We start from the raw sequence: 704,269 nt of genomic DNA, 5'->3' as shown, positions 1-704,269 counted from the left end.
AGACTCGCCGTGCCCTCGCGCAACTCGGCGGGCGCATCGTGCTCCACTTCCTTCCGCCTTACTGCCCCGAGGGCAACCGCATCGAGCGGGTATGGCTGGACCTGCACGCCAATGTCACCCGCAATCACCGCTGCCGAACCATGGCCCGGCTCATGGTGCGGGTGCATGCCTACCTCGCTGCTCGCAACGCCCAACGCTCTGCCAGTCCATCCCTGCGCCGAGCCGACCTCAGGCGTGCCGTCTGAGGCCGTTCGAGAATCACGAACTCTGGTTTAGCCTGTGCTTTGGAACTGCCTTGTCTGCGAGAGGAAGTCCCGCAGCCGGGGTGAGGGGGGCAGCAACTGCACGCCGATGCCCGCTGAGACGCCCCAGGTGCGGGCATGCGCGGAGTCGACGTGCCGCACCACTTCGCCCTCACAGGCGAACTCCTCGCCGGCCAGCCGCAGCGTCAGCTCCAGCCGGGTGAAGAGAGGAGGGAAGGGCTCCGAGCAGCTCAGGAAGAGGCCGCCCTTGCCCAGCTCCAGGCCGTGGACGTCCACGCCCTCGGGATGGCGAATCCACACGTCCCAGGACCAGGGCTCGGCGGCCTTGTCTCCATGGGGCAGGGATTCACCGAGCAGCGAGGCGCCGTGTCGTGCCCGGGGCTGGGGCGTGCACAGGGAGTCCGCGGAGTGTTCCGACAGGCAGAGCGCGCAGTGCATGGTCGCCTCGAGCAGACACCAGGAGGTACTGACTCCGCGGGGGCGGAGGGCTCTCCCGTTGCTCTATAAACCGTGCGGACGTCCACGTGCCGACGGCCCCCAGCGCGCCACGCGGGTCCAGGTGCTTGCGATGATGGCTGGCGCACAGACCCGGCGGGACGGCTGCCCCGCACGGGTGGGTGTGCCCGTCTTCAGCCCTTCGCCTTCCCCTTGAACGGCGCCGCGTCGATGCGCACGCCGATGTACGACGGGAAGCGCGGCACGCCGTCGTTGGACAGCTCCTGGTAGCGGAAGGTGATGAGCGTGCCGATGGCCGGAGGTGCTTCGCGCTCGGCGTCCGACAGGCCGGTGCCCACACTGAAGCGCTTGCCGTTGCGCAGCTCCACCTCCAGCGCGCCCAGCCGGCCCTTGTGGCGGCCCGCGCCCGCGACGTGGCCAATGACGACGGCCTCGTCGTCCTTGAAGCTCTTCACCTTCAGCAGCGTGTGCGAGCGACCGACTTCATAGCGGGAGCCCGGCTTGCGCAGCATCAGCCCCTCGCCGCCCAGGCCCTCCACGCGCTCCAGCTCCGAGCGCAGATGCGGAGTCCCCTGACAGCGCTCGTGCGAATGCCACTGCGCATACGCGGGCTTCGCGTCATCCAGCCACTTGCGACAGTGCTCCAGCCGCTGCTCGAACGCGGCGTCGAAGCTCGGCGCGTCGAACACGACGAAGAGCAGCTCCTTCCAGTCCTTGCTCTTGTCCTGCCGGCGCACCACGCTCACCGTGCGCTGGAAGCGCTTGCGCCCACCGAACAGCTCTCCGTCCAGCGGGAAGTCCGGCAGCCCCGCGGTGAACCAGTCCGGCGCGAAGAACTCGTTGCCCAGGCGCGACCAGAAGCGCTTGCCGTCCCAGTACGCGCGCACGCCGTCGAGCTTCTCGCTCATCCACCAGTCCGTGAGGTCCACGTCGTTCTCCCACGGGTGGGCGAGCAACAGCGGCGGGGCCTTCTCGTCGTCCGCCTCGCCCTCGGCATCGCCGGCGGGGGCCTTCGCGCGCGTGGCCTTGACGGGAGGCGTGGAGGTGCCACCGGTGCGGGCGTCCTCGGCGGCGTCACCGCGCACGCGGCGCAGGTGCTTGCAGGTGCGTCGCTCGATGGCGATGGACTGGTTGCGCCACGCGGGGCAGGAGCACGAGTAGACGCCTCCCGTGTTCTTGAGGATGTAGGGCTTGGAACCCGAGCCCTGGACTTCCACCTGCTCGCCGTCCGCGATTTCCGCCAAGTGCCGACCCCTCCGTGCCGCGTCCTTCGCGGCGATGAAGGGAAGAGTACCCCCAAGGTCTGACATCCCCAAGGCGTGCGGAGCCTCGGGGGGCGTGCTCGGACAACCTGTCTCGGCCCACGTCGTGTTCCTCCCAGACGCGCCCGCGTCCTCATGGGACGCGGAGTGGCGCGAACAGGGGGCATTCCCAGACAGTCGCCACTCCGCACCGAGCAATCCCAGTCATTGGTATGTGGTTTGCTGGTGGTTCCTCCAATCGCGCGTCATGGAGGACTGCCCGCATGTACAAACCCTCGCCGCCCACGGTGGTTAACTGCGGCTCGTCCAAATGCCCGTACATGGCACCGGTGAATCCGTCGGCCCAGTGTGTCTTCTGCACGCGCTACTACTGCATGACGCACAAGCCGAAGACGTGCCCCTCCTGCCATGTCTTCATCTGTACCGGTTGCTATAGCCGTTCTCCGCCCCCGTGTTGTGTCTGGGCGAAGAGCCAGTCCTCTCCCTTCTCCTTCCCGTCGTTCTCCGGAGGCTCCTCGTCGTTCTCCGGGGGCTACCCGTCGTTCTCCGGGGGCTACCCGTCGTTCTCCGGGGGCTACCCGTCGTTCTCCGGAGGCCCTCCGTCGTTCTCTGGAGGTCCCCCGTCGTTCTCTGGAGGTCCCCCGTCGTTCTCCGGAGGCTACCCGTCGTTCTCTGGAGGCCCCCCGTCGTTCTCCGGCTACTCCAGCCCGCCGAGCATCACCACCGACTCCATCGAGAATGACATCACGGGGCAGGACCAGTGGCCGACGTTCAGGGACTACAACGAAGGAGACCCCTTCGCCTTCTGGAGCAGCACCGGGTTCCCGGGGCTGAACGTGAAGTTCCTCATTGAAGTGTCGGGGATGCTCTTCGAGGCCCATGTGAAGTGGGAAAACCGTCCGTGGTATTCGGACGAGCCCAAGAGCATGAGCTTGAAGGTGGCGGTCCGGGGCTCGAGGTCGGACATGTGCCGGGAGTCGCTCGCCAACGTCACGAGCGGCTCGCACCGCTATCTCTGGGGTCATCTGCTCGCACGGGCCCGGAAGATGCTCGCCAATCATCGTGCAGGGGAGTTGATGACGGAGTTCGGCCTCACGAACAGAGTGACCACTGCCTTGGTCCGGACGCTCTTGCGCGCCGGGAGGATGAGCGACCTCTTCGCTCTGTACCTCTGCACCTCGCTGCCGTTGACGGCATGGGAGCAGGGGGCCTGGTCCCTGATGCTTGACGTGCTCACGCGCTGACGCTCTTCGCCAACGGTCCGCCAGCAACCCTTTCGCGTCGCCACGAGAGCGTACGCCATCCGCGAGCGTCGCTCCGAGGCGTCACTTCGGGGCGCCTGTGTCGTGGGGCCTCCACCGGTGTCCCGTCCATGCTCGACGCCAGGGCCGCGGCGGCTCGCGCATCAAGCGGAGGGCCGAGTCCCGGCGCATCACTCCCGGGGCTGTGCGTCCACGTCCTCAAGCGCGAGCACCAAGGCGGCTCATACGGTTGCGACTCTTCAAGCCATCGTGGTGCGGTGGGCACTTGCCGAGGATGGGAGTGGCGCTCTGTCGGGAGGCGTCGCAACCTGTCTGGAGGTCCACGATTCGAGGAGGCCGCACCGGATGGTCGTCATCATCATGGGAGTGTCGGGCGCGGGGAAGACGACGGTGGGGCAGGCCCTGGCGCGGAGCCTGGGCTGGCGCTTCCTGGACGCGGATGACCTGCACCCCCGGTCCAACGTGGCGAAGATGGCGGCCGGAGTCCCCCTGACGGACGAGGACCGAGCGCCCTGGCTCGCCGTGGTGCGCGGCCAGCTCCAGGCGGCCATGGAGCGTGACGAGGACCTGGTGCTCGCCTCGTCCGCCCTCAAGCGCGCCTACCGGGACCAACTGGAAGTGGACCCCGCGCGTACGCGGTGGGTGTACCTGAATGCTCCGCGCGAGGTGCTGGCGGGCCGGCTCGCGAAGCGGCATGGGCACTTCATGCCGCCGTCGTTGCTGGACAGCCAGCTCGCCACGCTGGAGGTGCCCACGCAGGCGCTGGAGGTGGATGTCTCGCCGCCCCCTCCGGAGGTGGTGGCTCGCATCCGCGAGGCCCTGAAGCTCTGAGCTTGGAAGGGCCCCGTGCGGGCCACGACTCGGGGTCCGTCTGTCTTTGCCATGTGACATCGGTCCAATAGATAAGTTCCCGGCTTCGCCCGTGCTCGGCCCGGGCTCTTGCGCCCGGAACCGAAGTCGGCGTGGAACGCGGCATGTCAGACCGCTCCTCTAAATAATCATCCGGATGCAGATGCATATCGGGTTGCAAGAGCGCCGTCCCGCATCTCGCGGGGCGCCGTGCCCGACTTCTGGGGGATACATTCCGATGTCGAGACTTCCGGGGATGAAACATGTTTCACGTGGCTGGGCGGGTGTGGTGCTGGGCGTGCTCGTCGGGAGCGCGAGTGGTTGTGGCGGCGAGGTCGACGCCGATGCTTCGAGCGAGGTCATCCGGCAGGAGCGAGCCTTCCCGGGTCGCACGGGTGAAGTGCGCCGAGCGAACTTCCAGGTCGCCGGAGGACCGCGAGCGCTCGCCTACGAGCGCATCGACGGCGAGCGTGTCTTCCAGGGGGACATCCTCCTGCCGCCCGAGGTCCCGGCCAGAGAACTCTCCGCGCTATCGGTGGAGGCGCAGGGCGCGGTGTCCACGCGCGCGATGACGCGCTGGCCGGGCGGCGTGGTGCCCTACACGGTGGACGCGGCCTTGCCGAACATCGGGCGCGTCACGGCGGCCCTGGCTCAGTGGGAGGCCCTCACTCCCATCCGGTTCGTGCCACGCACGACCCAGTCGGACTACGTCACCTTCCGGCCGGGCACGGGCTGCTCGTCACACGTCGGTCGCATCGGAGGGCAGCAGTTCGTGACGCTCGCGCCGGGCTGCACCACGGGGAGCACGCTCCACGAGGTGGGGCACACGCTGGGACTGTGGCACGAGCAGGCGCGCACGGACCGGGACAGGAACGTCGTCATCCACTTCGAGAACATCGAGGCAGGGTATGCCCACGCCTTCGAGACCTTCGCGCAGGAGGGCGCGGCCGGACGCAACCTGGGGCCCTATGGGTTGGACTCCCTGATGCACTACGCGCCGGAGGCCTTCTCCGCGAATGACTCGCCGACCATCACCCGGTTGGACGGCTCGTTCTTCACCGCGAACCGCACCGCGCCGACTCTGGCCGACGCCTGCGCCGTGAAGCGCCTGCATGGCTACGGGCGCCACTCGGACGTGAATGGAGATGGCTACGCGGACCTCGTCGTCGGCGCGCCGGACGAGGACGTGGGCCTGGGGTTGGACCAGGGGGCGGTGAGCGTCGTGCTGGGCTCGGTGACGGGGCTGGGGACCGCGGGCCTGTGGTTGCATCGCGACGTGTCGGGCGTGGAGGACACGGCGGGTTTCGCCGACCACTTCGGCGCCGCGGTGGCGGTGGGTGATTTCAATGGCGACTGCTTCGCGGACGTGGCCGTCGGCGTGCCCGAGGACGACGTGAATGGGATTGTCGATGCGGGTTCGGTCCACGTCTTCCTGGGGTCGGCGCAGGGCGTGGACTTGTCCACGGACAAGGTGCTGCACCAGAACAGCGCGAGCGTGCCCGACAGCGCCGAGGCGTTCGACGGCTTCGGCGCCGTGCTGGCGGTGGGGGACTTCAATGGCGACGGGTATGACGACCTGGCCGTGGGTGTTCCCGCCGAGGACTATGGCTCATCGGCGCTCGACTCCGGGCTGGTGACGGTGTTGTTCGGCTCCGTCTCCGGGCTCACCGGAACGGGCGCGCAGAGCTGGAGTCAGGCGGCGGCGCACGTGCTCGAAGTCACGGAGACGGGAGACCGCTTCGGCTCCGCGCTGGCCGCGGGTGACTTCAACGGAGACGGCTTCGACGAGCTGGCCGTGGGTGTGCCCTCCGAGGACGTGGGCACCGTCGCGAACGTGGGCGCGGTGAACGTGCTGTCCGGCTCCATTGATGGCCTGACGAGCACGGGCAACCAATTGTGGACTCCGGGAAGCGACGGGGTGCCCGGTGTGGCGAGCGAGGGGGTGCTCTTCGGTGCCGCGCTGGCGGCGGGGGACTTCAATGGCGATGGTCGGAGTGAGCTGGCCATCGCGGCTCCGGGTCAGACGGTGGGCTTCATGGCGGGGGCGGGCGCGGTGACGGTGCTGCGCGGCGGAAGCGCGGGGCTCCAGTCCACGGGGGCCCTCGCCTGGAGCCAGGATTCGGCCGGTATCTCGGACGTGGCCGAGCAAGGTGATGCCCTGGGCTCCGCGCTGGTGGCCGAGGACTTCGATGGAGATGGCCATGTGGACCTCGCCATCGGCGTGGCCTCGGAGAGCGTGGGGGCTGTCGTCGGCGCGGGTATCGTGCACGTGTTGCACGGCGCGCCGGGTGGGCTATCCACTGCGCGTGAGCAGCGCTGGTCTCAAGTGGGCTCCACCGTGGAGGAGGGCGCGGAGCTCCAGGATGCGTTCGGCTCCCGGCTGTCCTCGGGGGACTATGACGGGGATGGCTTCGTGGACCTGGCGGTGGGCGTGCCGTACGAGGACGTGGGGAGCGCGACCGACTCGGGCGCGGTGCAGGTGCTGTACAGCGCGGGTGTCACGGGCCTGTCGCGCGTGGGCGAGCAGCTCTGGTCCCAGGCGCCGTCGGAGCAGACGGACTCGGTGGAGACGGGAGACCGCTTCGGCGAGGGACTCTAGGCCTTCCGGCGCAGGGGCTTTCTCCGTGCCCCCTTGGACTGGTTCTCCCCGGAGGACAGCCGCTCGGGGATGCGCGCGACCAGGATGTCGATGGCCGCGCGCACCTTCGACGGCAGGTGCTTGTTCTGGGGCCACACGGCGAAGATTTCATTGCCGTGGCGGCCCTCCGTCTCCAGCAGCGTCACGAGCTCGCCCTTGTGCACCCGCTCGGCGACGAGCCAGCACGGAAGCCACGCGAGCCCGGCGCCCTGGACGGCGGCATCGGCGATGGCCTCCAGGTCATCGAAGCGCAGGCTGCCCTGGACGGGGATGACCCGCTCTCCGCCCTGGCCGTCCGGAAAACGCCAGGGCTTGCTGATGCCCTGTCGCCCGTAATTGATGGCCTCGTGGTTCGCGAGGTCCGCGAGCGTCTTCGGTCGGCCATGCCGGGCGACGTAGCGAGGCGAGGCGCAGACCACCATCATCTGCGCGCCGAGTCTGCGCGCGGTGAGGCCCGCGTGGTCCGCGAGGGGCGCGACGCGGATGGCCAGGTCGAAGCCCTCCTCGATGAGGTCCACCACGCGGTCGCTGAAGCACAGCTCCAGCTCGAGGCCTGGATGCTGGCGCGTCAGCTCCCAGAGCAGGGGCGCGGCGCAGTGCCGACCGAACAGCACGGACGCGGCCACGCGCAGGCGGCCCGTGGGTGCGCGGCGGCCGGAGTCCAGCGCGGCCTCCGCCGCTTCCAGCTCCGCCAGCGCGCGGACACAGCGCTCGTAGAAGACCTGTCCGTCCTCGGTGAGGCTCTGCCTGCGCGTGGTGCGCTGGAACAGGCGGGTGCCCAGTCGCTCCTCCAGCCGGGCGATGCTCTTTCCGACGGCGGAGCGGGACAGGCCCAGCCGCTCGGCCGCGAGCGCGAAGCCACCAGCCTCGGCGGCCTGGACGAAGGTGAGCACTCCACTGAGTCGGTCCGTCACGGTGTGGTTCCCATTGGTGAATTCCTGTCCCCAGTGAGGCGCCGAAGTCTCGTCACTGGCGACGTCTTCGCGTCCGTATATCCCCCACGCCTCTCGATGGCACGGCAACGGAGCGAAACGATGGATGGCGTGATGAAGCGGTGGGAGCTGCGGCGGCCTGGCCGCGCGAACCTGGAGCTGGCGAGCGTGGCGATTCCCACGCCGGCCGCGGGCGAGGCCCTGGTCCGAGTCTCCGCGGTGTCGCTGAACTACCGCGAGAAGTTGTTCCTCGACGGGGCTGGCTATTCGGATGTGCCGTGGCCCTTCGTGCCCACCTCCGACATGGTCGGCGAGGTGGTGGCCACGGGTGGCGGTGTCACCCGGTTCAAGGTGGGGGAGCGGGTGCTCGCCGCGTTCAACGCGGACTGGGTGGATGGACCCGTGCCGCGCGTGAATGGCTCGGTGCGCAGCCTGGGAGGGAGTCTGCCGGGGGTGTTGTCCGAGTATGTGGCGATGCCGGAGAGCTGGCTTGTCGCCGCGCCCCGGACACTGGATGACGTGCGCGCCAGCACGCTGCCGTGCGCGGGGCTCACCGCGTGGACGGCGCTCGTGGAGCTGGGCGGGGTGCGGCCCGGGCAGACGGTGGTGACCCAGGGCACGGGCGGCGTGTCGCTGTTCGCCGTGCAGCTCGCCTCGGCGCTGGGAGCGCGGGTCATCGTCACGTCGGGGGATGAGGAGAAGCTTGCGCGCGCGAAGAAGCTGGGCGCGGCCCACGGCATCCACCGGCGCCAGACGCCGGACTGGGAGAAGGCGGTGGTGGAGCTGATGGGCGGGCGCGGCGCGGACCACATCCTGGAGATGGTGGGCGGCGACAACCTGGCGCGCTCGGTCAGCGCGCTGGCGCCCGGTGGACGCGTCACGCTCATCGGCGTGCTGGACGGCTTCGACATGCGCTTCCCGGTGGTGCCGTTGTTCCAGACCCAGGGCGTCATCCAGGGCGTGCTGGTGGGGAACCGACGCGGCCTGGAGAACTTCGTGCGCGCGGTGGACGCGCTGCGCCTGGAGCCGGTCGTCGACGCGACGTATGCGCTGCGCGAGTTCCCGAAGGCGCTCGAGCACCTGGACCGGGGGCCCTTCGGCAAGGTGGTGGTGCGCGTCCGCGAGTGAGCGCGAAGGCGAGCGTCCTCCGGCGCGCTACCGGAACGCGGGCCAGGTGAAGGAAGGGGTTCCCGCCCAGCGCTCCACGAGTCGTTCCTCCAGGGCGGCGAGGGTGCGTGAGAGGGCGGGGACCAGGCTCGTGGGCTCGCGCAGGACGCGGGAGCGCGCGAGGTGGCGCAGCAGGGCGGCGCGCTCGGAGTAGCCCGGTGCCCAATCCCTGTCTCGCTCCAGCGCCTTGGGCGACAGCCACTGGAACATGTTCACCGTGCGCGCCGTGGCGACCAGGGCGCGCGCGTGGGTGTACGTGGCGTCCGTCTGGGCCGCCTCGCAGACGGGGGCCAGGGTGATGCGATAGGTGAGGTCCGCGCGAGTGACGAGCTCGTCGGGCAGCGGCACCACGATGAGCCACATGAGCGCGTCGTACAGCGCGTGGCGCATGCCGCAGTACTCGAAGTCGAGCAGGCGCGGGCCGCTGGTGGTGAAGAGGGTGTTGCCCGGGGCCATGTCACCGTGGGTGAGCGCGAGGAAGGGGCCGGGCTCGGCCAGCTCACGCGCCAGTTGCTCCACGTCCTCCTGGGTGCCGGCGGCCACGGTGGTGCCGACGGCGTTCGTCCAGCGATGCAGCCGGTCCGCGTGCTCCACCAGATAGCGCGCGTTGTCGATGCGCACGCGCAGGGGGCGTGGGTTCAGCGCGTGGCGGAGCAGGTCGAAGTCACCTTGCAGGCCCCGGGTGCGCGCGTGGAGCTGGCCCGTGAGTCGGGCCACGGCGAGCAGTCCTCCGGTGGCGGCGCTTGCGTCCACTGAGTTGAAGAGGTCTTCCAGGCTGGGGCCGGTGCCCAGGTCCTGGAGGACGAGGAGGCGGGAGTGGATGTCGCCCGCGATGAGGCCCGGGGCGGTGGTGAGGTTGTGGCGGCCGAGCAGCTCCAGCCCCGCCCACTCGTCCAGGCCGAGCACGGGGTCCGCGTGGAAGTGCTTGAGGATGACGGTGGGCACATCGCCGCCGCGCACGCGGGCGCGCACGACATGGCAGCGGGACTCGGTGCGGAGGACCTGGGGCTCGGCCAGGAGCACGGGTCGTCCCCAGGCGGCGGAGAGGGAGCGTGCGCCGTCGGCGAGCAGTTGCTCCAGGTCCAGGGCGCTCAGGGGAGCCGCTCCACGGTGGCTCCCGCGCGTTCCAACAGTTCGCGGTACCACGTGAAGGCGCGCGCGGTGCGGTCACCCAGGCCCCTGGCGCCCCAGAGGACTGTGAGGGTGCGGCGGGTGTCGGCGTTCGTCTTGGTGCGCTGGGCGTCCTTCACGGCATTGGCGCAGGGGCCCTCGGCGTCGAAGAGGCACAGCAGGCCCGCCAGGTCGATGCTCTGGCCGGAGGCATTGAAGACGTACTGGGAGCCCTCGGGGGCGATGCCCACGCGGAAGGGCGCGGTGGCCCGGTCCAGGTCGACGACGCTGATGGGCAGGCCGCTGTGCAGGGACACGGCGTTGCAGAGGTCCACGGCGGTGTTGATGGAGCCGAGCGTGCCTTCCGTCGCGGCGCGCACCAGGTACTCGGAGGCGGGCTTGCCGCGGCCTGTGGGCTTGTAGCCGCGGTGGCGGAGCATGTCGCGCACGGCGCCTCGCACGGCGTCGTCGCTGGAGAGTGGCGCGGCCGCATCCGATTTCAGCAACGCCACCAGCCACTCCGGCGAGGGCAGCGAGCCCAGCGGTGCGGGGAACGTGGTGGTGAAGGCGAGGGTGTCCAGGGACGGATGCGGTTCGACGGTCAGCACGGCCGGGCACTCTACGCCACACGGCGCGCCCGTGCTGGCGGTGGTGCGCGCAAACGGCCGTGATGCCGCCTACGCCACAGGGCGAGGCGTTGCACGGGAACGGGCGCGAGTTCGCGAGCCTTCCGTGTCGCGACGCCCATGGGGAAGCGGACTGGCGCGGTGCCAGTTTCGCGGTGCGAGTCGTTCCAGACCGCTCGGAGCCGAACCGGTGCGGTGGAAGTGTCGTCCTCGCGCCAGAGTGAAAGGCTCGCTTCGAGTCCGCGAGCAGCCCCGAGGGTGCGTGCTACGGTCGCGCCTTCCGAGCTTGGGTGCCCGCTCGTGTTCCACGATGCGCGGCCAGGAGGAGCAATCGATGGCAGACGCGAACCAGCGGACGATGCGGGCGGCGCGCTTCGATACGGCCACGCGGACGTTGACGGTGACGGAGGTCCCCGTGCCCCAGCCGCGTCCGGGCGAGGTGCGGGTGCGAGTGAAGGCGTGCGGCATCTGCTTGTCGGATGCGCATCTGCTCGACGGCTCGCTCCGCTCTCCGCTGCCCGTGGTGACACCGGGCCATGAGTCCTCGGGTGTCATCGACGAGGTGGGCGTGGGCGTGCCGCGCTGGAAGGAGGGGCAGCGCGTCGCGATGGCCGGTGGCAAGCCCTGCGGTCGCTGCCCGAAGTGCTCCAATGGCCAGCCGCAGGAGTGCCTCGACTTTCAAATCATGGGCTTCCACTACGACGGCGCGTGGGCCGAGTACGTCGTGGTGCCGTACTTCGTGCTGTCCTCGATTCCGGACCACCTGCCCTTCGAACAGGCGGCCATCCTCGCGGACGCGGTGGCCACGCCGTACGCGGGACTGGTGGAGAGCGCGAAGTTGCGGCCCGCGCAGTCGGTGGGCCTGTGGGGCATCGGTGGGCTTGGCGTCCACGCGGTGCAGATTGCCCGGATGATGGGGGCGACGCCCATCATCGCGTTCGACACGAACGAGGCCGCGCGCAACCGCGCGCTGGAGTTCGGCGCGGACGTGGCGTTGGACCCGCGCTCTCCGGACGTGCGTGCGCAGATTCTCCAGCACACGAATGGGCTGGGGTTGGATGTGGCGGTGGACCTGGTGGGCGCGAACTCGGTGCTGGCGCAGGCGGCGTTGAGCCTCGGGCGCTACGGGCGCGCGGTGATGGTGGGCCTGTCGCCGGAGCCCATCCAGTTGGGCGCCGGGGTCAACTTCGGCCTGCGCTCCCAGGCGCTGGTCGGACACCTGGGCTACGAGAAAAAGCACCTGGACCAGCTCGTGACGCTGGTGAGCACCAAGCGTCTGGACGTCTCGCGCTCCGTGACGGCGACGATGCCGCTGGAGGACGTGGCGAAGGGCGTGGAGCGGCTGGTGAAGAAGGAAGGCAATCCCATCCGCCTCGTCATCACGCCCTGAGGCACGGCAGGGGACCAGGCGGCCGGGCACCCAGGACGGTGTATCCGGCTCCCGGTAGCCGAGCGGATCCGCTCACGGCGGAATGGCGCCTGGGGGGCTGACGGGTCCATGTAGGTCTCCCTCCCGGCTCCAGGGCGAACGCCCCCCTGGTGGGCCGCCCCCGGGCATGGGAAGCGGAGGTCGAGGGTTCGGAACAATCCTCCTTCGGCGTCCCCCATGGCATAAGGGCGCCGCGCCCGCCTTCCGGGCACCCCCTACGCACATGATTCGTCTCGACAACATCAGCAAGCAGCACGGCCAGCAGATTCTCTTCATCGAGGCTTCGGCCGCTCTCCACAAGGGGGAGAAGGTCGGCCTCGTCGGGCCCAACGGGGCCGGCAAGACGACGCTGTTCCGGATGATTACCGACCAGGAACACCCCGACGAAGGCCAGGTGGCCGTCGACCGTGGTGTCACCATCGGCTACTTCAACCAGGACGTCGGCGAGATGTCCGGCCGCAGCGCCGTGTCCGAGGTCATGGATGGCGCGGGCCCGGTGAGCACGGTCGCCGCGGAGATGAAGGCGCTCGAAGCGGACATGGCCGACCCGGACAAGGCCGACGACATGGAGAAGCTCGTCGAGCGCTACGGCCTGGTGCAGGCGCGCTTCGAGGAGCTGGGTGGCTACGCGCTGGAGGGCCGCGCGCGGGAGATTCTCGCGGGCCTGGGCTTCAGCGAGGAGATGATGGACGGCGACGTCGGCGCGCTGTCCGGTGGTTGGAAGATGCGCGTGGCGCTGGCGCGCATCCTGCTCATGCGTCCGGACGCGATGCTGCTCGACGAGCCGAGCAACCATCTGGACCTGGAGAGCCTCATCTGGCTGGAGGGATTCCTCAAGGGGTACGAGGGCGCGCTCCTGATGACGTCGCACGACCGCGAGTTCCTCAACCGCATCGTCACCAAGATGGTGGAAATCGACGGCGGCTCGCTGACGACGTACTCGGGCAACTACGACTTCTACGAGCAGCAGCGCGCGCAGAACGAGAAGCAGCAGCAGGCGCAGTACGAGCGCCAGCAGGCCATGCTCGCCAAGGAGCTGAAGTTCATCGAGCGCTTCAAGGCCCGCGCCTCGCACGCCGCGCAGGTGCAGAGCCGCGTGAAGAAGCTGGAGAAGATTGAGAAGGTAGAGCCGCCCAAGCGCCGCACGACGGTGCTGTTCGAGTTCCAGCCGGCGCCGCGCTCGGGCGACGACGTGGTGAACCTGAAGGCGGTGCACAAGGCCTACGGCTCCCGGCGCATCTATGACGGCATGGACTTCCTCGTGCGCCGAGGCGAGCGCTGGTGCGTCATGGGCGTCAACGGCGCGGGCAAGTCCACGCTGTTGAAGCTGGTGGTGGGCTCGACGACGCCGGACACGGGCGCGGTGACGGTGGGTGGCAGCGTGAAGCTGGGGTACTTCGCCCAGCACGCCATGGACCTCCTGAACGGTGAGCGCACGGTGTTCGAGTCACTGGAGGACGCGTTCCCCCGCGCGGGGCAGGGCTCGCTGCGCGCACTGGCCGGGTGCTTCGGCTTCTCCGGTGACGAGGTGGAGAAGAAGTGCCGCGTGCTGTCGGGTGGTGAGAAGGCGCGTCTGGTGATGGCGAAGATGCTCTTCGACCCGCCCAACTTCCTGGTGCTGGACGAGCCCACCAACCATCTGGACATGGCGACGAAGGAGATGCTGATTACAGCGCTGGCCCGCTACGAGGGGACCATGCTCTTCGTCTCGCACGACCGTCACTTCCTGGGCGCGCTGTCCAACCGCGTGCTGGAGCTGACGCCGGACGGCATCCACCAGTACGGCGGTGGCTACACCGAGTACGTGGCTCGCACCGGCCACGAAGCTCCGGGTCTTCGCAGCTGAGGTGACGGCGGGGCCGCCTACTCGAACAGGCGGCTCGCCAGGCGCGCGAGCTTCCGGGCCTTGCCGGTGTACGGCGGGAAGAACAGGTTCGCCAGGGACGTGCGTCCCTGGCGCAGCACCGCGCGCTCGTGGCTGAAGGTCTTGAAGCCCGTCTCGCCGTGGTACGCGCCCAGGCCGCTCGCGCCCACGCCTCCGAAGGGCAGGTTCGGGTTCACGTTGTGCAACACCACCGCGTTGATGCACGTCCCGCCCGCGCTCGTCTCCTGGAGCAGCCGCTCCACCACCGCCTCGTCATGGCTGAAGACGTAGAGCGCCAGCGGCTTGCCGCCCGCGCGCACGTGCGTCACCACCTCGTCGAGCGACTCGAAGCGCAGCACCGGCAACACCGGCCCGAAGATTTCCTCCTCCATCAACGGCGCATCCGGTGCCACGTCCGCGACCACCGTCGGCGCGATGAAGCGCGTCTCCGCGTCCACGCCGCCGCCGACAACCACTCGCGCTCCCGCCGCCACCGTGCGGTCCAGCAACCCGCGCACCCGCGCGAAGGCGCCGTCATCCACCATGCGGCAGAGGTCGGAGCTCGCGCGCCGCGCTTCCTCGGAGCGCCCGTAGAAGCGCTCCAGCGCCGCCTTCAGGGCCGCGAGGAAAGCCTCTTCCTTCGACGCATGAACCCAGACGTGGTCCGGGGCGATGCACGTCTGCCCGCCGTTGAGGAACTTGCCCCAGGCCACCCGCTCCGCCGCGGCTTCGATATCCGCTGACGCATCCACGATGGCCGGCGACTTGCCGCCCAGCTCCAGCGTCACGCTGGCCAGGTGCTTCGCCGCGGCCTCCATCACCCGCCGCCCCACGCGCGGCCCTCCGGTGAAGAAGAAGTGGTCGAACGGCAGCCGCAAGAGCGCCTCGCCCACCTCCGCGCCACCCTCCACCAGCGCCACCTCGTCCTCGGGGAACGTGTCGCGCACCAGCTCCGCCAGGAAGCGCGATGTGTTCGGCGTCTTGTCGCTGGGCTTGCACATGACGGTGTTGCCCGCCGCCACCGCGCCCACCAGCGGCATCAACAGCAGGTTGAATGGGTAGTTCCACGGCGCCATCACCAGCACCACGCCGCGCGCCTCGTGACGCACGTGGCTGGTCGTCCCGGTGAGCACCAGCGGCGTCGTCACCTTGCGCGGCTTCATCCACGCCTTGAGGTGCTTGCGCACGTGCTCCAGCTCCATCAGCACCGGGAGGATTTCCGTCGCCTCCACCTCCGCGGGCGGCTTGCGGAAGTCCGCGTGGATGGCGTCGGCGAGCGCCTGCCTCCGCTCGACGATGAGCGCCTTGAGCTTCTCCAGCTTCGCCAGCCGCTCGCCGGGGCCTCGCCGCGCCACGTCCCAGCGCCGGGCCCGCAGGCGGTCGAACGCCTCCTGCATGCCCCGGGGAATCAGCTCCTCCTCCTGCTTCACCACGCGCATCCCGGCTCCTCTGGCTGTGTGGGGCCTACTCCAACAGCCGGCTGGCGCGGGAGGCCCACTCCTGCGCCTTTCCGCGGTACGGCGGGAAGAACACCGCCGCCAGCGACTTCATCCATTGAACCGACACGGCGCGCTCGTGACTGAAGGTCCGGAAGCCGTAGACGCCGTGGTAGTGCCCCAGGCCGCTCATTCCCACCCCGCCGAAGGGCAGGTTCGGGTTCGCCACGTGGATGAGGACGTTGTTCACCACCGCCCCTCCGGAGGTCGTGTTGCGGAACACGTCCTCGATGGCCCGCTTGTCCTGGCTGAAGACGTAGAGCGCCAGCGGCTTCTCCCCACCCTGGATGTGCGCGTACACCTCGTCGCGCGAGCGGTACGTCATCACCGGCAACACCGGCCCGAAGATTTCCCCCTCCATGATGGCCATGTCCGCCGTCACGCCCGTCAGCACGGTGGGCGCCAGGTAGCGCGAGGGCCCGTCCGCCACCCCGCCCACCTCGACCTTGGCTCCCGCCGCCACCGTCCGGTCGACCAGGTCCTTCACCCGCCGCCACGCCGTCGCGTCCACCAGGCGCGAGAAGTCCGCGCTCGCCTGCCGCTCCGGCTCGGTGGCGCCGTAGAAGCGGGCGATGACCGCCTTGAGTTCGTCAATGAAGGCCTGCTGGCGGGACTCGTGAACGAACACGTAGTCCGGCGCGACACAGGTCTGTCCGCCGTTGATGAACTTGCCCCACGCGAGCCGCTCGGCCGCGGCCCGCACGTCCGCCGTCTCGTCGACGATGGCCGGTGACTTGCCACCCAGTTCCAGCGTCACGCTGGCCAGGTGCTTCGCCGCGGCCTCCATCACCTTGCGGCCGATGCGCGGGTTGCCCGTGAAGAAGAAGTGGTCGAACGGCAGCTCCAGGAGCGCCTCCGCCGTCTCCGCGCCGCCCTCGAACAGCGCGACCTCGTTCTCCGGGAAGACGTCGCGCACCAGCCGCGAGAGGAAGCGCGCGGTGTGCGGCGTCTTCTCGCTGGGCTTGCAGATGACGGTGTTGCCCGCGGCGATGGCGGCGATGAGCGGCGCCATCAGGAGCTGGAAGGGATAGTTCCAGGGGGCCAGCACCAGCACCACGCCGCGCGCCTCGTAGCGCACGTGCGCGGAGGAGCCCGCGAGCAGCATCGGCGTGCCCACCCGCGTGGGCTTCATCCACGACGACAGGTGCTTCACCGTGTGGTTCAGCTCCTCCAGCGTCGGGTGGATTTCCGTCAGCTCCACCTCCAGCGCGGGCTTGCGGAAGTCCTGGTGGATGGCCTCCGCCAGCTCATCGCGGCGGGCGATGATGGCCTCGCGCAGGCGCTTGAGCCGGGCGACGCGCTCGGCCGTGGTGGTGCGGGACATCACCCAGCGATTCGCGCGCTGGGCCTGGAAGGCGGCCTGGATGCGCGCGAGGTCCGCGGAGGGCTTCGACTCGGTGGCGACGGGGACGAGCTCCAGCATGGTTGGCTCCTGGGGTGTGGTGACGTGCTTCAGCGGGACTCGAGCCCGCGCAAGAGGGTGGTGAGGGCCGCCGTCAGCTCGGCGGTGAAGTCGATTCGCAAGGGGGCCATGTGCGGCGACGCCAGGACTTCGCGCGCCACGGGCGCCACGTCCGCCATCTGCCGCAGGCCCGTCACCAGCGCGTGCAGATGCACGAGCACCCGGGGGCCTTCACCCGGCTTTAGGAAGTCCAGCCGCGCCTCCAGCAGCGCGCCGATGTGCAGCATGGCCTGCAGCAGCCGCTCCTTGAACCGGCGCGCCTGCTCCACGGACACGTTCTGCTCCAGCACCGTCTGCAGCATCGCCAGCAGCCGCGTGAGCGAAGTCTCAGCCTCCAACGACTGGGCCACCGAGCGGGCCAACCAGGGGCCCGTCCACGGCGCGTCCGACTGACACAGCCGCGCATCCAGTCGGGCGAACCAGGAGAAGAGCAGGTCCTCCAGCAGCGCCAGGAACAGCGCCTCCTTGGTCGGGAAGTAGAGGAACACCGTCCCCTTGGCCAGGCCGGCCCGCTCCGCCACGTCCGCCATCTTCACCTCCGCGTAGGAGGTGGCCGCGTAGAGCGCCAGCGCTTCATCCAGGAGCAGCCGACGTCTCGCTTCCTTGTCCTCGTCCTTGCGCGCCCGCTGAGGCGCCGCCCGCTCCCCCTTCACCCCCGGATTGCTGACCATGGGTCATTGCTAGGTGACCCCAGGTCAGTCGTCAAGTGACTGGGGGTCAGTTTCCAGCGGCGGACAATGGGCTCCGACTGGAGGGCGGTAGGTATGTGTGTGAGGATGGCCTTCATGCGTCCCATCCAGGCGGAACTGCTGTCCGGCAGTGAGCTGTATCGGGAGGTGGTGCTGGAGAAGCTGCTCCACGCGCGCGAGTCGGTGTGGATTGCGACGGCGAACGTGAAGGCGATGTACGTGGAGTCGAAGGGGCGCTTCGTTCCGTTGGTGGAGGTGTTGGATGGGCTGTCGGCGCGAGGGCTGTCGCTGCGGCTCTTGCACGCGGAGCTGCCGAGCCGTCCGTTCCGCGCGGCCTTCGACGAGCGGGCCCGGCTGGTGGCGGGGGGACTGGAGCTGAAGGTCTGCCCGCGCGTGCACTTCAAGGCGGTCGTCGTGGACGGGGCGTGGGCGTACCTGGGGAGCGCCAACCTCACGGGCGCGGGCCTGGGCGCGAAGGGCGACGCGGTGCGCAATTTCGAACTGGGGTTCGTGACGGAGGACTTCGACGTCATCGACCGGGTGACGGCGCTCTACGAGGCGGTGTGGAGCGGGGCCGAATGCAGGGGGTGCAAGCTGCGCGCGGTGTGCCCGGATCCAATAATCCCCGCACCCGTGGGGAGGGGGGAGATGCGAAGCTCGCGCGGCGCCGTGCAGCTTGGAAAGGCTCGCCGGCTCAAGCGACACACCTCGGAGTCCCGACGACGATGATGAAGCTCTATTTCGCTCAGCACACGCGCGCCACCCGCCCCCGCTGGTTGCTCGAGGAGCTGGGCGTGCCCTACGAGCTGGTGCCGGTGGACCTGCTCCAGCGAGAGCACAAGAGCCCCGAGTACCTGCGCGTCCATCCCATGGGCTCCATGCCCGCGCTGGAGGATGACGGACACGCGGTCTTCGAGTCGGCCGCGATTCTCCTGCACGTCGCCGACAAGTTCCCGGACAAGGGCTTCGCTCCGGCGCTCGGTACCGTGGAGCGCGCCGAGTACTACCAGTGGATGATGTTCTGCATGGCCACCATGGAGCCGCCCCTGTCCGCGTACTCCGCGCACAGCCGCTTCCTGCCGGAGCACGAGCGCGTGCCCGCCGAGGCCGACCGGGGCAAGAAGCGCTTCACGGACATCGCCCGCATGTTGGAGGAGAAGCTCAAGGGGCGGCCGTTCCTGGTGGGCGAGCGCTTCACCGCGGCGGACGTGGTGATGGCATCCATCCTCAACTGGGGTGGGGGCATGGGGCTCTTGGAGGACTTCCCCGCCCTGCGCGCCTATGTGGAGCGGCAGATGGCCCGTCCCGCCGCGCAGCGCGCCCAGCAGTAGGACGGCTCCGTGCATCTACCCGTCGTACCCAGTCCCTCGGCCTCCGAGCTCGAAACCCATCTGCGGCTCAAGCGCAGGGGCTTCATCGTCTCCGCGGGCGTCCTGCTGCTCTCGCTGACCACGCATCCGCTGCTGTTCGGGGGCTTCGTCCCCGAGGTGGCGTTGATCCACGTGGGCTGGGCCGCCCTCCTCGTCGCGTGTGCCCTGGCGGCGGGCTCGCGCTGGCTGCCGTCCCAGCGGGCCAGCACCGTGGGCGGCGTCTTCAGCCTGGCCGCGCTCGCGCTGGACATCCACTTCACCGGAGGCCTGGCGAGTCCGCTGTTCCCGCTGCTGTTCGCGATGCCGCTCATCATCGCCGTCTTCACGCCGGGCGATTTGGTGACGGTGTGGGCGTCCATCGTCCTGACGCTGGTGGGCGTGGTGCTGGCGTCGTGGCTGTCGGGTGGCTCGGAGCGACAGCTCATTGGCCAGGTGACGGTCTTCCTCTTCATGGCCTGGATTTCGGTCTTCAGCGGGAAGCTGTTTCAACGCATGCGCGACGCGGAGCGCGAGGCCGTGCGGGAGCGGCTGGCGGTGCTGGAGCGGCTGGCGCGCAGTGAGCGACTGAGGGCGGAAGCGGAGGTCAGTCGCGCGGAGACGGAGCGGCTGGCGCTGGTGGGGCGACTGGCGGCGGGCGTGGCGCACGAGGTGAACAACCCGCTGGCCTACGTGAAGTCCAACCTGGGCTACCTGGGTGACGTCGTCGAGGAGCCGACGCCGGACCTGGAGGAGATGCGGCGCGTGCTGGAGGAGACGCAGCAGGGGGTGCTGCGCATCCAGCAGATTGTCACCGACCTGCGCCGTTTCTCCCGGGACTCGGTGGACACGGAGGAGGCGTGCGGCGTGGTCGATGCGCTGGACGAGGCGGAGCGGCTCGCGTCGGTGCGGCTGCGGAGCCTGGGGCAGGTGGTGCGGGAGCTGTCGCCGGAGCTGAGCCGCGTGCGGCTGGGGCAGCGACACCTGGTGCAGGTGGTGTTGAACCTGCTGCTCAACGCGGCGGACGCGGTGGACTCCGCGCAGCCTCCGCGCGTCGCGCGCATCGTCCTGCGAGCCCGCGCTGAAGCTGGAGGTGTGCGGCTGGAGGTGGAGGACAACGGGCCGGGCATTCCGGAGGCCGCGTTGTCGCGCCTCTTCGAGCCCTTCTTCACCACCAAGGCCCCCGGCAAGGGCACCGGCCTGGGGCTGGCCCTGTGTCGCGAGTACCTGGCCCGCGTCGGCGGCACGCTGTCGGTGGCGAACCGTCCGGAGGGCGGCGCGTGCTTCACGCTGCACCTGCCGTCGGCGCCCCCGACTCCGGAGCACCGTCCAAGTCCGAGCTGAGCGTGCTCCTCGGCGCGGTTACTCGCCCGAGGGTGTGGTCCCGCGCGGAGGGGATGTTCGACCGAGACCGAGCTGAGCGCGCTCCTCGGCGCGGCTACTCGCCCGAGGGTGTGGTCCCACGCGGAGGGGATGTTTGACCGGACCCGAGCTGAGCGGGCTCCTCGGCGCGGCGACTCGCCCGAGGGTGTGGTCCCACGCGGAGGGGATGTTCGACCGGACCCGAGCTGAGCGGGCTCCTCAGCGCGGCGATGTGTCCGAGGGTGTGGTCCCTCGCGGAGGGGATGTTCGACCGAGACCGAGCTGAGCGCGCTCCTCGGCGCGGCTACTCGCCCGAGGAGCCGTCGCGGCGGGGCTCCGGTGCGGCGACGGCGGACTCGAGCGCTGGGCTCGCCTCGGCGGACGTCTTGCCCTGCTGCCGCTCGCGCCACGAACTGGGGGAGTCTCCCACCAGCTTGCGGAACAGGCTGCTGAAGTGCTGCAGCGACGCGCAACCCACCTCCACCGCGACAGCGGTGAGCTTCATGTCCGTCTCCAGCAGGAGCGCCTGCGCCATGCGCACCTGCACGGCGTTGAGCTCCGCCTGGAAGGAGGTCCCGGCCTCCTTCAGCCGGCGCTGGAGCGTGCGCTCGGACATGCCCATCTCCCGGGCCACATCCGATAGGTTGATGTCCGGCAACTTGCCGCGCATCGCCTGGTGCAGTTCGCGCAAGAGCGGCGATTGGCCGGTGGCCTCCGCCACCAGATCATTCAGCTTGGACAACAGCGGCGCGGCCCGCCCCTCCGGCTGGCCCAACCACGCGAGCGCGTTCGCCGGGTCGGTGAACACCTTGCTGGGATAGGCGCCTGTCAGCAGCGTGTAGAAGCCGCCCACCACCGCGCCCGCCACGCCCTCCGGACGCACCAGGGCCTGCCGCTGCACGGACGTGCTGAAGGACTTCTCACGCGCTTGCATGTACTTCACCAGCACCGCGAAGGCCGCCGGGTCCGCCGCCTCCAGCCGGCGCGCGTCCACCAGCGACGCATGCGGCGCCGCGGGGGCCAGCTCCACGTCGAGCACATGCACCAGCCGGCGCACATGGCTCTCCGAGGGGCGCCCCCAGAGAATGAAGCCGCACAGGTCCGCCGAGGCGTACCAGTGCAGGAAGCCTTCCCCGACTAGGTAACGGCCGTGGGGGTCCCTGAAGTAATCGTCGACGCCGTCTGCCGATCGCACGGCTCGGCAGAATAGCGCTTCGCCACCTTGGCCACCCAGAAGGGATTGATGGGGGACAGGGAAGTCACCAGCTCCGGCCTGACCAGCGAGGCACCCGCCAGCTCCTGGGTCGTCCCCGGCAGCTCCCGCCAGGGCACCTGGGGCTTCACATGGTGGGCCTGGTGATAACCCGCATTGAAAAAGAACAGGTTGTACAGACGGGAGGTTGACGTGGTGCCCAGGGCCCCCCGCTGGGTGGAGTCCGTCTCGAAGTGGGCCGCCAGGTTGAGCCAGTGGATGCAGACCTGCCCCACCAGCAACACCCCCCACCACGCCAGCCCCAGGGCCGGCCGCCAGAGGATGACCGCCAGGATGCCCCCGTCCACGACGAGGAAGTCGAGGACGAGCTCCGTGCGTTGGTTGCGCTTCTTGGCCCACCGCCAGACGTTGGCCACCGCCTCGAACGGCCAGAACCACGGCGTCAGCGCCGAGCGCAGGCAATAACGCAGGGCGCCTTCACCCGGCCGCCGCTGGCCCCAGTCCCCCGGGCCGTCGTTGTACCGGTGATGGTTGAAGTGGTGGATGTAGTAGCCCCGGTAGGGGAACCCGCACGCCAGGCCCAGCGTCCGGGACACGACCCAGTTCACCAGCCGGGGGCGCGCCATGGACACGTGCATGTGGTTGTGCAGGACGGCGTAGTTCCAGAACAGCACCGCCCAGCCGACGGCGCACATGCCCACGCGACCCCAGAGGCCCAGGTGGTCCCAGCTCAACAGGAAGGAAGGGAACCACACCCACCACAGCGCGTGTACCGCGAGCTGCGGCAAGTCGAGAGCGGGGGCGGGGGAGGGGCGAGTCATGAAGCCCGAAGGTAGGCTCGCGCCTGCCTCGCCGCTTCATTCCATGCGCCAAGCGCTTGCGAAAACGCGCAACCTTCAGCGTCGTCCCCCTCAATCCGTTTCAACCCGGGTCCACCCCGCCCCGGTGCTGATTCCGCCCGCGTTCGCTGTCTTCCACGGATGCGGAATGGAAGCAGCGTATCGCGGGCGTGCTGCGGGTGCTCACGTCTCGAGTGCGTTGGCGACCTGTCCCAACAGCCGCAGCCGGGGCGCATCCAGCTTGCGCACGGTGCGCAAGAGGCGGCGCACCTCGGGACGCTCGCGGTACTCCGGAGGATCCTCGGCGAGCGTGGGCGCGCCTTCCACGCCAGACATGCCGAGCAGCACGTCCGACGAGCAGTTGAGAACCAGACACAGCTTCCTCAGCGTGCGGACGCTGGGGAGCATGTGACCGCGCTCCAGCCGCCCGTACACCTCGGTGGCGATTCCCACTCGCTCGGCCACGTCGGCCTGGGTGAGTTCCAGCCGCTGCCGCGCCGCGCGAACTGCATTTCCAATGATGGTGGCCAATCGTTGTTCCATGGCGTGCGGAAACCTGTCGAAAAGAGGGCTTCTCCCCCCGCGCCTTGGCGGAGAGGTACCGGAGAGAAGTGACTGCGAGTTCCTTGCCTCGTGGAACACAGACTACGGGTGGGGTCTGACATTCAGGTGCATCCGGAAGGGCGTGCGAAAGCGCTTGAAACCGGAGGCGTTTCGGAGCCTGTCGGGACACGTGTCCGAGGCCGCTCGCGGAGGGCTCTGGAAGTGGGGTGCGACGCGCTCGGAAGTCACCCCGCGGGCGGTGGACGCGGAAGTCGTCGGATGCCGCGGGAGGCCGAAAAATCGGCCCGCGGGAGATCAGCGCGCGATGCATGTGGATCAGCGCGGCGCGCGTGCGGGCGGCGCTTCACGCGGAGCGCTTTCCGGATGCGTCCGGCTCACCGTGGGCGTCGCTCCGGAGCGACGTCCAGTGCTCAACGTCACCCGACCCATGGCCGCACTCACGGTGCAGGTGTTCAGCGGGCCTGGCGCGTCCGTCGGCGAGCGATGAAAAGACGGTGTTCACCTCCGAGGCCGAAAAATCGGCCTGCGCGGCGTTGTCAATGGAGAGGCCGGGAGTTCACGGAAAAGCCCTGGTGTTTCCGTGGTTTACGAAGGTGGGACGTCTGACGTAGGGTGGGTGCCCCCCCGGTGGGTCGGGGGTGCACCGCGCTGCCTCGCGGGGAGGGCCGTTGAGGTCGTGAGCGACGAGCGTCCGGACGCGCTGCTCAAGAGCGCACTCGAGAAAATTGTCTACTTCGAGGCGCGCGCGGAGCAGTTGCTCAGCGAGCTGGGCTCGACGCGCGAGGAGATGGAGCACCTCAAGCGTGAGCTGACGGAGACGCATCAGCGGGAGCTGGAGCTGCGCCGTGAGGTGGCGGAGCTGGAGGTCCGCGCCGGGCGGTTCCAGGCGGAGCGCGAGGAGTCCGTGCGGCTCACGCAGGCGCTGCGGGGCGAGCGCGACCAGCTCATGGACCGGTTGCTGAACGCCAGTCGGTTGCGCACGTCGACGAAGGACGGCGACGACGAGGACGACGACCTGGGGTTCGACCTGGCGTCGTTCATCTCCCAGCTTCGCAGCGAGGCGCTGCTGCGCGGAGAGTCGGACCGCGTGGCCTCGACGCTCGTCAAGGTGCCCATGCGCGGGCCCGCCGTGCCGCTCTCCGAGGCCTCCGCCAAGGCACAGGCTGTCGCTGCCGCCGCTCCGAGCGCGCCGGCGCGGCCCGCGTTGCTGGAGCCCTTGCTGGAGGGGCTGTCTCCGGTGGCTCGCGAGGCCCAGCGCTTCCTCCATGCGGGGCGGCTCGGCGTCAGCCCGGCGCAGTTGGCGGAGTTGTCCGGACAGCGCGTGGGAGCCCCGACGGACGAGTCGCTGTTCGGGTTCTCCGTGCGCGAGCTGTCGGCGCCGGACGCCGCCGCGCGGATTCGTGCCGCCGAGCGACTGAAGGCGCTGTCCCAGCCGGCCGCTGCTCCGGCGCTGGCCAGTGCGCTGCACGCGGAGACGGACTCGGCGGCGCAGGTGGCGTTGCTCCAGGCGTTCGCGGCGCTGTGCCGGGAAGAGGGCGCGCAGGTGGTGTCGCCGCTGTTGTCCTCGCCGGTGCCGGAGGTGCGCATCGCGGCGCTCAAGGCGCTGTTGACGCTGGCGCCTCGGGACGCGGCGCCGCATCTGGCGCAGGCGATGAAGGACCCGGACCGCTCCGTGCGTCGCAGGGCCTCGTTGCTGGCGCTGGGGTTGGAGGGTGAGACGGCGCGGCGGCTGGGCGAGGAAGCCATCCACGACGCGGACTCGGAGGTGCGCTCGCTGGCGGCGCTCGCGCTGGGCGCTGGGAGCGGAGAGAACGCTCGCACGCTGTTGCTGGAGGCGCTGGGTGACCGCGAGCCGCGCGTGCGCAAGGCGGCGGCGCAGAGCCTGTCGCGCATCCTGGGCCACGACGTGTCCGCGGTGGTGTCGCTCGATGATACCCACCGGCGCCGCGAGATTCGCCGGCTGGCGACGCTGCCCGTCAAGCCCGTGCGCGCCCGACTGGAGGATGCGGCTCGCCCGATGGTCGCGCGGACCCTGGTTGTTCCGGCGCAGGTGGCGGCTTCCGCGCAGGTGACCTCCGCGGGCGTGGCTCCCGCTGGCGCCGCACACGGGATGGCCTTCGTGGGCGCGGTGCAGGGCGCGGGTGCCTCCGCCGCTTCGCCGCAGGCCGTGGGCGCCCGGCAGGTCGCGGGTTCCTCCTCTTCGCCGCAGGCCGTGGTCGCGGTGGGCGCCCGGCAGGCCGCGGGTTCCGCCGCTTCGCCGCAGGCCGTGGTCTCGGCAGGCGCGCGACAGGTCTCCGCACCGGCCTTCGTGGGGCAGGGGGGCGCTCCGATGCATGCCGGTGGGCCTCCGCCTTCCGCGCCGCTGTCCCCCACCGCGCAGTCGGGTCAGCGCGCTCCGGGACAGTCGGCGGCGGGTACGCCCATGCAGCCGATGGCCCCGCCTGTCGCGGCGCCTCAGGCCGCCCGGCCCGTGGGTTCACCTCGACTTTCCCCCGTGCAGGCGGCATTGGTGGCCATGGGGGCTCCCGCGCCCGTGCCCGCCGCCGCTCCCGCGCCGCGCGCCGCGGAAGCGCGTCCCCCCTCGGGCCGCTCGGGTGCTTCTCCCGTCGAGGCCCTGTGTGCGCAGATGCTGATGGAGGTCCGCGTGGCGGTGCGCGGACGCTCGCTCGCCGAGCTGACGACCGCCCTGGGGGCCCCCGTGGAACTCGCCCAGGAAGCACTCACCCTGCTATCAGCCCGAGGCTCCGTGGTCCGAAGGGGACACAAATACTTCGCCGCTTGAGGCAAGGTATCCGTCCCGTACGTCTTTCGAAGGGTCGTTCATGGAAGCGCCGACATACAGCTCGAAGCAGGTGGCCGAGGTGCTCGGCGTGTCTCCGAAGGCCATTCCGGAGGACGCGAGGAAGGACGTGTACACCCCGGACGACGTCTGGGACCTGCGCACCACCCTCAACCGCTTCCCGGACAAGATTGGCCACCGCCGGCAGCTGTTCCTGAACTTCAAGGGCGGCACCGGCAAGACGTCCCTGTCCACCTCGTACGCGTGGCGCATCGCCGAGCTGGGCTACTCGGTCCTCCTCATCGACCTGGACAGCCAGGGCCACGCCACCAAGTGCCTGGGCTACGAGGGCGAGGAGTTCGAGAAGACGCTGCTCGACGTGCTGGTGCGCAAGACGCCCCTGGTCCAGGTCATCCAGAAGTCCTCCCTGCCCAACCTGGACTTCGTCCCGTCCAACCTCAGCATGTCCACCATGGACCTCTCGCTGATGCCCATGGCCGGCCGCGAGTTCAAGCTGCGCAACGCCCTCAAGGACGTGGAGGCCCAGTACGACGTCGTCGTCTTCGACGCGCCCCCGTCCTTCGGCCTGCTCAACCTCAACGCGCTGATGGCGGCGAACGACTTGTTCGTCCCCGTGCTCGCGGACTTCCTCTCCTTCCACGGCCTCAAGCTGCTGTTCGAAACGGTGCAGAGCCTGGAGGAGGATTTGAACCACGTGCTCGACCACGTCTTCATCGTGGTCAACTCCTTCAACGCCACCTTCAAGCTGGCGAAGGAAGCGCTGGAAGCGCTCCAGACGCACTACCCGGAGTTCCTGCTGCCGACCATCATCCGGCAATGCACCAAGTTCGCGCAGGCCTCCAGCGAGGGGCGCCCCGTCTTCGTCGCGGACCCCACGTCGAAGGGCGCCAACGACATCCAGGCCATGATTGACAACGTCCTGCCGCGACTGGTCGCCGCGGCCGCCGCCGCCCCGAAGAAGGGCACCCAGCAGGCCGGCTGAGATTCGCCATGAAGAAAGCCTTCGAACAGAACGTGTCTCGCGCCAAGCCGCGCCTCCGCTTGGGCGCGTTCACCGGCGTCGCCGACCCGGGCGAGTCCGCTCCCTCCGAGCAGGAGCCCGCCGCCTCGGCCCCGCCCGAGCCTCCTTCCGCGGACCTGTCCGCCGAGGTCCGCGCCCGCATCGAGCGGGCCCGCGCCCCGCGCCCCACCGCCGCCGAGGCGATGGAGGTGGCGCTGGGCTCGCAGGAGGCGCCGCGCGCCCGGGAGCCGGTGTTCACCTCGCAGGTCTCCGAGCCCGTCACCTATGCGTCTCCGGAGCCGGAGTCGGCGCGCTTCGAGGACGAATCAGGCGAGGTGCCTGTCACCTTCGCGGCTCCTCCCGCCGTTGCGTTCCACCTGGACGGCTTCGCGGCCGGGCACTCTCAGGAGGCCCACTCCATGACGCAGGGCTCGTCACACGCTTCGCTCCCCCATGTCACCGCGATGGTCGCCGAGCCGGTGGCCCGCGTCGAAGCCCCGCCCCAGGAGATGGAGGTGCAGACGCCCGCGCCTCCGCGTGAGGAGCCGGTGGATGACTCCGAAGCGCGTCGCGAGCGACTGAAGGCACGCCTCAAGGCGGTGCGCGAGAATCCGCGTCCGGAGCCGCTCCCCGCCACGGTGGCCGAGGCGGGTCAGCGCGCGGTGGAGCGCATCACCCACCTCCAGGCGGAGCTGGTGAAGGTGAAGGCCGCCAACCTCTCGCTCACGCAGGAGCTGGAAGTGGCGCGCCGTCAGGCGGAGAAGGCCACCGAGGAAGCCCGGCTGCGCATGGACGAGGCGCGCCGGCTGTCTTCCGAGATGGAAGGCCGCGTGAAGCTGCTGGCGGACCTGGAGCGGGAGCTGGCCGCGCTGGAAGGTGAGCGCGACGAGGCGCTCTTGTCCCTCCAGGAGAACCGTCAGGCGCTCCAGGCCTCCGCGAAGGAGCACGAGGCGCTCGAGGAGGCGGTGTCTCGCGGCAAGCAGGCCCTGGTGGACAGCCTCGCCGAGGAGGAGCGGCTCGCTGGTGAGCTGGAGTCCGCCAAGGACGAGTCGACCTCGCTGCGCCGGGCCGTGGAAGCGCTCCAGGGCGAGCGGGACGTGCTGGCCCAGCAGGTGGCCTCGCTCACCGCCGAGCGGGCCGAGCTGCTCGAGGCGCGCAAGGCCCTGGAGTCCGTGCACCGCGCGCTGAGCCAGGCCGTCGCGCGCTGAAGTCGCTTTACTCGGGGCGCCCCCTTTCGGGCGCCCCAAGCGGCTCCCTACTTCCCGTCCTTCGCCACGCCGCGCGAAGGGCTCTTCAGGGCGGCGACCAGCTCCGGCTTGAGCGGCGGGCTGCGCAGTCCCTGCAACGACAGCTCCGCGAACTCCCCCTGCGAGGGCTTGAGCCCGTTGAGGAATGCGACCAGTCGCTTCTCGCGGTCCGCCTTGTTCGGGTGCCGTGAGCCCAGGCGCGAGCCATCCGTCGTCTTGCGCAGCAGCACGATGTACTCGTCCGGGTCATAGCCGGCGGAGAGCATCATCTTCGCGGCGAGCAGGTCCGCCTCGTACTCCTGCTCCTTGTCGTTCCCGCTCTCCGCGAACTCGATGACCTTCTCCGTCAGGCTGCCGAGCAGCGCCGAGTCGCCGTCCAGGTCCAGGTTGCCGCCGCTGTCCGTCGAGGCGATGAGCCCCCCGGAGCCTGGGATGCCGGCCTCCATCGTGACGGCCGTCTTGCAGAGGCTCACCTTGGCGGCGTTGTACTGCTTGATGGAGTGCTTGAGCACGACGTGGGCAATCTCGTGCGCGAGCACGCCCGCCAGTTGGCTCTCGTTGCCCAGCTCCGACAGCAGCTTCCGGGTGACGAAGACGTAGGCACCGGGCGTGGACACGGCGTTGAAGTTCTTGTCGTCGTTGAGCACGCCGAACGTCCACTCCAACGTGGGCCTCGCGGACTGCGCACCCAGGTTCTTCCCCACGACGTTGAGGTACTCGTGGAGGTCGTGCACCCCGGTGCCCTTCGCGCCGTCCGTCGGGGCCATCAACCCGCCACCCCCCTGCACCCAGTGGATGGCCATGGCACTGCCGATGGCGTACTCCTCCGTCACGGTGGGCTCCACGTCCAGCTTCTCGCAGGAGGCGCGTTCCTTCTTCGCCGCCGCCGAGTCGTTCACCACCGTCCCCGCCTTCTGGGCGACCTGCGCCCACGTCACCCCCTTGCACGACGAGGCCAGGAGGCCCAGGCCCGCCAGCGCCACCGTCCGCCAATGCGCGAGCATCACGTGCCCCCCTTCGACTTGCTCTTCGCAGCGCCCGACTTCGCCGTGGCCTCGGCGCCCACGACGGGGAACAGCCCCGCGTCCTTCACGTGCTTCGCGATGTCCGCGGTGGAGACGTCCTTGGCCTTCTTCTCCAGGCTCTGCAGTTGCGCCACCGCCTGCTTGTGGTCGCCGCCCTTCTTGTTGCCGTACTCGACGGCGCCGGGGCTGAGTGCCTTCACCGCGGCGCCGCTGGCGACGAAGCCCGCGGGGTTCACCTGGCGCTTGCCCTTGTCCTCCACGACGAGCTCCATGTTGGGCGCGGTGGTGGACAGGTTCGACTGGAAGACGAAGCCCTTCTTCCCCGCCGCCGTCTTCACCTTGTGCCACTGCTTGTTCTTCGGGTCCGCGCCCTCCCACTTCACCTGCTCACCCGGCTGGAGGATGACCACCGCGTTCGCCGTGGGCGAAGGGCTCTCCATCACCCGTGTGTTCTTCGCCTTCACGTACAGCGAGCCCCCCACCGCCACCGCCGACGCGAGGCTCGGAAGGCCCAGGGCCAGCAGTGCCAGCATCAGGGCCACCCCGGCCGCGCTCGTTCTCATCGTCATCGCTCCGACTCCTTTCCCGCTCACTTGTCCAGGCTCGCCACGCCGTCGAAATCCGGCGGCGGCGCCTTCGCATACTTGTGACAACGCTCCAGCAACGCCTTCGTCGGTCCGTCGTCTGGGTCCTCTGTCCCCAGCTCCTCCAGCATCGACACGGCCTCGTCGAAGCGAGCCTCGCGATACACGGCCAGCGCCGCGTGGTAGCGCTCCACCGTCGCCCGCTTGCGCGCATCCAGGCCGCCCTTGAGCGAGAGCAGCTCGTACACGGTGACGGCCTCCGTCTTCCCGGCCACCCGCACGCGGTCCAGCTCGCGCACCTCGATGTGCTCGCGCGCCAGTTCGTACGTGCGCGGGCCAATCATGATGACGGAGCCATACGCCTTGTTGGCGCCCTCCAGCCGCGCGGCCAGGTTCATCCCGTCGCCGATGGCCGTGTAGCTGAAGAGCTGCTCGCTGCCGAAGTTGCCCACGAAGTTCACCGCCGAGTTGACGCCGATGCGCGTGTAGACATCCGGCAGGCCCTTGGCGCTGAACTCCTCGCGCATCCGGTCCACCTCCGCCTTGGCCGCGAGCGCTCCCCGGCACGCGCGCACCGCATGGTCGTCCTGGCGCATGGGCGCGCCGAACAGACACACCACGGCGTCACCGATGTACTTGTCCAGGCACCCGCCCTCCTTCAACAGCACGCCACTCACCCGCGTCAGGTACGTGTTGAGGATGCGCACCAGGCTGCGCGGGTCCTCCTTGAAGCGTTCGCTGAAGGTGGAGAAGCCTCGGATGTCGCTGAAGAAGGCGCTGATTTCGACGTTCTCTCCGTCGAGCCTCGGCAGCTTGCGCTCCGAAATCATCTGCTCCACGAGCTTGGGCTCCATGAAGCGGCTGAACGCGGCGCGAACGAACTCCGTCTCCCGGTTGGCCACCAGGTGGTTGAACGCCACCGCCGTGACACTGGCCAAAAGGCCCGCCATGGAAGGCAGCGCCGTCAGCACGTGCGTGCCCGAGGACAGGAAGCGCCCCGTCACCAGGGACATGCCCAGCAGCAGCGCCACCGGCCACAGGATTTCCAGCGGCGTCCAGCGCGTCGTCATCAGCAACACGACGGAGACCAGCGCCACCAGCAGCGTGAGCGTCAGGTCCACCGCCAACGGCGTCCGGGTGATGAAGCGGCCGTTGCCGAGCAGCGTCTCCAACACCGCCGCCTGCTTCATGACGCCGGGCACCTCCGCCTGGAAGGATGTGGCCTTGATGTCGCTGAGTCCCAGCGCCGTGCCGCCGATGACCACCACCTTGCCCCGGAACGCCTCCGACGGAAGCTTCGAGGGCTGGCCCTTGTCCCGGTGCACCCAGCCGTCGAGCACGTCCAGCAGGGGCACCGTGTGGAAGCGCTCGTGCAGCTCGCCCCCGCCGTAATCAATCGCCGCGCCACCGTCCGTGTCCACGGCGTAGGTCCGACTGCCCAGTCGCAGCTTGCGCCCGGACAGCGTCACCTCGCTGACGCCCAGCAGGCCCGCGGCCACTCGCACCGGCAGCGTCGGGTACGCGTTGACGCCGTCCGTGTACGCGAAGCGCGTGCGGCGCATGAAGCCGTCGGGGTCCGTCTCCGTGTCCACCAACCCGAAGCCATCCACCGCGCCCACGAGCACGGGGATGGGAGGCACGGGATGGCGCAGGGCGTGGGCGTGATTCCCGGCGGTCGACTCGGCCGTCTCACCATCGACGTCCCGACCATCCAGGGTCGCCAGGGTGAAGCCCCGCGTGCGCACGGGGAAGGCGAGGGCGCGCGCCATCTGCTCGGGCGTGACGGAGGCGACGGCGCTGTCCTTCGGCGCGTCCGCGAACCCGGCGCCCCCCTCTTCGGGGAAGGCTTCTCCGCCGCCCTCGTCCGGGAACGTCTCCTCTGCGCGCTCGGGCGGCAGCGCCTCCCGGGGAAGCGCCTCCTCGGTGGACGCCACGGGGGCGGCCGGGAGGGGCGCGAGCGGGGAGGCGGGGACCTGGTCGAAGTCCGCGCGCGGCAATGGCTGCGCGTTGGCGTTGGTGGAGACGCCCAGGAAGAACGGGATGCGTGTGTCGCGCAGCATCTGGGCGAAGGCCAGGTCCGTGGACTCGTCGGAGGAGCGCTCGTCCATCACCGCGTCGAACACGACGGCGCGCGCGCCCTCCGCCTCCAACTGCTCCACCACGCGGGCCCACAGGTTGCGGCTGTAGGGCCAGCTGCCGAAGTTGAGCGCATAGCGCTCGTTGGCGCGGATGCCGTCCAGCGTCGACTGGTCGATGACCACCACCGACACATGGGGAGACTTCCCGCGCCCGTCGGTGAACGTGGTGAGCGCCTGGTCGTATGCGCCGCGCTCCAGGTCGTCCAGCCAGCCGCCGCGCCACGCCAGCGCCGCCAGCGCGGTGGACAACACCGCCACGCCCAGCATCAACCGCCAGTGGTTGCGCCAGCGCAGCCGGATGATTTTCCAGGTCTCTCCCGCCACGGCCCCCTCTTGCGATGTGCGTGGGTCGTCACACTAACCCAGCACGCACTCGCGTCAGGCATCTCCCCGGCCGGAAGGACGCTGATAAAATCACGAATACATTGAATTCACATCCATGTGACGAGCGCACATGACGAGCCCACGAGTGCTCGCCCGGCGTCGGACGCACGCGCGCCCGGCTTATTCGCGCCGGTCTTCATGCACGGGCCCAGGTGAGGGCCTTGGGCCCGTCGGGAGCGCGCGGCGTCCGTCAGAAGGATGAGCCCGGCTCCTGGAGGAAGCGCGTCTCCTCGGGCGTGGACGGACGGCCCAGCGCATCATTGCGGTGCGGGAAGCGGCCGAAGCGCGCGATGACATCCAGGTGGCGCTTCGCGTAGTCGAGCGGTTCGTGGCTGCCGGAATGATGCAGCGTCAGCATCTCGAAGAGGGAGACCGACAGCCGCTGGTCGTAGAGCTCCTCGCTGTGTTCGAAGGGCAGGTAGATGAACCAGCGCCACACGGAGGGCAGCGTGAGGTCCAGGCCCCGCGCCAGCGCGTGACGCGCCACCGAGCGCGCCATGGCATCCGTGGCGAACGCGCGCGGCGTGCCCCGGAAGATGTTGCGGGGGAGCTGGTCCAGGAGCAGCACCAGGGCCAGGCTGCTGCGGGGTTCATTCCGCCAGGCGCTCAGCTCCCCGGCCGCCGCGCGCTCGTGGGCGTCCAGGAAGCGGTCCCGGCACTCCGCGTCGAAGGCCGCGTCGCGCCGGAACCACGCGGCGCGAGGACGAATGCAGGCCGGGTTGCGAGCCGGGTCCGCCGGTTGACCGAACCAGAAGTCGAGCACTTCCTCCGCGCTCACCATGTCGTTCCTCCCCAAAGGCTCGATAGAGCGCCCACCCGCCAACAGTCAACAGGGGTGGCAGGCGATGCGGGCCATCACCACCTTGCACCGAACACTGGCGCGCATCGCGCGTGGGAGAACGTCCAATGCACACCCCGTGGGAGCCCTCGACGCGAACCGTTCCGGGGCCGGTGAAGCGTGCCGCCCTCAACCCCACGCTGCGCACCGAGTCCGTCATCGCGCTGGGCGCCTTTGGCGCGCTCACGCTGGGCGCGGCGGTCCTGGGGGCACGACACAGCTCCGCCGACACCCGCTGGTACCGACACCTGCGCAAGCCTCCCTTCCAGCCCTCGCCCAAGGCCTTCGCGCCCGTGTGGACGGCGCTCTATGCCCTCATCGCCATCTCCGGCTGGCGGGTGTGGACGGCGCCCGCGGGGCCCTCTCGCTCCCGGGCGCTGGGATGGTGGGGGGTGCAACTGGGCCTGAATGCCGCGTGGTCCTGGCTCTTCTTCGGTCGGCATCAGCCCCGACAGGCCCTGGCGGACAACGTGGCCCTGCTGGGCAGCATCGGTGCCTACATCGCCGCCACGCGCGAGGTGGACCGGCCCGCCGCGTGGCTGGTGGCGCCGTATCTTGCGTGGGTGGGCTTCGCCAACGTCCTCAATGGCGAAATCGTCCGGCGCAATCCCCAGGCGGGGGCCTGAAGCCCGTCCGCTTGGAGGGCCCCGATGGGGGCGGATGAATTCGCCCGGAAATTCCTTCGGGAAGATGGCGAGGGGGCGGCGTTGAGTGGGGCAAGCCGCCATGGATGCCTTCGCCCTGCAAATACCCGTCGCACTCCCCCGCCGAGCACGGTCTCAGGGCTTGACGGGCACGGACAGGACGGTCCAGCCTGCACCCCACGTGGAAAGCAGGCCCCTCTCAACGCCGACCCTGGACAGCCGCTGGTTCGCGGCCTTCGCCCGGGAGCACGAGGCGGCGTTGCACGCCACGGCGCTCCGACTGTGCGGAAACGCGACGGACGCCAGGGACCTGGTCCAGGACACCTTCGAGCGCGGGCTGCGCAACCTGGCCCGCTACCGCCCCGGCACGGACGGGCGCGCGTGGCTCTTCACCATCCTCCATCACCTCTTCATCGACCGGTGTCGTTCCCGGACGCGTGAGCGCCGCTCGGATGTGTCGGCGGAGGAGCTGGAGGAGCGCATCGCCGCGCCGGAGCCCGAGGCCGCGCCCGCGTGGGCCGCCATTGGCCCCGAGCAATTGAGCGAGGCCCTGGAGCGCATCCCCGAGGAGTTCTCCACGGTGTACCGCCTCCATGCGTTGGAGGGGCGCCCCTACCAGGAAATCGCGGAGCGCCTGGGGATTCCCAAGGCCACCGTGGGCACGCGCCTCATCCGTGCGCGCCGCAAGCTGAAGGAGCTGTTGATGCCCGGTGGCACCGGCAAGGCGGAGACGCCATGAGCGCTCCGGAGCCCATGGACATCCACGACCAGGTGCATGCCTTCGCGGACGGCGAGCTGTCCGTGGAAGAGGCCGATGCGTTCCGCGAGCACCTGGGCACGTGCGAGACGTGTCAGGCGGACCTGGACGACATCCTCCAGCTCCAGGCGCTCGGGGGGCAGCTGGCGCAAGTGGACGCGAAGGCGGCCGTGAGTGGAGCCGTGGCGCCTGCGTCCCGTGTGGAGGCCGCGCCCGTGAGGGCCTTCCGTCCCGCGTGGAGCCGCCGTCGCAACTGGGTGGCCGCCGCCGCGCTGTCCGGCTCGCTGGCCGCCGTCTTCGCGGTGGTGGTGCTGCGCACCCGGAACACGGGGAGCGATGAGACGCAGTTACTCGCCCTGGCGCCCACGCGCTCGCTGGAGGCTCGACTGAGCTGGGCGGGCGCGAGCGCGCATCGGCCCTATGGCGTGCTGCGCTCCGGTGACGAGCGCCCCCGGGAGCTGGTGCCCCTCCAGATGTTGGCGAAGCTGGAAGCCGAAGGCGACCTGCAGGGCCTGGCGGTGGGACACCTGCTGCGCGGCGAGCGCGAGCAGGCGGCGGACTACCTGCAACGCGCGTCCTCGTCACCGGACGTGGACAGCGACAGGGCGGTGGTGGCGCTGACGAAGGGCGAGCTGGAGTCGGCCCTCATCCTCCTGGACGGCGTCCTGGAGAAGCACCCCCAGCACGCGCAGGCGCTGTGGAACCGCGCGCTGGTGCTGCACGAGCTGGGGCTGGATGCGCTGGCGGCGGAGGCCTTCGACGCGGTGGCGCTGCTCGGTGAGGCGGGCTGGGCGCAGGAGGCGAAGGAGCGCGCGGCGGTGTTGCGGCGTCAGCTCGACGGGCGACGGGGCGCGTGGGAGTCCGCGCAGCAGGCCGGCAGGGTGCTGGCTTTGGAAGGCACTCCCTTCCCCGACGAGGTGGCGCGCGCGGTGCCGGGCACGGCGCGCAACTGGTTCAACATCGCGGTGTGGACGGCCCCGTCCGCCGAGCACGTGAAGGCCCTGCTGCCGCTCGCGCGGGTGCTGGATGCGCACTACGGCGGAGAGACGATGGCGCGCTACGCCGAGCGCGTGGCCACCCTCGACTTCCAGCGCCGAGCGCCGCTGGCCGACCGGTTCCGCGACGTGCTGCTGGGGAAGTTCGATGGCGCGAAGCTGGCGCCGCTCGCGAAGGAGTTCGCCGGGTCCCCGCACCAGGACATCCTCCTGGGGTTGCTGCCCCTGGCGGGTGGCTTGCCGGCGCACCTGGACGTGTATGAGCAGGCGGCGAAGTCGCTCGGCGATGCGTGGCTGACGCTCAACGTGGAGCGCGAGCGCGCCCTGGCCGAGTATGCCCGGGGCGACCTGGCCGGCGCCGAGGCTCGGCTCCTGCGCGCGGTGTCGGCGTGCGAGAGCGCGAAGGCGGATTACCGCTGCGGTCAGCTCGAGCACCTGCTGGCGCACATCTACAAGGACGAGCACCGGCTGGTGGAGTCGCGCGAGCACGCCCTGGCGGGCCTCCAGTGGGCGCGCCAGTCGCAGGAGTGGAAGCTCCAGGCGGACCTGCTGCTGGTGCTGGGCGACCTGGCGCGCTTCCGCAACGCCTTCGCCCTGACGCGTGCCTATCTGGGCGAGCAGGCCCTGCGTGACAGGAGCTGTTCTGCCCGGCGACATGTCCACGAGAGCCTGGCGTCCCTGCATGTCTTCGCGCTCCAGCCGAAAGCCGCGCGCGAGGAGCTCCAGAAGGCGCCGAGCTGCGATGTGCCTTTCTTCCTCAACGGCGGCCTCGTGCTGGCGGACCTCACTCGCCTGGACCCGAAGCCCGGGGACGTGGAGCAGGTGCGCGAGGGTCTGAAGAAGCTGGACGCCGCGGGCTGGCTGCGTCCGGGCGAGAAGGTCATCGCCACGCACATCGAGGGGCGCGCCGTCATCGGCTCGGACCGCGAGGCGGGCCGCGCGCTCCTGCGAAAGGCCATCGACGAGGGCGCGCGCCTGGGCTCGCAGGACCCGGTGGCCGCCAAGGCCCGCGCCTACAGCTATTCGTCCCTCATCCTGGATGCGGGCTCCACCGGCGACTGGGCGGGCGCGCTGACCCTCTTCGCGGAAGAGACGGGCGTCGCCGCTCCCACCCGCTGCGCGCTGGGCGTGGAGGTGCATGACGAGCGCACCCTGGTCGCCGCGCGAGGCCCCGCGGGCGAGCTGCTCGGTCATCAGGATGCGAGCCGCCGCTCGCCCGACTTCGACGTCGCCGCGCTGGTGCCTCCGGCGATGGCCTCCGCGCTGAAGCCCTGCGAGCACGTGCATGTGTTCGCGCGGTATCCGGTCCACGGTCAGGCGGGCCTGCTGCCGCCGGAGCTCGCCTGGAGCTACGACACGGGCCGGAAGCCCACGGCGCCTGGCGTGTCCGCGCCGCGCCCGCTGGTGGTCTACGACGTGGATGCCCCCGCCTCGCTGGGCCTGCCCCGGCTGCGCAGCTGGGAGCTGTCGGGGGGGCCGTCTCCGCGCCGCGTGGAGCTGACGGGCGCGGCCGCCACGCCGTCGCGCCTGCTGGCCGAGCTGGTCGAGGCCACCGAGGTGGAGATTCACGCGCACGGCCTGGTGAACCTGGGCGTGTCGGATGCATCGCTGCTGGTGATGGCGCCCGAGGCCGGTGGCCGCTACGCGCTCACCGCGGGCGAGGTGCGCAAGCAGAAGCTCAAGGGCGCGCCGGTGGTGTTGCTCGGCGCCTGCCAGGCCGCGAGGACGGCGCCGTATCTCCACGCGCCATGGAGCCTCCCGGTGGCCTTCGCGGAGGCGGGCGCGCGCGCCGTCATCGCCTCACCCATCGACATCCCGGACGCCGAAGCCGGGCCCTTCTTCGCGCGGGTCATGGAGCGAATCCGCGCCGGCGCCAGCGCCGCCACCGCGCTCCGGGATGAACGCCTGCGCGAGCTGTCCGCGCGGCCCGACAGCTGGGTGAAGACAGTCGTCGTCTTCGAATAGCCCGGCCCTCACCGCTTCACTTCACCACCGCCACACCAACACAGGCGACCTCGGCTCCCCAGGGCCGTGGACGCTCGACGTGTCACTTCACACCGAGGAACACACCATGAAGAATCTCCGCTCCGCGCTGCTCTGCATCCTCTCGCTGTCCACCGCCGCCTGCGGTGGCGACCCCTCCGACGTGTCGGCCTCCGAGGACCTCGCGGCCCTGGGCTCCACCGAGCAGCACGCGCTCCCCGTGCCTCCGCCGCTGTCCAACTACTGCCCGGGCACCATCCCCGGGACGCCGTACGCCATCCCCACCGCGCCCACGCCCCTGTCGAGCATCCCCACCGGCACGCCGCTGTATCCCCACAGCCCCTACCTGCTCAGCGCGCACACCGTCATCGTCACGGACCCGAGCAACTCGGGCGCCTTCTACGCGTTCGGTTTCGACGTGCGCGCCCACCGCATCATCTTCTGGGTGTCCGGCACCAACTCGGAGATTCGCCGGTTCAACACCCAGCTCGCCACGGACCTCACCGTGCAGGAGACGTCCAGCGGCGTGGACATGGGCTTCACCTGGGGCACCAGCGGCCAGATTGGTGGCCCCCTCATCCCCCTGCCCGGTGTCCACGAGGGCGCGTGGAAGGTCGCGTACAACAACTGGTACCACCTCGACGCGTACCTGGTCAGCCCGCCCACGGGCCCTCTCGGCCTGGCTCAGTGACGCAGCTTCGAGGCGGGAGGCGGATTGAAGGCCAGCACGCCCGCGATGTAGCGCGCCTGCACCTCCGTGGTGCAGCGGACCTCCTGGATGCGCCCGCCCACCTTCACCCGCACGAGCCAACCGTCATTGTCGCGAGTCCAAGCAGCCGTTTCCGTCGTCATGTGCCTGCTCCTCTCGGGTTCATCCTCTGGCTCTCGGTAGAGCAGCCCGCGTGCCAGCGCCTGGGGCCCGCGAATCCAGGCGATTGGCGCCCTGGGATGCGAAGGGATGGACAGGCGGGCCTGTAGTTCTTTCGGATGCGAGGGTGGCGGAGCTTCAGTGAACGTGCCGGTCCGGCTGGGTGGCGGGCGGGTGGGCGGAGGTTCCACTGAGCAGGGGCAGGGCGACGTGGAAGGTGGACCCCTGGCCCACCTGGCTCTCCACCCAGATTCGACCGCCGTGGCGCTCGACGATGTCGCGGCTGATGTACAGGCCCAGGCCCAACCCCCCATACGAGCGGGAGGAGACGTTGCGGGCTCGGAAGTAGCGCTCGAAGAGCATCCGCTGCTGGTCCTCGGGGATGCCGATGCCCGGGTCCTTCACCGACAGCAGCGCCAGCTCTCCATGCGTCTCCAACGTCACCTGGATGACGCCGCCGTCGGGGCTGTACTTGAAGGCGTTCTCCACGAGGTTGGAGATGACCTGCTCCAACCGGTACGGGTCCGCGAACACCTGCACGGCGTTCTCGGGCCGCTGGTAGCGCAGCTCGTGGCCACCGCGCTGCGCGTCCATGGCCTGGAGGACATGCTCCACCAGGCTGTCCATCCGCGTGGCCTGCGGGTGCAGCGCGAGCCGGCCGGCCTCGATGCGCGAGGCATCCAGCAGGTCATTGATGAGCCCTGTCATCCTCAAGAGGTGCTGGCGCGCATGGCGCAGGAGGGTGGGGTCCACGCTCTCTCCCCGCTCCAGCCTCCGCTCCAGGGTGGCCAGCCGGAGGCTCAGCGGGGTGAGGGGTGTCTTCAGCTCGTGCGAGGCGATGGACAGGAAGTCGTCGCGCACGCGGATGGCTTGCTGGGCCTCGTGATACAGCCGCTCGCGCTCTTCCTCGGCGAGCTTGCGTTGGGTGATGTCCTCCACCAGCACGCCCACGCCCAGCGTCCGCCCATCGGGTGCGCGCACCGGATAGCAGCTGCCCGCCAGCAGCCGCCGTGGGCCGGGAACGCCCATCACCTTCGTGTCCACTTCCTCCTCCACCACGGGCTCGCCCGTTTCGAGCACCCGTCGCAGCATCTCCTCGACAGCGGGCCCGCCCGGGCCCAGCACCTGATGGGGGTCCTTTCCCAGGTGTTCCTCGGCGGGCCTGCCGTTGATGCGCGCCAGTCGCTCGTTGACGCGCACGTAGCGCAGCCGCGCGTCCACGAAGCCCAGGCCCACGGGCGCGCTGTCGAAGAGCATGGTGAGCAGCGCCAGGCTCTCGTCGCGCTCCCGCTCCGCGAACCGCCGCTGGGAGACGTCCTCGACGATGCCCACCCCGCCCTCGACGGCGCCCGCGTCGTTGTAGCAAGGCGCGAAGCGCACGTGGACGGGCGTCACCTTGTGGCCGGTGACGGAGACGTAGTCGCCCTCGTAGTCCGCGCTCCGGCCCGCGAGCGTCTCGCGCACGCAGCGCATCATCCCCTCGTCGCGCAGCGACAGGAGGTTCAGTCCCACGATGATGCGCTTGGTGGCGCCGAGGATGGTGACGAAGCGCTCGTTGCAGGCGGTGATGACGGGTGAGGTGTCGTAGTGGAAGATGCCCAATGGCGCGTTCTCCACCACCAGCCGGTAGAGGTCTTCCCCCCGGGCCCGCGTTTCGACGAGCCTCGCCGCCCCTGCGTGGCGAGGGTGCTCCAGCGGCTCGCGCAAGGTGTCGATGACCTCGTGCAGGCGTCGGAGGCTGAGGACGATGCGCTCGTCGTCACCCTGGCCCGACGTGCCCACGGTGAGCTCCACCAGGATTTCCACGCCGTCGCGACGGCTCGCGAAGACCCGGGTGGGGCGACCTTCCAGGGCGTCCCTGCGCGACAGCAGGTAGCGCACCAGGCTCTGGCCTTCATGGCGCCGCATGCGCTCCGGGAAGAGTCGGGAGACGGGCTGCCCCTGGAGGTCCTCGCGCTTCCAGGCGAACAGGCGCTCGGCCGCGCGGTTGAGGAAGCAGACCTGCTCGTTCGCGTCGCAGGCGACCAGCGGGTCGACGGCGGCATCCAGCCAGGCGCTGAGCTCGGCGTTGGCTCCGGCCATGTTCTCCCCTGGGCCCCGCGTCGGCCGGCCCTTGGCGACCGCTGGCACCCACGACGTGACTCGCGAGGGATTTCCGTCCCCTTGCCTACAGGTAGCCATCAGGGCCGTCTGCCGCGTCGGCCCACGTTCCTGGGCTGCACGGGCCCGGCACGTTCGTGTGCTGGGCGGCCGGACGCGCGGAGGTGCCTAGCGTCGGCGGCCGCTGGCTCCGGGCTTGCCTGCCTTCTTGCGCGCTGGAGCCTGCTTGCTCCGGGCCTTCGGGGCCTTCTTCTTCGCGCTCTTCGGCGACGAGGGCAGCGGCGCGGGGCTCGCGGGCGAGAGCACCTCGAGCCGCTCCCGCAGCGCGCGCGTCACGTCCTTCAGCGCGTCCACCTCCTCGCGCAGCGAAGCCAGCTCCCGCGCCTGGGGCTCACCCTCGCGCAGCGAGCGCACCGTCTCCCGGGCGGCGCGCCGGGCGCGGGCATCACTCATGGGAGTGCTCTCCAGGGCGGAGACGATGCGCCGGTCTCCGAGCGTCCGCGCGGCCTCGAAGACGCCCATCTGCACGCGGAACATCGAATCCCGGAGCAGCTCCGTGAGCAGGTCCACGGCCTCGCGCTGTCGGCCCGCGACTTCCGCCAGCTTCGCCACGGCCTGGGTGGCGGCGCGGCGCAGGAAGGCGGGCTGACCGTACGCGGTGCGCGCCTCCACCAGCGGGAAGGCGGCGGGGTCCTGCGACTCGGCGAGCCCGTCCATGGCGCCCACGGCGATGACGTCCTGGAAGGACGCGCGCGTGGCGGCCGTCTCCAGCACCGTCAGCGCGTCCGCGGCGCGCAGCTTGCCGTAGCTGCGCGCGGCCTCTGCCTCCACGAAGTAGCTGGTGTCTCCGGATTGCAGGAGGGCGCGGAGGAGCGCGATGACCTCCGCGTCGCGGCGGAACTCGCCCAGCGCGGCGACCACGGCGCGGCGCACGCGAGGGTGCTCGGCGCGCAGGGCCAGGAGCAGGCGCGCGCGGGCCTCGGGTGTGCGGATGCGGCCCAGGGCCCTGGCGCTCGCGGCGCGGGTGCCCCAGAACAGGCGCGTGTCGGTGAGGGCGGTGCCCAGCGCCTCCACGGCGCGGAAGCCTCCGTCCCGGCCCAGGGCGTGCGCGGCCTCGGTGCGAGCGCGCGACTCCGGCGCGGCGCGCAGCTCCTCCAGCCAGAGGCCCACGGACTTGTCGACCTCCAGCGTGCCAAGCACATCGCGACGCGGGTCCACTCGCACCTGCGTGGGCGCGGTGGGGCAGGGCAGGTGGAAGAAGTGCTCCGCGTCCGTCACCTCCAGCCGGTGCGAGGTGTCCTGGCCGTCGGTGGTGACGAGGACGTCCAGCGGCAGGCGGAACAGGGGCGTGCCGGAGTCGGTGCGCTGCGTCTGCCGCACCTTGAGGCGCAGGCGGCGGTCCTCGGCCTCGTAGCGCACCTCCACCTTGAGCTCCGGGTGGCCGGGCGCGAAGACGTACTGGTCGAAGAAGGCGTCCAGGTTGTGGCCGGTGGCCTGCTCGAAGGCGCGCGACAGGTCCACCGTCTCCACCGAGCCATGGCGGTGGCGGGAGACGTAGTGGCGCAGACCCTGGAAGAACAGGGCATCACCCAGGCGGCGGCGCAGCTCGTGGAGGACCAGGCCGCCTTTCTCATAAAGGTGCCGGTCGAAGACATCGAGAGGCGCGTGGAAGCGGCGCGAGACGATGGGGCGCGCGTAGCGCTCCTTCACCTCGCCCAGGTACGCGTCCAGGTCCGCGAGGCGGTGCTGGTCGGCCTCGTCCTGACCGTCGGCGCGCTCCTTCCACAACACCTCGAACCAGGTGGCGAAGCCCTCGTTGAGCCAGCCGTGGGGCCAGTCGCGGCAGGTGAGCAGGTCGCCGAACCACTGGTGCGCCAGCTCATGGGAGATGAGGGGCTCCGCGTTGTAGTCGGCGTGGGCGCGCGCGTCGTGGAGGACGGAGTCGGTGAGGCTGGTGGCGGTGGTGTTCTCCATGCCGCCGAAGATGAATTCGGTGAGGAACACCTGCGCGTAGCCGCTCCAGGGGTAGGGCTCGCCGGTGGCCTCCTGGAACACGCGAATCATCTCCGGGGTGCGGCGCACACAGCGCAGCGCGTCCTCGCGCCGGCCGCGCGGGAAGAGGTAGCGCAGCGGCACGGTGCCCGACGTGTCGGTGAGCTCCTCGAAGTCGCCCACGGCGAGCGTGACGAGGTAGGGCGCGTGCGGCTGCTCCATCCGGTAGTGCTGGGTGCGGCGGCCGTCCTGGACGTTGTCACTCACGAGCACGCCGTTGGACAGCGCGGTGAGGCCCTCGGGGAAGGTGGCGATGAGCTCCGAGGTGGCCTTCTGCGCGGGCGTGTCCAGACAGGGGAACCAGCAGCGCGCGTCGGTGTCCTGATTCTGCGTCCACGCCTGACGGGGCCGGTCCGGATAGGCGGCCTCGGGTCCCCAGAAGTACAGGCCCCGGCGCGGACGGGCGGCGTAGTGGACGGCGACCTCCGCGGCGTGACCGGGCTCCAGGGGCGAGGGCAGGTCCACGCGGACGTGTGTCCCGGAGTTGGAGAAGTGGGCGGGGCGCCCGTCGACGAGGACGCGCGAGACGTCCAGGTCCACGGCGTCGAACGTGAGGGTGGACAGCGAGCGGACGGCGGAGACGCGGGTGGTGCAGACGCCCGTGACGCGGCCTTGCTCGAAGTCGAGCTCCAACTCGATGCGGACGTGCTCGGCGCGGACGGGCCGCTCCGCGGCGTAGTGCTCGGTGGCGCCAGGCAGGCCAAAGGCGCGGGACTGAGGGAGGGCGGGCTCGGAGGAGTGACGGTGGCAGCAGCGCATAAGCAGGGAGGACTCTTTCCCAAGCGCGAGCCACCGTCGAGACGATGTTTCGCCGCACTGTCTCTCCCTGCACCCTCGCGCGGGGGCACCGGACGTATCATCTGCCGGGTGGGGGCGCTTCGGACTACGTTGTCCACCGTGCAGTTCGTCCTCTTCTTCTCCGACAAGCAGGTGCGCGAGCAGCTCTTCGCCCATGTGGATGGGACGCGAGGGTTGTTGCTCGTGACCGGGGTGCGTCATGGGCCGGCCATGCGCTCGCCAGAGGCACGCGAGCCCTTCGCCACCCTGGAGTTCCTCCACGGCCGCGTGCTGACGCAGGTGCTGGTGGCGGACGAGGGCACCGCGGACGGCATGTGGAGGGACCCGCTGGGGGATTTGGGCGACCGGCTCTACCCGGAGAGTCGGGACGACGCGTACGCCGTCACCAGCGGCTACCTCCTGCTGGAGGACGGACGGCCGCGCAAGGTGGTGCGCAAGCACGGCCTGCCCGCCAGCGACCTGTGGTTCCTGGAGGACGCGCTCAGCCAGCTCACCTCCCGAGTCCCCGCGCCGGACCCGGCGAGGAAGCCCGGCACGAAGCGGCCGGAGCGCGCGCCCAGGTCCCCTCGTCGCCCGGCGAGCACCGGCGCCTCGGAGGCGTCAGGGCCCCCGCCGGACGATGAAGGCTGGCGCCGCCGCGCGGGTGGCGAGGGCTCGCGCGTTCCAGGAGGGAGCCGGCGCGTCAGACCCGAGCAGGCCGCCGCCTCGGAGTCGTCGAGGCCCTGGGATGATGCATCGGGCCAGGACACGCGGGAGACTCATGCGGCGGACTCGGAGGCGACTCCGCCGCGAGGCACCCGCGCACCACTCCGCATGCCCGCGCGGAAGGACGCCTGGGCGGTGCTGGGGCTCGCGCGAGACATGTCGCTGGACGAGGCGCGCAAGGCGTTTCGCGCGCTCATCGCCGGCTACCACCCGGACAAGGTGGCGCACCTGGCGCCCGAGTTCCAGGAGCTGGCGGAGCGCCGCACGCGCGAAATCCTGGAGGCGTGGGTAGAGGTGGAGGGCGAGCTCAAGTCGGGGACGTGAGCGGGTGGCTGTCTCAGCCCACGTCGGGCACGGGCGCGCCGGGCAGGGCGAGGATGGCGGGCGCGGACTCCAGCGCGAAGCGCGCGACGATGGGCATGTGGTCCGACAGCCCGTGGAAGCGGCTCTTGAAGTCCCCGAAGGGGCTGGTCTCCTGGGTGTCGAGCCAGCGCACGCCGCCGCCGGAGAACATGTGGTCCAGGTGCATGCGCATGTGCATGAAGCCGGCGGTGGGGAAGCCCCGCGACACGTTCGGGTCAATCTGCCCGACGGCGGCCTGGGCGCAGGTGAAGCGCACGTCGCCCGTGAGGTAGCGGAACACGGGCGTGGCCGGCGGCGAGTTGAAGTCCCCGCAGACGACGAACGGCTCTTGCGCGGAGAGGATGCCCACGAAGTCCGCCAGCTTGCGCGCCTCGTGGAGCTGGTTCACGCCGCAGCCCATCTTGTCCTTGGTGGACCAGAACTCCCGCGCGAAGGGCGTGGGCAGGCTCAGGTGCGTGTTGAAGACGTGGAAGGGGCGGTTGTCCTCGCGCCGCAACAGTCGCATGTGCGCGCAGATGCGGCTCTGCTTGCGGTCCTTCAGGCGCTGGACGTGGTGGTGGGTGATGGCCTGGGGCGCGTCCACGTTGTGCTTGTCCACCTGGAGGGTGCGCTTGTTGACGAGCACCGCGAGTCCCGTGGTGTAGAGCGACACCTCGCCCAGCTTGTAGTGGTGGGCGCGGAAGTAGAACGCCTCGTAGGGCATCTCCCGACCCTGGGCGGTGAAGGTCTCCTCCATGCGCCCCATGAAGGCCATCAACTGCGTCTCGCCGGGCAGCTTGGGCCGGTGGGCGATGGTGCTGCGCAAGGACGTCGTCTCCACTTCCTGGAGACAGACGACGTCGGGCAGCGGGTCCAACGACGCCAGCGCGGCGGCCACGCGGCGCTTGGGGCCCACGGTGCTCGCGAGGCCCCGGAGCATGTGGCCGAAATAGCGGACGTTGTACGTGACGATACGCAACGAGGAGTCGGGCATACGAGGTCCGTGCCCGTCCCGGGCACAGGCAGAAGGTACTCACATCCCGGGCGTCGCGCCCTCTCTTCCTTGTCGGTCGGCCTCCCGTCAAACAGTCGACGCTGGCCCGCGCTCGCCGTGCAGCCGCCGCCGTGCTTTCCTTCCCCCGAGGATGGAGGCGCCCGCCTGACCGACGGGGTGGCGGGCGTCCCGCGCGCGAAGGGCCGGCACGGGGCATTCCTCGAGGGAGACACAGCGATGTTCAAGGTCGCGAGGAAGTGGGGCTTGCCGCTGATGCTGGTGATGACCGGCTGCGGCAAGTTCGAGCAGGAGCAGTACGACGTGACGTTGGACGAAGCCCAGGCGCAGGCCGTCCCCTATGCGTGCGTCGACAAGACGGACAAGGAGGCCCAGCCGATTCCGGGCACCGGCGGACCCTCGGGGCTCGCCCTCCAGCAGCGCTGGATTGTGCGCGCCGAGGAGTATGGCGCCACGAGCCTGGAGGTGCCCGACGTCGCCTTCACGCTGCACCGGGGCGACCAGGCCATCGTCGACAAGGATGACGCCCCGGACGTCCTCGGCGGGACGACCTCCGACAGCGGGCCGTTCCAATACGTCCACCTCCGCAGCGTGCCCGGGGTGGGCGCGGGCACGCCGTCGGTGAGCTACGTGCTGCGCTTCTACATCGCCAACGACTCGCTGGAGGACGACACCATCGAGGGCTTCATCGACGCGCGCGCCACGTCATACGAGGGCGCCGGAACCGACACGGTGGACCTGGAGGAGTGCACCGCCAAGGTCCGCTTCACCGGTCGCCGCGTGAAGTAGGTCCCCAGCGCCGCGCGTGCCGTCATGGCGCGCGCTTCACCCGCACCACGGTGTCCAGCAGGTGCTCCAGGGCCTGCTGGGGCTCCTGGCTCAGCCCCGAGTGCACCGGCCCCGTCTGGAGGATGGTGCTGCGCGGGGCCACCAGCCAGTGCCAGCGGTCCTTCTGGGGGAGCTGGCCGATGGGGCCCGCGTGTTTGCCACCCTCGCAGACGCGGCGGAAGCTCTCCAGGTGGCAGCGCACCGTGTCCACGTCCACATCGGGCGCGAGCGCCTTCAAGCGCGCCTCGTCCAGCTCCACGCGGGCGCCGAGGAAGCGCTGCGTGGTGCAGAAGAGGACGACGCCCACGTTGATGAACTCCTCGCGCTCCACGCGGGGGACGACGCGGATGATGGCGTAATCAAACGAGCTGTGCGCGGGCACGTGCCGCCTCCTCGATGAAGGCCGGCAGGGCCTCGATGCGCTTGAGCAACCAGGTGACGTAGCCCGCGCGGTGCGCGTCCACGCTGGGGAAGGGGGACTCGGCGGCTTGCAGCCAGCCCTCCGGGATTCCGGCGACGGTGGCCTCCACCCGCTCGCGCGTGAGGTGGGCCTTCAGCGTGTCCTGGGCCTGGGGCAGGGCGTTTGCCCAGGGCAGGAGCACGTGGTCCTTGATGGGCGCGAAGCGGCTCTGGCTGCGCTCCTCCCAGTCCTCCCACGCGTGGTGGAAGTAGAGCGAGGCGCCATGGTCGATGAGCCACAGCTCCCGGTGCCAGCACAGGAGGTTGGGGTTCTTCGGCGTGCGGTCCACGTTGGTGATGAAGGCGTCGAACGCGACGAGGGCGGAGGCCACGGCCGGGTCTGGCGTCGGGCCCGCCACCGGGTCGAAAGTCACCGAGCCCGGCAGGTAGTCCAGCGCCAGGTTCAGCCCCGCGCTCGCCTTGAGCAAGTCCCGAATCTCGCTGTCCGGCTCGTTGCGGCCCAGCGCCGGGTCCAGCTCCACCAGCACCATCTCCGGCACCCGCAGGCCCGCCGCCTTCGCCAGCTCCGCGGCGATGAACTCCGCGATGAGCGCCTTGGCGCCCTGTCCGGCACCCCGGAACTTCACGACGTACAGCCCCGCGTCGTCCGCCTCGACGATGGCGGGCAACGAGCCCCCCTCGCGCAGGGGCGTCACATAACGCGTGGCGACGATGGTCCTCGGCATCCTCCGCTCCCGTCCTCACTCGGCCCGGCTTCCACACGGGGCCCGAGGGCCGCGCTCTACCACGCCCCCTCGCCCCACGAGGGCTTCACCGGCAGTGGAAAAAGCAGTCCCGAGGAAACTGCCCCGGATGAGGTGCGACAATGGGTGACAGGCCGTTCGATTCCGATCCCCCACGGAGCCCATCATGACCGTCACCCGCAAGCCCACGTCGCTCCCGTCGCCCGTCACCCGTACCCAGGAGTCCACCCGTCCGGAGGCTCCCGCGACGACCGAGTCCCGCGTGGTGGCCCGGCCCGGCAAGAACGGCACCGACGGCTTCGACTCCGGTAAGACGGCCCGTCCCAGCAACTTCGTGGACCGCCCCACGGGCCAGCGTCCGGACCCGAGCGCCCCGGTGCTGCCGGCCACGGCCTTCGCCTTCGGCCCTGGCAAGGTCTCCATCGCCGGCCGCGACGCGTCCACGCCCGTCACGCTGACGGCCTCCGCCACGCCGAACGCGGCGGTGAAGGACCTCCAGACGGTGACGTCCACGGTCAGCTTCGACCAGGACGTGGCGCTGGATTCGCTGAAGCTGAACCTGGACCTGCCGCACACCTACCGCGGCGACCTGGTGGTGAAGCTGACCAGCCCCTCCGGCAAGACGGCGACGGTGTCGGACCGCCAGGGTGGCAACGCGGACGACGTGAAGGGCACGTTCGACCTGAGCACCGCCTTCAAGGGCGAGTCGGCCAAGGGCACCTGGACGCTGTCCGTGGAGGACAAGGCGCGCGCGGACACGGGCACGCTGAAGAGCTGGGGCCTGGAGGCCGCTGGCAAGACGGCGGGCCCGGTGGACCCCAAGCCGCCCAAGCCCACGGGTGAGCCGATTGTCGCGGTGTTCGACGGCGGCGTGGACTTCAAGCACGCGGACCTGGACAGCGCCATGTGGACCAACCCGGGCGAGGTCGCCGGCGACGGAATCGACAACGACGGCAACGGCGTGAAGGACGACATCCACGGCTTCAACGTCGGCTTCAACAGCGGCGACGTGATGAAGGGCCAGGGGACGGACCACGGCACGCACGTGGCCGGCATCATCGCCGCCGAGGACAATGGCCAGGGCAACACGGGCATCGCCGCGGGCAAAGCGAAGGTGATGAGCATCGGCGGCCTGTATGACGGGGCGGACCTGCTCACCAACTTCGAGCGCGGCGTGGACTACGTGGTCAACATGAAGCAGAACCACGGCGCCAACATCCGCGCCCTCAACGCCAGCTTCGGTGACGAGTACCGCGACGCGGCCTCGCAGGCCCGCTGGACGGCGGCGGTGCAGAAGCTGGCGGACGCGGACATCCTGCTCGTCGCGGCCACGGCCAACGGCAATGGCAGCAACATGAACAACGTGGCGGACATGCCCGCCAACCTGAACCTGCCCAACGTCCTCACCGTGGCGTCCATGGACAGGAACAACGACAAGCTGGCGCGCTTCTCCTCGCACGGCGACAAGGTGGTGGAGCTGGCCGCCGTGGGCGAGGACGTGCTGAGCACCGTGCCCGGCGGCGACTGGGAGAAGATGAGCGGCACCTCCATGGCCACCCCGACGGTGGCGGCCGCCGCGGCCCTGATGTTCGCCGCGAACCCCGACCTGACGGCCGCCCAGGTGCGTGATTTGCTGGTGAAGACGGTGGAGGTCGACCCGGACCTCAAGGGCAAGGTGAGCACCAGCGGCAAGCTGGACATCGCCGCCGCCGTGAAGGCCGCCAAGGAGTTCGTCGCCACGCCGCCCACGACGGTCGCGGAGCGCTGAGTCCCCGCACGACTCGCTCGAGAGGGTGAGTCCCAGGTCCCCGGTCGCCGCCAGCTTCGCGGCCCGGGGACTTTTTTTGGGCTCGATTTGATTGCGCGCAATTTAATTGAGCCCTAATCATAGGCCATGGCGTAGGACGCGGTGCCCGTCGGAGACGGGGTGGCCCTGTTGTTGGGGGTTGAACGGAGCAGGCCTGAGGTTGTGGTGAAGGGGCTCCCGCCGTCGCGTGTCGCCGCTATCTGAGTCCACCGTTTCGCTTTTACGAACCCGAGCTGGAATTCCAGGAGAGAGAACCATGGCCCCCGTCACGATTTCGCCGCTGTACACCGCCCACGCCACCGCTCACGGAGGCCGCAACGGGAAGGTCCAGTCGTCGGACAAGGTCATCGACCTGCCGCTGGCGATGCCCAAGGAGCTGGGCGGGGCGGGTGGCGCGGTCACCAACCCCGAGCAGCTCTTCGCGGCGGGCTACTCCGCCTGCTTCGAGAGCGCGCTGCGGCTGGTGGCGGGCAAGGGCGGCAAGAAGCTGGGGCCCGAGGTGGGCATCACGGCGAACGTCACCATCGGCAAGACGCCGGACGGCGGCTTCGGGTTGGCGGTGGAGCTCCAGGGCATCCTCCCGGGCATTCCCCGCGACGAGGCGGAGAAGCTGATGCACGCGGCCCACGAGGTGTGCCCGTACTCGCGCGCCACGCGCGGCAACATCGACGTGAAGCTCTCCGTCGCGGAGTAGTGGACGGCCCCGTGTCGCCGCGGCGCGTGGGTGCCCCGTGTCGCGGCGGTACACGGGCACAACGTGTCTGCACGTGAGTGCACCGTGTCACGGCGGCGCGTGAGTGCCCCGTGTCGCGGCGACGCGTGAGTGTTCCGTGTCGAGGCGCGCGGGTGATCCATCGTGGCGCGGGGATGCTCCATTCCGGTGCGTGAGTGCTCCATCCTGGCGCGGGGCCTGAGCGCCTCCGTGTCGTGGCGGACACGATGTGCACCGTGGGACTCGCGGGGTTTCCCCTAGTGCTGGCCAGGCGCTCGCGTGCTGGTGACACGCGCGTGCGTCGCGTCCCGACGCGCCCCCTCGGAGAGGGCCTCGTGGCGTGCCCTGCGGAGGCCCTCTGGCATGCCCCTTGAAGTCGGGTGGTATCGAAGGGGGGAAGTCAGCATGCGTGAGCGTCAGCTCATTCCGATGGAAGTAGCGGGTGTGGCGGTCTCGGGAGCAGCGCGGATGTTGCTGGAGGAGCCCGACATCGAGGAGTTCTTCGGGTGGTTGCGACCGGAGGCGGGAGGAAATCCTCCCGGCCGGTGGAGCGCGGCGGAGGGCACCCGGCTGTTCGCGGTGGCGGAGCGGGGCTCGGGCATCATCGGGCTCGCGGCGCTCACGAACATCCGTCGCGAGGAGCGCTACGCACGGGTGAGCTGCGCCATCGCGCCGGAGTATCGCCGGGAGGGCGTGGGGCACTGGACGATGACGGAGCTCATCCGTCAGGGCGTGCGACTGGACGGACTGCGCCACCTGGAGACCTGCGTGCGCGGGGGAAGGGGGACGTCGCTCCAGCTCATGGAGTCCCTGGGCTTCCGCGCGCTGGAGGTGCCGGGCTTTCCGCCCATGGACGCACGGCCCGGTGGCTACGTGTACCTGCGTCTGGATTTGCCCGTCGAGTCCCGGGAGCAGCTCCTGGTGATGCCCACGCGCAATCTTTGCGCGTGAAGACAGATGGGAGATGAAGGTTGGCGTCGGGCTGGGGGACTCGAATCCAGAAGCGGGCCTGGTCCCTTGGTGCGCTGACGGCGCCGTGGCTCCTTTCCTTCCTGGGCGGGTCTCTGTTTTTGGGTGTCATTGGCGTGGAATGATCCAGTCACAGCGCCTTCGGTGGTTGGACTTGTCGGGGCAAGGCGCAGTGTCCGGAGCGGCGGAAGTGAATGCGGGTGCACTTCAATGCACTGCAAGTCATATGCGGGCAAGGTGGCAGGCGGAAATGGGGATGACTTCCTGACCGACGGAAAATACCCCGTGCTCAGGAGCGACCCTGGCACGGAGTGGATGAGCATGGGTTGGGATGGTGTCATTCACATCTGTCTGCCCCACCCGACGACGTCCCAACCGCGGACGTGGCCTTGAGGCTCGGTCTGTTCGCGGTATCGAGCGGATGGCTATGAAGCAGCGGTTTCTGAATGGCGTGGCTCGGGTGGAGCGCCCGAGTCGCGCGTCAATAGTGTTCAGTGATTGACGTCTGGGCATGGCGACAACTACCTTGGTTGCCTTGCATCAGGCCGGGCGATGAGCCCGTCCTCCGAGGCGGAGTTCATCGTGAGTTTCTTGAAATGGATCAAGGCATGCCCAGCGTGGGCATGCCTCGGGTTGCTGACCTCTCTGGCGTGTAGCAATCCGGCCCCGGAGCCGTCCGCGGGGAACTCCGTGTTGTCTGAGCACCGTCCGACGCTGGCCGCCGCGGCCACGAAGGAGGTGGGCGAGGAGTGCCCGTCTCACGGGGCCTCGGAGTGCCGCTCGGGGCTGTGTCTGCATACGGAGGCAGACCCGGAAGAGGGCTACTTCTGTAGCTCGGAGTGCCAGACGGATGCGCAGTGTCCGGCGCAGTGGAAGTGCACGCAGGTGCACCCCAGCGCCGCGTCGCGGGTCTGTATCCCCTCGGCCGAGTGGAAGGCCCGTCGGCTGAGCGCGCGCGACTGACCTGGGTTGTCTCCCATCTTGATTTTCAATCTTCCCGTGAAGGGATGTCCCATGCATTGGGCCGTAAGAGTCTTGTCGTGTGTGTTGTTGCTGGCGCCTGTGTGGAGTGCCCGGGCCGAGCCGGCGTGTACTGCCCCGAGCTCGAAGTCCTGTACGAATGAAGGAGGCTGTAAGGGCACCCAACATTGCATGGGAGAGCCAGGAGACCCGGGAGGAGGGGAGTGGGGCGAGTGCATTCCAAACAACCAGCCCCAGACGTGCAGTGAGTGCGGCACGGGAGGGACGGCTGTCTGCGTGGATGGAGTCCTGGGCCCGTGCAGGCCCGTGACGGCGCAGTCGCTGGATGCGTGCGGCAACAACTGTGACGATGACCGGAGTGGAGAGGCGGACGAGGGCTGCGCCGGAAGCGGCACGTTCGACTACTGCGAGCGCAATCCGACGGGTGGTGGTTACACGCGTTGGACGTGCGGCTGCGGCGACGGGCTGAACGTCGGTTACTGCCTGGGCTCGGGAGATTCGCAGGCCAGTTGCAGCAACCCGGAAGGATGTCTGAAGGCGCCGGCCTTCGGTACGAGCGGCAGCTCACAGGCGGGAGGCAACTTCCAGTGCTGCGTGTCCAATCTGCCGTGCGGTGGAGAAGGATATGTGCCGGGAGCGCTGCACTGCACCTCGTGGGACACGCCGAACTTCGAGTGCACGCCGGGCGCCTCGTGTGACGACAGCAACGCCTGTGGCAACACGTGCGCGGGCATTGCGCCGCAGGTTGACCGGACGTCGGGCGTGCGGGTGGGAAGCGGCGGCTACTGCGCGGCGGGGCCCGTGTGCCGACATGCACAAGGTGGCTTCGGCCCCTCGTCGGGTGGCGGGGTTAGGGGAATGCTGGACAACGACTGGACTCAGACTGTCTACGAGGTCTGCGGAATCGCCACGATGGATGGCCAGTCGACGATGACGTGCATCAATGTGCCCGTCCGGACGGATCCGCCTCCGACGCTGCCTTCGAGGCCTGATGGTCCTCCGGGCGGTGGAGGAGGAGGTGGTGGTGGTGACGGGGATGATGGTGAAGGTGACCCTGATGTGAAGGACCCGGAGCCGAAGACCTGTGGTCCCGATGGGAGCGCGGTGGTGGGAGCGGGTGTCTCCGGCATGTCCGTGCCGCGCGTGAGCCTGGGAGATTTGACGACGCGCTACACGGCGGCGGATGTGGGGTTGCACGGTGAGTTGGGTGGCTTCAACTTCGTGCGCCACTACGTGTCGACGGACAAGTTCTGGACGTACCTGTCGATGCTGGGCTTCAGCGGGGATGACTTCGTGCCGAAGCCGTTCGGCTCCAGCCCCAGCCGTCAGCACTCAGCGCGCTGGTGGCACAGCCTCTACAGCTTCGTGAATGTGAAGGGGAACGTGCCGGGAGTGAGCACGTGGGTGGTGCGCGACACGGACGGTGAGGTGCTGGAGTTCTTCGCTTGTGGCGGCGGAGGCACTGCGTGCTTCGCGAAGCCGCGCCAGGTCGCGCGGTATTCGAACGCGAGCCTGTACTGGTCCGGCAGCCACTTCGTGCTCATCAAGCCGGGGCAGGGCCGCTTCGTGTACGCGGCGACGTGGGCGGCGCCAACCAAGCCCAATCGGCGCTATTTCCTGTCACGCATCGAAGAGGACCGGCTGGCGGGGACGCCGCGTGTGAGGCTGTCGCTGGCGTACGCGCCGCTGACTGTCGCCGACGGCAGCACCACGTTGACCTGCCCGGGACAGAGCACCCACGGCAATGGAGCGCCGTACCTGTCGACGGTGACGACGGAGGAGGGAGCGAAGCTGCGGTTGTACTACCGCGCGGTGAAGGGAGCCTTCTTCGCGCCCAGCAAGGAGTGCGTGCTGGACCGGGTGGCGTTGCTGAAGAACCCGAACTCGACCGACTCGGTGCTCAGCCAGGAGGAGGTGGTCGTCGCGAAGTACTACTACCACAGCCCCCTGGGAGACGGCGTGGAGCAGGCGGGCCTGCTGACGCGGATTGAGTACCCGGAGACGGGGGACGTGGTCGACATCATGGACACGACGGCGGACGGGACGACGTCCGCGGCGTGGAATGTCGCGGTGAACCAGTCGGCGGTGGTGTCGCACCAGTACCAGTCGGGCAAGGTGTCTGGGATGAGCAGCGGGACGGCGTCGGCCACGTCGATGAGCACGGGCTCGGGTGACTGCTCGGGGCCGTCACCGATGGGTGGCGGCTCCACGTGTGTGCCTCCGGCGGCGGTGCCTCCGGCGGTGAGCGCGGGAGACTCGGCGGGCAGCACGGTGCAGTTCCGCCGCGACCTGCTGTCCTACGAGAGTCCGTACTCGCCGGCCAGCCTGCTGAGCTACTACCAGGACGTCTGTATTTCGGGCAGTGGCAATTGCACGAGCGTCGCCCAGGGATACGTGGACTATGACTACTCGGAGCCCGCCAACGGCTCGCTCGTCCTCCGGTACGTGCGCCACAAGAGCGGAGCCTACAGCTTCAACAACATGACCTTCGCCAGCGCGGGCTCTGCCTCTGTTCCAGGAGTCATCAGCCCCGTGCAGCAGGTGGTCCAGAGCAGTGGCAAGGACTACCTCGGCAATGGTGGCCTCACGGGGCCGACGACGGACTTCGTCTACGCGAGCTTCCCCGTCGGAGCCACGTCCACGCCCTGGAAGCCGGTGCGGCAGACCGTTACGAGCGAAGCCTCGGTCCTCCAGTCTGGCGGACAGGCCTTCATCCGCACGACGTATGACGAGGTGACGCGGTTCAAGAAGTCCGTCATCCGCTCGGGCTACACGCAGACCTTCAACGGCACGAGCGGAACGTGGACGGACTCCGTGGAGCAGCACATGGGCGTCTTCTACTTCAACCACCACCGGTGCTCGGGTGGCACGGACACGGGGGGCTCGGTGGTCAAGGAGGTACACGGCCCTTGTGTCGTGAGCAGCTCCACGGCGACGGACTGCTCGGGCAGTGACTACCCCATCACCCAGTACACCTACTACGGGCCTCCGGGCGCGGAGAACAGCAACCGCGCCAACCGACTGATGAAGGTGTCTCGCTACTCGTACCACGCGAGCGGGTATTGCTCACCTTATCCACCGGAGGAGACGGTGTACTCCGCCTACGACGCGCGAGGCAATGCGACACAGATCACCTCACCGAACGGTGATGTCACCTCGCTGCAGTACCAGGGTGGGCGTCTGACGGCCATGACGAGCCAGGGACTGACGTCGACGCTGTTGTATGACGGAGCGCAGCTGCGAGCCGTGCAGTTGCCGACGGGCAACTACTCCGTCTACTGCTACCGCACGGGCACGACGCCGGGGGCTGGCTGCGCGGGAGGCCAGAAGACGACCCAGCTCCAGTGGGTGGCCATCGCGGCGGATGCGCTGGGCGTGGACTGGAGTGAGATGTCCATCAAGACGTACTGGCCCAACGGGTTGCTGAAGACGGAGGAGGCCCGCACACGGCGGGCCGGCGTGGAGGAGAGCCGGAGGAAGACGACGTTCCATCCGGACCCGCACCAGCGGCCCACCTTCTCTCGCCAGGGCGTGGGTGCGGGCAGCTTCTCCTCGGTGAAGGCATTCGACCTGAACGACAATCTCATCGCGGTGGGCAAGCCGCTCAACGAGGCACCTGACTTCTGCCGTGAGACAGGCTCGATGCCCGCCTTGTCCGTGTTGTGCACCACGCTGGGGTACGACAGCTCGGACCGGCTCATCCGGGCCTCCGAGAGCTTCCCGGGCGGTCTGCAGCAGCACTCCACTTTCGCCTACGACGCGCAGCAGAACATCTCGGGAGTGCGGACGGGCTGCTCGAGCGCGGTAGATGGCTGTGGGCTGCTGACTTCCTACCAGTACGACGACTTTGGCAATCTGGTGAAGGTGAAGTTCCCCCATGCGGATGGGTTCGTTCGTCAGGCCTATGACGCCCGAGGCTTCGTGGTCGTGAAGCAGACCCCGACGATGTCCGCGCAAGGCGAGTGGCTCGAGTACAGCCATGACTTGCTGAATCGACCCCGCGGGGCGTTCCGCCGGCGTGGTGGCACCACCCCTCTCACCGAGGCGCTCTACTGGCTGGGTTATGACAGCGACGGCTCCCTGGTGTCCGGCTGCGGCGGTGGGGAGCTCAACTCGATGGGCCTGCTGCGCTACCGGGATGATTCCTTCGGACGCACCTGGTACCGCTACGACACCGGGGGGCGCCTGGTGAGCGAGCACCGGCAGCGGCAAGGCGACTCGGGTTGCACCCCTGAGATGGAGACCCGCTACACCTACGACAGTCTGGGGCGCTTGTCGGGCCTCATCCACCCGTATGGGCGTGAAGTCTCGTACATCTACGGAACGGGCGCGCGTGCACACCAGGTCCTGCACATCGACGTCGAGATATTCACGAACACGGGAAGCGAGACGCGGCGCCTGGTGAGCGACATCGTCTGGGAGCCGTTCGGTGGTCTGCGCGGCTATCAGCTCAACCCGCTCTCGGGCACATCGAGGGCGGTGGAGTACGCACTCGGTGATGATGGGCACCTTCCTCCGGCCAACTGTGGGGTGGGTTTCCCCTCGTCGTTGGGCTCGGACCTGACGGGGCGGTTGCGCTCGCTTCGGGTGTCGTCGGGGGCCTTCACGCCCGGCACCGGCGGCGGTGACATCTACAAGCGGACGTACACGTGGAAGGCAGACCAGGTGGCGCGCACGGACACGTGTTTGTTGGGCGCGACGACGGCCAGGACGGAGCTGTTCGACTATGACCGTGCCCTGCGGCTCACCTCCGCCACGCGCCCCTCGGGCAACAGCGATGCGACGGGAGGGACCTTCTACGCACAAGCCTACGGATATGACCGGAGCGGGAACCGGACCTCGTTCGCGCCTTCGGGGCTGTCCTCGGACCTGCTGGTCTACGGCACTGGAGACGCTGGCGCCCGACTGCTGTCGACGACCCCCAGCAATGATGCGTTCCAGCGATTGGGATACACCTACGACGCGGATGGCCGGGTCGTGCGCAAGCAGGTGGGGCACTACGTCTCCAACCAGCCGGCGCATGTCCTGGAGCTGGGCTACAGCTCCTTCGATGAGGCGGAGGAGCATGGCTCCGCGCGAGACACCGTTTTCCGTGCGGTGACGGTGAATGGAGCCACGTACAACTACTTCTACGACGCATTGGGGCGTCGGCGGGCGAAGGTCAATCCCTTCGGCCAGCGCGATGAGTTCTTCCATGGCACCAGTCATGAGTTGCTGGTGGACCAGGGTTGGAGCGACGTCGTCTCCTCGAGCTTCCGAGTCACGGACGACTACGTGTGGCTGGCGGGCCGGCCGGTGGTGTTGCTGCGTGGGAAGTTGGATGCGAACGACCCGGTCCGCCAGCCCGACAGCACGGCGGACTGCCGTCGCAATGGCGAGACGGCGGCGTGCGGGGTGTACTTCCCCGTCACGGACCACATTGGCAAGCCGGTGCTGATGTTGGACAAGGCCGGCAAGGTGGCGGGCGCCGCGGACTATGACCCCTTTGGCCACGTCAATCGCTCCGCGTCGAGGGATGGCACGGCGCACCCGTATGCCTATGACGACTCCGAATCGTTCTCGGGCTTCTCGCAGCAGGCGGAGAACAGTCAGGTGCAGCTGCGGCTGCGCGCGCTGTTCCAGTTCATCGATACGCGTGATGACGTGAACGGGGTGGACGAGGTCGAACTGGTGGACACGGACACCAGCACGGTGCTGGCCCGGTATAAGGGCGCGGAGCTGGGGCGCGTGGTGACACCGTGGCTGCAGCCCTCCGCGGGCCGGATGACCCTCTTCTTTACCGCGGAGCCGCAGGGAGGGTCGACGAGCTCGTTCTCGGGCGTCGCGGTGGAAGGCTATGAGTACCAGCGGTTCCAGGTGGGGGCTCAGCCGTTCTGGACGCCGATGCGCTTCCCCGGCCAGTACCACGATGAGGAGACCGACCTCTTCGAGAACTGGAACCGGAACTACGACCCGAGCATCGGCAGGTATCTCCAGCCGGAGCCGATTCTCCAGGACCCAGGCTACAGCCGAGAGATGGCCGAGAAGGGGTATGGCGTGCCCGCGTACGCGTACGCGGCAAACAACCCTCTGTACTGGTCCGACCCGACCGGGCTCGCGTTTGATGAGACTTGCTGGGCGGCATGCATCGACGAGGTCAATCCCCTGGAGAACAATCCCCTGATGTGTGGGGACTCAGATTCGTCGACGGGAAATGATGGCTCCGACTTCCCATGGGGCTCGGCAATCTCGCTCGCGGCGGGACCGTACTGGAAGCCGTTTGGTTATCAGGCCGGCGCTTCGCACTTCACCTCTCCCTGGCGGCTCATGAACATCGCGTCTCGAAGTGTTTCCGGGCGCCCCGTGTTCCCGGGTCCCGCGACGAAGCTGATGGGGCGTGCCAGTGTCATGTGGATTGTCGCCGCGGGCATTACGTCATGGGGCGTCATTGGCGCCTGTGCCGCTGAATGCTCGGGACGATAGGGAGCCTCATGGCAAGCACCGCTCATGTGGATGTCGTCGCCCGCCGCAGGATTGCCGGTCTGCTTCGGGGGTTCATCGAGGGACAGCTCTCCAACATGGAGCTGGATAGGGACTACCCGGGGCAATCCCTGGACCCAGCCGTGCATGAGGTCTATCGGCGCACCTTCCGGTTCCAGGACGACTTCCGCGAGTATCGGACCACGGGGCAGTTCGCGCTCCCTGACGAGCAGAGGGACCTTCTGGGTCGCTGCGCTCTCTTCATGGAAACCGAACTGCCCTACGAGTGGCCGTTGCCCCTTCAGTCCGTGGCCTCGTGGTTCTCTTCGCTCTTTCGGCGGAGTCCACGTGGGACCGTCAGGCGCTCTCGTGGCGAGCGCTCGGCGTGGCCATTCTTCCGGCAAGCGGACCTTGATGCCGCCAGAGGGACACCTCCAGCGGCGCGGGGAGGTGATTGATGCCGACCGATGGATTGAGCTCAACGGTCGGCACAAAAGGCGGTCAGGCCGTATGAGCTAGAACCGCTTCACCTCGGTGAGCACCTGTCGTGAATACCGTGTCACCGCGCCGAATCGAGCCATCGATTCGGCGCGCAGGTGCTTCGCCGCGTCGCTCGCCGTGTAGCGCTGGAAGTCCGCTTCACTGGCCAGCTCGAAGTGACACACGTACCGGGCCCACCCATCCTTCGCGGGCTCGGTGTCGCGCCACTTGCGGCAGCCGAGGAACCCGGGCTCCCGCAGCACCTCGGGGACATGCGTCCCCTCGTGCCACGGGTTCCACGCGTCCTCGGCGCCGGGCTCCACTTCGATGACCACCGTGTAGAGCGCGAGCACTGTCACGGCTGCCACGCGCCCCAGTCCACCAGCTTCCGACCACCCATCGACTCACGCTTGCCCTTGGGCGTGACGCGGTAGAGGAAGTCGGAGAGCGGCGAGAAGCGCGCCTCGTGCGCCAGCCCGCTCAGCGTCTTGTCCCACGGGTCCGCGGCGAACATCCGCGAGCCCACCTGCTTCAACCCTTCCGCGCCCTCCGCCGAGTCGAGCTGGAGCACCGCCAGCTTCTTCGTCCCCACCGTCAGCGTCTCGCGCACCGGCGGCGCCGCGTTGTGAATCGCGGGCGGCCACTGCTTCGGGTCCAACGCATCCCAGAGGAAGGACAACAGCGCCTCCTCCAGCGGCACCGCGCCCGCCTGCGCGAAGTCCTTGCACGGCTCGCCACCACTGCCCGCCGGCGCCAGGCCCTCCGAGCGCAACACGAAGCCGCGCTCGGCGCCCAGGCACGTGCGCAGCACCGACTTCGTGCCCTCCGACTCCGCCTCGAAGTCGAACCACGTCCCCGGCCCCAGCGGCGACTCGCGCTCCGGCACCTTGCCCGCATCCCCCGTGCCCTGCTTCACCTCCACCAGCGTGAGCTGATGGCTGCCCGGCACGCGGAAGCCCGCAAGCGTGGTGCTCGCGTCCAGCAACCCGTTCGTCAGGTACAGCGGCCCCGCGTCCACCGCGTACAGCCGGTTCTCCAGCGGACCGTCCACCGGGCGATTGTCACGCAGGTAACGTTTCGCCTCCCACGTGCGGCCCGCGGCAGTGGGCTGCTCGGCGCTCTGCGTGCCCTCGCGCTCCGCTTCCAACGTCCGCGTGGTGTCCGTGCGCATCGGAAACGTCAGCACGCGCGAGAGCTTCGGCTGCTCCAAGGGCTTGCCCGAGTCGCTGGTGAAGCCGAGCGTCAACCACACCCACGCGCCCTCCACCGCCGCCACTTCCAACGTCACCTTCCCCGCCGCCGCGGCGCCATTCGCATCCCCCGGCTGGCCTCGAATCCCGGAGAACGCATAGACGACCTTGTCGCCCACGCGGGCCCGCTGCCAGGGGGAGTTTCCCTTCTGGGGCGCGGGTGACTCCGGGGTGGCCGCCTCCGTGGGGCCCTCCGCGGCGCCGCCTTGCGTCACGGGCACGCCGTCAGTGGGACTCACGGCGCGCGGCTTCGTGCTCTCACAGCCTGCGCCGAGCGCCAGCGCCGCGCACACCAGCGCGGAACGGGACAGGAAGGTTGCGGTGGGCTTTCGCATTCGGGCGTCACCTCGCGGGGCCTGAGCGCGGCATTGCGCGACCCCTGGGCGGGCTTGATACACCGGAGCGCAGGCTGTCCCCAACTTCCTGGAGTTCCATCACTCATGGCCACGAACCTGCCCATCCGTCGTGTCGTCCTCTACAAGCATGGCGTCGGCTACTTCGAGCGCCGGGGCGGAGTGACGGGCAGCGACACGCTGCACCTGGACTTCAAGGCGCGCGACATGAACGACGTGCTGAAGTCGCTGACGGTGTTGGACTTGTCGGGCGGCTCGGTGTCCGCGGTGAGCTACGACTCCACCAAGCCGCTGGAGCAGCTGCTCTCGGAGGCCACCATCCGGATTCCGGAGGACGGCAGCCTCACGGCGCTGCTCGGTCAAATCAAGGGCGCGCGCGTGCGGGCGCGCGTCGGGGGCGGTCAGGTGGAGGGCGCCATCATCGGCCTGGAGTCGCTCGCGGTGGCGGCCGGGGAGACGAGCGTCGTGCGGCCCTTCCTCACGCTGCTGGTGGGCGGCTCGCTGCGCACGTTCGACGTGCTCGACATCGCGGAGCTGGAGTTCCTCGATGAGGCGGTGCGCAAGGATTTGGAGTTCTACCTGGCCACGGTGTTGTCCTCGTACAAGAAGGACAGCAAGCGCATGTCCATCCTCACCTCCGGCGAGGGCGAGCGGGAGGTCTTCGTCAGCTACGTGCTGGAAGCGCCGGTGTGGAAGACGAGCTACCGCATCCTCCTGGACGAGGGCGAGCCGCCGCTGCTCCAGGGCTGGGCGCTGGTGGACAACACGGGAGACGAGGACTGGGTGGACGTGTCGCTGGCGCTCGTCGCGGGCCTGCCGGTGTCCTTCGTGCACGACCTCTACAACCCCCGCTACATGAAGCGGCCGGTGGTGGAGGTGCAGACGGAGGCCGCCGCCGCGCCGGTGATTCCCGAGGAGAGCTTCGGCGGCTCGATGGACATGATGGAGAGCGAGGCCATGCCGATGATGGCCGCGCCCGCCGCCGCCCCGGGCCGCTCCAAGAAGATGATGCGCAAGGAGGCGAGCTTCGTGGGAGGCCCGGGCGGCGGTGGTGGCCCCCGGCTGCGCGAGGTGCTGGAGCAGAGCAACCCGGTGACGACGCTGACGAAGGAGGTGGGGGACCTCTTCGAGTACGGCGTGGACCGCCCGGTGACGGTGCACCGCAACCAGAGCGCGCTGGTGCCCATCCTCCACAAGCCCTTCGAGGGTCGCCGGGTGCTCCTCTACAACCGCACGACGCGCGAGAAGAACCCCATGGCCTGCATCGAGCTGAAGAACACCACGGGCCTGACGCTGGAGGGCGGGCCGGTGACGGTGACGGAGGACGAGCGGTACGTGGGCGAGGCGATGCTCGACACCATGAAGCCGCAGGACACGCGCTTCGTGCCGTACGCGGTGGAGCTGGGCTGCGTCGTCTCCGTGGAGGACCGCACGGAGGACGGGCCGGTGTTCCGCGCGGTGGTGAGCCGGGGCACGCTGGTGGTGGAGTACTTCCACGTGCGGCGCACGAAGTACCTGGTGCGCAACAAGGCGCAGCGGCCGCAGGTCCTCTTCGTGGAGCACCCGCGCTCGGGCTGGGAGTTGGAGAAGGACATGCCCGCGCCCGCGGAGACGACGGACGGCTTCTGGCGCTTCAAGCGGGACCTGGCGCCGGGCTCACAGGACGAACTGGTGGTGTCCGAGCGCACGCGCGGCCACCGGCAGTACTCCATCTCCAGCGCGGGGCCGGACGAGGTGGCCTTCTTCCTGTCGCAGCGCTACGTGGACGCGAAGATGGCGGACGCGCTGCGCGAGGTGATTGCCATCCGCGAGCGCGTGGCGGCGCTGACGCGCGACGAACAGCAGCTCACCGCGGAGCGCGCCCAGCTCTTCAAGGACCAGGAGCGCATCCGCGCCAACATCGAGTCGCTCAAGAGCGGCGTGTCCCAGCGTGAGCTGGCCGAGCGCTTCGTGGCCAAGCTCAACGAGCAGGAGGACCGGCTCGAGGCCATCACCCGCGAGCTGGAGCGACTGGCGAAGGAGCGGCAGGTGGCTCAGGAAGAGCTCAACCGCCGCGTCCAGTCGCTCAGCTCGGAGGCGGCCTTCTAGGCGGGGCTCACTTCTCCGCCGCGCGATAGACTTCGTCGCCGCCCACGACGGTCAGGCGCACCTGGGCGCCTGGCAGCTCGGCGACGGGCGCGTCCACCGGGTCCACCGACAGCGCGACGAAGTCCGCGTCCATGCCGGGCTGCAGCCGCCCCCGCCGCGCCTCCGCGAAGGAGGCGTAGGCCGCGCCCACGGTGAAGCCCTCCAGGGCCTCCTCGCCGCTCAGCCGCTGGTCCGCGTACCAGCCGCCCTCGGGCGTGCCGCGCGCGTCCTGCCGCGTGCGCGCCGCGTAGAGACCCGCGAGCACCTCCGGCCGCTCCACCGGGAAGTCACTGCCCAGCGCCAGCACCGCGCCGGAGGCCTTCAGGCGCTGCCACGCGTAGGCGCCTCGAATCCGCTCGGCGCCCACGCGGGCCTCCGCCCAGGGCATGTCGCTGGTGGCGTGCGTGGGCTGCACGCTGGCCAGGAAGCCGCCGCGCCCCAGCCGGTCGATGTCCTCCGGGCGCATCACCTGCGCGTGCTCCACGCGATGGCGACCGTCGCGCGTGCCCGTGGCCTCGGCCGCGCGCAACAGCGTGTCCAGCACCAGCGTGTTGGCGCGGTCTCCAATCGCATGCGTGCACACCTGGAAGCCGCCCGCCATGAAGGACCTCACGCGCCGCTCGTACTCCTCCGGCGTCATCATCAGGAGTCCCCGGTGCCCGGGCTCGTCGCTGTAGTCCTGGTGCAGCGCCGCGCCACGGCTGCCCAGCGCGCCGTCCAGGACGAGCTTCACCGCGCGCAGCGTGAGGCGCTCGCCCTGGTAGGGGCCCTCGCGCAGGTACGTCTCGCGGTCCGCGGACTGCCCGTCCGCCATGGCGTAGACGCGCAGGGGCAGCTTGCGCTCCTTGTCCCAGCGCTGGAGCAGGCGGAAGGTGCGCAGGTCCATGCCCGCGTCGTGGACCCCCGTGAGGCCCGCTCGCGCGGCCCGGGAGAGCGCCGCGGTGAGCTGCGCGGCCAGCTCCGCCTCCGTGAGCGAGGGCAGCACGGCGTAGACAAGGCCCATGGCGTTGTCCACGAGGATGCCGGTGGCCTCACCGTCCGCGCCGCGCAGAATCCGTCCGCCCTCCGGGTCCTTCGTGTCGCGGGTGACGCCCGCGCGCCGCAACGCCTCGCTGTTGACCCACGCCGCGTGTCCGTCGATGCGCGCCAGCATCACCGGCACGTCGGGGTGCTTCGCATCCAAATCCTGCCGCGTGGGGAAGGCCTTCTCCGTCCAGTCGTTCTGGTCCCATCCCTGGCCGACGAGCCACTCGCCCTGGAACGAGGTGCTCGGCGCCGAGGCGACGCGCGCCAGGGCCTCCGCCTTGGACGTCGCGCCCAGCAGGCTCACCGTCGCCTCCCACTGGCCCAACGCGGACAGGTGGCCGTGTGAGTCCGTCAGGCCCGGCACCACCGTGGCATCGCCCAGGTCCACCACGCGCGCGCCCGCGCCCGCCGCGGCGAGCACCTCATCCCGCGTGCCCGTGGCCAGCACCTTGCCCTCGCGCACCGCGAGCGCCTCCACCACCGGCCGCGCCGCGTCCAGGGTGCGGATGCGCCGCGCCACGTACACCGACGTGCCCGTGGCTTCCGCACCCGGCGTGTTGCGCGTGCAGCCGCTCGAGGCCGAGAGAAGGACCACCGCACCGAGGAGTCCGCCGAGTCGTCGCAGCATCTTTCGCGCACCTGCCTGGGAGACCGCCCCGAGCGTGGGACGGGCGCGCGACACTCTGGCGCACCCGCACCGCACGGGCCAGCATCCGGCGCGTGACGCGCCGCGGCCCGGGCCCACGGAGAATCCCACCGACTGGCTCCGGGCGGCCCCTTCACTCCAGGAGGGACCAGGCGACTGCTCCAGGTGTCGGGCTCGGGCGCGCCCACCCTCCGTCGCACCGCACGCGGAGCGAGGGCAGGCGGCGAAAAGATGGTTGCGCCACGCAAGCTTCCTGGCCGGGGGGCTTGACGTCAGGGAGGGGGACTTGGCGACGAGCCGGGGCGTGAGGGATGTTGCGGCGTCTCACGTTCCCTGGAGTCGTCATGAACCTGAACCTGTCCAAGTCCCGGCTCGGGCCCACCGCGCTGCTGGTCGTCGCCGCCCTCTGTCTGACCACCGCCGCGGGTTGCGCCGGCCGCCGTCGCGAAGCCTTCCTGCACGACAAGACGCGGACCCACGTGTACCGCAAGCCCATGGCCGAGGTGTGGCCTCAGGCGCTGGCCCTCCTCAAGGAGAAGGGCTACTCGCTGCGCGTGGGCGCGCAGGGCTTCGAGGCGACGTCTGAGTGGCTGATGCACGGCGCCCCCTCGTCGCTGGGCACCACGCAGGTGCGCTACCACGTCAAGGGGACCGAGCGTGGCCCCGGCCAGTGCGCCATCGAGTTCCACAAGCAGCTGGCCACGGAGACCAAGAGCGCCAGCTCCGGAGGCCGTTCCCAGGAGCTGAATGACCCGGGCGTCCGCGCCGACGGCGGCAACATCAACCGCGACGCGGAGATGGAGTGGGAGCTGCTCCAGAAGGTGGACGCCGAGTCCGCCGCCGCGCTGCGCGCCGAAGCAGACAAGGTCCAGTAACGCTATCCCCGACAGGAGCCGCCGCTGACGCGCGCTACTCGTCGCGCAGCGGCAGCTCCAGGGTGAGGCCGTCGTACGCCACTTCCAGGGGCCCCTTGAACTCCTCCCGCGCCTGGTTGAGGAGCTTCGCGGGGTCCGTGTCGTGGCGGCTGGACAGGTGGGTGAGAATCAGTCGCCGCGCTCCCGCCTCGCGCGCCACCCAGGCCGCCTCCCGGGCCGTGGAGTGATGCGTCTCCTGGGCCCGCTCCTGCTCGTCATCGGAGAAGGTGGACTCGTGGATGAGCAGGTCGGCGTCCTTCGACGCGTTCACCACGGCGGCGCACGGCCGGGTGTCTCCGGAGATGACCACCCGGCGTCCGGCGCGCGGAGGGCCCAGCACGTCCTCCGGCTTCACCGTCCGCCCGTCCTCCAGCGTCACGGCCTCGCCCTTCTGGAGCTTGCCGAAGCTGGGGCCCGGGGGCACGCCCAACTCGCGCGCCTTCTCCACGTTGAAGCGCCCCGGCCGGCCATCCTCCACCAGTGCGTACGCCAGCGCGTTGATGCGGTGGTCCACGCCCACCACGTGCAGCGCGTAGCCGTCGCGGCGGATGACGTCGCCGTCCTTCACCTCGTGGATTTCGATGGGGAAGGACATGGCCTCCACGCCCAGGTGCACCGCCTGGTGCAGGAGGCGCCGCGCGGGGGGCGGGCCGTACAGGTGGATGGCGTGCTCGCGCCCCATCATCCCCAGCGTGCGCAGGAAGCCGATGATTCCCAGGTAGTGGTCGGCGTGGAAGTGCGTGAAGAAGACCGCGTCCACCGTGAAGCCGGTGCCAAAGCGCACCATCTGCCGCTGGCTGCCCTCGCCGCAGTCGAACAGGAGCAGGTCCGTGTCCGCCTTCACCGCGAGCCCGGAGAGGTTGCGGTGAAGCGTGGGCTGCGCGGCGGAGGTGCCGAGGAACGTGAGCTTGAGGAGGGACATGCCGGCACTTCCCACGCGAAGAGAGTCTCCCGCGCCACACCCACGGCGCGAGGCGCCATTTAGCAGGGTTTGGACCCTCCCGTGCTATGAGGCCGCGCTCCCAGACACCGCCATGCCTGAATCCCTGACGTTCGCTCCCACCCCCGACCCTCGCCGCGTGCGCGCTCCGGATGGACGCGTGCTCACCGTTCCGGAGGGCTGGGCCCTGCTGCCCCCCGGTGACGCCGGCCTCACCCGCCGTGTGAAGGCCGCCGGCCCCACCTGGACGGTGGTGGAGAAGGTGGGCCGCAAGCTCTTCTCCCGGGGCGTGTGGGCCCCCGAACCCCACATCCACCAGGCCCGCGCCGCGCTGGACTCCGAGCGCGCCACGCCCGCCTACGCGAAGAAGCTGGCCGCCGGCCGCGAGCGCCGCGCCCGCGAGCAGGAGCAGTACGAGGTCGACTTCGCCAACGCCGTGCTGCGCTTCCTCGCCTTCTCTCCCGCGTGGCTGCCCCATGCGAAGCGCCTGGCCGTGCTCGTCGCCGCGCATGCCACGCCCGTGGGCAGCGGCACCGTGGCCCGCACGGAGCGCATCCCCGTGGAGCGCCGCGCGGAGGCCGCCGTCATCGCGTGGATGCGGCACCAGACGACCAGCTACGACAACCTGAAGATTGCCCGCGTGAAGGGCGCGCGGCGCGAGGTGCGGCGCGAGCTGGCGGAAATCTCCCGCGCCGTCCTGGACCTGCACCGCCGTGACGTGCCCCACGGGCCCACGGCGTGTCCGCTCTGCACCGCCCTGATGAATGTGGGTGGTGGTGCGCGGCAGGGCTGACCCGGGCGCTGGGGCTGGAATACCGACGGGTTTCTGACCCGCCGTTCAGTCAAGTTGCGCCATTAATGACCGCCGGGTTAGTAACGGGTCCGCCATGCCGAGACCCGCTGACCCTCATGCGAGGGAAGCCCTGATGACCGCGGCCCGAGCGGAGCTTGCCCGCAAGGGGCTGCGCGGGGCGCGAATCGAGGACATCACCGCCGCGTGTGGGCTCTCCAAGGGCGCCTTCTATCTGCACTTCCCCTCGAAGGAGGCGCTGTTCGCGGAGGTGCTGGCCCTGTTCGAGTCACACCTGACCGAGGTGAACACGCGGCGGATGGTGGAGGTGGAGCGCCACTTCCGTGAGCAGGGCGTGATGGGGCCGCGCGACAGGCTGGAGCGCAGCGCGCGTTATCAACAGTTCTGCGAGCTGGAGGCGGCCTTCGATTTGGAGTCGCTCGAGCTGATGTGGTCCTACCGGGACGTCGTCTCGGTGCTCCTCAGCGGCAGTCAGGGCACGCCCTTCGAGTCGCTCCTGTGGCGCATGACGGACGCGCAGGTGGAGCGCGTGGCGGGAGACTTCCGGCGGTTGCAGGAGGCGGGCGCGGCGGACCAGGAGATGGACGCGAAGCTGTTCGCCTCCGTCATCGTCGGCGCGTACGTGCTCCTGTCCCAGCGCATGGTGCACCTGCCGGAGAAGCCGGACCTGTCCGCCTGGGCGTACACGCTCCAGCGCCTGTGCGAGGGCGGCACGCTGCCCCGCTTCGATTCGCCCGTGCCCGTGTCCGAGCCTGTTGTCTCCCGGGCCAAGCGCCCCACGACTTCCCAGCGCCGGCCTCCCGCCCGCGCGAAGACCCGCCACACCCCGAGGAAACGCCCGTGAACCCCACCTGGAAACCTTCCGCCCCGCGCGCGCTCGCGGCGTTGGGTGTCGTCGTCACGGCGCTGTCGCTGCCCGCTTGTAGCAAGGCGGATGCTTCCTCCACGCCGGCCGCTGTCGCGAAGACGGACGCGGCGGCGCCCACGGTGAAGCTGGTCGCCACGCGCACGGTGCGAGCCGCGCCCCGCGAAGAGGTGACGGGCACGCTGTTCCCCGCGCAGGCGCTCCAGGTGGGCTTCGAGGTGGGAGGCCGGCTCGCCGCCGTGAAGCTGGGCAAGGGCGCGGCGGTGAAGAAGGGCGACGTGCTGGGGCAGCTCGACGTGGAAATCGTCGATGCGCAGGTGGCGCAGGCGCAGGCGGCGGTGGCCGCCGCGGAGGCCGGTTCGACGATGGCGTCCGACGTGGCCTCTCGCAACGAGGCGCTCCAGAAGGAGGGCGGGGTGAGCGACTTGCAGAACCGCTCCACCTCCGCGACGGCGGCGCAGGCTCGGGCGCAGTTGCTGGCGGCGCAGGCGCAGCTGGCGCAGGCGCGAGCGGCGCGGCGGCGGCATGACCTGCGCGCGCCCTTCTCGGGCACGCTCATCGACGCGCCCGAGCAGACCGGCGCCACGGTGGGGCCGGGCACGCCGCTGTTCAATCTGGAGAACCTGGACACGCTGCTGCTCAAGACGACGGTGTCGGAGTCGCTGCGCTCGCGGCTGAAGCCCGGCGCGAAGGTGCGGGTGGAGTCGATTGGGAGCGCGGGGGTGTTCACCGAGGACGCGACGGTGCGCACCATCCTCCCTTCCGCGGACCCGGCCACGCGCCGGGTGCCGGTGGAGCTGTCGGTGCCCAACGCGGATGGCCGCTTCGTGGCGCACACGCTGGCGCGCGCGGTGCTGCTGTTGGGCGAGGACCAGGACGCGCGGGTGTTGCCGGGCACGGCGCTGTCGTCCTCCAACGGGGACCATGTCTTCGTGGTGGGGAGCGGCGGCGAGGTGAGCCGTGTGGACGTGCAGGTGCTGGAGCGGCGTGAGCGCGAGGTGGTGGTGCTGGCCCGCTCGCCGCTCGAGTCCGTCATCGACCACCCCACGCCGGGCCTGTCACAGGGCTCGCGCGTCACCGTGAAGTAAGGGGAGGGCGTCCATGTTCCTCAGCGACGTCTCCATTCGCCGGCCGGTGTTCACGGCCATGTTGTCGCTCTGCCTCATCGTCCTCGGACTGATGGGCCTGGGGCGCCTGGGCACGGACCTGTATCCGGACGTGTCCTTCCCCGTCGTCGTCGTCACCACCGTCTACAAGGGCGCGGGTCCGGGTGAAATCGAGACCCAGGTCGTCAAGCCCGTGGAAGACGCCGTCGCGGGCATCAGCGGCGTGGACAAGATTCACTCCTGGAGCCGGGAGAACCTGGGCACGGTGGTGGTGCAGTTCACCCTGTCCACCAACGTGGACCGCGCGGTGCAGGAGGTGCGCGACAAGATTGCCGGCATCGCGAACAAGCTGCCGCAGACGGCGGACGCGCCGGTGGTGGGCCGCGTGGACCTCTCCGCGACGCCCATCCTCACATACGCCGTGTCGGCGGACATGCCGTCGCAGTCGCTGCGCCGGCTCATCGACGACCGAATCAAGCCCGCGCTCGCGCAGCTCGAAGGCGCGGCCGAGGTGCGCATCACCGGTGGCGACACGCGCGAGATTCAAATCGACGTGGACCTGGACAAGGCGCGCTCGGCGGGGGTGTCGCCGCTGGACATCGCTCAGCGCGTGGGCGCGGAGAACCTGGACCTGCCGGCGGGGCGACTGGCGCTGGGCGCGAGCGAGCTGACGGTGCGTTCGCTGGGGCAGTTCCGCGACGTGGACGAGATTCGCGCGTTGCCCGTGGCGCGCAGCCGGACGGGTTCGCAGGTGCGGCTGGATGAAATCGCCACGGTGACGGACGGCGTGGCGGAGCGGCGCACGGTGGCGCGGCTCAACAGCCAGGACGCGGTCATCCTGGAGGTGGTGAAGCAGCCGGGCTCGAACACGGTGGCGGTGAGCGACGCGGTGAAGCAGGTGCTCAGGGACATGGCGCCGGAGGTGGGGCAGGGCTTCACGGCCACGCTGCTCATCGACCAGTCGGAGCTCATCCGGGAGAACGCGCACGAGGTGTGGATTGCGCTCGTCTTCGGCGGGGCGATGGCGGTGCTCATCATCCTGATGTTCCTGTTGGACGGGCGCGGCACGTTCATCTCCTCGCTGGCGCTGCCCACGTCCGTCATCGGCACGTTCTTCGTGATGTATCTGCTGGACTACACGCTGAACCAGATGACGCTCCTGGGGTTGTCCCTGGCCATCGGTCTGCTCATCGACGACGCGGTGGTGGTGCGCGAGGCGATTACGCACCGGCTGGAGAAGGGCGAAGACCCGATGAGCGCGGCGGCCAACGGCACCAACGACGTGGGGCTCGCGGTGCTGGCGACGACGCTGTCACTGGTGGCGGTGTTTGTCCCGGTGGCCTTCATGCCCGGAATCGTGGGGCAGTTCTTCAAGCAGTTCGGCATCACCATCTCCGCGGCGGTGCTCGTCTCGCTGTTCATCTCCTTCACGCTGGACCCGATGTTGTCGGCGCGGCTGGCGAAGAAGCGGGTGCCAGGAGCGGTCCACAAGGAGAACGCGGTGGCGTCGGGGTTGCGGCGCTTCCTGGACGGCACGGAGCGCGTCTACGCGCGCATCCTGGGCTGGGTGCTGGCGCACAAGTGGGCGACGGCGGGAATCACGGTGGTGGTGCTGGTGCTGTCCTTCGGAGCGGCGAGCCGGCTGGGCGCGGAGTTCATCTCGCCGGAGGACCGCTCGCAGTTCCTGGTGGATCTGCAACTGCCGGACTCCGCGAGCCTGTCGGAGACGGAGGCGCGCACGGCGGAGGCGGAGGCGTTTCTGCGCAAGTTGCCGGAAGTCACGGCCATCTATTCCATCGTCGGCACCAACGGCGATGTGAACAAGGCGCGCATGCGCGTGCTGACGGTGGGCAAGGGGCAGCGCACCAAGGGCATCCCGGTGCTGAAGGACGAGGCGCGCGCGCTGTTGACGCCGCTGGTGGCGACGCGGGTGAACCTGAGCGACCCGCCGACGATTGAGGGCCTGGGCGACTACTACCCCATCATGGTGCGCATCACCGGGCCGGACCTGTCGCGCGTCAATCAGGAGGCGGAGCGCGTCGCGGACATCCTTCGCGGGCTGAAGGGTACGGAGGACGTGCGGGTGGAGGCGAACCCGCCGAAGCCGGAGCTCCAGGTGCGCATCGACCGGGCGCGCGCGAGCGACGCGGACATCAACGCGGCGGGGCTGGCGACGCAGCTGCGGCTGGCCATCAGCGGCGACGTGGTGGCGAAGCTGCGCGAGGGGACGAACGAGACGGACATCCGTGTGCGGTTGGCGGAGCGGGACAGGAGCACGCCGGAGCGGGTGCGGCAGCTGGAGGTGTACACGCCGCGCGGGTTGAGGCCGGTGTCGGACCTGGCGCAGGTGGAGCTGCGGGACGGGCCGAGCGTCATCGAGCACGAGAATCGGGAGCGGCAGATTGCCGTGTACTCGCAGCTCGCGAAGGGCGCGGCGCTGGGCGACATCGCGAAGGCGTTGAGGGAGCAGGTGGCGGTGGCGCCGCTGCCTCCCGGCTATGCCATTGTCTACGACGGGCAGATGAAGAGCCTGGATGAGCAGAACGAGGCCTTCAGCCTGGCGTTCGGTCTGGCGTTCGTCTTCATCTACATGGTGCTGGCGAGCCAGTTCGAGTCCTTCAAGCACCCCTTCACCATCATGGCGTCGCTGCCGCTGGCGCTGGTGGGCGCGCTGCTGGGGTTGGTGGTGACGGGTTACCACCTGTCGATGGGCGCGATGATTGGCGTCATCCTGTTGATGGGATTGGTGACGAAGAACGCGATTCTGCTCATCGACGGTGCGTTGCAGCACCTGCGTGAGGGGGACTCGGTGGACGTGGCGATGATGAAGGCGGGGCCCCGGCGGCTGCGTCCGATTCTGATGACGAGCGCGGCGATGGCGATTGGCATGGTGCCGACGGCGGTGGGCTCGGGGACGGGCTCGGAGTTCCGCGCGCCGATGGCCATCTCGGTGATTGGTGGCGTCATCACCTCGACGTTCCTGACGCTGCTGGTGGTGCCGGTGGTGTTCGCGGCGATGGAGAAGGTCGGCTTCTGGAGGACCACGAAGGCGGAGGCGCCCGTGCCCGAAGAGGCCCCGGTATCACCCGGGCCCAGCCCGGCCGCGTGACGACAGCGCCGGGCCCGAGCGTGGGTGTCTCGGGCCCGGTGTCCGGCTCAGTCCTTGAGGCCCGCGAACTTGCGCGCCTCGGCGAGCGCGCTGGAGTCAGGGAACAGCGTACGGGCGAGGGTGGCCGTGGTCGCGGCGCCCTCGGTCTTCCCCTGCTCCCCGAGGGACTCGATGAGGCCGGCCCAGGCTTCTTCGAGGACATTCAACGCTCGGGTGGCGGCCTCTCGGTAGAGGGCCTCCGCCTCCAGGGGGGCGTCGCGGACGACGCTCTTGAAGCGAGCCAGTCCGATGAGCGCCTCGGGCGTTCTGTCCGAGGCGTCGACGGCGCCCAGGAGCAACTGCTCGACCTCCGCGAAGAAGGTGGCGGGGTCCGCGAGGTCTTCCTTCCCCCAGAGCAGAGCCCGGCTGGAGAGCAGCAGCCCTGGCACATGGGCGGGGCATTGGGTTCGCAAGCGTTCGAGCAGTCGCAATTGCTCCTCGCTGCCCCATTCCAGGCGCTTCGCCTCCGACAGTAGCTCCAGCAGTTCGTGGGGGCTCGGGTGCATGAGGGCTCACAGCTTCTGAAGCAATCGGGAGTTGTCCTTCGCCACATCTTTCAAGAGCTTCAGCGCGGTCTGAAGCTCCTTCTTCGTTCCGATGCTGAAGTTCTCCGCGTCATACATCTTCTGGAGCTCATGCCGCGTGAAGTCCTTGAGCCGGGAAGGGAAGCTCGGCACGCGCTGCAGCCGGGCAGGTATCTCTCCCAGCTTCATGGAGAGGTCGGCAATCTGTCGGCGAAATGCCGTCGCCGCGGCCTGCTCGATGAGTCCCGACGAGGTGGACTCGGCCACGAGCGCTTCGGCTTGCGCGAACTGGCCATCCGAAATCAGGTGGGTGATTCGCGCTTCCGCGCTGTTGCGGCCGAAGCCGCCACCGCTGCCCTCATCGACGTGAGCGCAGGAGAGCAGGCCGCATCCGATGAGGACGAGCGCGAGAGCCCAGCTCCTTCTTCGTGCCCGCGAAGTCATGCGGACGAGGGTACTTGCAGGCTTCGGTGCGGCCCAGGTCATGGGCCGACACCTGTCTGCTCGTGAGCGCTCGAAACCTCAGCCGCCCGTGTACACGGGGGTCATCGCGTCGATGATGCCGTGCATGAGGCTCTGGCCTTCAGGGGTGTCCGGGCACAGTCCACCCCAGACGAGCGTGAGGCGGTCGGCCACCGGGCGCCAGTACATGCGGCCTCGCATGGCCACCGGCTCGTAGCTCTCCCGGCCGCCCGCGAGGTAGTCCTCCTCCGGCATGCCGAACACCGCGTAGTAGCTCAGGTCCGGCGCGTCCGCGTCCTCCGTGCGGTGCAGCCCGCTGGGAATCACACAGGCCACGTCCGCGCTGTGCCACGCACCCTGCCGGCCCGTTGTCACCTCGCGGACCTCGAAGCACATCCGTGACGCCGGACACCCCAACTCCCCCGCCGTCAGGAAGTTGTAGTCCAGCCGCGGAATCTCCAGCATCTCCTCCACGTCCGGCCGCCCGTCACTCCGGAAACCCCACGGATTGCCGTCGCGCTTGTACGAACGCACCCCGTACGCGCCGTAGAAGACGTTGTACCAGGGGCTGTGCGGATTGAAGTAGTCCGAGCACCCCGCGCCATCCGGGAAGTCCGCGATGGTGAACGCCACCAACAAGTCGAACAGCCGCTTGTTGTCGAACGCCAGGAACGGCTCGCGCGCCACCGCCCCTATCGAACCCCGGATGCGTGGCACCGGCGTCGCGATACCCACCTCCTCCAGGAAGTTCGTCTTGCCCGGCAACGGCGTTGCATTCATGGCCATGACGGCCAGTTCTCGTTGTAAACCCATGGAATTCCGTACCCCGCTGCCACAGCTTATGGGACCGGAGTACACTGGTGAACATGCCGGAGAAGCTCGTCTTCGAGCACACCTTCGAAGGCCTCTTCGTTCGCGGGCTCGCGGGACGTGTCACGCCGGCCTTGAGGGAACGGCTGCGGGAAGTCGGCCTGGACCTGGAGGGCAAGCTCCAGCCCGCCTACGGCTTCGACACCTGGTGCTCCGCCGTCCGTGTCACCGCCCACGAACTGCACCCCGAGGAGCCGCCCGAGGTTGGCTACGCCCTGCTCGGCGAGCGCATGGTGGACGGCTACCGTGAGACAATCATGGGCCGCGCCCTCTTCAGCGTCATCCAACTGCTGGGCCCCCGACGCGGCGTGGGCCGGGCGCGGCAGATGTTCCGCTCCGGCAACAACTACACCGAGGCCCGCGTCGACGACGTCACCTCCCAGGAGGTCGACGTCTGGATGAACGAGGCGGGCCCCATCCGCTACTTCACCCAGGGCGCCCTGCGCGCGGGCCTGCGCGCCACCGGCGCCGTCCAGCCGCTCGTCACCGTGCGCGACTTCACCGCCCAGGACGTCACCTACCGCTGCACCTGGCGCGATGGGCTCGACCCCTGAGCCGGGCCTGCTCGCGGTGGACCTGGGGCTGCGCTCGGGCCTGGCCCTCTACGGCCGCGACGGCCGCCTGCGCAACTACCGCTCCCAGAACTTCGGCAGCCAGTCGCGCCTGAAGCGCGCCGTGCCCTCCGTGCTCGCGGGCACCGGACCCCTGGCCTTCCTGGTGCTCGAAGGCGGCGGGCCGGTGGCCGACGTCTGGGAGAAAGAGGCCCTGCGCCGCGCGCTGCCCGTGCTGCGCGTCTCCGCCGAGGACTGGCGAGAGCGGCTGCTCTACGCACGCGAGCAGCGCAGCGGTGGCCAGGCCAAGGACGCCGCGGATGGCCTTGCCCGCAGGGTCATCGACTGGTCCCATGCCTCGAGGCCCACCTCGCTTCGCCATGACGCCGCGGAGGCCATCCTCCTGGGCCTGTGGGGCGTCCTCGAAGTGGGCTGGCTGCCCCAGGTGCCCGCCGAGGTGCGGGCGCGATAGGCCCCGCACCCCCCGGGAGGCGGCGAGCGGACACGGGCTCCTGGTATGACAGCCAGATGCCCTGGACCTGGAGCCGTCGATGAAGCGTTGGGTGGATGCGCTCGCGCGCACGGGCTACCGGGGCGCGTACGCGCTGGCGCGGGTGTACTGGCTCGTGCGCCACCCCCGGACGCAGGGCGTCTTCGTGGGCGTCTGGCACGAGGGGCGCGTGCTGCTCCTCCAGAACTCCTACAAGCACCCGCTCAGCATGCCGGGCGGCGGCATGGACGCGCACGAGTCCCCCGCCGAGGCTGGCGCGCGCGAGCTGCACGAAGAAGTGGGCGTGCGCGTGGACCCCGCGTCGCTGCGGCCCGCCTTCGAAACCGTGGGCACCTCCGAGAACAAGGAGGACCATGTCCGCTTCCTGGAGCTGGACGTGGACTCCGAGCCCTCGCTCACCATCGATGACCGGGAGGTCACCTGGGCGGCGTTCATCGACCTGGACACCGCCTTGAGACTTCCTGTCTCCCCGCTGGTGCGGGCATACCTGGAGCATGCGCGTCCGCGCCGGAAGTGAGTCACCTCCGTGAGCGGTTGTCCCGGTGCAGGGCTATCGCCAGACGGCGCGAGCCGCGCGGTCGAAACAGGCTGTGAAGACAACCGCGCGCGACAAGACAAGGCGTCGAGGAGGGGGTCGCGCGCGGGTAGAACGAGACGTCAGCGAGCGTGCGCGGCGGCCTGCTCGTTCACCAGGAAGTGGCGGGTGCGGGCCTTGGTGAGCTGCCGCTCCGCCTCCTCCAGGGACACACAATCCACGGTGATGTCGTCGTTGGGCGCGGCCTCGGAAGCCACTCGCGCCGTCTGCAACCGGGCGATGGTGGAATCCGACACATGCGCGCACATGAGACAGCCTCGCTGACGACCGTAGGCCACCACCTCTCCGAAAATCGTGGCGGACTCCGGCTCCAGCGCCTTCAACCCCCGCATATCCGCCAGCACCAGGTGCCGGCCTCCCGCATACGCATCCGTCGCGGCCCGATAGGCCGTGGCGAAATCCTTCATCTCATTGGGTCGGACAAAGCCCTTCAGACGAACGGTGACCGTGCGACGGTTCGTATCGTTGGTGACCTCGAACATGGGCCCTCCCTCCTAGGGAGAGCAAACAATAACAAACATCGAGGCCCGCTCGAAACCACCCCCAGCAACTCTGTCCGCCCTGGAATAGTCGAAAGGAATTGTGTCGAGACAGACCCGGTACGCCGGAACATTGCCGCCACCCCACAGCGCGTTCCACGCCAACGCGAATGCTCCACGCCGGATGTGCAGTCGAGTCCGGGATGACTCAGGCGCGCTGACTGCTCTCACCGGTGAGGACGGCCGAGCCGATGAGATGCGCCAGCCGCAGCGCCTCTGGGACGCGGCCCTTGTCCGTCACCAGCGCGAGCGCGTCCGCGACGAAGGAGGGCTCCGCGCCCCGCACCTGGAAGGTGAAGCCGCCCACCTGATGGATGTCGCCCGCACGTCGCAGCCGGGCCCAGCGCGCGTCGGCCCGGGGCAGGCGCCGCAGCGCGCGCTCCACCGCGTCCAGGTCCGGAGGCCGCCGCATCACCGCCACGCAGGGCTTGCCCAGGCGCGCCGCCAGCTCCGGCAGGTCCACGACGTTGAAGCCCCCGAAGGCGATTCCGTCCAGCAGCACCAGGTGCAGCTGCGGGAGGAACTTGCCGCCTTCCAGGAGCCGGCACACCTCGCGCGTGGCGTTCCAGCCGTCGCGCCGCACGCGTCCCCAGACGAGCCCCTCGAAGCGCGTGCCCGCGCACACCACGCCCGCGAGCTGAACCGCGGAGCCCGCGCGGCGAGCGAAGGGCGCATCGTCGAAGCCGATGACTCGGGGGAAGCGGGGCAGGCGCATGGCCTGGCAGCCTCGCAAAGCGCGCGGGACTTGAGGACAGCAAAAGGAAGAAGCCCGACCCCGCGCACGCGGAAGCCGGGCTTCAGGGAACACCGTGTCGGAACGCTTCAGGCGGCGCGCACGTTCTGCGCCTGCAGGCCCTTGGGGCCGCGGCCGACCTCGAACTCCACCTTCTGGCCTTCCTGCAGCGTGCGGAAGCCATCCATGTTGATGGCCGTGTGGTGGACGAACACGTCCTCACCGCCACCGTCCTGCACGATGAAACCAAAGCCCTTCGCATCGTTGAACCACTTCACGGTACCAGTTGCCATGTATCGCGTTCTCTCGGGTGGTGCGGCGCGCCGCGGTTATCGGCCTTTGAGAAACTAGAGGCCGTAAGGCGGGACGTAGTTTGCCCGGGCCGACCGTCCGAGTGGAAGCCCCCTTGGCCGCTTGCCAGCAGCCACTCCTACTTCCAGGGGATGGACAGGCGCCGCGCGCGCCTGGGGATGCGTGCCTACCGTCATGGAAGCCCCTGGCTTCCCTTGGAAAGGAGCGTCCCATGGCCGTGCCGACCCCTCCGAATCCCACCCTTCCCCCGGTGTCCGCCCCGCCTCACCGGGAGCCGGGGCCCCGCCGGATGGCGCGGCACGTGGCGGACAAGAGCGCCCGGGCGGGCATCCTCTCCCGGCCCCTCTTCGAGCGGCTCCCCCTGCGCCGGTGGGTGCCCTCCGAAGTCCACACCCTGCTGGACTACCGGGGAGGCGTGGCGGCGATGGTGTCGGGGCAGTTGTCCAGGGACAGCCGGGCGCGCCGGGCGGGGAGGGTGCTGGGGGCGTCGGCCATTGGCGTGTCCCTGTTCACCGACGCCCGGCTGAGTCTGGCCAGGCTCATCCCCATCGAAGCGCACGAAATCTTCGACTACGTCCACGGCACGGCGGCGGTCCTGGCGCCCTTCGTGCTGGGGTATGCCCGGAAGCACCCCGTCGTCGCCACGGTGCACGTGCTCCTGGGGCTGTCGTCGCTGGCGGTGGCGCTGGTGACGGACTACCGCTGCCAGACGGGCATGCACCTGGGCGGGGAGCTGCGCACGGACCCGGAAGGCATTGGCGCATGAAAGCGAAGCGGCGGGGCCCCGTGAGGGCACCCCGCCGCTTCAATCACTTCAGGCGTGTGAGTGGACGGCTCAGGCCGTCTTCACGGCGGCCTGGGGCTTCGCGTCGGAGGACGACGCGCCGCTGTTGCCGCTGACGCTCTGGATGCGCATCTTGTAGAAGCTGCGGTAGACGAACACCGTCGACAGGGCGAAGAACACCACGGAGAAGATGCGGGTGAGACTGCCCTGGCCCGCGGCCTCCAGCTCCACCGCCAGCTCCACGGCGAGCAGGCCGAAGAGGGTGGTGAACTTGATGACCGGGTTGAGCGCCACGGAGGACGTGTCCTTGAACGGGTCGCCGACGGTGTCACCGACGACGCAGGCCGCGTGCAGCTCCGTGCCCTTGGCCTTCAGCTCCACTTCCACCAGCTTCTTCGCGTTGTCCCAGGCGCCACCGGCGTTGGCCATGAAGACGGCCTGGTAGAGGCCGAAGATGGCGATGGAGATGAGGTAGCCCACGAAGAAGTACGGCTCCAGGCAGGCGAACGCGAGCGTGCTGAAGAAGATGGCCAGGAAGATGTTGATCATCCCCTTCTGCGCGTACTGGGTGCAGATTTCGACGACCTTCTTGGAGTCGGCCACGCTGGCCTTCTCCACGCCCTCCAGCTTGATGTTGGCCTTGATGAACTCCACCGCGCGGTAGGCGCCGGTGGACACCGCCTGCATGGACGCGCCGGAGAACCAGTAGATGATGGCGCCGCCGGTGATGAGGCCCAGGAGGAACGGGGCGTGCAGCAGCGAGAGGAACTGCGTCTTCTCGGTGTTGAGCTGGCCGTTGGTGATGCCGACGAGCAGCACGATGATGGAGAAAATCATCGTGGTGGCGCCGACGACGGCCGTGCCGATGAGCACCGGCTTGGCGGTGGCCTTGAAGGTGTTGCCCGCGCCGTCGTTCTCCTCGAGGAACTGCTTGCCCTTCTCGAAGTCGAGGTCGAAGCCGAAGTCGCGCTTCACCTCCGCCTTCACGTCGGGGACGTTCTCGATGAGGGACAGCTCGTAGACGCTCTGTGCGTTGTCCGTCACCGGGCCGTAGGAGTCCACGGCGATGGTGACCGGGCCCATGCCCAAGAAGCCGAAGGCGACGAGGCCGAAGGCGAACACGGGGGCTGCAATCATCAACTGGCCCACGTCCGCGCCGGGCACGCCGGAGCCGCTGAACCAGAACGCCAGGCCCATCAGGCCGGCGATGATGAGACCCATCCAGTACGCGGAGAAGTTACCCGCGACCAGACCGGAGATGACGTTCAGGGACGCGCCACCCTCGCGGCTGGCCGTGACGACCTCGCGAACGTGACGGCTCTCCGTGGAGGTGAAGACCTTGATGGCCTCCGGGATGATGGCGCCCGCCAGCGTGCCGCAGCTGATGATGAGCGACAGCTTCCACCACAGCGTCGGGTCGCCGTTCAGGGTGGGGATGAGCAGGTAGCTGACCAGGAAGGTCAGCGCCACGGAGATGAGCGACGTCACCCACACCAGCGCGGTGAGCGGGTGCTCGAAGTTCATGTGGTCCGCGTTCTTGTACTTGGCGGACTGGTACAGGTTGTTCAGGCCGTAGGCGGCCAGCGACGCGAGCACCATCACGATGCGCATCACGAAAATCCAGACCAGCAGCTCGACGCGGAAGCCCTCGCCCACGGCCAGCAGGATGAAGGTGATGAGCGCCACGCCCGTCACGCCGTAGGTCTCGAAGCCGTCCGCCGAGGGGCCCACGCTGTCGCCGGCGTTGTCGCCGGTGCAGTCCGCGATGACGCCCGGGTTGCGCGCGTCGTCTTCCTTGATTTTGAAGACAATCTTCATCAGGTCGGACCCGATGTCGGCGATCTTCGTGAAGATGCCGCCGGCGATGCGCAGCGCGGAGGCGCCCAGCGACTCGCCGATGGCGAAGCCGATGAAGCACGCGCCCGCGAAGTCCGCCGGGATGAAGAGCAGGATGGCGAGCATCAGCAACAGCTCGGTGCTGATGAGCACCATGCCGATGGACATACCCGCCTGCAGCGGAATGGCGTACGTGGGGTAGGGCTTGCCTCGCAAGCTGGCGAAGGCGGTGCGGCTGTTGGCGAACGTGTTGACGCGGATGCCGAACCACGCGACGCCACACGAGCCGGCGATGCCCACGAGGCTCGCCACCAGGATGATGACCACGCGGTCCACGCCCATGTGACGCAGGAACCCGAAGTAACCCACCATCACCACGGCGATGAGCGCCCACAGCACGGCGATGAACTTCAACTGCGTCATCAGGTACGTCTTGCACGTCTCATAGATGAGCTCGGAAATCTCGAGCATCGCCCGGTGCACGGGCAGATTCTTGAGCGAGGCGTACTGCATGAAACCGAACACCAGTCCGATAACGCAGACCGCGATGCCGGAGAGCAACAGTTGGTGCCCGTTGATGCTGCCGCCAAAGAATGACTTGGAGGCGAAGTCGGGGAGAACGAGGTCCGCCTCACTGGCGTGGGCGGCGCTGGCGGCGAACACCGTCAGCAGCCCGAGGGCTTTGACGGCGACACCGGTGACGCCCCTACGCAGGGCGTCCATCCGTGGAACAGTGCGTGTCATGGGGGTGCAACTCCTCACAGAGGCTCGTCCAAAGCGCGGCCCACAACGCCGCGCCCCGGAGTGAACAGGGAGTGGTGTCGAGGGGTTGGCCGCCTGCGAGCGAAGTTGCCGCGCGCCGACGCTTCAGCACAGCCTCGCCCTTCAGGGTGCAACGTCACACGCCTGAAGGCGGGCTCGCGAATAGCATGGACAGGCGCTGAAAGTCGAATTGCGGGGTGTGATTGTCCGCAACCTGATCCAACGGTGGGGGGAGCTGGGAGCCCCGCAACCCGTCAGGTGGTGTGTGTATGTCAGGGCTTCAGACGGAAGAGAATGCCATCCTGGGGATGCGGGTAAGGGGTTCCCGCAGGTTGGGCGCGCCGCAGCGCGACAGCGACCAGGGTATTGCCAGATCCATCCACTGACACCGAGCGGGCTGTCGGGGGGAGGGGACTGGAGAAGCCTCGCACCCAAAGGGAGTCTCCCTTTTCAGGCAGGAGGCGGGCGACATAGAGGCCGGCAGGAGAAGGCGCCCGGCCCAAATCCAGTCCTCCGTCATGGGTGCCGGTGAGCGTGAGCTGTCCCGCGTCATCCGTGGCGAGCGCCGTGGCGGTGGCGGCGAAGGAGCGCGCCCAGCGCTCTTGGCCTTCCGCGTTGAAGGCCGCCACGAAGCCGTGATGGGCGCCCGCGTCATGAGGTTTGTTCTGAAAGTAGAAGCGGGTGGAGAAGGAGCCCGCGACGAAGACGCGGTCCGGGCCGACCGCCAGCGCGGAGACAGCTCCGGTGGCGCCTCGGAAGTCCCGGCTCCACGCGTGGGTGCCATCCGGATGAAGCTTGAGGACGAAGGGCGTGCGTTGGCGCACGGTGAGGAACGAGCCTCCGCCGAAGCACACCGCGCCCGCGTAGGCGCCACCCATATAGATGCCGCCGAAGGCGTCCACCGCCGTCGCGCGCGCCGTCAGCAGGCCCTGTGTCCCCGCGGACCAGACGCGGCTCCAGCGCGTGTGGGTGTCCGCGCCCAGCCGCACCACGAAGGCGCCCCGCTCGCCATCGGGCGGCTCGCGCACGGCGTCGCCGAAGTCCCGCGCCCCGGAGAAGTCTCCCACCACCACCACGCCCGCGTCGTCCCGGGCGATGGCGTGCACGGTGAGCGTGCCCTCACCCGCGAAGCCCTTCACGTGTTCGACGGCGCCCTCGGCCGACAGGCGCGCGACGAAGGGCCCGTCCGGCAGGCGCGTGGTGCCCCACTGGGAGCCCGCGGAGGCGCCGCCCAGCCAGACCTTGCCCTGGGTGTCGATGACGAGTCCGCCCACGCGCGCGTTGGACGTGCCCTCACCTGGTACGAGCCCATGCGCCCAGCGCAGGGCCCCGTCCGGGGAGAAGCGCGCCACCATCATGTGAGCTCTGGATGCACTCCGGTTGAAAGGCAGGGGGCCGCCCCCCACGTCCAAAGGCTCTCGGTATGTCGCCGCGACGAGGACGTCCCCGTTGGGGGCCGTCACCGCGTGTGGCGCCTCGCTGTCCCCGTTCGCCAACGGGCGCGACCACGCCATGACCCCCTCGCCCTCGTTTGTTCCTTCCGCCGCCGCCGCCACCCTCAAGCCCGGAGCACGTGGAGCCGCCAGGGCTTGCTCCCCGCACGCCGCGAGGAGAGGACCCATCAGACACACCACGCTCACCCAACGCCACCCGACCATGCCCGCCCCGACCTCTCCCGCCCCCGACCCCCGACGACCCCCTGCCCTTCAACCGCGGGGACGCTTCTGCAAGGTGATTGCCAGCAGTCCTTCCGAAAGGCGCTTCCCTCTGGGCGCGAGAGGGACCCCGGCCTGGGGGACGAGAAAGGTGTTCGTTCTCCTGAAAAAATCCCTGTCCACCAGCCAACGCTGGAGGAAAAACGACGCGCCCGGCCGGAAGGCAGACAGGCCTGTAGTGCTTCGAGCAGGCAGGTGGGCGTGGCGCGTGGCCCTCATCTGTCCTGGGGATGACAGGCGTCGTGAGGGACTCGGTTTCATCCCGGCGCGTGGACAAGGCGGGTGACGGGGCGGATGCGAACATCACGATTCGATGAAAAACACGAACATGCAACGGATTGGGTTTTACGTGTCGGCGCTGGCGTGACGTGACGCTGGCCAAGATTTGACAGAGTTGAGTCAGTGATTGTCTGTCCATTCGGGCACCTTGCGTTGCGTTGAATCCAGCACAGCAGCCAAGGAGCCGTCCATGAACAGCATGAAGTGGGTGATGTCCGCCACGGTGGTTGCCATGTCGGTCGTGGGTTGTGGAGGTCAGTCCGGCGCGGGGGCTCAGACTGCCCAAGCGGTGGAGCAGAAGGCGTCGCTGGCCATTCCGAACTTCTATGGTTCGGACACGCTGAAGGAGGCCCTCATCGCGGCCAATATCGTCGCGGGCTCCGAGCTGAGCATCGAGGGCAAGGGGTCCGGCGTCGGCGAGGCCTGCCTGCGCAACGGAGTCGGCTCCAGCGGCTTCTGCAGCTCGGGGGCGCAGACGCTGGCCCCCATGTCGCGTGACTTCGCGGCGCCGAAGACGGCGTCGGGTGCGGCCTGTGTGAGCGGCACGGCGACGGGCGCCTGCTGCCCTGGCGAGCGCAGCAACATCATCGCCCTGGACGCGGTGAGCGCGTTCGTGAAGTCCACCCGCTTCGCCGCCTTGCCGGGCAACGGTCTCACCACGGAGGAGCTGCGTCGCATCTTCTTCGCCACCGACAGCGCGGGCGTCGCCATCGCCAATGCGTGCCCGACCAACTGGACCGCGTTTGGCCAGCCGTCCGCCACCATCGTCAAGTACCGCCGCGATGACCTCTCTGGCACCACCGACACGTTCAAGTCGCTGCTCAAGGGCGGCACCTTCTGCCCTGGCATCACCGTCATCGTCGACGGCTCCGCCTCCAACCCCAGCCCCTGCACGTCCTCGGACAGCGCCACCACCTGCATCGGCAAGCTGGCGGAGAACGACAACAACGCCATCGGCTACGCCGGCGACTCGGCCACCCGGCTCGGCAATGCCAGGCTCTGGCTGAAGGCCGTGGCTCCCATCACCCCGACGACCAGCACCTATATCGAGCCCAGCGAAGTCAACGTGCGCAAGCTGCTCCAGTCTGGCGCGACGGATGTCTATCCGCTCTCCCGCCGCATCTTCCTGAACGAGAACGTCAACCGCGCCAGGTCGTTCGAGGAGGCCGTCCTCTACGAGTGGATCTACAGCCCCACGGGTGCGGAAGAGTTCGAGGAGATCCTGACCCAGCAGGGCTTCATCGCGTGTGCACCTGAAGAGAACTTCACGCCGCTGGCCTGCGGCGGCGATGGCCTGGGCCGTGGCGCGGGGCTCTGCTCCGGTCCGTGATGTGAAGTCACGCTTCGACAACCGTTGTCACTGAATGCTTCGGGCCGGAGGGCACCTGTCTGCCTCTCCGGCCCGTCTCTCGTGGAGGGAAGACCCTCCGCGCCCACCTGTGCCAGACGAAAGCCCCATCCACCATGCGCTCTCAGCTTCGCGTCCTGTTCCGCTCCTCCCTGTTGTTGCTCTCCACCTCCTGGCTCGGCGCTCCCGCGCTGGCGTCGGACCTCCACGCGGCACCCTGGGTGTGCCGCGATTCCCGTGGTGCCGTGGGCGACGTCGAGGAGATTGCCCTGCCCGCCGGTGCGGGCCCGCTGAGCATCGCCCTGGGGCCCGACCTGGCGCTCTGGTACACGCAGGCTGGCTCCGGAAAGATTGGCCGTTCCACTCGCGCGGGCATCACCTCCGAGTTCGCCCTGCCCACCACCGGCGCGGGCGTGCAGCAGATCGCCGCTGGCTTCGATGGCAACCTCTGGTTCACGGAGCTGGCCGCCAACCAGATTGGCCGCATCACCCCGGCCGGCGTGGTGACGGAGTTCCCGCTGCCCAACCGGGGCGCCAGCCCGGCTGGTATCGCCGCGGGCCTGGACGGTAACGTCTGGTTCACGGAGGTCATTGGCAACCGCATCGGTCGCATCACCCCCTCGGGTGAAATCACCGGGTTCGCCCTGCCCACCGCCGCCGCCCAGCCGCGCGCCATCACCCAGGGCTTCGATGGAAATCTGTGGTTCGTCGAGCAGGCGGCCAACAAGGTCGGCTCCATCTCCTTCGAGGGCGTCATCACCGAGTTCGCCCTGCTCACCGAGCGCTCCTCGCCGTCCGCCATCGTCGCGGGCCTGGATGGCAATCTCTGGTTCACCCAGCAGGCCGCCAACCAGATTGGCCGCATCACCCCGGACGGCGTGGTGACGGAGTTCCCGCTGCCCACCGCCGGAAGCCAGCCGAACGCCATCGCCCTGGGGCCGGATGGCCAGCTCTGGTTCACCCAGCTCGCGGGCAACCGCATTGGCCGCATCACCTACGCGGGTGCCATCACCGAGTTCGCCCTGCCCACGCCCGGCAGCCGCCCGTCTGGCATCGTCATCGCGCCTCCGGGCAACTGGTGCCTGGACGCGCATGTCTGGTTCACCGAGCGCGGCGGCCACAAGCTCGGGAAGCTGCGCGCCATCGCCGTCCCCTGACGTTCCGGGGCGTGACGATTCCGAGACAGACATGCTTCCGGGTGTGCGGGGTGGTGTCTGATTTTGTTGCAAGGACTTGTCATTCCCTGTCGGAACCCACGGCTAGGGTGCACCCATCCTGGCAGGTCCTTCGTGTCTGCCATGACTCGGAGGGCCTGGGGGCGACCACGGTGCATCCAAGGGGATGCGGGAGGGACATCAACATGGGGATGACTCGGATGGGGACTGCCCCAGGCCGCGTGCTGGTGGTGTGTCTGTCGTTCTTCCCCGCCTTGCTGGCATGTACGTCGGAGCCGGCGGGCGTGGTGGAGGTGCCCGTGGTGGTGCCTCCCTTCCAGCGCGGCTGCACCCCGGCGCGCTCCAGCGAGAAGATTCCCCTGCGGCGGGCCGCCACCCGGGCGCCGGTGACGGAGAACTTCGACAACCTGCTGGCGCGCGTGGGAACGCAGTGTGCCTCCTGTCATCTGCCTCCGAACATCCAAGGAGGCTTCCAGTACACGGCGGACCTGGAGGGCCTCAAGCGCGACGGCGCGCGGATGGCCCTGAAAGCCTCTCAAGGAGAGATGCCGCCCAGGGCCTCGCCCCAGCAGCTCAAGGAGGCGGTGGAGCTGTCCTGCGCGCTCAATGCCTGGCTTGCCCGGGGCTCGCCGACAGGCACGTTCCCCGTCGTGTGCGAGGCCAGCTCGGAGGGCGGCGTCACGGTGGCGCGGGAGGTGGGCGACTCGATGACGGACGTGGGCCACTGCATTCCGCAGGTCGCCAAGGACCACCCGCTGGGGAGCGACCCGGAGAAGGACACCTTCTTCGCCGGACTCACGAAGCTGCCCCGCTTCTTGTCGGAGACCGACAGCGACATCATGACGTTCGACGCGGACACGCTTGCCAACCACGGCACCGTGGCCTTTGCGCCCACCTATCCGCTCTTCTCCGACAACGCCAAGAAGCTGCGACTGGTCCACGTGCCACAAGGACAGTCCATCCGGTACGACGAGCAGACACAGAAGTTCCACATCCCGCCCAATACGCGCTTCTACAAGACGTTCTTCAAGTCGGTGACGGACCTCCAGGGTCAGCGGCGCTACCGGAAGATGGAGACGCGGCTCATCATCGTCCGCGAGCCCTGGAACCAATCCCTCTTCGGCACGTACCTCTGGAACGAGGACGAGACGGTGGCGGAGCTTCATGACCTGCGCTACCGCGACAACGAGCCCTTCTCCGACCGCGTGCTCGTCTACAAGGCGTATGAGATTGGCGGCGCCACACGCAACTACGCGATTCCCGGCGCCCACCGATGCATCCAGTGCCACTCCGGCTCCGAGGCCCAGAACTTCATATTGGGCTTCACCCCCCTGCAGCTCAACCGCCGGGCCCCTGGCGAGGCCGGGGTGGATGCGAAGGCGCTGATTGACGAGGACGAGCTGAATCAGATGGACCGGCTGGTGCGCTACGGCGTCATCACCGGCGTACCCGCCTACCGCCAGTTGGAGGCGCTGGAGACATCCCTGCCCCGGCTGGAGCGCTTCGCCGAGGCGGCGCAGGCGGAGGCCCCTTCACCAGAGGCCCACAAGGCCACGCTGGAGCTGCAGGGCTACTTCGTCGGCAACTGCGGCCAGTGCCACAACCCCAACGGCTTCGCGGTGCGGAGCAACCCCGCCATCGCCTCGCTGGACTTCTCCGCGGGCGGCGTCCTCTTCGGCTGGAAGCCGTGCGGCGTGAAGGAGAGCAACGGCCAGCGTGTCTATGTGGACTGCGAGGTGAAGGACTACTCGCAGGACCTGCTCTTGCGCACGCCCTCCAGCACGCTCTATCAGCGCGTGGCTCGGGACACGGATGCTCGCGTCATCCACATGCCCACCAACGTGCCGGGCAAGGACTGTCGGGCCTCGCTGCTGGTGGCGCGCTACATCGCGGCGCTGGACTGGCCCGCCGACAAGCTCCTGCCCCCCGCCCAGCAAGCCGAGGCCCGCCAGGCGCGCCTGCGTCAGGCGGACACCGTCGTGGCTGGCGCGTGTACGGACCCCTCGGACGTGCAGTGGATTGCCGAGGACTTCACCGACAAGGTCCCCTACGAGCCGCGCAATCCCGCCTGGAAGGACGCCATCGGACAGGGAGAGTTCGAGTACCTCACCCGATACGCCATCACCGAGCGGCACGAGCAACTCGCCAGGAAGCTCTTCCCCACCAACTGGTGGTTGCCCAAGCGCACCTGCCGCTTCCCGCAGCGCGACAGTCCTCCGGCGGGGCATGACCCCTGGAATGACTCGCGCGACAAGTGGATGGTGAATGCGCTGGGCAATCCCCGGGCGCCCTGGGGCGAGCTCTACTACACGACGCCGGGCGCGACGGCCTTCCAGGGCATCTGCTCCAACTGCCACGGCCGCGTGGGAGATGGACAGACGGGCGCGGCGAAGGTGCTGGTGGCGCTCAATGGCGGTCGGGTGGCCAACCTCGTCGCCGGCCTGTTCGGCTCCAGGGATGGCGTCTCCCACCTGACGCGGTTCGACAGCATCAACCCGCACGGGGGCGCGCGCTACCTGGCGTACATGGCCTCCGGTGGGACGGCGGTCCAGTTCACTCCGGAATTCATGAGCGCGTGGATCAAATACGGAGAGGTGGACATCGACTTCTCCCCGCGCACGTCGGACTGGAGCAAGTGGGGCGCGAACATGCTGGGCGCCGGGCGCGGTGCCTGTGACCTCATCCGCACGGGCAACTTCGGCACGGCCTCCGCCGAGCCTCCGAGCGGCAACCGCAACGCCATTGGCGGCGTGCGCATGTGGGAAGAGGTCTGCTCGCTCGACAACCCGCTGACGGACGCGGTCCGGGCGGGTCAGGAGCCCGCGCTGGGTGAGTGGCTTCAGCGCGCGCAGTTCAACGTGGGGGTGATGGCGTACTTCTACCTGCGCGATGAGCTGTCCAAGGGACCGGGCGCCATCTACCCCCTGCGGACCGAGTGTGAGCGACAGGTGGCGCCATGAGTCGCGCCGTCCCTGTGAGTCCTTCAGCGAGTCGATTCCTCCGGAGCGTCAACGTGAAGAGAAACGTCCTGGGTTCGTGGCTGTTGATGGTGGGACTCGCCCTCGGGGTGGGCGTCACCGGTTGTGGAGACGATGACGAGGGGCCGCCGGACTCCGGGAATGTCGACTCGGGATACGACGCCGGGCGGGACAGTGGAACCCCTCCGGGGGATGCGGGCTGTGACGGAGGGCAGGGTGGTTGCGACGGCGGCCATCCCCCCGTGGATGGCGGAGAGGACGGAGGTCCCACGCCGACGGATGGTGGAGAGGACGGGGGGCCCACTCCAACGGATGGTGGCGAGGACGCGGGCCCTCCCGATTTCCGAGCGCACGTGCGCTTCATCAATGCCTTCGTCGGATTGAAGAACAACCCCACCGACGTGGCGGATCGGCCGTGGGAGCCCTTCCACGTCACCCTGCGCGTGGGCGACGCGGAGCCCTTCCCGGTGGTGAAGGCAGGCGCGGCGGCCGTGTCGGAGTTCCAGGAGGTCATCCTGACGGGGCCCACCCAGAGCGTGCGCGTGGTGGCTCGGGACGCGGAAGGCACGTTGGAGGCCCCGGACCTCGCGGCCCTCGCGGAAGTCACCCTGGCGGATGACGAGTGGGTGACCGTCGTCGGTGCCGGCTCGCTGCTCCAGGTCGGGCAGGAGCGCCCGGACAAGCCCAGGCTCGTGGTGCTCAGGGACCATGCGTTGACCCTCTCCGCGCAGCCAGGGAATGTGCACGTGCGCTTCATGTCCGCGGACCGGGTCCTCTCGGCCTCGGCCAGGCGCCGCCTCGCGAACGAGGCGGGCGAACCCTACGAGAACAACAGCGTGGATGCGTACTCGGCGGATGTCGTCGAGCAAGGCGTTCTGGTCCCCGTCGACACGAAGCGCGTGGCTGTCATTGGAACCTCGCCCATCTTCGCGCCCGCCCAGAGCGGCTGGCTGTTCTACTCCCTGGCGGACGGGACGCTGACGGAGGGCAAGGCGTACTACGCCATCAACACCGGCGAGGACCGACGCACCCTCTCGGACGAAGGGGCTCCCGCGTTGTTGTTCGTGACCGCGAAGGAGAACACGGTCGCGCGCTTCCAGCGTGGCCCGCTCGTGTACTTGTTCAACGGCCTGCTGCCAGCCACCGTCGGAGGGACGACGCCGCAGCTCCAGGCCATCCGCGGCTCGTCGAACATCGCGACCGCCATGGCCTACGGCGCCGCGCCAAAGGTGGCGGACCTGCCGGTGTCGACGACGGGCTTCTCGCTGCGCTTCACGGTGAATGGCCAGCCCGGGCAAGGGGTGCTGGAGGGCGCGGCCACAGGTCCCCTGGAGGCGGGTCGTCGCTACCTGGGCGTGCTGTGTGGCCGGGTGGAGGGCTCGCCCACGCTCACTGTCGTCAGGGATGAGTTCTCGGCGGAGGGCGCGCAGTCACCGTTCCTGCGCTTCATCCACTGCTCGGCCAGTTCGCCCACGCCGCTCACCTTCGGCTCCTATTCGTTCCAGGCCGACGGCTCCAGCCGGGAGGTCTTCACTCCGCTCTTCACGGGGGCGACCTTCGCCACGGCCACGCAGCCCGTCACGGGCGCGGCGTTCTCTCCGCCCGTGTCCACGACGACGCCGGTCTACACCTGGCTCGGCCTGAGGACCGCGGATGCGACGCCCATCGAGCGCACCATCCGGGGCCGCGTGCTGGGCACGCCCACCTTCCTCGTCCTCATCGGAGAGTGGGAGAACACCCTCACGTACCGCGCCATCAACACCCGCGTGAATGCCTGGAGCCCGTCCGCGCCGAACGACCCGAGTTTCAGTCCGCTGCCGGCGCCATGAGCCGGAATGCCTGACGCTGAAAACACCGACGCCCGCTCGGGGCCTGTCCTGGCCACCGGCGGGCGTCGCGTGTTTCTGGAAGCCCGGTGACGGGCCTTCCGGAGACTAGTTCACCTTGACCTGCAGCTCCTTGAGGACCTGGTCGCCGCGCATCACCGTCACGGTCCAGGTGCCGGGCTTGTTCAGTCGCACGCCCGTCCACTGCCGCGCGCGCCAGCCGTCGCCCTTGAGCTTCACGTCCTTCGTCTCGCGCACCACGGCGCCCTGCTTGGTCTGCACCATGACGTCCTCGTACGAGTCGCCCTGGGGCACCAGGTAGGCCTGCCACAGCATCACGGTGGTGTTCGCCTTGATGCCCTCGGCGCCGACCTCGGCGATGCACTCGTACTTGTTGGGGCCGTCCTTGGCCACCTCCGTACAGAGCTTGGCCTCCACCAGCACAGGACCTTGCTTCTGGCCGTTGTAGAAGTAGTTCCAGGTGTCACGCACCGCGTCGGCGCTCGGCGCCTTCGCGGGCTCCTTGGCCGGAGCCTCCGGCGCCGCGTCCTGCGCCAAGGCCAGCGACGACATCCCCAGCACCGCGCACACCATGCTCCGCGTCAGAAGCTTCTTCATGTTTCGGGGTCCCCTCGTTCGGTGAGTTCGAGCCGGCCTTCCCCGGCCGGCCTGGGCCCTGTGTAGCACGAAAGGCGAGGCCCTCGCCCAGCCTCACCCGAGCAGGAAGAAGGCCAGCGTCACCAGCGGCAGGTACACGAGGAAGGCCACCAGCAGGAAGCCGAGGATGTCCTTGAACTCGAGCCGCGCGACGGCCAGCAGCGGCAGCGCCCAGAAGGGCTGGATGAGGTCGGTGGCCATGTCGCCCCACGCATACGCGAGGACCACCTTCTCCGGCGCGACGCCCAGTCGACTGGCCGCGTCGAGGAGGTAGGGCGCCTCGATGGCCCACTTGGAGCCGCCCGAGGGGACGAAGTAGTTCACCACGCCGCTGTACAGATAGACGACGGCGGGGAACGTCTCCTTCGTGGACAGCGACACGAACAATTCGCCGATGCGGTCCGTGAGGCCCGTGGCCTTGAAGATGCCGTAGATGCCCGCGTAGAGCGGGAACTGGAGGACGATGCCGTGCAGCACGCTCCCGGCCTCCTCCGCCGCCTTGATGAGCCGCGCGGGGGTGCCGTGCAGCAGCACCGCGAGCACCAGGAAGGTGAAGTTCACCACGTTGAGGTTGAGCGCGCGCCAGCCGCCGTTCAGCCACAGGTAGCGGGAAAGCCACAGCAGGCCCAGCACGCCGAAGATGACGTTGAGCAGCCGCGCGTGGTCCAGCCAGATGGCCAGGCTCTTCTCCGCGGGGCGCTCGGGCGGGACGAAGTCTCCGAGCTTCTCCAGCACGGCGGGGTCCACGCGCACCACGTGCTCGGGCTTGGGGTGCAGCGCCCACGCGAGCAGCGTGAGGCCGGCGACGACGGACACGGTGAGCACCACGTTGAACGTGGAGAAGAGGGTCCGGTCGATGGGGATGAGGCCGATGCTCTTCTCCAGGAAGTGGCCCGGCGTGGCCACCAACAGCGGCGCGGAGGCGGACAGGCCCGCGTGCCACGTCGCGCCCAGGCCGAAGTACGCGCACGCGACGAGCAGTCGGTAGTCCACGTCCGGCCTGCGCCGCGCGACGTAGCGCACCAGCATGGCGCTGGCGACCAGGGACAGGCCCCAGTTGATGTACGCCAGCGCCATGGAGACGAAGGCCATCAACGCCACGGCGCCGCGCGGCGTGCGCGCCAGTCCGGAGACCTTCTCCAGGAGCGCGCGCACGGGCGTGGTGAGCGCCAGCAGGTAGCCGGTGAACATCACCAGCGCCATCTGCATGGAGAAGGTGAGCAGCTCCCAGAAGCCGCCGCCCCAGGCGTCGAGCACCTTGGGGGCGGGCGCGTCCGCCCAGCCCATGGCGAGCCCCATGGTGAGCAGGCTCAGCAGGACGGCGATGGAGAAGGCGCTGGGCACGAAGCGCGCGGAGAAGCGACCGAGGGCTTCGGCGATGCGGACGAGGGTCTCCACGCGGGCGGGCGCTCCTGGACGGTGTGCCCCTCGTTCTATGGCATCCCCGCACGCCGCGACCACTGTTGTCCGCGCGGCGCCTGACTCACCGCGCTACGGCTCGCCGCTGCCGCCGTACGCCTGGGTCTGCGCGTCGAGCTGCTCCCACGTGGCCTGGGCCTGCTCCTGTTCCGTGATGTTCGCGTCCACCTGGTCCCCAGCATCCCGAGCCTTGGCGCGTGCCTCCTCGAGATTCCGCGCGAGTTCATCGCCATCCACCTGCTGTGCTCGGACGTCTCCGGTGCGCTGGAGGGTGAGGAAGCGGGTCTGCGCCAGCTCCGCGTTCGCGACATCGAGCTCGCGCTCCCGCACCTGCACCACCGACTCGCGCGTGGTGACGGTCTTCTCATTCAGGGCCGTCTCCGCCTTCGCTGCGGCGAGCTCCGTGTTGGCCTGCGCCAGGTCGTTCTGCGCCAGGTCGATGGCGTCCGCCTGCCCCGTCTCCTGGGCCGCCGACAGCGCATCCACCGAGGCCTGCTGACGAGCCTCCGCGGCCTGCTCGCGCCCCTGCGCCACCTGCAGGTCTCGCTTGCCGTCCTCCACGGACACGTTCGCCCGCTCCTGTTGTTCCTCCGCCGTGCTCACGACGAGCTGCGCCTGACGCACGTCATCCATCTGGTCGGGAGGCACCCTCGCCATCCAGGAGTCCTCCACCTTCGCGGTCTCCACCTTCTTGTGGGAGTGGCTGGAGCTACAGCCACCTCCCAGCCCGAGAATGAGGGCCGCGGCGACTCCTCCCAGGACTCTTCGTCTGCTCACCTGTCTCATGATGACCCCTCCGATTCCACGTGGCCTCTCGTTGACGGTAGGCACGTCCGCGAGTGATGCCAGACACTCCTCGCGCATTGGCACGCGGCGGGAGAGCGGGCGCTTTCGGGGTCACCTGTTCCCTGGAGTGGTGCTCCCCCCGGAATGGAATGAGGCGGAGAGCGACGAGTAGCGCCCCGGCGCGATGGGTGGATGCGCGAGCACGGAGGGCCACAGGCCGCTCACGCAGAGGAGGGCGACCAACGTCAGCATCGTCCAGCGCTCGCGGGGCAGGAGGTCCTCGGTGCAAGCAGGCGTGCTGGGGACTCGGCGTGGGCCCAGGAAGGCGCGCTGGAAGGCTCGCAGGAACGTGATGGCATTGAGCGCGAGCGCCGGCAGCAGCGGCAGCGCGAGCAGGGGATGTGCTCCGAGCGTGCCTCGAAGGAGGAGGTCCTCGCTCACGAAGCCGAGCGTGCCCGGGAAGCCCAGGGCGGCGAGGCCGAGCAGCAGGAAGACCGTGGCCATGCGTGGCGCTCGGACCGTGAGCCCGCTGCGTGGGTCCAGGTTCGTGGTGCCCGTGCGCGCCTCGATGGCGCGGACGACGAGCTCCAGGCCCGTGAAGGTGAGGCCCATGGACAGACATTGGAGCCAGGCCCCGGGGAGCCCGGTGGGACCACCCAGCGTCACGCCCGCGAGCAGCAGGCCGGACTGACTCACGAGGAGGAAGGCCAACATGCGGCGCAGGTCTGTCTGGACGAGCGCGAGCAGCGCGCCGTAGAGCGCGGCGCCGGCTCCCAGGCTTCCCAGCGCGGGAGCCACGGTGGCCCACTCCTCGGGCAGGAGCGGTCGGATGACTTGTGTCAGCAACTGGAGGCTCGCGGCGAGGTTCATCCAGAGGACGCCGACGCAGAGGGGGCCTCGGGTCATCAGGACGGGCAGCCAGGAATGGAAGGGCACCACCGCCAGTCGCGCGCAGACGCTCACGAGGAGCAGCGTGCAGAGTCCCATGCGCCAGCCGTGAGGGAGGTCTCTGACGAGCGAGTCTCGCGGTGTCGCTACTCCCGTGTGCCAGCTCAGCAGCCCCACCAGCGCCACGGCCAGCATGAGGGGCAGGGTTCCTGCGAGCAGGTACGCGCGGACCGGGCGCCAGGCTCGTCCTTCGCGAGCGAGCTGTGCCGCCAGAGGTGCCGCCATGGCGAGGAAGAAGCCGAGTCGGAGCGGCAGGTCGCGTGCACAGAAGAAGCCCAGGGTGGCGCTCTCGGTGATGAGCAGTGCGGTGAGCAACCGCTGGCCGGAGGAGTGGCGGGGACTCGCGACGATGGTGACGAGGGTGAGCAGCGCGGTGAGTGGCAGCGCGAGCGCGCCCGCATCGTCCACGCCAAGGCGCCAGGTCACGCCGAGCCAGGGCGCCGTGACTCCGGAGGCAGGTGTCTCGCTTCCCGCGATGAGCAGCGCCGCGATGGCGAGCCCCAGGGTGAGGGCCGCGGTGCCCGTGGCGGTGATGCGGGCCAACGTGTGTTGACGCGGCACTGTGAGCAACAAGACGCCCACGAGAGGGAGTGACACCAGGAGGGTCAGGAGAATCGTCGGGCTCATGCGGCCCCCGGGGTGGGATTGCTCGATGCGGACTCGGTGGGACGCGACGCGGGTTGGACGGGAACCGGGCGTGGTGCTCCGGCATCGAGCATGTCCATCCAGCGGCGCTCTGCTTCATCCAACCGGTGCCCCAGGCGCAGCACGGGCTTCACCAGCCAGCGTTCCGTCAGGACCTCGAGCGCGAATCGCTCCAGTGCGAAGCGGTAGAGCCTCGTGGGTAGCCACCTGTGGACCGTGACGATGGAGGGTGCCCGTGTGTCTCGGAGCGCCGCGCGCCGTGCCTGGACATCCCTCAGGGCGGAAGGTGCTCGGAGGAGTTGAAGACAGCGCAAACAGGCATGTGCCACCAGATGGAACAGCGCGAGCGTGTACAGCCCGAGGCCCACCTCCGCGAACATCAATCCCACCTGCGTCAGCACGCCATACGCCAACGCGCTCTTCACATCTGTCTGCACCCGCCACACCAGGGTGGCGTGAAGGGCCGTGAGCAATCCGACCAGCACCAGCGCTCCCCTGGCCAGGGGTGCCTGCTCCAGCAGCGGTGCCGCGCGCAGCAGCAGATATGGGCCCGCGTGCACGGAGAGCGCTCCGTAGAACAGCGCGCTGGACGGCGTAGGGCCCTCCATGGCCCGAGGCAGCCAGCCACTGAAGGGGAACTGCGCCGACTTCCCCATGGCCGCCAGCACCAGACACAGGCTCAGCGTCGTCGACGGAATCGCGGAGAGGTGAGTCCACTCGGTCGTGCCCGCGAGGTGATGCAGCCACACCAGCCCCGCCAGCAAGCCCACGTCACAGAGTCGGTAGGTTCCAAAGGCCCGGAGCCCCGCGCTCAGTGGCGCGGCCCGTTCATGGAAGAAGCCGATGAGCAGCGCCGACGCGAGCCCCACCCACTCCCAGCCCACGAACAACATGTCGAGGCTGCCGCCTTCCACCAGCAACAACATCCCCGACGAGAACATCGCCAGCAGCAGGAAGAACCGCGCGAAGCCCGGCTCTCGATGCAGGTAGCTCACCGAGAAGCGGCCGATGAGCAGGGTCAGGGTGCTCGTCAGCAGCATCATCGTCGCCGACAACCGGTCAATGTGGAGTGTCATCTCGAAGCTCGACTCACCCGAGGAGAACCACGGGCCCAGGCTCACCTGCACGTCCCCGGGTTGGGAGCGCCAGTGGAGGACCGTGGCCACCGCACACGCCAGTGACAGCCACAGCGCCCCCAGTACCCAGCGCGCCATCCAGCGTTCGCTGGGAGCGCGGTGGAGCAGCATCACCGCTCCAAGGATGAAGAAGGCGAGCAGGGGACTCAGCGGCACCGCCGCCGCGAGCCAGTCCACGGGAAGCTCAGGGAGCGGCATGACGGTCTTCTCCGAAGGAGCGCGGCGCGAGAATGAGGGCAGGGGGCAGGAAGTCGCGGTGGCCTCGGTACCAGTGGGGCGAGGAGGCCACCTCCGGCAACGATGTCTCCGGTGTCGCGAGCCACTGGAACCCGGAGGGCGTGAAGCGATGCTGCGCGCCCGTCATCGGGTCCACGCTCACGAGCTGCACCCACTGATGATGGATGAGCTCGCGGAGCGCGGGCTGTCGCGCGAGGATGGCCGACAGCACCGAGGTGCTCGCCTCGACAACGAGGAGCAATCGCATCGGCTCGTGGATTTCAATCATCTGCCGAGGCAACCCCGTGCGCAGGTCACTCTCTGTGCCGTCCATCACTCCGAGCAGGCCCGTGAGGTTGTGGGGCAGCTTGGTGCCGCAGCCGTAGCGCTCGTTGTCGACGCAGGAGAAGTAGTACTCCAGGCTGATGCCCGCGCCGACGGGGCCCGCCGCCAGGAGGATGCGCTCGACGATTTCGCCGCTCGCGTCCCGCGTCGGGTCGTAGGAGATGAGGAACGCCCTCCGGTCCAGGAACAGACCTCGCGTGAGCGCTCGACGGCCCACGATGCAGGACGCGATGGTGACATGCCCCAGCTCGGGCCGGGGCTGACCCAAGTCCTCCGCGCGAGCCTCGACATGCCGGAGCGCCGCGGAGGTAGACAGGCCGAGGGGCGCGGACTCAAAGCGCCGACAGCGCTCCTGGGCTGACAATGCGCGGGCACGGTCCAACGCGGCACGCAGCGCGGACAGTTCACAATGGAGGGCGTCGGGGAGGGCCTCGGTGTCGTGGAGGCACACTTCATCGGTGGTGGTGTTGTGCAGCCCTCCGATGAACCAGGTGGTGTCCGGGATGTGAAGGCCGCGCTCCCGGAGCCTCGCGCGGACCTCCGGACGGTTGGCCATCTCCGCGAAGAGTCGTGCGTTCGGTCCTCCGTGCCGACCGCCACACGCGCCGCAGTCATAGGCCGCCTGATGGGGATTGTTGACGCTCGCCGCCCCATGGCCGAGCACCACCACCAACGGCGCGAAGTCCTTCACCAGTCCCAGGCTCTCCAGCGACGCGGCCACGCGCGCCGCCTTCTCGTCGAGGGTGAAGCCCAGGGGCTTGAGCGTGGGTGAGGGACGGTGGGTGGTTGGCTCGCGCAGGCTCGTGAGTCGAGTGGGCGGCCTGGGAAGGAGTGTCGCGGAGAAGGTCCTCCGCAGCCTGCCCAGTGCGCGTGGAAAGAGGAGCTGCCAGGGCAGGAGCAGCGCGGACAGCAGGCCGAGCAGCGGCACGAGCAACCAGGAGACCTCCAGGGCGTGGGTGCCCTGCTGCAACGTCTGGTCGAGGCGTGCCCACAGCCCTCGTCTCCTGACTCGGATTTCCGCGAGGGGTTGGTGCTCCGGTCGCGCTTGTTCTTCCACGACATGTGCCGGGGTGACGACCACCGGGCACAGCGCGACGTGGCCCACGTCGTCCAGTCCCCGGTAGTCGAAGGCCACACCGAAGAAGCCCGCGATGCCGAAGGTCTCGTGTCGCGCGTCCAGTTCCTCGAAGTGGCGGCGAAAGGACTCCTCGCGGTCGTCCATGCAGAACATCACCTGGAAGCGCGCTGCCGTCACCGTGCGCTCGGACTCCGGGCGGAGGCGGTTGCGCGCGAGACCTCGACAGACCTCTCTTCGGTAGTGATGCTCGTACGCCGCTTGCCACACGCGTTGGCGCGCGCTGGCGTCGAAGGCTTCCAGCCACGTGAGCAGCTCGTGTCGGGCTCGGAGGGGAAGCTCGGCCACGTCCATCGCGGACAGGCCCATGAGCTGAGCCCACTGGAAGAGTCGCCAGCTTCCCTCCAATGTCGAGCGCGCTGAAACCCGCGTGGACTCGATGGTGCGTCTCGCGGCCTCCGCCAGTCCCGACAGGGGACCTGTGTAGTCGAGTCGCTGCCTCGCCACCTCGCGCAGTGCATGTCGTTCCAGGGTGAGCCGCACCGCGACGAAGTCCATCAGTCGCGCGGGTGGTGCTCCACTGGGGCGGTCCCCGGGGTGGTGCTCCAGTCGATGAAACATCCCCGCCCAGCCCGGCAGCGCGAGCAGCACGCGGACGAGATAGGGCTCCCAGTCGGCTTCGGGAACACCCAGCGCGTCGAGTGCCTCCAGTACGGCATCCTCTGGCGCGAGTGACGGTTCGTCTTCCAGTCCCTCCAGCCAGTCCGGTGCGGCGCCAAGCCCGTCGCACGTCATTGACCTCCATGCCGCGTGGAAGCCGTGCTCCCGGCTTGGCAGGTTCCAGTGCGAGACGCCTTCGTCCAGGAAGGCCGCGCAGGCACGGATGAGCAGGGGATGAAGCAGGTCGTTCACATCCTCGCCCGTGGCCTCGCACAGCAACTCGCGGTGGCTGCGCACGTCCGTCATCGGAGGCTTGTCGTGTCCCTTGGTCGTCAGCAGCGGCGTGCGGCAACTGGACCAGAGGGCACTCACCGCGAAGGGCTCGGGATTGGTCTCCATGCGCTCACGGAGTGAGCCCAGGCTCCCATCACCTCCGAAGGCCGAGGCCAACGCCGAAGTGACACAGGACGCCTCCGCGCTCAGCCAGTCTTCCCTCGTGAACGAGGTCTCTCCGTCGAGCAGGGCGGAGACCCGGTCGACATATGCGCTCGCACGGGCTGCGGGGATGCCCAGCAGTCGCAGCGCCACGTCCACGGGAAGAGGACGGGGGACGTGGCTCGCCACCGCGCGAACGGTGGACTCCACGTCGGGACCGAGCAGCGCGCACGCCAGCTCCGTCATCGTCCAGCCTCGTCCCACCCGGTCCATCCAGATGCGCAGCCCCTGGGCTGAGCGCTCCAGCAGCGCGTGACGCGTCGTCGGAGAGAGGTCCGCTCGAAGGCGGTACGCGGCGGAGTGCTCCTCCAGCTTCCAGCGCAGTGACGCCTCCGACTCCACTTCCACGGGGTGGAGCAGGGCGAGCCGCATCAGCTCCATGGGGGCGCGTGGCGGCAAGCCGCCCAGCACCGATTGCGCGTCCCGTAAAAGTCTCGACGCAGATGCGCGTGCGTCTCGCCGCGCGGCCGGTGCCAGGCCTGGCTCGAGGGTGAAGTGGACAGCCTGTCCTGTTGGGGCCGCGACCGCCTGCGCCGAGCATGGCTCGTCGGTGAAGAAGGCACTCCATTTCGTTGAGTCCGCGAACCGCGCTGCCCACTCGGCGGGAGCCGCGTCCTGCGCCGTGAATGCGGCGCTCTGTCTCTCCGCATCGGCGGAGAAGGGAGCGGGTGGCACGCGGTACTCGGGCTCCGCGAGCACTGCGCGCAAGTCCTCGTCGGTGATGCGGCCTCGCCGGTACAGCTCGAGAAAGCGCGCCTCGGACAGATATCCCTCCGCGCCGAACGTCTTGCTCGCGGTGGCCACCGCCTCGTGGAACGGGAGGTGTTGATACGCGTGCAGCGTGTTGTGGTGCACGAACACGCCGATGGGACCCTGGGCGGGAAGGACGTGGCTGGCGCCGGCCAACGCGGCGCGCAGCCTTGAACCCCGGTCCTCCGGGGACGGGGACGAAGTGGGACAGGGAGCGTGGCTCATGGTGTCCCCTCAGGGCGTGAGCCCCAGGTTGCCGCTCGGCGCCTTCTTCCGCGCGGACAGCGGATGCGAGGACATTCCCCGGTGTTGCTCCAACCCGAGCACTCGAAGCTGTCGCCCCTCCCGCGACAGCTCCGCCTCCAGCTCGTGCAGCCGCTGCATCACCGTGTGGTCCACGAGGCGGGCTTCCGTCAGGTCCACCTCGATGATCCGGACGAGAGCGTGCCGGTTCAGAAGCTTCTTGAACGTCAGGAAGTTGGTGAACACCGCCGCGCTCCGCACCCGCAGCACCACCTGGTCCGCGCCCACCTGCTCCTGGATGTCGGGGCGGAAGAGCTCCCTCGGTGAAGCCCCGTTGAGCAGATGCACGCCCGCCTTCAGGACGATGCCCGAGGCCACGCCCACCAGCAGGTCCGTGGCCAGCGTGACGATGAGCGTGAAGCAGAAGATGAGCACCTGCTCCGCGCCAATCCGGTACGCCTTCACCAGCTCACCCGGCGACGCGAGTCGGACGCCCGTGAAGATGAGCATCCCCGCGAGCGCGGCCAGCGGAATGCGGTGGATGAGTCCCGGCGCGAAGGCCACGAACCCCCACAGGAACACGCCGTGGAAGAAGTTCGACAGCCGGCTCCTCGCGCCGTAGCCCAGGTTGGCGGAGCTGCGCACCACCTCTGAAATCATCGGCAGCCCGCCCAGCAACCCCGCCACCAGGTTGCCCAGGCCCGTGGCCAACAAGTCCTTGTCCAAATCCGAGCGGCGCTGCTCCGGGGCCAGCAGGTCCACCGCCTTCACCGTCAACAGCGACTCCACGCTGCCCACCAACGCGAACATCACCACGTACTTGAGCCCCAGCACGCTCGGCACGGTGGAGAAGTCCGGGAAGGTGATGGCCGCGAGCAGGTTGCTCGGCAGGTTCACCAGATGGCCTGGCCCCACCGAGAAGACCGCATGGGAGAAGGTGAACGTGTGTGCGTGCTCCAGGTCGAACCCGAGCGCCAGCGGTACAGCGACGGCCAGCACCAGCAGGGGCGCCGGCACCCGCTTGAGCCACGCCACCCGCTGGGAGAGCGCCGCATGGCCGAACAGCAACAGGAGGCTGAGCCCTCCGATGAGTGCAATCTCCGGGTTCAGCCGCGCCACGCTGCTCGGCACCTCCGCCAACAACCCCAGGGGCGTCCGCGCCACGGGTGACACCCCGAGCAGCACGTGGACCTGTCTTGCGCAGATGGTGACGCCGATGGCCGCGAGCATCCCGTGCACCACCGCCGAGGGAAACAGGTCCCCCAGCCTCCCCGCGCGCAGCACCGCGAAGAGCACCTGGAGGCACGCGGCCACCACGATGGTCGCCAGCGCGCGACGGTAGCCGAGCACCGCGTCCCCTCCGCCCAGCTCCGTCACCGCCCCGAGCGCGATGACGATGAGCCCCGCGGCCGGGCCCTTGATGGTCAGCCGCGCGCTGCCCACCCACGTCGACAGCACTCCGCCCACCACCGCCGTGAGGATGCCCGCCACGGGCGGAAAGCCGCTCGCCATCGCGATACCCAGACACAAGGGCAACGCGAGCAGGAAGACGAGGAAGCCCGCGACGAAGTCCTGCTTCCAGGAAGCCTGCCCCGGGGTTCCATGAGAATGACTGACATTGGACTGCGAGCCTCGCATGACGTCACGGCCTCCCGTGTACACGGGCGGACATCGCCTCCCAGCGCGAGCCCAGCCCCCTCGACAGCGAGAGATGGAACGAGACGCGCTCCGGTTCCCGGACTTGCTTTACTTCGCGTTTTTACGGCTGATGCGGGACGCGCTCTTTATGAGCAGGTCATCACCCGTCTGGGATGTCTTGGTTTCTTGGGGGATGGGTTCGTGGGCGGTGTCGTGTCTGGATTGAAAATGAAACAGAGTGAGTCGCCCGCGGAGCTCGGTGCGCGAGAGCGATTCGAGGTCGTGGTGGAGCCGCTGTTGCCCCGGCTCCATCGCTTCTGCCTGGCCTTGTGTCGCAGCCGGCAGGAGGCGGAGGACCTGCTCCAGGACTCGCTGGTGCGGGCCTTCCTGAACTGGGATTCGCGAGACTCGGGTTCGTGGCTGGGCTGGTTGTGTGGCATCGCGCGACACCAGTTCCTGGAGAACCGGCGCACGCAGGCGCGGCGGCGTTCGCTGTTGGACTCGGTGCTGGAAGGGGCCTCGTCGGTGCTGGGCTCGCTCTTCGAGGGCGGAACCGAGCAGCCGGACCCGGAGGCACGGCTGTGCGGCGCCGAGGAGGCGGAGCTGGTGCTGGCGTGTCTGCACGCGCTGCCTGAGAAGTTCCGGCTGGTGGTGCTGCTGTGTGACGTGGAGGACCTGGACTACGAGGAGGTGGCGCGGGTGCTCGCGCTGCCCCTGGGCACGGTGAAGAGTCGACACTCTCGGGGCCGGGCGCGGCTGGGCGTGTTGTTCACGGAGTCCTCCAGCCGTCAGGCTCAGACTGTCAGCGAGGGAGGCCGTCCATGAGCACCGAGGATGAGGGCGGGCCACCGCCACTTCCCGAGAAGGTCCGCGCGGCGCTGGAGGCGCTTCGGGGCGAGAAGCCCTCGCCCCACCTGCGGGCCCGGCTCCAGGCCGCGCTCATCCGGGCCGAGCACTCCCGTGGGCGCGAGCCAACGCAGACACCTACCCCAAGAGCCCTGTCGCACCATCCCGCCGCGCGCGTGCTGGTGGGCGCGGCGCTGGCGGGCGCGCTGGCCCTGCTGCTGCTCGCGCGAGGGGATGAGAGTGGACCCTTGAGCCCTGAACTCCTGCCCGCGAGGGAGGTCGCCTTTCGACTTCCAGGCGATGGAGCCGGCTGGCTGGAGTTGCCCTGGGCCCACGGCGTCCACTCCGGAGAGCCCGCCACCGTCTGGCTCGAGACGCCGCCCCCGCTGGATTTCCATCCCCGGCTGCGAGATGCGCCCTCGCTCGCGAAGGTGGACTGCGACGAGGCCCGCTGCGTGCACGAGTTCACCGCGCGGACCGGAGCCGCCGCCACGCCCCTGCGCGTGCGCATCGACAAGCCGGGCCGCTACGAGTTCCGGGTGTCGCACGCCTCGGATGTGCGACACGTCCAGGAGCACTTCGTGGTGGTCGCCGACCAGGCCGGTCCCCCCTGAACCCACCCCTGTAACCAATCCAGGGGCGCGGACGCCGGGTTTTGCGGTATGAGCCCGTCCATGTCTCCTTCCGAGCAAGCGCCGCGGCAGGACGCGCGCGTGACCACTGGCGTGCCCGGCCTCGACGGCGTGCTGGGTGGTGGCCTCGTCACCTCGGGTGTCTACATCGTCGTCGGTGAGCCCGGGGCGGGCAAGACGCTCTTCGCCAACCAGCTCTGCTACCACCAGGGACGTGGAGGGGCGCGGTGCCTCTACGTCACGCTGCTGGCCGAGTCGCACGCTCGCATGCTCGCCAACATGCGCGACATGGCGTTCTTCGACTCCGCGCTGCTGCCGGAGAGTGTCTATTACGTCAGCGGCTTCCGCACGCTGGAGGAGCAGGGCCTGCCCGGCCTGCTGGAGTTGCTGCGGCGCGAGGTGCGCAACCACAACACCAGCATCCTGGTGTTGGACGGTCTGGTGCAGGCGCAGGAGGCGGCCGGCAGCAGTCGCGACTTCAAGAAGTTCATCCACGAGCTGCAGGTGTCCGCGGGCCTGTCCCGCTTCACCGCGCTGATGCTCACCAGCTCCAACGGCCCCACCGTCCATCCGGAATACACCATGGTGGACGGCATCCTGGAGTTGCGCGAGCGCACCCTGGGCGTGCGCTCGTGGCGAGAGCTCCAGGTGCGCAAGTTCCGGGGGGGCGCCACCCTGAGCGGCGTGCACACCTTCCGCATCTCCAATGATGGGTTGGAGGTCTTCCCCCGGCTGGAGGCGCGCATGCGGCGCACCCCGCCGCCGGACCCGGGGAGCGAGCGGGTGCATTTCGGCATCCCGTCGATGGATGCGCTCTTCCCGGGCGGGCTGGCCAAGGGCTCCACGTCGCTGATGCTCGGGCCTCCCGGCAGTGGCAAGACGCTGATGGGAAGCAGCTTGCTCGCCGAGGGGCTGAAGCGGGGTGAGCGCTGTTTGTACATGGGCTTCTATGAGTCGCCCGAACGGCTGCTCCACAAGGCGGCTGCCGCCGGCATGGACATGGGTGGGGCGGTCAAGGACGGGAGGATGCACATCCTCTGGCAACCCCCCGCGGAATCCATCCTGGATGTGCTGGCGGACCAACTCTTGAGCGCGGTGCGGCGGCACCAGGTGTCGCGGGTGTTCGTGGATGGGTTGAGCGCGATGAGCCAGGCCTCCCCGGATGGCTCGCGGATGAGTTCGTTCTTCGCGGCGCTCACCCAGGAGCTGCGCCTGTCGTGCGCGACGACCATCTTCAGCCTGGAGACGCCCCGCCTCTTCGGGCCCGCGCTCGACATGCCGCTGGAAGTCGGCCCCTCCGCCGTGGCGGAGAACCTCTTCTTCCTGAGGCACGTGGAGCTGGAGGGGCGACTTCGCCGCCTGCTGAGCATCTTCAAGCTGAGGGACACCGAGTACGACCCCTCCATCCGGGAGTTCATCATCTCCCGACAAGGAATCGAGGTACTGCCTCCCTTCGACGTTGCCCTGGACACCCTGTTGACGGGCCTTGCCCGACACCGGACCGGTGGCCATCCCTGATTCGTGAGGAGTGAAGCCCGCCCGTATGGAGACGGTCCTGGTGGTGGATGACGAGCAAGGCATCCTGGAAGCCCTCGCGGACCTCCTGAGGGAGGAGGGCTACCGTGTGCTGACGGCCTCTCATGGCCGTGAGGCGCTGGAGCGGATGAGCGAGCTGCGTCCGGACCTGGTCCTCACCGATTGGATGATGCCGGTGCTGGACGGCCCCGCCCTCATCGAGCGCATCCGCGCGGAACCGAACTGGGCCGGTGTGTCGCTCTTGTGCATGAGCGCGGTGGACGTGGGAGCGTTGCGGGCCCAGTACCCGGGCATTCCCTTCCTCCAGAAGCCCTTCGACATTCCCGCGCTGATGAAGCAGGTCCGCAAGGCCCTGGACGGCAAGCGCGCTCTCTCCGGCTGACGCGAACGCCGCCGACAGGCCCCATGTTCTATCTGCTCAAGCTCGGTCCCGTGCCGCTCTCTCAAGGGAGCACGCAGGTCTATCTGCGCATCACCGAGACTGGCGAGCCGTCCCAGCCCGTCTTCGAGCAGGACGACACCTCGGGCCTGCGGGTGTTGCTGGAGGGACTGGAGGACCTGGGCGGGGTGCGGTGTGAGCCCCAGCTCGCGGAGGCGGGCGCGGTGTTGGGCGTGGCGGTGGCGGAGCCTCCCCCGGCGGCCCTCTCGTCGCGCGCGGCCATCGCCACGTTCCTGGCGTGGGGACAGCGAGGGTTGTCCGCGCTGGGCTCGGACAAGGCGCTGCTCTTCGTCCAGGCGGCGACCGAGTACTGGGATGCGCGGCCGTGGACGCACTGGGACGACAGCCAGCCCTTCGAGGTGGCGGTCTCAGGGCCGCTGACGCACACCTTCGAGGGGTGCGTCTTCAACATGGACGACGGCCGGGCGGGGCTGGCGCTGTACTTCAAGCCGGGCGCGCTCCAGATGTTGATGGAGATGCAGGCGCGGGGGCAGGCCGATGCCGCGCAGGAGCTGCCCGCCATCGCCGTCACGCTGGACACGTCGCCGGCCTATGCCGTGGAGGCGCTGGCCTCCGCGGGCCGGGTGCCCCGCTTGCCCATGCCGCTGAAGACGGGGCCTGAGGGCGTGGGCGTGCCGTCCTCGGTGGAGGCGCTGCTGCTGGTGGCCGCGCTGCGGGCCGTGGCGCGGCTGTCTCCCGAGCAGCAGGAAGTCTTGAGCAGCGTGGTGGCGGGGGATGCGCGCATGGAGGTCCACGTCCGGGCCCCGGCGCCCCGGCTGCGTCACTAAGCTCGCGGGCTCTGGCGGAGTCGTTCCGCATTTCACACGGCGTCATTGGGTCCGTGGGGCAAGTGTCGGCTGGCTCACGAAGCGAAGCCGCAGTGTCGAGTGCCTGTCAGCCGGCCCTCCCGAGGGGACTATCCCCGCCCGGAGAGTCGCGGGAGAACGGAGCCCTTCCGAAACATTCCGTTCCCGACAGCCGAGGGGGCTGTGCTCGCGGGAACGCGCTGGGGCTCTCAATGACTGTGAAGAAGGGTGTCTCTCGTCGCGCCGCGCCTCCGCCGCCGTCGCGCTCCGTGGAGGACGACTCCGACACACTGGACTCGCGCCAGCTCCTGCGTGTGCTGACCGCCGTGCGCAAGGGGGACTTCTCCGTGCGCATGCCCGTGGACAAGGTGGGCAACGCCGGCAAGGTGGCCGACTCGCTCAACGAAATCATCGAGCTCAACGAGCGCATGGCGCATGAGTTCGAGCGCATTGGCAGCGGGGTGGGCAAGGAGGGCCGCATCACCCAGCGTGCCAACGTGGCGAGCGCGGTGGGCTCCTGGGCGGATTGCGTGGAGTCGGTGAACACGCTGGTGGCGGACCTGGTCCAGCCCACCACGGAGATGGGCCGCGTCATCGGCGCGGTGGCCAAGGGCGACCTGTCCCAGACGATGGCGCTGGAGGTGGATGGTCGTCCCCTCAAGGGCGAGTTCCTGCGCACTGCCCGCCTGGTGAACGGGATGGTGGAGCAACTGGGCGCGTTCGCCTCGGAAGTGACGCGCGTGGCGCGCGAGGTTGGCACGGAAGGAAAGCTCGGTGGACAGGCCCGGGTGAAGGGCGTTGCCGGCACGTGGAAGGACCTCACGGACAACGTGAACTCCATGGCCTCCAACCTCACGTCCCAGGTGCGAAACATCGCCGAGGTGACGACGGCGGTGGCCAAGGGCGACCTCTCCAAGAAAATCACCGTGGACGTGCGCGGTGAGATTCTGGAGCTGAAGAACACCATCAACACGATGGTGGATCAGCTCTCGTCCTTCGCCTCGGAAGTGACGCGCGTGGCGCGTGAAGTCGGTACGGAAGGAAAGCTCGGCGGCCAGGCCGTGGTGAAGGGCGTGGGCGGCACGTGGAAGGACCTCACGGACAACGTGAACTCCATGGCGTCCAACCTGACGTCGCAGGTGCGCAACATCGCCGAGGTGACGACGGCGGTGGCGAATGGAGACCTGTCCAAGAAAATCACGGTGGATGTGCGCGGCGAGATTCTGGAGCTGAAGAACACCATCAACACGATGGTGGATCAGCTCAACTCGTTCGCCTCCGAGGTGACGCGCGTCGCGCGCGAGGTCGGCACGGAAGGCAAGCTGGGCGGTCAGGCCGTGGTGAAGGGCGTCGCCGGCACGTGGAAGGACCTCACGGACAACGTGAACTCCATGGCGTCCAATCTGACGTCGCAGGTGCGCAACATCGCCGAGGTGACGACGGCGGTGGCCAATGGAGACCTCTCCAAGAAAATCACCGTGGACGTGCAGGGGGAAATCCTGGAGCTGAAGAACACCATCAACACGATGGTGGACCAGCTCAACTCCTTCGCCTCGGAAGTGACGCGCGTGGCGCGTGAGGTCGGCACCGAGGGCAAGCTGGGTGGACAGGCCGTGGTGCGCGGCGTGGGTGGCACATGGAAGGACCTCACGGACAACGTGAACTCCATGGCCTCCAACCTCACCGCGCAGGTGCGCAACATCGCGGACGTGACGACGGCTGTCGCCAAGGGCGACCTGTCGAAGAAAATCACCGTGGATGCGCGCGGCGAGGTGCTGGAGTTGAAGAACACCATCAACACGATGGTGGACCAGCTCTCGTCGTTCGCCTCGGAGGTGACGCGCGTCGCGAAGGAGGTCGGCACCGAGGGGAAGCTGGGTGGACAGGCCGTGGTGCGTGGTGTCGGTGGGACGTGGAAGGACCTCACCGACAACGTGAACTCGATGGCGTCCAACCTCACGTCGCAGGTGCGCAACATCGCCGAAGTGACGATGGCGGTGGCCCGCGGAGACCTGTCGAAGAAAATCACCGTCGACGTGCGCGGCGAGATTCTGGAATTGAAGAACACCATCAACACGATGGTGGACCAGCTCAACTCGTTCGCGTCCGAGGTGACTCGCGTGGCGCGCGAGGTCGGCACGGAAGGAAAGCTGGGCGGACAGGCCGTGGTGCGCGGCGTCGGCGGTACGTGGAAGGACCTCACCGACAACGTGAACTCCATGGCGTCCAACCTGACGGCTCAGGTGCGCAACATCGCCGAGGTGACGACGGCGGTGGCGAATGGAGACCTGTCCAAGAAAATCACGGTGGATGTGCGCGGCGAGATTCTGGAGCTGAAGAACACCATCAACACGATGGTGGACCAGCTCAACTCGTTCGCGTCCGAGGTGACGCGCGTGGCGCGCGAGGTCGGCACCGAGGGCAAGCTGGGTGGCCAGGCCATCGTGAAGGGCGTGGCCGGCACATGGAAGGACCTCACGGACAACGTGAACTCCATGGCGTCCAACCTCACCGCGCAGGTGCGCAATATCGCCGAGGTGACGACGGCGGTGGCTCGCGGTGACCTCTCCAAGAAAATCACCGTGGACGTGCAGGGGGAAATCCTGGAGCTGAAGAACACCATCAACACGATGGTGGACCAGCTCTCGTCCTTCGCCTCGGAGGTGACTCGCGTCGCGCGCGAGGTCGGCACGGAAGGAAAGCTGGGCGGACAGGCGGAGGTGAAGGGTGTCGCCGGTACGTGGAAGGACCTCACGGACAACGTGAACTCCATGGCGTCCAATCTCACCACGCAGGTGCGCGGCATCGCCAAGGTGGTGACGGCGGTCGCCAACGGTGACTTGAAGCGCAAGCTCGTCGTGGACGCGAAGGGGGAAATCGCCGAGCTGGCGGACACCATCAACGGCATGATTGACACGCTGGCGGTGTTCGCGGACCAGGTGACGACGGTGGCCCGCGAGGTGGGCATCGAAGGGAAGCTGGGCGGACAGGCGCGCGTGCCCGGCACGGCCGGCATCTGGCGCGACCTCACCGACAACGTGAATCAGCTCGCCGCGAACCTGACGACGCAGGTGCGCGCCATCGCCGAGGTGGCCACGGCGGTGACGAAGGGCGACCTCACACGGTTCATCACCGTGTCCGCGCAGGGCGAAGTGGCCGCCCTGAAGGACAACATCAACGAGATGATCCGCAACCTGAAGGACACCACGCGGAAGAATACGGAGCAGGACTGGCTGAAGACGAACCTGGCCAAGTTCACCCGCGTCCTCCAGGGGCAGCGGGATTTGCTCACGGTGTCCAAGGTCATCCTGTCGGAGCTGGCGCCGCTGGTGGACGCGCAGCACGGCGTCTTCTACATCTCCGACCGCGCCGAGGCCGGAGAGCAGATTCTCAAGCTCCTGGCGTCCTACGCGTACCGGGAGCGCAAGGGGCTCTCCAATTCCTTCAGGCTGGGCGAGGGGCTGGTCGGCCAGTGCGCGCTGGAGAAGGAACCCATCCTCCTGTCGGACGTGCCGGATACATACATCCGCATCTCCTCCGGCCTGGGTGAAGAAATTCCGCGCAACATCGTCGTGCTGCCGGTGCTCTTCGAAGGGGAAATCAAGGCCGTCATCGAGCTGGCCTCGTTCCACCGCTTCAGCGACGTGCACCTGGGCTTCCTGGAGCAGCTCACGGAGTCCATCGGCATCGTCCTCAACACCATCGCCGCGAACATGCGCACGGAGGCGCTGCTCAAGCAGTCGCAGGCGCTCACCGACGAATTGCGCAAGCAGCAGGAGGAGCTGACGGAGACGAACAAGCGCCTGGAACAGCAGGCCACGTCACTCCAGCAGTCCGAGGAGCTGCTCAAGCGTCAGCAGGAGGAGCTGCGCCGCACCAACGAGGAGCTTCAGGAGAAGGCGAAGCTGCTCTCCGAGCAGAAGACGGAGGTGGAGCGGAAGAACGGCGAAGTCGAGCAGGCCAAGCGCGCGCTCGAGGAGAAGGCGGAGCAGCTCAGCCTGACGTCCAAGTACAAGTCGGAGTTCCTGGCGAACATGAGCCACGAGCTGCGCACGCCGCTCAACTCGCTGCTCATCCTCAGCCAGACGCTCAGCGACAACGTGGAGGGCAACCTCACGGGGCGGCAGGTGGAGTTCGCCCGGACGATTCACGCCTCCGGTGCGGACCTCTTGGAACTCATCAACGACATCCTCGACCTGTCGAAGATTGAGTCCGGCACCATGACGGTGGACGTGGGCCCGCTGCGCTTCAGCGACCTGCGCGAGTTCGTGGACCGCACCTTCCGGCAGGTGGCGGACAAGAAGGGCCTCCAGTTCGACATCGACCTGACGCCGGGCATGGCGGGCGAGGTGGAGACGGACGCCAAGCGGCTCCAGCAGGTGCTCAAGAACCTCCTGTCCAACGCCTTCAAGTTCACCGAGTCCGGCTCCGTGTCGCTCGACATCGGCATGGCGCGGGGTGGCTGGACGGCGGACCACCCGGTGCTTTCCACCGCGCCCTCGGTGGTGTCCTTCTCCGTGCGAGACACGGGCATCGGCATCCCCAAGGACAAGCACCACATCATCTTCGAGGCGTTCCAGCAGGCCGACGGCTCCACCGCGCGCAAGTACGGCGGCACCGGCCTGGGCCTGTCCATCAGCCGTGAAATCGCGAGGCTGCTCGGCGGCGAAATCCGACTGGAGAGCGAGCCGGGCCAGGGCAGCGTCTTCACCCTGTACCTGCCGCTCGACTTCGTCGCGGACCGGCCGGGACAGGACACCTCCCGGACCGTCCCCGTGGCCGCCGCCCTGGCCCACACGGCCTCCCTGGTGCCGCCGCTCCACATCGAGGAAGTGGCGCCCCCCGTCTCGTTGGCGTCGCTGGGCATCGACGACGACCGGGGCTCCATCCAGCCCGGTGACAAGGTGCTGCTCGCGGTGACCCACGCCGCCGAGCACGCGGCGCGGCTGCGCGCGGCCGCGCAGGGGGCGGGCTTCAAGGTGCTCGTCTCCACGGAGGTGGAGGGCGCGCTGGACGCCGTGCGCAACGCGCGGCCGGTGGCGGTGGCGGTGGACCTGGACCTGCCGGAGATGGCGGGCTGGGTGGTGCTGGACAGGCTCAAGCACGACGCGGGCACCCGCGCGCTGCCCGTGTACACGGTGTCCGACGAGGACCACCGCGAGCGCTCGCTCAACCTGGGCGCCATCGGCCACCTGCGCGCGGCGGCGGACCCGGATGCCGCAGCCGCGGCGCTGGCCTCCCTGCGCGACTTCGTGGAGCGCAAGGGCCGGGGCCTGCTCATCGTCGAGGACGACGCCGTCCACCGACAGACGCTGCTGGAGCTCTTGGGCAGCGAGGACGTGCAGACGGTGGCGGTGGGCACAGCGGCGGACGCGCTGGCCGCGCTGGCGGAGCGCAGGTTCGACTGCATGGTGTTGGACCTGGGCCTGCCGGACCTGCCCGGCACGGAGCTCATCCGCCGCGTGCGCGAGGTGCATGGCGCGGGGGGACCGCCCATCATCGTCTACACGGGCCGCGAGCTGTCGCGCGCGCAGGAGACGGAGCTGCGCCGCGTGGCGGAGGCCATCGTCGTCAAGGACGCGCAGAGCCCCGAGCGCCTCTTGGAGGAGACGAGCCTGTTCCTGCACCGCTCGCCCGCCAACCTGTCGGAGTCCAAGCGCCGGATGCTGGAGAAGGCGCGCGAGAGAGACCCGTTGCTGGTCAACCGCAAGGTGCTGGTGGTGGACGACGACGTGCGCAACATCTTCGCCCTCAACACCGTGTTGGAGCGCTACGGCATGAAGGTGGCCTTCGCGGAGAGCGCGCGCGAGGGGCTGGGACTCTTGGAGAAGGACGCGGACATCGAGCTGGTGTTGATGGACGTGATGATGCCGGAGATGGATGGCTATCAGGCCATGCGCGCCATCCGCCGCATGGAGCGCGTGGCGCACCTGCCGATTCTCGCCCTCACCGCGAAGGCGATGAAGGGGGACCGGGAGAAGTGCCTGGAGGCGGGCGCGTCCGACTACATCACCAAGCCGGTGGATATCGAAAAGCTGCTCAGCCTGCTGCGCGTCTGGCTGCACGCGCCGCGAGGCGCCCAGGCGCGTGGCTCGCGCACGGAGGTCTCCGGGTGAGCGCGGGCGCCTCGGTCGCGGCGCTGGAGGCCCTGGAGGCGGACCTGCTCCTGGAGGGCGTGGCCCGACACTGGGGCTTCGATTTGCGCAGCCACTCCCGGCCGCAATTGCTGCGGCGGCTGCGGCGCCACCTGCGCGAGGAGCGCCTGGAGTCCTTCTCCGCGCTCCAGGCCCGCGTGCTGCACGACGGCGAGGCGCTGGAGGGGTTGCTGCGCGCGCTCTCCAGCACGCCGCCCGGGCTCTTCTCGGACGCGGCCTTCTTCCGAGACTTCCGCACGCGCGTGGTGCCCGTGCTGCGCACCTGGCCGTCCGTGCGCGTCTGGCACGCGGGCTGCGGCACCGGTGAGGACACCTATGCCCTGGCCATCCTCCTGCACGAAGAGGGCCTGTGGAGCCGCTGCCGGCTCTATGCGTCCGATGCCAGCGAGGGACTGCTGGCGGATGCTCGCACCGGCGTGCTGCCGCTGCCCGGCGAGGACGACGCGCGCCGCCACGCGGAGTCGGGTGGGCGGGGCTCGCTGTCCGACTCCTACACCCGCGACGGCAACTGGGCGCTGCTCCACCCCAGGCTGCGCGACGGCATCTTCTTCACCCAGCACAACCTGACCATCGACGGCTCGTTCAACGAGTTCCACGTCATCGTGTGTCGGGACACGCTGCTGTCCTTCAATCGCGCCCTGCACAACCGGGTGCACACGCGGCTGTATGAGAGCCTCGCCCGCTTCGGCTTCCTGTGTCTGGGACGCAAGGAGTCGCTGGCGCGCACTCCACACGTCGCCGCCTACGAGGAGCTGGAAGGCAGCGGTCGCATCTTCCGGAGGGTGTCATGAGCGTGGGGTTGCTGGTGGTGGGGGCGCCCCGGAGCGCGGGGGCGGACGTGGAGACGCTGCTCTCCCAGTTGCCGGCGCAGCTGCCAGCGCCCGTCGTCATTGTCCTGCACCGGGGGCCGCATGACGTGCTGGCCGCGCCGCTGGCGCGCCGCTGCGCGCTGCCCGTGGTGGAGCCGGATGACAAGGAGGACCTGGTGCCGGGGCGCGTGTACCTGGCGCCCTGGGGCTACCACCTGCTGGTGGACCGGGGCTGCGTGGCGCTGTCCGTGGAGTCGCCGGAGCACGGCTGTCGTCCCGCCATCGACGCCCTCTTCGAGTCCGCGGCGGACAGCTACGGCGCCGCGGCCGCGGGGCTGCTCTTCTCCGGCCACGACGACGGACAGGAGGGCTTGAGCTTCCTGAGGGGCCGGGGCGGACGCGTGGCGGTGGTGATGGGCGAGTCCGACGGCGGCGAGGGACAGGAGGGCGAGGTGGAGCGCCTGTCTCTCTCCGAGGTGGGAGGGTGGCTGACGCGACTGGCCTATGTGCCGCGCGGCCGGGTGCAGCCATGAGCGCCGCGCCCTCGCGCGAGCGCGGCCCCGTGTTCTCCATGGAGCCCGTCCACATCCTCCTGGTGGACGACCAGCCGGAGGGGCTGCTGGCGCTGGAGGCGACGCTGGCCCCGCTGGGGCAGAAGCTGGTCTCCGCGCGAAGTGGCCGCGAGGCGCTGCGCCACCTGCTCACCCAGGACTTCGCCGCCATCCTCCTGGATGTCGTCATGCCGGGAATGGACGGCTTCGAGACGGCGAGTCTCATCCGCGAGCGCGAGCGCAGCCGCAACACGCCCATCCTCTTCCTCACCGCCCTGTCGCGCGGCCAGCTCCCGGAGCTGCGCGCGTACGCGGTGGGCGCGGTGGACTACCTGCTCAAGCCCTACGAGCCGGAAATCCTCCGCTCCAAGGTGGGCGTCTTCGTGGACCTGTTCCGCAAGACGGAGCTGGTGCGGCGTCAGGCGGAGGCGCTGCGCGAGACGCAGCGGCGCGAGCACGAGGGCGAATTGGCGGAGGCCCACCGGCGCATGGAGGCGGAGCGGACCCGGACGCGCGAGGAGCACCTGCGCCGGGAGATGGAGTCGCACCGCAACCAGCAGCGTTGGCTGGAAGCCGTGCTCGCCGCGCTGCCCACGGCCCTGGCCCTGGTGGAGCCGGGCAGCGGCCACACCCTGCTGGCCAACCGGGCCGCCCAGGGACTGGCCGGCGGATGTCTGGCGTATCGCGAAGCGCCGGGCCTGCATGAAGGCGTCATCGTCCGGGGACGCGATGGCGACCCCTTGCCCCAGGATGCGCAGCCGCTGATGCGCGCGGCCCGGGGCGAGGCACTCCACGGGCTTCACGTGGACTGGGAGCTGGGTGGGCAGCGGGGCTCGGTGCGCGCCTACAGCACGCTGTTGCCGAAGATGTACGGGCATCCGGAGACGGTGCTGCTCGCGCTCCTCGACGTGACGGGCCCCAGCGCCACACAGCAGCTCGTCGAGGGCCTGCGACACCTGGTGCCCCCCGTCTCCACGCCGACGGAGCAGGAGGCCGGACAGGGCCCGCTCCCCACGATGCGGAGCGACCAGCCGAAGGACCTCCCCGCGACCGAAGCTGAACACCCCCATGCGGGAAAAGGTTGACGCACAAAATAACGGGAGCATGTTGGCTTCGTGAGCGACGCCGGACTACCCCCGCGGGTCCAGCGCTTCATCACGACGCATATCGACTCGCTGGAGAAGCTGGAGGTGCTTCTCTTGCTCCGTGCCCAGCCTGGACGGGAGTGGACCGCGTCATCGGTGAGCCTGGAGCTGCGCATCACAGAACCCTCCGCGGCCGCGAGGCTGGCGGACCTCACCGCGAGCAGGTTGCTGGTGAGCGACGGCGGAGCCGTGCCCGTCTATCGTTTCAGTCCCGAGAGTTCCGAAGACGTGCAGGCGGTGACGGAGCTGGCGGCGGTGTACGGTGCGCGGCGGGTGACGGTCATCTCCTTCATCTTCTCCCGGCCGTTGGACAAGGTCCGGGGCTTCGCGGAAGCCTTCGTGCTCAAGAAGGACAAGGACGGCGACCATGGCTGAGGCGGTCTACATCCTCTGTGCCTTGACCAGCGTGGCGTGCGCGGTGCTATTGCTGCGCGCCTGGAAGAGCAGCCAGTCCCGACTGCTCTTGTGGAGCGGGCTGTGCTTCGTGGGCATGGCGGTCAGCAACGTGCTGCTCTTCGTGGACCTGGTGATTCTGCCGACCACCATCGACCTGTACATGCCGCGCCTGCTGGCCACGTTGGCCAGTGTCTCCATCCTGTTGTTCGGCCTCATCTGGGACGCCTCGTGAGGTAGCTCGCCCATGCTCAGGTCCATGCTCAACGGTGCGACGGCGATGGGGTGGCTGGCGTGCGCCTTGTTCTTCCTGCGCTTCTGGAAGCAGTCGCACGAGCGCCTGTTCGGCTTCTTCGCGGTGGCCTTCGCGCTGCTGGGCGCGAACTCGGCGGTGTCGTCGCTGATGGACTCGTTGGACGAGCGCCGCTACTACCTCTACGTGGCGCGGCTTGTCGCCTTCCTCATCATCCTCTACGCCATCTGGGACAAGAATCGCGCGAGTCGACGCGGGTGATGTCGCGGGCCTCACGCTCGCGTCGCGTTCAGTGGTGAGGGGAGGGGTGGGTGGTTTTCCTGCTCGCACAGGAGAACCCGCACATGCGTCTGAGTCGCCGTGGCTTCCTTCGTCTTTCCGCGCTCGGAAGTGGAGCGCTCGCCTGGGGCCCCTCGTTCTGGAAGGAGGCCTATGCGGCGCCGGCCCAGTCGGGGCCCAGTCCCTACGGGGCGATGTCCGGGAGCGCGGACGTCAACGGCCTGCGACTGCCCGCGGGCTTCACCTCGCGCATCATCGCCCGCTCGGGCCAGACGGTCGGCAACACGGGCTACGTGTGGCACACCGCGCCGGACGGTGGTGCCTGCTTCGCGCGGCCGGACGGCGGCTGGGTGTACGTGTCCAACAGCGAGGGACTCCCCGGGGGCGCCAGCGCGCTGCGCTTCAGCGGAGGCGGGAGCGTGGTGGCGGCGTACCGCATCCTGTCCGGCACGCGGATGAACTGCGCGGGAGGGCCGACGCCCTGGGGCACGTGGCTGTCGTGCGAGGAGCACAGCGGCGGGCGCGTCTGGGAGTGCAACCCGGCCAAGGCCTCGCAGGGCGTGGTGCGCGGCGCGCTCGGCACGTTCCCCCATGAGGCGGTGGCGGTGGACCCGGACGGTGGACGGCTCTACCTGACGGAGGACCAACCGAATGGGCGCCTGTACCGCTTCACTCCGTCCGCGTGGCCGGTGCTGGCGGCGGGCACGCTGGAGGCGGCCCGGGTGACGGGGGATGCGCTGACGGGAACGGCGACGGTGAGCTGGGTGGCCTGCGCCGCGAACAAGCCGGCGTCGCTCCAGCCGGAGGTGGCGGCGCGGACGACGGTGTTCAACGGCGGCGAGGGCTGCTGGTACGACGGCGGCGTCATCTACGTCACCACCAAGGGCGACAACCGCGTGTGGGCGCACACGCCGGCCACGGGGAAGCTGGAGGTCATCTACGCCGCGTCCCTGTATCCGGGCTCGCCGTTGAGGGGCGTGGACAACGTGGTGGTGTCGCGCTCGGGGGATTTGTTCGTGGCGGAGGACGGCGACAACCGGGAAATCTGTCTCATCACCCCGGGGCCCCAGCGCATCGTCGCCAGCTTCCTGCGGGTGCTGGGCCACGCGGGCTCGGAGCTCACGGGCCCGGCCTTCAGCCCGGATGGACGCAGGCTGTACTTCAGCTCGCAGCGCGGGGCGACGAACTCCAGCAACGCGGGCGTGACGTTCGAGGTCTCCGGTCCCTTCCGCTGAACCTTCCCGCGCCGAGCGCCTTGACGACGTGAGGGGCGCTCTTGCACAACCGGAGGCATGTCCGCGAATCCGCTTCCCCGCTTCACGCCCCGCCGCGCGCTGGGCCGCACCGGCTTCGTCGCCACGGCGGTGGGCATCGGTGACATCGCCGACCGCTCGGCGCCCCGGGAGTCGCTCGTCGCCACGCTGCGCCGCGCGCTGGACGCGGGGCTGAACGTCATCGACACCGCGCCCAACTACGAGGAGGGGTTGAGCGAGGAGGTGGTGGGCGAGGCCCTGCGCGGCCGGCGCGAGGGCGTCTTCCTCATCGACAAGGTGGACGTGCTCGACGCCCCGGTGGCGCCGCAGGTGGAGGCCAGCTTGCGGAGGCTGGGCCACGCGGCGGTGGACCTGTTCGCCTTCCACGCCGTATCGGAGCTGGCCGCGTGGGAGCAGCTGGCCGCGCCGGGCGGCGGCCTGGAGCAACTGGGCCGGTGCGTGAGCGCGGGGCAGGCGCGCTTCCGGGGCATCTCCAGTCACCACCCGGACGTGCTGCGCGCGGCGGTGAACTCCGGGCTGTGCGACGTGGTGATGTTTCCGCTGGGGCCCTTCGTGGACCTTCGCTACGTGCGGGACGTGCTGCCGTTGGCGCGCTCGCGCGGCGTGGGCGTGGTGTCGTTCAAGACGTTCGGCGCGGGCAAGCTCCTGGGCGACACGGAGGGCTATGGCCGACCGCTGGAGGCCCGGCCGCGCGGCAAGGTGGGCTCTGGCGGACGCGAGGACCGCGACGTGCCCGTGCTGCCGCACCTGAGCGTGGAGGAGTGCGTGCACTACACGCTGACGTTGGACCCGGACGTCATGCTGATGGGGATGAGCCACCCCAACGAACAGGACGCGGCGCTCGGCGCGGTCCACTCGGCGCGGCCCCTGTCCGTGGAGGAGCTGACCGACGTGCGCGAACGCGCGAAGGCGGCCATCGATGGGAAGGGCGCCGTGTGGTGGAACCCGTCGATGGCGTCCGACGTGGGTTGAGTCAGCGACCTCCCGGCCCGAGTCATTCCGTACGCGCCGCGCGCGGGGCCCTTCACTCGAAAGGCACTCAACGTCCCGCGGGTCCGACACTGGACAGTCTCCCCGTCCGCGGAGACGGGCGGCATTGTTGCCGCGTCCGGGACGCTTTTAGCTCGGGGTCTGATGTCGCGCGGCGCTTCTCTTCCATCGTGGTCCACCTGCATGCCCGCCGAGCCGATTTCTCCTCCTGAAGCCTCTCTCGATGTCGCCGGGAAACCCCGGCCCACCCCGGCGCCGCCGGAGCCCGAGCACGGGGTGGAGGCGGCCTCGTCCGAGGCGGCGCGCCTGGCCTTCCTGTCGCGCGCGGGCGAGCTGTTGGGCGCGTCGCTGGAGTGGCGCACGGTGCTGCACCGGCTGGCGGAGCTGGCGGTGCCGGTGCTCGCGGACTGGTGCGCGGTGGATGTCATCGCGGAGGACGGGAGCGTGGAGCGGGTGGCCGCGGCGCACCGTGAGCCGGAGAAGACGGCGCTGGTGCACGAGTTGTCCCGACTGCGGCCCGTGGACCTGGTGTCACCCGGTGGCATCTCCGAGGCGCTGCGCACCGGGCGTCCGGTGGTGATGCCGGTGGTGACGGAGGAGATGCTCCCGGCGATGGTGCGAGAGCCCGCGCAGCTGGATGTGGTGCGTCGCCTGGGAATCCGGGCGGGGCTCGTGCTGCCGTTGCTGGCGCGGGGCCGGGTGCTGGGCGCCGTGTCGCTGGTGCGAGGCGACGAGCAGGTGTCCTTCGATGCGCCGGAGCTGGAGGTGGCGATGGAGCTGGCCCGCCGCGCCAGCCTGTCCATGGACAACGCGCTCCTGTACGAGGAGGCGCGCACGGCCCAGTCCTTCTCCGCGCGGCTGCAGACGGTGACGGCGGCGCTGTCCCGCGCGGCCACCGCCGAGGACGTGGCGCGGGTGATGGTGCGCGACGGGCTGGAGGCCTCGGGAGCGGCGCGGGTCGCCATCGCGGAGCTGAGTGCCGACGGGTGCCTGCGCGTGCTGGGCTCCGTCGGTTATTCACAGGCGTGGATGGAGGGCCTGGATGGTCAGCGTGTCGCGGGCCTGCCCGTGCTCGCGCGCGCGGCGGAGCAGCGCGAGGCGCAGTGGTTCTCCCGACTGGAGGAGCTGCTCCCCTCGGCGGGTCTCGTGGAGAGCGACGTGGCGGCGCTGGGCGAGGGCTCGCGCGCGTTCCTCCCGCTGCTGACCGAGCGGGGCATCCTGGGCTTCGTGGCGCTGGCGTGGGGTGAGCCGCGCATGTTCCCTCCGTTGGAGCGCGCGTTCCTGGACGCGCTGGCCCACCAGTGCTCGCAGGCGCTGGAGCGCGCGGCGCTGTACGGGACGCTGCGCGAGCGGGGCGAGCGACTGCATCACGCGCTTCAGATGGGCAAGGAGGCCGAGGAGCGGCTGTTCTTCCTGCTGGAGGCGAGCCGCGCGCTGGCGGAGCACCTGGACGACGTGGAGTGGACGCTGGAGCACGTGGCCCGCGTGGCCGCCAGCAGCGTGGCGTCCAGCTGCCTGGTGGAGCTGGTGGGGCCGGACGGCACCCTGCGGTGCGTGGCGTCCGCGCACCAGGAGCCGTCGCGGGACGCGTCCGTGCTCTCGGTGCTGGGCGGCGAGGGCGCGCTGTCCCTGTCGCGCGAGTGCTTCCAGTCGGGCGAGCCGCGCTTCGTGCCGGACGTGGACGCGGCCCTGTGCGAGCGACTGGCGGAGCGCTCCGAGCAGCAGCGCGCGCTGTTGGAAGCCCTGAGGCCCGCGTCGCTGCTGGTGGTGCCGGTGCGCACGCGCGGGCGCACGCTGGGCGTCATCACGCTGGGCACGTCGCCGCCGCAGCGGCCCCTGGCCATGTCGGACGTGTCGATGATGGAGGAGCTGGCGCGGCGCGTGGCGGTGGCGCTGGAGAACGCGTCGCTGTACCGCGACGCGCAGGCGGCGGTGCGGCTGCGTGACGAGTTCCTGTCGGTGGCGAGCCACGAGCTGAAGACGCCGTTGACGAGCCTCAAGCTCCAGCACGGCCTCATCGACCGCGCGCTCGGCCCGGACTCGCGCGAGAAGGTGGCGCCCCGGCTCTCCACGGCGATGCGACAGGTGCAGCGGCTGGCCACGCTGGTGGACCACCTGCTCGACGTGAGCCGGGTGTCGCTGGGACGGCTGGCGCTGGAGCCCACGGAGGTGGACCTGGGGCAGGCGGTGCGCGACGCGGTGGAGCGGATGGAAGAGGTGTTCGCGGTGGCGGGGTGCTCGGTGCGGGTGGATATCCCGGAGCCGCTCCAGGGCCGGTGGGACTCGCTGCGGTTGGACCAGGTGCTGGTGAACCTCCTGACCAATGCGGCCAAGTACGGCGCGGGCAGGCCCGTGCAGGTGACCGCGGCGGAGGCCGGCGACGGGGTGGTGCGGCTGTCGGTGCGGGACGAGGGCATCGGCATCTCGGAGACGGACCTGCCGCGGCTGTTCGGTCGCTTCGAGCGCGCGGTGAGCGACCGGCACTATGGAGGGCTGGGTCTGGGGCTCTACATCAGCCGGCAGATTGTGGAGGCGATGGGCGGTCGCATCGAGGTGGAGAGCCGCGAGGGCGTGGGCTCCGTCTTCACCGTCCACCTGCCTCGCGCAGCAGGGTGAGGGCGCGCTCCAGCACCTCGTCGCGTCCGGCGCGCAGTCCGCGCACGGTGGGGTGGACCTCCACGTCCGGGCGCAGTCCCACGCCCTGCACCGTGCGGCCGTCGGGGGTCTCGAAGCGCTGACCGGTGAAGAGGACACAGACGTTGCCGGGCAGGCAGACGTTGGTGGTGTCGCCCACGGCGCCCGCCGTGGCGCTGCCCACCAGCCGCGCGCCGGACGCGGCCTGAATCATCATCGCCGTGTATTCGCCCTGGCTCAGCGTCCGCGCGTCGATGAGCACGACGACGCGGCCCGCGTAGCGAGGCCCGTCACCAGAGGGCAGGGTGGCGGGGAAGCGCACCTCGCGGGCCTCTCCCGCTTCCACCAGCGGGCGGGCGATGAGCGCGGACGCGGTGGCGCCTCGCGTGTTGAGGCGCGGGGCCAGCGCCCACGCGCTCCCCGGCGGATAGCCGCGCAAATCGAACACGAGGGCGCGCGTGTCCTTCATCGCCTCGAACATGCCGGGCACCGAGTCGGCGCGCAGCCGTCGCAGGTCCACGTAGCCCACGTCGCTGCCGAGCCGCTTCCACGGCGTGTCGTCCTGGACGGGGGGACGGAGGAACGGGAGGAAGTCGCGCGAGCGAGGCAGCCGCGATTCCTTCATGCGTCCATCCACGCCCTGCAGCATCACCTCCACGGGTTTCCCGTCCGAGCCCGCGAGCAGCAGGCTGGCCACGCGCTCCGCCCGCGCCGCGTCGTGAGAGGCGCCGAGCAGCTCCCGGAAGCGCGCGGCGCGCGTGGCCACCGCCTCGCCGTCGATGGACACCACCTCGTCCCCCACGCCGATGCCGGCGGCGCGAGCGGCCTCGGGAACGGGCAGCTCCGACACGAGGAAGCGTCCTTCCACCGAGCGCAGGACGAGCGGCGCGGTGGCCTCGGCGAGCGAGCGCAGGGGCTGGCCCTGCTCCGCGATGAAGACGTGGCCGTCGGAGACCCGCGCGGACAGCGTGTAGAGCAAATGCGTGTACGCGCGCGCATCCTCCACCGCGCGAGCACGGCCGAGGAACTCCGGCAGCACCGCGTCCCAGTCCTTCAGGGCCTTCGGGTCCGGATGGAAGAAGCGCATCACGTTCCAGAAGCGGATGACGGCGAGCAGCCGGTAGGGCTCGGAGGGATACGCCATCGCCTCGTAGGCGTCGTCCGGTCCTCCCGTGGGGAGCACCGCGTCCTTCGCCGAGACGCGCGCGGAGGCCTTCGGAGTCCCCGCGCGCAGCAGCCGGAGCGCGGCCTGGAAGGCGGGGCCGGTGTCGCCCTCGTCCGCGCTCGCGGGCACGGTGACGTCCGCGCGCAGCCCCGATGAGCCCGAGGGGAACACGAGCTCCGAGGCGCGCACCACCGCGCGCTGGCCTCCGGGCAAGAGCACCGTGCGGGTCTTCACGGCGGAGGACTCATCGAGCGCGCCCTGCGCGACGAGGCGCGTGCGTGACGAGGAGAGCAGGGCCAGCAGCAACGGCGACAGGGGCGTGCGGCCGTTGACGAGGAGGACCAGCGAGCGCTTCGGCGTCCTGGGCGCGGGCGTGAAGGTCCGCGCGAGCCGAGTCTCCACCGAGGCGCTGTAGCCGCCCGAGCTGGGCCCCAGCTGCACGGGAAAGCCGGAGTACACGCGGAAGCGCTCGGCGGGAGCCGTCACGGTGTCCGACGGAAGCGAGCGCTCCAGGAAGCCCAGCGCCAGCTCCATCCAGATGGCCTCTTCGGGACCGCTGGCGCGCAGGTCGACGACGACGCGGCGCGCGCGCTCGAGCTCAGGCCCCAGCGCCGTCATCGCCGGATACAGCGCGTTGAAGTTGGAGAAGCGCCGGTCCAGGTCCAGCACCAGCACGTCACCGGACCAGCGGGAGAGCGGGCCGGACGGCTCGCGCGGGGATGGGGGCGCGCCCGGCTCGCGCTCGACGCGGGTGAGCGGGTCCTCCAGCCGGCGCAGCATGTCGCTCACGGAGGTGGCGAGCGCCTCCGGGGTGCTCGCCGCGAGGGCGCCCGGGAGGGACTCCACGAGGGCCGCGTCCCAGTCCACCGCGCGGAAGGCGAGGGCGGGGTGCACGTACTTCACCGTGCCCCAGACGCGGCCCAGCACGGCGGCGTTCTCAAGGGCCGCATCGGGCTGCGCGCGCGGGAGGGACTGCTCCTGCGCGAATGCACGCCCCGAGACACCCAGCATCAGCGCCACCGCGAAGACACAACCCATCCAGGCCGGCATCCGCCGGACTCGCGCGCGTTCCACATCCACCTCCCGATACGGCCCCGCGCGCCAGACACCCTCTCCGTGAGAAAGGTTCCCAAGGACGCGCGGTGACATCCGGGCTCGTCCGCACACATCCTGTCCGTAACTGTCCGCGCCCCCTGGACGGCGTGGCCGCGAGCCGCGAGCGCGGGTCTCTTTTGCGTGGTGGATGTGCTCGCGGGGGCAGGCGGTTGAAGGGGCCCAAGCCCTGATTCCAGGAGTGACGCTCGAGCATGTCCCGGCGGAGGCCGTGGGGCACGAGTGCGCGAACGGACTGGCGTCTGTCTCGGATGTTTCACGCACGCGACGCTCGACACCCGTACACCCGGAACCGGAGAACGTTCATGCGAAGTCTGGATTTCATTGCGAAGCCCGCCCTGGCGGTGGCCCTGTGCACGCTGCTGGTGAGCGGGTGTGGTGGCTCGCCCCAGCCCGAAGGGGACTCCCTTCCGGGAGATCCTCAAACGGGTGGACTGGAAGGCGCGCCGGGTTCGAAGGGAAGCGGGGACACCGGTGACGGAAACGAGGGCGGCTCGGGTGGCGTGTTCAATCCGACCAAAATCGACATCTGCCACATTCCCCCGGGCAACCCGGCCAACGCGCACACGATTTCCGTGGGCGCACCGGCGTTGAATGCCCACCTCAAGCACGGCGACACGCTGGGCGCATGTGACAGTGAGCCGGACGCGGGCACGGGCGAACCTGACGCGGGCACGGGCGAACCGGACGCGGGCACGGGCGAGCCGGACGCGGGTTCCGAGTGTGTATCCGAGGAGGGCGCCTGTGGCACGGGCGCCACGTGCTGTGAAGGCCTGACCTGCTCCGAGTCGGGCTACTGCGAGCCCATGATCGGCTGAGGTCGCTTCAGGAGGCCGTCCCGCTCATCCTGGAGTGGGACGGCCCTCCCACCATGATGGCAGGGGCCCGAGCGCGTGGCCCCGCGCGGGTCGCCCTCGCGAAGCAGCAGACTCCCGGTCGAGGCCCTCCCGCGGCGCCCACGAGGCCCTGCTCGGAGGCGCTTCCCGTTTCAGTCCAGGCCGTCACCCGCGTGCGCGCCGCGCACGGTTCCTCGCGTCGCGAGCCCCAGGCTCATGTCGGCGTGAGCACCCCGCGTGGCGACCTGTAGCGGCGCGTTCCGGACGCCCGTGCACTCCCGTCACATCTTTCGACTCAAGGAACCCCACCCCATGCGTCTTCACGTGGGGGATGGGGCGCGGACTCCGGAAAGGCATGGAACGTCTTCCGGAAAACATGAGAGTGCGACAGAGAGAAATGGATTCCCCGCATCCAGGCCTCCGAAAGCGAGGCAGGCGGTAATGTTTTCAACCGAATGGCTGTAGTTTCTGCGGAGAGAGAGGGGGACAATTTCAGTCAGACGGGAGGTCTTCTCCCGCCACTGTCCGGAACCCGAAGTCCATCCAGCCTTTCCGCATGAAGATTGAGCGCCAGCACGGTTGAATCGTGGGTGGCACATGGCTCGCAGAGACACCGCGCAATAGACCCCTGTCCCAGTCGTCCCCATCCCGCTCCCCGTGTTCCTCCAGAACGCCACCTGCTCCTGCGTGCCTTCGCACTCCGACCCCAGCGAGTGCCCGACCTGGGTGCGCCCGCATCGGAACACGCCCGCGGAGGGCAACACGATGCTGTACGCGGGGACGCCTCCGCCGATGCTGGTGGAGCCCACGCCGGTGCCCGCCACGCCCACCAATTCGCTGGTGGGGCAGCAGCTGGGACACTTCAAGCTGCTGAAGGAGCTGGGCCGGGGTGGCATGGGCACGGTGATGCTGGCCGAGCACGCCCTCATCCAGAAGCGCGTCGCCATCAAGGTGCTGCACGCGCACCTGGCGCAGGACCCGGACCTCGTCGCCCGGTTCTTGTCGGAGGCGCGCACGCTGACGGTGGTGCAGCACGAGAACGTCGTCGCGCTCTACGATTTGGACGTGCGCGACGGGCGCCCCTACCTCGTCATGGAGTACCTGGAGGGGCAGAGCCTGGCGGCCTTCGCGAAGGGGCCGCTTTCGCCGTCGGTGGTGGTGGATCTGCTCTCGCAGGTGTGTGACGCGCTGGGCGCCGCGCATGCGCACGGCATCGTCCACCGCGACTTGAAGCCGGCCAACGTCTTCCTGGTGCCGGGCCTGTTGGGCCGCCAGCGCGTGAAGCTGTTGGACTTCGGCATCGCCAAGCTGCTGTCGCGTCCGGCGGGCCTGCACACCACGGAAGTGGGCGTGCTCCTGGGGACGCCGGAGTTCATGGCCCCCGAGCAGTGCGGCGACGACGTGGTGGACGCGCGCACGGACATCTACGCGGTGGGAGTGCTGGGCTACTTCCTGCTCACCGGGCGCGTGCCCTTCGCGGGCCGCACGGCGGCGGAGGTGCTCATCGGTCACCTCCAGAAGCAGCCGGTGCCGCCGCACGAGGTGCAACCCGGCGTGCCGCCCTCGTTGTCGCGCGTGCTGCTCCGCGCGCTGGCCAAGCGTCCCGCGGACCGCTTCGCCCAGGCCTCGGACCTGCGCGCGGCGCTGGCCACCGCGCTCGCGCCCGAGCCCGAGCCCGTGATTCCCGGCTTCACCGCGCGGGTGCGCATGGCGGGCACGCCGCACTCGCAAGAGCTGCGCTGTGAGTGGGTGGGCCGCGCCGGCCTCTTCCTCCACACCACCGCGTCGCCGCCGCCGCTCCTGTCCGACGTGGGCCTCCTCCTGCGGCTGCCCGGTGGTGAGCTGGCCTGCACGGGGCAGGTGGTGCGCCACGTGACGGAGGAGCAGGCGCGAGGGTGGCGCATGACGCCGGGCTTCGGCGTCCAGCTGCGCGACACGTCGCCCGCCTTCCAGGAAGCGCTGACCCGGCTGAAGTCCGGCGTGCGGTTGGAGCCACCCACGCCCCCTCCGTCCCCCATGCAGGAGGACGCGGTGGCGGAGCGGGTGCTCCAGGGCTTCAGGGCCCGCCTGGCGGGTGACCACTACGCGGTGCTGGAGGTGCCTCGCGACGCCACCCCGGAGACGCTGCGAGCCGGTACCCAGCGCGCTCGTACGGCGCTGGAGCCACTCAAGAGCCGCAACCTGTCGCTGGGCCAGCGTGCCCAGCTGGAGCGGGTGAACGAGCGGGTGACGTCCGCGCTGCACGTGCTGGGTCACGTGGAGCGGCGGGCCGAATACGACGCCAGACTGGGCAACGTGGAAGGGGTGGAGCGCTGCCTCTCCGCGGGCCTCACCGTCACCGCGTTGGAGAACTGCCGCCGCCGCTTCCTCGCGGAGAACCCCGGGCGGGATGGCCGCGCGGCGGTGCAGCGGCTGTCCGGGGACGCGCTGTCGTCGGTGGGGCGGCTCCAGGAAGCGCTCGCCGCCTACGAGCAGGCGGTGCGGATGGACCCGTTGGATTTGGAGGGCCTCAAGCGCTGGCGCTCGCTGCGGGCCCGGCTGCGCAACACGCCCACACCGCGTTAGGCGGGCGGCCGGGCGCGTGCAACGCGGAAGCGGTGTCTTGCGTCTGGGGGGTGGCTCCTCGTTAATCCAGGGGTACCCATGGCCTCCGACTCCGACGACTCGCTTCCTCCCCAGGGCCGCTTCACCCGGCTGCGCAAGTTGGCGGGCCTCTCCATGCAGGTGGGCACCGACGTGCTCATGAGCAGCGCGAAGCGCCTGGCTGGCGGCACGCCGGAATTGCTCAGCAAGAGTTCCGCGGAGAAGCTCGTCGCCACCCTGGGAGAGCTGAAGGGCGCGGCCATGAAGCTGGGCCAGGCCATCTCCATGGACCCGGACCTGCTCACGCCGGAGGTGCGGCAGGTGCTGGCGCGGCTGCAGAACCAGGCGCCCGCCATGTCCTACGACATGGTGACGCGCGTGGTGCGCCAGGAGCTGGGCGCGGCCCCCGAGGACGCCTTCCGCGAGTTCAGCCGGGAGCCCCTGGCCGCCGCGTCGCTGGGACAGGTGCACCGCGCGGTGCTGGAGGACGGCCGCGTCGTCGCCGTGAAGGTGCAGTACCCGGGCATCGCCGAGTCGCTCACCCACGACATGGAGAACCTGGGCCTCGTCGTGAAGACGGTCTCCAAGGCGTCGCGGTTGATGGACGGCTCGGCCTACTTCAACGAGTTCCGCGACGAGCTGCTGCTGGAGCTGGACTACCGCCGCGAGGCGTTACTGGCGGAGGGCTTCGCGCGCGGCGTGGCGGAGCTGAAGGACCTGTATGTCCCCCAGGTCATCGCCAGCCACAGCGCCGAGCGCGTGCTGACGCTGGAGTTGTTGGAGGGGCCCACCCTCAAGGACTGGGTGACGACGGTCGACTCCAACGACGAGCGCTTCCGCGTGTCGCGGCAGCTCATCCGCGCGACGTACGGGCCCTTCTTCGGCTCGGGCGAAATCCACGCGGACCCGCACCCGGGCAACTTCATGGTGATGCCGGACGGGCGGCTGGGGCTGTTGGACTTCGGCTCCATCAAGCGCTTCAGCCCGCGCTTCGTGGACGCCAACCGGCGCATGTTCCTGCAGTCCATGCGGCTGGAGCCCATGGACATCCTGCGGCTGAGCCAGGAGGTGGGCTTCACCGTGGAGCTGCCGGGCGAGGAGGCCGCGGACCTCATCCGCGAGGTGCTCCACATCGCCGGCAGGCCCATGCGGCTGACGCCGTACGACTACATGTCCTGCGAAATCACCCGCGACATGCGCAACCACTTCACCCGCAACGCGGCGCGCTTCCTCAAAATCAAGCCGCCGCCGGAAGCGGTGATGTTCTTCCGCTCCACGGGGGGGCTGGCGCAGAACCTGCGGCTCATCGGCGCGCGGGGTGACTTCCGCGGCGTCTTCCTGGAGATGGCGGAGCTGTTGAGTTGACCCGCGCCCGAGGCTACGGGGCCGGCGCGGCCACGACGGCGCGGCCCTTGGCGTAGATGGCGTGGAGCTTCTTCGCCAGCTCCTCGCCCTGGGTGCTCTTGGTGATGTAGCCGTCCGCGCCCGAGGCCAGCGCCAGCGCGCGCAGCTTGGACTCGTCCGAGGCGGAGAAGAGCACGAAGCGCGTCCCCGCCGGCGCCTGTCCCCTCGCCAGCGTCAGCACCTTGTCGCCGGTGAGCGCGGGGATGTTCACGTCCAGCAGCACCAGGTCCGGCAGCGTCGTGCGCACCAGGTTGGACACGCCCAGTGACGAGCGGTGCGTCCGAACATCGAAGCCAAACGCGGACAACGAGCGCTCCGCCAGGGTGAGCTGCTCCTGGTCATCATCCACCACCAGCACGCGGATCTTCATCTCCGACATGACGCCTCCCCCTTGAGAGCGCGGATTGGGTGCCGCCGCCCACCGGATATCGCCACCAGGCCGGGTGGCCTACGGATTATCACCTAGGCTCGCGTCCCTGTCGCCACCCTCCTGTCCTCCGGGGGCCCGACTTTCTCGTGCTGGCGGCAGGACGTGCCGGGGTGTCCGGGTGTGTCTCCACCCGCCCCGCTGCCTCATGGACCCGGGCCGTCTTCAGCCGGAGCGGTAGGTGGCGGGGCGCTCCCGGGAGGCCGCCTTCCTCTGGAGGGCGGGCAGGGTGATGGTGAACACGGCGCCCCCCTCCGGGCGGTTGGCGGCGGTGAGGGTGCCCTGCGCGCGCGTCACCACGTCATGGGCCATGGACAGGCCCAGGCCCGTGCCGTGCTGGCCCTTGGTGGTGAAGAAGGGCTGGAAGATGGAGAGCAGGTGCTCCTCGGGGATGCCGGTGCCCTCGTCCTCCACGGTGATGATGGAGTGCCCCATCGCCAGGCGTCCGCGCACGCGCAGGGTGCCGCCCTGGGGCATGGCGTCGCGCGCGTTGCGCAGCAGGTTGAGGAAGACGCAGCGCAGGTCCGCCGCGGAGCTCTCCACCAGCGGCAGCCGGGGCACGTCCACGTCCAACAGCAGGGTCAGCCCCTGCTTCGCGGCCCGGGACTCCAGCTCGTCGCGGGCAATCTCCACCGAGTCGCGCACCACGTCCGCCAACTGCACGGGCTCCACCGGGGACTCCGGCCGCTGGCGCGCGAAGTCACGCAGGCGCGACAGGCGGGTGGTGGCGTCGGCGACGATGCGCAAGAGCGTGTCCACGTGCGCGGGCGGCGCCGCCGCGGGGGCCGCCTGCTTGAGGTCGCTCATTTGGAGCATCTCCAACCGGAGCTTCATCGCCACCAGCAGACTGCTCAGGTCATGTGCGATGCCGGAGGCCTGCTCGCTGAGCATGCGCAGGTGCTCGCGCTCGGCCAGCGCGCGGCGCTCGCGTGCCAGCGCCTCCTCCACGTGAACCTGCTCGGTGACGTCCCGGGCGAGCACCAGCACCACGGGCGCCTCCCGGCTCACCCGACATACCCGCACCTCCATCTGCTGGTGACCTCCCGCGTAGCTGTAGCGCGCGGTGCGGGCCGTCTCTTCCACCCCGAGCGCGCGGGCCTCCGCGGCCACGACGCTGCGCAGGGTGAGCAGTGCGGGCCCTTCCTCCTGCCCGCTGTCCGTCACATGACGCCAGGGACCTCGCGCCAGTGTCAGGGATTGCCATCGCAGGTTGACCCACAGCACCACGTCCTCTCGGAGCACCGCGAGCGCTCCCGCGACACCTTCCAGGGCCCAGGAGTGTCTGGCGGGCGCCTGGGGCTCGTGCGCGAAGTCAGGGCCGTGTGTCTTCCTCACCTTTTCAGCGATGGCCGAGAGTTCATTCTCAGGCAAAGACGCGGGTGACATGATTTGAGCTGTAACCCAGGCCGTGGACAGCGGCAAGAGCGGGGGACCCACGAGTGCGGACGTCCAGCCCGCACGGGTATGGGTTGTGTGGACTGCGTGTCCAAATCCCGCTGCGCGGAGTCTGGATGTCTGACATACGGATGAAGGTCCGCCATCGATTTCGTCTTGTGAATGGAGGGCCCCAGGAACGATGGAAACTCCTCACCTTGAACGTTCCTTGAACACTCTTTGAACATCCTCTGATGAACACGGCAACTGGTGCGGTGCTCGGCGCGCTGAATCGCGAGAGCACGGACTGCATCTGGAGTGGTGATGACAACAGACATTTCCAACGAGCGAATCCGAGTGGCCCTCCTGGAAGACCAGCAGGTCTTCAGGGAGAGTCTGGTATTGGTACTGGAGAGCGCCGGGATGGACGTGGTGGCGCGCTGCGCGCAGACACCGCCTTTCCTGGCGCGGGTGCGGGAGCAGATGCCGCACGTGGCCGTGCTGGACTTACGCCTGGAGCCGCCGGACCAGGATGGAACGACCACGGGCATGACGGCGCTGCAGTGTCTGCATGACTTCTATCCGACGGTGAAGGCGCTGGTGCTGTCGAGCCACCACGAGCCCGAAGTCGTCGAGCAGTGTCTCCAGGCGGGCGCGGCGGGGTACCTCTGGAAACACAACGTGGGTTGCGCGGAGGTGGTGGAAGCGGTGACGCGCGTGGCGCGCGGCGAGCGGCTGATGCCTACGGGATTGTCCTGGGTCCCTTCCGTCCCCGGCTTCATGCCGCAGGAGGAGGTGCCCATGGGCGGCGTGGAGTTGGGGCTCCTGACGCCGCGCGAGCGGGAGGTGCTGGGCTACGTGGCCGCGGGCGCGGACAACCTCAAAATCGCCGCGTGTCTGAGCATCACCGAGCGCACGGTGAAGGCGCACATCACCAGCATCTACAAGAAGCTGGGCTCGGAGAACCGCACGCAGCTGGCGGTGCTCGCATGCCAGCTGGGTGTTCACCGCCCGGCAGGAGTCTGAGTCCCCGGGGCCGGCACTTGCAGGCAATGGGCACGTGCGCGCGGGCGTGTCAGGGTGTGAAGACCCTGGCGCTCCTCCCCCCTCCCCCCAAGCGCACGGGTCGTCGCGAGGAAGGTCCCCAGCGGGCCAGGGCAGAGCAGGACGTGGTGTCTGCCCTGGCCCGTGCTGTCGTCTCCGGGATTGGACGACGACGTCAGGGCTTCACGGCCGTCACCAGCTCGAAGGGCCCGCCGCGCAGCACGTCGACGCGCTGGAAGCCCGCGCCCTCGAGCATCTGGACGTAGAGCTCCACCTCGCGCAGCCGGCTGACGCACGAGTCCACGCCGATGAGGAAGTACGTCCAGAAGAACTGCGCGGCCAGCCGCTCGGGTGTGCGGAACTCCTCGCAGATGACGACGCGTCCCCCGGAGGGCAGCGCCTCCCACGCGGCCTTCAGCAGCGCCTGCGCCGTCTGCGCGGACCAGTCGTGCAGCACGCGGACGAACGTCATCACGTCGTAGCCGGAGGGCAGCGGCTCGGTGAGGAAGTCTCCGCCCACGAAGCCCAGCTGGGATGCGGCCAGGCCGAAGCGCTCGCGCGTGCGCTCCACCAGCGCCTGGGTGGCCGGCAGGTTGTAGACGTCCACGCGCGCGGCGGGGTGCTCGCGCGTCATCAACGCCGCGAGGCTGCCGTCACCGCCGCCCACGTCGAGCACGCGCACGCCGTCCTTCCACAGCCTCGGCGCGTGCAGGCGCAGCGACTCCAGGATGGGAGGCAGCCCCGCGGCCATGCTCGTCTCGAAGCCCTCCAACTGCTCCGGCGTGCGCAGGGGCCAGTCGAAGTCGTCGGGGGAGATGGAGTGCTGACCGCGCAGCACCTCGGGCAGCCGCCCGTGCAGCTTGTGCCAGGCGAACTTCTCGCGGTCCTTCTCCCGGCCCTGCGGCCCCACCACGGCGACGGCCGCCTCGCGCAGCCCCGGCACCGCGTGGTAGCGCGCCGACGCGAGCGCGTCCGTGTCCTGCTCGCGCGTCACCAGGCCCAGGCTCTCCAGGCAGTCCAGCAGCTTGTAGAGCCGGCCCGGCAAAAGGCCGTGCCTCGCGGAAAGCTCCGCCAGCGAGATGGGGGCGGGCCCCTCCAGCGAGTCGAGCAGACCCAGCTGGAGCGACGCCTCCACCACGTCCACCGCCTTCGCGCCGTTGTAGAGCAGGTGCAAGAGCGCGCGCGGAGAGTCCGCCACCATGCGCGGCTTCGACGTCACGATTCGCCCCGGGGCGGAGGGAAGCCCGCGTGGTGTACCGGACACACGGCGCTGGCCGGAGGCGCGGCGTAGGCCTCCAGCGCGCCCTCCATGCAGCCCTCGCGACGAGCGCCCGGCGCATGGCCTCCCTCGCGTCGCCACCCGGACGTCAGCTCCACGCGCACGTCCCAGAGCTGACGGAACAGGGGCAGCGTCATGCGCCCCGCCAGCACCTGCGTGGGCAGGCCGTCCAGCGCCTTCACCGCGCGGTCCACGCCGATGGTGCGCCGCACCAGTTGGAAGTGTGCGTGCAACCAGCCCTGGAAGGCCTCGTCCACGTCCACCAGCTGCTCGCACAGCCGCTTCAGGTCGTCCGGTCCGCCCTGGTACACGGCCAGCAACGTCCGAGCGCGTCGCGCGAGGAGCCGCTCCAGCGACTGCTCCAGCCCCTCCGCCGCCTTCCGCAGCATGTTGTAACCAGGGGACTCCTGCCCGCTGCCATTGCCCAGGCTGCGACGGATGACCTGATAGGTATCCGGCGTCATCGTCTCCAACACGGCCAGCTCCGACTTCAGGCCCTGGACGATGCGCGACACCCGCTCCAACCTCGCGGACGCCGCCCACAACGCGTCGCGGTCCAGCTCCGCCACCACCTCCACCACCTCGCGCGAGGCCAGCTTCAGCCACAGCTCCTGCGCCTGGTGCACCACCTGGAACATCAGCTCGTCATGCGAGACGCGCTGCTCCTCCGGCGCCTGCAACGCCAGGAGCTGCGGTGTCTTGAGGTACACCTCGTAGTCCAGCTCTCCGCGGCCGACCCACTTCTTCAACATCGGGTTGAAAAGGGGCTCATCCAGTTCCTGCCGCAACTTTTCCGCATAACTGTAACCATGTGGCGTGTGCATGGTGCCCTCCGAAGGGAGAGGTGGGCATTCAGAGGTGGGAGCGCGAAGGAGACGTGCCCGACTTGGGACAGCGGACGTGGCTCGCTACGACGGTGGGTACGGCGGGTGTCGCGCCCCGGGCCGTTGGGTGGCCCGGAGCACGGAAGGACAACGGCTCAGGTGGCCGGTGGCGGACGCGGCTTGAGGCGGAAGGTGCGCAGCCGGTTGGCCAGCTCCTCGCCCTGGACGCTCTTGGAGATGTAGCCGTCCGCGCCGGAGGCCAGCGCGAGCGAGCGCAGCTTCGACTCGTCCGAGGCCGAGTAGAGGATGAACTTCGTCTTCGCGGACGCGTACTGGCGCGCGAGGTTGACGACCTTGTCGCCCTTGAGGGCGGGGAAGTTGACGTCGATGAGGACGAAGTCCGGTTCGGAGGCGCTCACCAGATTCGACACGCCCAGCGCCGAGGTGTGGGTCAGCACCTCGAACCCATAGGAGCTCAGCGAGCGCTGGACGAGGTCGAGCAGGTCCGGGTCATCGTCCACCACCAGGACGCGTGCTTTTTCTTCAGCCATGGCTTCTCCCTAGATGCTTGCGGATCATCTCGAGCAACTGGTCACGATCAAGGGGCTTGGTGAGGTACGCGGTGCAGCCCGCCGCGTGTGCCTTGTCCTGATATTCCCGCCCCGCGTGAGCCGTCACCGCGATGACCGGCACGTTGGCCACGGAGGGTACCGCACGCAAGCGACGTGTTGCCTCCCAACCATCCAGCCGTGGCAGGGAGAGGTCCATCAGGATGAGGTCCGGATTGTCGCGCGTCGCGCGCTCCAGTCCATGCTCTCCGTCCTCCGCCTCGATGACCTCGAACAGTCCGCCCAGGTAGCGGCGGACGATGTCGCGATTCTGGGCACTGTCTTCTACATACAGGATGCGAGGCAGCCTGCCGGCGCTGGCGGCACGCTGGGACAACAGCAGGCCCTTGGCCTGGGCGATGACGTCCTCCAGCGCATGGCCGCCCTTCTTCACGAAGCCCGCGAAGCCGTCGCGCAAGAGCGACTCCTCCTCGTGGGTGAGCGACTTTCCGGTGAGCACGACGACGGGCACCTGGAGCTTCTCCGCGCGCAGCCGGCGCAGCACCTCGAAGCCATCCAGGTTGGGCATCATCAAATCCAGCACGACGAGCGACGGCGGTGAGACGCGCGCCTTGAGCAGCGCGTCCTCGCCGTTGCGAGCCTCGGCGGTGGAGAAGCCGGCGCGGCGCAGGTTGCGGCTGACCAGCTCGCGCGTGGCGGAGTCGTCGTCCACCACCAGCACCTCGCCCACTCCGGCGGACGTCCCCGACGGCTGGCCCAGGCAGCGCTGCACCACTTCGACCAGGCGCTCGGGCTCCACCGGCTTGACCAGGTACTCGCACGCGCCCAGCGAGAAGCCTCGGGCGCGCTGCTCCTCCACGGAGATGAGGATGACGGGGATGCTGGCCAGCGCCTGGTCACCCTTGAGCTGGCTGAGCACGGACCAGCCGTCCAGCTTGGGCAGGTGGATGTCCAGCAGGATGGCCTGGGGCTTGAGCTCCCGGGCGCGCTTGAGCGCGGCGATGCCGTCCTCGGCCACCACGACCTTGAAGCCCGCGGGCTCCAACTGGCCGGTGACGAGCTGCTGGATGAGCGGATCATCATCCACCACCAGCACGGTGCTGCCGGGCTGCGCCAGCGCGCCCACGTGCTGGGCGACCTCCGCCACGGGCACGCCGCGCTCGTGGGCCACCTGAGGCGCGCTGGTCGGCCGGTTCGCCGTGTTGGGCAGGCGCACGGTGAAGGTGGTGCCCCGGCCCAGCGTGGACACCACGTTGACGGTGCCACCGAGCACCCGCGACAGCTCGCGCACAATCGCCAGGCCCAGGCCCGTGCCGCCGACCTTGCGGGTGGTGGAGCCGTCCACCTGGCGGAACTTCTCGAAGATGAAGGGCAGCTGGTCCGCGGGGATGCCGACGCCGGTGTCCTCCACCGTCATCACGACTTCGTCGCCGGACGGCACCAGGCTCAGCGCGACCTCGCCCGTGTCGGTGAACTTGGCGGCGTTGCTCAGGAGGTTGAGCATGATCTGCCGCAGCTTCAGCGCATCGGTGCGCAGCATGCTCGCCTGGCCGTCGATGTGCGTCGTCAGGGCCACGTCCTTGCCCTTGAGGTATTCCTTCACCGTGGCCATGCACTCGTCGGCCAGCTCCTGCACGTCCACCGGCTCGGTGACGACATCCACCTTGCCCGCTTCAATCTTGGACAGGTCCAGGATGTCGTTGATGAGCGCCAGCAACGTCTTCGCGTTCGTCTTGACGACGTTCAGGTCGCGGCGGCCGTGGGCCGTCAGGCGCGAGCCCTCCTCGCGCATCAAGAGGTCGCAGTAGCCGATGATGCCGTTGAGCGGCGTGCGGATTTCGTGGCTGAAGTTGGCCAGGAACTCGCTCTTGAGGCGGGCGGCGGCCTCGGCCTCGCGGGCGCGCTCCTCCTCGTTGCGCTTGGCCACCGCCAGCTCCTGGGCCAGCCGGTCCAGGTCCTCGTTCTGCTGGCGGATGATCTCCATCTGCAGCGCGCGCTGCTGGTAGGACGCCAGCGAGCGGGCGGACACGGCGCGGGTGCGCTTGATTTCCTCCAGGCTGGCGGCGAGCTGCTTGTTCGCCGCCTCCAGCTCCGCCTTGGACGCGCGCAGCATCTCCTCGTTCTGCTTGCGCTCGGTGATGTCCTCGGTGACGCCCAGCACGTAGCGGGCCTCGCCTCCGCCATCCAGGAGCGGCAGCTTGCGCGTGGCGAAGATGCGGTCCACGCCGCCCGCGCGCGCCACCTCCTCGAAGGAGCGCATCTTCTTGGTGGCGAGGATGTCGGAGTCGATGGCGACGAACGAGTCCGCCTGCTCCTGCGGGAAGTAGTCGTGGTCCAGCTTGCCGAGCAGCCACTCCTTGGTGACGCCGAACGCGTCCGCGAAGGTCTTGTTGGCCACCACCAGCCGGCGCGTCGCCGCGTCCTTCACGAAGAGGACGAAGGGCAAAGCGTCGATGATGTTGCCCAGAATCCAGTTGGTGCGGTGCAGCTCCTCCGCGGTGGCGTCATGGCGGAGCCTGTCCCCGGCCAGGGGAAGCTCGCGGCGCAGCACGGGCGCCATCCGGTTGAAGCGGTCCTCGCTGACGTAGTCGCGAGCGCCCGCGCGGGTGCTGGCCTCCAGCGTGTCGTCGCTCCAGTCGCGCGACAGCACGACGAAGGGCAGCTCGCGCGAGTGCTGACGCCACAGCGCCTGCGCCTCCGCGAAGCCCAGGCCCGGCACTTCCGAACCGCACACGACGAGCGACCAGGAGCGCCCCAGCGCGGCCGTCAGGGCCTCGGTGCTGGTGGCGCGCTCCGTCCGGGCGACGACACCCGCGTGGCCGAGCGCCTCTTCCACGCGCTGGCACTCGCGCTCGCTCGCCACGAGCAGGAGGGTGGCGGTGTCCGTCGGAGGGACGGAGGAGGTGAGGGAGGTGGCCATGGCTCAGTTCGCCCCGAACACCAGCGTCGTCAACGTGGTGTTGATGTGGAACCCCGAGTAGATTTCGAAGTGCACGTTCATCCCAGCGGCGGTGGGTGCGGCCTTCAGGGTCTCCGCGAGTTCGGCCACGGAGTTGGTCGCATGCGCGTACCACATGCGCCCGCCGCAGTGGAACAGCAGAGCGGCCTGGGGGTTGTGTACCCGGCGGGGCATCTCCTCGGTGAAGAAGCTCCGCGTCATTCCCGCCATGTCACCCAGCTTCATCAGCTCCAGCTCGGTGCCCTCCTCCAGCAGGTTGGCGAAGAGGATGGAGCCGTCCTCCTGGGGCCTCCACGCCGCGCGGATGAAGTACTCGCGGCCCACGCGCAGCGCCGTGGGGCGCACCGCGAAGCCCCGGGGCGTGCCGAACTCCAAGTCACGCACGTCCTCCACGCCCAGGATTTCGGCGTAGCGCTTCGCGGCGGGGTGGCCGTCGATTTCGAGCGCGCGCGTGTGGCTCTCGTCCACCTTGGTGATGGTGAGCTTCTCGCCGGTGGGCACGTACCAGTGCGAGCGCAGCGCGGCCCAGGGGGCGCTGGTGCGGAACAGGGCGACGAGCACCGCGTCGGTGGCGACCTCGCCGTCCACGTGCACCAGCGCGGACTGCCTGGCCGGGTCCCGGTTGTCGTCGCTGGCGCCGCCGCCCACGAGCACCAGCGTCTGGCTGCGCTCGAGGATGCCGAGCAGCAGCTCCTCTTTTTTGTAGCGGAAGCCGTCGTCGATGACGAGGCCGACGTAGCGGCGCGGATCCAGGTCCTGCTGCCGCACGCCCAAATCCTCGCAGGCGCGTCTGATGGCCACCTGTCCCGCGGAAATCGCATCCACGGAGAGCTGGGTGCCCAGGCCCAGGCCGACCTCCAGGTCGCCGGAGAGCGCGGACAACACCACGCTGCCCTCGTGGATGCCGGTGTTGTCCAGTTCGCCCGCCGTCGTGGCGCCCACCAGCCGGGTGCCCGGCGGCAGCCGCGCGCGCACCGCGCGGTTCAGGGCGTACGGGTCCCTGTCCCGCGAGGCGAACATCGTCACCAGCACGGGCTTGATGGCGCCCAGCTGGCTCAACAGGTCCTCCGCGGCGGCTTCGGGCTCCTTCAACGTGGTGCGAGCCGTCTGCATCTTCACTTGTGCCATGAAGGACCTCCGGGGGGGACTGGCGGCGGCTAGAGGCCGGCGCGCGGGTGCTCGGTATGACAGGCGCCGGTGCACTGCTGGAAGGACTCTCTGCCTCCCCCGACGTACATGCTTTCGATGGGGCCGAACTTCGCCACGTGGCTGTCCGGGTAGCTCGTGTGGCACGACAGGCACGCGGCCTTGCTGGTGCGCTGGATGCTCTCCTTCGTCAGGTGACAGGAGGAGCACTTCTCCAGGGGCGCGTCGAAGCGGTTGGAGCGCGAGTGGATGAAGTGCGTGCGCACGAAGATGGGGCCTTCCAATTCGAAGCCCAGCGGCGAATGGCACCCGTTGCATGCGGCGCGGTTGTCGTTGCCGTGCAGCACTTCGGACAGCTCTCCGCCTTCGCTGTGGCAGCTGTTGCACGGGCCCGTCGTCAGCGTCGCCTCGGTGCGCTTCTTCGTGCCCACCTGGATTTCGATGGTGCGCGAGCCCGGCACGTCCTCGCCCAGGTACACGCGGCGGCCCTTCACCGTCACCAGGTACGTGCCCGGCGTGGCGTCGGCGGGAATCTTGTACTGCCACGTGTCCGTGTTGGGGCGGTCCCAGAGGCCCTCGCTGGGGAAGAACGCGCCGCGGAAGACGATGTTGGCGAAGGGCAGGATGGCGAACTGGGAGAAGACGCCATCGCGCGCCTCGGTGGCGACCACCTGCTCATCGACCTCCGGGTCCAGGAACGCGTCGATGTCGATGATGGAGCGGATGGGCTGGATGTTCTGTGCGGGGCCGATGATTTGCGTCATCAGCATCCGCTCCCGGTGCTTGCGGCGGTAGTACGTCGTCGTCGCATCGAAGAAGGCCCGATAGTACTGGATGCCCGCCGCGTTTCCGCCGACGGGCGCGACCTCATTGTAGGACGGCAGACTTCCCGAGGGGTGAAGCCGTTTTCCTTCCCCGTCCCGCAGGGTGACCTGGAAGGTGATTTCGGACCCGGGCGCGTAGGTGCCGTCGTGGCGCGGCGGGGTGAGGGCGGCCACGTCGATGCCGAAGCCGTACGCATAGTCCGGGTTCTGCACCTGCTCCACGGGGATGGAGTAGGGGGCGAAGGGACGCAGGCTCCAGCGCAGGCGCAGGGAGGTGGTGCCGGAGGTCAGCTTGAGGGTGCGCTGCTTGGCGTGCTCGTAGGCGTTGCGGACCTCGACGAGCGCCTCCTCCTCGAAGCTCCTGGCGCCCGTGCAGTCGTTGGGCGCGCGGCAGTCGGTCGTCGTGTGGATGGCGCGCAGGCGGCGGATGAAGAAGTCGTCGGTGCGGTCCCGGCGCTGGTGCTCGGCGCCGATGTTGAGGAGCACGGGCAGGCCGGTGAGGCGGCCGCGCGAGTCCACCGGCTCCACGGTGAAGAAGCTGGGCACGTCCATCCACGCCGCGCCCCGGTAGAAGCGGCGGCGGGTGAAGCCCGTCGGCCCGCCCAGGAGCACCGGCTCCTCGTCCACCGCGCGCACGCCCGACCAGCCCAGCCCGGCGAAGTCGCTGGTGGTGCGCAGCGTCTTCAAGTCCTTGTGGTCCGCGAGCGCCTGGACGGTGGCGCGGATATCAATCTGGCTGATGAAGAAGGTGCCGCCGGCGCGCACGCGCACCAATTCGCCCTGGCCGTTCTTCACCTCGAGCGCCAGACCCACGGGCTCGGGGGGGCGCGGGCGGCGCGAGTCGTCCCGGCCCGACAGCGCCTGGGCCTCCGACTCCAGCGCGTCCACCGCGACAGCCTCTTGCGAGTCCAGGTCCGGTCCGCCGCAGGCCACCAGCAACCCCGTCACCGCCGCCAGCAGCAACGTCTGGCTGGTCGTGGGGTAACCGAGCGGGCGGTGTGTACACGCCTCGCGCTGGGACCAGGGTGCTCCAAGTCCACCCATGGGTGAATCTCCTCGTACGTGTGGTTTCGGACGCCGCCATTGGCGCCCCGGCCAGTGGACCCTGTAGCCCTTCGTCGGGGGGACGATGTGGGCCGGGTCTCTCCCGTTTCCGGGTTTCCCCGGTTCGAGCCTTTTTAGCCGTACGAAGAATATCTGGATTGAACAGATGCCTTCAACTTCTAGGAAAATAATCCGCTGGGCTCAAACCCAGGAAGGCGTCAAGTGTCGGAATTTTCGCAATTCACTGAAGGAGTTACAGGAGGTCAGGCGCTGACTTGTAGGGGAAGGCAGGACCTGCCCTGGAGCGTCCTGGGAAGTTCAATGGTGAATTCCGCGCCTTCCCCGATTCGGCTCCGAAGGAGGATGGAGCCGCCGTGGGCTTCGACGAGCTGGTGGGCGATGTAGAGGCCCAGGCCGGTGCCGGGGTGGTGATGGCCTTCGCCGTGGACGCGCTCGAAGCGGCGGAAGAGGCGCTGCTGGTCGCCGGGGGCGATGCCGAGGCCCGCGTCCTTCACCGTGACTCGCACATGGGTGGCGTCGCCGTGGACGCTCAGGTCGATGGGCTGGCCGTGGCCGAACTTGAGGGCGTTGCTCAGGAGGTTCGTCACCACGCGGTCCAGGCGCAGCCGGTCCCACTGCCCGGAGGTGTCGTCCTCATGGATGCGCACGGTGAGGGCGCAGCCGGCGGCGGTGGCCTGCTCGGCGTGGCGCTCGGCCACTTCGCGCACCAGGGCGGCCAGGTCCATGTCCTCGCGGTCCAGCGTCATGTGGCCGGCGGACAGGCGCGACAAGTCGAGCAGGTTGTGCAGCAGCCGGCCCATGCGGCGCGCCTCGCTCTCCGCGCCGAGGAGGCCGTCCCGCATGCGGGGCTCGTGCGCGGTGACGTCCAGCATGCGCAGCCGGCGCAGCCTCAGCTGGAGCGAGCTCAAGGGGTTGCCCAGGTCATGCGCGGCCACGCCGATGAGCTCCAGCGCGCCCTGGGTCTCCGCGAGCAGGCGCGCGTTGTCCAGGGCGAGGGCGGCCCGGGCGGCCAGCTCCTCCATGAAGGCCCGGTCCACCTGGCCGTAGCGGCGAGCGCCGGTGGACAAGAGGCACAGCGCGCCCAGCACGCGCGGGCCCACCGCCAACGGCACGGTGAGGGAGGACGTCACGCCCAGCACGCGCAAGAGCTCCCCGTGCGCGGTGCTCTCCAGCGCCTGCGGCAGTCGCTCCGCGTCCACCTCTGGCAGCAGCTCCACGCGGCCCGTGCACACCACATGGTGGGGGCCCACCTCGTCGCCGTGCGGGCTGCGCAGGAGCGGCTCCCACATGCGGCTGGCCGCCTGCGCGTCCGCGCACGCCACGGCCTGGGGACGCACCTGTCCGTCCGCGGAGGGCAGGAAGAGGATGCATGCGTCGGCGACCTCGGGCACGCACAGGCGCGTGAGGGCCTCGCCCACTTCACGGGCGCCAGAGAGGGGTTGGAGGACGCGGCCCGCCTCGGCGAAGAGGGCCTGGGCGCGCTCCATGCGCCGGCGCTCGGTGATGTCGCGCGTCACCTCGGCGAAGCCCCGCAGGTGGCCGCGCGAGTCCCAGAGCGCGGTGAGCAGCGTCTCCGCCCAGAAGCGCGAGCCGTCGCGGCGCACGCGCCAGCCCTCGGACAACAGGCGCCCCTCGCGCGCGGCGCGCTCCAGGTGGGCCTGATGCACGCCCGCGGCGACCGCGTCCTCGGGGTGCAGGGGCTCCAGCGTGCCGCCGGTGACGTCCATCTCCGCCCAGCCGGTGAGGCGCTCGGCGCCGGCGTTCCACGCGGTGACGCGGCCGTTGGGGTCCAGGAAGCACAGCGCGTAGTCGGTCACCGCCTCCATCAACAGCCGCAGGCGCTGCTCGCTGTGCTCGTGCCGGGCGTGCAGCGGCGCGAGCGCGTGGTGCAGCACGAAGCCCAGCGCGCCCACGCCGGCAAGGCCCACGCAGCCGGCCAGCAGCGCCTGTCGCAGCGCGACGTGCGTGGTCTCCGTATGTGTGAGCAGTCCGTGCACCACGGACAGGAGTGTCACGAGGAGCAGCAGACCGGCGAGCATGCAGGCGGACACACCCGCCCCGACTCGCTGAGCGAACGTCCAACGTCGCATCATGTGGCACTCCCCCCCATCCCTAGCGGGAACCCGCATCAGGAAGGCGACGTCCAGCATCCCTGATGTGAGGGAGCGGGAACATTGCCCGGTTGGACAAAGTCTGAGTCGCCCCAGGGCGCTTCGTGACTCTCCCAGGGTGGAAGTTGGACCACGCGGGGACCCCTGTTTCGGGGTCGGCGCGCGTCGGACGCGACAACTGGGGGTGTTGCGTGGCGGGCGCGGGGGCCCATCAGGAATGGCCATCGCCAGGGCAGGGGGTTATGAGGCGGACCCCCTCTTTGCTCGGGTCGTCCCGCACCGCCTATGTCCCTCGTCGAAGGTCTGAAGGTCCGCTACCTCCCGCAGCCCGAATGGGGTGTGGGACACCTGCTGTCGCTCCAGGAAGAAGGCGCCAAGGCGCTCGTCGTCTTCCCCGCTCGGGAGGACGCCCCGGTGCTGGTGTCCACCAAGGGCGGCGCCCTGGTGTCGTATCCGCTGCCACCGGGTGAGCCGGTGCTGACGTACAAGGGGCGGCTGGCCCTCGTCGTGGCCGAGGAGCCGGGCGCGCGAGGCCTGCGCCGCTACGTGTTGCGCTACGCGGAGACGGGCGAGGAGGACGAGCTGCCGGAGTCGGAGGTGCGCGCGCTGCCCCCGCGCTCGGACCTCTTGTCCACGCTGCGCGAGGGCCGCGTGGGTGAGGCCCGCGCCTTCACGCTGCGCAAACAGGCCCTGGTCCTGGACGACGAGCGCCGCTGTGACGCGCTGGGCGCGCTCCTGGCCAGCCGCATCATGGTGAAGCCGCACCAGGTGGGCGTGGTGCAGCGCGTGCTGTCCGCCCGCCGGCCGCGCTTCGTGCTCGCCGACGAGGTGGGCCTGGGCAAGACGATTGAAGCGGGCATGGTGTTCAGCGCACTGCGCCTGTCGGGCCTCGTGCGTCGGTGTCTGGTGGTGGCGCCCAGCCACCTCACCGTGCAGTGGTTGGTGGAGCTGTTCCACAAGTTCAACCAGCTCTTCACGCTGATGGACTCGGACCGCTACGCGCAGTCGCTCAAGGAGGTGCCGGATGTCTCCCCGTGGGCGCGCTTCCCGCTGGTGGTGACGAGCCTGGAGCTGCTCTCCCGCAGCGAGGAGCACCGCCAGGAACTCGGCGCCGAGGGCGCGTTCTGGGACCTGGTCATCATCGACGAGGCGCACCACCTCAAGGGTGAGCGGGCCTTCGAGGCCGCGCGGGTGCTGGCGAAGAACTCCTGGGGCCTGTTGCTGCTCACCGCCACGCCCATGCAGCTGGACCCGGCCGAGTACCACGGGCTGCTCACGCTGATTGACGCGGCCACCGCGCCCAGCGTCGCGGGCTTCGAGGAGCGCCTGGCGCGCCAGGAGGAGCTGTCCACCGCGGTGCGCGCGCTGATGGAGGGCGGCAAGGGCAAGCCCGACGCGGCGGTGAAGGCGCTGGCGAAGCGCTTCCCCGAGGACGCGCGGCTCAAGACGCTCAAGGAGCCGCAAGCCCTGCTCCAGCACCTGGCGGAGACGTACAGCCTGAGCGACAGGCTGGTGCGTAACCGTCGTGCGGTGGTGGGTGGTTTCTCCACGCGCAGGCTGCATCGCCACCCGGTGACGCTGCCGGCGGAGGAGCTGAAGGTCCGCGACGCGGCGCTCGCCACGTTGGCGGCGGGCACGCTGCGGGGCGCGCCGCTGGGCAACGTGCTGCGCCGGCTGGAGTCGAGTCCCGCGGCCTTCGCGGGCGCGGTGCGGTCCAACCCGGTGTTGAAGGCGCAGTCAGAGGTGCTGAAGCTGCCCTCGCGCGACGCGAAGTTCGGCGCGTTCCTGGGGGTGCTGCGCGGCGTGTGGAAGGCGGAGCCCGCGGCCAAGGTGCTCGTCTTCACGGAGAGCCGGGACACGCTGGAGATGCTCCAGGCGGAGCTGGGGCGCGAGGGCGTGGAGGCGCTGGGCTACCACGGCGACCTGCCGCTCTTGGAGCGCGACAGGCAGGTGGCGCGCTTCCGGGGGCCGGAAGGTCCGAAGGTATTGCTGTGCACGGAAGTGGGCGGCGAGGGCCGCAACTTCCAGTTCGCGCACCACCTGGTCCACTACGATTTGCCCTGGAGCCCGGCCACGGTGGAGCAGCGCATCGGCCGGTTGGACCGCATCGGCCAGACGCACCCGGTGGAGATTCACGTCTTCGACTCGGTGGGCACGCTGGCGTCGGACGTGCTGACGCTGCTGGCGGACGCCGTCGGTGTCTTCGGCGAGACGGTGGGCGGCCTGGACGCGGTGCTGGAGGAGGTGGAGGACCGGCTCGCGGAGCTGGCGCTCCTGCCGCGCGAGGCGCGCGTGTCCTACGCCGCCGAGCTGAAGGCCAAGGTCGAATCGGCGCGCGAGCAGGTGAAGCGCGCGTATGACCCGCTTTTGGATGTGCGCAGCTTCGACCGGCCCGCGGTGGAGCGGCTGGTGAAGCGCGCGCAGGAGCGGATGGGGCTCGAACCCGACGAGGACGAGGACGGCGAGGCGCCCGGCGTGGAGGACGGCCTGTGGAGCGTCGCGCGCGACTTGGACGAGCGGCTGGAAGAAACCGTCGCGGAGCTGGCGCGGCGGGTGGGCATTGGCGTGGACATCGACGAGCAGGTGGAGGCCTTCCAGGTGGCCTTCCAGTTCGGTCACGCGCTGAAGGTGGACGGGCTGCCGGGGCTGGACGTCATGGAGGACCACACGCGGCTGGGCACCTTCTGGCGCGACACGGCGGTGGAGGCGGAGGAGCTGGAGTACTTCGCCACCGGGCACCCCCTGGTGGAGGCCCTCTTCGGCTTCCTGCGCGACGGCCCCTATGGGCGCAGCGCCTTCCGCTTCATCGAGAAGCGCGGGCCGCTGAAGGCGCGTGGGGTGGAGCTGCTCTACCACGTGCAGCTCCCGGAGCCGGAGGACACCTCCCCGGGCGCGCGCGTGCCCAGCCGTCAACTGGCGCGCTTCCTGGAGCGCACCCTGCTGCACGTGGCCGTGGTGGATGGCGGCGCGGCGGGGCCCAAGGTGGAGGACTCGCTGATCCCCGCGCTGGAGGCCGATGGCAAGTCGCTCAAGGGCGACGAGGTGTCACGCGCCTTCCCGGGCTTCGACGCCTTCGTGGACGCGGCGGTGCCGGTGGGCCAGCGGGGCGCCGAGGCGGCCCTGGCGAAGCTCACCACCTCCGCGCGCGAGGCCATTGAAGCCGAGCGGGACTCCGCCCTGGAGCGCCTCCGGCTGTCCCTGGACCATCAGGGCCTGTCCGACGATGCTCTCGCTGCCCAGCTCGGCGCCGAACACTCGCACTACGAGCGGTTGCTCCAGGCCCTGAGTGGGTCCAAGGTGACTCTCGACTCCGCCTGCGGGTTCGTCATCAATCGCTGAGAATCCTCTCGGCGGGAAAGAAGTTGTGACGCGAGGTGTCAATTTGCTGATGCAGACAGTCCCACTGTGTCGTTGACAGTGGGACTGGGTACTGACTTTGGTTACCGGTCCACTTGACCGATTCCTCAATCAACAAGATTCAGGGAATTGAGTGATGTATGGTTCCCCGCGCCACGTCACCCACATCCAAGCAATCCGGACAGGCAGCGGTGGAAGCGGCTTTGACGCTCCCGCTGGTCGTGTTCCTGGTGTTGGGGACGCTGCAGCTCTTCATGATGCTGCAGGCGCGCATCCTCGCGCAGGTGGCGGTGTACCGGGCGGTGCGGGCGGGCAGCCTCAATCACGGTGACTGCCTGCCGATGATGCACGCGGCGATGGTGACGATGCTGCCGTCCATCGTCCGCACGGACAGCCCCCAGATTCTGGCGGACGCGTTCCGGATGCGGCGGGACAACGAGTACCGGGTGATGAGCTCCTACGGGAACCTCTTCAACGGGCCCATGGTGGAGATTGTCCGCGACTCGCCGGACCCCGCGTGGGTGAACGCGCTCGCGGGCAACGAGGACCTGCTCTTCGACCAGCCCACGGACAACGACGCGGCGCTCGACAACCGCACGTTGGAGATCCGCATGGTGGCCTGGTACTACATGCGCATCCCCTTCGCGAACTGGGTGATGAGCCGGATGTTCCTGGCCCACTTCGGACTGCGAAACTACACGGCCACCAATCCGCTGATGCCGGCGCAGAAGCGCTCGGACTGGTGGAACGACGAGGCGCCGCCGCTCGGGCCGAATGACTGGCCGGGTGGCGCGCTGGACGAGCGCATGGTGACGTGGAGCAACCGGGGACACTTCGTCTTCCCCATCCAGGTCCACGCGGCGATGCGGATGATGACGCCAGTGATGGCCGACAACTTCTCGCGAGGTGCCGAATGTCCCGTTACCGGCTTCTGAAGACCTCGCGAGGGCAGGCCCTCGTGCTGTTCGCGCTGACGCTGCTCTTGCTCGCGCTGATGGTGCTGATGACGCTGGGCTTCGGCATGCGCGCCAAGGAGCGCGTCGAAATCCAGATGGCCGCGGACGCGGCGGCGTACAGCCAGGCGGTGGCGACGGCGCGCACGTTCAACGCGATTTCGGTGATGAACCGCGCGCAGGTGGCCCACATGGTGGCCATGGCCGGCACGCAGGCGCTCATCAGCCGCAGCAGCCAGGTCTACGCGGCCCACCTGGTCTGCACGCCCGTCTTCACGCCGGTGGTGTGGGAGCTGATGGACAAGGCCGCCGCCACGCAGGTGAAGGTGCTCCAGGGCAGCGCGGGCAACCTCTACCGCGCGGGGCTGAACATCTACGGCCACCTGCTGCGCGAGCACATCTCCGAGCAGCGGCTCGCGCTGCGCATCGCCCGGGGCGCGAACCCGGAGCTGGAGGCCACGCCGGATGGTTCGGGCAAGAGCTTTCAGGAACTCAACGGCGACGACGCGGTGCCCAACCACGAAGACCTGATGAACGCGGTACGACGCGGCGGTGGCGGGTGTGGCAGTGGCGCGGTGTGCGCGGTGGGCGGCAGCACGTCGGCGCACCTCAACGCCACCATGGGCAGCCTGGGTTGGACGTGGGTGCACAACCGGCCCACGGGCGGCGCGGGGTTTGGCACGGGCGGGGCCGCGCGGTCCGCGGCCTTCCGGCGCTACAGCGCGTCGGCGGAGATGGACCCTTCGACGTACACCACCGTGTCGGGCCGCAACTCCTCGGGGCATGACCATGCGACCGCCATCCTGCCCACGCGGTGTGCCAGCAACCCGCCCCCCATTCCGGTGCCGGTGACGGATGCGTGGGTGATGTCCGACGAGCAGCAGACGCCCGAGGACCAGCACGTGTATGGCCTGCGCCTGCCGCCCGGTCAGGCGCCGGAGGCCGGCGAGCCGCTGTTCGAGCGGCACACGCTGGGCGCCTGCGTTTCCTGCCCGGGCATCTGGCCGTTCGCCATGGGTTACAACGTGGACTCGCTGCAGCGGGGCGCGGGCAACCACTATGGGCAGCCGAAGCTGTACTCGGTGCTGCACCGTGACTACGGCAGCGATGCGCGGCGGCGGAGCCCGGACCCGTGGAACCTCTTCTTCCGGTTCAAGTTCTCCGCGGAGAACACGACGGAGTTCGACAACGCCATTCCGCTGGGGCGCTCGCGTCCCACGGGGCGTGAGAGCGTGCAGCGCAACCAGGTCGCGTTGTCGGCGGGCATCGTCTACTACCACCGGCCGCGCGCGGCGGGGCAGGGGGGGGGATGGCGTGAGCCGCCGAACTTCCTCAACCCGTTCTGGCGCGCCACGTTGGTGAGTCCGGAGGGCTCCACGGATGACAGGCCTGCGGCGAGCCTGGAAGCGGCGGGCTTCGCCGAGCACGGGCGGGTGTTGAGGGAGCTGGAGCAGGCGGGGTATCGCGGCGGCAGCCGGCGGGGAGCGGGGTACTGACATGCGCTCGCGAGCGGCACGAGGACAGTCCCTCATCGAGACGTCGCTGGGGTTGATGGTGTTCATCACCATCCTCCTGTTCGGCATCTACTTCGCGGAGGTGGGGGCGCTGACGTTGAAGGTGCAGGAGGCCGCGAACTTCGCGATGTGGAACGCGACGGGCCGTGTGATGCACGACCCGGAGGACCGCGAGTGGCAGCGCCCCTCGGCGGTGACGGGGGCCCTGGCGGAGGCGAACGGCCGCTATGTGGACTACGACGGCCGCAGCCGTATGGATGGCGCGGGTGGAGTGCCGCTCCAGTTGGCGATAGCGCGCGCGCAGCCCATCCGGGTGGACTGTGAAGCGGAGCTGCCCGACGGGGTGCCCACGCTGAGGCCGGCGGATGCACAGGGGCCGCTGGCGTCCATGCGGGTGTTGTCGCAGGGGATGCGGTGCACGGCGTCCACGCAGCTTCGCGCCGAGCGCATCGGTCGCTTCATGGAGCCGAGCTTCTTCCAGGCGTCGCAGCGGCGCGCGGCGGCGACCTTCCGGGTGTGCGCGGCGGGGCGTGCGACGGGTGGCGAGTGCCGGGGACGGTTTGGCTTGTTCCTGGATGACTGGGGCCTGTCGACGGTGGATGAGGGACGGGCCTGTCCGCTGAGCATGAACAGTGGGGCGGTCTGCGGCAATCGGGACTACTACCTCTGGGCGGAGCGTGTGTACCGGACGAATGGTGGAGGCGGTGGGGCGGGGTCGGCGCTCGCGGCGCTGGTGGGCTCGGAGTCGGTGAACGAGGACCAGTTCTTCATGAGCTTCCGGGGCGAGGAGGACCGCTACCAGGAGAACATCGGTGGGACGCACGCGGGTGGCCAGTCGGTCTGGGAGACGACGCCCTTCAGTGCGCCGAACCTGAATCGCCCGTACAACGTGGCCCGGCAGAACCGGTGGCTGGGCGGAGTGCGGGTGCGGTGAGGTCCGTGTTCGCCGCGCTGGTGCTGCTGAGCGTGGCCGCCGTGCACGCCGCGCCCGTGAACTCCAAGCCGGAGGAGGGCGCGAGCACCGCGTCCGCGAGTCCGAAGGCACAGGCCGGTGCGAGCGCCGCGAAGGCGGGCTCCTCGCCCGCGCGCCCGACGGTGGAGACAGGTGCGAACGCCGCGAAGTCGAGCGCTGCGTCCGTGAGTCCGAAGGGTGAAGTTGGTGCGAACGCCGCGAAGGCGGGCTCCTCGCCCGCGCGCCCGACGGTGGAGACAGGTGCGAACGCCGCGAAGTCGAGCGCTGCGTCCGCGAGTCCGAAGGTTGAATCCGGTGCGAACGCCGCGAAGTCGAGCGCTGCTTCTCCGAGTCCCAAGGTAGAAGCAGGTGCGAACGCCGCGAAGTCGAGCGCTGCTTCTCCGAGTCCCAAAGTAGAAGCAGGCGCGAGCGCCGCGAAGTCGAGCGCCGCATCCGTGAGTCCGAAGGTCGAGGCAGGCGCGAGCGCCGCGACGAAGCCCGGCTCCGTGCCCACGAGCCCCAAGTCTGGAGCCGGCCCGAGCAGCGCACCCACGGGCGCGCCATCGCCGGACAGCGCGCCCCGCTTCGCCTGGCCGTCGATGCGCGTCCTGGAACAGGTGGACGCGAGTGAAGTGGTGGAAGCGGGCGGCGTGCCGGTGGTGCTTCGCGCGGTGGTGGTGAAGGAGCGCGCGGAAGACCTCATCCAGCGCTTCGCGGATGCCTTCCGTGCCGGCGGCCTCCATGTCCCTCCAGGCGCCGAGCAACCCCAGCTCGCGAGCGGCGCGGCCATGCTCACCGCCATCGACATGTACCGGGGCATCACCTTCACCGTCATCCTCCAGCCACAGGATGTCGGCGTCACGCTCGTCTACCTGGGCGAGGCCAACCACACCCTGCGCCGTGAACCAGGCACCGAGGGCGATGTCGCGTCACTGCCCCCAGGGGCCCGACAGGTCTTGCGCGTGAATGACGAGGGCTCGAGGACGCTGTCCTTCCTCGTGCCCATGTCCGCGGGCGAAGTGGATGCCTTCTACGCCCAGGCGCTGCGCCGCGATGGATGGCGCCGCGAGGACGGCGACCTGACGGTGTACACGCGCTCGGGCGAAGAGCTGCGCATCGTGCACGAGCCCGCGGAGGGCGGTCTGCGCTCCGTCGTGCTCGTCCACCGGGGCCGCTCCCCCGCGCGATAGTGACGGTCCACTCCGAGCCCTCAGTGCCCCGCGTGCGCGTGAAGCGCCACCGCGTTCCCCTCGGTGTCCTGGAGCACCGCGAACGACCCCAGGGCCCCGATGGACGTCTTCTCCACCAACACCTTGCCTCCCGCCTGGGCGACGCGGCGGATGGCGCCATCCAAATCGGAGCCCGCGTCCAGGAACACCCGGCTCCCCTCCAGCGAGGGACGCATGTGCGGCGAGTGGATGAGCGCTCCCGTCACATCCCCCTCCTGCTTCCGGGTGAAGACGGCGATGCGCGTGCCGTGGAAGTCCTCCACCTTCAGCGTGGTGGACAGGACGGACTCGTAGAAGCGCGTGGCGCGCGCCAGGTCGACGACGGGAATCTCGAACCAGTTCAGTCGGTGGGCCATGACAGGTCTCCAACTCGGCGGAAGTGCCGATGGGAGTCACCATGACCTCTGTTCCTGTCAGCCTTGTGTCAGGTTTGTTGCTCGCGACAGCGCGGCGTCCAACGCCCGCTCGCGGCCTCCTGCTTCAGGCGCGCAGCTTCTCGCGCAGCGTCTTGGCCCGGCCCTGCATGTCGGGGTCCATGCTGGTCAGCTCCACCGACTTCAGTCGCTGGTCCAGACTCTGCGGCACCTTCTTCGGCAGCTTGCCCTCTTCGGCCAGTCCCTCCAGCCGGGCCAGCGCCTTGTCGACGATGCGCTCGCGCGGATGGTCCAGCAGGCTGTCGAGGAAGTACGCGTCCTCGGGCAGCTCCGGGTACTTCTCCAGGTAGTCCACCACGGCCTTCACCCAGTCGGCGCGCGTCTCGGACTCCGTGACCTTCTGCATGGCCTGCTTCTGGGCCTTGCGCTTGCCCTCCGGGTCGAACGTCTTCGCCAGTCCCTCGGGAAGCTCGCCGCCGGTGAAGAGCGCATCCGCGGCGGTCTTGTACTTCTGGTAGCTCGCGCTGCGCTCAATCTTCTGCTGCGCGGGGTCATCCTGGCGGGAGTGGTACTTGCTGCCCTTGGCGCGCCCCGCGTCGATTTCTCGCCACGTCTTGTCGCGCTTCCCGGAGAAGCCGCCGCCGCCGTTGTCGTCCCTGTCCTTGGCCATCCTTCATCTCCCCTTGCGTGCGCCCCAGAGCGCCGCGAGTCCACTGCGGACGAGGGTGCGCACCGCCTCCAGCTCCTGTGCGGTCAGGGGCTGCTCCTCGTCCTGCTCCGCCTCGAAGAGCGCCTCGTCCGCATACGTCCGCAGGGACTGGGGCACCGGTGGAGCCGTCGTGTCCGCCACCAGCGCCGCCGGGCGCACCGAAGCGACTCCCGGCGACCACCCCAGCTCCAGCATGGCGTACAGCTCGAAGAGCAGGTGGCGGGCGACTCCGTATCCTTCGTCCGTGAGCCCCGCGGCGTCAAGCGCGCCCAGCAAGGCATCCTGCCGGTTCTCGAAGGAGTGCATCAGCCGCGTGCGCGCCTTCTCGTCGTCCTCCAGGTAACGCCAGGCCGCCTCGACGAATTCGCCCGTGGGCTCGTCCGGGTGGAAGGCTTGCGGCAGGGGAGCCTTGACCTTCTTCGGCCGGGGCGGCCGGGGGCCATCCTCCAGGCGCACCGCGCGCCCCTCTTCCACCAGGTCCCAGAGGCCCAACAGGTTCTGGTACAGCAGCCGGGCGATGTCGGGCGAGGGGAAGCGCGGCTCCTCCTCGAACAGCCCGGGGATGACGTCGCTGTGCGGGCGCCCCTCGGCGTGGGCCGCCTGCATGCGGGCGAGCACCTCCGCGGTGTCGCAGGGGCTGCCGGACACCTCCAGCAGTCCGTCGAGTGTCTGCGCGCCCTCGAACTCGCGCGTGAAATCGGCACCTCTGTCCTTGGAGCGGCTCATGGCGGCGGGGACGCTTACCCCGGCGGACAGCCGAGCGCACGCGGCATCAGTGCTCCTCGGGCCACTCGCCCATCAGCGCGTCCTGGCGCTCCTTGGGATTGGAGGTCCACTCGAAGTCCTCCGGGACGTAGCCGCCGCCGTGCTGGCGTTCGCCGTCCCAGCTCACCTGCGCGGTGAGGAAGTGTTCGTCCGGCTCACCCGTCACCTCGGCGCGGTTGCCGGGAACGGTGAAGGGCGTGTCCAGGGGTTCGTCGGGGATGATGATGGCCATGGTGGGGCTCCGCGCGGAGGCGCCCTGACGCCAGATGTCCGCTGGCGCACGCGCCCGGTGCTTCGTCGTTCAACCTGGGCAGGCGGACGCGGACACGGGAGCGGGTGGGAGCGAGCGGGCGTGGGCACGGCCGCCTTCCGTTTCCGACCCGACGCCCCTAGTCTCCGGCTCCTGATGGCCGAGTCCTCGCCCGAGACGTTGAAGACCGCGGTGCAAGCACTCTCCCGCGTTCACGCGGTGGAGGGCCCGCCGGGAGAGAATGGCCTGCGCACCGTCTGGCACATGGGCACCGACGGCGCGGAGCTGATGTCCCAGGTGGACTCGGACGGCCGGGTGCGGCGGCAGGAGCTGACGCTGCTGGAGGACCATTACATGTGGGCCAGCGGCGAGGGCGTGCGCACCGGCCGCGTGGAGTCCGAAGGTGAGCGCGCCCGTCCCGCGGCGGCCGTGGTGAAGGCGGACCCTCAACTGGTTCCCCACCGGTTGGTGCGAGCCGCCCAGGCGATGGGCACGTACACCGGGCAGGACCGCTACATCCTGCACATGCAGCGCGTGCTGGCGCTGGCCCGCGAGGGGCTGGAGATGGCGGGTGCGGGCATCATCCTGCGCGAGGCGCAGCGTCCGTCGGAGCCCACGCTGCCCTCGCTGGAGGCGCCGTCACCCGCGCCCGCCCTCGCGCCGGCGGCTCCGCTGCGATACGTGCACGGCGCGCCTCACCCGGAGGAGGTGACACCGCCGGAAGCTCGTGGCTCCGAGGGGGTCATCATGCTCGTCGTGTTTGGCGTGGGCGTGGTGGCCGGGGTCCTGTTGCTCATCTGGCTGCTCTGAGCCGGAGCGACGTCGAGCCCCAGCAGCCGCAGCATGTCCAGCGTGGTGGGCACCGCGCCCCGGTTCCGGGGCAGGGTGATGTGCGCGTTCTCGGCCACGGATTGCACCGGGTGCACATCCATCACCAGCAGGGCCGTCACGGCGGCCGCGGGCACCAGCCGGGGTGCCCAGCGAGGCGTGGGACGTGAGGCCTCGCGGCCACTGCCTCGCACCACCAGCATGATGCCCAGCACCGCCAATACCGACGTGCACAGCCAGCGCACCTCACGCAGTCGCGTGGCGACCTCCATGCCCGTGGCCACCCACTCCTCACGCGCCGATTCGGGCACCTGTCCCAGCCCGGTGAGCATCTCGAGGAAGTGCCGCGCCTCCAGCGCGCCCACCACCGCCACCGAGCCCAGCGCCGCCGTCACCCCGCTGGCGAGCAGCAGTCCCCGGCCGCGCCTGCGCCCTCCGGCTTCCTCCGCGCACGACGGACCAAAGCGCGCCAGCGCGAGCCCCAGCGCGAGCCCCAGGAGCAGCGCGGCGCTCGTCCACGCACCCAGCAGCCGGGGCGCCATGGCGTGGCCGGTGCTCGTCGCGACGTCCAGCACCGTGGCCTGGGTGGACAGGCGCGTCAGGCCGGACATGGCGCGGCCCACCAGGACCTCCGTGCCCAGCAGCCCCACCATCCACGGGAGGGTGGCCATGCCCAACATGACGGCGAGCGGCACACGCCGCCCCAGCCCCGTGCCAGCCAACGCGAGCGACAGCAGGGGCAACTCAATGAGTAGGGCCAACGCCACCACGGCGGCGAAGGGACCGGCGGCATCCACCGTGCCCGCAAGGGCCTCGGGACCATGCAGCAGGGGTGCAAGCGTGAAGCACCACAGGAAAACGGTAACGGGCACGGACGAGGCCACCGAGAGCCCGGGGATGAAGCGGAGCCGCAGAGTAACAAGCATTCCAGGAGAGACTAGTCTCTCCGGGTAATTCTTGGAATTCAGACTGGGGGACGACCGACCAGCCAGTAGACGACGCTGGAGAGGGCTCCGGCGACAGGAGACACGAGCACACCCAGCAGGTAGAGGCCGGGACAGTCGCCTTCGGTGCAGCCGATGCGGCTGTAGGCGAGGGCGCCGGCGAGCAGCAGCGGGACGTGCATGCCGATGAGGAAGATGCCGGCGCCGCGCACGACGAGCCCCCGGTACCAGGTGCGTGTCCACAATCGGAAGACGATGGGGACCAGGACCAGGGTGCCGGTGGCCGCGGCGGCGAGCGCGAGGTGGCGCGCGGACACGGCCACACACGCCAGGGCCGCGAGGGCCAGCGCGGGCACGAGCAGCAACGCGTTGAGGGACAAGGGCTCCCGATGACGCATCAGACAGGGGAACGCTGGCAGAGCCCGCGTGTGCAGGCAAGCGGCGCGGTGGGGGAATGTCCCCGGGTCCGCTTCCGCCAGGCCCGCGCGGTCGCCATCAACGTCTGAGTGGACGAGAACCCGTCATGCCGCCGACGTCGCTACGCCGCGACGGCGCCTTCGCCCAGCAGCCGCAGGTAGCGGCCCCGCAGCGCGAGCAGCTCCGCGTGTGTGCCTGACTCCACCACGCGGCCCTCCTCCACCACGGCAATCACATCCGCGTCGCGCACGGTGGACAGCCGATGTGCAATCACCAGCACCGTGCGGCCGCGCATCAGCGTCTCCAGCCCCGCGCCCACCGCCGCCTCGCTCGCCGCGTCCAACGCGCTGGTGGGCTCGTCCAGCAGCAGCACCGACGGCTTGCACAGGAACGCGCGCGCCAGCGCCAGCCGCTGCCGTTGCCCGCCCGACAGCCGGCTGCCTCGCTCGCCCACGGACTCGTCGAGCCCTCCAGGCAGCGCGCGCACGAAGTCCTCCGCGTGCGCCAGCGCGAGCGCCTCCCACAACTCCGCGTCCGTCGCTTCGGGCCGGCCCAGCCGCAGGTTGTGGCGCACCGTCCCGGAGAACAGCACCGGCTCCTGCGGCACCCACGCCACCTGTCCGCGCACGCTCGACGGCTTCAGCGACTCCAGCGGCGCGCCGTCCCACAGCACCCGTCCGCCCGACGATGGCAGGAAGCCCAGCAGCACGGAGAACAGCGTCGTCTTGCCGGCGCCCGACGGCCCCACCAGCGCCACGCGCTTGCCCGCGGGCACCACCAGGTCCACGCCCCGCAGCGCCTCGCGCCCGTCCTGATACGTGGCCTTCACGCCCTCCAGCACCAGCGCCTGTGACAGCGGATGGGCCGCATCCCCCGTGTCTGGAGGCGAGGGCTCATCCGCGATGGCGAACAGCCGCTCCGCCGCCGCCAGCCCCGTGAGCACCTGGGACAGCGTGCCGCTCAGGGATTTGACCGGCTGATACAACAGCAACGCGGCTGCGAGAAAGGACAAGAGCCGTCCCGCGAGTTCGGGGTCCGCGGACACCGCGCGCGCGCCCCACGCCACCGCCATGGCCACGCCGGCGATTCCGAGCAGCTCCACCGTGGGGCTCACCGCGCCGCGCAGGAACAGCGAGCGGCGCATCTCGCCCAGGTACTTGTCCGCCTCCACGTCGAAGGACTCGAGCGCGCGTGTCTGCCCGCCATAGGCCTGCACCACCGGAAGGTTCTGCAGCTGCTCGGCCGTCAGCGACGTCAGCGCGCCCAGGCTCTGCAGCGAGCGGGCGGCGACCTTCTTCAGCGAGCGGGCGAAGCGATTGATGGGCAGCACGGTCACCGGCACCACGATGAACGTGAAGAGGAAAAGCTTCGCGTCGATGAGGAAGCACGTCGTCAGGAGGGCCACCGCCTGCAGCCCATCCTTCACGTACGATGACAACGCCTGCGTTATCGAGAACTCCACCAACGGCACGTCCGACGTGAAGCGAGACAACAGCTCGCCGGAGTGTCGCCGCTCGAAGAACGCGGGCGGCTGGCCGAGCAGTCGCCCGTAGAGAAATCCGCGCAGGTCCGCCATCACGCGCTGGCCCAGCCGCTGCATGAGCCCGCCCTGGAGGAACTGGGCCAGGGCCTTCACCAGCGCGAGCGCCACCACCACCAGCGGCAGTCGCCGCAACAACACATCGCCAGGCAGTGACACGCCGGCCACGGTGACGGGCTGGTCCGTGAGCACCGCGCGCAACAGCGGCCCGACGACCCAGGCATACGCGGAGGTCGCCGCGGCGGCGACGAGTGACGCGCAGACACCCGCCGCCAGCAGTTGGCGGTAGGGGCGCAGGTAGCCGAGGAGTCGGCGGTAGACGTGTGGGGAGGGACGAGGAGCCACTGTTTGGCGGCGGACTCTGTCACCGAGTCGCCAAGAGGTCCAAGTCTAGAGGGACGTGAAACGTCGTGCCTTGCCGCCTGCTTTCCCACCAGCCGTCATCAGCAGGCAGGCCCGTTCCGTTGCCCCCCTCCATCCCTGCGGACAGGTTCAGGGGAGCCATGGACACCAATAACGAAAAAGAGGTCCTTTTCAATCCGGGCTGCGAGCCGGTGGTTGAAGACGAGGAGCGTCGCCGGCTCCTGTGGCTCATGGCCGAGTACTTCCGCACCATCGGGTACACGGACATCAAGGCCCGTCTCCCTGGATTCATGCCGCCTCCCATCCTGTCGGGCACCATCGAGGACCATCGTCCCGACTTCACCTGCCGCCAGTCCGACTCGGCGCGCACGCCCATCATCCTGGAGATTGTCACCCCGGGCATGGTGGACGAGCCGACCGCGGAGAACCGGTGGAGCCTGCTGGCCAGCGCCGCCAAGCTCTACAACGCGGAGCTGCACTTCGTGGTGCCCAAGTGGGCGTCCAACGGAGCGGTGGATCCGGCGCTCAAACGCAGGCTGGCCCGGATGGAGCTGACCGCCAACCGCGTGTGGACCGTCTAGTCCTCCCGCCCCTACCCTGACCGCCCCGTCTCTCTTCAAGCCGCCCGGTGGCCTCCATGGCCCCCGGGCGGCCTAGGTTTTGCCCCTTGGATTGCTGGCGCGTTCCGCTGCGTTATAGTGACTCAGAGTCTTTCGCGGCGTCAAAAAGTCCAGCAAATTCCAGGGGTTGAAGCGAATGCCAGCAGCGGCGGCCGGTCAGAAACGCGACTATTACGAGATCCTGGGCGTCCAGAAGACCGTCTCCGCGCAGGAGCTGAAGAGCGCGTTTCGCAAAGTGGCGCTCCAGTACCATCCGGATCGCAACCCGGGAAACAACGAGGCCGAGGAGAAGTTCAAGGAAGCCTCGGAAGCCTACGAAGTGCTCAGTGACCCTGACCGGCGGGCGAAGTACGACCGCTTCGGGCACTCGGGCAACCCGTTCGAGGGCTTTGGTGGCGCCGGCGGCGGGTTCCAGGGCGTCAACATCAACGACATCTTCGGCGAGATTTTCGGCGACATCTTTGGCGGTGGCCGGGGGGGTGGGCGCCGCACCAGCTCGCGTGGCGCGGACCTGCGCTACAACCTGGAAATCACCTTCGAGGAGGCCGCGTTCGGCAGCCGTCCCAAGGTGACGATTCCGCGGCCGAAGAAGTGTGAGACGTGCACGGGCTCGGGCAGCAAGAGCGGCGCGGGCCCTCGCGCGTGTGGAACGTGCGGAGGCAGCGGAGAGCTGCGCTACACGCAGGGCTTCTTCGCGGTGTCGCGTCCCTGCGGGGACTGCGGCGGCACGGGCGCGGTGGTGCCGGACCCCTGCGCGCGCTGCAAGGGCTCCGGGAAGACGCCCTCCGAAGAGGTGATTGAGGTCGCCATCCCCGCGGGCGTGGACAACGGCACGCGGGTGCGGCTGACGGGCATGGGCGAGCCGGGAGACCGCGGCGGCCCCGCCGGAGACCTCTACGTCACCGTCATCGTCAAGGAGCACCCGCTCTTCCAGCGTGAGGAGTACGAGGTCTTCTGCGAGGTGCCCATCTCCTTCACCCATGCGGCGCTGGGCGCCAAAATCGACGTCCCCACGCTCGATGGGAAGGTGAAGATGACCATCCCCGCGGGCACCCAGTCCGGGAAGGTCTTCCGGCTCAAGAGCAAGGGCATCCCCCACCTGCACAGCCAGCAGCGGGGAGATCAGCACGTGCGCGTCGTCGTGGAGACGCCCACGGAGCTGTCCTCCAAGCAGCGCGAGCTCCTGGAGAAGCTCGCGGAGCTGTCCGGTGAGGAGTCCCATCCGCAGTCCAAGAGCTTCTTCGCCAAGGTGAAGGAGCTGTTCGGCTGAGCGAAGCCGCGGTGCGCGGGTGAGCCACGGCCGGCCGCTCGCCCTGGGAGCAGGGCCTGGGCCGGCCCGTCGTGGCCCAGGGGCCGCGTGCGTGTGGCCCTGGCGCCGCGCCAACGTGAGGAAGTCAACGTCCAGGGGCCGTGGGCGGTCGGGCACGAGGGGTGCACAGCGGGAGGGGTTCCACGCGGAATCTTCTCCCCGCTCCGTTGTCGACGGAGGCGCATCGCCGCTGCTATGCACCCCACTGCCATGGAAGTCCTGCCCACCTTGCGCCGCTCGCTCCTCGTCGCGCTGGCCCTGCTGCTGACGGCCTGTCCTCGACCCTCACGCACCCCGCCTGCCGGTGGCGACACGGGAGAGGATGTCCCCACGGGAGATCCGTTCCCCAAGCGGCCCGCCGTCGAGGCGAGGAAGGACGCGACCGCGGACGCGGCGCTCGCCCAGGCGAGGCAGACGGCCCAGGCCACGCCCGACAAGAAGAAGGCCGCCGAGGCCTACCTGTCCGTGCGCAAGGCGTACCCCGCGACGACGGCGGGCCAGGACGCGCTCTACCAGGCCGGCGTCCTCTTCTTCGAGTCGAAGGACTACGTCAACGCGCGCAAGTCCTTCAACGAGCTGCTCTTCGAGAACCCCCTCTACAACCAGGCCGAGGACGCCAAGCGCAAGCTGGCGCTGTCCGCCATGGAGGTGGGCGCCTACCGCGACGCGTACCAGACGCTGTCCAGCCTCGCCGAGCGCGCCGAGGGCGCCGAGCGTGAGCAGCTCCTGCGCGACGCGGCCCGGGCGGCCGAGGGCGCGGGGCTGTATGGCCAGTCGCTGACGCTGGCGGTGGAGCAGGCGGGGCAGGCGAAGACGCAGCAGGAGCGCGACGCGGCGGTGGCCCGGGTGGAGGCGCTGGTGGAGGGCCGCGCGGACTTCGTGGACATCGCGCGCGTGGCGGAGGGCCTGCCCGCGTCCAACCCGGCGTGGCCCGTGCTCACCTTCAAGCTGGCGCGCGTCTACTACCACCTGCGCGAGTGGACGCGGCTGGAGGAGACGCTCAACCGCTTCCTCGCGGAGGCGCCGCAGAGTCCCTTCGCGCCCCAGGCGCGGGAGCTGCTCGCGCGGGCCACGCGGCGCGTGGAGGCGAAGCCGAAGACGGTGGGCGTGCTCCTGCCCATGACGGGCCGCTACCAGCCCATCGGCGAGGCGGTGCTGCGCGGCATCCAGCTGGGCCTGGAGGGCAGCGACATCGAGCTGGTGGTGAAGGACACGCAGGGCGACGTCAACAAGACGGGCCAGGCGATGGAGCAGCTCGCCTTCGACGACGGCGCCATCGCCGTGCTGGGGCCGCTGCTGGGTGACGACTCCAAGCGCGCGGCGCTGGTGGCCGAGGAGCTCCAGCTTCCGCTGCTCACCATGACGCGCCAGGAAGGCGTCACGGACCTGGGCCCCTACGTGTTCCGCAACATGCTGACGAACGCCGCGCAGGCGGACGCCATCGCGGACTACGCCATCAACGTGAAGGGCTACAAGAAGTTCGCCCTCCTGTACCCGAACATCCCCTACGGAGTGGAGCTGGCGGACTCGTTCTGGGACCAGGTGACGGAGCGCGGCGGAGTCGTGCGGGGCGCGGAGCGCTACTCGCATGACCAGACGACCTTCACCACCGAGGCGAAGAAGCTGGTGGGCCGCTACTACCTGGAGGACCGCGGCGACTACGTCGAGGGCGTGAGGGACTTGCAGGGCGAGAACCTGGACGCCTTCCGTCGCCGCAAGGCGCTGGAGAAGGTGAAGAGTGGCGTGGAGCCCATCATCGACTTCGAGGCCATCTTCATGCCGGACGACTGGCGGCGGGTGAGCCTGGTCGCCCCGGCGCTGGCGGTGGAGGACATCGTCACCAACGCGTGCGACCCGCGCGATTTGGAGCGCATCCGCAAGACGACGGGCAAGAAGGAGCTGAAGACGGTGACGCTCTTCGGCGCCAACCAGTGGAGCAGCCCCAAGGGGCGCTCGGGCCTGCCGGAGTTGATTGAGCGCGGCGGCAAGTTCGTCACCTGCTCGGTGTACGTGGACGGCTTCTTCGTGGACTCGCAGCGGCCGGCGACGCGCACCTTCGTGCGCAAGTACCGGGAGGCCTACAAGCAGGAGACGGGCAAGGACCCGGGGCTCCTGGAGGCCATTGGTTACGACTCCGGGCGCATGCTGCGGCAGCTGGTGGAGAAGAAGGAGGGCGGGCCCCGCACGCGCGCGCAGATGCGTGACGCGCTGTCCAACCTGAAGGACTTCGACGGCGCCACCGGCCGCACCTCGTTCAACGAGAAGCGCGAGGCGGTGAAGCAGCTGTTCCTCTTGTCCATCGACAACAAGGGCGTCACCGAAATCAACGTGGACAAGGAGCGGGAGAAGGCGGCGTCGGGAGGCTCGGGTTCATGAGGCGGACGGCGGGGCTGCTGGCGGCGGGGCTGCTGGCGGCGGGGGGCGGCGGGTGCGCGCACCAGGCGGCGCGGCTGGCTCCCGACGTGGAAGCGCGGTTGGCTCAGACGCAGGGCGCCTTTCTCACCGGCGCGACGGCGGGGCTCGACAAGGGCCCCATCCTCAACCGGGCTGACTTCATCTGGGGCCTGGACTTCTCGCCCCGTCAGCACCGCGTCGCGTACACGCGGCTGGGCGCGCGCTCCTACTTCCTGTCCATCTGGGCGCTGGAGACACCGCCCCGGAAACTGGGCGACCCGCTCATCAATGCGTACGAGTTCGACGTGGAGGGCGTGGCCTTCTCGCCGGACGGCGGACTTGTCGCCACCGCGGGCCGTGATGGCGCCGTGCGCCTGTTTGACGCGGCCACGGGCGAGGCTCGCGGCGTTCGCGTCACCGAGGAGCCGCTCACCGTGGTGGCCTTCCACCCGGAGGGCCGCTGGCTGGTGGCGGGGGGCGTGAAGGGCCTGCTCACCGTGCTGTCCGTACCGGACCTGGCCCATGCCTCCGAGGAGCGCGGACACGAGGGGCCGGTGAGCGCGGTGGCCTTCGCGCCGGACGGGACGCTGTATTCGGGCGGCTGGGACAAACACGTGCGCGCGTGGCGCACGGGGCTGGAGTCCCTGTCCTCACAGGCGACGCGCGCGCGCTTCGAGCGACGGGGTGGCTCGGCGGTGGTGGGCGGCTCGGTGAATGGCAAGGCGCCCGTCAGCTTCGCGCTGGACGCGCGCGTGCCCGCCATCGTCGTCACCGGCGAGGCGGCCACGGCGGCGGGCATCGACGTGGCCTTCCTGAAGGAGACGGTGGACGTGCCGGGCCCGCTGGGCACCACCCAGGCGCGGCTGGCGCGGGGCCAGTCCCTGCGCTTCAAGTCGCTGGTGGTGCGCGACGTGGACGTGGCGGTGTGTGACGCGTGCGTGCCCCAGGGGGTGCAGGGCGTGCTGGGCGCTCCCTTCACCGAGCGGGTGGGCGTGTCCTTCGACGAGGTCAACCACGAGGCCCTCTTCACGCTGAAGTCCGCGGCGCCGGAAGGCGCGGCGACGGTGGAGACGCTGGTGCTGGCGGCGCGTTCGGACTTCACCTTCCCCGCGTACGTCAGCGACGTCACCGTGGACGCGCGCGGGCAGCGGCTGGGCGTGGGCCTCTCCGAGCAGAAGCCGGAGCGGGACAGGAACGTGTACGAGCGTGAGCGTCAGGGCGTGGAGGAGCCGCAGGGGCCCTTCAACGCGGGCGCGGTGGTGGACGCGGCCACGGGACAGGTGCTGCACAAGTGGCCGGTGCACCACGGCGTGGTGTCCACCGCGGCCATCTCTCCGGACGGGCGCTCGCTCGTCTCCGGAGGCTGGGACAAGAAGGTGCACCTCTTCACCGAGGGCGAGCCCACCGCGCGCGGGACGCAGACGTTCGACTGGTCCGTGCGCCGCGTGCGCTTCAGCCCGGACGGGCGCCTGGTGGGCGTGGCCGCGTGGACGCCGCAGGTGGCCAGCCGCACCGGGGAGAGCGAGCCGTCCGCGGTGCTGCTCGACGTGCGCTACGCGGAGGGCGCCTCCGTGGTGTCCCCCGGTGCGCCCGCCGCTCAGTAGTTGAAGAAGATGTGCTCTCGGGGCACGCCCCGGTCCTTCAGGGCGTCCATGACTCCCTGCACCATCCTCGACTGTCCGCAGACGAAGGCCCTGGAGTCCCCCACCGTGTCCTCGCCGAGGTGGGCCTGCACGTAGCCGGTGAGGCCCAGCCAGCCGCTCACGCCGGGCTGGCTGACGGTGCGCACCACCTGGATGCCCCCTTCCTCCCAGGAATGCAGCTCTCCCTGGTACGCGAAGGCGCCGGGGGTGCGCGCGCCGAAGTAGAGCTTCACGCGGCCGAAAGCCTCCCGCTCGCGGCGGATGCTGGCGATGACGGGGCGGATGGCGGAGATGCCGGAGCCGGTGGCGAAGAGGAGCACGTCATGTCCTCGGGCCCGCTCCAGCGGGAAGCCCTTCCCCTCGGGCGCGGACACGTGGACCTGGGCGCCTGGCGGAAGGCGGATGAGGGCGTCGGGCAGCGGGCTGCCGTCCTTGAGGAGGAACTCCCACCGTGCGCCTCGCGGCTCGGGCGGGGAGGCGATGGCGAACAGGCCCGCCTCCATTCCGGGCAGGCAGAGGCGGACGTATTGCCCTGGGTGCGCGTGGGTCCCCACAAGGGGCGTGCCTTGGATGTCGAGCACGAGGTCGGTGAGCCCGTCGGCTGCGGGGGCGCGGGAGGTGACGATGGCCGGATGCCAGTCGGGCATGGTGAGTGCGGTTTTAACCCGTGTGCCGGGAGCGTGCTGCCCCTGGTAGCCTGGGGCGGTGAAGAGTCTTCTCTGGATAGTCTTGTTCATGCTCGGCCTGGCCGGCGTGCTCATTCCGCTGACGTATCTCTATACGGCCAGCAAGCTGCCCCAGTTGGAGAGCGAGTTCGACGTCGACAAGCTGCTCAAGCACAGCATCGAAGGCGAGCGGATGAGCCTCCGCGCCGGGCAGTCCGAGCGCAACCCCCGTCCCATCGCCTTCAACCGCCCGGACTTCTCGCGCCTGCCGAAGGACCTGGTGGCGCTCTATATCCGCCACATGGAGTGCCCCCGCTACTTCCAGACGCCGCGCGAGGACGGGGCGGCGTGGGCGTGGCGCCTCTTTGTCGGCGCGACGGTGGGGACGGCGCCTCCGGGAGAGGGCGCCTGTGAGCGCCTGCTGGCCATGCGCATCGCCCAGGGCCTGGGCATCTCCGGCAACCTCCAGCTCACCGTGGCCGCGCACCGGCTGCACGCCTTCATGCAGAAGGACCAGCTCATCGCCTACGACCTGGCCATCCTCTACTTCGAGCGGGGCGTCGTGGGCGTGGAGGACGCGGCCTTCACCCTCTTCAAGAAGGAGCTCAGCGACCTGCAGCTCCCGGAGCTGGCGGAGCTCCAGCTCGCGCTGCCGCCCTTCTATCGCTACTGGGATATCCGCCAGTGCAAGAACCCCACGGTGCTGCGCCAGGACCGGGACACGCTGCTGGCGGACCTCGCGGGGTGGAAGCTGGTGAGCGAGGACCGGGCTCGCAACGCGACGTCGCAGAAGCTGGGCTGCCTGGAGTAGCGCGCACGACGCGCTGGAGGGCCTCGTTGTGCCCGGTGCTCAGGGCTTGATGAACATGCTCTCCAGCGAGTTGAGCCGCTTGTTGATGTCGCGGCGGGTCTCCGTGTCCTCGGCCGCTTCGGCCTGCCGCCGGTACTTCGTCAGCAGATTCAGCATCGCGTCGGGGCTCGTCACGCGGCCCTGACCGATGAGCTCCGGCATCGACTCCTCCAGCGAGTTGATGCGCTTGAGGAGCCTGCCCCGGGACATCGCGTCCGCGCTGACCGTGGGCTTGGAGGTGCTCGCGGGGCGACCGGAGCGAGCCACGGCGGGGGTCTCCGGCTCCTCGAGCGCGGGCGGTGGGCGGGCCGTGGGAGGTGCCTGCTCCGCGTGGTCAGCGGGGGCCGTGGCCGCCAGCGCTCCGTTCGTGTCGAGGGGCGTGGGGGCCGCGTCGTCTTCGGCCGGGGCCGGGCTGCCTCCTGGCTGGTCCGGCGCGCCAGCCGCGAGCGGGGCGGGCGGAGGCGGCGCGGCGAGGGCCTCGCGCGAGGGGACGTCTTCCCGCGCGGCGGCATGCGTGAGCGGCACGGCGCGGGGCGGCTCCCGGAAGACGATGGCGGCGGCTCCGGCGAGCAGCGCCACGGAGGTTCCGAGGGCGATTGCGACGGGCAGGTACTTGCGCGTGCCGGTGGGCTGGGGAGCGGGCCGGGCGCCTTTCTCCGGCGTCAGCTCCGGAGGCACGGGGACGGGCGTGGTGGGGCGTCGCGAGGCCGCGTCCTCCGCCGAGGGGGGCTTCTCGTGGGTGGGCGCGAGCGCGCTGGGATTGGAGCGGGTGGAGCGCAGCGAGCGGCGCAGCTTGTGGAGTTGCTGGCGCAGCGCGTCCGCCGAGTTGGGCCGCGTCTCCGGGTCCTTCGTGAGCATCTGGAGGATGAACGCATCCAGCGCGGGCGGCAGGTCGGAGACGAACTCGGAGGGGCGGGGAGGCCGCGCCTCCACGTGCTTCATCAGCAGGTCCACGGGCGAACTGCCCACGAAGGGCAGCCGGCCCGTCACCATCTCGAATGTCACCACGCCCAGGGCGTAGAGGTCGGTCATCGGACCCACCTCCTGGCCTCGCGCCTGCTCCGGGGCCATGTACTCCGGCGTGCCCACCACCATGTCCGTGCGCGTCTGCGCGGTGCGGCCGGTGGGGCCCTGGCCCCGCTTGGCGAGCCCGAAGTCCAGCACCTTCACGTAGCGCGAGCCGTCCGGCTGGCGCACGAGGAAGATGTTGCTCGGCTTGAGGTCCCGGTGCACCACGCCCGCGCCATGCGCGGAGGCCAGCGCGGCGAGCACCTCGTCCAGGATGGGCAGGGCCTCCAGCACGGGCAGCCGGTTCTTCTCCGACAGCACGGCGTCGAGCGGCTGACCCTCCAGGTACTCCATGACGATGTACTGCCGGCCGTCCGGCACCTGGCCGAAGCCGAAGATGTCGATGATGCCCCGGTGGCGGATGGCGTTCACCGCGCGGGCCTCGGCCAGAAGCCGCTCCACCTGCTCGTTGGAGTGGGCCAGCTCCGGACGGAGCACCTTCACAGCGACGCGCTTGCCGATGAGCGGCTGGATGCCCTCGTACACCAGGCCCATGCCGCCCACGCCGATGCGAGCGCGCAGCTCGTACTCACCCAGCTTCAAGCCGATGAGCGGATCCTTCGGCACGTCCGTCAGGGCCTCCAGGGTGCTCTGCACGACGACCTTCGGCTCGTCCGCCATCGGCGATGCCGGGGCCGACGGTGGGACGTGGAACGAAGCGAGTGCCACGGTGCCGTCCCTCGGACACACACCAGTGTCCGCGGGGACGGGAAAACCACAGGTTTCGCAGTTCAGCTCGGAAGCCATCTCGGGCCAGGAAGAAAGGTCAGCGTACCAAGACGAGGTGAATGACGCGATGTGGTTCGGACCCGAGTGCAGGGCGAGCGTTCAAGCACCGCACACCCCGCGGCGTCGACCTGTCCAACAGCGTCGGACAGCCGACGGATGACCCTATTGGATGGGCACACATCCCGTCGTCGGCAGGGATGCGCCCTCACCGCCGTTGTTCTCGCCGCCCGCGCCGCCGGCCCCCTGGGAGATGGTGACCCCGCCATCCAGGGTGACCTGACCCCGCTGACACCAGATACCCACCGATGGACCGCCGCCCCCACCGCCCCCCATTCCGCCGGGGCCGCCGGGGCCGCCTGAGCCCCCGTTGCCGCCGACGCCGCTGTAGGCTCTGATGGTCTGGCCGGACTCCTCCGCGATGATATCGGCGAAGGCGCTGCCCAGGCCTCCGTCCCCGCCGAGTCCGCCGCCGCCGCCCGCGCCTCCCTTGCCGCCCGCGCCGCCTCCGAGCGTCTCGACGCGGGAGCCCGCTTCCAGGGACACCTGGGCGTCGAACACGAGCAGGCCGATGGACGCCCCACCCCCGCCACCACCCGTGCCGCCCGTGCCGGGGCAGCCTCCCGCGCCGCCGCCGCCGCCACCGCCGCTGGCCGCCACGTCCACGGTTCTGTTGGTGAGGATGCAGCCGCCGCCGCTGCCGCCTCCGCCTCCGCCGCTGCCCGTCTGGCCAGGCTCCCCAATTCCTCCTTGCTGCTCGACGCCCACCGACCAGGTCTGGTTCTCCTTGGAGAGCACCCCCAGGCCCGAACCGCTCGAGCCCGCGTCGCCGCCGCCCCCCTGGGCTCCCCTGCCGCCGTGCGTGCCCGTCCCCGCGACGCAGATGCAGATGCCACTTGCCGGACAGGTGAACTCGGTCTTGTCGCCGCCGATTCCTCCAGCGCCGCCCAACAACGGGGCTCCGGATGAGGGGCCCGGCTCGCCCGGGCCGCCGTCGGCACCCGAGGTCAGGTGCGCGCCATTCGCGCCTCGGCCTCCAGCGCGTCCGCCGACGCCGGGACAGAGGACATTGACGCCGCCTTCACCTCCGATTCCCGGTATCACCCTCGGGTTTCCCGTGGTGACCTCGCCCACCTGGCCCACCGGACCCTCCGCGCCCGCATCGCCTGTCAGGCCCTGTGCACCCGTCGCGCCGCGTCCCGCCTCCAGCACGGTGTGGCGCAGCCGCACGCCCGAAGCGTCGATGACCTTCAGGGCGATGGAGGGCTGCCCGGGCTCCACCGCGTCCGCGGAGCGGATGTGCAGGTACTCCAGTACGATTCCCGCGTCCGTCACGCCCCGCACGGTGAGGCCCGTCGTGCCGCCGTTGTCCAACACGGCCACCTGGCCACTGACGCGTCCCCAGCCGCCGTCGCGCCCCGAATAGCCACCGTGCACGGAGACGGGCACGTCCAGCACCAGCTCGCCTTCGTCATAGGTGCCGCCCGCGAGATACAGCCGCGTCGGGGCGCCACCGTCCCACTGGCGCAGCAGCCCGAGCGCGTGGCGCACGGTGCGCAGCGGAGCCTCGCGGGTGCCCGTGCCGACGGCGTCGTCGCCGTACACCGGGTCGATGAAGAGGCCCGCGCTGGCCCGGCCATCCACGCCGTCGCAGTCGGAGTCCTTGAACTCATCGTCCGGAGGGTCCTCCCCGGTGTTGGTGGGGATGCAGCCCGCGTCTGGCACGACCTGCTGCTCGCACCGTCCCTCGTCGCGGCAGCGCTTCTGCGCGGCGTCGAAGTCGTAGCAGCCCCCCGCGGAAAGCACCGCCGCGAGCGCCGTGCCCATCGCTCCGAGCGTCCAGATTTTTCGCATGGGATTCCTCGAAGTCACGGCCACGTCCCGGACAGTCCGACCATGGCGCCACCGGAGCTCACGGCGGCGGAGGGGAGGACCTGCGGAGGCGGGTCATCGGGCCACAGGAACATCACCGCGCCAGCGACGATGCCCGCGGCGCCCACGCCAAGGGCCACGCGGCTCACCGTCTGCGCCTGCTTTCCTTCCGACACCAGCGCCTTCGAGTCGCGCACGGGCGCGTCGACCGTCCCCTTCTCCAGGGAGTCATACCGGTCCCGGGCCTTCAGGTAGAACACCGTCCCCACTCCCGCCAGCACCACGCCTCCGGCCGCGGGCAGCCACGCCCAGCGGCGCGCGGAGGACGTCGTGGCGACGGCGACGGACGGTGTTTCCATCGGCGGTGGCGTGACGCGCTCCACGGGCGGCGGCGCATCCTTCACGGAAGGCCGGGCCACCCGCGTGGGAGGTGGCACGTCGTCGATGGGCGGCGCGGGGGGCAGTCCCCGCAGCGCGCGCTGCGTGTTGAGCACCACCACGTCCAGGGCCTGGGTGAGCGCGTCCAGGAGCTTGTCCTCCGGCACGTCGAGGACGAAGTGCTCGGAGATGAGCATGCCGTCCTTCGCCGCATAGGCGCGCGCGCCGGCGCGGTAGCCGCCAGCACGTGGACCCAGCTCCGCCACCAGGACGACCTCCGCCTTGCTGGCCGTGCCGAGCCACTGGAGACACGGGGCCTCCGTGCGCTTGCAGCGCAGCAGCGTGCGGCGCCGCGTGGCGGGCAGCTTCCGGGTGACGTTCTCGATGCGGATGACGCGCAGCCCGCGCGACTCGAGCTGCTCCGCCACGTGCTCCTGCGCGAACTCGACGATGTGGGCCGGGGCTCCCGTCGCATCCGGTGGGGCGATCAACACACTCAGGGGCCCCTGCGGGAGCGCCGTGGGCGCCTGGGCGACCACGGAGAGAACGGCGACGAGGGAGATCAACACACGATCACTTTCCCCCCGACACGACCTCCTCGCAAGGCCGGGAATCAGGGGCTGCTCACCTCGGGTGGCATCGCGCGCGCTCTCGGTGCGTGCGGTGGGAGCTGACCCCACCGCCCAGGTAGGGCGGTGGGAGCACCCGAAGACTGTCAGTCAAACTTCAGCGGCGGGGGCGCTCGGGGGGCGCGGGGCGGATCTGCGTCTTCTCGGAGGTTTCCTTCGGCCCCGAGGGGGCGCTGGTGTCCTCGTCTTCTTCATCGTCGGCGGGTCGGGAGGGGATGGACGGCGGGGGTCTGCGCGCGGCGAGCGCGGGACGGGCGCCGCCGGGGGGCGGAGGCCTGGGTGGGGGCGTGCCGGGGCGGCGCGGCGGCGGGGGGCGGCCCGCGTCGGTGAGCAGCTCCTCGTCCACTTCCACCTTGGCCTCGGAGGCGAAGGGGCTCCGGGTCGGGGGCGGCGTCCGGTCGTCATCGCCCTCGTCGGGGGGCGGCGGTGGACGCGGCGCGGCCACGGGCCTGGCGGCGGCGTGGCCCGCGGGCGGGGTGGCGGTGGCGGGCCGGGCCGCGGGAGGCGGCGTTGCCGGCTTGGCGACGGACGCGGGGAGGCTCGCGGGCACCTGCACCTGGACGGGGGGCGCGGCCTTGGCGTCGCGGGCATCCTGCCGCAGCTTCTCCTCGAAGTCGGACCACTCCTTCTTGAAGTGGTCGGGGTCCGGACGTCCCTCCTCGCGGTGCTTCAGCGAGGGGGCCCAGCGCACGGTGTACGCCTCGCCGGCGTGGAAGACGGGCGGAGGAGGGATGCCGTACGTCGCCGGGTCGAAGAAGGACTCGTCCAGGTCAGCGAAGCCGTACGCCTTCGCCTTGGCGACGAAGTTGGGGATGATGCCCGTGGGCGCGTGGTAGCCGAGGATGTGGTCGTCCTCGTCCTTGGTGACGGGCGTGAAGACGAAGATGTCCTGGGTGCGGTAGTCGCCCTTCTCGGTGAGCGGCAGCACCTCCGACAGGGCGCTCGTCTTGCGACTGCCGTCGTGGAAGCGCTCGCAGCAGATGATGAAGTTGATGGCGCTGGCCACCTGGGCGCGGACGGCGACCATGGGCAGCTCGATGCCGGACATGAGGCACAGGGACTCCACGCGGCGCAGCGTGTCCGTGGGCGTGTTGGCGTGCGTGGTGGCCAGCGAGCCGCCGTGGCCCGTGTTCATCGCCTGCATGAGGTGGAACGCCTCGCCGCCGCGCACCTCGCCGACCACGATTCGGTCCGGCCGCAGACGCAGCGCCGAGTGAAGCAGGTCTCCCATGTCCACGCCGCCCTTGCCGAACTTGTCCGGCGGACGGCTCTCGAACGCGACGACGTGTGTCTGGTTGAGCTGGAGCTCCGCCGAGTCCTCGATGGTGAGGATGCGCTCCTCGTCGGGGATGAGGGAGGAGACGATGTTGAGCAGCGTCGTCTTGCCGGAGCCCGTGCCGCCGGCCACCAGCATGTTGAGCTTGGTGGCGATGCCCGCCTCGATGAGCCGTGCCATCTGCGGCGTCAGCGAGCCGAACTTCAACAAGGAATTGATGGTGAGCTTTTCCTTGAAGAACTTGCGGATGGAGATGGTGGTGCCCTTGCGGGCAATCGGCGGAATCACCACGTGGATGCGGCTTCCATCCGGAAGGCGCGCGTCCAGGCGGGGCCTTTCCTCGGTGAGCATGCGGCCGACGAACTGGGCCATGTTGCGCGCGGCACCGATGAGGCCTTCCTCGGTGAAGGTGGCGTCCGTGCGCGACAGGCGGCCCTTCTTCTCGATCCACACGTCGGTCGGGCCGTTGATCATGATCTCCGACACCGCCTCGTCGTCCAGGTAGGGCAGGACGGGCTTGAGGAAGGCGCGGAGTGACTCGGTGTACATCGTCATGGCGCCCCCCAGGCTAGCGCGGCCGGTGCCTTCCGCCCAAGAACCCGCCGTGCCCGCCCGCCCGCCTCCTGTGACGCTGTCGGCTCTCCGACGGCGTCACGAAAGGGATGGGCCCCGTGGGAAGGGGGTGTTTCAATGCCCCGCCGAGTTGGTCGGGGAGGCACTCACATGTTGCAGGACAAGCTGCCGAAGGACTGGAAGCAGGCGCTCAAGGCCGCGCTCGATTCACCTTCGTTCCAGGAACTGGAGCGCTTCGTCGCGAAGGAGCGCCAGGAGGCCACCGTCTTCCCCTCGGAGGAGGACCTGTTCTCCGCCTTCCGGCTGACGCCCTACGCCGACGTGCGCGTGCTGCTGCTGGGCCAGGACCCGTACCACGGGCCGGGGCAGGCGCATGGGCTGGCGTTCTCGGTGAAGCCCGGGGTGCCCTCGCCGCCCTCGCTGGTGAACATCTTCAAGGAGCTGGAGGCGGACGTGAAGGTGCCGCGTCCCAAGGACGGCTCGTTGATTGCCTGGGCGGAGCAGGGCGTGCTGCTGCTCAACGCGGTGCTGACGGTGCGTCAGGCGGAGCCCAACAGCCACGCGGGCCATGGCTGGGAGGCCTTCACGGACGCGGTCATCCGCGCGGTGAGCGAGAAGACGGAGCCCGTGGTCTTCCTGCTGTGGGGCAAGTACGCGCAGAAGAAGAAGAAGCTCATCGATGCCACGCGCCATGTCGTCATCGAGGGCACGCACCCGTCTCCGCTGTCGGCCAGCAGCGGCTTCTTCGGCAGCCGGCCTTTCAGTGCGGTGAACCAGGCCCTGGAGTCCAAGGGGCGGCCGCCCATCGACTGGCGCCTGACGCGGTGACACGCGCACGCCCGGTCGCCCGGCGCTGACAGTCCGTTCTCGGCGGGCGGTGGCTTGATACGGTGCGTCGCGACATGACCGCCGCCTTCCTCGCCGCCTCCACGCCCGAGCCCGTCGGGCCGAACCGCTACCTCGTCCGCTTCACCTCGCCCTGGTACCAGGGGCGGGGCGCGTATGGAGGCCTGGTCGCGGGCACCGCGCTGCGCGCGCTGGAGCACACGGTGGGTGACGCGGCGCGGCCGGTGCGCTCCTTCACCATGCACTTCTGCGCGCCGGCGGTGGAGGGCGAGGCGCGGGTGACGACGCGCATCGAACGGGCCGGAAAGCTGGTCACCCACGCCACGGTGCGCGTGGAGAACGACTCCGGCGTGGTGGCCATGGGCAGCGCGACCTTTGGCGCGGCGCGCGGAGGCGCCATCGAGTACCTGGAGATGTCGCCCCCGAAAGTCCCGCCTCCGCACGAGGTGCCGATGACTCCGGACGACGTGCCCATGCCGGACTTCTGCCGCTTCTTCGAGTTCCGCTTCTGCATCGGCTCGGCGCCGTACGCGGGGGCCGCCGTCGCGGAGACGGGCGGCTGGCTGCGCCCGAGGGAGCCGACGGTGCTGGATGCGCCCCTGTGCGTGGGGCTGATGGATGCGTACCCGCCCTCGGTGCTCTCGCGTGTGGACGGCTTCCGCCCGGCCGCCACCGTGGACTTCACCATGCACTTCTTCCAGACGCTGCCCCAGGCGGGCCTGAAGCCGGACGCCCAGTTCCTGCGCACCGGCCGCTCCCTCCAGGCGAGCGGAGGCTACTCGGAGGACTTCCAGCAGCTGTGGACCGAGGACGGCCAGCTCCTGGCGCAGTGCCGGCAGCTCTTCGTGGTGATGGGCTGAGACACGGGCCGCAAGCCGTGCCGCCCGGAGGCTTCTGGTAGTGTCCGCGCGGTGCGCGTGCTCTGGGTCGTCATCTGCGTCATCTGTGCGCTGCTCGCGGCGGTCGGCGGGGTCTTCGTGGTCGCCGGTCTCAAGGACGTCCTGAGGGCCCTGCGCTCCCGCCGCTGGCCCACCGTGCCTGGCACCGTCCTGGCCGCCGAGGAAGTGGAACACCGCCTCCCGGTTCCCGGCCAACCCGAGCCCCGCATCCATTACGAAGCCCGCGTCCAGTACGAGTACTCCGTGGGCCGCGTGCTGGTGGGCACCGCCACCTTGCGCGTGGACCCCACCGCGCGCACCAACCCCCAGGACGCCCAGGCCACCCTGCGTCGCTATCCGCCTGGACAGTCGGTCCGGGTCGCCTACAACCCACGGGACCCGACGGACGCGGTGCTGGAGCCCGGCGCCCATGGGCCCAGCTTCGTCCGGCTCGTCGTGGGGCTCGGGCTCGTAGGGGTGGGGGCCAGTATTCCGCTCATTGCCCGCTGGTTCATGGCGCGCCTGTAGGAAAAACTCCGTCCAGGACGCAACTGATCCACACAGCCCACGAGAATCCCTCACATTCTCTTTCGGTCGTCCCCGTTCCGAGGTCTTTCATGAGTGATCGCTCCATCCGCCGCGGTCAGCAGCCCCAGTCTCGGTCCACGCAGACCGCCCAGAACACGCCGGTGGTGAAGAACACGACCACGGAGAAGGTGGTCAAGGACACGAACACCGGCGTCCAGACGACCTTCCAGGACGGCCGCCTCCAGAGCCACTTCGAGCGTGAGAAGAGCACCACGCAGAACTGGAACACCAGCTACAGCACGGAGTCCCAGCACGAGTCCTCCGGGCGCGTGACGGGGCCCCTGGCGGGTCTGCTGGGTCAGATTCCGAAGGTCGGCATCGACGGCCAGTTCACCAAGGGCGCGGCGGTCAAGAAGTTCGAGGGCGGCTTCGGCGACGCGAACAGCGTGGCCCAGGGCTACGGCAAGATGAGCGTCCTCGAGGCGGAGCTGAAGGGCTCCGGCGAGGTCGGCATCGAGGGCGGCAAGCTGTTCGCCCGGGGTGACCTGGACGCGAAGGCCACGCTGGTGGACGCCGAAGGCACCCTGCGCGCGGGCGTCGGCCCGATTCAGGCGGAGCTCCAGGGCAAGGCCTGGGTGGGCGCCAAGGCGGGTCTCCACGGTGAAGTGACGCTGGACCCCATCAACGGCAAGTACGCGGCTCGTGTCGGCGGTGACGCCTTCATCGGCGCCCGCGCCGGTGTGACGGGCAACGTGAAGCTGGGCGACTTCGGCGGCGTCACCGGTCGCGCGGAGGCGTGGGCGGGTGTCGGTGTGTCGGCCCGTGCCGAGGCGAGCTGGGACAACGGCCGCTTCAAGGCGCGCGTGGACTTCGGCGCGGCGCTGGGCATCGGCTTCAAGCTGGGCTTCGACGTCGACATCAACTTCGGCAAGATCGCCGACGCGGTGAAGAGCGTCGTCGAGAAGCCGGTCGAAGTGGTCAAGAATGTGGTGAAGTCCGTCGGCAACTTCTTCAAGGGGCTGTTTGGCTGATGGCGGAGACCGCCAGGTACGACGCACTTCTCGCAGCCGGGGAGCTGGACCAGGCACGCCGTGAGGCCGAGGCCGCGCTCAAGCGCGATGCTTCGGACCTGGCGGCCCGGGTCGCGCTCGCCCGGCTCGCGGCATTCGATGGCAACGAGGCCCAGGCGGAGTCGTGGCTTCTGGGCCTGAGCGCGGAAGAGCCGGGCGTGCAGCTCGTCCGCGCCGCGCTCCTCACCCGACGCGGCGATGCGGCCGGCGCGCTGGCGCTCTACCGGAAGGTCGCGAAGGCGCAGCCCCAGCGTGCCGAGGCGTGGTTCGGCCAGGGCTACCTGCTGGCGGAAGCGGGCGACAACGCGGCGGCGCAGTCGGCGCTGGAGCGCGCGGTGAAGCTGGCTCCGGACGCGGGCATCCACCACTTCCACCTGGGGCGCGTGCTCTTCGCGCAGGAGAAGCTGAAGGACGGCTTCCACCACCTCCAGGAGTCCTTGCGCCTCAACCCGAGGCACGGGCCCAGCTACCTGGTGCTCGCGGTGGCGCTCCAGGCAGGTGGCGAGTTGGAAGCCGCCGAGGAGCTGCTCACCACGGGCCTGAAGGTCCTCCCGGACGACCCGTACCTGCTCAACGGGCTGTGCAACGTGCTGCTGGCGCGGGGCAACCTGCCCGGCGCGGTGAAGGCGGCGGAGACGCTGGCGCGCGTGGAGCCGGACAGCCCGGCGGCGCAGGGGAACCTGGCGCGGCTGCGCCTGGCGCAGGGCCGGCTGCCAGAAGCGCTGGAGCTGTGCCGGAAGCTGGCGTCGCGAGGCCAGGCCACCGCGCAGAGCCGCATGGTGGAGGGCATGGCGCTGGAGGCCACGGAGCCGGTGGACATCCCCGCCGCGCTGTCCGCGTGGCGCGAGGCCGTGAAGCTGTCCCCGGACGACTGGGCCCCCGCCAACAACCTGGGCAACCTCCTGATGCGCATCCCGGAGGATGAACTCCCGGGTGCCGGACAGCAGGCGCTGGAGGTGCTGGAAGAGGCGCATCGCCGCGCGCCGGAGCGTCCGGAGCCCCGGCTCAACCTGGCGGTGGTGCACGCGCGCCTGGGAGAGAAGGACCGCGCGAAGGCGCTCGCCCGCGAGCTGCTGGCGCTGCCCCGCCTCGCTCCTGAGTGGCGCGAGCAGGCCGAGCGACTCATCCAGGCGTTGGCCTGACGCGAGCGCATGAAACAGTGCCCGAGGCGATGTCGAGCCTCGGGCGCTTCCGACTGTCTCACCGTGTCGCGATGTTTCAGGCCGCGACGTTGGCGAGCTGTTTCATGAGCAGCCGAATCAGCTCCACCGGATGGATGGGTTTGGGCAGCAGCTCCGCGCCGTAGCGGATGGCGACGGGGATGAGGTCGTCGAGTTGCTCGTGTCCGGTGAGGAAGATGAAGGGCGCGTGGCACTCCTTCAGCTCTCGCATGGCGATGAGCACGTCCGCGCCATTCATCTCCGGCATGTTGTAGTCGCAGAGGATGGCGGAGATGTTCTCCAGGTCTTGCTGGAAGGCCGCCTCCGGAGACTGCACCGTCACCACGTGGTAGCCCGCGCTCTGGACGATGTCCGATACCAGCGAGAGCACGAACAAATCATCGTCGATTACCAGCACGGTCTGCATCGCGCTCTCCCGGCAAGCCCGGCTCATCCTATGAGCCGGGCCAGCCTGGAGGGTAGGGCGCGCGACGCAACTCGTCAGCGCGGCCTGGGAGCCGCAGGTCCCGATTGCCCCGGTGCGGGCGCGGAGGGAATGAGCACGAGGTCTTCCTGGGGAGGAATCAGGTACTCGGCGCCCGTCTCGGTGACGACGGCCATCTCCTCCACGGAGACGATGCGCTGCGCGTCCGGAGCGCCGTCCTGCCAGGCGAAGAAGCCGTCGAAGGCGAATACCTGTCCGGGGCGGACGATGCGCAGGGATTGTCCCTTCGCGGGCCTGGGCTTCGCGCCGCCGGAGAGGGCCGGGCCCACGTCGTGTGCCCAGTAGCCCACGGGATGACCGGTGCCCCACATGACGGGCTCGGAGCCCGCTTCGCGCATCCAGTCACGCTGGGCCTTGTCCACGTCCCACCCGGTGGCGCCGGGCTTGAGGGCCGCCAGGGCGATGCGGCTGCCCTTCTTGCCCTTCTCCCACTTCTCCAGCGCGTCCTTCGGCGGCTGCGTCTCACCCGGGGCCAGCACGTAGGCGAAGCGCTGGATGTCCGTCACCCACATGCCGCCCACTCGGATGCCGAAGTCCGTCTGGATGAAGTCACCCGGCTGGATGACGCGCTCGGTGGCGTGTGAGTGGCCTCGCGTGGGCCCGCTGTTGACGTTGGGGTTCTGGTCCGGTGCCCACGCGTCCCCCACGCCCAGCTCCGCCATGCGCTTCTTGAGGAAGCGCGCCACGTCCACGTCGCGCGTCTTGCCCGGCACCACGCTCTGGTACGCCTCCACCTCGAGCTGTGAGGTGAGCGCGGCGGCCTTGCGCAGGATGTCCACCTCCTCGGGCAGCTTCACGGAGAGCCACTCGGAGACGACGTCCTCGGCGGACACCAGCTTCTTGCGCTGAGCGGGGGACAGTGCCTTCTCCAGCGCGGTGCGCTGCGAGGAGGACAGCCCGTCCGCCACCGTCACCGCCGTGGAGGCGTTGATGGCGATGCGCGCGGGCTTCGCGGCGGCGAGCCTCGCGGCCACCTGCGCATAGAGGTCCACGCCGCGCTCCAGCGGAACGACTTCGTCCAGCGGCCCCACTTCGCGCAGCGCCGTGGCCTCGCCCGCCGGTGACAGCGCCACCGCGCGCACCGCGTCGCCCTGTCGAAGGAACAGGAAGGCCGCGGTGCCCCCCGCGTTCTCCCCGCCGACGTGGATGGCCAGCGGGTCATTGTCGTTCTCCCGGCAGAACACCACCCAGGCATCCACGTTGGCGCGGGCCATGGCCTGGGGCAGCAGCTTCTGGATGCGCTCCTTGCGGATGCGCGGCCAGGGGTCGCCAGTGACGACGGAGTCCCCGGCCGCGCCTGCCAGGGGCGCGGAGAGGAGCAGGGCGGAGAGGAGGGCGTGCCGGGCGCGCTTCATGCGTCGGAAATCCTTTCGGGGGAAGGCGCGGCCATCATCCCCGACCTCGTCCGCGCCGAGGACCGCCCCCATGTGAAGTCCTATCGAGCCCTTGTGAAGAAGCTCTCTGTCAGTCCAGACAAACCGGTGCGCGCAAGCGTCTGCGCCGTGGCTCGTTTAAGGTGATGACCATGGCCAAGAGCTCCTCCCGCAAGTCCGCCACGAAGGTGAAGGTGAAGAAGCCCGCCGCCCGTGCCGCTGCTCCCAGGAAGGGCAGGGCGAAAGCGAAGCCCGCCGCCGCTCGCACCCCGGCGCCCGTCGAGGCTCCTCCCATCGTCCTCGAAGCCGAGCCCGTCTTCACCGACGAGCCCGGAATCAACGCGCCCAAGGCGCTGCCCTCGGGCGAGGAGGGCAACGGCCGCGTGCTGCCCTTCGAAATCGACCCCAAGCGCATGGAAGAAGGGCTGCGCAAGCTCCAGGGCGAGGTCGTCCACTGGGCCAACAAGGGCCGCTACACCCGCGTGCGCTTCAAGTTCCGGGGCAAGCAGCTGCTCCCCGACCTTCCGCTGGCGGCCGTCGTCGCCGCGGAGGGCCTCACCTTCTACTGGGGCGGCATCCTGCGCGTGCTCATCGCCAACGTGGTGGGCCACAGTGTCTTCCAGGTGGAACTCGTGAATGACGCGGAGAAGCGCGTCCAGGCTGGCAAGGAGGCGCTGCTGTCGGGTGACGTGGACCAGGCGCTGACACTGTTCCGTGAGGCCGTGTCCATGGACCGGGATTCCGCCGCCGCGCACCTCAACGTGGGCGTGGCCCTCAAGCTGAAGGGAGACCGCGAGGGGGCGCTCGCCGCCTTCGAGAAGGCCCGGGCGAAGGACCCGGAGGGCCCACTGGGAACCGAGGCCGAGCGCCTGGCAGCCCCCCTGCGCCCCGCGGGGACCCAGCGCCCCGTCTGAGGCCTCCGAAGGGCCTGAATTTCTCGCGAAAAAGCGGGCTGAAACGAGGGGGTTCGAGCGTTCAGTAGGGGGCGCTTTTTCGCGCCCCTTCGACCTGTTATCGAACCACTTCGACCTCCGGGCGCTCACCCCTTCGTTTCCCCTGTTGACGTAGGGAAATCCAGGGGTTACGAACGCTCCCACACTGGATGGCGGCCCCTCGCGGGGTCCCTCCGCGACCACTCCCAGAGCCCATGGCCGACGACACTACCGACAAGCCGGCACCGCCCTCCCCGCCTCCGCCTCCCGACGGCGCCGGAGAGCTCATTCCCGTCAACATCGAAGACGAGATGCGCCGCTCGTATCTCGACTACTCGATGTCCGTCATCATCGGTCGCGCGCTGCCCGACGTCCGCGACGGCCTCAAGCCCGTGCATCGCCGGGTGTTGTTCGCGATGAACGACCTGTCGAACTACCACAACCGCCCGTACAAGAAGAGCGCGCGCGTGGTCGGTGACGTCATCGGTAAGTATCACCCGCACGGCGACTCATCCGTCTACGACGCCATGGTGCGCCTGGCGCAGCCGTGGAGCCTTCGCTACCTGCTGGTGGACGGCCAGGGCAACTTCGGCTCGGTGGACGGCGATATGCCGGCCGCCATGCGCTACACCGAAGCGCGCATGGACCGCCTGGCCGAGGAGCTGCTGGCGGACATCGACAAGGAGACCGTCGAGTTCGGCGCCAACTACGACGACTCCCTCCAGGAGCCGCTCGTGTTGCCGGCGCGCTTCCCCAACCTGCTCGTCAATGGCAGCAGCGGCATCGCGGTGGGCATGACCACCAACATCCCGCCGCACAACATGACGGAGGTCATCAGCGGGACGCTGCACCTCATCGACCACCCGACGTGCACCGTCCGGGACCTGATGGAGTTCATCACCGGCCCGGACTTCCCCACCGGTGCGTTCATCACCGGCCGCGAGGGCATCCACCGCGCCTACGAGACGGGCCGCGGGCAGATTACCGTGCGCGCCCGGTCGGAAATCGAGACGTCGAAGAAGGGTGACCGCGAGGCCATCATCTTCACGGAGATTCCGTACCAGGTGAACAAGGCGCGGCTCATCGAGAAGATCGCCGAGCTGGTGCGCGAGAAGAAGCTGGAGGGCATCAGCGACATCCGTGACGAGAGCGACCGTCAGGGCATGCGCATCGTCATCGAGCTGAAGCGCGATGCGATTTCGCAGGTGGTGCTCAACAACCTGTATGCCTCCACGGCGCTGGAGACGACCTTCGGCGCGGTGATGCTGGCCATCGACGGCGGCCAGCCGCGCACGCTGAACCTGAAGGAGATGCTGGACCGCTTCGTGGCGCACCGCCGCGACGTGGTGACGCGCCGCAGCCGCTACGAGCTGCGCAAGGCGATGGCGCGCATGCACATCGTCGAGGGCCTGCTGGTGGCCCAGGACCTCATCGACCTCGTCGTGAGCCTCATCCGCGCGTCCAGGGACCCGGATGAAGCGCGCTGGGGCCTGATGAACATCCTGTCGCCCACCCTCTACGAGCACGAGCGCTTCGCCAACCTCCAGCGCATCGACTACGCGAAGGCGAAGGCGCAGATGGAGATGCTCGTCTCGCGCGCGCGCAACGAGGAGCCCGCCTACCAGGGCCTGGCGCACAAGTACGAGGGCGCGGGCTTCAGCCAGGAGCAGGCGCAGAACATCCTCGAGATGCGCCTGCAGCGCCTCACCGGCCTGCAGCGCGAGGAGCTGTTCCGCGAGCTGATTGCCCTGGTGCGCGACGTGGCGCGCCTGCAGGACATCCTCGCCAACGAGCTCTCCCTGCTCACCGTCATCAAGACGGAGCTGATGGAGATTCGCGAGCGCTACGGCGACAAGCGCCGCACCGAAATCATCGGCGCGGTGGATGACATGACCAGCGAGGACCTCATCGCCGAGGAGACGATGGTCGTCACGCTGTCGCATACGGGCTACGTGAAGCGCTCGCCGCTGTCGGAGTACCGGGCGCAGAAGCGCGGTGGACGCGGCAAGACGGGCGCGGCGACGAAGGAAGACGACTTCGTCAGCAAGCTGTTCGTGGCCAGCACCCACGCGTACCTGATGCCGATTACGACCAAGGGCAAGCTGTACTCGCTCAAGGTGCACCAGATTCCGCAGGCCAGCCGCACGTCTCGCGGCAAGGCGATGGTGAACCTGGTGCAGTTCGGCGAGGGCGAGCGGCTGGCGCAGGTGTTGGTGACGCGCGACTTCCCGGAGAACCGGTACGTCTTCTTCGTGACGAAGAAGGGCGTGGTGAAGCGCACGGACCTGAGCGCGTTCGACAACGTCCGCTCCAGCGGCATCATCGCGCTGGGCATCGACGAGGGGGACGAGCTGGTGGCGGTGATGATTACCGACGGCACCAAGGACATCCTGTTGTCGACGGCGTCGGGCATGAGCATCCGCTTTCCGGAGACGGAGGTCCGCTCCATGGGCCGCCAGGCCTTCGGCGTGAAGGGAATCACGCTCGATGAGACCGACGAGGTGGTGGGCGCCGACGTGGTGGAGAACGACTCCGCCATCCTCACCGTGACGGAGAATGGCTACGGCAAGCGGACGGAGGAGTCCGAGTACCGGCAGCAGGGCCGTGGCGGCAAGGGCATCATCGACATCAAGGCCACCGAGCGGAACGGCAAGGTGGTGGGCCTGCTCCAGGTGAAGGAGTCCGACGAGGTGATGCTCGTCACCAACGGCGGCATGCTCATCCGCATGAAGGTGCGGGAAATCTCCGTCATCGGCCGCAACACGCAGGGCGTGCGGCTGATTGCGCTGGAGAACGACCAGGAGAAGGTGATGGCCCTCTCCAAGCTGCCCGAGGGCGAGGAGTCCGAGGAGGAGACGACGCCTCCGGCCGAGGTCGCTGGCGCCACGGACGTGGCTGCCGAGCCGTCCGCGTCCGAGCCCGCCGCGTCCGAGCCGGAGGAGCCCACCGAGGCGCCCGTGGCCGATGAGGGCGGTGGCTCCGAGGAGCCGCAGGCCTGACGTTGGCTTGAGCCGAGACGTTTCAGCCCCTCTCTCCCGCGCTGGGAGGGAGGGGCTTTTTCATGCGGGATGCCGTGGCTAGAGCAGGCCGGTGAGGGAGAGGGTCGCCAGGCCACTCAGTCGAGACAGTCCCTCAGGGCTGTCGCAGGCGGCCAGGTCCGTGGAGAGGTAGGTCGTGGTCCTCGTGACGGTGGCACCCTCGAACTTGCCCGACTCCACCGTTCCCACGTTCGTCAGGACGGCGAGGTTGCCATTGATTTGCGACGACACGCGCGTCTGAATCAGCGTCGAGGTCTCTCCCGTGTTCCAGGTGATGACAGAGGTCGAGGAGCCGATGCTCAACAGGTCCATGCAGGAGAAGCCGGGCCTGAAGCTGCGGATGGTGTTGGTGCCGGAGGTCACCGCTCCTCCCAGCAAGGAGATGCAGTTGGAATAGACAGTCGTGGAGACGACGGTGACGTCCTGCTCCACGTTCTTGAGGGGCGGCGAATAGTTGATGGCCGCCGAGCCGACAAGGCATTCGACGAGCGTCAGCAATGGCTGCTCCGAGTGGACCAGCTCTCCCTGGGGAGAGGGAGGCTGTTCGCGCCCATCCTCACCGCAGGCCGCGAGCACGGCGACAACCAGCATCGAGATGGCAACGGCACTTCGTGAACCGTGGTGCATGTCTGACTCCTGGTGGTTTGTTGGCGGCACACTATCCACCGTGTCGCCGTGCGAATCTCAGACATTCATGAGCAGGATTTGCACTCGAGCAGGTGGAGCGCAGCCACGAACGACGCGAGCAGAATGTTCCAGGCAGTCAGCGCAGCGCCGCGGGCAATCGCGACACATCCAACCTGGGCACGCCGACCTGGGTCACCGCCTGCGCGCCGAACCAGTTGGCCAGCTCCGCGCAGCGCGCGAGCGACTCCCCGCGCAGCAGCCCCAGGGTGAAGCCCGCGAGGAAGCAGTCTCCCGCGCCTGTCGGGTCCACCTCCTCCACGGGCCAGGACGGCACCTGGAGCGTGTCTCGCGCGGTCAGCACCGTGCATCCCTTCGCGCCTCGCGTCACCACTAGACACGTCTTCGCGCGCACGGCGTCGAGGTCCAGCACACGCGCCTCCTCCTCGCTCGCCTTGAGCACGTGCAGGTGCCCCAAGAGCGCCGCGAAGGGCGTGTCCTCGAGTCTCTGATTGAGCACGCGGCCGTGTTCATCCAGGGTCCGCAGCAGCCCCTGCGCATCCGCCAGCACCTGTGTCGCGTGCTGGGACATCCGGATGAGCGTCTCGGGCAGCACCTCCCCCATGACTCCACAAGCGAGCGCCACCCGCGCGTCGAAGATGATGTCCTTGGGGCGGATGGGGGCGGCGCGCGCACCCACTCGCAGCACCCGCTCCTCCTGGCTCAGGTCCGCGATGAACCGCGTGGTGCGCGTGCCCGGGACGATGAGCGGCGGATACCGCACGCGGTCCGCATAGGCGAAGTCCTCGCCCGCGACCGCTACCACCGCATGGTCCACACCCATGGCCTCGAACACCGAGGAGATGTACGCCGCCGAACCCCCGAGCGTGTGCACCGTGTCCCCCGGGCCTCGCGACAACACGTCATGGCAGTAGTTGCCCACCACCAGCGCATCGCACGAGGACCTGGGAGGCATGGCGGGCCTACTTGCGAGTGAAGCTCGCCGGCACGGGCGCGCCCGCGGACTTCTCATCCGTCCACGAAATGTGCAGCACCCACCAGCGCTGGCCGTCGAAGATGAGCTGTACGTTGTTGATGCCACGGGAGAACGGCTGGCTCTCGGGCGACTCGCGGGACTCGTACGCGCTCAACACGTTGACCAGGTCTCCATAGCCGGCGACCTGCCGATGCGTCTCCTTCTCGAAGAAGCCTCGCGTCTTGAAGAGCTCCTCACTGAAGGCCGCGTAGTCGTCGGGGGTGATGGGCGCGACACCCGGAAGGCCACCGGGCCTGGCGCGCTGGACGGAGACCAACTGCGCGCCGGGATAGAAGAGGGAGCGGAAGCGCTGCCAGTCACGCGGCTTGCCCGCGGGTCCGCTGATGACGTCGTAGAGCGCGGCGAGCAGCCCGTCCTGCGTCTTCACGTCCTCGGGGCGCGCCTGGGGCATCTTCTGGAGCGCGACCTGGGTCTTCTCCGCCGACAGCTTCATCGGGTTGGGCATCGCGGACTTGGGAGCGGAGGGGGGACTCGCGGGCGCCTGTGGCTTCGCGGCGGGACTTCCCGTCGCGGGGGCGGGCGCGGCGGAAGGCTGGGCAAACGACGGAGCCGCGAGCAACAGGGTCGCGGCGCACACTGCGGTGTACAGACGATGCATGGGATGAACCTCCAAGACGTCAAGGAAGCACCGCGCGGCAGATTAACCTGACGTCCGTGGAACTGTCTGATGCCGCGCGCGGTCCGGAGTCGATGTTCGCGCTTCGACAGTCCGTGCAGGCAACACGGAGGGCCGGGGCCCGCTTCCCGAGGGCCGCCTCCAGGGCCTCGCGAGGCGCCCTCGGGAGCATGCAACGGGTGGAACCGTGCGGGCGTGTCCGTTAGGGTGCCGCGCCATGATGCGCAAACTCCTTTTGACCCTGCTGTTGTCCGTGTCCTCCACCGCGCTGGCGGCCGAGACGCTCACCGTCTACTCCGGCCGCAACGAGAAGCTGGTGGGGCCGCTGCTCAAGAAGTTCACCGAGAAGACGGGCATCGAGGTGAAGGTGCGCTACGGAGAGACGCCGCAGCTCGCCGCCACGCTGCTGGAGGAGGGTGACAAGACTCCGGCGGACGTGTTCTTCGCGCAGGACGCGGGAGCGCTCGGCGCGCTGGGCAACGCGGGCCGGCTCCAGGCGCTGCCCAAGGCGACACTGGACAAGGTGGACGCGCGCTTCCGCTCGCCGACGGGGCTGTGGGTGGGCACCAGTGGACGAGCGCGCGTGGTGGCCTACAACACGAAGAAGGTGAAGCCGGCGGACCTGCCCAAGAGCATCCTCGGCTTCACGGATGCGAAGTGGAAGGGCCGGCTGGGCTGGGCGCCCACCAACGCCTCCTTCCAGGCGTTCGTCACCGCGCTGCGGCTGCTCAAGGGCGACGAGGCGGCGACCGCGTGGCTCAAGGGCATCCAGGCCAACGAGCCGCGCGTCTACAAGAACAACGCGGCCGTCGTCGAGGCGCTGGGCCGTGGTGAAATCGACGCGGGCTTCGTCAATCACTACTACCTGTACGCCGCGAAGAAGAGCAACGCGGAGCTGCCGGTGGCCAACTACTTCGTCGCGGCGGGAGACCCGGGCGCGTTGGTGAACGTGGCGGGCGTGGGCATCCTCCAGGGGACGAAGCAGGTGGACAACGCGCACAAGTTCGCCGCGTTCCTGCTGGAGCCGGAGGCGCAGACGTACTTCTCGCAGGAGACGTATGAGTACCCGCTGGTGAAGGGCGTGAAGACGGCGGAGGCGCTGCCGTCGCTCGCGAAGGTGGGCTCGCCCGACCTGGACCTGTCCAGGCTCGACGACCTGCGCGGCACGGTGAAGCTGCTCCAGGACACCGGCGTCCTCTGAGGCCAGCGAAGTGACGCGTCGTCCTCCGGGGTGGTTGCTGGTATCGGGGCTGGTGGTCGCCGCGCTCGCGGTGCTGCCAGCGGTGTATCTGGGCGTTCGCGCGGCGGAAGCCGATGCGGACACGTGGGCCCTGCTCTGGCGTGACAAGACGTGGGGCCTGTTGTGGCGCACGCTGGGGCTCGCGGTGGCGGTGACCGCTTGTGCCGCCCTCGTGGCGCTGCCGCTGGCGTGGCTCACCACGCGAACGGACCTCCCGGGACGACGCGGCTGGACGGTGTTGTTGTGCGTGCCGCTCGCGGTGCCCACCTTCGTCAGCGGCTACGTGCTGCTGGCGACGTTCGGCAACGGGGGTGTGTTGGAGGAACCGCTGTCGCGCTGGGGGCTGCCGGTGCCCTCGGTGTATGGCTTTCCCGGCGCGCTCCTGGCGCTGACGGTGTCCACGTATCCGTATCTCTTCCTCGCGCTGCGCGCGGGCTTGCTCTCGCAGGACCCCGCCTGGCTGGAGGGCGCGCGCAGTCTGGGCATGAGTCCGGCGCGAGCCTTCTGGAAGGTGACGGCGCCGCTGTTGCGTCCGGCCTTCGTGTCCGGCGCGCTGCTCGTCGGGCTGTATGTGTTGTCGGACTTCGGCGCGGTGGCGCTGCTCCAGTACGACGCCTTCTCGCGCGCCATCTACGTCCAGTACGAGGGCGCGTATGACCGGACCTATGCCGCGCTGCTGGGACTGGCGCTGGTGGTGGTGACGGCGGCCGTGCTGGTGCTGGAGGTTCGCCTGCGAGGACGCGCGGGCTATCACCGCAGCGCGAAGGGGGCCGCGCGGGTGTCCGCGCCCGTGTCGCTGGGGCGTTGGCGACTGCCGGCGTTGCTGTTGTGTGGCGCGGTGGTGGCGGTGGGCGTGGTGCTGCCGGTGGGCGTGCTCGTGTACTGGGGCGTGCGGGGGCTGGTGGGGGAGAGCGCGTCGATGATGGCGCCGGCGCTCGGCTCGGTGCTCGCGTCGGTGCTGGGCGCGGTGGCGTCGGTGCTGGGCGCGTTGCCGCTGGCCTTCCTCGCGGTGCGATATCCGGGACGGCTCACCCTGGCGATGGAGCGAGTCTCCTACGTGGGTTATGCGCTGCCGCCCATCGTGCTGGCGCTGTCGCTCGTCTTCCTGGGGGTGCGCGCGCTGCCGTTCCTCTACGGCACGCTGGCGATGCTGGTGCTGGCGTACGTGGTGCGCTTCCTGCCGCAGGCGGTGGGCACGGTGCGCTCGGCGCTGCTCCAGCTCAATCCCCATCTGGCGGAGGCCGCCACGTCGCTGGGGCAGTCTCCTCCGGCGGTGTTCCGTCGCGTCACCGCGCCGCTCTTGCGTCCCGGCTTGCTTGCGGGCGCGGCGCTCGTCTTCCTCACGGCGATGAAGGAGCTGCCGGCCACGCTGCTGTTGGCGCCCATCGGTTTCGAGACGCTCGCGACGCGCGTGTGGGGTGCCACGGCGGAGGGCCGCTTCGCGGAGGCCGCGCTGCCCGCGCTGGTGCTGATGGCCATCTCCGCGTTGGGTGTGGGGCTGCTCGTGTCGCAGGAGGGCGACGCGCCACGGGGCTGACGCATGTGCCCTCATGCGTCGCGATTTTCGAGGCGCGGGACGCGTAGACGATGGCTCGCTGGAGGTGCTGGGGCCCTCTCCTCGGGCAACATCGTGAACAACGACCCCGCGGCTACGGCAAGCCGAAGACGGCCGTGCGCAAGCCGGCGCGGAGCAGGCTCTCGGGCCCGAACGTCTTCGACTCGCGGTGGGCGGCGCACAAGGAGGCCGCCCTGCCGGAGGTGCTGGCGGACGGCATCGTCTCCCTCGTCGACGAGGACGTGAAGGTGGACGTCGAGAAGCGGATGGCAGCTCGGCCGCCCTGGAAGTAGCGGCGGAACGCGGTAGGGTGCGCGGCGCCTTCGCCATGTCCCTGCTCACGCTCGACGCCCTGTCCCTTCGCTACACGCCCAGCGGCACCGCCGCCGTGGATGGCCTGTCATTGTCGGTGGAGCCCGGCGAGGTGGTGGCCCTGCTCGGCCCCTCTGGCTGCGGCAAGACGACGACGCTGCGACTGGTGGCGGGCTTCGAGCGTCCCGGTGCGGGCACCCTGACCCTGGACGGCCGCGTGCTGGTGGGCCCCGGCGCCTTCGTGCCTCCGGAGCAGCGCAGCGTGGGCATGGTGTTCCAGGACTACGCCCTGTTCCCGCACCTGTCCGTGCTGGAGAACGTGACGTTCGGCCTGTCGAAGCTGTCGCGGCGCGAGGCGGAGGACAAGGCGCGCGCCATGCTGACGCTGTTCGGCCTGGGCGAGTTCGCCTCGCGCATGCCGCACTCGCTCTCTGGAGGTCAGCAGCAGCGCGTGGCGCTCTCGCGTGCATTGGCGCCAGGGCCGCGCGTGCTGTTGTTGGACGAGCCCTTCTCCAGCCTGGACAGCGGGCTGCGTGCCTCCACGCGCATCGAGGTGCGCCGCGTGCTCAAGTCGCTGGGGGCCACGGTGGTGCTCGTCACGCACGACCAGGGCGAGGCGATGGCCTTCGCGGACCGGTTGGCCGTCATGCGCGCGGGCAAGGTGGAGCAGGTGGGCACGCCCGAGTCCGTCTACTCCGCGCCGCGCACGGCCTTCGTCGCGTACTTCCTGGGCGGCACGAATCTATTGCCCGGCATGGGTTTCGGCGGTGGAGCGCGGACGGTGTTGGGCAACCTTCCGGTGATGGGGCAGGCGAAGGGCAAGGTGCTGTTGTCGTTGCGCCCGGAGTCACTGCGGCTGGTGCCGGACACGGATTCGGTGGCGGTGGGCGGAGCCCTGCGCGCGGAGGTGCTGTCGCGCGAGTTCCAGGGCCCCAGCGCCGAGTACACCGTGGCCTGTGGTGGCATGGAGCTGGTGGTGCGTGGGGCGCCGGAGCTTTCGCTGCGGCCGGGAGACCGGGCGCGGCTGGAAATCGTGGGGAAGGCGGGCGTGCTGGCGGACAGTCCGGATTAGGTTGGCTGTCCTCCGGGCAGGCAGGCGGCGTACGCTGGGGGTGGCTCCCGGGGTGCAATCACCCGGCCTCCCCGTGCGTAGAGGTGGGTATGAACATCGCAGGTCTTCGTGGCATGGGCACCCGCTTCTTTCAGTACGTGAGGGACCCTCGCGTGGCGCTCTGGCGGAAGCTGGCCGGAGTGGTAGCGGTGGTCTACTTCCTGTCGCCGGTGGACGCGGTGCCGGACTTCATCCCCGTGTTGGGCTGGTTGGATGACCTGGGCATGTTGTCCGCGGCGGCGTTCTTCATGGTGCGCGAGGTTCAGCGCTACCGGCCCGAGCAGCCCTGGGACGGCGTCCCGAGGGATGCGGAGGGGCAGGAGCGCGTGCCTCCCACCGTGCGAAAGCACGTCTGACCCGGAAAGTTCCGCCCGGAATTCCTGACTCCAGCAGTGTCCCGGGAATGTGACGCCACGCGTCCGCGAGTTCCCGTGGTGCGCGCGGAGGGGACGCGGAATCATGGGCGTGCATGGACACGTCCCAGGGCAGCAAGGTGGTCCTCGTCACGGGAGCCTCCTCGGGTATCGGCGAGGCCTGCGTCGAGCTGCTGACGGTGCGCAAGCACATCGTCTACGGCACCAGCCGTCAGCCCTCGGTGCGGGAGTCGGTGGGCTACCGGATGCTGGAGATGGACGTGACGCAGGATGCGTCCGTGCGCCGCGCGGTGGAGATGGTGCTGGCGCGTGAGGGCCGCATCGACGTGGTGGTGAACAACGCGGGCCATGCGTTGGCGGGAGCGGTGGAGGACACCTCCATGGAGGAGGCGTGGCGGCAGCTCGACACCAACGTGTTGGGCGTGTTGCGCGTCTGCCAGGCGGTGTTGCCGTCCATGCGCGAGCGGCGCTCTGGCCGCATCATCAACATCAGCTCATTGGGTGGGGCGGTGGGGTTGCCGTTCCAGGGTTTCTACAGCGCGAGCAAGTTCGCGTTGGAGGGGCTGACGGAGAGCCTGCGCCAGGAGGTGGAGGCGTTTGGCATCCACGCCACGCTGGTGCAGCCGGGGGACGTGCGCACGCGGCTGACGGACAACCGGGTGCGCGCGGCGGCGTCTGGCGAGGGCTCGGCGTATCAGGAGTCCTTCGAGAAGGTGTTGGCCATCATCGAGAAGGAGGAGCGCGAGGGCGTGCCTTCCGAGGACGTGGCGCGGCGGGTGCTGGAGGTGATGGAGGTGGAGGCGCCTGACGTGCGGTACTCGGTGGGGAAGCTCGCGCAGCGCGCGGCCCTGGTGGCGAAGGCACTGCTGCCCGCGAAGACCTTCGAGGGCATCCTGATGTCCATGTATGGTTTGAAGCGGCGCTGAGCGCTCAATCCCTGACGCGGCGCCGGTAAGGGCCACGACAGACCAGGGTGGTAGGTTTTGTCGCCTATGCGAGTCCCTTGCGCGTTCTGGCTGTCGCTGCTCGTCGTGTCCTGGTTGGGCTGTTCCACTGGCGGAAGGCCTCCCCTGCAGCAGGCATGGGATGAGGCCGAGGTGGAGTGCGACGACCCTGGGGAGGACAAGTGCGTCACCCTGCTGTGCCTGGATGACGCCTGTGGCTTCTATCCGTGTGAAGACATGCCGGGAGCAATCGTGGAGGCGCGCTTCCCGCCCTCCCGTCCGCCAGCGGCTGCTGCCGCGCCGGGCAGTGGGCCTCGGAGGAACTGGGGCGGAGCACAGAACCTCCCGCGTGGCGCCGTCATGACGTTTCCCAATTGGAATGGCGCCCCCGCGCGGATCATTCCTCCGTCACATCAGCTTACGGCCGGCCGTTGGGAGAAGCACCACATCTTCCCGCAGGAACAAAGGCTTCAAGATTGGTTCGTGCGTCAGGGCGTCAAGATCCATGACTACACCATGCCCATCCCGCGCGATCTTCATCAACGAATTCACAATGTGGGAGGACACGGAGGGCAGTGGAATGAGGCGTGGCGGGTCTTCATCAGGAGCAAGCCTGGCGCCTCACCAGAAGAGATTTTCAAGCACGCTGGGGAACTCATCTACCGTTTCCAGCTCATCGGTGGCCCCATCCGACCGTACTATTCCAAGCCAGGAGCGTGATGGCGGATGCCGCGATTTTTCTGGGTGGATGAGGACTACGCCGTTACTGCGAAGTACCGGGGGTACGTGGATGCATCGCACCGATGGCATCTGCCGGGCTTGTTGAAGTGCCCCATGTGCGGAGCAACATGGGGAGGCCTGGGGCACCACTTCCCCGGCGTGGACCTGACACAACTGCCAGAGCATCGCGAGTTCGAGAAGGCCCGACCCGAGCCCCTTCCGGAATTCACGCGCCTTCGCGAACGGGTGCGCCCCCTGGTGCCTCCCCATGCCGCGCTACCTCCGGGCACGAGCTTCGGCCCGTTGGTGGGTACTTCGTCCGGAAAGCTCCCGGATTTCGTGTGGCTCCTCGATGTGCTGCTGCTTGACCAAGAGATGGTTGAGCAACTCCAGGTCGGAGGACTGCAAGGGCTTCAGGCCTTCCCGACGGCTCTGCGCTTCAAACAGAAGAACCCACCGGACCTGTTGGAACTCCAGGTGGACCCGCACGGCATTCTGCATGCCGACTGCATCCCGCCAGAGGAACCCCCTCCGTGCGCGACCTGTGGTCGAGTCGGCTTCAGTCGGCCCGACGAACCCATCCTGGACGCGGCCTCGCTGCCTCCGGAACTGGACCTGTTCCGATTGGCGAACTTCGCGACGATGGTTATCGGCACAGAGCGATTCAGGGACGCCGTGGTCCGGCTCGGCCTGGACGGCCTCACCTTCCGCGAACTCCCGACGCGTTAGCGGGCCTTGTCGAGCGCCTGCTTCATGGCGGCCATGCCTTCCTCAATCATCGGGCCGACGACGGCGCTGGCCTCGTGGGGCAGGAAATCCGCGGTCCACACGACCCGGCTCCCCGTGCCCTCCGTGAAGACCTGGACCGCTCCGTTGTAGTGGGTCAGCGGTCCACCCTCCGCGCCCCACACGAGGCGCCGTCCCTCGTCGTCCACCGTCACGATGGGCTCCTTGACCACCATTCCATTGCGGAAGGTGACCACGCGGGCCCCGGGCTCCAGGCGCGTGTCGACCACGAACCCGGGAACCAGTCTCGTGTGGAGCGCACCGATGTCGCGGATTGCATCCCAGACAAACTCGGGCGTGGCGCGGGTCGTGATTTCTTTCCGGATGGAAGCCATGTCGTGTGCTCCTGAGGTGAGCCCTGCTTCTAGGAGGTGCTCGCCAGCTTCTCTTGGAGAATCTTGCGGCCCTCCAGGACCTTCGAGGGCTGCCCTCTGTCCATGCGTGAACTGAAGTAGCACCAGTCGCGCACCCGTGCCTGTCAACCCCTGGCAAGGGGTACGGCTCAAAAGACAAGCACTCTTCGCGAGTCCAGTTTCGGGATGGTTTTTGTAACTGGATGATGGAACTCTTCTGCTCCCCCACGAGCCCAGGAGCTCGCCATGAGACTGTCCGGTCTGTTCGCCAGTGTCGTCCTGGTGACGGTGTTTCCTGTCCTGGCCCGTGAGCGATTGCCGACGGTGGATGTCTTCACCACGGCTCCGTCTTCTTCGCTCGCACACCTCGCTCGTCCGGACGCTCCGGGTCTTTCCATCGCACACGAAGAGGAGCGCCTCGGCGTCCCCACCTTCGTCTGGGGTGACGGGACCCAGGCGAAGGTGTCCGCGAGCGCCGCGCCCCAGCGTCCCGAGCAGGTCGCTCGTGGGCTGTTGGAGCGGTACGCACCGGTGTATCGCCTGGAGCGCACGGACGCCGACCATGTGCCGGTGACAGCCGTGCAGCGACTTCCCTCCGGGGGTGGAATCGTCACCTTCGGACAGCGCGTGGAGGGCATCGAGGTCTTCCGCCAGTCGTTGAAGGTGTTGTTGGATTCGCGCCAGTCCCTGGTGGCGATGTCGGGGCACCTGAGTCCGGTGGGCTCGACTCCGCGCTTCTCGAAAGGCGCGGCGTTCATCCTCCAGCCCCGCGAAGCGATTGCCCGGGCCTACCGTGACCTGGAGGGACACGCGTTGCCGCCAGCGAGCCTCGCTGAAACGGGCCCCGCGCGGCCGCCCTACCAGTCCTTTGAGCTGTCACCGGGTCCCAGGACGGTCCGGCTGCGAGGGACCACGAGGACGAAGCCCGTCTACTACCCGATGCCGGACGCGTTGGTGCCGGCGTACTACGTGGAGCTGGGCACCGAGTCCGTGACCGAGGGACCTGGCGACCTCTACGCGTATGTCATCGCCGCTGACGATGGACGGCTGCTCGTCCGCCACTCGCTCACCCGGGAGTCGGAGGCCTTCACATACAAGGTATGGGCGGACACCGCTTCGCCCTTCGTTCCCTTGCATGACCCCACGGGCCATCAGGGCAGCCCTCACCCCACGGGCCTGCCGGATGGTTATCAGGCGCCCCTGGTTGCTCCCAGTCTGGTGACGTTGCGCAACGCGCCCTTCAGTCGGAATGACCCGTGGCTGGCTCCGAGCGCCACTCGCACCGAGGGCAACAACGTGGAGGCCTACGCGGACCTGGTGGACCCCTATGGCGAATACGGCCCAGGGGACCTGTACGCGGTCCTCTCCGAGGCGGGGGTCTTCAGCCATGGCTATGACCATCGCCACGGGCCGAGCATCACCGACGAGCAGCAGATGGCGGGCATCACCCACGCCTTCTATGTCACGAACTTCCTGCACGACTGGTTCTACGACTCGGGCTTCGACGAGGCCGCGGGCAACGCGCAGCACGACAACTTCGGGAGGGGAGGGCTGGAGGAAGACTCCATGGTGGTGGGGACGCAGGTTTTCTGGGCGCGCAACAACGCCATGATGGACACTCCGGCGGATGGGGCGCGGCCGTTGATGACGCTCTTGCTCTACGACAACCGCTCCGCCAGGGACCTCTACGTCCAGACCTCTGGGGGTACGCAGGGGCCCTTCATGCTGGGGTTCGCGGACTACGGCCCCCAGGTGTTCGACGTCAGCGCCAACGCGGTGCTGGCCGTGGACGGGGTGGCGGGCGGCACGGTCAACGATGCCTGCGAGCCATTGACGAACGCGGCGGAAGTCCAGGGCAAGGTCGCGGTCGTGGATGGGGGCAGGAGGTGCGACTCGCTCATCAAGGCGATGCACGCACAGCAGGCGGGAGCGGTCGCTGTCCTCATCGCCCCGCGGAACCTTGTCCGGAATGTCGTGGGCTTTCCCGGTCGCTCCAGTGTCGTCACCATCCCCTTGGCCGGCGTCACGACCGAGACGGGAGCGCTGGTGCGCGCGGCGCTCGAGGAAGGAGAGACGACGCTGCGGCTCGTGCGAGGGGGGCCCGCCAGGGATGGCGCGCTCGACTCGGGCCTCCTCGCTCACGAGTGGATGCACTACATGTCCAATCGCCTCGTCGGTGACGGTGTCGGCCTGTTGAATGGGCAGGGTTCATCGATGGGCGAGGGTTGGAGCGACTTCGCGGCGCTGCTGCTGAAGGCGCGCGCGGAAGACGCGCAACTTCCCGCGAACGCGCACTTCAGCGGTGTGTATGTCCCCAACGGGTACCTCCGGGCGGCTGAAGCCAATCAGGCATACTACTGGGGGGTCCGTCGCTATCCATACACGACGGACCTGGGCCGCAACCCGCTCACCTTCCGGCTCATCCAGGACGGAGTGTCCCTGCCGGAGGGAATCCCTTTCAACGACGAGCCCGCGCAGTGGCCGAACGCGGAGTTCCACAACTCCGGAGAGGTGTGGGCCATCATGCTGTGGGAGTGCTACGTGGCGCTCCTGCGCGACACGGAACGCCTGTCGTTCGCGGAGGCCCAGTCGCGAATGAAGGAGTACCTCGTCGCATCGCTCAAGCTGACGCCCGTGGACCCCACGTTCCTGGAGGCGCGGGATGCCCTGCTCGCGGCGGCGTTGGCGCGAGACTCCCGCGACTTCGAGCTCTTCTCCCAGGCGTTCGCCCGACGTGGCGCTGGCCTGAGGGCGGTGGCTCCGCATCGAGACTCCCTGGACCACGCGGGAGTCGTCGAGAGCTTCTATTCAGGCAAGGACCTGTCCCTTGTGCGCTTGGAGCTGATTCAGGGCGCGCGCTCCTGTGACGACGACGGCATCCTGGATGTGGGAGAACAGGCACGCGTGCGCCTCACGGTCCGCAATGCGGGGACGGGGCGGTTGGAGCGGTCGACCCTGACGGCGACGAGCGACTCGGGCGACCTGATATTCCCCGAGGGGAGCACCTGGTCCATTCCTCCGTCCGCCCCCTTCCAGGAGGTTCGCGCGGAGTTCCCCGTGGAGCTCCTGGGAGGCATGTCGCGACGATGGCTCAACATGAGCCTCGCCTTCCGGGACGAAGCGCAGACCGTGCCGGGAGACCAGACCGCGTCGCTTCCGCTCTGGGTGAGCCGGGATGAGGTGCTCGCGTCGAGCGCGACGGAGACGGTGGATGCGGAGCGGCACCCCTGGCGCTTCGAGCACGACCCCTTGGACAGCAGGAGGTCCTGGGTGCGTGAAGTCTCCGCTGAAGGGGGATATCTGTTCCATGCCCCCAACCTGAGCCATGTGGGGCTGCGGGCCCTGGTCTCGCCCCCGCTCCAGGTGGCCACGGACCGGCCGCTGCGTTTCACCTTCCGACATCGCCACGACATCGAGACCTATTTCGAGGACGAAGCGCCGCCCGTCTATCTCGATGGGGCCGTCATCGAGCTGAGCACGGATGATGGGCAGACGTGGACGGACCTCGGCGAGGCGGCGACGCCCACGTACAACGCCTTCCTCGAGGACCCCTGGGGCTACGAGAATCCGCTCGCGGGCCGTCCCGTCTACAGCGCGAGGAACAGCGCCTACCCCGCGTTCGAGACGGTGAGCGTGGACCTGGGCATGACGTACGCGGGCCAGACGGTGCGCGTGCGCTTCCTCTACGGCACCGACTTCATCGACAGCGTCTTCGCCACGCTCGCTGGCTGGGATGTCGACGACCTCCACTTCGAGGGGCTGGTGAACACGCCGTTCACCACGGTGGTGGACGACGCGGGGCTGTGCCTCAACCAGGCGCCCGTGGTGAGTCCGGTGCCGGAGCAGGAGGTGAACGAGGAGAGCCGCGTCGAGGTGACGGCGGAGGGAACGGACCCCGAAGGGGATGCGCTGACGTACGCGTGGACCCAGACCTCGGGGCCGCCGGTGACACTGGAGGGAGCGACCACGGCGACGGTGCGCTTCACGGGGCCGAAGGTGAAGGAGCCCACGGAGGTGAAGCTGCGAGTGGTGGCGAGTGACGGGAAGCTCCAGAGCGCACCGGTGGAGGCCGTGGTGCGAATCCGGGACTCGAAGCCGGACGGGTGTGATGACTGCGCGACGGGAGGACCGGGCGCATCGCTCGCGTGGCTGCTGACGGCGCTGGGATTGGCGGCGCAGAAGCGACGCCCGTCGTGAGCCCTGGCGCGGGGGCTCAGTCCTTGTTCTCGCGCCGGTTCTCGAAGTGGACGAAGTCGATGAGGAACGTGGCGGCCACGGCCAGGGTGCGCAGGAGCGCGCCCCTCAGGGCGCCGTCGAACTGGACGCCGAAGCTGTCGGCGTCGGTGAACAGCTCCTTGCCGAAGCCGCTCCACCGCTTGGCGATGGTGCCGACCTCGCGACCGCCCTCTTCAATCACGAACGTCCACGGACGGAAGAGCGGGCCGCGCAGGTGGCCCAGCTCCTCTCCGCCGGGGCCGACGATGTCATAGGCGCGCGTGAAGAAGCGGAAGCGCTGGCGCACGCTGCCCAGGAGTCGCCCGTCGCCGTCCTCCACATCCATGCGGGCCAGCCAGAAGCGCCACGGCCGTCGCAGCCGCAGCGCGACGGCGCCCGAGGGCGACTTCAGCTCCATCGTGAAGGGGCGTTTGGCCTTGAAGAAGTTGCGCAGCAACAGCAGGCCCAGCCCGCTGCCCACCTCGCCCGCGAAGAAGACCGTCTCTCCGTCGTCCCCTACCACCTGGTACTTGTTGCGTCCCTCGAAGCCGGTGAGGATTTCTCCCCACTCCTTCACCTGACGGACGCGCAGCGCGCGCTGATGTTGGAGGGACGCAAGGGCGGTGGAGTCGACGGGCATGGGCGCTTTCCAGGCACTGCGAGGCGGCGTGATTAGAACTGACCCGCCAGCGCCATGCCCGCGCCTTCCTTGCCCATCAGGGTGGGAGTCAACATCACCTGGGGGAGCCGGGGCGCGTCGAAGTTGCGCGTGAGATAGGCCGTGAGGGCCAGCCCGCCCAGGACGCCGACGCCCGCGCTGATGAGGATGGCGTCGCCGTTGTCGCCGCTGTCGCCGTCGTCGCCGCCCGTGAAGGTGTACATGGTGCTGGCGCCGAGCAGTCCGCCGACGATGCCGCCCGCGTCGATGAGCAGCATGCGGCCCCGGGACACGGGCAGGCTGCGCGACAGCACCGCGAAGCCGATGATGCCGGCGGACGTCGCGGCCAGCTCGGCGGCGAAGAAGGCCTTCGTGTTGTCGCTCTCCGACGTGGCCAGGAACAGGGCCGTCACCACGCCGGCCCACAGGCCACCGGAGTTGGCCATGGACACCTGCCCCGCGGTGGGCTGCACCAGGTTGGCGAGCAGGACGCCCACGCCGGTGAAGCCCGCGCCGCCGATGATGGCGGCCCTCAGCGCATCATCGTCCTCCAGGTCGAAGGCGAGCATCGACGCGATGCCGAACCAGAAACCCCATACGGTGCCGGAGTTGATGACGGCCGCCTGCCCGGAGGTGATGCCACCTTGCGACAGCAGCAGCGCGCTGGTGACTCCCGCGCCCGCTCCGAGCATGGACGCGGCCACGTAGCCCTGGTCCCTGCAGTCCGCGATGGCGCACAGCAGGATGCCCTGCGTCGCGCCGTGCAGCGTCTGCACCACCGTCAGCGAGGCGACGGCGGCGCCCGAGCGACGCTCCGTATTCTCATAGACCGCCGCCTGCGCCAGCTTCGCGCCGGGCTTGAGCCGGGCCCGGGTGAGCCGTCCGAACTCGGTGGCGTAGGGGTGCTGGGGACAGACGGCGAGGACCTCGGTGAAGGCCTCGGAGGCCTGGGTGTCCTTGCCTTGGATGAGCGCGTTGAAGCCCTCGTTGTAGCGAGCCTCCGCTTCGGGAGGGCACGCGTCGGGCGTGGTCATCAACGGAGGCGCCGTCAGGGTCTCCGACGTGAGAGGTGCTGATGAGGCAGGTGCGGTCTGCGCTTCATCCCCGACTTGGGTGGCACTGAGAGCAACGAGCAGGAGGGTGGCGAGCGTCATGGGCGCCACCCACTCTATGCGACGACCTCGGCCCGTTCACGAGGGAGGGGCCGAGGTCGCCGGAGACTTCAAGGAGTCCTGCCCAGAAGCGCCGCGTCAGCGGGTGGCGAGCGTATCGACGTGCTGACGCAGCTCGGCGTCGTTGCCCAGTCGGCCGTTGAGCCCGGCGAGGGGCCTGGCCGCCTGCTCGATGCGACCCCGGGTGCGCGGGCCCGCCGCGACGAGCCAGGCCACGCCCAGGGCCAGCTCCGCGACCTCGGGAGCGCCGGTGAGCTGGGCGGCGAGCGTCAGCAGGGCCTCCACCGCCTTCTTCACCTGGGCACCATGCAGCGCGTGGCTGCTGGTGATGCCCTCGCGCAAGAGCTCCAGCAGCGCGAGCGCGGTGGCGCGAGCCTGCTGCACGGGCTCCGGTCCGGGGCCGGTCCCCGCCCACAGTCCATTGGCCAGCTGTCGTCCCAGCAGGGCCTCGGCCCCCGCTTCCTGGGGGGCGGCGTCGCGGGCGGACGCGGAGAAGCCCTCCTCCTGCTCGGAGGCCAGGCCGTCCGCGTAGGTGTCGTCATCATCGGAGTAGGAGGGTGGCTCCATCTTCGACTCCTTCATCACGGACTTTTCGGCCGAGCCTCCTCCGAAGAGGCCTCCCAGGAGGCCTCCCTTCTTCTTCTTCGCCATGTCCGGGGCCTGGGCCGTGCTGACAAGCTTCCTGAGCGGGGCGGCCGGTGCGGGGGCGGGAGGAGGCGGGGGTCCGCCGGCGGAAGCCATGACGGCGTGAGCGGGGGCCTGCCTCGACGGGGGGCCCGCGGCCACGGGTGCGCTACCACCCCGGCTTCGCGCACCGGGGCGCTGGATGATGGGAGCGACCTCGGCCTCTTCGTGCTTCTGCGTGCCGAACATGGCCCAGCCCGCGGGCGCATTCACCGGGACGACGCGCGTCTCCGGCTGGCCCGAGGCGCGCCTGTCACCGGTGCGCTCCTCCACGACGACGAAGGACGTGTAGCGCGTGACAATCTGGTGCTCGACGGCGAGCTCGACGATGCGCTTCTTCATGGAGTCGGCGCGGCGGCCGGTGAGGCTCGCGGCCTCCCAGCCCTTGATGCGCTCGGCGGCCCACAACTTCTCCACGGCGGGACGGTCCGACTCGGCGGGAAAGTCCACGCGAATGGTGAGCGCGAAGGGCTCGCGGCCCGAGCGGCCCCGCAGCGTCACCTTGCCGGTGCCCGGCGTGGGGTAGCGGCCCAGGAGCGTCCAGGGCATGCCGTCGACCATGGGAGGCAGCTCGCCGGGGGCCAGCTCCGCGCCCTCGACGCCGTCGAAGTAGACCTGGAGTTCAGTGATGCGCGGCGCGAGCGCGCGGGAGAACTGGGCGACGACCTTGTCGTCGATGCGCTCGCCGGGGTGGATGAACTCCACGTCGCCGCCGGTCTGCTTCGCCATGTCGCGCAGCAGGGCATCACTGACGTTGGTGCCGATGCCGAATGAGTACACGCGCGCCGACTTCCGCTCGGCGAGCACGGCGCGGAGGATTTCGTCCTCGTTGCCCACCTGTCCGTCCGTCAAGAGCACGAGCACGCCGTCCGGCGCGGTGCGAGCGGCGGTCTGCATAGGCCCGAGCAGCTCCGTTCCGCCGCCGGCCCGGAGCGCAGCCACCCACCGGTCCGCCTCTTCCAGCATGCGCTGGGTGAAGGGCACGGGCAGGGGCTGAAAGGAGTGGAAGGAACTCTCGAAGGCGATGACGTTGAAGCGGTCGCCTTCGCGCAGGTGTCGCAAGCAGAGCCGGAGCGCGGCCTGGGCCTGGGGCAGGCTGTCGCCGTCCATGGAGCCGGAGACGTCCACCAGGAAGATGACCTCCTGCTTGGGGGGCGCGGAGGCCATGCCCAGGAGGTCGGGCACCACGGTGAGGGCGAACGTGCCGGGCTTGTCGCCCTTGCGGTGCGTGGCGAGCGGGGTGAAGACGGCGCTCGTATCGGAGCTGCGCAGGGAGAGGACCAGGTCGCGGTCCAGGGACACCTCTCCGCGAGAGAAGCTCACGCGGGCGCGGGTGCCGCTCTCGCGGGTGACGGTGATGGCGTGCGAGGGGCTCTCGACGATGACCTCGCGGCCCAGGTCGACGAGCAGGTCCATGCGCAGGCCGTACTGCACCTGTCCGATGGGAGGAGAGATGCGGTCCGCGTCGGGGACGCGCGGCGTGGGCTCGGCGCTGCCGTGGCCGGTGCGGTCTCCGGCGGGCTTGCCGGGGATGTAGCGCGGGGCGACGAGCGTGGGGAGCATCCACCGGACGCTGCCTTCCTCGGCGGTGACGGCCTGCAGGAACTCCACCTCGACGATGGTCTCCTCGTTGGGGAGGAGGTTGCCCACCTGGGCGGTGAAGACGTTGGAGCGCTCCTCGTCGAGCAGGGCGGCGCCATGGCCCGCGGTGACGGCGTCGTCATAGGCGCGGAAGGCCTCCTCGCGCTCCTTGACGATGCCTTCGACGCGGCGGCCCGCGCACGTCATGGAGAAGGCGGAGAGGGTGCCATCGGACGGAAGGGGGAAGGTGTAGACGGCTTCGATGGGGCGGGGCTCGTCGTTGCGGTAGCGCTGGCGCACGCGCACGCGCGCATGTCCGCCGAGCAGCTCACCAGTGACTTCGACGCCCTGAAGGGGAACCTGCGCGCCCTCGCGAGTGAACAGCCCTGCATGCTCTTTCGTCATGGCTTCTCCTTGTCCTGGAACTCTTCGATGAGGGCCCGTACGCGCTCGGCGAGGGCTCGAACCTTGGCATCCGCTGAATCCGCCACATGCAGCTCCAGACCGGGGATGAGTTCCCAGCGCTGGTAGCGTGTCGTCGTCGTGGGACGCGGGCCGGTGGCCGGCGGTGCCACGATTTGTGAATCGGTGAGGCTCGTCGGCCCGTACGTGGGCGGAGTCGGGGTGACGTCCGACTCGGCGAGCTTGCGCAGCTCGTCGAGCGACAGGCGCTGGAGCTCCACCTGGATGGCATCCAAGGGGAGGAACCGTGCCTGGAGGACCCGGATGGCCTTGAGTCGTATGACGTGCTCCTCGCCATACACGGTGTCCGGCCCCCGAAAGGGCGGTGCGGGGAGCAGACCCCGCTGGACGTAGTAGCGCACCGTGCGTGGCGAGACGCCCGCCTCCTCGGCCAGCTCCGCCAGCTTCCACTCGCTCTGTGTCTTCCGCGTGTTCACGACTCAGACAGTATGACTCGACACTGTAAGTGTCAAGTCGTCAGTGTCGAGTTTTCGCGAGGATGGTGTCGAGATGCCCGGGTGGGTCGGTGTCGGAATGAGCGGTTCGAGTGTCGAGATGGACTGTCGAGTTCGAGGGGTGAGGAGGGGGCCGAGGGGTGGGTTGCATGGGGGAGGGGAGGGGTGGAACAGAGGGGGGATGAACGGTGTGTCGGATGGGTTGGACCTCTCGTCGATACGGCTGATTGGGACGGCGGTGACGCCGGCGGTGATGGTGTCGGCGTGTGGCATCGTGGCGACGGGGTTGGACAACCAGATTGCGCGGATGACGACGCGGATGCGGGAGATGTTGAGGGAGGCGCGGCAGTTGCCGGAGGGGAACTCGCGGCGGGATTTGTTGCGGCAGGAGGTGGTCATCCTGGACCGGCGGCACGCGATACTCGCGAGGGCCATCGCGCTCACGTACACGGCGCTGTTGGCGTTCGTGGTGACGTCGTTGCTGTATTTGACGAAGCGTCAGCTCGACATCCCGGAGTCGCTGCCGGTGTTGTCCTTCGCCATTGGCGTGTTGTTGCTGGGAGCGGTGGCGGTGCTCGCGTTGGCCTCGCTGCGGCTGAGCCGCCTGGCCATCAAGCTGGAGCGGGAGGAACTCTTCGGAATCACCCGCCCGCCACCGCGCCTGTAGAGGGCCGCGTCAGGTGAGGCCACCCACGGGAGGTCCGTCCTCGTCGCCATGACTGTTGGAGTGGCGCCTGTCGTCCTCTCCCGAGCCGAAGCCGCTGCGAGCCGCCGCGGCGCCGACGGCGCGCAGGATGTCGAGCGGGATGGGGAGGATGGTGTGATTGCCGCCCGTGGTGATTTCCACCAGCGTCTGCAGATAGCGGAGCTGGAGCGTGGCGGGGTTGCGGCTGAGCACGTCCGCCGCCATGGCGAGCTTCTCGGCGGCCTGGTGTTCACCTTCGGCGGCGATGATTTTCGCGCGACGCTCGCGCTCGGCCTCCGCCTGTCGAGCGATGGCCCGCTGCATCTCCGGGGGCAGGTCGATGTGCTTCACCTCCACGTTGGAGACCTTGATGCCCCACGGGTCCGTGCGCGCGTCGAGCACCTGCTGGATTTCGTGGTTGATGCGCTCGCGCTCGCTGAGGAGTTGGTCCAGCTCCACCTGACCCAGAATCGCGCGCAGCGTCGTCTGCGCGAGCTGGCTGGTGGCATAGAGATAATCCTCCACCTGGAGCACGGCCTTGTCCGCCTGGATGACGCGGAAGTAGACGACGGCGTTGACCTTCACGCTGACGTTGTCGCGGGTGATGACGTCCTGCGGAGGCACATCGCGAGTCACGGTGCGCAGGTCGATGATGACCATGCGCTCCACGAAGGGGATGAGCCAGCGAAAGCCCGCGCGCTTCAACCCCACGAAGCGGCCGAGCCGGAACACCACGCCGTTCTGGTACTCGTTGACGATGCGCACTCCGGACATGAACAACAGGAAGAGCACGCCCAGCGGAATGAGGAACCCGAGCAGTCCGAACAGGTCGGTCATGTCTTCACCTCGTCGACGAAGAGGGTGAGCCCTTCCACGCGCCGCACCACCACGTGTGCGCCGCGCTGGATGGGTGAGGGAGAGGTGGCGCGCCAGCGCTCACCATGGACGAACACTTCACCGCTCTCGGGAGTGACGGGGGCCAGCGTGGTGCCCTCCTCGCCCACGAGTCCCACGTCTCCGCCGCGCTGGGGCAGTCGCCGCGTCTGCGCGCTCCTCCACGCGACATAGGCCGCCGCGCCCGCGAGGACCAACGTGGTGGGAATCAGCCACGCCCACGACACCCCGAAGGAGCGGTCCACGAACCAGTCCGGGTCCACGCGGTCCACCAGGAACAGTCCCCCCAGGCCCAGCAACACCACGCCCGTGGCGCCGAGCAATCCACTGGTGACGAACAGCTCCGCGATGATGAGCGCCGCGCCGAGCAGCAAGAGGAGCAAGGCCCCCGTGCTCACGGGCAGCGCGGATGAGGCCACCAGCGCGAGCACCAGCGCGACCACGCCGATGAGTCCGGGGGCGATACCACCCGGGTGTGCCAGCTCGACGACCAGTCCCAGCGCGGCCATGAGGAACAGCAGATAGACAATCGCGGGATGCGCGAGCGCATGGACCGCGCGCTGTGAAAGGCTCGGAGTCAGCTCCACGAGTCGGGCGTCGCGAGTGGACAGCCGCACCGTATCGCCCCCCGCCACCTGCACCGAGCGTCCATCCGCCCACGCGAGGAACTCCGACTCGCTGGAAGCGAGGTGCTCCACCACGCGCAGTTCGACGGCGGCGTTCGCGCTGATGGAGACGCTGTCGCGCACGGCGGAGGCGGCCCACGAGGCATTGCGGCCCCGCTGCCGAGCGATGCTCTCCGCGAACGCGACGGTGTCGTTCTCCACCTTCCGAGCCATCTGAGCACCGCCGGTCGCCTCCGGGTCCTGCCCGGTGATTCCCGCGACAGGGTGCGCGGCGCCGATGTTGGTGCCGGGAGCCATGGCCGCAAGCGTGGAAGCCAGGGTGATGAAGACGCCCGCGCTGCCCGCATGCGCGCCGGAGGGCCCCACCCAGACGAGCACCGGCACGGAGGATCCAAGGAACGCCCGGACGATGGCGCGAGTCGCCTCCAGCGAGCCGCCCGGCGTATCCAGTCGAACCAGCAGCGCCGAGTGTCCACCGGCCTCCGCGCGCCGCACGCAGTCGGACAGATAGGCGCCCGAGCCGGTGTCCACCACGCCTTCCAGCTCACAGGAGGCCACGGTGGATGAGCCGGGCGTGGGGCTCGCTGGAGGTGTCGCCGCGAGCAGGCCCAGGGCCATCACCATCAAGAGCAACGCGGCTCCGGTCTTCCCGAACTGGACGTGGCGTGAGCGCACGTCACACCCCCTGAAGAGAGAGGGGGGAAGGATGCGATGGGACGATGTCTCGGGCGGGGAGGGGCCGTGCGGAGGACATGGCGTCGAGCAGCCTCAGGTGGTCCAGCAGCAGCCGTGGCATGAGGAAGTGCTGGCGCACATGCTCTCGCCCGCGTTCACCCAGGAGGTGGGCCTCGTCGGGCTGGCGCAGCAGGTGGAGCAGGGCCTCGGCGCACTCCTCCTCTGTGTCCACGAGGACTCCGCCAGTTCCCTCGGGAAGCTGCAGCGGAATGCCGCCCGTGCGCCCGCCGACGACGGGAGTGCCCTTCCAGAGCGCTTCGGAGACGACGAGCCCGAAGCCTTCGCGCAGGGACTTCTGGACGACGACCTCCGAGCGAGCCTGGAGTGCGTTGACCTCGATGTTGCCCACGCCGACCAGATTGGTGAGGACGTGGATGAGTCCATCGTGCCGGGTGGCCGCGCGGAGCTCCTCGTAGACCTCCCAGCCCTCGGGGTCATCCAGGGCGAGCGAGCCGACCAGGGCGAGCTGCAGGTCGGGGACATGTGGACGCACGCGCTGGTAGGCGCGGACGACGCCCAGCGGGTCCTTCCAGCGGTCAAAGCGACTGACCTGCGTGACGAGGGGCCGGTGGGTGCGGATGCCAATCCACTCGAGCACGTCGCGCGCGAGGGGCTCGGGAAGAGGATGGTTCTTGGGGCTGAGCGGGTCGATGGCTGGCGCGTGGACGCGCACGTTCCGGATGGGGAGCGCGGGAGGAATGAACTCCGGCAGGGTGAAGATGGCGGCGTCGTAGTCGAGCAGGTAGGGCGACAGCAGCTCCCAGAAGCTGGGGTTGGGTCGAGAGGTGTCGATATGGCAGCGCCATATCCATCGCGCGTCGCGATTGCCGCTGAGGGCCGCGAGCGCCGCGGGCTGCGGGTCGTGGACGAAGATGAAGTCGTAGTCCTCGGAGTCGGAGATGAGTCGGCGGGCGTTGAGCTGGGAGTTGGCCAGATAGATGGCCTTCTCGGACTCGGTGAGCTCGCCCGGAGCGCCCTGGAGCCCGTTGTGGATGCGTTTGGTGACCTGGAAGAAGGCCTCGTCGCCGTGGATGAGCTTCCAGTCGGTCACGATGCCCAGGTCGTTGTAGAGGGGGACCAGCGAGCGGAGGATTTCGGAGACGCCTCCCCCATAGGGCGTGGCGCTGAGGTGCAGACAGCGAGCGCCGCGCAGTCGTTCGGCGCAGTGGGAGAGGGCGTCGAGCTGCGCGTCGGGAGCGACACCGCGATAGGTGGCGAGTGAGCGCTTGCCGACATCCACGACATCCAACATGGCTTGAGGCTCCCGGAGTGAGAGGACACTCCCGAGCCAACGGTGCTCATGCCCGATGGGGTCTTCCCGAGGTGCCGCGTGCATGTCCGGTAGCCGGCATCAGAAGTGGGCGCCAGCCTGTCGGGCTGCTCACCGGGTGGTGAGCGCGCGCCACAGGCAGCACCTTTCCTCGTGCGGCGTGGGCCGCCCAAGTCGTGCCAAGACTCGAAGGGGAGGAGTCATGCGCCGTGTCGTCCTCATCGCCGCCCTGTGCCTGGCCGCCGTACCGCTGGCTTGCAAGACCACCCAGCCCCCTGGGGCGGAAGAGCAGGAGCCGCTTCAGGGCCCTGACCAGGTGAGGGAGCCCGTGCAAACCGTACCGGACGAACCGCCCGGGCCCGCCACGCCCATGCCCGCCCAGCCCGACGCGGGCACGACGGAGACGCAGCCGCAGCCGGAGTAGCGCGGCGTCACGCGACGGACCGGAGACGCAGCCGCAGCCGGAGTAGAGAGGCGTCACGCGACGGACTTCCGCCGCGGCGAGTCGCGAGCCTGGAGGGTGCTCCTCTCCTGGTCCCCGAGGTCGTGACACCATCAGACGGTCCTCGTGACACGGCCGCTCGGCTCGCGCACAGTTCGCGCGGACCCGCGTGGAGGCTGAATCCGCCGGGACAGGCGGAGGCGCGCGGTGCAGACCACGGTCTATCTGGCAGAGCGAATCTGGACGCTGGACACGGAGCGTCCGCTGGCGCGAGCCCTGGCGGTGCGTGACGGGCGCGTGGTGGCGGTGGGCACTCGCGACGAAGTGAGAGCGACGGCGCCCGGTGCGCGAGAGGTGGACCTGGGAGCCGCCACGGTGGTGCCAGGACTGGTGGATGCTCACGCGCATCTGCACGGCCTGGGTCGCAGTCTGACGACGGTGCGACTGGAGAAGTCGCCGTCCGTGGAGGAGGCGGTGCGTCGGTTGTCACAAGCGCCCGAGTCCAGCTTCCAGGGCGACTGGCTTCTGGGAAGAGGCTGGGACCAGAACGAGTGGCCCGGTGGTGCCTTTCCGGGGAGGGCCGAGCTGGATGCCCATTTCCCCACGACGCCCGTGTTCCTCACGCGAGTGGACCACCACGCGGCCTGGGTGAACGGCGAGGCGCTGCGCAGGGCAGGCATCTCCCGCGACACGCAGGACCCCGAGGGTGGCCGCATCCTGAAGGATGCGAGGGGCGAGCCCACGGGCGTGCTGGTGGACAACGCCATGGACGTGGTGGCCGCGGCGATGCCGCCGCCCACGAAGGCGCAGCTCGAGACGCGGCTCCGCGCGGCACTGGAGCGCTGTGCACAAGTAGGACTGACGGGAGTCCACGACGCCGGCATGGACCTGGATGCCTTCCGCCTGCTTCAACAGTGGGACGCGGAGGGCACGCTCCCGCTGCGCATCTACGCCATGGCGGCGGGACAGGGGGACGAGCGGCACGCCTATCTGGAGCAGGGCCCCTGGCAGGGGCGGATGCTGAAGATGCGGGCGGTGAAGTTCCTGGCGGATGGTGCGCTGGGCAGCCGGGGCGCGGCGCTTCACGAGGACTACTGTGACGAGCCCGGGCAGCGCGGCCTGTTGTTGATGTCGCCCGAGGAACTCGAGTCGCGGGCGCGTGCCTTCATGTCGAAGGGCTTCCAGGTCTGCATCCACGCCATTGGAGACCGTGCCAATACCTTGGTGGTGGATGTGCTGACGCGCGTGTCGGAGGAGACAGGCACGAAGGCGTTGAGGCACCGCGTGGAGCACGCGCAGATTCTGCGGCGCGAGGACATCACCCGCCTGGGGGCGGCGGGGCTGGTGGCGAGCGTGCAGCCCACCCATGCCACCAGCGACATGCCGTGGGCGGAAGCGAGGCTGGGCCGCGAGCGGCTCCGGGGTTCCTATGCGTGGCGCAGCCTGAAGGAAGCAGGGGCGAACCTCGCGCTGGGCAGCGACTTCCCTATCGAGAACCCGGACGTCCTGGCGGGGCTGTACGCGGCGCGCACGCGACAGGACGCCACGGGAAGACCGGAGGGCGGCTGGCTGCCGGAGGAGGCGCTGTCGGGGTACGAGGCCCTGGAGGGCTTCACGCGGGGGCCGGCGTGGGCCTCCTTCGAGGAGGCCAGGCGCGGCGGACTGGCGCCAGGACAGGACGCGGACTTCGTGGCGCTGTCGGTGGACCCGGTGGAGGGACCCGCGAAGGCGCTGGTGGATGCGCAGGTGCTGGCGACGGTGGTGGCGGGCGTGGAGGTGTACCGCGCCTCGCCTTGAGCACCGGAGGGCTCACACGCTGAAGATTTGAGAGCGCGCCGCCTCGGCGATGGCGACGACGGCGGGGTGGCGCAGGCGGCGCTCGACGGTGATGGCGTAGAAGCACGTCTCGATTTCGTCGGTGCGGCCGATGACGGAGCAGTTGTACTCGCGCTCCATCTGCGCCTCGATGACGGAGGGCATGGCGAAGACGCCGTGGCCGCTCTGTCCAAACGCCTGGAGCAGCGCGCTGTCGTCGAAGTCACCGGCGATGAGGGGGCGCAGGCCCTGTCGCTCGAACCAGAGGTCCAGCGAGCGGCGCACGGACGACTCGTCCGAGGGCAGCAGCATGGGCGCGCCGTCGAGGGAACGGGGGAAGTCCTTCTTGAGATGCCGCAGACTGTCGGCGGCGAAGAAGGACACGCCACACTTTCCGAGCAGGTGGTTGAAGGAGCGGACGCTGACGGGCTCGGAGCTGGGTGCGTCGGCGAGCACCACGTCCAGCTCGTGCAGGGCGAGCGAGGCGAGCAGCTGGGGCAGGGGGCCTTCGCGGCAGATGATGCGCAGCGACGGGCCTGCTTCGAGCGCGGGCTTCAGGAGCTGCTCGGCCACGAGCTTGGGAATGACGTCGAGGATGCCCACGTTGAGGCGGAGTTGTTGGCCGGGGGGCAGGCCAGCGACCACGTTCTTCAGCTCGTTGCCCAGGCGGAAGATTTCATCGGCGTAGCGCATGACGGTGCGCCCCACGTCCGTGAGGACCAGCTTGCGGCCCTGTCGCTCGAAGAGCTTGTGGCCCAGCGACTCCTCCAGCAGCTTGAGCTGGCTGCTGATGGTGGGTTGAGCGAGGTGCAGTTCTTCGCCCGCCTTGGCGATGCTGCCCGCCCGCGCAACCGTCCAGAAATACAGGAGATGGTGGTAGTTGAGCCAACTCATACCCATAGAGATAACCTATGGGTTGCGTTCAAACTACCTAATTTTCTTAAGAATGGTCCTGGCTTATCTCTACGTGCATTCGGGGGCGAGTTCTTCGCCCCGAAGAGACCGGAGGAGGTCCATGGAAGCCATCAACGTGAGCGTGTCCTGTGAGTCGCCTGAGCTTGTCGTGGTCGACGAGGCGGTGGAGGCGCGGGTGCGAGAGCACCTGGTGCTGGTGGAGCGGCTGGCGTGGAAGTACCGCTGGACGGGGTTGCCGCTGGACGAGCTGGTGGCGGAGGGCAACGTGGGGTTGATGGAGGCGGCGGGTCGGTTCGAGGAGCGGGGGATTCCGTTCGGGGCGTACGCGAGCCAGTGGATTCGGGCGCGCATCCGGGCGTACGTGGGCCGCAACTGGAGCATGGCGGGCGGGCGGGCGCCGTGGGTGGTGTTCCAGCTTCGGCGGGAGCGGGCGCGGCTGGAGGCCCGGTGGGGGGAGGGGCACCCGGAGGTGATGCGCCGGCTGGCGGACGCGCTGGGGAAGAAGGAGGAGGACGTGGCCCGAGCCACTGAGTCGTTGGCCAGGGACGTGTCGCTGGACGCGCCGGTGACGCCGGACGGGGAGGTGACGCGGCTGGAGGTGTTGGAGGGGGAGGGTGAGTCGCAGGAGGAGGTGGTGGACCGGGCGCAGTGGGCGGCGAGGCTGCGGGCGAGCGTGGAGGAGGCCTGGCCGGAGCTGGACGCGAGGGAGCGGGCGCTGGTGGAGGAGCGGATGTTGGCGGAGGAGGCGGCGAGCGCGGAGTTGCTGGCCCGGCGCTTCGGGGTGACGGCGGTGCGCATCCGGCAGATCGAGCAGGGGCTGAGGGCGAAGCTGAAGAAGAGGCTCACCGCGAGTCTGACGACCTGGGACGCGGAGGCGATGCCTCGTGCCGCATGACGAAGGGAAGGGGCGCCGGGAAAAGGGTGCTTGACGGCCCTGGGAAGGGCTCGATATGAGAGCGCGGCCTCTCGCGGTGACCCGTACGCCCAGGTAGCTCAGTCGGTAGAGCAGGGGACTGAAAATCCCCGTGTCGGTGGTTCGATTCCGCCCCTGGGCACACAGAGTTGAAAAGTTTGGGGCCCTGGACTTCGGTTCAGGGCCCTTTCTTTTTGGCCTGGAGGGCCCACGCTGACAGGGCCCCCAGGGTGTGCGTGCCGACGTCCTAGTTACAGGGCGCGCCGCAGACGCCAGCCTCACGGGCCACACATTGGGGCGTGTTGAGGCAGGGCAAGCCATCGCCCGTGCAGCAGCCGATCAACGCCTCGGACTCGACCGGTGGATTCGCGGGTGGAGCCGAGCGGACGACCATTCCCACTGCGAGGGCGAGACTCAGGCCGACTCCCGAAACGAGCTTCAGCATCATCTGGGGCTCCTTGGGTTGAGAGGCATCAGGAAGGGTGCTCTCAATGAGGCTCCAATCCAAGACGCCCTCTGTCGATGGAGCCGCTCATATGTTGAGCGTCCATCGGTTTGTCTGTTCATCCCACTGCGCGCTTCCCCGGTACAGCCAGGGGGCCAGAGGTGCCTCTCGGCTGAAGACGAATGCGGTCTCTCCAGGTCTACGGTCCGCGATTCGCGACGCCATGACGCCGAGCGCCTCGAATTCGCCTTCTCCCGTGGCCATGAGGAACAGGTGGCCTTCGTGTCGTCCTGTCTTTGGGACGGCGCTCAATCCAAATCGGCCCATGAGCTGCTCGTCCGTGAGCTGTGCTCCTGGCGTAGGGCCCACGCTTTCGGGTGTCACGACCTCCACCAGCAGGGCGATGGGCACCAGGCCCTCGGCTGCCTGTGACCTGGCGTAGCTTGGATTGTCGGACCGCAGGACCCAACGGCCTTCGTCCTTCGCGAGCCTCTTCACTTGATAGGCATACCCCGCGGCGTCGGGGACCTGGATGAGCGCCACCCTGCCTTCCATCGCCTGGAGTGAGAGGTCGCGCGCGTAGCGCATCACCAGCCAGTCGCCGTTCCGGATGGGCCGCTCTCCTCCGTTCATGGAGTCGCCAGTGGCCCTCACCGCGAACAGCCCGTCACCCTGTGCCTGGATGGGAAGCCGGACATGTTCCGCCTCGGGTGCCTGCTCCAGCGCCAGTACATGGCTCGCGGCCCCCGCCGCGGCGCGCAGGGTGGGGAACGCGACACAGCGCACCGCTCGCTTGAAGGGAATCACCTCGGCCTGTATGGGCTCGACCGACCAACCCTCTGTTCGTGGCGTGAAGCGCACTCGAAATGCCGTGCCCCGCTTGCCAGCGGCGTCGCCGAACCATTGCGTCAGGAGCTTCGGGAGCTGGTTCTCCTCCGTCCCAGATGGCCTCGCGACGTTGACGGCGATCTTCACGAAGTTGAATCGCCAGACGGCTCCATCCGGAACCCTGACGTCGGTGAGGCCACTGGGAAGGTCCGGACGCTGCTGTCGCTCGGGCAGCTTGAGAATCGGGTGGCGCCCGTTGGTGATGACCTGTGCCTCGAAGGCTGTCCCTGGAGCCTGACTCTGGACGAGCCGGCGACGACGGTATTGCGCCAGTCGGTACTCGACCAGCTCTCGCGTCATCTCCTCGAAGGCTGCTCGTGTGTCCTCGGACACCGTGAACCGGGGCACGAGCCTGTCTCCCTCGATGCGGAACCACCTGCCGTCCTGTGTCCACTCGGTGACCGGGTTCGCCGTCCAGAACGCGAGGAACTTCGATGCGCTCGGCTCCCGTGGGTCATCCAGCGCCGTGACGCCATCGAGGTCCTGGAGCAGCTCGGGCGAGCGCTGGAGGATGGACAGACTCCGGTGGGCCAGCTCGGACAATGACAGTCCTCTCCACAGTGTTTCCGCTTCGAGCAAGGCCTCCAGCAACACCAGCTTGAAGCACTTGCTCATGAGCGTGAGCTCGAGGTTCCGGAACCAACCCGGGTCCTGCTTCAGGGCGCGTGCCTGTGCTTCGGTCAGGTCTCGCTCCGCTTCCACGAAGTGGAACCAACCCGCGTACTCATCCCGCTTGAGCAAGGAGGCGGGGGCGTAGCCCGAGCGATAGAGTTCTCCGATGGTCGGACGCTGGCCGCGCGCGGTCCTCAACTCGCGATACATGCGCGCGACATCCGTTTCGCCAGGGGCCAGGAAGTGTTGAAGCAACTGCTTGGCTTCCAGCGCGACCTGCACGGAGCAGCCCGGAGGGAGCTCGGGTTGCTTGCCTTGGACCAGGAAGTCCCTCAGCGAGACGGAACTCCGGCCCAGTGCCAGCAGCGTGCGCACCCGGTCGAGGAACATCCGATGGTTGCCCACGAAGTCGATGACGGTGACGCGCTCCTTGCCGTCGTGCTTGCGCAAGCCACGGCCCAGTTGCTGAAGGAAGACCACGGGTGACTCGGTCGGTCTGAGCAGCACCACGCGGTCGATGCTCGGCACATCCACCCCTTCATTGAAGAGGTCCACCGAGCACACCGCGTCCAGCGTGCCGTTCCCCAGTTCTCGCAGGGCCTGCGCCCGGTCCGTGGAGCCGGGCCCCGAGTACACCGCCGCCACCCGCACGCCCTGCCTGCTCAGCCACTGTTGGACGTAGTTCGCGTGGGAGACGGAGACGCAGAACACCAGGGTCCTGCTCGCCGCGTGCTCCTCCCAGGCGCGCCACAGCGTCTTCATGCGCGCTTCCGTCTGGACCGCCTCGCTCAACGCCTCCGGGTCGAAGCTCCGGCTGCGCCACGGGATGTTCTCGTACGGAACGTCGTCCTTCAGCCCGAAGTAGGCGAAGGGCGCGAGCAACCCTTGCTGAATGCCTTCGCCGAGGTCCGCGCGGTAGGCCAGGTGGTCATCGAACAGCCCCAGGATATCCCCGTCGTCCGCTCGCTCGAGCGTCGCCGTCAGGCCGAGCAGGAACGCCGGTTCGAGACGCGAGAGGATGGCCCGGTAGCTCGCGGCGGCGGCATGGTGCACCTCATCCACGATGACGTAGTCGAAGGCCGCCGCTTCTCGCAGCGCCTGGAGTCCTTCGGGGTTCGAGAGCTTCTGGACCGAGGCGAACACGAGGTCGCCCGCGAGCGACGACTTCGCTCCGACAAACCAACCGAAGCGCAGCGAAGGAAACTGGCGGCGGAAGGTCTCCGCGGCCTGGACGAGCAGCTCCTCACGATGGGCCAGGAACAAGACGCGCGGCTTCTCGGCTCGCTCGCCACCGAAGGCCGCGACGTCCAGTGCGGCCAGCCAGGTCTTGCCGAGTCCGGTCGCGAGCACCACGAGTGCTCGGCGGCGACCTTCTCCGCGACTCGTCCTCAACGCGAGCAGGGCTTCCTGTTGGAGGATGTGCGGCTGGCGTTGAGGGAGCGCGGGTTCCTGCTCCACGGGGGCGACGACGCGTTCCGTGATTCGTGCACGGCGAGCGTACTGCTCGACCCAATCCGCTTCCAGGGGCGAGGCTCTTTCCCACCACAGCTCGAAGGCGTCGACCACTTCGCTCCAGGCCTTGGGGTCCCGGTCCTGCTCGACGCGCAGGTTCCACTCGATGCCTGTCTTCAGCGCGGACCGGGAGATGTTGCTCGAGCCCACGTACGCCACCGCGAGTCCCGGGCCCTTGAAGCGCCAGGACTTCGGATGGAAGGACGACACACGCGCCTTCTCCACTTCCACCACGCGCGCCTCGAAGTGTCCCCGGGCACCGCCTTTCAGGACCGTGTCTTCATCCATCCAGTCCAGCAGGCGACGCAGGGCCTCCGCCTGGGTGATGGTCAGATAGTCGCCCGTGAGGATTCGCACCCGTGCTCCTCGCGCCAGGGCCGCATCCACGGATTGCCGCAGCACCTCCAGCCCGCTGTCCTGAACGAAGGCCGCGAGCACCGCGATGTCCAGCGCGCGAGAGAACAACGGCTCCAGGTGAGAAAGGAACGGGTCCTCCAGTCCACCCGTGGCGAGCGGCTTCGCCTGCGCGGCCAGATAGTTGCCCTTGCCCGGGATGACGTGACGGATGCCCCCTCGCGCGTCCGCGACGTCATCCTGGAACCTCGGGATGACGTGTACATGCAGATGGAACACCGTCTGCCCGGCCGCCGCGCCCACGTTGATGCCCAGGTTGTAGCCGTCCGGTCGCAGCTGCGTGTCCAGCCCCCGCTTCACCTCGTCCACCAGCTCGAAGAGGGCCCGCTGCTCCTCGGCCGTGGCGTCGAACCAGGTGGCCACGGAGCGGCGGGGAATCACCAGCGTGTGCCCGGGACTGACGGGAGAGGCATCCCGGATGGCGAAGGCGAGCGTGTTCGAGGCGACCCACTCGGCTTCGGGAATCAGCAGGAAAGGGGAGGACACCTCGCCACCCTATCCCAGCCACTCGGTTCTTCAGGACGGACCTGGCGTGTGGAGTGACATCGCCTCGCGGAAGGGCTCAGAGCTCGTTGAAGATGAGCAGGCCGCGGGTCGAGTCCACGACGTACACGTAGCCGTCTCCTGGGACGCGGATGCCCATGGCGCCTTCGACATTCCAGTCACCTCGGTCGGGGTCGGACTCGCGGAAGGTGTTGAAGTAGGCGATTTCGCGCGGGTTGGTCGGAATGGAGACGTCCAATACCCGCAGCCCCTCCTGGTAGTAGGCGATGTAGAGCCGCTTGTCCTTGAGGATCATGTTGTGGATGGAGGCGTGGAAGCGGAGCTTGTACGTGCCGATGAGCGGGATGTTCGTGGGGTCCGTGACGTCCAGCACGCGCAGATGGGTTCCCTGTCCTTCTCCACCCTCGAAGGCGATGGTCCTCCCCGCGAAGGTGCCCACCGCGCCTGCATGGCTCATGGACGAGCTGTTCTCGGTCTGGAAGGTGTATGTGCCCAGCTCGCGCGGACTCATCGGGTCCTTCACGTCGAAGACCACATAGCCCGAGCTGAAGTGGTTGATGTAGAGCCGGTCCTGGTAGGCGAAGGCGTCGTGCGCCGAGGGGATATAGGACGTGGTGTCCGAGACGACGATGCGGTTGAGCAACGTCGGGTCGCGCGGCGTCGAGATGTCGAACACGAGCGTCTCCCCGGTGGGCGCGGGCCCGGGCGACACGGCGTACAGCCTGTTGCCATCCACGAAGAGGGTGTGGACGTCGAGGGGCGCGCCCCCTGGCACATTGCGCACGAAGAGGGGGTCCGCGGGGTTGGAGATGTCGAAGACGATGACCCCTGAGTTCCTGCTGGCCACGTAGAGCGTGTCGTCCTTCGTCCACGCGGCGTTCCAGAACGAGTCCCCTGGCAAGGTGATGCTCTTCTTGAGGACGGGGTGGCTCGGGTCGCTGACGTCGAACACCGCGAGCCCACCCTCTGTCCCCGCTTCGAGGCTGGTGGACACGACGTAGGCGTGCTTGTGGGCGACGTAGACGTCCACATGGAGCCCGTTCTGGGGGACATCCGATTCGGAGATGAGGCGCAGGCCGCCCGATGACTCGCTCTCCCCTCGTCCCCACGTCATCCGCGCGGCCTCGAAGGTGCCCCAGGAGGCTTTTCCATTGGCGCAGCGGGCGAAACAGCCCGTCACCATCCCAGAGGGCTGAACGCCACACCCGACGATGACGGTCTGCCGGACCAGGTTCCGCAGGGTGTACCGTGACGAGAACTGGAAGCTTCCAGTCACCTGCTGACGTGTGAGCGGGCGGCCCTCCATCGTCCCCGTGCTGCCGTCCGGCGGAATCCGGACGCCAACGAAGTCCGGATAGCCCGCGACGTTGCGCACGTCCACCCCATAGATGCCGTGCGCATCGAGGGTGGAGAGCGAGGCGGTGTCACACTTCGACAGGTCGAAGAGCGATGGCGAGTCGCAGTCGACGATGGAGCCCTGCACCCCGGTGAAGGTGCACGGCGCGTAGGGGCCCCGGTCGACCCAGTCCGTCGTCTCCACGAGCGGCGTGTACGTCCCGTCCCAGGGTTCCACGGGAGGAGGAGGTGGCTCCGCCGGCCCCGGCTTGTCGGAGCAGGCGAAGCACAGCAAGGCGCAGCCAATGACAACCGCACGGGGGGACAGTGAACCGAGGGCCATGCGAGGCTCCTATCGGGAGGCGAGGTCCGGAACGGACGCCGCACGCGAAGGGAGCGATTAGCGCAGGGTTGCCCTTCGGGTCTGTATGGCAATGCCCTTAGCCCTGCGGGATGGCATTCACCGGGCAAGGATTGTTTGACCTCCGGACCAGGAGATGCCCACCCGGCCGGAGGCTTCACGCCAATCACAGACCCTCCATGGCTGCGGCGGCGATTCGCGGGGCATGGCCGCCAACGTGGGATGTCCGCGCGTGAGGCCGCCCGCTTGCCGCGCCCATCCCAGCGAGCGCCTCCGCCCCCGTCAGGACCATGGCCACGTCAGGCGCCGTGATTCGCCGGCGGACAGGCAGGCGAGGAAGCCCCTCCTGCCGAGGTGCCGTGCCTCCCGGGAAGTCCCGCGAGTCGCCTCGGCACTCGTTTCGGGATTCAGGTACGGTCGGCCCGTTTCAGCAATGGCGTGGCCGTCGACAGCGGCCCGGAGGGTAGAGCGCGATGGTGGTGAGAAGCGAGGCGGGACCGACGGACTCGACCCGACAGGGGCGCCGGTTGCCGCCAGGGATGGGCCAGGTCCTGCTGGCCCTGCTCGCGGGCGGCATCGTGTTCGGGGGCATGCGGCTGACCTGGCCGTCAGGTCCCTTCCCCCGGTTCGAGCGACACGTGCTCCAGACGAGCGACATGGTTCTCGCGCTCGTGGTGGCGGTGGGCACCTTCATGGTCGCCTGGTCCTTCAGCCAGGGCGCCCGGCGGGAAGACCCGGTCTCGGTCCGCCATCGGTGGCGCCTCTTCCTGGGGCTGTGGGCGCTGTTCGCCCTTCCCCTGCTGCTGTGGTGGGTGGGCGAGTGGCCCGGCCATCTGCACAGCGATGCACGCCAATCGCTGCTCATCTCGTCGCTGCTCCGCGTGGAGCCCTGGCTGAGCACACTCTGGAGCATCTGGGTGCAAGGGATTCACCGGGCCACCGGTCAATTCCCCTTCCTCTCCCTCTTCTGCGTCGTGGGCCTCGCCGCGCTGCTGGCGGACTTCTTCTCCCTGCTGCTGCACCTGGGGTTGTCGCGACGCCTGGGCGGCGTCTTCATCGCGCTCGTGGCGACGTCCATCCCCGTCGCCGTGCTCGTCACCAACCTCTCCCATGACGCCCTCAATGCGCTGCTGCGGCTGGGAATCGCGCTCATCCTGCTGCGGGTCCTGTCGCGGAAGGTGCTCACCGGACAGTCCGGCGTCACGCCCGTGACGTTGCCCTCACTGGCGCTCCTCACCGGGGTGGCCACGTTGCTGCGGGGCGACAGCTTGGTGCTGTTCCTCTATGTCCCCGCCGTGCTGCTCCTGTCGCGGCAGGTTCGCATCGGCGCCGCCGTGGTGTTGTTGCTGGTCCCGCTGGCCATCAACCAGGTGTTCCGTCGCGTCATCGAGCCGCGGTTGATACTGAACGGGCCCGAGCTGGCGGAGCGGTATGCGGTGTCGCTGCTGCTCAACCCGCTCGGGTTCATGGTGGTCAACAAATACGTCACCGCCACCCCAGAGGAGGACCAGGCCACCATCGAAGCCGTGGTGACCTACTCCTGCCTGAGGGACCGCTACATCCTCGAGGAGTCCCCCTGCTACTGGAGCGACCTGCACGCTCCCATCACGCCCGAGAAGATTGTCAGGCTGCGCGCCCTCGTCCTTCGCATGGCGCGAGACAACCCGGCGCTGATGCTCTCCAACCGGCTCATCACCTTCGCGGGCACACTGGGCCTCAGCCCCCGCGCCTCCTTCCCCGTCATGGACTTCCGGGAGACGGTTCGTCCCGAGGACCTCTACTCCCCCAACGGCGCGGAGCTGCTCCGGCGATACGGGTTGGAGCACTCCAAGGCGCCCCAGGCCCTGGCGCGTGTCACCCACTGGCTGCGCGACGCGAGCCTCCCCTACGAGCATGGACGCTGGCTCTACTTCCCCTGGAATGGCCTGCCAGCGCTCCTGCTCACGTTGTGGCTGGTGTTGCGGTGGCGCACCCTGCCCGTGTCGGCGATGGTGGCGGGCGCCATCCTGGCACCCGCGGGTCTCGTCTTCATCGCCGCGCCTGCCAGTCACCCCTCCTACGTCACGGACCTCTGGGTGTTTGGCTACCTCGCCGTGCCGCTGGCCTGGTTCGAGGCCCGCGTCCTGCGCGCGAAGGCCGCTTCCCGAGCCTCAGCGGCTGGGGAAGGCGGGAGCGCGGGTGCGGTCGACGTGGCCCCCGCTCACCTGAGCCACCACGGTTGAGGTGTATGGCCGTCCGGGACGGCTGCTCCAGTCCTTCGCGAGGAAGGCCTCCGGGCTCCTCGCGAACTCCAGCGCGATGCGGCCCGTCTGGAGCGACTGGCGCACCATCCGCACGTTGCTCACCTGGTCCTCCTCGCGCCAGCTGAGCGGGAAGAAGCCGAAGCGCGAGCGCCGGTGGATGCCCGCCAGCAGCATGTGGATGTTGAACGTGAGGCTGTCAGGGAAGCCCAGGTAGAAGCGGGGCTCCAGATAGCGGGCCGAGTACAGGTTGAGACCCGAGCCCAGGTCATGGACGCGGTGGCGCGCCGCCGCGGAGAACAGCAGGTTGAAGACGTGGTTGCCCAGGGTGCGCACGTGCGAATAGCCCTGGAGCCGCGAGCCGCGCATGAAGCGGCTGCCCAGCAGCGAGTCCTGCGCCCGGTACGCCCCTTCGTCCAGGTGGGGCACCAGGTCGTTGATGTCCGCCTGGTCGTCGCCGTGGAGGACGACCACCTGGTCGAAGCCGTGCGCGAGCGCGTACTCGAAGGCCACCTTGTGGGAGCCGCCCAGGTTGTAGTTGTCGTCGTTGACGAGCACCTTGCCCGGCAGATGGACCAGCTTGGACAGGCCCGTCACGGCGGCCTCCACGCCGTTGTCGCGACTGCCGTTGTCCACCACGATGATTTCGGCGAAGCGACGCTGGAGGGCTTCGCCGAAGCGGGCGAGCACCCGGGGAATCTGCCGCTCGCAGTTGTACATGGGGATGAAGACGAGCATGCGTTCGGCGGCCACGAGAATCTCCTTCGAGGGATGAGGTGCTGCGACGCGGGAGCTGCCTGGCGGGCCCCTTCGCGCCATTCAAGGCACGGTGGGGCCCTGGGCCTCGTACTGGCGCAGCTCTTCCGGGGTGCCAAAGGAGGCATAGCGGGAGACGCGCGCGGAGCGCACCGTGCCTCCGGCCTCCAGGAGCAGGTTGTAGAGCAGTGACAGGTAGTACTCCCGCATCCCCTCCGTGATGGGCCGCTCCATGAGGTGCTGGCCCGCGGTGAGGAAGTGGCGCTCGGTGGCGAAGAAGTACGCGCCCATGATGGCCGCATCGGAGATGACCACCTTCTCCGCCGTGCGCACCACCTGGCCCGCCTCGCTCTTCGCGTAGCTGTAGCGGGGAAGCTGGGAGGGAAAGGTGAGCAGGCCGCCCGTCAACGTCGGGTCCTCCCCGGAGAGCGCGCCGCGCACCAGCTCGCGGTAGGCGGGGCTGTCGAACCACAAATCACAGTCCATCACCAGCAGGCCGCGCTCGCCCGTCATGCGCCCGGAGGCCGCCAGGGCCGTCTCCACCGCGCCTCGGGTCATCTCCTCCAGAATCACCACGTCCAGCCCAGGGATGGCCTCGCGCAGCAGCGTGGCCAGTTGGAACTGCTCCTCGTGGGGCCTTCGCACCACGGCGGTGTGCACCACGTCCAGCCCCCAGTCCGACAGGCTGGAGAGGGCCTTGAGCACCATGGGGATGCCATCCACGGGGATGAGGGGCTTGGGCGTGGTGAAGCCCGCATCGGCGAAGCGCGAGCCGAGGCCCGCCATGGGCAGCAGGACGTGGAGCGGACGCATGAGGGCGGGGACCTTTCCGGAAAGACGCTCAGGCCAGACGCTTGCGCGAGGGGTCCTCGCCCTGGAGCGGACTGGCGGACGTCTCCGACGCGTACTGGTCATTGAACTGGTTGAAGAGACGCACGGCGGTGGCGAAGAAGGCGGGCAGGCTGCTCGGGTTGATGCGGGCCCGGTAGGTGAGCATGCGGCAGTAGTGCACGGCCTCGTGGAAGAGCACCGTGCGGCGCACCTCGGGCGGCAGCGTGGTTTCGAAGCGCCGCTGGAGGTGGAGGTACAGCTCCGCGTAGCGCGAGGACATGGACTCCTCATACTCCACCACCGCGCCCTCCACCTTCGCGCGGGAGACCTGGCAGAGGAACTCGTAGCCGGAGTGCAGCGACTGGCACAGCTTGCCCAGGTCCACCACCGGGTCGCTGATGGCGTTCTCGTTGTTGGGGTCCAACACCAGGAAGTCGCCGTCCTCCTTGCGGACGATGAGGTTGTCCACCGTCAGGTCGCCGTGGATGGGGGTCTGCCGCATGCTGGCCAGCTCCGCCAGGGCGCGCGGGTTGGCTCTCAGTCGCGCGAGGGCCGGGCCCATGTTCTCGTAGTGCTGACCGTTGATGCAGAGCGTGTCGTGCGCGAGCAGCGCGGCCAGCGTCGGGCTCAGGGCCGCGGCGTCGTTCACCTTGGCCACGACCTTCTCGCGGAGGTAGCGCTCCAGCATGTCCGGCTCGTCGCGGCGCTCGGCGTGCTCGTAGAGATGCTGGTCCACGAAGTCGAGGACCCGGTCCAGCACCTGCTTGCCGCGCTCCACATCCTCGGAGTGGATGAACTGGAAGAAGGGGACGTACTCCTTCCGGTACTCCAGGTCGAACGCGTAGTAGTCCTCCGTGCGCAGCTCCCGCAGGGGCCGTGGCAGGTGGGGCAGATGGCGGCGGGACTCCAGCCAGTCGTGCTGCGCCTTCAGCTTCTCCAGGTGCTGGGGCAGCGTCACCTTGCGCACGCGCAGGCCTTCACCGTCCCAGACCAGCAGGGTGCTCGCGTTGGAGCCGCCCTTGAAGGTGTGCACCATGCGGAAGTCGCCGCGCAGCTCCCCGGTGGACAACACGTGGCTGAGCGCCTGCCCGGAGAAGTACTCGTCCAGGAAGTGGCTGAACTCACGACTGATGTCCGAGTCGCGGTGCAGCTTGTTCTTCAAGGGCTCCAGGGCGACGGGGGCATCGGCGGCCTGCTCGCGGCCGCGCTGCAGCAGGAAGTAGAGCCCCACCGCGGAGAAGGGGCCGATGAGCACCGCCCAGGACACCAGCGACAGGCCCAGCGGGACGCCGTCGATGCCCAACATCCCGCGCGCCAGCTCGGAGAAATAGTAGTGGAAGGTCCCCAGGAAGCCCGGCCCCGACGGCACGCCCACCGCGAGGTAGGCGGAGACGGCGGTGCCCAGGATGGCCAGGGCCCCGTGGCCCGGCGCGAAGCCGTGGGCCAGCGCGGCCATGGAGCCCAGGTAGAGCACCCACATGCCCATGGAGGTGACGACGAAGCGGCCCAGGCGCGCGGAGCGGAAGATGACGTGGGTGCCGTAGATGATGGACCAGAGCACGAAGCGCGTCCGGTCCTTCAGTCTGTCATTGAGCAGCGCGGTGAAGGCGCCGACCGCGCGCAACATGCGGCGGTTCTGCGTGAAGAGCAGCCAGGCGAGGACGGCGACCGCGACGCTCGCCGCGCCCACGCCCATCGCCAGGCGCAGCATCAGCGCCGCCGCTTCAGGGGCCTGCGCGCGCGTCGCGAGTCCAATCCCCACCGCGCACAGCGCCAGCACGAGGCCATCCACCGCGCGCTCGAAGAGGATGGTGAAGAGCACCACCGCGCGGCTGATGCGCATCTGCCGACCGATGAGGTGCGCACGCACCAGCTCACCGAGCCGGAAGGGGAGCAGGGCGTTGAAGAGGAAGCCGACGGAGAGGCCGGAGAAGAGGATGCGCCATGTGGTGGGCCGCACCACACGCAAGAGCCGCTGGGCGTTCTTCGCGCGCAGGACGTGGGCCAGCCCCTGGCAGAGCACGGCGAGGGGGATGACCCACACCGCCAGGGTGCTGTCGGGCACCCACTGACCGGACTGGTGAGACCCGTCGACGAAGCGGCAGAGGAAGGCGGCGCTGACGAGCAGCCCCACCGCCACCAGGGCCAGGCCCCAACCGCGAGCATGCTTCAAGGGGCCTCCTGGACGCGGACCACGGTGATGCCCGCGGCCTCGGCCGCCGCCACGCCACTGGCGCTGTCCTCGAAGGCGAGGCACTGCGCGGTGGGCACGTCAGCCAGTCGCGCCGCGCGGAGGTAGCCCTCCGGATGGGGCTTGGGGTGCTCCACGTCCTCGCCGAAGACGGTGACGTCGAAGAGGTGGGCCAGGTCGAAATGCGCCATCAGCGCGCGCGCGTTGGTGGTCGCCGCCGTCGTCACCAGCCCGGTGACATGGTGGGCGCGCACCGAGCGCAGCAAGCCGATGAGCGGCAGGTTGGGGCGCACCTGGTCGAAGGACTCCGGATAGAAGCGGGCCTTGGCGTCGCGGACCCGCACGGCGGCTTGTGCGTCCAGCTTCGCGCCCACCTCGCGCACCATGGCGTCGAAGCGCAGGCCGAAGGCGCGCTGGTAGGCCGCTCGCTCCAGATTGAAGCCCTCCTCCGCGAAGGCTCGCCGGTACGCGACGAAGTTGGCCTCCTCCGTGAAGAGGAGCGTCCCATCCATGTCGAACAGCATGCAGCGGATCATCGACTCCCCGACGACGTGGCCTTGACCTTCGGGCACGCAACGCAAGGCCAGATACCGGGCCCCTGGCGTGAAGGCAAGGTTGGGCCCTTTGGTTTTCGTGGGCCTGGAGTCCTCGGGGCAGGGGCGGGGCCTGTGCTTCCGGTGCTCCCTCGCCCGGTGCTCACCCGGCCGGCGGGGCGAGCGAGGGAGGGGCCGACGCTCGGTGTCGCCACAGCCAGCGAAAGACAAGCAGGTGCCCGAACAGCGCCGCCTGGACCAGGACCACCGGCAGCCAGATGAAGGGCGCGGTGGTGATGACGGTGTTGCGCGGCGTGGCCTCGAACACCCGGGCGAACGGTGGCGATGCGAGCACCGCGATGGCGACGATGGTGAGCACCACGAAACCGCTCGTGAGGACCGACGACGGGGCCCTCATGGTGGTGTCTCCCGTTGAGGCTCCCGAGCACTCCTTCTAGCTCGACCCTCCGTGGCGCGGCGAACGGGGACGGGGTTTCTTCGACGGGGGCCCGCTCCACGCAGGCTGGGGTCGAGGCGCCGAGCCCCCGATGCGGCGCCACTACAACGCGGGCACCGGCCAGCCCCGTGGGTAGATGAGATAGGCGGTGCCTCCCGAGCGAGACAGCCACAGCGGCTCCAGCTCCGAGCGGAAGTAGGTTCGCCGCACGGCGGTGTCGCCGGCGCCAGCCGGGTCGTTCACCACGGGGTTGCCGGTCGCGTCGAAGCCCGCGAGCACCAGGAGGTGGCCCGCGGTGGAGGGAATGGGGGCGCCGGTCAGCTCCCCCTTGCCCCACGCGACGCTGAGGATGGCCGGCACGCCGGCGGAGAGCCACGGCTCCAACTGGGCGAAGCTCGTGAAGCGCGCCACGTGAGCCTGAAAGCCCTGGCGGGCCGCATACGCCGTGTTGAACGGCCAGTTGCCGTGACCGCCGTAGTACCAGTCGTGGGTGCCGCTGACCGCCGCCCGCACACTCGACTCGCAGCCACCGGTGTCCCCCAGCCAGTACTTCAGCACCATGGCCGTGGACGTGGGGCTGCACCAGACCTCGCCACCATCCGGGTAGACCATCTGCGAGCACCGGGGCACGTCGAGCACCTGGTTCCAGCGAGCGGGGTTGCCAGCCGGGACGGTGGGCCTGGCCTCCGGCGAGGTGGAGAAGGTGAGGGCGCTGGCATGCAGCGTGGGCGTGGCCACGCCGTCCGCGCTGAACAGCCGGGTCTTCACCTGCCACGCGCTCGCGGCCGACTTCTTGGCGGTGACGAGCAACGTGTCGATGGAGACCCTCGCCACGGTGTCCGCCTGCGAGTCCACCGAGTGGCGCCGCACCGTGGCGCCCTCCGAGGCCCACACGCCCAGGCTGAACCACTTCGTCCAGGCACCCGCCACCTGCACGCGGACGAAGGTCTCCATCCAGGTCCCCGTGGGCGTGGTGGCCTCCCAGGAAGCGATGGCCTCGCGGAAGCCGAACGCACTGGTGATGATGGGGCTGGTGGCCTCGCCTTGAACGAACGAGCCGCCGTTGTAATACGTGCCCCCATGGTAGCCCCCGGGCCCGTACGGGTCCGTGCCGGCCCAGGCCTGACCTGGAAGGAGCTGAAGGGCGCCATCCGCCGCCCTGCTCACGCCGCTGAGTTGCCAGGTGACGAAATCGCCCCGGCTCGCCGCCCAGCGAATGGAGGCGCTCTGCCCCGCGGTGGCCATCGCCGGTACGAGCGCGAGGGCGATGAGCAGCACGAGCACGGCCGACCTGCACTCCCTCATGACGCCTCCTGGGTATCCTGGTCCGGCATTTATTGCCTGTTTGGGCGCCGAGCGCATCCCCAGGGCCCTGGGGGGCCCCAGGTGATGTCTGGATTTGAAGCAGGGGTCCTGGGGGTGACGGTGGCTGCCTCCGCAGGGGAGGCGAGCGGACGTCAGCGTGCGAAGCCGGGTGCACTGGAGGCCCGGGGCGGGGTAGAGAGGGGGCTCGGAGGCGTGAAAAGAGATGGACGCGAACGCAGTGGCGGAGCTGGAGAAGGCGGGCGTGAGGGTGGACGCTCCGGACCGGCTGTTTGTCGCAGTGGAGTGGGAAGACCAGAAGCACGTGGTTCCCGTCGGCGCTCGCGCCCAGGTGCGGGCCGGCGAGGTGCTCACGCACGTCACCCTCCAGCCCATCTCCAAGCTGTGGACCGGTGACAAGAAGCCCCCCAGCTTCGCCAAGACACCGCCGCCCGAGTACCACCCCTTCTTCATCCTCATCGAGGCGACCGCCGCCGGCTATTGCCGCGCCGTGCGCAACACGGAGACCGACCAGGAGTTCGAGCGGCTCTACCGCCACCTGGCGCGCCGGCCCGACGGCACCGACCGCAACCCCCTGTTCTCGTACCTCCAGGGCGCAGCCCGGCTCTACATGTCCCTGCGCGACGTCAGCCAGGCCGAGTTCGAGGCCGTCGTCCTGCGCCTCCACCAGTCCGCCAAACACCACCAGACGCACGTCGGAAGCATCAACTACTTCCAGGACGTGCTGCGCGGCGTGCTCGGGGCCTGAGCTCCACCCGTCCTCGACGAAGGGGCGACCTGGCTCGTCTTCATTCGAGGAATCGGCGTTCCCAGCGGCGCAGCTCTGCTTCGGTGGGGCTCGTGCCCGCGAGATGCTGGTCGTGAAAGAGCCAGGGTCCCAGCACGGAGGCGAGCTTCCGGTACGCAGGCAGCACGACGCCGCGCTCCGCATCGCCCGCCTCGGGCGCTGGAGCGAGCACGATGGCGACGCGCTCGTTTCCCAGGTCCAACACGGTGCCCTCCGCTGAGCGCAGTTGCTCACGGAGTCCTACCGTGCCTCCTGCCTCGCTCAGCACGGGTTCTCCCAGCAACGTCATCCAGGAGACCGCGCTGACGTTCGTCCCGAGTCGCCAGGCAAGCCGGTCCATCCGGGGGAGGTCCATCCCCGGATACTTGCGGCACCAGTTCAAGACTTCGGCCTCGACTCCCACCAAATCGAGATCGCAATTGAAGGCGAGCCCGGCATGCCCTGAGCTGAAGGGGAGGGGGGCGGCCAGCTCCAGCACCAACCCTCGCAGCGCATCGGGGCCTTGTTCTTCCAGGTACTCGGTGGGCAGCCAGAAGCTCACCGCACACACCTTGTCGGACGTGTCGCGGTTCTCGGTTCGGTGGCCCCGATAGTCGAAGCGATACCGCTTTTCACCCGATGCATCCCGAAGGTCCAGGACCGCGCCGTGGGGTTCGAGGAGCTCATTGCGGATGTCGTTCCAGCCAGCCGCGTCAACGGGCTCCCAATCGCCTGCCTCCTCGACGTAGCTGCTCAGTCCTCCCGTCGGGACCACGCTCCGATAGCGCTCCAAGGCGCTCAGGACGCCAGCGGCCACTTCCGCATGAGGACGGCGCAGGTAGAGCTGGATGCAGAGCGAGTCCCGAATCAGGAGGGCACCGCTCGGCGCGTGGACGCGGATGCGGGGTGGATGCTCAGTCATCGGACGATTCCGAGTCGAGGGACGATGCGCGACGCACGAACTCCCAGGGCCTGCTCGTACATCTCTCCCTGGTGGAAGCCTTGATGACAGTGGCCCTTCGGGTATTTGCGCCAGGGTGGAGCTTCATCGACGTTGGCACATGGGAACTTGAAGTCGTAGACAGCTTGCGCCTGCCCAGGGTGGCCCGCATGGATGACGACATCGGGAACGAGCGTCCCTTGTAGCTCACCCCCGTTTCCAGATTGCTTCAGGGCGTGGATATCCGCTTCGGTGACGACTTTCGTCACACCGGTATCCGTGTCATGGCGGTAGCAGGGTTCAAGGCTATAGCCCCCTGGCCGCAAGGTCGTCAGCTCGCGAGCGGCACATCGCAGCGCGGCCTCGTGCATCTCCATCCCCAGCTGCATGGCCCGGCTCAGGCTCCTGCCTGATGTGTCCCGAACCACTTGTTTGCACTCCTCCCTCGTCGGTATCGGACCCGCGAAGTCCGCGCGATGCGCCAGCAGTACTTCCGAGCGCGACAGCTCCGCGCACCTGACGAGTGCTTCTTCAATGCGGTCTTTCGTCCCTGCCTCCAGGACCCGTAGTGCCTCACGAAGCGACGCTCCCAGCGTGGCGACCGTTGGCCCTGGCGCCCGGGCGAGGTCCTTTCCGGCGAGCGCGGCGCAGGTCTCTGGTCGCTGTCGGCAGGAGTTCGAGACCGTGTCGAAGTGATAGCTGCCTGCTCCCTGAGCGGGCGTCGTCGCGCAGCCCGCGAGGACCCAAACGAGGGATGCGGCCAGCAGACTCCATCCCGAGGGAGACTCGAAGCCTGGCGATGCACGACTTCCTGCGAACATGGAATGACTCGAATGGAACCTCGGGCCTTGAGGCCAAGGCTCCCAGCACCGTGGGTGCGTGGGATGGTAGCCCGGCTCGCTGGCTGTGGACGCGCCGCGGCGTGCTCGGAGCCTGAGCTTCACCCGTCCCGCCGCGTAGGTACGGGGGGCTGAAACTGGAATATCGTGCGCCGCCGCCCGTTCCCGGGCGTCTTCCTCTTTGACAGGAGCACGGATGTTCCGTCAGTCCCTCCTCTGGACGTCGTGCCTGGCGCTGCTGGTGGCTCCCGCCGCCGGCGCCCAGGCGCAAGGCAAGGCGGCCTCCAAGCCCGCCGCCTCGTCCTTCCAGAAGCTCGGCGCCAGCGTCGAGACCCGCACCTTCAAGAACGGCCTCAAGGTCATCGTCTGGCCCGACCACGACATCCCCAACGTCGCCCTCTACAACTGGTTCCGCGTTGGCAGCCGCAACGAATACCCAGGCATCACCGGCCTGTCCCACTTCTTCGAACACATGATGTTCAACGGCGCCAAGAAGTTCGGCCCCGGTGAGTTCGACCGCGTCATGGAGGCCAACGGCGGCTCCAACAACGCCTTCACGTCCGAGGACGTCACCGTCTACCAGGACTGGTTCCCGCGCACCGCCCTCGACATCATCTTCCAGCTCGAAGCCGACCGCCTCCAGCACCTCGCCTTCGACCCCAAGGTCATCGAGTCCGAGCGCGGCGTCGTCTACTCGGAGCGCCGCTCCGGCGTGGACAACAACAACGAGGGCGCCCTCGCCGAGCAGGTCCAGGCCACCGCCTTCGTCGCCCACCCCTACCAGTTCCCCGTCATCGGCTGGCCCTCCGACATCGAGTCGTGGCGAATCGAAGACCTCCAGCGCTACTTCAAGACCTACTACGCCCCCAACAACGGCACGCTCATCTTCACCGGCGCCGTCACGCCCGCTGAAATCTTCGCGCTCGTGGAGAAGTACCTCGAGCCCATCCCCGCCCAGCCCGCGCCCGAGCCCGTCCGCACCCAGGAGCCCGAGCAGCAGGGAGAGCGCCGCGTCGTCGTGAAGAAGATCTCCCAGTCCCCGCTGCTCCAGCTTGCCTACCACGGCATGTCCGGCAAGGACGCCGATGTGGAGGCCCTCACCCTCCTGCTCAACATCCTCGGCGACGGCGACTCCTCCCGCCTCCACCGCCGCCTCGTCGAGGAAGAGCGCGTCGCCATCCGCACCAACACCATGTACACCCCCGGCTTCGACCCGGGCCTCGTCTGGTTCACCGCCGACCTGCCCACGGGCGGCGACCTGGCGCGCGTCGAAGCCCTCATCACCGAGGAGCTCGCCCGCGTCGTGAAGGACGGCGTCACCGACGCCGAGCTGCGCAAGGCTCGCAACATCACCCTCGCCAACTTCTGGCGCTCGCTGGAGACCATCAACGGGCGCGCGTACGCGCTCGGCTCCTCCGAGGTCTTCCGCGGCGACTTCCGCAAGGTCTTCGACGCCCCCGCTCGCTACGAGCGCGTCTCCCGCGACGACATCCGCAAGGTCGCCGCCCGCGTCTTCGTCCCCCAGCGTCGCACCGTCGGCTGGCTCGTCCCCACCGAGGCCGCCGACTCCGCCACCCCCGCCACCCGCAAGGAGGCCGCGCGATGATTGCCCCCCTCTCCTGGAAGACCGTCCTCGCCGCCGTCCTGCTCTCCTCGGGCCCGGCCGCCGCCCAGGGCGCCACTCCTCCGAAGCCCGCCGCCGCGACCACCGCGGCCCCCCAGGGCGTCACCCTCCCCAAGCCCACCACCGTCACGCTGAAGAACGGCGCGCGCGTGCTGCTGGTGGAGCGCAAGGACCTGCCGCTCGTCGCCTTCAGCGCGTGGCTGCGCGGCGGCGCGCTCGCGGACCCCGCTGGCAAGGAGGGCCTCTCCGCCCTCACCGCGGAGCTGCTCCAGAAGGGCGCGGGCACGCGTGACGCCCGCCATTTCGCCGAGGCCGTGGACGGCGTCGGCGGTGTGCTGGAGACGCGCGCGGAGCTGGAGAACCTGGTCGTCAGCGGCCAGTTCATGTCCCGCGACAGCGCGCTGATGGTGGAGCTGCTCGCGGACCTGCTCACCCGCCCGCGCTTCGCCCAGGACGAACTGGAGAAGACGCGCGCGCGCATGGCCTCCGAAATCACCGCCGCCAAGGATGGTGACCCGCGCGGCCTCATCAACACCTACTTCGAGGCCTTCCAGTTCACCGGTCACCCCTACGGCACCCCCGTGGACGGCACCGAGGCGTCCCTGCCGGGCCTCTCCCGCGACGACGTGCTCGCCTACGCCAAGAGCCAGCTCGGCGGCGACAGGCTCATCCTCTCCGTCGTCGGTGACTTCGACAGCAAGGCGCTCGCCGCGAAGCTGGAGGCCGCGCTCGGCGGCTGGGCCCGCGCCGCCAGCCCCGCCCCGGAGGTCGCCACCACCACCGTCTCCAAGGGCCGCCGCGTCCTGCTGGTGGACAAGCCCGACGCCACCCAGACGTACTTCTCCATCGGCAACACCGGCATCGCCCGGAACGACCCGGACCGCGTCACCGCGAACCTGGCGGGCACGGTGCTCGGCGGACGCTTCACCTCGCTGCTCAACACCGAGCTGCGCGTGAAGTCCGGCCTGACCTATGGCGCCCGCGCCGGCTTCTCCCCGAGCGCCCACCCCGGCCCGTTCGTCATCAGCTCCTTCACCCAGACGGACAAGACAGACAAGGCCATCGACATGGCCCTGGATGTCTTCACCCGCTACCGCAAGTCCGGCATGGATGACGCCATGCTGGCGTCCGCCAAGTCCTACGTGCTGGGCCAGTTCCCGCCCCGGCTCGAGACGGGCGGCCAGGTGGCCGACAAGCTTTCGGAGCTGGCCTTCTACGGCCTGGATGCCAGCGACGTGGATGGCTTCGCCACCGCCGTGGCCGCCACCACCCGAGAGGGCGTGGGCACCGTCATCCAGCGCGCGCTGCCCGCCCCGGAGAACCTCACCTTCGTCCTCATCGGCAAGGCCTCCGCCATCCGGGAGATGGCTCGCAAGTACGGCCCCGTCACGGAGATGAAGATTTCAGACAAGCGCTTCTCCCCGCCGCCCGCGCCCGCCAAGCGCTGAAGCAGGCTCCCACGTCATCCGGGCCCGACACACTTGAACACCCGTCGGGCCCGGGTGTCACACATGGCGCGCAATGCCTTGCGCCGTGAACACGATTGCCCCTGTTGGGCCTCCCCGATGCCATCGGCTAGGGTTGACTGGCCTTACTTGAATTGGGGGCTTCACGTGAAGATGCTGCGTTTTTCTTTCCTGCTGGGCGCGACGTGTGTCGCGGCGCTGGCGGGGTGTGGAAGTGATTCGTCCGTGCCAGGGGGACTCGGAGAGGGCTTGTCCTCCGTGGACACGGATTCCAATGCCTCGGGTGACGGGACGTGGATGGGGGAGCCCGTCGCCGAGGGTTGTGGGCCGGATGCGGGAGTGCCCGGGGATGGTGGCTCGCCCGACGCCGGCGTGGATGGAGGGCCTTCGAATCAGCGCGCGGTGCTGGTGAAGGACACCACCCGCTTCTACACGTCGGTGGGCGTCGCCGAGCGCGAGGAGGACCTGTCAGCGAATCCTCCCGAGGTGCTCGTGTTCAACGGGTCCACCTTCACGCTGTTCCTGGGCTCGGCGGCGAACGGAGGGTGGCTCTTCACGGGGGTTCCTCCGGGGCCGTTCTACCTGCGCACGGGGGGGACCTACCTGGTGACGTCCTCGCGCTACGTGGACATCGGCCGCAACCGCCTGGGCCGGCCGGATGCCGAGTACGCGGAGGTCTCCATCTCGCCCCTCCAGGCCAACCTGCTGGGCCTGGCGCCGTGGAAGCCCTACACGGGCAGCTTCCAGCATGGCTCCAGCCTGCAGCTCACCTCCGGGCAGGTGGACCTGTATGCGTCTCCCTTCTTCTACGAGGGGGTTGCCGACGGAGCCACCTCCATCGTCACCTCCCTGGCCGAGCTGGGCTCGAACCTGGGCCACTTCCCCGTCTTCGAAGCGGACCGAGGGGACCGGCTGTACATCAATCAGTTCAGTCAGTTCAGCGCGGGCTCGCTCCCGGATGGACGTCCGCTGGGGTACTCCGCCGTGGAGCGCGCGGTGCAGGCGGGTGCTTTCGACCACAGGCCCGACGGCATCACCCCGATTCCCGTCACGGGGCTGCTCCAGCCGGTGCGGATGCGGGAGTTCCCCCTCGAGTGGCGCCTGCCGGAGTTCGCCCGGCTCACTTCGGAGGTCCATCCCAACGCGCTGCCCGGACTGCCCCGGTTCGATATCGTGCCTGGCCCGCACGGGCTGGCGGACGGGTGGATTGGTTATACCGGTGAGCTGCTCACGGTGGACCTGCCCCGGGGGGCCGCGTATGACTTCACGGCCCGCCTGAAGTTCGGCAATCCCTATCCGTCGAACTGGGGCCTGGTTGGCGTGGTGTCCTACTCGTACCGGAATCAGGAGGCGCTGCCGGATGGCTCGGGCAGGCTGGGCAGCATCTCCGGGAGCTACACGGCCTGGGATGAGTTCGACCACCTCATCGCGGGGCCCGTGGTGCCGCGGGTGTCGCCGCCCCGGTCCTTCACCATCGACGGCGTGCCCGCGAGCGCTCCGCGCAAGGTGGGCACCGCCAGTCCCGTGCTTGCCTGGGTTCCGCCGGCGATCGGCACGCCCGCGGCCTACCGGGTGTCCATCTCGCGGCTCGACCTGGAGTCCGGCTTCTCATCGACGTGGAGGGCGTTCTACCTGCCCGGCTCGGCCACCCAGCTCCGGCTGCCTCCGGAAGTCCTCGAGCCGGGCACCACGTACCACGCCACGGTGGCCGCCATCGACAGCCCCCAGCTCGACATCGAGTCGTACCCCTTCAGGACCCTGGAGCGGCTGCCCTACCGCTCCGCCAGCACCGTGAGTTCCTACTTCACCACGCCGTGAAGCGTGCGTGACGGTTGATGGAATGGCACCCCGGCCCCGGCGTTCTTCATGACGCCGGGGCCTTCGTGTGTCTGGTGTTTCCGGTGGCGCACGGCTCGCGCGCGCGAAACGCAGGTCGCCTCGAGATGTCTCAGGGGCGTCTCAAGTACTTGCGCGGTGAAGGCGGGTCAGACGTCCCTGGGAGGCTCCATGGTATCGGGCGGGGAGCACGATTCCTCCTGAGACAGGTGTTTCATCATGATGATGCCGCGGATGTCTTCCCTGCTGGGCACGACGTGTGTCGTGTGGCTGGCGGGGTGTGGAAGTGGTGCGTCCCCCTCCGAGCGGGAGCCCCAGGCGACAGGCCAGACGCTGCTCGCCGATGACACGGTGCTGGTGACGAGCACCACGCGCTTCTACACCTCGGTGGGCATCGCCGAACGCGTCGAGGACCTGTCGGCGAGTCCTCCTGAAATCTACACCTATGACGGGGTCCGCTTCTCGCGAAACACCGGCTCCGCGGTGCCGGGAGGGTGGCGATTCACGGGCGTGCCGCGAGGGGAGTACTACCTGCGCGCGGACCGCATCAACATGACCGACATCCTCACGTCCGCGCGTCACGTGGACCTCGGCATCAACCGTCTGGGGCGTCCGGATGCCGTCTATACGGACGTCGACTGGTTTCCCCTCCAGCTCGACCTGCGAAACCTGTCGCCCTGGGTGCCGTGGACGGGCGACTACCAGCAGGGCTCCAGCTTTCAGGTGGTCTCCTCGGAGGTGGACATGATGGGGGAACTGACCCTCTTCGAGGCTTTCCCCGAGGGGGCGACCTCCATCGTCACCAATGAGGCGGGGCTGCTCTCCTATCTCTGGACCAACATCCCCGTGTTCCAGGCGGACCGGGGGGACCGGCTGTACGTCAATCAGTTCAGTGAGTTCATCGCGGGCAGGACGTCCGATGGGACGTTGGTGGGCTACTCCTCCTTGACGCGCTCCGTGCACCTGGCGCCCTTCGACCTGGTGCCGAGCTGGGAGGAGCCCTTGCCCCTGCCCATCTCCGCGGAGTTCCAGCCCGTGAATGAAAGAGAGGTCGCTCTCGATTGGCGCCTGTCCGAGTTCGCACGCATGGCTCCGGAGGCCCACCCGCGCGCCGTCCCCAGGGGGTCCTCGTTCGCGGTCCGGCCCGCTCCCCATGGACCGGCGGATGGGTGGGTTGGCTACGCGGGGGAGTTGCTCTGGATGGACATGCCCCAAGGGACGGCGTCTGACTTCACGACCCGCCTGCGGTTTGGCAACCCGTACCCTTCGAACTGGGGCGTGGTCGGCAGTGTGTCCACCCTTTATTTCTCTCCGACACAACTGCCGAGCAACCCGGCGCGTTTCATCAATCTGGCGAGTTCCTATACCGCGACCGAGGCGATCGAGGACCTCACCGCCGGCCCGGTGATTCCGAAGGTGTCGCCGCCTCGCTCCTTTCGCATCGACCGGAAGCCGGCCAGCGACCCTCAGCGGGTGAGCTCGCTCAACCCCATGATTTCCTGGGTCCCTCCCGCCGTCGGCAAGCCCACGGCCTATGAGGTCAAGGTCAGGCAGTACCTCCCCGAGTACGGTGCCATGCTGGACCTGGGGTCCATCTATGTCCCCGGCTCGGTCAGGGACGTGCGACTGCCCCCCGGAAAGCTAAAGCCGGGCGCCGAATGCTACGTGACGGTGACCGCCGTCTACGCGCCCCTGTGGGACGTGGAGCATGCTCCGCTCAGCACGCGGGACACGGTGCCCTACCGCTCCGCTGGCGCCTTCAGTTCCTTCTTCACCGTGCCCTGAGGCGGCGGCGCTGATGGCCCCGGCGTTCGTCGTGACGCCGGGAATGTCACTTGGGGCGGGTGACGTTCCGGGGCGGGGCGGGCGGCGTCGTCAGCGCGCGGTAGCGGCCCTGGCACTTCTGGAAGCGCGCATCCACCGAGCGCGCGAACCACGCCGTGGTGCGCTCTCCCTTCAGCTTGGGGCTCTGGAGCGTCACCTGGGGGAGCTGGGCGTACGCGGGGGATTCCCCTGTCTGGTTCGCGTACACGCGCTTCACCGCGCGGAAGGTCTCCGTGGACTCGAAGTCCTCTTCCTTCTCCTTCTTCACGTCGCGGCGGACCTGCCGCTCGCTCAGCTCCGGAGCGTGGTCGCGACGGAAGGCGAGCAGCGCCGCCAGGGACTTGCTGTCCTCCGAGCGGGGGTCGCCGTTCTTGTCATAGAGTTGCAGGTCTCCGTCCAGCACCAGCGACACCCGGGTGAGCTGGCCCACCTGGGCCTGGAGCGCGGCGTTGCGCGAGGCGTAGACGCCAGCGTTGTAGTCGGCGAAGCGGAAGAGGGGCTGGGGATACGCGGCCTCGTAGCCGAGCAGCCGCGCGGTGCCGAAGCGCACTCCACCCGCGCGCGTGTATAGCGACTCGCGCACCTTCACCGGGTCCGCGTCCTCGCCTTCCTTCTCCACGGCGTATCGGACGCTCACCTGCATGGAGCCCGCGGTGGTGACGGGGTTGAGGTCCTCCAGTCGCCGCGAGGAGAACAGGGCGCTGGCCAGGTTCATCGTCGCGAACGTCGTGGGGTACTCGGCTTCGTAGTACGCGAGCATGTCCCGGAAGAGTCGGTCGAGGTCTCGTTCCGTGCGCACGGTGCGCAGGCGCTCGTCGAAGGTGCGCTTCTGGCCGGCAGCCTTGCCCGCGAGCACCGAGGCCAATGCCTTGTGGCCCAGCGGGCCCAGCGTGTCCGCGTGCTCCTCCAGTCGCGTGCGGACCATGCGCGGGAGGTTCGGGACCGCGGGGTCCGACTGGAAGCCGGATTCCTGTTCGATGACGGCGAGCACGGAGCACACGGCCGAGGGCGACGGCGGCACGTCCTCCGCTTCCAGCGCGGCGAGGACGTCTCGTGCCCAACCCTCGCGCTCCTTCACGTGGGGCGGGAGGAGCTGGGTGACCTGCTGGACCGAGAGACGCGGCGGTGGTGGCACGGTGGGCTCGGGCGTGCCCACGCCTCGCGGGGTGCACGCGGCGAGTGCGCAGACCAGGGCCCAGGCGACGCGTGCACGTCCGCGCCGCCGCGTTCCGGTTCCACCTGGGCCTGGGTCATCCATCCGCTTTGCCTCCGGGCACGACACGAGGTTCCACCGAGGTTCGACGGTGGAACAGCCGGCGCGGCGACATCGTCCCGCCGCCGTGTTCCTCGACGGCGGGGCAGCGGGGCCATTCAGTCCGTGACTCGGGGCGTCATCCTACCTTGCCCCGAGGTGGCGGAGGGAGTGGGTTTCAGGCGGACTTCGGCTCAGCGACGGATGCGCACGTCGCGCGCCACGGAGCGCCCACCCATGAGGACGAAGCGCGCTCGCACGGGGGTGCCTGCCTGGAGCTGGCGCAGGGAGACGCGCCGTCCCTGGCGAACGCCCTGGCTGCGCTCGTCGAGCGTCAGCACGTAGTCGCTGCCGTCGCTGTCGCGCACGGTGATGGTGTCGCGGCCCACGCGGGTGACTCGGCCGCTCACGGCGCTGGAGGCAATGACGACGTCCTCGAGCGCGCGGTTCGAGGTGTTCTCGGGGAGCGCGGCCTGCGCTGCGCGCGCGGCGCCCTTGAACCAGTCTTCATCGTCGCTCGCCTGGACCGCTTCGGTGCCGATCATCACCCTGCCGGTCCCGGGGGCCTGGGTCGTCGTGCCGGCCGTGGCGGTGGTGCCGGTGCCCGTTGCACTACTGGCCCCAGCGTTGCCCGTGTTTCTCGCGGCGTTGCCGGTGCCAGTTGTATTGCCGGCCGACGTGTTGCCCGTGTTTCTCGCGGCGTTGCCGGTGCCCGTCGCATTGCTGGCCGACGTGTTGCCCGTGCTCCTCGTGGCGTTGCTGGTGTTCCGCGCCGCCGAGTTGCCCGTGTTCCCGGTCGCCGCGTTGCCAGTTCCCGGTACGGTGCCGGTGTTCCTCGCCGCGTTGCCTGGAGCTTCAGCGGAGTCCTGCGTGGCGCCAGTCTGGCCCGTGACTCCTCCCGCCATGCTCGGAGGTGGCACCGCCTGCTTCGACTGTCCACTCGCGGACTGCGCACTCGTCGCGGGGTCTTGTCCTTGCCGCTCGGCACACCCAGACACCCACGCGCAGAGCCCCAACATTCCCACCCACGCCCATCGCCTGCCCATCCAGTCACCTCGCGTTCCCATTCCGCGTTACGTGCCAGGAGACCTGTGCAAAAGGCGTGCTCCTATCGACCAGGGCGTGGGCCTGAGCGCTCGTGAGGGCTCACCGCGAAGTGCCTCGGGCAGCCGAGGGACCTTCAACGCTCGGTCGCCTGCTCGCGAGGTGGGGCGGCTGGGGGCGCGACGTCAGCTCACGTGGGGTCCGCGTCGCTCAGGCCGTCATCGTGCGAGCCACGGCCTTCACGTGTGTGCGCACCAGTTCCCGTGCCGCCATCAACTCCGTGGCGTTGGTGGGCGTGTATCCCAGGCACAGCACCACGTCGTCCTCGGGTGAAGCCCGCACGCCCAGCTTCATGTAATCGAGCATTCGCGGCACCGGCTCGCCCTCCGTGTCGCGCGTGAAGCGGCCGAAGACCGCCGCGTTCGGGTCTCTTCGGGGCGCGGTCTCCTTCAGCGCGAACAGCCGCCGTGTCGCCGCGAGCACGTCCGGCTTCTCCACCATCCGCTCCGGGCGCGCCGGTCCCGCGAGCTCCCACTCCAGCAGCCGCAGGCAGCCGCGCACGAACTCCACGTCGGTGATGACCAGGCCGTACAGGTACCAGTCCGCGCACGCGGCAAGCACCAGTCGCGCCTGCGCGTCCGTGAGCCAGCCGAAGGAGGGGCAGGTGAAGGTCTCGCACACCGATGAGCGGTAGACGCCGCAGTCGCGCAGGTCCGCGCCCCCCGTCACCTTCGGATGCCCAAGGCACCCCACCTGCTTGCGCTCCTTGTCCAGGAAGCCCAGCAGCGGACACACCCGGACGGCGGCGAACATCGGCGCCGCGCGCCGTGCCTCCACCAGCTCCCGCGCCGCCGCATGCCACGACTCCGGCTCCATCGGCGCTCGACGCAGCCGCTCCGTCTGCATGGCGAGCTGCTCCGTCAGCGCGACGCGCGAGTGGTCCTTGAAGTTGTAGAGGCCACAGCAGGCGCCGCACGAGGCGCCTCCACCGGGCTGACACAGGTGGAAGGAAACCGTCACGACTCACATCTTACGAACACCAACGATTTATGCAGCGGAATCGTAGCGAGCAGGCGGGCAACCGGCCCCAGGAGGGCAGGCGAGCGGGCGCCTCGGCCCGTCTGGGAGGCTCGCTCCACTCCTTCGAGGGTCGCCCCCCGGGAGAAAGACTCCCGGGACTCGGCGTGGCTTCACCCCTTCACCCGTCGGTGGGCGGTGGGCTCAGAACCACTCGGGCCGCATCCGGGCGTAGGAGTCCTCGCCGGTGCGGCACAGGTGAATCAGCAGGGGAATCCGGGGCAGCTCCACGGCGAACCAGTACTGCGCCGTCGCGAGCTTGCCCTCGTAGAAGTCCGCGTCGCCCTGGCCCCGCGCGAGTCCTTCCTTCGCGGCGGCGGCCTGCTCCAGCCAGCGCCACGCCACCGCCAGCACGCTGAACAGGTCCAGGAAGTCCGCGCTGTGGCGCAGCATCAGCTCCACCTCTCCCGCCGCCCCCCGAGCACCCAACTCCGCGACCAGCTCCGCCACCTCGCCCGTGGTGCGCTCCAGCGCCTCACCCCACGTGGCCTCCACGCCGGCCTTCCGGGCCCGCGCCACGGTGCGGCCCACCGCGTCCGCGAACGTCGCCAGCGCCGCGCCACCACCGGCCACCACCTTGCGACCCAGCAGGTCGAGCCCCTGGATGCCCGTGGTGCCCTCATGGATGCTGTTGAGCTTCTGGTCCCTCAGCCATGCTTCCGGCAGGTACTCACTGGAGTAGCCGTAGCCGCCGTGCACCTGCACCGCGAGCGCGTTGGCCTCGAAGCCGCGCTCCGCGGGGAAGCTCTTCGCCACGGGCGTCAGCAAATCCACCAGCAGCCCCGCGCCGCGCCGCGTGTCCTCGTCCTGGGCATGCATCGCGAGGTCCGCCTGATACGCCGCCGTCACCAGCAGCGACAGGCCGCCTTCGACAATCGCCTTCTGCCGCAACAACATGCGCCGCACGTCCGCGTGCTCGATGATGGGGTGCTGCGGGCGCGTGGCGTCCTTGGCTCCCACGGGGCGGCCCTGGGGCCGCTCGCGCGCATAGGCCACCGCCTCGTGGTACGCGACGGACGCGGTGGCCACGCCGTTGAGGCCGACCATGATGCGCGCCTCGTTCATCATCTGGAACATGCACGCCAGCCCGCGCCCGGGCTGCCCCACCATCCACCCCCGGCAGTCGCCCGACTCGCCGTAGTTGAGCACGAGGCTGGGGATGCCCTTCCAGCCAATCTTGTGGATGACGCCAGCCACGCGGACGTCGTTGTCCACCAGCGCGTCACCCTCACGCCGCCGCGCCGGCACCGCGAACAGGGAGATGCCTCGCGTGCCGCTCTCCACGCCCTCCGTGCGCGCCAGCGTGAGGTGCACGATGTTCTCGCTGAAGTCCTGGTCCCCACCGCTGATGAAAATCTTGGAGCCCTGGAGGCGCCACGTCCCATCCGCCGCCAGGGTCGCGCGCGTCCTCACGTCCGCCAGGCTGCTGCCCGCCTGCGGCTCGGTGAGGGCCATGGTGCCCGTCCACTCGCCCCGGTACAGCGGCTCCATGAAGGCCGCCTTCACCTCCGCGGTGCCGAAGGCCTCCAGTAGGTGCGCGGCGCCGTGCGTCAGTCCCAGATAGGCATACGCGCTCAGGTTGGCCGCCATCAGATAGGCGCTGGCCAGCGCGTGGACGGTGAGCGGGAGCTGCTGTCCGCCGACTTCCGGAGGCCTTGTGGCGGTGAGCATCCCCAGCTCCACCAGGCGCGGATACAACTCGCGCATCAGCGGATGGACGCGGACTCGGCCGTTCTCGAACGTGGGCGGCTCCGCGTCCAGCGTCCGATACGTGGGGTAGAGCACCTCGCGAGCGAAGCGACGCGCGCTGTCCAGGAGCAGGCCGAAGGTCTCTCGTGAGTGCTCCGCGAAGGCGGGCAGTTCGCACAGGGCGGCGACACGCACCACCTCGTCGAGCTGGAAGTCCACGTCGCGGTCCGACAACAACGGATTGGGGCGGGGCGCGGTCATGCCCCGGTTGTTAGCAGGAGCGTTACCAGGAGGCGATGGCCACTTCGAAGTCGAGCGCCTCCTCGTCGCGCGCTTCGCCCGCCCCGCCGCCGCGCGTTCGCAGTGCGGAACGTCGCCAGCGCTTTCCCGGTCGGCGCGGTGACTGGTGTCGCTCACCCAGGGCTTCCAGAACGGCGAAGGTCATCGGCTCCACGCCCAGTCCCCTGCTGCCCGCGGGCCGACGCATCCGCCCCAGGATTCGGCGCCTCCGAGGTCCTTCATCCCAGCCCGATGCTGATGTGCTCCACATGACAGGCTCCTGCTCCTCGGAGGCATGCGTTTCCACTTGCACGTCTGGCGGCTGAAGTTGGGTCTGCACCTGGGTCCATGCCAGTGTGGGGAGCGCTCGCCCCTTCGCCGTCAGTAGGGAGGGCAACGGAGAGGCCGAGCGATTGTCTGCTCGTCTGCCATGACCCGCCGACCACTCACCCCGAGGACTCGACCGTCCGTCGAGGCTGTCCGCGCGGCGCGGTGTCGGGCACCGGATACTCCCGTCCATGCGACGCACGCTCATGCTCCTGGCCACGGCGCTGACGCTGGTCGCCGTCTTCCTGCTGCTGCACCTGCTGGGCGCACGCCAGTACGTGGGCGCGCTGTCCGGCACGAGGGAGGGCGGCGCGCTGGGGCTCGTCCTGGGCCTGCTCTACGCGCTGGCGTGGTTCGGCGCGGTGCTGTTGGCCCCCATCCTGTTGCTGGCGGGACTGGCGGGAGCCTCGCTCCAGGGGGCTCCACCCACGCGACGCGGTTGAAAGTCCGCGCGAGGCCCGCGCGTTCTCGCGCATCATCGGGCGCATGAACCGCCCCGCGCTCGGAGCCGTCCTCGTGTCCGTTCTCTGCGTCCTCACTGGCTGTGCCGGCACCGCGCCGAACGTCCGGCACGCTCCCGAGGTGGACGCGCTCTTCGCGGACTACAGCGGCCCGGAGCGGCCCGGGGCCAGCCTCGTCGTGCTGCGGGAAGGGAAGGTCGTGCTCAGCCGCGCCTATGGCCTGGCGGACGTGGGCACCCGGACGAAGGCCACGCCGGAGAGTCATTACCGGCTGGCCTCGCTCACCAAGCAGTTCACCGCGATGGCCATCCTGCTGTTGGTGGACGAGGGCAAGCTCCGGCTGGAGGACCGCGTGGTGGACGTGCTCCCCGGGTTCCCCTCGTACCTGGGCGAGGTCCGCATCCACCACCTGCTCCAGCACACCTCCGGCATCTGGGACTACGAGGCGTTCGTCCCGGCCACGCAGACCGAACAGGTGAAGGACCGCGACGTGCTCCAACTGCTTTCGCGCGCGGACCGCACGTACTTCCCGCCGGGGAGCGCGGTGCGCTACAGCAACTCCGCCTACGCGGTGCTCGCCCTCATCGTGGAGCAGGTGAGCGGCACGTCCTTCGCCGGCTTCCTGCGCGCACGAATCTTCACCCCCAGCGGCATGGCCTCCGCCGTCGCCCACCAGGAGGGGGTCTCCACGGTGTCCCAGCGGGCCTACGGCCATGCGAGCCGCGAGGAGGGTTTCGTCCCCAGGGACCAGAGCAACACCAGCGCCGTGCTGGGGGATGGCGGTGTCTATGCGTCCGGGGTGGACCTGGCCGCGTGGGATGTCGCGTTGGATTCACACGCGCTGGTGGACGCGAAGACGCAGGCGCTCGCGTGGACGCCGGTGAAGCTCCCGGATGGCGCCTCCGGGCGTTATGGCTTTGGCTGGTTCGTCGACGAGGACCAGGGCCGCACGCGCCTGTCACATCACGGTGAGACGTGTGGCTTCACCAACGCCATCGTGAAGTATCCGGGCCAGCGTCTCACCGTCATCGTCCTGACGAACCGCGCGGGCGGTGCGCCGTGGACGCTCGCGCAGCAGGTCGCCGACCTGTGGCTGGGCACGGCCGCGACGCCGCGCCCCTGGCCTTTCGAGAGCATGGCCAACGCGCACTGAAACAGCGCGACAAGCCTCAGTGGCTCAGTCGCTCCGTCAACCAGACGCGCGCGTAGGCCCAGTCTCGTTTCATCGTGGCCTGCGACACACCCAGCGCCGTCGCCGTCTCGGGGAGGCTCAGGCCCGCGAAGTAGCGCAGCTCCACCAGCCGGGCGAGCCGGGGTTGGAAGGTCTCCAGCTCCGACAAGGCCTCCTCCAACTGGAGGACCTCCAGGTCAGGGCCCGGGGCTTCCAGGTCCAGGTGGCGGATGCTCAGCCACTCCCGCCGCGCGTCGCGCCGCTGATGGAGTGAGGCGCGGGCCCGGTCCACCAGCACCCGCCGCAGCGCCTGGACGGCGACCCCGAAGAAGTGGCGACGGTCCTCGGGTTGGAGCGCATCCGTCCCGAACAAGCGCGTCCAGGCATCCTGAATCAGCACGGTGGGCTGTAGGGGATTGTGGGGAGCCATCTCGGGTTGGACGGCGCGGGCCATCCGCCGCAGCTCCCGATAGGTGGCCGCCGTCAGCGCGTCCCTCGCGCCCAGGTCTCCCTCTCGTGCTCCCTCCAACAAGACCGCCAGCTCCGTCGTGCTCATGGTGTCCCCCGCGGCTCCAACCGCGCCGCCCCACGGAAGCGCTCTCCGCGTCCCTCCTTAACGACGGATTCGCGGGAAATCCTTGAGTGGCCGGAAAGTACCCCTCACGCGGAAACCATCAGGCAAGGCCCGGAGATCGGGGTGGACGCCCGGAGCACGGCGCCGGGAGGTCGCGAGCGCTCGGCGGCCGTCCGCGCTTCGATACATCACATCCCGAGTTGATACATCGACGCGGACGCGGGCGGGCTTGTCACCGGGCTCAACGCAGCTCGTCGTTTGATGACAGGTCGCTGTTCCATGAACACAGTGGAGTTCTGTTCCAGATGTCGAGCCTGTCGACATGTCACAAGGTATCGCGCGAGGAGCAGACGGGCGGGGCGAGGAGGACCCGTTTACATTCGTGTCCAAGAAGCCCGAGCATCGTGTTCATCCATGCTTTTGCTCCGCGGTTCGTGTCACGTGTCGACAGCTTGTCGTGTCTCGGGTTTTTCAACGTGTCCTCCTGTGCAGGGTGGTTTCGCGGGGAGGGCCGTCTCGGGGTTGGCGAGGCTGGGGTGGATGGTGCTCATGCTGCTCGTGCTCGCGCCCTCGGCGCGGGCGGAAGGCCCGGGCGCGCGGAGCGTGGAGCTGGAGAGCGGGTGGCGGTATCGCTGGGGTGACTCGCCGGTGGGGCCGGATGGCGTGCCCACGTGGGCGCATGAGGCGGACGCGGAGGACTGGCGGCCCATGGTCGCGTTGCGTGAGCCTCCAGGGAAGGAGTCAAACACCTTCCTGTGGCTGAGCCTCCCCGTGCCGCACGGGACGTGGCTTGAGCCCGCGCTCTTCCTGGGCACGGTGGCGAATGCGTTCGAGGTGTACGCCGGGGGTCGCCGCGTCTACGCGAGCGGGACGATGAATCCCTCGGGCCATGAGTCGATGGAGAACATGGCGTGGAACCTGGTGACGCTGCCTCCCTCGGTGCCCGGCACGCGGGTGTTGCTGCGCATCCAGAGCACCGGGCAGACCATCGGCGCGAGCCGGGAGGCGCGGGTGGGCTCGCGGCACGAGCTGGCCGCGCGGGTGACGCGTGACGGGCTGGCGCCCTTCGTCATGGGCACACTGCTGCTCGTCGTCGCGGCGGTCTCCGCGGGGGCGGCCCTGCTGCGGCGCCAGAGACGGATGTTGGTGGCGCTCACGGTCTTCGCCGGAGGTTCGGGGCTGATGTTGCTGGGCTCCAGCGGGCTGCTGGTGTCCCTCTGGGACGCGAAGCTCTTGAGCAGTCAGCTCACGCTGCTGGGCGCCTACCTCCTCCTGCCGGGACTGGGGTGGTTCATCTCCGACAGCATCCTGGAGGGACAGCTGCGCTGGTTCCGCTGGGGCGCGACGGTGCTCTCCGTGCCCGCCGCCCTCCAGAGCCTGATGTTGTTCGTGGACCTGGGGACCGTGTATCGGCAGCTGCACCTCTTCACGTTCTACTCGCTGCCGTGCCTGTTCCTGTGCGTCATCGTCGCGGCCCGCGCCGCGTGGCGGGGGAGCATCGACGCGCGCATCTTCGTCGTGGGCCTGGGCGTGCTCACCTTCGTGCTGCTGCTCAGCACGCTGCCTTTGCTCGGGTTCACGGAAGTGACGGGCACCTACCACCACTGGGGTTTCATGGCGCTCACGGTGTCCCTGGTGGGCATCGTCGCGCGGCGCTCGACGATGGTGGTGCGCTCATTGGCGTCACACACGCGCCAGTTGGAGGCGCGGAGCAAGGACGTGCGGGAACTGGCCACGGGCATGGGCCGCGGCGCCGGGGAGCTGGCGACGGTGGTGCAGCAGCTGCGCACGTCGAGCGAGGAGCAGACGGTGGGCATTGGCCGTCAGGCGACGGCGCTCAAGGAGTTGGAGCAGACGGTGCAGGAAATCCGTCAGGGCTCGCTGGTGACGGCGGACAAGACGCGACTGCTGGCCAGCTCCATCGTCGTCGCGGAAGAGGCGGGTCGCGACGGCGGCGCGGCCATCGACCGGACATTGAGCAACCTGGAGGCCATCCGGGTGGAGGTGTCGGAGATGGCCCGGCGCATCCTCGCGCTGGATGCGCGCACGCGGGAGATTTCCGGCATCGTCGACACGGTGAAGGGGCTCGCGGACCAGTCCAACATGCTGGCCGTCAACGCGGCGATTGAAGCCGCGCGCAGCGGTGAGCACGGCCGGGGTTTCGCCGTGGTGTCGCGCGAGGTGCGCAGCCTCGCGGACCAGTCCATCCTCGCCACGCAGCGCATCCGCGAGGTGCTGGAGGGGGTGAACACCAGCATGCGCGAGGCCGCGAAGATGAGCGAGCAGGGCGAGCAGCGGGTGAAGGTGAGCCTGGACGCGGTGCGCGTCTCCGGCTCGCAGCTGCAGAAGCTGGCGGGCATCATCGGCGACACCAGCAGCAGCGTGCGGCAGATTTCCATGGCCGTGTCCCAGCAGGACGCGGGCACGTCCCAGATAGCCATGGCCATCCAGGACCTGTCCGGACAGATGCAGCAGACGCTGCGGGTCGTGGAGGAGACGCAGCGGGTGTCGCGCTCGGTGCAGACGCTGGCGGAGAGCATGTCCGGCGCGGCCGGCAAGGCGCTCCAGTCGGGCACGCTGGGCGCGTGAGTGCCCGTGACGACGCGTGGCCACGTGCAGGTGTGTGCCGCCATGGTCGAAGCGCGTTCCCGACGCGGCGCCGGGGGCCAGCGTGGAGTGGGTGTTCACACACGCGGCCAGGGTGATGCCAGGCCGCGTGGTGAACGGGAGTTCCTTCTCCATGCCCACGCCCGGTGCGCCGAGCGAGGACAGGCCATGTCCCAGCTCAGTTCAGCGAGTGGGTTGGCCCGGACAGACGCCGCTCCAGTACCCGACATACGGCGTCGAGGTGTCACCCCAGGTGACGACGGTGCCTCGGCACTTGCAGATGATTCCGCCCACCTGCTCGAAATGGGAGGCGTCGCTGTAGAAGTTGTACTCCCACAGCATCGTGCCGTCGCACGCGTCGAGCGCACCCACCTGGCTGACGTTGGGGGCCTGCTCCGCGTCTTCCTCGCCCGTGACGCCGCACCCCGAGAGGACTCCGAACGCCAGCATGGCTCCGATGAGGTGACGCGACTTCATGTCGAACTCCGTGGGTGGAAGGTCTGATGCCACTGCGTGGCGATAGTAATCGAAATCAGGGGTCGATGGGGGCGGGGCAGAGGGGGATGACGGAGTCGCACGCGAAGCGCTGGGTGCAGTAGCCGCCCGCCTGCGTGGGCCAGGCGTAGGCCGTCCCGTAGGCGGAGCCCGGGGGACACTCCAGGGTGTGCTCACTGACATGGCACCATTCAGCGGGGTCGCACTCCCAGGGGCCGGAGAGCGACTGGCGGACCGCGGCCTCGGCCTCGGGGCCTTGCGATTCAGCGCCTCCTCCACAGCCAGTCAGCAGCAAGGCCACCACGAAGGCACCGCTCCACGTCTGACGATTCATTGAACGCTCCCGGGGATGAGGGAGTGCGACTTCACTTCCAGTGGCGGCTGGCGCCAAGGAGAATCGAGGGGGCGGCGGTCCTGGCCGGGCGCGTCACCACCCGCTGGAGCCACCCCTGTCGCCGGCGCGCGTGTCCCGGCGAGTGTCCCCGAGGAGGCCTGCTCGCTGGGGCATTTGCGTGATTGCCTCGCGAGTGTGGTCGAATCTCCCAAGAAACAGCGCCTCGGGACTCCTAGGGTGGCTCATGGGAGGCCCGGGTAGAGGGAGTGGTTCGCATGCGGCGCATTCGTGTCATCGACAGTCATACCGGGGGTGAGCCCACGCGCGTGGTGACGGACGGAGGCCCGGAGCTGGGAGCGGGCGATCTGGCGAGCCTGCGCGAGCGCTTCCGCGAGAAGTTCGACGCCTTTCGCAAGGCCATCGTCTGCGAGCCTCGTGGGTCCGACGTCATGGTGGGCGCGCTGCTGTGTCCGCCCGTCAGCGCGGCGAGCGTCGCGGGCATCATCTTCTTCAACAACGTCGGCTATCTCGGGATGTGTGGCCACGGGACCATCGGCGTGGTGAAGACGCTGGAGTACCTGGGGCGCATCGGTCCTGGTGTCCACTCGCTGGAGACTCCCGTCGGCGTGGTGAAGGCCACGCTGCATCCGGACGGGCGCGTCAGCATCGCCAATGTGCCGAGCTACCGGTGGGCGCACGACGTAGCCGTGTCCGTGCCGGGACATGGCGAGGTGCGCGGCGACATCGCCTGGGGTGGCAACTGGTTCTTCCTCTCCCGCGCCACGCAACTGCCGCTGGAGCTGTCGCGGACGCCCGCGCTCCTGGCGTACACCTCCGCCATCAAGCAGGCGCTCGCGGACCAGGGCATCACCGGGGAGGGCGGCGCGGAGATCGACCACGTCGAGCTGTATGCCCCGTCTCCGACGCCTGGGGTGGATGCTCGCAACTTCGTGCTCTGTCCGGGGCTGGCCTATGACCGGTCTCCGTGCGGCACCGGGACGAGCGCGAAGGTCGCGTGCCTGGCGGCCGAGGGTGTGCTCGCGGAAGGCGCGACGTGGGTGCAGGAGAGCATCCTCGGCAGTCGCTTCGAGGCGCGTTACGTCCGTGACGGCGCGCGCATCCTGCCCACCATCACCGGCACCGCGTCCGTCAACGCGGAGGCCACGTTGCTGGTGGACCCGACGGACCCGTTCGCCTGGGGCATTGGATGAGCGCCTTCGACTGCGTCATCGTCGGCGGTGGCATCGTCGGCGCGGCGCTCGCGGATGTGCTCAGCGCCGACGGTGTGTCGGTGGCGCTCGTCGAGGCGCGGTCCATTGGCGCGGGGACGACGGCGTGTGGCATGGGCCACCTGGTGGCCATGGATGACAACGCGGCGGAACTCGCGCTGACGTCGTGGTCCGTGTCGCTGTGGCGAGAGCTCGCCGATGGACTGCCTCGCACGGTGGAGTATGACGCGTGTGGCACCCTCTGGCTCGCCGCCGATGACGAGGAGATGGCCGCGGTCTCCGCGAAGGTGGCGAACTACCGCGCCGCGGGTGTCCGTGTCGAAGTGCTCGACAGCGCGGCGCTCTATGAGGCCGAGCCCGCGCTTGCTCCGGGACTCGTGGGGGCGCTGCGCGTCGTGGATGATGCCGTGCTGTATCCGCCGCTCGCCGCGCGGACCTTCGCGCTGCGTGCCCAGGCCCGTGGCGCGCGGCTGATGACGGGGTGTCCGGTTCGGGAGCTGCGCCCGGGAAGTGTCGTGCTCTCCAACGGTGACGTGCTGACGGCACGGCACATCGTGCTCGCGGCGGGGGTGGCCAGTCCCGCGCTCTGCCCTGGGCTGCCCATCTCTCCGCGCAAGGGACACCTGCTCATCACCCGGCGCGGGGCTCCCGTGGTGCATCACCAGTTGGTGGAGCTGGGTTACCTCAAGAGCGCGCACGGCACGGACGGCGCTTCCGTGGCGTTCAATGCCCAGCCACGTGTCACGGGGCAGCTCCTGCTGGGCTCGTCGCGACAGCCGGGTGATGCGACGCGCGAGGTGGACGCGGCGCTCCTGGAGCGCATGCTGAAGCGCGCAGCCATGTTCCTTCCAGGGCTCGATGGCTTGCAGGCGCTGCGCGTCTGGACGGGGCTGCGTCCGGCGACCCCGGATGGTCTGCCGTTGCTGGGGCCGCATCCGGAGAAGCCGTGGCTCTGGCTGGCTTGTGGCCATGAGGGGCTCGGTATCACCACGGCCACGGGCAGCGCGCGACTGGTGGCGGACCAACTGCTCGGGCGCACCAGCGCCATCGATGCGCGTCCGTATTCACCCGCACGCTTCCTGACGGCGTCTTCTCGGGAGACTGCTCATGCGTGAGACAGCGTCGAAGGCCGTCACGCTCGTCACCCTGCGCATCAACGGGCGTGCTGTCACGGTGCCGGTGGGAACGTCTGTCGCGGCTGCGCTGGCGATGACGGACAGCTTCGTCAGCCGCGCGGACCTGAGCGGGCGCCCTCGTGGCCCCCTCTGTGGAATGGGCGTCTGCTTCGAGTGCCGAGCCACCATCGATGGCGTGCCCGAGGTCCTCATGTGCCTGACGCCGTGCCGTGAGGACCAGGAGGTGGTGACCGATGCGTGAGGCCTGTGACCCCTTGGCTGGTGCCGGTCTCGGAAGGTTCGCCGCGGCTTGCCGCGCGGATGAGGTGTGCACTCATGCGTGAGGCCTGTGACCTCGTGGTCGTCGGCGCAGGACCGGGCGGACTCGCCGCCGCTTGCCGTGCGGCCGAGGCAGGGCTGGATGTCCTCGTCCTCGACGCCCAGCCAGAGCCGGGAGGGCAGGTCTGGCGAGGCGAGGCCCGAAAGGGCACGAATCGTCTCGCGCGTCGGTGGCTCTCACGCTTCTCCGCGTCGGGCGCTCGCTTTCGTCCAGGCGCCCGCGTCGTCGCCGCTCCCGAGCCCGGCGTGCTCCTGGTCGAAGAGGGCTCCTCGTCGTTCGCGGTGCGCTACGGCCGCGCGGTGCTCGCCACCGGCGCACGCGAGCGCTTCCTCCCGTTCCCCGGTTGGACACTGCCGGGCGTGCTGGGCGTCAGCGGACTCCAGGTGCTCGTGAAGGACGGCCTCCCCATGCGCGGCAAGCGCGTGGTGCTCGCCGGCACGGGCCCGTTGTTGCTCGCCGCCGCCGCGACGATTCACGCCCACGGTGGCGAAGTCCTCTACATCGCCGAGCAGGCCTCCGCCGCGAGCCATTGGAGCTTCGCCCTCCAGCTCTGGCGACACCCGGCCAAGCTGCTCCAAGGCGCCCTGATGTCCGCGACGCTCATCAGCGTGCCCACGTCCACGGACGCCTGGGTCATCGCCGCTGAAGGCGAGGACCGGTTGGAGTCGGTCCGCCTGTCCGTGCGCGGTCGCGAGGAGCAACTCCAGTGTGACTACCTGGGCGCGGCCTACGGGCTCGTGCCCAATCTGGAAGTGGCGCGGCTGCTGGGCTGTGAGACCTCGGCGGGAGCGGTGGTCGTGAACGAGCGCCTGGAGACACGCGTCCCCAAGGTCCACGCCGTGGGCGAGCTGCTCGGCATCGGCGGCGTGGACCAGGCGCTCGTCACCGGAGAGCTGGCCGGACTCGTCGCCGCCGAGCAACCCATTCCCATCGAGCTGGAGCGCACCTGGCATCGCGTCCGTACGTTCGCCGCCCGGCTCGCGCTGCATGACGCGCCCCGCGCGGAGCTGCGACGACTGGCCACGCCCGACACGCTGCTGTGCCGCTGCGAGGACGTGCCCATGTCCGCGCTGGAGGGCTGTCAGAACCTGCGCGAGGCCCGGCTGTACGCCCGGCTGGGCATGGGCGCCTGTCAGGGCCGCACCTGCGGAACGGCGGCGCAAACCCTCTTCGGCTGGTCGGGCGAGGACGCGCGCCCACCGTGCCTCCCGGCGCGCATCGGCAGCCTGCGCCTTCCCTCGGAAGTTTCCTCTACCCACACGAGAGAGTCATGAGCCTCTGGACTGGTGTCCTCCCCGCCATCACCACCCCCTTCAACACGGACCTGTCCGTCGACCACGGCACGGTGCGCTCACACGTGCGCTGGCTGGTGTCGCAGGGCTGCACCGGCATCATCCCCTGCGGCTCACTGGGCGAGGGCGCGACGCTGAGCCTGGAAGAGAAGGCCGCGGTGATGCGCACGTGCGTGGACGCGGTGAAGGCGCCCGTCATCCCGGGCATCGCCGCGCTGTCCACCGCGGAGGCCGTGCGCCTGGCTCGCGCCGCGGAGGAGGCGGGCTGCGCCGGGCTGATGGTGTTGCCCCCGTATGTCTATTCCAGCGACTGGCGCGAGATGAAGGCCCACATGTCCGCTGTCCTGCGCGCCACGAAGCTGCCGTGCCTGCTCTACAACAACCCCGTCGCCTACAAGACGGACTTCACCCCCGCCCACCTCGCGGAGCTGGCCGCTGAGCACGACAATGCGGTCGCCGTGAAGGAGTCCTCCACCGATGCCCGTCGCGTCACCGCCATTCGCGCCCTCCTGGGAGACCGGCTGGCCCTGGGCGTGGGCGTGGACGACTGCCTCGTCGAGGGCGTGGACGCGGGCGCGCGCTTCTGGGTGGCGGGATTGGTCAATGCGTTCCCCGCCGAGTCCGTGCGACTGCTCGAGCTGGCCCTCGCCGGAAAGAAGCAGGCCGCGTTCGAGCTGTACCGCTGGTTCCTGCCGCTCCTGCGCCTGGACACCGTCACCAAGTTCGTCCAGCTCATCAAGCTGGTACAGCAGGAAGTGGGCTGGGGCCACGAGCGGGTGCGTGGGCCTCGGCTGGAGCTGGCGGGTGCCGAGCGCGAGGAGTGCCTGCGCGTGTTGCGCGAGGCCCTGGCGAACCGGCCCGCGCTGTAGTGGCCGTTGCGCGGTGCGAAGTGTCCTGTATCGAAGCTGGAGGGGCGATGGGCCCCTCCCGGAGTGAGGTCGCTGCATGAGCTGGATGGGACTGTCCTTGATTGGCGCCGAACGCGGCGAGCCCGGTGGGCCGACGTTCACCGGCTGGAATCCCGCGGAGGGCGTGGCGCTCGAGCCTCGCTTCCACGGCGCGCGGCCCCAGGAGGTGGAGCGGGCCTGCGTGCTCGCGGAGCAGGCCGCCCCCACGCTCGCGGCGCTGTCCTCGCGTCAGCGCGCCGTGTTCCTGGAGCACATCGCCGAGGCGCTCCTCGCGGCGGAGGCGGACTTCCTCGCCGTGACGCCGAAGGAGACCGGCCTTCCCCCCGCGCGCATCCAGGGGGAGCTGGGCCGCGCGGCCGGACAGTTCCGTCAGTTCGCTCGGCTGCTGGAGGAAGGCAGTTGGGTGGATGCACGCATCGACCGGGCCCTGCCCGAGCGCCGTCCCCTGCCGCGTGCGGACCTGCGCTCCCTGCTGCGCCCCGTGGGGCCCGTGGCCGTGTTCGGCGCGAGCAACTTCCCGCTCGCGTTCTCCGTCGCCGGAGGTGACACCGCGTCCGCGCTGGCCGCCGGCTGTCCCGTCGTCGCCAAGGCCCATCCCGCGCACCCCGCGACGTCGGAGCGCGCGGGCCTGGCCATCCGCGCGGCCGTGGCGGCGTGTGGGCTGCACGAAGGCGTGTTCTCGCTGCTGTTCGATGCGGGCACGGAGGTGGGCGCCTCGCTCGTGCGTCACCCCGCCATCCGCGCCGTCGGCTTCACGGGCTCTCGTGGCGGAGGTCGCGCGCTGATGGCGCTGGCCGCCGCCCGGCCCGTTCCCATTCCCGTCTTCGCGGAGATGGGCTCCATCAACCCCATCTTCCTCCTGCCGGAGGCGCTGGCCGCCCGTCCCCAGGCGATGGCGGACGCGCTGGCCGCGTCCATCCTCCAGGGCGCGGGCCAGTTCTGCACCTCGCCCGGATTGCTCGTGGCGGTGGAGGGCCCGGGGTACGAGGCCTTCCGCGCGCGGCTCGCGGAGAAGCTGGGGGCCGCGGCGGCCGCGCCCATGTTGTCGCCCGCCATCGCCGAGCGCTTTCGCGAGGGCGTGAGCCGTCTTGCCGCTCGCACGGACACGCGGACCTGTGCGCGGGGGGAGTCGAAGGCCGCGCTGGGCGCCGCCGCGCTGTTCGAGGCGGAGGCCCGCGTGGTGCTCGCCGAGAGCGCGCTCACCGAAGAGGTGTTCGGGAGCTGCGCGGTGCTGACCGTGGCGCGTGACGCGGCGGAGCTGGTGCGCGTGGCCTCGCGACTGGAAGGTCAGCTCACCGCGACGGTGATGATGGATGCGGGAGACACGGCGCTGGCCTCCGAGCTGCTCCCCACGTTGTCGGACCGCGTGGGGCGCGTGCTGATGAACGGTGTCCCCACCGGCGTGGAGGTCTGCCCGGCCATGGTGCACGGCGGCCCCTTTCCGGCCAGCTCGGATGGCCGCTTCACCGCCGTGGGCACGGGCGCCATCCGCCGCTTCGTGCGGCCGGTGTGCTTCCAGGATGTGCCGGACGCGCTGCTCCCTCCGGAGCTGCGCGAGGCGAACCCCCTGGGCCTGTGGCGAACGGTGGAGGGTGTACTGCGGCGGGAGTGACTCCCGGGTGCCCCGTCTTCACCCGGGAGTCACTCCCGGGCTTCACGGCGTCGCGTCGAAGCGGGCCTCCAGCTTCACGCCCGCGAACGCCGCGCGGGCTCTCACCATGGCGTAGTAGTAGACGCCGGTCTGCGGCGAGGGGATGTCCACCACCTCGTCGTTGCCGGCCAGATACGGGCGGTAGTCATACGCCGTCGTCGACGGCCACTGGTTGGCGCGGATGTAGAGGTCCGCGTTGCCCGTGCCGCCGCTCATCTGGAAGCGCAGGTTGCGCGCGCCCGCGGGCACCCAGAGGTAGAAGTACTGGATGTTGTTGCCGGCCAGCGGGCCCCGGTAGCAGCCGTTGTCCAGCATCCGCGTGTCCGCGCCCGTGCACGCCGTGCCGGTGCCAGGACCGGGGCCCGGGTCCGGATTCGCGCAGGTGCTCGGGTCGGTCGCGGTGGAGACGCAATCAATCCACTGGTGGAACTCCGCGTCGTATGCCGAGCCCAGGCCGTCCAGCGACGTGCGATACCCGGTGTAGTTCCCCGCGCGGAACTGGCCGACGAAGGTGTCCACCTGCCCCGAGTGGCGCTCGAACATGAAGCGCACCGCGAGGTAGCCCCAGTAGTACACGCGCTCGGTGCCGCTGTTGTAGTCGTTGCGCAGAATCTGGCTGAGCTGGAAGCTCTTGCTGGTGCCAATCTCCACCGCGTCCGCGTTGTCGTCCTTCTTGGAGACGTACTCACCCAGGCCCTCAATCCACCAGATGGTGGGCTGGCTGATGCTGTCGCCGAAGTCGCCCTTCATGTCGAAGCGGCCGTCCAGGTAGTGGACGTACTCGTGGCGCAGGTTCCAGATTTCGAACGCGGGCCGAACCCACTCCGCCTCGTAGGCGATGAAGCGGGCCTGATTGCCGGACGCCGCCGGGTCTCCCTCCAGGTACATGCCACCGTTGTTGGTGTCGATGCCGAACAGCGCGCCGGCATACGTCTGGTAGTCCAGGCTGCTGTCGAAGATGACCATCTCCAGCGACGTGTTGTTGTCACTGGCGACGGGCAGGCGGCCCGTCTTCAGCTTGTCGTGGAAGTAGGTCTCCTGCGTGGCGAGCAGGCCGCAGCTCTGCGTGAGCTGCGTGGCCGTCATCTCCTGGGCGCGCATGCGCAGCGTGGCGCCGCAGTTGTGCGTCACGCGCAGCACCGCCTGCTCCAGCGTCCTGCGGAAGTCGCAGATGCCGTAGTACGCGCAGTTGGTGCCGTCGTAGTAGTCGGCCATCTCCGCCGCGCCCACCCAGACGCCCGCGGTGGGGCCCGTCATCGAGTGGTTGGTGATGAGCGCCTTCACCTTGGGGCGCGTCTTCGTCTGCACCGTCCCCGGGTACTGGAGGAAGCGGGACAGCTCGCGGGCCGCGTTGACGGTGAGGTACTGGTTGTCGGTGCCCAGCAGGTGCTCGGTGCGCAGGCCGAAGGAGTCCAGCGAGTCGATGATGGACGTGTCCTGCTGCACGGCCGCCACGAAGTCGTCGTTGTAGTGGCCGCGGAACAGGCCGACGAAGACGTTGTTGGTGGCGCTGCGCATGTACCAGGAGGCCAGGGCGGTGTTGTTGAAGCGGTCCAGCAGGCCCTTGAAGGTGCCCAGGTGCCGCGCGTTCTCGCTCGAGCTGTCGATGAGCGTCACGAACTCACTGAGCACCGCGCCGTGGTCGTCGTTGACGTCCCGGAAGTGGCTGTTGGCCACGAAGGCGGCCAGGGCCGGGCGGATGGCGTTGGCCAGCGCCGTGCCGTAGCTGCCCACGACGTCTGGGGCGTAGTACTGCACGTAGTACCCCGCGCGCAGGAACATGATGAGCTGGAGCGTCTGGCCGCTGTTGTTCCCCACATAGGCCTGCGCGCTGGGGGTGAGCGCGTTGGCGATGGTGACCATCTTGCTCTCGATGAACACCTGCCGGGCGAGCGTGCCCGAGACGCTGAACAGCGTGTTGATGCAGTCCGTCGGGGAGCCCTTCACCAACGTGACGAGCGCCGTGCCAGAAGCGGACCCGAAGGCCGCCGCGTCACACGCCAGCAGGGAGCGCTTCGGCGCGGGCGGGGTGAGCGCCTGACGCAGTTGCTCCGGGGAGACATCCGGCTGCCGTTCGTCGGGTTGGATGCGTTGGTGCGCATGCTCCAGTCCATGGACGCGCTGAGCAGGCTCGGCCGGGGGAGGACCTCCAGGGCGGGCGTCCGCTCCGGGTGCGAACAGGGTGAGACAACAGATGGCGAGGACGATGTGACAGCGACACCAATCCGTGATTGGACTGCGCATGGCTTCGTGCTCCTCGAGTGGGGGGCTTGCCGCACGGTGTCGTCCCTTCCGAGTGACACCGACGTGGGTTTCACGCGGTGTTCAAGGTATTCCTGAGCACGTGTGACGTTCTTGTGTCTTTCCCTTGTGGGGACGAATGGAAACCACCAAAACGCGTGAAACCTTGGAACACTGGCGGATGGGCTTCATGGGGCGGGTGGCGAATCCGCTGTTCGCGGAGGAGCTGTTCGACCGGGTGCCGGACATCGTCTTCTCGGTGAAGGACATCCGGGGGCGCTACGTGTGCATCAGCGAGGCGTGCGCGGAGCGCTGTGGCCTGAAGAGCAAGGCGGCGGCGGTGGGGCGCACGGCGCACGAGCTGTTCCCCCAGCACATGGCGGACCGGTACGTGCGACAGGACGAGAAGGTGTTCCGGACGGGGCGCGCGCTCGTGGACAACCTGGACCTGACGTTGTTCAACAGCCGCGAGCCGGGCTGGTGTCTGACGAGCAAGGTGCCGCTGTTCGATGCCACGGGCGAGGTGATGGGGTTGGCGTGTCTGTCCAAGGACGTGCATGAGCCGGGGCGCGCGGGGCTGGTGGACGAGCGCTTCGCGGGGACCATCGACTACATCCAGGCGAACTATGGGGAGCGGCTGCGCATCGACTCGCTGGCGCGGCGGGCGGGGATGTCCGCGGCGCAGTTCGAGCGGCGGATGCGGCGCATCTTCCAGCTGTCGGCGGGGCAGTTCATCATGAAGACTCGCATCGACGCGGCGGCGGAGCGACTGGTGGAGGATGCGCAGCCCATCGCCGCCATTGCCCTGGCGGTGGGCTTCTGTGACCAGAGCGCGCTGTCGCGCCAGTTCAAGCAGGTGACGGGGTTGAGCCCGCGACAGTACCGGCAGCTCGTCGTCGCCACGTCCGTGTCGGGAGCGCCCCGGGGCAAGCGGGCCCGCTGAAGGGAGGGGGCCTTCCCCAAACCCTCGCGGATGTGGTGCGCTGGCGGGCACCGATGAAAGCGTCCGCGTTCCCCGTGTCCACCGTCGCATTCCATGTCGTGGCGCTGGCGTTCTTCGGCGGCTGCGCGGCGTGGCTCGTCCAGGAGTCGCAGGCGCTCGGTGGGCGTCGGGGGATGATGGCCCTGGCGGTGGCCGTGGCCTCGGGAGGACAGGTGTTGCTGTCGCTCGTGGCGCTGGTGTCGCTGCTGCGGGCGCGGGCGCTCGTCGCGCTGGGCTCGCGGGCGCGGATGGGGACCTATCTCCAGATTCTCGCGGGGATGGGGTTGCTGGCGCTGCTCGGCGTGCACCTGGTGTATTCGGAGGCGCGGCCGGCGCTGGGGAGCTTCTGTCTGGGGTTGGCGGTGTGGCTGGGCGCTATCGGCCTGCACCTGGTGCCGGGATTGTTCCTCTCGGGTGAGGGCTTCATCGACCCCTTGGGGCGGCGCACGCGCTTCTCGGAGTTGGAGTGGTTCTCCTTCCAGAAGGGCGACGGCGAGCCGCCCCGGGTGTTGCTCCAGGCGGGACGGGGAGCGTCGCTGCGCCTGGAGGCGCGGCTCGCGCACGACGCGGTGGACGGCGTGCGAGGGCGGCTGCTGAAGGTGGGGCTGTCTCCGCGCGCGCCCGGGCGCTGAGGCTCACTTCCTGGACGGTGGCGCGGGGAACATGGCGGGCGTGGTCCGCTCCTTCCACGGGTCTCCGCCCACGCCGAAGTCGACGAGGTGGAACGGGTTCTCTCCGCCCATGCGCACCAGGCCCAGGCCGGGGACGGCGGCGGACCACTCGGCGGTGATTCCTCCGGAGAAGGTGTACTCCAGCACCTCCAATGTCTTGCCGGCGACGGTCTCCGTCGTCTTCTGGAGGAACTTCCCTTCGCGTCTGGATTTGGCCGCGTCCTTCTTGAAGGGCTCGGCTGTCTCGCGGGACTTCTCTCCGGGAATGGTGGCTCTCATCAGCAGGACGTTGTTGGAGCCGAAGCGGTCGCCCTCGACGAGGAATTGGATGGTGATGCGGCCCGAGGAGGGGACCTCTATCTCCATCTCGAGCCATCGTCCGCGCTTCTCCTGATAGCGCCCCGGCGCGCCGACCTTGACCACGAAGCGCGAAGGGCCGTCCGTGGCGAGGGCCTCGTAGCGCGCCCAGCCTCCCTCGCGCGGAACGATGGGGAGCTCGGGAAAGCCCTGGGGAGTCGCCACCTGGGCCTGGACCAGCACGGCCAGCAGGGAGAGCAGCGCCGCGGCACCCATCATCCACATCCTTCCCATTCGCAACCCCTCGCAGTGGAGGAGGTCTCCAAATCAAAGACATGCATTGGATTGGGGCGCGAGGGGGAACCATATAGGATTGCCCCATGTCCCGCATTCCGACGGCCTTGAGTGTTTCCTTCCTGCTGTTCGGTGCCTGCTCCGACTCCCGGCGGGGAGCGGAGGACGCCGGGCAGGGATTGGCCCTGGTTCCCCTGACGCCGCCGCCCGCCCCACTTCCGGTGGCGGAGGTCGAGGACGCGGGAACCACCGCCCCGGCCGCGCCCATCATGGTGGACCCGTCCCGCCTCAAGGAGGCCCGGGCGCTGGTTCCCGCGCCCTTGCTGTATGGCCAGCTTCGCCCCGTGCTCGGGGCGTGGGTCGACTATGCGCTGCGAAGCAAGGAGACCCAGTCGCGGGTCCGTATCTCCCTGGTGGGGGAGACGGTCCGGGAGGATGGCACGCCGCTGTATCAGCTGGAGCTGGACCATGAGACCTCGCCGCGCACGCTCGTGGTCCTCTGGGTCCGAGGCGGAGCGCGTCCCTTCGTCGACCGGCTCGCCATCTCCGTGCCGCCCCATGTACCCCTCTCCATTCCGGTGGACCTCCATGTCGACCAGCCAGAGCTCAGGGGCGTGCTGGAGGGGGAGCGGGACACCGTGCTGCGCGAGGGGCCCTTCGCGGGCAAGGCGCGCGAGCAGACCTTCCGTCGGGAGGATGGAGGCCTCGTGGGTGTGGTGAGCACCGAGCGGGTTCCGCTGCTCGGCGTGGAGTCCATCCGCGATGCGGAGACGACCTGGGTGGTCCGGGCGACGGGGACGGGCGCGAAGCCCGCGCTGGACTCGGTCCCCATCGCCATTCCCCGCGTGCCCGGGCAGTGAGGGCGTGCCACTCAGCCCAGGGGATAGCCGAGCACGACGTAGAAGCCGCGCACGTAGATTGTGTACACGGCGAAGATGTCCGGCGCGAAGGCGGACAGACCCAGGGTCCCCACGATGAGCGCCGCCAGCAGCAGGGAGAACTCCGTCAGCGCCTGTCCGCGTGAGCGAGGGCGGCGCAGCCAGCGGTAAGAGGAGGTCAGCCATCCGTTCATGTTCAGGGCTCCTGAGCTGAGTCGGTCCGTTCGAGGACCACGGTCACGAGTGTCTCCCCCGACTCCGGGCCACCCATGGGGGACAGGGACAGGGAGATGCGCTCCCCGGGCTTCTGGAAGTCGAGCAACTGCACGCCCTCGGCTTCGGAGCGTGCGTCCTTCTGGACGTAGCCGCGCTGTTCGAACTGTTGCCGGTAGAAGCTCGCGAGGCCGACGGGCGTGCCTTGCGCCACCTCGGTGATGGTGGTGTTGCCCTCGGTGGGACCCTTGTTGCGGTCCTCGAGGCGCAGCATCGTCGTGGCGCCAGGGGGGCGCGGCAGCGAGGCGGGCACCACGGCCTTCAGGTGCATGCCTTCGGGAGCATCGATGATGGAGGGGAAGACCTGGGTGCGGGGAGGCTTGCCGCCGATGCCCACGGTGGTGACGGAGACGAGTGCTCCGCGCTTCGCGTCGTAGTAGCTGATGGCGCCACCCCCGGCCCCATCCGGCTCGGTCGCGGTGCGGTGGCCCTGCCGGCGGAACTCGCGGGCATAGAACTCCATCACCTCTCCGGCGGAGTCGGTCGTCTCGAAGTACGCCATCTCCATCGGGTTGCCGTTGGCCTCCAGCCGTCCCATGGGAATGGCCTTCGCGCGCGGATAGGCGGGGAGGAGTCCCTGGAAGCGCTTCGTCATGGGCTGCGCGTTGGGCGGCGCGGAGACCAGGGCTCCCGTCGTCGTCGGAGGCTTGGGGCGCGGAGGTGGCTCGGGAGGAGGCTCACGGAGGGTGGCCGCCGTGGCCACCACCAGCAACACGCCGCCCAGCCCGATGACGCGCGTCAGGGCGCCCGTGCGGTCCGCCAGGCGCTTCATCGTGTGCCCTCGGAAATGGAGACCCACGTGCGCACTCGCGCTACTCCTCTTTCTTCTCGGAGCACGCGAGGTCTCCGTAGGTGAAGTAGTCCTCGCCCTTGCGCTTCGAGCGCGCGTACTCGGACTCCGGCTCCTTGGAGTCCACCGTGCCCTGGAAGTATTTGCCTCGGCAGTTGTAGGCCCGCATGGGCCAGTTGAAGTGGCCATACTCCGTGCGGGCCCTTCCGCGCTTCTCCTTGATTTCGTCGGGCTCGCAGCTGTCGAAGCACGCCCGGGTGTCGTTCTTCCAGTAGGCCGCCAGGAGCTTGTCGCCGGGGACGGTGCGCGTGTCGCCACCTCGGGGCTTCCGGACGGCATTGTAGCGGCCCCCTTCCTTCACGTGACGGATGAGGACCGAGTCGCGGATGTAGTCTGACTTCAGGGGGAAATCCAAACCCAGCACGGAGAGCACCGCGCCAATGGTATCGAGCGCACCGCCTTCGGACGCGAGGCCCGCGTAGGCGATCTGCTTCACCCGGTCATGGGTGAGCTGCTGGACGCGAGGATACGAGTTGGCGGGGTCGTCGCCATGGCCCCAGGCGCGCCACGTGTCGTGGACCAGGAAGAACGTCTCCTTGAAGTTCAGGTCCAGTCGGTCGTCGTCGATGCGGCTCGTGAGGAAGGCGATTTGCGGGGGGATGATGCCGTTCTCGATGTGGACCTCCACCTGGGCGCGAACGGCGCCCTCGTCGGGGTCCAGGCCCATGGCCTTCGCGACATAGCCCGCTGTCGAGCCCAGGACTCCCAGCACCTTGCCCATGAACTGGGTTGCTCCTCCCTTGCTCCCGCGTTCGGAGAGGGATTCCTCCTGGAGCGCCGCGTTCGCGTTCTCGACGCGCACGTTGAGCGTGAGCCGGTTCTGATGGCCCAGTCCGGTGGGCAGCTCTCCCGTCTTGGTGGAGCCGTCGAGGTCCTGGTAGCGCTCCTGCGCTTCGGCGGTGATGCGGCCCAGGTCCGGGCGCACGGTCCGCTCGAAGGCGACGTAGCGCGCGAGCTCCGCGGCCTTGAGGCGCACGTGCTGCACCTCCCAGAAGTAGCTCGTCCCCAGGATGAGCACCACCATGACGGGGGCCAGGAGGGCGAACTCCGTTGTCGCCGCCCCCCGGCGTGCGCGCCTGCCTGGTTGCCAGCTTCTTCGCTTCGTGGCGATTGGAGTCGTCATGGCCATCCCGTCAGTAGTTGAGGGCGTCGGCGAATTCCGACTCGGCGGTGTGCCACCCATCAATCAGGTCGCCCAGGGCGCTCTCCTCCCAGTGGGTCTTCGCGGGCGCCAGGCGGGCGGTCCACAGGGGGTTGAAGAAGTTGGGCTCCTCCTTCCAGTCACCCGGGCGGTGGTAGATGGCGCGGCCCACGGCCATGGCCATCATTCCCCCCGTCTCCTCGCGGAACTTCTGGGCCTTCTTGTCCTGGACCCCGCCCGCGAGCCTCCAGGTGATGTCGAGAAAGCCTCCGGTGACCTTCTCTTTCTTGTCGTCGTGCTTCCCGGAGCTGGAGCCCGCCATGAAGCCCTTCTGGCGCATGCCCTCGAGGTGGAAGGGTTGGACCTCATCCCCCGCGCTCTTGGGAATCATGTTCTTGGACAGGATGGTGAGGTTGCACGGATAGCTGAAGTGGTTGTGCCACGGGTCGACGAAGCTGGTGTCCGACGTGAGGAAGGGCGTGAGGCCCCACCAGTTGTGATGGTCATCCGTCTTGCGTCGACCGTAGGTCTGGTGGAAGCCGCCCTGGTTGTCCGCGGCGACCCGGAAGTTGATGGACAGGATGTTGTTCCAGCCATCCTCCCTGCCGCCGAAGAGATAGGGGCAGGGGCTTCTCCACTGAATCTTGATGTCGTCGGAGGCGAAGAGCTGGTCCCTGCGGTTGTCCTCGAACCCCTCGTCGAAGCTCTTGACCTGGCTGTCCGCGACCTTGGCGACGCGAAGCTCCACGAGCAGGACGCAGAGGTTCAAGGACCACTTGCGGCCAATGAGAGGAATCTCCTTGCCCACGGCCGTCCATTCTCGCCGTGCGCCATTGACGAGGTTGCCCATCAGCAGCCGGTACTTGGCCATGTCGGGCTTGGACAGCTTGTTGTCGTCCTTGCTCAGGAGCTTGGAGCGCTTGCCCAGGCCCGTGGGGTCGGTGAGGTCGAACGTCTTGTCCTTGCTCGCGGGGCCGTCGTCGATGACGTGCAGGAAGTTCTTCAGGTTGGAGAAGTTGACGTTGTACTTGCCCATGATGGCCCCGAGCCCCGGGCCGGCGGACATGACCGAGCCTGGCCTGGCCTTGGGGTCCGTGCCTCGGATGACGCCCTCGCTCGAGTTGAGCAGCAGGTCCTTCATGGTCCCCAGCATCATGGCTTCCTGGGCGAGCCATAGGCCCACGTTGAGCGCCGATAGGATGGGGATGAGGAGTCTGGCGACCCACTCCACGGCTTTCTTCCAGGCTTTGATGACCTGCTCGACGGCGGTGAAGATGGCGCTGACGACCGGGATGTACTTGGCGTACTTGGCGATCTTCCCGATGGTCATGTCCAGGTACAGGGCATGGCTCACGTACGACATGAAGGTGAGCATGGCCGAGTAATGAACAATCATCGCGCGGTTGGTATAGGCCAGGAAGTTGTAGGCCCGGGCTTCCTTCACCGCGAGGGAGTACGCCTGCGCGTCGGCGGCGTCCTGGAGCTTTATCTTTTCATAGACACCGTGGCCAATGCTGACGGAGGCCATGACGGTGACGGCGAGCACGAGCATGGCGACGGTGCCGATGACCAGGGCCTGACCCCGTTCGTCCCTGCGCAGCCTTCGAAGTAGCGAGAACATGGTCATCCCCCGGGAGCGGTGACGGGTCAGCCGTCGACGGCGCACCGACCAGGTCCGTGCTGGTCATTGTTGAGATAGTTGGACTGCATGCGCATGGACCAGGTGGCGACCAGCGGCATCACGTACTTGCTCTTGTTGCCGCCCAGCCGTGCCAGCGACACGATCTTCCCGTGGTCCGGGCTCAGGTTGCGGCCTCGGTCCTGGAGGTACTGGGTCGCGTTCCTGCCACCGACGCGCTGGCTTTCGAACTGGAAGCCCTTGAGCTGATCCAGATAGTCGCGCCCCAGATAGAAGCTGTGGAGCTGCCAGTTGGCGAAGGGGATGCGCAGTTCGTAGAAGTAGGTGAGCCGCACCGAGAGGAGGTTCGCCTCGATGACGCGGTCATCCCGGACGTCGTCGTAGTCGATTTCTCGCGCATCCAGGTGTGAGCCGTAGGTGCCGAAGAGTTCGTCCAGCTCCCCCTTCTTCGGGTTGACGACGTCGACGCGGAACAGGGGCAACCCCACGTCCGTGTAGAACATCTTCATCACGCTCGTCGCGAGCAGCTTCCGTGAGTAGGCTTTGTGGACACCCACCGCGTACTTCACCGTGTCGACGCGGCCCTCCTTGCCATCGAGCGGCGGCAGCGTGGGCAACAGCGACGCGAGCGCCGCCTTCTCCATCAGCTTGCAGTCGCCGTGATTCACGATGCCAGCCCGCACCGCGCGGTAGGCGCCGTACTCGGTCATCAGTCTGGCGTTGTGCACCATGCCGAGCTGGATGATGCCCAGCACCATGAACACCATCATGGGCGCGATGAGGGCCGTCTCGACGGCGGCTTGTCCGGACTGTCCGGAGGCGACTCCAGGTCTGTCTATCGAGCGCATGGCCCTCCCCGGGCACGACTTCACTGCACCCCCGGCCCACCCCACCCGCTGAACCCAGACTCTATGGAAGAACGCGCTACGAAGGAAACGTGTGGCTCCATTTGAAGTCGCAAGGATTCTGGAAATCCGCCAGTTCGTGGCTTTTGCAACACCGTGGCTATGACGTCAGGGTTTCCCGGTGGGTGTGCGGGGCATCCCCGGTCCGGCGAGACACCGGAGACACCGGGGCACCGGGTCCCTGGGGACCGATTGTCGGGTGGAGGAAAGCGCGCGGGGCCCGAAAGGGTGGCGCGGGTGCGGGCTGTTAAGGTGAGGTGCGTTCCATGTTTCCGTCCCATCCCCGCCCGGAGAAGGTGGCCGAGGAGCTCGCCGTGTCGTCGGAGCTGTCCCAGGGAGCGTTGTCCTGGCAGGTCCTGGAGAGTCTTCCCCAGCTTGTCTGGATGACGCGGCCGGACGGGCAGCACGTCTATTTCAACCGGCGCTGGTACGAGTTCACCGGCCTGTCTCCCGAGCAGTCGCTCGGCGATGGCTGGCGGCGCATCTTCCATCCGGACGACATGGCGGAGGCGGACAGGCGCTGGTCACACTCCCTGCGCACCGGCGAGCCCTACGAGGTGGAGTTCCGCTGCCGGCGCCATGACGGGACGTGGCGGTGGATGCTCGGTCGCGCCAATCCCCTGCGGGACGCCGAAGGCCACATCCTCCAGTGGTTCGGCACCACGACGGACATCGAGGAGCCGAAGCGGGCCTCGGAGTCCATGCGCTTCCTCGCCGAGGCCGGCGCGCTCTTGTCCTCCTCCGCGCTGGATTTGGAGGGCACGCTGTCGTCGCTGGCGCGGCTCGTCGTCCCGAGGCTCGCGGACTGGTGCGCCGTGGAGCTGGTGGAGGAGGACGGCCGCTCACGCCAGGTGGCGGTGGCCCACGTGGACCCCAGTCGGGTGCGGCTGGCCGAGCAGGTCCGGGAGCGCTACCCGCCGCGCCCCGATGACCCCCACGGCGTGCTGGCCGTCATCCGCACCGGCGCGCCCGTGTGGCAGGAGGTCATCTCCGAAGAGACGCTGGTCTCCGGCTCCCGGAGCGCCGAGCACCTGGACTTCCTGCGGCAGCTCGGGCTGCGCTCGGCGGTGATTGTCCCGCTGAAGGCGCGCGGACGCATCCTCGGCGCGCTCACGCTGGTGACGGCGGAGTCCGGCCGGCGCCTGGGCCCGCAGGACCTGACGCTGGGCGAGCAGCTCGCGTCGCGCGCCGCGCTGTCCGTGGACACCGCGCGCCTGCACCGCGAGACACAGGAGTCGCTGCGCCGCAGTCAGGAGGAGCGCCGCACCGCGGAGACGCTGCTGCGCATCGGCGTCTCGCTGTCCTCGGAGCTGGACGCGGCGGTGCTCGTCCAGCGCATCACCGACGAGACGGTGGCTCTCACCGGTGCGGGCTTCGGTGCCTTCTTCGAGAACCGGGTGGACGAGCGAGGTGAGTCGTACCTGCTCTACACGCTGTCCGGCGCGCCCAGGCAGGCCTTCGCCCACATGCCCATGCCGCGCAACACCGCCATCTTCGGCCCGACGTTCCGGGGCGAGGGGACGCGCCTCTACGACGACGTGACGCTCCAGCCCGACTACGGCAAGAGCGCGCCCTTTCACGGGATGCCGCCCGGCCACCTGCCGGTGCGCAGCTACCTCGCGGTGCCCGTGAAGGGCCGCTCCGGCGAGGTGCTCGGCGGCCTGTTCTTCGGACACGAGGAGCCCGGGCGCTTCCGGGAGGAGCACGCGCGACTGGTGGAGGGCGTGGCCTCGCAGGCCGCGGTGGCCCTGGACAACGCGCGCCTGTTTCGCGACGCGCGACGGGCCGAGGAGCGCTTCCGCTCGCTCGTCACCGCCACCGCCCAGGCGGTGTGGGTGACGCGCCCGGATGGCCTCATCGAGGAGGACAGCCCCTCCTGGCGGGCCTACACCGGGCAGACGTATGAGCAGTGGCGGGGACAGGGGTGGCTGGACGCCATCCACCCGGAGGACCGCGAGCCGGCCGCCCGCGCGTGGCAGGCGGCGGTGACGGACGTGCGCCCCTACGAGGTGGAGTACCGCCTGTGCCGTCCGGACGGTTCGTACTCGCCCACGCTGGCCCGCGCCGTGCCCGTGCTCAACGTCAGCGGCACGGTGCGCGAGTGGGTGGGCACCAACACGGACATGACGGCCCAGCGCCGCGTCGAGGAGGGGCTGCGCCGGCTGGACCGAGAGCAGGGGGCGCGACGGCTGGAGGCCCTGCGCGCGGAGGTCAGCGGCGCGCTTTCGCGCGAGGGCACCGTCGGCGAAATCCTCCAGAGCTGCGCGGAGGCGCTGGCCCGTCACCTGGGCGCGCGGGTGGCGCGGCTGTGGATGTACTCGCGGGACGCGGCGATGCTGGAGCTGGTGGGCAACGCGGGGCCATCCGCCCCTCCTCCGGACCGCTGGGCCCGCGTGTCCTTGCATGGCCCGAGCCTGGTGGCGGAGGTGGCCCGCAAGCGGGAGCAGGTCTGGGTGGACCAGATGGAGCTGGATGCCCGCGTCCTGGACCGGGCCTGGGTGCGGGAGCAGGGTGTGCGCTCGTTCGCCGGCATTCCCTTGCTGGTGCGCGGTCAACTGGTGGGTGTCATGGGCCTCTACAGTCGCGACGTGCTGGGCGAGGACGCGATGGCGGCGCTGGCCACGGTGGCGGACGCGCTCGCCCAGGGCCTGGAGCGCCGCAGGGCGGAGGAGGCGCTCCGGCTGCGCGCGCGGGAGCTGGCCCACTCCAACGAGGAGCTCCAGCAGTTCGCCTACGTGGCCTCGCATGACTTGCAGGAGCCCTTGCGCATGGTGGCCAGCTACACGCAGCTGCTCGCCCGTCGCTACCAGGGCAAGCTGGACGCGGACGCGGACACCTTCATCCACTACGCGGTGGACGGCGTCACCCGCATGCAGCAGCTCATCCAGGACCTGCTGGCCTACTCGCGGGTGGGGACGCAGGGGCGGGAGCCCAGGCCCGTGGACGCGAACCAGGCCCTGGCCCGCGCGAAGGCGAACCTCCGGGTGGCCCTGCAGGAGTCCGGCGCGGACTTCCGCGCGGGGCCGCTGCCCACGGTGCTCGCGGACGAGACGCAGCTGGCGCAGCTGTTCCAGAACCTCATCGGCAACGCGCTCAAGTTCCATGGTGATGCGCCCCCGCGCGTGGAGGTGACGGCGGAGGCGCGAGGCGCGGAGGTCCGCTTCTCCGTGCGGGATTGGGGCATTGGCATCGACGCGCAGGACTTCGAGCGCATCTTCGTCATCTTCCAGCGCCTGCACGGCAAGGAGGCCTTCGCGGGGACGGGCATCGGGCTGGCCATCTGCAAGAAAATCGTCGAGCGGCTGGGCGGACGCATCGGCGTCGAGTCGCGGCCGGGGGAGGGGAGCACGTTCTGGTTCACCCTGCCCTGGCCGGCGGCCGGAGCCACGGTGTCCGAGGCGTCGTCATGAGTGAGATTGGCTCGAACGAGCGCCCCCTGCGCCTCTTGCTGGTGGAGGACAACCCGGGTGACGCGCGGCTGCTCCAGGAGGAGCTGCGCGAGGTGGGCACCACGCGGTTCGAGGTGCTCCACGTCGAGCGACTGGCGGACGCGGTGCGCGTGGTGAGCACCGACCCGCAGGTGGACGCGGTGCTGTTGGACCTGTCGCTGCCGGACGGACACGGGCTGGGCAACATCCCGCCCCTGCTCCAGGCCGCGCCGTCCATCCCCCTCGTCGTGCTCACCGGCACCGACGACGAGCGGCTGGCGGTGCGCGCGGTCCACGAAGGCGCGCAGGACTATCTGGTGAAGGGCCAGGTGTCGGGCCCGCTGCTGGTGCGCGCGCTGCGGTATGCGATTGAGCGCAAGCGGGTGGAGGAGGGCCTCAAGCGCGAGGAGGCCGCGCGGCGCACGGCGGTGTTCCGCGAGCAGTTCCTCGGCATCCTCGGCCATGACCTGCGCAACCCGCTCCAGGCCATCTCCGGCAACGCGTCGCTGCTCTTGCGCCACGGCGGCCTGAGCGAGCCCCAGCGCAAGGCCATCAACCGCATCTCCATCTCCGCGGACCGCATGGCGCGGATGATCAACGACCTGCTGGACTTCACCCGCACGCGGCTGGGCTCGGGCTACGTGCTCGAGCGCGCGCGGATGAACCTGCACGAGGTGCTGCGCCAGGTGGTGGAGGAGCTGGAGGTGGCGCACCCCCGGCGTCAGTTCGAGCTGAGCCTGACGGGCAACGGCTGGGGGGACTGGGACGCGGACCGCATCGCCCAGGCGGCGTCGAACCTGGTGGGCAACGCCGTGCAGTACTCGCCCGAGGACACCTCCGTGCGGGTGATGGTGGCCGACGCGGAGAGCGGCGTGAGGGTGGAGGTCCACAACTGGGGCCTGCCCATTCCCACCGAGCGGCTGTCCTCCATCTTCGACCCCTTCGTGCGCGCCCAGGACATGCGCAGCGCCCAGCGCAACGGCCTGGGCCTGGGGCTCTACATCACCCACGAAATCGTGCGCGCCCACGGAGGCCTGCTGGGCGTCTCCTCCTCCTCCGAGGAGGGCACGTGTTTCTGGCTCAGCCTGCCGCGCCAGTACGTCGCCTCGGGTCTGGGCGGTTGAGCGACGACGCACGGCGCCTGCCTGCCCGTGGTGAAAGCAGGCGAGCCGCGAGGGAGGAAGCGAGCGCGTGTCGCGGCGCGCGGAGGGAGGACCCACCTTTGGCGGGTGCATTCAACCCGGCCGTCGTCTCCAGGCGGCCCCACTCCTGGAGGTCCGGCGATGGTGATGCTCGGTGCAGCCCTCTTTGGTACCCTCTTCTTCCTCGTGGCCCTCTTCGCCGTCATCCTGCTCGGCGCCGCGGGCAACAAGTGGGAGAAGGACATTCGCGCGGTGACGGAGCGTGAGCGCGCCAACGGCCTGCTCGGTGACGTCACCTTGAAGGACCCCGACATCGCGCGGGGGCCCCACATCCACGCGCACGCCTGAGACACGCGGGCTTCAGCGGGGCCGCGGGCTGTAGTAGCGACGCAGCCAGCGGCTCAGCCCGTCCAGGCCGGGGAAGAGCACGCGCTCGGTGACGTTGGCCTGGTCCAGCTTGTCGCGCACCTCCCACTTCAGGGCCGCGGGGATGATGAGCTTGCGCACGCCCTGCTTCTGCTTCTCCAGGAAGGTGTCCAGGCGCAGGTCCGGCCCGTTCATCACCGAGAAGAGGGCGAACTGGTTGACGATGCGCGCGTCCAGCGACGGCGGCTCGAAGAAGAGCACGAAGGGGTGCTGGGTCAGCCGGTCCAGCTCCGCCATGGAGCCGGCCGCCGCCGCCAGCATGTCCCCGGTGAAGACGTCCGCTCCCTCCTTGCGCAGCTGCGCCTTGAGGGGGCGGGGGAGCAGGCGGTTCGTCTCCCGGTAGTCCACGCACCACACCACGCCGTCCGCGCCGGCCAGTTCGCTGTCCTCGGTGAGGAAGTGCAGCGCGACGTAGGGGCTGAACGTCCAGTCGAGCATCCGCGTGGGCAGGCCGTGGTGCTGGGCCAGGGCCAGCCAATCCCAGACGGAGTCCAGGGGCTCGCGAGGCGTGCCCCGCGCGTACTTGCGAAAGGCGCGCAGGAGGTCGCGCTCCTGGCGGATGAACATGCCCTGGCGGTTGAGCGCGGTGGACAGGTCATGCTCGACATGGGGCATGCCCCGGAAGACGAAGTTGGAGCGGTGACGGCCGAGCGCCTCGTTCCAGGAGTCGGAGAACAGGGAGTCCTGGAGCTCCAGCCACGTGGTGACGCGATGCTCTTTCATGACGAGGGCGGGCACAGTGCCCTCGGGCCCGCTGTCCGCGAAGATGGGGCGTGCCGGGCGGGGACGGAAGCGGGCGTCAGGCCACGCGTTGGTCGCGGGGCGCCACGGTGGCCGGAGGCGGGCCCGGCTGGGTGAGGCGGTGCAGGATTCGCGACAGCTCACCCGGGGCGAAGGGCTTGCGCAGCAGGCACACCGCTCCCTCGAAGCTGGGCAGCTCCAGGTCGAGCCCCGTCGTCAGCACGATGGGCAACTCCACCAGCGAGCGCTGCGCGTGCAGCATCCGGATGAGGTCCTGGCCCTCGATGTCGGGCAGCAGCCAGTCCAGCACCAGCACGTCCACGCGAGGCTCGGAGAAGAAGGCCTTCAGCGCGGTGAAGCCGTTCTCGCAAGCGAGGACCCGGTAGCCCTCCAGCTCCATGGCCTCGGCCATTGCGTCTCTGAGGAGGCCATCATCCTCGGCCAGGACGACCACGGGGCGATAAGGCATGCGCAAGGCTCGCGAAGACCGGAGGAGAAGGGCTCAAGCGGCGCGCGGGTCCGGACTCCCACCGCCACCGTGGGGCAAGAACCCCGGAGGCGGTGCGACTCGTCCCGGCCTCCACGCGAAGGTGGAGGGCCGGCACGTCGGCTGCTCTTCGAACCGGGCTAGGGCCTGCCCGTGTCCGCTGGCTGGTTGAAGGCGTACTGGTCCGCGCCTGGCGCGGCGTCCTGCTGGAACATGGGGCACTTGGCGCAGGTGAAGCTGTCCCAGTCCTCACGGACCGCCATGTCGATGCAGCCGCCGTAGAAGCGGCAGTGCACGTTGCGGTGGTCCTCGACGGAAAAGGACTCCGCGCGCATGGGCAGGCGGAACTCTGTGGGACGCGGTTGTGGACAGGACATGTTGTCTCTCTTGCCCCCCTCGTGGGTGCGTTGAATCGTCTACCGGCTGTTGCGACGCGTCATTCCCGGGGCGGACCCCGAGTCCCGCGCGATTCACGGCGAACCTCATAAAGGCCAGCAGCAGGGGTTGCCATCCACGCCGGCCGTCCGGCCGTGGGGCGGGGGACCGGGCTCGGGGCGCCTCCGAGGCGCGACGGGTGGTGGATCACACCCGACAAGCCCGCCGAGGGGGCCAGGCAAGGGGCGTCGACATGCGAACACTTCACCCGGTGCCGGCTTTCCCGGAAGATGCGAGGCGTGTCCGCCCCCCTTCGTCCCCTTCGTTCGGCTCCTGGTGCATCTCGTGGCGTGCTCGGCGCCCTGGCCCTGGCCTCGCTGCTCGTCCTGACGGCCTGTTCGGCCTTCTCCCGCGCCGTGAAGGAGGGCGACTCGGCCAGCCAGCAGCAGAAGTGGGCGGAAGCGGAGGCGGCCTACCTGCGCGCGCTCGCCGCGGACCCGGAGGCGTCCGAAATCACGGTGAAGCTGCGCGAGGTGCGCCGCGCGTGGAGCCAGGTGGTGCTGGAGGAGGCCCGGGGCGTACACGACGCCGGGGACCTGGATGGCGCCATGAAGCGGCTGGTGCGCGCGCTGGAATTGGACGCGGAGAACACGGCCGCGCGAGAGCTTCTGGGGGTGACGCTGGATGAGCGCGTCGCGGCGGGCCTGGAGGCGCTGAAGGCGGACAAACTCCAGGAGGCGCGCGCGGAGCTGGACGCGGTGCTGTCGGTGGCGCCGGACCACGCGGGCGCGAAGAAGGGCGTGGACCTGGTGCAGGTGGCGTGGGCGAAGCGCTGGTTCAACACCGGAGACGGCCTGGAGAAGGCCGGCAAGCTGGGCAACGCGCTGGTGGCCTACGTGCGCGCGGACCAGGAGCGCGTGGGCGCGACGGCCGCGCGGGAGCGGGCGGAGGCGGTGCGGCAGAAGCTGCGCGACGAGGTCGCCTTCCTCGTCGTCGCGACGCCGGTGGAGGACAACGCCGGAGCGCCGGACGTGGCGCAGCGGCTGGCGGCCGGCAGGCTCGCGGCCATGCTCCCCACCCAGCTCCCCCTGCGCGTGGTGACGGAGGCCCCCGAGGGCCGCGAGGGCGTGAAGCTGGACCTGTCCCTGGAGCGGGTGCTGCCCCTCAAGGCGGTGGAGGACTCGCAGCGCTCGCACCGCTACCTCGCCGGCAAGACGTCCGTGCCCAACCCCCGCCGCGCCGGCTTCGAGACGAAGCTGCTCCAGTCCGAGCGCGCCCAGGAGGAGGTGGACCGCAAGCAGGCCGCCGCCCTGCGCGAGTACCTGCGCATGCAGACGGAGATGAACCTGCTGCGCGCGGGCGCCGAGCGCTGCCGTGAGCGCGAGCGCCGCGAGTGCCTGGAGGCGCTGCAGGAGTGTGGCGAGGCCGCGCGCGAGGCGGAGAAGCCCGGCACGCTGCCCGGCGAGTGCAGCCCCGCGCGCTGCGCCAGCGGCCTGTGCGCGAAGGAGGAGCAGCTGCTGACGCTGATGGTGGTGGCGGTGAAGGACAAGGAGACGAAGCTGGAGGCGGCCCTGGACAAGTCGGAGTCGCAGCGCATCGAGGTGCAGCGCCACCGCGATACGACGTTCCGCGAGCCCGTCACCGTGGAGGAGCCCATGTTCTCCGACTTCGTCTACGACGTGCAGCTGCACCGCCTCACCGTGACGGCCTCCGTCACCGCGGTGATGCGCGATTTGCTCAAGGCCCAGGTCCCCGCGCCCCACACCGACGACTTCGCGGTGACGCACGAGGATATGGCGCACAAGGGCTACGACAGGTACGGCGTGCTGGCGGACCCGGTGCAACTGCGCAACGAGCTGGAGCTGCGCGTGGAGGTGGGGGACAAGGCCGTCTCCGACCTGGCTCGCCGCGTGAAGGAGCGCTTCGACGCGTACCGTGGCAAGCGCGTGGAAGATGCCCGCCGCGGCATGGTGCGCCCCGGCGCCGAGGACGTGGTGGAGACCGCCGTGCGAGCCCTGCTGCTCACCGCGGACGCGCCCCCGCCGGATGTCCTCCAGCCCCTGGCCCGCGCCCGCGGCCTCAACCGCCCCGAGACGCTCCTGGGCCTGTAGTCCGGCCTGACCCGCGACACTTTACAACGGGGGTGTCCTCTTCCTGGACACCTCCGCCGCGGCGTTCCAAACATTTGAAATCAAAGGAGTTTTGTTTCGGAATGTTACGGGATTTTACAGCCGGGGCGTGAAACGTGGAGTCAGCGTGCTCCGGGTATCTCCAGCGTTTCCGTGAAAAGCGTGAGGGAAATCCACTAGTTGCGGGCTTGGCATGGCGGCTGCTTCGTCGCCGGTCCCCGAGCTGTGGGAGCTCTGGCAGTACCCCCTCTGCAAGAAGGATGTTCATGTCCCAGTCCAAGTTGATCGGTGCCCTCGCGGGCCTGGCGCTGCTGGCCGGTTGTGGTGGCGGCGAAGGGTCCACGCCCGCCCCCGAGGCCGTTGGCCAGGGGATGTCGTGGGAGCAGTTCCTCTCGGTCGTCTACCAGGAGCCGGACACCGGCATCTTCATCGCGGATGGCGACACGACGTTCGCCAACGAGAAGCTGCTGCGCGAGTTCTACGAGAACAACGTTCGTAACGGGCAGCTCATCGTCCATACGGCCGGCGGCGCGGATGCCGCGTGGAACGCGACGCAGAAGAAGAACATCACCTACTGCGTGAGCACGACGTTCGGCTCCAACTACAACGCGGCCGTGCAGGCGATGGCGAACGCGGCGGCGGCGTGGGAAGCGGCGGCCAACGTCGACTTCGTCTACGTCAGCGCGCAGGACGCCAGCTGCACCGCGAGCAACCAGAACGTGGTGTTCGACGTGCGTCCGGTGAACTCGGGTGGCCAGTACCTGGCGCGCGCGTTCTTCCCGAACGACACCCGCGCCAACCGCAACGTGCTCATCGACAACACGGGCTTTGGCAACACGTCGCCCTGGACGCTGACGGGCATCATCCGTCACGAGCTGGGCCACACGCTGGGCTTCCGCCACGAGCACACCCGCCCCGAGTCGGGCACGTGCTTCGAGGACAACAACTGGCGCGCGCTGACGACGTACGACTCCGCGTCCGTCATGCACTATCCCCAGTGCAACGGCTCGCAGTCGGGTGACCTGGTCCTGACGGCCAAGGACATCCAGGGCGCCGTGGCGCTCTACGGCGCGCCGGGTGGCACGGACCCCGAGCCGCCGGGTCCGGGCACGGGCACGCCGACGACGGAGACCCGTTCGGGCTCCGTGGCGACGGGCAGCAACACCAGCTACGGCCCCTTCAACGTGGTGGCCGGCACCAGCTTCAGCGTGGCGATGACGGGCACGGGTGACCCGGACCTGTACGTGCGCTTTGGCGCGGTCCCCACCACGACGACGTATGACTGCCGTCCCTACCTGAGCGGCGCGTCGGAGTCCTGCAACGTGACGGTGCCCGCGGGCGTGACGACGGCGTACATCATGGTGCGTGGCTATGCGACGGGCACGTTCAACCTGACCATCAACTACACCAAGCCCGCGGCGGGCGGCACGCCGGCCACGGACAGCAAGACGGGCAGCGTCGCGGCGAACACCAACGTGAACTTCCCCGCGTACAGCGTGCTGGCCGGCTCCACCTTCCGCGTGGCGATGACGGGCACGGGCGACCCGGACCTCTACGTCCGCTTTGGCGCGGCGCCCACCACCGCCACGTACAACTGCCGTCCGTTCCAGACGGGCGCCACGGAGACGTGCGAGCTGACGGTGCCCGCGGGTCAGACGACGGCGTACGTCATGGTTCGCGGCTACACGGCGGCCACGTACAACCTGGCCATCAACTACACCAAGCCGTAGTCGCTTCCGGCTTCCGGTGTGGAACACGGGCGGTCTCCTTCGCGGGAGGCCGCCCGTTGTTTTCGTGGCGTGGCGCTTTCAGTCGATGAGGGGACTCAGGTCCGTGCGCACCGCGCGCTGCGAGTCCAGGCGTCGGCGCCGGGGGCCCGCGATGGCCAGCTGCCAGACGGCGCAGACGAGCCCCAGCGCGAGACAGCCGAGCCACAGCGCGGACGTGCCGGCGCGGCCGAGCACCCAGCCCCCGAGCGCGGGCGCGGCGCTGGACGCCAGGCCCCAGAGCATGTGGTACGCGCCCTGGTAGCTGCCGCGCAGTCCGGACGGGGCCAGGTCCGCGACGACGGAGGGCGCGACGGGGGCCTGGGCCATCTCCCCCAGCGTCCAGATGGCCACGGCCAGGGCCGCGAGCGCGACGTTGCCCGTCAGCGCGTGCAGGCCAAAGCCGATGCCGGTGAGGACCGCGGCCAGGGCCAGTGCCTGGGCGCGGCGCAGGCGGCGCAGCACCGGGTTCGTGAAGGGCTGGAGCGCGACGATGAGCAGGCCGTTGACGGACAGCACCGCGCCGAACTGCGCCTCCGTCAGCCCGCGCGAGCTCAGGTCCATCGGGAGCGACACCTGGCTCTGGTAGAAGATGAGCGCCACGCCGAAGTAGGGGACGGCGAAGGCGACGAAGCTCGGGTCCAGGAAGGGGGCCAGCAGGGAGCCCATGGCGCCCGGTGCCTGGGTGTCCGACGTGGCCGGAGGCTTCGCGGGGCGCGTCTCCGGCAGGAGCAGCCAGATGCAGCAGCCATAGGTGAAGGTGGTGATGGCGTCGACGATGAAGAGCGTCAGGTAGCCGTAGCGGACCATCAGTCCGGCCATGGGCAGGGCGATGGCGAAGCCCACGTTGACGACCCAGTAGAGCAGGCCGAACGCGCGCTGACGGTCCTCGGGGGAGACGACGTCCGCGACGGCGGCGGACACGGCGGGACGGTAGACCTCTCCGCAGATGCCCAGGCAGAAGGCCGCCGCGGCGATGGCGGCGGGCTCGCGCGCGAAGCCGAGGAAGAGCATGCCCACCGAGCCCAGCCACAGTCCGCCGGCCAGGGTGATGCGGCGGCCCACGCGGTCCGCGAGCATGCCGCCCAGGGGACTCGCGATGACCGCGCCCACGCCATAGAGCGACACGGTGAGCCCCGCGCGCTCCACGCTGAAGCCCCGCTCGCGCGTGAGGTACAGCGCGAGGAAGGGGACGACGAAGCTGCCCAGCCGATTGACGAGCGTGCCCACCCACAGCACCCAGTACGTGCGAGGCAGCCCGCCGGCCATCTCGTGCAGCGCCCGTCGCAGCGCGCCCGTCATGGCCGCCCTCCCGTCGTTGCCGCGAGGAGACGCGAGGGGCACCGGAGGACGAATCGAGAAGCCATGGCCGCGCGCGAGCATGCGCCAGCGTGTCTCGCGCTCCAAGCCATCCCTGAACAGGGCGCCAGAGTCAGGAGAGACGAAGTCTTGCTTTGGGTTCCGAGCATTTGCGCGGGACGGACGAAGACCCCGGGCCGCGCCTGAAAACGCGTCCGAGGACTGCGGAGTCCGACGCCGCGTGGGGTGCGGACCCACGCGCACCGTGCAGGACTTGCATCATGGGCGCTGGGGGGAAGCCAGCAGGTGTTGCACGCCCTGCAAGTGCTGCACGGTGCGCGCGCCGTCACGGATTGCCGGGGATGTAGCCGAGGGGCGGTTGGAGCTCTGTCCAGCCGATGCCCGGTGACGTGGTGGAGGTGATGAAGTGGTTGTTGTCGTCGTGCCACAGGCTCAGGGGTGTCGCCATGAAGCCCGAGGCCACTGGGGAGAGGTAGCCCTCGAGCGCATCCACCTCCGTGCCTCCCGTGGGCACGTCGAGCGACCAGCCGAGGGGGGCGGGACAGGCGTCACTCGGGGCTCCGGTGACGGAGGTGTCGGGGATGAGGGTGGTGAGGAAGTGCTTCTGCCCGGTGGTGTCCACCCGGGCGCAGCGATAGAGGCCGTCGAGCTGCAGCTTCGCGCGCAGGGCCTGGGGAATCGTCTTGCTGAGCAGGGAGCCCTCCAGGCGGACCGGCACGTAGTTGGCGGGCACGCCGAGCCTCGCCGTATTGATTCCCACCAGGTTGGGATGCTGGGGGAGTGGCTGCGGGGCGTTGTAGGCGGTGGTCGTGACGGCCCGCCCGGGGTCCCCGTCCTGTTGGAACCGGTACAGGCCCGTGTCGAGGAAGCGTGAGAAGGTGAAGAGCCGCGCGCCGCGCTCCTCCAACTGCTCCACCGTGTAGTCCTCGCAATACTTTGGGACGAAGTCGCGGTCGAAGGGAGTCAGGGTCTGGCTATGAGGGTCGAAGCAGGTGCCCGCGAACGGGAAGCTGGCCCAACGCCGCTTGCTCAGACACAGCGCCGCGTAGCGCGGCAGGATGACGCCGTTGGTGGGATTCGCGTGTATGGCCCGGCAGGCGGGAGTGGGGTTGGACCCTGTCGTGTCCAGGGAGCAATCCGCCCACGCGGCTTCGAAGTAGTAGCCCTGGTACGCGCTGCCCGAGAGCGAGGTGACGACGTGCGCGGCGGCCGTCAAGGGCACGTACTTCGTGTCGTGGAACGCGATGGGCGTGCCATCCACGGTGTTGCTGTGGCCCACGCCGCAGTAGTCGGCCGTGGCCATCCGCAGACACGTCTGATGAAAACTCAGGGCTTCCTGGAGGTTGCCCGCGAGCGAGTTCCCCGCCGTGGTGAGGCCGCTGAGCACCTGGCCTGTCAGGGTTTGCGCCGCGGAGGTCCAGGGCGGGTAGCCCCAGTCGACGCACTTGGCGATGACGCCACCGTCTTCGAACTCGCAGCCCGAGACGTGCTTGGGCACGCAGGCGAAGGTGAAGGCGCTCGTGGAAGGGAGCAGACGCCAGGACCCGCTCTGGGCATCCTGGGTCCAGCTCAGCGGGACGGCCAGCGCGACGTTGTTGGCGGGGCACAGTGGCTGGGGCTGGGTGAGCGCGGTGGACCACGTCACCTGGTACTCCCAGGTGGTCCCCATCACCGGCGGTGGCGGGTTCGGCTGGCCGGCGTACCGACACGTCTCGTAGATGCTGGCGTGCGGCGCCACCGAGACAATCTTGAACTTCCGTTGAGGGGCGCCCACCGAGAGGAACTCATGGCCCACGTAGTCCATCGGGCCGCACTGGCCGGTGCCGATGGGGAACTTGTTGCCGCGCAGGCCTCCCTTGCTCAGCGCCGTGCCGATGCAGGAAGGACGTGACGACGAGGAGGTGAAGCTCACGTTGACGTGGCCTTCATCGAAGATGCCCGTGCCGTGGAACTTCGTCCCCTGACCGCTCTGCGCGGGCGGCTCGTCCGCCAACACTGCGGTGGCATACAGGCCACCGGACAAACACATCCATGCCCCCAGGCAGGGGCCTCTCATCCATCGCATCGTGGGTTGCTCCCGTGAGTGGCTCGAAGTGCTCTGCCGCTGACGTAAAGCAGGAAGCCTGCCAACGGCCCCAGGCTCAATGGACGGCGGGAGGTGACGCACAGACACGCAGCCCGATGAAGGGGATGCGGAAGCGAGGCTCGCCGTCGCCGTGGTTGAGGCTGCGAGCGGTGAACATGTCCTGGTAGAAGCAGCCGCCGCCGTAGGTGGGCTGGTCGGGCGAGGACACCGAGCGCATCCACTCCCACACGTTGCCGGTGAAGTCCGCCAGGCCGAAGGGGCTGTCGGACGCGGGATGTGAGCCCACCTCGTCGGGACCGAAGGCCAGTGACTTGCGGCCGTAGGTGGCGTCGAAGTTGGCGTCGTCCGGCTCCAGCCGCTCGCCGTGAGGGTAGCTGCGCCCGTCCGCGCCCCGGGCGGCGCGCTCCCATTCGCGCTCGTCGCACAGGCGGGCCCCTGGCACCCGGCCGGTGTCGTTCAACCACGTGACGTAGGCCACGGCGTCCTCCCAGGAGATGCCGGACACGGGCAGGCGCAGCCAGTCCTGGTTCGCGCGGTGCTCGCGGTCCAGGTAGCGCAGCGGCTCGCCTTCGCGGGCGCGGTAGATGTGTCCCTTGCGCGCGAGCTGGAACTCCCACTGGCCCGGCTCCACTTCGACGAGCGAGATGTCACCGAAGTAGTTGCCTCCGTGGGGACGCCGCTCGGCGCGCTCGCGGGGCGGGAGGGTGCGCAGGAAGTCGAGGTACTCGCCGTGGGTGACCTCGGTGCGCCCCACGAGATAGCCCCCGGTGGTGAGCGCGTGCAGGGGCTGGGCGCGCATGGCGTTGCGGCGGATGACCTCGTCGTCGGGGCTGCCGTAGAGGAAGCGACCGGGGGGGACGTACACGAAGCCCTTGGGGACGGAGGCGGGCAGCACCAATCGGGTGGCGTGTGCTTCGCCGCGCTCCAGCAGCACCGGGTAGAGGACGGCGGGGCGGTCCGCTCTGACGAAGCTGAGGCGGTAGGAGCCTGGAGGCAGGGACGCGTCGCGCAGCGGAGTGGTGCCGAGCGTCACGGGGGCAGACCAGCTCAGCCGGCCCGCATCCTCGAGGGCGCGCTCGACGCGTACGCGGGCACCGGGGGGCTCGGTCTCCAGGTCCAGGCGCGCGGGGGCGTCCAGTCGTCGCTGGAAGTCGCGCGTGTCGTCGACGAGGGCCAGACGCTGGAGCAGCTCGCGATGCAGCGCGGGTCTGCGCAGCCGCTCGGCCAGGAGGATGCGCTCGAAGAGGACCTCCGCCAGCAACTGGCGCCCGCTCGCGTGGCGCGGGTTCTTCTGAAGCGCGGCGTCGAGCGCGTTGCCGGCTTCACGGTAGGCGGTGTCGACCCGCTCGGCCGTCGCCAGGGCCCGGGCCCACGTGGCCTCTCCTTCCACCTTCTGGGCGGTGTCGAAGGCGGCGAAGGCCGCGCGGCGCTGGGCCTCCAGCCGCGTGTTCTCCTCTCGCGCCTGCTCCAGGGAGGTCCGCGCCTGGCTCACGGCCTGGGCGGTGTCGCGCTCGCGCGCGCGCGCTGTCTGGAGCTGGAGTCCGCCGTACACGGCGACCGTGAAGAGAGGAAGGGAGAGGACCGCGGCGATGCGTCCCAGCCGCTTTCGTGTCGCCACGCGGCGCGAGGCATGGAGGAAGGCGCGCTCGTCCTCGCTCAGGGCGTCGAGCGGGAGACTCGCGGCTTCCACGAGCTGACGGCCGGACCACAGCAGCTCCACGGTGCGACCCAGGCGCCGCCACTCCGTGCACGCTCGCTCCAGGCGCTGGCGCAGGACGCGCAGTCCCTCGTCGCCCGCGAGCCAGCCGCGCAGCGTGTCCCAGCCCACCAGCAGGGCCTCGTGCGCCAGCTCGTAGGTGCCCGTCTCCGCGTCCTCGCTCACCGCCTCGCGCGCCACCACGAGCCGGCCTCGCACCAGGGCTTCCAGCGCCGCGCGGGCCGGACCGACCTCCGAGCCTGGCGCGCCCACCAGCTCCTCGCGAGTGCGCTGGGCGCGAGTCCCCTCCGCTGTCACCAACCGTGAGAGGAGGTGTCGCGCCGCGCCGCGCTCCACCGGCGCCAGGGTCGCCAGCACGCCATCGGCATGTCGCGCGAGCGCCCCTCCGACTCCGCCGAGGGCTTCGAGCGCCGTGGCGGGAATCACCCGGCGCTCCCGGTCCCTGTGCTCCCAGAGCTGCGCGAGCGCGAACTGGAGCAGAGGCAGTCCTCCCTCGCCCGCACCGGCGGACACCAGGGTCTCCACGAGCGCGGGTGACTCGAAGGTGAAGCCGTGGGCCCGAGCGGGAGCGACGACCGCCTCCGTCAGTCCCGCTTCGGTAGGGCGCTGGAGGAGGTACAGGCCCCCGGTGTCGAGCGCCTCGCGCAGGCCCGGCAGCGAGGCCAGTCGCGCGAGGAAGTCACCTCGTGCGGTGGCGAGCACGCGCAGCCGGGGGCCGCCTTCCACCAACGACTCCAGCGCGAGCGCGAAGCGCTGGGCATCCTCGGGCGGCGCGAGCGTGAGGAGCTCTTCCAGTTGGTCGATGTGGAGGAGCACGGCCCGAGTCCCCGCGCCCGTGCGCATGCGGCGTCCCAGGGCTTCGGGTGCGGCGTGCAGCTCGCCCAGGAGCGACGCTTCGCTCTCGCCGAGGAGCGGTGCCAGCGTCGCCGCGAGTGCCCCCAGGGGATGGCGTCCGGGCACCAGCTCGCACGTGGTCCACGCGCCGGGTCCCAGCGCGCCCTGGGCGACTCGGGGCAGGACGCCCGCGCGGCACAGCGACGACTTGCCGATGCCGGAGTCTCCGGCCACGAGGACGAAGGGTTGGGAGCGCAGCCGGTCCACCAGCGCGCGAATCTCCGAGCCACGGCCGGAGAACGTGGCGCGGTCCTCCGCTCCGAAGGCGTGCAGTCCGGGGTAGGGGCGCTCGTTCGAGGGCGCGGGCTCACCGGTGCCTTCTCGCAGCGCCTCCAGGGCCTCGCGCAGCACATCGGCGGAGGCGAAGCGCGTGGCGGGCTCCAGCGACAAGCAACGGTCGATGATGGCGGCGAAGGCCGGGTCCACCTGGGGGAGCACCCGCGTCAGCGCTGGGCGCTCGCCTCGGAGCACGGCTTCGCGCAGCTCCGGCGCGGAGTCTCCCCGGTAGGGCCTCGTGCCGGTGCACAGCTCGTACAGCATGACTCCGAAGGAGTAGACGTCACTGCGAAGGGTCGCGGGCTGGCCCCGCCAGATTTCCGGCGCCATGTAGCCGGGCGTGCCCACCAGGCCCGTCACGAACGCGGGGATGGGCGAGGGTGTCGAGGGTGGAGGACTCGCGGGAGGTGACACCGTGAGGGTTCGCGAGAGCTCCTGCTCGATGGAAGGTGCCACGTCGAGCCGCGCGAGGGAGAGCTGGGTGCGAGCCGGTTCGGACGGGCCGCCCGCAGCGTCGATGAGCTTGGCCACGCCGAAGTCCAGCAGTTTGACGTCGCCCTCCACGGTCTTCATGACGTTGGCGGGCTTGAGGTCGCGGTGGACGACGTCCCGGCGATGCGCCGCCGCGAGCCCTCGTGCGAGGCCGATGCCCAGCGTGAGAGCCTGCGTCCAGTGCTGGGGGAGCGGTAGCCGGTCGAGGCTCTCGCCTCGCACGAACTCCGAAATCAGATACGGACGGCGCAGCACCTCGCCCACGCGGTAGATGCCCACGACGTTGGGGTGCTGCACGCGCGCGATGGCGCGGGCCTCGTTCCAGAAGCGCTCGCGTTGTCCCTCCTGCGGCGCCATGCCGGCGATGAACTTCACCGCCACCAGTCTGTCCAACCGCAGGTCCCGCGCGAGGAAGACCTCACCCATCGCTCCCCGGCCCAGGGGCTCCAGCAGGTGGTACTCCTCGAAGTCGATAGGAGGCTGCCACGCAGCGGGGGCCTGGGTACTCATCCGGGAGGCTCCCGGTGGCGCGAGGCCGCGAGCCCGAATTGTTTGTATTTGAGCGCGAAGGTGCGCAGCGGCATTCCGATGAGTCGTGCCGCGCGCGCCTGGACGCCCGAGGTCTCCTCCAGCGCTTCCATCATGCGCTGGCGCTCCAGCGCACGAAGCTCATCGGAGAGGCGCTGGCGGCGCGAGGAACTGGGGGACGACGCGGGCTCGAGGCGAGGAGCGGCTGGTTCGGCGGAGGACGAGGAGGCTCCGGCGGAAGAGGCTTCGGCGGAGGACGAGGAGGCTCCGGCGGAAGAGGCTTCGGCGGAGGACGAGGAGGCTTCGGCGGATGAGGAGGAGGCTCCGGCGGATGAGGAGGAGGCTCCGGCGGAAGAGGAGGAGGCTTCGGTGGAGGACGAGGAGGCTTCGGAGATGGGCGTGCCCTGGCCTTGGAGTGACTCGGGCAGGCACGAGGGTTCGACGATGGGACCGTGCGCGGTGGCCGCGGTGAACTCCATGGCGTTCTTCAGCTCGCGCACGTTGCCGGGCCAGCGGTGGCCGCGCAGCAGTCCCATGGCGGCGGCGGACAGCTCCAGCGAGGGGCGGCCCAGGCGGGTGCAGGCCTCGGCGAGGAAGGTGTTCGCGAGCAGGGGCAGCTCGCGAGGACGTTCCCGGAGCGGAGGCAGAAGTGCCACTGCGGTGGACAGGCGGAAGTAGAGGTCCTCGCGGAAGCGGCCGGCCTTCACCTCCTCGGAGAGGCGCCGGTGGGTGGCCGCGACGATGCGCACGTCGACGGGGCGCTCGCGCGCGTCGCCCACGCGGGTGATGACCTTCTGGTCCAGCGCGCGGAGCAGCTTGGCCTGCACCGGGAGGGAGAGCTCCGCGACTTCGTCGAGGAAGAGGGTGCCGCCACCGGCCTGTTCGAACAGACCCGCGCGTGCCGTAGCAGCTCCGGTGAACGCGCCCTTCTCGTGTCCGAACAGCGTGCTCTCCGCGAGGGACTCCTGGAGCGTCGCGCAGTTGAAGGCGACGAAGGGCCTGTCCGCGCGAGGGGACCAGTGGTGGATGGCCCAGGCGGCGTTCTCCTTGCCCGAGCCTGTCTCGCCCTGGATGAGCACGGTGAGGGGACTGGCCGCCAGCCGCCGCAGCAGCTCGAAGGTGCGCACCATGGCGGCGTCGGCCACCACCACGGCGCGCTCGCCCAGCTCCAACTGGTAGAGGCGCGGCCCGCTCAGGCTCAGGCCGCCCATGGGCGCGGTGAGCGCGGCGGCGCGCGCGGTGGAGACGAGGGCCTCCGAGTCCAGTCCATCCCGTGGCGCTGTCGCCACGCCGGCGCGGACATCGGGCGCGAGGGGACGCAGGGCTTCGAGGAGGTGCTGGACGAAGGGCTCCACTTCGTCGCGCAGCAGCTCCGGCAGCATGGCGACGAGGAGGTTCGGTCCTTCGCGCGCGAGCACGTCCATTCCGCGCAAGGCACCGCTCGCCGCGCGGAGCAGGTCCGGGGGCGCCACCGTGGAAGGCCCGAGCTCCAGCGCCACCACGCTGACGCTGCGTTCATAGTCGAGGACGCGTTCGAGCTCCTCGTCCAGCCGGTTGCGCAAGGTGTTGGCATCCAGCAGCGGGCGCGACGTCCGCGTCCCACCGTGGAAGACGAGGACGACGTCGCCGAGTGTGACGACGTCGCCGGTGCGCAGCGGATGCGCGCCCTCTACCTTCACGCCGTTGACCTTGACGCCGTTGTGGCTGTCCTGGTCGGCGATGCGCGCGGTCTCCGCGGTCACCGTCACCCGCGCATGGTGTCGGCTCACCGAGGCATCCTGGACCCGCACGTCCGCGGTGGCGGCCCGGCCAATCAGGACCTCGCCCTCTTGGGGGAGTGGGCACAGGGAGGACGAGCTTCCCTCGATGACAAGTAAGTAGCGGCGGTCCGCTTCGTCACGCCCGTGTGTGGACTTGGACGAGCGTGCATCCAGGGTTTCTTGGGTGTCGGAGTTCGACATGTCTGGCCCGGAAGAGTCTCCCACATCAGACAGGGGCGCCGTCATCGCCGGATGGCAGCGACGGCGCATCCAAAGCCGGGCTGACGTGCTTCAGGGCTTGACGACGGGGTGGGTGGCCAGGGCTTGCGGACGCTTCTCCGGGGCGCACATGTCGTTGTCTCCGGGGCGCTGGCCGAAGAAGAGCTGCGTGCCTTCCACCTTCACCACGTCGTGGTCCTTGCCGCACTCGGTCAGCGGCTTGAATGACAGGCACGCGCCAGGGACGGGCTGCTCCACGCCCACCGTCCACGCGCCCGTGCCGCAGCCCGACTGGGTGAAGACGTCCGCCAGCGGCTGCAGGTGCGCGGTGAGGTAGCGCTCGCCGAAGGTGAAGGTGCCCTCGGTCGCGCCCGACACCTTCTCCGAATCCTGTCCCAGGCTGTAGGGGCCGACGACGCGCGCGGTGAACAGCTTCGTCTGGCAACCCGCGTCGCCGAAGAAGTCCAGGCGGAGCGTCCAGTCGGACTCGGTGAGCTGGAAGTGGCGCTGGAGGTAGTTGTTCGAGCCGTCGCCGTTGGGGACGGCTTCACACGTGGCGCTGTCCCAGGTGCCGGCGAGGTCCTGGGGGCGGACGTGGGACTTCGTTCCTCCGCACGCGGCGGCGCAGAGGGTGATGAGGGCAATGGCGAGGATGCGCATGGCGAGACTCCGTGGGTGGCTCGGGAGACCGCGACGTGCGGCCTGTTCCGGTGACGCCATGAATGCGCCAGGAGGCGGCCTGCGGAAACGCTGGAGGTTGCAGGGAGGGGCTGCGAGATTGCAGGGCACCATGCTGGACTGGAACGACCTGCGGTACTTCCTGGCGGTGTCGCGAGAGGGGACACTCGCGGGCGCGGCGCGGGCGCTGAAGGTGGATGCGACGACGGTGGGGCGCAGGCTCGCTGTGTTGGAGGAGACGCTGGGGGCGCGGTTGTTCGAGCGGACTCCGGGGCGGCTCGTCCCGACGGCGGCGGCGCGAGGCATCCAGGGGCCCGCGGAGGAGATGGAAGGGGCGATGCTCGCGGTGGAGCGTCGAGCGGGAGGGGAGGACGCGCGGCTGGAGGGCGTGGTGCGGGTGACGACGACGGAGGCGTTCGCGGTGAACACGTTGTTGCCGCGCTTCGCGCCGTTCCGGGAGCGGCATCCGGGCATCGAGGTGCGGTTCCTCACGGACTACGGCGCGCTGGATTTGACCCGGCGCGAGGCGGACGTGGCGGTGAGGCTGACGCGGCCGAGCGAGGCATCGCTGGTGGCGCGCAAGGTGGGGGACATCGCGATTTCGCTCTATGCGTCGGAGGCGTACGTCGCGCGCCGGGGGTTGGCGGACCCGGCCACGGGGTTCGCGGGGCATGACGTGATTGGGTACACGGGGGCGGCGGCGAAGTGGCCGGAGGCGAGGTGGCTGGAGTCGGTGGGGTCGTCCGCGAGGGTGGGGGTGCGGTGCAACTCGTTGCTGTCGGTGATGGCGGCGACGGGTGGGGGATTGGGGTTGGGGTTGATGCCGTGTCTCCAGGGAGACCTCACGCCGGGTTTGCGGCGGTTGTTGCCTCCGGTGGTGGCGTTGCGGCGAGACATCTGGCTGGTGGTTCACGCGGACCTGCAGCAGAACGCGAGGGTGCGGGCGGTGATGGACTTCCTGGCGGAGCTCATCCAGCGCGAGCGTGCGTTGTTGTCGGGAGGCGGGGTGGTGGGCGTTGGGAAACAGGAGTCACGGTCGCCGCGCGCGGGACAGCGTCGACGCGGGAAGGCGCGGGCGTCATGAGTCAGGTCATCGGGTTGTTGGGGACGTGTCTGGTGCTGGGGGTGCTGGCCCGGCGCAGTGGGAAGTTCCCCGAGGGCTCGGCGGGGCCGTTCAACACGTTCGTGCTGTACGTGGCGCTGCCGGCGCTGGTGTTGCGGGTGATGCATCGGCTGGAGTTCGTGCCGTCGCTGCTGGTGGCCGCGGTGGTGCCGTGGCTGTACTACCTGGCGGCGGGGCCGTTCTTCCGGTGGCTGGGGCCTCGGCTGGGGTTGTCGAAGGAGTCGGTGGCGGCGTTGGTGTTGACGGGCGGGTTGGGCAACACGGCGTTCGTCGGCTTGCCGATGGCGGAGGCGTTGCTGGGTTCGGAGGGGCTGGCGGTGGCGGTGGTGGCGGACCAGCTCGGCTCGTTCCTGGTGCTGTCCACGTTGGCGACGCTGGCGGCGGCGCGAGCGAGCGCGGAGGTGGAGCTGCCGCTGAGCGCGCTGGCGAGGAAGGTGGCGACGTTTCCGCCGTTCGTGGCGTTGGTGGTGTCGCTGCTGTTGCGACCGGTGGGGTATCCGGTCTGGGTGGAGTCGGTGCTGGAGCGGCTGGGGGCGTTGTTGACGCCGCTGGCGTTGTTCTCGGTGGGGTTGCAGTTGCGGCTGTCGGGCATGAGGGCGCGGTTGCCGGCGCTGTCGCTGGGGCTCTTCTACAAGCTGGTGCTGGTGCCGGGGGTGGTGACGCTGGGGTTGTTGGCGTTGCCGGGGTTGTCGCCGGTGGTGGTGCAGGCGACGGTGCTCCAGGCGGCGATGGCGCCCATGGTGAGCGCGGCGATTCTCGCGGCCGAGCATCGGTTGGACCCGGAGCTGGCCGTGCTGATGGTGGGCGTGGGGATTCCGCTGTCCTTCGTCACCGCGCCCCTGATGTTGTGGCTGGTGCGGTGAATCAAGTGGGCCGTCGCCCGCTCGCCTGCCCTTCGGGCGGGTGCGCGGACGACTCGCTGACGTGCCGGCCCTGCTCCCCTATCTTCCCTCATGGCCGAGCAACCACCGAAGGCCTCCGGGGCACCCGGAGGAGACCCGAGGCGGATGGAAGTGCGGCGCTCCGTGGCGGAGCTGGGCGCGCGCACCTACGCCATCCAACTGCTTTCCGACGCTGGCATCCCCTTCCTCGTGGGCGGCGCCTACGCCTTCGCTCACTACACGGGCATCTATCGCGATACCAAGGACCTGGACCTCTTCCTCCACCGCAAGGATGGAGACCGCGCCCTCGAACTCCTCGCGCGCAACGAGTGGCGCACCGAGAGCGAGGTCCACGGCTGGCTCCACAAGGCCTTCTGGGCGGACTTCCTCGTCGACCTCATCTACGGCTCCGGCAACGGCATCACCGCCATCGACGAAGCCTGGTTCGAGCACGCCGTCCCCGCGCAGGTGCTGGGCTGCCCGTGCCGCGTCCCTCCCGCCGAGGAAATCTTCTGGAGCAAGGCGTTCGTCCTCGAGCGAGAGCGCTTCGATGGCCACGAGCTCACCCACCTGCTCCTGAAGACCGGCGCGACGTTCGACTGGGAACGCCTGCTGCGCCGCTTCGACCGCTACTGGGAAGTCCTCCTCTCCCATCTGCTCTTCTTCCGCTTCGCCTATCCATCCGACCGCGCCATCGTCCCCGACTGGCTGATGCGCGAATTGCTCTCCCGCGCGGACAGCTCCGTGGACCACGGGAACTGGCAGGAGCGCATCTGCCGGGGACGACTGCTCTCGCCCACCAGCTACCGCGTCGACGTCGACGAGTGGGGCTACGAGGACGGCGACTCCTGGGACAAACGCGAGCGCAAGCGCGATGACCCGTCCCTCGCGGCAGGCGGCGCTCCAGGCGCTCACGGGCCCCACTGAGGGTGTCCCTCCATGCGAGCCCACGGGGTGCACGGCCATGCCCGCCCCGGGCTCGCGACCCTACCTTCCCTCCAGTGCCCAGAGGAAAGGCAGGTGCCCCGTGTCACGCCCCGAATCCGGACCCCGAGGAGCGCTCGGCAGGCTGAGCGCGGTGCTGCTGTCGCTCGGACTCGCCGCGCCCGCGAGCGCGCAGCTCGCCGTCTCCGAACGCGGCGGTCCCATCCGCTTCCAGGTGGGCGAAGAGTCCCTCACGGTGTCCCTGAGTCGCGACGTCGTGCGCGGCGGAGGCTTCGACCTGCGCCGCACCGGCTCCTCGCTCAAGGGCCGCCTGCGCGGCGGTGACGTGGACCTGCGCTGGCCCCAGGGGCCCATCGTCGGACGCGTGGGCGTGGAGGACAGCCGGCTCGAACTGTCCCGCATGGCCTCCGAGCAGGGCCTGCGCGTGGATGGCGAACTCGCCCACTGGCCCACCTCGCTCGTCATCTCCCCCGTGGGCATCTCCGGCGACGTGGGCGGCTGCAGCTACACCCTGACGGTGGCGGGGGGCCACTACACCGGCTGGCGCACCTGTCAGCCCGACGTGGACGGCGAGCCGACCTCCGTCTCCCTCAGCCTGCCGAAGACGATGGAGGTCCTCGGGGAGAAGGAGCAGGCCGCGCTGCTGTCGCTCTTGCTCTCCGCGCAGGGCCTGCCGCCCGCACCGCCTCGTGAGGCCTCCGACTCAGGGCGCACCCTGGAAGGCCCCGGCCTCGACGAAGGCCCGCGCAGGTGAGGCCCCCGCACCCCACCGTGTCCGCTCTGCTCGAAATAGTGAAATCGAAGTGCAGATGCCACGGTGAATCATGGGCCCGTGCCTGACGGGGCACCCACGGGTCATGCTTCAATCCCTCTCCAGCGCGCACGCGCGTGCGTGATGGGCCATCGCCCATCCTTCGCTGAAAGAGAGCCCACCCATGAAGCTGTCCCTGACGGTGCTGTCGGCGCTGGTCGTGTCCGGTCTGCTGGCCTGTGGTGGAACCGAGGCCGTCGAGGCGCTGGAGCCTCTCGCCCAGGAGGAGAGCGCGCTCGAAACGTGTACGACGACCTGTTCGAATGGGTCGACGGTGTCCTGCACGGGCACCACGTGCAACACCTACCCTGGCGAGTCCGTCGAGTGCGATGGGCTGCACAAAATCTGCCCCATTTCGCTGCCCTCCATCTGCCTGCAGCCCAACAGCTCCTGCTTGAGCCTCGCGGGCAAGGCGTGCTCCCCGGCCGGCAGCGGCACGCGCTCGTGCTGCATCAACCGGCGCGTCGGAAACTGCTTCTGCACCATCCAGGGGGTCTGGGCCTGCTCCGCGAATTGAGCCTGCCCGTGGGGTGAGCGCGTCGAGCCTCGTGGATGCTCGACGCGCGGGACATCAAGCCGTGGCCGCCGCGCCGAAGGACAGCTCCACGCCGTTGTCCTTCACGCGCATGCGAGGTTTGGACAGCCAGTGGCAGTGGGCGCAGTAGCTGTGCGCCCCGGAGGGGCTGGCGCGCACGTTCACCGCCCCACCGCAGAGCACGCAGCCGTCGGGAAGGACGAATTCGGCGAACCGCTCGCCGATGTTGCTCTCGAATTCAGTCATGCCTCTGAGTTAACGCAGGAATCGCGCGGCACAAGCAGACCGCTCCGGGCCCTGGGTACGCGCCCTGGAGGGCATCGCACCCTTCCACCCACGAGCAGGCAGGCAGGCGAGCATGGCTGCATTCCTTACCGCCTCGCGGCCGACTGACGTCCCGTGGACACCGCAACCCCGGGCATCCGCGTGGACTGACTGGCACGGTGATTGATCTCCAAGACGCCAGGAAACGGGAGAGGGGGACGGCATGGGCGGCGTGGAGCGCGTGGACGTGAGCGAGGACAGGAAGGGCTGGGGGGTGGAGGTCGTCACGTCGGAGGGCGAGGTGCGGCGCTACCGGTACCGGAGCGAGGCCCAGGCGCGCTACTTCGCGGCCGTCTTCGCGCTGGGCCCCCGGGTGCTGCCCCCCGTGCGCCGGGGGAAGGCCCGGAAGGCCGCTTGAGGGCCTCATTCCGGGGGGATGTCCGGGGACCAGGCCTCCAGGCGCCGTCACCGTGGCTTCCCACTACCCTTGCGGGCGGGTTTCGGGGAGGCTTTGCGTCATGAGCGACGCGAGCAAGCCCTTCCTCATCCCCGCCAACCGGCAGTACATCACCAAGGAGCCGGACCCCGCGGGCCGCTGGTCCACGCTGTTCCCGGACATGATTGGCTACAAGAACCAGGGTGGCGGCAAGGTGCCGGCGGACTTCGGCTGGAACACCAACCCCAAGCAGTGGCAGGAAGAGATGACGCCGGGCACGCTGGCCGAGCGCTTCAACGAGCTGCGCGTGCTGCCGTCGAAGGCGGAGGCTCCCGCGCTGCCCGCCGACACGAAGAAGTAGTCGCGGCCACCTAGCTGAAGGGCAGGGCCGCGAGGCGCTCCCTGAAGCGCTCGAGCAGGCCGTATGAGCCCGTCTCGGCCAGTCCCTCGGCGGCCTCCTGTCGCGCCTTGCGCAGGAAGCCGTCGAACGGTGCCGAGCGACCGTACAGCGCCGCCGCCGTGTCCACCGCGTCCGCCAGCACGCGCGCCGCGCCTGGCGAGCCGAGCGTCAGGTGCATCTCCGCCTGCTCCAGCTTCGCGCCACACGCCGCCCACAGCTCGCGGTCATGCACGACGAGCCACGTGCGCGTCACCTCGTCCATGGCCTCCTCCAGGAAGGCGAGGAAGGGCTCGACGAGCGAGGGCAGCACGTCCGCCGCCAGCTCGGGCTGTCCTCCCGCGTCCTGGAGGCGCGCGCGGAAGGTGAGCACGTGGTGCTTCTGCGGCGTGCGCAGCGCCACCGAGGCGGACAGGGTGATGAAGGCCGACACGCTCTCCGCCATCTGTCGGGCCAGCGGGGGTCGTGACGGGGCCTCCGCCTTCGTCGCGCGCTCCAACCGTCCTTGCAGCGAGCGGCGCAGGTCCGCCGCCGCCCCGCGCAGCGCCGAGCGCGCGCCCACCTGGTGCACGTAGCCGGGCACCACGTCCTCGCGGCGCACGTCCTCGAAGGCCGCCGCCGTCAGGTAGACGAGGTCGCCGATGCGCACGCGGAAGTCGGCGCGGAACGCCTGGAGCTTGGCCATCAGCGTCCAGCGGTCGCTGACGACCTCTGGCTTTCGCATCTGCTGGCCCAGCTCCGACACCCGCTTGGACAGCCGCTCCGCGGTGGCGTGGAGCACCGCCTCCACCTCCTGCGCCAGCCGCTCATCGGAGCTGGCGGGGGGAGGGGCCCAACCGGTGTCCCCGGTGCTCGCGGCGCGCGCGGGCGGGGGGAACTGCTGGTGGATGGCGCTGACGAGCTGGTTGACGCCCACGAGGGTGTCGCCGATGGCGGGGGCCATGGTCTCCCAGAGGGACAGGTCCGCGCCGCCGTCCGACTCCAGGGAGGTGGGCTCGTAACGGGCGATGCTCAGGTGTCCCAACTGGTCGATGGCCACCGCCGCCGCGCGATGGACGCGCTCCAGCCGGTCCGCCAGGTGCCGGTCCGTGAGCGACTCCAGCAGCGTCTCCAGTCGCGAGGGCAGGGCATCCGGGGGAGCTCGGGCGGCACGGGGCTTGGGCGACGGGAGCATGAGACGCGGGACGCTACCGCACCGGCGCCGGGTGCGCGAAGAAGGGGGCTCGGCAGCCAGGGGGACTCCCGGCATAGAGTGCGGCCTCGGGGAGGATGCATGACAGAGCGTTTCCGCCGTCGGGCGAAGAAGGGGGGGCTGGCGGCCCTGCTGCTGGTGGGGGTCTGGGCCTTCGCGGCGTGGGACGTGTGTTTGAGCGCCTGGGTGCTGCGTGGGGTGAAGGTGCCCCAGTGCCCGGACGGACAGTTCCGCCAGACGGTGGGCCTGGATGTCCGCTCGGTGGCGCGAGGGCTCTCCGGACGCGTCATCATCTGGGCGGACGCGCACGCGCCGGACGCTCGGGGCAGCCTGATGACCGCGCGGGTGCGGCGGGGCTCCGCGGAGCTGTTCCTGGTGGATGCCGACGGGAAGCAGACGCCCCTGGAGCCGGAGAAGAAGTCCCCGTGGACGCGCGACTCCGACGACACGCTGGTGGCCGAGGTGAAGCTGCCCGAGGTGCCGGACGGCGACTACAAGCTGCGCGCCCGCGTCACCACGCCTCTGGGCACGGACACGGTGGACGCGACGCTGCCGCTCTACGCGCCCGCGGTGGCCCATGTGCTGACGGACCGGCCGCTCTACGAGCCGGGCAACGAGGTGAGCTTCCGCGCGGTGGTGCTGCGCACCCGGGATTTGTCTCCGTTGGATGGGCGGCCCGGGACGTGGTTCCTGAAGGACGCGACGGGAGAGACGGTGCTGGAGGAACGAGCGCCCGCGGGGCCGTGGGGCGTCGTGGCCGGCAGCTTCCCGTTGGACCGGGGCGCGCCCGTCGGAGTGTGGACGCTGCTGTGGAGCAGCGGTGACACGCAGGCCAGCGCGACGTTCCAGGTGAAGCCCTTCACGCTGCCGCGCTTCCGCGTGGAGGTGTCCAGTCCCCGGCCCTCCTGGCGCGCGGGTGACACGCCCGAGGTGGAAGGCCAGGTGGTGTACGCGTCGGGTGCTCCCGTGACGGACGCGGAGGTGGAGCTGCGGTGGACTGTCTCCGGGGCGTGGCCGCCGCCTCCGGAATGGAGCACGGGAGGACTGCCGCTTCGGGCTCGCTCGGACGCGGCGGGGCGCTTCCGCGTGACGTTGCCTCGCGTGCCGGAGGACCTGCGCGGCCAGGTGACGCTTTTCGCGAGTGTGTCCGCGCGAGACGCCGCGGGGGACCGGGTGGGAGGCGCGGTGGCGCTCCTGCTCTCGGAGGACGCGCTCGCCATCTCCTCGGTGACGGAGCTGGAGGACGGGCTGGTGGATGGCTTCAGCAACCGCGTCTACCTGCGCGCCACCACGCCGGACGGCCGGGTGCTGCCGGGGGCGGAGCTGACGGTGACGCGCGCGTGGGATGCTCGGGACGAGGGCGTGCGCGGCGTGACGGACGAGGACGGCGTGGCGGCCTTCCAATTGGACCCGGGACCGCCCGTCAACGTGGTGGTGCCGCCGTTGCCCGTGCGCCGCCCGCCACGGCCGCCTCCGGTGCGGCTGGTGACGCTGACGAACCTGTTGGAGGAGGACAGCCAGGCGTCGCTGAAGGAGCGGCTCGTGGTGGAGGGCTGGCTGACGTCGCTCTTCCCGTGCGCGCGCTTCATCCCGCCGGATGAGGAAGAGCGGATGGTGAAGCTGGGCGTGCGCGTGGGCGCGGGCGGCGCGGTGACGGAGGTGGGGGGCGAATTGGACGCGCTCACGGCGTGTCTGGCCCAGGGGGTTCGCGCGCGCACGCTGCCCGCGGGTCGAGAGCGCGTCCTCGCGCTGACGTTCGAGGTGCGGGATGCGGGCTTGCCTTGGATGGAGCTGGTGGCGGAGCCGGCCTTTGGTACGGGCACGTCGCTGACGGACGCGCTGGCGCCCCTCGTCAGTGACGCGCGTGCGTGCCTGCCGTCGAAGCTGGAGTCGGGAGATCGCCTGCCGGTGGCGCTGAGCTGGCGGCTGGGCGCGAAGCGGGAGTTGACGACGTCCTGGTCCGCGCTGCCGTGGGTGAAGAGCACGCTGAGTCCCTCGGTGGTGGCGTGTGTCCAGGAGCGCCTCGCGCGCGTGAGGCTCACGGGTGACATCGAGGAAGAGGAGTCGATGGGGGTCGTGGGGTTCACGGTTCATTCCGGTGACGATGACTCGGAGACGGAGGGGCAGGCACAGGCCACCACGTTCCTGGGCTACGAGCTGAAGGTGGTGGCGAAGGTGGACGGCAAGCCGGTGGGGGACACGAAGTGGATGTCGCGCCCGGTGATGCTGCCGCCCTTCCGGCTGCGCGCGACACCGGTGCTGGCGCGCGCGGGCGAAGAGGTGCGCATCGACCTGATGCGGGGCCCCGCGTTCGAGGGGACGCTGCCCAAGGAGCTGCACCTCACGGTGGGCAAGCAGGAGCTGGTGGCGAAGCTGGAGAAGGGCTCCACCACGGCGCGCTTCCAACTGCCCGCGGACTTCGAGGGCTGGGCGGAGACGTCGTGGGCGGGGGCTCGGGCGCGGGTGTACGTGGCGCCGCGCGCGCAGCTCTCCGTGGAGGTGTCGTCGGAGAAGCCGGCCTACGCCCCCGGCGACCTGGCGCGGCTCCAGGTGCGCACGCGCGTGGATGGGAAGGACGGGCCCGCGGCGGTGGGGCTCATCGGCGTGGATGAGACCTTGAGCCAGTTGGTGCCGCTGCCGGGCACGGATGCGATGGCGAGCGTGAGGCCCGCGCCGACGGTGTCGCAGCCCGCCTTCGGGGTGCTGGATGGCGTGGCGCTGGCGCAGGGGCGCATCCGGGGCTCCAACGCGGCCGCCGCGGCGCTGCTGCGGGTGAGCGCGGTGCCGACACCCGAGGATGCGGAGACGCGCGTGAGCGCGCGGGCGCGGAGTGAGTTCGACCCGGAGTCCGAGCTGACGGAGCCCTTCTACGCGGTGCTCGCGGAGCTGCACGCGCAGGTGCGTGAGTGGGAGGAGAAGGCGCCGGAAGGTGAGACGCTGAACCCGGCGGGGCTCGCGAAGTTGTGGACCCAGGCGCTGGCGTCCTGCGAGCAGCGGGGCGAGAAGGTGAAGGATGCCTTCGGCCAGCGGCTGAGGCTGTCGCGGTTGCCCAGGGAGTTGCTGGAGCTGACGGACCCGCGTGCGGTGGTGTCGCGTGGGACGCGACTGCCAGAGGACGTGGAGAACTGGAACGCGTGGGTCGCCCGGGAGGCGCCATGATGCGCAATATCATCGTCGGGGCGGTGTGCCTCGTCGTCGGGGCCGGGCTCACGCTGACCCTGTTCGGGGACAACCTCCGGGGCCTCTTCGGAGCGTCCGCGTCCGCGCTGGGAGGCGACTGGGAACCCAATGCCCAGACGATGGGAGTGTCGGCGGACTTCGCCCTCAAGGAGTCGGACGCCATCGAGGTCGCCGCCGCGCCCATGCAGGCCCCCATGGGAGGGGGCGCGGCGCCGGAGGAGGAGAGAGAGGGCGGCTCCGACAAGCGCCTCGCGAGGGGGAAGGGGGGAGAGCGCTCACCGGGCGGTGGTGGGTTGCTGGAGGAGAAGCCCGCGGCCCCAGGGGCGCCGAGCCGCGCGTGGTTCCCGGAGACGTTCCTCTTCGAGCCGCTGGTGGTGACGGATGAGTCCGGTACCGCGACGCTGCCGGTGCGCGTGCCGGACCGGCTCACCCGCTGGCGCGTGCTGGCGCTGGCGCACTCGCGCACGGGCGCCCAGGCCGGCGCGGTGACGAGCTTCGCGGGGACGCTGCCCACGTACGTGGACCCGGTGCTGCCGGCCTTCCTGCGCGCGGGCGACTCCGTGCGCGTGCCGGTGCAGGTGGTGAACACGACGGATGCGGCCGTGGAGACGTCGCTGAAGGTGGAGGCCACGGGCGCGGCGGTGGAGGGCGCCACGCGCACGGTGCGCGTGCCGGCGCGAGGCAGCGTGGTGGAGTACGTGACGGTGCGCGTGTCGGGCCCGGGGCCCATCGCGGTGCGCGCGGCGCTGGGAGACGCGGACAGCGTGGAGAAGCCCCTGGACGTGTGGCCCACCGGTCGGCCCGTGGTCCAGACGTGGAGCGGCACGCTGGCGGCGCCGCGCACGCTGTCGCTCACGGGCGCCGCGGATGCGCAGGCGGGCAGTGAGCGCGTGCGGCTCCAGGTGTATCCAGGAGGGCTGGGCGTGCTGCGCTCGGAGCTGACGTCGGCGGGGGCTCGCGGAGGCTCGGAGGACGTGGCCTATGCGCTGCTCCTGGCCGGGCGCGCGCCGGAGCTGCTGACGGCGCTGGGCGAGCCCCAGGCGGCCGAGGTCCTGAAGGCGGCCCTCTCCCCGAAGGGCGCGCGCATGGCGTCACCGCCGGAGGCGGCGGGAGGGCTCGTGGACGCGGAAGGCGTGCGGGTCCTCGTGGCGCAAGCGACGCAGCGCGCGCTGCGGCTGGGGCGCACGCCGGACGTGGTGTCCGCGACGCTGCTGGTGGAGGGCACGCTGCTCCATCCGGACAACCCGGTGCTGGCGCGGCTGGGCGAGCGGCTCGCGGGCTGGGTGGCCGCGGCGCAGCGTCCGGACGGCACGTGCCAGGGGGGCGAGGGTTGGACGCTCCAGCGACTGCTGGTGGCGACGGCGGATTGCGCGCGAGCGGTGGCGGCGGCGTCCGGGACGCCTGGGGGGCAGCGGCGCGCGGCGCGCTTCTCCACGCTGGCGTCGGGCGCGTTGGAGCGCAACCGGGCGCACGTGAAGGACGGCTACACGGCGGCGTCCCTGCTGGCGAGCGGCATCGTGACGGGCGCGCTGCGGGACTCGCTGCGGGCCCAGGTGCGTGACGCGCTGAAGAAGCGCGAGGACGGCGCCGCGTACCTGCCGGTGGAGTCGGGCGTCGTGGCGGCCAATGGGGAAGCGCCCTCGGAGGCGGAGGCCACCGCGCTGGCGGTGCTGGGCCTGGAGGGTGACGCGAAGGCGCCGCTGGCGGACCTGGGTGCCTCGCTGCTCGCGGGCTACGGGCCGGCGCGCGGCTGGGGCGGAGGCCGGGCGAACCGGCTGGCGCTCAAGGCCGTGGTGTCGCTCTTCAAGGAGCCGCTGCCCGCTCGGGTGCGCGTGGTGCTGGAGCGCGACGGGAAGCCCGTGGCCGAGGGCACCTATGACGCCAAGGCGCTGCGCGAGGTGCTGTCGCTGGAGGCCCCGGCGGCGGGCTCGGCAGGCGCGCATGTCTGGACGGTGCGAGCGGAGCCCGCGGTGCCGGGCCTGGGTTTCGCGCTGGCGTTGTCCGCCGCCGTGCCGTGGAAGCAGGAGGCGCAAGGGGGGCTGGAGCTGGCCGTGGACTCGCCCCGGGAGGCGAAGGTGGGGCAGCCCGTGGAGGTGACGATGCAGGCCTCCACGCCCTCGGGCCTCGAGTTGGAGCTGCGGCACGGGTTGCCCGCGGGCGTGCAGGTGGACGCCGCGAGCCTGGACGCGCTGGTGGCGGTGGGGAGTGTCGCGTCGTGGACCTCGGAGGATGGCGCGGTGACGCTGAAGCTGCGGCCTCGGGGACAGGGAGAGCCCTTCCAGGTGCGCTTCCGCGTCATCCCCACGCTGGCGGGGACGCTCCAGGCGGGCGCCTCCTCGCTGCGGGTGGTGGCGCGGCCGGACCTCGTCTCCTACGTACCTCCCGCTACGTGGGCGGTGCGCTGAGGCGGGGTCCTCGACGACTTCGGACCCGGGCCTCGTTGCGGAGGGCCCGGTAACGAGTGTCCGCTCGCGGGCTTCTGGACCCGGCACGTCAGGGCAGAAGGGCGGCTGCCACTGGGAATCCGCTCGGCGAATACAGAAGATTCATCGCAGCGTCGGCAGGCCGGGGAAGGCTTCGTCAGTGGTTCTTCACGGGTGACACCATGGAGCTCGACGGCGCGGAGAGAGACGAGTTGCTGTTGGCGATGCTGGGGGCGTTTCCCTCGGTGGAGGACCTTCGCCGGGTGGTGGCCTCGGTGTGCCACCGGGATTTGGAAGCGCTCGTTCCCACGGGCGGCCCGAGGGAGCGGGCGTCGGGACTCATCCATCGCGCGGAGTCGGAAGGCTGGACGCGGGAGCTGGTGACGGGCATGCACGGTGCCCATCCGCGCCATCCGCGGCTGCATCGCTTCATGCAGGGCTATCTCGCCTCGGTGCAGCGGAGCATTCCGCGGCGCAGCCTGGAGCGCATCGTCGGTGCCTGGAGCGAGGCCGGCGGCGCGGACGGGTGGCGCCGGAGACTGGCCGCGATAGAGCGGCGCGTGTGCCGGGTGGAGCCGGTGCTGGGCGCATCCCTGGGCACGGGGTTCCTGGTGTCGCGCGACGTGGTGCTCACCAACTTCCACGTCATCGAGAACCGGCTCCTGGAGTCGCTGCGCGTGCGCTTCGACCACAAGGTGTTGCCGGACCGGACGTTGCTCCAGCCGGGGACACGCTACGCGGTGAAGCGGTGCATCGCGCGCAGTTCGTACAGTCCCGCGGACCTGATGCACCCCCGGCCCCGCGAGGCGACGGTGGACGAATTGGACTACGCCTTTCTCCAGGTGGAGGGCGCGCCGGGCGACGAGCGGGTGGAGGGCGAGCCCCGGGGCTGGCTGGAGCTGCCCGAGGAGGAGGTGCCCTTCGTCGTGGGAAGCCTGGCGCTCATCGTCCAGCACCCGGAGGGACAGCCGATGAGCGTGGTGCTGGACGAGTTCCTGTCCGTCAACGCGTCACGCACGCGTGTGTCCTATCGGACCTCCACGAGCCCGGGGTCCTCGGGCGCGCCGTGTTTCACCCAGGACTTGCGGCTGGCCGCGTTGCATCACAGCGGAGGACCGCGCCTGCCGTCCGCCACGGGACACAACGAGGGCATTCCCACGGACACCATCCGCCGCGGCCTGTCCCCGGAGGTGAAGGCGCTCCTGGGCTGGGAGTGAGGGTGTGAACTGGAGGCGGGGGACGCGCCTGTTATCGTCGGTGGATGTTCGTCCTCGATGTCCGTTGCCGCCGCCGTGGTCAGGGCCTCCCGCGCCTGGTGTTGCTCGTGGTGCTCACCGCGTCGAGCGTCGCGCTGGCGCAGACGCGGCTGCGCGTGGCCGGCGCCACGGCCAGCAACGAGGTGAAGCTGCGCACGACGTCGGAGGACTTCCGGACGGTGCTGCGTGTGGACCTGCTGTCGCCGCCTCCGGGTGACGCGGGTGTGGAGGAGGCGCTCCCTGGCGGCGTGACGGTGCTGGTGGACCCACTCCAGGCGAGTGACGGCTCCCAGGTGACGCTGACGGCCGTCGTGCGCGAGGCAGGCGCCGAGGACGCGGGCACGGCGGTGTCCACCTCGCCGTCCATCTCCGCGAGAGCCCCGCTACACCTGGAGGTGAGCGGAAAGCTGCCGACGGCGGGGGACTACACGGGGCAGTTGGTGCTGGTGCATGCGGGTGGGCGCGAGACGACGGCGCTCATCGTCACGCGGACGCAGGCGGTGCCAGTGGTGCAGTTCGTGGCGACGTCGCCCGCGGTGGCCTCGTCGGGCTGGGGCCTGGGCACGGTGGATGCGACGGTGCGGCTGCCCTTCAAGGAGACGGCGGGCGTGACGGGGAAGGTGGCCGCGCCCCGGTTGCTCCAGCTTCAGCACAAGGCCCCGGACCTGGGGGCGACGCTGGTGCAGCCGCGCTTCGACGGCGCCAGCTTCTCGCTGGAGGGCGGCGGGAAGGACGGCAAGGATCTGGAGCTGTCGGCCGCGGTCGACTCGGTGCTGGTGCCGGCGAATGGCAGCGGCACGCTGTTGTTGCATCTGCGCGGGTTGGACGGGCCGGGCGAGTACACGGGCACGGTGCGGATGGCGGTGCCGCAGGGCGTGGCGGTGGAGCAGCCCTTCACCGTCTGGGTGAGGACGCCGTGGCTGTGGGGCGCGTTGCTCATCGCGGCGGGCGCGGTGTCGTCGTATGGCGTGCGCCTGTACACGCAGAACATCCGGCCCCGGGCGCAGCAGCTCCAGCGGGCGCAGGCGCTGCGGCGGCGCGCGGCGGTGCTGCTCAATGGTCAGGACGCGGAGACCCGGCGGGTGGGGCTGGAGGTGCGTGCGCGCATCGACTCGCTCGTCTCCCGGATTCGTGGGCCGTTGCGAGGGGGCCGCGTGGCGGAGGCGGAGCTGGCCCGGGTGGAGCCGGAGCTGCGGTTGTACGAGGCGTGGTGCACCGGAACGCGAGAGCTCCAGGCACTGCCCCGGGAGTTGCGGCCGGCGCAGGCGAGCACGCTGCTGGACGAGGCGGAGACGTCGCTACGCATCGGGAAGGTGCCGACGGAGCGACTGGAGGAGCAGCTCAAGGCGCTGCGCGGGCAGAACGTGGAGGAGCTGGCGAGGGCGGGGCTGAAGGCGAAGCTGGCGGAGCTGGAGACGCAGGCGCGCGCGCTGGCGCAGAAGCTGGGGGATGACAGCCTGGGCTTCCGGCTGATGTACGAGCTGTTGCCGCTGCTCCAGGACGTGCGCGCGCGGCTGGACCAGGGAGACCTGGCGACCGCGCGGCAGCAGTTCGAGATGGCCCGTCGCTCCTACTTCGACATCCTCTGCGCGGAGCTGTCGCTGGCGGTGGCCTCGCCGCGCAATCCCCGGGGCTTCTCGCTGGAGGAGTGGCGCGAGCTCACCACGGACGTGAAGGAGCGGCTGAAGCAGGCGCGGGCCCGCGCGGACGTCAGCGTGGACGATGGCTTCCGGCTGTACCAGGGCGCGTATGCGCACTACGTGCGGCGGCTCCTGCTGGAGCTTCGTGGAGCACTGGAGGAGGCGAGGAGCACGGCCAGCGATGCGCAGAAGGCGGAGCTGGACAACGCGGAGGCGAAGCTGCGCGAGGCGATGCTGGCGCTGGCGGCGGAGTCTCCGCACGAGGCCGCCGCGAAGTACCGCGAGGCACGCGACATCCTTCATCACGCGCAGACGGGCCAGGTGCGCAAGCGCATCGACGGACTGCGCGAGGAGGTGGCGCGCAAGCGAAGCGAGGCCACCGCGGACTCCGAGCTGCATGAGCTGGGGCACATCGACTCGCTGCTGAACGAGGCTCAGCTGGCGCTGACGCCGGAGACGCTGCAGGACGCGGACTACAAGGCGGACAAGGCGCGGCTGGCGCTCCAGAGCTACCCGAGTCCACAGAGCGCCAGCATGAGCGGCAGGATGGGGATTCCCGCGGGGAGGGAGTCGCTGTTGGCCAATGCGGCCTCCGCGCCAGAGGTGCCCTCGGCCAGCGCGCCCACGGGAGGCAGCCTGCCGTCGCTGCCGGAGGCTCCGGGCGATGACGACGCGGATTCCGCGGGTGGGCTCGGCGCGCTGGAGGGCATGCCGCTGCCTTCGCCGCGTCATCTGTGGCTGGTGGAGCTGGCGCTGCTGGTGCTGCTGACGGGCGTGGCGGTGGTGCTGGGACTCCAGCTCCTCAACGTCTTCTCTCCGACGTGGGGAGGCTTCGGCGCGGGCATGACGGCGTTCCTCTGGGGCTTCGGACTGCACCAGGTGGGCAATGCCAGCTTCGAGGGCCTCTCCGGCCTGTTGACGCGCGTGGAGCGGCGGGGCGGCGCGAGTGATGGGGGCGGCGGTTCCTGAGCGCCCGCGTCATGCCCGGCTCGAGAGGCCGGGTCTGGGCGGCAATTTATGACGGCGCCGCAATGGCTGTCATGGCTCGGGTTGATTTGTCATTCCTGGGGACTTGCGCGATTTGAGTTGAATCCCTAGTGGTGGGCGTATGTCCAAAGACAAGGCAGTCCCCCCTGTCCGTTGCTCGGCGGTGTCCTGGCGTTCCACGGTGGTGAGCGCGCTTGCCCTGGTCGCCGTCTGGGTGGGCGGCGCGCCCCAGATGGCTCATGCGGAGGAAGACGCGGCGGTCTCCACGCTGGAGGCGAGTCTGGCTCCGTTCTTCGGCTCGGGCCATGGCATCACCGTGCATGCGGTGCGGCCCATCACGGACCGGCTCATCGACGTGGAGATTTCCACGGCGCTCGTCTCGCTCAACGCCGTCTATGACCCGCGTCACCATGTCCGTGTGTTGTTGCCCACGGGCTACGAGCAGAACCCGGGCTTGCGCTATCCCGTCGTGTACCTGCTGCATGGAGGCGCTGGAGCGAACTCCGCGCAGTGGGTGGAGTTCGGTGCGGCGTATGCGATTACGGAGAACATGCCGGTCATCACCATCATGCCGGACGGTGGCAAGGTGGGTTGGTATACGAACTGGGTCTTTCCTCGCGGGGTGAATCAGGCGTGGGAGGAGTTCCACCTGAACCAGTTGATTCCGTGGGTGGACCAGAACCTGCGCACGCTCGCGTACAAGAAGGGGCGGGCGATTGCGGGCCTGTCGATGGGAGGCTTTGGGGCCATCAGCTATGCGGCGCGGCGGCCGGACCTGTTCGCCTATGTGGCCAGCTTCTCCGGGGCGCTGGACCTGGGGGACTCGGGCATCCGCGCGCTCATCACCGAGGAGGCCACGCGGTGGCTCCAGAACTCGGACGGCCCGTTTGGCTCGCCGTTCTGGCCGTTCGACCAGGCGTGGAACATGAACAATCCGCTGGGGCGCGCCGCGGGGCTGCGGGGCGTGGCGGTGGCGCTCTACGCGGGCTCGGGCACGTGGGATGGGGATGTGGTGGAGCGTGTTCCGGGGGCATCCACGGACCGCTTCCACCACGCGCTCAACGGTGCCGGGGTGCCGCACCACTATGAGATGTATGGCCGCCCCCTGCCGGGCCAGAAGCCGTTCGGCTGCGACGGCGGCCACAACTTCAGCTGCTGGAACTACGCGTTCTTCGACGTGCTGCCCAGGATGTTGTCGGTGCTTGACGGGCCCTGAGGGCTACGCCTTTAAACATCGCGCTCCACGAGGAATGGCTGCTGGCGGGCGAGCAGGTGTACTTGGCAAGCGGCTGCTCCGTATGCGTGCCCTTGCCCCTGTGCTGACGGTAGCCCCTGGCCACTTTGGGCGTGGGGGTTCTACTGTCATGTTCGAAGCCATCGTGGAGCGCTTGCTTGCCCAGAGCCCACTCCCTGTCTTGGCCCGGGTGGTGCCGGAGCGTGCCTGTGACGCAGCGTTGGTCGATGCGGCGCTCCATGAGCACAGAGGCCGGCAGTATGAGCGGAGTTGCTGTTCTCCGACGACGTCGACCGCACGAGCCTGGTGGTGCTGGGCATGCGACCGCGCTGCACCCTGCTGCCCAGCGGCACCGACCTCTCGTCGAACACGAAGGTGTGCCGAGCCGGCGGTCCTCTGGCGTAGCCCGTGCGCGCTCCTTCGGGTGTGCGCCGTTACGCAGTGCCTCAGTCCATTTCACCCTGACGTTGAGTGATGCCACCACCCACGCAGGTCGAAGCAATGCTGCGTCCCAGACGCCATGTCTGGGTTTCCGACACTGCTCGTTCGACGCCTGATCAGGGCAGGCCAGCATGTCGCCTCCGTCGCAGGTGCGCGCAACGAAAGCACCGTGCATGAGTTGATGCCTCTCCTCGGTCGTGATAGCACGCGCACTCCCGCATGAGCCCCCCACTCATCTAATGGCGGCACGGAGAGTTGGGATAGGTGGCGACTACAGCAGGCGTTAGTGCGGCCCCCGCGCCAGTCGAGGTTGAAACCGAGTTCAATGGAGGGACGCCCCGAGCCGGCATCGGGTGCTATCTCCGCAGGCGGCGACGGATTCTTTCAGGAGTCGTGGTCCCTGGATGGCTTGTCTTTCGGTGAAGCTACAGTTCCCAGGTTTCATTCGCTGGACCGAAGTCGTGAGCCTCTGTCGGACCCGCATGATTGAGTCATCTGCGAAAGGCGTAGGTGGTGCTGTTGATTTGGACTGAGCTGCAGGGAGTATTCAAGTAGCCGGCACTTGCAGTCGCGATGAGAGTCGTGCCTTGCCTCATGGTGTTACGAGGCGTCGTCCGCTGAGGAGCGGTTTCCTGATGAGCTTTGTTTCTTTGCATTCCGTTGTTTCGCGGATGGCGGGAGTCGTGCTCCTGGTGGCGGTGCTTGGTGGGCACGAAGCGACGGCCACGTGTTTTCCTGAAGGCGCTACCCAGGCATGTAGCAAAGGTGCGTGTGTGGGTACGCAGGTGTGCAACGAGTATTGGAGCGACTGCTCCTACGTGACCAACTCGACGCAGTCTTGCGCGGTCTGCGGCCGCTCTGGCTTTCTCCGGTGTGATTCGGATGGTGAGGTGATCTCCGGCTCGTGTACGGCCTTGGGGCCAGAGGTCTGCAACAACTGCGATGATGACGGCGACGGCCTCGTGGACGAAGGGCTCACTGCGGGGGCATGTGATCCCCAGGGCAATGGCTGCTCAGGAACGATGACCTGTGTAGCGGGTGGGTGGACCTGCAGCATTCCTCCAGGCAAGCAGCTGTCGTGCAGCGGCCAATGTGGGGCCGAAGCCTACCGACGGTGTGGCCAGGATGGCTCGCTTGGTCCGTGCACGCGAGTGACTGCCGCAGGCGAGTCGTGCAATGGGTGCGACGACGACCGAGATGGACTCGTCGACAACGCGCCTGGGCAGGGGGCGGACACATTGACCACCATTTGCGTGGGGCCCAACGGTGCCTGTCCTGGCTCGACGACTCGCTGCTCGGGAGGGGCGTGGTCGACCCAGTGCGACGCTCCCCCGGAGCAGTGCAATGGCCTGGACGATGACTGTGACGGCGCATTCGATGAAGGGGGCATCTGTCGCTCGGACACCCTCACGTGCCAGTGTCAACCCTGGACCTGCTCGCAGCTGGGGGTGAACTGCGGCTCTGTGCCGAATGGCTGTGGCGGGACGCTCGAATGCGGTGGCTGTACCGCGGGGCAGTCTTGTGGCGCCGGTGGCCTCCCCAACGTTTGTGGCACGACCAACGGGTGTATTCCCGTTTCCGTGAACACGGCCTGTGGTGGAAAGAACTGTGGCCCTGCCGCAGATGGGTGCGGGGACAGCTACTCCTGTGGTACCTGCACTGGCTATACTTCCTGTGGAGGAGGAGGTACGCCGGGTGTTTGTGGATGCACGCCTCTGACTCAGACGACCGCTTGCAACGGCAAGAACTGTGGTGCGGTCTCCAATGGCTGCGGCGGGTCGGTTTCGTGTGGCACCTGCGCCAGTCCAAACTCTTGCGGCGGTGGCGGGACACCGAATGTCTGTGGTTGCACGCCAACAGCGAAGGCGGCCGCATGCGCGGGAAAGAACTGCGGCCAGGTATCCAATGGGTGCGGGGGCTTCCATGACTGTGGTTCCTGCGCCAGTCCGCAGTCTTGCGGCGGCGGGGGAGCACCGAATGTCTGTGGGTGTACTCCGGTTCCCCAGGGGACGGCCTGCAATGGCAAGAACTGTGGCTCCGTTCCCAACGGTTGTGGCGACACATACACCTGTGGCACCTGCAGTGGCCATAACTCGTGCGGTGGCGGGGGCACGCCCAATGTCTGCGGTTGCAGGCCGATGACCAAGCCGGAGGCATGTGGTCTGGCGGAGCTGGAGTGTGGCTCCACTACCAATGGTTGCGGCGGCAGCATCATCTGTGGCCCGTGCCCAACAGGCACCTTCTGCAAGGCCGGCGTGTGCGAAGGCGATTTGGATACCCGGAGGAGCCAGGACTAGTCGTCCGGCTTGTTCTCTCGATGAAGACTCGTGGCGATGGTCGAGGCCGTCAGATGAAGCGACTTCTTTTCTCCGCATGGTGCGTGGCAATGGCCACGGGGTCCTGTGGCCCTTCGGATATAGCGACGTGGGACAATCAGGAGTCCCTGGGCAGGAACAAGGGACGGGTGGTGGAGCCTCCCAGCGATACCGTCCTGCCAACACAAGTTGGCGCGGATGGTTTCGTGGCGGAGCGAGTGACTGGACAGTCCGGGGTGAGCCCGGACGGCTCCGCTACCTATACGCTACCCCTGTGGCTGCCCACGGGCCGTGCGGGCGTCCAGCCTGAGTTGTCACTGGGCTATCGCAGTAGCGGCTCCAACGGCCCACTCGGGCGCGGGTGGAGCCTGTCTGTGAGCTCGCGAGTCGCCCGCTGCGCCAAGACCATGGCCCAGGATGGGGACGCCGCGCCCATCACCTTCACGAGTTCGGACGCCTTCTGTCTGGATGGTCAGCGCCTGGTGTCCATCCAAGGCGCCTATGGGGCCTCTGATACGGAGTACCGCACCGAGGAGGAGAGCTTCACGAAGGTGGTGTCGCTCTCCGCTGACGCGCAGGGGCCCCTCCAGTTCAAGGTCTACCAGAAGGGTGGCCTCATCCTGACGTATGGCCTGCTGCACAACTCGACGCTCGCTGGAAGGCGCGTCAGTGTGCGCCCCACCTTGGGCGAGGGGATTTCCACCACCCTGGAGGGGCAGGACAGCCGCTTGGTGTGGTCCCTGGCGAAGGTAGAGGACCGCAGCGGCAACTCCATCAACTACCACTACACCGTCCATAGCGATGCCGCTGGCGTGGGGTATGAACAGACGTTGGACCGCATCGCCTATACCGCCTCCTCCGTTGGGGCGGGGATGGCGGCCTCGCGCTTTGTCGACTTCGACTACGGGGGGGATGCTCGGCCCGACACGAGGTCCATCTATGTTTCGGGCCTGTCGCTGAAGATGTCGCGGCGGGTGCGCGAGATTCGTCTGAGCGCGCCGAATCCCACGACGGTGGGGCTCGTCCGCGCCTATCGCTTCACTTATGCCCAGGACTCCGTGAGCAACCTCAGCCTGCTGCGGACCTTCCAGGACTGTGACGGTGCTGGGGCCTGTAAGCGCCCCATGACGTTCGACTACACCCAGAACGACCCCGGCTTCGAGGAGGTGAATACGGGCCTGACGGACCTGACACAGGGTTCCATGTTCAACGGCCGCTTCTGGGTTCTCAACCCCGTGGATGTGGACGGCGACGGTCGCGACGACCTCCTCTACCGCACGCCGGATGATGATGTAGGGAGCTACAAGTGGACCCTGCGCCTGTCATCTTCGTCGGGGCAGTTCACCGTGGGCGAGACGGGCAATCTCCCGCGCGCGTGCTGGGAGGCCCCAGCGGGGCTGGACGGACGCTGGGTGGACATCAATCTGGATGGTCGCATCGACGTTAGCCTCGAGGAGTACGAGGGCTGCGTCACCAGTCCTCCCCGGAGGCTGAAGCACTTCCAGCGAACCAACCATCCTCCCCCTTCCTATAACTGGTTCTCGGAGACGGGAGACGACGGTCGAGGGGGAAATTTCTGGTACGCCGAACTCAACGGTGATGGCTATCCAGACCTGGTTCGCGAGAGTCTGGTGAACAACTCCAGGCAACTGGGCTACCGCCTCAATGTGGGAGGGACGCTCCAGGCGTTCCAGCCCATTGTGACATCGGTCCGTAACGACAATGCACAGATGGTGGCTGACCTGGAGGGTACCGGCAAGTCCAGCCTGCTCATCCTCGATATGCAGGACAGGCCAGGTGTTCCTGGCAGCTACGACGTGGTGGGGTCGAAGTACTGGGCGGTGACGCTGCGCAACGGCACCTTCACGAAGGAGGAGACGACCCTTGTCCGGACCGATGTGTCGGGAAAGCAATATTTCTTCCCCGACCTGAATGGTGACTCCCTGCCCGATGCCCTGCGCGCGAAGGCCGATGGCACGGAACTGGAGGTGCTCGTGAACACGGGCAACGGTTTCGCCGAGCCCGTCGCCGTAGCGCTTCCGCCAGGAGGCGGGCTCGGGAGCTTCACCCGAGACAATGGCATCCGCGTGCTGGACTACAACGATGACGGGCGCCAGGACTTGTTGTTGATGGACCGCGTGGGGGATGTGCGAACGGGGTTGGTGGTGCTCGAGTCCCAGGGCACGGGCTTCGCCCTGCGCCCGCTGCCCATCCCGGTGGGACAGGTCGCTTCGACGCGAGGGTACAAGCTCTCTCAGGTGCTGGACTACAATGGCGATGGCCTGATGGACCTGGCTCAGGTCGTCGATGGCTCGTTGCGCCTCTATAAACGCAAGGGAACCAAGGCGGGGCTGCTGGCGAGTGTCAGCGACTCCCTGGGCGCACAGGTCCGGTTCACCTACAAGCCGATGGTGGACTCCACCGTTTACACGCCGGGCACCACCTGCACGTGGCCGCAGCACTGCCTTCGCAAAGGCATGTGGCTGGTGGCCGAGCACATCTCCGACGCGGGGGACCACCCCATGCGCGTGAGGCAGTACAGCTACGAGGACGGTCGCTCGGACCTGTTGGGCCGTGGCTGGTTGGGCTTTGGCGCGGTAACCGTGCGCGAGGTGGCGGCTGGAACGGAGCTGCGCGCCGAGTTCGACAATCAGACGCGGGTGGGGACGGCCTATCCGCATGCGGACAAGCCACTCAAGGAGGTGGCCCGCATCACCTCGGGCGATCGGCTCAATGTCCAGACTCGGCAGGTGACTCGTGAGCACCGGGTTCGAGCTGGCGTTGGCGCGGGGACGGTCATCACGATGCTTCCCGTGGGGTTGACGGAAGAGGTTCATGACCGTCAAGCCTCCGAGCCAGAGACCGCGGGGCTTCTGCGGCGGGTGGAGAGCACGCGGGAATATGATTGGACCTACGGCAATGCCACGAGTTGGCGCGAGGCCGTGGGTTCGGAGGTGACGACGGGGACCGAGATGTTCCTCAACGACGCGTCCACCTGGCTCGTGGGATTGACGCTACACCAGACGGTGACAAGCACCGTCAACAGTGCCTCCGTGACGAGGAGCCAGTCCTTCACCTACCAGCCCGGGACAGCGTTGCTGTCCAGCGAGTCTGTGGAGGCGGGGGACCCGAGCCTGGCGCGGACGACGACATACCTGAGGGACTCGGATGGACTGGCACGGCAGATTGTCCGCACCGCGGCGGGGTTGCCGGCTCGGACCACCTCCATCACCTATGACACGGTGGACCGCACCTGGCCGTCAGTGATGACCAATGGGCTGGGGCACTCTGTGAGCCTCGCCTACCACGGAGGACTGGGCCTGCTCGCGTTGGAGGTGGACGCCAATGGGCTCACCACGCGCAAACAGTATGATGGGTTTGGCCGGCTGAGGAACATTGATGTTCCGGGGCTGTCGGACACGACGCTCAGCTATACGGCCTGCGCGGACAGCTCCCTCTGTGCGCTGACGAGCACGGTCCGGCGGCGCACCTCGGTCTCAGCGGACGGGTACCAGGAGGAAGTCTCCACGGCGGACCGACTGGGCCGGCCCAGGAGCTTCAGCCGGAGGGAGTTTGGCGGGGGACTGGCCACCACGACGCTCGAGTATGACGGCCTGGGCCGGCTGAGGAAGCAATGGGTGCCCTCTCCGACAGGCTTCGAGCGAGTCGCCACCACCTTCACCTACGACAACCTGGGCCGCCGCGTGCGCATGGAGTCGCCGGACGGTACGCATCAGGATTGGAAGTACGAAGGCGCCAAGCACTCCAACTGGGATGAGAAGGGCAACCTGGTCGAGAGTTGGTTTGACGCCCAGGGCCGCCTGCTGCGCACCGAGGACGTCGTGGAGACCCGGCGTCTGGCGTCGACCTACACCTATGCCCCGTTCGGGCTGCTGGCCTCCGTGACGAATGGGTATGGTCAGGGGCCTCATTACACGTATGACAAGCTAGGGCGCGTCCTCCAAATCCAGGAGCCCAACGCCGGGACACTGCTGACGCAATACAATGGCTTCGACGAAGTCACTCAAGAGACTCGCGCCAACGGCGACACGACGACCTACGCGCGGGATGTGTTGGGGCGTGTCGTCACGCGGACCGACCGGACGGGCGTGTCCCGCTTCACGTGGGACGTCTCCGGCTCGCTGGGCAAGGTGGGGGCGCTGCTGAGCAGCTCACAGGAGGGAGACCCGGGGTCCAACCTGGACGATATCAGCGTCGTCTACACCTACGACGCGCTGGTGCGCCCGGTGGACGAGACGTGGAGCGTGGAGGGCAGCGTCTTCTCCCTCTCCCGGACGTTCGACGACTACAACCAGTTGCAGCGGCTGTCCTATCCCTCCGCCGGGGGGCAACGCTTCGCGGTGGACTACCAGTACAAGCGCTGGGGTGTCCTGGAGTCGGTGAAGAGTGCGGGTAGCGGGCAGACCTTCTGGCAGGCGCAATCGCGAAACGGGCAGGGACAACTGACGTCGGAGGTCTTCGGCAACGGGGTGGTGAGCCAGCGCCGATACGACACCCGGGGTCGTCCGCTGTTCATCGAGACGAAGGCGGGGGCGCAGGCGCGCCAGGTCCTGGCCTACGAGTACGAGTCGAACGGCAACCTGCGCGGAAGGCATGACCGCGTGGGGTCGACGACGGAGGACTTCACCTACGACGCGCTGGACCGGCTCAAGAGTTGGACGGCCTTCCAGAATTGCGGCTCCACGGCGGTGGACTTCAACTACGACGACCTGGGCAACCTGTTAGGACGTACGGTGCGCCAGGGGGCCGGGGAGAGCCTCTCATACTTCTACGAAGGTACGGGGGGCGCAGGGCCCCATGCGGTGTCGCGCTCCTCCTTGGGGGCGTACACCTACGACGCGAATGGCAACCAGCTCACCGCGCCTGGACGGACGGTGGAATACACGCCCTTCAACTTGCCCTCGCGCATCACCAGCGGCTCCCAAGACCTGACGTACCGCTACAACGCCCACGACAAGCGGACGGTGAAGCGCTCCTCGGCCGGGGATGTGACTTTTTACGTAGGGGACCTCTACGAGATGAGGCGCACGGCGTCGGGGGTCGTGCTGCATGCCTTCAATGTAGTGGGGGCGGATGGGGCTGTCGCCCAGGTGTCGTGGACGACGAACGCCTTGGGGCAGTTGGTCGCACAGAAGACGCTCTATCTGCACAAGGACAACCTGGGCTCGGTCGACACGCTCACGGATGAGGGGGGCGCGGCTTTCGAAGTGTTGAAGTACGAGCCCTATGGCGGCAGGCGGTATCCGCATTCAATGGGGAGTCCGCAGACGCGCGGCAACTCGCGGGTGCGTCAGGGCTTCACCGGACACGAGCATGACGAGGAGGTGGGCCTCATCAACATGAGGGGGCGCATGTATGACCCGAGATTGGGTCGCTTCCTGAGCGCGGACCCCCTGTTCTCAGGACCTCGGATGAGCCAGGTGCTCAACCGTTACAGCTACGTGCTGAACAACCCGGTGCGATACACGGACCCCTCGGGTTTCGTGCCCAACGAGCTGCCGGTCATCATCTATGACAGTTGGTACGGAGGCTTCGCGGTTGCGGGGGCGGCGCGCGGGGGCGGTGCCACCACTCCGTCGGACTGGTGCACGACTCCAGAGGAGGGCGCCACCTGCTACGTGGGCTTTGAGTCGAAGCCGCCACCCGAGTTCGTCATGTCCGAGGAGTTCAGGTACTTTGTCCTGAGGACTATGTACTCGCGGCCCGACCCCCTCGAGACGGTGAAGGGCGTATTTCTGGGTGCGATTGGCGGAGCTGTCCCCTTCCTGGACCTGGTGTCCCCTCCTGAGGGGCAAACGCGCGACTTCTATGTCGGCTACGCCGGAGCTCAGTTTGCGTGGGGTGTGGTCCGGTTGATTGGAGGGACGATTGGGCTCGCCGGTGGCAGCGCCGTCGCAGGGGCTGGAACCGCAGCGACGGGAACGGGCATTTTGGCACCTGTGGGCGCGCCAGCGGCGGCTGTGGGCGGTGCCGTGGCGGTGACGAGCCCCATCGCCCTAGGACTCGGCGCGCTGAACATCGTGGCTGCCGCCAATACCGTGCAGATGGCCAATCAGGCCGGGAGCGGTGCGGGTGGGAAAGCCGGAGAGAGTGCCGCAAAGGAGAGCGTGAACTGGAAGAGCGTCAAGACGTTCCAGCACACGTTCAAGAAACATGGGGAGGGCGCGAAGATCACCCGTAGCCTCACAGATACGGCTCGAGCCACAGGGAAGCCCCAAGGACAGTGGCTGGACAATGAGGCCGCTGCGGAGTTGTTGCACAGCCACAAGGCTGGGCTTGAAGGCCCGGCGTCGATTCGCATCCCCGAAGGCCTCGGACAGGTCATCATGCCGGACGGGTCCGTCGTGGGCACGACACGAGCGACGATGGTCCCTGGCCCCAACGGTTTTGTAACCGCCTACCCCATCCCCTGATCATGATCGCCTTGAAGAAAGCGTCCATCGACAAGCTGACTGCCGCACTTGATCTTCCTGCCAATGGCCAAGAGCAGGACTGGGAGATCGAACTGGCGGATCCCTCGCGCGTAGGTGAGTTTCTGACCGCGTATCGGTCACTTCCTCTGAGCCCAGACGACAAGGTTGCGCTTATGGCGCTGATACTTGCCTCCGTGGATCGCAGGCTGGATTCTGGGATCGGTGTCCCGACCGAGTGGACTCAGATCGTGGAGTTGCTCCGTGCTGACCGGGACCTTCATCGTGCGTCGCTTGAGTACTGGACGTGCGAGGGGGACGACGATCCCGACAGCTGGTTTCAGCTGACTCCTCTGGTTCGGTCCGTGTCCACGGGTTGAGGGAGGCGCGGGTCCGGCGGACCGAGCGCACAACCTTCACCTTCCGCCCCACCCATCCTCCCCGAGTGGCGCAGGCCGCTGAATCCAGCCCAGGTTGTGCTCCAGCGTCCAGGTCCTAACCAGCGTCCGCCGGGGCACATGCCTGGCCTGGGCGATCTCCCTCCAGTTCCGGCCCTCGGCGCGCAGCGCGGACACGGCATCGAGATCCGCATCCCGCCGGGGCCTGCCGATGGTCTTGCCGCTCCTGGTGCGGCCCGTGGCCTTCACCCTGGCCGGGCTGGCGCGTACCCGGTCCCGGAAGGGTAAGCGCTCAGGGAGGGATGTGCGGCTGAAGAGGGAGCAGGCCAGAAGCCGTTCGGCTGCGACGGCGGCCACAACTTCAGTTGCTGGAACTACGCGTTCTTCGACGTGCTGCCCAGGATGTTGTCGGTGCTCGACGAGCCCTGAGAGTCACTCCTCTACCAACGCACGTGGCGTTCGAACGGCCTCAGGCAGTGAGGCTGAGGTCGGTTCGACGCGGGGATGGACTGCGGAGCGTTGGGCATTTCGTGCGGTCAGGGAGGCATTCCCTCGAGCCATGAGCCGAGCGATGGTGCGGCTCTGCGGTGGCTGCGGGGGACGTTGGCGTGCAGGTCGAGCCACACGTGCTCGATGCGATTTCCCTGAGGCCGTACGGACATTGAACTCTCCGGCTGGGTAACGCTTCTGGTTGTCGCCAGGAGTCACGACCACCCGCGCTGTCCTGGCAGGCACCAGTCGCGCACACTCAGCGATAGAGTGAATCAATGCGCCTACAACCTGACCACGTTGCTCTATTCCATGAGCGGTTCTTCGACTTCCATGACGGAGTGGTGCGCAAGGTCGAGCTTGAGGTAGGAGTCGCTTCAAGAGCCTGTCGGATTGAAGTGCAGTGCAAAGACCGAGATTCGCGCTCTGGATGGTCCAGGGTCACTTTTTCTGTGCGAGACGTGAAGGAGTTCAGGTTTCAGCTTGGCAGGACGACATTCGAGGTGCTGTCGGGCGGGGTGCAGATCGCCTGGCAAGACGACCGTGTGTATGTGGTTCTGGATGCCTATCCTGATGACGGGCCTGGACTGCCTGATTTGGCGAAGAACACTGCGTTTGTTGCAGGTGCGGATTGCGAATGGAGTTGCGTCGAGGAGCTTGATGACTGACGGGGCGCAGCTCGAACAGATTCGCCTGGTCGTTGCAGCTTGAGGGAGGTGACGGCCGTGTGGATTTGCTCCACGAAGTAACGGTTGCCGTCAAAGAGGATGTTTAGAGGGATGGTCCTGAGCGTCCGTCTGGGAGAGCTGCCGCCGCTCGAAGAGGTCCAGGGCGACGTCCAGCGTCCCATCGACGGCGCGGTTGACCCAGCGGACCATTCCATAGGTGCCGGAGAGGGCGGCGTCATGGAGGGATTGCAGGGCGCCCACGGGTGCGTCGAGCGTGGGAATCAACCGCAGCACCTCGAAGGGCTTCGCGGCGCTGGAGCGGTGGATGCGCTCCACCGCCATGGCGCCCTGCTCCACGGCATCGTGTACCAGGTCCTTCACACCACGTAGGCGAGTCATGAGGCCTCCACTGCGAGCGACTCGCGGAGCCGCGCGTAGACGTCCGCGTGGTGGGCGAGGGTGACGTGGTCGATACCTGCGACCACCTTGACGTTTTCCGGCGGGAACAGCGGGCTCGTATCACGCGGGCCGGTGCGGCCGGAAGCGCTCGCCAGGGAGACGACGCCGTCACCGAACATGGCGGACAGCCACTGTCCCTGCTGGCCGAGCGCCCCGACGATGAGGTGGTGGGCGATGCCCGGAGGAGGAAGCAAGGGCTTGCATGGAGACGCGGTGTCTTCCCAGTCCTGTCGGCGCAGTCGCGCGACGCCCAGGTCCTTCACGCCGCTGCTGCGCAGGTCGACGACGTCGGCGACCAGGCGGGTGTAGGGATTGGGCACGGCGCGGAGGACCTGGGCGACGACGTTGCCCATGCGCTCCAGGGGGCTGCCGAAGTGGGGCACGCCGATCGAGTACGAGCGGCGCACGTGGGAGAGCCAGGAGAGGCAGCTCTCGGAGGCGATGTGGCAGGCGCTGCGCAGGACGAGGCCGCCCATGCTGTAGCCGACGAGGACGAGCTCGGTGATGGGGACGGGGAACTCGGCGACGAGGCGTTGCAGGAGGTTCGCGAGGGCCTCGCCGTTGTCGGAGATGTGCAGGCCGGTGTTGTAGCGGAGGTAGAGCGGGGTGAAGCCCGCGTCGCGCTCCAAAAGGGTGCCGTAGTCGGTGGTGGGCTCGGCGGGGAAGGCCCAGACGGCCTCGGTGACGGCGAGTCCGTGGACCCAGAGGGCCACGCGTCCTGTCGACTGGGGATGGGCGGCGCGCAGGGCCTCTCGCTCGACAGGGAGGGGGCGGCCCTCGTGGTAGAGGCCCATGGGCGTGGCGAGCGCGTTGTTCTGTCGGTGGAGGTAGTCGCCCAGCACGCCGTTGAGCACGCCGAGCGCGACGTCCACCTTGCCCACGCGAGGCTTGGGCGGAGCGGGGAGCGCCGCTTCGGCGGGAGAGGACGAGACCACCGGGAACCCAGGCTCGGAGTCTGGGGTTTCAGGCCCTTCCGAAGTCGTCATTCAGTACCTCCACGCGCAGTATGACACGATGCGTCATGGAAGTCGAATCACGGCCTGGACGCAGGGAAGCTCCCTCTCAGGGCGTCCGTCCTTGCCACTGAATGAGCCCTCTCCTTCAGCCCATGGCCCCGCTCACTTCCGCCGTTCCTGAATCGCCTTGAACACGATGCGGTCCAGGAAGCCCGGGGTGAAGAGCTTCAGGTACTGACCCACCTTGCCCTTGGTGGTCATCACCACCTCGCGCTCACGCTGATCCATGGCCTTCAGGATGATGGACACGCATGTGCCCACGTCCATGTTGCCTTCCGTCTCGTCGTGCGCGCTCACCTGCAGCGGCTTGCCGTCCTTGCCCAGCGCGTTGGCGCGCACGTTCGTCGCGACGAAGCCGGGGCACACCACCGTCACGTCCACGCCCGTCCCCATCAACTCCACGCGCAGTGAGTCGAAGAACCCGTTCATCGCGTGCTTGCTCGCCGCATAGCCCGAGCGCGTGGGCACGCCCGTCTTCCCCGTCAGTGACGACACCGCCACCAACAACCCGCGCCGTGCCTTCAGGTGCGGCAGCGCATGGTGCGTGCAGTACACCGAGCCCAGGTAGTTGATGCGCATCAGCCGCTCGAAGAGCGTCAGGTCCGTGACGTCCTCGAACCGCGCGTCCATGGAGATGCCCGCGTTGTTGACGAGCACGTCCACGCCGCCGTACGCCTCCACCGCGCGGTCCACCATCCGCCGACACGCCTCCGGGTCCCCCACGTCCGTGGCGACCGCGATGGCCTTCCCGCCCGCCGCCTCACACCGCTGCTTCACCCGCTGGAGGGCATCCTCACTCCGCGCGGCCAGCACCAGATTCGCGCCCCGCGCCGCGAGCGCCACCGACAGCTCCTCGCCGATGCCCATGGAGGCACCGGTGACCACCACGCTCTTGCCTTGCATGGCCCGCATTGTCGCCCCGCACTCCCAGCGCGTCGAGGACGTCGGCCCAGGCCTACACCCGCGCACAGCGTTCCGCTCCGAAAAATAAACCCGGTAACACTTTCCGGAACCCGCGGTGTTCCGTTCGCGCCAACGCATTTCGAGAGGGGAACGAACACCATGTCGTCCATCGCGGTCATCGCCCAGGTCCCAGCCGAGAATCTCGGCTGGCTCAGCAGCAAGCTGCTCGGTGTCACACTGACGTCCGCCGAGTGGGTGCTGTGGATCCTGGTCGTCCTCTCCGTGCTCTCCATCGCCATCATGTTGGAGCGCACGGTGTACTTCGCCCGGAATCGCCTCCCGGACTCGGAGTCGCTCGCGGTGCGTCTGGCGCGCGGCGAGCTCGAAGCGGTGCGCGTGGCCATCCAGGGACGCCGAGGCATGGAGGCCGCCATCATCCGCGAGGGCCTCGCCTCCGCCGAGCAAGGCGCCGACTCCGTTGAGCAGGTGATTGCCTCCACCATGGCCCGCGAGCGCCCCCAGTACGAGCGCTTCCTCTCCTTCCTCGGCACGCTCGGCAACAACGCGCCCTTCATCGGCCTGTTCGGCACGGTGCTCGGCATCATCAAGGCGTTCCATGACCTGGGCTCCGCGGGAGTGAAGGGCGCGGCGATTCAGCAGACCGTCATGGGAGGCATCTCGGAGGCGCTCGTCGCCACGGCGGTGGGCCTGGCCGTCGCGATTCCCGCCGTCGTCGCCTTCAACATCTTCAACCGCCAGCTCAAGACGCTCACCAGCCGCGCCAACGCCCTGGGCCACGCCCTGGTCGGCAGCCTGCGCGCGGAGGTCCGCTAGTCATGGCCGGCGGCTCGCAGCAGGACGACGAGGAAATCACTGGCATCAACGTCACCCCGTTGGTGGACATCGTGTTGGTGCTGCTCATCATCTTCATGGTGACGGCCAACTTCATCGTCCGCGAGACGGTGGAAGTGGACCTGCCCCGCGCGGCCAATGGCGGCGAGACGGTGCAGGGGCTCGTCAACGTGGTGCTCGACAAGGAGGGCAAGCTCTACTTCGACGGCGCTCCGGTGAGCGAAGCCGAGCTGTCCACCAAGGTGTCCGAGGCCGTCGCCAAGGACAAGGACACTCGCGCCATCATCAGCGCCGACCAGAGCATCGCGTACGGCCAGGTGATGCGGCTCATCGACACCGTGAAGGGTCACGGCATCGCCAAGTTCGCGCTCAACATCGAGAAGGACGTCGCGCCCGCGCCGCGGGGCTGACGCGAAGGCCATGAGTACGAGCGTGCTCGAAAGTGGTGTCCTGCCCCGACGAGGCGGCAGCGGATTGTTCATGGGCTTCGTCACCGGCTCGTTCCTGCTGCACGGGCTGGGGCTGGTGGTGTTGCACACCCGCCCGCCGGAGCGTCCCGCGCCGCAGCGTCCCGTGGAGTTGGTCATGGTGGAGGTGACGAAGCCGCCTCCGCCCCCGCCGCCCGTGGTGGAGGAGCCGAAGCCGGAGCCTCCGCCGCCGCCCAAGGTCCGCGTGAAGCCCCCGCCCATCAAGGTCGCCGAGGCGCCCAGGCCACTGCCTCCGCCTCCCGTGGATGCGCCGCCTCCGCCCAATGAAACCCCGCCGCCGAGCGCGAAGCCCGCGCCCCTGGTGGTCGGCATCTCCATGTCCTCCACCACGAGCGCGGGAGGTTTCGCGGCGCCGGTGGGCAATACCCTCTATGGTCGCAACGCCGAGAAGGCCAAGGCGCCGCAAGAGGTGAAGGCGTACAGCGCGCCCAAGTACACGCCCATCTACCAGGTGGACCGCGAGCCGCAGCTCGCCAGCGAGGTGAAGATTCCCTACCCGGATGAGGCACGCCGCGCGGGAATCGAGGGCACGGTGACGCTGTCCATCACCATCGACACCGAAGGCCGCGTGGTGAATGCGCGCGTGCTGAATGGGCCCGGGCACGGTCTGGAAGAAGCCGCGCGCACCGCCATCCTCCGCTTCCGCTTCCGTCCCGCCTTCAAGGGAGGCGAAGCAGTGTCCACGGAGATGAAGTACGCCTATACGTTCCTGCTCGATTGAACATCCGCTCCCGCCGGGAGAGGGTCGGAGCGGGGGAGTGCACCGGTGGGCCCCATCCACATCCACGGCCCGTCCATGCCCGCCGGCTCCTCCTGCACGCCTTCACTCCGCCCCTCTGCCGTCGGGAGCCCGACTCTCTTCACGCCCCTGTCCCTGAAAGCCCCATGTCCTCGAACGTGAAAGCCCGCGTCGCGCTCGCCGCCGCCTCCCTCTGGGTGGCGACTCCGGCGCTCGCCCAGGCACCTCAACCTGGAGCCCCCGCCGCCGAGTCACCTCCGGCCGCGCAGCCCACCATCACCAAGCCCCCGGAGCTGGTGCAGCAGGTCCAAGCCCAGTACCCCGCCGAGGCGCTCGCGCAGGGCCTCACCGCCTCCGTGCGCCTCATCATCACCATCGCCGAGGACGGCGCGGTGACGGACGTGCAGTCCGCGGAGCTCGCGGGGCACGGCTTCGACGAGGCGGCCATCGCGGCCGTGCGCCAGTTCCGCTTCTCGCCCGCCGAGGTCGACGGCGTGCCCGCGCCGGTGCAGGTGGAGTACGTCTACCACTTCACCCTCAACGCGCCCCCGCCGGCGGAGGGCCAGGTCGCCGCCGAGCCCGAGGCACCCAAGGCGACGCTCACCGGTCAGCTCATCTCTCGAGGCAGCCGCTCACGCGTGGCCGGCGCCACGGTGCGCTGCGGTGACGACGCGGACGCGGCCGAGGCCGTGTCCGACGCGGACGGCCGCTTCACCCTGGAGGTCCCCCCGGGCGAGTGCGCCGTGCGCGTCATCGCCTCCGGCCATCAGCTCTACCAGACGAAGGAGACGCTGAAGGCGAACGAGACGACGGAGGTGAACTTCTATCTGGCTCCGGCCGGCAGCGCCTTCGAGACGGTGGTGCGCTCCGAGCGGCCGAAGAAGGAAGTGGTCCGCCGCACCGTGACGCGCGAGGAGGCGCAGAAGACGCCAGGGACGTTTGGTGACCCCATCCGCGTCCTCCAGACGCTGCCGGGCGTGGCGCGCGCGCCCTTCATCTCGGGTGACTTGCTGGTGCGCGGCTCCAACCCGGGCCAGACGGCGACGCTGATGGACGGCGTGCGCATCCCCAACCTGTTCCACCTGCTCGGTGGACCGTCGGTGGTCAACGCCGAGTTCATCGACTCGCTCGACTTCTTCCCCGGCGGCTACGGCAGCCAGTACGGCCGCGCGGTGGGCGGCGTGGTGGACGTGGCCACGCGCAAGGGCGCCGCGGACACGGTGCATGGCTCCGTGAAGGTGGACCTGCTCGACGCGGGCTTCTTCGTGGAGGCGCCCATCACCGAGGGCATCAGCGTGGCGGCCTCCGCGCGGCGCTCGTACATCGACACGTTGCTGCCCGCGGTGCTGCCGGACGACGAGGGCAGCACGCTCTCCATCGTCCCCGTGTACTGGGACTACCAGCTGCGCGTGGACTTCGGCGCGCCGCGTGGCTCCACGCCGGAGCCGGGGGCCGCGCGCAGCACCGGCTACATCATGGCCTTCGGCAGCGACGACAAGCTGCGCCTGGTGTCCGGTGGCGAAGAGGAGAACCGCGACATCTCCCTGGACACGCACACCGTCTTCCACCGTGTGAAGGGCGACTGGACGTACCGCAAGGGTCCGCTCACCACCGTCTTCACGCCGTACGTGGGCGTGGACTACTTCGACATCAGCTTTGGCCAGTACATCGAAAACGACTCCATCTACTCGCTGGGCGCGCGCGAGGTGGTGTCGCTGGAGCTGTCCGATACGCTCACCCTGCGCACCGGTCTGGATGTCTACTTCGAGCACGTGAAGGTGGACGTGCAGGCTCCCTCTCCCGAGGGCACCGAGTACGTGCCCTTCCCGGGCAATGACCCCGTCGCGGAGCTCATCCACGAGAAGCTCACCATCAACGGCTTCGACGGCGCGCTCTTCGCCGAGGCGGACTTCAAGTGGGGCCCGCTCACCGTGACGCCGGGCGTGCGTGGCAACCTCCAGAAGGTGGGTGGCACGCGCAACCTGCTCCTGGACCCTCGGCTGTGGGTCCGCTACGCGGCCACCGAGCGGACCTCGCTCAAGGGCTCGCTCGGCCTCTACAGCCAGCCGGCGGACACCTACCAGTTCATCTTCTCCCCCTACGGCAATCCGCTGCTGGGCTACCAGCGCGCGTTCCAGTCGAGCCTCGGCGTGGAGCAAAAGCTGGGGGACGTGTGGAACGTGGACGTCACCGGCTTCTTCAACCGCCGCTTCGAGAACGTGGTGGCGCCGGGTGATGTCCGCGCCACCGACGAGGGGAGCTTCACGCAGGACCGCTTCGTCAACGCGGGCATCGGCAAAGCCTATGGCGTGGAGTTGATGGTGAAGAAGGACCGCGCCGCCGCGACGGACAAGTGGTACGGCTGGCTGTCGTATACGCTCAGCCACGCGGAGGACGGTCGCGCGGGCGCCAAGCCCCGGGTCGACGGTGCCTTCGGCGACGACGGTCCTCCAGGCATCAGCGAGGTCACCTACGGTCTGAGCATCTGGGACCAGACGCACATCCTCACGCTGGTGGCCAACTACGTGCTGGGCAATGGCTGGGAGCTGGGCGGACGCTTCCGCCTCACCACCGGTCGACCGACGACGCCGCTGGTGCATCCGCATGACGTCTACAACTCGGACTCGAACAGCTACGAGCCCACCTATGGCCGCTCGCTCTCGGCGCGGACCTCCACGTTCCATCAGCTCGACGTCCGGGTGGAGAAGGGCTGGCGCTTCGACAACTGGACGCTCGCGCTCTACCTCGACGTGCAGAACCTCTACAACGCGGAGAACGTCGAGTTCGTCTTCAATGACTACCGGTTTCGCGACGAGGTGGAGATACCGGGCATCCCCATCCTCCCCGTGCTGGGCGTGAAAGGAAGCTTCTGATGAATACCTGGCTCAAGTATGGGGCGCTGCTGCTCACGCTCGGCGCCGTCGCCTGTGTCGACCCCGATGACCGGCCGTCCATCGTGCATGACCTGCGCGTGCTGGGCATCGCCGTGGAGCGCCCGGAGTTGATGGCTCCGACGTGCGAACTCACCGCGGAGGCCCTGGAGGTCCTCACCGAGGAGGTGTCCTACCGCGCGCTGGTGGTGGACCCCGCGGGCGAGGGGCGCGCCCTCTCCTACACCTTGTGGGCCTGCGCGGACCCGGAGGACTTCCTCTGCGAGAACACCGCTCTGCGCGTGCAACTGGCGCAGGGCACCACGACGGCGGGCGAACTGGTGGTGCCCATCCGGCCCGGTGCGAGCACGCTGCCGGACGGCACGCTGCTGCTGGACAAGGTGCGGCAGGCGGACCCCTACGAGGGCTTCGGTGGGCTGCGCATGCCGCTGGTGCTGAACCTCAGCGCGGGGAGCGAGGCCATCTACGCGCAGAAGCTGATGGTGTTCTCCTGCCCGCTCGTGCCCGGCATGGCGCCCAACCAGCAGCCGGAGCTGCAAGGGCTTCGCCTGGAGGGTCAGCCGTGGGCGGAGGAGGCGCTGCCCGAGTTGACGGGACAGGGGCCGTTCGTGATTACGGCCGAGGACGTGTCCGCCCTGGAGGAGGCCTATGTGGTGCCCGGGTTCCGGCAGGAGTCCGTGTCGCTCAAGGAGGCCTGGTCCATCAGCTGGCATGTGTCGCTGGGAGAAATCCCGGACGAGGAGACGGGCGGCGCCGACTTCAACGGCGAGCCTGGGCGGCACCGCGTGGAGTGGGAGCCTCCTGAGAAGGACGGCGTCGCTCAGGAGGTCACCTTCTGGGCCGTGGCGCGGGACGGGCGAGGAGGCAGCACCTGGCTCATCCGCAAGGCCCGCTGGTCGCCTTAGCGTCGTGAGGATGGCTCGCAAGGGGGCGGCCATCCGAGGTATGCCCCCGGTGCTCACGCGAGGCCGGGCCGGGGCTGGAGCGGGGTGGGAAGCGGATGATGAGACGGAGCACAGCGCGCGGGTGGGGACGCGTGGCCAGCGTGCTGGCCGCGTGGGTGGTGGTGGCGTGGGGCGTGGGCTCTCGGGCCGCTCCGCTCGAGGAGGCGCCTGACGCGGCGCTGCGCCGCTTCGCGCTCGTCGTCGGCTCCAGTGAAGGCGGGCCCGGGCGCGAGCGCTTGCGCTATGCGGGCTCCGATGCGCTGGCCATGTCGCGCGTCCTGGAAGAGTTGGGTGGCGTGGCCACCGCGGACCGGGTGCTGCTGCTGGAGGCGGACCGGGACGCGCTCCTGTCGGCGCTGGAGCGGCTCAAGACGCTGGTGGAGGGCGCGGCCGCGCCCGGCGTGCGGCGCGAGCTGGTGGTGTACTACTCGGGCCACTCGGACGCGGATGGCCTGTTGCCGCGCGGCGAGCGCGTCACCTACGGCGACCTGCGCAAGCTGATGGGCCTGGTGCCGGTGGACGTGCGCATCGCCATCCTCGACTCGTGCGGCTCGGGCGCGCTCACCCGCTTCAAGGGCGGACTGCGGCGTCCGTCATTCCTCACGGACATGTCCGCGCAGGTGCGAGGCCATGCGTATCTGGCTTCCAGCTCCGCGGATGAGGTGGCGCAGGAGTCGGATGCCATCGGCGCGTCCTTCTTCACGCACTTCCTCGTCACGGGCCTGCGCGGCGCGGCGGACACCACGGGAGATGGACGAGTCACGCTGCACGAGGCGTATCAGTTCGCCTTCCACGAGACGCTGGCGCGCACGGAGCGTTCGCAAGGCGGCCCGCAGCACGCGGCCTATGACATCCAACTGGCGGGCAGTGGCGACCTGGTGATGACGGACCTGCGGGGCTCCAACGCGCGCCTGCGGGTGGCGGAGGACGTGCAGGGCCGCCTCTTCGTTCGCGACTGGGGCAACCAGCTGGTGGCGGAGCTGCAGAAGCCCGCGGGGCGACGGCTCTCGCTGGGCCTGGAGGCCGGGCGCTACCACGTCACGCTGGAGCGTCCCTCGCAGCGCTTCGAGGCGGAGTTGCTGGTGGGGACGAAGGGTGACGCGGAGCTGCGCGTCGGCGACTTCGTTCCGGTGACGCTGACGCGCACGGCGGCGCGCGGAGGCACTGTGTCGTCGGACGTGCCGCTCGCGCACGAGGGGACGCTGGAGGACATGCCCTCCGTGCCCATCAACCTGTCGCTGGTGCCGCCGCTGTCCACGAGTGCGTTGTGGGGCGGTGGTGGCCTCAACAACGTGGCGCTGGGCGGGCTGGCGGTTCGCTCGTTCCAGCTCCGAGGGGTGGGCGCGGCGGCGGGGTTGGGCTGGGTGGACGGGACGATGGAGGGCGTGCAACTGGCGGGCATCGCCAACGTCACGGGTGGCGAGGCGCTGGGGTTCCAAGTGGCGGCGGGTGGCAACCTCGCCTTCGGTGGAGCGACGGGCGGGCAGTTGGCGGGCATCATCAACTACTCGGAGCGCTCGTTCTCCGGGTTCCAGCTCGCGGCGGTGGGAAACCGCTCTGACGCGGACATGCATGGGCTCCAGCTCGTGGGCGGCGTCAACATGGTGGAGAACCTCACGGGCGCGCAGATTGGTGTCTTCAACCTGGCCGGCAGTGTGACGGGCGCGCAGGTGGGCATCATCAACGTCGCGGGCAACGTGAGCGGAGTGCAGCTCGGGTTCATCAACATCGCCGATGATGTGTCGGTGCCCATCGGTCTGCTCAGCCTGGTGCGCAAGGGGCGCATCGCCTTCGAAATCTGGTCCGACGAAGTCACGCCGCTGTCCGTGGGCGTGAAGTACGGCAGCCGCACGGTGCATGTGCTCGCGAGCATCGGCATGAAGGACCTGGAGGGCGACTCCTGGCGCACCGTCACGTCGCTGGGCGTGGGCGTGCATCTGCCCTTTGGTGATTCGGACCGCTACTACGCGGACATCGACCTCTCCATCGGTGGCTGGCAGCCCAAGCTCTTCGGCGAAGGCACGGAGAACAATCTCTATCGCCTGCGTGGCAGCGTGGGCTGGGAGCTGAAGCGGCGCTTCGCCCTCTTCGGCGGTGTGTCGCTCAATGCCTACAAGCCGCCGGACGACAACCCGGACAAGGGGATGACGTGGATGCCGCAGTGGCAGACAGGGCGCGGACCCACGGGCACGCGCATGTGGCCCGGCCTGTTCCTGGGCGTGCGCATCTGACGCGCGGGCGTCAGTCGCGTAGCAACCACTCCAGCAGCTCCTTCGCCGCGTCCACGTGGACGAAGTGGCCCGCGCCCGGGAGCGTCGCCACCGGGCAGCCCGCGGCCTCCAGGCGAGCGGCCTCCTCGTCGGAGACGTAGCGCGAGCGGCCTCCACGGATGCAGCGCATGGGAGGACGGTCCTTGCGCTCCACCGCGGCCCACAGGTCCGTGCCATTCACGCGCGAGTGCAGCTCCGCGAGGGCCTGTCGGTCGAAGCGCCAGCGCACGCCGTCGCCGTCCGCCACCAGGTTCATCACCAGCCAGTCCGCGAGTCCGTCGGACAGTCCCTTGGTGGTGAGCGTCGCTCGCATCTCCTTGCGGTTCGGCGCGCGGGGTGGGGCCTGGAGGAGGATGCCCAGCACCATGCCGCTGTCGGACAAGTCGTAGGGTACGGGGCCGGGGGCGATGTCGAGCAGCGACACTCGGGAGACGGCCTCGGGGACGTGGAGGCTGGCGGCGAGGGAGACGCGTCCGCCCAGCGAGTGGCCCACCCAGTCGAGCGCGCCGGTGAAGCCCTGGGCGCGGGCGGTGTCGAGCACGTCGCGGGCGAGGGTGTAGAGGTCGGCGCTCGGGGGTGGGACGGGAGAGACGCCGTGGCCGGTGAGGTCCGGCATCAGGAAGCGGCGCCGAGGGTCCGCGGCGCTCCACGCCATCGCCAGGGAGCGCAGGTTGCGTCCCGTGCCAAGGAAACCGTGCAACAGCACCGTGGGCACATCCCCCTCACCGACCTGGAAGCTCTCGAGGACCACGCGACTCACGCCTTTCTGGCCGGCCCGGAGTATTGACCTGGGGGTGGGCCGTGCCGCTTCATACCGCGAACTTCTCTTCAACGAGGTCGCCTCGCGTGTCCACTGTCTCCCTGTTGTTGTTCGTGCTCGCCTCCGCTCCCGTGACGGGAACCGCCACGGACCCCAAGGCCGCCATCACCACCGTGCTGGATGACTGGCACAAGGCCGCCGCCCAGGCGGACGAAGCGCGCTACTTCGGGTACTTCACGCCGGACGCCGTCTACATGGGCACGGACGCCACGGAGCGGTGGACACGCGACGAGTTCCGCGCCTGGTCGAAGCCGTACTTCTCCAAGGGCAAGGCGTGGAGTTTCAAGGCGGTCTCCCGCCACATCACCGTGTCGAAGGACGGCGCGGTGGCATGGTTCGACGAGACGCTGGACACGCCGAACCTGGGACCCAGCCGGGGCAGTGGTGTGCTGGTGAAGGATGGCGGCACCTGGAAGATTGCCCAGTACAACCTGTCCATTCCGATTCCGAACGACCTCATGGATGAGGTGGTGAAGCGCATCCAGACGCAGGCGCCTGCGAAGCCCGCGCCGGCTCCCGCGCCTCCGGCTCCGAAGAAGAAGTAGCGGTGCGGGGTCGCGATGCGGTGCGCGTGCTACCGCGACCTCACTCAAGGCGCGCTCCTTTTCGTCAGGTGGGATTTGCTCCGTCCCGTGACGAGGGCGGTGTCACCTGCTCCCCGAGCCGCGAGGGCAACAGCACTCGCGGAATCACTCCGAGCACGGCCCGAAGCTGGGACTCCTTCCCCAGCGTCCTCAACCGCTCCCGCGCGATGACGAGCAGGAGCGCGTTGAACCCGAAGGCCACGAGCACGTGCCACCACGCGTGGAACTGGGGATTGGGGATGCCTCGCGCCGGGAGCGTCTCGTTGAGCGTGGGGCAGAACTGGATGTCGCTCACCCACAACACAATCGCGAGCGCATAGGCCCCGATGCCGAGCTGGAACAGCCGCTTCGTGCCTGCGTCGGGACTGCGCCGCTGGAGGAAGTACGTCCGGCCCAGCGCGAAGAACTCCAGCGACGCGAAGCTCACCTGGAAGAGGAAGAACTGCACCGCGCCCCGGGTGAACGCCGTCAGGTACGTCACGAGCACCGCGTGGCCGAACAGCGCCCACGGGAACCAACTCCCGAACCGTCGCTCCGGCCGGTCCTCCAGCAGGATGTAGACGATGACGATGGCCAGATAGAGCATCGGCAATTCGTCCAGCATCTGGTGCTCGCGGCGCAGCGTCATGTGGAACGCCGTGCTGCCCACGCCCACCAACGCGAGCAACGCGAAGGCGAGGAGGAACCGCCGCTCCAACACGCGTCGGTGCAGCACGACGCCCAGCACGCCCGTGAGGACCAGGATGAGACTGGACGCCGAGTTGAACAGCTCTCCGATGTGGAACAGGTGCTGGTAGTTCGTCTCGCACCAGTCCACCGTCGAAGTGCTCGGGCCCCAGAAGCCCGTCGTGGTCGAAGACATGATGCCCGGGAGCGTAACACCCGAACTTCAAGTCAGCGCGGCGCGACGATGTAGCGACCCAACCGCGACACGCTGCCGCTCACGGTATGAGCCACCGTGTCCACCTGTGCGCCAGGGACCTCTTGCGCGAAGCTCGTGTCGGGCTTCCAGTAGAGCGTGAGGGAAGCCTCGGAAGCGCCAGCGGGCATGAGGCTCGGCTCGTAGCGCACGGTCAGTCGGACCGGCTTCTGGAGCGACTGCTCGCCCGGCATGAAGGAGTAGTTGTGCGCCCCAGCGAACGTCGACCATCCGGAGGGCACCACCATGCCCGAGCGCCAGCTTCCAGGCTCGACTTGAAGCTCCGAGGCCACGGCCCCTGATGGAAGCTCCCAGCGAACCCGCCCTCCGTACATGGAGACGATTCCCCCTGCCGGTGTGAAGCGCGCGGAGTCACCGCACTGATTCGGACGCAGCTCGCCCGCGTCCGACAGGCCGGTGAAGGTGTCCTCGCCCGCGAGCCCGTCCAGGATGCGGTGGTACTGGTACATGGACGTGGCGAGCGGAACGCCCGGGTAAAGCACTTCCACGCCTTGTCCGCTCGACCACAGCGTGTCGATTCGTCGCACGCTCTCCGCGAGCTGCGGATAGTCGAGCCCATGCTGCTGGCACAGGTTCCAGGCCGTGGGCGCGAACAGCTCGTTCGTCGCATCACATAGGCTCCGCGCTTCTCCTCCGACGCGGTAGGAGATCGCGCGCACGAACCATTCGTGCGAGAGCTCATGGCGCAGGAAGAACACGACGTGCGCGTACTCGTGTGCCACCAGCACCTGGTTCTCGCGGGCCAGCGCGTTCTCCACCGTCAAAGGACGCGGGACGCTGGGTGGCTGCACGTGTGAAGCCTCCAGCTCCCAGAGGCAGACGTTCGACCCGGGCCCGGGGCCCTCCGGGGTGGTGTTCATGAACGCCGCGCCCGCGCGGTTCCCTGGACTCCCGCACACGCTGTCCGAGGCGAGGTGGATATCCACCGGCGTCATCTTCGGCACTACGTCGACGCCCGTAAGCGACAGCAGGTCGTCCTTCACCGCGCGGAAGCCCTCGTAGCGGGCGAAGATGTACGGCTCCTCGATGGGGCAGGGGGCCTGGCAGACGATGCGGAATGTGTCTCCGGCGCGTTGGTAGGCAACGTAGGACTGCCCGCCCAGCGTCACCGTCTGCGCGGGAATCGAGGGCACCTCGATGGGAGGGCCCGCATCGGTTCCGGCGTCGCCCCCCGCATCCATCCCACCATCGCTCCCTGCGTCTGTTCCCGCGTCGTCAGCGTCACCGGGGGACGGGTCCTCCTCGTCGCCACAGGCCGTGAGCAAGAGCAGCGTTCCGAGCAGGGCACATCGCGCGAGGTGAACGAGAGGCGAAGGAGAGGTCATGGGTGTGAGGTCCGGAACGAGGTGGCCTGCTGGGACCGATATGGCCCAGGTCGCGCGTCATGGGGACCCATCGTCCTTGGGGTTTCCGCATGAAATGGGTCGCCCAGCGGGCCGAGTCACCACGCGCGGCGCTTTGTCCTGGCGGCGTTGATGGCGTGGGTGGGAGTATCCCTGGCGCATCATTCGAAGGGGCGCCATGTTTGATCATCCTCATCCGTGGGCCTGGGCCGGCTCGAGTTTGCTGGTCATCGCTGTTGGGGCGCTGGCCATCAGAAAGGTCCGGCAGCAGCGCCACAGGCGGAACTGGATCCTCACCCATGGCCGACGGGTGAAGGCCACGTTGCGCGAAGTCACATACGATTCCATGTTCGCGGGCGACGAGGCCACCATGCACCTGCGGCTCCTGATGCACGAAGGGGAGCCGGGCAAGGACTGGCTCGTGGAGCAGGTGCGTTTGGTGCACGGGCGTGAGCTCATCCTCCGGCTGGTGGCCGGCACGGTGTTGGATGTGGCCTATGACCCCGCGGACCGTGAGAATCGTCCGGTGATTCTCCAAGTGGATGGCGACACCCTGATGTGAGTCGCAGCGACAGCGCCTCCCAATCAATGACAGTGGGAGGCACTGTTGGAGACCGCGGGGAGGTCAGGATGCGCGGGCGCCTGTTCGCTGCTTCCACGCCGTGAGCAGGTGCTCGATGACTTCGTCCAGGCCCACGTCCTTCGTGACTTGAGTGAAGACGAACGGCCCGCTGCCGCGCATCTTCTTCGCGTCACGCTCCATCACACCCAGGTCCGCGCCCACGTGCGGCGCCAGGTCCGTCTTGTTGATGATGAGCAGGTCCGACTGGGTGATTCCCGGCCCACCCTTGCGCGGCACCTTGTCCCCGCCCGCCACGTCAATGACATACACCGTGTAGTCCGCCAGCTCCCGGCTGTACTGCGCCGCCAGGTTGTCGCCACCGCTCTCCACAATCAGCAGCTCCGGCGTCAGCTCCTCCATCAACTGCTCCAGCGCCAGCAGGTTGTGGCTGATGTCCTCGCGAATCGCCGCGTGCGGACACCCTCCCGTCTCCACCGCCTTGATTCGCTCCGGAGACAGCGCGTGGTTGCGGACCAGGAACTCCGCGTCCTCCTTCGTGAAGATGTCATTCGTCACCACGCCCAGCCGGTAGCGCTCGCGCAGCCTGCGGCACAGCGCCAGCACCAGCGCTGTCTTCCCGCTCCCCACCGGCCCACCGATTCCGATGGTGAAGGCCCGCGACTGGTAGTCACGCTTCTTCGGCTCCTCCCGCTCCTCGAAGTGGCCCGGATGGTCCCACTCCTCATGCGTGTGGTCGTGCTCGTCGTCATGGCCATGGCCGCGGTGGTCATCGTCGTGCATGTGCGCTTCACCTCAGGACAGGAAGAGTCTCGAATAGAGCCGGTCGTGCGTGGAACCCAGCAAGTCCAACAGCGGTGAGGGCTGCGCCAGCTCCTCCAACCCCAGCCCCGCGCATCGCTCCAACACCGTGTCCAACAATGACGTCGCCTGATGCTGGAGCTGGTGCGACTCGTGCGTGCCGATGATGCCCAGTCGCACCGCCGCGGACAGCGTGCCTCTCAACGTCAGCGACAGATGCAGCCGCTGCGCCTCCGACAGCTCCACCTCCAACACGTTCAACACCGCACCGAACACCGGCGCATGGTGGAAGCCCAGCCCCGCCGCCCGCGCTGCCTCGCGCAGCGGCCCCACCGGCCCCGGGAAGATGCGCGCGCACGTGTCCAGGAATGCTCGCCCCTGCGTGCGGCTCGCCCGGTGCGCCACATGGCTCGTGAGGAACGCCTCCGTGCGCGCATCCAGCTCCGGCAGTCGCGACGGCTCGCGATGCGCCGCGCTCAACAACGGCAGCGCCCCGTATCCCGCCTGCCACAGCAGCTCCCGCGCGAAGCGGCGCAGCTCCGGCGCCCCACGCACCTCGCCCGCCTGCACCGCCGCCTCCAGTCCCCCCGAGTGCGCGAAGCCCCCCGTGGGAAACCCCGAGTCCGCGAGCTGAAGCACCTTCCAGGAAGAGCCCATGGCGCGCGGCTCCCGGTCAGAACAGCGAGTAGCGCTGCGCCAGCGGCAGCTTCACCGCGGCCTCACACCGCAACAGCTCTCCGTCCGCCCGCACCTCGTACGTCTCCGGGTCCACCGTGATGACCGGCAGCGCGTCGTTGAGCCGCATGTCCCGCTTGCTCAAACCCCGACACCGCTTCACCGCGACCACCCGCTTCATCAACCCCAGCTCACGCGTCGTCCCCTCCGCCAACGCACGCGGCGAGACGAACACCACGCTGGTGGCCCCGAGCGCGCGACCTCGCGCCCCGAACATGGGCCGCATCAGGTACGGCTGCGGCGTGGGGATGGAGGCGTTCGCGTCTCCCATCTGTCCCCAGGCGATGAAGCCGCCCTTGATGACCAGCTCCGGACGGATGCCGAAGAAGGCCGGCCGCCACAGCACCAGGTCCGCGAGCTTGCCCACCTCCACCGAGCCCACCTCGTGCGACAGCCCATGGGCGATGGCGGGGTTGATGGTGTACTTCGCCACGTACCGCCGGATGCGCAGGTTGTCGTTGTCGCCGGCTTCCTGACTCAGCCGCCCCCGCTGCTCGCGCATCTTGTGCGCCGTCTGCCACGTGCGACAGATGACCTCGCCCACGCGCCCCATGGCCTGGCTGTCCGAGGACATGATGCTGATGGCGCCCAGGTCATGAAGGATGTCCTCGGCGGCAATCGTCTCGCCCCGGATTCGGCTCTCGGCGAAGGCCACGTCCTCGGGAATCTCACGGTCCAGGTGATGGCAGACCATGAGCATGTCGAGGTGCTCGTCCAGCGTGTTCACCGTGTACGGCCGCGTGGGGTTCGTGGACGAGGGCAACACGTTGTCCACACCGCACACACGGATGATGTCCGGCGCATGGCCGCCACCCGCGCCCTCCGAGTGGTACGTGTGGATGGTGCGGCCTTTGATTGCCGCGAGCGAGTCATCCACGTAGCCCGACTCGTTGAGCGTGTCCGTGTGGATGGTGACCTGGATGTCCTCGTCCTCGGCCACGGTGAGGCACGTGTCGATGGCCGCGGGCGTGGTGCCCCAGTCCTCGTGCAGCTTCAGGCCGATGGCGCCCGCGCGAATCTGGTCGACCAGACCCTCCGGCATGGACGTGTTGCCCTTGCCCGTGAGGCCGATGTTGAGCGGAATCGTGTCCGTGGCCTGGAGCATCCGCTGGAGATTCCAGATGCCTGGCGTACACGTGGTCGCCTTCGTCCCCGTCGCGGGGCCCGTGCCTCCGCCCACCCATGTGGTGATGCCGCTGGCGAGCGCCTCGTCCGCCTGCTGCGGGCAGATGAAGTGGATATGCGTGTCCAGCCCGCCCGCCGTGACGAGGTGCCCCTCCGCGGAGATGGCCTCGGTGGTGACGCCCACAACCATGCCCGGCGTCACCCCGGCCATGATGTCCGGGTTGCCCGCCTTGCCGATGCCGACGATGCGGCCCGCCTTGATTCCGATGTCCGCCTTGTAGATGCCCGTCCAGTCGAGGATGAGCGCGTTGGTCAGGACCATGTCCAGCGCGTCCGCGTCACCGGCCCCCGCGCGCTGGCCCATGCCCTCGCGCAGCACCTTGCCTCCGCCGAACTTGCACTCGTCTCCGTAGACGGTGGCGTCACGCTCAACCTCCGCCCACAGCCCCGTGTCGCCCAGCCGCACCTTGTCCCCGGTGGTGGGCCCGAACATGTCCGCGTAGTGGCGCCGGTCCATCTTCCGACTCATTCGCGCTCCTCTTCATGGCCGAAGCCTTGCGCACGGACCGCTTCCATTCCGCGCTCGCGATTCTCGGCGGACACCTTGCCGCTGCCCAACGCGTTGCCGCCGCGCACCACCTGCTCGCCCGCGATGGCCACCAACTGCACCGTCTTGCGCTCACCCGGCTCGAAGCGCACCGCCGTGCCCGCGGGGATGTCCAGGCGCCGGCCGTAGGCCTTCTCGCGGTCGAAGGCGAGCGCGCGGTTCGTCTCGAAGAAGGGGTAGTGGCTGCCCACCTGGATGGGGCGGTCCCCCAGGTGCGTCACGGTGAGGGAGATGGTGTCGCGGCCCGCGTTGAGTTCGATGTCGCCGGGCAGCACGCGCACCTCACCGGGCACTCCATCCGACGCGGACACCGGCGCGCTGAAGCGCTCCAGCGACGGCACGGGGAGGAAGCTGCCATACAGCGCCAGCTCCAAATCCCCATGCTCGGCCACCACCGGGTGGTGCACCGTCACCAGCTTGGAGCCGTCCGGGAAGGTGCCCTCCACCTGCACCTCCGCGAGCATCTCCGGCACGCCCTCCATCACCTGCGCGCGCCCCAGGAATCGCCGCCCCAGGTCCATCAGCTCGGCGACGCTGCGGCCGTCACGGATGAACTCTAGCAACTGCGTGGCGATGAGGGCGACAGCCTCCGGGTAGCTCAGCCGCACCCCTCGGGCGAGCCGCTTCTGGGCCAGGAAGCCCGCCTGATGCAGCAACAGCTTGTCGACGTCGCGAGGGGACAGGTGCACGAGACCAACTCCCAGGGGCCCGAGGGCGCCATGACTTGACGCGTCAACAGTAGTGCAACGTGTCGGGCGTCGCCAGGGAGGGGGCTCAGACGCGGCGGGCCCAGGGGTCGTCCCCGAGCAGCGCTGGGAGGAAGGAGAGCCAGTCGCGGGTGGTGCGCACCAGCTCCTCCACGGACACGGCGGCGGCGCGCACGAGCAGGCCGTGGGTGCCCAGCGGGCTGGAGGAGGGGATGAGGGAGGCGCGCGAGGTGACGGGCAGCGCGGTGACTCGGGCGTGCAGTGCCTCGCGCGCGGTGGCCAGCGCGGGGCCGACGAGGAGGAGGGTGGCCATGGCCTCGAAGCGGCCCAGGCGCTCCGGGAGCGTTCCGTGGCTGGGGTCCAACAGCCAGCGCTCGTCGATGAGCGCGCGCTCGCCCACGTGGACGCGCAGGGTGGAGGCGTAGTGCGAGAACGCCCAGCGCTCGCCCCGGGCGCTGCGTCCGGAGGTGACGAGGTCCGCGAGGACGAGCGATGCGCCAGGCGCGAGCTGGAACGCGAGGGTCTGGCTGTATCGCGCGCCAGTGAAACACGCGGTGGGGTCTGGCACCCAGGCGAGCAGGGCGTCCTCACCCACGCGGGCGGACACGTCGCTGCGACAGCCGGAGGGCGAGCGATAGACGCGGTTGGCTCCCTGGGAAGACAGCCATGCGGTGGCACCGGGCGCCACGTCCACCTCGAGCGAGAGGTGGTCTCCATCCACGAGGCCACCCCCGAACGAGCTGGTGTAGGCCCACGCGGCGTGGCCGTGGTTGCGCGGGGTAAGCAGGCGCAGCGGGCTGTGCGCCAGCGCCTTGCTCACCACAGTGCGTGGGCCCGAGCGCTCGAAGGCGAGGTGCGCGAAGCCCGCGCGTCGGGGTGTCTCGGGGAGGGGCGACCGCGGGGCCAGACTCACCCGGTCAGCCTGGGCCAAACGAGGCTGGAGCACAACGCCCGGCCCGCAGACGTACGCGACTCGCGGCTGCAAGAGCGCGCTCGAAGACCCCCGGAGAAGAAGGGGAGCAGCGGCTGCGCCGTGTCGTCGCGCCGCGGGTGCGTCGAGCTTCGAGCCCCTCCGCACCCCGGAAGGGCCTCCCGGGCGATTGTCGTGAAATTTAGGTCATGTGACCTATATTGAGTTCCATGGGGCGGAAACACTCCGTGCCCGAGCGTGGGAGTCGCCATGGTGTCCGAGGGAAGTGTCGTGCTGGTGGGGGGCTACGGAGTGGTGGGCGCCCGGCTCGCCCGCCTGTTGAGGGAGCGTCATCCCGGGTTGCCGCTCGTCATCGCCGGCCGGAGGCTGGAGCCCGCGCGGGAGCTGGCCGCGCAGTTGGGTGGAGCGGAGGGCGTGGCGCTGGATATCCGCGCGCCCTCGCCCCTGGCGGCGCTGGGCGTGAAGCCTCGGGCCGTGGTGTCGCTGGTCAATGACCCGGAGGACCACCTGCTGATGTCGGCGGCGCGCGACGGCATTCCCGTGCTGGACATCACCCGGTGGACGTCGCGGGTGCGAGCCGCGGTGCTGCGGCTGTCGGGCACGCCTCCTCGGGGGCCGGTGATGCTGGGCTCGGCGTGGATGGCGGGGCTGGTGCCGCGACTGGTGGCGATGGCCGCGCGACGCCTGGGGCGGCTGGAGCACGTGGACGTGGGCATCCGCTTCGCGCTCGCGGACGAGGCGGGGCCGGACTCCCTGGAGTACATGGACCGGCTGGGGCTGTCCTTCGACGTGACGGAGCGCGGTCAGGAGCGCCAGGTGCTGCCCCTGACGGACGGGCGGCGCGTGACGTTCTCGGATGGAAGGAGCACGCGGGTGTTCCGGCTCGACACGCCCGAGCAGGCGACGCTGCCCATGGTGCTGGGCGCGCGCGGCGTGGCGACCCGGTTGGGGTTCGACTCGGGCTCGGCGACGTGGTCGCTGGTGGTGCTCCAGCGACTGGGCATTCTGCGTCTGCTCCAGCATCCCCGACTGACGCCGCTGCGCCGGGCACTGCTGGCGACGAGTGGCACGGGCGGCGAGGCCGCGTGGCTCGCGGACCTCGAAGGCGAGCATGGCCGCACCCGCATCGAGGTGGTGGACCCGAAGGGTCAGGCACACCTGACGGCCGTGGGCGCGCTGCTCGGCGTCGAGCGGCTCCTGGGCCTGGATGGCGCGCCTCCTCCGTCCTCCGGCGTGTGGTTCCCGGAGCACGAGCCTAGGCCCGAGCAGATGCTGGCCACGCTGCGCGCGTGCGGCGTCACCGTGCGGCTCGATGAGGTAGCGTCCTCCGCCGAGGTGCCGACGAGGAAGGCGGCCTGATGCCCCCACGCGTGAGCAAGTCCCCCGGGAAGCTCCCCTCCGCGAAACCGCGAGAGGGCACGGCGGTCCATGCCAAGGGCCACGAGCGCGTGGAGAGCATCCTGGACGCGGCCATGGAGGTGCTGGTGGAGGACGGCTACGCGGGGCTGAGCCTGCGCGGCGTGGCCCAGCGCGCGGGCCTGAGCCTGGGCAATCTCCAGTACTACTTCCCCACCAAGCAGGACGTGGTGCGCGCGCTGCTCGCGCGCTACCTGGAGACCGCCATCCGCCGGGTGCGCGAGCGCATGGAAGGAGGAGGGCAGGACCCGGTGAAGCGCTCACGGCACGCGCTGGAGGCCCTGTTGGAGGACCAGGAGTCACCCCAACACTTCCAGCTCTTCGCGGAGCTGTGGGCCCTGGCCGCGCGGGACACCATGGTGGCCGAAGCGTTGGGCGTCTTCTACGCGGGCTATCGCGAGGGCATCGTCGAGCTTTTGCGCGAGCTCGCGCCCGACCTCACGCCCGCCCGACGGGAGCGACGCGCGGCCCTGTTGATGGCCTTCTTCGAGGGGCTGTCGCTCTTTCGCGGCGGAGGCAGCCTGCGCGCCTCCTCCGTGCCCGGACTGGAACAGGAGCTGCGCGCCCTGTGGGACGACGTCGCCAGACGGACGTGAGCCTTCAGGGGCTCAGTCTTCTTCGGCGACGAGCACGGACTTGAGACGCTCCAGCGTCTCCGGAGAGACGTCCGTGAACGCGAGGCCTACTTCGAACCGGGCCACCGCGTCCTTGGGGAGCTTGCGCAGCCACGCCACGCGCGCGCGACATTCCAGCGTGGAGCCGTCTCCCGGAAACAGGTCCACCTCGAGCTGGGCGCCCTCGGCGTACTGCTCGTCGGAGTAGATGCGCACGCCTCCCAGGCTCGCGTCGAGCACCTGCCGCTTGTCGCCGAATTTCAGCCGGGCCGGGCGCGCATACAGCGGCGCCTGGAGACGGGGAAACAGACGACGGTCATCCGCTGGAATGCTCTTCGTGCTCACTTGGCTCATCTTCGGCACTCCCCCCGTCACAATCCGGCGGGTCTCACGGGCCTGTCACGAGCATAGGGGATTCAGAAGCCGTGTGCAGGTGGGTCAATGGAACAACCCCGCCACCACCTCCAGCAACCCACCCACCGCTTCTCCCACCACGTTCGCTCCCTCCACGGCCGCCCCGGCGGCGGAGCCCAGGCCCTCGCTGGCCGCCTCCACCGTGACGACCAGCATCTCTCCGACTTCCACCACGTCCGCCGCGTCTCCCGCCCGCTCCAGTGAGGCCGTCAGGACCTCGGCGGCCCGGGAGCGCTCGGGGCTGCCCGCCGTCACCTGGGACAACGCCGCCGCCGCGGCCGCCGCCGCCGCCGTGCCCACCACCGCCGCGCCCACCACGAGTGAACGCTTGGAGCGCTGGTGCCAGTCGATCAACGCCTTGAGTTCATTCGCATCCAGCCACAGGCCATGGCAGCTCCCACACAGGTCGACGGAGCACACCTCCGTGCGGACCTGGGAGAGGAACTCCGCGCAGGACGGACAGCGCGCGGCGGGTGCGCCACACAGCCCGCACAGCTCATGTGTCACTGAAACATGGTGTCGCGTGTGTCGACAGCGCCGGGTCGCCGTCGGCAGGGCCGCCAGGACGGCCTCCGTCCTCCATCCCGGTGCCAGCCGTTCCAACTCACCCGCGTCCAGCCAGTGGCCGTGACAGCGGGTGCAGGTGTCTACGGAGACACCGCGCAGGTCGATGACGCGCAGCGTGGGGGCAGGTTGTGGGCAGATGGGGCAGTCGCTCTTCATGCGATGTGCATCCTTCCATGAATCAGGGCGGAGGGATGCGCAGCCTGCGGCCATACGAGGGCACGCCCGCGTTGTTCACGATGAAGAGCTGGTAGTAGCCGGGCGGCGCGAGGTTGCGGTTGGCGGGCGCGGTGACGGTGAGGCTGTCCGTGTTGCGCGTGAAGTTGAGCGTGAGCAGCCGCTGGTTCATGTCGAACGTGTGCGTCACCGAACCGAGCGCGATGAGGGACACGCGGGAGATGGTGGCCGCGTCGGGCGTGGTGATGGTGAAGGTGCTCGCCGGCAGGGCGGTGGTGGGGGCCGCGGTGACGACGGGGCGCGCGCCCTTGAAGAGATAGGGCGGAGAGTAGATTTCCGCGGTGCGCTCGAGCCGTCCTCCCGCGGACAGCACGCGCCCGTCCGGCAGCAGCAGGGCGGTGGAGTGATAGCCGCGATAGCGGACGTTGCTCGCCAGCGAGGTCCAGGTGTTGGTGGCCGGGTTGTAGACCTCCGCGTGATAGACGGGGAAGTCGGCCGAGTCGAAGCCGGGACCGCTGCTGCCACCGAGGACGAGCACGGTGCCGTCCGGCAGGAGCACCGCGTTGTGCTGGCGTCGTCGGATGCTCATCGCGGCCCGGTACTGCCAGGCGGGCGTGGCGGCGGTGAGGTCTATCTGCTCCACGGTGGCGGTGGGCGGCTCGCTGCCGCCGATGATGAGCACCTTGCCATCCATGTACACGGCGGGGCCGTAGTTGCGGCCGCCGAAGAGGCTCTGCGGCCCGTTGGTCCAGGCGCCATTGCCGTTGGGGTCCAACCAGAGCGAGAGGCGCAGGGAGCCGGCGTAGAAGAGCCGTCCGTTGGGCGCGAGGAACATCTTCGGGTAGTAGGGGAAGTTCTTCTGCGCGCCGGTCAGCGTCCTCCAGGTGCTGGTGCCCGCGATGAAGCGCTGGGGAATCTGGTTGATGTCGCCGGGCCCGTTGACCTCTCCGGAGGTGACCACCACGTCGCCGTTGGAAAGGGTCGTGTTGGTGGGGTACCAGCGCCCCCTGTTCATGTCCGGCAGGCGCGTCCAGGTGTTGGTGGCGAAGTCGAAGAGGCTCGCGTCGTCGAGCCCCACGTGGCTCGCGATGTGTCCCCCCGAGACGAGCATCTTCCCGTTCGAGAGGAAGGAGTGGCCCGAGCAGAAGATGTTGTAGCCGGGGGAGGCAAACGTGGAGAGCACCCCCGTGGTGGGGTCCCAGCGCATGGGAGGCAGGTCGCCCTCCTCGAACTCGCCGAAGAACATCACCTTGCCGTCGGGAAGCAGACTGAGGTGGGTGGCGGTGATGGGCCAGTTCATGACACTGGACCAGCGACCGACCTGCGCGGGGGTCTGCGCGCGTGCTGAAGTCGCCAGCAGCACGAGGCCGAGGAGCCAGACCGCATGCGCGCGTGGCGGGAGGGTGAGGCCGATGGGCTTCATGATCGCTCCGGGTGAGTTCTTTCCAATGGCGGAGGCAGAACGTAGGGGCGCGGCGCAAAGTGCATAGCTGTTCTCGCGTCTCGAACAGTGCCGCTTGGACGACGTGGCGCTCCCACCGGAGGGTCGTTGTCTCGCGGCGCGAATTGGCGTCGTCTCACGCTCGCGCGGAGGTCTCGACGTCGGTGTCCTCACAGGGCGCCCGCGGTCGGCTCGCGCGGATGGAGGAGAAGTCCCGATGAGGTACCGGCGTCGTTTCCTGGGGATGGTGTGTCTGCTCGCGAGTTGTTCCTCCGCTCCGGGCTCGTCGGAGCCGGCGAAGGAGGCCACGTCCCCGCTCGTGAGCACCTGGGAGGCCTGCTCGCGGACCGCCGTGTCATTGGGTGTCACGGCGGTGGAGGAGACACCGTTCTCGCCACCCCTGGCCCCCGGCCCGACGGGCCTGGTGTTCAGCGTGGACGACGGCGTGCGAGGTCGCGAGCCGTGGGTGAGCAACGGCGTGCCGGGAGCGGGGACCCGACTGCTGAAGGACCTCGTTGTCGGAGCGGCGAGTTCGGACCCCCGGTGGTTCACGCGGGTGGGGACGCAGGTGTTCTTCGCCGCCACGGACCCGGTGGCGGGGCGCGAGTTGTTCGCGACGGATGGCACCACTGACGGCACCCGACGCGTGAAGGACATCTGGCCCGGCGCGGTGGGCTCGTTCCCGACCGAGTTGTTCGCGTTCAAGGGGCTGCTCTACTTCACGGCGGGAGACCCGGTGCACGGGCGCGAGCTGTGGCGCAGCGACGGCACGTCCGCGGGCACTTTCATGGTGGAGGACCTGGAGGTGGGGACCGAGGACTCGTCTCCGTCCCAGCTCACCCAGGGAGGAGATGGCGCGCTGTATTTCCTGCGCTCGGCGCTCAGCACCTTCACGTTGTTGATGCGCACGGAGGGCGGCCCCGGCGCGGTGGAGGTGTTCCGCACGCCGAGCGACCAGGGCATCCCGAGTCCGCTGACGCCCGTGGGCCGCAAGCTGTTCTTCGTCGAGGGCGGCGTGCACGGAGGCGGCGGCTCCCACGGCAGGAGCGGGACGTTGATGGTGACGGACGCGGGCGCGACGCCGGTGATGCTGGGCCAGTTCGGGATGGTGGGAGAGCTGGCGGGGGTGGACGGGAAGTTGCTGTTCGGCGCCTCACCGCACATGGCCATCGAGGACATGGAGCTGTGGCGCAGCGACGGCACCCCCGCGGGCACCACGCGGGTGGAGGACATCCGCCCGGGACCCGAGGGCTCGTATCCCGAGCACTTCGCGGTGCTGGGCAACCAGCTCTTCTTCGCCGCGAATGACGGAGTCTATGGCGTGGAGCCCTGGGACAGCGATGGCACGGAGCAGCGCACGCGCCTGTTCGGAGACCTGGAGGCCGGAGCTGGCAGCTCGTTTCCGAGCGAGCTGACGACGCTCGAGGACCTGCTCTTCTTCGGCGCGTCCATTCGCAACCGGGGCGCGGAGCCGTGGGTGGGCGACGGGGTGCGCATCTCCACGGTGTCCCTGACGGAAATCGCGCCCGGGCCGCTCTCCTCCAACCCGAGGAGTTTCACGCGCTCCCAGGACCATGCGTTCTTCACCGCCGAGGACAACAGCGGGGTCCGGCGGCTGTATGCCCTGCTCATCCGGCCGGATGGGGGGTGTCCTCCCTGAGCCGGTGAGTCCAGGCGGGCGCGGCGGCACCGGGACGTTGTAGACAGGGGGCATGGCCCTTCCGTGGGAGAACGGTGCCCTCCGTGGCACGCGGGTGCGGTGTCCGGGCTGCACCCGCTTCAACACGCCCGGCATCCGGTGTCCCAACTGCGCGTGCGGCCCGGTGTCGCCCGAGCACTACGGCGCCGCGCGCATGCTGCTGCACGCGGGCGTGGACCGCTTCTCGGTGGTGGGGCGACTGGAGGCGCTGGAGCCCGCCCTGTCCTGGCAGTTGGAGTCCCAGTACGCCGCGCGGTGGGCGGACGTGCTGCGCGTCGTCGCGGACGTGCGCGAGTGCCAGCCCTTCCTGACGCTGCCGGACTTCGCGGAGGACGCCGAGGACCGCTGGGCCGAACAGCTCCCGTGGACCCAGCCGCCCGTCCTTGAATCCTCCTCCGATGAGGATGACGAGGACTCGCTGGCGGCGATGTTCCAGCGCAGCCAGGCTCCCGAGGTCCGCCAGCTCGCGGCGCTCGCCAAGGTCCAGCTGAGACAGGACACGCGGGACATGTTCTCCACCGTCCTGTCCTGTCTGTACCAGGAGGGACGCGCGGCGATGGAGGCCGCGCTTGCCCTGACTCGCTGGCGGGTGTGGAGCCGCACGCGGTTGCAGCGGCAGCAGCGCGAGTTCATCGAGCGCCACGCGCGCGACATCTTCGCGGGCTTCCCGGAGCACACCGCGCGCGCCGCGGTGGCCTGGGTACGCGCCACCGGCAAGCCGCCCGAAGTGGACCTGCTCTTCGCGCTGCGCGAGGGGCTGCGCTCTCCGGACGAGGACCTCCGCTTCGAGTGCGCGCTCGTGCTCCAGGACGAGCCGGGGCTGCTCGCCGCGCTGGACTCGGAGGACGCGGAGGTGGTGACGGAGGCGCGGGGGGCGCTGGCGTCGCTCGGCTCGTCGGCGCTGCTCGAGCGCCTCCGCGAGACAGGGGACGCGGCGTTCGTCCGGGATGTGCTGCGACGACTGCCCTCACCGCCCACGCTGGAGGTGTTGGACGCGGTGCTCGCCGTCAGCGCGCGGGAGCCGGATGCGCTCGCGGACGCGGTGCAGTCCTGGGCGCGCAACATGCCCTTCGAGCGCCTGTCACCGGAGGTCCAGGCCCGCTGGGGGGCGTGGGCTCGCGACACGCTGGGCACGTGGCCCGCGCGCAACGTGATGCGGTGGCTGGAGTGGGCCACCGAGGAGCGCGAGGCCCGGGCCACGCCGGCCGCGCGCGCGTTTCATGACGCCGCCGTTCGAGCGCTCCGCGTCGCGCCCTCCTCCGAGCGCGCGGAGCTGGTGAGGGCGGGCGCCTTCACGAGCCTCCTCGCGCTGGGCGATGTGGAGGAGCTGACGCTGGTGCACTCGTGGGCGCGGGACGCCGCGTGCGCGAAGGAGCTGCTGGACCTGCTGGTGTCGCTGCCGGGGCGGCTGGACCGCCTGGCGCCAGAGCTGGGGCGAGGCCGCTCGGCGCGGCTGCTGATGGCGGCGTGGGAGCGGCCCGCGCGCGCGGCGGTGCTGGCCCCGCTGGTGAAGGCGGTGCGCTCCTGGAGCGGCATCTCCGGCCGTGAGGAGCTCATCGACGCCGTGTGGCTGCGCTTCCAGCGCCACCCCAGCGAGCGCGCGGAGCTGCTGGCCGCCTTCACGCCCTGGCGACAGGAGCTGTGGGAGCGCCAGCTCGCGGCGGAGCCGGACGCCATCGCCACCTTCGAGACGTGGTGGCGCGCGGACTCGCAGCTCCAGCTCCCGGGGCTGGTGGGGTGGCTGTTGGGTGACGTCCCCGCCCAGACGCTGGCCGAGCGGCTCCCCTTCGTCTGGGCGGCCGCGGAGGCGCGGGTGGATGCGTGGCCGCGCTCCACCTCGCACGCGGTGTCCTCCGCGTCCGCGCCGCTCAACAATGCGCTGCGCCAGGGGCACGACTTCCTCATCCCCGACGTGGAGCGCTTCATGGCGTGGCTCCCGGACTTCGAGCGGCGCGTGCGCGAGGCGCCCGTCGCGGAGGCCGAGTCCAGCTACCACCGGGACCTGCTGGAGGACATCCACGTCGACGTGAAGATGATGGGCGAGTACCTGGAGCGTCGGCGGGACGAGGAGGAGCGTCGGCGCCAGGACGAGCTGAGGCGGCGCGTGGAGGAGTCCCGACGCAGGGACCAGCAGCGGCAGATGGAGCTGGCCCAGCTTGAGGCCGACCGCATCCGGCAGGAGCAGGAAGCGCACCGCGCGCGGCTGATGAGCGCGGTGGCCCAGATGGGAACGCCCATGTCCCCGGAGCGGTGGTTCCAGTCGAACCCCCGGGTGGATGCACAGGACCTGGACACGGAGGTCATCCTCCCCGGGGCGACACTGGGCACGCTGCTGGAGTACGCGCGGGTGCTCAAGGCGATGAGCGTGTGTGGCAACTCGCTGGAGGTCTTCGAGGCGCGCGGCCTGTCGATTGCCGACTGGAGCACGGAGGCGCAGGCCTGGATACAAGCGATGATGCGGCGCCCGGAGCTGAGCGTGCGCTTCGCGCAGTTGCTGACGGCGCCCTGGAACTGAGCGCCGCCAGTCACCCCGCTTGAAGCCTCCGCTACTGCGCGGAGGAGCCGCCGTCGAGGACGAACTCCGAGCCCGTCATCAGCTTCGACTCGTCGGACGCGAGGTACACGACGGCGTGGGCGATGTCGTCCGGCTCGCCCAGGTGCCCCAGGGGGATGCTGCGCCGCATGCCCTCGCGCGCCTTGTCGGGCATGCCGCTGGCTTCCATCAGCGCCTTCACCATGGTCGTCTCGACGAAGGTGGGGTGGATGGAGTTGCAGCGGATGCCGTAGCCCTGCTGCGCGCAGTGCAGCGCCACCGACTTGGTGAACATGCGCACGGCGCCCTTGGCGCTGCCATAGGCGGGCAGGGTGGGCACACCGATGAGGCCCGCCAGCGAGGAGATGTTGATGATGGAGCCCCTGGCGCCGCACTGACGCATGGCGCGGATGCCGTGCTTGCAGCCCAGGAACGTGCCGTCCAGGTTGACCGCGTGCACCAGCCGCCACTCCTCCAGGGAGAGGTTCTCCACGTCCTTGGGGATGCCCAGGCCCGCGTTGTTGACGAGCACGTCCAGCCGGCCGAACTGCTCCAGCGTCGTGTCGATGGCGCGAATCCAGTCCTCCTCACGGGTGACGTCGAGCGGGAGGAACAGACCCTGGCCCTGGCCCAGGGACGCGGCCACTTCGCGCCCGAGCGCCTCCTGGCTCGCGCGGTCCGTCACCACGACCTTCGCGCCCTCGCGCGCCAGCATCCGCGCGGACGCGCTGCCAAGGCCCCCCGCCGCGCCGGTGATGAGTGCCACCTTGCCTTCCACGCGTTTCATCGTCGTGTGCCTTTCAGGGCTGCGAGTCGGAATCAAACCGGACCGTTGGGCGTGAGCAGCACCTTGCCGCCCCGTCCACCTTCCATGGCGCGCGCCAGGGCTTCCTGGATGGCGTCCAGCGAGAAGGTGCCTTCCACCGCCGTCTTCAGCGTGCCGTCCGCCAGGAGCTTCGACAGCCGGGCGTAGGTGTCGCGCTGGTGCTCGCGCTCGGCGCGCTTCAACCACAGCACCAGCCAGAAGCCGCGCAGGGTGATGTCCTTGAAGATGGTGGCCGCCGCCGACAGCTTGGGGCCCTTGCCGCTCATGACGCCGTAGTTGACCACCGTGCCACCGGTGGCGAGCGAGTCGCCGAGCCGCCGCGTGGAGTCGCCGCCCACGCCATCGATGGCCAGCCGCACCTTCGCGCCGCCCGTCGCCGCGCGCACCCGCTCCGGCAAATCGTCCGTGTCCGTGAGCACGACATCCGCGCCCAGCGCGAGCAGCTCCGGCGCCAGTTCCTCGCGGCGCACGACGTTGAGCGTCTTGTAGCCAGCCTGCTTCGCCAGGGTGATGAGATAGCGGCCCACCGCGGAGTTGGCCGCGTTCTGGAGCACCCAGTCTCCGGACTGGAGGGTGACGAACTCGCGCAGCATGATGTCCGCGGTGGGCGGGTTGACGAACAGCATGGACGCCTGCTTCACGTCCGTGCCCTTGGGCACCGGCGTCAGTCCCTCGGCGGGGGCGACCAGGTGGGTGCGCCACGTCCCCGAGCCCAGCGGCAGGAAGACGACGTCTCCCACCTTCACCGCCGAGGAGTCCTTCACCTCCACCACGCGGCCCACGCCCTCGTTGCCCGGCACCGCCGGCAGCTTGGGCAGCGAGCCGTACTGTCCGGAGAGGGTGAGCACGTCCGAGGGATTGATGGGCGCGGCCAACACTTCGATGCGGACCTCACCCGACTTCAGCTCCGCGTCGGGCTCCTCCACCACCTCCACCACTTTCAACGGGTGCCCGAACTTCGAAAACCGGACCGCTTTCATGTGTTGCTCCGTGTGCGCGCGGGAAATCGGGCCCTCACCCTAGCGACCTTCGGCGCCGGAGCCGAGCACGCACTCCGCGTCGCTCGGGCAACCGGTGCTCCGGGGTAGGGGGACCAGGCTCGGATGTCCACCGGCTGACGCGGGAAGAGGGAGGTGGCCGCCGTGCGGCGGACGGCCCTCGCCATCCCGTGGGGGGCTGTCCACCTTCCACGGTGACTCGGGGCGCAGGGATGGTGAGGAGGCGACGGTGAGCAACGCGCGCGGGGAAATGACCCTCGGCCGACCGATGGATGCCGCGATGGCGGTGCCTTCGGTGTCGGGGTCCTGGCGACGAAAGGTGACGGGGCTGCTGCGGTCCGTCTTCGCGGTGGCTGGACTGGGGATGCTGGCGCTGCTGGTGCGAAAGGCAGGGCCTCAGGAGCTGGGCGGGGTGCTGTTGGCAGCCGCGCCCTGGCTGCCGTGGGTGGCGCTGCTGGAGCTGGGACGTCAGGGCATGGACGCGCTCGCGACGCGCGCCTCCTATGGCGCCAGGGCGGAGCACGTCCCGCTGAAGGTGCTGGCACGCGCGCAGCTCATCGGCACGGCGGTGTCCAGCATGGCGCCCGCGGGTCGCGCGGCGGCGGAGGCGACCAAGGCGGCGCTGCTGTCGCCTCACATGGGCGGCGCCACGGCCACCGCGGCGGCGGCCACGTCGCAGGCGGCCTCGCTGGCGGCGGGAGGGCTCATCTCCTTTCCCTGCGCCGCGGCGTCCTTCCTGCTGACGGGCTGGTCCGCCTTCACCCTGGCCATGCTGGGCCATGGCGTGGTGCTGGTCGTGGCCTCCACCGGCCTGCGCGCGTGCATGCGCGCACGCAAGCCCTGTGCGTGGCTCGCGCGCCGCTCCCAGCGCTGGGCCCACCACACGGAGCAGTTCCGCGTGACGGCCTGTCACGGCACGTTGCTGCCCTGGGGCCCCGTGCTGGCCTTCCTGGGCAGCCGCACGCTGCAGGTGGCGCAGTACGCGGTGCTGACGCACGCGGTGGGCATCGACACGTCGCTGGTGCAGGCCCTCTTCTCGCAAGGTCTCTACCTCTGCGCGCTGGCGGTGGGCTCGCTGGTGCCCGGGCAACTGGGCGTCAGCGACGGCGCCTTCGCGCTGGCGGCGGGCGTGTTGGACACCACCACCGCGCGCGCCATGTCGGTGGCGCTGCTGAGCCATCTGGTGCAGCTCGTCTTCGTCGCGGCCGGCGCGCTCACGCCGCTGGTGTGGCGGGTGCGCCCGGCGCCTCGGCCGGCTTCACCTTCACCGGTGTACCGTTGAAGGCGGCGTTGCCGCTGAGCAGGTCCACGGCGCGGTCATCCGTCAGGTCGTTCTGGCTGATGCCCGCATGCTCGGCGGCGATGCGCTGGCCCGTGCCCTGACGGCGGTGGCCGTAGCCGTGCGGCAGGCTCACCACGCCTCGCATGACGTCGTCCGTCACCGCCACCGGCACCGTCACTTCGCCCACGCGCGAGGTGACGACGGCGGCCACTCCGTCGACGAGGCCCAGCCGCGAGGCATCCTCCGGGTGCACCATCAGCGTGCAGCGCGGCTTGCCCTTCACCAGCCCCGCCACGTTGTGCATCCAGGAGTTGTTGTCGCGCAGGTGTCGCCGGCCGATGAGCAGCAGCTCTCCGTCGCGCGGCTCACAGGCGGCGCCCTCCGGGAAGGTCTCCCGCAGGCGGCGCACGTCCGCCATCAGCGGCGCGGGCGCCAGCTGGATGCGCCGGTCCTTCGTCTGGAGCCGGCCGAGCAGACACGGTTGGAGCGGGCCCAGGTCCACGCCGTGCGGGGACGCGCGCAGCTTCGCCAATGACAGGCCGTCGCGCAGCGGATGGAAGCGGGCACCGTAGGGCCCCATGCGCAGGCCGATATCCAGCACCCGCTCCGGTCCCATCCGCGTGAGGGCCTGGTACTTCAGGGTCTGCCGCAGCGAGGGCCGGCCCCGGCGCAGGTTCTCCAGGCGGTGCTGGAGCGCCAGGACGACCTGCCAGTCCTGACGTCCCTCCGGCCCGGGCTGGAAGAGGGGCGGCGAGTACTTGGCGGTGTTGCGCACCGACAGCACGTGGAAGGCCACGTCGTAGTGGCCGCGCTCCAGCGGGGAGACGGGTGGGAGGATGAGGTTTGCGTGGCGCGTCGTCTCGTTGAGGTACGGGTCCAGGCTCACCATGAAGTCCAGGCCCTCCAGCGCGCGCTCCAACTGCGGACCGTTGGGCGTGGAGAGCACGGGGTTGCCGGCCATGGTGACGAGCGCGCGGATGCGGCCCTCGCCCGGGGTGAGCATCTCCTCGGCGAGCACGGCGGCGGGCAGCTCTCCGCCGACCTCCGGCAGCCCGCGCACGCGGCTCTTCCAGCGGCCGTAGCTGCCGCGTCCGAGCGCCATCGCCTTGGGCCCGCCGACGACGTCGAACGCGGGCTGGGTGAACATGGCGCCGCCCTGACGGTCCAGGTTGCCCGTCACCGTGTTGAGGACGTTGATGAGCCACTGGCACAGCGAGCCGAACGGCTGCGTGGACAGGCCCATGCGCCCGTAGCAGACGGCCTGCTCGGTGGAGAGGAAGTCGCGGGCGATTCCGCGCAGCGTTTCCGCGGGCACGCCGGTGTGGGGCGCCACGCGCTCGGGCGGGAAGTCGCGCGCAAGCTCTCGCACGGCCTCCAGGCCCTCCAGGTGCGCGGCCAGGTGGCTTGCGCGCGGCGTGTTCTCCACGAGCACGACGTGCAGCAGCGCCAGCAGCGCGAGCGCGTCCGTGCCGGGGCGGATGAAGATGTGGCTGTCGGCGATGGCGGCCGACTCCGTGCGGCGCGGGTCCACGACGATGAGCTTGCCGCCGCGCTGCTGAATCGCGCGCAGCCGGGCGCGGATGTCGGGCGCCGTCATCAGGCTGCCGTTGGACGCGAGCGGGTTGGCGCCCATGACGAGCAGGTATTGCGTGCGGTCCAGGTCCGGGATGGGCGTGAGGAGCTGGTGGCCGAACATGAAGTACGACACGAGCTGGTGGGGGAGCTGGTCCACCGACGTGGCGGAGAAGCGGTTGCGTGAGCGCAGCGCGCGCACCAGCTCCGGGCCGAACACCATGTTGCCCAGGTTGTGCACGTTGGGGTTGCCCAGGTACGAGGCCACTGCGTCGCGTCCGTGCTCCTTCTGCACGGCGTGGATGCGTTTGGCCGCCTCGTCGAGCGCGTCATCCCACGACACGCGCTCCCAGCCCGTCGCCGTGCGACGCATCGGATGGCGCAACCGGTCCGGGTCTTCGTGCAAGTCCTTCAGCGCCAGCGCCTTGGGACACACGTGGCCCCGACTGAACGGGTCCTCGTCGTCTCCTCGGATGGCGGTGATTTTCTCGCCCTCCAGCTCGATGCGCAGGCCGCACATGGCCTCGCACAGGTTGCACGTACGGAAGTGGACCCGGGACGTAGCCGTCGCGCTCATGCGCGGCACTCTACATCGCCCATGACAGCGCCAATGCCTGTCAGCGCCGCGTTTCGCTCTGCGGTTTCAAGGCTGACGGTGACGGCAAGCACATGAAAGGATTGCGGCGAGAGGGGAACAAATGCGCCGAATGTGGTCGTGGGTCGCTGTCGCGGGGGTGTCGCTGTCGTCCGTCGCGCTGGGGGACGAGGTGAAGGGCGACCGGGAGGAGCAGGGCAGGACCAGGACGCTGCGCTTCACCAAGAAGGACGCGGTGGTGGGGCAGGCCGAAGAGCACCGATTGCTCGTGGAGATGAAGCAGGACTTCACGATGACCGCGCCGGACATGGAGCCGGACGCCATCTCGGGGACGAGCACGATGGTCCAGACGCACGTCCTCACGCCGCTCGCGGCGAAGGGGCGCATCGTCACCCAAGCGAAGATCGCCTATGGCGAGGTCGTGGAGGTGACGACGGAGGAAGGAAAGGAGACGCGCAAGCTGTCTCCTGTCAATGGGAAGGCCTACCTGGGGGAATACAAGAAGGGTCGCATCGTGGTGACGAGTCTCCAGGGCAAGCCGGTGAAGAAGGAGGAGCAAACGGCGGTGCTCGAAGACCTTGATGGGTTGGGCAAGGAGAACCCGCTGGTCGCGGCCATTCCCGACGAGCCGCTCAAGGTCGGCGACAGTGTGGAGCGCCTCGCCAAGATGTTCGAAGCGGAGTTTCAGAAGAAGGGAGAGGCCGACGACGGGATGACGTTTCGTGGCATCAGCGTCCGTCTCACGGAGATTCGCCAGGATGCGCGCGGGCCCATGGGGGTCTTCTCCGTAGCCGCCACATTCGTGTTCGCGGCGGACGAGGAGAGCCCCATCTCGATGGAGATCACCTACCAGGGGACGATGAATGTCCTGGCCGATGGACCGGAGACCACCAGCATCTCCCTGGCGGGTCCCATGACGCTCACCCCCACTCCGGAGATGTACCAGCTGGGCATGCGCGTCACGGGCAAGGGCGACTCGCGCCTTGTGCTCACCACCAAGGTCCTGCCTCCCCCGCCGAAGAAGTGACGACACAGCGCGTCAGCTTCGTGGCGAAGGCGTGACGGGAATGGTCCGGCGCGCCGCATGAGTGGTTGGTTGCTCCGCGGAGTGGCGAAGGCGTGACAGGGCGCTGACAGAGAATGGGCAGGGTTCGTGGTTAGAGGGTTCACATGTTCCTGCACGCGCTCGGCCACTTCCATCCGCCCAACCTCCTGACCAACGCCTTCCTCGAGGAGCTGGGGCTCGAGACCTCGGACGCGTGGATTCTGGAGCGGGTGGGCATCCGCTCCCGTCACACGGTGCTGCCGCTGGAGTACCTCCGGGAGACGCGCAACCGGGACGTGCGGGCCGCGCAGGAAGCGGCCCTCTTCAGCAACGCGGAGACCGGGGCGCGGGCGGCGCGGATGGCGCTCGAGCGCGCGGGGCTGAAGCCGTCCGACATCGGCCTCGTCGTCGCGGGCGGCTGCAGCCCGGACGAGTGCATCCCCGCCGAGTCCAACCGCGTGGCGCAGGTGCTGGGCATCGACGCTCCAGCGGTGGACCTCCAGAGCGCCTGCTCCTCGTTCTGCACGCAGCTGCACTTCCTCACGGGCATGCGGCCAGAGCGCCTGCCGGACTACGTGCTCGTGGTGAACATGGACAACTCCACGCGCGTCGTCGACTACACGGACCGCTCCAGCGCGGTGCTGTGGGGGGACGGCTCGGCGGCGGCGGTGCTCTCTCCTCGCGTGCCCGGGCGGTGGCGAATCACCGAGACGCGGCTGGCGGGAGACCCGTCGGGCGCGGACAAGGTGCGGGTGCCGCGCATCGGCCACTTCACCCAGCACGGCGCGGAGGTGCAGAAGTTCGCCATCCGCCGCGCGGGCGAGACGTTCCTGGATTTGCGCGCCCACTACCTGGCCCAGCACCCCGGCAAGGGCAACGAGGACGTCACCTTCATTGGCCACCAGGCCAACCTGCGCATGCTGGAGGCCGTCCAGCGCCGCTGCGAGGTGCCCGAGTCCCGCCACCGCTTCAACGTCCACCTCCGGGGCAACACCGGCGCGGCCGGGGCTCCAGGCGTGCTGAGCGAGCACTGGGACGACGCCTCCCTGGGCGACGCGGTGGTGCTCAGCGTCGTCGGCAGCGGCCTCACCTGGGCCGGCGCCCTGCTGGAACGCACCAGCGCTGGCACCCCCTGACCCCCCCCCGCCTGGCCGGCCCGGATGCCCGGAACCCGACCTGTCATGAAGCCTGCTGCCCCGCACGTCGGAGAGCACTGGTATGTTCTCCAACGAGCGTCATGGCCCTGAATCACCCCGACATCCCCCTCCTGCTCCCGACCTGGTGCCCCGGCGGTCCCTCCGTGGGTTTGACACCGGGCGTGGGCTGGGACTCACCGGCGGTCTTCTCCGTCCACCAGACCACAGGGGCACGGACGGATCTGCTGGCGGTGAGGCGGGGGCGTGTGCACCTATCCCGGCACCGTACTCGGACGGGGCGGGGGTCGGACGCATGAGAGAGCAGGCGTGGCGGAAGAGCGCGCAGTGGCTCGTGCTGGGGTTGGTTCTGGCGACGGGCGTGGCGCAGGCAGGGCAGAAGCAGGTGGGCGGGGTCCGCATGCCGGACTCGATGACGCTCCAGGGGCGCACGGTGGAGCTCGCCCACATGGAGCTGCACAAGCGCTTCATCTTCAAGGTCTACGTGTGGAGCCTCTATCTGGAGGACCGCCCACGCAGCGCGTCGGAGGCCATCGCCTCCAACTCCGTGAAGCGGCTGCACTTCCGCTTCCTGCGCGACATCACCCGCTCGCAGCTCGTGGACAGCCTCCGCAACGGCCTGAACCGCAGCGCGGAGCTGCGCGAGGGGCCCTTGTCCCAGCAACTGGGCGTCATGCTCGACTCCATGCGTGACGTGGAGAAGGGCGGGGACCTCATCATCACCTACACGCCCGGGGGCGGACTGGAGATCGGCGGCGCGGCCAGCGGCGGCGTCTTCATCCCCGGCAAGACGTTCGCCGACGCGCTCTTCTCCGTCTGGCTGGACGTGCACCCCATCTTCCCGCGCTGAGGGCCGCGCCGCCGTGGCCCCCCTGGCCCACCCGCCAGGGCGCCGGGCTGGCGAAATGCCCGTGTGGGTTCTTCCTGACCTTGGCGCTCCCGAGCAGTAAGGTGGTGCTCCAACCATCGTTGTCGGGAGAACCCATACATATGCGGACACGGCTGATTCTGGCGGCATTCGTCGCGCTCTCCACGGGATGCGTTTCGCAGGGCAAGTTCGACGCGAAGGCCCTGGAGGCGGAGCAGCTCACCAAGGGACTCACCGACGAGAAGGGTGCTCGCGAGGCCGCCGAGGCCAAGGTGAAGGAGCTGGAGGAGAAGATCGCCGCGCTGGAGCAGGAGAAGACAGCGCTGGAGACGCGGCTGACCACCTCCGAGTCTCGCCTCACGGCGGGCGCCGCCGAGCGCCGCGCGTTGCAGGAGCAGAACGCGCAGCTGGCCGCGCTCAATGACGAACTGGCGCGCAACTCCAAGAAGCTGGCGCAGGCGAAGGAGGAGCTGGAGAAGAAGAGCTCCGAGTACGAGAACCTGGCGCAGAGCCTCAAGTCGGAGATTTCGGAAGGCAAAATCGAGCTGTCCGAGCTCAAGGGCCGCATGACGGTGCAGCTCAAGGACAAGATTCTCTTCGCCTCCGGCTCCGCGCGGGTGGGCAAGGAGGGCGTGGCGGCGCTGAACAAGATCGCCGACGCGCTCAAGACGGTGCAGGGGAAGATTGTCCGCGTGGAGGGCCACACGGACGACGTGCCCACGGGCGGCGGTCAGTTCCCCACCAACTGGGAGCTGAGCCTGGCGCGGGCCATGGCGGTGGTCCGGGCGCTCCAGGACGCGGGTGTCGACCCGACGACGTTGTCGGCGGCGGGGTACGGCCAGTACCAGCCGATCGCCGCCAATGATTCGCCGGAAAACCGCAGCCTGAACCGGCGCATCGAAATCGTCCTCGCGCCCAAGTTGTGAGAGCTTCGGGAGGGCGCGCGTAGGTGCGCCCCTCCCTCATGAAAACGCTCTTCACCGTCTTCTGCTTCCTCGTTGCCACCGGGGCGCTGGCCCAGGCCCCGGATGGCGGCGTCGCCGACCCCGATGCGGGCGCCCCCACCGGTGTGCTGACGAAGCCGCCCGAGCTCCTTCGTCAGGTGGAAGCGCCGTACCCCCCCGAAGCCGCCGCCCAGCAGTTGGAGGGGACGGTGGTGATGTTCATCGACATCTCGGAGACGGGCGCCGTCACGAACGTCGAAGTCACGCAGCCCGCGGGGCACGGCTTCGACGAGGCCGCGGTGGAGGCGGTGAAGCAGTTCCAGTTCTCCCCGGCCGAGGTGGACAACGTCCCGTCGCCGGTGCGCATCCAGTACGCGTACCAGTTCGTCTTCCGTCCCATCGCGCCCGAGCCCACGGAGGACGGAGGTGTCTCGCAGCCGGAGGCGCCGGTGAACTTCAGCGGTCAGGCGCTGGAGCGCGGCACGCGCAAGCCGCTCAACGGCGCGGAAATCGTGTTGCCGGAGCTGGACCTGTCCACCGTCGCGGACGCGGAGGGGCGCTTCTCCTTCCGGGGCGTGCCCCTGGGCACCCACGAGGTGCTGGTGGTGCAGGGCGGCTATGACCGCTTCAAGACGAAGGAGACGATGTCCGAGGGCCTGGAGACGCGCGCCACGTACTACGTGCAGAAGCGCATCTTCAGCCCCTTCGAGACGGTGGTGAGAAGCGACCGTGAGCGCAAGGAAGTGACGAGCACCACGCTCCAGGTGGCGGAGGTGCAGCGCGTGCCCGGTACGCAGGGCGACACGCTGAAGGTGGTGCAGAACCTGCCCGGCGTCGCGCGGCCCGCGTTCAACGGCGGCGCTCTGGTGATTCGAGGCACCAGCCCGCAGGAGTCCGGCGTCTTCCTGGACGGCCAGCGCATCCCCCTGCTGTTCCACTTCGGCGGCCTGACCTCCGTCTACAACTCCGAGCTGCTGGAGTCGCTGGACTACCTGCCCGGCAACTTCTCCTCGTACTACGGCGACATCACCGGCGGCGTCATCAACGTGAACAGCCGCGAGCCGAAGATGGACCGCATCCACGGCACCGTGGGCGTGAGCCTCATTGAATCCAACGTGGTGATTGAGGGGCCGATTACGGACACGTTGGGGTTCGCGATTGGCGGTCGGCGTTCGTACATCGACATCGTGCTGGGCGTGATTCCGGAGGGCGACGGCCCGAGCCTCCAGGTGGCGCCGCGCTACTACGACGCGCAGCTCAAGCTGGTGTGGAAGCCGCTGTCGCGCCACACCTTCACGCTGCAGGGCATCACCTCGCGCGACAGGTTGGGGCTGGTGTTCGACCGGCCGTCGGACAACGACCCCACCGTCAACGGCAACCTGGAGGTCACCACGGGCTTCAACCAGCTGCGGCTGCGTCACCAGTACCGCGCGGACCGGCTCACGTTGGACACGCACGCGCTGGTGGGCAACACGCTGGTGGAGTTCGAGATTGGCGACCGCAACCTGCGCATCGCCTCCACGGACCTGAACCTGCGCGCCACCGCGGAGTATGCCCTGGTCGAGCCCTTCACCCTGGCGGGTGGCGTGGACGTGACGAGCAACTTCGCGAACGTCAAGGCGCGCATCCAGCGTCCGCCGCGCGAGGGCGAGCCGCCCAGCCCGCTCATCACCGAGGACCTGCTCACCACCGACGGAGACTTCCTCCAGTACTTCCCTTCGCTGTGGATTGAAGGGCGTTGGCGTCCGTTCAAGGGGCTGCTGGTGGTGCCGGGCGTGCGGTACGAGGGGTATATCTTCACGGACCAGAAGGAAGTGAAGCGCACGCTCAACCCGCGCCTCGCGGTGCGCTATTCGCTGACGGACACGCTGACGTTGAAGGGGGGCGCGGGCGTGTACCACGGGCCTCCGGTGCAGGATGAGCCGAGCCTGGCGTTCGGCAATCCGGACCTGTCGGCGAAGCGCTCGCTCCAGTACGGCGTGGGCGCGGAGTGGCAGCCGCGGCAGGAGTGGTTCGTCAGCGGCGAGGTCTTCTACAACGACCTGGACAACCTCATCAGCCGCTCGGACGCGCTGGTGGAGCGGGACGGGGAGCTGGTGCCGGAGCGGTTGAAGAACGGGGGCATCGGCCGTGTGTATGGCCTGGAGATTCTCATCCGCCGCTCGCTGACGGAGCGCCTGTTCGGCTGGATTGCGTACACGCTCAGCAGGAGCGAGCGTCGGGACGCGCCCGGGGCGAACTGGCGCTTGTTCGACAACGACCAGACGCACGTGCTGACGGCCATTGCCTCGTACAAGCTGCCCAGGGGCTGGGAGGTGGGGGCGCGCTTCCGCTTCGCGTCGGGCAATCCGACGACGCCGGTGGTGGGCTCGGTGAGGGATGACGGCACCGACGTGTTCCTGCCGCTGTTCGCGGGGGTGAACTCGCGGCGGCTGCCGTCGTTCAATCAGTTGGACGTGCGCGTGGACAAGATTTTCGTCTTCGACAAGTGGACGTTGGACCTCTATCTGGATTTGACGAACGCCTACAACAACGCGGCGGTGGAAGGCATCGCCTACAACTACAACTACACCGAGAGCGCCTACTTCGAGGGACTGCCCATCCTCCCGGTCATCGGCGCCAAGGGGAGTTTCTGAGCATGCGCACGCGAGTCTTCGTCACACTGGCCGCGCTGCTGCTTGCCTGCGGCCCCGACTTCGAATTGCAGAGTGAAATCCGCCGGGTGCGGGTGCTGGGCATCCGCGCGGAGCCGCCCGAGCTGGTGTTGGACCCGGACACCGGGGCGTTGCCCGGGCCGATGACGTTCAGCGCGCTGGCGGTGACGCCGGACGCGCGGCCCGTCACCGTCTCGTATGCGCTGTGTCGCTTCAACGGCAACCCGTACGACGGCCGTTGCCCCGGGGTGAACGGCGTGGCGCTGCCGGACGGCATGTTGTCGCTCCAGGACCCCAACGTGCAGGTGGTGCTCCAGGAGGCGCTGGTCGCGGCGAATCCCAATGGAGGAGGGACGCCGAACCCGGATGACCCGCGCACGCGCGAGGCATTGGAGAAGGGCATTCCGCTGTTCGTGGGCTACGAGGCATCGGATGGTTCGGGGACGCCGGAGGGCACGGAGCGGGGCGTGAGGCAGGTGCTGGTGCGCTCGACGACGGCGCCGAATCAGAATCCGGCGGTGGCGGACATCCTCTGGAATGACGCCACGCTGACGGGGCCGTTGCCGTTGGACGCGGAGGTGGTCTTCCGCCCGGTGCTCACGGAGGGCAGCCTGGAGCTGTACACGGCGGAGGACGGCCCGCGCACGGAGCAGGTCTTCTACAGCTGGTTCGCCACGGGTGACGGCGAGGTGAAGGAGTTCCGCTCGCAAGAGCCGGTGGACAACAGGCCCGGAGACCCGACGTCGAAGTACGAGACGCCCGCCACGCCCCAGCGCATCACCGTCTACGTGGTGGCGCGCGACGGACGCGGCGGAGTGGGCTGGCTCAGCCGCGACGTGGATGTGGGGCCGTAGCCCGGGATACCGCTGGCGCCATCCGCCTGCCCCCACGCGACGCGGTGTTGGGGCGGGTTCCGAGGCGGGAGGGCTAGACCGGTTCGAACAGCGTTCCGGTTGCCCCTACTCGCTCCAACGCTCCCTTGAGCCTTTCAGAGACAACGAGGACAACGGACCATCCCCAGGTCCGAAACACTTGGGCGTCGCCCACTCTTGACGGGTCGATGCGCAGTCCTGAAACCTTGCGGTACTGCCCTGCTTTCTCTGGACGCCCATCCTCTGGCTTCCAGTATTCCACCTCTTCGGATGCCGCATCATCAATGCACTGAATGAGCTTGGTCGCGACCAGTATGCAGAACTGGTCGGCATGCCCTTGGATATCGACGGGTAGGATTTGCACGTCGGCCGGGGCCATCTCCACGAAGAGAGAAGCCACCCTGACGTGAACAATGGGAGTGGCGAATCCCGCCAGGCAAAAGTCCAGGGGCTTGCCGGGAACATCCACCGGAACTCGCAAGCGACCCGGGTCTGGAAGGGGTCTCCCTTTCTTGAAAATCCACGGGTCTTCCACTTCCCGGGCTTGCTGGTCCGTGGGGATTCCGAGCACCCACCGTCCCCGAATACTCATGTCATCGGTCAGCTCGAAGTACCGCTGCGGCATGATGCGCACCTTCTGTCATTCGCTGCGAGTCACCAATTTATTGAGCTTGGAGCCCTCCTTCGAAACCTCCCGCGCCAGGCGGCGAAGTTCCGCCGTCAATGCCTCGCGGCACTGCTGCATGGTGCGACAATCCTCGGTTGCTTCAAGTAAGCGCTTGTGAACTTCCTTGTGATACGCCTGCGCGTGCGGCCCTTGATGGCCCTTGATATTGACGATGTTCGCAGGGTCATTTTTCAGCGACATACCCGCTTTGTCGAAGATTCTTTTGAAGAGTGGCGACCAGGGTCCGCCGTCTTTCGTGTCCGTCCACCACTTGTCGGTGGCGATGTGGTGGTCATGGCCCTTTGCATCCACCGGAGCGGTTGCGGTACCGCCCATGTCCTGCGCCGTCGTGGAGACAGCGCCAGGAGCGAGCGCCATGGTGACCGCTTCTCCCGTCACCGTCACTGCCTGTACTTCGCCCACGGCGGACAGCACGATGCCCGCTCGGGAACCTGCCTGCATGGATGCTTGCGCCGAGCCGGGCAGCGTCGGCACCTTGCCCGCGAACCCCGCCGCCGTGTTCCCGATGGCCACCGTGGCGAGCAGGACGAATGCGCGCGCCGCGTTCCGCCCCATGACCTTGCCGTACCGCTCACCCGCGTCGCGCAGTTCATCGAAGGTGCGGGCACGATCCGTCGCGTCAACCAGCTCCCGGAAGCCCGTCATCAGGCCCCAGACAGTGTCCACTCCCAGATAGACAATCAGAGTGGCTGTCATGACAGCGGCCAGCCCCTTGCTCACCGGTTCGGGCACCGTCCATAGGATGAGATACATCGTGCCCGTCCACAACGCCGCCGCCAGCATGGCGTGCGGGTCGGCCATGTCCTTGAAGGCTTCCAACATCTCTTCGTTCACCGCGTCCTGAGCGAACGCCATGGCCAGCGCGTACCGACCATCCCCATTCACAGTGGGGCTCGCCGCGAGCAAGCGCAGACAATCTCCCTTCCTCCCCGTACGTTCGCACCAGTGTAGGTAGACGCGCGTCAGCTCCACGTCTACTTCCAGGGGTTTTCCCTCCAGGTGTTCGCCCGAGCCAAGCGGCGTGACTCGGCGAGTGCGCGCATCGAAGAGGTATGTGCCCGCGCGCGCGTCCATCTCAAATAGCCGCAGCGCGGCCTCTTGCGGACGGGCCGGAGGCCGCAGGGTTCTCGCGTGCGTGGACAGGGCCTCTTCGAATTCGTCCTCTTCCAACTCAAGAGGGCCGGCTTCGTCGGTGCGAGGAGTGAAGGTGAGCACCTCACCCCGGTCCGTCTCCAATCGCACCACACGCGCCGTGGCGCAGCCGGTCAGCAGAGGCAAGAGCAACAACGCAACGGCGCGATGCAGTCTCATGGGGACTCTCCAGGCAACGGGCTCCACCTGCTCCGAGCGCGAGTGGGCACACAGGCCATGCGGAAGGATGGCACTTGGGGCTGACGGTGCAGCCCGCGCACATCCCCATGGAAGCGACGGATGACATTGATGCACCGGGTCGGAGCATCAGATGCAAGCGCGGAAGCCCATGGCCAGGTTCTTTCAAGCGAGACAGTGAGCACTGCGACAAGGCTGGCCGGCGCTGGAGTACGCCAGCACCCTCCGCGACGTGGATGCGGCGCGCTACGGCGCCGTCGCGGGTGGCTTCCAGAGGAACACGTTGCGCCGTGTCCCGTTCACGACGACGAACACATTGCGCGCGGGGCTGTAGCGGAACCTCCCGTACGTGCCGTTCGACGCGGGCGCGCCCGGGTCATCCCCCGTGCCCGTGACTTCCACCCAGCGCGCGTTCGGCAGGTCGAGCAGCGCCAGCCTCTTCCCACCGGGGTACGCGACAAACCGGTCCAGCACCGGTGAATACGCGAGCCCCGGTGCTCCGCCCACCGGCGTGCTCAACCCCGTGGTGGTGACGGTGGCGTGTGTCTTCGCCGCGTCGCTCAGCGCATACGTCGACACCGTGGCGCCCTCGCGCACCAACGCCAGGACGTTGCGCCGCGTGTCCACATCCGCGCCCGCGTAGTAGTAGCCCGCGCCGTCCGCCGCATGCGCGGTCCAGGTGTTGGCGACCGGGTCGTACTCATGCAGCTTCCTCGGCCCGATATACCAGACGTGTCCGCGCGCATCGGTCGCGCTGGCCCCGTAGTCGATGACCGGGTTGTTCGCGCCGCGCACCCAGCGTCCCGTCGCGAAATCGAAGCCCAGCACCAGTCGCGAACCCGCCTGCCCACTGGGATAGGTGCCCACGGAGCCGAGCACATAGAACCGCCCCGTCGCCTCGCTGAAGGCGATGTTCCCATAGGTGTGCGCGCTGCGCGGCTGCTGCGTGTCGAGCTGGGCGACGATGCTCGGCTCGTCACACAACTCCGGTCGCACATATCCGCTGGCCGTCAGGTTCGCGTCGGGAATGGCGAGCGACGTGACGGACGGATAGAAGCCACACGTCTCCACGCGCTTGTCCCGCATCACCGGCGTGACGCTGTTGCCCGTCATCCCCGCGGGCAGCTCCGTCCACCGCTTCCACTTCATCGTCGCGAGGTCGAACGTGAAGACGTTGTTGTACGGCGAGTCGTCATGTCCTCCGCCCCAGACAATCAACCTGTCTCTCAACGTGTCGTAGGCCCCGCCGCTCCACGCAATCATCACCGCTTCGCACGGATAGCTGGAATACGGAGTGGGGCAGACGTCCGCCATGTTCGTCCCGGGCAGCTCCTTCCACGAGCCCTCCGGCATGGCGGCGATGATGGCGTCGACAGGGCCGGGCTCGACTCCGCCCGCGTCGGGCACGGGACCCGAACCTCCGTCACCTCCGGCGCCCGCGTCCGCACGGGAACCGCCATCCTCTCGTGGAGGTGTTTCGGAGGGCTCGCTCTCACCGCAGCCGGGAGACAGCGTGGCGGCCCAGACCAACGCGGCGGGGAGCAGGACTCGGGAGATTCTTCGCATCCCTCATCCTGTGCGGCCTTTTCCCCTCATGTCTCGGAAAGACTCGCGCAGCCTCCCATCCAGAGCGCCGTCGTCCGATGTGCCGCATGTCATCCAGGTCAATGCGCGGACATTGTCGCTGACCATCGGCATGTGAGCGGGGCGTTCAGATATTGGTGAGGATGATCCGCTTCAAGGCGAATTCCGGACGCATGACCAGCGGGTCGTTGCTCAAGGTGATGGAGGAACGATACTGCGTGCCGGCGGAGACGAGCGGCAGCGCGACGCGCAGGGTCAGATTCACCGGAGCCTGCGTCTGGCTGCAGCTGTCCTCGAAGACCGCTGCGTTCGCGCGGGTGAGGTTCCAGGAAAAGGTCTTCTTGTCCGGCGACAGACTGACGTTGTTCCAGAATTGGGCCATCCCCGCCACCAAGGTGTTTCCGTCGGTGACGTCACAGCCGCTGCCCACCTGGGTCAGAACCAGCTTGAGGAACCCCGCGTCAGGGCGGGGCACGCCCATGTTCAGGTCATCCCTGATTTGGGTGATGACCGCTTCGTCGAAGACATGGCTGCTGCTGACGCTGATGGAGCCCTTGAGTGGCAGCCTGATAGAGGGCTGGACGGTATTCATCAGATAGTCGCAGTTCGGGGGGCCGATCCGATTCATGCAGATGTGGATGAGATTGTCGTTCAAGGCGACGTCGAGCGGAGCCTCGACCGTGAGCGAGCCCAGAGCGGGCCACTCTGGGATGACGAGCCCGCCCTCGGCGCCGACCTTGTAGGACGAGTCCCAGTACCGCGCGAGGGACTCCAGGACCCGGTTGCCCAAGGCGTTGAGGGTGAGGTCGTGGCCGCCAATGGAGATGGCCTCCTCGACTTGAGATGCCTGGTCAGACGTCCCGACTCCCCGCTGATGGCTGTCGTGGAGTTCCGGCATCGAGTCCTGGGAACTCGACATGCAACCCGCCAGCAGACTCACACACGCACTCGTCATCACCCGGCTCATCGCCAGACGGCATCGCCCGCGCATCATGGTGCATCCTCCTCTGCACGCTGAAGACACGCGGCGGAGGCAGGCCATGCAGAGATTCCGCACTTTCGCCAATGCTGAAATCTTCCGTCACTGCCGCCCCAGATGATGCTTCCCAGCAAGAGCGGTGTTCGCTGGAACGACCGATGTAACCCGAGTCAATTGAAACCTAATTCTGTCCACGAAAATAAGAATTCGCGAGAAGTCCACTTGGTTCCGTTCACCAGGAATGGTTGGTTCCGCCCCTCCCTTCACCTGGAAAGGACTCCCCCATGCGGAACTTCCTCGCAGTGACTGCCTCCCTCTTTTCGCTCACGTTCCTGGGCTGCAACACCGCGCCCGCCGAGCAGGCCCCCGAGCCCACGCCGGAGACCGCGGAGCAGACGCAGAGCCTGAACGCAACGGGCACGGGCTGCTCGGCTGACTCGGAGTGCGCCTCCGGTCTGTGCTGGGTGGAGGCGGACTCCTACCCCCTCTACAACCCGTACTGGATTCGCGCGGACAGCTGCACCGAGGAGTGTGGCGGCCCGACGGACCACGCGCCTTGCCGCATCCTCGCGGCGGACCTCAACGCTCCGGCCGCGAACTCGGCGCGCTGCATCCCCGCGCGCGGCGTCTACGACGACTACCCCTATGACGACATCTTCTACGTGTGTGACCTGGTCGCCGCCGGCCTGGGCACGGTCCACTGGGTCGAGTAGTCGCGACGTGACTCGTGCCGCCCGGAACGCTGGAACTCCGGGCGGTGTGTCGCCGGGGGTGAACTCCACCGGGTTGCAGGTGTCAGGCAGTGGCGCCCCCGCATCATGATGATTTCATGACGGGTGTTGGCGCGGGCGCGGGAGGGAGACTCCCCCGTCATGAGATGCCTCCTGCTCGCCGTGGGCCTCGTCGCCATCTTCTCGTCGAATGCCTGTGCCCCACGTGTGTCGCGCCCCTCGCCGAAGCTGGGGCAGGTCGAGGACGTCCACACGAAGCCGGGCCGATACGACGGCTACTCCGTGGCGTGGCGCTTCGAGAAGGACGCCAAGGCTCTGGGGGTGGGGTTGTGGGGCGGTGTCGAGCTCCATGGACAGGGTCGCAGGCCCATCGTCGTGTGGCCGCGAGCCGAGTCTGGTGACCCCTCGTCTGACCGTGACTCCGGTCCGGCGCTCCGCATCGACTCCCCCATGGTGACGCGCTCGTCGGACCCTCGGGTGAGGGAGTTCCTGTCGGGACGCATCGAGGGACTCGACTACGAGTACATGAAGGCCCAGGGCTGGCTCTACGAGCGCTGTGGCCCGCCCTTCGTCGAGCCGTGTGTCTTGAGCGGGACCTTCATCAAGACGTCGAGCTTCGAGTCCGTGGACCCGCTCATCGCGTACCTGGGACGCTGGCTGAAGGAGGGCGATTACGCGGGGGTCCTTCACATCAACGTCGTGCAGCACGTCGGCGTGCCCGAGGACATCCGGACGCGCATGGGCGCTTACGACGGCTACTCGGTGGACCTCTGCAAGCCCGAGGAGAATCCGGACCGACGCCTCATCGTGGTCACCGGTCAGGGCTCACGGGTCTTCGCGCCCTTCATCGCCGGAGAGCCCGAGGACTACGACAAGCGCCGCACCTGGGCGGTGCTGATTGGCGGTCCAGACCAGCAGGCCCGCGCCGACCTCACCAGGCCCGGTTGCCACGCTCCCCATGCGGCCCGTATCCGGGTCGTCGGCTACGAGGACGTCGACGCGGCGATTGCCTATTGGGGTGGCCTCCTGAAGGCAGGCAACCATCAAGGCGAGGTGCTCATCTACGTGCAGGGCCTGGCTCAGGGCTCATGAGGCGCGAGCGCGGTGGGCCGCGATTCATGATGATTCCCTGAGTGTCCGCGGTGGGACCGCGGCTCAGCCGAAGGTCGCGGAGGCGCGTCCCAGACCCTCGGCCACGGAGGTGAAGGCGTCAGCGGTGCGCACGCGCTCCTCGCCGAAGCGATTCACGTAGAGCTGGCGCACGGCGGGAATCTGCGAGGAGCCGCCCGTGAGGAACACGGCGTCGATGTTCGCCGCCTCGGGGTGGCGCGACAGCAGCCCTACCGTGCACTGCTCCAGCTCGTCGAGCAGCGGCTTGCTGAACGCCTCGAACTCCGCGCGGGTGATGGGCTCGTGGAGGTTGATGCGGGCCTCCTCGAAGTCCACGGTGGCCACCTCGTCGCGCGACAGGCGCACCTTGGCGGCTTCAATCGCGCGGAACAGGCGGTAGCCCAGGTTGTCCATCACCAGGTCGTGGAGCGCCTCGATTTCGAGCTTCTTGTCACTGGTCTCCAGCATGGTGTCCAGCAGGTCCTGGGTGGACTTCTCCCGGATGAAGGACATCTCGTGCCAGGACAACAGCTTGGCCATGACGTGCTGGGGCATGGGCAGGCGCTTGTCGCTCAGGCCTCGCACCCGGTAGGTGGAGCCCGCGCCAAAGCGGGGCAAGAGCTTGTGGCGCATGATTTCGGCGTCGAACCGGTCTCCACCGATGCGCACACCGGTGGAGCCCACGACGTCCGGGCGGCGGTCCTTGACGCCTCGGCGCGAGGGGCCCAGGCGCATCAGGGTGAGGTCGGTGGTGCCGGCGCCGAAGTCGGCCACGAGGACCAGCTCGTCGCGGGTGAGCTGGGCCTCATAGGCGAGCGCGGCGGCGATGGGCTCGATGAGGAACTCGATGTGCTGGAAGCCGGCCAGCTCAGCCGCACGGTGCAGGCGCTTCTGGGCGAGCGCGTCCGCGTCCTTGTCCGGGGTGAAGACGGCGGGGCGGCCGAGGATGACGGCCTCCGGAAGGCCGCCCATGTGGGCGCCCGCCGCCTCGCGCACGCGCCGCAGGAGGATGGCGACCAGGTCCTCGATGGTGAAGGTGCGGCCCTTCACCTGGGTGGCGCGGAACGAGTTCGAATGGAGGAAGGACTTCACGGACTGGATGAAGCGTCCGGTGTTGTCCTCCATGTAGCGGTTGATGGCGTCGGCGCCTGTGTAGATCTCGCGCTCGTCGTCCGGGAAGAACATCACGGAGCAGAAGAGGCGGGGCTCCGAGGTATGGGGTTGCAGCGACAGCACCGTGCCATCAGGCAGGGCCGCGGCGGTGTTGCTGGTTCCGAAGTCGAGTCCGCAGGCTTGCATGGGGGTGCGCCCCTTATCGCCAAACTCCGGGAAAGGGTAGGGCGTCGTGAGCCGGGCTGCTCGGTGGAGGACGGGCGAGTGGGCGGCCGCCCGGAGAGGGCGTGGGTTGGCGAGGTTCGATGACTTCCCATGTTTCTTTTTCGGGAGTCACGACACAGGGGGTCTCCATGAAGCTCCGCGCGAGAGGGTGGGTGGCCGCCGGTGCCGCCGCGCTGCTCGTCACCGGCTGCCGCGAGCGCGGCCAGGACGAGCAGTCGCAGCAGGGCACGCAGGCGACCGCGAGTGAACAACAGCAGCAGGCGGAAAGCGCCCAGGATGAGGTGCGGCGCAAGCAGGAGGCGCTGGACGAGGCGAAGACACGTGCTCAACGTGAATCGGCTGAGTCGGACGAGGCCCAGACCGCACAGCAGTCCGGAGCCGCACAGCAACAGGCTACGGATGCCACGGCGCAGGCCGGAGCCGCACAGCAGCAGGCCGCCGAGGCGAACTCGCAGCAGGGCGCCGCTCAGCAGCAAGGTGCCCAGGCGAATCAGCAGGCTGCTGATGCCACGCAACAGGCGGGCGCCGCACAGCAGCAAGCCGCGAATGCCACGCAGCAGGCGGGAGCCGCGCAGCAGCAGGCCACGGATGCAGCTCAGCAGCAGGCCGCCCAGGCGGGCCAGCAGGCCACGGATGCAGCTCAGCAGCAGGCCGCCCAGGCGGGACAGCAAGCCACGGATGCTCAGCAGCAGGCCGCCCAGGCGGGACAGCAAGCCACGGATGCTCAGCAGCAGGCCGCCCAGGCAGGACAGCAGGCCGGAGATGCGCAGCAACAGGCAGCCCAGACAGGACAGCAGGCTGGAGAGACTCAGCAGCAGGCCCAGGCCGGAGCGACTGACTCGGAGAGCGAGGCGGAGCGACAGGCCGACCTTCGGTCGGAGAAGGAAGCCGAACTGCGCGCGGAGCAACGGGCCGAGCAGCAGGCGGCGCAGACCGGCTCGACATCCACGGGCACCGAATCGCAGCCGGGCCAGGGCACACCGCAGTCGCCCGTGGCCTCCGCGCCCACGGGGACGGAGTCGCAGACCGGTCAGGACACACAGTCCCAGACCGGCCAGGACACGCAGGCCTCCGCGCCCACGGGGACGGAGTCGCAGACCGGGCAGGGTACGCAGTCGCCAGTGGCTTCCTCTTCTGGGACAAGCTCGCAGACGGCTCCTTCCACTGGGTCCTCCACGGATTCGAGCTCGGACCAGGCCTCCGGGGGGTCGGGGCAACAGGTCGACGAAGGCACTCAGCCGCTGTCTCCCCTCGAGCAACTCGATGCCCGGCAGCAACAGGGACAGACGACGAGCGGAACGGAACAGCAGCCCACCGACTCGACCTCAACGGGCACGGAGCAGCAGCCCATCGCCACCGCGCCTTCGACGACCGAGCAGCAACAGCCTGCTTCCGGGACCTCTGATTCCACGACGGGCACCTCGGGCACCACCTCGCAGCCACAGTCGGGCACGCAGCAGCCCCAGCAGCCGCCCGTGGTCGCGCTCCCGATTCCCTCTGGCTCTCAGCAGGGCAGCGGCACCTCGTCGGGAACCCAGAGCCAGCAGAACACGCCACAGCAGTTCACCGGCGAGGTGGTCCGCGCGAGCGAGACCGAGGTCCTGCTCAGTCAGGGCGGTGAGCCTCAGCTCCGCTTGACGGTGAACCCACAGACGCAGGTGACATTGGATGGATTCAGCGCGGTCGCCGAGGACATCCAGGAGGGAGCCCAGGTCCGCGCCTCGTTCACCACGGACGAGACGGGGGAAGCCAAGGCGGTGAGCATCAACGCGACGTCCAAGGGGAGCACCACGGGAACAGGCTCCACCCAGGAGACGCAACCCACGCAGCAGCAGTAATCACATAGCGTCAGCGTCACGCCTTCCGGCGCTGCCCATGATAATCCCCGGCCCCTCTTTCGAGAGGGGTCACACATGAAGCAGCAACTGGTCGTCCTCCTGGGTGGATGGTGTCTCGGCGCGCTCGTGGCTTGTGGCGTTGACGAGCCGCGGTTGTCGCGAGCCGCGGAGGACTCCGTGGCGAGAGCGGCGCTCACCGAGGAGGGCCCGTCACCTCAGGGGCTTTGCGGTGAGGACGGCGTCTGTGACCCCTGGGAGACGCACGAGACCTGCCCGCTCGACTGCGACGGGCCCAGCGACCCTTGCGGAAACGGAGTATGCGAACCGCTCGAGACGCAGCAGAGCTGCCCCGCCGATTGCGGTGGTCCCATCGGCGGCACTTGTGGAGATGGACTGTGCGCGTCGTCCGAGACGCAGCAGAGCTGCCCCGCCGACTGTGGCGGCCCCATCGGCGGCACTTGTGGAGATGGACTGTGCGCGTCGTCGGAGACACAGCTGAGCTGCCCTCTCGACTGTGACACTCCCGTTGGCGACTCTTGCGGAAACGGGCTGTGCGAGTCCTTCGAGTCACATCAGAGCTGTCCTCTCGACTGTGACGGCTGAGCTTCGCCTCGTGAGCACCACGTCGCGCCACCGAGGATGGGCGCGACGTGGCCGAGACACTCAGGGGGCCCTCGCTACATGAGGACCTGGATGAGTCGCCGGGGAATCGCCTCGGCGTGCCAGCGCTGGAGCTCGCGAGCAATCTCCGCGGAGCGCTTCGCCCGACCCTCGCGGATGAGCGGCAGCAGGGCGCGCGCGGCCTTGCGCTCCCGGGGCTTGCCGCCCGCCGCGAGCCGCTCGAACACCTCCAGCCGGACGTCCGCGTCGTGCAGCTCCCCCAGCCCCTCCTGGAGCGGGACGAGCACCTCCACCAGCGCGCCCAGGGTGCGGCGGAACGCGGGCTGGAAGATCTCCACCTCATAGCGCAGCTTCTTCAAATCCTTGCGCAGCGCATGCGCGGACGCCGCGTCGGGCGCGTCCATGTAGACCTGCATCCGCTTGCGCACCCGGCGCACCCGCCAGTGCAGGGGCTCCTTCACCCGGCGCCCACCGAAGCGATGGTCGTCCTCCAGCGCATCCACCTTGCGCAGCATCCGAGGCACGGTGCGCGAAGCCCACCGCTCCAGCTCCGAGCGCAGTCGCTTCTCCTTCGCCTTCAGGCCCGCCAGTCGCGCCTTGCCCAGCGCGGCGATGCCCGCGCGGGTATCGGGCTTCTCGCGGCGCGCCTTCTTCGCGACCTCCTCCAGCCAGGCCGCCTGGACGTGCAGGTCCCTCACGTCGCCCAGCGCGTCCTGGAGCCGCTTCACCTCCACCTCCAGCTTGCCCAGCCCTCCGAGCGGACGGAACACCTGGATGGCGGCGCGCAGCCGACGCGTGGCCACGCGCATGTCGTGGACGCCGTCGTCGTCGAGCTCGTCCGACAGCTTCGCCTCCGGCTTGCGGACATCCGCCAGCCGGCCCGCGAGGATGCGCCGCGCGGCCTGTCCCAGCTCGCTGTCGGGGCCCAGTCCGCGGATGGGCGTGGGTTGGGCCATCCGACTAACCTCCCGTCCCGGCCTGGGTGTTCAACATCCGCTCGGCGGCCTCGGGGCCTTCCCAGCCGAGGATGCGCGCTTCCTTGTCCTCGAAGTGCACGGCGGTGAGGAAGAAGTGCGCCAGCTCCTCGCGCTCGCGTCGGGACACGTCCTGATACGTGCGCAGGTGCTCGGTGCGAGGCGACGCCGTGGGCAGGGCGATGATGCGGTCATTGCGCTCGCGCTCGCCCGGCTTGCCACCCTTGCGCTTCTGGTCCACCTGGAGGACCCCCAGCGCGCGGCAGGGCAGCACGACACCGGGCCACGTGGTGTCGTCCCACAACACCATGGCGTCGAGCGGGTCCCCATCCGGCCCGCGTGTCGAGGGGATGAAGCCCCAGTCGAACGGGTAGCGCAGACCCCGGGTGAGGGGACGGGAGAGCGTGAAGGCCGAGAGCGCGGCGTCGTACTTCAGCTTCACCGTCGAACCCCGTGGGGACTCGACGACGACGTGGAATGCGCCCTGGGACCCACGCGAGGGCAGGCGGGTGAGGTCCGTCGTCATGGAAGGTGGAAGGTCAGCCCGCCTCCCCCGTGCGGCAAGCGCCCTTCAGGGTGACTTTTGGCTCGCCAACCTTCCAGGCGGGCAGGCGAGTCAGACGGCCATCAGCCCACGAACATCATCGCGACGATGCCGCCCCAGACGACGCCCACACCCGTCAGGGCGAGGCCGGCGATGGCCATCCATCGCAGTGATTGATTGGGTGGCTCCCGCGTGCGGCCGAAGGCGATGATGTTCACCACCACGGCGACTATCTGAATCAGGACGGCCGCCGGCAGCAGCGAGAGCACGCCGAGGATGAGCCCGATGATGGGGAGCGCCGGGCCATGGCGCTCGGGCGCGTTGACGGTGCGCGTGCGCAAATCCCAGCACGCGGGGCACATGGGACGCGCCTCCGGGCGCATCCGTCGCTCGCACGCCGGGCACATGAACGTGCCGCAGCGGCCACACGCCCAGCTCGCGATGACGTCGGGGTGTGCCGCGCAGGAGGCACTCTCTGTCGGCGTCTCCGTGCTCATGCCGAGCGCAGCTCCAGCGGGTGCTGCGCGCTTCGCGGCCGCCGCCCGGAGTTCAGGTGCGCCGCGATGGTGGTCGCCGCCGAGTCGCTGGGAAGGCGGAGGGTGATGGTCCGCTCGTCGATCTTCCGCACCAACGGCACCCGTCCCTTCACCGCCGTGAAATAGGCCACGATGGGCACGAGGATGGCCACCAGCACCGCCACCACGATGGGGGTCCCATCGCCCTTGCCCGCGAACACCGCGATGCCGCCCACCAGGATGGCGATGGTGGCCAGGAAGGAGAGTCCGAAGAGCAGCTTGCTGCGCTGCCACCGGGCCCACCCTTCCTCGCTGAAGGGCAGGGTGCCCTTGGCCCGCTTGGTGAGGACCATGGCGATGAGCAGCACGATGAGGGCCGCGAACGGCAGGAAGATGAGCAGCCAGCGCGGGTACCACGCGAACTTCACGGGCTTGAAGGAGACGCCCTCCGTCTGTCCGGTGATGACGCAGATACGGGGCAGGTCGAACTCACTGAGCTCGTTCTTGGGAATGACGACGTCAGCAGGCATGGCGCGCGGTTCTAATCCAGACACTTTGGCGCGCGCCAGCCGGGTCCTTCGTGCTTCAGGAGCTGCAGCTCACCACCAGGTGCCGGCCCCAGGCAGGAGGCTCCGTGGTGTACTCCTCGTACTCGGGGCGCTGCGTGAAAGGGTCTTCCAGGGCGGTGAGCAGTCGGTCCACCTCCGAGAAGTCGCCCTCCTGGGCCCGGGTGATGGCGGCCTGCGCCATCCAGTTGCGCAGCACGTATCGGGGATTGACGCGCTCCATCAACGTCCGGCGCTCCGCGTCCACGCTTCCCTCGGACGCAAGCCGCGCCCGGTAGCGCTCCGCCCAGGCGTCGAAGCCCGTCCGGTCCGCGAACATCGCCCCCACCGTGTCCGGCTGTCCCAGCGCGCGGAAGAAGCGGGTGTAGTCCACGCGGGCCTCGGCCATGCGCGCGAACAGGTCACCCACCAGGGCGCGGTCCTCCTCGCGCACCTCGCGCAGGCCCAGCTTCTGGCGCATCAGCGTCAGGAAGTGCGCGCTGAAGGTGGGCTCGAAGGTGTTGAGGGCGGCTCGGGCCTCGTCCTCGGACATCAGCGTGAGGAGCGCTTCACCCAGACAGGCCAGGTTCCACATCGCGATGCGCGGCTGCTGGTTGAACGCGTAGCGGCCCCGGTGGTCGGAGTGGTTGCAGATGAAGCCCGGCTCGAACTCGTCCAGGAAGCCGAAGGGGCCGTAGTCCAGCGTGAGCCCGAGGATGGACATGTTGTCCGTGTTCATCACCCCGTGCGCGAAGCCCACCGCATGCCATTGCGCCACCAGCCGCGCGGTGCGCTCGATGACTTCCGCGTAGAAGCGAGCATGACGCCCCGGCGCGCCGGACAGGTGAGGGAAGTGGCCGTCGATGATGTGGTCTGCCAGCAGCGCCACGTGCTCGTGCTGCTCGGAGTGGTGGAAGAACTCGAAGGTGCCGAAGCGCACGTGTGACGGTGCCATCCGCACCAGCATGGCGCCTGTCTCCACTTCCTCGCGGTACACCCGCTCGTCGCCGCCAATCAGACACAGCGCGCGCGTGGTGGGGATGCCCAGCCCGTGCATGGCCTCGCCGCACAGGTACTCCCGAATGGAGGAGCGCAGCACCGCGCGGCCGTCCCCACCGCGAGAGAAGGGCGTGGGCCCACCGCCCTTGAGATGCAAATCCCAGGACTGGCCCGCGCTGTTGCGCACCTGGCCCAGGAGCAGGGCGCGGCCGTCTCCCAGCCGGGGCACGTACACGCCGAACTGGTGCCCGGCGTACACCATGGCGAAGGGCTCCATGCCCGGCAGCGGACGCCCACCGCCGAGCGCCTCGACGAACTCGGGCCGTCGGGCCTCCTCCGGCGCCAGCTCCAGCAGGCGCAGCGCGGCGGGGTTGAGGCTCACCAGCCGGGCATTCGGGAAGGCGCGGGGGGACACCCTCGCGCCGAAGCCGGGAGGCAGGCGGGCGTACGTGTTGTCGAAGCGAAGTTGTTCGAGCGCGGGCATGGAGGGGGAAACGGTAACGCTCAGGGGACCTTCATGCCGCGCTGCACGGCGGGACGTTCACCCACGCGCGCCAGCCACTGCGGCACCTGGCCCAGGCCCGCGAAGAGCTCCGGGACGTACGTGCGCATGCCCGCGACCCACGGGTACAGGGCGATGTCCGCGATGGAGTAGCGGCCCGCCACGAAGTCTCCCTTGCCGAGCTGCCCGTCGAGCACCTTGAGCAGTCGCTTCGACTCCTCGGTGTAGCGGTCGATGGCATAGGGAATCTTGGTGGAGGCGAAGCGGCCAAAGTGGTTGAGCTGGCCGAACATGGGGCCCACGCCGCCCATCTGGAACATCAGCCACTGCGTCACTTCCGTCTTGCCGCGCAGGCTGGACGGCATGAGCTTGCCCGTCTTCTCCGCGAGGTACAGCAGGATGGCGCCCGACTCGAAGACGGTGATGGGGCGGCCGTCCGGCCCGTCCGAGTCGACGATGGCCGGAATCTTGTTGTTGGGATTGATGGCCAGGAACTCGGGCGTGAACTGCTCGCCCTTGCCGATGTTCACCGACTTCGCGGTGTACGTCAGCTCCAGCTCTTCCAGGGCGATGGACACCTTGCGCCCGTTGGGCGTGGCGAACGTATACAGGTCAATCATGGTGAGACTCCCGTGAGCCGCGCGCTTTCACGCCAGAGCTGCTCGGCGAGGGCGTCGTCCCGCGCGGCGGCGGACGGCTTCCTCTTCCGGCAACGGATGAAGTACTTCCCGGAGACTCCGTCCACCTCCGGCGAGGCAGCCAGGTAGATGGACGTCCGCGCGCCGCCTTCGGCGGACAGCATGAACGGCGCGCCGAGCTTCACAATCCAGCGGAAGAAGCCCTTCGTATTGTGACCGAAGCCCGAGCGCACCACGCCAGGGTGCACCGCGTTCGTCGTCACGGGCGTGCCTTCCAGCCGCTTCGCCAGCGCGTGGGTGAACAGGATGTTGGCCAGCTTGGACGTGGCGTACACGCGGAAGCCGTCGTAGCGGCGCTCGCTCTGGAGGTCGGTGAAGTCGAGCTTGCCGACCCGGTGCGCGTCCGACGACACGTTGATGACACGCGCGGGGCCGCTGGCCTTGAGCGTGTCCATCAGCAGATGCGTCAGCAGGAAGGGCGCCAGGTGGTTGGTGGCGAGCGTGGCCTCCAGCCCATCCACCGTCACCTCGCGGCGGTCGATGATGAGGCCCGCGTTGTTGAGCAGCACGTCCAGGCGCGAGTAGCGCGAGCGGAAGGTGTCGGCCAGCGCACGCACGGCCTGGAGCGAACTCAAGTCCGCGAGAATCGTGTCGATGCGCGCGCCCGCGACGGACTGGTTCACCGCGTCGACGGCGGCCTGGGTGCGGGCGGGGTCCCGGCCCACCAGCACCAGCGTGGCGCCAAGTCGTCCCAGGGCCTTGGCCGTCTCCAGGCCAATGCCACCGGTGGCCCCGGTGATGAGGCACACCTTCCCGTCCAACCGTGTCTCAGCGCTCATGGGGCGTCCTCTGGATTTCGAGGACGCCTTCTATATGCCGACACGGGCCCGGACGCTCGTGGAAGCGCCGGGCCCATGGGGAAGGGAGGTCTGGGTGCCGCCGTGGCTCAGGCGTGCGGAGGCCGGGTGGGCTCGCTGGAGCGGGCGTCGTCGCGTCCGCCCTTGGTGCGCGGACTGGGGCGCGGGGCGCCGTTGAGGTGGCTCTCCAGGAACCACATGTCCAGCTCCACGTCGCCCAGGACCTGGGTGAGCAGGTCCACGGTGATGGGCTCCTCCAGTTCATCGCAGCGCTCGATGCCGCCGCGGATGGAGGCGCCGTAGCGCGCGAAGCGGTCCACCAGGCACTTCAGGTGGTCCTCGCTCTCCACGGCCTTGAGGTCGTACTCGGGCAGCTCGCTGTTCTTGGCGGCCAGCCGGATGGTGCCCTCGGCGTAGCCGCCCAGGGTGCCGGCGCGCTCGGCGAACTCGTCGGCCTGCTTGCGCGCATGCTTGGCCAGGTCGTCGAAGAGCAGGTGACGGCTGTAGAAGTGGGTGCCCCGGATGTTCCAGTGCGCTTGCTTGATTTGCCAGTGCAGGTCGATGGAGTCGGCCAGCAGGTTGTTCAGCAGGTCGATGATTTCCTCGCGCGTCTCACTGGGGACATTCACATGGCTGGGAAAGTTCATGGTTGGCGCTCCCTCCAAGAAGGCTTTCGGAAGAGTGGGGATGGCCTTCCCCGCGCGCCATGCCGAGGCGTCCTGGCTGGGGGGCGAGCGGACAGCCGGGCGTTCCATGAGAAACCGCTCTAGAGGTCATTGATGACGCTACCTCCGTCGCCGGGGAGGCGGCGGGAGGGAGCGACTGGACATCATCGAGCTCGGACGTCAGGGCGCTTCTCCTCGGAGGAGCTAGGAGGCACACTCCGAGGTGTGTCCCGGCGTTCATCGTGGTGGATTGCGGTCCTGCTTTCCGTGCTCGTGCACGCGGCGCTCTTCCTGGCGCTGTCGCGAGTGCGGTCAGCCGCGCCAGCGCGTCCGTCGGCCACCGAACTGGAGATTGTCTACCTGGAGCCCAAGGCGCCGGTAGTGGCCCCACCCGTGCCAGCGCCGACCCCGCGGCCTCCCAAGCCCGAGCCGGTTCCGCCTCCGCGTCGGACGGACGAGAAACCGCCCGAGGCCATCGCGCGGGCACCCGAGGGCAAGAAGAAGGAAGAAGAGTCCCCGGCCGTCGCGGAAGCGCCCGGAGTCGCGTCGACGGAGCAGGGGCCCGAGGCTTCTCCGGAGGATGCGCCCACCCGGACCGCGCCGCCGACGATTTCGCTCGTGCCGAAGGGGCTCTGGGGGAGCGAGCCTCCAGGCAAGCCCGCGCAATCGGGCAAGACGCTGCGCAATGACGGACAGCCTGGTGAGGACCCTCGGGCCATCGCGCGGCGGGAGGAAGCGCAGGCGAAGGAGTTGGTGGATGGCTGGGCGGCGGACGCGAGCGCGGCGGCACGCGCGGAGAGCGGCGCCGTGAATCCGTACTTCACGAAGCTCCAGGACCGGTTCGCCAAGAAGCTGGTGAACCCGCCGTCGCCGGACCTGAACGTGCTGGGCTCACGCCTCAAGCGCGAGCAGGTGGAGGCCACGGAGCGCTTTGGGAAGACGGGCTCGCCCTACGTGGCGGAGAAGCGGGACCGGCGGTTGGAGCAGCGCAACCGCCTCCAGGCGGCCGTCGAGGCGGGGCGGGCGGCGAACATGTTCATGATGGACGTCACCACGCCGGTGCTCGCGCTCGCCACGGTGCTGGAGGTGCGTCAGGCGCGAGACGGCAAGCTGCTGGACCTCAAGGTGCTGGAAGGCTCGGGGGACCCCAAGTTCGACGCGTGGGCGGTGTCGCATCTGCGCGATGCGCTGGCCAGCGCGGACGCGCCGCCGGAGTCGGGCCCGGGGCTGCGCTCGGATGAGCTGCGCAGCCGGTGGCGGCTGGAGGAGTACCTGGGCAATCCCCGCGTGAAGGTCGTGCTCATCGGCGTGTACTGAGCCGCCTGGCTCACACGGGGTGTGCTCAGCGCGGCAGGCGCTCGGCGTAGACGGGTTGGCCCTGGGGCGCGGTGCCCTCGGTGGCGTAGCCCTCCTTCACCCAGTACTCGATTCCGCCGATGAGCTCCTTCACGCGAAAGCCCAGCGCGGACAGGCGCGCGGCGGCCTTGGTGGAGCCGTTGCAACCAGGGCTCCAGCAGTAGGTGACGATGACGTCGTCCTTGCTCAGGTGCGCCGTCGTGGTGGCGGAGAGGGTCCGCGCGGGCAGGTTCAGCGCGCCGGGGATGTGGCGCTCGGCGTAAGCGTCGGGCGAGCGGACGTCCACGACGACAAAGCCCTTCTTGCCGCGCTCCAGGTCCAGGTGCAGGTCGGCGGCGTCGGTCTCCACGGAGAGCTTCGCGAGGAAGTGGCGGTGTGCCTCTTCGGGCGTGGCGGCGGGGGTTTCGAGAACGAACGAGAAGGGGGTGGCGGGAGTGATCATGACGGAGACTCCATGGGCTTCGATGCCCGGAACAGTGCTCCCGGAGTGGTCCACGCGAAAGCGCCATTCAGCGACAGTCGACTGGACCACTTCCGCCCGCATCGGGTTGTGATGGGGCAGGGGGCCGACTACAGAGTGCGCATGTCGAAGCGCTTCGTGGGTGTGTCGCTGCCTTTCCTGTTGCCGGACACAGGCAGGCAAGTGGGCTCGCTGCATCGACAGCTTTATGAGCGGCTGCGCGAGGCCATCCTCGCGGGAACGCTCGCGCCACGAAGCCGGCTGCCGTCCACGCGCACGCTGTCCCGGGAGCTGGGGATTTCACGAGGGACGGTGGAGGAGGCCTTCGCGCAGCTCGACGCGGAGGGCTTCCTGGAGCGGCGCGTGGGCTCGGGCAGTGTCGTCGCGCTGCCGGAGCACGCCCGTCAGCCCCGGTCTCCGCTCGCGCGTGGGAGCGCGAAGGCCACGCGACAGGGAGGGCTGTCTCGCCGGGGGCAGCGCATGGCGAGCGAGGTGCTTCCGCCCGAGCCGCGTGACGTGCGGCCCTTCACGCCGTGCCTGCCCGCGCTGGACCTCTTCCCCGCGAAGCTGTGGGCACGCGCGGTGGCGAAGCAGGCCCGGGTGCTGGAGCCCGGGCGGATGACCGCGGGTGAGCCCGAGGGCTTTCGTCCGCTGCGCGAGGCCATCGCGGCCCACCTGGGACCGGCGCGTGGCGTGCGCTGTGACTGGCGGCGAGTCCTGGTCTTCTCCAGCACGCAGCAGGCCCTGGACCTCTCCGCGAGGCTGCTTCTCGATGAAGGGGACGGGGTGTGGCTGGAGGAGCCGGGGTACCTCGGCGCTCGAGTGGCCTTCGAGTCGGCGGGAGCGCGCCTGCACCCTGTCCCCGTGGATGCGGAGGGCCCGCGTGTGGAGCTGGCGGTGTCGCGGGCGCCGAAGGCACGGCTGGCCTATGTCACGCCTTCGCACCAGTACCCGCTGGGCGTGACGATGAGCCTGTCGCGGAGGCTGGCGCTGCTGGAGCATGCGCGCGCCTCCGGGATGTGGTTGTTCGAGGACGACTACGACAGCGAGTTCCGCTATGTGACGCGGCCGCTCGCCGCGATTCAGGGCATGGACGTGGCGGGGCGGGTCCTCTACGCGGGCACGTTCAACAAGGTGATGTTCCCCTCGCTGCGGCTGGCCTTCCTCGTCGTTCCTGAGGTGCTGGTGGACGCCTTCACCGCCGCGCGCGCCGCAACGGATGGCCACGCGCCTCCGCTCACGCAGGCCGCGATGGCGCGGTTCATGGAGTCAGGGCACTACGCCGCGCACCTTCGACAGATGCGACTCGTCTATGCGGAGCGTCGCGACGCGCTCCTTGATTCACTGAAACGCGAGGCACCTGGCGTGCTGCGAATCGGCACGGCGGAGGCGGGCATGCATGTCACGGCCTTCCTGTCCGAAGGGCTCCAGGATGAGGCTGTGATTACGAGGACGGATGCACGGCGGCTGGGGGCACGCCGGCTGTCTCCGCTCTACCTGGGGCGAAAGCGCGAGCAGGGGTTGGTGCTGGGCTTCTCCGGCGCGAGTCCCGCCGGGCTTCGCGCCGCTGTCAGGACGCTGTGCGGGGTGCTCGACGGCCCGACCCGGTAGCCTCTTCGCGCGTGGCCCCGCGCCAACGCAGCGGCGTCGTTCCCTCCCAGCCCTGGAACGCACGGCTGAAGGAGTTCAGCTCCTCGAAGCCCAGCAGGAAGGCCACTTCGTTGGCGTCCAGGTCCGTGCTCCCAAGCAACTGGCGCGCGGCCTGGTGTCTCACTTCATCGAGCAGGAGTTGATACGTGGTCCCCGCGGCTTCGAGCTTTCGCTGGAGCGTGCGCGAACTCAAGTGCAGCTCCTCGGCGACCTTGTCGACGGAGGGACGCTCGCCACACATGCGGCGTCGCAACGCCAGCCGCACGTCGTCCGCCAGGGTGTGTCGCTGTCGCTGGTCCAGCTCTCGCTCCAGTCCGGGCACGAGCAGCGCCAGCAGGTCCGCGTTGTGCGTCAGGAGGGGCTCGTCGAGCGCGCTCGCCTCGAACACGAGCAGGTCCACGGGGGCATCGAAGCGGACCTTGCAGCCGAAGTGGCGGGTGAGCAGCTCCGCGTCGGAGCGACGTCGCGCCAGCTCGACACGCCTGGGCACCAGGGGCTTGCCGGTGCCTCGGCGCGCGAGCGCCAGCGTGGAGGCGAACGTCGCGTCGACCAGGAACAGGGGCAGCGGTCCTTCGGCCAGAAGCCAGTGGAACCTGAACCGCGCCTCGTTCTTCACGACCTCGACGCTCACCTCCTCCGGGCAGACCAGACCCTTGTAGCGGGCGAGCTTCGCCAGGGCCTCGCCGAGGGTGGGGGAGTGGAGGGCCGCCATCGTCGCGACATCGAAGTGATGGGGTCTGGCGTCGGAGCCCACGCGCAGGCCGACCTCCCTCCCTCCGCCCGTGGCCTCCACCGCGTGCCAGAACGCCATGAACTCCTGGGTCGTCAGGCGCGCCTTGGGCTCCTGGAAGCGGGAGCGGACCAGGCCCGCGTGTCGCAGCACGCGCTCGACCTCGACGCCGAGCGCGGTGAGGCGGTCGAGCAGCACGCTGGGAACAGGGACGAGGTCGGCGGGCACGTCAGTTCCTCTTGGGCATCAGCATCTTGGCGACCGGAGTCTCCGCGAAGGGGACCAGGCCATCAATGTCCGTGGAGACGCTGAGCGACTTCCACCGCGAGTCCTCCGCCGTGCGCTGCTGGACGACGAGCTCCGCGAGGAAGACGGCGTCGGAGCCGAGCAACAGCCGCAGGGGTGGCTGCTTCTCGTCGGCAATCTGGAGAATCGCCTTCGCGGCCTTGATGGGGTCTCCGCGCGGGCCGTCCGCGCCCCGGCGCACGTGCTGGGAGAAGGCGCCCACGGTGGCCTTGTAGGCGTCGCTGATGTCACCGACGTTCATGGACGAGCCGGCCCAGTCGGTGCGCATGCCTCCGGGCTCGACGATGGTCACCCGGATGCCCAGCGGCGCCACTTCCTGGGCGAGGACCTCCGAGAACCCCTCCATCGCCCACTTCGCGGATTGGTACGACGCCAGTCCGGGCGAGCCTCGGCGTCCGCCAATGGAGGACACCTGGATGATGTGGCCGTCCTTCTGCGCGCGGAGCACCGGCAGGGCGGCGCGGGTGACATGCATCATCCCGAAGAAGTTCGTCTCGAACTGCTCGCGGAAGTCCGCCTCGTCCACGTCCTCGATGGCGGCCACGTTGGCGTAGCCCGCGTTGTTGACGACGACGTCCAGCCGTCCGAAGGCCGAGGTCGCCTCGGCGACGGCGGCTCGTGCCGCGGCGGAGTCCGTCACGTCGAGCGCGACGGCGCGCACCCGGTCCCCATACCGCTCCACCAAATCCTTCAGTTGCTCCGGCTTGCGCGCCGTGGCCACGAGCCGGTGACCGGCCGCCAGCACGGCCTCCGCCAAATCACGGCCGAGGCCGCGAGAGCTTCCAGTGATGAGCCAGACCTTCGACATGGGGACCGTCCTTCTTCTCTTCGTCGTCGCGCCGTGAATTCGGCCACGCCCAAGAGTTACGAACCGCCCCGCACGCGCGCCAATCGCATGGCGCCAAAGATTCATCGAATCGCGCCACCATCCGAAGAAGCATCCGAGGGCCCGCTCAGGGGGTCAGCGCTTCTCTTCCTCGAAGAGGAAGTCGGTGATGGCCTTCCAGGTGGCCTCGAACTGGGGTCGCCGGAAGCCGGAGCCGGAGATGAGCCAGTCCACGTGCGGCGGCTGGTGCGCCGGCTGGTCGAAGTGGCCAATCGCATCCAGGTGGTCCGCGCGCACCGCCGCCAGCACACGCCCGTAGACCTGCGAGCGCGTGGGGACGATGCCGTCACACGCCGTGGGGCCCGGCATCGCCCCATACGCCTGCACCAGCGCCGCCGTCTGCGCGGGCGAGTGCAGCGGCAGCGCCGTCAGCGGCATCCGCTGCGTCTGCCCATACATGAACGCGTAGATGGTGTGCGTGAGCTGCGCGTAGGGGTCCAACCCCGCCGACACGCGCGTGCGCAGCGACGGTGGCCGGGCCTGCGTCACCACCGAGCCATAGCGCACACCCGGCCGGTCCAACGTGCTCGCGTTGAACAGGTCGATGCCCTCCGGCGTGAGCTGCGGAATCAGCGACGTGTCGTTGCCCACGTCGCTCAGGAACTTCGCCACCGCGTCGCGCCGCTCCGAGGAGAAGTCCCCGAGCAGTTGGTCATAGAGCTGATCCAACAAGGTCTGCTTCCACCCGAGCTGGTCATCCACGCGCGCCATCAGGTGCCCGAAGCGGAATACCACCCGCAGCGGCAGCCGGCCGAAGCGAAGGACGTACACGGTGAACAGCGACAGCAGCTTCAACAGCCGCTGTCCGAACAGCCCCAGGAAGAACGACGCCAGCGGCGTGCCCGCGTGCGGCGCGGACACCGTCACCACCGAGCCCACCCGCCGGGCGAACGGCTCCAGCTCCAACCCCTCCGCGAGCTGCGCGCCCGGGCTGACGAACAGCCGCGCGTCCAGGCCTCCCGTCGAGTGCCCTATCAGGTGGATGGGGCCGTCATCACCGCTCGCCGTCTCCTGCACGGCTCGGAGCAGGTCCGCCGTCCGAGTCCGGATGGACGCCGTCGGGTGAGACAGGACGATGACGACCTCCGACTCACCCATGTCTCGACGAGCCAGCTCCGCCTTCAAGTAGTCGAGCGCGTGTCCGAAGTAGACGAGCTCGCCCAGGTTGATGAACCCGAAAAACCCGGGGACGAGATAGATGTGGTGCTTCGCGGCCATTGTCTCCACCATACCTGACGCGACGCGTGATTCCCGCTCGGGAATGCACTCTCCGAGCAGGCGTTCACCGGCGCCTTTCTCACCCCATCAGCCAGAAGGACGAACACCGTGGACCGTGCATTGCTCGCACTTGGCCTGCTTATGTCTCTCCCCGCCGCCGCGGACGAGGGCATGTGGACCTACGACGCCTTCCCCGTGGAGACGGTGAACAAGGCCCATGGTTTCACGCCCACTCAAGCATGGCTGGACAAGGTCCGGCTCGGCTCGGTGAGGTTGGCCGGTGGCTGCTCCGCCAGCTTCGTGTCTCCGGACGGCCTGGTGATGACGAATCACCACTGTGTCCGCGGCTGTATCGAGGACCTGTCCTCGCCCAAGGACGACCTGCTGGCCAAGGGCTTCCAGGCCCGCACCCCCGCGGAAGAGCGCCGCTGCCCCAAGGTGGAGGCCAACCAGCTGGTGAAGATGACGGACGTCACCGAGCGGATGAACGCGGCGACGAAGGGCCTCACCGGCGCCGCCTACAACACCGCGCTCAAGAAGGAGATGTCCGCGGTGGAGTCCGCGTGCGCCACGTCCACCGACGTGCGCTGCGACGTGGTGACGCTGTTCAACGGCGGCAAGTATCACCTCTACGAGTACCGCCGCTTCCAGGACGTGCGCCTGGCCTTCGCCCCGGAGTTCTCCATGGCGGCGTTCGGCGGGGACCCGGACAACTTCAACTTCCCGCGCTTCGGCTATGACGTGGCGTTCCTGCGCGTGTGGAAGGACGACGCGCCCGCGAAGAGCCCGGACTACCTGCCGTGGGCGAAGCAGGGCGCCAGAGACGGGGACCTCGTCTTCGTCTCCGGCCACCCCGGTGGCACCGAGCGCAAGGCCAGCGTCGCGGAGCTGGAGTTCCAGCGCGATGTGAACCTGCCCTACACGCTGCTGATGCTCTCCGAGCTGCGCGGCAAGTTGAAGGAGTTCTCCAGCGGTTCGCCGGAGCGCTACCGCACCACGCGCTCGCGGCTGCGCGGGGTGGAGAACGGCCTGAAGGCGCTGCGTGGTCGGCACCAGGCCCTGGCGGACCCGTCGCTGCTGGCGCGCAAGCGGGAGGACGAGGCGGAGCTGCGCAAGCGCGTGGAGGCCAACGCCACGGTGAAGGCCGCCACGGCGGGGGCGTGGGAGGAGACGGCGAAGGCGCTCGACACGTACCGCCGGATGCTGCCCGAGTACCGGATGAAGGAGGGCGGAGACGCGTTCTCCTCGGAGTTCTACTCGCTGGCGCGTCACCTGGTGCGCATCGCCGACGAACAGCCCAAGCCCAACGCGGAGCGCCTGCGCGAGTACACCGACGCGCAGCTTCCCTCGCTGCGCCAGCAACTGCTGCGCGGCGCGCCCATCGCCGTGGAGCTGGACGAGGCGGTGCTCGCCTTCGGCCTCGGCCGCCTGCGCGAGACGCTGGGCGCGGATGACCCCTTCGTGCGGCAGGTGCTCGGAACGGAGTCTCCGGAGTCCCTGGCCCGCTCGCTGGTGCGCGGCACGAAGCTGGGCGACGTGAAGACGCGGCAGGCCCTGCTGGATGGAGGCAAGGCGGCGGTGGAGGCGTCGAAGGACCCGATGCTGCTCTTCGCGCGCAAGGTGGACGCGGAGGCGCGCGCGGTGCGCAAGCGCTATGAGGACTCGGTGGAGGCGGTGCTCAAGCGCAACGGCGAGCGGTTGGCCAAGGCGCACCTCGCGGTGTACGGCACCTCCGGCTATCCCGACGCCACCTTCACGCTGCGCCTCAACGCCGGCCAGTTGAAGGGCTGGGACGAGAATGGCCGCCCCGTCGCGGCGCTCACGACGTTCGGCGGTGCGTATGCGCGCCACACCGGCAAGGAGCCCTTCAAGCTGCCGGACACCTGGATGAAGGCGAAGGGCAAGGTGCCGGACGCGACGCCGCTGGACATGGCCACCACCAACGACATCATCGGTGGCAACTCCGGCTCTCCCGTCGTGGACCGCGATGGACGCGTCGTGGGGCTCGTCTTCGACGGCAACATGCACTCACTGGGCGGCCGGTATGCATACGTCCCGGAGACGAACCGCGCCGTGGCGGTGCACGGAGACGGCATCCTCGCCGCCCTGGAGCACGTCTACGGCGCCACGCGGGTGGTGAAGGAGCTGCGCGCCGCGAGCGAGGTCGCGACCCCACCCGTCAGGTAGGCCGGCGCCGGGTTTTCGCCGCCGGAGCCCTCCGGCGGTGGACCCCACCGGTTCCTCATGCTGTGAGAAGGCGATAGCCGGCGCGCCCGAGTCGAGGCGTGCCGGCGTTCAGTGTCCTTGCGGAAATCTCGCGGGGGCGTGTAGCAACGCCAGATGACTGGCCAAGGCGTGTCAGGGGCTCCAGGATAGAATGCGGCTTCCGGAGTGAAGGCCGGTCTTCCATGAGTTCCTTGCCAGCCCACGACATTCCACTCGGCACCGTCCTACGGGACACGTACGAGATTGCCGGCGTGCTCGGCCGGGGAGGCATGGGCACCGTCTTCCTGGCGCGTCATCTGCGGCTTCCGGGTCGGCAGGTGGCGATCAAGGTGCTGCGGCCGGACTCGAGCCTGGGGAAGGATGTCTATCTTCGCTTCCGGCGCGAGGCGGAGATTGCGTCGCGGCTGGGCCATCCGAACATCGTGGAGGTCATCGACTTCGACACGCTGGAGGACGGCTCGCCGTTCCTGGTGATGGAGCACCTGCGCGGGATGCCGCTGTCGCGGCGCATGCGCAAGGGCGCGCCCCTGACGCTGACGGAGGTGTACTCGATTGCCCGGCAGATGGGCTCCGCGCTCCAGGCGGCGCACGGCGCGGGGGTCATCCACCGGGACTTGAAGCCCGGCAACGTGTTCCTCGTGCCCATGGAGATCGCGGGCATGTCGGTGGAGCACGTGAAGCTGCTCGACTTCGGCATCTCCAAGATTCTCGATTCGAAGACGGTGCAGACGCAGGACGCCATCCTGCTGGGCACGCCGCAGTACATGGCGCCGGAGCAGGCCACGGGGAAGAACAAGGACGTGGACCTGCGCACGGACATCTTCTCGTTCGGGTGCATGGTGTACGAGATGCTGGCCCGCAAGCTGCCCTTCAAGGACGGGGGCATCCTGCCGGAGCTCATCTACCGCATCGTTTATGATCCACCGGAGCCCCTGGCCGAAGTGGCGCCGGAGACTCCCGCGCACGTCATCCGCGCCATCGAACAGGCGCTGGCCAAGCGCCCCGAGGACCGCTTCCCGGACGTGAGCGCCTTCATCGCCGCGCTCACCGGGACGCCGCTGCGCACCGTGACGCCGCCCGCGGACGTGCTGCTTCAGCCCGTCGTCGCGCAGGCCGCCGCGCACGTGCCCACGGCGACCGTGCAGCCCCGGCCCATCGCGTCGCCCCCGTCGAGGCCCGCCACGGTGGCCGCCGTGCCCCGCCGTCCGTCCCAGCACGCCGGGTCCCGCCGCTCCGCGCAGGGTGAGCCCGCGCAGTCGCCTGAAGCCTTGCGGCGCTCCGCGCAGGGTGAGTCCGCGCAGTCCGCTGATGCGTCTCGACGCCCCGCGCACGGTGAGTCCGCGCAGTCGCCGGAGGCTTCGCGACGCTCGGCGCAGGCAGACGCCTCACGACCTTCGGAGGCTTCGGGCCTCATCGGGAAGTCGGTGCGTGTGTCGCCGCCGAAGGTCGTGTCCTCCGCTCCGCCCGCGCCTCCGGTGGCCGAGCCCGCAGCGGCGGTTCCGCTCGAGGTGTGGAGGCCCTCGGTCGCGAATGCCGCGCCGATGAGTCCGGACCCTTCGGAGCCCGACTCGGTCCCCGAGCCCCCGACGATTCGGTCCGCCTCGCGAGGTGTCCTGGCGGGCTCGCGCAAGGTCTGGGTCTGGATGGCGTTGGCCGCGGGCGTGCTCATCGCCGTGGGCGTGGGGTTCTCGCGAGTCCTGCCCTTCGCGTCTCGGGAGGACTCCGTGTCCGCCTCCGCCGACCCGGCGGCTCCTCCTGTCCAGGCGCCCGCGAGTCCCCCGGATGTAAATCCCACCCTGGCGCGCGAGGCCCCCGCGGACCCACCCAAGGCGAAGGCCGACTCAGAAGGCGCACTGGCGGTCGGCTCTCCGGAAGCCGCCCCTCCATCGGCGGAGACGAGCGTGACCCCAGAGGTGAAGGCGAAACCCCGGGGCAACGGAACCCCACCGAATGACGCCGCTCGAAACCCCGTGGGCACCTCGCGTCCGACGCTCGATGCGGAGCGGCGACGCAGCCCGGAGACCATCCAAGAAGGCGCGCTCGCGGACCTCGAACTGGCGGAGAAGGCGCTGGCGAGCGGAGACACCAGCGAGGCCCTCCACCTGGTGCGCCGCAGTCAGCGGTCGCAAGTCACAGGCGCCTCCTTCGCGCTGCTGACGCGGGTCCACTGCCGCCAGGGAGATTTGTCCAACGCGCGCACCGTCTGGCTTCGGGTTCCCACGGCGGAGCGCGCCCAGGTTCGCCAGTACTGCAAGCAGTACGATATCGCCCTGTGACGGCGGCGCCCGTGTCGGGCGTCCACGCGGGGCTCAACAAACAGGGGGCGTTGCTTGAGAGTCTTGTTGGCGTTGAGTGTCGTCATCGTCGTCGCGCTCGGTTGTTCGCGGAGCGCGCGGCCCACCACCGAAGCACCAAAGCCGGAGGGCACGGGGCTCGTCTTCACGTCCGAGGGTGGGGATATCATCACCATCGTCCCGCTCCTGCCCGCGGAGCCCCGACGGGCCCTGGTCCAGTTCCACGCCCCGGGCGATGACCTGGATGGGAAGGTGGCGCTCCACAGCGTCGGTGACGACAACTCCTACTGGACGGACTGGCGCGGCAAGCGTCTGCGCCTGGTGCGACTGGCGCCGTCCCAGAAGTCGAACGGGAGGAACACCCTCAACCGCTTCGACAAGGAAGACCCCGTCACCCTCTACGCGAGCGAGGAGCGCTCGAAGAAGGTGGACGTCGAGGACGTGGTGGAGCTGTACCAGCGCCAGCTCGCCGACGGCACGCTCACCCGCGCCGCCGCGTTCGACAAGGCGTTCTGGGCCGCATCCGAGGAGCGCGACCTGGCCGAGAAGGTGAAGACGCTCAACCAGACGTGCGGCTCGAACGTGGCCGTCCAGGTGGCCTGGGACACCGTCTCCGACAAGGAGCTGAGCGAGTACCCCATCGGCGCGTACTGCGCCGGGCCGCTCGAGGCCCTCGAGTTCCTGTGCCGGGGCTCGGAGGAAGCCCGGCGCACCGTGAAGAGCACGCTGAAGCGGGTGGAGTGCCGCAACGGCGCCGCCTACGGAGGCAAGGTCGAAAGCGGCGCGCTCCAGTGGACCATCGCCCCCGCCGCGGGCGGCATGGACACGGCCTCCTACGCCGACTTCTTCCTGGACCACCTGTGAGGCTCCATCCCATGCCCCTGGCCCATCGCCTCGCCCTGCTCCTGACGTTGTCGTCCACCGCCGTCCTGGCCCACGAGCCCCCCTGGGCGCGCGAGGACTCGCTGCGCAAGCGCATGCTCCTGGAGCGCACCGCCGTCTGCACCGACGGCAAGGGGCACTACGTCTCCTCGACGGAGGTCTTCGACAGCTCGCAGCCGCAGCTCTTCTACGGAGACGGCGCCACCTTCACCGAGATTCCCATCGCCCCCAACGTCGTCCGGCTCCCCACCGGCTCGTACTTCGAGCCCCGCTTCTGGAACCCGGACCTGGAATCCAACGCGAATGGCGTGGACGCGCGCGCGTACTCCGTCGTCCAGGTGGACCCGAAGGAGGGCACCTGCTCGGTGCGCTGCGGCCAGCGCGCGACGGCCTTCAAGCTGCTGGCGACGGAGACCTCGCGCGAGCTGCTGCGCAAGGCGGCCTATACCCCCAGCCCCATGAAGTACGAGCCGTACGCCCTCCTGCGCGACACCAAGGGTGTCTACTTCCTGGTGGAGCGGGGCAGGCTCCAGGCCGAGCAGAAGAGCTTCCGCGTCTTCATCGGCCCCCGTGGCCGGATGAAGCAGCAGCAGATGGTCAACGTCGTCTCCGACTCGAAGGGGGAAATCTTCTCCACGAAGAAGGGAGACCTCCAACTGCTGCTGGACCGCGAGCTGCCGTCGCTCTGGGTGGAGAAGAAGGCCCGCCGCAAGCTGCGACAGGTGCCTGTCTCGGAGAACCTGGCGCTCATCTACAACGAGCTCGGCATCTACACCGGCGCCCGCCTGGGAACCCCCTGCGACGACCTGTGAGGCCCACCCCTCACCTGTCCTGAGAAGAACGCGCACCTGACTCACTGCGTTGGAGGTCGGACACCCGTGGAGTCCGACCTCCTGGGCTGTTTGTGCGTCGCGTCAGTGATGAATTATCCTGATGGAGTCGAGCAGAGTGGTTCAGTGTTCGTCCCATCGCTCCCCGGCCCTGACGCAGCGGGACTGAGAGCGAGCGGCCGTCGAAGCCGAGACGTCAGGAGCGAGGGACTTCACGCGATGCATGGCCGCGCCCGTCCGGGCGAGAGGTCATCCGGGGCCCGGTCCCAGCCGTGACGGGGGGCTCGGCTGGGACCGGGGACCTCGTCCTGGAGTAACATTTTGGACAATTGGCATCGGGGGGAGGGGAGTTGAGCGATGGTGGTGGAGGAACCCGAGCCGGGGAAACTGTCGGCCATCCTGTTCACGGGCATCGAGGCCGCGGGACGCCAGTCCTGGCGTGACGAAGCGCTCCAGCAGGTGGTGCGCGACGAGCACGCCGTGCTGGTCCGCGAGCTGCTCCCGCGACACGGTGGCCGCGAGGTGAAGCGTCTGGAGGACGGCTTCCTGCTGGAGTTCGAGGGCGGGCTGGCCGCCGTGGACTTTGGCCTGGAGCTGCAGCGGGCGCTGGAGGTGCACAACGGGCTGGTGGCCGTGGAGCGCCGCGTGGTGATGCGCGTGGGCGTGCACCTGGGCGTCGTCGTGCACCGCGACGGTGAGGTGTTCGGCGAGGGCGTCAACCTGGCCGCGCGCATCGAGGCGCTGGCGCGGCCCGGCACCCTCTACGTCAGCGAGACGGTGGCGCGGCAGGTGGAGGGGCAGCTGGAGTCCCCGCCGGTGCGCCTGGGCCGGGGCGAGATGAAGAACATCCGCCTGCCGGTGGCCGTGTATCGCATCGACCCGCCGGAGCACCGCCGTCGCCAGCCGTGGTTGTCGCGCGTGCGCTCGTTCCTGGGCCGCAACACCCCGGCGAACTGAAGCGCGGGCGTCCCGTGGCGTGGAGCGCTACCGTGCGCGCCATGTCCCAGCTCACCCTCGTCGTTGCCTCGAAGAACTATTCCTCGTGGTCGCTTCGGCCGTATCTGGCGCTGGCCCACACCGGGCAGCCGTTCCAGGAGGTGGTCATCCCCCTGGACACACCGGAGACGCGGGAGCTCATCGCCCGTCACTCCCCCACGGGCCGTCTGCCGCTGCTCAAGCATGGCGACGTGTCCATCTGGGACTCGCTGGCCATCTGCGAGTACCTGGCGGAGACGTTTCCGGAGGCCCGGCTGTGGCCCCAGGAGCGCGAGGCCCGCGCGGTGGCGCGCGCGGTGACGGCGGAGATGCACTCCAGCTTCACGAAGCTGCGCGAGCACATGGGGATGAACCTGCGCGCGCGCCGTCCGGGACAGGGCCGGGTGCCGGGCGTGGCCGAGGACATCGCCCGCATCCAGGCGCTGTGGACCGACTGCCGCGCCCGCTTCGGGCAGGGCGGGCCGTTCCTCTTCGGCCACTTCACCATCGCGGATGCCTTCTACACGCCGGTGGCCACGCGCTTCGTCACCTACGACGTGGCGCTGGAGCCGGTGTGCGCCGCGTACCGCGACACGCTCCTGGCCCAGCCCGCCTTCCAGAAGTGGGCGGAGGCGGGGCTGCGCGAGCCGCCCGTCGCGAAGTACGAGTGAGCCGCCGGCTTGGGCCTCAGTCCAGCCGGCCCTCGCGCACGCGGGCGAACAGCTCGTCGTAGCGCTCCTCCGAATAGATGCGCGCCAGCTCCGCGAAGCGGCCCTCGCGCAGCTGGCGCAGGTACGCGTACTTGGTGGAGTGGTAGCCGGCCACGCCCCACGCCAGCCGGGAGGCGTCCGCTCCGCCCCGGAAGACGGCGCCGGTGAGCACGCAGTCGCGCACCCACGCGGCCAGGCGCTGGATGACCACGGGCTTGAGCCTGCGTTGCTCGAAGTGGGCGCGCAGGGCCCACAGCAGCGCGTAGCGCTCCTCCTTGGCGCAGCGGCGCGCCACCGAGGTGGCGAAGCGGTGGTCGATGGGCGCCAGCACGCGCCCGCCCCGCATCTTCGGCAGGGCCTCATGGACGATGTGCCGCGCGTGCCACACGGCCTTCTCCCGCCGCACCAGCCGTGCGCGCCACTGCGTGCGGAAGAGGAAGCGGCGGCCTTCCATCTCCGCCCAGTCGCGCCGGGGCAGCCGGTAGACGTCGGCGTCGGGCGAGGAGCCCTTCCACGCGCGCAGCGTGTCCACGGCGCCGGGCTCCAGCGACTCGTCCGAGTCCAGGTAGAAGACGTAGTCGCATGGCGCCAGCGCGTTCACCGCGGCCACTCGCGCGGCGCCATAGCCCTTCCAGGAGTGTGGCACCGAGCGCGCCCCCAGGGAGCGCGCCAGCTCCCCCGAGCCGTCCGTGGCGCCGGAGTCCAGCGCCACCACGTCATCGCAGAGGGCCAGCAGGCCGCGCAGGCAGGGCTCCAGCGTGTCCTTGTTGTCGCGGTGCAGGACGTAGCCACCGAGCCTCATAATCCGAGCGCCTCGAGCTGGGTGTCGAAGGCGGCGGCGGTGGTGAAGAGCTGGCCGCGCAGGCCCAGCGCGTTGGCCGCGTCCACGAACTCCGGCAGGTCATCGAAGAAGGCGGCCTCTTCGGGCGCGCAGCCCGCGCGCTCCAGGGCGATTCGGTAGATGTCCGGCTCCGGTTTGACGCTGCCCACCTCGCAGCTCATCACCAGCGCATCGAAGCGCTGGAGCAGGGGCAGGCGAGGCCGCAGGTAGGCCGCGTGCAGCGCGTTGGTGTTGGACACCAGCACCAGCTTCACCCGACCCACCAGGGACTCCACCCGGGGGAGCACCGCGTCGTGGGTGGTGAAGTGGCTGCTCCACAGGGGCGCGAACTCCGCCATGGGCAGCTCCAGGTTGAGCGCCCCGCACACACTGCGGCGGATGCCCTCGGCGTCCAGGAGGCCCTTGTTGGCCGCGGTCCATCCCGCGCCCATCAGCCGCTGGGAGACCTCGTGCGCCTGCATTCGGGCACAGGCTCCCAGCCTGGAGAACAGCAGCGCGTTGTCGTGGAAGACGAGGACGTTGCCCAGGTCCAACAGGACCGCCTTCACCGCCGCCATTCATGCTCCTCGTGCCGCGCGGCCCGCGCGGGCCCGGGCGTCGCCCCACCGCTGACGCCCGGACTGCTGTTCCGGAAATTCCGGAAAAGGCCACGCTAGAGGAGGGGAACGCGTTCAGGCAAATCGCGGGCCGGCACGGTGGAGTAGTCGGAGCCCACGTCCAGCAACACCCGCTGTCGGACGCGGGTGCTCAGCGCCTTGCGCAGCCGCCCGAGGAATTCAGGGGGCGCGGCGATGACGAGCTTGTCGAAGGCGTGGCGGTCATGCCCCTTGTCCAGGACGCCGGACAGCTCCCGGGCGAACCGCTCGTGCTCCAACTCCTTGCGGCCATTGGGCTCATTCTCACCGGGGGGCCCGTGCAGGGTGCCGGCGTTGGGGTTGTCTGGCTGGTCGCGCAGGTCATCGCCCTTGGCCCTGCTCTCCTCGTGGTGGAACTCCTCGACCAGACTCCAATCCTTCTCCGCCTTCGCGTCCGTCGCGAAGAGCCTTGCCCGGCTCGCGTTCCCCACAAGAATCCAGAGCTTTGCGTCCGCCATGTGTCACGCCTCCTTAGGATGGGAGATGAGGACCCACGCGACACCCGGCAAGCTTCCGGCCCCGAGCCGCTTCCCCTTCGTGCGCAGGGCAGGCGGCCATGTCGCACAGGGTTGACACCCACCCCCAGACCCACGGTGTCTGGAATCTGACCGATCATTCCGTTGGGAATGGCAAAGGAGTAGAACGGCGGGATGCGCATTCCCGTCGTTCTGCCTGTCGCCATGCTGGCGCTCGCGCTGCTGGCCCGTCCCGCGCGGGCTCAGGAGCAGGGCGGCCTGGGGCTGGACCTCAGCTCCGAGACCTCCTCCCAGGAGTCCCCGTCGGAGCAGCCGGGCGGACAGGACATGGGGTTGGACCTGCGCGCGGAGGACGAGAACGCCGTGTCGCTGACACCGCGCTTCATCCTGGTCGGGTTGGACACGCCGGAGCGCGCGGGCTCGCAGCAGGCCTCGGTGTGGCTGCGGGAGCTGGCGAAGGGCGCGATGTCGTCCGGCATGGTGGACTTCGGCGCGAGCCCCCGGGAGGTGCGTGAGCGGCTGGAGGCGAACTACGACGCGGCGCTGCGCTGCACGCAGGCGTCGTGTCTGGCGGAGCCGGCCGAGTCGCTGGACGCGGACCTGCTGACGACGGCGCGGCTGTCGCTGGAGGACGCGGGCTGGACGCTGCGCGCGTGGACGTACGACAGGGACAAGGGCGTGGTGCACGAGGACGTGGTGTCGGGGCGCAACCCGAAGGACGCGGCCTTCCAGCAGGAGGCGGCCACCAAACTGGGCAATCGGATGATGGCGCTGGGCCGACCACGCGCGCTGCTGAAGGTGAGCGTCAACGTTCCCACGGCGGTGGTGAAGGCGGGCGAGCGCATCCTCGGCGTGGGAAGCGTGGAGGCGCGCCTTCCGCCGGGCACCGTGCAGGTGGAGGTGTCCGCGGATGAGTATGCGTCCTTCACGCGGACGGTGACGCTCAAGCCCGGTGGGCGCGAGGAACTGGAGGTCCGCATGGAGATCTCCGGCCCGGCGCCGGAGGGTCCCGAGGACGCGGTGGCCCGACAGGTGGCGAAGCGCGGTCGCGGCACGCCCATCTACAAGCGGCCGGCGTTCTACACCGCGCTGGTGGGCCTGGCGGCGGTGGGCGTGGGCGCGGTGCTGGGCAAGGGCGCCAAGGACGTGGAGGGCCGGGCGAAGGACGCGGATGGAGACGGGATGTTGGATGTGTCCCGCAAGGAGCGACTGGATGCGCAGTCGCAGGCGAACCTCGCCACGGCGCTGCTCATTGGGGGTGGCGCGGTGACGGCGGGCAGCGTGACGTGGCTGTTGGTGGTGCCCTCGCGCAGCGAGGTGCCGACGCCCGCGGGCACGGTCAGCGCGGGCGCGGCCACGGCGGTCCATGTCGTCGTCGGCGGGAGCTTCTGAGCTTTATGAAGACCTTCAATTCCTGGCTGCGAGCCTTCGCCGCCCTGCTGCTGGTGTCCGGCGCGGCGGGCTGCAAGGTGGAGTTCCCCGACAACGCCGCCTACACCTGCGCGGTGGAGGCGGACTGTGGTGGGGACGGTTATCTGTGTACGGCGCTGCCCAACGGGGGACCCAAGTACTGTTGTCTCCCGGAGCCCGACGAGAAGTGCAACGGCGTGGACGACGACTGCGACGGCGCGGTCGACGAGTTGGAGGCGGCGTGCTTCTCGGGTGCCGCCAACCTGCGCAACGTAGGCGCGTGCCGCGATGGCCAGTCCGTCTGCACCCGTGAAGGCACGGTGGCCTGCGTGGGCGATGTGCTGCCCGCCGGCGAGCGCTGCAACAGCGTGGATGACGACTGCGACGGTCAGGTCGACGAGGACTTCGACCGGATGACGGACCCGTTCAACTGCGGCACCTGCGGCACGGCCTGCACCGCGCAGCAGAACTGCGTGGAGGGCCAGTGTCAGAAGCGCACGGAGCTCGACTGCGGCAACGGCATCGATGACAACCGGGATGGTCCGGCCGACTGCGCGGACCGCGACGACTGCGACAACCAGGCCTGCGGCGCGGGCTGCACCTGCCAGAACGGGAAGAAGACCGAGACGGGCTGCGGCAACGGCGTGGACGACGACGATGACCGGAGCATCGACTGCGCGGACCGCGACGACTGCGACAACCAGTCCTGCGGCGCCGGCTGCGTGTGTGACCAGGGCCGCAAGGCGGAGTCGCTGTGCACGCCCGACAGCGCGGACGAGGATGGCGACGGCCAGCTCAACTGCAACGACACCGACTGCGAGCGCAAGGAGTGCGGCCCGGGACTGGCATGTCGTGGCATCAATTGTGTCGAGGGCGCGTGCGGCAACGGGAATGACGACGACACAGACGGACAGACGGACTGCGCGGACGTGGACTGCGGCGGTCAGTCGTGCGGCATGGGCTGCACCTGTCTGGCGTCGGCGAAGACGGAGTCGGACTGCACCGACCGCCTCGACAACGATGGCGATGACAAGATCGACTGCTTGGATCCGGACTGTGCCAGCCAGCGCTGCGTGGCCGGTGAAGTGAACGCGGTGTGCATCAGCGAGAAGTGCGCGGAGCAGAACTGCCGCGACGTCACCGACAACGACGGTGATGGACAGACGGACTGCGCGGACCGCGATGACTGCGACTACGTCACCGTGGCCAGCAACGGCGCGACGGTGACGGTGATGTGCACCCAGGGGGCCGCGAAGGAAGTCCAGTGCTCCAACGGCCAGGATGACGACGGCAATGGGGCGATTGACTGCCAGACGGGCAACGCGGACGCCAACTGCGTGAGCGGCGAGTGCGGGCGCGGCTGCAGCTTCCAGAACTGCACGCGCCGGGAGACCCTTTGCTCGGATGGTCGTGACAACGACGGCAACAACGGCCTGGACTGCGCGGACTCCGACTGCAACAACCAGTCGTGTGGCACCGGCTGCGTGTGCACCGGCGGCGCGCGTCGGGAGACCATTTGCAGCGACGGCGTCGACAACGATGGCCTCAACGGCATCGACTGCGCGGACTCCGACTGCAACAACCAGTCGTGCGGTACCGGGTGTGTGTGCGGCGGCACCACCCCCAAGGAGACCATCTGCAACGACCTCGTCGACAATGACGGCAACAACGGCATCGACTGCGCGGACACGGTGGACTGTCCGAACAACGCGGCCTGCACGCGCGTGGTTGGAAGCAACCGCGTGCCGGGTGTCTGTCAGGCGGGCTCCTGCACCTGAGCACCTCCCTGGAGGTGGGGGTTTCCCGGCCCCGTCTCCCGTCTCATCCTTCCTCTCCGCGAGTCGCAGTCGTGATCCTCTCCCTGACGTCCCAAAGCCCGGTGAGCGAGCCTGTCCGGTGGAGGACGGCGCACGAGGCGTGGGCGCGTCCGTGCGGGCTGACCTCTCCTGCGCGGGGAGAAGGGTCTTCGAGGACCTCGGATGCGTCGTCTCCACAGGGAAGGAACGGCGCTGACGTTGGATGGAAGACAGAGGGCCCGGCGTGGGTTGCCGTTGCTCCTGAGCATGGAGAGTTCTTCACACCATGGGCAACGATGACCTCTTCGCGCAGACCCTGCTGTCCGGTCGTGGAGGCTCCATGAGCGGAGAGCCCCGGATGGGCGAGGAGCTGCGGGAGGGCTTCGTGCTGGGCAGCTACCAGCTGGAGACTTTCCTGGGTGAAGGCTCCATGGGGCGGGTGTTCCAGGCGCGTCACGCGCGGCTGGGGCGGCAGGTGGCCTTGAAGGTGCTGAAGCCGGAGCACGCGCGGGACGGCGGCTTCGTGCAGCGCTTCTTCCAGGAAGCCCGCACCGTGAATCAAATCAACCACGAGCACATCGTGGAGATTTTCGACTTCGTGGACGAGGGCGAGGGCGGCCACGTCTACTGCGTCATGGAGCTGCTGCGGGGCCAGGGGCTCGGCGTGCTCTTGAAGCAGGAGCCGCTGTCGCTCGCGCGCATCCAGCGCATCGCCGTGCAGGTGTGCGCGGCGCTGGGCGCGGCCCACCAGGTGGGCGTGGTGCACCGGGACATCAAGCCGGACAACCTCTTCCTCACCCAGCGCGCGGGCCAGCCAGACTTCGTGAAGGTGCTGGACTTCGGTGTGGCCAAGCACCTGTCCTCCGAGGGGGCTCCCACCGGCACGCTGGACGGGACCATCATCGGCACGCCGGCGTACATGTCCCCGGAGCAGGCCGCGGGCCTCTCGGTGGACGCGCGCTCGGACATCTACGCGGTGGGCAACATCTTCTACGAGATGCTCTGCGGGCATCCGCCCTTCCAGGCGGAGGCCTTCGGGCAGCTGGTGGTGCAGATCATCACCCAGCCGCCGCCGCCGCTGCCCTCGCACCTGCCTTCGGGTGAGCCGTTGCCGCCCCAGCTCACGGAGCTGGTGATGCGCTGCCTGGCGAAGGAGCCGGAGGGGCGTCCCCAGTCGCTCGCGGAGGTGACGACGGGGTTGTTGCTGCTGCCCGTCCAGGTGCCCACGTCGCCGGAGGCGGTGGCCGCGATGGAGCTGTCCGAGCGGCCCACGCGGCGGATGTCCGTCGTTGGAGCGGGGCGTCGCCGCGCGGTGATGCTGGCCGGTGGAGGCGCGCTGGCGCTGCTGACGGGCGCGCTGCTGTGGATGGGGCTGGGTGCGGCGGATGCGCCCGAGCTCGTGCAGGCGCCGGTGTCCGTTGTCTCGCCGGAGCGGAGGGTCGAGCCCAGGAAGTTGGAGGTGTTGCCTCCCGCGCCCGTGCAGCCCGGTGTGACGCTCACCGTGCACTCCTTCCCGGAGGGCGCGCAGGTGGTGCGCTCGGACACGGGTGAGGTGCTGGGCATCACCCCGCTGGTGCGCGAGCTGCCGCGCCGTGAGGTGCCGCTGAGTCTTCGCGTGGAGCTCGCGGGCTACGTGTCGTCGGAGCGCTCGGTGCGGCTGGATGCTCACACCGAACTGGAAGTGCCGCTCGCCAAGTCCCTCACGGCGCCGAAGCCGGCCGCGAACGCGAAGAAGGGGAGCCGGAACGCGACCGCGCCTCGCAAGGGCGCGCGCGCCGCGAGCGCCGCCCCCGCATCACGTTGAGCGCGGACCGCCGGGCTCCTGCTCCACGCAGCGCGGTGAGTTACCCACCCCTCGTCACGGACAGTGTCGGGTGGTTGCGTTGCTGGCGGTGCATCCGCGCTCCACGCAGCGGCGCAGCGGGGTGAGAGCCCAGCCTGCGCCACTCCGGTTGCCGCGCTGCTGGCGGCGCGCCCGCGCTCCACGCAGCGGCACCGAGGTCTTCCCGCCTCAGCGCGAGGCGGCCGTCTGCGCCAGCACCTGCGCGGCGATGCGGGAGATGCGCTCGTCGAAGCCGCTCGCGTCGTGGAAGGTGAGGCGCACGTCGCCGACTTCCAGCTTCGCGCCCGGACTCAGCACGGTGCCCTCCTCGGGGAGCTCCTGCCCATCCAGCTTCACCGGACGGGCATCCGCCACCCTCGCCACGTGCCAGCCCGCGTCGGGGCGGGGCGTGAGGATGAGCTGCTCCCGCGACACCGTGGCGTCGTTGATGACCAGCGCGTTGTTCGAGGCGCGCCCCATCCGCATGGGGCCTCGCTCGGCCAGGGCCACCAGTTCGAAGCACATGGCGTCCCCGGCGGGCAGGCAGTCCCGCAGGTCCGTCAAGGGCAGCCGAGTGGCACCCACGTTCCCCTCCGTCGTTTCGGGGACGTTCCACGCGCCTGCCTCCCACACCAACCAGGGGTGTGGGTACTTGGCGCGAAACTTCTCCTTGAGAGCCATGTGCTGCCTCACGAGCAGCGAGAGCAGCAGAGCGCGTGCCATGGGTAACTCATAACCTCTTCGGGGCCCGCCAGGCGCGAGAAGGTGGGTTTGGGTGTCCACGAATGGTCGGAATCCAGGCGAGGAGGCCCCTCTCGCGCCCGGGCGGGAGCCTGTAGTACACCCGCGCCCACATATGTCTGGAGGTCCCATGCGTCGCCTGCTGCTCGCCCCGTTGTTGCTCCTCGTCCCCGCCTGCAAGGGTGAAACCGCGAAGGACGTCACCGCCGCGGTGGTGGGCAAGACGGTGGAGGTCGCCAAGGGCGCGGGCAGCGGCGTGGTGGAGGGCATGAAGGAAGGCCGCAAGGGCGCGGTGAGCACGGATGGCTCGCGCACGCTGTCCGCGGCCGACGAGGTCCACGCCAACACGGAGCTGTCCGTGCTGGAAGTGAAGGCGTCCAGCGGGGGCGGGGTGGAGGTGGTGCTGGCCGTGACGAACAAGACGGCCGAGCCGCTGCACCTGCTGGGACTCCAGGAGGGTGGCGGCGCGCAGTTGCTGGACAAGGACGGCTTCGCCACGCCGCTCCAGGCGCGCTCTCCGGGACAGGCCGCGGACTCCATCAAGGTGCCGCCCTCGGTGAAGGTGAAGGCGAGCGTCTTCTTCGATGGCGAGGCCGACAAGGCCGCGAAGGTGCGGCTGTGGGGGCGCGAGTTCACGGTGTCGGGCACCGCCACCGCCGCCACGCCCCAGCCCTGACGCTGGTTCCCTCCAGCCACTGGAGACGTTGATGCGCCGTCTGTCCGCCGTCCTGCTGTGCGCGACGCTGCTGTCCGCCTGTGATGACTCCGAGGGCGCGGCGTACGTGCCACCTCCGCCCTTCACCCAGACGTATCCGGATGGGGGCGTCTCGCCGGACGGCGGCTCGGGGCCGGAGAGCTGGGCCTGTCAGCGCTCGGCGGTGGTGCGCGGCGCGCCCATCTCCCTGTGGGTGAACCTGCAACTGGCGATGAGCCGCGCCACCTCACCCGAGGTCCGCACGGCGGCCATCGACCAGTTCGTGGCGGATGTGGCGGCGCAGGGCGGCACGCCGCTGGTGAGCGATGCGCGCTCGGGCCGGCAGCGGGTGGTCTTCTTCGCGCGTGGCGACTCCGCGCGCGACACGTCCGTGGCTGGCGACTTCAACGAGTGGTCTCCCACCGCCACGCCGCTGGCGCAGGTGCGTGACACGGACCTGTTCGTCGCGGAGGTGGACATCCCGCGCACGGGGCCGCACCCGTACAAGTTGGTGAAGGGTGGAGGCTTCTTCGAGGACCCTCGGGCGAAGCACGTGGTGTGGGACCGCCTCAACCGCAACGCGGTGGGCCAGTTCAACTCGCTCGTCTATCCGGACGCACAGGACGCGACGAAGGGGCGGCTCACCGCCTGGTACGGCGTGCGCGCCACGGTGCTCGGGGATGCGCGCGACGTGTTCGTCTACACGCCGCCGTCCTACGACGGTCCGGAGTGCCCGACGCTGCCGGTGATGTACGTGCACGATGGCAACGAGAGCATCACCCGCGAGTCCTTCGTGGACGCGGCGGACGCGCACTACAAGGCGCGGCCCCAGGACGCGGCGGTGCTCGTCTTCGTGGCGCTTCCCACGCAGGACGTGCGGCTGGCGCAGTACACCTTCGCGCCCGCGCGCGCCCCGGGCTGGCCCGCGCCCAAGGGCGATGAGTACCTGGCCTTCCTGAAGGATGACCTGATGCCTCGCGTGGAGGCGGGCTTCCGGGTGAAGACGGGTCCCCAGGACACGGGCATCTTCGGTGCGTCATTGGGGGGCCTCATCTCCGTGTACGCGGGCTTCCAGTTCCCGGAGAAGTTCGGCTTCGTGGGCACCCAGTCGGGGACGTTGTTCTGGCCGCACGACGGTGAAGTGGACCGGGACGACGGCAACGCCATGGTGCTGCGCGCGGCGCAGGAGCCGGTGGTGCCGGTGCGCTTCTACGTGGACCACGGCTCGCCGGCGACGGGCTGCACGGACGACGGCGAGCAGGGCTCCGACGACTGTCAGTCCAACCTCCAGTTCATCGCGGCGCTGAAGAGCCGGGGCTACGACGTGGCCCACGTGCACGAGCCGAGCGGGCAGCACGACTGGTCCTTCTGGAAGAAGCGCCTGCCGAAGCTGCTCTGCGTGTTCCGCAACACCGACGCGAAGGTGTGCGGCCTCTAGGGCTTCAGAGTCTGGCTGCGATGGCTCGGGCCAGTCGGCCTGGGGCCTCGGGGTCCAGTGACAGGAAGAGGGAGGGCTCGGTGACTTCCACTTCCTGCAGGCGCGAGACGCCTTCGTTGTCGGTGGCCACGTCCACGCGGGCGTAGAGCAGCGGCTGGCCGATGGCCTCCAGCACGCGCTCGGCCAGGAGTGACTCGTCGCGGTTGTCGGGCGTGAAGACGGTGGGCTGCGCGAAGCCCCGGGGCGCGGACTTCAGCGTGGGGGGCCGGCGCACCGCGTGGCTGAAGGCGCCGTCGAAGGAGATGTAGCTGCGCTCGCCCTCCGTCTCGAAGGCGGTGAGGTAGGGTTGCACCATGAACTCGCACTCGGCGGCCAGCTCCGTCACGAGCTGAGTGGCGGCGGCGGCTTCGGCGCGCGGAAGAATGTGTGTCTTGAGTGCGCCCGCGGACACGGCGGGCTTGAGGACGACGGCGTCCCAGCCGCGCGACTTCACCAGGGCGCCGATGTCGAGCGTGCCGCCGCGCTCCACCCAGACGGTGGGCGTGACGGGGATGCCCTTGGCCTCCAGCTCGCGCAGGTAGAACTTGTGCGTGTTCCAGCGCAGCACGTCGGCCGGGTTGTGGAGCTTCGTGAGGCGGCCGACCTTCTGTGCCCAGGCGACGAAGGTGTCGCGGCGCAGGTGGCTGTCCCAGGTGGTGCGCACGACGGCCATGCGCACGGTGCGGAAGTCCACCGTCGGGTCGTCCCACACGACAGGCCGCGCATCCAGTCCCAGCGCCTTCAGGGCGGGAAGCAGGGGAGCGTCGAAGGCGTCGAGCTCCGGCAGGTCGGCATAGGTGAGGACGGCCACGTCCATGGTGTGTTGCTCCCGGTGAGGCGTGCGCGCCCTAAGTAGCGCGAAGGCGCCGAGCGCGCAGGGATTTTGAGTGGAGGGGCGGCTGCCGCGCGGGCGATGCCCGGAGCGTGGTTGCCCGAGCAGGGAGGCCCTGTGCGCGGTGGCGGATTGAACGCCGATGCGCGTCAGGCCCGAGGGCGCGGTGGCTGGTCGCGCCTCGACGTGCATCAGGCCGGGCGAGCGGTGGCGGGGGCGCGAGGCGGTGCCTGTCCGCCCGCATCACTGGCCTTGTCCTTCTGGTTGCGCTCTTGCGCCTCACGCAGCGCGTTCGCGAGCAGCGCCTGTCCTCGGGGATAGGGCGCGGCTTCACCGCCTATCGCGAGCATTTGCTGTCGCAGCAGCGCGCCGCTGGCCGTGCGTTGCTCGGGCCGCTTCTCGAGCAACCCCATCACCGCCGCGTCCAGCTCGGGCGGCACCTCCGGGTTGAAGTGCGAAGGCGGCGCCAGCTCCTGGTCCAGCGTGGCGCGCAGCAGCGCTTCCTGCGTGGAGCCCTGGAGCGCGCGTCGGCCCGTGAGGGCCTCATGCAGCGTCAGCCCCAGCGCGAAGAGGTCCGCGCGCCCATCGAACGGCCGTCCCGCCGCCTGCTCGGGCGCCATGTAGCCCAACTTGCCGCGCACACTCCCTGCCGCCGTGAGCTGCGAGCGCGCCGAGTCCCGCGCAATCCCGAAGTCCGACAGCTTCGCTTCCCCGAAGCGGGACACCAGCACGTTGGGCGGGTTGAGGTCCCGGTGGACCAGCCGCAGCGGCTGTCCATCCGCGCCCGTGCGGCGGTGCAGATAGTCGAGCGCCGCCGCCAGTTCCGCGCCCAGGAAGGTCACCGCCGCCACCGGCAGCGGCCGGCGCGACAGCCCCCGCATCAGCGAGCTGAGCGGCATGCCATCCACGAACTCCATCGCCAGGAAGTACGTGCCGCCATGCCGCCCCAGGTCGAACACCTGGACGATGTTGGGATGGTTGAGCGACGAGCACAGCTCCGCCTCCCGGCGGAACATGGTGACGAACTCATCGTCGTCCGCGAACGAGGGGAGGATGCGCTTGAGGGCCACCTGCTTCTGGAAGCCACCCTCCGGGCAGTACGTCGCCCGGTACACCTCCGCCATGCCTCCGGCACCCACGCGCTCGTGCAGCACGTATTTGCCCATGACCTCCTGCTCCCGCAGGGCGGACAGCGCCCCCCGCGTCAGCTGGAGGAAGTGCCGCGCCAGCGTGGCGGTGAAGACCCCCGCGGCCACGAAGAAGAAGGCCCGCGTGGCGATGAAGCGCGGCGTCAGCGTGATGAGCGCCGACTCCGGCAGCAGCGGCTGGACGAAGAGGAAGTAGATGCCCAGGTACTCGGCGGCCACCAGGATGCCCGCCGCCAGCGCCAGCCGGGGATTGCTGCGCAGCGTCGCGAGCGTAATCAGCGTGGGCCAGATGACGAGCGTGGGCGCGGTGAGCGCGTAGATGGGCCCCTGGAAGCGCAGGTCGAACGCCAGCACCACCGCGGGGATGCTGACCTCAATCGCCACGTTGAGCCAGGGAATCGCCGGGTGGAACGCACCCGAGCGCAGCACTCGCCACAGCGCCGTGTAGTAGAGCGCCAGCACCGCCGACAACCCCATGAGGGCCTGCGTCAAGCCCCAGCCAATCGAGGGCCCCAGCGCCGCGGCCACCACCACCGACGCGCCCGACAGGCCCGCCATGAAGCGCGCCACCGACAGCTCCCGGGCCTGCGCATCGCGTCGTAGGTGTCCGTCCAGGAAGCGGGAGACGGGGCTCGTCAGGGTGTGCGCGGTCATCGGTCGTCCCACTCTACAAAAAGCTGGGAACTCGACACGGCCCCCCGGCCCTCCAGCCCGCATCTGGCTCGTGGGGTCGTCCTGACTACAGGTATTTCGGGGCGGGGCCCCGGGGTCGCCTGTCGCTGAAATGTTTCACGAGCTACTCTCCGCGCGTGTCGAGGACGTACCGCCTCACCCCAGGCCGGTGTCCCCGGGAGACCCACGAGATGCGAAAGTTCCCTCGCTTGCTGCTGGCCGCGCTCGCCGCGGTGTTGCTGTCCCACGTTGGTTGCTCTGGCGACGACAGGCCGGAATGTGAGGGCGCGAGCTGCGTCGCCCCTGCCGTCTGCGGCAACAGCGCCAAGGAAGAGGGCGAGCAATGCGACGACGGCAACAGGGTCAGCGGCGACGGCTGCGACGCGGACTGTACGGTGACGCCCGAGGTGGAGAAGCCCGTCTGTGGCAACGGGAAGCTGGAGGGCACGGAGACGTGCGACGACGGCAACGCGGCGGACGGTGACGGCTGTCAGGTGGACTGCTCGCTGACGCTGACCCGCTGCGCGGCGGCGGACGTACCCCCGCTCGCGGATGGGGCCACGTGCGCGGTGACGAAGGCCGGCAATGGCGCGCGCCTCTTCACGGGCGTCGTGCTGAAGGACGGCGAGACGCTGGTGGGCGGCCAGGTGATGGTGAACCCCCAGGGCGTCATCACCTGCGCGTCGTGTGACTGCTCCACCGAGGATGGCGCCGCTGAAGCCACCCACATCTCGTGCCCGACGGGTGTCATCTCCCCGGGCCTCATCAACCCGCACGAGCACGTCACCTTCCAGAACGGCCCCTACGCGTGGACGGACGAGCGCTACGAGCACCGGCTGGACTGGTACCGGGGCCTGGGCAACCACACCCGCGTCGCCAACAGCACCCGGTCCGCCGCGGACTCGGTGGGCTTCATCGAGCTGCGCCACCTGCTCTCGGGCACCACGTCCATCGCGGGTGTGGGCGGCGTCGCGGGCCTCCTGCGCAACCTGGACCAGGTCCCCGTGACTCGTCAGGAGGGCATGGACATGTGGGTCGCGGTCTCGGACACCTATCCGCTGGGGGACCAGGAGACGGACCTGCGGGCGGATGACTGTACCTATGCGCGGATGCCGAGGACGTCGAGCCTGTCCAAGGTCGCCGCCTACCTGCCGCACCTGGGCGAGGGCATCAGCACGGAGGCCTACAACGAGATTCGCTGCGTGTCCGTAGCGCCCAATGACGTGCTGCAGCCGCGCACGACGCTCATCCACGGCATCGCGATGACGGCGCGCGAAATCACGCTGATGGCGGACCGGGGCACGGCGCTCATCTGGTCGCCGCGCTCCAACCTCACGCTGTACGGCGACACCGCCATGGTGTCCGCGTACAAGCGGCTGGGCGTGAGCATCTCGCTGAGCACCGACTGGGCCCAGTCCGGCTCCATGAACATGCTGCGCGAGCTGAAGTGCGCGGACACGCTCAACACCGTGCAGTTCGCCCGGACGTTCAGCGACGTGGACCTCTGGAAGATGACGACGGCCAACGCCGCGGAGGCGGTGGACATGCAGAGCCGCGTGGGCCGCCTCGCGCCGGGCAAGCTGGGCGACCTGGCCATCTACTCGCTGCGCACCCACGCCAGCTCGCCGCACCGGGCGGTCATCTCCGCCGAGCCCGCCGATGTCGTGCTGACGATGCGCGCCGGCAAGGCGCTCTACGGCGACCAGACGCTGGTGGGCGCGCTGAAGGCCGAGGCGGAGGCGTGCGACGCGATGGACGTGTGCGGCACCGCCAAGACCGTCTGCCTCCAGTCGGAGCTGGGCAAGAACCTGGAGGCGCTGAAGGCCGCCAACCCCGTGGGCTATCCGCTGTTCGCCTGCGGCGTTCCCCAGGGCGAGCCTGTCTGCGTGCCCCGCCGCATCTCGAACAATCCGGACTTCCCGGCGTCGGTGCGCGGCTCGAACGTCTACTCCGGTGAGAGCAAGGTGGATGACCCGGATGGCGACGGGTTGCGCAACTCCATCGACAACTGCCGCACCATCTTCAACCCCATCCGTCCCATGGACGGTGGCAAGCAGGCCGACTCGGACAGCGACGGTGTGGGCGACGCGTGCGACCCGTGCCCGCTGGCGGCGAACACCTCCGCGTGCACGCACGTCGTCGTCGGCGACGATGACCAGGACGGGTTCCCGACGTGGCAGGACAACTGCCCCTTCACGTCCAACCAGGACCAGGCGGACCAGGATGGAGATGGCAAGGGTGATGCGTGCGACGTGTGCGCCGCGACGCCCAACGCGGGCCACCTGGGTTGCCCGTCCAGCATCCACGCGCTGAAGACGCGGGAGGACGGACGGCTGCCCCTGGAAGGGCGGCCGGTGTCGTTCAACGACGTCATCGTCACCGCCGTGGTGAAGGGCGCCGCGACGGTGGAGGGCTACTGGCTGCAGGTGCACCCGTTGCCGTCGGGAGCGAGCGTGGAGAACTCGGGCATCTACGTGTACGCGCCCAAGGGTGACCTCGCGGTGGGAGACCGGCTGGACATCGTCACCGCGACGCTGACCCTCTTCAACGGGCTGCCGGAGCTGGTGGACGTGAAGTACGTCCGGCGCAGCGCTGGCAACCCGCTGCCGGCGCCGGTGCCCGTCACCACGGCGGACATCCGCACCGGAGGCCCGAGGGCCGAGGCGCTGGAGGGCGTGCTGGTGGAGGTGTACGACGTGAGCACCACGAGCACGGTGGACAACTTCAAGCAGTTCTTCGTCAACGAGAGCGGCAACACGTCGCAGCCCGGGCTGATGGTGGACGACCTGGCGTACACCTACGCGGACCCGACGCTGGGGACGCGGTTCGGCGTGCTGCGCGGTGTGCTGACGTTCAGCTTCAGCGACTCCAAGGTGATGCCGCGCAGCATCGCGGACCTGAAGCCGCCCATGCCGTCGTTGACGGGCTTCGGGCCGGGCGACGGGTTCGTCCGCCTGGGCGAGACGGGCGCGGTGAGCACCTTCCCGCAGGCGCTGACGGTGACGCTGTCCGGCACCTACTCGGAGCCGCTCGACATCTTCATCACCTCCAGCGACAGCAGCGCGCTGCGCGTGGCCAACGGACGGGTGACGGTGCCCGCGGGTCAGAGCGCCGTGGAGGTGAAGGTGGAGCCCCTGGCCCCGGCGGCGAACGTGACGCTGACCGCGTCGCTGCGAAACACCACCCGTCAGGCGTCGTTCCGGGTGCTGGGCGCGACGGAGCAGCCCGCCATCACCGGGCTGACGCCTTCCGAGGCGACGGTGGTTCCGGGAGGCTCGGTGAGCTTCGCGGTGGCGCTGGACCGTCCGGCCCCCGCGAACTCCACCATCGCATTGACCGTGAATCCCACGTCGGGCTTCGGCACGCTCACTCCGGTGGATGGGGCGCTGACGGTGGCGACGAACGCGCTGGAGGCGACGTTCACCCTCACTGTCGACGAAACGGCCACGGGCCCCACGGGCACCGTGACGGCGGAGCTGGGCGCCAGCAGCGCGACTTCCACGGTGACGGTGGACCTGGTCTCCCCGAGGTTGTTGGGCATGACGCCCACGGGGCCGGTGGTCGTCCGGTACGGGTTGACGCAGGAGTTCCGGGTGACGCTGTCCTCGGCGCCGACGGCGGACCTCGCGGTGGCGCTGGCCGCCACGCCGGGCGCGGGTGTCACGCTCTTCGGCACGGTGCCGGCCACGGTGACGGTGCCCGCGGGCGCGACGGAGGCCACGTTCCTCTTCACCGCGGATGCGCGGGGCGAGGGCGAGGGCACGGTGGCCGCGTCGCTGCTCGGTGTGCGGCGGACGTCGGCCGTCACGGTGACGCCGCCGCCCGCGCAGCTCGCCTCGCTGACGCCCGAGACGGCGTCGGTGTACTTCGGGGCGAAGCAGGCCTTCACGGTGACGCTGGACCGCAGGGCGGCCGTCGGTGGCGCCGTCGTCACGCTGGCGGTGTCCTCGGCCACGCTGGGGTCGCTGCCTGCGGCAACGGTGACGGTGCCGGAGGGACAGACGAGCGTCCAGGTCCTCTTCACGGCGGGGACCGAGGCCCTGAGTGGCACCGTGTCCGCGACGTACGAGGGCGTGACGAAGACGGCGGCCATCACCACGGTGCCGCGCCCGGCCATCAACCACCTGGTCATCAACGAGGTGGACTACGACCCGAAGGGCACGGACACGACCGCGAACAAGGAGTTCGTGGAGATCTACAACCCCACGGCTTCGGCCATCTCCCTGGTGGGTGTGTACCTCGTGTTCGTCAATGGTTCGCCAGCGGTGCCGGCGAGCTACGAGAAGATCGACCTCGCGAGCGTCGTCTCGCTGGCACCGGGTGAGTACCTGGTGGTGGGCCCCGCGGGCATCGTGGATCCGCTCGCGGGTCAGGCGGGAATCAAGACGCTGCTGTCGACGAAGGCCATCCAGAATGGTGGCACCACGAACAGTCCCTCGGCGGACGCGGTCGCCCTCTTCGACAGTGCCACGGAATCCATCCTCGATTCGCTCGCCTACGAGGGGCCCGTCAATCAGGGCACCATCGCGGGCGTGACGAACAAGCGGTTCGACTTCACGGAGGGGCCGCGGAGCACGGCGGCGTTGGCGGACATCGACACGACGGAGGGGACGCTGGCTCGCGGCGGGGACAGCTCCGACACGAACGACAACCTGGATGACTTCAGGTTCACCACCACGCTGACCCCCGGCAGGCAGAACATCATCACCCCGCTGCCGTGACACCCCGCGCGGCGTCGAGCCGCGTGACACGGTGAGAAGTTGCTCGGGCGGCTCCCGCGATGTCGGGGCCGCCCGAGCCTTTTCGAGGGACGTGGATGGCCACGTCGAGGTTCTCAGGGACGAGGCGCGGGAGCGACAGCGCCGCTCCTGGTGGCGCTTCTGGGGTTGAGCAGGGCGCTACGGTGCCTTGCGTACCAGCGCGCCGTCCATCAGCAGTCGGTCAAGCGAGGCGGCCATCGAGTCGTAGTCGAGCGTGGCGCGGAAGAGGTTCTGGTACATCAGCGCGCCCAGGTAGCCACCGAAGACGCCGTGGGCCGCCAGCTCCGTGTCCACGTCCTGGCGGAACTCGCCGGTCTTCTGCCCGTGACGGAGGATGCCGCCCAGCACCTTCGCGTACAGGCCCAGCTTCTCGCGGATGGCCTCCGCCACCCGCTCGTTCGAGTCCGCCGCTTCGGCCGCGAGCATGCCGAAGAAGATGCCGTACTCGCGATGCTGGCCCAGGAAGGAGTGCGTGCCGCGGGTGAAGGCCTGGAGTTGCTCGCGAGCGGACAGGCCGCGGTGCTCGTCGAGCAGGTCCACGAAGCCACTCAGGTAGCGCTGGTGCAGCTCCTCGATGGCCGCGAGCAGCAGGTCTTCCTTCGTGGGGAAGTGCCAGTACAGCGCTCCAGGGGTCATCCGGATGGCGCGCGCCAGGTCCGCCATCGTCGTCGCCAGGAACCCTCGCTTCGCGAACAGGGTGATGGCCGCTTCGAGGATGTCCACGCGTGTGCGCGCGGAGCGTTCCTGCTTGAGCTCTCTCTTCGCCGGTTCCTTGCTCATGGCAACGAAAACCATACCCCAGTCCCGCGGCGACACCCGGGCGTCATTCTAGCGCGTTGGCGGCTCATGGTGCCCGGAGCGCGCACCAACAGGAGTCAAGGGTTGAACCTGTGTCTGTCTTTCAGGCCGCCAGCAACGTCACCTTGACGATTTCCGGAGGAGCGCCGACACGCAGGGGCGGCCCCCAGAAGCCCGTGCCCCGGCTGACGTAGAGGTGCTTGTCGCCCTCCTCGAAGTGTCCCGCGTCGTGCTCCCAGATGGCGGACACCGCGAGCGTGAACGGAAAGAACTGTCCCCCGTGCGTATGCCCGGACAACTGCAACCCCATGCCCGCTTGCGCCGCCACGCGCCAGTTGGAGGGTTGGTGCGCGAGCAGCACCGCCGCCCGCTCCGGCTCCCTTCCCGCCACCGCCGCTTTCAAGTCATAGCCCTGCTTCGCGCCCGACAGCCCCGCCGACCAGTCATCCACGCCCACCAGGTCGAACGAGGCCCCCGCGTCTCCAATCCGCACATGGCGATTGCGCAGCACCCGCACCCCCATGCCCTCCAGTGCTCCCGCCCAGGCACCAGGGTCCCAGTAGTACTCGTGGTTTCCCGTGACGAAGTACGTGCCGTGCCGTGAGCGCAGCTCCCGCAGCGCCGCCACCGAGGGCCCCAGCGAGGCGACCTTCCCGTCCACCAGGTCTCCGGTGATGGCCACGAGGTCCGGGCGCAACGCGTTGCACCGCGCCACCAGCTCGTCCATGAACTTGCGCTGGATGACGGGGCCCACGTGGATGTCACTCAGTTGCACCAGGGTGAAGCCATCGAGCTCCCGAGGCAGTCCGGGCAGCCGCACCGCGACTTCATTCACCACCGGGGGATGGAACGCGCTCCACGTCCCGTAGCCCGTCAGGCTCCCCGACGCGAGCAGCGCGCCGCCCGCCGTGGCTCGCGCGAGGAAGTGACGCCGCGCCACATCCACTTCCGGCACCTCGGCCTGACTCGCCGCTCCAGCCGGACTCGTGGAGAGGTCCACGGAGGGCGCTTGCGTCAGCCTCCGCGACAGGGCGCGCACGCCTCCAATGGCCCACAGCGCGAACAGCAGGTACGTCGCCGCGCCCATCCACATCCACACGGCCGTGGCCACCGCGAACGTGGCGTCCATCGGCAGGAAGCGCGTCACCGACCAGGACAGTACCAGCAGTGCGCCCAGCACCGTCATCACCGCCATGCCCACCCGGCGCCATCTCCGGTCCTCCGACGTGTCCGCGAACAGGCGCCGGTACAGGTAGATGTGGACCCCCACGGTGATGAGGCTCGTGAGGACCGCGAAGATGATGAAGCGCGCCGGTGAGTCCATGGTCGTCCCAATACTCGCCCGGCCTCGACGCGCCGCAACGCATTCCTCGTGAAGAAACGTGAATCGCCCCGTGCGTGCACCCCGCCTGCCTGGCCGTGGAGGAGGCTCCCGAAAGGGTGTGACTCAGGCGTCCCGGGCGGGGTCTTCCCGTCGCGCCGTCCTCCTCCTGGTGCACGTGCCCATGCACGACGCTTCTCATCCGCCAAGGACACGAGGTATGGACGGCCGCTTCTCGCGCTGGAGGCGAAGTGATGCGGATGGACAACTTGAAGGCGGGGCAGAAGTTCCCGCTGGTCTTGGTGCTGAGCGTTCTGCTCACCGCGGGGTGCGAAGGATTTTCCACGCCCGTCGCGCCTGTCGTCCCGACGGAAGCGGTCGCCACGCGCTCGCAGGCCCTGGCGGCCGCGGCCCCCAGGTTGGCGGCGGGCGCGCAGCACTCGCTCTACGTCACGCCGCTGGGCACCGTATGGGCCTGGGGTGGCAACGCCTCCGGGCAGCTGGGCACTGGCGACAAGTCCTTCCAGCGCGTCCTCGCCGGGCAGGTACCGGGACTGAAGGACATCACCCACGTCGTGGCCGGTGATTCCCACTCCCTCGCACTGCGCTCCGACCGCACGGTGTGGACGTGGGGCAGCAACTCCTCCGGGCAGTTGGGTGACGGCACCACCGTGGACCGCGCCACGCCGCGCCAGGTCCCCGGGCTCGCCGACGTGGTGTCCGTGGCCGCCGGCGAGTTCCACTCGCTCGCGCTGCGCTCCGACGGCACCGTGTGGGCATGGGGCAGCAACTTCTACGGCCAGCTCGGGCGCGGTCACACCCAGCAGGCGCTCACTCCGGCCCCGGTCGTCGGACTGACGAATGTGGTGGCCCTCGGCGCCGGCTTCGACTTCTCCCTCGCCGTGCGCGCGGACGGCACGGTGTGGGCCTGGGGCGCCAATGCCTCCGGACAGCTGGGCGACGGCACCTTCACCCAGCGCCTGGCGCCGACGCAGGCGATGAACCTCGGGAACGTCACCGCCGTGTCCGCGGGCATCTACCACGCGCTCGCGCTGCGCTCGGACGGCACGGTGTGGGCCTGGGGTGGCAATGCCTCCAGCCAGTTGGGCGATGGCACCTGGACGGACCGCCCCACACCGATGCAGGTCGCGGGACTCTCGCGAGTGACGTCCGTGGCCGCGCAGGACGCCGGCTCGCTGGTGCGCGTCGAGGACGGCACCGTGTTCGCCTGGGGCCGCAACACGCAGGGGCAGCTCGGCGACGGCACCACCACCGACAGCAGCTCTCCCGTGCAGGTGCGGGGGCTGGGCTCGGTGACGGCGCTGGCGGCGGGGACGCAGCACGCGGTGGCGCTGCGCGCCGACGGGACGCTGTGGTCCTGGGGGAATGGGACCTCCGGCCAACTGGGCAACGGCAGCTCCGAGCGGCTGCTCTCTCCAGAGGTCGTCACACGCCTGTCCGGCGTCACCTCGGTGGCCTCGGGCAGCTTCCACTCGCTGGCCGCGCTGTCGGATGGCTCGGTGTGGGGTTGGGGGCGCAACTACTACGGGCAGCTGGGAGACGGCACCGCCGCCGAGCGTCACGCGCCGGTGCGGGTGTTGGGCCTCGGCAACGTGCGCTCCGTCACGGCGTCCGGACACCACTCGCTCGCGCTGCGCAGCGACGGCACGGTGTGGGGTTGGGGACGCAACGCGAACGGGCAACTGGGTGACGGCACCACGAAGGACCGTCTCACGCCGGTGCAGGTGGTGGGCTTGAGTGGCGTGACGTCCCTGGCCGCGGGAGGCAGCCACGTGGTGGCGCTGCGCGGTGACGGCACGGTGTGGACGTGGGGCTACAACGGCGTGGGCCAGCTGGGTGACGGCACCACGAAGGACCGCCTCACGCCGGTGCCGGTGAAGGCCCTGTCGAATGTGGTGTCCGTGGCGGCGGGGACCTACTTCTCGCTCGCGCTGCTCGCCGACGGCACGGTGAGGGCCTGGGGTGACGGCTTCGAGGGACAACTGGGAGATGGCGGCGGCGTCCAGCGCGAGTCACCGGTGCCGGTGCTGGGGCTGACGGGCGTGAGGGCCCTGGCCGCGGGCGCGGCGCATGGGTTGGCCGTGCTCGAGAGCGGCGCCGTGTGGGCATGGGGCGACAACGCGGAGGGGCAGCTGGGCGATGGCTCCTGGGTCGACCGGTTCCGCCCCGTGCAGGTGCCGGGGCTGACGGGGGTGTCCTCCGTCGCGGGAGGTCTGTACCACTCCATGGCGCTGGGCCTGGACGGAACGCTGCGCAGCTGGGGCGCCAACATGTATGGGCAGCTGGGGGATGGCGGAGTCACTTCGCGCGTGGTGCCCGGCGTGGTGCCCGGTGCCTCCGGCATCAAGCTGCTGGGTGGCAGCTACCTGCATGTGCTGGCGGTGCGCCAGGACGGCATGGCGTTGGCGTGGGGCTACAACCGCTTTGGTCAGCTCGGCATCGGGGCGGCGGGCTGGAGCGCGCTGCCCGTGCAGGTGCGCGGACTGGGGCAGGGACGGCGGCTCGCGGCGGGGAGCTCGCATTCGATGCTCGTGCGCGCCGACGGCACCGTGCTCGCGTGGGGACAGAATGCGTCGGGGCAGCTCGGAGATGGCACCGCCACCTACCGCGCATCGCCCGTGCCCACGCAGGGCCTGCCGTGCGCCCGCTCCGTGGCGACGGGAGCTCAGCACTCCCTGGCCCTCGCCTGCGACGGCACGGTGTGGACATGGGGCGCCAATCAGCGCGGGCAGCTCGGGGATGGCACCGTCAAGCCGCGCTTCCTGCCGGCGATGGTGGAGGGATTGTGGGGCGTGGTGGCCGTGGCGGCGGGGGGCGACGCCTCGATGGCCCTGCGCGTGGACGGCACGGTGTGGACGTGGGGCGCCAATGGCAGCGGGCAGCTGGGTGAAGGAGGCCTGGTGGACCGCGCCACGCCCATGGAGGTGAAGCGCTTGTCGGGCATCGCCTCCGTGGTGATGGGTGAAGCGCATGCGCTGGCGGTGGGACAGGACGGCGCGGTGTGGGCCTGGGGCGCGAACGAGAAGGGCCAGCTCGGAGACGGCACCACGACGGCGAGCACGGTGCCGCTTCGGGTGACGGGGCTCGCGGGCGCCGTGAGCGTGAGCGTCGGCCGGGCCTACTCGCTGGCGGTGCTGCACGACGGCACGGTGTGGAGCTGGGGCGCGAACAACTCCGGGCAGCTCGGGGATGGCACCAACATCCCGAGGAGCACGCCGAAGCCGGTGCTCCTGCCGACGAACATCAAGGCGGTGGCCGCGGGCCCGCACCATGTGCTGGCCGTGCGTCAGGACGGCACGGCGTGGGCCTGGGGTGACAACGGTTACGGACAGCTGGGCGACGGCACCCACTACCTGCGCTTCACGCCGGTGCAGGTGTTGGCGCTCACGCAGGTCGCGGAGGTGGCCGCGGGCGAGCAGCACTCGCTGGCGCTGCTGGACGACGAGAGCGCTCGCTCCTGGGGCAGCCACGAATACGGCCAGCTCGGCGAGGTGGAGTCGGGGCCGAGGACGGCGCCGGTGGCGGTCAAGCTTCCGACGTCGAAGGACTTCGCTCCCGTGCTGTCCCTGCGGGCCTGGTACCAGCACGCGGTGGCGCTCCTCGAGGATGGCACCGTGCAGACGTGGGGCGGCAATGGCTACGGGCAGCTCGGCGACGGCACCATCGAGAGCCAGGCCATGCCCACCACGGTGCAGGGGCTGCCGAAGATGCAGGCGGTCTCTCCTGGCGCGTGGCACACGCTGGCGCTGGCCGAGGACGGCACGGTGTGGGCGTGGGGCAACAACGTCTTCGGGCAACTGGGTGACGGCACCACCACGCCGCGCCCGCGGCCCGTCCAGGTGGTGGGGCTCGACAAGGTGGTGGCCCTGTCCGCGGGCAGCTACCACTCGCTGGCGGTGCGGGAGGACGGCTCCGTGTGGAGCTGGGGTTACAACGTCTTCGGGCAGCTCGGCGACGGCACGCTGGTGGCGCGTCAGGTCCCCACGCGCATGGTGGGGATGGAGGGCGCGGTGGCGGTATCGGGCGGTGAGCACCACACGCTGGTGTTGCGCTCGGACGGGACGCTCTGGGCTTGTGGCCACAACGCGCATGGGCAGTTGGGCGAGGGGACGGCCACCAACCGCACCTCACCCTTCCAGGTGCTGGGGCTCGAAGGGGTGAAGTCCGCGCAGGCGGGGGGCTACCATTCCGTGGCGCTGCGCGACGACGGCACCGTCTGGACCTGGGGCAGCAACGACCATGGCCAGCTGGGAGATGGAGGGTTGTCCACGCGCATCTTCGCCTCGCCGGTTCCGGGACTGGCGGGCGTGGTGTCGCTGGGCGTCGGGGCCAGCCACACCTTCGCCGTGGGCTCCGAGGTCTGGGCCTGGGGGCGCAACTCGCACGGACAGCTCGGCACCGGAGACGGCTCCCCGCGACTGGAGCCGACGCGGGTGAAGGGCCTTCGAGGCGCGAACTCCGTCTCCGCCGGCACGGACTTCTCCGTCGCGCTCGACGGTGAAGGGACGGCGTTGAGCTGGGGCACCAACTTCCACGGGACGCTGGGCGTGGGTGTGCCAGGTCAGCGTGCCGTGCCGGGGGCCGTGGCACTGCCCTGAGGCCGCGCTTGTTTCCGGGGCGATGACGGCACAACTGTCTTCGCCCCGGTGCACCGGGTTCGGCGCCGCTCAGAGTCGCAGTCCGGCACCCAGTCGCTTGACGAGCGGGCCGAGCTCGTCGCGGTCCAGGCCCATCTCCATCAGCTCCAGGCGCCGCAGCTTCGGCAGCGCCTTGGCGGTGCGGAACGCGAGCGCGCCCTCTTCGCTCAGGTCGTTCTGCGACAGCTCCAGACGTTCGAGGCCGGTGAGGCCCTTGCTCTTCGCGAGCGCCTCCGCGGCCTCGTCGCTCAGCTCGTTGCGGTTGAGCGTCAGCCACTGGAGCGCGCCCAGGCCCTTCGCGCCCGCGAGCGTCGCCACGCCCTCGTCGGACAGGCCGGAGCCGGACAGATAGAGCCGCTCCCACACGAGGGTCGCCTTCGCGAGCACCTCCGCGCTCGTGTCCGTCAGCGCGCCGCTGGAGAAGCTGACGGAGCGCAGCGCGGGCAGGGCCTTGCTCTCCACCAGGGCACGGACCGAGGTGTCCTTCGCGCCCGCGAGCACCAGGCCCGACAGGTGTCCGGCCCGAGGTGAGGCCGCGAGGGCCTTCGTCGCCGCATCGACGCCGGAGCCCTCCAGGCGCAGCCAGCGGACCTGGGAGAACCAGGGTTGCTCGGCGGCGTGCTCCAGGCCCTTGCCGTCGCGCGTGTCCACGCACAGCCGGGATACGGGCTCCAGCGCGAACAGCTCCGGGCCGTGCTTCGCGAGCCGGTCCTCCGCGAGACTCAGCTCCTCGATGAAGCCCCGGTGGTAGCGCGGCTCATGCACCTTCGCGTCGCGCAGGGGCTTGAGCCAGGCGCGGCCATTCGCGTCCATCAGTTCCCGCACGCGCGACTGGAGCGAGCGGCGTCGAGCCGGGTCCATGCGGCCGGGCAGGGCGAGCTGCACGCGGATGAACTCGGCGCGCGCGGCATCCACGGTTTGAAGTGCATCCGCGCACGCCAGCCTCGGCGCGTCGTTGGTGGGGTCCGCCACCACCTTCGCCAGCAGTGCATCGAGGTCGCTCATGAGGTCAGCAGCTCCTTCACCTCGCGCTGCCAGCGCGCGCCCAGCTCCGGATGCACCATGCGCACGTAGGCGGCGTAACCCTCCAGCCAGGCCGGGAAGTTGGGGCGGCCTCGCGCCTGGGACTCCACGCCGTGCTTGCGGCAGTTGGCGAGGATGGCCTTGAATCGGCGGCGGTCCTCGCGAGGGATGGCCACCCGTTGGTTGACGGTGAGGCCCGTCACCCGCTGGCGTCCTCCCTGGCGCATGACGCGGCGCTTGGCGCCGTTCTCGGAGAAGCCCTCCTGCTGGAGGATGGCGTTCACCCACCAGAGGAAGCGGCCGAGCCGCTCCGGAGGACTGGCGAAGGAGAAGGACAGGTCATCCGCATAGCGGGTGTAGGAGGCGCCCGCCTTCTTCGCGAGCGCGTGCAGGCGCGCGTCCATGCGGCGGCAGACGAGGTTGGCGATGGCGGGCGAGGTGGGCGCGCCCTGGGGAAGCACGCCGGGCCACACCACGGTGCCGTCCGGGAGCCTGGGGCGCCAGGTGGTGAGGCCCGCGAGGGTGGAGGACACCTCGTCGTTGTAGCCGTGGGCCTCGAAGAAGCCCTTCACCCGGCGGTAGTGCACCGTGGGGAAGAAGTCCTCCAGGTCCACGCGCACCACGACGTGGGCGCCGACATGTGCCTCGGCGTTCGTCACCGTGGAGCGGCCGGGCACGAAGCCATGCACGGCGGGGTGCGTGGGCAGGTGCGCGAGCAGTCCCTCGAGCAGGGCGCGCTGCGCGGCCTTGAGCTTCGCGCGGGGCGCGCAGATGCGGCGCACGCCGCCGGAGCGTTTGGGCGTCTCGAACTCCACGTAGCCGGAGCCCTCGCCGGAGCCTGGGCGCATCAGCGCGTCCAGCTCCGCGACGTCCACGCCCACCAGCTTCGCCACGTCCTCGCGGGATTGCAGCGGGGGCAGGTTCTCGGTGGCGGAGGGCTTGCGCTTCACCTCGTCGTCGCGCAGCCCCGGGTAGAGGCCGAAGAGCCAGCCCGTGGGGTTCCAGCCTCCCACGGACCTGGGGCTCGGGCGCCTCGGCGGCTCTACGCGGCTGTCGGGAAGCGACACGTCCGCGAGGCCCAGCTTGCGCACGGCGGCGCGCGCGGCGGAGGCCACGCGGGAGTCAGCGTCCTTCACCCGGCGGCGCAGATGTCCGGCGGCGGCGACGCGGGGAAAGAGCAGGGGGATGAGGCGCACGGCCTGGAGGCGCTCGCGGGGGTCCACGCTGCCCAGGCGCCGCGCGACGGTCTCACTCCAGTGGCGGCTGACGTAGAAGCGGGCCACTTCGTATTCGGCGAGGCCCTGGTGACGCTCCAGCAGCTCGGCGATGCGGCTGAAGTGCGCCTCCGGGTCCTCCATCAAGGGCTTGAGCTCGAGGAGGAGTGAGACCAGGTCCATTCAGCGCTCCAGGGCCACCGGTGCGGTGGGAACCACGAGCTCCTGGGGACGCCGCCACCTGCACGGCAGAGGCGGACGAGGTCGGGGAAGCCCGCCAGGCGGACCTCGTACCGCGTCGTCCTTCAATGGGTGTCATCGGCAGCCGCGACGTGACATCGCGGACGAAAGGCTGGCTGCACGCGGCCCCAGGAGCGGAGCGAAGCTCACCACATCCTTCACGTTGAAGGAAGGTCGTCGAACTCCGCGGGCCCATCTTCTTCCAGCAGTGCGAGCAGGGCTTCCCGAGGCCCTCCGGGCGCCCGACGCACCAGGGTGTCGAGCTGTCGCCCTTGTGCGCGCACGCGCTCGCCGTGGGCGCGCATGGCGGACAGGGCATCTGGCTCCATCCAAGGGCGGGACAGCACGTCGAGGTTGTGCAGCAGCTCGCGGCGGTTGCGTGGCGCGGTGAGGCTCGCGCTGACGCCGGGTTGGGAGAGCGAGTAGCGGTAGCAGTCCACCGCGGAGGGGAGGGTGGTGTCTTGAGGCGCGCCGGGGACGGGGCGCAGGAGTCGGCCGTAGCAGGTGGTGGTGAAGGTGAGCACGCCGGTGCCCTGGCGCTGGGCCTCGGGGAGGAGCGCGGCCTCGGCGCCCGGGTGCGCGGCGCTGTGGCGGGTCATCACGACGGGCCAGGGCTGTCGCGCGAGTGCATCGCGGGCGAGGTCTCGCAGGTGCGTGGAGAAGCCGAAGGCGCGCAGTTTGCCTTCGGTGCGCAGGCGCTCCAGGGCGGAGTAGTCCTCGTCGGAGAGTCGCTCGGGGGCGCGGACCCAGAAGAGGAGGAAGACGTCGAGCCAGGAGGTGCGCAGGCGCCGCAGCGCGGACTCCACGTCGCGACGGATGGCGGCCGGGCCCGAGTGGTACGTGCCCGCGACGATGACGGAGCGTTCGCGAGGGCCGCGACCGCTGCGCAGGAACTGGGTCAGCGCGGCGTAGCGGGGTTCCCAGAAGAACGTGTTGATGCCGGCTTCGTACGCCTCGAAGAAGGGCTCGCGCGTGGTGAGGTGCGCGCCCGAGAGGACGAGTGGCGAGACGTTCAGGCCCGTGCGTCCCAGGGGGCGGGACGAGGCTCGCGGTGGATGCGCTGGGCGCGGGGACGGGGTGGTTCGCTGACGCGGGGTGGAGGTGGGGCGGAGACGCGCGAGTTCGGGCTCGGCGGTGAAGAGCGCATCGGGGAAGGTGAGGGACAGCGCTTGCAGGTGGGTGACGACGCGAGAGGGCTCGGCGTGGGCGAGCAGGGCGTCACGGAGCCGGGCGAAGGCGTTCTTATCCGCGCGGCGCAAGCGCCAGGTCCATGCGGCGATGCGCAGATCCGTGTCGCTCTCGGTGGCGGACTGGCGTGGTGGCACTGCCTGTCGCGTGTCGAGTGGCCCCGGTGGCGCGGTGGGTGCATCGGTGGCCGGCAATCCCAGCAAGGACTCCAGTCGTGCATCGAGTGTGTCGCAGTCTTCCAGCGGAGAGGCCGCCGCCGTGCGGACCATCAGCTCGGTGTCGCGCGACAGGCGCAGCAGGGCGCGCAGCTCCGCGTCACCGTTCTCGGGTCGGAGTTGCTCGGCGGCGCGGGCTCGTATCCACGGGTCGGGAGAGAGGGCGCAGCCGAGCGCGAGGGTGGACTGGAACAAAGGGTCCTCCACTGCGAGCGCGCGCCCGTGCGAGAGGGCGAGCTGCAACGCCATGCGCCGCACGCTCGGGTCTGAGTCCGCGAGGCAGACCCGAGCAGCGCTGTCGACGTCCAGCACTGCGGCGCGCAGCCATGGGTCCTCGTGGGACTCGGCGTGCTGACGCTCGGTCTCCGTGAGCCAATCCAGGGACGCGAGGGCTTGCAGTGCCACCGCGCGCACGGAGGGGTCCTCGTCTTGAGAGGCGTGGAGGAGTGGCTCGGAGGCTTCCAGGTACGCGGCGGCTGTCGCGACGGCCCGCCGCTCTCGGGGAGAGGTGGCGCGCGGAGCGAAGGCCACCAGCGCCGAGGCGAAGTCGTGGACGGCGGCGGTGGATCGGGGCCGGCGCTCCCATGCGCCGATGACCTCTGCGCGCACGGCGGTGTCCTCGTCGTCGAGAGCCTTCAACACGAGGCCGCGACTGTCCGGGTCGAATACGAGCGCGGAGAGCGCCGCACGGCGGATGGCGGCCGCGGGGTGACTCGCCAGCGCGCGCACCCGAACAAGGAGTGTCTCGTGCCCCTGCTTCACCGCGACACGCGCGGCCCAGGCCAGCGAGCCCGGACGAGGGAGCGCCGCGAGGACGCGGGTCGCGAGGTCGACCTCGTCCACGTTGAGGCGCTCCAGCAGCGCGCGAGCCTCGTCCTGTGCATGTGGTACGCGCGGCTCGTCCAGCCAGTGCATCGCGAGGCGCAGCGCTTCCGGGTCCTTGCGCTCGAGGAGTCGCCGACGAGCGAGAACGCGAAGAGGCTCGTGCGGATCTCCCAGCCACTCCACCAGCTCCCGCGCGGAGAGGGACCCTGCGGGGCGAGCCTCCAGTCTCGCGGTGGTGACCGCCGGGTCCTCATTCGTGAGTCTCGCTTCCATATCGTCGACGTGTGATCCCTCTGTCCGAGGGGTCGCCATCATGGTTCCATTTGCTTCAAACGGAAGAGGCCCCACTTCACCCGAGGCCACTGCACGCCACTCACCCTCCAGCCACACCACCGCCGAACGCATCGGTCCTTGATCCCTCGCCTCCGCCGCCCTCCGCACCTGGTGCCGCAGTTCCTCGTTCTCCGCTCCCAGCCACGTCAGGGCCTGCACTGCTGCATGACGCACTCGCCAGAACGGGTCCTCCAGCGCCGCGAGCAACACCCCTACCGCACCCGAGCCCGCGACGGAGGCCGACGCACGCACCATCGCTCGGCGAACCCACCATACTGATTCCCGCCGCACCGCTCGCTCCGCGTGAGGCAGCAGCGCTTCCACTCCCAGCCGAGCCAGCGCGCGCCACGCCCTGTCCCGCACCTTCGGCATCGCATCGCCGAGCGCTTCGAGCAGTGCGAAAGCAAAGCGCGCATCCCTCGCATCCCCGAGCCGCCGTGCGGCGACGGCGCGTACCTCCGCATCTTCATCCGTGAGAAGGGCCTGTCTTAGCGCATAGCGTCCCACCAACTCCGAGGCCGCGACCGCACCGACGGCCTCGCGCCGCACCGTGACATCCTCGTCGAGCAATTGAAATGGCGAGGTGAATGGTGCTTTCATTAGGGGCTTCGCTGTAGTGCTTTAGTGCTTTTTTATGAGCTAGTTCTTTTGATGCGTTTGATGAGTTGAGCGAGCAGATTGTTTAGTTTGCCTTGGCTGGGTGCGTCAGTGTGGCTTGGCATGGATGGTTGAGGTGGCTCTGGGCTTGAAAGGTGCGGTTCTTCCTGTGGTTGGGAGGAAGGCCCTGCTTGCTCTGGTTTGCGTTCGAGTTCCCATCTGACCGATGACATTACGGTGTGATAGACGTTAAACATGAAGGAGTAGAGATCTATGACGATAAACCAGAACCAACTGCCCAGTACGACAAAGCCCATGCGTGAGATGATTTGCTTTGTCGTGTCGTGCCATGCGCTCGGAAGTGTGCCGATGGCAAATGAGGCGACACCGTTAGGCTCACCAAGCAGGCGAATGATGAGGCAGAATCCAATGAATCCAACATAAAGCGCGAACACGCGCATGAAGCTCAGGTAGATGTACTTGATGAACGGAAGGGTTGTTTTGGGTTCGCGATGTCTGGCCAGGGTGATAGTGAATGTGCTCGTGTTCATTGTTGCGAAAATAGTGAATCCAGCGAGCACGAAGCCAATTACTTGGGACGAGAAGCTTAGTCCGTCGCTAGCCCATCCGCGTACTGACGTTATGATGCCTTTGTACCCCCACCCTTCGATGGTTGCTGTTCCAATGGCGTATGCCGTGAGGACGGTGATGATAGAGTATTTGAGCCAAGCAGTTTGGGTTGATTTGGGTAGGGCATTTGAGGATCGATAGAGTTCCCAGAGGTTCTTCTCTTGCGTGAGTTCTTCTGGATTGGGCTCAGTCGGAAGAGGCACTGTCGTCTTCCTCTATGCGGACGGTTTGCCAATTGTTTGTTTGGGCGATTCTTTGGGCTTGTGTGTCGATGGCGGTTGCGTGAGGAGGTTTTTCGATCGGATGGCCGTTCGTGAGATTCTCGAATTCCATGAATAGTTTTTTGGCAATGCTCACTAGTCCTGTTGGGATGGTGCTGATGTATGTTTTGATGCTGAACTTTTCGTTGTCTCCGCTGATTTTCTTGCCGGCCTCGTTGGTTCCAGTGACGCTTACGCGGGCATTGGCTTGTTTGCTGGCGGCAGCGAGGTAGTTCTTTGTTCCGGACGCAGAGAGTCCATCAGGGCTTTTCTGTGTGATTGTGGTTTGTTTTGATTTGATTCGCTCCTGCTCCTGGCGTGCCATTCCGAAGAATGGATTGATGTCGATTTCGCTGTTTGGGCGGATTAGTCGAACCTCGACGCTCTTGATTTTTTCGAATAGCTCGACAAATTCCGAGATGGAACCTTCGTGTGGAATGGGGATAATATGTACATCGGGCTGGGGGTTTTCGGCCTGTAGCTTCCGAAGGCTTATTTTGTCTTTCTTGGGGCGCCGCGCTGTGTATTCCCGGTGGATGATTTTTTGCGTGGTGGTTTTTATTAGCCAACTTAGGGTTTTTTCTAATTGAGAAAGTGGGGGAGCGTGTGCGGTCTCGTGTAGGTATATTAGTTTGTGGTTATTGAGGATTAAGAGGAATACTGCTGATGGGGCTGAGTCAAGTATTTGGGGGTCGGCAATTAAGCCTTCGGATTCGTTGTAGTATTGTGCTCGCTTCAATTTTGTGGTTTTGATGAATCGCGCTGTTATGGCTTGGTATTCTTTGTTGTTGTGTTGAATCGTTAGGCCTTTGCACTCGTTGATGAAGAATGCTGAGTCTCCATGGGTTCGCCTAAGGGTGTTGTCCGTGAGGGCGGGCCATATTGTTGGACTGAATAGGTCAATGAGCTCTTTGTCGTCGGTTCGGATGATGGCGTTTGCGAATTCAACCGTGTGGCGTGCCATGGTGGTTCCCTGAGGGTGTCGGTAGGTTTAGTGCGAGTGCTTTGGGGGGCAGGCCTGCTGGATCTCGTTGGAATGTCTGAAGATGAGTTCGTTGGGCATGGCGGCGTCATGATTGCTGGTTGTTTGCTTGTGACGCTAGCTTCCAGCGAGCAATGTGGTGGTTTATAATGCGGACATGCCCGACATGCTGGCCATCATCAGCAAGGCGATTTTCGAGAAGGAGGCCGCTGGCCTCTCACCCGGCCAGGTGTTGCCGACGGACCGCTACCGCAGCCAGAGCAGGCACCTGTCCCCGCTCGAAGACGGTGGACGCCTCTTCCTCGTCACGGTGCGCCCGCCCAACGAGTCCCTCTGGCTCGTCGCCGTGCTGGAGGGCCTGTCCTCCGATGACGAGGGCTGGGTCGGTCGGAAGAACCGCATCCCCATCACCGACGTCACGTCCGCCATCCCCACGCTGCGCTTCGAATCCGGCAAGGGCCTCCAGGCCGCGAAGGGCGCGCTGGGCATGTCCCTCCAGACTCCGCGCATCCTCACCGCGACGGACGCGGAGCTCCTGCTCGCGAGCGCGGGAGGTGGCCCCATCAACTTCACCGCGCATCAGGAGCACTCCGCGCTGCCCTGCCTGTGCAAGCAGTGCTTCCCCCGAAGCCCCGAGCGCGCGGAGGCCCAGGGCATGCGCTTCGTCCGCGCCCAGGTGGAGACGAGCGGCCGGCTGCTCTACTACTGGCTGCCCGAGGAACTCGCCGGTGACTCACGCGCCGTTGCCCAGGCCGTTCGAGGCGCGCTCATCGGGCGGCTCGGCGCCTGACACACGTCCACCATCTCCATGGGCGACTCACCCATGGCGCGAACGGTGGTGGACCGTCAGTGGGAAGCTACGGCTTGCTCGGGCCCGCGTCCGACGTGGACAGCTCGGAGCCGATCTGCTGCCACTCCTGGGCGTAGGCGCCCCGGGTGAAGGTGCGCAGGTCGTCGCTCGTCACGGTGCCTCGCGCCATCGCGGTGTCGAGCGCGCGGACGACGGCGGCGCGGTGCGGCTGCTCCACGTAGGGATTGCCCTCGCGGAACACCTCGCCAAACAGCGACTCCAGCCGGCCGTCCTGCTTCAGCCGCTCCACGATTCGCGCCTGCGAGGCGGGCTCGTCCGCGTGCGCATGCAGCATCGCGGAGGCGAGACCACCCTGGGCGTCGGCATCGGGGAACTCGGAGAGCAGCTCCAGCTCCGCGTCCGCTCCGGCGATGGCCGAAGCCTCCGAGGCGGCGGGCGCCAGCGCGGCGTTGATGGCCGGCGTGGCGCGCGGCGTCGGACGGCGGTCCGGCTCGAAGTCGCTGCGTCCCTGGAACGGCCTCACCGCCTGATGTGCTGGGAGGTCCTTTTTTCCGGGGCTCTGCTGCGCGCCCTTGGAGGCGGAGTCCGGCCGCTCCGTGCTGGAGCGCTCCGAGACGGAGCTCTTCGGCGAGGACGAACGGTTGCCACCATCAATGCGCGACATGAGTGCGCTCCAGGAAGACTGCGAGCCGGTGCGGGCATGGCTCCGGGAAGTCTCAAGGAAGTTATCGGACGCCCCCGGCGCCAGTTGCGTCCAGTGCAAAGGTGAGGTGGCACACGCGCGAGTGCAGCGCTGATGACCGCCAGAAGACACTTGAAGAAGCACAGCAACTACCGGCGCTTGGCCGCGGGCCGCGGGGGAAACAGCCACTCCAGCCCACGCACCACGTCATCCCGCCAGGCCGGGTAATTGTGCCCGCCGCTGTACTCCCGGTACTCGACCCGGTGTCCCGTGGCCTTCAGCAGGGGCCCCAGTCGCTGGTTGCCCTCCAGGAGCACCTCGAAGCGCCCGCAGCTCATCCACACCTCCAGCGGGCGCCGGGGCACGTGCCGCGCCAGATCGAACACGACGAACTCGTGGTTTTCCACGATGAACGCCCCCGACTGCGACAGCACCCGCCCGAAGGTCTCCGGCGCGCGCAGCCCGATGAAGAGCGACATCAGCCCGCCCAGCGACGAGCCCAGCACCCCGTGCACCCCCGGGTTGTGTCTTTCGTCCACCAACGAAAGGTGTTCCCGCGCCAGGGGCAGCACCTTCCACAGCAGTAGGGCCACGGTGTACTCGCTGCACGCGTACTCCACGCCGCGCGTCAGGCCGCCGTTGGAGACGAGCGCGAGGGCGACGGGTTGCACGCGGCCGTCGGCGACCAGCGTGTCCACCAGCTCCGGAAGGCGCACGCGGCGCAGGTAGTCGTCTCCGTCGAGCACGACGAGGAGCGGCACCGGCTCTCGCGTCGGCGGGGCGTACAGGTGCACGGTGCGCTGTCCATCCAGGCCCACGTCGGACATGTCCACGCGGTGGCGGGTGACGCGGCCGCGCGGCACGCCCCGGGGGCGTCGCAGGGGCAGCGAGGGCCCGCCGTCGGGCATGTAGAAGGCGTGGTTGACGTCGCCGAAGCCGTTGTCGGAGACGCGGGTGTTGAAGTCGTCCTTCAGCCGTTGGCCGTGCGCATCGAAGAGGGCGTATTCGACATAGGCGTCGCGGGGCAGCGCCAGCGAGCGCGTCCACAGGCCGGGGGCCACGCGCTCCAGCGCAAGCGGCTCGCCCCTCCAGTCCTGGAAGTCACCCTGGACGAAGACGGGGCCTCGCCCACGCCACACGAAGGTGGCCGTGTCTCCGATGATGACGGGCGTCCCCTCGGCGCGCGCTCTTGCTTCCAGCTCCTTGGCGTCCATCCCGTGTCGCTCCCTGGTGGGTCCAGGGAGCGCGTTCTAGCGCGAGACGGCCACGCGGGCGCGCGCCGTGCTCCGGAGTGTGTGGTGGCCCCGGAGCGCGGGTGGACTCAGCCGACGTTGTCGCGGTGGCGGGCCTGGATGTCACCCGGGAGCGGCTTGCCGGGGACGTGCAGGGGGCCCAGGTCCTCCGCGAGACCGCCGAGCCCTCGCGGGGCGTTCTTGGTCAACGTCAGGATTTCGGCGACCTCGGCCGGGTCCTTCGCGTTGGCGAGCTTCTGGACGAACTCGAACTGGTTCGTCGCCATCTTTCCCGAGTGGCTCTCCCACCGGGACTTGAAGTCGCGGGCGCGATCGGCGAGCTCGGTGAGCTGGTCTCCGGAGAACGTCAGCTCGATGTCCTTCTTCTTGTCGAAGTCGTGCTGGTCGACGTTGTACTGCTGCGCGAACGTGTACTCGGCGCCGCCGGACAGGCCCTCCATGAACATCTTGTATTCGAACTTGTCCTTGTCGAAGACCTCCTTGCCGTCCTTGTCGAAGCTGCGCTTGTAGTCGAGCCGCGTGCCGTCCGCGTCCTGGGTCTCCAGCACCGTGTCCCGCGAGCCATCACCCTTGGTGGTGATGGTGATGCTGCCGCCGTTCTCGGGGACGGCCTGGAACTCCTTGCTGAGGGGGCCCAGCTCCAGCTTCACCTTGGCGTCCGAGGAGAGCTCCAGCTTGTCGACGGTGGCGGAGTCGGAGACGCCCGCGCCGTCCTTCTCCGGCAGCTGCTTCGTCTTCGCGAACTGCTCGAAGGCGTCCTTGCCCTCCTTCGTGTTCACGTCGAACGTGGCGGTGCGCATCTTGTAGTCGGTCAGCTCGGTGCTCCCGTTGAGGGAGACCGTGGCGCCCGCCGCGCCGACGCTGACGGAGGCCCCGCTCTTGATGAGGTCGGTGGGGCCCGCCGTCACGGTGACCTGGCCCTTGTCATCCTTCGAGGTCTCGAAGGAGACGCCACGGCCCTTCTGGATTTCCTCGCCCAGGCCCAGGTCGACGCCCTTCACGTCCACGCTGCCGTTGTAGGAGAAGCCCTTGAGCTCGGCGGCGTCCATCTTCACCGAGGCGCCGTTCGGAATCGTCTCCGGCTTGAGCGGATGCGGCGGAGCGATTTTGCCCTGCTTCAGCTTCTCGAAGTCCTCGTCCTTCATCTTCACTTCGTACGTCTGGGTGTTCGCGCGGGAGACGCCGCCGCCCACGGTCACCTTCTTCATGTCCAGCTCGGCGTTCGCGCCCACCGACATCTCCGCGGAGAGCTCCACGGTGGTGTAGCCGTCCGCCTTCTTGACCTTCTTGTCGAGCTCCGCGCTGAACTCCAGGCCCACCGAGCCGTTCTTTCCCACCGGCACCGTGAGGGGCGGAAGGGGGAGGGAGCCGGTGGGGGCGTTGGCGGCGTCGGGGGCCTGCGAGGGAATGGTCGGGTCGGCGACCATCATCTTCCGCAGTTCGGGCGACACCTTCCCGTCGCTCAGCGCCTGGGCCCGCTCGGGGGAGCCTGCCTCGGTGGCCAGAATCTTCGCGGCGGTGGTGCCCGGGATGGAGCCGGCCTCGGAGTAGTGCGGCTGCTCCTTGAGGTAGCTCTTCATGTCCTCGTAGCTCTTGCCGTTGCTCGGGTCGAGCACGCGCTCACCCTGCCGCACGACGACGTGGCCCGCCTGGCCCTCGGCGCCCGTGCGCGAGTCCTTGAGGAACACCAGGTCCGAGCGGCCCTGCAGCTCCGGCGAGCTCTTGCTGACGAAGTCCGCCGCCTTGTCCAGGCAGTTGACCTTGCCGTCCTGGCTGTTCTCCGTGAACAGCGAGGTCGCCGGCGCGGAGCCCTTTCCATCCAGGTTCAGCGTGTTCTTCGCGCCCGCGGCCTCGAAGGTCGACTCGTCCTTCTTGGCTTCCTGCGCCTGGCGCGCGGCCTCGGCGGCCTGACGCGCGGCCTCGGCGGCCTGGCGCGCTGCTTCCGCTGCACGGCGCGCCGCCTCTTCCGCCGCGCGTCGAGCCGCTGCCTCCGCCGCGCGTTGTGCCGCTTCGGACGAACCACCACTGCCTACTCGTTCCACAGTCATCGTCGACTCCTCGAGCCTGAAGGGGGGTGTGGGAAGGCTCAAGTCATGTTGTCTTCTGAATTCTCAGGAGTCGATGTCTGAAGTTGCGCGAGCGCTCCCCTCGGTTCGAGGATGCTTGAAACACACACATCGGGTACATGTGTGCAAGGCGTCAGGTGAAGGCTCGGTGCGAACAAGCGTTCATGCGAGCAGGTGTTTCAGCGCGGCCTCCAGCTCCGGGAAGCGGAAGGTGAAGCCCGACTCCCGCGCGCGCTCGGGCAGCACCCGCTGGCCCTCCAGGACGACCTTCGCCATCTCCCCCATGGCCGCCTTCACCACGAACGCGGGGATGTGCATCACCGAAGGGCGGCCCAGCGCATGTCCCAGCGCATGGGCGAAGGCCGCGTTCGTCACGGGCTCCGGGGCCGTCGCGTTCACCGGGCCGTCTTCCAGGGTCGCGTGCTCCAGCGCGAAGCGCAGCAGCGCCTGGGCGTCCTCGCGGTGAATCCAGCTCACGTACTGCCGGCCGCTGCCCACCGGTCCCCCCGCGCCCATGCGAAAGGGGGGCAGCATCTTGTGCAGCGCGCCGCCGTCCGGGTGCAGCACCACGCCCATCCGCAGCACCACCGTGCCGATGCCCGCCCCGCGCGCGCCCCACGCCTCCGCTTCCCAATCCACACACACGCGCGCCAGGAAGTCGTCCCCCGGCGGGCTCTGCTCCGTCAGCGGCTCCGCTTCGCGCGTGCCTCCGTAGTAGCCAATGGCCGACGTGGACACGAAGCGCTTCACCGTGCCCGCAGCCTTCATCGCCTCCACCAGCGTGCGAGTGCCCTGCACCCGGCTGTCATGGATGCGCTGCTTCGCATCCCGGCTCCACCGCTGCGCCACCGGCTCGCCGGCCAGATGGATGACCGCGTCCGCGCCCGCCAGCGCCTCCGGAGCCAGCGCCGTCCGCCCGTCGAAGGGCGCCCCCGTCACTCCCGGAGGCAGCTTCTCCAGCGCCCGGGCCACGTCCCGCGTCAGCACATGCACGCCATGGCCCTGGCTCAACAAACCCTGGACAAGCCCCGTGCCGAGAAAGCCCGTGGCACCGGTGACGGCCACCTTCATGGCGCGGCCTCCGGGGCCTTGGGGGCCGCGGGCGTGTTGAGGTCCACCCCCACCAACTGGCTGAGCGCGGAGAAGAACGCCACCTGCTCCTCCGGTTTCATCTTCCCGGAATGCCGGTAGACCAGGGCGCCCTGGGCATCCAGGAGGAGGATGTTGGAGGTCTTCATTGGCAGGCCCCAGGGCGGCGCGCCCAGCGTCCCGTCCATATCCACCAGGATGGGCACGCCCACCTTCTTCTCCTCGTCCCGCACGTAGGACAGCGCAATCTGCCGAGCGGGAAAGAAGTCGAACTTCCTCAGATTCGCCACCGCCACCACCCAGGCGGAGCCCAAGAGATTCCGCTCCTTGCCGCGCGCGAAGAGCTCTTCCTTCATCCCCGCGTTGAGCGTCGTGGAGTCCTTGTCCTCATAAAACATAATTACCGGTTTTCCGCGCCAACGAGAGAGGCGGACCTCATCTCCGCTGGAACTCCGTAACGTGGCGTCGAGCGGGCCGTCTGCTGGGCTGGAAGCCAACGCGCCCTGCGTGAGCAGGGCCGCCGCCAGTGTGCTTGTGATCCACATCCTCATGAGGTGACCCCCGGTGGACAAGGTTCTTACAAACCCTGTACATAGCCTTGACAAGCCCTCGACGCAAACGCTACGTCTGGGGGGCAGGAACGTCCTGAATCTGGAGGATCACCCCATGGCACTCCCGCGTCCCGCTGCGCAGCCGTTGCCGGGCGAGGTCCCCCTGGAGCAGGCGTGGCTGGGGCTGGTGCACGCGGAGGTGGAGGCGTCGCTGTCGGAGCTGTTCGAGCTGCCGGACGAGGCGGGCCTGGACCCGCGGTGGACGCGGGCGCTGGAGGAGGCGCGGCTGTACGCGCTGCGGCCCGCGAAGCGGGTGCGGCCGGCGCTGGTGATGGCGGGGCACTGTCTGGCGAAGGGCACGCCAGTGGTGCCCTCGGAGCTGTGGCGCTTCGCCGCGGGGCTGGAGCTGCTCCACACCTTCCTCCTGATTCATGACGACGTGGCGGACCGCGCGGTGCTGCGGCGCGGGAGCGCGGCGTTGCACCACCTGCTGGCGCCGGGCCGGACGGGCGAGGACCTGGCGGTGGTGGTGGGCGACCACCTCTTCGCGCGAGCGCTGGAGGCGATGCTGGAGTCGGAGCTGCCGGGCGTGGCGAAGGTCGTCCGCTACTACCTGTCGGTGTGCCGGCACACGGCGGCGGGCCAGTACCTGGACCTGTCGCTGGAGCGCGCGCCGCTGTCGGAGGTGTCGCTGTTCCAGGTGCTGCGCGTGGCCTATCTCAAGACGGCGCGCTACGGCTTCTGCGCGCCGCTGGTGTGTGGCGCGATGCTGGGCGGCGCGAGCCCCGCGCTGCTGGAGGGGTTGGAGCGCGTGGGCCGCCAGGTGGGGCTCGCCTATCAGCTCCGCGATGACCTCATCGGCCTCTTCGGTGACTCCAGCGTGGCGGGCAAGTCGTCGGATGGCGACTTCACCCAAGGCAAGCGGACCTTCCCGGTGCTCGCGGCCTTCGCGCGCGCCACGCCCGAGGGACGTGAGGAGCTGGAGGCGCTCTGGGCCCTGCCGGAGTGTGAGAAGGACACGGTGGCCCTGGCGCGTGCTCGCGCCTTGGTGGAGGCGCATGGCGGCCGTGCCGCGTGCGAGCGGATGGTGGAGCGCGCCTCTCGCGCGGCTCGCCGCACCCTCCAGTCGTTGCCCAACCCCAACGGCGTGAGGGATTTGATGGACGCCCTCATCGCGCGGCTCGCGCATCGCGCGGCCTGAGGAACACATGAGCCCGCGGACACAAGGCAGACGTGTGGTGGTGGTGGGCGCCGGTGTTGGAGGTCTGGCCGCCGCGGCGCGACTGGCGCACCAGGGCTTCGACGTCCAGGTCGTCGAGAAGACGGTGGGACCCGGAGGGCGCTGCAACCGGCTGCGGGTGGATGGCTTCTCCTGGGACATCGGTCCCACCATCGTGCTGATGCCGGAGGTGTTCGAGGAGACCTTCCGCGCGCTCGGCCGCCGAATCGAGGACTACCTGACGTTGCTCAAGTGCGACCCGAACTACCGGGTGCACTTCCGGGACGGCTCGGACGTGACGTTCACCTCCGAGCTGTGCGCCATGGGGCGCGAGCTGGAGCGGGTGGAGCCCGGCAGCTACGCGCGCTACCTCGCCTTCCTGGCCCAGGGGCGTGTCCAGTACCGCACCAGCCTGGACCATCTGGTGGGCCGCAACTACGCGGGCATCACCGACTACCTGTCCCCGCGCGTGCTGGCCCGCATCTTCCAGGTGCGCGCCCACCGGCGCATGTACCCGGACGTCAGCCGCTTCTTCCGCGATGACCGGCTGCGCGCGGCGATGACCTTCCAGACGATGTACCTGGGCGTGTCGCCCTTCGAGTCGCCCGCCGTCTACGGCCTGCTGCCCTTCACCGAGCTGGGCGTGGGCATCTGGTTTCCCAAGGGAGGGCTGTACGCCATTCCGCAGGCGCTGGAGCGGGTGGCCATCGAGGAGGGTGTGCGCTTCCATTACGGCACGCCGGTGGAGCGCATCCTCACGGACGGGGGCCGCACCACCGGAGTCCGACTGGAGGGCGGCGAGGTGCTGGAGGCGGATGCGGTGCTGTGCAACGCGGACCTGCCCTACGCGTACGAGAAGCTGCTGGACCCCCAGGCCACCACGCTCAAGCGCCGCGAGTCGCTGCGCTACACCTCCAGCGGCTACATGCTCTACCTGGGCATGCGCCGGAAAATCCCGGGGATGTTGCATCACAATGTCATCTTCGGCCGCGACTACCGGGGCTCGTTCGAGGACATCTTCAAGCGCTTCCGCGTGCCGGAGGACCCGAGCTTCTACGTGAATGCGCCCACGCGCACGGACGCGTCGCTGGCGCCCGAGGGCAAGGACTCGCTCTACGTGCTGGTGCCCGTGCCGCACCAGCACCCGTCGCTGGACTGGAAGACGGAGGGGCCGGCGCTGCGCGCGAAGGTCCTCGCGCGGCTGGCGGAGCTGGGCTTCCCGCGCCTGGAGTCGGACATCGAGGTGGAGCGCGTCTTCACGCCGGACGACTGGGCGGGGACCTTCAACCTGGCGCGAGGCAGTGCCTTCGGCCTGGCGCAGAACTTCCTCCAGATTGGTCCGTTCCGTCCGGCCAACCAGGACGCGAAGGTGAAGAACCTCTTCTTCGTCGGGGCCTCCACGCAGCCGGGCACGGGGCTGCCCACGGTGCTCATCTCCGCGCGGCTCGTCGCCGAGCGACTGGGAGACTGGGCGCGACAGCAGGGCGTGAAGCTGGCGCCGCGCGCGGCCCCGGTGAAGGTGGCGGAGGCGGCATGAGCGTGTCCGACGAAAGGGCGCTGGTGCGCCGGGGGTACTGGCTGGCCCGGCGGGTGACGCGTCACCACGCCAAGAGCTTCTTCTTCGCCTCCTATCTGTTGTTCGGCCAGCGTCGGAAAGCGGCGTTCGCGCTGTATGCGTTCTGCCGACGGCTGGATGACCTGGTGGATGAGGCCGGCTCCGGGATGGAGGAGTTGTCCGTGCGACTGGGGCGGGCGCGGCGCATGGTGGCGGAGCTGTATGTGCCCATGCCGGAGCTGGCGTCGCGGGAGCTGGGGCCGCCGGGTGGGCGGTTGGAGGGCGTGGCGGCGCGCTCGCCGTGGGACGCGGGAGAGTTCGCCGCGCTGGCGCATACGGTGCGCCACTACCGGATTCCGGAGCAGCCCTTCCAGGACCTCATCTCCGGCATGGAGATGGACCTGACGAAGCACCGCTACGACACGTGGGAGGAATTGGACCTCTACTGCTACCGCGTAGCGGGCGTGGTGGGGCTGATGCTGACGCCGGTGCTGGGGTGCTCGGACGAGGGCGCGCTGCAGCCGGCGGCGGACCTGGGCCGGGGCATGCAGCTCACCAACATCCTGCGCGACGTGCGCGAGGACCTGGAGCGGGGGCGGGTGTATCTGCCCTCCCAGGAGCTGGCGTCCTTCGGGTTGTCGGAGGACGACTTGCGGCAGGGGAAGGTGGACGCGCGGTGGCGTGACTTCATGCGCTTCCAGGTGGAGCGCGCGCGGACGTACTACGCGCGCGCGGCGCAGGGCGTGCCGTCGCTCACGGGCTTTGGCAGTCAGCGGATGGTGCGGCTGATGGGCGCCATCTACGGCGACATTCTCCGTGACATCGAGGCGCGCGACTACGACGTGTTCAGCGCGCGGGCGTATGTGACGACGCGCCGCAAGCTGTCGCTGGCCGCCGCGGCCTTCATCCGACCCAAGTCCGTGTTGCCCTCGCTTCCGGGCGAGCCGCGAGTGCCACTGCTGCCGAGCGAAGTGGGGGGACAACGCCATGGGTGATGCGTGTGCGAAGGCCGGATCGAGGTCGCTTGAGCGCGAGTGCGCGAGTGTCCTCCATGACACCGAGGTGGCGTGGCGAAGGCGGGGGCCATGAGCACGACGCGTGTCGCGGTGGTCGGCGGAGGCATTGGGGGCCTCACCGCCGCGGGGCTGCTGGCGAAGGAAGGCCACGCGGTGACGCTCTTCGAGGGCGGGGCCTCACTGGGTGGCAAGGCGCAGGCCGTCACGGTGGATGGCGTGACGCTGGACACAGGCCCGACGTTGCTGACGTTGCCGGACCTGGTGCGTGGGACGTTCGAGCAACTGGGAGCGCTCGACCTGATGCCACCCCTTACCGAGCTGGAGCCGCAGTGCTCCTACCGCTTCGGGGATGGGTGCGCCTTCACCGCGTACAAGGATTTGGACCGCACCGCGGACAGCGCCGCCGACGTGAAGCCGGTGGAGCGCAGGGGCATCCGCGGCTTCTACGCGGAGGCCGCCGCCATCTGGGGCGCGGCGGGTGAGCCGTACCTGGAGGCGCCCTTCGAGGGCATGGCCGGGTTCATGGGGCGCGTGGCTCGCCGGGGGATTGGCGCGGTGATGGCGGGCATGCAGTTGTCGTCCCTGCACGGGCTGGCGGTGAAGCACCTGCGCACCGACCACCTCCAGCAGTACGTGGGTCGCTTCGCCACCTACGCGGGCGCGTCTCCCTACGAGGCGAGCGCGGCCTTCGCGCTGATTCCGCACATCGAGCGCGCGTACGGCGTCCACCATGCGCGGGGCGGCGTGGGCGCGCTGGTGAACGCGTTGGGACAGGCAGTGCGCAGGCTCGGCGTCACGGTGCATCTCCAGACGCGCGCCCGCTTCGCGCACACGCGCGATGGCTACCGCGTGGGCCCTGGTGAGGACGCCGCGTGCTTCGACAGCGTGGTGGTGAACGCGGACCCGATGGAGTCCCTGAGTCGTGGAGAGGAGCCGTTGGCGCTCTCCGGCTTCGTGTTGTTGCTGGAGGTGGAGGGGCGCCCCGCGCTGCCCCATCACGCGGTGCTCTTCGGGAGGGACTACCGGCGCGAGTTCGACGAGCTGTTCAGCGGGCAGCTCGCGTCGGACCCGACGGTGTACTTCTGCAACCCGTCCGCCACGGATGCCACCATGGCGCCTCCGGGGCGCACGGGCCTGTTCGTCATGGTGAACGCGCCGCCCTTGCCCGTGGATGCCGCGGAGGCGGACGTGGCGACGCGTGCCTGGGAGCTTCAGGCCGAGCAGGTGAAAGCGCAGATGTTCGAGAAGCTCGTCGCGCACTTCCCGGAGCTGAAGGGGCGCGTGCGAGTCATCGGCCAGCGCTCGCCGGTGGACCTGGCCGCGCAGGGGGCGCCGGGTGGCTCCATCTACGGCTTCCTGCCGCACGGCAAGCTGGGGCCGTTTCGTCGTCCGCGCATCCGGGGCAACACGCCGGGCCTGTTCTTCGCGGGAGGAGGCACGCACCCGGGTGGAGGCGTGCCCCTGGTGATGCTGTCCGGCCGTTTCGCCGCGGAGATGGCCTCCGTGCACCTGCGGAGGGGCGAATGAACACCTTGCGAGACATACCCACGCTGCCCATCGAGGCGGGGGCCTATCGCTGGTTCTACGCGGACGTGACGGCGGGGCCCTACAGCGCGGTGTGTATCTTCATGCTGGGCTCGCTGTTCTCCCCGCGTTATTCGGTGGCGGCGCGACGGGGCGGCCGGCCCATGGAGCACAGCGCGGTGAACTTCGCGCTGTACCACGAGGGTGTGCGCCGCCTGTGGGTGTTGAGCGAGTACTCTCGCGCGGAGGTGGAGTCGGCGGGGCGGTTGCGGATTGGACGCTCGACGCTGACGTATGGAGAGGGCGGAACGGTACGCATGGACGTGGAGGACTGGACGGCGCCCTGGGGTCGGCCCGTGAGTGCGCGCCTCACCCTGGAGCCGCTGACGCCGGTGGGCGAGGTGGTGCGGTTGATGCCGGAGCTTCCGCACTACTGGCAGGCCCTGGCGCCTCGAGCGCGTGCGCGACTGGAGGTGTCGTCGCTCGGCGTGAAGGCGGAGGGGCTGGGCTACCACGACACGAACCACGGCGAGGAGTTGCTGGGCGAGCGGCTCGCGGGTTGGCACTGGGCGCGCACGCATCGCGGGGATGCGACGACGGTGGTGGACTACCACCTGCCGGATGGTGTGGCGCCGCTGCGGATGACGGCGTGCGAGCAGAGCGTGCGTTGTGAGCGGGGGCCGGGGCCGCAGACGCGTCCCACCGTCATCACGGGCTGGGGCCTGCGCGTGCCCACGCGTTTGCAGACGGGCAATGTGGAGGTGGGTGAGGCACGGCTTCTGGAGTCCTCGCCGTTCTATGCGCGACTGGAGGCTCGCAAGGGCGCGCTGGACTGCATGGGTGAGGTGGCGGACTTCCGCCGCTTCCACTCGCCCTTCATCCGCTGGATGGCGCACTTCCGTACGCGGCTGGGGACGGCGGCATGAACGCGCCTGTCCTCCTGTGTCTGGGCTGGGCCGTGCTCGCGACGGGCTTCAGTGGCGTCGCGCTTGCGCGCCTGCTGCGCGTGCGCCGAGGCGGCTCGTTCACGGGGGCACGGCCAGCGCAGGGTCACCTCGGTACGACGGAGATGTCCACGCTTCGGAGCACGGAGCAGTCCGCAGCGGTCCTGTGTGCTCAGCCCGCGGGGAGTCGCCTGCATTCAGAGGACGTGCTCGCGCCTCGGGATGAGGAACCGCCCACCGAGGACCTGCGCCCTCAGCTTGCGCAGCATCACCTTCGTCTTGAAGAAGCGCTCGCGCCTCGGGGCGAGGAATCCCCCACCGACGCACTGTGGCCTCAGTCAATGCAGAGTCTCCTTCGTCCAGAGGATGCGCTCGCGCCCCGGAGCCAGGACCTGCCTGTCGAGTCCGTACGGTCTCAACCAGCACAGAGTCTCCTTCGTCCAGAGGATGCGCTCGCGCCTCGGAAGGAGGAGTCGCCCACTGAGGCACTGCGGTCTCAGCCAGTGCAGAGTCACCTTCATCCTGAGGAGGTTCTCGCGCCTCGGAACGAGGAGTCGCCCCCCGAGGACCTAAGCCCTCAGCTTGCGCAGCATCACCTTCGTCCTGAAGAGACACTCGCGCCCCGAGACCAGGACGTGCCCGTCGAGTCCGTACGGTCTCAACCAGCACAGAGTCTCCTTCGTCCTGAAGAGGCGCTCGCACTTCGGAGCCAGGACGTGCCTGTCGAGTCCCCGCGCACTCCTCCTTCGGTGCTGCTCTTGCGCCCGGTCGATGCGCCTACGCCTCGAGAGCTGGAGAACCTGGCGCTGCCCATCGAGTACGCAGGCGCTCTGGAGCAGGTGGTCGTGTCCCCTTATCGGCCTCGGCTCGCGCCCGGCGTTCGCTGGCTGCCGAGCGACCCGCTCACCCCCAACCGCAAGGTGGGCCACCTGCTCTATGCCCTGGAGACGCTCCCCACCGAGGGCCGCGTGGTCCTCTCCGTCGACGCCGATGTCGCGGTGACCGGCGCGCTGGTGGAGGGACTCGTGGCTCCTCTGGTCCGAGGTGCCGCGCTGAGCACCGCCGCCCCCACACTCGTGGACGTGCGTGACGGCGCCGGCCGCGCCATGGCTGGGCTGCTGCGCTACACGCATCACAGCTTCCTCGCGCTGCACGCGATGAGCGCGGGCGCGAAGGCCGTGTGTGGCAAGGCCCTGGGCCTGTCCCCCGAAGCCATGGAATCGCTCAAGTCCCTGTCCGACCACATCGGCGAGGACCTGGAGCTGTCGAAGCGCCTTCACGCACGCGGCCTGGACGTCGCGCTGAGCGACGCGCCCGCGGTGGTTCCCCTGGGCGATATCGGCGCTTGGGAAGTCCCACTGTCCCGCTTCACCCGCTGGATGCGCGTGCTGGCCAGTCACCGCCCCGCGCTGTACCCCACGGTGCCGCTGCTGTTCACTCCCACCGTGCCCCTGGTGCTGCTGGCGGCGCTTCTGGGCTCGCCCGTGCTGTCGCTCGCGGTCGTGTCGCTCGTGGGTGTGCGCTCGCTGCTGGCGCTCCGACTCGCGGTGCTCGGTGCGCCTCGCGCGGCAAATGTTCGCGACGCGAGCCTGGGACACGCGCTGACGGACTGGCTCCTGGGTGAGATGTTGTTGCTGACGGCCTTCGTCATCTCCCTGGGTCGCCAGGGGATGGTGACCTGGCGGGGGCGCACGTACGCGCTGCTGCCGGGGGGCCGCATGGTCCGGGTGTCGCCGGAGCTGACAGGAGGACCTGGATGACCTACGCGCGTTTCCTCGGGCTGTTCGTCGTACTGCCCATCTTCTTCCTGCTGTGGCGCTACCGCCGCACCTTCACGGCCCGAAGCCTGGCGCCCATGGGCCTGCTGCTCGTGGTCGTCTACGCGGCGACGTCACCCTGGGACAACCTGGCGGTGAAGTGGGGCCTGTGGGGCTTCGATGAGACCCGCATCTGGGGCATCAAGCTGGGCTACCTGCCGCTGGAGGAGTACCTGTTCTTCGGCCTCCAGACGCTGCTGGTGGGACTGTGGGCTCGGGCCCGGCTCGCCCGCGCGTTGGCTCGGCCCGCGACGACACCAGCGTCGGCATCGGAGTCCACTGTCTCCTCCGAGCGAGCCCTGTCCCCGAGCGAGGTGTCCTCATGATGGATTCGCGCTGGGCCTACCTCATCCATCTGGTTGGCTGGACGCTGCCGCTCATCGTGTTCCAGACGGTGGTGCTGGTGCGCCACTACAAGGAACGCTCCGGCGCGGTGCTGCGCGCGGTGCTGCCGCCCGCGTTCATCATCGGCATCTATCTGGCGGTGGCGGACCACCTGGCCATCTCCACGGGCATCTGGAACTTCGGCGAGGGCCTGCACCTGGGCATCTACGTGGGGCTCGTTCCCCTGGAGGAAGTGCTGTTCTTCCTGCTGACCAGCGTGCTCGTGTCGCTGGGCCTGGCCCTCTTCACGGGGCTGGTGGAGCTCTTGACGAAGAAGGAGGCCGGGGCGTCGTGATTCCCGCCGCCAAGGGAGGCCCCTTCGGGTGGGCGCTGGACGCGTACATCGGGTGGAAGTTCCGCTCGGCGTTCCGGGGCATGTGGGTGCGCGGTGAGCTGCCCGCCGCCGGCCCGGGGAGGCTGGTGTACCTGAACCACGCCAACTGGTGGGACGGCTTCATGCTGCACCAGCTCTCCCGGGTGGCGGGGTGGGACGCCTACTGCCTGATGGACGAAGAGAACCTGCGCCGCTACCGCTTCCTGGCGCGCATCGGCGCGTTCAGCATCCGCCGCAAGGACGCGGTGTCGTCGGTGGAGTCGCTGCGCTACGCGAAGGACCTCCTGAAGCGTCCGCGCGCGGCGCTGTATGTCTTTCCCGAGGGCGAGCACCGTCCCTTCGGCGAGCTGCCGCTGCGGCTGGAGCGCGGCGTGGAGCTGCTGGCACGCGTGGCCAAGGTGGAGTGCGTGCCCATTGGCGTGCGCTACGCCTTCTTCGAACACGAGCGCCCGGACGTGCTGCTGGAGGTGGGCACGCCGCATCCGCCCGGCTCGCTGGCCGTCTTCCAGCAGGGCCTGGAGTCAGTGGTGCGAAAGCTGGCGGCGGTGACGACGCTGGAGGGCTTCACGCGCAAGGTGTCGGGCGCGCGGGGCGTGGCGGAGAAGTGGGATGCGGCCCGGGGAGTGGGGCCATGATGTTGCGCATCCGCACCATCGCCCGGCTGACGGGCATCCGAGAGGCAACGCTGCGCGCATGGGAGCGGCGCTACGGCTTCCCGCGTCCGATGCGCTCGGAGGGCAACAACTACCGCGTCTACTCGCGCGAGGAAGTGGAGGCCATCCGCCGCGTGGCGCGCCTCATCGAACTGGACGGTCTGGCGGTGAGCGAGGCCATTGCCCAGGTGGTCGCCTCCCCCGTGAAGACGATGCCCCGTGCGGAGCGGCACCAGGAGCGCTTCTGGGCCGCCGTCATGCTGCTGGACGGAGACGAGGTCTCGCGCGTGCTGGACGAGGCGCAGGAGGCCATGGACGTGGACACCTACTGCGACGGCTTCCTGATGCCGCTCCTGCGGGAGATGAGCGCGCGGCTGGATGTCGCCCGCGAGCACCTGGCGTCCGGGTACGTCCGCCAGCGGCTGCGGCAGGTGCTGTCGAGCCTGGAGAGCACGGCGAACGGGCCCCGCGCGCTGCTGGCGTGCCTGGCGGGGGACTTCCATGAAGGGGGCCTGCTGGGCCTGGGGGTGCAGCTCAAGCGCAAGGGGTGGCGGGTGACGATGCTGGGGGCGGATACCCCGGCTGACGCGCTGCGTGCCGCGTGCGAGCAGCTCCACCCGGACATGGTGGCGCTGTCTTTCGTGCAGCGGCGCGAAACGGACGAATTCGCAACGCTGTTGTCGGATGCGCTGCGAGCCTGCGCCCCCTCTCCGGTCGTGGTAGGAGGGCCCGGCGCGCGCGAGCACCTGAAAACCACCTTCACGCTGGGTGCGCAGTACGCGGAGTCCTCGCAGGAGCTGATTGCCCTCTGGAGCCAGGTGCGAACCGCGCAAAGTCGCCCCTGACCCGTATCGCCCATGGCCGAGCGCACCTACCGAATCCACGTCGCCGCGGAGCTGTCAGGGGTTCGGGTGGAGCTCATCCGGGCCTGGGAGCGGCGGTATGGCGTGCTCCAGCCCTTGCGCACGCCCGCGGGCTACCGCGTCTACACCGAGCGGGACGTCGCGCTGCTCAAGCGGCTGAAGAAGCTGACGGACGAGGGCGTGGCCATCAGCGAGGCGGCGAAGCTGCTGCCTCAACTGCTCGAGGAGCTGGACGCCGCGCCCACCGCCACCGAAGACGTCCAGGGCTCCAGCACGGGCCTGGAGTTCTGGCGTGACGCCGCGCTGCTCGCCGCGGAGGCGTATGACCAGGGCGGCGTGTCGGCGGTGGTGGACGAGGTGCTGTCCGCGCTGCCCCCGCTCAAGGCGTTCGAGGGCGTGCTGGCGCCGCTCCAGCGCGAGGTGGGCGAGCGCTGGCACACGGGCGAGCTGTCCGTGGCGCAGGAGCACCTGGTGACGCAGGTGGTGCGCGCCCGGCTGGTGAGTCTGCTGCACGGAGCGCCGGACAGCGGGCGGCGCCACGCCGTGCTGGCGTGCTTCCCGGACGAGGAGCACGAGCTGGGGCTCTTGGGCGTGGCGCTGCGCCTGCGCCACGCGGGCTTCCGGGTGACGCTGCTGGGACAGCGGGTGCCCGCGCTGGATTTGGGGCGGGCGGTGGCGTCGCTGAAGCCGGAGCTGGTGGGGCTGTCCGCCATCACCAATCACGGTGTGGAGGTGTTCCGCGACACGCTCACCCAGCTCATCCGGGCGCTGCCGGACGGCGTGCCCGTCTGGGTGGGCGGCGCGGCGGCGGTGGCCCACTCGGACACCGTCGTCCGACTGGGCGCGCGCCTGTTCAGCGACGAGGACGACTGGGTGAAGGTGCTGAAGGAGTAGGCAGCGGCGCCCGCACGCGCTGGAGCATCGCGATGATTCCCGCGTCTCCGACGGCCCACACGCGCTTGCCGGTGAGCGACGCGGACACGGCATGGAAGCCCGTGGACCCCAGCGACTGCCAGCTCCGCGCGCCATCCGCGGACATCTCCGAGCCAGAGGGCCCGACGGTGACGAGCGTGGGCCCTGGCGCGCCGTGGACCTGCGCGACGCAGGAGCGGTAGCCCGCGGGCCTTGCTCCCCCGGGCACGCTCCACGTCTTGCCGCCGTCTCGCGTGAGGGCCAGGTTGCCCTTGGCGTCCGTGGGGAGCTTGTGGTTGCCGCCCACGGCGATGCCGTCGCGCTCGCTCCAGAAGACGAGCGAGAACACGCCGCCGCCCTCTCCCGTGGCCAGGGGCGTGGTCGCGACACTCCACGACTTGCCTCCGTCCGACGTGCGGAGCACGCGCGCCGCCGCGCCCCCCAGGCCGAACCACGCCTGCTTCGGTGCTCGCACGGCGATGCTGGTGCCGCTGGCCGCGAAGCCCGCCTCGCCGGGGAGCGCCGGAGGAAACGCCTGGGCGGGCAGGGGCGTCCAGGTGGCTCCGCCGTCCGAGGTCGCGACCACGAGGAAGCGGCCCTCCACCGGGTCGCTGAAAGCGAGGCCATGCTTCTCGTCCCAGAACGCCATGCCGTCGAAGAACGCGCCCGGCGTCGGGTTGGTGAACTGGAGCGTCCAGTGCTCGCCGCCGTCCACCGTCTTGTAGATGCGGGACTTGTCACCCTCGCCGATGGAGAGCAGGTACGCGGTGGTGTCGCTGAAGGCATCCACGTCCCGGAAGTCGAGCGCCTCCGCGCCGGGCACGGTGCCCGCCTTCCACGTCTGACCTCCGTCCGTCGTCCGGACGAAGGTCCCCTTGTCTCCGCTGGCCCAGGCCACGCGTCCGTCGACGGCGCTGACGCCTCGCAGGCGCACGGTGGTGTGGCTGTCCTGGGTCACCCACTTCATCTCCGCGCTCCCCAGTGACAGCAGCGCTGTCAGCCAGATGGCTCCCGTCATCATGCCGCGTCCTCCTCGCGGCCCGGGAGGCTAGCTCAGGGCTGGGGATTGGCGAGCTGCTCGTTGGCCAGGGATTTGTTGAAGACGAGGCTCTTGAAGAGCTGCTTCGCCTCCTCGGCGTTGTCGCAGATGGGCGAGCACTTGTACGCGCCCGCGACGTTGTGCGGGTCCCTGCAGTCGTTGATGACGTGGCCGTTCGAGTCCTCGATGGGCGGCTGGAGCGTCACGCAGCCGGCTTGCAGGTGCTTCCATCGCCAGTGGCTCAGACACGCCGGGCCGCCCGTGTCCCAACCCGCCTCGAACTGCATGCCCGACGGGCCCGAGCCCTCCGTGGGCGGGGCGATGATGTTCGGCGTCAGCGCGTCCCACGGCTGGATGAGGGTGCCGTCCTGGGTGAAGGACGTGCCGCTCCCGCAGTAGTCGGCGCGGGCCATCCGGGTGCAGGCCCAGTGGGTCCTCGTCACCGCGCCGGGGTTCGCGCCATCCAGCCACGGCTTGTAGCCCCAGCGGTAGCACTTGGCGAGCACGCCCGGGTCGCACGCGAGCGTGAAGGCGTGGGTGCTCTCCTCGCGCTCACCCGCCTTCGAGAAGAGGCCCTCCAGGGGAAGCGTCCACGCCCAGCCCACGGCGGGGTCCGCGCCCGTCTGGCACAGGTCGATGGGCGACCCGCTGGTGGGCCTTATCTGCAGGCGATAGAGGAAGGTGTCGCCGGTGGCGTCCCAGATGCCGGGGGACTCGGGGATGGTGACGTTGGCCGCGTTGGTCGCGTCCTTGACTTCCAGGACGGTGCCGTAGCCGGACGGCGACGAGCTCAGCATCCGCGCGCCGATGAGCTGCTCACCCCGCAGGTCCTTCACCGTCACCGGGAAGCGGCCGGCGGTGGAGCGCAGCGTCACGCTCGCGCTCTGCGTCGTCGTATAGGGGCCCGTCAACACGGTGAAGATGCCGCTCTTGGGGCAGGTGAACTTCACGGCGGGACAGCTGGACGTGCTGCACTGAAGGTCGGGCCCCGCCGTCCCCACGCCCGAGCCCAGGTAACCCGTGCGCTCGAACTCGCAGGGGCTCTCCCCCGAGCAGACGCGCAGGATGGGGCGGCCCGTGCAGCTCCCCGGTGCTCCCGAGCATTCGCCGCTGGAGAGGGTGACCAGCGTGTTCGGCGAGCAGGTGCCCTGGCCCTCCACGGAGAAGCCACAGGTTCGCTCGGGCCCCGTTCCACGCAGGAGGCACGGGGTGAGGCTGGGCGTGGGGCCCGTCACCGACAGGTTGATTCGGGCGACCAGCTCACCCTTGTAGATGCGCAGCGTCGCCGCGCGGCGGACGCCGTCGTGCAGCACGGACGCTCCCGTGTAGGCGGCGGACGGGATGTGCGAACCGTGGAGCTGCGTGCCCTGGGAGTGGGAGTCGTCGTTTCCAGCGGAGAAGGCCTGGGACTCCAGGGGAGGCGTCGCGTCCTCGGGGGCCAGCGGCCCGCATGCGGCGAGGAGACAGAGACAGAAACTGGGTAACAACAGTCGCGAGATGGCGCTCATGTGAGGGACCTCGGTTTCGTTCAAGGCAGACCCAGGTCCCTAGAGCATGTCGTATGCCACGGACACGTCCGCGCACACCTCGGGGGGAGGGTGGGCGGGGCCTCGGGGAGTGGGGTGAAGTGGCGGTTCTGGCCGGCAAGACTTGCCGGGGTCCGGCGAGGGTTGCCGTTTCAGGGGCGCGGCGTGGCGCAGACGCGCAGGCCGATGAGGGCCTCGCGCTGCGTGGGCTCCACGCGGTCCCGGTTGGCGGAGTGCGCGGTGAGGTCGCTCTGGTACCAACTGCCGCCCTGCGCGGAGGGCTTGGTGGGGTCCACGCTGGAGCGGGTCCACTCCCAGACATTGCCCGCGAGGTCGTCCACGCCGAAGGGGCTGCGCGAGCGCGGGTGGCTGCCGACCTCGTCGGGTCCGAAGCCTCCGGGCTCTCGGCCGTACGTCACGTCGTGGTTGGCGTCGTCCGGGGACAGCCAGTCGCCCCCCGGGTAGCGTCGTCCGTCGGCGCCCCGGGCGGCGCGTTCCCACTCGTGCTCCGTGCAGATGCGCGCTCCGGGGACCTGGCCGGTGCGGTCCAGCCAGGCCACGTAGGCCTCCGCGTCCACGAAGGAGATGGCCGACACGGGGAAGCGCAGCCAGTCCTGTTCGAGACGTCGGTCTCGCTTGCCGTAGCGCAGGCGCTCTCCGTCGAGCACGCTGTAGCTGGCGGAGGCCGGCCGCAGGTTGAGGCGCCACCGTCCGTCCGGCTCCTGGGCCAGGTCCACCACCGTGAGGCGCCGCCGCGAGCCCGGCATGCGCGCGGTGCGCTCCTCGGGCGAGAGGGTCTCCAGGAAGGTGATGTACTGGCCGAACGTCACCTCGTGCCGGGCGATGAGATAGGCGCCGGTCTCCAGCTCGTGCAGCGGGGGCGAGAAGAAGAAGGCCCGGCGCAGGAATTCGCTCTCGGATGCGCCTTGGAGGAAGCGGCCGGGGGGCACGTACACGAAGCCCTCGGGGACGGCGGAGGCTTCGGGCAGCGCGAGGTCCAGGGCGAGGGTCTCGCCCGGTCGCACCAGGATGGGGGCTCGCACGGGGAAGCGACCCGGTGCCTCCACCAGAATCAGATGAGAGCCCGCGGGAAGCTCCAGCTCACGCAGCGGCGTCTGGCCCAGGTCTTGTCCGGAGGATGCCGGTGGCGCAGGTGAGTCCGAGGGCCGCGCCGTGTCGCTCGTTGGAGAGATGTCGGGGGTGGCCTTCAGCAGCCGCACCCGTGCACCCGGAGGCGAGGTGATGATGGAGACGCGCGCGGGTGCCACCAGCTTCCGCTGTCGCAGGCCCGATGTGTCGTAGGCGGCGAGGCGCGTGAGCAGTTGAGTGCGCAGCTCGGGCTGTCGCTGTCGGTCGGCACGCTCCGCGCGCTCCGCGAGCAGGTCCGCGAGGGGCTCGTTCACCCGAGGGCTTCCCGGGTCCAGGCCCCAGGCCGTCTCCAGCGCGGCCTGGGCTCGCAGCGAGAGGGTTTCGACCGCCTGCTCCTCGTCTCGGACGCGCGCCCACAGCGTCTCGGCGGCTTCGCGGCGCTCGGGGCCCGGCGTGTCGAAGAGGGCGAGGGATTCCTGGCGCAGTCGCCGCGCCGTCGCGTCCTTCTCGCGGGCATCGTCGTGGTGCCTTCGTGCTTCGTCGAGGTGCTGCGCGATGCGGGCTTCCAACTGCGCGCGCGACTGCACGCGAGTCACCGCCACCACCGCCAGCAGCGCGATTGGCGCCGCGATGGCCACCGTCCAGCGTGCGGCCCGGCGACGGCGGGCCGTCTGGTGCGAGCGGGCGAGGAAGTCCTCCTGGCCTGCTCCCTCGGGAAGCACTCCGGCGGCGCGCGCCTCGGTGAGCTGTCGCTCCGCGTAGAGCAGCTCGGAAGGTTGGCCCAGTCGTGCCCATTCGGTGGCGGCGCGAGCGAGGCGGTGCCGTATGGCGCGGCGCTGCTCATCCTGACCCAGCCAGCCGCGCAGCGTGTCCCAGCCCGTGAGCAGGCTCTCGTGCGCGAGCGTGTAGACACCCTCGCCGCTCTCGGCCTCGCCCGCCGTAAGCAGGCGACCGCGCACGAGGCCATCCAGCACCGCGCGGCCGTTGTCATCGTCGGGCCCTCGCAGCAACTCCTCGCGAGTGCGGCGCAGTCGCGTTCCCTCGGGAGTGACCAGCTCCAGCAGCAGCTCCCGTGCGCGGGGACGCTGTTCCGGTCGGAGCTTCTCCACCACCGCGTCCGCATGACGGGCCAGCGCGCCCTCCACGCCGCCGAGTGACGCCAGCGCCTCGGCGGGAATGGTGCCTCGCGCGACGTCGCGTGCCTCCCACAGTGCTTCCAGCGCGAACTGCAACAGCGGAAGTCCGCCGTCGGCTCGCGCGGCTGAAGTCACGAGTGTGTCGACCAACGCGGGGGACTCGAAGCGAACGCCGAGTGCGCGGGCGGGACCTTCCACGGCCTCGCGCAGTCCTCGCTCGGACAGGGCGCGGACGAGGTACAGCGCGCGGGGAAGCTCGTCTCCCAGGCCCGGCAAGGCGACCAGACGGGTGAGGCAGTCACTGCGCGCGGTGGCCAGCACGCGGATGCGCGGAACCCGGTGCAGTGCGAGGGCCAGCTCCTCGGCGAGCCGCGTGGCCTGGGTGGGCTCGGAGAAGGTGACGAGTTCCTCGAGTTGGTCGATGAAGAGGAGCACCGGTGGGGCGCCCGAGGGACGACGGCGCAGGGCTCGGGCGAGGGCTCCGGGTTCCTCGGTGGCCACCTGTGCGAGGAGCGCATCGGGGCCTTCCGCGAGCACGGGCGCCAGGGCTTCGGCCAGCGCCTCCAGCGGGTGCCTTCCGGGAGTCCACGAGACGATGGTCCACGCGGGGTTGTCGTCGCCGCGTCCGGCGCTGGCGATGGCGGGCAGCACTCCGGCGCGACACAGCGATGACTTGCCGACGCCCGAGTCTCCCGCGAGCAGGACGAAGCGCTCGCCGCGCAGCCGGTCCATGACCTCACCCAGCTCCGCCTTGCGGCCGAAGAAGACGCCCCGGTGCTCGGCCTCGAAGGTGCGAAGTCCCCGGTAGGGATTGCCGGAGGGCAGGGGAGAGGTGTGAGCGGAGTGGGCCAGGGCTTCCAGGGCCTCGCGCAGCGCGTCTCCGGATTCGAAGCGTTGCTCGGGGGCCAGGGCGAGGCAGCGGTCCACCACGGCGGCCAGTCCGGGAGGAAGGTCGAGGTCCTGCTCCACGAGCAGGCGAGGGCGCTGCTCCAGCACTGCGCGCCCGAGGTCGGACAGAGGCACGTCTTCGTGGGGCGCGGTGCCAGTGCACAGCTCGTGGAGGAGCACACCCATCGCGTAGATGTCGCTGGCCCGGCTGGCCTGCTCACCGCGCCAGAGTTCGGGTGCGAGATAGAGCGGCGTGCCGGGTACGGTGAGCGGGAGGGGCGAGGGTCCTCGGTGCGCGGGGGGCACTCCGTCCCAGGGCCCACCGGGAGACGAGTCGTCGCGAGGGCTCGCGACCTCGCGAGGTTCCGTCGTCGGCCGAGGTGCTCCGCTTTGTGCTCCGTGCGCCGAGGGAGCCGAGTCTTGCGACGTGCTTGATGGATGCTCGTTCGCGAGAGCATCTTGTGAATGCGGCGCTGACGGAACGGCGAGCCGCGGGCGCGTCTCCGATGGCTGCCCATGCGCGACGTTCTCGCGAGGAGGCCCTACTGGGCGCGTCTTCGCTGGTTGCCCTGGCGCGGCGTCCTCGCCAGGGGGCGCCACGGGACGCCTCTGCGCTGGTGGTCCTGGCGCGGCGTTCTCGCGAGGAGGCGCCATGGGACGCATTTCCGCTGGTTGCCCTGGCGCGATGTCCTCGACGGGAGGCCCTACTGGACGCGTCTCCGCTGGCTGTCCTGGCGCGAAGTCCTCTCCAAGAGGCGCCACTGGACGCGTCTCCGCTGGTTGCCCTGGCGCGGCGTCCTCGCTGGGAGACGCTACTGGACCCATCTCCGCTGGCTGCCCAGGCGTGATGTTCTCGCCAAGAGGCGCTACTGGCCGCGTCTCCGCTGGCTGTCCAAGCGCGACGTTCTCGCGAGGAGACGCCATGGGACGCATCTCAGCTGGCGGTCCTGGCGCGGCGTTCTCGCCAAGAGGCGCCATGGGACGCGTCTCCACCCGGGACGTTGGCGAGGAGGCGTCGCCAGGGGGCGTCATGGGCCAGGGCTGCACCAGCGCGTTGAGCGGGGTGGCGTCGCCAGGTGGCGTCATGGGACGCGTTTGCACCTGTGCCTTCGGCGTGGTGCCCCCGCCAACATGTGACACCAGGCGCGTTTCCACATCGGGCTCCGTGCCCCCACGCGCATCCTCCCGGCCAGCTCCCCGTCCCGTGTCGAGCGTCTCGCGAGGTGCCTCTCGCTGTCCCGTGTCGCGCGTCGCGCGCGGTGCCTCTCTCCGTCCCGTGTCGAGCGGCGCCTCTCGCCCCGCGTCACGCGCGTCTCGAAGACCCGCTGTGCTCGTTCCCCCCGTCCACACCAGCGCGCGAGGACCGTCCTCGCCCGTCCACGACTCCGCGAGCCCGAAGTCGAGCAGCTTCACCTCGCCTTCTTCGGAGAGGATGGCGTTGGCGGGCTTGATGTCGCGGTGCAGGACCCCGCAGCGGTGCGCCGCCGCGAGCCCGCGCGCGAGTCCAATCCCCAGCACCAGCACCTGCCGCCCGTCCATCGGACGCCGCAGCGTATCCAGCGGCTCGCCTCGGATGAGCTCCGACACGAGATACGGCTGGCCGCGCACCTCGCCCACGCGGTGGATGGCCACCACGTTGGGATGCTGGAGCCGGGCAATCGCCCGCGCCTCCTGGAAGAACCGCGCGCGTGCCACCGCGTCCGGCAGTCGCCCCGCGGGCGTCGCGATGAACTTCACCGCCACCAGCCGGTCCAACAAGGTGTCCCGCGCGAGAAAGACCTGTCCCATGGCGCCACGCCCCAGGGGGCGCAGCACCTGGTACTCCTCGAACTCGCGGGGGGGCTCCAGCAGCCCGGGTGGCGCGCTCATTCCGGCGAGGTGCCTCGGCGCGCGGAGCGAGGTTGCAGTCCCAGTTGCTTCAGCTTGAACGAGAACGTCCGGATGGGCATTCCGATGAGCGCCGCCGCGCGCGTCTGCACGCCCTCCGCCGCCTCCAGCGCCTCCTGCATCCTGCGTCGCTCCAGCTCCCGAATCTCCTGCGCCAGCGGCAGCCGGGGCCGATGCGCCGGAGCCAGCGCATGCTCCGGTTCAGGCTCCACCACCTCCGCCTGCGCCGCCGTCCGCCCGCTCGACATGCGCGCCGGCAGGTGGTGCGGCTCCACCACGTCGCCCGTCACCGCCGCCGCCACGTAGTCCATCAGGTTGCGCAGCTCGCGCACGTTGCCCGGCCAGGTGTGCCGCGACAGCGCATGCAACGTGCCCGACGCCAGCTCCAACTCCCCACGCCCCAGCGCCACGCAGGCCCGCTCCAGGAAGTCGCGCGCGAGCATGGGCACCTCGCGAGGCCGCTCCCGCAAAGGAGGCAGCAGCACCGTTGCCGCACCCAGCCGGAAGTACAGGTCCTGCCGGAAGCGCCCCGCCGCGACTTCAGCCTCCAAATCCCGATGCGTGGCGGCCACCACGCGGATGTCGATGGGCCGCTCCCGCGTATCTCCCACTCGCGTGATGCGACGCACCTCCAGCGCGCGCAGCAGCTTGGCCTGCGCGGACGCGGGCAGCTCGCCCACTTCATCCAGGAACACCGTGCCGCCCTGCGCGCTCTCCAGCAACCCCGCGCGCGACGTGGTGGCACCCGTGAACGCGCCGCGCTCGTGGCCGAACAGCTCGCTCTCCACCAGGCCTTCCGGGAGGGCCGCGCAGTTGACGGGCACGAAGGGACCGGAGGAGCGACGCGACCAGTGATGCACCGCGAACGCGGCGTTCTCCTTGCCCGCGCCCGTCTCTCCGCACACCAGCACCGGCAGCTCGCTCGCGGCCAGCCTGCGCAAAAGCGCGTAGAGCTGCGCCATCGCCGGGTCCGCCACCAGCACCGTGCGCTCGCCCAGCGACACCCGGGTGATGTCCTCCGCCGCCGAGGCGAAGCCCCCCGGCGCCGCTGTCCGCGCGGCCGTGCGCGCCGCGGCCACCAGCGTCTCCGCGTCACAGCCATCCGACGGACACGTGGCGGAGCCCAACCGCGCGCGAGGGCACGCACTCAAGAGCGCCTCCACGCGCTCCCCCATCCCCTCCTCGCCTGGATCTCCCGACACCTCGGGCAACAGCCACAGCAGGTGCTCACCGTCCAGCCAGCCCGCCGCCTCCGCGGGCCCCGCGTCCGAGCCCAGCACCGCCTCCACCGCCTCGCGCTCGGAAGCGCCCTGCTCGGCCAGCGCGAGCGTCAGCACCGTGAGCGGCCGGCCATAGCGCAGCGCGCGTTCCACCTCCTCGCGCAGCTGCCCCATCAACCGGTCCGCGTCGAGCGCCCTGCGCGCGGGCATGGGCCGGCGCTTCGCCCGCACCACCGCCACCACCGCGCCGAAGGAGAGCACATCCCCCGACAACAGCGGCCGCGCATCCTCGAGCTGGCGGCCGTTGATGGACGTCCCATTCTGGCTGCCCAGGTCCACCACCCGCGCGCCCTCGTCCGTCACCAGGATGCGCGCATGACGTCGCGACACGCTCTCGTCCTTCAGCTTCAGGTCCGCCTTGTCGTCGCGGCCCACCAGCACCACGCCCTCGGCCGGCAGCGGGAAGCGCCACGACGACTCGCCCTCCAACACCAGCAGGTACGCCGCGCCCGTCCCGGAAGGCTCCGAGGGGGTGCCGATGGGGCGGGTGTCTCGAGCACTGGGAGGCGGAGCGGACATCGAGCGGTCGTCCATGCTGGCACGCCCGCGTCGAGTCGAGCAACCCATGGGTACCCAGGAAACAAGGAGCCGCTTGGGACCCGAGCGAAGGATGCTCACTTGCGCAGCGTCATGGGCAGACGCTCTCCCGCCCGGGAGAGGTAGACGCGCGAGCTTCGGCGGCCCCCTTCGTTCTGGGGACGTACGACGGCCTGCCCCCGCAGGCCCTGTACGCGCAACAGCGAGGTCAACAACTCCGCCTGGGCATCACCGTTGTCATGCTCCACCTCCAGCGTGCACAGGTGGGTGCGGCACTCCACGCGGGTGAGCCGCGAGCCCGTGAAGTCCGGGCCCTGAAAAGACCTGGTGACGAGCGATTCGGTGGGGACCGCCCACTGCGTGTCCCGAGGCTCCGTGTTCGCGGCGGCCTCCAGCTCCGCGTCCAGCTCCATCACCCGCTCCCGCCGACGCTGCTCTTGCGCCGCCTGCTCGGCCTCCTTCGTGGGCGCGGTGTCCGGGCCCTCGGAGCCCTCCTCCTTCGCGGTGACGCTCCCCCCCGGAGGCGTCGCCGGCGCATGGGGCTGCTGCTCCAGGCGGCCCTGTGCGCGGCGCAGGGCCTCCAACTCCGCGCGCAGCGCGCGCACTTCCTGCTCCAGGTCCGCTGGAGGTCCGGTGTGAACTTCCGCGACGGCCGGAGGTGTCGCGCCCTGCATGGGCACATCCCCCCTCAGACTCCACACTCCGGCGACGGCCACGGTGGCTCCAGCCAACCCCAGGACTCCCCAGCGGACCTTGGACATGGTGGCTACTCCGAGATGTAGAAGCTGGAGAGCGTGGACTGGAAGCCGGAGTAGGGGCCCGGCAGCTCGCAGCGCAGGGCGATGTAGCCGTTCACGGACGCGAAGGCCGTCGCCAGGTTCAGCGAGATGGTCTTCGGGTTGGCGGTGTCGGCGCCGGCGGTGCAGCCGGAGTCAGCGGTGATGGCCGTCCCGTCGGGCTCGGTCAGCGTCGCGGTGCAGCAGACGTTCTCGGTGAGGTGCGGGTCTCGCGCGGTGATGAGGAAGGAGACGTTCTCGTTGAACGACGGGGCGACGACGTTGCGCTGCACGGGACAGACGACCTCGATGGCGCCGCCGGTCTGGTTGATGAGCCGGCCGCTGCGGAAGATGCTGGGCGCGGCGAAGCCCGACACGGACGTGCACAGCGCGCCCGCGTAGGTCGCGGGACCGGCGACCGCCGGCAGGGCACCGAGCAGCGCGAGCGCCGCCACCGACTTCTTGAACGTGTTCTTCGTCATGGGATTTTCCTTGTCCTGCGCGCCACCCCCGAGATGTCGCGTCATGCGCAAACCCGGGTGGCGTGCTGGGACAGGGAAGAGCAACGAAGATGCCAGCGCCTGTCGGCCCGCCTTTCGAGGGAGGGGACGCGCGCCCCCGGCAGGAGTTGCCGCACGGCGCGGTCTTCGGACCGGCAAGGCTTGCCGTCCCCGGCGAAGCTTGCCGGGGTGTGAATGACGAAGCCCCGGCCACCTACGGGCGCCGGGGCTCAGGCTCACGACAGGAGTTGTCGCGCGCTACTTCGCGGCGTCGAGCTGTGCGACCTTGCTCTGCGTCTGCAGCGCCGGGGGCGAGGCATTCAGCGTGCCCAGGTACAGCCGCCCGTGGAAGCCGTCCGGCCGCGCGGCGTCGAAGAGCTGCACGCCCTCGTTCACCTTGGAGAGCTGCAGCGCTTGATTCGTCGGGCTGATGGCGAAGACGTTGCACTCCACGTCCTCCCAGACGCTGTAGCGACAGGCGAACTGGGTGCCGCGCTTGAAGCCCACATCCAGGGCGCGCACGGACGAGGGCAGGGCCCGGGCCACGCGCGCGCCGAACGGCTCGAAGTCGCCGTCCCAGCCCACCTTCGCGGTGCGCGCGTGCACGCTGCCGGTGAGCACCAGCGTCCAGGACTGGGCGCGCTTGGACTGGAAGGCGAGCAGGTGTTTGGCCATCTGCGCCTCGCGCTCGTTGCCCTGCACCTTCTCCCCGTCGATGGCGGCCAGGGCCACGTCCTTGCCGGAGACGCGCAGGCGGCGCACCTGCTCGACGAGCCAGAGCATGGCGCGGCTGCTGCGACCGTCCTGGTACACGCGGCGCCAGAAGGCGCTCTCCGACAGCAGCTCCTGCGCGTCCTCGGACGTGCCCTCACTGGCGAGGTAGCGCTCCAGCAGCGGCTGCTCGGAGATGGGCGCCGACAGGGCCAGCGTCACCGGCAGCCCCTTCGACGTGGCCTCGCACAACATCCGCAAGGCGGTGGACGGCACCTCCTGGGTGCCCAGCGGGTCCGCGACGAACAGCACCTGCCCCGCGGCCAGCAGGGGGCTTGCGCCCTCCACGGGCTCGCCGCACTCCGCCGCGCGGACCGTGCCCGCTTCGCCCGTCTCTCCCCAACCCTCCATCATCACCGAGCGCATGGGCACCGGCGCGTTGCCGCCCACCAGCTCCAGCGCCGGCACCATCTCCAGCCGCTCGAGGAGCTGCCGCTCGATGCCCAAATCGCGCACGCCGTGCACCATCCGGAAGCGCTCCATGCCCGGCGCGTTCGGGAACGGGTCCTCGAGCGCGACCTGCCGGCGGAAGCCCTGCGCGTTGGTCTCGGTCCGGAAGGCCTCCAGCCGCGCATCCAGGGGGTTCGAACTCTGGTCGGAGAGCAGGTCCCTGTTTATCGAGCCCGCCACGCGAGGCCCCTGCTCCACGACGTTCTCCATCTCGTTGTAGCTGAGCCGGAAGACGCGGACGAGCGTCTTGCGAGGCCCCAGTCGCTCGCCCTTGACGTAGTAGCGCTCGAGGGTGCGCAGGTTCTTGTTGTTCTTCCCGGGCTCGTGCGCGGAGGAGAACAGCTCCAGTCCGCCGTCCTTCTCCAGCACGTCGTAGCGCTCCGACTCCAGGATGCGCCGGGCCGTCATCATCGCGTCCTCGACGGGCACCAGGTACACCGTCTCCTCGACGGGGGTTTCGAACTGGCCTGTCTCCGGGTTGATGTTCGACCCGAGCGGACGGGTGAGCGACGCACACCCCGTGAGCATCAATCCCAGCAGCAGTCCGTACCGGCGCATCTTGGCTCCCTGTTCCAGGCGTGAGCTGCCCGGTGCGTCACTCCCACGCAAAACGCCCGGCGGCCGGCGAGTATATCGCGGCCTCCCGCACGGCTCAGTGCGTCGCCCGCGCGGGTGTGTCGACAGGGGCACGGGCCTGGGCGTGCAGTGCGGGCGGCGATGCACTCAACGCGCCCAGATACAGCCGGCCGTGGAATCCCTCCGGAAGGGGCGCGCCGAACAGCTCCAGGCTCGCGGGCTGGCCCACGGGGTGTCGCGTCTGTTTCGAGGGGCTGATGGCGAAGACGTCACACTCCACGTCCTCCCAGACGCTGTAGCGACAGGAGAACTGGGTGCCGCGCTGGAAGCCGATATCGAGCGCCTGGACGGAGGGCAGCTGACCTGCGAGCCGTGCGCCCAGCGGCTCGAAGTCGCTGTCCCAGCCGACCTTCTGCGTGCGCGTGTGTGTGCCTCCGGCGAGCACCAGCGTCCACGCGGGGGCGTGCTGGCGCTGGAAGTCGAGCACGTGCCGGGCCATCCACGCCTCGCGCTCGTTGCCGCTCGCCTTGTCGGCGTCGAAGGCCAGGAGCGACACGTCCTTGCCACTGGCGCGCAGGCGGCGCACCTGTTCGATGAGCCACAGCATGGCGCGGCTGCTGCGACCATCCTGATACACGCGTCGCCAGAAGGAGCCGTTGCCCAGGAGCGTCTGCGCGTCGCTCGCGAGTCCGGCGCTGGCCAGGTAGGCGTCGAGCAGGGCCTGCTCGGTGGAGGGAATCGACAGGCCGAGCACCACGGGAAGTCCCTTCGCCGTCGCGTCACATACCAGCCGGAGCGCGGCCGAGGGCACCTCGCGCGTTCCCAGGGGATCCGCGAGCAGCACCGTGGCGCCCGCCGTCATCACCACGTCCGTGCCGGCCAGGGGCGCGCCGCAATCGGGTTCGGGGACGGACGCCGGGGCTTCCTCCGCCCACTCCTCCATCATCACCGAGCGCACGGGCACGGAGGCGTTGCCGCCCACCAGCTCCAGGGAGGGCACCATCTCCAGCCGCTGGAGGAGCGTGCGCTCGATGCCCAAATCCCGGTTGCCGCGCGCCAGGCGATAGCCCTCCACCTGGGGCGCTCCGGCGAAGGGGTCTCTCTTGAAGGGATTGTCCACGCCGTCCGCGTTCCGGTGCGCTTCTTCCCGGACACCGGCGGCCAGGGGCGGCGTCTCCGCCACGGTGTCGATTTCGCTGTAGGAGAGTCGGAAGACGCGGACCAGCGCCCTGCGCTCGCCCAGCTTCTCGCCCTTCACGTAATACCGCTCGAAGTTGCGGGAGCCGGCGCTGCCCTTGCCGGGCTCATGGGCGGAGGTGAACAGCTCCAGCCCGCCTTCCTTCTCGAAGACGTCGTAGCGCTGCTCCTCGAGGATGTTGCGTGTCATCGCCATCGCATCGGCGAGGGGGACCAGGTAGACGGTCTCCTCTTTCGGCGCGGGCTCGCCCGCCTCGTCGATGGGGACACCCAGGCCGCGCGAGAGGACCGCGCACCCCGAGCACACCAGCCCTAGCATCACCGCCATCCAGCGCATGGGAAGCCTCCATGGGCGCCTGGCTGCTCGCGACTCCCGGCCGCCCGCCTGTCACTCGACACGGAACGCTCCGGCGCTCCGGCTATATCGAGACGCGAGGGGGTGGGTTGGTGCCGGGGCCGCGGCTGTAGTGAACTGCGGTTCGTGCCCGCTCCCCTCGCTGTCTCCGCCGCGTCTCAGGAACGGACGGTCGGTCCGCTCCAGCTCCTCGCCCTGGGCGTCAACGGCATCGTCGGTGTCGGCATCTTCTTCGCCCCCGCGGAGGTCGCCGCGACCACGCCGGGCATGGGCGCGGTGCTGGCCTTCGCGCTCACGGGGCTCTCGCTGATTCCCGTGGCGCTGGCCTTCGCGGTGCTCGGTCGTCGCTTCGACGCGGATGGGGGGCCCGTCGTCTTCGCGCGGGCGGCCTTTGGCGAGCGAGTCGCCTTCCTCGTCGGCTGGGTGGCCTACGTCAGCGCGTTCCTGAGCACGGCCGCCGTGGTGGCGGGACTGTCGCAGGCGGTGGCGCCGTCGCTGGGGCTGGAGGGGCCGGTGGGGCAGCGCCTGCTTGCCTCCGCGCTGGTGACGGCGCTCGCGGCCATCGTCGCCTCGGGCATCCAGGTCTCCGCGCGGACGTGGACATCGCTCACGGTGCTGAAGCTGCTGCCGCTGGCCGCGCTGCTCATCGCGTTCTCACTCGCCTCGGGGCCCCGGCCCGTCATCGCGCCCACGTCGGGGCTCGCGGATGGCGCGTGGCTGCGCGCGGGGCTCACGGTGATGTTCGCGTACCAGGGCTTTGAAATCGTGCCGGTGATTGCCGGACAGGTGCGCTCGTCGGAGCGCAGCGTGCCGCTGGCCACGGTGGGCTCGCTCCTGGGCGCGGTGCTCTTGTACGTGGGGCTCGTCTGGGCGTGTGTCGCGGCGCTGCCGGAGCTGGCGACGAGCGCCGCGCCCCTGGCCGCGGCGGCGGGCGTGTGGGGCGGGACGGGCCTGTCGCGGGTGGTGTCGGCGGGCACCAGCGTGTCCGCGCTGGGCATCTGCGTGGGGATGATGGTGACGACGCCGCGCTACCTGTCCGCGCTCGCGTCGGGAGGCCGGTCGCTGTTGGGGCTGGAGGGCATGTCACCCCGGGGCGTGCCCCTGCGGGCGCTGGCCGTCACGTGGGGCGCGGTGCTGCTCTTCGTCAATCTGGGGAACCTGTCGGAGCTCTTCGCGCTCTCCAGCATCGCCGTGCTGATGCAGTACGGCGTCACGGCGGCGGCGCTGGCGTGGCTCTCGTGGAAGCGTCAGCGGGGCCTGCGCCCGGTGCACGCGATATTGGCGGTGCCCACGCTGGGGCTCGGCCTGACGCTGGTGGCGTTCGGCGCGAGCCTTCGGGAGGCCGCCACCACCGGAGTCGCGGTGGTGGCGGGCCTGGTGCTGCTGGGGCTGTCCAGGCCGAGGGCCTAGAACTGGCTCCAGAGGTACTGGTTGGTGATTTCGTGGTGGAACTGGATTTCGGACGTCTTCACGCGGGCGCCCAGCTGCTTGGGGCAGCGCTCGGCGGAGGCCGTCTTCAGCTCCGCGAACTTGGACTGCACGTTCTCACCCAGGATGTTGGCGATGAATGAGCTGCCCTTGAAGAGGCGGATGGCGTCGAAGATGTTGTCCGGCAGGAAGCGGGTGCGGCTGCGCTTGGACTCCGCGTCCTCCTGCGGCTGCGGGCCTTCCAGGCCGGTGCGGAGCAGGGAGTAGAGCACCAGGTACGGGTTGGCGTCCGGGGCGACGGAGCGGCACTCGACGCGCGCCGAGCGCTCGTTGCCGTAGGGGATGCGCACCATGGCGCCGCGGTTGTTGGCGCTGGCCTTGATCTGATTCGGGGCCTCGTAGTGCGGGTCCAGGCGGCGGTACGCATTCACGCTGGAGTTGAGGACCAGGCAGATGTCGTTGGCGTTGGTGAGCAGCCGGTCGATGAACTCCCAGCCCATGGGGCTCAGGTTGTCCTGGCCGGCCTTGTCGTAGAACAGGTTCTTGTTGTTCTTCGACAGCGACATGTTCATGTGCATGCCGTTGCCGTTGACGCCCGTCACCGGCTTCGGGAGGAAGCTGGCGGTGGTGTCCATCTGCGCGGCGACCTGGCGGCACAGGAGCTTGTAGAGCTGAATCTGGTCCGCGGAGATGAGCGCCTCGCTGTACGAGAAGTTCATCTCGAACTGGCTGGGGGCGACCTCCGGGTGGTCCTTCTCGTTCTGGAAGCCCATGGCGCGCTGGGCCTCGGCGGCCTTGTCGATGAAGGCGCGCAGCGGGTCTCCGGGCAGCGAGTGGTAGTAGCCGCCGGTGGAGATGAAGTCGAACTTGCCCGTCTCGTGGTAGTGGCGCTCGGCGTCGCGGCCCTTGAAGAGGAAGCCCTCGACTTCGGGCGCGGCGTGGAAGACGGTGCCGTCCTTCTGGTACAGCGCCTCGGTGATGCGCTTGAGCTGGCCGCGCATGTCCGCGTGGTACGGGCTGCCGTCGCGCTCCAGCACTTCGCTGAACACCAGCACCTTGCCGGGTCCGAAGATGTCGGAGGGCAGCCAGTAGAAGGAGCCCCAGTCGATGTTCAGCCGCAGGTCGCTCTCCGACTGCTGGGAGAAGCCGCGGATGGAGGAGCCGTCGAAGGTGAGGTTGTCGGCGCTCTTGAGCAGGAACTTCTTGTCGTAGTCCAGCATGTGCAGCCGACCCTCGAGGTCGGTGAAGCACACGGTGACGGCCTTCAGGTTGCGCTCGTCGGTGAGGTACTTGATGCGCTCCTCGCGGACCTTGTCGGCGGCCACGTGCTGGACGCGCTGCTCCTTCACCTTGAGGTTGCGCTCCTCCAGCTCGTCGTAGGGAATCTCCAGGAAAGTCCGCAGCCCCTTCGTCTCCATGTGTCCGTGCCTCCAGGCCGGTGACCGCCGTCAAACGGCGGCAGCGAATCCGTGGGCGCAGGTATTTACATTTGGCGACGGGAAATCAAGCCTAAATTTGCGCGAGTGAAGGCTAAATCCTTGGTCTAAAAACGTTTAAAGCCCGTTTGGCAACACTTGGGAGGGCCTCCGGGAGGGTGGGAGTGACGTCCGAAGGACACTTGGACGCCCTGGGAGCTTGCCTGCCCGGGAGGGCCATGGACGGGCACGGCTTGTGAGGGCCCTGGCGCCTCTTGAAAATGCGGGCATGAGCTCGCTGTGGATTCTCGAGGAGGCGCCTCCCGCGCCGGATGCACGCATCAGCTATGGCCCGGGGCCGCACCACTTCGGGGAGCTGCGGCTTCCGTCGGGTCCGGGGCCTCATCCCGTCGTCGTGGCCCTCCACGGGGGCTTCTGGCGCGCGAAGTATGACCTCGCTCACCTGGGCCACCTGTGCGCCGCGCTCACCGCGAGCGGCTTCGCCACCTGGAGCCTGGAGTTCCGACGCATCGGCCACGAGGGCGGTGGCTATCCCGGCACGTTGGAAGACGTCGCGCTCGGCGCGGACTTCCTGCGCACCCTCGCGCAAGCGCATCCCCTGGACCTCTCCCGCGTCGTCTTCCTGGGACACTCCGCGGGCGGCCACCTCGCGCTGTGGCTCGGGGCACGTCACCGGATGCCCGTGGGGAGCGCGCTGCGCCGCGAGGACCCGCTGCGCCCTCGCGGAATCGTCTCCCTCGCGGGCCTGGCCGATTTGACGCGCACCTACGAGCTGGGGCTGAGCGACCGCGCCGCGGAGCTCCTCCTCGGCGGCTCCCCCTTGGAAGTGCCCCTGCGCTACCAGCGCGCCTCGCCCGCCGCGCTCCAGCCCCTGGGCGTTCCCCAGGTCATCCTTCACGGCTCCGAGGACGACACCGTCCCCGTGGCGATGAGCGCGGACTACTGTGCCCGGGGCCGCGCGCATGGCGACGACGTGCGCTGTGTCGTGCTGCCCGGCGCGGGCCACTTCGAGGTCGTCGACCCACGCTCGCGCGAGTGGCCCCAGGTGGTGGACGCCGTGCGCTCGCTGCTCTGAGCGCCGTCGTCCCCATGCTCCTCTGAAGTCGAGCGCGCCCTCATCGCCTTGTCGGCATGAGCGGCGCGCCCGGCCCCGTCGCTAGTTCACGTCACCGAACACGAGGCCGTAGCCCACCGAGTTGGGCGTCCCACCGTCCGGGCCTCCGGTTCCCGTGGTCATGCACGTGAAGGTGCTGGTCGCGTCGTCATACGCATACGTGTACGCGGTGGGGCACGCCTTCTTGAGGAACGCGAGCCACGGCTGGACGTTCTGCGCCCACGTGGTGTTGTTGTTGATGCACTGCCCCTGGGCCTGCTGGGCCGGGTTGTTGCCGGCCTCCAGCGTGGTGGGCCAGAAGCCGCCCGCGGGGTTGCCGGGGAACGTCGGGCAGCCGCAGCAGGAGGGGGTGTTGCCCGCGCTCGAGTTGTAGCAGGACTGGCCGAAGTTCCCCGCGCACTGGAAGAGGTTGTTCAGCGTGTCCGTCACCGTGCCCGCGCTCATCGGCTGCGCGCAGTTGAGCGGGCCGTAGCTGAACGGAGGCATCGCCGCGCAGAGGTCCTCGTAGGACCACCAGCCGATGGACTGGCCACACGTCTGGATGAGCGGCGTCATGGTGTTGACGCCCGGAAGGAAGGCCGTGCCGCACGTCGGCGTGCCCCCGTCATCCAGGCCCGCGCAGTCGCTGTTCGACGCGCAGGTGCTGCAATAGCCGGCGGCGGGGTTGTTGGGGTTGCTGCACACCGCGTTGCCCGCGCAGTACGGCTCGGTGAGGGCACACTTCGTCAGCGTGGGCTGGCACACGCCGCTGATGCAGGTGGTGCCCGCCCCGCAGTCGCTGTTCTGGCTGCACGTCGGCAGGGTGATGGCGCGCAGCAGGGTGGAGTAGTCGGCCGAGAGCCCGGCCGTCGTGTCCGGAGTGAACTGCCAAGAGCACGCCTCCAGCGTCCCCGCGTCGGGAACGCTCTGGGCCACGCGCGAGCCCGCGGTGCCACAGTTATAGGGCGACGGCTGGGACGCGGGCGCGAAGCCGCCGTCATTCGTGGGTCCCATCTGGATGCTGACGTTCGCGCCGTTGATGACGGTGACGTCGTAGAAGTCGGACGCATTGGGCTGGAGGGTGAACTCCGCCGCGGCGAAGGGATTGGTGCCGCCCTTGCCGAGCGGACACGGCATTCCGGGCCCGTTGCCGCAGTCCGCGCTCTGGCACTTCGTTCCGTCAGCCTGACACCCCGTGCGCCCGAAGATGCCGCCGCTCCAGCCGACGACGGGGCGACACAGGCACGAGGTGGAGCCCGCGTCCTGGGGACAGTCCGTGGGCGGGTTGGTGATGTCGGGGCCGCTGGCCACCAGGCAGCGGTTGCTCTGGCATTGCGAGTCCTGGGTGCAGGCCGTCAACTGGGGTTGGAGGTTGGCGTAGGCGGGCGGAAGCGAGGACGGCATGCACAGCGTGGCCGTCTCCTGGGGCGTCAGCTCCAGCGCATCCAGGGGCACGCCGCCATCCGTGCGCGAGTACTGGCACAGGCCCAGCTCCACGTCGCACGTCTGTCCCGTCGGACACGTGGTGTTGCCCGAGCCGCAGGCCTGGTTCTCACCGGGGACGACCTGCTGGAAATAGCAGGTGCCACCGTTGGCGAGGCTGCACTCCTGCACGGTGTTGGCGCACGTCGTCCCGGTGGGGCACACGCCCTGGCCACCCGTCGCGCAGTTGCACAGGCCCGTGGTGGAGTCACAGCCCTCGGAACCGCAGCCCGCGCAGGCCGCCACCTGTTTCGCACCCGTGCACTGCATGGAGGGAAGATTGACGGTGACGATGGGCGCGCCACCGTTGCATGCGCTGCCGGTCGCCACCATGCACTGGCCCGTGTTCGTGTCACACATGTTGCCGGCGTTGCAGTCGGCGCTGCTGGTACAGCCCGGGTTGTTGCACTGCTGATTTGGACCACAGTCCGTGTCGGTGGTGCAGGCGAAGGGCGGAGGCGCGGCGCCCGCCGTCTGGCCAATCCACACCGTCTGGCTCGCCTGGTTCGTCAGCGTGAAGGGACGGAAGCCCGGAGGGCATGTCACGGGCGGCGAGGAGTCCGCGGTGGTGCGAAGTCCGGTGCCCGTCGTCCTGCAGCCATTGCCCACCGCGAGCACCAGCACGAGCGCGGACAAGCTGAGCGACACCACGGGTGCAACCAATCGACGCGAAACCATGAAGGGGGACTCCGAGGCAGGTTCGCCCAGGGACCGTACTGCGGGTGAAAACGCGCACCAAGGATTCGGCGCGTCGGATGCGCGCGTGCTCCAAGGCGTACCCGCCACGGGTGTGCTCCCGAGCTTCGTGCGGAGCGCTCGCGAAGTCCCTCGGCGCACGAGCACGCGGGCCCGTCGTCGCGGCCCCGCCGTGCGCGCGTTCTGTCGCGAGGGACTTGCGCGCGACAGCGTCCTTGATTATCACTGAACCATATGGTTCAGTTTAATTCGCAGCTCGATTTGGCCTTCGGAGCGCTGGCGGATGCCACGCGTCGGGGCGTGCTGGAGCGGCTGGGACGTGGCGAGGCGTCCATCAGCGAGCTGGCCGGGTCCTTCGACATGACCCTGACGGGCATGAAGAAGCACGTGCACGTGCTGGAAGAGGCGGGGCTGGTCTCCACCGAGAAGGTGGGGCGGGTGAGGACCTGCAAATTGGGACCGCGTCGCCTGGAGGACGAGGCGGCGTGGATCGCCGGCTATCGGCGGATGCTGGACGCTCGGCTCGACAGGCTGGGCGAGTTCCTCGCGCGAACGAAAGATGAGGAGGAGTCATGAGCAAGTCTTCGCAGCAGACGTCCAGGGATGCCGTCGTCACGCAGCCGTCCGACCGGGAGATTCGCACCGAGCGCATCTTCGATGCCCCGCGCGAGCGCGTCTGGAGGGCGATGACGGACCCGAAGCAGGTGGCCAAGTGGTGGGGCCGTGGCAACAAGCTCGTCGTCGAACGGCTGGAGGTCGAGCGCGGAGGACACTGGCGCTTCGTCGAGCACGCCGAGGGCGACGCTCACGGCTTCGAGGGCCGGTTCCGCGAAGTCACGCCGCCCGAGCGGATGGTGCAGACCTTCGAGTGGGATGGCATGCCGGGCTACGTCATCCTGATTACGACGACGCTCGAGGACGTGGGTAACGGCCGCACGAAGCTGGTGGCGACGTCGCTCTTCTACACGACGGAGGAGCGCGACGGCATGGCGTCTTCCGGCATGGAAGGCGGCCTCAACGAGAGCTACCGCGCACTGGACGCGCTGCTCGCCCGAGAGGCGTAGGCGCCTCGACGTAGCTCGATTGGCTCATTCCCTGTGGCGGTTTTAAGGTTCAGGGAATGAGCCAATCACCAGCGGCTCCAACGCTCACGCGAGGCGTATCATGCGGGGGCACCACATCCGGGGGGTCGATGGTAACGATTCGCGCGTGGTGGGTTGCACTGTTGTGGGCCGTGCTCCTTGGCTGTGCGACGACGTCGGAAATCGCGAGCACGGAAACCATCACGCTGCCGCGAGAGGCTGATTCCGCCGAGGATTGCGCGGGAGCGGCCGATGACGACGCGGACTGTGTCACCGTCGCGTGCGCGGGCGATGTCTGCGGCGCATACCGGTGCGAGGATGTGGCATCGGCTCCGATCGCCCTGCGCGGCGCTACCTCGCCAACGAGCGCGGGCGTCAGCTCATCTCCCCAGCGGCTTTGGGGCGCTCCGCAGGTACTCCCCGGACGGGAGGCGGTGTTCGTCATCCACTGGGAGCGCCCGGAGGAACTTCCGAGTCAGAAGCAAATCAGAAAGGCATATGCGGAGTGGGAGAAGGTCCCGAAGGAGAAGCACCACATCTTTCCCCGGGCATTCGAGTCCTACTTCTCACAGCAGGGCATCAACATTCACGAGTACGCCATCGCCATCGATGTGAAGCGGCACAAGGAGATTCATCGCGGTGAATCGGGTGCGCCGTGGAACGCCGATTGGGAGGACCACATCCTCCGGATCGAGGGATCAAGCCTGTCGCCCAGGGAAGCGAAGCGAAGGCACTTCGAGCACGCGGGCTACATGCTCCAGAAATATCGTCTTGTCGGGATGCCCATGTCCTACTGGCAGCAGCTCGGCAAGTTGGAGCAGGTACTGCAGGGAGTGAGTCGCTGATGCGCTACTACACGCTCAGGAACGTCATCGACCGGGAGGTGAATCGCCGGCAGTGGACCATCAGTGCCAAGCGAAAGTGGGCGCTCCCGGGGGCGGCCTGCGGCAAGTGCTTCGCGGAATGGGCGACCCTCTCCCTCAACTACCCGAGCGCGGACCTGTCCACGCTGCCTGAGCAACGCGAGTTCGTGAAGGCTCGGCAGGAGTCCTGGTCGGAGTACATCCGTCTCCACGACCTCGTGCATCCATTCATGCCGGACGGGGCGCTCGTCAGGCCAGGTGCTGGAATGGGCCCGCTGGTCGGGCAGGTGAGGGGACAGCCCCCTCCGATTGCGATGGACGCGCCGTGGAACATCTTCGTCCAGCCAGCGGCGGTTGAGGCTCTGTCGGCGGCGCGGCTTCGCGGAATCAAGCCCGTGTCGACCGCATTGAAGATGGCCCCTGGCGCCCCTCCATTGCTTGAGCTGGAGCTGCTCGTCGCGGGTGACTACGCAGCGGAATGTCGCCCCATGCCAGTCGGAGAACCTTGCCCGGTGTGTGGCTCCCAGGAGATGACCCTGGCGCCCACTCGCTGGTGGCTCGACGCGGCGACTCTGCCTGATGCGGACGTGTTCCGCTTCCGTCCGGGTCCAGGCCACATCATCGCAAGCGAGCGGTTCGTCGGCGTGCTCCAAGGGCTGGGAGACACCGGCATCCAAGTGACGGAGATTTCAGCGCCAACCTCCGAACTTCCGTGAGGCGCGGAGCCCGTCGGGCAACTCCGCACCGCCGTGAGGTCAGAACCCGCGCTGCGCGCCGCCGTCGACGATGGACTGGCCGGCGATGTACGAGGCCTGCTCGGAGGAGAGGAACGCCACCAGTTCCGCGTTACGGCCCAGTCGCCACGCGGAAAACTGCGGAGCCACTTTCTCGTCCGTGAGACCCAGTTGCGTCATCCGCTCCGTAGCGTGGAAGCCAGCGTCTCGAGGTCGCTTATTATTAGAGTGGTAACCCTACAGTCAGTGAAGTGGCGGACGAGGTTGCTGACCGACCGGAGCAGTAGTCGGCGAACTCTCGCGACTATCAGGTTGTGACCGTCCCAAGGAGTTGGCGCGATTCCCCGAGGTCATCGTCTTCGTTCCCATAAGCGGCATTCCCCAAGAACTTCTGTCTCGCACTCGGAGCGGGAATTGTCGCTCTGTCACAGAGCTTTTGACTTCCTGGAGTGGTAAAGGAGTACGGCCGAACGAAAACTGCGATTTGGCCGTCGCATACCGACACTCCATGTAAAGGCATATAGCTACGAGCCTTTTGTTTCTAGGCTACTACGCTGTAATCACCCGACCAAGGCGACTTGCAATGGGATGTTCCCAGAGCGCTGCGTCGGCCGATGCAGCCCTGACAAACGCATGCCCCCAACGCGACTTTGCGTTTGTATATGCATTGCGCTGGTATTTCACGGCCAGTATGGCAATGTCGAGAACCCTTTTGTCTAGTTCTGCCTCGTACGTTTTGAATTTTGGCCAATCTTTAGGCTTCTTCTTTTCGACCTCAAGTGCTTTGCGGACTGTTTGCTCGTCCGAGACAAAGATCGCCTCAAACATTGGATTCATGAATATTACCTCCAACGCACTGAGTTTGCCCGCACGCGGGCGCAGTTCGGTGCGTGATTCATACCGCAGCAGAAGTGCTTTTGCCGCATTTCGGAAGATGCTGTCGAGATACTTGCTCACTGCGAGATGGCGTAAAACGAAACTCACCTCCGGGCGCATTGGGCATGGTAGATCCTGCTCCTCAGGGGAGAGGATTTGATTGGGCCTCCAGCGGTCAAACGCGATAATCACACGGTCAAATCGGTCCTTTTCGTAAGCGCGCTGAATGGCGACATCTAGTGGGTCGCCGCCACCGACAAGCTGTGTCTGCCCCTTGGCAATAAGCTTAGTTGCACCCTTTTTGACGGGCAGATCGGATTGCAGTCGTACGATTTGACCCTTGCTTATTCCAAATACCTTGAGTTCGATGTCGCGTCCAAAGTGGTCGGCAAGGTGTTGCCACATTTTCCCGAAATCGTCGCGTAAGGGATCGGTGGGGCGAGAGCCTTCAACAAAGAGCCCGATTACTGGCTTTCTCCTTGCGCTCATGATTCATCACCGCCGAAATAGCCGGCGATGTACATACCTCCGGGCGCGACGGCGTCACCAAACTTGGCGACGTCCGCGTAGGTAGAGATAGCGCGGTACGTAGAGTCGCCCTCTTCTCGACGAACGTGAATAACCTCATCAATGTTGACGTGATCTAGTAGGAAGGGTGAGTGTGTTGTGATGATGACTTGAGTTCCCTCCGACGATGCTTCTCTTAGTGCTTGAAAGACATACTCAAGCGTCCAGGGGTCGAGGCCATTCTCGATCTCCTCAATAACGAGAAGTGATGGACGTGGGTTCGCAGCGAGTAAGGCAAAGAGAGCAGTAATTCGGCGTGTACCTTCAGACAGCATCCAGCTGGGCAGATCTACTTGCCGACCACCACCGCGCCATTTCATGCGCTCAGTAGCGGTTACGTATCCCCGTGCGCGGTCCGTTTTGGTGATCTTTACATTTTTGATTCCCGACAGGACAGCGGAGACGCGCTCTCGCACCCACGCGCGCTGACTGTCGTCGAAGGATGCGATGAGTGCAGGTAGTTGTGCGCCTTCCTCATCCAGCATCCGGCCGGCTGCCCGCTCAAGGCGCGACTCGAAGCGCATCATTGTGGGACTTAGGCGAAGGACAACCATCCGCTCGACAAAGCGTGCTATCGATTGTAGCGAAACATGACCATCTGACATTGATGCGATGCCAAGGCGATCAGCGTTTCTCTCAGGATTCATTCCCTCGACATTTCGGTACACTGGGCCTTTTGAGCCCTTTGTGGTGGAGAGGATGGTTTTTTGCGCGTTTGTTCGACCCCAGAATAGAGATTCGTCGCGAACGATAGGGCGGTCGAAGCTACCTGCAGCTCCTCCAACATTGAGGTCGTAGTAGACAGGTTTCCCCGACGATTGAAATTCTAAGTGAAGTGTTGTGGTCGTCGACCGCTTGTTGAGTAAGTACGAATATGCACGGAAGCGACGGCCAGTCGCCTCAAGCAGTCCATCAAAGTAAGCGTCTTGCATCCATTGCAGGGCTTCGACAAGTGAGCTTTTCCCACTGCCATTGCGGCCAATAAGAAGTGTCAGTGGTTTCAGTTCAACGTAGCCAGAAGACTTCACTGCCTTGAAGCCATCGAGTTTTATGCGCGTGAGAGTCAGCCGCGGAACTCGCTTAGGACGTTTGATCTTGGTGGCGCGCGCTTTTTTTGCAGTACTTCGTCGGGAAGGGGGCAGTTGAGCCCGCCGAACGCGCTTACGCTTTGTAGCCATGTGGTACCTTTATCACGACCCATTTGAGGGCAGTCGATTTGAACTTCATAGAGACCTCCGACTTACGTCGAAGAGGATTCGAGAGGCCCCCCAATGTACCGACCGACATCTGATGAGCGGCAAGGATGTGCTTGGTCAGACGAACATCCATCACGGTCTGTCGCCATGTGGGCCGTGCGCCTCTGGCGTAGTGGGCCGACCCTCTTTGCCGGGTCCAGGGCTATTCCTCGGAACTCCGCAGAGTATGCAGGCTTGGCTTTCCGGCATCGTCAAGGCCATCTCCCTCAGTTGAACGGACTCAATGCATCGAAGCAACTCTAGCAAAGTCGCTTCAGAACCCGCGCTGCGCGCCGCCGTCGACGACGATGGACTGGCCGGTGATGTACGAGGCCTGCTCGGAAGACAGGAACGCCACCAGCGAGGCCAGCTCCTCGGGACGACCCAGTCGCCGCGCGGGAATCTGCGGCGCCACCTTCTCGTCCGTGAGGCCCAGTTGTGTCATCCGCTCGGTGGCGTGGAAGCCCGGCAGCACCGCGTTCAGCGTGACGCCGTGCTGCGCCACTTCGTTGCTCACCGTCTTCACCAGCCCGAGCAACCCGGCGCGCAGGCCGTTGGAGATGGTGAGGTTGGGCATCGCCTCGCGCGCGGCCAGCGACGTCACCAGGACGATGCGGCCCCACTTGCGCTCCTTCATCCCCGGCAGCGAAGCCTGGATGCCATCCACCGCCGCCATCCACAGGCTCTGGAAGCCGAGCTGCCACTGCTCCGCCGTCAGCGACTCGAAGCCGCCCGCCGGAGGCCCGCCCGTGTTCACCACGAGCACGTCCACGCCACCCAGCTTCGCGACAACTTCGTCCACCAGTCGCTTCGCCGCGCCCGGCTGGTTCAAGTCACACGGCACCGCGAGCGCCGCGCCCAGCTCCTTCGCCGCGCGCTCCAACTTGTCGCCACCGCGCGAGCAGATGGCCACCGTGGCGCCTTCCTTCACCAGCGCCTGTGCCGTCGCGTAGCCCAGCCCCGCCGATGCGCCCATGACGAGCGCGCGCCTACCCTTGAGTCCGAAATCCATCCGCGTGCTCCTTCATGAATGGCACCAGCCGCTCCTGGATGAGCTGCTTCGCCCGCCCCAGGTCCACGTCCTCGGCGCGCGTCAGCCCCTCGGACAACTCGGAGACGATGCCACCGGCAATCGCCCCCACTTCATAGGCCAGCCGGTACGGCACGCGGCTGAAGCTCACCATCGAGTAGCGACTGACGAACTCGCCCGGAAAGGCATTGAGCAGCGCCTTCTCCACGGCCTTCTCCAACAGGAAGCGCGGGCTGCCGGTGCTGTCGCGCATCTCCACGAAGTTCTCCACCGCCATGTCCGCGATGGCATCCGCGTTCGTCTTGCGCAGCCGCTCCAACGTCCCGAAGACGTCAGCCCACGTGCCGTGCTGCTCCAACAGCCCATCCAGCACCGTGCAGTCCTCGAAGCCGCAGTTCATCCCCTGGCCGAAGAAGGGGACGATGGCGTGCGCCGCGTCGCCCAGCACCAGGGCCTTGTCGCCCACGCGCCAGGGCGCGCACTTCACCGTCACCATGCCGCCCGTGGGCCGCGCGAAGAAGGCCTCCGTCAAATCCGGGATGAGCGCCTTCGCGTCGGGGAACTGCTCCTCGAAGAACGCCTCCAGCTTCGCCGGCGTGTCCAGCGACTCGAAGCTCACCGGCCCCTTCCACGGCAGGAACAGCGTGCACGTGAAGCTGCCATCTTCATTGGGCAGCCCAATCAGCATGTACGTGCCGCGCGGCCAGATGTGCAGCGCGTGTTTCTCCATCTGGAACGCGCCGCCCGGGCCCGCCGGAATCGTCAGCTCCTTGTAGCCGTGCCCGAGCTGCTCCTGCGTCGCCGCGAAGCCCGGCACCTGCTCCATCGCCTGCCGCACCGCCGAGCCGGAGCCGTCCGTGCCGAACAACACGCGGCCCGCTTCCTTACGCTCCTGCCCAGTGGCCTCGTCCATCACCGTGAGCGACCCCGTCACGAGGTCCGCCTGCGTCACCCGCTGATTGAAGCGGATGCGCACCTTGCCGGTGGTCTCCGCCGCAGACATCAGGAACTTGTTCAGCCACGCCCGCGACAGCGAGTTGATGTGCTGCGAGTCGTCCTTGCCATAGGGCTGGTACGCCAGCGCTCCCTTCGGCGGGTGAATCATCCGCCCGCGCATGGGGATGGCGTGCTTCAGCGCCTCCTCCTCCAGCCCCACCTGCCTCAGCGCGTACAGGCCGCGCGTGGAGATGGCGAGGTTGATGGAGCGGCCCGCGTCGATGACCTCGCGGCGCATGTCCGGACGGCGCTCCAGCACCTCCACGGAGTAGCCCCGGCGCGCCAGGAACACGGAGAGCAGCGAACCCACGAGGCCCGCGCCCACCACGGTGACGGCTTCGTTCCGCTCACCCACGGGCATGGCCCTCCAGCGTCTTCACGAAGCGGTAGACATCGGTGAAGTTGCAGTACAGCGGCGCGGGCGCCGCGCGGATGATGTCCGGCTTGCGGAAGTCGCAGACGATGCCCGCATCCGACAGTCGCTTGAGCATCCCCTGCGCCTCGCCCTTGAAGCGCAGTGAGAGCTGAGCGCCGCGCTGCTTCGGGTCCCTCGGCGTGGTGATGCGCACGAAGGCCGGCGGCAACTTGTCCAACAGGAACTCCAGATACCCCGTGAGCCGCTCGCTCTTCGCGCGCAGCGCCTCCATGCCCGCCTTGTCGAACAGCTCGAACGACGCGCGCAGCGCCGCGAGCTGGAGGATGGGCGGGTTGGACAACTGCCACCCCTCCGCGCCCGGAATCGGGTCGAAGTCGGGCCCCATCTGGAAGCGCGTCGTCTTGTCGTGTCCCCACCAGCCCTCGAAGCGGGGGATGTCCCGCGAGCGCGAGTGACGCTCGTGGACGAACACGCCGCCCAGGCTCCCCGGGCCACCATTGAGGTACTTGTACGAGCACCACACCGCGAAGTCCGGCCCGTCGTCGTGCAGCGACAGCTTCAAGTTCCCCGCGCCGTGCGCCAGGTCGAACCCGACGAGACACCCCTTCGAGTGCGCCGTGCGCGTAATCGCCGCCAGGTCGAACGCCTGGCCCGTGAGGTAGTTCACGCTGCCGAGCAACACGAGCGCCACCTCGTGCCCGTGCTGGTCCAACGTGGCGAGGATGTCCTCGGTGCGCAGCGTCTCCTCACCGGGGCGCGGCTTGAGCTCCAGCACCGCCTCGCGCGGGTCATACCCGTGGAAGCGCGCCTGGGACGCCACCGCGTACTGGTCCGACGGAAACGCGCCGCCTTCGACGAGGATTTTGAACCGCCCGCGCGTGGGCCGGTAGAACGACACCATCATGAGGTGCAGGTTCACCGTGAGGGTGTTCATCACCACCACTTCCTGCGGCTTCGCGCCCACCAGCCGCGCGGCCTGCTCGGTGACGAGCTCGTGGTAGTGCAGCCACGGGTGGCGCCCCTGGTGGTGCCCCTCCACGCCCAGCTTCGCCCAGTCCTCCAGCTCCTCCTGCACGTAGCGCGCGGCGTTGCGCGGCTGGAGCCCCAGCGAGTTGCCCGCCAGGTACACCACCGGCTTGCCGTCCGGGGCTTGAGGGAAGAGGAACGCGTCGCGGAAGGTGCGCAGCGGGTCCTCCGCGTCGGCGCGGCGCGCGAAGTCCTCGGAGTCCTCGTAGGGAAGCGTCGTCGTCATGGTGCGAAGTCCTCGCGAGAGCGCCCCAGCCACGCCAGGGCGTTCTTCCAGAGCAGTTGCTCGCGCGCGTCGGGCGCCAGCTCGCTCATCGATTCGATGAGAGTGCCCGGGCGCAGCTCGCCCAGGGGGAACGGATAGTCACTGCCCAGCGCCACCTTGTCCGCGCCGAACAGCTTGACGATGAAGCGCAGCGTCTCCGCGTCGTGCACCAGCGAGTCCACCCAGAAGCGGCCCAGGTAGTCGCGCGGCGGCACCTTGTTGTCCACGGCCACCAGGTCCGGACGCGCCTCGAAGCCGTGCTCGATTCGCCCCAGCGTCCCGGGGAACGAGCCGCCACCGTGCGCGAAGGCGAAGCGCAGCCTGGGCAGCCGCTCCAGCACGCCGCCGAAGATGAGCGAGCACATGGCCAGCGACACCTCCGCGGGCATGCCCACCAGCCACGGCAGCCAATACTTCTGCATCTTCGCCTCGCCCATCATGTCCCACGGGTGGACGAAGATGGACGCGCCCAGCTCGCTCGCGGCCTCGAAGAAGGGGAACAGCTTCTCGTCGGAGAGGTTCCAGTCGTTGACGTGGCTGCCAATCTGCACGCCCGCCAGGCCCAGCTCCTTCACGCACCGCTCCAGCTCGCGAATCGCCAGCTCCGGCGACTGCAGCGGCACCGTGCCCAGGCCCACGAAACGCTTGGGGTGCTCACGCACGACGGAGGCGACGTGGTCGTTCAGGAAGCGCGACAAATCCAGCCCGTGCTCCGGCTTCGTCCAGTAGCTGAACATCACCGGCACGGTGGAAATCACCTGGACGTGCACGCCCGCCGCGTCGCACTCCTCGATGCGCTTCACCGGGTCCCAACAGTTGCTCTCCACCTCGCGGAAGAACTTCCCGTCGTCGCGCAGCATCCGCGCTCGGCACGGCTGGTGGTGGTCCAGCGTGATGAAGCCGCCATAGCCATAGCGCTCCGCGAAGCGCGGCAGCTTCTCCGGCAACAGGTGCGTGTGGATGTCGACCTTCAACGCTTCGGCCCTTCCTTGGTGACCTTCGTCCCGCACTTCTTGCACGTGCAGTTGTCCGGGTTGCCGTAGAAGTGCTCGAAGATGGGCGGCAGCTGCGTCACCAGATTGGTGACGTGCACGAACTCCTCGTGGAGCTTCTCGCCGCACGTGGGGCACAGCCACATGAAGCCATCCAGCTCTCCGGGAAGGCGGCGGCGCTCCAGCACCAGGCCCACCGTGCCGGCGGGACGCTGCGGCGAGTGCGGCACCTTGGGCGGCAACAGGAAGATGTCCCCTTCGGAGATGGGGATGTCCACGGGCTTGCCGTCGTCGAGCACGCGCAGGTTGATGGTGCCCTCCAACTGGTAGAAGAACTCCTCGCCCTCGTTGATGTGGAAGTCCGTGCGCGAGTTGGGGCCGCCGACCACGGTGACCATGAACTCGCGGTCCGCCCACACCTGCTGGTTGCCGACGGGCGGCTTGAGCAGGTGGCGGTGCTCATCAATCCACTTCTTGAAGTTGATGGGGGTCAGGCGGCCCATTCAGTCGTCTCCGATGGTGGCGATGCACTTGAGCTCGATGGCAATGGGCGTGGGCAGCCGATTGATTTCGAGCGTCGTCCTGCACGGCGGGTTGTCCTTGAAGTACTCCGCCCACAGCCGGTTGTACGTGGGGAAGTCCTTCTTCATGTCCGTCAGGTACACCGTGACGTCCACCAGCTTTTCCCAGGACGAGCCCGCGGCCTCCAGGATGTAGCGGACGTTGCGGAACACCGAGTGACACTGCGCCTCGATGTCGTACGAGGTGATGTTTCCCTCGGCGTCCAGCTCCACGCCGGGAATCTTCTTCACCCCGCGCTCACGCGGGCCCACGCCCGACAGGAACAACAGGTTGCCCACGCGGCGCGCGTGGGGGTACAGGCCCACGGGCTCCGGGGCCTTCTGGGAATCGACTCGCTCACTGGTGCTCACGTCGTGTCTCCGTCCAGCGCGTCACAGCTTGATGCACACGTTCTTCGGCTCGGTGAAGAAGCGCAGCGCTTCCCACCCGCCCTCGCGTCCCACGCCCGAATCCTTCACTCCACCGAACGGCGTGCGCAGGTCTCGCAGCATCCAGCAGTTCACCCAGACGATGCCGCTGTGCAGTCGGGACGCGAAGCGGTGCGCTCGCGTCACGTCCTTCGTCCACACGCTGGCCGCCAGGCCGTACTTCGTGGAGTTGGCCCACGCGAGCACCTCGTCCTCCTGGTCGAAGGGGATGATGCTGGCCACCGGCCCGAAGATTTCTTCCTGGTTGGTGCGGCACGCTGAGTCCAGGCCCTCGATGAGCGTGGGCTCCACGAACCAGCCCTCGCGGCAGCGGCCGGACAGGCTCGCGCGCCGGCCTCCCGCGAGGATGCGCCCGCCCTCCTGCTTCGCCAGGTCGATGTAGCCCATCACCTTGTCGAAGTGCTGCTGTGACACCAGCGCGCCCTGCTCGGTGCCGGCCTCCAGCGGGTCGCCGACCTTGAGCGCCCGCGTGCGCGCCACCAGCGCGTCCCTGAAGCGCTCGTAGAGGGGGCGCTGCACGAAGATGCGCGGGCCGCACAGACAGATTTGCCCCTGGTTGGAGAACGACGAGCGCACCGTCGTCGCCAGCGCCTCCTCGAAGTCGCAGTCCTCGAAGATGACGTTGGGGTTCTTCCCGCCCATCTCCAGTGACAGCTTCTTGAAGTTCGGCGCCGCCACGCGCGCGATTTCCGAGCCCACGCGGGTGCTGCCCGTGAAGGAGATGGCGGCGATGTCCGGATGCTGGCTCATGGCGGCGCCCACCTTGGGGCCCAGGCCGTGGACGACGTTGAGCACGCCCGGCGGCAGGCCGACTTCGCGGCAGACCTGGGACAGGAGATACGCCGTCATCGGCGTGACTTCGGAGGGCTTGGCCACCACGCAGTTGCCGATGGCCAGCGCGGGCGCGAGCTTCCACGTCAGCAGGTACAGCGGCAGGTTCCACGGCGAGATGCAGCCCACCACGCCCAGGGGCGAGCGCAGCGTGTAGTTGAGCGCCACGCCGTCGGTGGCGTGCGCCTCACTGGAGAACTGCGTCACCGCGTCCGCGAAGAACTCGAAGTTGAGGATGCTGCGCGGGATGTCCACGCTCGACGCGACGGACAGCGGCTTGCCGGAGTCGATGGACTCCGCGCGGGCGAAGTCGTCCAGGCGGCCCCGGATGGCGTCGGCCAGGCGGCGAATCAGGCGGGAGCGCTCGGCGGCGGGCGTGGCGGACCAGGCCGGGAAGGCGCGCGTGGCGGCCTCCACCGCGTGCTGGATATCCGTCGCGTCCGAGTCGGGCACCTGGGCGTACGTCTTCCCCGTCGCGGGCTCTGGCTTGTCCAGCCACTGGCCACCGCGGGCGGGCAGCAGCTCCCCACCGATGTAGTTGAGCACCTTCTCCATGGCTGGACCCTCCGTGCGTGCCCGCACCACGAGTCGCTCACGGGCGCCCGCCTCCTCGGTTGCCGAGAGGGAGGGGGACCGCGGGAACCCCGGTCGAACGGCGCGCAATGTACGCAACCGACGGAGCCGTCACCAGCATCACGGCAGGCGCACCCCACCATGTCGTCCGCTCGCGTCAAACGCATGACGGCCCAGGCTGTCCGGAGGGCAGGGGAGCAGTGAAGGCCCACGGGTGGCCGGAGGGGGTGAGGGGCCGGACGGGGTTGAACCCAAGGGGAGTCGAACATGCCGATGGAACCTGTCGCGCCCATGTCGCTGGAAGAGGCTCGCGCGGCGGAGGATGCGGACTCGAGGCAGCTCCTGTCGGCCGCGACCGTCGAAGAGGCGCTCGCCGTGCTCGTGGAGATCGCCCGCCGTCTGACGCGCGCCCACCAGGCGACCGTGGTGATGACGCCCACCGTCGGGAAGACGCGGGGGGCGAGCGTCACGTCGCTCTCACGGGCCTACGAGGTCTGGGGTGGCTACGCGGTGCCCTCCGGCGACGAGCCGGGTCGCACGGCGAGGGAGCGTCGCAGCGCGCGCGCGGAGCCCCGCGGCCGAATCTCCGCCTCGCTGCCCTCGGACGCCGGCGTGCTCTACCTCTTCGACCGGGAGGTGGGCGACTTCAGTCGCGAGGACGAGCTGGCCCTGCACCGACTCGCCCGGCTGGCGGGACTGGCGCTGGAGTCCGCGCGCCTGTTGCGTGAGGAGCAGCAGGCACGCTCGGAAGCGGAGGCCGCCGAGCAGCGCGCGGCCTTCCTCGCCGACGCCAGTCGCCTCCTGGCCTCATCCTCGCTGGACCCGAAGGCCACGCTCGACACGCTGGCCCGGCTCTGCGTGCCCATCCTCGCGGACTGGTGCTTCGTCGACATCGTGGACGAGTCGGGCACCGTGCAGCGCACGTCGGTGGCGCATGCCGAACCCGGCCTGGACGCGCTCGCCCGGCGCGTGCGGGACTTTCCTCCCGGGCCCGAGGGCAGCGCGCACCCCACCACCCGCGTGGCCCGTCAGGCCGAGTCCCTGCTCGTGGACAACATCGACGACGCGTGGTTGCGCGCCGTCTCCGTGAGCGAGGCCCACTTCGAGACGATGCGCGAGGTGGGCTTCCACGGAATCCTCGCCGTGCCGCTGCTCGCGCGAGGCCGCTCACTGGGCGCGCTCACCTTCCTCGCGGTGCGCCCCTCGCGCCACTACAACCAGACGGACTTGGAGACGGCGCAGGACCTGGCCCGCCGCGCCGCGCTCCTCGTGGACAACGCCCGGCTGTACCGCGAGGCGCGCCGCTCCGTGCGCCTGCGCGACGAGTTCCTCGCCGTGGCCAGTCACGAGCTGAAGACACCCCTCACCCCGCTCCAACTGCGCCTGCAGTGGCTGCGGCGGCAGACGCGCAAGGACCGGCCCTTCCTTCCCACGCCGCTGGTCGTCTCGCAGCTCGACGTCGTGCAGCGCCAGGTGGACAAGCTGTCGGGGCTCGTCCACGGACTGCTCGACGTGTCGCGCCTGTCCAGCGGTCGGCTGACGCTGCATCGCGAGGACGTGAATCTGGAGGCCGTGGCGCGCGAGGTGAAGGACCGGCTGGCGGTCCCCGCGAGTCAGGCCGGAAGCCCCGTGTCGCTGTCCCTCCAGGGCGACCTGCGCGGGCACTGGGACCGTGTCCGCCTGGAGCAGGTGCTCACGAACCTGCTCGCCAACGCGCTGAAGTACGGCGCGGGCCAGCCCGTGCACATCGCGCTTCGGGGCGAGGCGGACCGGGTGCTCTTGCGCGTGGAGGACTCGGGCATCGGCATCGCGCGGGAGTACCAGTCGCACATCTTCGAGCGCTTCGGTCGCGCCGTCAGCGAGCGCCACTACGGGGGACTGGGCCTGGGGCTCTACATCACCCGGCAAATCGTGGAGGCGCACGGCGGCGAAATCGGCGTGCGCAGCGAGCCGGACATGGGCAGCCGCTTCGAGGTCAGCCTCCCCCGGCACGAGAGCACCGCGTGAGTCCTCCCGCGCTCGGCTATAAAGGCGCTGGGAGGAAACAACATGTCACGCAAGGTGGCCCTCATCACCGGAGCCTCGGCTGGCCTCGGAGTGGATTTCGCGCGGCGCTTCGCCCGGGACGGGCACGACGTCATCCTCGTCGCGCGCGGCGCGGCGCGGCTGGAAGCGCTCGCCGCGACGCTGGAGAAGGAGCACGGGGTGAAGGCCCACGTGCTGCCCACGGACCTGTCCCAGCCCGACGCGCCCGAGCAGCTCTTCGCGCAGGTGGCCGAGCGCGGGCTGGAGGTGGAGTTCCTCGTCAACAACGCGGGCTTCGGCTCCTCGGGCCCCTTCCTGGACCAGGACGTGAAACGCGAGGCGGAGATGGTGCAGGTGAATTGCACCGCGCTCCTGAAGCTCACGCACCTGTTCGCCCGGCCCATGCGCGAGCGCGGCCATGGGCGCATCCTCAACGTGGCCTCCACCGCCGCCTTCCAGGCCGGGCCCTACATGTCCACGTACTACGCGACGAAGGCGTTCGTCGTGTCGCTGTCGGAGGCGCTGGCGTACGAGCTGAAGGGCACCGGCGTGACGGTGACGTGCTCCTGCCCCGGCGCGACACACACGGAGTTCGCGCAGAAGGCGGGCAATGACAAGAGCCGCCTGTTCCAGCGCTCCGGCGTGGCGAAGCCCGAGGACGTGGTGGAGCACGCCTACAAGGCGATGCTGCGCGGGCGGGTGCTGGCCATCCACGGCGCGCTCAACGGCCTGGCCGCCTTCATGGTGCGCTTCAGCCCGCGCTCCGCCGCGCGCGCCATCGCCGCGGGGCTCAACCAGCAGGCCTGAGCACACTCACGCCGATGGAGGGGCCGTGACACTTCGGAAGAAACGGAAGCGTCACGGCCACCCGTCCCACGGTCAGTTGAAGGTGGCGGTGAAGAGCAGCGAGAAGTGGGTGACGTTCCAGTCGTCCCCATCGTCGTTGTCGCTGCGGATGCGGCCCAGCGCCACCTCGCCGCCGATGCCCACCGCCCAGTTGTTGCTCACCCACCACTCCTTGCCCAGGCCAAAATGCAGGCCGACGCCGGAGTCCGTCTCCGCCTCGCGCTCGCCGTCCTGGGTGATGCTCAGCTGGTTGGCCACCACCGCGCCGGAGATGTAGAGGTTGACGGGCATGAAGTAGTACGTGGCGCCCACGCCGAGCGCGGCGTAGTTGCTGCTCACGTCGCCGTCGTCGTCACCCTCGATGGTGGTGTCGCCAAACTGGATGTCCGGGTTCGGCGTGGAGGTGCCGAAGAGCTTCCCGTAGATGATGAAGTTCTCGATGAGCGCGTAGCCCAGCTCCAGGTTGATGGTGGCGCCGGCGCCCTTGAGCGCCAGGTCAATCTCCTGCGCCTCGGAGTGGGTGTAGGCGATGCCGAGCTGACCGCGCAGGTAGAAGCCGTCGTGGGTGTGCCGCCCTGGGGTTTCGTCCGCGAACGCCGCCGAGGTCGGAAGAAGCACTGCCGCGAAGAGCCAGAAGAGTCGCATGATGGGAGTCCTTGCTTCGGAGGCCCGCCCCGGCCGGGGGCTGGAACCGGGGTTATGCAGCACGTTGGCCCGGTGAATCCAGTCCCCGGAAGCCCCGTGCTTCCGGTGCGCGCGGCTTATACCCCGACGCGGGACAACCTGCGCATCAGCCGCCTCGCCTGGGACCCCCGGCCGTGCTCTGCTGCGCCGCCCGGCGCGTCTGTCCGCGCTGAACCGACCTGGAGAGGGATGCAATGACGCAGACCGTGGACCCCTCGGAGCTGGCCCGACGCCTCGACGCCGCGCGGCGAGAGCGGCGCGAGGTACCGCCCCTCACCAACGAGCTGCCGAAGCTCACGCTGCCGGAGGCCTACGCCGTCCAGGAGGCGGGCCTCCAACTGCGCCTCGCCGACGGTGAGCGCGTCGTCGGCCTGAAGATGGGCCTGACGTCCGAGGCCAAGCGCCGGCAGATGAACCTGGACTCGCCCGTGTACGGCGTCCTCACGGACCGGATGCGCGTGGCGGCGGACGGGGTCATCGCCCTGGGCCAGGGCATCCACCCGAAAATCGAGCCGGAGATTGCCTTCCGCACCGCGCGCGAGCTGCGCGGGACGGTGACGCGCGAGGAGGCGCTGGACGCGTGCGAGTCCGTGTTCGCCGCGATGGAAATCCTCGACTCGCGCTACCGCGACTTCAAGTACTTCTCCCTGCCGGACGTGGTGGCGGACAACTCGTCCTCCTCGCTGTTCGTCCTCGGGGAAGAGGAGCACCCGCCGCGCTCGCTGGATTTGACGCGGCTGGAGATGAAGATGTCGGTGAACGACGCGCTGGCGCAGTCGGCCCGCTCGGACGCCATCTCCGGGGACCCGGTGTTGTCGGTGGTGCAGTTGTGCGAGCTGCTCGCGCTGCGCGGCCAGGTGCTCCCCGCCGGCAGCATCGTCCTGGCGGGCGCCGCCACGGTCGCGCACATGCTCCAGCCCGGAGACCGGGTGCGGCTCATCGTGGAGGGCCTGGGCTCCGTGGCGGTGTCGGCCGCGTAGCTCAGTGCATCCAGGACGACACGCCCGCGCTCGAGTGGCGCGGGCTCGTGTCGGCCTCTTCCCAGCGCACCGGGTAGCGGTCCCCGTGCTGGCGCAGGAACGCGTCCAGGCGCTTCAAGTCCAGCCGCTCCGGCATCGGGTAGCGCGCGGCCATCGCCCGCTTCACCGCGGGGTGGTAGCGGACGACGGCGGCGAAGTCGCGCGGATACTCCTGCTCGTCCACGCCCAGGAACTCACCCCGGTCCAAACCCCGGGAGAGCAGCTCCCGCCAGCGTTGCAGCGGCGCAAGGCCAATGGACTCCACGCCCCGGGAGCAGAGCATGAGGTACAGGGCTTCCCACGGCTCGGACGCGTCCAGGTAGTGCTCCAGCGCGCGCGCCGAGGGCCGCGTGTTGAGCACCATCCAGAACGGCACCGCGCCGCCGCGCAGCGCCCACCAGGGCTCCATCAGAATCGACGACTCCACCAGCAACCGCCCCAGCGGCATGTGCCTGTCGCGGTACCAGTGCCGGTACAGGTCCGCCACCAGCGGGCTGAGCGCCTCCGGCTCCGGATAGACGATGCGCCGCAGTCGCCAGCGTCGCTTGCGCGCCAGGCGCTGGAGGTCCTCGCTCAGCGCGGGCTCGTAACCCCACTCCGCTTCCGGGCTGTCGCTGTCCGGAGGCGGCGTGGGCCAGCGCGGACGCGGCGAGCCCTGGCGCCGCAGGTACGCCTCCACGCGCGGGCCGCCCAGGTAGTACTCGTCAGGGCTCGCGCCGCCGAGCGCCCCGTGCTGGAAGACGTGCCGCTCGCCCTGTCGCAGCGTCGGCCAGCGCAGCTCGCACTCGGACACGAAGAGGGTGGCGCCGGGCTCCAGCACGTCCTCCAGGAAGCGGACGTAGGCGACGCCCAGGCGTCGTCGCTTCACCCGGAAGTGCGTCAGCCCTCGCAAGAGGAGCCGGTCGTGGTTGGCGTCGTGCGTGTGGTGCAACTGGAGGTCTGGATGGGACTCCAGCAACCGGCGCGCGGGCTCTCGCGCGAAGTCCAGGTGCTGGAGCGGCTCGTCCACGGGCACGCGCCCGTCGTGACGCACGGCGAGCAGTTGCGTCTGGGGCAGCCACGGAATGCCCAGCGCCGCGCACAGGTGGACCAGGGCGCCGTTGGAGGAGCCCACCACGGCGGCCGGATAGCGTTGGCGCGGATAGCGGGCCACCACCCAGCGCGACAGGGCCTCCGCATCGAAGTGCGTCAGCGCGCGCGGCGTGAGGGCCTCGGCCAGTCCGCTGCGGACATAGGCGGCCTCGCGCCTCGGCACCGGGAGGCGGTTGACGACGGGGAGCAGCGCCTCGAACAGCGGGCTCGTGTGGCGGTGGGTGCCCAGCGCGGGAAAGTCGCGGCCGTGCAGGAAGCCCGCGAGCGCGCGCAGCATGGCGGCCGACGAGTCGAAGTCCGCGACGAAGCGGCGCGCCCTCATGGCGGCCCTGCTTCACACCCGGAGCGCTTCGGAGAATCCCAGCCGGGACTCCTCGCGTGCGGCAGGTCCATACCCCCTCCAGGGCGGTGACGCGTCCATCAGGAAGGTAGGCCCTGAAGGGTACCCGAGCAGGCCGCCGACACCGGCCTGCCCGCCTGAGGGCACAGGAGGCGTCCTGGCGTCGCTCAGGGCTTGGGCTGGCGCGTGGTGGGCGGCGGGTCCGCGGTCACTCGCAGGCCGTGGGCCGCATGGGCGCGCGAGCACGGCTGGAGCCGGGCCTCCGTGGGGCCCAGCGTCTCGAGCACGAAGGAGGAGTCCTTGTGCCGGGGCGGCGACTCCGGCCAGTGGCCCCGCTCGGCGCGCGCCAGGTCGACCTCCGCCAGGGTGATGAGCGCGTCGTGCTGGAGCTTGCGCAGGTCCAGTCGCTCGGCGTACTCGCCGTAGGTGGCGACGTGGGGCCCATGGATGGAGCCCAACTGCTCTTCCTCCTCGCTGGCTTCCATGAGGGCGAAGGCCCGCCGGCGCGCCGGAGTGGGCAGGTCCGCCGCGGTCGTCAGCGCGTCGAAGCCCTCCACCAGCGTCCACCACGCGCGTCGCGCCGCCAGGGGGCCGTCGTCGGAGGCCTCCGCGTCCCGCAGCTCCGGCGGCACGCAGTCCTGACTGCCCGAAGGCAGCGCGGCCAGGGCCTCGTCGGACAGCAGCCCCCGGAAGTGGACCAACTGCACCAGCGCCGATTCGTGCCGCAGCGTCATGGAGAAGGGCGCGAAGCCCTCGGCCAGCTTCACCAGCTGCGAAATCGCCAGCCGCTTGCGCTCCGTCGGCGCCGCGTCCAGCGCGTCCGCGCACGGCCGGTAGAGCACGCCGTGGCCCGTGGCGGAGAGCAGTTGCCCCTCCATCCCCCCGCCCAGCTCCAGCTCCCGGCTCAGCGCCAGCGCGTCCAGGCACGTGTCCAGCGCCGCCAGGGGCCGCCCCTCGGCGAGCTTCAGCCGCGTGTCCAGCGCGGCCAGGTTCACCACGTACATCAACGCGAACCTGCCGTTCGCGCGCGCCTGGGTGAAGGGCGCGAGCACCCCCAGGCTCCGCGGCAGCCCGCCGACCTCCGCGTGGGTCGCCGCCAGCACCTGCTCCAACAGGGGCCGCGCCCGCTCCAGCGTCTCGGCGCACGCCGAGGACAGCGCCGACGTCGGCAGCTTCCCGTCCGCCACGTCCCGGCAGGACTGCCCCAGCGTGGAGTCCGGCCCCGTGCCCGACTTCTGTCGCTCCTGGTACAGGTGCAACACGTCATCCAGCAGCGGCTCCAGGTGGCGGGCGAAGGTGCCCGGCCTCGGCGGATGCGCGTGCGAGGGCCGCGCATACCGCGCTTGCGTCAGCTCGTTCACCTCGCGCACCAGCCGCGCTTCCAGCGGCCCCGTACGCAACTTCACGTACGCCAGGCCCCCCGCGCAGGCGAGGAGGACGGCGAACACGCCTCCAGCGACTGTGACGAGAGAGCGATGAGAAGTCATGAGGGGGAGTAACGCGGGCCGAAGCCTCGCACGAAACCCCGGCTCCAGGGATTTCCACCCATCCTTGGATAGGATTCACTGCCAGTCCGGGCTCAGCCGGCGCTGCGGCGGGGGGCGACGAAGCCGTGGCCCAGGCGTTTGAGGAGGTGTTCGGCCAGGGCGCGGGCCTGGGTGCGAATCTCCGGCACGGCCGTGGTCTCCCACAGCTCTCCGCGCCGCAGGGGGCCCAGGGTGAAGAGGCGGCCCCCGGCATGTCCGCGCGCGTCCAGCAGCGCCCCGTGGCGGTCGGTGTCCAGGCCCAGGCCGAGCGCATCCGGGCGCACCCGGCCCGCCTCCGCCAGGTGCTTGAGCAGCGGGTGACCATGGCGGGTGACAGAGCCCTCCGGCCCCGTGCAGTTGACCACGTGGTGGACCTGGAGCTGCTCCTCCCGCCGCTCGCCCCGGCGCCGCACGCTCACCCGCACCGTGCCGGAGTCGTCCAGTTGGAAGCCGCGCACCCGGGCCGCGTACAGCGCGAGCCGGCCCTGGGCCCTGAGCCGCTCCACCCCGTCGCCGACATCCGGCGCCATCCGGTGGCGGTGCACGTCCCAATAGGCGCGAAGGTGCCGCAGGAAGCGCTTGCGCTCTCCGTCATCCAGCCGCTGCCACAGGGGCACCGTCACGGGCCGCAGCGCGTCCACCACCGCGCGCCAGCTCGCCCCGGCCTGGGTCGCCAGACGCACCTCGTGGCGGAGGACACGCAAGAGCGCGCGCACCCTCACGGGGATGGGATGGGAGGGCTCCGGAGCGCGCAGTCCCTCGCGGCGCAGCGCGCGCAGCACGTCGCGGATGCCGGGCGACGCATACGTCCCCGGGGCCGCCGCGCGCGGATGACGGTGCGGCAGGAGCCCGTGCCGCGACAGCGCGTGCAGCGGGCCCTGGTGCCCCATCTGCTCCAGCGACAGCACGGCGTCCACCATGGTGAGGCCCGTGCCGATGAGCAGCACCGCGTCGTGCTCGCCAATGCCCGCCAGCGCATCCGGTGCCCACGGCGAGCGGTGATAACGCGGGCTCGCATACAGTCCGCCGTCCGCCACGCGCAGGTCCGCGGGGCTCGCGTTGCCCAGCGCCAGCACCACCGTCCGCGCGACGAGCTCTCCGCCACTCCGCGTCGACAGCGTCACCAGTCCGCCATGCTCCCGGGTGGACGTCACCTCGCCTGGCAGCGTCCCCAACTGGACGCCCGGCGGAGCGCGCGCGACGGTCTCCTTCAGCACGGCCTCCAGGTACTGGCCGTAGCGCAGGCGAGGGACGAAGTCGCCGGCCTCCGTGTCGGGTGTTTCCTGGCGCAGCCAGCGCAGGAAGTGCTCGGGCTCGTCCGCGAAGGCGCCCATCCGCGAGGCGGGGACGTTGAGCAGGTGACGCTGACTCCGGGTCGAGTAGGCAAGCCCCTGTCCCACCCGCCCGCCGCGCTCCACCAGGAGAATCCGGAACGGCGCGCGCGCTTGTCGCAAGAGGTGGATGGCCAACAACGTTCCGCTGGCCCCGCCCCCCACCACCGCCACGTCCCAAGGGCTGCTCTGAACTTGCACGCGGCAATCCTATGTCCGCTCCCGTCCAGCGGCATCCGTGGATGTGCGTGGACAATCGAATGCCAACCCCTGGTCGCGGTACGAGAGCGTGTCCACACTCCCACGCACATGCCGGGAGGAGCCATTGCGCGAGCGCCCCAATGAAGACTGGGACGGAGAAGTCCCGGACGCGAGAAGCCTGCTGGGCTGGCCCCTGCCTGAGCGACGCGGGTCCATTCCCTCGCTGTCGTGGCTGGTGGAGAGGCTTCGCGACAGCCGGCCTGACTGGGGGCTGCTGGAGTCGTTCGTCGAGTTCGACCCCGCGCGCTACGTGCGCAAGACGCTGGCGAAGACGCGGGCGTGCGAGCTGCTGCTGGTGTGCTGGGGCCCGGGCCAGGGCTCGCTCGTCCATGACCACGGGGGCTCGTCGGGTGTGTCCCTGCTGGTGCGAGGCGAGCTGCGGGAGACGCGCTACGCGTGGGCTGGAGACAGGCTGGTGCCCGACGTGTCCGTGCGCGCGGCGGAGGGCGACCTGCTGCTCGAGGAGTCGGACACCATCCACCGCGTCCTCAACACGTCGCGACACGGCGCCGTGTCACTGCACCTCTATGCGCCGCCGATGGAGGGCATGACGCCCTACGACGACCAGGTGGCGTCGCTCAAACCGCCGCGTCCAGCTGACGTGGGGGCTGGGCGAAGGCGCCGGCCACGGGCAGGGTGACGCGGAAGATGCTGCCCTGACCGGGCGCGCTCTCCACCGTCAGCGTGCCGCCCAGGGACGTGACGATGCCGTGGCACACCGCGAGGCCCAGGCCGGTGCCCACGCCCAGGGGCTTGGTGGTGAAGAACGGGTCGAAGATGCGCTCGCGGTGCTCGGGGGAGATGCCGCAGCCGGTGTCTCGCACCTCGACGGCGACGCGGCCGGGCATCGCCTCGCGCGCCACGACACGCACCTCGTTCACCTCCACCTGACCGGGGACGATGGCCTGCGCCGCGTTGAGCAGCAGGTTGAGGAACACCTGCCCCAGCCGCGAGCCGTTGCCCTGCACGGGCGGCACGCCGTCACACTCGACGACGAGTCGCGCGCGGTGCCGCAGCTCATGCATGGCCATCTTCGCCGCCGTGCGCACCACCGCGCCCACGTCCGAGGGCCCGCTGCCCACGTCCTCCGAGCGCGACAGCGTCTGCAAGTCACGCACGATGAGGCGGATGCGCTCGGCGCCGTCGCGCGTCTCCGCCAGCGCCTCCAGCACCTCCTGGCGCTCGCGCTCGGGGAGCTGCTCCTTCTGCTGGAGCTCCTGGTGGATGTACTCCAGGTTGCTGAGGATGAAGGCGAGGGGGTTGTTGATTTCGTGCCCGACACCCGCGGCGATGCGGCCCAGGGCGATGAGCCGGTCCGCGAAGAGCAGCTGCGCCTGGGTGGCGTGCAACTGCTCCAGGCTGCGGGACAGCTTCGCGTTGGCGGCCTCCAGCTCCGCGGTCCGCTCCCGCACCGTCTCCTCCAACCGCCTGCCCGACTCGCCGGCCTCGCGGGTGAGGTCCGTCCCTGGACGCTCCACTCCGTGCGGAAATCCCGCGCGAGTCTGGAAGGCGCGGCGCAGCGTGCCGCGCCGTTGCGCCACCGCTGACATCAACAGCACCCTGGCTCGTAGCGTCATCACGTCGCGGTCCCGGCGTCAGGTGTCCGTCCCGAGTGCTGCGCGCGGAGGCGGAGCGGACCTTCCCAGTCAACACCGCCGGGCCGTGTCGGGCAAGGAGCCGATGTCGGCCCGCGCGAGGGTGGGTGCCCGTCCAGATGGTTAGTCGACGCCCGCGCTCCCGGCGGACTCCGACAGCGTTGGCGAGTGGAAGGTCCGCGTGTCACCGCGCCGGTGTGGGTGCTTCTCGGAGGTGGGGATGGGAGGCCCCGCTCTGCTCCGGCGCTCGCGCGCGACTGCTCAACGTCACCGCGAGCACCGAGGGCAGCCAGCGCCGCGCCCACCACCCCACGCCGCCCACCAGGCAGACCCCCACGCCCAGTGCCAGCAGGGCGCGCGGTAACTCGATGGCGCGACGCGTCCGCGTCACCGGCCGCGCCCGGACCACGAGTCTTGGCGGCTCCGCTTCGGCCAGGGGCTCGACGGTCTGAATCGCGGGCAGCCTCCCGGAGTGGCTGGAGCGCCGTCCTCGCGACGGGGTCCGCTGGCTTGGGCCGTCGGGTGGGAGCTCGGCGGCGTCCGGGAACAGCGGCTGCTCCCACGCCGCGTCGGCGCTGGCGAGCGCGGTCTCCAGGGCCTCGCACCAGGTTCTCGCGGTGCCCCGGCGCCAGGGCTGCTTGGAGAGCAGCCGCAGACACAGCTCGCTGAGTTCCCACGGCACCCGGGGGTTGAGCACGTACGGCGTCACCGGAGGGTGGTGGATGACGGCCAGTTCTCCCTCGGGTGTCTCGACCTGCTCGAAGGGGTAGCGCGCGGTGAGCATCCAGTAGAGGACGACCCCGAGCGCATACAGGTCATCCGCGCTGGTGGCCGGGTACACGCCGTCGCGGCGCTCGCGGCGGAAGGCCAGGGCCTCCGGGCTGCGGTAGCGCGGGGTTCCGGGGGGCAGCACGCCGCGCGGAAGTCGGGGCGCTCCGGAGTAGTCCCCCACGCCGAAGTCCATCAACACCGGCGTGCCGTCCTCCTCGCGCACCACCACGTTGGCTTCCTTGATGTCGCGGTGGAGCACCTGCGCCGCGTGCGCGGCCTCCAGTCCTCGCGCCATCCCCAGCGCCAGTCGCGCCGCGCTCCGTGCCCCGGGGTTCTCCTCTTCCACCCACTGGGCCAGCGGGCGCCCGCGCACGTACTCCATCGCCAGATAGAGCCACTCGGGCGCCTCCGGCGGGAACAGGCCGCCGTCGCGGAAGCCCACCACGTTGGGGTGCGCCAACCGCGTCAGGATGGCCACCTCGCGCCGGGCCCAGCCGCCCAACTGCGCCAGCGACTGGAGCTTGAGCGCCACGGCCTGTCCGTCGCGAGTGGCCCGATACACCACGCCGCAGCCGCCCGCGCCCAGCAGCCCTTCCACCGTGTAACCGGCGATGTCCGTGCCCTCGGGCGCGTCCAGGACGTGAAGACCGTTCATGCCACCTCCCGTGTCCGGCCCGACCTCGGGAATGGGGAGAGATTAACACCACCCAGGGGGATGTCCCCACCGGCGGGGGCCCGGGGGGCCCGACACGCCGGCGCGGACTGTGTCGTGGAAGACCAACGGTCCGCCCTCAGGGGCACGTGCCACAATCCGCGCGGCAGCTCAACGCGGTGGTGTCCGTGCCGCAGCGCTCGGTGAACTGACAGATGCCGTCGCCGCAGCGATAGATTTCCTGCGAGCGAATCCGCGCGGTGATGGGGCGGTACGACTTCCCGTTGTACGCGCAGCTCTCGTAGTAGGGCTGGGGCGTGGTGCCGACGACCGCGGGCTGGCACAGCGTGGCGCACATGCCCACGTGGGTGATGGGAGGGCACGCCTGCGTGGGGCCCGACGCCAGTCCACACGTGCGCGGGGTGCTCTTGTCCGCGGACAGGTAGGGCTGGTCATTGGCCGCGAAGACGCCGGTGCCGTCGAACAGGTTGCCGAAGAAGCACGCCTCCTGCTGGTTGTACGTGGCCAGCTCCTCCGCCGTGTAGGGGATGGGCGCGTTCGTTTGGGACGTGGTGAGGCCCAGCACGGAGATGGGCACGTGGAGGCCGTACTTGTTCGCGTGCGCCGCGAGGCAGGCGGAGACCACCTGCTGCTCCACCTCCGTCGCCGGCAGCCCCGAGGCCCAGCGCGGCGCCAGCCCCAGCGCTCCGAGCCACATGTGTGTGATTCCCGTCACCGGATTGGTGAACTGGCGCGCCACCCCCGCCTGCACCGCGCACGTCACCACGTAGGCCATCACCGAGTCCGCCGTCGCCGGATCCTGGTTGAACCAGGTCACGAAGCCATTCGTGGACAGGCCATTTGTCGACAGGCCATTGGTGGACAAGCCATTCGTGGACAGGCCATTCGTGGACAGGCCATTCGTGGACAGGCCATTTGTCGACAGGCCATTCGTCGACACCTGGCTTTGTCGCAGGTGTCCAAGGTCATCCCCCACCGGTTCCACCCCCACGCCACAGGCCCCTGTTCCAAGCGCCAGACTCAGGAGCCCCGCGAGCCATCCCCGGGCGTGGAGTTGGAGAGCGGTGGTGTGACGACGCGACGGCGAAGCTGGTGTGCGGTGCATGCTTTTCCCCCGTGTGTGGCAGTCAGCGTTCGCTGACCACCTTGCCGCCCACCTGTTTCAGCACTCCCAAAGAATGCCGCTGTAACTGATGGGTTCGACAAGATTTGCCGGGGTTTCAGGCTTTTGCATGCCGCATGGGAAATAATTTTCCTATGGAAGCTGAATCACAACAGTCAGGCTGTAAGGTCCAGGACTCAGGCAGTCCTGGATGAAATGGAATCAACGGATGTCTGTGATTTCCGGGAGGCCTAGATTGGTTCCGGGAATTCCAGGGACAAGGCCGCCGCGGGGGTGAGGGCGAAGCCCTCGGGTCCGCGCAGTCGCCAGGCGCCCACGTCGGTGACGGGGCCTCCCACGACTTCGGACTCTCCGGTGTCGCCGCGCGTCTCGGCCTGGCCCAGGTGCAGGCACAGGTGGACGCGGGCATCCACGGGGTCGGCGAGCTTCTGCGCGGCCTGCTGGAGGATGCGCAGGGAGCGCTCGGCCTCGCGCAGGTACGCGGTGCGCTCCGGCGTGGGCGCCCCGTTCTCCAGGGGGCGCACGGCCAGCAGGGTGGTGCCGGACTGGAGCGCGAGCAGGAAGCCGCCGCCGCGCAGGCCCTGCTCGAGTCCGTCCAGCACATCCGCGAGCACGGCGTACATCGCGTCGTCGTCCTGGGCGGCGGAGGGCAGCATCACCTCCGCGTGGACGGCGAGCGCCAGCCGGGAGCGGTTCGCGGGCTGCACGGGCTCCTCCGCGGCGTCGGCGAGCGAGGCGAGGAAGGCGCCCACGCTGCTGAAGCGCCGGCTGGCGTCCTTCTCCAGACAGCGCAGCACCACCGCGTCCACGGCGGGGGACACCGGGGCGATGGCGCTGGGCCGGGGCGCGGGGGCCTCCAGGTGCAGCCGCTCCAGCTCCATCCGGTCCTCGCAGAGGAACGGGTAGCGGCCGGTGAGCAACTGGTGCAGCAGCACGCCCAGCGCGTAGATGTCCGTGTACGGGCCAATGGTGGAGCCGCGGAACTGCTCGGGGGCCATGGCGTGCGCGGTGCCCAGCCGCTGGCCGGCGATGGTGAGGCCCTCCTGCGAGGGCTCCGCGTGCATCAGCTTGGCGATGCCGAAGTCGAGCAGCTTCACCCGGGGCTTCTCGCCCTCCTCCACGACGAGGATGTTGCTGGCCTTCAAGTCGCGGTGGACGACGCCGGCGCGGTGCGCGGCCTCCAGCGCGCCGCACACGGGCTCCAGGTAGGCGCGCGCGCGGGACGCGGAGAGCCGGCCGCGCTCCTGCACCACCTGGCCCAGCGTCCGGCCCGCGAGCAGCTCCATGACGTAGTAGGGGCTGCCGTCCGGCATCAGCCCGAAGTCATAGACATCCACGATGTTGGGGTGGCGAATCTGGTTCACCACGCGGGCCTCGCGCACGAAGCGCTTGAGCATCTCGCCCTGATCCGCCAGGTGGGGATGCAGCACCTTCACCGCGGCGCGGCGGCCCAGAATCCGGTGCTCGGCTTCGTAGACGCTGCCGTGTCCACCGGAGGCGAGCAGGGCCTTGAGGATGTACTCGCCCGCAAGCGTGCCAGGGCCCCGTTCACCTCGGCCCGCATCGCCACGCCCTCGCTCGGAGCCATGCAGATCCGCCCGTGCCTGGATGCGGAACGTGCTCTCGGAGTCGGCCGCCATGTGTGGTCAGCACCCTACCACCCACCCTGGAGCCCTGCTGCATGCCCCGGGCCCGAAGCGACCGCCGCGTCGCGCCAATCCCCGCCATGCGTTCACCACCCATCACCTCGGGTGGGGTGCGTGGGGGCAGATGTTGCCTTGCGAATGCTCGGACGCCCCAACACCCCGGGTGGTTGGACGCCGTGGCTGGGGACTGCTGGATTCTCGGGACGTGACATCACGCGTGCGAGTCGGGGCAGGTCGGGTGGACGGAAGCGGCGCGTGGTGCCGGGGGGCCTCTTGATGACGACATTGGATGACCTCACGACCTGCGCCGGCATGGCGCTGGCTCCGCCTTCCTCGACGGGTGCCTGCCTCATCCTCATCAGCACCACCACGCCCGCGGCCATCGGCAAGGCGTACCGGCTGGAGCCCGGCGAGCACATCATCGGCCGAGGCTCCGAAGCCACGGTGCGCATCGACGACCACGGCGTCTCGCGCAAGCATGCCCGCATCATCCGCGCGCTCGACGGGGGCTGCCACGTCACGGATTTGGAGTCGACCAACGGCACGCTGCTCAACGGCACGCCCATCGCCACGGCGGAGCTTCAAGAGGGAGACCGGCTCCAGATTGGCACCGTCACGGTGTTCCGCTTCTCCAAGCGGGAGCTCTTGGAGCAGCGCGAGGAGCAACTGCGGCAGGCGTTGTCCGCCGCGCGCGTGGGCATCTGGGATTGGAACGCGCAGAGCGGCCGGGTGACGTGGAGCGAGCAGGTGGACCGGCTGTTGGGGCTGGCGGTGGGAAAGCTGTCCGGCCGCGCCATGGAGCTGGAGGAGGTGGTGCACCCCGGCGACCTGCCGCGCGTGCGAGAGGCCCTGTCCACCGCGCTGGAGAAGAAGACGCAGGTGGACGTGGAGTACCGCATCGAGCCGCAGGGCAGCGGGTGGCGGTGGATTTCCTGCAAGGGTGATGTGCTGTGCGACGCGTCGGGCATGCCGGCGCGGGTGACGGGCACGGTGATGGACATCACCGCGCGCAAGCAGGCCGAGCAGGAGCTGAACCGTCAGGCGCTCATCTTCGAGAGCATCTACGACGGCGTGGTGATTACCGATTTGGGCGGCGGCATCATCGACTGGAACGCCAGCGCGGAGCGGATGTTCGGCCGCAACAAGACGGAGGCGCTGGGACAGACGCTCTTCCGCGTGCTGCATCCGGAGGAGCCGGACCGGCTCACCGGCATGGTGCTCGCCGCGCTGGAGAAGCAGGGGCGGTGGACGGGGGAGCTGGAGTTCAAGCGCCACGACGGCACCACCTGCTGGTGCGAATCCGTCGTCGTGCCGCTGCGCGACAGCGAGGGGCGCACCATCGCCAACATCATGGTCCACCGCGACACGTCCGAGCGAAAGCAGCTCCAGGCGCACCTCGTCGTGGCGGACCGGCTCGCGTCGGTGGGCACGCTGGGCGCGGGCGTGGCGCACGAAATCAACAACCCGCTGGCCTACATGCTCGTCAACCTGCACCTGGTGCGCGAGGGGCTGGAGCGGATGGAGAGCCAGGTGCCCGCGGCGGCCATCGCCTCGCTCCAGCAGTTGGTGCGCGAGACGACCGAGGGCGCCGAGCGCATCGCCACCATCGTCCGCGACTTGAAGGTCTTCGCGCGCGGCGAGCAGGAAGTGCGGCTGATGCCGGTGGACGTGCGCCGCGCGGTGGAGCTGGCGTGCAAGATGGCGGACAACGTCATCCGCCACCGCGCGCGGCTGGTGACGGAGTTCGAGCCGGTGGCCCCGGTGGAGGCCAGCGAGTCGCGGCTGTGCCAGGTGTTCCTCAACCTGCTGCTGAACGCGGCGCAGGCGATTCCGGAGGACCGCTCGCCGGAGCACGAGCATGAAATCCGCGTCGTCATCCGCGCGGGAGACCGCGGCCGGGTGCTGGTGGAGGTACGGGACACGGGCATGGGGATGTCGCCCGAGGTGATGGACCGCATCTTCGACCCGTTCTTCACCACGAAGCCCGTGGGCGTGGGCACGGGGTTGGGGCTGTCCATCTGCCACGGCATCATCGAGTCGATGGGCGGCTCCATCCATGCGGAGAGCGACCCGGGCAAGGGGAGCACCTTCCGCGTGGTGTTGCGCGCGGCGACGCGGGAGCTGGAGGTGCTGCCGAGGCTGACGGCGGTGGTGGCCGTCAATGCGCGGGCGCGCATCCTCGTCGTGGATGACGAGCCGAACGTGACGCTGGCGCTCCAGCGCTCGCTGGCGGCGGACCATGAGGTCGCCACGGCGAACAGCGCGCAGGCGGCGCTGAGGTTGCTCAACGAGGGCAGCCGCTTCGACCTCATCCTCTGCGACGTGATGATGCCGGGGATGACGGGCATGGACCTGTACCACGAGCTGGGGCGCAGCGTGCCGGAGCAGGCGGGCCGCATGGTGTTCATGACGGGCGGCGCCTTCACCCCGCGCACGGTGTCCTTCCTGCGCGACGTGCCCAACCTGAAAATCTCCAAGCCGTTGGACCTCACCCAGCTCCGGGAGTTGGTGGGTCGTTCAGCGGAGGCGGGCAGATGAGCAGTCCCCTGGAACCCATCGTGTCCTCCACTCCTGTTGTCCCCGAGGTCGCCGGCGAGACGCGTCTGGCGGCGGTCTCCGATGAAGCACCGTCCCCTGTCCGCGAGCCGAGGGAGGGGACCGCGCGTGCGCTGGGGATGGGGCTCGTCGTCGGCGCGCTCCTGGCTGTCACCAACGTGTCCATGGGGTTGAAGTTGGGCTGGTGGGAGAGCGGCTCCGTCACGGCGGCGGTGCTGGGCTTCGGTGGCCTCGCGGCGGTGTCTCGCAGGCGCGGCTCGCCGTACACGCCGCTGGAGAACAACCTCACGCAGGTGACAGCGGTGTCGGTGGGCGCGATGCCGGCGGCCGCGGGGCTCCTGGGGCCTTTGCCCGCGCTGATGCTGCTGGGGTTGGACGTGCCCGGCGTGGGAGTAGCGGTGTGGAGCGTGGCGCTGGGGGTGCTCGGTGTGCTGGCGGCGCACCTGTTGCGGCGGCGGTTGATGGAGGAAGAGGCGCTGGCCTTTCCCACCGGCATCACCACGGCGGAGCTCATCACCGCGATGCATGCCTCTGCGCCCGAGGAGAATCGCGGGCGCGGGGTGTGGTTGGCGGTGGCGGCGGGGGTGTCCGCGGCAATCACGGCGGTGCGCGATGTGCTCCAGAAGCTGCCCGGAATGGTGGCGGCGCCGGGCTCGGTGGGCGGGGTGTCGACCGCGTCGCTGACGTGGGGGCTGGCGTGGAGTCCCATGCTGCTCGCGGTGGGGATGATGGCGGGGCTGCACCTGGGCTTGAGCATGCTGGCCGGGGCGCTGGTGGGGTGGGGCGTGCTCGCGCCGTGGCTCTTGAATACGGGCGCGGTGAAGGACGCCACCTATGACTCCCTGCTTGGCTGGCTCACGTGGCCGGGCGTGGGGTTGCTGGTGGGCTCGGCGGTGGTGTCGCTCGCGGCGCAGGCTCGGGACTTCTGGGGCGCTGCGAAGGATTTGGGCTCACTGAAGCGGAGTGGAACGCTCCCTCGGTGGGCGTGGCTGTGTGGCGGCGCGGCGGCGGTGGTGACGCTGGCGCTGGGCGTGGGCCTGTTTGGGATGAGCGTGCCGCAGGTGTTGCTGGCGCTGGTGGTGTTGCTGCCGCTGTGCGCGGTGTGCGCGCGTGGCGCGGGACAGGTGGATGTGTCGCCGGTGACGCAGGTGGGGCAGCTCTCGCAGGTGGCGGCCGGGGTGCTGCTGCCTGGGGCGGTGGCGCCGAACATCGCGGTGGGCGGTGTGGTGTCCGGGGCGGCGGCGCAGACGGGCGTGAGCATGTGGGCGCTCAAGGCGGGGCACCTGCTGGGGGCCTCGCCACGGAGGATGCTCGGGGCGCAGTTGGTGGGAGTGCTGGCGGGTTCGCTGGTGAGCGTTCCGGCGTATCTGCTGCTGACGCGAGCGTATGGATTGGGCTCGGAGGCGTTGCCCGCGCCGTTCTCACATCAGTTCCGCGCGGTGGCGGAGCTGGCGGTGAAGGGGCTCGCGGGCCTGCCGCCGAACGCGGCGCTGGCGGGTGGCGTGGCGGCGGGTGTCGGCGCGCTTTTGACGCTGTTGGCGCGAGGTCGGGCGGCGCGGTGGATGCCTTCACCGGTGGCGATGGGAATCGGCTTCATCCTGCCCGCCTACTTCGCGGTGACGCTGTGCCTGGGTGGAGCGATGGCGGCGGTGGCGCGGTGGCGTTGGCCGCACGCGACGGGGCGCAATGTTCCCGCGCTGGCGGCGGGAGCGATTGCCGCGGAGTCGCTCGTGGGCGTACTCATCGGCGCGCTCAAGTTGCTGGGCTTCATGGCGTAGCGGGCACTTCACGTCGGAGGGGCGTTGTCCCGAGCACGCTCCAGCGAGCGGCGGATGCGCGCTTCCATGAGATTGGGCAGCCGCGAGGCGAGCTGGAGCGCGTCCGTCAGGATGCGGATGGCTTCCTCTCGCTCACCCCGGCGCAGCGCCGCCAACCCCATCATCTCCAGCACCTCGAGCGGCTCCTGCTCCACGGACACCTGGGCGGACCACTCCCGCAGCGTGTGCCATGCCTCCGCCGTGGCGTCGCGCGTGGCCAGCTCCACCATGGCGAAGAGCACCTCCTCCGACGGGCTCAACTCCACTCCGTTGCGGCCCTCCGACAACACCTGCCGCACCTGCGCGAGCAACTCGCGGGCCCGCGCCTGCCGTCCCAGCCACGCCATGGTGCGCGCCTGGAGCAGCAGGGCCCACGGACGTGGCGCCACCTCCGGGTGCCGGCGCTCCAGCGTGATGGCCCGGGTGATGTGCGGCGTGGCCGCGTCGACGTCTCCCGCCTGGTAGTGCAGCTCACCCAGGTTGTGCTCGGCGAAGTACTCCCAGCCCACCATGCCCAGCTCGCGTCCCAGGTGCATGAAGCGCTCCTGGTCCTTCAACGCGTTGGCCAAATCCCTGCGAGCCACCCACAGGTTTCGGCGGTTGTTGATGGCACTGCCCAGGTGGAACAGGTCGCCACGCTCGGTGCACGCGGCGACGACCTCCGACAGCACCCGGTCCGTCTCGTCGATGTCGCCCAGGTTGGGGAGCATCACGGCCAGCAGCAACTGGGACACCACCTGCGTCTCATAGCCCGCGTCGCCCAGGCGCCGGGCAATCTCCGCCGCCGCCTCCAGGGGCTCGCGGGCTTCCTGCCACTCGCCCTTGCGGAACAGCGCGCGGCCCACCGCCAGGAGCAGCCGGCCCTGCACATAGGCCGAGCCCACACGGGCCGCCTTCGCCTGCGCCTCCAGCGCGCGAGCCTCGCTGGCGGGATAGTCATTCACCCAGTCCAGCGCCATGGCCTCGTCGAGCAGCAGCTCCACCTCCGTGCGAGTGTCACCCAATCGTTGGGCTCGCTCCCGAGCGGCGGCGAAGTCCGCCAGCGAGTCGTCATACCGGCCGATGCGGATGCGCATCAGCCCGCGTCCTCGCAGCGCGGTGAGGCAGCGCAGTTCGTCCGTGCTCTCCAGCAAATCCAACGCGCGCGTGTACATGGCCTCCGCGTCGAGGAACGCGTGGCGTCCGCGTGCGGACTCGGCCAGGTCGATGGAGAGCGCGGCGGCCTCGTCGCGCAGGTCCGCGGCGGCGGCATGCAGGGCCAGCCGAGGCAGGCGCTGCCGCTCGCTGGCCCCGGTGGGCCCCAGGAAGTAGCGGTAAGCCGCGCGGTGGATGCGCTGGCGTTCGGCGGCGGGGAGGGTGGCGGCGACCGCGTCGCGCAAGAGCTCGTTGCGGAAGCTCAGTCCTTCCAGGCGGTGGGACACCAGCAGTCCGGAGTCCAGCAACCTGCGAGTCGCATGGCCCGCATCCAGCGGGAAGCCACCGGCCGCGCCGTCGCGCTCCAGCTCCCGCACCACGCCCTCCGCCGTGGCGGCGGTGAAGTCCGTGCCCAGCAGGGCGCACAGCCGGGCATGCGCGGCGAGCGTCGGCGGCAGCGCCCCCAGCTCGCGGTCCGCCAGCCACTCCACGAGCCGCAGCTCGGGCACCTTCTCCACGCCGTCGGTGACGAGGTACCAGCTCCCGCCCGGAGCGCGCTGGCGGACCAGTCCCTGGCGCTTGAGGCCGCGCACCAGCTCCACCATGTAGAGCGGCACGTGCTGGGCGCGCTCGACGATGCGGTCCACCGCCTGCGCCGGCACGTTCTCCACCGGCTTGAGGAGCATGCGGCACAGTTCCTGCGCCTGCTCCGCCCCCAGCGCGCGCAGGGTCACCGTGGACTGTCGGGCCGCGCGAGTGCCCCACAGTGGCCGGCTCTTCTCGAACCCCGGGCGCGCCAGCACACACACCCAGATGGGGACGCTCGCCTCGGCGAGACACGCGTACTCCAGCGCATCCAGCGCCGTCTCCTCCGCGAAGTGCGCGTCGTCGATGACCAGACACAGCGAGCGCTCGCGTGCGGTGGCGGCCAGCAACTCACCCGTGGCGCGCATGGCCAGGGAGCGCAGCGCACCCGGCGCCGCCGCCCAGCTCTGCAGCTCCGGCCCGCCCGGCGCATACCACCCCAGCGTCGCGGCCACGCCCGGCCACAGCTCCGTGCCCAGCGTGGGCCCCAGCCGCTGCATGATGGACGCGCGGCCCTGCTCCTCCGTGTCCGTGTTGTCGCTCTCGAAGGCGTTGAGCGCGCAGCGCAGGAGCGTGCGCAGCGTACCGTCCGGGTCGCCCTGGACCGGCTCGCGTGAGCGCGTGGTGTAGATGCGAGTCAGTGGCAACTGCATCTGGAGTTCGCGAGCGAGCGCCGCGGCGAGGTGGCTCTTGCCCAGCCCTCGCTCGCCCATCACGGTGACCAGCGTCGGCGCCGCTTCGCCCACCGCCGCGCGGGCGCTGTCCAACAGCGAGGTCAGCTCTGCCTCGCGGCCGACGAGCACCTCGCTGCCCAACTGGAGCACGGTGATGTCTGGGCGAGGCGCGGCGCCAGGGGACGCGGGACGCAGCAGTCCGGGATGGCCGGGCACCTCCGTGCAGGGCACCTCTGGCACGGCCTCCGCGGCGGCGGGAGACAGCAGGAGCCCATGGGTCTCCGGGCCAATGGGGTAGCGGTCCGCGCGGGAGAGGATGGCGCCCAGGTAGCGAGGGGTGCCGGTGGGACGGCGCTGGACGGTGACGGCGGACACGTCCACCAGGGCGCTCGCGGCCAGTCCCCGGTCGGCCAGTCCCTCCGCGGCGCGCATGGCCCGGCGCACGGGATTTTCTCCCACGTCCGGGTCGAACACGGCGGCGATGCGCGGCCCATCCGTGAAGGCCAGATGCCCACCGTAGGAAGCGAGCCCCTTCTGCAGGCTGACGGGGTTGGCGCGGGACGTCAGGAAGAGCACGGCGACCGAGCGGCGCACCTGCGCGGGCCGAGGCTCACCGGGCGCGGTGGGACGGGGCGTGACGGGCTCGTGGGGTCGGTGCGCGTGAGTGAAGGCCTCACGCAGCGCGGTGCCGAGCGCCGTGGCGTCCTCGGGTCTGCGCGCGCGCTCCTTGGCCAGACATCGCAGTACGACTTCCTCCAGCGCCGGAGGCACGGGCGCGAAGTCGGAGGGCGGAGGCGGGCGCAGGGCCAGGTGTGCCTGGAGCACGTCCGGCGTGGGGCCGAAGAAGGGCGGCCGACCGGTGAGCATCTCGTAGAGCAGCACGCCCAGCGCGTACACGTCCGTGCGCGCGTCCACGTCCGAGTTTCCCGCGCACTGCTCCGGCGCCATGTACTCCGCGGTGCCGGCGAAGCCAGACGAGTCGCTTGTCGTCGCGCCCTCCCCGGGCAGGGCCGAGCCCTCCAGGGGAGAGGTTCCGCGCACCAGGCCGAAGTCGAAGACACGCACCTGCCCGCCGCCGTCCTCGTTCAGGAAGAGGTGCTCGGGCTTCAAGTCGCAGTGCGCCAGCCCTCGCGCGTGGACGTGGGCCACCGTGTCCGCCACGGACAGGGCCAGGGCGGCCAGCTCCTGGGCCGGCACGGGCCCCGCGGCGCGCGCCAGCCGCTCCGCCAGGGTGGGCAGCGGGACGTGCTCCATGACGAGGAATCGAATGCCTTCGGAGAGCACGCCCACCTCGTACAGCGCGGGCACGGTGGGCGGCCCCAGGGTGCGCAGCGCCTCCGACTCCCGGACGAGCTGCGCGCGGGCCAGGGCATTGCCGGTGCGGGCCAGCTTGATGGCCACGCGCTGCTGGTCCGTCTCACGCCGGGCGCCCAGCAGCACGCCGAAGCCGCCGCGCGCCAGCACCCCTTCGACGAGGTAGCCGGGGATGAGTGGTGGAGGGGGCTCGGCGGACGACGCACGTCCCGCCCCGTCGACAGGTGAGTTCGGCGGGCACGGCGCGTGGGAGCCTTCCCAGCGCCGCCCACATGTCTGGCACCGCGGCACGCGGCAACTCTACGCCAAATGCAATGGGGATTCAGGACACCCCCTGGAAACCCCGGGGGTCGGTCTCGCATCACCTGGACTCCAGGGCCTCTTGCTGGCGCGAACGCACGTTCATTGCCCCGCCCGGGTGGCGATGCTGTCATGCCGCCTTCCCCGAGGAGGACCGCGTCCCGTGAGCCTGGCGAAGAAGCTGAACCTCAAGCAGGACATGAAGGCCCGAGTCCTCGGCAAGCCCAAGGGGGTCGACCTCGACGATGTCGTGACGACTTCCTCCGTGAAGGCGGAAGGGCTGCTGCTCTTCGTGACGCGGATGGAGGACGTGGACACGAAGTGCGCGCCCGTCATCGCCGCGGCGAAGGAGGACCGCGTCGCGTGGGTGGCGTACCCAAAGGCGGGGCAGCTCGACACGGACCTCAACCGGGACATCCTCGCCAGGCGCCTGGAGCAGGAGGGAATCCAGGCCGTGCGACAGGTGGCCATCGACACGGTCTGGAGCGCCCTGCGCTTCCGCCCGGGGACGTGAGCGCGCCCGCGCCGAGGTGTCGGAATTTCGTCGTGATGAAGGGATGCTTCCCGTGGCGCGAGGAGCGGCGTGTTTGACTGGCCGCTCTTCTCGTTCCTGGAGGTTGTCATGCCCTACGTCGATGGATTCGTCCTGCCAATGCCCACGAAGAACCTCGCCGCCTACCGCAAGATTGCGCGCAAGGCTGGCAAGATCTGGCGCGAGCACGGCGCGCTCCAGTACACCGAGTGCGTCGCCGATGACATCGCCGAAGCCCCGCTCGCCCTGTTCGCCAAGAGCGTGAAGCGCAAGCCCGGGGAGACGGTGGTGTTCTCCTTCATCGTCTATGCGTCGAAGGCCGACCGCAATCGCATCAACAAGTTGGTCATGAAGGACCCCCGCCTGAGTGGCATGCAGAGCATGCCCTTCGACATGAAGCGGATGATGTACGGCGGCTTCAAGCCCATCGTCTCGCTCTAGAAAACCTCAGCGGCGTCCGGCGGGTGGGAGGGAAGGCCCGCCGGACACCGTGAGGGACTACGGAATTTCCAGGGCGCGAAGCACCGTGGATTCCGAGTCCGGGGCTCGCACGCGCAACAGGAGCGCGGCGCCCGACTTCACAGAGGACAGGGTGTTGGCCGCGTCGGACGCGCTGGACACCTTGTCGTCACCCACCTGCACCAGCACCATGCCGGGCATCAGGCCCGCGCGCTCGGCGGGGCTGCCGGGCTCCACTTCCATGATTTGAGCGCCGCCGCCTTCCGCGTCACGCAGGCTGATGCCCAGCTTGCGCGTGGCGGGAGCGGTGAAGTTGCGCGGCGTGACTTCCTCCTCGCCGCGCTGGGCCGGACGTGTTCCGAGCGTCACCTCCAGCGACAGGGGCTTGCCACCGCGCACCAGCTCCACCTTCACGCGGCTGTCGGGCTTGAGCAGCGCCACGGCGCGGGTGAGCGTTCCGGCGGACTCCACCGCGCGGCCACCGACGGAGGTGATGATGTCCTCTTCCTTGAGGCCCGCGCGGTCGCCAGGCCCCCCTCGGCTGATGCCGGACACGACGGCGCCCTTGGCCGCGTCGACCTTGAGCGCGCGCGCCAGTTCCGGCGTGAGGTCCTGGATGGCCAGGCCCAGGTAGCCACGGCGCACCGCGCCCGTCTCCTGGAGTTGGGGCAACAGCGCGCGGATGAGGTTGCTGGGCACCGCGAAGCCGATGCCGCTGGCGCCGCCGATGATGGCGGTGTTCATGCCCACGACTTCGCCCTTCATGTTGAAGAGCGGGCCGCCGGAGTTGCCGGGGTTGATGGCGGCGTCCGTCTGGAGGAAGTCGTCATAGGGGCCGGAGTGGATGTCGCGAGCGCGCGCGGAGAGGATGCCGGCGCTGACGCTGGAGTCCAGCCCGAACGGGTTGCCGATGGCCATCACCGCGTCGCCCACGCGCACCGCGTCCGAGTCACCCAGCGGCACGAAGGGCAGGTTGTTCGGCGCGCCCTTGAGTTTGAGCAGCGCGACGTCGGTGAGCGGGTCTCTGCCCAGCACCTCCGCGTCGAACGAGCGGCCATCCTCCAGCTTCACGCGCACCGCGTCCGCGCCCTCCACCACATGGTTGTTGGTGAGGACGGTGCCCGTCGCGTCGATGATGAAGCCCGAGCCCAGGCCCTGACGCGGCTGCGGATTGCCCTGCATGCCCGGCGGCATGCCGAAGCGCTCCGCGAAGCCCGGAGGCAGGCCCTGCATGCCCGACATGCGCTTGGGGCGGGCCTGCACTTCGACATAGACGACGGAGCCCTTCACCGAGTCGACGAGTGGCGCCAGCGAGGTGACGGTGCCGGACGTCGCGGGATTGAAGCGCGCGGGCTGCACGGGTGCGCCGGAAGGTGTCGCGGCGGCGGCCGTCGCGGTGGCGGCGACCGTGGCGGTCGCTTGAGAGGAATTGGAGGCACCCAGGGCCTGGGCCTGTCCGCACGCGAAGCCCAGCGTCGCGGCGGGCAGGAGGGCCAGGGCACCGAGGAAACGGCGAGAGGGGAGCGAGCAGGCCATCGTTCGTTCTCCGTGAGGCCGGAGGCGTTCCGGCCAGGAAAGAGTGTTTGAGAATCGGCCCGGACGTGGGGAGGACGCGGAGCGGCTCCCCCTGGAGGTGGAAAGGTGTGCCGCTGGTCGTCCCCCGACTCCCGACGGCTGCCATTGCTCGGGGCTCGTTCCGCGAGTCCCCACATCCGAACCGATGCCAGACACCTGTGCACGTGCCGGGCCAGGGCTCCGCGCGGGGGTTCTCCTCTGAGAGTGGGGGCCGCGGGGCAGGAAGCGCGGGGCAATGTGCCCCGCTCGGGGCAAATGTCCCCGGGGCGAAGTGCCTCCTTCTCCTGGGGAATGAAGTGGCACGTCGAATGCTCTGCCCGGGCACGCTCGCACCCACGTTCCGGCCTTCATCGTGGAGGTTGGAGAGAGGGCGGGCAGCCCACCGCGCTGGAAGGAGTCGACCTTTGATGGGGCCAGACGAAGAGCAGGAGCAGCAATCAGGAGCGCGGCCGTGGCCGCTCCTGGACCCGGAGCGAGGGCAGCGCCCGCGAGTGCTCGTCGCGGAGGACCAGCCGGAGATGCGCGCGTTGTTGCGCAGGGCGCTCAAGCGCCAGGGTTATGAGGTGGTGGAGGCGGCGGATGGGCCTGGGTTGGTGAAGGCCATCATCGATGGCCTGCTCGCGGACCAGACGCAGGTGCCGGACCTCATCATCACCGACGTGCGCATGCCGGGGTACTCGGGGCTGGAGGTGGTGGCGCGGCTGCGGCGCGAGGGCTGGACGACGCCGGTCATCCTCATCACCGCGTTTGGAGATGCGCAGCTGCATCGGGACGCCGAGCTGTTGGGCGCGGCGCGTGTGTTGGACAAGCCCTTCGCGATGGAGGACTTGTGCGCCACGGCGGAGGCGCTCGTTCCGCCGGTCCGCTGAGCGCCTGCCTGCCCGACGCGGGCGGGGATGGAAGCAGGTGTGCACTCTCGAAGGGTGCTCTCTCGAACCACGTTGAGGCGAGCGCTCCTCGCCTTGCTCCCCCTGGTGCTGCTGGCGCTGGCGTTCATCGTGATGCGCCACGAGCTGCATGAGTTGCGAGGGGTGGACGTGGCCCGGGGGCTGTCGTCGATTCCGCGCGAGCGCATCGTGTTGGCGGTGGTGTGCGCGGCGTGCAACTACCTGGCGCTCACGCTCTATGACGTGCTGGCGCTGAAGCACCTGGGGCGCAGGCTGCCCTATCGGCAGGTGGGGTTCACGGCCTTCGTGGGCTATGCGTTTGGCCACAACATCGGCATGTCGTTCCTCACGGGAGGGGGCGTTCGCTACCGGCTGTATTCTGCGCGGGGGTTGACGGCGCTGGATGTGGCGCAGGTAGGGACGTTCAACGCGCTGACGTTCTGGGTGGGGTTGTTGGCGGTGGCGGGGGTGGCGCTGGTGGTGGATGCGGGGCAGGGGGCCATGGCGTCGCTGTCGCTCTCGCCCGGGGTGGCGCGGGGGCTGGGCTTCTGCCTGCTCGGGGTGTTGCTGGGCTACCTGGTGCTGTGCGCGCGGATGCGGCGGACGCTGAAGGTGGAGCGCCTGCATCTGAAGGTGTCGTTGCCCACGCTGAGGCAGGCGTTGGAGCAGCTCGTGGTGTCGTGCCTGGACTGGTCGCTGGCGGCGATGGTGTTGTGGGTGTTGTTGCCGTCAGGGGTGGGGATTTCGCCGCCGAGCATGGTGGCGTTGTTCGCGGTGGCGCAGCTCGTGGGCATCGCGAGTCAGGTGCCCGGCGGGTTGGGCGTGTTCGACTCCATCATCCTGGCGGCGCTGACGCCCGAGGTGCCGGCGTCGATGCTGCTCGGCACGCTCGTGGTGTACCGCATCGTCTACTACCTGCTGCCCTTCGCGGTGGCGGCGGTGATGCTGCTGGGGCACGAGCTTTCGCAGCATCGCGGCGACTTGTCGGAGCTGCGGACGCGGCTGGGACGGCGACGACAGGAGGGGTGAGGTGCCTGCCCGGTTCGGGACGGAGCGGACCTCGCGCGTGTTGTGCCGGCCTTCGTTTCCTGCTTCCGTGGCTCCCTCGATGCGAGTCCATCAAACAGCGTGGGTGTCGGCGCTCTGTGTCCTGGGCATGGGGCTGGGAAACGGCTGTAGCTGTGGCCCCGCGCAGCGGCGCATCACCCCCGAGGGCGCGCCGACGCGGAAGGTCGCGCACATCGTCCAGGAGTATCCGCACTCGACGGACGCCTTCACGCAGGGCCTCGTCTTCCACCAGGGCCGCTTGTTTGAAAGCACCGGCAACCAGGGCACGCTGCGCGAACTCTCCCTGGAGTCCGCCACGCCGCTGTGGATGGAGCCGCTGGGCAACATCTTCACGGAGGGCCTCGCCAGTGACGGCGAGCACCTCTACCAGCTCACCTGGACCGAGGGCCTGCTCTACACCTGGAGCGGCCTGCCCCCCACGCGTGAGCGCACCACGCGCTACTCCGGTGATGGCTGGGGCCTGTGCTACTGGCAGGGCCGCCTGGTCCGCAGCGACGGCACCTCCATGCTGACCTTCCACGCACCCGACACCTTCGAGCCCGTGGGCTCCGTGGAAGTCACCCTGCAAGGCCTCCCCCAGGACCAGCTCAACGAACTCGAGTGCGCCAACGGCGTCATCTACGCCAACGTCTGGCACTCCTCGAGCGTGCTCGAAATAGACCCCACCACGGGCCACGTCACCGCCATCATCGACGCCTCCGCCCTGACGCGCGCCGTGTCCCCCCAGCTGAACAGCCGCGAGGCCGTCCTCAACGGCATCGCCGTGGAGCCCGGCACCGGCCGCATGCTGATGACCGGCAAGCTCTGGCCGAAGCTCTTCGAAGTGCGCCTGGAAACCGTCGACTGACGCTCAGGGCTTCTTCGCCTCGTCGTCGCGCTCCAGCTTCCGGTACAGCGTCTTCCGGTCCACGCCGAGGATGCGCGCCGCCAGCGTCCGACTGCCACCCACCGCCTCCAGCACGCGGTGGATGTAGCGCCGCTCCAGCTCCTCCAGCGTCACCAGCTCCGACGGGTCCGTGTTCTCCGGCACCACCTTCGGCTGGCTGTAGTTCCGGATGCGCTCGGGCAGGTCATCCACCGTGAGCTGCTCGAACGACGTGAGCGCCACCGCGCGCTCCATGCAGTTCTGCAGCTCGCGCACATTCCCCGGCCACCCATAGGCCAACAGTCGCTGCGCCGCCGCCGGTGACAGTCCCACCACGCGCTTGTTGTTGCGTACCGCGAACTGTTCGATGAAACGCTGTGACAAAAGCAGCACATCATTGCCCCGCGCCCGCAGCGGAGGCAGCTCCACTCCGATGACGTTGAGCCGGTAGTACAGGTCCTCGCGGAACCGGCCCTCCTCCACCGCCAGCTCCAAGTCCCGATTCGTCGCCGCCACGATGCGCGCGTCGAACGGCACCTCCGTGTCCCCACCCACCGGCCGCACCACGCGCTCCTGGAGCGCGCGCAAGAGCTTGGGCTGGAGCGTGAGCGGCAATTCGCCCACTTCATCCAGGAACAGTGTGCCGCCATTGGCCTGGACGAAGAGGCCCGTGCGCGTCGCCTTGGCGTCCGTGAAGGCGCCCTTGGCGTGGCCGAACAGCTCGCTCTCCAGCAGCGCCTCCGGCATCGCCGCGCAGTTGAGCGCCACGAACGGCCCCGGCGCGCGCCGCCCCCGCGTGTGCACCGCGCGCGCGGCCACTTCCTTGCCCGTGCCGCTCTCGCCGGTAATCAGCACCGTGGAGTCCAGGTCCGCCACCCGGTCGATGAGCGCATAGGCCTGCTGCATGGCGGGGCTCTCGCCCACCACCGCGCCGCTGTCCTGCTGCCGTCCCAGCTCCTGCCGCAGCCGGCGCACCTCGTCGCGCAGGGCCCGGTGCTGCACCGCGCGCTCCAACACCAGCACCAGCGCGTCCAGGTCGATGGGCTTGGTGACGAAGTCGTACGCCCCCGCGCGGATGGCGGCGACGGCCGTCTCCAGGCTCCCGAACGCCGTCAACACGATGACGGGGATGTCCGGCCGGTTGAGGACGATGCGCTCACACAGCGCCAGCCCATCCATCCCGGGCATGCGCAGGTCCGTCAACACCACGTCGAAGTCCTCGCCGGACAGTCGCGCCAGCGCCTCGTCGGCGGACCCGAGCGCCACGGGCGTGTAGCCCCGACGGGTCAACCCCTTCTCCAACATGGCGCGCATCTCGCGCTCGTCCTCGACCATCAGGACGCGGCCTGGCATGTGTCCCCTCCGCTCGGCAGGTAGATGGAGAAGCAGCTACCGCGTCCCAGCTCGCTGCGCACGGCAATCCAGCCGCCATGGTCTCTGACAAGACCATACGAGACGGACAGCCCCAGCCCCGTGCCCTCGCCCACGTCCTTCGTGGTGAAGAAGGGCTCGAAGACATGGCCCAGCACGTCCGGGGGGATTCCGCCGCCCTCATCCTCCACGTCCACCCGCACGTAGCTGCTCTCCGCGCCCCCCACGTCAGTGGGCGGCGTGGCGCGGGTGCGCGTCGCGTGGATGCGCACCGTTCCGGGCTTGTTCATCGCCTGCAGCGCGTTCATCACCAGGTTGGTCAGCACCTGCTGCACCTGTCCTCCATCGGCCTCCAGCATGACACCCGGGGGCACGTCGTCCACCAGGGTGATGCTCTTCTTGGAGGCCATGGGCTTGAGCAGCGACAGCGAGCGGTCCACCAGCTCCCGCACGTCCTCCGGGGCCCGGTGGGGCGCGCGGCGCCGCGCGAAGTCGAGCAACTGCCGGATGATGCCCGTCATGTGCTGGGCCTGCTGGCTGATGATGCGAGCGCACTCGCCCACCTCCTCGCCCTCCGCTTCGCCCGAGGAAATCATCTTCGAGCGGCCCATCACCACGTTGAGCGGTGTGCCCAGCTCGTGCGCCACGCCGGAGGCGAGCTTGCCCACGGTGGTGAGCCGGTCCGCGTGGCGCAGGTGCTCCACCGCGGACAGGCGCGCGACAGTCTCCGAGGACAGGCGGGAGCGCGTCTCCTCCAACTGCTCGCCCATGCGGTTCATCGCGTTGGCCAGCATGGTGATTTCATCGCCCCGGCGCCGGGTCGGCAGCCGCACGCGGGCCGTCAAGTCGCCCTGGCCGAAGCGGTTCGCCAGTTGGACCAGCTCGTCCACGGGCTCGCCGACGAGCTTGCGGCCCATGGCCATGGCGGCGATGAAGAAGGCGAAGGTGATGGTGCCGGTGGCGACGATGGTGCCCACCACCGTGACGAAGACGTGCTGACGCTCCTCGCCCAGCGACTCCGTGATTTCGATGGCGCCAAAGCGCTGGCCCCGGCCGATGAAGACCGGCGTGTAGGAATGCAGCAGGCCAGGGTCCGGGCTCGGGTCCACCATGGAGCCGTCCTTCCCCTGGCGCAGCGTGGCCAGCAGGCGCGGCGGGAATCCGACGAGCGACGGAGTACCCGGGCCACCATCCAGCCAGACCCAGCGCAGGTGGACCTGCCCCTGGTAGCTGTTGGACTGGTTCAGGATGGTGAGGGCTTCACGCTCACCGGCGAGCTGCCACGCCTTGCCGATGGCTCCGGCGAGCGTGTGACCGAGCAGCTGGTGGTCGTGTTGCATGTCCAGCGCCGAGCGCTCCAGCTCACGGCGAACCTGGATGACCTGCAGCCCGGCGATGACAGCCACGGCGAGCAGGACGAGGGCGAGGGTGAACTTGCGAGCGAGTTTCACGGGAGGTCGAGGCTATTCCGGTCCATGCACCTTGGAGGGGTCGAATACGCATGGACCGGAAGGAAGTACTCACAACGTACCGCGAGTGCCGCGAGAAGAGAGCAGTGCGTCGTGCCGGAGTCCTTGGAGGGAGTGGGAGCGACCTTCGTGCGTCACACGGAGGTCTAGAGCATCCGCCATGCCAGGGCGGTGCTCGGAGCGGCTTGCCTCGGAGGAGGGTGTCTCGGCGGGGCGGGATGACCCGCCGAGACCGGGGCACATTGCCCCGTGGGGGCGAAGTGCCCCCGCCTCAGAACCCCTTGGGCAGGGCCACCACGTCGCTGACCAGCGAGAAGCCACTCGCGGGGCAGGCGGCGATGGCGGGCTCCGACGTGTCGAGGAGTCCCCTGCGCTCGACGAGCGTGCTGCCCACGACCTCGTGGACGAAGATGCGCCCGCCGTTGGTGTCGCCCAGGTAGGTGCGATTGCCCACCACGGCGAAGCGGCCGGCGGCCGGAATCGGACAGGAGCCGATGCCCGGCGAGCACTGGATGGGCGCGGTGGACACCACGCGGTCCTGCGCGTCGAGGAGCACCAGCGCCGAGCGCTCCACGGACAGCAGCTTGAAGTTGGTGTCATAGACGGCCTTGCCGCCGCAGCTCACGAGGAGTTGCTCGCCCACGGGAGCCACGGAGCCCGGGTTGAGGCAGCCGTCGCCCAGGTCGATGAGGTCCACCGCGCGGCTCGTCGGGTCGATGCGTGCGAGCAGGCCAGGCCCGCCGGGGCTGTACGTGACGGGGTTCAGGTTGTTGAGGGTGACGTACAGCTTGCCGTGGTGTTCGGTGATGCCGGTGGGCGTGGACAGCGTCGTGTTGTCGGGGAAGGGCTTCAGCGCGGCCCCCGAGGGCAGCACGATGGTATCCACCACGGCGGGTTCGTTGTTGGCCAGTGAGACGCGCACCACACGGCCCCCGGCGGACGGGTCTCCCAGCAGGTTGCCGTAGAGCGTGACCCAGAGGTCGTGGGTGCCCGTCCTCGTCATGGCGAAGGGATTGGTGTTGGCGCCGAAGCTCACGCTCGCGACGTTGGTGAAGGTGATGCCGTTGGGGAAGCGGGAGCCCGGGGGGCCGGGAGGCAGGGGGTCTCCTTCGCGACGGAGCACCTGGAGCGTGTTGTCGGACGAGTTGAGGATGTAGACGTACGGGTCCTGGACCAGGACCTGGTTGGGAGCGCGGCCCGTGTCGTTGCTCGCGGGCAACACGCCGTAGTCGCTCAGTTTCGCCTGGACAAGCTTGCGCGTGGAGTCGAGCACCAGCAGCACGTCCAGCATCCGCGCCGCGCTCTGCGGAGACGAGGCCACCAGGGTGTTCGGGCCCTTGAAGTCCGAGCCGGACTGGATGCCCACCACCTGCCCGGTGTTGAAGCACGTGGCCACCACGTCATAGGTGCACACGCTGCCCCGGCAACTGCGGGCGTCTCCGCAGACGTTGCCGCAGGCGCCACAGTTGTTGGGGTCGGCCTCCCCGTTGATGCACGCGTTGCCGCACTGAAGCATGCCCCCGGCGCAGCTTCCCTGGCAGTCGCCGTTCATGCACACCTCGAAGGGTTGGCAAACCTTGCCGCCTTCACCCGCGCAGCCGCCGCAATGCTGGGGCGAGGACTGGGTATCGACACAGGCGCCGCCGCAGGCCGTGGCGCCCTGCTGACAGCGGCACGCGCTCTGCGCGCAGAGCTGTCCGGTGCCGCAGGTGTTGCCACACTCGCCGCAGTTCGCGGACTCGCTGGTGAGGTCCACGCAGGTGTCCCCGCAGCGGGAGAGTCCCTCGCTACAGACGACGCCTTCGTCGGGGCAGCCCGTCAGCAGCAGGCACGACAACAGTGAGACCAGGGCAGCGAGGTGTCGCCCGGGAGGAAGTGACGCGGCATTCATGGGGTGTCCGCCTTTCGATGCGAAGAGGGAGAAACGTCGAGCGCCATCGCCACGGAGGCGAGCACGGCGCGGCCCGGCAGGGGATAGCCGTCGAAGTCCTCGACGAAGGTGTCGAAGACGTTTTTGAAATCGAGGGAGAACGTCAGCGCGGGCCGGCGCCCCACCGTGCTGGACACCCCCGCATGCAGCAGCGCACGCGCTGGCAGCATCAGCTCTCCGGTGCGGTTGCGCAGCTGCGAGGACTGCGCCCGAAGCTCCACGCGTCCCGTCAGCCAAGAGGGGCCCGCGGCCACGCGCGCGGACAGCGTGTGGCGCGGGCGGAGCGGTATCTCCTTGAGGTAGTAGCGCGGGTCATCCCGGAGGTTGCGGGAGACGAGCAGCGTGTACGCCAGGGAGCCGGACAGGAACGACGTGGGCCGCGCTTCCGCGTCCACTTCCAGTCCCGAGACTCGCGCCGAGGCGAAGTTGAAGGGCTTGGCGGCGAACGGGGGATATGCCTCGTAGGCGATGAGGTCTTCGTAGAGGCTGTGGAACCCTCCCACGGACACGAGTGAGCGCTCCGTGCGGTGCGCCAGGGCCACGTCCGCGGAAACGGCCCGCTCGGCGCGCAGGTCCGCGTTCGGCAGCAGCGTGCCCTGGCGCACGTACAGCTCCAGCAACGAAGGCGCGCGGTGGGCCTGGCCCACGTTGGCGCGCAGCTCCAGGCGCGCGGGCAGTGACACCCGGGCACCCAGCTTGGGTGACCACAGCGTGTACGGGCCCACGCGCTCCAGTCGCAGCGAGGGTGTCACGTGAAGGCGCCCCGAGAGGAGTGCGACGTCATCCATCGCCATGACGCTGGCGCGCAGCCAGGAGGTCCGCTCTTCCGTCGGCGTGGCGACTCCGTTCGTGGACAGGCCCTCTCCGCCCACGCTCGCCAGCGCGGAAACGACGTGCCAGTCACCCAGGGGCAGCCGTCCCTCGAACTCACCTCCGCCGGCTCGCAGCACCTGCACGCCCTGTTGTGACACCGGGCCACCCGACAGCTCCAGGCGCTCCTGCCGGAAGTGCGCGCGCGCCGACACATCGACGCGGTTCGCGAGTGAGCCGAGCACGCGCAGGCTCAGCACGCCCCGGCGGCTGGACTGCCGCGCATCCGCGACGGGGTTCTGCGCCGTGCCCGCGAGCCCGCGACCTTCCAGTGAGCCCTCGCCCATCGCGTCCACCACCACGCCCGGGGCCAGTCGGTGCCGCACGCGCAGCAATGCCCCCGCGCCGCGTGCATCGTTGTTGTCACGTCGCCGCGTCTCGGGCGCGTCTCCCGGCAACGTGGGCGTGGTGTCGAAGGGGTAGGAGAAGCCGCCGGAGGAGGTGCCTCCGTGCACGAGCAGGAGCAGCTCACTGTCCAGCAGCGGGCCGGTGGCGGCGAGCCAGCCCGTCGCGGTGTCCCAGCTCCCATAGCTCACTTCGCCGGACAGGCTCAGCGTGTCGCCGGGACTTCGGGTGACGATGTTCACCACGCCGCCGAGTCCACCGCTGCCGTAGCGCGCGCCCGCGCTTCCGCGCAGCACCTCGAACTCGCGTGCGAGCGCCAGGGGGATGCGCGACAGGTCCGCGCTGCCCCCCGCGCCATTGAGGGGAATGCCGTCGAGCAGCACCAGCGTCCCGTTCGACGAGGCTCCTCGGACGACCAGGCTCTTGCTCTGTCCGTACCCGCCAGACTCCTGGATGGCGACACCCGGTGAGGTGGCGAGCACCTCGGCGGTGTCGCGGGCCGTGCCGCCGCGCTCCTCCACGGAGATGACGGTGACGACGCTGCTGGGGTCTCGTTGCGACGCGCGGTCCATCGGCTCGGGGTCGGGCACCTTGCCCACCACGTCGATGACCTCGGACATGGGAGGTGTTCCCGCGTCCTCGGTGGATTGGGCCCATGCCGGCGCGCACGCCAGCAGCGCCAGACTCAAGAGCCACCTCGTGAGTGCCGTCTTCACGCTCCTGTACCGGGAGCGAGTCCCGGACCGAAGCCGAGGATGGAGGCGCGGCGCAACGAGCCGAGCATCCGCAGCAGCCGCGCTTCGTCCAGCGTGGAGTCCTCTCGCGAGGCGCGCTCGAGCAACTTCCAGCCCGTCATGCCGGGCTCGACCTTCGTCACCAGCTCCAAGAGCGTGAGGGAGACGAGCTGGAGCACCGTGCCCCACGGTGTCCGCACGCGGAACGCGCCACAATGTCTCCACCCGCCGGTCATCTGGCGCGCATCCTCCAGGGCGCGACCTTCCGCGTCCAGAGCGAAGCCCAGGGGCTCCTTCAACAGGTGCCGCAGGTCCGTTTCACCCGTGAATCCGGAGGGCTCGGGCGCCAGTCGCTCTCCGAGCACGAGCAACTCCAGGTCCAGCAGTGAAGCGTAGGCCGCCTGCTTCAGCACCAGGTGCTCACCGAGCACGCAGCCGTCGAGCCCCGTGGACAGCAGACACCAGAGGGCGTCCTCGGGTGTCTCGACGATGGGCTCTCCCGCGACGTTGAAGGAGGTGTTGAGCAGGATGGGCACGCCGGTGCGCGCGTGGAACGCCGTGAGCAGCGCGTGCAACAGCGGGATGTGCTCCGCGCGGACCGTCTGGACGCGGCCCGTGCCATTGACGTGGGCGACGGCGGGGACGCGATGACGCTGGGCCTCGCGAAAGCGCCACACCCGGAGCATGAAGGGACTGTCGTCGGAGGCTGTGTCGTCGAGGTCGAACCACTCGCGCGCATGCTCCGCGAGGATGGCGGGCGCGAAGGGACGGAACGCCTCGCGGAACTTCACCCGGCTGTTGAGGACGTCCTTCATGTCGCCGGGACGTGGGTCGCAGAGAATGCTCCGCTGCCCGAGCGCGCGAGGGCCCAGCTCCGAGCCTCCCTGGAACCACCCGAGCATCTTTCCTTCCACCAGCAGGTCGGCGACGGCGGGCACCACCGAGGGCAGCCGACGTGACACGACAGCGGGAGTCGCCTGGATGGCGCGGTCCACCCATGCGGAGGGGTAGGTCCTGCCCACGCTGTCCTGCTGGAGCCGTCGAGTCGACTTTCGCCCTGTCAGGTGCCAGAGCCCGTGATACGCCGCGCCCAGGGCCGTGCCGCTGTCCTCGGCGGCGGGCATGACGTAGACGTCGCGGAAGCCCGCCTCCGTGAAGAGCCGCTCGTTCGCCACGCTGTTGAGCGCGACACCGCCCGCGTAGCAGAGCCTTTCGCAGGATGTGCTCGCGCGAAGGCGTCGGACGATTTGCAGCAGCCCGGCTTCCAGCGCCGCCTGGGCGGAGGCCGCCAGGTTCCGATACTCCTCCTGGCGCGCGGGCCATCGCTCGTTGTGTGGGAAGCGCCGAGGCACGGCGTCGGAGAAGACAAACCGTCCATCGACGATGGTGAAGAAGTCGGTGATGGGAATGTCGGGAACGCCGTAGGGCGCCAGCCCCATGACCTTGCCCGGACCTTCGAGCACATCGGAGAAGAGCTGTCGCCCGACGGCGGAGTACAGGCCGCCGAGACTGCCGAAGCGCGGCATCCCCTGGAAGCGCTCCAGCTCCGCGGAGGCGGTGACCTCCAGGAAGGTCCCCAGGTGCTTCTCCAGCGGGACGAAGCCGTCGCGCGACGCGCGGTAGACGGAGAGCGTCTCTTCTCCTCGCCGCTCGGAGACGACCGCCGCCAGCTCCGTTTCGGACAGGTCCTGGACGTTGGAGCCGAAGCCGTCGGCGACGAGTACGAGGGCCTCATCGAAGCCGGACGTGGCGAAGGCGCCGACGGCGTGTCCCAGGTGATGCGAGAGGGTGAGCGTGGGCACCCCCGTCCTGGCGAGGGCGAGGTCGGGGTTGGCCCGCACGTCGAAGAGGGGCCCGCGAGGCCCCATCAGTGAGCAGCACGCGACGAGGCTCAAGTCCTCGGGTTGGATTCCCGCATGCTCCAGGCAGTAGCGCACCGACAGTGACGCGAGGCCGCCAGGAATCCACGCCCGCTTGCGTCGCAGCAGGCGTTCTTCCTGGATGGCCACGACCAGCTCGTCGCCGCGCAGCAGACACGCGGCGCCGTTGTGGTTCGACGCGCCAATGCCCAGCACCCACGGAGCGCTGTGGCCTGACATGGCGATGCCTCAGTTCGCCGGGGCGGGCTCGGGCCTCAAGGAAGGAGCCTGGGGCGGAGCCACCTTGGGGACCGCCTGCTTGCGAGGCGCGGGAGTGGCGGGCGCGGGCGCGGCGACGTTGAAGAGGTTGACGAGCACGCCCACGGCCGCGAGCTGGGACGTGGTCGGGTTGTAGTCAATGGCCTCGCCGATGGGGAAGTCCACGGAGCTGGAGGCCTGGACCTGGAGCTGGCCGTCGGGGGTGACGAGGACGGTCCACAAGAGGCCCTCCTGCGTGGTGGCGAAGACGTACGGCTGGCCGCCGACGCGGGCCATGGCGGCGCGGAACGCGAAGGACTGGGGCAGGGCCAGATTCTGCTTCAGGTCCACGGAGCCCTGGGACTGGAACTCGGCGGGGCGGACGCGGAAGAGCCACGTGTTCTTGTCCGCCGGGCCCACGGAGCAGGCCACGGCGACCAGGTGGTCATCGAGGATGGCCAGGCCGTTGATGCCGCGCTGGGCGGCCGGGTTGTAGCGCTTGCGGGCGAGCACGTTGCCCTGGGGGAGCTGGAGCATCACCAGGTCTCCGTCCTCGGCGCCGGTGATGACGATGCCGTCGCGCCACGCGACGATGTCGCGCACGTTCCAGAGCTGGAAGGGGCTGGGGATGGGGTCGGGAGAGCGGACGTTGAGCTTCTTCAGCACCGCGAGCTGGCGGCCGTTGCGCGAGACGTTCCAGATGAGGACGAAGCCATTCTCATGGCCCGTCACCAGATACTCGCGATTCGCGTGGACGACGAAGACGCCGCTGTTGGCGGTGCCCACGTCCGCGTCGTAGGCGAAGTTCTCGAAGCGGAACGCGCGAGGAAGCCTGTCCAGGTGCGCGGGCTCCGCGTCCTCTTGCAGCGCGGTATCCCGCTCGCGCCAGAGGGTGATGGTGGTGCTGTCATTGGAGGTGACGAAGGTCCGCTCGTCGCGGACGGCCATCATCTCCACACCCCGGTTGGCGGGGGTGCGCAGCACATCGGTGAGCATGGGTCCCCACTCGGTGGGGCCCGGAGGGCGGAAGAACGTCATGGAGCCATCCAGACGTCCGACGATGAATCGGCCCGAGTCCAACCACTGCAACTGCTGGGTGTAGGGATACGTGGTGCCAACGGGTGTGAGCACCTGGGCGGCGAGGTTGCTGTCGGCGGTGCCGGCCTGGGCCTGTTCCTGGGCATGGGCATCGTGCTGACAGGCCATGACAAACAGCAGCACCAGTCGTGGCAGGACGCGAACGAATCCATCGAGCTTCATGTTGAGCCTCCTCCTACATGCGCTTCAGTCGGGAATCCCCAAGCGCCCCCCTCGGCAGGATGGAGTCAGGCAAATGTTGTCATGTGCTCGGCCAAGGCGGCTGCGAGGCGATTATAACTTTCCTCCCGACGGGTGTCATGGTTGCACAGGGGCGCTGTCAGGACTGGCAATCCCTTGCGCTGGCGCAACGTGTTGATGAATGCCCGACTGAGTCGGGGATTCTTGAACAGGTCATGGATGAACGTGCCGAAGATGGGCAGTCGCTCATGCACGGCGCCATCGACTCCGCCCGCATGGGCGTACAGCGGCCTCGCGCTCGCATACCTGACGAGTCCGGAGTGAATCTCATACCCTGACACCTCGCCCGCGCTCGCGAAGGGGTTGTCGGGCGTCGGCGTGTAGTGACGATTGAAGACCGTCTTGCCAGGGAGGAACTCCACGTCGATGTCCAACAACCCCAGCCCCGTGGTGCTGCCGTGCTCGGACTCGCGGCGGCCCTCGTCGAGCAGCTCGCGCCCCAGCATCTGAAAGCCCCCGCAGATGCCGACGATGGGCGTGGTGGTGCTCAAGTCCTGGAGCACCCGCTCGAAGCCGATGCGCCGCAGGTGGAGCAGGTCTCCCACCGTGTTCTTGGTGCCGGGAACGATGATGGCGTCCGGCGCGCCGAGCTGGTCCACGGAGCGCACGAAGCGCACGCGCACGTGGGGCTCCTCCTGGAGATAGTCGAAGTCGGTGCTGTTGGAGATGTGCGGCAGGTAGAGCACCGCCACGTCGATTTCAGGCGCCCCGTGCATCCGGGGCTGGACGCGGTCCTCTTCCTCCAGCGCCAAGGAGAGGTAGGGCATCACCCCGACGACGGGCCGCTTCGCGTGGTGCTCGATGAAGTCGACGGCGGGCTGGAGGACCTGCCGGTCTCCTCGGAACTTGTTGATGATGAACCCGGCGATGCGCTCGCAGTCCTCGGGCGCCACCAGCTCCAGCACCCGCAACGTGCCGAGCAGCTCCGCCGCGATGCCGCCCTTGTCGATGTCCACCGCCAGGTACACGCGCGCATCCAGCCGATGGGCCACCTCCATGTTCACCACGTCGAACGGACGCAGGTTGGGCTCCGCGCAGCTCCCCGCGCCTTCCGCGATGACCAGGTCGTAGTGGCGCGTCAGGTGGTCGATGGACTCCTGGATGGCGGACAGCTTGAGCGCGCGGTGCGTGTCGGAGAGGAAGTACTCGCGCGCGTCGACGTCCTGGTGCGGCCGGCCGTGGATGATGAGCTGGCTGACGCTGTCCGACTTGGGCTTGAGCAGCAGCGGGTTCATGTGGACGATGGGCCGCTGCCTCGCCGCGAAGGACTGCACCGCCGTGGCCCGGGCGATTTCCTCGTTCTCCTCCGTGACGAAGGAGTTGAGGGACATGTTCTGCGACTTGAAGGGGGCCACGCGCAGCCCTTTGTTTGCGTACAGACGGCACAGGCCGGCGACCAGCGTGGTCTTCCCCACGTGGGAGCCCGTGCCTTGAATCATGAGGTGAGGGTGCTTCGGCATGGCGGGCCTCCTGGCGCGCGTGCACTATAAGGCGTCAACCTCTCACGGGTTCCCTGCTGCTCATGTCCGTCGCGCGCTCCCTCTCCCTGCTCGTCGTCTCCCTCTCGCTCCTGGTCGGCTGCCAGCGCTCCGCGCCGGCTCCGGAGGCGGGGACGCGGCGAATCGTCTCGCTGTCGCCCGGAATCACGGAGACGCTCTACGCGCTGGGTGCGGGTGAGCAGGTGGTGGGCCTCTCCGACTGGGCCTCCTGGCCCTCCGAGACGGCATCCGTGCCCAAGGTGGGCTCCACGCTGTCGCCCAACTACGAGGCCATTGCCCGCCTCAAGCCCACCCTCATCATCGATGAGCAGGTGAAGCAGGCCCCCGCGGGCTCACTGTCCGCGCTCGCCCCGGTGAAGGTGCTGCCCTGGCTCTCCGTCGACGATGTGGCGAACGGGATTCGCGAGCTGGGCCGCCAGACGGGGCGCGAGGACGCGGCCACGAAGCTCGCCCAGAAGGTGGAGACGACGCTGAAGCGCAAGCCCCCGCCGGACGCGCCCCGGGTGCTCCTGGTGATTGGCGACCCGGAGGCCGCGCTCACCAGCATCTGGTACATCCGCAAGGGCTCTCTTCACGGCGCGGCCCTGGAAGCGGCGGGCGCGCGCAACGCCGTCGCCGAGGACCCCGCGGGCCCGCCCAACGTCTCCGTCGAGCAGCTCATGACGTTGGACCCGGACATCATCCTGGTGCTGGTGGAGGGCCCCCGCCTGACGCCGGAAGAGGAGGCGCGACAGCTCGCCCCGTGGAAGCAACTGACGGTGCTGCGCGCGGTGAAGCAGGGGCGGGTGAAGCTGGTCGCGGGCCCGGGCGTGCAGTCCACCGGCCCTCGCATCCTGGACGTGGTGGAGCAGCTCCAGGCCGCGCTGCGCTTCGACACGAAGACCCCATGACGTCTCTTCTGGAGGTCTCCGGGGCGACGGTGCGCAAGGGTGAGCGGGCGTTGCTGGAGGATGTGTCCCTCCGCGTCGCACCGGGAGATTTCGTCGCCGTGGTGGGACCCAATGGCGCGGGCAAGACGACGCTGATGCGCGTGGCGCTCGGCCTTCAGCGCCCCGACGCGGGCCGAGTCACCGTGAATGGCGGCGACGTGGGAGCCCTCTCCCCCCGGGAGCGCGCCGCGTTCCTCGCGTGGCTGCCCCAGCGCGTCCAGGTGTCCGAGCCCATCACCGCGCTGGAGCACGTGGCCGCCGCGCGCTACCGCTTCAAGGAGTCCCACCGTCGCTCGGAGGAATCCGCGCTCGTGGCGCTCGCCCGCGTGCAGGCGGAAGCCCTCGCCTCGCGGCCCATCACCGAGCTGTCCGGCGGAGAGCAGCAGCGCGTCGCGGTGGCGGCGCTGCTCGCTCAGGAAGCGCCCCTGGTGTTGCTGGACGAACCCGCCAACTTCCTGGACCCGGCCCAGCAGTTGGAGCTGTATGCGCTCGTGGGGCAGATGTGGCGCTCGGGGCTGGGCGTGCTGTGCATCACCCACGACATCAACGTGCTCGCCCATGCGATGCGCGCGGGCAGCGAGGGACGGATTCGGGTGCTGGGCTTGTCGAAGGGTCGCATCGCCTTCGAGTCGCACTACGACGCCCCGGACCTGGGTGAACACCTGGGCCGGGTGTTCTCCGTGCGGATGCGAGGCGTCGAAGTCGAGAACCGCCGGGTGTTCGTGGGCATGTCCCTGGAGCGTGGGGAATGAGGACGCGACTGGTGGTGATGCTGGCGGTGTGCGCGCTCGTGGTCGCCGTGGCGCCCTTCGTCGGGCCGCCCATGCCTCCGGACGCGCGCGACTTCATCCTCTGGCAGCTGCGCATCCCCCGGACGTTGATGGCGCTGGTGGTGGGAGGCACGCTGTCGCTGGTGGGCGCGGTGTACCAGTCCCTCTTCTCCAACCCGCTCGCCGCGCCGAGCACCATTGGCACCACGGCCGGCGCCACGCTGGGCGCGCTGGTGGCCATCGTCCTGGGCGCGCGCACCGCGCTGTGGGGCCTGCCGCTCATCACCGGCGCCGCCTTCGCGGGCGCGCTGGGGGTCAGTCTGCTGGTGGCCGCCATCGCGGCGGGGCGCAACGTGCGGATGAATGACCTGGTCCTCGCGGGCATCGCCTTCTCCATGGCGGCGGGTGCCATCTCCACGGGCGTGCAGTTCTCCGCGGACTCCGCCGAGCTGCTCACGGCCATGCGGTGGACCATGGGCCACCTGCCGCAGGTGGGCTATCAGAACATCGTGATGTTGTTGCCCATCGCCGCGGTGTCGGTGGTGGGCCTGCTGACGCTCACGAGGGCGCTGGAGGTGTTCATCTCCGGTGAGGAGCACGCCGAATCGCAGGGCGTCAACGTGCGCGCGGTCCGCATGGCCTCCATCGGCCTGGGGGCGCTGGGCGTGGCGGGCTGTGTCGCGTGGTGCGGTCCCATCGCCTTCGTGGAGCTCATCGTCCCCCACATCGTCCGGCGGGTGCTGGGCGTGAGTCGGCGCGTGCTGCTGCCGTGCTCGGTGGTGGTGGGCGCCAGCTTCCTCGTGCTCTGCGACGCGGTGGCCCGCATCATCCTTCCAGGAAGGGAGACTCCCGTGGGCCTGGTGACGGCGGCCCTGGGCACGCCGCTCCTCATCTACCTGGTGGCGCGCAAGTCGTCCTGAGCCGCTCAGCCCTGGCAGGGCAGTGAGGTGAGGCCTCGGAACACGGCGGTGTCGCGCCGCTTCCACGCGCCGGGTACCAGTCGCAGTCCAGGCAGGTCCCTGGCCAGCATGCCCAGCACGCCCTGGGCCTCCATGCGCGCGAGCGCCGCCCCGACGCACTGGTGGATGCCATGGCCGAAGGCGATGTGCTGGAGGTCCGGGCGTTGGATGTCGAGCGTGTCGGGTTGCTCGAAGCGCCTCGGGTCCCGATTCGCCGCGCCCAGCAACACCCAGGCCCACTCGCCCGCGCGCACGGCGGCGCCGCCCACCTCCACGTCCTCCTGGGCCATGCGCGAGCAGAGCTGCAACGGCGTGTCGAAGCGCAACAGCTCCTCCACCGTCCCCTTGAGGCGCGAGGGCTTGGCACACAGCGCCTCCCATTGCGCGCGGTGCTCCATCAGCGCGAGCACTCCGTTGCCGATGAGGTTGACGGACGTGTCGTAGCCTCCGAAGAGCAGGAGCATGCAGGTGGGCAGCAGCTCCTCCTCGCTCAGCGCCTGCTCGTCCTCCTGCGCGGCCACCAGCAGCCCGAGGACATCGCCGCGACGCGACTGCCTGCGCCGGGTGACGGAGGCCTGGAGGCTCTGGGTCACCTCGCGGGTGGCGGCGCTGGCGGCCTCTCTCACGGCCAGCGGCGCGGAGGCGTCTCCACAGCGCGCGAGCGCGAGCGCCCAGCGCTGGTACAGGTCCGAGTCCAGCTCGTCGGCGCCCACGAGCCAGCGCAGCGTCGTCCGGGCCAGGGGCGCGGCCAGGTCCGCGATGATGTCCAGCTCTCCTTTCTGCCGCGCGCGGAAGAGGAGCGCCTCCACCGTGGCCTGGACGTGCAGGGACAGCTCCTTCATGCGTGGACCCAGCGCGCGCTTCGTCACGGCGCGCAGGCGCGTGTGGTCCGGCGGGTCCATCAACAGGAACCACTGACGGTGCATGGCGGACAGCGCCGCGAGCGCCTCCGGAGGCGAAGGGAAGTCCTCGGGGCGGCTCTCCCTGGCGCCCGTGATGTTCCGGCTGAAGCGCGGATGGGAGAGCACCTCCACGCAGTCCGCGTGGCGGGAGAACAGCCACAACCGGAGCTCGGGGTTCCAGCAGGCGGGCCGCTGGAGGAGCTGCTCATAGACGGCGTAGGGATTGCCCCGTGACTCGGCTGAGAAGGGATTGAGGCAGTGCGTCTCACGGGCCCCGGGGGCGCTGGGAGGCCTGTCGGCTTCGCCTCGCGGGTCGCTCTCCATGGGACGGTCCCCCGTGCGGCGGATGGACGATGTGAGAAAGACAGACACAGCGCCGCGCCGTGAATCGCAAAGGCTACGCCTCGCGGACAAAACGGGTCAAGCCGAGGGCCCCGGGGGGCTGGCCCGCTGTGTCACGGCGCCGCGTTCGTCAACTTCACCACGGGCTCATCGCCATAGAAGTCGATGACATTCACGGCGGCGTGGACCTGGTCCAGGCGGAACAGATGTTTGTCCGCCATGCCCAGCGACTCGGCGAGGAGGGTGCGGTTGACGCCTCCATGCGACACCAGGGCGAAGCACTGTCCGACATGTCGCGCGCGCAGGGCTCGGCCCCCCGCACGGACGCGCTCGCGCATCTCCGAGAAGGTCTCTCCCTCTGGAAACCGCACCCGCTCGGGGTGCGCCATCCATTCCGCGTACACCTCCGGAAACTGGCGCTCGGCCTCCTCGTAGGTGAGGCCCTCGAAGAGTCCGAAGTCGATTTCGCGGAAGGCCTCCTCCACGCGGATGTCCAGGCCGCGTCCCTCCGCCACGCGCTTCGCCGTATCGAGGGCTCGGCGGCGAGGGCTCGAATAGAGGCCCTGGAGGTCCGCACTGGCCAGCAGGCTCGCGGCGCGCTCCGCCTGGGCGTGCCCCTCCGGCGCGAGGCCCACGTCGAGCCGTCCGTAGCAACGGCCCTTCATCTCCTCGGAGGGCTTGCCGTGCCGCAGCAGAATCATGCGCGTCACGCCGCTCGGTATTCGCCAGTCCATGCCGCGTCCGTTCCCTATGCTCGCTTCACTTCAACCGAGTGCCAGCGCGAGCACGAGCACCAGCGCCTCGCAGACCTCGGTGTTGGCTCCCATGGTATCGCCGGTGATGCCATCGATTTTCTTCCGGCACCAGAGGCCCTGGAGCGCGGATACGACGGCCACCATCACCAGGGCCACGCCCCCTCGCCAGCCCATCAGGCCCAGCGCGAAGCCGAGCGCCAGCACCGTGGCGCCGATGACTTCGACGCGGCCCACATAGTCGGTGATGGCCATGCCGATGCCCCCGCTTCGCCGCGCATAGGGAAGCAGCCAGCCTTGAGGGACGGAGCCCCAGCGGCCCAGCGCCAGCGCCACGACCAGCGCGGCGTCCGCCTGCCCGCGCTCCAGCAGCGCCGCCAGGGCGCTGGCCTTGAGGCCCACGGTCAGCAACAGCGCGACACCTCCATACGCGCCAATGACGTGGTCTCTCATGATGCGCAGCACGTCCTCCTTGGTGCGCCCGCCGCCGAAGCCGTCCGCCATGTCCGCCAGCCCGTCCAGGTGCAGAGCGCCGGTGAGCAGCGCGTAGACGGCGAGCAGCAGATACGCCGTCACCATCGACGGCAGCAGCGGGTAGAGCGCGAAGCGCACGCCGACGAGCAGGGCGGCGAGCAGGGCGCCCACCAGGGGGAAGCACAGCGTCGCGCGGCCCACGTCGGCGGCGTCGAAGGTGGCCGCCCCGGGGACGGGGATGCGACTGAGGAAGGCGATGCCGGCGAGGAGTCGCTTCATGGGGGCTCGGGTGTCGCGACTCCTGCCACGTTTTGGCCGGAGGAGCGAGCCTCAGCGCCGGCTCTTCTCCGCGACGCCCGCCGAGGCGAACGTCGCCATCTCGTGCAGGATGTGCATGCTGCTGTCCATCAGCCCCATCGCGAGCACGGCGCCCGTGCCCTCGCCCAGGCGCAGGCCCAGGTCGAGCAGGGGCCGCAGGCGCAGGGCCTCCAGCACCCGGCGGTGGCCCGCCTCGCGCGACATGTGACTGGCGAGCAGGAAGGGCATCACCTTGGGACACAGTCGGGCCGCCACCAGCCCGGCGACCGAGGAGATGAAGCCATCCAGCATGACGGGCACCCGCCGCGAGGCCGCGCCCAGCGCCGCGCCGGCCAGTCCCGCGATTTCAAAGCCGCCCACCTTGGCGAGCACGTCCAGCGGGTCCGCCGCGTCCGGCTTGTTCACCGCGAGCGCGCGGCGCACCACCTCCACCTTGCGCGTGAGGCCCGCGTCGTCCACGCCCGTGCCTCGTCCGGTGGCCATGTCCGGTGACACGCCCGCGAGCACGCACGTGAGCGCCGCCGACGCGGTGGTGTTGCCAATGCCCATGTCGCCCAGGCCCAGCAGCGTCACGCCCGAGTCCGCCAGTTCCAACGCCAGGAGCGCGCCCACGCTCAGGGCCTCCTCGGCCGTCTTGCGCGACATAGCCGGCCCTCGGGCCAGGTTGGCCGTACCGGGGCCCTGGCTGTGCATGCGCACGCCCTCCAGTCCCTCCACGGGCACGCGCACGCCCATGTCGACGACCTCCACGCGCACGCCGTGCTGTCGGGCCAGCACGTTGATGGCGGCGCCGCCTCGGGCGAAGTTGGCCACCATCTGCGCGGTGACCTCCGCGGGGTAGGCGCTCACGCCTTCCTCCGTCACGCCGTGGTCCGCCGCCATCACCACCAGCCCCTTGCGCGGCATCGCGGGCGCGGGCTCACCGCGCAGCGTGGCCCACTGACACGCCAGCTCCTCCAGGCGGCCCAGGCTGCCCTGGGGCTTCGTCTTCATGTCCAGCAGGCCCTGGCACTGGCTCCCTGCCTCGGCGTCAGGTTCGGGAATCCTGGCGAGCACGTCACGGTACGCAGGCATGGGGCCCCCTTCGAGGGAAACCCCTTCAAGCTAGGCGTGCGCGGTGCCGCGAGGCAATGGCCGCGGGCCGGTCCGAGGGCGCGGTGCTGCATGGTGGTGGACACAACCCCGCACGCGCGTCCTGTCGTGGAGGCCACGGGCGGTGTGCCTTCGAGGGCTGGGAGACCGTGCGACGAGGGGTGCCCTTCGAGGCGGGCGCATCGTCGAGCAGTGAGGGATTGGATTCCGGCGCGTCGGGTCAGTGACAGCGCCGAGGCGTGTGTCCCTGGCACGCGGCGCGGCGCGGGTGAAAGTGCGCGGGCCGCTGTACGGCTGTCCCGAGCTCAGGGCGGCGGGGGGAGGCGCTCATGAACAGGAAGGCACGGTGGTGGGGGCTGGCGCTGGTGGCGTTCGTCGCGAGCTGCAAGTGCGGGAGCGAGTCGGACCCGACGGGCACGGGGGGCAGTGGAGAGCCTCCGCCCCTGGTGGAAGTCACCACGCCGGAAGGGGGTGAGCCGGTGTCGCTGGCCATCATCGAGGCCTTCACGCGCCGCGAGGAAACGCCTCCGCGCACGTCGTTCGTGACGAGCGAGGAGCTGGTGGTCCGCGCGCGCGTCACGGGCGGCGAGGCGGGGTTGGTGGACCGCATCAAGTGGACGGTGACGCCGGTGGGCACGCGCACCGGGCCCGCGGAGCTCGCCACGGCGACAGGCGCCGAGCTGACGTTCCGAGGCAAGTCCGCGCAGTCGGTGGCGGGCAGCCGGGACCCCAACCCTCCGCTCGAGTACGAGGTGTTGGGCGTGCTCGACCTGGAGGATGGCCGCGGGCTGGAGGTGAAGCTGCCGCCGTCCTCGTTCCTCCGCCAGGACGAGACGGACACGCTGAGACAGGAGTACGTGGATTACGACACGGACTTCCAGCCGACGCTGGCGAACATCCGCGTGCCGGGCAACACGACGCTCAACCGGGGCAACTACACGCTCGTCGCCGAGGAGACGCCGGGCGACCTGGACAAGCTGCTTCAGGACGTGGACGCCGAGCTGAACAAGCTCCTCAAGGATGATGTGCAGGTGGTGCCGGTGGGCACGGTGACGAGGAGCCCCGCGACGGTGGTCGTGTCGTCTGGGGGGTCGGTGCTGATGCTCGGGCCCCTGGGAGACACCACGCCGAGCGGCGATGACGTGTGCGCGGGACTCCGGGTGGGCGGCCTGTGCGCGGGGCCCATCCTCGCCGGGCCGAACCGGCGGGCGGACACCACCGCGAACAACCGCGTCGCGACGGTGAGCGTGGAGCCCTTCATCACCAGCGCGTTCCGCAATCCGCAGCGCAACCGGTTCATCGGCTCGGGCTCCATCAACAGCCGTCACACCCGGGGACGCGCGCTCGACATCGACCCGCGCTCCATGGTGGTGCCCGGCAGGGATGCGCGGCAGCTCATGTGTCTGGTGGAACTCGCGGGCATCCGGGTGGTGGGCGAGGAAGACAGCTTCACGGAGAACGGGCCGGTGACGTTCCTCGACTGCAATGACCCGGCGGCGGACCACGTCCACATCCAGCGGTAGCAAGGAGGGCAGATGAGCGCGAAGGTTCTACTCGTCGCGGTGTGGGGGTTGCTCACGCCCGTGTTGGCACAAGTCCCGTCGTCCGCGGCGCCCAAGCCCTCGGTGGCGACGCCCGCCACGCTGTCACCCACGGCGAAGGAGGGCATCCGGTTGGCGCAGCGGGACTGTCCCTCGGATGGCTTCGACAAGGCGCGCTGCGCGAGGGCCATCGCCCTGCTGGAGGAAGCGGCGAACGAGAACCCGAACCAGCAGGACGTGCAGCTCGCGTTGGCGCAGGCGTACTGGAACACGTCGTTTCGCGAGTCACCGCAGGGGCGCTCCCGGGGGGACTTGCGGCAGCGCTCGCTGGACATCTACCAGCGGCAGGTGGAGCTGGGCTCGAAGGATGCCAGGCCCTACTGGGAGCTGAGCCTTCGACAGAAGGACGAGGCGCAGCGACTGCCGCTGTTGCGACGCACGGTGGAGCTCAACCCGGTCCATCCGCAGGCCAACCGGGAGCTGGCGCGCACGGAGCTGTCGGTGGGGGAGGTGGACGCGGCGGTGCGCAGCTACCAGAAGCACCTGGAGGTGAGCCCCTATCGCGACTCGAGTGATGCGCTCGCGCACCTGGACTTCGCGAAGCAGTTGGAGGGCGCGGGACGCCCGAAGGACGCGGCCCAGGTGACCGAGCGGGTGTCGACACTCATGCAAGGCGAGCGTCGTGCCACGCGCTGCGAGGTCTGGCGGTCCGCGGACCCGAAGCTGTACGCGCAGAAGGCGGAGCTGTCGAAGAAGGTGAAGGAGCTGCTCCCCTACTGCACGGAGACCGCGTCACTCGAGCAGGCGGCGGAGCTGGAGCGCCAGGGGCGGGTCGACGAGGCGATTGTCGCCGCGAAGCGACAACTGGAAGAGAACCCGAAGCCCGAGGCGACCCACGTCATGCTGGAGCGCCTCTATCAGAGCAAGGGCGAGCCGGCGCAGGCCGCGCAGGTGGCCACGCAGACCCTGGAGCAGGAGCCCGATGCGAAGGAGAAGTGCGAGCGCTTCCGCGAGCTCGCGCCCACCACCGTGCGGGCCATGCCGCAGGACCAGGTGGAGGCGCTGCGGCGCGACTGCCATCAGCCGTGAGGGCCACTTCGCCCGGCGCTCCCGGGTGCGGGCGCCTCGCGTTCCCCGAGGAAGCGCCGCCGCAAGGTCTTCGTCACCTCCGCGTCCCAGCGCGGGGACAGCAGTTCGACGAAGGTCCGCCGCCAGCGCAGCGCGCACGCGAAACACGCCAGCGTGGTGATGAGGCCGATGACCGCGTTCTGCCACGAGGAGAGGTTCCACTGCCCCTGCCAGAACCACTCCCGGAAGCTGGTGGGCCAGTAGTAGTAGATGGGCCACCCCGGTCCGCTGCCCGCGAGGTCGCAGAGCAGGTGCAGGTGGAAGGTCCCCAACGCGAGCAGCCCCACGCGCAGCCGTTGTCGCGCCAGCCCCATGCACACCGCGGCGGTGAGGAGCGCCCCCACGTAGCCGTGGAACAGCACGTGGTGATAGCGCACGTACAGCTCCTCGCCCCCCAGCAGCGTGAGCCCATCCAGGTCCGGGGCCAGGCCCGCGCAGGTGACCAGGATGCGGTCTCTTCGCTCGCGCAGCCCCTGCGCCGCCAGCCACGAGAACTCCGCATGGACGAGGGGATTCATGAAGCCCCGGAGCCTACGTCAGCGGCGCGTCCCCGCGCTCACGTGGGCACGGGCGAGCGACGGGGTGTGCCCAACAGCTCCAGCGTCCGCACCGCCACGTCCGCCAGCGTGGCCGAGCACGGCTGGCAGCCTCCACCGCAGCAGGGGGACCAGTCCCCCTCCGGGTCCCTGAGCAGGCCATACACGCAGCTGCGCAGGGAGTCCGGCAGCCCGGCCTCCTCGGAAGCACGGCGCAGCGCCTCCTGCACGGTGGGGTCCTTCACGTCGAGCACACCCCTTCATAACGGTGCGCGTGGCCCTTGGGGATTCGCCTTCACTCCCCGGGCAGGCGAGCAGCCCTGCCTGTCTCTTTCTGGCGCCCTCCCGCAGATTTCTATTGCGCCCACTAGTTAGGGGCCTTACGAGTTGGGGGCGGCATCTTTTCGCCGCGCATCGAGATGAGCGTGAGTCCTCCTCCCATCACCCGCTTCGAGCGGTTGCAGCGACTGGCGCGGCGCTTCCCGCAGCTCGACACGAGCGGCCTGGAGACGTGCATCACCCTGCTGCGCCTGTCGAACGATTTATCCGACGCCTACGACGCCAGCCTGGCGCGACACGGGCTGTCGAAGGGGCGCTTCACCGTGCTCGTCCGGCTGTTCTCCACCAGCGAGGCGGAGGACGGCCGAGGGCTCACGCCGGCGGAGCTGGCGGAGAACTCGTGTGTGAGCCGCGCCACCATGACGGGCCTGCTCGACACGCTGGAGAAGGACGGCCTCATCTCCCGGGAGGACCACCCGGAAGACCGCCGCATGTACACCGTGCACCTCACGCCGAAGGCCCGGCAACTGCTCGAAGGCATGCTCCCCGAGCACTACCGCCGCGTCGCCGCGCTCATGTCTCCGTTGAACGAGCAGGAACGCGTCACCCTGCGCGAGCTGCTGGCCAAGGTCTCCACCGGCATCCCGGCCTTCCGGGAGCCGTGAGCCACCCCCTGAACCCTTGATTCCCCTTTGCCGATTCGGCGGATGAGCCGCTGCGTCCAGATGGTTAGCCACCAAATCATCGACCCGCTGAACCTTTGAGAACCACCATGAGCACTGCTTCCCCCTCCCTGGATGTGCAGGACAACGATGTTCCGAAGAACCTCCCCTCCGTCGTGAAGGAGCCCGCCGCGCCGCGCTCGCGAGCGAAGAAGGTGTTGCCCGCCCTCGTCGCGCTGGCGCTGGTGGGAGGTGGCGCCCGCTGGGTGCTGACGCGAGGCCACGAGTCCACGGATGACGCGCAGGTGGAAGGCCGCATCGCCAACGTGTCGCCGCGCGTCTCCGGCATGGTCGCCAAGGTGCGGGTGAGCGACAACCAGGCGGTGAAGGCCGGCGACGTCCTCGTCGAGCTGGACTCCACGGACCTGGACGCGAAGCTGGAGGTGGCCCGCGCGGACGTGCTGAGCGCGGAGGCCCAGGCGTCCAACGCCCAGTCGCAGCTGGCGCTCACGGAGGTCAACGCCGGCGCCAACCTGCGCCAGGCGCGCGGCGGCGTGGTGCAGGCGAACAGCGGCATCAGCTCGTCCAAGGCGGCGCTGGACCAGTCGCACGCGGACGTGGCGGCGGCCGAGGCCCGCTTCAAGCTGGCGGACGCGGACATGACGCGGGTGAAGACGCTGAAGGCGGAGGGTGCGGTGACGCAGGCGGACCTGGACGCGCGGCAGTCCGCGTATGACCAGGCGAAGGCGCTGCTGGACGTGGCGCGCGCGCGGCTGACCTCCACGCAGGCGGGGGTGCAGGGCTCCTCCGGTGGGCTGGAGACGGCGCAGGGGAAGCTGGCCGCCGCGGAGACGGGGCCGGTGCAGGTGCAGGCGGCGCAGGCGGCGGTGAAGCTGTCCGACGCGAAGCTCAAGCAGGCCCAGGCGGCGCTGCACCTGGCGGAGCTGGCCGTCTCCTACACGAAGGTGCGCGCGCCGGTGGACGGCGTGGTGAGCCGTCGCACGGTGGAGGTGGGGCAGATGGTGGGCCCGGAGCGTCCGCTGATGGCGGTGGTGCCGCAGGACGACGTGTGGGTGGTGGCCAACTTCAAGGAGGACCAGGTGGGCGAGATGAAGGCGGGCCAGCCGGTGGAGGTGGAGGTGGATGCCTTTGGGAGCCACGCCTTCAAGGGCCACGTGGACAGCCTGGCCGGCGCCAGCGGAGCGCGCTTCGCGCTGCTGCCTCCGGACAACGCGTCCGGCAACTTCGTGAAGGTGGTGCAGCGCATCCCCGTGCTCATCCGCTTCGACGGTGAGTCGCAGGTGGCGCTCAAGCCGGGCATGAGCGCCGTCGTCACCGTGGACACGAGGAGCAACTAGTCGTGAAGGGCGACGTCATCACCGGCTCCAAGGCCGGCATCACCATCGCCGCCATGGCCGCGGCGCTGATGTCCGTGCTGGACATCTCCATCGTCAACGTCGCGCTCAGCGACATCCGCGCGAGCTTCGGCACGCCGTTGGACCAGATTGCCTGGGTGTCCACCGGCTACATGATGGCGAACGTGGTGGTCATCCCGATGACGGGCTGGCTCCAGCGGCGCTTTGGTTTCCGGCGCTACTTCACCGCGTCCATCCTCATCTTCACCGCGGCCAGCGTGCTGTGTGGCCTCGCGTGGGACCTGCCGTCGCTGGTGGCCTTCCGCATCCTCCAGGGCATGGGGGGTGGCGCCATCATCCCCACGTCGCAGGCCATCCTCTTCGCGCGCTATCCACAGAAGGAGCACGGCATGGCCGGCGCGCTCTTCGGCTTGGGCGCGGTGACGGGGCCGCTCCTGGGGCCCACGGTGGGCGGCATGCTCATCGAGGTGGCGAGCTGGCACTGGATATTCCTCATCAACCTGCCGGTGGGCCTGTTCGCCGCGTTCATGGCGTGGCGTCACATCAAGCAGGAGGACTTCGCGCCCTCCACGGCCCGCGTGGACCGGTGGGGAATCGCCCTGCTCGCGGTGGGCATGGCGGCGCTCCAGTTCGTGCTGGAGGAGGGCACGCGCGAGGACTGGTTCGACAGCATGAAAATCACCGTGCTCGCCGTGGTGGCGGGCGTGGCGCTCATCACCTTCATCGTCCACCAGTTGGAGACACCCGAGCCGGTGGTGGATTTGAGGGTCTTCGCCAACCGCTCCTATGCGGCGGCCACGGGGGTGAACTTCCTCGTCGGGACGGCGCTGTTCGGAGGCTCGTTCCTCTTCAGCCTCTTCTGCGGCACGGTGATGCACTACTCGGCGCTCGACATCGGCCTGGTGTTCCTCAAGGGCAGCTTCATCCAGGTGTTGTTGATGCCGCTCATCGGCAAGTTCGGCGGCAAGCTGGACGGGCGGTGGCTGGTGGGCCTGGGCATCGTCGGCATGTGCTTCTCGCTGTGGACCAACGGCCACTTGAGCAGCACGGCGGACGAGGCGGCGCTGATTACACCCGTCTTCATCCGCGCCTGCTCCATGGGCTTCATCTTCGTGCCGCTGTCGGTGATGGCGCTCAGCAACCTGCGTCCGGACCAGCGCGGCAACGCGGCGGGGCTCTTCAACCTGACGCGCGAATTGGGAGGCTCCATCGGCACCGCGTGGATGAGCAGCGCGCTCAACCGGCTGACGAAGGTGAACACCACGGCGCTCGCGTCGCACGTGGACCCGTACAGCCAGGTGACCCAGGAGCAGCTCGCCGCCCTCAAGGCCACGGTGGCCGCGCGGGTGACGGACCCCCTGGCCGCCGCCTATGGCCTGTTCAGCCAGCGCATCAACATGCAGGCGCTGGTGCGGGCCTTCAACGCCAACTTCACCGTGCTCACCGCCATCTTCGCGTGTTCACTGGTGCTGGTGTTCCTCCTCCAGCGCGCCAATCCCGGCGTGAAGGTGGAGGGCGCTCACTGACGTCCGGGCGGCTCGCGCCGCGCACGCGCTGAAAACACAAAAGCGGGTCCGCTCTCGAGGAACGGACCCGCTTTCGTGTTTCCAGGCGGCGGAGAAGAGGTCCGCCGGTTCATCTCAGCGCCGGGGGGCGCGGACTTGCGCGGGCTTGCGACGACGGCTCAGCAGCGTGGCCATGGCCAGGAGCGCGGTGGCGGCGACGAACGGAGCGCCGCCCGTGGCCGACGCGCCACAGCCCTGCGCGCCGCTGTCGGACATCGGGTTGTTGGTGCCATCGCCAGGATTGTTCACCACGCCGACGTTCGGCGTGCCGGTGCCAGGCAGCGTGGGCACGGTGATGACCGGAGGCGGAGTGGGCGTCGGGGTGGGGGTGGGCGTGGGGTCCGGCGTCGGCGTGGGAGTCGGCTCCGGAACGGGCGTCGGCGTGGGAGTCGGCTCCGGCACGGGCACCGGCGCGGGGGGAATCACGTCCTCGAGCGCGGTGCTCATGGTGAAACCATCGTGGTACACGCTCGCCTCGGGCTGGATGGTGTCCTCGCGGTACAGGCCGAGCTTCAGGTAGTTCATCTCGCTGCCGAACTGCGTGGCGCCCATCGTCTTCGGCAGCGCCAGCTTGCCGTTGTGCCAGAGCTGCACGAAGCCGACCTTCGCGTTGGAAGACCACTTCACCTGGAGCACGAAGTCGTGCCACGAGCCCCGGGAGAGCGGGCCCTGCCAGGGGATGGGACCTTCGGAGCCGCCCACGCGCAGGAACATCTGGTCGCCCTTCACGAAGAACTCCAGCGGGGGCGAGCCACAGCAGCCCTCCTGGTGCCACTGCGCGAAGACCTGCCACCCGTCCGACAGGGGGTAGTCCTTCGGGAACAGCGTGCTCCACTTGTAGAAGTACGTGGAGCCCGCCTTCTCCTCACTGATGTAGAGCAACTCGTTGCGATTGCCGCTGGCTCCGATGGGGTCATCGCCCTGGCGCACGGTGGCCTTCAGGGCATAGCGGCCTTCGCGCACCATGTCCGTCACCACTTGAAGACGGCTGTTGGAGACGCTCTGCGAGCGCGTCCACTGCGAAATGTTTCCGGTCTCGAAGTCGCCCTTCCACACCACCTCCGCGGAGGCGAGTGAGGGAACCAGCAACACCAGGGCGGCGAGTCGAAGGAATGCGGTCAAACGAGGTCCTTTCATTCCGGGTTGGCGCATGGGGACACCCGGCCGGGCGTGCTACTTCCCGCTCATGACTGGCTGCCAACCCCCAGGGGTGCGCGCCCTCGTCCGTTCGCCCGGTGGGGAGTGAAGCGGCACGGCGCTTTCGTGCTCGCTCGCCGGTTGCCGCATCGCGCAGTGATTCTGGGGGGATGGAGCGCCGCGTCGCGGGTGGGTGCGCGGGCCACCTCGCGTCGTGTCGTGCTCGCATGCTCCACGGCCTGGGGGCGCGCCGTCGTCCCGCACGTCCGCCGTTGCATGGGAAATCCGGACCTGCGTCACCGGTGCCGAGGATTCGGCGGCATGTCCGTTCGTACGAGACGGACGTGGACTCCCGAACGTCCGCACCCTGGGGGAGGGGTGTCTGCTTTCCGTCGAAAGTCGGCGGAGGCAGGAGGGTTGGTGTAGAACCCAACGCGTGGGCGGCTGCTTGGGGGAGGCGCCCGAGGGGGCAGCATGTTGAAGTCGACGTACGACAAGGCCCTGGTCCTGGCGTTGGCCGCGCCCGTGCTCGTTGTCACCTTCCTGCTCGCGCGCACACCGTCCGGGGGGAACGGAGTGGAGACGCGATTCTGGGCCGAGCGCCGGGCGTCCGCGCGCATCGAGGCCCGACTCACCTACCCGGAAGCCGACCGTTACCGTCCGCGAGTCTCCGCGGGTGGCTGTCTCATTCCTCCCGAGCCCATTCCGTTGAAAGAGCTGGCCCGGCTGGAGGAGGAGGGCGACTGGGCGGGCATCGCCGCCGCGTACGGCCTGCAGGGCGAGTGGAACCAGTCCGGCTCCTTCCTGGAGCGGATGACGTCATCCCCGGACCGCGACAGCGACCTGGCCGCCGTGCACCTGGCGAAGGGAGCCCACGAGCAGGCGCTGAGGTTGCTGGATGGCGTGCTGGCGACGAAGCCCCAGCACCCGCAGGCGTTGTGGAACCGCGCGCTGGTGCTCCGCGACATGGGGCTCACCATGAAGGCGGCGGAGACCTTCGAGAAGGTGGCCGCGCTCGGAGAGCAGGGGTGGAGCCGCGAGGCGAAGGCGCACGCGCTGACGCTGCGCGAGGAGACGCTGGAGCGGGCGAGGAAGTGGCGCGGCGCGCGCGACGCGACGCTGGCGCTGATGGACGACGCGAAGGCGCCGCTGCCCCTCCAGGAAGCGCGTCAGAGTCCGGGGGTCGTCCGGCAGCACTTCTACGACGTGGTCCGCGCGGCGCCGTCGAAGGAGCGCGTGCTGGCGCTGATGCCGCTGGCGCGGGAGTTGGACCGCATCCAGGGCGGCTCCTCGCTCGGGGACTACGTGACGCGCGTGTCGTCCCGCGACTTCGCCCGCCGGGGTGAGCTGTCGCGGAGTTACGCGGCGGCGGTGCGCAAGCGCGCCGCCGCGCCGGAGTCGCTGGTGGAGATGGTGCGCGCCTCCAGTGAGGACGACCTCTTCGTCGGGCTGGCGCTGCACAACAAGGCCGCGCTGCGCTACCTGCCGGACCTGGAGTCGCGAACCCAGCGCGACCAGGACTCCTGGTTCAGCCTCTATCTGGAGCGCGAGCGGGCCCGCAAGGAGGTGGCGGACGGGGAGTGGTGGAAGGCCGAGCAGCGCCTGTTCAACGCGCTCCAGCGCTGCCGCGAGGGCGCCTTCTCCGTGCGCTGCGTGGAGCTGGAGGGCCGCCTGGGCATCCTCTACGCGGACCTGCGGCGGCTGACGGAGGCCGAGCAGCACACGCGCACCGCCTGGTCCTGGGCGCGCCAGCTCCAGGAGTGGGACCTGGAGCTGACGGCGCTGGAGAACCTCAACCACATCGCGAGGGACCGCGGCGATTTCTCCAGCGCGCTCGCCTATGTGGAGGAGTGGTCCGCGCGCGGCGGTCGCATCGACCCCTGCTACTGGCCGAACATCAATCGGGCCCACACGTCCTACCTGGCGCTGCGTCCGGAGGCCGCGCGTGACGCGCTGGCCGCCGCCGCCGCGTGTCCCCAGGCGCCGTTGGACCTGATGTTCGGCGCGACGTTCGCGGAGATGGCGCGCGCGCGTCCGGACCCGAAGGACGCGGAGCGGCTGCGCCATGTGTTCGACGTCGCGCGGGTCAACAACCCGATACCCGGCGACGCCGTGTACGCGCGCTACATCGAGGGCCGCTTCGCGCTGGACCGGGAGCATGAGCGGGGCGTGGAGTTGCTCACGCGCGCCATCGAGGACGCGCGGAAGCTGCCGTCCACCGACGTGCTGGCGCGCGAGTCGTGGACGCTGAGCTACTCCTCGCTCGTCACCGATGCGGGGCGCACCGGCGACTGGGCGCGGGTGCTGGAGTTGATGGCCGCGCAGTTGGAGACGCAGGTGCCCACGAAGTGCGCGCTGGCCGCCGCCGTGCACAGCGAGCGTTCCGTGGCCGTCGCGCGCGGACCGGACGGCGAGCTGGTGGGTGACTACCAGGGAGACCGCAAGGCGCCCTTCGCCGAGAGCTCCAGCGCGCAGCTCATTCCCGAGCGGGTGCGGCAGGCGCTGCGAGGCTGCCCCCAGGTGGACGTGCTGGCCTGGGCCCCTGTCTTCGGGCGCACGGACCTGCTGCCCTCGGACCAGCCCTGGAGCTTCCGCATGGGCCGCACCGTCCCGCCTCCCGGCGGCGCGCCCTCGTCCCGGCGGCTGGTGGTCTCCAGCGTGGAGGCGCCCGCGCTCCTGCAACTGCCCCGGCTGCCCCCGTGGACGCCGTCGACCGAGACAGAGTCCACGGCGCTGGAGCTGCTGTCGGGCCCGGACGCCACGCCCTCGCGCGTGCTCTCCGGCATGTCGGACGCGACGGAAATCGAGATTCACGCGCACGGCATCAGCGACCCGGTCCTCTCCGACGCCGCGTTGGTGGTGCTGACGCCCGAGGGCAACGGCCGCTATGCGCTGACGGCTGACATCGTCCGGCAGCAGAAGCTGGCGGGCGCGCCGCTCGTCTTCCTCGCGGCGTGCAGCGCGGGGCGGCTGGCCTCCACCACCACCCACGAGCCCTTCAGCCTGCCGGCCGCGTTCATCGAGGCGGGCGCGCGCGCGGTGCTCGCCTCCACCGTGGACATCCCGGACGCCGCGGGCCGCTTCTTCGACGGCGTGCGCCAGCGCATCCGCGGCGGCACCGCGCCCGCCGTGGCCTTGCGCGACGAGCGACAGAAGTGGCTCGCGCGCGATGCCCGCAACGGCTGGACGCACCACGTGCTGCTGGTGGAGACGTCCGACTGAGCACGCGCCGCTAGAGCGGCGTGGGCAGGTACGTGTTCCCCTGGGGCACGAGGAAGTGGTGGAACGTGACGGACGCGCTCACGTCGAGCGCGTGCACCCAGTGCCACCAGCCCACGGGGATGAAGACCAGCTCCCCGGGCTCCAGCACGGCCTCCACCACGTGCGCTTCCGAGAACAGCGGGAAGCGCTCGGCGTCCGGGCGCGCCGCGTCCACGTGGCTGAACGTCCCATAGCGCGGGTACATCAGGTGGCGCTGGAAGGAGGGGATGAGCTTGATGTGCTTGCGCCCCATCACCTGCGCCAGCATCACGTTCATGTTGTCGTGGTGCAGCGGGGTGACGGTGCCCGCCGGGCCCAAGAGCAGCGTCATCATGTCCGGGCGGAGCTCCGCGTCGATGATGCCCTGGGGTGCGCGCACGTCGTCGCGCAGGGGCTTGAAGCCGTCGCGCTGCCAGTTCTCGTTGCGCGGCACCATGTAGTAGTCGTTCGTCGTGCCCCCCGTCGCCACGCGGTGCACGTAGTCGCGAAAGCGCATCGCCTCGCGGTGCTTCTCCGGCTCGGGCGCGTGGTCCGGGTTCGACTCCCGCCGCGTCATCACCTCCACCTCCGCGTCGCCCACCCGCTCCGCCAGGTACGGCAGCGTCCAGCGCTCCAGCGCGGGCCAGTCCTTCATCAACCCCGTCAGCACCACCGGCCGGTGGCCGAAGTAGTAGCGCGTGAAGAACTCGTCCGCGGACAGGCCCTCCCGCCGCTCCAGCGCCGCGTGCCCGCCCGACTGCCGGTGCAGCGTGCTGTAGACATCCATGACGGACTCCAGCCAGCCGTAGCGGCGCCCCAACCGCTGACACGCCTGGAAGAAGGGATGCGCCTCCACGCGCGCCACTTCCTCCCGCGCCACGTCCTCACCCACCCCAACACCCATCAACGCGCGACAGGCCTCCTCCCGCGTCACCCCCAGCGCGAGGTTCTCCACCAGCCAGACCTGCCACTCCAATGCCAACCGGGACGTATCCGCGCTCATTTGGAAATCCTTGGATTTCACGACTCAATCCACCCCCCTGCCTCTCACGGAACCGCACCGGAGCATGGTAAGGACGGCGACAGTTTCAAAGTTTCATCCACCAGCAACTTGTACGTGCTGCCTGTATCCCAGCACGAGGAGCGAGGCATGACGCCCGGTTCCAAGCAGTCCCCGAGTGCGAAGGTCGTCGAGTCGAGTGCCGCGGACGCCCACGTGAAGAACAACTACGTGGACTGCGCCACCGAGGTGGGGGTGCAGCGCGAGCGCAAGCCCCTACCGATGCCGTCCACCCCCGCCCTGGCCTCCGCTCCGGAGCTCCGCTAGGCCGCTTCCCCGACCAGCGGCGGGCCCGCACCCCCGCTGAGATCCAATGCCCGGACGGGAATGACCCCCCTCCGGGCATTTCCTTGTCTGTGCCCTTGCACTTTTTTCTCAAGGAACAGGCGCCTTCGCGTCTTTGACTGGGAAACCTGCCGCGCGAGCATGTAGGACAACATGGCAAACCTCTTCAACCGGGAGCGGAGGCGCTTTGAGGCGTTCATCCGACAGCACCGGCCCAGTCTTCTGGGCCTGGCGCGCCGGTTGTCCGCCCGTTCGAGCCTGGAGGCGGAGGACCTGGTCCAGGAGGCCTTCGAGCGGGCGATGCAGGACTTCGAGGCGTTGAAGGACCGGACGGACGCGGCGGCGGCGGCGTGGTTGTGTACGACGATGACCAACCGCTTCCTGGATTACTGCCGCAGGCAGCGCACGGAGTCGCGGGGGATGCCACACCTTGCCCTGGTGCAGGAGGGGGTGGCGCAGGGGGAGGCCCAGGAGAACTGGGAGCTGGTGAGCACCGAGGAGTTCCAGAAAGCGGTGGAGCGGCTGAAGCCGCACCTGCGCGACGCCTACCGGCTGCATGCGGAGGGCAAGCGCTACAACGCCATCGCCGAGCATTTCAACGTTCCCGTGGGCACGGTGGGCAGTTGGCTCACCCTGGCACGCAGGGACCTGAAGGACTTGCTGCTGCCACAGGTAGCGGTGGCCCGGGAGCGGGGGGCAACGAGCTCATGACGACGCCATGCACCAACAACCGACTGCACCTCTTCGTCGACGGAGAGCTTTCCGCCACGGAGGGTGAGGCCTTCCGGCAGCACCTGACGCGGTGCGCTGAGTGCGAATCGGGACTGAGGGACTTGCTGCAACTGGAGCTGCTCGCGGCGCGGGCGCTGGGGGGCGCTGCTCCGGTGGCCGAGCCGGTGGAGGTGGCCGAGCCGGTGTCCGCGAAGGTGGTGCCGCTGCGGGCCAGGCTCCAGAAGGTCTACCGCACGGCGGTGCCGCTGGCGCTGGCGGCGGGCCTGGCCGCGGTGGGGGTGTTCCGCTTTCAGGAGCCGCCCCAGATTCCGGACGCGGTATGGCTGGCGAGCGCGGACTCCCGCACGTTCGAGGCGCGGCTGAGCCACCCGAAGGCGGACCGCTTCCTTCCCTACAGCCCGATGCGCGGCACCAGTCACGCGTCGGAGATGTTGCCGCTTCGGCCGCTGGCGGAGCTGGAGGAGCGGCACGACTTCCGGGGCATCGCCGCGGCGTATGCGCTGCGCGGAGACTGGCAGCAGGCGGAGGCGTTCCTCGGGCGCGAGCCGGAGTCGGCGGACAAGGCGAACGACCAGGCGGTCGTGGCGCTGAGCCGGCAGCGGTACGAGGAGGCGCTGGGGCTGTTGACGAGCGCGCTTCGCCAGAACCCGAACCATGCGCAGGCGCTGTGGAACCGCGCGCTGGTGCTGCGGGAGCGCGACTTGCTGGACCGCGCGGCGGCGTCGTTCGACACCGTGGCCTCGCTGGGTGAGGAGGGCTGGAGCGCGGAGGCGCGTCGGATGGCGGCGGAGCTGCGCACGCAGCTGGCGGAGGAGCGGGTGCGGTGGCGGCGGCAGGTGACGGACGCGTGGCTGACGCTGACGGGGGAGGCGCCCTGGGACGCGAAGCAGCTGGCGCAGCGGCCGGTGGTGGCGCGCGCGGCGCTGTACGAGGCGGTCCGCACGGTGACTTCGAAGGAGGGCGTGGAGGCGCTGTTTCCGCTCGCGAAGGAGCTGGACACGCTGGGGGGCGGCTCGGTGCTGCAGGACTACGTGCGGCAGGTGGCGACGCGGGACTTCGCCGCGAGGGCGCCGCTGGCGCAGGGGTATGCGGGGCTCCTGAGGGAGCGCGAGACGAAGAAGGACGCCACGGCGCTGTTGGAGTCGCTGCGCCGCTCGGGGGAGCGGGACATCTACTTCGGGGCGCTGGTGCACACGGGGAGCGCGGTGGTGGACGGCACGGCGCTGAGCGCGCTGCGCGGCTTCGCCGAGGGCACGCCGGACCCGTGGCTGCACCTCCTGGCCGAGCGCGAGAGCATCCGCCGCGAGCTGGCCGCCGGCCACACGGCGCTGGCGGAGAAGCAGCTGATGGACGCGATGCTGACGTGCAACGGGCTGGGCAACATCGTCCCGTGCATGGAGCTGAACTGAGGACGACGCGGCGTCCGCGCTGAGGTGTCGAGGGGGCGGTCCATCAGGGCCGGCCCCTTCGTCTTTGTAGGGCGCGTCGCGCTGTTGTCCACCGTGCGAACGCCGCACGGTGTGAGCGCGGTGTCCTTGGGGTGCGTGGCAGGCTCGCCCGCATGCCTGAGTTCGCGCCCCGCAACATGAGCGATTACGCGGCCACCCACCGTGACTTCCGATGGGAGCGGCCCGAGCACTTCAACTTCTCCACCGACGTGGTGGACCGGCACGCCACCGAGCGTCCGGAGTCGCTGGCGCTCTTGTGGTCCGACGAGTCCGGCCGCGAGCAGCGCTTCACGTGGCAGGGCGTGCGGCAGCGCTCGATTCACGCCGCGCAGTTCCTCGCGGGCCTGGGGCTGAAGAAGGGCGACCGGGTCTTCATCATGATGCCCCGGGTGCCGGAGTGGTGGTTCCTGGTGCTGGGCTGCATCCGCGTGGGCATCGTCTTCATGCCCGGCACGCCCATGCTCACCGTCAAGGACATCCGCTACCGACTGGTGGCGGCGGACGCCAACGCGGTCATCGCCGACGTGAGCTGTCTGGACCGCTTCGAGGGACTCGCGGGCACCGGCCGCGTGGAGACCTGGGTGGCGGTGGGCGACGGTGCCCCCGAGCCATGGGTCTCCTACAAGGCGGGCACGGTGGGCACCGGCGCGCATGGCCAGTCCTTCGCGCCCACGCGCGCGGAGGACCCGCTGCTCATCTACTTCACGTCCGGCACCACCGGCATGCCGAAGCTGGTGTTGCACACGCACGCAAGCTACGGCCTGGGCCACGTGATTACCGGGCGGTACTGGCTGGATTTGACGCCGGAGGACCGCCACCTGACGCTGAGTGACACGGGCTGGGCCAAGTGTGCCTGGGGCAAGCTCTTTGGCCCGTGGAGTCAGGGCGCGTGCAACGTCGTCTACGACTTCCGGGGCCGCTTCGACGCGGGGAGGATTCTCAAGCTGCTGGAGTCCCAGCGCGTCACCACCTTCTGCGCGCCGCCCACCGCGTGGCGCTCGCTGGTGCTCCAGGACCTGAAGGCCTTCGAGTTGTCGTCCCTGCGCCACACGGTGAGCGCGGGCGAGCCGCTGAACCCGGAGGTCATCGACTCCTGGAAGGCGGCCACGGGGCTGCACATCCGCGAGGGTTACGGGCAGACGGAGACGGTGGTGGTGGTGGGCATGTTCCCCTCGGTGGAGCCGCGCGTGGGCTCCATGGGCAAGCCGTCCCCGGGCTTCACCGTGGGCGTCATCGACGACACGGGGCAGGAAGTGAAGGACGGCCAGGAGGGCGACATCGCGGTGCGCGTGGCTCCGGAGCGGCCGGTGGGGTTGTTCCAGGAGTACGTGGGGGACGACTCGGCCAACGCGGCCTGCCGCCGGGGGGACTGGTACGTCACCGGGGACAGGGCGGTGCGGGACGCGGAGGGCTACTTCTGGTTCGTGGGCCGCGCGGACGACGTCATCAAGACGTCCGGCTACCGCGTGGGCCCCTTCGAGGTGGAGTCCGCGCTGCTGGAGCACGCGGCGGTGGCGGAGTCGGCGGTGATTGGCGTGCCGGACGAGAAGATTGGCCAGCGCGTGAAGGCGTACGTGGTGCTGGCACCGGGCTTCACGCCGTCACAGGAGCTGGCGAAGGAGCTCCAGGAGCACGTGAAGCGGACGACGGCGCCGTACAAATACCCGCGCGAGGTGGAGTTCGTCTCCGAGCTGCCCAAGACGGTGAGCGGCAAGATTCGCCGCGCGGAGCTGCGCGCCACGCCGCCGAAACCGGGGTGAGGACGTCACCCCGGCTCCGAAGCGCTGTCAGCTGTTCCAGTCCGAGTGCACGAAGCCGGCGTCGGGCTTGTCCCGGCGCTGGTACGTGTGCGCGCCGAAGGCGTCACGCTGGGCCTGGGTGAGGTTCTGCGGCAGCTCCGGGCTGCGGTAGCTGTCCAGGTACGCCAGTGACGAGCTGAACACGGGCACGGGGATGCCCAGCTTCGTCGCCGCGCCCACCAGCTTGCGCCAGGACGGCGACAGCTTCTCGAGCACCGGCGCGAAGGCGTCCGAGACGAGGAGGTTGGGCAGCTCCGGCTGGCGGGTGAAGGCCTCCCGCAGCGGGGTGAGCAGCTTCGCGCGGATGATGCAGCCGCCTCGCCAGATGCGCGCCATCTCCGCCAGGGAGATGTTCCACTTGTACTCGTCTGACGCCGCCTGGATGAGCCGCATGCCCTGCGCGTACGTCACCACCCGCGCCGCGTACAGCGCGTCATGGGCCCACGCCGCCAGCTGCGCCTTCTCCTCCGAGGACAGCGCCTCCGAGGGGCCCTTGAGCTTGTGGCTCGCGGCCACGCGCTGGTCCTTCATCGAGGAAAGGTTGCGCGCATCCAGCGCGGAGGCGATGGAGGGCACCGGCACGCCCAAATCCAACGCCACCTGCACCGTCCACTTGCCCGTGCCCTTCTGACCGGCCTTGTCCAGCACCAGGTCCACCAGCGGCTTGCCCGTCTCCGCGTCCTTCTTGCGCAGCACCTTGATGCTGGTCTCCAAGAGGAAGGACTCGGCGATGCCCTGGTTCCACTGCGCGAAGAGGTCCGCCACGCCCTCCGCCGACAGGCCCAGGCCCCGGCGCAGCACGTCGTACGTCTCCGCGAGCAGCTGCATGTCCGCGTACTCGATGCCGTTGTGCACCATCTTCACGAAGTGGCCCGCGCCATCCGGCCCCACGTGCGTGACACACAGGCCCTCATCGGTGCGCGCGGCGATGGCCTCCAGCACCGGACGCACCAGCGCGTACGCCTCCGTCGGGCCGCCGGGCATGATGGACGGGCCGTGACGCGCGCCCTCCTCGCCGCCGGACACGCCCACGCCCAGGAAGTGCAGCCCCTTGGACTTGCACAGCTCCTCGCGCCGGCGCGTGTCCAGGAACCAGGAGTTGCCCGCGTCCATGATGACGTCGCCCGGCGACAGAAGCGGGAAGAGCCGCTCCAGCATCTGGTCCACCGCCGCGCCCGCCGTCACCATCAGCAGGATGCGCCGGGGGCGCTCCAGCCGCGAGACGAACTCCTCCATCGACGCGGTGCCCTTCAGCTCCGGATGCCCGTGCTTCTGGTGCATCTCGTCGATGCGCTCCGGATGCCGGTCCCACGCCGTCACCCGGAAGCCGTGGTCCGCGATGTTCAGGGCCAGGGCCGCGCCCATGACGCCCATTCCCGCCACGCCGAATTGCGCGCCCGCCTGGGCGCTCGCTGCCGCACTCATGCATCCTCCGAGAAGGCCCGCTCACCGTCCCGCGGCGGCGGAGTCCAACATCCACTGCGCATTCGTCACCCGGGCCGCTGGAAGCGCCGGGTCGCCCGCGAGCGCCCGGTGCACCGTCTCCCGCTTGCCCGCGCCCGCCACCAGCATCAGCACCGCGCTCGCTGACAGCAGCGTCGGCATCGTGAGCGTCATCCGCCAGGGCGGCGGCTTGGGGCCCACCACGGACAGCACGCGCCGGCTCTGCTCCTCCAGCGCCGGGTGGCCAGGGAAGAGGCTGGCCGTATGCCCGTCCTCTCCCATCCCCAGCAGCACCACGTTCAGCACCGGCGGCAGCTTCGCCTCGTACTCGCGCGCGGCGACTTCGCGGTCCCCGCGCTCGCCCTCCATGCGGAACACCTGCGACGGCGACAGCCGCAGCGGAGCCACCAGCGTCTCCTCCACCATGCGGTAGTTGCTGTCCGGGTGGTCCGGCGGAACGAAGCGCTCGTCCACGAAGTAGAGGTCCACCCGCTCCCACGGCAGCGTCAGGCGGGACAGCTCCCGGTACGCGGGGCCCGGCGTGCCTCCACCCGACAGGGCCAGGCTCACCCGCCGGTTCATCGCGAGCGACGTCTGGAGCGACCGCGCCATCCACTCGGCGGCCGCGCGCGCCAGGTTCTCCGGCGGGACGATGCGTGGAGGCAGCGCGCTCATAGCTGCGTCCACCGCCGCCCGTCGCGGGCCAGCAGCGCGGAGGCGGCCTGGGGGCCGGTGCTGCCGACCGTGTAGGGGTGCACCGTGCCTCCCTCTCCGGACTCCAGGGCCTGGAGGATGGGCGTCACGTAGGCCCACGCCTGCTCCACGCTGTCCTGCCGCGCGAAGAGGGTGGCGTTGCCGCGCATGCAGTCCAGGAGCAGCCGCTCGTACGCCTCCGGCACCGGCTTCTGGAAGCTCTCCTCGTAGTTGAAGTCCATGGTGACGCCCGCGATGTTGACGTCCTCGCCGGGCACCTTGGACTCGAAGGAGAGGGCGATGCCCTCCTGGGGCTGAATCCGCAGCGTGAGCACGTTGGGCTGCAGCCGCTGGCAGGTGGCGCCCTCGCCGGAGAACAGGCCGATGGGCACCGACTTGAAGTGGATGGACACCTCCGTCATCCGCTTCTTCAGGCCCTTGCCCGCGCGCAGGTAGAAGGGCACGCCCTCCCAGCGCCACGAGTCCACGCTGAGCTTCATGGCCACGTACGTGGGCGTGCGCGAGTCGGGCTTGACGCCCTTCTCCTTGAGGTAGCCCTCGTACTGACCGGCCACCACGGCGCGCGCCACCTCCTTGCCCTCCACGGGGCGCAGCGCGCGGAACACCTTGTTCTTCTCGTCGCGGATGTCCTCCGCGCCGAAGGACACCGGCGGCTCCATGGCGCACAGCGCGAGCACCTGGAGCAGGTGGTTCTGCACCATGTCCCGGATGACGCCCGTCTCGTCGTAGAAGCCGCCGCGGCCCTCCACGCCAATCGCCTCCGCCGCCGTGATTTCCACATGGTCGATGTGGTTGCGGTTCCACAGCGGCTCGAAGATGGCGTTGGCGAAGCGGAAGACCAGGATGTTCTGGACGGTCTCCTTGCCCAGGTAGTGGTCGATGCGGAAGATCTGCTTCTCGTCCAGCACCGCCGCCAGCTCGCGGTTCAGCTCGCGGGCGCTCTCCAGGTCGTGACCGAAGGGCTTCTCGATGACCAGCCGCCGCCAGGGCTTCGCCTGCGGATGCTCCTCGCGCTTGAGCAGCCCGGCGCCGGCCAGGCTGTGCAGAATCTGGGGGAAGGTGGAGGCGGGCGTGGCCAGATAGTAGAGCTGGTTGCCCTCGGTGCCCTGGCGCTTGGCGACCTGCTCCAGCCGCTCGCGCAGGCGCTTGAAGGACTCCGCGTCGTCATAGCCGCCGGAGATGCCCTCCAGGCGCGGGGCGAACTTCTGCCACGTCGCCTCGTCGAGCGGCTGCGTGCGCGCGAACTTCCGCAGCCCTTCCTTCACGTGGTCGCGGAAGGCTTCGTCGTCGAGCTGCGAGCGACTGAAGGCGACGACGGAGAAGTGGTCCGGCAGGAGGTTGGCGCGCGCCAGCTCGAAGAGGGCGGGGAACAGCTTGCGCTGCGCCAGGTCTCCCGTCGCGCCGAAGAGCACCACCGTGCATGGGTCCGGGCGCGTGGCGCGCAGCAGCGGGTCTCCCTCTCGGGGATGCGTCTCGATGTGCAGGCCCTGCGCGTCCATTCCGCTGCCTCCTCCGAGTGCCTTCGTGCGGGGCCACCTTACGCCGCTCTCGTTGCCTCGCGGCAAGCCAGAGTGCGCGCAGTGATGTGCGCGTGACGTCTGGAGCGTCCGAAAGAGCGCCTCGCGGGGCCTGCTCTAACGGCGGGCCTCCGGAGTCGCCACGCTCAGTCGAGGGAGGACCGTGCGTGGCGACCCTGGCGCGGACTCAGCGGTCGCCGCCGAAGGTGCCCACGAGCCGGATGTGGCTCTTGCCCGTCTCCGAGCACGTGAGGTCGAGGCTCACGCTCCAGGTGGGGACCTCGGAGTTCCAGGTGAGGCGCCCCGTCCAGGAGCCGCACGCGGAGGTGGGCAGCTGGCTGTTGAGTCTTATGCTGGTCACCCGGGAGTCCGGCAGCGTGTAGACGGTTCCCGGCGCCGGCAGGGGACGCTTGATGCGGAAGCTCACCCCGGTGAAGGCGACTCCGCACGTCGGAGCCCGGGAGGTGAAGTGGGTAAGGCTCACGTCGAAGCCGTCGTCCGTGGCGCAGTACGTCGGCGGCGAGCAGAACCACTCACCGGTGGTGGGCGTCGTGGAGTAGGTGCTGGCTTCGTAGAACACGCCCGTGGAGCTGGGGCTGGTCAGGTTCCAGTGGCAGGTGGGCTTCACCGTGCGACAGCACGCGGCGGCGTTCCCGTTGCAGCCCGTCGTGAAGCAGCCCATGGGATTGGTGGCCGTGCCATCTCCCTCGCACTTCATGCCCAGCACCGCATCCGTGCCGGTGCGCGTACAGGCCCACAGCGAGGTCCCTTCGCAGAAGGACTCGCCCGGCGTGCAGAGCTGGGGCGCCTGGCCCATGGGCCCCATCGGTCCCTGCGCCCCTGTGTCGCCCTTGGGGCCCTGGACTCCCTGGGGACCCACCACGCCGCGAGGCCCTTCCATTCCCTGCGGACCCTGTGCCCCCGTGGAGCCTGTCTCGCCGCGAACGCCTTGCGCGCCCTGAACGCCCTGCGGCCCGCGCTCACCGGTGTCGCCCTTGGGCCCCTGGGCGCCCTGGAGCCCCTGCTCTCCCTGAGGACCCGGCGGACCGCCCTCGGGACCTCGGGGGCCCTGGGGACCTTGCGGACCCTGGGTTCCGGTGGGGCCCTCGGTGGTGCAGGCGGCGGTGGTGAACAGGCAGCACAGCAGCAATGGCGCGAGTGCGCGCCAGGGGGTCTTCGTCATAGGGCGCGCCCGGTATCAGCTTGCCCTGCCGGGGGCAATACCTCGCATGGGCCGAGACACGGCGAGTACGTGCCCTCGAATCCCTCTCATCCACGGCGTCTGCCTTCTGGAACTCCGGGTGAAGCGACCCGGGTTCAGATGCCCGGGGGTGGTGGAAGCACCTGGGCGCGCAGCAACTCCGTTCTCCGGCGTCGGTGGGCATTGCCCTCGTCCAGCAAGGTGGCCAGCGAATAGAGCCGAAGCGCGGGCATGCGCTGCTCGTCCGCCTCCAGGGCTTCTCCACGCTCCGTGGCCAGGTCCGCGAGTCGCTCGCGCTCCACGGGCGAAGGCAACTCGCTCGACGGCTTGTACGTGAGCACGCAGCGCCAGCGCTTCAGGCCTCGTTCCGCTTCGCCGTCCCGGATGTCCTGCTCGAGAAGGCGTGTCAGGGCTTCTCGGTCCGGCGCCAGCGCCGCGCTTTTTCCTCCCGGACAGCGAGGGTCCTCCGTGGCCGACAGGCCGATGAGCTGCCACTCCGTCCCGCCGATGTGCCGGAAGTTCGGCATCAGGCCGGGCAGTCTCGTCAGGTAGTGGCTCGGGCCGTGCGAGTCGAGAAGGAAGGGGGGCCCTTCCGACAGGAGGTAGTCCGCGAGGGCCTGGGGATTGCCCGAGTGATGCGCGATGGCATAGTCGCCGAGTCCCGCCACGTCGACGAGCTCCGCCTCGCGGAGCACCATGGCCTGCCCGCCCAGGTCCGGTGCCGCCACCAGCGGCCGGAGTTGACCCAGCTCGGCGGCGAGCCGCTTCACGCCCACGTAGTGACTGGCGACGTATTGGAAGGGCAGCTCCGGGGATGCCTTGATGCGAGGCGCGCGCAGCGTCGCCTCTCTCAGGCCTGGAAGACCCAGCCAGAGGGCCGCCACTCCCACGGCGCCCACGCCGATGCGCGCGGGCCAGCGCCAGCGCTCACCGCGCGTGGTCAGCGCCGCCGCGCGCGCACGCACGCCCGACAGACCCGACGCCATGCACACGCCCAGCAAGGGCACCAGCGGCGCGATGAAGCGCCACTCGCGCATCCAGTCACCCGAGCGCCATGCGAAGAACCCACCCGCAGCCAGGAAGAGGGCGCCGAGCGCCGCGCTCCTCGCGGAGGCCACGCCTCCCATCAACCCCAGCACGGCGCCTGCCAGGGCGAGCTGAACCAGCGGGAGGGAGAGGTGGAGGTAGTCCTTCAGATATTTGCTTCCGTCGAGCTTCCAGAAGCGCTTGGCGTAGTAGGTGTTGGGGAACAGGTCCGCGAAGTAGGCCCACCTCACCGCGTACCATCCGCCCACCAGCACCAGCAGCCAGCAGGCGATGCCCAACGCCTGTTGTCCGGTCCAGCGTCGCTCCAGGGTCCGGTGCGTCAACCACAAGAGGCCGGCGCCCAGCAGGTAGAGGAGTCCCTCGGGGCGGGTGAGGCACAGCAACGCCAGCGCCAGGCCCGCGCTCGCGCCCCGGCCCGTGCGCAGCTCGCGCAGGAGCAGGACGCCGGCCGTGGCCAGGAGGAGGGCCTGGAGTCCGGTCTCCATGCCGCTGGAAATCCACGTCATGTAGATGGGGCTGGTCGCGGCCACCCAGGGCGCCGCGACGTCCTCCAGTCGCGGACGGCGGCGCTCCGAGACAGGCCCCCAGAGCGCGAAGAGGGGCAGCGCCAGCAGACCCAGGATGATGCCCAGCGAGTGCGCGTACGTTTCGGGCGCCAGGCCCAGGGGCTGGCTCAGCCCCAGCAGCAGCGTCCACAGGGGATTCGAGAAGCCCTCCACGGGCTGCGAGTGAGGCGTGACACGCAGCCCCGCCCCCTCGAAGAAGCTGTGGCCGTAGGCGATGGAGATGGCGGCGTCGTCCACGACGGGCGTGGCGAGGTAGCCGCAGTGGTACGCCCCCGCCGCCACCGCGGCCAGGACAAGGCCGGCGGTCAACGCCAGCTCCCAGTCGGTCTTGAAGCGAGGGAGCGGTGGGTTGCTGGGCGTGGGGAGGCTCATGTACTCCGGACTTGGGGCAGGGCGCCGGGATGATAGCAGCGCCAGGCGGGCGGGCGTCCCGAGCACGTCGCGGGGGCCAAAAGGTGATATGCCCGGGCGTCCGTCTCGACCTCTCCCCGGCTTGTCGCGAGAGTCCCCTTCCGCTGCGCCGTGCACCGCGATGAAGTACCTCGTCACCGTCTGGTTCTGGCTCGTCTTCCTGCTCACGGCGCCCGTGCTCTTCACGCTGGGGGCGCTGCTGCTGCTCGTCACGTTCCCCGTCGACCGGGACCGCCGGATGTTGCACTGGCTGGTGTGTGGCTGGTGCCACTGGCTGTGGCTGCACCTGTCCCCGGGCTGGCGCACGCGCTTCGAGGGCCGTGAGCACCTGCCCCAAGGCCCGTGTGTCATCGTGGTCAACCACCAGTCCGCCATGGACATCCTCGCCGTCATGGGGCTGAACCACCCGTACAAGTTCGTGGCGAAGGCCTCGCTGTTCAACCTGCCGCTGGTGGGTTGGATGATGACGCTCCTGGCCTACGTGCCCATCGTCCGGGGCTCGTCCAGCGCCATGCACCAGTTGCTGGACCCATGTCGCAAGTGGCTGCGTCGGGGCATGCCCGTCCTCATCTTCCCGGAGGGTACCTATGCGACGGGCGGACAGCGACTGCCCTTCAAGCGCGGCGCCTTCCAGCTCGCGTTGGAGGAGCACGTTCCGGTGGTGCCCATCGTCGTGGAGGGCACGACGCAACTGCTCGACGGAGACGGGCCCTGGATGAACGCGCGGGCGTCCATGCGCGTGCGAGTCCTGCCGGCCCTGCCGCCGGAGTCACTGGGCGAGGACGCGGTGGAGCTGGCGGAGCGGGTGCGTGCGTTGTACGAGCGCACCCTCGCCGTCGGCGGCTGAGTCACGCGCATGGGCTGGCTACTCTGGACCTTGGAGACCTTGCTGGCGGTGGCCGCCGCGTGGGCGCTGTCCGCCGCGCTCCTGCGTGAGCGGTCCACGCTGGAGCGCTGGATGGCCGCGCTCCTGTTCGGTGCCGCGAGCATCCTCACCTGTGTCCAGGGGCTGGGCCTCTCGGGGCAGCTGGGCCGCGTGCAGCTCGCCGTCGCGGGGCTCGTGCTCCACGGGGCCATGCTCGCGGTGGCCGTGCTCCGCGTCGGCGGCGCGGAGTTGCTCGCCCGACTGCGCGCGGACCTGGGCGCTCCGGTGCGCCTCTTGCGTGACATCCATCGGCGCCAGGAACTGGCCGCCTGGGCGCTGCTGCCAGCGGCGTGCGCGCTCGTGCTCTCCTGCGTCGTCGCCTGGTACTACCCGAACTGGGCCTGGGACGTCGTCTGGTACCACGTCCCCAAGACGAACTACGCGGTGCAGACGGGCAGCATCACCTGGGTGGACACCTCCGTCTGGTACGTCAACGGCTACCCCGAGCTCACCGAGCTGCTCTCCGTCTGGAACGTGCTGCTGCCCCGGCACACGCGGCTGGATGACCTGTCGCAGATTCCCTTCGGCCTGCTCGGAGCGCTCGCGGTGGCCGCGCTCTGTCGCCGGGCGAGCGCGAGCCCCGCGCTGGCCGCCTCGCTGGGCGCGATGTGGCTCACCCTGCCGGCGGTGTTCCTCCAACTGCACACCTCGCACGCCGACGTGGTGGCCGGCGCGCTGTTCATCACCGCCTTCTACTTCCTCACCGAGCGGGACTGGAGCCCCGTCGCGCGCACGCTGACGCTGCTGGCGCTGGGCCTGTATGCGGGCACCAAGGTGACGGGCCTCTTCCACCTCGCGCTCCTGTCGCCGTTGCTGCTGGTGCGAGGAGTGCTTGTCCTGCGACGCGCGAAGGGCGCGCGGTGGCGGACGCTGGGACAGGCGGGGCTCGCGGTCCTGCTGCTGCTCTGGCTGGGCGCACCCACGTACGTGGAGAACGCGGCGCGCACCGGCAACCCGTTCTGGCCCGCGCGCATGCGGGTGCTGGGGCGTGAGCTGGCGGGCCCCATCGGCGCGGAGGAAATCGCCGGACCGCCAGCGTTCTTCGGCGCGCCCGGGGCCTTCGCGCGCATGGTGGACAACTGGAGCGCGCGCGAGGGGATGTACTGGCCCGACGTGCGCGAGCGCGCCTTTGGCTGGCTCTTTCCGTACCTGCTCTTGCCCGTGCTGTTGTGGGTGAGCGCGTCGGCCCTCTTCAGTCGTGAGCGCTGGTTCCGGTTGTCGCTGCCGCTGCTCGCGGGCCTGGCGGTGCTGGTGCCCGCGGCGTGGTGGGGCCGCTTCACGCTGGGGCTTCCCGCCGCGGGGCTGGTTGCGTTCGCCGTGCTGCACCGACAGGTGGGCACGCGCTATCTCCAGGCGCCGCTGTCCGCCCTCGCGGCCTTTCTCTGCGTGGCGTCCTTCGCGAAGGCCTCCGTGGGTTATCGGGTGTTGCCCACGCTGGGGCCGCGCGCCACCCCGGACGTGCGAGACGAGGACCGCCTCCGGTTGCAGATTGGTTGGCTGTGGCCACTGGAGGCGATGCACCTGCGCGAGCAGGAGCTGCGCCCCGGTGACGTGGTGGCGTACGACAGCGCGACGTCCTTCCTTGGGGAGTACTGGACGGACGACCTGCGCAATCGCGTCGAGTACGTCAACCACGAGGGCAATGACGGCGTGTACCTCGACAAGCTCCGCGCCCTCCGGCCGCGCTGGGTGAGCGTGCGTCGAGAGAGTCCCGCCGAGCATCTGCTGCGCGCACGGAGTCAGGCCTTCGAGCGGCTCTTCGATTGTCCCCTCAGCTCCGCCGTCATGTATCGAGTCACCCGCGCGGACTGGTAGGTGTCTCGGCGGAAAGCTCCGTGTCGTGGCGCCACCTGGGAGTGAAGGCCACAGCCTCGCTGAAAGAAATCGGTGAGCGTGCGAACTCGCACGACGCATTCGGTTCAGTTGACGGACGGGGTGCGCGTGCCCGGTGCTGTATCTTCCGGGCCATGCGCCAACTCTTGATTCTGCTTCTATTGCTCGCAGCGCCAGTCTGGGCCGCCGTACCCACCGGCTTCACCGAGACCGTCTTCCAGTCGAGCACCCTGAATCAGGCCACGGGCATGGCGTGGGCCCCTGATGGCTCGGGGCGCCTGTTCATCACCATCAAGTCGGGGCCCATCCGGGTGGTCTCGACGGAGAACGGCCTGCCGCAGACGACGACGCCAGGCGGCACCGCGCTGGTGACGAGCCTGTTCGCGACGGAGCCGGTCGTCCACACCAACAGCGAGTGCGGCGTCATCGGCATCGCGTTCGACCCGAACTTCACCGTCAACCGCTACGTCTACATCTTCGTCACCGTCTCCGCGTCGGAGCAGCAGATTGTCCGCTACACGGACTCCAACGGCACGGGCACGGCGCGCACGGTGATTGTCTCGCGGCTGCCCACTCGCGGAGAGAATCACGACGGCGGTGGCATCGGCTTCGGGCCGGACGGCAAGCTGTACTTCGCCGTGGGCGACCTGGGCAACGGCACGGGTGTGGATGCGGACCTGACGTCGATGGCGGCGAAGGTGAGCCGGGCCAACCGCGACGGCACGCCCGCCAACGACAACCCGTTCAACGACGGCGTGGGGCCGAACAACGAGTACATCTGGGCCCGAGGCGTCCGCAATCCGTTCACGCTGACCTTCCAGCCGAGCACCGGCCTGCTCTGGGTCAACGTGGTGGGCGACGGCTACGAGCAGACCTTCGTGGTGAACCGGCGCAACCACGCGGGCTACAACGACTATGAGAACAACCAGCCGGCCGGCAACGACTACATCACCCCCGTCATCAAGTACCGCACCAACAACATCGACACGCGCACCCTCACCGCGACGGGCGCCGCGCGCGCGGGCGGTATCGCCACCTTCACCACCACCGGCATCCACGGCTTCCGCAAGGGCGAGAAGCTCACCATCGAGGGCGTGTCGGATGCCTCATTCAACGGGGACTTCTACGTCGCCAGCGTCCCCAGCGCGACGACCTTCACGCTGACGCAGACGGGCTTGCCCGATGTCGGCAGCGGCGGTGGCACCGCGAAGACCCAGGCCCTGGGGGCCTGCCTGAACGGCGGCGTCTTCTACGACTCCACGCTCTTCCCGGCCGAGTACCGCGGCAACTACTTCTTCGGTGACTATGTCTCCGGCAAGTTCGCGCGCGCCACGCTGGCGCAGGACAACACCGTGGCGACGGTGGACCTGTGGGGGACGGAGTTCAGCTCGTATGTCGACGCGACGGTGGGACCCGACGGCGCGCTGTACACCATCGGTGTCACCAACGGGCGTCTGCGCCGCATCGTGCCCAACGCTCCCGGACAGCGCCTGGTGGTGACCGGACTCTACCCGCGCGTCGTGGAGGGCGGCCGGGCCACCTTCACCGTGCGGCTGGCGGAGGCTCCCACGGCCTCTGTCGTGGTGGATGCCTTCAGGGCGGCGGGCGGCAGCACCGACCTGCGCCTGTCAGGTGTCTCCACCTTCACCTTCACGCCGGGGAACTGGAGCGTTCCGCGCGTCGTGACGATTGAGGCGCTGGAGGACGCGGACGCGGTCGTGGACACGGCCACCTTCACCGTGGCGTCCAGCGGGCTGACCTCCGAGTCCGTGCTCGCGACCACCATCGAGGACAACTCCGCGCAGTTCGTGCTCTCGTCCAGCAACGTGAGCATCAACGAGGGCGGGACGGCGACGTTCGACGTGTCGATGAACCGCGCGCCCGCGAGCAACGTGAGCGTCACGGTGGCTCGGACCGCGGGCGACACGGACCTCACCGTGCAGTCCGGGGCCGCGCTCACCTTCACGACGACCAACTGGAGCACGCCGCAGACCGTCACGCTGAGCGCCGCCTCGGACGCCGACAACGCGGATGGCGTCGCCACCTTCACCGTGTCGGCGACGGGCCTGGATTCGCGCGCCGTGACGGTGACCGAGGCGGATGACGAGCCGCTGGCGCCCGTCATCACCTCCACGGCTCCCCTCACCGCGGTGGTGGGCAACCCGTATCGCTACGATGTGGAGGCGCGCGCGAGGCCGGTGCCCACGTACACGCTCACCACCTCGCCGCCGGGGATGTCCATCGACGCGGCCACGGGCCTCATCTCCTGGACGCCCACCACGGCCATGACGGTGCCCGTCGAGGTGCGCGTGGCCAACACCGTGTCCCCGGATGCGACGCAGACCTTCTCCATCACCGTGAAGGAGGACGAGGCGCCCCGCGCGGTCCTCACCCGTCCCACGGCGGAGGAGCGCGTGTCCGGTGCGTTCTCGGAGTTCTACGGCGACTGCATCGACGACTACGGCTGCACGCGCGCGGAGTTCTTCGTCGACGGAGTGCGGCGCTACGCCGACGAGCGCACGGACAATCACTTCCACTTCGGCGGCGAGCACAACCGCTGGGACACGACGGACCTGGCGCCCGGTGGCCACCTGGTGAAGTTCGCGGTGGTGGACACCTCGGGGAAGCGGCACGAGGTCGAGGTGAAGGTGTGCGCCGGTGACGGTGACTGCACGCTGGTGCCGCAGGGGCCTCCGGATGCCGGCTCGGAGCCGGACGCTGGCGTGTCACCTGATGCGGGTTCGCAGCCCGACGCTGGCCCCAGCCCTCAGTCGCCGGGGGAGGATGACGGCTGCGGCTGTGGCGCCGCCCCGGTGGGCTCGCTCGCGTGGGTGGCCCTGGCCGCGCTGGCGATGTCGCGCCGACGTCGCCGTCAGGCCTGACGGCTGCGTGCCTTGAGCACCGGTGCTCGCCTGGCGGCCTGAATCAGGGTGTCGGCCAGGGCGAGCGCCGGAGCGATGTGGGTCTCCAGCGCCGAGGTGGATGCGGGGACGCCCCGGTGCTCCGCCTCCAGCAGTCCCGCGACGATGGAGAAGCGCTGGTAGTGACGGTGGGCGCGCAGCAGATGCTCGCCCACCTGGGGCGTCGTGAGCAGGGCGTGCGATTCCGGCGACAGGCCCTTCAGGTTGAGCGCCGAATCCAGCGCCACGTCACCCAGTTCCTCGTCGCGCACGCTGAACAGCTTCAGGAACTTGTCGCCCAGCCCCTCGGTTTCCAGGTGCAGCTCCTGGGGCACCACGTCGCTCACGTCCAGGCGCAGCACCATCACGTGGTACGAGCCCTGGTTCTGGCCGCGGACCTCGGTGAGCAGGGAGAGCTGCCGGTCCTGGTGGAGCCCCTGCACTTCCATGAAGTCCTTGGACTGGGTGAAGCTCCAGCCTCTCCGCGTCGCGAAGACGAGCCACGCCTTGCGCTGCCGACGCTTGTCCCTGGCGGCGAGGGCGAGCACGAGCACGACGAAGAGCACCATGCCCAGGAGCGCGAGCCATGGGACGAACGTGGATTCCATGCGGGAAAGCATCCCCCCGAGAGGACGGGCTCGGCCAGTCTCCCTGTCGGGTTCACCGCGCCCCCAGGACGCGTGGGGCCGGGTGGGGTCGCAAAGGCGCGAAATTCCAGGGGCTTGCCCGCATGTCAGAGGGAGCGTGTAAGGGAGCAGGCGCCCGGCGCTTGGAGCAGGCGGCTTCCCCGGAGGAGGCTGCCGGGCGGCCTGAGTGCCGTGGGGTGAGGGAGGGTGAACGCGGGATGCGCTTGCTGCACACGTCGGACTGGCACCTGGGACACACGCTGTACGACGTCTCGCGGGAGGCGGAGCACGGCGCGTTCCTGGAGTGGCTGCTGGACACGCTGGAGGCCCAGGCGGTGGACGCGCTGCTGGTGGCCGGCGACATCTTCGACACCTCCAACCCCAGCGCGGAGGCGCAGGCGGCCTGGTACCAGTTCGTCGCCAAGGCCCGGCGGCGGCTGCCCCGGCTGGACGTGGTCGTCATCGGTGGCAACCACGACTCCGCCGCGCGGCTGGATGCGCCGGACCCGTTGTTCGCGGCGCTGGGCGTGAAGGTGGTGGGCGGGCTGCCACGTGCGGGGGGCTCGCTGGAGTTGGAGCGACTGCTGGTGCCGGTGCACGACGCGAAGGGACACGTGGGCGCGTGGGTGGCGGCGGTGCCCTACCTGCGGCCCGCGGACCTGCCGCCGGTGCGGGAGGAGGCGGGGGACCGGTTGGTGGAGGGGGTTCGCGCGGTGTACTCGGAGGTGCTGGACGCCGCGCGGCACCGACGTCAGCCGGGTCAGGCGCTGGTGGCCATGGGCCATTGCTACATGACGGGCTCGGAGCTCTCGGTGCTCAGCGAGCGGAAGATTCTGGGCGGCAACCAGCACGCGCTGCCCGTGGAGCTGTTCTCGGACGATGTCGCGTACGCGGCGCTGGGGCACCTGCACAAGGCGCAGCGCGTGGGTGGGCGCGAGGGCGTGCGCTACAGCGGCTCGCCCCTGCCGCTGTCGCTGTCGGAGGCGGGATATCGGCACCAGGTGTTGTTGGTGGATTTGAAGGGGGACGCGCTGGAGGCCGTGCAGTCCCTGCCCGTGCCGCGTCGCGCGGAGATGGTGCGCGTGCCGGCGCGGGACGCCGCGACGCTGGAGGAGGTGCTGGCGTTGCTGGAGGCGTTGCCGGCGCTGGAGGAGGACGCGGTGGAGTGGCGGCGTCCCTACCTGGAGGTTTGTGTGTCGCTGCCCCGACCGGAGCCGTCGCTGCGGCAGAAGGTAGAGAAGGCGCTGGAGGGGCGCGCGGCGCGGCTGGTGAAGCTGACGCCCGCGTACACAGGCACGGGCGGCGCGCTGGCGGAGGTCCAGCCGGGGCTGTCGCTGCGTGAGCGCACGCCCGAGGACGTCTTCCGGGCGAGGTATGCGCGTGACTACGAGGAGCCGCCCTCGGAGGTGTTGCTGGAGGCATTCCACACGCTGCTGACCCAGGTGCAGGAGGACGCGTCATGAAGGTCCTCTGCATCCGGGGCAACAACCTGACGAGCTTCGCGGGGACGTTCGCGCTGGAGCTGGACCGGCCGCCGCTCGACAGGCTGGGGCTGTTCGCGATTACGGGCGCGACGGGCGCGGGCAAGAGCACGCTGCTGGACGCGCTGTGCCTGGCGCTGTTCGACCGGACGCCGAGGTTGGGCGGGCGGGGTGGTGTCCCGGTGGGGCGCGCGGACGAGGAGGAGGAGGCGCGGCTGTCCGCGTATGACGTGCGCGGCATGCTGCGGCGAGGCGCGGGCGAGGGCTTTGCGGAGGTGGACTTCCAGGGGAAGGATGGGAAGCGCTACCGGGCCCGCTGGTCGGTGTGGCGGGCGCGCAGTCGCGCGGAGGGGCGCTTCCGGCCCCAGGAGATGACGCTCACGGAGGTGGCCACGGGACAGCAGTTCGGCCGCACCAAGGGCGAGGTGCTGGCGGCCATCCAGGAGCGGCTGGGGTTGTCGTTCGACCAGTTCCGCCGCTCGGCGTTGCTGGCGCAGGGGGAGTTCGCGGCCTTCTTGAAGGCGGATGCGAGCGAGCGCGCGGAGCTGCTGGAGCGGATGACCGGCACGGAGGTGTACAGCCGGCTGTCCATGGCCGCCCACGAGAAGAACAAGGGCGAGCAGGAGGAGCTGGCGCGCCGGGAGCTCGGGCTGGCGGCGATTTCGCTCATGGAGGCCGGGGAGCGCGGCGCGGCGGAGGGGCGGCTCGTCGAGGAGGCCGAGGCGCGCAAGGGCGTGGAGGCGCGGCTGGGGGAGGCGGAGGGCGCGGCGGCGTGGCACGCGGAGCTATCGGCGCTGGTGGGGGCGCAGCGAGACGCGGAGGAGAAGGAGTCGCGCGCGGCGGAGGCACTGGCGGCGGCGGCGCCTCGGGCGAAGAAGCTGGAGGAGGTCCGCGCGGCGGAGTCGTTCCGAGGGGCGGTGACGGCGGCGGAGGGGGCGGAGCGTCGGTGCGAGGAAGCAGACGCCACGGGTCGGGTCCGTGGCGCGGAGGTGGAGGAGGCGAAGGCTCGGGCGGCTCAACTGCTGGGGGCGTTGCGGGTGGCGGAGGAGGGGAGGCAGGAGGCGCGGTCGGCGCAAGAGGTCGCGGCGCCGGCGCTGGAGGCCGCGGCGGAGCTGGATGCGCGGAGCGTGGCGGCCGCGCGTGACGCGGAGGAAGCGCGGGCGCGGGCGCGGGTGTCGGAGGACGAAGCGGCGAAGGCTCGGGCGGTGCTCGAGGAAGTCGTGGTCCGCGAGGAGGCCGCGCGGGTGGCGGGAGAGGGGGCTCGGGTCTGGTTGTTGGAGAAGGCCCACTGGGAGGCGCTCGCGAGGGAGTGGCCTCGCTGGCAGCGCGAACTGGAGCGCTACGAGGTGGCGCTGGGTGAGGGGAAGACGGCGCGGGTGGCCGTGGAGAAGCTGCGCGGGGACGTGGATTTGCTGAAGGACGCGGAGCGTCTGAGGCGTCAGGAGCGGGACTCGGCGGCAGAGGCCGAGGCGCGGGCGCAGGCGGCGGCGACGCATGCGGAGACCTCGCTGGGGGAGGGGACGGGCGTGGAGCGGCGGGTGCTGCGGGAGTCACTGCTCGCGAGGCAGGAGATGCTGCGCGCACTGGAGCTGGCCCGGCAGGGCCTGTGTTCGGGAGAGGTCGAGGCGCGAGAGGCCGCGCGTGAAGCGGCGACGGCGCGGGAGGAATCGGAGTCCGCGTCGGTCGCGGTGCGGGACTCGGCGGTGCGTCGGTTGGAGCGTGAAGCGGCGCTGAAGGAAGCGCGCCGTGCGCTGTCCGTGGCGGAGGCGACACAGGGGCATGCGGCGCAGCGGGCGCTGCTTCGCGAGGGCGAGGCGTGCCCGCTGTGTGGTGCCACGGAGCATCCGTATCGGCATGAGGTGCCGGCCCTGGCGGGGTTGGTGGCGGAGTCCGCCGCGCGGGTGGAGACGCTGGAGTCCGAGCGGAATGAGTGCTCTCGCGAAGAAGTGGACGCGAGCGCGAGGCAGGCGGCGGCGCGAGCGCGAGTCACCCAGGCGGAGTCGCGGCGAGAGGGCGCGGCGGCCCGCTGTGGAGAGCACCGTGACGCGTGGGCGCGGGGCCGCGAGCAGTGGCGGCGGGTGCGGACTCAGGGCTCGGCGTCTTCGGGAGGTGGACCGGGACTGAGTGCGCGAAAGGGTGTTGTCGGGGCCCATGACTCCGAGTCGCCGGGTGGCGAAGAGGGTGCGGGAGTTCGTGACGCCACATCAGCCCCGGGAGTCGCCAGCGCGCGTGACGCCGCGTCTGCTCCCGAAGAGGGCTCGGGCCCGGAGGCGAGCGTCTGGCTGGAGGCAATGGTCGCCGAGGTCCAGGCACGGCTGTCCGCGCTGAAGTCCGAGGAAGAGGCGGCGGAGGGACTGGCCCGGACGGCGCGCGAGGCGCGAGCGGCGCTGGAGGCGCAGCGCACCCGACGTGAGGTGGCGGCCGATGCGCTCCGGCGCGCGGAAGAGTCCTTCACGCGAGTGGAGGGCGCGCTGAAGGAGGGGCTGGCCCGGGTGGAAGCGGCGGACGCGACGGTGCGACAGGTCCTGGCGGACGTGTCCCCCATCTTCGCCGCGGACGCGGGATGGGAGGCCAAGCTGGAGGCCGCTCCGGCGGACTTCCGACAGAAGTGCGGCAAGCGCGTCTCCATGTGGAAGGAGCGCGAGGACATCGTCCAGAAGGCGAAGGGTCGCGAGGACGAGGAACAGCGACACCGCGCTCACGCGCAGGGCTTGCTGGAGGTGAGCGCTCGCCGTGCCGAGGAGGACGCCGCTCAGGCGACGCTCAAGGGCCAGGCTCGGGACGCAGCGGTGCGGGCCCGCGCCGCGCTGCTGGAGGGCCGCCCCACGGAGGAGGTCCGCGCGGAGCTGCGCGCGAAGCTGGAGTCGGCGCTGGCGGCCTACGAAAAGGCCCGCATGTCAGCCGAAGCGGCACGACAAGCCGAAGGGGTGGCGCTGGCCCGCGCGGAGGATGCGGCACGCGACCTCACCCGTGCGCGGGAGTCCCGCGAGTCGGCGCGGAAGGAGCTGGAGCAACGGCTGGCGGCCCAGGGTGTGTCGCTGGACGTGGTGAAGGCGCTGCTGGCGAACGACGCCGCGTGGTGCGAGGCGGAGGCTCGAGCGCTGGCCGTGCTGCGCGAGGCCCAGGCCCAGGCGCGTGCGGTGCGCGACGAGCGACGTGAGCGGCGCACGGGCCACGAGTCGAGCGGACCGCCCCGCTTGTCGGAGGAGGAGGCGACCACTGCACGCGAGAACCTGCGAGGGGACGTGGAGGTGCGGCGCCGAGCCGAGGCGATGCTGCGCGCGAAGCTGGAGGCGGACGACGCGGCCCGGGCCCGTCACGGCAGCGAGGCCCAGGCACTGGCGGAGCGCAGGCGCGCGGGCGAGGTGTGGAAGGCGCTGGGTGACCTCATCGGCTCGCATGACGGCAAGCGCTTCAAGGTCTTTGCCCAGAGCCTCACGCTGGACGCGTTGTTGCTGCACGCCAACGCGCACTTGCAGGAGCTGGCGCGGCGCTACCGCCTGATGCGCGTGCCCGGGCATGACCTGGACCTCCAGGTGGTCGACGGGGACATGGGGGACGAGGTGCGTGGCGTGGCCAGCCTGTCGGGTGGCGAGAGCTTCCTGGTGTCGCTGGCGCTCGCGTTGGGGTTGGCCTCGCTGTCGTCGGAGACGACGCAGGTGGAGACGCTCTTCATCGACGAGGGCTTCGGGACGTTGGACCCGGAGACGCTGGAGGTGGCGCTGGCGACGCTGGACGCACTCCAGGCCACGGGGCGGCAGGTGGGCATCATCTCCCACGTCTCGGGGCTCGCCGAGCGCATCGGTGTGCAGGTGCGCGTGGTGAAGCAGGGAGGAGGCCGCAGCCGGCTGGTGGTGGAGGGCGACCTGGGCCTGCCGTACGTCGCGGTTCAGCAACTCGCGTGAGGTCCAGGCCTCACACGCCCGTGCCCATCAGCCCGCGCACCACGGCGGCCACGGCCAGCGGCGTGGCCACGCGGTCATCGGAGAGGGCCGCGAGGGCCCGCGCGAACTGCTCCGCGGAGCCGAAGCGCTGCGAGGGGTGAGGCGCCAGCGCGCGGTCCAGCACCAGCGCGAGCGCGTCCGACACCTCTGGCACCTGCATCCGCACGGGCTTCACCCGGCCCCCCCGGATGGCGGACTCCACCTCCTCACCGGGGCCGGAGGGGAAGGGCGACTCCAACGACAGCAGCTCGTACAGCAGCACCGCGGTGGCCCACAGGTCCACCGCCACGGACACCTCGCCCGCCAGCAGCTCCGGCGAGCGGTAGTGCTGCTTGCCCAGGCGTCGCGCGTCGAGCGCCATGCCCGCCCGTGAGCGAGCCACGCCGAAGTCCGCCAGCTTCACCTCTCCAGTTCGCGACAGCAGCACGTTGTGCGGGGACACGTCGCAGTGCACGACACCCAGCGGACGGCCCGTGGTGCTCGTGGCCTGGTGCGCGTGCGCGAGGGCCTCCAGCACCTGCCGGACGATGAGCACGGAGATGTCGATGGGCAGCTCGATGCGCCGCCGTCGGCACTGTGCCAGCACGCGCCCCAGGTCCGGCCCCTCCACCAGCTCCAGCGCGAGGTAGCCCCCGTCGGGCAGCTCTCCATACTCGACGAAGCCGACGATGTGCGGATGCCGCAGACACCGGGCCAGCTCCGCTTCATGCAGGAGCTGCTCGTGCGCCTCGTCGTCGTGCGCGCGCTCGGGGCGCACGCGCTTGAGCGCCACGTGCTCTCCGGCCCTCGCGCCGTGCTTCACGCGCGCGAGGAACACCTCCGCCATGCCGCCGCGTCCCAGGCGGGACAGCAACTCGAAGCGGCCACAGTCCCTCGGCCAGGTCTCCTCCACCACGTCCATGACTCAGCTCACCCCACCCACCAGGCTCGCCAGGTAGCCGTCGAGCGTCCGGGAGAAGGTGACGTCGTCACTGAGGAACGCAAGCCCCACGCCGCCGCTGTAAGGGTCATCCAACACGTGCACCACCACCGCCTCGCCCTGCAGATGCTCCCCGTTGGGCAGCTTCACGTCCACGGTGACGACGCTGTCGGGCGGAGGCCGGTGCGCGGTGCGCACGAAGAGGCCGCCGTTGGAGATGTTCAGCGCGTGCTCCCGCACGAAGTCCAGCTCGGTGCGGAACTCCAGCTCCAGCCGCACCGCGAACCGGCGCCCCCGGCGCTGGGGACCGCCCGTTGGCGCGGAGGGCACGCGGCGTGGATCATCCTCCGACGTGGGCACGGCGGTGGGACTCGGTGGCGCCGAGGGAGCAGGAGCCGCGGGTCGCGAGGCCAGCGCGCTCACGTGCTGCTCCAGCGCCCGTGCCGCGGCGGTGCGCTCCTCGCCCCCGTAGGCCTTTCCTCCCGCGAAGATGCTGTTGCGAAGCGCGTCGCGCTCCGGCTTGGGCAGACGCCACAGCTCCACGAAGGTGCCGCCGCTGCGCTTCACCTCGTCGGCGAGCCGCTCCACCGCGGCACGCGGATAGCCCGGGGCCTCCACCTTGAGCTCGATACCGGCCTGCTCGGCCTGCACGGAGACGACGAGCTGCATCGATTGCGCGGAGGGCAGCAGTTCGCCAAGCCCCTCCACCACCGCCGCGGCGCGTTCTGGTGAAGCCCCTCTATTCCACAATGCCGCGAGACCGAAGACAGGCACGAAAGAGACGATAACCGACGCTTCCCACCCCGCGAACAGTGTTCGCCAACAGTCATGCCGCAATCCGTCCATGAGGTTGGACAGAGAGCATACGAAGAGCGACGAAGAACTCGTACCGAGGGGAATAGTCACTGACCAAAAGGCGCAGGTCTTCATAGACTTCAGGTTCCCCCTGACTCATCCCAACCCCCCCGGAGTCAGGGAAATGGAGTCGAATGATGCGTACGTCCTTCACCCGGCTCATCGCCTGCGTGCTCGTGTCAGCTTCGTTGCTGGCTGGCTGCGGCGGGTCGGACCCCGAAGACCCCACTCCGCCCGGCAATGAAGATGCGGGTACGACCCCAGACAGTGGAACACCGCCCCCGGAGGATGCGGGCGTCGAGCCTGACCCGGACCCGGATCCAGGTCCGGTGCCCACGGATGTCGACGACAGCAAGAACCCCACCAAGGACTCCGACTGCGACGGCCTCACGGACGCGGAAGAGTTCGCCAATGTCTATGCCGGCGGGTTGAAGACGGACCCGGGTCGGCGTGACACCGACGGCGACGGCATTCGTGACGGCGTCGAAGTGGGCCGCACCTCGAGCATCAACACCACCTGTTCGTTCCGCGCGGACCTGGACCCGGACTCGCGCACCTCGCCGGTGAAGGCGGACACGGACGGCGACGGCATCCCCGACGGCCTGGAGGACACCAACCGCAACGGCGCGAGGGACCCGGGTGAGACGGACCCCAACGCCCTCGACTCGGATGGTGACGGGCTGAAGGACGGCGAAGAGGACGTCAACCACAGCGGCACGGTGAGCCCCGGCGAGACGGACCCGCGCAAGCGCGACACGGATGGCGACGGCCTGTCGGATGGTCAGGAGCGGACCATGGGCACGGACCCGCTCAAGCCGGACACGGACGGCGACTCGTGCAGCGACGGCGAGGAGGACCGCAACCGCAACGGCGTGCGGGACAGCGGCGAGACGGACCCGAAGGTGGCTGACTGCGCCGCCTCCATCCCCGACGCGGACTTCGACGGCATCCCGGACGCGGTGGAAGTGGCCACCGGCACGAACAAGGACAAGGCGGACACGGACGGTGACGGCCTCGACGATGGCGTCGAGGACGAGAACAAGAACGGCAAGGTGGAGGCGAACGAGTCGGACCCGCGCTTGACGGACACCGACTGTGACGGTCTGCAGGACGGCGCGGGCCGCGATGGCTTCCTGGGTGAGGACGGCAACGGCAACGGCAAGGTGGACGCCAACGAGACGGACCCCACCAACCCGGACACGGACGGCGACGGCCTGCGCGACGGCCTGGAGCGCGGTGTGACGACCGCCGCGGCGCCGCGCAAGGACTGCGGCTACGCGGGCGACGCGCACCCGAGCAGCACCACGAGCCCCACGACGGCGGACTCGGACGGTGACGGCATCGCGGACGGCGCGGAGGACGCGAACCAGAACGGCCAGGTGGACGCGAACGAGCTGGACCCGAAGAACCCGGCGGACGGCGCGCCCAACACGCCGGCGGGCCAGGCCTGCCGCGCGAACAACCTGCGGCCCGTCACGTTCAAGGAGGACAACGGCGCGGACGTGCGGCTCGCGCTGCCTGCCACCTTCAAGGACGCGAACATCACCAACATCACGGTGGCTGGCGCCACGGTGGGCGTCATCGGCTGGGACGACACGAAGCAGGTGACGCTGATTGCGTACAAGCGTGGCGCGGTGGGCGGCTCCATCACCCCCGCGGGCGACGAGGCGGGCATCCGCGGTGCCTCGTTCAACACCGCGACGAGTGACTACGCGCAGACCTTCAACACCTGGGACGGCTACGCCGCGCTCGCGGCTCGCTACTCGCTTGCGGGCGGCGAAGACCTGAAGGCTCGCACCAACTCGCTGGTGCGGTCGCTGGTGCCCAGCAGCGCCGGTTCGCTCGCGGGTTCGGCGGGAATCACCGGTCCGTTCACCATCCAGGCGCAGTACGTCCACCGCTCCAACGACAGCGTGCTGGTGGTCATCGCCATCACCCCCACGTCCCGCTACAACGAGGCGGGCAGCCTCTTCTCGCTGGCGGACACGGCGGGCGGCTCGGCGCTGGCGCAGTTTGGTGACGCGGACGCGGTGCAGTGTGAGCTGTTCACCTCGCGCCAGGCGGTGGTGGACTTCATCTTCGTGGTGGACGACAGCGGCTCCATGGCCAGCTCGCAGCAGTCGCTGGCGGACGCGGCCACGGCCGTGGCGAACAAGCTGGGCAACTCCACGCTGGACTGGCGTGTGGCGATGGTGACCACGAGCTACACCTCCACCAACACCAACCACGCCAACCGCAACGTGGTGCGTGGCTTCACGCGGAACATCAACCAGTTCCGTGCGTGGCTGACGCAGAACAGCACCTGCGCCAGCGGCCAGTGCAACACCGTCACCATCCCCGCGGGGACGACGCCCACCACCTGTACGAACAACCAGTCGTGCTGGGTGGGTTTGAGCGGCTGGGGTGACGAGAAGCCCATGGAAGCGGTGCGAGCGGCCATCAACACCACGCTCGTGCCGAATGGCACGTCCTCGGACTCGCGCATCCGCGACGGCGCCAAGGTGGTGGTCGTCATCCTCACGGACACGCATGACTACTCGGCGGACTCCATCCAGACCTTCGAGCAGTACTTCAAGAGCACCGGCAACACGCCCGCGACGAAGAACCCGCTGAACCAGGTCATCCAGGTCCACGGCATCATCTGCCCGCCGGAGTTCGCCACCAGCAACACGGCGACGTGGTGTCACAACCAGGAAGACCCCCGCGACCCGAAGCACCTGGACATCATCCAGGCGACGGGCGGCGTGGTGGGCAGCATCCGCAACTCCACCTCCATCACCACGACCATCAACGGCATCATCGACAGCGTCATCGCGTCGGTGGGCTACCGCACGCAGCAGCCGCCCATCGGCGCGTCGGTGAAGGTGTCGGTGGCGACGGTGGCGGACGCGGTGTCGTGCCCCACGGCGTCGGACCTGCCGCGCAGCCGCACCAACGGCTTCGACGTGGATGGCATCAACCGCACGCTGTCGTTCTTCGGCGGCTGCCGGCCGCAGGCGGACAACACGCAGGCGGCGGTGTCCTACCGCTACTGGAGCGACCGGACGACGAACGCCAACGGCGTGCCGCCTCCTTGCAAGACGGACCCGTATTACGACGCGACGGAGGCGGACTACTGCGACGGCAAGCTCTCCTGCAACCGCACCACGGACAAGTGCGAGTGCCCGTCGGACTGCGGTGGTGTCGGCGCTCCGGGCCAGGTCTGCAACACGGACCCGGCGGTGTGCGCCTACACGTGCGCTTCGGATTGCGGTGGCACATGCGGCACGTATGAGTCGTGCAACTCGGCGACCTGCGCGTGCTCGTGCGTCCAGACGGCCACGTGCGCGGCGGGCTACAAGTTCGACCCGAGCGTGTGCGCCTGCGCGTGTGACACCTCGTCGCTGAGCTGCGGCTCCACGACGCAGCCGGACGCGGCCTCGTGCTCCTGCGCTTGCAAGGCGGACTGCGGTGGCTGCCCGTCGAACACGGCGTGCAACCCGAGCACCTGCGCCTGCGAAGGCGTCATCGGCTGACGGTGACGTGAAGCGCCGGCCTTCACTCGAGGGCCGGCGTGGCGGAGTGCTTCCTCGGAAGCGGTCCGGGTCCGAGGAAGCCAGGGGCCTGGTGACGAAACGTCGGCGGGTGTCTGGGAGCCGGCTCAGGACATGAAGAAGGCCCCGGTGGCGACGTGCCTCCGGGGCCTTCGTGTTTCTGGGGGCTCAGCGGTGACGCGCTACCGGCCCGCGGTGAGGCCCGTGGGCGCGGTGGCCGTGCGGAGGATGGGGTAGACGCGGTGCTGGGTGTCGCGAGCGGGGTGGCGCTCGTAGAAGAACCGCAGGCGCGCGCGCGGGTCCTTGGCGAAGGCGGGGTCCTTGAGCTTCGCGTCCCACGCGGCCTTCACGGTGGCGTCCCTGGCGAGCAGCTCCCTCGCGAAGGGCTCCAGCACGTAGTCCTCGATGTATTCCTTCTGCTCGAAGTGGGCGTTGAAGAAGCCCCACGCCAGGAGCGAGTCCGGCGCGGACGGCTCCAGCAGGTGGGCCACCATCTCCACACCCGGCTGCGCGGTGGGGACGTACAGCGCGCCGGCGGGAAGTGACTGGGTCTGCTTCTCCCACGCGCCCTTCACCGACAGCGTCTGACGGCCCTCGTTGGACTGGGGACTCCACTTCGCCTCGGTGGCGCGGAACACCTCCACGTCGGTGGCGGGTGTCGGGCGGGACAGGCGCTGGAAGCGCAGGCCGTGGGTGGTGAGCTTCTGGGCCACCCAGGCGGCATGGGACGGCGGCACCAGGTACCCGCCAGAAGGGATGGAGACGGTGAGGGCGGGCTCCACCTTGTCGAAGTACGGCACGGTCCACACCTGTGGCTTGGAGTCGTCGTAGCGAATCCACGTCTGCCCGGAGACGTCGGAGGCGCCGCGCTCATAGGCGTAGCCCCGGAAGGCGATGGGGTGGCTCTCCGGCGTGTTCTTCCACGCGACGACGACGTCGCGCACCTTGCCGGACTGGGCCTCCGCGTCGGCCGCCTTCACGGCGCTCATCATCCCGGCGCCATCGCGGGCGACGAGGCGCAGGAGGCCCGCGACGACGTCGCGCGTGGCCTTCACGCGCTCGGCATAGGGCTTCCACGAGTGCGTCTCCACGAGCACGCCGAACCGGTGGTACGCGGCGGCGTAGGCGTGGCTGAAGCGCGGAGGCGGCACGCCGTAGGCGAAGCCGGACGTCGGGTCATCGTCCTGGAGGAACGAGGGGTAGAACTCCAGGGGCTGGTGGCCTTGCGTCTCCAGCTCCTGGAACAGCTCCTGGCGCAGCTTCACGCCGAGGGGGCGCAGGCTCTCCGGGCCGGACTTCTGCGGCTCGATGCCGACGGCGACGTCGGGCTCGAACTTGGCGCCGTCGGTGACGTGCAGGTCCGCGTAGACGAGCGCGTCCCAGGAGTGGAGGTAGCGCAGCAGGGCCACCATCTCCGGGCTCTCCGCCTTGGCGTAGTCGCGGTTGAGGTTGAGGTTCTGCGAGGTGACGCGCCAGCCCATCTCCTCGGGGCCCACCTGGTTGGGGCGGTTGTTGCGGCCGAAGCGCTCGTGGCCGTCGACGTTGAAGACGGGGACGAAGACGGCGGTGACACCCTTGAGGACACCCGGCAGCGTCTTGCCGGAGAGGATGTCTCGCAAGAGCGCGAAGCCGGCGTCCTTGCCGTCGATTTCGCCGGCGTGGATGCCGCCCTGGAAGAAGACGACGGGGCGGCTCTTCTTCGAGTTGGCGGCGGGGGTGAGCGTGCCGTCGGCGCTGGCGACGAGGGCGAGCATGGGCCGGCCCTCGGGCGTGGTGCCGAACGTGTCGCAGCGCACCTTGCCGGGGTAGGCCTTGGGGAAGGCGCGGCAGAGCGACTCCACCTCGGGGTAGCGGCCGGTGCGTGTCCAGCCGCTCTGCTCGGACGCGGTGGTGAGAGGCGGTGGAGCCTGGGCGAGCGCCAGGGAGAGGGCGGTGGCGAGGAGCATGGCCAACCCACAACACAGGCTCCCGTGGGTTTCAACCGCCTCGCACGGTGAGCGTTCCACCCACCGGTAGGACGTGGACGTGCTCGTGCGGCCAGCCTCGGCGGTTCCACTCGGCGTCCAGGCGGCGGGGCGGTTCGTCGAGCGGCTCGTCGGTGAGCTTGAACGTGCCCCAGTGCATGGCGAGGAACTCCCGGGCTCCGAGTGCCTCGAAGGCGCGGACGGCCTCTTCGGGGTTCATGTGCTGGCGGCTCATGAACCACTCCGGGTCATACGCGCCAATGGGGAGCAGGGCGGCGTCGAGCTTGGGAAAGCGGCGGCCGATTTCCTGGAAGCCATCGAACCAGGCGGTGTCACCGGAGTGGTAGACGCGGGCGCTGGAGCCCTCGACGACGAAGCCGCCCCAGAGCATCTCGTTGGCGTCGTTGAGGCCGCGTCGGCTCCAGTGTTGCGAGGGGACGTAGTGGACGGTGACGGGGCCCACCTGGGTGGATTGCCACCAGTCCAGTTCGGTGACGGCGAGCTTGGAGCCCTTGAACACGGGGGACTGTCCCAGGCCGGTGACGATGGGGGCGCCCACGTCGGTGAGCGTGGGCAGGTCCAGGTGGTCATAGTGGTTGTGGGAGACGAGGCTCGCGGCGATGGGAGGCAGCTTGTCGACGGGGACGCCGGGCGGGACGTTGCGGCGGATGACGACGTTGATGGCGTCGCGCAGCACGGGGTCGATGAGGAGGGACAGGCCGTCGAGCTGGACGAGCCAGCTTGCGTGGCCCAGCCATGTGAGGCGCGCGCCCTCGCCGGGGGCGGGCGGTGTGGCGAGCAGGGCGAGGTCCGGCTCCACGCGAGGGACGGGTGCATGGTCGGGCGACTTGCGGCGGCGGCCGGAGAGCTTGTCGGCCACTGCCCATTTGAAGACGCTGCTGAACGGCTGAGGGCCGCTGCCGTCCAGGTTCTTGAAACGCAAGGCCATGATGCGTGCTCCTCGAAGGACACCGGAGCGCGGAGCTCCGAGCGTCTGTCATGCTCGCGGGACGGTACGGTTCGCAAGGGGAATGGAGCCCCTACCATGGTCGACATCACACATCGCACGCTCGAGACGAATGGGATTCGCCTTCATGTCGCGGAGGCGGGGAAGGGGCCACTCGTGCTGTTGCTCCATGGGTGGCCGGAGTCCTGGTACTCGTGGCGGCATCAGCTCCCGGTGCTCGCCGCCGCCGGCTACCACGTCGTCGCGCCGGACGTTCGAGGTTATGGGCGCAGTGACAAGCCGGGGCCCGTCGAGGCGTACAGCATGCGGAACCTGGTGGCGGACTTCGTGGGGCTGCTGGATGCGCTCGGGGAGAAGACCGCGGTGGTGGTGGGGCACGACTGGGGCGCGGCGATGGCGTGGACCTGTGCCGCGCTTCATCCGAACCGCTTCAGGGCCGTTGTCGGCATGAGTGTTCCGCATCTGGGGCGTACGCCGATGCCGCCCACGCAGCTCTTCAAGGCCGTGTTCGGTGAGAAGTGGTTCTACATCCAGTACTTCCAACAGCCCGGTGTCGCGGAGGCGGAGCTGGAGGCGGACGTGTCGCGGACGGTGCGCACCGTTCTGGCGGGCTCCGTCGCGGGCTTCGACACGAAGTCGGAGTTGGTGCGCGCGAGGAAGCAGGGGGATGGGTTTCTCACGGGCATCGAGACGCCCGCGACCTTGCCCGCCTGGCTCACGGAGGAGGATGTCGCGTACTTCGTGAAGGAGTTCGAGGGCAGTGGGTTCCGGGGTGGCTTGAACCGCTATCGCAACATGGACCGGGACTGGGAGGAACTGCCCGAGCTGGCGACGGTGCGAATCGAGCAGCCCGCGTTGTTCATCACGGGAGAGACGGACCCGGGGCGCGCGCTGGCGCCAGTGGAGGTGATGAAGCCGCTGGTGCCGAATTTGAAGGACGTGCTTGTTGTCCCTGGAGCGGGGCACTGGGTTCAGCAGGAGCGTCCCGCGGAGGTCAACGCCGCGTTGTTGTCGTTCTTGAAGTCGCTGCCCGCGTGACGTCGCGGTGGGGCGGGTCTGTCACCAATCGGGGTGGCAGACCCAGGGACTGGAGGGGCGGCGCTGGAAGCAGCGGTAGCCGTCGTCGCAGGTGTTGGGGCCTTGTGGGTCGCAGGGCTGCTCGCAGGCCCAGCCGTCACAGATGAGGCCGTCGAGGCAGGGCGGGAGGTCCTTGCCACAGCGCAGCTCGCACTCGGACCAGATGCGGTCGGGTAGATGGGACGCGTGCATGAACTCGCACGTCTGGCCCGAAGGGCAGGGGGTTTGTTGGCACTGGGGGCCGAACACCCTGGCGCACGCGGAGGCCCCTTCTTCGTGGCGGATGCAGTGCTGTCCCTCTGGGCAGCCGCTCTTCTCACAGGTGGGGAGGCAGAGCGGTTCGGGTTGGGTGTCCGCGCAGAAGAAAGTCGGAGTGCAACTTCCCGGCTCCGTCAGTGAGCAGGGGCGCGCGCAAAAACCGCCTTGGCTCCCGCATATCAATCCAGGTGCACAGGCTTCTTCCCGAGAGGCGGGAACCTTGATGCACCGCTCTCCTTCCGTGCGCACGCCGAGCAGCAAGCAGTAGCGCACCATGGGGCCGTGGCCTTCGGTTGCGAGGAGCTGACAGTGCTGTCCATCCTCGCATTGCGCATCCGTGAGGCACTGGCTGTCGGCGCAGTACTGGGCATGAGCTCGCGCATCCATGAGGCAGCCCAGCGGTGCCTCACAGTCGGAGCTTCGGGCGCAGTTCCGGTGATACGTCCGCAGTGGGCCGCGTTCCTCTTTGGAGAGGAGGGGGCTGACGGGGCGACCTCGGAGGTGCTCCGGCTGCTCGGGTTGAAGAGTGCCGCCGAGGATGAGGACCAACGGCAGAGGAAGAAGCAGAGCGATTCCAACCCCCATGGGTGTTCGCCAGTTCATTCCGCTTCACCGCAGCGTCGGATGCATTCCGGGTCCTTCGACGCTTCTCCGCTGCAGTATTGCTCGCGCTCCACGCTGGAGCAGCGCGTAGGGATGTTCTCCAGCGCATCTTGATGCGCGGCCCGGTCCACGAGGCCGTCACGCCGGTGGACCTCGGGACAGCCCATGACGGCGCAGGACAGCGCACAGACCCAGAAGGTCATCCACGGCATCGCTGTGTCCCCCGGGAGAGGATGCGCTGCAAGATCAGCCTATTCACAGCGGGTTCTTCATCGGTCGAGGGGCCGTGACGACTGTGCATGTCAGAACACTGCGACACTGCGGGACTCTCCATGCCGGTGATGCATGCAAAGACGCGCAATTGTCTGTGGGCAAGCTTCGATGCAGGCTGCACACGCCATCCAGCGGTGATGGTTCGATTCAGGATGAGGAGTCACACGGCTGGACATCTTGTCGGGAGCCTGGACGGCCGCAACTTTGGTCGCGGATTCCTCCGAACATACGGAACGGGAATCTCAAGCCAGGGATGCCAATGAACCAGATGAACAAGCATCAGTCCGTTGTCCAATGCGTCATCTCGCTCCGTACGCCCATTCTCAGGATGTTGCTGACCTTTCAATGGGGAGAAGAAGGGCCTCAGCCCCCGCGGTCGGGTACTCCTTCAGGGCTTCCCAACTAGAGTCCGTGAGAAGTGAGCAGGGTTCGAACGGAGCGGTCGTTGTCGACAAGCATGTTGCATCGCTCGGGTCGAAAGCCGGGCGTGGATTGAAACAGATTGCCGTTCTCGATTTTCGGTACGTGCTGCAAGGCCACCGCCGAGGCCGTTCTGCTTGGCGGTGACCTTTGCTGGGTGTAACGGCGTCACCAGTCGGGGTGGCAGACCCAGGGACTGGAAGGGCGGCGCTGGAAGCAGCGGTAGCCGTCGTCGCAGGTGTTGGGGCCCTTGGGGTCGCAGGGCTGCTCGCAGGCCCAGCCGTCACAGACGCGGCTGTCGGGGCAGGGTGGGAAGTCCTTGCCACAGCGCAGCTCGCACTCGGACCAGATGCGGTCGGGCAAACGGGAGGCGTGCATGAACTCGCAGATCTGGCCTGTGGGGCAGGGGGTTTGTTGGCACTGGGGGCCGAAGACCCTGGCGCAGGCGGAGGCGCCTTCTTCGTGGCGGATGCAGTACTGTCCCTCGGGGCAACCGCTCTTCTCGCAGGTGGGGAGGCAGAGCGGTTCTGGGTAGTCGTCCACGCAGAAGAAGTGGGGCGGACAGGTGTTGGGGTCATCCAGACTGCACGGTCGCCCGCAGAAGCTTCCTGCACTGGAGCAATACAGCCCGGGCCCACAGGCGCCTTCCTGGGTGTCGGAGATCTCCACGCATCGCTCGCCTTCCTTGCGAATGCCCACGGGCACGCAATAGCGCACCACGGGGTCTTGTCTCGCGGTGGCGAGGAGTCGACAGACATGGCCATCTGGGCACTGCGCATCGGTGAAGCACTGGCTGTCCGCGCAATAGAGCGCGCGAGCGCGCGCATCGAAGAGGCAACCCAGTGGTGGATCGCACCCAACGCGTGTGCCGCAGTTTCGATGGTAGGTCTGGAACCGTGAGCGTTCTTCTGGCGTGAATACAGGACTGACTTGCCGGCCTCTGACGTACTCGGGAAGGTTCGGTTGCAGGAGGCTGCTCGTCGTGAGGACAAGGGGTAGCGGTATCAACAACGCGATGCCTGCCCCCAGCATCGTTCGCACGTTCATTGTTCGCCGCACCTTTGGATGCACGTTTCGCTTTGCTCGCGGCCGCCGTCGCAATAGCGCGTGTAATCGTCCACCGAGCATTTCGTGGGAATGCTCTCCAAGGCATCCTGATGCGCGGCCCGGTCCACGAGGCCGTCACGCCGGTGGACCTCGGGACAGCCCATGACGGCGCAGGACAGCGCACAGACCCAGAAGGTCATCCACGGCATCGCTGTGTCCCCCCGACTGAGGAAACGACACAGGCATTCTACCGAAGGTAGGAAGTCGCGGAGACAACCTGGTTGATGGGGCGAGTGAGACTGTGCACGCGCCGACATCGCTCACCCACACGGCCCCGCACTCCCTTATATAGAGCGCGATGCTTCCCACCTCCGGCTCCACGACTCGCAAGCTGCTGCTCGCCTTCGGTGCGCTGGTGGCGCTGTTCACCGCGGCCTCGGGCTTCGCGCTCGCTCGGCTGGCGGACATCCACGACGCCTCGCACGAGCTGCGTGAGGCCGGCGGCCGGGTCCGCGAGGCACTCGAGCTGGCCACCGCCGTGAGAGACCAGTACGCGCATCTGGCCCACACCATCATCCTCGGCAACGCCAGCCACGTTCACTTCCACGAGGAGTCGCGAGCACGCGTCGAGACGCTCACCCGCCGGCTCCGAGAGCAGGCACAGGACGCCGAGGAGCGCGCCTGGGTGGCGGACATCCAGGAGAACGGTGACGCGCTGGACCGGCTGTACCGCGAGACACTCCTGCCCGCCGTGCTGGCGAAGGACCACGCCGCAGTCACCACCGCCCATGGCCGCGCCCTGGAACGCGTCTCCCTCATCCAGGCCCGCGCCGAGGCCCTGGCGCGCCGCTTCGACACCTCCATCGGCTCGTTCGAGGAACACGTCGCCGCCGTCGAGCACACCAGCTTCCGCTGGGCCCTGCTCTTCCTTGGCGGCGCGACGCTGTTCGCCGTGGGCGTGGGCATCTACATCGGCAACTCCGTGGCCCGCCCCGTGGCTCGACTGTCCGAGGGCGCCGCTCGACTCGCCCAGGGCGACCTGGATACGCGCATCCCCGAGGACGACCCGGGAGAACTCGGCCGACTCGCCGCGCAGTTCAACCGGATGACCGATGCCCTGCGCACGCACCAGGCCCAGCTCGTTCAACACGAAAAACTCGCCAGCGTCGGCCGACTCGCGGCGGGCGTCGCCCACGAAATCAACAACCCGCTCGGCGTCATCCTCGGCTATGTGCGCATCCTCCAACGCAAGGCGGAGGGCGCTCTGGCCGAGGACCTGAAAGTGGTGGAGGAGGAGGCCGTGCGCTGCCAGCAGATCGTCGAAGGGCTCCTCGACCTCTCCCGCCCGGGCCAGGGCCCGGTGGAAATAATCCCCCTGCGCGAGACGTGTGAGGACGTGGTGGCGAGGCTGCGCGAAGCAGAGAGACTCGGACAAGTGGACGTGCGCGTGGAGGGCTCGGCGAGCGCGTGGGCCCAGCCGTCACGGCTGCGCCAGATTCTCCTCAACCTGGTGAAGAACGCCGCGGAGGCAGCCGGAACCGGTGGCACCGTCGAGGTCCGAATCGCGCCCGCGAAGGACGGCGGCGCGAGCGTCTCCGTCTCCGACTCCGGCCCCGGTGTGAAGCCCGAGGACCGCCGCCGCCTCTTCGAGCCCTTCTTCACCACCAAGTCCACGGGCACGGGCCTGGGGCTCGCCGTGAGTCAGGCCATCGCGGAGGCACACGGCGGACGCATCGAGGCGGACACGGGCCCGCTGGGAGGCGCGCGCTTCACGCTGCGCCTGCCCCCCGCGTCGGCGGAGCGGGAGGCCATGGCATGAGCACTCCAACCCAACCCGGCGTCCTGGTGGTCGACGACAAGGAGAACATGCGCAAGCTGTTCTCCCGCATCCTCGGAGACGCCTACGCCGTGACGGAGGCCGCTGATGGCGAGCAGGCCATGTCGCTGCTGGCCTCGCGCGACTTCGACGTGGTGGTGACGGACATCCAGATGCCCGGAGCGGACGGCTTCGCGGTGCTGCGCGAAGTGAAGCGCCGCGCGCCCGACACGGAGGTGATTCTCGTCACCGCGTTCGCCAGCATCCCCAAGGCCGTCGAGGCCATCAAGGAAGGCGCCTACGACTACCTCTCCAAGCCGTTCGACCCGGACGAGGTCGCGCTCGTCGTGGCACGTGCGCTGGAGAATGGACGCCAGGGCCGAGAGGCCGCGGGCCTGAAAGCCCGGCTCGCGTCGGCCCCCGAGCTCCACGGGCTGCTGGGCGGAAGCGCGGCGATGCACGCCCTGCACGGCCTGCTCTCCCAGGTCGCGGCGAGAGACCTCACCGTCCTGCTCACAGGCGAGACAGGCACGGGCAAGGAACTGGCCGCGAGGGCCGTCCACAAGGAGAGCCCACGCGCCGCGAAGCCCTTCGTGGCGGTGAACTGTGGCGCGCTCCCAGCGGAGTTGGTGGAGAGCGAGCTGTTCGGCCACGCGAAGGGCGCCTTCACGGGCGCCACGGTGGCGAAGCCCGGACTCTTCGAGGAGGCCCACGGCGGCACGCTCTTCCTCGACGAGATTGGAGATCTGCCGCTGCCCGTGCAGGTGAAGCTCAACCGGGCCCTGCAGGAGAAGGAAGTCCGGCGCGTGGGCACCACCGTGCCGGTGAAGGTGGACGTCCGCGTGGTGGCCGCCACGCACCGTGACTTGTCCGCCGAGGTGGCCGCCGGTCGCTTCCGCGAGGACCTCTACTACCGCCTCAATGTGGTGACGGTGCGACTGCCCGCGCTGCGAGAGCGACGCGAGGACGTCCCGCTGCTCGCGATGCATTTCCTGTCCGGCTCGGGACGGTCTGAAGTGGAGAGCTTCACCGCCGAGGCCCTGCGCGCACTCGCGTCCTACGACTGGCCGGGCAATGTGCGACAGCTCGAGAACGCCGTGGCGCGAGCCGTGGCCGTGGCCCGAGGTACACGCATCACCCCAGAGGACCTCCCTCCTGAGGTGGCCACGTCACGCGGAGTCACCTCGGGCGCCACGGCTCCGGGAGTGAGGGCCACCGCCGAATCCCTGGCGAAGCTGCCCTACCGCGAAGCAGTGGACGGCGCCCGCGACACGGTGTCCCGCGAGTACCTCACCGCGTTGATGCAGGAGTTCAGTGGAAACGTCACCCATGCCGCCGAACGCGCCGGCATGGAGCGCGAGAGCCTCCACCGGTTGCTCAAGCGCTACGGAGTGCGCTCGGAGGACTTCAAGCGCTCCGAGTGACGTGCGTCTCAGAACGCCAGAACCATCAGGCCGCCGAGGGATGCGGCACCGCTCTCCGCCTGAAGCGCCCTGCGCGGCGAACCGCGCGTCTCAGAACGCCGGCACCACCGTGCCGCCGTACTGGGACTCGATGAAGCGGCGCACCTCTCCGGACTGGAGCGCCTTGAGCAGCACCCGGACCTCGGGGCGGGACTCGTCGCCCTTCCGGACGACGAGCACATTCGCATAGGGATTGCGCGTGGAGGACTCGCGAGCCAGCACCTTCGCGTCCAGCTTCAGGTGCTTCTGCGCCTCCAGGAAGTAGTTGCCGTTGATGACGGCGGCGGCCACATCCTCCAGCGTGCGCGGCTGCTGCTCGGCGTCGATCTCCCGCAGCTCCAGCTTGCGAGGGTTGCCCACCACGTCCTGTACCGTGGCGACGGCGCCCGCGCCCTCCTTCAGCCGCAACAGGCCCTGGTCCGCGAGCAGATGCAGCGCGCGAGACGCGTTGCTCGGGTCGGACGGAATCGTCACCTGCGCGCCCTCGGGCAACTCCGCGAGCTGACGGAACTTCGTCGAGTACAGCGCCAGCGGCTCCAGGTGCACCGCGCCCGCGCTGCGCAGGGCGAGCTGACGGTCCGCGGAGAAGCGCTCCAGATACGGCACGTGCTGGAAGTAGTTGGCGTCGAGCTGTCCATCCGCCAGGGCCACGTTGGGCTGCACGTAGTCGGTGAACTCCACCACCTCGATGCGCACGCCATCACGCAGGGCCACGGGTACCGCGGCGCGAAGAATCTCGCCATGCGGCACAGGGTTCACGCCGATTCTCAGCGTGGGCACTCCGGGCGCCTCGCCGATGGCGGGAGCCTCCGACTTCTTGCAGCCCGTTCCCACGAGCAGCGCGATGGAGACGGCGGCGAAGGCCAGGGGGATGATGAAAAATGATGCAGGTGGCTTCATGGGGTGTGGATTCCGGAGGAGAGGCCGCGGGCAACAGCGTGACCGGGTGGATATTTCAGTCGTGCGCGCGGCCGGAGTGGGGCGAGGTGTGGTCGAAGCGCGAAGCCACTCCATCCCCCAGCCACTGCACGAGCTGCACCAGCGCCAGCAACACGGCGAGGCAGCCCAACATGACGTCGGTACGGAAGCGCATGTACCCGTACTTCACCGCGAGGTCTCCCAGCCCACCTCCGCCCACGGCGCCCGCCATGGCGCTGTAGCCGAGCAGGCTGATAACCACGAGCGCGGTACCGCGCACGAGAGATGGCAGGGCCTCGGGAATCAGGACGCGGAAGATGACGCGCCGGTGGGTGGAGCCCATGGCGATGGCGGCTTCCACCAGTCCGGAGTCCACCTCGCGCAGTCCCTGCTCCACCACGCGCCCCATGAAGGGAATCGCCGCGACGACCAGCGGAACGATGGCGGCGGTGGTGCCAATCGTGGTGCCCACCAGCAGGCGAGTCAGGGGAACGATGGCCACCATCAAGATGATGAAGGGCACCGAACGCCCCACGTTGACGAGCGTGCCCAGCACGCGGTGCAGCGCCGGGCGCTCCCACAGTCCGCCCCGGTCCGTCAGCACCAGCAGCACTCCCAGGGGCAGCCCCGCGAGCACCACCAACACCGTGGCCACCGACGTCATGTAGAGCGTCTCCAGCGTGGCCACCCACAGCGAATGCGTCAGCTCACCAGGCATGGGCCGCCTCCTCCGACGTCAAACCCTGCTCGCGCAGGAACGCCAGGGCCTGGCTCACCGCGTCCGGAGCACCCGTGAGCTCGAAGAGCAGCCGCCCCACGCGCGCCTCGCCCACGCGTTCCAGCGAGCCCTCCAGCAGATGCGCGTCCACGTCGAAGCGACGCGCCAGGGTGGAGAGGATGGGACGCGTGGAGTGCTCGCCCGACAGTGACAGCTCCACGCGCTGACCGCCCCGAAGGACGGCGCTCTCGCCCGTCGTGAAGGGTGGGTAGCACAGCCCATGCAGATGCGAGCCCGGACGGGAGAGCAGCTCCACCACCTTGCCCTGCTCCACGAGCCGTCCCTGCTCCAGCACGGCCACCGAGTCGCAGATGGCCTTCACCACCTCCATCTGATGCGTGATGAGCAGGATGGTGAGGCCGAGCTGTCGGTTCAAATCCCGGAGCAACGCCAGCACCGAGCGCGTTGTCTCCGGGTCCAACGACGACGTCGCTTCGTCGGACAGCAAGATGCGAGGACGCGGCGCCAGGGCGCGGGCAATGCCCACCCGCTGCTTCTGCCCACCCGACAACCGCGACGGGTAGGTGTCCGCCTTGTCCGACAGGCCCACCAGCGAGAGCAGCTCCGCGACGCGCGCGCGAATCTGCTCGCGTGGCAGCCCCGCCACCTCCAGCGGATACGCGACGTTGGCCGCCACCGTCTGCGAGGAGAACAGGTTGAAGTGCTGGAAGATCATCCCGATGCCCTGCCGCGCCAGACGCAGCTCATCGGGATTCAGCGACAGCAGCTCCTTCCCATTCACCCGCACGCGGCCCTGGGTGGGACGCTCCAGGAGGTTGACGCAGCGGATGAGCGTGGACTTGCCGGCGCCGCTCTGCCCGAGCACGCCGAACACTTCTCCTGGGTCCACCCGCAGCGACACGTCCTGGAGCGCCGACACCTCGCGCCCGCCCTGCCTGTACACCTTGCTGATACCGCGCAGCTCAATCATCCACCGACTCCCTGCGGTGTGTTCGCCAGCTCTTCGGCGAACGCCGCGAACGAACTCCAGTACCGCTCACCGGTGTCGGGCAGCACGGTGAGCACCGTCTTGCCGGGGCCCAGTCGCCGAGCCACCTGTCGGGCCGCGTGCAGCGCCGCGCCACTGGAGATGCCCACGAGCAGACCCTCCCGGCTCGCCAGCTCCCGCGCGGCGAGGTACGCGTCGACATCCGCGACGTCGATGACCTCGTCATAGACGGAGCGGTCCAGCACCTCCGGCACGAAGTTGGCGCCAATGCCCTGGATGCGATGCGGCCCCGCCTTGCCCTGGGTGAGCAGGGGCGAGCGCAGCGGCTCCACGGCGATGACCTGCAGGGACGGGTTCTCCTTCTTGAGCACGCTGCCCGCGCCCGTAATCGTGCCGCCCGTGCCGATGCCCGCCACGAAGGCGTCGAGCTTGCGCACGTCCAGGTCTCCGAGAATCTCCTTCGCCGTGGTGCGCCGGTGAATCTCCGGGTTGGACGGGTTGCGGAACTGCTGCGGCATGAAGCCCTTGTCGCCCAGCTCCTTGATGAGCTCGTCGGCCGCCTCGACGGCGCCGTTCATTCCCTTGGCCGCGGGCGTCAGCACCAGCTCCGCGCCGTAGGCCTCCAGGATGCGGCGGCGCTCCACGCTCATGCTCTCCGGCATGGTGAGGATGATGCGGTAGCCCTTCACCGCGGCGACCATGGCCAGGGCCACGCCGGTGTTGCCGCTGGTGGGCTCGACAATCGTCATGCCCGGACGCAGGCGGCCCTTGTTCTCCGCGTCCTCAATCATCGCCAGGCCGATGCGGTCCTTCACGCTGCCACCGGGATTGAAGGACTCGACCTTCGCCAGCAGCGTGGCCGCGTCAGGGCCTCCGACGCGCGACAGGCGGATGATGGGCGTGCGGCCAATGAGCTGCGTCACGTCGGGGTAGATGTTGTTGGGCATCCGCGTCTCGGGGTTGGGGCCGGGACTTCGATGCAGCGCCCCGGCGTGTGGGGAAATGGAACGGCCCGTCTCCAGGTTTCGGGGGGACGGGCCGGACACGCCTGCGCGCGAAAGACGCTCAGTACGCTCGAACGGACGGACCCGTCGTGACGCGGCAACACATGCCGCGACAACAGGACCCGAACGGAGCGACGAAGCAGAGCATCGGCTTCAGGACGTAACCAATCCGCCGGAGACTGTCAACCCGACCTCCCTTTCATGCGGCCTCCTTCAAGGCCCGGCCCAGCGCGAGCGCGAGGTCCGCTTGCAGGTCCTCCAGGTCCTCCAGCCCCACGGAGAAGCGGATGAGGCTGTCGGTGATTCCCCGTCGCTCGCGCTCGGCGGCGGGCACGGAGGCATGCGAGTGCCTCGCCGGCACGGTGATGATGCTCTCCACCGCGCCCAGCGACACGCCGAGCAGCGGCAGCCGCAGCGAGTCCACGAACGTCGCCGCCATCGAGTCGTGGGCGAGCCGAAAGGACACCACCGCGCCGGTGCCTGGATAGAAGACCTCTCGAATCTCCGGCCTGCCTCCGAGCCAGCGAGCGAGCGCCCCGGCCGTGCGCACCTGCCGCTCCATGCGGACCTGCAGCGTCTTGATGCCGCGCTGGAGCAGGAAGCAGTCCTGCGGCCCGAGCACCGCGCCCACCGCGTTCTGGAGGAAGTAGACCTCCTTCGCCAGCTCCGGCGTCCGCACCGCCACGGTGCCCGCGATGATGTCGCTGTGTCCGCCCAGGTACTTGGTGGCGGAGTGGATGACGATGTCCGCGCCCTCGGTGAGCGGACGCGAGAGGTAGGGGGACAGGAAGGTGTTGTCCACGATGAGCAGCGCGCCATACGTCCGCGCGAGGATGGACATGGCGGTGACGTCGGTGCGGCGCAGGAAGGGATTGCTCACCGTCTCGACGAGGAGCCCCTTGGTGTTGGGGCGGAACGCGGCGCGCACCGCGTCCGTGTCCGAGGTGTCCACGAAGGTGGCCTTGAGCCCGAAGCGGCTGAACACCCGGGTGAGCACGCGGTACGTGCCGCCGTAACAGTCGTCGGTGACGACCAGGTGGTCCCCCGCGCTGAAGAGCATCAGCACCGTGGACAGCGCGGCCATGCCAGAGCCGAAGGCGAAGGCCCCGGCGCCCTCGTCCAGACTCGCGAGCACGCCCTCCAGCGCCTTGCGCGTGGGGTTGCCGGAGCGCGCGTAGTCGAACTCGCCGGAGTGCTCCAGACCCGGCTGGTCGAACATGGAGACCTGGTAGATGGGCACCGCGGCGGCGCCCGTCACCGGGTCGACTTCATGACCCGTGTGCAGCAGTCGGGTGGCGAAGTTCGACGGGCTGGGAGCGCCCTTCGAGCGCCTGGGCCAAATCGGAGATGATGTCATGGCAGTCCTCGATACCCACGGAGAGGCGAAGCAGTCGGTCGGTGATGCCAAGCTGTTCCCTGCGCGCGACGGGGATGTCGGCGTGGGTCTGCGTGGCGGGGAAGGTGATGAGCGTCTCGACGCCGCCCAGGGACTCGGCGAAGAGGCAGATGCGCACGGCGGCGAGCACCTGGGGCACCAGGGCCGCGTCGGTGACGTCGAAGGAGAGCATCCCGCCCGTGCCCGGGTAGTAGACGCGCTCGACCTGGGGGTGGCTCGACAGGAACGCGGCCACCTCGCGAGCGTTCGACTGGTGGCGCTCCATGCGCAGCGCGAGCGTCTTGAGCCCGCGAATCACGAGGTAGGAATCCTGCGGTCCGAGGATGGCGCCGATGCCGTTCTGGACGAAGGCGAGCCGCTCGCCCACCGCCGCGTCCTTCACCACGAGCGCTCCGGCGACGACGTCGTTGTGTCCGGCCAGATACTTCGTCGCGCTGTGGACGACGATGTCCGCGCCCAGCTCCAGCGGGCGCTGGAGGAACGGTGTGTTGAAGGTGTTGTCCACGATGAGGAGCGCGCCCGCCTGCCGGGCGATGTCCGCGAGCGCGGACAGGTCCGCCGTCTTCATCAGCGGGTTGGTGGGCGACTCCACCAGCAGGGCCTTGGTGTTGGGACGCAGCGCCGCGCGCACCGCGTCCAGCCGCGTGGTGTCCACGAAGGTGTGGGGGATGTGGAGCAGCTTGTCCACCAGCCGGAACGTTCCGCCGTAGAGGTCCTCGGTGAGGACCAGGTGGTCCTCGGGGCCGAGGAGCTGGAGCGCGCAGTGCAGCGCGGCCATGCCGGAGGAGAAGGCGAGGCCCCGGCTGCCGCCTTCGAGGCCCGCGAGCGCGTCCTCGAGCGCGGCGCGGGTGGGGTTCTTCGTGCGCGAGTAGTCGTACCCGGTGGACTGCCCGAGCGCGGGGTGTTGGTAGGTGGCGGAATGGTAGATGGGCACCGCGACCGCGCCGGTGGTCGGGTCTCTGCGTGTGCCGGCGTGGACGAGGGCGGTGGCGAGTTTCATGACGTGGCTCCTGTTTCCGGGTGGACGGGGCTCAGCGGCCCCGAAGCGTCTGGGAGACGCGGAGAATATCGGCGAGCACGCCCGACGCCGTGACAGCGCCCCCCGCGCCCGCGCCGCGCACGGTGAGGGGGAACTCGCTGTGTCGCGTGGTGGTGAAGGAGACGAAGGACTCGGAGCCGCGCAGGTCCGCGGCGGGCTGGCCCGCTTCGACGGCGGTGAGTCCCACGCGGATGACGGGCGCGTCGGTGCCTAGCCGCGTCGGGTCGATGCGCGCCAGGTAGCGCAGCACCGTGCCGGATTGACGGCAGCGCTCCACCTTCTGCGTGTACTCCGCGTCGAGTGCGCGGAGGCTTCGCAGATAGGACTCGGGGGAATCGCCCGCGTCCGAAGGCTCGGGGACGAAGGGCTCCAGGGCCACGTCGGAGAGTGACAGCGACAGGCCCAGCTCCCTGGCGAGGATGAGCGCCTTGCGTGCCACGTCCGCGCCGGACAGGTCCTCGCGCGGGTCCGACTCGGTGAAGCCGCGCTCTCGGGCCGTGCGGACGGCCGTGGACAAGGGGACTCCGGCCGTCAGCTCGTTGCAGATGAAGCCCACGCTGCCGGAGAGGGACGCGGTGATGAGGCGCACGGTGTCGCCGGTGCGCACCAGGTTGGCGAGCGTGTCGATGACGGGGAGGCTGGAGGCCACCGTCGTCTCGTAGTGGTACGCGACGTGGTGACGGCGCGCCTCGGCGAGCAGGGCCTCGCGCTCGTTCCAGGGCAGGGCGAGCGGTTTCTTGTTGGCGGCCACGACGTGGATGCTCCGACGGAACGCCTCCGTGTAGAGCGAGGCCACGTCGCCGTCCGCCGTGCAGTCGACGAGGATGGGCACGGGCAGCCGGCGCAGCTCGTCCAGCAGCGGCGCCAGTGCGCGCGTGCCCGGCTCACCTCGGACGACGCGCGCGAGCTGCTCCTCGATTCCGTCCAGGGCGAGGCCGGCCGGGTCGAACAGGGTGTGTCGGCTGTCGGCGATTCCGACGACGCGCAGCGCGATGCCGTGGCGCTGGCGGAGCTGTTCCTGCTGGGCGCGAAGCTGCGCGAGGAGCTGACCTCCCACGGTGCCCTTGCCGAGCAGAAAGAGGCTGACCTGTTGATGGGCGAGGTTGAAGGCGGCGTGTGTCGTACGCACCGCGATGGCGGTGTCCTCCGCGTCCACCACGCAGGAGATGGAGCGCGAGCTGGCGCCTTGTGCGCTGGCTCGCACGCCGACGCCCACCGCGCCCAGGGCGCTGAAGAAGCGGCCGGCCACGTTGACACCGTGGCCCATCGCCTCGGCCACCAGGGTGACGAGCGTCACCGGCTCGCGGACGCCGAGCGGCTCCACCTCACGGCGGGCCAGCTCCTGCGCGAGCTCTGCCTCCAGGGCGTTGCGGGCGCGCTGCGCATCGGGTCGGGGGACGACGAGGGCGATGGACTGGCCGTTGGCGGACTGGGCGGTCATCCACACCGTGACGCGGGCGGCGCGCAGCGCGGAGAGGGCGCGCTCGCCGAGCTGGAACTGGTCGGAGAGCTTGCGTACCTCGATTCCCAGCAGGGCTAGGTCCTCGCGCGTGGCGATGCACGTGGGGCGCTGCCCGTCGCGCGAGCCGATGGCGTCGATGAGCGTGCCCGGGTGGTCCGGGTGCATGGTGTTGCGGATGCGCAGGGAGATGCCGGCCTCGATGAGGGGAATCATCGTGCGCGGGTGCAGCATGCGGACGCCGACGGCGGCCAGCTCCAGGCCCTCGCCATGGGTGAGGTGCGCCACGGGGTACGCGTCGCTGACGAGGTCCGGGTCGGCGGTGTGCAGCCCGAGCACGTCGGTCCACACGGTGACTTCGGAGGCTCCCAGCCCTTGAGCCACGAGGGCCGCCGTGTAGTCGGAGCCGTTGCGGCCCAGCGTGGTGGTGCGTCCGTCCAGCGTCGCGGCGATGAAGCCGGGGATGACGGGGACGGTCGTGCCCCACTCGGCGGTGGCTGACTGGAGGCGCTCACGGGTCCGCGTCACATCCACGCGCGCGGTGCCGAAGGTGTCGTCCGTCACGAGCAGCAGGCGGGCGTCGCGAAAGTGAGCCTCGGTGCCCGCGACCCTGAGCAGCTCGGCGAGGAGGGTGGCGGAGATGAGCTCACCGAAGGAGAGCACCTTGTCCTTGGAAGGAGGGGAACACTCGCGGGTGAGGGAGATGCCCTGGAGGAGTTGCTGGAGTGGGGCGAGGAGCTGGTCGACGCGCGCGGCGAGCGTGGTGGACTGCGCGGGGTGGAGCGCGGCGGCGTTCGTCTTGGCGAGGTGGGCGATGCGGGCCACCACGGTGAGCGAGCCCTCCAGCTCGCCTCGGGTGGCGAGGTCGGCGGCCTCCAGGAGCCAGTCGGTGGTGTCGCCCATCGCGGAGACGACGACGGCGAGCGGGCCCGTGCGGGAGTGTTTGCCAATCAGCTCGATGACCTGGCGCAGCCGGCGGGGTGAGCCCACGGAGGAGCCGCCGAACTTCATCACCCGAAAGGAATTGCTGCTCATCTGCGAACCTCGAACGAGGGCCGTGGCCCTGAAGACATGAGAGGGCGCGAGGCCGCGCTGTCGACACACGTCGAGCGAGCGCGGCGCCTGGGCGCCGACGAAGGAAGGAAAGGGAATGGGAGCGGAGTGGGAGCGCTAGCCGACGTGTAGCGGCCCGCGCATTCGCGGGACGGTGACGTGGCGGGCGCGGCGCATTCGAGCGCTCTCGCGGCGGGGGCGCTGCGTGGCGCGAGGGGATGCGGCGGAGGTGGATGGAACCACGGAGGTCCTCTCTCACCGAAGCTGAGGAGTTGCCTCGCTTCGGACGCTTGGTTTGCCCGTGGAGCACCTGCTCCCTGAGCCGCATCGTTTGGACACCTTGGAGGTCCGTCTCCAGGTTGTCGGGCCACCGCCGAAGCGGTACCGCTCTTGATGCTGCACGCGAGATAAACGGGATGCGGGGCCTTGTCAATCCCTCACACCGCGACCGCGGCCACGTTCGCCGCGGTTCGTGGAGCCGGTGCATCGAGCGGGCTGGGTTGGAGCGCTGGTCGCCCAGGCCCATCACAGTGTGATGGACATGGTCACACCTGGTGCGGCCTCACTTGTGCCCAACTTGTTGGAATCCTTGGCCTTCGGGTTGGGTACGCGACTTGCGTTGGGACGTGGACATGTTGCTCGTGCCCGCTGCCCTGTCGCTCGTGCTGGCTGCCTCGCCCCTGGAGGCGTGGCCGTTGGCACGCGTGGCGTCGGAGGCCGTGGCTCGAAGTCCCGAGGTCGCGGCGGCACGCGCCGAGGAAGAAGGTGCCGAGGGAACTCGCGCTGCGGACGGCCGCTGGCTTCGGAACAATCCCTCCCTCGAGGTCGCGGTCGTCAGCGATGCCCTCACGGGCGCGCAAGGTGAACAGCGCACCGAAGTTGTGCTGAGCCAGATGCTGGAGGTCGCCGGACAGCGCGGCCTGAGACTGGACCGCGCGAAGTCCGCTCAAGAGGCGGCGCGTGCGCGGCGTCAGGCCGCGATGCTGAGCGCTTCGTCAGGTGCGGTGGATGCGGCGGTGGAGTTGGAGCGACGCGAAGCTCGCTCCTCGCTGGCTCGCGAGGCGCTGGAGCTGACCCGGGAGATGGAGATCGCCACGGTGCGCCGCTTCGCCGCGGGTGACGTGTCGGAGCTGGAACGCAATGCCGCGACCTTGGAGCGAGCCCGCGCGGAGGCTCGGGTCGCACAGGCCCACGCGGAGGCGCAGGCGGCTCGCGTCGAGCTGAATCGGAGACTGGGACGCCCGGCGGACGCGCCGCTCACGGTCTCCCTCCTCGACTCGGCGACGGACACCCTGCCGTCGGAGCTGACGGGCGAACAGCCGACCCTGGTGGCCGCGCGCGCGGAGGTGGCGGCGGCGGGCTCCGAGGTGGACCTGCTGCGCCGCGAGCGCATCCCCAATCCCACGCTGTCCCTGGGCTACGAGCGTGAGCGTCGGCCGGAAGCCCACGGTGCCTTCACGGACCTTCACACCGAACACCTGCTCATCGCCCGACTGTCGGTGCCGCTGCCGTTGTGGGACCGCAACCAGGGCGAGCTGGCGCAGGCTCGGGCTCGACACAAGGTGCGTGAGTCGGAGCGCATCGCGCGAACCCGTGAGGTGGAGTCAGAGCAGGCCGTGGCACGCACGACGTTCGAGTCCGCGCGAGCCGCGCACACGGCCTTGATGTCGGTACGTCCTTCGGTGGACCGAAATCTGGAATTGGTGCGCCGAGCCTACGAGGCGGGGCAACTGGGACTGGACGCGTTGTTGCTCGCCAGGGACAGGTCCTTCGCCGCCTCGGCGGACGCGGTGGATGCGGCGGCGGCGCTGGCACGTGCGCGCACGGCCTTGCTGCGCTCGGTGGGACGGATGCCTACGGGCGAGGTGCCGGAATGAGGACCGATGAACGGCTCGGGTTCGCGACCCAGATGCGGCGAGAAGCAGGGACGAGCCTCTCTGCTTCCGCACGAGGTGTCGCGATGAGGGCAACGCGGTGGTGGGTGTTGATGGCCTGCATGTCGCTGCCAGCCCTGGCGCATGAGGGCGCGGCCCACGGAGACACCGCCACCGCGTCCGTGCCGGGTGAGGCCTGGCATGTCCTCTCCGCCACGGGAGAGGTGTTCGAGGTGGTGCTGAAGCACCCGGAGCATTCAGAAGCCGCGAAGACGCCCGTGCGCCTGTGGGTCGCGGACGTGGAGTCGAACGCGCCGGTGAGCAGCGCCCATCTGGAACTCACCCTCACCGGGTCGACCGTGCAGACGTTGGTGCCGAAGCTGCAATCCCCTGGTGTCTACGTGGCCGACGCGGAGCTTGTGCCCGGAGCGGAGCTGGCGGCGGTGGTCACCGTGACTCGTGGCAACGACCTGGACGTGCTGGCGCTGGGGACGGTGCATCTGTCCTCGGAACACGACTCCACCGCTGCCGGCCCTGGCTTGCGGAGGCCCCTGGGCTGGAGTGCCACGGGTGGCATCGTCCTGTTGCTGGTGGCGGGTGCGTGGTGGATGAACCGACACAAGAAGGTGCGGCCATGAGCGGGTCTGCTATCTCCCTCACTGCTCGTGGGATGCTGTCGCTCACGCTGCTGCTCACCAGTCCCCTCGTCCTGGCGCACGCCGGTGAGCAACACGGGAAGCCCGCGGCGGCTCAGCAGCCCATCGTCGCTGGCACCGCCTTCACCGTGCCGAAGGAAACACAGTTCCTGCTGGAAGTCCGGACGCAGCGAGCGGCGGTGCGCTCCCTGGAGTCGCGGCTGGTGACCCCGGGGAAGGTGGTGCCGCGCACGGACCGCTTCGCTCAGGTGTCCGCGCCCGTGTCGGGCCGGGTGCTCGCCGCGAATGGCACCGTGCCGCTCGTGGGCCAGCGCGTGAAGCGCGGCGAGGTGCTCGCGCTGGTGCAGCAGAGCCTGTCCACGTCGGAGTCCACGGGGCTGTCGACCAGTCACTTCCAGGCCGAAGCGGAGGCCGTACGCGCGCAGGCGGCCCTGGAGCAGGCCCGTCGGGATTTGACGCGCCTGGAGTCCCTTCAGGGCGTGGTGGCGGAGAAGGAAGTCCAGCAGGCGCGGCTCGCGGTGAACACCGCCGAACAGGAGTGGAGCCGAGCGAAGTCCGCGCGAGACGTGCTCGCGGGCGCACGACAGGGGCAGGGCACCGCGCGCTTCTCGCTCGTCTCGCCCATCGACGGAGTGCTGGTGGAGGCCCGCGCATCCGTGGGCGAGCAGGTGGACCCGTCTCGCGCCCTCTTCGCGGTGTTGGACTCTTCCGTCCTCTGGGTGGAGGCGCGGGTGTTCGAAGGAGACGTGGCGCGCGCGGAGGGCACCACGGGCGCGCTGGTGACCACGCCCGCCTACGCGGGCCAGCACTTCCCCGCGCGGCCCTACCACGTGGGGCAGATGGTGGACGAGTCGACGCGCAGCGTGCGCGTGCTGTTCGAGGTCGACAACCGCGACGGTCGATTGCGGCCAGGCATGTTCGTGGATGTGGCCCTCGGAGAAGGGGGCCAGAAGGACGCGCTGGCGGTGCCGAAGGACGCGGTGGTGGAGGAGGAAGGGCGGACCTTCGTCTTCGTCCACACCGCGCCAGAGGCCTTCGAGCTGAGGCCCGTGGTGCTGGGTGGCAGTGACGGTGCATGGCGCGCCGTGCTCAAGGGCTTGCAGGCCGGTGAGCGGGTCGTGGTGACCGGGGTGGCGGCGTTGAGGTTGGCCAGGGGAGGGCGGTAGTGCTCGACCACGTCATCCTGTTCTCGCTGCGCCACCGCCTGTTCATCGTGCTGGCGGCCGTGGCGGTGCTGCTCTACGGCGGCTGGGCCGTCACGCGTCTGCCCGTGGACGTGTTCCCGGACCTCAACCGTCCCACCGTGACGGTGATGACCGAAGCGGGCGGCCTGTCTCCCGAAGAGGTGGAGACCCTCATCACCACGCCCATCGAGACGGCGATGAACGGCGCGCCGGGCGTGCAGCGCGTGCGCTCGTCCTCGGGCGTGGGTCTGTCCATCGTCTACGTGGAGTTCGATTGGGGCACGGACATCTACCTGGACCGACAGCTTGTCTCCGAGCGACTCCAGGTGGCGAGCGAGCGACTGCCGCGTGACGTGGCGCCCCACCTGACGCCCGTGTCCTCCATCATGGGAGAAATCCTCCTGCTCGGCGTGCAGAGCGAGGAAGGCCGCACGTCACCGCTGGAGCTGCGCTCCCTGGCGGACTGGGTGCTGCGTCAGCGGCTCCTCACCATTCCGGGCATCGCGCAGGTGACGGTGCTGGGCGGCGGGGTGAAGCAGTTCCAGGTGCGCGTAGCACCGGAGAAGTTGCTGTCATTCGGTCTCACCTTCGAGGACGTGGAGCGCGCGGCGGGACTCTCGCAGGGCAACACCACGGGCGGCTTCGTGGACCAGGGTGGGCGTGAGTACCTGGTCCGCAACCTCGCGCGCAGCGCCTCCGTGGAGGACCTGCGCGGGACGGTGGTGGCGGTGCGCGAGGGCGTGCCCGTGCGACTCTCCCAGGTCGCGGAAGTGGACGTGGGCCCCGCGGTGAAGCGCGGTGACGGCGGAATGAATGGGCGGCCCGCGGTCATCCTCGCCGTGCAGAAGCAGCCCGGCGCGAGCACCCTGGCGCTCACGGAGCAGGTGGACGCGGCGGTGAAGGACCTCCGGCTCACGCTGCCCGACGACGTGCGGGTGGAGACACTCTTCCGACAGGCGGACTTCATCCAGGCCGCTGTCGGCAACGTGGTGGAGGCGCTGCGAGACGGCGCGCTCCTCGTCGTAGTCGTTCTGTTCCTCTTCCTCGTCAACCTGCGCACCACGGCGATAACGCTCACCGCGATTCCGCTGTCGTTCGTCATCACCGCGCTGGTGATGAAGGCCTTTGGCCTGTCCATCAACACGCTGACGCTCGGCGGACTGGCCGTGGCCGTGGGCGAGCTGGTGGACGATGCCATCGTCGATGTGGAGAACGTCTATCGACGTCTGCGGGAGAACCGCGCGAAGGACACGCCGGAGCCCGCGCTCCGGGTCATCTACCGCGCCTCCGCCGAGGTGCGAGGCTCCATCGTCTTCGCCACCCTCATCGTGGTCCTGGTGTTCCTCCCGCTGTTCGCCCTGGGTGGCATCGAGGGACGACTCTTCGCGCCGCTCGGAGTGGCCTACGTGGTGTCCATCCTGGCCTCGCTGCTCGTGTCGCTCACCGTGACACCGGCGATGTGCGCGTACCTGTTGCCCCGGGGCCGCTTGCTGGAGCATGGCGACGGAGCGCTGGTGCGGTGGTTGAAGGCGCGGGCGCGGCGAGTGCTCGACGTGGCCCTGGGCCACCCGAAGCCCGTGCTGGTGGGCGCGACGCTGCTGGTGCTCGCCGCCGTGGCGGTGGTGCCCTTCCTGGGCCGCACCTTCCTGCCGCCGTTCAACGAGGGCACCGCGACGGTGAATGTCCTGGCGCCTCCGGGCACCTCGTTGGAGGAGTCCAACCGCTTCGGGTTGCTCGCCGAGCGGCTCATCGCCTCCGTGCCGGAAGTGAAGACGGTGGGGCGACGCACGGGCCGCGCCGAGCAGGACGAGCACGCGGAGGGCGTGCACTACTCGGAGCTGGATGTGGACTTCAAGGAAGGGGGCCGGCCTCGCGACGTGGTGCTGGCCGACCTCCGCGAGCGACTGGCGGTGCTGCCCGGCCTCTCCGTGTCAGTGGGGCAGCCCATCTCCCACCGCCTGGACCATCTGCTGTCGGGCATCCGCGCGCAGGTGGCGGTGAAGCTCTTCGGCCAGGACCTGGATGCGCTGCGGGGCAAGGCGGAAGAGGTCCGCGCGGTCATGGCCCAGGTGCCCGGTGTCGTAGACCTCCAGGTGGAGCAGCAGACGTTGATTCCCCAGCTCCAGGTGCGCCTGAAGCGCGAGGAGTCGGCGCGGCTGGGCGTGCAGCCGGGGGCCATGGCGGAGCAGCTCGAGAAGGCGTTCAACGGCGTGGTGGTGGGGCAGGTGTTGGAGGGGCAGCGCACCTTCGACGTGCTGGTGCGGTACGAGGAACGCGCGCGCGTGGACGCGGAGGCTTTTCGCCGGGCGCTGGTCGACACACCGTCCGGCGCGCGCGTGCCCGTGGCCGCGATCGCCGACGTGGTGGAGTCACGGGGCCCCAATGTCATCCACCATGACCACCTCCAGCGGCGCGTGGTCATCATGGCCAACGTGGCCGGGCGTGATTTGGGCAGCGCAGTGGAAGAGGTCCGCGAGCGTGTGGCCGCGAGTGTGACGCTTCCGACCGGGACCTTCCTCTCCTACGAGGGGCAGTTCGAGAGCCAGCAGTCCGCCACGCGGCTCATCGCCTTGCTGTCGCTGCTGTCGCTCGCGGGCATGTTCCTGGTGCTGTACGCCCACTTCCGCTCGGTGCGACTGGTGGCGCAGGTGATGCTCAACATCCCGCTCGCGTTGGTGGGCAGCGTGACGGCGGTGGTGCTCACCGGCCAGCCGCTGTCGGTGGCGACGCTGGTGGGCTTCGTCACCCTGTGCGGCATCGCCAGTCGGAACACCATCATGCTCATCTCGCACTACCTCCACCTCGTGGAGCAGGAGGGCGAGGTGTTCAGTCGCGAGCTGGTGCTGCGCGGCTCGCTGGAGCGACTGGTGCCGGTGTTGATGACGGCGCTCACGGCGGGACTGGCCCTGGTGCCGCTGGCGCTCGCCTCGGGGGCACCGGGCAAGGAAATCCTGCACCCGGTGGCGACCGTCATCCTCGGCGGGCTCATCAGCTCCACGCTGCTGGACCTGCTCGTCACCCCGGCTGTGTTCTACCGCTTCGGGCGTCCGGCCCTGGAGCGTTACCTGGCGCGCAAGGCCGCGGCGCGCGCCGAAGATGACCTGACGCTCCCCGGGCCGAAGCCCGAGGGAGAGCGACTCGCGAGCGCGGGCTGATGACCGGGCCTCGCGTGGCATTGGATTGAGGAGACAGGGTGCGTTCGATGGGACAGAGAATCATCGCGGTGTTCGCGGCGGCGGGGCTGGTGGTCGGATGCAGCAAGAAGGAAGCGCCCGAGCCCGAGCCCACGCCGACCGAGGTGGCCCACTCCGCGCGGCAGGCCCACGCCCACGCGGCGCCTCACGGTGGACAGGTGGAGTCCACGCCCCGAGGACACCTGGAGTTGGTGACCACGCGTGGCGGTGGCTATCGCGTGTACCTGTTGGACGACGCGCTGGCACTTCGTCCGGTGGCGGGTGCCACGGGCTCCGTGAAGGTGGCGAAGGGTGGCTATCCGAATGTCGTGCTGACTCCGTCGGGAGACCACCTGTCGGGGCAAGGGCCGGAGCACGCCGATGACCACCTGGCCATGGTGGTGACGGTGGTGCGGGACGGGAAGCCGGAGGTGGCTCGCTTCGCCGCGCACCTGGAGGCGAATGGGCACGGCGGTGGAATCGTGGGGACGCTCCGCCTGGCTCCGTGCCCGACGCCACCCGCCGTGGGACTGAGCGCCGAGGCCTGCGCGAAGCAGGGCGGCGTGTACTCGCTGGAGAAGGAGGGCGGCGCCACGTCCCTCGTGCTCGCCTCGCCGGGACAGGACGTGAAGACCTTGCTGGGGGCTCGCGTGGGCCAGCGCGTCCACGTGAAGGGCACGGAGGCCGAGGGACGCGTGGTGGCGGAGGCCGTGGCCCTGGAGCATGACCACACTCCGTTCCATGGCGGTGTCGTGGCCATGAGCGGAGACACGCATCTGGAAGTGGTGTCCCTGCGGTCCGGCGAGGTGCGGGTGTGGGTGACGGATGCCTTCCGCCAGCCGCTCCCCCTGGCGGGCCGCAAGGGCACGGTGGAGGTGGGCGGTGTGTCCGCGCCGCTCGTGCCCGAGGCGGGAGGAACCTTCCTGACGGGAACGCTCCCCGCGGCGGATGCCGAGCGCGAAGTGACGGTGCGCCTGCCGCTGCCCGAAGACCCCGAGTACTTCATCGGCTTCCTGCTGACGCCCATGGACGCGCCGAAGCCGTCCTCGAAGTCCCCGGAGTCGAAGGGCGACGCGGTGCAGGAGGTGACGATTACCGTGCAGGGTGGCTACCAGCCGAGCGAGGTCACGCTGAAGCAGGGCGTGCCCGCGCGGCTGCGCTTCGTGCGCAAGGACTCCGGTGGGTGCGGTGACGAGCTGCTCATCCCCGATTTCGGCATCCAGCGTCCCCTGCCTGGTTTGTCGGAGACCGTGGTGAGCTTCACTCCGGACAAGGTCGGCGCGTTCCCTTTCACCTGCGGCATGCAGATGATGAAGGGCATGCTGGTGGTTCAATGAGTGAGACCGGACATACGGGCGTCGAGGCGACACGGGAGGACGGCGACGCGGTGACACGCGCGCTGGTGGAGAACCATCGCCAGTTCCTGGCCTTCGTGGAGCGCCGCGTGGGCAATCGCGCGACGGCCGAGGAAATCCTCCAGGCCGCCTTCGTGAAGTCACTGGAGAGGGGCGAGACGTTGCCGGAGCCCGAGGGCGCGGTGACGTGGTTCTACCGGCTCCTGCGCAACGCGCTGGTGGACCACCGCCGTCATCAGCAGGTCGAAGGGCGGGCCCTGGCGCGCGAGGCCCGCGAAGCCGAGGAGCCCTCCGAAGACCCCGAGCTGAAGCAGACCGTCTGTGCCTGTGTGGGAGCGCTCCTGCCCACCCTCAAGCCGGAGTACGCGGAGCTGGTGCGCAAGGTGGACCTGGAGGAGCGCGCCGTGCCCGACGTGGCGCGCGAGGCCGGCATCACTCCGAACAACGCGGGCGTGCGGCTGCATCGGGCGAGGCAGGCCCTCAAGAAGCAGCTCGAGCGAAGCTGCGGCTCCTGCGCGGCGCACGGCTGCCTGGACTGTTCGTGCAAGGCACGCTCCTGAGCAGGCGGTGGGCGGGGCGCTCGGGTCGCGAGAGAAAGCCCTTGCCGAAGTTCCGCCCCCGCCGTTAACTCTTCAAAGAGGTGCCGAGGGGCGCCTTCCCGAAAAGACGACGTCACCCTCGTTTCTCCCGGCAGGCCCACAGTTTCCGATGAGTTCCTTCCACGGCCCGTGACACGGGTGGGGCCGCCAACGAGGGACTTTTCATGGGAACCGTCTCACCCGCCGCCGAGCTCCTCTCCCTTCACGAGTGCAAGGTCCGCGCTTCGCTCCTGCTCAAGGAGCTGGGCTCGACAGACTCGGCACGAGCGACACGAGCCGCCGCGCGACTGCGCGCGCTGCCTGTCTTCGCGGGACTGCCGCTGGGCGAAGTGCTCGCGCGTCGGGAGTCGGTGCAGCGCAAGCACGTGCTGGCCGTCATCGCTCGGGAGCAGGGGTACGCCACCTGGAGCGAGCTGAAGCACGCGCTGGAGGCTCGGGACGCGCCTCGGGTCGACTTCGAGCGGCTCCTGGAGCGCGTGGGCCCCCACTTCCTCAACCACTGGTTCGCCACGTACGAAGACGCCGTCGCCTCGCTGCGTGTCTCGGGAGGTCATCTCTTCCCCTTCCGTGAGCAGTTCTTCATCTGCCAGTCCGCGGTGTTGACCGCGCTGGGCCTGGACCCTTCCGACGTCGACTGGAGGCTGGCGGGGCCCAACTGGCTGGAGCCGCTGGATGCGCAGGCGCATGCGCGGCTGGAGCAACGCCTGCTGAAGCTGTGCGGCGATGACGCCGCCGAATCACTGTCCCCTCCTCACCCAAGGAAGTCCGCCATGTCGTCCACGGATTCGAGCCGAGCGCGACGCTCGGACCTGAAGCGCGAGTACAAGGAGAAGCCCCCACCGATGGGCGTGTATGCGGTCCGCAATCGCGCCAACGGGAAGGTGCTGGTGGGCTCGAGCCTCAATGTCACCGGCATGCTCAATCGCATCCGCTTCGAGCTGACCAGCGGGATGCCTCGCATCCCCGCGCTCCTGGAGGATTGGAGGCGCGACGGCGCGGACAGCTTCTCCTTCGAGGTGCTCGACGTGCTGGAGCCTCCCAAGGAGCCCGGCGTGGACCTGAAGGCGGAGCTCCAGGTGCTGGAGAACCTCTGGCTGGAGCGCCTGAAGCCCTACGGGGACGCGGGCTACAACGAGTCTCCGAAGTGAGCCAGGGAGCGCTCGGCGGCCCCCTGGCCCGGCGCTGATTCGCCGTCGGTGGGCCCATGGGCCACTCGGGGTGCGCATTCTTTCGAAAAGTCACCTGTAAGAGCTGGCCGGGTAGCTCGTTGGCCTGGGTGAAAGGAGAGACGCACCATGAACCGCCACTCCCACCCGGGCTCGCATCATCACTCGCATCCGACGCCCCCTCTGCCTCCAGGCGAGGGGACTCACGTGGTCGACCCTGTCTGCGGGATGAAGGTGGACCCCCTCGCTCCCAAGGGCGGCAGCCTGGAGCACGAGGGGCACACCTACTCCTTCTGCAATCCGAAGTGCCGGGAGCGCTTCCGCGCGGACCCGGCGCGTTTCCTCGCGCCTCCCGCCGAGAAGCAGGAGGAGCCGCCCGCCGCGCCGGGGACGATGTACGTGTGCCCGATGGACCCGGAGGTGCGTCAGGACCATCCGGGGGCCTGCCCGAAGTGCGGCATGGCGTTGGAGCCGGAGACGCTCTCCGTCCCGGAGACGCGCGTCGAATACGTGTGCCCCATGCACCCGGAGGTGGTGCGAGACGGGCCGGGGAGCTGCCCCATCTGCGGCATGGCGCTGGAGCCTCGCACCGTGCTGCCCGAGGACGTCCCGGACCCGGAGCTGAAGTCCATGTGGCTGCGCTTCCGTGTCGGCATGGGCCTCACGGTGCCGCTGCTGGTGCTGGCGATGTCGGACATGATTCCGGGCCAGCCCGTGCAGCACGCGGTGCCGGCCTCGGTGCTGGCCTGGGCGCAGCTCGTGCTGGCCACGCCCGTGGTGCTGTGGGGCGGCTGGCCCTTCTTCCAGCGCGGCTGGACGTCGGTGCGCAACCGGCACCTCAACATGTTCACGCTCATCGCCCTGGGGACGGGCGCGGCGTATGCCTTCAGCGTCTTCGCCACGCTCTTCCCGCATGTGTTGCCGGAAGGGCTGCGCACGGGACATGGCGGCACGGCGCCCCTCTACTTCGAGGCCGCCGCCGTCATCATCACCCTGGTGGCCCTGGGGCAGGTGCTGGAGCTGCGGGCGCGCCACGCGACGTCGGGTGCGCTGCGCTCGCTCCTGAGCCTGGCGCCGCCGGTGGCTCGGCGGATGCGTGACGACGGGCATGAAGAAGACGTGCCGCTGGCGCACGTGCACCCAGGGGACCGGCTGCGGGTGCGGCCGGGCGAGAAGGTGCCCGTGGATGGTGAGGTGCTCGAGGGCGCCAGCGCGGTGGACGAGTCGATGGTGACGGGCGAGTCGCTCCCGGTGGAGAAGTCCTCGGGCGCGAAGGTGACGGGCGGCACGGTGAATGGGACGGGCTCGCTGGTGATGCGGGCCGAGCGGGTGGGGAAGGACACGCTGTTGTCGCGCATCGTCCAGCGGGTGAGCGAGGCGCAGCGCACCCGCGCGCCGATTCAGCGACTGGCCGACAAGGTGGCCGCGGTCTTCGTGCCGGTGGTCATCGTGGTGGCGGTGGTGACGGCGGTGGTGTGGGGTGTGTGGGGGCCGGAGCCTCGGCTGGCGCATGCGCTGGTCAACGCGGTGGCGGTGCTCATCATCGCGTGCCCGTGCGCGCTGGGCCTGGCCACGCCCATGTCCATCATGGTGGCCACGGGGCGGGGCGCGCAGGCGGGGGTGCTCATCCGTGACGCCGCCGCGCTGGAGCGTCTGGAGGCGGTGGACACGCTGGTGGTGGACAAGACGGGAACGCTCACCGAGGGCAAGCCGCGCCTCGTGTCCGTGATTCCCTCGGAGGGCTTCGACGAGGCGACGCTGTTGCGGTTGGCCGCCAGCCTGGAGCGTGGCAGCGAGCACCCGCTGGCGGAGGCGATTGTGTCCGGTGCGAAGGAGCGCGGCGCGGTGCTGACGGCGGTGGAGGACTTCCGCTCGGACACCGGCAAGGGCGTGGTGGGGCGGGTGGATGGCGTGGAGGTGGCGCTGGGCAACGCGGCGTTGATGACGGCGCGTGGGGTGGAGGCCACGGACCTGACGGCCCGCGCGGAGGCGCTGCGAGGGGAGGGTCAGACGGTGGTGCTGGTGGCGGTGTCGGGGCGCGTGGCGGGGCTGCTCGGCGTGGAGGACCCGGTGAAGGAGTCGACGCCGGAGGCGCTGGCGCTGCTGCGTCAGGAGGGGCTGCGGGTGGTGATGTTGACGGGGGACAGCCGCACCACGGCGGAGGCGGTGGCTCGCCGGCTGGGAATCTCCGAGGTCATCGCGGGGGTGTTGCCGGAGGGGAAGGGGGACGTGGTGAAGCGGCTTCAGAAGGAGGGCCGCGTGGTGGGCATGGCGGGGGACGGGGTCAACGATGCGCCGGCGTTGGCCCAGGCGGATGTGGGCATCGCCATGGGGACGGGCACGGACATCGCGATGGAGAGCGCGGGTGTCACCCTGGTGAAGGGAGACTTGAGGGGCATCGTCCGGGCGCGGCGGCTGAGCCAGGGCTCACTGCGCAACATCCGGCAGAACCTCTTCTTCGCCTTCATCTACAACCTGCTGGGGGTGCCCCTGGCGGCGGGGGTGCTGTACCCCTTCTTCGGTCTGCTCCTGAGCCCCATCTTCGCCAGCGCGGCGATGAGCCTGTCGTCGGTGTCCGTCATCGTCAACGCCCTCCGGCTGCGGCGGCTGAAGCTGTAGGCGGAAGGGGGCCTCCCGTGTGGGTGCCGGCTGCTCGGCCCCCGGCGGGAGGCCCGGGCGCTCACGGGAAGGCGTGCACTGGCCGTGCGCGCCATTAGACTGCGTCTCATGAGCTCCCGCGAGGAGGCGCGCACCCCAGGTGCGGCCGCCGGTCACGTCTCCGTCGTTCACCTGCCGAATGCCTGGTTCATCCTCTGTGCGTCGCGAGAGCTGGGCGACAAGCCGCTGGCGCGCACGCTTCAGGGCACGCCGCTCGTCCTGTTCCGGGGCGAGGGCGGCAAGCCTGGCGCGTTGATGGACCGCTGCCCTCACCGCAACGTGCCCCTGTCGCTGGGGCGGGTGAAGGAGGGGCAGCTCCAGTGCGGCTATCACGGCTGGCGCTTCGACACGGGAGGGCAGTGCCGAGCCATTCCTGGCTTCCTCGGCGAGCCCGAGGCCCGTACTCGCTGCGCGACGTCCTATGCGACGCGTGAGCAGGATGGCTTCGTCTGGGTGTACTCCACGCCGGGCGTTGAGCCGACGACCGAGCCGTTCCGCTTCCCGCTGTTGGACGCGCGCGAGTACACCACGGTGAGGCGCGTGCTGCGCGCGCCGGGCTCGCTGCATGCGACGCTGGAGAACACGCTCGACGTGCCACACACGGCCTACCTGCACGGGGGCCTGTTCCGCACGGAGGAGAAACGCAACGAGATTGACGTGGTGGTGCGCCGGAGCGCGGACCGGGTGGAGGCCGAGTACATCGGTGAGCCTCGTCCCAGTGGAGTCGTGGGTCGGCTGTTGGCTCCGGGTGGCGGCGTGGTGCAGCACTTCGACCGCTTCCTGATGCCGTCCATCGCGCAGGTGGAGTACCGCATCGGCGAGGGCAGCCACATCATCGTGACCTCGGCGATGACGCCCGTGGCGGACTGGGACACGCTGGTCTACGCGGTGGTGACGTTCCGACTGCCGCTGCCGCGCTGGCTGCTGCGCGCGGTGCTGCCGGTAGCCATGCCCGTGGCGCTCCACATCTTCAGCCAGGACGCGCGCATCCTCCGGACGCAGACGGAGAGCATCCGCCGCTTCGGCACGGAGACGTATGCGTCCACCGAGATTGACGTGCTCGGGCCCGGCATCCTCCGATTGCTGCGCGCCGCCGAGCGCGAGAAGCCCGGCGCGGTCGGTGATGCCGTGCATGAGACCCGACTGAAGATGCGGACTTGAGGCTGGGCGTCAGCGGGAGGCTTGGCGCGGTGCACGAGCCTCGGCTGAGGATGCGGACCTGTGCGACTGCCTGTCGCCAACCGTGAGAAGCCCGGTACGATCCGCGACGCCGTGCATGGGACGCGACTGAAGCTGCGGAAGTGCGTGGCTTCATGCGGGCCAGGCCCGAACTCGCGGCCAGGCTCAAGTGTGTCGTCAGTCTGATAGGCGCTTTGGTGCGAGGGTTCGCCCAGCCAGTACGAGCCTCGAACTGGGCGAACCACTGTCGTTGCTCAGCCCTGCCCGAGTCCCGCCGGTGACGCGGGCAGCGCCTTGGGTGGCGCATTCACGTCGATGCCGTCCTGGCGCAGTTCCTCCGTGTTCGCCGCCACCGCCAGCGTACCGGGCGGGTTGTCGTACCAACCCGGGTCTCCATCGCCGGCCAGCCGCTCGCGCACCTTGAGCACGGTGAACATGCCTCCCATGGTGATGACGTCGTGCTTGCCCCGCGCTCCGCTCATGGGGATGGAGTTTGCGGGCACCGGCATGCCCATCTCCGCCATGTCGCCCATGCCCGTCTGCCCCATGGTCATGTAGCCCGGCAGCAACGTGCGCACCTTCGCGTCGAGCCCACCCGGCTTCACGCCGATGAGGTTGGGCAGGTCATGGCCCATCTGGTTCATCAGGTGGTGTGTCATGTGGCAGTGCATGGCCCAGTCGCCGGGCGCATCGGCCACGAACTCGACGGTGCGCGTGCTGCCCACCGGGACGAGCACCGTGGTCTCCGGCCACTGCGCGGACTCGGGGATGCGTCCCGCGTCCGTCTCCGTGATTCGGAAGTGGTAGCCGTGCAGGTGGATGGGGTGATGGTCCATCGCGCTCAGGTTGCCCAGGCGGATGCGCACCCGCTCGCCCTGTCGCACCACCAGCGGCTCCGTGCCGGGGAATGCCTTCGCGTTGAACGTGAGCAGGTTGAAGTCCGTCATCTCGTTCGGGTCCGGCCGGCTCGCACCCGGGTCCACGCGCCACTCGTGCAGCATGAGCGCGAAGTCGCGGTCCACGCGCGGGCCCACGGGCCGACGCGGGTGCATGATGAACAACCCCACCATGCCGAGCGCCATCTGCGTCATCTCGTCATGGTGCGAGTGATACATGCCCGTGCCGGACTGGCGGATGGTGAACTCGTAGCGGAACGTCTCGCCCGGGGCGATGGACTTCTGGTTGAGCCCACCCACGCCGTCCATGCCGTTGGGCAACAGCAGGCCATGCCAGTGCACGGTGGTGGGCGCGGGCAGTCGGTTGGTGACGTAGAAGCGGACGCGGTCGCCTTCCACGACTTCGATGGTGGGCCCGTGCACCTGGCCGTTGTAGCCCCAGCAGTGGACCTTCAGCCCGGGAGCCAGCTCGTGTTCGACCTCCTCGGCCACCATGTGGAAGACCTTCACTCCGTCCACGACCTTCCACGGCAGCTTCGAGCCGTTTGGCACGATGACGGGGCGATAGTCACGGTTCGGCATTCCCGGAGCCAGCCAGTCCCGCCGGCCCGCGCGCGGAGCGGGAGGACGTGGCGCGACTTGCGCCTGCGCGACACCACCGCGGAGCAGCAACGCGCCACCCGCGAGCGTGGCGCCGGCCGTCGCCAGCATGCCTCGTCGGGTCATCGCGCCCGGAGCGGTCGTCGTCTCCGTCGTGTCCTCCGCATCCTGCGCGCGGAGAGAGGAATCAGGGGAGAGGGGATTCATGGAGTCGCTCCGTGGCCGTGTGCGGGGGGATGGCCGTTTCCAGAAGGGGGTTCAGTGGGAGGCGAGGACTCAGGAGGGGTCGCCTCCGGCGGACGCTCGGATGCCGGGGGCCTGGCGTCGCTCGGTGCTCCCTGCCGCGAGGCCGTGCCGGGCAGACTGCCGCCGACGAGTTGCTCCAGCTCCGCGCGGGCCATCCAATAGTCGCGGACGGTCTCGATGAAGGTGCGGTACGCCTCGACCTGGGACTGCTTCGCGTCGAGCAACGCATACAGGCCAATCTGCATCGCGTTGTATTGGAGCTGGGACTGCTCGACGACCTTCTCGCGCAGGGGCAGGACGACGCGCTGGTAGCGCTCGGTGACGCCTCGGAGCGTGAGCAGGCGGGCCCTCGCGGCGCGAACCTCCGAGCGCGCGTTGATGGACAGCTCCGCGAGGCGACGCTCGCCCTGGCGATGCTGTGCCTCCAGCCGGGCGATGAGTGCCTGTCGCTGGTCGAAGATGGGCAGCTCCAGCGTGAGCGTGGGCCCGAAGAGTCGCGGACCATTCGCGTCCCGGTGCGTGTGGAGACCCACGTCGACGCGGCCGAAGAAGCGCGTGCTGCGCGCCAGCTCCAGCGCGTTCCACAGGAGCTCGGACTGCTTGCGCGCGGCGTCGATGTCGAGCCGCTGCCGGATGGCGAGCGACTCCAGCCGCTCCAACGACGCCTCCTCCGGGGGCGGTGCCGGGAGCTTCTCGGAGATGGCCCACTGGGTGCGCGGCCCCCACAGGCCCAAGAGGCGGTTGAGCCGCTCCCGGTCTTCCACCAGGGTCAGCTCCTCGCGCGCCAGCTCCAGGCGGGCCTCCTCGGAGGCGGCCTGCTCGGTGACCAGCTCCAGGTCGGTGATGTTGCCCGCGCCGTGTTGGAGCGTGGCCAGCTCGGCGGCGGCCTCGGTGGCCTGGAGGACCATGCGGCGCAGCTCCACGAGCTGCTGCCGCGCCTGGACCTCGCTGAACAGCTTGCGCACCTCCGCGGCGGTGGAGAGCGCTTCGTGCGCGACGCGCAGGGTGTCCGCCATGAACTGCTCCTGGGCCACGCGCTTGCGCAGCGGCAGGGTGAACAGCTCCACGAAACCCTGCACCAGCGAGAACTCCGTCTCGCTGACACCGTCGTTGGAGAGCGGGAAGCCGATGCTCGCGTCGAACGTCGGGTTGCTGAGCAGGCCCGCCTGCACCATGTCGGCCTGGGAGATGCCCAGGTCTTCATAGGTGGATTGCAGGGCGGGGTTGTTGAGGAGAGCCACCTCCACGGCGTGGTCGGAGGTGAGGTCGCCCTTCAACAGTCCGTCGAGGTGCCGCGACACCTCCGCGTCCTCGGGCGTGCCCTGGTTCCACCGCGTCTTGCGGCCGATGCGCTCCTCGACGAGCGTGGCGACCTCCGCGTGGCCTTTCTCTTTCTGGATGGAAGCGCAGCCGCCCGCGAACAGCAGCGCGCAGGCGAGGGTGAGCAGTCTCACGGATGGGCTCCGTGTCCCTCATGACCGGGCGCGGGCTCCTTGGCCGGCGCGGTGTCGTCGGGCTTCACGGGCGTCAGCTTCATGCCGCACTTGGGGCAGGTGCCGCCCGGCTTGTCGGACTGGACCTCGGGGTGCATCGGGCAGGCGTAGATGGTGGTGCCCGCGTCCTCCTTGGCGGGTTTGGGCGCGTCGGAGTGCTGCGGTCGGGAAGGTGGCGTCGCGGCGAGCGCGGTGGGCAGCGAGGCGAGCGGGGACTCGGGCGCATCGGGGCTCGACGGGTCCACGGCGGGAGCGAGCCTCTTGGGCTCGGAAGCACAGGCGGCGAGCGTGATGAGGCTCGCGAGGACACAGAGGAAGGAACGCATGGAAGACCTCGAAGTGGCGCGACGCGGCGGCGCCAGGAATCGCTGCGGTGTTGAGCAAGCTCCAGGCCACGAGGACCGGAGACACAACTCCGCGGACTGACGACGCACGAGAGGCCAGGGAACGCAGGTCCGCGCGGTCCCGGTGTAACCGGGGTCATCACACTGTGATGGCCGCAACCGTGCCTGGTTGTTCACCGGCGCACTTCATGCGGCGCGCGCTCCCGGGGAACAGGCGGGACACCTGCCCGTTTCAAACACGAAGCGCGGGGAGCGTCCCGAAAGGACCCTCGACCCGCGCTTCACCACACCTGCTTCACCGCGTCAGCTCAGGAGATGCCCTTGCGCAGCCGCGACCAGTCGAAGTTGGGGGCCGGGTCGTTCTTGCGGCCCTTGGGCACCGCCACGTCCGCGTGGCCGACGATGTTCTTCATCGGCACGTCGTACTTCTCCTTCAGGTGGCTGGTCAGCTGGGTGAGCGCCTTGTACTGCGCCTCCGTGAAGGGCGTCTTGCCGCTGCCGTCGTTGACGATTTCGATGCCGATGGAGCGCGCGTTGACGTCCGTGGGAACGCCATGCAGCTCGCTCTTGCCCGCGTGCCACGCGCGCTTGTCGTCACCCACGAGCTGATAAATCTTCCCGTCGCGGTCCACCATGTAGTGCGCGGACACGCCGCTCTTCGGGTTGCGCATCCACGACAGGTCCGCCTTGCCGTCGTTGGACGCGGTGTGGTGCATGACGATGGTGTCGATGTCCGCGCCGTTGCGGCTGTCGGAGTTGGGCGAGGGCGCGCTGATGACCGCCGGCTTGGTGCCCGGCGTCGTGGGCGTCGTCGGAGTCGTGGGCGTGCCCGCCAGCGCCTTCTTCAGCGCCGCCTGCGTCTGCTCGCCGTAGTAGCCGGTGGTGGGCAGCTTCTTGTCGCCCTGGAACTTCTTCACCGCCGCTTCGGTCTGCGCTCCGAAAGTCCCCGGGCCCGTGTTCACCTGGGCCTTGGTCAGGTAGCCCAGCTTCAACAGCGCGTCCTGGAGCTGCTTCACCTTCGGGCCTGAGTCACCCTTGCGAAGTCCCGCCGGAGGCGCGGTGACGGTCGTCGCCGCCGCTGAAGCCTTGGTGGAGGTGGTACGGGTCGCGGTGGCGGAAGGAAGGCGAACGCTCATGAGAGGCCCCGACGTGTGGAATAGGGGAAAAACACGGGATTGTCGGTGTTCCGGGCCGAAAGTTGCCGGTCCAAGGCCCGGAACACCTTCCCTGTCTCTCAGGACACAGTTGACCTGCGATCGGCCACACGCCGGCTGATGCGCTCTCTCACGCCATGAACAAATGCGTAGAAAGTGGGAAGAACCAGCAGGGTGAAGAGGGTCGAGGTCACCAGTCCGCCCACCATGACGACGGCCAGGGGCCGCTCGATTTCCGTCCCGTGCAGGGGCAGCACGAGCAGGGGAAGCAGGCCGAGGATGGCGGTGGCGGCGGTCATCAGCTTGGGGCGGACGCGACCGAGGCTCGCCTGACGGATGGCCTCGTCGAAGGGCATGCCGCGCGAGAGCAGGTCCTTGGTCTGTGAGACCAGCACGAGGCCGTTCTGTACCGCGATGCCGAACAGGCCGATGAGGCCCACGAGGCTGGAGACGTTCCACGTCTCGCCGGCGATGAGCAGCGCGAGGATGCCGCCGACGAAGGCATCCGGGAGCGTGGCGAGGATGACGAGCGCCTCCGCCACCGAGTCCAGCGCGAGGTACAGCAGGATGAACACCGCGAGGACGGCGACGGCGATGGCCATGGCCAGCGACTGCGCGGCGCGCTGCTGACTCTCCACTCGTCCACCCACGTCGAGGAAGTATCCGGTGGGGAGCTTCAGCTCCGCGGCCAGCCGCTCGCGCACCTCGGCCGCGGTGCTGCCCAAATCCCTGCCGGACACGCTGGCCTCCACCGCGAGCCGACGGCTGCCGGCCTCGCGCCGCACGCTGCCCGCGCCGAAGGTCTCCTCGATGGTGGCGAGCTGACTCAGGGGGATGCGAGTGCCGTCATGTCCGTCCACCAGGAGGTTGCGCAGCGCCTGGAGGTCTCCCCGCTTGTGGTCCGCCAGCCGCAGCACCAGGTCGTGCCGCCGCTGACCCTTCCACACCTGGGAGGACTCCTCGCCCACCAGGCCCACGCGCACCGCGCGGATGACGTCGCCGGGCGTCAGCCCCACCCGCGCCACCGCGGCGCGATTCACGGTGATGCGAAGCTGCGGCAGCCCGCTGAGCTTCTCGACGCGCAGGTCCTCCACGCCGTCCACCTTCGCGAGGATGGCGCGGGCCCGCTCTCCCAACGTGGCGAGTGTCTCCAGCTCCGGCCCGAAGATGCGCACGGACAGGTCCGCGGGGCTGCCGCCCAGGCCCTCGTCGATGCGCATGCCCAGCGGCGTGGTGAACAGCGTGGTGACGCCGGGCACCCGCGCCACGGCGACGCGCAGGTCCGCCTCCAGCTTCTCCAGATTTCTTCCCCGGTCCTTCTTGAGCACGACGAGCACGTCCGACACCGTGTGAGGCATCGGGTCCTCCGTGCGCTCGGCGCGGCCGGTGCGCCGCACGACGTCCTCCACCTCCGGGAAGCCGAGCAGCACGTCCTCCACCAGATGGTTGAGCCGGTCCACCTCCTCCAGTGACGCCTCGGGCGGCAGCACCGTCTGGAGGAGGAAGGCGCCTTCATCCAGTCGAGGCATGAAGTCGCTGCCCACCGCGAAGGCGAGCCCCAGCGCCGGCACGGTGATGGCGAGCGCCACCAGTCGCACCAGTCCCGCCCTGCGCATGCACGTGTCCAGCATGGGCGCGTACACCGTCTTGATTTTGCGGATGAGCCACACGTCCTCGGGTTGTCCCGGACGCGGGGCCTTGAGCAGCAGCGAGGAGGCCACCGGCACCAGGGTGAGCGCGAGCGCCAGCGACGCGGCGAGGCACGCCACCACGGCGGCGGCGAGGGGTTGGTACATGCGCCCCTCGATGCCCGTCATGGCGAACAACGGGATGAAGACGGACACGACGATGAGGGTGGCGAAGGCGATGGGACGCCCCACCTCCAGCGACGCGGACAGCGCTTCCTCTCGCACGGACTTGCGCCCCGCGCCTTCGCGCAGGTCATGGATGATGTTCTCGGTGACGATGATGGCCGCGTCCACTAGCAGACCCACGGCGATGGCCAGGCCGCCCAGCGTCATGGTGTTGATGCCGATGCCGGCGAGCTTCAGGAGGATTCCCGCCAGCGCCAGCGACAGGGGCAGGGTGAGGGTGACGATGAGCGCGGCGCGCCAGTCCCCCAGCAGCGCGAACAGCACCAGCACCACCAGCAGCGCGCCCAGGAGGATGGCTCGGCTGACACCCCCCAGCGCCTCGTCCACCAGCACCGACTGGTCATAGACGACGCGCAGCTGCACGCCCTTGGGCATCGACTGCTCCAGCTCCTTGATGGCCTCACGGACGCCCGCCGCCACCCGCTGCGTGTCCGCGCCGAACTGCTTGATGACGCGGCAGCTCACCACCTCGCCCTTGAGGCGGTGCGCGATTCCCCGGCGCAGCGCGGGGCCCTCGCGCACGTCGGCCACGTCCGCCAGCAACACGGGCGTGCCCGCGCGCAGCGCCACCACCGTGCTGTTCAGGTCCTCCACCGTCTGCGCGCGTCCAATCGCTCGCACCGTCCACTCCATGGGGCCCTGCACCACGAAGCCGCCGGACGCGTTGAGGTTGGCGCCCTCCAGCGCGTGCTCCACCTCGTTGAGGCTGATGCCGCGCGCCACCATCTGGTCGGGGTCCAGCAGCACCTGGAACTGCCGCAGGTAGCCGCCCAGCCGCTCCACGCCCGCGACGCCGGGCACGGCGAGCAGCCGGTTCTTCACCTCGAACTCGGCCAAATCCCTCAGCGCCATGAGGTCCGCCGCGCCGGGCTCCGCTTCGAGGGTGAACTCGAAGACTTCATTGAGCCGGCCGGTGAGGCTGGAGACGAGGGGCGCGTCCGTGCCGGGGGGCAATTCTCCCTGGGCCTGGGCCACGCGCTCGGCGACGTACTGTCGGCTGCGGAAGTAGTCCGCGTCCGGCTCGAACTCCACCGTGACCTGGGTGACGCCCAGTTGCGAGGTGGAGCGGATGCGGCGCACGTCGGGCAGGCCCGCGAGTGCCACCTCCATGGGAATGGCCACCGCCGTCTCCAGCTCCTCCGCGCCCATGGCGGCGTTCTGGACGATGACGTTGAAGATGGGCGCCGACAGGTCCGGGAAGACGTCGCGGCGAAGCCCATGCAGCGCCACCGCGCCGAAGGCGGACAACGCCAGGGCCAGCACGACGGTGAGGCCGGGCCGCGCGAAGGACGTGCGCAGCACGCGCCCCACCAGGGACGACGTGGGCTCAGTGGCCATGTTCGGCACCTCCGCCGGCGGACTTCTCGACCTCCGCCTTGAGGAGGAAGGCGCCGTCCACCACCACCTGCTCACCGACCTTCAGGCCGGAGAGCACCTCCACGTGGTCTCCCAGCGTGCGGCCTCGTCCCACCTCGCGCCGCTCGAAGGAGCCGCGCTCTCCGGTGGGCAGGAAGGCGACCCAGCCATTCTCCAGGCGCTGGAGCGAAGCGGCCGGCACGGTGGTGATGGTTCCATCCGGACTGCCAAGCGGAATGGATGCGGTGGCGGACATGCCCGGCTTGAGCAGGCCCTCGCGGTTCTCCAGCACCAGCCTCACGGGGATGGTGCGCGAGGAGGCGTCCACGCGCTGCCCCACGTGGCCCACCTTCGCGGTGTGCTCCTTGCCTGGGAAGGCGGCGAAGGTGACGCGCGCCTCGGCGCCCTTCTGGATGCGCACCGCGTCGCGCTCGAAGGCGTGGACGATGAGCCACAGCGAGCCCAAATCACCGATGCGGAAGAGGGGATGTTCGGCGTCCGCCATCTGTCCCATTCTCGCGTCACGCTCGATGACGGTGCCCTGGATGGGCGAGCGCAGGATGAAGCCCGGCGTGCCCGCGCCCTGACGAAGGTCCCCTTCGCTCGCGCCCAGCGCCGCCAATTCCGCGAGGGCCGCGGCGACCTCCGCATCGGCGCCCGCGGCGTCCACGTCCGCGGCCTGCACGTCCTTCTGCGCGACGATGCGCTCGGCGGCGAGCGCGCGCTTGCGCTCTGCGGTCTGTCTGGCGGAGGCGGCGCGGGCCTTCGCGGACTGGAGGGCGGCGCGGGCCTTGCCCAGCTCGGGGCTGCGCAGCTCGGCCAGCTTCTCGCCTTCCTTCACCTCCTGGCCCGTGGTGACGAAGACGGTGCCCACCCGGGCGGAGATGGGGGAAGCCACCTCCGCGTAGGCGTCCTCGCTGAACATCAGCTCGCCCAGTGCGGTGACGCTCTCTCCTCCGGGACGCGCCGACGCGGGCGCGGTGGTGACGCGCAAGTCGCGGAGCATCTCCGGCGCGATGTGGACGTGGGACTCATCGTGTCCCTCGTCATGTCCCTTGGGTTCGGCGCCTTCTTCGTGCGCGTGGTCGTCTTCATGCTCGGGCTTGTCGGACTTGCAGGCGGACAGCACGAAGAGGGCGGACAGGAGGAAATGGGAGGGCTTCATGGCAGGGCTCCTGTCTCGACGGCGAGCTGCACGCGGGCGAGCGCGGCCTGGAGGTGACTGTCGAGCAGCGCCACGCGCGTCTCGAGCGTTTCACGGCGGACAAGGAGGAACCCCGCGAGGTCCATCTCCCCGGCTTCGTAGGACTTGCGGGCGAGCGACTCGTTCTCGTCCAGCAGCGGCAGGGCATCGCGCGTCAGCACCTCCAGCGCTTGCTGGCGCCGGGTGTCGCGGATGCGGGCGGCTTCCACCTGGACATCGCGCGTGCGGCGCGCGGCCTCCAGCAGGGTGCGGAGCCGTCGCACGCGGGCCTCTCCCGTCACCTTCTCTTCCTGACCTCGGGAGAACACGGGCAAGGGCACGCTGAGGGTGCCGAGCCACGCGGACTCGTCCACCTCCTTCTCGTAGCGCACGCCCACGCTCACGTCCGGCAGCGCCTGGCTGCGTCCCAGTCGAAGCTCCGCCTCGGCCTGGGCGAGCGCCGACTCCAGGGCGCGGATGTCCGCGCGCTCGGAGGGACCCGTGGGCTTCGCTACCGGGAGCGAGGAGAGTTCCTTGAGCGCGCCGCTCACCGCGAGCGGCTCCTGGAGGGGCAACCCGAGCTGCGCGCGCAGCTCGCTCACGAGCGCCTCCTCCTCGCCCTCGGCCACGACCACGGCCGCATGGGCCCGGGCCTGCGCCACGCGCGCCACGTTGACGTCCACCACGGGCACGTCACCCGCCTCGAAGCGCTTGCTCGCGGAGCTGGCCAGGTTTCGCGCGGCCTCCTCCGTCTCGTGCATCAGCCGCGAGAACTCGCGGGCGTAGAGGGCGCGCAGGAACGACGCGGCCACTTCACCGAGCACGCGTCGCTCGGCGTCCTGCTGCTCGGCGCCCTCGCGGGCGAGCCCCGCGCGAGCGGACTCCCGACGCGCGCCCTGCTTGCCACCCAGCTCGAAGGGCTGCGCCAGCCCGAGTGAGAGTTGGAGGCCCCGGGTGCCGTCGTCGAGCCTGCGCGGGCCCACCTCGGCGCTCAGGGTCGGGTTGTCACGCAGCCAGGGCGCGGAGCCCGCGACGGCCCCCTGTGCCTCCGCGACGCGGCCCGCTGCATCCAACAGGGAAGGAGCGCGCTGGCGGGCGAGGGCCAGCGCGTCTTGGAAGGACAACTCGGAAGGTGAAGCGGTGCTGGCGCAGGGCCAGACCAGGGCGGCGGCGAGCCCGAGGGCCGCCGTCGCGGAAGGATTGAGCACGGAAGAAGACCTCGCGAAAGGGAAGCGAGCGTCAGGCGCGAGGTGTCCCGGTACCGCCGTGGACGCACCTCACCTGGAATCGCTCGCGCGAAGAGACGGACACTGCCTCAGGCGAGGAGGGCTTTGGGGACGTGGAGGATGTCGTCCAGGTCCGCGGAGGCGGGCGCATCCTCATCCTGAAGGACGAGACGCGGCCGAGGTGCTTCCAGGAGCAACGAGGGAGGGGAGACGGGCGCGGCGATGGAGCGCACATGGCCGCAGCAGGTGCAGTCCGCGCAGTCCGGCGCGCACTGACCGCTCGCATCGTCATCCGGGCAACGTTGCGCGCACACGGTATCCGTCACGTCGGCGATGACCTTCCACAGGCCACCTTCCGTCGGGGCGAACAGCAACAGGCTGAGGCACAGCCAGATGCGTGTGAGCACGAGTCGGCTTCTAGCATGACCCCGGACGGTGCGCACGCGGATGCATGCTCAGCGTGAACCAGGCATCGGAAGAGGGCGTGCCTGCTCGCCCGTGAGGGCCGGCGGAGTGTTGTCGCGCCGGCCCTTTGCGTGAGTGTGCGTCAGGCCACGACGCGCGGCGGCGCGGGCCGGTGCTGAATCAGCTCGGTGGAGAAGTAGCGCTCCATCCGGTCCGGGAACACCGTCACCACCTGCGCGCCGGGACCCAGTCGCTTCGAGGCCTCCACCGCCGCCACGTAGTTGAGGCCGGAGGAGGGGCCCACCGGGAAGCCCCGGCGGATGAGGGCGCGCGCGGTGCACATGGCCTCTTCGTCCGACACGTCCAGCTCCACGCGCCCCGGCATGTCCGAGTCGCGGTACAGCTTGGACATGCCGTCCACGACACCGGGCACGCGCGGACTGAAGCTGCAACACTCGATGTCGCAGCCCAGCCCCGCGATGGGACGCGCGATGAAGGCCGTCACCGGACAGCCCGCTTCCGCGAACGCCTGGTACAGGCCCACCACCGTGCCGCCCGTGCCCACGCCGCTCACCACGCCATGCACCAGGCCGCCCGGAATCTGGGAGAGGATCTCCTGCCCCGTCCACACGCGGTGTGCCTCGGCGTTGTCCGGGTTCTCGAACTGGCGGGGCGCGAAGGCCTTGCGCTCCCGGGCAATCTGCTCCGCCTTGGCGATGGCGCCACGCACGCCCTCCGCTCTCGGCACCAGCACCACGTCGCCGCCGTAGGCGCGGATGGTGAGCACACGCTCGTCGGTGACACCCTCGGGCATCACCGCGGTGAAGCGCACGCCCATCTGCGCGCTCGCCAGCGCGAGCGCGATGCTCGTCGAGCCGCTGGACGCCTCCACCACCTCGCCGCCGGGCTGCAACTCGCCCATGCGCCAGGCCTTCTCCAACATGTAGCGCGCGATGCGGTCCTTCGTGGAGCCACTGGGGTTGAGAAACTCCAGCTTGCACCAGATGGTGGGGCCCTCCGGGTCCAGTCGGACGGGGACAAGGGGCGTGGGAGCGATGGCCTGAAGAAAGCGGCCATCCGCGGGCAGCGGGCGACAGGGAGGACGCATGATGTCCTCCCTATCGCGAATCGACCCGGCCCGTTAGCGTCCTGAGCGTCTTCCCGACGGACGGGGATTCCATGGGCTGTCCGCCCGGCCTGTCAGGAAGCACCCGTGGGCGGCGATGGATGTGGCGCGACCGGAGTCCGGCGGGTACGAAGGAGTACCTCTGCCCCGCACGTCATGAGTCCTCCATCTCCGGTCATCCTCAACGTCAATGATGATGAGGCCAGTCGCTACGTCACCAGCCGCGTGCTGGGGCTCGCGGGCTTCCAGGTGGTGGACGCGGGCTCAGGCAGCGAGGCCCTGGCCCTCGCGGATGAGCACACCGACCTGGCCATCCTGGACGTCCGGTTGCCGGACATCAGCGGACTGGAGGTCTGCCGGCGCCTGAAGCAGGCCCCTCGCACCCGGGGCATGCTCGTCCTGCACCTGTCCGCACAGGCGGTGGGGCCGGGCGACCGGGCGCACGGCCTGGAGCACGGCGCGGACGGCTATCTGGTGGCCCCGGTGGACCCCGAGGAGCTGGTCGCCCAGGTGCACGCCCTGCTGCGCCTGCGCCGCGCCGAGCGCGAGGTGCACGCGCTGTCGCGGGAAGTGGAGCGCCAGCGTCGACTGCTGGACATGGCCATGGCCTCCGCCGCGGACCCCATCGCGCTGTTCGACGCGTCGGGACGTCTGCTGTTCGCCAACCAGGCGGCGCATGCGGCGCGAGGCAGCCACGAGGTCCTCGTCTCGGGTGAGTCGCTGAGCGCGCGGGAGGAGAAGGACCCGTCGCTCGCGCCCTTCATCCGGTTGATGGAGGTGGCGCTGAGCACCGGACAGGTCCAGCGCGGCGCAATCACGCTGTCGACGGACCAGGGGCCCCGTCACTTCGACTACACGCTGTCACCCACGCTGGATGGTGACGGCCAGGTGGCCGCGTTGATGGCCACGTCGCGGGACGTCACCGAGGAGCGCAGCGAAGAGGAGTTCCGCGAGCAGTTCATCGGGATGCTCGGGCATGACCTGCGCAATCCCCTCAATGCGCTGTCCATGTCCGCGCAGCAGCTCAAGCGCAAGGGCAACCTGGACGAGCGCCAGTCCTCGCTCACCGAGCGCATCCTCACCAGCGCGGACCGCATGGACCGGATGATTCGCCAGCTCCTGGACTTCGCGCGCTCGCGCCTGGGGGGCGGTGTCCCGGTGGTGGCCTCGGACTGCGACGTCTTCGACGTGGCGCGTCGCACGTTGGAGGAGATGCGCGCCAGTCACCCCGGGCGGATGCTGGTGTTGGAGGTGGTGGGGGACGGGCGCGGCGCGTGGGATTTGGACCGGCTGGAGCAGGCGTTCAGCAACCTGCTGGCGAATGCGCTGAAGTACAGCCCCGTGGACAGTCCCGTGCGGATGTGGGGCCAGGCGAGTGCGCGGGAAGTGGTGCTGCGCGTGCACAATGGCGGACCACCGATTCCTTCGGAGGAGCTTCCACACATCTTCGCCGCATGGCGTCGAGGCTCGCGAGCCGTCCAGCACGAGGCGGCGGCGTCCTCGGGGCTGGGGTTGGGGCTCTACATCACCCGGCAGATTCTGCTCGCCCATGGCGGCGAGGTGACAGTGGAGTCCAGTGCGTCGGGTGGGACGACCTTCACGGTGCGGCTGCCCCGGTGATGATGACCAGCTGACGTTTGAGATGCGGAATGGCTCGCCGTTGCGGGGGGCCATTGCCACTTATCCGTCATGTCGCCCGAGAAGCTCATCTTCGCGCAGTCCGTGGAAGCCCTCTTCGTGAGGGCCCTGGGCCCCTATCTGACGCGGGAGGGGCGCCAGCGCCTGAAGGGCGTGGGCCTGGATTTGTCGGAGCGGCTGCGGCCGGCCTACTCGCTGGAGCAGTGGCGAGGCTTCCTGCGGGTGGCCGTGCAGGACATCTTCCCGTCGCTGCCGGCGAAGGAGGCCTGGCTGGCGTTGGGTGCGCGCTATCTCCAGGGCTTCCGGCAGACGCCGGTGGGGCGGGCCAGCCTGTCGCTCGTCACCCGCCTGGGGCCGATGAGGACCCTGGAGCGGGTGCCCTACAACGTGAGGGCCGGCAACAACTTCAACGAGGTGCGAGTGGAGGAGTCCGGCGAGGGCGCCGCCACGCTGTGGATGAAAGACGTGGCGGCGGACAACCCGTACTTCTCCGCGGGCTTCCTGGCGGAGTCGCTGCGCGTCGCGGGCGCCGGGCACGTGGAGGTGGAGCCCATCGCCTTCGACGGCACGGCGGCGACGTACCGCATCGTCTGGAACAGGACCGCGGCGGCTCCCGTGGGGGAGGCCGCGCCCGCGCCGGGGGCGTAAGGCCCTCCGCGCTCACTTCATGAGGAGGGCCCGCAGGTGCTCCCGTTCATTCTCCACCGACGCGATGGTCCACGCGCGCTGGAGTGAGGGAAGGGGCCACAGGTCCATGCGCTGGGGCTGGGTCACGCGTGCGAGCTTGAAGGCATGGCGCTGTGCCGCGCCGACTTCTTCCCGTCGCTTCGGGTCGTTGAGCATCTCCACGCCCTGAATCACCATGCGCAGGCCTACCAGATACTCCACGAGCGTGGTCTCTTCGACGATGCGCTCGCCAATGGAGGACAGCACGTGGCCCAGTCGCTCAAGGTCCGCGGCTGGGAGTGTGTCCGAGACGAGTGCTCGCTGGGTGAGGCGGTAGGGACCGGTGAGCGCCAGCTCTCCCACGAAGGCTGAGAAGGCACTGGCTTGAGGGCGGGAGACCTTCGCCAGCGTCAGGAGCCGCATGGCCTCGGTGTACATCGAGAGGGTGGAGACGGTCCGGTAGTCAGGGAGGTCGGCGATGCGCTCCAGCTCGGCGAGCTCTTCTGGAGTGAAGGGCGCTTTCGGGTCGGTGTCCCCCAGCAGCACGAGCAACCGGAGTTGAATCTCCTGGGGCGATGTTGCGGCGAGTTGTTGAAGGCGGGGCTTGAGCGTGGTGCGCGCCTTCGCGAGCGCCTCGGGATGTTGGGGGGCCGCGGTCAGGAAGTGCTCGAAGGCGGCGCGCAGGAGGACGGGGTCCTTCACCTTGTCGAGGTGCGTGGCGAGCCACTCCAGGTCAGGGCTGCCGAGCATGTTTCCCGAGAGCGCGAGGATGAGGCGGACGTCCGCTGCTTCGGTGCGTTCCCAGGCGGCGTCGAACTCAGGCTTGCCATCGCTGGATGAGGTGGGTGGTTCCAGCAAGAAGCGGCTCTCCGCGAAGAGGGGGCGCTCTGCCTGGGCCCACGCGTGAAGGAAGGACTCACGCCAATCGAACTTCGGTTGACGGGTGCGTTGCTCCACCAGGGACGAGAGGATGACGACCTCCGGCTCCTTCGCGGCGACCGCGCGAAGCCGCTTCAGGGTCTGCTCCGCCTTGGGCAACGCGCCCTGCTCCAGGAAGACGCATGTCTGGACGAAGAGGGCGCTCGCGTCTTGGGGCGCTTCCTTGAGCGCTACCGTGAGTTCCTTCTGGGCTTCCGCGCCATTGCCGGACCGGGCGTACTCGGAAGCGCGTTGGATGCGCGCGACGAGCGGTTCCGACCCGGCCGTCTCCGGAGGGGCCGCTCCGAGGCTGAGGGCCGCGATGATGAGCCAGGGGACGATGGGTGTACGCATGTCCCCAGCCTAACGGCGCGGTCGCCTGCTCTGGGAGTACCCGAGCGGAGCGTGTGGGCGAGGCCGTTCCCCACGCCGCGTGCGCGTTGACGCCCGCCTGTACCTGTGTTCAGGCTCCGGGTGGAGAGGTGCGCATGCCCCCGCAGATCAGTCTCGACTTCGCCGCCGAGTGCGCGGCGCACCCGGCACTGGCGAGTTTCCACCCGGTGGTCCGCCGCTGGTTCGCCGAACGACTGGGCGAGCCCACGCGTCCCCAGGTGGAGGGCTGGCCGCTCATCCAGGCCGGGCATGACGTGCTCATCGCCGCGCCCACGGGCAGCGGCAAGACGCTCACCGCGTTCCTCGCCGCGCTCGACTCGCTGTTCCGGCTCGCGCTGGAGCGGAACCTGGAAGACCGCACGCAGGTGCTCTACGTCTCGCCCTTGAAGGCGCTGGGCAACGACGTGCAGAAGAACCTGCTCCAGCCGCTGGAGGAGCTGCTCACGCGAGCCCGCGCGGAGGGCTACACGCCGGGCGAGCTGCGCGTGCAGGTGCGCAGCGGTGACACGTCCGCGTCCGAGCGCGCGCAGATGGTGCGCCGTCCTCCGCACATCCTCATCACCACGCCGGAGTCGCTCTACCTCTACCTCACCGCCGAGCGAGCCCGCGCCACGCTGCGCGGCGTGCGCACCGTCATCGTCGACGAGATTCACGCGCTCGCGCGCGACAAGCGGGGCAGTCACTTCACGCTGTCCATGGAGCGACTCAAGGCGCTCACGGAGATGCGCCCGCAGCTCATCGGCTTGTCCGCGACGCAGAAGCCGCTGGATGCGATTGCCGGCTTCCTCACCGGCGCGTCCCACCGCGAGTGCCGCAAGGTGGAGGTGGGCCATCTGCGCCCGTGGGACTTGAAGCTGGAGATTCCCGACGCGGAGCTGTCCTCGCTGGCGAGCCACGAGATGTGGGGCCAGGTCTACGACCGGCTGGTGGCGCTGGCGGGTGAACACCGCACCACGCTCATCTTCGTCAACACGCGGAAGATGGCGGAGCGCGTGGCCCATGATTTGGGCGAGCGATTGGGCGAAGGTCTGGTGGCGGCCCACCACGGCAGCATGTCGCGGGAAATCCGGCTGGCGGCGGAGGAGAAGCTCAAGGACGGCCGGCTGCGCGTCATGGTGGCCACCGCGTCGCTGGAGCTCGGTATCGACGTGGGCAACGTGGACCTCGTCGTCCAGTTGGGCACCACGAAGGCCATCTCCGTGCTGCTCCAGCGCGTGGGCCGCGCGGGCCACCACAAGGCGGCCATCTCCAAGGGCATCGTGTTCGCGATGACGCGCGACGAGTTGATGGAGTGCGCCGCGCTTCTCAACGCCGTGCGCGAGGGTGACCTGGACGCGGTGATCATCCCGCAGAAGCCGCTGGACGTGCTCGCGCAGCAGGTGGTGGCCGCGTGCGCGTGCGAGGAGTGGGACGAGCGCGCCCTCTTCAGCCTCTTCCAGCGCGCGTACCCATACCGCGAGCTGACGTGGGAGGAGTACCAGGGAGTACTGGAGGTGCTGTCGGAGGGCATCGCCGACCGGCGTGGACGCGCGGGCATCCACCTGCACAGAGACCGCGTGAATCAGCGCCTCAAGGGCCGGCGCGGCGTGCGCATCACCGCGCTCACCAACGGCGGAGCCATCCCGGACACCTTCACCTTCAGCGTCACCGCCGAGCCGGAGGGCAAGGTGGTGGGAACGCTGGATGAGGACTTCGCGGTGGAGTCCTCGCCCGGAGACGTCTTCCTCCTGGGCAGCACCGCCTGGAGAATCCAGCGGGTGATGGGCAGCACGGTGATGGTGGAGGATGCACGCGGCGCGGCGCCCAACGTGCCCTTCTGGCGCGGTGAGGCCCCAGGACGCACGGACGAGCTGTCGCTCCAGGTCGGCCGGCTGCGCGACGAACTCCTCAACCGCGACGATGCGGCCAGCTTCCTGGAGAAGGAGCTGCGCATGCCGCCGCCCGCGGTGGATGCGCTGTTGGGCTACCTGCGGCTGGGCAAGAAGATGCTGGACGCGGTGCCCAGCAATCAGCTCGTGGTGGCCGAGCGCTTCTTCGACGAAGCGGGTGGCATGCAGCTCGTCATCCACGCGCCCTTCGGCAGTCGCATCAACCGGGCCTGGGGAATGGCGCTGCGCAAGCGCTTCTGCCGCTCGTTCGACTTCGAGCTCCAGGCGGCGGCGACGGAGGACGGCATCCTCCTGTCGCTGGGCGAGCAGCACTCCTTTCCGCTGGCGGACATCTTCGACTTCCTTCACCCGGACCAGGTGGAAGAGGTGCTGGTGCAGGCGGTGCTCCAGTCGCCGCTGTTCGGCACGCGCTTCCGCTGGGTGGCCACTCGGGCCCTGGCGCTCAACCGGATGATGGGGGGCAAGCGCGTGGCGCCCAACCTCCAGCGCGCGCGCAGCGAGGACCTGCTGGCCGCCGTCTTCCCGGCGCAGGTGGGCTGTCAGGACAACCACGGTGGCGGCGACGTCGAGCTGCCGGACCATCCGCTGGTGAAGCAGACAATGGACGACTGTCTGCACGAGGCCATGGATGTGGAGGGCCTGCGTGAGGTGCTCCGTCGCATGAAGGACGGCCGCATCCGCCTGGAGGCGCGCGACGTACCGGAGCCGAGCGTCTTCGCGCACGCGATGATTCACAGCCAGCCGTACACGTTCCTGGATGACGCCCCGGCGGAGGAGCGCCGCGTGCGCAACGTGGCCCTGCGCCGCGCGCTGCCGGCCGAGGACGCGGCGGCCTTCGGAGCGCTGGACGCGACGGCCATCGCCACGGTGGTGGAGGACGCCGCGCCGCCAATGCGCGACGAGGACGAGCTGCACGACATGCTCCTCCAGTGGGTGCTGGTGCGGGACGCGGAGGTGCCGAAGGGACTGGCGACGCCGCTGTTCGAGCAGGGCCGGGTGGCGTGGTTGGACCTGCCCGCCGGACGTTTCCTCGTCGCGGCGGAGCGGGGCAGCGCGGTGCGAGCGCTGTTCCCCGACGGGGTGACGCAGCCGCCGTTGCCGGTGCTGGCGCATGACCGGCCGGTGGAGCGCGGGGCCGCGGTGCTCCAGGTGGTGCGCGGGCGGATGGAGAACGTGGGCCCCACCACGGTGGCGGAGCTGTCTCGCCTCTGCGTGCTGAGCGAGGACGAGGTCAACGCGGCGATGCATCAGCTGGAGATGCAGGGCACCGTGCTGCGGGGCCGCTTCCGTCCGCTGGAGACACCGCTCGCGCCGGGAGAGACGCCGCCGCTGGAGTGGTGCGACCGCCGTCTGCTCCAGCGCATCCACCGGATGACGGTGGGGCGGCTGCGCCGGGAAATCGAGCCGCTGAGCGGACGCGACTTCATGCGCTTCCTCTTCCGGTGGCACCACATGGAGGACGTGGACGCGCTGCGCGGCTCCACGGGACTCATGAAGGCGGTGCGGTTGCTCCAGGGGTACGAGGCGCCTGCCTCCGCGTGGGAGCGCTTCCTGTTGCCCGCGCGCATGCGGGGCTACACGCCGGACATGCTGGAGCGCGCCTGCTACGCGGGTGAGGTGGCCTGGGGCCGGCTGACGATGAAGGACCAGCCGAAGCCCGTGCCGGGGCCTCGTCGCGGCGCGCCCGTGACGCCGCCGGAGCCGGAAGTTCCAGCACCCACGCGCTCGCGAGCCTCGCCCACTCGCAACGCGCCGCTGACCTTCACGCTGCGCGAGGACCTGGAGTGGATGCTCGCGGCGGCGCGGCCTCACGCGGTGCTCGCGGATGGGGACGTGTGGACGCCGCCGGACCTCAGCGTGGCCGCCAAGGATGTGGTGGCGGTGTTGGAGCGCCGGGGCGCGTGCTTCTTCCAGGACCTGGTGTCCCGCGCGCGACGACTGCCCGCTGAAATCGAGGACGCGCTGTGGGAGTTGGTGGCGCGCGGCCTGGTGACGGCGGACGCGGTGCAGAACCTGCGCGTGCTCCAGAGCCCCGCGCATCGCAAGCGGCAGAAGCTGTTGCAGCGCGGTGGACCCGGACGCTGGAGCCTGCTGGCGCCCGCGGAGCCGAAGACGTCGGACGAGGTGATGGACTCGCTGGCGCGCCTGTTCCTCCAGCGCTACGGCATCGTCTGGCGAGACCTGGTGATGCGAGAGGCGCTGGCGCCCACGTGGCGTGAGTTGCTGTTCGTCTACCGACGCATGGAGGCGCGAGGCGAGGTGCGCGGTGGTCGCTTCGTCGCGGGCTTCGTTGGAGAACAGTTCGCGCTGCCGGAGGCGGTGGACATGGCGCGCGCGGTGCGACGGCAGCCTCCTTCCGGGGTGCGAGTGCAGCTCTCCGGCGTGGACCCGCTCAACCTCACGGGTGTGGTGACTCCAGGGCCGCGCGTGCCCGCGATGCCGGGCAACGTCGTCACCTACGTGGATGGCGTGCCGGGCGGCGTCGACGCGCTGGAGGACGATTCCGAGGAGAACGTTGGCGAGGACACGGAGAGCGGCGGCGGGGTGGCGCAGGCCAGCTGAGAATCCCCGTTCGTCTGGACACGCGGTGTTAGGGTCCCCCCCACTGTTTCCTGGAGGGGGTTCTCTCGAATGCGTCGTCTATTGCTCGTCGGAATGTTGCTGCTCTCCGCCACGTCGTGTGACGAGGACGGCGGGGGCGGGCCTGATGCGAACTCCGGCACCGTCGCGGGGACGCTGACGCCGTTCCGCAGCAACGAGCAGTCCTCCGAGGGTGGAGTCTCCCGAGCCACCCACCTTCCCTTCGGCAAGGGCGTGCTGGCGCGGCTGAAGGACTCGATGCGCGGCGCGAAGGCACAGCGCGTGCGCCGCTCGGCGGTGGACCAGACGGACCCGGGCCTGCCCATCATCCCCGCGCCGCTGGGGCCGCCGCCCCTGGCACGCATCCCCCAGGAGGACCCGACCATCGCGGGTGACGTCGTGGTCCGCTTCGAGGAAGCGGGCGTGTCACCCGAGCACGTGTTGTCCGCCACGGCGCTCCCGGGCTACCGCGTGGTGCACAAGGGCCATGCGAGCGAGTACCTGCACCTGGTGGGCTTCGAGGCGGAGGACGGCCACGCGGTGACGACGGACGAGACGCGAGAGCTGGTGTCGAAGCTCGCGGCGGTGCCGGGCGTGCGCTACACGGACCGCAACCTGCGCATGTACAAGACGGCCGTCCCCGACGACAAGGGCTACGGCCTCCAGTGGCACTACCCCACCATCAACCTGCCGGCCGCATGGGACATCGAGTTCGGCGCGGACGGCGTGGTGGTGGCGGTCATCGACACCGGCATCGTCTCGCACCCGGACCTCAACACCCACGTGGTGCAGGGCTACGACATGATTGCCGACCCGACCAACGCGGGTGACGGCAATGGCCGCGACCCGAATCCCCTGGACGAAGGGGGCGATGAGCCACAGGGCGGTTCGTCGTGGCATGGCTCGCACGTGGCGGGCACCGTGGCCGCGGTGACGAACAACGGCGTCGGCGTCGCGGGCGTGGCCTGGAACGCGCAGCTTCTTCCGGTGCGTGTGCTGGGCAACAAGGGCGGCAACAGCTTCGACATCGCGGCGGCCATCGCCTGGGCCACCGGAGGTGATGTGCCCGGCATCACCCAGCGCCCGGCCAGGGCCGCCAAGGTGGTGAACATGAGCCTGGGTGGCAGCGCGCCGCCGCAGCCGCTCTACCAGGACGCCATCGATGCCGCCGTCCGTCGCGGCGCCATCATCGTCGTCGCCGCCGGCAACGAGAACGTGGACGCCTCCAACAGCACGCCGTGCAACCAGGAGAACGTCATCTGCGTGGGCTCCACGGGCCTGTCGGGCCGGCGCAGCAGTTTCTCCAACTACGGTGCGCGCGTGGATGTGGTGGCCTCCGGCGGAGAAATGGTGGAGGACATCAACGGCGACGGCTACGCGGACGGCGTGTTGTCCACGGTGCTGGATGACAACCGGCAGCCCGCGTATGCCTTCTCCCAGGGCACCAGCATGGCGGCGCCGCACGTGGCCGGCGTGGTGGCGCTGCTGGCGGCGACCGCGGCCAAGCTGACCGCGGACCTCACGTCGAGCCAGGCGGAGAGCGCGCTGAAGACCACCGCGACGCCGATTCCCTCCTCGCTGTGCGCCGGAGGTTGTGGCGCGGGACTCATCAACGCGCAGGCGGCGCTGCGGCGCATCCAGAGCACGGACCCGGCGTTGGAGCCGCCGAAGCTGAGCGTGTCGACGAGCACGCTCTTCTTCCGGCAGAGCGTCACGCAGCAGCTCACGCTGAGCAACGTGGGCGGCCGACAGGGCGGCGACCTGGTGGTGACGGCCACTGTTTCGGGCGCGCAGCAGTCGGCGGTGTCCTTCCCCGGGGGAAGCACCAAGACGGTGCCTGCCTACGGCTCGACGACGCTGGACGTGGCGGTGAACACGGCGGGCCTCGCGGACGGCGACTACGTGGTGAACCTCAACCTCGCGGGCTCCGGCGCGGCCGGCTCGGCGACGGTGGCGGTGAAGATTGGCGTGGGCACGTCGGACGACCTGGATGCCATTGTCGCCTTCGTCTGGCAGAACGCGCTGACGGGCGAGTGGGAGGCGGCCGAGGAGGCCATCACCGTGGCTCGCGCGTCGCGCGGCTACGCCTACTCCCTCGAGCTGGAGCCCAGGACCTACTACGCGCTGGCGACCATCGACGACGATGAGGACGGCGATTTGTTCGAAGACGGGGAGCGCACGGGCTTCTGGCGCAACGTCGACTCCTTCGAGCCGCTCGACGTGGAGGCCGGTGACTCCACGCCCGGCATCAGCTTCGACCTGCTCCCGCTGGCGCCCATCGACGATGACCCGACGCTGGACGTGGGCGCGTCGTGCACGGATGACTCCGACTGTGCGGAGGGGTTCTGCAACACGAACTTCCCCGGAGGCTACTGCTCGCTCGTGTGCAACACGACGGCGTGTCCCGCGGGCTCGAAGTGCTACACGGTCAGTTCGTCGGGGTTGAAGAACTGCCTGGACAGTTGCTCCCGCCAGGTGGGCACCGGTCAGGGCGACTGTCGTTCGGGCTACGTCTGCTACAGCGACGGCACTGGCATTGGCGCGTGTCAGCCGAGCTGCATCGGCTCCGGCCTCAACTGCTTGGCTCCGGCCACATGTCGGAGCGACGGCTTCTGTCGCTGAGTCGCCGTCCGGGGCGAAGCGGGTTCCCGGTGAGGTCGACCGGGGACCGCGCGGCGCCTCACGTCTTCACGCGGACGGCTTCGCGCGTTCGAGCAGCACCGCGCGGCTGTCCACGTTGAGCACCTGGGCGCCGCCTGGGAGGGTGGCGAGCGGCGTCTCCCAGTGGGCATGGCCGCAGACCACCAACAGGTCCGCGCGCCTCTGCACGGACTCCCGGATGACGGGGCTGCCGCGCAGCCGCGTGCCCTCGACGTCCGGCCCCTGATGCAGCACCAGCACCTGTGGTGTCTCGCGCAGCGTCGCATCGAGCTGTCGCAGGAAGTCCGTCTCCCCGCGTCGGCCGGCCTTGTCCGGGTTGCCGATGATGCCACCCACGCCGCCCACGCGAAGGCCCTCCAGGTCCACCACCTCGCCGTCGAGCAGGTGGATGCCGGGGCGCTGCTGGAAGCGTGCTTGCTCTCGCGCACCGCCGAACGTGTCGTGGTTGCCGGCCACGCCCACCACCCAACGGAAGTGCTCCGCGAAGGCCCGCCAGACGGCGCGCACGTCACCGGAGGCCCCGCGCACATTCGCGTTCACCTCCGAGTACAGGTCTCCCGCGAGCACCACGCCGACGGTTCCCGGCAAGGGCAGCTCGCCCAGCTCACCGAGAATCGCCAGCTCATCGGCGAGCACTTCTCCGAGCAGCGCCACCGCGCCGTCCTGGAGTGCATGAGGAGCCACGCCCTGGAGGTCGGAGAGCACCAGCAGCGCGGCGACTTCATCCGGGAGAACATCCACCGTGCCGCGCAGCAGGGGGAACCACACGGTCTGGCTCCCACCCCGAGGCGCGGCGGATTGGTAGGGCCAGCTATGACACGGCACTTCATCGAGCGTCAGGATTCGCATGGCGCCCCGGTCGGCCGCCTCCCCGCGTTCCTGACAGGGAGCCCCAGCGGCGTTGGTTGGGATTTAGCCATTCCCTCCGAGCCCGGGTGGGGCCATCTTGGTTGAACCGTGTCCCTGCTGCCGCGACTCAAGACGGAAACCCGCCCCCACCACGAGCGCACCGAGTCCGCCGTGCGCTTGCTGGAGCCTGGACTGACGCTCCAGGGCTATCGCCGCCACCTGGAGGCGCTCCACGGCTTCCATCTGCCGGTGGAGGACCAGCTCACCGCACTGCTGGGAGCGGCGCTGCCCGGCCTGCGCCTTCAGGAGCGGGTGAAGGTGCCGTGGCTGGAAGCGGACCTGCGCGCGCTTGGTCACGACACGCCGTCGCTCGCGCGGCTGCCAGGGTGCCCGGAGCCACCGCTGCTGCTCGGTCTGCCCGAGGCGCTCGGGAGTTGCTACGTGCTGGAGGGCGCCACGCTCGGAGGCCAGCTCATCCTCCGACACCTGCGCCGCCACTTCGAGGGAACCCCCGCGGGCGACTTCGTCTTCTTCCGCGCCTACGGTGACGACGTGGGCCCCCGGTGGCGCGCCTTTGGCGAAGTGCTCACGCGCGCCTCCGTGGACGCGGCCGACCCTGCCTTCGATGACCGCGTGGTGAAGGGCGCCCAGGACACCTTCGACGCCTTCGAGCGCTGGCTCCGACGCGCGCTGCCCTGAGCGTCGCTACAGGGACGTCAGGCCGCCGCGCAGCATGAAGTACACCACCACGCCCGTCACCGACACGTACACCCAGATGGGCGCCAGCCACCGCGTCACCTTGCGGTGCCGGGGGAACTCCTTGCGCCACGCGAAGTAGAAGGCCACCAGCGCCAGGGGCACGACACCCATGGACAGCAGCACATGGCTGGCCAGGATGCACAGGTACAGCCCTCGCCAGTCGCCCACGTAGCGCGTGTCTCCGTGCACGTAGTGGTAGGTGAGGTAGCAGACCAGGAACAGCGCCGACGCCGCGAAGGCCGCCACCATCAGGTACTGGTGCACGCGCCGCGCGCCGCGCTTGATGGCCACCCATCCGGCGATGAGCAGCGCCGCCGCCGTCGCGTTCAGGCTCGCGTTGACGGCCGGAAGGAAGCGCAAATCCACACCCTCCACGCCGTCGCGACGGCCCATCAGAATCCACGCGATGAAGGCGAGCGCGGCCGCGGAGACAACACCGGTGAAGACATAAAAAGCCCGGTCGCTCACTCGGGGTTGAAGCGGAGCAGAGGTGGCGTTCGACATGCGCCCTATCTCTCGCGACACGTCCGCCGATGCAACCAATGCAGTAGCGATACACCGTTGTGCCGACATGTCGGATGAAGCGTTCTGTTAGGCCGACTGGATCTTCTCCCTGTAATTCTTGCATACTCAGTCACGGTCGCCCCCGACTCCCCCCTCCACGGAGGTTCCCCGTGCTCCGCGAGCGTTGCCTTGCCATCCTGGCTGGCGCCGCCTTGTTCCTGGCTCTGCCAGCCTCCGCCGATGAGGCCGCTGTTTGCGCGCCCGTCGCGAAGGTCCCTCCCGAAAGACATCTGCGGCAGCTGACGCTCGACCTGCTCGGTCGGCCGCCCACTTGGGAGGAGTACAAGGCAGTCCAGGCGAAGGGCTCGGTGTCTGAAGAAGACATCCGCGCCATGATGAATGACGAGTTGTTCTACACGCGCGTGCGCAACTTCCACCGCGCCCTCCTGCGCTCGAACATCAGCGCGAGTGTCTTCGACAACGGCAACTCGCGACTGGGTGGCAACGGCACCTCCACCCCCTTTGGTTTCGCGAACAATCCGTCCACGGCGCTGCGAGGCGTCAACGGCCAGTCCTGCAACGCCGATGTCGAGCAGAGCTCCTGCTTGACGACGATTCAGGACAAGCACGCAGCGCCGCTCACGGCGAAGCCGCGCACCAGTTGCACGGACGACATGGGCGTGCCCATGCCGGTCAGCTACGACTACGACACCAACTACTACACCTGCACGGAGCTGGCGGTCGAGACGAGCAACGCGCTGACGACCTGTGACCAACTGGCTGACTTGCCCGCGACCGATGCGTGGGGGCAGTACCGCTATTTCTGCGACAACCGTGTCGTCGGGGGCGCCGTGAAGTCGCACCTGTGCAAGCCCGACCGGCGTCCCGGCAAGCCTGGCGTCGCGCTGACGATTGAGACGAAGAACGCGAGCGGCCTGGTGGAGTCCTTCGACCATCCGGACCCCGCGTCCAAGCCGAGCCTCCTGACGCTCAAGCGCTGCACGCTGGACCTCGGCCTCAACAACAACATCAGGGGCTCCTTCGCGCCGATTCGCGGCTGCATCCAGCGCGAGGGCTACGTGACGAAGCCCGCACCCTACTGGGCCCCTGCGGGCTCGCCAGCGACGGTGAAGGTGTGCGCCATCGAAGCCCAGGAGCGCGACCACAACCCCTGGACGCGTGAGTCCTGTGAGACGGGCCGCTTCGCCAATGACCGCAGCTGCGGCTGCGGCGTGGGCATGCGCCGCTGCGGCGTGTCGAACATCGGCCTGACCACGGACCCGCTCTTCGTGCGCAACGTTCACGACATGCGCGTGGCCGCCTTCAACGAGGAACCGCTGCGCATCGCCGAGTCCGTCGTCCGCCGCGACGAGCCCTACTACAACATCCTCACCACGCGCCGCTCGTTCGTGAACGGCACGCTGTCGGAGTTCTACCGGCAGCGGCAGGGCGTGGGTGTCTTCAGTGCCACCGCGCCCGCGCCGTTGGAGTCGATTCCCGCCATCACCTACACCGACGCCGCGAACTGGAAGGAATACACCCGGGATGAGTCGCACTCCGGCGTGCTGACGACGCCCGGGTTCCTCTACCGGTTCCCCACGCACCGGGCCCGCGTCTCCGAGTTCTACGAGGCGTTCCTCTGCAAGACCTTCGTGCCTGGCTCGGAGACGTCCCTGCCCGACCCCGAGGATTCCTGCAACCGGGAGAACAACCTGGCCAAGCGCTGTGGCTGCAACTACTGCCACGCCACCATCGAGCCCACCGGCGCCCACTGGGGCCGCTACGCCGAGCGCGCGGCGCAGTTCCTGCCGGCCAACCAGTTCCCGCGCTTCGACCCGAAGTGCCGCGACTGCGCCATCAACGGCGACACCAACTGTGGCGGCGAGTGCTCCCAGTACGTCATGCAGGCGTACGACGGTGACGGCGCCAGCAGCCTCGGCCTGCTCAAGACGTACCTGTACCGCACGGCCGACGAGGAGCAGAACATCGAGGCGGGTCCGCGACTGCTCGTGGAGCGCATGTACCAGTCGGGTGAGCTGGAGCGCTGCACGGTGAAGCGGGTCTGGAACGAGTTCCTGGGCCGCCCGATGACGGCGGAGGAGCAGCGGATGTACCTGGCGCCGCTCGCCAGTGACTTCGCCAAGAGTGGCCACCGCTTCAAGTCGCTCATCGAGCGCGTGGTGACGACCGACGCCTACCGGAGGATTGACTGATGCGCCGCTCGCTCCTGATCGCCGCGTTGCTCACGCTGAGCGCCGGCTGCAACAAGTCCACCGAGGAGAAGCCCGGCCCTACCCTGGACGGGCAGCTCGAACCGGTCGCCAACCCCCACCAGCCCGGGGACTTCGACCCGCTGCCGGACCCGGAAGCGCAGGGCGGTAGCGTGGGCCGCGCCCCGCGCCGGCTCACCGTCGCCCAGCTCGACGCCGCCATCCTGGAGGCCGTCGGCCGCCGCTGGGTGAACGGTGGCGACGGCATCGACGCGCGCGCCTCGTCCCTGGGCCGCGCCGACTTCGCCCTCGTCTCCAGCGAGAACACCGAGCCCAACCTGGTGTTCGCCAAGTTCCTGGAGGATGGCGCGCGCTTCGTGTGCATCGCCCAGGCGGGTGATGAGGTGAAGCAGGCGGATGCCTCCAAGCGCACGCTGTCGCGCACGCTGCCGGGCACCTGGGATGACCTGCGCAAGCTGACGGACACCCAGGTGCGAGAGTTCCTCGTCTACAACTCCCTGCGCTTCTGGGGTGCGCCCCTGGAAGGCGAGGAGCTGACGAAGTGGGTCGGTTTCTTCACCCAGGCCGCGGCCCGGGCGGAGACGGCCAAGCGGCGCTCGGACGCGCTGGCGGTGATGTGCATCGCCATGCTGACCGACGCGCGGTTCATCACCTACTGAAGCTCGGAGTGACTTCGATGAAGAAGAATCGACTCGACGAGAACCACCGTCCCGAGCGCCGCACCTTCCTCAAGGCCGCGGCCGGCTTCATGGGCTCCACGCTGCTGGGCGGCCTGCCCTTCCGCTCCTTCGCGCAGGCGGCCTCGCTGGCCCCGGCCGACCGCTGCTTCGTCTTCGTGTACTTCAACGGCGGCTGGGACCAGCTGCTCGCCTTCGACCCGAAGGACCCGGACGAGTTCACCCCGGACCGCGCGGCGGAGACGCGCATCCTGCCGGGCTACAACCTCATCAATGACGCGCGCTTCTCCGCCATCCCCCTGCGCCCGGAGAAGTCGGGCGTGGGCCGGTCCAACATCGACTTCGGTCCCGCGGTGGGTGACCTGTCGAAGCACTTCGACCGGATGACGGTGGTGCGCGGCATCAACATGAACACGCTGGGCCACGAGGTGGGCTACCGCTACTTCCTCACGGGGAAGATGCCCATCGGTAGCGCGGCGCGTGGCTCCTCCACGGCGACGGAAATCGTGGGGCAGATGAAGCCCCGCGTGCCCATCTCCAACATCGCGTTCAACGTGGAGTCGTACAACGACCGCTACCCCGGCTACGCCAACGCGCTGCGCGTCAGCCGCAAGGACGACCTGCTGCTCACGCTCAAGCCCAGCTCGCAGCTGCTGGACAGCGAAATCGAGAAGCAGCTGGTCGACTTCCGGGGCCAGCCCATCACCTGCGAGGAGGCCGCCTACGGCGCTCGCGGCGTGGGCACCACGTACCAGAACAGCCGGGACCAGATGCAGCAGGTGATGGCCCAGCGGCTCGAGGAGTCGTTCAAGTTCGACGCGAAGACCCCGGAGATGGCGGCGGTCCGGGCACACTATGGCCTGCCAGATAACGGCAACTACGATACCGAGGCGGGACGTGCCGCCATGGTGGCCACCGCGCTCAAGAAGGGCATCGCCCAGTGCCTCACCATCAACCTCACGGGCGGCCTGGACACGCACTTCGGCACGCAGCTCACCCACGCCAACAACCAGCGCCGGGGTTTCGACGCGCTGTCCGACCTGGTGGATGACCTGATCGACACCCCCCACCCGGCGGGCGATAGCTTCATGGACCACACCACCATCATGGTGTTCTCCGAGTTCTCCCGCACGCCGCTCATCAACAGCGCGGGCGGCCGGGACCACCACATCTCCAACTCCTGCATGCTCATGGGCGCGGGCGTGAAGCACAACTACGTCTTCGGCAAGAGCGGAGACATTGGCATGTCGCCCGGCACGTTCGACCTGCGCACCGGAGCCATCGACCCTCGGGGTGAGAACATCTTCCCGGAGCACATCATCGCCACGGTGCTGGCGTCGGCGGGCCTGGACTACAGCATCACCCGCGTGGAGCCCCTTCGCACCATCCTCGCCTGAACCGCATGCGCACCCATCCCCGAGCCCCCCGGGAGATGGACGAGGGGCGGTCCGCCGCCCCCGTTCTTCTTCGTCTCCTTCCCCTCTGCGCCGCCGTCCTCCTCACCGCGTGCGGCGACGACTCCCTCCCGTTGGACAGGCCCCGGCCCGTCTCCTTCCGGCCCACCGAGGTCCGGTCGAAGACGGCGCTGGCGTCGGCTCCGGGCTTCGCGGACCAGGCCGGTGGCGGCATCTTCGCCAACACCACCGGCACCGTCGTCCGCATCCGGTTGGATGGCTCGTTGGGGGCCCTGGCGCCCCACCCGGGCAACAGCGCCGAGCTGGGCACGGTCAACGCCGTGTTCCGCATGGGGCCGCACAGCGCGCTGGTGGAGGCACAGAACGGCCTCTTCCTCGCCGAGTCGGGGTGGCTCATCTCCCCGCCGTGGCGTGACGCGCTGGGCCTGGGCATCACCGCGACCACGCAGTCCTCGGATGGCGCGGTGTGGCTGGCGCATCCCACGGGCCTGTTCCAGCTGCGCGACGGCACGCTGTCCGCGCTGAAGGTGAAGGGCGAGGCGCTCACCGGCATCACCGCGCTGGCCGCGGCGCCGACGGGCGAGGGCTCCGCGGGCGTGTGGTTCCTGCGCGACGGCAAGCTGCACGTCGCGGTGGCCACCAGCCTGGTGCACTTCGACGTGCGCGAGGCGGGCGCTCCCTTGGAGGAGGGCGAGGTGGTGGAGTCGCTGGCCGGACTGGGTCCGGGCCTGGGCACCTCCGGAGAGCTGTGGCTGCTCACCAACCAGGGCCTGCTGCGTCGGCCGAGGGAAGGCTGGCGGCGGGTGACGCTGCCGCAGCGGCCGGTGCAATTGCTCGCGTCGGGCCGCTTCCTGTGGGTGAAGTCGAGCGACGCGCTGCTCCTGTACGACGCGGACGCGAACGAGTGGGGCCTGGCGCAGGGAATCGACACGCGTGAGTTCCGCTTCCTGTCCGCGGACGAGAGTGGCTGCGCGTGGGTGCAGCTGGGCGGCGAGACGGTGGCGGTGAGCCGCTCGCCGGCGCCGCGCGTGACGGGCCTGCACCAGGGCATGCAGGTGGTGGAGGACGGGCTCGTGGTGCGCGCGGTGATGCCCACGGGCGTGGAGCCGGACTCCGTCGTCTTCCAGTTGGGCGGCGTGGAGGTCCCCGCCACGGGTGAAGGGCCTGTGTACAGCCTGGGGGGCCAGGAGGCGGACGGCACCCCGAAGCCGTACTCCTTCGCGGGCCTGGAGGCGGGACGGCAGGCGCTCGGCGTGGTGGCGCGCTTCCTGGATGGCACCGAAGCCAAACGCCTGGTGCCGTTCGACTACCAGCCTGTGAGCACCGTGGCACTGAGCTGGGCGACGGACATCCAGCCCATCCACGTGTCGCGCTGCGAGAAGTGCCACGCCACCGGCCCCGGCCGGGCGCTCAATACGTACGAGTTGTGGAAGGAGAACGCGGCGCTCATCACCGCCGCGGTGAGAGACCAGCGCATGCCCGCGGATGGGCCGTTGGACCCTCAGCTCATCTCCCTCATCCAGCGCTGGGCCGCGTCCGGCGCGAAGCCCTGAAGCCCCCGTCGCACCCGCCTGACTCCCCTCGAGGCACACCATGATTCGATTCCCTCGCGTGGCCCCCCTCCTCGCGCTCCTCGTCACGGCCTGCTCCGACGACCTGGACCCCGCGCGTGAGAACGAGCCACCTCCGGAGGTGGACCAGTGCACGGGCCTGCCCCCGCTGGCCTTGCGCGCCGAGCCCGCCCGGGTTCGCGTGGGCAGCCCGGTGTCGCTGGTGGCCACCGGTGGAAGCGGCCAGTACCGCTACACGCTGGAGGACGGGGGCTCGTCCGGTGAGCTGCGCGCGTCGCGCTTCATCGCGGGGCACACCCCGGGCACCGACACGCTGGTGGTGGAGGACGCCCGCTGTCCGGGTGATGCCCGCACCACGCTGGAGGTGTTGGCCCTCTTCGACATCGCGCCGGCGCGGGCGCAGCTGCGGCCGGGCACGTCCTTCCAGGTGTCGACGAAGGGACTGCTGGGCACGGCCACATACAACCTGACGCAGAACCTCTCTGGCGGCACGCTCACCGCCGAAGGGCGCTACACGGCGGGCCCCACCGAGGGGCTGGACCTCATCACCGTGCGCGACTCGCAGACGGGTGACGAGGCCATCCTCCAGTACGACGTGAGCAAGGCGGCCCGGCTCGGTGGCGCGCCCGCGTTCCTCGCGGTGCCCTCGGGCTCGTCCGTGCCGCTGGCCACGCGCGGTGGCAGTGACACGGTGGTGTGGACGAAGGTGTCGGGCCCCGGGACGATTGCCGCCGGGCGCATCGGCTTCCTGGCGGGCGACACGGGCGCGGCGGTGCTGGAGGCGGCGGACCCCTTCACCGGAGACAAGGCGTCGGTGACGGTGGTGGTGCTGGACGAGCTGACGCGTCCGGGCCTGGCGCATGGCCGGCTCACGGATGCCGCCACGATGGTGACGGCGGACTTCGATGGTGACGGCACGCTGGACCTCGCGGTGGGCCAGCGCGAGAGCGACATGGGCCGGCCCACGGGCGGCGCCGTGTTCATCTACAAGGGCGGCACGGGCGGGTTGGAGGCGCAGCCGCTGTGGGTGCTCACGGGCGACACGGACACCGCGCAGTTCGGTGACGCGCTGGCCGCGGGCGACTTGGACGGTGACGGGCGCGCGGAGCTGGTGGTGTCCTCGCCGGGCGCGGACGTGGCGACGAGCAACGCGGGCGCCGTGTACCTCTACACCTTCAAGGGAGGCGCCCCCGCGCCGCTGCGCCTGCAACTCGCCGGCCTGCTGCGGGATGCCGCGTTCGGCGCGGGCCTGTCCGTGGCGGACATCGATGGCGACGGCAAGGTGGACCTGGTGGTGGGCTCGCCAGCGGGAGACCTGGCGCCCAGCAACAACATCCGCGCGCGCGGCACCGTGGACATCTACCTGGCCACGGCCAGCGCCCCCGTTCCTGATTTGCCGACCCTCCGCCTGGGTGGCTCGGACCTGACGAAGGACGGCGTGCCCATGGCTCGCACGGGCTCGGACCTGGGCCGCGCGCTGGTGACGGCGGACTTCAACAAGGATGGGCGGCTGGACATCGCCGCGCTCAGCCGCGTGTCCCGCTACACCGCGGAAGGCGCCGTCTCCGGTACTCAGGTGGCCATCTCCGTCTTCTTCGCGCGCTCCGAGGGGATTCGCTTCCGGGCGAGCCCGGACGTGTATGTGCTGCCCGCGAACCTCGCGGACTCCAATGAGGGCACGTGGCGGCTGGCCGCCATCGCGGGTGACGGCACGCGTCCGCCGTTGTTGATGGCGGTGGCGGACCGCGCGGACTCGCCGGACCTGAGCGCCAGCGGGGGTGTGCGCTCGGGAGCGGACGCGGGCGGCGCACTGCTGTTCGACCTGAGCGCCCATGCGCCCACCGGCGACCCGGCGACCACGCCGCCGCAGGTGAAGCGCGAGGAGGCCTTCGCGCGCATCTACGGTGACGCGGCCGGTGTCGTCGCGGGCCGCAGCTTCGCGGTGCTCGACGTGGACGGCACGCCGGGGCCAGAGCTGGTGCTGGGCGCGCCGTATGCCGCGCCGCCCGGGCCGAACAACACCACGCTGCGCTTCGGCGGCAAGGTGCTGGTGTATCCGTTGTCGACGCTGACGAAGGGCGCCGTCATCAACAAGTCGCTGACCGCGCTCAATGGCACGGCGAAGTCGGACACCCTGGGCTCGGGCCTGGCGGTGTGGCGCCTGCCGGACGGTGAATCGCTGGCGGCCTTCTCCGGCCGTGCCTCGTCGGACCAGGGGGCCTTCACCGGCCGCGTGGAGCTGTTCCGCCGAGGCGGCGCCTCGCTGGTGGAGTGGGCACGCACCAGCGCCAATGTGCCGGCGAAGCCCAGCGTGGAGCGCGTGGGCGAGCAGGTGGCGGTGGCCGTGGGGCCCAAGGGCGCGGTGGCGCTGCTGGGCGCGCCGGGCTGGTCGGGTCCGGGCGCCAACGGCGACGGCGATGCCATGTCCATTGGCCGGGCGTACGTGCGCGAGGTGGCGCGGACCGCCCCGGCCGTGGTGGCCGAGGAGGGCGCGCCTTCCCCGCACGCCGCGGGACGCACGGTGGGCGCGGACGTGGCATTCTCGGACTTCAACGGCGATGGGCGACCGGACCTGCTGGTGGGCGCCCCGGGCTTCGTCGTGCCGGCGAGCACCAGCGCGGAGCTGGCTTCGACCTACCAGACGGTTCGACCCGAGTGCGTCACCACGGCCAACCAGTCGGTGGGCGGCGTGCTGGTGTCGCTGGGGCAGGCGGACGGCTCGTTCAAGCCCGCCTATCGCTTGTGGGCGCCCCTGCAGATCGCCACCTGCGTGCCGGAGACGGACGCGAAGTGCAAGCGCTCGGCGCTGGGCCGCGGGTTGGTGGGCGGCTTTGACTTCAATGACGATGGCAAGGAGGACGTGGGCGTGCTGCGGGACAGGGGCATGGAGGTGTTCCTGGGCCGGCCTCCGGAAGATTCGTCGCCGACGAAGCTCACCATGAGGTGTGACCCCGTCTACTCGTGGCCCTCCGAGGCCATCCAGACGAGCGCGCCGACGTCGCTGGGGGATATCAATGGGGACGACTGCGACGACCTCGCGTGGCGGTACGCGGAGGGCAGCCGCTCGGGCGTGGCCATCCTCTTCGGCTACGACGCGGGCGGTGTGCGCTGCGACGGTCGCACCACGCCGACCGTGTGGCGCATCGCGGGCGACAGCGAGGTGCAGCTCAACAACATCGGCCTGGGACTGGCCATCACCCGCGCGGGCAAGGTCATGCGCAACGCGGGCGGCACGGCGGGAGACGGGCGGGACTTCCTGGCCATCAGCGCCACCGCGGTGCCGTTCAACGGCGTCACGCAGCCCGTGGTGCTGCTCTTCGACATCGCGCAGCTCACCACGGCGATGGCGACGCTCCCCTCGCAGAGCGGGCCGTTCGTGCTGGGCGCCTTCGGCGATAAACTGACTCCAGTGGTGGTGGTCCACAAGTCGCGCGCGGTGGGCTTCGGCACGGCGCTGGCGGGCAACGTGGACCTGTCGGGCGACAACGTCCATGACCTGGTGGTGAGCGCGCCGGGCTCCTCCGAGGCCTCGGATGGTGGTGGCGCCGTGTTCGTCTACGCGGGTGCGCCCAACCTGGGCGGCGCGCTCTCGCCGTACTTCACCATCGTGGGTGATGGCGCCGAGCGAGCTCAACTGGGGCAGGACCTCGCGCTCGTGCCGGGCTCGGGCGGAACCCCGCCAACGATGGTTATCGGTGCTCCCCGGAGCTTCCGGACAGGCACGCAGAACGGGACAGCGTTCGCGCTGCCGCTGCGGTTCTAGCTCGGGGGCCATTGGGAACCGCGGGCGGCCGGGCCTATCCTGGGCCCGGCTTCATCGCGGGAGTCTCATGGCAAGGGATTGGGAGCAGGAGTGGAGCCACGGCGAGCAACGCGCGTGGCTGGAAGCGCCGGACATCCTCTGGGCGCGCTTCCGGGGCGCCATCACCGAGGACACGTCGCGCTGGTCCTGTGGCCTCTACAAGACGCTGTCAGCCGAGGGGCGCTTCTACCTGGCGGCGGACATCACCGACTCGCAGCTCAGTCCGGAGTCCCGCCGCTACCTGGTGGACCACGCGAAGGCGGACTGGTTCCTGGGCATCGTCTACATCGGCGCGGCGCTGGAGCAGAAGGCCACCACCAAGAGCCTGATGGTGGGCTCCATGCTCAGCGGTGGGCGTCCGCTGGACGTGCGCTACGTGGACACGCTCGACGAGGCCCGCGCGTGGGTTCAGGAGCACCGCGCGCTGAACGCCTCGCGTTGACGCCAGCGCTTCAGCTCGGAGTGCCCTCGTCGGTGGGACGTGGCGTGGCTTCCTTCGGCAGCACGTTGGCCAGCGCGGCGCCTCCGAGGATGAGGGCGCCGCCCACGACGAGTGACAGGGTGAAGGGCTCGCCGAGGAAGGCGACGCCCAGCACCACCGCCACCAGCGTGTCGAGCAGGGCCATGGCGCCCAGCGCGGTGAGAGAGATTCGCGGCAAGAGCCAGTAGAGGCACAGGTACGTGAAGGCCGTGCCGAACACCGCCAGATAGAAGACGGCGCCCATCGCGCGCGGCGTCCAGTTCCCCGGCGAGTCCGCCTCCAGCAGGAAGGAGAGCGCGAGCAGGGGCACCGCGCTGCTGAGCGTCTGGCCGAAGACGAGCACCTGCGCGGGGACGTGCGACATGTAGCGCCGGGCCAGCACGTTGGCCACGGCGATGATCGCCACGGCCACCAGCGTCATCACGACGCCGAGCAGCACCTTGCCGGACAGCGCGAGCCCCTCGACGCCCGAGGAGTGGAGCACCACCACGCCCACCGCGCCCAGGCTCGCCGCGAGCAGCTTGCCCGGCGTCAGGGGCTGGTCCGGCATCAGCACGCGGCCGATGAGCAGCAGCCACAGCGGGAAGGTGGAGAACAGCAGCGCGGCCCAACTGGAGGGAATCCACTGCTGCGCGAAGAAGAGCAGTCCGAAGGGCACGGCGAGCTGGAGCAGTCCCAGCGCGGCGATGCGACCTCCGGTGCGCGCGTCCACCCGTCCCCGCGAGCGCGCGAAGGGCAGGAGGAAGAGGCCCGCCACCAACATGCGGGTGCCGAGGAAGCGCAGCGGCGGCAGGTCTTCCAGCCCCACCTTCACCACGGACCAGGTCGAGCCCCACAGGATGAAACACGTGCAGTAGGCGAGGGCGACCTTCAGCGAGCCAGCCGGCTTCACGGTGCCGGATGCGGTGGCGGAGTCCATGGTGGCGTCGCCTTAGCACTCGTTCCGGGCACATGCACTGAGCGCATCATGCGCGCGGGAGAGCAGGCGACCGGGCGTCAGTCCGGCAACTTCTGCGAGTGCTTCAGCGCCGGGGCGAACAGGTCCCCCACGGCATCCAGGCGCTTCTTCAGCGTGCGGAGGTTGAAGCGCGCGGGGTCCAGTCTCCGCGTCACCTCGCTCCATTTCAGGGGCGCGGAGAAGGGAGCGGCCTCGCGTGCGCGCAGCGAGTAGGGCGCGACCACCGTCTTGCCGCGCGCGTTCTGTCCCGCGTCCAGATAGAGCCGTCCCTTGCGCGCGCTGATGCTTCGCGTGGTGGTGGCCAGGTCCCCCAGCCGTGCCTCCAGCGCGTGGGCCAGTTGGTTCGCATGGGCCTGGACCTTCGCGTAGGTGTGCCCAGGGCCCAGCGGTATCAGGACATGCAGGCCGCGTTTGCCGGAGGTCTTCGGATAGCTCTCCAGGCCCTGGTCCTCCAGCAGCTCACGAAGCGCGAGCGCCGTCGTCACCACGTCCGACCAGCCGCCCTCGCCCGGGTCCAGGTCCATCACCAGGAAGTCCGGCTGCGAGAGCTTGGGTGCATGGCTCAGCCACATGTGGAGCGTGAGCGCGGACTGGTTGGCGAGCCAGAGCAGGGGCTCCTCGCCGTTCACATTCACGTGGCGCAGCGTCTTGTCCACATGGCGGACGCGCAGCGTGGGCACCCATGCAGGGGTGCCGGACAGCTCGTGTCGGAAGAAGCCGGGGGCCTCGATGCCAGCGGGCCACTGCTGCACGGAGATGGGTCGGTCGGTGAGGATGGGGACCAGCAGCGGCGCCACCTCGCGGTAGTAGGCGAAGACGTCCGCCTTCGTCAGTCCGCTGCGCGCGAAGAGGACACGGTCGCCATGGGAGAGCTTCGCGCGCCCGGACTCCGGGGCCTCACGATGTTCGGGCGCGGAGGTCCGCGCCGCCTGCGCTCTGGGCGCACGGAGCGCTCCCGTGGTGCGGGGGCGTGCATTGGGGCGGTTCACGTCCCAACGGTTGGCATCCGGGGAACCTGTCGCAATGTCGGGCGCGCCTGGGGGCATGCTCTTCCGCCCGGAGCCGCCAGGCAACCGAGCCCCGTCCGGCCCGCCGACTCATCCAGCGCCTCCCGAAGCCTCACGGTGTCAGGATCAAAGCGCGGACACCCTGGCTGACAGCGAGCGAGCGCATGCGCATCTGTATTCGGGAGGATGCATGGGCACCGAGGCCGTGGGCTGGTTCAGTTCCTTCGTCTTGTTGATGACCTTGGGAACGCAGATCCACAAACAGTGGAAGTCGGGCTCCAGTCAGGATGTCTCCAAGTGGCTCTTCGTGGGGCAGATGACGGCCTCGCTGGGCTTCACCGTCTACAGCGTGCTGGTGGGCAACTGGGTCTTCGTGGTGACGAACGCGCTCTTGCTGGTGAGCGCCGTGCTCGGGGAACTCATCGTCCTCAAGCACCGTCGGGTTGCTCGCCGTGACGACGCGCTCCCCTTGAGGCCCGCGCACCCGCGCCCCTGAGCTGCTGCCCGCTCGCCCGGCGCGAGGGCGGTCGGACCCGGGACTTGAGGGACGGGTTGGCCTTCGGGAAGAGACTTCTCACATTGCACACGTCCCTGGCGCGGAGGAAGTCGACATGGCCGAGAAGTCCGAAGTGGCACGGCTGCGAAGCCTGGCCCAGCTCGACGCGGATGCGGTGGGCGCGTACGACGCGGCGCTCGCCCGAATCCCGGAGCCGCTGGTCCGTGAGCGGCTCGGCGAGTTCCGCGCCGACCACCTGCGCCACGTGCGGGAACTCAATGGCTTCATCCACCACTTCGGCGGCGCGCCGGTGGACCTGCGTCCGGACCTGAAGGGCGCGGCGATGAAGGGGCTGACCGCGATGTCCAGCATGATGGGCACCGAGGCGGCGCTGGTGGCCATGCTCGGCAACGAGGAGTTCTCCAACCGGGCCTATGACCTGGCGCTGCGCTTCGACTGGAGCCCCGACGTGCGCGTCCTCATCGAGCGCCACCGCGAGGACGAGCGGCGTCACATCCTGTGGATTCGTGAGGCCGTCCGGACCCGTCCCTGGGAACGGGCCTCCGCCCATGATGGCTCCGAGGTCCAGGCCTGACCCTGTCTCTCCGGAGGCAGGGCTCCTGGCCGATATGCGAGCCACATGCCGTCGTTCTAGTCTCCCGGAGACGGGTTCCTTGGAGGCGGCATGATGCGCTTGGCCACTGTATTGGCGTGTGTGTTCATGGTGACGGGCTGCGCGGCCCATCGCGGTGAGCTGGACTACCCGGACCGTGAGGCCGTCTACGACCGGCCGCTCGCCGAGATGTGGCCCGAGGTCCGGGGGTTCTTCACCCGCAACGAGCTGTCCTTCCGCGAGGACAAGGGCAGCATGGTTCTGGAGACGGAGTGGCGGCAGGAGTTCGGCGGCTCGAGGATTTCGGGCTTCTTCCACCGGTACATGGTGGTGGGCCGGCGAGAGACGCCCACGTCGAGCAAGCTGCAGATCTTCCGCATCACCAAGAGCGTGAACAAGACGCTGTCGCCGCCGGGCAACCAGATTGACTGGGGTGTCAACCGCAACATGGGTGGGCCCAACCAGGAGGACAAGGGGCAGAGCGTGGAGGACTTCGAGGACCGGCTGGCCTTTCCGCGAGGGGAGAACGGCTTCTTCGCGGAGTCGGGTCAGGGCCAGCGCGACATGGTGATGGAGTGGCGGGTGTTCCGCGAGGTGGCGCCGCTGCTGGCGAAGGAGGAGAACGCGCCCCAGCCGGTGCGGGTGGCCAAGGCGCCGGACGCGAAGGAAGCCCCGTCGCAATTCGCGGTGGAGTGCGGGCTGCCCATCATCGGTCTGGGCAAGCAGGCGAAGCCGGGCGCGGTGTTGCTGCTGGGAGAGATGCACGGCACGCAGGAGGTGCCGCGCTTCGTGGCGCAGGCGTCCTGTCAGGCGACCGTGGCGGGAATCCCCGTGACGGTGGGTCTGGAGCTGCCGTTGGAGAACCAGGGCCGCGTGGACGCGTTCCTGGAGAGCCAGGGTGGGGAAGAGGACTGGCTGAAGCTGATGGAGGCCCCTTTCTGGCGCAGCCCGTATCCGGACGGCCGAGGCAGCGCGGCGATGGCGAACATGCTGGAGCACCTGCGCCAGCTGCGCGCGCAGGGCCTGGATGTGGACGTCTTCGTCTTCGACCACCCGAAGGCCAACGGCCAGCAGCGCGAGGACGCGATGGCGGGCACGGTGGCGTTCCAGGTGGAGTCGAGCCCCCAGCGCTTCCACATGGTGTTGTCGGGGAACATCCACGCGCGCACGAAGCAGGGCCTGCCGTGGGACAAGAAGCACCGGCCCATGGGCCTGCTGTTGAAGCAGCGGCTCGACAGCGTGGTGTCGCTCGACATGGCGTACGACACCGGCACGACGTGGATCTGCTCGGTGGACTCGAAGGGCGTGCGGGACAGGCTGGACTGCGGCGTGCGCGAGGCGAAGGGCAAGGACAACGGCGAGCGTTACTTCGTGCACACCTGGGACTCCACGAACGCGGAGGGCTACCACGGGGTGTTCTATGTGGGCGCGGTGAACGCGTCCGCGCCGGCCATCCGACTGGGTGAGCAGGGACCGGGCAAGGAGGGCAGCAAGAGCCCCTTCGCGCGGGAGGAAGGGAAGCTCGCGTCCTCGCACTGAGCCGTGGCGATATGGTGCCCTCCTGGCTCCGTTCCATTTCGGGAACGTGATGCCCGGAGGGTGGATGCGCTCGGTACTCTACGCGGTGGTGTTGTTGGCCTGGGGCTTGGGGGGCTGTGCGGCTCACCGAAGCGACCTGGAAATCCCGGACCGTGAAGCCATCTACGACCGGCCGCTCGCGGAGATGTGGCCGGAGGTCCGAGGCTACTTCACGCGCAACGAGCTGCCCTTCCGCGAGGACAAGGGCAGCATGGTGCTCCAGACGGAGTGGCGGCAGGAGTTCGGCGGCTCGAGGATTTCGGGTTTCTTCCACCGATACATGGTGGTGGGCCGGCGCGAGACGCCCACGTCGAGCAAGCTGCAGATCTTCCGCATCACCAAGAGCTCCAACAAGACGCTGTCACAAGGCGGCAGGGAGCTGGACTGGGGCGTCTCGCGCGGTGTCGGACTGGGGCCCACCGGTCAGGAGAGCAGCGCAACGCATTCGATTTCGGAAGGTGAGCAACCCCTGACCAGTGCCGAGGACTGGGAGGAGGTCATGGACACGCCGCGGGGCGAGAACCTCTTCATCGAATCGGCGCAGGCCCAGCGAGACCTGTTGATGGAGTGGCGGGTGTTCCGCGAGGTGGCACCGCTGCTGGCGAAGGAGGAGAACGCGCCCAAGCCGGTGCAGGTGGCCAAGGCCCCGAACGCGAAGGAGGCGCCGTCGCAAATCTCCATGGAGTGCGGGCTGCCCATCATCGGCCTGGGCAAGCAGGCGAAGCCGGGCGCGGTGCTGATGTTGGGCGAGCTGCACGGCACGCGCGAGGTGCCGCGCTTCGTGGCGCAGACCTCCTGTCAGGCGACCGTGGCGGGCATTCCGGTGACGGTGGGCCTGGAGCTTCCGTTGGAGAACCAGGGCCGCGTGGACGCGTTCCTGGAGAGCCAGGGCGGGGAAGAGGACTGGTTGAAGCTGATGGAGTCGCCGTTCTGGCGCAGCCCGTACCCGGATGGCCGTGGGAGCGAGGCGATGGCGAACATGCTGGAGCAGTTGCGCCAGTTGCGCTCGCGGGGCCTGGACGTGGACGTCGTCGTGTTCGACCACCCGAAGGCGAATGGTCAGCAGCGCGAGGACGCGATGGCGGCCACGCTCATCCACCAGGTGGAGTCCGCGCCCCAGCGCTTCTATGTGGTGCTGTCGGGCAACATCCACTCGCGCACGAAGAAGGGCCTTCCGTGGAACAAGCAGCACCGGCCCATGGGTCTGATGCTGAAGGAGAAGCTCGACAGTGTGGTGTCGCTCGACATGGCCTACGACACTGGCACCGCATGGATATGCTCGGTGGACTCGAAGGGCGTGCGGGACAGGCTGGACTGCGGCGTGCGCGAGGCGAAGGGCAAGGACAACGGCGAGCGCTACTTCGTGCACACGTGGGACTCGGTGAACTCGGAGGGCTACCACGGGGTGTTCTACGTGGGCGCGGTGAACGCGTCCGCGCCGGCCATCCGCGTGGGTGAGCGAGGGCCCGGCAAGGAGGGCAGCAAGAAGCCCTTCGCGCCCGAAGCGGAGTCTGTCGTCTCCGCGCGCTGAGCCGTGGCGATATGCCACCCTCCCGCTCCCGTTCCATTCCCGGTACGCGATGCTCGGAGGGTGGATGCGCTCAGCGGTGTATACGGTGTTGCTGTTGTCCTTGGGTTTGTCGGGCTGCGCGGCCCATCGCGGCGCGCTGGAGTACCCGGACCGGGAGGCCATCTACGACCGGCCGCTCGCGGAGATGTGGCCGCAGGTTCGGGAGTTCTTCACCCGCAACGAGCTGCCCTTCCGTGAGGACAAGGACAGCATGGTGCTGGAGACGGAGTGGCGGCAGGAGTTCGGCGGCTCGAAGATTTCGGGCTTCTTCCACCGGTACATGGTGGTGGGCCGGCGCGAGACGCCCACGTCGAGCAAGCTGCAAATCTTCCGCATCACCAAGAGCCTGAACAAGACCCTGGCCAACTCGGGCAATCAGGTGGACTGGAGCCCGACCCGGGCCTGGGGCATGGGGGCGACGATTGAGGGCCCGGCCGAGGATTACAAGGCCGAGCCGATTCAGCCAGCGAGCGCGCCGCTGTCGTCGGCCGAGGACTGGGAGGAGGTCATCGCCACGCCTCGGGGAGAGACCTCGTTCTTCGCGGAGTCGGGCCAGGGGCAGCGAGACCTGGTGATGGAGTGGCGGGTGTTCCGCGAGGTGGCGCCGCTGCTGGCGAAGGAGGAGAACGCGCCCAAGCCGGTGCAGGTGGCCAAGGCGCCGAACGCGAAGGAGGCGCCGTCGCAGTTCGCGGTGGAGTGTGGCCTGCCCATCATCGGCCTGGGCAAGCAGGTGAAGGAGGGTGGGGTGCTGCTGCTGGGTGAGGTGCACGGAACGCGCGAGGTGCCGCGCTTCGTCGCGCAGGCCGCCTGTCAGGCGGTGGTGGCGGGCATCCCGGTGACGGTGGGCCTGGAGCTTCCGCTGGAGAACCAGGGGCGCGTGGACGCGTTCCTGGAGAGCGCGGGTGAAGAGGCGGACTGGCTGAAGCTGATGGAGGCGCCCTTCTGGCGCAGCCCGTATCCGGACGGCCGTGGCAGCGAGGCGATGGCGAACATGTTGGAGCACCTGCGCCAACTGCGCTCACAGGGCCTGGACGTGGACGTCTTCGTCTTCGACCACCCGAAGGCCAACGGGCAGCAGCGCGAGGACGCGATGGCGGGCACGGTGGCGTTCCAGGTGGAGTCGAGCCCCCAGCGCTTCCACATGGTGTTGTCGGGGAACATCCACTCGCGCACGAAGCAGGGCCTGCCGTGGGACCAGAAGCACCGGCCCATGGGGTACTTGCTGGAGCAGCGGCTGGAGCATGTGGTGGCGCTGGACATGGCGTACGCCAGCGGCTCGGCGTGGATCTGCTCGGTGGACCAGAAGGGCGTGAAGAACTCGCTCGACTGCGGTGTGCGTGAGGCGAAGGGCAAGGACAACGGCACCCGCTTCTTCGTTCACACCTGGGACTCCACGAACTCGGAGGGCTACCACGGGGTCTTCTACGTGGGCGCGGTGAACGCATCCGCACCGGCGGTGCAGCGCGGCCTGGGGCGTCCGGGCGCGGATGACAACACCGTCCACCCGGCTCCGGACGAGGGCTCGAAGATGGCGTTCGCGCGCTGACAGCCTCGCTGGCGGACCGTGTCGTGGCTGCTGCGGGGCGCGGTCCGCTGGCATACGCTGTCGGGGTGAGCGACATCACTGTCTACCAGCCGGACTTCCTGTACGTGGGAGGCCGGCTCATCGAGGGACGTGCCCTGGCCGTGGGTGCCGGGGGCCGCGTCGTCGAGGCGTCGTCCGTGCCCGCCGGGGCGAGCGTCGTACGGCTCCCGGGCCGCGCGCTGCTGCCGGGGCTGGTCAACGGCCACTCCCATGCCTTCCAGCGCCTGATTCGCGGACGCACGGAGTACGTCGTCTCCGGACGCGAGGCGGATGACTTCTGGAGCTGGCGAGAGGCCATGTATCGCGCCGCCGAGGCCCTGGGCCCCGAGGACGTGTACGTGGCCTCGCGGCAGGTCTTCGTGGAGATGGCGCTGGCGGGCATCACCACCGTGGGCGAGTTCCACTACATCCATCACCAACAGGACGGCACGCCATACGCGGACCGGAACACGCTGGCCCATGCGGTCATCCGGGCCGCGCGGGACGCGGGGCTGCGCATCTGTCTGTTGCGCGTGGGGTATGCGCGCGCGGGCTACCAGGTCGCGGCGAATCCGCGGCAGCGTCGCTTCATCGACCCGGACGTGGACACCTTCCTCGCGTCGGCGGAGTCGCTGGCTCGCGAGGTGCGGGGCGACGCGGCGGTCAGCGTGGGGCTGGCGCCGCACAGCGTGCGAGCGGTGACGAAGGACTGGCTGGCCGCCGTCTCGAAGGCGTCTGGTTTCCCCGTACACATGCATGTGGCGGAGCAGCCGAAGGAAATCGAGGCGTGCCTCGCCGAGCATGGGCGACGGCCGGTGGAGCTGCTGTCGGACCTGGGGCTGTTGAGCGCGGGCTTCACCGCCGTGCATGGCGTGCACCTGACGGACGAGGAGGTGGCCATGCTGGGCACCGCCCGGGCGACGGTGTGCGCGTGTCCTTCCACGGAGCGCAACCTGGGTGATGGCATCGTTCCAGCGGATGCGCTGGTGAAGGCGGGTGCGAGCATCAGCCTGGGCTCGGACAGTCAGGCGCTGGTGGACTTGCTGGACGAGGCGCGTCAGCTCGAAGGCCACCTGCGGCTCGCGAGGCTGCGGCGCGCGGTGCTGGACCCGGGAGGCGGGGAGGTGTCGGGCCTGGCGGCGCGGCTGTTGGGCATGGCCACGGTGGAGGGGGCGCGCAGTCTGGGCCTGTCCACGGGGACGCTGGAGGCGGGCGCGCTCGCGGACTTCTTCACGGTGGACGTGGGGCACCCGTCGCTGGTGGGCGCGGGGCCTTCATCGTTGCTGGCTTCCATTGTCCTGGGTGCTGACAAGGCGGCGGTGCGCGAGGTGGCGGTGGCCGGACGGCTGGTGGTGAGGGATGGCCGGCATCCGCTCGCGGAGGAGAGTGGACGCGCCTTCCAGGCGCTCGCGCGCACGCTGTACCCCTGACGGGGCGTGGGAGACAGGAGTCCCTCCGGGGGCTGGCGCCAGACGCCAGGGGGTGGCATGACGCGGCCACCGGAGGTTGTCTTCATGAGCGACACGCTGCCCGCGCTGCGGGCCACCCTGACGGAGTTGGTGGCGATGGACACCACGTCCGCGCGACCCAATGCCCCGCTCATCGACTATGCGCAGGCGCGCCTGGAGAAGGCGGGCTTCAGCGCCGAGCGTCAGCGGTACACCGACGACGCGGGCGTGGAGAAGGTGAACCTGGTCGCCGTGAAGGGCGGCTCCGGACGTGCGGCGCTCGCGCTGGTGGGGCACTCCGACTGCGTGCCGTTTGATGCGGCGTGGACGGATGCGCTGAAGCTGACGGAGAAGGAAGGCAAGCTCTACGCGCGCGGCGCCTGCGACACGAAGGGCTTCATCGCCTGTGCGCTGCATGCCGCGGAGCGAGCCACGAAGCTTCAGGCCCCGCTGATGGTGGTGCTTACCGCCGACGAGGAAGTGGGGCTGGTGGGCGCCAAGAAGCTGGTGGCGGCCGGCCTGGGCCGCGCGCGCCATGCCATCGTCGGAGAGCCCACGAAGCTCACGCCGGTGCGCGCCAACAAGGGCTATTGCCTGGCGGAGGTGGAGGTGCTCGGCAAGGAGGGCCACAGCGCGTATCCGGATACGGGCGCGTCCGCCATCTTCCGCGCGGGACGCTTCCTGAGCCGGCTGGAGCAGCTCGCCACGACGGTGCTGCGCGAGGAGCTGGACGAGGGCTTCCAGCCGCCCTTCACCACGGTGAACGTGGGCGTCATCCAGGGGGGCAAGGCGAAGAACATCCTGCCGGGCTCGTGCCGCTTCACGGTGGAGTGGAGGCCCATTCCGGGACAGCCGGTGCAGCGGGTGGCCGAGCTGCTGGAGTCCATCCGCCAGGAGCTGGTGCGCGACGAGCCCGCCTACGAGGCCCACATCCGCGTGCTGCGCACGGACCGGGGTGTGAATACGCGCGCGGACGCGGAGGTGGTGCGCTTTCTCGCGGAGGCCAGTGGCAACGCGTCCACCACGGTGCCATTCGGCACGGAGGCTCCGCAGATGACGGAGCTGGGCGCGGAGGCCGTGGTGTTCGGCCCCGGCGACATCCGCGTGGCGCATCAGACGGGCGAGTACGTGCCCACCGAGGACCTGGTGCGCTGCGAGGCCGTGCTGTCGCGCGCCGTCGCACACTTCTGCGGCGAGCAGTGAGGCAGGCCGGGGCGGCGCTCGTCGGAGTGCGCCGCCCGGTTCTCCAGGCCGGAAGTCACCGGTGTGAGGTCACCCACGTGAGTGGCGCTCGCATGAAGTCGTCGCCGGAGCACGTTGGCGGCGGCAGAGGAACCTGAGGGCGCGCGCTTCGTGCGTCGCGAGGCTCACATCGTTGGTGGGTTCACCCACGTGGGCACTGCTCGTGTTTGTCGTCGCCGGAGCGCATGGGCGGGGACAGAGGCACCTGGAGGAAGGGCGCGCGCCTCGTGCGTCGCGAGGCTCCCATTGTTGGGCGCCGCTCGTGTTTTTCATCGCCGGAGCGCATGGGCGGGGACAGAGGCACCTGAATGAAGCGCGCACGTCTCGTGCGTCGCGAAGTTCCCGGCGTTATGAAGACGCCGCCGGTGCACACTCCGTGCTTTCTCTCCGGCCTCTTTCTGGACCGACGACATGAGTTCCTCCGCCGCGACGCCGCGCAACGTCCTCTTCCTGCTCGCCAGTGCCCGTGAGAACGGCAACGCAGAGCAGCTCGCCCGAAAGGCCGCGGAGTCGCTGCCTTCCGGCACGGTGACGGACTGGCTCCGGCTGGACGCCTACCAGCACGAGGCTTTTCGAGACCTGCGCCATGCCCCCGGCGGCTACGCGTCACGGCCCGCGAGCCCGGAGATGCTGGCGCTCGCCGAGCGGACCCTCGCCGCCGACGAACTGGTCATCGTCGCCCCCGTGTACTGGTACAGCCTCCCCGCCAGCGCGCAGTCCTACCTGGAGCACTGGTCCTGGTGGTTCCGGCTGCCAGAGCTGCGCTTCCGCGAGCGCATGCGCGGCAAGGTGCTGTCGCTCGTGACGACCCACTCCTCCGACGAGGATGACGGCGTGGCGCAGCCGCTGCTCATGAGCCTCCAGCTCAGCGCGGATTACATGGAGATGGGGTGGAGAGGCGCCCTCATCGGCCATGGCAATCAGCCCGGAGAGGTGCTCCAGGACCCTCGCGCCATGGCCAACGCTTGTGAGTTTCTCCGGCGTCCCGTGACTGTCGCGAAAGTCGAAGCTGCCTGAACTTTGGGAGTGCGGGGCACTGAATTGACGCGTGCTCCCGTGCGCCGCTAGGTTGCCGCGCCTTCGGACCCGGGGGGCCTGCGAGCGCATTGTGCCGCACGCTGTGTCGTCAGTGATTCTGACGTGTCACGTCCCTCCGGCCATCCGTGTCTGAATTCCCTGGAGGGGGAGTCACATGCAGCGTGGCAGGTGGTTGTTCGCGGTGATGTCGCTGGTGGCGGTGAGCGCGTGGGCCCAGGTGCCCGAGCAGGCGGGTGACTCGGAGGAGGTGGAGGCCCCGGCGCTTCCCGAGCTGCACCCGCAGACCGGTGAGGTCGTGCTGGGAGGCGGCCTGGCGAAGATGGTGGTGCCGGAGAGCTTCGGCTACCTCTCGCCCGAGGAAGCGGAGAAGGTGCTCGTGGAGGTCTGGGGCAACCCGCCCGGCTCCAAGACGCTGGGCATGGTGATTCCGTCGGACGTGAGCGTGGATTCGCCCGAGGGCTGGGGCGTCGTCATCCAGTACGACGACGATGGCCACGTGGAGGATGAGGACGCGGCGGGCATCGACTACGCGGACCTGCTCGAGGAAATGCAGGGGAACACCCGCGATGAGAACGCCGAGCGCGTCAAGGCGGGCTACGGGGCGGTGGAGCTGGTGGGTTGGGCCGCGACTCCGCGCTACGACGCGAGCACGCGCAAGCTGTACTGGGCGCAGGAGCTGGGCTTCGGTGACTCGAAGGAGCACACGCTGAACTACAACGTCCGCGTGCTGGGCAAGGAGGGCGTGCTGGTGCTCAACGCCGTCGCCAGCATGGTGGCGCTGCCCCAGGTGGAGAAGGACATGCAGCAGGTGCTGGCCTTCACCCACTTCCAGCCCGGCCACCGCTACGAGGACTTCGACCCGAGCACCGGCCGCGTGGCCGCGTACGGTGTCGCGGGTCTGGTCGCCGGCAAGGTGGCCGCGAAGGCGGGGCTCTTCAAGGGGCTGATCGCGGTGCTGGTGGCCGGCAAGAAGGTCATCTTCGCTGGCCTCGCGCTGCTCGTCGTCGCGCTGGGCAAGCTGTTCAAGCGTGGCGGCAACGACGGCACGCCGTAATCATCAGCTCGGTGGAGTGCGAGACAGAGGCTCGGGACCCCGCGGTCCCGGGCCTCTTCTCGTTTCGGGACGGCTCAGCTCCGGGGCAGCGAGCAGTGGTCCAGGTCCCTCAGCACCTTGCGTGCCTCGGCGATGAGGTCATGTCCCTGGAGGCCCTGCGCCACGCGGGCGATGAGCTTCATGTCCGGCGTGAGGCGGTAGTAGCCCTTCGAGCGCTGCACCAGCCCGGCGACCTTCGGCCCGTCCAGGAGCGCGTCCGCGCCCAGCGTCACCACCAACCGCTGGGTGCCGACCTCCAGGCCCCTCAGTCGCAAATCGCGCATGTCGATTTTCAGCAGCGTCAGCTCGGACAGGTGGTCCACCTCGTCCGGCGCCTCGCCGTAGCGGTCCACCAGCTCCGCGCGCAGGTCCGTCACCTCGTCGGGGTGGCCGGCCTGACTGAAGCGCTTGTAGAAGACGAGCCGCTGGTGCACGTCGCTGACGTAGTCGTCCGGGATGAGCGCGGGCATGGGCAGCGTGACGTCCGGCTCGATTTGCACCTTGGGCGGCTGGCCCTGGAGCTCCGCGACGGCCTCCTCCAGGAGCTGCGCGTACATGTCGAAGCCAATCTCGGCGATGGCGCCGGACTGCTTCTCGCCCAGCAGGTTGCCCGCGCCGCGAATCTCCAAATCATGGCTGGCGATGGAGAAGCCCGCGCCCAGCTCGGTGAAGTTCTGGAGCACCTCCAGCCGCCGCTGCGCGTCCCGCGTCACCGCCCGACGCGTGGGCACCAGCAGGTACGCATACGCGCGCTCCTTGGAGCGGCCCACGCGGCCTCGGAGCTGGTAGAGCTGCGCGAGGCCGAACTGGTCCGCCCGGTTCACAATCATCGTGTTGGCGCTGGAGATGTCGATGCCGCTCTCGATGATGGCGGTGCACAGGAGCACCTGGTGCTTGCGCTCGGTGAACTCCAACATCACCTTCTCGAGCTGCCCCTCACCCATCTGTCCGTGCGCCACGCCGACGGACAGCTGTGGCACCAGCTCGCGCAGCTGCTGCTCCATGGACGGCAGGGACTCCACGCGGTTGTGCACGAAGAAGACCTGCCCGCCGCGAGCGACCTCCCGCTCAATCGCCTCCTTCACCACCATGGCGTCGTACTTCATGACGAAGGTGCGGATGGCGCGCCTGTCCTGAGGCGGCGTGGCGATGATGCTCATGTCGCGCACACCCGACATGCTCATGTGCAGCGTGCGGGGAATGGGCGTCGCCGTCAGCGTCAGCACGTCAATCTGGGAGCGCCACTTCTTCAGCGACTCCTTCTGCTTCACGCCGAAGCGCTGCTCCTCGTCGACAATCATCAGCCCCAGGTCCTTGAAGGCCACCTCGCCGCCGAGGAGTTTGTGCGTGCCGATGAGGATGTCGACCTTGCCCTCCTTGGCGCGCTTGAGGATGTCCCGCACCTCTGGCGGCTTCTTCAGTCCGGAGATGACTTCCACCGTGACGGGGTAGTCGTTGAAGCGCTTCCTGAAGGAGAGGAAGTGCTGCTGCGCCAGCACCGTGGTGGGCACCAGCACCGCCACCTGCTTGCGGTCCAGTGTCGCCTTGAAGGCCGCGCGCATGGCGACCTCCGTCTTGCCGTAGCCCACGTCGCCGCAGACGAGCCGGTCCATCGGCTCCGGCTTCTGCATGTCCGCCAGCACGTCCTCAATCGCCTTGGCCTGGTCCGGCGTCTCCTCGAACTCGAAGTCCGCCTCGAACTGGGCGAAGTAGCGGTCCGGCGCGCTGAAGGAGTGGCCCGGGTGGGCGCGGCGCGAGGCGGCGATTTGCAGCAGCTCCGCCGCCATCTTGAGGAGCTGTTCCTTGACGCGCTTCTTCGTCTTCTCCCAGCTCGTCGTCCCCAGCTTGTCGAGCTGGATGGTGTCCGGGTTGCCGCCGGTGAACTTCTGGATGAGCCGCATGCGGCCCACCGGCAGGTAGATTTTGTCCCGGCCCGCGTACTCCAGGACGAGGAAGTCCCCGGGCACGCCGTTCACCTGCATCTTCGTCAGGCCCGAGTAGCGGCCGATGCCGAAGTCGGTGTGGACGATGAGGTCGCCTTCCTTCAGGTCCTTGAAGCCCGCGGCGAAGGCATCCAGCTTCTTGCCGCGCTTGACGCGCCGACGCGCGCGGACGCCGAAAATCTCCTCGTCCGACAGCACGGCCAGCCCGCCCGAGCCGTCCACGAAACCCTGGCTCACCTCGCCCGTGAAGAGGTGCGCCCACACCGACGGCTCGTACAGCACCGACGCGTCCGTCATGGGCTCGGTGTGCACCTTCACCATGACGTCGCGGTCCAGCAAGAGCCGCTTGAGCCGGTCCGCCTGGCTCAGCGTGCCGCACGCCACCGCGCACGCGACGCCCGAGTCCCGCCAGCGCTGGAGCCGGTCCACCAGCGGGGAGAGCGCGCCCTCCTCGCCATGGTGCGCGAGAATCGCCTCCCGCAGGTCCTGCGTGCCGCCGAACTGGAAGAGCACCGGCGGCTTCTCGGACTGCGTGAGTGACAGACCTCCACCCTCGACGACGCGATAGCCGCCCAGCAGCTCGGCGACGGCCTCACGCGAGAGGAAGTGCTCGGCCGGCGGGCGCACCAGGTCCTTGCGCTCCTCGGCCGCGACGAAGGTGCGCTCCAACTCGTCCCACAGCGCGTCCGCGGCGCGCCCCAGCTCCAGCGGGTCGTCCAGGTAGAAGACCGGCGCCTCCGGGCTCCACGTGCGCAGGAAGTCGAACACCGTGGCCAGTCCGCCCTCGAACAGCGCGGGCAGCAGGCCCTCGAGTCCGAAGCCGGGCATCCCCTCTCGCAGCGCGTCCAGCCGCTCGCGCAGCTGGATGGTGGGCAGGTTGATGTGCTCGGCCACCTCGCGGGCGGCGGCCTCGGCGCGCGGGCGGGTGTCCTCGGTGAGCAGCAGCTCCCGCGCGGGCACCAGGTCCACTTCCTTCAGCGCGTCCACCGTGCGCTGCGACTCCGGGTCGAAGGCGCGGATGGAGTCGATGGTGTCCCCGAAGAACTCCAGGCGCACCGGCTTGTCGTAGAGCGGGCTGAAGACGTCCAGCAGACCGCCGCGCACGGAGAACGTCCCCACGTCCTCCACCATCGGGCTGTTCTGGTAGCCCATCCGGGAGAGCTTCCGCGCCAGCGCGTCCCGGTCGTACTCCTGGCCCACCACCACCCGGTCCGTGAGCGCGGCCATGACGTCCGGGCGCAGCACGCGGCGGTGCAGCGCGCGCAGGGACAGCACCAGCACCGGGAAGCGCGTGCCTTGCGACAAGTGAAACAAAGCGCCCAGCCGCTCGGTGACGGCGATCGCCTCCGGGGACAGCTCGTCGTAGGGCAGCACCTCGTCGGCGGGCAGGCGCAGCACGCTCGGCCGCAGCAGCGTGCCGGTGCCACCCAGGAAGAAGGCGAGGTCGGCGGCCAGGGCATCGGCTGCTTCCTCGTCCGCCGCCACGCAGACGAGCGGCGCGCGTGCTTCACGGTGCAGGCGAGCCAGCACGTGGCCCCGGGCGGAGCCCTTCAGTCCCTGCGTCCGCGCGCGGTGTCCCGGGCGCAGCTCCGCCAGCAACCGGGCGAAGGTGTCACCCGCCACGAGCGGCACGCCGCCAGGCTGCGCCGCCTCGTCATCCCGCCTCTGTGTGAAAGGAGTGTCCATGAGTGGACCCCTGAGGGCCGCAGGGTAATTAGGGGCATGCCCCTGACAGGTCAACGACAGAGCGCATTGCGTGTCGTGTGTCGGAGCCGACGCGGCCACGAATGCTGTGTCCGCCACGAATCAGCCGTACCTGGGGTGGGTTGGCCGCATGCCCGGGGCAGGAACTACTCTCCTGCAAGGCATCGCTGGGGGGTGCCACACGCCAGCCATGCAATCCGGCCGTTGGAGCAACAGGTTGATGAGCGGGGCGGGCGCACCCCCCTCCGAAGCAGTGATGGTGCTGCGCAGCGTCCGCTCCGCTGGGCACGGCATCCTGGACTTCGAGTGCGTCTCCGCGAATGTCCACGCGGAGCGCTGGCTGGGGCGCGATGAGCGTCCGCTCGTGCGCCAGCGCCTTCTCGAGGAAGCGCCGTGGGTGGGCGAATGTGGCCTGTTCGCCGCGTGTGTCCGAGTGGCGGTGCGCCGCGAGCCGGAGGTGGTGCGTGTCTCCCGCCAGTCCTCCGTGGGGCTCGTCTGGCTGCTGGCGCGAGTGTCGCCCTGGGAGGACGGCGTTGTCGTCTTCCTGGAGGACCTGACGGAGCGGATGGCCGCCGAGGAGACGCTGCGCAGGGACCATGACCTGCTGCACGCCGTCATCGAGAGCGCCACCGACGCCATCTACGTGAAGGACGTGGATGCGCGCTACGTGCTCATCAACCCCGCCACCGCGCGGGCGTTCAATCGGGCGCCGCAGGACATCCTCGGGCGCACGGACCTGGAGCTGCTGGGCGCGGACGTCGCCGGGCCCACGCTGGCGCATGACCGCGCGGTGATGGAGTCCGGCGTCACCGCCACCTACGAGGACTCAGAGGGCGGGCCGGGAAGCGACCGCATCTGGCAGACGACCAAGGGCGTGCTCCGTCGGGGCGACAGCACCGTCTACGGCCTGTTCGGCATCAGCCGGGATGTCACCGCGCGCCGCCGCCAGGAGCTGGAGCGGGACGAGGAGGCGCGCTTCCAGGAGCGCTTCATCGGCGTGCTGGGGCACGATTTGGGCAACCCGCTGGCGGCGGTGCGGCTGTCCGCCGCGGCCCTGCTGGCCCAGGCGACGCTGACGCCGGAGGCGCGGCGCGTGGCGCAGCGCATCGACGGGAGCGCCGAGCGCATGGCGCGGCTGGTGAAACAGTTGCTCGACTTCACCCGCGCGCGCATGGCGGGAGGCATCCCCCTGCGCCCGCGCGAGGTGTGCATGGAGTCGGTGTGCCGTCGCATCATCTCCGAGCTGGAGCCGGCCCATCCCCAGCATCAGGTGGACCTGGAGGTGGATGGCGAGTCGCGCGGCGTCTGGGACGAGGAGCGGCTGGGACAGGTGCTCTCCAACCTGGTCGGCAACGCGCTGCAACACAGCCCCAGTGGCACTTCGGTGCGTGTGCGGCTGGCGGCGAGCGACCCGCTCTTCCAGCGCGTGGAGGTCCACAACCTCGGGCCGCCCATTCCGGACTCGCTGCGCCCGCGCCTGTTCGCGCCCTTCCACCGCGCCACGCCCGAGCCGGGCATGCCCCGGCCCCACCGTCACGGGCTGGGCCTGGGGCTCTACATCGTCTCGCAAATCGTCACGGCCCACGGCGGGTGGGTGGATGTCGCGTCCTCACTGGAGGCCGGGACGTGTTTCTCGGTGACGCTGCCCCGCGTGGTCCAGGCCCAGGACGAGACCCAGACGCGCTGGGCCTGAGCCGAGGGCGCGCCTGCCTGCTCAGTAGCGGCCGTACCGGGCCGCGGCGCGCAGGCGCATCAAGTCGTTGAGGACACCGGGGTCCACCAGCTCCAGCGCCGCGGCTCCGGAGACACCGGCGTAGCGGGAGCGGTAGTCCTCCTCGTCCTCCTCGTCGTCGCCACCCTTGTCGTCGCCGCCCTTGTCATCCCCGTCTCCACCTCCCTTGCCGTCGCCAGGACGCAGCGAGAGGGGCTCGGGCCGGGACACTCCCGGCTCGATTCGCGGGGAGGTCAGGGCATCGGCGCGAACCGAGGCGAACAGACCGGCCATGGACAGGCAGAACACGAGGGCGGTGGAGAGGGTCTTCATGGTCGGCTCCGTTTCTCTGTCCGGCTGACGCGCACCCCGGAGGGATATTCAGCGAGCCGCGGGGCCCTACTTCGCCTTCATGGTGCGGATGTATCCCACCAGCGCGTCAATCTGCGCGGCGGTGAGCTTGTCCTTGAAGGCCTTCATCTTCGTGTTGCGAGGGGAGCCGTCGGCAATCGCCTGACGGATGTCCGCGTCCGACTCGGCCGCCTGCCAGGCAACCTGGCTCATGTCGACGATGGACTCCTTCTTGCCCATCTTGGTCTGCGCCTTGCCGTCGTCGCCGTGACACGACTTGCACTTGGCCTTCCACACGTCCGCGACTTCATCCTCCGCGTAGACGCTCGGGGCCAGACAGAGGCTCATCACCAGGGCAACCCGCTTCATCATCGTCACTGCCTCCTTGGGAGGAGACAACTGTGGCACGGAACGTCGTGCCCGGGGAGTGCCGCTGGCGGCGAGGAGGTCGTCGTCATGGAACCCGCCCACGAGTTGGACGCGCCTCCGGCTACTCAGGCGTCTCAGTGAGGCGGACGGGGCCAGAACGACACGTGGCCCTGGGGAGGCGCGAGCCACACGGACTCCAGGAACCGCACGGCATTGCGGTCCGCGTCGTCATGTTCGGTGGTCTGGTAATGCAGGGTGGCCACCAGCAGCAGCGTCGCGAGACCCGCGGCCACGGAGGGCAGGGCAGGCCAGCGCCGCCCGGGGGGCGTGGCGAGGGTGGCGAGGACCCAACCCGTCACGCCCACCAGGAGGACGAGCAGCAGCACGCCCGCGATGGATTGGGGCACACCGAGGAAGGACAGCACGGAGGGCGGGAAGAAGCCGGCGTGCAGCAGCGGCAACGTCAGACCTCCCAGGGCGTTGGAGACGTCGTCTGGGATGTAATTGACGAAGGTGGCCAGCCCCGTGGTGAGGATGGCGGCTCCGCACAGCATGGCGCCCGCGCCCAGGGCGGTGAGGCTTTGACGCTCGCGCAGGCGCTCCAGCCACAGGCCCGCGGGCAGCAGGAGGAAGGGCACCAGGCCGGTGAGGTGGCGCGGCCCCGTCGTCCAGCCCCAGGAGTCATAGGAGAAGGAGGACGTGAAGTAGAGGTAGCCCGCGAGGAGCGCCGCCGTCATCCACGCCAGGGCGCGCTGCTCGGCGGAGACGTCGGCGCCGCGGCGGAAACGCAGCCGCGAAAGGCCGGGCACGGCCAGCAGCAGGAAGGGGGCGAGCGTGAACAGCCCCCGCAGCGGAGAGACGAGCGACAGGGTGAAGGCGCGCGGGTCCGGCGTGCGGATGCCCAGGAAGCCGCCCAGGTGCCACGGCTGGTAGCCGGAGTCGTTGAGGTACTTGTACCCGCTCGTCAGCGGATGTCCGAAGGTGGCCTGGTGGTACGCCATCAGCGCGAGCACGAAGGGCAGCGCGCCCAGCGTGGCGAGCCCGGCGGCGCGGCCCAGGCCCCGCAAGCGCTCGCGGGCCGGGACGTCGCGGAAGAGGAAGGTGAGCGCGGCGTACAGCACCAGCCCGAGCACCCCCAGGGCGCCGGTGTACTCGGCCGCCACGGTGGCTCCCGCGCACGCCCCCGCGAGGACATAGCCCCGCTCGCGCCACTCCCCGCGCGCGCAGCGCCACAGCGCATAGAAGCCGGCGAAGAGCAGCACCGCCGTCGTCTGGTGGCTCATGAACAACAGGGAGTAGCTGAACGCCAGCGAGCCCAGTCCGTACGTCACGGTGAGGGCGTCGGCGACGGGCGCCGTCAGGGTGGCGCGCAGGTAGCGCCGCACCAGCCACAGCAGGCCCAGCGTGGGCAGCACGGTGAGCCACAGGCGCGAGAAGAAGACGAGGGGGACCTCGGGCACCGGCTCCGGACCCGAGGCCGCGCGCAGCGCGGCGTACACCGGCGCGGCGGCGAACGAGAGCAGCGGCGCCTTGCTGGGGTAGTACTTCCCATCCTTCACGGACAGGTCGCCCACGTAGCCCCGGTCGCGCAGCACCTGGTTGATGTCGAGCGTGCCGTGCTCCACCAGCGCGATGCTCTGCCAGAGCCGACACAGCTCATTGGGTGAGCGCAGCTTCGGGTGGTACGGAAACAACAACACATACAGCGCCGCCAGGGCGGCCCAGACCGCGCGAGGCGCGCCCCGGGAGGCCACGACGGACTTCCCGGTGGGGCCGGGCGCCGAGGACTCCGAAAGGGGCTGCGAGTCGGTGGCCGGCCCTGACGCCAGACTCACGGCGTGGTGCTCCCCGAGGTGTGGTGCGTCGTCGCCGGGAGGCGCATCCTCAAGCGTCGCCTCCGGTGACGCGGGCCACGGCGAAGAGGCTCATGCCCACCGGCAGCTTCACGTTCGCCTCGGCGCGGGCGAACAGAGGGGCCAGCGTGTCGTACAGCTTGAGCTGGAGCTTGGGCACGGAGCGGCGGCGCAACAGCCGGCTGTTGACGAACCAGCCGGGCATGCCCACCAGGTTCATCCACTCCAGCTTCTCCACCTCGAAGCCATTCTCCTCCAGCACGGCGCGCAGGCTGGCGGGGGTGTAGCGGCGGTAGTGGCCCACGGCCTCGTCGATGCTGCCGAACAGCTGCTCCAGCGCGGGGACCAGGATGAGCACCCGTCCTCCGGGCGCCAGAATCTGGCGGAAGCGGCGCACCGCGGACCCGTCGTCGGGGATGTGCTCCAGCACGTTGGAGAGGACGATGGTGTCCAGGCGCTCCTGCTTGAGCGACTCCCAGTCCGCCAGGGCCACGTCGGACAGGTACGGGCGGACGTGGGGCCGGCCGCGGAAGAGGTTCTTCAGGCGGTCGACGTAGAAGCGGTCGACCTCCAGCGCGATGAGCAGCTCCGCGCCGGACTCCAGCTCGCGGGTAATCGTGCCGATGCCGGCGCCAATCTCCAGCACGCGGCGGCCCAGGTGCGCGCGGAAGCGGCGGCCCAGCCACTGGTTGTAGTGGGTGGCGCCGTCCATGCGCTCCAGCGTGGTGTAGCCCTCGTGCTGGTTGTCCGCGTCGTCGCGCACGGTGGCGTAGCGCATCAGCGTGCGCAGCTGCGACAGGCGCGCGGCGCGCGGGCGGCGGGGCACGGCCTGCATGGGCGGCAGCGACACCTCCGTGAGGCGGTAGAGCTGCGCGGCCAGCTTCACGACGAGCTCGGCGTCCACCGCGTCGTCATCGCTGGTGAGGGTGACGGAGCGCAGGGCCTCCGTGCGGAACGCGCGCACGCCGCTGAGCGGGTCCTTCACCGGCACGTCCGTGACGAAGCGGGCGACATGGCCCATCGCGCGCTCGGCCCACAGCTCCGGCGTCAGGCCCGGGGTGCCCCGGCGGCCGAAGACGGCGTCCGCGGTGTCCGCCTGGAGCGGGCCCATCAGCGACTCGTAGGCGTCCGGTGCGTAGGCCGCATCCGGGTCCTGGAGCACCGTCACGGCGCTCGTCACGTGGGACAGCGCCGCGCGGATGGACGCGCCCTTGCCTCCCTGGACGCTGAGCACATGCAGGCCGGGCCGTGATGCCACATCCGGCTGGCCGTCTCCGGCGAGAACCACTTCCGCGCGGCCCGCCAGGGCGCGGGCGAAATGGGCGGCGGCATCTACAGTGGACGAGTCGAAGGGGATGATGACGGAGTGCGGAAAGCTCACGTCGCGCTCCCTAGCACAGGCGGCCCGAATGCGCGCGTTCCTCCCTCGAAGAAGGGTGGAAGGGGGGCGTCCAGGCGACGGCGGAACGATGGACAACCCGGGGCGGACACGGCACGCTCGACGACGGTGTCCATGGGTGTGGGTGAAGGTCGGAACCGGCCCAGGCGCTCCAGGCTCCAGGAGAGACAAGACGTGGAAGGAACCGTGTTCGACCCGGCCGGTGGTAACAGCGGCCCGACGCCCGCGGGATTGATGCTCCGCGCGCGGGCGCTCTGGCGACGCAAGTGGGTCGTGCTCGGCGTGGCGGTGGTGGTGGCGGCGCTCGCGGCCGTCTACACGCTGCGCCAGCCCAAGGTCTTCTCCGCCAGCACCTCGCTCATCATCGACGTGATGGCGCCTCGCTTCCTGGACGGCGAGGTGAAGGAGGTCATGGGCGAGGAGCGCAGCAACTACTGGTTCAACAAGGAGTACTACGCCACGCAGAGCGAAATCATCACCTCGCGCGCGGTGGCCAGCCGGGTGGTGGACAAGCTCGGACTGTCGACGGACCCAGGCTTCCTGGGGCTCGCGGGCCTGCAGGACGAGAAGGCCCGCGTCCAGGCCATGCAGGGCTCGGACGCGGTGGGGCTGCTCCAGTCGCGCATCCGCGTGCTGCCCGCGAAGGACTCGCGGGTGATGAACATCGCGGTGGATGACCTGGATGCCCAGCGCGCCGCGCTGCTCGCCAATGAAGTGGCGGGCGCGTACATGGCGGAGAACCTGGCGCTCAAGCTGCGCATGACGGAGGACGCGCAAAGCTGGCTGGAGGGGCGGCTGGAGGACCTGGAGAACCAGTCCAAGGCGAGCGAGATGGCTGTCTACGACTTCAAGAAGGACGCGGACATGCTGTCCACGTCGCTGGAGTCGCGGATGAGCATCGTCAGCGACCGCATCAACAGCTACAACCTGAACCTCACCGAGGTGAGCACCCGCATCGCCGCGCTGCAGGCGCGCGTGGAGGCCATCCAGAAGCTGCGCAAGGCCTCGCCCGACGACGAGCTGTGGGCGGAGGCGCTGCCGGGGGCCAAGGATGGCTCCATCCAGGACCTCAAGAAGGCCTACACGGACGTGCGCGTGGCGTGCGCGGAGTTGACAGAGCGCTACCTGCCCGAGCACCCGAAGCTCCTGGAGTGCCAGGGCAAGCTGGCGGTGATTCAGGCCGACTTCCTCAAGAGTCTGCGCAACCTGGTGCGCTCGGCGGAGACGGAGCTGTCCGAGGCGGAGGCGCAGCGCAAGAACCTGGTGCGACTGCTGGACGACGCCAAGGCCGAGGCGTTCCAGGTGAACAAGAAGTCCATCGAGTACGACCGGCTCAAGCGCGAGTCGGACAACAACCAGCGGCTCTACGAGCTGGTGCTCAAGCGGCTCAAGGACATCGAGCTGTCGGGCCTCTTGCGCACCAGCAACGTGCGCGTGTTGGACTCGGCCCGGCCGCAGTACATCCCGGTGAAGCCGAACGTGAATCGCAACCTGCTGGTGGGGTTGGTGATGGGGGTGCTCGCGGGGCTGGGCGTGGCGCTGCTCCTGGACCTGCTGGAGAACAGCGTGGCCACGCAGGCGGACGTGGAGGAGCGGCTGGGGCTGGCGTTCCTGGGCGTGATGCCGCGCATCGAGGGGCACCACCCGCCGAAGGACCGGGACCTCTACGTGCACCGCGAGCCGAAGTCGTCGGTGGCGGAGTGCTGTCGGGCCATCCGGACCAACCTCCTGTTCATGTCTCCGGACACGCCCTTCAAGACGCTGGTGGTGACGTCCAGTGGTCCTCAGGAAGGCAAGTCCACCACCAGCATCAACCTGGGCGTGGCCATGGCCCAGAGCGGCAACCGGGTGCTGCTGCTGGACACGGACATGCGCAGGCCCCGGCTGCACCGGGCCTTCGGCGTGCCGAACGAGCTGGGCATCTCCTCGCTGGTGGTGGGCGAGGGCACGCTGGACGCGGCGGTGAAGAGCACGGAAGTGCCCGGCCTGTTCGTGTTGCCGTGCGGCCCCATTCCGCCCAACCCGGCGGAGCTGTTGCACACGCGGGCCTTCACGGAGCTGTTGAAGGCGGCGGCGGGGAAGTTCGACCGCGTCATCCTGGACAGCCCGCCCCTCAACGCGGTGGCGGACGCGGCGGTGCTGGCCACGCAGTGTGACGGCGTGGTGCTGGTGCTCAAGGCGGGCAAGACGAACCGCGAGTCGGCCCGGCGCGCGCTGCGCTCGCTGGCGGACGTGCAGGCGCGCATGTACGGCGCCATCCTCAACGACGTGGACTTGAAGGCGCCGCGCTACGGGGACTCGTACCTGGCCTACCAGGGGTATGGGCAGTACGCGGAGGAGTCCAAGGACGGGGTGACGCAGTCGTGAGCACGCCCCCGGCGGGAGCGGGTCTGCGGGTGTTGCACCTGGGCAAGTTCTATCCGCCCGCGTCGGGTGGTATCGAAAGCCACGTCCAGACGCTGGCCCGCGCGCAGGCGGCGCAGGGCGCCCAGGTGCAGGTGCTGTGCGCCAACCACTCGAGGGACTCGGGCAACACCAGCCATGAGTTCCGGGGCAGCAGCCCCACGCGTGAGGAGTGGGACGGCCCGGTGCGCGTGGTGCGGCTGGGGCGCCGGGCCTCGGTGGCGCGCATGGACGTGCTGCCGGAGCTGCCGGGGATGTTGCGGCGGATGCTCGCGCGGGGCGTGGACGTGGTGCACCTGCACACGCCGAACCCCACCATGGTGCTCGCGCTGGATTGCGTGCCCCGACTCCCCGCGGTCTTCATCACCCACCACAGCGACATCATCCGTCAGCGGGTGGCCGGCGCGCTGTTCCGCCCTTTCGAGCTGCTGCTGTACACCCGCGCACGCCGGATTCTGTCCGACAGCGAGGCGTACGTGCATGGCTCCGCGCTCCTGAAGACCTTCCGGCAGAAGGTCCGCGCCCTGCCGCTGGGCATCGACCTGGGGCCCTATCTCCAGCCGTCCGCCGAGGCGCTGAAGGCGGAGGCGCACTGGCGGCAGGAGGCCGGAGGCCAGCCGCTGTGGCTGATGGTGGGGCGGCTCGTCTACTACAAGGGCCTGTTCACCGCGTTGGAGGCGCTCGCGCGGGTGCCCGGGCGACTGATGGTGGTGGGCGTGGGGCCGCTGGAAGAAGAGGCGCGCGCGAGAGCGAAGGCGCTGGGCGTGGCGGACCGCGTGACGTGGGCGGGCTACCTCCCTCCGGATTCGCTCACTGGTGCGTATCGCGCGGCCACCGCGCTGTGGTTCCCCAGCAATGCGCGCAGCGAGGCGTATGGGCTGTCGCAGGCGGAGGCCATGGCGTGTGGCCTGCCCGTGCTGAACACCGCGATTGCGCACTCGGGGGTGCCGTGGGTGAGCCGACACGAGGAGACGGGATTGACCGTTCCGGTGGGTGACGCGCAGGCGCTGGCGCGCGCGGCAAGGCGACTGGTGGAGGAGCCGGGGCTGGCGGAGCAGTTGGGGCGCGGCGCTCGGGCGCGGGCGGAGGCGGAGCTCCGGCACGACGTCATGGCCGCTCGCAGCCTCACGTTGTACGCGGAGGCGCTGGGGCGGCCCGTGCCGACCTCGGAGACACCGACCGACACACGAGCCGTCGCGTGAAGAGTCCGCGCCCGCCCATGTCGGCGCGGCCGGGACTCCAGGGCCCCGGCGTCCTGGGGCGCCGATATGTGCGGCGCGCGCCCGGCGCACCGCTGGAGGTCGTCTCGGCGCCGGCCCCGCGAGTCGGCGGTGCCGGCGCGCTCGAGACGAATCCCGGTGCCACCCGAAGCGGGGAGCCGCGGACCGGTTCGCGAGGCGGATGGCTTTCCTCGGCGCGGCTGGTGCCGCTGTTCGTGGGTCTGCTCATCGCCTGTCAGCTCGCGCTGCTGGTGGAGGCCATCTCCCCGGTGCGCGTGGTGGTGCGGACCCTGGCGTTCGGTCTCAGCCTCGCGTTGCTGGTGCTGGTGCCAGGGCGGAGCCTGAAGCACCCCGCGCTGCCCTTCGTGCTGGGGGCGCTGGGCATCACCGCGCTCAACTTCTTCAACCCGGGAACCGTGAGTGCGCTGGGTGCGATGGCGCAGTTGGCCATCCAGGTCTCCATCGTCGCGCCGCTGCTCTGGGTGACGCGGCTGTCCATCGACCCGAAGACGTTCCGGCTCACCCTGGCGCTGCTCTTCTTCTTCAACACCGCGAGCGCCACCGTGGGGGTGCTCCAGGTCTATTTCCCGGGCCGCTTCCAGCCCAACGTCTCCACCATGATTCAGAACCAGGGCGAGGCCTACGTGCGCAGCCTGGAGTTCGAGACGGTCAGCGGCGAGCGCGTCTTTCGCCCCATGGGCCTGACGGACATGCCGGGCGGCGCCGCGACGGGCGCCTTCTACTCGGTGCTGCTGGGCGGAGGCTTCCTGCTGTCGTCCCGGCGCGGGTGGGTGCGGGGGATGAGCGTGGGCAGCATCCTGGTGGGGCTGCTGTGCCTCTACCTCTGTCAGGTCCGCGCGCTCGCACTGATGCTGGTCGTCTGCGTGGCGGCGATGGCGCTCGTCCTCGCGTTGAGCGGACGGCTCGCGCGACTGGCGACGCTGGTGGTGGTGGTGGGCGGGGCGGCGGTGTTCACCTTCGGCTGGGCCGTCGCGGTGGGCGGCGACGCGGTGTTCGCGCGCTGGAACAGCCTGTTCGAGGAGCGCCCCGAGCAGGTCTACCACCGCAACCGGGGCCTCTTCCTGGAAGTGACGCTCAACGACCTGCTGCCGGTGTACCCGCTGGGCGCGGGGCTCGGTCGCTACGGCATGGCCAACGCCTACTTCGGTGACAACTCGGACCCGGCGCGTCCCTCGCTGTGGGCCGAAATCCAGTGGACCGCGTGGGTGTACGACGGCGGGTTCCTGGTGATGCTGCTCTATCCGCTGGGCCTGCTCGCGGCCATGGCGTGGGTGTTCCGCATCGCCCGCCAGCGGGAGACCACGGGGGGCGAGTTCTGGCTGTGGGGCAGCGTCATCTTCGCCTACAACCTCGGCGCGCTGGCACTGACCTTCAGCTACTCGTTCTTCATGAGCCAGATGGGCATGGAGTTCTGGCTGCTCAACGCGGCGCTCTTCGGCGCCTGGACGCATGCGACGACCCTACACGCTCATCGCCGGTGACTTCGTGGCCACCGGTGGCATGGACCGGGCCAACCTCGCGCTGGCACTGTGGCTGGCGAAGCAGGGTGGGCCGGTGCGGCTGGTGGCGCACCGAATCGCGGACGCGCTGCGAGAGTTTCCCAACGTGCGCTTCGTCCACGTGCCCAAGCCGGCCAATGCGTACCTGCTGGGCGAGCCGCTGCTGGATGCGGTGGGGCGTGCCTGGGCGCTGCGCACGCGGGCCGAGGGCGGGCGGGTGCTGGCCAATGGAGGCAACTGCGTCGTGCCCGGGGCCAACTGGGTCCACTACGTCCACGGGGCCTATACCTCCGAGCCCGTGGGCGGCGTGCTTCGCCGACTCAAGGGCCGGGTGAGTCACCATCGCTACAAGAAGGATGAGCACAAGGCGCTGTGGCGCTCGAACGTCATCATCGCCAACTCCGCGCGGACGCGCGCCGACCTGGTGGCGGCGACCGGTGTTCCCGAGGCGCGGGTGCACGTCGTCTATTACGGCAGCGAGCCGGAGCGCTTCCACCCTGTCTCCCAGGAGACTCGGAGCGCGACGCGCGCGGCGCTGGGCTGGCCGGCGGACCGGCGCGTGGCGCTCTTCGTCGGAGCGCTGGGTGACAGGCGCAAGGGCTTCGACACGCTCTTCGAGGCGTGGTCCCGACTTCACGCCCGAGGCGACTGGGACACGGACCTCAAGGTGGTGGGCGCGGGCTCGCAGCGCGAGGCCTGGGAACAGGAAGCGCGGGTGCGCGGCCTGTCGGAGCGCGTCCAGTTCCTCGGGTTCCGAAGTGACGTGCCAGTGCTGTTGTCCGCCGCGGACCTGCTCGTGGCTCCGACGCGCTACGAGGCCTATGGGCTGGGGGTTCACGAAGCCCTGTGCGCGGGGCTGCCCGCGCTCGTGAGTCGCTCCGCGGGCGTGGCGGAGCGCTATCCCGCTGCACTGCGGGACTTGTTGCTGGATGACCCCGATGACGTGGCGGGGCTCGTGGGCGCGCTGGAGTCCTGGAGGACGAACGCGACCGCCTGGGCCGTGCCTCTGGCCTCTTTGTCGGAGTCGCTGCGCGCCAGGACATGGGACGACATGGCCTCTACGCTCGTCGAGGTGATGGAGCGCGAGGGCTGAGCGAACTCAGCGGCGGGCCAGGACCTCGTCGAAGAAGTCCAGATGGGCCCGTGCCACGACAGGCCAGGCGAAGCGGGTGACGGCGCGCTCCCGGCCGCGCGCGGAGAGTTCCCGGCGTTGCTCGGGACTCTCCAGGAGTCGGGCCAGGGCGGCGGTCCATGCCGAGACGTCCGCTTCGGGGAGCACGAGGCCCGCGTCGCCCACGGTGCGGGGCACCTCACCCGAGTCGCTGCCCAGCACGGGCACCCCGCAGGCGAAGCCCTCCGCGAGCATTCGTCCGAACTGCTCCTTCCACCGAGGCGTCGTCTGACTGGGCGCGCACAGCAGGTCCATGGCGTTGAGTGCGCGCGGCACGTCTCCGTGCGGAACTCCGGTGATGATGCGCACGCGTCCCTCATGCCGTGAGGCCCAGTCTCGCAGCGCACCGTCCAGGGGACCGCCCCCCACGAACAGGGCGCGCCACGGTGTCTGGAGTCGCTCCAGGGTCGCCATCAGCAGGGGCACGCCCTTCTCGGGCACGAAGCGTCCCAGGTAGCCGACCACGGGAGGACCCGATGCCTCCCAGCCCTGCTCGCGCAGGAACGCCTCGCCCGCGGCGCGGTCCGGACGGAACAGCTCCACGTCCACGCCCATGGGAATGGCGCGCGCGGGCCTCGCCGCATAACCCGGCCGGGTGGCGAGGAGGTCCTTCACCGTCTCGCCCCAGGCCACCCAGCCCGAGGCGCGCTGGACGACGAAGCGCTCGGCCTGCGCGAAGAGGGGCGGGTAGCGCTTGAAGAGGTTCTGCGCCGAGCAGAAGACCAGGGGCGTGCGGTGCGGCGTGAGCAGGGCCACCTCCAGCCCCGCGAGCACATAGGGCTCCTCCCAGGAGTGGACGAGGTCTACGTCACCCGCGAGGCAGCCGCGCAGCTCCGGCCCATAGACGAAGGCATGCAGGGAGCGACTGAAGAAGGCACGCACGGCTTCCAGCGTCGCGGCCTCGCCCTCCTCGCGCTTCAAGGTGAGAGGGCTCAGGTCGCCTTGGAAGAAGCGAGGCGCCACGGCCTTCACCTCCCACGTCCCCGCCCCCACGCGCGCCAGCTCGTTGGCGAGGCGCCGGTTCAGGCCGACGACATAGGAGTGCGAGACGGTGACGAGTCTGCGAGGCCGCTTCACGGAAGCTCCCGGTCCACGGAGGACCGAACCAGACCCGCCCCACCGGGTCAAGGCACCAGAAAGAACGAGACTCCGTCAGGTGGACAGCAGCGAGCGGTACACGGCGAGCACCTCGCGTGCATAGCGTTCGCGGGAGAAGCGCGCCCCCGCCGTCTTTCGGCCCGCCTCGCCCAGTCGTGCGCGCAAGGCCGAATCCGACAGGAGGGTGCGCAGGGTGGTGGCGAGGAGAGGGGCATCGCCGGGCTCGATGAGCCAGGCATCGACTCCGTCCGTGAGCGCCTCCGCCGCGCCGCTCGCGCGCGAGACGATGGAGGGCGTCGCGCAGGCCAGGGCCTCCGCGATGGTGAGGCCGAAGGGCTCGCGGCGCGTGCTGGCGTGCACGAAGACGTCCAGGGCGCGGTAGACGGCGGACGGGTCGGCCTGGAAGGGCACCAGCCCCACGTGTCCGGTGAGCTGATGGTGACCGATGAGCCGCCGCAGCTCGTCCTCGGTGAACTGGGAGCCTGGGGTCCGGTAGAGCGGAGCCCCCACCAGATAGAAGCGCACCTCGAGCGTCGGCGCCTGCCGCGACAGCCGTGCGGCGGCTTCCAGGAAGACGTCATGCCCCTTCCAGCGCGCGTAGGTGGCGACGAGCCCCACGCGAAGGGTTCCTTCCGGAGCAGGGGGAAGACCCGCCAGGGCGTCCAGGTCCGCGCGGTGTCCCGCCCCCGGTGAGAACCTCTCCACGTCCACGCCATTGCTGGCGACGTGGATGGGAACCTTTCCGAGCACCGCGCGCGCGTCCTCACCTACCGCGTGGGAGTTGGCGATGGCGGCCGAGGCGAGAGGGGACTGCGCACCCAGTGCGAAGCGCACCAGCGGTCGCTCGCTCAGGAAGTCATGCACGTGCCAGACGCGCTTGACGGGCAGGCCCAAGGTGAAGGGGCTCAGCAGGTGGGTCTTGATGCCATTGGAGTGCAGCAGGTCCGGGCGCAGCCTCGCCACTTCCCGGCGCAGGGTACGTCCGTAGCTCGCGAGCAGGACACCGGTGGGCGCGAGGCTTCGCGCGAGGTTCCAGGCCTCCTTCGGCCCGCGTCCTCGCAGCCCGCTATCACCCAGGGAAGACAGCCGCTCCGGAAGCGGAAGCAGCCGCGCGTCCACCCCGAGCGCACGGGCTTCGTCCAGCAGGGCCCCCTCCGTGCCCGCGAAGAGCTGGAGCGAAAGGCCCGCATCCAGTTGGCGGAGGCAGGCCATCAGGTCCAGCAGCGCGCGCTCGGCACCACCGAGGACCCCCACGGGATTGAGGAAGAGGATGCGCACGCCCGCTGGACCGAAGCAGACCCCCTCGGGGTCGTCAATCACCGCCCCGCCCCAAGGACCCACCGCGGCGGGTGTGTGGCCACGGGAGGCAAACTCGCGTGAGACATGTGAATCATGAAAATCAAACGGGAGTGATGGAGGGCGTCACCTGGGAAGGACAGCTCGCGACGAGCCGCGTCGACGGGATTGTCTCGGCGGAGATGGCATCCACGGAGGGGAACGGGCGATGATGCTCGACCCGATGAGCCCTTCGCGGAAGTGCCCTCACTGCGGTGCCGACCACCGACCGGGTGTCACCGTCTGCCCGCGCGAGGTGTTCCGGGCAGGAGCCTCCCTGTCCGCGGGCCCGTATCGCGCGGATGACAACGAGGCCACGCTCAAGCGCGCGCCCGACTCGGAGCCGACGCAGGCGCCCTTCAGTCCGCTGGTCGAGGGTGTCCCCGCGGCGTACGCGGCGCGGATGATGAAGTGGGAGGAGTCCGTCACTCGCGACATGCTGGTGGGCAAGCAGGTCGGCGACTACGTGCTCAAGCGCCGCATCGGCAGTGGCGGCATGGGCATCGTCTACGAGGGCGAGCACGCGGTCATCGGTCGCAAGGTGGCCATCAAGGTGCTCCGCCCGGATTTCGCCGAAGGCGGTCGCGCCAGGGACCTGGCCACCGAGGCGCGTGCCGCATCGGCCATCCACCACCACGGCATCATCGACATCTTCGGCTTCGGCACCATCCCCGACGTCGGCCAGTACATGGTGATGGAGTACCTGGAGGGGGCGCCTCTCGACGAGGTCATCCAGCGCCGCGCGCCGATGCTCGAGCTGGAGGTCATTCAAATCCTGGAGGCACTGCTGGGGGCCCTGGCCGCCGCGCACGCGGTAGGCGTCATCCACAGGGACCTCAAGCCAGGAAACGTCTTCATGGTGCGCGAGGAGGGGCGAGGCGAGGCCATCAAGGTGCTCGACTTCGGCATCGCCAAGCGCAGCGAGGCGCCGCATGGGAGCACGCCCCAGACCCACGCCAACGCGATGGTGGGGACGCCCGAGTACATCGCGCCGGAGCAGGCGTGCGGCCAGCAGGTGAGTCCCCAGACGGACCTGTATGCGGTGGGCGTCATCGCCTACGAGATGCTGACGCGGCGACTGCCCTTCCAGGGGGAGACGCCCCTGGCCATCGTCCTCCAGCATGTCCGGACGCCGCCGCCGCGACTGTCGTCATATGTGGAGCTGAACCCGGCGCTGGAGTCCCTGGTGCTGCGCCTGCTGGCGAAGGAGCCGTCCGCGCGTCCCGCCTCCGCGGAGGCGGTGCGTCGGGAGCTCAAGCAGATCCGCATGGACCTCTTCGGAAGCGCGACGAAGCTCTCGACGCAGCCGCTGGAGACACACGCTCCGGACCCGACGCCTGTTGTGCCTCCTTCCCCAGCGAAGGGGGATCGATTCGCTAAACGAGCGGGGCGAGCACGGGGCGCGGCTCCTGCTCGGCGTCCGCATGGGTCCGACTCCGATGCCGCCACCAGCATCATGGTGAGGCCCACGCAGTTCCTGGAAGCGACGACGCTCGACCTGGCCACCATCCGCTCCGGGCGCTCGCGCAAGATGCTCATGGGGCTGGCGGGTGTGCTGATGCTGGTGGTGGGGGCCGGAGGCTGGGCGCTCCTGTCGTCGGCGCGAGCGGCGTCGGAGTCGAATGGAGCGGAGCGCTCCCGCCTGGGACGAGGGGCCTCGGAGCGGGAAGCCGGGCGTCGACAGGCGAGAGACGAAGGGGCCGAAGCCCGCGAGCCGACGGGTCGACGCTGACGAAGGTGCTCTGGCGCCGCGAGGCGCTTGTTGTGAGCGGGGTGTCGCCTCAACCTGGCAATCGCAAGGAGGCGTCCAGCACCGCGCGGGTGTGCGCGCTCCAGGTGAAGCGCGAGGCTCGTGTCGTGAGCGGGGTGTCGCCTCAACCTGTCAATTGCAAGTAGGCGTCCAGCACCGTGCGGGTATGCGCGCTCCAGGTGAAGCGAGCGGCGCGAGCCCGTCGTGACGCCAGCGGTGGCGCCTCCCGTCGTCCGGTCAGCAGCGAGTCCACGGTGTCGCTCCAAGCGGCGACATCTCCCACGGGACAGTAGAGACACGCCTCCGCGCCCACCTCCCGCAACACGGGCAAGTCGCTGGCGACCACGGGGGCACCGCAGGCCAGTGCCTCGATGATGGGGAGGCCGAAGCCCTCCGCCTCGCTCGTGAGGAGGACGGCCTTCGCGCTTCGGTACAGGCCCGCGAGCGTGGGCCGGTCCTGCCACGAAGGCTGGAGCAGCGCCCCTCCGATGCCCAGCCTTGTCACCCGCTCACGCAGCGCCGGAGTGAGTGCTCCGCCTTGCTGCACCAATCGCAGGTCGGGATGACGGGAGCGCAGGCTCGCGAAGGTGTCGAACAGCACATCCAGCCGTTTGCGGGGAATCGCGCTGCCGACGTGCAGCACGTAGGGCCTGCCCTCCAGCGGCGCGAGGACTTCCGCGCTCATGTCTCCGGGCACGGGCTCCGGTCGATATTCGGGCGACGTGCCCAGCGGTGCCCAGACGAGACGGGTCGGGTCCACCAGGCCGTGCGCGAGCAGTTCGTCACGCACCGCCTGGGAGTTATGGAAGACGATGGCCGCGCGTTGCAGCCCTCGGAGCTGGGCGCGGGCCAGCTGTCGGAACCATGCGGGGCGAGGCTCTCGGTGGGGCTCCACCACGGAGCGGAACGCGTCCAGGTCATGGCAATAGACGCCGGTACGCGAGGCGGGCAGCGCATGAACGAGCTGCGCGTACGTGTGGTCCACCACGTGGAAGGCCTCATCGCGGGCTCGCGTCAGCAGGGCCCGCGTCGGATACAGCCCGAAGCGGGTGAGGACGCGGTCCACGTTGAAGGACTGGGGGCGCGAGCCCAGCACTGGCAGCCGACGCACCACCGAGGCAATGGTGGGACGCACTTCACGGGCGGACACCTCGCGAGGATATCCGGCCAGTCCCTCCAGGAGCGCTTCGCCGACCAGGTCCATGCTGGGCCAGCCCTCTTCACGAGGATCCATCAGCACCGCGAGTCGGAGGGGCTCGCGGGGGCTCATGAGCGGGGCTCCCGAGAGGAAGGGCCCGGGCGCAGCAGTCGCTCCACCGTGCGCTCCAGCGCGAAGTGCTCGCGGTAGGCGCGTGCGGCGCGCTCACCCAACTGGAGGCGCTCCGTTGGGTTCGACAGGAGTCGTTCGGCGGCTTGCACCAGAGGGGCTGTCGCGGTGCCCTCCACCAGGGCCACGGCGTCCAGCTCTCGCCACAGCGGCTCTGTGTGGTGTCCCGTGTTGGTGACCAGCGGGCAGCCCAGGGAGAGCCCGGCCATGACCGTCGTTCGCCGCGAAGTCACGCCGTCGGGATAGGGCTGCACCAGCAGATCCACGGCCGCGAGGTGCGCGGCCACGTCCTCTCCTGGAAGCGCGCCGCGCGCCACCACGCGCTCGGTCAGGTCGGGGTGCCGACCCACCAGTGCCTGGGCGAACTCGCGGCTGGTGCGCCCCAGCAGCAACACCTTGCGCTGTCGCTCCGCGCGCAGCAGCGGCACCAGCACCGCTTCCAGTGTCCCGGTGATGGAGGGCGCATAGGTCCCGAAGTGTCCCAACCAGGGCCCGGGCCCGAGCACCGCGCGTACCTGTTGAATCGCAGCCACGTCGGGGTCGACGGGCAGGGTGCTGGGAATGGGGCACCACTCGGCGAGGGGCTGGACGTTCGCGGGCAGGTGTCGCGTCCAGGCCGGAATGGACACGAAGGCGCGGTCCAGACCCTGGGCCAGCAGCCGAGCCATCACCCACGTGGTACCCGCGAGCACCTGATGGCGAAGCCGGTCCCGAGGGTTCCACGGGTACACGATCTCGTGGAAGAAGACCCAGCGCTCATCCTGGCGACGCGTGGCGAACCACGCGCAGAACGGAACATTCATCGCCTTCATTCCGAAGGCGTGGGGCACGTACTGAAGCAGCAGCCGACGAGGGCCCGGGCATTTGTCCAGCTCACGTGTCAGGCGCGACGGTCCCAGGGGCGTGAGGAGTCCAGGGATGGCGTGGACCGTGACGTCTCCGTCGAGATGGACGCCGGTGTCTCCAGGGGCCCAGACATGAACCTGCTGGCCCGCGCGCGTGAGGGCCTGGGCCAGCATCCGCGTGTAGTCGCTAACGCCTCCTCGCTGGGGCGGGTACTCCCCGGTGAGCAGGTGCCAGGTGGGAGTGGGGGAGGGGGCAGGCATCGGACTTCGGCGCCGTTCGCGGGGGACGTGCTCAGCGAGGCGCGTGAGCGGGGAGGAGGGGACGGCGACCGTCAGGGGGCATGCGCGGCGAAGGACCGTAGTCGCGGGCCTTGGGGGGTGGCAATCATCGCGCGGGTGTCGGGCAGGCGAGCGACTTGGGGCACCGCGACCTGGAGCCCTGGCGCGCTCTGGCATTGCTTGTGAGGCCTGGAGGGGCCCGGTAGCATCCCGCCATCCGCTCGTGCCGTGCGCGTCGGATGTGCGTGGCCTGTCCGGCCCGCCCTTCGTCGACGCCCGGGAGCGGGGCGCTGCCAGCCATGAACGCGACTGCCGCACCGGAGGTGACGACTGGCGAGGTGAAGGCGCGTGCCCTGAAGGGCATGTTCGTCCTGGCCGCCCGCACGGCGGCCTCGCAGGGGCTGCGCGTGGTCAGCGCGCTGGCGCTCTCCCGGCTGCTGTTTCCCGCCGACTATGGGCTCTACGGCATCGTCGCGTACGTGGCCACGCTCGGTGCGTACCTGGGAGACATGGGGCTGAGCGCGGCGCTGGTGCATCAGTCGCGCGAGCCCACCCGCGACGAGACCTTCACCCTCTTCTGGTGTCATCAGGCCTTCACGGCCCTCATCGTCGTCGCCATCTGCGCGCTCGCCCCCTTTCTCATCGAAGGGTATGCGCTGGGTGCCGACGCCCTGCCCATGGTGTGGGTGATGGGCGTGGGCCTGTTCCTGACCACGTTGCGCGTGATTCCGCTGATGGCCCTGGAGCGCAAGCTGGCGTTTCCCGCCATTGCTCGCGCGGAGCTGGCGGAGAACGTGGCGCAGGTGGTCAGCACCATCGCCCTGGCGGCACTGGGGCTGGGGGCATGGTCCCTGGTGGGCGGTGGACTGGTGCGGGGCGCGGTGGGGTGGGCCTGCATCGCCTCGGCGTCCCCCTGGCGTCCGCGCGGGAGCTTTCGACCGAGGCTCCTGCGAGGACTGTTGGGCTATGGGCTGGCCATCCAGCTGCCTCCGCTGGTGGGCGCGCTGGTGGCCGGCTGGGTGCCGTTGATGGTGGGGCGGGTGTTGGGCAAGGAGGCGGTGGGGTTGGTGAACTGGGCATGGGCGCTCTCCTCGACGCCGATGATGCTCAGCGTGGTGCTCAATCGCGTGGCGTTCCCCTCGTACTGCCGGCTCCAGGATGATCCGCTGGGCTTCGCCGAGTACCTGCGCACCTCGCTGCGCCGGCTGTCCGCGGCGCTGTTGCTGGTCATCCCCCTGGCCGTCCTGACGTTGCCGGTGGTGGTGCCGCTGCTGTTCGGGCAGCGCTGGGTGGCCGCCATTCCCCTGGCGCAGTGGTTCAGCCTGGAGTGCGTGCTGATGACGCTGACGGGGCTGCTCGCCACCGCGCAGAACGCGGGCGGACGCCCGTGGGAGCGACTGGCGGTCGTCGTTGGCGCGGGCGCGGTGAAGTGGGGCCTGGGCACCTGGGCCCTGCATCGCTACGGGCTGTCGAGCGTCGGTCCCGTGTCGTTCCTGGTGGCGCTGGGGGAAATCTGGGTGACGACGTGGCGGGTGACGCGGCTCAACGCTGCGCTGCGCGGCCTGGTGTCCCAGGTGATGGAGCCGCTGCTCTCCGTGGGCCTGCTCATGGCTGGGGCGTACGCGGCGGCCTGGGTGCTGTTCGAGCAGGACATGCTGGCGCGGACGGCGGTGGGCTGTGTGTTGTTCGCCGCCCTGGTGCTGGTGCGCGAGTGGATTCCAAGGACGCGCTCCTTGCTGGACGAAGTGCGAGACATCCGGGCCTTCATCCAGGCCCGGCGTTCCGCGAGCGCCGCGCCAGTGAGCCCCGTGCCATGAGCGAGACGAGAGCCCTCCGATGACGAAACCCGACCTGGTCATCTCCATCGTCAATCACAGCAACCCGGAGCTGCTGCACGACTGTCTTCGCACGCTGCATGAGACGACGCGCGAGTGCACCTTCGAGGTCTGGGTGGTGGACAACGCCACGGACGGTCGGGGCGTGGAGGCGATGCGGCGCGACTTCCCGCGAGTGCGCTGGCTCTTCAACACGGAGCGCAAGGGGTTCTCCGCCAATCACAATCAGGTGCTGCGTCAGGCGCGGGGCCGCCACATCTGCATCTTCAACGACGACACCATCGTCCATGAAGGGGCGTTCGATGCGCTGGTGCGTTTCATGGATGAGAACCCTCGCGTGGGCATGGCGGGCGCGAGGCTCTTGAACGCGGATGGCACCATCCAGAACTGCACCTTCCGGCCCATGTCCCTGTCCGGGCAGCTCTTCGACCTGATGTTCCTGCCGCGCCCGCTGCATTTCCTCAAGCAGCTGGAAATCGACCCGGCCCAGTATGGGCACGAAGAGGCGCGGGTGAGCTGGGTGCTGGGGGCCTGCATCGTGGTGCGGGAGGAGACCCTGGCGGAGGTCGGTCTGCTCGACGAGGTCATGTCGCCCCTGGGCAACACCGAGGACACGGACTGGTGCGTCCGGGCCCGGAAGGCGGGCTGGGAGGTGGCCTTCTGTCCGGAGGCGGTGATTACGCACCTGACGAGCCGCTCGTTCCGTCCCTCCGCCACGGGACCGGACAAGGTGCGCATCGAGTTATGGCGCACGCGGCTGGCGTACTTCCGCAAGCACCATGGCCGGCTGCACGAGTGGGCGATGCGCGCCATCCTGGTGGGGACGTTGCCCTACAACTCGGCGGTGTTGACGCAGACGTTGCTGCGCGGACGCATGGCGATGCCGGAATACAAGCGCCAGCTCTCCACCTTTCTGCGCATCAGCGAGATGGGCTTGCGGGCCCGCGTGTGAGGCCGTCACGCATGCCGTTCTTCTCCATCGTCATCCCCACGTACAACCGCGCGCGACTGTTGGAGGAGACGCTCGCTTCCGTCTTCGCGCAGGAGGAGACGGACTACGAAGTCCTCGTGGTGGATGATGGCTCCACGGATGACACGCTGGAGAACCTCGCACGTCTGGGTGAGCGCGTGACGACGCTGACCCAGGTCAACGCGGGGCCGGGCGTGGCGCGCAACCTGGGCATCCAGTCCGCCCGGGGCGAATACGTGGTGTTCCTGGACAGCGATGACCTGTGGTTCCCCTGGACGCTGTCCACGTATCGGAAGGTGCTGACGGACCACGGGATGCCCTCGGTGGTGATGGGGACGTCGACGGACTTCCATCGCGTGGAGCAACTGAGGTCCGTGACGCGGGAGGACCCGCGCGTGATGCTGTTCCCGGACTACCTGGCGAGCGCCGGGGACCGGACCCCGCGCACCGCCTGTGTCCTGGCCGTGCGGACGGAGGCGCTGCGAAGGGTGGGAGGGTTCACTCCGCTGCGCATCGTCGCGGAGGACTACGACTTGCTGTACCGCCTTGGCACGGAGCCGGGATTCGCGTGGGTCCGTGCGCCAGTGATGGTGGGCTATCGCAAGCACGAAGGCTCTGAGTCGACACACCTGGAGCCGAGCCACCGGGGCATGGCGTACCAGTTGATGCAAGAGCGACTCGGCCGCTACCCGGGCGGCGAGGCCCGCCGGCACGAGCGACTGGAGATGCTCCTCTACAGCGCGCGGCATGTCTCGCATTGGCTGGTGGAGCACCGAAGAAGTGACCTCGCGGTGGATTTGTACTGGCGCGGCCTGCCGTTCCATCTGGCCGTGCCTCGCTGGCGGTACATGGTGGGCTTTCTGCCCAAGGTCGCCATGGTGGGACTTCGCCAGCGGGTGATGCGCCGCTAGTCACCACGCCCGGTGTGCCGCCCGCGAAGCCCGCTCATGGGCGCCTGGATGGACGGGCGCGGCTCCTTGAGCACGCGGCAATCCCGGGAGGAGAAGCGACCTGCTCAGGGAGCGGTGCCTCCCTGCTCGAATACGGGCTGTCGATATCGATGGGGGCGGGGGCCCGGCTGTTTGTCTGGCAGGCGGGCGTGTTTTTCGGCGCGCTCGGGCACTGCGCATGTTCCAGGCGTGAGGCCCGAGGAGGTGCGCGATGGATGAGGCTCGCCCAGTCGTCGGTATGGATACGACCCATGAGGAACGGCCTCACCGCAAAGCGAGGCTCTGGGGAGGCATCGACCTGGGAGGCACGAAGATCGAGGCGGTGGTCGTCGATGCGGCGGGGAAGGTGCTCGGACGCTCGCGTCAGCCGACGCCCGAGGACGGCGCTCCCGGGGACGTGGTCCAGGCGATGTATGGCGCGCTGGAGGAGGCCGCCAGGGTGGCGGGCACGCTGTCCCGGCATCTGGTGGGAGTGGGCGTGGGAGCGCCCGGGGCAGTGGATGCAGGCGCGGGGACGCTGGCGCGCGTGAGCAACGTGGGAAAGGGCTGGATGGAGCCCTATCCCATGGCGGGAGACCTGGCGGACCTGGTTCGCTCGCGAGTGGTGTTGGGCAACGACGTCCAGGTCGCGGTGGCGGCGGAGTTCCGGCTGGGAGCGGGCCGGCCGTATGGCTCGGTGCTGGGGGTGTGGTGGGGAACGGGTGTGGGAGGAGGAATTGTGCTCAACGGCAATCCCTGGCGAGGACGGGGCGCGGCGGGGGAAGTCGGGCACATGGTGGTGAAGCCAGGCGGCGCACGTTGTGGGTGTGGGCGACGGGGCTGCATGGAAGCCTACGCGGGGCGTGCGAGTCTGGAGCGCAAGGCGCGCAAGGCCGTCCGTCGAGGTGAGAAGACGCACCTTTTCGATTGGATGCAGAAGCGAGGCCGCACGCGTTTGACTAGCAGTGTCTGGATGAGAGCACTGGAAGAGAAAGACGTACTGGCCACGAGGCTCATCGACCGGGCTGTGCGGATGCTGGGCGCGGGAGTCGCCTCCGCCATCAACCTGCTGGACGTGGACGCCGTCATCCTGGGCGGTGGTCTGGGGACACGGCTGGGACCTGTCTATGCGGACCGAATTCACGAGGCCATGCGTCCCCATATCTTCGTCCCGGAGCGGCAACCCCCTGTCCTCGTGGCGGAGCTGGGTGAGCTGTCAGGAGCCATTGGCGCGGCGCTGCTGGCAGAGCCCGCGATGAAATAGTCCGGAGAGGTCTGTTCTTTCTTGATTTTGAGTCTGCTGCAGCGATAGGCAGGCGACTCGAAGCTGTGCCAGACGTGTCTGTCAAGGCATGAAATCCACACGCTTTGTCCATGATTCTGGGATGACTGACGTTTCTCGTTTTCCCATCGCGAGTGTCAGCCCCAGGCAGTAAAGTCGTCGGCACTCTGTTCGTGAGTTTGTCCTTCAGCACGTGTCACGGCGTGACTTCCTTGGAGATAGCGGATGCGTAGGACGGGTATGGGACATGGGTTCGGCTCTGCGCTGAACACCTATCCCTGGAGGTGTGTCAGCGGCGTGATTCTCATGCTGTGGTTGGGGGGGTGTCGCCCTTCGCCAGCAGAAGACTCCACTGCCGAGGCGGTACCTGAAGATGTCAGTCCCGTGGTTCGGGAATGGCATCCCAAGCCGACAACAGAGCCAGCGGTCAAGAAGGTGGGCGAGGACTGTACCGCGCACGGCGCTTCAGAATGCGCGAGTGGGCTCTGTGTCCATGGTCGGCCCGAGCGAGGCGCCGGCTATGTTTGTAGCAACAAATGTGAGTCAGCAGCTCAATGTCCACCCGGTTGGCGATGTGTGAGTGTGGTTCCAGGTGCGAAGTCGTCCGTCTGTCTGTTGCCGGCAAAGGGACAGGGTGCCCCATCTCCAGATTCTCACTGAGTAGGTGGCCTACGGATGCCGTGGTTGAAGAAGCCTCTCGAATCAAGCTGTGTAATGAAATGGAACGTCATGAAAAAGCTGGCATTGCCCAGACGATGGAGTTTTTTCGCAGGTGGACTCGCGATCTTCTTGGTGGGGCTGGGCGCCTATGCGCTCGACGAAGACGTCTTGTCCGAGGAAGAAATCAAGAAGATGGTGGAGCAGGCCACGCTGAATCCCTTGCCACCACTGGGGGGCCCGGGCAGCTTTGGCGCTTCGCCTGAGAGTCGCGTCGCGCTCGGCTCACTCAAGCCGACTTACTCACATTCCGACATGACGCTGGATGGAGTGTTGGGAGATTTGAAGCTGACGCGAATCGCTGCGGGGCCCATCGGCGCGTGGAATGTGGGCGCCCCTGGGAAGATGCTGGGTTCGCCCTTCGGGTATGCGGGTATCGGCACGGGCAAGCCCTATCCGCGGCTGCGCTGGTGGCACAATCTGTATAGTTTCATCGCCCATCGTTATGAGTATGAAACCCTGTGCGAGAACCCTCCGAATTGGCCAGACCTTTGCCTGGACCTCTATGCCTGGGACTTGTACGGAGGGCCAGCTGGGACGATGACGTCCTTTGACGACTGTGGAACGATGATTGGGACGGATGGCTGCTTTGGTACCAATTTCTCGGAGCAGTCCCTCAAGATTCAATTGGTGGGGGAGAGCATCGTCGTCCACGCACCCGATGGTCGGTATTTCTACAATCATAAAGATAATCGGGGGCATGGCAGCTTCGAGGAGACACTGAAAGGATTTCGCACCTGGGACAGTGTGACGTTCCTCAGCTACATCGAGCCAAAGCAGTATGACGAGGGCTCCTGTGCTGAAGAAGGCAAGGAGGATGCCGGAACGGACCTGTCGAACTCGTGCCATCGGCGTATCGCTCGCCTGTACTATGACGTCCCGACGGAGTGCGCGGGCAGCAGTCCGGAGGAGACCGCGCAGACCCTGGGCGCCGCATCGCCTGTGCTTCGTTCCGCCGTGGCTCTGAGTGGTGACCGCCTCATCTTCCATTACCAGCGACTGCTTTCACGCGTGCCGACGGAGATTGACCGCACGCACGAGTGTGTCCTGAGTTCGGTGGATCTGCAGGGCAAAGATGGTGCGGTGGAGACATCTGTCGTGACCTACCATTACCTGGACAACAAGGCGGGGCTCCTCTCCAGGGTCGAATGGCCAGACAGGGCAGGTGGAACGGTCACCGGGGCCAAGCTTGAATATGCCTACACGGTGCCGGGCAGCACTGAGGGCTGGGAGGTGAAGCGTGACGGGGTGGTCATCGTCAGGCAGTCGATTTCGGCGAACAATGTGGTCGTGAAGGACACGGACGGCGACGGCGACTCGGTTGCCAAGAACACCTTCTTCGTCAGCGCCGAGGCCAATGGATGCCCTCCTGGGTACTTCGAGGGGGTCGCGGCTTGTCGGAGCCAGGACCAGTATTTCATTTCGTACGGTGCGACGCTCGGAGACGGTACCGGGACGACCGTGAGTGAGGTCGCACGGACATTCAAGATGACCTTGGCGGGGGTGAACCCTCAAGGCGATCAAGGTCCTCGGCTGACGTCTGCAAAGGTGACAGCAAGTTGTGGGGGCGCCTGCGTCGGAGTCGAACCCAATCCGCCAGGGGATGGCTGGTTTATCGACAAGCTCGGTAATGCGGTGGATGTCGCTTCGGGTGCCAAACACAGCAATGGTGCTTACACCGTTTATGGGAATGCATTGGCGGCAGATCCTGCTGTCCTTGGAAAGCCGTTTCTGCCTCCCGCCGAGTTGCAGCATGTGTATTTGGGCGCCGAAAATCGTGATGGCGGAAGCGCACTGCTTGAGCGCGATTACACCTATGTTTACGGAGGAGTGGGCCGGCCTGTTGCTCGGCGAGGGTACGAGCAGCTTGTAGAGACCGACTCGGACGTCTCCGTGTTCGCGGATGAAAACCCACTCGCCAGAGTCGGGACGCGGCGCCAGCGGGACCCTGTCACGAATCGTCTGACGGCAGTGGTGAAGTCGGGTCATTCGCTCGGTTTCTCACCGACGACGAACACGTGGCTTCGAGAGGATCGGCATGTGGGGGTCTTCTACCTGACCCACGATGCCTGCTCTGGGCAGGGGACTCCAGACGCCTTGGGTCGAATCCGAACTGTCATGGGGCCTTGTGAAGTGGCGGGCTCGCTCTCTGCGACGTGCGATATGGGTGGGAACATTCCGATCAGTGTCTATGACTACTGGGATGGTTCCACCGCGGACTCTCGCTCTGGACGCATGAAGGCCAAGAAAGTCTATCCATCGGGCTGCCTGTCAGCCCCCATCACCACGGCCCTGGATTCATATGATGTGAGGGGCCGGTTGTTGCAATTGACTGATGCAAATGGAGACATCACGAAGTTCGAATACGAAGGCACTCAGTTGGTGAGGAAGACCACTGCGCTCGGACATGCATCCTGGGAGGCTGTCACGGCGTATGGTTATGACGACAACGCTTCTCATGGCGACTATATCCGTCATCCGGATGGCCGCTATGAAGTACTCTGCTTCCGCAAAAATACGGGGGCAGGCCAGGGATGTGTCGGCGGTGTACGTACCGCACTCTTGCAGTGGCGAGCGTACTCTTCTGTCCCCTCCGGCGCGACTCACGCGGAGCGTGTGGACTACACGTATCATCTGGGTGTTCTTCGCAGTGAGACTTTCAGGGACGCGACGAACCAAGTGCGTCGCACCCGATACTATGAGGGAGATCCCCTCGAGCGAATGACTTTCGAGTCGTGGGGGGCGGCGGGGCCGTCGGTTTCATCCGCGACCAACTACTCCCAGACGCGACTCTACGATACCCAGGGGAATCAGGTCGGCTTGGGGTCACCCTATCAGCCAACTGCATCCGCGCCAGACCCTCTGTGTGGCGGGTTTGACCCGAACAGCCTGGCAGAGGGGTTGCCAAGGCAGCCCGCGAGTCCTCATTGCAAGGCTTTTGAGTATGACCGCCTGAATCGACTCACTGGTTTGCTGGAGCCCGTTGATACGACGAGCACGTCGGGAGAGGCTGTGAAGATGTGCCTCGCCTATGATCGCGCGGGCAATCTCAAGAGCGTTCGTCAGGGGTGCCCTCGCGGAGCCGGAGCCGCGGGAGATTGCAGCCTCTGTGGTCAACCGAGACTGGAGTATCGGCACGACGACTTCGGCAACCTTGTCCGCATGGATGCTCCGTGGGGCTCGGGTCCACAGGAGTTCCCAGAAGGCCCTGCGGGACGCGGCCGCTATCATTTCGAATATGACGTGGCCGGAAACCTGGTGAAGAAGCAGACCCCCTCCATGGCGGCTGCGGCCGATCCTCAATGGGTGGAAAACACCTATGACTCCATGGGCCGCACGCTGACGTCAGAAGCGGCCAAGTCGGTGGGTGGAGTCATCTCTCGAGAGACTCTCTTCGCGTACTTCTATGACCAGTCGTTGACTCCACCCTGGGGATGCCCGGGGTACTCGAGCGTCAGACCAGCTCGTGCGATGGGGCGTGCACAGGTCCTGACGGACTCCTTCGGGGACACTTGGTATCAATATGATGCGCACGGAAACACGATGGGTTTCTTCCGTGGTCGCGCACAAACAGGGGTCTCTCCGCGTACGTCCATGTGTTACGAGGGGAGGTCCACGAATCATCCCAGCCATCTTCGGTGGTATGACAATGCAGGCCGACTGAGCTCCGAGAGCTATCCTGGTGGCCGTGGAATCCATTACCTCTACCATGAAGGTGCACAGTCACATCGAATCTCGGCAATCCGAGTGACCGAATTCGATGGAGTCGCTGGTACAGGCTGGGGCGGTTTTCTAACCATCGTCGATGACGTTCGTTGGGAACCGTTTGGAGGCCTGCGCTCGTATGTGTTGAACGCGCCCAAGGCGCCTGCGGGGGCGCAGAAGGCGCGGGTCGAGTACCACGTCAACGGACTCAACCAACCCATCTCGAACTGCAGTGTTACTGCGTTCAGCAGCGGGGCTGACACGACGGGGCGCCTGGCGGGGGTCTCAGTGTCCAAAACCGAGGCCGGCGGCTCACTTGGGGACATCTTCAAGCGCGTCTATACATGGAAGGCCGACCAGTTGCTTCAAGAGGACACCTGTCTGCTGGAGGCGGGGAACGTGTCGCCCCATACCGTGCGTTACGCCAATGCCTCCACTGGGGCGGCTGGTTACGACGCACGACTGCAATTACTGTCTGCGTACGAGGTTGCGAATGCATCGTCGTCAGTGGGTGGGTCGTTCTCAGGCCGCACTTACGAATACGATGCTCGTGGGAATGGTACACTGGATGTCCAGGATGGGTGGCGCTTCAAGGGAGAGTATGACGGCATCGGCTCTCGCGTCGATCTGTTGACCGCCCGCTATTTGGAGGGAACCCAGTGTGGTGGGACTCTCTGCACGCCTCGGTTCTCGGTGACGCAGCGTTACGATTATGACCAAGACGGTCGAGTAAGTCGGATCGCCTCGTACAAGAACAAGACGGACAGTGTGGCCTCTCCATTCTATGCACTGGAATTGGATGCCTCGATGAGTGGTAGAAACGCAGCGGTAGGCGCGGTCTATCGACAGGTGTCAGACAATGAAGGCCGCATGTACGAGTATTTCTATGATGCCTTCGGACGTCGAAGACTCAAGCGTTACTTTGTGAGTGCCGGCAAAGGTCCGCTCCAAGACGAGTTCTTTTACGAGAACACCCGTCTCTATGAGGATTGGGGAAACACCGAGACTGAACCTGCTACTGCTGAGTCCGTGCGTGACGAGTATATTTGGTTGGACGGACGCCCGATTGCATTCTTTAAATCTCGGGTCACGCAGGCGGGACAACGGCTTGTGGATTTCGCAGGGGATTGTCCGCGCAATGGCGAGTCGGCTCCTTGCGGGCTGTACTTTCTCATATCAGATGGACAGGGCAAGCCCGTCCTGGCTCTCGACTCGTTCAGGCGCGTCACTGGAGCCGCAGACTATGACCCCTATGGTCAGGTCAATCGCACGACCCTGGTGGCGGATTCACCTGTTCTCGCGCTTGGCACAAATGCGTTGATGGCGACGGCCCAAGTACCCACTTCGGGCGCCGTGACCTCGCACTTCCGAGCACGCTTCTCCATTCTGGATGTCGCGAGCGGAAGTGGCGTCTACCTGGCCGATGGATCAGGTGTGGCGTTGAATGGGGTGGATGGTCTCCCGACACTGCTCGAGGATGTGACGTCCTTTGGCGCTGTCTCCAAATGGGCTGTTCCGGCAGCGGGTGGCGTGGCCCAGGTTCGGTTCCAGGCTGCCTCGACCGCTGGGGCGGTCCAGGATGCCGCACTGGGGAGCGTGGAATACCGGCGTTTCCAGACGGGAGCTGCTCCTGTGTGGACGCCGCTGCGTTTCCCGGGTCAATATCATGACGTTGAGACGGATTTCTTCGAGAACTGGAGTCGGTACTACGACCCGAGCATCGGGCGGTATCTAGGGCCAGATCCTCTCCTTGTCAGCCCCAAGTATCTTTCTGGTGCGGCGGGTCAGGGCATGAGCGTGCCTGTGTATGTCTATGCCCACAATAACCCTGTTATTCATACGGATCCTAGCGGAAGAGCCCTTCCGTTGTTGGTTGTGTTGGTTTGTGTGAGTGGTGTCTGCGAGGTGGCTGTCACGGCGGTGGTAGCCGCGACAGCGACCGTGGCCGCGACAGCGACGGCGGCTTATGTCGCTGCGAAAGTCACGGCGCATATAAGTGAAAACAGCGAGAGAGTGAAGCCGCCGAAGATGGATATGCCGCGTCTTCCTCCTGGCGTAAAAGACGCGGCGGAGTTCGGCGAAAAGATCAAGTGGCCAGAGGGACGCGCGAAAGATGGCGAACCTGTTGAGGTTGGAGAGCCCAATATGGATGTCGTAGATGAAATAGGTCTTGATGAAGAGTTGGCGGGTGAGTGGCGTAAGTTCTATGACAATGTGGATCAGCGAAACCCAAAGAATCCCTCGGCGAGAGGGAGAGTTGATTTTTTTGATAAGATCCTGGACGCGTTTCGTGGGCGCAGAACGGCTCAGAGCGGAGAGGGGATGTAATGGCAATCAGCCTGGTCATCCGAGTGGTGAATAAAGTAGAGCGCATGTCGCGGCTTGTCCTTGAACCTTGGGGTGAGGTTGAGGAAATTGCCCCTGGAGAGCTTGTTGAGATTCGTGCGACGGGCCCCAGCCCTGATGAGGGCCGAGACGGTGGGCTACTGCAGGTTGAAATGACACCCGAAGGCGTAACTGTATGGGGTTGGTCTGGATCGGATTTTGAGATCTCGCGAAGGGGATCGAAGTAGACTGAGCGTTTGTTGCAATTGACCTGGGCTGCGGCTTGGCCGCGCAGCCCAGGTTATATATTGAGATTTTAGTGGGAGCCTGGGGGTAGGCGTCGGTGAAGTAGACGCAATGATTTGGTGCGAAGAGTTTCTCTGTATTGCGTGAGAACCTCGCTGCCGTGCGCTGCAGGCCACGAGTCTGTGGAGCCTGGCTCGCCGTGCCATGGAGGTTCGTGGATGACGATGTACTGCGGCCTCTCCCCTGCATCCCACCACCAGTGCAGATTGTGCTGGCGAAGCCACGGCAGCGCGGAGGGGTGGACCAGGCCATGGATGTCCAGGATGCGCAGGCCCGAGTACCAGCCCAGATAGCCAATCTCCGTGGCCGCCAGCGTGTCGCCCGGCTCTCCGTGGGCGCGGACCCACTCGCCCACGGCGCGGTATTCCCCGGCGAGTCGGTACTCGGCGGGCAGTCGTGACACGGGCACCATCCCCAACCGAACCATGGGGACGAGCAGCAACACCGTGGCTCCCGCCGTGAGAATGGGAGAGAGGGCGAGGCGCCGGGCAACGGTCGTCACGACCCAACTCCCCAGCAGCAGAATCGAAAGGTCCACCGCGACATTTCCCGGCACGCAATACCAGTGGTACCCCGTGGGGGCGTCCAGGAGTTGGTATCCGACGACCTGTGCGACTCCAAAGCCAATGCATAGCACCGCGAAGCTGTTTCCCTGCTTCACGTCCCTCAATGCCAGCCAGATGCCCCCCGCCGCGAGGGGGAGGGTCAGCCAGGGGAAGCGCGCCTGCTTCACGAAGTAGACGATGAAGTCAGGCTGGGTGGCCCACCAACCCAAGTGGCGTTGAAGGGCCTTCACCTCGCCCGTTTGCGACACCGCGGCGCCAAAGTACCAGCGCGCGAACACCAGCCAGGGCACGGCGACCAGCGCGGCGGTGAGGGCACTGCGCCACGCGAGCCGACGGCGGGTGACGAGCTCGATGAGCCCCAGCAGCCCGAGCACGAAGATTCCCTCGGGACGCGTCAGCGCCGTCAGCCCCGCGAGGACTCCCGTCAGCGGCGTGTCACCTTTTGCCCGATAACTGAGCGCCGTGGCGGAGACGAACGCCATCAACAACGCGGCCTCCATCCCAAAGGAGTCCAGCATTCGCATTCCACCCGCCGCGCCCACCGCGAGCACGAGCGCCCGAACTCGCCCCTCGCGTCGCCACGCGATGAACTGCAACGCGGCCAGGGCATAGAGCGACAGCCCATAGGCGGTCGCGAGCGTCCATTCCGAGTAGCCCATGACCGCGCCGAGCGCCGTCACCAGGAGCGTGAAGGTCGTCGACGTCGCGGCGTTGCCAACCTCGCCTGGGTTGTAGCTCCAACCCTGGCCCGAGCCGATATTCGAGGCGATGCGCAGATAGATGAAGCTGTCATCGACCAGCATGGGGAGCAGCCGGACCGACAGCGCCACCGTGACGAACGCGCCGACGATGAGGATGGCCGCGTCGACAGGCGCCCACCTCTCACGTGCCCGCTCCTCGGTGGCTACGAACCCCTCAGGGCTGGATGAGATGGCGTCCTGCTTCTGCGATGTCGCGGTGTTCATGAGTCAAGCGAGGTCCCGGGCATCGGGCATGTTCCCCGCTTCCAGGTTACGGGAGATGCTGTCCGCGCGACACCCGGGCCTCAGGTCGCGCGTCCGGGCGTCACCTGTCGAGGCAGGCCTGGGGACGTGCCCTTGAGGCGCAGCGCGGGTTGCTCGACCCACTTCCACGAGGCCACCGCCAGGAGGAGCGCCCCGGGATACGACAGCACCGCATTCAGCCACCAGGGCAGAAAGCCCCCCATCAGGGCCGTGACGGTCTGTTGAACCGGGAAGCCATAGACGTAGAGGCCATAGGAGAAGTCGCCATGACGGCCGAAGCCCGCCAGGCGCCCCGGCAGGAAGCCGAGATAGAGCACCAGATAGGCCCCGCACGAGCCCATCGCGATGTGACACCCGACACCCAGGAAGGCTGTCGCGACCAGCGTCACCGCGCAGCCAAGGGCCACCCAGGGATTCATCCGCACCCTGTCCCGCCACAGGTACAGCGCGAGCGCGCCACCGAAGTAGAGATACAGCTCCGGCCAGAACCCCAGCCGCCCCACGCGGACCACGTTGAGTACGACGGCCAGCAACCACCCCACCACCGCCCACTCACGTCGCAGGAAGCCCGTCAGCCCCAACCCCACGACGAGCAGATAGAACCCCACTTCGTACTGCAGCGACCACAGCGCGCCGTTGATGGCGCCGGGATAGGCGTTCGTCTCGAACACGCCCGGCAGGTTCCACTGCGGGTCGCGGAGGGCGAGATTGCGCAGCAGGTAGGTATAGGTCTCTGGGGTGGTGAGGTACTCGGCCAACGGGCGCGTGGTGAAGACCGAGCCCATGACGAAGGTGATGAGCAGCAGCGAGACCGCCAGGCCTGGGAAGATGCGCAGCGCGCGCGCCCACAGGAACTGACGGGGCCGAGGCGTGCGCTCCCAACTGCGCGTCACCAGCAGCCCGCTGATGATGAAGAACACCGCCACGCAGACCGTGCCGATGGTGAACTGCTTGTGGGAGAGGACCTCCAGCGGCTCCGGAGTTCCCTTGAGCCCTTCGCCCGCGGCGAACGAGTGGCTGAGGATGACGCCCGACGCCGCGACGAAGCGCATGAAGTCCAGGTTGTTGTGCTTGCCGTCGAGGCACGCTTGCAGCGTCGGGCGGGTCGAGGAGGACATGATGGAGGCTGCCTGCGGTGGCGGCCCGGCCATTGTGCTCCGTATCCGCGGGCACGCGTCAACAGCGGTCAGGCGAGCAGCCGTCCGGAAGGGGGTTGGGAAACCATCGACTCGCTTCGCCGGGTGACCTCACCACGCGTCGAAGTGGCGCCTCCGCAGCTATGTCCAGCGGTTCACGTGGGCACGGCGCTCGTCCCGCGTTTCGCGGTCGCTGGACACGTCCACCCTGCTTCACGTCCAGCGGTGTCTGAATAGCCCTGCCTACTGTGTCCGTGTCTCGCGGCGGCGAAAGACGGAGATCTCCGTCGGAGCGTCCTTCACCCAGTCATAGTCAGGCGACTGGCGAAGTAGTTCGAGGAGCTGTCTGTCGCCAATCTTCCAGCCACCTGCCTGTGCGAACGAGCACTCCTCCCGCACGTAGCAATGCTTCACATTGACGAAGATGAGCTTGGGACGGCGGGCCAGGACATATTCCGGGTCCATCTTCACGTCGATTCCGCGCTGAGGCGACGGCAGGTGCGCGATATGCGTGTCGTTGAGGCCGAGCATGTCGAGGGTGGGTCGTCCTGTCGCGTAAGGCACGCGCCCCGCCCAGGGGACAGCGATGGCATCCGTGGTCTGCGTGTTCTCCAGGATCCACGCGGGTAGAGGTCCATGCGGCTCGTCAGTGAGCTGTGCGAGTTTGGTCTGGAGCAACCCTCGTTGGGCTTCATCTCCGGTCGGGAGCGAGCCCTTGAGCAACTGCATCCCATCCTCCGCCCAGGCCACGGCGATCAACGCGACGACGCCGACCGCATACGCGCGCGGCGAGAGCTTCGTCCAATGACGGCTCGCCTCCGCCACCAACATCACCGTCGCCATCCAGAGCAGCGGGAGCACAGGAAGCACCAGACGCACCGACGGAAAGGCCGAACGGTCATCGCCTCCCACCCACACGATGTAGAGCAAATAGAGGAGGCATGCCCCGCCAAGTCGGAGCGCCAGTTGCTGGGTCCGATGGGCCGAGGTGTCCGCCTCTCGCGTCGGCGTCGCCACCCAGGCAAGTGTGCCCAGGGTGAAGGGCACGGCGAGGTACGGAGCCCACGCGGTCGCGAGGTAGTGGATGCCCAGTGGCAGATTCAGGAGGCGATTGCCGGAGTGCTTCGCGTAGTACGTGTTCGGGAAGAGCCACCCGTAATGCTGAAGCCGCCACAGGAAGTATGTGAGCCAGATCGCGAGGAAGGGCGCCGCGAAGAGCACGAGCTCTCGACGTGCGAGCACTCCTTCGCGTGGACTCCATCGAAGAGAGAGCCCCGAGACAGCGACGAGGCCGAAGAGCAGCACCCCTTCAGGCCGGGTGATGGCGGCGAGCCCGAAGAGCGCGGACGCGACCATCAGCCACACGGGCCGCGGATTGCCGGCGAACTCGCGCAAGGCGAGCCCCGTGCTCACGAAGGCCAGGGCCGTGAAGAACACGGTCTCCATGCCTGTCTGCGTGTAGTAGGCGAGGGGCGTGCACAGCGCGACGAGGGTCGCGAGGGCCACCCGCCATGGTCGCTCTTGAATCGGGTGTGCGCCAGCCAGCGCCAGCAGGATGACGCCGCAGGCGGCCGCGCTGGTGAGCAGCTTTGAAGCCAGGAGAGGGGACGCACCGAGTGCGATGGGAATCGCATTGAGGACGACCCACATGAAGGACGTGTAGCCCTCCACGGGCGGCTCACCGATGTTCCACGCAATCCCATGTCCGCTCGCGAGGTGCCTGGCATAGCGGTAGGTGATGAAGGAGTCGTCCAGTCCGCCGCCCGTCAGAAGCAGGCATGCGAACAAGAAGGCCGCCATCAACGCCATTCCCAGGAGGACTGTCCAGACCCAGGAGAGGCGGTGCTGCGAGGAGCCACCAGGAACGCGTTGAACGTCGAGCTGCACGTGATTGAATCCAGTCCGAGGATGGCGAAGGCCCTCAGGACATCCAGCCCATCCATGCGCCGCGTGGAAGCGATGTCGGCGCTCAACGCGTGACTCCGCGCGGGTGACGCTCGCGGGCTCGTGGGAAGGGGGAAGACCTGGTGGGGCACATGCGGGTGGTGGGTGCATTGTGTCCCCCGTCCCCGGGGCGTCAACAACGGACCGCGAAGGGCCTGGCCGCAGGGCAGGCGTGGCACTGAGGTCAGCCATGACACTTCCAGGCCGTGCCGAAGCCCGCATGGCCGCTCGCTGGGGGACGACTCGGGCGACATCCGGGTGTCGGACAGGAACGCTCATTGACGCGCCGTGACGCTCACCGTCAGCATGGCGGGAGCGGCCCTTCTCGATGATCACCTTCTTCGTCGCGTTCCTTGTCTCGTTGATGGTGGCCCTGGGCCTCACGTATGTCGTGCGCAACCAGGCGCTGGCGTGGGGCTGGCTGGACCAGGCCAACTCGAGTCGCAAGGTCCACGTCCGGCCCATCCCTCGGCTGGGTGGCATCGGCATCGTGGCGGGCTTCTTCGCTCCCCTGTGCGCGCTGTTCCTGGTGGACTCCGGCGTGGGGCACCACTTCCGGCTCCACACCGAGCTGATTTCGGGTCTGTTCGTCGGAGGCGCGGCCATCGCCGCGCTCGGCCTGTATGACGACCTGCGAGGCGCGGGCGCACGGCTCAAGTTCAGCGTGCAGCTCATCGTGGCGCTCGGGCTCTACCACCTGGGCTTTCGCATCGAGGTCATCGCCAATCCGTTCGGCCCCGAGCTGACGCTGGGCGCGCTGAGCCTGCCGTTCACCGTGCTGTGGATGGTGGGCGTCATCAATGCGCTCAACCTGATTGATGGCCTCGACGGGCTCGCGGGCGGCGTGGCGTTCTTCGGCGTGAGCACCAACTTCATCCTCGCGCTGTCGCGAGGAGACGTGCTGCTGTGCCTGCTGATGGCGGCGCTCGCGGGCGCCATCCTCGGGTTCCTCGTCTTCAACTTCAACCCGGCCTCCATCTTCATGGGGGACACCGGCAGCATGTTCCTCGGCTTCGTGCTGGCGGCGGTGGCCATCAAGACGAGCACCAAGAGCGGCACGGCCGTGGCCATGCTCGTGCCGGTGATGGCGCTGGGCCTGCCCCTCATGGACACGCTGCTCGCGGTGGTGCGCCGCTCGCTCCTCGGGCGACCGCTGTTCAGCGCTGACAAGGAGCACATCCATCACCGGGTGATGAGCCGCATGGTGCTCAGCCACCGCTCCGCCGTGCTGGTGCTGTACGGCCTGTGCGGCCTCTTCATGTTGACGGCCCTGGGCCTCAACTTCGCCAACAGCGCGCAGAGCGCCTTGCTGCTGTGTGGCATGGGCGTGGTCATCGCGGTGATGATGCGCAAGCTGGGCTATCTGGACCTGGGTCGCGCGGGCGACATGCAGCAGCGCCGCCAGAGAAACATCCGGCTGCGCTCGCTGGTGAAGGAGGTCATCGGCGCCGTGCGCGAGGCGAGGTCCCTTCAAGAGGTCTGGAGCGCCGTGCGGCTCCTGTCGGAGGTGCTGGACGTGTCGCGGCAGGAGCTGCGCTTCCAGCACCTGCGCGACGGACTCCTGGACGGCGTCGTCTTCGAGACCCAGCGTGCCGCGGGCCTGTCGATGCCCTTCGAGCTGCGCCTGGAAGTGAAGGACGAAGAAGTGGTGCTCGGCTCGCTGCTGCTCGTCTGGCGCGATGGCCGCAATGCCATCGACCGGGACGAGGAGCTGGCGCTGGAGCTGGTGGCGGACGCCGTCGCCGAACGCGCCGCGAGGCTCCTGGCGGTGGCGGATGCCGACCCCGCGCGCGTCGTCGTCCTGAGAAGATGACGACGGCGGTGGGCTCAAGCGCACTCGTCGCGCTGCTGCGCTCCTGGCCCCTGTCCCCCGCGAGAGGGGCTCCCGAAGGCGACGAGGCCACTGCCTTCGTGCGCGGGGCCGTCCGCCACGGGCTCGCCGGGTTCGTGGCTCACGCGGTGGGGCAGGTGGGTTGGGAGCTGCCCGCGGATTCGAGCGCACTGTTGCGCCGGGAGTCCCTGACAGGCGCGGCCCGCTCGCTCCAGGTGAAGGCCCTGCTGCTCAAAAGCCTGGAGGCGCTGGCCTCCGAGGGCATCGTCCCCGTGTCGCTCAAGGGGTACGGACTGGCGCTGCGGCTGTATCCGGACCCGCTCCAGCGCGCCACCCGCGACGTGGACCTGCTGGTGTCTCGGGGCAAGGTCGAGACCGCCGTGCGCAGCCTCACCGGGCTCGGACTGACGGCGCGTCCGACGCGCGATGGGCGCCACGCGGACCTGGACTCGCACCACCTGGAGCTGGAGGGAAAGGCGGGGTTGGTGGAGCTGCACTTCCGTGCCCTCGCGGGCTGGGGCCGGGCGCTGGAGGGCGATGCGCTGGTGTCGCGCGCGGTGGAGGGTGCACTGGAGGGCCAGCGGGTGCGGTGGCTCTGTCCCGAGGACGAGGCGGTGTACCTGGCCCTTCACGCGAGCCACCACTTGTTGCAGCGCCTGGCGTGGCTGTTCGACCTGAAGCTCCTGGCGGCGCGGGGACTGGACTGGGACCGCGTCGTCGAGGGGGCTCGTGGAACGGGGCTGCCACAGCTCGTGTTTCACGGCTGGGAGGTCGCGAGGAGGCTTTTGGGCGCACCGGTGCCGGAGGCCGCGCTGGAAGCCCTGGCGCCTCCCTGGTGGCAGCGGCGGCTCGCGCGGAGGTTCTTCACGGAAGAACGACTGGTGGAAACGGAGCTGGTTCGCAGCCGGCCGCGCTGGATGGCGGCGAAGCTGCTGCTGGCGCCCGAGCCGGGGGCGATGCTCCGCTATGCGCTGCGGCGCCTGGACACCGCGATTCGCCCCCCTTCGGACAGATGAACCGTCGCCCCCAAGGGCGGGCCTTTGTCCTGTGTCCACCACGCCGTCATCCCGTGGGGCTCAGGCAGTGATTGCAGGCGATGCGGTGGGCCCGTTAAAGGGGGCCACCATGCCGCTCAGCCTGCTCGACACCTTCCGCGTCCTCGCCTCGTTCGAACCACCGCGAGGAGCCCTCAAGGGCGCGCCCTGGGAGGAATACGTCGACTGGGCCATCGCCCAGGGCCTGGCCCCACTGGCGGCCTACAACCTGGAGTACCGCCTGGGCGCCAGCGCCGCGCCCGAGTGGGCCCGAGACAGGCTGCTCGCCATCTACCAGGGCTCCGTCAACGACAACGTGATGAAGCTCGTCAACTTCAAGCAGGTGGTGGACGAGCTGCAAGGCCGCAAGCTGGTGCTCATCGGCTCCGCCGCCTTCGCCGAGGCGCTCTACCCGCACATCGGCTTCCGCCCCGTGCTGGACCTCCAGCTCCTCATGCGCCGCATGGACGTGGACGGCTTCGCGGGCTTCCTCTCCAACCACGAGTTCAAGCCGGAGACGGACACCTCCCACAGCGGCGCCGCGAAGCTCGTCTCCGACGGGCGCACCGCCATCTACCTCTACTCCGACATCCTGGGTCCCCAGCGCCGCGAGCAGACCGCCGGCATCATCGAGCGCGCCAAACCCATGAAGGTCTACGGCCCCTCCATGTTCCGGGCCGACCTGGAGGATTCGGTCCTCCTCGTGTGCCTGGAGCACGCGCGTCAGGGGTATGACGTACCCTGGCTGTCCTTCATCGACCTGCGAGAACTCGTCACCGGCGCCAAGTGGATGGGCGGCGTGTACTCCCGGCCGCTCGACATCCCCGCGCTGCTCGCCCGGGCCGCGGAGTGGCGCCTGGAGCGCGCCCTCTACACCTCGCTGTCCATCGTCGCCCGGCTCTTCCCGGAGGCCGCCGCGGAGGCCACCGCCGCCCTGCCGCCGCTGCGTCGGGCCACTCGGGAGCTGCTGGACCGGACGGTGGTGGGTCCAGTCAGCACCCCCGGGCGCACTTCGGCTCTCAGAGGCTTGGAAAGAGTGCGCCGTCTGCTCACGGGGCAGTGAGGCTGCCCGGCCGCTGTGCGGGCCCCGGGGACGGGCTTTCTTTCCGAGCGCGTCCCGGCGTATGAGTTCTGGTCAAGACACCTCCCCACTGGGACTCTTTCAATGCGTATCGCCATCATCGGAACGGGCTACGTCGGCCTGGTCGCGGGCACCTGCTTCGCGGACTCGGGCAACGACGTCACGTGCGTGGACATCGACGAGCGGAAGATCCGGATGCTCCAGGCGGGCGAGGTGCCCATCTACGAGCCCGGCCTCGAGGAGCTCATCAAGAAGAACGTCCGCGAGAAGCGCCTGTCCTTCACGCGCGACCTGCCGGAGGCGGTCTCCAACGCGCACGTCGTCTTCATCGCCGTGGGCACGCCCGAGGGTGAGAGCGGCGACGCCGACCTCCAGTACGTGCTGGCCGCCGCCGAGCAGATTGGCAAGGCGATGAAGCAGTACACCGTCGTCGTGGACAAGAGCACCGTGCCGGTGGGCACCGCGGACAAGGTTCGCGACGCCATCCGCAAGGTGACGAGCATCGAGTTCGACGTCGTCTCCAACCCGGAGTTCCTCAAGGAAGGCGCCGCGCTGGACGACTTCCTCAAGCCGGACCGCGTCGTCATCGGCGTGGACTCCGAGCGCGGCCGCAAGGTCATGGGCGAGCTGTACGCGCCCTTCGTGCGCACCGAGAACCCCGTGCTGTTCATGGACACGCGCTCGGCGGAGCTGACCAAGTACGCCGCCAACGCGATGCTCGCCACGCGCATCTCCTTCATGAACGACATCTCCGCGCTGTGCGAGAAGGTCGGCGCGGACGTGGACTTCGTGCGCAAGGGCCTGGGCTCCGACAAGCGCATCGGCTACCCGTTCCTCTTCCCGGGCGTGGGTTACGGCGGCTCGTGCTTCCCCAAGGACGTGAAGGCGCTGGGCGCCACCGCGCGTGAGTTCGGCCTGGAGCTGGACCTGCTGCGCGCCGTGGAGCGCACCAACGAGCGGCAGAAGAAGCTCCTGGTGAACAAGGCGACCAAGCACTTCGGCGGCTCGCTGGAGGGCAAGAAGTTCGGCGTGTGGGGCCTGGCCTTCAAGCCGAAGACGGACGACATGCGCGAGGCGCCGTCCATCGACGTCATCGAGGGACTCATCGGCAAGGGCGCGTCGGTGGTGGCGCACGACCCGGTGTCCACGCACACCGCGAAGCGCGTCTTCGGTGACCGCATCCGCTACGCCAGCGTGCCGTACGAGGCGCTGGAGGGCGTGGACGCGCTCTTCGTCGTCACGGAGTGGAACGAGTTCCGCCACCCGGACTTCGAGCGCATGAAGTCGCTGATGAAGGCGCCGGTCATCTTCGACGGCCGCAACGTGTTCGACCCGGTGCGCATCCGCGAGCTGGGCTTCACGTACTACGGCATCGGCCGCCGGTGAGCCGAGGCGGTTCGCTCGATGCCCTGACGGGGCTGCGTTTCTTCGCGGCCCTGCATGTCGTGTTGTTCCACTTCGCGCGCCCGGCCCTGGAGCCGGCGCCGGAGTGGCTGCGGAACTTCGTGGGCGCGGGCTACTCCGCCGTGGGCGTCTTCTTCGTCCTGTCCGGTTTCGTCCTCGCCTGGAACTACCTGGACGTCGACGGGCGGATGGAGACAGGGACGCGCGCCTTCCTCGTCGCCCGTGTCGCCCGTGTCTATCCCGTCTATCTGCTGACCTTCCTGCTGTCCGCGCCGCCCACAGTCCTCGCGTCGGTGGCGGACAACGGCTGGAAGCTCGCCTGCGTGAAGCTCGCGGTGGGCGCGGTGGCGACGCTCGCGCTGGTGCAGGCCTGGGTGCCGCGGCTGACGCTGTACTGGAATCCCCCGGGCTGGTCCGTGGCGGTGGAGGGGTTCTTCTATGCCCTCTTCCCCCGGCTCGCGCGGTGGCTGCCCACGCTGAGACCCTCGCGGCTGCCCATGTTGATGGGCGCGGTCTGGGTGCTGGGGCTGACGCCGCCGGTGCTCTACCTCGCGCTGCGGCCGGACGGGCCGGGGGCGCTGGACGCGCACTCGGGAGGCGTATGGCTGTCGGTGGTGAAGTTCACCCCGCTGGCGCGGCTGCCGGAGTTCCTCTTCGGGGTGCTCTTGGGCTGGTGCTTCGTGCGCGAGCGCGCGGCGGGTGGGGCGAAGGGCTCGGGCGGGGTGCTGGCTTCAATCGGCGCGGCGCTGCTGGTGGCGGCCGGCGCGGCGGGGGAGTGGATTCCCTATCCGCTGATGCACAACGCGCTGCTGGCTCCCGCGTCGGGGCTGCTGGTGTACGGGCTGGCGCGCGGGGGAGGGTGGCTCGGCTGGGGGCTGTCGCGCCCGCTGGTGGTGCACCTGGGGGCGGCGAGCTACGCGCTGTACCTGCTGCAGTACCCCGCGGGCGAGGCGGCCATGAAGCTGGAGCGCGTGCTGTCGCCCTGGGTGGACCTCAACACGCCGCTGGGGTGGTTGGGCTCGGTGCTACTGCTCGCGGTCCCGACGTCCGTGCTGGTGCACCGGTACGTCGAGACGCCGCTTCGCTCCCGGGTGCGCAAGGCGCTTCAACCCTGGGTGGATGCGGAGGGTGCTGCTGGAGCGGCCCGGACTGGGGTGTCGGGGGCCTGAGCCAGCCGCGTCAGTCGACGCCGCCCGGACGGGCGATGCCGCACTCGCGCTTGCCTTCGGGGGTTTCAATCTTCTTGCAGTCGCAGCCCTCGAGCTTCGCCTCGCAGACGACCTCGTCCTCGGGCGTGGGCTCCACGCGGCTCTCGTCGAGCGAGGCGTTCTGGAGGCACAGCTCCTTCTCCACGGAGTTGATGGAGCAGTCGCACAGCTTCTCGGACAGCTCGCGGCAGGCCCCCTTGCAGCCGGTGAGACCGGACAGGGTGGAGCAGAGGAGGGCGGCGGTGAGGAGGAAGCGGCGCATGGGTGCGGCGAACATGCCAGAAGGTCTTCCGGATGCAAGCCAACTCCGGGCCCGGGCGTGCATGAACGGATGCCGGACAGGCCCGCTCGCTCGTCCTGACTCCCGGGCCTGGGAGGGCCGGCGAGCCGAGGGGCCCCTGCGTCCCGAGGGCAGCGCGGCTTTCAACGCCTGACAGAGGGGACTGGTTCTCCCCCTGGTGCCACCTGACGCCCTCGAGAGCGCCCGAGGCGCAGGCCTCGGCGGGTGGACCTGTGAGGAAGGTGGCCGGGGGCCCACGGGCTTCGAGCTTGCCGGCTCTGTCAGCCGCCGAGCGGGAACCCGGGACGGAAAGAAGAGGCCTCCGAGGCTCGTGTCATACTCTCCGCCCCGCTCCGAATGGCCTCCTCGCATCGCAGCTGCTCCCGGTACACCCGGCTCGCTGAAGTGGCCCTGGCCACTCTTGTCGTGGTGTGTCCGCTGGCGCTCGGCGGCGCGGCGAGGTGGGTGGCCTGGCCGTTGATGGGGCTCGCGGGCGCGGCGGCGCTGCTCGCGGGAATCGGGGCCCGGCGCCAGGGCCAGTCGCTGCGTGTGCCCCTGCTGGCCGTGCCCCTGGCGGCGAGCGTGGTGCTGTGCGCGGTGCAACTCGTCCCCCTGCCGGAGGGGGGGCTGCGCGTGCTGAGTCCGGAGGCCGCCGCGCTGCGCGAGTTCGCGCTGGAGCCGCTGGGCCTCACGGGCGCGCGGCCGGTGTCGTTGGACTCCTCGGCCACGTGGCGCGAGCTGTCCAAGCACCTCGCGTATCTGCTGACCTTCCTCGCCGCGGTCCAGGTGTGTCGGGCCCGGGACAGCCGTCGCCGCCTGCTCGCGGTGGTGGCCTTCAGCGGCGCGGCGGTGGTTGTCGTCGGCCTGGGACATGCGCTGCTCGGCATGCACTCCCTCTTCGGGATGATGCCCTGGGTGCATGCGCGGCCCCCGCTGGTGACGTTCTTCGCCAACCCCAACCACCTCGCGGGCTTCCTCGGGCTCGCGGCCTCGGTGGGCGTGGGGCTGGCCCTCACCACGCGGCCTCGCTCGAAAGCGCTGCCCTTCGCGCTGGCGGCGGGTGCCAGTGGCCTGGGGGTGCTGCTGTCGCTCTCGCGCGGAGGCATCGCCTTCTTCCTCTTCGGACAGGCGCTGTTGATGCTGTGGCTGGTGCGTCAGCGCCGCGAGGGCGGCGCGCCCCGATGGGCCCGGAGCACCGCCGCCCTGCTGGGCCTGCTGGCGGTGCTGGCGGTGGGCGCCTACGTCGCGGCGGACTCGCTGTGGGCCGAGGCACGCTCAGCGGACAGCATCGAGAAGCTGAGTCAGTCCAAGGTGGCGCTGTGGCCGATGATGGCGCAAGCCGCGCGAGCCTTCCCCGTGCTGGGCATGGGGCGCGGCGCGTTCGAGGCGGTCTTCCCTCGCTACCAGACCGAGCCCAACCCGAACACGCTCACACATCCGGAGAACGCGGTGCTCCAGGCCGCGACGGAGCTGGGCCTCCCAGGGCTGTTGCTGCTGGCCGTGGCGCTCTGGGGCTTCGTGCGGCTGGTGCGCCGCGAGGACCTGGATGCGCTGGAGCTGGCGGTGCTTTCGGGCGTGGCGGCGCTGGGGCTGCACAACCTCTTTGACTTCAGCTGGGAGCTGCCGGCCTGCGCGGTGGCCACGCTGCTCGTGCTGGGCGCGGTGGCTCGGCCTCGGGAGCGCGGCAGGGCCACGGAGGGAGCGCGGCAGGGCCTGACGCCATCGCCGGTGTTGCTGGGCGCAAGCGTCGCGCTGACGGCGCTGGGGTTGCTGGCGCTCGTGCCGGGGGCGCACCGTCTGGCGGACGCGGAGGCGGAGCTGGCGGCGCTCGTCAGTGCCCGGGCGCCCGTGGACGTGGTGCACGCCAAGGGTCTGGAGCTCATCGACCGGCACCCCTCGGACTATCTGCTGTATCGGCTGGTGGCCTCGGCCCATGCCTCGCGCGGAGGTGAAGGCGCGGGGGACACGCTGGCCTTCGTCAATCGCGCGCTGTACCTGGCCCCTCGGGATGCCGTGTCCCATCGAGTCGCCGGGCGTGCGCTGCTGGCCCTGGGCCGCCGCTCGCAAGGCTTCCTGGAGTACCGGCTGGCGCACGAGGCGGGTGATGCCGGTGCGCTCCTGGGAGAGGCGGTGCGCCGGGCGCATTCGGTGGAAGAGCTGGCGGCGATGACGCCGGACTCGCCGGAGGTGGCGGGCCGACTCATGGACGCGCTGAGCAACACGCCTGGGCGTCAGGAGCTGGCGCTGGCCTACGGTGCCTGGGCGCGGGAGCACTTCGAGGGACGGCACGGAGTGACGGAGCTGTGGACGCGCGAGGCTCGGCTGCGCCTGCTGCGCAAGGAGTTGTCGGAAGCGGAGGCCGCCTGCGCGCAGGTCGAGCGTCGTGAGCCGGAGCGACTGGACACCGCGCTGCTGCGCGCGGAGGTGCTCAAGGGCCGGGGTGAACTCGACGCCTCGCTCGGGGCCGTGGAGACACTGCGGGCCCGTCACCCGGGAAACGTGGAGCTGGCCTTCACCCTGGCCTCCTGGCAGTTGGAGGCGGGGCTGACGCGGCGCGCTCGCGAGACGCTCCAGTCGGTGGGCGGCCTCATCTCGGACTACCGCCAGCGGGCGCGGATGCTGTCGATGGAGGCGGACGGCCTGGAGCGCGAAGGGCTGCTGTCGCGCGCGGTGGAGCGACGACAGACGGCGGCGCGGTTGGTGCCGAGCGCGGAGGGGTACTTCGCGGTGGCGCGGTTGCAGGAGTCACTGCGTCGCTATGACGCCGCGGCGCGCTCCGTGCGCGAGGGGCTGGCACTGCTACCGCCCGATTCCCGCGAGGCCGCGCGGGCGTGGATGACGCGCCTGGAGTCCGCCGAGCGCACCCGGGTGGACACCCGTCGCAAGGAGTTGATGGACGACCCGAGGGCCCAGGAGCTGGAGCACCTGTTGGGAGGGCCGAGAGAGCCGCCCGTGGAGCCCTAGCGTCCACGGACGGCGCGTCATGCGGGCATCGGTGCTTCCTGCTCCATCAGCAGCGGAGTGATGGGAATCACCGACGGGACGGGTTGCTGCAGTCCCTCGTGGATGAAGGAGGCCACCAGCGGCCACTCCAGCGTGGCGAAGTCCTGGAAGCGCATCTCCAGGGCCTCCTCGTGAGAGCCCGCGCGGATGAGCAGGTGCTCCGTCAGGCTGAGCGTCTCGTCCACCGCCACCGGGAGCCCGTACATCTCGCCGAAGGGTGGCTCGGCCCCCAGCTCGCAGTCCGGGAAGTGGTTGGAGAACTCCCGCTCCGTGGCGAGCCTCGCCGTGCGACAGCCCAAAAGCTCCCGGACGCGTTCCATGTCCACGGTGCCCGCGGCGGGTACGACGAAAATCCACGGCTGTCGGTCCGCCATGACGATGACGGACTTGGCCACGCGCCAGCCCGAGACATGGAGCGCCTGGGCCAGCTCCTGCGCGGTGACCGCACGCGGGTGCCAGTAGCGCTCATAGAGGACACGGTTGTGTTGCAGATAGTGCTGGATGGATGCCGGAATCACGGGGCGTCACCTCCTTGATGGAAAGGTGCTCACCCCGACGGTTCCGACCACCACACCCCACGCCCCTCGGCACCATGGCCGTCCGAGGGGCGCCCGCCGACTCGTCACTGGAGCAGGCGAGCGGGCTTCCGTCCCTCACTGCTGGAAGTCGTAGACGCTTCCCAGCTTGAGGATGCGCGTGAGTTCATCCAGCGCGGTCATCGTCTCGCGCGCCAGCTGCGGGTCCTGCAGGTCGCGCGGGCGCAGCACCTCGCGGTAGTGGCGGCGCACCCACGCGGCCAGGGACTCGTGCAGGGCGGGCGTGTAGAAGACGTCGGCGTCGATGGCGCGGCGCTCGGTGTCCGTCAGCCACACGCGCTGGCGCAGGCACGCGGGGCCTCCGCCGTTGTTCATGGACTGGCGCACGTCCAGGTAGTGCACGGCCTTCACCGGGGTGTCCTCGGCGAGGATGCGCTCCAGGAAGCCGCGCGCGGCGGGCGTCTCGCGGCTCTCCACCGGGGCCACAATCGCCATCGTCCCATCCGGCAGCGTCAGCACCTGCGAGTTGAACGGGTACGCCTTCACCGCGTCCTTGGGCGGCAGCTCCGCGCTGCTGGCCACCACCGCGCGGAAGTCCGGTCCCAACTTCTCGCGCAGCACCTGGAGCAGGCCCGGGTAATCCACGAACGCCAGCTCGTGCAGCATGAGGAAGCGCCCGTTGCCCACCGCGAGCACGTCCGTGTGGAAGGCGCCCGCGTCGATGCCGTCCGGGTGTTGCTGCGGGAAGAGCACGCAGCGCGCGTCCAACTGGTGCAGCCGCGCCAGCGCCTGGCTCGACTCCAGCGTCTGCCGGGCGGGGAAGCGCTTGGGGCCGGGGACGTCCTGCCACGCGCTGCGCCCCCAGGCGAGCAGGTGCACGCCCGCGTGTCCCGGAGTGGCCAGCCGTGTGTGGTTGGCCGCGCCCTCGTCCGCGAAGTGGCTGCCGGGCGGCAGCGGCGCGTGCACCGCGAAGTGCTTCTCGTTGGCGAAGATGGCGCGCAGCACCGAGTGCGTCGTGTCCGCCTCCAGCGCGCGGTGGAACATCTGCGACAGGTTGGCGGGCGTCAGGTGGACGCGCCCGTCGGCCGTGTCCGTGCTCGGCGCTATGGTGGCGGCGTTGGCCGTCCACATGGAGGAGGCGCTGGAGGTGAGCCGCAGCAGGTGCTCGCCCTCGCGCGCGGCGCGGGTGATGACCTCCTCGTCCGTGCCGGTGAAGCCCAGGGCGCGCAGGGCGCGCAGCGAGGGGCGCGGCTGGGGAGGCAGCACCGCCTGGCCCACCCCCAGGCTGGAGACGAAGCGCATCTTCTCCAGGCCCTGGAGCGCGGCTTCGCGGGGATGGCTCGGCTCTCCGACATGGCTCTGCGACGCCAGGTTACCGGGCGACAGGCCAGCGTAGTTGTGAGTAGGACCGACGAGCCCGTCGAAGTTGTATTCGCGCATGGGGTATGGAGCGACTGTGGAGCATCCCCCCTTAGCAAAGCGCCTGAAACGTTTCCTCCGGTACCTGCTCATCCGCAGCGTCCTGTTGTGCCTTCAACCCCTCCCCCTGGGTTGGGCCCGGGCCCTGGGCTTCCGCCTGGGCGGACTTGCCTACACGCTGGCCGGTGGGGAGCGCCGCAAGGCCTTGAAGTCCCTGACCGTGGCCTTCCCGGAAAAGTCCGACGCGGAGCGGCAGGCCCTGGGCCGCGCCTCCTTCCGGCACCTGGGCGCCGCGGCGCTGGAGGTGGCCTGTACGGGCGCCCTGGACCGGGGGCTGGAAGAACTGGTGGCCTGGCCGGACGCGGACCGGGCCGTGCTGGACGCGGCCCTGGCGAAGGGCAAGGGCGTGGTCTTCATCACCGGCCACGTGGGCAACTGGGAGCTGCTCGCCCGCCGAGTGGCCCGCGCGGGCTACCCCAGCCAGAGCATCGCGAAGGAGACCACCGACCCCCGGCTCACCGTGTTGGTGGAGCGCTTCCGGGCCCGGGGCGGGGTGCGCAGCATCTGGCGCGGCCAGGATGGGGCGGCGCGGGCCATGCTGCGCGCGCTGCGTGCCGGGGAAATCCTGGGCCTGCTCATCGACCAGGACACGAAGGTGCAGTCGCTCTTCGTGCCCTTCTTCGGGGAGCTGGCGGCCACGCCCCGAGCGCCGGCGGACCTGGTGGTGCGCACGGGCGCGGCGGTGGTGACGGGCTTCTGCCACCGCGTGGAGGGTGGGGGCTACCGGCTGTCGATGGAGGAGGTGCCCGTGCCCGTGAGCGAGGACCGCGAAGTCGCGGCGCTGGAGCTCACCCAGGCCCTGTCGGCGCGCATCGAAGCGGCCATCCGGCGCACCCCCGAGCAGTGGGTGTGGATGCACCAGCGCTGGAAGACGCGCCCTCCGGTGGCCCCCCAGCCCGTGCTCGCCGAGGCGGCGCACGCCACCGCCCGGTGATAGAAGGCACCCGTGCCGCGCCTGTCCGTCCGACTCCTCGCCGCCTGCCTGCTCGTCGCCGCGTGCTCTCCGCGCCGCCCGGCGGAGGCGCCCCCACAGCAGCCTCCGCCCCAGGTGGTGCTCCATGGGGCCCGCCTGATGTCCTATGAGGGCGAGCGCCTCACGCTGTCGGGTGAAGCCGAGCAGTTGACGTACCAGCGCGCGGGGGGCGACGTGCAGGCCTCCAACGCGACGCTGCGCATCCCCCCGGGCAGCGCCGAGGAGGGCATGTCGGTGGGCACCGCCGCGGGCATGGACATCAGCGCCCCGAATATGGAGGGCAGCCTCGCGTCCAAGCAGCTGGTGGCCTCCGGAGGCGTGGTGGTGCGCACGGGTGAAGGGATGGTGGTGAACACGCCCCGGTTGACCTACGACGCCATCCAGAAGGGCGCGCATGGCAACGAGGGCGTGCAGGTGCGAGGGCCGGCGTACCGGTTGCGGGCGGACCGTTTCTCACTGTCCTTCCCGGATGAGACATTCAACTTCGAAGGCTCGGTGGAGACCGTGCTGGGAGCGGCTGAGCGTGATTGAGTTCCTCGTGATGGCCTTCTTCGTGGCGCAGCCCCTGCCCGCGGCCACGCCCGTCGATGGCGGGACGCCTCCGGTGGCCGATGCCGGCACCGCGAGTCCAAGCCCGAACCCGCTGGGCCCGGTGGACCTGAAGGAGCCGGTTCAAATCAACGCCGACCTCATCGAGGGCGGCAAGTCGCAGGCGACGCTCACCGGCAACGTGAAGGTGAAGCACCGCACCCTGGATTTGAAGTGCGACCGGATGATTGCCTACTTCGCGGAGACCCGCGTGGTGACGCGCGTGGTGTGTACGGGCGGAGTGCACGCGGTGGATGGCGACCGCATGGCCCGGGGTGAGCGCGCCGAGTACGACGTGGCCAGCGGAGTCCTGGTCGTCACGGGCACGCCCGAGGCGCGCCAGGGGACGACGTACATGCGCGGGACGAAGGTGCGCCTCACGTTGGGGAGCGAGCGGCTCGACGTGGAGAACGCCGTCATCATCTTCGAGTCCCCGCCGTCGGCCCCCGCGCCCGCCCGGCGGAAGGCCGCGCCCGCTCGCACGACGCCCGCGCAGCCGCAGGAGGCGAAGCCGCGATGAGCGACGGGAAGCTGCACGCCGATGGCCTGAAGAAGGCCTATCGCGGGCGCCAGGTCGTCAACGGCGTCTCCTTCACCGTGGCCCCAGGCGAAGTGGTGGGCCTCTTGGGCCCCAACGGCGCCGGCAAGACGACGAGCTTCAACATGGTGGTGGGCCTGGTGACGCCCGACGCGGGCCGCGTGCGCGTGGGCGACGAGGACCTCACGCACCTGCCCATGCACCGCCGCGCCCGCCGGGGCGTGGGCTACCTGCCTCAGGAAGCCTCCGTCTTCCGCAAGCTCACCGTGCGCGACAACTTCCTGTCCGTGCTGGAGCTCCAGAAGGGCCTGGACAAGCGCGCCCGCGAGACACGCGCCAACGCCATCCTGGAGGAGTTCGGCCTCACCCACGTCTCCGAGTCCCTGGGCGGCACCCTTTCCGGTGGCGAGCGCCGCCGCGCGGAGATTGCCCGGAGCCTGTTGCCCGAGCCCCGCTTCATCCTCTTCGACGAGCCCTTCGCCGGCGTGGACCCCATCAACGTCGGTGATTTGCAGCGGCAGATATTCCTGCTCCGGGAGCGCGGACTGGGCGTCCTCATCACCGACCACAACGTCCAGGACACCCTGGGCATCTGCGATCGCGCCTACATCATCACACAGGGGCAGATCCTCGAAGAGGGGACACCCGCCGAGATTGCCGCCTCTCCCCGGGCCCGAGCCGTCTACCTGGGAGAACGGTTCCGTCTCCAGCAGCCCTTGTGAGGACGACTGGCCTTCGGCCAACCGAATGCATAGACTGCGTTGGCCCCGCTTTTGCGTCGACAGGTCAACACGGCCGAGTCACGCCCAGTGCGTGTAAGCTCTTGGTTTCCTTGTGGAATTTTGAATATGCAAGCAAGGGACCACGATTGCGCCACTAGACGTCGTCAGGGTGCCTTGTTACGTTGGCGCGGTCTTTGATTGGTCCCGTGTTGTGTAGGGACTGAATCACTCGGGGAGACCCTGTCTCATGGCGATGGAACTCAAACAAAGCCTGAAGCTTGCGCAGCAGCTGGTGATGACGCCCCAGCTGCAGCAGGCCATCAAGCTGCTTCAGCTCTCCCGCATGGAGCTGTTGGAGCAGGTCCGCGAGGAGATGGATCAGAATCCACTCCTGGAGCAGCCGGACGAGCAGGCACCGGGCGACGTGGGGGACAAGGAGCCCGGGGAAGCGTCGCTGGAGGCGGACAACGTCGAGATGCCGCGCGACGGGGACATGCCGGCGGCCACGAGCGACACGGCCACGGAGTTCAAGGCGGACGGCGACGGCCCCCCGGAAATCGACTGGGAGGCGTACCTCAACAGCTACCAGTTCAACGAGCAGACCACCGCCTCCAACAAGGGGAACGTGGCCACGGACGACCTGCCGTCGTTCGAGGCCAACCTCGTCAAGAAGGAGGACCTGGTCGACCAGCTCCAGGAGCAGCTCGGCACGCTGCGCCTGAACGACGCCGAGCGCCGTGTCGCCATGCTCATCCTCGGCAACCTGGATGACGACGGCTACCTGAAGCTGCCGGACGTGGAGGGCGACCCGCTCATCCGCCTGTGCAACGAGGCGGACGTGCCCATGCACGTGGCCGAGCGCACCCTGCGGCGCATCCAGATGCTGGAGCCCCGGGGCTGCGGCGCGCGTGATTTGCAGGAGTGCCTGCTCATCCAGTTGCAGGGGATGAAGGAGCCGCACGCGCCGCTCCTGGGCCTCATCATCAAGCGGCACATGAAGTACCTGGAGAGCAAGAACCTGCCGGCCATCGCCAAGGACCTGAAGGTCACCTTGGAAGAGGTGGTGGAGGCGGTGAAGCTGCTCCCCAAGCTGGACCCGAAGCCGGGCCGCAACTTCAGCGGCGACGACGCGCAGTACATCACCCCCGACGTGTTCGTTTACAAGATGGGGGAAGAGTACACGGTGGTGCTCAACGACGACGGCCTGTCCAAGCTGCGCATCTCCGGCACCTATCGGAACGCGCTGAAGACGGGCGCGGTGGGCCCTGGCCAGACGAAGGACTTCATCCAGGACAAGCTGCGCAGCGCGGTGTGGCTCATCCGCTCCATCCACCAGCGGCAGCGGACCATCTACAAAGTCACTGAGAGCATCGTGAAGTTCCAGAAGGACTTCCTGGACAAGGGCATCGCGCACTTGAAGCCGCTCATCCTCCGGGACGTGGCCGAGGACATCGGCATGCACGAGTCCACGGTGAGCCGCGTGACGACGAGCAAGTACGTGCACACGCCGCAGGGCATCTTCGAGCTGAAGTACTTCTTCAACTCGTCCATCTCCCGCGTGTCCGGCGAGGACACCGCGAGCGAGGCGGTGAAGCACCACATCAAGCAGCTCGTGTCGCAAGAGGACGCGCGCAACCCGTACTCGGACCAGAAGATCGTGGAGCTCCTGCGCTCGCAGGGCACCGAAATCGCGCGCCGCACGGTGGCCAAGTACCGCGAGGTGCTGGGCATCCTCCCGAGCAGCAAGCGCAAGCGGTACTACTGAGTCCGCGACAAGTGGCTCTTTCCCCCGGCTCTCCGGGGGATGAGATTCAGGGGCGCCATGAGCGCCCCTTTTTCTTTTCCCTCCGATGCCGACGCCCCTCGCCGGGCGCTTCTGCCCCTCGTCGTGCCGCCCGTCGTCCTGGAGGGGCGCACGGTGCGCCTGGAGCCCATGGCGCTCGAGCACGCCCCGGCCCTGGCCGCGCTGTGCGAGGACGACATCTTCACCCACTTCTCGGTGGTGCTGCGCACCCAGGAGGACGTGGAGCGCTACATCACCCGGGCGCTCGGGGCGGCGGAGCGGGGCACGGAGCGCCCGTTCGTCATCGTGGAGCGCGAGACGGGGGAGGTCCTGGGCACCACCAGCTACCTGGACATCCAGCGAGAGCACCGGACGCTGGAGATTGGCTGGACGTGGCTGGGCCGCCGGGCGTGGCGCACGCGCGTGAATACCGAGTGCAAGTACCTGCTGCTGTGCTTGGCCTTCGAGACGCTCGGAGTCATGCGCGTGCAGCTCAAGACGGACCGGCGCAACGCGCGCTCTCGCGCGGCGATTGAGCGGATGGGCGCGAAGTTCGAGGGCATCCTCCGCAACCACGTCCTGGTGCGCGGCGGGGTGGTGCGCGACAGCGCGTACTACGGCGTCATCGACACGGAGTGGCCGGAAGTGAAAGCTCGGCTGGAGGGCTTCCTCCAGCAAGCGGGCTAGCGGACAGGCGGGCGTGCGCGGGGGTGGGAAAGGTGACGGCCCGGCGCCGTTCTGCTCCCAGTCCCCAGGGGTGGCGGGTATAGGGTGCGGCCTGTATGCACTCTTCCTCTCGTTTCCCTGGTGGCGCGGTATCGGGAGTCCTTGTCGCGCTCGGACTGCTGGCGGGCTGTGGTGACTCCCTCACCACCGAGTCGGTGGACCTCGTGGCGCTCGCGGACCGCACGCTGACGTACTCGCACGCGGACGTGGACCTGTTCGAAGTGGAGCAGGCCCCGGGCTCCCACCGTGTCACCGTGACATTTTCCCAGGCGGGTGGAGACCGCTGCACCCGGCTGAATGACGGCGCCACCGCGACGTTCAACGGCGAGGCCATGCTCCTGGAGCAGGGCGGCGTCGATGCCACGGCGGGCCGCGACGTGTGCCTGCCCACGCGGGCCTTCTACGAGTTCGACCCCGATGCCTGGGCGGCGCTGGGCCCGACGGACGCGCGCGTCGTCATCCAGGATGCGAGCCACACCGTCGTCCTCACGATGAAGGAGGGCCAGGCGAAGCGCTCCTTCACGGGGCCGACGATGCGACTGCTGCGGGGACAGACGTACTCGTTCCAGTGGAACCCGACGACCGAGTCGCTCAACGCCGCCGCCGCCACGCTCCTGCCCGAGGGCGGCACCGTCACCGCGGGGATGGCCGTCACGCGCGAGGGGGGAAAAATCACCTTCACCGTGCCCGGCCAGCTGGGCGCGGCCACGCATCTCTTGACCTTGAGCGGCACCGTCCAGGGCGAGGTGGTGGAGTGCCAGGGAGTGGCTGCCTGCAGGGGCACCTACTTCCACTCGCAGGAGCAGGTGGTTTCGGTGCAGTGAGCAGGCTGCTCGCCTGAGCCCGTGTCTCACGATACCCGGCTTGAGAGACACGGCGTGGCGCAGCGCGTGATTCCGAGGGGTTGAAGAGTCTGGTGCCCCGCATGAATGCGGGCCAGCGACGCCGGGTTGTCAGCCCCCGGACGCGTGGTGCGCTCGGGAAGAGGCAACGTGGGGAGACGGGTTGCTTTCCCGAGGTCAGAAGTTTCTGATCTGTCACGCAGCTCCCCTCACCCTAGGAGGCAGCCACGCATGCAGTTCAACATCACCTTCCGTCAGTTCGGGGCGTCGGATTCCCTTAAAGAATACGCACGCGAGAAGGTCGAGCGGGTGAACAAGCTGTTGGACAGAGCAGGAGAGGCACACGTCGTCTTGTCACTGGAGCGTTACCTCCACCACGCGGACATCACCATCCAATCCGGCGCCTGGGTGCTGCGCGGGCGGGAGAAGAGTGATGACATGTACGCGTCCATCGACCTGGCGATGGACAAAATCGAGCGCCAGCTGCGCCGCTACCGCGACAAGCTGAAGATGCATCACGGTCGAGATCGCGTCCATCACCGCCAGGACCTGGTGAACAGCCTGAAGGTGCGTCACGCCGTCTTCGAGGTGCCGGAAGCGGAGGAGCTGGCCGTCATCGCCGCGACGTCCACGTCGGAGTCGTCCACGACGACGAAGGCCGCGGACCCCGTGGACACGGCCGCCAGCGCCGCGACGCGTGTGGTGCGCGCCACCCAGCTCACCGTCAAGCAGCTGTCGGTGGATGAGGCGGTGATGCAGATGAACCTCATGGACAACGACTTCTACGTCTTCCACAACGTGGAGTCGGATGCGCTGGGCATCGTCTACCGGCGCAAGGATGGCCAGTACGGCCTCATTGAACCCCACGAGCCGCCGGCCCTGGCCGTCGCCGCGGGGACCTGAGCCCGCCCGCCGTCACAGTCCGGTCTGGAAGAGTCGCGCTCCGCCACCCCCCTCGAGGAGGCGGAGCGCGAACACCCCCGTCCGGTGTGGGACGGGGGCGTTGCCGTTCCTTCATGGATGCTGCATCCGGTGCCCGTGGTCGGCCACGTGCACCAGTGTCCCCCCAGCCACCCGGAATGGCGGCTGGCGCATCCATCGCCAGGAACGACGGCGCGCTCGGCGCATATCGGTCCGAAAAAAGACGGCGCGCTCCACCTCTCCCCCGAAAGGTGGAACGCGCCCGGTGGGGCCTCCTGGCCGAGGCGCCCCTTCAGTAGAACTTCTTGCAGGTGTCGGTCTTCTGCACGTAGCGCTCGTCGCCGCTCGACATGCTGGAGATGGTCATCGAGGTCGTGACCACGGGCGCCCGGGTGTTGAAGAGCGCCAGCGTCATCAGCGCGGCCCGCTCGCCCAGGGGGCGCTGGTGGAGCGTCGCGGGGAAGGCCAGGGTGACGTTCTTCTCCAGCGCGCTGCCGCACTCGCGCACCCCCGTCAGGGTGTCACCCTCGCGCTTCAGGACGTAGGCGCAGGGCCCGACGCGTCCGTGCAGGTACGTGCCGTCCTCCGTGAGGTCCACCGTCATTCCGCCGAAGGTGCCCCAGACGCGGGTGTCATCCCCCTCCGCCAGCTCCAGCCGAGTCGCCCGGTAGCCCACCGAGCCCGTCATCTTCTGGTAGTCCCACTCGAGCGACACGGGGTCGCGACGGTAGCGGCCATGCATGGCGTTCTCGGAGATGCTCAGCGTGGAGCTGGGCCCGGTGATGGCGCCGCCTTCCAGGAGCAGGGACTCCTCGGCGGCGTCTCCCAGGGCCACGCCCCGCGCGGTGGTGGCGCAGCCGGTGGTCAGCGCCGAGATGAGGACAAGGCTCGAGCACAGCGTTCGCTTCATGGCGGTCGCTCTCTTCCTGATTCAGTTTCAGTGTGGAGGGTTCACGACGGAAAACGGTCGCCTGGGCGGCGCATATCGCCCCAGGGGACGACTGGGGAGGGTGGCATGGGGGCGACCCAAGGCCCCCCGGGCCCTGACGCGCAGTGAGCGGCCGTGGGGCCAGGACGACAGGCGACCCTTGCGCGAATCGAGGGTGAGGAGTAATTGCCGCCATCTCAGGAGCGCCAGCGCGGGAGCGTCAGTGAGAATCGCCGAGTTCCTCAGCCCCCAAGCCGTCATCGCGGACATGCAGTCGCGGACGAAGCCGGAGGTGTTGCGCGAGCTGAGCGCCACGTTGGTGCGGGCCCACCCCCTGCTTCAGGAAGACCGGCTGGTGGAGGTGCTGCGCGAGCGCGAGAAGCTGGGCAGCACCGGCATCGGCGAGGGCGTGGCCATCCCCCACGGCAAGCTGCCGGGCATGACGCAGCTCCAGGCGGCCTTCGGCGTGTCCCGGGCGGGCGTGGACTTCGAGGCCATCGACGGGAAGGCCACCCACCTGTTCTTCGCGCTGGTGGCCCCCGAGAACAGCGCGGGCGTGCACCTCAAGGCGCTGGCCCGCATCTCCCGCCTCTTCAAGAATCCCCGCTTCCGGGCCTCCATCCTGGAAGCGCCCACGGCCGCGGACATCCACGCGCTCATCATCCAGGAAGACGCACGGCCCTGAAGTGCCGTGTCCCAACGGGGGGACCCCATGGACGTGGTGTTGCGGCCCATCAACGACCGGTTCTTCCACGAGCAGGTGCTCCCGTTCCTCTCGCGCGCCATGGGCGACGCGAGCGGGGCCCTGGAGTCGCTGCTGGAGACGCTGGGGGACGGGCAGGCGCGGATGCTGTGCGAGCGGATGCTGGCCACGGCGGTGCCCGGAGGCCTGGGCTCCGTGGACGCCGACCCCTGGTCGGACCTGGTGGACCGGCTCGCCTTCCTTCCCTGGAAGGAGGGCCCCACGGGCTGGGAGGTGGGCGCGCAGCACGCCGGCTACGCGGACGCCTGGGACGAGGCGCTGCACCTGTCGCTGATGCTGGAGGAGCCCAACTACCCGTATTGGGACTCGAAGGGCGCCCGCGAGGTGCGCGATGGCTTCCGCTTCAGGCCCCTGGCGGACATGGGGCTGGCCTCACTCCTGGCGGGACACTGGGACCCGTTCCCGGAGTTCCCTCCGGACCGCGTCTTCGTCACCCAGGGCCGGGGCGAGTACTTCCCCACCGAGCGCTTCGCCTTCGCCGACTGGGCCTGGCGCCCGGCCCGCGCGGTGGCGCACTGGCAGGTGAACCTGCCGCGCAAGCTGGAGCGGCTCATCGCCCGCGAGCAGGAGCGCATGAGGCTGCCGTCGCTGCCGGAGAAGGACGAGGTGCTCGGCTACTGGCTGGGCAAGCTGCCTCAGCCTCCGCCGCTGACCGTCGCCTTCTCCGGGCTGGGGCCGCGCGCGGCCAGCTGGATTCGGGAGCTGGGCGCGCTCACCACGCACATCCGCCAGGCGGCGATGGCCAGGCAGGGCCTGGCCGCGCTCGTCACCAAGGGCAGCACTGTCCGCGTCTAGGGCCTGGGTGGCGCCGGAGCCGGAACCGGGCTGTCCAGGATGAGGGTGACGGGCCCGTCGTTGACGAGCGCGACCTTCATGTCGGCCGCGAAGATGCCGGTGCCCACGGTGAGGCCGCGCTGGCGGAGGCCCTCGCAGGCGCGCTCGTACAGGGCCTTGGCGACGGCGGGCTCCATGGCGTCGATGAAGCTGGGGCGCCGGCCCTTGCGCGCGTCTCCGTAGAGGGTGAACTGGCTGACGACGATGAGCTGACGGGAGGTGTCCTCCAGGGACAGGTTCATCTTCCCGGCGGCGTCCTCGAAGATTCGCAAGCTGGCGAGTTTCTCCACCATCCACGCGACGTCCGCTTCCGTATCGCCCTTGCCCACGCCCAGGAGCACCAGCAGGCCGGGGCCCATGTCACTCACCCGTTGCCCGTCCACCGTCACCGAGGCCTCCAGCACCCGCTGCACCACCGCTCTCATCGAAGTTTCCTCCAGGGCTGTCAGGGGCACCCCTCATGATGCGCCCAGGCTTTATCGGCATCTTGGGCGCTGAGAGGACCGCAGTGAAAAGAAGTCCACATGTGAGGGGTGCCAATTTCCACTTGGCGGTAGAGCGAGCGCCCAACCGTGGACTCCCGCACCCCCTCTCCCTTGCCGTGCTTTCGCGCCCTTCCCCATAATGGCCGCCGACTTCCCCGGAGCGTGCGTGCAGGTTCTTCGAGCCAGACACCTCTTGGCCGCGACGGCCATCGTTTCCCTGCTGCTTCCATACGGCGCCGTCGCGGCGCCGCCTTCCTCCGCCGAGAAGCGCGCGGACCGCGAAGCCCTGCGGACCGCCTTGCTCGAAGTGCTTCAACGCGCCCCGCTCAAGGTGAGCCGGGTGGGCGTGCACATGCAGAGCCTTGATGACGGCACGGTGGTGTTCACCCACAACGCGGACGAGCTGCTCAACCCGGCGTCGAACGTGAAGCTCGTCACGTCCGCGGCGGCGCTGGCGACGCTCGGGCCGGAGTTCCGCTACGACACGGAGTTCCTCGTCGAGCCGGAGCTGCCCGCGGACGGCAAGGTGAAGACGCTCTACGTGCGCGGCAAGGGTGATCCGTCCATCACGACCGAGCGCCTGTGGGGCGTGGTGTCGGAGCTGTGGCACTCGGGTCTTCGCGAGGTGGGGGACATCGTCGTGGACGACTCCTGGTTCGACGCCGAGCGCACGCCGCCCGGGTATGACCAGGAGGACTCGGACCGGGCCTATATGGCGCCCACCGGCGCGCTGAGCCTCAACTGGAACGCGGTGGCCATCTTCCTGCGCCCCGGCGCCAGCCCCGGCGCCAAGGGCACCGTGGAGATGGAGCCGCCGAGCGACTACTTCATCGTGGACAACCAGCTGTCCACCGGCGCGCGGCGCGCGCGGCGCGTCTCCGTGACGTCGGACCCGTCCGGCGCCCAGCAGAAAATCGTCGTGCGCGGGCAGGTGCCGGCCGAGCGCGGCGGGGCCGTCAGCGTCTGGAAGAAGATCGACAACCCTCCCATGTACTTCGGCCAGACGCTCAAGCAGCTGTTGAGCACGCGGGGCATGAAGGTGAAGGGCCGGGTGAAGGTGGGCCTGACGCCGTCCAAGGCGCGCACGGTGCACGTGGCCCAGTCGGACACGTTCGACGTGCTGCTCAAGCGCCTCAACAAGCTCTCCAGCAACTTCGTCGCCGAGCAGCTGCTCAAGACGATGGGCGCGGAAGGGCGAGGCCAGCCGGGCTCCTTCACCAAGGGCGTGGAGGTGGTGGAGCAGTTCCTGGAGCGCGACGTGGGCATCTCCCGCGGCACGTACGTGATGAAGAACGGCAGCGGCCTGAACGACGCGAACCGCTTCTCCGCAGCCCAGCTCAACAAGCTGCTCCGTCACATGTCCATCCGCTTCCCCTTCGCGCCGGAGTACCTGTCCTCGGTGCCCATCGCCGGCAAGGACGGCACGCTGAAGTACCGCTTCGAGGGCAGCGACGCGGTGGGCAAGCTGCGCGCGAAGACGGGCACGCTGGAGGGCGTCTCCGCGCTGAGCGGCTACGTGACGAGCGCGGGCGGTGAGCGCTTCTCCTTCTCCATGATGGTGAACGACTTCGCCGGCCGTGCCGGGCCCATCGTCGCGGGCCTGGACGCGCTGGGCGCGGCGGTGGCGGCCACGGGCTCCAGCCTGGGGCCTTCCAGCGCGGTGGCTTCCCTGGCGGACGGGGGCAAGCCGTCGGGCGCCATCGACGACGTGGCCGCCCGCATCAAGACGTACCTGGACCTGGGCCGGCAGAGGGACCAGCGCAACCTGGGCTTCCTGCGCACGGCGTGGCGCAGCGAGAGAGACCCGGCGGTGCGCGCGGTGCTGGCGGAGAGCCTCTACCAGTCCAACCCGCATGACTACCTGGGCGCGCGCACGCTCCTGGACAGCTACTCGGCGGGCAACGACGTGTATGGCCGGCTGAGGGAAGTGGCGCGGGTGTTGTCCGTGGAGGTGCCCGGCGTCACCAGCATGGTGGAGCTGGCGGCGGGCGGTAACACGGAGGCGCTGGCCCGGGTGCTGGAGCTCGCGGGCGCCACGGGCGTGGATGCCCAGGCGCAGGCGGAGATGTCCGTCGCGCTGGGCGAGGTGGCTCGCACGGCGCCGGAGGAGCTGGTGGTGGCGCTGCGCGCGTCTTCACCGGCGGACCGTGAGGCGGCCTCGACGCTGCTGGCCCGCGCGCTGGTGCAGGCGGGGCAGGCGGACCATCCCTTCTGGAAGTCGCTGCGCCGGCTGCAGGGCGCGGCGGACCCCCAGGTGGCCGCCTTCTCCAAGGGGCTGGACTCCACGCTGTCGCAGAAGGTGGCGGAGGCCAAGGCGCCCCGTCCGTCCGAGGGCGGCGCTCCGGTGCAGGTGGTGGCGCCGGCGGGAGGCGCGTCGTCCCCTACGCCCCCGCGTTCCACGGGCAGTGCCCCTGATGCGTCGCGCACCGCGGAGACGCGTCCGGGCGGGTAGCACCCGGTGGGCGGGTGCCACCTCCCAGGTGGTGCCCTCCCGCACCTTTCCACCGTCGCCTCCCTGCCTGCGGGGCCGCCGTCCGGGCGGGCCCGGGGCCCGGGGTCCGCCTTCTGGAAATGTCAGGCCGCACTGCTATACGTCGGAGGCAACCTGCCAGGGCTGATGCTCGGCGGGCAGTTTCCCCGCCGTGGTGGTGGGGAACTCGACGGAAAGACAGAGGGAGCAGTCATGGCTGGAGGCGTGAACAAGGTCATCCTCATCGGCAACCTGGGTGCGGACCCCGAAGTGCGGTTCACCCCGGGCGGTCAGGCGGTCGCGAACTTCCGCATCGCCACCAGCGAGAGCTGGCAGGACAAGAACGGCCAGAAGCAGGAGCGGACCGAGTGGCACCGCATCGTCGTCTGGGGAAAGCTCGCGGAGCTCTGCGGCGAGTACTTGAAGAAGGGACGGCAGTGCTACGTCGAGGGCCGCCTGCAGACTCGCGAGTGGATGGATAAGGAGAACCGGAAGAACTACACCACGGAAGTCGTGGCCAACGCGGTGACGTTCCTGGGCGGTCGTGACGCCGGGGAAGGCGCGGGCGGCGGCGGTGGTGGGGGGCGCCGGCAATCCGGTGGTGGCGGGCAGCCGCGCGGCATGGACAACAACGACTACGGCCAGCCGCCTCCCATGGATGACGGCATGGGCGGTCCCTCCGGCGGTGGCGGCGGCAATAACGAGGACGACATCCCGTTCTGAGCGCCGCCCGTCGCGCGGCACTCCAGAAACGAACCGGCCGCTCCCCAGAAAGACTTGGGGGCGGCCGGTGTGCTTTCAGGGCTGGAACGACGGGAGCGGGTGCGCCCGCGCGAGGGGCTTCCCGCTCTGGAGCTTTACGAGCCCGAGGGGCCGAAGGCGGCGCCCGCGGTGTAGAGCGCGTAGATGACGCTCCAGCTCATCGCCGTCAGCAGCAGGAAGAGGATGATGGAGACGGGCTCGAAGCGGCGCATGGCGCGCTCGCTGCCCAACAGGCCCCAGCCCATGGCGAAGCCCTGGAGGCCGTTGGCCAGGTGGTACGCGGTGCCCAGCGTGCCCAGCAGGTAGACGATGAGCGTGGGGCCGTGGAAGCGCATCTCCCGGGCGATGTCGGAGAACGCCTCCGGGTGTCCCGCCACCAGCCGGGGCTGCAGGAAGGCCAGCCAGATGTGCGCGCCGAGGAAGGCGAGCACGCCCAGGGCGCTCACGCGCTGGAGGATGAACTTGAAGTTGCCGTAGTTGTTGTACCGGTTGTTGTTCGGCCGGAAGCTGAAGAGCCGGACTAGGCCCCAGCCGGTGTGGAACAGCAGCGGCAGCATGACGATGATGAACGTCAGGGCCTGCGAGTACGGGTTGGCGTACGTGGTGACGGACTTCTCCCACGCGGCCGCGCCGTTGAACGCGGAGAGGTTGTCCCACAGGTGGTTGACGACCCAGAACGTCAGGGGCACCACCGCGAGGAACGAGCCCAGGCGGGACTTGAGGAGCGGAGTCTTCGTTGAAACGGCGTCGGCTGTGGCGGCCTGGGTGCTCATCGGGTCTCCAGCGATGGCGCGCGGGCAAGTGGCCGCGCCCCAAGTCAAAGTCGGGTGACTGTCGGAGGGCGGTTTATAACCGTTCCGGCCAGGACGCTGGATTTCTTCCGCCTCCCCGCATGGCAGCCGTCGCGCATGGAGGCATAAGCCTGGCCTTATGCGTCACCCTGGGTGGCCCTGCTGCCGGGCCGGCATGCGACGGGGCGTCCGCCTTCCGACGTTGGCGGGCACGACGGGCTCGGGCACGCTAAGTCGCTCTGCCATGTCCGATGAGCTCGTCAGTGGATTGCTGAAGAAGTCCGATGTGCGCGTGGTGCTGGCGCTCACCACGGACCTGTCCCGCCAGGCCCGCGCCACCCACCACACGGCCCCCGCCGCCGCGGCGCTGCTGTCCCAGGCGCTCACCGCCGCCGCCCTCCTGGGCGCGCTCCAGAAGGGCGACTCCCGCGTCAACCTCCAGGTGGAGTGTGACGGGCCGCTGCGGGGCCTCTTCGTGGACGGCGACACGTCCGGCCTCGTGCGGGGCTACGTGAAGAACACCCTCGTGGAGTACGTGGGCGGTGGCGGCGACCAGTACCTCTGGCGCCCCGTGCTGGGGAACAAGGGCTTCCTGTCCGTGCTGCGGGATTTGGGCGGAGGCGAGCACTACCGCTCGTCGGTGGAGCTGGAGCACTTCGACCTCGCCGCCGACCTGGAGCGCTACTTCCATCAGTCGGATCAGCTCCCGTCGCGCCTGGTGCTGGCGCAGCTGCCGGCCCAGGTCGACGGCAAGACGGAGTCCCTGGGCGTGGTGGCCGGCCTGCTCATCCAGCCCTTGCCCGGCGCGGACCTGGAGGCCTTCCAGGCGCTCGGTGAGCGGCTGCGTCATGACGCCCCGTCGGTGCTCCTGGCGCACGCGGCGTCGGGTGGGGCCGCGGTGTTGCGCGCGCTCTTGCCGGAGGCGGACTTCGAGGTGATGTCCCGCTATCCGCTGCGCTTCGGCTGCTCGTGCAGCGAGGACCGCGTGAAGCGCGCGCTGCTCGCGATGGGACGCGAGGAGCTGCAGGACCTCCTGGAGAAAGAAGGACAAGCGGAAGCAACGTGTCAATTCTGTACGACGCGCTATGTCATTCCAGGAGAGGAAATTCGAAGCATGCTGGCGAGCGGCACGGTTTGACTTGGGTGCGTGGCCTCGGTAGAGGCCGCGCGCCATGAGTTACTTCACGCAATTGCTCGAGGGCGGCTACGAAGCCGTCCATCTGCTCAGCGACTCCCGGACGGGCCTGAGGGCCATCGTCGGAATGCACAACACGCGGCTCGGTCCCGGGCTGGGGGGTACGCGCGCGTTGGCGACGTACACCAGCGAGGAGGAGGCCGTCGCGGACGCACTCCGGCTGGCGCGAGGCATGACCTACAAGGCGGCGCTGGCGGGCCTGCCGCACGGCGGTGGCAAGGCCGTCATCATGCTGCCGCGTGGCAACTTCGACCGGGCGAAGCTGTTCGAGTCCTTTGGTCGCGCGGTGGAGTCGCTCGGCGGCCGCTACATCACCACCGAGGACAGCGGCACCAGCACGGACGACATGGAGCACGTGCGCAAGCACACGAAGAATGTCGTCGGCCTGAAGGAGCGCAGCGGAGACCCGTCGCCGGTGACGGCGTACGGCGTGGCGCGCGCGATGGAGGCCACGGCGAAGCACGTCTTCGGCCGGCCGGACCTCAAGGGGCTGCGCGTCACGGTGCTGGGCGTGGGCCACGTGGGCATGTACCTGGTGAAGGAACTGCACGAGCGCGGCGCGAAGGTCTGGGTGAGCGACATCAACGCCCAGAGCGTGGCGCACGCGGTGAAGGAGTACGGCGCCACGGCGGTGGACGCGGACACCCTGCACCGCATGGAGGCGGACGTGTACGCGCCCTGCGCGCTGGGCGGCGCCATCAACGACGCCACGCTGCCGCTCTTGAAGGTGAAGGCGGTGTGTGGAGCGGCGAACAATCAGCTGCTCACCATGCGACACGGCGAGCAGCTCGCCAGCCGGGGCATCCTCTACGTGCCGGACTACGCGGCCAACGCCGGGGGCCTCATCAACGTGGCTCAGGAGTGGGCGGGGTATGACCGGGAGAAGGCGTATGCCCGGGCGGCGAACATCTTCGACACCATCGACACGGTGCTGCGGCGCGCGAAGGAGTCCGGTCTGCGTCCGGAGCAGGTCGCCGACCGGATGGTGGAGGAGAAGCTGGCGGCCTGAGGTGGGCCGGCACCTCGACGTGTCTTCGGACGCGTCGAGGACGGGGACTTCAGCGGGATGTGGCCAGGGCGCGGTCCTCGGGGTATGACGGGGCCGCACCCCAGCCGGAGCTCACCGCCGTGGCCACCAAGCGGGCAGCGCCCGGGCCCAAGGCCCAGGGCAAGCGCAAGCCCACCGCGAAGTCCTCCTCGAAGAAGACTTCTCCGAAGTCTCGTGTCGCGCCGTCGTCGGCGTCGTTGTCCGCCGCGGAGCGCAAGCAGGCGCAGAAGCTCGTCTCCATCCCCGTGGACCTGGTGTTGGCGCCGCAGGTGGAAGCGCCGCGTCAGCCCACTGGCAAGGACCAGTCGCGCAAGCGCTCCGCGGGCGTGAAGGAGCTGACGTGGGCGGACTTCGACCGCGCCGTGCACCACCTGGCCGACGCTATCCGCAAGACGTTCAAGCCGGAGGCGGTGGTGGGTGTGGCCCACGGCGGCGTCTTCGTCGGGGGCGCGCTGTCCTCGGCGTTGGGCTGCGCGTTCTTCCCGGTGCGCATCAGCCGTCGCAGCCGGGACAGGGGTGACGAGGGGCGTCCGAAGGGCGGGCCCAAGACGAGCGGGGAGATGCCGCGCGAGCTGAAGGGCAAGCGCGTGCTCATCGTCGACGACGTGGCCTCCAGCGGCGACACGCTGTCGCTGGCCACGGCGCTGGCGCGTGAGGCGGGCGCCACCAAGGTGTCGACGGCGTGCCTCATCGCGAAGCCGGAGGGTTTCGCCCCGGACTTCGCCGGGCTGACCACGGGCTCGCTCGTCGTCTTCCCGTGGGACTACGCGCCTGGCGCGGGCGACGCGCGCTTCGAAGAGGACCCGGACAAGGCGGGGGCGTGAGCGGTGCCGTGGTGAGGCGATGATTGTCGGCACCGCGGGCCACATCGACCACGGCAAGACGTCGTTGGTGAAGGCCCTCACCGGCATCGACACGGACAGGCTCCAGGAAGAGAAGCGTCGGGGCATCACCCTGGAGCTGGGCTTCGCGCACCTGACGCTGGATGACGGCACGGTGGCGGGCGTGGTGGACGTGCCCGGCCACGAGCGCTTCGTGAAGGCGATGGCCGCGGGCGCCGGTGGCGTGGACCTGGCCGTGCTGGTGGTGGCGTCGGACGAGGGCGTGATGCCCCAGACGCGCGAGCACCTGGACATCTGCCGGCTCCTGGGCGTGCGCGCCGGTGTCGTCGCCCTCACCAAGTCGGACCTGCTGGCGGAGCCGGGGCCGGAGTGGCGCGCGCTGGTGGAGGCGGACCTCGCCGCGCTCACCACGGGCTCCTTCCTGGAAGGCGCGCCGGTGGTGCCCTGCTCGACGCGCACGGGGGAGGGACTGGACGCGCTGCGCACCGCGCTCAGCCGCGCCGCCGGGGCGCTGGCGAAGCGTCCCTCCGAGGGGCCGACGTTCCTCCCGGTGGACCGCGTCTTCACGCTGAAGGGCTTCGGCACGGTGGTGACGGGCACGTTGCTGTCGGGCACGGTGGCGGTGGACGACGCGGTGTCGCTGTTGCCGGGACAGCCGGGCCCGTTGCGTGTGCGCGGCGTGCAGGTGCACGGGCGGGCGGTGGAGAAGGTGGAGGCCGGGCAGCGCGCGGCGGTGAACCTGCCGGGCGTGGAGGCGGAGTCACTCCACCGAGGGCAGGTGCTGACGCGCGCGGGAGAGCTGCCCGAGACGCGCATGCTGGATGTGGAGTTGACGCTGCTGCCGACGGCGGAGTCGCCGCTGCCGCGTCGCAGGAAGCTGCTGTTGCACCTGGGCACCTCCCAGGTGGAGGCCACGGTGGCGCTGCTGGACGTGGAGCGGCTGGAGCCCGGCGAGACGACGCTGGCGCAGCTCCGGTTGGAGGCTCCGGTGGCGGCGCTCGTGGGCCAGCGCTTCATCCTCCGGGGCTCGCGTGCGCTGCCGGGGCGGGGCGCGACGCTCGCGGGGGGGCGGGTGCTGTCGATTGTGCCCCCCCGGCGCCGCAAGGGGGGCTCGGCGGTGGTGGCGCCGTTGCGAGAGGCGGACCCGGCGGGGCAGGTGGCCTGGTTGCTGCGGCAGGCGGGCTATCGCGGACTGACGCAGCAGGAGCTGTTCGGCCGCTCCGGGCTGGGGCCTCGGGTGCTGACGCGCGCGCTGGAGCTGTCGGGCACGCGGGGCTCGGCGTTGTTGGTGGACCGCGAGAAGCGGCTGTATCTGTCCGGCGAGGTGTTCGAGGGACTGCAGGGGCGAGCGCTCGCATTGCTGGCCGCATTCCATGAGCGCGAGCCCTTGCGCGAGGGCCTGTCCCGAGAGGAGTTGCGGCAGCGCCTGTCGTCCGAGCTGGACGCTCGCGCCTTCCAGCGGGTGTTGCAGGGACTGGGGGACACCGGGAAGCTGGAGGTGGACCGGGACCTCGTGCGTCTGAAGGGGCGCGGCCGTGCATTGTCGCTGGGGGACGAGGCGGCCCGGGCGCGGCTCGCCGCGGAGCTGTCCGCGACGGGACTGGCCCCGCCCACGGAGGGCGAGCTGTCCCAGAAGCTCCAGCTCCCGGTGCCCCGCCTGCGAGAGCTGATGAAGGTGCTGGTGGCCGAGGGGAGGGTGGTGAAGGTCAGCGAGGAGCTGTGCTTCGACGCGGCGGCGCTGGGCTCCCTTCGGGAGCGGCTGGTTGCCCACCTGCGCGAGAAGAAGGAAATTACCACCCAGGCCTTCAAGGAACTGGTGGGACAGAGCCGCAAGTTCGTCATCCCTCTGTCCGAGTACTTCGACCGGGAGAAGGTGACGCTCCGGGTGGGCGAGAAGCGGGTGCTGCGTCGCGGATGAGCACGAGGCATTACAGCGAGGCGTCGCTGCGCGCCTTCATCGAGCCCTTCGCCAACCCCGTGCTCGCGGTGGTGGACGGACGGGTGTTCGCCGCGAACGACGCGTACCTCGCGCTCCTGGGGCTTCCCCGGGAGCGAGTCGAGGGGCGCTCCATCATGGACTTCGTCCAGCCGGAGGACCGCAGCAGGCTGGTCGAGCGCTACCGCCTGCTGGAGTCCGGCGTGCCCATGGAGGCGGCGACGCAGCTGTACCAGGTTCCCTCGGCGGACGGCGTCACCCGCGAGGTGGCCCTCTACGCGTCCCATCTCTCGCTCGAGAGCGGGGGGCGGGCGCTGCTGCTCAACCTGCTTCCCATGGTGGACCGGCCCACCGAGCTGTCCGTGGCCGAGCGACTGGTGGAGACCTCCGCGGGTCTCGTGTCCGCGCACTCCGAGGACGCGGTGCGCCGCGTCGCGCTCAAGGGCCTGGAGGCCGCGGGCTTCCGGGTGCGGCTGTTGCGGTGGGACGGCATGCGGTTGCACGCGCTCGATGGGGGGCCTCCTCCGGTGGACGTGTACCTGGGGCTGGAGGCGCTGTCGGACGGGCGCCCTGTCTTCGGTGGCGCGGAGCGGGCCTCGCCCACGCATGTGTACCTGCCGGTGGGTGGGCCCCAGGTGGAGGTGCTGCGAGTGGAGGGGCCCTGGGTGGCGCCTCGCCACGGCTCGGTGCTGACGCTCTTCGCCAAGGTGGTGGGGGCGGCGCTGACGGACGCGCGTGTGCAGGCGGACAGCACCCGCAGCCGGTGGGAAGTGGGCGCCGTCGCGGAGATGGCGCGCTTCGTGGCGCGGCCGATTCCCCCCACGCCAGAGGACTTCCTGTCGCGCGTGTCGGAGCTGCTGCTGGCGGAGGCCGCCGTGCTGCACCTGACGAGCGGCGAGGAGGGCCCGCTGGAGCTGACCGCCCACTTCGGGCTCGCGGAGAGCGGCGTCTCCCCGGGGGCCGTGGACCGCCTGAGCCGGGTGATGGGGGCCTCGGTGCCGGACGCCCTGGATGGAGACCTCACCACGGAGGCGCAGGCGGCGGTGCTGCGCGAAGTCTCCGGCGGGGCGCTGGGCAGTGGCGCGGCGGTGCGGCTGGCTCGGGGCGGAGAAATCTGTGGGGTGCTCCAAGTCCTTCGTGCTCCGGACCGGCCCTTCGACGCGCGGGATGTGCGGCTGCTCGGGACGTTGTCGGAGTTGCTGGTGACGCTGCTGGAGCAGCGGCGGCTGCGCTCGGAGTCCGGGCGGCAGCTCACGGAGACGCGCCTGCTGTTGGACCTGGCCCGCACCACGTCGGGCGTGCTGGAGACCTCCAGCATCCTCGACGTGGCCTCGGACTTCCTGGTCCACCTGCTGGACGTGTCCAACTGCTACATCATGCTGTACGACGAGAGCGCCAAGGTGCTCCGGGGCGCCGCGGCCTCCGCGGCCCATCGCGACTTCTTCCGCACGGTGGTGTTGTCGCTGAGCAGTGACAGCGTGGCGGCCCGGGCCGCGCGCGAGCGGCGGCCGGTGGCCATCGAGGACGTGGAGGCCTCTGGCGGAGGCTTCAACCCGCAGCTCGTCCAGCGCTTCGGCGAGAAGGCGCTCCTGGCGTTGCCGCTCACCTCGCGCGAGGAGCTCATTGGCGTGGTGTTGGTGGACGACACGCGGCGCACCCGGGGCTTCAGCCCCCAGCTCGTCGAGCTGGCGGAGGCCACGTGTGGCCAGCTGGCGCTCTCCATCGCCAACGCGCGCCTGTACGAATCGCTGTGGGCCAGCTACGCGGAGCTGGCCGCCACGCGCGCGGAGATGGTGAAGCGCGAGCGACTGGCGGCGCTGGGCGAGCTGTCCGCGATTGTCGCGCACGAGGTGCGCAACCCGCTGGGCGTCATCTTCAACGCGGTGGCGTCGCTGCGCCGGCTGCTGGAGCCCGCGGGTGACGCGGGCATGCTGCTGGACATCCTGGGCGAGGAGAGCGACCGCCTCAACCGCATCGTCGGCGACCTGCTGGACTACACGCGCCCCAGGAACCCGGTGCTCCAGCACGAGGACCTGGGCCGCGTGCTCCAGGACTCACTGGAGGCGGCGCGCGTGCAGGGCGGTGGCACGGACCGGCCCGTGCAAATCGATTCGGAGGTGGAGCCCGGCTTGCCGCCGGTGCCCATGGACCGCAGGCTCATCCGCCAGGCGCTCGTCAACGTGGCCGTCAACGCGATTCAGTCCATGCCGCAGGGCGGGAGGGTGCAGGTGCGGGCTCGACGGGAGGCGCATGGTGGGCGTGAGCAGCTGCGCATCGACGTGGCGGACCAGGGGCTGGGCATTCCCGCCGAGCTGCTCCACCGCGTCTTCGAGCCCTTCTTCACCACCAAGGCGCAGGGCACGGGCCTGGGCCTGGCTGTCGTCAAACGTATCCTCGAGGAACATCGAGGCGAAATCGCCGTGGACAGCGTCCCCGGTCGCGGTACCACCTTCACTTTCCGCCTTCCCCTCTCGCAGCCCCCGTCCTTCCCATGACTGACGCGAACACCCCGCCGTCCCGTGGACGCATCCTCGTCGTGGACGACCAGCGCAACATGCGCGCGACCACTGCGTTGCTTCTGCGCGCCGAGCACTACACCGTCTTCGAGGCGGGCACGGGTGAGGAGGCCCTGGCCCACCTGTCGGGCGGCAGCATGGACCTGCTGCTGACGGACTTGAAGATGGAGCCCATGGACGGGCTGACGCTGCTCAGGCGCGCGCTGGAGGTGGCCCCCCGTCTCCAGGTCATCATGATGACGGCCTTCGGTTCCATCGAGAGCGCGGTGGAGGCGATGCGGCTGGGCGCCTACGACTACGTCACCAAGCCCTTCAAGGAGAGCGAGCTGCGCTACCGCGTGGAGCGCGCCCTGGAGCGCGCGCGCCTCCTGCGCGACGTGGACAACCTCGCCACCGACTTCAACCAGCGCCACGGCCTGTCCGCGCTGGTGGGACGCAGCGCGGCCATGAGGGACCTCACCTCGCGGCTGATGCGCGTGGCACAGAGCGACGCCACCGTGCTCATCCAGGGCGAGAGCGGCACCGGCAAGGAGCTGGTGGCGCGCGCGCTCCACGCGCACAGCCGTCGCAAGAGCCGCTCCTTCGTGCCCGTCAACTGCGCCGCCATCAGCGAGTCCCTGCTGGAGAGCGAGCTGTTCGGCCATGCGAAGGGCGCCTTCACTGGCGCGGTGAAGGCGCGCCGCGGCCTCTTCGAGGAAGCCGACGGCGGCACGCTCTTCATCGACGAGGTGACGGAGACGAGCCCCACCTTCCAGTCCAAGCTGCTGCGCGCCCTCCAGGAGGGTGAAGTCCGCCGCGTGGGCGAGTCCACCGCGCTGCGCGTGGACGTGCGCACCGTCGCCGCCACCAACCGCGATATCGAAGTGGAGGTGCGTGAGAAGCGCTTCCGCCAGGACCTCTACTACCGCCTCAACGTGGTGACGCTGCGCGTGCCCCCCCTGCGCGAGCGTCTGGAGGACGTGCCCGCGCTCGCCGAGCACTTCCTGGAGCGCGCCAACGCCCGCAGCCCCAACCCCCGGCGCCTGTCCGCCTCCGCCGTGACGCACCTGATGGGCTACGACTTCCCTGGCAACGTGCGCGAGCTGGAGAACCTGGTGGAGCAGGCCGCCGCGCTCGCCGAAAGCGACGAGCTGCTGCCCGAGGACTTCCCGCTGCGACAGGCCCGCCTGTCGCCCGCGCACGGCTCATCTGGCCTCAGCGCCCTGGACGGGCAGTTGGGCCTGGGCTCGGGCACGAGCGGAGGCCCCACGCTGGCCCAGGTGGTGGAAGAGGCCGAGCGCCGCGCCATCGCCCAATCCCTGGAGCGCCATGGCGTGGACCTTGCCCGCGTCGCGGACGAGCTGGGCGTCTCCTCCACCACGCTGTGGCGGAAGATGAAGCGCCTCAACCTCCGCCCGCCCAGCGAGGCGGTCCGGGAGTAGGGTGGAGTTGGACGTGTAACTTTTGCGCACCTGTGGATTCAGATCCGAAATGAACGAGGTTCATCGGTGAAAAACACAGGCGCTTGAAATCATTGAGAATTTTCAGTTCTGCAAGTCGATTTCAGGGCTGCAATGCAATCGCCGAGGTTGGCCAGTGTCGGGTGGACCTCTAAGTGCCTGAGAAAACTGGAGTTTGTCTCAAAACGACTCTTGGCACGACGACTGCTATAGCTCCACGCGGGACACATCGAAGCGAGGCTGAAGGCGGTTCCCCCCCACCCCTTCAGCACTTCCGGTGAGTCACCTTCAGAAGACCCGCGGCCCGACCCTCCCCTGTGGAGTGTCGGGCCGCCTTCTTTTGTGCTGTTGGCCGTTGAAATCCGCCCGCGTCGGTGTTCGCTCCATCCTTCCGCGGAGGAATGCCTGATGGCGGTGGAAGCGCGACGGCAGCCGAGTGCGTGGGCCCTGAGGCCTGGCCGGGCCTCTGACTACGAAACCTACGTGAGGTTGTTCGCGGAGCTGGGGGTGGACGAACCGCCTCCGTCCGCCTCCATGTGGGCCCATGAGGTGGCCCCCCGCACCCTGCTGGTGGACGGGCCGGGTGGGGTGGAGGGGTACACGTCGACGGACGCGCTGGGAGAGCTGGGCTACGTGGGGCAGTTGGTGGTGGCGCCCTCCGCGCGTCGGCGGGGGTTGGGGCGCTGGTTGATGGAGCGGGTGGCGGCGCGCTTCCGGGAGCAGGGCTGTCGGAGCTGGGCCCTCAACGTGAAGCGGGACAACGTCGCGGCCCTGGGGCTGTACACCTCGCTGGGCATGAGGCGCGCGCGCCAGGGCATCAACCTGAAGGTGACGCGAGCCCAGGTGGCCGCGCTTCCGCCCGTGCCTGGCGGGCTGGTGGTGGTGCCCCTGGAGGCAGGTGACTGGGCGCCGCTGACGGGGGCCTTCGGGATGATGCCGGGCAAGCTGGCGCGCTACGCGACGCTGGCCTCGCACCGACTGCTGCGGCTGGCGCGCGAGGATGGTGTGGAGGAGGCGCCGCTCGGGATGATGGACGTGCGCTCGGGTGGCGCGGTGTTGTTTCCCTTCTTCGCGGCCTCACTGCCTCATGCGCGGGCGCTGCTGGAGGGCGCCTTCTCGCTGCTGGGGACCTCGCGCGAGTCGATGGGCGTGGTGGTGACGGATGACGCGCCACTGGAGCGAATCCTGCGCGACGCGGGAGCCGGCGTGAGCCTGGAGACCTTCGAGCTGCGTGGAGCGCTTCCGGAGCCGTAGCGCGCGCTTCGTCGCGGGCCCCGGAAAAGACGACGCCCGCCCGAGCACGAGGCCGGGGCGGGCGTGGGAACAACCACGGGGCAGGCAGCCCCGCGAGGGCTACTGGCCGAAGATGCTGCTGGCCTGCTCCAGCCACGCGGTGATGGGGCCGGGGAGGATACCGAACACCACCACGGCGGCGGTGGAGAGGACCAGCGCCAGCTCCGTGGACCAGCTCCGCTCGAGCGGCTGGGCGCCCTCTGGCACGGGCCGCATGAACATGTAGACCACCACGCGCAGGTAGTAATAGGCGCCCGCCGCGCTGGCGAGCACGCCGACGATGGCCAGGCCGATGAGGCCCGAGTCCACCGCGCTCTGGAAGATGAGCAGCTTGCTCATGAAGCCGATGGTGGGAGGAATCCCGCCCAGCGACAGCATGAAGGTGGCCATGGCCACGGCCCAGCCCGGACGGCGCTGCGCCAGCCCGCTGAACCGCTCCAAGTCCCACGCGGTTCCCTTCTCCTCGTCCTCGCGGCGCTCCAGCACGGACACCAGGGTGAAGGCACCCACGGCGCTGAAGGTGTAGGCGAGCAGATAGAAGAGGATGCCGCGCAGCGCCTGCGAGCGGGCCAGCTCCACCGGCGAGCCACCCGTCAGCTCGGAGGGGCCCAGCAGGCGGAACTGCTCGCCCGGCGCGGTGACGAACAAGGCCGCCACGCCCACCAGGAGGTATCCGGCGTGGGCGATGGACGAGTACGCCAGCATGCGCTTCACGTTGCGCTGCGGAATCGCCAGCAGGTTGCCCACCACCATGGTGAGGAAGGCGAGGGTGGAGAACAGCACCAGCGGCAGGTGCGGGTCGATTCCCTTGCCCAGCGTGAGGAACACGCGCACCAGCGCCGCGAAGGCCGCGGCCTTCACGCCCGCGCTCATCAGCGCGGTGACGGGGGTGGGGGCACCCTCGTACACGTCCGGCGTCCACATGTGGAAGGGCACCGCGGCGACCTTGAAGGCGAAGCCGGAGCCCAGGAGGATGAGGCCCGCGTAGACCAGCGCCGGCTGGGTGGCGAGCGCGCCGGACAGCGGGCCCACCATGGCCGTCAGCTTCGTGGTGCCGGTGGCGCCGTACAGGAGCGCCGCGCCGTACAGCAGCACCGCGGAGGAGAAGGCGCCGAGGATGAAGTACTTGAAGCCCGCCTCGCTCGGCCGCGTGCCACGTCGCAGGTACGACGTCAGCGCGTAGGTCGCGATGGAGAGGACCTCCAGGTTGACGAAGAGGGTGATGAGCTCGTTGGACATCGCCAGCAGGCTCATGCCCGCCGCGGCGAAGAGCATCAGCGCGTAGAACTCACCGCGCTCCGCCCCGCGCTTGCGCAGGAAGCTCACCGAGCTCAGCGCCGCCAGGCCCAGGCCCACGCACACCACG

At 69.4% G+C, this 704,269-nt stretch carries 543 protein-coding genes, 1 tRNA gene, 2 pseudogenes and 1 riboswitch (1 of these 547 cut by a window edge); of the genes and pseudogenes, 283 read left to right on the top strand and 263 right to left on the bottom strand.

Annotated elements, in window-relative coordinates:
• Window positions 1-245, top strand: a 245-nt coding sequence (locus HUA75_RS33055; protein ID WP_174488636.1) for a transposase, incomplete at its 5' end; no start/stop codon positions are given.
• Window positions 246-272: 27 nt separating this feature from the next.
• Here HUA75_RS33055 and HUA75_RS33050 read toward each other — a convergent pair.
• The gene (locus HUA75_RS33050; protein ID WP_141643436.1) at window positions 273-701 is read right to left on the bottom strand and encodes a PilZ domain-containing protein; all 429 of its coding nucleotides are present in this window, start codon (window positions 699-701) and stop codon (window positions 273-275) included.
• 191 nt (window positions 702-892) lie between these two features.
• Window positions 893-1,963 (bottom strand): DNA ligase, encoded by a 1,071-nt coding sequence (locus tag HUA75_RS33045; RefSeq protein WP_174488635.1) that lies wholly within the window; start codon window positions 1,961-1,963, stop codon window positions 893-895.
• Window positions 1,964-2,244: 281 nt separating this feature from the next.
• Here HUA75_RS33045 and HUA75_RS33040 point away from each other — a divergent pair, with 281 nt between their 5' ends.
• The 3 genes from HUA75_RS33040 (at window position 2,245) to HUA75_RS33030 (ending at window position 6,691) form a co-directional block, all read left to right on the top strand.
• Complete coding sequence (locus HUA75_RS33040; RefSeq protein ID WP_141643434.1) at window positions 2,245-3,225, top strand: hypothetical protein; 981 nt, start codon at window positions 2,245-2,247, stop codon at window positions 3,223-3,225.
• 363 nt (window positions 3,226-3,588) lie between these two features.
• The gene (locus HUA75_RS33035) at window positions 3,589-4,074 is read left to right on the top strand and encodes a gluconokinase (RefSeq protein WP_174488634.1); all 486 of its coding nucleotides are present in this window, start codon (window positions 3,589-3,591) and stop codon (window positions 4,072-4,074) included.
• A gap of 274 nt (window positions 4,075-4,348) precedes the next feature.
• Window positions 4,349-6,691: a M12 family metallopeptidase gene (locus tag HUA75_RS33030; RefSeq protein ID WP_174488633.1), complete on the top strand. Its 2,343-nt coding sequence runs from the start codon at window positions 4,349-4,351 to the stop codon at window positions 6,689-6,691.
• Here the strand turns inward: HUA75_RS33030 and HUA75_RS33025 are convergent.
• The gene (locus tag HUA75_RS33025; protein WP_174465266.1) at window positions 6,688-7,644 is read right to left on the bottom strand and encodes a LysR family transcriptional regulator; all 957 of its coding nucleotides are present in this window, start codon (window positions 7,642-7,644) and stop codon (window positions 6,688-6,690) included. The two genes, HUA75_RS33030 and HUA75_RS33025, sit on opposite strands and share 4 nt — an antisense overlap.
• A 132-nt stretch (window positions 7,645-7,776) precedes the next feature.
• On the opposite strand from HUA75_RS33025, the gene HUA75_RS33020 reads away from it, so the two are divergent.
• Window positions 7,777-8,790, top strand: a complete 1,014-nt coding sequence (locus tag HUA75_RS33020) for an NAD(P)-dependent alcohol dehydrogenase (protein ID WP_254627868.1) — start codon at window positions 7,777-7,779, stop codon at window positions 8,788-8,790.
• Window positions 8,791-8,817: 27 nt separating this feature from the next.
• Here HUA75_RS33020 and HUA75_RS33015 read toward each other — a convergent pair whose 3' ends face one another.
• Together HUA75_RS33015 and HUA75_RS33010 are read right to left on the bottom strand one after the other, a co-directional pair.
• Entirely contained in the window at window positions 8,818-9,852 is a 1,035-nt protein-coding gene (locus HUA75_RS33015; protein WP_174488631.1) for a phosphotransferase, read from the bottom strand.
• A 68-nt stretch (window positions 9,853-9,920) separates the two neighbouring features.
• A complete protein-coding gene (locus HUA75_RS33010) occupies window positions 9,921-10,547 on the bottom strand; it encodes a phenylalanine--tRNA ligase beta subunit-related protein (protein ID WP_174488630.1) in 627 nt (208 codons plus the stop codon).
• A gap of 352 nt (window positions 10,548-10,899) precedes the next feature.
• Between HUA75_RS33010 and HUA75_RS33005 the strand changes: the two genes are divergently transcribed.
• Both HUA75_RS33005 and HUA75_RS33000 read left to right on the top strand, forming a co-directional pair.
• Entirely contained in the window at window positions 10,900-11,955 is a 1,056-nt protein-coding gene (locus HUA75_RS33005) for a zinc-binding dehydrogenase (RefSeq protein WP_141643427.1), read from the top strand.
• Between the two features lie 262 nt (window positions 11,956-12,217).
• Window positions 12,218-13,840 carry an ABC-F family ATP-binding cassette domain-containing protein gene (locus HUA75_RS33000; protein WP_141643426.1) on the top strand — a complete coding sequence of 541 codons (1,623 nt, stop codon included), beginning with the start codon at window positions 12,218-12,220 and terminating at the stop codon, window positions 13,838-13,840.
• A 17-nt stretch (window positions 13,841-13,857) separates the two neighbouring features.
• Here the strand turns inward: HUA75_RS33000 and HUA75_RS32995 are convergent, their stop codons facing one another.
• The 3 genes from HUA75_RS32995 to HUA75_RS32985 are packed head-to-tail and all read right to left on the bottom strand — an operon-like array spanning window position 13,858 to window position 17,487.
• Window positions 13,858-15,297 (bottom strand): aldehyde dehydrogenase family protein, encoded by a 1,440-nt coding sequence (locus HUA75_RS32995; RefSeq protein WP_174459983.1) that lies wholly within the window; start codon window positions 15,295-15,297, stop codon window positions 13,858-13,860.
• Window positions 15,298-15,322: 25 nt separating this feature from the next.
• On the bottom strand, window positions 15,323-16,777 hold the full coding sequence (locus HUA75_RS32990; RefSeq protein WP_174488629.1) for an aldehyde dehydrogenase family protein: 1,455 nt from the start codon (window positions 16,775-16,777) through the stop codon (window positions 15,323-15,325).
• Window positions 16,778-16,806: 29 nt separating this feature from the next.
• The gene (locus HUA75_RS32985) at window positions 16,807-17,487 is read right to left on the bottom strand and encodes a TetR/AcrR family transcriptional regulator (RefSeq protein WP_141643423.1); all 681 of its coding nucleotides are present in this window, start codon (window positions 17,485-17,487) and stop codon (window positions 16,807-16,809) included.
• Between the two features lie 114 nt (window positions 17,488-17,601).
• On the opposite strand from HUA75_RS32985, the gene HUA75_RS32980 reads away from it, so the two are divergent.
• Genes HUA75_RS32980 through HUA75_RS32970 form a run of 3 tightly spaced genes read left to right on the top strand, consistent with a single transcriptional unit; the run spans window position 17,602 to window position 20,195 of the window.
• The gene (locus HUA75_RS32980; protein WP_141643422.1) at window positions 17,602-18,234 is read left to right on the top strand and encodes a phospholipase D-like domain-containing protein; all 633 of its coding nucleotides are present in this window, start codon (window positions 17,602-17,604) and stop codon (window positions 18,232-18,234) included.
• On the top strand, window positions 18,231-18,836 hold the full coding sequence (locus HUA75_RS32975) for a glutathione S-transferase family protein (RefSeq protein ID WP_141643421.1): 606 nt from the start codon (window positions 18,231-18,233) through the stop codon (window positions 18,834-18,836). Before HUA75_RS32980 ends, HUA75_RS32975 begins: the two co-directional genes overlap by 4 nt.
• A 9-nt stretch (window positions 18,837-18,845) precedes the next feature.
• Window positions 18,846-20,195, top strand: a complete 1,350-nt coding sequence (locus HUA75_RS32970; protein WP_174457477.1) for an ATP-binding protein — start codon at window positions 18,846-18,848, stop codon at window positions 20,193-20,195.
• Window positions 20,196-20,517: 322 nt separating this feature from the next.
• On the opposite strand, the gene HUA75_RS32965 is transcribed toward HUA75_RS32970, so the two are convergent.
• The 3 genes from HUA75_RS32965 to HUA75_RS32955 form a co-directional block, all read right to left on the bottom strand.
• Window positions 20,518-21,270: a helix-turn-helix transcriptional regulator gene (locus HUA75_RS32965; protein WP_174488656.1), complete on the bottom strand. Its 753-nt coding sequence runs from the start codon at window positions 21,268-21,270 to the stop codon at window positions 20,518-20,520.
• Between the two features lie 80 nt (window positions 21,271-21,350).
• Window positions 21,351-22,247: a fatty acid desaturase gene (locus HUA75_RS32960; RefSeq protein ID WP_141643419.1), complete on the bottom strand. Its 897-nt coding sequence runs from the start codon at window positions 22,245-22,247 to the stop codon at window positions 21,351-21,353.
• 201 nt (window positions 22,248-22,448) lie between these two features.
• The gene (locus HUA75_RS32955; RefSeq protein ID WP_141643418.1) at window positions 22,449-22,808 is read right to left on the bottom strand and encodes a helix-turn-helix transcriptional regulator; all 360 of its coding nucleotides are present in this window, start codon (window positions 22,806-22,808) and stop codon (window positions 22,449-22,451) included.
• 697 nt (window positions 22,809-23,505) lie between these two features.
• On the opposite strand from HUA75_RS32955, the gene HUA75_RS32950 reads away from it, so the two are divergent.
• From HUA75_RS32950 to HUA75_RS32940, 3 genes are read left to right on the top strand one after another with little or no spacing between them, the layout of a single operon-like run.
• Window positions 23,506-25,611, top strand: a complete 2,106-nt coding sequence (locus tag HUA75_RS32950; protein WP_174488628.1) for a HEAT repeat domain-containing protein — start codon at window positions 23,506-23,508, stop codon at window positions 25,609-25,611.
• 40 nt (window positions 25,612-25,651) lie between these two features.
• Window positions 25,652-26,611, top strand: coding sequence for a ParA family protein (locus HUA75_RS32945; protein WP_174488627.1), 960 nt, complete (start codon window positions 25,652-25,654; stop codon window positions 26,609-26,611).
• Window positions 26,612-26,619: 8 nt separating this feature from the next.
• On the top strand, window positions 26,620-27,837 hold the full coding sequence (locus HUA75_RS32940) for an extensin-like protein (protein ID WP_174488626.1): 1,218 nt from the start codon (window positions 26,620-26,622) through the stop codon (window positions 27,835-27,837).
• A 47-nt stretch (window positions 27,838-27,884) separates the two neighbouring features.
• Here HUA75_RS32940 and HUA75_RS32935 read toward each other — a convergent pair whose 3' ends face one another.
• The 4 genes from HUA75_RS32935 to HUA75_RS32920 form a co-directional block, all read right to left on the bottom strand.
• Window positions 27,885-28,880, bottom strand: coding sequence for a M48 family metallopeptidase (locus tag HUA75_RS32935; protein WP_174488625.1), 996 nt, complete (start codon window positions 28,878-28,880; stop codon window positions 27,885-27,887).
• Window positions 28,880-29,470: an SH3 domain-containing protein gene (locus HUA75_RS32930; protein ID WP_174459976.1), complete on the bottom strand. Its 591-nt coding sequence runs from the start codon at window positions 29,468-29,470 to the stop codon at window positions 28,880-28,882. Before HUA75_RS32930 ends, HUA75_RS32935 begins: the two co-directional genes overlap by 1 nt.
• Before the next feature lie 20 nt (window positions 29,471-29,490).
• Window positions 29,491-31,947, bottom strand: a complete 2,457-nt coding sequence (locus HUA75_RS32925; RefSeq protein ID WP_174488624.1) for a CHASE2 domain-containing protein — start codon at window positions 31,945-31,947, stop codon at window positions 29,491-29,493.
• 250 nt (window positions 31,948-32,197) lie between these two features.
• On the bottom strand, window positions 32,198-32,788 hold the full coding sequence (locus tag HUA75_RS32920; protein WP_141649193.1) for a DUF924 family protein: 591 nt from the start codon (window positions 32,786-32,788) through the stop codon (window positions 32,198-32,200).
• A gap of 125 nt (window positions 32,789-32,913) precedes the next feature.
• Between HUA75_RS32920 and HUA75_RS32915 the strand changes: the two genes are divergently transcribed.
• The 4 genes from HUA75_RS32915 (at window position 32,914) to HUA75_RS32900 (ending at window position 37,915) form a co-directional block, all read left to right on the top strand.
• Window positions 32,914-33,471: a TspO/MBR family protein gene (locus HUA75_RS32915; RefSeq protein ID WP_141649192.1), complete on the top strand. Its 558-nt coding sequence runs from the start codon at window positions 32,914-32,916 to the stop codon at window positions 33,469-33,471.
• A gap of 199 nt (window positions 33,472-33,670) precedes the next feature.
• A complete protein-coding gene (locus HUA75_RS32910; protein ID WP_371746246.1) occupies window positions 33,671-34,228 on the top strand; it encodes an RNA polymerase sigma factor in 558 nt (185 codons plus the stop codon).
• Window positions 34,225-37,206 carry a CHAT domain-containing protein gene (locus HUA75_RS32905; protein ID WP_174488622.1) on the top strand — a complete coding sequence of 994 codons (2,982 nt, stop codon included), beginning with the start codon at window positions 34,225-34,227 and terminating at the stop codon, window positions 37,204-37,206. Before HUA75_RS32910 ends, HUA75_RS32905 begins: the two co-directional genes overlap by 4 nt.
• 106 nt (window positions 37,207-37,312) lie before the next feature.
• Window positions 37,313-37,915 carry a hypothetical protein gene (locus HUA75_RS32900; RefSeq protein ID WP_141649189.1) on the top strand — a complete coding sequence of 201 codons (603 nt, stop codon included), beginning with the start codon at window positions 37,313-37,315 and terminating at the stop codon, window positions 37,913-37,915.
• Here HUA75_RS32900 and HUA75_RS32895 read toward each other — a convergent pair.
• The 3 genes from HUA75_RS32895 to HUA75_RS32885 all read right to left on the bottom strand — a co-directional run bounded on the left by HUA75_RS32895 (window position 37,909) and on the right by HUA75_RS32885 (window position 43,003).
• On the bottom strand, window positions 37,909-38,076 hold the full coding sequence (locus tag HUA75_RS32895; RefSeq protein ID WP_174457468.1) for a hypothetical protein: 168 nt from the start codon (window positions 38,074-38,076) through the stop codon (window positions 37,909-37,911). The two genes, HUA75_RS32900 and HUA75_RS32895, sit on opposite strands and share 7 nt — an antisense overlap.
• 154 nt (window positions 38,077-38,230) lie before the next feature.
• On the bottom strand, window positions 38,231-40,174 hold the full coding sequence (locus tag HUA75_RS32890; protein WP_174488621.1) for a PAS domain S-box protein: 1,944 nt from the start codon (window positions 40,172-40,174) through the stop codon (window positions 38,231-38,233).
• Window positions 40,175-40,360: 186 nt separating this feature from the next.
• The gene (locus HUA75_RS32885; RefSeq protein WP_174488620.1) at window positions 40,361-43,003 is read right to left on the bottom strand and encodes a M1 family aminopeptidase; all 2,643 of its coding nucleotides are present in this window, start codon (window positions 43,001-43,003) and stop codon (window positions 40,361-40,363) included.
• 138 nt (window positions 43,004-43,141) lie between these two features.
• Between HUA75_RS32885 and HUA75_RS32880 the strand changes: the two genes are divergently transcribed.
• Window positions 43,142-44,071, top strand: a complete 930-nt coding sequence (locus tag HUA75_RS32880) for a DnaJ domain-containing protein (RefSeq protein ID WP_174488655.1) — start codon at window positions 43,142-43,144, stop codon at window positions 44,069-44,071.
• A 13-nt stretch (window positions 44,072-44,084) separates the two neighbouring features.
• Here HUA75_RS32880 and HUA75_RS32875 read toward each other — a convergent pair whose 3' ends face one another.
• Window positions 44,085-45,083: an endonuclease/exonuclease/phosphatase family protein gene (locus tag HUA75_RS32875; protein WP_141645408.1), complete on the bottom strand. Its 999-nt coding sequence runs from the start codon at window positions 45,081-45,083 to the stop codon at window positions 44,085-44,087.
• A 237-nt stretch (window positions 45,084-45,320) separates the two neighbouring features.
• On the opposite strand from HUA75_RS32875, the gene HUA75_RS32870 reads away from it, so the two are divergent.
• On the top strand, window positions 45,321-45,890 hold the full coding sequence (locus HUA75_RS32870) for a hypothetical protein (protein WP_141645409.1): 570 nt from the start codon (window positions 45,321-45,323) through the stop codon (window positions 45,888-45,890).
• Between the two features lie 22 nt (window positions 45,891-45,912).
• Here the strand turns inward: HUA75_RS32870 and HUA75_RS32865 are convergent, their stop codons facing one another.
• Together HUA75_RS32865 and HUA75_RS32860 are read right to left on the bottom strand one after the other, a co-directional pair.
• The gene (locus HUA75_RS32865; protein WP_141645410.1) at window positions 45,913-46,311 is read right to left on the bottom strand and encodes a DUF3037 domain-containing protein; all 399 of its coding nucleotides are present in this window, start codon (window positions 46,309-46,311) and stop codon (window positions 45,913-45,915) included.
• Complete coding sequence (locus HUA75_RS32860) at window positions 46,289-47,074, bottom strand: HipA family kinase (protein WP_174488619.1); 786 nt, start codon at window positions 47,072-47,074, stop codon at window positions 46,289-46,291. The genes HUA75_RS32865 and HUA75_RS32860 overlap by 23 nt, the downstream gene beginning before the upstream one ends.
• Before the next feature lie 184 nt (window positions 47,075-47,258).
• Between HUA75_RS32860 and HUA75_RS32855 the strand changes: the two genes are divergently transcribed.
• The 5 genes from HUA75_RS32855 (at window position 47,259) to HUA75_RS32835 (ending at window position 58,023) form a co-directional block, all read left to right on the top strand.
• Window positions 47,259-48,860 (top strand): S8 family serine peptidase, encoded by a 1,602-nt coding sequence (locus tag HUA75_RS32855; protein ID WP_141645412.1) that lies wholly within the window; start codon window positions 47,259-47,261, stop codon window positions 48,858-48,860.
• A 295-nt stretch (window positions 48,861-49,155) separates the two neighbouring features.
• Window positions 49,156-49,593 carry an organic hydroperoxide resistance protein gene (locus HUA75_RS32850; protein WP_174457462.1) on the top strand — a complete coding sequence of 146 codons (438 nt, stop codon included), beginning with the start codon at window positions 49,156-49,158 and terminating at the stop codon, window positions 49,591-49,593.
• A gap of 423 nt (window positions 49,594-50,016) precedes the next feature.
• Window positions 50,017-50,562, top strand: a complete 546-nt coding sequence (locus HUA75_RS32845) for a GNAT family N-acetyltransferase (RefSeq protein ID WP_174488618.1) — start codon at window positions 50,017-50,019, stop codon at window positions 50,560-50,562.
• 711 nt (window positions 50,563-51,273) lie between these two features.
• Window positions 51,274-51,543 carry a hypothetical protein gene (locus HUA75_RS32840; protein WP_174488617.1) on the top strand — a complete coding sequence of 90 codons (270 nt, stop codon included), beginning with the start codon at window positions 51,274-51,276 and terminating at the stop codon, window positions 51,541-51,543.
• 294 nt (window positions 51,544-51,837) lie between these two features.
• The gene (locus HUA75_RS32835; RefSeq protein ID WP_217446360.1) at window positions 51,838-58,023 is read left to right on the top strand and encodes an RHS repeat-associated core domain-containing protein; all 6,186 of its coding nucleotides are present in this window, start codon (window positions 51,838-51,840) and stop codon (window positions 58,021-58,023) included.
• Window positions 58,024-58,535: 512 nt separating this feature from the next.
• Here the strand turns inward: HUA75_RS32835 and HUA75_RS32830 are convergent.
• Together HUA75_RS32830 and HUA75_RS32825 are read right to left on the bottom strand one after the other, a co-directional pair.
• Complete coding sequence (locus HUA75_RS32830; protein WP_174457460.1) at window positions 58,536-58,868, bottom strand: DUF4286 family protein; 333 nt, start codon at window positions 58,866-58,868, stop codon at window positions 58,536-58,538.
• Window positions 58,856-60,085 (bottom strand): DUF6068 family protein, encoded by a 1,230-nt coding sequence (locus tag HUA75_RS32825; RefSeq protein WP_174488615.1) that lies wholly within the window; start codon window positions 60,083-60,085, stop codon window positions 58,856-58,858. The genes HUA75_RS32830 and HUA75_RS32825 overlap by 13 nt, the downstream gene beginning before the upstream one ends.
• Window positions 60,086-60,190: 105 nt before the next feature.
• On the opposite strand from HUA75_RS32825, the gene HUA75_RS32820 reads away from it, so the two are divergent.
• Window positions 60,191-62,191, top strand: a complete 2,001-nt coding sequence (locus HUA75_RS32820; protein WP_174488614.1) for a hypothetical protein — start codon at window positions 60,191-60,193, stop codon at window positions 62,189-62,191.
• A gap of 7 nt (window positions 62,192-62,198) precedes the next feature.
• On the opposite strand, the gene HUA75_RS32815 is transcribed toward HUA75_RS32820, so the two are convergent.
• On the bottom strand, window positions 62,199-63,884 hold the full coding sequence (locus HUA75_RS32815; RefSeq protein ID WP_174488613.1) for an amidohydrolase: 1,686 nt from the start codon (window positions 63,882-63,884) through the stop codon (window positions 62,199-62,201).
• Between the two features lie 362 nt (window positions 63,885-64,246).
• Here HUA75_RS32815 and HUA75_RS32810 point away from each other — a divergent pair, with 362 nt between their 5' ends.
• Entirely contained in the window at window positions 64,247-64,777 is a 531-nt protein-coding gene (locus tag HUA75_RS32810; RefSeq protein WP_141645420.1) for a hypothetical protein, read from the top strand.
• Window positions 64,778-64,811: 34 nt separating this feature from the next.
• Here HUA75_RS32810 and rnz read toward each other — a convergent pair whose 3' ends face one another.
• Window positions 64,812-65,738, bottom strand: coding sequence for a ribonuclease Z (rnz, locus tag HUA75_RS32805; RefSeq protein WP_141645421.1), 927 nt, complete (start codon window positions 65,736-65,738; stop codon window positions 64,812-64,814).
• Window positions 65,739-65,850: 112 nt separating this feature from the next.
• Between rnz and HUA75_RS32800 the strand changes: the two genes are divergently transcribed.
• The 4 genes from HUA75_RS32800 (at window position 65,851) to HUA75_RS32785 (ending at window position 71,647) form a co-directional block, all read left to right on the top strand.
• Complete coding sequence (locus HUA75_RS32800) at window positions 65,851-66,549, top strand: DUF2293 domain-containing protein (protein ID WP_141645422.1); 699 nt, start codon at window positions 65,851-65,853, stop codon at window positions 66,547-66,549.
• A 133-nt stretch (window positions 66,550-66,682) separates the two neighbouring features.
• On the top strand, window positions 66,683-67,411 hold the full coding sequence (locus HUA75_RS32795; protein WP_254627867.1) for a TetR/AcrR family transcriptional regulator: 729 nt from the start codon (window positions 66,683-66,685) through the stop codon (window positions 67,409-67,411).
• Window positions 67,408-68,520: an efflux RND transporter periplasmic adaptor subunit gene (locus HUA75_RS32790; protein WP_141645424.1), complete on the top strand. Its 1,113-nt coding sequence runs from the start codon at window positions 67,408-67,410 to the stop codon at window positions 68,518-68,520. Before HUA75_RS32795 ends, HUA75_RS32790 begins: the two co-directional genes overlap by 4 nt.
• Window positions 68,521-68,533: 13 nt before the next feature.
• Complete coding sequence (locus HUA75_RS32785; protein WP_174488611.1) at window positions 68,534-71,647, top strand: efflux RND transporter permease subunit; 3,114 nt, start codon at window positions 68,534-68,536, stop codon at window positions 71,645-71,647.
• 47 nt (window positions 71,648-71,694) lie between these two features.
• On the opposite strand, the gene HUA75_RS32780 is transcribed toward HUA75_RS32785, so the two are convergent.
• From HUA75_RS32780 to HUA75_RS32770, 3 genes are all read right to left on the bottom strand, one after another.
• Complete coding sequence (locus tag HUA75_RS32780) at window positions 71,695-72,192, bottom strand: hypothetical protein (protein ID WP_141645426.1); 498 nt, start codon at window positions 72,190-72,192, stop codon at window positions 71,695-71,697.
• 6 nt (window positions 72,193-72,198) lie between these two features.
• Window positions 72,199-72,654, bottom strand: coding sequence for a hypothetical protein (locus HUA75_RS32775; protein WP_174488610.1), 456 nt, complete (start codon window positions 72,652-72,654; stop codon window positions 72,199-72,201).
• A 78-nt stretch (window positions 72,655-72,732) separates the two neighbouring features.
• Complete coding sequence (locus HUA75_RS32770) at window positions 72,733-73,458, bottom strand: hypothetical protein (RefSeq protein WP_246137435.1); 726 nt, start codon at window positions 73,456-73,458, stop codon at window positions 72,733-72,735.
• A gap of 80 nt (window positions 73,459-73,538) precedes the next feature.
• Here HUA75_RS32770 and HUA75_RS32765 point away from each other — a divergent pair, with 80 nt between their 5' ends.
• The 3 genes from HUA75_RS32765 (at window position 73,539) to HUA75_RS32755 (ending at window position 75,121) form a co-directional block, all read left to right on the top strand.
• Complete coding sequence (locus HUA75_RS32765; protein ID WP_174488609.1) at window positions 73,539-74,096, top strand: DUF2378 family protein; 558 nt, start codon at window positions 73,539-73,541, stop codon at window positions 74,094-74,096.
• Window positions 74,080-74,565, top strand: coding sequence for a hypothetical protein (locus HUA75_RS32760; RefSeq protein ID WP_174467838.1), 486 nt, complete (start codon window positions 74,080-74,082; stop codon window positions 74,563-74,565). The genes HUA75_RS32765 and HUA75_RS32760 overlap by 17 nt, the downstream gene beginning before the upstream one ends.
• A 79-nt stretch (window positions 74,566-74,644) precedes the next feature.
• The gene (locus HUA75_RS32755; protein WP_141645431.1) at window positions 74,645-75,121 is read left to right on the top strand and encodes an NUDIX hydrolase; all 477 of its coding nucleotides are present in this window, start codon (window positions 74,645-74,647) and stop codon (window positions 75,119-75,121) included.
• Window positions 75,122-75,261: 140 nt separating this feature from the next.
• On the opposite strand, the gene HUA75_RS32750 is transcribed toward HUA75_RS32755, so the two are convergent.
• From HUA75_RS32750 to HUA75_RS32740, 3 genes are all read right to left on the bottom strand, one after another.
• Window positions 75,262-75,681: a hypothetical protein gene (locus HUA75_RS32750; RefSeq protein ID WP_141645432.1), complete on the bottom strand. Its 420-nt coding sequence runs from the start codon at window positions 75,679-75,681 to the stop codon at window positions 75,262-75,264.
• Window positions 75,682-75,886: 205 nt separating this feature from the next.
• A complete protein-coding gene (locus tag HUA75_RS32745; RefSeq protein WP_141645433.1) occupies window positions 75,887-76,453 on the bottom strand; it encodes a DUF99 family protein in 567 nt (188 codons plus the stop codon).
• A gap of 107 nt (window positions 76,454-76,560) precedes the next feature.
• Entirely contained in the window at window positions 76,561-76,764 is a 204-nt protein-coding gene (locus tag HUA75_RS32740) for a cold-shock protein (RefSeq protein ID WP_015346287.1), read from the bottom strand.
• Window positions 76,765-76,994: 230 nt separating this feature from the next.
• Here HUA75_RS32740 and HUA75_RS32735 point away from each other — a divergent pair, with 230 nt between their 5' ends.
• Complete coding sequence (locus HUA75_RS32735; protein WP_174488608.1) at window positions 76,995-77,549, top strand: hypothetical protein; 555 nt, start codon at window positions 76,995-76,997, stop codon at window positions 77,547-77,549.
• 69 nt (window positions 77,550-77,618) lie between these two features.
• On the opposite strand, the gene HUA75_RS32730 is transcribed toward HUA75_RS32735, so the two are convergent.
• Window positions 77,619-80,147 carry a sodium-translocating pyrophosphatase gene (locus tag HUA75_RS32730; protein WP_174457448.1) on the bottom strand — a complete coding sequence of 843 codons (2,529 nt, stop codon included), beginning with the start codon at window positions 80,145-80,147 and terminating at the stop codon, window positions 77,619-77,621.
• Between the two features lie 290 nt (window positions 80,148-80,437).
• Window positions 80,438-81,523 carry a hypothetical protein gene (locus tag HUA75_RS32725; protein WP_254627866.1) on the bottom strand — a complete coding sequence of 362 codons (1,086 nt, stop codon included), beginning with the start codon at window positions 81,521-81,523 and terminating at the stop codon, window positions 80,438-80,440.
• A gap of 826 nt (window positions 81,524-82,349) precedes the next feature.
• On the opposite strand from HUA75_RS32725, the gene HUA75_RS32720 reads away from it, so the two are divergent.
• From HUA75_RS32720 to HUA75_RS32705, 4 genes are all read left to right on the top strand, one after another.
• Window positions 82,350-83,489, top strand: coding sequence for a substrate-binding domain-containing protein (locus HUA75_RS32720; RefSeq protein ID WP_174488607.1), 1,140 nt, complete (start codon window positions 82,350-82,352; stop codon window positions 83,487-83,489).
• A gap of 134 nt (window positions 83,490-83,623) precedes the next feature.
• The gene (locus HUA75_RS32715; RefSeq protein ID WP_254627865.1) at window positions 83,624-84,664 is read left to right on the top strand and encodes a Virginiamycin B lyase; all 1,041 of its coding nucleotides are present in this window, start codon (window positions 83,624-83,626) and stop codon (window positions 84,662-84,664) included.
• A 218-nt stretch (window positions 84,665-84,882) separates the two neighbouring features.
• Window positions 84,883-87,642, top strand: a complete 2,760-nt coding sequence (locus HUA75_RS32710) for a hypothetical protein (RefSeq protein ID WP_254627864.1) — start codon at window positions 84,883-84,885, stop codon at window positions 87,640-87,642.
• A 53-nt stretch (window positions 87,643-87,695) separates the two neighbouring features.
• Window positions 87,696-89,489 carry a DUF4397 domain-containing protein gene (locus tag HUA75_RS32705; protein WP_174488605.1) on the top strand — a complete coding sequence of 598 codons (1,794 nt, stop codon included), beginning with the start codon at window positions 87,696-87,698 and terminating at the stop codon, window positions 89,487-89,489.
• Between the two features lie 105 nt (window positions 89,490-89,594).
• Here HUA75_RS32705 and HUA75_RS32700 read toward each other — a convergent pair whose 3' ends face one another.
• The 7 genes from HUA75_RS32700 to HUA75_RS32670 form a co-directional block, all read right to left on the bottom strand.
• Window positions 89,595-90,104: a hypothetical protein gene (locus HUA75_RS32700; RefSeq protein ID WP_141641836.1), complete on the bottom strand. Its 510-nt coding sequence runs from the start codon at window positions 90,102-90,104 to the stop codon at window positions 89,595-89,597.
• A 93-nt stretch (window positions 90,105-90,197) separates the two neighbouring features.
• The gene (locus HUA75_RS32695) at window positions 90,198-91,541 is read right to left on the bottom strand and encodes a TIGR00366 family protein (protein WP_174488604.1); all 1,344 of its coding nucleotides are present in this window, start codon (window positions 91,539-91,541) and stop codon (window positions 90,198-90,200) included.
• A 93-nt stretch (window positions 91,542-91,634) separates the two neighbouring features.
• On the bottom strand, window positions 91,635-92,348 hold the full coding sequence (locus HUA75_RS32690) for a hypothetical protein (RefSeq protein WP_174488603.1): 714 nt from the start codon (window positions 92,346-92,348) through the stop codon (window positions 91,635-91,637).
• A gap of 111 nt (window positions 92,349-92,459) precedes the next feature.
• Window positions 92,460-93,923 (bottom strand): proton-conducting transporter membrane subunit, encoded by a 1,464-nt coding sequence (locus HUA75_RS32685; RefSeq protein WP_174488602.1) that lies wholly within the window; start codon window positions 93,921-93,923, stop codon window positions 92,460-92,462.
• The gene (locus tag HUA75_RS32680; RefSeq protein WP_174488601.1) at window positions 93,920-95,275 is read right to left on the bottom strand and encodes an NADH-quinone oxidoreductase subunit L; all 1,356 of its coding nucleotides are present in this window, start codon (window positions 95,273-95,275) and stop codon (window positions 93,920-93,922) included. The genes HUA75_RS32685 and HUA75_RS32680 overlap by 4 nt, the downstream gene beginning before the upstream one ends.
• Window positions 95,262-98,843: a DUF2309 domain-containing protein gene (locus tag HUA75_RS32675; RefSeq protein WP_174488600.1), complete on the bottom strand. Its 3,582-nt coding sequence runs from the start codon at window positions 98,841-98,843 to the stop codon at window positions 95,262-95,264. The genes HUA75_RS32680 and HUA75_RS32675 overlap by 14 nt, the downstream gene beginning before the upstream one ends.
• Window positions 98,844-98,852: 9 nt before the next feature.
• Window positions 98,853-100,499, bottom strand: coding sequence for a SulP family inorganic anion transporter (locus tag HUA75_RS32670; protein ID WP_174488599.1), 1,647 nt, complete (start codon window positions 100,497-100,499; stop codon window positions 98,853-98,855).
• Window positions 100,500-100,727: 228 nt separating this feature from the next.
• On the opposite strand from HUA75_RS32670, the gene HUA75_RS32665 reads away from it, so the two are divergent.
• The 15 genes from HUA75_RS32665 (at window position 100,728) to HUA75_RS32595 (ending at window position 119,223) form a co-directional block, all read left to right on the top strand.
• Window positions 100,728-101,324 carry an RNA polymerase sigma factor gene (locus tag HUA75_RS32665; protein WP_174488598.1) on the top strand — a complete coding sequence of 199 codons (597 nt, stop codon included), beginning with the start codon at window positions 100,728-100,730 and terminating at the stop codon, window positions 101,322-101,324.
• Window positions 101,321-101,959: a hypothetical protein gene (locus HUA75_RS32660; protein ID WP_174488597.1), complete on the top strand. Its 639-nt coding sequence runs from the start codon at window positions 101,321-101,323 to the stop codon at window positions 101,957-101,959. Before HUA75_RS32665 ends, HUA75_RS32660 begins: the two co-directional genes overlap by 4 nt.
• A gap of 99 nt (window positions 101,960-102,058) precedes the next feature.
• Complete coding sequence (locus HUA75_RS32655) at window positions 102,059-103,495, top strand: ATPase domain-containing protein (RefSeq protein ID WP_246137080.1); 1,437 nt, start codon at window positions 102,059-102,061, stop codon at window positions 103,493-103,495.
• 25 nt (window positions 103,496-103,520) lie between these two features.
• On the top strand, window positions 103,521-103,895 hold the full coding sequence (locus HUA75_RS32650; protein ID WP_141641826.1) for a two-component system response regulator: 375 nt from the start codon (window positions 103,521-103,523) through the stop codon (window positions 103,893-103,895).
• Between the two features lie 23 nt (window positions 103,896-103,918).
• Entirely contained in the window at window positions 103,919-104,740 is an 822-nt protein-coding gene (locus tag HUA75_RS32645) for a hypothetical protein (RefSeq protein ID WP_174488596.1), read from the top strand.
• A gap of 230 nt (window positions 104,741-104,970) precedes the next feature.
• Window positions 104,971-110,874 (top strand): HAMP domain-containing protein, encoded by a 5,904-nt coding sequence (locus HUA75_RS32640; RefSeq protein ID WP_174488595.1) that lies wholly within the window; start codon window positions 104,971-104,973, stop codon window positions 110,872-110,874.
• A complete protein-coding gene (locus HUA75_RS32635; protein WP_174488594.1) occupies window positions 110,871-111,704 on the top strand; it encodes a CheR family methyltransferase in 834 nt (277 codons plus the stop codon). Before HUA75_RS32640 ends, HUA75_RS32635 begins: the two co-directional genes overlap by 4 nt.
• Window positions 111,701-112,255, top strand: coding sequence for a chemotaxis protein CheB (locus tag HUA75_RS32630; RefSeq protein WP_141641822.1), 555 nt, complete (start codon window positions 111,701-111,703; stop codon window positions 112,253-112,255). Before HUA75_RS32635 ends, HUA75_RS32630 begins: the two co-directional genes overlap by 4 nt.
• A complete protein-coding gene (locus HUA75_RS32625; protein WP_174488593.1) occupies window positions 112,252-113,358 on the top strand; it encodes a two-component system response regulator in 1,107 nt (368 codons plus the stop codon). Before HUA75_RS32630 ends, HUA75_RS32625 begins: the two co-directional genes overlap by 4 nt.
• A gap of 30 nt (window positions 113,359-113,388) precedes the next feature.
• On the top strand, window positions 113,389-113,793 hold the full coding sequence (locus HUA75_RS32620) for a hypothetical protein (RefSeq protein ID WP_141641820.1): 405 nt from the start codon (window positions 113,389-113,391) through the stop codon (window positions 113,791-113,793).
• Window positions 113,786-114,046, top strand: coding sequence for a DUF5985 family protein (locus HUA75_RS32615; protein ID WP_141641819.1), 261 nt, complete (start codon window positions 113,786-113,788; stop codon window positions 114,044-114,046). Before HUA75_RS32620 ends, HUA75_RS32615 begins: the two co-directional genes overlap by 8 nt.
• Before the next feature lie 12 nt (window positions 114,047-114,058).
• Window positions 114,059-114,325, top strand: coding sequence for a DUF5985 family protein (locus HUA75_RS32610; RefSeq protein WP_141641818.1), 267 nt, complete (start codon window positions 114,059-114,061; stop codon window positions 114,323-114,325).
• Window positions 114,326-114,408: 83 nt separating this feature from the next.
• Entirely contained in the window at window positions 114,409-115,578 is a 1,170-nt protein-coding gene (locus tag HUA75_RS32605) for an alkaline phosphatase PhoX (RefSeq protein WP_141641817.1), read from the top strand.
• Window positions 115,579-115,635: 57 nt separating this feature from the next.
• On the top strand, window positions 115,636-116,589 hold the full coding sequence (locus HUA75_RS32600) for an aldo/keto reductase (RefSeq protein ID WP_174488592.1): 954 nt from the start codon (window positions 115,636-115,638) through the stop codon (window positions 116,587-116,589).
• A 201-nt stretch (window positions 116,590-116,790) separates the two neighbouring features.
• Complete coding sequence (locus tag HUA75_RS32595) at window positions 116,791-119,223, top strand: GAF domain-containing protein (RefSeq protein ID WP_174488591.1); 2,433 nt, start codon at window positions 116,791-116,793, stop codon at window positions 119,221-119,223.
• Here the strand turns inward: HUA75_RS32595 and HUA75_RS48015 are convergent.
• A complete protein-coding gene (locus HUA75_RS48015; RefSeq protein WP_174488590.1) occupies window positions 119,192-121,480 on the bottom strand; it encodes a S41 family peptidase in 2,289 nt (762 codons plus the stop codon). The two genes, HUA75_RS32595 and HUA75_RS48015, sit on opposite strands and share 32 nt — an antisense overlap.
• 344 nt (window positions 121,481-121,824) lie before the next feature.
• Between HUA75_RS48015 and HUA75_RS32585 the strand changes: the two genes are divergently transcribed.
• The 3 genes from HUA75_RS32585 to HUA75_RS32575 all read left to right on the top strand — a co-directional run bounded on the left by HUA75_RS32585 (window position 121,825) and on the right by HUA75_RS32575 (window position 126,303).
• Entirely contained in the window at window positions 121,825-122,337 is a 513-nt protein-coding gene (locus tag HUA75_RS32585) for a hypothetical protein (protein WP_141641813.1), read from the top strand.
• Between the two features lie 744 nt (window positions 122,338-123,081).
• A complete protein-coding gene (locus HUA75_RS32580) occupies window positions 123,082-124,920 on the top strand; it encodes a protein kinase (RefSeq protein ID WP_371746245.1) in 1,839 nt (612 codons plus the stop codon).
• A gap of 78 nt (window positions 124,921-124,998) precedes the next feature.
• Complete coding sequence (locus HUA75_RS32575; RefSeq protein WP_174488589.1) at window positions 124,999-126,303, top strand: AarF/ABC1/UbiB kinase family protein; 1,305 nt, start codon at window positions 124,999-125,001, stop codon at window positions 126,301-126,303.
• A 13-nt stretch (window positions 126,304-126,316) separates the two neighbouring features.
• On the opposite strand, the gene HUA75_RS32570 is transcribed toward HUA75_RS32575, so the two are convergent.
• Together HUA75_RS32570 and HUA75_RS48010 are read right to left on the bottom strand one after the other, a co-directional pair.
• Window positions 126,317-126,721, bottom strand: coding sequence for a response regulator (locus HUA75_RS32570; protein ID WP_141641810.1), 405 nt, complete (start codon window positions 126,719-126,721; stop codon window positions 126,317-126,319).
• A 213-nt stretch (window positions 126,722-126,934) separates the two neighbouring features.
• Complete coding sequence (locus HUA75_RS48010; RefSeq protein WP_217446359.1) at window positions 126,935-128,104, bottom strand: ATP-binding protein; 1,170 nt, start codon at window positions 128,102-128,104, stop codon at window positions 126,935-126,937.
• A gap of 363 nt (window positions 128,105-128,467) precedes the next feature.
• Between HUA75_RS48010 and HUA75_RS32560 the strand changes: the two genes are divergently transcribed.
• Window positions 128,468-129,169: a response regulator transcription factor gene (locus HUA75_RS32560; RefSeq protein WP_217442439.1), complete on the top strand. Its 702-nt coding sequence runs from the start codon at window positions 128,468-128,470 to the stop codon at window positions 129,167-129,169.
• A gap of 193 nt (window positions 129,170-129,362) precedes the next feature.
• On the opposite strand, the gene HUA75_RS32555 is transcribed toward HUA75_RS32560, so the two are convergent.
• The 7 genes from HUA75_RS32555 to HUA75_RS32525 all read right to left on the bottom strand — a co-directional run bounded on the left by HUA75_RS32555 (window position 129,363) and on the right by HUA75_RS32525 (window position 139,946).
• The gene (locus tag HUA75_RS32555; protein WP_371746243.1) at window positions 129,363-130,406 is read right to left on the bottom strand and encodes a methyltransferase; all 1,044 of its coding nucleotides are present in this window, start codon (window positions 130,404-130,406) and stop codon (window positions 129,363-129,365) included.
• Complete coding sequence (locus HUA75_RS32550) at window positions 130,403-131,290, bottom strand: tryptophan 2,3-dioxygenase family protein (protein WP_174488587.1); 888 nt, start codon at window positions 131,288-131,290, stop codon at window positions 130,403-130,405. The genes HUA75_RS32555 and HUA75_RS32550 overlap by 4 nt, the downstream gene beginning before the upstream one ends.
• A 155-nt stretch (window positions 131,291-131,445) precedes the next feature.
• A complete protein-coding gene (locus HUA75_RS32545; protein ID WP_141641807.1) occupies window positions 131,446-131,841 on the bottom strand; it encodes a response regulator in 396 nt (131 codons plus the stop codon).
• On the bottom strand, window positions 131,834-134,779 hold the full coding sequence (locus HUA75_RS32540) for a response regulator (protein WP_141641806.1): 2,946 nt from the start codon (window positions 134,777-134,779) through the stop codon (window positions 131,834-131,836). Before HUA75_RS32540 ends, HUA75_RS32545 begins: the two co-directional genes overlap by 8 nt.
• Before the next feature lie 3 nt (window positions 134,780-134,782).
• Entirely contained in the window at window positions 134,783-135,946 is a 1,164-nt protein-coding gene (locus tag HUA75_RS32535; protein WP_174457422.1) for an FIST signal transduction protein, read from the bottom strand.
• 29 nt (window positions 135,947-135,975) lie between these two features.
• Window positions 135,976-137,832, bottom strand: a complete 1,857-nt coding sequence (locus HUA75_RS32530; protein ID WP_141641804.1) for a cytochrome C — start codon at window positions 137,830-137,832, stop codon at window positions 135,976-135,978.
• Between the two features lie 263 nt (window positions 137,833-138,095).
• Window positions 138,096-139,946, bottom strand: coding sequence for an ATP-binding protein (locus HUA75_RS32525; RefSeq protein ID WP_174488586.1), 1,851 nt, complete (start codon window positions 139,944-139,946; stop codon window positions 138,096-138,098).
• A 303-nt stretch (window positions 139,947-140,249) separates the two neighbouring features.
• Here HUA75_RS32525 and HUA75_RS32520 point away from each other — a divergent pair, with 303 nt between their 5' ends.
• From HUA75_RS32520 to HUA75_RS32505, 4 genes are all read left to right on the top strand, one after another.
• Window positions 140,250-143,303 (top strand): helicase-related protein, encoded by a 3,054-nt coding sequence (locus HUA75_RS32520; protein ID WP_174488585.1) that lies wholly within the window; start codon window positions 140,250-140,252, stop codon window positions 143,301-143,303.
• 158 nt (window positions 143,304-143,461) lie between these two features.
• Entirely contained in the window at window positions 143,462-144,256 is a 795-nt protein-coding gene (locus tag HUA75_RS32515) for a TadE family protein (RefSeq protein ID WP_141641801.1), read from the top strand.
• On the top strand, window positions 144,235-145,770 hold the full coding sequence (locus HUA75_RS32510) for a pilus assembly protein (protein ID WP_141641800.1): 1,536 nt from the start codon (window positions 144,235-144,237) through the stop codon (window positions 145,768-145,770). The genes HUA75_RS32515 and HUA75_RS32510 overlap by 22 nt, the downstream gene beginning before the upstream one ends.
• 1 nt (window position 145,771) lies before the next feature.
• Entirely contained in the window at window positions 145,772-146,722 is a 951-nt protein-coding gene (locus tag HUA75_RS32505; protein ID WP_174488584.1) for a hypothetical protein, read from the top strand.
• Here the strand turns inward: HUA75_RS32505 and HUA75_RS32500 are convergent.
• A complete protein-coding gene (locus tag HUA75_RS32500) occupies window positions 146,646-147,293 on the bottom strand; it encodes a hypothetical protein (protein ID WP_174488583.1) in 648 nt (215 codons plus the stop codon). The two genes, HUA75_RS32505 and HUA75_RS32500, sit on opposite strands and share 77 nt — an antisense overlap.
• Window positions 147,294-147,339: 46 nt before the next feature.
• On the opposite strand from HUA75_RS32500, the gene HUA75_RS32495 reads away from it, so the two are divergent.
• Window positions 147,340-147,930: a hypothetical protein gene (locus HUA75_RS32495; RefSeq protein WP_174488582.1), complete on the top strand. Its 591-nt coding sequence runs from the start codon at window positions 147,340-147,342 to the stop codon at window positions 147,928-147,930.
• A 20-nt stretch (window positions 147,931-147,950) separates the two neighbouring features.
• Here HUA75_RS32495 and HUA75_RS32490 read toward each other — a convergent pair whose 3' ends face one another.
• The 4 genes from HUA75_RS32490 to HUA75_RS32475 form a co-directional block, all read right to left on the bottom strand.
• On the bottom strand, window positions 147,951-148,325 hold the full coding sequence (locus HUA75_RS32490) for a VOC family protein (protein WP_141641798.1): 375 nt from the start codon (window positions 148,323-148,325) through the stop codon (window positions 147,951-147,953).
• Window positions 148,326-148,449: 124 nt separating this feature from the next.
• Entirely contained in the window at window positions 148,450-149,013 is a 564-nt protein-coding gene (locus tag HUA75_RS32485) for a hypothetical protein (RefSeq protein ID WP_141641797.1), read from the bottom strand.
• A gap of 3 nt (window positions 149,014-149,016) precedes the next feature.
• On the bottom strand, window positions 149,017-149,778 hold the full coding sequence (locus tag HUA75_RS32480) for a hypothetical protein (RefSeq protein WP_141641796.1): 762 nt from the start codon (window positions 149,776-149,778) through the stop codon (window positions 149,017-149,019).
• A gap of 46 nt (window positions 149,779-149,824) precedes the next feature.
• Window positions 149,825-150,049, bottom strand: a complete 225-nt coding sequence (locus HUA75_RS32475; RefSeq protein ID WP_141641795.1) for a hypothetical protein — start codon at window positions 150,047-150,049, stop codon at window positions 149,825-149,827.
• A gap of 210 nt (window positions 150,050-150,259) precedes the next feature.
• Between HUA75_RS32475 and HUA75_RS32470 the strand changes: the two genes are divergently transcribed.
• Window positions 150,260-150,877: a hypothetical protein gene (locus HUA75_RS32470; protein WP_371746242.1), complete on the top strand. Its 618-nt coding sequence runs from the start codon at window positions 150,260-150,262 to the stop codon at window positions 150,875-150,877.
• Here the strand turns inward: HUA75_RS32470 and HUA75_RS32465 are convergent.
• From HUA75_RS32465 to HUA75_RS32455, 3 genes are all read right to left on the bottom strand, one after another.
• Window positions 150,763-151,767, bottom strand: a complete 1,005-nt coding sequence (locus HUA75_RS32465) for a hypothetical protein (protein ID WP_371746241.1) — start codon at window positions 151,765-151,767, stop codon at window positions 150,763-150,765. The two genes, HUA75_RS32470 and HUA75_RS32465, sit on opposite strands and share 115 nt — an antisense overlap.
• 92 nt (window positions 151,768-151,859) lie before the next feature.
• Entirely contained in the window at window positions 151,860-152,219 is a 360-nt protein-coding gene (locus tag HUA75_RS32460) for a hypothetical protein (protein ID WP_246137075.1), read from the bottom strand.
• Window positions 152,220-152,377: 158 nt separating this feature from the next.
• Complete coding sequence (locus HUA75_RS32455; protein ID WP_141641791.1) at window positions 152,378-154,141, bottom strand: ABC transporter ATP-binding protein; 1,764 nt, start codon at window positions 154,139-154,141, stop codon at window positions 152,378-152,380.
• A 158-nt stretch (window positions 154,142-154,299) separates the two neighbouring features.
• Between HUA75_RS32455 and HUA75_RS32450 the strand changes: the two genes are divergently transcribed.
• The 4 genes from HUA75_RS32450 (at window position 154,300) to HUA75_RS32435 (ending at window position 160,086) form a co-directional block, all read left to right on the top strand.
• The gene (locus HUA75_RS32450; protein WP_141641790.1) at window positions 154,300-154,740 is read left to right on the top strand and encodes a hypothetical protein; all 441 of its coding nucleotides are present in this window, start codon (window positions 154,300-154,302) and stop codon (window positions 154,738-154,740) included.
• Between the two features lie 175 nt (window positions 154,741-154,915).
• Window positions 154,916-156,049 carry a molecular chaperone DnaJ gene (gene dnaJ / locus HUA75_RS32445; RefSeq protein WP_141641789.1) on the top strand — a complete coding sequence of 378 codons (1,134 nt, stop codon included), beginning with the start codon at window positions 154,916-154,918 and terminating at the stop codon, window positions 156,047-156,049.
• A 249-nt stretch (window positions 156,050-156,298) separates the two neighbouring features.
• Entirely contained in the window at window positions 156,299-158,464 is a 2,166-nt protein-coding gene (locus HUA75_RS32440; RefSeq protein ID WP_174457410.1) for an ABC transporter substrate-binding protein, read from the top strand.
• Window positions 158,461-160,086 (top strand): WD40 repeat domain-containing protein, encoded by a 1,626-nt coding sequence (locus HUA75_RS32435; protein WP_174488580.1) that lies wholly within the window; start codon window positions 158,461-158,463, stop codon window positions 160,084-160,086. The genes HUA75_RS32440 and HUA75_RS32435 overlap by 4 nt, the downstream gene beginning before the upstream one ends.
• Here the strand turns inward: HUA75_RS32435 and HUA75_RS32430 are convergent.
• Entirely contained in the window at window positions 160,080-160,772 is a 693-nt protein-coding gene (locus HUA75_RS32430; RefSeq protein WP_141649302.1) for an NAD-binding oxidoreductase, read from the bottom strand. The genes HUA75_RS32435 and HUA75_RS32430 overlap by 7 nt on opposite strands.
• Window positions 160,773-160,860: 88 nt before the next feature.
• On the opposite strand from HUA75_RS32430, the gene HUA75_RS32425 reads away from it, so the two are divergent.
• A complete protein-coding gene (locus HUA75_RS32425; protein WP_174457408.1) occupies window positions 160,861-161,601 on the top strand; it encodes a transglycosylase domain-containing protein in 741 nt (246 codons plus the stop codon).
• Window positions 161,602-161,640: 39 nt separating this feature from the next.
• Here the strand turns inward: HUA75_RS32425 and HUA75_RS32420 are convergent, their stop codons facing one another.
• The 4 genes from HUA75_RS32420 to HUA75_RS32405 form a co-directional block, all read right to left on the bottom strand.
• The gene (locus tag HUA75_RS32420; protein ID WP_174488579.1) at window positions 161,641-163,455 is read right to left on the bottom strand and encodes a serine/threonine-protein kinase; all 1,815 of its coding nucleotides are present in this window, start codon (window positions 163,453-163,455) and stop codon (window positions 161,641-161,643) included.
• 144 nt (window positions 163,456-163,599) lie between these two features.
• Window positions 163,600-165,288 carry a hypothetical protein gene (locus tag HUA75_RS47585; RefSeq protein ID WP_174488578.1) on the bottom strand — a complete coding sequence of 563 codons (1,689 nt, stop codon included), beginning with the start codon at window positions 165,286-165,288 and terminating at the stop codon, window positions 163,600-163,602.
• 14 nt (window positions 165,289-165,302) lie between these two features.
• On the bottom strand, window positions 165,303-166,253 hold the full coding sequence (locus HUA75_RS32410) for a hypothetical protein (protein WP_371746240.1): 951 nt from the start codon (window positions 166,251-166,253) through the stop codon (window positions 165,303-165,305).
• 157 nt (window positions 166,254-166,410) lie between these two features.
• Window positions 166,411-168,144: a CpaF family protein gene (locus HUA75_RS32405; RefSeq protein ID WP_174457405.1), complete on the bottom strand. Its 1,734-nt coding sequence runs from the start codon at window positions 168,142-168,144 to the stop codon at window positions 166,411-166,413.
• Between the two features lie 168 nt (window positions 168,145-168,312).
• Between HUA75_RS32405 and ung the strand changes: the two genes are divergently transcribed.
• From ung to HUA75_RS32380, 5 genes are all read left to right on the top strand, one after another.
• Window positions 168,313-168,990: a uracil-DNA glycosylase gene (ung, locus tag HUA75_RS32400; protein WP_141648104.1), complete on the top strand. Its 678-nt coding sequence runs from the start codon at window positions 168,313-168,315 to the stop codon at window positions 168,988-168,990.
• 74 nt (window positions 168,991-169,064) lie between these two features.
• On the top strand, window positions 169,065-169,868 hold the full coding sequence (locus HUA75_RS32395; RefSeq protein ID WP_141648105.1) for an acyl-CoA thioesterase II: 804 nt from the start codon (window positions 169,065-169,067) through the stop codon (window positions 169,866-169,868).
• Between the two features lie 51 nt (window positions 169,869-169,919).
• The gene (locus tag HUA75_RS32390; RefSeq protein ID WP_174488577.1) at window positions 169,920-170,414 is read left to right on the top strand and encodes a DUF3592 domain-containing protein; all 495 of its coding nucleotides are present in this window, start codon (window positions 169,920-169,922) and stop codon (window positions 170,412-170,414) included.
• 89 nt (window positions 170,415-170,503) lie between these two features.
• Window positions 170,504-171,445, top strand: coding sequence for a hypothetical protein (locus tag HUA75_RS32385; RefSeq protein WP_141648107.1), 942 nt, complete (start codon window positions 170,504-170,506; stop codon window positions 171,443-171,445).
• Window positions 171,445-172,626, top strand: coding sequence for a tetratricopeptide repeat protein (locus HUA75_RS32380; RefSeq protein WP_141648108.1), 1,182 nt, complete (start codon window positions 171,445-171,447; stop codon window positions 172,624-172,626). The genes HUA75_RS32385 and HUA75_RS32380 overlap by 1 nt, the downstream gene beginning before the upstream one ends.
• 76 nt (window positions 172,627-172,702) lie before the next feature.
• Here the strand turns inward: HUA75_RS32380 and HUA75_RS32375 are convergent, their stop codons facing one another.
• Both HUA75_RS32375 and HUA75_RS32370 read right to left on the bottom strand, forming a co-directional pair.
• Window positions 172,703-173,071: a response regulator gene (locus HUA75_RS32375; RefSeq protein WP_141648109.1), complete on the bottom strand. Its 369-nt coding sequence runs from the start codon at window positions 173,069-173,071 to the stop codon at window positions 172,703-172,705.
• 74 nt (window positions 173,072-173,145) lie between these two features.
• Window positions 173,146-174,504: a M24 family peptidase gene (locus HUA75_RS32370; protein ID WP_174459935.1), complete on the bottom strand. Its 1,359-nt coding sequence runs from the start codon at window positions 174,502-174,504 to the stop codon at window positions 173,146-173,148.
• A gap of 170 nt (window positions 174,505-174,674) precedes the next feature.
• On the opposite strand from HUA75_RS32370, the gene HUA75_RS32365 reads away from it, so the two are divergent.
• Both HUA75_RS32365 and gyrA read left to right on the top strand, forming a co-directional pair.
• A complete protein-coding gene (locus HUA75_RS32365) occupies window positions 174,675-175,436 on the top strand; it encodes a M48 family metallopeptidase (protein ID WP_174488576.1) in 762 nt (253 codons plus the stop codon).
• Between the two features lie 233 nt (window positions 175,437-175,669).
• Entirely contained in the window at window positions 175,670-178,453 is a 2,784-nt protein-coding gene (gene gyrA, locus HUA75_RS32360; RefSeq protein ID WP_174457398.1) for a DNA gyrase subunit A, read from the top strand.
• A gap of 78 nt (window positions 178,454-178,531) precedes the next feature.
• Here the strand turns inward: gyrA and HUA75_RS32355 are convergent, their stop codons facing one another.
• From HUA75_RS32355 to HUA75_RS32345, 3 genes are all read right to left on the bottom strand, one after another.
• Window positions 178,532-179,119 (bottom strand): hypothetical protein, encoded by a 588-nt coding sequence (locus HUA75_RS32355; RefSeq protein WP_174488575.1) that lies wholly within the window; start codon window positions 179,117-179,119, stop codon window positions 178,532-178,534.
• 136 nt (window positions 179,120-179,255) lie between these two features.
• Complete coding sequence (locus HUA75_RS32350) at window positions 179,256-180,092, bottom strand: PfkB family carbohydrate kinase (RefSeq protein WP_174488574.1); 837 nt, start codon at window positions 180,090-180,092, stop codon at window positions 179,256-179,258.
• A gap of 7 nt (window positions 180,093-180,099) precedes the next feature.
• Window positions 180,100-180,771: a nuclear transport factor 2 family protein gene (locus HUA75_RS32345; protein ID WP_141647562.1), complete on the bottom strand. Its 672-nt coding sequence runs from the start codon at window positions 180,769-180,771 to the stop codon at window positions 180,100-180,102.
• A gap of 235 nt (window positions 180,772-181,006) precedes the next feature.
• Here HUA75_RS32345 and HUA75_RS32340 point away from each other — a divergent pair, with 235 nt between their 5' ends.
• From HUA75_RS32340 to HUA75_RS32305, 8 genes are all read left to right on the top strand, one after another.
• Entirely contained in the window at window positions 181,007-181,990 is a 984-nt protein-coding gene (locus tag HUA75_RS32340) for an iron ABC transporter substrate-binding protein (protein ID WP_141647563.1), read from the top strand.
• 10 nt (window positions 181,991-182,000) lie between these two features.
• Window positions 182,001-183,566: an iron ABC transporter permease gene (locus tag HUA75_RS32335; RefSeq protein WP_174488573.1), complete on the top strand. Its 1,566-nt coding sequence runs from the start codon at window positions 182,001-182,003 to the stop codon at window positions 183,564-183,566.
• A gap of 134 nt (window positions 183,567-183,700) precedes the next feature.
• Window positions 183,701-183,877, top strand: a complete 177-nt coding sequence (locus HUA75_RS32330; RefSeq protein WP_174488572.1) for a hypothetical protein — start codon at window positions 183,701-183,703, stop codon at window positions 183,875-183,877.
• 35 nt (window positions 183,878-183,912) lie between these two features.
• Window positions 183,913-184,968 carry an ABC transporter ATP-binding protein gene (locus tag HUA75_RS32325; RefSeq protein WP_141647566.1) on the top strand — a complete coding sequence of 352 codons (1,056 nt, stop codon included), beginning with the start codon at window positions 183,913-183,915 and terminating at the stop codon, window positions 184,966-184,968.
• An 89-nt stretch (window positions 184,969-185,057) separates the two neighbouring features.
• Window positions 185,058-185,363, top strand: coding sequence for a YkvA family protein (locus HUA75_RS32320; RefSeq protein WP_246137681.1), 306 nt, complete (start codon window positions 185,058-185,060; stop codon window positions 185,361-185,363).
• A 113-nt stretch (window positions 185,364-185,476) separates the two neighbouring features.
• Window positions 185,477-186,307, top strand: coding sequence for an SDR family oxidoreductase (locus tag HUA75_RS32315; RefSeq protein ID WP_174488571.1), 831 nt, complete (start codon window positions 185,477-185,479; stop codon window positions 186,305-186,307).
• A gap of 66 nt (window positions 186,308-186,373) precedes the next feature.
• Window positions 186,374-187,045, top strand: a complete 672-nt coding sequence (locus HUA75_RS32310; RefSeq protein WP_174459925.1) for a TIGR02269 family lipoprotein — start codon at window positions 186,374-186,376, stop codon at window positions 187,043-187,045.
• Between the two features lie 6 nt (window positions 187,046-187,051).
• Window positions 187,052-187,774, top strand: coding sequence for a double-CXXCG motif protein (locus HUA75_RS32305; protein WP_174488570.1), 723 nt, complete (start codon window positions 187,052-187,054; stop codon window positions 187,772-187,774).
• Here the strand turns inward: HUA75_RS32305 and HUA75_RS32300 are convergent.
• A complete protein-coding gene (locus tag HUA75_RS32300) occupies window positions 187,771-188,166 on the bottom strand; it encodes an SRPBCC family protein (RefSeq protein WP_141647570.1) in 396 nt (131 codons plus the stop codon). The two genes, HUA75_RS32305 and HUA75_RS32300, sit on opposite strands and share 4 nt — an antisense overlap.
• Before the next feature lie 264 nt (window positions 188,167-188,430).
• Between HUA75_RS32300 and HUA75_RS32295 the strand changes: the two genes are divergently transcribed.
• Complete coding sequence (locus HUA75_RS32295; RefSeq protein ID WP_174488569.1) at window positions 188,431-192,381, top strand: myxosortase-dependent M36 family metallopeptidase; 3,951 nt, start codon at window positions 188,431-188,433, stop codon at window positions 192,379-192,381.
• Between the two features lie 16 nt (window positions 192,382-192,397).
• Here the strand turns inward: HUA75_RS32295 and HUA75_RS32290 are convergent, their stop codons facing one another.
• The 4 genes from HUA75_RS32290 to HUA75_RS32275 all read right to left on the bottom strand — a co-directional run bounded on the left by HUA75_RS32290 (window position 192,398) and on the right by HUA75_RS32275 (window position 197,393).
• Window positions 192,398-193,039 carry a phospholipid scramblase-related protein gene (locus tag HUA75_RS32290; protein WP_141647572.1) on the bottom strand — a complete coding sequence of 214 codons (642 nt, stop codon included), beginning with the start codon at window positions 193,037-193,039 and terminating at the stop codon, window positions 192,398-192,400.
• A 32-nt stretch (window positions 193,040-193,071) separates the two neighbouring features.
• Entirely contained in the window at window positions 193,072-194,211 is a 1,140-nt protein-coding gene (locus HUA75_RS32285; protein WP_174488568.1) for a hypothetical protein, read from the bottom strand.
• A gap of 96 nt (window positions 194,212-194,307) precedes the next feature.
• The gene (locus tag HUA75_RS32280) at window positions 194,308-196,899 is read right to left on the bottom strand and encodes a VIT domain-containing protein (RefSeq protein ID WP_174488567.1); all 2,592 of its coding nucleotides are present in this window, start codon (window positions 196,897-196,899) and stop codon (window positions 194,308-194,310) included.
• Window positions 196,896-197,393, bottom strand: a complete 498-nt coding sequence (locus HUA75_RS32275) for a MerR family transcriptional regulator (protein WP_141649444.1) — start codon at window positions 197,391-197,393, stop codon at window positions 196,896-196,898. Before HUA75_RS32275 ends, HUA75_RS32280 begins: the two co-directional genes overlap by 4 nt.
• Window positions 197,394-197,592: 199 nt before the next feature.
• Here HUA75_RS32275 and HUA75_RS32270 point away from each other — a divergent pair, with 199 nt between their 5' ends.
• Window positions 197,593-198,078 carry a DUF2721 domain-containing protein gene (locus HUA75_RS32270; RefSeq protein ID WP_174457385.1) on the top strand — a complete coding sequence of 162 codons (486 nt, stop codon included), beginning with the start codon at window positions 197,593-197,595 and terminating at the stop codon, window positions 198,076-198,078.
• A 9-nt stretch (window positions 198,079-198,087) separates the two neighbouring features.
• Here HUA75_RS32270 and HUA75_RS32265 read toward each other — a convergent pair whose 3' ends face one another.
• From HUA75_RS32265 to HUA75_RS32255, 3 genes are read right to left on the bottom strand one after another with little or no spacing between them, the layout of a single operon-like run.
• On the bottom strand, window positions 198,088-198,933 hold the full coding sequence (locus tag HUA75_RS32265; protein ID WP_174488566.1) for a slipin family protein: 846 nt from the start codon (window positions 198,931-198,933) through the stop codon (window positions 198,088-198,090).
• On the bottom strand, window positions 198,930-200,240 hold the full coding sequence (locus HUA75_RS32260; protein WP_174488649.1) for an NfeD family protein: 1,311 nt from the start codon (window positions 200,238-200,240) through the stop codon (window positions 198,930-198,932). Before HUA75_RS32260 ends, HUA75_RS32265 begins: the two co-directional genes overlap by 4 nt.
• A 52-nt stretch (window positions 200,241-200,292) precedes the next feature.
• Window positions 200,293-201,603 (bottom strand): glycosyltransferase, encoded by a 1,311-nt coding sequence (locus HUA75_RS32255; RefSeq protein ID WP_141645531.1) that lies wholly within the window; start codon window positions 201,601-201,603, stop codon window positions 200,293-200,295.
• Between the two features lie 220 nt (window positions 201,604-201,823).
• Here HUA75_RS32255 and HUA75_RS32250 point away from each other — a divergent pair, with 220 nt between their 5' ends.
• Both HUA75_RS32250 and HUA75_RS32245 read left to right on the top strand, forming a co-directional pair.
• Complete coding sequence (locus HUA75_RS32250; protein ID WP_174457384.1) at window positions 201,824-202,045, top strand: hypothetical protein; 222 nt, start codon at window positions 201,824-201,826, stop codon at window positions 202,043-202,045.
• Between the two features lie 225 nt (window positions 202,046-202,270).
• Complete coding sequence (locus tag HUA75_RS32245; protein ID WP_141645529.1) at window positions 202,271-203,860, top strand: amidohydrolase; 1,590 nt, start codon at window positions 202,271-202,273, stop codon at window positions 203,858-203,860.
• Window positions 203,861-203,872: 12 nt separating this feature from the next.
• Here the strand turns inward: HUA75_RS32245 and nhaR are convergent, their stop codons facing one another.
• A complete protein-coding gene (gene nhaR, locus HUA75_RS32240) occupies window positions 203,873-204,772 on the bottom strand; it encodes a transcriptional activator NhaR (protein ID WP_141645528.1) in 900 nt (299 codons plus the stop codon).
• Between the two features lie 121 nt (window positions 204,773-204,893).
• Here nhaR and HUA75_RS32235 point away from each other — a divergent pair, with 121 nt between their 5' ends.
• Both HUA75_RS32235 and HUA75_RS32230 read left to right on the top strand, forming a co-directional pair.
• On the top strand, window positions 204,894-205,688 hold the full coding sequence (locus tag HUA75_RS32235; RefSeq protein WP_174459919.1) for a sigma-70 family RNA polymerase sigma factor: 795 nt from the start codon (window positions 204,894-204,896) through the stop codon (window positions 205,686-205,688).
• A gap of 87 nt (window positions 205,689-205,775) precedes the next feature.
• Window positions 205,776-205,848 (top strand) — tRNA-Phe (locus tag HUA75_RS32230).
• Between the two features lie 390 nt (window positions 205,849-206,238).
• On the opposite strand, the gene HUA75_RS32225 is transcribed toward HUA75_RS32230, so the two are convergent.
• Window positions 206,239-210,063 (bottom strand): DEAD/DEAH box helicase family protein, encoded by a 3,825-nt coding sequence (locus HUA75_RS32225; protein WP_174488565.1) that lies wholly within the window; start codon window positions 210,061-210,063, stop codon window positions 206,239-206,241.
• A 76-nt stretch (window positions 210,064-210,139) separates the two neighbouring features.
• The gene (locus HUA75_RS32220) at window positions 210,140-211,759 is read right to left on the bottom strand and encodes an LVIVD repeat-containing protein (protein WP_174488564.1); all 1,620 of its coding nucleotides are present in this window, start codon (window positions 211,757-211,759) and stop codon (window positions 210,140-210,142) included.
• Between the two features lie 491 nt (window positions 211,760-212,250).
• Here HUA75_RS32220 and HUA75_RS32215 point away from each other — a divergent pair, with 491 nt between their 5' ends.
• Window positions 212,251-213,999 (top strand): hypothetical protein, encoded by a 1,749-nt coding sequence (locus HUA75_RS32215; protein WP_174488563.1) that lies wholly within the window; start codon window positions 212,251-212,253, stop codon window positions 213,997-213,999.
• Here the strand turns inward: HUA75_RS32215 and HUA75_RS32210 are convergent.
• From HUA75_RS32210 to HUA75_RS32185, 6 genes are all read right to left on the bottom strand, one after another.
• The gene (locus tag HUA75_RS32210) at window positions 213,928-214,770 is read right to left on the bottom strand and encodes a glycosyltransferase family 2 protein (RefSeq protein ID WP_217446358.1); all 843 of its coding nucleotides are present in this window, start codon (window positions 214,768-214,770) and stop codon (window positions 213,928-213,930) included. The genes HUA75_RS32215 and HUA75_RS32210 overlap by 72 nt on opposite strands.
• A 66-nt stretch (window positions 214,771-214,836) precedes the next feature.
• Window positions 214,837-215,586 carry an NTP transferase domain-containing protein gene (locus HUA75_RS32205; protein ID WP_174459914.1) on the bottom strand — a complete coding sequence of 250 codons (750 nt, stop codon included), beginning with the start codon at window positions 215,584-215,586 and terminating at the stop codon, window positions 214,837-214,839.
• Between the two features lie 28 nt (window positions 215,587-215,614).
• Window positions 215,615-217,777: a lysylphosphatidylglycerol synthase domain-containing protein gene (locus HUA75_RS32200; RefSeq protein WP_174488562.1), complete on the bottom strand. Its 2,163-nt coding sequence runs from the start codon at window positions 217,775-217,777 to the stop codon at window positions 215,615-215,617.
• Window positions 217,774-218,331, bottom strand: a complete 558-nt coding sequence (locus HUA75_RS32195; protein WP_181790973.1) for an HAD family phosphatase — start codon at window positions 218,329-218,331, stop codon at window positions 217,774-217,776. Before HUA75_RS32195 ends, HUA75_RS32200 begins: the two co-directional genes overlap by 4 nt.
• Window positions 218,332-218,491: 160 nt before the next feature.
• Window positions 218,492-218,746 carry a hypothetical protein gene (locus HUA75_RS32190; RefSeq protein WP_174488561.1) on the bottom strand — a complete coding sequence of 85 codons (255 nt, stop codon included), beginning with the start codon at window positions 218,744-218,746 and terminating at the stop codon, window positions 218,492-218,494.
• 141 nt (window positions 218,747-218,887) lie between these two features.
• On the bottom strand, window positions 218,888-220,090 hold the full coding sequence (locus HUA75_RS32185; RefSeq protein WP_174488560.1) for a C39 family peptidase: 1,203 nt from the start codon (window positions 220,088-220,090) through the stop codon (window positions 218,888-218,890).
• Window positions 220,091-220,313: 223 nt separating this feature from the next.
• On the opposite strand from HUA75_RS32185, the gene HUA75_RS32180 reads away from it, so the two are divergent.
• Entirely contained in the window at window positions 220,314-220,856 is a 543-nt protein-coding gene (locus tag HUA75_RS32180) for a hypothetical protein (protein WP_141645510.1), read from the top strand.
• Between the two features lie 40 nt (window positions 220,857-220,896).
• Here the strand turns inward: HUA75_RS32180 and HUA75_RS32175 are convergent, their stop codons facing one another.
• Window positions 220,897-221,796, bottom strand: a complete 900-nt coding sequence (locus tag HUA75_RS32175) for a type VI immunity family protein (RefSeq protein WP_174488559.1) — start codon at window positions 221,794-221,796, stop codon at window positions 220,897-220,899.
• Window positions 221,793-222,203 carry a hypothetical protein gene (locus tag HUA75_RS32170; RefSeq protein ID WP_174488558.1) on the bottom strand — a complete coding sequence of 137 codons (411 nt, stop codon included), beginning with the start codon at window positions 222,201-222,203 and terminating at the stop codon, window positions 221,793-221,795. The genes HUA75_RS32175 and HUA75_RS32170 overlap by 4 nt, the downstream gene beginning before the upstream one ends.
• A 646-nt stretch (window positions 222,204-222,849) precedes the next feature.
• On the opposite strand from HUA75_RS32170, the gene HUA75_RS32165 reads away from it, so the two are divergent.
• From HUA75_RS32165 to HUA75_RS32150, 4 genes are all read left to right on the top strand, one after another.
• Window positions 222,850-224,259 (top strand): pitrilysin family protein, encoded by a 1,410-nt coding sequence (locus tag HUA75_RS32165; protein WP_174488557.1) that lies wholly within the window; start codon window positions 222,850-222,852, stop codon window positions 224,257-224,259.
• Window positions 224,256-225,725 carry a pitrilysin family protein gene (locus tag HUA75_RS32160; protein ID WP_174488556.1) on the top strand — a complete coding sequence of 490 codons (1,470 nt, stop codon included), beginning with the start codon at window positions 224,256-224,258 and terminating at the stop codon, window positions 225,723-225,725. Before HUA75_RS32165 ends, HUA75_RS32160 begins: the two co-directional genes overlap by 4 nt.
• 171 nt (window positions 225,726-225,896) lie before the next feature.
• On the top strand, window positions 225,897-227,561 hold the full coding sequence (locus HUA75_RS32155) for a fibronectin type III domain-containing protein (protein ID WP_254627863.1): 1,665 nt from the start codon (window positions 225,897-225,899) through the stop codon (window positions 227,559-227,561).
• Window positions 227,562-227,813: 252 nt separating this feature from the next.
• The gene (locus HUA75_RS32150; protein WP_174488554.1) at window positions 227,814-229,364 is read left to right on the top strand and encodes a hypothetical protein; all 1,551 of its coding nucleotides are present in this window, start codon (window positions 227,814-227,816) and stop codon (window positions 229,362-229,364) included.
• Window positions 229,365-229,410: 46 nt separating this feature from the next.
• On the opposite strand, the gene HUA75_RS32145 is transcribed toward HUA75_RS32150, so the two are convergent.
• The 5 genes from HUA75_RS32145 to HUA75_RS46280 form a co-directional block, all read right to left on the bottom strand.
• The gene (locus HUA75_RS32145; RefSeq protein WP_174488553.1) at window positions 229,411-230,661 is read right to left on the bottom strand and encodes a DUF1615 family protein; all 1,251 of its coding nucleotides are present in this window, start codon (window positions 230,659-230,661) and stop codon (window positions 229,411-229,413) included.
• Between the two features lie 188 nt (window positions 230,662-230,849).
• Window positions 230,850-231,560: a hypothetical protein gene (locus HUA75_RS32140; RefSeq protein WP_174488552.1), complete on the bottom strand. Its 711-nt coding sequence runs from the start codon at window positions 231,558-231,560 to the stop codon at window positions 230,850-230,852.
• Between the two features lie 349 nt (window positions 231,561-231,909).
• On the bottom strand, window positions 231,910-232,719 hold the full coding sequence (locus HUA75_RS32135) for a hypothetical protein (protein WP_174488551.1): 810 nt from the start codon (window positions 232,717-232,719) through the stop codon (window positions 231,910-231,912).
• Between the two features lie 201 nt (window positions 232,720-232,920).
• Window positions 232,921-234,726 (bottom strand): acyl-CoA dehydrogenase, encoded by a 1,806-nt coding sequence (locus HUA75_RS32130; RefSeq protein ID WP_174488550.1) that lies wholly within the window; start codon window positions 234,724-234,726, stop codon window positions 232,921-232,923.
• A 22-nt stretch (window positions 234,727-234,748) separates the two neighbouring features.
• Window positions 234,749-234,910: a hypothetical protein gene (locus HUA75_RS46280; RefSeq protein ID WP_217446356.1), complete on the bottom strand. Its 162-nt coding sequence runs from the start codon at window positions 234,908-234,910 to the stop codon at window positions 234,749-234,751.
• 352 nt (window positions 234,911-235,262) lie between these two features.
• Between HUA75_RS46280 and HUA75_RS32120 the strand changes: the two genes are divergently transcribed.
• On the top strand, window positions 235,263-235,514 hold the full coding sequence (locus HUA75_RS32120) for a hypothetical protein (protein ID WP_174488549.1): 252 nt from the start codon (window positions 235,263-235,265) through the stop codon (window positions 235,512-235,514).
• A gap of 73 nt (window positions 235,515-235,587) precedes the next feature.
• Window positions 235,588-236,685, top strand: coding sequence for a serine hydrolase domain-containing protein (locus tag HUA75_RS32115; RefSeq protein WP_371746239.1), 1,098 nt, complete (start codon window positions 235,588-235,590; stop codon window positions 236,683-236,685).
• A gap of 16 nt (window positions 236,686-236,701) precedes the next feature.
• Here HUA75_RS32115 and HUA75_RS32110 read toward each other — a convergent pair whose 3' ends face one another.
• Window positions 236,702-237,259 (bottom strand): ECF-type sigma factor, encoded by a 558-nt coding sequence (locus HUA75_RS32110; protein ID WP_174488547.1) that lies wholly within the window; start codon window positions 237,257-237,259, stop codon window positions 236,702-236,704.
• 558 nt (window positions 237,260-237,817) lie between these two features.
• Here HUA75_RS32110 and HUA75_RS32105 point away from each other — a divergent pair.
• Entirely contained in the window at window positions 237,818-239,866 is a 2,049-nt protein-coding gene (locus tag HUA75_RS32105) for a methyl-accepting chemotaxis protein (RefSeq protein WP_141643000.1), read from the top strand.
• 201 nt (window positions 239,867-240,067) lie between these two features.
• Here the strand turns inward: HUA75_RS32105 and HUA75_RS32100 are convergent, their stop codons facing one another.
• Window positions 240,068-240,361 carry a hypothetical protein gene (locus HUA75_RS32100; protein ID WP_141643001.1) on the bottom strand — a complete coding sequence of 98 codons (294 nt, stop codon included), beginning with the start codon at window positions 240,359-240,361 and terminating at the stop codon, window positions 240,068-240,070.
• Between the two features lie 55 nt (window positions 240,362-240,416).
• Window positions 240,417-240,713: a hypothetical protein gene (locus HUA75_RS32095; protein WP_174457363.1), complete on the bottom strand. Its 297-nt coding sequence runs from the start codon at window positions 240,711-240,713 to the stop codon at window positions 240,417-240,419.
• 275 nt (window positions 240,714-240,988) lie between these two features.
• On the opposite strand from HUA75_RS32095, the gene HUA75_RS32090 reads away from it, so the two are divergent.
• The 6 genes from HUA75_RS32090 to HUA75_RS32065 all read left to right on the top strand — a co-directional run bounded on the left by HUA75_RS32090 (window position 240,989) and on the right by HUA75_RS32065 (window position 247,209).
• The gene (locus HUA75_RS32090; protein ID WP_174488546.1) at window positions 240,989-241,924 is read left to right on the top strand and encodes a proline racemase family protein; all 936 of its coding nucleotides are present in this window, start codon (window positions 240,989-240,991) and stop codon (window positions 241,922-241,924) included.
• On the top strand, window positions 241,921-243,057 hold the full coding sequence (locus HUA75_RS32085; RefSeq protein ID WP_174465390.1) for an FAD-binding oxidoreductase: 1,137 nt from the start codon (window positions 241,921-241,923) through the stop codon (window positions 243,055-243,057). Before HUA75_RS32090 ends, HUA75_RS32085 begins: the two co-directional genes overlap by 4 nt.
• Window positions 243,050-243,319: a (2Fe-2S)-binding protein gene (locus tag HUA75_RS32080; RefSeq protein ID WP_141643005.1), complete on the top strand. Its 270-nt coding sequence runs from the start codon at window positions 243,050-243,052 to the stop codon at window positions 243,317-243,319. Before HUA75_RS32085 ends, HUA75_RS32080 begins: the two co-directional genes overlap by 8 nt.
• A gap of 74 nt (window positions 243,320-243,393) precedes the next feature.
• The gene (locus HUA75_RS32075; RefSeq protein ID WP_174488545.1) at window positions 243,394-244,671 is read left to right on the top strand and encodes an FAD/NAD(P)-binding oxidoreductase; all 1,278 of its coding nucleotides are present in this window, start codon (window positions 243,394-243,396) and stop codon (window positions 244,669-244,671) included.
• On the top strand, window positions 244,668-245,558 hold the full coding sequence (locus tag HUA75_RS32070) for a dihydrodipicolinate synthase family protein (protein WP_141643007.1): 891 nt from the start codon (window positions 244,668-244,670) through the stop codon (window positions 245,556-245,558). The genes HUA75_RS32075 and HUA75_RS32070 overlap by 4 nt, the downstream gene beginning before the upstream one ends.
• A 76-nt stretch (window positions 245,559-245,634) precedes the next feature.
• On the top strand, window positions 245,635-247,209 hold the full coding sequence (locus HUA75_RS32065; protein WP_174465388.1) for an aldehyde dehydrogenase (NADP(+)): 1,575 nt from the start codon (window positions 245,635-245,637) through the stop codon (window positions 247,207-247,209).
• Between the two features lie 42 nt (window positions 247,210-247,251).
• Here HUA75_RS32065 and HUA75_RS32060 read toward each other — a convergent pair whose 3' ends face one another.
• Complete coding sequence (locus HUA75_RS32060; RefSeq protein WP_174488544.1) at window positions 247,252-249,492, bottom strand: M9 family metallopeptidase; 2,241 nt, start codon at window positions 249,490-249,492, stop codon at window positions 247,252-247,254.
• A gap of 136 nt (window positions 249,493-249,628) precedes the next feature.
• Between HUA75_RS32060 and HUA75_RS32055 the strand changes: the two genes are divergently transcribed.
• Both HUA75_RS32055 and HUA75_RS32050 read left to right on the top strand, forming a co-directional pair.
• Window positions 249,629-250,432 carry an AraC family transcriptional regulator gene (locus tag HUA75_RS32055; RefSeq protein ID WP_254627862.1) on the top strand — a complete coding sequence of 268 codons (804 nt, stop codon included), beginning with the start codon at window positions 249,629-249,631 and terminating at the stop codon, window positions 250,430-250,432.
• Window positions 250,433-250,485: 53 nt separating this feature from the next.
• Complete coding sequence (locus HUA75_RS32050; protein ID WP_174488543.1) at window positions 250,486-251,103, top strand: hypothetical protein; 618 nt, start codon at window positions 250,486-250,488, stop codon at window positions 251,101-251,103.
• A 3-nt stretch (window positions 251,104-251,106) separates the two neighbouring features.
• Here the strand turns inward: HUA75_RS32050 and HUA75_RS32045 are convergent, their stop codons facing one another.
• The gene (locus tag HUA75_RS32045; RefSeq protein WP_174488542.1) at window positions 251,107-251,718 is read right to left on the bottom strand and encodes a hypothetical protein; all 612 of its coding nucleotides are present in this window, start codon (window positions 251,716-251,718) and stop codon (window positions 251,107-251,109) included.
• A gap of 101 nt (window positions 251,719-251,819) precedes the next feature.
• On the opposite strand from HUA75_RS32045, the gene HUA75_RS32040 reads away from it, so the two are divergent.
• Entirely contained in the window at window positions 251,820-252,593 is a 774-nt protein-coding gene (locus HUA75_RS32040) for a hypothetical protein (RefSeq protein WP_174488541.1), read from the top strand.
• An 11-nt stretch (window positions 252,594-252,604) separates the two neighbouring features.
• Here HUA75_RS32040 and HUA75_RS32035 read toward each other — a convergent pair whose 3' ends face one another.
• The 5 genes from HUA75_RS32035 to HUA75_RS32015 are packed head-to-tail and all read right to left on the bottom strand — an operon-like array spanning window position 252,605 to window position 257,362.
• Window positions 252,605-252,805, bottom strand: coding sequence for a hypothetical protein (locus tag HUA75_RS32035; protein ID WP_174457351.1), 201 nt, complete (start codon window positions 252,803-252,805; stop codon window positions 252,605-252,607).
• Between the two features lie 2 nt (window positions 252,806-252,807).
• A complete protein-coding gene (locus HUA75_RS32030) occupies window positions 252,808-253,656 on the bottom strand; it encodes a hypothetical protein (RefSeq protein ID WP_174459891.1) in 849 nt (282 codons plus the stop codon).
• A gap of 40 nt (window positions 253,657-253,696) precedes the next feature.
• Window positions 253,697-254,857 carry a TadE/TadG family type IV pilus assembly protein gene (locus tag HUA75_RS32025; protein WP_174459890.1) on the bottom strand — a complete coding sequence of 387 codons (1,161 nt, stop codon included), beginning with the start codon at window positions 254,855-254,857 and terminating at the stop codon, window positions 253,697-253,699.
• Window positions 254,858-254,867: 10 nt separating this feature from the next.
• The gene (locus tag HUA75_RS32020; protein WP_174488540.1) at window positions 254,868-256,496 is read right to left on the bottom strand and encodes a TadE/TadG family type IV pilus assembly protein; all 1,629 of its coding nucleotides are present in this window, start codon (window positions 256,494-256,496) and stop codon (window positions 254,868-254,870) included.
• A gap of 26 nt (window positions 256,497-256,522) precedes the next feature.
• The gene (locus tag HUA75_RS32015) at window positions 256,523-257,362 is read right to left on the bottom strand and encodes a TadE/TadG family type IV pilus assembly protein (RefSeq protein WP_174457347.1); all 840 of its coding nucleotides are present in this window, start codon (window positions 257,360-257,362) and stop codon (window positions 256,523-256,525) included.
• A gap of 323 nt (window positions 257,363-257,685) precedes the next feature.
• On the opposite strand from HUA75_RS32015, the gene HUA75_RS32010 reads away from it, so the two are divergent.
• The 3 genes from HUA75_RS32010 (at window position 257,686) to HUA75_RS32000 (ending at window position 262,337) form a co-directional block, all read left to right on the top strand.
• Window positions 257,686-260,829 carry a PAS domain-containing protein gene (locus HUA75_RS32010; RefSeq protein WP_174488539.1) on the top strand — a complete coding sequence of 1,048 codons (3,144 nt, stop codon included), beginning with the start codon at window positions 257,686-257,688 and terminating at the stop codon, window positions 260,827-260,829.
• Complete coding sequence (locus tag HUA75_RS32005; RefSeq protein ID WP_174457345.1) at window positions 260,826-261,971, top strand: HAMP domain-containing sensor histidine kinase; 1,146 nt, start codon at window positions 260,826-260,828, stop codon at window positions 261,969-261,971. Before HUA75_RS32010 ends, HUA75_RS32005 begins: the two co-directional genes overlap by 4 nt.
• A 159-nt stretch (window positions 261,972-262,130) precedes the next feature.
• Window positions 262,131-262,337: a hypothetical protein gene (locus HUA75_RS32000; protein WP_141643020.1), complete on the top strand. Its 207-nt coding sequence runs from the start codon at window positions 262,131-262,133 to the stop codon at window positions 262,335-262,337.
• Window positions 262,338-262,349: 12 nt separating this feature from the next.
• Here HUA75_RS32000 and HUA75_RS31995 read toward each other — a convergent pair whose 3' ends face one another.
• From HUA75_RS31995 to HUA75_RS31985, 3 genes are all read right to left on the bottom strand, one after another.
• Complete coding sequence (locus HUA75_RS31995; RefSeq protein WP_141643021.1) at window positions 262,350-263,138, bottom strand: FRG domain-containing protein; 789 nt, start codon at window positions 263,136-263,138, stop codon at window positions 262,350-262,352.
• Between the two features lie 76 nt (window positions 263,139-263,214).
• Entirely contained in the window at window positions 263,215-263,625 is a 411-nt protein-coding gene (locus HUA75_RS31990) for a response regulator transcription factor (protein WP_141643022.1), read from the bottom strand.
• 158 nt (window positions 263,626-263,783) lie between these two features.
• Entirely contained in the window at window positions 263,784-264,020 is a 237-nt protein-coding gene (locus HUA75_RS31985; protein WP_141643023.1) for a hypothetical protein, read from the bottom strand.
• A gap of 348 nt (window positions 264,021-264,368) precedes the next feature.
• Between HUA75_RS31985 and traC the strand changes: the two genes are divergently transcribed.
• Together traC and HUA75_RS31975 are read left to right on the top strand one after the other, a co-directional pair.
• Window positions 264,369-266,129 (top strand): outer membrane exchange accessory lipoprotein TraC, encoded by a 1,761-nt coding sequence (traC, locus tag HUA75_RS31980; protein ID WP_371746238.1) that lies wholly within the window; start codon window positions 264,369-264,371, stop codon window positions 266,127-266,129.
• A gap of 284 nt (window positions 266,130-266,413) precedes the next feature.
• On the top strand, window positions 266,414-267,877 hold the full coding sequence (locus HUA75_RS31975) for a M57 family metalloprotease (protein ID WP_174488538.1): 1,464 nt from the start codon (window positions 266,414-266,416) through the stop codon (window positions 267,875-267,877).
• A 78-nt stretch (window positions 267,878-267,955) separates the two neighbouring features.
• Here HUA75_RS31975 and HUA75_RS31970 read toward each other — a convergent pair whose 3' ends face one another.
• The 4 genes from HUA75_RS31970 to HUA75_RS46275 all read right to left on the bottom strand — a co-directional run bounded on the left by HUA75_RS31970 (window position 267,956) and on the right by HUA75_RS46275 (window position 275,357).
• On the bottom strand, window positions 267,956-269,215 hold the full coding sequence (locus HUA75_RS31970) for an MFS transporter (protein WP_174488537.1): 1,260 nt from the start codon (window positions 269,213-269,215) through the stop codon (window positions 267,956-267,958).
• A gap of 343 nt (window positions 269,216-269,558) precedes the next feature.
• Window positions 269,559-271,289 carry an ADYC domain-containing protein gene (locus tag HUA75_RS31965; RefSeq protein WP_217446355.1) on the bottom strand — a complete coding sequence of 577 codons (1,731 nt, stop codon included), beginning with the start codon at window positions 271,287-271,289 and terminating at the stop codon, window positions 269,559-269,561.
• 85 nt (window positions 271,290-271,374) lie between these two features.
• Entirely contained in the window at window positions 271,375-275,208 is a 3,834-nt protein-coding gene (locus tag HUA75_RS31960; protein WP_174488535.1) for an SUMF1/EgtB/PvdO family nonheme iron enzyme, read from the bottom strand.
• Window positions 275,205-275,357, bottom strand: coding sequence for a helix-turn-helix domain-containing protein (locus HUA75_RS46275; protein WP_256433549.1), 153 nt, complete (start codon window positions 275,355-275,357; stop codon window positions 275,205-275,207). The genes HUA75_RS31960 and HUA75_RS46275 overlap by 4 nt, the downstream gene beginning before the upstream one ends.
• A gap of 129 nt (window positions 275,358-275,486) precedes the next feature.
• Here HUA75_RS46275 and HUA75_RS48005 point away from each other — a divergent pair.
• Window positions 275,487-275,558: pseudogene (locus tag HUA75_RS48005) on the top strand (30S ribosomal protein S18); the annotation flags it as partial.
• Window positions 275,559-275,873: 315 nt separating this feature from the next.
• Here the strand turns inward: HUA75_RS48005 and HUA75_RS47080 are convergent.
• Window positions 275,874-277,187: pseudogene (locus HUA75_RS47080) on the bottom strand (sigma 54-interacting transcriptional regulator); the annotation flags it as partial.
• Window positions 277,188-277,277: 90 nt separating this feature from the next.
• Window positions 277,278-277,865 (bottom strand): hypothetical protein, encoded by a 588-nt coding sequence (locus HUA75_RS31950; RefSeq protein WP_174488533.1) that lies wholly within the window; start codon window positions 277,863-277,865, stop codon window positions 277,278-277,280.
• A gap of 130 nt (window positions 277,866-277,995) precedes the next feature.
• On the opposite strand from HUA75_RS31950, the gene HUA75_RS31945 reads away from it, so the two are divergent.
• The 5 genes from HUA75_RS31945 to HUA75_RS31925 all read left to right on the top strand — a co-directional run bounded on the left by HUA75_RS31945 (window position 277,996) and on the right by HUA75_RS31925 (window position 282,160).
• Window positions 277,996-278,967, top strand: coding sequence for a LysR family transcriptional regulator (locus HUA75_RS31945; RefSeq protein ID WP_174457340.1), 972 nt, complete (start codon window positions 277,996-277,998; stop codon window positions 278,965-278,967).
• Complete coding sequence (locus HUA75_RS31940) at window positions 278,964-279,869, top strand: AEC family transporter (protein WP_174488532.1); 906 nt, start codon at window positions 278,964-278,966, stop codon at window positions 279,867-279,869. Before HUA75_RS31945 ends, HUA75_RS31940 begins: the two co-directional genes overlap by 4 nt.
• A gap of 144 nt (window positions 279,870-280,013) precedes the next feature.
• Window positions 280,014-280,814, top strand: a complete 801-nt coding sequence (locus HUA75_RS31935) for a nucleotidyltransferase family protein (RefSeq protein ID WP_246137254.1) — start codon at window positions 280,014-280,016, stop codon at window positions 280,812-280,814.
• 100 nt (window positions 280,815-280,914) lie between these two features.
• Window positions 280,915-281,586: a hypothetical protein gene (locus HUA75_RS31930; protein ID WP_141643627.1), complete on the top strand. Its 672-nt coding sequence runs from the start codon at window positions 280,915-280,917 to the stop codon at window positions 281,584-281,586.
• A gap of 181 nt (window positions 281,587-281,767) precedes the next feature.
• The gene (locus HUA75_RS31925) at window positions 281,768-282,160 is read left to right on the top strand and encodes a hypothetical protein (protein WP_141643626.1); all 393 of its coding nucleotides are present in this window, start codon (window positions 281,768-281,770) and stop codon (window positions 282,158-282,160) included.
• Between the two features lie 54 nt (window positions 282,161-282,214).
• Here the strand turns inward: HUA75_RS31925 and HUA75_RS31920 are convergent, their stop codons facing one another.
• On the bottom strand, window positions 282,215-282,424 hold the full coding sequence (locus HUA75_RS31920) for a hypothetical protein (protein WP_141643625.1): 210 nt from the start codon (window positions 282,422-282,424) through the stop codon (window positions 282,215-282,217).
• A gap of 241 nt (window positions 282,425-282,665) precedes the next feature.
• Here HUA75_RS31920 and HUA75_RS31915 point away from each other — a divergent pair, with 241 nt between their 5' ends.
• Both HUA75_RS31915 and HUA75_RS31910 read left to right on the top strand, forming a co-directional pair.
• Window positions 282,666-282,860 carry a hypothetical protein gene (locus HUA75_RS31915; RefSeq protein WP_141643624.1) on the top strand — a complete coding sequence of 65 codons (195 nt, stop codon included), beginning with the start codon at window positions 282,666-282,668 and terminating at the stop codon, window positions 282,858-282,860.
• Between the two features lie 100 nt (window positions 282,861-282,960).
• Window positions 282,961-283,239 carry a hypothetical protein gene (locus HUA75_RS31910; RefSeq protein WP_141643623.1) on the top strand — a complete coding sequence of 93 codons (279 nt, stop codon included), beginning with the start codon at window positions 282,961-282,963 and terminating at the stop codon, window positions 283,237-283,239.
• A 10-nt stretch (window positions 283,240-283,249) separates the two neighbouring features.
• Here HUA75_RS31910 and HUA75_RS31905 read toward each other — a convergent pair whose 3' ends face one another.
• Complete coding sequence (locus tag HUA75_RS31905) at window positions 283,250-284,449, bottom strand: hypothetical protein (RefSeq protein ID WP_174459882.1); 1,200 nt, start codon at window positions 284,447-284,449, stop codon at window positions 283,250-283,252.
• Window positions 284,450-284,548: 99 nt separating this feature from the next.
• Between HUA75_RS31905 and HUA75_RS31900 the strand changes: the two genes are divergently transcribed.
• From HUA75_RS31900 to HUA75_RS31865, 9 genes are all read left to right on the top strand, one after another.
• Window positions 284,549-287,626, top strand: a complete 3,078-nt coding sequence (locus HUA75_RS31900; protein ID WP_174488531.1) for an MG2 domain-containing protein — start codon at window positions 284,549-284,551, stop codon at window positions 287,624-287,626.
• Window positions 287,623-290,052, top strand: coding sequence for an alpha-2-macroglobulin family protein (locus HUA75_RS31895; RefSeq protein ID WP_174488530.1), 2,430 nt, complete (start codon window positions 287,623-287,625; stop codon window positions 290,050-290,052). Before HUA75_RS31900 ends, HUA75_RS31895 begins: the two co-directional genes overlap by 4 nt.
• A gap of 200 nt (window positions 290,053-290,252) precedes the next feature.
• Complete coding sequence (locus HUA75_RS31890; protein WP_174457335.1) at window positions 290,253-291,287, top strand: trypsin-like peptidase domain-containing protein; 1,035 nt, start codon at window positions 290,253-290,255, stop codon at window positions 291,285-291,287.
• Between the two features lie 44 nt (window positions 291,288-291,331).
• The gene (locus tag HUA75_RS31885) at window positions 291,332-293,935 is read left to right on the top strand and encodes a hypothetical protein (protein ID WP_174488529.1); all 2,604 of its coding nucleotides are present in this window, start codon (window positions 291,332-291,334) and stop codon (window positions 293,933-293,935) included.
• A gap of 139 nt (window positions 293,936-294,074) precedes the next feature.
• Window positions 294,075-295,169, top strand: coding sequence for an alpha/beta hydrolase family protein (locus HUA75_RS31880; RefSeq protein WP_254623668.1), 1,095 nt, complete (start codon window positions 294,075-294,077; stop codon window positions 295,167-295,169).
• Between the two features lie 288 nt (window positions 295,170-295,457).
• Window positions 295,458-295,592, top strand: coding sequence for a hypothetical protein (locus HUA75_RS47580; protein ID WP_256433547.1), 135 nt, complete (start codon window positions 295,458-295,460; stop codon window positions 295,590-295,592).
• 2,191 nt (window positions 295,593-297,783) lie between these two features.
• A complete protein-coding gene (locus HUA75_RS31875; protein WP_371746237.1) occupies window positions 297,784-304,377 on the top strand; it encodes an RHS repeat-associated core domain-containing protein in 6,594 nt (2,197 codons plus the stop codon).
• A gap of 2 nt (window positions 304,378-304,379) precedes the next feature.
• Window positions 304,380-304,754 carry a hypothetical protein gene (locus tag HUA75_RS31870; protein ID WP_174476254.1) on the top strand — a complete coding sequence of 125 codons (375 nt, stop codon included), beginning with the start codon at window positions 304,380-304,382 and terminating at the stop codon, window positions 304,752-304,754.
• Window positions 304,755-305,722: 968 nt separating this feature from the next.
• Window positions 305,723-305,929: a hypothetical protein gene (locus tag HUA75_RS31865; protein WP_174488527.1), complete on the top strand. Its 207-nt coding sequence runs from the start codon at window positions 305,723-305,725 to the stop codon at window positions 305,927-305,929.
• A gap of 90 nt (window positions 305,930-306,019) precedes the next feature.
• On the opposite strand, the gene HUA75_RS31860 is transcribed toward HUA75_RS31865, so the two are convergent.
• From HUA75_RS31860 to HUA75_RS31850, 3 genes are all read right to left on the bottom strand, one after another.
• Complete coding sequence (locus HUA75_RS31860) at window positions 306,020-306,328, bottom strand: hypothetical protein (RefSeq protein WP_174476252.1); 309 nt, start codon at window positions 306,326-306,328, stop codon at window positions 306,020-306,022.
• Window positions 306,325-307,374: a triacylglycerol lipase gene (locus tag HUA75_RS31855; protein ID WP_254623667.1), complete on the bottom strand. Its 1,050-nt coding sequence runs from the start codon at window positions 307,372-307,374 to the stop codon at window positions 306,325-306,327. Before HUA75_RS31855 ends, HUA75_RS31860 begins: the two co-directional genes overlap by 4 nt.
• Before the next feature lie 132 nt (window positions 307,375-307,506).
• Complete coding sequence (locus tag HUA75_RS31850) at window positions 307,507-308,316, bottom strand: SDR family oxidoreductase (RefSeq protein ID WP_141643608.1); 810 nt, start codon at window positions 308,314-308,316, stop codon at window positions 307,507-307,509.
• 150 nt (window positions 308,317-308,466) lie between these two features.
• Here HUA75_RS31850 and HUA75_RS31845 point away from each other — a divergent pair, with 150 nt between their 5' ends.
• The 6 genes from HUA75_RS31845 to HUA75_RS31820 all read left to right on the top strand — a co-directional run bounded on the left by HUA75_RS31845 (window position 308,467) and on the right by HUA75_RS31820 (window position 316,452).
• Complete coding sequence (locus HUA75_RS31845; RefSeq protein WP_141643607.1) at window positions 308,467-309,141, top strand: MotA/TolQ/ExbB proton channel family protein; 675 nt, start codon at window positions 308,467-308,469, stop codon at window positions 309,139-309,141.
• Between the two features lie 2 nt (window positions 309,142-309,143).
• On the top strand, window positions 309,144-309,569 hold the full coding sequence (locus HUA75_RS31840; RefSeq protein WP_141643606.1) for a biopolymer transporter ExbD: 426 nt from the start codon (window positions 309,144-309,146) through the stop codon (window positions 309,567-309,569).
• Between the two features lie 10 nt (window positions 309,570-309,579).
• Window positions 309,580-310,368 (top strand): energy transducer TonB, encoded by a 789-nt coding sequence (locus HUA75_RS31835; protein ID WP_141643605.1) that lies wholly within the window; start codon window positions 309,580-309,582, stop codon window positions 310,366-310,368.
• A 164-nt stretch (window positions 310,369-310,532) separates the two neighbouring features.
• Window positions 310,533-313,259, top strand: coding sequence for a TonB-dependent receptor (locus HUA75_RS31830; protein WP_174488526.1), 2,727 nt, complete (start codon window positions 310,533-310,535; stop codon window positions 313,257-313,259).
• Complete coding sequence (locus HUA75_RS31825) at window positions 313,259-314,182, top strand: hypothetical protein (RefSeq protein WP_141643603.1); 924 nt, start codon at window positions 313,259-313,261, stop codon at window positions 314,180-314,182. The genes HUA75_RS31830 and HUA75_RS31825 overlap by 1 nt, the downstream gene beginning before the upstream one ends.
• A 95-nt stretch (window positions 314,183-314,277) precedes the next feature.
• Window positions 314,278-316,452 (top strand): caspase family protein, encoded by a 2,175-nt coding sequence (locus tag HUA75_RS31820; RefSeq protein ID WP_174488525.1) that lies wholly within the window; start codon window positions 314,278-314,280, stop codon window positions 316,450-316,452.
• A gap of 10 nt (window positions 316,453-316,462) precedes the next feature.
• Here HUA75_RS31820 and HUA75_RS31815 read toward each other — a convergent pair whose 3' ends face one another.
• Window positions 316,463-317,242: an alpha/beta fold hydrolase gene (locus tag HUA75_RS31815; protein WP_174488648.1), complete on the bottom strand. Its 780-nt coding sequence runs from the start codon at window positions 317,240-317,242 to the stop codon at window positions 316,463-316,465.
• 95 nt (window positions 317,243-317,337) lie between these two features.
• Here HUA75_RS31815 and HUA75_RS31810 point away from each other — a divergent pair, with 95 nt between their 5' ends.
• Window positions 317,338-317,856, top strand: coding sequence for a nuclear transport factor 2 family protein (locus HUA75_RS31810; RefSeq protein WP_174459872.1), 519 nt, complete (start codon window positions 317,338-317,340; stop codon window positions 317,854-317,856).
• 64 nt (window positions 317,857-317,920) lie between these two features.
• Here the strand turns inward: HUA75_RS31810 and HUA75_RS31805 are convergent, their stop codons facing one another.
• Together HUA75_RS31805 and HUA75_RS31800 are read right to left on the bottom strand one after the other, a co-directional pair.
• On the bottom strand, window positions 317,921-318,757 hold the full coding sequence (locus HUA75_RS31805; RefSeq protein ID WP_141641003.1) for a ceramidase: 837 nt from the start codon (window positions 318,755-318,757) through the stop codon (window positions 317,921-317,923).
• Between the two features lie 32 nt (window positions 318,758-318,789).
• Window positions 318,790-320,160, bottom strand: a complete 1,371-nt coding sequence (locus tag HUA75_RS31800) for a hypothetical protein (RefSeq protein WP_174488524.1) — start codon at window positions 320,158-320,160, stop codon at window positions 318,790-318,792.
• A gap of 388 nt (window positions 320,161-320,548) precedes the next feature.
• Between HUA75_RS31800 and HUA75_RS31795 the strand changes: the two genes are divergently transcribed.
• Complete coding sequence (locus HUA75_RS31795; RefSeq protein ID WP_217446353.1) at window positions 320,549-320,740, top strand: hypothetical protein; 192 nt, start codon at window positions 320,549-320,551, stop codon at window positions 320,738-320,740.
• 63 nt (window positions 320,741-320,803) lie between these two features.
• Here HUA75_RS31795 and ureG read toward each other — a convergent pair whose 3' ends face one another.
• The 5 genes from ureG to HUA75_RS31770 all read right to left on the bottom strand — a co-directional run bounded on the left by ureG (window position 320,804) and on the right by HUA75_RS31770 (window position 325,646).
• Window positions 320,804-321,541, bottom strand: coding sequence for an urease accessory protein UreG (gene ureG, locus HUA75_RS31790; protein ID WP_141641000.1), 738 nt, complete (start codon window positions 321,539-321,541; stop codon window positions 320,804-320,806).
• Window positions 321,542-321,553: 12 nt separating this feature from the next.
• Complete coding sequence (locus HUA75_RS31785) at window positions 321,554-322,216, bottom strand: urease accessory protein UreF (protein WP_141640999.1); 663 nt, start codon at window positions 322,214-322,216, stop codon at window positions 321,554-321,556.
• Window positions 322,217-322,232: 16 nt separating this feature from the next.
• A complete protein-coding gene (gene ureC / locus HUA75_RS31780; RefSeq protein ID WP_174488522.1) occupies window positions 322,233-323,948 on the bottom strand; it encodes an urease subunit alpha in 1,716 nt (571 codons plus the stop codon).
• Window positions 323,945-324,715 carry an urease subunit gamma gene (gene ureA, locus HUA75_RS31775; protein WP_174459867.1) on the bottom strand — a complete coding sequence of 257 codons (771 nt, stop codon included), beginning with the start codon at window positions 324,713-324,715 and terminating at the stop codon, window positions 323,945-323,947. Before ureA ends, ureC begins: the two co-directional genes overlap by 4 nt.
• Window positions 324,716-324,800: 85 nt before the next feature.
• Window positions 324,801-325,646 (bottom strand): urease accessory protein UreD, encoded by an 846-nt coding sequence (locus HUA75_RS31770; RefSeq protein ID WP_371746236.1) that lies wholly within the window; start codon window positions 325,644-325,646, stop codon window positions 324,801-324,803.
• A 267-nt stretch (window positions 325,647-325,913) separates the two neighbouring features.
• Here HUA75_RS31770 and HUA75_RS31765 point away from each other — a divergent pair, with 267 nt between their 5' ends.
• Complete coding sequence (locus HUA75_RS31765) at window positions 325,914-327,023, top strand: saccharopine dehydrogenase (protein WP_141640996.1); 1,110 nt, start codon at window positions 325,914-325,916, stop codon at window positions 327,021-327,023.
• Complete coding sequence (locus HUA75_RS31760) at window positions 327,023-327,676, top strand: TetR/AcrR family transcriptional regulator (RefSeq protein ID WP_141640995.1); 654 nt, start codon at window positions 327,023-327,025, stop codon at window positions 327,674-327,676. Before HUA75_RS31765 ends, HUA75_RS31760 begins: the two co-directional genes overlap by 1 nt.
• A gap of 12 nt (window positions 327,677-327,688) precedes the next feature.
• Here HUA75_RS31760 and HUA75_RS31755 read toward each other — a convergent pair whose 3' ends face one another.
• The 3 genes from HUA75_RS31755 to HUA75_RS31745 all read right to left on the bottom strand — a co-directional run bounded on the left by HUA75_RS31755 (window position 327,689) and on the right by HUA75_RS31745 (window position 330,272).
• Window positions 327,689-328,048 carry a PilZ domain-containing protein gene (locus HUA75_RS31755; RefSeq protein ID WP_141640994.1) on the bottom strand — a complete coding sequence of 120 codons (360 nt, stop codon included), beginning with the start codon at window positions 328,046-328,048 and terminating at the stop codon, window positions 327,689-327,691.
• Between the two features lie 84 nt (window positions 328,049-328,132).
• Complete coding sequence (locus tag HUA75_RS31750; protein WP_174488521.1) at window positions 328,133-328,831, bottom strand: zf-TFIIB domain-containing protein; 699 nt, start codon at window positions 328,829-328,831, stop codon at window positions 328,133-328,135.
• A 22-nt stretch (window positions 328,832-328,853) separates the two neighbouring features.
• Window positions 328,854-330,272: a galactose oxidase-like domain-containing protein gene (locus HUA75_RS31745; protein WP_174488520.1), complete on the bottom strand. Its 1,419-nt coding sequence runs from the start codon at window positions 330,270-330,272 to the stop codon at window positions 328,854-328,856.
• 235 nt (window positions 330,273-330,507) lie between these two features.
• On the opposite strand from HUA75_RS31745, the gene HUA75_RS31740 reads away from it, so the two are divergent.
• Both HUA75_RS31740 and HUA75_RS31735 read left to right on the top strand, forming a co-directional pair.
• Window positions 330,508-331,950 carry an ELWxxDGT repeat protein gene (locus tag HUA75_RS31740; protein ID WP_174488519.1) on the top strand — a complete coding sequence of 481 codons (1,443 nt, stop codon included), beginning with the start codon at window positions 330,508-330,510 and terminating at the stop codon, window positions 331,948-331,950.
• A 52-nt stretch (window positions 331,951-332,002) separates the two neighbouring features.
• Complete coding sequence (locus HUA75_RS31735) at window positions 332,003-334,504, top strand: hypothetical protein (protein WP_174488518.1); 2,502 nt, start codon at window positions 332,003-332,005, stop codon at window positions 334,502-334,504.
• Window positions 334,505-334,535: 31 nt separating this feature from the next.
• On the opposite strand, the gene HUA75_RS31730 is transcribed toward HUA75_RS31735, so the two are convergent.
• Complete coding sequence (locus HUA75_RS31730; RefSeq protein WP_141640989.1) at window positions 334,536-335,309, bottom strand: glucose 1-dehydrogenase; 774 nt, start codon at window positions 335,307-335,309, stop codon at window positions 334,536-334,538.
• 32 nt (window positions 335,310-335,341) lie between these two features.
• Window positions 335,342-336,328, bottom strand: a complete 987-nt coding sequence (locus HUA75_RS47795) for a zinc-dependent alcohol dehydrogenase family protein (protein ID WP_141640988.1) — start codon at window positions 336,326-336,328, stop codon at window positions 335,342-335,344.
• 298 nt (window positions 336,329-336,626) lie between these two features.
• Between HUA75_RS47795 and HUA75_RS31720 the strand changes: the two genes are divergently transcribed.
• Entirely contained in the window at window positions 336,627-337,628 is a 1,002-nt protein-coding gene (locus HUA75_RS31720; RefSeq protein WP_254627861.1) for a lysylphosphatidylglycerol synthase domain-containing protein, read from the top strand.
• Here the strand turns inward: HUA75_RS31720 and HUA75_RS31715 are convergent.
• Complete coding sequence (locus HUA75_RS31715) at window positions 337,561-339,777, bottom strand: molybdopterin oxidoreductase family protein (RefSeq protein ID WP_174488517.1); 2,217 nt, start codon at window positions 339,775-339,777, stop codon at window positions 337,561-337,563. The two genes, HUA75_RS31720 and HUA75_RS31715, sit on opposite strands and share 68 nt — an antisense overlap.
• Window positions 339,778-339,898: 121 nt before the next feature.
• Between HUA75_RS31715 and HUA75_RS31710 the strand changes: the two genes are divergently transcribed.
• From HUA75_RS31710 to HUA75_RS31685, 6 genes are all read left to right on the top strand, one after another.
• Window positions 339,899-340,822 (top strand): hypothetical protein, encoded by a 924-nt coding sequence (locus tag HUA75_RS31710; protein WP_174488516.1) that lies wholly within the window; start codon window positions 339,899-339,901, stop codon window positions 340,820-340,822.
• A gap of 143 nt (window positions 340,823-340,965) precedes the next feature.
• Window positions 340,966-341,976 (top strand): 3-oxoacyl-ACP synthase III family protein, encoded by a 1,011-nt coding sequence (locus HUA75_RS31705; protein ID WP_174476238.1) that lies wholly within the window; start codon window positions 340,966-340,968, stop codon window positions 341,974-341,976.
• Window positions 341,977-342,289: 313 nt separating this feature from the next.
• A complete protein-coding gene (locus HUA75_RS31700; RefSeq protein WP_141640984.1) occupies window positions 342,290-342,844 on the top strand; it encodes a chalcone isomerase family protein in 555 nt (184 codons plus the stop codon).
• A gap of 140 nt (window positions 342,845-342,984) precedes the next feature.
• Window positions 342,985-343,788, top strand: a complete 804-nt coding sequence (locus HUA75_RS31695; RefSeq protein WP_141640983.1) for an OmpA family protein — start codon at window positions 342,985-342,987, stop codon at window positions 343,786-343,788.
• 38 nt (window positions 343,789-343,826) lie between these two features.
• A complete protein-coding gene (locus HUA75_RS31690) occupies window positions 343,827-346,442 on the top strand; it encodes a TonB-dependent receptor domain-containing protein (RefSeq protein WP_174488515.1) in 2,616 nt (871 codons plus the stop codon).
• A gap of 2 nt (window positions 346,443-346,444) precedes the next feature.
• Window positions 346,445-347,314: a hypothetical protein gene (locus HUA75_RS31685; RefSeq protein ID WP_141640981.1), complete on the top strand. Its 870-nt coding sequence runs from the start codon at window positions 346,445-346,447 to the stop codon at window positions 347,312-347,314.
• Between the two features lie 73 nt (window positions 347,315-347,387).
• On the opposite strand, the gene HUA75_RS31680 is transcribed toward HUA75_RS31685, so the two are convergent.
• From HUA75_RS31680 to HUA75_RS31665, 4 genes are all read right to left on the bottom strand, one after another.
• Complete coding sequence (locus HUA75_RS31680) at window positions 347,388-347,957, bottom strand: imm11 family protein (protein WP_174459859.1); 570 nt, start codon at window positions 347,955-347,957, stop codon at window positions 347,388-347,390.
• Window positions 347,958-347,972: 15 nt separating this feature from the next.
• Window positions 347,973-349,331, bottom strand: coding sequence for an AHH domain-containing protein (locus HUA75_RS31675; RefSeq protein ID WP_174488514.1), 1,359 nt, complete (start codon window positions 349,329-349,331; stop codon window positions 347,973-347,975).
• A 264-nt stretch (window positions 349,332-349,595) separates the two neighbouring features.
• Window positions 349,596-350,915: a hypothetical protein gene (locus HUA75_RS31670; protein WP_174488513.1), complete on the bottom strand. Its 1,320-nt coding sequence runs from the start codon at window positions 350,913-350,915 to the stop codon at window positions 349,596-349,598.
• 145 nt (window positions 350,916-351,060) lie between these two features.
• Window positions 351,061-351,927 carry a hypothetical protein gene (locus HUA75_RS31665; RefSeq protein WP_174488512.1) on the bottom strand — a complete coding sequence of 289 codons (867 nt, stop codon included), beginning with the start codon at window positions 351,925-351,927 and terminating at the stop codon, window positions 351,061-351,063.
• 269 nt (window positions 351,928-352,196) lie between these two features.
• Here HUA75_RS31665 and HUA75_RS31660 point away from each other — a divergent pair, with 269 nt between their 5' ends.
• Together HUA75_RS31660 and HUA75_RS31655 are read left to right on the top strand one after the other, a co-directional pair.
• The gene (locus HUA75_RS31660) at window positions 352,197-352,625 is read left to right on the top strand and encodes a hypothetical protein (RefSeq protein ID WP_174459855.1); all 429 of its coding nucleotides are present in this window, start codon (window positions 352,197-352,199) and stop codon (window positions 352,623-352,625) included.
• A gap of 159 nt (window positions 352,626-352,784) precedes the next feature.
• A complete protein-coding gene (locus HUA75_RS31655; protein WP_141640974.1) occupies window positions 352,785-353,735 on the top strand; it encodes a hypothetical protein in 951 nt (316 codons plus the stop codon).
• 63 nt (window positions 353,736-353,798) lie between these two features.
• Here HUA75_RS31655 and HUA75_RS31650 read toward each other — a convergent pair whose 3' ends face one another.
• Window positions 353,799-355,052 carry an Hsp70 family protein gene (locus HUA75_RS31650; protein ID WP_174488511.1) on the bottom strand — a complete coding sequence of 418 codons (1,254 nt, stop codon included), beginning with the start codon at window positions 355,050-355,052 and terminating at the stop codon, window positions 353,799-353,801.
• Window positions 355,053-355,219: 167 nt separating this feature from the next.
• Here HUA75_RS31650 and HUA75_RS31645 point away from each other — a divergent pair, with 167 nt between their 5' ends.
• Window positions 355,220-356,929 (top strand): hypothetical protein, encoded by a 1,710-nt coding sequence (locus HUA75_RS31645; RefSeq protein WP_174488510.1) that lies wholly within the window; start codon window positions 355,220-355,222, stop codon window positions 356,927-356,929.
• 677 nt (window positions 356,930-357,606) lie between these two features.
• Here the strand turns inward: HUA75_RS31645 and HUA75_RS31640 are convergent.
• From HUA75_RS31640 to dps, 8 genes are all read right to left on the bottom strand, one after another.
• Window positions 357,607-358,506 carry a CHAD domain-containing protein gene (locus HUA75_RS31640; protein ID WP_174488509.1) on the bottom strand — a complete coding sequence of 300 codons (900 nt, stop codon included), beginning with the start codon at window positions 358,504-358,506 and terminating at the stop codon, window positions 357,607-357,609.
• A gap of 4 nt (window positions 358,507-358,510) precedes the next feature.
• Window positions 358,511-359,050, bottom strand: a complete 540-nt coding sequence (locus HUA75_RS31635) for an inorganic diphosphatase (RefSeq protein ID WP_141640970.1) — start codon at window positions 359,048-359,050, stop codon at window positions 358,511-358,513.
• Between the two features lie 101 nt (window positions 359,051-359,151).
• Window positions 359,152-359,565 carry a hypothetical protein gene (locus HUA75_RS31630; protein ID WP_141640969.1) on the bottom strand — a complete coding sequence of 138 codons (414 nt, stop codon included), beginning with the start codon at window positions 359,563-359,565 and terminating at the stop codon, window positions 359,152-359,154.
• The gene (locus HUA75_RS31625; RefSeq protein ID WP_174488508.1) at window positions 359,562-360,113 is read right to left on the bottom strand and encodes a hypothetical protein; all 552 of its coding nucleotides are present in this window, start codon (window positions 360,111-360,113) and stop codon (window positions 359,562-359,564) included. Before HUA75_RS31625 ends, HUA75_RS31630 begins: the two co-directional genes overlap by 4 nt.
• Before the next feature lie 55 nt (window positions 360,114-360,168).
• Entirely contained in the window at window positions 360,169-361,611 is a 1,443-nt protein-coding gene (locus tag HUA75_RS31620; RefSeq protein ID WP_174488507.1) for a YdiU family protein, read from the bottom strand.
• 20 nt (window positions 361,612-361,631) lie between these two features.
• Entirely contained in the window at window positions 361,632-362,249 is a 618-nt protein-coding gene (locus HUA75_RS31615) for a glutathione S-transferase N-terminal domain-containing protein (protein ID WP_141640966.1), read from the bottom strand.
• On the bottom strand, window positions 362,246-363,106 hold the full coding sequence (locus HUA75_RS31610; RefSeq protein WP_174488506.1) for an SDR family oxidoreductase: 861 nt from the start codon (window positions 363,104-363,106) through the stop codon (window positions 362,246-362,248). Before HUA75_RS31610 ends, HUA75_RS31615 begins: the two co-directional genes overlap by 4 nt.
• Before the next feature lie 107 nt (window positions 363,107-363,213).
• The gene (gene dps, locus HUA75_RS31605; RefSeq protein WP_141640965.1) at window positions 363,214-363,771 is read right to left on the bottom strand and encodes a DNA starvation/stationary phase protection protein Dps; all 558 of its coding nucleotides are present in this window, start codon (window positions 363,769-363,771) and stop codon (window positions 363,214-363,216) included.
• A gap of 243 nt (window positions 363,772-364,014) precedes the next feature.
• Between dps and HUA75_RS31600 the strand changes: the two genes are divergently transcribed.
• The gene (locus tag HUA75_RS31600) at window positions 364,015-365,106 is read left to right on the top strand and encodes a ferrichrome ABC transporter substrate-binding protein (RefSeq protein ID WP_174488505.1); all 1,092 of its coding nucleotides are present in this window, start codon (window positions 364,015-364,017) and stop codon (window positions 365,104-365,106) included.
• 25 nt (window positions 365,107-365,131) lie between these two features.
• On the opposite strand, the gene HUA75_RS31595 is transcribed toward HUA75_RS31600, so the two are convergent.
• Window positions 365,132-365,587, bottom strand: a complete 456-nt coding sequence (locus tag HUA75_RS31595) for a rhodanese-like domain-containing protein (protein WP_174488504.1) — start codon at window positions 365,585-365,587, stop codon at window positions 365,132-365,134.
• A 141-nt stretch (window positions 365,588-365,728) separates the two neighbouring features.
• On the opposite strand from HUA75_RS31595, the gene HUA75_RS31590 reads away from it, so the two are divergent.
• Window positions 365,729-367,216: a PLP-dependent aminotransferase family protein gene (locus HUA75_RS31590; RefSeq protein WP_174488503.1), complete on the top strand. Its 1,488-nt coding sequence runs from the start codon at window positions 365,729-365,731 to the stop codon at window positions 367,214-367,216.
• On the opposite strand, the gene HUA75_RS31585 is transcribed toward HUA75_RS31590, so the two are convergent.
• The 3 genes from HUA75_RS31585 to HUA75_RS31575 all read right to left on the bottom strand — a co-directional run bounded on the left by HUA75_RS31585 (window position 367,176) and on the right by HUA75_RS31575 (window position 370,395).
• Window positions 367,176-368,213 (bottom strand): AraC family transcriptional regulator, encoded by a 1,038-nt coding sequence (locus HUA75_RS31585; RefSeq protein ID WP_174488502.1) that lies wholly within the window; start codon window positions 368,211-368,213, stop codon window positions 367,176-367,178. The two genes, HUA75_RS31590 and HUA75_RS31585, sit on opposite strands and share 41 nt — an antisense overlap.
• 1 nt (window position 368,214) lies before the next feature.
• Window positions 368,215-369,099, bottom strand: coding sequence for an oxidoreductase (locus HUA75_RS31580; protein WP_174488501.1), 885 nt, complete (start codon window positions 369,097-369,099; stop codon window positions 368,215-368,217).
• 153 nt (window positions 369,100-369,252) lie between these two features.
• Window positions 369,253-370,395, bottom strand: a complete 1,143-nt coding sequence (locus HUA75_RS31575; RefSeq protein ID WP_141641006.1) for a triacylglycerol lipase — start codon at window positions 370,393-370,395, stop codon at window positions 369,253-369,255.
• 108 nt (window positions 370,396-370,503) lie between these two features.
• Here HUA75_RS31575 and HUA75_RS31570 point away from each other — a divergent pair, with 108 nt between their 5' ends.
• The 6 genes from HUA75_RS31570 (at window position 370,504) to HUA75_RS31545 (ending at window position 378,273) form a co-directional block, all read left to right on the top strand.
• Complete coding sequence (locus HUA75_RS31570; RefSeq protein WP_174488500.1) at window positions 370,504-372,582, top strand: S46 family peptidase; 2,079 nt, start codon at window positions 370,504-370,506, stop codon at window positions 372,580-372,582.
• Between the two features lie 221 nt (window positions 372,583-372,803).
• Window positions 372,804-374,897, top strand: a complete 2,094-nt coding sequence (locus HUA75_RS31565; protein ID WP_174488499.1) for a serine/threonine-protein kinase — start codon at window positions 372,804-372,806, stop codon at window positions 374,895-374,897.
• Window positions 374,898-374,951: 54 nt separating this feature from the next.
• Complete coding sequence (locus tag HUA75_RS31560; RefSeq protein WP_141640956.1) at window positions 374,952-375,779, top strand: hypothetical protein; 828 nt, start codon at window positions 374,952-374,954, stop codon at window positions 375,777-375,779.
• A gap of 11 nt (window positions 375,780-375,790) precedes the next feature.
• Window positions 375,791-376,609, top strand: coding sequence for a hypothetical protein (locus HUA75_RS31555; RefSeq protein WP_174488498.1), 819 nt, complete (start codon window positions 375,791-375,793; stop codon window positions 376,607-376,609).
• Between the two features lie 375 nt (window positions 376,610-376,984).
• Window positions 376,985-377,584 (top strand): adenylate/guanylate cyclase domain-containing protein, encoded by a 600-nt coding sequence (locus HUA75_RS31550; protein ID WP_141640954.1) that lies wholly within the window; start codon window positions 376,985-376,987, stop codon window positions 377,582-377,584.
• 41 nt (window positions 377,585-377,625) lie between these two features.
• Window positions 377,626-378,273, top strand: a complete 648-nt coding sequence (locus tag HUA75_RS31545; protein ID WP_174488497.1) for a glutathione S-transferase family protein — start codon at window positions 377,626-377,628, stop codon at window positions 378,271-378,273.
• 16 nt (window positions 378,274-378,289) lie between these two features.
• Here HUA75_RS31545 and HUA75_RS31540 read toward each other — a convergent pair whose 3' ends face one another.
• From HUA75_RS31540 to HUA75_RS31530, 3 genes are all read right to left on the bottom strand, one after another.
• On the bottom strand, window positions 378,290-379,114 hold the full coding sequence (locus HUA75_RS31540) for a glycosyltransferase family 2 protein (protein WP_174488496.1): 825 nt from the start codon (window positions 379,112-379,114) through the stop codon (window positions 378,290-378,292).
• Window positions 379,111-379,710: an HAD family phosphatase gene (locus tag HUA75_RS31535; RefSeq protein ID WP_141640952.1), complete on the bottom strand. Its 600-nt coding sequence runs from the start codon at window positions 379,708-379,710 to the stop codon at window positions 379,111-379,113. The genes HUA75_RS31540 and HUA75_RS31535 overlap by 4 nt, the downstream gene beginning before the upstream one ends.
• A gap of 95 nt (window positions 379,711-379,805) precedes the next feature.
• On the bottom strand, window positions 379,806-380,246 hold the full coding sequence (locus HUA75_RS31530) for a host attachment protein (protein ID WP_141640951.1): 441 nt from the start codon (window positions 380,244-380,246) through the stop codon (window positions 379,806-379,808).
• A gap of 192 nt (window positions 380,247-380,438) precedes the next feature.
• Between HUA75_RS31530 and HUA75_RS31525 the strand changes: the two genes are divergently transcribed.
• From HUA75_RS31525 to HUA75_RS31515, 3 genes are all read left to right on the top strand, one after another.
• The gene (locus HUA75_RS31525; protein WP_174488495.1) at window positions 380,439-381,656 is read left to right on the top strand and encodes a hypothetical protein; all 1,218 of its coding nucleotides are present in this window, start codon (window positions 380,439-380,441) and stop codon (window positions 381,654-381,656) included.
• A 5-nt stretch (window positions 381,657-381,661) separates the two neighbouring features.
• Window positions 381,662-383,452 (top strand): hypothetical protein, encoded by a 1,791-nt coding sequence (locus HUA75_RS47060; protein WP_254627860.1) that lies wholly within the window; start codon window positions 381,662-381,664, stop codon window positions 383,450-383,452.
• A 304-nt stretch (window positions 383,453-383,756) separates the two neighbouring features.
• Entirely contained in the window at window positions 383,757-385,274 is a 1,518-nt protein-coding gene (locus HUA75_RS31515) for a serine/threonine-protein kinase (protein ID WP_174488494.1), read from the top strand.
• Window positions 385,275-385,481: 207 nt separating this feature from the next.
• On the opposite strand, the gene HUA75_RS31510 is transcribed toward HUA75_RS31515, so the two are convergent.
• The gene (locus HUA75_RS31510) at window positions 385,482-386,015 is read right to left on the bottom strand and encodes an FHA domain-containing protein (RefSeq protein ID WP_141640948.1); all 534 of its coding nucleotides are present in this window, start codon (window positions 386,013-386,015) and stop codon (window positions 385,482-385,484) included.
• Between the two features lie 148 nt (window positions 386,016-386,163).
• Between HUA75_RS31510 and HUA75_RS31505 the strand changes: the two genes are divergently transcribed.
• Entirely contained in the window at window positions 386,164-386,709 is a 546-nt protein-coding gene (locus tag HUA75_RS31505; RefSeq protein WP_141640947.1) for a hypothetical protein, read from the top strand.
• A 31-nt stretch (window positions 386,710-386,740) separates the two neighbouring features.
• Window positions 386,741-388,165, top strand: a complete 1,425-nt coding sequence (locus tag HUA75_RS31500; RefSeq protein ID WP_174454416.1) for an esterase family protein — start codon at window positions 386,741-386,743, stop codon at window positions 388,163-388,165.
• Window positions 388,166-388,169: 4 nt separating this feature from the next.
• Here HUA75_RS31500 and HUA75_RS31495 read toward each other — a convergent pair whose 3' ends face one another.
• Together HUA75_RS31495 and HUA75_RS31490 are read right to left on the bottom strand one after the other, a co-directional pair.
• On the bottom strand, window positions 388,170-389,021 hold the full coding sequence (locus tag HUA75_RS31495; RefSeq protein WP_174488493.1) for a RimK family alpha-L-glutamate ligase: 852 nt from the start codon (window positions 389,019-389,021) through the stop codon (window positions 388,170-388,172).
• Window positions 389,022-389,227: 206 nt separating this feature from the next.
• Window positions 389,228-390,838, bottom strand: a complete 1,611-nt coding sequence (locus tag HUA75_RS31490) for a serine/threonine-protein kinase (RefSeq protein ID WP_141640943.1) — start codon at window positions 390,836-390,838, stop codon at window positions 389,228-389,230.
• A gap of 209 nt (window positions 390,839-391,047) precedes the next feature.
• Here HUA75_RS31490 and HUA75_RS31485 point away from each other — a divergent pair, with 209 nt between their 5' ends.
• Window positions 391,048-395,577 carry an amidohydrolase family protein gene (locus HUA75_RS31485; protein WP_174488492.1) on the top strand — a complete coding sequence of 1,510 codons (4,530 nt, stop codon included), beginning with the start codon at window positions 391,048-391,050 and terminating at the stop codon, window positions 395,575-395,577.
• Between the two features lie 177 nt (window positions 395,578-395,754).
• Here HUA75_RS31485 and HUA75_RS31480 read toward each other — a convergent pair whose 3' ends face one another.
• Window positions 395,755-396,396 (bottom strand): TetR/AcrR family transcriptional regulator, encoded by a 642-nt coding sequence (locus HUA75_RS31480; RefSeq protein ID WP_174488491.1) that lies wholly within the window; start codon window positions 396,394-396,396, stop codon window positions 395,755-395,757.
• 121 nt (window positions 396,397-396,517) lie between these two features.
• A complete protein-coding gene (locus tag HUA75_RS31475; RefSeq protein WP_141640940.1) occupies window positions 396,518-397,738 on the bottom strand; it encodes a metallophosphoesterase in 1,221 nt (406 codons plus the stop codon).
• 251 nt (window positions 397,739-397,989) lie between these two features.
• On the opposite strand from HUA75_RS31475, the gene HUA75_RS31470 reads away from it, so the two are divergent.
• A complete protein-coding gene (locus HUA75_RS31470; protein WP_174488490.1) occupies window positions 397,990-402,354 on the top strand; it encodes a chromosome condensation regulator RCC1 in 4,365 nt (1,454 codons plus the stop codon).
• A gap of 69 nt (window positions 402,355-402,423) precedes the next feature.
• Here HUA75_RS31470 and HUA75_RS31465 read toward each other — a convergent pair whose 3' ends face one another.
• The 5 genes from HUA75_RS31465 to HUA75_RS31445 form a co-directional block, all read right to left on the bottom strand.
• Complete coding sequence (locus tag HUA75_RS31465; protein WP_141640938.1) at window positions 402,424-403,398, bottom strand: TIGR02996 domain-containing protein; 975 nt, start codon at window positions 403,396-403,398, stop codon at window positions 402,424-402,426.
• Entirely contained in the window at window positions 403,395-404,813 is a 1,419-nt protein-coding gene (locus HUA75_RS31460) for a reverse transcriptase family protein (RefSeq protein WP_174488489.1), read from the bottom strand. Before HUA75_RS31460 ends, HUA75_RS31465 begins: the two co-directional genes overlap by 4 nt.
• A 215-nt stretch (window positions 404,814-405,028) precedes the next feature.
• Window positions 405,029-408,031, bottom strand: coding sequence for an aldo/keto reductase (locus tag HUA75_RS31455; protein WP_174488488.1), 3,003 nt, complete (start codon window positions 408,029-408,031; stop codon window positions 405,029-405,031).
• A gap of 32 nt (window positions 408,032-408,063) precedes the next feature.
• Window positions 408,064-408,861 carry a hypothetical protein gene (locus HUA75_RS31450; protein WP_174488487.1) on the bottom strand — a complete coding sequence of 266 codons (798 nt, stop codon included), beginning with the start codon at window positions 408,859-408,861 and terminating at the stop codon, window positions 408,064-408,066.
• Window positions 408,845-409,882 (bottom strand): hypothetical protein, encoded by a 1,038-nt coding sequence (locus tag HUA75_RS31445; protein ID WP_174488486.1) that lies wholly within the window; start codon window positions 409,880-409,882, stop codon window positions 408,845-408,847. The genes HUA75_RS31450 and HUA75_RS31445 overlap by 17 nt, the downstream gene beginning before the upstream one ends.
• A 175-nt stretch (window positions 409,883-410,057) precedes the next feature.
• Here HUA75_RS31445 and HUA75_RS31440 point away from each other — a divergent pair, with 175 nt between their 5' ends.
• Window positions 410,058-410,690: a hypothetical protein gene (locus HUA75_RS31440; RefSeq protein ID WP_174488485.1), complete on the top strand. Its 633-nt coding sequence runs from the start codon at window positions 410,058-410,060 to the stop codon at window positions 410,688-410,690.
• 67 nt (window positions 410,691-410,757) lie between these two features.
• Here the strand turns inward: HUA75_RS31440 and HUA75_RS31435 are convergent, their stop codons facing one another.
• The 5 genes from HUA75_RS31435 to HUA75_RS31415 all read right to left on the bottom strand — a co-directional run bounded on the left by HUA75_RS31435 (window position 410,758) and on the right by HUA75_RS31415 (window position 416,199).
• Window positions 410,758-411,375 carry a hypothetical protein gene (locus HUA75_RS31435; protein WP_141640934.1) on the bottom strand — a complete coding sequence of 206 codons (618 nt, stop codon included), beginning with the start codon at window positions 411,373-411,375 and terminating at the stop codon, window positions 410,758-410,760.
• A gap of 167 nt (window positions 411,376-411,542) precedes the next feature.
• Complete coding sequence (locus tag HUA75_RS31430) at window positions 411,543-412,607, bottom strand: esterase family protein (protein ID WP_174488484.1); 1,065 nt, start codon at window positions 412,605-412,607, stop codon at window positions 411,543-411,545.
• 107 nt (window positions 412,608-412,714) lie between these two features.
• Window positions 412,715-414,694 (bottom strand): hypothetical protein, encoded by a 1,980-nt coding sequence (locus HUA75_RS31425; protein ID WP_174488483.1) that lies wholly within the window; start codon window positions 414,692-414,694, stop codon window positions 412,715-412,717.
• Between the two features lie 180 nt (window positions 414,695-414,874).
• Window positions 414,875-415,783, bottom strand: coding sequence for a TIGR01777 family oxidoreductase (locus HUA75_RS31420; protein ID WP_174488482.1), 909 nt, complete (start codon window positions 415,781-415,783; stop codon window positions 414,875-414,877).
• Window positions 415,780-416,199, bottom strand: a complete 420-nt coding sequence (locus HUA75_RS31415; protein WP_254627859.1) for a hypothetical protein — start codon at window positions 416,197-416,199, stop codon at window positions 415,780-415,782. Before HUA75_RS31415 ends, HUA75_RS31420 begins: the two co-directional genes overlap by 4 nt.
• A gap of 268 nt (window positions 416,200-416,467) precedes the next feature.
• Here HUA75_RS31415 and HUA75_RS31410 point away from each other — a divergent pair, with 268 nt between their 5' ends.
• From HUA75_RS31410 to HUA75_RS31360, 11 genes are all read left to right on the top strand, one after another.
• Window positions 416,468-417,553 (top strand): polyprenyl synthetase family protein, encoded by a 1,086-nt coding sequence (locus HUA75_RS31410; protein WP_174488480.1) that lies wholly within the window; start codon window positions 416,468-416,470, stop codon window positions 417,551-417,553.
• Window positions 417,554-417,560: 7 nt separating this feature from the next.
• Window positions 417,561-419,108, top strand: coding sequence for an NAD(P)/FAD-dependent oxidoreductase (locus HUA75_RS31405; protein ID WP_174488479.1), 1,548 nt, complete (start codon window positions 417,561-417,563; stop codon window positions 419,106-419,108).
• Window positions 419,105-420,121 carry a phytoene/squalene synthase family protein gene (locus HUA75_RS31400; protein WP_174488478.1) on the top strand — a complete coding sequence of 339 codons (1,017 nt, stop codon included), beginning with the start codon at window positions 419,105-419,107 and terminating at the stop codon, window positions 420,119-420,121. The genes HUA75_RS31405 and HUA75_RS31400 overlap by 4 nt, the downstream gene beginning before the upstream one ends.
• Window positions 420,122-420,211: 90 nt before the next feature.
• Window positions 420,212-421,669 carry an NAD(P)/FAD-dependent oxidoreductase gene (locus tag HUA75_RS31395; protein ID WP_141647701.1) on the top strand — a complete coding sequence of 486 codons (1,458 nt, stop codon included), beginning with the start codon at window positions 420,212-420,214 and terminating at the stop codon, window positions 421,667-421,669.
• On the top strand, window positions 421,666-422,592 hold the full coding sequence (locus HUA75_RS31390; protein ID WP_141647700.1) for a carotenoid 1,2-hydratase: 927 nt from the start codon (window positions 421,666-421,668) through the stop codon (window positions 422,590-422,592). The genes HUA75_RS31395 and HUA75_RS31390 overlap by 4 nt, the downstream gene beginning before the upstream one ends.
• Window positions 422,593-423,326: 734 nt before the next feature.
• The gene (locus HUA75_RS31385) at window positions 423,327-424,370 is read left to right on the top strand and encodes a glycosyltransferase (protein ID WP_371746235.1); all 1,044 of its coding nucleotides are present in this window, start codon (window positions 423,327-423,329) and stop codon (window positions 424,368-424,370) included.
• Entirely contained in the window at window positions 424,367-424,753 is a 387-nt protein-coding gene (locus HUA75_RS31380; RefSeq protein WP_174488476.1) for a lycopene cyclase domain-containing protein, read from the top strand. Before HUA75_RS31385 ends, HUA75_RS31380 begins: the two co-directional genes overlap by 4 nt.
• Entirely contained in the window at window positions 424,750-425,106 is a 357-nt protein-coding gene (locus HUA75_RS31375; RefSeq protein ID WP_141647698.1) for a lycopene cyclase domain-containing protein, read from the top strand. Before HUA75_RS31380 ends, HUA75_RS31375 begins: the two co-directional genes overlap by 4 nt.
• Window positions 425,103-425,780, top strand: a complete 678-nt coding sequence (locus HUA75_RS31370; protein ID WP_174488475.1) for a lysophospholipid acyltransferase family protein — start codon at window positions 425,103-425,105, stop codon at window positions 425,778-425,780. Before HUA75_RS31375 ends, HUA75_RS31370 begins: the two co-directional genes overlap by 4 nt.
• Complete coding sequence (locus HUA75_RS31365) at window positions 425,777-426,643, top strand: cobalamin-dependent protein (protein WP_141647696.1); 867 nt, start codon at window positions 425,777-425,779, stop codon at window positions 426,641-426,643. The genes HUA75_RS31370 and HUA75_RS31365 overlap by 4 nt, the downstream gene beginning before the upstream one ends.
• A gap of 12 nt (window positions 426,644-426,655) precedes the next feature.
• Window positions 426,656-427,555 (top strand): MerR family transcriptional regulator, encoded by a 900-nt coding sequence (locus tag HUA75_RS31360; protein WP_174488474.1) that lies wholly within the window; start codon window positions 426,656-426,658, stop codon window positions 427,553-427,555.
• Here HUA75_RS31360 and HUA75_RS31355 read toward each other — a convergent pair.
• From HUA75_RS31355 to HUA75_RS31320, 8 genes are all read right to left on the bottom strand, one after another.
• A complete protein-coding gene (locus tag HUA75_RS31355; RefSeq protein ID WP_174488473.1) occupies window positions 427,515-428,594 on the bottom strand; it encodes an oxidoreductase in 1,080 nt (359 codons plus the stop codon). The genes HUA75_RS31360 and HUA75_RS31355 overlap by 41 nt on opposite strands.
• 32 nt (window positions 428,595-428,626) lie before the next feature.
• On the bottom strand, window positions 428,627-430,120 hold the full coding sequence (locus HUA75_RS31350; RefSeq protein ID WP_141647693.1) for an ADYC domain-containing protein: 1,494 nt from the start codon (window positions 430,118-430,120) through the stop codon (window positions 428,627-428,629).
• A 170-nt stretch (window positions 430,121-430,290) separates the two neighbouring features.
• Complete coding sequence (locus tag HUA75_RS31345) at window positions 430,291-435,120, bottom strand: SUMF1/EgtB/PvdO family nonheme iron enzyme (RefSeq protein ID WP_174488472.1); 4,830 nt, start codon at window positions 435,118-435,120, stop codon at window positions 430,291-430,293.
• Window positions 435,117-436,952, bottom strand: coding sequence for a sigma 54-interacting transcriptional regulator (locus HUA75_RS31340; RefSeq protein WP_254627858.1), 1,836 nt, complete (start codon window positions 436,950-436,952; stop codon window positions 435,117-435,119). Before HUA75_RS31340 ends, HUA75_RS31345 begins: the two co-directional genes overlap by 4 nt.
• Before the next feature lie 80 nt (window positions 436,953-437,032).
• Entirely contained in the window at window positions 437,033-437,716 is a 684-nt protein-coding gene (locus HUA75_RS31335; protein WP_141645142.1) for a hypothetical protein, read from the bottom strand.
• A 5-nt stretch (window positions 437,717-437,721) separates the two neighbouring features.
• Window positions 437,722-438,213, bottom strand: a complete 492-nt coding sequence (locus HUA75_RS31330) for a hypothetical protein (RefSeq protein WP_141645141.1) — start codon at window positions 438,211-438,213, stop codon at window positions 437,722-437,724.
• Between the two features lie 276 nt (window positions 438,214-438,489).
• On the bottom strand, window positions 438,490-440,010 hold the full coding sequence (locus HUA75_RS31325) for a hypothetical protein (RefSeq protein ID WP_141645140.1): 1,521 nt from the start codon (window positions 440,008-440,010) through the stop codon (window positions 438,490-438,492).
• 94 nt (window positions 440,011-440,104) lie between these two features.
• Complete coding sequence (locus tag HUA75_RS31320) at window positions 440,105-441,562, bottom strand: hypothetical protein (protein ID WP_174488471.1); 1,458 nt, start codon at window positions 441,560-441,562, stop codon at window positions 440,105-440,107.
• A 144-nt stretch (window positions 441,563-441,706) separates the two neighbouring features.
• Between HUA75_RS31320 and HUA75_RS31315 the strand changes: the two genes are divergently transcribed.
• Window positions 441,707-442,990 (top strand): APC family permease, encoded by a 1,284-nt coding sequence (locus HUA75_RS31315; RefSeq protein ID WP_141645138.1) that lies wholly within the window; start codon window positions 441,707-441,709, stop codon window positions 442,988-442,990.
• Here the strand turns inward: HUA75_RS31315 and HUA75_RS31310 are convergent.
• Window positions 442,987-444,426: a glutamine synthetase family protein gene (locus tag HUA75_RS31310; protein WP_141645137.1), complete on the bottom strand. Its 1,440-nt coding sequence runs from the start codon at window positions 444,424-444,426 to the stop codon at window positions 442,987-442,989. The genes HUA75_RS31315 and HUA75_RS31310 overlap by 4 nt on opposite strands.
• Window positions 444,427-444,712: 286 nt before the next feature.
• On the opposite strand from HUA75_RS31310, the gene HUA75_RS31305 reads away from it, so the two are divergent.
• Window positions 444,713-445,519, top strand: coding sequence for a S9 family peptidase (locus HUA75_RS31305; RefSeq protein ID WP_141645136.1), 807 nt, complete (start codon window positions 444,713-444,715; stop codon window positions 445,517-445,519).
• An 81-nt stretch (window positions 445,520-445,600) separates the two neighbouring features.
• Here HUA75_RS31305 and HUA75_RS31300 read toward each other — a convergent pair whose 3' ends face one another.
• Complete coding sequence (locus HUA75_RS31300; protein ID WP_174488470.1) at window positions 445,601-447,697, bottom strand: thaumatin family protein; 2,097 nt, start codon at window positions 447,695-447,697, stop codon at window positions 445,601-445,603.
• A gap of 252 nt (window positions 447,698-447,949) precedes the next feature.
• On the opposite strand from HUA75_RS31300, the gene HUA75_RS31295 reads away from it, so the two are divergent.
• From HUA75_RS31295 to HUA75_RS31280, 4 genes are all read left to right on the top strand, one after another.
• Entirely contained in the window at window positions 447,950-448,291 is a 342-nt protein-coding gene (locus tag HUA75_RS31295) for a helix-turn-helix transcriptional regulator (RefSeq protein WP_141645134.1), read from the top strand.
• Window positions 448,288-448,779 (top strand): SRPBCC family protein, encoded by a 492-nt coding sequence (locus tag HUA75_RS31290; RefSeq protein WP_174488469.1) that lies wholly within the window; start codon window positions 448,288-448,290, stop codon window positions 448,777-448,779. The genes HUA75_RS31295 and HUA75_RS31290 overlap by 4 nt, the downstream gene beginning before the upstream one ends.
• 128 nt (window positions 448,780-448,907) lie before the next feature.
• A complete protein-coding gene (locus HUA75_RS31285) occupies window positions 448,908-449,642 on the top strand; it encodes a TIGR02269 family lipoprotein (protein ID WP_174488468.1) in 735 nt (244 codons plus the stop codon).
• A complete protein-coding gene (locus HUA75_RS31280; RefSeq protein WP_174488467.1) occupies window positions 449,642-450,376 on the top strand; it encodes a double-CXXCG motif protein in 735 nt (244 codons plus the stop codon). The genes HUA75_RS31285 and HUA75_RS31280 overlap by 1 nt, the downstream gene beginning before the upstream one ends.
• Window positions 450,377-450,415: 39 nt before the next feature.
• Here HUA75_RS31280 and HUA75_RS31275 read toward each other — a convergent pair whose 3' ends face one another.
• The 10 genes from HUA75_RS31275 to HUA75_RS31230 all read right to left on the bottom strand — a co-directional run bounded on the left by HUA75_RS31275 (window position 450,416) and on the right by HUA75_RS31230 (window position 460,153).
• A complete protein-coding gene (locus tag HUA75_RS31275; protein WP_254627857.1) occupies window positions 450,416-450,574 on the bottom strand; it encodes a hypothetical protein in 159 nt (52 codons plus the stop codon).
• A 369-nt stretch (window positions 450,575-450,943) separates the two neighbouring features.
• Window positions 450,944-451,759, bottom strand: coding sequence for a hypothetical protein (locus tag HUA75_RS31270; RefSeq protein WP_174488466.1), 816 nt, complete (start codon window positions 451,757-451,759; stop codon window positions 450,944-450,946).
• On the bottom strand, window positions 451,756-453,015 hold the full coding sequence (locus HUA75_RS31265; protein WP_174488465.1) for an AAA family ATPase: 1,260 nt from the start codon (window positions 453,013-453,015) through the stop codon (window positions 451,756-451,758). The genes HUA75_RS31270 and HUA75_RS31265 overlap by 4 nt, the downstream gene beginning before the upstream one ends.
• A 331-nt stretch (window positions 453,016-453,346) precedes the next feature.
• Window positions 453,347-454,084 carry an SDR family oxidoreductase gene (locus HUA75_RS31260; RefSeq protein ID WP_141645132.1) on the bottom strand — a complete coding sequence of 246 codons (738 nt, stop codon included), beginning with the start codon at window positions 454,082-454,084 and terminating at the stop codon, window positions 453,347-453,349.
• Window positions 454,062-455,459 (bottom strand): NAD(P)/FAD-dependent oxidoreductase, encoded by a 1,398-nt coding sequence (locus tag HUA75_RS31255; RefSeq protein WP_217446352.1) that lies wholly within the window; start codon window positions 455,457-455,459, stop codon window positions 454,062-454,064. Before HUA75_RS31255 ends, HUA75_RS31260 begins: the two co-directional genes overlap by 23 nt.
• Window positions 455,446-456,726, bottom strand: a complete 1,281-nt coding sequence (gene kynU / locus HUA75_RS31250) for a kynureninase (protein ID WP_141645130.1) — start codon at window positions 456,724-456,726, stop codon at window positions 455,446-455,448. The genes HUA75_RS31255 and kynU overlap by 14 nt, the downstream gene beginning before the upstream one ends.
• Complete coding sequence (locus HUA75_RS31245; protein WP_141645129.1) at window positions 456,723-457,739, bottom strand: amidohydrolase family protein; 1,017 nt, start codon at window positions 457,737-457,739, stop codon at window positions 456,723-456,725. The genes kynU and HUA75_RS31245 overlap by 4 nt, the downstream gene beginning before the upstream one ends.
• A complete protein-coding gene (gene nbaC, locus HUA75_RS31240; RefSeq protein ID WP_174488463.1) occupies window positions 457,736-458,260 on the bottom strand; it encodes a 3-hydroxyanthranilate 3,4-dioxygenase in 525 nt (174 codons plus the stop codon). Before nbaC ends, HUA75_RS31245 begins: the two co-directional genes overlap by 4 nt.
• Window positions 458,261-458,689 carry a RidA family protein gene (locus HUA75_RS31235; protein ID WP_141645127.1) on the bottom strand — a complete coding sequence of 143 codons (429 nt, stop codon included), beginning with the start codon at window positions 458,687-458,689 and terminating at the stop codon, window positions 458,261-458,263.
• A gap of 21 nt (window positions 458,690-458,710) precedes the next feature.
• Window positions 458,711-460,153 carry an aldehyde dehydrogenase gene (locus HUA75_RS31230; protein ID WP_174488462.1) on the bottom strand — a complete coding sequence of 481 codons (1,443 nt, stop codon included), beginning with the start codon at window positions 460,151-460,153 and terminating at the stop codon, window positions 458,711-458,713.
• A gap of 285 nt (window positions 460,154-460,438) precedes the next feature.
• Here HUA75_RS31230 and HUA75_RS31225 point away from each other — a divergent pair, with 285 nt between their 5' ends.
• Together HUA75_RS31225 and HUA75_RS31220 are read left to right on the top strand one after the other, a co-directional pair.
• Window positions 460,439-462,178, top strand: a complete 1,740-nt coding sequence (locus tag HUA75_RS31225; protein ID WP_174488461.1) for a HAMP domain-containing sensor histidine kinase — start codon at window positions 460,439-460,441, stop codon at window positions 462,176-462,178.
• A 42-nt stretch (window positions 462,179-462,220) separates the two neighbouring features.
• Window positions 462,221-463,003 carry an SDR family oxidoreductase gene (locus HUA75_RS31220; protein ID WP_141645124.1) on the top strand — a complete coding sequence of 261 codons (783 nt, stop codon included), beginning with the start codon at window positions 462,221-462,223 and terminating at the stop codon, window positions 463,001-463,003.
• A 72-nt stretch (window positions 463,004-463,075) separates the two neighbouring features.
• Here the strand turns inward: HUA75_RS31220 and HUA75_RS31215 are convergent, their stop codons facing one another.
• Window positions 463,076-463,687 (bottom strand): outer membrane beta-barrel protein, encoded by a 612-nt coding sequence (locus HUA75_RS31215; protein WP_174454450.1) that lies wholly within the window; start codon window positions 463,685-463,687, stop codon window positions 463,076-463,078.
• Window positions 463,688-463,920: 233 nt separating this feature from the next.
• Here HUA75_RS31215 and HUA75_RS31210 point away from each other — a divergent pair, with 233 nt between their 5' ends.
• Entirely contained in the window at window positions 463,921-464,706 is a 786-nt protein-coding gene (locus HUA75_RS31210; protein WP_141645123.1) for a 2-keto-4-pentenoate hydratase, read from the top strand.
• A 1-nt stretch (window position 464,707) separates the two neighbouring features.
• On the opposite strand, the gene HUA75_RS31205 is transcribed toward HUA75_RS31210, so the two are convergent.
• From HUA75_RS31205 to HUA75_RS47790, 3 genes are all read right to left on the bottom strand, one after another.
• Window positions 464,708-466,159: a hypothetical protein gene (locus HUA75_RS31205; protein WP_174454452.1), complete on the bottom strand. Its 1,452-nt coding sequence runs from the start codon at window positions 466,157-466,159 to the stop codon at window positions 464,708-464,710.
• A gap of 185 nt (window positions 466,160-466,344) precedes the next feature.
• Entirely contained in the window at window positions 466,345-467,625 is a 1,281-nt protein-coding gene (locus tag HUA75_RS31200; RefSeq protein ID WP_141645121.1) for a hypothetical protein, read from the bottom strand.
• 131 nt (window positions 467,626-467,756) lie between these two features.
• Window positions 467,757-469,235 (bottom strand): FAD/NAD(P)-binding protein, encoded by a 1,479-nt coding sequence (locus tag HUA75_RS47790; RefSeq protein WP_174488460.1) that lies wholly within the window; start codon window positions 469,233-469,235, stop codon window positions 467,757-467,759.
• A gap of 124 nt (window positions 469,236-469,359) precedes the next feature.
• Between HUA75_RS47790 and HUA75_RS31190 the strand changes: the two genes are divergently transcribed.
• Entirely contained in the window at window positions 469,360-469,935 is a 576-nt protein-coding gene (locus HUA75_RS31190; RefSeq protein ID WP_141647408.1) for a cysteine dioxygenase family protein, read from the top strand.
• Here the strand turns inward: HUA75_RS31190 and HUA75_RS31185 are convergent.
• The 4 genes from HUA75_RS31185 to HUA75_RS31170 form a co-directional block, all read right to left on the bottom strand.
• Window positions 469,874-470,872, bottom strand: coding sequence for a sensor histidine kinase (locus HUA75_RS31185; RefSeq protein ID WP_141647419.1), 999 nt, complete (start codon window positions 470,870-470,872; stop codon window positions 469,874-469,876). The genes HUA75_RS31190 and HUA75_RS31185 overlap by 62 nt on opposite strands.
• A gap of 202 nt (window positions 470,873-471,074) precedes the next feature.
• Entirely contained in the window at window positions 471,075-472,316 is a 1,242-nt protein-coding gene (locus HUA75_RS31180) for a serine/threonine-protein kinase (protein ID WP_174488459.1), read from the bottom strand.
• A 136-nt stretch (window positions 472,317-472,452) separates the two neighbouring features.
• Window positions 472,453-473,439: a hypothetical protein gene (locus tag HUA75_RS31175; protein WP_174488458.1), complete on the bottom strand. Its 987-nt coding sequence runs from the start codon at window positions 473,437-473,439 to the stop codon at window positions 472,453-472,455.
• 248 nt (window positions 473,440-473,687) lie between these two features.
• On the bottom strand, window positions 473,688-475,097 hold the full coding sequence (locus HUA75_RS31170; protein ID WP_141647411.1) for a serine/threonine-protein kinase: 1,410 nt from the start codon (window positions 475,095-475,097) through the stop codon (window positions 473,688-473,690).
• 282 nt (window positions 475,098-475,379) lie between these two features.
• Here HUA75_RS31170 and HUA75_RS31165 point away from each other — a divergent pair, with 282 nt between their 5' ends.
• Both HUA75_RS31165 and HUA75_RS31160 read left to right on the top strand, forming a co-directional pair.
• Window positions 475,380-477,641, top strand: coding sequence for a PAS domain S-box protein (locus tag HUA75_RS31165; protein ID WP_141647412.1), 2,262 nt, complete (start codon window positions 475,380-475,382; stop codon window positions 477,639-477,641).
• Window positions 477,638-479,437 carry an OPT family oligopeptide transporter gene (locus HUA75_RS31160; RefSeq protein ID WP_141647413.1) on the top strand — a complete coding sequence of 600 codons (1,800 nt, stop codon included), beginning with the start codon at window positions 477,638-477,640 and terminating at the stop codon, window positions 479,435-479,437. The genes HUA75_RS31165 and HUA75_RS31160 overlap by 4 nt, the downstream gene beginning before the upstream one ends.
• A gap of 8 nt (window positions 479,438-479,445) precedes the next feature.
• Here the strand turns inward: HUA75_RS31160 and HUA75_RS31155 are convergent, their stop codons facing one another.
• On the bottom strand, window positions 479,446-483,474 hold the full coding sequence (locus HUA75_RS31155; protein ID WP_174488457.1) for a protein kinase: 4,029 nt from the start codon (window positions 483,472-483,474) through the stop codon (window positions 479,446-479,448).
• A gap of 172 nt (window positions 483,475-483,646) precedes the next feature.
• Between HUA75_RS31155 and HUA75_RS31150 the strand changes: the two genes are divergently transcribed.
• Both HUA75_RS31150 and HUA75_RS31145 read left to right on the top strand, forming a co-directional pair.
• The gene (locus HUA75_RS31150; RefSeq protein ID WP_371746234.1) at window positions 483,647-483,997 is read left to right on the top strand and encodes a hypothetical protein; all 351 of its coding nucleotides are present in this window, start codon (window positions 483,647-483,649) and stop codon (window positions 483,995-483,997) included.
• A 108-nt stretch (window positions 483,998-484,105) separates the two neighbouring features.
• Entirely contained in the window at window positions 484,106-484,456 is a 351-nt protein-coding gene (locus HUA75_RS31145; RefSeq protein WP_141647415.1) for a DUF1428 domain-containing protein, read from the top strand.
• A 57-nt stretch (window positions 484,457-484,513) separates the two neighbouring features.
• On the opposite strand, the gene HUA75_RS31140 is transcribed toward HUA75_RS31145, so the two are convergent.
• Window positions 484,514-486,010, bottom strand: coding sequence for a Do family serine endopeptidase (locus tag HUA75_RS31140; RefSeq protein WP_141647416.1), 1,497 nt, complete (start codon window positions 486,008-486,010; stop codon window positions 484,514-484,516).
• A gap of 446 nt (window positions 486,011-486,456) precedes the next feature.
• Between HUA75_RS31140 and HUA75_RS31135 the strand changes: the two genes are divergently transcribed.
• From HUA75_RS31135 to HUA75_RS31125, 3 genes are all read left to right on the top strand, one after another.
• Window positions 486,457-486,918 (top strand): response regulator transcription factor, encoded by a 462-nt coding sequence (locus HUA75_RS31135; protein WP_141647417.1) that lies wholly within the window; start codon window positions 486,457-486,459, stop codon window positions 486,916-486,918.
• Between the two features lie 72 nt (window positions 486,919-486,990).
• Window positions 486,991-487,965: a lysylphosphatidylglycerol synthase domain-containing protein gene (locus HUA75_RS31130; RefSeq protein ID WP_217446351.1), complete on the top strand. Its 975-nt coding sequence runs from the start codon at window positions 486,991-486,993 to the stop codon at window positions 487,963-487,965.
• Window positions 487,966-488,044: 79 nt separating this feature from the next.
• Window positions 488,045-488,851: a glutaminyl-peptide cyclotransferase gene (locus tag HUA75_RS31125; protein WP_254627856.1), complete on the top strand. Its 807-nt coding sequence runs from the start codon at window positions 488,045-488,047 to the stop codon at window positions 488,849-488,851.
• Between the two features lie 3 nt (window positions 488,852-488,854).
• Here HUA75_RS31125 and HUA75_RS31120 read toward each other — a convergent pair whose 3' ends face one another.
• The 7 genes from HUA75_RS31120 to HUA75_RS31090 all read right to left on the bottom strand — a co-directional run bounded on the left by HUA75_RS31120 (window position 488,855) and on the right by HUA75_RS31090 (window position 500,503).
• Window positions 488,855-490,222 (bottom strand): sigma-54 dependent transcriptional regulator, encoded by a 1,368-nt coding sequence (locus HUA75_RS31120; RefSeq protein WP_141643454.1) that lies wholly within the window; start codon window positions 490,220-490,222, stop codon window positions 488,855-488,857.
• Window positions 490,204-491,691, bottom strand: coding sequence for a sensor histidine kinase (locus tag HUA75_RS31115; protein WP_141643455.1), 1,488 nt, complete (start codon window positions 491,689-491,691; stop codon window positions 490,204-490,206). Before HUA75_RS31115 ends, HUA75_RS31120 begins: the two co-directional genes overlap by 19 nt.
• Window positions 491,692-491,980: 289 nt before the next feature.
• A complete protein-coding gene (locus tag HUA75_RS31110) occupies window positions 491,981-493,600 on the bottom strand; it encodes an MXAN_6577-like cysteine-rich protein (RefSeq protein ID WP_174488455.1) in 1,620 nt (539 codons plus the stop codon).
• Window positions 493,597-495,570: a TonB-dependent receptor plug domain-containing protein gene (locus HUA75_RS31105; RefSeq protein WP_371746232.1), complete on the bottom strand. Its 1,974-nt coding sequence runs from the start codon at window positions 495,568-495,570 to the stop codon at window positions 493,597-493,599. The genes HUA75_RS31110 and HUA75_RS31105 overlap by 4 nt, the downstream gene beginning before the upstream one ends.
• Window positions 495,567-497,687: a carbamoyltransferase C-terminal domain-containing protein gene (locus HUA75_RS31100; RefSeq protein ID WP_174488454.1), complete on the bottom strand. Its 2,121-nt coding sequence runs from the start codon at window positions 497,685-497,687 to the stop codon at window positions 495,567-495,569. Before HUA75_RS31100 ends, HUA75_RS31105 begins: the two co-directional genes overlap by 4 nt.
• Window positions 497,688-497,696: 9 nt before the next feature.
• Window positions 497,697-498,965 carry a hypothetical protein gene (locus tag HUA75_RS31095; protein WP_174488453.1) on the bottom strand — a complete coding sequence of 423 codons (1,269 nt, stop codon included), beginning with the start codon at window positions 498,963-498,965 and terminating at the stop codon, window positions 497,697-497,699.
• Between the two features lie 65 nt (window positions 498,966-499,030).
• A complete protein-coding gene (locus HUA75_RS31090) occupies window positions 499,031-500,503 on the bottom strand; it encodes a cobyric acid synthase (RefSeq protein WP_174459795.1) in 1,473 nt (490 codons plus the stop codon).
• 62 nt (window positions 500,504-500,565) lie between these two features.
• Between HUA75_RS31090 and HUA75_RS31085 the strand changes: the two genes are divergently transcribed.
• The 3 genes from HUA75_RS31085 to HUA75_RS31075 are packed head-to-tail and all read left to right on the top strand — an operon-like array spanning window position 500,566 to window position 503,161.
• A complete protein-coding gene (locus HUA75_RS31085) occupies window positions 500,566-501,432 on the top strand; it encodes an ABC transporter substrate-binding protein (RefSeq protein ID WP_141643461.1) in 867 nt (288 codons plus the stop codon).
• A complete protein-coding gene (locus HUA75_RS31080; RefSeq protein WP_174488452.1) occupies window positions 501,429-502,223 on the top strand; it encodes an ABC transporter ATP-binding protein in 795 nt (264 codons plus the stop codon). Before HUA75_RS31085 ends, HUA75_RS31080 begins: the two co-directional genes overlap by 4 nt.
• Window positions 502,220-503,161, top strand: coding sequence for an iron ABC transporter permease (locus HUA75_RS31075; RefSeq protein WP_141643463.1), 942 nt, complete (start codon window positions 502,220-502,222; stop codon window positions 503,159-503,161). The genes HUA75_RS31080 and HUA75_RS31075 overlap by 4 nt, the downstream gene beginning before the upstream one ends.
• A 5-nt stretch (window positions 503,162-503,166) precedes the next feature.
• Here HUA75_RS31075 and HUA75_RS31070 read toward each other — a convergent pair whose 3' ends face one another.
• The 4 genes from HUA75_RS31070 to cobT all read right to left on the bottom strand — a co-directional run bounded on the left by HUA75_RS31070 (window position 503,167) and on the right by cobT (window position 507,062).
• Complete coding sequence (locus HUA75_RS31070; protein WP_174488451.1) at window positions 503,167-504,426, bottom strand: cytochrome P450; 1,260 nt, start codon at window positions 504,424-504,426, stop codon at window positions 503,167-503,169.
• A 131-nt stretch (window positions 504,427-504,557) separates the two neighbouring features.
• Window positions 504,558-505,178 carry a histidine phosphatase family protein gene (locus HUA75_RS31065; RefSeq protein WP_174488450.1) on the bottom strand — a complete coding sequence of 207 codons (621 nt, stop codon included), beginning with the start codon at window positions 505,176-505,178 and terminating at the stop codon, window positions 504,558-504,560.
• 30 nt (window positions 505,179-505,208) lie between these two features.
• The gene (gene cobS / locus HUA75_RS31060) at window positions 505,209-505,949 is read right to left on the bottom strand and encodes an adenosylcobinamide-GDP ribazoletransferase (RefSeq protein WP_141643466.1); all 741 of its coding nucleotides are present in this window, start codon (window positions 505,947-505,949) and stop codon (window positions 505,209-505,211) included.
• A gap of 51 nt (window positions 505,950-506,000) precedes the next feature.
• Window positions 506,001-507,062: a nicotinate-nucleotide--dimethylbenzimidazole phosphoribosyltransferase gene (gene cobT, locus HUA75_RS31055; RefSeq protein ID WP_174454474.1), complete on the bottom strand. Its 1,062-nt coding sequence runs from the start codon at window positions 507,060-507,062 to the stop codon at window positions 506,001-506,003.
• A gap of 347 nt (window positions 507,063-507,409) precedes the next feature.
• On the opposite strand from cobT, the gene HUA75_RS31050 reads away from it, so the two are divergent.
• Entirely contained in the window at window positions 507,410-508,603 is a 1,194-nt protein-coding gene (locus HUA75_RS31050; RefSeq protein WP_174488449.1) for a D-Ala-D-Ala carboxypeptidase family metallohydrolase, read from the top strand.
• Between the two features lie 12 nt (window positions 508,604-508,615).
• A complete protein-coding gene (locus HUA75_RS31045) occupies window positions 508,616-509,710 on the top strand; it encodes a lipopolysaccharide assembly protein LapB (RefSeq protein ID WP_174488448.1) in 1,095 nt (364 codons plus the stop codon).
• Here HUA75_RS31045 and HUA75_RS31040 read toward each other — a convergent pair.
• Together HUA75_RS31040 and HUA75_RS31035 are read right to left on the bottom strand one after the other, a co-directional pair.
• A complete protein-coding gene (locus HUA75_RS31040) occupies window positions 509,701-510,267 on the bottom strand; it encodes a metal-dependent hydrolase (RefSeq protein ID WP_174488447.1) in 567 nt (188 codons plus the stop codon). The two genes, HUA75_RS31045 and HUA75_RS31040, sit on opposite strands and share 10 nt — an antisense overlap.
• A 38-nt stretch (window positions 510,268-510,305) precedes the next feature.
• Entirely contained in the window at window positions 510,306-510,539 is a 234-nt protein-coding gene (locus tag HUA75_RS31035; RefSeq protein ID WP_174454476.1) for a hypothetical protein, read from the bottom strand.
• Window positions 510,540-510,704: 165 nt separating this feature from the next.
• On the opposite strand from HUA75_RS31035, the gene HUA75_RS31030 reads away from it, so the two are divergent.
• From HUA75_RS31030 to HUA75_RS31020, 3 genes are all read left to right on the top strand, one after another.
• Window positions 510,705-511,229: a MarR family winged helix-turn-helix transcriptional regulator gene (locus HUA75_RS31030; protein WP_141643472.1), complete on the top strand. Its 525-nt coding sequence runs from the start codon at window positions 510,705-510,707 to the stop codon at window positions 511,227-511,229.
• A 107-nt stretch (window positions 511,230-511,336) separates the two neighbouring features.
• On the top strand, window positions 511,337-512,584 hold the full coding sequence (locus HUA75_RS31025) for an HlyD family secretion protein (protein ID WP_141643473.1): 1,248 nt from the start codon (window positions 511,337-511,339) through the stop codon (window positions 512,582-512,584).
• Window positions 512,585-512,586: 2 nt separating this feature from the next.
• Complete coding sequence (locus HUA75_RS31020; RefSeq protein WP_141643474.1) at window positions 512,587-514,128, top strand: DHA2 family efflux MFS transporter permease subunit; 1,542 nt, start codon at window positions 512,587-512,589, stop codon at window positions 514,126-514,128.
• Window positions 514,129-514,242: 114 nt separating this feature from the next.
• Here HUA75_RS31020 and HUA75_RS31015 read toward each other — a convergent pair whose 3' ends face one another.
• Complete coding sequence (locus HUA75_RS31015) at window positions 514,243-515,289, bottom strand: polysaccharide lyase (RefSeq protein WP_174488446.1); 1,047 nt, start codon at window positions 515,287-515,289, stop codon at window positions 514,243-514,245.
• A gap of 489 nt (window positions 515,290-515,778) precedes the next feature.
• Between HUA75_RS31015 and HUA75_RS31010 the strand changes: the two genes are divergently transcribed.
• The gene (locus HUA75_RS31010; protein WP_174488445.1) at window positions 515,779-518,526 is read left to right on the top strand and encodes a CHAT domain-containing protein; all 2,748 of its coding nucleotides are present in this window, start codon (window positions 515,779-515,781) and stop codon (window positions 518,524-518,526) included.
• Window positions 518,527-518,536: 10 nt separating this feature from the next.
• On the opposite strand, the gene HUA75_RS31005 is transcribed toward HUA75_RS31010, so the two are convergent.
• The gene (locus HUA75_RS31005; protein WP_174454480.1) at window positions 518,537-519,547 is read right to left on the bottom strand and encodes a cupin-like domain-containing protein; all 1,011 of its coding nucleotides are present in this window, start codon (window positions 519,545-519,547) and stop codon (window positions 518,537-518,539) included.
• 147 nt (window positions 519,548-519,694) lie between these two features.
• Here HUA75_RS31005 and HUA75_RS31000 point away from each other — a divergent pair, with 147 nt between their 5' ends.
• The 4 genes from HUA75_RS31000 (at window position 519,695) to HUA75_RS30985 (ending at window position 523,829) form a co-directional block, all read left to right on the top strand.
• A complete protein-coding gene (locus HUA75_RS31000) occupies window positions 519,695-519,871 on the top strand; it encodes a hypothetical protein (RefSeq protein ID WP_174454481.1) in 177 nt (58 codons plus the stop codon).
• 171 nt (window positions 519,872-520,042) lie between these two features.
• Window positions 520,043-520,600 (top strand): RNA polymerase sigma factor, encoded by a 558-nt coding sequence (locus tag HUA75_RS30995; protein WP_141643478.1) that lies wholly within the window; start codon window positions 520,043-520,045, stop codon window positions 520,598-520,600.
• A complete protein-coding gene (locus HUA75_RS30990; protein ID WP_141643479.1) occupies window positions 520,597-522,030 on the top strand; it encodes a tetratricopeptide repeat protein in 1,434 nt (477 codons plus the stop codon). The genes HUA75_RS30995 and HUA75_RS30990 overlap by 4 nt, the downstream gene beginning before the upstream one ends.
• Before the next feature lie 152 nt (window positions 522,031-522,182).
• Window positions 522,183-523,829, top strand: coding sequence for an acyl-CoA synthetase (locus HUA75_RS30985; protein WP_174488444.1), 1,647 nt, complete (start codon window positions 522,183-522,185; stop codon window positions 523,827-523,829).
• A gap of 27 nt (window positions 523,830-523,856) precedes the next feature.
• Here HUA75_RS30985 and gndA read toward each other — a convergent pair whose 3' ends face one another.
• From gndA to HUA75_RS30960, 5 genes are all read right to left on the bottom strand, one after another.
• Entirely contained in the window at window positions 523,857-525,293 is a 1,437-nt protein-coding gene (gndA, locus tag HUA75_RS30980) for an NADP-dependent phosphogluconate dehydrogenase (RefSeq protein WP_141643481.1), read from the bottom strand.
• A 21-nt stretch (window positions 525,294-525,314) separates the two neighbouring features.
• Window positions 525,315-525,986, bottom strand: a complete 672-nt coding sequence (pgl, locus tag HUA75_RS30975; RefSeq protein WP_141643482.1) for a 6-phosphogluconolactonase — start codon at window positions 525,984-525,986, stop codon at window positions 525,315-525,317.
• Window positions 525,983-527,524, bottom strand: a complete 1,542-nt coding sequence (gene zwf, locus HUA75_RS30970) for a glucose-6-phosphate dehydrogenase (protein ID WP_174454484.1) — start codon at window positions 527,522-527,524, stop codon at window positions 525,983-525,985. The genes pgl and zwf overlap by 4 nt, the downstream gene beginning before the upstream one ends.
• Window positions 527,525-527,729: 205 nt before the next feature.
• The gene (locus tag HUA75_RS47785) at window positions 527,730-528,725 is read right to left on the bottom strand and encodes a collagen-like protein (protein ID WP_174488443.1); all 996 of its coding nucleotides are present in this window, start codon (window positions 528,723-528,725) and stop codon (window positions 527,730-527,732) included.
• A gap of 134 nt (window positions 528,726-528,859) precedes the next feature.
• The gene (locus HUA75_RS30960) at window positions 528,860-530,728 is read right to left on the bottom strand and encodes a hypothetical protein (RefSeq protein ID WP_174488442.1); all 1,869 of its coding nucleotides are present in this window, start codon (window positions 530,726-530,728) and stop codon (window positions 528,860-528,862) included.
• A 160-nt stretch (window positions 530,729-530,888) separates the two neighbouring features.
• On the opposite strand from HUA75_RS30960, the gene HUA75_RS30955 reads away from it, so the two are divergent.
• The 3 genes from HUA75_RS30955 to HUA75_RS30945 all read left to right on the top strand — a co-directional run bounded on the left by HUA75_RS30955 (window position 530,889) and on the right by HUA75_RS30945 (window position 536,407).
• Window positions 530,889-531,614: a 1-acyl-sn-glycerol-3-phosphate acyltransferase gene (locus tag HUA75_RS30955; RefSeq protein ID WP_141643486.1), complete on the top strand. Its 726-nt coding sequence runs from the start codon at window positions 530,889-530,891 to the stop codon at window positions 531,612-531,614.
• A 9-nt stretch (window positions 531,615-531,623) separates the two neighbouring features.
• Window positions 531,624-533,507 (top strand): hypothetical protein, encoded by a 1,884-nt coding sequence (locus tag HUA75_RS30950; protein WP_174488441.1) that lies wholly within the window; start codon window positions 531,624-531,626, stop codon window positions 533,505-533,507.
• Window positions 533,508-533,659: 152 nt separating this feature from the next.
• Window positions 533,660-536,407, top strand: coding sequence for a sorbosone dehydrogenase family protein (locus tag HUA75_RS30945; protein WP_174488440.1), 2,748 nt, complete (start codon window positions 533,660-533,662; stop codon window positions 536,405-536,407).
• Here HUA75_RS30945 and HUA75_RS30940 read toward each other — a convergent pair.
• On the bottom strand, window positions 536,398-537,033 hold the full coding sequence (locus tag HUA75_RS30940; protein ID WP_174488439.1) for a hypothetical protein: 636 nt from the start codon (window positions 537,031-537,033) through the stop codon (window positions 536,398-536,400). The genes HUA75_RS30945 and HUA75_RS30940 overlap by 10 nt on opposite strands.
• Before the next feature lie 236 nt (window positions 537,034-537,269).
• Between HUA75_RS30940 and HUA75_RS30935 the strand changes: the two genes are divergently transcribed.
• Together HUA75_RS30935 and HUA75_RS30930 are read left to right on the top strand one after the other, a co-directional pair.
• Window positions 537,270-538,514, top strand: a complete 1,245-nt coding sequence (locus tag HUA75_RS30935) for an exonuclease SbcCD subunit D C-terminal domain-containing protein (protein ID WP_174454490.1) — start codon at window positions 537,270-537,272, stop codon at window positions 538,512-538,514.
• Window positions 538,511-542,437, top strand: coding sequence for an AAA family ATPase (locus HUA75_RS30930; RefSeq protein WP_174488438.1), 3,927 nt, complete (start codon window positions 538,511-538,513; stop codon window positions 542,435-542,437). Before HUA75_RS30935 ends, HUA75_RS30930 begins: the two co-directional genes overlap by 4 nt.
• A 10-nt stretch (window positions 542,438-542,447) precedes the next feature.
• On the opposite strand, the gene HUA75_RS30925 is transcribed toward HUA75_RS30930, so the two are convergent.
• Together HUA75_RS30925 and HUA75_RS30920 are read right to left on the bottom strand one after the other, a co-directional pair.
• The gene (locus HUA75_RS30925; protein WP_141644692.1) at window positions 542,448-543,377 is read right to left on the bottom strand and encodes a serine/threonine-protein kinase; all 930 of its coding nucleotides are present in this window, start codon (window positions 543,375-543,377) and stop codon (window positions 542,448-542,450) included.
• A 3-nt stretch (window positions 543,378-543,380) separates the two neighbouring features.
• Entirely contained in the window at window positions 543,381-544,169 is a 789-nt protein-coding gene (locus HUA75_RS30920; protein ID WP_174477335.1) for a TIGR02266 family protein, read from the bottom strand.
• A gap of 218 nt (window positions 544,170-544,387) precedes the next feature.
• On the opposite strand from HUA75_RS30920, the gene cglD reads away from it, so the two are divergent.
• On the top strand, window positions 544,388-547,765 hold the full coding sequence (gene cglD / locus HUA75_RS30915) for an adventurous gliding motility lipoprotein CglD (RefSeq protein WP_174488643.1): 3,378 nt from the start codon (window positions 544,388-544,390) through the stop codon (window positions 547,763-547,765).
• Window positions 547,766-547,965: 200 nt separating this feature from the next.
• Here cglD and HUA75_RS30910 read toward each other — a convergent pair whose 3' ends face one another.
• Both HUA75_RS30910 and HUA75_RS30905 read right to left on the bottom strand, forming a co-directional pair.
• Window positions 547,966-549,729 (bottom strand): M14 family zinc carboxypeptidase, encoded by a 1,764-nt coding sequence (locus HUA75_RS30910; protein WP_174488437.1) that lies wholly within the window; start codon window positions 549,727-549,729, stop codon window positions 547,966-547,968.
• 31 nt (window positions 549,730-549,760) lie between these two features.
• On the bottom strand, window positions 549,761-550,696 hold the full coding sequence (locus tag HUA75_RS30905) for an MBL fold metallo-hydrolase (protein ID WP_174488436.1): 936 nt from the start codon (window positions 550,694-550,696) through the stop codon (window positions 549,761-549,763).
• Window positions 550,697-550,792: 96 nt separating this feature from the next.
• Between HUA75_RS30905 and HUA75_RS30900 the strand changes: the two genes are divergently transcribed.
• Window positions 550,793-551,752 carry an alpha/beta fold hydrolase gene (locus tag HUA75_RS30900; RefSeq protein WP_174488435.1) on the top strand — a complete coding sequence of 320 codons (960 nt, stop codon included), beginning with the start codon at window positions 550,793-550,795 and terminating at the stop codon, window positions 551,750-551,752.
• A 21-nt stretch (window positions 551,753-551,773) separates the two neighbouring features.
• Here the strand turns inward: HUA75_RS30900 and HUA75_RS47045 are convergent, their stop codons facing one another.
• From HUA75_RS47045 to HUA75_RS47040, 3 genes are all read right to left on the bottom strand, one after another.
• On the bottom strand, window positions 551,774-551,983 hold the full coding sequence (locus HUA75_RS47045; protein WP_254627855.1) for a hypothetical protein: 210 nt from the start codon (window positions 551,981-551,983) through the stop codon (window positions 551,774-551,776).
• A gap of 665 nt (window positions 551,984-552,648) precedes the next feature.
• Window positions 552,649-552,864: a hypothetical protein gene (locus HUA75_RS30890; RefSeq protein ID WP_174477333.1), complete on the bottom strand. Its 216-nt coding sequence runs from the start codon at window positions 552,862-552,864 to the stop codon at window positions 552,649-552,651.
• Window positions 552,865-553,513: 649 nt separating this feature from the next.
• Window positions 553,514-553,723: a hypothetical protein gene (locus HUA75_RS47040; protein ID WP_254627854.1), complete on the bottom strand. Its 210-nt coding sequence runs from the start codon at window positions 553,721-553,723 to the stop codon at window positions 553,514-553,516.
• Between the two features lie 378 nt (window positions 553,724-554,101).
• Between HUA75_RS47040 and HUA75_RS47035 the strand changes: the two genes are divergently transcribed.
• The 3 genes from HUA75_RS47035 (at window position 554,102) to HUA75_RS30875 (ending at window position 557,632) form a co-directional block, all read left to right on the top strand.
• The gene (locus tag HUA75_RS47035; protein ID WP_174454496.1) at window positions 554,102-554,245 is read left to right on the top strand and encodes a hypothetical protein; all 144 of its coding nucleotides are present in this window, start codon (window positions 554,102-554,104) and stop codon (window positions 554,243-554,245) included.
• 505 nt (window positions 554,246-554,750) lie between these two features.
• On the top strand, window positions 554,751-556,211 hold the full coding sequence (locus HUA75_RS30880) for an ATP-binding protein (RefSeq protein WP_174488432.1): 1,461 nt from the start codon (window positions 554,751-554,753) through the stop codon (window positions 556,209-556,211).
• The gene (locus HUA75_RS30875) at window positions 556,208-557,632 is read left to right on the top strand and encodes a sigma-54 dependent transcriptional regulator (protein WP_174488431.1); all 1,425 of its coding nucleotides are present in this window, start codon (window positions 556,208-556,210) and stop codon (window positions 557,630-557,632) included. Before HUA75_RS30880 ends, HUA75_RS30875 begins: the two co-directional genes overlap by 4 nt.
• 90 nt (window positions 557,633-557,722) lie before the next feature.
• Here the strand turns inward: HUA75_RS30875 and HUA75_RS30870 are convergent, their stop codons facing one another.
• The 7 genes from HUA75_RS30870 to thrA form a co-directional block, all read right to left on the bottom strand.
• Window positions 557,723-558,571, bottom strand: coding sequence for a MetQ/NlpA family ABC transporter substrate-binding protein (locus HUA75_RS30870; RefSeq protein WP_174488430.1), 849 nt, complete (start codon window positions 558,569-558,571; stop codon window positions 557,723-557,725).
• 55 nt (window positions 558,572-558,626) lie between these two features.
• Window positions 558,627-559,307, bottom strand: a complete 681-nt coding sequence (locus tag HUA75_RS30865) for a methionine ABC transporter permease (RefSeq protein WP_141644701.1) — start codon at window positions 559,305-559,307, stop codon at window positions 558,627-558,629.
• On the bottom strand, window positions 559,297-560,298 hold the full coding sequence (locus HUA75_RS30860; RefSeq protein WP_141644702.1) for a methionine ABC transporter ATP-binding protein: 1,002 nt from the start codon (window positions 560,296-560,298) through the stop codon (window positions 559,297-559,299). The genes HUA75_RS30865 and HUA75_RS30860 overlap by 11 nt, the downstream gene beginning before the upstream one ends.
• A complete protein-coding gene (gene cysK, locus HUA75_RS30855; protein WP_163869456.1) occupies window positions 560,295-561,263 on the bottom strand; it encodes a cysteine synthase A in 969 nt (322 codons plus the stop codon). The genes HUA75_RS30860 and cysK overlap by 4 nt, the downstream gene beginning before the upstream one ends.
• A 256-nt stretch (window positions 561,264-561,519) precedes the next feature.
• Window positions 561,520-562,677 (bottom strand): PLP-dependent aspartate aminotransferase family protein, encoded by a 1,158-nt coding sequence (locus tag HUA75_RS30850; protein WP_141644704.1) that lies wholly within the window; start codon window positions 562,675-562,677, stop codon window positions 561,520-561,522.
• Window positions 562,589-563,716, bottom strand: coding sequence for a PLP-dependent aspartate aminotransferase family protein (locus HUA75_RS30845; RefSeq protein ID WP_174488429.1), 1,128 nt, complete (start codon window positions 563,714-563,716; stop codon window positions 562,589-562,591). The genes HUA75_RS30850 and HUA75_RS30845 overlap by 89 nt, the downstream gene beginning before the upstream one ends.
• A gap of 31 nt (window positions 563,717-563,747) precedes the next feature.
• Window positions 563,748-566,249 carry a bifunctional aspartate kinase/homoserine dehydrogenase I gene (gene thrA, locus HUA75_RS30840; RefSeq protein WP_174488428.1) on the bottom strand — a complete coding sequence of 834 codons (2,502 nt, stop codon included), beginning with the start codon at window positions 566,247-566,249 and terminating at the stop codon, window positions 563,748-563,750.
• Between the two features lie 299 nt (window positions 566,250-566,548).
• A riboswitch (SAM-I-IV-variant riboswitch) is annotated at window positions 566,549-566,669 on the bottom strand.
• Between the two features lie 230 nt (window positions 566,670-566,899).
• Between thrA and HUA75_RS30835 the strand changes: the two genes are divergently transcribed.
• The 9 genes from HUA75_RS30835 (at window position 566,900) to HUA75_RS30795 (ending at window position 580,093) form a co-directional block, all read left to right on the top strand.
• Window positions 566,900-568,144: a TolC family protein gene (locus HUA75_RS30835; RefSeq protein WP_174488427.1), complete on the top strand. Its 1,245-nt coding sequence runs from the start codon at window positions 566,900-566,902 to the stop codon at window positions 568,142-568,144.
• An 83-nt stretch (window positions 568,145-568,227) separates the two neighbouring features.
• Window positions 568,228-568,779, top strand: coding sequence for a hypothetical protein (locus tag HUA75_RS30830; RefSeq protein ID WP_174488426.1), 552 nt, complete (start codon window positions 568,228-568,230; stop codon window positions 568,777-568,779).
• Window positions 568,776-569,963, top strand: a complete 1,188-nt coding sequence (locus tag HUA75_RS30825) for an efflux RND transporter periplasmic adaptor subunit (RefSeq protein WP_174488425.1) — start codon at window positions 568,776-568,778, stop codon at window positions 569,961-569,963. Before HUA75_RS30830 ends, HUA75_RS30825 begins: the two co-directional genes overlap by 4 nt.
• Window positions 569,963-573,136 carry an efflux RND transporter permease subunit gene (locus tag HUA75_RS30820; protein ID WP_174488424.1) on the top strand — a complete coding sequence of 1,058 codons (3,174 nt, stop codon included), beginning with the start codon at window positions 569,963-569,965 and terminating at the stop codon, window positions 573,134-573,136. The genes HUA75_RS30825 and HUA75_RS30820 overlap by 1 nt, the downstream gene beginning before the upstream one ends.
• Before the next feature lie 47 nt (window positions 573,137-573,183).
• Entirely contained in the window at window positions 573,184-574,491 is a 1,308-nt protein-coding gene (locus tag HUA75_RS30815) for a cupredoxin domain-containing protein (RefSeq protein WP_174488423.1), read from the top strand.
• A complete protein-coding gene (locus HUA75_RS30810; protein WP_141644712.1) occupies window positions 574,488-575,069 on the top strand; it encodes an RNA polymerase sigma factor in 582 nt (193 codons plus the stop codon). Before HUA75_RS30815 ends, HUA75_RS30810 begins: the two co-directional genes overlap by 4 nt.
• A gap of 203 nt (window positions 575,070-575,272) precedes the next feature.
• A complete protein-coding gene (locus HUA75_RS30805; RefSeq protein ID WP_174488422.1) occupies window positions 575,273-576,256 on the top strand; it encodes a GIY-YIG nuclease family protein in 984 nt (327 codons plus the stop codon).
• A 147-nt stretch (window positions 576,257-576,403) separates the two neighbouring features.
• Window positions 576,404-578,893: a heavy metal translocating P-type ATPase gene (locus HUA75_RS30800; RefSeq protein ID WP_174488421.1), complete on the top strand. Its 2,490-nt coding sequence runs from the start codon at window positions 576,404-576,406 to the stop codon at window positions 578,891-578,893.
• Window positions 578,894-579,001: 108 nt separating this feature from the next.
• Entirely contained in the window at window positions 579,002-580,093 is a 1,092-nt protein-coding gene (locus HUA75_RS30795; RefSeq protein ID WP_174488420.1) for an aromatic ring-hydroxylating dioxygenase subunit alpha, read from the top strand.
• Between the two features lie 272 nt (window positions 580,094-580,365).
• Here HUA75_RS30795 and HUA75_RS30790 read toward each other — a convergent pair whose 3' ends face one another.
• The 9 genes from HUA75_RS30790 to HUA75_RS30750 form a co-directional block, all read right to left on the bottom strand.
• Complete coding sequence (locus HUA75_RS30790) at window positions 580,366-581,814, bottom strand: multicopper oxidase family protein (RefSeq protein WP_254627853.1); 1,449 nt, start codon at window positions 581,812-581,814, stop codon at window positions 580,366-580,368.
• A complete protein-coding gene (locus HUA75_RS30785) occupies window positions 581,811-583,307 on the bottom strand; it encodes a TolC family protein (RefSeq protein ID WP_174488419.1) in 1,497 nt (498 codons plus the stop codon). Before HUA75_RS30785 ends, HUA75_RS30790 begins: the two co-directional genes overlap by 4 nt.
• On the bottom strand, window positions 583,304-583,672 hold the full coding sequence (locus tag HUA75_RS30780; protein WP_174488356.1) for a heavy metal-binding domain-containing protein: 369 nt from the start codon (window positions 583,670-583,672) through the stop codon (window positions 583,304-583,306). Before HUA75_RS30780 ends, HUA75_RS30785 begins: the two co-directional genes overlap by 4 nt.
• A 326-nt stretch (window positions 583,673-583,998) precedes the next feature.
• A complete protein-coding gene (locus tag HUA75_RS30775) occupies window positions 583,999-584,826 on the bottom strand; it encodes an N-acetylmuramoyl-L-alanine amidase (RefSeq protein WP_174454517.1) in 828 nt (275 codons plus the stop codon).
• A 98-nt stretch (window positions 584,827-584,924) separates the two neighbouring features.
• On the bottom strand, window positions 584,925-588,056 hold the full coding sequence (locus tag HUA75_RS30770) for an efflux RND transporter permease subunit (RefSeq protein ID WP_174488418.1): 3,132 nt from the start codon (window positions 588,054-588,056) through the stop codon (window positions 584,925-584,927).
• The gene (locus tag HUA75_RS30765; RefSeq protein WP_174488417.1) at window positions 588,046-589,239 is read right to left on the bottom strand and encodes an efflux RND transporter periplasmic adaptor subunit; all 1,194 of its coding nucleotides are present in this window, start codon (window positions 589,237-589,239) and stop codon (window positions 588,046-588,048) included. The genes HUA75_RS30770 and HUA75_RS30765 overlap by 11 nt, the downstream gene beginning before the upstream one ends.
• Window positions 589,236-590,465 (bottom strand): TolC family protein, encoded by a 1,230-nt coding sequence (locus HUA75_RS30760; protein WP_174488416.1) that lies wholly within the window; start codon window positions 590,463-590,465, stop codon window positions 589,236-589,238. Before HUA75_RS30760 ends, HUA75_RS30765 begins: the two co-directional genes overlap by 4 nt.
• A 107-nt stretch (window positions 590,466-590,572) precedes the next feature.
• Window positions 590,573-590,890, bottom strand: a complete 318-nt coding sequence (locus tag HUA75_RS30755) for a hypothetical protein (RefSeq protein WP_141641740.1) — start codon at window positions 590,888-590,890, stop codon at window positions 590,573-590,575.
• 140 nt (window positions 590,891-591,030) lie between these two features.
• Window positions 591,031-591,996, bottom strand: a complete 966-nt coding sequence (locus tag HUA75_RS30750) for a PLP-dependent cysteine synthase family protein (RefSeq protein WP_174488415.1) — start codon at window positions 591,994-591,996, stop codon at window positions 591,031-591,033.
• A gap of 174 nt (window positions 591,997-592,170) precedes the next feature.
• On the opposite strand from HUA75_RS30750, the gene HUA75_RS30745 reads away from it, so the two are divergent.
• Both HUA75_RS30745 and HUA75_RS30740 read left to right on the top strand, forming a co-directional pair.
• Entirely contained in the window at window positions 592,171-593,634 is a 1,464-nt protein-coding gene (locus HUA75_RS30745) for an ATP-binding protein (protein ID WP_141641742.1), read from the top strand.
• 69 nt (window positions 593,635-593,703) lie between these two features.
• Window positions 593,704-594,300: a DUF2378 family protein gene (locus tag HUA75_RS30740; protein WP_174454522.1), complete on the top strand. Its 597-nt coding sequence runs from the start codon at window positions 593,704-593,706 to the stop codon at window positions 594,298-594,300.
• Window positions 594,301-594,312: 12 nt separating this feature from the next.
• On the opposite strand, the gene HUA75_RS30735 is transcribed toward HUA75_RS30740, so the two are convergent.
• Complete coding sequence (locus tag HUA75_RS30735; RefSeq protein WP_174488414.1) at window positions 594,313-595,590, bottom strand: M48 family metallopeptidase; 1,278 nt, start codon at window positions 595,588-595,590, stop codon at window positions 594,313-594,315.
• A gap of 134 nt (window positions 595,591-595,724) precedes the next feature.
• Between HUA75_RS30735 and HUA75_RS30730 the strand changes: the two genes are divergently transcribed.
• The gene (locus HUA75_RS30730; protein ID WP_174488413.1) at window positions 595,725-600,080 is read left to right on the top strand and encodes a DEAD/DEAH box helicase; all 4,356 of its coding nucleotides are present in this window, start codon (window positions 595,725-595,727) and stop codon (window positions 600,078-600,080) included.
• A gap of 69 nt (window positions 600,081-600,149) precedes the next feature.
• Entirely contained in the window at window positions 600,150-602,720 is a 2,571-nt protein-coding gene (locus HUA75_RS30725) for a S8 family peptidase (protein WP_174488412.1), read from the top strand.
• Window positions 602,721-602,786: 66 nt separating this feature from the next.
• On the opposite strand, the gene HUA75_RS30720 is transcribed toward HUA75_RS30725, so the two are convergent.
• Window positions 602,787-603,608 (bottom strand): metallophosphoesterase, encoded by an 822-nt coding sequence (locus HUA75_RS30720; protein WP_174488411.1) that lies wholly within the window; start codon window positions 603,606-603,608, stop codon window positions 602,787-602,789.
• A gap of 108 nt (window positions 603,609-603,716) precedes the next feature.
• On the opposite strand from HUA75_RS30720, the gene HUA75_RS30715 reads away from it, so the two are divergent.
• Window positions 603,717-604,307: a biliverdin-producing heme oxygenase gene (locus HUA75_RS30715; protein WP_246137068.1), complete on the top strand. Its 591-nt coding sequence runs from the start codon at window positions 603,717-603,719 to the stop codon at window positions 604,305-604,307.
• 6 nt (window positions 604,308-604,313) lie between these two features.
• On the opposite strand, the gene HUA75_RS30710 is transcribed toward HUA75_RS30715, so the two are convergent.
• Window positions 604,314-604,871 carry a DUF420 domain-containing protein gene (locus HUA75_RS30710; protein WP_174464994.1) on the bottom strand — a complete coding sequence of 186 codons (558 nt, stop codon included), beginning with the start codon at window positions 604,869-604,871 and terminating at the stop codon, window positions 604,314-604,316.
• A 170-nt stretch (window positions 604,872-605,041) separates the two neighbouring features.
• Here HUA75_RS30710 and HUA75_RS30705 point away from each other — a divergent pair, with 170 nt between their 5' ends.
• The 6 genes from HUA75_RS30705 (at window position 605,042) to HUA75_RS30680 (ending at window position 615,009) form a co-directional block, all read left to right on the top strand.
• Window positions 605,042-607,084 (top strand): DUF1585 domain-containing protein, encoded by a 2,043-nt coding sequence (locus HUA75_RS30705; protein ID WP_174488410.1) that lies wholly within the window; start codon window positions 605,042-605,044, stop codon window positions 607,082-607,084.
• On the top strand, window positions 607,084-607,761 hold the full coding sequence (locus HUA75_RS30700; RefSeq protein ID WP_174459762.1) for a hypothetical protein: 678 nt from the start codon (window positions 607,084-607,086) through the stop codon (window positions 607,759-607,761). The genes HUA75_RS30705 and HUA75_RS30700 overlap by 1 nt, the downstream gene beginning before the upstream one ends.
• A gap of 17 nt (window positions 607,762-607,778) precedes the next feature.
• Entirely contained in the window at window positions 607,779-609,176 is a 1,398-nt protein-coding gene (locus tag HUA75_RS30695; RefSeq protein WP_174488409.1) for a DUF1501 domain-containing protein, read from the top strand.
• A gap of 5 nt (window positions 609,177-609,181) precedes the next feature.
• On the top strand, window positions 609,182-610,747 hold the full coding sequence (locus HUA75_RS30690) for a hypothetical protein (protein ID WP_174488408.1): 1,566 nt from the start codon (window positions 609,182-609,184) through the stop codon (window positions 610,745-610,747).
• 40 nt (window positions 610,748-610,787) lie between these two features.
• On the top strand, window positions 610,788-614,528 hold the full coding sequence (locus HUA75_RS30685; protein ID WP_174488407.1) for an FG-GAP-like repeat-containing protein: 3,741 nt from the start codon (window positions 610,788-610,790) through the stop codon (window positions 614,526-614,528).
• Between the two features lie 67 nt (window positions 614,529-614,595).
• Entirely contained in the window at window positions 614,596-615,009 is a 414-nt protein-coding gene (locus HUA75_RS30680) for a hypothetical protein (protein ID WP_141641754.1), read from the top strand.
• A gap of 10 nt (window positions 615,010-615,019) precedes the next feature.
• On the opposite strand, the gene HUA75_RS30675 is transcribed toward HUA75_RS30680, so the two are convergent.
• On the bottom strand, window positions 615,020-615,967 hold the full coding sequence (locus tag HUA75_RS30675; protein WP_141641755.1) for a DMT family transporter: 948 nt from the start codon (window positions 615,965-615,967) through the stop codon (window positions 615,020-615,022).
• 77 nt (window positions 615,968-616,044) lie between these two features.
• Window positions 616,045-616,995: a non-homologous end-joining DNA ligase gene (ligD, locus tag HUA75_RS30670; protein ID WP_371746231.1), complete on the bottom strand. Its 951-nt coding sequence runs from the start codon at window positions 616,993-616,995 to the stop codon at window positions 616,045-616,047.
• Between the two features lie 208 nt (window positions 616,996-617,203).
• Here ligD and HUA75_RS30665 point away from each other — a divergent pair, with 208 nt between their 5' ends.
• The 9 genes from HUA75_RS30665 (at window position 617,204) to HUA75_RS30625 (ending at window position 627,616) form a co-directional block, all read left to right on the top strand.
• Window positions 617,204-617,509, top strand: a complete 306-nt coding sequence (locus HUA75_RS30665; protein WP_141641757.1) for a hypothetical protein — start codon at window positions 617,204-617,206, stop codon at window positions 617,507-617,509.
• A gap of 115 nt (window positions 617,510-617,624) precedes the next feature.
• Window positions 617,625-618,104, top strand: coding sequence for a ferritin-like domain-containing protein (locus HUA75_RS30660; RefSeq protein WP_141641758.1), 480 nt, complete (start codon window positions 617,625-617,627; stop codon window positions 618,102-618,104).
• A 90-nt stretch (window positions 618,105-618,194) separates the two neighbouring features.
• Entirely contained in the window at window positions 618,195-619,661 is a 1,467-nt protein-coding gene (locus HUA75_RS30655; RefSeq protein ID WP_174488405.1) for a hypothetical protein, read from the top strand.
• Window positions 619,662-619,725: 64 nt separating this feature from the next.
• On the top strand, window positions 619,726-621,231 hold the full coding sequence (locus tag HUA75_RS30650; protein WP_254627852.1) for a hypothetical protein: 1,506 nt from the start codon (window positions 619,726-619,728) through the stop codon (window positions 621,229-621,231).
• A gap of 64 nt (window positions 621,232-621,295) precedes the next feature.
• On the top strand, window positions 621,296-622,816 hold the full coding sequence (locus HUA75_RS30645) for a hypothetical protein (RefSeq protein WP_141641760.1): 1,521 nt from the start codon (window positions 621,296-621,298) through the stop codon (window positions 622,814-622,816).
• A gap of 65 nt (window positions 622,817-622,881) precedes the next feature.
• Window positions 622,882-624,264 (top strand): formimidoylglutamate deiminase, encoded by a 1,383-nt coding sequence (gene hutF / locus HUA75_RS30640; RefSeq protein WP_174488404.1) that lies wholly within the window; start codon window positions 622,882-622,884, stop codon window positions 624,262-624,264.
• A gap of 84 nt (window positions 624,265-624,348) precedes the next feature.
• Window positions 624,349-625,485, top strand: coding sequence for an acetylornithine deacetylase (argE, locus tag HUA75_RS30635; RefSeq protein ID WP_174488403.1), 1,137 nt, complete (start codon window positions 624,349-624,351; stop codon window positions 625,483-625,485).
• Between the two features lie 450 nt (window positions 625,486-625,935).
• On the top strand, window positions 625,936-626,541 hold the full coding sequence (locus HUA75_RS30630) for a flavodoxin family protein (RefSeq protein ID WP_174488402.1): 606 nt from the start codon (window positions 625,936-625,938) through the stop codon (window positions 626,539-626,541).
• Window positions 626,542-626,716: 175 nt separating this feature from the next.
• Entirely contained in the window at window positions 626,717-627,616 is a 900-nt protein-coding gene (locus tag HUA75_RS30625; RefSeq protein ID WP_174488401.1) for a DUF2167 domain-containing protein, read from the top strand.
• Between the two features lie 74 nt (window positions 627,617-627,690).
• On the opposite strand, the gene mfd is transcribed toward HUA75_RS30625, so the two are convergent.
• Complete coding sequence (gene mfd / locus HUA75_RS30620; RefSeq protein ID WP_174477313.1) at window positions 627,691-631,284, bottom strand: transcription-repair coupling factor; 3,594 nt, start codon at window positions 631,282-631,284, stop codon at window positions 627,691-627,693.
• A gap of 238 nt (window positions 631,285-631,522) precedes the next feature.
• Between mfd and HUA75_RS30615 the strand changes: the two genes are divergently transcribed.
• Window positions 631,523-632,995: a PAS domain-containing sensor histidine kinase gene (locus HUA75_RS30615; protein WP_246137071.1), complete on the top strand. Its 1,473-nt coding sequence runs from the start codon at window positions 631,523-631,525 to the stop codon at window positions 632,993-632,995.
• Between the two features lie 21 nt (window positions 632,996-633,016).
• Here HUA75_RS30615 and HUA75_RS30610 read toward each other — a convergent pair whose 3' ends face one another.
• From HUA75_RS30610 to HUA75_RS30595, 4 genes are all read right to left on the bottom strand, one after another.
• A complete protein-coding gene (locus HUA75_RS30610) occupies window positions 633,017-633,346 on the bottom strand; it encodes a hypothetical protein (protein ID WP_141641766.1) in 330 nt (109 codons plus the stop codon).
• Between the two features lie 66 nt (window positions 633,347-633,412).
• Complete coding sequence (locus HUA75_RS30605) at window positions 633,413-633,736, bottom strand: c-type cytochrome (protein WP_141641767.1); 324 nt, start codon at window positions 633,734-633,736, stop codon at window positions 633,413-633,415.
• A gap of 131 nt (window positions 633,737-633,867) precedes the next feature.
• Window positions 633,868-635,568 (bottom strand): hypothetical protein, encoded by a 1,701-nt coding sequence (locus HUA75_RS30600; RefSeq protein WP_174488399.1) that lies wholly within the window; start codon window positions 635,566-635,568, stop codon window positions 633,868-633,870.
• 49 nt (window positions 635,569-635,617) lie between these two features.
• Entirely contained in the window at window positions 635,618-636,967 is a 1,350-nt protein-coding gene (locus tag HUA75_RS30595; RefSeq protein ID WP_174488398.1) for a bifunctional glycosyltransferase/class I SAM-dependent methyltransferase, read from the bottom strand.
• 192 nt (window positions 636,968-637,159) lie between these two features.
• On the opposite strand from HUA75_RS30595, the gene HUA75_RS30590 reads away from it, so the two are divergent.
• Genes HUA75_RS30590 through HUA75_RS30575 form a run of 4 tightly spaced genes read left to right on the top strand, consistent with a single transcriptional unit; the run spans window position 637,160 to window position 643,221 of the window.
• On the top strand, window positions 637,160-639,352 hold the full coding sequence (locus HUA75_RS30590) for a polysaccharide biosynthesis tyrosine autokinase (RefSeq protein WP_141641770.1): 2,193 nt from the start codon (window positions 637,160-637,162) through the stop codon (window positions 639,350-639,352).
• Window positions 639,349-640,590: a glycosyltransferase gene (locus HUA75_RS30585; protein WP_174488397.1), complete on the top strand. Its 1,242-nt coding sequence runs from the start codon at window positions 639,349-639,351 to the stop codon at window positions 640,588-640,590. Before HUA75_RS30590 ends, HUA75_RS30585 begins: the two co-directional genes overlap by 4 nt.
• 17 nt (window positions 640,591-640,607) lie before the next feature.
• Window positions 640,608-642,110, top strand: a complete 1,503-nt coding sequence (locus tag HUA75_RS30580) for a hypothetical protein (RefSeq protein ID WP_174488642.1) — start codon at window positions 640,608-640,610, stop codon at window positions 642,108-642,110.
• Entirely contained in the window at window positions 642,079-643,221 is a 1,143-nt protein-coding gene (locus tag HUA75_RS30575) for a glycosyltransferase (RefSeq protein ID WP_254627851.1), read from the top strand. The genes HUA75_RS30580 and HUA75_RS30575 overlap by 32 nt, the downstream gene beginning before the upstream one ends.
• A gap of 6 nt (window positions 643,222-643,227) precedes the next feature.
• On the opposite strand, the gene HUA75_RS30570 is transcribed toward HUA75_RS30575, so the two are convergent.
• Window positions 643,228-644,376 carry a glycosyltransferase family 4 protein gene (locus tag HUA75_RS30570; RefSeq protein WP_174488396.1) on the bottom strand — a complete coding sequence of 383 codons (1,149 nt, stop codon included), beginning with the start codon at window positions 644,374-644,376 and terminating at the stop codon, window positions 643,228-643,230.
• A gap of 75 nt (window positions 644,377-644,451) precedes the next feature.
• Window positions 644,452-645,675, bottom strand: a complete 1,224-nt coding sequence (locus HUA75_RS30565) for a glycosyltransferase family 4 protein (protein ID WP_174488640.1) — start codon at window positions 645,673-645,675, stop codon at window positions 644,452-644,454.
• A gap of 226 nt (window positions 645,676-645,901) precedes the next feature.
• Here HUA75_RS30565 and HUA75_RS30560 point away from each other — a divergent pair, with 226 nt between their 5' ends.
• The gene (locus HUA75_RS30560; RefSeq protein ID WP_217446349.1) at window positions 645,902-647,464 is read left to right on the top strand and encodes a serine/threonine-protein kinase; all 1,563 of its coding nucleotides are present in this window, start codon (window positions 645,902-645,904) and stop codon (window positions 647,462-647,464) included.
• Window positions 647,465-647,606: 142 nt separating this feature from the next.
• Here HUA75_RS30560 and HUA75_RS30555 read toward each other — a convergent pair whose 3' ends face one another.
• Window positions 647,607-648,752 (bottom strand): glycosyltransferase family 1 protein, encoded by a 1,146-nt coding sequence (locus HUA75_RS30555; RefSeq protein WP_254627850.1) that lies wholly within the window; start codon window positions 648,750-648,752, stop codon window positions 647,607-647,609.
• A complete protein-coding gene (locus tag HUA75_RS30550; RefSeq protein WP_174488394.1) occupies window positions 648,749-649,915 on the bottom strand; it encodes a glycosyltransferase family 4 protein in 1,167 nt (388 codons plus the stop codon). The genes HUA75_RS30555 and HUA75_RS30550 overlap by 4 nt, the downstream gene beginning before the upstream one ends.
• A gap of 317 nt (window positions 649,916-650,232) precedes the next feature.
• Here HUA75_RS30550 and HUA75_RS30545 point away from each other — a divergent pair, with 317 nt between their 5' ends.
• The 5 genes from HUA75_RS30545 to HUA75_RS30525 all read left to right on the top strand — a co-directional run bounded on the left by HUA75_RS30545 (window position 650,233) and on the right by HUA75_RS30525 (window position 661,699).
• The gene (locus HUA75_RS30545; protein ID WP_174488393.1) at window positions 650,233-651,750 is read left to right on the top strand and encodes an oligosaccharide flippase family protein; all 1,518 of its coding nucleotides are present in this window, start codon (window positions 650,233-650,235) and stop codon (window positions 651,748-651,750) included.
• Between the two features lie 19 nt (window positions 651,751-651,769).
• Window positions 651,770-652,720 (top strand): glycosyltransferase family 2 protein, encoded by a 951-nt coding sequence (locus HUA75_RS30540; protein WP_174488392.1) that lies wholly within the window; start codon window positions 651,770-651,772, stop codon window positions 652,718-652,720.
• An 11-nt stretch (window positions 652,721-652,731) separates the two neighbouring features.
• Window positions 652,732-653,649 (top strand): glycosyltransferase family 2 protein, encoded by a 918-nt coding sequence (locus tag HUA75_RS30535; RefSeq protein WP_174488391.1) that lies wholly within the window; start codon window positions 652,732-652,734, stop codon window positions 653,647-653,649.
• A gap of 277 nt (window positions 653,650-653,926) precedes the next feature.
• Window positions 653,927-654,931, top strand: a complete 1,005-nt coding sequence (locus HUA75_RS30530; RefSeq protein WP_174488390.1) for an ROK family protein — start codon at window positions 653,927-653,929, stop codon at window positions 654,929-654,931.
• A 747-nt stretch (window positions 654,932-655,678) separates the two neighbouring features.
• On the top strand, window positions 655,679-661,699 hold the full coding sequence (locus tag HUA75_RS30525; RefSeq protein ID WP_217446348.1) for an RHS repeat-associated core domain-containing protein: 6,021 nt from the start codon (window positions 655,679-655,681) through the stop codon (window positions 661,697-661,699).
• 313 nt (window positions 661,700-662,012) lie between these two features.
• Here the strand turns inward: HUA75_RS30525 and HUA75_RS30520 are convergent, their stop codons facing one another.
• From HUA75_RS30520 to HUA75_RS30510, 3 genes are all read right to left on the bottom strand, one after another.
• On the bottom strand, window positions 662,013-663,533 hold the full coding sequence (locus HUA75_RS30520; protein ID WP_174488388.1) for a hypothetical protein: 1,521 nt from the start codon (window positions 663,531-663,533) through the stop codon (window positions 662,013-662,015).
• Window positions 663,534-663,613: 80 nt separating this feature from the next.
• Window positions 663,614-664,690, bottom strand: a complete 1,077-nt coding sequence (locus HUA75_RS30515; RefSeq protein ID WP_174467520.1) for an acyltransferase — start codon at window positions 664,688-664,690, stop codon at window positions 663,614-663,616.
• A gap of 261 nt (window positions 664,691-664,951) precedes the next feature.
• Complete coding sequence (locus HUA75_RS30510) at window positions 664,952-666,595, bottom strand: hypothetical protein (RefSeq protein ID WP_371746230.1); 1,644 nt, start codon at window positions 666,593-666,595, stop codon at window positions 664,952-664,954.
• Window positions 666,596-666,980: 385 nt separating this feature from the next.
• On the opposite strand from HUA75_RS30510, the gene HUA75_RS30505 reads away from it, so the two are divergent.
• The 5 genes from HUA75_RS30505 (at window position 666,981) to HUA75_RS30485 (ending at window position 673,171) form a co-directional block, all read left to right on the top strand.
• Window positions 666,981-668,465 (top strand): MraY family glycosyltransferase, encoded by a 1,485-nt coding sequence (locus HUA75_RS30505; RefSeq protein ID WP_174488387.1) that lies wholly within the window; start codon window positions 666,981-666,983, stop codon window positions 668,463-668,465.
• An 8-nt stretch (window positions 668,466-668,473) separates the two neighbouring features.
• Window positions 668,474-669,499 carry a nucleotidyltransferase family protein gene (locus HUA75_RS30500; RefSeq protein ID WP_371746229.1) on the top strand — a complete coding sequence of 342 codons (1,026 nt, stop codon included), beginning with the start codon at window positions 668,474-668,476 and terminating at the stop codon, window positions 669,497-669,499.
• Between the two features lie 109 nt (window positions 669,500-669,608).
• Window positions 669,609-670,580 (top strand): nucleotidyltransferase family protein, encoded by a 972-nt coding sequence (locus HUA75_RS30495; protein WP_174488385.1) that lies wholly within the window; start codon window positions 669,609-669,611, stop codon window positions 670,578-670,580.
• A gap of 102 nt (window positions 670,581-670,682) precedes the next feature.
• A complete protein-coding gene (locus tag HUA75_RS30490; protein WP_141645544.1) occupies window positions 670,683-671,984 on the top strand; it encodes a UDP-glucose/GDP-mannose dehydrogenase family protein in 1,302 nt (433 codons plus the stop codon).
• Complete coding sequence (locus HUA75_RS30485; protein ID WP_141645545.1) at window positions 671,981-673,171, top strand: acyltransferase; 1,191 nt, start codon at window positions 671,981-671,983, stop codon at window positions 673,169-673,171. Before HUA75_RS30490 ends, HUA75_RS30485 begins: the two co-directional genes overlap by 4 nt.
• A 10-nt stretch (window positions 673,172-673,181) precedes the next feature.
• On the opposite strand, the gene HUA75_RS30480 is transcribed toward HUA75_RS30485, so the two are convergent.
• Window positions 673,182-673,487, bottom strand: coding sequence for a hypothetical protein (locus HUA75_RS30480; RefSeq protein ID WP_141645546.1), 306 nt, complete (start codon window positions 673,485-673,487; stop codon window positions 673,182-673,184).
• Between the two features lie 360 nt (window positions 673,488-673,847).
• Here HUA75_RS30480 and HUA75_RS30475 point away from each other — a divergent pair, with 360 nt between their 5' ends.
• Complete coding sequence (locus HUA75_RS30475) at window positions 673,848-676,454, top strand: O-antigen ligase family protein (protein WP_174488384.1); 2,607 nt, start codon at window positions 673,848-673,850, stop codon at window positions 676,452-676,454.
• A gap of 17 nt (window positions 676,455-676,471) precedes the next feature.
• Here the strand turns inward: HUA75_RS30475 and HUA75_RS30470 are convergent, their stop codons facing one another.
• Both HUA75_RS30470 and astB read right to left on the bottom strand, forming a co-directional pair.
• Window positions 676,472-677,011 carry a YbaK/EbsC family protein gene (locus HUA75_RS30470; protein WP_174488383.1) on the bottom strand — a complete coding sequence of 180 codons (540 nt, stop codon included), beginning with the start codon at window positions 677,009-677,011 and terminating at the stop codon, window positions 676,472-676,474.
• A 135-nt stretch (window positions 677,012-677,146) separates the two neighbouring features.
• Window positions 677,147-678,469 carry an N-succinylarginine dihydrolase gene (astB, locus tag HUA75_RS30465; RefSeq protein WP_174488382.1) on the bottom strand — a complete coding sequence of 441 codons (1,323 nt, stop codon included), beginning with the start codon at window positions 678,467-678,469 and terminating at the stop codon, window positions 677,147-677,149.
• Window positions 678,470-678,485: 16 nt separating this feature from the next.
• Here astB and HUA75_RS30460 point away from each other — a divergent pair, with 16 nt between their 5' ends.
• From HUA75_RS30460 to hpf, 8 genes are all read left to right on the top strand, one after another.
• Window positions 678,486-679,442, top strand: coding sequence for a lysophospholipid acyltransferase family protein (locus HUA75_RS30460; protein WP_371746228.1), 957 nt, complete (start codon window positions 678,486-678,488; stop codon window positions 679,440-679,442).
• A gap of 21 nt (window positions 679,443-679,463) precedes the next feature.
• Entirely contained in the window at window positions 679,464-680,012 is a 549-nt protein-coding gene (locus HUA75_RS30455) for a hypothetical protein (RefSeq protein ID WP_174460427.1), read from the top strand.
• On the top strand, window positions 680,005-680,589 hold the full coding sequence (locus HUA75_RS30450; RefSeq protein WP_174488380.1) for an LptA/OstA family protein: 585 nt from the start codon (window positions 680,005-680,007) through the stop codon (window positions 680,587-680,589). Before HUA75_RS30455 ends, HUA75_RS30450 begins: the two co-directional genes overlap by 8 nt.
• Window positions 680,586-681,329: an LPS export ABC transporter ATP-binding protein gene (gene lptB / locus HUA75_RS30445; RefSeq protein ID WP_141645552.1), complete on the top strand. Its 744-nt coding sequence runs from the start codon at window positions 680,586-680,588 to the stop codon at window positions 681,327-681,329. The genes HUA75_RS30450 and lptB overlap by 4 nt, the downstream gene beginning before the upstream one ends.
• A 247-nt stretch (window positions 681,330-681,576) precedes the next feature.
• On the top strand, window positions 681,577-683,094 hold the full coding sequence (gene rpoN, locus HUA75_RS30440; protein WP_141645553.1) for an RNA polymerase factor sigma-54: 1,518 nt from the start codon (window positions 681,577-681,579) through the stop codon (window positions 683,092-683,094).
• Between the two features lie 57 nt (window positions 683,095-683,151).
• Window positions 683,152-683,799 (top strand): GNAT family N-acetyltransferase, encoded by a 648-nt coding sequence (locus HUA75_RS30435; protein ID WP_174459734.1) that lies wholly within the window; start codon window positions 683,152-683,154, stop codon window positions 683,797-683,799.
• Between the two features lie 95 nt (window positions 683,800-683,894).
• Window positions 683,895-684,662: a hypothetical protein gene (locus tag HUA75_RS30430; protein WP_174488379.1), complete on the top strand. Its 768-nt coding sequence runs from the start codon at window positions 683,895-683,897 to the stop codon at window positions 684,660-684,662.
• 249 nt (window positions 684,663-684,911) lie between these two features.
• Entirely contained in the window at window positions 684,912-685,583 is a 672-nt protein-coding gene (hpf, locus tag HUA75_RS30425; RefSeq protein WP_141645556.1) for a ribosome hibernation-promoting factor, HPF/YfiA family, read from the top strand.
• Between the two features lie 310 nt (window positions 685,584-685,893).
• On the opposite strand, the gene HUA75_RS30420 is transcribed toward hpf, so the two are convergent.
• Complete coding sequence (locus tag HUA75_RS30420; protein ID WP_141645557.1) at window positions 685,894-686,511, bottom strand: hypothetical protein; 618 nt, start codon at window positions 686,509-686,511, stop codon at window positions 685,894-685,896.
• A gap of 241 nt (window positions 686,512-686,752) precedes the next feature.
• On the opposite strand from HUA75_RS30420, the gene HUA75_RS47575 reads away from it, so the two are divergent.
• Complete coding sequence (locus HUA75_RS47575; protein ID WP_174454573.1) at window positions 686,753-687,214, top strand: PTS sugar transporter subunit IIA; 462 nt, start codon at window positions 686,753-686,755, stop codon at window positions 687,212-687,214.
• A gap of 27 nt (window positions 687,215-687,241) precedes the next feature.
• Window positions 687,242-688,087 carry a hypothetical protein gene (locus HUA75_RS30410; RefSeq protein ID WP_141645559.1) on the top strand — a complete coding sequence of 282 codons (846 nt, stop codon included), beginning with the start codon at window positions 687,242-687,244 and terminating at the stop codon, window positions 688,085-688,087.
• Here the strand turns inward: HUA75_RS30410 and dtd are convergent.
• On the bottom strand, window positions 688,084-688,551 hold the full coding sequence (gene dtd / locus HUA75_RS30405; protein WP_141645560.1) for a D-aminoacyl-tRNA deacylase: 468 nt from the start codon (window positions 688,549-688,551) through the stop codon (window positions 688,084-688,086). The two genes, HUA75_RS30410 and dtd, sit on opposite strands and share 4 nt — an antisense overlap.
• A gap of 226 nt (window positions 688,552-688,777) precedes the next feature.
• Between dtd and dacB the strand changes: the two genes are divergently transcribed.
• A complete protein-coding gene (gene dacB / locus HUA75_RS30400; RefSeq protein WP_141645561.1) occupies window positions 688,778-691,063 on the top strand; it encodes a D-alanyl-D-alanine carboxypeptidase/D-alanyl-D-alanine-endopeptidase in 2,286 nt (761 codons plus the stop codon).
• A gap of 231 nt (window positions 691,064-691,294) precedes the next feature.
• Window positions 691,295-691,804, top strand: a complete 510-nt coding sequence (locus HUA75_RS30395) for a single-stranded DNA-binding protein (RefSeq protein WP_174488378.1) — start codon at window positions 691,295-691,297, stop codon at window positions 691,802-691,804.
• Window positions 691,805-691,938: 134 nt separating this feature from the next.
• Here HUA75_RS30395 and HUA75_RS30390 read toward each other — a convergent pair whose 3' ends face one another.
• On the bottom strand, window positions 691,939-692,616 hold the full coding sequence (locus HUA75_RS30390; protein WP_141645563.1) for a succinate dehydrogenase: 678 nt from the start codon (window positions 692,614-692,616) through the stop codon (window positions 691,939-691,941).
• A 262-nt stretch (window positions 692,617-692,878) separates the two neighbouring features.
• Between HUA75_RS30390 and HUA75_RS30385 the strand changes: the two genes are divergently transcribed.
• The 7 genes from HUA75_RS30385 to HUA75_RS30355 all read left to right on the top strand — a co-directional run bounded on the left by HUA75_RS30385 (window position 692,879) and on the right by HUA75_RS30355 (window position 702,864).
• Window positions 692,879-693,772 carry an Hsp33 family molecular chaperone HslO gene (locus tag HUA75_RS30385; protein WP_174488377.1) on the top strand — a complete coding sequence of 298 codons (894 nt, stop codon included), beginning with the start codon at window positions 692,879-692,881 and terminating at the stop codon, window positions 693,770-693,772.
• Between the two features lie 34 nt (window positions 693,773-693,806).
• Complete coding sequence (locus HUA75_RS30380) at window positions 693,807-694,838, top strand: Glu/Leu/Phe/Val dehydrogenase dimerization domain-containing protein (RefSeq protein ID WP_141648593.1); 1,032 nt, start codon at window positions 693,807-693,809, stop codon at window positions 694,836-694,838.
• 119 nt (window positions 694,839-694,957) lie between these two features.
• Window positions 694,958-695,701, top strand: coding sequence for a phosphoribosyltransferase (locus tag HUA75_RS30375; RefSeq protein ID WP_141648592.1), 744 nt, complete (start codon window positions 694,958-694,960; stop codon window positions 695,699-695,701).
• 19 nt (window positions 695,702-695,720) lie between these two features.
• Window positions 695,721-697,637 (top strand): selenocysteine-specific translation elongation factor, encoded by a 1,917-nt coding sequence (gene selB, locus HUA75_RS30370; RefSeq protein ID WP_174488376.1) that lies wholly within the window; start codon window positions 695,721-695,723, stop codon window positions 697,635-697,637.
• On the top strand, window positions 697,634-700,150 hold the full coding sequence (locus HUA75_RS30365) for an ATP-binding protein (RefSeq protein WP_174459729.1): 2,517 nt from the start codon (window positions 697,634-697,636) through the stop codon (window positions 700,148-700,150). The genes selB and HUA75_RS30365 overlap by 4 nt, the downstream gene beginning before the upstream one ends.
• A complete protein-coding gene (locus tag HUA75_RS30360; RefSeq protein ID WP_141648589.1) occupies window positions 700,147-701,592 on the top strand; it encodes a sigma-54 dependent transcriptional regulator in 1,446 nt (481 codons plus the stop codon). Before HUA75_RS30365 ends, HUA75_RS30360 begins: the two co-directional genes overlap by 4 nt.
• Window positions 701,593-702,018: 426 nt before the next feature.
• Window positions 702,019-702,864, top strand: coding sequence for a GNAT family N-acetyltransferase (locus HUA75_RS30355; RefSeq protein WP_174488375.1), 846 nt, complete (start codon window positions 702,019-702,021; stop codon window positions 702,862-702,864).
• A gap of 99 nt (window positions 702,865-702,963) precedes the next feature.
• Here the strand turns inward: HUA75_RS30355 and HUA75_RS30350 are convergent, their stop codons facing one another.
• Window positions 702,964-704,269, bottom strand: the 3' portion of a protein-coding gene (locus HUA75_RS30350) for an NADH-quinone oxidoreductase subunit N (RefSeq protein WP_141648587.1). 254 nt of this gene lie beyond the right edge of the window; the window shows 1,306 of its 1,560 coding nt (coding positions 255-1,560); the start codon falls outside the window, past its right edge; the stop codon is at window positions 702,964-702,966.

The sequence above is a fragment of the Myxococcus sp. CA040A genome (assembly GCF_013336725.1).
GTDB lineage: Bacteria > Myxococcota > Myxococcia > Myxococcales > Myxococcaceae > Myxococcus > Myxococcus llanfairpwllgwyngyllgogerychwyrndrobwllllantysiliogogogochensis.
The sequence above is the reverse complement of the archived record's forward strand: the minus strand, read 5'-3'. Positions and strand labels throughout refer to the sequence as shown.

Coding starts and splice junctions, on each gene's coding strand:
- HUA75_RS33050 (WP_141643436.1), bottom strand. CDS start 701: ATGCACTGCGCGCTCTGCCTGTCGGAACACTCCGCGGACTCCCTGTGC.
- HUA75_RS33040 (WP_141643434.1), top strand. CDS start 2,245: ATGTACAAACCCTCGCCGCCCACGGTGGTTAACTGCGGCTCGTCCAAA.
- HUA75_RS33035 (WP_174488634.1), top strand. CDS start 3,589: ATGGTCGTCATCATCATGGGAGTGTCGGGCGCGGGGAAGACGACGGTG.
- HUA75_RS33030 (WP_174488633.1), top strand. CDS start 4,349: ATGAAACATGTTTCACGTGGCTGGGCGGGTGTGGTGCTGGGCGTGCTC.
- HUA75_RS33020 (WP_254627868.1), top strand. CDS start 7,777: ATGAAGCGGTGGGAGCTGCGGCGGCCTGGCCGCGCGAACCTGGAGCTG.
- HUA75_RS33005 (WP_141643427.1), top strand. CDS start 10,900: ATGGCAGACGCGAACCAGCGGACGATGCGGGCGGCGCGCTTCGATACG.
- HUA75_RS33000 (WP_141643426.1), top strand. CDS start 12,218: ATGATTCGTCTCGACAACATCAGCAAGCAGCACGGCCAGCAGATTCTC.
- HUA75_RS32995 (WP_174459983.1), bottom strand. CDS start 15,297: ATGCGCGTGGTGAAGCAGGAGGAGGAGCTGATTCCCCGGGGCATGCAG.
- HUA75_RS32990 (WP_174488629.1), bottom strand. CDS start 16,777: ATGCTGGAGCTCGTCCCCGTCGCCACCGAGTCGAAGCCCTCCGCGGAC.
- HUA75_RS32985 (WP_141643423.1), bottom strand. CDS start 17,487: ATGGTCAGCAATCCGGGGGTGAAGGGGGAGCGGGCGGCGCCTCAGCGG.
- HUA75_RS32980 (WP_141643422.1), top strand. CDS start 17,602: ATGCGTCCCATCCAGGCGGAACTGCTGTCCGGCAGTGAGCTGTATCGG.
- HUA75_RS32975 (WP_141643421.1), top strand. CDS start 18,231: ATGATGAAGCTCTATTTCGCTCAGCACACGCGCGCCACCCGCCCCCGC.
- HUA75_RS32960 (WP_141643419.1), bottom strand. CDS start 22,247: ATGACTCGCCCCTCCCCCGCCCCCGCTCTCGACTTGCCGCAGCTCGCG.
- HUA75_RS32955 (WP_141643418.1), bottom strand. CDS start 22,808: ATGGAACAACGATTGGCCACCATCATTGGAAATGCAGTTCGCGCGGCG.
- HUA75_RS32945 (WP_174488627.1), top strand. CDS start 25,652: ATGGAAGCGCCGACATACAGCTCGAAGCAGGTGGCCGAGGTGCTCGGC.
- HUA75_RS32940 (WP_174488626.1), top strand. CDS start 26,620: ATGAAGAAAGCCTTCGAACAGAACGTGTCTCGCGCCAAGCCGCGCCTC.
- HUA75_RS32935 (WP_174488625.1), bottom strand. CDS start 28,880: ATGCTCGCGCATTGGCGGACGGTGGCGCTGGCGGGCCTGGGCCTCCTG.
- HUA75_RS32930 (WP_174459976.1), bottom strand. CDS start 29,470: ATGACGATGAGAACGAGCGCGGCCGGGGTGGCCCTGATGCTGGCACTG.
- HUA75_RS32920 (WP_141649193.1), bottom strand. CDS start 32,788: ATGGTGAGCGCGGAGGAAGTGCTCGACTTCTGGTTCGGTCAACCGGCG.
- HUA75_RS32915 (WP_141649192.1), top strand. CDS start 32,914: ATGCACACCCCGTGGGAGCCCTCGACGCGAACCGTTCCGGGGCCGGTG.
- HUA75_RS32905 (WP_174488622.1), top strand. CDS start 34,225: ATGAGCGCTCCGGAGCCCATGGACATCCACGACCAGGTGCATGCCTTC.
- HUA75_RS32900 (WP_141649189.1), top strand. CDS start 37,313: ATGAAGAATCTCCGCTCCGCGCTGCTCTGCATCCTCTCGCTGTCCACC.
- HUA75_RS32895 (WP_174457468.1), bottom strand. CDS start 38,076: ATGACGACGGAAACGGCTGCTTGGACTCGCGACAATGACGGTTGGCTC.
- HUA75_RS32890 (WP_174488621.1), bottom strand. CDS start 40,174: ATGGCCGGAGCCAACGCCGAGCTCAGCGCCTGGCTGGATGCCGCCGTC.
- HUA75_RS32885 (WP_174488620.1), bottom strand. CDS start 43,003: ATGCGCTGCTGCCACCGTCACTCCTCCGAGCCCGCCCTCCCTCAGTCC.
- HUA75_RS32875 (WP_141645408.1), bottom strand. CDS start 45,083: ATGCCCGACTCCTCGTTGCGTATCGTCACGTACAACGTCCGCTATTTC.
- HUA75_RS32870 (WP_141645409.1), top strand. CDS start 45,321: ATGTTCAAGGTCGCGAGGAAGTGGGGCTTGCCGCTGATGCTGGTGATG.
- HUA75_RS32860 (WP_174488619.1), bottom strand. CDS start 47,074: ATGCCGAGGACCATCGTCGCCACGCGTTATGTGACGCCCCTGCGCGAG.
- HUA75_RS32855 (WP_141645412.1), top strand. CDS start 47,259: ATGACCGTCACCCGCAAGCCCACGTCGCTCCCGTCGCCCGTCACCCGT.
- HUA75_RS32850 (WP_174457462.1), top strand. CDS start 49,156: ATGGCCCCCGTCACGATTTCGCCGCTGTACACCGCCCACGCCACCGCT.
- HUA75_RS32845 (WP_174488618.1), top strand. CDS start 50,017: ATGCGTGAGCGTCAGCTCATTCCGATGGAAGTAGCGGGTGTGGCGGTC.
- HUA75_RS32825 (WP_174488615.1), bottom strand. CDS start 60,085: ATGCGAAAGCCCACCGCAACCTTCCTGTCCCGTTCCGCGCTGGTGTGC.
- HUA75_RS32820 (WP_174488614.1), top strand. CDS start 60,191: ATGGCCACGAACCTGCCCATCCGTCGTGTCGTCCTCTACAAGCATGGC.
- HUA75_RS32815 (WP_174488613.1), bottom strand. CDS start 63,884: ATGCTGCGACGACTCGGCGGACTCCTCGGTGCGGTGGTCCTTCTCTCG.
- HUA75_RS32810 (WP_141645420.1), top strand. CDS start 64,247: ATGAACCTGAACCTGTCCAAGTCCCGGCTCGGGCCCACCGCGCTGCTG.
- rnz (WP_141645421.1), bottom strand. CDS start 65,738: ATGTCCCTCCTCAAGCTCACGTTCCTCGGCACCTCCGCCGCGCAGCCC.
- HUA75_RS32800 (WP_141645422.1), top strand. CDS start 65,851: ATGCCTGAATCCCTGACGTTCGCTCCCACCCCCGACCCTCGCCGCGTG.
- HUA75_RS32795 (WP_254627867.1), top strand. CDS start 66,683: ATGACCGCGGCCCGAGCGGAGCTTGCCCGCAAGGGGCTGCGCGGGGCG.
- HUA75_RS32785 (WP_174488611.1), top strand. CDS start 68,534: ATGTTCCTCAGCGACGTCTCCATTCGCCGGCCGGTGTTCACGGCCATG.
- HUA75_RS32780 (WP_141645426.1), bottom strand. CDS start 72,192: ATGCACCCGAGCCCCCACGAACTGCTGGAGCTACTGTCGGAGGCGAAG.
- HUA75_RS32775 (WP_174488610.1), bottom strand. CDS start 72,654: ATGACTTCGCGGGCACGAAGAAGGAGCTGGGCTCTCGCGCTCGTCCTC.
- HUA75_RS32770 (WP_246137435.1), bottom strand. CDS start 73,458: ATGGCCATGAATGCAACGCCGTTGCCGGGCAAGACGAACTTCCTGGAG.
- HUA75_RS32765 (WP_174488609.1), top strand. CDS start 73,539: ATGCCGGAGAAGCTCGTCTTCGAGCACACCTTCGAAGGCCTCTTCGTT.
- HUA75_RS32760 (WP_174467838.1), top strand. CDS start 74,080: ATGGGCTCGACCCCTGAGCCGGGCCTGCTCGCGGTGGACCTGGGGCTG.
- HUA75_RS32755 (WP_141645431.1), top strand. CDS start 74,645: ATGAAGCGTTGGGTGGATGCGCTCGCGCGCACGGGCTACCGGGGCGCG.
- HUA75_RS32750 (WP_141645432.1), bottom strand. CDS start 75,681: ATGTTCGAGGTCACCAACGATACGAACCGTCGCACGGTCACCGTTCGT.
- HUA75_RS32745 (WP_141645433.1), bottom strand. CDS start 76,453: ATGCGCCTGCCCCGCTTCCCCCGAGTCATCGGCTTCGACGATGCGCCC.
- HUA75_RS32740 (WP_015346287.1), bottom strand. CDS start 76,764: ATGGCAACTGGTACCGTGAAGTGGTTCAACGATGCGAAGGGCTTTGGT.
- HUA75_RS32735 (WP_174488608.1), top strand. CDS start 76,995: ATGGCCGTGCCGACCCCTCCGAATCCCACCCTTCCCCCGGTGTCCGCC.
- HUA75_RS32730 (WP_174457448.1), bottom strand. CDS start 80,147: ATGACACGCACTGTTCCACGGATGGACGCCCTGCGTAGGGGCGTCACC.
- HUA75_RS32725 (WP_254627866.1), bottom strand. CDS start 81,523: ATGATGGTGGCGCGCTTCTCCCCGGACGGGGCCCTGCGCTGGGCGCAT.
- HUA75_RS32720 (WP_174488607.1), top strand. CDS start 82,350: ATGAACAGCATGAAGTGGGTGATGTCCGCCACGGTGGTTGCCATGTCG.
- HUA75_RS32715 (WP_254627865.1), top strand. CDS start 83,624: ATGCGCTCTCAGCTTCGCGTCCTGTTCCGCTCCTCCCTGTTGTTGCTC.
- HUA75_RS32710 (WP_254627864.1), top strand. CDS start 84,883: ATGGGGACTGCCCCAGGCCGCGTGCTGGTGGTGTGTCTGTCGTTCTTC.
- HUA75_RS32700 (WP_141641836.1), bottom strand. CDS start 90,104: ATGAAGAAGCTTCTGACGCGGAGCATGGTGTGCGCGGTGCTGGGGATG.
- HUA75_RS32690 (WP_174488603.1), bottom strand. CDS start 92,348: ATGAGACAGGTGAGCAGACGAAGAGTCCTGGGAGGAGTCGCCGCGGCC.
- HUA75_RS32685 (WP_174488602.1), bottom strand. CDS start 93,923: ATGAGCCCGACGATTCTCCTGACCCTCCTGGTGTCACTCCCTCTCGTG.
- HUA75_RS32680 (WP_174488601.1), bottom strand. CDS start 95,275: ATGCCGCTCCCTGAGCTTCCCGTGGACTGGCTCGCGGCGGCGGTGCCG.
- HUA75_RS32675 (WP_174488600.1), bottom strand. CDS start 98,843: ATGAGCCACGCTCCCTGTCCCACTTCGTCCCCGTCCCCGGAGGACCGG.
- HUA75_RS32670 (WP_174488599.1), bottom strand. CDS start 100,499: ATGCGAGGCTCGCAGTCCAATGTCAGTCATTCTCATGGAACCCCGGGG.
- HUA75_RS32665 (WP_174488598.1), top strand. CDS start 100,728: ATGAAACAGAGTGAGTCGCCCGCGGAGCTCGGTGCGCGAGAGCGATTC.
- HUA75_RS32660 (WP_174488597.1), top strand. CDS start 101,321: ATGAGCACCGAGGATGAGGGCGGGCCACCGCCACTTCCCGAGAAGGTC.
- HUA75_RS32650 (WP_141641826.1), top strand. CDS start 103,521: ATGGAGACGGTCCTGGTGGTGGATGACGAGCAAGGCATCCTGGAAGCC.
- HUA75_RS32645 (WP_174488596.1), top strand. CDS start 103,919: ATGTTCTATCTGCTCAAGCTCGGTCCCGTGCCGCTCTCTCAAGGGAGC.
- HUA75_RS32640 (WP_174488595.1), top strand. CDS start 104,971: ATGACTGTGAAGAAGGGTGTCTCTCGTCGCGCCGCGCCTCCGCCGCCG.
- HUA75_RS32630 (WP_141641822.1), top strand. CDS start 111,701: ATGAGCGTGGGGTTGCTGGTGGTGGGGGCGCCCCGGAGCGCGGGGGCG.
- HUA75_RS32625 (WP_174488593.1), top strand. CDS start 112,252: ATGAGCGCCGCGCCCTCGCGCGAGCGCGGCCCCGTGTTCTCCATGGAG.
- HUA75_RS32615 (WP_141641819.1), top strand. CDS start 113,786: ATGGCTGAGGCGGTCTACATCCTCTGTGCCTTGACCAGCGTGGCGTGC.
- HUA75_RS32610 (WP_141641818.1), top strand. CDS start 114,059: ATGCTCAGGTCCATGCTCAACGGTGCGACGGCGATGGGGTGGCTGGCG.
- HUA75_RS32605 (WP_141641817.1), top strand. CDS start 114,409: ATGCGTCTGAGTCGCCGTGGCTTCCTTCGTCTTTCCGCGCTCGGAAGT.
- HUA75_RS32600 (WP_174488592.1), top strand. CDS start 115,636: ATGTCCGCGAATCCGCTTCCCCGCTTCACGCCCCGCCGCGCGCTGGGC.
- HUA75_RS32595 (WP_174488591.1), top strand. CDS start 116,791: ATGCCCGCCGAGCCGATTTCTCCTCCTGAAGCCTCTCTCGATGTCGCC.
- HUA75_RS32585 (WP_141641813.1), top strand. CDS start 121,825: ATGCGAAGTCTGGATTTCATTGCGAAGCCCGCCCTGGCGGTGGCCCTG.
- HUA75_RS32575 (WP_174488589.1), top strand. CDS start 124,999: ATGGCCTCCGACTCCGACGACTCGCTTCCTCCCCAGGGCCGCTTCACC.
- HUA75_RS32570 (WP_141641810.1), bottom strand. CDS start 126,721: ATGTCGGAGATGAAGATCCGCGTGCTGGTGGTGGATGATGACCAGGAG.
- HUA75_RS32560 (WP_217442439.1), top strand. CDS start 128,468: ATGACAACAGACATTTCCAACGAGCGAATCCGAGTGGCCCTCCTGGAA.
- HUA75_RS32550 (WP_174488587.1), bottom strand. CDS start 131,290: ATGCACACGCCACATGGTTACAGTTATGCGGAAAAGTTGCGGCAGGAA.
- HUA75_RS32545 (WP_141641807.1), bottom strand. CDS start 131,841: ATGGCTGAAGAAAAAGCACGCGTCCTGGTGGTGGACGATGACCCGGAC.
- HUA75_RS32540 (WP_141641806.1), bottom strand. CDS start 134,779: ATGGCCACCTCCCTCACCTCCTCCGTCCCTCCGACGGACACCGCCACC.
- HUA75_RS32535 (WP_174457422.1), bottom strand. CDS start 135,946: ATGGCACAAGTGAAGATGCAGACGGCTCGCACCACGTTGAAGGAGCCC.
- HUA75_RS32530 (WP_141641804.1), bottom strand. CDS start 137,832: ATGGGTGGACTTGGAGCACCCTGGTCCCAGCGCGAGGCGTGTACACAC.
- HUA75_RS32525 (WP_174488586.1), bottom strand. CDS start 139,946: ATGATGCGACGTTGGACGTTCGCTCAGCGAGTCGGGGCGGGTGTGTCC.
- HUA75_RS32520 (WP_174488585.1), top strand. CDS start 140,250: ATGTCCCTCGTCGAAGGTCTGAAGGTCCGCTACCTCCCGCAGCCCGAA.
- HUA75_RS32515 (WP_141641801.1), top strand. CDS start 143,462: ATGGTTCCCCGCGCCACGTCACCCACATCCAAGCAATCCGGACAGGCA.
- HUA75_RS32510 (WP_141641800.1), top strand. CDS start 144,235: ATGTCCCGTTACCGGCTTCTGAAGACCTCGCGAGGGCAGGCCCTCGTG.
- HUA75_RS32505 (WP_174488584.1), top strand. CDS start 145,772: ATGCGCTCGCGAGCGGCACGAGGACAGTCCCTCATCGAGACGTCGCTG.
- HUA75_RS32495 (WP_174488582.1), top strand. CDS start 147,340: ATGCGCGTCCTGGAACAGGTGGACGCGAGTGAAGTGGTGGAAGCGGGC.
- HUA75_RS32490 (WP_141641798.1), bottom strand. CDS start 148,325: ATGGCCCACCGACTGAACTGGTTCGAGATTCCCGTCGTCGACCTGGCG.
- HUA75_RS32485 (WP_141641797.1), bottom strand. CDS start 149,013: ATGGCCAAGGACAGGGACGACAACGGCGGCGGCGGCTTCTCCGGGAAG.
- HUA75_RS32480 (WP_141641796.1), bottom strand. CDS start 149,778: ATGAGCCGCTCCAAGGACAGAGGTGCCGATTTCACGCGCGAGTTCGAG.
- HUA75_RS32475 (WP_141641795.1), bottom strand. CDS start 150,049: ATGGCCATCATCATCCCCGACGAACCCCTGGACACGCCCTTCACCGTT.
- HUA75_RS32450 (WP_141641790.1), top strand. CDS start 154,300: ATGGACACCAATAACGAAAAAGAGGTCCTTTTCAATCCGGGCTGCGAG.
- dnaJ (WP_141641789.1), top strand. CDS start 154,916: ATGCCAGCAGCGGCGGCCGGTCAGAAACGCGACTATTACGAGATCCTG.
- HUA75_RS32440 (WP_174457410.1), top strand. CDS start 156,299: ATGGAAGTCCTGCCCACCTTGCGCCGCTCGCTCCTCGTCGCGCTGGCC.
- HUA75_RS32435 (WP_174488580.1), top strand. CDS start 158,461: ATGAGGCGGACGGCGGGGCTGCTGGCGGCGGGGCTGCTGGCGGCGGGG.
- HUA75_RS32430 (WP_141649302.1), bottom strand. CDS start 160,772: ATGCCCGACTGGCATCCGGCCATCGTCACCTCCCGCGCCCCCGCAGCC.
- HUA75_RS32425 (WP_174457408.1), top strand. CDS start 160,861: ATGCTCGGCCTGGCCGGCGTGCTCATTCCGCTGACGTATCTCTATACG.
- HUA75_RS32420 (WP_174488579.1), bottom strand. CDS start 163,455: ATGGCTTCCGAGCTGAACTGCGAAACCTGTGGTTTTCCCGTCCCCGCG.
- HUA75_RS47585 (WP_174488578.1), bottom strand. CDS start 165,288: ATGCGAAAAATCTGGACGCTCGGAGCGATGGGCACGGCGCTCGCGGCG.
- HUA75_RS32405 (WP_174457405.1), bottom strand. CDS start 168,144: ATGACGATGTACACCGAGTCACTCCGCGCCTTCCTCAAGCCCGTCCTG.
- ung (WP_141648104.1), top strand. CDS start 168,313: ATGTTGCAGGACAAGCTGCCGAAGGACTGGAAGCAGGCGCTCAAGGCC.
- HUA75_RS32395 (WP_141648105.1), top strand. CDS start 169,065: ATGACCGCCGCCTTCCTCGCCGCCTCCACGCCCGAGCCCGTCGGGCCG.
- HUA75_RS32385 (WP_141648107.1), top strand. CDS start 170,504: ATGAGTGATCGCTCCATCCGCCGCGGTCAGCAGCCCCAGTCTCGGTCC.
- HUA75_RS32380 (WP_141648108.1), top strand. CDS start 171,445: ATGGCGGAGACCGCCAGGTACGACGCACTTCTCGCAGCCGGGGAGCTG.
- HUA75_RS32375 (WP_141648109.1), bottom strand. CDS start 173,071: ATGCAGACCGTGCTGGTAATCGACGATGATTTGTTCGTGCTCTCGCTG.
- HUA75_RS32370 (WP_174459935.1), bottom strand. CDS start 174,504: ATGAAGCGCGCCCGGCACGCCCTCCTCTCCGCCCTGCTCCTCTCCGCG.
- HUA75_RS32365 (WP_174488576.1), top strand. CDS start 174,675: ATGGCCAAGAGCTCCTCCCGCAAGTCCGCCACGAAGGTGAAGGTGAAG.
- gyrA (WP_174457398.1), top strand. CDS start 175,670: ATGGCCGACGACACTACCGACAAGCCGGCACCGCCCTCCCCGCCTCCG.
- HUA75_RS32355 (WP_174488575.1), bottom strand. CDS start 179,119: ATGCACCACGGTTCACGAAGTGCCGTTGCCATCTCGATGCTGGTTGTC.
- HUA75_RS32350 (WP_174488574.1), bottom strand. CDS start 180,092: ATGCCTCCCAGGTCCTCGTGCGATGCGCTGGTGGTGGGCAACTACTGC.
- HUA75_RS32345 (WP_141647562.1), bottom strand. CDS start 180,771: ATGCATCGTCTGTACACCGCAGTGTGCGCCGCGACCCTGTTGCTCGCG.
- HUA75_RS32340 (WP_141647563.1), top strand. CDS start 181,007: ATGATGCGCAAACTCCTTTTGACCCTGCTGTTGTCCGTGTCCTCCACC.
- HUA75_RS32325 (WP_141647566.1), top strand. CDS start 183,913: ATGTCCCTGCTCACGCTCGACGCCCTGTCCCTTCGCTACACGCCCAGC.
- HUA75_RS32320 (WP_246137681.1), top strand. CDS start 185,058: ATGAACATCGCAGGTCTTCGTGGCATGGGCACCCGCTTCTTTCAGTAC.
- HUA75_RS32315 (WP_174488571.1), top strand. CDS start 185,477: ATGGACACGTCCCAGGGCAGCAAGGTGGTCCTCGTCACGGGAGCCTCC.
- HUA75_RS32310 (WP_174459925.1), top strand. CDS start 186,374: ATGCGAGTCCCTTGCGCGTTCTGGCTGTCGCTGCTCGTCGTGTCCTGG.
- HUA75_RS32305 (WP_174488570.1), top strand. CDS start 187,052: ATGCCGCGATTTTTCTGGGTGGATGAGGACTACGCCGTTACTGCGAAG.
- HUA75_RS32300 (WP_141647570.1), bottom strand. CDS start 188,166: ATGGCTTCCATCCGGAAAGAAATCACGACCCGCGCCACGCCCGAGTTT.
- HUA75_RS32295 (WP_174488569.1), top strand. CDS start 188,431: ATGAGACTGTCCGGTCTGTTCGCCAGTGTCGTCCTGGTGACGGTGTTT.
- HUA75_RS32290 (WP_141647572.1), bottom strand. CDS start 193,039: ATGCCCGTCGACTCCACCGCCCTTGCGTCCCTCCAACATCAGCGCGCG.
- HUA75_RS32285 (WP_174488568.1), bottom strand. CDS start 194,211: ATGACGCTCGCCACCCTCCTGCTCGTTGCTCTCAGTGCCACCCAAGTC.
- HUA75_RS32280 (WP_174488567.1), bottom strand. CDS start 196,899: ATGACGAAAGAGCATGCAGGGCTGTTCACTCGCGAGGGCGCGCAGGTT.
- HUA75_RS32270 (WP_174457385.1), top strand. CDS start 197,593: ATGAACGGTGTGTCGGATGGGTTGGACCTCTCGTCGATACGGCTGATT.
- HUA75_RS32265 (WP_174488566.1), bottom strand. CDS start 198,933: ATGACCGACCTGTTCGGACTGCTCGGGTTCCTCATTCCGCTGGGCGTG.
- HUA75_RS32260 (WP_174488649.1), bottom strand. CDS start 200,240: ATGGTGATGGCCCTGGGCCTGCTCGCGGCGACACCTCCAGCGAGCCCC.
- HUA75_RS32255 (WP_141645531.1), bottom strand. CDS start 201,603: ATGTTGGATGTCGTGGATGTCGGCAAGCGCTCACTCGCCACCTATCGC.
- HUA75_RS32250 (WP_174457384.1), top strand. CDS start 201,824: ATGCGCCGTGTCGTCCTCATCGCCGCCCTGTGCCTGGCCGCCGTACCG.
- nhaR (WP_141645528.1), bottom strand. CDS start 204,772: ATGAGTTGGCTCAACTACCACCATCTCCTGTATTTCTGGACGGTTGCG.
- HUA75_RS32235 (WP_174459919.1), top strand. CDS start 204,894: ATGGAAGCCATCAACGTGAGCGTGTCCTGTGAGTCGCCTGAGCTTGTC.
- HUA75_RS32220 (WP_174488564.1), bottom strand. CDS start 211,759: ATGGCCCTCGGTTCACTGTCCCCCCGTGCGGTTGTCATTGGCTGCGCC.
- HUA75_RS32215 (WP_174488563.1), top strand. CDS start 212,251: ATGGTGGTGAGAAGCGAGGCGGGACCGACGGACTCGACCCGACAGGGG.
- HUA75_RS32205 (WP_174459914.1), bottom strand. CDS start 215,586: ATGCGTCCGCTCCACGTCCTGCTGCCCATGGCGGGCCTCGGCTCGCGC.
- HUA75_RS32195 (WP_181790973.1), bottom strand. CDS start 218,331: ATGATCCGCTGCATGCTGTTCGACATGGATGGGACGCTCCTCTTCACG.
- HUA75_RS32190 (WP_174488561.1), bottom strand. CDS start 218,746: ATGAGGGCCCCGTCGTCGGTCCTCACGAGCGGTTTCGTGGTGCTCACC.
- HUA75_RS32185 (WP_174488560.1), bottom strand. CDS start 220,090: ATGAGGGAGTGCAGGTCGGCCGTGCTCGTGCTGCTCATCGCCCTCGCG.
- HUA75_RS32180 (WP_141645510.1), top strand. CDS start 220,314: ATGGACGCGAACGCAGTGGCGGAGCTGGAGAAGGCGGGCGTGAGGGTG.
- HUA75_RS32175 (WP_174488559.1), bottom strand. CDS start 221,796: ATGACTGAGCATCCACCCCGCATCCGCGTCCACGCGCCGAGCGGTGCC.
- HUA75_RS32170 (WP_174488558.1), bottom strand. CDS start 222,203: ATGCAGCTGGGGATGGAGATGCACGAGGCCGCGCTGCGATGTGCCGCT.
- HUA75_RS32165 (WP_174488557.1), top strand. CDS start 222,850: ATGTTCCGTCAGTCCCTCCTCTGGACGTCGTGCCTGGCGCTGCTGGTG.
- HUA75_RS32160 (WP_174488556.1), top strand. CDS start 224,256: ATGATTGCCCCCCTCTCCTGGAAGACCGTCCTCGCCGCCGTCCTGCTC.
- HUA75_RS32155 (WP_254627863.1), top strand. CDS start 225,897: ATGCTGCGTTTTTCTTTCCTGCTGGGCGCGACGTGTGTCGCGGCGCTG.
- HUA75_RS32150 (WP_174488554.1), top strand. CDS start 227,814: ATGTCTTCCCTGCTGGGCACGACGTGTGTCGTGTGGCTGGCGGGGTGT.
- HUA75_RS32145 (WP_174488553.1), bottom strand. CDS start 230,661: ATGGATGACCCAGGCCCAGGTGGAACCGGAACGCGGCGGCGCGGACGT.
- HUA75_RS32140 (WP_174488552.1), bottom strand. CDS start 231,560: ATGGCGGGAGGAGTCACGGGCCAGACTGGCGCCACGCAGGACTCCGCT.
- HUA75_RS32130 (WP_174488550.1), bottom strand. CDS start 234,726: ATGACCGCGCCCCGCCCCAATCCGTTGTTGTCGGACCGCGACGTGGAC.
- HUA75_RS46280 (WP_217446356.1), bottom strand. CDS start 234,910: ATGACCTTCGCCGTTCTGGAAGCCCTGGGTGAGCGACACCAGTCACCG.
- HUA75_RS32120 (WP_174488549.1), top strand. CDS start 235,263: ATGCGACGCACGCTCATGCTCCTGGCCACGGCGCTGACGCTGGTCGCC.
- HUA75_RS32110 (WP_174488547.1), bottom strand. CDS start 237,259: ATGAGCACGACGGAGCTGGCGGTCTTGTTGGAGGGAGCACGAGAGGGA.
- HUA75_RS32105 (WP_141643000.1), top strand. CDS start 237,818: ATGGTGCTCATGCTGCTCGTGCTCGCGCCCTCGGCGCGGGCGGAAGGC.
- HUA75_RS32100 (WP_141643001.1), bottom strand. CDS start 240,361: ATGAAGTCGCGTCACCTCATCGGAGCCATGCTGGCGTTCGGAGTCCTC.
- HUA75_RS32095 (WP_174457363.1), bottom strand. CDS start 240,713: ATGAATCGTCAGACGTGGAGCGGTGCCTTCGTGGTGGCCTTGCTGCTG.
- HUA75_RS32090 (WP_174488546.1), top strand. CDS start 240,989: ATGCGGCGCATTCGTGTCATCGACAGTCATACCGGGGGTGAGCCCACG.
- HUA75_RS32085 (WP_174465390.1), top strand. CDS start 241,921: ATGAGCGCCTTCGACTGCGTCATCGTCGGCGGTGGCATCGTCGGCGCG.
- HUA75_RS32080 (WP_141643005.1), top strand. CDS start 243,050: ATGCGTGAGACAGCGTCGAAGGCCGTCACGCTCGTCACCCTGCGCATC.
- HUA75_RS32075 (WP_174488545.1), top strand. CDS start 243,394: ATGCGTGAGGCCTGTGACCTCGTGGTCGTCGGCGCAGGACCGGGCGGA.
- HUA75_RS32070 (WP_141643007.1), top strand. CDS start 244,668: ATGAGCCTCTGGACTGGTGTCCTCCCCGCCATCACCACCCCCTTCAAC.
- HUA75_RS32065 (WP_174465388.1), top strand. CDS start 245,635: ATGAGCTGGATGGGACTGTCCTTGATTGGCGCCGAACGCGGCGAGCCC.
- HUA75_RS32060 (WP_174488544.1), bottom strand. CDS start 249,492: ATGCGCAGTCCAATCACGGATTGGTGTCGCTGTCACATCGTCCTCGCC.
- HUA75_RS32055 (WP_254627862.1), top strand. CDS start 249,629: ATGGAAACCACCAAAACGCGTGAAACCTTGGAACACTGGCGGATGGGC.
- HUA75_RS32050 (WP_174488543.1), top strand. CDS start 250,486: ATGAAAGCGTCCGCGTTCCCCGTGTCCACCGTCGCATTCCATGTCGTG.
- HUA75_RS32045 (WP_174488542.1), bottom strand. CDS start 251,718: ATGATGGGTGCCGCGGCGCTGCTCTCCCTGCTGGCCGTGCTGGTCCAG.
- HUA75_RS32040 (WP_174488541.1), top strand. CDS start 251,820: ATGTCCCGCATTCCGACGGCCTTGAGTGTTTCCTTCCTGCTGTTCGGT.
- HUA75_RS32035 (WP_174457351.1), bottom strand. CDS start 252,805: ATGAACGGATGGCTGACCTCCTCTTACCGCTGGCTGCGCCGCCCTCGC.
- HUA75_RS32030 (WP_174459891.1), bottom strand. CDS start 253,656: ATGAAGCGCCTGGCGGACCGCACGGGCGCCCTGACGCGCGTCATCGGG.
- HUA75_RS32025 (WP_174459890.1), bottom strand. CDS start 254,857: ATGACGACTCCAATCGCCACGAAGCGAAGAAGCTGGCAACCAGGCAGG.
- HUA75_RS32020 (WP_174488540.1), bottom strand. CDS start 256,496: ATGTTCTCGCTACTTCGAAGGCTGCGCAGGGACGAACGGGGTCAGGCC.
- HUA75_RS32015 (WP_174457347.1), bottom strand. CDS start 257,362: ATGCGCTCGATAGACAGACCTGGAGTCGCCTCCGGACAGTCCGGACAA.
- HUA75_RS32010 (WP_174488539.1), top strand. CDS start 257,686: ATGTTTCCGTCCCATCCCCGCCCGGAGAAGGTGGCCGAGGAGCTCGCC.
- HUA75_RS32005 (WP_174457345.1), top strand. CDS start 260,826: ATGAGTGAGATTGGCTCGAACGAGCGCCCCCTGCGCCTCTTGCTGGTG.
- HUA75_RS32000 (WP_141643020.1), top strand. CDS start 262,131: ATGGTGATGCTCGGTGCAGCCCTCTTTGGTACCCTCTTCTTCCTCGTG.
- HUA75_RS31995 (WP_141643021.1), bottom strand. CDS start 263,138: ATGAAAGAGCATCGCGTCACCACGTGGCTGGAGCTCCAGGACTCCCTG.
- HUA75_RS31990 (WP_141643022.1), bottom strand. CDS start 263,625: ATGCCTTATCGCCCCGTGGTCGTCCTGGCCGAGGATGATGGCCTCCTC.
- HUA75_RS31985 (WP_141643023.1), bottom strand. CDS start 264,020: ATGTCCTGTCCACAACCGCGTCCCACAGAGTTCCGCCTGCCCATGCGC.
- HUA75_RS31975 (WP_174488538.1), top strand. CDS start 266,414: ATGTCCCAGTCCAAGTTGATCGGTGCCCTCGCGGGCCTGGCGCTGCTG.
- HUA75_RS31970 (WP_174488537.1), bottom strand. CDS start 269,215: ATGACGGGCGCGCTGCGACGGGCGCTGCACGAGATGGCCGGCGGGCTG.
- HUA75_RS31965 (WP_217446355.1), bottom strand. CDS start 271,289: ATGAGAGGCCCCTGCCTGGGGGCATGGATGTGTTTGTCCGGTGGCCTG.
- HUA75_RS31960 (WP_174488535.1), bottom strand. CDS start 275,208: ATGAGTACCCAGGCCCCCGCTGCGTGGCAGCCTCCTATCGACTTCGAG.
- HUA75_RS31950 (WP_174488533.1), bottom strand. CDS start 277,865: ATGCGCATCCTCGCCATTGCCCTCATCACCCTCTGCGCCGCCGCGTGC.
- HUA75_RS31945 (WP_174457340.1), top strand. CDS start 277,996: ATGCTGGACTGGAACGACCTGCGGTACTTCCTGGCGGTGTCGCGAGAG.
- HUA75_RS31940 (WP_174488532.1), top strand. CDS start 278,964: ATGAGTCAGGTCATCGGGTTGTTGGGGACGTGTCTGGTGCTGGGGGTG.
- HUA75_RS31935 (WP_246137254.1), top strand. CDS start 280,014: ATGGAAGTGCGGCGCTCCGTGGCGGAGCTGGGCGCGCGCACCTACGCC.
- HUA75_RS31925 (WP_141643626.1), top strand. CDS start 281,768: ATGAAGCTGTCCCTGACGGTGCTGTCGGCGCTGGTCGTGTCCGGTCTG.
- HUA75_RS31920 (WP_141643625.1), bottom strand. CDS start 282,424: ATGACTGAATTCGAGAGCAACATCGGCGAGCGGTTCGCCGAATTCGTC.
- HUA75_RS31915 (WP_141643624.1), top strand. CDS start 282,666: ATGGGCGGCGTGGAGCGCGTGGACGTGAGCGAGGACAGGAAGGGCTGG.
- HUA75_RS31910 (WP_141643623.1), top strand. CDS start 282,961: ATGAGCGACGCGAGCAAGCCCTTCCTCATCCCCGCCAACCGGCAGTAC.
- HUA75_RS31905 (WP_174459882.1), bottom strand. CDS start 284,449: ATGCTCCCGTCGCCCAAGCCCCGTGCCGCCCGAGCTCCCCCGGATGCC.
- HUA75_RS31900 (WP_174488531.1), top strand. CDS start 284,549: ATGACAGAGCGTTTCCGCCGTCGGGCGAAGAAGGGGGGGCTGGCGGCC.
- HUA75_RS31895 (WP_174488530.1), top strand. CDS start 287,623: ATGATGCGCAATATCATCGTCGGGGCGGTGTGCCTCGTCGTCGGGGCC.
- HUA75_RS31890 (WP_174457335.1), top strand. CDS start 290,253: ATGGAGCTCGACGGCGCGGAGAGAGACGAGTTGCTGTTGGCGATGCTG.
- HUA75_RS31885 (WP_174488529.1), top strand. CDS start 291,332: ATGTTCGTCCTCGATGTCCGTTGCCGCCGCCGTGGTCAGGGCCTCCCG.
- HUA75_RS31880 (WP_254623668.1), top strand. CDS start 294,075: ATGTCCAAAGACAAGGCAGTCCCCCCTGTCCGTTGCTCGGCGGTGTCC.
- HUA75_RS31875 (WP_371746237.1), top strand. CDS start 297,784: ATGTGGTCTGGCGGAGCTGGAGTGTGGCTCCACTACCAATGGTTGCGG.
- HUA75_RS31870 (WP_174476254.1), top strand. CDS start 304,380: ATGATCGCCTTGAAGAAAGCGTCCATCGACAAGCTGACTGCCGCACTT.
- HUA75_RS31860 (WP_174476252.1), bottom strand. CDS start 306,328: ATGACTCGCCTACGTGGTGTGAAGGACCTGGTACACGATGCCGTGGAG.
- HUA75_RS31855 (WP_254623667.1), bottom strand. CDS start 307,374: ATGACGACTTCGGAAGGGCCTGAAACCCCAGACTCCGAGCCTGGGTTC.
- HUA75_RS31850 (WP_141643608.1), bottom strand. CDS start 308,316: ATGCGGGCCATGCAAGGCAAGAGCGTGGTGGTCACCGGTGCCTCCATG.
- HUA75_RS31845 (WP_141643607.1), top strand. CDS start 308,467: ATGTCGTCCATCGCGGTCATCGCCCAGGTCCCAGCCGAGAATCTCGGC.
- HUA75_RS31840 (WP_141643606.1), top strand. CDS start 309,144: ATGGCCGGCGGCTCGCAGCAGGACGACGAGGAAATCACTGGCATCAAC.
- HUA75_RS31835 (WP_141643605.1), top strand. CDS start 309,580: ATGAGTACGAGCGTGCTCGAAAGTGGTGTCCTGCCCCGACGAGGCGGC.
- HUA75_RS31830 (WP_174488526.1), top strand. CDS start 310,533: ATGTCCTCGAACGTGAAAGCCCGCGTCGCGCTCGCCGCCGCCTCCCTC.
- HUA75_RS31825 (WP_141643603.1), top strand. CDS start 313,259: ATGAATACCTGGCTCAAGTATGGGGCGCTGCTGCTCACGCTCGGCGCC.
- HUA75_RS31820 (WP_174488525.1), top strand. CDS start 314,278: ATGATGAGACGGAGCACAGCGCGCGGGTGGGGACGCGTGGCCAGCGTG.
- HUA75_RS31805 (WP_141641003.1), bottom strand. CDS start 318,757: ATGTCTTCGACCACGACGGGCTTCTGGGGCCCGAGCACTTCGACGGTG.
- HUA75_RS31800 (WP_174488524.1), bottom strand. CDS start 320,160: ATGACCTCTCCTTCGCCTCTCGTTCACCTCGCGCGATGTGCCCTGCTC.
- HUA75_RS31795 (WP_217446353.1), top strand. CDS start 320,549: ATGCACCTGCGGCTCCTGATGCACGAAGGGGAGCCGGGCAAGGACTGG.
- ureG (WP_141641000.1), bottom strand. CDS start 321,541: ATGCACGACGATGACCACCGCGGCCATGGCCATGACGACGAGCACGAC.
- HUA75_RS31785 (WP_141640999.1), bottom strand. CDS start 322,216: ATGGGCTCTTCCTGGAAGGTGCTTCAGCTCGCGGACTCGGGGTTTCCC.
- ureC (WP_174488522.1), bottom strand. CDS start 323,948: ATGAGTCGGAAGATGGACCGGCGCCACTACGCGGACATGTTCGGGCCC.
- HUA75_RS31765 (WP_141640996.1), top strand. CDS start 325,914: ATGGTGTCCGAGGGAAGTGTCGTGCTGGTGGGGGGCTACGGAGTGGTG.
- HUA75_RS31760 (WP_141640995.1), top strand. CDS start 327,023: ATGCCCCCACGCGTGAGCAAGTCCCCCGGGAAGCTCCCCTCCGCGAAA.
- HUA75_RS31755 (WP_141640994.1), bottom strand. CDS start 328,048: ATGAGCCAAGTGAGCACGAAGAGCATTCCAGCGGATGACCGTCGTCTG.
- HUA75_RS31750 (WP_174488521.1), bottom strand. CDS start 328,831: ATGAAGAGCGACTGCCCCATCTGCCCACAACCTGCCCCCACGCTGCGC.
- HUA75_RS31745 (WP_174488520.1), bottom strand. CDS start 330,272: ATGAAGCCCATCGGCCTCACCCTCCCGCCACGCGCGCATGCGGTCTGG.
- HUA75_RS31740 (WP_174488519.1), top strand. CDS start 330,508: ATGAGGTACCGGCGTCGTTTCCTGGGGATGGTGTGTCTGCTCGCGAGT.
- HUA75_RS31735 (WP_174488518.1), top strand. CDS start 332,003: ATGGCCCTTCCGTGGGAGAACGGTGCCCTCCGTGGCACGCGGGTGCGG.
- HUA75_RS31730 (WP_141640989.1), bottom strand. CDS start 335,309: ATGAAACGCGTGGAAGGCAAGGTGGCACTCATCACCGGCGCGGCGGGG.
- HUA75_RS47795 (WP_141640988.1), bottom strand. CDS start 336,328: ATGAAAGCGGTCCGGTTTTCGAAGTTCGGGCACCCGTTGAAAGTGGTG.
- HUA75_RS31720 (WP_254627861.1), top strand. CDS start 336,627: ATGGCGGTGCCTTCGGTGTCGGGGTCCTGGCGACGAAAGGTGACGGGG.
- HUA75_RS31715 (WP_174488517.1), bottom strand. CDS start 339,777: ATGAGCGCGACGGCTACGTCCCGGGTCCACTTCCGTACGTGCAACCTG.
- HUA75_RS31710 (WP_174488516.1), top strand. CDS start 339,899: ATGCGCCGAATGTGGTCGTGGGTCGCTGTCGCGGGGGTGTCGCTGTCG.
- HUA75_RS31705 (WP_174476238.1), top strand. CDS start 340,966: ATGTTCCTGCACGCGCTCGGCCACTTCCATCCGCCCAACCTCCTGACC.
- HUA75_RS31700 (WP_141640984.1), top strand. CDS start 342,290: ATGAGAGAGCAGGCGTGGCGGAAGAGCGCGCAGTGGCTCGTGCTGGGG.
- HUA75_RS31695 (WP_141640983.1), top strand. CDS start 342,985: ATGCGGACACGGCTGATTCTGGCGGCATTCGTCGCGCTCTCCACGGGA.
- HUA75_RS31690 (WP_174488515.1), top strand. CDS start 343,827: ATGAAAACGCTCTTCACCGTCTTCTGCTTCCTCGTTGCCACCGGGGCG.
- HUA75_RS31685 (WP_141640981.1), top strand. CDS start 346,445: ATGCGCACGCGAGTCTTCGTCACACTGGCCGCGCTGCTGCTTGCCTGC.
- HUA75_RS31680 (WP_174459859.1), bottom strand. CDS start 347,957: ATGCCGCAGCGGTACTTCGAGCTGACCGATGACATGAGTATTCGGGGA.
- HUA75_RS31675 (WP_174488514.1), bottom strand. CDS start 349,331: ATGAGACTGCATCGCGCCGTTGCGTTGTTGCTCTTGCCTCTGCTGACC.
- HUA75_RS31670 (WP_174488513.1), bottom strand. CDS start 350,915: ATGCGAAGAATCTCCCGAGTCCTGCTCCCCGCCGCGTTGGTCTGGGCC.
- HUA75_RS31665 (WP_174488512.1), bottom strand. CDS start 351,927: ATGATGCGCGGGCGATGCCGTCTGGCGATGAGCCGGGTGATGACGAGT.
- HUA75_RS31660 (WP_174459855.1), top strand. CDS start 352,197: ATGCGGAACTTCCTCGCAGTGACTGCCTCCCTCTTTTCGCTCACGTTC.
- HUA75_RS31655 (WP_141640974.1), top strand. CDS start 352,785: ATGAGATGCCTCCTGCTCGCCGTGGGCCTCGTCGCCATCTTCTCGTCG.
- HUA75_RS31650 (WP_174488511.1), bottom strand. CDS start 355,052: ATGCAAGCCTGCGGACTCGACTTCGGAACCAGCAACACCGCCGCGGCC.
- HUA75_RS31645 (WP_174488510.1), top strand. CDS start 355,220: ATGAAGCTCCGCGCGAGAGGGTGGGTGGCCGCCGGTGCCGCCGCGCTG.
- HUA75_RS31640 (WP_174488509.1), bottom strand. CDS start 358,506: ATGGCCCAACCCACGCCCATCCGCGGACTGGGCCCCGACAGCGAGCTG.
- HUA75_RS31635 (WP_141640970.1), bottom strand. CDS start 359,050: ATGACGACGGACCTCACCCGCCTGCCCTCGCGTGGGTCCCAGGGCGCA.
- HUA75_RS31630 (WP_141640969.1), bottom strand. CDS start 359,565: ATGAGCACGGAGACGCCGACAGAGAGTGCCTCCTGCGCGGCACACCCC.
- HUA75_RS31625 (WP_174488508.1), bottom strand. CDS start 360,113: ATGCCTGCTGACGTCGTCATTCCCAAGAACGAGCTCAGTGAGTTCGAC.
- HUA75_RS31620 (WP_174488507.1), bottom strand. CDS start 361,611: ATGCCCGCGCTCGAACAACTTCGCTTCGACAACACGTACGCCCGCCTG.
- HUA75_RS31615 (WP_141640966.1), bottom strand. CDS start 362,249: ATGATTGACCTGTATACGTTCGCCACGCCCAACGGGCGCAAGGTGTCC.
- HUA75_RS31610 (WP_174488506.1), bottom strand. CDS start 363,106: ATGAGCGCTGAGACACGGTTGGACGGGAAGGTGTGCCTCATCACCGGG.
- dps (WP_141640965.1), bottom strand. CDS start 363,771: ATGAACTTTCCCAGCCATGTGAATGTCCCCAGTGAGACGCGCGAGGAA.
- HUA75_RS31595 (WP_174488504.1), bottom strand. CDS start 365,587: ATGATCACTCCCGCCACCCCCTTCTCGTTCGTTCTCGAAACCCCCGCC.
- HUA75_RS31590 (WP_174488503.1), top strand. CDS start 365,729: ATGTCGAAGCGCTTCGTGGGTGTGTCGCTGCCTTTCCTGTTGCCGGAC.
- HUA75_RS31580 (WP_174488501.1), bottom strand. CDS start 369,099: ATGTCGAAGGTCTGGCTCATCACTGGAAGCTCTCGCGGCCTCGGCCGT.
- HUA75_RS31575 (WP_141641006.1), bottom strand. CDS start 370,395: ATGGCCGCGAAGCACCACATCTATCTCGTCCCCGGGTTTTTCGGGTTC.
- HUA75_RS31565 (WP_174488499.1), top strand. CDS start 372,804: ATGAGTTCCTTGCCAGCCCACGACATTCCACTCGGCACCGTCCTACGG.
- HUA75_RS31555 (WP_174488498.1), top strand. CDS start 375,791: ATGCCCCTGGCCCATCGCCTCGCCCTGCTCCTGACGTTGTCGTCCACC.
- HUA75_RS31550 (WP_141640954.1), top strand. CDS start 376,985: ATGGTGGTGGAGGAACCCGAGCCGGGGAAACTGTCGGCCATCCTGTTC.
- HUA75_RS31545 (WP_174488497.1), top strand. CDS start 377,626: ATGTCCCAGCTCACCCTCGTCGTTGCCTCGAAGAACTATTCCTCGTGG.
- HUA75_RS31540 (WP_174488496.1), bottom strand. CDS start 379,114: ATGAGGCTCGGTGGCTACGTCCTGCACCGCGACAACAAGGACACGCTG.
- HUA75_RS31535 (WP_141640952.1), bottom strand. CDS start 379,710: ATGGCGGCGGTGAAGGCGGTCCTGTTGGACCTGGGCAACGTCCTCGTC.
- HUA75_RS31530 (WP_141640951.1), bottom strand. CDS start 380,246: ATGGCGGACGCAAAGCTCTGGATTCTTGTGGGGAACGCGAGCCGGGCA.
- HUA75_RS31525 (WP_174488495.1), top strand. CDS start 380,439: ATGCGCATTCCCGTCGTTCTGCCTGTCGCCATGCTGGCGCTCGCGCTG.
- HUA75_RS47060 (WP_254627860.1), top strand. CDS start 381,662: ATGAAGACCTTCAATTCCTGGCTGCGAGCCTTCGCCGCCCTGCTGCTG.
- HUA75_RS31515 (WP_174488494.1), top strand. CDS start 383,757: ATGGGCAACGATGACCTCTTCGCGCAGACCCTGCTGTCCGGTCGTGGA.
- HUA75_RS31510 (WP_141640948.1), bottom strand. CDS start 386,015: ATGGCACGCGCTCTGCTGCTCTCGCTGCTCGTGAGGCAGCACATGGCT.
- HUA75_RS31505 (WP_141640947.1), top strand. CDS start 386,164: ATGCGTCGCCTGCTGCTCGCCCCGTTGTTGCTCCTCGTCCCCGCCTGC.
- HUA75_RS31500 (WP_174454416.1), top strand. CDS start 386,741: ATGCGCCGTCTGTCCGCCGTCCTGCTGTGCGCGACGCTGCTGTCCGCC.
- HUA75_RS31495 (WP_174488493.1), bottom strand. CDS start 389,021: ATGGACGTGGCCGTCCTCACCTATGCCGACCTGCCGGAGCTCGACGCC.
- HUA75_RS31490 (WP_141640943.1), bottom strand. CDS start 390,838: ATGACCGCGCACACCCTGACGAGCCCCGTCTCCCGCTTCCTGGACGGA.
- HUA75_RS31485 (WP_174488492.1), top strand. CDS start 391,048: ATGCGAAAGTTCCCTCGCTTGCTGCTGGCCGCGCTCGCCGCGGTGTTG.
- HUA75_RS31480 (WP_174488491.1), bottom strand. CDS start 396,396: ATGAGCAAGGAACCGGCGAAGAGAGAGCTCAAGCAGGAACGCTCCGCG.
- HUA75_RS31475 (WP_141640940.1), bottom strand. CDS start 397,738: ATGGACTCACCGGCGCGCTTCATCATCTTCGCGGTCCTCACGAGCCTC.
- HUA75_RS31470 (WP_174488490.1), top strand. CDS start 397,990: ATGCGGATGGACAACTTGAAGGCGGGGCAGAAGTTCCCGCTGGTCTTG.
- HUA75_RS31465 (WP_141640938.1), bottom strand. CDS start 403,398: ATGAGCGACCTCGATGCACTGCTGGCGAAGGTGGTGGCGGACCCCACC.
- HUA75_RS31460 (WP_174488489.1), bottom strand. CDS start 404,813: ATGGACCTGGTCTCACTCCTCCTCGAGCTCAAGCCCTTGATGGAGGAC.
- HUA75_RS31455 (WP_174488488.1), bottom strand. CDS start 408,031: ATGAAAGCACCATTCACCTCGCCATTTCAATTGCTCGACGAGGATGTC.
- HUA75_RS31445 (WP_174488486.1), bottom strand. CDS start 409,882: ATGGCACGCCACACGGTTGAATTCGCAAACGCCATCATCCGAACCGAC.
- HUA75_RS31440 (WP_174488485.1), top strand. CDS start 410,058: ATGCCCGACATGCTGGCCATCATCAGCAAGGCGATTTTCGAGAAGGAG.
- HUA75_RS31435 (WP_141640934.1), bottom strand. CDS start 411,375: ATGTCGCGCATTGATGGTGGCAACCGTTCGTCCTCGCCGAAGAGCTCC.
- HUA75_RS31430 (WP_174488484.1), bottom strand. CDS start 412,607: ATGGACGCCAAGGAGCTGGAAGCAAGAGCGCGCGCCGAGGGGACGCCC.
- HUA75_RS31425 (WP_174488483.1), bottom strand. CDS start 414,694: ATGACTGTGGAACGAGTAGGCAGTGGTGGTTCGTCCGAAGCGGCACAA.
- HUA75_RS31420 (WP_174488482.1), bottom strand. CDS start 415,783: ATGAAGGTGGCCGTCACCGGTGCCACGGGCTTTCTCGGCACGGGGCTT.
- HUA75_RS31415 (WP_254627859.1), bottom strand. CDS start 416,199: ATGTTTTATGAGGACAAGGACTCCACGACGCTCAACGCGGGGATGAAG.
- HUA75_RS31410 (WP_174488480.1), top strand. CDS start 416,468: ATGGCACTCCCGCGTCCCGCTGCGCAGCCGTTGCCGGGCGAGGTCCCC.
- HUA75_RS31405 (WP_174488479.1), top strand. CDS start 417,561: ATGAGCCCGCGGACACAAGGCAGACGTGTGGTGGTGGTGGGCGCCGGT.
- HUA75_RS31400 (WP_174488478.1), top strand. CDS start 419,105: ATGAGCGTGTCCGACGAAAGGGCGCTGGTGCGCCGGGGGTACTGGCTG.
- HUA75_RS31395 (WP_141647701.1), top strand. CDS start 420,212: ATGAGCACGACGCGTGTCGCGGTGGTCGGCGGAGGCATTGGGGGCCTC.
- HUA75_RS31390 (WP_141647700.1), top strand. CDS start 421,666: ATGAACACCTTGCGAGACATACCCACGCTGCCCATCGAGGCGGGGGCC.
- HUA75_RS31380 (WP_174488476.1), top strand. CDS start 424,367: ATGACCTACGCGCGTTTCCTCGGGCTGTTCGTCGTACTGCCCATCTTC.
- HUA75_RS31375 (WP_141647698.1), top strand. CDS start 424,750: ATGATGGATTCGCGCTGGGCCTACCTCATCCATCTGGTTGGCTGGACG.
- HUA75_RS31365 (WP_141647696.1), top strand. CDS start 425,777: ATGATGTTGCGCATCCGCACCATCGCCCGGCTGACGGGCATCCGAGAG.
- HUA75_RS31360 (WP_174488474.1), top strand. CDS start 426,656: ATGGCCGAGCGCACCTACCGAATCCACGTCGCCGCGGAGCTGTCAGGG.
- HUA75_RS31355 (WP_174488473.1), bottom strand. CDS start 428,594: ATGATGACGGGAGCCATCTGGCTGACAGCGCTGCTGTCACTGGGGAGC.
- HUA75_RS31350 (WP_141647693.1), bottom strand. CDS start 430,120: ATGAGCGCCATCTCGCGACTGTTGTTACCCAGTTTCTGTCTCTGTCTC.
- HUA75_RS31345 (WP_174488472.1), bottom strand. CDS start 435,120: ATGAGCGCGCCACCCGGGCTGCTGGAGCCCCCCCGCGAGTTCGAGGAG.
- HUA75_RS31340 (WP_254627858.1), bottom strand. CDS start 436,952: ATGGACGACCGCTCGATGTCCGCTCCGCCTCCCAGTGCTCGAGACACC.
- HUA75_RS31335 (WP_141645142.1), bottom strand. CDS start 437,716: ATGTCCAAGGTCCGCTGGGGAGTCCTGGGGTTGGCTGGAGCCACCGTG.
- HUA75_RS31330 (WP_141645141.1), bottom strand. CDS start 438,213: ATGACGAAGAACACGTTCAAGAAGTCGGTGGCGGCGCTCGCGCTGCTC.
- HUA75_RS31325 (WP_141645140.1), bottom strand. CDS start 440,010: ATGCGCCGGTACGGACTGCTGCTGGGATTGATGCTCACGGGGTGTGCG.
- HUA75_RS31320 (WP_174488471.1), bottom strand. CDS start 441,562: ATGCGCTGGATGGCGGTGATGCTAGGGCTGGTGTGCTCGGGGTGCGCG.
- HUA75_RS31310 (WP_141645137.1), bottom strand. CDS start 444,426: ATGGAGACGAAGGGGCTGCGGACTTTCCTGGAGATTCCCTACGACGAG.
- HUA75_RS31305 (WP_141645136.1), top strand. CDS start 444,713: ATGAGCTCGCTGTGGATTCTCGAGGAGGCGCCTCCCGCGCCGGATGCA.
- HUA75_RS31300 (WP_174488470.1), bottom strand. CDS start 447,697: ATGGTTTCGCGTCGATTGGTTGCACCCGTGGTGTCGCTCAGCTTGTCC.
- HUA75_RS31295 (WP_141645134.1), top strand. CDS start 447,950: ATGGTTCAGTTTAATTCGCAGCTCGATTTGGCCTTCGGAGCGCTGGCG.
- HUA75_RS31290 (WP_174488469.1), top strand. CDS start 448,288: ATGAGCAAGTCTTCGCAGCAGACGTCCAGGGATGCCGTCGTCACGCAG.
- HUA75_RS31285 (WP_174488468.1), top strand. CDS start 448,908: ATGGTAACGATTCGCGCGTGGTGGGTTGCACTGTTGTGGGCCGTGCTC.
- HUA75_RS31280 (WP_174488467.1), top strand. CDS start 449,642: ATGCGCTACTACACGCTCAGGAACGTCATCGACCGGGAGGTGAATCGC.
- HUA75_RS31275 (WP_254627857.1), bottom strand. CDS start 450,574: ATGACGCAACTGGGTCTCACGGACGAGAAAGTGGCTCCGCAGTTTTCC.
- HUA75_RS31270 (WP_174488466.1), bottom strand. CDS start 451,759: ATGAGCGCAAGGAGAAAGCCAGTAATCGGGCTCTTTGTTGAAGGCTCT.
- HUA75_RS31265 (WP_174488465.1), bottom strand. CDS start 453,015: ATGGCTACAAAGCGTAAGCGCGTTCGGCGGGCTCAACTGCCCCCTTCC.
- HUA75_RS31260 (WP_141645132.1), bottom strand. CDS start 454,084: ATGGATTTCGGACTCAAGGGTAGGCGCGCGCTCGTCATGGGCGCATCG.
- HUA75_RS31255 (WP_217446352.1), bottom strand. CDS start 455,459: ATGCCCGTGGGTGAGCGGAACGAAGCCGTCACCGTGGTGGGCGCGGGC.
- kynU (WP_141645130.1), bottom strand. CDS start 456,726: ATGACGACGACGCTTCCCTACGAGGACTCCGAGGACTTCGCGCGCCGC.
- nbaC (WP_174488463.1), bottom strand. CDS start 458,260: ATGGGCCGCCTGACCCCCATCAACTTCAAGAAGTGGATTGATGAGCAC.
- HUA75_RS31230 (WP_174488462.1), bottom strand. CDS start 460,153: ATGGAGAAGGTGCTCAACTACATCGGTGGGGAGCTGCTGCCCGCCCGC.
- HUA75_RS31225 (WP_174488461.1), top strand. CDS start 460,439: ATGCCGATGGAACCTGTCGCGCCCATGTCGCTGGAAGAGGCTCGCGCG.
- HUA75_RS31220 (WP_141645124.1), top strand. CDS start 462,221: ATGTCACGCAAGGTGGCCCTCATCACCGGAGCCTCGGCTGGCCTCGGA.
- HUA75_RS31215 (WP_174454450.1), bottom strand. CDS start 463,687: ATGCGACTCTTCTGGCTCTTCGCGGCAGTGCTTCTTCCGACCTCGGCG.
- HUA75_RS31210 (WP_141645123.1), top strand. CDS start 463,921: ATGACGCAGACCGTGGACCCCTCGGAGCTGGCCCGACGCCTCGACGCC.
- HUA75_RS31205 (WP_174454452.1), bottom strand. CDS start 466,159: ATGAGGGCGCGCCGCTTCGTCGCGGACTTCGACTCGTCGGCCGCCATG.
- HUA75_RS31185 (WP_141647419.1), bottom strand. CDS start 470,872: ATGACGCTACGAGCCAGGGTGCTGTTGATGTCAGCGGTGGCGCAACGG.
- HUA75_RS31180 (WP_174488459.1), bottom strand. CDS start 472,316: ATGAACGGTCTTCACGTCCTGGACGCGCCCGAGGGCACGGACATCGCC.
- HUA75_RS31175 (WP_174488458.1), bottom strand. CDS start 473,439: ATGCACCGCACACCAGCTTCGCCGTCGCGTCGTCACACCACCGCTCTC.
- HUA75_RS31170 (WP_141647411.1), bottom strand. CDS start 475,097: ATGGCGGCCGACTCCGAGAGCACGTTCCGCATCCAGGCACGGGCGGAT.
- HUA75_RS31165 (WP_141647412.1), top strand. CDS start 475,380: ATGACGACATTGGATGACCTCACGACCTGCGCCGGCATGGCGCTGGCT.
- HUA75_RS31160 (WP_141647413.1), top strand. CDS start 477,638: ATGAGCAGTCCCCTGGAACCCATCGTGTCCTCCACTCCTGTTGTCCCC.
- HUA75_RS31145 (WP_141647415.1), top strand. CDS start 484,106: ATGCCCTACGTCGATGGATTCGTCCTGCCAATGCCCACGAAGAACCTC.
- HUA75_RS31140 (WP_141647416.1), bottom strand. CDS start 486,010: ATGGCCTGCTCGCTCCCCTCTCGCCGTTTCCTCGGTGCCCTGGCCCTC.
- HUA75_RS31135 (WP_141647417.1), top strand. CDS start 486,457: ATGGGGCCAGACGAAGAGCAGGAGCAGCAATCAGGAGCGCGGCCGTGG.
- HUA75_RS31125 (WP_254627856.1), top strand. CDS start 488,045: ATGCGAGTCCATCAAACAGCGTGGGTGTCGGCGCTCTGTGTCCTGGGC.
- HUA75_RS31120 (WP_141643454.1), bottom strand. CDS start 490,222: ATGCCAGGCCGCGTCCTGATGGTCGAGGACGAGCGCGAGATGCGCGCC.
- HUA75_RS31110 (WP_174488455.1), bottom strand. CDS start 493,600: ATGAATGCCGCGTCACTTCCTCCCGGGCGACACCTCGCTGCCCTGGTC.
- HUA75_RS31100 (WP_174488454.1), bottom strand. CDS start 497,687: ATGTCAGGCCACAGCGCTCCGTGGGTGCTGGGCATTGGCGCGTCGAAC.
- HUA75_RS31095 (WP_174488453.1), bottom strand. CDS start 498,965: ATGAAGCTCGATGGATTCGTTCGCGTCCTGCCACGACTGGTGCTGCTG.
- HUA75_RS31090 (WP_174459795.1), bottom strand. CDS start 500,503: ATGCCGAAGCACCCTCACCTCATGATTCAAGGCACGGGCTCCCACGTG.
- HUA75_RS31085 (WP_141643461.1), top strand. CDS start 500,566: ATGTCCGTCGCGCGCTCCCTCTCCCTGCTCGTCGTCTCCCTCTCGCTC.
- HUA75_RS31080 (WP_174488452.1), top strand. CDS start 501,429: ATGACGTCTCTTCTGGAGGTCTCCGGGGCGACGGTGCGCAAGGGTGAG.
- HUA75_RS31075 (WP_141643463.1), top strand. CDS start 502,220: ATGAGGACGCGACTGGTGGTGATGCTGGCGGTGTGCGCGCTCGTGGTC.
- HUA75_RS31070 (WP_174488451.1), bottom strand. CDS start 504,426: ATGGAGAGCGACCCGCGAGGCGAAGCCGACAGGCCTCCCAGCGCCCCC.
- HUA75_RS31065 (WP_174488450.1), bottom strand. CDS start 505,178: ATGGACTGGCGAATACCGAGCGGCGTGACGCGCATGATTCTGCTGCGG.
- cobS (WP_141643466.1), bottom strand. CDS start 505,949: ATGAAGCGACTCCTCGCCGGCATCGCCTTCCTCAGTCGCATCCCCGTC.
- cobT (WP_174454474.1), bottom strand. CDS start 507,062: ATGCCTGCGTACCGTGACGTGCTCGCCAGGATTCCCGAACCTGACGCC.
- HUA75_RS31050 (WP_174488449.1), top strand. CDS start 507,410: ATGAACAGGAAGGCACGGTGGTGGGGGCTGGCGCTGGTGGCGTTCGTC.
- HUA75_RS31045 (WP_174488448.1), top strand. CDS start 508,616: ATGAGCGCGAAGGTTCTACTCGTCGCGGTGTGGGGGTTGCTCACGCCC.
- HUA75_RS31040 (WP_174488447.1), bottom strand. CDS start 510,267: ATGAATCCCCTCGTCCATGCGGAGTTCTCGTGGCTGGCGGCGCAGGGG.
- HUA75_RS31030 (WP_141643472.1), top strand. CDS start 510,705: ATGAGCGTGAGTCCTCCTCCCATCACCCGCTTCGAGCGGTTGCAGCGA.
- HUA75_RS31025 (WP_141643473.1), top strand. CDS start 511,337: ATGAGCACTGCTTCCCCCTCCCTGGATGTGCAGGACAACGATGTTCCG.
- HUA75_RS31010 (WP_174488445.1), top strand. CDS start 515,779: ATGTTGAAGTCGACGTACGACAAGGCCCTGGTCCTGGCGTTGGCCGCG.
- HUA75_RS31005 (WP_174454480.1), bottom strand. CDS start 519,547: ATGAGCGCGGATACGTCCCGGTTGGCATTGGAGTGGCAGGTCTGGCTG.
- HUA75_RS31000 (WP_174454481.1), top strand. CDS start 519,695: ATGACGCCCGGTTCCAAGCAGTCCCCGAGTGCGAAGGTCGTCGAGTCG.
- HUA75_RS30995 (WP_141643478.1), top strand. CDS start 520,043: ATGGCAAACCTCTTCAACCGGGAGCGGAGGCGCTTTGAGGCGTTCATC.
- HUA75_RS30990 (WP_141643479.1), top strand. CDS start 520,597: ATGACGACGCCATGCACCAACAACCGACTGCACCTCTTCGTCGACGGA.
- HUA75_RS30985 (WP_174488444.1), top strand. CDS start 522,183: ATGCCTGAGTTCGCGCCCCGCAACATGAGCGATTACGCGGCCACCCAC.
- gndA (WP_141643481.1), bottom strand. CDS start 525,293: ATGAGTGCGGCAGCGAGCGCCCAGGCGGGCGCGCAATTCGGCGTGGCG.
- pgl (WP_141643482.1), bottom strand. CDS start 525,986: ATGAGCGCGCTGCCTCCACGCATCGTCCCGCCGGAGAACCTGGCGCGC.
- zwf (WP_174454484.1), bottom strand. CDS start 527,524: ATGGACGCGCAGGGCCTGCACATCGAGACGCATCCCCGAGAGGGAGAC.
- HUA75_RS47785 (WP_174488443.1), bottom strand. CDS start 528,725: ATGACGAAGACCCCCTGGCGCGCACTCGCGCCATTGCTGCTGTGCTGC.
- HUA75_RS30960 (WP_174488442.1), bottom strand. CDS start 530,728: ATGAGCCTCCCCACGCCCAGCAACCCACCGCTCCCTCGCTTCAAGACC.
- HUA75_RS30955 (WP_141643486.1), top strand. CDS start 530,889: ATGAAGTACCTCGTCACCGTCTGGTTCTGGCTCGTCTTCCTGCTCACG.
- HUA75_RS30950 (WP_174488441.1), top strand. CDS start 531,624: ATGGGCTGGCTACTCTGGACCTTGGAGACCTTGCTGGCGGTGGCCGCC.
- HUA75_RS30945 (WP_174488440.1), top strand. CDS start 533,660: ATGCGCCAACTCTTGATTCTGCTTCTATTGCTCGCAGCGCCAGTCTGG.
- HUA75_RS30940 (WP_174488439.1), bottom strand. CDS start 537,033: ATGGAATCCACGTTCGTCCCATGGCTCGCGCTCCTGGGCATGGTGCTC.
- HUA75_RS30935 (WP_174454490.1), top strand. CDS start 537,270: ATGCGCTTGCTGCACACGTCGGACTGGCACCTGGGACACACGCTGTAC.
- HUA75_RS30930 (WP_174488438.1), top strand. CDS start 538,511: ATGAAGGTCCTCTGCATCCGGGGCAACAACCTGACGAGCTTCGCGGGG.
- HUA75_RS30925 (WP_141644692.1), bottom strand. CDS start 543,377: ATGGACGTGGTGGAGGAGACCTGGCCGAGGGACTGTGGCCGCTTCGAG.
- cglD (WP_174488643.1), top strand. CDS start 544,388: ATGCGTACGTCCTTCACCCGGCTCATCGCCTGCGTGCTCGTGTCAGCT.
- HUA75_RS30910 (WP_174488437.1), bottom strand. CDS start 549,729: ATGCTCCTCGCCACCGCCCTCTCCCTGGCGCTCGCCCAGGCTCCACCG.
- HUA75_RS30905 (WP_174488436.1), bottom strand. CDS start 550,696: ATGGCCTTGCGTTTCAAGAACCTGGACGGCAGCGGCCCTCAGCCGTTC.
- HUA75_RS30900 (WP_174488435.1), top strand. CDS start 550,793: ATGGTCGACATCACACATCGCACGCTCGAGACGAATGGGATTCGCCTT.
- HUA75_RS47045 (WP_254627855.1), bottom strand. CDS start 551,983: ATGCACGCGTCCCATCTACCCGACCGCATCTGGTCCGAGTGCGAGCTG.
- HUA75_RS30890 (WP_174477333.1), bottom strand. CDS start 552,864: ATGCCGTGGATGACCTTCTGGGTCTGTGCGCTGTCCTGCGCCGTCATG.
- HUA75_RS47040 (WP_254627854.1), bottom strand. CDS start 553,723: ATGCACGCCTCCCGTTTGCCCGACCGCATCTGGTCCGAGTGCGAGCTG.
- HUA75_RS47035 (WP_174454496.1), top strand. CDS start 554,102: ATGGCCATCTGGGCACTGCGCATCGGTGAAGCACTGGCTGTCCGCGCA.
- HUA75_RS30880 (WP_174488432.1), top strand. CDS start 554,751: ATGCTTCCCACCTCCGGCTCCACGACTCGCAAGCTGCTGCTCGCCTTC.
- HUA75_RS30875 (WP_174488431.1), top strand. CDS start 556,208: ATGAGCACTCCAACCCAACCCGGCGTCCTGGTGGTCGACGACAAGGAG.
- HUA75_RS30870 (WP_174488430.1), bottom strand. CDS start 558,571: ATGAAGCCACCTGCATCATTTTTCATCATCCCCCTGGCCTTCGCCGCC.
- HUA75_RS30865 (WP_141644701.1), bottom strand. CDS start 559,307: ATGCCTGGTGAGCTGACGCATTCGCTGTGGGTGGCCACGCTGGAGACG.
- HUA75_RS30860 (WP_141644702.1), bottom strand. CDS start 560,298: ATGATTGAGCTGCGCGGTATCAGCAAGGTGTACAGGCAGGGCGGGCGC.
- cysK (WP_163869456.1), bottom strand. CDS start 561,263: ATGCCCAACAACATCTACCCCGACGTGACGCAGCTCATTGGCCGCACG.
- HUA75_RS30850 (WP_141644704.1), bottom strand. CDS start 562,677: ATGACATCATCTCCGATTTGGCCCAGGCGCTCGAAGGGCGCTCCCAGC.
- HUA75_RS30845 (WP_174488429.1), bottom strand. CDS start 563,716: ATGAAACTCGCCACCGCCCTCGTCCACGCCGGCACACGCAGAGACCCG.
- thrA (WP_174488428.1), bottom strand. CDS start 566,249: ATGAGCAGCAATTCCTTTCGGGTGATGAAGTTCGGCGGCTCCTCCGTG.
- HUA75_RS30835 (WP_174488427.1), top strand. CDS start 566,900: ATGTTGCTCGTGCCCGCTGCCCTGTCGCTCGTGCTGGCTGCCTCGCCC.
- HUA75_RS30830 (WP_174488426.1), top strand. CDS start 568,228: ATGAGGGCAACGCGGTGGTGGGTGTTGATGGCCTGCATGTCGCTGCCA.
- HUA75_RS30825 (WP_174488425.1), top strand. CDS start 568,776: ATGAGCGGGTCTGCTATCTCCCTCACTGCTCGTGGGATGCTGTCGCTC.
- HUA75_RS30815 (WP_174488423.1), top strand. CDS start 573,184: ATGGGACAGAGAATCATCGCGGTGTTCGCGGCGGCGGGGCTGGTGGTC.
- HUA75_RS30810 (WP_141644712.1), top strand. CDS start 574,488: ATGAGTGAGACCGGACATACGGGCGTCGAGGCGACACGGGAGGACGGC.
- HUA75_RS30805 (WP_174488422.1), top strand. CDS start 575,273: ATGGGAACCGTCTCACCCGCCGCCGAGCTCCTCTCCCTTCACGAGTGC.
- HUA75_RS30800 (WP_174488421.1), top strand. CDS start 576,404: ATGAACCGCCACTCCCACCCGGGCTCGCATCATCACTCGCATCCGACG.
- HUA75_RS30795 (WP_174488420.1), top strand. CDS start 579,002: ATGAGCTCCCGCGAGGAGGCGCGCACCCCAGGTGCGGCCGCCGGTCAC.
- HUA75_RS30790 (WP_254627853.1), bottom strand. CDS start 581,814: ATGAATCCCCTCTCCCCTGATTCCTCTCTCCGCGCGCAGGATGCGGAG.
- HUA75_RS30780 (WP_174488356.1), bottom strand. CDS start 583,672: ATGCGTTCCTTCCTCTGTGTCCTCGCGAGCCTCATCACGCTCGCCGCC.
- HUA75_RS30775 (WP_174454517.1), bottom strand. CDS start 584,826: ATGAGCGTTCGCCTTCCTTCCGCCACCGCGACCCGTACCACCTCCACC.
- HUA75_RS30770 (WP_174488418.1), bottom strand. CDS start 588,056: ATGGCCACTGAGCCCACGTCGTCCCTGGTGGGGCGCGTGCTGCGCACG.
- HUA75_RS30765 (WP_174488417.1), bottom strand. CDS start 589,239: ATGAAGCCCTCCCATTTCCTCCTGTCCGCCCTCTTCGTGCTGTCCGCC.
- HUA75_RS30750 (WP_174488415.1), bottom strand. CDS start 591,996: ATGCGTCCTCCCTGTCGCCCGCTGCCCGCGGATGGCCGCTTTCTTCAG.
- HUA75_RS30745 (WP_141641742.1), top strand. CDS start 592,171: ATGAGTCCTCCATCTCCGGTCATCCTCAACGTCAATGATGATGAGGCC.
- HUA75_RS30740 (WP_174454522.1), top strand. CDS start 593,704: ATGTCGCCCGAGAAGCTCATCTTCGCGCAGTCCGTGGAAGCCCTCTTC.
- HUA75_RS30735 (WP_174488414.1), bottom strand. CDS start 595,590: ATGCGTACACCCATCGTCCCCTGGCTCATCATCGCGGCCCTCAGCCTC.
- HUA75_RS30730 (WP_174488413.1), top strand. CDS start 595,725: ATGCCCCCGCAGATCAGTCTCGACTTCGCCGCCGAGTGCGCGGCGCAC.
- HUA75_RS30725 (WP_174488412.1), top strand. CDS start 600,150: ATGCGTCGTCTATTGCTCGTCGGAATGTTGCTGCTCTCCGCCACGTCG.
- HUA75_RS30720 (WP_174488411.1), bottom strand. CDS start 603,608: ATGCGAATCCTGACGCTCGATGAAGTGCCGTGTCATAGCTGGCCCTAC.
- HUA75_RS30710 (WP_174464994.1), bottom strand. CDS start 604,871: ATGTCGAACGCCACCTCTGCTCCGCTTCAACCCCGAGTGAGCGACCGG.
- HUA75_RS30700 (WP_174459762.1), top strand. CDS start 607,084: ATGCGCCGCTCGCTCCTGATCGCCGCGTTGCTCACGCTGAGCGCCGGC.
- HUA75_RS30695 (WP_174488409.1), top strand. CDS start 607,779: ATGAAGAAGAATCGACTCGACGAGAACCACCGTCCCGAGCGCCGCACC.
- HUA75_RS30690 (WP_174488408.1), top strand. CDS start 609,182: ATGCGCACCCATCCCCGAGCCCCCCGGGAGATGGACGAGGGGCGGTCC.
- HUA75_RS30685 (WP_174488407.1), top strand. CDS start 610,788: ATGATTCGATTCCCTCGCGTGGCCCCCCTCCTCGCGCTCCTCGTCACG.
- HUA75_RS30680 (WP_141641754.1), top strand. CDS start 614,596: ATGGCAAGGGATTGGGAGCAGGAGTGGAGCCACGGCGAGCAACGCGCG.
- HUA75_RS30675 (WP_141641755.1), bottom strand. CDS start 615,967: ATGGACTCCGCCACCGCATCCGGCACCGTGAAGCCGGCTGGCTCGCTG.
- HUA75_RS30665 (WP_141641757.1), top strand. CDS start 617,204: ATGGGCACCGAGGCCGTGGGCTGGTTCAGTTCCTTCGTCTTGTTGATG.
- HUA75_RS30660 (WP_141641758.1), top strand. CDS start 617,625: ATGGCCGAGAAGTCCGAAGTGGCACGGCTGCGAAGCCTGGCCCAGCTC.
- HUA75_RS30655 (WP_174488405.1), top strand. CDS start 618,195: ATGATGCGCTTGGCCACTGTATTGGCGTGTGTGTTCATGGTGACGGGC.
- HUA75_RS30650 (WP_254627852.1), top strand. CDS start 619,726: ATGCGCTCGGTACTCTACGCGGTGGTGTTGTTGGCCTGGGGCTTGGGG.
- HUA75_RS30645 (WP_141641760.1), top strand. CDS start 621,296: ATGCGCTCAGCGGTGTATACGGTGTTGCTGTTGTCCTTGGGTTTGTCG.
- argE (WP_174488403.1), top strand. CDS start 624,349: ATGAGCGACACGCTGCCCGCGCTGCGGGCCACCCTGACGGAGTTGGTG.
- HUA75_RS30630 (WP_174488402.1), top strand. CDS start 625,936: ATGAGTTCCTCCGCCGCGACGCCGCGCAACGTCCTCTTCCTGCTCGCC.
- HUA75_RS30625 (WP_174488401.1), top strand. CDS start 626,717: ATGCAGCGTGGCAGGTGGTTGTTCGCGGTGATGTCGCTGGTGGCGGTG.
- mfd (WP_174477313.1), bottom strand. CDS start 631,284: ATGGACACTCCTTTCACACAGAGGCGGGATGACGAGGCGGCGCAGCCT.
- HUA75_RS30615 (WP_246137071.1), top strand. CDS start 631,523: ATGAGCGGGGCGGGCGCACCCCCCTCCGAAGCAGTGATGGTGCTGCGC.
- HUA75_RS30610 (WP_141641766.1), bottom strand. CDS start 633,346: ATGAAGACCCTCTCCACCGCCCTCGTGTTCTGCCTGTCCATGGCCGGT.
- HUA75_RS30605 (WP_141641767.1), bottom strand. CDS start 633,736: ATGATGAAGCGGGTTGCCCTGGTGATGAGCCTCTGTCTGGCCCCGAGC.
- HUA75_RS30580 (WP_174488642.1), top strand. CDS start 640,608: ATGTCGGCGCGGCCGGGACTCCAGGGCCCCGGCGTCCTGGGGCGCCGA.
- HUA75_RS30575 (WP_254627851.1), top strand. CDS start 642,079: ATGCGACGACCCTACACGCTCATCGCCGGTGACTTCGTGGCCACCGGT.
- HUA75_RS30560 (WP_217446349.1), top strand. CDS start 645,902: ATGATGCTCGACCCGATGAGCCCTTCGCGGAAGTGCCCTCACTGCGGT.
- HUA75_RS30555 (WP_254627850.1), bottom strand. CDS start 648,752: ATGAGCCCCCGCGAGCCCCTCCGACTCGCGGTGCTGATGGATCCTCGT.
- HUA75_RS30550 (WP_174488394.1), bottom strand. CDS start 649,915: ATGCCTGCCCCCTCCCCCACTCCCACCTGGCACCTGCTCACCGGGGAG.
- HUA75_RS30545 (WP_174488393.1), top strand. CDS start 650,233: ATGAACGCGACTGCCGCACCGGAGGTGACGACTGGCGAGGTGAAGGCG.
- HUA75_RS30540 (WP_174488392.1), top strand. CDS start 651,770: ATGACGAAACCCGACCTGGTCATCTCCATCGTCAATCACAGCAACCCG.
- HUA75_RS30535 (WP_174488391.1), top strand. CDS start 652,732: ATGCCGTTCTTCTCCATCGTCATCCCCACGTACAACCGCGCGCGACTG.
- HUA75_RS30530 (WP_174488390.1), top strand. CDS start 653,927: ATGGATACGACCCATGAGGAACGGCCTCACCGCAAAGCGAGGCTCTGG.
- HUA75_RS30525 (WP_217446348.1), top strand. CDS start 655,679: ATGAAAAAGCTGGCATTGCCCAGACGATGGAGTTTTTTCGCAGGTGGA.
- HUA75_RS30520 (WP_174488388.1), bottom strand. CDS start 663,533: ATGAACACCGCGACATCGCAGAAGCAGGACGCCATCTCATCCAGCCCT.
- HUA75_RS30515 (WP_174467520.1), bottom strand. CDS start 664,690: ATGTCCTCCTCGACCCGCCCGACGCTGCAAGCGTGCCTCGACGGCAAG.
- HUA75_RS30505 (WP_174488387.1), top strand. CDS start 666,981: ATGATCACCTTCTTCGTCGCGTTCCTTGTCTCGTTGATGGTGGCCCTG.
- HUA75_RS30495 (WP_174488385.1), top strand. CDS start 669,609: ATGCCGCTCAGCCTGCTCGACACCTTCCGCGTCCTCGCCTCGTTCGAA.
- HUA75_RS30490 (WP_141645544.1), top strand. CDS start 670,683: ATGCGTATCGCCATCATCGGAACGGGCTACGTCGGCCTGGTCGCGGGC.
- HUA75_RS30480 (WP_141645546.1), bottom strand. CDS start 673,487: ATGTTCGCCGCACCCATGCGCCGCTTCCTCCTCACCGCCGCCCTCCTC.
- HUA75_RS30475 (WP_174488384.1), top strand. CDS start 673,848: ATGGCCTCCTCGCATCGCAGCTGCTCCCGGTACACCCGGCTCGCTGAA.
- astB (WP_174488382.1), bottom strand. CDS start 678,469: ATGCGCGAATACAACTTCGACGGGCTCGTCGGTCCTACTCACAACTAC.
- lptB (WP_141645552.1), top strand. CDS start 680,586: ATGAGCGACGGGAAGCTGCACGCCGATGGCCTGAAGAAGGCCTATCGC.
- rpoN (WP_141645553.1), top strand. CDS start 681,577: ATGGCGATGGAACTCAAACAAAGCCTGAAGCTTGCGCAGCAGCTGGTG.
- HUA75_RS30435 (WP_174459734.1), top strand. CDS start 683,152: ATGAGCGCCCCTTTTTCTTTTCCCTCCGATGCCGACGCCCCTCGCCGG.
- HUA75_RS30430 (WP_174488379.1), top strand. CDS start 683,895: ATGCACTCTTCCTCTCGTTTCCCTGGTGGCGCGGTATCGGGAGTCCTT.
- hpf (WP_141645556.1), top strand. CDS start 684,912: ATGCAGTTCAACATCACCTTCCGTCAGTTCGGGGCGTCGGATTCCCTT.
- HUA75_RS30420 (WP_141645557.1), bottom strand. CDS start 686,511: ATGAAGCGAACGCTGTGCTCGAGCCTTGTCCTCATCTCGGCGCTGACC.
- HUA75_RS30410 (WP_141645559.1), top strand. CDS start 687,242: ATGGACGTGGTGTTGCGGCCCATCAACGACCGGTTCTTCCACGAGCAG.
- dtd (WP_141645560.1), bottom strand. CDS start 688,551: ATGAGAGCGGTGGTGCAGCGGGTGCTGGAGGCCTCGGTGACGGTGGAC.
- HUA75_RS30395 (WP_174488378.1), top strand. CDS start 691,295: ATGGCTGGAGGCGTGAACAAGGTCATCCTCATCGGCAACCTGGGTGCG.
- HUA75_RS30390 (WP_141645563.1), bottom strand. CDS start 692,616: ATGAGCACCCAGGCCGCCACAGCCGACGCCGTTTCAACGAAGACTCCG.
- HUA75_RS30385 (WP_174488377.1), top strand. CDS start 692,879: ATGTCCGATGAGCTCGTCAGTGGATTGCTGAAGAAGTCCGATGTGCGC.
- HUA75_RS30380 (WP_141648593.1), top strand. CDS start 693,807: ATGAGTTACTTCACGCAATTGCTCGAGGGCGGCTACGAAGCCGTCCAT.
- selB (WP_174488376.1), top strand. CDS start 695,721: ATGATTGTCGGCACCGCGGGCCACATCGACCACGGCAAGACGTCGTTG.
- HUA75_RS30365 (WP_174459729.1), top strand. CDS start 697,634: ATGAGCACGAGGCATTACAGCGAGGCGTCGCTGCGCGCCTTCATCGAG.
- HUA75_RS30360 (WP_141648589.1), top strand. CDS start 700,147: ATGACTGACGCGAACACCCCGCCGTCCCGTGGACGCATCCTCGTCGTG.
- HUA75_RS30355 (WP_174488375.1), top strand. CDS start 702,019: ATGGCGGTGGAAGCGCGACGGCAGCCGAGTGCGTGGGCCCTGAGGCCT.